This window comes from Sphingobium sp. R-21 (assembly GCF_049913335.1).
In the GTDB taxonomy this organism is placed as follows: domain Bacteria; phylum Pseudomonadota; class Alphaproteobacteria; order Sphingomonadales; family Sphingomonadaceae; genus Sphingobium.
This window is the reverse complement of sequence record NZ_CP184374.1, coordinates 1,473,036-2,380,860: the sequence shown is the minus strand read 5'-3', so window position 1 is coordinate 2,380,860 and position 907,825 is coordinate 1,473,036. Positions and strand designations below refer to the sequence as shown.

At 63.8% G+C, this 907,825-nt stretch carries 871 protein-coding genes, 8 tRNA genes, 18 pseudogenes and 4 riboswitches (1 of these 901 running past the window's edge); of the genes and pseudogenes, 504 read left to right on the top strand and 393 right to left on the bottom strand.

Annotated elements, in window-relative coordinates; translation table 11 throughout:
* From ACN9MX_RS11420 to ACN9MX_RS11395, 6 genes are all read right to left on the bottom strand, one after another.
* Positions 1-1,131: the 5' portion of a lipopolysaccharide biosynthesis protein gene (locus tag ACN9MX_RS11420; protein WP_363827149.1), read on the bottom strand. 252 nt of this gene lie to the left of the window's left edge; 1,131 of the gene's 1,383 nt are visible here — the first part of the coding sequence; the start codon lies at positions 1,129-1,131; the stop codon falls past the left edge of the window.
* Between the two features lie 29 nt (positions 1,132-1,160).
* On the bottom strand, positions 1,161-1,751 hold the full coding sequence (locus tag ACN9MX_RS11415) for a response regulator transcription factor (RefSeq protein WP_363739644.1): 591 nt from the start codon (positions 1,749-1,751) through the stop codon (positions 1,161-1,163).
* A 504-nt stretch (positions 1,752-2,255) separates the two neighbouring features.
* Positions 2,256-2,939: a PIG-L deacetylase family protein gene (locus ACN9MX_RS11410; RefSeq protein ID WP_363739642.1), complete on the bottom strand. Its 684-nt coding sequence runs from the start codon at positions 2,937-2,939 to the stop codon at positions 2,256-2,258.
* A 3-nt stretch (positions 2,940-2,942) separates the two neighbouring features.
* A complete protein-coding gene (locus tag ACN9MX_RS11405) occupies positions 2,943-3,857 on the bottom strand; it encodes a formyltransferase family protein (RefSeq protein WP_363827146.1) in 915 nt (304 codons plus the stop codon).
* Entirely contained in the window at positions 3,820-4,416 is a 597-nt protein-coding gene (locus ACN9MX_RS11400; RefSeq protein ID WP_363756521.1) for a sugar transferase, read from the bottom strand. The genes ACN9MX_RS11405 and ACN9MX_RS11400 overlap by 38 nt, the downstream gene beginning before the upstream one ends.
* Entirely contained in the window at positions 4,413-5,597 is a 1,185-nt protein-coding gene (locus ACN9MX_RS11395) for a glycosyltransferase family 4 protein (protein WP_363756523.1), read from the bottom strand. The genes ACN9MX_RS11400 and ACN9MX_RS11395 overlap by 4 nt, the downstream gene beginning before the upstream one ends.
* Before the next feature lie 365 nt (positions 5,598-5,962).
* Between ACN9MX_RS11395 and ACN9MX_RS11390 the strand changes: the two genes are divergently transcribed.
* The 11 genes from ACN9MX_RS11390 (at position 5,963) to ACN9MX_RS11340 (ending at position 18,040) form a co-directional block, all read left to right on the top strand.
* The gene (locus tag ACN9MX_RS11390; RefSeq protein WP_363739634.1) at positions 5,963-8,101 is read left to right on the top strand and encodes a polysaccharide biosynthesis protein; all 2,139 of its coding nucleotides are present in this window, start codon (positions 5,963-5,965) and stop codon (positions 8,099-8,101) included.
* A gap of 20 nt (positions 8,102-8,121) precedes the next feature.
* The gene (locus ACN9MX_RS11385; RefSeq protein WP_363827143.1) at positions 8,122-9,354 is read left to right on the top strand and encodes a DegT/DnrJ/EryC1/StrS family aminotransferase; all 1,233 of its coding nucleotides are present in this window, start codon (positions 8,122-8,124) and stop codon (positions 9,352-9,354) included.
* Between the two features lie 17 nt (positions 9,355-9,371).
* Positions 9,372-10,214 carry a sulfotransferase family protein gene (locus tag ACN9MX_RS11380; RefSeq protein ID WP_363756527.1) on the top strand — a complete coding sequence of 281 codons (843 nt, stop codon included), beginning with the start codon at positions 9,372-9,374 and terminating at the stop codon, positions 10,212-10,214.
* Between the two features lie 175 nt (positions 10,215-10,389).
* A complete protein-coding gene (locus tag ACN9MX_RS11375; RefSeq protein ID WP_133654428.1) occupies positions 10,390-10,965 on the top strand; it encodes a polysaccharide biosynthesis/export family protein in 576 nt (191 codons plus the stop codon).
* Complete coding sequence (locus tag ACN9MX_RS11370; protein ID WP_363827138.1) at positions 10,965-12,203, top strand: outer membrane beta-barrel protein; 1,239 nt, start codon at positions 10,965-10,967, stop codon at positions 12,201-12,203. The genes ACN9MX_RS11375 and ACN9MX_RS11370 overlap by 1 nt, the downstream gene beginning before the upstream one ends.
* 161 nt (positions 12,204-12,364) lie before the next feature.
* On the top strand, positions 12,365-13,474 hold the full coding sequence (locus tag ACN9MX_RS11365) for a glycosyltransferase family 4 protein (RefSeq protein WP_363827135.1): 1,110 nt from the start codon (positions 12,365-12,367) through the stop codon (positions 13,472-13,474).
* Positions 13,471-14,334, top strand: coding sequence for a sulfotransferase domain-containing protein (locus ACN9MX_RS11360; protein WP_363739624.1), 864 nt, complete (start codon positions 13,471-13,473; stop codon positions 14,332-14,334). Before ACN9MX_RS11365 ends, ACN9MX_RS11360 begins: the two co-directional genes overlap by 4 nt.
* Positions 14,270-15,472, top strand: a complete 1,203-nt coding sequence (locus ACN9MX_RS11355; RefSeq protein WP_363827132.1) for a glycosyltransferase family 4 protein — start codon at positions 14,270-14,272, stop codon at positions 15,470-15,472. Before ACN9MX_RS11360 ends, ACN9MX_RS11355 begins: the two co-directional genes overlap by 65 nt.
* Before the next feature lie 2 nt (positions 15,473-15,474).
* On the top strand, positions 15,475-16,179 hold the full coding sequence (locus ACN9MX_RS11350; RefSeq protein ID WP_363827129.1) for a metallophosphoesterase family protein: 705 nt from the start codon (positions 15,475-15,477) through the stop codon (positions 16,177-16,179).
* 8 nt (positions 16,180-16,187) lie between these two features.
* Positions 16,188-17,159 carry an ATP-grasp domain-containing protein gene (locus ACN9MX_RS11345; protein ID WP_363827126.1) on the top strand — a complete coding sequence of 324 codons (972 nt, stop codon included), beginning with the start codon at positions 16,188-16,190 and terminating at the stop codon, positions 17,157-17,159.
* Entirely contained in the window at positions 17,156-18,040 is an 885-nt protein-coding gene (locus ACN9MX_RS11340; RefSeq protein WP_426387032.1) for an NAD-dependent epimerase/dehydratase family protein, read from the top strand. The genes ACN9MX_RS11345 and ACN9MX_RS11340 overlap by 4 nt, the downstream gene beginning before the upstream one ends.
* 54 nt (positions 18,041-18,094) lie before the next feature.
* Here ACN9MX_RS11340 and ACN9MX_RS11335 read toward each other — a convergent pair whose 3' ends face one another.
* Positions 18,095-18,616, bottom strand: a complete 522-nt coding sequence (locus tag ACN9MX_RS11335) for an outer membrane protein assembly factor BamE (RefSeq protein ID WP_363739614.1) — start codon at positions 18,614-18,616, stop codon at positions 18,095-18,097.
* Positions 18,617-18,757: 141 nt separating this feature from the next.
* Here ACN9MX_RS11335 and ACN9MX_RS11330 point away from each other — a divergent pair, with 141 nt between their 5' ends.
* Genes ACN9MX_RS11330 through dinB form a run of 4 tightly spaced genes read left to right on the top strand, consistent with a single transcriptional unit; the run spans position 18,758 to position 21,461 of the window.
* Positions 18,758-19,273 (top strand): ubiquinol-cytochrome C chaperone family protein, encoded by a 516-nt coding sequence (locus ACN9MX_RS11330; RefSeq protein WP_363827119.1) that lies wholly within the window; start codon positions 18,758-18,760, stop codon positions 19,271-19,273.
* The gene (locus ACN9MX_RS11325) at positions 19,270-19,794 is read left to right on the top strand and encodes a YceD family protein (RefSeq protein ID WP_363827116.1); all 525 of its coding nucleotides are present in this window, start codon (positions 19,270-19,272) and stop codon (positions 19,792-19,794) included. Before ACN9MX_RS11330 ends, ACN9MX_RS11325 begins: the two co-directional genes overlap by 4 nt.
* Positions 19,791-20,330 (top strand): hypothetical protein, encoded by a 540-nt coding sequence (locus tag ACN9MX_RS11320; protein WP_363739608.1) that lies wholly within the window; start codon positions 19,791-19,793, stop codon positions 20,328-20,330. Before ACN9MX_RS11325 ends, ACN9MX_RS11320 begins: the two co-directional genes overlap by 4 nt.
* A gap of 51 nt (positions 20,331-20,381) precedes the next feature.
* Positions 20,382-21,461 (top strand): DNA polymerase IV, encoded by a 1,080-nt coding sequence (gene dinB / locus ACN9MX_RS11315; protein WP_363827113.1) that lies wholly within the window; start codon positions 20,382-20,384, stop codon positions 21,459-21,461.
* Positions 21,462-21,575: 114 nt separating this feature from the next.
* On the opposite strand, the gene ACN9MX_RS11310 is transcribed toward dinB, so the two are convergent.
* Positions 21,576-22,385 (bottom strand): DUF1134 domain-containing protein, encoded by an 810-nt coding sequence (locus tag ACN9MX_RS11310; protein WP_133654415.1) that lies wholly within the window; start codon positions 22,383-22,385, stop codon positions 21,576-21,578.
* Positions 22,386-22,615: 230 nt separating this feature from the next.
* Here ACN9MX_RS11310 and ACN9MX_RS11305 point away from each other — a divergent pair.
* Positions 22,616-22,707, top strand: a tRNA-Ser gene (locus tag ACN9MX_RS11305).
* Between the two features lie 62 nt (positions 22,708-22,769).
* Entirely contained in the window at positions 22,770-23,162 is a 393-nt protein-coding gene (locus ACN9MX_RS11300) for a hypothetical protein (protein ID WP_363827111.1), read from the top strand.
* Between the two features lie 63 nt (positions 23,163-23,225).
* Here the strand turns inward: ACN9MX_RS11300 and ACN9MX_RS11295 are convergent, their stop codons facing one another.
* Both ACN9MX_RS11295 and ACN9MX_RS11290 read right to left on the bottom strand, forming a co-directional pair.
* Complete coding sequence (locus ACN9MX_RS11295; RefSeq protein WP_363827108.1) at positions 23,226-23,450, bottom strand: CDGSH iron-sulfur domain-containing protein; 225 nt, start codon at positions 23,448-23,450, stop codon at positions 23,226-23,228.
* Between the two features lie 337 nt (positions 23,451-23,787).
* On the bottom strand, positions 23,788-25,698 hold the full coding sequence (locus ACN9MX_RS11290) for an acyltransferase family protein (protein WP_363827105.1): 1,911 nt from the start codon (positions 25,696-25,698) through the stop codon (positions 23,788-23,790).
* A gap of 98 nt (positions 25,699-25,796) precedes the next feature.
* Between ACN9MX_RS11290 and ACN9MX_RS11285 the strand changes: the two genes are divergently transcribed.
* The 3 genes from ACN9MX_RS11285 (at position 25,797) to ACN9MX_RS11275 (ending at position 29,174) form a co-directional block, all read left to right on the top strand.
* Positions 25,797-27,053 carry a polysaccharide deacetylase family protein gene (locus tag ACN9MX_RS11285; protein WP_363827102.1) on the top strand — a complete coding sequence of 419 codons (1,257 nt, stop codon included), beginning with the start codon at positions 25,797-25,799 and terminating at the stop codon, positions 27,051-27,053.
* Positions 27,054-27,359: 306 nt separating this feature from the next.
* Positions 27,360-28,175 carry a radical SAM protein gene (locus ACN9MX_RS11280; RefSeq protein ID WP_426387510.1) on the top strand — a complete coding sequence of 272 codons (816 nt, stop codon included), beginning with the start codon at positions 27,360-27,362 and terminating at the stop codon, positions 28,173-28,175.
* A 684-nt stretch (positions 28,176-28,859) separates the two neighbouring features.
* Positions 28,860-29,174, top strand: coding sequence for a DUF6968 family protein (locus tag ACN9MX_RS11275; protein ID WP_363827100.1), 315 nt, complete (start codon positions 28,860-28,862; stop codon positions 29,172-29,174).
* Between the two features lie 97 nt (positions 29,175-29,271).
* Here ACN9MX_RS11275 and ACN9MX_RS11270 read toward each other — a convergent pair whose 3' ends face one another.
* The 7 genes from ACN9MX_RS11270 to ACN9MX_RS11240 form a co-directional block, all read right to left on the bottom strand.
* Positions 29,272-29,691, bottom strand: coding sequence for a type II toxin-antitoxin system VapC family toxin (locus ACN9MX_RS11270; RefSeq protein WP_363827097.1), 420 nt, complete (start codon positions 29,689-29,691; stop codon positions 29,272-29,274).
* Positions 29,691-29,942: a type II toxin-antitoxin system prevent-host-death family antitoxin gene (locus ACN9MX_RS11265; protein WP_363827095.1), complete on the bottom strand. Its 252-nt coding sequence runs from the start codon at positions 29,940-29,942 to the stop codon at positions 29,691-29,693. The genes ACN9MX_RS11270 and ACN9MX_RS11265 overlap by 1 nt, the downstream gene beginning before the upstream one ends.
* 301 nt (positions 29,943-30,243) lie before the next feature.
* Positions 30,244-32,013, bottom strand: coding sequence for a DUF1963 domain-containing protein (locus ACN9MX_RS11260; protein ID WP_426387031.1), 1,770 nt, complete (start codon positions 32,011-32,013; stop codon positions 30,244-30,246).
* A 291-nt stretch (positions 32,014-32,304) separates the two neighbouring features.
* Complete coding sequence (locus ACN9MX_RS11255) at positions 32,305-32,907, bottom strand: hypothetical protein (protein ID WP_426387030.1); 603 nt, start codon at positions 32,905-32,907, stop codon at positions 32,305-32,307.
* 78 nt (positions 32,908-32,985) lie between these two features.
* Positions 32,986-33,345 (bottom strand): hypothetical protein, encoded by a 360-nt coding sequence (locus tag ACN9MX_RS11250; protein ID WP_426387029.1) that lies wholly within the window; start codon positions 33,343-33,345, stop codon positions 32,986-32,988.
* Positions 33,339-33,716 carry a hypothetical protein gene (locus tag ACN9MX_RS11245; RefSeq protein WP_426387028.1) on the bottom strand — a complete coding sequence of 126 codons (378 nt, stop codon included), beginning with the start codon at positions 33,714-33,716 and terminating at the stop codon, positions 33,339-33,341. Before ACN9MX_RS11245 ends, ACN9MX_RS11250 begins: the two co-directional genes overlap by 7 nt.
* 114 nt (positions 33,717-33,830) lie before the next feature.
* Positions 33,831-34,127 carry a metal-sensitive transcriptional regulator gene (locus ACN9MX_RS11240; protein WP_363827085.1) on the bottom strand — a complete coding sequence of 99 codons (297 nt, stop codon included), beginning with the start codon at positions 34,125-34,127 and terminating at the stop codon, positions 33,831-33,833.
* Positions 34,128-34,177: 50 nt separating this feature from the next.
* On the opposite strand from ACN9MX_RS11240, the gene ACN9MX_RS11235 reads away from it, so the two are divergent.
* From ACN9MX_RS11235 to ACN9MX_RS11220, 4 genes are all read left to right on the top strand, one after another.
* The gene (locus tag ACN9MX_RS11235; RefSeq protein ID WP_426387027.1) at positions 34,178-36,403 is read left to right on the top strand and encodes a copper-transporting P-type ATPase; all 2,226 of its coding nucleotides are present in this window, start codon (positions 34,178-34,180) and stop codon (positions 36,401-36,403) included.
* Positions 36,404-36,737: 334 nt separating this feature from the next.
* Complete coding sequence (locus ACN9MX_RS11230) at positions 36,738-37,121, top strand: TPM domain-containing protein (protein WP_363827081.1); 384 nt, start codon at positions 36,738-36,740, stop codon at positions 37,119-37,121.
* A 289-nt stretch (positions 37,122-37,410) separates the two neighbouring features.
* Positions 37,411-37,593 (top strand): hypothetical protein, encoded by a 183-nt coding sequence (locus tag ACN9MX_RS11225; RefSeq protein WP_363827078.1) that lies wholly within the window; start codon positions 37,411-37,413, stop codon positions 37,591-37,593.
* A 265-nt stretch (positions 37,594-37,858) separates the two neighbouring features.
* Positions 37,859-38,047 carry a helix-turn-helix transcriptional regulator gene (locus tag ACN9MX_RS11220; RefSeq protein ID WP_426387026.1) on the top strand — a complete coding sequence of 63 codons (189 nt, stop codon included), beginning with the start codon at positions 37,859-37,861 and terminating at the stop codon, positions 38,045-38,047.
* Positions 38,048-38,399: 352 nt separating this feature from the next.
* On the opposite strand, the gene ACN9MX_RS11215 is transcribed toward ACN9MX_RS11220, so the two are convergent.
* Positions 38,400-39,287: a LysR family transcriptional regulator gene (locus tag ACN9MX_RS11215; protein ID WP_426387025.1), complete on the bottom strand. Its 888-nt coding sequence runs from the start codon at positions 39,285-39,287 to the stop codon at positions 38,400-38,402.
* Between the two features lie 387 nt (positions 39,288-39,674).
* Between ACN9MX_RS11215 and ACN9MX_RS11210 the strand changes: the two genes are divergently transcribed.
* From ACN9MX_RS11210 to ACN9MX_RS11200, 3 genes are all read left to right on the top strand, one after another.
* Positions 39,675-40,952 carry an aminotransferase class III-fold pyridoxal phosphate-dependent enzyme gene (locus ACN9MX_RS11210; protein WP_426387024.1) on the top strand — a complete coding sequence of 426 codons (1,278 nt, stop codon included), beginning with the start codon at positions 39,675-39,677 and terminating at the stop codon, positions 40,950-40,952.
* On the top strand, positions 40,949-42,343 hold the full coding sequence (locus ACN9MX_RS11205; RefSeq protein ID WP_426387022.1) for an amino acid permease: 1,395 nt from the start codon (positions 40,949-40,951) through the stop codon (positions 42,341-42,343). The genes ACN9MX_RS11210 and ACN9MX_RS11205 overlap by 4 nt, the downstream gene beginning before the upstream one ends.
* A gap of 314 nt (positions 42,344-42,657) precedes the next feature.
* Complete coding sequence (locus ACN9MX_RS11200) at positions 42,658-43,215, top strand: MarR family winged helix-turn-helix transcriptional regulator (RefSeq protein ID WP_363756551.1); 558 nt, start codon at positions 42,658-42,660, stop codon at positions 43,213-43,215.
* 153 nt (positions 43,216-43,368) lie between these two features.
* Here the strand turns inward: ACN9MX_RS11200 and ACN9MX_RS11195 are convergent, their stop codons facing one another.
* The 3 genes from ACN9MX_RS11195 to ACN9MX_RS11185 form a co-directional block, all read right to left on the bottom strand.
* The gene (locus ACN9MX_RS11195) at positions 43,369-44,787 is read right to left on the bottom strand and encodes an aldehyde dehydrogenase (RefSeq protein ID WP_426387020.1); all 1,419 of its coding nucleotides are present in this window, start codon (positions 44,785-44,787) and stop codon (positions 43,369-43,371) included.
* 195 nt (positions 44,788-44,982) lie between these two features.
* On the bottom strand, positions 44,983-45,876 hold the full coding sequence (locus ACN9MX_RS11190; protein WP_426387018.1) for a 3-keto-5-aminohexanoate cleavage protein: 894 nt from the start codon (positions 45,874-45,876) through the stop codon (positions 44,983-44,985).
* 499 nt (positions 45,877-46,375) lie between these two features.
* Positions 46,376-46,840 (bottom strand): c-type cytochrome, encoded by a 465-nt coding sequence (locus tag ACN9MX_RS11185; RefSeq protein WP_363827060.1) that lies wholly within the window; start codon positions 46,838-46,840, stop codon positions 46,376-46,378.
* Between the two features lie 460 nt (positions 46,841-47,300).
* Between ACN9MX_RS11185 and ACN9MX_RS11180 the strand changes: the two genes are divergently transcribed.
* The 6 genes from ACN9MX_RS11180 to ACN9MX_RS11155 all read left to right on the top strand — a co-directional run bounded on the left by ACN9MX_RS11180 (position 47,301) and on the right by ACN9MX_RS11155 (position 55,252).
* Complete coding sequence (locus ACN9MX_RS11180; protein ID WP_363827057.1) at positions 47,301-48,662, top strand: MFS transporter; 1,362 nt, start codon at positions 47,301-47,303, stop codon at positions 48,660-48,662.
* A gap of 43 nt (positions 48,663-48,705) precedes the next feature.
* Positions 48,706-50,133 carry an NAD-dependent succinate-semialdehyde dehydrogenase gene (locus ACN9MX_RS11175; protein ID WP_363739582.1) on the top strand — a complete coding sequence of 476 codons (1,428 nt, stop codon included), beginning with the start codon at positions 48,706-48,708 and terminating at the stop codon, positions 50,131-50,133.
* A 213-nt stretch (positions 50,134-50,346) separates the two neighbouring features.
* Positions 50,347-51,558 carry a 4-aminobutyrate--2-oxoglutarate transaminase gene (gene gabT, locus ACN9MX_RS11170; protein ID WP_426387509.1) on the top strand — a complete coding sequence of 404 codons (1,212 nt, stop codon included), beginning with the start codon at positions 50,347-50,349 and terminating at the stop codon, positions 51,556-51,558.
* 170 nt (positions 51,559-51,728) lie between these two features.
* Positions 51,729-53,225 carry a carotenoid oxygenase family protein gene (locus ACN9MX_RS11165; protein WP_426387015.1) on the top strand — a complete coding sequence of 499 codons (1,497 nt, stop codon included), beginning with the start codon at positions 51,729-51,731 and terminating at the stop codon, positions 53,223-53,225.
* Complete coding sequence (locus ACN9MX_RS11160) at positions 53,225-54,676, top strand: NAD-dependent succinate-semialdehyde dehydrogenase (RefSeq protein WP_426387013.1); 1,452 nt, start codon at positions 53,225-53,227, stop codon at positions 54,674-54,676. Before ACN9MX_RS11165 ends, ACN9MX_RS11160 begins: the two co-directional genes overlap by 1 nt.
* An 87-nt stretch (positions 54,677-54,763) precedes the next feature.
* Positions 54,764-55,252 (top strand): DUF3237 domain-containing protein, encoded by a 489-nt coding sequence (locus ACN9MX_RS11155; protein WP_363739576.1) that lies wholly within the window; start codon positions 54,764-54,766, stop codon positions 55,250-55,252.
* A 173-nt stretch (positions 55,253-55,425) separates the two neighbouring features.
* Here ACN9MX_RS11155 and ACN9MX_RS11150 read toward each other — a convergent pair whose 3' ends face one another.
* From ACN9MX_RS11150 to ACN9MX_RS11140, 3 genes and pseudogenes are all read right to left on the bottom strand, one after another.
* Positions 55,426-57,003, bottom strand: coding sequence for a penicillin acylase family protein (locus ACN9MX_RS11150; RefSeq protein WP_426387011.1), 1,578 nt, complete (start codon positions 57,001-57,003; stop codon positions 55,426-55,428).
* A gap of 40 nt (positions 57,004-57,043) precedes the next feature.
* Positions 57,044-57,220: pseudogene (locus tag ACN9MX_RS11145) on the bottom strand (hypothetical protein); the annotation flags it as partial.
* A complete protein-coding gene (locus tag ACN9MX_RS11140) occupies positions 57,217-57,585 on the bottom strand; it encodes a cupin domain-containing protein (RefSeq protein WP_363827042.1) in 369 nt (122 codons plus the stop codon). The pseudogene ACN9MX_RS11145 and the gene ACN9MX_RS11140, both read right to left, overlap by 4 nt.
* Positions 57,586-58,008: 423 nt before the next feature.
* On the opposite strand from ACN9MX_RS11140, the gene ACN9MX_RS11135 reads away from it, so the two are divergent.
* The 7 genes from ACN9MX_RS11135 to ACN9MX_RS11105 all read left to right on the top strand — a co-directional run bounded on the left by ACN9MX_RS11135 (position 58,009) and on the right by ACN9MX_RS11105 (position 68,127).
* Complete coding sequence (locus tag ACN9MX_RS11135) at positions 58,009-58,470, top strand: acyl-CoA thioesterase (RefSeq protein ID WP_426387008.1); 462 nt, start codon at positions 58,009-58,011, stop codon at positions 58,468-58,470.
* A 268-nt stretch (positions 58,471-58,738) separates the two neighbouring features.
* The gene (locus tag ACN9MX_RS11130) at positions 58,739-59,806 is read left to right on the top strand and encodes an amidohydrolase family protein (RefSeq protein WP_363739571.1); all 1,068 of its coding nucleotides are present in this window, start codon (positions 58,739-58,741) and stop codon (positions 59,804-59,806) included.
* A 203-nt stretch (positions 59,807-60,009) separates the two neighbouring features.
* Entirely contained in the window at positions 60,010-60,948 is a 939-nt protein-coding gene (locus tag ACN9MX_RS11125; protein ID WP_426387006.1) for a LysR substrate-binding domain-containing protein, read from the top strand.
* A 371-nt stretch (positions 60,949-61,319) separates the two neighbouring features.
* On the top strand, positions 61,320-63,686 hold the full coding sequence (locus tag ACN9MX_RS11120; protein WP_426387005.1) for a TonB-dependent receptor: 2,367 nt from the start codon (positions 61,320-61,322) through the stop codon (positions 63,684-63,686).
* 230 nt (positions 63,687-63,916) lie between these two features.
* Positions 63,917-66,187, top strand: coding sequence for a molybdopterin-containing oxidoreductase family protein (locus ACN9MX_RS11115; RefSeq protein WP_426387003.1), 2,271 nt, complete (start codon positions 63,917-63,919; stop codon positions 66,185-66,187).
* 77 nt (positions 66,188-66,264) lie between these two features.
* Positions 66,265-67,287, top strand: coding sequence for a GTP 3',8-cyclase MoaA (gene moaA, locus ACN9MX_RS11110; RefSeq protein WP_426387002.1), 1,023 nt, complete (start codon positions 66,265-66,267; stop codon positions 67,285-67,287).
* 66 nt (positions 67,288-67,353) lie between these two features.
* Entirely contained in the window at positions 67,354-68,127 is a 774-nt protein-coding gene (locus ACN9MX_RS11105; RefSeq protein ID WP_426387001.1) for a hypothetical protein, read from the top strand.
* On the opposite strand, the gene ACN9MX_RS11100 is transcribed toward ACN9MX_RS11105, so the two are convergent.
* Entirely contained in the window at positions 68,067-69,038 is a 972-nt protein-coding gene (locus ACN9MX_RS11100; protein WP_363737465.1) for a helix-turn-helix transcriptional regulator, read from the bottom strand. The genes ACN9MX_RS11105 and ACN9MX_RS11100 overlap by 61 nt on opposite strands.
* 220 nt (positions 69,039-69,258) lie before the next feature.
* On the opposite strand from ACN9MX_RS11100, the gene ACN9MX_RS11095 reads away from it, so the two are divergent.
* The 7 genes from ACN9MX_RS11095 (at position 69,259) to ACN9MX_RS11065 (ending at position 81,047) form a co-directional block, all read left to right on the top strand.
* Complete coding sequence (locus ACN9MX_RS11095) at positions 69,259-71,346, top strand: amidohydrolase (protein ID WP_363737466.1); 2,088 nt, start codon at positions 69,259-69,261, stop codon at positions 71,344-71,346.
* A 67-nt stretch (positions 71,347-71,413) separates the two neighbouring features.
* On the top strand, positions 71,414-72,796 hold the full coding sequence (locus tag ACN9MX_RS11090) for an aminotransferase class III-fold pyridoxal phosphate-dependent enzyme (RefSeq protein ID WP_363827737.1): 1,383 nt from the start codon (positions 71,414-71,416) through the stop codon (positions 72,794-72,796).
* A 77-nt stretch (positions 72,797-72,873) separates the two neighbouring features.
* Positions 72,874-74,394: an aldehyde dehydrogenase gene (gene adh / locus ACN9MX_RS11085; RefSeq protein WP_426387508.1), complete on the top strand. Its 1,521-nt coding sequence runs from the start codon at positions 72,874-72,876 to the stop codon at positions 74,392-74,394.
* Positions 74,395-74,449: 55 nt separating this feature from the next.
* Positions 74,450-74,881, top strand: coding sequence for a DUF779 domain-containing protein (locus ACN9MX_RS11080; RefSeq protein ID WP_426387000.1), 432 nt, complete (start codon positions 74,450-74,452; stop codon positions 74,879-74,881).
* 41 nt (positions 74,882-74,922) lie between these two features.
* A complete protein-coding gene (locus tag ACN9MX_RS11075) occupies positions 74,923-76,809 on the top strand; it encodes an AMP-binding protein (protein ID WP_426387507.1) in 1,887 nt (628 codons plus the stop codon).
* A 193-nt stretch (positions 76,810-77,002) separates the two neighbouring features.
* The gene (locus ACN9MX_RS11070) at positions 77,003-79,591 is read left to right on the top strand and encodes a TonB-dependent receptor (protein ID WP_426386999.1); all 2,589 of its coding nucleotides are present in this window, start codon (positions 77,003-77,005) and stop codon (positions 79,589-79,591) included.
* A gap of 82 nt (positions 79,592-79,673) precedes the next feature.
* Positions 79,674-81,047 carry an APC family permease gene (locus ACN9MX_RS11065; protein WP_363737470.1) on the top strand — a complete coding sequence of 458 codons (1,374 nt, stop codon included), beginning with the start codon at positions 79,674-79,676 and terminating at the stop codon, positions 81,045-81,047.
* A gap of 114 nt (positions 81,048-81,161) precedes the next feature.
* On the opposite strand, the gene ACN9MX_RS11060 is transcribed toward ACN9MX_RS11065, so the two are convergent.
* Positions 81,162-81,653, bottom strand: coding sequence for a DUF3237 family protein (locus tag ACN9MX_RS11060; protein WP_363737471.1), 492 nt, complete (start codon positions 81,651-81,653; stop codon positions 81,162-81,164).
* Between the two features lie 292 nt (positions 81,654-81,945).
* Here ACN9MX_RS11060 and ACN9MX_RS11055 point away from each other — a divergent pair, with 292 nt between their 5' ends.
* Positions 81,946-83,589, top strand: coding sequence for a tannase/feruloyl esterase family alpha/beta hydrolase (locus tag ACN9MX_RS11055; RefSeq protein ID WP_426386997.1), 1,644 nt, complete (start codon positions 81,946-81,948; stop codon positions 83,587-83,589).
* 118 nt (positions 83,590-83,707) lie between these two features.
* On the opposite strand, the gene ACN9MX_RS11050 is transcribed toward ACN9MX_RS11055, so the two are convergent.
* The 7 genes and pseudogenes from ACN9MX_RS11050 to ACN9MX_RS11020 form a co-directional block, all read right to left on the bottom strand.
* On the bottom strand, positions 83,708-84,376 hold the full coding sequence (locus tag ACN9MX_RS11050; protein WP_426386995.1) for an RES family NAD+ phosphorylase: 669 nt from the start codon (positions 84,374-84,376) through the stop codon (positions 83,708-83,710).
* Positions 84,377-84,423: 47 nt separating this feature from the next.
* The gene (locus ACN9MX_RS11045; RefSeq protein ID WP_426386994.1) at positions 84,424-84,837 is read right to left on the bottom strand and encodes an MbcA/ParS/Xre antitoxin family protein; all 414 of its coding nucleotides are present in this window, start codon (positions 84,835-84,837) and stop codon (positions 84,424-84,426) included.
* Positions 84,838-84,950: 113 nt separating this feature from the next.
* On the bottom strand, positions 84,951-86,279 hold the full coding sequence (locus ACN9MX_RS11040) for a type II toxin-antitoxin system HipA family toxin (protein WP_426386992.1): 1,329 nt from the start codon (positions 86,277-86,279) through the stop codon (positions 84,951-84,953).
* Positions 86,279-86,530, bottom strand: a complete 252-nt coding sequence (locus ACN9MX_RS11035; RefSeq protein WP_363737475.1) for a helix-turn-helix domain-containing protein — start codon at positions 86,528-86,530, stop codon at positions 86,279-86,281. The genes ACN9MX_RS11040 and ACN9MX_RS11035 overlap by 1 nt, the downstream gene beginning before the upstream one ends.
* An 878-nt stretch (positions 86,531-87,408) precedes the next feature.
* Positions 87,409-87,525, bottom strand: a pseudogene (locus ACN9MX_RS11030) (cold-shock protein); the annotation flags it as partial.
* A 277-nt stretch (positions 87,526-87,802) separates the two neighbouring features.
* Complete coding sequence (locus ACN9MX_RS11025) at positions 87,803-87,958, bottom strand: hypothetical protein (protein ID WP_363737476.1); 156 nt, start codon at positions 87,956-87,958, stop codon at positions 87,803-87,805.
* A 315-nt stretch (positions 87,959-88,273) separates the two neighbouring features.
* Complete coding sequence (locus ACN9MX_RS11020; RefSeq protein WP_426386991.1) at positions 88,274-88,492, bottom strand: hypothetical protein; 219 nt, start codon at positions 88,490-88,492, stop codon at positions 88,274-88,276.
* A gap of 400 nt (positions 88,493-88,892) precedes the next feature.
* Between ACN9MX_RS11020 and groL the strand changes: the two genes are divergently transcribed.
* The 4 genes from groL to ACN9MX_RS11000 all read left to right on the top strand — a co-directional run bounded on the left by groL (position 88,893) and on the right by ACN9MX_RS11000 (position 93,004).
* Positions 88,893-90,518: a chaperonin GroEL gene (groL, locus tag ACN9MX_RS11015; RefSeq protein WP_363737478.1), complete on the top strand. Its 1,626-nt coding sequence runs from the start codon at positions 88,893-88,895 to the stop codon at positions 90,516-90,518.
* A 204-nt stretch (positions 90,519-90,722) separates the two neighbouring features.
* Positions 90,723-91,097, top strand: coding sequence for a hypothetical protein (locus ACN9MX_RS11010; RefSeq protein WP_426386990.1), 375 nt, complete (start codon positions 90,723-90,725; stop codon positions 91,095-91,097).
* 1,255 nt (positions 91,098-92,352) lie between these two features.
* A complete protein-coding gene (locus ACN9MX_RS11005) occupies positions 92,353-92,598 on the top strand; it encodes a hypothetical protein (RefSeq protein WP_426386989.1) in 246 nt (81 codons plus the stop codon).
* 91 nt (positions 92,599-92,689) lie between these two features.
* Positions 92,690-93,004, top strand: a complete 315-nt coding sequence (locus ACN9MX_RS11000; protein ID WP_363737480.1) for a hypothetical protein — start codon at positions 92,690-92,692, stop codon at positions 93,002-93,004.
* Here ACN9MX_RS11000 and ACN9MX_RS10995 read toward each other — a convergent pair.
* The 3 genes and pseudogenes from ACN9MX_RS10995 to ACN9MX_RS10985 form a co-directional block, all read right to left on the bottom strand.
* Positions 92,980-93,465, bottom strand: a pseudogene (locus tag ACN9MX_RS10995) (IS3 family transposase); the annotation flags it as partial. The gene ACN9MX_RS11000 and the pseudogene ACN9MX_RS10995 sit on opposite strands and share 25 nt — an antisense overlap.
* 2 nt (positions 93,466-93,467) lie before the next feature.
* A complete protein-coding gene (locus tag ACN9MX_RS10990; RefSeq protein ID WP_426386846.1) occupies positions 93,468-94,796 on the bottom strand; it encodes an IS110 family transposase in 1,329 nt (442 codons plus the stop codon).
* 251 nt (positions 94,797-95,047) lie between these two features.
* Positions 95,048-95,296: pseudogene (locus tag ACN9MX_RS10985) on the bottom strand (transposase); the annotation flags it as partial.
* 298 nt (positions 95,297-95,594) lie between these two features.
* Between ACN9MX_RS10985 and ACN9MX_RS10980 the strand changes: the two are divergent.
* Genes ACN9MX_RS10980 through ACN9MX_RS10970 form a run of 3 tightly spaced genes read left to right on the top strand, consistent with a single transcriptional unit; the run spans position 95,595 to position 96,398 of the window.
* Positions 95,595-95,948: a hypothetical protein gene (locus tag ACN9MX_RS10980; protein WP_426386987.1), complete on the top strand. Its 354-nt coding sequence runs from the start codon at positions 95,595-95,597 to the stop codon at positions 95,946-95,948.
* 31 nt (positions 95,949-95,979) lie between these two features.
* A complete protein-coding gene (locus ACN9MX_RS10975; RefSeq protein ID WP_426386986.1) occupies positions 95,980-96,246 on the top strand; it encodes a hypothetical protein in 267 nt (88 codons plus the stop codon).
* Positions 96,247-96,269: 23 nt separating this feature from the next.
* Positions 96,270-96,398 (top strand): hypothetical protein, encoded by a 129-nt coding sequence (locus tag ACN9MX_RS10970; RefSeq protein WP_363737483.1) that lies wholly within the window; start codon positions 96,270-96,272, stop codon positions 96,396-96,398.
* A gap of 420 nt (positions 96,399-96,818) precedes the next feature.
* Here the strand turns inward: ACN9MX_RS10970 and ACN9MX_RS10965 are convergent, their stop codons facing one another.
* The 19 genes from ACN9MX_RS10965 to mnmA form a co-directional block, all read right to left on the bottom strand.
* Positions 96,819-97,238 (bottom strand): hypothetical protein, encoded by a 420-nt coding sequence (locus tag ACN9MX_RS10965; RefSeq protein ID WP_426386985.1) that lies wholly within the window; start codon positions 97,236-97,238, stop codon positions 96,819-96,821.
* Positions 97,239-97,647: 409 nt separating this feature from the next.
* Positions 97,648-97,723 (bottom strand) — tRNA-Phe (locus ACN9MX_RS10960).
* 51 nt (positions 97,724-97,774) lie between these two features.
* On the bottom strand, positions 97,775-97,969 hold the full coding sequence (locus ACN9MX_RS10955) for a DNA gyrase inhibitor YacG (protein ID WP_133652449.1): 195 nt from the start codon (positions 97,967-97,969) through the stop codon (positions 97,775-97,777).
* On the bottom strand, positions 97,959-98,948 hold the full coding sequence (locus tag ACN9MX_RS10950; RefSeq protein WP_363752767.1) for a ribonuclease: 990 nt from the start codon (positions 98,946-98,948) through the stop codon (positions 97,959-97,961). Before ACN9MX_RS10950 ends, ACN9MX_RS10955 begins: the two co-directional genes overlap by 11 nt.
* A 6-nt stretch (positions 98,949-98,954) precedes the next feature.
* Positions 98,955-99,527 carry a Maf family protein gene (locus ACN9MX_RS10945; RefSeq protein WP_426386984.1) on the bottom strand — a complete coding sequence of 191 codons (573 nt, stop codon included), beginning with the start codon at positions 99,525-99,527 and terminating at the stop codon, positions 98,955-98,957.
* Between the two features lie 12 nt (positions 99,528-99,539).
* A complete protein-coding gene (gene infA / locus ACN9MX_RS10940) occupies positions 99,540-99,758 on the bottom strand; it encodes a translation initiation factor IF-1 (RefSeq protein ID WP_003049127.1) in 219 nt (72 codons plus the stop codon).
* Positions 99,759-99,817: 59 nt separating this feature from the next.
* A complete protein-coding gene (locus ACN9MX_RS10935) occupies positions 99,818-101,107 on the bottom strand; it encodes an adenosylmethionine--8-amino-7-oxononanoate transaminase (RefSeq protein WP_426386983.1) in 1,290 nt (429 codons plus the stop codon).
* A gap of 135 nt (positions 101,108-101,242) precedes the next feature.
* Entirely contained in the window at positions 101,243-101,641 is a 399-nt protein-coding gene (locus tag ACN9MX_RS10930; RefSeq protein WP_414714635.1) for a DUF4168 domain-containing protein, read from the bottom strand.
* A 253-nt stretch (positions 101,642-101,894) separates the two neighbouring features.
* Positions 101,895-103,910, bottom strand: a complete 2,016-nt coding sequence (locus tag ACN9MX_RS10925; protein ID WP_426386982.1) for a M13 family metallopeptidase — start codon at positions 103,908-103,910, stop codon at positions 101,895-101,897.
* A gap of 146 nt (positions 103,911-104,056) precedes the next feature.
* Positions 104,057-104,668: a dethiobiotin synthase gene (gene bioD / locus ACN9MX_RS10920; protein ID WP_426386981.1), complete on the bottom strand. Its 612-nt coding sequence runs from the start codon at positions 104,666-104,668 to the stop codon at positions 104,057-104,059.
* Entirely contained in the window at positions 104,665-105,789 is a 1,125-nt protein-coding gene (locus ACN9MX_RS10915) for an 8-amino-7-oxononanoate synthase (RefSeq protein WP_426386980.1), read from the bottom strand. The genes bioD and ACN9MX_RS10915 overlap by 4 nt, the downstream gene beginning before the upstream one ends.
* A gap of 208 nt (positions 105,790-105,997) precedes the next feature.
* Positions 105,998-106,678 (bottom strand): DUF2490 domain-containing protein, encoded by a 681-nt coding sequence (locus tag ACN9MX_RS10910; RefSeq protein ID WP_363737492.1) that lies wholly within the window; start codon positions 106,676-106,678, stop codon positions 105,998-106,000.
* A gap of 126 nt (positions 106,679-106,804) precedes the next feature.
* Positions 106,805-108,754, bottom strand: coding sequence for an alpha/beta hydrolase family protein (locus ACN9MX_RS10905; protein ID WP_426386979.1), 1,950 nt, complete (start codon positions 108,752-108,754; stop codon positions 106,805-106,807).
* A 78-nt stretch (positions 108,755-108,832) separates the two neighbouring features.
* Entirely contained in the window at positions 108,833-110,956 is a 2,124-nt protein-coding gene (locus ACN9MX_RS10900; RefSeq protein ID WP_426386977.1) for a sodium-translocating pyrophosphatase, read from the bottom strand.
* Between the two features lie 239 nt (positions 110,957-111,195).
* Positions 111,196-112,110, bottom strand: coding sequence for a thiamine-phosphate kinase (thiL, locus tag ACN9MX_RS10895; protein ID WP_426386976.1), 915 nt, complete (start codon positions 112,108-112,110; stop codon positions 111,196-111,198).
* A gap of 59 nt (positions 112,111-112,169) precedes the next feature.
* Complete coding sequence (nusB, locus tag ACN9MX_RS10890) at positions 112,170-112,616, bottom strand: transcription antitermination factor NusB (RefSeq protein WP_133652460.1); 447 nt, start codon at positions 112,614-112,616, stop codon at positions 112,170-112,172.
* An 87-nt stretch (positions 112,617-112,703) separates the two neighbouring features.
* Positions 112,704-113,993, bottom strand: a complete 1,290-nt coding sequence (gene hisD / locus ACN9MX_RS10885; RefSeq protein ID WP_426386974.1) for a histidinol dehydrogenase — start codon at positions 113,991-113,993, stop codon at positions 112,704-112,706.
* Complete coding sequence (hisG, locus tag ACN9MX_RS10880) at positions 113,983-114,645, bottom strand: ATP phosphoribosyltransferase (RefSeq protein WP_426386973.1); 663 nt, start codon at positions 114,643-114,645, stop codon at positions 113,983-113,985. The genes hisD and hisG overlap by 11 nt, the downstream gene beginning before the upstream one ends.
* An 86-nt stretch (positions 114,646-114,731) precedes the next feature.
* Positions 114,732-115,853 carry a tRNA 2-thiouridine(34) synthase MnmA gene (gene mnmA, locus ACN9MX_RS10875; protein ID WP_426386972.1) on the bottom strand — a complete coding sequence of 374 codons (1,122 nt, stop codon included), beginning with the start codon at positions 115,851-115,853 and terminating at the stop codon, positions 114,732-114,734.
* Between the two features lie 122 nt (positions 115,854-115,975).
* On the opposite strand from mnmA, the gene ACN9MX_RS10870 reads away from it, so the two are divergent.
* The 3 genes from ACN9MX_RS10870 to ACN9MX_RS10860 all read left to right on the top strand — a co-directional run bounded on the left by ACN9MX_RS10870 (position 115,976) and on the right by ACN9MX_RS10860 (position 117,093).
* The gene (locus tag ACN9MX_RS10870) at positions 115,976-116,275 is read left to right on the top strand and encodes a hypothetical protein (protein WP_363737499.1); all 300 of its coding nucleotides are present in this window, start codon (positions 115,976-115,978) and stop codon (positions 116,273-116,275) included.
* A gap of 105 nt (positions 116,276-116,380) precedes the next feature.
* Positions 116,381-116,680, top strand: a complete 300-nt coding sequence (locus ACN9MX_RS10865; protein WP_007687284.1) for a DUF1153 domain-containing protein — start codon at positions 116,381-116,383, stop codon at positions 116,678-116,680.
* A gap of 158 nt (positions 116,681-116,838) precedes the next feature.
* A complete protein-coding gene (locus ACN9MX_RS10860; RefSeq protein WP_013848281.1) occupies positions 116,839-117,093 on the top strand; it encodes a GlsB/YeaQ/YmgE family stress response membrane protein in 255 nt (84 codons plus the stop codon).
* Between the two features lie 62 nt (positions 117,094-117,155).
* On the opposite strand, the gene ACN9MX_RS10855 is transcribed toward ACN9MX_RS10860, so the two are convergent.
* Positions 117,156-117,404 (bottom strand): GlsB/YeaQ/YmgE family stress response membrane protein, encoded by a 249-nt coding sequence (locus tag ACN9MX_RS10855; RefSeq protein ID WP_426386970.1) that lies wholly within the window; start codon positions 117,402-117,404, stop codon positions 117,156-117,158.
* Positions 117,405-117,603: 199 nt separating this feature from the next.
* On the opposite strand from ACN9MX_RS10855, the gene ACN9MX_RS10850 reads away from it, so the two are divergent.
* The 13 genes from ACN9MX_RS10850 (at position 117,604) to ssb (ending at position 132,162) form a co-directional block, all read left to right on the top strand.
* Positions 117,604-118,776, top strand: coding sequence for an efflux RND transporter periplasmic adaptor subunit (locus ACN9MX_RS10850; RefSeq protein ID WP_363737501.1), 1,173 nt, complete (start codon positions 117,604-117,606; stop codon positions 118,774-118,776).
* Between the two features lie 52 nt (positions 118,777-118,828).
* Entirely contained in the window at positions 118,829-121,987 is a 3,159-nt protein-coding gene (locus ACN9MX_RS10845; RefSeq protein WP_426386968.1) for an efflux RND transporter permease subunit, read from the top strand.
* Positions 121,988-122,221: 234 nt separating this feature from the next.
* The gene (locus ACN9MX_RS10840; protein WP_426386967.1) at positions 122,222-123,487 is read left to right on the top strand and encodes a DUF445 domain-containing protein; all 1,266 of its coding nucleotides are present in this window, start codon (positions 122,222-122,224) and stop codon (positions 123,485-123,487) included.
* A gap of 187 nt (positions 123,488-123,674) precedes the next feature.
* The gene (locus ACN9MX_RS10835; protein ID WP_426386966.1) at positions 123,675-124,361 is read left to right on the top strand and encodes a TonB family protein; all 687 of its coding nucleotides are present in this window, start codon (positions 123,675-123,677) and stop codon (positions 124,359-124,361) included.
* 26 nt (positions 124,362-124,387) lie between these two features.
* The gene (locus ACN9MX_RS10830; RefSeq protein WP_363737506.1) at positions 124,388-124,909 is read left to right on the top strand and encodes a hypothetical protein; all 522 of its coding nucleotides are present in this window, start codon (positions 124,388-124,390) and stop codon (positions 124,907-124,909) included.
* 20 nt (positions 124,910-124,929) lie between these two features.
* Positions 124,930-125,919 carry a bifunctional diaminohydroxyphosphoribosylaminopyrimidine deaminase/5-amino-6-(5-phosphoribosylamino)uracil reductase RibD gene (ribD, locus tag ACN9MX_RS10825; RefSeq protein ID WP_363738206.1) on the top strand — a complete coding sequence of 330 codons (990 nt, stop codon included), beginning with the start codon at positions 124,930-124,932 and terminating at the stop codon, positions 125,917-125,919.
* A 231-nt stretch (positions 125,920-126,150) separates the two neighbouring features.
* Complete coding sequence (locus ACN9MX_RS10820; RefSeq protein WP_363737507.1) at positions 126,151-126,765, top strand: riboflavin synthase; 615 nt, start codon at positions 126,151-126,153, stop codon at positions 126,763-126,765.
* A gap of 68 nt (positions 126,766-126,833) precedes the next feature.
* The gene (gene ribB / locus ACN9MX_RS10815) at positions 126,834-128,117 is read left to right on the top strand and encodes a 3,4-dihydroxy-2-butanone-4-phosphate synthase (protein ID WP_363737509.1); all 1,284 of its coding nucleotides are present in this window, start codon (positions 126,834-126,836) and stop codon (positions 128,115-128,117) included.
* Positions 128,118-128,128: 11 nt separating this feature from the next.
* Complete coding sequence (gene ribH / locus ACN9MX_RS10810; RefSeq protein WP_426386964.1) at positions 128,129-128,551, top strand: 6,7-dimethyl-8-ribityllumazine synthase; 423 nt, start codon at positions 128,129-128,131, stop codon at positions 128,549-128,551.
* 133 nt (positions 128,552-128,684) lie between these two features.
* Entirely contained in the window at positions 128,685-129,350 is a 666-nt protein-coding gene (locus ACN9MX_RS10805; RefSeq protein ID WP_426386963.1) for a COQ9 family protein, read from the top strand.
* Positions 129,351-129,437: 87 nt separating this feature from the next.
* Positions 129,438-129,707, top strand: coding sequence for a FeoA family protein (locus ACN9MX_RS10800; RefSeq protein ID WP_363738207.1), 270 nt, complete (start codon positions 129,438-129,440; stop codon positions 129,705-129,707).
* The gene (feoB, locus tag ACN9MX_RS10795) at positions 129,704-131,563 is read left to right on the top strand and encodes a ferrous iron transporter B (protein WP_363737515.1); all 1,860 of its coding nucleotides are present in this window, start codon (positions 129,704-129,706) and stop codon (positions 131,561-131,563) included. Before ACN9MX_RS10800 ends, feoB begins: the two co-directional genes overlap by 4 nt.
* Before the next feature lie 26 nt (positions 131,564-131,589).
* Positions 131,590-132,162 (top strand): single-stranded DNA-binding protein, encoded by a 573-nt coding sequence (gene ssb / locus ACN9MX_RS10790; RefSeq protein ID WP_426386962.1) that lies wholly within the window; start codon positions 131,590-131,592, stop codon positions 132,160-132,162.
* Between the two features lie 113 nt (positions 132,163-132,275).
* Here ssb and ACN9MX_RS10785 read toward each other — a convergent pair whose 3' ends face one another.
* From ACN9MX_RS10785 to ACN9MX_RS10770, 4 genes are all read right to left on the bottom strand, one after another.
* Positions 132,276-134,057, bottom strand: coding sequence for a sensor domain-containing diguanylate cyclase (locus ACN9MX_RS10785; RefSeq protein WP_363737517.1), 1,782 nt, complete (start codon positions 134,055-134,057; stop codon positions 132,276-132,278).
* A 68-nt stretch (positions 134,058-134,125) separates the two neighbouring features.
* The gene (locus tag ACN9MX_RS10780) at positions 134,126-135,592 is read right to left on the bottom strand and encodes an FGGY family carbohydrate kinase (RefSeq protein WP_363827664.1); all 1,467 of its coding nucleotides are present in this window, start codon (positions 135,590-135,592) and stop codon (positions 134,126-134,128) included.
* The gene (locus ACN9MX_RS10775; RefSeq protein WP_426386960.1) at positions 135,589-137,097 is read right to left on the bottom strand and encodes a glycerol-3-phosphate dehydrogenase; all 1,509 of its coding nucleotides are present in this window, start codon (positions 137,095-137,097) and stop codon (positions 135,589-135,591) included. Before ACN9MX_RS10775 ends, ACN9MX_RS10780 begins: the two co-directional genes overlap by 4 nt.
* Before the next feature lie 132 nt (positions 137,098-137,229).
* On the bottom strand, positions 137,230-138,480 hold the full coding sequence (locus ACN9MX_RS10770) for a phospholipase D-like domain-containing protein (protein WP_426386959.1): 1,251 nt from the start codon (positions 138,478-138,480) through the stop codon (positions 137,230-137,232).
* Positions 138,481-138,566: 86 nt separating this feature from the next.
* Between ACN9MX_RS10770 and rpoZ the strand changes: the two genes are divergently transcribed.
* Entirely contained in the window at positions 138,567-138,911 is a 345-nt protein-coding gene (gene rpoZ, locus ACN9MX_RS10765) for a DNA-directed RNA polymerase subunit omega (RefSeq protein WP_007688625.1), read from the top strand.
* A gap of 301 nt (positions 138,912-139,212) precedes the next feature.
* On the top strand, positions 139,213-140,991 hold the full coding sequence (locus tag ACN9MX_RS10760; RefSeq protein ID WP_426386957.1) for an AMP-dependent synthetase/ligase: 1,779 nt from the start codon (positions 139,213-139,215) through the stop codon (positions 140,989-140,991).
* 42 nt (positions 140,992-141,033) lie between these two features.
* Here the strand turns inward: ACN9MX_RS10760 and ACN9MX_RS10755 are convergent, their stop codons facing one another.
* The 3 genes from ACN9MX_RS10755 to ACN9MX_RS10745 are packed head-to-tail and all read right to left on the bottom strand — an operon-like array spanning position 141,034 to position 142,667.
* Entirely contained in the window at positions 141,034-141,450 is a 417-nt protein-coding gene (locus tag ACN9MX_RS10755; RefSeq protein ID WP_363827652.1) for a hypothetical protein, read from the bottom strand.
* Positions 141,451-141,505: 55 nt separating this feature from the next.
* Positions 141,506-142,228, bottom strand: a complete 723-nt coding sequence (gloB, locus tag ACN9MX_RS10750; RefSeq protein WP_426386956.1) for a hydroxyacylglutathione hydrolase — start codon at positions 142,226-142,228, stop codon at positions 141,506-141,508.
* Between the two features lie 4 nt (positions 142,229-142,232).
* Positions 142,233-142,667, bottom strand: a complete 435-nt coding sequence (locus ACN9MX_RS10745) for a VOC family protein (RefSeq protein WP_426386955.1) — start codon at positions 142,665-142,667, stop codon at positions 142,233-142,235.
* Positions 142,668-142,769: 102 nt separating this feature from the next.
* Between ACN9MX_RS10745 and ACN9MX_RS10740 the strand changes: the two genes are divergently transcribed.
* Positions 142,770-143,474, top strand: coding sequence for an SIMPL domain-containing protein (locus ACN9MX_RS10740; RefSeq protein ID WP_426386954.1), 705 nt, complete (start codon positions 142,770-142,772; stop codon positions 143,472-143,474).
* Positions 143,475-143,514: 40 nt separating this feature from the next.
* Here ACN9MX_RS10740 and ACN9MX_RS10735 read toward each other — a convergent pair whose 3' ends face one another.
* Both ACN9MX_RS10735 and ACN9MX_RS10730 read right to left on the bottom strand, forming a co-directional pair.
* Positions 143,515-144,384, bottom strand: a complete 870-nt coding sequence (locus tag ACN9MX_RS10735; protein ID WP_363752798.1) for a tetratricopeptide repeat protein — start codon at positions 144,382-144,384, stop codon at positions 143,515-143,517.
* Positions 144,384-145,139: an alpha/beta fold hydrolase gene (locus ACN9MX_RS10730; protein ID WP_363752800.1), complete on the bottom strand. Its 756-nt coding sequence runs from the start codon at positions 145,137-145,139 to the stop codon at positions 144,384-144,386. Before ACN9MX_RS10730 ends, ACN9MX_RS10735 begins: the two co-directional genes overlap by 1 nt.
* 141 nt (positions 145,140-145,280) lie before the next feature.
* Between ACN9MX_RS10730 and ACN9MX_RS10725 the strand changes: the two genes are divergently transcribed.
* The 3 genes from ACN9MX_RS10725 to ACN9MX_RS10715 all read left to right on the top strand — a co-directional run bounded on the left by ACN9MX_RS10725 (position 145,281) and on the right by ACN9MX_RS10715 (position 147,287).
* Positions 145,281-145,367, top strand: a tRNA-Leu gene (locus tag ACN9MX_RS10725).
* Between the two features lie 499 nt (positions 145,368-145,866).
* Positions 145,867-146,424, top strand: a complete 558-nt coding sequence (locus ACN9MX_RS10720; RefSeq protein WP_426386953.1) for a hypothetical protein — start codon at positions 145,867-145,869, stop codon at positions 146,422-146,424.
* Positions 146,425-146,432: 8 nt separating this feature from the next.
* Positions 146,433-147,287 (top strand): HAD family hydrolase, encoded by an 855-nt coding sequence (locus ACN9MX_RS10715; RefSeq protein ID WP_426386952.1) that lies wholly within the window; start codon positions 146,433-146,435, stop codon positions 147,285-147,287.
* 40 nt (positions 147,288-147,327) lie between these two features.
* On the opposite strand, the gene ACN9MX_RS10710 is transcribed toward ACN9MX_RS10715, so the two are convergent.
* Both ACN9MX_RS10710 and ACN9MX_RS10705 read right to left on the bottom strand, forming a co-directional pair.
* The gene (locus ACN9MX_RS10710; protein WP_426386951.1) at positions 147,328-147,750 is read right to left on the bottom strand and encodes a type II toxin-antitoxin system VapC family toxin; all 423 of its coding nucleotides are present in this window, start codon (positions 147,748-147,750) and stop codon (positions 147,328-147,330) included.
* Complete coding sequence (locus ACN9MX_RS10705; RefSeq protein ID WP_426386949.1) at positions 147,747-148,841, bottom strand: hypothetical protein; 1,095 nt, start codon at positions 148,839-148,841, stop codon at positions 147,747-147,749. The genes ACN9MX_RS10710 and ACN9MX_RS10705 overlap by 4 nt, the downstream gene beginning before the upstream one ends.
* A gap of 231 nt (positions 148,842-149,072) precedes the next feature.
* On the opposite strand from ACN9MX_RS10705, the gene ACN9MX_RS10700 reads away from it, so the two are divergent.
* Genes ACN9MX_RS10700 through ACN9MX_RS10690 form a run of 3 tightly spaced genes read left to right on the top strand, consistent with a single transcriptional unit; the run spans position 149,073 to position 151,629 of the window.
* The gene (locus ACN9MX_RS10700; protein ID WP_426386948.1) at positions 149,073-149,594 is read left to right on the top strand and encodes a hypothetical protein; all 522 of its coding nucleotides are present in this window, start codon (positions 149,073-149,075) and stop codon (positions 149,592-149,594) included.
* Positions 149,594-150,772 (top strand): DGQHR domain-containing protein, encoded by a 1,179-nt coding sequence (locus ACN9MX_RS10695; RefSeq protein ID WP_426386946.1) that lies wholly within the window; start codon positions 149,594-149,596, stop codon positions 150,770-150,772. Before ACN9MX_RS10700 ends, ACN9MX_RS10695 begins: the two co-directional genes overlap by 1 nt.
* 11 nt (positions 150,773-150,783) lie before the next feature.
* Positions 150,784-151,629, top strand: coding sequence for a BglII/BstYI family type II restriction endonuclease (locus ACN9MX_RS10690; RefSeq protein WP_426386945.1), 846 nt, complete (start codon positions 150,784-150,786; stop codon positions 151,627-151,629).
* Here ACN9MX_RS10690 and ACN9MX_RS10685 read toward each other — a convergent pair.
* The 3 genes from ACN9MX_RS10685 to traA all read right to left on the bottom strand — a co-directional run bounded on the left by ACN9MX_RS10685 (position 151,580) and on the right by traA (position 156,336).
* Positions 151,580-152,263, bottom strand: coding sequence for an MT-A70 family methyltransferase (locus ACN9MX_RS10685; RefSeq protein WP_426386944.1), 684 nt, complete (start codon positions 152,261-152,263; stop codon positions 151,580-151,582). The two genes, ACN9MX_RS10690 and ACN9MX_RS10685, sit on opposite strands and share 50 nt — an antisense overlap.
* A 285-nt stretch (positions 152,264-152,548) precedes the next feature.
* The gene (locus ACN9MX_RS10680; protein WP_426386943.1) at positions 152,549-153,304 is read right to left on the bottom strand and encodes a DUF6118 family protein; all 756 of its coding nucleotides are present in this window, start codon (positions 153,302-153,304) and stop codon (positions 152,549-152,551) included.
* A 17-nt stretch (positions 153,305-153,321) separates the two neighbouring features.
* Positions 153,322-156,336: a Ti-type conjugative transfer relaxase TraA gene (traA, locus tag ACN9MX_RS10675; RefSeq protein ID WP_426386942.1), complete on the bottom strand. Its 3,015-nt coding sequence runs from the start codon at positions 156,334-156,336 to the stop codon at positions 153,322-153,324.
* Between the two features lie 173 nt (positions 156,337-156,509).
* On the opposite strand from traA, the gene ACN9MX_RS10670 reads away from it, so the two are divergent.
* On the top strand, positions 156,510-156,815 hold the full coding sequence (locus ACN9MX_RS10670) for a conjugal transfer protein TraD (protein ID WP_426386941.1): 306 nt from the start codon (positions 156,510-156,512) through the stop codon (positions 156,813-156,815).
* A 37-nt stretch (positions 156,816-156,852) separates the two neighbouring features.
* Complete coding sequence (locus ACN9MX_RS10665) at positions 156,853-157,068, top strand: conjugal transfer protein TraD (RefSeq protein WP_426386939.1); 216 nt, start codon at positions 156,853-156,855, stop codon at positions 157,066-157,068.
* Here the strand turns inward: ACN9MX_RS10665 and ACN9MX_RS10660 are convergent.
* The gene (locus ACN9MX_RS10660) at positions 157,065-158,579 is read right to left on the bottom strand and encodes a HEPN domain-containing protein (protein WP_426386937.1); all 1,515 of its coding nucleotides are present in this window, start codon (positions 158,577-158,579) and stop codon (positions 157,065-157,067) included. The genes ACN9MX_RS10665 and ACN9MX_RS10660 overlap by 4 nt on opposite strands.
* Positions 158,576-159,190, bottom strand: coding sequence for a hypothetical protein (locus ACN9MX_RS10655; RefSeq protein WP_426386936.1), 615 nt, complete (start codon positions 159,188-159,190; stop codon positions 158,576-158,578). The genes ACN9MX_RS10660 and ACN9MX_RS10655 overlap by 4 nt, the downstream gene beginning before the upstream one ends.
* Before the next feature lie 207 nt (positions 159,191-159,397).
* Here ACN9MX_RS10655 and ACN9MX_RS10650 point away from each other — a divergent pair, with 207 nt between their 5' ends.
* The 4 genes from ACN9MX_RS10650 (at position 159,398) to ACN9MX_RS10635 (ending at position 161,634) form a co-directional block, all read left to right on the top strand.
* Positions 159,398-159,604 carry a hypothetical protein gene (locus ACN9MX_RS10650; RefSeq protein ID WP_426387506.1) on the top strand — a complete coding sequence of 69 codons (207 nt, stop codon included), beginning with the start codon at positions 159,398-159,400 and terminating at the stop codon, positions 159,602-159,604.
* A 166-nt stretch (positions 159,605-159,770) separates the two neighbouring features.
* Positions 159,771-160,385 (top strand): hypothetical protein, encoded by a 615-nt coding sequence (locus tag ACN9MX_RS10645; RefSeq protein ID WP_426386935.1) that lies wholly within the window; start codon positions 159,771-159,773, stop codon positions 160,383-160,385.
* Between the two features lie 842 nt (positions 160,386-161,227).
* Positions 161,228-161,443, top strand: a complete 216-nt coding sequence (locus ACN9MX_RS10640; RefSeq protein ID WP_426386934.1) for a helix-turn-helix transcriptional regulator — start codon at positions 161,228-161,230, stop codon at positions 161,441-161,443.
* Positions 161,440-161,634, top strand: a complete 195-nt coding sequence (locus ACN9MX_RS10635; RefSeq protein ID WP_426386933.1) for a helix-turn-helix domain-containing protein — start codon at positions 161,440-161,442, stop codon at positions 161,632-161,634. Before ACN9MX_RS10640 ends, ACN9MX_RS10635 begins: the two co-directional genes overlap by 4 nt.
* Here the strand turns inward: ACN9MX_RS10635 and ACN9MX_RS10630 are convergent.
* Positions 161,609-162,823 carry a tyrosine-type recombinase/integrase gene (locus tag ACN9MX_RS10630; protein ID WP_426386932.1) on the bottom strand — a complete coding sequence of 405 codons (1,215 nt, stop codon included), beginning with the start codon at positions 162,821-162,823 and terminating at the stop codon, positions 161,609-161,611. The genes ACN9MX_RS10635 and ACN9MX_RS10630 overlap by 26 nt on opposite strands.
* A 340-nt stretch (positions 162,824-163,163) precedes the next feature.
* On the opposite strand from ACN9MX_RS10630, the gene ACN9MX_RS10625 reads away from it, so the two are divergent.
* Positions 163,164-164,387, top strand: coding sequence for a tyrosine-type recombinase/integrase (locus tag ACN9MX_RS10625; protein ID WP_426386931.1), 1,224 nt, complete (start codon positions 163,164-163,166; stop codon positions 164,385-164,387).
* Positions 164,388-164,397: 10 nt separating this feature from the next.
* On the opposite strand, the gene ACN9MX_RS10620 is transcribed toward ACN9MX_RS10625, so the two are convergent.
* The gene (locus ACN9MX_RS10620) at positions 164,398-164,745 is read right to left on the bottom strand and encodes a hypothetical protein (RefSeq protein WP_426386930.1); all 348 of its coding nucleotides are present in this window, start codon (positions 164,743-164,745) and stop codon (positions 164,398-164,400) included.
* A 471-nt stretch (positions 164,746-165,216) separates the two neighbouring features.
* Between ACN9MX_RS10620 and ACN9MX_RS10615 the strand changes: the two genes are divergently transcribed.
* The 4 genes from ACN9MX_RS10615 (at position 165,217) to ACN9MX_RS10600 (ending at position 171,563) form a co-directional block, all read left to right on the top strand.
* Positions 165,217-165,795 carry an RNA polymerase sigma factor gene (locus ACN9MX_RS10615; RefSeq protein WP_426386929.1) on the top strand — a complete coding sequence of 193 codons (579 nt, stop codon included), beginning with the start codon at positions 165,217-165,219 and terminating at the stop codon, positions 165,793-165,795.
* A complete protein-coding gene (locus ACN9MX_RS10610; protein WP_426386927.1) occupies positions 165,788-166,777 on the top strand; it encodes a FecR family protein in 990 nt (329 codons plus the stop codon). The genes ACN9MX_RS10615 and ACN9MX_RS10610 overlap by 8 nt, the downstream gene beginning before the upstream one ends.
* 101 nt (positions 166,778-166,878) lie before the next feature.
* On the top strand, positions 166,879-169,449 hold the full coding sequence (locus ACN9MX_RS10605; protein ID WP_426386925.1) for a TonB-dependent receptor domain-containing protein: 2,571 nt from the start codon (positions 166,879-166,881) through the stop codon (positions 169,447-169,449).
* Positions 169,443-171,563, top strand: coding sequence for an Atxe2 family lasso peptide isopeptidase (locus ACN9MX_RS10600; protein WP_363752812.1), 2,121 nt, complete (start codon positions 169,443-169,445; stop codon positions 171,561-171,563). Before ACN9MX_RS10605 ends, ACN9MX_RS10600 begins: the two co-directional genes overlap by 7 nt.
* A gap of 162 nt (positions 171,564-171,725) precedes the next feature.
* Here the strand turns inward: ACN9MX_RS10600 and chrA are convergent, their stop codons facing one another.
* Both chrA and ACN9MX_RS10590 read right to left on the bottom strand, forming a co-directional pair.
* On the bottom strand, positions 171,726-173,129 hold the full coding sequence (chrA, locus tag ACN9MX_RS10595) for a chromate efflux transporter (protein ID WP_363752815.1): 1,404 nt from the start codon (positions 173,127-173,129) through the stop codon (positions 171,726-171,728).
* On the bottom strand, positions 173,126-174,082 hold the full coding sequence (locus ACN9MX_RS10590; RefSeq protein ID WP_426386924.1) for a chromate resistance protein ChrB domain-containing protein: 957 nt from the start codon (positions 174,080-174,082) through the stop codon (positions 173,126-173,128). Before ACN9MX_RS10590 ends, chrA begins: the two co-directional genes overlap by 4 nt.
* A 47-nt stretch (positions 174,083-174,129) precedes the next feature.
* Here ACN9MX_RS10590 and ACN9MX_RS10585 point away from each other — a divergent pair, with 47 nt between their 5' ends.
* Positions 174,130-175,497: an alginate export family protein gene (locus tag ACN9MX_RS10585; RefSeq protein WP_363752818.1), complete on the top strand. Its 1,368-nt coding sequence runs from the start codon at positions 174,130-174,132 to the stop codon at positions 175,495-175,497.
* Between the two features lie 70 nt (positions 175,498-175,567).
* Here ACN9MX_RS10585 and ACN9MX_RS10580 read toward each other — a convergent pair whose 3' ends face one another.
* On the bottom strand, positions 175,568-177,976 hold the full coding sequence (locus tag ACN9MX_RS10580) for a TonB-dependent receptor (protein ID WP_426386923.1): 2,409 nt from the start codon (positions 177,974-177,976) through the stop codon (positions 175,568-175,570).
* A gap of 318 nt (positions 177,977-178,294) precedes the next feature.
* Positions 178,295-179,344, bottom strand: a complete 1,050-nt coding sequence (locus ACN9MX_RS10575; protein ID WP_363737552.1) for an NADP(H)-dependent aldo-keto reductase — start codon at positions 179,342-179,344, stop codon at positions 178,295-178,297.
* Positions 179,345-179,637: 293 nt separating this feature from the next.
* Here ACN9MX_RS10575 and ACN9MX_RS10570 point away from each other — a divergent pair, with 293 nt between their 5' ends.
* The gene (locus ACN9MX_RS10570; protein ID WP_426386922.1) at positions 179,638-182,007 is read left to right on the top strand and encodes a TonB-dependent receptor; all 2,370 of its coding nucleotides are present in this window, start codon (positions 179,638-179,640) and stop codon (positions 182,005-182,007) included.
* Here the strand turns inward: ACN9MX_RS10570 and ACN9MX_RS10565 are convergent.
* Genes ACN9MX_RS10565 through ACN9MX_RS10545 form a run of 5 tightly spaced genes read right to left on the bottom strand, consistent with a single transcriptional unit; the run spans position 181,977 to position 188,600 of the window.
* Entirely contained in the window at positions 181,977-184,271 is a 2,295-nt protein-coding gene (locus ACN9MX_RS10565) for a molybdopterin-dependent oxidoreductase (RefSeq protein ID WP_363827615.1), read from the bottom strand. The genes ACN9MX_RS10570 and ACN9MX_RS10565 overlap by 31 nt on opposite strands.
* Complete coding sequence (locus tag ACN9MX_RS10560) at positions 184,268-185,263, bottom strand: ABC transporter substrate-binding protein (protein WP_426386921.1); 996 nt, start codon at positions 185,261-185,263, stop codon at positions 184,268-184,270. Before ACN9MX_RS10560 ends, ACN9MX_RS10565 begins: the two co-directional genes overlap by 4 nt.
* A 30-nt stretch (positions 185,264-185,293) precedes the next feature.
* Entirely contained in the window at positions 185,294-185,683 is a 390-nt protein-coding gene (locus ACN9MX_RS10555) for a ferredoxin family protein (protein WP_363737559.1), read from the bottom strand.
* Positions 185,680-187,260, bottom strand: coding sequence for an FAD-binding protein (locus ACN9MX_RS10550; protein WP_363737561.1), 1,581 nt, complete (start codon positions 187,258-187,260; stop codon positions 185,680-185,682). The genes ACN9MX_RS10555 and ACN9MX_RS10550 overlap by 4 nt, the downstream gene beginning before the upstream one ends.
* Entirely contained in the window at positions 187,257-188,600 is a 1,344-nt protein-coding gene (locus tag ACN9MX_RS10545; RefSeq protein ID WP_363827612.1) for an LLM class flavin-dependent oxidoreductase, read from the bottom strand. The genes ACN9MX_RS10550 and ACN9MX_RS10545 overlap by 4 nt, the downstream gene beginning before the upstream one ends.
* Positions 188,601-188,837: 237 nt before the next feature.
* Here ACN9MX_RS10545 and ACN9MX_RS10540 point away from each other — a divergent pair, with 237 nt between their 5' ends.
* Together ACN9MX_RS10540 and ACN9MX_RS10535 are read left to right on the top strand one after the other, a co-directional pair.
* The gene (locus ACN9MX_RS10540) at positions 188,838-189,116 is read left to right on the top strand and encodes an ABC transporter substrate-binding protein (RefSeq protein ID WP_363737563.1); all 279 of its coding nucleotides are present in this window, start codon (positions 188,838-188,840) and stop codon (positions 189,114-189,116) included.
* Positions 189,117-189,248: 132 nt separating this feature from the next.
* Complete coding sequence (locus ACN9MX_RS10535; RefSeq protein WP_363737565.1) at positions 189,249-189,488, top strand: hypothetical protein; 240 nt, start codon at positions 189,249-189,251, stop codon at positions 189,486-189,488.
* A gap of 69 nt (positions 189,489-189,557) precedes the next feature.
* Here the strand turns inward: ACN9MX_RS10535 and ACN9MX_RS10530 are convergent, their stop codons facing one another.
* The 11 genes from ACN9MX_RS10530 to ACN9MX_RS10480 all read right to left on the bottom strand — a co-directional run bounded on the left by ACN9MX_RS10530 (position 189,558) and on the right by ACN9MX_RS10480 (position 201,733).
* Positions 189,558-190,208, bottom strand: a complete 651-nt coding sequence (locus tag ACN9MX_RS10530) for a peroxiredoxin-like family protein (protein WP_133652710.1) — start codon at positions 190,206-190,208, stop codon at positions 189,558-189,560.
* A 92-nt stretch (positions 190,209-190,300) separates the two neighbouring features.
* Entirely contained in the window at positions 190,301-191,650 is a 1,350-nt protein-coding gene (locus ACN9MX_RS10525) for an LLM class flavin-dependent oxidoreductase (RefSeq protein ID WP_363737566.1), read from the bottom strand.
* Positions 191,651-191,661: 11 nt separating this feature from the next.
* Positions 191,662-192,453, bottom strand: coding sequence for a class II aldolase/adducin family protein (locus tag ACN9MX_RS10520; RefSeq protein WP_133652505.1), 792 nt, complete (start codon positions 192,451-192,453; stop codon positions 191,662-191,664).
* Between the two features lie 82 nt (positions 192,454-192,535).
* A complete protein-coding gene (locus tag ACN9MX_RS10515; RefSeq protein ID WP_426386919.1) occupies positions 192,536-193,501 on the bottom strand; it encodes an ABC transporter substrate-binding protein in 966 nt (321 codons plus the stop codon).
* Positions 193,476-196,064, bottom strand: coding sequence for a TonB-dependent receptor plug domain-containing protein (locus tag ACN9MX_RS10510; RefSeq protein ID WP_426386918.1), 2,589 nt, complete (start codon positions 196,062-196,064; stop codon positions 193,476-193,478). The genes ACN9MX_RS10515 and ACN9MX_RS10510 overlap by 26 nt, the downstream gene beginning before the upstream one ends.
* Before the next feature lie 123 nt (positions 196,065-196,187).
* The gene (locus ACN9MX_RS10505) at positions 196,188-197,150 is read right to left on the bottom strand and encodes an ABC transporter substrate-binding protein (RefSeq protein ID WP_426386917.1); all 963 of its coding nucleotides are present in this window, start codon (positions 197,148-197,150) and stop codon (positions 196,188-196,190) included.
* 3 nt (positions 197,151-197,153) lie between these two features.
* Complete coding sequence (locus tag ACN9MX_RS10500) at positions 197,154-198,242, bottom strand: LLM class flavin-dependent oxidoreductase (protein WP_426386916.1); 1,089 nt, start codon at positions 198,240-198,242, stop codon at positions 197,154-197,156.
* A 17-nt stretch (positions 198,243-198,259) separates the two neighbouring features.
* The gene (locus ACN9MX_RS10495; protein ID WP_133652510.1) at positions 198,260-199,522 is read right to left on the bottom strand and encodes a rhodanese-like domain-containing protein; all 1,263 of its coding nucleotides are present in this window, start codon (positions 199,520-199,522) and stop codon (positions 198,260-198,262) included.
* On the bottom strand, positions 199,519-200,133 hold the full coding sequence (locus tag ACN9MX_RS10490) for a cysteine dioxygenase (RefSeq protein WP_133652511.1): 615 nt from the start codon (positions 200,131-200,133) through the stop codon (positions 199,519-199,521). The genes ACN9MX_RS10495 and ACN9MX_RS10490 overlap by 4 nt, the downstream gene beginning before the upstream one ends.
* Complete coding sequence (locus ACN9MX_RS10485) at positions 200,130-200,912, bottom strand: ABC transporter ATP-binding protein (RefSeq protein ID WP_363737579.1); 783 nt, start codon at positions 200,910-200,912, stop codon at positions 200,130-200,132. Before ACN9MX_RS10485 ends, ACN9MX_RS10490 begins: the two co-directional genes overlap by 4 nt.
* A 2-nt stretch (positions 200,913-200,914) precedes the next feature.
* Positions 200,915-201,733, bottom strand: a complete 819-nt coding sequence (locus ACN9MX_RS10480) for an ABC transporter permease (RefSeq protein WP_426386915.1) — start codon at positions 201,731-201,733, stop codon at positions 200,915-200,917.
* A 291-nt stretch (positions 201,734-202,024) separates the two neighbouring features.
* Between ACN9MX_RS10480 and ACN9MX_RS10475 the strand changes: the two genes are divergently transcribed.
* Entirely contained in the window at positions 202,025-202,861 is an 837-nt protein-coding gene (locus ACN9MX_RS10475; protein WP_426386914.1) for a LysR substrate-binding domain-containing protein, read from the top strand.
* 12 nt (positions 202,862-202,873) lie between these two features.
* Here ACN9MX_RS10475 and ACN9MX_RS10470 read toward each other — a convergent pair whose 3' ends face one another.
* From ACN9MX_RS10470 to ACN9MX_RS10455, 4 genes are read right to left on the bottom strand one after another with little or no spacing between them, the layout of a single operon-like run.
* Positions 202,874-203,821, bottom strand: a complete 948-nt coding sequence (locus ACN9MX_RS10470) for a D-isomer specific 2-hydroxyacid dehydrogenase family protein (RefSeq protein WP_426386912.1) — start codon at positions 203,819-203,821, stop codon at positions 202,874-202,876.
* A 2-nt stretch (positions 203,822-203,823) separates the two neighbouring features.
* Positions 203,824-205,014 (bottom strand): acyl-CoA dehydrogenase family protein, encoded by a 1,191-nt coding sequence (locus ACN9MX_RS10465; protein ID WP_426386911.1) that lies wholly within the window; start codon positions 205,012-205,014, stop codon positions 203,824-203,826.
* Positions 205,015-205,019: 5 nt separating this feature from the next.
* A complete protein-coding gene (locus tag ACN9MX_RS10460; protein ID WP_426386910.1) occupies positions 205,020-206,009 on the bottom strand; it encodes an ABC transporter substrate-binding protein in 990 nt (329 codons plus the stop codon).
* Positions 205,999-206,142, bottom strand: coding sequence for a hypothetical protein (locus ACN9MX_RS10455; RefSeq protein WP_166666323.1), 144 nt, complete (start codon positions 206,140-206,142; stop codon positions 205,999-206,001). The genes ACN9MX_RS10460 and ACN9MX_RS10455 overlap by 11 nt, the downstream gene beginning before the upstream one ends.
* 104 nt (positions 206,143-206,246) lie before the next feature.
* On the opposite strand from ACN9MX_RS10455, the gene ACN9MX_RS10450 reads away from it, so the two are divergent.
* The gene (locus tag ACN9MX_RS10450) at positions 206,247-207,599 is read left to right on the top strand and encodes an FAD/NAD(P)-binding protein (RefSeq protein WP_133652518.1); all 1,353 of its coding nucleotides are present in this window, start codon (positions 206,247-206,249) and stop codon (positions 207,597-207,599) included.
* Positions 207,600-207,634: 35 nt separating this feature from the next.
* Here ACN9MX_RS10450 and ACN9MX_RS10445 read toward each other — a convergent pair whose 3' ends face one another.
* Positions 207,635-208,228 carry a nitroreductase family protein gene (locus ACN9MX_RS10445; RefSeq protein WP_133652519.1) on the bottom strand — a complete coding sequence of 198 codons (594 nt, stop codon included), beginning with the start codon at positions 208,226-208,228 and terminating at the stop codon, positions 207,635-207,637.
* 170 nt (positions 208,229-208,398) lie between these two features.
* Between ACN9MX_RS10445 and ACN9MX_RS10440 the strand changes: the two genes are divergently transcribed.
* Positions 208,399-209,736, top strand: coding sequence for an LLM class flavin-dependent oxidoreductase (locus ACN9MX_RS10440; protein ID WP_133652520.1), 1,338 nt, complete (start codon positions 208,399-208,401; stop codon positions 209,734-209,736).
* Positions 209,737-209,886: 150 nt separating this feature from the next.
* Here the strand turns inward: ACN9MX_RS10440 and ACN9MX_RS10435 are convergent, their stop codons facing one another.
* From ACN9MX_RS10435 to ACN9MX_RS10405, 7 genes are all read right to left on the bottom strand, one after another.
* The gene (locus tag ACN9MX_RS10435) at positions 209,887-211,626 is read right to left on the bottom strand and encodes an asparagine synthase-related protein (RefSeq protein ID WP_426386909.1); all 1,740 of its coding nucleotides are present in this window, start codon (positions 211,624-211,626) and stop codon (positions 209,887-209,889) included.
* On the bottom strand, positions 211,623-212,333 hold the full coding sequence (locus ACN9MX_RS10430) for a lasso peptide biosynthesis B2 protein (protein ID WP_426386908.1): 711 nt from the start codon (positions 212,331-212,333) through the stop codon (positions 211,623-211,625). Before ACN9MX_RS10430 ends, ACN9MX_RS10435 begins: the two co-directional genes overlap by 4 nt.
* Before the next feature lie 20 nt (positions 212,334-212,353).
* Positions 212,354-212,473: a benenodin family lasso peptide gene (locus ACN9MX_RS10425; protein WP_129927693.1), complete on the bottom strand. Its 120-nt coding sequence runs from the start codon at positions 212,471-212,473 to the stop codon at positions 212,354-212,356.
* Between the two features lie 114 nt (positions 212,474-212,587).
* Positions 212,588-213,196 (bottom strand): GntR family transcriptional regulator, encoded by a 609-nt coding sequence (locus ACN9MX_RS10420; RefSeq protein ID WP_426386906.1) that lies wholly within the window; start codon positions 213,194-213,196, stop codon positions 212,588-212,590.
* A complete protein-coding gene (locus tag ACN9MX_RS10415) occupies positions 213,193-214,065 on the bottom strand; it encodes a phytanoyl-CoA dioxygenase family protein (protein WP_426386904.1) in 873 nt (290 codons plus the stop codon). The genes ACN9MX_RS10420 and ACN9MX_RS10415 overlap by 4 nt, the downstream gene beginning before the upstream one ends.
* 16 nt (positions 214,066-214,081) lie before the next feature.
* Positions 214,082-214,699 carry an acyl-homoserine-lactone synthase gene (locus tag ACN9MX_RS10410; protein ID WP_363752872.1) on the bottom strand — a complete coding sequence of 206 codons (618 nt, stop codon included), beginning with the start codon at positions 214,697-214,699 and terminating at the stop codon, positions 214,082-214,084.
* Between the two features lie 57 nt (positions 214,700-214,756).
* Complete coding sequence (locus ACN9MX_RS10405; protein ID WP_426386903.1) at positions 214,757-215,515, bottom strand: LuxR family transcriptional regulator; 759 nt, start codon at positions 215,513-215,515, stop codon at positions 214,757-214,759.
* A gap of 182 nt (positions 215,516-215,697) precedes the next feature.
* On the opposite strand from ACN9MX_RS10405, the gene ACN9MX_RS10400 reads away from it, so the two are divergent.
* The 3 genes from ACN9MX_RS10400 to ACN9MX_RS10390 all read left to right on the top strand — a co-directional run bounded on the left by ACN9MX_RS10400 (position 215,698) and on the right by ACN9MX_RS10390 (position 217,450).
* On the top strand, positions 215,698-215,922 hold the full coding sequence (locus tag ACN9MX_RS10400) for a transcriptional regulator domain-containing protein (protein WP_363737599.1): 225 nt from the start codon (positions 215,698-215,700) through the stop codon (positions 215,920-215,922).
* Positions 215,855-216,511 (top strand): DUF2285 domain-containing protein, encoded by a 657-nt coding sequence (locus tag ACN9MX_RS10395; RefSeq protein WP_363827573.1) that lies wholly within the window; start codon positions 215,855-215,857, stop codon positions 216,509-216,511. Before ACN9MX_RS10400 ends, ACN9MX_RS10395 begins: the two co-directional genes overlap by 68 nt.
* 666 nt (positions 216,512-217,177) lie before the next feature.
* Complete coding sequence (locus ACN9MX_RS10390; RefSeq protein WP_312219411.1) at positions 217,178-217,450, top strand: hypothetical protein; 273 nt, start codon at positions 217,178-217,180, stop codon at positions 217,448-217,450.
* 68 nt (positions 217,451-217,518) lie between these two features.
* Here ACN9MX_RS10390 and ACN9MX_RS10385 read toward each other — a convergent pair whose 3' ends face one another.
* The 6 genes from ACN9MX_RS10385 to ACN9MX_RS10360 form a co-directional block, all read right to left on the bottom strand.
* Complete coding sequence (locus tag ACN9MX_RS10385; protein ID WP_363737603.1) at positions 217,519-217,935, bottom strand: hypothetical protein; 417 nt, start codon at positions 217,933-217,935, stop codon at positions 217,519-217,521.
* A 95-nt stretch (positions 217,936-218,030) separates the two neighbouring features.
* On the bottom strand, positions 218,031-218,276 hold the full coding sequence (locus ACN9MX_RS10380) for a hypothetical protein (protein WP_363737605.1): 246 nt from the start codon (positions 218,274-218,276) through the stop codon (positions 218,031-218,033).
* 679 nt (positions 218,277-218,955) lie between these two features.
* Positions 218,956-219,972, bottom strand: coding sequence for a sensor histidine kinase (locus ACN9MX_RS10375; RefSeq protein ID WP_426386902.1), 1,017 nt, complete (start codon positions 219,970-219,972; stop codon positions 218,956-218,958).
* Between the two features lie 191 nt (positions 219,973-220,163).
* Positions 220,164-220,553, bottom strand: coding sequence for a PRC-barrel domain-containing protein (locus ACN9MX_RS10370; RefSeq protein ID WP_363753712.1), 390 nt, complete (start codon positions 220,551-220,553; stop codon positions 220,164-220,166).
* 59 nt (positions 220,554-220,612) lie between these two features.
* A complete protein-coding gene (locus ACN9MX_RS10365; protein WP_426386901.1) occupies positions 220,613-221,059 on the bottom strand; it encodes a ferritin-like domain-containing protein in 447 nt (148 codons plus the stop codon).
* Between the two features lie 63 nt (positions 221,060-221,122).
* Complete coding sequence (locus ACN9MX_RS10360) at positions 221,123-221,707, bottom strand: DUF4142 domain-containing protein (protein WP_426386900.1); 585 nt, start codon at positions 221,705-221,707, stop codon at positions 221,123-221,125.
* Between the two features lie 324 nt (positions 221,708-222,031).
* Between ACN9MX_RS10360 and ACN9MX_RS10355 the strand changes: the two genes are divergently transcribed.
* The gene (locus ACN9MX_RS10355; RefSeq protein WP_426386899.1) at positions 222,032-222,289 is read left to right on the top strand and encodes a GlsB/YeaQ/YmgE family stress response membrane protein; all 258 of its coding nucleotides are present in this window, start codon (positions 222,032-222,034) and stop codon (positions 222,287-222,289) included.
* Between the two features lie 210 nt (positions 222,290-222,499).
* Complete coding sequence (locus ACN9MX_RS10350; RefSeq protein WP_426387505.1) at positions 222,500-222,853, top strand: MarR family transcriptional regulator; 354 nt, start codon at positions 222,500-222,502, stop codon at positions 222,851-222,853.
* 36 nt (positions 222,854-222,889) lie between these two features.
* On the opposite strand, the gene ACN9MX_RS10345 is transcribed toward ACN9MX_RS10350, so the two are convergent.
* Complete coding sequence (locus ACN9MX_RS10345; RefSeq protein ID WP_426386898.1) at positions 222,890-223,693, bottom strand: SDR family oxidoreductase; 804 nt, start codon at positions 223,691-223,693, stop codon at positions 222,890-222,892.
* A complete protein-coding gene (locus tag ACN9MX_RS10340; RefSeq protein WP_426386897.1) occupies positions 223,690-224,022 on the bottom strand; it encodes a nuclear transport factor 2 family protein in 333 nt (110 codons plus the stop codon). The genes ACN9MX_RS10345 and ACN9MX_RS10340 overlap by 4 nt, the downstream gene beginning before the upstream one ends.
* 116 nt (positions 224,023-224,138) lie before the next feature.
* On the opposite strand from ACN9MX_RS10340, the gene ACN9MX_RS10335 reads away from it, so the two are divergent.
* Entirely contained in the window at positions 224,139-225,032 is an 894-nt protein-coding gene (locus tag ACN9MX_RS10335; RefSeq protein WP_426386896.1) for a LysR family transcriptional regulator, read from the top strand.
* Between the two features lie 63 nt (positions 225,033-225,095).
* A complete protein-coding gene (locus ACN9MX_RS10330; RefSeq protein ID WP_426386895.1) occupies positions 225,096-226,208 on the top strand; it encodes a DNA alkylation repair protein in 1,113 nt (370 codons plus the stop codon).
* A gap of 271 nt (positions 226,209-226,479) precedes the next feature.
* Here ACN9MX_RS10330 and ACN9MX_RS10325 read toward each other — a convergent pair whose 3' ends face one another.
* Entirely contained in the window at positions 226,480-226,749 is a 270-nt protein-coding gene (locus tag ACN9MX_RS10325; protein ID WP_426386893.1) for a hypothetical protein, read from the bottom strand.
* A gap of 524 nt (positions 226,750-227,273) precedes the next feature.
* Here ACN9MX_RS10325 and ACN9MX_RS10320 point away from each other — a divergent pair.
* Positions 227,274-227,969 (top strand): annotated as a pseudogene (locus ACN9MX_RS10320) (ArdC family protein); the annotation flags it as partial.
* Positions 227,970-228,013: 44 nt separating this feature from the next.
* Positions 228,014-228,160 (top strand): helix-turn-helix domain-containing protein, encoded by a 147-nt coding sequence (locus ACN9MX_RS10315; protein ID WP_426386891.1) that lies wholly within the window; start codon positions 228,014-228,016, stop codon positions 228,158-228,160.
* 229 nt (positions 228,161-228,389) lie between these two features.
* On the opposite strand, the gene ACN9MX_RS10310 is transcribed toward ACN9MX_RS10315, so the two are convergent.
* Positions 228,390-229,661, bottom strand: a complete 1,272-nt coding sequence (locus ACN9MX_RS10310; RefSeq protein WP_426386889.1) for a type II toxin-antitoxin system HipA family toxin — start codon at positions 229,659-229,661, stop codon at positions 228,390-228,392.
* Positions 229,658-229,951, bottom strand: coding sequence for a helix-turn-helix domain-containing protein (locus tag ACN9MX_RS10305; protein ID WP_363737684.1), 294 nt, complete (start codon positions 229,949-229,951; stop codon positions 229,658-229,660). The genes ACN9MX_RS10310 and ACN9MX_RS10305 overlap by 4 nt, the downstream gene beginning before the upstream one ends.
* A 283-nt stretch (positions 229,952-230,234) precedes the next feature.
* On the opposite strand from ACN9MX_RS10305, the gene ACN9MX_RS10300 reads away from it, so the two are divergent.
* The 3 genes from ACN9MX_RS10300 to ACN9MX_RS10290 all read left to right on the top strand — a co-directional run bounded on the left by ACN9MX_RS10300 (position 230,235) and on the right by ACN9MX_RS10290 (position 232,761).
* Positions 230,235-231,134 (top strand): TolC family protein, encoded by a 900-nt coding sequence (locus ACN9MX_RS10300; RefSeq protein ID WP_363753621.1) that lies wholly within the window; start codon positions 230,235-230,237, stop codon positions 231,132-231,134.
* Between the two features lie 648 nt (positions 231,135-231,782).
* Entirely contained in the window at positions 231,783-232,607 is an 825-nt protein-coding gene (locus tag ACN9MX_RS10295) for a transglutaminase-like domain-containing protein (protein ID WP_363831733.1), read from the top strand.
* 25 nt (positions 232,608-232,632) lie between these two features.
* Positions 232,633-232,761 (top strand): hypothetical protein, encoded by a 129-nt coding sequence (locus ACN9MX_RS10290; RefSeq protein ID WP_363737689.1) that lies wholly within the window; start codon positions 232,633-232,635, stop codon positions 232,759-232,761.
* A 256-nt stretch (positions 232,762-233,017) separates the two neighbouring features.
* Here the strand turns inward: ACN9MX_RS10290 and ACN9MX_RS10285 are convergent, their stop codons facing one another.
* Positions 233,018-233,812, bottom strand: a complete 795-nt coding sequence (locus ACN9MX_RS10285) for an N-formylglutamate amidohydrolase (RefSeq protein WP_363831735.1) — start codon at positions 233,810-233,812, stop codon at positions 233,018-233,020.
* Between ACN9MX_RS10285 and ACN9MX_RS10280 the strand changes: the two genes are divergently transcribed.
* Genes ACN9MX_RS10280 through ACN9MX_RS10270 form a run of 3 tightly spaced genes read left to right on the top strand, consistent with a single transcriptional unit; the run spans position 233,806 to position 237,570 of the window.
* Positions 233,806-234,744 (top strand): transglutaminase family protein, encoded by a 939-nt coding sequence (locus ACN9MX_RS10280; RefSeq protein WP_363737693.1) that lies wholly within the window; start codon positions 233,806-233,808, stop codon positions 234,742-234,744. The two genes, ACN9MX_RS10285 and ACN9MX_RS10280, sit on opposite strands and share 7 nt — an antisense overlap.
* A 5-nt stretch (positions 234,745-234,749) precedes the next feature.
* Positions 234,750-235,565 (top strand): transglutaminase-like domain-containing protein, encoded by an 816-nt coding sequence (locus ACN9MX_RS10275; RefSeq protein WP_363737695.1) that lies wholly within the window; start codon positions 234,750-234,752, stop codon positions 235,563-235,565.
* On the top strand, positions 235,558-237,570 hold the full coding sequence (locus ACN9MX_RS10270; RefSeq protein WP_426386888.1) for a M3 family metallopeptidase: 2,013 nt from the start codon (positions 235,558-235,560) through the stop codon (positions 237,568-237,570). The genes ACN9MX_RS10275 and ACN9MX_RS10270 overlap by 8 nt, the downstream gene beginning before the upstream one ends.
* Before the next feature lie 20 nt (positions 237,571-237,590).
* On the opposite strand, the gene ACN9MX_RS10265 is transcribed toward ACN9MX_RS10270, so the two are convergent.
* The 3 genes from ACN9MX_RS10265 to ACN9MX_RS10255 all read right to left on the bottom strand — a co-directional run bounded on the left by ACN9MX_RS10265 (position 237,591) and on the right by ACN9MX_RS10255 (position 242,056).
* Positions 237,591-238,052 (bottom strand): hypothetical protein, encoded by a 462-nt coding sequence (locus ACN9MX_RS10265; RefSeq protein WP_426386887.1) that lies wholly within the window; start codon positions 238,050-238,052, stop codon positions 237,591-237,593.
* Positions 238,049-240,136: a catalase gene (locus tag ACN9MX_RS10260; protein WP_426386886.1), complete on the bottom strand. Its 2,088-nt coding sequence runs from the start codon at positions 240,134-240,136 to the stop codon at positions 238,049-238,051. Before ACN9MX_RS10260 ends, ACN9MX_RS10265 begins: the two co-directional genes overlap by 4 nt.
* Positions 240,137-240,340: 204 nt before the next feature.
* Positions 240,341-242,056 carry an FAD/NAD(P)-binding protein gene (locus ACN9MX_RS10255; RefSeq protein WP_426386885.1) on the bottom strand — a complete coding sequence of 572 codons (1,716 nt, stop codon included), beginning with the start codon at positions 242,054-242,056 and terminating at the stop codon, positions 240,341-240,343.
* Positions 242,057-242,162: 106 nt separating this feature from the next.
* Between ACN9MX_RS10255 and ACN9MX_RS10250 the strand changes: the two genes are divergently transcribed.
* The 6 genes and pseudogenes from ACN9MX_RS10250 (at position 242,163) to ACN9MX_RS10225 (ending at position 246,621) form a co-directional block, all read left to right on the top strand.
* Positions 242,163-242,615, top strand: a complete 453-nt coding sequence (locus tag ACN9MX_RS10250) for a PA2169 family four-helix-bundle protein (RefSeq protein WP_363737704.1) — start codon at positions 242,163-242,165, stop codon at positions 242,613-242,615.
* A gap of 348 nt (positions 242,616-242,963) precedes the next feature.
* Positions 242,964-243,542, top strand: coding sequence for a hypothetical protein (locus ACN9MX_RS10245; RefSeq protein WP_426386884.1), 579 nt, complete (start codon positions 242,964-242,966; stop codon positions 243,540-243,542).
* 11 nt (positions 243,543-243,553) lie between these two features.
* Positions 243,554-244,063 (top strand): annotated as a pseudogene (locus tag ACN9MX_RS10240) (nucleotidyl transferase AbiEii/AbiGii toxin family protein); the annotation flags it as partial.
* 39 nt (positions 244,064-244,102) lie between these two features.
* Positions 244,103-245,278, top strand: a pseudogene (locus ACN9MX_RS10235) (tyrosine-type recombinase/integrase).
* Between the two features lie 37 nt (positions 245,279-245,315).
* Complete coding sequence (locus tag ACN9MX_RS10230) at positions 245,316-246,392, top strand: IS5 family transposase (protein WP_426386883.1); 1,077 nt, start codon at positions 245,316-245,318, stop codon at positions 246,390-246,392.
* On the top strand, positions 246,370-246,621 hold the full coding sequence (locus tag ACN9MX_RS10225) for a hypothetical protein (RefSeq protein ID WP_426386882.1): 252 nt from the start codon (positions 246,370-246,372) through the stop codon (positions 246,619-246,621). Before ACN9MX_RS10230 ends, ACN9MX_RS10225 begins: the two co-directional genes overlap by 23 nt.
* A 304-nt stretch (positions 246,622-246,925) precedes the next feature.
* On the opposite strand, the gene ACN9MX_RS10220 is transcribed toward ACN9MX_RS10225, so the two are convergent.
* Positions 246,926-249,013: an acylase gene (locus ACN9MX_RS10220; protein WP_426386881.1), complete on the bottom strand. Its 2,088-nt coding sequence runs from the start codon at positions 249,011-249,013 to the stop codon at positions 246,926-246,928.
* Between the two features lie 78 nt (positions 249,014-249,091).
* Positions 249,092-251,881, bottom strand: coding sequence for a TonB-dependent receptor domain-containing protein (locus ACN9MX_RS10215; protein WP_426386880.1), 2,790 nt, complete (start codon positions 251,879-251,881; stop codon positions 249,092-249,094).
* A gap of 242 nt (positions 251,882-252,123) precedes the next feature.
* Here ACN9MX_RS10215 and ACN9MX_RS10210 point away from each other — a divergent pair, with 242 nt between their 5' ends.
* The 4 genes from ACN9MX_RS10210 to ACN9MX_RS10195 are packed head-to-tail and all read left to right on the top strand — an operon-like array spanning position 252,124 to position 256,548.
* Positions 252,124-252,717 carry an RNA polymerase sigma factor gene (locus tag ACN9MX_RS10210; RefSeq protein WP_363752206.1) on the top strand — a complete coding sequence of 198 codons (594 nt, stop codon included), beginning with the start codon at positions 252,124-252,126 and terminating at the stop codon, positions 252,715-252,717.
* Positions 252,677-253,678 (top strand): FecR family protein, encoded by a 1,002-nt coding sequence (locus ACN9MX_RS10205; protein WP_363736239.1) that lies wholly within the window; start codon positions 252,677-252,679, stop codon positions 253,676-253,678. The genes ACN9MX_RS10210 and ACN9MX_RS10205 overlap by 41 nt, the downstream gene beginning before the upstream one ends.
* Positions 253,679-253,711: 33 nt before the next feature.
* Positions 253,712-255,013 (top strand): MFS transporter, encoded by a 1,302-nt coding sequence (locus tag ACN9MX_RS10200; RefSeq protein WP_426386879.1) that lies wholly within the window; start codon positions 253,712-253,714, stop codon positions 255,011-255,013.
* A gap of 17 nt (positions 255,014-255,030) precedes the next feature.
* The gene (locus ACN9MX_RS10195) at positions 255,031-256,548 is read left to right on the top strand and encodes a CRTAC1 family protein (protein WP_426386878.1); all 1,518 of its coding nucleotides are present in this window, start codon (positions 255,031-255,033) and stop codon (positions 256,546-256,548) included.
* Between the two features lie 286 nt (positions 256,549-256,834).
* Here ACN9MX_RS10195 and ACN9MX_RS10190 read toward each other — a convergent pair whose 3' ends face one another.
* A complete protein-coding gene (locus ACN9MX_RS10190) occupies positions 256,835-257,734 on the bottom strand; it encodes an AraC family transcriptional regulator (RefSeq protein ID WP_426386877.1) in 900 nt (299 codons plus the stop codon).
* A gap of 93 nt (positions 257,735-257,827) precedes the next feature.
* On the opposite strand from ACN9MX_RS10190, the gene ACN9MX_RS10185 reads away from it, so the two are divergent.
* The 5 genes and pseudogenes from ACN9MX_RS10185 to ACN9MX_RS10165 form a co-directional block, all read left to right on the top strand.
* A complete protein-coding gene (locus ACN9MX_RS10185) occupies positions 257,828-258,577 on the top strand; it encodes an SDR family oxidoreductase (RefSeq protein WP_426386876.1) in 750 nt (249 codons plus the stop codon).
* A gap of 213 nt (positions 258,578-258,790) precedes the next feature.
* The gene (locus ACN9MX_RS10180) at positions 258,791-259,309 is read left to right on the top strand and encodes a class I SAM-dependent methyltransferase (protein ID WP_426386874.1); all 519 of its coding nucleotides are present in this window, start codon (positions 258,791-258,793) and stop codon (positions 259,307-259,309) included.
* Between the two features lie 431 nt (positions 259,310-259,740).
* Positions 259,741-259,992: a helix-turn-helix domain-containing protein gene (locus ACN9MX_RS10175; RefSeq protein WP_363737475.1), complete on the top strand. Its 252-nt coding sequence runs from the start codon at positions 259,741-259,743 to the stop codon at positions 259,990-259,992.
* Positions 259,992-260,177, top strand: a pseudogene (locus tag ACN9MX_RS10170) (HipA N-terminal domain-containing protein); the annotation flags it as partial. The gene ACN9MX_RS10175 and the pseudogene ACN9MX_RS10170, both read left to right, overlap by 1 nt.
* Positions 260,178-260,232: 55 nt before the next feature.
* A pseudogene (locus tag ACN9MX_RS10165) lies at positions 260,233-260,358 on the top strand (TrbC/VirB2 family protein); the annotation flags it as partial.
* Positions 260,359-260,806: 448 nt separating this feature from the next.
* Here the strand turns inward: ACN9MX_RS10165 and ACN9MX_RS10160 are convergent.
* Complete coding sequence (locus tag ACN9MX_RS10160; protein WP_426386872.1) at positions 260,807-262,012, bottom strand: ATP-grasp domain-containing protein; 1,206 nt, start codon at positions 262,010-262,012, stop codon at positions 260,807-260,809.
* A gap of 206 nt (positions 262,013-262,218) precedes the next feature.
* Here ACN9MX_RS10160 and sbnA point away from each other — a divergent pair, with 206 nt between their 5' ends.
* The 11 genes from sbnA (at position 262,219) to ACN9MX_RS10105 (ending at position 275,612) form a co-directional block, all read left to right on the top strand.
* A complete protein-coding gene (sbnA, locus tag ACN9MX_RS10155) occupies positions 262,219-263,298 on the top strand; it encodes a 2,3-diaminopropionate biosynthesis protein SbnA (protein ID WP_426386871.1) in 1,080 nt (359 codons plus the stop codon).
* Positions 263,295-264,305 (top strand): 2,3-diaminopropionate biosynthesis protein SbnB, encoded by a 1,011-nt coding sequence (sbnB, locus tag ACN9MX_RS10150; protein ID WP_426386869.1) that lies wholly within the window; start codon positions 263,295-263,297, stop codon positions 264,303-264,305. The genes sbnA and sbnB overlap by 4 nt, the downstream gene beginning before the upstream one ends.
* 52 nt (positions 264,306-264,357) lie before the next feature.
* A complete protein-coding gene (locus ACN9MX_RS10145; RefSeq protein ID WP_426386867.1) occupies positions 264,358-266,049 on the top strand; it encodes an IucA/IucC family protein in 1,692 nt (563 codons plus the stop codon).
* The gene (locus ACN9MX_RS10140) at positions 266,046-267,284 is read left to right on the top strand and encodes a type III PLP-dependent enzyme (protein WP_426386865.1); all 1,239 of its coding nucleotides are present in this window, start codon (positions 266,046-266,048) and stop codon (positions 267,282-267,284) included. The genes ACN9MX_RS10145 and ACN9MX_RS10140 overlap by 4 nt, the downstream gene beginning before the upstream one ends.
* A gap of 74 nt (positions 267,285-267,358) precedes the next feature.
* Positions 267,359-269,521: a TonB-dependent receptor gene (locus ACN9MX_RS10135; RefSeq protein WP_426386864.1), complete on the top strand. Its 2,163-nt coding sequence runs from the start codon at positions 267,359-267,361 to the stop codon at positions 269,519-269,521.
* Positions 269,522-269,559: 38 nt separating this feature from the next.
* A complete protein-coding gene (locus ACN9MX_RS10130; RefSeq protein WP_426386863.1) occupies positions 269,560-271,359 on the top strand; it encodes an IucA/IucC family protein in 1,800 nt (599 codons plus the stop codon).
* Positions 271,356-272,540: an MFS transporter gene (locus ACN9MX_RS10125; RefSeq protein ID WP_426386862.1), complete on the top strand. Its 1,185-nt coding sequence runs from the start codon at positions 271,356-271,358 to the stop codon at positions 272,538-272,540. The genes ACN9MX_RS10130 and ACN9MX_RS10125 overlap by 4 nt, the downstream gene beginning before the upstream one ends.
* Before the next feature lie 55 nt (positions 272,541-272,595).
* The gene (locus ACN9MX_RS10120) at positions 272,596-273,528 is read left to right on the top strand and encodes a 3-methyl-2-oxobutanoate hydroxymethyltransferase (RefSeq protein ID WP_426386861.1); all 933 of its coding nucleotides are present in this window, start codon (positions 272,596-272,598) and stop codon (positions 273,526-273,528) included.
* Between the two features lie 224 nt (positions 273,529-273,752).
* Positions 273,753-274,547, top strand: a complete 795-nt coding sequence (locus ACN9MX_RS10115) for an autoinducer binding domain-containing protein (protein ID WP_426386860.1) — start codon at positions 273,753-273,755, stop codon at positions 274,545-274,547.
* Between the two features lie 67 nt (positions 274,548-274,614).
* Positions 274,615-275,220 (top strand): acyl-homoserine-lactone synthase, encoded by a 606-nt coding sequence (locus ACN9MX_RS10110; protein ID WP_426386859.1) that lies wholly within the window; start codon positions 274,615-274,617, stop codon positions 275,218-275,220.
* Positions 275,217-275,612, top strand: a complete 396-nt coding sequence (locus tag ACN9MX_RS10105; protein WP_426386858.1) for a phytanoyl-CoA dioxygenase family protein — start codon at positions 275,217-275,219, stop codon at positions 275,610-275,612. Before ACN9MX_RS10110 ends, ACN9MX_RS10105 begins: the two co-directional genes overlap by 4 nt.
* A 173-nt stretch (positions 275,613-275,785) precedes the next feature.
* Here ACN9MX_RS10105 and ACN9MX_RS10100 read toward each other — a convergent pair whose 3' ends face one another.
* Complete coding sequence (locus ACN9MX_RS10100; RefSeq protein WP_426386857.1) at positions 275,786-277,051, bottom strand: acyl-CoA dehydrogenase family protein; 1,266 nt, start codon at positions 277,049-277,051, stop codon at positions 275,786-275,788.
* Between the two features lie 174 nt (positions 277,052-277,225).
* Between ACN9MX_RS10100 and ACN9MX_RS10095 the strand changes: the two genes are divergently transcribed.
* The 7 genes and pseudogenes from ACN9MX_RS10095 to cydX all read left to right on the top strand — a co-directional run bounded on the left by ACN9MX_RS10095 (position 277,226) and on the right by cydX (position 285,522).
* Positions 277,226-278,950, top strand: coding sequence for an N-acyl-D-amino-acid deacylase family protein (locus ACN9MX_RS10095; protein WP_426386856.1), 1,725 nt, complete (start codon positions 277,226-277,228; stop codon positions 278,948-278,950).
* 39 nt (positions 278,951-278,989) lie between these two features.
* A complete protein-coding gene (locus ACN9MX_RS10090) occupies positions 278,990-280,192 on the top strand; it encodes a cytochrome P450 (RefSeq protein WP_363737776.1) in 1,203 nt (400 codons plus the stop codon).
* A gap of 100 nt (positions 280,193-280,292) precedes the next feature.
* Positions 280,293-281,342, top strand: coding sequence for a Rieske 2Fe-2S domain-containing protein (locus ACN9MX_RS10085; protein ID WP_363831806.1), 1,050 nt, complete (start codon positions 280,293-280,295; stop codon positions 281,340-281,342).
* 13 nt (positions 281,343-281,355) lie between these two features.
* Positions 281,356-282,291 (top strand): VOC family protein, encoded by a 936-nt coding sequence (locus tag ACN9MX_RS10080; RefSeq protein WP_426386854.1) that lies wholly within the window; start codon positions 281,356-281,358, stop codon positions 282,289-282,291.
* Positions 282,292-282,361: 70 nt separating this feature from the next.
* Positions 282,362-284,242, top strand: coding sequence for a flavin-containing monooxygenase (locus ACN9MX_RS10075; RefSeq protein WP_426386853.1), 1,881 nt, complete (start codon positions 282,362-282,364; stop codon positions 284,240-284,242).
* A gap of 439 nt (positions 284,243-284,681) precedes the next feature.
* Positions 284,682-285,411: pseudogene (locus ACN9MX_RS10070) on the top strand (IS3 family transposase); the annotation flags it as partial.
* Between the two features lie 12 nt (positions 285,412-285,423).
* Positions 285,424-285,522 (top strand): cytochrome bd-I oxidase subunit CydX, encoded by a 99-nt coding sequence (cydX, locus tag ACN9MX_RS10065; protein ID WP_426386852.1) that lies wholly within the window; start codon positions 285,424-285,426, stop codon positions 285,520-285,522.
* An 8-nt stretch (positions 285,523-285,530) separates the two neighbouring features.
* Here cydX and trxC read toward each other — a convergent pair whose 3' ends face one another.
* Together trxC and ACN9MX_RS10055 are read right to left on the bottom strand one after the other, a co-directional pair.
* The gene (trxC, locus tag ACN9MX_RS10060; RefSeq protein ID WP_363756081.1) at positions 285,531-285,974 is read right to left on the bottom strand and encodes a thioredoxin TrxC; all 444 of its coding nucleotides are present in this window, start codon (positions 285,972-285,974) and stop codon (positions 285,531-285,533) included.
* The gene (locus ACN9MX_RS10055) at positions 285,971-286,324 is read right to left on the bottom strand and encodes a hypothetical protein (RefSeq protein WP_426386850.1); all 354 of its coding nucleotides are present in this window, start codon (positions 286,322-286,324) and stop codon (positions 285,971-285,973) included. The genes trxC and ACN9MX_RS10055 overlap by 4 nt, the downstream gene beginning before the upstream one ends.
* Positions 286,325-286,802: 478 nt before the next feature.
* Between ACN9MX_RS10055 and ACN9MX_RS10050 the strand changes: the two genes are divergently transcribed.
* The 3 genes from ACN9MX_RS10050 to ACN9MX_RS10040 are packed head-to-tail and all read left to right on the top strand — an operon-like array spanning position 286,803 to position 291,103.
* Positions 286,803-288,179, top strand: a complete 1,377-nt coding sequence (locus tag ACN9MX_RS10050; RefSeq protein WP_426386849.1) for a phenylacetate--CoA ligase family protein — start codon at positions 286,803-286,805, stop codon at positions 288,177-288,179.
* A 21-nt stretch (positions 288,180-288,200) separates the two neighbouring features.
* Positions 288,201-289,631: a hypothetical protein gene (locus tag ACN9MX_RS10045; RefSeq protein WP_426386848.1), complete on the top strand. Its 1,431-nt coding sequence runs from the start codon at positions 288,201-288,203 to the stop codon at positions 289,629-289,631.
* The gene (locus ACN9MX_RS10040) at positions 289,631-291,103 is read left to right on the top strand and encodes an acyl-CoA reductase (RefSeq protein WP_426386847.1); all 1,473 of its coding nucleotides are present in this window, start codon (positions 289,631-289,633) and stop codon (positions 291,101-291,103) included. Before ACN9MX_RS10045 ends, ACN9MX_RS10040 begins: the two co-directional genes overlap by 1 nt.
* 328 nt (positions 291,104-291,431) lie before the next feature.
* On the opposite strand, the pseudogene ACN9MX_RS10035 reads toward ACN9MX_RS10040, so the two are convergent.
* The 3 genes and pseudogenes from ACN9MX_RS10035 to ACN9MX_RS10025 form a co-directional block, all read right to left on the bottom strand.
* Positions 291,432-292,340 (bottom strand): annotated as a pseudogene (locus tag ACN9MX_RS10035) (IS3 family transposase); the annotation flags it as partial.
* A complete protein-coding gene (locus ACN9MX_RS10030) occupies positions 292,341-293,669 on the bottom strand; it encodes an IS110 family transposase (RefSeq protein ID WP_426386846.1) in 1,329 nt (442 codons plus the stop codon).
* Between the two features lie 251 nt (positions 293,670-293,920).
* Positions 293,921-294,169: pseudogene (locus ACN9MX_RS10025) on the bottom strand (transposase); the annotation flags it as partial.
* Positions 294,170-294,596: 427 nt separating this feature from the next.
* Between ACN9MX_RS10025 and ACN9MX_RS10020 the strand changes: the two are divergent.
* The 3 genes from ACN9MX_RS10020 to ACN9MX_RS10010 all read left to right on the top strand — a co-directional run bounded on the left by ACN9MX_RS10020 (position 294,597) and on the right by ACN9MX_RS10010 (position 297,281).
* Positions 294,597-295,394, top strand: a complete 798-nt coding sequence (locus ACN9MX_RS10020) for an AraC family transcriptional regulator (RefSeq protein ID WP_363831820.1) — start codon at positions 294,597-294,599, stop codon at positions 295,392-295,394.
* 285 nt (positions 295,395-295,679) lie between these two features.
* Complete coding sequence (locus tag ACN9MX_RS10015; RefSeq protein WP_363737797.1) at positions 295,680-296,459, top strand: SDR family NAD(P)-dependent oxidoreductase; 780 nt, start codon at positions 295,680-295,682, stop codon at positions 296,457-296,459.
* 30 nt (positions 296,460-296,489) lie between these two features.
* On the top strand, positions 296,490-297,281 hold the full coding sequence (locus tag ACN9MX_RS10010) for an SDR family NAD(P)-dependent oxidoreductase (protein WP_363737799.1): 792 nt from the start codon (positions 296,490-296,492) through the stop codon (positions 297,279-297,281).
* A 36-nt stretch (positions 297,282-297,317) separates the two neighbouring features.
* On the opposite strand, the pseudogene ACN9MX_RS10005 reads toward ACN9MX_RS10010, so the two are convergent.
* The 15 genes and pseudogenes from ACN9MX_RS10005 to ACN9MX_RS09935 form a co-directional block, all read right to left on the bottom strand.
* Positions 297,318-297,461: pseudogene (locus ACN9MX_RS10005) on the bottom strand (IS3 family transposase); the annotation flags it as partial.
* A gap of 137 nt (positions 297,462-297,598) precedes the next feature.
* Positions 297,599-298,252: a nuclear transport factor 2 family protein gene (locus ACN9MX_RS10000; protein ID WP_363756091.1), complete on the bottom strand. Its 654-nt coding sequence runs from the start codon at positions 298,250-298,252 to the stop codon at positions 297,599-297,601.
* A gap of 35 nt (positions 298,253-298,287) precedes the next feature.
* Positions 298,288-298,713, bottom strand: a complete 426-nt coding sequence (locus tag ACN9MX_RS09995; RefSeq protein ID WP_426386843.1) for a nuclear transport factor 2 family protein — start codon at positions 298,711-298,713, stop codon at positions 298,288-298,290.
* Between the two features lie 410 nt (positions 298,714-299,123).
* Complete coding sequence (locus tag ACN9MX_RS09990; RefSeq protein WP_426386841.1) at positions 299,124-299,357, bottom strand: hypothetical protein; 234 nt, start codon at positions 299,355-299,357, stop codon at positions 299,124-299,126.
* Between the two features lie 56 nt (positions 299,358-299,413).
* A complete protein-coding gene (locus tag ACN9MX_RS09985; protein ID WP_426386839.1) occupies positions 299,414-300,214 on the bottom strand; it encodes a kinase in 801 nt (266 codons plus the stop codon).
* The gene (locus ACN9MX_RS09980; RefSeq protein WP_426386837.1) at positions 300,204-301,178 is read right to left on the bottom strand and encodes a 2-hydroxyacid dehydrogenase; all 975 of its coding nucleotides are present in this window, start codon (positions 301,176-301,178) and stop codon (positions 300,204-300,206) included. The genes ACN9MX_RS09985 and ACN9MX_RS09980 overlap by 11 nt, the downstream gene beginning before the upstream one ends.
* Positions 301,175-302,224 (bottom strand): aldo/keto reductase, encoded by a 1,050-nt coding sequence (locus ACN9MX_RS09975; RefSeq protein WP_426386835.1) that lies wholly within the window; start codon positions 302,222-302,224, stop codon positions 301,175-301,177. Before ACN9MX_RS09975 ends, ACN9MX_RS09980 begins: the two co-directional genes overlap by 4 nt.
* A gap of 14 nt (positions 302,225-302,238) precedes the next feature.
* The gene (locus tag ACN9MX_RS09970; RefSeq protein WP_426386833.1) at positions 302,239-303,093 is read right to left on the bottom strand and encodes a fumarylacetoacetate hydrolase family protein; all 855 of its coding nucleotides are present in this window, start codon (positions 303,091-303,093) and stop codon (positions 302,239-302,241) included.
* Positions 303,094-303,095: 2 nt separating this feature from the next.
* Entirely contained in the window at positions 303,096-304,262 is a 1,167-nt protein-coding gene (gene lldD / locus ACN9MX_RS09965; RefSeq protein ID WP_426386831.1) for an FMN-dependent L-lactate dehydrogenase LldD, read from the bottom strand.
* An 8-nt stretch (positions 304,263-304,270) separates the two neighbouring features.
* Positions 304,271-305,002: an SDR family oxidoreductase gene (locus ACN9MX_RS09960; protein WP_363737814.1), complete on the bottom strand. Its 732-nt coding sequence runs from the start codon at positions 305,000-305,002 to the stop codon at positions 304,271-304,273.
* On the bottom strand, positions 304,999-305,364 hold the full coding sequence (locus tag ACN9MX_RS09955) for an L-rhamnose mutarotase (RefSeq protein WP_363831844.1): 366 nt from the start codon (positions 305,362-305,364) through the stop codon (positions 304,999-305,001). Before ACN9MX_RS09955 ends, ACN9MX_RS09960 begins: the two co-directional genes overlap by 4 nt.
* Before the next feature lie 3 nt (positions 305,365-305,367).
* On the bottom strand, positions 305,368-306,195 hold the full coding sequence (locus ACN9MX_RS09950) for an amidohydrolase family protein (protein ID WP_426386828.1): 828 nt from the start codon (positions 306,193-306,195) through the stop codon (positions 305,368-305,370).
* 4 nt (positions 306,196-306,199) lie between these two features.
* On the bottom strand, positions 306,200-306,922 hold the full coding sequence (locus tag ACN9MX_RS09945) for a GntR family transcriptional regulator (RefSeq protein WP_426386826.1): 723 nt from the start codon (positions 306,920-306,922) through the stop codon (positions 306,200-306,202).
* Positions 306,923-306,994: 72 nt separating this feature from the next.
* Positions 306,995-308,260 (bottom strand): MFS transporter, encoded by a 1,266-nt coding sequence (locus ACN9MX_RS09940; protein WP_426386824.1) that lies wholly within the window; start codon positions 308,258-308,260, stop codon positions 306,995-306,997.
* Positions 308,257-309,351, bottom strand: a complete 1,095-nt coding sequence (locus tag ACN9MX_RS09935) for a mandelate racemase/muconate lactonizing enzyme family protein (RefSeq protein ID WP_363737821.1) — start codon at positions 309,349-309,351, stop codon at positions 308,257-308,259. The genes ACN9MX_RS09940 and ACN9MX_RS09935 overlap by 4 nt, the downstream gene beginning before the upstream one ends.
* Before the next feature lie 316 nt (positions 309,352-309,667).
* Here ACN9MX_RS09935 and ACN9MX_RS09930 point away from each other — a divergent pair, with 316 nt between their 5' ends.
* The 7 genes from ACN9MX_RS09930 (at position 309,668) to ACN9MX_RS09900 (ending at position 317,956) form a co-directional block, all read left to right on the top strand.
* The gene (locus ACN9MX_RS09930) at positions 309,668-312,499 is read left to right on the top strand and encodes a TonB-dependent receptor (RefSeq protein WP_426386822.1); all 2,832 of its coding nucleotides are present in this window, start codon (positions 309,668-309,670) and stop codon (positions 312,497-312,499) included.
* Positions 312,500-313,039: 540 nt separating this feature from the next.
* Positions 313,040-313,909: a cytochrome c oxidase subunit II gene (locus ACN9MX_RS09925; protein ID WP_363831858.1), complete on the top strand. Its 870-nt coding sequence runs from the start codon at positions 313,040-313,042 to the stop codon at positions 313,907-313,909.
* Entirely contained in the window at positions 313,909-315,627 is a 1,719-nt protein-coding gene (locus ACN9MX_RS09920) for a cytochrome c oxidase subunit I (protein WP_133653177.1), read from the top strand. The genes ACN9MX_RS09925 and ACN9MX_RS09920 overlap by 1 nt, the downstream gene beginning before the upstream one ends.
* Entirely contained in the window at positions 315,624-316,214 is a 591-nt protein-coding gene (locus ACN9MX_RS09915) for a cytochrome c oxidase subunit 3 (protein ID WP_363737829.1), read from the top strand. The genes ACN9MX_RS09920 and ACN9MX_RS09915 overlap by 4 nt, the downstream gene beginning before the upstream one ends.
* 12 nt (positions 316,215-316,226) lie before the next feature.
* A complete protein-coding gene (locus ACN9MX_RS09910) occupies positions 316,227-316,922 on the top strand; it encodes a heme-copper oxidase subunit III family protein (protein ID WP_363737831.1) in 696 nt (231 codons plus the stop codon).
* Positions 316,923-316,927: 5 nt separating this feature from the next.
* A complete protein-coding gene (locus tag ACN9MX_RS09905) occupies positions 316,928-317,281 on the top strand; it encodes a cytochrome C oxidase subunit IV family protein (protein ID WP_363737833.1) in 354 nt (117 codons plus the stop codon).
* 3 nt (positions 317,282-317,284) lie between these two features.
* Positions 317,285-317,956 (top strand): c-type cytochrome, encoded by a 672-nt coding sequence (locus ACN9MX_RS09900; protein ID WP_363756117.1) that lies wholly within the window; start codon positions 317,285-317,287, stop codon positions 317,954-317,956.
* 108 nt (positions 317,957-318,064) lie between these two features.
* Here the strand turns inward: ACN9MX_RS09900 and ACN9MX_RS09895 are convergent, their stop codons facing one another.
* Positions 318,065-318,865, bottom strand: a complete 801-nt coding sequence (locus ACN9MX_RS09895) for a DUF2189 domain-containing protein (protein ID WP_133653182.1) — start codon at positions 318,863-318,865, stop codon at positions 318,065-318,067.
* 505 nt (positions 318,866-319,370) lie between these two features.
* Here ACN9MX_RS09895 and ACN9MX_RS09890 point away from each other — a divergent pair.
* The 6 genes from ACN9MX_RS09890 to ACN9MX_RS09865 all read left to right on the top strand — a co-directional run bounded on the left by ACN9MX_RS09890 (position 319,371) and on the right by ACN9MX_RS09865 (position 325,957).
* On the top strand, positions 319,371-320,018 hold the full coding sequence (locus ACN9MX_RS09890) for a glutathione S-transferase family protein (RefSeq protein ID WP_363756119.1): 648 nt from the start codon (positions 319,371-319,373) through the stop codon (positions 320,016-320,018).
* A 9-nt stretch (positions 320,019-320,027) separates the two neighbouring features.
* On the top strand, positions 320,028-320,444 hold the full coding sequence (gene arr, locus ACN9MX_RS09885; protein ID WP_426386820.1) for an NAD(+)--rifampin ADP-ribosyltransferase: 417 nt from the start codon (positions 320,028-320,030) through the stop codon (positions 320,442-320,444).
* Positions 320,445-320,667: 223 nt separating this feature from the next.
* Positions 320,668-322,926 carry a molybdopterin-dependent oxidoreductase gene (locus tag ACN9MX_RS09880; protein WP_426386819.1) on the top strand — a complete coding sequence of 753 codons (2,259 nt, stop codon included), beginning with the start codon at positions 320,668-320,670 and terminating at the stop codon, positions 322,924-322,926.
* Between the two features lie 5 nt (positions 322,927-322,931).
* Positions 322,932-324,095, top strand: a complete 1,164-nt coding sequence (locus ACN9MX_RS09875) for a sulfotransferase family protein (protein WP_426387504.1) — start codon at positions 322,932-322,934, stop codon at positions 324,093-324,095.
* Positions 324,095-325,003, top strand: coding sequence for a DUF6473 family protein (locus ACN9MX_RS09870; protein ID WP_426386818.1), 909 nt, complete (start codon positions 324,095-324,097; stop codon positions 325,001-325,003). The genes ACN9MX_RS09875 and ACN9MX_RS09870 overlap by 1 nt, the downstream gene beginning before the upstream one ends.
* A gap of 102 nt (positions 325,004-325,105) precedes the next feature.
* Complete coding sequence (locus ACN9MX_RS09865) at positions 325,106-325,957, top strand: SDR family oxidoreductase (RefSeq protein WP_426386816.1); 852 nt, start codon at positions 325,106-325,108, stop codon at positions 325,955-325,957.
* Between the two features lie 267 nt (positions 325,958-326,224).
* Here the strand turns inward: ACN9MX_RS09865 and ACN9MX_RS09860 are convergent, their stop codons facing one another.
* From ACN9MX_RS09860 to ACN9MX_RS09835, 6 genes are read right to left on the bottom strand one after another with little or no spacing between them, the layout of a single operon-like run.
* Entirely contained in the window at positions 326,225-327,016 is a 792-nt protein-coding gene (locus ACN9MX_RS09860) for an enoyl-CoA hydratase/isomerase family protein (RefSeq protein WP_133653189.1), read from the bottom strand.
* The gene (locus tag ACN9MX_RS09855) at positions 327,013-328,083 is read right to left on the bottom strand and encodes a phosphotransferase family protein (protein WP_426386814.1); all 1,071 of its coding nucleotides are present in this window, start codon (positions 328,081-328,083) and stop codon (positions 327,013-327,015) included. Before ACN9MX_RS09855 ends, ACN9MX_RS09860 begins: the two co-directional genes overlap by 4 nt.
* Entirely contained in the window at positions 328,080-329,519 is a 1,440-nt protein-coding gene (locus ACN9MX_RS09850) for a DUF1254 domain-containing protein (protein ID WP_426386813.1), read from the bottom strand. The genes ACN9MX_RS09855 and ACN9MX_RS09850 overlap by 4 nt, the downstream gene beginning before the upstream one ends.
* A complete protein-coding gene (locus ACN9MX_RS09845; protein ID WP_426386811.1) occupies positions 329,516-330,676 on the bottom strand; it encodes an acyl-CoA dehydrogenase family protein in 1,161 nt (386 codons plus the stop codon). The genes ACN9MX_RS09850 and ACN9MX_RS09845 overlap by 4 nt, the downstream gene beginning before the upstream one ends.
* Positions 330,673-331,425, bottom strand: a complete 753-nt coding sequence (locus ACN9MX_RS09840; protein ID WP_363737855.1) for an SDR family NAD(P)-dependent oxidoreductase — start codon at positions 331,423-331,425, stop codon at positions 330,673-330,675. Before ACN9MX_RS09840 ends, ACN9MX_RS09845 begins: the two co-directional genes overlap by 4 nt.
* On the bottom strand, positions 331,422-332,309 hold the full coding sequence (locus ACN9MX_RS09835) for an SDR family NAD(P)-dependent oxidoreductase (protein WP_363737857.1): 888 nt from the start codon (positions 332,307-332,309) through the stop codon (positions 331,422-331,424). The genes ACN9MX_RS09840 and ACN9MX_RS09835 overlap by 4 nt, the downstream gene beginning before the upstream one ends.
* Before the next feature lie 170 nt (positions 332,310-332,479).
* On the opposite strand from ACN9MX_RS09835, the gene ACN9MX_RS09830 reads away from it, so the two are divergent.
* Positions 332,480-333,169, top strand: a complete 690-nt coding sequence (locus tag ACN9MX_RS09830; protein ID WP_426386810.1) for a carboxymuconolactone decarboxylase family protein — start codon at positions 332,480-332,482, stop codon at positions 333,167-333,169.
* 13 nt (positions 333,170-333,182) lie between these two features.
* On the opposite strand, the gene ACN9MX_RS09825 is transcribed toward ACN9MX_RS09830, so the two are convergent.
* On the bottom strand, positions 333,183-333,935 hold the full coding sequence (locus tag ACN9MX_RS09825) for an SDR family NAD(P)-dependent oxidoreductase (protein ID WP_426386808.1): 753 nt from the start codon (positions 333,933-333,935) through the stop codon (positions 333,183-333,185).
* 116 nt (positions 333,936-334,051) lie between these two features.
* On the opposite strand from ACN9MX_RS09825, the gene ACN9MX_RS09820 reads away from it, so the two are divergent.
* From ACN9MX_RS09820 to ACN9MX_RS09785, 8 genes are all read left to right on the top strand, one after another.
* A complete protein-coding gene (locus ACN9MX_RS09820; protein ID WP_133653197.1) occupies positions 334,052-334,669 on the top strand; it encodes a TetR/AcrR family transcriptional regulator in 618 nt (205 codons plus the stop codon).
* Positions 334,670-334,671: 2 nt separating this feature from the next.
* Positions 334,672-335,469, top strand: a complete 798-nt coding sequence (locus ACN9MX_RS09815) for a helix-turn-helix transcriptional regulator (RefSeq protein ID WP_363737863.1) — start codon at positions 334,672-334,674, stop codon at positions 335,467-335,469.
* A gap of 168 nt (positions 335,470-335,637) precedes the next feature.
* On the top strand, positions 335,638-336,060 hold the full coding sequence (locus tag ACN9MX_RS09810) for a Zn-ribbon domain-containing OB-fold protein (protein ID WP_363737864.1): 423 nt from the start codon (positions 335,638-335,640) through the stop codon (positions 336,058-336,060).
* On the top strand, positions 336,057-337,205 hold the full coding sequence (locus tag ACN9MX_RS09805; RefSeq protein ID WP_426386806.1) for a thiolase family protein: 1,149 nt from the start codon (positions 336,057-336,059) through the stop codon (positions 337,203-337,205). The genes ACN9MX_RS09810 and ACN9MX_RS09805 overlap by 4 nt, the downstream gene beginning before the upstream one ends.
* Positions 337,206-337,209: 4 nt before the next feature.
* The gene (locus ACN9MX_RS09800; protein WP_426386804.1) at positions 337,210-338,388 is read left to right on the top strand and encodes an acyl-CoA dehydrogenase family protein; all 1,179 of its coding nucleotides are present in this window, start codon (positions 337,210-337,212) and stop codon (positions 338,386-338,388) included.
* A gap of 21 nt (positions 338,389-338,409) precedes the next feature.
* Positions 338,410-339,585, top strand: coding sequence for an acetyl-CoA C-acetyltransferase (locus ACN9MX_RS09795; RefSeq protein ID WP_363756138.1), 1,176 nt, complete (start codon positions 338,410-338,412; stop codon positions 339,583-339,585).
* A gap of 3 nt (positions 339,586-339,588) precedes the next feature.
* Positions 339,589-340,587, top strand: a complete 999-nt coding sequence (locus ACN9MX_RS09790) for an acyl-CoA dehydrogenase family protein (protein WP_426386803.1) — start codon at positions 339,589-339,591, stop codon at positions 340,585-340,587.
* 11 nt (positions 340,588-340,598) lie between these two features.
* Positions 340,599-341,345 (top strand): SDR family oxidoreductase, encoded by a 747-nt coding sequence (locus ACN9MX_RS09785; RefSeq protein WP_426386802.1) that lies wholly within the window; start codon positions 340,599-340,601, stop codon positions 341,343-341,345.
* Between the two features lie 77 nt (positions 341,346-341,422).
* On the opposite strand, the gene ACN9MX_RS09780 is transcribed toward ACN9MX_RS09785, so the two are convergent.
* From ACN9MX_RS09780 to ACN9MX_RS09765, 4 genes are all read right to left on the bottom strand, one after another.
* On the bottom strand, positions 341,423-342,718 hold the full coding sequence (locus ACN9MX_RS09780) for a spinster family MFS transporter (RefSeq protein ID WP_426386801.1): 1,296 nt from the start codon (positions 342,716-342,718) through the stop codon (positions 341,423-341,425).
* A gap of 103 nt (positions 342,719-342,821) precedes the next feature.
* The gene (locus ACN9MX_RS09775; RefSeq protein ID WP_426386799.1) at positions 342,822-345,710 is read right to left on the bottom strand and encodes a TonB-dependent receptor domain-containing protein; all 2,889 of its coding nucleotides are present in this window, start codon (positions 345,708-345,710) and stop codon (positions 342,822-342,824) included.
* Between the two features lie 66 nt (positions 345,711-345,776).
* Entirely contained in the window at positions 345,777-346,859 is a 1,083-nt protein-coding gene (locus ACN9MX_RS09770; protein WP_426386797.1) for a phosphotransferase family protein, read from the bottom strand.
* Positions 346,856-348,094 carry an acyl-CoA dehydrogenase family protein gene (locus ACN9MX_RS09765; protein ID WP_426386795.1) on the bottom strand — a complete coding sequence of 413 codons (1,239 nt, stop codon included), beginning with the start codon at positions 348,092-348,094 and terminating at the stop codon, positions 346,856-346,858. The genes ACN9MX_RS09770 and ACN9MX_RS09765 overlap by 4 nt, the downstream gene beginning before the upstream one ends.
* A 182-nt stretch (positions 348,095-348,276) precedes the next feature.
* On the opposite strand from ACN9MX_RS09765, the gene ACN9MX_RS09760 reads away from it, so the two are divergent.
* From ACN9MX_RS09760 to ACN9MX_RS09730, 7 genes are read left to right on the top strand one after another with little or no spacing between them, the layout of a single operon-like run.
* Positions 348,277-348,984 (top strand): carboxymuconolactone decarboxylase family protein, encoded by a 708-nt coding sequence (locus ACN9MX_RS09760; protein ID WP_426386794.1) that lies wholly within the window; start codon positions 348,277-348,279, stop codon positions 348,982-348,984.
* A 40-nt stretch (positions 348,985-349,024) separates the two neighbouring features.
* The gene (locus ACN9MX_RS09755) at positions 349,025-349,822 is read left to right on the top strand and encodes an enoyl-CoA hydratase/isomerase family protein (protein ID WP_133653209.1); all 798 of its coding nucleotides are present in this window, start codon (positions 349,025-349,027) and stop codon (positions 349,820-349,822) included.
* Between the two features lie 3 nt (positions 349,823-349,825).
* A complete protein-coding gene (locus ACN9MX_RS09750; RefSeq protein WP_363737880.1) occupies positions 349,826-350,164 on the top strand; it encodes an EthD family reductase in 339 nt (112 codons plus the stop codon).
* The gene (locus ACN9MX_RS09745) at positions 350,157-350,951 is read left to right on the top strand and encodes an SDR family NAD(P)-dependent oxidoreductase (protein WP_363756153.1); all 795 of its coding nucleotides are present in this window, start codon (positions 350,157-350,159) and stop codon (positions 350,949-350,951) included. The genes ACN9MX_RS09750 and ACN9MX_RS09745 overlap by 8 nt, the downstream gene beginning before the upstream one ends.
* On the top strand, positions 350,929-352,470 hold the full coding sequence (locus ACN9MX_RS09740) for a class I adenylate-forming enzyme family protein (RefSeq protein WP_426386793.1): 1,542 nt from the start codon (positions 350,929-350,931) through the stop codon (positions 352,468-352,470). Before ACN9MX_RS09745 ends, ACN9MX_RS09740 begins: the two co-directional genes overlap by 23 nt.
* A 1-nt stretch (position 352,471) precedes the next feature.
* Positions 352,472-354,541, top strand: a complete 2,070-nt coding sequence (locus ACN9MX_RS09735; protein ID WP_426386791.1) for a 3-hydroxyacyl-CoA dehydrogenase NAD-binding domain-containing protein — start codon at positions 352,472-352,474, stop codon at positions 354,539-354,541.
* The gene (locus ACN9MX_RS09730; RefSeq protein ID WP_426386789.1) at positions 354,538-355,554 is read left to right on the top strand and encodes an NADP-dependent oxidoreductase; all 1,017 of its coding nucleotides are present in this window, start codon (positions 354,538-354,540) and stop codon (positions 355,552-355,554) included. The genes ACN9MX_RS09735 and ACN9MX_RS09730 overlap by 4 nt, the downstream gene beginning before the upstream one ends.
* 64 nt (positions 355,555-355,618) lie before the next feature.
* On the opposite strand, the gene ACN9MX_RS09725 is transcribed toward ACN9MX_RS09730, so the two are convergent.
* From ACN9MX_RS09725 to ACN9MX_RS09710, 4 genes are all read right to left on the bottom strand, one after another.
* A complete protein-coding gene (locus ACN9MX_RS09725; protein WP_426386788.1) occupies positions 355,619-356,818 on the bottom strand; it encodes a cytochrome P450 in 1,200 nt (399 codons plus the stop codon).
* 269 nt (positions 356,819-357,087) lie between these two features.
* Positions 357,088-358,095 (bottom strand): aromatic ring-hydroxylating dioxygenase subunit alpha, encoded by a 1,008-nt coding sequence (locus tag ACN9MX_RS09720; protein ID WP_363737892.1) that lies wholly within the window; start codon positions 358,093-358,095, stop codon positions 357,088-357,090.
* Complete coding sequence (locus ACN9MX_RS09715) at positions 358,092-358,877, bottom strand: EthD domain-containing protein (RefSeq protein ID WP_426386787.1); 786 nt, start codon at positions 358,875-358,877, stop codon at positions 358,092-358,094. The genes ACN9MX_RS09720 and ACN9MX_RS09715 overlap by 4 nt, the downstream gene beginning before the upstream one ends.
* Positions 358,878-358,896: 19 nt before the next feature.
* Positions 358,897-361,353, bottom strand: a complete 2,457-nt coding sequence (locus tag ACN9MX_RS09710; protein WP_426386786.1) for a TonB-dependent receptor — start codon at positions 361,351-361,353, stop codon at positions 358,897-358,899.
* Positions 361,354-361,491: 138 nt separating this feature from the next.
* On the opposite strand from ACN9MX_RS09710, the gene ACN9MX_RS09705 reads away from it, so the two are divergent.
* The 3 genes from ACN9MX_RS09705 to ACN9MX_RS09695 all read left to right on the top strand — a co-directional run bounded on the left by ACN9MX_RS09705 (position 361,492) and on the right by ACN9MX_RS09695 (position 365,103).
* A complete protein-coding gene (locus ACN9MX_RS09705; protein ID WP_426386785.1) occupies positions 361,492-362,514 on the top strand; it encodes a LysR family transcriptional regulator in 1,023 nt (340 codons plus the stop codon).
* Between the two features lie 182 nt (positions 362,515-362,696).
* The gene (locus tag ACN9MX_RS09700) at positions 362,697-363,029 is read left to right on the top strand and encodes a hypothetical protein (RefSeq protein ID WP_426386784.1); all 333 of its coding nucleotides are present in this window, start codon (positions 362,697-362,699) and stop codon (positions 363,027-363,029) included.
* Positions 363,030-363,096: 67 nt separating this feature from the next.
* Positions 363,097-365,103, top strand: a complete 2,007-nt coding sequence (locus ACN9MX_RS09695) for a TonB-dependent receptor (protein WP_363737901.1) — start codon at positions 363,097-363,099, stop codon at positions 365,101-365,103.
* 37 nt (positions 365,104-365,140) lie between these two features.
* Here ACN9MX_RS09695 and ACN9MX_RS09690 read toward each other — a convergent pair whose 3' ends face one another.
* From ACN9MX_RS09690 to ACN9MX_RS09680, 3 genes are all read right to left on the bottom strand, one after another.
* On the bottom strand, positions 365,141-365,713 hold the full coding sequence (locus ACN9MX_RS09690) for a DUF3237 family protein (protein WP_426386783.1): 573 nt from the start codon (positions 365,711-365,713) through the stop codon (positions 365,141-365,143).
* A 19-nt stretch (positions 365,714-365,732) separates the two neighbouring features.
* Complete coding sequence (locus ACN9MX_RS09685) at positions 365,733-367,298, bottom strand: peptide chain release factor 3 (RefSeq protein WP_426386782.1); 1,566 nt, start codon at positions 367,296-367,298, stop codon at positions 365,733-365,735.
* Positions 367,299-367,417: 119 nt separating this feature from the next.
* Positions 367,418-368,302 (bottom strand): aldose 1-epimerase family protein, encoded by an 885-nt coding sequence (locus ACN9MX_RS09680; RefSeq protein ID WP_426386781.1) that lies wholly within the window; start codon positions 368,300-368,302, stop codon positions 367,418-367,420.
* A gap of 96 nt (positions 368,303-368,398) precedes the next feature.
* Between ACN9MX_RS09680 and ACN9MX_RS09675 the strand changes: the two genes are divergently transcribed.
* Positions 368,399-368,923: a hypothetical protein gene (locus ACN9MX_RS09675; protein ID WP_133653224.1), complete on the top strand. Its 525-nt coding sequence runs from the start codon at positions 368,399-368,401 to the stop codon at positions 368,921-368,923.
* Here the strand turns inward: ACN9MX_RS09675 and ACN9MX_RS09670 are convergent.
* The 7 genes from ACN9MX_RS09670 to rpmI all read right to left on the bottom strand — a co-directional run bounded on the left by ACN9MX_RS09670 (position 368,871) and on the right by rpmI (position 374,794).
* Entirely contained in the window at positions 368,871-369,563 is a 693-nt protein-coding gene (locus tag ACN9MX_RS09670) for a DUF4386 domain-containing protein (protein WP_426386780.1), read from the bottom strand. The two genes, ACN9MX_RS09675 and ACN9MX_RS09670, sit on opposite strands and share 53 nt — an antisense overlap.
* Before the next feature lie 14 nt (positions 369,564-369,577).
* Positions 369,578-371,992 carry a phenylalanine--tRNA ligase subunit beta gene (gene pheT, locus ACN9MX_RS09665; protein ID WP_426386779.1) on the bottom strand — a complete coding sequence of 805 codons (2,415 nt, stop codon included), beginning with the start codon at positions 371,990-371,992 and terminating at the stop codon, positions 369,578-369,580.
* Positions 371,989-373,092: a phenylalanine--tRNA ligase subunit alpha gene (pheS, locus tag ACN9MX_RS09660; protein WP_363737912.1), complete on the bottom strand. Its 1,104-nt coding sequence runs from the start codon at positions 373,090-373,092 to the stop codon at positions 371,989-371,991. Before pheS ends, pheT begins: the two co-directional genes overlap by 4 nt.
* A 50-nt stretch (positions 373,093-373,142) precedes the next feature.
* On the bottom strand, positions 373,143-373,334 hold the full coding sequence (locus tag ACN9MX_RS09655; protein WP_363737913.1) for a hypothetical protein: 192 nt from the start codon (positions 373,332-373,334) through the stop codon (positions 373,143-373,145).
* A gap of 159 nt (positions 373,335-373,493) precedes the next feature.
* On the bottom strand, positions 373,494-374,120 hold the full coding sequence (locus ACN9MX_RS09650) for a LysE family translocator (protein WP_363737915.1): 627 nt from the start codon (positions 374,118-374,120) through the stop codon (positions 373,494-373,496).
* A 94-nt stretch (positions 374,121-374,214) separates the two neighbouring features.
* Complete coding sequence (gene rplT, locus ACN9MX_RS09645) at positions 374,215-374,577, bottom strand: 50S ribosomal protein L20 (protein ID WP_007689504.1); 363 nt, start codon at positions 374,575-374,577, stop codon at positions 374,215-374,217.
* Between the two features lie 13 nt (positions 374,578-374,590).
* Positions 374,591-374,794: a 50S ribosomal protein L35 gene (rpmI, locus tag ACN9MX_RS09640; protein WP_007689506.1), complete on the bottom strand. Its 204-nt coding sequence runs from the start codon at positions 374,792-374,794 to the stop codon at positions 374,591-374,593.
* Positions 374,795-374,952: 158 nt separating this feature from the next.
* Between rpmI and ACN9MX_RS09635 the strand changes: the two genes are divergently transcribed.
* Entirely contained in the window at positions 374,953-377,121 is a 2,169-nt protein-coding gene (locus tag ACN9MX_RS09635) for an AsmA family protein (protein ID WP_426386778.1), read from the top strand.
* Here ACN9MX_RS09635 and ACN9MX_RS09630 read toward each other — a convergent pair.
* Complete coding sequence (locus ACN9MX_RS09630; RefSeq protein WP_426386777.1) at positions 377,091-377,873, bottom strand: GDSL-type esterase/lipase family protein; 783 nt, start codon at positions 377,871-377,873, stop codon at positions 377,091-377,093. The genes ACN9MX_RS09635 and ACN9MX_RS09630 overlap by 31 nt on opposite strands.
* A 117-nt stretch (positions 377,874-377,990) precedes the next feature.
* Between ACN9MX_RS09630 and ACN9MX_RS09625 the strand changes: the two genes are divergently transcribed.
* Positions 377,991-378,947 (top strand): acyltransferase family protein, encoded by a 957-nt coding sequence (locus ACN9MX_RS09625; protein ID WP_426386776.1) that lies wholly within the window; start codon positions 377,991-377,993, stop codon positions 378,945-378,947.
* A gap of 4 nt (positions 378,948-378,951) precedes the next feature.
* Here ACN9MX_RS09625 and ACN9MX_RS09620 read toward each other — a convergent pair whose 3' ends face one another.
* Together ACN9MX_RS09620 and purD are read right to left on the bottom strand one after the other, a co-directional pair.
* Positions 378,952-379,485: a hypothetical protein gene (locus ACN9MX_RS09620; RefSeq protein WP_426386775.1), complete on the bottom strand. Its 534-nt coding sequence runs from the start codon at positions 379,483-379,485 to the stop codon at positions 378,952-378,954.
* Positions 379,486-379,549: 64 nt separating this feature from the next.
* The gene (gene purD / locus ACN9MX_RS09615; protein ID WP_363737923.1) at positions 379,550-380,833 is read right to left on the bottom strand and encodes a phosphoribosylamine--glycine ligase; all 1,284 of its coding nucleotides are present in this window, start codon (positions 380,831-380,833) and stop codon (positions 379,550-379,552) included.
* Positions 380,834-380,840: 7 nt separating this feature from the next.
* Here purD and xseA point away from each other — a divergent pair, with 7 nt between their 5' ends.
* From xseA to ACN9MX_RS09600, 3 genes are read left to right on the top strand one after another with little or no spacing between them, the layout of a single operon-like run.
* Positions 380,841-382,337: an exodeoxyribonuclease VII large subunit gene (gene xseA, locus ACN9MX_RS09610; protein WP_426386774.1), complete on the top strand. Its 1,497-nt coding sequence runs from the start codon at positions 380,841-380,843 to the stop codon at positions 382,335-382,337.
* 34 nt (positions 382,338-382,371) lie between these two features.
* Positions 382,372-382,581: a DUF2093 domain-containing protein gene (locus ACN9MX_RS09605; RefSeq protein WP_363737926.1), complete on the top strand. Its 210-nt coding sequence runs from the start codon at positions 382,372-382,374 to the stop codon at positions 382,579-382,581.
* Entirely contained in the window at positions 382,582-383,418 is an 837-nt protein-coding gene (locus ACN9MX_RS09600) for a M23 family metallopeptidase (protein WP_426386773.1), read from the top strand.
* 152 nt (positions 383,419-383,570) lie between these two features.
* Here ACN9MX_RS09600 and ACN9MX_RS09595 read toward each other — a convergent pair whose 3' ends face one another.
* Positions 383,571-383,708, bottom strand: a complete 138-nt coding sequence (locus ACN9MX_RS09595; RefSeq protein WP_426386771.1) for a hypothetical protein — start codon at positions 383,706-383,708, stop codon at positions 383,571-383,573.
* Between the two features lie 31 nt (positions 383,709-383,739).
* On the opposite strand from ACN9MX_RS09595, the gene ACN9MX_RS09590 reads away from it, so the two are divergent.
* Complete coding sequence (locus ACN9MX_RS09590) at positions 383,740-386,730, top strand: TonB-dependent receptor domain-containing protein (protein ID WP_426386769.1); 2,991 nt, start codon at positions 383,740-383,742, stop codon at positions 386,728-386,730.
* An 82-nt stretch (positions 386,731-386,812) separates the two neighbouring features.
* On the opposite strand, the gene clpB is transcribed toward ACN9MX_RS09590, so the two are convergent.
* Both clpB and ACN9MX_RS09580 read right to left on the bottom strand, forming a co-directional pair.
* A complete protein-coding gene (gene clpB, locus ACN9MX_RS09585) occupies positions 386,813-389,392 on the bottom strand; it encodes an ATP-dependent chaperone ClpB (RefSeq protein ID WP_426386768.1) in 2,580 nt (859 codons plus the stop codon).
* A gap of 101 nt (positions 389,393-389,493) precedes the next feature.
* Positions 389,494-391,128 carry a M28 family metallopeptidase gene (locus ACN9MX_RS09580; protein WP_426386767.1) on the bottom strand — a complete coding sequence of 545 codons (1,635 nt, stop codon included), beginning with the start codon at positions 391,126-391,128 and terminating at the stop codon, positions 389,494-389,496.
* A gap of 136 nt (positions 391,129-391,264) precedes the next feature.
* Here ACN9MX_RS09580 and ACN9MX_RS09575 point away from each other — a divergent pair, with 136 nt between their 5' ends.
* The 7 genes from ACN9MX_RS09575 to ACN9MX_RS09545 all read left to right on the top strand — a co-directional run bounded on the left by ACN9MX_RS09575 (position 391,265) and on the right by ACN9MX_RS09545 (position 399,730).
* Positions 391,265-394,135 (top strand): M16 family metallopeptidase, encoded by a 2,871-nt coding sequence (locus ACN9MX_RS09575; protein ID WP_426386766.1) that lies wholly within the window; start codon positions 391,265-391,267, stop codon positions 394,133-394,135.
* Between the two features lie 23 nt (positions 394,136-394,158).
* Positions 394,159-394,461: a hypothetical protein gene (locus ACN9MX_RS09570; protein WP_133653240.1), complete on the top strand. Its 303-nt coding sequence runs from the start codon at positions 394,159-394,161 to the stop codon at positions 394,459-394,461.
* A 148-nt stretch (positions 394,462-394,609) separates the two neighbouring features.
* The gene (locus tag ACN9MX_RS09565; RefSeq protein ID WP_363737936.1) at positions 394,610-395,059 is read left to right on the top strand and encodes a MarR family winged helix-turn-helix transcriptional regulator; all 450 of its coding nucleotides are present in this window, start codon (positions 394,610-394,612) and stop codon (positions 395,057-395,059) included.
* 43 nt (positions 395,060-395,102) lie between these two features.
* Complete coding sequence (locus ACN9MX_RS09560) at positions 395,103-397,178, top strand: FUSC family protein (protein WP_363737938.1); 2,076 nt, start codon at positions 395,103-395,105, stop codon at positions 397,176-397,178.
* On the top strand, positions 397,175-397,390 hold the full coding sequence (locus ACN9MX_RS09555) for a DUF1656 domain-containing protein (protein ID WP_363737940.1): 216 nt from the start codon (positions 397,175-397,177) through the stop codon (positions 397,388-397,390). Before ACN9MX_RS09560 ends, ACN9MX_RS09555 begins: the two co-directional genes overlap by 4 nt.
* Entirely contained in the window at positions 397,387-398,289 is a 903-nt protein-coding gene (locus ACN9MX_RS09550; RefSeq protein WP_426386764.1) for an efflux RND transporter periplasmic adaptor subunit, read from the top strand. Before ACN9MX_RS09555 ends, ACN9MX_RS09550 begins: the two co-directional genes overlap by 4 nt.
* A 52-nt stretch (positions 398,290-398,341) precedes the next feature.
* Complete coding sequence (locus ACN9MX_RS09545; protein ID WP_426387502.1) at positions 398,342-399,730, top strand: efflux transporter outer membrane subunit; 1,389 nt, start codon at positions 398,342-398,344, stop codon at positions 399,728-399,730.
* 82 nt (positions 399,731-399,812) lie between these two features.
* Here the strand turns inward: ACN9MX_RS09545 and pal are convergent, their stop codons facing one another.
* From pal to ybgC, 6 genes are all read right to left on the bottom strand, one after another.
* Positions 399,813-400,325, bottom strand: a complete 513-nt coding sequence (pal, locus tag ACN9MX_RS09540) for a peptidoglycan-associated lipoprotein Pal (protein WP_133653245.1) — start codon at positions 400,323-400,325, stop codon at positions 399,813-399,815.
* A gap of 87 nt (positions 400,326-400,412) precedes the next feature.
* The gene (gene tolB, locus ACN9MX_RS09535; protein WP_414714771.1) at positions 400,413-401,762 is read right to left on the bottom strand and encodes a Tol-Pal system beta propeller repeat protein TolB; all 1,350 of its coding nucleotides are present in this window, start codon (positions 401,760-401,762) and stop codon (positions 400,413-400,415) included.
* Positions 401,759-402,670: a TonB C-terminal domain-containing protein gene (locus tag ACN9MX_RS09530; protein WP_363832106.1), complete on the bottom strand. Its 912-nt coding sequence runs from the start codon at positions 402,668-402,670 to the stop codon at positions 401,759-401,761. The genes tolB and ACN9MX_RS09530 overlap by 4 nt, the downstream gene beginning before the upstream one ends.
* 18 nt (positions 402,671-402,688) lie before the next feature.
* The gene (gene tolR / locus ACN9MX_RS09525; protein WP_133653246.1) at positions 402,689-403,156 is read right to left on the bottom strand and encodes a protein TolR; all 468 of its coding nucleotides are present in this window, start codon (positions 403,154-403,156) and stop codon (positions 402,689-402,691) included.
* 31 nt (positions 403,157-403,187) lie between these two features.
* A complete protein-coding gene (gene tolQ, locus ACN9MX_RS09520) occupies positions 403,188-403,907 on the bottom strand; it encodes a protein TolQ (protein WP_363737946.1) in 720 nt (239 codons plus the stop codon).
* Entirely contained in the window at positions 403,904-404,374 is a 471-nt protein-coding gene (gene ybgC, locus ACN9MX_RS09515; protein ID WP_363756194.1) for a tol-pal system-associated acyl-CoA thioesterase, read from the bottom strand. The genes tolQ and ybgC overlap by 4 nt, the downstream gene beginning before the upstream one ends.
* Before the next feature lie 182 nt (positions 404,375-404,556).
* Here ybgC and ACN9MX_RS09510 point away from each other — a divergent pair, with 182 nt between their 5' ends.
* Positions 404,557-405,435: a 3-hydroxybutyryl-CoA dehydrogenase gene (locus tag ACN9MX_RS09510; protein ID WP_426386760.1), complete on the top strand. Its 879-nt coding sequence runs from the start codon at positions 404,557-404,559 to the stop codon at positions 405,433-405,435.
* Between the two features lie 13 nt (positions 405,436-405,448).
* Here the strand turns inward: ACN9MX_RS09510 and pspF are convergent, their stop codons facing one another.
* Entirely contained in the window at positions 405,449-406,471 is a 1,023-nt protein-coding gene (pspF, locus tag ACN9MX_RS09505) for a phage shock protein operon transcriptional activator (RefSeq protein ID WP_363738227.1), read from the bottom strand.
* A 176-nt stretch (positions 406,472-406,647) separates the two neighbouring features.
* On the opposite strand from pspF, the gene ACN9MX_RS09500 reads away from it, so the two are divergent.
* From ACN9MX_RS09500 to ACN9MX_RS09460, 9 genes are all read left to right on the top strand, one after another.
* Positions 406,648-406,821: a hypothetical protein gene (locus ACN9MX_RS09500; RefSeq protein WP_363737950.1), complete on the top strand. Its 174-nt coding sequence runs from the start codon at positions 406,648-406,650 to the stop codon at positions 406,819-406,821.
* 39 nt (positions 406,822-406,860) lie between these two features.
* A complete protein-coding gene (pspA, locus tag ACN9MX_RS09495; RefSeq protein WP_363737952.1) occupies positions 406,861-407,541 on the top strand; it encodes a phage shock protein PspA in 681 nt (226 codons plus the stop codon).
* A 3-nt stretch (positions 407,542-407,544) separates the two neighbouring features.
* Positions 407,545-407,826, top strand: coding sequence for an envelope stress response membrane protein PspB (pspB, locus tag ACN9MX_RS09490; RefSeq protein WP_133653252.1), 282 nt, complete (start codon positions 407,545-407,547; stop codon positions 407,824-407,826).
* A gap of 1 nt (position 407,827) precedes the next feature.
* Positions 407,828-408,208, top strand: a complete 381-nt coding sequence (gene pspC, locus ACN9MX_RS09485; RefSeq protein WP_363737954.1) for an envelope stress response membrane protein PspC — start codon at positions 407,828-407,830, stop codon at positions 408,206-408,208.
* Positions 408,209-408,330: 122 nt separating this feature from the next.
* Positions 408,331-408,654 carry a hypothetical protein gene (locus tag ACN9MX_RS09480; protein ID WP_363737955.1) on the top strand — a complete coding sequence of 108 codons (324 nt, stop codon included), beginning with the start codon at positions 408,331-408,333 and terminating at the stop codon, positions 408,652-408,654.
* A 29-nt stretch (positions 408,655-408,683) separates the two neighbouring features.
* Positions 408,684-408,935: a hypothetical protein gene (locus ACN9MX_RS09475; RefSeq protein ID WP_133653255.1), complete on the top strand. Its 252-nt coding sequence runs from the start codon at positions 408,684-408,686 to the stop codon at positions 408,933-408,935.
* 30 nt (positions 408,936-408,965) lie between these two features.
* The gene (locus ACN9MX_RS09470) at positions 408,966-409,199 is read left to right on the top strand and encodes a hypothetical protein (protein ID WP_363737958.1); all 234 of its coding nucleotides are present in this window, start codon (positions 408,966-408,968) and stop codon (positions 409,197-409,199) included.
* Between the two features lie 90 nt (positions 409,200-409,289).
* Positions 409,290-409,718: a SufE family protein gene (locus ACN9MX_RS09465; protein WP_426386757.1), complete on the top strand. Its 429-nt coding sequence runs from the start codon at positions 409,290-409,292 to the stop codon at positions 409,716-409,718.
* A 69-nt stretch (positions 409,719-409,787) separates the two neighbouring features.
* A complete protein-coding gene (locus ACN9MX_RS09460) occupies positions 409,788-410,282 on the top strand; it encodes a hypothetical protein (protein WP_426386756.1) in 495 nt (164 codons plus the stop codon).
* 34 nt (positions 410,283-410,316) lie between these two features.
* Here the strand turns inward: ACN9MX_RS09460 and ggt are convergent, their stop codons facing one another.
* Together ggt and ACN9MX_RS09450 are read right to left on the bottom strand one after the other, a co-directional pair.
* Entirely contained in the window at positions 410,317-412,017 is a 1,701-nt protein-coding gene (gene ggt / locus ACN9MX_RS09455; protein ID WP_426386755.1) for a gamma-glutamyltransferase, read from the bottom strand.
* Between the two features lie 188 nt (positions 412,018-412,205).
* Positions 412,206-413,255: a quinone-dependent dihydroorotate dehydrogenase gene (locus ACN9MX_RS09450; RefSeq protein WP_426386754.1), complete on the bottom strand. Its 1,050-nt coding sequence runs from the start codon at positions 413,253-413,255 to the stop codon at positions 412,206-412,208.
* A gap of 472 nt (positions 413,256-413,727) precedes the next feature.
* Between ACN9MX_RS09450 and ACN9MX_RS09445 the strand changes: the two genes are divergently transcribed.
* From ACN9MX_RS09445 to ACN9MX_RS09400, 10 genes are all read left to right on the top strand, one after another.
* Complete coding sequence (locus ACN9MX_RS09445) at positions 413,728-414,558, top strand: helix-turn-helix domain-containing protein (RefSeq protein WP_363738229.1); 831 nt, start codon at positions 413,728-413,730, stop codon at positions 414,556-414,558.
* A gap of 197 nt (positions 414,559-414,755) precedes the next feature.
* Positions 414,756-415,166 (top strand): RrF2 family transcriptional regulator, encoded by a 411-nt coding sequence (locus ACN9MX_RS09440; RefSeq protein WP_133653261.1) that lies wholly within the window; start codon positions 414,756-414,758, stop codon positions 415,164-415,166.
* Entirely contained in the window at positions 415,163-416,647 is a 1,485-nt protein-coding gene (gene sufB / locus ACN9MX_RS09435; RefSeq protein ID WP_426386752.1) for a Fe-S cluster assembly protein SufB, read from the top strand. Before ACN9MX_RS09440 ends, sufB begins: the two co-directional genes overlap by 4 nt.
* A 32-nt stretch (positions 416,648-416,679) precedes the next feature.
* Positions 416,680-417,135, top strand: a complete 456-nt coding sequence (locus ACN9MX_RS09430) for a hypothetical protein (protein WP_426386751.1) — start codon at positions 416,680-416,682, stop codon at positions 417,133-417,135.
* A gap of 17 nt (positions 417,136-417,152) precedes the next feature.
* Positions 417,153-417,899, top strand: coding sequence for a Fe-S cluster assembly ATPase SufC (gene sufC / locus ACN9MX_RS09425; protein WP_363738231.1), 747 nt, complete (start codon positions 417,153-417,155; stop codon positions 417,897-417,899).
* Positions 417,896-418,663 carry a SufD family Fe-S cluster assembly protein gene (locus tag ACN9MX_RS09420; RefSeq protein ID WP_426386750.1) on the top strand — a complete coding sequence of 256 codons (768 nt, stop codon included), beginning with the start codon at positions 417,896-417,898 and terminating at the stop codon, positions 418,661-418,663. Before sufC ends, ACN9MX_RS09420 begins: the two co-directional genes overlap by 4 nt.
* On the top strand, positions 418,660-419,871 hold the full coding sequence (locus ACN9MX_RS09415) for a cysteine desulfurase (RefSeq protein ID WP_426386749.1): 1,212 nt from the start codon (positions 418,660-418,662) through the stop codon (positions 419,869-419,871). Before ACN9MX_RS09420 ends, ACN9MX_RS09415 begins: the two co-directional genes overlap by 4 nt.
* Positions 419,864-420,340: an SUF system Fe-S cluster assembly protein gene (locus tag ACN9MX_RS09410; protein WP_363832029.1), complete on the top strand. Its 477-nt coding sequence runs from the start codon at positions 419,864-419,866 to the stop codon at positions 420,338-420,340. Before ACN9MX_RS09415 ends, ACN9MX_RS09410 begins: the two co-directional genes overlap by 8 nt.
* On the top strand, positions 420,340-420,711 hold the full coding sequence (locus ACN9MX_RS09405) for a HesB/IscA family protein (protein WP_363737974.1): 372 nt from the start codon (positions 420,340-420,342) through the stop codon (positions 420,709-420,711). The genes ACN9MX_RS09410 and ACN9MX_RS09405 overlap by 1 nt, the downstream gene beginning before the upstream one ends.
* 22 nt (positions 420,712-420,733) lie before the next feature.
* Entirely contained in the window at positions 420,734-421,531 is a 798-nt protein-coding gene (locus ACN9MX_RS09400; protein WP_426386747.1) for an SDR family NAD(P)-dependent oxidoreductase, read from the top strand.
* Positions 421,532-421,773: 242 nt separating this feature from the next.
* Here the strand turns inward: ACN9MX_RS09400 and ACN9MX_RS09395 are convergent, their stop codons facing one another.
* A complete protein-coding gene (locus ACN9MX_RS09395; RefSeq protein ID WP_426386746.1) occupies positions 421,774-422,664 on the bottom strand; it encodes a DMT family transporter in 891 nt (296 codons plus the stop codon).
* On the bottom strand, positions 422,661-423,677 hold the full coding sequence (locus tag ACN9MX_RS09390; protein ID WP_426386744.1) for a threonine aldolase family protein: 1,017 nt from the start codon (positions 423,675-423,677) through the stop codon (positions 422,661-422,663). The genes ACN9MX_RS09395 and ACN9MX_RS09390 overlap by 4 nt, the downstream gene beginning before the upstream one ends.
* A 153-nt stretch (positions 423,678-423,830) precedes the next feature.
* Here ACN9MX_RS09390 and ACN9MX_RS09385 point away from each other — a divergent pair, with 153 nt between their 5' ends.
* Together ACN9MX_RS09385 and ACN9MX_RS09380 are read left to right on the top strand one after the other, a co-directional pair.
* Positions 423,831-424,922, top strand: a complete 1,092-nt coding sequence (locus ACN9MX_RS09385; protein ID WP_426386743.1) for a branched-chain amino acid aminotransferase — start codon at positions 423,831-423,833, stop codon at positions 424,920-424,922.
* Positions 424,923-425,015: 93 nt separating this feature from the next.
* Entirely contained in the window at positions 425,016-426,224 is a 1,209-nt protein-coding gene (locus tag ACN9MX_RS09380) for an FAD-dependent monooxygenase (RefSeq protein WP_363832044.1), read from the top strand.
* Positions 426,225-426,244: 20 nt separating this feature from the next.
* Here the strand turns inward: ACN9MX_RS09380 and ruvC are convergent, their stop codons facing one another.
* The 5 genes from ruvC to ACN9MX_RS09355 all read right to left on the bottom strand — a co-directional run bounded on the left by ruvC (position 426,245) and on the right by ACN9MX_RS09355 (position 428,743).
* The gene (gene ruvC / locus ACN9MX_RS09375) at positions 426,245-426,736 is read right to left on the bottom strand and encodes a crossover junction endodeoxyribonuclease RuvC (protein WP_363737985.1); all 492 of its coding nucleotides are present in this window, start codon (positions 426,734-426,736) and stop codon (positions 426,245-426,247) included.
* 160 nt (positions 426,737-426,896) lie between these two features.
* Entirely contained in the window at positions 426,897-427,640 is a 744-nt protein-coding gene (locus ACN9MX_RS09370; protein ID WP_426386742.1) for a YebC/PmpR family DNA-binding transcriptional regulator, read from the bottom strand.
* Between the two features lie 68 nt (positions 427,641-427,708).
* A complete protein-coding gene (locus tag ACN9MX_RS09365; protein ID WP_363756210.1) occupies positions 427,709-428,035 on the bottom strand; it encodes a heavy metal-binding domain-containing protein in 327 nt (108 codons plus the stop codon).
* Between the two features lie 22 nt (positions 428,036-428,057).
* The gene (locus tag ACN9MX_RS09360) at positions 428,058-428,300 is read right to left on the bottom strand and encodes a DUF2312 domain-containing protein (protein WP_133653277.1); all 243 of its coding nucleotides are present in this window, start codon (positions 428,298-428,300) and stop codon (positions 428,058-428,060) included.
* Positions 428,301-428,443: 143 nt separating this feature from the next.
* Positions 428,444-428,743 carry a DUF1244 domain-containing protein gene (locus ACN9MX_RS09355; protein ID WP_363737991.1) on the bottom strand — a complete coding sequence of 100 codons (300 nt, stop codon included), beginning with the start codon at positions 428,741-428,743 and terminating at the stop codon, positions 428,444-428,446.
* A gap of 105 nt (positions 428,744-428,848) precedes the next feature.
* Here ACN9MX_RS09355 and pyk point away from each other — a divergent pair, with 105 nt between their 5' ends.
* Positions 428,849-430,300: a pyruvate kinase gene (gene pyk, locus ACN9MX_RS09350; protein WP_363737993.1), complete on the top strand. Its 1,452-nt coding sequence runs from the start codon at positions 428,849-428,851 to the stop codon at positions 430,298-430,300.
* Between the two features lie 60 nt (positions 430,301-430,360).
* Here the strand turns inward: pyk and ACN9MX_RS09345 are convergent, their stop codons facing one another.
* Together ACN9MX_RS09345 and ykgO are read right to left on the bottom strand one after the other, a co-directional pair.
* Positions 430,361-430,984, bottom strand: coding sequence for an HAD family hydrolase (locus ACN9MX_RS09345; RefSeq protein WP_426386741.1), 624 nt, complete (start codon positions 430,982-430,984; stop codon positions 430,361-430,363).
* A gap of 3 nt (positions 430,985-430,987) precedes the next feature.
* Positions 430,988-431,113, bottom strand: coding sequence for a type B 50S ribosomal protein L36 (gene ykgO, locus ACN9MX_RS09340; RefSeq protein WP_004210176.1), 126 nt, complete (start codon positions 431,111-431,113; stop codon positions 430,988-430,990).
* A 209-nt stretch (positions 431,114-431,322) separates the two neighbouring features.
* On the opposite strand from ykgO, the gene ACN9MX_RS09335 reads away from it, so the two are divergent.
* Entirely contained in the window at positions 431,323-431,937 is a 615-nt protein-coding gene (locus ACN9MX_RS09335) for a hypothetical protein (protein WP_426386740.1), read from the top strand.
* Positions 431,934-433,064, top strand: a complete 1,131-nt coding sequence (locus tag ACN9MX_RS09330; protein WP_363737999.1) for a M14 family metallopeptidase — start codon at positions 431,934-431,936, stop codon at positions 433,062-433,064. The genes ACN9MX_RS09335 and ACN9MX_RS09330 overlap by 4 nt, the downstream gene beginning before the upstream one ends.
* An 18-nt stretch (positions 433,065-433,082) precedes the next feature.
* Here the strand turns inward: ACN9MX_RS09330 and ACN9MX_RS09325 are convergent, their stop codons facing one another.
* From ACN9MX_RS09325 to purL, 3 genes are all read right to left on the bottom strand, one after another.
* The gene (locus tag ACN9MX_RS09325; RefSeq protein ID WP_426386739.1) at positions 433,083-433,802 is read right to left on the bottom strand and encodes a dienelactone hydrolase family protein; all 720 of its coding nucleotides are present in this window, start codon (positions 433,800-433,802) and stop codon (positions 433,083-433,085) included.
* 104 nt (positions 433,803-433,906) lie between these two features.
* On the bottom strand, positions 433,907-435,076 hold the full coding sequence (gene purT, locus ACN9MX_RS09320; protein ID WP_426386738.1) for a formate-dependent phosphoribosylglycinamide formyltransferase: 1,170 nt from the start codon (positions 435,074-435,076) through the stop codon (positions 433,907-433,909).
* A gap of 71 nt (positions 435,077-435,147) precedes the next feature.
* Entirely contained in the window at positions 435,148-437,325 is a 2,178-nt protein-coding gene (gene purL, locus ACN9MX_RS09315) for a phosphoribosylformylglycinamidine synthase subunit PurL (RefSeq protein WP_363738004.1), read from the bottom strand.
* 114 nt (positions 437,326-437,439) lie between these two features.
* Here purL and ACN9MX_RS09310 point away from each other — a divergent pair, with 114 nt between their 5' ends.
* The gene (locus tag ACN9MX_RS09310) at positions 437,440-437,859 is read left to right on the top strand and encodes a DUF805 domain-containing protein (RefSeq protein ID WP_426387501.1); all 420 of its coding nucleotides are present in this window, start codon (positions 437,440-437,442) and stop codon (positions 437,857-437,859) included.
* A gap of 164 nt (positions 437,860-438,023) precedes the next feature.
* Here ACN9MX_RS09310 and ACN9MX_RS09305 read toward each other — a convergent pair whose 3' ends face one another.
* Complete coding sequence (locus ACN9MX_RS09305; RefSeq protein WP_133653286.1) at positions 438,024-438,404, bottom strand: hypothetical protein; 381 nt, start codon at positions 438,402-438,404, stop codon at positions 438,024-438,026.
* A gap of 168 nt (positions 438,405-438,572) precedes the next feature.
* Between ACN9MX_RS09305 and ACN9MX_RS09300 the strand changes: the two genes are divergently transcribed.
* The 6 genes from ACN9MX_RS09300 to aat all read left to right on the top strand — a co-directional run bounded on the left by ACN9MX_RS09300 (position 438,573) and on the right by aat (position 443,119).
* Positions 438,573-438,833 carry an exodeoxyribonuclease VII small subunit gene (locus ACN9MX_RS09300; protein ID WP_133653287.1) on the top strand — a complete coding sequence of 87 codons (261 nt, stop codon included), beginning with the start codon at positions 438,573-438,575 and terminating at the stop codon, positions 438,831-438,833.
* Between the two features lie 26 nt (positions 438,834-438,859).
* Entirely contained in the window at positions 438,860-439,780 is a 921-nt protein-coding gene (locus ACN9MX_RS09295; protein ID WP_363738006.1) for a polyprenyl synthetase family protein, read from the top strand.
* 4 nt (positions 439,781-439,784) lie between these two features.
* A complete protein-coding gene (gene coaD / locus ACN9MX_RS09290; protein WP_363756220.1) occupies positions 439,785-440,297 on the top strand; it encodes a pantetheine-phosphate adenylyltransferase in 513 nt (170 codons plus the stop codon).
* 95 nt (positions 440,298-440,392) lie between these two features.
* A complete protein-coding gene (locus ACN9MX_RS09285; RefSeq protein ID WP_363756222.1) occupies positions 440,393-441,160 on the top strand; it encodes a peptidylprolyl isomerase in 768 nt (255 codons plus the stop codon).
* 27 nt (positions 441,161-441,187) lie between these two features.
* Positions 441,188-442,222 (top strand): tRNA preQ1(34) S-adenosylmethionine ribosyltransferase-isomerase QueA, encoded by a 1,035-nt coding sequence (queA, locus tag ACN9MX_RS09280; RefSeq protein ID WP_363756224.1) that lies wholly within the window; start codon positions 441,188-441,190, stop codon positions 442,220-442,222.
* Positions 442,223-442,354: 132 nt separating this feature from the next.
* Positions 442,355-443,119: a leucyl/phenylalanyl-tRNA--protein transferase gene (aat, locus tag ACN9MX_RS09275; protein ID WP_363738014.1), complete on the top strand. Its 765-nt coding sequence runs from the start codon at positions 442,355-442,357 to the stop codon at positions 443,117-443,119.
* 35 nt (positions 443,120-443,154) lie between these two features.
* Here the strand turns inward: aat and ACN9MX_RS09270 are convergent.
* The 4 genes and pseudogenes from ACN9MX_RS09270 to ACN9MX_RS09255 all read right to left on the bottom strand — a co-directional run.
* A pseudogene (locus tag ACN9MX_RS09270) lies at positions 443,155-443,325 on the bottom strand (DUF2155 domain-containing protein); the annotation flags it as partial.
* Between the two features lie 227 nt (positions 443,326-443,552).
* Positions 443,553-443,951, bottom strand: coding sequence for an NADH:ubiquinone oxidoreductase subunit NDUFA12 (locus ACN9MX_RS09265; RefSeq protein WP_363832066.1), 399 nt, complete (start codon positions 443,949-443,951; stop codon positions 443,553-443,555).
* A gap of 49 nt (positions 443,952-444,000) precedes the next feature.
* On the bottom strand, positions 444,001-444,510 hold the full coding sequence (locus ACN9MX_RS09260; protein WP_426387500.1) for a DUF192 domain-containing protein: 510 nt from the start codon (positions 444,508-444,510) through the stop codon (positions 444,001-444,003).
* An 83-nt stretch (positions 444,511-444,593) separates the two neighbouring features.
* Positions 444,594-445,118: a regulatory protein RecX gene (locus ACN9MX_RS09255; RefSeq protein ID WP_426386737.1), complete on the bottom strand. Its 525-nt coding sequence runs from the start codon at positions 445,116-445,118 to the stop codon at positions 444,594-444,596.
* Between the two features lie 150 nt (positions 445,119-445,268).
* Here ACN9MX_RS09255 and ACN9MX_RS09250 point away from each other — a divergent pair, with 150 nt between their 5' ends.
* Complete coding sequence (locus ACN9MX_RS09250) at positions 445,269-447,029, top strand: fatty acyl-AMP ligase (protein ID WP_426387499.1); 1,761 nt, start codon at positions 445,269-445,271, stop codon at positions 447,027-447,029.
* A 156-nt stretch (positions 447,030-447,185) separates the two neighbouring features.
* Positions 447,186-449,486, top strand: a complete 2,301-nt coding sequence (locus tag ACN9MX_RS09245; protein WP_363832074.1) for a putative bifunctional diguanylate cyclase/phosphodiesterase — start codon at positions 447,186-447,188, stop codon at positions 449,484-449,486.
* 72 nt (positions 449,487-449,558) lie between these two features.
* On the opposite strand, the gene ACN9MX_RS09240 is transcribed toward ACN9MX_RS09245, so the two are convergent.
* From ACN9MX_RS09240 to cysS, 4 genes are all read right to left on the bottom strand, one after another.
* On the bottom strand, positions 449,559-450,308 hold the full coding sequence (locus ACN9MX_RS09240) for a ParA family protein (protein WP_426386735.1): 750 nt from the start codon (positions 450,306-450,308) through the stop codon (positions 449,559-449,561).
* A gap of 163 nt (positions 450,309-450,471) precedes the next feature.
* A complete protein-coding gene (locus ACN9MX_RS09235; protein ID WP_363832080.1) occupies positions 450,472-451,842 on the bottom strand; it encodes a class II 3-deoxy-7-phosphoheptulonate synthase in 1,371 nt (456 codons plus the stop codon).
* 91 nt (positions 451,843-451,933) lie between these two features.
* The gene (locus tag ACN9MX_RS09230; protein WP_363738024.1) at positions 451,934-452,251 is read right to left on the bottom strand and encodes a Rap1a/Tai family immunity protein; all 318 of its coding nucleotides are present in this window, start codon (positions 452,249-452,251) and stop codon (positions 451,934-451,936) included.
* A gap of 124 nt (positions 452,252-452,375) precedes the next feature.
* Positions 452,376-453,911 carry a cysteine--tRNA ligase gene (cysS, locus tag ACN9MX_RS09225; RefSeq protein ID WP_426386734.1) on the bottom strand — a complete coding sequence of 512 codons (1,536 nt, stop codon included), beginning with the start codon at positions 453,909-453,911 and terminating at the stop codon, positions 452,376-452,378.
* A 320-nt stretch (positions 453,912-454,231) separates the two neighbouring features.
* Between cysS and ACN9MX_RS09220 the strand changes: the two genes are divergently transcribed.
* From ACN9MX_RS09220 to ACN9MX_RS09210, 3 genes are all read left to right on the top strand, one after another.
* Positions 454,232-454,924, top strand: a complete 693-nt coding sequence (locus ACN9MX_RS09220) for a Bax inhibitor-1/YccA family protein (protein WP_133653331.1) — start codon at positions 454,232-454,234, stop codon at positions 454,922-454,924.
* A gap of 6 nt (positions 454,925-454,930) precedes the next feature.
* Positions 454,931-455,203 (top strand): zf-TFIIB domain-containing protein, encoded by a 273-nt coding sequence (locus ACN9MX_RS09215; RefSeq protein ID WP_363738028.1) that lies wholly within the window; start codon positions 454,931-454,933, stop codon positions 455,201-455,203.
* A 122-nt stretch (positions 455,204-455,325) separates the two neighbouring features.
* Positions 455,326-456,786: a mannose-1-phosphate guanylyltransferase/mannose-6-phosphate isomerase gene (locus tag ACN9MX_RS09210; protein WP_426386733.1), complete on the top strand. Its 1,461-nt coding sequence runs from the start codon at positions 455,326-455,328 to the stop codon at positions 456,784-456,786.
* 142 nt (positions 456,787-456,928) lie between these two features.
* Here the strand turns inward: ACN9MX_RS09210 and polA are convergent, their stop codons facing one another.
* The 7 genes from polA to aroQ form a co-directional block, all read right to left on the bottom strand.
* Complete coding sequence (gene polA, locus ACN9MX_RS09205; RefSeq protein ID WP_426386732.1) at positions 456,929-459,715, bottom strand: DNA polymerase I; 2,787 nt, start codon at positions 459,713-459,715, stop codon at positions 456,929-456,931.
* Between the two features lie 380 nt (positions 459,716-460,095).
* A complete protein-coding gene (locus tag ACN9MX_RS09200; RefSeq protein ID WP_166666371.1) occupies positions 460,096-461,316 on the bottom strand; it encodes a cytochrome P450 in 1,221 nt (406 codons plus the stop codon).
* Positions 461,317-461,445: 129 nt separating this feature from the next.
* Positions 461,446-462,174, bottom strand: a complete 729-nt coding sequence (locus tag ACN9MX_RS09195) for an alpha/beta fold hydrolase (protein ID WP_363738034.1) — start codon at positions 462,172-462,174, stop codon at positions 461,446-461,448.
* Between the two features lie 292 nt (positions 462,175-462,466).
* Entirely contained in the window at positions 462,467-462,811 is a 345-nt protein-coding gene (gene arsC, locus ACN9MX_RS09190; protein WP_426386731.1) for an arsenate reductase (glutaredoxin), read from the bottom strand.
* Between the two features lie 13 nt (positions 462,812-462,824).
* Positions 462,825-464,177 carry an acetyl-CoA carboxylase biotin carboxylase subunit gene (gene accC, locus ACN9MX_RS09185; protein ID WP_133653305.1) on the bottom strand — a complete coding sequence of 451 codons (1,353 nt, stop codon included), beginning with the start codon at positions 464,175-464,177 and terminating at the stop codon, positions 462,825-462,827.
* A gap of 14 nt (positions 464,178-464,191) precedes the next feature.
* Complete coding sequence (accB, locus tag ACN9MX_RS09180) at positions 464,192-464,671, bottom strand: acetyl-CoA carboxylase biotin carboxyl carrier protein (protein WP_426386730.1); 480 nt, start codon at positions 464,669-464,671, stop codon at positions 464,192-464,194.
* A gap of 84 nt (positions 464,672-464,755) precedes the next feature.
* A complete protein-coding gene (gene aroQ / locus ACN9MX_RS09175; RefSeq protein WP_133653307.1) occupies positions 464,756-465,196 on the bottom strand; it encodes a type II 3-dehydroquinate dehydratase in 441 nt (146 codons plus the stop codon).
* A gap of 110 nt (positions 465,197-465,306) precedes the next feature.
* Here aroQ and thiS point away from each other — a divergent pair, with 110 nt between their 5' ends.
* From thiS to ACN9MX_RS09150, 5 genes are all read left to right on the top strand, one after another.
* Entirely contained in the window at positions 465,307-466,308 is a 1,002-nt protein-coding gene (thiS, locus tag ACN9MX_RS09170; protein ID WP_363738041.1) for a sulfur carrier protein ThiS, read from the top strand.
* A 131-nt stretch (positions 466,309-466,439) separates the two neighbouring features.
* Positions 466,440-467,150 (top strand): CoA transferase subunit A, encoded by a 711-nt coding sequence (locus tag ACN9MX_RS09165; protein ID WP_363738043.1) that lies wholly within the window; start codon positions 466,440-466,442, stop codon positions 467,148-467,150.
* Positions 467,150-467,785: a CoA transferase subunit B gene (locus ACN9MX_RS09160; RefSeq protein ID WP_363738045.1), complete on the top strand. Its 636-nt coding sequence runs from the start codon at positions 467,150-467,152 to the stop codon at positions 467,783-467,785. Before ACN9MX_RS09165 ends, ACN9MX_RS09160 begins: the two co-directional genes overlap by 1 nt.
* A gap of 108 nt (positions 467,786-467,893) precedes the next feature.
* Positions 467,894-468,334, top strand: a complete 441-nt coding sequence (locus ACN9MX_RS09155; RefSeq protein WP_363753342.1) for an HIT family protein — start codon at positions 467,894-467,896, stop codon at positions 468,332-468,334.
* Positions 468,335-468,603: 269 nt separating this feature from the next.
* The gene (locus tag ACN9MX_RS09150) at positions 468,604-470,235 is read left to right on the top strand and encodes a beta-3-deoxy-D-manno-oct-2-ulosonic acid transferase (RefSeq protein ID WP_426386728.1); all 1,632 of its coding nucleotides are present in this window, start codon (positions 468,604-468,606) and stop codon (positions 470,233-470,235) included.
* A 42-nt stretch (positions 470,236-470,277) separates the two neighbouring features.
* Here the strand turns inward: ACN9MX_RS09150 and ACN9MX_RS09145 are convergent, their stop codons facing one another.
* Complete coding sequence (locus ACN9MX_RS09145; RefSeq protein WP_133653949.1) at positions 470,278-470,886, bottom strand: ATP-binding cassette domain-containing protein; 609 nt, start codon at positions 470,884-470,886, stop codon at positions 470,278-470,280.
* Entirely contained in the window at positions 470,876-471,574 is a 699-nt protein-coding gene (gene modB, locus ACN9MX_RS09140; protein WP_363738053.1) for a molybdate ABC transporter permease subunit, read from the bottom strand. Before modB ends, ACN9MX_RS09145 begins: the two co-directional genes overlap by 11 nt.
* 122 nt (positions 471,575-471,696) lie before the next feature.
* On the opposite strand from modB, the gene ACN9MX_RS09135 reads away from it, so the two are divergent.
* The gene (locus tag ACN9MX_RS09135; RefSeq protein WP_363753330.1) at positions 471,697-472,443 is read left to right on the top strand and encodes an HAD-IIB family hydrolase; all 747 of its coding nucleotides are present in this window, start codon (positions 471,697-471,699) and stop codon (positions 472,441-472,443) included.
* A gap of 44 nt (positions 472,444-472,487) precedes the next feature.
* Here the strand turns inward: ACN9MX_RS09135 and modA are convergent, their stop codons facing one another.
* The 3 genes from modA to ACN9MX_RS09120 all read right to left on the bottom strand — a co-directional run bounded on the left by modA (position 472,488) and on the right by ACN9MX_RS09120 (position 475,234).
* Positions 472,488-473,261, bottom strand: coding sequence for a molybdate ABC transporter substrate-binding protein (gene modA, locus ACN9MX_RS09130; protein ID WP_426386727.1), 774 nt, complete (start codon positions 473,259-473,261; stop codon positions 472,488-472,490).
* 103 nt (positions 473,262-473,364) lie between these two features.
* A complete protein-coding gene (locus tag ACN9MX_RS09125) occupies positions 473,365-474,540 on the bottom strand; it encodes a glycosyltransferase (protein WP_426386726.1) in 1,176 nt (391 codons plus the stop codon).
* A 130-nt stretch (positions 474,541-474,670) separates the two neighbouring features.
* Positions 474,671-475,234 (bottom strand): helix-turn-helix domain-containing protein, encoded by a 564-nt coding sequence (locus ACN9MX_RS09120; protein WP_133653944.1) that lies wholly within the window; start codon positions 475,232-475,234, stop codon positions 474,671-474,673.
* A gap of 95 nt (positions 475,235-475,329) precedes the next feature.
* Here ACN9MX_RS09120 and ACN9MX_RS09115 point away from each other — a divergent pair, with 95 nt between their 5' ends.
* A complete protein-coding gene (locus ACN9MX_RS09115; protein WP_363738061.1) occupies positions 475,330-475,782 on the top strand; it encodes a DUF6456 domain-containing protein in 453 nt (150 codons plus the stop codon).
* Positions 475,783-475,906: 124 nt separating this feature from the next.
* On the opposite strand, the gene ACN9MX_RS09110 is transcribed toward ACN9MX_RS09115, so the two are convergent.
* Positions 475,907-476,677 carry a CsgG/HfaB family protein gene (locus tag ACN9MX_RS09110; protein ID WP_363738063.1) on the bottom strand — a complete coding sequence of 257 codons (771 nt, stop codon included), beginning with the start codon at positions 476,675-476,677 and terminating at the stop codon, positions 475,907-475,909.
* Between the two features lie 188 nt (positions 476,678-476,865).
* Here ACN9MX_RS09110 and lepA point away from each other — a divergent pair, with 188 nt between their 5' ends.
* From lepA to ACN9MX_RS09095, 3 genes are all read left to right on the top strand, one after another.
* Positions 476,866-478,671 (top strand): translation elongation factor 4, encoded by a 1,806-nt coding sequence (gene lepA / locus ACN9MX_RS09105; RefSeq protein WP_363738065.1) that lies wholly within the window; start codon positions 476,866-476,868, stop codon positions 478,669-478,671.
* Between the two features lie 104 nt (positions 478,672-478,775).
* The gene (locus ACN9MX_RS09100) at positions 478,776-479,162 is read left to right on the top strand and encodes a PH domain-containing protein (RefSeq protein ID WP_044660367.1); all 387 of its coding nucleotides are present in this window, start codon (positions 478,776-478,778) and stop codon (positions 479,160-479,162) included.
* Between the two features lie 173 nt (positions 479,163-479,335).
* Positions 479,336-480,019: a hypothetical protein gene (locus ACN9MX_RS09095; protein ID WP_363738237.1), complete on the top strand. Its 684-nt coding sequence runs from the start codon at positions 479,336-479,338 to the stop codon at positions 480,017-480,019.
* 83 nt (positions 480,020-480,102) lie between these two features.
* Here ACN9MX_RS09095 and ACN9MX_RS09090 read toward each other — a convergent pair whose 3' ends face one another.
* The 3 genes from ACN9MX_RS09090 to rnd form a co-directional block, all read right to left on the bottom strand.
* Positions 480,103-480,492, bottom strand: a complete 390-nt coding sequence (locus tag ACN9MX_RS09090) for a DUF1801 domain-containing protein (RefSeq protein ID WP_363738067.1) — start codon at positions 480,490-480,492, stop codon at positions 480,103-480,105.
* A 338-nt stretch (positions 480,493-480,830) separates the two neighbouring features.
* A complete protein-coding gene (locus tag ACN9MX_RS09085) occupies positions 480,831-481,127 on the bottom strand; it encodes an I78 family peptidase inhibitor (RefSeq protein ID WP_363738069.1) in 297 nt (98 codons plus the stop codon).
* A gap of 12 nt (positions 481,128-481,139) precedes the next feature.
* Positions 481,140-482,306 (bottom strand): ribonuclease D, encoded by a 1,167-nt coding sequence (rnd, locus tag ACN9MX_RS09080; protein WP_133653938.1) that lies wholly within the window; start codon positions 482,304-482,306, stop codon positions 481,140-481,142.
* A gap of 128 nt (positions 482,307-482,434) precedes the next feature.
* Here rnd and aspS point away from each other — a divergent pair, with 128 nt between their 5' ends.
* From aspS to ACN9MX_RS09055, 5 genes are all read left to right on the top strand, one after another.
* Positions 482,435-484,219 carry an aspartate--tRNA ligase gene (gene aspS, locus ACN9MX_RS09075; RefSeq protein WP_363753313.1) on the top strand — a complete coding sequence of 595 codons (1,785 nt, stop codon included), beginning with the start codon at positions 482,435-482,437 and terminating at the stop codon, positions 484,217-484,219.
* A gap of 108 nt (positions 484,220-484,327) precedes the next feature.
* Positions 484,328-485,707 carry an APC family permease gene (locus ACN9MX_RS09070; protein WP_363753310.1) on the top strand — a complete coding sequence of 460 codons (1,380 nt, stop codon included), beginning with the start codon at positions 484,328-484,330 and terminating at the stop codon, positions 485,705-485,707.
* On the top strand, positions 485,704-486,486 hold the full coding sequence (locus tag ACN9MX_RS09065; protein ID WP_426386724.1) for a polyphosphate kinase 2 family protein: 783 nt from the start codon (positions 485,704-485,706) through the stop codon (positions 486,484-486,486). The genes ACN9MX_RS09070 and ACN9MX_RS09065 overlap by 4 nt, the downstream gene beginning before the upstream one ends.
* 86 nt (positions 486,487-486,572) lie before the next feature.
* The gene (locus ACN9MX_RS09060; RefSeq protein ID WP_426386723.1) at positions 486,573-487,886 is read left to right on the top strand and encodes a methyl-accepting chemotaxis protein; all 1,314 of its coding nucleotides are present in this window, start codon (positions 486,573-486,575) and stop codon (positions 487,884-487,886) included.
* A gap of 67 nt (positions 487,887-487,953) precedes the next feature.
* Positions 487,954-488,139 carry a hypothetical protein gene (locus ACN9MX_RS09055; protein ID WP_133653934.1) on the top strand — a complete coding sequence of 62 codons (186 nt, stop codon included), beginning with the start codon at positions 487,954-487,956 and terminating at the stop codon, positions 488,137-488,139.
* Between the two features lie 45 nt (positions 488,140-488,184).
* Here the strand turns inward: ACN9MX_RS09055 and greB are convergent, their stop codons facing one another.
* Together greB and ACN9MX_RS09045 are read right to left on the bottom strand one after the other, a co-directional pair.
* Positions 488,185-488,670: a transcription elongation factor GreB gene (gene greB / locus ACN9MX_RS09050; RefSeq protein WP_363738077.1), complete on the bottom strand. Its 486-nt coding sequence runs from the start codon at positions 488,668-488,670 to the stop codon at positions 488,185-488,187.
* Between the two features lie 160 nt (positions 488,671-488,830).
* Positions 488,831-490,867 carry a transglycosylase SLT domain-containing protein gene (locus tag ACN9MX_RS09045; protein ID WP_426386722.1) on the bottom strand — a complete coding sequence of 679 codons (2,037 nt, stop codon included), beginning with the start codon at positions 490,865-490,867 and terminating at the stop codon, positions 488,831-488,833.
* Between the two features lie 169 nt (positions 490,868-491,036).
* Here ACN9MX_RS09045 and dapA point away from each other — a divergent pair, with 169 nt between their 5' ends.
* The 9 genes from dapA to ACN9MX_RS09000 all read left to right on the top strand — a co-directional run bounded on the left by dapA (position 491,037) and on the right by ACN9MX_RS09000 (position 499,117).
* Positions 491,037-491,915 (top strand): 4-hydroxy-tetrahydrodipicolinate synthase, encoded by an 879-nt coding sequence (gene dapA, locus ACN9MX_RS09040; RefSeq protein WP_363738079.1) that lies wholly within the window; start codon positions 491,037-491,039, stop codon positions 491,913-491,915.
* 43 nt (positions 491,916-491,958) lie between these two features.
* Positions 491,959-492,441, top strand: a complete 483-nt coding sequence (smpB, locus tag ACN9MX_RS09035; RefSeq protein WP_007683053.1) for an SsrA-binding protein SmpB — start codon at positions 491,959-491,961, stop codon at positions 492,439-492,441.
* Entirely contained in the window at positions 492,441-493,049 is a 609-nt protein-coding gene (locus tag ACN9MX_RS09030; protein ID WP_426386720.1) for a DUF2062 domain-containing protein, read from the top strand. The genes smpB and ACN9MX_RS09030 overlap by 1 nt, the downstream gene beginning before the upstream one ends.
* A gap of 129 nt (positions 493,050-493,178) precedes the next feature.
* Positions 493,179-495,524, top strand: coding sequence for a hybrid sensor histidine kinase/response regulator (locus ACN9MX_RS09025; RefSeq protein ID WP_414714672.1), 2,346 nt, complete (start codon positions 493,179-493,181; stop codon positions 495,522-495,524).
* A 91-nt stretch (positions 495,525-495,615) separates the two neighbouring features.
* Entirely contained in the window at positions 495,616-495,975 is a 360-nt protein-coding gene (locus tag ACN9MX_RS09020) for a response regulator (RefSeq protein WP_363738083.1), read from the top strand.
* Positions 495,976-496,074: 99 nt separating this feature from the next.
* Positions 496,075-497,148: a recombinase RecA gene (gene recA / locus ACN9MX_RS09015; RefSeq protein ID WP_363738085.1), complete on the top strand. Its 1,074-nt coding sequence runs from the start codon at positions 496,075-496,077 to the stop codon at positions 497,146-497,148.
* A gap of 378 nt (positions 497,149-497,526) precedes the next feature.
* Positions 497,527-497,949 (top strand): DUF350 domain-containing protein, encoded by a 423-nt coding sequence (locus ACN9MX_RS09010; protein ID WP_133653927.1) that lies wholly within the window; start codon positions 497,527-497,529, stop codon positions 497,947-497,949.
* Between the two features lie 3 nt (positions 497,950-497,952).
* Entirely contained in the window at positions 497,953-498,810 is an 858-nt protein-coding gene (locus tag ACN9MX_RS09005; protein WP_426386718.1) for a S1 family peptidase, read from the top strand.
* 31 nt (positions 498,811-498,841) lie between these two features.
* Complete coding sequence (locus tag ACN9MX_RS09000) at positions 498,842-499,117, top strand: DUF3297 family protein (protein WP_133653925.1); 276 nt, start codon at positions 498,842-498,844, stop codon at positions 499,115-499,117.
* 85 nt (positions 499,118-499,202) lie between these two features.
* Here ACN9MX_RS09000 and ACN9MX_RS08995 read toward each other — a convergent pair whose 3' ends face one another.
* The 4 genes from ACN9MX_RS08995 to ACN9MX_RS08980 form a co-directional block, all read right to left on the bottom strand.
* Positions 499,203-499,889 (bottom strand): CHAP domain-containing protein, encoded by a 687-nt coding sequence (locus ACN9MX_RS08995; protein ID WP_363738088.1) that lies wholly within the window; start codon positions 499,887-499,889, stop codon positions 499,203-499,205.
* A gap of 74 nt (positions 499,890-499,963) precedes the next feature.
* Complete coding sequence (locus ACN9MX_RS08990) at positions 499,964-500,494, bottom strand: CHAP domain-containing protein (RefSeq protein ID WP_363753292.1); 531 nt, start codon at positions 500,492-500,494, stop codon at positions 499,964-499,966.
* A gap of 105 nt (positions 500,495-500,599) precedes the next feature.
* A complete protein-coding gene (gene recF, locus ACN9MX_RS08985) occupies positions 500,600-501,667 on the bottom strand; it encodes a DNA replication/repair protein RecF (protein ID WP_426386717.1) in 1,068 nt (355 codons plus the stop codon).
* Between the two features lie 83 nt (positions 501,668-501,750).
* Complete coding sequence (locus ACN9MX_RS08980) at positions 501,751-502,293, bottom strand: hypothetical protein (protein WP_363753286.1); 543 nt, start codon at positions 502,291-502,293, stop codon at positions 501,751-501,753.
* A 203-nt stretch (positions 502,294-502,496) separates the two neighbouring features.
* Here ACN9MX_RS08980 and ACN9MX_RS08975 point away from each other — a divergent pair, with 203 nt between their 5' ends.
* Positions 502,497-503,033, top strand: a complete 537-nt coding sequence (locus tag ACN9MX_RS08975; RefSeq protein WP_363738096.1) for a peroxiredoxin — start codon at positions 502,497-502,499, stop codon at positions 503,031-503,033.
* Between the two features lie 22 nt (positions 503,034-503,055).
* Here the strand turns inward: ACN9MX_RS08975 and ACN9MX_RS08970 are convergent, their stop codons facing one another.
* From ACN9MX_RS08970 to pyrE, 6 genes are all read right to left on the bottom strand, one after another.
* The gene (locus ACN9MX_RS08970; protein WP_426386716.1) at positions 503,056-503,955 is read right to left on the bottom strand and encodes a dienelactone hydrolase family protein; all 900 of its coding nucleotides are present in this window, start codon (positions 503,953-503,955) and stop codon (positions 503,056-503,058) included.
* 235 nt (positions 503,956-504,190) lie between these two features.
* Positions 504,191-505,273, bottom strand: coding sequence for an AI-2E family transporter (locus ACN9MX_RS08965; RefSeq protein ID WP_208108099.1), 1,083 nt, complete (start codon positions 505,271-505,273; stop codon positions 504,191-504,193).
* 21 nt (positions 505,274-505,294) lie between these two features.
* Positions 505,295-506,185: a signal peptidase I gene (lepB, locus tag ACN9MX_RS08960; protein WP_363738100.1), complete on the bottom strand. Its 891-nt coding sequence runs from the start codon at positions 506,183-506,185 to the stop codon at positions 505,295-505,297.
* 31 nt (positions 506,186-506,216) lie between these two features.
* Entirely contained in the window at positions 506,217-506,618 is a 402-nt protein-coding gene (gene acpS / locus ACN9MX_RS08955) for a holo-ACP synthase (RefSeq protein ID WP_363738102.1), read from the bottom strand.
* The gene (locus ACN9MX_RS08950; RefSeq protein ID WP_363753274.1) at positions 506,615-507,352 is read right to left on the bottom strand and encodes a pyridoxine 5'-phosphate synthase; all 738 of its coding nucleotides are present in this window, start codon (positions 507,350-507,352) and stop codon (positions 506,615-506,617) included. The genes acpS and ACN9MX_RS08950 overlap by 4 nt, the downstream gene beginning before the upstream one ends.
* A 2-nt stretch (positions 507,353-507,354) precedes the next feature.
* Positions 507,355-507,936, bottom strand: coding sequence for an orotate phosphoribosyltransferase (gene pyrE, locus ACN9MX_RS08945; RefSeq protein WP_363753348.1), 582 nt, complete (start codon positions 507,934-507,936; stop codon positions 507,355-507,357).
* Between the two features lie 288 nt (positions 507,937-508,224).
* Here pyrE and coxB point away from each other — a divergent pair, with 288 nt between their 5' ends.
* The 10 genes from coxB to ACN9MX_RS08895 all read left to right on the top strand — a co-directional run bounded on the left by coxB (position 508,225) and on the right by ACN9MX_RS08895 (position 516,956).
* Entirely contained in the window at positions 508,225-509,229 is a 1,005-nt protein-coding gene (coxB, locus tag ACN9MX_RS08940; RefSeq protein WP_426386712.1) for a cytochrome c oxidase subunit II, read from the top strand.
* Between the two features lie 17 nt (positions 509,230-509,246).
* Positions 509,247-510,914: a cytochrome c oxidase subunit I gene (ctaD, locus tag ACN9MX_RS08935; RefSeq protein WP_363831337.1), complete on the top strand. Its 1,668-nt coding sequence runs from the start codon at positions 509,247-509,249 to the stop codon at positions 510,912-510,914.
* A gap of 117 nt (positions 510,915-511,031) precedes the next feature.
* A complete protein-coding gene (locus tag ACN9MX_RS08930) occupies positions 511,032-511,952 on the top strand; it encodes a heme o synthase (protein ID WP_363831340.1) in 921 nt (306 codons plus the stop codon).
* Positions 511,949-512,080 carry a hypothetical protein gene (locus tag ACN9MX_RS08925; protein WP_363738112.1) on the top strand — a complete coding sequence of 44 codons (132 nt, stop codon included), beginning with the start codon at positions 511,949-511,951 and terminating at the stop codon, positions 512,078-512,080. The genes ACN9MX_RS08930 and ACN9MX_RS08925 overlap by 4 nt, the downstream gene beginning before the upstream one ends.
* Complete coding sequence (locus tag ACN9MX_RS08920; protein WP_363738113.1) at positions 512,080-512,655, top strand: cytochrome c oxidase assembly protein; 576 nt, start codon at positions 512,080-512,082, stop codon at positions 512,653-512,655. The genes ACN9MX_RS08925 and ACN9MX_RS08920 overlap by 1 nt, the downstream gene beginning before the upstream one ends.
* 36 nt (positions 512,656-512,691) lie before the next feature.
* Positions 512,692-513,522, top strand: a complete 831-nt coding sequence (locus tag ACN9MX_RS08915) for a cytochrome c oxidase subunit 3 (RefSeq protein WP_363738115.1) — start codon at positions 512,692-512,694, stop codon at positions 513,520-513,522.
* A gap of 72 nt (positions 513,523-513,594) precedes the next feature.
* On the top strand, positions 513,595-514,005 hold the full coding sequence (locus ACN9MX_RS08910; protein ID WP_133653911.1) for a DUF983 domain-containing protein: 411 nt from the start codon (positions 513,595-513,597) through the stop codon (positions 514,003-514,005).
* Positions 514,002-514,628, top strand: coding sequence for an SURF1 family protein (locus tag ACN9MX_RS08905; RefSeq protein ID WP_426386711.1), 627 nt, complete (start codon positions 514,002-514,004; stop codon positions 514,626-514,628). Before ACN9MX_RS08910 ends, ACN9MX_RS08905 begins: the two co-directional genes overlap by 4 nt.
* Before the next feature lie 44 nt (positions 514,629-514,672).
* Entirely contained in the window at positions 514,673-516,073 is a 1,401-nt protein-coding gene (thrC, locus tag ACN9MX_RS08900; RefSeq protein ID WP_426386709.1) for a threonine synthase, read from the top strand.
* Position 516,074: 1 nt separating this feature from the next.
* A complete protein-coding gene (locus tag ACN9MX_RS08895) occupies positions 516,075-516,956 on the top strand; it encodes a class I SAM-dependent methyltransferase (protein ID WP_363753260.1) in 882 nt (293 codons plus the stop codon).
* A gap of 87 nt (positions 516,957-517,043) precedes the next feature.
* Here the strand turns inward: ACN9MX_RS08895 and ACN9MX_RS08890 are convergent, their stop codons facing one another.
* From ACN9MX_RS08890 to ACN9MX_RS08830, 13 genes are all read right to left on the bottom strand, one after another.
* Positions 517,044-517,661, bottom strand: coding sequence for a MarC family protein (locus ACN9MX_RS08890; RefSeq protein ID WP_363738120.1), 618 nt, complete (start codon positions 517,659-517,661; stop codon positions 517,044-517,046).
* On the bottom strand, positions 517,658-518,332 hold the full coding sequence (locus tag ACN9MX_RS08885; RefSeq protein WP_426386708.1) for a hypothetical protein: 675 nt from the start codon (positions 518,330-518,332) through the stop codon (positions 517,658-517,660). The genes ACN9MX_RS08890 and ACN9MX_RS08885 overlap by 4 nt, the downstream gene beginning before the upstream one ends.
* A complete protein-coding gene (gene folD / locus ACN9MX_RS08880; protein WP_133653905.1) occupies positions 518,329-519,222 on the bottom strand; it encodes a bifunctional methylenetetrahydrofolate dehydrogenase/methenyltetrahydrofolate cyclohydrolase FolD in 894 nt (297 codons plus the stop codon). Before folD ends, ACN9MX_RS08885 begins: the two co-directional genes overlap by 4 nt.
* 48 nt (positions 519,223-519,270) lie before the next feature.
* Positions 519,271-519,606 carry a DUF167 family protein gene (locus tag ACN9MX_RS08875; protein ID WP_363753254.1) on the bottom strand — a complete coding sequence of 112 codons (336 nt, stop codon included), beginning with the start codon at positions 519,604-519,606 and terminating at the stop codon, positions 519,271-519,273.
* Positions 519,603-519,893, bottom strand: a complete 291-nt coding sequence (locus ACN9MX_RS08870; RefSeq protein ID WP_007688568.1) for a YggT family protein — start codon at positions 519,891-519,893, stop codon at positions 519,603-519,605. Before ACN9MX_RS08870 ends, ACN9MX_RS08875 begins: the two co-directional genes overlap by 4 nt.
* A 241-nt stretch (positions 519,894-520,134) precedes the next feature.
* Positions 520,135-521,052 carry an acetylglutamate kinase gene (gene argB, locus ACN9MX_RS08865; RefSeq protein ID WP_426386707.1) on the bottom strand — a complete coding sequence of 306 codons (918 nt, stop codon included), beginning with the start codon at positions 521,050-521,052 and terminating at the stop codon, positions 520,135-520,137.
* Positions 521,053-521,077: 25 nt separating this feature from the next.
* Positions 521,078-521,749: a queuosine precursor transporter gene (locus ACN9MX_RS08860; RefSeq protein ID WP_133653902.1), complete on the bottom strand. Its 672-nt coding sequence runs from the start codon at positions 521,747-521,749 to the stop codon at positions 521,078-521,080.
* A 92-nt stretch (positions 521,750-521,841) separates the two neighbouring features.
* Positions 521,842-522,351, bottom strand: coding sequence for a sterol desaturase family protein (locus ACN9MX_RS08855; RefSeq protein WP_426386706.1), 510 nt, complete (start codon positions 522,349-522,351; stop codon positions 521,842-521,844).
* 99 nt (positions 522,352-522,450) lie between these two features.
* Positions 522,451-523,209 carry a TorF family putative porin gene (locus tag ACN9MX_RS08850; protein WP_363738130.1) on the bottom strand — a complete coding sequence of 253 codons (759 nt, stop codon included), beginning with the start codon at positions 523,207-523,209 and terminating at the stop codon, positions 522,451-522,453.
* A gap of 252 nt (positions 523,210-523,461) precedes the next feature.
* Positions 523,462-524,721: a mechanosensitive ion channel family protein gene (locus ACN9MX_RS08845; protein ID WP_426386705.1), complete on the bottom strand. Its 1,260-nt coding sequence runs from the start codon at positions 524,719-524,721 to the stop codon at positions 523,462-523,464.
* The gene (metC, locus tag ACN9MX_RS08840) at positions 524,718-525,941 is read right to left on the bottom strand and encodes a cystathionine beta-lyase (protein ID WP_363738245.1); all 1,224 of its coding nucleotides are present in this window, start codon (positions 525,939-525,941) and stop codon (positions 524,718-524,720) included. Before metC ends, ACN9MX_RS08845 begins: the two co-directional genes overlap by 4 nt.
* Positions 525,938-526,786: a 3-mercaptopyruvate sulfurtransferase gene (gene sseA, locus ACN9MX_RS08835; protein WP_363753245.1), complete on the bottom strand. Its 849-nt coding sequence runs from the start codon at positions 526,784-526,786 to the stop codon at positions 525,938-525,940. Before sseA ends, metC begins: the two co-directional genes overlap by 4 nt.
* Before the next feature lie 143 nt (positions 526,787-526,929).
* Positions 526,930-528,204: a hypothetical protein gene (locus ACN9MX_RS08830; protein ID WP_426386704.1), complete on the bottom strand. Its 1,275-nt coding sequence runs from the start codon at positions 528,202-528,204 to the stop codon at positions 526,930-526,932.
* 101 nt (positions 528,205-528,305) lie between these two features.
* Here ACN9MX_RS08830 and queF point away from each other — a divergent pair, with 101 nt between their 5' ends.
* Both queF and ACN9MX_RS08820 read left to right on the top strand, forming a co-directional pair.
* Positions 528,306-528,764 carry a preQ(1) synthase gene (gene queF, locus ACN9MX_RS08825; RefSeq protein ID WP_133653895.1) on the top strand — a complete coding sequence of 153 codons (459 nt, stop codon included), beginning with the start codon at positions 528,306-528,308 and terminating at the stop codon, positions 528,762-528,764.
* A gap of 207 nt (positions 528,765-528,971) precedes the next feature.
* Entirely contained in the window at positions 528,972-531,647 is a 2,676-nt protein-coding gene (locus ACN9MX_RS08820; protein ID WP_426386703.1) for a M1 family metallopeptidase, read from the top strand.
* Between the two features lie 41 nt (positions 531,648-531,688).
* Here the strand turns inward: ACN9MX_RS08820 and ACN9MX_RS08815 are convergent, their stop codons facing one another.
* Entirely contained in the window at positions 531,689-532,762 is a 1,074-nt protein-coding gene (locus ACN9MX_RS08815) for a phytase (RefSeq protein ID WP_426386702.1), read from the bottom strand.
* Positions 532,763-532,941: 179 nt separating this feature from the next.
* On the opposite strand from ACN9MX_RS08815, the gene ACN9MX_RS08810 reads away from it, so the two are divergent.
* The gene (locus ACN9MX_RS08810; RefSeq protein WP_426386701.1) at positions 532,942-535,707 is read left to right on the top strand and encodes a TonB-dependent receptor; all 2,766 of its coding nucleotides are present in this window, start codon (positions 532,942-532,944) and stop codon (positions 535,705-535,707) included.
* An 87-nt stretch (positions 535,708-535,794) separates the two neighbouring features.
* On the opposite strand, the gene ACN9MX_RS08805 is transcribed toward ACN9MX_RS08810, so the two are convergent.
* The 3 genes from ACN9MX_RS08805 to hspQ all read right to left on the bottom strand — a co-directional run bounded on the left by ACN9MX_RS08805 (position 535,795) and on the right by hspQ (position 538,959).
* Positions 535,795-537,738, bottom strand: a complete 1,944-nt coding sequence (locus ACN9MX_RS08805) for an OPT family oligopeptide transporter (RefSeq protein ID WP_426387498.1) — start codon at positions 537,736-537,738, stop codon at positions 535,795-535,797.
* Between the two features lie 119 nt (positions 537,739-537,857).
* Entirely contained in the window at positions 537,858-538,631 is a 774-nt protein-coding gene (locus tag ACN9MX_RS08800; RefSeq protein WP_363738146.1) for a GDSL-type esterase/lipase family protein, read from the bottom strand.
* Positions 538,588-538,959, bottom strand: coding sequence for a heat shock protein HspQ (gene hspQ / locus ACN9MX_RS08795; protein ID WP_133653889.1), 372 nt, complete (start codon positions 538,957-538,959; stop codon positions 538,588-538,590). The genes ACN9MX_RS08800 and hspQ overlap by 44 nt, the downstream gene beginning before the upstream one ends.
* Before the next feature lie 122 nt (positions 538,960-539,081).
* Between hspQ and ACN9MX_RS08790 the strand changes: the two genes are divergently transcribed.
* A tRNA-Ser gene (locus ACN9MX_RS08790) sits at positions 539,082-539,171 on the top strand.
* Between the two features lie 113 nt (positions 539,172-539,284).
* Here ACN9MX_RS08790 and ACN9MX_RS08785 read toward each other — a convergent pair.
* The 8 genes and pseudogenes from ACN9MX_RS08785 to ACN9MX_RS08750 form a co-directional block, all read right to left on the bottom strand.
* Positions 539,285-539,727 (bottom strand): annotated as a pseudogene (locus tag ACN9MX_RS08785) (DDE-type integrase/transposase/recombinase).
* A gap of 244 nt (positions 539,728-539,971) precedes the next feature.
* Complete coding sequence (locus ACN9MX_RS08780; RefSeq protein WP_363752887.1) at positions 539,972-540,109, bottom strand: hypothetical protein; 138 nt, start codon at positions 540,107-540,109, stop codon at positions 539,972-539,974.
* Between the two features lie 9 nt (positions 540,110-540,118).
* Complete coding sequence (locus ACN9MX_RS08775; RefSeq protein ID WP_426386700.1) at positions 540,119-541,222, bottom strand: NAD-dependent epimerase/dehydratase family protein; 1,104 nt, start codon at positions 541,220-541,222, stop codon at positions 540,119-540,121.
* A gap of 44 nt (positions 541,223-541,266) precedes the next feature.
* Positions 541,267-542,046, bottom strand: coding sequence for an SDR family NAD(P)-dependent oxidoreductase (locus ACN9MX_RS08770; RefSeq protein WP_426386699.1), 780 nt, complete (start codon positions 542,044-542,046; stop codon positions 541,267-541,269).
* A 25-nt stretch (positions 542,047-542,071) separates the two neighbouring features.
* A complete protein-coding gene (locus tag ACN9MX_RS08765) occupies positions 542,072-542,851 on the bottom strand; it encodes an SDR family NAD(P)-dependent oxidoreductase (protein WP_426386698.1) in 780 nt (259 codons plus the stop codon).
* A gap of 31 nt (positions 542,852-542,882) precedes the next feature.
* The gene (locus ACN9MX_RS08760) at positions 542,883-543,674 is read right to left on the bottom strand and encodes an SDR family NAD(P)-dependent oxidoreductase (RefSeq protein WP_426386697.1); all 792 of its coding nucleotides are present in this window, start codon (positions 543,672-543,674) and stop codon (positions 542,883-542,885) included.
* A 69-nt stretch (positions 543,675-543,743) separates the two neighbouring features.
* Positions 543,744-544,904, bottom strand: a complete 1,161-nt coding sequence (locus ACN9MX_RS08755) for a sulfotransferase family protein (protein ID WP_426386696.1) — start codon at positions 544,902-544,904, stop codon at positions 543,744-543,746.
* Positions 544,905-544,917: 13 nt separating this feature from the next.
* The gene (locus tag ACN9MX_RS08750; RefSeq protein ID WP_426386694.1) at positions 544,918-546,126 is read right to left on the bottom strand and encodes a DUF1214 domain-containing protein; all 1,209 of its coding nucleotides are present in this window, start codon (positions 546,124-546,126) and stop codon (positions 544,918-544,920) included.
* 123 nt (positions 546,127-546,249) lie between these two features.
* Here ACN9MX_RS08750 and ACN9MX_RS08745 point away from each other — a divergent pair, with 123 nt between their 5' ends.
* The 3 genes from ACN9MX_RS08745 to ACN9MX_RS08735 all read left to right on the top strand — a co-directional run bounded on the left by ACN9MX_RS08745 (position 546,250) and on the right by ACN9MX_RS08735 (position 548,623).
* Positions 546,250-547,350: a helix-turn-helix transcriptional regulator gene (locus ACN9MX_RS08745; RefSeq protein WP_363740029.1), complete on the top strand. Its 1,101-nt coding sequence runs from the start codon at positions 546,250-546,252 to the stop codon at positions 547,348-547,350.
* Positions 547,351-547,440: 90 nt separating this feature from the next.
* A complete protein-coding gene (locus ACN9MX_RS08740; RefSeq protein WP_363752905.1) occupies positions 547,441-547,944 on the top strand; it encodes an SRPBCC domain-containing protein in 504 nt (167 codons plus the stop codon).
* Positions 547,945-548,176: 232 nt separating this feature from the next.
* Positions 548,177-548,623: a nuclear transport factor 2 family protein gene (locus ACN9MX_RS08735; protein ID WP_363740027.1), complete on the top strand. Its 447-nt coding sequence runs from the start codon at positions 548,177-548,179 to the stop codon at positions 548,621-548,623.
* A gap of 157 nt (positions 548,624-548,780) precedes the next feature.
* On the opposite strand, the gene ACN9MX_RS08730 is transcribed toward ACN9MX_RS08735, so the two are convergent.
* From ACN9MX_RS08730 to ACN9MX_RS08715, 4 genes are all read right to left on the bottom strand, one after another.
* On the bottom strand, positions 548,781-549,113 hold the full coding sequence (locus ACN9MX_RS08730; RefSeq protein ID WP_363740026.1) for a DDE-type integrase/transposase/recombinase: 333 nt from the start codon (positions 549,111-549,113) through the stop codon (positions 548,781-548,783).
* A gap of 153 nt (positions 549,114-549,266) precedes the next feature.
* Positions 549,267-550,475: a 3-oxoadipyl-CoA thiolase gene (gene pcaF / locus ACN9MX_RS08725; protein WP_426386693.1), complete on the bottom strand. Its 1,209-nt coding sequence runs from the start codon at positions 550,473-550,475 to the stop codon at positions 549,267-549,269.
* A 27-nt stretch (positions 550,476-550,502) separates the two neighbouring features.
* Positions 550,503-551,159 carry a 3-oxoacid CoA-transferase subunit B gene (locus tag ACN9MX_RS08720; RefSeq protein ID WP_426386692.1) on the bottom strand — a complete coding sequence of 219 codons (657 nt, stop codon included), beginning with the start codon at positions 551,157-551,159 and terminating at the stop codon, positions 550,503-550,505.
* Positions 551,160-551,176: 17 nt separating this feature from the next.
* Entirely contained in the window at positions 551,177-551,866 is a 690-nt protein-coding gene (locus ACN9MX_RS08715; RefSeq protein ID WP_363740023.1) for a 3-oxoacid CoA-transferase subunit A, read from the bottom strand.
* 105 nt (positions 551,867-551,971) lie between these two features.
* Between ACN9MX_RS08715 and ACN9MX_RS08710 the strand changes: the two genes are divergently transcribed.
* The 3 genes and pseudogenes from ACN9MX_RS08710 (at position 551,972) to ACN9MX_RS08700 (ending at position 554,742) form a co-directional block, all read left to right on the top strand.
* Positions 551,972-552,754: an IclR family transcriptional regulator domain-containing protein gene (locus tag ACN9MX_RS08710; protein ID WP_426386691.1), complete on the top strand. Its 783-nt coding sequence runs from the start codon at positions 551,972-551,974 to the stop codon at positions 552,752-552,754.
* Between the two features lie 339 nt (positions 552,755-553,093).
* A pseudogene (gene wrbA / locus ACN9MX_RS08705) lies at positions 553,094-553,691 on the top strand (NAD(P)H:quinone oxidoreductase).
* A 100-nt stretch (positions 553,692-553,791) separates the two neighbouring features.
* Positions 553,792-554,742 (top strand): glutathione S-transferase family protein, encoded by a 951-nt coding sequence (locus ACN9MX_RS08700; protein WP_426386690.1) that lies wholly within the window; start codon positions 553,792-553,794, stop codon positions 554,740-554,742.
* Between the two features lie 93 nt (positions 554,743-554,835).
* Here the strand turns inward: ACN9MX_RS08700 and ACN9MX_RS08695 are convergent, their stop codons facing one another.
* Entirely contained in the window at positions 554,836-554,940 is a 105-nt protein-coding gene (locus ACN9MX_RS08695; RefSeq protein WP_426386689.1) for a hypothetical protein, read from the bottom strand.
* 328 nt (positions 554,941-555,268) lie between these two features.
* On the bottom strand, positions 555,269-555,493 hold the full coding sequence (locus ACN9MX_RS08690; protein WP_426387497.1) for a DUF3489 domain-containing protein: 225 nt from the start codon (positions 555,491-555,493) through the stop codon (positions 555,269-555,271).
* Positions 555,494-555,695: 202 nt separating this feature from the next.
* Here ACN9MX_RS08690 and ACN9MX_RS08685 point away from each other — a divergent pair, with 202 nt between their 5' ends.
* Positions 555,696-556,313: a flavin reductase family protein gene (locus tag ACN9MX_RS08685; protein ID WP_363740020.1), complete on the top strand. Its 618-nt coding sequence runs from the start codon at positions 555,696-555,698 to the stop codon at positions 556,311-556,313.
* Between the two features lie 261 nt (positions 556,314-556,574).
* Here the strand turns inward: ACN9MX_RS08685 and ACN9MX_RS08680 are convergent.
* Positions 556,575-556,665 (bottom strand) — tRNA-Ser (locus ACN9MX_RS08680).
* A 52-nt stretch (positions 556,666-556,717) separates the two neighbouring features.
* On the opposite strand from ACN9MX_RS08680, the gene ACN9MX_RS08675 reads away from it, so the two are divergent.
* From ACN9MX_RS08675 to ACN9MX_RS08665, 3 genes are all read left to right on the top strand, one after another.
* Positions 556,718-557,647 (top strand): peptidylprolyl isomerase, encoded by a 930-nt coding sequence (locus ACN9MX_RS08675; protein WP_426386687.1) that lies wholly within the window; start codon positions 556,718-556,720, stop codon positions 557,645-557,647.
* 93 nt (positions 557,648-557,740) lie between these two features.
* Positions 557,741-558,856 carry an alanine dehydrogenase gene (ald, locus tag ACN9MX_RS08670; protein WP_363752925.1) on the top strand — a complete coding sequence of 372 codons (1,116 nt, stop codon included), beginning with the start codon at positions 557,741-557,743 and terminating at the stop codon, positions 558,854-558,856.
* Between the two features lie 323 nt (positions 558,857-559,179).
* Positions 559,180-560,010: a sulfite exporter TauE/SafE family protein gene (locus ACN9MX_RS08665; protein ID WP_133653880.1), complete on the top strand. Its 831-nt coding sequence runs from the start codon at positions 559,180-559,182 to the stop codon at positions 560,008-560,010.
* Positions 560,011-560,061: 51 nt separating this feature from the next.
* Here the strand turns inward: ACN9MX_RS08665 and ACN9MX_RS08660 are convergent, their stop codons facing one another.
* From ACN9MX_RS08660 to ung, 6 genes are all read right to left on the bottom strand, one after another.
* Entirely contained in the window at positions 560,062-560,958 is an 897-nt protein-coding gene (locus tag ACN9MX_RS08660) for a transglutaminase family protein (RefSeq protein WP_426386686.1), read from the bottom strand.
* Positions 560,955-563,432 (bottom strand): circularly permuted type 2 ATP-grasp protein, encoded by a 2,478-nt coding sequence (locus ACN9MX_RS08655; protein ID WP_426386685.1) that lies wholly within the window; start codon positions 563,430-563,432, stop codon positions 560,955-560,957. Before ACN9MX_RS08655 ends, ACN9MX_RS08660 begins: the two co-directional genes overlap by 4 nt.
* The gene (locus ACN9MX_RS08650; protein ID WP_426386684.1) at positions 563,429-566,758 is read right to left on the bottom strand and encodes a DUF2126 domain-containing protein; all 3,330 of its coding nucleotides are present in this window, start codon (positions 566,756-566,758) and stop codon (positions 563,429-563,431) included. The genes ACN9MX_RS08655 and ACN9MX_RS08650 overlap by 4 nt, the downstream gene beginning before the upstream one ends.
* Positions 566,759-566,866: 108 nt before the next feature.
* Complete coding sequence (locus tag ACN9MX_RS08645; protein WP_363740014.1) at positions 566,867-567,298, bottom strand: DUF488 family protein; 432 nt, start codon at positions 567,296-567,298, stop codon at positions 566,867-566,869.
* A 75-nt stretch (positions 567,299-567,373) separates the two neighbouring features.
* Positions 567,374-567,640: a hypothetical protein gene (locus tag ACN9MX_RS08640; protein ID WP_363752931.1), complete on the bottom strand. Its 267-nt coding sequence runs from the start codon at positions 567,638-567,640 to the stop codon at positions 567,374-567,376.
* Positions 567,637-568,329: a uracil-DNA glycosylase gene (gene ung, locus ACN9MX_RS08635; protein ID WP_363831487.1), complete on the bottom strand. Its 693-nt coding sequence runs from the start codon at positions 568,327-568,329 to the stop codon at positions 567,637-567,639. Before ung ends, ACN9MX_RS08640 begins: the two co-directional genes overlap by 4 nt.
* 83 nt (positions 568,330-568,412) lie before the next feature.
* Here ung and ACN9MX_RS08630 point away from each other — a divergent pair, with 83 nt between their 5' ends.
* From ACN9MX_RS08630 to ACN9MX_RS08620, 3 genes are all read left to right on the top strand, one after another.
* Positions 568,413-569,384 (top strand): serine hydrolase, encoded by a 972-nt coding sequence (locus tag ACN9MX_RS08630; RefSeq protein WP_426386683.1) that lies wholly within the window; start codon positions 568,413-568,415, stop codon positions 569,382-569,384.
* Between the two features lie 63 nt (positions 569,385-569,447).
* Positions 569,448-569,816: a DUF962 domain-containing protein gene (locus tag ACN9MX_RS08625; protein WP_363740011.1), complete on the top strand. Its 369-nt coding sequence runs from the start codon at positions 569,448-569,450 to the stop codon at positions 569,814-569,816.
* A gap of 102 nt (positions 569,817-569,918) precedes the next feature.
* A complete protein-coding gene (locus ACN9MX_RS08620; RefSeq protein WP_426386682.1) occupies positions 569,919-570,998 on the top strand; it encodes a GNAT family N-acetyltransferase in 1,080 nt (359 codons plus the stop codon).
* On the opposite strand, the gene ACN9MX_RS08615 is transcribed toward ACN9MX_RS08620, so the two are convergent.
* Together ACN9MX_RS08615 and ACN9MX_RS08610 are read right to left on the bottom strand one after the other, a co-directional pair.
* On the bottom strand, positions 570,976-571,836 hold the full coding sequence (locus tag ACN9MX_RS08615; protein ID WP_426386681.1) for a cupin-like domain-containing protein: 861 nt from the start codon (positions 571,834-571,836) through the stop codon (positions 570,976-570,978). The two genes, ACN9MX_RS08620 and ACN9MX_RS08615, sit on opposite strands and share 23 nt — an antisense overlap.
* A 9-nt stretch (positions 571,837-571,845) precedes the next feature.
* Positions 571,846-572,961: a GNAT family N-acetyltransferase gene (locus ACN9MX_RS08610; RefSeq protein WP_426386680.1), complete on the bottom strand. Its 1,116-nt coding sequence runs from the start codon at positions 572,959-572,961 to the stop codon at positions 571,846-571,848.
* A 296-nt stretch (positions 572,962-573,257) separates the two neighbouring features.
* Here ACN9MX_RS08610 and ACN9MX_RS08605 point away from each other — a divergent pair, with 296 nt between their 5' ends.
* From ACN9MX_RS08605 to ACN9MX_RS08585, 5 genes are all read left to right on the top strand, one after another.
* Positions 573,258-573,716 (top strand): DUF1003 domain-containing protein, encoded by a 459-nt coding sequence (locus ACN9MX_RS08605; RefSeq protein WP_426386678.1) that lies wholly within the window; start codon positions 573,258-573,260, stop codon positions 573,714-573,716.
* A gap of 187 nt (positions 573,717-573,903) precedes the next feature.
* A complete protein-coding gene (locus ACN9MX_RS08600) occupies positions 573,904-574,899 on the top strand; it encodes an NAD-dependent epimerase/dehydratase family protein (RefSeq protein WP_363831495.1) in 996 nt (331 codons plus the stop codon).
* Between the two features lie 310 nt (positions 574,900-575,209).
* Entirely contained in the window at positions 575,210-576,217 is a 1,008-nt protein-coding gene (locus ACN9MX_RS08595) for a KpsF/GutQ family sugar-phosphate isomerase (protein ID WP_363740005.1), read from the top strand.
* A 208-nt stretch (positions 576,218-576,425) separates the two neighbouring features.
* Positions 576,426-577,247, top strand: coding sequence for a 3-deoxy-manno-octulosonate cytidylyltransferase (kdsB, locus tag ACN9MX_RS08590; RefSeq protein ID WP_426386677.1), 822 nt, complete (start codon positions 576,426-576,428; stop codon positions 577,245-577,247).
* A gap of 3 nt (positions 577,248-577,250) precedes the next feature.
* Positions 577,251-577,841 carry a histidine phosphatase family protein gene (locus tag ACN9MX_RS08585; protein WP_363831499.1) on the top strand — a complete coding sequence of 197 codons (591 nt, stop codon included), beginning with the start codon at positions 577,251-577,253 and terminating at the stop codon, positions 577,839-577,841.
* 132 nt (positions 577,842-577,973) lie between these two features.
* On the opposite strand, the gene ACN9MX_RS08580 is transcribed toward ACN9MX_RS08585, so the two are convergent.
* From ACN9MX_RS08580 to ACN9MX_RS08570, 3 genes are read right to left on the bottom strand one after another with little or no spacing between them, the layout of a single operon-like run.
* The gene (locus ACN9MX_RS08580; protein WP_426386676.1) at positions 577,974-578,537 is read right to left on the bottom strand and encodes an LptA/OstA family protein; all 564 of its coding nucleotides are present in this window, start codon (positions 578,535-578,537) and stop codon (positions 577,974-577,976) included.
* Positions 578,537-579,184: an LPS export ABC transporter periplasmic protein LptC gene (gene lptC / locus ACN9MX_RS08575; RefSeq protein ID WP_363740000.1), complete on the bottom strand. Its 648-nt coding sequence runs from the start codon at positions 579,182-579,184 to the stop codon at positions 578,537-578,539. Before lptC ends, ACN9MX_RS08580 begins: the two co-directional genes overlap by 1 nt.
* A gap of 11 nt (positions 579,185-579,195) precedes the next feature.
* A complete protein-coding gene (locus tag ACN9MX_RS08570; RefSeq protein WP_133653861.1) occupies positions 579,196-579,813 on the bottom strand; it encodes a ribonuclease D in 618 nt (205 codons plus the stop codon).
* A 247-nt stretch (positions 579,814-580,060) separates the two neighbouring features.
* Between ACN9MX_RS08570 and ACN9MX_RS08565 the strand changes: the two genes are divergently transcribed.
* Positions 580,061-580,897 carry a cold-shock protein gene (locus tag ACN9MX_RS08565; protein ID WP_426386675.1) on the top strand — a complete coding sequence of 279 codons (837 nt, stop codon included), beginning with the start codon at positions 580,061-580,063 and terminating at the stop codon, positions 580,895-580,897.
* A 229-nt stretch (positions 580,898-581,126) separates the two neighbouring features.
* On the top strand, positions 581,127-582,512 hold the full coding sequence (locus ACN9MX_RS08560; protein ID WP_363831507.1) for a hypothetical protein: 1,386 nt from the start codon (positions 581,127-581,129) through the stop codon (positions 582,510-582,512).
* Between the two features lie 38 nt (positions 582,513-582,550).
* Here the strand turns inward: ACN9MX_RS08560 and ACN9MX_RS08555 are convergent, their stop codons facing one another.
* Positions 582,551-583,966 (bottom strand): helix-turn-helix domain-containing protein, encoded by a 1,416-nt coding sequence (locus ACN9MX_RS08555; protein WP_426386674.1) that lies wholly within the window; start codon positions 583,964-583,966, stop codon positions 582,551-582,553.
* A 123-nt stretch (positions 583,967-584,089) separates the two neighbouring features.
* Here ACN9MX_RS08555 and ACN9MX_RS08550 point away from each other — a divergent pair, with 123 nt between their 5' ends.
* Positions 584,090-584,257, top strand: a complete 168-nt coding sequence (locus ACN9MX_RS08550) for a hypothetical protein (protein WP_166666390.1) — start codon at positions 584,090-584,092, stop codon at positions 584,255-584,257.
* A gap of 61 nt (positions 584,258-584,318) precedes the next feature.
* Here the strand turns inward: ACN9MX_RS08550 and ACN9MX_RS08545 are convergent, their stop codons facing one another.
* The 4 genes from ACN9MX_RS08545 to ACN9MX_RS08530 form a co-directional block, all read right to left on the bottom strand.
* On the bottom strand, positions 584,319-585,320 hold the full coding sequence (locus ACN9MX_RS08545; protein WP_363739988.1) for an inorganic phosphate transporter: 1,002 nt from the start codon (positions 585,318-585,320) through the stop codon (positions 584,319-584,321).
* A gap of 31 nt (positions 585,321-585,351) precedes the next feature.
* Positions 585,352-586,467 carry a DUF47 family protein gene (locus tag ACN9MX_RS08540; protein ID WP_133653856.1) on the bottom strand — a complete coding sequence of 372 codons (1,116 nt, stop codon included), beginning with the start codon at positions 586,465-586,467 and terminating at the stop codon, positions 585,352-585,354.
* 106 nt (positions 586,468-586,573) lie between these two features.
* Positions 586,574-588,688 (bottom strand): TonB-dependent receptor domain-containing protein, encoded by a 2,115-nt coding sequence (locus ACN9MX_RS08535; protein ID WP_426386673.1) that lies wholly within the window; start codon positions 588,686-588,688, stop codon positions 586,574-586,576.
* Positions 588,689-588,820: 132 nt separating this feature from the next.
* The gene (locus ACN9MX_RS08530) at positions 588,821-589,744 is read right to left on the bottom strand and encodes a LysR family transcriptional regulator (protein ID WP_363739982.1); all 924 of its coding nucleotides are present in this window, start codon (positions 589,742-589,744) and stop codon (positions 588,821-588,823) included.
* Positions 589,745-589,855: 111 nt separating this feature from the next.
* Between ACN9MX_RS08530 and ACN9MX_RS08525 the strand changes: the two genes are divergently transcribed.
* From ACN9MX_RS08525 to ACN9MX_RS08485, 9 genes are all read left to right on the top strand, one after another.
* A tRNA-Gly gene (locus ACN9MX_RS08525) sits at positions 589,856-589,929 on the top strand.
* A 28-nt stretch (positions 589,930-589,957) separates the two neighbouring features.
* Entirely contained in the window at positions 589,958-590,152 is a 195-nt protein-coding gene (locus ACN9MX_RS08520) for a DUF4169 family protein (RefSeq protein WP_426386672.1), read from the top strand.
* 179 nt (positions 590,153-590,331) lie between these two features.
* The gene (locus ACN9MX_RS08515; RefSeq protein ID WP_426386671.1) at positions 590,332-591,294 is read left to right on the top strand and encodes a hypothetical protein; all 963 of its coding nucleotides are present in this window, start codon (positions 590,332-590,334) and stop codon (positions 591,292-591,294) included.
* A gap of 160 nt (positions 591,295-591,454) precedes the next feature.
* Complete coding sequence (locus ACN9MX_RS08510; protein WP_363739976.1) at positions 591,455-592,672, top strand: argininosuccinate synthase; 1,218 nt, start codon at positions 591,455-591,457, stop codon at positions 592,670-592,672.
* A 184-nt stretch (positions 592,673-592,856) separates the two neighbouring features.
* A complete protein-coding gene (locus ACN9MX_RS08505; RefSeq protein ID WP_426386670.1) occupies positions 592,857-593,486 on the top strand; it encodes an EF-hand domain-containing protein in 630 nt (209 codons plus the stop codon).
* A 71-nt stretch (positions 593,487-593,557) separates the two neighbouring features.
* Positions 593,558-594,277 carry a response regulator gene (locus tag ACN9MX_RS08500; RefSeq protein ID WP_133653850.1) on the top strand — a complete coding sequence of 240 codons (720 nt, stop codon included), beginning with the start codon at positions 593,558-593,560 and terminating at the stop codon, positions 594,275-594,277.
* Positions 594,274-595,629, top strand: a complete 1,356-nt coding sequence (locus ACN9MX_RS08495; RefSeq protein WP_363752964.1) for an ATP-binding protein — start codon at positions 594,274-594,276, stop codon at positions 595,627-595,629. Before ACN9MX_RS08500 ends, ACN9MX_RS08495 begins: the two co-directional genes overlap by 4 nt.
* Before the next feature lie 390 nt (positions 595,630-596,019).
* Positions 596,020-596,409 carry a winged helix-turn-helix domain-containing protein gene (locus ACN9MX_RS08490; protein WP_363739970.1) on the top strand — a complete coding sequence of 130 codons (390 nt, stop codon included), beginning with the start codon at positions 596,020-596,022 and terminating at the stop codon, positions 596,407-596,409.
* A 110-nt stretch (positions 596,410-596,519) separates the two neighbouring features.
* Positions 596,520-598,907 (top strand): TonB-dependent receptor, encoded by a 2,388-nt coding sequence (locus ACN9MX_RS08485; RefSeq protein WP_426386669.1) that lies wholly within the window; start codon positions 596,520-596,522, stop codon positions 598,905-598,907.
* An 82-nt stretch (positions 598,908-598,989) separates the two neighbouring features.
* Here ACN9MX_RS08485 and ACN9MX_RS08480 read toward each other — a convergent pair whose 3' ends face one another.
* From ACN9MX_RS08480 to flgB, 13 genes are all read right to left on the bottom strand, one after another.
* Positions 598,990-600,045, bottom strand: coding sequence for a flagellar motor protein MotB (locus ACN9MX_RS08480; protein WP_426386668.1), 1,056 nt, complete (start codon positions 600,043-600,045; stop codon positions 598,990-598,992).
* A 3-nt stretch (positions 600,046-600,048) separates the two neighbouring features.
* A complete protein-coding gene (gene motA / locus ACN9MX_RS08475) occupies positions 600,049-600,912 on the bottom strand; it encodes a flagellar motor stator protein MotA (RefSeq protein WP_007682571.1) in 864 nt (287 codons plus the stop codon).
* A 281-nt stretch (positions 600,913-601,193) separates the two neighbouring features.
* Positions 601,194-602,039 (bottom strand): flagellin, encoded by an 846-nt coding sequence (locus tag ACN9MX_RS08470; RefSeq protein ID WP_363752973.1) that lies wholly within the window; start codon positions 602,037-602,039, stop codon positions 601,194-601,196.
* A 17-nt stretch (positions 602,040-602,056) separates the two neighbouring features.
* The gene (flgK, locus tag ACN9MX_RS08465) at positions 602,057-603,391 is read right to left on the bottom strand and encodes a flagellar hook-associated protein FlgK (RefSeq protein WP_426386667.1); all 1,335 of its coding nucleotides are present in this window, start codon (positions 603,389-603,391) and stop codon (positions 602,057-602,059) included.
* Positions 603,388-603,714: a rod-binding protein gene (locus ACN9MX_RS08460; RefSeq protein WP_363739960.1), complete on the bottom strand. Its 327-nt coding sequence runs from the start codon at positions 603,712-603,714 to the stop codon at positions 603,388-603,390. Before ACN9MX_RS08460 ends, flgK begins: the two co-directional genes overlap by 4 nt.
* The gene (locus ACN9MX_RS08455) at positions 603,714-604,814 is read right to left on the bottom strand and encodes a flagellar basal body P-ring protein FlgI (RefSeq protein WP_426386666.1); all 1,101 of its coding nucleotides are present in this window, start codon (positions 604,812-604,814) and stop codon (positions 603,714-603,716) included. Before ACN9MX_RS08455 ends, ACN9MX_RS08460 begins: the two co-directional genes overlap by 1 nt.
* 14 nt (positions 604,815-604,828) lie before the next feature.
* Positions 604,829-605,500: a flagellar basal body L-ring protein FlgH gene (locus ACN9MX_RS08450; RefSeq protein WP_363739955.1), complete on the bottom strand. Its 672-nt coding sequence runs from the start codon at positions 605,498-605,500 to the stop codon at positions 604,829-604,831.
* 8 nt (positions 605,501-605,508) lie between these two features.
* Complete coding sequence (flgG, locus tag ACN9MX_RS08445) at positions 605,509-606,297, bottom strand: flagellar basal-body rod protein FlgG (protein ID WP_363739952.1); 789 nt, start codon at positions 606,295-606,297, stop codon at positions 605,509-605,511.
* A 63-nt stretch (positions 606,298-606,360) separates the two neighbouring features.
* Complete coding sequence (locus tag ACN9MX_RS08440; protein WP_426386665.1) at positions 606,361-607,101, bottom strand: flagellar basal body rod protein FlgF; 741 nt, start codon at positions 607,099-607,101, stop codon at positions 606,361-606,363.
* Positions 607,102-607,160: 59 nt separating this feature from the next.
* Positions 607,161-608,003 carry a flagellar hook-basal body complex protein gene (locus tag ACN9MX_RS08435; RefSeq protein WP_363739949.1) on the bottom strand — a complete coding sequence of 281 codons (843 nt, stop codon included), beginning with the start codon at positions 608,001-608,003 and terminating at the stop codon, positions 607,161-607,163.
* Between the two features lie 71 nt (positions 608,004-608,074).
* Positions 608,075-608,731, bottom strand: coding sequence for a flagellar hook assembly protein FlgD (locus tag ACN9MX_RS08430; RefSeq protein ID WP_363739946.1), 657 nt, complete (start codon positions 608,729-608,731; stop codon positions 608,075-608,077).
* Entirely contained in the window at positions 608,728-609,138 is a 411-nt protein-coding gene (gene flgC / locus ACN9MX_RS08425) for a flagellar basal body rod protein FlgC (RefSeq protein WP_133653836.1), read from the bottom strand. Before flgC ends, ACN9MX_RS08430 begins: the two co-directional genes overlap by 4 nt.
* 2 nt (positions 609,139-609,140) lie before the next feature.
* Positions 609,141-609,509, bottom strand: coding sequence for a flagellar basal body rod protein FlgB (gene flgB / locus ACN9MX_RS08420; RefSeq protein WP_133653835.1), 369 nt, complete (start codon positions 609,507-609,509; stop codon positions 609,141-609,143).
* Positions 609,510-609,770: 261 nt separating this feature from the next.
* Between flgB and ACN9MX_RS08415 the strand changes: the two genes are divergently transcribed.
* The 8 genes from ACN9MX_RS08415 (at position 609,771) to ACN9MX_RS08380 (ending at position 616,187) form a co-directional block, all read left to right on the top strand.
* A complete protein-coding gene (locus ACN9MX_RS08415; protein ID WP_363739941.1) occupies positions 609,771-610,439 on the top strand; it encodes a MotA/TolQ/ExbB proton channel family protein in 669 nt (222 codons plus the stop codon).
* Positions 610,436-610,930, top strand: coding sequence for an OmpA/MotB family protein (locus ACN9MX_RS08410; RefSeq protein ID WP_426386664.1), 495 nt, complete (start codon positions 610,436-610,438; stop codon positions 610,928-610,930). Before ACN9MX_RS08415 ends, ACN9MX_RS08410 begins: the two co-directional genes overlap by 4 nt.
* A 96-nt stretch (positions 610,931-611,026) precedes the next feature.
* Positions 611,027-611,575 carry a flagella basal body P-ring formation protein FlgA gene (locus tag ACN9MX_RS08405; protein ID WP_426386663.1) on the top strand — a complete coding sequence of 183 codons (549 nt, stop codon included), beginning with the start codon at positions 611,027-611,029 and terminating at the stop codon, positions 611,573-611,575.
* 46 nt (positions 611,576-611,621) lie between these two features.
* Positions 611,622-611,903, top strand: a complete 282-nt coding sequence (gene flgM / locus ACN9MX_RS08400; protein ID WP_426386662.1) for a flagellar biosynthesis anti-sigma factor FlgM — start codon at positions 611,622-611,624, stop codon at positions 611,901-611,903.
* Positions 611,904-611,906: 3 nt separating this feature from the next.
* Positions 611,907-612,215, top strand: coding sequence for a hypothetical protein (locus ACN9MX_RS08395; RefSeq protein WP_363739931.1), 309 nt, complete (start codon positions 611,907-611,909; stop codon positions 612,213-612,215).
* 177 nt (positions 612,216-612,392) lie between these two features.
* Positions 612,393-613,220 carry a lytic transglycosylase domain-containing protein gene (locus ACN9MX_RS08390; protein ID WP_363752990.1) on the top strand — a complete coding sequence of 276 codons (828 nt, stop codon included), beginning with the start codon at positions 612,393-612,395 and terminating at the stop codon, positions 613,218-613,220.
* A 9-nt stretch (positions 613,221-613,229) separates the two neighbouring features.
* Positions 613,230-615,350, top strand: a complete 2,121-nt coding sequence (flhA, locus tag ACN9MX_RS08385) for a flagellar biosynthesis protein FlhA (RefSeq protein ID WP_363739925.1) — start codon at positions 613,230-613,232, stop codon at positions 615,348-615,350.
* A 99-nt stretch (positions 615,351-615,449) separates the two neighbouring features.
* Positions 615,450-616,187, top strand: a complete 738-nt coding sequence (locus ACN9MX_RS08380; RefSeq protein WP_426386659.1) for a sigma-70 family RNA polymerase sigma factor — start codon at positions 615,450-615,452, stop codon at positions 616,185-616,187.
* A 53-nt stretch (positions 616,188-616,240) separates the two neighbouring features.
* Here ACN9MX_RS08380 and mdoH read toward each other — a convergent pair whose 3' ends face one another.
* The 3 genes from mdoH to ACN9MX_RS08365 form a co-directional block, all read right to left on the bottom strand.
* Entirely contained in the window at positions 616,241-618,139 is a 1,899-nt protein-coding gene (gene mdoH, locus ACN9MX_RS08375) for a glucans biosynthesis glucosyltransferase MdoH (RefSeq protein WP_426386658.1), read from the bottom strand.
* Positions 618,140-618,317: 178 nt separating this feature from the next.
* Positions 618,318-619,829: a glucan biosynthesis protein gene (locus tag ACN9MX_RS08370; protein ID WP_426386657.1), complete on the bottom strand. Its 1,512-nt coding sequence runs from the start codon at positions 619,827-619,829 to the stop codon at positions 618,318-618,320.
* 225 nt (positions 619,830-620,054) lie between these two features.
* On the bottom strand, positions 620,055-620,873 hold the full coding sequence (locus tag ACN9MX_RS08365; protein WP_133653826.1) for a flagellin: 819 nt from the start codon (positions 620,871-620,873) through the stop codon (positions 620,055-620,057).
* Between the two features lie 336 nt (positions 620,874-621,209).
* Between ACN9MX_RS08365 and ACN9MX_RS08360 the strand changes: the two genes are divergently transcribed.
* The 25 genes from ACN9MX_RS08360 to queE all read left to right on the top strand — a co-directional run bounded on the left by ACN9MX_RS08360 (position 621,210) and on the right by queE (position 643,091).
* On the top strand, positions 621,210-622,466 hold the full coding sequence (locus ACN9MX_RS08360) for a sigma 54-interacting transcriptional regulator (RefSeq protein WP_426386656.1): 1,257 nt from the start codon (positions 621,210-621,212) through the stop codon (positions 622,464-622,466).
* Positions 622,467-622,479: 13 nt separating this feature from the next.
* The gene (gene fliE / locus ACN9MX_RS08355; protein ID WP_363739907.1) at positions 622,480-622,839 is read left to right on the top strand and encodes a flagellar hook-basal body complex protein FliE; all 360 of its coding nucleotides are present in this window, start codon (positions 622,480-622,482) and stop codon (positions 622,837-622,839) included.
* Between the two features lies 1 nt (position 622,840).
* Positions 622,841-624,607 carry a flagellar basal-body MS-ring/collar protein FliF gene (gene fliF, locus ACN9MX_RS08350; protein ID WP_426386655.1) on the top strand — a complete coding sequence of 589 codons (1,767 nt, stop codon included), beginning with the start codon at positions 622,841-622,843 and terminating at the stop codon, positions 624,605-624,607.
* Positions 624,600-625,613, top strand: a complete 1,014-nt coding sequence (gene fliG, locus ACN9MX_RS08345; RefSeq protein WP_363739902.1) for a flagellar motor switch protein FliG — start codon at positions 624,600-624,602, stop codon at positions 625,611-625,613. The genes fliF and fliG overlap by 8 nt, the downstream gene beginning before the upstream one ends.
* On the top strand, positions 625,600-626,232 hold the full coding sequence (locus ACN9MX_RS08340) for a flagellar biosynthesis protein (protein ID WP_426386654.1): 633 nt from the start codon (positions 625,600-625,602) through the stop codon (positions 626,230-626,232). The genes fliG and ACN9MX_RS08340 overlap by 14 nt, the downstream gene beginning before the upstream one ends.
* On the top strand, positions 626,232-627,560 hold the full coding sequence (locus tag ACN9MX_RS08335) for a FliI/YscN family ATPase (protein ID WP_426386653.1): 1,329 nt from the start codon (positions 626,232-626,234) through the stop codon (positions 627,558-627,560). The genes ACN9MX_RS08340 and ACN9MX_RS08335 overlap by 1 nt, the downstream gene beginning before the upstream one ends.
* Entirely contained in the window at positions 627,557-627,982 is a 426-nt protein-coding gene (locus ACN9MX_RS08330) for a hypothetical protein (RefSeq protein ID WP_363739896.1), read from the top strand. The genes ACN9MX_RS08335 and ACN9MX_RS08330 overlap by 4 nt, the downstream gene beginning before the upstream one ends.
* Positions 627,975-629,786 (top strand): flagellar hook-length control protein FliK, encoded by a 1,812-nt coding sequence (locus ACN9MX_RS08325; RefSeq protein WP_426386652.1) that lies wholly within the window; start codon positions 627,975-627,977, stop codon positions 629,784-629,786. Before ACN9MX_RS08330 ends, ACN9MX_RS08325 begins: the two co-directional genes overlap by 8 nt.
* Before the next feature lie 27 nt (positions 629,787-629,813).
* Entirely contained in the window at positions 629,814-630,479 is a 666-nt protein-coding gene (locus tag ACN9MX_RS08320; RefSeq protein ID WP_426386651.1) for a flagellar basal body-associated FliL family protein, read from the top strand.
* 51 nt (positions 630,480-630,530) lie between these two features.
* On the top strand, positions 630,531-631,415 hold the full coding sequence (locus ACN9MX_RS08315; protein ID WP_363739888.1) for a flagellar motor switch protein FliM: 885 nt from the start codon (positions 630,531-630,533) through the stop codon (positions 631,413-631,415).
* Positions 631,412-631,750 (top strand): flagellar motor switch protein FliN, encoded by a 339-nt coding sequence (gene fliN / locus ACN9MX_RS08310; RefSeq protein ID WP_363739886.1) that lies wholly within the window; start codon positions 631,412-631,414, stop codon positions 631,748-631,750. Before ACN9MX_RS08315 ends, fliN begins: the two co-directional genes overlap by 4 nt.
* Before the next feature lie 85 nt (positions 631,751-631,835).
* A complete protein-coding gene (locus ACN9MX_RS08305; RefSeq protein WP_133653814.1) occupies positions 631,836-632,102 on the top strand; it encodes a FliO/MopB family protein in 267 nt (88 codons plus the stop codon).
* Between the two features lie 58 nt (positions 632,103-632,160).
* On the top strand, positions 632,161-632,937 hold the full coding sequence (fliP, locus tag ACN9MX_RS08300; protein ID WP_133653954.1) for a flagellar type III secretion system pore protein FliP: 777 nt from the start codon (positions 632,161-632,163) through the stop codon (positions 632,935-632,937).
* A 10-nt stretch (positions 632,938-632,947) separates the two neighbouring features.
* Positions 632,948-633,220 carry a flagellar biosynthesis protein FliQ gene (gene fliQ, locus ACN9MX_RS08295; RefSeq protein WP_025548552.1) on the top strand — a complete coding sequence of 91 codons (273 nt, stop codon included), beginning with the start codon at positions 632,948-632,950 and terminating at the stop codon, positions 633,218-633,220.
* The gene (fliR, locus tag ACN9MX_RS08290; protein ID WP_133653813.1) at positions 633,217-633,999 is read left to right on the top strand and encodes a flagellar biosynthetic protein FliR; all 783 of its coding nucleotides are present in this window, start codon (positions 633,217-633,219) and stop codon (positions 633,997-633,999) included. The genes fliQ and fliR overlap by 4 nt, the downstream gene beginning before the upstream one ends.
* A 2-nt stretch (positions 634,000-634,001) precedes the next feature.
* Entirely contained in the window at positions 634,002-635,141 is a 1,140-nt protein-coding gene (flhB, locus tag ACN9MX_RS08285; RefSeq protein ID WP_363753005.1) for a flagellar type III secretion system protein FlhB, read from the top strand.
* A gap of 95 nt (positions 635,142-635,236) precedes the next feature.
* On the top strand, positions 635,237-635,692 hold the full coding sequence (locus ACN9MX_RS08280; protein WP_426386649.1) for a hypothetical protein: 456 nt from the start codon (positions 635,237-635,239) through the stop codon (positions 635,690-635,692).
* An 81-nt stretch (positions 635,693-635,773) separates the two neighbouring features.
* A complete protein-coding gene (gene fliD / locus ACN9MX_RS08275; RefSeq protein ID WP_426386648.1) occupies positions 635,774-637,219 on the top strand; it encodes a flagellar filament capping protein FliD in 1,446 nt (481 codons plus the stop codon).
* Between the two features lie 70 nt (positions 637,220-637,289).
* Positions 637,290-637,688, top strand: coding sequence for a flagellar export chaperone FliS (fliS, locus tag ACN9MX_RS08270; protein ID WP_133653809.1), 399 nt, complete (start codon positions 637,290-637,292; stop codon positions 637,686-637,688).
* Between the two features lie 133 nt (positions 637,689-637,821).
* The gene (locus tag ACN9MX_RS08265) at positions 637,822-639,012 is read left to right on the top strand and encodes an aspartate aminotransferase family protein (RefSeq protein ID WP_133653808.1); all 1,191 of its coding nucleotides are present in this window, start codon (positions 637,822-637,824) and stop codon (positions 639,010-639,012) included.
* Between the two features lie 135 nt (positions 639,013-639,147).
* Positions 639,148-640,077 (top strand): ornithine carbamoyltransferase, encoded by a 930-nt coding sequence (argF, locus tag ACN9MX_RS08260; RefSeq protein ID WP_426386647.1) that lies wholly within the window; start codon positions 639,148-639,150, stop codon positions 640,075-640,077.
* Between the two features lie 182 nt (positions 640,078-640,259).
* Positions 640,260-641,192 carry an Hsp33 family molecular chaperone HslO gene (locus ACN9MX_RS08255; protein WP_363739871.1) on the top strand — a complete coding sequence of 311 codons (933 nt, stop codon included), beginning with the start codon at positions 640,260-640,262 and terminating at the stop codon, positions 641,190-641,192.
* A 90-nt stretch (positions 641,193-641,282) separates the two neighbouring features.
* Positions 641,283-641,684 (top strand): hypothetical protein, encoded by a 402-nt coding sequence (locus ACN9MX_RS08250; RefSeq protein ID WP_133653805.1) that lies wholly within the window; start codon positions 641,283-641,285, stop codon positions 641,682-641,684.
* Positions 641,685-641,746: 62 nt separating this feature from the next.
* The gene (queC, locus tag ACN9MX_RS08245; protein ID WP_363739867.1) at positions 641,747-642,439 is read left to right on the top strand and encodes a 7-cyano-7-deazaguanine synthase QueC; all 693 of its coding nucleotides are present in this window, start codon (positions 641,747-641,749) and stop codon (positions 642,437-642,439) included.
* Positions 642,440-642,443: 4 nt separating this feature from the next.
* A complete protein-coding gene (gene queE / locus ACN9MX_RS08240; protein ID WP_426386645.1) occupies positions 642,444-643,091 on the top strand; it encodes a 7-carboxy-7-deazaguanine synthase in 648 nt (215 codons plus the stop codon).
* Between the two features lie 93 nt (positions 643,092-643,184).
* Here queE and ACN9MX_RS08235 read toward each other — a convergent pair whose 3' ends face one another.
* From ACN9MX_RS08235 to lipB, 3 genes are all read right to left on the bottom strand, one after another.
* Positions 643,185-643,904 carry a hypothetical protein gene (locus ACN9MX_RS08235; protein WP_426386644.1) on the bottom strand — a complete coding sequence of 240 codons (720 nt, stop codon included), beginning with the start codon at positions 643,902-643,904 and terminating at the stop codon, positions 643,185-643,187.
* 75 nt (positions 643,905-643,979) lie between these two features.
* A complete protein-coding gene (locus tag ACN9MX_RS08230) occupies positions 643,980-644,270 on the bottom strand; it encodes a hypothetical protein (RefSeq protein ID WP_363753023.1) in 291 nt (96 codons plus the stop codon).
* 60 nt (positions 644,271-644,330) lie between these two features.
* Complete coding sequence (gene lipB / locus ACN9MX_RS08225; RefSeq protein ID WP_426386643.1) at positions 644,331-645,068, bottom strand: lipoyl(octanoyl) transferase LipB; 738 nt, start codon at positions 645,066-645,068, stop codon at positions 644,331-644,333.
* Positions 645,069-645,154: 86 nt separating this feature from the next.
* On the opposite strand from lipB, the gene ACN9MX_RS08220 reads away from it, so the two are divergent.
* Positions 645,155-645,943: a hypothetical protein gene (locus ACN9MX_RS08220; RefSeq protein ID WP_426386642.1), complete on the top strand. Its 789-nt coding sequence runs from the start codon at positions 645,155-645,157 to the stop codon at positions 645,941-645,943.
* Here the strand turns inward: ACN9MX_RS08220 and ACN9MX_RS08215 are convergent.
* Genes ACN9MX_RS08215 through ACN9MX_RS08205 form a run of 3 tightly spaced genes read right to left on the bottom strand, consistent with a single transcriptional unit; the run spans position 645,925 to position 647,863 of the window.
* Positions 645,925-646,524 (bottom strand): GNAT family N-acetyltransferase, encoded by a 600-nt coding sequence (locus tag ACN9MX_RS08215; RefSeq protein WP_426386641.1) that lies wholly within the window; start codon positions 646,522-646,524, stop codon positions 645,925-645,927. The two genes, ACN9MX_RS08220 and ACN9MX_RS08215, sit on opposite strands and share 19 nt — an antisense overlap.
* Positions 646,525-646,526: 2 nt before the next feature.
* Positions 646,527-647,378 (bottom strand): oxygen-dependent coproporphyrinogen oxidase, encoded by an 852-nt coding sequence (hemF, locus tag ACN9MX_RS08210; protein ID WP_426386640.1) that lies wholly within the window; start codon positions 647,376-647,378, stop codon positions 646,527-646,529.
* A gap of 14 nt (positions 647,379-647,392) precedes the next feature.
* Positions 647,393-647,863: a tRNA (cytidine(34)-2'-O)-methyltransferase gene (locus ACN9MX_RS08205; RefSeq protein ID WP_363739852.1), complete on the bottom strand. Its 471-nt coding sequence runs from the start codon at positions 647,861-647,863 to the stop codon at positions 647,393-647,395.
* A gap of 192 nt (positions 647,864-648,055) precedes the next feature.
* Here ACN9MX_RS08205 and petA point away from each other — a divergent pair, with 192 nt between their 5' ends.
* The 4 genes from petA (at position 648,056) to ACN9MX_RS08185 (ending at position 651,410) form a co-directional block, all read left to right on the top strand.
* Positions 648,056-648,637, top strand: a complete 582-nt coding sequence (gene petA, locus ACN9MX_RS08200; RefSeq protein ID WP_133653795.1) for a ubiquinol-cytochrome c reductase iron-sulfur subunit — start codon at positions 648,056-648,058, stop codon at positions 648,635-648,637.
* A gap of 11 nt (positions 648,638-648,648) precedes the next feature.
* Complete coding sequence (locus tag ACN9MX_RS08195; RefSeq protein ID WP_133653794.1) at positions 648,649-649,941, top strand: cytochrome b; 1,293 nt, start codon at positions 648,649-648,651, stop codon at positions 649,939-649,941.
* Positions 649,942-649,956: 15 nt separating this feature from the next.
* Positions 649,957-650,805: a cytochrome c1 gene (locus tag ACN9MX_RS08190; protein WP_363739850.1), complete on the top strand. Its 849-nt coding sequence runs from the start codon at positions 649,957-649,959 to the stop codon at positions 650,803-650,805.
* A gap of 68 nt (positions 650,806-650,873) precedes the next feature.
* Entirely contained in the window at positions 650,874-651,410 is a 537-nt protein-coding gene (locus ACN9MX_RS08185) for an adenine phosphoribosyltransferase (protein ID WP_363831635.1), read from the top strand.
* An 18-nt stretch (positions 651,411-651,428) separates the two neighbouring features.
* Here ACN9MX_RS08185 and ACN9MX_RS08180 read toward each other — a convergent pair whose 3' ends face one another.
* From ACN9MX_RS08180 to ACN9MX_RS08170, 3 genes are all read right to left on the bottom strand, one after another.
* Complete coding sequence (locus tag ACN9MX_RS08180; protein ID WP_363739845.1) at positions 651,429-652,073, bottom strand: 5'-methylthioadenosine/S-adenosylhomocysteine nucleosidase; 645 nt, start codon at positions 652,071-652,073, stop codon at positions 651,429-651,431.
* Between the two features lie 28 nt (positions 652,074-652,101).
* Positions 652,102-652,920 carry a class I mannose-6-phosphate isomerase gene (locus tag ACN9MX_RS08175; RefSeq protein WP_426386639.1) on the bottom strand — a complete coding sequence of 273 codons (819 nt, stop codon included), beginning with the start codon at positions 652,918-652,920 and terminating at the stop codon, positions 652,102-652,104.
* A gap of 139 nt (positions 652,921-653,059) precedes the next feature.
* Positions 653,060-654,598, bottom strand: coding sequence for a 6-pyruvoyl-tetrahydropterin synthase-related protein (locus tag ACN9MX_RS08170; protein WP_426386637.1), 1,539 nt, complete (start codon positions 654,596-654,598; stop codon positions 653,060-653,062).
* A 167-nt stretch (positions 654,599-654,765) separates the two neighbouring features.
* Between ACN9MX_RS08170 and ACN9MX_RS08165 the strand changes: the two genes are divergently transcribed.
* A complete protein-coding gene (locus ACN9MX_RS08165; RefSeq protein ID WP_426386635.1) occupies positions 654,766-655,788 on the top strand; it encodes a glycosyltransferase family 2 protein in 1,023 nt (340 codons plus the stop codon).
* Positions 655,761-656,486 (top strand): class I SAM-dependent methyltransferase, encoded by a 726-nt coding sequence (locus ACN9MX_RS08160; protein WP_426386634.1) that lies wholly within the window; start codon positions 655,761-655,763, stop codon positions 656,484-656,486. Before ACN9MX_RS08165 ends, ACN9MX_RS08160 begins: the two co-directional genes overlap by 28 nt.
* Here the strand turns inward: ACN9MX_RS08160 and ACN9MX_RS08155 are convergent.
* From ACN9MX_RS08155 to ACN9MX_RS08145, 3 genes are all read right to left on the bottom strand, one after another.
* Positions 656,460-656,741, bottom strand: coding sequence for a hypothetical protein (locus ACN9MX_RS08155; protein WP_426386633.1), 282 nt, complete (start codon positions 656,739-656,741; stop codon positions 656,460-656,462). The genes ACN9MX_RS08160 and ACN9MX_RS08155 overlap by 27 nt on opposite strands.
* Before the next feature lie 21 nt (positions 656,742-656,762).
* Positions 656,763-658,031 carry a hypothetical protein gene (locus ACN9MX_RS08150; RefSeq protein WP_426386631.1) on the bottom strand — a complete coding sequence of 423 codons (1,269 nt, stop codon included), beginning with the start codon at positions 658,029-658,031 and terminating at the stop codon, positions 656,763-656,765.
* 216 nt (positions 658,032-658,247) lie between these two features.
* Positions 658,248-659,024 (bottom strand): aspartyl/asparaginyl beta-hydroxylase domain-containing protein, encoded by a 777-nt coding sequence (locus ACN9MX_RS08145; protein ID WP_426386630.1) that lies wholly within the window; start codon positions 659,022-659,024, stop codon positions 658,248-658,250.
* A gap of 258 nt (positions 659,025-659,282) precedes the next feature.
* Here ACN9MX_RS08145 and ACN9MX_RS08140 point away from each other — a divergent pair, with 258 nt between their 5' ends.
* On the top strand, positions 659,283-660,515 hold the full coding sequence (locus ACN9MX_RS08140) for a glycosyltransferase family 4 protein (protein WP_426386628.1): 1,233 nt from the start codon (positions 659,283-659,285) through the stop codon (positions 660,513-660,515).
* Between the two features lie 22 nt (positions 660,516-660,537).
* Here ACN9MX_RS08140 and ACN9MX_RS08135 read toward each other — a convergent pair whose 3' ends face one another.
* Positions 660,538-660,939, bottom strand: a complete 402-nt coding sequence (locus ACN9MX_RS08135) for a sterol desaturase family protein (RefSeq protein WP_363831704.1) — start codon at positions 660,937-660,939, stop codon at positions 660,538-660,540.
* Here ACN9MX_RS08135 and ACN9MX_RS08130 point away from each other — a divergent pair.
* Both ACN9MX_RS08130 and ACN9MX_RS08125 read left to right on the top strand, forming a co-directional pair.
* Positions 660,859-661,206 carry a hypothetical protein gene (locus ACN9MX_RS08130; protein WP_426387525.1) on the top strand — a complete coding sequence of 116 codons (348 nt, stop codon included), beginning with the start codon at positions 660,859-660,861 and terminating at the stop codon, positions 661,204-661,206. The genes ACN9MX_RS08135 and ACN9MX_RS08130 overlap by 81 nt on opposite strands.
* A 46-nt stretch (positions 661,207-661,252) precedes the next feature.
* Complete coding sequence (locus tag ACN9MX_RS08125; protein ID WP_426386627.1) at positions 661,253-662,026, top strand: SDR family NAD(P)-dependent oxidoreductase; 774 nt, start codon at positions 661,253-661,255, stop codon at positions 662,024-662,026.
* On the opposite strand, the gene ACN9MX_RS08120 is transcribed toward ACN9MX_RS08125, so the two are convergent.
* Positions 661,941-663,524: an LTA synthase family protein gene (locus ACN9MX_RS08120; RefSeq protein WP_426386626.1), complete on the bottom strand. Its 1,584-nt coding sequence runs from the start codon at positions 663,522-663,524 to the stop codon at positions 661,941-661,943. The genes ACN9MX_RS08125 and ACN9MX_RS08120 overlap by 86 nt on opposite strands.
* Positions 663,525-663,884: 360 nt before the next feature.
* On the opposite strand from ACN9MX_RS08120, the gene ACN9MX_RS08115 reads away from it, so the two are divergent.
* Together ACN9MX_RS08115 and ACN9MX_RS08110 are read left to right on the top strand one after the other, a co-directional pair.
* Positions 663,885-665,066: a capsule biosynthesis protein gene (locus ACN9MX_RS08115; RefSeq protein ID WP_426386624.1), complete on the top strand. Its 1,182-nt coding sequence runs from the start codon at positions 663,885-663,887 to the stop codon at positions 665,064-665,066.
* A 131-nt stretch (positions 665,067-665,197) separates the two neighbouring features.
* Positions 665,198-665,401 carry a hypothetical protein gene (locus ACN9MX_RS08110; RefSeq protein WP_426386623.1) on the top strand — a complete coding sequence of 68 codons (204 nt, stop codon included), beginning with the start codon at positions 665,198-665,200 and terminating at the stop codon, positions 665,399-665,401.
* A gap of 17 nt (positions 665,402-665,418) precedes the next feature.
* Here the strand turns inward: ACN9MX_RS08110 and ACN9MX_RS08105 are convergent, their stop codons facing one another.
* The 4 genes and pseudogenes from ACN9MX_RS08105 to ACN9MX_RS08090 all read right to left on the bottom strand — a co-directional run.
* Positions 665,419-672,087 (bottom strand): hypothetical protein, encoded by a 6,669-nt coding sequence (locus tag ACN9MX_RS08105; protein ID WP_426386622.1) that lies wholly within the window; start codon positions 672,085-672,087, stop codon positions 665,419-665,421.
* Positions 672,088-673,080: 993 nt separating this feature from the next.
* Entirely contained in the window at positions 673,081-673,284 is a 204-nt protein-coding gene (locus tag ACN9MX_RS08100; protein ID WP_426386620.1) for a nucleotidyl transferase AbiEii/AbiGii toxin family protein, read from the bottom strand.
* Between the two features lie 20 nt (positions 673,285-673,304).
* Complete coding sequence (locus ACN9MX_RS08095; protein WP_426386619.1) at positions 673,305-673,658, bottom strand: nucleotidyl transferase AbiEii/AbiGii toxin family protein; 354 nt, start codon at positions 673,656-673,658, stop codon at positions 673,305-673,307.
* 43 nt (positions 673,659-673,701) lie between these two features.
* Positions 673,702-674,015 (bottom strand): annotated as a pseudogene (locus ACN9MX_RS08090) (transposase); the annotation flags it as partial.
* A 220-nt stretch (positions 674,016-674,235) separates the two neighbouring features.
* On the opposite strand from ACN9MX_RS08090, the gene ACN9MX_RS08085 reads away from it, so the two are divergent.
* Entirely contained in the window at positions 674,236-675,297 is a 1,062-nt protein-coding gene (locus ACN9MX_RS08085; RefSeq protein WP_426386618.1) for a hypothetical protein, read from the top strand.
* A gap of 245 nt (positions 675,298-675,542) precedes the next feature.
* On the opposite strand, the gene ACN9MX_RS08080 is transcribed toward ACN9MX_RS08085, so the two are convergent.
* Both ACN9MX_RS08080 and ACN9MX_RS08075 read right to left on the bottom strand, forming a co-directional pair.
* On the bottom strand, positions 675,543-676,643 hold the full coding sequence (locus ACN9MX_RS08080) for a glycosyltransferase family 4 protein (protein ID WP_426386617.1): 1,101 nt from the start codon (positions 676,641-676,643) through the stop codon (positions 675,543-675,545).
* A 48-nt stretch (positions 676,644-676,691) separates the two neighbouring features.
* Entirely contained in the window at positions 676,692-677,912 is a 1,221-nt protein-coding gene (locus ACN9MX_RS08075; protein WP_426386616.1) for a polysaccharide biosynthesis/export family protein, read from the bottom strand.
* A 422-nt stretch (positions 677,913-678,334) separates the two neighbouring features.
* Between ACN9MX_RS08075 and ACN9MX_RS08070 the strand changes: the two genes are divergently transcribed.
* The 8 genes from ACN9MX_RS08070 to ACN9MX_RS08035 all read left to right on the top strand — a co-directional run bounded on the left by ACN9MX_RS08070 (position 678,335) and on the right by ACN9MX_RS08035 (position 689,165).
* On the top strand, positions 678,335-679,444 hold the full coding sequence (locus tag ACN9MX_RS08070; protein ID WP_426386615.1) for a hypothetical protein: 1,110 nt from the start codon (positions 678,335-678,337) through the stop codon (positions 679,442-679,444).
* 6 nt (positions 679,445-679,450) lie between these two features.
* Positions 679,451-680,251: an ABC transporter permease gene (locus tag ACN9MX_RS08065; protein ID WP_426386614.1), complete on the top strand. Its 801-nt coding sequence runs from the start codon at positions 679,451-679,453 to the stop codon at positions 680,249-680,251.
* On the top strand, positions 680,248-680,895 hold the full coding sequence (locus tag ACN9MX_RS08060; RefSeq protein ID WP_426386613.1) for an ABC transporter ATP-binding protein: 648 nt from the start codon (positions 680,248-680,250) through the stop codon (positions 680,893-680,895). Before ACN9MX_RS08065 ends, ACN9MX_RS08060 begins: the two co-directional genes overlap by 4 nt.
* A complete protein-coding gene (locus tag ACN9MX_RS08055) occupies positions 680,873-682,165 on the top strand; it encodes a glycosyltransferase family 4 protein (protein WP_426386612.1) in 1,293 nt (430 codons plus the stop codon). Before ACN9MX_RS08060 ends, ACN9MX_RS08055 begins: the two co-directional genes overlap by 23 nt.
* Position 682,166: 1 nt before the next feature.
* A complete protein-coding gene (gene gmd, locus ACN9MX_RS08050; protein WP_426386611.1) occupies positions 682,167-683,201 on the top strand; it encodes a GDP-mannose 4,6-dehydratase in 1,035 nt (344 codons plus the stop codon).
* Between the two features lie 96 nt (positions 683,202-683,297).
* Positions 683,298-686,279, top strand: a complete 2,982-nt coding sequence (locus ACN9MX_RS08045) for a glycosyltransferase (protein ID WP_426386610.1) — start codon at positions 683,298-683,300, stop codon at positions 686,277-686,279.
* 22 nt (positions 686,280-686,301) lie between these two features.
* Entirely contained in the window at positions 686,302-687,198 is an 897-nt protein-coding gene (locus ACN9MX_RS08040; protein ID WP_426386609.1) for an NAD-dependent epimerase/dehydratase family protein, read from the top strand.
* An 8-nt stretch (positions 687,199-687,206) separates the two neighbouring features.
* Complete coding sequence (locus ACN9MX_RS08035) at positions 687,207-689,165, top strand: GSCFA domain-containing protein (RefSeq protein ID WP_426386608.1); 1,959 nt, start codon at positions 687,207-687,209, stop codon at positions 689,163-689,165.
* Between the two features lie 66 nt (positions 689,166-689,231).
* Here ACN9MX_RS08035 and ACN9MX_RS08030 read toward each other — a convergent pair whose 3' ends face one another.
* Both ACN9MX_RS08030 and ACN9MX_RS08025 read right to left on the bottom strand, forming a co-directional pair.
* Positions 689,232-690,716, bottom strand: coding sequence for a phosphomannomutase (locus ACN9MX_RS08030; protein ID WP_426386607.1), 1,485 nt, complete (start codon positions 690,714-690,716; stop codon positions 689,232-689,234).
* Between the two features lie 29 nt (positions 690,717-690,745).
* Positions 690,746-691,828 (bottom strand): mannose-1-phosphate guanylyltransferase/mannose-6-phosphate isomerase, encoded by a 1,083-nt coding sequence (locus ACN9MX_RS08025; protein ID WP_426386606.1) that lies wholly within the window; start codon positions 691,826-691,828, stop codon positions 690,746-690,748.
* A gap of 715 nt (positions 691,829-692,543) precedes the next feature.
* Here ACN9MX_RS08025 and ACN9MX_RS08020 point away from each other — a divergent pair.
* The 9 genes and pseudogenes from ACN9MX_RS08020 to ACN9MX_RS07980 all read left to right on the top strand — a co-directional run bounded on the left by ACN9MX_RS08020 (position 692,544) and on the right by ACN9MX_RS07980 (position 700,652).
* Positions 692,544-692,705: a hypothetical protein gene (locus ACN9MX_RS08020; RefSeq protein ID WP_426386605.1), complete on the top strand. Its 162-nt coding sequence runs from the start codon at positions 692,544-692,546 to the stop codon at positions 692,703-692,705.
* Positions 692,706-692,875: 170 nt separating this feature from the next.
* A pseudogene (locus tag ACN9MX_RS08015) lies at positions 692,876-693,362 on the top strand (class I mannose-6-phosphate isomerase); the annotation flags it as partial.
* A 119-nt stretch (positions 693,363-693,481) separates the two neighbouring features.
* Entirely contained in the window at positions 693,482-693,607 is a 126-nt protein-coding gene (locus ACN9MX_RS08010) for a DUF2274 domain-containing protein (protein WP_426386604.1), read from the top strand.
* Positions 693,570-693,770 (top strand): hypothetical protein, encoded by a 201-nt coding sequence (locus ACN9MX_RS08005; RefSeq protein WP_426387524.1) that lies wholly within the window; start codon positions 693,570-693,572, stop codon positions 693,768-693,770. Before ACN9MX_RS08010 ends, ACN9MX_RS08005 begins: the two co-directional genes overlap by 38 nt.
* Before the next feature lie 53 nt (positions 693,771-693,823).
* Entirely contained in the window at positions 693,824-694,231 is a 408-nt protein-coding gene (locus tag ACN9MX_RS08000) for a hypothetical protein (protein WP_426386603.1), read from the top strand.
* Positions 694,232-694,263: 32 nt separating this feature from the next.
* On the top strand, positions 694,264-695,811 hold the full coding sequence (locus ACN9MX_RS07995; protein ID WP_426386602.1) for a hypothetical protein: 1,548 nt from the start codon (positions 694,264-694,266) through the stop codon (positions 695,809-695,811).
* Entirely contained in the window at positions 695,808-697,283 is a 1,476-nt protein-coding gene (locus ACN9MX_RS07990; protein ID WP_426386601.1) for a hypothetical protein, read from the top strand. The genes ACN9MX_RS07995 and ACN9MX_RS07990 overlap by 4 nt, the downstream gene beginning before the upstream one ends.
* Before the next feature lie 135 nt (positions 697,284-697,418).
* Positions 697,419-698,486, top strand: coding sequence for a glycosyltransferase (locus ACN9MX_RS07985; protein ID WP_426386600.1), 1,068 nt, complete (start codon positions 697,419-697,421; stop codon positions 698,484-698,486).
* A gap of 87 nt (positions 698,487-698,573) precedes the next feature.
* Positions 698,574-700,652: a spermidine synthase gene (locus tag ACN9MX_RS07980; protein WP_426386599.1), complete on the top strand. Its 2,079-nt coding sequence runs from the start codon at positions 698,574-698,576 to the stop codon at positions 700,650-700,652.
* Here ACN9MX_RS07980 and ACN9MX_RS07975 read toward each other — a convergent pair.
* Positions 700,596-701,192 carry a hypothetical protein gene (locus ACN9MX_RS07975; protein WP_426386598.1) on the bottom strand — a complete coding sequence of 199 codons (597 nt, stop codon included), beginning with the start codon at positions 701,190-701,192 and terminating at the stop codon, positions 700,596-700,598. The two genes, ACN9MX_RS07980 and ACN9MX_RS07975, sit on opposite strands and share 57 nt — an antisense overlap.
* A gap of 303 nt (positions 701,193-701,495) precedes the next feature.
* A tRNA-Val gene (locus ACN9MX_RS07970) sits at positions 701,496-701,570 on the bottom strand.
* A 128-nt stretch (positions 701,571-701,698) separates the two neighbouring features.
* On the opposite strand from ACN9MX_RS07970, the gene ACN9MX_RS07965 reads away from it, so the two are divergent.
* A complete protein-coding gene (locus ACN9MX_RS07965) occupies positions 701,699-703,033 on the top strand; it encodes a dicarboxylate/amino acid:cation symporter (protein ID WP_363738999.1) in 1,335 nt (444 codons plus the stop codon).
* Positions 703,034-703,101: 68 nt separating this feature from the next.
* Here ACN9MX_RS07965 and cpdR read toward each other — a convergent pair whose 3' ends face one another.
* The gene (gene cpdR, locus ACN9MX_RS07960; RefSeq protein ID WP_426386597.1) at positions 703,102-703,479 is read right to left on the bottom strand and encodes a cell cycle two-component system response regulator CpdR; all 378 of its coding nucleotides are present in this window, start codon (positions 703,477-703,479) and stop codon (positions 703,102-703,104) included.
* Positions 703,480-703,627: 148 nt separating this feature from the next.
* On the opposite strand from cpdR, the gene ACN9MX_RS07955 reads away from it, so the two are divergent.
* Positions 703,628-704,521, top strand: a complete 894-nt coding sequence (locus ACN9MX_RS07955; protein WP_426386596.1) for an N-formylglutamate amidohydrolase — start codon at positions 703,628-703,630, stop codon at positions 704,519-704,521.
* Positions 704,522-704,638: 117 nt separating this feature from the next.
* Here the strand turns inward: ACN9MX_RS07955 and rplL are convergent, their stop codons facing one another.
* Both rplL and rplJ read right to left on the bottom strand, forming a co-directional pair.
* Positions 704,639-705,016 carry a 50S ribosomal protein L7/L12 gene (rplL, locus tag ACN9MX_RS07950; RefSeq protein ID WP_176591836.1) on the bottom strand — a complete coding sequence of 126 codons (378 nt, stop codon included), beginning with the start codon at positions 705,014-705,016 and terminating at the stop codon, positions 704,639-704,641.
* Positions 705,017-705,094: 78 nt separating this feature from the next.
* On the bottom strand, positions 705,095-705,610 hold the full coding sequence (gene rplJ / locus ACN9MX_RS07945; protein WP_426386595.1) for a 50S ribosomal protein L10: 516 nt from the start codon (positions 705,608-705,610) through the stop codon (positions 705,095-705,097).
* Between the two features lie 602 nt (positions 705,611-706,212).
* Here rplJ and ACN9MX_RS07940 point away from each other — a divergent pair.
* Positions 706,213-706,584, top strand: coding sequence for a hypothetical protein (locus ACN9MX_RS07940; RefSeq protein ID WP_363739005.1), 372 nt, complete (start codon positions 706,213-706,215; stop codon positions 706,582-706,584).
* Positions 706,585-706,675: 91 nt separating this feature from the next.
* Here ACN9MX_RS07940 and ACN9MX_RS07935 read toward each other — a convergent pair whose 3' ends face one another.
* Entirely contained in the window at positions 706,676-707,092 is a 417-nt protein-coding gene (locus ACN9MX_RS07935; protein ID WP_426386594.1) for a BLUF domain-containing protein, read from the bottom strand.
* A 242-nt stretch (positions 707,093-707,334) separates the two neighbouring features.
* Here ACN9MX_RS07935 and ACN9MX_RS07930 point away from each other — a divergent pair, with 242 nt between their 5' ends.
* Together ACN9MX_RS07930 and ACN9MX_RS07925 are read left to right on the top strand one after the other, a co-directional pair.
* Positions 707,335-707,904, top strand: a complete 570-nt coding sequence (locus tag ACN9MX_RS07930; protein ID WP_363739009.1) for a PilZ domain-containing protein — start codon at positions 707,335-707,337, stop codon at positions 707,902-707,904.
* A gap of 103 nt (positions 707,905-708,007) precedes the next feature.
* Positions 708,008-708,586 (top strand): response regulator transcription factor, encoded by a 579-nt coding sequence (locus ACN9MX_RS07925; protein ID WP_426386593.1) that lies wholly within the window; start codon positions 708,008-708,010, stop codon positions 708,584-708,586.
* A gap of 92 nt (positions 708,587-708,678) precedes the next feature.
* Here ACN9MX_RS07925 and ACN9MX_RS07920 read toward each other — a convergent pair whose 3' ends face one another.
* Positions 708,679-710,784 (bottom strand): RelA/SpoT family protein, encoded by a 2,106-nt coding sequence (locus tag ACN9MX_RS07920; protein ID WP_133653595.1) that lies wholly within the window; start codon positions 710,782-710,784, stop codon positions 708,679-708,681.
* A 112-nt stretch (positions 710,785-710,896) separates the two neighbouring features.
* Between ACN9MX_RS07920 and ACN9MX_RS07915 the strand changes: the two genes are divergently transcribed.
* The 4 genes from ACN9MX_RS07915 (at position 710,897) to ACN9MX_RS07900 (ending at position 713,801) form a co-directional block, all read left to right on the top strand.
* Positions 710,897-711,388 carry a winged helix-turn-helix transcriptional regulator gene (locus ACN9MX_RS07915; protein WP_133653763.1) on the top strand — a complete coding sequence of 164 codons (492 nt, stop codon included), beginning with the start codon at positions 710,897-710,899 and terminating at the stop codon, positions 711,386-711,388.
* A gap of 87 nt (positions 711,389-711,475) precedes the next feature.
* Positions 711,476-712,582 (top strand): sensor histidine kinase, encoded by a 1,107-nt coding sequence (locus tag ACN9MX_RS07910; RefSeq protein WP_007687467.1) that lies wholly within the window; start codon positions 711,476-711,478, stop codon positions 712,580-712,582.
* Entirely contained in the window at positions 712,579-713,379 is an 801-nt protein-coding gene (locus ACN9MX_RS07905) for a LytR/AlgR family response regulator transcription factor (protein ID WP_363739013.1), read from the top strand. Before ACN9MX_RS07910 ends, ACN9MX_RS07905 begins: the two co-directional genes overlap by 4 nt.
* Before the next feature lie 128 nt (positions 713,380-713,507).
* Complete coding sequence (locus tag ACN9MX_RS07900; protein ID WP_426387496.1) at positions 713,508-713,801, top strand: GIY-YIG nuclease family protein; 294 nt, start codon at positions 713,508-713,510, stop codon at positions 713,799-713,801.
* Between the two features lie 33 nt (positions 713,802-713,834).
* Here the strand turns inward: ACN9MX_RS07900 and ACN9MX_RS07895 are convergent, their stop codons facing one another.
* Positions 713,835-714,251 carry a GtrA family protein gene (locus ACN9MX_RS07895; RefSeq protein WP_426386592.1) on the bottom strand — a complete coding sequence of 139 codons (417 nt, stop codon included), beginning with the start codon at positions 714,249-714,251 and terminating at the stop codon, positions 713,835-713,837.
* Between the two features lie 142 nt (positions 714,252-714,393).
* On the opposite strand from ACN9MX_RS07895, the gene ACN9MX_RS07890 reads away from it, so the two are divergent.
* Entirely contained in the window at positions 714,394-716,295 is a 1,902-nt protein-coding gene (locus ACN9MX_RS07890) for a hypothetical protein (RefSeq protein ID WP_426386591.1), read from the top strand.
* On the opposite strand, the gene ACN9MX_RS07885 is transcribed toward ACN9MX_RS07890, so the two are convergent.
* Positions 716,257-716,715: a nucleoside deaminase gene (locus tag ACN9MX_RS07885; RefSeq protein WP_426386590.1), complete on the bottom strand. Its 459-nt coding sequence runs from the start codon at positions 716,713-716,715 to the stop codon at positions 716,257-716,259. The two genes, ACN9MX_RS07890 and ACN9MX_RS07885, sit on opposite strands and share 39 nt — an antisense overlap.
* Before the next feature lie 90 nt (positions 716,716-716,805).
* Positions 716,806-717,027 (bottom strand): hypothetical protein, encoded by a 222-nt coding sequence (locus ACN9MX_RS07880; RefSeq protein ID WP_363739021.1) that lies wholly within the window; start codon positions 717,025-717,027, stop codon positions 716,806-716,808.
* Positions 717,028-717,175: 148 nt separating this feature from the next.
* Between ACN9MX_RS07880 and rpmB the strand changes: the two genes are divergently transcribed.
* Positions 717,176-717,469, top strand: a complete 294-nt coding sequence (rpmB, locus tag ACN9MX_RS07875) for a 50S ribosomal protein L28 (RefSeq protein ID WP_133653601.1) — start codon at positions 717,176-717,178, stop codon at positions 717,467-717,469.
* 95 nt (positions 717,470-717,564) lie between these two features.
* On the opposite strand, the gene ACN9MX_RS07870 is transcribed toward rpmB, so the two are convergent.
* The gene (locus tag ACN9MX_RS07870; protein WP_426386589.1) at positions 717,565-718,557 is read right to left on the bottom strand and encodes an esterase-like activity of phytase family protein; all 993 of its coding nucleotides are present in this window, start codon (positions 718,555-718,557) and stop codon (positions 717,565-717,567) included.
* Between the two features lie 229 nt (positions 718,558-718,786).
* On the opposite strand from ACN9MX_RS07870, the gene ACN9MX_RS07865 reads away from it, so the two are divergent.
* The gene (locus ACN9MX_RS07865; protein ID WP_426386588.1) at positions 718,787-719,191 is read left to right on the top strand and encodes a glycine zipper 2TM domain-containing protein; all 405 of its coding nucleotides are present in this window, start codon (positions 718,787-718,789) and stop codon (positions 719,189-719,191) included.
* Positions 719,192-719,325: 134 nt separating this feature from the next.
* Here ACN9MX_RS07865 and ACN9MX_RS07860 read toward each other — a convergent pair whose 3' ends face one another.
* A complete protein-coding gene (locus tag ACN9MX_RS07860; protein WP_133653604.1) occupies positions 719,326-719,553 on the bottom strand; it encodes a circumsporozoite protein in 228 nt (75 codons plus the stop codon).
* Between the two features lie 214 nt (positions 719,554-719,767).
* On the opposite strand from ACN9MX_RS07860, the gene ACN9MX_RS07855 reads away from it, so the two are divergent.
* From ACN9MX_RS07855 to metH, 4 genes are all read left to right on the top strand, one after another.
* Positions 719,768-720,739, top strand: coding sequence for an ArsR/SmtB family transcription factor (locus ACN9MX_RS07855; protein ID WP_363756581.1), 972 nt, complete (start codon positions 719,768-719,770; stop codon positions 720,737-720,739).
* Complete coding sequence (gene metF / locus ACN9MX_RS07850) at positions 720,736-721,671, top strand: methylenetetrahydrofolate reductase (RefSeq protein ID WP_363739027.1); 936 nt, start codon at positions 720,736-720,738, stop codon at positions 721,669-721,671. The genes ACN9MX_RS07855 and metF overlap by 4 nt, the downstream gene beginning before the upstream one ends.
* Positions 721,668-722,714 carry a homocysteine S-methyltransferase family protein gene (locus tag ACN9MX_RS07845; RefSeq protein ID WP_426386587.1) on the top strand — a complete coding sequence of 349 codons (1,047 nt, stop codon included), beginning with the start codon at positions 721,668-721,670 and terminating at the stop codon, positions 722,712-722,714. The genes metF and ACN9MX_RS07845 overlap by 4 nt, the downstream gene beginning before the upstream one ends.
* Before the next feature lie 64 nt (positions 722,715-722,778).
* Complete coding sequence (gene metH, locus ACN9MX_RS07840; protein ID WP_363739030.1) at positions 722,779-725,436, top strand: methionine synthase; 2,658 nt, start codon at positions 722,779-722,781, stop codon at positions 725,434-725,436.
* A gap of 15 nt (positions 725,437-725,451) precedes the next feature.
* On the opposite strand, the gene ACN9MX_RS07835 is transcribed toward metH, so the two are convergent.
* Entirely contained in the window at positions 725,452-726,606 is a 1,155-nt protein-coding gene (locus ACN9MX_RS07835; RefSeq protein ID WP_426386586.1) for a serine hydrolase, read from the bottom strand.
* 169 nt (positions 726,607-726,775) lie between these two features.
* Between ACN9MX_RS07835 and ACN9MX_RS07830 the strand changes: the two genes are divergently transcribed.
* Entirely contained in the window at positions 726,776-727,609 is an 834-nt protein-coding gene (locus ACN9MX_RS07830) for an alpha/beta fold hydrolase (RefSeq protein WP_426386585.1), read from the top strand.
* A 108-nt stretch (positions 727,610-727,717) separates the two neighbouring features.
* Here ACN9MX_RS07830 and nadB read toward each other — a convergent pair whose 3' ends face one another.
* Genes nadB through purM form a run of 4 tightly spaced genes read right to left on the bottom strand, consistent with a single transcriptional unit; the run spans position 727,718 to position 732,423 of the window.
* Complete coding sequence (nadB, locus tag ACN9MX_RS07825; protein WP_363739035.1) at positions 727,718-729,337, bottom strand: L-aspartate oxidase; 1,620 nt, start codon at positions 729,335-729,337, stop codon at positions 727,718-727,720.
* 12 nt (positions 729,338-729,349) lie between these two features.
* Complete coding sequence (locus ACN9MX_RS07820) at positions 729,350-730,297, bottom strand: ABC transporter ATP-binding protein (protein WP_426386584.1); 948 nt, start codon at positions 730,295-730,297, stop codon at positions 729,350-729,352.
* Positions 730,298-730,351: 54 nt separating this feature from the next.
* Positions 730,352-731,353, bottom strand: a complete 1,002-nt coding sequence (purN, locus tag ACN9MX_RS07815) for a phosphoribosylglycinamide formyltransferase (RefSeq protein ID WP_426386583.1) — start codon at positions 731,351-731,353, stop codon at positions 730,352-730,354.
* The gene (gene purM / locus ACN9MX_RS07810; protein ID WP_363739041.1) at positions 731,329-732,423 is read right to left on the bottom strand and encodes a phosphoribosylformylglycinamidine cyclo-ligase; all 1,095 of its coding nucleotides are present in this window, start codon (positions 732,421-732,423) and stop codon (positions 731,329-731,331) included. Before purM ends, purN begins: the two co-directional genes overlap by 25 nt.
* A gap of 152 nt (positions 732,424-732,575) precedes the next feature.
* Here purM and ACN9MX_RS07805 point away from each other — a divergent pair, with 152 nt between their 5' ends.
* Genes ACN9MX_RS07805 through ACN9MX_RS07790 form a run of 4 tightly spaced genes read left to right on the top strand, consistent with a single transcriptional unit; the run spans position 732,576 to position 738,172 of the window.
* Positions 732,576-733,862: a heavy-metal-associated domain-containing protein gene (locus tag ACN9MX_RS07805; protein WP_426386582.1), complete on the top strand. Its 1,287-nt coding sequence runs from the start codon at positions 732,576-732,578 to the stop codon at positions 733,860-733,862.
* 8 nt (positions 733,863-733,870) lie between these two features.
* Positions 733,871-734,485 carry a chromosomal replication initiator DnaA gene (locus ACN9MX_RS07800; RefSeq protein ID WP_363756693.1) on the top strand — a complete coding sequence of 205 codons (615 nt, stop codon included), beginning with the start codon at positions 733,871-733,873 and terminating at the stop codon, positions 734,483-734,485.
* Between the two features lie 28 nt (positions 734,486-734,513).
* On the top strand, positions 734,514-736,652 hold the full coding sequence (locus tag ACN9MX_RS07795) for an RNA degradosome polyphosphate kinase (protein ID WP_363739047.1): 2,139 nt from the start codon (positions 734,514-734,516) through the stop codon (positions 736,650-736,652).
* 5 nt (positions 736,653-736,657) lie between these two features.
* Positions 736,658-738,172 carry a Ppx/GppA family phosphatase gene (locus ACN9MX_RS07790; RefSeq protein ID WP_363739049.1) on the top strand — a complete coding sequence of 505 codons (1,515 nt, stop codon included), beginning with the start codon at positions 736,658-736,660 and terminating at the stop codon, positions 738,170-738,172.
* A gap of 235 nt (positions 738,173-738,407) precedes the next feature.
* Here the strand turns inward: ACN9MX_RS07790 and ACN9MX_RS07785 are convergent, their stop codons facing one another.
* A complete protein-coding gene (locus tag ACN9MX_RS07785; protein ID WP_133653619.1) occupies positions 738,408-739,088 on the bottom strand; it encodes an OmpA family protein in 681 nt (226 codons plus the stop codon).
* A 151-nt stretch (positions 739,089-739,239) separates the two neighbouring features.
* Between ACN9MX_RS07785 and ACN9MX_RS07780 the strand changes: the two genes are divergently transcribed.
* A complete protein-coding gene (locus tag ACN9MX_RS07780; protein ID WP_363739051.1) occupies positions 739,240-740,556 on the top strand; it encodes a hemolysin family protein in 1,317 nt (438 codons plus the stop codon).
* 286 nt (positions 740,557-740,842) lie between these two features.
* Here the strand turns inward: ACN9MX_RS07780 and ACN9MX_RS07775 are convergent, their stop codons facing one another.
* On the bottom strand, positions 740,843-741,463 hold the full coding sequence (locus ACN9MX_RS07775) for a c-type cytochrome (protein WP_426386581.1): 621 nt from the start codon (positions 741,461-741,463) through the stop codon (positions 740,843-740,845).
* 186 nt (positions 741,464-741,649) lie between these two features.
* On the opposite strand from ACN9MX_RS07775, the gene ACN9MX_RS07770 reads away from it, so the two are divergent.
* The 7 genes from ACN9MX_RS07770 (at position 741,650) to ACN9MX_RS07740 (ending at position 746,455) form a co-directional block, all read left to right on the top strand.
* Positions 741,650-742,540 (top strand): prephenate dehydratase, encoded by an 891-nt coding sequence (locus ACN9MX_RS07770; RefSeq protein ID WP_363739055.1) that lies wholly within the window; start codon positions 741,650-741,652, stop codon positions 742,538-742,540.
* Positions 742,541-742,579: 39 nt separating this feature from the next.
* Positions 742,580-743,293, top strand: a complete 714-nt coding sequence (locus ACN9MX_RS07765) for a sterol desaturase family protein (protein ID WP_426387495.1) — start codon at positions 742,580-742,582, stop codon at positions 743,291-743,293.
* 33 nt (positions 743,294-743,326) lie between these two features.
* Positions 743,327-743,740 (top strand): DUF2141 domain-containing protein, encoded by a 414-nt coding sequence (locus ACN9MX_RS07760; protein ID WP_426387494.1) that lies wholly within the window; start codon positions 743,327-743,329, stop codon positions 743,738-743,740.
* 72 nt (positions 743,741-743,812) lie between these two features.
* Positions 743,813-744,658, top strand: coding sequence for a MipA/OmpV family protein (locus tag ACN9MX_RS07755; protein ID WP_426386580.1), 846 nt, complete (start codon positions 743,813-743,815; stop codon positions 744,656-744,658).
* Positions 744,659-744,745: 87 nt separating this feature from the next.
* Positions 744,746-745,657 carry a tetratricopeptide repeat protein gene (locus ACN9MX_RS07750; RefSeq protein WP_363739263.1) on the top strand — a complete coding sequence of 304 codons (912 nt, stop codon included), beginning with the start codon at positions 744,746-744,748 and terminating at the stop codon, positions 745,655-745,657.
* Between the two features lie 13 nt (positions 745,658-745,670).
* Positions 745,671-746,279, top strand: coding sequence for an LON peptidase substrate-binding domain-containing protein (locus ACN9MX_RS07745; RefSeq protein ID WP_426386579.1), 609 nt, complete (start codon positions 745,671-745,673; stop codon positions 746,277-746,279).
* A complete protein-coding gene (locus ACN9MX_RS07740; protein WP_426386578.1) occupies positions 746,276-746,455 on the top strand; it encodes a Trm112 family protein in 180 nt (59 codons plus the stop codon). The genes ACN9MX_RS07745 and ACN9MX_RS07740 overlap by 4 nt, the downstream gene beginning before the upstream one ends.
* Before the next feature lie 252 nt (positions 746,456-746,707).
* Here ACN9MX_RS07740 and phoB read toward each other — a convergent pair whose 3' ends face one another.
* From phoB to ACN9MX_RS07705, 7 genes are all read right to left on the bottom strand, one after another.
* Positions 746,708-747,409 carry a phosphate regulon transcriptional regulator PhoB gene (gene phoB / locus ACN9MX_RS07735; protein ID WP_363739065.1) on the bottom strand — a complete coding sequence of 234 codons (702 nt, stop codon included), beginning with the start codon at positions 747,407-747,409 and terminating at the stop codon, positions 746,708-746,710.
* A gap of 2 nt (positions 747,410-747,411) precedes the next feature.
* Positions 747,412-748,104, bottom strand: coding sequence for a phosphate signaling complex protein PhoU (gene phoU, locus ACN9MX_RS07730; protein ID WP_363739067.1), 693 nt, complete (start codon positions 748,102-748,104; stop codon positions 747,412-747,414).
* A 21-nt stretch (positions 748,105-748,125) separates the two neighbouring features.
* Positions 748,126-748,902, bottom strand: coding sequence for a phosphate ABC transporter ATP-binding protein PstB (gene pstB / locus ACN9MX_RS07725; RefSeq protein ID WP_426386577.1), 777 nt, complete (start codon positions 748,900-748,902; stop codon positions 748,126-748,128).
* 59 nt (positions 748,903-748,961) lie between these two features.
* Positions 748,962-750,206: a phosphate ABC transporter permease PstA gene (gene pstA / locus ACN9MX_RS07720; protein ID WP_363756600.1), complete on the bottom strand. Its 1,245-nt coding sequence runs from the start codon at positions 750,204-750,206 to the stop codon at positions 748,962-748,964.
* Positions 750,206-751,600: a phosphate ABC transporter permease subunit PstC gene (gene pstC, locus ACN9MX_RS07715; RefSeq protein ID WP_426386576.1), complete on the bottom strand. Its 1,395-nt coding sequence runs from the start codon at positions 751,598-751,600 to the stop codon at positions 750,206-750,208. Before pstC ends, pstA begins: the two co-directional genes overlap by 1 nt.
* A gap of 10 nt (positions 751,601-751,610) precedes the next feature.
* Entirely contained in the window at positions 751,611-752,666 is a 1,056-nt protein-coding gene (locus ACN9MX_RS07710) for a substrate-binding domain-containing protein (protein WP_426386575.1), read from the bottom strand.
* 153 nt (positions 752,667-752,819) lie between these two features.
* Complete coding sequence (locus tag ACN9MX_RS07705) at positions 752,820-754,076, bottom strand: ATP-binding protein (protein ID WP_426386574.1); 1,257 nt, start codon at positions 754,074-754,076, stop codon at positions 752,820-752,822.
* A gap of 98 nt (positions 754,077-754,174) precedes the next feature.
* Between ACN9MX_RS07705 and ACN9MX_RS07700 the strand changes: the two genes are divergently transcribed.
* From ACN9MX_RS07700 to ACN9MX_RS07660, 9 genes are all read left to right on the top strand, one after another.
* Complete coding sequence (locus ACN9MX_RS07700) at positions 754,175-754,591, top strand: hypothetical protein (protein ID WP_133653633.1); 417 nt, start codon at positions 754,175-754,177, stop codon at positions 754,589-754,591.
* Between the two features lie 122 nt (positions 754,592-754,713).
* Positions 754,714-754,995 carry an HPr-rel-A system PqqD family peptide chaperone gene (locus ACN9MX_RS07695; protein WP_426386573.1) on the top strand — a complete coding sequence of 94 codons (282 nt, stop codon included), beginning with the start codon at positions 754,714-754,716 and terminating at the stop codon, positions 754,993-754,995.
* A complete protein-coding gene (locus ACN9MX_RS07690) occupies positions 754,992-755,855 on the top strand; it encodes an HprK-related kinase A (RefSeq protein WP_426386572.1) in 864 nt (287 codons plus the stop codon). Before ACN9MX_RS07695 ends, ACN9MX_RS07690 begins: the two co-directional genes overlap by 4 nt.
* The gene (locus tag ACN9MX_RS07685; RefSeq protein ID WP_426386571.1) at positions 755,852-756,841 is read left to right on the top strand and encodes a nucleotidyltransferase domain-containing protein; all 990 of its coding nucleotides are present in this window, start codon (positions 755,852-755,854) and stop codon (positions 756,839-756,841) included. Before ACN9MX_RS07690 ends, ACN9MX_RS07685 begins: the two co-directional genes overlap by 4 nt.
* A 78-nt stretch (positions 756,842-756,919) precedes the next feature.
* Positions 756,920-758,269, top strand: coding sequence for a S41 family peptidase (locus ACN9MX_RS07680; RefSeq protein ID WP_363739085.1), 1,350 nt, complete (start codon positions 756,920-756,922; stop codon positions 758,267-758,269).
* 134 nt (positions 758,270-758,403) lie between these two features.
* Positions 758,404-758,889, top strand: a complete 486-nt coding sequence (locus ACN9MX_RS07675; RefSeq protein WP_363739087.1) for a disulfide bond formation protein B — start codon at positions 758,404-758,406, stop codon at positions 758,887-758,889.
* The gene (locus ACN9MX_RS07670) at positions 758,886-759,437 is read left to right on the top strand and encodes a demethoxyubiquinone hydroxylase family protein (RefSeq protein WP_363739088.1); all 552 of its coding nucleotides are present in this window, start codon (positions 758,886-758,888) and stop codon (positions 759,435-759,437) included. Before ACN9MX_RS07675 ends, ACN9MX_RS07670 begins: the two co-directional genes overlap by 4 nt.
* Before the next feature lie 8 nt (positions 759,438-759,445).
* Entirely contained in the window at positions 759,446-760,030 is a 585-nt protein-coding gene (locus ACN9MX_RS07665) for a hypothetical protein (protein WP_363739090.1), read from the top strand.
* 95 nt (positions 760,031-760,125) lie between these two features.
* Positions 760,126-760,521 (top strand): hypothetical protein, encoded by a 396-nt coding sequence (locus ACN9MX_RS07660; protein WP_363739092.1) that lies wholly within the window; start codon positions 760,126-760,128, stop codon positions 760,519-760,521.
* A gap of 66 nt (positions 760,522-760,587) precedes the next feature.
* Here ACN9MX_RS07660 and ACN9MX_RS07655 read toward each other — a convergent pair whose 3' ends face one another.
* The gene (locus ACN9MX_RS07655; RefSeq protein WP_426386570.1) at positions 760,588-763,209 is read right to left on the bottom strand and encodes a TonB-dependent receptor plug domain-containing protein; all 2,622 of its coding nucleotides are present in this window, start codon (positions 763,207-763,209) and stop codon (positions 760,588-760,590) included.
* Positions 763,210-763,444: 235 nt separating this feature from the next.
* On the bottom strand, positions 763,445-764,029 hold the full coding sequence (locus ACN9MX_RS07650; protein ID WP_363832204.1) for a TlpA family protein disulfide reductase: 585 nt from the start codon (positions 764,027-764,029) through the stop codon (positions 763,445-763,447).
* A gap of 58 nt (positions 764,030-764,087) precedes the next feature.
* Here ACN9MX_RS07650 and argH point away from each other — a divergent pair, with 58 nt between their 5' ends.
* Genes argH through ACN9MX_RS07625 form a run of 5 tightly spaced genes read left to right on the top strand, consistent with a single transcriptional unit; the run spans position 764,088 to position 768,763 of the window.
* Entirely contained in the window at positions 764,088-765,467 is a 1,380-nt protein-coding gene (gene argH / locus ACN9MX_RS07645) for an argininosuccinate lyase (protein WP_426386569.1), read from the top strand.
* A complete protein-coding gene (locus ACN9MX_RS07640) occupies positions 765,464-765,730 on the top strand; it encodes a hypothetical protein (RefSeq protein WP_133653645.1) in 267 nt (88 codons plus the stop codon). Before argH ends, ACN9MX_RS07640 begins: the two co-directional genes overlap by 4 nt.
* Positions 765,731-765,777: 47 nt before the next feature.
* Positions 765,778-767,055: a diaminopimelate decarboxylase gene (gene lysA, locus ACN9MX_RS07635; RefSeq protein ID WP_426386568.1), complete on the top strand. Its 1,278-nt coding sequence runs from the start codon at positions 765,778-765,780 to the stop codon at positions 767,053-767,055.
* Positions 767,055-767,813 (top strand): siroheme synthase, encoded by a 759-nt coding sequence (locus tag ACN9MX_RS07630; RefSeq protein ID WP_426386567.1) that lies wholly within the window; start codon positions 767,055-767,057, stop codon positions 767,811-767,813. The genes lysA and ACN9MX_RS07630 overlap by 1 nt, the downstream gene beginning before the upstream one ends.
* The gene (locus ACN9MX_RS07625; protein WP_133653648.1) at positions 767,810-768,763 is read left to right on the top strand and encodes a zinc transporter ZntB; all 954 of its coding nucleotides are present in this window, start codon (positions 767,810-767,812) and stop codon (positions 768,761-768,763) included. The genes ACN9MX_RS07630 and ACN9MX_RS07625 overlap by 4 nt, the downstream gene beginning before the upstream one ends.
* Before the next feature lie 52 nt (positions 768,764-768,815).
* Here ACN9MX_RS07625 and ACN9MX_RS07620 read toward each other — a convergent pair whose 3' ends face one another.
* Together ACN9MX_RS07620 and ACN9MX_RS07615 are read right to left on the bottom strand one after the other, a co-directional pair.
* Complete coding sequence (locus ACN9MX_RS07620; protein WP_363739102.1) at positions 768,816-769,439, bottom strand: response regulator transcription factor; 624 nt, start codon at positions 769,437-769,439, stop codon at positions 768,816-768,818.
* Positions 769,440-769,492: 53 nt separating this feature from the next.
* A complete protein-coding gene (locus ACN9MX_RS07615; protein WP_363739104.1) occupies positions 769,493-770,158 on the bottom strand; it encodes a TetR/AcrR family transcriptional regulator in 666 nt (221 codons plus the stop codon).
* Between the two features lie 87 nt (positions 770,159-770,245).
* On the opposite strand from ACN9MX_RS07615, the gene ACN9MX_RS07610 reads away from it, so the two are divergent.
* From ACN9MX_RS07610 to cobA, 10 genes are all read left to right on the top strand, one after another.
* Positions 770,246-771,787 (top strand): efflux transporter outer membrane subunit, encoded by a 1,542-nt coding sequence (locus tag ACN9MX_RS07610; protein ID WP_426386566.1) that lies wholly within the window; start codon positions 770,246-770,248, stop codon positions 771,785-771,787.
* On the top strand, positions 771,780-772,943 hold the full coding sequence (locus tag ACN9MX_RS07605; RefSeq protein ID WP_426386565.1) for an EmrA/EmrK family multidrug efflux transporter periplasmic adaptor subunit: 1,164 nt from the start codon (positions 771,780-771,782) through the stop codon (positions 772,941-772,943). The genes ACN9MX_RS07610 and ACN9MX_RS07605 overlap by 8 nt, the downstream gene beginning before the upstream one ends.
* 11 nt (positions 772,944-772,954) lie before the next feature.
* Positions 772,955-774,484, top strand: a complete 1,530-nt coding sequence (locus tag ACN9MX_RS07600; protein WP_133653651.1) for a DHA2 family efflux MFS transporter permease subunit — start codon at positions 772,955-772,957, stop codon at positions 774,482-774,484.
* Positions 774,485-774,675: 191 nt separating this feature from the next.
* On the top strand, positions 774,676-775,254 hold the full coding sequence (locus tag ACN9MX_RS07595) for an ANTAR domain-containing response regulator (protein WP_133653652.1): 579 nt from the start codon (positions 774,676-774,678) through the stop codon (positions 775,252-775,254).
* Positions 775,254-776,456, top strand: coding sequence for an ABC transporter substrate-binding protein (locus ACN9MX_RS07590; protein WP_426386564.1), 1,203 nt, complete (start codon positions 775,254-775,256; stop codon positions 776,454-776,456). Before ACN9MX_RS07595 ends, ACN9MX_RS07590 begins: the two co-directional genes overlap by 1 nt.
* A 225-nt stretch (positions 776,457-776,681) precedes the next feature.
* Positions 776,682-777,938, top strand: coding sequence for a nitrate/nitrite transporter (locus ACN9MX_RS07585; protein WP_426386563.1), 1,257 nt, complete (start codon positions 776,682-776,684; stop codon positions 777,936-777,938).
* A gap of 297 nt (positions 777,939-778,235) precedes the next feature.
* Positions 778,236-780,761 carry a nitrite reductase large subunit NirB gene (gene nirB, locus ACN9MX_RS07580; RefSeq protein ID WP_133653655.1) on the top strand — a complete coding sequence of 842 codons (2,526 nt, stop codon included), beginning with the start codon at positions 778,236-778,238 and terminating at the stop codon, positions 780,759-780,761.
* Between the two features lie 5 nt (positions 780,762-780,766).
* Positions 780,767-781,102, top strand: a complete 336-nt coding sequence (gene nirD / locus ACN9MX_RS07575) for a nitrite reductase small subunit NirD (RefSeq protein ID WP_133653656.1) — start codon at positions 780,767-780,769, stop codon at positions 781,100-781,102.
* A complete protein-coding gene (locus tag ACN9MX_RS07570; protein ID WP_426386562.1) occupies positions 781,102-783,723 on the top strand; it encodes a molybdopterin-dependent oxidoreductase in 2,622 nt (873 codons plus the stop codon). The genes nirD and ACN9MX_RS07570 overlap by 1 nt, the downstream gene beginning before the upstream one ends.
* Positions 783,710-784,504 carry a uroporphyrinogen-III C-methyltransferase gene (gene cobA, locus ACN9MX_RS07565; protein ID WP_363756623.1) on the top strand — a complete coding sequence of 265 codons (795 nt, stop codon included), beginning with the start codon at positions 783,710-783,712 and terminating at the stop codon, positions 784,502-784,504. The genes ACN9MX_RS07570 and cobA overlap by 14 nt, the downstream gene beginning before the upstream one ends.
* Before the next feature lie 89 nt (positions 784,505-784,593).
* Here cobA and mobA read toward each other — a convergent pair whose 3' ends face one another.
* Positions 784,594-785,130 carry a molybdenum cofactor guanylyltransferase gene (gene mobA, locus ACN9MX_RS07560; protein ID WP_426387493.1) on the bottom strand — a complete coding sequence of 179 codons (537 nt, stop codon included), beginning with the start codon at positions 785,128-785,130 and terminating at the stop codon, positions 784,594-784,596.
* A complete protein-coding gene (locus tag ACN9MX_RS07555; RefSeq protein WP_363739119.1) occupies positions 785,130-786,113 on the bottom strand; it encodes a threonine ammonia-lyase in 984 nt (327 codons plus the stop codon). Before ACN9MX_RS07555 ends, mobA begins: the two co-directional genes overlap by 1 nt.
* A gap of 83 nt (positions 786,114-786,196) precedes the next feature.
* Positions 786,197-786,410: riboswitch (cobalamin riboswitch) on the top strand.
* A gap of 169 nt (positions 786,411-786,579) precedes the next feature.
* Between ACN9MX_RS07555 and ACN9MX_RS07550 the strand changes: the two genes are divergently transcribed.
* Entirely contained in the window at positions 786,580-788,394 is a 1,815-nt protein-coding gene (locus ACN9MX_RS07550; RefSeq protein WP_426386561.1) for a TonB-dependent receptor plug domain-containing protein, read from the top strand.
* 4 nt (positions 788,395-788,398) lie between these two features.
* On the opposite strand, the gene ACN9MX_RS07545 is transcribed toward ACN9MX_RS07550, so the two are convergent.
* Positions 788,399-789,241 (bottom strand): ABC transporter substrate-binding protein, encoded by an 843-nt coding sequence (locus ACN9MX_RS07545; protein ID WP_426386560.1) that lies wholly within the window; start codon positions 789,239-789,241, stop codon positions 788,399-788,401.
* Between the two features lie 110 nt (positions 789,242-789,351).
* Here ACN9MX_RS07545 and ACN9MX_RS07540 point away from each other — a divergent pair, with 110 nt between their 5' ends.
* Together ACN9MX_RS07540 and ACN9MX_RS07535 are read left to right on the top strand one after the other, a co-directional pair.
* Positions 789,352-790,347, top strand: a complete 996-nt coding sequence (locus ACN9MX_RS07540) for an iron ABC transporter permease (protein ID WP_133653662.1) — start codon at positions 789,352-789,354, stop codon at positions 790,345-790,347.
* A complete protein-coding gene (locus tag ACN9MX_RS07535) occupies positions 790,341-791,120 on the top strand; it encodes an ABC transporter ATP-binding protein (RefSeq protein WP_133653663.1) in 780 nt (259 codons plus the stop codon). The genes ACN9MX_RS07540 and ACN9MX_RS07535 overlap by 7 nt, the downstream gene beginning before the upstream one ends.
* A 46-nt stretch (positions 791,121-791,166) precedes the next feature.
* On the opposite strand, the gene ACN9MX_RS07530 is transcribed toward ACN9MX_RS07535, so the two are convergent.
* Positions 791,167-792,384, bottom strand: coding sequence for a penicillin-binding protein activator (locus tag ACN9MX_RS07530; RefSeq protein WP_426386559.1), 1,218 nt, complete (start codon positions 792,382-792,384; stop codon positions 791,167-791,169).
* Positions 792,385-792,395: 11 nt separating this feature from the next.
* Between ACN9MX_RS07530 and rsmI the strand changes: the two genes are divergently transcribed.
* From rsmI to ACN9MX_RS07510, 4 genes are all read left to right on the top strand, one after another.
* Positions 792,396-793,250 (top strand): 16S rRNA (cytidine(1402)-2'-O)-methyltransferase, encoded by an 855-nt coding sequence (gene rsmI / locus ACN9MX_RS07525; protein WP_426386558.1) that lies wholly within the window; start codon positions 792,396-792,398, stop codon positions 793,248-793,250.
* The gene (locus ACN9MX_RS07520) at positions 793,247-793,618 is read left to right on the top strand and encodes a YraN family protein (RefSeq protein ID WP_426386557.1); all 372 of its coding nucleotides are present in this window, start codon (positions 793,247-793,249) and stop codon (positions 793,616-793,618) included. The genes rsmI and ACN9MX_RS07520 overlap by 4 nt, the downstream gene beginning before the upstream one ends.
* A gap of 113 nt (positions 793,619-793,731) precedes the next feature.
* Entirely contained in the window at positions 793,732-794,709 is a 978-nt protein-coding gene (gshB, locus tag ACN9MX_RS07515; RefSeq protein ID WP_363756637.1) for a glutathione synthase, read from the top strand.
* A 16-nt stretch (positions 794,710-794,725) separates the two neighbouring features.
* Positions 794,726-795,325 (top strand): DedA family protein, encoded by a 600-nt coding sequence (locus ACN9MX_RS07510; protein ID WP_133653667.1) that lies wholly within the window; start codon positions 794,726-794,728, stop codon positions 795,323-795,325.
* Between the two features lie 55 nt (positions 795,326-795,380).
* Here ACN9MX_RS07510 and ACN9MX_RS07505 read toward each other — a convergent pair whose 3' ends face one another.
* Positions 795,381-796,277, bottom strand: a complete 897-nt coding sequence (locus tag ACN9MX_RS07505) for a tyrosine recombinase XerC (protein WP_363739268.1) — start codon at positions 796,275-796,277, stop codon at positions 795,381-795,383.
* Between the two features lie 168 nt (positions 796,278-796,445).
* Here ACN9MX_RS07505 and ACN9MX_RS07500 point away from each other — a divergent pair, with 168 nt between their 5' ends.
* The 5 genes from ACN9MX_RS07500 to ACN9MX_RS07480 are packed head-to-tail and all read left to right on the top strand — an operon-like array spanning position 796,446 to position 800,748.
* Entirely contained in the window at positions 796,446-797,324 is an 879-nt protein-coding gene (locus ACN9MX_RS07500; RefSeq protein ID WP_363739137.1) for an MBL fold metallo-hydrolase, read from the top strand.
* Positions 797,309-798,028: a DUF4230 domain-containing protein gene (locus ACN9MX_RS07495; protein ID WP_426386556.1), complete on the top strand. Its 720-nt coding sequence runs from the start codon at positions 797,309-797,311 to the stop codon at positions 798,026-798,028. Before ACN9MX_RS07500 ends, ACN9MX_RS07495 begins: the two co-directional genes overlap by 16 nt.
* A gap of 41 nt (positions 798,029-798,069) precedes the next feature.
* Entirely contained in the window at positions 798,070-799,056 is a 987-nt protein-coding gene (gene nadA / locus ACN9MX_RS07490; protein ID WP_363756644.1) for a quinolinate synthase NadA, read from the top strand.
* 32 nt (positions 799,057-799,088) lie between these two features.
* Entirely contained in the window at positions 799,089-799,937 is an 849-nt protein-coding gene (nadC, locus tag ACN9MX_RS07485) for a carboxylating nicotinate-nucleotide diphosphorylase (RefSeq protein WP_363739270.1), read from the top strand.
* Positions 799,930-800,748, top strand: a complete 819-nt coding sequence (locus ACN9MX_RS07480) for a ribonuclease T2 family protein (RefSeq protein ID WP_426386555.1) — start codon at positions 799,930-799,932, stop codon at positions 800,746-800,748. The genes nadC and ACN9MX_RS07480 overlap by 8 nt, the downstream gene beginning before the upstream one ends.
* Here ACN9MX_RS07480 and ACN9MX_RS07475 read toward each other — a convergent pair.
* Together ACN9MX_RS07475 and ACN9MX_RS07470 are read right to left on the bottom strand one after the other, a co-directional pair.
* Positions 800,745-801,167 (bottom strand): DUF4112 domain-containing protein, encoded by a 423-nt coding sequence (locus ACN9MX_RS07475; protein ID WP_363739142.1) that lies wholly within the window; start codon positions 801,165-801,167, stop codon positions 800,745-800,747. The genes ACN9MX_RS07480 and ACN9MX_RS07475 overlap by 4 nt on opposite strands.
* 34 nt (positions 801,168-801,201) lie before the next feature.
* Positions 801,202-802,716 carry an ABC transporter substrate-binding protein gene (locus ACN9MX_RS07470; RefSeq protein WP_426386554.1) on the bottom strand — a complete coding sequence of 505 codons (1,515 nt, stop codon included), beginning with the start codon at positions 802,714-802,716 and terminating at the stop codon, positions 801,202-801,204.
* 301 nt (positions 802,717-803,017) lie between these two features.
* On the opposite strand from ACN9MX_RS07470, the gene ACN9MX_RS07465 reads away from it, so the two are divergent.
* Complete coding sequence (locus ACN9MX_RS07465; RefSeq protein WP_426386553.1) at positions 803,018-803,956, top strand: right-handed parallel beta-helix repeat-containing protein; 939 nt, start codon at positions 803,018-803,020, stop codon at positions 803,954-803,956.
* Positions 803,957-804,054: 98 nt separating this feature from the next.
* A complete protein-coding gene (locus ACN9MX_RS07460) occupies positions 804,055-804,258 on the top strand; it encodes a hypothetical protein (protein ID WP_133653675.1) in 204 nt (67 codons plus the stop codon).
* A 12-nt stretch (positions 804,259-804,270) separates the two neighbouring features.
* On the opposite strand, the gene ACN9MX_RS07455 is transcribed toward ACN9MX_RS07460, so the two are convergent.
* Positions 804,271-805,680: a helix-turn-helix domain-containing protein gene (locus ACN9MX_RS07455; protein ID WP_426386552.1), complete on the bottom strand. Its 1,410-nt coding sequence runs from the start codon at positions 805,678-805,680 to the stop codon at positions 804,271-804,273.
* A gap of 149 nt (positions 805,681-805,829) precedes the next feature.
* Here ACN9MX_RS07455 and ACN9MX_RS07450 point away from each other — a divergent pair, with 149 nt between their 5' ends.
* The 9 genes from ACN9MX_RS07450 (at position 805,830) to ACN9MX_RS07410 (ending at position 813,833) form a co-directional block, all read left to right on the top strand.
* Positions 805,830-807,422 carry an isocitrate lyase gene (locus tag ACN9MX_RS07450; RefSeq protein ID WP_363739148.1) on the top strand — a complete coding sequence of 531 codons (1,593 nt, stop codon included), beginning with the start codon at positions 805,830-805,832 and terminating at the stop codon, positions 807,420-807,422.
* 217 nt (positions 807,423-807,639) lie between these two features.
* Positions 807,640-808,326: a glutathione S-transferase family protein gene (locus ACN9MX_RS07445; RefSeq protein ID WP_426386551.1), complete on the top strand. Its 687-nt coding sequence runs from the start codon at positions 807,640-807,642 to the stop codon at positions 808,324-808,326.
* A gap of 119 nt (positions 808,327-808,445) precedes the next feature.
* Positions 808,446-809,900, top strand: a complete 1,455-nt coding sequence (gene leuC, locus ACN9MX_RS07440; RefSeq protein ID WP_363739152.1) for a 3-isopropylmalate dehydratase large subunit — start codon at positions 808,446-808,448, stop codon at positions 809,898-809,900.
* Between the two features lie 109 nt (positions 809,901-810,009).
* Positions 810,010-810,603, top strand: coding sequence for a 3-isopropylmalate dehydratase small subunit (leuD, locus tag ACN9MX_RS07435; protein WP_363739154.1), 594 nt, complete (start codon positions 810,010-810,012; stop codon positions 810,601-810,603).
* 59 nt (positions 810,604-810,662) lie between these two features.
* Positions 810,663-810,986, top strand: a complete 324-nt coding sequence (locus ACN9MX_RS07430; protein ID WP_025546988.1) for a DUF1476 domain-containing protein — start codon at positions 810,663-810,665, stop codon at positions 810,984-810,986.
* Positions 810,987-811,005: 19 nt separating this feature from the next.
* Positions 811,006-811,239 carry a BolA/IbaG family iron-sulfur metabolism protein gene (locus ACN9MX_RS07425; protein WP_056683730.1) on the top strand — a complete coding sequence of 78 codons (234 nt, stop codon included), beginning with the start codon at positions 811,006-811,008 and terminating at the stop codon, positions 811,237-811,239.
* Positions 811,240-811,292: 53 nt separating this feature from the next.
* Entirely contained in the window at positions 811,293-811,625 is a 333-nt protein-coding gene (gene grxD, locus ACN9MX_RS07420) for a Grx4 family monothiol glutaredoxin (protein WP_363739157.1), read from the top strand.
* Between the two features lie 337 nt (positions 811,626-811,962).
* Complete coding sequence (locus tag ACN9MX_RS07415) at positions 811,963-812,340, top strand: BlaI/MecI/CopY family transcriptional regulator (protein ID WP_208108090.1); 378 nt, start codon at positions 811,963-811,965, stop codon at positions 812,338-812,340.
* On the top strand, positions 812,337-813,833 hold the full coding sequence (locus tag ACN9MX_RS07410; protein ID WP_426386550.1) for a M56 family metallopeptidase: 1,497 nt from the start codon (positions 812,337-812,339) through the stop codon (positions 813,831-813,833). Before ACN9MX_RS07415 ends, ACN9MX_RS07410 begins: the two co-directional genes overlap by 4 nt.
* 136 nt (positions 813,834-813,969) lie before the next feature.
* Here ACN9MX_RS07410 and hemW read toward each other — a convergent pair whose 3' ends face one another.
* Positions 813,970-815,145, bottom strand: a complete 1,176-nt coding sequence (gene hemW, locus ACN9MX_RS07405) for a radical SAM family heme chaperone HemW (RefSeq protein ID WP_426386549.1) — start codon at positions 815,143-815,145, stop codon at positions 813,970-813,972.
* A 202-nt stretch (positions 815,146-815,347) separates the two neighbouring features.
* Here hemW and ACN9MX_RS07400 point away from each other — a divergent pair, with 202 nt between their 5' ends.
* Entirely contained in the window at positions 815,348-815,881 is a 534-nt protein-coding gene (locus ACN9MX_RS07400; protein WP_363739165.1) for a CAP domain-containing protein, read from the top strand.
* A 60-nt stretch (positions 815,882-815,941) separates the two neighbouring features.
* On the opposite strand, the gene rnhA is transcribed toward ACN9MX_RS07400, so the two are convergent.
* The 3 genes from rnhA to ispH are packed head-to-tail and all read right to left on the bottom strand — an operon-like array spanning position 815,942 to position 818,314.
* A complete protein-coding gene (gene rnhA, locus ACN9MX_RS07395; RefSeq protein ID WP_133653687.1) occupies positions 815,942-816,388 on the bottom strand; it encodes a ribonuclease HI in 447 nt (148 codons plus the stop codon).
* Positions 816,385-817,362 (bottom strand): homoserine kinase, encoded by a 978-nt coding sequence (thrB, locus tag ACN9MX_RS07390; RefSeq protein ID WP_426386548.1) that lies wholly within the window; start codon positions 817,360-817,362, stop codon positions 816,385-816,387. The genes rnhA and thrB overlap by 4 nt, the downstream gene beginning before the upstream one ends.
* 4 nt (positions 817,363-817,366) lie before the next feature.
* Entirely contained in the window at positions 817,367-818,314 is a 948-nt protein-coding gene (ispH, locus tag ACN9MX_RS07385; protein ID WP_426386547.1) for a 4-hydroxy-3-methylbut-2-enyl diphosphate reductase, read from the bottom strand.
* Positions 818,315-818,468: 154 nt separating this feature from the next.
* On the opposite strand from ispH, the gene ACN9MX_RS07380 reads away from it, so the two are divergent.
* The 9 genes from ACN9MX_RS07380 to tatC all read left to right on the top strand — a co-directional run bounded on the left by ACN9MX_RS07380 (position 818,469) and on the right by tatC (position 825,879).
* Complete coding sequence (locus ACN9MX_RS07380; RefSeq protein WP_426387492.1) at positions 818,469-819,077, top strand: hypothetical protein; 609 nt, start codon at positions 818,469-818,471, stop codon at positions 819,075-819,077.
* A 114-nt stretch (positions 819,078-819,191) separates the two neighbouring features.
* Positions 819,192-820,919: an arginine--tRNA ligase gene (gene argS / locus ACN9MX_RS07375; protein WP_426386546.1), complete on the top strand. Its 1,728-nt coding sequence runs from the start codon at positions 819,192-819,194 to the stop codon at positions 820,917-820,919.
* 19 nt (positions 820,920-820,938) lie between these two features.
* The gene (locus ACN9MX_RS07370; protein WP_363739275.1) at positions 820,939-821,655 is read left to right on the top strand and encodes an SPOR domain-containing protein; all 717 of its coding nucleotides are present in this window, start codon (positions 820,939-820,941) and stop codon (positions 821,653-821,655) included.
* A gap of 160 nt (positions 821,656-821,815) precedes the next feature.
* A complete protein-coding gene (gene nagZ / locus ACN9MX_RS07365) occupies positions 821,816-822,829 on the top strand; it encodes a beta-N-acetylhexosaminidase (protein WP_363739172.1) in 1,014 nt (337 codons plus the stop codon).
* A gap of 37 nt (positions 822,830-822,866) precedes the next feature.
* Positions 822,867-823,649, top strand: coding sequence for a segregation and condensation protein A (locus ACN9MX_RS07360; protein ID WP_426387491.1), 783 nt, complete (start codon positions 822,867-822,869; stop codon positions 823,647-823,649).
* A complete protein-coding gene (scpB, locus tag ACN9MX_RS07355) occupies positions 823,646-824,239 on the top strand; it encodes an SMC-Scp complex subunit ScpB (protein ID WP_363832295.1) in 594 nt (197 codons plus the stop codon). Before ACN9MX_RS07360 ends, scpB begins: the two co-directional genes overlap by 4 nt.
* A gap of 129 nt (positions 824,240-824,368) precedes the next feature.
* Positions 824,369-824,599 carry a twin-arginine translocase TatA/TatE family subunit gene (locus ACN9MX_RS07350; protein WP_133653693.1) on the top strand — a complete coding sequence of 77 codons (231 nt, stop codon included), beginning with the start codon at positions 824,369-824,371 and terminating at the stop codon, positions 824,597-824,599.
* A 30-nt stretch (positions 824,600-824,629) separates the two neighbouring features.
* A complete protein-coding gene (gene tatB, locus ACN9MX_RS07345) occupies positions 824,630-825,097 on the top strand; it encodes a Sec-independent protein translocase protein TatB (RefSeq protein WP_426386545.1) in 468 nt (155 codons plus the stop codon).
* Positions 825,094-825,879: a twin-arginine translocase subunit TatC gene (tatC, locus tag ACN9MX_RS07340; RefSeq protein ID WP_363739178.1), complete on the top strand. Its 786-nt coding sequence runs from the start codon at positions 825,094-825,096 to the stop codon at positions 825,877-825,879. The genes tatB and tatC overlap by 4 nt, the downstream gene beginning before the upstream one ends.
* 39 nt (positions 825,880-825,918) lie before the next feature.
* Here tatC and ACN9MX_RS07335 read toward each other — a convergent pair whose 3' ends face one another.
* Together ACN9MX_RS07335 and ACN9MX_RS07330 are read right to left on the bottom strand one after the other, a co-directional pair.
* The gene (locus tag ACN9MX_RS07335) at positions 825,919-826,047 is read right to left on the bottom strand and encodes an entericidin A/B family lipoprotein (RefSeq protein ID WP_025546951.1); all 129 of its coding nucleotides are present in this window, start codon (positions 826,045-826,047) and stop codon (positions 825,919-825,921) included.
* 391 nt (positions 826,048-826,438) lie between these two features.
* On the bottom strand, positions 826,439-827,392 hold the full coding sequence (locus ACN9MX_RS07330; RefSeq protein ID WP_426386544.1) for a cell wall hydrolase: 954 nt from the start codon (positions 827,390-827,392) through the stop codon (positions 826,439-826,441).
* A 174-nt stretch (positions 827,393-827,566) separates the two neighbouring features.
* Here ACN9MX_RS07330 and ACN9MX_RS07325 point away from each other — a divergent pair, with 174 nt between their 5' ends.
* The 29 genes from ACN9MX_RS07325 to ACN9MX_RS07185 all read left to right on the top strand — a co-directional run bounded on the left by ACN9MX_RS07325 (position 827,567) and on the right by ACN9MX_RS07185 (position 859,277).
* A complete protein-coding gene (locus tag ACN9MX_RS07325; RefSeq protein WP_426387489.1) occupies positions 827,567-828,562 on the top strand; it encodes a cysteine synthase A in 996 nt (331 codons plus the stop codon).
* A gap of 41 nt (positions 828,563-828,603) precedes the next feature.
* Positions 828,604-828,909 (top strand): hypothetical protein, encoded by a 306-nt coding sequence (locus ACN9MX_RS07320; protein ID WP_133653697.1) that lies wholly within the window; start codon positions 828,604-828,606, stop codon positions 828,907-828,909.
* A 15-nt stretch (positions 828,910-828,924) separates the two neighbouring features.
* Positions 828,925-830,160: a Gldg family protein gene (locus ACN9MX_RS07315; protein WP_426386543.1), complete on the top strand. Its 1,236-nt coding sequence runs from the start codon at positions 828,925-828,927 to the stop codon at positions 830,158-830,160.
* A 185-nt stretch (positions 830,161-830,345) separates the two neighbouring features.
* A complete protein-coding gene (locus ACN9MX_RS07310) occupies positions 830,346-830,843 on the top strand; it encodes a division/cell wall cluster transcriptional repressor MraZ (RefSeq protein WP_426386542.1) in 498 nt (165 codons plus the stop codon).
* On the top strand, positions 830,840-831,805 hold the full coding sequence (gene rsmH / locus ACN9MX_RS07305) for a 16S rRNA (cytosine(1402)-N(4))-methyltransferase RsmH (protein WP_426386541.1): 966 nt from the start codon (positions 830,840-830,842) through the stop codon (positions 831,803-831,805). Before ACN9MX_RS07310 ends, rsmH begins: the two co-directional genes overlap by 4 nt.
* Positions 831,802-832,452, top strand: a complete 651-nt coding sequence (locus tag ACN9MX_RS07300) for a colicin transporter (RefSeq protein WP_363739187.1) — start codon at positions 831,802-831,804, stop codon at positions 832,450-832,452. The genes rsmH and ACN9MX_RS07300 overlap by 4 nt, the downstream gene beginning before the upstream one ends.
* Positions 832,453-834,153, top strand: coding sequence for a peptidoglycan D,D-transpeptidase FtsI family protein (locus ACN9MX_RS07295; protein WP_363756664.1), 1,701 nt, complete (start codon positions 832,453-832,455; stop codon positions 834,151-834,153).
* Positions 834,153-835,607 (top strand): UDP-N-acetylmuramoyl-L-alanyl-D-glutamate--2,6-diaminopimelate ligase, encoded by a 1,455-nt coding sequence (locus tag ACN9MX_RS07290; RefSeq protein WP_426386540.1) that lies wholly within the window; start codon positions 834,153-834,155, stop codon positions 835,605-835,607. The genes ACN9MX_RS07295 and ACN9MX_RS07290 overlap by 1 nt, the downstream gene beginning before the upstream one ends.
* Positions 835,604-836,980, top strand: coding sequence for a UDP-N-acetylmuramoyl-tripeptide--D-alanyl-D-alanine ligase (locus tag ACN9MX_RS07285; protein WP_426386539.1), 1,377 nt, complete (start codon positions 835,604-835,606; stop codon positions 836,978-836,980). Before ACN9MX_RS07290 ends, ACN9MX_RS07285 begins: the two co-directional genes overlap by 4 nt.
* A complete protein-coding gene (gene mraY / locus ACN9MX_RS07280; protein WP_133653704.1) occupies positions 836,980-838,053 on the top strand; it encodes a phospho-N-acetylmuramoyl-pentapeptide-transferase in 1,074 nt (357 codons plus the stop codon). Before ACN9MX_RS07285 ends, mraY begins: the two co-directional genes overlap by 1 nt.
* Before the next feature lie 5 nt (positions 838,054-838,058).
* On the top strand, positions 838,059-839,384 hold the full coding sequence (murD, locus tag ACN9MX_RS07275) for a UDP-N-acetylmuramoyl-L-alanine--D-glutamate ligase (protein WP_426386538.1): 1,326 nt from the start codon (positions 838,059-838,061) through the stop codon (positions 839,382-839,384).
* A 24-nt stretch (positions 839,385-839,408) separates the two neighbouring features.
* The gene (locus ACN9MX_RS07270; protein WP_363739197.1) at positions 839,409-840,611 is read left to right on the top strand and encodes an FtsW/RodA/SpoVE family cell cycle protein; all 1,203 of its coding nucleotides are present in this window, start codon (positions 839,409-839,411) and stop codon (positions 840,609-840,611) included.
* Positions 840,608-841,774 carry an undecaprenyldiphospho-muramoylpentapeptide beta-N-acetylglucosaminyltransferase gene (gene murG, locus ACN9MX_RS07265; RefSeq protein ID WP_426386537.1) on the top strand — a complete coding sequence of 389 codons (1,167 nt, stop codon included), beginning with the start codon at positions 840,608-840,610 and terminating at the stop codon, positions 841,772-841,774. The genes ACN9MX_RS07270 and murG overlap by 4 nt, the downstream gene beginning before the upstream one ends.
* Positions 841,775-841,832: 58 nt before the next feature.
* Positions 841,833-843,254, top strand: coding sequence for a UDP-N-acetylmuramate--L-alanine ligase (gene murC, locus ACN9MX_RS07260; protein ID WP_426387468.1), 1,422 nt, complete (start codon positions 841,833-841,835; stop codon positions 843,252-843,254).
* Positions 843,254-843,451 (top strand): hypothetical protein, encoded by a 198-nt coding sequence (locus tag ACN9MX_RS07255; protein ID WP_363739203.1) that lies wholly within the window; start codon positions 843,254-843,256, stop codon positions 843,449-843,451. Before murC ends, ACN9MX_RS07255 begins: the two co-directional genes overlap by 1 nt.
* Entirely contained in the window at positions 843,448-844,368 is a 921-nt protein-coding gene (gene murB, locus ACN9MX_RS07250) for a UDP-N-acetylmuramate dehydrogenase (protein ID WP_426387467.1), read from the top strand. Before ACN9MX_RS07255 ends, murB begins: the two co-directional genes overlap by 4 nt.
* Entirely contained in the window at positions 844,365-845,315 is a 951-nt protein-coding gene (locus tag ACN9MX_RS07245; protein WP_363739206.1) for a D-alanine--D-alanine ligase, read from the top strand. The genes murB and ACN9MX_RS07245 overlap by 4 nt, the downstream gene beginning before the upstream one ends.
* Positions 845,308-846,255 (top strand): cell division protein FtsQ/DivIB, encoded by a 948-nt coding sequence (locus ACN9MX_RS07240; RefSeq protein ID WP_133653712.1) that lies wholly within the window; start codon positions 845,308-845,310, stop codon positions 846,253-846,255. Before ACN9MX_RS07245 ends, ACN9MX_RS07240 begins: the two co-directional genes overlap by 8 nt.
* Before the next feature lie 6 nt (positions 846,256-846,261).
* A complete protein-coding gene (gene ftsA, locus ACN9MX_RS07235) occupies positions 846,262-847,548 on the top strand; it encodes a cell division protein FtsA (RefSeq protein WP_025550635.1) in 1,287 nt (428 codons plus the stop codon).
* A 107-nt stretch (positions 847,549-847,655) separates the two neighbouring features.
* Entirely contained in the window at positions 847,656-849,128 is a 1,473-nt protein-coding gene (gene ftsZ / locus ACN9MX_RS07230; protein ID WP_133653713.1) for a cell division protein FtsZ, read from the top strand.
* A 125-nt stretch (positions 849,129-849,253) separates the two neighbouring features.
* Complete coding sequence (locus ACN9MX_RS07225; RefSeq protein WP_426387466.1) at positions 849,254-851,059, top strand: SPOR domain-containing protein; 1,806 nt, start codon at positions 849,254-849,256, stop codon at positions 851,057-851,059.
* A gap of 67 nt (positions 851,060-851,126) precedes the next feature.
* Entirely contained in the window at positions 851,127-852,284 is a 1,158-nt protein-coding gene (locus tag ACN9MX_RS07220) for a deoxyguanosinetriphosphate triphosphohydrolase (RefSeq protein WP_426387465.1), read from the top strand.
* Positions 852,285-852,444: 160 nt separating this feature from the next.
* Positions 852,445-852,735, top strand: coding sequence for a hypothetical protein (locus tag ACN9MX_RS07215; protein WP_363739213.1), 291 nt, complete (start codon positions 852,445-852,447; stop codon positions 852,733-852,735).
* Between the two features lie 66 nt (positions 852,736-852,801).
* A riboswitch (glycine riboswitch) is annotated at positions 852,802-852,901 on the top strand.
* Between the two features lie 179 nt (positions 852,902-853,080).
* Positions 853,081-854,232: a glycine cleavage system aminomethyltransferase GcvT gene (gcvT, locus tag ACN9MX_RS07210; RefSeq protein ID WP_363756679.1), complete on the top strand. Its 1,152-nt coding sequence runs from the start codon at positions 853,081-853,083 to the stop codon at positions 854,230-854,232.
* Between the two features lie 61 nt (positions 854,233-854,293).
* Entirely contained in the window at positions 854,294-854,665 is a 372-nt protein-coding gene (gene gcvH / locus ACN9MX_RS07205; RefSeq protein WP_133653717.1) for a glycine cleavage system protein GcvH, read from the top strand.
* Positions 854,666-854,711: 46 nt separating this feature from the next.
* A complete protein-coding gene (gene gcvPA / locus ACN9MX_RS07200) occupies positions 854,712-856,070 on the top strand; it encodes an aminomethyl-transferring glycine dehydrogenase subunit GcvPA (protein ID WP_426387464.1) in 1,359 nt (452 codons plus the stop codon).
* Positions 856,067-857,644, top strand: a complete 1,578-nt coding sequence (gene gcvPB, locus ACN9MX_RS07195) for an aminomethyl-transferring glycine dehydrogenase subunit GcvPB (RefSeq protein WP_426387463.1) — start codon at positions 856,067-856,069, stop codon at positions 857,642-857,644. Before gcvPA ends, gcvPB begins: the two co-directional genes overlap by 4 nt.
* Complete coding sequence (locus ACN9MX_RS07190) at positions 857,641-858,285, top strand: DUF938 domain-containing protein (RefSeq protein ID WP_426387462.1); 645 nt, start codon at positions 857,641-857,643, stop codon at positions 858,283-858,285. Before gcvPB ends, ACN9MX_RS07190 begins: the two co-directional genes overlap by 4 nt.
* Positions 858,286-858,401: 116 nt before the next feature.
* Entirely contained in the window at positions 858,402-859,277 is an 876-nt protein-coding gene (locus tag ACN9MX_RS07185) for a hypothetical protein (RefSeq protein WP_363753526.1), read from the top strand.
* Here the strand turns inward: ACN9MX_RS07185 and ACN9MX_RS07180 are convergent.
* The 3 genes from ACN9MX_RS07180 to ACN9MX_RS07170 all read right to left on the bottom strand — a co-directional run bounded on the left by ACN9MX_RS07180 (position 859,234) and on the right by ACN9MX_RS07170 (position 863,066).
* On the bottom strand, positions 859,234-861,207 hold the full coding sequence (locus ACN9MX_RS07180) for an ATP-binding protein (RefSeq protein WP_363739220.1): 1,974 nt from the start codon (positions 861,205-861,207) through the stop codon (positions 859,234-859,236). The genes ACN9MX_RS07185 and ACN9MX_RS07180 overlap by 44 nt on opposite strands.
* Positions 861,208-861,347: 140 nt before the next feature.
* Entirely contained in the window at positions 861,348-862,565 is a 1,218-nt protein-coding gene (gene spt / locus ACN9MX_RS07175; protein ID WP_133653723.1) for a serine palmitoyltransferase, read from the bottom strand.
* 258 nt (positions 862,566-862,823) lie between these two features.
* The gene (locus tag ACN9MX_RS07170; RefSeq protein WP_363753528.1) at positions 862,824-863,066 is read right to left on the bottom strand and encodes an acyl carrier protein; all 243 of its coding nucleotides are present in this window, start codon (positions 863,064-863,066) and stop codon (positions 862,824-862,826) included.
* Positions 863,067-863,174: 108 nt separating this feature from the next.
* On the opposite strand from ACN9MX_RS07170, the gene ACN9MX_RS07165 reads away from it, so the two are divergent.
* Positions 863,175-863,702: a Pycsar system effector family protein gene (locus ACN9MX_RS07165; RefSeq protein ID WP_426387461.1), complete on the top strand. Its 528-nt coding sequence runs from the start codon at positions 863,175-863,177 to the stop codon at positions 863,700-863,702.
* Between the two features lie 47 nt (positions 863,703-863,749).
* Here the strand turns inward: ACN9MX_RS07165 and ACN9MX_RS07160 are convergent, their stop codons facing one another.
* The 4 genes from ACN9MX_RS07160 to ACN9MX_RS07145 all read right to left on the bottom strand — a co-directional run bounded on the left by ACN9MX_RS07160 (position 863,750) and on the right by ACN9MX_RS07145 (position 868,493).
* Positions 863,750-864,028 carry an ETC complex I subunit gene (locus ACN9MX_RS07160; protein ID WP_363739223.1) on the bottom strand — a complete coding sequence of 93 codons (279 nt, stop codon included), beginning with the start codon at positions 864,026-864,028 and terminating at the stop codon, positions 863,750-863,752.
* Between the two features lie 58 nt (positions 864,029-864,086).
* On the bottom strand, positions 864,087-866,558 hold the full coding sequence (hrpB, locus tag ACN9MX_RS07155; RefSeq protein WP_426387460.1) for an ATP-dependent helicase HrpB: 2,472 nt from the start codon (positions 866,556-866,558) through the stop codon (positions 864,087-864,089).
* A 39-nt stretch (positions 866,559-866,597) separates the two neighbouring features.
* On the bottom strand, positions 866,598-867,377 hold the full coding sequence (locus ACN9MX_RS07150; RefSeq protein WP_363739225.1) for a TSUP family transporter: 780 nt from the start codon (positions 867,375-867,377) through the stop codon (positions 866,598-866,600).
* An 87-nt stretch (positions 867,378-867,464) separates the two neighbouring features.
* Positions 867,465-868,493 (bottom strand): polyprenyl synthetase family protein, encoded by a 1,029-nt coding sequence (locus ACN9MX_RS07145; RefSeq protein WP_426387459.1) that lies wholly within the window; start codon positions 868,491-868,493, stop codon positions 867,465-867,467.
* A gap of 144 nt (positions 868,494-868,637) precedes the next feature.
* On the opposite strand from ACN9MX_RS07145, the gene ACN9MX_RS07140 reads away from it, so the two are divergent.
* Positions 868,638-868,928: a chorismate mutase gene (locus tag ACN9MX_RS07140; RefSeq protein WP_363739227.1), complete on the top strand. Its 291-nt coding sequence runs from the start codon at positions 868,638-868,640 to the stop codon at positions 868,926-868,928.
* Positions 868,929-868,964: 36 nt separating this feature from the next.
* Here ACN9MX_RS07140 and ACN9MX_RS07135 read toward each other — a convergent pair whose 3' ends face one another.
* The 4 genes from ACN9MX_RS07135 to ACN9MX_RS07120 all read right to left on the bottom strand — a co-directional run bounded on the left by ACN9MX_RS07135 (position 868,965) and on the right by ACN9MX_RS07120 (position 873,668).
* Positions 868,965-870,317 carry an amidohydrolase gene (locus tag ACN9MX_RS07135; RefSeq protein WP_426387458.1) on the bottom strand — a complete coding sequence of 451 codons (1,353 nt, stop codon included), beginning with the start codon at positions 870,315-870,317 and terminating at the stop codon, positions 868,965-868,967.
* 86 nt (positions 870,318-870,403) lie between these two features.
* Positions 870,404-871,423, bottom strand: a complete 1,020-nt coding sequence (locus ACN9MX_RS07130; protein ID WP_426387457.1) for a DUF2279 domain-containing protein — start codon at positions 871,421-871,423, stop codon at positions 870,404-870,406.
* A gap of 263 nt (positions 871,424-871,686) precedes the next feature.
* Positions 871,687-872,493, bottom strand: a complete 807-nt coding sequence (locus ACN9MX_RS07125) for a 3-hydroxybutyrate dehydrogenase (protein WP_426387456.1) — start codon at positions 872,491-872,493, stop codon at positions 871,687-871,689.
* Positions 872,490-873,668 carry a patatin-like phospholipase family protein gene (locus ACN9MX_RS07120; protein ID WP_426387455.1) on the bottom strand — a complete coding sequence of 393 codons (1,179 nt, stop codon included), beginning with the start codon at positions 873,666-873,668 and terminating at the stop codon, positions 872,490-872,492. Before ACN9MX_RS07120 ends, ACN9MX_RS07125 begins: the two co-directional genes overlap by 4 nt.
* A gap of 158 nt (positions 873,669-873,826) precedes the next feature.
* Between ACN9MX_RS07120 and ypfJ the strand changes: the two genes are divergently transcribed.
* Together ypfJ and ACN9MX_RS07110 are read left to right on the top strand one after the other, a co-directional pair.
* On the top strand, positions 873,827-874,696 hold the full coding sequence (gene ypfJ / locus ACN9MX_RS07115; protein ID WP_363739235.1) for a KPN_02809 family neutral zinc metallopeptidase: 870 nt from the start codon (positions 873,827-873,829) through the stop codon (positions 874,694-874,696).
* A 205-nt stretch (positions 874,697-874,901) separates the two neighbouring features.
* Entirely contained in the window at positions 874,902-875,072 is a 171-nt protein-coding gene (locus tag ACN9MX_RS07110) for a hypothetical protein (protein ID WP_363739237.1), read from the top strand.
* 158 nt (positions 875,073-875,230) lie between these two features.
* On the opposite strand, the gene ACN9MX_RS07105 is transcribed toward ACN9MX_RS07110, so the two are convergent.
* Positions 875,231-875,422 (bottom strand): hypothetical protein, encoded by a 192-nt coding sequence (locus tag ACN9MX_RS07105; RefSeq protein WP_363739239.1) that lies wholly within the window; start codon positions 875,420-875,422, stop codon positions 875,231-875,233.
* An 82-nt stretch (positions 875,423-875,504) separates the two neighbouring features.
* Here ACN9MX_RS07105 and ACN9MX_RS07100 point away from each other — a divergent pair, with 82 nt between their 5' ends.
* The 7 genes from ACN9MX_RS07100 (at position 875,505) to ACN9MX_RS07070 (ending at position 882,124) form a co-directional block, all read left to right on the top strand.
* On the top strand, positions 875,505-878,192 hold the full coding sequence (locus tag ACN9MX_RS07100; protein WP_426387454.1) for a bifunctional [glutamine synthetase] adenylyltransferase/[glutamine synthetase]-adenylyl-L-tyrosine phosphorylase: 2,688 nt from the start codon (positions 875,505-875,507) through the stop codon (positions 878,190-878,192).
* 2 nt (positions 878,193-878,194) lie between these two features.
* Entirely contained in the window at positions 878,195-878,656 is a 462-nt protein-coding gene (bcp, locus tag ACN9MX_RS07095) for a thioredoxin-dependent thiol peroxidase (RefSeq protein WP_363739283.1), read from the top strand.
* Positions 878,653-879,462, top strand: coding sequence for a ferritin-like domain-containing protein (locus tag ACN9MX_RS07090; protein ID WP_426387453.1), 810 nt, complete (start codon positions 878,653-878,655; stop codon positions 879,460-879,462). The genes bcp and ACN9MX_RS07090 overlap by 4 nt, the downstream gene beginning before the upstream one ends.
* 107 nt (positions 879,463-879,569) lie before the next feature.
* Positions 879,570-880,292 carry a M23 family metallopeptidase gene (locus ACN9MX_RS07085; protein ID WP_363739244.1) on the top strand — a complete coding sequence of 241 codons (723 nt, stop codon included), beginning with the start codon at positions 879,570-879,572 and terminating at the stop codon, positions 880,290-880,292.
* 78 nt (positions 880,293-880,370) lie between these two features.
* Positions 880,371-880,697, top strand: a complete 327-nt coding sequence (gene erpA, locus ACN9MX_RS07080) for an iron-sulfur cluster insertion protein ErpA (RefSeq protein WP_363832355.1) — start codon at positions 880,371-880,373, stop codon at positions 880,695-880,697.
* A 66-nt stretch (positions 880,698-880,763) separates the two neighbouring features.
* Positions 880,764-881,537, top strand: a complete 774-nt coding sequence (xth, locus tag ACN9MX_RS07075) for an exodeoxyribonuclease III (RefSeq protein ID WP_363753547.1) — start codon at positions 880,764-880,766, stop codon at positions 881,535-881,537.
* 68 nt (positions 881,538-881,605) lie between these two features.
* On the top strand, positions 881,606-882,124 hold the full coding sequence (locus ACN9MX_RS07070) for a DUF2239 family protein (protein WP_426387452.1): 519 nt from the start codon (positions 881,606-881,608) through the stop codon (positions 882,122-882,124).
* 140 nt (positions 882,125-882,264) lie between these two features.
* Here the strand turns inward: ACN9MX_RS07070 and ACN9MX_RS07065 are convergent, their stop codons facing one another.
* Positions 882,265-883,104 (bottom strand): metallophosphoesterase family protein, encoded by an 840-nt coding sequence (locus tag ACN9MX_RS07065; protein WP_426387451.1) that lies wholly within the window; start codon positions 883,102-883,104, stop codon positions 882,265-882,267.
* 66 nt (positions 883,105-883,170) lie between these two features.
* Here ACN9MX_RS07065 and ACN9MX_RS07060 point away from each other — a divergent pair, with 66 nt between their 5' ends.
* Entirely contained in the window at positions 883,171-884,073 is a 903-nt protein-coding gene (locus ACN9MX_RS07060; protein ID WP_426387450.1) for a diacylglycerol/lipid kinase family protein, read from the top strand.
* A 29-nt stretch (positions 884,074-884,102) separates the two neighbouring features.
* Here the strand turns inward: ACN9MX_RS07060 and ACN9MX_RS07055 are convergent, their stop codons facing one another.
* Positions 884,103-885,260, bottom strand: a complete 1,158-nt coding sequence (locus tag ACN9MX_RS07055) for an N-acetyltransferase (protein WP_426387449.1) — start codon at positions 885,258-885,260, stop codon at positions 884,103-884,105.
* 153 nt (positions 885,261-885,413) lie between these two features.
* On the opposite strand from ACN9MX_RS07055, the gene ACN9MX_RS07050 reads away from it, so the two are divergent.
* The gene (locus tag ACN9MX_RS07050; RefSeq protein ID WP_426387448.1) at positions 885,414-886,481 is read left to right on the top strand and encodes a fatty acid desaturase family protein; all 1,068 of its coding nucleotides are present in this window, start codon (positions 885,414-885,416) and stop codon (positions 886,479-886,481) included.
* Between the two features lie 30 nt (positions 886,482-886,511).
* Here the strand turns inward: ACN9MX_RS07050 and lptG are convergent, their stop codons facing one another.
* Positions 886,512-887,615: an LPS export ABC transporter permease LptG gene (lptG, locus tag ACN9MX_RS07045; protein WP_363753559.1), complete on the bottom strand. Its 1,104-nt coding sequence runs from the start codon at positions 887,613-887,615 to the stop codon at positions 886,512-886,514.
* Between the two features lie 3 nt (positions 887,616-887,618).
* Complete coding sequence (gene lptF / locus ACN9MX_RS07040) at positions 887,619-888,839, bottom strand: LPS export ABC transporter permease LptF (protein WP_363739256.1); 1,221 nt, start codon at positions 888,837-888,839, stop codon at positions 887,619-887,621.
* 142 nt (positions 888,840-888,981) lie between these two features.
* On the opposite strand from lptF, the gene ACN9MX_RS07035 reads away from it, so the two are divergent.
* From ACN9MX_RS07035 to ACN9MX_RS07020, 4 genes are all read left to right on the top strand, one after another.
* Positions 888,982-889,476, top strand: coding sequence for a DUF2141 domain-containing protein (locus tag ACN9MX_RS07035; RefSeq protein ID WP_133653750.1), 495 nt, complete (start codon positions 888,982-888,984; stop codon positions 889,474-889,476).
* 9 nt (positions 889,477-889,485) lie between these two features.
* Complete coding sequence (locus ACN9MX_RS07030) at positions 889,486-890,454, top strand: diacylglycerol/lipid kinase family protein (RefSeq protein ID WP_363739259.1); 969 nt, start codon at positions 889,486-889,488, stop codon at positions 890,452-890,454.
* A gap of 149 nt (positions 890,455-890,603) precedes the next feature.
* Positions 890,604-890,710, top strand: a riboswitch (SAM-I-IV-variant riboswitch).
* A 43-nt stretch (positions 890,711-890,753) separates the two neighbouring features.
* Positions 890,754-891,674, top strand: coding sequence for a homoserine O-succinyltransferase (locus ACN9MX_RS07025; protein WP_363753563.1), 921 nt, complete (start codon positions 890,754-890,756; stop codon positions 891,672-891,674).
* A 95-nt stretch (positions 891,675-891,769) separates the two neighbouring features.
* A complete protein-coding gene (locus ACN9MX_RS07020; RefSeq protein ID WP_426387488.1) occupies positions 891,770-892,243 on the top strand; it encodes a 2'-5' RNA ligase family protein in 474 nt (157 codons plus the stop codon).
* A gap of 12 nt (positions 892,244-892,255) precedes the next feature.
* Here the strand turns inward: ACN9MX_RS07020 and ACN9MX_RS07015 are convergent, their stop codons facing one another.
* The 4 genes from ACN9MX_RS07015 to ACN9MX_RS07000 form a co-directional block, all read right to left on the bottom strand.
* On the bottom strand, positions 892,256-893,509 hold the full coding sequence (locus ACN9MX_RS07015; RefSeq protein ID WP_426387446.1) for an NAD(P)/FAD-dependent oxidoreductase: 1,254 nt from the start codon (positions 893,507-893,509) through the stop codon (positions 892,256-892,258).
* Positions 893,510-893,636: 127 nt separating this feature from the next.
* Positions 893,637-895,532 carry a molecular chaperone HtpG gene (gene htpG / locus ACN9MX_RS07010; RefSeq protein WP_426387445.1) on the bottom strand — a complete coding sequence of 632 codons (1,896 nt, stop codon included), beginning with the start codon at positions 895,530-895,532 and terminating at the stop codon, positions 893,637-893,639.
* Positions 895,533-895,891: 359 nt separating this feature from the next.
* A complete protein-coding gene (locus ACN9MX_RS07005) occupies positions 895,892-896,404 on the bottom strand; it encodes a hemerythrin domain-containing protein (RefSeq protein WP_426387444.1) in 513 nt (170 codons plus the stop codon).
* A gap of 366 nt (positions 896,405-896,770) precedes the next feature.
* Positions 896,771-897,625 (bottom strand): class I SAM-dependent methyltransferase, encoded by an 855-nt coding sequence (locus ACN9MX_RS07000; RefSeq protein ID WP_426387443.1) that lies wholly within the window; start codon positions 897,623-897,625, stop codon positions 896,771-896,773.
* Positions 897,626-897,664: 39 nt separating this feature from the next.
* On the opposite strand from ACN9MX_RS07000, the gene ACN9MX_RS06995 reads away from it, so the two are divergent.
* From ACN9MX_RS06995 to ACN9MX_RS06975, 5 genes are all read left to right on the top strand, one after another.
* The gene (locus tag ACN9MX_RS06995; protein WP_426387442.1) at positions 897,665-898,423 is read left to right on the top strand and encodes a double zinc ribbon domain-containing protein; all 759 of its coding nucleotides are present in this window, start codon (positions 897,665-897,667) and stop codon (positions 898,421-898,423) included.
* A 44-nt stretch (positions 898,424-898,467) separates the two neighbouring features.
* Positions 898,468-898,725, top strand: coding sequence for a glutaredoxin 3 (gene grxC, locus ACN9MX_RS06990; protein WP_133653758.1), 258 nt, complete (start codon positions 898,468-898,470; stop codon positions 898,723-898,725).
* A gap of 5 nt (positions 898,726-898,730) precedes the next feature.
* Positions 898,731-899,561: a carbon-nitrogen hydrolase family protein gene (locus tag ACN9MX_RS06985; protein WP_133653759.1), complete on the top strand. Its 831-nt coding sequence runs from the start codon at positions 898,731-898,733 to the stop codon at positions 899,559-899,561.
* The gene (locus ACN9MX_RS06980; protein WP_426387441.1) at positions 899,558-900,040 is read left to right on the top strand and encodes a DUF1178 family protein; all 483 of its coding nucleotides are present in this window, start codon (positions 899,558-899,560) and stop codon (positions 900,038-900,040) included. Before ACN9MX_RS06985 ends, ACN9MX_RS06980 begins: the two co-directional genes overlap by 4 nt.
* A 34-nt stretch (positions 900,041-900,074) precedes the next feature.
* Positions 900,075-900,151, top strand: a tRNA-Arg gene (locus tag ACN9MX_RS06975).
* Between the two features lie 53 nt (positions 900,152-900,204).
* On the opposite strand, the gene ACN9MX_RS06970 is transcribed toward ACN9MX_RS06975, so the two are convergent.
* From ACN9MX_RS06970 to ACN9MX_RS06940, 7 genes are all read right to left on the bottom strand, one after another.
* Positions 900,205-901,647: a PepSY domain-containing protein gene (locus ACN9MX_RS06970; RefSeq protein WP_426387440.1), complete on the bottom strand. Its 1,443-nt coding sequence runs from the start codon at positions 901,645-901,647 to the stop codon at positions 900,205-900,207.
* A gap of 67 nt (positions 901,648-901,714) precedes the next feature.
* Positions 901,715-903,859: a TonB-dependent receptor gene (locus ACN9MX_RS06965; protein ID WP_426387439.1), complete on the bottom strand. Its 2,145-nt coding sequence runs from the start codon at positions 903,857-903,859 to the stop codon at positions 901,715-901,717.
* A 177-nt stretch (positions 903,860-904,036) separates the two neighbouring features.
* A riboswitch (cobalamin riboswitch) is annotated at positions 904,037-904,278 on the bottom strand.
* Positions 904,279-904,532: 254 nt separating this feature from the next.
* The gene (gene arsH / locus ACN9MX_RS06960; RefSeq protein ID WP_426387437.1) at positions 904,533-905,279 is read right to left on the bottom strand and encodes an arsenical resistance protein ArsH; all 747 of its coding nucleotides are present in this window, start codon (positions 905,277-905,279) and stop codon (positions 904,533-904,535) included.
* Positions 905,276-906,304 carry an ACR3 family arsenite efflux transporter gene (gene arsB / locus ACN9MX_RS06955; protein ID WP_426387436.1) on the bottom strand — a complete coding sequence of 343 codons (1,029 nt, stop codon included), beginning with the start codon at positions 906,302-906,304 and terminating at the stop codon, positions 905,276-905,278. Before arsB ends, arsH begins: the two co-directional genes overlap by 4 nt.
* Before the next feature lie 5 nt (positions 906,305-906,309).
* Entirely contained in the window at positions 906,310-906,846 is a 537-nt protein-coding gene (locus ACN9MX_RS06950) for a GNAT family N-acetyltransferase (protein ID WP_363735851.1), read from the bottom strand.
* On the bottom strand, positions 906,843-907,256 hold the full coding sequence (gene arsC, locus ACN9MX_RS06945) for an arsenate reductase (glutaredoxin) (RefSeq protein ID WP_426387487.1): 414 nt from the start codon (positions 907,254-907,256) through the stop codon (positions 906,843-906,845). The genes ACN9MX_RS06950 and arsC (ACN9MX_RS06945) overlap by 4 nt, the downstream gene beginning before the upstream one ends.
* 10 nt (positions 907,257-907,266) lie before the next feature.
* Positions 907,267-907,596: an ArsR/SmtB family transcription factor gene (locus tag ACN9MX_RS06940; RefSeq protein ID WP_363735852.1), complete on the bottom strand. Its 330-nt coding sequence runs from the start codon at positions 907,594-907,596 to the stop codon at positions 907,267-907,269.
* Positions 907,597-907,825: the final 229 nt, after the last annotated feature.

Genomic DNA, 907,825 nt, shown 5'->3' with positions numbered 1-907,825 from the left:
GGCGACCAACTGTGTCAGCAGCAGGATATAGGTTTCCGAATAGGCGACGCCCGGCCCGATGCGGATGAGCAGCGGACCCAGCAGCCAGGCCCCGGCGAGCATGGTGAAGCCGACCACCGCCAGCGCCATCTGCACCTGCAGCGTGGCCGCCCGGAAGGTTCGGATGTTGCCATTGGCCCACATGCGGGCAACGTCGGGATAGACGACAGCCTGCACCTGCGCGCCCACCTGCGTCGCGACCTTCGCGATGCGCTTGGCGAGATAGTAGACCGCGGCGGCCGAACTGCCCGCCACGGCGCCGACGAACAGCGAGTCCGCTTCCGTGGTGATGACGCGCAGCGTCAGCGACAGGTTGGTCGAGCAGGCAAAACCGAAGAAGCCGGGGAAGTCGCTCACCAGGCCCTTCAGCCGGGCATGCAGCGGATTGGGTATTCCCATCTTCCGCAGGGCCCGGAAACCGACCCAGAAGACCAGAACGGAACCCAGCGCCTGCGAAACCGTCCACGCCACCATGAAACCGATGATGCCGGCATGGGTCACCATGCAGAGGAAGGCCAGCAGGATGCGCAGCACATTGCCCGCAACCTGCGCATAGGCCAGCATCTTGAACTGGCCGGACAGGCGCAGCGCCGCGGTCGGCACGCCGGCGATGTTGAACAGGGTTGCGACCGAATAGATCGCGACCAGTTCGACATGCAGGGGCTTGAGGCCGAAGAGCGGCCCGAACAGCCATGCCAGACTGACCGCACTGAGCGCCGCGACTGCCGCAGCGCCGATGTCCAACATCAGCCCATAGCAATACAGCCGCTGCATTCGCCGTGTTGAACCCTTCGCCTCTTCCTCCACGGCGAACCGGATCAACGGCTGCCAGGATTCGAAGCGCAGAATTCGTTCCACCACGCGATTATAGGACAGCACCAGAACCATGACGCCATAGGTCGCTGGTCCCAGGGATCGGGCGGCCATCGCCACGCTGACCAACATGATCAACGCGTTCAGGAAATTGCCTGACAGCAAATGCCCGATTGCGATCAGCCGGTTCCGAGTCCCCTTTACCAGGAAATCACCGAACCGGCCGCGCAACATGGGCAGGGCGCGCGCTGTCAGCGCGCCCCTTATGTCATATGCCATGACGATCCCCCCATTTGGGGTCGTGAAGATCAGGCGCGGTTAGCCACGCCGGCCATTTCCAGGACAGGAAGCTGCGCTGGATGAGGTATGGCGGCAGGAAGTTCAGGTTCGACCTCCGTCACGCGTCCGCGCATGCCGTGATTGGCTGCCCAGATCGCCGCCTGGGTCCGGTTCTTGACGCGCAGCTTGCGCAGCACGGCCTTCACATGGACCTTTACGGTTGCCTCACTGATGTCCATCCGCTTGGAAATGACCTTGTTTGGGCATCCCATGATGAGCCAGCGCAGGATTTCCAGTTCCCGATCGGACAGGCAGGCCGCATCCACCGGACGTTCGACCTCCAGAGCATCGGTCAGACTGGGCCGGGATTGCAGCTCGTCCGCCAGTTGCGGCGGAAGAACGCGCTCGCCCATGGCTACCAGCCGCAGAGTCGCCACGAGTCGGTCGCAGGAGATTTCCTTGACGATATAGCCCAAGGCCCCCAGACGGAACGCCTTCAACATGATCTGAAAATCAAATCGGTCCGACAACAGGACAAGATAGGAACAGGGAAAGCGCTTCTGCAGAACGGAAAGCGTTTCGAGGTCCATGGATTCGGTGCCGTCGTCGATCAGGAGCAACGATGGTCCCGGATCCTCTTCCGGCACCTCAACTTGTTGAAGTACAGTCGCAATATTTGGGTATTGAGTTACGCGGAAATCCCGTTCCATCAGGATACGGCTCAGCCCCTCCCGAACGATTGCATTACCGCACAACAGACGCACATTAACTGGGTACGACATTGGGTGGTCCCCTCATGATCTCCTCTACCTTCGTAAGCAGGCCCCAAACGAAATGTAGAAGACCAGTAATCAAATGCCTGTAGTGCGACCCTTTCTTTTCGTTTCAACAACTTATCAGTAGCATATTTTTGCCGCGAGAGTCCCCTAATGTACACTGGAAATTTCGGGTGCAAACGACCAGAGGTTAACGCATTGTTAAAATAATGTAATTTTGCCGCACTGCGGAATTTTTCCGCGCTTGCAGCAGTTCCGATTACCACTTTGGTAGTATGCCAACGGCCTGGAGGACAGAAAAGGCGGCTATCGGACATCGCGACTGATTCGCCTTTTTCGCAACATAAGTTAGTTAATTTGTCGAACCAGAACAAATGCTTCCGCCGCGATTCGATATACGGTGGCGCCTCTCAGGGTTGCCAGTGCCCGGATGGCCTCCACCGACCTTTCGTCGGGGCTTGGTTTGACCTGAGACTCGAATGACTGGAAGGCGGCGATCTTCGTTTCTATGGTTTCGCTGATGTCCACGAACATGTTCGGAATGAAGGCGGGCGTGACGCCGGGCGCCAGCCAGTTGGTCTCCGACAGCGTTTCATAGGCCAGAACACAGGCGGGGCCGCCGGGCCCGCGCGGCCGGGCATGGACCAGGGCAGCGTTGAATACGATCTGATGGTCCAGATGGATATCGCCGACGAACGGGATCAACAGCAGGTCGGGCTTGATGCGGGACAACGCATCCGACAGCGCCGCGTTGAGTTCGCTTCGCCTGACCTGGTCCAGGGCGGCGGCGGGAAAATCCAGGAACTGGGTGTCGGTCACGCCGATCATCCCATGCGCGCGCAGGGTTTCGGAGCGGATCTGCCGCACCAGTTCCTCGTCGAACAGTGGCGGCTGTCCCCGGGTGACGACGACGACATGCACCTCCGCCCCCGCCGCCGCGGCGCGCGCCATGGTGCCGCCGCATCCCAATATCTCGTCGTCGGGATGGGGGGCGACCACTGCGATCCGACGGGCATTGAAAGGCAGCGACATTGATTATTCCCCCAGAATGGCGTGGAGTTTGGGCGGCTTTTCAGGACCGCCCCATTGCGTGACGTCAATCGCGGTCCGCTGACCGCACAGGATGGTGAAGCCATCGGCAGATCGCGCTACAACCTGCCCCGGCAGGGCCGCGTGACGCCCGCCCATGTCGGACAATGTCGCCGACCAGATGACGAGGCCCGCGCCGTTCGATCGGGTGAAGGCGCCGGGATAGGGGTGGCCAGTGGCGCGGATCAGACGCAACACGTCGCCGGCCGGCTGCCGCCAGTCGATCAGCCCGTCCGTCGGAGTGCGGCGCGCGGCCCAGGTGGCGCAATCTTCGTCCTGCGCCATGCGCGGCATCTCGCCCGCGGCGATCCGCTTCAGCGTGCGGTCCAGCATGACGGCCAGAGCCTGCATATGCTTGGCATAGAGCGACGCTGCGGTTTCATCCGGCGCGACATGGAAGAATTGCTGGTCGACTATGTCGCCCGTGTCCGTGCCCTCGTCTATCCAGAACAGGGTTCCGGCCGTGATCGGTTCCTGCTGCAGGATCGTCCACGGTATCGCTGCGCGACCGCGAAGCCGGGGCAGGGCCGCGGGATGATAGCCGACCACCCGATCGGGAAAGAGCGCGCGAAAGGCAGCCCCGCAAATCTGCGACCAGCCCATGACGAAAGCCATGTCGGCGCCGGCATCACGGATCGCGGCGAGCGCTTCCTCCCGGTTGATATTGTCGACATGGATGATCGGGCAGCCTTCGCGCCGCGCCGCCGGTCCCAGGTCGACAAAATCGGAATGGCGCGCCGCCAGCGCGGGATCGAGCGTGACAAGCGCGGCGATGTTCCACGCCGGATGGCGGGCGATCGCTTCGAAGGCGATCCGCGTGGTTTCAACTGCCCCAATGAGGAGGGCGCGCTTCGTCGGCATGCCAGTCGATCCTTTTTTCACCGCCGACCACGACCAGCAGCGTGCGGGCGATGATCTGCGCGTCGAGACGGGCGCTGCGGTGGCGTACGTACCAGAGGTCGAAGCGCAGCTTTTCCTCGACGGCCAGCAGCGTATTGCCGCTGACCTGCGCCAGACCCGTCAGTCCGGGCCGCACCTTGCCGCGCTCCACGCCGTCGCGACCCATGGCGGCGATGCTATGGGGCAGCAGCGGCCGGGGACCGACGAAATCCATGTCGCCGCGGGCGATGTTGATCAGCTCGGGCAATTCATCCAGCCGGGAACGCCGCAGGAATCGCCCCAGCGCCGGGGTCCGCTGCGCATCGGGCAACGGGTCGCCGCGGCTGTCGCGCAGGTCCCGCATGCTGCGGAATTTGATCATGGCGAAGGGCTGGCCGCCCAGACCGCTTCGCACCTGGCGGAACAGCACGGGCCGCCCCAGGCCGACCAGCACCAGCAAGGACAGCAGCAGCAGCAGGGGAGCGAGCAGCGCGAGAAGAGCCATCGCCAGCCATGCCGAGGGGCGCAGGCAGGCGGTCATGCGCGTTCCGGTACCAGCAGCGCTGGTGGCGGCACGGACTGGGGCGGTGTGTGCGCGGCGCTTTGCAACTGCATGGTTTCCAGCAGCAGCGCATTGACTTTGTCCACATCATAGACGTCGACCGCTGTCTGCCGCGCCGCCCCGGCCATGGCGGTGACGCGCTGCGGATTTGCGATCATCGCTTCCATGGCGTCCGCCAGTGCTGAGGCGTCGCGCGGCGGCACCAGCAGGCCGTTGACGCCATGCCTGATAGGATCACGGCAGCCCGGCATGTCGGTGGTGATGACGGGCCGTCCGGTCGCCAGCGCTTCCAATATCGTGCGCGGCAACCCTTCCCGATAGAAGGACGGCAGTACGAAGGCATGGGCCGAAGCGATGAAGGGCCGCACGTCGCGCGTCTCCGGCAGGAATTCGATCAGCCCCGCCTCGCGCCATCGGTCAAGATCGGCAGCGGTGTAGCCGGTGGGATTTTCCGTCTCGGGCCGGGTCAGCAGCAGGAAACGCACGTCGGGGTGCCGGGCGCGGACGATGCGGGCCGCCTCGACATATTCGCCGACCCCCTTGTCGCGCATCAGGCGGCCCATCATCAGGAAGGTGAAGGGCCCCTTCGGCAGGGGCTGCTCGGCAAAATGGCGCAGGTCGATGCCCGAGCCGGGAACCTGCATCACCCGCTGCGTCGGCGAAACGATCCCGCTTTCCTGCATCAGCCGGTGATCGTCGCTGTTGAATACGAAGATGCACCGCGCCTGGGCGATGCCGATCCGGTAGAGGCGCGATACGACGCTTCTCAGCCAGCGGCGGCCGTCTGCCTCCTCGCTGAACACATAGCCAAGGCCGCTCATGATCGAGAAATAGCGGGCCCGGCTCCACAGCCGTGCAGCCAGCCCGCCATAGATGATCGGCTTCTGCGTATAGGCGACGACCACATCGGGCCGTTCAGCGCGCATCAGGTGCCGATAATGGAGCAGGGTGCGGACGTCGTGCAGCGGATTGGTGCCGGCCCGCGCCATGGGCGTCCGACGGAAGCGCACGCCCATCCGCGCCAGCCGCTCCAGCACCTCCGGCTCCTCGTCGGGGGCGCAGGCGACGACCTCGTGCCCCTCCTCGATCATCCGCGCGATCAAAGCGCCGCGGAAGTTGATCAGCGACCAGGACAGGCTGGAGAGGATAACGACTTTCATGGCGCCTATGCCTCCCGCTTTCCGCCTGAACCCATTGCGTATCGAGGATGGGAGGTATCACAGCCCCTTCCGCTGCTCGGCGGTGCATCGGTAGATTACCCCTTTGAGGCAAGGCGGCTCCCCTCCGCGCCCGCCATTGGCCCGTTTCTGCCAACATGGGGCCTGCCGCATAGCCCCAATGGGCGACCGGACGCGCCGGGCGGGCCCGGGGTGGGATAAAGGATAGTGTCCGCTCGACCGATTACCGGAATGCCCTTGTTTCGATAGCTTCAAATGCACCGGCGGTTGTGGACGGCACGCAGGGCGGCGCCTCCAGGCAGCCTTCAGCCCCCGCAACCGGCGGACCATGGATCGGAGACATCGGAATGCCGAACATCGCATCAGCCAGGCTGGACGGGACCGAAAGCGTCGTTCAAACGCCGCCCGCCGCCATGCTTCTGCGGCTGGACGCGGCAGCCCGCGCCTTCGCGGCGCAGGGCCCGGCGCGTTTCCGCGCGATCAGGCTGGCCGTCATCCTGGCGCTGGATGCGCTGATCATGCTCGGCAGCTTCCTTCTTTCGCGGCTGATCCTGTCCGACCTGCCCATGCCCGGGACGCTGATGGAACCCTGGTTCATGACCCTGTTCGTCGGCGTTAACCTGGCTGCATTGTTCGTCGTGGGCACCTATCGGCAAAGCTGGCGCTTCCTGTCGCTCGCGGATGCGCTGTCGCTCGCGGTCAGCCTGCTCGCCAGCAGTTGGCTAATATGGATGATCACCGCCGGGCTGCTGGCGCCGCAGAAGATGATGCGCGGGCCGATGACCGTCTTCCTGACCGTCGACGTGCCGTTGACGGTCGCCGCGCTGCTGGTGGTGCGCGTGTTGCGGCGGCAGTTCTTCAAGCATGTCCGGGCGGCGCGGTTGCGCCGGACCGTGCAGGCGCGCCGCCGCATCCTGTTGCTGGGCGAACTGGACTGGGCACGGGTGATGGCGGATCTCGTGCCCACCGACACCCAGTCCGGGCTGGAGATTGTCGGCGTCATCTCCTTCGACGGGCATGAGCGGCGGCTAAACCTGGGTGGCCTGCCCATATTGGGATCGCCCGACATGCTGCCCCGGATCGTCGCGGATCTGGACCGCGCGGGCAGGCGGCCCGTCAGCCTGGTGGTGCAGGAAAGCAGCGAACGGCTCGACCGGCAGCAGATATTGCGCATCGCGGCGCTGGCGGAACAGGAAAATCTGGTCGTCTCGCGCTTCCGCAATCCCTGGACCAGCGCGCAGCCGCTGACCGGCGACCGCATGGCGATAGAGAAGATGCCGCTCGCGGAATTGCTGGGGCGTCCGGAAATCACGGTGCAGCACAGCTATCTCGAGCGGGTCGTCACCGGGGCGCGGATCATGGTGACGGGCGCGGGAGGCACCATCGGCGGCGAGCTGGTGCGCCAGCTTGCCTATTATGCGCCGGCGGAGATCGTGCTGCTCGATCACAGCGAATATAATCTCTACACCATAGAGATGGAGGCGCGGGAGAAATTCCCCCATGTCCGTTTCCATGCCGAACTCTGCTCGATCCGCCAGCGCCCCGCGCTATGGCAGGTGTTCGAGCGGCGGCGACCGGAAATTGTCTTCCACGCCGCTGCGTTGAAGCATGTGCCGATGGTGGAGGCCAATCCCTGCGCGGGCGTGCATACCAATGTGCTCGGCACCCGCAACGTTGCCGACGCGGTGTGCGAGTTCGAGGCGCGGGCGATGGTCCAGGTGTCGACCGACAAGGCGGTCAACCCGGTCGGCCTGATGGGCGCGACCAAGCGGCTGGGCGAGCTGTACTGCCAGGCGCTCGACCTGATCGGCAGTTGCGATCCGGACAGCCCCCGCTTCCTGACGGTGCGTTTCGGCAATGTCCTGGGATCCAGTGGCTCATTGATCCCGCTGTTCCAGCAGCAGATCGCCAGCGGCAAGCCGCTGACCGTCACGCATCCGGACATAGAGCGCTTCTTCATGACGGTGCAGGAGGCGGTGCTGCTGATCCTGCAAAGCAGCGCCCGCGCACTGGAGACGGATTCGGAGCGCGGCACCATCTTCGTTCTCGACATGGGCGAGCCGGTCAAGATCGTGGAGATCGCTCGCCGCGTCATCCGCATGGCGGGACTGCGGCCGGAAATCGACGTGCCGATCAAGTTCATCGGGCTTCGTCCAGGGGAAAAGCTGTTCGAGGAACTGTTCGACAGCAGCGAGGACAAGATCGAAAGCGCGATTCCGGGTATTTTCGAGGCCATGCCATCCCCGATTCCGCTGGAGATGCTGGTGGAGGGCTTTGCCCAGCTCGCCCGGCTGATCGCGGTGGGTGACGCGGATGAGCTTGTCCGGCTGACACACGAAATGGTCGCTGCTTCCGCCAGTTCGCGCTGGGCGGAGATATTGCGGCGGCTGGCGGCGGAAAGTTCCGACACGCTGCTGATGATGCCGCCGCGCCCGACGGATATTCCGGCCGCCCTGACCCCGCCGCTGCCGCGCGATGTCGCCTGACCTTTTTGGGGGAAACCAAGATGCAAGCCGTGCCTGCGCAAGCCCATATTCAGTCCCCTGTTCCGCTGCGCCTCAGCCCGCTTGACCATGCCGCGTTGCGTTGGCCGCAGCATGAGCCGGACGAGATCGCGGCGGTGACGCGGGTTCTGGAAAGCGGGCGGGTCAATGCCATGGTCCATGGCGAGCAGAACCGCGCCTTCGAAGCGGAATTCGCGGCGTTTTGCGGCATGCCCCACGGCGTCGCGGTCAGCAATGGGACGGTCGCGCTGGAACTGGCATTGCGGGCGCTGGGCGTCGGGGCGGGCGATGAGGTGATCCTGCCCTCGCGCAGCTTCTTTGCCAGCGCGGCCTGCATCGTCGCGGTCGGCGCGACGCCGGTCTTTGCAGACATCGACCCGATCAGCAACGCCATTGATCCTGACTCCGCCCGCCGGATGCTGTCGCCGCGCAGCCGGGCGATATTGTGCGTGCACCTGGCCGGCTGGCCCTGCGACATGGCGGCGTTGCGCGCGCTGGCCGATGATCACGGCCTGTGGCTGATCGAGGATTGCGCGCAGGCGCATGGCGCGACCCTTCATGGCCGTCGGGTGGGCAGCTTCGGGGATGCCGCCGCCTTTTCCTTCTGCACCGACAAGATCATGTCCACGGGCGGCGAGGGCGGTATGCTCCTGCTGCGGCAGGAAGCGCACTGGAAACGGGCCTGGGCCTATAAGGACCATGGCAAGAACCCCGAAAAATTCTTTACGGCGGCCACGACGAGCGGTTTCCGCTACCTGCACGACAGTTTCGGCAGCAATTGGCGGATGACGGAGATGCAGGCCGCCATCGGGCGGGTGCAGCTCGCCAAGCTGCCCCGCTGGCTGGCCGCCCGGCGCGACAATGCCGCAACCCTGATGCGCCTGCTGCGCGCCAATCCGGCGGTGGAGGTGCCCGATATTCCGCCGGAGGTCGGCCACGCCTTCTACCGGCTTTATGTGACCATTGCGGCCGACCGGCTGGGGGAGGCGGGGACCACGCCGATCATTGGCCGGATGATGCAGATGGGCATGCCGGTGGGCAGCGGTTCCTGCGCCGATATGACGTGCGAAGTCGCCTTTGCGGGTCGGAACGTCCGCCGCGACGGCGCTCTTCCGATCGCGCAGGATCTCGGCCGCCGCAGCATAGCCTTTCCGGTGGATCATCTGCTGGATACGGAAGACATGCACCGCCTGGCGAACTGCCTGGAGATCGCCATGGCGGAACTGTCCTGTTGACGAAGGGAGAAAAGACGATGGCCAACGGCCGCCTGCCGCATTTTGTCATCATAGGCGCCGTCAAGGGGGCGACGACCTGGATCCACAACCAGCTTCAGGACAATCCGGCGATCTACCTGCCCGCGCCGGAGCCGCATTTCTTCAGCCAGGAGCATGCGCAGGGGCTCGATCATTATCGCCGTTTCTTCGATGGCGCGCGGCCCGACCAGATCCTGGGGGAAAAGTCCGCCGACTATCTCGCCCACCCGGACGCGCCCGCCCGCCTTGCCGCTGCCCTGCCAGAGGCGCGGCTGGTGGTGCAGCTTCGCAATCCGGTCGACCGCGCCTATTCCGATTACAAGATGCTGTTCCGGCGCGGTACGGTGACAAAGGGGCCGGAATATTATCTGGACGGGCGGCCGAACGACCAACCCCGATTTCTGGAGGATGGGCTTTACGCGCAGCATCTGCGCCGCTGGCTTGCCCATTTCGACGCGGAGCAAATCAAGATACTGCTGTTCGAGGATGTGAAGGCCGCGCCCGAGGCGAGCGTCGCCATCGTCAGCGACCATATCGGAGCGCCCCGTCATTATTCGAAGCAGGTCGGTTCCGACCCGCGCAACGACAGCAGCGAGCGTTTCCTGCCGCTGCCGGTACGGACCGCGCTGGCACCGTTGAAGGAGGCTGTGCGGCCGTTGCGCGGCAAAGCGATGTTCGAACGGGTGCGTGGGGTATTCGCGCGGCAGATCGCCTATCCGCCATTGCCCGCGGCGCTCCGCCAGCGGATGGTCGACTATTATGCGCGGGACATTGCCGATCTGGAGGAGCTGATCGGGCGCGATCTCAGCCATTGGAGGCAGGATCGGAGGCTGGCGGCATAGCGCAGGGCCTGTTGCCCCTCCGCAGGCGCATGGCGTTTCCAGAATTCTCGTTGGTATCACTCCCAAAGCGTTCGGGGGCCTGTCCCTTTTTGCCTGTCCGCCAGCCGTTATTGCCCGCCCCGGAATCAGCCAAAGGGCTTAAACTTCCACCACATCCATTTGAGAGGGGACGCAGATGCGCAACCGGCTTCATCATGGCCTTTTCCTCGGCCTTTTTGCCCTGACAGCCGCCTGCTCGAGCGGGCTGTCAGGCCTTGCCAGCCTGCCGCCGGCACCGACCGTCGCCTATCGGCTGGGCGCGGGCGATGAGGTGCGCGTGGCGATTCCCGGCCTCAGCGCGGCCGATCCGGGCGGCAGCAGCTATGTGGTCAACGATCGCGGCCAGATTTCCCTTCCGGTGCTGGGCGATGTCGATGCGGGCGGCAAGACCGTGCCCGAATTGCAGGCCAGCATCGCCCAGCAATTGACGCAGCGCCAGTTGCTCAATGCCCCGACCGTCAGCGTCCAGCCCGTCAGGCTGCGTCCTTTCTATGTGCTGGGCGAGGTGAAGAGCCCCGGCGAATATCAATATCGTGCGGGAATGTCGGTGCTCGCGGCCGTGTCCGTCGCGGGCGGTTACACCTTTCGCGCCGAACAGGGGAGCGTCGCCATCACACGCATGGTCGATGGTCGACAGATGGTCGGCCGGGCGAGCGAGCGCGACATGATCCAGCCGGGCGACACAGTGCGCATCTATGAGAAGTGGTTTTGATGCCCTCCCCGGCTCTGGGGCGGGCCGCCGGGAGCGTTGCGGCCCTGTTGCTGATCACGGCCCTGACGGACGCCCATGCGCAGGATCTGGACCCCGCCGGTCCGGAGCAGGGGACGCCGGGCGGGCTGTTCGAACCGACGCCGCTGACGCTGGGGAGCGCGACCTTAAGGATCGGCGGCAGCGCCCGGCTGGAATATGACAGCAATATCTACGCTCAGGCTTTTGGCGAGAAGGATGATTTCCGCCTTCAGGTCCGCCCTTATATCGACCTGCTGCGCAAGGGGAGTGCACTGGAGGTGACCGCCCGGGCGGAAGGGGATATCCGCAAATATTTCCAGTATCAGAAGGAAGATGCGGTCGGTGGACGCATAGCCGCCGGGTTGAACTGGAACCCGTCAGCCGCCGACCGCCTGAACGTCGCCGCGAGCTGGCAGCATCTCATAGAGGATCGGGGCGAGCCGGAGGGCAATACCCTGCCCAATATCGGTCCGCGCGAACTGAACCTGGTGGATGGCGACCTGTCCTATCTGCACCAGGGTTCGCGGATCGGATTTCTGGCCAGGGCCACCGGAGCGCGCATGCGATATACCCGGGCCATCGATGAGGAGCGTGATCTGGACGCGGTTGGTGGGCTTGCGCGGGTGATGATGCGCGTGTCTGCGCTGACGAGCCTTTTTGTCGAGGGGGTGGCTGCGCATCGCGATTTCCGCCGTGCCCCCGCGCCGGGCCAGTTCGACCGCGACGCGTCAACCTATGGCGCCCGGGTCGGCATCGCCATCGATCCGGGTGGCACGTTGCGCGGCGATGCGGCGGTCGGCGTCTATCGCCTGGATGCCAAGGACAAGCGGATAGAATCGCAGACCCGCATGTCGGTGCAGATCGGACTCACCTATACCCCTCGCCCACGCACCGCCATTACGCTCGACGGCTTCGTCGGCAATGTCGCCACCTACCGGACCGGGGTGCAATCGCGTGAGGACATGCGCTTCCGGCTGGGAATAAACCAGGAAATCCGCCACAATCTGAGAGGACAGCTGGGAATCCTCTACCGCCGCAGCAAATATTTCGGCGTGGACGACACCGACAAGCTCTACGGCGTCACCGGAGAGCTGGAATATGCCCTGAACCGCCGAGTCGCCATCGCTGCGACGGCCCGTTTCTCCAAACGCGACAGCAGCGTTCCGCTGGACGAATTCGACCGCATTCGCGGAGGTCTCGAACTGCGCGTCCATTATTGACGCGCGGCCGTGCCGGAGCGGGACAGGACTGATCCAAAGGGCTGCCTCCTAACCCCTTCGCGCAATGGACTTGGGCTCCCCCGGCTAGGACAGTGAACGGCATAAAAGCGTGATTATACAGGAACCCCGCCGCCATGCTGGTAAGAGCATCCAGGCCACCCATGCTTGCGTTCGTCCTTCCGGGCCTGGGCGCGGGCGGGTCGGAACATATCGTCAGCCTGCTCTGCAACCATTTCGCGGCGCAGGGCTGGAGCATCACCCTGATCGTCTTCGAGGAGGCGTCCGCCCCCTCCTATTACGCCTATCATCCGCAGGTGCGGATCATCAGGCTAGGCATGAAGTCGCGCCGCCGTGCCGTCGCGACCGGCGCGCTGGCGATGCTGCGGCGGCAGAGATTGCTGCGGCGGGCATTGAAGGCGGTGCGGCCGGAACTGGTGGTAAGCTTCCTGACCCGCACCAACATCCTCTCCCTGCTGGCCGCGCGGTCGCTGCATATCCCGGTGATCGTATCGGAACGCAACAATCCCGCGCTCCAGACGGTGGGGCCGGTCTGGAGCCGGTTGCGGCAGATGACCTATCCGCGCTCCGTCGGCCTCATCACCATGACGCAGGGGGCGATGGACTGGTTCAAGGAAGCCATGGACGTGGAGGGATGGGTGATTCCCAATCCGGTGCCGCCTGCCGGTGCCGCGCCGGATCGCCGGTCGGACGGGCATACCATCGGGGCGGTGGGGCGACTGGTGCCGCAAAAGGGCTTCGACCTGCTGCTGGACGCCTTTGCCCATGTGGCGCAACGCATTCCGGACTGGAAGCTTGTGATCTGGGGCGAGGGGCCGGAGCGCGCCGCGCTCGAGCGGCAGCGCGGCCGTCTGGGGCTGGCCGATCGGGTGAGCCTGCCCGGCGTGACGGAGAAACCGGGCGACTGGGTGCCCCGGACCGACCTCTTTGTCCTCTCCTCCCGCTTCGAGGGCTGGGGCATTGTCGTGGGCGAGGCCATGGGCGCAGGGTTGCCGGTCGTTTCCTTCGATTGCCAATGGGGCCCGGCCGAAATGATCGAGCATGACCGGAGCGGCCTGCTGGTCCCCAATGGCGACGGCGCTGCATTGGGGGAAAGCATCGTCGCGCTCTGCAACGACCCGGCCCGGCGCGCCGCGCTGGGGCAGGCGGCTCGGGAGCGGATGGCGGATTTCGGACATGATCAGGTGCTTGCCCGCTGGCAGTCGGTCATCACCAGCGTGCTCGACCATCATCGGGTGAGGGCAGGGTCATGAACATGATGTCGCTGAAGGGTTTTGCGCGGGCGATGCGGCGGCGGCTGCGGGACGAGCCGCCATTGCGGCTGGCGGCGGCGCGGGCCGATGCCTTCCTGGTGTCCTATCCCAAGAGCGGGCGGACATGGCTGCGCTTTCTGCTCTCCTGCTATTTCGCGGAAAGCGCGGCGCTGGGGTTCGAACCCGACCTGACCAGCACGTTTCGCATCCTGCCCAATTTCGACCGTGATCCGGTACGGGGAATCGATGCCTTCATCGGCGGGACGGGCCAGGCTGACCTGCCGTTGGTTCTCGTCAGCCATCTGCCCTATCGCGAGAGGCTGTTCCTTGACCGGCCGGTCCTGTTCCTTGTCCGCGATCCCCGCGACGTGATCGTGTCCGCCTATTTCCATGCGACCCGGCACAAGAAGAGCTTTTCCGGCGACATGGCGGCTTTCCTGGACGAGCCCAAATATGGGATGGCGGCGCTCACCGGCTATCTGAACGGCTGGGCGGCGGGCCTGACCGGACGACGGCATCACCTGATCAGCTACGAACATATGCTCGCCGAACCCATGTCCACGGTTGCGGGTATCCTCGCCTTTCTGGGCGTGCAGCCGCAACCGGACATGCTCGCTCGCGCCGTTGCCGCCGCGCAATTCGACCGGATGCGCGACAAGGAACGCGACGGCGGCATTCCCGGCCATGATTATGACCGCAGCGACGACCAAAGCCTGCGCATGCGCAGCGGCAAGGCGGGCGCCTTCGGCGAATGGCTCAGCCCCGATCAGGCGGATCTGGTGCTGGAGCGTTGCCGTGCCGATCTGTCGCCGCGCGCCCTGGCGCTGCTGGCGGCGACCGGGGTCGATCTGGCGGCTTGAAATGCGCATCTGCTCGATCATCACCAGCTTCACCTCGGGCGGCGCCGAAATGCTGGTCTGCAATCTGGCGGAGGCCTTTGCGCAGGCGGGCCATCAGGCGGCGATCCTGTCCCTCAGCGATGCCGGACAGGTCGGCAATGCGCCCGCCACCGAAGCAGCGATGCGGGCGCGGCTGCGCGAGGGCGGCGCCACGGCCTTTTCGCTGGGGCTGGCCAATCGCAACAATATTGTGGCAGGTACGCTGGCGCTGCGGCGCGCCCTGCGCGCGATCCGGCCGGACGTGATCCACGCCCATACCGCCCGTGCGCTCTTCCCCCTCGCGCTTGCCATGCCGGGCGTGCCCGTAGTGCTGACCCACCATAACAGCCGCCTTTCCTTTCCGCCCTCTGCCTTCACCCTCTTCAACCGCATCGTCGACAGCTATGTCGCGATCAGCGACCAGTGCGAGACGCTGCTCCGCAGCCATGCGCGAAAGCCTGTCCGCATGATCCTGAATGCTGCCAGCCCCCGCTTCCATGCCGGGCAGCCGCGCGTTGCCGCCGGGCGCGATCCGATCATCCTGGCCGTGGGCACGATATCGGCGCAAAAGGATTATCCGACCCTGCTCCGCGCTGCCCGCCCGCTGGTGGGTGCACTGGCGGCGCAGGGCCGCGCAGCGCGTATCTGCATCGCGGGTGCCGGGCCGGAATTGGAAGGGCTTCAGGCCCAGGCGGTGGGAGAGCCGGTCGAACTGCTGGGCGCGCGCAGCGACGTCGATATGTTGATGCGGCAGGCAGACCTTTTCGTGAACTGCTCGCTTTGGGAGGGTTTTCCCATCGCGATGATCGAGGCCGCGATGAGCGGCCTGCCCATCGTTGCGACCGCGGTGGCGGGCAATCGGGAGATGGTCCTGCCCGGCGTCAACGGCCAGCTCGTCCCGCCCTCCGATCCCGCCGTGCTGGCGCAGGCCATGGCGGATATGCTGAGCGATGACGTCCGCTACGCCGCGCTGTCGCAAGGCGCGCTGCAAGCCGCCAGCCGCTTTTCCATCGAAAATTGCGCGGCGGCGCATCTGGACCTTTATCGCGACCTGATCGCGGCCCGCCATCCACGCATCGCCATTGCCCCTCTGGCCCGGCCGATATCGCCATGCGAATAGCCGTGCTGACCGATATCCATGCCGCCAGCGACCCGCTGCAACTGGCGCTCACCGCCGCGCGGCGGGAGGGGTTCGACCGGATGCTGATCCTGGGCGACCTCCTGACCTATGGGGTGCAGCCGCTGGAGACGCTGGAACTGGTGCAGGGCGCGGCGGCGCGGGACGGCGCGATCCTGATCAGCGGCAATCACGACATGCTGTACCGGGGGTCGCCGGCGGCGGAACGCTATCGCGCCGACCTGCCCGAATGGCTGCGGGAAAGCGTCGACTGGACGGCCGCCCATATCCCATCCGGCAGCATGGCGGCCTTCGATTGGCGGGAAAGCTGGTCGTTGGGGCCGTTGTTCGCCGCCCATGCCAATCCGTTCGCCTATGGGGACTGGCGCTACATCCGATCCGCGCAGGAGGCAGAGGAGGCCGCCGACACGGTTGCGGCGCGGGGCTTTCGCTACGGCCTGTTCGGCCATGTCCACCGACATCGCCGCTATGATTGCGCAGCCGCCACCATCTTCACCCTCGCCTCGCTCGGCCAACCGCGTGATGACGGGGACCGGACGCCCAAATGGGCGATGATCGAAGTCAGGGGAGATTTTGTGACCATAGAAAGCCGCGATATCGATTTCGATCCGGAGGACCAGATGCACGCGATCCGCGCCACTACTCTGTCCGCCGCCACGCAGGAGCGGCTCTGCCGGTTCTTCGCATGAAGATCCTGGTGACCGGAGCTGGCGCGGTGCTGGGGCAGGGCATCATCAAGTCGCTGCGGCAATCGGCGCTGGAGTGCCAGATCATCGCGGCTGACCCCAATCCGCTTTCCGCTGGCCTTTACTGGGCCGATGGCGCCTATCGCCTGCCCTTTGCCGACGATCCGGCCTTTGGCGATCGCATCCACCAGCTGCTGGATCGGGAGCGGCCCGATATGGTGCTGCTCGGCACCGATGTGGAGCTGTCCTATTTCGCGGCGGAGAGGCATCGGCTGGAGGCGCTGTTCGGGACGCATGTGCTGGTCAGCGATCCGCGCGTCGTCGCCATCGCCGACGACAAGCTGGAAACCGCGCGCTTCTTCGAAAGTGTCGGACTGCCCCACCCCGCTTCCGCCGCGGCGGAGGACAGGGAAGCGGTCGAGGCGCTGATCGCCGCCGTCGGATTTCCGCTGGTGGTGAAGCCGCGCATCGGCGCGCGGTCGGTGGGCGTGTCGCTGGTTCACGACCGGGCCGCGCTCGCGTCGGCGCTGGAGGGGCGCAGCGGTCTTGTCGTGCAGCAATGCGTGGGCGACGCCGACAGCGAATATACCGCCAGCACGCTGGTCTTCGATGGCGAGGTGCAGGCGTCGATCGTCATGCGCCGCGACCTGCGCGACGGAAACAGCTATCGCGCTTATCTGGGCGACTATCCCAGGCTCAACGAACAGGTGCGGGCGCTCGGCAGGGCGCTGCAACCCCATGGTCCCGCCAATTTCCAGTTCCGCACCGATGCCGACGGCACACCTCGCGTCTTCGAGATCAATGCCCGCTTTTCGGGTACGACGCCGCTGCGGGCCATGGCCGGCTTCAATGAGGTGGAGATGTGCGTGCGGAAACTGCTCCACGGCACGCCGGTCGTGCAGCCGCCGGTGCGCGAGGGCGTGATCCTGCGTTATCTGGACGAGATGTTCGTGCCGCAGGAGCGCATCGACGCGGTGCGATGAACGGCGGCGCTCCCTTGCTGGCGCTGACCGGCGGTTCGGGCTTTGTCGGCCGCGCCTTCGCGCCGGCGGCGCGCCGGGCCGGCTGGCGCATTCGCCATCTCTCTCGCCGCCCGCCGCCCGATGTTGATCCGGACGATGAATGGGCATTGCTTGACCTGTCGGCGGTCGAGGCGGTCGAGCTGGGCGGCTGCGCGGCGCTGGTGCATCTGGCCGCGCACATTCCCTCCGATCATCATGACCTGGCCGAAACGGAGCGCTGCTGGCGAATCAATGCGCTCGGCACGCTCAAGCTGGTCGATGCGGCGATTCGGGCCGGCGTCGGGCGGATCATGCAGGCGAGCAGCGCCAATGCCTATGCGCCGACCGCTCGACCGCCGCACGAGCAAGCGCCGCTCTTTCCCCGCAGCAGGGGCTATTATCTGGGTTCAAAGATTGCCCAGGAAATCTATGCGGAGGAACGCTGTCGCGGGGAGGAGGTGCTGCTCCAGACGCTGCGCCTGGCATCGGTCTACGGGCCTGGCCAGCAGAGCGGCGCCCTGGCTGCGATGGCACGAGCGACGACGAGTGGGCGCCCCATCCGCGTGCATGGCAGTGGCGCCTTCGGTTCCGACCTTGTCCATGTCGAGGATGTGGCGCAGGCTATGCTGCTGCTGCTCGCCAGCGGGCATGCGGGGGCTTTCAACGTCGGCAGCGGTGTTCGCACCACCATTGCGGAACTGGCGAGGATGCTGGCGGAGCGCTGCTGCGTACCGATCGCCTATGAAGCTGAAGCAGAGGAGGACTGGGGTTTCCCCGCCCTCAATGTCGACCGGATGGCAGCATTGGGATATCGCCCGCGACCACTGGCGGCGGGGCTGACCGACATATTGAAGACGGACTGAAGCCAGGGCGCCATGCTGCTGCCTGCGGGAACAGCATCTTGGCCGGCTGTTCCGTCAGCTCCCGTTCGGGCCGCCGCCGCCGCCGGTATTGCTGCCGCCGCCGCCACCACCCATGCCGGCAGCGCCGACCGCGCCGATATTGCCGAAAATCTCGTCGAACAGGCTGCGATGGCGGCCCAAAGTCGGCGTCTTGTCGCCCGAAGGCGAAATCCTGGCGACCTGTTCCAGTCCCTTGCGATCGACCGCCACGACATTGCCCGCGCCGTCGAAACGGACATGCAGGATCGTCTGGGACACCGGCTTGGGGTTGGAAAAGGCCAGCGCGCGCATGTCGCGCGACACATAGTACCAGTCCTGGTCGCCGAACTGCGCGACGAAGCTCGGCCGGCCCAAAGTGCCCTCCACGGAGGCGCGATTGTCGATGCCGGGCTGGATCGAATCCACCAGCAGCTTGTCGACCTGATAGCCCTGATGGGTGCGGATGCGGGAACATCCCGACGCGCCCAGCAGCAGCGCGCAAAGGCCTGCGCCAAGCAAAATCCGCCCGCTGCGGGATTGGCGGCTGAACTGGCGCATGAACTTCTCCTGCGGGGCTGGCCCCGGACCTTGCCGAAAAACAAAGCCGCCATTGCATCGGGCGGCCGGGCGATCAATATGGAAATGCGCGAGCCTCGGCAAGGGGCCGCCGACCGGTCAAGCCAGGAAACAGTCAAACTCATGCCCAGCATCTTTCAGCGTCTGTTCGCGTCGAGCGATCCCAGGGACGCGATGCGCACCCTCTACAACGCCATCGTTGCAGAGGGACGACAGCCCCATTGGTATGTGAAGGGGCAGGTTCCCGATACGATGGACGGCCGGTTCGACATGATCATCGCGATCCTCGCGCAGGCGCTGATGCGGCTGGAGGCGCTGGGCGCCGCGCAGGAGAGCGTCTGGCTGACCGAATTGTTCGTGGACGATATGGACGGCCAGTTGCGGCAGGAAGGGATTGGCGACGTCGTCGTGGGCAAGCATATCGGCCGCATGGTGAGCGCGCTGGGTGGCCGGTTGGCTGCTTATCGCGCGGCGTTGTCGGGCGAAGCCGACCTGGGCGAGGCGATTGCCCGCAATCTTTATCGCGGCGAGGCGCCGTCCACAGAAGCGCTGGCGCATGTCGAATCGCATCTGCGCGCGCGCTGGGTGAGGCTCGGCTGTCTCAGCCGCGACGCGCTGATGGCGGGAGACCTTGGATGAGCTCCGCCCCCGAATTTTCCCGTCCCGTCCGCATTGACCAGCTTGCCCGCCATGCGCAACCGGTGACCATCACCGCCGATGCCGCCGAGCGCGAGGCGCTGGCGAAGCGCTTCAACCTGCTGGCGCTTGACCGTCTGGAGGCGGATTATGCCCTGAATGAGGATAATGGCGCCATCTTCGCCAAAGGACGCGTGCGGGCCGATCTTGCCCAGCCCTGTGTGGCGACAGGCGCGGCAGTGCCGGAGAAGGTCGACACGGATTTCCTGCTTCGCTTCGTCCGGGAAGGGGAGGATGTGCCGGAGGGTGACGAGCTGGAACTGGATGCCGGGGATTGCGACACCATCGGTTTTGACGGGCTTGTCATCGACATGGGTGAGGCAGTGGCCGAGACCGTGGCGCTGGCGATGACGCCTTATCCGCGCTCTCCGGAAGCGGACAGCATCCTGCGCGAAGCGGGCGTGCTGAGCGAGGAGCAGGCCAGCCCCTTCGCCGCGCTGCTCTCGCTCAAGGACAAGACATGAAGCTGGCGCTGGCGGCGGCGCTGCTGCTCAGCGCCATGCCGGCCTTCGGAGCGGAAACCGGGACGCGGATCGGGGAAAGGCGCGCCCGCGCCGAATGGGCCAAAGCGGAAAACCGCAAATCCTGCGCTCCGCTCGCGCTCGCCGCGCCCGGAGAACCGGAAGGGACGCCGCGCGCCGCCCGCTTCGGCGGCGGCTGGGGCGTCGCCTTCGACCTTCCCGGCCTGCGCAGCGCTTATGGTTTTGCCGGGACCGGCCTGTTGCCGGATGACAGGGCGGACCCGCGGACGCAGCGGCGCAGGCTGACCGATCAGTGGCCCTATATGCGCGAGCTGGCGCGGCTGCCCACCCCGTCTTTTGCCGGCTATGGTCAGGAAGGGGCGCAGCCCTATCCCGCCGCCAATCCGGGCGGCCAGGGCCTGCATTCCCTCGCCTATCTGCGCGTCGGCGGCCAGCGCTGCACCTATAATGTGTGGAGCCGGATCAGCCGGGCCCATCTGGAATGGCTGCTCGACAATCTTCGCCTGCTCCGACGCTGACGCCCGCCTTGCGTTTCCTTTTCGTTCCGGCCTGTGGCATAAGCGCGGGCCATGGAAGCTCCGCCGCGCAAGATCATCCATATCGACATGGATGCCTTTTACGCGTCGGTCGAGCAGCGCGACGATCCCAGCCTGCGCGGCAAGCCCCTGGCGGTGGGCGGCGGCGGGCCTCGCGGTGTGGTCGCGACGGCCAGCTATGAAGCGCGCAAATATGGCGTGCGCTCCGCGATGCCGGGCGCGCGGGCGCGGCGCCTCTGCCCCGACCTGCTGTTCGTCCGTCCCCGCTTCGATGTCTACCGCGCCGTGTCGGCCCAGGTGCGGGAGATTTTTGCGCGCTTCACCGACATCATCCAGCCGCTGTCGCTGGACGAGGCCTATCTCGACGTCACGCAGAACAAGCCGGGCATTTCCTCCGCCACGCTGATCGCAGAGGAAATCCGCCGCCTGATCCGGGAGGAAACCGGGCTCACCGCGTCGGCCGGGGTCTCCTACAACAAGCTGATCGCCAAGCTTGCCTCCGACCAGAACAAGCCTGACGGCATCTGCATCGTCCGGCCGGAAGAGGGTGCGGCCTTCATCGCGACGATGCCGGTGCGGCGTATCCACGGCGTGGGGCCGGTGACGGCGAAGCGGATGCAGGCGCTGGGCATCGAAACCGGCGCGGACCTGAGGGCGCGTGAGCTGTCCTTCCTCCAGCAGCATTTTGGCAGCGCGGCGCTGTTCTACTATCGCGCGTCGCGGGGCGAGGACGACCGCCCGGTGCATGAGCGGCAGGAACGCAAATCCGTGAGCGTCGAGGATACCTTCTTCGACGACCTCATCACGGAGGAGTCGCTGATCACGGAACTCGACCGGATTGCGGAGAATCTCTGGGGCCGTATCGAAAGAAGCAGCGCCTATGGCCGTACGGTGGTGCTGAAGGTCAAGTTCGCCGATTTCCGCATCATTACCCGGTCGAAGAGCTTCGCTGCTCCCCTACGCTCGCCTGACCTGCTGGTGCAGACGGCCCGGGGGCTGCTCCGCGCCCAACTGCCGCTGCGCATGGGTGCGCGCCTGTTGGGCCTGGGCGTCCACAATCTGGATCATGTGGAGCCGGACGAGGCGCGCGGCCAGCTCAGCCTCAGCTTGTAGAGCGGCGCTCCTCTTGGATCAGGTCGCCGCTCCGGAGTCCTTGTGTTCCGCTATTTCTTGACCAGAGATCACCTGGAAAAAATCGCTTTGCGCCAACCCAATGCTCCCTATGCGTCAGAAGGGCAGCCAGTTGCGCTTTTCGGTGAACTTCATGTAGCCGGCGTTGATGCCCAGCCGGTATCCCACGCCCAGCCGGATCGGGATGAGAACGACGCTGCCCCAGCGCAGATAGCTGGCGGTGAAGCCGCCCACCAGATAGGCCGTGCCTTCCGCCGCCGGGAAGCGGTGATAAAGGTCCTGCGTATCGTAGAGATTATAGACGAGGACAAAGGTATTGGCCGCATTGCCGCCCACGTCGAAGCCGATGGATGGGCCGGTCCAATATACCTCCCGCTTGCCCTCCACCTTGTGATTGAGCGTGCCGGATCCATAGCGCAGACCGACCACGAACGCGCCCGACGCCTCTCGCCCGGCGATATAGGCATTGGGACGGCCCTGATCCTTCAGGATCTTTTCGATGATCCCGGCCAGGCCTTCAGCGCCCTTGCCGAACACCCCTTCGGCCGCGCCGATCAGATCGTCCTGCTGATAGGAATCGCCAGGGGATATGGCGGCCGGCGGGGAATTGGTTGTCACCGGCGCGCCTGTCGCGGTGGAGCCGGAACTTACCGGAGGCGGATTATAGGAGGTGCCGCTGCCCGCAGGCGCGCTGTTTCCCGGCTGGGAACTGGTGTCTACCCCGGGGTCGGTCGGCGTGCCGCCCGGCTGCGGCACGGGCGCCAGATCGGAATCGATCGCGGTATTGGGGTCGACCGTGCGCACCTGCGCCTGCGCCACGGGTGCCAGCATGACAGCGCCAAGGGCGATCGCAAGAGCGCCCGCCCTTCCAGCGCGGCCCGAAACCCGCTGTAAAATCCCGATCATGCCCGCTACTCCCCAGAGAAACCGCTCTTCAACCACATTTCAGATTATCGGGGAACAAGCTGAAACGACAATGAACGAACGGCGACCCGAGTCGATTCCGCGCCAGTCCGAATCTGTTTTTCGAAATCCGGGTGATTTTTCTCCGTGCCGGACCGTTGCCATGTATGAAACCCGTCGCTATAGGCCGACATCTAGCCACTGCTCACCTTATCCGGTGGGCAAATTCGTGCGGAGACGTGGGTGAGTGGCTGAAACCAGCGGTTTGCTAAACCGTCGTAGCCTTAAGGGGCTACCGAGGGTTCGAATCCCTCCGTCTCCGCCACCTTTCCATCCTCTCACAACCGGGCCAATCGCTGAAAGTCCCGCATTTCTGCGGCCTTCAAGGTGATTCGGGTCTCCTGGGATCCACTGCCTTCCATCGGCAACCGATTGGATTTGTGGGAGATTTTGAGCATGGGAAAGCTCTCGGCAACAGCTGTCAAAGCCGCGCGCGGCGATCAGGATGAAGAGCTGGAAATTCCGCCACGGGAAATGGAGAGAATCGTCCACGAGATGATGACCCGCGAATATACGCGAACGCTTGATGAAGCCGTACCCGCACTCGGCGACAAGACGCCCCGCGCGCTGGCCCGCACCAAGGCCGGCCGGGCCAAGGTCGCCGACTGGCTCAAATATCTCGAAAATGGCGCGGCGAAAACAGGTGCTGGCGACCCAATGGCCAGCTATGACTTCACCTGGATGTGGAACGAACTCGCGCTCGGTGATCTGCGGCATTGATGGTGAACCAACGACAGCTTGTAGCGAGCTCGACCAATCCGACGAATGTCGGCTCTGCCGGCGCTAACTGTCAGATTTCACTGCGGCCTCCGCCGCTTGGAAACCGATCTTGGAATGTTGGCCGTCGCAGAACGGCTTCGTGATCGACGCACCGCACCGGCAAAGGAAAACACGGCTCTTGCCCTGAAAGTCATAGAGATTTCCAGCTCCATCGCGCAGCTCAAGTAGGGTCAAATCGCCGGTTACGAGATATGGCCCGTTTTTTGTTGCGACAATATCCACCGCCATCGGAGCCTCCTCAGGTGGCCGTCCTTGGGCAGCGCTCGTCTCCGCTGTCCGGTCTCAGCCGGAGATATATCGCCTGGCACGAAATAAGGAAATGGCCAATTCATCGGAGGAAATGTCGAACAAGCACCGATCTGCTCGATGAGCCGGCGCTGCTAGGGAGTTTTGACAAAAACTCCGGGGGCCATGCGGAAGGCAGCTATCGGGCGTACGATTTCACATCGGGAATGACCGAGAAGTTGGCGGTCTTGGTCGGTAGCGCGCCAAATCTCGATCACTCCAGAGCCTAAACGGCGCAACCGAAGCTCGCCGTTTGGCCATGCTAATCACCGCCTAGCTTTCAATAAGTTGCTGGCTGCAATTGAGCTACGTCGGCCGCCTTTGGGATGCCCGCAAGCTCGGGCTGGATTTGCCGAGCCATGAGATCGGCGATCAGAACCGATCCCTGTTGCGTAAGGTGGCCATAATCAAATTGGACGGGCACGCCTGGCGTGACCCACAGGCGGCAGTCCGGCGCGCAGAGGCTGGCATAGGGCGAGAAATACGGAATGTGCGCCCGCTTCATGGCTGCGGCCAATTGCCGGTCGACCAGCGGAACCTGTTTGTTACGATGCATGTCTATGGGCTCGTTCTGGTCGATGTGCCTTGCAAGCAGCCGGGGAAGCGGCTGATCATATTCGACGATGGGACCAGAAACGATCACGCGTGGCGTGGCTTGCTGGATCAGCCGCACGGTCTTTTCGATGTCAGGGACATCCTTCTCCAGCCACCGCGCCGACAGGATCACCATGTTCGGCCGTATCCGTTTCAGATGCTCGTTGAACACCTGATGCATGAGCGCTAGACAGCGGGCATCGCCGCGGCTGTTGACCAGGGGTTTGCATCCGGCTGCCGTGGCCTGCAGCACGTGAGCGTTGGGCAGGGCATGGTTCAGTCCGTAATAAAGATGGGCAGCATGACTGTCGCCCACGATCAGGACGCGGGACTTGTCGTGCGGCGCCCTCATGCATCGTTCGAATGAATAATCGGAAAGGCGATTTTGGGTCGTCAGGAAGCAGGATCCGGTCCGCATCATCTCCGTGCGGCCGGTTCGCTCACCATAAGCCAGGACGCCGCGCGCCTGCGCCGAGATCGGATAAAGGACGTCGCTAAGGACGGCCAACGAAAAAACCGCCGCGCCGCATGCCGCCATGGCAGCCGTGCCCCGCAGCACCACAATGCGAGAGCTCAGGCGGCTCGAACGGCGGAAAGGCTTTTCGACAAATGCCCATGAAATCGTTGCGGCTGCCAGAGCGGCGATCAGCAACGATACGCGCTCCACATTGTCCAAGCGGCTGTCGATGTTGCGATAGAAGACAATGATCGGCCAGTGCCACAGATAGAGCGAATAGGATATGAGCCCGACGAAACGCATGGGCGGGATGGAAAGCAGCCGTCCTCCCAACGTGCGCCAGCTTTCCCCGCACAACAATATGAGGGCCGTCCCCAGGCAGGGGACAAGAGCCGATGCGCCGGGGAAAGTGGTGGCCTTGTTGTAGAACAGGACCGCGTAGGCGATGAGTGCCAGGCCAACCGCTACACCGACTTCGGCCTGCCACTGCCGGCGCGGCGCGGGAATCGCCCCGATCGCCAGCAGCGAGCCCAGCGACAGTTCCCAGGTGCGGAAGGGAATGAGGTAAAAAGCCGCGCTCGCGTTGCGGGAAACCATCCATTGCGCGGCAAGGAAGCTGGCCAGCGTCAACGCCCAGACAAGCTGCCGCCGGTGCGCGGCGGTCCAGTTGCGGGTGAAGAAGATCAGCAGCGGAAAGAATATATAAAACTGCTCCTCCACCGAAAGGGACCAGGTATGGAGCAGTGGATTGCTGTCCAACTCTCCATCAAAATATCCGCTCTGACTGTAGAACAGGATGTTGGACAGGAAGAAAATGGAAGCGATGATCGACTTTGCGACTTCGGCGGACTGATCGGACATCAGCAGGCCGAAAGCGGCCAACATCACGCAAAGATAGAGCGCGAACAACGCAGGGAAAATGCGTTTGATGCGGCGTTTGTAGAAATCGAACAGCGCGTCGCGCCATCCGCCCTGTTCACCCAGAAGCGTTTGCGTGATCAGAAAGCCGGAGATGACAAAAAAAACATCGACCCCGACGAACCCGCCGGAAAAGAGGCTAGTGCCCAAGTGAAAGATAACGACCGGGATGACGGCCACGGTCCTCAGCCCGTCAATATCCGCGCGATATTGCCTGATCATACACAATCCTCCCGTGAAATATCGGCCATCACCAGGAAGTTCGGCATTCGATCAAGATTATCGAAAAGTCGTATGACGTTATGATGCAGGAATGCCTTATGGAATCAAGCATTCTCGGCCCCTTTTTCTTTATTGAATTGGCAAGAAAGTGCGCAGAAACTATTTCAGATTTTCGACCGCCAAAACCCGAGCCGGCGTCACTGCATCGCATAATATGCAACACTCATCGAATTTCTCGGGTAAACCAATATGTTACATGTTGGGTGAAGGCATCGCGTCATCAAAAAACGCTGGCGCGCCTATTCAAAACGGACGAAATGGCTACATTCAGGAAAATCGGAAAGTCGCTCGCTGACGGCTCTGCTGTGCCTGGGCGACGCTCCCTCCGAGGCAGGGTGAAGATGATAGGAGTAGGAGTCGCGGTCCTGGTCGCGATGACTGCGCTCATGCTGGTCGCTGCGCCGCGGTCTTCCGCCGATTATTCCGGAGATAGACGGCCCTTCGACATCGCCATAACGGTGGACGATCTGACCGGAAATGGCCGATTGCCTATCGGGATGACCCGACTGTCCATTGCCGAACTTTATATCAAGGCATTGAAGCAGCACGGGGTGCCTGAAGCCTACGGCCTCGTGAACGTCGCGAAACTGCAACGGGACAAGGACGGAGGCAAGGTTCTGGATAGCTGGCGCCGCGCCGGCTATCCGTTAGGCAATCATTCCTACAGTCATTTGAACCTGAACCGCGCGTCCTCTTTCGAGCAATGGAAAACCGATGTCGTGACCGGCGAGCAGGAGATCGCCCGCCGGATGGACGGAGCGGATTGGCATTATTTCCGCTTTCCCAACATGGCAGCGGGCAGGGATCAGGCCCAGCATGACAGCGCCATGGCGTTCCTGAAGCAGCGGGGATATCGGATTGCCGAAGCCACAGTCAGTTTCGACGACTGGGCCTATAGCGAAGCCTATGCCCGTTGCCTCGCCAAGGGGGACACCGCCGCAATCGCAACCATGAAGGCGCAATATCTGAAAAATATCGACCAGGGGATCGTGCGGATGAAGTCGCTTTCGCACAAGGTCTATGGCCGCATGATTCCTCAGATATTGTTGACCCATCTGAGCGGTTGGGGCGCGGTCATGCTGCCCGAGGTGCTGGCAAGGCTGGACGTCGCAGGCGCGCGTTATGTGAGCCTGACAGCGGTACAGCGCGATCCAGCCTATAATGGTGATGACCCATGGACTGGAAATCAGCTGATGATGGAGCGCATCGCTCGCCAAAAAGACATTGATATCGACGCGATTGCAAAGCTGCATCGTCCTGGCAGTCTGAAAACCCTATGCCGCAATAATTCCTAAACGAGACGTGAACATACGACCGGTTTGAGGATCGCATGCCGACTTCCCAATGTCGGCTATGTTGGCGGCTCTGGCCGCATCTTTGGCAGCGATCGAGGCAGCAGCACTCGACTAGCTCATGCCGTTCCGGTAGGGCTCCGCGTATGTCGGCTTATGCCGGAACCGGTCATTCACAAGTTTGACTGCTGTCGGTCGTTTACCGCGCCAAAGCCGGTCGCTCTGGTGCGAGTGGGAATCGCCTGAAACCGGACATTCCCGGATTGGTCTCGGCTCACGGAGCTTGGGCCGACGCCGCTCGACGTTCTCATCGCCGAAATCGTCCGCCGTTCGCCGGACGCGGTGCTGTTTGGTCATTCCGGCTCATCATCTGGACACACGATCATTTCACAGATGGCGGCGGCCGTTTCGCTGGCGCTATCCAACGCCGCAATAATTTATGGCGGCGTTCACCCGACTTATTTCTGGCGCGAAATTCTCGCGCAGGAATCGCATGTGCGGGCCATCGTAAAGGGAGAAGGCGAAGAAACGGCGCGCCACCTAATGCGCGCGATCGCACAAGGTCAGTCACTCCGGGAGGTGCCCGGTATCGTCGATCGCCAGGATGGGGAGCCTGTCGCCACCGAAGCAGCGGCCGTGATCACCGATCTGGACGTCCATCGCGTGGGCTGGGAACTCATCGATCATGCGCGTTACAGCTATTGGGGTGGCAAGCGCGCGGTCGTAATTCAGTTTTCTCGGGGTTGTCCTCATCTGTGCAACTATTATGGGCAGCGTGGCTTCTGGACGCGCTGGCGTCACCGTGATCCTGTTCTTCTCGCCCGAGAGATCGCGCGGCTCTATCGCGATCATTGCGTGGAGGTGTTCAATTTCGCGGACGAAAATCCCAGCGCTGGCAGGAAGCCGTGGAAGGCCTTTTTAGAGGCGCTGATCGCCGAAGACATATCGGTGACGCTGGTCAGATCAACCCGAGCTGACAATATCGTCCGCGATGCCGATATTCTTCACCTTTACAAGAGGGCCGGCTTCGAGCGCTTTCTCATGGGAATGGAGAATACGGACGAGGCCACGTTAGAGCTGATCAGAAAGGGAGGGGCGACGGCCAGCGATCGCGAAGCCATCTGACTGCTTCGGCAGCACGGCATCCTCTCGATGGTTACTTGGGTGGCAGGATTTGACGACCAGACCGACGCAGACATGTGACGGGGTCTCAGGCAGCTTATTTCCTATGACGCCGACCAGATCCAGGCGCTCTACGTCACGCCACACCGGTGGACGCCTTTTTTCCGTATCGCAATGGATCGCCCTGTTGTGCAGTCTGACCCGACCAAATGGGATTATAAACATCAAGTTTTGGGTATGGCACAAATGACGCCCAGGCGGCTGTTCCTCTGGGTGAAGGTAATCGAAGCGGTGGCACAGCTACGCCCCCGTGCGCTGCTTTGGTGGGCGTGGCACCCCGATCCCAAGATCCGCCATGCGATCCGCTGGTATTATCGAATGGGCCGTCGAGTATGGCTACATGAGGTGTTTGGTTTCTTTTTTCGCGATCACGTGCGCACGGATGGCCGGACTGTTGCAGATCACTTGGGGGCACCCCAAGACCATGAGGAAGAGGCTTCTCGAGCTGTCAGCCGACGGCCTCGGCGTGACGACTTGGCAGTTCAGGCAGCACAGTCTGAACCAGCGGAGCAGAGCGTGGTAACCTGACCAGCGGCAAGCGACCAATGCTGGACGCTACCCTTTGTTTTTCCTCTCCCTTAAAGCAGCCGTGAGATGATTGCAGGCGTCTGAGGGAGGCACAGCGTGATGCCAGAGATATTTTGCGAGCGGATTGTTCACATAGACGGTCAGACCGCTGGATGCCGGTTTTACCAGCGGGAGCCTGATGGACAGGATCTTCGTTGCCATTACGAAATAGACTGGCCCGAAGGCTTATATAAAGGGCGAGCCTATGGCGTGGATGCAGTTCAGGCTCTTTTGCTTGCGATGCAGAAAGCGCACACGGATTTGCTGGCTGCGCGCGAAAATAGGGGCCGTCAGATCACTTGGCTTGATAGACGCAGTCTTGGAATGCCGATCCCCGCGACGATTGCTGACTGGGCACCCGACAACGAGTTTTAGAAGATCGACGTCCGATTATCCTCTACCGAAATCCAAAGCCGACATTCCGCTACCCACCCCTTCCGATCCCAAAATCGCTCGAATTATCAGGCGCCCGTTAGCCGTTCCACGGATTGAGGATGTTGACGCCGGCGGCTTCAAAATCGGCGACGTTGCGCGTCACCACGGTCAAACCATGTACCAAGGCTGTCGCCGCGATCCATCCATCACGTTCGCTGACCGGATCGGGCACATGCAGCGCGGCGCAGGCGGCCGCCGCCGCGCCATCCATAGCGAGAACCCGACCAGCAAAGCCGGGCTTCACGATATGGTCCAGCCATCGCCGCAAATGCTCGCCCTGGACGGGATCGCGTCGCTCGATCTGGACCACCCCCAACTCAAGTTCGAACAGCGACATGGCCGAAAGAAACGTGGTGCTGGGATCCGTTACCTTAAGCCAGCCGACAACTTCGGGAGCGGCACGCCCTGATCGGACCTTACGGCTTTCGGAAATGACGTTGGTATCAATCAGAAACATCAATCCAGGTCCGCCGGACGCGCCGCGATGCGAGCCTTGGGCGGCTCGAAATCGAAATCCTGATCGTCGTTGGGCATCAGCACATCGAGCAGAGACGTTCCACGACCGGCGAGTCGTTCATAGTCCTTGATCGCCATGACGACGAGTGAGGGCTTGTTGCGGTCGGTGATGAACACAGGGCCGGACAGCGCGGCCCGCTTGATGCTGCCGGGATCTCGGTTAAAATCTCTGCTGGTAAAGGTCGCGGTCATCGCTCCGGCTTTCATGTCGTTACATACAGACAAATAAACCTCGGAGGGATGACTGTCAATGAGAGCAAGGAGGCCAGGATCAGGAATGGACCTCACGGTGCAACCAGCATCTGATAATTCGAGCGATTTTAGGACCGGCGTGGGTGGATTCCCGAACGACAGCTTCCAGACGCAAAAGGTGGAAAACAGCCGATTCTCAACACATAGGGAATTGTCGCTCCATGCCGGGCGCCAACGAGAGTCCGAATGCTCTCCGTGAATTGGCGCAGCATATCTCGTTCTGCAATGGCGAAGGCGGTCATCAATGACATTCCAACCACATCTCGACCCCTGAGAAATCGCCGGCGGCGAGGTGCTTAGGCTTGATCCAGAAGTAATAAGCCCCTGCATCCCCCCAGCACCAGTGCATCGCATCGTCACTGGCGATCTGGAACAGGAGCAAATCCTTTGCGGGTCCGGGAACAGCATCTGATTGCAAGCCGTCATGGTAACCGCCCATGCGGTGCGGTCGGTTGCTGTACAGCTGCCGCCAGTTCGCCTCGTATGCTGGCAATGCGTCGTCCGGGATCAGCGTACGTCGGGCTGGATCGACGTACATGTCAGCCATGAATTCACGCATGGCGATGGGCGGATTAAGCCGACTGCCACGTCTATGTTCGCGAAATCTGATGGTGGGCTGATCAACAGCCTCGCGGATGCGATCATTCTGCCACCGAACGAAATCGCGATTTTCAAAAACAGCGACGAGTTCATCCCAGTCTTGTTGCGAAAGCGGGGCTTCCGGATCGTGCTTGCGTACCGCTTCGATGAGGGCATCTACTTTTGTGCGCAGACCATCTTGCCACGCTGCCTCAAGCGCAGGGCTTTCCTCAAGATAGCGAATGATTGCATCGGCATCGCCCATTTCTTGCAGCCAGGCCGTCTGCCGTTCAGCGTGATCGATCCTTGCTGAATTCCATTTCAGTTGCTCAGTCAGTCGATCAGATTCGTCGCCGCTTTGCACTCGTGCTAGCAACGCTTGGCGATCCTCCTGAGCTTTCTGGGCTTGTCGTTCGCCATGCTCGCAGATTTCACGGATAATCCCTTCCTTGTGCAATTCCGAGCAGAACACGGGTGAAAGCTGGATCGGAGGGAGCGACCGTTCAAGACCGGCACGTTGATTATGCAGAGCGTAAAGGGCTTGCCCATAGGTCAGTGGTCTGATCGGAGAGGGGCGGTCACGTTCGGGGGCGATCTGCTGACCAGGGTAAAGGTGTGAAGCAAAATCGTCTGGGGCGACCAGAACCCGCCCCTCCACATGCCTGGCATCGTTCGGAACCGAAACGGTATCGATCGGCCAGCGTCGCCAGATGTTTGGCACCTGTTCGCCAGGGAGAAGGTAACGATAGTCTGGGCCGGTATAGACGCCATCGTGCACAGGTCCGAGATCGAAGGGAGGAGCGCGCTCTAAGCCTACCTGCGGAATGTGTATGACGCGAAATGCGTCGTTGCCCGCCGGGCAACCTTGATTGGGATCTATGAACAATAACAACCAGCCTTCGCGCGGCCCCAGTCCCCCCCACAGCTCCTTGGGCAGGTCAGCGCAGCAAATCTGGGCCAGGAAGTGTAATGGCCGCTCTCCCTTATCGGGATATTCTGATGAGACTGATCGAGGCCACTCGATTTCTTCTGGCATGCACGGAAGCCCACCGAGCCAGGAGCGGGAAGGTTCATCAAGATTAGGCGGAATCTGGCGGCGAAGGATCACCGATACGTTTTCCGAGACGGCACTTGGTGCGGACACGGAACCTCCGATGTGAATGCCGTTTCCGCTACGTGCGGGCTCGGTTCTGATAGGCGAGAGCAGATCGCTATACCCGTCCTCCTGAGCTAATATCGCGCTCAGATTCCGGCGCCGTTGCGATGGTTCTGGGGCGCTTTCAGGACTGACGGATTTGCCCTGTTCGCCATGAGCTGTGCTTCCCTTCAACTTCGCTTTGAACCACCGAGGCACAATCACGAGCAACCAGTAAAGAAGCAACCCATACAAGAGTAGAGGCAGATACCCCATCAAACCCCAGAATGTATTCATCAATGGCCTCCCCCGATTATTCAGAAACCTCATGCGACAAGTTAAGTTAAATTGCGGATAATTTGCACCGGCGCATGCCGGACCGAGGCGCAATAGGAGCACGGGTAGCACAACAGCTGTTGGCTCATACTCAGTTGTCTTAAAATCGCTGATTTTCCGGACAAAGTGGCCTAGCCCCAGGAAGCTGCTCTTGCCGCCCCGCATCTGTAAACGCCTAAAATCTATGTCTGCAAATGGGCCGCCGATCCCGCCGACCCAACGGCAATTTCTGGTCGGTATTGCTTCTGAGTTCTACGATGACGAAGCGGGCCGAGCCTGCTTTATGACGTGGAAGGCGCCCCCCATAAGGCTGGTCACTTCGTCTGCGCTCAGCACGTACTGGGGCTCATAGTTCAAACCCATTTGTCGCGTCCGCTTCCAGTGATCGACGTACAATCCTTTTTTAGGGCCGAAGGTGAGGTCGATGTGCCTGGCCAATCTGGCCGACCCCTCGGCCGAATAAGCGGTGCGGAAAATCGAGATATCTACGACATAAGGGCCGATCATAACCCAGGCATGGCCGTCCCAATCGGGACTAGATGTGCTGAAGACTAACGAACCATCAATGGGTCGTCGGTCGCCAAAAACCGGTACGCCTTCCACAGCTAAGGTTCCGGCAACCACATGGATGGGCGCCTTCATGTGGCGCTCCAAGCCCACCGCCAAAGCGGCGCTCATCAGCGCGCATGCTCCCGCAATAGGCGGAAAGATGCTCAGCAGATCAATAGCGCAATGCGACAGCGCCACGCGATCGGCTTCATTCATCTCATAAGACTTGAAAGCTTTCGCCGCGGCCCAACTATGTTTATTGGCAACCAGCTTGCTCAGCTGAGTGATATCTTTGATTGCTGACATTCAGGCCGTTTATCGGCGCTGTCCCCCTTTGGCGATAGATGAATGGACGGCAGCTTTCGAAGAGCTGATTCCACCCTCTTAACGCCCGCTCTGTTGGCGGCTTTCGCCGGCATCCCCAAGTGCCCTACTTCCCAACTGAAAAGCCGTAGGGAATATACAGAAATACCTCGTGTTGCTGACTTGAGACCAGGCGACGGCCCGGTCGAGGCCGCTGACATTCACGGCATAGTCCGCGGCACAGAAGCCGACTGCACGGTTCGCTCCCGCGGCGATGCGACGGTAGATCTCGTCGCGGTACTGGTCGGGATTGACGATTGCGAGCGTCAGGCCGCCGGTCTTGTCGATCGTCGCGCGGCCGGAGCCCGAGATAGCCTTGATGAAATCGGTCAGTTTCTTCTCGGTGGCCGCGGCCGAGCCAGCCAGCTTTACCCTCAGCATGACGTCGATCTTACTGGTGTCGACCCGGCCCGCGACTGGAACTGCAGTTCCAGGTAATTCGCCTTGGTTACGGGGGACAATTGCACTGTCCCGGAGACCAGTTCGATGTCGGTACCTGGCGCGCGGTCGAGCGCGGCCAGTAACACAGTATGGATCTCCTTCTTGCGCGTAGTTTCATCGCGCGTGTCCGACGAGATCGAAACCGGCACAACCGCCGCGTCGGCCTGCCGCCGCAGACCGATCACCGGGCGGTCCTGCTGGGCATAACGGGTATTGAATCGATTTCTGGTGACGGTCACCTCGGCTTCACGATTTCGCACGAATTTGCAACGTCCGCTTTTGCTCCCAATAGCCAGGCTGCAGATCCGCATCTGCGGTTGGGGGCGCTCATCTCTTACCAGCCTGAAAAGTGAATGTAGGACTGCTTTCAAGTACGTTGGAGGAGCGCCGCAACGTGGCCTTTGTCGGCGAACGAAGAAGCATGATCAGCGCACTTGTTTCTCGAACAGCGACACAAGTTCGGAAAATTTCTGCTTCTGGTCGTGTTTATCATCCGATGCGATGGCTTCCTCTACGCAATGTGCCGCATGTACCTTGAGCACTTCGGCACGCGTTGACCGCAATGCCGCTTCTACCGCCGCGAACTGCTGAAGGATATCGATGCAGTAGCGGTCCTCCTCCATCATCTTCGCGATGCCGCGCGCCTGCCCCTCTATGCGGCGCATCCGCGCGATCTGCTTGTCGAACTTGTTGCGCATCAGATGTTCACCTTGCAAAAGCATGCGAATATTACTATACCCCTCTATAGTATATTGCAAGAGGCTTTGCGGTCATGAGCGACCATCATTGCGGACATCACCATGCCCATGCGGGCCACGCGCATGGTAGTGTGGCACCGAAGGACGGACGCTATGACAGAGTGTCCGCAGGCTATGCCGGACCAGTCTACACCTGCCCCATGCATCCCGAAGTGCGGCAAACCGGACCCGGCTCCTGCCCGATCTGCGGCATGGCTCTTGAACTAGAATCCGCCGCCATGGCTGATGAAGGCACCAATCCCGAGCTGGTCGATTTTATCCGCCGTTTCTGGATCGGCGCTGTCCTCACCGTGCCGCTGCTGGTACTTGCGATGGGGCCGATGGTCGGCCTTGGCTGGATCAGGGGAGCGCTGGGCGAACACGCCGCGCAAGAGCTCGAACTCGCACTCGGGACGCCGGTCGTTCTGTGGTGCGGCTGGCCGTTCCTGGAACGCGGCTGGAAATCTTTCCTCTCATGGAACCTCAACATGTTCTCGCTGATTGCCATGGGCGTGATCGCCTCCTGGACATTCAGCGTCGTGGCCGTGATCGCGCCGTCGATATTTCCATCAGGCTTCCGGGACATGCACGGAACCGTGCCCGTCTATTTTGAAGCGGCGGCGGTAATTGTCGTGCTTGTGCTGTTGGGGCAAGTGATGGAATTGCGTGCCCGTGAGGGGACCGGCAAGGCGATCCGCGCCTTGCTCGATCTTGCCGCCAAGACCGCGCGCGTCATCCGTGACGATGGCAGCGAAGAGGAAATTCCGCTTGAGCATGTCCATGTCGGCGATCGCCTGCGCGTGCGTCCCGGCGAAAAGGTGCCGGTCGATAGCGAAGTGGTCGATGGCCATAGCTCGATTGACGAAAGTATGATCACGGGCGAGCCGGTTCCGGTTGAAAAGACGGTTGGAGATCCCGTCACCGGCGCGACTATCAACGGGACCGGCAGCCTCGTGATTGAGGCACGCCGGGTAGGCGCGGACACGATGCTCAGCCAGATTGTCGCCATGGTTGCGCAGGCACAGCGATCACGCGCGCCGATCCAGAAATATGCCGACAAGGTGGCGGGTTGGTTCGTCCCCGCCGTGATCGGTGTTGCGGTGCTGGCCTTTATCGGCTGGGCGATATGGGGTCCGGCGCCCGCACTTTCCTATGCGCTGATCGCGGCGGTTTCCGTGCTGATCATCGCCTGCCCGTGCGCACTGGGCCTCGCGACGCCGATGTCGATTATGACGGCCACAGGTCGCGGTGCGCAGGCCGGCGTGCTGATCAAAAATGCGGAGGCGCTCGAACGCTTCGAAAAGGTAGATACGCTGATCGTCGACAAGACCGGCACGCTGACCGAGGGTAAGCCCAGGCTTGTCGCCGTAATTCCCGAATCCGGCTTCGACGAGGAGGAGGTGCTCCGGTTTGCGGCAACGCTTGAAAAAGGGTCCGAACATCCATTGGCCGAAGCCATCGTCGAGGGTGCGGAGCAGCACGGCATCGCGCTCGGCTCCGCCAATGACTTCGAGGCAGTCACTGGCAAGGGCGTCAAGGGCATGGTTGACGGAAAGCAGGTTGTGCTGGGCAATCTGAAGCTGATCACCGATCTTGCACTCGACGCGAAAGACTTTGCCGAAAAGGCCGAGGCGCGGCGCAGCAAAGGTGAGACAGTAATGTTCGTCGCCGTCGAGGGCGCCGTCACCGGAATGATCAGCGTCTCCGATCCGGTCAAGGCGACGACGCCCGATGCGCTGAAGGCCCTTCACGCGCTTGGCCTGACAATCATCATGGCGACCGGTGACAATGAGCGAACGGCCAGGGCCGTTGCCGCACGGCTCGGCATCGACAACATCCGCGCCGATGTGCTGCCGGAAGACAAGGCCCGCATCATCCGCGAATTGCAGGAACAGGGTCGTAAGGTCGCGATGGCGGGTGATGGCGTCAACGACGCGCCCGCGCTCGCTCAGGCCGATGTCGGCATTGCCATGGGCACCGGCGCCGATGTCGCGATCGAAAGCGCCGGAATCACGCTGGTAAAGGGCGATCTCGATGGCATTGTCCGCGCGCGGCGCTTGGCACATGCGACCATGCGCAATATCCGGCAAAACCTGTTCTTCGCGCTAGTCTATAATGGGGCGGGCGTACCAATTGCCGCTGGTGCGCTCTATCCGTTTCTCGGCATCCTCATCAGCCCCATGTTCGCCGCTTTCGCGATGAGCGCTTCGTCGATTTCGGTGGTGACCAACTCGCTGAGATTGCGTGGTTTCAAGCTGTAACCCACAGACTCGATGATAAGGCATCGTTTCGGATTCGCCAACGACCGAGATGTCGGCGGCTCCCGTCGGCCCGCCCGGGCCGCGAGCAAAGGGCAGCATTTCAACATTTTTACCGGGAACCAGACTTTCCGGAGCCGCCGACAAAACGGACATTGACGGTCCCACAACTGCACCTCACGATGCCCGCATGAGACGATCGCTTCGAGGAATTGCCTGCGCATCAGTGCTGTTCACGCTTGCGTGCTCGAATGGGCAGGCGACCAGTGCTCCAGCCGCTGGAACTGAAAGCGAAAATTCTGCGACCTCTATGGCAGCCGTGCCACTGGCTGGCCGCGTGACCGATACGGCTCATATCCTATCGCCCCAAGAACAGGCCACCCTGAGTGGCAGGCTAGCGAAGCTAGAGCAGAAAACGCAGCATCAACTGGTCGTTGTAACAGTGCCCTCGCTTGATGGACGCGATGTCGCCAATTACACGAGAGACTTAGCGAACAGCTGGGGAATTGGGCGCAAAGGCTATGATGACGGCGTGGTTCTTCTGGTCGCGCCAAAAGAGCGCAAGGTCCAAATAGCAGTTGGCTATGGCTTGGAGAAGCGACTGCCTGATGGGGTCTGCCAACAAATTATCGATCAGAAAATCCTTCCGAGCTTCCGAAAGGGAGATCTCTCCGGCGGCATTGAAGCGGGCACGGATGCGTTGATTGCGCGCTTGGAATAATGTCCACTCCCCCCAACTTTTCTGCCGATGAAGGCGCCCCAGGCACGGCCTGAAACCTGACTGCCAGAACGGACGACTGGTTTGGAAGAGACGATTTGGTCCGCTGAACGGCCGCTCTGTTGGCGCGTGCTGCTCGGCAGTTTGCCCGTCTCAAACCGGGAGGGTCGCCAATTGTGCGGGCCGCTCGCGTACCAGCGCCGCCGATGGTCAACGATGGGTGGTTTGCAGAAGGTCCGGTTTTGGGCAAGACGACCCTGAAAGCTGACATTACATAGGACGCGACAGTGTGATGGAGATGCAAGTGGCGCGACTGAAACACACCATTAAAAACAGCAGCAGTCAGCCGCAATTTGTGAACTTCGAACTCTCTACACAGCGCTACCGGCTCGAACCGGGGCAACAAATGTATTTCTTTTACGAGTCCGATTTCCCGACACGCGATGGCTTTTTACCCATGCGGGTAACGAACTGATCGCGGTTCCTGAAGATCTGGGGCTGGCGTCCTTTCGGCCGGAGCACGTGCGGAGCTACATCATGATCAATCTGTCGCGCATCATCAGGCCGATCTGGATGCGTTAGCAGATACCATAAACGAAGCGGGTCGGGGATGCGTCAACATCGTCCCGACCCTCGCCACGATCGATCCTGGAGGAACATATGGCTAAGACCCCCCATATCATACAAGCAGATGAACAACAGCCCACACACGAGATGTACGTTTTCGGTGGGGTGCCCCCATGGCGATCCTCCGGCTGCCTGCGGTCAAGGCGAGGACAGGGCTGAGCCGAGCGACCATATACCGCAAGATCCAGAACTCAGAGTTCCCACGGCCGCATCAGTTGAGCCAGCGGGCCGTTGGATGGCTCGAATCCGACGTCGAAACGTGGATTGCCAACTGCATCGCGGGAGGTACCAATGACCGTTGAGATTGGGGGCATCCTTAGGGGCATTGATTGCCAAAGGCGTAATAAATATCACGAAATTTCAAGATATTGCGTAGATCTTGATGAATCCCTCCCCTCTCCGCCACTTTTCCTCCTGTTGCAAGACTTTCCCCTTCGGGGTGACCTGTGCCTGCAAATGCTCCGCAACATATCGCTGGTCGGGCGATTGCCAGTCCGATGTCATCATCTGACAGCCAAGAAACTCGATACTAAAGGGATCGATCAGATCCAAAATCGATCGAGAGCATTGCGCGGCGGCCAATCTACCAGGAACAATTCTGCCGGCCATGTTGAAGGGACGATTGCCGAACCTTCAGATCAGGAAATCAGATAGTCAGTCTGGACGTGCCATGGCTTTGGGTAATGTGCCTTTCAAGGCGGCGACAAAACGTTGCACCTTCGGAGAAAGGTGACGTTTGTCAGGATAGACCGACCAGATCGGCTCCTCGGGAGGAGCGAACTCTTCGAGAATGGGCACCAGCTGGCCCGATTGAACTGCGTCATTGAGATAGAAATCGGGCAATTGGCAGATGCCCATGCCGTCCCGGGCTGCTTCCAGGACGGCGTAGCCATTGTTGCAGCTCCAGACGGGACGCGGGCGGTATAGTATTTCATCGCCCTTTTCGGAAAAGTGCCACTGCAACGTGGTGCCTGTCAGGCAATCGTGCTCGTTCAGGTCAGCGATCTTCTCAGGTGTCCCCATGCGTTCCAGATAGGCCGGGGCGGCACAAGTACGGGACCGTCGCGAAGCAATCTTTGCAGCAATCAGGTCGGAGGATGGAAGATTGCCCGTGCGAACGCCAAGGTCATAACCCTCGGCCACCAGGTCGATCGTGCGGTCCGTCACATCCAGATAAACGGTCAGCTGGCGGTGCTGCTTGGCAAATTGTCGCGCAACCGGAGCGATGAAACGCTCGCCCAGCGCAACGCAGCAGGTGATCCTCAGATCGCCGCGCGGCTCGCCCTGATCACGGATGAGCGCAACGGCCTCGTCTCTTTCCTGTACCAGCCGAATGCAGTGGTCGAGGAAAGTTTGCCCGGTAGGAGACAAGAGCACCCTACGGGTGGTGCGGTGCAGCAGCTGGGCCCCCAGCCGATCCTCCAGCCGGGCGAGGGCACGGCTCATATGCGTGCGCGACACGCCGAGCGAAGCGGCTCCGGCGATGAAGGAGCCAGTCCGGGCCACGGCCACGAATTCCTCTATCCCTTCCCAACCGTCCATTCGATTCGCACCTTTTTAGAGCCCAATATACTCTGGTCGCTCCACTTAAGTGTAATGGCGGCTCTATGCTAGGCGGCGTGGACAAATTAGCGATGTTTGGCGAACAGATCTCGCTGGGCTTGGTTGACCGCTCCGCTGTCCGAATCGACTTTCCGCTTTGACTCCGGTCGAGCCCGCTCTCGAGCCAAGGAATGCCCCAGTGTATCCTGGTGCCCAAAGAACACCGCCTGTCATCGAATATGCATCTCCCCCGCCTATCAGGGCTCAATAGAAATTGAAGCATCGGCCAGCCATCAGCCATGGCGCAAATCACGAGAATCGATGCAACACTCCCCTCAACAACCCTCCGTCGTCGAACCCTCCGCTGAGGACATGTCGGCTTTCTGGATGCCTTTCACCGCCAACCGGGCCTACAAGGCACGTCCGCGAATGCTCTCTTCGGCGGACGGCATGTTCTATCAAACGTCGGAGGGACGGACCGTGCTCGACGGCACCGCTGGCCTATGGTGCGTCAACGCGGGCCATAATGCGCCCAGCGTTACCCGCGCCATCCAGGATCAAGCGGCGAAGCTGGATTTCGCACCGACTTTCCAGCTGGGCCATCCGCTTCCCTTCGCGCTCGCCACCCGCCTTGCCGCGCTGATGCCCGCCGGACTCGACCGCATCTTCTTTACCGGTTCCGGAAGCGAATCCGCGGATACCGCGCTCAAGATGGCGATCGCCTATCACCGATCGCGTGGCGACGGATCGCGTGTACGGCTGATCGGCCGTCAACGCGGCTATCATGGCACCAATTTCGGCGGTATGTCGGTCGGTGGCATCGGCGGCAATCGCCGTGCCTTCGTCACACAGGTCGCCGGAGTCGACCATCTCAGCCATACCCATGGCGTGGTGCCGCGCTTCTCCAGGGGACTCCCGGAATCGAACGTCGATCTCGCGAGCGAACTGGAGGATGTCGTCGCCCTGCATGGAGCGGAAACGATCGCAGCGGTCATCGTGGAGCCCGTCGCGGGCTCCACGGGTGTATTGATCCCCCCTCGCGGCTATCTCGAACGACTGCGCGAGATCACGCGCCGTCATGGCATCCTGCTGATTTTCGATGAGGTCATCACGGCCTTTGGTCGTCTCGGCACCGCGACGGCCGCTGAATATTTCGGTGTGACACCCGACATCCTTACCATGGCGAAGGGTTTGACGAACGGCGCCGTGCCCATGGGGGCGGTGGCCGCGAGCCGGGACGTCCATGACACCATTGTCGACAATGCGCCCGACGGGATAGAATTCTTTCACGGCTATACCTATTCGGGCCATCCGCTTGCAGCCGCGGCCGGCCTTGCCTCTCTGGAAACCTATGCCGAATCTCGCCTGTTTGAACGCGCGGCCAGACTCGCTCCCTATTGGGAAGCGGCAATCCATCGCCTTCAAGAGGCGCGGCATGTCATCGACGTTCGCAATCTTGGGCTTATGGCCGGCATCGAACTTTCACCGCGAAAGGACGCAGTGGGCGCGCGCGCGATGGAGGCATTCCACGCCGCCTTCGACAGAGGCGTCCTCATCCGCGTGACCGCCGATATCATCGCGCTTTCACCCCCCTTGATCATCAGCGAAGGACAGATCGACCACATCGTTGAAACGATCACGCACATCTTGGAAGATGTCGAATGACGACAATCGCTAAAGCCGAAGCGACGCCCGAAGCTTTAGCACTCGGCGGCGAGAACGATCGCCTTTCCCGAAGTCTGCGACCGCGCCATGTCGAGATGATCGCTATTGGCGGCATCATCGGGGCTGGCCTTTTCGTCGGCAGCAGCACCGCCATCGCTGGCATCGGCCCGGCCGCGATTGTGAGCTATATAGTCGCGGGCGGCATCGTCATGCTGGTCATGCGCATGTTGGCCGAGATGGCCACTGCGGAACCGGGCGTTCAATCCTTCCCCGAGTTCGCGCGGCTTGGCCTGGGCGACTGGGCTGGTTTCATGAGCGGTTGGCTCTACTGGTATTTCTGGGTGGTAGTGGTGGCGATCGAGGCGATCGCGGGCGCGACGATCCTGGCGCAATGGTGGCCTGGCCTCTCGATCTGGCAAGTCGCGGCGTTGCTCACCGTCGCGCTGGCGGGCACCAATCTTCTTTCCGCACGATCCTATGGCGAGTTCGAATTCTGGCTGTCGGGGCTGAAGATCGCGGCGATTGTCGTCTTCATCCTTGTCGGCCTTGCCTATGTGACCGGCATGTTCGGGGCCAATGCCGGCCTTGGCAACTGGACGGCGCATGGCGGCTTTTCCCCCAAAGGGCTTTCCGCCCCGCTCGCCGGGGTGACCAGCGTGATCTTCGCCTTGGTCGGGGCGGAGATCGCCACCATCGCGGCGGCGGAATCGGACGCGGGCCCACGCATTATCGCCCGGATGACCTTCACGGTCGCGATTCGAATCTTGCTGTTTTACGTGCTTTCGATCGCGTTGATCGTCGCTGTGGTTCCCTGGAACGAGATCCTGCCCGGCCAATCGCCCTTTGCCGCCGCCATAGCCAGGATGGGGATTCCCGGGGGCGCCATGATCATGCAGGCGGTCGTGCTCATCGCCGTACTGTCGTGCCTCAATTCCGGTCTGTATGTAACCTCTCGGGTCCTCCATTCCCTCGCTCTGCGCGGCGATGCGCCGGCGGCGCTTCGGGTGGTCAGCGGTCCTGGCGTGCCGCGTCGCGCAATCATATTCGGCACGATCTTCAGCCTTGCCGCGCTGGCGGTTGCCATCGTCTCCCCCGACACGGCTTTTGCATTTCTGGTCAACGCGTCCGGGGCGATCATGCTGGTCCTGTATCTGCTGATCGCCTCTGCGCAGTTGCGCCTGCGCATGAAGATGGAACGGGAAGCCCTGCGCCCTGTCTTAAGCATGTGGCTCCATCCGTGGGGCAGCATCGCGACGATTGGCGCGATCGCCGCCGTTCTGATCACGATGGCGATCGACCCGGACCTCCAAAGCCAGTTCCAGGCCAGCTCCGCAGCGGTCGCTATCGTGCTGGTCGGGTGGGCGGCACGGCGATCCAATCTTCTCACATAATTTCAAACCTCGAAACTTCGCCGCCTCTCCAGCGACTGGGTTCCCACGGCGCGGCAGCGATGTGAACCCTCCCTTCGACCGGCATCGTATGATGGTGACCGGCGCCGCCTTGTCGCCAATCGTCGTGCGCACCGTCTTGCCCGTATTTCTCATTCTCCAGGGTCGAATTCGCATCCGAATCCTGCGGGAAGATCAACGGTGTACATCCGCTCAGGGAAACCTTCCTACCCCGCCGCGAGACAGGACAATGATATCGACGCCGTGATTTTGATGACAAGTCAAACGTCTGCCACTAGGATGCTCTCGACAGGCCCTTGTCGATCAAGGCCGAACATGGAAGTGGAAGCGTGACCAAAATCAATACCGCTAAGGTACGCGGAACGAACCCGTCGCCGGAATCCGGGGTATCCGATCCGATCAAGCTGTCAGGCTGGGTGCTGCCGGGAATGGATTACCCAACTTATCGTCTCTCGCTTGTCGGCAAGGCGATGAACCGCATCACGGTCCGCAAGCTCTCGGCGGCCAACGATCTGACCTATGCCGAATGGCGCGTGTTGAGCCGATTGGCGACGACTACCGGCGGGGCGACGATACGACAGCTCGCGGATATGTCGTGGGCCGACCGCGCGGAAGTAAGCCGGGCCGCCAGTCAGCTCGAGGGACGAAGCCTCGTCGAGCGGCGCGACAACCCTGAGGATCGCCGCATGCCGATCCTGTCGCTGACCAAGGCGGGTCGCCGCAAGTATGAGGCGCTGGTCGGTGAGCGTACCGCGTTCCACGAGGCGTTGATGAGTGATCTGACTGACAACGAGCGAGTTACCCTGGACCGCATTCTCGGCAAGATCGCGCTCCGGTTGGAATCGATGAAATGATCTTCGGCTAAAAGCCGGGAGGTGCAGCGAGGGAGAAGCGCCGGCCCTCGTTGCCGAACCTACCGGCGTAACTTTCCGCCACCTCGTTCCACGATCGATCGTTTTCCCAGCATCGGTCATGCTCGCCGTTCGCGCACATGTGCGAGCGGCATTTCAGATCGGGTAGTGGCCGGGCTGGGTTTCGATCGTGATCCACCGCAATTCGGTGAAGGCGTCGATGCCGGCGCGGCCGCCGAAGCGGCCGTAGCCCGAGGCCTTGACCCCGCCGAACGGCATCTGCGCCTCGTCGTGCACGGTAGGTCCATTGATGTGGCAGATGCCCGACTTGATCAGCTTGGCGACGCGAAGTCCGCGCGCCGTGTCCCGCGTGAACACCGCCGCCGATAGCCCATATTCGGTATCGTTTGCGAGCTCGACTGCATGTGCCTCGTCGCGTGCGCGGATCACTCCCACCACGGGTCCGAAGCTCTCCTCTCGGAACAGCCTCATTTCGGGCGTCACTCTGTCGATGACGTGCGCCGGCATCAGCACCCCGTTCGCCTCGCCGCCGACGAGCTGCTCTGCGCCGTTCGCAATCGCGTCGTTGACGAGCTCGCGCACCCAATCGACTGTCTTCTGGTCCACCACGGCGCCAAGCGGGGTCTTCCCCTCGCGCGGGTCTCCGACCGGCATGCTCTCCACCTTTTCCTTGAATCGGCGGTTGAACTCGTCGGCCACGGCGTCCAGGACGATGATGCGTTCGGTCGACATGCAGATCTGGCCCTGGTTCATGAACGCGCCGAACGCGGCAGTCTTCACCGCCTCGTCAAGGTCGGCATCGTCCAGAACGATCAGCGGCGCCTTGCCGCCCAACTCCAGCAATGCGGGCTTCAGATGCTCGGCCGCGCGCCTGGCGATGATTTTGCCGACGTGGGTCGAGCCGGTGAAGTTGATGCGCTTCACCTCCGGATGATCGATCAGCGCGCCTACGATTTCCGCGGCGTCGGCAGGGGCGTTGGTGACAATGGAAATCGCTCCCTCGGGCAACGCCTCGTTGAACGCCTCGCCGATCAGCGCGTGCGTGCGCGGGCACTGCTCGCTGGCCTTCAACACCACCGTGTTGCCACATGCCAGCGGCGTTGCGACGGCGCGCACGCCAAGGGTGATCGGCGCGTTCCACGGCGCGATGCCGAGCAGCACGCCCACCGGCTCGCGCAGCGCCATTGCGATGCAGCCCGGCCTGTCGGAAGGGATCACCTCGCCCGCGACCTGCATGGTGAGCGCGGCAGCCTCCCGGATCATGCTGGCGGCAAGCATCAGGTTGAAGCGCGCCCAGCCTTCGGTCGCGCCGATCTCGCCCATCATCGCGTCGATGAACTGGTCGGTCCGCGCCTCCAGCGCGATCACCGCCTTCATCAGCGCTGCGCGTCGGGCGTTCGGTCCCAGGGCCGACCATGCGGGGAATGCCGCTGCTGCTACGGCGGCTTGGGCGTCCTCGACACTCGCGGCCTTGACGGTCGTCGCCACCTCGCCGGTGAGGGGGTTGCGGCGTTCGAACACCGCGTCGCGCGGTGCTGACGGTTGGGTCTCCATGATCTATCCTCTAAAGCGTGTGACTTGACGCGATCAGGTCTCGCACCCTTGGTTCGGCCATCTGGCGGACCGTCGTCATCATGTTCGACAATCCCTGCGCGTCGTCGCGCCTCTTCCATTGTCCACATGAGACGCGTGTATCGCCGCCAGCCTCACTGAAATGCGCTCAGCTCGGAAGGGGAGCGACCCCCCAGCTTACTGCGATATCTTCGCTAACCCGAGTATCTCCCGCGCCTCTTCGGGGGAGGCTATCTCCCGTTGGAGTTCGTTGGCGATCCTCACCGTGCGGGCTACCAGCTCCTCGTTGCTGGCTAGGCGACCGCGGCTGTAGTAATTATTGTCCTCCAGACCGACCCGGACGTGTCCGCCCAGGAGCATCGCCTGAGTGGTTGCGGGAAGCTGTGCCGGTCCGATCGCGGACACGCAGAAGATCGATTGCGGCGGCAGCATGCTCACCATCGCCGTAAGAATGTCGTGACTATAGGGCATCGCGCCCTGGAAGCCGTGGTCCGCGCCCAGAACCATGTTGATGTAATAAGGGGGTTTGTCATACCCCTTCTGGATCAGGCGGGTGACATCCTGCAGAATGTGGCTCGGACCGAACACCTCCCATTCGGGCTTGATGCCACGCTCCACCATCCGCTTGACGAGAGTTTCGCACCGCGATGGCGGCGTGACGACGAGGATTTCCCTGCCGCCGTGGACGTCCACGAACGTCATTCCGTCGAAGGTCGCCATCTCGGCGCCCGCTTCGCAGCCTTTCAGCCGTTCCTCGAAGTTCGATTCGAACAGGCCGTCCTCGCGGGCGACGAGCATGTCGCCGCTGGAGCCGCCACCCGTCGAGTTATTGATGATGATGTCGCACTTGGCGCGAATCCGTTCGTTGATGTCGCGGTAGATGTCTGCATTGCAGGTGGCCCCATCGTCCGGCCGCCGCGCGTGGAGCGCCGCGATCGCCGCGCCTTCCTTGTAAGAGTTGTAGACCGAATCGGCGATCTCCGCCGGCTGCGTTGGCAGATTGGGGTTCTGCGCTTTGGAAGCCATGCCACCCGTCGGTGCCACGGTGACAATCAACTTCGAGCTGGCCATTCGATATCCTTCCGATTCAACGATCAAGCATGACACTGGCTGGGCCTTTGCGACGTGCCCACAGCTTTCGGGAAGCTGCCCGCCGGCTGGCGACCGCTTCCTGCAACGGCCCGGTCCGTGCGCCCTGTCTTCAAACACATTGACGAATCAACGATAGCGTTCAGAAAGGACTCGTGCAAGCAGATCGAACATTGCGGTGAAGAGACTGGGGGTTCATGCCTGTTCAAGGCGGTGCGGTGCCGGGAACGGGCCGTCCCTGCGCTCGAAGATGAGCGCCGATGTGCTAAGGGGGAGTTCTTCCCGTCGACCTGGCCCGGCGCTGATCGAGCTAGGACGGACCGACATTCAGCCCCGACGGCCTGCAAATGTTGGCCCTTCGTGCTTCCGGTGCTCACCTACTGGAAGTACGCGGCGCGCCGGGTCACGAAAAATCACCATTTTCGGCTCGTCATCATCTGAACGTCGATCCGTCCTAGGACTGATCGGGCCAGGGAAACTTTCAGCCGCCATTCCTGATAGAGATCTTATCGAGCTCGGCTGGACTCGCGTAGCCGGTGGCCGGCACGGGCTGCTTGTTCTCGTTGAGGATGAATGTCGTGATATCGAGCGCCGCCTTGGGATCAAGGCTGCCGGGATCGGTGAGGGGCATCGTGCTGAGTATCCGACTGTAGAGCCGGCGCGCCGGCGCGCCCGCCCAAGTCGCAAGGAACGCTTTTCCCTTGAGCTCAGGGGCACCGGGGCCGACCAACTGTTCGCCGTGGCAGCTTGCACAGTTTTGGCTGTAGGATGCGGCGCCGGCGACGAGCTGTGGGGCCATCGAGCCTGAGACCTGAGGCGCCGCCGCTGCTATCGGCTGCTGCGCCCACGCGAAGCCCGCCCCCGCCAGGAGCGCCACGGATGCCGCAGCTGCGATGATCATTGTCGCACCGCCCAACAGCCGTCCATGACCACTCTGCTGCACCATAGTATCGCTCCTAAGTTCTCCAGCCAGGATGCTGTGGGCACATCCTTGGCTATTCGCCTCCAAGAGGCGCCCTTCCCGCTAAATGCGACCTGAAGTGGAACCGCAATGTCGATGCCGCCGGAGCCTCAGGGCAGAAGGATGCGGTATATGATCAGGACGCCAGGAACTCAAGATACTTCATGACTCATCATGGATTTCTGTGCTGGAGCGTTCCGAACCGGCGCTCCGATGGACTGGCGAGCGTTGCGGGAACCTGTCCTCTATATGCTCTGGGCCACAGTTGGAAGGGCAGCTATAAACTAGGCGAGTGCAAAAGTCGTTGCACTGCTCGTATCATTGATCTATCAAATATTAGGCAAGGAGAGGCAAGGCCGATCTCACTTGCTGCGCGATGCCGTTGTCGACTGTCGGGCGCTGCTCGTGGCGGCGTGCTGATTGACCGCTTGAAAGGGGGCAGGGCATGGAAGGTAGTGGGCGCCGGGAGGTGAATCTCGCCGCGGTGCTGGACAACCAGCCCTTCGGCCGGACACAGATTTCCGTCCTTATCCTCGTCGTCGCGGCGATGTTCGTCGATGGATACGACATCTTCATGCTCGGGAAGATAGCTCCGGCCGTCGCAGAGGGTGTAGGTGTGAAACCCGCTGCCATGACGATCGTCTTCCTCCTGCAGCAAATCGGACTCACGATCGGCTCTTTCGTTGTCAGCCCGCTGGCTGATCGCTTCGGAAGGAAGCGTGCTCTCGTCTGGTCGCTGCTCGTCTTTGGCCTCATCACGCTTGCGACGTCCCTGGCGCACAACATTATGCAGATCGCCGTGCTCAGGGGCCTGGCCGGCATTTCTCTCGCCGGTACCGTGCCGATGGGGGCTGCCCTCATTTCCGAGTTCGCGCCTCGACGGCTGCGGAGCACAGTGATTGGGGTCGCGATGGTGGGCTACTCGGCTGGCAACGCGGCCGGCGCCGGAGCGGCGTTCCTGATTCCGGTCTACGGTTGGCAGGCTGCCTTCTGGGTGGGCGGAGCGCTTCCGCTCCTGCTCACTCCGCTGATGGCTGTTTTCCTGGTTGACTCCGCCGTCGCCCAGCCTCGTCGAACAGGCGCGGGAAGTGATCTGAAACGGTTGGTGCGGCGCATCGATCCCAGACTGGATCTGAGCGGTGACGAGCGGTTCGTGCTGCCGGAACGGCTGCCCCGCGAGAGGTCCGGCGTCTTCGAAATCTTCCGGGGCGGCCGGGCACGTGCGACCACGATCATCTGGATCTGCTGCTTCTTCAGCATGGGCAACATCGCCCTGCTCTACGCTTGGCTGCCGTCCTTTTTCCGCGAGATGGCGGGGGTGTCGCTGCAGCGTTTCGCGGTTGTGGCTGCTATCGGCTTCTTCGGAGGCGTCATGGGCACGCTGAGCGTCGGCCGCCTCATGGACTGGTTCGGTGCGGGCCGCCTCATACCGCTATTCTACGGTGCTCTGGCGGTGTCGATTTTCGCCATCGGACAGGTGCCATTCGACAGCCCGTTTTTCGTGCTCGTGCTGGTTGTCTGGAGCTTCTTCTCCGCCGGGGGACAGTCCGGACTGAACATGCTCATGGCCCAGATATATCCGCCCGAGATGAAGAGCACCGGGATCGGCTGGGCCGGAGGGGTCGGACGGATCGGCGGCATTGTCGCGCCCCTGCTGGGCGGCGCCGCGCTCACCTACAACTGGTCGCTCCCGATGACCATGACCACGATTTCCATACCCCCGCTCATCGTCGCGATGCTGTTCCTGTTCATGCGCGGCACGCCGCAGGCTGTAGCTGACGTCGCACGGCCAGCAGGTCTGCATTGAGCGAGCGAGCGGCGGTCCATCATTTCAGCAACAAGGGACGATAATGGCCTATCCTGAACTTTGCATGATCATCGACGGCGAGCGGATTCCCGTCGGCCATCGTCGCACGCACACTGTCATCAATCCCGCGACGCTGGAGCGACTGGGCGAACTGCCCCTGGCGGACGCCGCCGACCTGGACCGGGCACTTGACGCTGCGGCGCGTGGCTTCGCGACATGGCGGAAGTCGACGCCGGAGCAGCGCGCCGCGGTTCTGCTGGGCGCCGCTTCGATCATGGCCGCGCGGGCCGAAGACATCGCGCGGGTCGCGACGGCCGAGCAGGGCAAGACTCTGGCCGAAGCCAGAACCGAAGTAGCGATGAACGTGAACCTGTTCCGGTTTTACGCGGGCGAGTGTCACCGGCTTTACGGGCGTTCGCTCGTGCGGCCAGCGGGCTCACGTTCGATCGTGACGAAGGAGCCCATTGGCCCCGTAGTCGCGTTTAGCCCATGGAACTTTCCCATCAACAATCCCGGGCGCAAACTGGGCGCGCCCATCGCTGCGGGCTGCTCGGTGATCCTCAAGTCGGCGGAGGAGGCGCCGGCCTCGGCAATCCTCGTGCTGGAGTCCCTGCTCGAAGCCGGACTGCCAAAGGACGTTGCGCAGGCAGTATTCGGCATCCCGGACGAGGTGTCACGCCATCTTCTGGCATCGCCTATTGTGCGCAAGCTCTCCTTCACCGGATCGACTCAGGTTGGAAAGCATCTCCTCAAGCTTGCGGCCGATGATTTCAAGCGGACCACCATGGAACTCGGCGGCCACGGCGCGGTGCTCGTGTTCAAGGACGCGAAGGTGGAGAAGGTGCTGGACACGGTGGTCGCCCACAAGTTCCGCAACGCCGGCCAGGTGTGCGTCGCACCGACGCGCTTCATTATCGAGGACGCCATTTACGACGAGTTCGTCGACGGCTTCGCCGGTCGCGCCGCCGCACTGAAGGTCGGCAACGGCGCCGATTCCGACAGCCAGATGGGTCCGATGGCGAACGCGCGCCGGCTGGACGCCATGGACCAGTTGATCGGTGACGCCAAGGCGCGTGGCGCCCAGGTTCGGGCCGGCGGGGAGCGGATCGGAAATCGGGGCTTCTTCTTCCAACCGACCGTCATCACGGATGTTCCGCTGGACGCCGACATCATGAACACGGAGCCCTTCGGACCTGTAGCCATCTGCAACGCCTACGGGTCGGAGGACGAGATGGTCGCGGAGGCCAATCGGCTACCCTATGGGCTGGCCGCCTATCTGTGGACCGACGACGCCAATCGGCAGCGCCGGCTGTCGCGTGAGATTGAGACCGGCATGCTGGGCATCAACACCAGCAAGATCGGCGGGGCGGATGCCCCGTTCGGCGGCGTCAAATGGTCGGGCCACGGCCATGAGGACGGCCTGGAAGGCGTTGACGCCTGCCTCGTCACGAAGGCCATCCACGAGGAGTAGTCCGGCGCACGGGCTAAATCAATGATTGGCCAATTGAGAATCGTTCGACGTTCAGAAAAACGCAGGATTCTTCAGTAGGCACTTTGCACGCCGCGCATATTTCATTATGATGATAAATCAATTAATATGTGCATCGGAGGTCCGACTCCCTGGAGTCGGGGGACATCAAGAAGGGGAGAAATTTGATGACGAAGGCGCGCATCGTCCACCGCGATCTACGCGGATCGGGCCGAGAACGCCCAGCTCTGGGATGTCGAAGGGCGCAGGTTCATCGACTTCGCTGGAGGCATCGCCGTACTTAACACTGGACATCTCCATCCGAAGGTCACCGCTGCCGTCCAGGCGCAACTCGCGCGATTCTCGCACACCGCCTTCCAGGTGGCCGCATACGAGCCGTATATCGAATTGTGCGAGCGACTGAACGCTGCGGCGCCGTTCAGCGCCGACGCAAAAACGATCCTCCTGACGACCGGCGCGGAAGCGACCGAGAACGCGGTGAAGATCGCTCGCGCGGCGACCGGCCGATCCGGGGTCATCGCCTTCAGTGGCGGCTTCCATGGACGCACGCTGCTGGCGTCGGCCATGACCGGAAAGGTTGCGCCGTACAAGCGACGCTTCGGCCCCATGCCTGGCGAAATCTTTCACCTGCCGTTCCCGACCCAGATCGGGGACGCCACCGTGCGGCGCAGTCTGGACGCGCTCGCCGGACTATTTGCCGCGGATGTCGAGGCGGAAAGGATCGCCGCCATCATCATCGAGCCCGTCCAGGGCGAGGGCGGCTTCCATGTCGCTCCAACCGAACTGCTCCAGGCCCTGCGCCGGATCTGCGACGAGCACGGTATCCTCCTCATCTCCGACGAGGTCCAGTCGGGTTTCGCCCGTACGGGCAGGATGTTCGGCATCGAGCACAGCCACGTCGAACCCGACCTCGTCTGCGTGGCCAAGCCGCTCGCCGGCGGTTTCCCGCTGGCGGGGGTGATCGGTCGCGCCGAGATCATGGACGCGCTGGATCCGGGCGGACTCGGCGGGACCTATGGCGGGTCGCCGGTGAGCTGCGCGGCGGCGCTCGCCGTGCTTGACGTAATCGAGGAGGAAGGGCTCAACGCCCGTGCGGAGATCATTGGAGCGGCACTGCGGAAGCGCATCGAGGGATATCGCGACGCCGGGCTGCCGGTCGCGAACCTCCGTGGCCTTGGCGCGATGATCGGCTTCGACGTGCTGGGAACAGACGGCGTGCCCGACGGCACCGCTGCCAAGGCGGTCTGCGCGGCGGCGCTTGAGGAGGGCTTGATCGTCTTGTCTTGTGGAGCGAAGGGGGAGACGATCCGGATCCTGGTGCCGCTCACCGCTTCGGACGCGATAATTGGGGAAGGGCTCGATATTATCGAGCGCTCGCTGACAGCGGTGGCTGGTTTCGGGCTGTGACCTGGCGCAGCGGCTCGGCAAGTGGCCTGCCGATCCGAGAGCGCTTGACCCGAGATCCTCGAAGTGTAATGTCGTTGACTAAACAATGATGTCGCGCTGAATCGCGTCGCCACATTCGGCGGCCCTGCGGCGCCGCCGAATATATCATCATCATCTCGACGAGGCACGGTATGAAATTCCCGGACACGCCCAGTTTCACCGGCTTCTTCGCCCCTTCCGGCGTCGAGGCCGAAGTGCGCAACCTCCCGGTGGTCGCGGGTGTCATTCCGGCGGACCTCGACGGCAGCTTCTACCGCGTCGCGCCCGATCCGCAGTACCCGCCACTCGCCGGAAACGACATCTGGTTCAACGGCGACGGCATGGTCACGCGGTTCCGCTTCAAGGATGGCGAGGTCTCTTTGCAGCAACGCTGGGCGCGCACCGACAAGTTCCGACTGGAACGGGAGGCCGGGCACGCGCTTTTCGGCGCCTATCGCAATCCGCTGACCGACGACGGGAGCGTGAAGGGCCAAGTGCGCGGAACGGCGAACACCAATGTGGTCGTCCATGCCGGCAAGCTGCTCGCGCTCAAGGAGGACAGTCCGCCGGTGTGGATGGACCCGGAGACGCTGGAGACGATCGACCCCAAATACACCTTCGGGGGCAGTATGACGTCGGAGACCTTCACCGCGCATCCGAAGATCGATGCGCGCACCGGCGAGATGCTTGCCTTTGGTTACGCCGCGAAGGGGCTGTGCACACGCGACATGGTATTCTACGTGATCAGCCCGGAAGGGGAGATCATGCGCGAAGTTTGGTTCGAGATACCCTATTACTGCATGATGCACGACTTCGGCATCACCGAGGATTATGTTGTTTTCCACGTCGTGCCGATCGTTGGCTCCTGGGAACGGCTTGAGGCGGGCCTGCCGCATTTCGGCTTCGATCGCGGCCGCCCCGTTCACCTCGGCGTCCTGCCACGGAACGGTGGCGCCGAGGACATCCGCTGGTTCTCGGCGCCAACCTGCTTCGCCAGCCACGTCATGAACGCGCACAATGAAGGCACCACGGTGCATTTCGACGTGCCGATGGCGAGCGGCAATATGTTCCCGTTCTTTCCGGACACCGACGGCGAGCCGTTCGACCCGGTCGCCGCGGCGGCGCGGATGACCCGCTGGACCGTTGACCTGCGTTCCAACAGCGAAGACATCCAGATGACTCCCCTGGCGGAGCTGACGGGGGAGTTCCCCCGCATCGACGATCGCTTCGCGGGATTGAAGAACCGCTACGGCTGGCAACTCGCGCAGGATTTGTCGAAGCCGATCGATCTGCCGGGCGGTCGGAGCGCGGCCGGCTTCATGATGAACACGCTTGGCCGGATCGACCTGGAGACGGGCGAAACGGACACATTCTGGGTCGGCCCGACCTCGTCCCTCCAGGAGCCCGCCTTCGTCCCGCGTCCGGGATCGACCGAGGAGGGGGACGGTTATCTCATCTGCATCGAGAACCGGATGGCGGAGAACGGATCGCGGCTGCTGCTGCTCGATGCGCTCAACCTGTCGCAAGGTCCGGTCGCCTCCATCGCCCTGCCGTTCCGCATGCGTCAGGGTCTGCACGGCAACTGGGTGCCGGGTCAGACCCCAGGCGCAGCCCGATCGTACCGAACAACCGTTGAACCGAGGATTTGATGAGAAGCTTCAGCGAAAATGATCTGCTCCGCGAGGCCTGCCTGATCGACGGGACCTGGATTGAGGTTGGAGACGACGGGATCGCCGTCGATGACCCTGCGACGGGCGAGATCGTCGGCCGTGTGCCGAAGCTCGGCACGGCGGAGACCGAGGCGGCGATCGCCGCGGCCGAGCGGGCCATGCCGGCGTGGGCAGCGCGCACCGCCAAGGATCGGGCGCAGGTTCTGCGTGCATGGTTCGACCTCATCATGGCGCATCAGGACGTACTGGCGCGCATCCTCACGCGCGAACAGGGCAAACCGCTCGCGGAGGCGAAGGGCGAGATTGCCTATGCCGCGAGCTTCATCGAGTGGTTCGCCGAGGAGGCGAAGCGGATCTATGGCGAAGTCGTGCCTGGACATATGCCTGACAAGCGCATCGTCGTGCTAAAGCAGCCGATCGGCGTCGTCGCGGCGATCACGCCGTGGAACTTCCCGGCCGCGATGATCACCCGCAAGTTGGCGCCGGCACTGGCGGCGGGTTGCACGACGGTGCTGAAGCCGGCGAGCCAGACGCCCTTCACCGCCCTCGCGCTCGCCGTTTTGGCCGAGGAGGCAGGCGTGCCCGCCGGCGTGATCAACGTGGTCACCGGCGGTGCGGCCGCGATTGGCGGAGCGCTGACCGCGAGCCCGGTGGTTCGGAAGCTGACGTTCACGGGATCTACCGAGATCGGCGCCAAGCTCTACGAACAGAGCGCGCCGACGATCAAGAAATTGTCGTTGGAACTCGGCGGGAACGCGCCGTTCATCGTGTTCGACGATGCCGATCTGGACGCCGCCGTCGCGGGAGCGATCGCGTCGAAGTACCGCAACGCCGGACAGACATGCGTATGCGCCAACCGCCTCTATGTGCAAGCGGGCATCCATGACCGCTTCGTAGAGGCGCTTGCGAAGGCGGTGAACGGACTGGTCGTTGGAAATGGACTGGATCAGGCGACCACGATTGGGCCGCTGATCGACGAGGCTGCTGTCGCCAAGGCCCAGCAGCATGTCGATGACGCCGTCGCCAAGGGCGCTCGCATCGTCACCGGCGGCAAGGCTCATCCCTTGGGCGGTCGCTATTTCCAGCCGACCATAATCGAGGGCGTCAAGGCCGGCATGCTCGTCCTGAACGAGGAGACTTTCGGCCCCGTCGCACCTATTATCCGGTTCGAGGACGAGTCCGACGCCATCGCCAAAGCCAATGCGACCGAGTTCGGCCTTGCCGCCTACTTCTATGCGCGCGACATGAGCCGTGCGTGGCGCGTGGCGGAGGCGCTGGAGAGCGGCATAGTCGGCATCAACACGGGCCTCATATCCACCGAAGTGGCGCCGTTCGGCGGCGTGAAGGCCTCTGGCCTCGGACGGGAAGGATCCCGTCACGGCATCGACGATTATTTGGAGATCAAATATCTTTGCATCGGTATCGCTTGAGCCTGGAACGACCTGCGGATGCGTCGCTCGGTCGCAGATCCGGCCCTGAGACGACAGAAGTTGCGCCAGGATGCTGAGGAGACGAGAATGTTAGATGGTCCCGATCTGGCGCTGCAGTACGAGCATGCGTTCGACATCCGCGTCAACTTCGATCGACGATGGACGACGGGTCCCATCCATCCTGGCGGTCCCGACTGCGGCTACACGTCGGTGGGCGAGGGCGGGATCGTGTTTGGTCCCCTACTGAACGGGCGTCTGGTCGACTATAGCGGCGCCGACTGGCCGATGATCCGCAGCGATGGCGTCGTGGAGCTCAACGCCCACTACATGATTGAGGCGGATGACGGCGCGCGCATCTACATACGCAATCTTGGCTACGTACACGGTCCGTTGGAGCGGCCTGGACGGCCGCCCCTCCCACGCTATTTCCGCTGCACGCCTTATTTCCGTGCGCCCGATGGTCCGCACGAGTGGCTGAACCGCACCGTGATCGTGGGCGTGGGACAGCGCCGGCCGCGGATCACTCCGGACGACGAGCCCGACCACTCGCTATTCCGCTACTACGCGATCAAGTAGGCGGCGGTGACGCGAACGCCTCTCGACAAGTAGAGACGATCGCGCATCCTGCCGATCACGCGCCCAAGAAGGTCGCTCACCGCGCGCTCGCGCGGAAATCCACATCCCTCACAAGCGAATACCGCACTCGACCGCGCTCTCCCGCCGCGCCACCGGCAGGAGATGCGGCCACTTCAGCGTCCCCCGGTTGGGGCGGGAGAGCGCGGCCGGGACACGGCCTCAATCGGGAGGGAAGGCACGTTGAGCGTTTGCGTGGCCTCGGTCGCGGCGCGCACGCTGTCTTGATCGAGCGGGATTACCTTCAGGTCGAGATCGACGTGCCGCTGGATCTGATCGGTGAGGTGAGGATTGCCGCGTCCTTGCGGATCGATGAAGAGGTTTTGGCCGCCAGCGTCCACGACGCTCAGCATCTCGCGCCGATCCTTGGCCAGCTCCATGAAGGCTACCCACTCGTCGCCGCCATTGTCCCGCACGAAAGCCGGGGCGAGTCCGCGCATCGCGGCGGGCAGCTCGACGTCACCATGATCGAAAAAGCTGTCAACTGGCGCGGTGGGCCGGCTTGACTCCTTCTTCGAGGGGTCGAAATAGCGGTAGTAGACGGGCTGGCGAAGCCCGCGCAGGGGCCCTTGACCGAAGTCCGCGCGGAGCTTGGCCAAGGTGGTCGTCAGCGTCGAGCGCAACACCGCGTCACGATCCCGTCCCTGCAGGAAGTCGAACTTCGCGGGCGTGGCGGCATCCTTGCCCTCTATCACCCGCAGAAGGAGGCTCGTGCGGTACTTTATGTGCTTGTAGTCGTCGATCCGGTGCCACCAGTCGCCGATGACGGAGCCCACCAATGCTTGTTGCGCGATCGGCAGCCAGGCCTCGAACGCCACCAGACCGGGATCGTCGTAACGGCCATCCCCGTCGGCATCCGTGAAGAGACCGTTCCAGCCGGCCATCAGCTCCACCAGTTCGGTGAGGCGCGCGTCGCCCTGCGCCGCCGCCCTCAGATAGGGGATGAAGTAGGCGGGTTTCGTTGCTCCGGTCCGCGTGGAGGCAAAGGTAGAGGCGATCTCGCGATTGAGCGCCAGCATATCGGCCTGGGTGATGCGTCCACCCTTCTGCGCCAGCAAGTCGAGGTCCACCTGCTGGCGGTCGGTCTTGCCGTAACGGGCGTTCTCGCCCGCTGTCCAGGTCCTCATGGGGAGTGGATTCCAGCTGTAGATGACCCCGCTTTTGGGGTTCACCACATGCGGCATCTGCTGGAGCTTGGCATATCCTGTCCACTCGAACTCACCGGTTCCCGGAGTGGGTAGCCGAGGATCGACGCCAGGCGCGCGCAGCGGGTAGAGCCCTGCCGACCAGAAGGCGATCTGCCCCTTCTCGTCGCCGTAGCAGACCCCGAAGGTCGAGGTTAGCGTAGAGACCGCCGCCTCGAATTGCTTCATGTCGTGCGCCCGGCCCATGTCGATCATTGCCGCCCAGGTGCTCAGTCGGCGGGACGCGTCGCCTGCGATCTTGCGGCTGAAGGCGCGCCCGTTTTTCAGATCCCAGTCGGTCACGACACCGTGGACGGTGTAGGCGATCTCCAGCTTGGTGGCGTTGCCGCCCTTCACCCGGATCGTTTCGACCCGCCGCTGCATGTCGTGCCAGCGGTTCTGGAACCAATATTGATATTTGTTGGCCGGGTTGAGCTTTTCGACGAAAGTATCGGCGTTGTCGATCTCGGCATTCGTCAGCAGCCATCCATGGTCGTGCGCGCTGCCCATAACCACAGACCTCCGCCTCGATAATCGCGATCTCGAGGTCCGGCTGCTGCTTCAGCAGATGATAGGCGGTCCACAGGCCCGAGAAGCCATTGCCGAGGATCGCGACATCGACGGTGAGGTCGCCGTCCAGCGGCGGCCGGGGCGTCAGATCGTCGACGCAGGTCTCCAGCCAGAAGCTCAGCTTGTCCGAGCCGGACTTGTCGCCCGATTGGGTCACGCGGCGGCGCCTTCCTCGAAAATCAGGTACACCTTGCGGCTGTCCTCCAGTATCTCCCACTCGCCCAGGCTGTTCGCCGGGAAGTAGACGGCTTCACCGGTGCCGATTTCCAACGTGGCGCCGCCGTCGGCGGGCGTGAACCTGGCGCGTCCCTCCAGGAAGACGCAGAACTCGGCTTGGCGGATCTGCCGCTGCCAGCGGCCCTGGGTGCACTCCCAGACGCCGGTGCGGCTGGTCGGCGCGCTGGCCGGCGACTCCGAACGCACGCGGACCTGCGAGACCGGCTCGCCGATCGGTGCCGGGACGGGTGCGAAAGCCGGCAGCTGCGTGATGAAGTCGTTGATAGAAAAGTGGATGATCGACATGTTGTCTCCGCATAGGCGTGGTGAGCGACAAGCGCGCCGATCAGCAGGGTCGCCAGTCCCGCTCGACGGTGCATGATTCTGTCCGACGACATGCTCAAGAGACCCTTCTCTGATCGGGCAGGTGGACCAGAGCTGCTATCCTCCATGCAGCGATCGGCCGGAGTATAGGGGCTATCCGCGAACCCGGTGTGTTGCAAAATTTCATTGATTTAGCATTATTCTTGCTGGTCAGGCACTGTCAATCCTCACGCTTGCATTATGAAGGGCCAAGGACAGCGCGGCTCCCGGAGGCTTGGAGACCCAGCATGTGTCGACACTAAATGCGGCCACCATAATTTATTGACGGATCAATGAAAATGACTAGACTGCCAGGGAAGTCGGGGCACGGCTGCGTCGCCGACGGGGTGGAGAGGAAGAGAATCGATGATTGGGCAGGAGATGAAGGAGTTCGACTCGGAAAAGGTCGGATTCTTCGCTGAGCGTTCGTTCATCATCGAGTGGGGACAGTGCGATCCCGCCGGGATCGTATACTATCCACGGTATTTCGACATGTTCAACGAGTCGACGATCCATCTCTTCGCCGCGGCGGGTTATCCGAAGCATGAAATGCTCGAGCGTTTCGACATGATCGGCTATCCGATGATCGCGACCAACGCTTCTTTCCATTTGCCCGCAACATTCGGTGACACCGTCACGATCAGGAGCTTCGTGGCGGGGTGGGGCAGATCGAGCTTCGAGATCCGTCATGATCTGCTGCACGGTAGCGTGCTGGCCGTTGCGGGCTACGAGAAGCGGGTCTGGGCGGCGCGCGATCCGGAGACGCAGCGCATCCGTGGTGTCCCCGCACCCAGGGAGGTGGTTGAGCGCATGATGCGAGCCCGCTGAGTTCCACACGCGGAGTACTGTTCGAACGCAATTTCAATTCAGCTTGAGATTGTTGATTACTCAATATACATGCTTCTGATACGTACAGAATGGGCGCGTACCTGATCACCGGGGCGCCGGGGGCGACATTGCAATGAGGGGACCGGGCGGAACCCTTCCGACGCACCCGATCGGCGCACGAGCAACGGTAGCCACGCCATTCGCCCCGCACATTACGGGTTAACCTAAACCCACTGGCCGATCGAACGGCATCAAAGGAAGGATCAGCATGACAAACACAGACTATCCGCTCCGCACCGGCGGCGATCGCGGCTACCTCCGCATCGCGACCGAGGAAGCATTCTGTCCGCCCGAGCTGATGGACCGCTTCATGAAGATCATGGAGGATCGGTCGATCGACGATCCGGGCTTTTACAGCCTCTGGGGTTTCTATGGTGGCCCCAGCGAGCGAGCGCGACTGCTCCGGGAGCGTATCCAGGATCTGGGCGACCGCCGCATCGCCGACATGGATGCTACCGGCATCGATATGCAGATCCTCGGCATCACATGTCCCGGCGTCCAGATCTTCGAGCCGGCCGAGGGTGCGGCCATGGCGATCGATGCCAATGACCAGTTGGGGGAGGCTGTAGCCGCGCATCCGGACCGTTACGTCGGCTTGGCTGCCATCGCGCCGCAAGCCGTCCACGAGTCCGTGCGGGAGGTCGAGCGCGCCGTCACGAAGCACGGGTTCAAGGGTGTGATCGTGAATTCGCACGTTCAGGGCCGCTATCTGGACGAGGCGGACTTCTGGCCGATCCTCGAAGTGATCGAGGCGATGGACGTGCCGCTGTACATCCATCCCAACACGCCTTCGAAGCAGCTCATCCAGCCTTTTCTGGACCGGGCGCTCGAAGCGGCGATCTTCGGCTTCGGCGTCGAAACCGGACTGCACCTGACGCGACTGATCACTGCCGGCGTGTTCGATCGGTTCCCCCGGCTGCGGGTCGTGGCGGGGCATCTTGGCGAGGCTCTGCCTTTCTGGATCCGCCGCATGGACTTCTGGCACACGGCCTCGGTACCGGCCGGCCGCAAGGGCACGATCAAGCTGGACCGCTCCCCGCTCCAGGTACTCAAGGAGAATTTCTGGTTGACGACCAGTGGCATGCCGTGGACCGACACGATCCTCTACTGCCAGAAGGTCATGGGTACGGATCGCGTCATGTACGCGATGGACTACCCATATCAGTATGTGGCGGACGAGGTGCGCGTCCAGGACAATTTGCCGATCGGTTTTGAGGAAAAGCGCCAGTTTTTCCAAACAAACGCGGAGACCGTGTTCAACATAAAGCCCCGCTGACCGTCAGCGGCTGCCTGCATCGTAGCCATATCATCAACGATGTTCGGACCGGCCGGCGCCGATCCTCTCCCAGCCGAGTTTGGGTAGGGGGTCAGCGCAAAGACGCCGCGGGCACATTGGTGACTTCTCCATTATAGCCGGTCCATTATAGCCGGGGTGGGCCGTGCAATCGAAAGGTCGTTCTGGTGAATTAAGGAGGTTTGGTGGCCAACCCGAAAGACTACCCGCCGCTGGCGGCGCTGCGAGCCTTCGAAGCCGTTGGTCGGCTGCATGGCATCCGCCGCGCCGCGAAAGAACTGACGGTGGACCATGCTGTCGTCAGCCGCCACATACGATCGCTGGATGCGTGGGTCGGCGCACAACTCTTGACGAGAAATGCGAAGGGCTATTCGCTGACCGAGCTGGGCAGCACATATCACGAGCAGATTTCCTCTGCCCTGGGGGCCATCGCCAGCGCGACGAGCATGTTGATGAGCAGGGGCGGCGACCTTAAACTCAGCATCGAGTGCATTCCGGGCTTCGCGTCCCTGTGGCTGAGCGATCACCTGGGCGATTTCATCAGCAAGAATAGCGACATAGACGTCGACTTCCGCCCCTCCGACCATAGCCCCGATTTCCGGGGAAATCTGGTCGATACGGACATCCGCTGTTTGCGCGAATGGGAAGAAGCGGCACTGCCCAAGTCCGTACGGCGCTTCGAATTCGTTCGTCCCACGGTTTTCCCCGTGGCAAGCCCCGCGTGCGCCGCAAACTTGAAGCCGATCGACAGTGCCGAGGATTTCCTTTCCCTGCCGCTCCTGCATGAGGAAAGCGACTTGGAATGGCGGCACTGGCTGCTGAGTCATGACGTCAGAGTGCCGGATCGGATCGGGGGGTCGCGCCTCTGGCACGCTCACCTTACGCTGGCGGCAGCACGCCAGGGCCATGGCGTGGCATTGGCGAACCGCTGGCTGCTGCGCGACGATATTGAAGCGGGACGGCTGGTGGAAATCATCCCCGCCAATGGCAGCTTTCGTCCGATCCGTTTCGGCGCATACACGATCCTTGCGCGAGAAGATCGCTGGAATTCTCCCAGCGTGCTTCGCTTCCGCAGGTGGCTTCAGGAGGAAGTCGCATCCAGCGACACCGCATCCGGCAACTGAGGCTCGAAGGAAGCGGCAAGGGCCGCCTGTCGGCGCGCTTTGCAACGATCCGCGCGTCGAACAAATCACCCCCGCCTAACCCGGCCACAGCTTATCTGCAAACCGTTCGGAAAGGCGGCGGCCCTGATCGGATTGCACCACCAGCGAAACAAAGATGTCCAACTTGCTCACTTGACCGAATTTTGACTCACCCATAGCTTCCCGACCCGATCTCACGAGATAACTACATAAATTCTGAGAGTGCGATCAATTTTCTGCACCCGAAGGGAGCCATTTTCAGTCCATGTAAAATTATATGAAGAAGATGGACTGAAGACAAGGGAGCGGAGATCTTGAAAAGTCGCGTACTTGTCACAAAATTGGGGGGTAATATGTCTCTGAAATTGAAGAGCATACTAAGGTCTGCTGCATCAATTGTAACCATATTCGTGCTCTTGCCTACTGTTGCACAAGCAGAGGAAAATCCCGCCCCGCAGTCGAAAGCCTCTGAAGGCGGTATGGACGCCGGCGAGATTGTCGTGACGGCGCAGCATCGTGAGCAGCGTCTCCAGGATGTCGGCATCTCGATCACCGCCCTGGGGAGCGAGCAGCTGGCCCGGCTTGGCGTGACGAGCAGCATCGACATTGGCCGCATTACGCCGGGCGTCCACGTTTCGGGCAATTTCGGTGGCCAGACCGCACAATATACCATCCGCGGCGTCACCCAGAACGACTTCAGCGACGTGCTCGAAGGCCCGGTCGCGGTCTACTTCGACGATGGCTATATCGGCAGCCTCAGCGGCCAGATCTTCGGCACCTTCGACCTTGAGCGCGTGGAAATTCTGAAGGGGCCGCAGGGAACCCTGTTCGGACGCAATGCCACCGGCGGCCTGGTCCACTTCATTCCGCGCAAGCCGACCGACCAGCTTTCGATCAACGCGAACGCGACCTATGGCCGGTTCAACCAGACACGCCTTGAAGCGGGTATCGGCGGCCCGCTGGGCAATGGCTTCTCCGGCCGCGCCACGATCCTGTACAATCGCCAGGATCCGATCTTCAAGAACATCTATCCGGTTGGAAACAGCGCGCCCGGTCCTGTGCCTGCCCGCTGCTGCGAGAACACCTGGAACGACAACACCCTCGGCGGGCGGTTGCAGCTCCAGTACGAAACGGGTGACTGGAAGATCCGCGTGCAGGGTTCGGCCCTGCGCAGCATCGCGTCGACCAGCCCGTACAAGTCCTTCCCCGCGGCGCCGGTGTTCAACAGCGACGGCCAGTTGATCGATACGATCAGGCTTCCCGAAACGGACCCGGTTCTGGGCGCCACTCAGCAGCCGCGCGACAACAACTACATCTCCCAGGCGATGGCGCTTGACGACCGCAACCGGATGCAGACCTACAACGCGGCCCTGCACATCGACGGGTCGATCGGTGCGGTCGATGTGGCCCTGATCACCGACTGGAAGCAGTTGAAGAAGTCGTTCCTGACTGACACCGCACTGGTGCCGGTAAACTTCCTGGGCGTCGCCAGCGATGCAAACACCCAGCAGTTTTCACAGGAACTCCGGTTGTCAGGGAAAAGTGACAGCCTGAACTGGAGTGCAGGCGCCTATTATCTGAACCTCAATGCCAAGGACGCCAGCGGTTTCCTTGTTCCCGAGGGTTCGATCCTGGTCAATCCCCTTGGCTTGCCTCCGGGCGGCGGGGACCTGATCAACTTCAACCAGCTCAAGACGCAGTCCTTCTCGCTGTTCTCCCAGGTCGAATGGAAATTCGCTCCGCAGCTGACTTTGGTTGCCGGCGGACGAATCATCTTTGAACATCAAAGCTATTCCTACCGTTCGGCCCTGATCCAGAATGATCGCGACTATTATATCGACAGCGTCGAACTGGCTCCGCTGCCGGCCTATCAGAAGGCCGATGGCACGCTGATCTTCGATCCCTATCGCAACAAGCGGAGCAACAACCTGTGGGCCGGCAAGCTCCAGCTCGAATATCGGCCGAACTCCGACACCCTTGTCTATGTCGGCGTCAATCGCGGCGTGAAGGGCGGGGCCTACAACGCCAAGTACCAGGACGGCAGCCTCCCGCTTCTCGAATCCCAGATGGCCTACGGACCCGAAACGCTGTGGTCCTACGAAGCGGGCGTGAAGGCGACCTTGCTGGATGGCGCAGTCGTCGCCAATCTCGCGGCCTTCTATTATGACTACAAGAACTACCAGGCGTTCCTGTTCGTAAACTCGTCGGGTCTGGTCACGAACAGCCCGGCGACCAACTACGGCATCGAAGGCAGTCTCCAGATCAAGCCAACGGACCGGCTTCTGGTCAACCTTGGCGCGTCCGTCTTCAGGCCCAAGGTGAAGGATGTCGTCACCGCACCTGCCACGGCTACCGCGCCGGCCATTGTCAAGGACACCGAGCCTGCCTTCGCGCCCCGCGAGCAGTTCTCGGCGATCGTGAGCTGGACGCCGCCCATTGCGAACGATGCGATTTCGCTGTCGGCAAATGCCAACTACACCGGGCGGTTCTTCAACAACCTGCGCAACTTCACCGGGGAAGTCACGAAGGGCTATATCCTGACCGCCGCCAATGTGGAGTGGAAGCTCACGCCCCAGTTCACCGCGGCTGCTTCGCTCGACAACATCTTCGACAAGCGGGTCAACGTGATCGGGTTCGATCTGGCGACCTTCTGCGGCTGCATGCATGAATCGTACAACCGTCCGCGCACCTGGAGAATTTCGCTGCGCTACGAACTATGAATAAGACGCGCCTTGAGAGAGGGTTCGATCTGATTGAATTAGACCGCTGTTCTTGATTCCTTGCATTCCGGGATTCCTTGCGCAGCGATCGGTTCCAATCGTTCGGAAACTGCTCTAAAATAGAGAACGGGTACACCAAAGCTTGATGAGGAATACTCGTCGAGCTTTGGTCATTCCTGTTCAGGAATTCATCGATCACAGGGTCTGATCGTTCATCAGATCGACATCCTGTGCACGAACTACTTAAAACTTCGGGGCGACGGCATCAATGTGAATGGGGTGCCGCACTTCGACGACCATGGTCGAGGAGACTGAGCTTGCGTACGGTGACATCCTTTTGCAGAACTTGCACTGCTGGCTGCGGCACAAAACTGACTATTGACGATCAGGACCGGATCGTCAGCATTCGCGGCGACGAAGATAACGCGATGAGCCGCGGCTATGCCTGCTTCAAGGGAATTCACAGTCACGAAGCGCAATATAGCCCCGAACGCCTGCTGCATCCCCTGAAGCGCCAGCCGGACGGCACCTTCGCGCGCATCTCGATCGAGCAGGCGCTCGATGAGATTGCCGAGAAGATGAAGGTGATCATCGACCGTGACGGTCCCGAGGCGCTGGGCCTGTTCATCGGCAACGGGGCGAACTTCAACTCCGCCGCCTTCTCGATCCACTTGCCGTTCATGCAGGCGCTGGGATCGCGGCACTTTTTCACCACCAATACGCTCGACCAGTCCGCCAAGATGATTACCTATGAGCGCATGGGTTTCTGGGCAGCCGGCCCGCAGCGCTTCGATACCGCCGATGTGATGATGGTCTTCGGCAGCAACCCGCTGATCTCGCACGCATCGCTCAACTTCCTGATGTCAGACCCGGTCCGCACGATGAAGGCGGCGCGGGCGCGGGGCATGAAGCTCATCGTCATCGATCCCCGGCTGACCGAAACCGCGCGCTATGCCGACATCCACCTCCAGCCGATCCCGGGGCACGACGCGACGATCGCCGCAGGCATGATCCGCATGATCCTCGCCGAAGGCTGGGAGGACAAGGAGTTCTGCGAGCGCTATGTCGGCCCCGAGGGCATGGCCGCGCTGCGCGAGGCGGTCGAGCCGTTCAACGAGGAGATGGTGACGCACCGCGCAGGGTTGCCCGAGGGCCAGCTGCGCGCCGCCACCGAGATGTTCGCGCGCGATTCGAAGCGCGGGCCGGTTTCCACGGGCACGGGCAACAATTTCGGGCCGAACTCGAACGTGGCCCAGCATCTGGCAGACGCCATGAACGTCGTGTGCGGACGCTTCCTGCGCGAAGGGGACACCACGCTCGTCGAGATGCTCAGCCCCGAGGCGCCGATCTATCCCGAGGTGATCCCGCCCTCGCGCACCTGGGAGCATGTCCCGCCGAGCCGCATCCGCGGCGTGGGAACGCTGCTCAACCGCGAGGAAATGAGCGGAACGCTTCCCGACGAGATCCTTACTCCAGGCAAGGGGCAGATCCGCGGCCTGCTGATCCAGGGTGGCAACCCCGTCGTTGCCATTCCGGGCCAGAAGAAAGTCGTTGAGGCGATGAAATCGCTGGAACTCTCGGTGATGATCGACCCGTTCATGCACCAGACCTCGCAATATTGCGATTACATATTGCCGCCGAAAATGCCCTACGAGCGCGCGGACCTGCCGCTGACCATTCCCACCATCGTCTTCACCAACATCAACTGGATCCAGTATACGCCGGCCGCCGTGCCGCCGCCCGCGGGGTCCGAGCTGGTCGAGGACTGGCAGGTCTATACCGGCATCGCCAAGCGGCTCGGGCTGGAGATCGAATACAATCACACGACCAAGATCGACCTCGACACGGTGACCACCGACGACCTGCTTGCCATTCGCGCCGCCGACGGCCGGGTGAAGCTCGACGAGATGAAGCAATATCCGAGCGGCAATTCCTTCCCGTTCGCCTCCGAACGGGTGGCGGCGCCTCGCCCGGAAGGCACGGCCAAATTCGACGTGATGCCCGCCGACGTGAGGGGCGAGCTCGAAGAGGCGCTGGCCTATGCCATCACGCCCGACAATATTGTCAGCAAGGGCAGGAAGTTCACCCACCTCGTCAGCTCCCGCCGGATGCGCCACATGTTCAACAGCGTCGGCACGATCGGCATGCCGAGCGTCCGGGCGAGGGCGAAGTTCAATCCAGCCTATATCCATCCGGCCGACATGGCTGAGCTGGGCCTGGAGAATGGCGATCACATCGAACTGGAATCCGATGTCGGCAAGATCACCGCGATCGCCGAGGCGGACGAGACGATGCGTCCGGGCGTGATCTCGATCCCGCACGGCTTTGGTCCGGCCACCGGTGAGATGGACGAGGATGGCGGGGTCTCCATCGGCGCCCTCATCGTCGCCGATGAATTCTATCAGCGCGTCAACGCCATCCCACGGATGACCGCCATCCCCGTGAATGTCCGGCGCCTGAGCAGCAGGATTGTCGGGCACCAAACCGCAGAAGTCGAGTGAGCAACGTCTGAGAATTGGTAATGATCAGACGCAAAAATGCAGTTGGGGATCTGTCCGTTGACCAGGAACGCCATGCCGTGAAAATTGCGCCCTCCGATAGTTCGGCGCAGGCGGCATCCGGTCGCCTGACAGATCCCAGTGGCCGTAGCTTCGAATATCTGCGGCTATCGCTGACGGATGTCTGCAATTTCCGCTGCACCTATTGCTTGCCCAATGGCTATCGCAAGGCGGCGGGACGGACGCCCGATCTGTCGCCTGACGAGATCGTGCGGGCGGTGACGGCCTTCGCCCGGCTCGGTCTGTGGAAGGTTCGGCTGACGGGTGGGGAACCCACATTGCGCGCCGAATTCACCGAAATTGCCCGGCGCGTAGCGGCGGTGCCGGGCATTCGCCGCGTGGCGATGACCACCAACGGCTATCGCCTGGCCGATCATGCTGCGGAATGGCGAGCAGCTGGCGTAAGCGCAATCAACGTCAGCATCGATTCGCTCGATCCTGCTCGCTTCGCGGCGATCACCGGCCATGACCGGCTCGACGAGGTGCTGCGCGGCGTGGAAGCGGCCCGAGCCGCGGGGTTCGATCCGATCAAGCTGAACGCGGTGCTGATGCGGGGCGTCAACGATGACGAGTTGGAGGCGATCATCGCCTTCGTGCGTGACCATGACCTGTCGCTGCGTTTCATCGAAGTGATGCGCACGAATGACAATGCGCCTTTCTTCCAGGCCCATCATCTACCCGGTCAAACCGTGATAGACGCCCTGTCGCGGGCAGGATGGACACGCGTGGCGCGCGCGCCGGGAGCAGGCCCGGCCGTGGAATTCGCCCATTCCGACGCCAGGGGGCGGATCGGCATCATCGCCCCCTATGCGCAGGATTTCTGCGCTACCTGCAATCGACTCCGCCTGTCGGCCGAGGGCAAGCTACATTTGTGCCTGTTCGGCGATGGCGGACTCGACCTGCGCCCGCTCCTCCAGGACGATGCACAGATAGACGAACTGGTCGAGCGGATCGTCGCACTCACTGCGCGCAAGGCACCGTCGCACCGCCTGCACGACGGCAATAGCGGCGCCACGCCGCATCTCGCCTCGATCGGCGGCTGACCTGTCAGCCATGGCGGAACTGCACGCACCAGGCTTCGCCATGACCGTCCGGGCCAGCGATGGCGGATGGCTCGGGACAAGGTCGGGCTGATGGGCGCAGCACCGATTGGCTTCGACGAGGCAGTGGCGCGCCTGCCGGGCGTCGAAGCCCTGCTGGGCACCGAAACCGTGGCGTTGGCCAATGCGCCCGGCCGTGTGCTGGCGGAGCCGCTATACGCACGGCAGGATTCACCCAGCCAGCTGACCGCGGCGATGGACGGCTATGCGGTGTGCGACGCGACCACCGCCCCGGATCAATTGCTGTGGGTGACGGGAGAATCTCGTGCCGGGCTCGGCTTTCCCGGCATTGTGAGCGCCGGTGAGGCAGTGCGCATCTTCACCGGCGCGCCGATGCCCGCCGGGACGGACCGCTGCATCGTGCAGGAGCACGCGATCCGCGAGGGCGGCAACGTCAGGTTCACGGCTGGCTACGGCCCGGCATGGAATGTTCGTGCCATAGCCAGCGACTTTGTCGCCGGCACGCTGCTGCTCGATCGCGGCACCCGTCTCTCCCCTCAGGCCATGATTGCGGCGGCCGCATCAGATGTCGCCAGCGTGACGGTGGCGGTTCGGCCACGCGTGGCGATCGTCGGTACCGGCGACGAACTCGCTTCGCCCGGCACCGCGGCTGACCGGCCCGGCGCGATTCCCGAGAGCGTCAGTTTCGGAGTCACGGCAATGGTGGCGGAAGCCGGCGGCCTGGTGGTCAGGCGGGCAACGGGTCGCGATGAGCTGGCCGCTCAGGCCGATTGCGGATCCGCCTGGGCCAAGGACCGCACGTTGCGTGGTGACGCGCCATAGCGCTTGCGGAAATTGCGGTCGAAGGTGCTCAGTTCGTTGAAGCCCCAGCGGAATGCAACCTCGGTAATGGTTCGTTTCGAATGGGTCGGCGCCGTGAGTTCGGCATAGCAGCGATCGAGTCTCCGGTCGCGGATCCAGCTCCAGAATGTTTCCCCCGAAGCCTGAAAAACGCGATGCAGCGTGCGGACGGAGACGCCAGCCCTTGCCGCGACCGTTGCGGGGCTGAGCTCCGGATCGTCGAGCGCGGCGGTTGCGATCGACTTGAGGTCGTTCAGCAGGCCCATTCGCGCCGCATCGGCAAGGGATCCGGTCGCCAGGGTTCCAAGCTGGACGATCGCCTCGGCCAGGCCGACCTGGAGAGCGGCGCAGTCGGCTGCGGAAAGATCCGCGCGAGAGTTGAAGATCGCGTCGATGAAGGAGGCGACACAGGCCCCGATTCCGACCTTGCTCGTGAAGACGCGATCCAGGGAGATGTTCCGCCCATAGGCCAGGCTTTGGACCAGAGCCCAGGGAAGTTGCACGCCTATGGTTTTGCTGCCGCACGATGATGTGTGATATTCCAGCAGCTTGCGGGAGCGCAGGAAGACCAGATCGCCGGGGCCGACTTCATGGCAATGATCGTCGCTCACGATCGTGAGATTGCCCTCCACAATATATTGAAGGGAATGACCCAACTGCATCGGGCTCTTGCGCATGGAGTAGCGATGAAGCGGCGAATTGCATTTATGGACGGAGCAGCTCAGCCTGCCCAGATCGAACGCCATGGAGAATGCGTCGAGAGTATCCCGTTCCTGTATCTCGGCAATGACCTCGCGTTCCGATTCAATGGAACTGTAATAAGAACTGAGCACTTCGGAATAGCGGGCGGCGCGCCCACTTTCCGGCAGTTTTTTTGTGGTGAAGTCGAGCATGCTGTGCCCCCCACATATATGAAGTGCAGGAGCGTGCCATAGTCTACACCATGTTTCAATCCCGTGACGGAGTGGCGGCGACATTGGCACGGAAAGTCGAAAGCGCTGTCTCGGAACGCTGTGATCTTCAGCGCCGCATGAAGCTAGATATGGTCTTGCAAGGGACCGATGAAATATATGCCTCAGGGGTCGGGCCCGTCCGTTTTCGGGAGAAATGACGATGCGCATCGGATCTAAGGCCAGACGTCGCTGGTCTGCCAGGCTCAGGGGGGCGGCCCTGGCGTCATCATTGGCGATCTGCCTGATGCCGCTGGCGCCGGCGATCGCGCGCGGGCCTGTCGCGGCCGATCTGGTGCTGAAAAATGCCCGCGTCTACACGGTGGACGGGGCGCACCGCATCGTGGAAGCCCTGGCCGTAAAGGACGGCAAGCTGGTATTTGTCGGCAGCAACGCCGCCATAGGCGCCTTTATCGGCAGCAAGACAGTCGTCGAGGATGCAGGTGGTAAGCTTGTCCTGCCGGGCCTTGTTGATGCGCATATCCATCCTCGGGGCATTGTGGACTTTGGCGGCTGCAACCTCGAGGCCAAGGCGCATACGCTTGCGGAAATCGCGACGCTGGTTCGCCAATGCCTCGTGGACGCGAAGCTCGAGCCGGGGAAATGGCTTGCCGTTTCGCAATGGGAATATGCGGCCGGCAATCAGACCGATGCCAAATTCGCCACGCTCCGGGCTGCGCTGGACGATGCCGCACCCGATAATCCGGTCGTCATGACCGGTTGGGACGGCCATCATGGCGCCTATAACAGCCGCGCACTGGCCCTGGCCAAGAATGCGAAGGGGGAGACCGTCGGCTATTCCAAGAAGACGCTGCAGACGGATTTCGCTCATTACAAGCCCGTGGTCGGCGTCGACATTCACGGCGAACCCAGCGGTGACATCCAGGACGAGGGCAAGACCCCCATCGATTCGTCGGAGACATCGCGCGAGGAGTTTGCGAAGCTGCTCGCCGAACCCCAGCGACTCGCCCAGGCGCTCAACAGCCGGGGCATTACGGCGGTATGGGACGCCGCCGCGTCGGCGTCGACCGGCATATTCGGACCGGGCAGCATCTTCGACGTCTATGACAAGCTGCAGAAGAACGGGCAGCAAAGCTTCCGCGTCAATATGGCACAATATTGGGCGCCCGAAGACTTCCGGGACGCCGACGGCCGCGTGAACTGGGATGCCCTCTTTACCCAGGCGGATGCCATCAAGCGGAAATATGCCGGCAATCCGCTCGCTTCGGCGGATTCCGTGAAAATCTTTGCGGACGGCGACATGGAGGCCAATCCCAACAACGTTCCGCCCACCTTCGGCGCGGCCTTCCGCCCCGTGCCCTATTTGCAGCCGATTTTCGAAAAGGATGCCCAGGGCAATCTGTCCGTCAAGGACTATGTCGACATTTCATCGCCTGAATGCGTCTATGCGCGGGCTGTTCCGGCTGACCTGTCCTCGCCGACCGCCATTGCCGATTTTACCAAGCGCTACGGCTTCCATCCCGGACAATGTGCGATTTCCTACGGCATTCCGCAGCACGCGCCGTGGATCTTTGCCGATTATGTGATGAAGGCGCACCTGAAGGGCTACACGATACACATCCATACGATCAGTGACGCCGCAGTGCATATGGCGCTGGAGGCCATAGAGGCGGCGCGCAAGGCCGATGGCGTCTATACTCGTCCGGACACGCTGGCTCACCTCCAGTGCGCCACCCCGGCCGATATCAAGCGCATTGGCGAAGATCGATTGAATCTCGTCTATACCTTCAGCTGGATGTATGCCGAACCCACCGGATACGACCTCAGCACCGTTCCCTTCTTCGAAAAGGTGCACGGCAACAGCTATGAGGCGCTTCATAAGCCGAACGGCTTTTTCGAACAGTGCAATTATCCCACCAAGACGTCCAAGGATGCAGGCGCGGTTATTGTCGCGGGATCGGATGCGCCAGTCCTGACGCAGGATCCGCAGCCGTTCGTGAACATGGAGATGGGGGTGACCCGGTCGCGCCGCGGCGGGCAGCCGATCAGCCCCTGGCAGCGTCTCAGTGTCGAAGATGTGATCGACGCCTACACGATCAATGGCGCCCGGGCCTTGAATCGCGGTGCGGAGATCGGATCGCTGGAAGTCGGGAAGTCGGCTGACTTCATCATCGTGGATCAGAACATTCTGGAACTTGCCCATTCGGGCCATCCCGAAAAGATCGGCGATACCAAGGTGCTGGCGACATGGTTCATGGGCAAGAAGGTCTATTCGCCGTCGTCCGAATAGAAACGGACCATAAGCAGAAAACGAAATTTATGCCGGTGGGTTCGCCGGCGCGCAGGAGCTTGTCTCAATGATGTCGTTCAAGACTGGTAATGCCGATCGCTTCGTGGCGGATCGAGATCGTGTGGCCCGTATCGATCAGCGTGAAGTTGACCGTTTCAGGCAACGCACCGGCGCGTCCAACGCGCTTCGCGAACGCGCTCTGGCGGTGATGCCGGCAGCCGTCCCCAACTCATGGATGGCGGGCTATTATTCCCATCCCCAGCTTTTTGCCGATCGCGGCGAGGGGGCAAGCTTCTTCGATCCGGACGGCAATTCCTATGTCGACATGAACGTTTCGGACCTCTCGATGACGATCGGCTTCGGCGTGCCGGAGGTCGAGGAAGCACTGGCCCGGCAATATCGCAGGGGCGCCCACTTCCTGCTGCCGACGGAGGATGCCATCGTCTCTGCGGAACTGCTGGCGGCGCAGACCGGCATGCCGGCATGGCAGTTCACCGTCTCGGCTTCCGGATCGAACACCGACATCATGCGGATCGCGCGTCACATGACGGGCCGTCGCAAGCTGGTCGTGTTCGAAGGCAAATATCATGGCCATCTCGAAGAGACGCTGGTCGTTTCCCAAGACGGGCACAATGTCCCCGAATATCAGGGAATGTCGGGAAAGCGCGCGGAGGACACGATCATCCTGCCGTTCAACGATCTGGAAGCGGTTTCGCGCGTGCTGAAACAGGGCGACGTCGCACTGGTGCTGACAGAGCCGACGATGACCAATTGCTCGCTGGTGATGCCGGAACCGGGCTTTCTTGAAGGATTGCGCGAGATTACGCGCGAGACAGGCACGATGCTGTGCATTGACGAGGCCCACACCTATTCCTTCGCTTATGGCGGCCTGACCCGAAAGTGGCAGTTGAAGAGCGATTTCATGACGCTGGGGAAGGGGTTCGGCTCCGGGGTTGCCTTCGCGGCCTACGGCATGACCCGCGAAGTATCGGATCATGTGGAGCGGCACCTCGACATCCTCCACCGCCGGTCCGGGATCGGCCTGGGCGGCACGCTCTATGGCAATGCCCTGTCGATGGCGGTTGCCCGGGCGATGCTGGAGCATGTGCTCACGGAAGCCGCCTACGACCGCATCTCTACCTTGGGCGCGCGCATGGCGGATGGGATCGACGCCATCTGCCGTGACCTTGACCTGCCGTGCCGGGCGTTTCGCCTCGGGCCGCGGTCGGGCATGTGCCTGACGACCGAGTTGCCGCGCAATTATCAGGAGGCACGCGCCTCGATGGATCTCGACATGCTCGACGCCCGGCGGGTGTTCATGGCCAACAGGGGCTATTGGGATTGCATCGTCAGTGCGGGGCCGCAGGCTTCGTTCGCCCACACGGCTGAGGAGATTGACGGTTATGTCGCGCTGGTGGCCGAATTTACCGAGGAACTCGTGCGCGGCTGAAGGAAGATCGATCGGGTTCTTGCTGAGGAAGCACCCCGGTCGAGTAGTTCAAATCCGATAAAGAAAGAGAGATGGAGATGCCTGTCGACGATCGCCCCGATTTGGTCATGAAGGCTCCCTTTGCGGCGCGCTATGACAATTTCATCGATGGCCAGTGGCTTGCGCCGAAATCGGGCCGCTATTTCGACAATGTTTCGCCGATCACCGGCGGCGTTGTCGGGCAGATCGCGCGCTCGCAGGCAGAGGATGTTGAAGCCGCGCTGGACGCGGCGCATCGCGCCAAGGACGCATGGGGACGGACGCCGGTGGCCGAGCGCGCCCTGATCCTCAATCGCATCGCGGACCGGATGGAAGCCAATCTGGACAAGCTCGCGCTGGCCGAAACCTGGGACAATGGCAAGCCGATCCGCGAATCCACTGCCGCGGACGTGCCGCTGGCGATCGATCACTTCCGCTATTTCGCCAGCGTGATCCGCGCGCAGGAAGGATCGATCGGAGAGATCGATCACGATACTGTCGCCTATCATTTCCATGAGCCGCTGGGCGTGGTCGGGCAGATCATTCCGTGGAACTTCCCGCTGCTGATGGCGGCCTGGAAAATGGCGCCGGCGCTGGCGGCGGGCAATTGCGTGGTGCTGAAGCCTGCCGAACAGACGCCGGCCTCCATCATGGTGTGGATCGACATCGTCGGCGATCTGCTGCCGCCCGGCGTGCTCAATATCGTCAACGGCTTCGGCCTGGAGGCGGGCAAGCCGCTTGCCTCCTCCAGCCGGATCGCAAAGATCGCCTTTACCGGCGAGACGACGACCGGCCGTCTCATCATGCAATATGCCAGCGAGAACCTGATTCCGGTCACGCTGGAACTCGGTGGCAAGTCGCCCAACATCTTCTTCGACGATGTCGCACGCGAGGATGATGATTTCCTCGACAAGGCGATCGAGGGTTTCGTCATGTTCGCGTTGAACCAGGGCGAGGTCTGCACCTGCCCCAGCCGCGCCCTGGTCGCCGAGTCCATCTACGACCGTTTCATGGAGCGGGCGCTGGCACGCGTCGCTGCGATCCGGCAGGGCAATCCCCTCGACCCGGCAACCATGATCGGCGCGCAGGCCTCTTCCGAGCAGTGCGAGAAGATCCTCTCCTATATCGATATCGGCCGGCAGGAGGGCGCCGAACTGCTTGCGGGCGGCAAGGCGGCTGCGCATGGCGGGGCGCTCGCGGGCGGCTATTATGTCGAGCCGACGGTGTTTCGCGGACACAACAAGATGCGGATCTTCCAGGAGGAGATCTTCGGGCCGGTCCTGTCGGTGGCGACGTTCAAGGACGATGAAGAAGCGCTCCAGATCGCGAACGATACGCTATATGGCCTTGGCGCCGGCATCTGGAGCCGGGACGTGAACAGATGCTATCGCTTCGGACGCAATATCACGGCGGGGCGGGTGTGGACGAACTGCTACCATGCCTATCCGGCGCATGCAGCGTTCGGCGGCTACAAGCAGTCCGGCATCGGCCGCGAAAACCACAAGATGATGCTCGATCACTATCAGCAGACGAAGAACATGCTGGTGAGCTACAGTCCGAAGAAGCTCGGCTTCTTCTGATGCGGCGCGGGGGATGCTCCATAGGCCGGCGCCGCGGCGGTCAGGGGGCTCTGCGATGAGCGGCGGCGCGGATACCGATGCGTCGGGGGCAGTCCCGCGCGTCGTCGCGTCGCCGGCCGCGCTTGCCTTCATCGCCGAATTGAAGGCGGAATATGGCGCGCTCCTGTTCCACCAGTCGGGGGGATGTTGCGACGGCTCCTCGCCGATGTGTTATCCGGCGGACGGGTTTCGTATCGGCGGGAGTGACATCCTGCTCGGCATGGTGGATGATGTCCCGGTCTATATCGGGGAGGCGCAGGCAGCCGCCTGGGCGCATACCCAGCTTATCCTTGACGTGGTGCCGGGGCGCGGAGGGATGTTCAGTCTGGATAATGGCCGCGAAAAACGGTTCCTCACGCGGGGACGGGTTTTTACGCCGGCGGAAATGGCGGCTCTGGCCGCACAACTGGTCGCGGCGGAGGCCGACAGCCGGGACGAAACCCGATGAGCACAGACATGCCCCATGACGATAATCATGAGATCGGCGCTATGGAGCCGCGCTACACCGCCGCCTGGCGCAGGAGCCTTGAAGATGCCGAGGCGTTCTGGACGGACGCCGCCGAAGCCGTCGACTGGGCCGTACCGCCGCGCCGCGCCTTCGATCCTGAGGAGGGCTGGTTTCCGGGCGGCGTCCTGAATACATGCCATAACTGCCTCGATCGCCATGTGCTGCAGGGGCGGGGTAGCCAGACGGCCCTCGTCTATGAAAGCGCAGTCACCGGGACTTCGATGCACTGGACCTTCGAGGAGGCGCTTCACGAAGTCCAGCGCGTGGCCGCGATGCTGTTGCGCCTCGGCGTCACGCGCGGCGATCGCGTGGTCATCTACATGCCGATGGTGCCGGAGGCGATTTTCGCGATGCTGGCCTGTGCGCGAATCGGGGCGATCCATTCGGTCGTGTTCGGCGGCTTCGCGGCGCACGAACTGGCCAAACGCATCGACGACGCGTGCCCGACGCTGTTGATAACCGCGAGCTGCGGGATCGAGGGCAGTCGCGTCATTGCCTATAAGCCGATCGTCGACGAAGCCGTGGCTGCCGCCACGCACCAGGTCGATCGAGTCCTGCTGCTCCAGCGCGACCGACTTGCCGCAGAACTGAAACCGGAACGCGACCGCGACTGGGCGGCGCTGCGAGAAGCAAGCGCAGGCGACCCATTGCCGCCCTGCGCCATGCTCGACTCAGGCGACCCGCTCTATATCCTCTACACCTCAGGCACGACCGGAACGCCCAAGGGCGTGGTGCGCGACAATGGCGGTCATGCGGTCGCGCTCGCCTGGTCGATGGCGAACATCTATGGGATCGGCCCGGGCGACGTGTTCTGGGCCGCTTCGGACGTCGGCTGGGTGGTGGGCCACAGCTACATCGTCTATGCGCCGCTCCTCGTCGGGGCGACCACGATCCTTTACGTAGGCAAGCCGGTGGGAACGCCCGACGCCGGGGTCTTCTGGCGAACGATCGTGGCGAACGGGGTGAAGACCTTCTTCACGGCGCCGACGGCGATCCGCGCGATCCGCAAGGAAGATCCGCAGGCGCGGCTGCTCGGCGAGATCGGCACGGGTGAACTGACCGCCATCTTCCTGGCCGGCGAGCGGGCGGATCCCGACACGGTGACCTGGCTGGAGCGGCATAGCGGCCTGCCGGTCGTCGATCACTGGTGGCAGACCGAGCTGGGATGGCCGGCGATCGCGCCATGCCTGTCCCTGGGTGATGACCGGCGTCGACTCGGCAGCGCCGGGCCGCCCGTCCCAGGCTATGCCATCCAGGTGGTGGACGAGGACGGGGTCGAATGCCCGGCCGGCAGCAGCGGCGCGATCGTCGTTCGCCAGCCGCTCCCGCCCGGCGCGTTTCGCGGCCTGTGGAACAATCCCGTGGGCTTTGCGAAGAGTTTCCAGCGTTTCCCCGGCTATTATGAGACCGGAGATTACGGCCATATGGACGAGGACGGCTTTGTCTTCGTCATGGGCCGTACCGACGACATCATCAACGTCGCCGGCCACCGCCTTTCAACCGGGCAGATGGAACAGATCGTGGCGGCGGTCGACGGTGTGGTCGAATGCGCGGTCATCGGCGCGGATGATCCGATCAAGGGAATGGTGCCGCTGGGCTTTGTCGTCGCGCGGAAAGCGTTCGACGCGGACCAGTTGCCCGCGGAGGTCATATCGGCCGTGCGGCGCGAGCTTGGGGCGATCGCCACCTTGCGCGAAGTGCATGTCGTTCCGGAGCTGCCGAAAACGCGATCCGGGAAGATCCTGCGAAACCTCCTTCGCAAAATCGCCAATGGTCAGGATTGGACCGTGCCGCCGACCATTGAAAATGAAGCGACGCCCTATATGATCGCGCAGCTTCTTCAACCTACCGGGCGGGCCGATGGTTGAAGCCATCATATCCTGCCGAAGGAGTAGGCCGGCGCATCGCGTCCATGGCTTCCGCCTGCTGGCGCTGCAAGCCTGATGCGGTGGCACTCAGGGCGTAGCACTGACAGGCGACACATATGAATATGCGTTAGGGATTGGATACCGGGCACCTGCGTCATGAACGCAAGCACAGGGCTAACGGGGAGCACATAAAATGGGGTGTTTTCGAAGCAAATATGGCGCCATGTCGATTGGCGTGGCGTTGACGGCGGTAGCGGCGGCCACGGCGGCCCATGCACAGGAGCCGGAGAAACCGTCCGCGAATGACGCGCGGGATATGGGACAGGCCGAAATCGTGGTGACGGCTACCCGCCGATCCGAGACGCTGTCGAAGGTTCCGATCAGCGTCAGCGCATTTTCGCAGCAGGAGCTGCAGGCCAGGGGCGCGAGGGAGTTTTCGGACGTGGTGCGGCTGACGCCGGGCCTGTCGCTGCAGAAATCCCCGATCGGCGGCAATCAGGTTTCCATACGCGGAATCGCCTCCAGCGCCGGTGCTTCCACCACAGGCATCTATATCGACGATACGCCTATACAGGCGCGCAATCTGGGCTATGCGCCCAGTTCGAGCTTCCCCAGCCTGTTCGACATCGAGCGGGTGGAGGTTCTTCGCGGCCCGCAGGGAACGTTGTTCGGCGCGGGTTCGGAAGGCGGCACGGTCCGCTTCATCCAGACCGAGCCCAGCATGAAGGACTTTTCCTATCGCGGCCGCGCCGAAATCGCGACCACGCGGAACGGGGCGCCGACCTACGAAGCGGCCGCGGCCGTCGGCGGCCCGATTGTCGAGGACAAGATAGGTTTCCGCGTCAGCGCCTATTATCGCCGCAATGGCGGCTGGGTCGACGATGTGAACGGAACCTACACGGTCGTGGATCCCACGGCCGCATCCTATGGCGACTCGTTAAACTTCACCAAGACGTCGACGATCCACAAGAACGCCAATTCCGACACGGCGCTTCTGTTGCGCGGCGCGCTGGTCTTCGCGCTCAGCGACGCCATCACGGTGACGCCTTCGCTGACCTATCAGAAACTGCGCAACCATGACGGCATCGGCCAATTCTGGCTGGCCGCTTCCAACCCCGGCAAGGCGCAATATGCCCGTTACCTCTACCAGGCGGGTGATCCGGCGAACGATCCGACGCTGACGGCCCTGTCCGGCACCGATCGGGAGGCGGGAGGCGATCGTTTCTACCTGCCGGCGTTGCGAATCAACTGGGACATCGGCTTTGCCTCCATCACCTCCAACACCTCCTATTACGACCGGCTGCAAGGCCAGCGGGCCGATTATACGAGATATTATTATCGCTATCTGACGCAACAGCTTGTCCCGCCGCCGGGAGCGCGGGCCAATTCCGATTTCACCAACAAGCAGAAGAATTTCGTGCAGGAAATCCGGTTGCAATCGGCGGAATCGGAATCGCCCCTGCAATGGGTGGTTGGTGCCTTCTACTCGCGTAACATCCAAACGGCCCGGCAACCCATTTCCGAAAATTTCACCGCCAATCTTCCGGTAATCTCCTTTGGCGGCGTCCCATACGGATTCACCGACGGCGAGCCGTTCGGGCCGGGATCGACCGCGTTTCTCAATACTTTCGGTGCGCCCCTCCTTCCCGGATCCGTCAGCTATGACGAGAACAGGCGGCTTGTCGAAACCCAGATTGCCGGTTTCGCCCAGGCCGATCTCCGACTGTCGAGCAAGCTGAAGCTGACGGCAGGCGTCCGGGTCGCACGCAACAAGTTTGAACAGAATGTCGACCTGCTGGGGCCGGAAAGCAACATCAACGCGCCTTATGGAACGCCATGCGAGGTCTATGTGGGCCCCGGTGGAACCTGTACAGTGGGTCAGGGGCCGCTGACGCCGGTTTACTCCAGCGCGCGATCGAAGAAGCTCGAAACCTCCGTCACGCCCAAGTTCGGGCTGACCTATGAACCGGATTCGCGCAATCTTTTCTACGGCACGGCAGCCAAGGGCTTCCGCCCCGGCGGATCGGGGCCGATCATACCGCCCAATGTGTGCGATGCCGACCTCAATCAGCTCGGCTATACCTCGACGCCCACCACCTATAATTCGGACTCGGTGTGGAGCTACGAGGTCGGCAGCAAGAACCGTTTCCTGAACGGTCGTGTCGCGATCGCGGCGAGCGGCTACATCATCAAGTGGAAGAACATCCAGACGGATATCGCGCTGCCGACCTGCGGCTACAGCTTCGTGGACAATGCCGGCAACGCGACCGCCAAGGGCTTCGACCTGTCGCTGGAAGTCTCACCCGTCCGGGGGCTGATCCTCACAGGCGCGGCCGGTTATACCAAGGCGACGTTTGACGATCCGGTGGCACGCGGCGCCAATGTCATATTTCCGCGCGGATCGGGGGTTCCCGGAGCAAGCGCGCCCTGGAACACATCCTTGTCGGGGGTGTACAACATGCCCCCCGTCGGCAACGTGAATTTCTACACGCGCGTCGATTTTACCTACACGTCGCGTGAACGGCGCGCCGGGCAGACCCAGCCAGGGGCGTTCGGCTATAATCCGCTGCTGCGCCAGGTGTCGGCCTATTCGACTCTGAATGCGCGCCTGGGGGCTACCTTTGGCCGGTATGATCTGTCGGTCTTCATGACGAACATCACCGATGCACATCCGCTTCTGCTGCTCGGCCCGGCATCGCGGCCGATCCAGAACGATCCTGCCTGGGTTTCAACGACGCTCAGGCCGCGCACCGTGGGCCTGACCCTGTCGATAAAGGAATGAGGCGCATGCCGGTCTCAGAACAGGGGCGCGACGGCCTAGGCACCTATCTTCCCGCCGTCGCGGCCGGGCGAGAGGGATCTCGGTGAACGATCATCTCAAGGACAATTCCGTCTCCTTCATCGGGTCGATGATGATGGGCGTCGCGGGCAGTGCGCCCGCATCGTCCATAGCAATGGGCACCGCGGCGCTGATCGGCGCCGCCGGGGTCTTCGCACCGGTTTCCCTCCTCATCTTCGCCGTTCCGATGCTCGGCATAGCGAAGGCCTATCAGGCGCTGGGAGAACGCGATGCGAATGCGGGCGCCTCCTATCAATGGACGTCCGCGATCTTCGGTAAATTCCTGGGATTCTTCTCTGGCTGGTCGCTGCTCATAGCGACGCTGCTGTTCGTGGTCAGCGGCACGGTGCCGATCGCAACCGCGACCCTCAACATCATAGCCCCCAGCCAGGTGGGACACGTCGTCACCACGTCGATCGTCGCCAGCTTCTGGTTCGCGGCGGTATCCGCGATAGTCGTCGCCGGTATCACGGTGACCAGCCGGGCGCAGACGATGATCACCTTGGCGCAACTGCTGATCCTCGTCGTCATTCTCGGCGCGGCGCTGATGCATATCCATGAGGCCGGGAGCGTCGAGGCGTTCGGAAAACGATGGTTTGGCAGCGGCCTGACCCTGGATGGCTTTGCGGCTACGGCCCTGATCGCGGTCTATTTCTACTGGGGCTGGGACGTCACCTCCAACCTGGGCGAGGAAACGGTCGGCGGGGGGCGCAAGGCCGGCCTGGGCGGCCTCCTCAGCATTCTGATCACCATCCTGCTCTACACCAGCTTCGCCGCCGTGGCGTTGATGATGTTCCCGGTTCAGGACGCGGCCAATCTCACGGACAATCTGATATTCAATATCGCGTACCGCGCCGGGCTTTCCTATGCAGGCGGATTGCTGGCGTCGGCCGCGGTCATATTGTCGAGCATCGCGGCGATCGAGGCGACCATGCTGATGTTCTCGCGGACGCTGTTCGCGATGGGACGCGATGGATCGATGCCCCGCATCTTCGGAACGGTGGATGATCGTACCTTATCGCCATCGCACGCCATATACGCCATGATCGTCCTGGGCCTGATCCTGATATGGACATCAGCCCTGATGCCGAGCGTGCAGTTGCTGTTGTTCGCGTCGGTGCGGGCGCTGGGCTTTCAGGTGGATTATTATTTCGGGCTTGCGGGTCTTGGCGCGGCCTGGGTCTTCAGGGATAGCTACAAGGTCTCGATCGGCAAGTGGCTGACCCTTTGCCTGTTCCCGGCCGCGAGCAGCGTGGCGTTGATCGGCCTGGGGCTCTATGCGGTGACGACCTTCGACCTGTGGACCAATGTGATCGGAATAGGCAGCTTCGCACTGGGGCTGGTTTTTGTCTGGCTCTGTTACAGACCGGGCGCCGCCACTATGGAATTGAACGTTTAGGGGGCAGGCGGGATGAAAGGGGGCGATCCGGGTCGGCCCCTTCCATCCCGCCCGGATCCTGGTTCCGCCCCTTGTCCTCATTCGCGCAGCCACGGCTTCCCGCCCGTCGGGCATTCACAGCAGCTTGAAATAATGGATCCGGTTCGCTCCAGGCGTCTTTTCCGCCACACCCACGAAAACATGCCGCGCGAGCCAGTCATGTGGTCCCGCCGGCACATCGAACTTCGGCGTGACGCGCATATAGTATGAATCGGGATCGACAGGCTCATTCCGTGCCATGCGCTCCCCGATCTCCGGGGTCGATGCCCAACGATAGCCGGAATTCTGCATGTAGATCAGCGTGCCATCGTCCAGTTCCAGAAGGTAACGGGCATCGAAATCGATCACGCCGTCCGGACGCACAAGGGGCCAGTCACCGCCGCTCATCGGCACCACGCGACCATTGAGCGCAGGCCCTTCGATGCTGCCCTGCGCCGCATAGACGGCGCCGCGTGTAGCGCCCATGGTTGATGGGCTGACCCAGCGGACCGGCGTCAGCGTCAATGCGATGCTGAACGCATATTCGAAACGCGGCGCGAATCGTTCGATGGTGGCGGGTTCAATCATGGGGCCTCCGTTGAGAGGGTGGGAACGGGGTAACCAAGGCAGCTGTCCGGCGCCCTGCTTTCGTCGAAGATGTCGAGATAATCAGAAGAGCCATGATTACTCGACAAGAATATATGGAGGAGATTCTGTGAGCGAAGGTTTTCTTACGGCTCGATATTGGCCATTTTCAGCGGAAAATCCAGATGATATTATTGACGCGTCAACAAAATGATGATGACTTGCGCCCGTGACCGTGCCCGGGTGGTTCCATAAACCGCTGCAAGCGGCCGGCTTGCCAGCCTTGGGGGTTTGGATGACGTCTTTTCTTCAAATGGGATCGGCGCGCGGCGGGCTGGCTTCTCCAGCAGGCGCCCGGTCGGCCGTCGGCCTTTGGGCCGGCGGGACGATGGCATCGGCGCTGGCGCTGTTTCTTGCCGGGACCGGCCCGGCATCGGCCCAGGCGACCCCATCTCCCCCGGCGACCGCGTGTGACAGGCTGAAGCAAATGGCCGACGGCGACCTGCATGTGCTGGAGGCGCGAGAGGTTGCTGCCGGTCCGGCGGCGGCATTCTACGGTGAGGATCAGGGACGGAAAATGCCGGCGCATTGCCTGATCCGCGCCTCCTTTGGCGATCGCCGGGGCGTCGACGGCCGAACCTATGCGATCCGGTTCGAATTGCGCATGCCGGCGGCTTGGAATGGCCGTTTCCTGTTCGAGGGCGGCGGCAACATGGATGGCGTCGACTGGCCGGCCTATGGATCGCTGTTCAGCCGCCTGTCGCCAACGGCGCTTGAACGCGGCTTTGCCGTGGTGCGGACCAATGGCGGGCATATCAGCCCCGGCAATGAATCGACCGATGGCAGCTGGGCGATCGATCAGCAGGCGCGGATCGACTATGGCTATGTGGCGCTCGACAAGGTCGCGATCGCAGCAAAGCGCATCGTTGCCGCGCATTACGGCAAGCCTGCCGCCAAATCCTATTTCATCGGCTGTTCCAATGGCGGACGGCAGGCGATGCTGGTGACGCAGCGCTTCCCCGACTATTTCGACGGCGTGGTGGCGGGTAATGCCGCGTTCAATCTGACGCGCATCGCGCCGCGCCTGTCATGGACCACCGCTCAGCTCAGCCGCATCTCCAGGCCTGGCGTGGGCGCATTCACCAAGGTGGACTTGAAACTGGTGGCCGATGGTGCGGTGAAGCGCTGCGACGCGCTGGATGGTCTTGCCGACGGGCTGATCCAGGACATTGCGGCCTGCAAGTTCGACCCGGCAGTGCTGCAATGCAAGGGCCCGAAAACCGCCACCTGCCTTTCCAGGGCTCAGGTCGATACGCTGAAGCGGATCGTCACCGGACCAGTAGATGCCCAGGGCAAGCCCTATTACAAGCCGCTGCCCTATGATTCGACGCCCGCCTTCTGGGCGGGTGCCGCGGCGGCCGACACCAGGGCGCCGTCACTGTTCATGGATACGATGCGCTATTTCGCGTTGACCCCGCCCAATCCCGGACTCGATGCACTCGACATACGCTTTCCGGATGTTTTCGCCAGCCTGGTCAGCACGGCCGGGGTCATCGACGCGGAGGGAAGCTTTCTCAACAGCTTCGCGTCGAGATCGAAGCTGATCATCTATCATGGGACCAGCGATTACAGCCTGTCGGCCTTCGAAATCACCTCATGGTACGACCGCCTGGCGCATGATACCGGCGGTAAGACCCAGGATTGGGCGCGCCTGTTCCTGGTGCCGGGGATGATGCACTGCGAAGGCGGGCGGGCGACGGACGATTTCGATCCGTTGACCGCCATCCAGGCCTGGGTCGAGCAGGGAATCGCGCCGGACCGGATCGTCGCAACCGGCAAGACGCTGCCGGGGGTCAGCCGCCCGCTCTGCCCCTGGCCCAAGGTGGCGCGCTATCGTGGCGGCGACCCTGCGCGGGCGGAGAGCTTCGATTGCGATTGAGCCCGCAGCACCATTCCGGTGGCGCAGGACCCGATAGTCGGGATGACTGTTCAGCGCCTCAGCTGCGCGCTCGTGACGACCTTCAGCAGAGAACGTCATGGTGCAAACGATCCCTTTGTCATTCTTCCACCACCCGGAAAACTGCGCCGCTCCCGGCATCCCTCACCAGATCAACCCGTTCGCCATCCCAATGATAGTCGAGATGCCTGCCCTGGACAGGGCTGGAGGCACAGTCGGGGTAGAGGAGCGCGACACATTCTCCCCCAGCTTGCCGCACGCTCGGATAGGCTATCCCGTCAGAACCAGCCTTGCGTAGGGCAGAGCCCAACAACTGGGCCGCTGCATAATCATCCGGATCGAGGCAAGCGGCCAACGGATCTTCCTGGCCGCGCAGATCATGAAGGTCGGCGCGGACTGTCAGGATGATTTCCCGAAACTGGGAGGTCCAACCGGGCGCTTCAGCCGTGCGCGCCATGAACCGGGCATGATGATGGATCGTCTCGAATAGGGCAGTCTCATAGCCATCAGCGACGTAGAGGACGCCATAGCTCCCGTCGGAAAAACGGCTGGGACGGTCGACACTGACATGGGTGAAGGACGCCATCAGATAGGAAGCGCCGTTGCCACCCACCCGTCGCTTGGGAGGCACAAGGTCGATATTCCCGATCGATGCCCTGATGCGCGGGTTGGTCTTCTGCTCGGCCGACAGCAACAAGGGCCAATCTGCCGGATCGGCGATATCCTCGAACAGGTCGATGGGCGGGTAGACGCTGCGGATGATCCGCACTGCGCCGTCCCATTCTACTCTGCAAATTGGCGGTTCGTCAGCCAGGGTCACCAGCCGCCGCGTTCCGCATCAAGATAGCGCCGCACACGCATCAAGTCCGTCAGTTCGCCGCCCAGCATGACCGCCAGCGCACTCGCGCCCTCGAAGGCCGCATTGGACGCCTTGATCCAGTCATAGCCCCGCTGCGGCTCCTGAAAGATGATCCGGAGCGCCTTATGGATGCCCATGAGGTTGGATAGACGGGCAAGCCCATCGCGCGAAATGCGCCCCGGCCCCTCCGCCTTCCAGCGACGAAAGCTGCGCACGGGCATGTCGGTAAGAACGGCAGCCTGCTCATCGGTGACGCCCCATTTGGCGAACAGGTTGAGGGCGGCGCGAAACATCGCTCGACCTTCTTCCTGAGTGACAGGTTCCTGCCGGAAGGGAGCGGGAGCAGTCTCAATGGGTTGCAATATAGCCATATAGAACAAAATATATGATAAGCTGCCAAATGGCAATTCATGGCTCGCGGGTGGGTTGCGATAAATCCAATCTGCCGCTCGTGGCGATATACAGGAAGCCCGCGAAACGCGGTTCAAATCTCTGCTAGGCCAAGCTCCAATGACCTGAGCCTGACTTCCATGGCGTTCATGATGCTAGTGTGTGTGGCGATGACAAGCCCATCGGGCATCATGGACAACGCCTGCTCGGGGGCTTTTTCGGCCATTTGAATGACGTCCCGAAGCACCTTGTCGATGAGGGTAGGGCCCAATCCGGCCTCCTTCGCGGTCTCCACGAAATGCCGTCCGCCAAGGTTCAGAATTTGATATTTGCGGCTGTTGCCCGCCGACATTGCGAGCTTGTACTTGTTGTTCGGGATCTGCCGCGCGTCGAACGCAGGTTGAGCGGTGAGGACATCGTAGAATGGCGTCATCCCGAAACGCCCGCCGGGGCGAAGAAAGATGCTGAAATTCTTGGCGTGACCGTCCGCCGCACCGATAAGCCAGAATATGATCTGGCTTTTCAGGAAGGCGGCCTGATCCTCCAGGGGGTTGTCGCTGCTCCCGAGCAGCTTGAGAATTGCGACGGCGCCAGGGCCGCCGTGGCTCTGATATTTTTGGGCAGAAGGGACGCCCAAGGCCTGACAGAAATCCTCCTGGGGCAATCGAAGCAGTTCGGTCGGGCTCCTCCAGCGACGATCAAATCGCTCGACCGCCAGCACCTTGCGCGCGCCGAATGTCGCGATCTCGGTTTTTGCGATGGGCAGGCCAAAGCCTTCCAGCAGCCTGAGGCAATAATGTTCATTCTCGACGCTGTCGGCCATGTCGATCATCCCGAAGGCCGTCGGAATCTCACCGAGCTGCGGCTTGAGGATGTGGGTCGTGGGGGTGGTTCCAAGCGGTCTCAGCCACTGGCCGTCATGGAAAAGGAGGGCGGTCTTTTCCTGTGCTCCGGCAACCGAAATCCGGAACTCATGATCCATGTCGATGCCGAGTGGCGCCTGAGCTAGATTCGCGAGCATCTGCTCGATCTCGGCGTCGCTGATGGGCTCCCCATCCACCGGCTGGATGCCGTCGAAAGCTGCATCATCCGGCAGGAATTGCATGGCGCCCACGCAATCCCGCCCGATACGCTCCAGCAAACTGTAGGCATCGCTGCCCTGGGCCCCGGTTCGTTCGGCAACCCGGCGACGCACGGCGGCATTATCCGGCAGCAGATTGTCGAAGACGGCGACCACCGGTTCGCCGGTGAATTGCGATTCGCGCAGGGGCAACGAAAGGGAGATTGGAAATGCGTGCTCCCAGGGAAGCCAGCTTTGGTCGTAGCGAAATTCGATGGCGCCGCCGGCCTGCTTGAGAAGGCGCCCAGCCAAACGGTTGTTGATGAATATGTTAAGCGGGGGGTGCGCTCTGCGCCGGCCCATCAGAAGATGTCCTCAATATCAGGCACCGATTTGCCGGACCTCTGATCGATGACCATCTCCAGGCCGAGAGCGGCAAACAACGCATAAATCGAGGATAACCGGGTGCCTTCTTGTCCGGTCTCGATCTTGGAGACCAGTTCCTGCCGCAGGCCTGCCAAGCGGGCCAGTTCCGTCTGGCTCATGCCTTTCTGCTTGCGCACACGCTGGATGGCGGCGCCAAGTTGCTTGGGCGATCGCGCAATATGAGCCATAAGCCAATCTCCTTGGCCAGCGCCATGTCTCAAATCACATAATTTCGCAATATGCTGTTTTGAGCATAAATTCTCTTTATGCCTTAATCTGCATAATCTACATGCACACTTGGCGAATCTTTTGTTTTCAGCACCATAGAAGCTAAATAGCTCAGTCACTCGTCCTTTCAATAAACCGGAACCATCGCTCAGCAAATTGCGCACCTGACAGCGCGAGAAAATGGAATGATCGGCCCTGGCCGGGGCGGGTCGGCAGCGAGAGGCTCGGCAAAGCTGCCAATCCTATCGCCGAGGAAGCAGCCGCGCCGCACTCGACGATTTTGCGAGGTCAGACTGTCACCCTTCCTCCAGCATGACGTCAATCATGGTCTGCCAAACATGTTTTGCCGTCGCGCGCGGGTCGGTACTCTCCTCGTAGATAGCTGCCTCTATCATCTGTTGAGAAGGATCTCGCAAGGAGATGACGACGGATCGGACCAACTCTGTAGCGCTCAAATGAAAGTCGCCTTCAGGATCATAGAACGCCAGACGGGTTGCGGATTGCCTTTGAACCTCAGCGACGAGGGCATTGGCGGCTTGTTCAATCGGAGGGGGAGCCATAAAGGCTATAACGCCGCTCAGCGTCCATCGTTCAGATGCCGAGAAGAATCGATGTGACCGTTAAGCAACCGAGTCCATGCGTTGTACACGCTGCAGTCGCGGCTTCGATCTCACTGCTCACCCGGCAGCGAGAGAGCGCCTAGTGGATTGGCCGGGGTCTCGCCGGCTTATCATTAGCCGCCGACATCAAGCGCCCTTGGATGCAAGCCAGATCGTGTGAATTACATGTTCTTCACCGGCCAAGGCTGGGATGCTCACCTCTTCCACATCGAAACCGGCATGCCCGCACGTTCAACCGCGGTTATGTGCACGAAGGCGTCCCCGCCGCCGCTTTCCGGCGCGATGAAGCCATAGCCTTTGTCGGCATTGAAGAATTTGACTGTTCCGATGATCATATTGGAGCCCCTTGTCCAAGTTTTAGGGGCGCACGCGACAATGCGGGCATCCCGGCTTCAAGAGGCAAATGTGGGACAAGAGAGAGCCGAAGCGGCCCGATATCCGTCGAAGCGCGACGTTCAGCGAGGCGTCAATAGCACAAATTGACAGAAATGGAAAAACCGATCGGGGGCGATCGATCGAATACTTTTCCATCTGCCGGTAACTACGTCTTCAGTTTACCTTAGATTTCGCACGATCGCATCTGTGCCACGACCAAATGCCGCAGCGCGCTGCTCACTTCGAGCGCGCCGCCTCATCGCGCTTGGCTTGAGCAAGCGCATCGTTCAAGGTCGAATATCGCCAGTCACGATAATGGTAGCGATATGCCGGCACCTTGATGATGCCATGGCGAGCCATGACTTCCGCTTCGTCCGCCGGGACAACTGTCATCTTCTGTCCAATCCTGGTGAGCACGGGTTGACGAGCACGATTACTGCCGACCGCCGGCTGCGGGTCGGGCAAGGAGCTGGACCGCATTTTCCACCCTTGAATATCCCGCTGGATCGGCGATCGCCAAATCGAGGGGCCGGGCACCCAACGAGGCATTGTGGGTGTTTAGAAAGCGGATTGCTTCCTCCTGCCCCAGAAGCACGAATGCAAGATGGGTGATCAACCCCTGCCGTCTCGCCTGGTCTGGAGAGATCCGTGGCTCGCGGCTAACAAACGCTCGCCTTCGCGGGCGAGCCGGTGTTGTCGCGTCCGCTGTCATGCCGACCCCACCAAGTCTGCGGCTAGGAGAGACTGATCCATCCAAGGCAGCCAACCCACCGAAGCACCTGCGTTTTTCGAGGAAAGCACGTCGAAGATCTGACCGCCGATAATGCCCGCTGCGGCCAGATGCTTGCGGCGTGCCGGCTCACTGATCGCGTCGGCGGCGTGTATGAGCAAAATCTGATGCTCGGAATAAAGCTGATTGAGATCCATGTGTAACTCCCTTGGTAAGCGGGAGCGCGATGGTCTCTCAGTCAAGAGCGCCTACGTTGGTATGCACTTGATGACCTCCATATAGGCTTAATCGACAATCATACAACACTGCCGTGTCTCCAAAAATTCGAGAGAAATATCCTTACGTGAAGTGCCCTGATGTTCCACCTGCGACACGACGTTTCTGCTCATGGCTTGTAACAGATTCACCCGTTCTAAGGGATCGCTGATCGGTACCGACATATTGCGTCCAGCTTGTCTTTAGCTGCCGCAGGGCGCATATCAGATTCATCGGCGGTCTATATTTAGGCCTGCCAGTTCGCAATTTGGTAGCGCTGGCTTCCGCTTGTGAAAGCGACATTCCGTCGCGGACCAGCGCCAGGAAAGTCGGACCCAAACCATGACTGCCAAGGACCTGAAATTCGCGCACGAGGCCCGCGAAGGCATTGCGCGTGGCGTCGATATTCTCGCCAACGCCGTGCGCGTGACCTTGGGTCCCAAGGGGCGCAATGTCCTCATTGACAAGAGCTTTGGGGCGCCCCGGATCACAAAAGACGGCGTCACCGTCGCAAAGGAATTGGAATTCAAGGACAAGTTCGAGAATATGGGCGCGCAGATGATCCGCGCCGTGGCGTCCAGAGCGCATGATCATGCCGGAGACGGCACCACTACGGCGACCGTCCTTGCGCAGGCGATCGTTCGGGAAGGGATGAAGTCGGTATCGGCGGGCATCGATCCGATGGACCTCAAACGCGGCATCGACATGGCCGTTGCCGCCGTCGTCGCCGAACTCAAAGCGCGGTCCAAGCCGGTATCGAACAATCAGGAAATCGCCCAGGTCGGCATCGTTTCGTCCAATGGCGACGAGGTGGTGGGCAATCGGATCGCCGAGGCGATGGAGAAGGTCGGCAAGGAAGGCGTCATCACGATCGAGGAGGGAGCGGGCGTCGAATTCGAGCTGGAGGTGGTGGAGGGCATGCAGTTCGATCGCGGCTATCTGTCGCCCTATTTCGTCACTGACAGCGAGAAGATGACGGTGGAACTGGAGGACCCGGTCATCCTCATCCACGAGAAGAAGATGGGCAATGTGCAGGCCATGCTACCCTTATTGGAAGCGGTCGCCAACGCGCACCGTTCGCTGCTCATCATCGCTGAGGATGTTGAAGGGGATGCGCTCTCGACGCTGGTCGTCAACAAGCTGCGCGGCGGGCTGAAGGTCGCCGCGGTCAAGGCGCCGGGCTTTGGCGACCGGCGCAAGGCGATGCTGGAGGATATCGCCATATTGACGGCAAGCGACGTCGTGACGGAGGATCTTGGCATCAAATTGGAGGATGTCACGCTGGACAGGCTGGGCACCGCCAAGCGCGTGACGATCACGAAAGACAACAGCACGATTGTCGACGGTGCGGGCAGCGCGGAAGCCATTAAGGCGCGCGTCGTGTCGCTCCAGGGGCAGATCGAAGCCAGCAGCAGCGACTATGATCGCGAGAAGCTCGAGGAACGTCTTGCCAAGCTATCCGGCGGCGTAGCCGTCATCAAGGTCGGCGGATCTTCGGAACTGGAGGTCAAGGAACGCAAGGATCGGGTGGAGGACGCTCTCCATGCGACCCGGGCGGCGGTGGAGGAAGGCATTCTGCCGGGCGGCGGCACGGCGCTTCTTTATGCGTCGAAGGCGCTGGATAGCCTTGATCCCGTCAAGGACGACCAGCGGCGCGGCATCGACATCGTCCGCCGGGCGCTTCAGGCACCGCTCCGCCAGATTGCGGAGAATGCGGGCTATGATGGTGGCGTGGTTGCCGGTCGTTTGTTGGACGAGAGAGACGAAAATCTGGGGTTCAACGCGCAGAGCGAGCAATATGAAAACCTCTTCCAGTCCGGTGTCATCGATCCGACCAAGGTAGTCCGCACCGCCTTGCAGGATGCGGCCTCCATCGCCGGGTTGCTGATCACGACTGAAGTGGCGGTAGCCGAGTGGGTCCCCGATAGCGACGGCCCGCAGATCAAAGCTTCCGGCGGGGGATTTTGAGGACCTCTCAAGCTCATCGCTCACCGTTCACCATGCCTGACGAATTGATGCATGTGCTCGGGCGTTTCGTGTTACAATTCCTCATCACCCCGATCATGCCGCGGGCATGTTGTGACAGAGAGACCATCGTGCTCCCGCCTGCAACCGGGAGCAGCCTATGCCTGACGATCTGACCCGAAGCCGCTCCGCCGGTGCGAAGCCGTCATGACCATCCGCTCGACACGGAAACCCGTGACATTTTCGGCCCCTTTCCGCCTGACGGGTTTCGAGGAGCTTCTATCTGCGGGCACCTATGTGGTGGAAACGGACGAAGAAGTTCTGGAAGGTCAAGCCCATACAGGCTTCCGTCGGATTGCGACGGCCATGCGTATCCGGACAGGCGCGACCATCGAGCATCACCAGATCGATCCTCGGGAATTAGAGGCCGCATTGCAGCGAGATCAGGATGCGGCTCGAGACAAGCTCATTTCAGCTGATCAGCTATCTCGGCAGTCCCGGCGCTCGGATAATTCCCCGCCAGCAGATTGGCGTTGGGTGCCTTTGTGGGTCCGTAACACACCCTCCCACCGCCGCAGTTAGACCAGCCATGTTCAACAGTTCAGCCATGTGCAGGCAACAGGCAGCTCATCACAAAAAAGCAGAATGTATCCAATACTTCCCAAAAGCCTGGAAAAGTTACTCTGGTCACTTTGAAAAGACGAATGCTTGAATGATCTCAGAAACGAAAACCATCATGATAGCTCGCCTTTTCCATTCTACTCACAATGCGCCGTGGCCCTACCTGGTAGCAGCCCTATAATGAGAGCCTGAGCACCCTTGCTCGCGGAGGGCCCCGCGTTGCCGACACGACGCGGGGCTTTTCTCATGTTCACCGAGGGGCCGACATTCAGCAAACAAACTGTTTCCGCTGGACACCGGTTGGGTGAACCATAAGGCTACAATCTCAGACTTGTGATCTTCAGTTCTGGAGACGTCACCCAAAATAATATCAGCCAAAATGTTGGAATATCATGTCATAAATCAAAATGATTGCGATCCTGATAATCCCCACGATGCGGTCGAAATTTATAGGCGACGCCCAACCAAAATTCAGATATGAGATTCATATTGCGCGGAAACTGATGCAGGCATCCGCCGTGACTGAGAGACCATCGCGCTCCCGCTTGCCAAGTCGAGGAGCAGATCGTGAAAGACCTTAACGCTCGTTTGAAACGTGAGCAGCAAGAGCTGCTGCGTTCGCAAGCCGTTGCGCGCGCTTCAACGCTATTCCCTTCCGGACCGTTGGGACATCGGGCATGAGCCGAGCTGTCCATATCGATCAGACCCCGACCGCCGTCGAGGATCTGTGCAGAAAACATTCGTTCCGGGTTTCTACAGTGGAAGCCCTTTTATCAGGGGGCTCAAGAGTCGTTCTGCTGGACCCTCGCGATGCCGAGTCATTGCGCATCCTCATGAAGCACAAGCTGATCCTTGGCGGTGTAAGACGATCGCCCTCTCATATTGCACGCCAGTTGCCGCCCTCCGGCTCCCGGAGATAAGGGATGGAAAGATCCCGTTTGTTGGAACGCAGCAGAGTGATGGCGCTGAAAGAAGCGCTTTTAGCCAGTTGCCCCCGTCAAAGGAACCTGCATGAGGAGCAAGCCCGCGCCTACGCAAAGATCATCGACGTGTTGATCCGCGAAGGAAGGCAAGCCATCGCAGGCGTCCGCCCCCGGTAACGCTTCCGGCTATTTTCAGCCAACGTCCAGCACTGCGGATTGTCGGAACAGTAGCCAGTTTCCGATGCTGTCTGGATGCCGGGGCCAAGGCTGTGCCAGGCAGATCAGGATATCGAATGCGCCTGCAGGTAGAAGCAAGGCTCGCCTATCACATGCCGCACACGGCCGATGTGCTTCTGGCGGTCGAAGGCGCGCAGATGACGGAACAGCGTTTGGTGAAGGACCTGCTCACAGTCAGCGGCTGCGAACCGTGCCGGGCGATGGCGGGATTGGCCGCAGAACCTGGGCCTGCACACGAGGCGATTTTATGGCGGAATATCGTGGAACGTTCGATGTGGAACGAGGAGCCATGTCCCTGGTAAAGCTGGCCATTTCCCCGCACCCAGATCTTCCCGCGCGTGTCATACTCTCTGGCCTAGCCGCTTCTGCCAATCCGACCGTTTCATATCCTTCGTGGCACGTGAGTTCGAGGATCTGGAAGGCGGGACGAAGATCGAGGCCATCGCGGCATGGATACGCCACAACATCGACTATCGGCTGGGCTACGTCATCGGGATAGGGCTGGGCTTCCTTACTTTCCACCTGCCCAACGCCGCCAAGCTGTCCCGGACAGGTGACGGGTTCGTCTCCCTGGGTGCCGCGCTCCTTGCATATGGCCTCACCCAACTGGCACATGGGTATGGCTTTCTCGCCGTTTTCGTAGCGGCGCTTTGCCTTCGTCATGCCAGCCGCGACCACAGCTACAGGTCGATTACGACGGCCAGATAAGCGAAGCCTTCCAGGGTGCGAATGTAGGTGATGTCTGTCACCCAGGCCCGGTCTGGTGCACCCACGTCGAACTGGCGATCGAGGGTGTTGTCGATCGCCAGGGACGGCTTGCCGCCATAGCTGCCGGGCCTGCGCTTGTAGCCGATCTGCGCCTTGATGCCCGCCAGCCTGGTCAACCGGGCAACGCGATTGGGGCAGCAGGTCTCGCCGTGATCCAGCAGATCGTCATGCAGCTTGCGGTAGCCATAGACCTTGCCGCTGTCCTTCCAGGCCCGCCGGATCAACGCGGTCTGCCGAGCATCTTCCCGAGCCCGCTGGCTCAGCGGGCTCTTCTGCCAGGCATAAAAACCGCTGGGCTGGATGCGCAGGCACCGATACATCGACCGAACCTTGAACTGGTCACGATGCTCGGCAACAAACGCGTATCTCACTTTGCATCCCTGGCGAAATACGCGGTGGCTTCCTAAGAAACAGCCATATCAGGCTCCGGTGTCAGTTCCTGAAGCGAGAAGCCAAAGGCCTTGGCGCGGCGCTGGAGGTTGCCGATCACCCGGCTGCGATACCGCTCTTCATATTGGGTGGCGCCGGGATCATGATACGCCATCCCGAAGCGCAGGCTGTTATAAAAAAGGACAGCGATCTTTCGCGCCGTTGCGGTCACGGCTTTCGCCTTTCCCGCTCGGGCAGATAACCGCCGGTAAAACGCGCCCAGCGCGGTGTCGCTGCGGCCGATCGTGGTTGCAGCCAAGCGCAAAAGTGCCGCCGCGCGGCTCGACGATCGCCGTGTCTTTGATGACAGCAGCTTGCCGCCCGATATCTTGTTACCCGGCGCCAGGCATAGCCAGGACGTAAAATGCTTTGAACTGGGCCAAGCCGAAAGGTCGGTGCCGCACTCGCCGACGAGCTTGAGCGCCAGAGACGGTCCGATTCCATGGATCTGTGTCAGGTCCACGCCCAGCACGCGATAAAGCGCGGACCGGACCTCGAAGTCAGGCGCGTTCACCTGCCGTCTTTTAGTCCGGACTTTGGGGAGGCGGCGGATATCGTGCCCCTTGTCGATTTCGAGCGCCTTGAGCGCGACCTCTAGCTTACGATCGCATTCGAGGATTTTGGTCTGATAAAAGTCGTACAAGGCCAGCGACTGGCAGAGTGCAAAGATGTGCTCATCCCGCCAGTTTCCCGACAAGGCGGCGCAAATGGTCTCCACGGACGCGTGGCAACGGACGTCGCGCATTTCCGCCAGCGTGATGGGCGTGCGTTCGCCGGCCACAATGGCCCTGATGATCCGCATGCCCGTAACCCCGGTGATATCGGAAACGACGTGATGAAGCTGCACGTTCATCTCCATCAGCGCCTTCTGCATGTGCTGGATATGGGACGCTGCATATTCGATCAGACGCTCGCGCTGCCGGAGGTAAGAACGCATGGTCGCCACGCCCGCCTCAGGACGGAAGCTCCCTCGCAATAGCCCATAGCTGTGAAGGCGTTGCAGCCAGGCCGCATCGCTGACATCGGTCTTTCGGCCCGGGACGTTCTTGGCGTATCGGGCGTTGACGAGAATGACGTGAAAGCCGTGCTCCTCCAGCACTTCATAGGCCGGGATCCAGTAAACGCCGGTGGATTCCATCGCCACGCTGGTGACACCACTCGCCTTGAACCAACGGGCCATATCATGCAGCTCGCCGGTGAACGTGCCAAATGCCCGCACGGGATTGTCGTCCGCCTGCGGATTAATGGCCGCCAAGTGCATGGTCGAGCCGATATCGATGGCGGCGGCGCCAGGGTTGACCATGGACAAAGCGTCTGAACCTGGGGATTTTGCTCCTGTCATTCCATGTCCTCCTTCAAAGCGGAGGGTATGGGCTATGCCAACCGTCATCTTCCTAATCGGGATCGCCGCAGCACGGCGTCACCACTCTCAAGTACGCAAATGCCCACGGGCCACGTTTTTTAACGGGGTATCATGCCTCCAATAAGCGAACGGCCGCGACCCTCCTAGCCAACACCATAGCACGGCCCGTTTCTACCCTGCACAGGCGGGCTCAGCCGGGGACCGTTTTTTAGAATGTCGCGCTCCTCGGTCACCCGGGCCAACTCGCGCTTCAACTGGCGGATCTCGGCATCTTTGCCCGCATCGCCCGACACTTGCCGGGCCAGCTGCCGCTTCCATGCATACAGCAAGTGCTGACTGACGCCGAGCCGCTGCGAGACCTCGGCTACCAGATACCCGCGCTCGGTGATCTGGGCCACCGCGTCACGCTTGAACTCATCACTGAAATTGGGCTTCCCCATCATCGCCTCCTGTCCTCAAAATTAGGATCGAAGGCGTCCAGAAATCTAGGGGCTACTCAATCGTTCTACATGGCATCACCGTAACTCCGTCCCTCCAGCTTCTCGATCGATGGCAGGCGCGGCGTCAATCTTCGCAGTGATGGCAGGAGGAAGGGGTGTTCCGATAGCGCTTCAATGCTGAGTAGAAAGTGCTCTTGTCCCCAACCCCAACGTGCTACTGTAGGGCATCCCGGTTCGACTCATCCAGACAGGCCGGGGCTGAGAGACACAGGCGCTCCCGTTTGGCGAGGAGTGCACAATGTCCGCATCTGAAAGCTCTAATCCATCATTATTACTTCGCCAGGCCCGCAGGCAGGCTGATGCCGAGCGACGGTGGCTCGCCCTTGGAGCCGCGCGAGAACGCTCGCGGAGCGCGGCTGCCATTTCGCGTGACCGTAAACGCCAGCTCACGTCGGCGATTGACAGCTGGGAGAATGAGGGTGGAACGGCAATTGGCGTTGCCATGTCATTAAGACCCAAGCCTCTCCGGTTCACTAAGATCCAGTGGTGCGCTGATCTATTTCGTGACGATACCACGACGCGTGCGGCCATTTTCAACGGCCTCCTCATGGTGATAGCAGGAACAGTAGCCATCATATTGCTGAATAATTGAGCCCCCCATATTTACAGCGATTGGCAGAAAAATGGATGCTACACCAAAAGGACTGGCGAACGCCGAGTTTCGGCTGACGCCGGGACTGACCTGTGACCTCGACAAGCTACAGGAACTTCAGGATCTCCTCTATGCTGCCCGCGATGCGCTGGCACGTGGAGAAGCGCTGTCTACGGTTGAGAGGCAGCGATTGAACGGTGCGCTCGACAACCTCATGGCCTTGAGAAACAGCAACAATGCGCCACCGGGTGCCCCCAACACATCTGAACGAGCGAAGCAGCACAGCCCATACATCTGACGTCCAATGCAAAGGAATACACCATGGCCAAAAGCCAGAAAAGATCCAACCGTGAAGTTCGCAAACCCAAGGCGGAGAAATCCAAAAAGCAGAATGCGTCCAACCCGTCGCAGAAGCCCGGCGCGCTCGGCATCGTTACCCTGAAAAGCTGATTGCACTAGGAGGGGCGGCGGGTGTTTCAAAAGCGTCCGCCAACTCGTTCATCAGGTCCGATCAGCCAGGCCGCCCATGCTGTGCGGTCGCCTACATGTCATATTGCTCTACCTCACTGTTCGTCAGAACTTCTTTCCTCGTCATGGCCGGGGTGAGAAGCTATGCTTCCTCATCGCGAGCGCGGCTCCGAGCGTCCTCCTCCTCTTCCAAGCGGAATTCCAGAGCAATCGCTGCATCTTCGGGGCTGAGTGCTTCAGACGTCCCTGCCTCACGCGCCTCAGCCTCGGCAGCCTGCGCCTCCCAAACATTGGCGGCTCGCAGGGCAGCCCGGCGTACCTGTTCAAGATGAGAAGCGGCGGCAACCTGACGATGGTATGCCGCCTCTCGTCTGCACATTGTTGAACTGTTGGTCATTGCGCCTACCTCTTACCGTCAGGTGGCGCGTTGCGCACCCAAAGCGACACCCATCGCGCCGCAGCGGACGGCGAACCGCTGGCCGGCTTCGCCTGATCTGCGGCCGAGGCGGGCGGCCTCCCCCGCGGTGGCGCAGCCTTTTGATCGCTTTCCAGTGCAGCAGCGAGATCGGCGGGATCGATCGGGTGATACTCTATGGCAGAACCCATTTGGATCCGCAGCCCCGTAGCGGTGCGATGAAAGCCCGTATGGTTATTGCCCTCCAACATCTCTTCGGTGGTTTCCACTTCGTAGGGACCCGCCGGCAAGGGGGCTTCGAATCCGGGTAGCCGGAATGGTTTGGTGAAGGTCACCGTTTTACGCGTCGTGCGGACGGTCATGATCGCTTCCGCTGGAGAAGAGGGGGCGTTTTTGTCGGCGGGCATCGGTATCTCCTGCTTGCAGGCGCGAGCACGATGGTCTCTCTGTCACGATATGCCTGGGAAGGATCAGGGTGATAGCCCGTTGTAGCACAGCCGTTCCCGGCGGGGCGCATCTATTCGTCCGGAGCAGACGAGAATCCTGCTCGGCTATAATTCCAAGCCTGTAGGCACCGCCGCGATCCGTTACATCCTGTTTTACCGGCTTCCTTGAGGATCGCATCGATCATGGCTTGCCAGACGTTGATCGCGTTAGCATCTGCGGCGGCACCGTCGCCTCCAGTTGATCATTCCATTCTGTAAGCGGCATCCTGCATCTTATCGCTTCGACTGTGTAGCAGGACTGTGGGGGAGCGAGGGTTAGAAGACCGCCTTTTGAACGATTTTTCAACGATTTCAGCGGGATGACAACAAATGGTGCCCGGGGACGGAGTCGAACCGCCGACACTGCGATTTTCAGTCGCATGCTCTACCAACTGAGCTACCCGGGCATGGCGGCCGGTGAGGATCACCGGGCCTTTGGTGAGGCGTGCCTATAGGCATCAGGCCGGGGTGCTGTCTACCCCATCCTCGTCACTTTTTTTCATCTCGTCATCGACCGGGCGGCCGGGTACGCGATAGCCCTCGCCCAGCCATTGCAAAAGATCGCGGTCGCGGCAGGCCTTTCCGCAGAAAGGGCGGGTTTCGAGAGCCGAGGGCTGGCCGCAGACGGGGCAGGAGGAAGCTTTAGGAGACATGGCCCGCCGATATGGCGAGCGTCGCGTCCGCCTTCAAGCCAATTGCGCCGCCGCGGCGGCGGGCGAGGGTCTCGATCCAGTCGGTCGCCTTGTGCAGCCGGTCGATGATCGCAGGTGCCGCCGTGATCGTCGCGGGACCGCCATTGCCGTGGCGTTCGGCGCGGCGCAGCAGCGCCAGCGCCGCCGTTTCGACCGGATCGGCGCGGAGCAGTTCCATGAGGTTCATGCGCTCCCGCCGGCGGATGACCTGGACGAAGCCGAAGCCGTTGACCGCCGTGCGCTCAAAGGGCAGCGGCAGATATTTGTCGATCTGGGCCGAGGCGACGGCGCGCTCGTCCTTGTTGTTCATCGTAGGCAGGTCGATGCCGATCGAGCCGGTCAGCCCCAGGCGGCGGATCGCCAGCGCGGCCAGTTTCGCGCCCTTCGGGCCCAGCTTGGCAGGCGGCATGGAGCCGTCGACGTCTATCAGGATCATCGCAGGCGTGGGGAAGATGCGCAGGGCGGCTTCCTCCGTGCCGATATCGCCGGAGATCGCCTCTTCCATCAATTCGCTCCAGCCATGGGCCTCCAGCCGGTCCTCTTCATGCGCAGGGCACGGAATGATGGGCAGGCCGGTGGCGCGCAGGCGCTGGAGCAGGCTGGGGGCGGGGTGCGCTTTCGAGCCGGGCTGGGCTATGCGGGCCTTGGCGAGCTTTGCGCGCCCTTCCTCCGGGATCGCCTCGCGCAGGATTTCCAGCAGCACGGTGGCGCCCTCTGCAATCTTGGGCGGAATGGGTTCGACCAGCACTTCCTCGCCGGAGATCAGGCGGGCGATGCCGCGCTTCTTGGGGATGACGGTGCGGACCAGCTTGCCCTGGATCATCGCGCCGGCGCGTGCGGCGTCGCTGTCCCGCTCGATCTGTGCTTCGACGAGCTGGCCCTTTTCGATCAGCGCGGCGCGGGCCTCGCCAATGCCTTCTTCATAGAGCCATTCGGCCATAAGCGGTTAATCCAGTGGATAGCCCGCTGCCTTCAGCAGCGCGCAGGTTTCGTAAAGGGGCAGGCCCATGATGGCGCTGTGGCTGCCTTGTATGGCGCGGATGAGGCCGGCGGCGCGGCCCTGTATCGCATAGCCGCCCGCCTTGCCGCGCCATTCCTGCGCGGCGATATAGGCTTCGATTTCGGCGCGATCGAGATGCTTGAAGGTGACGATGTTGGTCGAGAGGCGGTGGCGCGCCTTCCCTTCCCCATCGATCAGGGTGATCGCGCTGAACACGCGGTGGCGGCGGCCGGACAGGAGTTGGAGGCACGCGCGCGCTTCGGTTTCCGTTTCCGTCTTGGGCAGGATGCGGCGCCCGGCGGCGACTACCGTATCGCCTGAAAGGACCAGCGCACCGGGATGGCGCTGCGCCACGACCGCCCCCTTCTCAGCGGCGACGCGGGCCGCGTAGGCGGCGGGGAGTTCGCCCTTCAGAGGCGTTTCATCAAGGTCAGCCGGGTCCACCGCGTCCGGAGACGCGCCGATCTGACCCAGAAGTTCACACCGTCTAGGAGAAGCCGAAGCAAGGATGAGCCGCATGCGTGGGGCGGCTTATTTGAAGCGGTAGGTGATCCGACCCTTAGTCAGGTCGTAGGGGGTCAGTTCGACCAGCACTTCGTCGCCCACCAGCACGCGGATGCGGTTCTTGCGCATCTTGCCGGCGGTGTGGCCGAGGATCTCGTGATCATTTTCAAGCCGCACGCGGAACATGGCGTTGGGGAGAAGCTCCACAACCTGTCCGCGCATTTCAAGCAGTTCTTCTTTTGCCATAATATCCTGGAAAGCCGAAAAATCGCGTCGCCATAGCGTCAAAATGCGGAAAAAGAAAGTCAGGCGGAACGCCCGAACTTTTCACCGGCTTTTTGTAGCACCGCAAAGACGTGATCGAGCTGATCTGCATCAAGGCAATAGGGCGGCATCAGATAGATGGTGTTTCCCAGCGGCCGCAGCAAGAGGCCGTTTTCATGGGCAAAGGCGCGCAGCCGCGGGGCGACGTCGGAAAGATAGCCGGCGTCCGGTGTGATCAGGTCGATGGCGGCGATGGCGCCCAAGCGGCGCGGTCGGGCGAAGGCGGGATGCGCGGCGAGCGTTTCGAGTCGCTGTGCCATGCCCTGGCCGAGCGCTGCAACGCGGCCCAGCACATCCTCCTGCCGCCAGATGGCGAGATTGGCTGCGGCGGCGGCGCAGGCGATGGCATTGGCCGTATAGCTGCTCGAATGATAGAAGAGGCGGGCGCGGTCTGTGGACTTGTGCGCGTCGAAGATGCGCGGTGTGGCGAGGGTAGCGGCGAGCGGGATTGCGCCGCCGGTGATCCCCTTCGCCACCGCCATGATGTCGGGCACCACGCCGGCCTGTTCGCAGGCGAAGAGGGTGCCGGTGCGGCCCCAGCCGGTCATGACCTCGTCGGCGATGAAGAGGACGTCGTGGCGGGCGCAGATCGCCGCCATGTCGCGCAGGACGGCGGCCGGGTAGATCAGCATGCCCCCGGCGCCCAGGACCAGGGGCTCGACGATGAAGGCGGCTGGCCCCTGCGCGCAGGCGGCCTCCAGCGCGTCGAGCGTCGCCTGTTCCTTGCCCTCATGGGGAAAGGGGATGGTGTCGACATCGAACAACAGCGGCGACCAGGCGGCGTTATAGACGCCGCGTTCGCCCACCGACATGGTGCCGATGGTATCGCCATGATAGCTGTGCTGGAGGACGAGGATGCGGTGGCGCGGCTCGGCAAGACCGTCCAGCGCGCGGTTGTGCCAGTAGCCGAGCGCCATTTTCAGCGCCACCTCGGCCGCGGTCGAGCCACTGTCGGAGAAGAAGACATGGGCGAGCGGATCGCGACCGGCAGCCTTGGGCGCCAGTTCGACCAGTCCGCGCGCCACCTCTTCCGCCGGTTCATGGGTGTAGCCGGCGAAGATAAGCTGGTCGAGCCGCCCCGCCTGCTGAGCGATCGCCGCGGCGATGCGGGGATCGCAATGGCCGTGCGTCGTCACCCACCAGCTGGATATGCAGTCGATCAACGTGCGGCCATCGGCCAGATGCAGCAAGGCCCCCTCCGCCCGGTGGACGAGGGGGATCGGCTCTTTCAGGCCATGCTGGAAAAAGGGGTGCCAGACAGGGGAGGTCATGGCCGCTGTCTAGAGCCTTTTCGCGCTGGGCGAAAAGGCTCTGTCTCCCGATGCGGCATTTTGGTTTGGCCAGCCCCGCAGGTCAGCCTGAAAATGCTGCGGGGCCGATGACCTCCATCCCGTGCAATTTCCCGCTTACTGGGCCGGCGGCGCTGCAGGCGAGGCGGGAGCCGCGTCCGTCGCTGGCGCCGCCGGAGCGGCGGGCTGTGCCGGAGCCGCAGCCTGGATCTTCTGCTGAAGCGCGGGGTCAGCCGCGGCTGCCTGACCGATCTGGTTGAATTTTTCCGGCGGCATGCCCGATGCCTGGAGCGCGGCCAGCATCTTGGGCTGCTTTTCGGCTTCGGCGATGGACGTATCCTGCTGAATCTTCGTCACCTCGACCGCCGCGGCGGCGAACTGCTTGATTTCGGCATCGCTGAAACTGCTTGACCCTGCGGCTGGCGCAGCCGGGGTTGCCGGCGTGGCGGGAGCCGCAGGCGCAGCGGCATCCTGAGCCAGCGCCGGACCCGCAACGGCCAGTGCGATCGAAGCCATGCCGCTCTTCAGAATGATCGATTTCAGATCCGTCAAATTTCTTCTCCTCAAACTTAGCCAGACTTTGAACGCCAAGCTGAGGAAGAGGTTGTCCGGATTAAAGGGCGATCCGACAAACTGTTGCATTTAAGAGACGGTCAACAAATAAAACGCGGTTAATCGTCGATGTGTCACGATTCACCGCCCGGCATATTTGTTACGACAGGAAAACGAAAACGGGGCCGGAATCATCCGCCGGCCCCTGTTCCCGTCCTTACCAGATCTTCACGCGATCTTGCGGCGCAAGATAGATCTTGCCGCCCGGTTGCGGCTTGAAGGCCGTATACCATTGATCGAAATTGCGGACCGTGTCGGCGCGATATTGTGACGGCGAATGCGGATCGGTGACGAGCCGCTGGCGCAGATTGGGTTCGCGATAATTGCGGCGCCAGACCTGCGCCCAGCCCAGGAAGAAGCGTTCGTCGCCGGTCGTGCCGTCGATCACCGGCGCGGGCTTGCCGCCCAGCGAGGCGTGATAGGCATCGAGCGCCACGGCGACCCCGGCCAGGTCGCCAATATTCTCTCCCAGCGTGAAGGCGCCCTTCACATGTGCTCCGGGAAAGGGTTCATAGGCATCATATTGCTTGACCAGCTTGTCGGTCAGCGCCTTGAAATTGGCGACGTCCTGATCGCTCCACCACTGGTTGAGCTTGCCCGTCTCGTCATATTTCGCGCCCTGATCGTCGAAATGATGGCTGAGTTCATGGCCGATCACCGCGCCGATGCCGCCATAATTGACCGCCGGGTCGGCATGGGGATCGAAGAAGGGCGGTTGCAGGATCGCGGCGGGGAAGACGATCTCCACCATGCCGAAATTGGCATAGGCGTTGATCTCCATCGGGGTCATGCCCCATTCCCAGCGATAGATGGGCTTGCCGAGCTTACCCATCTGATAGTCGAATTCGAACTGGTTGGAGCGCAGCGCATTGCCGAACAGGTCGTCGCGCCTGATCGTCAGGCCCGCATAATCGCGCCATTTGTCCGGATAGCCGATCTTGGGCGTGAAGGCGGCGAGTTTCTTGTGGGCGCGGGCCTTGGCGGCGTCGCTCATCCAGCTGAGGCCGTCGATGCGGCGGCCCATGGCGGCGATCACGTTCCGGACGAGCTGGTCCATCGCCGCCTTGGTTTCGGGCGGGAAATATTTGGCGACATAGACCTTGCCCACTTCCTCGCCCATGGAGGATTTGAGGAAGTCGACTGCCTGCTTCCAACGGGCCTCGCGTTCCGGCGTGCCCGACAGGGTGGTGCCGTAAAAGGCGAAATTCTCATTGGCGATGGCGTCGGGCAACTGGTCGGCATAGCCATGCAGCGTGCGCAGCAGCAGCGCGTCCCTGAGGACGCCGACCGGCGCCTTGGCGATCAGCGCGGCTTCGCCGGCGACGGCGCTGGGCTGGGACACCAGCAATTCCTTGGGCGCGAGCTTGTTGGCGGCGAAATAGGCGGTGAAGTCGAAGCCCGGCGCGGCCTTTTGCAGCTCCGCCAGGGTCATCTTGTTATAGGTCTTGTCGGCGTCGCGGCTGTCGACCTGGGTCCAGTGGACCCTGGCAATTTCGGTTTCGAGGGCCATAAGCGCGGCGGCGCGGGCCTTGGCATCGGCTTCTCCGGCCAGGGTCAGCATCTTTTCCAGATGCGCGACATAGGCGGTGCGGATCGCCGCCATCTTGGCGTCGGGTTCCAGGTAGAAGTCGCGGTCAGGCAGGCCCAGGCCCGACTGGTGCAGGACCAGGATGTAGGTTTCGGGATCCTTGTCGTCCTGGTTGACGTAGAAGCCGAAGGGGCCGTCAATCCCCGCGCGCGCGGCTTCGGCGGCGAGCCTGGCATAGGCTGCCTTGTCCTTGACCGCCCTGATCCTGTCGATCCATGGCCGGACGGGGAACAGGCCCTTCTTTTCGACGGTCGCGGCGTCGAGATAGCTGGCATAGGCATTGCCGATCTTGCTGCCGGGGTCCGCCTGCGCAGCTTCGAGAATGCCTCTGGTCCGCTCGCGCGACAGGTCGTCCAGCGTGTTGAAGGCGCCGTAATTGGACTTGTCCGCCGGGATGGGCGTGTTCTTCGCCCATGTGCCGTTGGCATAGTCGTAGAAATCGTCGCCGGGCTTCACCGACTTGTCCATGCCGGCACTGTCGAAGCCATAGCTGCCATAGGTCGGTTTTGCTGCGGGGTCGGTCTGGGCGACGGACGCGCCGCCCACCAGCGCAACTGCCGCCGCGCCGAGGAGAAGATATCGCATAAAAGCTTTCCCTTGCTTTCTGGCCGGGACGCTTGCGGGCGCCCCCTGATGGCGGGGAGTTGAACGCCCGGGGGCGGCCATGTCCATGTCGTTGGTCGAAAAATCCGGCTTGCTCGCGGCTTTGGTCGCGGGAAGCAGGATGTGCTTCAGGGCAGATTTATGGACGTGAAGGCGGTCTTCAGCGTTCCCGCATCCAGCGGATCGATATAGGGCAAGCGGCCGAGGCCGCGCACCTTTCCCAATATCGGAATGATCCGCTCATTCTCTGCATGCGCGTCGCCGATGAATGCGATGCCGGCAATGGGAATCGCCCGCGTGCGCAGGGCCTCTATGCTGAGCAGGCTGTGGTTGATCGTGCCCAGCCCCGTCCGCGCGCACAGGATCACCGGCAGGCCCCAAAGTGCGAACAGGTCGATCATCAGTAGCGATTCGCTGACCGGGACCATCAGGCCGCCTGCCCCCTCGACCACCAGCGTGCCGTCCACCTTCGGCAGGGCGAGCCGCTCAGCCGTGATTGCGATCCCGTCGATCCGCGCCGCCAGATGGGGCGAGGCGGGAGTTGTCAGGCGACAGGCCTCCGGCAGGATATGGGAGGGGGGCAGGCCCGACAGGGCGGCCACCCGCTCCTTGTCCCCCTCAGGATCGACGCCCGCCTGCACCGGCTTCCAATAATGAGCGCCAAGCGCACCCGCCAGCCCTGCGGCGAAGACGGTCTTGCCGATGTCGGTATCGGTGCCGGTGACGATGAAGCCGTTCACGCCGCCACCCGCCTCAGCGTTTCCCCCAGGGCGGCGATGTCGGCGCGTCCCACGTTCAGCGTCAGCGAGATGCGCAGCCGGCTGGTGCCCGGCGGCACGGTGGGTGGACGGATGCCGCGCACGTCGAAGCCGGCCTGCTGCAGGGCGGCGGCGGCGGCCATGGCGCGGCGGTCCTCGCCCAATATGACCGGCACGATCTGGCTGCGCGGGGCTGGCAGGCCGAGCGGCGCGCAGATATTTTCGCTTGCGTCGACCATCAGCGTCTTCAACCTTTCGCGCAGGTCGCCCGCCTGCTTGATCCGGTCCAGCGCGGCGGAGGCCGCCACCGCCATGAGTGGCGAGGGCGCCGTCGAGAAGATGAAGGCGCGCGCCCGGTTGATGAGATAGTCGACCAGAATGCGCGGTCCGCAGATCAGCGCGCCCTCCACGCCCATCGCCTTCCCGCAGGTGTGCAGTGTGACGACATTGTGCAGCCCGTCCAGCCCGGCCGACAGCCCGCGCCCGGATGGGCCGAAGACGCCCGTGCCATGGGCTTCGTCCAGGATCAGCATGGCGTCATGCTTCGCCGCCAGCGCCGCGAGGTCGCTGAGCGGGGCCAAGTCGCCATCCATCGAGTAGAGCGTTTCGACCGCGATCCACACGCGCCCCTTGCCGCCCTCCAGCCGCCAGGCGGCAATCAGGTCGGCAAAGCTCTGCACATCATTGTGGCGGGCGAAGACGGCGACGGCCTTCGACATGCGGAGGCCGTCATGGACGCTGGCATGGATCAGTTCGTCCGCGACGATCAGGTCGCCGCGCTGCGGCAGGGTGGAGAACAGCGCGAGATTGGCGGCGAAGCCGTTGGCCATGAACAGCGCCGCCGGGGTACGGAAGAAATCGGCGGCCTTCGCCTCCAGCCCTTCATGTTCGGGCGCATTGCCGCGCAGCAGGCGCGACCCGCCCGATCCCACCGGCACGCCGCGCGCCACCGCATCAGCCACCGCCTGACCGATGATCGGATCGCCGGCAAGGCCCAGATAATCGTTCGAGGCAAAGTCCCGCCCGGCGCGAGGGGTGAGGCTGCGCAGGCGGCCGCGCCTTTCCAGCGCGGCGAGCTGCGAGCGGAAGGGTTCGCTGGTCATGGCGCGGCCTATAGGCCTGCCACGCGGGGGCGGGCAAGCCCGACCGCCGATCCGCCGGTTCGCTCCGGCTGTGGACGGGACGGGACGAGGGGGGCGGCCGACGTTCCGGTTCGGTCCGGGCAAAGCGTGCTCCCGCCTGCGCAGGAGCACATGCCGATCAATGGCAATCAATGGCAATCAATGGCCAGGACAGGCCCCTTGTCGCAGATCAGAAGGAAAAGCCCAGCGAGAAGGAGGCGACATTGTCATTGCTGTCGTCGGCGCCCGGCCGGAAACCATGCTGGTGAAGATAGCCGATCTCCGCATTCACATTCTTCGCGAGCGGGGTGGTGATGGCGATCTGGTTGCGCATCCGCTCCTCCCCCTGGACCCGCTGGAAATTGGTGGTGTTGAAATCGATGAAACTTTCATGGCTGAGCACCAGCGCGGTCTTGCCGCCTTCCCTGAACGGCAGCACATATTTGACATAGGGACGCAGCCGCCAGGCCGTGCCGTCGATCCCTTCGCGCCAGCGTTCCTCCAGCCGCAGGCGGGCGCTGAGCTGGCCGGGTCCGATCTTCACGATATTGTCGAAGGTCACCTGCTGCCGCCCGCGATGCTCCATCACCGCGAAATCGCCGGCATTATAATTGGGGTCGTGGGTATAGCCGGCCCAGACCGTCACCTTCTTGCCGATCTTGTAGCCGATCAGCGAATTCATCTCGACCTCGTACAGCCCGTCGCGATCGTTGCTGAAGCGGGCGACGACCTCCTGCGAGAAACGCCAGTGATCGCTCAGCTTCACCGTCGCGCTGGCGGTGGTCCAGAGTTGTTCGTCCTCGCTGGCGTGGGCCACGGCCGGAGCAGCCAGCAGGGCGAGCGCGGGCAGCAGCTTGCAGGTCAGTCGCATGATCAATTCTCCCCTCCGCCAAGCTGGCGAACGAGGGCCCACTATGACCATTGCGTTACAGTCTTGTGACTATGATATTTCTAATTTGTGACTTTCTGGCCTGCGCGGGATGGCGCGTGCGCCTGGTCAGGCCGGATTATGCTCCTTCAGAAAGGCGTCCATGCGCTGGAGAAAGTCCAGCCGATCCGCCTGGCGGGAAAAGAAATGGTCGGCCAGCGGCTGTTCAACATAGATATAGTCGCGCCCGGCGATTTTACCTGCTGCCTTCAGTTTCTCCGCCATTTCGCGTGACTGACTCACCTGTACCCGCCGATCCTTCCTGCCATGCATCAGCAGGATAGGTGTGGACAATTGCCCCGCGAAGTTAATCGGAGAAACGGAAGCAAAATCGGGCGCCTGTTGCTTCATCCAATCCTTCCGCGTGCCATGATTGAGGAAGCGGCCGTCATAGCGCATCATCGCCGAAAGGTCGGAGACCCCTGCATAAGAAATGGCGCAACGATAGCGGCCGCCATCGCGCTGCGCCCCGCGCATCGCCGCATAGCCGCCATAGGACGCGCCGACGATGCAGACCCGTTTCGCATCGGCGATTCCCTCCTTCACCGCCCAGTCGACCGCGTCGTTGAGGTCGTCCTGCATGGCAAGGCCCCACTGCCCCTCCCCTTTTTCCGCAAGGGCGGTACCATAACCGGAGGAGCCCCGATAATTGGGCTGCAGCACCGCATAGCCGCGATAGGCCAGGAACTGCACCCACCAGTCCCATTCTTCGCTGTCGCGCGCAAAGGGGCCGCCATGCGGCATCAGGATCAACGGCAGATTTTTTGGGTCCCTGCCTGCTGGCAGGGTCAGCACCGCAGTGATCTCCAGCCCGTCGCGGGCCTTGTAACGAATCGTCCTGACCGGCGAGAGATGGATGCCGGGACCGAAATTCTGGCTGATCTTCGACAGGCTGCTCATCACGCCGGCGGAGGTGTCGTAATAATAATAGGTTCCCGGCTGGTCCGCGCTGCCGACGTGCACGATCATGCGCTGATGGTCCCGGCTGGTGGACACGATGCGGGCGCGACGCTGGGCGCCGACCGCCTTGTCGATATCGGCCTGAATCTTCGCCAGCCCCTCATCGAACCAGTGGACTTCCGGGCCGTCGGCCGTATAGCGCACCCCGGCAAGGCCCGTACCAGCCGTATCGCGCTCTATCCCGTCGATGTCGAAACCGGGTGCGGCGAAGATCTTCTTCCCCAATTCCAGTCTGGTCAGATCATATTCGTACAGGGCATTGGTGCCTTCATGGTCGTCACTGGCGATCGCCTTGCCGGGATCGGCGGTGAAAAGCATCGGCACGACCATGGATTCGTCGCGTCGGCGGTTGGCCCGGTCGATCACCCGGAAGTTCGAGCGCCCATCGTCACGATAGAGAAGCTTCGCCATCCGCGTCGTATCTTCATAGCCGACCCCCATGCGCACCGCGCCGGTCGCATCGGCATACCATGACATGACATTCCGGCGCGGCTGCACCACCGGGCGCATCCTTCCGTTGGTGACGTCCACCTCGTCAACCTGCGGCCAGAAACCGGCTTCATCGTCGTAGATGGATGACTGATAGGCCAGCAGGATGCGAGGGCTGCCATCGCTGGCAACCCATATGACATCGTCGCCATTCTGCGCCGCCACATTCTTGGCCAGTATGTTGATCTTCGACCCGTCTCGTTTGATGCTGGCGACGCGGCTGATCGACCAAGGCATGCCCTGCACGCTGGTTTCGCTGCCTATGCCGGCAATCAGCCAGTCGTCATTGACCCAGCGCCACCAGTTCAGGTCGTTTTCTCCCAAGGACAGCGTGCGAACACGGTTGGGCTCGTCTGCGATGGAAGCGATCATCAGCAGCAGCTCGCCGTTGCGTGCCACCCTGGCAGCCAGGTGCATCCCATTGGGCGAGAGTTGCGGTTCCACCATCATCGGCAGTTCGGCAAAGGCCTCGACCGGCCATTCCTTGCGCGGCGCGGGTGCCGTCTCGGCTCTGGCGGACACGCAGAGCTGGGCGAGCAGGACGCCCGCGACGACAGAAAATCCCCTCAATCTTTCCCCCGTAAAATAATGGCCCCGCCTTTCTATAAGGCGGGGCCATTTTCCTGTCTTTCCATTTTTATCGGTGATTTATGCGCCGTGTGCGAGGGCGGCCAGCAGCAGCAGGGCGACGATGTTGGTGATCTTGATCATCGGATTGACGGCCGGGCCGGCCGTGTCCTTGTAGGGATCGCCCACAGTGTCGCCGGTCACGGCAGCCTTGTGGGCTTCGCTGCCCTTGCCGCCATGATGGCCATCCTCGATATATTTCTTCGCATTGTCCCAGGCGCCGCCGCCCGAGGTCATGGAAAGGGCCACGAACAGGCCGGACACGATGACGCCCAGCAGCAGCGCGCCCAGGGCCGCAAAGCCGTTGGGCGTGCCAGCCACGGCCGAGATCGCGAAATAGACGACGATCGGCGCCAGCACCGGCAGCAGGCTGGGGATGACCATCTCCTTGATCGCGGCGCGGGTGACGAGGTCCACCGTCCGGGCATAATCGGGCCGCGACGTGCCCTCCATGATGCCCTTGTTGGTGGCGAACTGGTCGCGCACGTCCTTGACCACGTCGCCCGCGGCACGGCCCACTGCGGTCATGCCCATGGCGCCGAACAGATAGGGCAGCAGCGCGCCCAGCAGCAGGCCGACGATGACATAGGGGTTGGAGAGGCTGAAATCGACCGGCTCGGTGAGGCCGAGCGCGCTGTTGTAGAATTTCAGATCCTCCGTATAGGCGCCGAACAGCACCAGCGCGGCAAGGCCGGCCGAACCGATGGCATAGCCCTTCGTCACCGCCTTCGTGGTGTTGCCCACCGCGTCGAGCGCGTCGGTCTTGACCCGGACGCTGTCGTCGAGATGCGACATTTCCGCAATGCCGCCCGCATTGTCGGTGACGGGGCCATAGGCGTCGAGCGCGACGACCATGCCTGCCAGCGCCAGCATGGCGGTTGCGGCGAAGGCGATGCCGATCAGGCCCGCAAGCTGGTAGGCGACGATGATGCCGATCACGATCACCAGCGTCGGCAGGGCCGTCGCCTCCAGGCTGATGGCCAGCCCCTGGATGACGTTGGTGCCATGGCCGGTTTCCGACGCGCGGGCGATGCTGCGCACCGGGCGATAGTTGGTGCCGGTATAATATTCGGTGATCCACACGATCAGGCCCGTGACCGCGAGGCCGACCATCATCGACCAGAACAACGCCATACCGCTATAGCCGCCCGCGCCGTCCAGATCGGTCCCGAAACGGGCGTTGAGGTCGCCCAGCGCGAAGTGCGTCACGGCATAGAGCGCCGGGATCGACAGGATCGCGGTGGTCCAGAAGCCCTTGTACAGCGCGCCCATGATCGACTGGCTCGCGCCCAGCCGCACCATGTAGGTGCCGATGATCGAGGTGATGATGCATACGCCGCCGACGATCAGCGGCAGCGACATCAGGCGCATCAGGAAGGCGTTGTCGACCCCCGTCACCAGCAGCGCGGTCAGCACCATGGTCGCGCCCACCGTCACCACATAGGTTTCGAACAGATCGGCCGCCATGCCTGCGCAGTCGCCGACATTGTCGCCCACATTGTCCGCGATGACGGCGGGGTTGCGGGGGTCATCCTCCGGAATGCCGGCTTCCACCTTGCCGACCAGGTCCGCGCCGACGTCGGCCGCCTTGGTGAAGATGCCGCCGCCCAGGCGCGCGAAGATGGAGATGAGGCTGGCGCCGAAGGCCAGCGCGATGAGGGAGTCGATCACCATCCGGTCGTCGGGCGCATGGCCTGCGGGTCCGGTCAGATACCAGAAAAAGACACTGATCGCGAGCAAGGCCAGTCCCGCGACCAGCATGCCGGTGATAGCCCCTGCCCGGAAGGCGACGGTCAGCCCGCTTTGCAGCGTGTCGCGTGCGGCCTCCGCCGTGCGGACATTGGCGCGCACGGAGATGTTCATGCCGATGAAGCCGGCCGCGCCGGACAGGATCGCCCCGATCAGGAAGCCGACCGTCGACGTCGCACCGAGGAAGAAGAAGACCAGCGCCGCGACGACGACGCCGACCATGCCGATGGTGGTATATTGCCGGCCGAGATAGGCCTTCGCCCCCTCCTGAATCGCGCCGGCAATCTGTTGCATGGTTTCATTGCCGGCGGACGCCGCCAGCACCTGTCTACTGGTGATGAGGCCGTAGAGCACGGCCAGCAGGCCGCACCCTATGGCAATCGTGACAATCTGCATGGATGTTCCTCTCCCCCTGTTATGCCTGTCATCGGCCGCTCCGCAGGGAATGACGGGCGGGCGAAGGGCGTAAGGGCGGGCGGCCGGAACATGCGCTTCCGGCATCGGGCACCGCGTCAATCAGCATCGTAGCTCACGCATATCATGCGGTCCTACCGGGCTGAGAAAGGTCGGTCGTGAAGCTACATGGCCGACGGCGCGCGTCAACCCGTTACGATGTTAAGGCAAATCAACGCCGATCAGCCATGTTCCCAGCCCAGACGGTCGGGAAGCGGGATCGCCACGCCGTCTATTGTCAGCGTCAGGCCCTTGCCCTTCGTGAAACGGCCGACGGGTATGGCGCGCACGGGCGGCCTGGCCGCGGCGGGCAGGGCAAAGAGCAGTTCATAATCATCCCCCGCCCGCGCCGCCGCGAGATGGACGGCGTTGCTGGCCCCGCGCGCAGCCTCCAGCGACGGGGAGAGCGGGACATGGTCGATGGTGACCGCCAGCCCGCTTGCCTGCGCCATGCGGGAAGCGTCGATCAGCAGACCGTCGGATATGTCCATCATGGCGTGGACATGATGGGCGAGCAGCGCCCCTTCGGCGAGGCGCGGGCGTGGACGGCGATAGGCCTCCACCAGCGGTCCCGACGCGCCGGCCATGGACCGCAGCAGGTCCAGTCCGACCCCTGCATCGCCCACCGGGCCTGTCAGATAGAGCCGGTCGCCCGCCTTCGCGCCGCCACGCATCGGAACCGGGCCCGTCGCCTCGCCCAGCGCGGTCAGGCTGTAGCTGCGCGGCGCGCCCCTGGGCATCTGCACCGTGTCGCCGCCCAGCAAGGGCATGGCATGGCGGCCCAGCGCCTCGCCCAGCCCTTCCAGAAAGGCCGCGTCCCAATCCTCGTCGCCCGAAAGCGCATAGTTGAGCAGGCAGCCAAGCGGCCTTGCGCCCTTGGCGGCGAGGTCGGAAAGGTTCACCGCCGCCAGCTTCCAGCCGATATCGGCGGGCGGGTCGGTGGGGAGATAATGCACGCCCTCCACCATGGTGTCGCTGGTGAGGATCAGGCGCGCGTCGCCGAATTCGAGCACTGCCACATCATCCTGCAGGCCCCGGGCGGCGGGATCGTTCGCCAGCAGGCGGAGCAGGGTGAGGAAACGGGATTCAGCGGACATGACCGGACCCTATCCTCCGAGCTTGCCATGCCCGCCGATCGGCCGAGGATGGAGCGGACCTATTTCCGCACATCCTTCGCCACGGCGTCCAGCAGGCCGTTCACGAAACCCGCCTCTCGCTTGTCGTAGAAGGCGTGCGCGACATCGACATATTCGCTGATAACCGTGCCGGTCGCCACATCCTGGCGGGCGATCAGCTCATAGGTGCCGGCGCGCAGGATCTGCCGCATCGGCTTGTCGAGCCGTTCCAGGCTCCAGCCCTTGGAGAGGCGCGCCACGACCAGCCCGTCAATCTCCTCCCGCCGCCGGTCGACGCCCTGCACGATATCGTCGAAAAAGCTCTCCTCCGCCTGCGCATAGGTGACATCCTCTATGGTGGCGCCCAGGCGATGCTGGTGGAATTCATGCAGCAACAGTTGGAGCGGCGTGCCCTCCATCTCAAGCTGGTAGAGCGCCTGGACCGCGGCGAGGCGCGCAGCGGAGCGAGATCTGGAGCGGTCGTTCATATTCTTTCCATAACGGTTCGGGCCGGACCTGTCGAAGCCCTTTGCCCGACGCGGTGAGGGACAGGCTTCGGCAGGGTGCGGGCGGGGCTATTCCAATCTCAGCGCCACCGATGCCGCATGCGCGGGAAGTCCCTCCGCCTGCGCCAGGGCGACGGCGGCGGGGCCGATGGCGTCGATGGCCTTCCGGTCGAGGCTGAGGAAGCTGGTCCGCTTCATGAAGTCGAGCACCGACAGGCCGGAGGAGAAGCGCGCGCGCCGCCCGGTCGGCAGCACATGGTTCGGGCCGGCGATATAATCGCCCACCGCTTCGGGCGTCATCCGGCCGAGGAAGACGGATCCGGCATGGCGCACCTGACCGAACAGGGCGTCGGGATCGTCCACGGCGAGCTCCAGATGCTCGGCGGCGAGGCGGTCGACCAGCGGCATGGCCTCTTCCAGGTCGCGCACGACGATGATCGCGCCATTGGCGTTCCAGCTCGTCCGGGCGACGGCCTCCGTCGCCAGCCGGGGCAGCGCCCGTTCGACCGCCGCCGCGACCGCATCGGCGAAGGCGCCGTCGTCGGTGAACAGGATCGACTGGCTGGTCGGGTCATGTTCCGACTGGCTGAGCAGGTCGGCGGCAATCCAGTCGGCATCATTCTTCCCGTCAGCGACCACGACGATCTCCGACGGGCCGGCAACCATGTCGATGCCGACGACGCCGTATAGCTGGCGCTTCGCCTCCGCCACCCAGGCATTGCCGGGGCCGGTGATGACGTCGACCGGCCGGATCCGGTCCGTGCCATAAGCGAGCGCCGCCACCGCCTGCGCGCCGCCGACGCGCCAGATTTCCTCGATCCCCGCGATGGAGGCTGCTGCGAGCACGAGCGGGTTGATCTCGCCATTGGGGGTCGGCGTTACCATGGCGATGCGCGACACGCCCGCGACCCTGGCCGGGATCACGTTCATCAGCAGCGAACTGGGATAGGCGGCCCGCCCGCCGGGCACATAGAGCCCCGCCGCATCGACGGCGTTCCAGCGCGCGCCCAGGCGGACGCCCGCGGCATCGACGCTGTCGCTGTCCTGCGGCTTCTGCTTCTCATGATAGGCCGCGATGCGCGCCGCCGCGAGTTCCAGGGCATCGCGCAGTTCGGTCGAAAGCCCGTCCAGCGCCGCCCGGCATTCGGCCGGCGTCACCGACCAGCCGCTGATGTCCAGGTCGTGCCGGTCGAAGCGGCTGGTATAATCGGCCAGGGCCGCATCGCCCTCTGCCCGGACCCGCTTCAGGATCGCGGTCACGTCGCGCGACACATCCTCATCGGCTTCCCGCCGGGCGTCGACCAGCGCGGTGAAGGCGGCGGCGAAATCCGCGTTGCGGCTGTCGAGCCTAAGCGGCATCCTGCACCCCCACGGCCTTGCGGAAGGCTTCCACCAGCGGCGTCAGTTCCGCCGAGCGCATCTTGAACGCGGCGCGATTGACGATCAGCCTCGCCGACACCTGCATGATGACATTGGTTTCGACCAGCCCGTTGGCCTTGAGCGTCGCGCCCGAGGATACAAGGTCCACGATCCGGCGCGACAGGCCCAGCGACGGCGCGAGTTCCATCGCCCCATTCAGCTTCACGCATTCGGCCTGAATGCCCCGCGCCTCATAATATTTGCGCGTCAGATGGGGATATTTGGTCGCGACGCGCACATGGCTCATCGCCGCTTCGTCCTCGTCGGCCAGTCCCATGGGCTCCGCAACCGACAGGCGGCAATGGCCCATGTCCAGGTCCACCGGCGCGTAGATTTCCGAATAGTCGAATTCTTCCAGCACGTCCGACCCGACAATGCCGATCTGCGCCGCGCCGTGCGCCACGAAGGTCGCGACATCGAAAGCGCGCACGCGGATGATCGATACGTCCGGTCGGTTGGTGGCGAAACGGAGGGCGCGGCTCTTCTTGTCATGGAATTCCGCCTCCGGCTCGATACCGGCTTTGGCAAGCAGGGGCAGAACCTCATCGAGGATGCGTCCCTTGGGAATGGCGAAGGTGAGCGGACGAGTCATGACAGGCCGCCCTTAGTTGGCGGGGCGAAAAAGGGCAAGGTCGCTGGCAAATCCCGAACCCTGCCCGCGTGCAGGAGGGACCGGGATCACGCCGCCGTTGCGAGCGCCGCTTCGGTCGCCGCGATCCAGCCGCCCCCCAGCACCCGATCGCCCGCATAGAGCACCGCCGCCTGTCCCGGCGCGACGCCATATTCAGGGGCGTCGAAGACCAGCCGATCACCCTCCAGCCGCGCCGGAACCGGCCTGGCCATGGAACGTACCTTGGCGGAGAGCGGCCCGGCGAAGTCCCCGCCCAGCCAGTTGATGTCGGAAAGCCGCGCCGCCGACACCGCCAGCGCCGCCTTCGGCCCGACGATGACGCGCCGCCCTTCGGCATCCAGTCGCACGACATAGAGTGGTTCGGCCTGTCCGCCGATCTCCAGCCCCTTGCGCTGGCCGACGGTGTAATGGATCATCCCCTTGTGTCTGCCAAGCAGGCGGCCGTCGACATGGACAATGTCGCCGCCCTCGTCGGCATCGGGGCGCAGCTTGCGGACGATCTTCGCATAATCGCCGTCGGGCACGAAGCAGATGTCCTGGCTGTCGGGCTTCATCGCCACCGACAGGCCGAGTTCGGCCGCGATCTCCCGCACCTGGGGCTTGGGCAGGCCGCCGAGCGGAAAGCGAAGATAGTCGAGCTGCGCCTGAGTCGTGGCGAAGAGAAAATAGCTCTGGTCCCGCGCGGGATCGGCGGCGCGATGCAGTTCGGCCCCCTGCGCGCCCTCGATCCGGCGGACATAATGGCCGGTGACGAGGCAGTCGGCGCCCAGGTCGCGCGCGATCTGGAACAGGTCCGTGAACTTCACCCCCATATTGCATTTGACGCAGGGAATGGGGGTGCGCCCGGCCATATATTCGTCGGCAAAGTCCGAAATCACCGAATCACGAAAACGGCTTTCATAATCAAAGACATAATGCGCAATGCCGATTCGGTCGGCGACGGCGCGGGCATCGCGTATGTCCTGCCCGGCGCAGCAGCTTCCGGTGCGCCCCACCGCCGCGCCATGATCATAGAGCTGGAGCGTGACGCCGATGGTTTCCGCGCCCGTGCGAGCGGCAAGGGCGGCAACGACGCTGCTGTCCACGCCGCCGGACATGGCGACGACGATACGCCGCGCATCGAGCGGGTCCTGGAGATCGAACCGGGCAGGCGGGAACTGGGAATGCATGGGCGCGCATATAGTCGCCCGCCCTTCGGGGTGCCAGACGGATTCAACGCTTCGTCGCAACCATCCCCATTTTGGGGACAAGTTTACCGGACCTTATCCTTTATTCCGTAAATCACTCACCCATGGATCTGGGATTCCTTCGGACGAGCGGGCTCAAGGCCGGCTTCGTCAAGCCTTCTGGCCGGCGGCGCGTGCCGGTCTGGCCGTCCTTGCGGGCCGCTTCGGCGGCAGCGCAGGCGGCCAGCCCCACCGCGCAGGCGGTCGCAGGCATCCTGCGGGGGCAGGAAATCGAGGGCGACTGGGTGCAGGAACTGGCCGATATCCTCGCGCCACGTTCCAGCGGCAATATCGAGGCCGTGGGGCTCGCGGGCAGCTTTAACCCGTTGATCGCGAACCTTTTAAGGGTGGGGCAAGGAAGATGAAGGGGGCGTTTACCGTGGCGCTTTAGGGCCTGTTCAGGGCTTGCAGCGCAAACAGGGAAGCACTGCTGAAATCGGCAACGCCAGTGCCGCATATTGAGGGTGATAATGATCGAAAACCAGAAAATCAGACCTGCACAGGTCGTCGGGCCGCTAGGAGAACCCCTGACTCTGGAAAGCCTTCCCCCCGTCGACACGACGCGCTGGGTCGTGCGCCGCAAGGCGGAGGTCGTGGCGGCCGTGAATGGCGGACTGCTGACGGTGGACGAAGCCTGCGCGCGCTATTCGCTGACGCTGGAGGAATTCGCCAGCTGGCAGCGGGCCGTCGACCGTTCAGGCATGCACGGCCTGCGCGTGACGCGCATCCAATATTACAAGTCCCTCTACGAACGGCAGCAGAAATACTGATCAAGCCATTACGGCAATAGAGGGTCGCAACAAGGCCGCCGGATCTGGCATCCGGCGGCCTTCTTCTTTGTCAAGGGGTGAAAGGGAACGTAACGCCGACTTCTCCGTTGAACAGATCAGCCCACCCGAAAGGGGCTATGGTCCAAGGAGAGTGAGATATGGGCATCATCTTGTGGCTCGTTGTCGGCGGCGTCATCGGCTGGCTTGCCAGCATGGTCATGCGGACCGACGCACAACAGGGCATCCTGCTGAACATCGTCGTCGGCATTGTCGGCGCGTTCATCGGCGGCCTGATCTTCAGCGGTGGTTCGATCAATGACGGTCTAACGCTTTACAGCTTCCTGGTGTCGCTGGTCGGCGCGATCATCCTGCTCGCGATCGTCAATCTGGTGCGGCGCGGTTCGGTCCGCTAAAACAGCACCATGCATGAACAAAAGGGCCGTGCCCCCGCAAGGGCGCGGCCTTTTTCTGCGGGTCAGCCCCGTCCGGCGAAGAAGGAATAGAGCGCGAGCACGCCGATCGACCCCAGCACCGCGGCGATGAAGCTCGCCTGCTCTCCGGGCGCATAGACGCCCAGCAGCCGCCCGACATAGCCCGCCAGCAGGGCGCCGGCGATGCCCAGCAATATGGTCAGCACGCAGCCGCCCGGATGGCGTCCGGGCATGATCAGTCGCGCGATGGCGCCCGCGAACAGGCCGACCATGATCCATCCGAGCAATTCCATCGCCGCCCTCCAGCCGCTATAGCATGCATTGCGCCACAGTCGGGCTGTTTTGGCAAGGGGCCCATTTGGCAGGGAGTCCAGCGCCGGGACGGGTTTCGCGCAGCCTGGGAGCGCCGTCGCAATGGGGGCTTGAGCCGGGTGATGTATTCATATAATACAGCAACCCGAACGGCGCCTATGGCCGAAAGATGGGTTCAGGATGAATTACGAGACTTCCTTGGTCGGCGATGCCCCGGCACATGTTCTTGGCGAGCAGGAGGAGCGCTCCGGCTGGCGCCGGCGGCTGACGATCGGTGCCATCGTCGCGATCATCCTGATTGCGATCGCCACATGGGTCAGCATGCATAGCAAGGGCGCCGATGCGCCGACCAGTGCGGCGCAGGCGCCCGTCGTGACGGTGATCAGCCCCGGCCGGTCGACCGTATCGAACAGTGTCAGCGCGACGGGATCGCTCGCGGCGCGGGTGGAAATGCCGGTCGGCGTGGTTGGGGAAGGCGGCGCGGTGACGCGCGTGCTGGTCCAGCCGGGCGACTGGGTGCGCGCCGGCCAGGTGCTGGCGACGGTGGAGCGCTCCGTCCAGACCGAGCAGGTCCGGTCGCTCGCCGCGCAGGTGGAGGTCAACCGCGCCGACGCCAAGCTGGCGCAGGCCCAGCTCGACCGCGCCAAGACTCTGGTCGCGCGGGGCTTCATCAGCCAGGCCGATATCGATCAGCGGACCGCGACCCGTGATGCCGCCAATGCCCGCGTTAACGTCGCGGTCGCGCAACTGGCCGAGCAGCGCGCCCGTACCGGCCGGCTGGACATTCGCGCTCCCGCCGCCGGACTGGTGCTGACCCGCGCGGTGGAACCCGGCCAGATCGTGAGCGCGGGCAGCGCCGTATTGTTCCGCATGGCGAAGGACGGGGAGATGGAAATGCTCGCCCAGCTCAGCGAAGGCGATCTGGCGACCATTCGTCCGGGCAACGGCGCCACGGTGACCCCGGTCGGCGGCACGGCGCAATTTGCCGGGCGCGTGTGGCAGGTGTCGCCCGTCGTCGACAACCAGACGAGGCAGGGCATCGCCCGTATCGCCATCCCCTATAATCCGGCGATCCGTCCGGGCGGCTTCGCCTCCGCCACGATCGTGAGCGGCACCGGCTATGCGCCGATGCTGCCGGAATCGGCGGTGCAGAGCGATGAGAAGGGCAATTATGTCTATGTCGTCAACGGCCGCGACGAAGTGCAGAGGCGCGACGTCAAGATCGGTCAGGTGACCGATGTCGGGGTGGCGATCCTGAACGGCCTCAATGGCGACGAACGCATCGTGGCTTCGGCCGGGGCCTTCCTGACGCCGGGGCAGAAGGTGAAGCCCGAGGTCAGCAGGTCGAAATGAAGCGGCGGGACGCGCCCGCCCGGCGCGTCCACCGGCAGGCGAGGAAGCCGTCATGAGTTTTCGTAATATCTCCGCCTGGGCCATCCGCAACCCGGTGTCGCCGATCGTGCTGTTCGTCGCGCTGCTGCTGGCCGGCCTGGTCAGTTTCAGCCGGATGGACGTCAACCAGAATCCGGACGTCAGCTTCCCCATGGTCAGCGTCGTCGTGCTCCAGCCCGGCGCCGCGCCGACGGAGCTGGAAACGCAGGTCACGCAGCGCGTCGAAGCCGCCGTGCGCGGCATCAGCGGCGTGGACGAAATCACCTCCTGGGTGTCGGAGGGCCAGTCCAACACCAATGTGCAGTTCCAGATCGGAACGCCGGTCGACCGCGCCGTCAATGATGTGAAGAATGCCGTCGACCAGATCCGCAGCGACCTGCCCGAGGGAATCCTGGCGCCGCGGGTCAGCCGCGTCGACATCGACGGCGGGCCGATCGCCTATTTCAGCGCCGAAGCGACGGACATGACGCTGGAAGAACTGTCCTGGTACGTCGACAATACCGTCGCCAAGCGGTTGCTGGGGGTGCCGGGCATGGCGGCGGTCAAGCGCGGCGGCGGCGTTTCCCGCGAAATCCGCGTGATCCTGAACCCCGCCAAGCTGCAATCGCATGGCATCACCGCCGGCCAGGTCAACCAGCAGCTTCAGCAGGTGAATCTGAATGCGGCTGGCGGCCGGACCGAGATCGCCGGTGCCGAACAGGCGATCCGCGTGCTGGGTAACGCCCGTGACGCCTATGCGCTGGGCCAGACCCAGATCGCCATTTCCGGCGGCCGCACCGTCAAGCTGGCCGACCTAGCCGATGTGCGCGACATGTATGCCGAACAGCGTTCGCTGTCGCTGATGAACGGGCGGCAGGTGACCAGCTTCAGCATGGAAAAGGCCAAGGGATCGTCCGACGTCACCGTGTTCGACGATGCGATGAAGGTGCTGGACCAGTTGCGGAAGGAAAATCCGAAGGTCCAGTACAAGCAGCTCTATACCAGCGTCGAATATACCAGAGGCCAATATCACAGCGCCATGCAGGCGATGATCGAGGGGGCGGTGCTGGCCGTGGTCATCGTCTTCCTGTTCCTGCGCGACTGGCGCGCGACGATGATCTCCGCGCTGGCCATTCCGCTGTCCGCGATTCCGGCCTTCTGGTTCATGGACATGATGGGCTTTACCCTGAACGGCATCTCGCTGCTGGCGCTCAGCCTGGTCGCGGGCGTGCTGGTCGACGACGCGATCGTGGAGATCGAGAATATCGTGCGCCACATGCGCATGGGCAAAAGCGCCTATCAGGCGTCCATCGACGCCGCTGATGAAATCGGGCTGGCGGTGCTGGCCACCACCATGGCCATCGTCGCGGTGTTCCTGCCGGTGGCGTTGATGCCGGGCATTTCCGGACAGTTCTTCATCCAGTTCGGCATGACGGTCGTGGTCGCCGTGCTGCTCAGCCTGGCGGTCGCACGCCTGATCACGCCGATGATCGCGGCCTATTTCCTGAAGGCCCATGGCCAGGAAAGCCATGGCGAAGGCCGGATGATGGACGTGTACATGGCCGTGCTGCGCTGGTCGCTGGACGAGCGCAAGGCCGTGGCCCATCGCGCCCGCGGCGGCCGGGCGCGTTTCACCGCCTGGCTGCGCGACCATCGCATCTGGACGATGGGCATGGGCTTTCTGGCTTTCGCCGCCACGATCTTCGCCTTCGCCACGCTGCCCATGTCGTTCCAGCCGACGATCGACACCGATTTCAGCCAGGTGAAGATCGAGACCGTGCCCGGCAGCACGTTGCAGCAGACGACGGCGATCACGCGCAAGGTCGCGGACATGCTGGCCGCCGACAAGGACATGGTCGAGGCCGCCTTTGCCGATATCCAGACGACCGGCGCCGACATCTTCCTGACGCTGCGGAAGGACCGGCCGATCTCCTCGGTCGAATGGGAACGCAAGATCGCGCCCCAATTCCAGCAGGTGGCCGACGCCCGCGTCAATTTCCAGTCGCAGTCGGGCGGCGGCTTCGGCCGCGACATCATCATCATGTTCGGCAGCGACGATCCCGTGAGGCTGGAGCAGACCGCCAACAAGCTGGTGGCGGAAATGGCGGGCATTCGCGAAATTCGCGCGCCGCGCGTGGCGGGCGACATGAACCGGCCCGAGATCGTCATCAAGCCGCGATTCGACCTCGCCGCCAGCCTGGGCGTCACCACCGCCGCGCTCAGCCAGACGATCCGCGTCGCGACGATCGGCGACATCGATCAAAACAGCGCCAAATTCTCCCTGTCCGACCGGCAGATTCCGATTCGCGTGGCGGTCGCGGAAAACAGCCGGCGCGATCTGGCGACCATCCAGAACATGCCGGTGCCCACTGTCAATGGCGGCTCCGTGCCGTTGAAGGTCGTGGCCGATATCGAATTCGGCGCCGGTCCGACGCAGATCCGCCGATACAACCAGATCCGCCGCATCGTCGTGGGTGCGGACCTGGCGCCGGGCGTCGTCACCAGCGAGGCGATGGCGAAGATCGACGCCCTGCCGACGATGAAGGCGATCGCCGCAGGCCAGATCCCGGGCGTGCAGAAGCTGAATACCGGCGACAGCAAGTGGCAGGCGGAGATGATCCAGAACTTCATGATCGCCGTCGTTTCCGGCATCATGCTGGTGCTGGCGGTGCTGACGCTGCTGTACAAGCGGCTGATGCCGCCCTTCGTCAACCTGGGGTCGCTGGTGCTGGCGCCGCTGGGCGGGGCGATCGCCCTGCACCTGACGGGCAATCCGGTGTCCATGCCAGTGCTGATCGGGCTGCTGATGCTGCTGGGCATCGTCGCGAAGAATTCCATCCTCGTCATCGACTTCGCGCTGGAGGAGATGGGCAAGGGCGTTCCGAAGCTGGAGGCGATCATCGATGCCGGGCACAAGCGCGCGCAGCCGATCGTCATGACCACTGTGGCGATGGTGGCCGGAATGGTGCCGACCGCCGCGTCGCTGAGCGGCGACGGCGCCTGGCGCGCGCCCATGGGCATCACCGTGATCGGCGGCCTGATCCTGTCGACCGTGCTGACGCTGGTGATCGTGCCTGCGACCTTCAGCCTGGCGCTGGGGATCGAGGAATGGATCGGTCCGCGCCTGGGCCGCCGCCTGCTGACATACAAGCCCGGCGACGATCGCGCGGGAGCGACGCAGCCGGCGGAGTAGGGATCGCGGGCGGACATTTGCTCACGGCAACGGCTTGATGGCGCGTCCTGTGCCGGTGGAGGCCGGGGCCAGGTTCAGGCGTGACGCTGTTCCATCGGGTACGGAACTGGGTTCCTGCCTTCGCAGGAGCACCGTGCGCCTGACATCCGCTGCCGCCCGTTGCCGGATTGCATCCGCCTTCCCGCAAAAGAAGCGCTTGCCTGAACGAAACGGCGGCGTAACCGTTAGCCGGTCATGAAGATGCTCGCTCCGTCCCGGCCCGCCGTCGCCAGCCCAGTCCATCCGGCGCGGCGGATGCGGATGGTGGCGACGGGCATGTTGCTGGCGATGGCGGCGCTGTTTCTGGCGGCGCGGGCGACTGCTCATCTTCATCCTGCGATCGGATTCGTCCAGGCCTTTGCCGAGGCGGCGATGGTTGGCGGCCTGGCGGACTGGTTCGCCGTCACGGCGCTTTTCCGCCATCCGCTGGGCCTGCCGATCCCGCATACCGCGATCATCCCGCGCAACAAGGATCGGATCGGTGATACGCTCGCCCTGTTCCTGCGCGACAATTTCCTGACCCCCGCCGTGGTGGCGCGACGAATGCAGCGGCTGGACATGGCGGGGGCAGCCGGGCGCTTCCTGTCGAGCCCCGCCAGCGGCGACGGGCGCCTGCGGGAGGGCGCGTCCCGGCTCGCCGCGGACATATTGGAGGCGCTGGACCAGGAACGGCTGGGCGGCATGGTGAAGGGCGCCATCGCCCAGCGGCTGCGCGCCATGAACCTGGCCCCGCTGATCGGCCAGGCGCTGGAAGCGGCGATGCGCGACGGGCGCCATGCCCCGGTGATGGACGGCATCATCCTGTGGGCGGACCGGACGCTGGCGGCGAACGACCATCTGGTCCGGCAGATGGTGCATGACCGTTCGGGCAAGATCCTGCGCTGGACCGGCCTGGACGAAAATCTGTCCAATGCGATCATCGACGGGCTGCGCAAGCTGCTGACCGACATGGCGCAGGATCCCGGCCACAGCCTTCGCCTGAAGGCGGAGGAAGGACTGACGAAGCTGGCCGCCGACCTGCAGTTCGGCCCGGAGATGCAGGCCCGCGTCGCCCGTATCCGCGACGAGATCGTCGACAATCCGGCGATGCAGCGCTGGATCGACGGCCTGTGGGAACAGGCGCGGGGCGGGCTGCTGCGGGCGGTGCGCGATCCCGGCAAGGCGATGGCGGGACGGTTGGGCGAGGCGCTCCACCAGCTTGGCGCGACCCTGCAGCAGGACGACCGGCTGCGCTTCCTCATCAATCGTTTCGTGCGCCGCGCGGCGGTGGGAGCGACGGCGACCTATGGCGATGCCATCGTCAAGCTGGTCAGCGAAACGGTGCGCGGTTGGGACGCGGGGACCGTCACCAGCCGGCTGGAACATGCGGTCGGGCGCGACCTGCAATATATCCGGGTCAACGGCACGCTGGTGGGCGGGCTGGTGGGGCTGGCCATACACAGCGTCGACACGCTGCTCTAGGACAGCAAAGAATCCAGAGCAGCGATCTGATTCGATCAGATCGAAACCCGCTCTAGGATCGGGGAGACCATACCGGGAGGATAATATACGCGCTGCGCCTTCAAAATTAATGTTGCAACATATCATAGAAGTATGTTGTAACGTCACATATCGATTCCCGAAGAGGAAGCGACGACAGGAGGGTAATATGCAGCGTATCAGCATGGGTGTGGCAGGCAGCGAAACCATTTCCGGCTATAGCGGCGGCAAGCGTTCCCCCATCGGCATAGGAGGCGCGGTCGCCGTCCATGCGCTGGTGGTGGGTGCCTATCTGCTGATGCCCAAGGAGATGATCGATGTCTTCCGCGATCCGCCGCCCCTGATCACCTATCCGGTGGCCGACACGCCGCCCCCTCCGGAACAGGCGCAGCCGGAGACCGACTCCAAACCCTTGCCCCAGCCCAAATCGCATCCGACGATAGTGGAAAAGCCGATCATACCGCCGCCGCCCACGGGCTTCACCATGAAGGGCGAAGATCGCACCGTTACAGGTGGAACTGGCACGGGCACGGGCACGCCGCCCGACATACTGCCGCCCCAGCCCGTGCTGACGGAGGCCAGCATCGATCCCCGCGCGCTGGCCATGTTCCAGCCCGATTATCCCGGTGCGATGATCCGGCAGGGGATGGAGGGCAAGGTGGTGGTCCGCGTCACCATCGGCACCGACGGACGCGTCATCGACATAGAGCGGCTGTCGGCGGCGGACGAGGCGTTCTGGATCGCCACCCAGCGTCAGGCGCTGCGCAAATGGCGCTTCCGCCCGGCGACTCGGGATGGGGTGCCGGTCAGTTCGACCAGGGTGCTGACAGTCCATTTCCGGCTGGCAGACGCCTGAAATCCAACAACAAGGGGCTGGAAATCATGGCAGCCGACAACAGTGCTTTTGCATCCGGCCCCGCCTTACCCTATATCGGCGCCATGGCGATCTTCCCCCGTCCGGTGTCTCCCAAGAGCGCGATGAGCGACATGTGGAGCTATTTTCGCGAGAACCGGCCTCATAAATGGCCGCTGCTCGGCGTGTCCGTCGCAATAACCTGGGTCATCATCTGGGCCTTCATCGTCGACGCGAACACCAACACCATGCCGACGCGCAACCAGATCTTCTATGTGCAGAGCTGGGACGCCAATCGGTCGGACGCCGCCATCATCCTCCAGCAGAAGATCGATCTCGCCAAGCGGGAGGCGGCGATCGAGAAGAAGCAGAAGGAGATGCAGGGCGTCGCGGATATTTTCGGCATCGACTGGAAGGCGGACGAAGCCCGCAACACGGCGCGTCGCAAGGAGGCGTTGAAGCAGATCAACGCCCAGCTCGACCAGCGCCTGGCCAAGGCCGAGGGAGCCGAGAAATCCGCACCCGCGCAGGGCGGGGCGGCCCGGCCCTGAGCGCCCGATCCAAAACCGGCCTGCCGCCGGCCGATCCCGCGCAGGACCGGCGCTTCATGGCCGCCGCCATTGCGCTTTCCGAACGCGGGCGCGGCCTGTCCACCCCCAATCCCAATGTCGGTTGCCTGATCGTGCGCGACGGCCATGTCGTGGGCCGGGGCTGGACGCAGAAGGGCGGTCGTCCCCATGCCGAGGCGCAGGCTCTGGAGGAGGCGATGGACCGCGCGCGCGGCGCCACCGCCTATGTGACGCTGGAGCCCTGCTTTCACCTTTCGCCGCGCGGTCCGCGCTGCGCCGACCTGATGGCGCGTGCCGAGGTGCGGCGCGTCGTCATCGCCCTGCGGGATCCCGATCCGCGCACCGACGGGCAGGGTGCCGCCTGGCTGCGCAAGCGCGGCATTGCCGTTGAAATGGGCCTGATGGCGCGGGAAGCCGCCGCCGCGATGCGCGGTTTCGTGCTGCGCCAGACGCTGGGCCGGCCGGCGGTGACGCTGAAGCTGGGCCTCTCTCTCGATGGTCGGATCGCGCTGCCCGACGGGTCCAGCCGCTGGATCACCGGGCCGGAAGCCCGCGCCCATGCCCATATGGAACGGGCGCGGCATGACGCGATATTGGTGGGGGGCGGCACGCTGCGCGCCGATGCGCCGCGGCTGGACGTGCGTCTGCCGGGGCTGGAGGATCGCTCGCCCCGGCGCATATTACTGAGCCATGGGCGCGCGCCCGATGGCTGGGAAAGCATCACCGAGCCGGAGGAGATCGCCGCCCTGCCGCAGGTCGACCATCTGCTGGTCGAGGGCGGGGCGCAGGCTGCCGCTGCCTTCCTGCGTGCCGATCTGGTCGACCGGCTGCTGCTCTATCGCGCGCCGATCCTGATCGGTGCGGGGCTGGCGGGAATAGGCGATCTGGGGCTTGCCGAGCTGGCGGATGCGCATGGCCGCTGGCGGATCGACGACGAACGGCGGCTGGGCGATGACCGGCTGGAGGTTTACGTGCGGACGCGGAACGCCTAGTGACCCGAATCTGAAGTTCGTCACACCGCTGGGTAGGCGTTGAACGAACTTCAGATTCATCAGGGTCACTAGCAAATATATGATTTCTAGTGTGGTTTTTGGATTTGAAATACGCTCCCTACCTAGCCGCTATAATGAGGCGTATTTCAAATCCACCACACTAGATCACCGCAAACGCCCTCCCCCGGTCCGGGCGCGGGCGAATGGACAAAAAGGCAACGGACTTTTCTCATGTTCACCGGCATCATCACCGACATCGGCACCATCCGCACTCATGAGCAACGCGGCGACCTGCGGTTGGTGATCGGTTGCGCCTATGACATGGACTCGGTCGCCATCGGTGCGTCCATTGCTTGTTCGGGCGCCTGCCTGACCGTCGTGGAAAAGGGCGCCGACTGGTTCGCGGTCGACCTGTCGGCCGAAACCGTCGCTCGTACCGCGCCCGGCCTGTGGGTGCAGGGCGGCCGCCTCAACCTGGAACGCGCGCTCAAGGTCGGGGACGAGCTGGGCGGCCATATCGTCACCGGCCATGTCGACGGCATCGGCACGCTGCTGTCGGCGACGCATGAGGGCGATTCGACCCGACTGGTCATCGCCGCGCCCGCCGCGCTGGCGCCTGCACTGGCGGCGAAGGGTTCGATCACGGTGGACGGCATCTCCCTGACCGTCAACACGGTCGAGGATCAGGCCGATGGATCGGTTCATTTCGGCCTGAACATCATTCCGCATACGGCCGCCGCGACGACGCTCGACAGCCTGCTGCCGGGCCGCGCCTTCAACCTGGAGATCGACGTGCTGGCGCGCTATCTGGACCGGATGCAGAGTCTTCATTCTCGCCCAGTGTGATTATCGCTTGCCATCATCACATCTTGGTGTGATATGACGCCTCATCCCACTGGGAAGGAGTCGTCTGCATGTCATCAGCCCTTATCGATACCGTCCGTTCGCTGGTCACTGATGGCGGCATGTCGCGCTCCGGCCTTGCCCGGGCCGCGGGCCTTCACGCCAACTCCCTGCGCAGGCTGGGCGAGGCCGACTGGAACCCGACGGCCGAGACCCTGGGCAAGCTGGAAAGCTATCTTGCCAAGCGCGAGGGCGGCACCGCGCTCGCTTCGCCCGAAGAGATCATCAATGAGGCCCGCAATGGCCGCATGTTCATCCTGGTCGATGACGAGGATCGGGAAAATGAGGGCGACCTGGTCATCCCCGCGCAGATGGCGACGCCCGACGCGATCAATTTCATGGCGACCCATGGCCGTGGCCTCGTCTGCCTGGCGCTGAGCAAGGACCGGGTCGATCATCTGGGCCTGGGCCTGATGAGCCGCAACAACGGCACCCGCCACGAAACCGCCTTCACCGTTTCGATCGAAGCGCGTGAGGGCGTCACCACCGGCATCAGCGCCGCCGACCGCGCCCGCACCATCTCCGTCGCGATCGACGGGTCGAAGGGGCCTGACGACATCGTGACGCCCGGCCACGTCTTCCCGCTGGTGGCCAAGGATGGCGGCGTGCTGGTGCGCACCGGCCATACCGAGGCGGCGGTGGATGTCGCCCGCCTGGCCGGGCTCAATCCATCCGGCGTCATCTGCGAGGTGATGAAGGATGACGGCACCATGGCGCGCCTGGACGACCTGATCCCCTTTGCCCAGAAGCACAAGATGAAGATCGGCACGATCCGCGACCTCATCGCCTATCGCCGCCGGCACGATCATATGGTGGAACGCCGCGCCGAAACCGTCTTCACCAGCCAGTGGGGCGGCGACTGGAAGGCGATCAGCTTCTACAACAAGGCGACGCAGACCGAGCAGCTCGTGCTGCAGAAGGGCCATGTCGTGCCCGACGAGCCGACGCTCGTCCGCATGCATCAGCTTTCCCTGCTGGACGACGTCTATGGTTCGGCCGGGCCGCGCAACGGTCTGCTCGCCAGGTCGATGGAGATCATTGCCCGACAAGGGGCGGGGATCATCGTCGTGCTCACCGCGACGGTGGCGGGCGATTTCCTGAGCCGCAGCCTGCGCCATCATGCCGGGCAGCCGGGATCGGGCATGGACGAATTGCGCGACTATGGCGTTGGCGCGCAGATCCTGGCCGAACTGGGCGTGCATGACATGATCCTGCTCAGCAACACGCATCATAGCCTGATCGCGCTTGACGGTTATGACCTGGCCGTGGTTGGGCAACATCCGATCGAGCTTTAAGGACCACTGTCATGGCAAAATTCCTGATCGTCGAAGCGCGCTTCTACGAACATCTCAATGACCTGCTGATCGAGGGCGCGGTCGCCGCGCTGGAGGATGAGGGCCATAAATATGAGGTGGTGACGGTGCCCGGCGCGCTGGAAATTCCCGGTGCCGTGGCGCTGGCGGCGGAAACCGGCCGATATGACGGCTTCATCGCCATCGGCGTGGTGATCCGGGGTGAAACCTATCATTTCGAAGTCGTGTCGAACGAGAGCGCGCGCGGCCTGATGGCGCTCAGCATGGATGGCATTCCGATCGGCAACGGCATTTTGACGGTCGAGAATGAAGCGCAGGCGCTGACCCGCGCCAAACGGGACGAGAAGGACAAGGGTGGCGAGGCGGCGAAGGCGGCCATGGCCATGCTCGCCCTGCGGGAGAGATTCTGCGCCTGACGGCTGCGGACAGGGGCGGATGGGAAAGGGGCGGCCCTTGACGAGCGGCCGCTTTTTCCCGGAGGCCTCTGGTTTGCGACCGCTGTGCCCGGGCGCGCTTGTACGCATGGCCGGTCGGGCGTAGTAACGGGCCATGACCCCGACGCATCAAGACATGACGCTCGATGAAGTGCGCGCCGCGCTGGCGCCGATCCTGCCGCGCCATGCCGCCTTTGACGGCTGGCGCAGGGAAGCCGTGACGATGGCGGCGGCGCAGTGCGGCATCGATGCCGGCATAGCGGTCCTGGCCTTTCCGGGCGGCGCGATGGAGATGATCGACGCCTGGTTCGAGAGCATCGATTCGCGGATGCGGGAAGCGCTGCTGCAGGAGAAGCTGGCGACCCTTTCCATCCGGATGCGCATAACGACCCTGGTCGAAACGCGCCTGACGCTGCTGGGGCGGGATCGCGAAGCGCTGCGCCGGGCGCAGGCGGTCATGGCCATGCCGCGCAATGCGGCGGCGGCCGCCAGACTGGGTTGGCGGGCAGCGGACGTCATGTGGCGCGCGGCCGGGGACGAATCGACGGACCTCAATCATTATACGAAGCGGCTGACCCTGGCCGGGGTCTATGCCGCGACCCTGCTCGTGTTCGTCGATGATGAAAGCGAAGACTGGGCGGAGACTCGCGCCTTCCTGGCCCGGCGGATCGAGGGCGTGATGCGGTTCGAACGCGCCAAGGCCCAGTGGAAGGGCATAGGTGCCGGTGAAAGGTTGAGCTTTGCCCGCTTCATCGGGCGGTTGCGATACCCGGCCATATAACCGTCGCGCCGCGGCGCGGATTCACGCTGGTCTTTTCCAATCGGTATTGATAGTCACTCGCAGGAATATATGACGAGTGCCTTACCCTTGCGCCTGACCGACCTGCCGCTGCGCCAGCCTGCCTATGTGGACCTGATCGACTGGGACGCCCTTTCCGCGTCCGACGGGCAAAGGCTTCGCGAATTCGGCCTGTGCGAAGGCGCCAGCGTGGAGGCGCTGCATCATGGCGGCCTGATGGGCCGTGGCCCCATTGCCTGCAAGGTCGGCCGCATGACGATCGCCATGCGCCGCAACCATGCCGCGGCGATCACCGTCCGCACCGGGCCGCAGGACGCCGCCGCGGACGAAGAAGCGTGACCGGCCTGCCGCTGGTCGCGCTGGTCGGCAATCCCAATGCCGGCAAGAGCGCGCTGTTCAACGCCCTGACCGGAGCGCGGCAGAAGCTGGGCAATTATCCCGGCGTGACGGTGGAGCGCAAGGCGGGCCGCCTGTCGCTGTCCGACGGCCGGCCGGTCGAACTGGTCGACCTGCCCGGCACCTACAGCCTCAATCCGACCAGCCCCGACGAACAGGTGACGCGCGACGTCATATTGGGCAGGCAGGCGGGCGAACGCCTTCCCGACGCGCTGGTGGTAGTGGTCGATGCCTCCAACCTCGACAATCACCTGCGCTTCGCGCTGGAACTGATCGCGCTCGGTCGTCCGACCATCGTCGCGCTCAACATGGTCGACCTTGCGACCCGCGACGGGCTGGAACTGGACGCGCAGATTCTTTCGCGCGAACTGGGCGTGCCGGTGATCTCCACCGTGGCGGTGCGCAAACGTGGTCTGGATCATCTGCGCGGCGAACTGGAATCCATGCTCGACGGCGGGGTCGGTGACGTCGCTCCTGCGGGCGAACGGCGCGATTTCGAGGTGTTGCGCAGGGAAGCGCGCCGGATCGCCCGCACCGCTATCGTGCGCGAAACCCCCTCCCGCCGCCTGACCGCCGCGGTCGACCGGGTGGCGCTGCATCCCGTGGCGGGGCTGTTCCTGCTGCTCGCCTTGCTCTTCATCATGTTCCAGGCGGTCTATGCCTGGTCAGAGGCGCCGATCGCGATGATCGAGGGCTTTGTCGCCAGTGCCGGGGATGCCGTGACGGCGGCGCTGCCCGATGGGCTGCTGCGGTCCTTCCTGGTCGATGGCGTGCTGAACGGCGTGGGTTCCGTCATCGTGTTCCTGCCGCAGATCCTCATCCTCTTCTTCTTCATCCTGATGCTGGAGGCGACCGGCTACATGGTTCGCGCCGCCTTTCTGATGGACGGGCTGATGGCGCGGGTGGGCCTGTCGGGGCGCGCCTTCATCCCGCTGCTTTCCTCCTTCGCCTGCGCGGTGCCGGGGATCATGGCGACCCGCACCATCGCTGATCCGAAAGACAGGCTGACCACCATATTGATCGCGCCGCTGATGACCTGTTCGGCGCGGCTGCCGGTCTATGCCGTGATCATTGGCGCCTTCATTCCGGCCCGGACCGTGGCGCTGGGCATCGGTCTTCAAGGGCTGGTGCTGTTCTGCCTCTACATTTCGGGCATTGTCGGCGCGATGCTGGCCGCTCTGGTCCTGCGCCGCACCGTCACCAAGGGGGCAAGCGGCGGTTTCCTGATGGAGATGCCCAAATATCAATGGCCGCGCCCGCAGGACATCGTGCTTGGCCTGTGGCAGCGCGCGGTGATCTTCCTCAAGCGGGCGGGCACGATCATCTTCACCTCGACCGTGATCCTCTGGATATTGCTGAGCTTTCCCAAGGCGCCGGAGAATGGCGGGGTCAGCCAGGTCAACTATTCCATCGCAGGACGGGTCGCCAACGGGCTTAACGTCGTGCTGCAGCCGATCGGCTTCAACCGCGACATATCGCTGGCACTGATCCCGGCCATGGCCGCGCGCGAAGTGGCGGTATCCGCGCTCGCCACCGTCTATTCGCTCGACGCCGACGAGGATGAGGCGAAGCTGGAACGCAGCCTGGGCGACAGGCTGAAGGACAGTTGGCCGCTGCCGACCGCGCTCGCCTTCCTTGCCTGGTTCGTCTTCGCGCCCCAGTGCATCTCTACCATCGCGGTGACCAGGCGGGAGACCAATGGCTGGAAATGGCCGCTGTTCATGATCGGCTATCTGTTCGCGCTCGCCTATGTCGCGGCCGGACTTACTTACTGGACCGCCACCGCAGCAGGTCTATAAGGACCAGCTAAACTATCGGAGGAAACATGGCGGGTTCGGTCAACAAGGTCATTCTGGTGGGCAATCTGGGCGCCGACCCGGAGGTGAAGAGCTTTCAGAATGGCGGGAAGGTGTGCAACCTGCGGATCGCGACCTCCGAAAGCTGGAAGGATCGCATGTCGGGCGAGCGCAAGGAGCGCACCGAATGGCACAGCGTCTCCATCTTCTCCGAAGGGCTGGCGGGCGTGGCGGAACGCTTTCTGCGCAAGGGGTCGAAGGTCTATCTGGAGGGCCAGCTGCGCACCCGCAAATGGCAGGACCAGTCCGGCAATGACCGCTACACCACCGAAGTGGTGCTGCAGGGGCCGGGCGCGGTGTTGACCATGCTGGATGGCGCGCCCGGAGGCGGTGGTCAGGGCGGCGGCGGACGCTCGCAGGGCGGCGGTGACTGGGGCGCCAGTTCGGGCAGCTTTGGCGGCGGCAATGATTATGATGATTTCGGCGGCGGCGGCGGCGGCGGTGGCTTTGCTGGCGGTTCGGGCCGATCTTCAGGCGGCGGACGCGGCAGTGCGGGCGGGCCGAATTTCGACAATGACCTGGACGATGAAGTGCCGTTCTGAGGGATATTCAGCGGTAAATGACAGGAAGCGTTTTGCGATCCCTCACTCAACGGGATCGCAGACGCCTTACATCAGGATGCAGTGAAGCGGATGCATCGGCATCCTGCCAATGCTCAGGCTGCCAGGCGCAGGCAGTTCCTTCCACTATGCTTAGCGTTGTACAGCGCCTTGTCGGCGGCTTCGAGCACGGCCTGACTGTCGCTCTGTCCACTCAGGGCGACCAGTCCCGCGCTGAACGTCACCGGGATCAGGTCGCCCGAATCGATCTGAACGGGATGGGCCGTGACCATTTCACGCAGCCGTTCGCAGATCATGCTCGCCCGGACGACATCCGTGCCGCCGAGCAGGATGGCGAATTCCTCGCCGCCAAGGCGACCGATACTGTCGCCGCCGCGCAAGCCCGGGCGCAGCCGATCGACAAAGCCCGCCAGCACGCGGTCGCCCGCGCCATGACCGTGGCAGTCGTTGACCGCCTTGAAATGGTCGATGTCGATCAGCAGCAGGCAGGCCCGTCCGCCATGACGGGCACGCAGCATTTCCTCTTCCAGCTTTTCCAGGAAAGCTCGCCGGCTGTCCGCGCCGGTCAGCGAATCCAGCGCCGCCACCTGCTGAAGCGCGCGTTGCCGCGCCTTGTGCCGGGACATGTCGCGAATCGTGCAGACGAGGCCGGTGGGCATGCCGCGCTCGTCAACGACGGCGCGCGCCACCATCTCGCACCATTCGCTGCCCTGCGCCGATATGAAGGGGCGGAATTCGACCGTCTGCACTTCGCCGGGCTGGTGGAGCGCCCGGTCCAGCGTCGCGGTCACCTGTTCCCGGTCCACCGGGTCGACCAGATTGGCGGCGTCCTGCCCGATCAGCAGTTCGGGCGCGCAGCCGATCTGTTCTGCCGCCGAGGGGGAGGCATATTCGATCACGCCATCAACGCGGATGTTGAGCACGACATCGCCGCTGTTTTCCGCGATCGCGCGATAGCGCGCCTCGCTTTCCTGCAACATCTGGAACAGGCGCCGGCGGCTGTTGAGTTCCGCCGCGATCGGCATGGAAAGCAGGAAGCTGAAGGCCAGGAAGAGCTGGAAATACTGCATCCTTTCGCCCAGCGTGCCGGGGATCATGTGCAGCGGTCCATGGCCCGTCATGGTCGCCATGCCGCCGATCATCGCCAGGATGATGACCGACGCCGCAGCGCCCAGATTGCCCAGGCGGAAGACGATGGCGACCATCGGCAGCAGCAGCGCGAACAGCATGGGAAAGCGGGCCACGTAGAAGACGAAGCCGGTCGCCAGGGCGAAGAGCAGGAGCAATCCGAGCGCTTCACACTTCGCCCAGCGCCTGGTCTGGCCGAACCAGCGCCGCAATTCGCCCTTCATCAGCATGATCAGGATCGGCGTGCAGGTCAGCCCGCCCAGCACATGCCCGGTATACCATTGCAGCAGCGACGCACCGAACGGCACTGTCGTCAGAGCCGATGCCACGGAGGCGGCGGCCAGGCCCGCGACCAGATTGGCCGGGCCGCAGAGCGCGAGAATGAAGACGAACAGCGGCTGCATCGATCCCGCGAATTTCCCGCCTGGCGCAAAGCGGCGGCAGATCAGCGCGACGATAAGCGCTTCCAGCAGGTTGATGCCGGCCATCGGTATGGCGGCGGCGGTCCCCATGCCCCACAGGGCGGTCGACAGCGCACTTGCCATGCCGCAGGCGATCAGGGCCCGCGGCCAGACGCTGGCCCGCGATGTCAGCAGATAGGCCATCAGCAGCGCGTTGGCGCCCCAGATGAAGGCGAGGCCCCCTTCAAAGCGCGAACTGGCAAGCGCGATCGACGCCATGAAGAAATAAGCGCCTGCCAGGACGACAGGCTCAATGCGGGACGAAGTATGGCGAAGTGACGTCTGCATGTTCGGTCCCGCATTAGACGCTTATCGTTAAAATATACTCACGATCATGATTTTACAGTGGAGAAAAATCATGTGGACGCCAGCAAGGCGTGCCAGCGGCGCAGCCTTTCGTCCCTGGTATCGTCCGGCAGGGCAGGGGTGAACCGTCGCCGCGCCGCCCCCATCCCGCCGGCCGCGGCGGCAAGGGAAGGAAACAGGCCCGCGCCCACCGCCGCGAGCATCGCCGCGCCCCGGGCCGTCGTCTCCACATCGGCCGGGCGATCCACGGGCACGCCCAGAATGTCGGCCAGGTCCTGCGCGATCCAGTCATTGGCGCTCATTCCCCCGTCGATGCACAGGCCTTGCCAGGGCATGCCGTCGGAGCCGAACGCTCCGGCCAGGTCGTGAAGCTGGTGCGAGAGGGATTCGAGCGCCGCGCGCACGATATGCGCCCGCCGGGTCCCCAGCGTCAGCCCGTGGATCATGCCCGTGGCGTCCGGGCGCCAATGGGGGGCGCCCAGCCCTGCCAGCGCGGGCAGCATCGCGATGCCGCCGCTGTCCGGCACGGAACGGGCCAGGGTTTCGCTTTCCTCCGCCGTCGCGATCAGGCGCAGTTCGTCGCGCAGCCACTGGATCAGGCTGCCGGCGACGAACACCGACCCTTCCAGCGCATAATTCGTCTCTCCCGGCAGACGGCAGAGCAGCGTGCCGAGCAGACGATGCCGCGATACGGGCACGGTGCTGCCCATGGGAGCGAGGACGAAGGCGCCCGTGCCCAATGTCGCCTTGGCGCTGCCCGGCGTCAGGCAGCCCTGGCCAATGGTCGCCGCCTGCTGATCCCCCATCAATCCCCGGATCGCGATCGGCTGGCCGAACCATTCGGCCCGGGTTTCGGCAAAGGCGCCCACATTGTCGACGATCTGTGGCAGGGCGTGCGGCGGCACGCCGAACAGGTCGCATAGCCCCTGGTCCCAATCCGTACCGTCCAGCGCCATCAACTGGGTGCGGCTGGCATTGCTGGCGTCGCTGACATGCAGCCCGCCGGTCAGCTTCCACATCAGCCAGCTTTCTATGGTGCCGAAGGCGAGGGCGCTTCCCGCTTCTGCGACGGCGGGGGCATGGTCCAGCAGCCAGCGCATCTTCGTTGCGGAGAAATAGGGATCGAGCACCAGCCCTGTCCGCCGCTGGATCGCTTCCTCCTCGCCCGCGTCGCGCAGGGCGGCGCAATGTCCGGCCGTGCGCCGGTCCTGCCAGACGATTGCGGGAGCCAGAGGCTGGCCGGTCCGCCGGTCCCACGCGACGACGGTCTCGCGTTGGTTGGTGATGCCGATGGCGGCGATGCGATCCGCGCCGCCCGCCCGCATCACCATGTCGCGCGCGCAGGCGAGCGTCTTGTCCCAGATTTCCGCCGCATCATGTTCGACCCAGCCGGGTTGCGGATAATATTGGCTGAGGTCCGCCTGCGCCATGCCCAGCCGTCGTCCGTCCGGCGCGAAGAGCATCGCGCGCGTCGATGTCGTGCCCTCGTCCAGCACCAGTATCAGACGCTCGTTCATCCCCTCTCCCCCAGCCGGTCCCGCACATGCGCCTTCTGTCCCGCATCGAGGCGCAGTCCCAACTTCGTGCGGCGCCACAATATGTCGTCGGCCGTGACCGCCCATTCCCGCGCGACCAGATAGCGCAGCTCCGCCTCGGTCAGGCCATGGCCGAAATGCGTGCCCAGAGCCTCCATGTCCCGCGCACCGTCCAGCCACTCCCATGCACGGGTGCCATAGGCGCAGGCGATCCGCTGCGTCGACGCATAGTCGAGAAAGGGATAGTCGCAGCCCAGATCGGCGATCAGCCGGTCGCGCTCCTGCATCGGGAAGTCGCCGCCCGGCAGCGCCGCCTTCGCCGTCCAGTCGCCCGCGGGCAGGCTGGGGAAAAAGGGTCTGAGCATCGCCACCGCCTCGGCCGCGAGGTGGCGATAGGTGGTGATCTTGCCGCCGAACAGGCTAAGCAGCGGCGCTTCCCCCCGTGGCGCGTCAAGCTCCAGCCGATAGCCGCGCGTCGCGGCTTCCGGTTTTCCCGAACCATCGTCGACCAGCGGCCGGACGCCGGCATAGGACCACAGCACGTCCTGCGGCGTGATGATCCTTCGGAAATAGCGGTTCGCGCCGTCGCAGAGATAGGCGATCTCGTCGGGCGCAGGTTGGACATCGTCGATCGGCCCCTGATGATCGCGGTCGGTCGTGCCGATCAGGGTGAAGTCGCGCTCATAGGGCAAGGCAAAGAAGATGCGTCCATCGGGCAGCTGGAAGAAATAGGCAAAGCCATGGTCGAACAGGCGCGGCACGACGATATGCGATCCGCGCACCAGCCGCATGTGGCGCGCCGTTTCGCCATGGGCGCGATGGAGAAGGTCGAGCACGAGCGGCCCGGCGGCATTGACCACGGCGCGGGCGCGGAATCGCGGCATCGATCCGTCGTTCGCCTGCGCATGGATCGTCCAGCCGCCTTTGTCCCGTTCCAGCCGCTGCACGTCCGTCCGGGTGCGCACCTCCGCACCCCTTTCAGCCGCATCGCGGGCGTTGAGGATGACGAGGCGGGCATCGTCGACCCAGCCGTCGGAATAGAGGAAGGCCTTGCCGAAGCCGGGTTGCAGCGGCCGTCCGGCCGGATGGCGGCGCAGGTCGATGCCCTGCGTCGGCGGCAGGGCGTGCCGGCCGCCGATATGGTCGTACAGGAAGAGGCCCAGTCGCAGCATCCAGCGCGGCCGCAGCCCCGGCACCCAGGGCAGCACGAAGCGCAGCGGATGGATGATGTGCGGGGCGATCGCCCAGAGCCTCTCGCGTTCCGCCAGCGATTCGCGCACCAGGCCGAATTCCCGATGCTCCAGATAACGCAGCCCGCCATGGATCAGCTTGGTGGAGGCGGACGATGTGCCCTGCGCCAGGTCGCCGCGCTCCAGCAGCAGCACCCGCGCACCGCGCCCGGCCGCGTCACGAGCCACGCCGCAGCCATTGATGCCGCCCCCGATCACGGCAATGTCATAGGGGGTCGGGTCTGTCTCCCTCGTCACCCCGTCATCCTAGAGCATCGGGCGGAAAAGTGGGAACCGGTTTTCCGCTGGCGATGATGCGACGAGAAAACCGTGTTGGCGGCTGGCATCAGATTTGACGCAGCGCGCTCCAGCGCTTGCGGAACGGAACTGCTAGTCGGCATCGGGGTCGCGGAAGTTGAGGCGGCGGGTCACAGTGTAGTCGAGCACGCCGACCAGGAAATAGCTGATCCACTGTTTGACCAGCGTGGGCAGGCTGCGCTGGGAGCGGTAGGTTTCGAGCGTGACCTGGCGGCTTTCTCCCGCCCTACGGTCGATCAGCGCCCGCATCGCCTTGGCAAAGCCGGCATGCTCGATCCGCAGCATGATTTCCAGGTTGAGGAACAGGCTGCGCATGTCGAAATTGGCCGAGCCGATATAGACCGCATCGTCCACCACGATCAGCTTCATGTGCAGCTTGCACGGTTGATATTCCCAGATCTCCACGCCGCGCCGGAGGAGGGGGCCATAGAGCAGCCGCGCCGCCGCGACGGTCGCGCCATTGTCGGACCTGGAGGGCAGGATGAGGCGAGATCCCTTGCGCCGCGCGGCCCTGGCAATGCGCTTGAGCATGCCGCGGCCCGGCGAGAAATAGGCCTCCACCATGTCGAGCCGCCCTGCCTGCTCCAGATCATGCTTCACAAGCTGCGCCCAGGGACTGAGCCGCCGGGTGGGGCCGCCGATCACCCAGCGCATCGGCTCGTCCGCTACGGGATGGATGGGGCTGTGCCAGTTGCGCACCATGCGGCGCAGCGTGCGGAACCGCTGCCTTCGCGTCGAGACCCAGCGCCAGAGCTGGCCGTACCAGCTGGTCATCGCCTGCACCTGCGGCCCTTCCACCAACAGGCCCAGATCGTGCCAGCAATCCTCCGCCGGAATCCCGAAATAGCCGTCCTCGACGTTGAAGCCGCCCATCAGCAGCCGTCGGTCGTCGGCAATCGCCAGCTTCTGGTGATTGCGGATCAGGTAGCGCATCGATCGGCGCACGCCGAAGCGGCCGAAATGCGCTCCCGCAGCCACCAGCGGATCGAAGAAGGCGAGCGGCGTCGATCCCGATCCGAAAGCGTCGATCATCAGCGTGACCGCTACCCCGCGCCGCTGTGCCGCGATCAGCCGGTCCAGGATCAGCCGTCCGCTGTCGTCGGCCGCGAAGATGTAATAATAGAGCTTCACGCTTTCCCGCGCGCCGTCGATCAGGTCGACCAGCGCCTGCCGCAGCGCCGGCCCCGTCTCGATCACGCGCAGGTGGTTGGCGTGCAGCGACAGGTCGATCTGTTCCCCGCCCTGTTCCCCGCCATGACCCGGCTCTGCCTGCCCGATGCTCGCCATGCTCCGTTCATGCCCGCATTCGGGGCGGCTGGCCATGACTTTATGGGCTTTTCATTGACTCTTGGAACAGGCGCTGTTAGGCGCGCATTTCACTATTTTACCTTTGGTTCAGGAGCGCCCGTTTGGCCCGCGTTACCGTCGAAGATTGCGTCGACAAGGTTACCAACCGTTTTGACCTCGTCCTGCTTGCCGCGCAGCGCGCCCGCGAGATTTCCGGCGGCGCGGAGCTGACGCTGGACCGCGATCGCGATAAAAATCCCGTCGTGGCACTGCGTGAAATCGCGGAAGAGACGGTCCTTCCGGTCGATCTGCACGATTCGCTCGTCGCGTCGCTGCAGAAGGTGCAGATTGACGATGACGACACGCCCGATGAAATCGGCTCGATCGCCCAGTCGGCGGAGGCGCTGCGCCTGACCGCCGCGGCCCCGCCGCGCAACCAGAATATCGGCGGCGATTACGACGGCTGATCCGGTCACCAGCTTGGAGAGGGAATGAGGCCCGGCCTGCGCAAGCAGGACCGGGCCTCACCGTTTCAGGGAGCGGGTCGGCCTGGCTCAGGTCGCAGGAACGGCATCGCGCCTTCCCGGCGCGCTGCATGCGGGCGAATGCCTGTCTTCTTCCCATTCTCGTCCAGATTGAATCTCCGCACTCGCAAGCGTCTTGGGAAAGCCGCGAAAAATCTTGGCCGTTACGGCATGGCGTGGTTATAGCCTGCCAGGCAGGCGGAAGAGCGCGCCGAAGATGCGCCGCGAGTGAGGAGATGCCGTTTTGAGCGCGAAGGAGCGTTTTCCCAATCTGGTGACCCTGTTCTTCGCCCGCGCGAAGGCGATGGGTGACGCGCCTTTCCTCTGGCGCAAGACAGCCGGGCAATGGCAGTCGCTGAGCTGGACCGAGGTCGCCCTTGAAGTCGCCTCGTTGGCCAGCGCCTTGCAGGCGCAGGGGCTGAAGCCCGGCGATCCGGTGATGCTGGTCAGCGAGAACCGGCCGGAATTCTGCATCGCCGACCTTGCCATCATGGCGGCCGGCTGCGTCACCGTGCCGACCTACACCACGAACACCACGCGCGATCACCAGCATATCCTGACCGACAGCGGCGCCCGCGCGGTCATCGTCTCCACTGCGAAGCTGGCGCAGACCCTGATGCCCGCCGTGCTTCGATCGCAGGCGAACATCGTCATCGGCATGGAGCCGTTGCGCGGCATGCAGGGGCAGGTCACCTGCCATTTGTGGAGCGACCTGATCGCCCATTATCCCACCGACATCGAAGCCTGCGCCGCCAGCCAGACGGCGAAGCGCGAGGATCTGGCCTGCATCATCTATACCAGCGGCACCGGCGGCGCGCCGCGCGGGGTGATGCAGCATCATGGCGCGATCCTCTGCAACATCGAGGGCGCGGACAGCTTGCTGGAGGAGGATTTCGGGCGGGGCGAAGAGGTGTTCCTGTCCTTCCTCCCCCTTTCCCACGCCTATGAGCATAGCGGGGGCCAGTTCCTGCCGATCATGGCGGCCGGGCAGATCTATTATGCGGAAGGGCTGGAAAAGCTGGCCAGCAATATCGAGGAGGCAAGGCCGACGATCATGGTCGTCGTCCCCCGCCTGTTCGAGGTGCTGCGCACCCGCATCATCAAGTCGATCGAGAAGCAGGGCAAATTTCCCACCTATCTGCTGGGACAGGCGCTGCGCATCGCGGCGAAGGAACAGCAGGGGAGGACATCCCTGATCGACCTGCCGATGAAGGCGCTGCTGGCGCGGACGCTGAAGCCCAAGGTGGCGGCGCGCTTCGGCGGGCGGATGAAGGCGCTGGTGTCAGGCGGCGCTCCTCTTAATCCCGATGTCGGCCTGTTCTTCGATGCCATGGGACTGACGCTGCTCCAGGGCTATGGCCAGACCGAGGCCGGGCCGGTGATCAGTTGCAACCGGCCGCGCGCGGGGATCGCGATGGATACGGTGGGGCCGCCGCTCGACGGCGTGGAGGTGCGGATTGCGGAGGATGGCGAAATCCTCGTCCGCGGCGAGCTGGTGATGCACGGCTATTGGCGCAATCCGGCGGAAACGGAAAAGGCGTTGCAGGATGGGTGGCTGCACACCGGCGATATCGGGGAGATCGATGCCAGGGGGCGCATACGCATCACCGACCGCAAGAAGGACCTGATCGTCAACGACAAGGGCGACAATGTCTCGCCCCAGAAAGTCGAAGGCATGCTGACGCTCCAGCCGGAGATCGGGCAGGCGATGGTCCATGGCGACCGTCGTCCGCATCTGGTGGGGCTGCTGGTGCCGGACGCCGAATGGACGCGCGAATGGGCGCAGGCGCGGGGGCGCAAGGTCGAGGGGATCGAGGCGGATGGCGATTATCTGGCTGCGCTGCGCGCCGCCGTCGATCGGGTGAACGACGATCTGTCCGTGATCGAGCGGGTGCGGCGCTTCATCCTGGCCGACGAGCCCTTCACCATCGACAATAGCGAGATGACCCCGTCGATGAAGATCCGACGGCATGTCATCCGCGCCCGCTATCAGGATCGGCTGGACGCGCTGTACAAGGGGTAGGTTGTTCCTGCCCGTGCGGGAAGGCCGCGCCGGGAGGCGATCCTATTTGCCCGGCGAGCGATAGGGCGTGAAGTCGCCAAGCGCGCAGCTTCCCGTCACCATTCCCGTGGTCAGGTCGGCGCTGGTGACCATGTCGCCACGGCAATATTGCGATCCCCAGGTCTTGATGATCATCGTATCGCCACGCGTCAGCCCGGAACAACTGCCGATCAGGTCGTTGCGATAGACCAGTCGCCCGCTGACCCGATAGAGCAGCACATTGCCGCTGATGGCGGTCAGGTTGGTCTGGGGTTCGTGATTGACGCAACTCGTCTTTTCGCCGGCCACCTTGCCGGCGAGGGCTTGTTCCAGCTCACTCGTCTGTTTTTCGGTCAGCTTGGGCGGCTGATAGCTGCCCGAGCATCCCGCCAGCAACAGCGGGACAAGCCACGGGACGGACCGCGATATCCATGGACGCACGACACCTCTCCTCATTCGTCCCCGCTTCCAAGACGCTCAACCGGCGTGAAAACCGTCATGCCGCATCCTTCGCCGCCCGTCGCTCCGCCAGTTGCGCGACATCGCGGGCGCGCATGAAGATATTGGTCGCGCGCTCCTGCCCGATGCTGGTCGGCACGGTAGCCTCCCCCCGCAAACGCGCTGCGTCGACCTGCGCCATGCGGGTGTGCAAGGCGGCGTTGTCAGGCTCGACCGTCAACGCGAAGCGGCCGTTCGACTGCGTATATTCATGCGCGCAATAGACGATGGTATCGTCGGGCAACTCGGCCAGGCGCTGCATGTTGGCGAACATCTGCGCCGCCGTCCCCTCGAACAGTCGGCCACACCCCATGGCGAACAGCGTGTCGCCCACGAAGATCATATGGTCGTCCGCCAGATGATAGGCGACATGGCCCGCGGTATGGGCGGGCACGGCCAGCACGGCCGCCCGGTGGGCGCCGATGCGCACGCTGTCGCCCTCCCTGACCATGCGGTCCAGCGTGCCGATCTTCTCGGCCTCCGCCGCGGGGCCGGTGATGGTGCAGCCGGTCGCCGCCCTGATCGCCGCATTGCCGCCGATATGATCGCCATGCCAGTGGGTGTTCCAGATCTGGCTGATCGTCCAGCCCCTTTGCTGCGCGGCCTCCAGCACTGGCCCGGCGACGGCAGGATCGACGACGACGGTTTCCTTGCTGGCATCATCGTGCAGCAGCCAGACATAATTGTCGTTCAGGACGGGGATGCGGACGACTTCCAGCATGGCTTTACCAGACTCCGACATTGGGCATGGAAACCCAGGGTTCGGCTGGTTCCAGACGCCCGTCCTGCAACAGTTCGACGGAAATATCGTCCGGCGTCCGCACAAAGGCCATATATCCGTCACGGGGCGGGCGGTTGATCGTCACGCCCGCATCCAGCAGCCGCTGGCAGGTCTCATAGATATTCTCGACCCGATAGGCGAGGTGCCCGAAATTGCGGCCGCCGCCATAGACCTCCGGCGGGGTGCCGTCCTCGGCAGGCCAGTTGTAGGTAAGCTCGACCTGCGCCTCCTCATCCCCCGGCGCGGCGAGGAAGACCAGGGTGAACCGACCCTCCGAGCTGTCGAAGCGTTTCTGTTCTTCCAGGCCGAGCAGGCGGAAGAAGTCCACGGTGCGGTCAATGTCGGTCACGCGGATCATCGTGTGCAGATATTTGGGCAAGTCTTCACTCCATTAGTCGCCATAAAGCAACGGTTCATCTCTGGCGCCTTAGATGACCAGAAGATAAGCCCTGGCGGGCTTGGACGGAAGAGGGGAGGCGGCATGGCTTTAACCTATCATGACAAGCTTTTCGTGGCATGCGCGGGGGTGCTGGCCCTTGGCATGGTCGGCGGCGGTTACCTCCTGGGCGACGGGCTCAAGCGGGCCAAGGCGGCGGACCGTTCCGTGACGGTCCGCGGGCTGGCGGAAAAGGATGTGACGGCCGATCTTGCCACCTGGTCGATCAGCTACTCGGCCACCGGTTTCGACTTGCCCTCCGTCCGGGCGGAGATCGACAATAATACGCGGGAACTGCGCGCCTATTTCGCCAGCCTCGGCTTCAGGCCGGATGCGCTGACGGCGACCGGCGCGGGCGTCAATCAATATATCAATAATGGCGTGAACACGATCACCATCACCCAGCGGATGTTGCTGCGCACGACCGACATCACCCGTGCCCAGCGCGCCGTGGCGCAGCAATTCGACCTGGTCCGGCGCGGCGTCACGCTGCAGGAGGGATCGGGCATGCGCTACAGCTTCACCAAACTCAACGACGTGAAGCCGCAGATGGTCGCCGCCGCCACCCGGGATGCCCGCGCCGCCGCCGAACAGTTCGCCCGGGACAGCGGCGCCAATGTGGGCGGCATCAAGAGCGCGACCCAGGGCTATTTTTCGATCGAGGCGCGCGATGGCGAGGCCGACGGGTCCAGCGATACGCCGTACAAGAAGGTCCGGGTCGTCACGACGGTCGACTTCTACCTCGATTAGGACCGGTCGGCATCCAGAAGAGGATGCGCCCGGAGCACCTTCAGTTGGCGGGCTTCGGCGTCAGGCGGGAAAGATTGTCGGCGGCGGCCTTTCCTGCGGGAGCATCCGCGGCCAGCTTCACGGCGCGTTGCCAGGCGGAGCGGGCAACATCCTCATGATCGGTGAGGATGGCGATATTGCCCTCCTCCAGCGCGACAGAGGCATCATCCGGGGAAAGCTGCACCGCGCGCGCAATCTGCGCCTGGGCCAGTTTCATCTCTCCCGATCGTCGCGCCAGGGTGGCCGAAAGCAGCCAGGCCAGCGGATCCTGCGGCACCTGCTCCAGCGCGATGTCCAGGGAGTCTCGCGCGGCCTGGGCATCGTTCAGCGCCACCAGTGCGCGGGCGCGGTCGAGATGCACCTCTCCCTTCTCCACCCCATCGGGCAGGCCGCGCGCCAATGCCGCGTCGAAATCGTCGCGCGCCTTGGCGGCATCGCCGGCCGCCAGCGCGGCATTGCCCGCCTGTGCCCATAAACGGCCGCTCTGCACCATTTCGCCGTTGCGTTCGGCTTCATCCGCCCCCTGTTCGAAGGCGACGATGGCCGGCGCCCAGCGTTCGGCGCGGGCATAGGCAAAGCCCATGCAGTTGCGCGCATAGAAGCTGCCGCCTTCGATACGCCATTGTTGCGCGAAGTCGACGCCCTTGTCGGGCGCCTCCACCGCCTGATCCAGACAGGCCTGGAATTTCGCGGCATATTTGTCCGGCACGGGAATGCGGCCGTCGCTTGCCGTTGTCGCTGCCCGTGCAGGCGCAGCGGGGACGGAAGCCGCGGCCTCCGCCTTTTCCTTCCTCTTGCGGTTCATCACCGCCTCGATCTCCGGATCATAGGCCTGCGGCGCGAGCAGAAGCAGCGGGAGGAGAAAGGGCATCAGAGGCTGTCCAACAGGCTGGCGACGGTCCGGATCAGCAGGGCGATGTCGGCGTCGCGGGAAAGGCGATGGTCGCCATCCTTAATCAGCAGCATCTGCACATCGGATGAACGCAGCCGCTCGGCGATGCGCAGCGCCGTCTGCCACGGTACATCTGGATCGGCCTGGCCCTGCAACAGGCGAACCGGGCAATCGATCGCGATTTCCTCCTCCAGCAGGCGGAGCGACTGGCCGGATTCCCAGAAGGCCAGGGTGGTGACATAGGGATCATCGCCATAGGGGGTCGGTTCCAGGAGTCGGCCCTCCGTTGCCAGCAAGGCCTTGTCCGCCTGGGTAAAGCCCCATTCGGTGAAATCCGGCGCCGCCGCGATGCCGACCAGCCCCGCCACTCGCCCCGGTCGCGCCAGCGCGATCAACAGCGCCAGCCAGCCGCCCATGGACGACCCGACCAGCACCAGCGGCCCGTCCGTCAGCGAATCGATCAGCAGCAGCGCATCGTCGCGCCAACTCGCCAGCGTCCCATCCTCGAACCGCCCGTCGCTCACCCCATTGCCGGCATAGTCGAGACGGAGCATCGCCCGGCCCTGATCCCGCGCCCAATGGTCCAGCGCGACCGCTTTGCCGCCTTCCATGTCGGACATGTAGCCGGGCAGGAAGATGATCGTCGGCCCCGCGCCCGGCCGATGGCGATAGGCGAGCCGCAATCCGTCCCCGCGCGCGAAAAAGGCGGGTGGAGCGGTTTCGGGGCGTTCCATGCTATTTCTCCAGTTCAGCGGCAGGGGCCTGAAAAAGGCTCGTAAAAGGTCTTGGCGGGGAAACCAGAAAAAATAAGAATAATCCACCCGGCGTGATTGACAGCCCTCCGACCAGAGGCTAGTTGCGCGCTCCTACCCCGTGCCCAGATGGCGGAATTGGTAGACGCACCAGCTTCAGGTGCTGGCGATCGCAAGGTCGTGGAGGTTCGAGTCCTCTTCTGGGCACCAGTCAAGTGATTTATCGCGTTGTTTTTACGCGATAAATCACTTGACCGATCTAAGCCACCCCTCGTTTGTTCCCACAGCAATGGAGGGAACTATTGGAACGGTTCGAAACCGTATGCGATGGCTCGCTATTTCCTTGCGTTTCGTCGATTGGGGACGATGGAAGCCATCCCGATCCACGCCGCGTCATACGCACATCTCTAACAGTGCCTAAATGGGTGTGCATTGCTCGCGCGGTGGCGGCTCGTAATAGGCGGTAAGGCCGAATGCGCTGAAAGAAGCGATCACACGCTAGCGGTAAGATATAGTCGGCTGCGGCGAGTTCATTGGATTTCTTCCCGCCCCCTCCACGCGTAGACGGATGAGGCGTGCTAACGCAACCTGCTGTCACAAGGCTTCTTGATTCAAGGTCTAGCATTCTCCCAAAGCGCGACATCGAACAATCTGTGGTCTAGGTCACGTGGTGACGATAGGAATTTCCAAGATTGTAGGGGAGGGCGCTGTGGCTACACCATCAAATGAAGAGCTAATCGCAATCTGGTCGAAGGCGATCGACACGCAGATGCATTTCAATGAGATGTCCGTGAAATCTCGTCAGTTGGGGCTTACGTTCGTCACTGCCGCGCTCGCGCTGGGTGTCGTGCTGATGAGCCAAGGCGACGGGTTCTCAATGAAACTCGTACTTTGTGGTCGAACCATAACTCTCCATGTGGCTGTCCTTCTTGCATTGGCTGCCATCTTGGGCCTCCAAGCGGTGAAGGTCCTTGACCTGACCGTTTATCATCGGATGCTCCGGGGGGCGGTTAGCTTTGGTGAGGACTTCGAGCGAAATTATATGAGCCAGATATTCGATCTGGAAAAGGGCATGACGGGTGCCATCTCGTTCTTTAGCCGTCATGATGATGCTGAAGTGACAAATGTGACGACGAAGAACCACTATGTTGGGACTAGCCCGAAGACGGCAGAAGATAAAATCCGGTCCTTCTATAACGTCACGACGTGGACGCTCCTAGTTGCAGCAATTGCCCTGTTTGCGATCACGAACCTTCAAAAAATCTGAGCATTAAATTGACCAAAAAATTTCTCCTTATATGCGATTTTGATAATACACTTTATGACTGGGTGTCATATTTTGTATCTTCATTTTATAAAATGGTAGATGAAGCTTTAGTTATATTGGGTTGTGATCGTGAATATCTTTTGGATGATCTAAGGGACATTCATCGGAGGTATTCGGATTCCGAGCACCCATTCGCGTTACTCGAAACGGAAGCAGTCAAAGCATCTTTTCCCGACCTGTCTCGCCAGCAACAGGCCGAGGCGCTGGACCGCGCTTTTCATGCTTTCAATAAGACCCGCAAAGAGACGCTAACTTTGTACCCCGGGGTCGCAGAAACTCTAAGTTTTTTTCAACGTAACGGGGTTCGAATCGTCGGACACACGGAAGCAAAATACCTTGCGGTAACTGATCGGCTCCGTCGCCTAGATCTTAGCCAATATTTTGAGAGGATCTACTGCCGGGAACGGTCGACATCATCGCATCCCGACCAATATGCAGCCGATAATCCATCTGACGATATCGAGATTGTGGAACTTGCCCATCATCAGTCCAAACCTTCAGCAGAAGTGCTGCTAGAGATATGCGAACGTGAGGGGTATTCACCTCAAAATTCTGTCTACGTAGGCGACAGCCTTATCAAAGATATTCTCATGGCCAACCGGGCGGGCGTTCGTTCTGTATGGGCCAAATACGGACTGAAAACGTCGGCTGGTGCATACGAGCAGTTAGTTCGCGTCTCCCACTGGAAAGACGAGGATATCAAGCGTGAGCAGGCAATCAGAAAAAGCATAGGAACGATCGTACCAAACGTGACACTGGAGAATAGCTTTTCTGAATTAAAAACATTTCTAAATGATCATTAATTCCGAATGAGATCAATGCAGTACAAATTCAAGATATATCTCATTTTGGCGGGCATATAATTTCTAATTCTGGAAAATACTTTATAAAGTCATCTTCATTTGTTGTAAGAAGTGGATACCCTTCAACTTTCGCCAGCGCTCCAATTAAAAAATCTGGCAAGACATTTGTTTTAGGTAATTCGCCGGGGCCGCGCTTCTTTTTTCGGTAGGCTTTATATGCTTGGCCTGCCATGAAAAGAGCATCGTCGTTTCCACGCAGTCGCTCCAAGGCCCACTCTTCTACCGCAGTGTCGGTATCCTCGCGAGAGGCCATTCCCGCCGCTAGTTCGCTATATACGATGTCCGCGATGATAAGCGGCCCCTCGGCGCGGCGCGCTTCGATCTGCGCGACAGACCAATCATGATGGGCCTCTGCTCCATTTATCGCCGCCATTAAGGCGCTAGTGTCGAGGAATGTTGTCATTTTCCTCTTGTCAGCCTCATTAATTCCTCCACCGACATAGTCGGAACGACATTGGATTCTCGAAGACGAGTTAGAGCTTGCTGAGTGTGGTTGCGAATGAAAGCCTGTAGATCGAACGTTGCCAGTTCATCGGCATCAATCATTTCGAATCCAACATACCGAGCGAGCATCGCGCAAGCTCGGGGAATCATTTTCAGAATCCGGGGATTTGAAGGATGGACCGCGCCCTGGGGCCGGTTGTCATTAGCTGCGAACCATTGAACATCGGGGATAGTCAACTCGGTGCGCTCACGCACATGTTCGTCCGAAAATCGATCTCGGCCGCCGCAAGCCGTGTAGAGCGCAATGAGGTGCTTAGTCGCCAGTTCTTTCTCAAGACTCCGCGCACCTGCGATCCGCGAAAAGCTCGATCCTTCAAGCAAAGCTCCATATTGCCCCGGCGCGGTCTGTTTGCCGTCCAATTCCCGGTCCTCAATAAGTCGGTCGAGCGCGAGAAAAAGGGCATCAACCCACCATCGCTCGACATGCTTGCTGGCAAAGTCGGATAGATGTCCGATCTCGTAGATGTATTTAAGATTAGTCGATAATTTACGAGCCGATTTGGCTTTATACCTTGGGTTTCCGGAAACAAAGCGCTCAATGTCATTGGCGGACACTTTTTTGATGTTCCACTTATATTCGTCGGCTACCTTCTCAGAAATATAGCTGTTCGCCCACAGTGCTGGCCTTCTCTGAGCCGCATCGGCACCTGTCCATTTGCCCGCGTAACTGAAGTTTAATGTAAAGAGTGCAAGTTTATCAAAACTTGAAGAATGAGGTGCGTTTAAAGCTTGAAAAACCAACTCGTCCGCGACGAGATGATCTATTCCATTCTTGCTCTTATTGAAAAGAAAGAAATTTATTGGAATATATTCAGAATGGCCCGATCGAGAAACTCGTTGCCGAAAAATATCTCTTGGGACATCGTGCATTTCTCCGTCGAAGCCAATCCGGATGCTCTCATATAGCTCTAGCAAACCGTTCGCTGGGGCGCCCCAGCTAAAGTTTTTAGTGAAGCTACCGGGCTTCCAGTCTTGTTCTCCAGCGGCCATATTGCTCTGAGCGTTCCTGCGGCCTCGCTTCATGCGATCGCTTATGACGGTTCATAGGATCCTCGGGTCTTGCTGGCAATCTGTGGAGATCCCCCTTAGAGCGGTGAAGGGGCCTCGGTTGACAGAATGGCACCGCTGCTGATTATCATTACTTAGTGTCGGAGATGGGGCGAAAGATGGACCTTTGCGATATAAAGCATGTGATATACGCCGTTAGGCAGCGGTGACCGCATGGAAAAAATTGGATATGCGCGTGCAATGTTTCGCTCAGGCCCAGGTGTATGGGGGATGGCGTTGCTCGAAATAATTGTTGTGGCAGGAATTTCCTTGATTCCGCTGACCGGCGCAGCAATCCGCGAGGTCCTTCCGCCAGAATCAAAAATATATCTGAGCGACGCTTTTGAGAAGGCATTTCTAAGCGGCCAACTTTTATTCTATGCAGTTGGTCTTATTGCTACCATAGTTTGGCACTGTAACAAAGATTTCAAGTCATTTTTCCCACTAAGAGCTATATTTAATTTGTATAGTCTTTTTGGGATTGTCATTTGTTCAATAGTAATTGGGTATGATCCAACTCTTTCTTCAACTAATAAGTCTTTCATATCGAGTTTTTCAGTAGCGATATTTTCAGTATCTATAATAATATATGTTATTATGGCTGTAATATCCGAGGTTCATGTGAACGTGGGTCAAGCGCTCGCTAAAACGGATGCCCAATTAGGCGATGCTGTGCGGAAGAGCAGGGGAATATAATGGCCGTCGAGACCCCTAGGAGTATCTCTGTCTCAGCTATCCGGATACGACAGCCGATCGGAGACATCTACGTAGGCAGTATTCCTGCCAAAACGCTAGTTGAGATTACGGATTTCGATATTAGAGCCCTTGTCACCGAGCGTGGCATTGATTCTTATTTAGGTATTCAACGAGAATTGGATACAAAGAGGGTCAAAGAAATCGCGCAATATGTGCGAGGCTCGGATGCGACTTTTCCGACAGCAGTAGTTTTGGCTGTTCCCGAAAAGTGCGTAACAATCGAAATGCCTTGTCCGGACGATGATCGATTTGTGCGATTGACCCTCTCCAATTTTCCCACGGACGGTGATGAAGACGATACCGTCTTTTTTAGGCATATAGCGCGAGTGATAGACGGTCAGCACAGGATCAAAGGCCTAGAAGGTTACGCAAAGGACGATTTCGACGTCAACGTATCTATATTTATAGACGCAGACATCGCTGACCAAGCAGCCGTGTTCTCAACGGTAAATCTTGCACAAACCAAGGTAAACCGTAGCCTAGTTTATGATCTTTTCGAATTGAGTAAAAGCCGAAGTCCCGAGAAGACATGCCATAGCGTTGTGGTTGCGCTCGAATCCACGGATCAAAGTCCATTCTTTAGGAAGATAAAACGTCTGGGAAAGTCGACTCCTGGAAGATATACTGAAACGCTGTCGCAGGCTACGGTAGTAGCTGGAATATTACAGTATATATGTAAAGATAAGCTTCAAATAATAAGTGATAGGCAGATCGGACGTCGGGGCGGTAGTTTTCCTCCCGCCTCTGCGGATGATGCTGATAGACTAGTTTTGCGCCCATTCTTTATAGAAGATCGAGATGTTGATCTCACGAACTTGCTATGGAACTATTTTGAAGCCGTCAGTAATAAATGGAGCGATGCATGGAAGCTTAATGCGACCGGTTGCATGCTAAATAGAACTAATGGCTATGACGGTCTCATGAAATTTTTTCGTCATGCATATAGATATCTTTCCCAGCCTGGGGGGATGGTCTCGACTGAGCAGTTTTATTCTATTCTTGATAGGGTTCAACTCAAAGATGGAGATTTCAATCCGCAAAATTTCGTGCCTGGCTCATCCGGGGCATCGGCTTTGAACAAAGCGCTTCTTGAACAGAGCGGCATTCTTACTTTCTAGGTGTTATGAACGTGTTCGATGAACTGATCGCCAACGGCTTTCAAATCCAATTTCACAGTCATGCAACTGCAATCCTGAGCGTCGACTTTCCTGACGCGATCGGCGAACTGGAGGCCGCGCTTAGCGCACTATCCATTCCGATCGAGGAAATTATTGGATCGGGCGGGGGTGAAACTAAAGGCACTCAGCGTCTCCGCCGTGCGTTGGCCGAACTGGGATGGCACAAAGTCAATTTCACAATCGAAAAGCGCATCAATGGCGTTCAAAAGGAATCGATCTCACATGAAGTCGATCATGTCCGGACGTTTCCCGATGGTCGGGTAATTGCGCTGGAAATCGAATGGAACAACAAAGATCCGTTTTTCGATAGAGACCTAGAAAATTTTAAGCGGCTTCACGCGGAAGGGGCAATAAGCGTGGGGGTGATCGTCACGCGAGGCGCAAGCCTACAGGATGAAATGGTCCAGCTTGTTCGCCGGTTTGCCGTCGAGCATGATCTGAGTTCTACGGAAGATTTAGGCGCTTTGGGTCTAACGCCCACTCCGAGGCAGCGCGCTGATGTCGCCCGACGAATGAAGGCTGGAGGCGCGACATACGCCGATGCTTGGTCGTTAAGCTTCGTCAAAGACAAATACGGGGCAGCGACAACCCATTGGCGGAAACTTGAGGATCGCGTGCATCGCGGCGTTGGAAATCCTTGCCCGCTTCTGCTGATCGGCCTTCCCAGCTCTATCGTCACCTTTGACGAGCATCTTGACATCGAAGCGATTGCCGAAGGTGACGAAGAGGGGGAAATACCTGATACCCCTACTCAGCCGCTACCGGAAAATCTGCCCGAGAATGGTGAGAATAGGTAGGCCAGGAAGGCTCATAATCATCATCAGCCTGATTGCCCCACACGGTCCAGTCTGGCCGTGTGCCGCGTGAAAACATCTCCAAAAACGGGCCGGGGCTGCATTCCTCAATGAGGGGATATTGCTCATCAGGCTTCCGGCTGTGCTCCCGTTTCCTGCTTTCGATATAATTGACCTGAGTTCGACCGGGATCGAGCGTGCGTGCGTTTTTCCCACGAACGCCAAATAGGATGATCTCAGTCACATTCCGAAAATAGAAGCCAACTCCTCGCCCGTCAGATCCGCCGTCTTTGCGGATCTTTCGCCAAATGATGTTCGACTTATATTCGAAGCCCCATTCTCGCATAACGCGTAATCCATCTGGCAACAGAGCATTGGGCACCCATAGGTACAAGTGAGCAGTCGCATCAACGCAATCGGCGACGGGCAACTCGCATATTTCATCTAGCGTCATGGTGCTATATCGGTTGAGCCGGCGATGCTCGGGGGCAACCTTGCCCGTCCGATTTTGAAATTGCCAAGGGGGATCCGCAAGCACGGTCTTGAACCCGCCATTTCCGGCAACGCTTAGGAGATCAAGCGCCGCAGGGCTGAGGTCGCGGGCCTTGCGAGAGGGCTTACGCTTGGAATTTGACATTAGGCTGCGTCCTCGTTCTCGATTGATTTATGTGCTCGACCGACATAACCGCGCAAACTACGTCTGATGACCTGACTCATCGTTTCGTCTCGGCTGTCGGCCACCTGCCGCGCTTTCTGCACCAAATTTTTGGGCACTCGCACTGTTACCACTACATCGTCGGCCATATGGCACCCCGTCGTACTCTGTATGTTCCAGTATTGCAGTGTAATACGTTTCGCAAGTGGTTATGTTCTGCACGACTGAAAATCCAGCCGGTTTCGGGGCTTTGTCGGCAAACCACGGCTAGATTGAGGGGGCATCGACGCTGATTGAACAGGGGACTGACCTCTTAGCTTTAGCCGCCATTTGCTGGCATGCTACAAGAGTATCCCGATTATCGCGCGCAATATTCACTGCGTCCAAGATGGCCTGCCAGCCTTCAGGGTTCCCGGCGAGCATCAGGCGAATGCCCGCATCCCATGGCGAGGGCTCCCCCATCGTGCGCGTCGCGAGCCTCTCGGGCCAATTCCAGCCACTAGGCGCAAGGCTCGCCGCCCATCCCGGATAGAACAGCCACAGGAACGAGACCGCCAGCGCCGTGCCAATGGCGGTGTAGATCATATGGCGGTGTTGCTGGTCCTTGGTGCGGACCGAGCCGATGGCTTTCATCTGGTCAGAATGGGCTTCGAGTAAAAGCCCCTGCGCCCGCTTAATGGACGCCCTTTCCGTTTCCCGCGCCGCTTCGGCTGAGGCTATGATCCGCTCCGCCATGCTCTCCGGGGTCATGCTGAGCGCTTCGGACTGCGAAAACGCCTTCATATGCTTGGCAATCTCGGCCAAGGCGGCGTTGATCTTGGCGAGCGTCGGATCGTAGTCGGGAACCTCGATGCTCTGCTTCTCGACGGCGATATGCTCAAGAGCGCGGGCGATCACCGCCAAGCGCCCGTGAAGCCGCTGCTCCATCGCCTCCACGCGCGCCGCCAGGTGCGCGAACGCCTCCGCCGCCGTGCCGGTTGGTTTTTCGGGTTCCGGGCCGTTCAACAGGGATTGGTCGTCCATATGCACTTCTCCTTGGTCTAGCGTTCCATGCCGCGGCTGATGTCGCGGTCATGATCGAAGGTGATGGAGGCGGCGAGGTCGCGGGCGATGCTGCGGCCCATGTCTTCCCCCAACTCAAGGCCAAGCTCGCGGCTGCGCAGGCCCAACACGGATTCAAGCTGGGCGTCGCGCTCAAGGCTTTTCGCCATGTCGGCCATGTGCTGCGCCGTGGTCTTTGCCGCCCGAAAATTGCCGTCGCGCACAAGCTCCTGATGCTGGCGCTGCAACTGCTGCCAGCCCTCCACGAACTTGTCGGCTCGGATGTAGGGATCGATGCGGATTTCCGCCTCCGCTTGCATCGCGCGCACTGCTTCACGGCCGCGTCCTTCCGCCGCCTCGCGGATCAGTTCCGGGCCTGCCCGGAACGCGCTGTTTAAATCGGTGGAGCCTTCGGGCCGGATCGCGTCGAGGGCGTCGCGTGCTTTGTCCAGCGCCTCGCGCTGGTGGGGCATGGGGTCGATGCCCTGCGCACGGGTCTGCCGGATCGCATCCACCGCCTTGGCATAGCGCTCGACCGCACCGCGCAAGCCGCCCGCACGCATCGGCTGCGGATCATGCCCGCGATGCTGCTGGCGGGCGTGATCATGGACGGGCGCGGAAGCGAAGCGGCCAAGGTCCAAACCATCGAACATGCTGCGCTCGGATGCGGGCGTGGGCGGTGCCGCGCGATCCTGACCGGGTAGCGAAAGGCGCAAGCCGTCGAAGATCCCGCGCGCCTTCTCCACCACAGGCCGGACGATCTCGGCCACCCGTTCGCCGAATGTGATGCCGCGCCGCTCGGCGAACTGCTGCGCCGGATCGCGGCGCGCGTAGTCGCTCGCCATGTCTTTGGCGCGCTCGCGGGACAGGGTGCGGACAAGGCGGGAGTCATCCTTGAAATCGTCCCGTCCATAATGAAAGTCCACCCCCTCCCGGTGGCGTGTGAGGACGACATAGGTTCCGTGCCTGTCCATCCCCGGCGTGGCGAGCGCATGGGTGCGATCGACGCTGACGGCCTGCGTCTTGTGGATGGTCGCGGCATAGCCATGATCGAGGTCGCGATAATCCTTGAGGTCGAACGACACAGAGCGCCCGTCATCGGTGCGCACGGTCATGCTCTGTTGATTGACTCGCTCGATGGTCCCCAGCGTGCCGTTCTTGACCTCAAGGCCTCGTTCGTTGCGCCGGAACATGACGCGATCTCCGGATGCAAAATCCCGGTCGCCGTTGGCGGTCTTCACCCGCGTATCGTCGCCCAGCTCGCCCGCCTCGCGGCGCTTGTCGCGCGCCATCTCGTTGAGCGTGCGCACCTCGTCATTGGTGTGAGTGAAGATCATCCGCGTCTTGCCGAGTTCGGCCTGCCGTGCCGCGTCCCAACGGTCGATCAGATCGCCACGCGCCTGTTCGCGGGTTTCGGCGGCGTGGACCATGCCGCGATAGGCATAGGCCCGGATAGCTTCGCCGGTCCGGCCGGTCGCCAGATGGCGGGTGGCGTCCTTCTGCCAATCCTCATGCTGGCGGCGGATTTCGGTGATCTCGACGCCGCCATTGCGCTCATGAATCGCGCGGAACGCCGAGCCCGCTTCGATCGCCTGCAACTGCTCGGCGTCACCGACCAGCACGACCTTTGCGCCCGCCGCTTCAGCATGGGACAGCACACGCTCCATCTGGCGCGTGCCGACCATCCCCGCCTCGTCGATCACCAGCACGTCGCGGGCGGTCAGAAGATCGCGCCCCTGCGCCCAGCCATATTCCATGCCGGCGATGGTGCGCGAGGCGATGCCGGAACCATTCTCCAGCCCCTCCGCCGCGATGCCCGACAGCGCCACGCCGCGCACCTCGAATCCCGACCGCTCCCATGCCTCCCGCGCTACGCCCAGCATCGCGCTCTTGCCGGTGCCCGCATAGCCCACGACGATGCTCAAATCCCGATCGCTCGTCACATGCTCGAACGCCGATCGCTGCTCGGCCGACAGCAGCAATCCACGCCCCTCCGAGCTGACCAATGCCGCCTCGCGCGCCTTCTCATTGGTGCGATGCCGTTCGCGCTCTGCCATCATTTCGGATGCACGCTGCAACCGCTGCTCGGTGTCGATCATGTCGCGCGACGTGAAACGATCATCGCCGCGCCCGTCCTTGCCGAGTGCGATCAAATCGGGCGACGCGCGCACCGCGCTCATCGCCCCGTCATATTGGTCCTTGCCGTCGCTGTGCCGGTGGACGAACATGGCAAGGTCGCGTGTGGTGAACGTCGCCTGATGATGAGTGATCGCATTGAGCGCCACGGAAGGATCGGCGATGATCCGTTCGCCGTTGCGCTGGGCGACGGCGCGGTGATCCTCGATCCGCTCGGACTTAAGACCGCGTGTCCCCATGCGCGACGCGGCGGGGCCGATCTTGTCTTGCGGCTCAAGGTCGATGCCCTGCGCCTCCAAAGATCGGTGATCTATGCGGGCATCGATATCCAGTTCGGCAAGGCGGGCGTTAACATGATCCGCCCAGCGCTCACGCCACTGCTCCACCAATTCCGTGCGGTTCCAGTCACGGACCTTCTGCCCGAACCCTTCCTTGCCTACCTCTCGCATGGTGAGCATGACATGGGCATGGGGCTTCGCCAGCTTGTCCGCGCCGATGTCCCAATGCACATTGAGGTCCGCGATCATGCCGCGTTCGACGAACTCGGCGCGCATGAAATCCTGTGCCAGCGCGACGCCCTGCCGCTGGTTCATTTCACGCGGAATGGCGAACTCGACTTCGCGGGCAAGCTGCGCGTCCTTGCGCTTCTCGGTAGCCTCGACCTCGTTCCAGAGAGCAGCGCGATCCGAGAAGCGCTCGGGCGCGCCTTCGGGCAGGAGGATTTCCGAATGGACGACGCCCGCCTTGTTCATGAAGTCATGGTCGCGGTCGAGGCGGTCGTCGTGCAGCCGCTCGGCCGCGCGATAGGCAGCAGCCGCGACCGCGCTGCGCCCTTGCGCGCGGCCAATGACCTGAACGGAGAAATGGTAGATCGCCATGGCGACATACCAATTACTATTCTGAGCGCACGTCGGCACGACGTATAAGCGCGCCCTCCTCGAATAAAATCCGAGCAGGGACTAGGCGGTGCCATCCCGTTCCAGCGACTCTACTGCACCGCCGCGTGCCTTCTTCTATCATAGGCGTATCGTCACTCAATGGAGACTTTACGATGCGTAAGCCCAAGGACTTCGATTCGGAACTCAAGGCGCTCGCTGACAAGGCGAAGACCATCAAGGAACGGCGCGTGCGCCAGCTTGGCGAACTGGTGGCAGCGACTGGTGCGGACGCTCTCGACGCCGATATGCTGGCGGGCGCGCTGCTCGGTGCCGTCGCCAGCAAAGATGCCGCCACAAAGGAGAGCTGGCGCAAGACGGGCGCGGCCTTCTTTCAGGGCAGGGCACGTCAGCCTGCGTCGCGATCTGACCAACGGGCGGAGGGCACTCTCCCGCTCGACGGCGGCGCGGCACCGCGTTGAGGCGGCAAAGGCGCGAACCGATACCAGGGAATGGGTCATGAAGCGGCGAGAGCGATCGCGGCATCTGATCGAGTTGGGCGGGCTGGTCGTCAAGGCAGGGCTGGTCGATCTGACCGACGATGATCGCGCCACGCTCTATGGTGCTTTCCTAACAGTCGCAGAAAGACTGCGGAGCGATGAAGGAAAAACCGCGCTTGCCTTGTTGCAACGCAAAGGCAAGCGGGCCTTCGAGGCGGAACAGGACGGCAGTTAGCGCGGGACAGACAACCGCACGCTGCCATCCGGCTCCGCATGATACTCGACCGTCGCCACTATGGGCGGGCGGCTCTTGTCGCAGTATCGCACGGTGATGATGCCCTCCCGGATCGCGGGACACAGGCCGGAGCCATAAAGAATGTCCGCCAGCGCATCGAAGGTGGTCGCCTTGGCGCGATAGGCTCCGGTCCATCGCACTGCCCAAATATCATCGTTGGCCTTGACCCGGTAGCCAGCCCTCTGCGCAACGTCCATGACCGCGCCAAGCACAGTGTCCGCGCGCACGTCGAATTCCAGCACGGCGGACAGGTCTGCGGGTTTGGAACGGACGGCCTGCGCGGACTTCATCCGCCATAACGTCGCCTCTGCGCCCGCCATGAAGAGGCACAGGCCGACCATCGCCAAGGGCAGATGGTCAATCCAGCACTTGCACCTGTCCGACCGCCAGAATCGGCGAACCGGAATGAGCGGATTCCAATGGGTCCGTGACGGGGCAGCACGTCGCATGATCCGCCATGCCCGTTGCAGCATGTCGGCACGGTGAGCAGGCCGAAAAAGGGCTATGGCTTTTGTCGGCTCTGCTGGTGGTGGAAGCATCGGCTCTGGCAGGCTTGCGGCAAGCGACGCCTGATGATCCGCAACAGCGCAGGCCGCGCGTTCCGCCAGTATCTCCACCCGTGCGAACGCCCATGACAATTCCTCGCCCGAAATACGGTAGGATTGTCCATAGCGTGCCTCGACGTAAGCACGGCGAACGCAGCCAAACGCGCGACGCTCGAACCGGCTTTCTCGCGGCCATGCCGAACACAGGTGTGGGTCCAACGCTTCCGCCGCCTCGCGCAATTCATCCAGCGCATGGGTGCGCGGGGCGTGGAGGCTGATCGAACGCAACACGGACAGATAGAAATGCTCGCATGCCTGATGCAGCATCAATGCCGCCATCGGTGCATCGCCCCGCTTGCGATAGAAAGCCGCGCCCGCCAGAAAATCCGTTCCGCGTTGATGCCATCGGATGAACTCTGCAACACCCCGGATAACCCGCTCCTGCGCCGGAAGGCGGCGCGGCTCTTGGAGGCGCAACCCTTCCATTTGATAGAGCGCGATGCCCTGTTCGGCGATGGTGGCAAAATAGGGATTACCCTCGACAAGAGCGCCGTTGATCCGATCAAGGCTTTCTACGGAAAGCCGCACTGGGCGGGCGATCTCGCCATGCTCCCATGCACGGCGGAGCCGGTCGCGTACCAAACGCCAGTCGCGTTCGCTGCGGGCAAGGCGGCGATAGTTGACGACTGCCAGCAGGCGGAACGCTTCCCCCGGAGCGACCTCTGCCCAATCCTTTTCTGTATGGGGACCGTGCAGGATCAGGGTGAGGATGCGGCCAGCCCGGAAATGCTCGGAGCATCGCCCCTTGGTCGTCTCCTCGAACGTCTCGAACAGGATCGTCGTGATATGGAGAAGCTCCTCCATGACCAGCGCGGGTAGATGATCGGCGGCGATGCGCAGCATCATGACCGCGCCTCCTGCGGGCGGCGCTGGCAACCCTTCGGGCGCGGATGGCCAGTCACGTCATGCACGCGATCCACCAAGGCGCGAACAAGGGGTTTTATCGTGGCTGGGATGAAGCCGCGTGTATGCGGTCGGTCTTCCTCCCAATCGTCATAGTGATAGCCCCATTTCCAATAGGGCGAGAGAACCAAGGCCAGTTGCGCCATGTCTGGGCAGTCATGACCAAAGCCGCATGCATTGGCGTAGGCTAGAGCTTTGGCGATGTCCTGTTTGATATAGCTGGCGTTCCACGCATCGGCAAAGCCCACGTCCAGCAAGTAGGCGCACAGGGCCTGCTGGGTCACGAAACCGGCCTGATGCAGCGCTTCTTTCGCGCGTCGCGGTTCGGCAAGGAAATTCGAGCCCAGCGCGAGCATCCAGCGTTCCGCATTGTGATAGCGGAAGCGGCTGATGGTCCGCCCCCCTTTTGTGCGTGCAAGCGTCGCGGGTTGGTCCTCGTACCTTTGGTGAAGCTCCGCCAGCGCACCGCCCCAGGGCGATGCCACCACCGATGCCGCAACCGGCGCGATCGTCAATCCGCGCAGCAGGGCGCGGCGGGATTTTGAGACAAGCATATGCACGTCCGTTCCGCATCCATCGCAAAGAGGCGGGAAATGACGGGCGGATACGGAATGGCCCCGGCACTCCCGCATGATTCGCAATGCCGCTTTCGCGATTGCCCTTCGATACCGGGCCGTAGCGAATATACGACGTCGTTTAATCAATAAACGATGTCGTATATAGGAATAAACGGTGTCGTCAATGGGTTTGGCTTGGAAATTGTGATCTTGCCCGATAGCGATAAGCCAATGGGACGCCCGCCACTTGGAATGAAGCCGACGACGATCAGGCTATCTACCGACATGATCCACCGTATCGAAGCACTTGTGGGCAACCGCAGACTCGCCCTGTTCATTCGCGAGGCGGTCGAGAACGAATTGCAGCGCCGCGAAAATCCACGAGCGCCCGAGGATCAAAATCACCTCTGATTGAAAACCATTCGGCGAACTGGCGAGAAGGAGCTACGCAGAGGTGTACAATGGTTGCCAGCAATTTGGGGTGCAGAACTGGCTACCACGCACGGGTCCTATATCTTGGCCAAACTTGCCATTTGCGGGAATCGCCGCCATCGCCAGTTTCAAAGGGTGACGACCGATGCGTCAGACAAAAAGAAAAGATAGCATCCTAGATCTGCTTGTCCGCAGCCAGCCTACTGGAGTGGCCCTGTTGAATGAACTCTGGTGCCGCTACTCAGAGGAAGAAGGCTCGCAGGGAAGGTCAACAAAAGCAGATCGTCGCAAGTCATTTAGTAGAACGGTTTTACCCGGTTTCCCTGGCTTGAAAGTCCGCTACCTCAGCGACAGGCATTACATCTATGAAGGACTCACCGCAGGAATTTTCGCGCGCTGGGCGGTTTGGGAATTGCTAGATCAAAAATACCTCTCGGGATTCCCGGATCCAAAGGAAATAATCGTTGCGGTCGGCAAAGACGCATGCGCAGCGTTTTCGGTTCTTAAGAGAGGCGAACTGGCAGTCATAGGACCGGCGACATTCATGAAAGATATCGTAGTTCTCGGAAATCGCGAGCTCATATTCTCGGATTTTCATAAACTATCTAAAACGCCTTGGGCATTATGGTGCTTCACCGATGAAGGCGTGTCGAACGATCCGTACATGCCGGTAGGCAAGCTAGCCAATCTTCCTTATCAAATTGATTTGGCAGGAAAATCCGAGGTGGCTACCGCGAGAAAGCGCCTACCGTATCGCTGAAATTTGCAGCCTTAATGTCCGCGGATTCCTGGACATTAAGGGCATTTTTTTAAAGGACGCTATACCTGCTGCGGCGATAGCTAGGTTGAATATGGCGGTCAGAATTTCCACGAATTCCATACGTCAGATATACGCTAAGACCGTACTCTACACAACCTACGGCAGCGGCTTGCATTTGCCTGACCACCAGCGATGCCACGCGACGTGGACGTATGGCTGAGAGGAAGCTTATCCGTCGACTACAGTGTCCGAAGTAATCCGCTTGCTCGAAGCCGGAATTCCGAAATCAGCCATTGGGCGAGAAGCAGGTGTTTATGACAGGGACAGCTACGCGACTGCCTGCAATCCCTTGCGTTGGATGACGGACAGAAGGCACAGGGCAGGGCCGCCTCACGCCGCGTTCCCAGTCCGAGAAAAGACTGTGCGAAACGTTGAGATAGGCGGCGAACACAGGCTGCGAGATCGAACTTCTTGACAGAGGATAGGCTGCGGGCGAGCATAGCTCTTGCTTCATCACGCTGTGCAGGTGGTCCTTTCAGAGGAGCATCCAATGTTCGACTCGGCCTAAAGCCTTCTGGCTGTCCTCAGAACGGGGCGGATGGGAAGGCTTGGCATGGGATTTTGGTACAGGCTGGGAAAAAATCTTCGCTGATCGTCGTCAGTGAAAAGCCTACGCTAAATTCCGCCATTTTCCGCCGCTGACCGCCGATTGCCGCCAGCGTCCACCCAATGCTCGAAGCAGGACTGTCTGCGCGCCCGGAAGGCTCTTGTCCGGGACGGCAAGGCATCCAATGCTCGTGGCCGGGGGCGCGTGCAACATCCTGTTTTTAAGAGACTGCCCCATGAAAAACACAGATCGTATCATTCGATTGAAGACCGTTCTTGCCCGCACCGGGCTTTCCCGTTCCACCCTGTACCGAAAAATCGCAGACGGGACGTTTCCGGCCCAAATAAGGATCAGCATCCATGGCGCTGGCTGGCGGGAATCGTCTGTCGAACGCTGGATAGCCGATCCTGTCGGCTATCGCCACGAACGGTCCGAAAGCCATGTCCAATGACCGCGCTCCCGCCCCCCGAACCGATCTGCGTCCGCGTCAACGAGGCGGCGCGCATGATCGGCGTCGGCCGCACTAAGCTCTATGAACTGATCGCAGCTGGCGAGGTCAAAACGGTGAAGCTCGGCAAGGCCACCCGGATCACCACCGCCAGCCTGCACGATCTGGTCAGGCGGCAACGCGGAGCGCTGTAGGCTCGGACGCCGTTGCGGCGGCGTCCTTCCCCTTGCCGCTCTGCGTTTGTGTCCGGTCGAGATATTCGGCCCAACGCGCCATGAGGCTGCGCCGCTTGTCGAAAAAGTCGGTGCGGCGATAGGCAGCTTCGACCTTGTTGGGCAGCTTGTGCGCCAACGCCTTGTCGGCAACCTCCTTGGGGAAGCGGGTCCGCTCCGATGACCAATCGGTGAAGGCGGAGCGGAAGCCGTGGACGGTCACGCCCTTTATGCCGTCATCGCGCAGCAGCTTGGTCATGGTCATGTCGCTGATGGCCTTTTCGCCGTCATTGGAGAACACAAGGCCGGTATCGCTGCTACGCTCGTTCCACCGCTTGCGCAGCAGCGCCACGGCGGGCGCGGACAGCGGCACGACATGGGATTCGCCAGCCTTCATGCGCTCGCCCGGAATGGTCCAGATTCCTTTGTCCAAGTCAAACTCGGTCCATACCGCAAAGCGCGTCTCATTCGACCGCACGGCATTGTAGATGGTGAAGCGCAAGGCATCGCGGCCGGTCGTGGGCGATGCCGCCGCCAGCTTCTGCATAAGCGCTGGCACATCCGCATAGGGCATGGCTTCCAAATGCGCGCTCTTACCGGTTTGGCGCGGAAGCCCCTTGCGGACGGAGCGCAACGACACCTCGTCTGGCAGCCATCCCTTGATGTAGGCGAAGTCCAGCACGGCCCCTACGCGCTGCAATATGCGACGCGCCGTTTCCGGGATTTCAAGCCAGATAGGTGACAGCACCTCGACCACAACACCGCTATCCACCTGATCCACCAGCCGGGTGCCAATAAGTGGGAAGACATGATTCTCAAAACTGGAAATCCAGTTGGTATAACGCCGGTTCTTCCATCCTTCCTTCAACGTCTCGTAGCAGTCACGCGCGGCCGTCTCGAAGCTCGGCACGACCTTACGCGCCCTGCGCCGCTCCGCCACCGGATCGGCTCCCTCTCGGACCTGACGGCGCAGCGCCGCCGCAGCATCGCGGGCTTCGGCAAGTGATACGTCCAGTGCCGATCCCAGCCCGTAGTCGCGCCGCCTGCCGTCCTTCTGCATCCGCAGCAGCCATGTCCGCGCGCCGCTCGGCTTCACCAGAAGACACAAGCCCCGACCATCGACATGGCGACCGGGCTTCGCGTTCTTCACCTTCAATGCAGTAAGTGCCATCGGTTCGAGTCCTTGCCTAAAATGATCCCACAATTGTTCCCACTTTTCAGTGGGATTTCAGGCAAACCGGAGCGACCGACCGCGAACACTCTACAAGGGAAATCTCTGATATCACAGTGTAGTTAGGAACGTCCCGGCATTGCCTGAGACAAAAGTTCTACACCTCTTCTGGGCACCATTTGTTCTCCTGGCGACGTCCGGGAACGTCCGAAAAACGGCTGATTTCAGCCGTTTTTTGTGCTAAGACCGTCCGGTCAAATCCGGGCTGATCCGGCACCAATCGGGAACAAATATGGTATCCTGCATGGTATCGAAGGCCCCTTATGGACGGGCCGATACCATGGGAAAACTCTTCGCTACCACCGTCACGAGCGCCAGGCCGAGGGAGCGCGAATACAAGCTCACCGACGGTGCCGGCCTCTATCTCCTCGTCAAGCCGAACGGCCGCAAGCTCTGGCGGCTGAACTATGCCTATCTCGGCAAGCAGCGCACGCTTTCCTTTGGCGCGTGGCCCGACGTCGGCCTCGCCGACGCGCGCGAGCGGCGCGACGAGGCGCGCAAGCTGATCGCCGCCGGCCTCGATCCCTCGCACGAAGCGAAGCTCGCCGAGGCGCGCGCGATGCTGTCCGAGGAAAACAGCTTCAAGCTGGTCGCCGAAGAATGGGTCGCCAAGCAGGAACGCGAGGGCATGTCGGAGGTCACGCTCAGCAAGATCCGCTGGCTGCTCGGCAAGGCCTATCCCAGGATCGGCAGCCGTCCGGTAGCCAAGATCACGCCGCAGGAAGCGCTGGCCGTGCTCCGCTCGATCGAGGCCACCGGTCGCTACGAAAGCGCGCGCCGGATGCGCAGCGTCCTCGGTCGCGTGTTCCGCTACGCCATCGCCACCACGCGCGCCGAAATGGATCCATCCCGCGATTTGCGCGGCGCGCTGACGGTTCCCAAGGCCAAGCATCTCGCCGCCATCACCACGCCCAAGGGCGCGGGCGAACTGATGCGCGCCATCGAGGGGTACACCGGCCACGCCATCACCCTGTTCGGGCTCCGGCTCTCGGCCCATCTGTTCGTGCGACCGGGCGAACTGCGCCAGGCCGAGTGGAGCGAATTCGACTTCGACCGCTCGGTCTGGAACATCCCCGAGCAGAAGATGAAGATGCGTCGGCCGCACCGCGTGCCGCTGTCCACGCAGGTCATTGCGCTCTTCGAACAGCTCTGGGAGCTGACGGGCACGGGACGATACTGTTTCCCCTCCTTCCGCTCGCCGCTTCGCCCGATGTCCGAGAACACGGTCAACGCGGCCCTTCGAGCGCTCGGTTTCAGCCAGGAGGAGATGACGGCGCACGGCTTCCGGGCGATGGCGGCGACGCTGCTCAACGAAACGGGCAAGTTCAACCCCGACGCCATCGAGCGCCAGCTCGCCCATATGGAGACCAACGCCATAAGGCGCGCCTACACGCGCGGCGAATATTGGGACGAGCGCGTGCGCATGATGCAGCACTGGTCGGATCAGCTCGACGAGATGCGTGACGGCGCAAGGGTTCTGAAGCCCAACTTCCGACGCGCCTGAGGCTCCCGGCCTAGCGGTCACGATAAGTCCTCTCCGTCACTTCGGCGATCGACCGGAAGACAGCGGACGAATCCTGTGTGAGCGGATCATCCGGGTGCCGGGTAATTTCTATCTTCTCGTCCATGCCGGCTTTTGCGGGCGGCAAGGCCGGCACGGCGATCTCCTTTCCGGCCGCGACCTTGTTCCAGTGCCCAGGCCGAGGACGCGGGATATTGAAACCGTCGCATAGTTTCGCGAGACTTTGATCCGAGATGCCGAAGCGTCCTGCGAGGTGGCGGAGAGGTTCGGCCCAGACCAGGGCGTGAAGTTCGGTACGGGACAGCAATGCGGGGGCCAACAGGGTGGTGGGCATATCCATCGGACAGTCTTTCACTCCAAAGCCACATGCATGAGGATGCCGGAAGCTGCCGATCCGCAGCCCAAAACCGTTTCGCCATCATTCCGTGACGCTCGGATTCAAAAATACCCGACAAGAAAAATTCATCGGCAATGACGCCGCTCGATTTGAAGGATATTATGCATGTTCAGAGCCTTAAATCGCCTTGTCCCGCAGAGCCGGGCTTGCGTCTTGGACGACCTGCGATAAGCTGAAGGCGCGCCATCGATGCATGGCGCCGAGGCGTGAGAACCTCGTGCGAGATGAAATGGATCCGCCATCGTGCGGCCGGGTGGCCGACGCGCATGTCCAAGCCGTTCGCGGCCAAAGGCGTTGGCGCATGTGCTCGTGCATGTTCTCAACACCCGGCTTTCGCCGGCATCGCCTCGCCAGACGCGAGGAGATGCGATCGATGCGATCCACAGCCGGGATCGGCGCACTGCGCCATAAGCCATGCGGCCTGCACTAGGAGCGGCCCGTTTGCCGATCGACGAAGGCGAGCCGCTGCCGCCGACGCATGATCGCGTGACATCGATGGCGCCGACCATCGACGAATTGTACCGAACTGAAAGGCCACGGCTCCTGCGCTTCCTCGATCGTCACGCTCCTGACGACCGCGCCGAGGAGATCGTACAGCAGGTCTTCACCCGGCTCGTTGCCCGCGCGCAGACCGATGCCGTCGCGATCCATTCGCCCGGAGCCTATCTGCGCGAGGCCGCGCACAATCTCCTGCGCGATCACGCCCGCACCGCTGCCCGTAATCACCAGTCCCAGCATGTGCCGATCGACGATGTCGAAATTGGAAGCGGGGATCCTGTCGCTGCGTTGGAGGCGCGCGACCGTCTTGCCCGTATCGAACAGGCCGTCCTGCGCCTCAAGCCGCTGACCCGGCAAATATTTCTCGCTTGCCGCCTCGATGGCTATAGTTACGCCGAAATCGCGGAACAGACGGGATTGAGCGTGCGAGGCGTGGAAAAGCAGATGAGCCGGGCGATCAAGCAACTTGGGCGACACCTCAGCGATCATGGCTGACGAAGTTCGTTCCATTCCGCGCGCTACCCGGGATGCCGCCGGGGACTGGCTGGCGCGTCGGCAGGAACCTGCCCGACCCGATGTCGAGCGGGCCTTCGCCGTCTGGATGGCTGCCGATCCGCGCCATCGGATCGCCTATCAGCAGGCGGAGCGCCACTGGCAGGATAGCCGATTGCTGGTCGACAGCGACGTCGGTCGCACGCGAAAGCTGGTTCGTGCGCCATTCCTGATGCGGCGCAGCACCCATGTTGCGGCTGCCAGCCTTGGCGTCGTCGTCCTGCTCGGGATCGGCGGTGTCGGCTTGCTGCGATATGGATCCCCTCTCGGACTGGTTTCTCCCGCGCAAGCCGCGACCTACGAAACCGTGCTGGGTGAAATCAGGACCATATCGCTGGCGGACGGATCGCAGCTCACGCTCGACACCGCCACGCGCGTGCGTGTCACCCTTTCCGCGAGCGAGCGGAAGGTCTCGCTGGAACGAGGCCGCGCGCGCTTTCGCGTTGCGCCGGACGGCAAGCGCCCCTTCACCGTTACGGTTTCCGGCGGCACTGTCGTTGCACGAAGCACGCTGTTCGACGTCAGCGTGGAAAGCGGAAGTCCCGTGGTGGCGGTGATTGAGGGGCGGGTCGATCTCACCAGCACAAGTGACGCAGCCTCCCATCCAGCCCGAACGCTTGCCGCTGGACAGACCGCAGACCTGGGCAATGCCGACATGCCCCGTCCTACGTTGCCGGCCGAGACCCAATGGGTGTCCGGCATGCTGGCGCTGGACAGCGGCCCGCTTGGCGAGGCCGTCGCCGCCATCAACCGCTACAACCGCATCCAGATACGCCTTGCCGAGCCTGAGCTGGCCCGCCTGTCGGTTACCGGCGCCTTCCAGGTGCGCAATCCGGACGCCTTCGCCCGGGCCGTGGCAGCGACATTCGGGCTCGGTATCGACCGAACCGATCCGGGCGTGATCCTTCTTCGCAGCGCTCCGTAGGATGTTTTGACCCTTCACTGAAAAAAACCTGTCGTGGGTTTTCAGAACCCGGCGTCTCCCCGCCAACCAGCCACGACGTGGCCAGGGGGAGACACAGGATAATGGTTCGATTTGACGCAAGATATCTGTTCAACAGCATCGCTGCCGTGGCGCTGGTGGCGGGCCCTTCGGTCGCGCGAGGCCAGGACGTAAAGCGCCATGCCTTTGAAGTGCCGGCGCAAGATCTGGGCGCGTCGCTCCAGGCGCTGGCACTTCAATCCGGCATCACCGTGCTGGTCGACAGCAAGATCTTGGCGGGCAAGCAGGCCCCGCCGCTTCACGGTTCCTACACCGTCGAGGAAGCGCTGCGCATACTGCTCGACCGATCCGGGCTGGCATACACGCCTGTCGATGGCGGCTTTGCCGTACGGCAGGTCCGCACAAGCCGTGACGACAGTTCGACAAATGACCGGCAGGATATCGTCGTCACGGGAAGCCGGCTGCGCGGTGCCGCGATTGCTTCGCCGGTGGTCCGGATCGGTCAGGAAGAGATTCGCGATTCCGGCCAGGCTGGGTTGGGCGACGTTGTCCGCCGTATCCCGCAAAGCTTCGGAGGCGGGCAGAACCCCGGCATCGGCATGAATGTCCCCGACGCCAGCGGCGTCGACGTTGGCGGCGGATCATCCATCAATCTGCGCGGCCTTGGGAGCGATGCGACGCTCACGCTGCTCAATGGTCGCCGTCTCGCCTATACGGCAGTTCGGCAGAGCGTCGATGTATCGGGGATCCCGGTGTCGGCGGTCGATCGCATCGAGGTCGTACCGGACGGCGCCTCGGCGATCTACGGCTCGGACGCGGTGGCCGGCGTCGCCAACGTCATCCTGCGCCGTGACTATGATGGCCTCGAAACCAGCGCGCGTCTGGCCGGAACCACGGACGGAGGTGACTTCCAGCAGCAATATGGCGCGCTGGCCGGGCGCAAATGGGCATCGGGCGGGCTGTTCGCCGCCTATGAATATGGCAGCAACAGCGCGATCCGCGCGAGCCAGCGGTCCTATGCCGCGACACGCTCGCCGGGGCTCGATCTGTACCCGGCGCTGCGCCATCACAGCGTCCTTGCCAGCGGACATCAGGACCTGGGCGGCGGCCTGACCTTCTCGATCGACGGACTCTACAATATCCGTTGGAGCGACCTGACATTTCCGACGGTTGCAGGTGGCGATCTCGACGAAGGCAAGGCGACCTTCTCCTCGGTCGACAAGTCCTTCGGCGTCGCGCCGACCCTTACGCTCGATCTGTCCGGCGGCTGGCAGATTGCGCTTGGCGGCACCTACGGCAAGGAACGGGTCGACTATCATCAGGTCGAATGCGCTCTCGCGGCCTGCAACGACTCCGGCCCCAGCTTCTATCGCAACACGGCCAAATCAGTCGAGATCAATGCCAATGGCGATCTCTTCCGCCTGCCCGGTGGCATCGCCAAGGTAGCCGTTGGCGGCGGCTATCGTGACATCGGCTTCCAGCGGTTCGTCGGGTCAGGGAGCGCGGTCAACACCGTCGCCTCTCAGGACAATCTGTTCGCTTTCGGTGAATTAAGCCTCCCCCTGATCGGCCCGGACCAGAACCTGCCGCTTGTGACCAAGATCGATGCCAGTGCTGCCCTGCGTTATGAGCGTTACCCCGGCATCGGCGAAGTCGCCACGCCCAAGCTCGGTCTGTCATGGGCGATGACGCCCGATATCAGCGTCAAGGGAAGCTGGGGCAAATCCTTCCGCGCGCCAACGCTCTATCAGCAGTACCAGCCGCGCGCGGCCTACCTGTTTCCTCCCGCAGCGCTGGGTGCCACGGGGACGTCGGCAAGCGCGGGGGCCATTCTCATCCTCGGTGGCAATCCCGATCTCAAGCCGGAAAAGGCGACGACCTGGTCGACCACGCTTGCGCTGCATCCGCGCGCACTGCCGGGCGCGAGCCTCGAGGTCAGCTATTTCAGCGTACGCTATCGCGACAGGATCGTATCGCCGATCACCTTGCTGGCCCAAGCCTTGAGCAATCCCATCTACCGCGACCAGATCATCTTCAACCCGAGCGAGACCGCGCAGGCCGCAGCCATCGCCAGTGCGGGCACCTTCCTCAACATTACCGGCGTGCCCTATGATCCGGCGAACGTCGTCGCGATTGTCGACAATGCCAATCTCAATGCCGGCCGCCAGCGCGCGCGGGGCGTCGATATGCTGGCGAGCTACAATGCCGCGATTGCGCCGGACCAGCGACTGCGCCTGTCGCTCGACATCGCCTATCTCGAAAGCGACCAGCAACTCAGCGCTGGTCAGCCCACCTATGACCTTGCCGGCACCATCTTCAATCCGCCCCATTGGCGCGGACAGGCTGCGGTCGCTTGGACTGGCGGCAATCTTACTCTGGCGGCCAACGGCAATTACACCGGCGGTGTCAGCGATACGCGCTCGACGCCAGCCGTGCATATCAAGGCGATGACCACGCTCGATCTCACCGCACGCTACCGGGTCGATCCCGAGGCACCGCTCGGCGGCCTCGAGTTCAGCCTGTCGGTCCAGAACCTGTTCAACGACAAGCCCGATCCGATCGCCACCTCGATACCCTACGACACGCCTTACGATTCGACCAATTATTCACCTGTCGGCCGGATGATCGCCTTCGAGATCACCCGGCAATGGTGAGCGTAGACGTCCGGGGCCGCCTCGGCATAGCGGCCTTGTGCCTGCTGTTTCCCGCCGCGGCGTGGGCGAACTGCGAAGATGTGCTGCCGGCGCATGAAGCATCGAGTACCGCGAACCGCAACCTGACGGCAGCGGACCTCATCCAGCTGCGCGAGATCGGCGATCCCGATTCCGCGGTCTTCAATGGCCCGAGCCCGTTCGCGGTGTCGCCGGACGGCAGTCGTATCGCTTATATCATCAACCGCGCCGATCTCGCGACGAACAGCTATTGCCGCGCACTGGTCGTCAGTGGACTGACGGGCGTCGGCCCACCCGATATTGTCGATCGGGGCGGCGAACTCATCAAGATCATGGACGTGCAGCGCGGCTTCTACCTGCCGAGCGGCGCCACGCGTACCATCGTTCCGTCCTGGTCCCCTGATGGGGGAAGGCTAGCCTATCTGCGGCGCGACAATGGCGTGACGCAGGCGTGGGTGGCACAGGCGGACGGCGGCGGGGCGCGCGCGGTCACGCGCTCGGACGTCGATGTCGAAGCCGTGGCTTGGAGCAAGGACGGATCACGGTTGCTCTACGGCGCGCGAAAAGGCGCGGCGGCCGTGCAGAAGGAGCTTGATCGCGAGGGCCAGTCAGGGTGGCTGTACGACCGCAGGGTCTCGCCAGAGATTTCCGCGCGGCCACTCACCCCAGCTACCGAAGCGCTGGACGTCAGCACCGTCGATTTGCGTACCGGCGCGGTCGTGCCAGCAGATGCTGCGGAGCAAGCGGCAGTCGAACGCGCCGCACCTGCCGACATGCCGGTGGATCCGCAAGCCATCCGTGCTGACGGTCGCAAAGCGCACCTCAAGCGTCCGGACACTTCGCCGCTGACGCCCGCGAGGCTTTTTGTCACGAACGGCGACAGCAGTCGGCACTGCGATGCCGAGGCCTGTGCCGGCGGTATCGTCTCCCTTTGGTGGCAAGGCGCATCAGTGCTTATTCTGCGCCGGGAAGGCTGGGCCAAGGAAGCGATGGCGCTCTATCGCTGGCGACCCGGCGCTGCCCGTCCGACCGCCCTATTGCGCACAACCGACGTGCTGCACGGCTGCGTAATGGCTGCTACCGAACTGGTCTGTACCCGCGAAGACAGCAGGGCCCCGCGCAGGATCATCGCCATCGACATCGCGAACGGCAGGATGCGCACCATTTTCGATCCCAATCCCGAATTTTCCGGCATTCGCCTGGGTTCCGTCACTCGGCTCAGATGGCGCAACGATCTTGGTCTGGAAGCATGGGGCGACCTGGTTCTGCCGCCGGGGCACAAGCCCGGACAGAAACTGCCGATGGTCGTCGTGCAATATCATAGCGACGGCTTCCTGCGCGGTGGCACCGGCGACGATTATCCGATCTTCCTGCTCGCCCAGCGCGGGATCGCCGTGCTCAGTACCGAGCGGCCCAATTTCTTCGCCGCGGCCTTTCCCCAGCTCAAGACCTGGTACGAGATCAATGCCGCCAACCAGAAGGATTGGGGTGAACGCCGCAGCCTGCTGTCATCGGTCCTTACCGGCGTGCACGTGGCCGTGGATCAGGGCGACATCGATCCCGCGCGCGTGGGCATCACGGGCCTGAGTGACGGCGCGTCGACCGTTGCCTTCGCCTTGATCAATTCGAAGGCATTTGCAGCCGCGGCGCTCAGTACCTGCTGCATGGAGCCCAATACCACGGCCACCTATGGTGGCATCGCCTGGGCAGAGTGGCTGCGCGGCATGGGCTATCCGCCCGCAACCCGGGACAATCCTGGCTTCTGGCGCGACATGTCGCTGGCGCGAAACGCTACCTGGATCGATACGCCGCTGCTCATGCAACTCGCCGACAATGAGTTCCGGCTGGCGCTCGAAGCCTTTGGCGCCCTGCACGAGCAGAACAAGCCAGTGGAGATGTATGTCTATCCCGACGAATTCCACGTGAAATGGCAGCCGATCCACCGGCGCGCCGTCTACGACCGCAATCTGGACTGGTTCTCCTTCTGGCTACAGGGCCGGGAGGATTCGGATGCCGCCAAGATTGAGCAATATCGTCGTTGGAACGGGATGCGACAGGGAACTCCCCCTGCCTCATTGACGGTTCCAGTCCGCTGATGGGCTGCTCCCGACTAGCAGATTTCGGTTGCAAAAGTCGAATAGCGACGGCCTCTCGGGGGGATGAGAATGCCAACTGTCGATCCCAACCGGTCAATCCGCGAACGATCGCGAGCGACCTTGGGGCAAAAAGGCGCTGCTTGGTCGAGTTGAAGCTCCCGATTACACGATCAAGAGGTAGGCAGAACCCAAGACAGCAGAAGCGAGGAGAACCGGGATCATACCAATTTTTAACCTGAAAACAGCCAGCGCGGCGGCCATTGCCAGGAGAAGCGCGGGCACATTCAGCGATGACAGTACAGGCACGTCGAAGCCGCCGCCAACGCCGCCCACAGTCCGGACCCGCGTGAAGAGCGTGTGGATGGCAAACCAGATGGCGAGGTTCATGATCACGCCGACCACTGCCGCCGTTATCGCCGTCAACGCCGATGAGAGGGCCCGGTTGCCGCGCAGGCGCTCGACAAAAGGTGCGCCGGCAAAAATCCACAGGAAGCAGGGCACGAACGTTACCCAGGTGGTGAGGATCGCGCCCAGCGTTGCAGCGAGCAGCGGAGGGAGTCCTGATGCTTCGCGAAAGGCAGCCAGAAAACCAACAAATTGCGTGACCATGATGAGTGGCCCCGGCGTTGTTTCGGCAAGACCCAGGCCATTGAGCATTTCACCAGGCTTCAGCCAGCCATAGGTGCCGACCGCTTCCTGTGCGACATAAGCGAGCACCGCATAAGCGCCGCCGAAGGTCACGACCGCCATTTGGCTGAAGAATGTGGCAATTTGAGTGAAAACATTGTCTGGCCCGGCAAGGACGAGCAACGCTATCACCGGAGCGAGCCAAAGAACGAGAAAAGCGCCCGAGATTTTGAGTGACCAGGAGAGATTGGGACGGGCATGGTCCGGAAGACCTTCGCCCAGCGCAGTTTCGGCGTCGTGAACGATCTTGCCGCCAGCAGGGCCATGACCGCCGCCGCCCTTGAACGCAGAAAGGCCGGCGCGCCCGCCAACATACCCACCGATGCCCGCAAGAAGGACGATCAGCGGAAACGGCGCGTCGAGGAAAAAGATGGCGACGAACGCCGCTGCCGCTATTCCTCGCATCACGTTGTTCCGGAGCGCTCGCGATCCCACGCGCACGACAGCCTGGATGACGACGGCGAGAACAGCAGCCTTGAGGCCGAAGAACAAACCCTCTATCAGCGGGGTCTGCCCGAGCAGCACATAGATGCAGCTGAGGCCAAGAATGGCGAGAAAGCCGGGCAGGACGAACAGGCATCCGGCTACCAGCCCGCCCTTGGTCTTGTGCAGCAGCCACCCGAGATAGGCGGCAAGCTGCTGCGCTTCGGGCCCAGGCAGCAACATGCAGTAGTTCAGTGCATGCAGAAATCGTTCCTCCCCGATCCACTTCTTCTCTTCGACCAGGATGCGGTGCATGACCGCGATCTGGCCGGCAGGCCCGCCAAAGCTCAGGGCGGCAATGCGCGCCCACACGCCTGCCGCTTCGGCGAACGGAATGCCGTGATCGCCTGTGCCCTGGACCGGCGCGTCAGCAGGAGCAAAGGGAGCAGCAGTCATTGTTCGGTTCCCCTCGCGCTGAAGAATGCATGGAACTGGTTGAGCGTTTCGCCCGCCTGGGCGATGCGCTGAAGGTCGTCGTCGGTGGAAGCGCACACCCCGGAAAGGATCGCTCCCAGTCCCGCTGTTTCCGGTCGGTTGAACTTGCCGTCCGCGATATCGAGGTCATGGATGATTTCGCCGATGGCTGCGAGGGCAGGATCATCGGAAAGACCCGCTCGCAGCATGATCGTCTCGAAGCTGCATCGATCTTCCTCATGGGTGAACTCCGCTTCAGCCATGTCGAAGCGCAGTTCGTCCGGGCCGGGCAGATAGGTGCGGGCATCAACGAATTTGAAGGTGGCCACCGGGTCGACGAACCGGCTAATAAGCCAGGCACAAGCAATCCGATCGACATGAACCCCGCTGCGCGTCACCCAGACCTTCGATTTCAGGTCCGGCGGGTGTTCGGCCGGAGGCTCGGTGCGGCTGATATCAGGATGCTCGTAGCGTTGGCGGACAAGCTCAGCGAGCGCAATCTCGGCATCCTGGCGGCGTTGGGCCCTGAAATAGTCGAGTGCCAAGACCTCGTTCATTCGTTTCTGAAGCCGCGCAATTTCGCTTCCGCTGGCGGGGCCGGTTTCCAGAAGGCGTCGGGCGCTTTGCGTAATTTCGTCATAATCCGCGTCCCGTGCGCCATCGAAAAGCGCCTGAATGTCCGCATCGTTCATGCCGGCGAGCAGTCTGGCTTCGATCAGGATCGCTTCGCCCCCACCGGCGACGATCTCATTCAGCAGTTCCTGAAGAGTTGCTTCGTGCTCCAGTGTCTTCGGCAGCACGTGGACGGCGTTCTTGATTGCCACCGCGCCGATTGCTTGCAGACGACGCCAGATTTTCACGCGCAGATAGGGCGGTTTCGTCGGAAGCTGGTGGAGTAGAGCAATCCACTCGACAGGGGCTGTTGCGCGTTTCATGATATTACTATATCTCATTTTCTATATATATAGAATAGGTATATCATATGTGGCGTGAAAAGCTTGTCATGCGGACGCGATGGGTTTTGGCCGCAGGCGGGGCGTTTGCAGCCAACGCCAGCCCTGCCCAGGCACAAGAGGCGATAGAGGGGTTTTCGATTTCGGGAGCGATGCGCCTGCGTTATGAGGCGATCGACGGCCAAGCCCGTGCAGGCTTCAACAAGAGCGACGATATGGTGAACCTCCGCACCAATGTGCTGGCTCGGTTTCGCAAGTCCGACATCGAGGTGGCTGTCGAGCTTTATGACAGCCGGGTTTGGGGTGATCGCGTCGGGACGCCTGTATCGACGAATGAGGTCAATGCGTTCGAACCGGTACAGGCCTATATTGCAGGCACGTTGACAGACCCGCTTGGCGACCGGTCGAAGATCTCGATCACGGCGGGACGGATAATGCTCAATCTGGGTTCTCGCCGACTTGTGGCAGCCGACGATTATCGTAACACCACCAACGGCTATACGGGATTGAAAGTTGATCTTTCCGCGAAGGGTGGATGGAAAGGGACTTTCATCTACACATTGCCGCAAATTCGCTTGCCCGACGCTCTCCACGATGTGCGTTCGGCGAAGGTGAAGCTCGATAAAGAGAGCTTCGATCTTGTGCTATGGGGCGGTCAGCTAAGCCGCGCGAAAATGATCGGTCCGGCGACGATCGAACTTACCTACTTCCATCTAGGTGAGCGTGATGCTCCAGGCCGCCCCACTCGCGATCGTTCATTAAATACATTCGGTGGCCGAGTGATGCTCGATCCCAAGCCAGGACAGTTCGATTACGAGATAGAAGGTTTCTACCAGACAGGCTCGGCAAGTATCTCGGCGTCGCCTACGGCCGCGCATCAAAGCGTCGCTGCCAATTTCATTCACGTCGATGCGGGCTATACCTTCGCGGGTGCCTGGACGCCTCGTTTTTCAATTGAATATGACCGGGCAAGTGGTGACAAACCGGGTGGGAAGTTCGGCCGTTTCGACACGCTCTTTGGCATGCGGCGTGCCGATCTTGCTCCGGCGGGCCTCTATAACGCGCTTGCGCGCACCAACATCGAAACTGTCGGGGTAAGGTTCGAAGCCAAACCCAGTCGACGCCTCGACTGGTTCGCGGTCTACAGGCCCATGTGGCTTGCATCGCGCCAGGATAGTTTCTCATCCACCGGCGTTCGCGATGCTACAGGGAGGGCCGGTGATTTTTCTGGCCACCAGTTGGAGGGCCGCATCCGTTACTGGCTCGTACCGCAGCGCCTGCAGTTCGAATTTGATGGCCTGGTGCTGTCCAAGGGGCGGTTCTTGCGGGATGCACCGAATGCCACCGCAGGACGATGGACGCGGTACGCCTCATTCAATCTGAGCGCGATCTTTTGAGAGTTGCACCCGCAGTGCGACGAGTTTCCTGCTCCGGCAAATTCGGGGACCGCCCGCCCCCAAGGGGCCTTCAATATTGATATACGACCTTGAAGAAGATGGTCCGGGGCGCGTTTTGCGCGCCCTGAACAAGCTGCGTTCCCGCAAAGGGGCCGGCTCTGAGTGGCGTGCTGACCGGTGAAAGGGTCGAGAAGTAGAAGGCGTTCCCAATGTTGCGGGCCGTCAGCGTGAAATCCCAGCGCCGGTTCGCGGTGGTGAAGCCGATGAACCCGTTCACGAAATGCTTGTTGCCGATTCGATATTGCGGGCTGTTGAGCAGGTCGGAGAAATAGGATGTCTGCCAGTTCACGCTGCTGCCCAGCTTGATCGTGCCGACGCCGCCGATCGGGATGCCATAATCCGCCGAAGCGAAATATTGCCATTCCGGCTGGCCCGAAAACGCCTTTCCCGTGTAGTTGTAGGCCGGAACCGTTCCCAGGGTCGGCGCAGAATAGTCGTCAAACCGCGTCTTGAGGTACGTTACGTTGAGCGCCAGCGACAGATTGTCGACCGGCTGTAGGGATGTCTCCAGCTCGAAGCCCTGGGTATACGCCGCCGGCGCGTTGCCGCGGGTGCTCACATAGGTGCCAGAAATGGGGCTGAAGGCTGACACGGCCGTCTGGAGATTTTTGTAGTCGTTGTAGAAGCCCGTCAGGTTGACGCGCAGGTGGCGGTCGAACCACTCGCTTTTAACGCCGCCTTCATAGGTGCTGACCGTTTCCGGTGCGTATGGCAGAGCGGTGGCGAGGTTGAGGGCGCGATTGTTGAACCCTCCCGCGTCGAAGCCCTTGGCAAAGCTTGCGAACAGGAAGATGGCGGGCGTGACCTGATAGGAGAGGCCGAGCTTCGGAGTGAAGGCGTTCCACGTCTTGTGGTTGAGCACGTTGGCGTTGGTGAAGTTGATCTGGGATGCGGCGATGTTGACGCCGAGAGCCGGGATCGCACCCCCGGTCCGCACCTGCGGATAGAGCGTCGGATCGATCGGATTGCCGTCGAGGTCGTCATTCACGCCCTGAAAGTCGAAGGCCCGGCGAATGGTGATGTAGCGTCCGCCGGCTGTCAGCGTCAGCCGGTCGGTCAGACGATAATTGGCTTGCAGATAGGCCGAATAGTTGCGGGTGATCGTCCTGCCGATTTGGTCGAATGGCGCGGCCGGTAGCGCGGTGTCCGACGCTGGAAGGCCGGTGACATAGCCGATGCGGTTACTCCGGAAATTTTCGAACAGATAATAGAGTCCGCCAGTAAAATCGAGGCGATTCCAGTCACCCTGCACCTGCAACTCTTGGGTGAAGCTTTTCTGCTTGTACACGATATAGTTGTCCGAGATGTCGACCCGGCGCGGCTGGGCGCTGTTGTAGGGAAGGCGGTTCTGGCCGTCATTATTGTAGTTGACCGGGTTCTGGTCGAACGCGCGCAACGCGGTGATCGAGTGGATCGAGAGATGCGGCGAGAGGTCGAAGTCGATCCGGCCCGTAAGCCCCCCGGAGTGCGACCGGTTGATGCCGTAGCGCCCGGCATAGCTCACATTGTCCCCGAACGCCGAAAACTGCGTCGGGCTGAACAGCGTCCCGCCGGTGATGGCGCCCAAGCCGGACAAGGCGGGATTTGTGGCGTTATAGGTGGTCGGGACATATTGCGCGGCCTGCGAATGATCGACCGTGCCGTCTGCGGTGAGGATGAACTTCAGCGTGCTGGACGGCGTGAAGACCAGCTTCACGCGGCCGCCATCTGTATTCTGGTTGTTCACGCGACGCTGGAGTGATGGGTTCCAAGTATAGCCTTCATGCTCGTCATGCGCGAATGCGATGCTTGCAGCCAGCAGGCCCGGCATCAGCGGGCCGGCGACATAGGCGTGGGCATTGAAGGCCTTGTAATTGCCGTAGCCGGCGTCAAACCGCAGATTGAGTCTGTCGCCCGGCGTACGCGTGACGTAACGAACAGCGCCGCCCGCCGAATTCGCGCCGAACAGAGTGCCTTGCGGCCCTCGCAGCACTTCTATCCGTTCGATGTCGGTCAGGTCCGACATGCCGTTGATCGCGCGCGGCAGATAGACATCGTCAATATAGATGCCGACCGTTGGGTCGAAGATCGGATCACTGTTGCCGATGCCGCGAATGAAGAAGGTATTGGTCAGCGGCGTGATTCCGGTTGGCGGCGTGTAGAGGCCCGGTATTTGCCCGGCGAGATCGCGGGTCGTCAGGACATTCTGGTTGCTGCGAAAGGTCTCGTCGATCACGCTGACCGCGACGGGCGTGGACTGGAGCCTGGTTTCCTTTCGGGTGGCTGTGACGACGATATCGCCAAGGCCGTTGCCGGCGTCCGGCGCTTTCACAGGGTTTGTCGGTTCCGTTGCCAACGCTGGCTCGATCGACAGGAGAGCGAACGAAACGACAGGCAGGGCGGCGGCTGCGCGCAGCCACTCCCGATTGATCGACGGCATATGATATCCTTCTTGGCTGAGGCTCGGGCGTCGCGGCGCTCAAGGCGCCTGACGCCGATCGACACATGGGCAAGAGCTGCCGGTTGAGGATTACGCCTCCATATCGCCTCATCGGGACAATGCCCCCCCAGGGCTTACGCCCTTGGCGGTAAAACTACTAATTTAGTAGAGAATGTATAATGAACTTTGCTGAGCCTGAAAGAAAGCCGGCTCAACCAATGAGTGTTGCTGATCGGAGCGGATTGGCCGCTCATGGGTAGGGGAACGGGGTGGCAGGCGATGGGCGGGGTGCCATCAACCGGCGCTCGACCGGGGCGGTCAGGGGCAGGGGTCGGGAATCTCCCGATGCACCGCTTCGATGGCCGCGACGGCTTCGGGCGACAGGACGATGCTGGTGCTTGCGATATTCACTTCGAGCTGTTCCATGGATGTTGCGCCAATGATGTTGGCCGTCACGAAATCACGACTGTTCACATAGGCGAGCGCCATCTGCGCCGGATCTAGGCCGTGCGCATGAGCGATGGCGACATAGCGGGCGCTGGCCGTCCCCTGCCCCGGCAGGTCATAGCGGCCGAACTGCTTTGCGACACCCCGGCGTGAGCCAGGCGGAATGACGCCGCCTAGATATTTACCGGTGAGGTTGCCGCCGGCCAAGGGGGAATAGGCGAGAAGACCGACCCCTTCCCGCAATGCGAATTCGCTAAGCCCGCCCTCGAACGTGCGATTGAGGAGATTATAGGCGTTCTGGATCGAGGCGATGCGGGGCCGCCCCTGATCGCGCGCGAGCCGCAGATATTCGGACACGCCCCAAGGCGTCTCGTTGGAGACACCGACATGCCGCACTTTGCCGGCCCTGACCAGGCCGGCGAGCGCGTCGAGCGTCTCCTCGATCGGCACTATTTCCGGCATGTCGTCGATCTGCGCGAGGCCGCGCGCGCCGAAGGACGGCACAGGGCGGTCGGGCCAATGGACCTGATAGAGATCGACATAGTCGGTCCGCAGGCGCTTGAGGCTGTCGTCGATCGCCTGCTCGATATTGCGCCGGTCCAGCCGGTTGTTGCCGCCGCGAAATTCCCGTACGGGATCGCGCGAGGGGCCTGCGACCTTCGTCGCAACGATGATGTCGTCGCGCTTGCCGCGCCTAGCGAGCCAGCTCCCGATAAATTCCTCGGTTTTCCCCTGCGTCTCTCGGCTGACAGGCGTGACCGGGTAACCTTCGGCCGTGTCGATGAAATTGATTCCTTGTCCGATCGCATAGTCGAGCTGGGCGTGCGCCTCCGCCTCGCTATTCTGCGATCCCCAGGTCATGGTGCCGAGGCAGATGAGGCTGACCTTGATATCCGTCCGTCCCAATGTCCGATACTTCATGAAGATGTCTCCTGTCGCCGGCGCCGCCTTAGCCGAAAGAGGCCGCTGGCAAATGGTCCGAAACGCGGGTTGAGAATTTTTCACGTTTGTATGAGCGGCGTTAACCGAGGGCGGCCGGATCGAGGAAACGAGCGCAGACAGCGCGTTACCCAGCCGGATATATACGGCATGACGCATTCATCGTTGAGCAGCGCTCAATGCTTTCGCATTCGCAATAGGACGCCGCGCGATGCGCATTGGATGCATCGGGCTGTCCTTCCCTATGCGGTCCCCGATTCATCGAGGGGAAGAACATGCATCGTCGTCCAGCCCATATCATCCTGGCCCTGTTGGGCAGCGCTGCCGCGCTGTCGCTGCCCGCGACCAGTTTCGCCCAGAGCCCCGAGCCGGAGGGCGAAGCCGGCGAGGCGGCGGTGCAGGACATCGTCGTCACCGCCCGTTACCGGAAGGAAGACGCCCAGAAAGTGCCGATCGCCATCAGCGCGATCAGCGGAGATAGGATCGCGGCGCAGGGCGCGTTCAACCTCAAGCAGTCGATCCAGCAACTGCCAAGCCTAAACATCCAGGGCTTCAGCGGCCGCAACCAGACGATCACGATCCGCGGCATCGGCACCAATTCGGGCGGCACCAACGACGGGCTGGAACAGGGCGTCGGCCTCTATGTCGACGGCGTTTATCGGCCGCGCACCGGATCGGTCATCACCGACCTCATCGATGTAGAGAGCATCCAGTTGCTGCGCGGCCCGCAGGGCACGCTGTTGGGCAAGAACACCGTCGCCGGCGCGATCGACGTGAAGACCCGCGCGCCAAGCTTCACCAATGAAGCGAGGGCAGAAGCCAGTTACGGCAATTACGACTATGCTCGCGGATATCTTAGCCTCAACGCAGCGCTCAGCGACACGCTGGCGGTGCGCCTGTCCTATCTGCGGACCTCGCGCAGCGGCCTCATTCGCAACATCGTCTACAATGAAGATTGGGACAATCTGGACAATCATTCGGCGCGCTTCGACCTGCTCTACAAGCCGGCGGACAATGTCCGGCTGCGCTTCATCGCCGATTATTCGATCCAGAAGGGCGATGTGGGCTTCCAAAGCATCGCCCGCGTCCTGCCCACCACCCTGAACAACGGCATGCAGGTGCGCGGCTTCTACCGCCGCGCCGCCGATGTGGGCTATGCGCCGGGCAGCGTGAACGCTTTCGACAGGCAGGTCGATCTCGACAGCAGCCAATATGACAAGATGCCGAGCTACGGCTTCCAAGCGCAGCTCGACGTCGATCTGCCGGGCGTGACGCTCACGTCGATCAGCGCCTATCGCAACTGGAAGTGGATCCCCAATTATGACGGGGACCAGATCGGTGCGGAGATCTCGACGCTGGGCGTCGTAGATACCGACCAGCAGCAGGTGAGCCAGGAATTCCGCCTGGCATCCACCGGCGAACGCACGATCGATTTCAGCGCCGGCCTCTATTTCTTCTGGCAGGAGGCGGACGACAAGCAGCGGACGGTCTATGGCCGCGACGCAGTCGGCTGGCTCCGCACAGCCAACACCCCCACCGCGACTGTCTCTCCGCTGCCCTCGGCGATCCTCGACGGGCTGGAGGCGTTCGCCCATGTCGTGCCCGCGACCCATAGCTATGCCGCCTATGGGCAGGCGACATGGAACGTCTCGCCGCGCTTCCGCGTGACGGGCGGGCTGCGCTACACCTATGAGCACAAGACCGGCCTGTACGACGCCGAGGCAAGGGGTGATGTGACGCCGATCAGCGCGCTGCCCGCAGCGGTCCAAGCGACAGCCATCGCTTTGCGCGCCGCATACGCGGCTGTAGCGAGCTATTATGTCAAGAATAACAGCAACAATCTGTCGGGCACGCTGATCGCGGCCTATGATGTGTCGGACGATGTCCACGCCTATTACAGCTATTCGCGCGGCTATAAGTCGCCCGGCATCAACCTCGTCCGCCAGACTTTGGGCGTCGATGTCTTCGTGAAGCCCGAAAAGGTCGATGCTTTCGAACTGGGTGTCAAATCCCGGCTTGCGGAAGGCGCGGTCGAGCTGAACGGGGCGCTGTTCTGGACAAAAGACCAGAATTATCAGGCCAACTACGCCAATACGCAGGTCAGCCCGGCGGCCTATTATATCGCCAATGTCGGCACGCTGCGGTCGCGCGGTGTTGAGCTCGACGCCCGCTTCGCCCCGGTCGAGGGGCTGAGCGCGACCTTCGCCGCGACCTATAATGATGCCAAATATACGCGGTATACGAACGCGGTTCCCGACTATCTGAACAGCTACCGGACCTCGATCGACCTGTCGGGCCGGCAGGCGTCGGGCGCGCCCAAATGGTCGCTCGGCGGTACGGTTGAATATGTCCATCCGGCGGGCGGCGAGAAGGAGTTTTATGTCGGCGCAGACGGCAGCTACCGCTCCAGCTATTTCGCGTCGGTCAATCTCGATCCCTTCTCGCGCGTGCCGGGCTCCGCCCTGTTCGGCGCCCATGCGGGGCTGCGTCGCTCCGACGGCAGGTGGGACGTGTCGGTCTGGGTCCGCAACCTGTTCGACAAGGATTATTACAACACGATCAGCGTCAACGCGACCTATGGCGTGGCGATGGCGGCGATCGGCGAGCCGCGCCTCTATGGGCTGACGCTGCGCGGCAAGATCTGAGGCGGATCGAATATAGTAACGCGCGGCGGTTCGCCCTCGAACCGCCGCGCTTCGATCAGGCAGGTCTGGGCGACGCAGCCCTGTGACAGGCCGGAAGCGCCGCGATCGAGCGTCAGCACATTGGGATTGCCATGGCGTTCGAGGTTCGGGCCGGGATCGAACCAAGCCCCGGTCGCAAGTCGCGCCACCCCCGGCATGATCGCATCACTCAGGATCGCACCCGCCAGGCACCGGCCGCGATCATTGAACAGTTCGACCAGATCACCATCGGCGATGCCGCGCGCCGCCGCATCGCCGCGATTGAGATAGACCGGCTCGCGTCCTGCCACCTTGCCCGCACGGCTATAGGGGCTTGCGTCGAGCTGGCTGTGCAGCCGTCGTTCCGGCTGGTCGGAGAGGAGGTGGAGCGGATAGACTTTGGCCTTCTCATGGCCGAGCCACTCGAACGGCTCGCGCCAGACCGGATGACCGGGGCAGTCGGCAAGATCGAAACGCGCGATCCGCTCGGAAAAAATCTCTATCCTGCCTGATGGCGTCGGCAGCGGGTACGCTCGCAGATCGCGGCGGAAATCGGCGTGCATGACATACGGCGCATCATGTGCGGACAGGTCGATCAGGCCGTTTTCCCAAAACTGGTCGAACTCGGGAAGGTTGATCCCGGTGGTGGCGATCTTCTCCGCGCTTTCGCGATAGAGGCGCCGAAGCCAGCCCATTGTGTCGAGCCGTTCGGTAAAGGCTTGCTCCGTCCCGAGCCGGCGGCTTAGCGCAGCGAAGATGGCGTGATCGTCGCGCGCCTCGCCCTGTGGTGGGACGGCCTGGCGCATGGCGACGAACAGTCCTTCGCGCGTGGCGAAACCGATGTCGTCGCGCTCCAGCGAGAGGGTGGCGGGCAGGACGATGTCGGCCTGCCGCGCAACCGGGGTCCAATATTGTTCCTGCACGATGATCGTGTCGGGCCGCGCCCAGCCCTGTCTCAGCCGATTGAGGTCCTGATGGTGGTGGAACGGGTTACCCCCCGCCCAGTGGACAAGCCTTATGTCGGGATAGCGATGGACCCCGCCATTATAGGTGAAGCGCTCTCCGGCACGCAGCAGCATGTCGGCGATGCGCGCGCAGGGGATGAAGGCCGAAACGCCATTGCGCCCCTGCGGCAGGAATGGGCCGGGCAGGCGCGGATGCGGGCTGCCCATCACGTTCATCGCGCCATAGCCAAGGCCGTAGCCGCACCCCGGCAGACCGATCTGCCCGACCATCGCGGCGAGCGTCACCAGCGCCCAGAAGGGCTGCTCGCCATGCGCGGCGCGCTGCAACGCCCAGGCGCAGTTGAGCATCGTGCGGTGGCGCAGCAGGTCATGGCCAAGCGCGGCAATCCGGGCGGCGGGAACGCCGGTGATCGCGGCGGCCCATCCGGGCGTCTTGGGCGCCCCGTCCGCTTCCCCCAGCAGATAGGCGCGGAATATGTCGAAGCCGACCGTATGACTGTCGAGGAAGCCGCGGTCGAACAGCGGATCGTGCAGCACCACCCAGGCCAGCGCCAGCATCATCGCCGTGTCCGTATTGGGACGGATGGCGATCCATTCGCTCGCATCATTATCGCCCAGATTGTCGCCGACCGGGCCGATATTGACGATCTGCGCGCCGGCTTCGCGCAGACGTTTCAGACCGGAACGGGCGCGATGCCGGCCGGCGCCGCTGGAGGAGACGCGGGTGTTCTTGAGCGGCACGCCGCCGAAGCTGACGAACAGGGTACAATGCGCCTCCAGCACGTCCCAGCTCGTGTGCGAGGCGTTGCTCTCGTCCATGCTGGTCGCGATGTGCGGCATCAGCACCCGCCCGGCACCCAGGCTGTAGCTGTCGACGCTGCGCACATAGCCGCCCAGCATATTGTAAAAGCGGTGGAGCTGGCTTTGCGCATGATGGAAGCGGCCGGCGCTCGACCAGCCATAGGAGCCGCCGAAGATCGCGTCGTTGCCATGGTTGCGGCGCACCCGCTCGATCTCGGAGGCGGCGATGTCGAGCGCCTCATCCCAAGGGAGGTCGATGAAAGGCTCCTCGCCTCGTCCTTCGCGGTTCCGTCCCACCAGCCAGCCCTTGCGGATCGCCGGACGGGCGACGCGCAACCCGGTGACGCTGTCGTCGAGCTGATCGAGACCGATCGGATTGGGATCGGGGTCCATTCCCAGCGGCGACAGGTGGGGGGCACCGCCGCCCGGATTGGCCTCGACCTCATAGACGCCCCAATGGGCGGCCGAGTAGCGGCTCATGAAAAGCTGGTGTTGAACAGTGGCCGCACGTCCAGCTTGCGATCGATCACCTTGGCGCGGAAATAGCGGTCGGCGGTCGCCTGCTGCTGGGCGATCAGCGCATCGTCGACCTTGGCGGGGAAGCGGTCCGCACGGCGCTGCATAATGCGCAGTATGTCGAGCGCAAGGCCCGTATCCTTGTGCATCAGCGCGACGTAGGCGTCGCGGTTGCGCGCCGCCCACCTCCAGCCGGCATAGAGCCGGTCATGATAATCCTGAAGCAAGGCGCGCTTGTCGGCGATCGCGCCTTCGCGTCCGAACATCAGACCATAGCCGGGTACAAGATGTTGCTTGCCGGGCAGGATGCGCGCGCCGTCCTGCTCAGCCATGGCGGCGTTGGGGTCCCAGATCGCCCAGGCGTCGACCGCACCGCTCTGCAACGCCGCGCGCCCGTCCGAGGGCGAGAGAAAGGCGAAGTTGACCATGTCGTAGGGCTGGTCATAGGCTTCCAGCACGGCGAGCACATGATTGTGGCTGATCGACCCGCGCGGGGTCGCGACCTTGTGCCCGGCGAGATCCGCAAGCGACCGGATCGGCGAGTCCCGCCGCACCAGCACTACCGGCCCCATGCCGCGCGTCGCCTGCGCGCCGATCGCCTTGATCTTCGCGTCGGTGCCGGCGGCGAAGATGAACGCCGAATCCCCGCCGATGCCACTGTCGATCGCGCCGGCGTTCAGCGCCTCCAGCAGCGGCGCCGCATTGGGAAATTGCGACCAGATAATCTCATATGGCACATCGTCCAGCCGCTTCGCCCCCTGCAACACCACGCGCGATCCGCCGCGCTGGTCGCCGACGAACAGCTTGCCCTTGCGGGCCGCGCCATCGCCCGCGCAGGCGGTGAGAAGCGAGCCGGCCAGAAGGCCGAGAGTGTGGCGACGGGACAGCATCATGGGCATGGACCACCATTTTTCCGAAGATGCGACGTCTATCAGGCGCGGCGTCGCCTGAGGCATGACGATCCCCAATAAGGCTGGAAAACTATCTCAATCGGCGGTGTCCGTTCCGCCCGCGGCCAGGGTGCGGTAGCGTCGTGCGGCAGTCTCCCCACCCTCCTGCAACAGGGGGCCGAGCAGCCGGTATCGGTCCAGATGCCCGGCCTCGTCCGGCCGGTCCCAGCCATGGTCGCGGCGGATGCGGCCGAGATGCCCCGATGCCCGGATCGCTTGCGGATCGACGCTTTCGGCGACGTGCGCGTCAGGCCCGACATAGAGGGCGTCGGCCTCGCAATAAAGTTCACACATATAGCAGGTCTGGCACTGATCGAGACGAGCGATCACCGGCGTGCCGTCGCCCACATCCAGCACATGCGTGGGGCAGACGGCCACGCAGCGGTGGCAGCCGTTGCACAGATCCTCGAAAATATGGGCGATCATTCCGCCGCCTCCGCATAGGCGCGGCGTTCGGGGCGGGTCCACACCCGGTCGAGTCCACCGGTGAGCAGCCGCACGCCGCACGCCGGATCTAGCGCGGGGGCATCGACGCGGACGTGGATGCCACGGCTCTCGTTGCGGGCGAGCGCCGCCGCCGTGCACCAGCGCGCCGTGGCGGTCAGCGCCGCCGTCTCGCGCAGCGCGACGAGCCGCGACCCCTGCGCCCAGCCATGATCGCCGATCATGCGCCAGTGGGTATCGAGCAAAGCAAGCGTATCGCCGAGCTGCGTACGGCTCCGCCACAGGGAATGTTGGTAGCTGTTCATATGATGATCGACATCTGCTTCGATCGCCTTGCGGTCGATGCTTCGCTCGTCGGACGCAGGCGCTATCCCTGCCGATCCCACTGCCCGCGCCGCGCCTACCATTTTGTCGCGCAACGCCAGGCTCCGCCGTGCCGCCGCGGCGCCGGCGATCTGGCCCGATGTCAGCGCCCAGGCGCTGTTGACCGCCCCACCGCCGCTGACCGCCCCCGTCGCCAGTTCACGCGTCGCGGCGTCGCCGGCGGCATAAAGCCCAGCGACATTGGTCCCACAATTCTCATCCAGGATGCGCAGCCCGCCATTGCCCCGGATCGTGCCTTCGCCGAACAGCTTGATCGGCCAGCGATCGCGGAACAGGTCCACGCCCTTGCGAACGAAGGGCGGCGGGGTGAAGGGCTGGATATCCTTCAGGATCGGCGGCAATTCCGCAGGCGCGTCGATCAGGTCGGCATATACCGGCCCCTTCAGCAGCGCCGCGCCCAGCGCCTGATAATGTGCATGGCCGCGCGGCGGCGTGACGATCTCGGCGCCTTCCGCATCATAATAGCGGGCAGCACTATAGGGCAGCGTTCGCGTCGACGCCCAGGCGGGCGACACCGTATATTGGATGGAGAATTCCATGCCGGAAAGCTCCGCGCCCGCCTCCGCCGCCATCAGATAGCCGTCGCCGGTATTGCCATGGCTGCCGATGAGGCCGGAGCGGAAGGCGCAGCCGCCCGTCGCCATCACGACGGCGCCTGCGTGTATCTCCCAGTCCGTGCCTGCCAGTCGCGCATGCCCCCGCGCCCCAACTACGGCCCCTTCCGCGTCGGTCAGCAACTGCAGCGCGGGATGATGGTCCAGAATCCGCGCGCCCGCCGCCACCGCATAGGCACGCAGCGCGCGCATATACTCCGGTCCGCGCACGCCGCTATAATAGGTGCCGCCCCTCCCGTCCGACCCGAAGCGGTAATAGGGCGACAGGTCGGGCAGGATTCGCCAGGTGGTGTCGATCACCCGCTCCATCCACGCCGGATCGCCCAGCCCAAGTCCGGCGGCGAGTTTCTGCTCGATCGCCTCGCGTCGGCGCGCCGGATCGGGCGGTATCCACCAGTGGTTGGGCCCGGCCGTCGCGGTCACGCCGCTGGTGCCGACATAGCCCTTGTCGACCAGGATGGTGGCCGCGCCCGCCTTTGCGGCGGCGATGGCGGCCCAGGCTGCTGCCATCCCGCCGCCGATGATGAGCACGTCGCACCGCTGTGTCAGGATGTCGCTCACTCCGCGGCGATGGCGACCGGCACCTGGGCGTGCCGATGCTCAGGGACAGGCAGACCCAGATGGCCGCGCAACGTGTCATGGGCGTATTCGGTGCGGAACAGGCCCCGCGTCTGGAGGATAGGCACCACCTTCTCGCGGAACAGTGCGAAGTCGCCTGGCCTCGTCACCCGCAGGATGAAGCCGTCTGCCGCGCGCCCGGTGAACCAGCGCTCGATCTCGTTGGCGATCGTTTCGGGTGATCCCACGAAGTCTGACTTCCACTGGCCGAAGCGATAGGCCGCTTGGCGCAGCGTCAGCTTCTCCTCTGCCGCCACGCGGATGATCCGCTCGGCCTGCCCCTTGTAGCTGTTGAGCGTCACGCCGGTCAGGTCCGGGAACGGCGCATCGAGATCGTAGCCCGAGAAATCATGATAGTTGAACGCCCGTCCGACCTGCGTCAGCAGCTTGTCGATGCTGAGGCTGCCCTGCTGCGCCGTCGCAAGCGCCTGCGCTTCTTCATCCGTCTCGGCGATGGTGGGGACGAGACCCGGCATCACCTTGATGAGGTCCGGGTTTCGCCCGATCGCCGCCGCCCGCGCCTTGAGGTCGGCATAATAAGCGCGCCCGTTCTCGAAATCCTGGGACGCAGCGAAGGTGCCCTCAGCAATGGCCGCGCCCAGCGCGCGTCCTTCGCCGCTGTCGCCGGCCTGGAAGATCACCGGCTGCCCCTGCGGCGAACGGCTGAGCGCCAACGGCCCGGCGACCGAGAAATGCGCGCCCTTGTGGTCAAGGCGGTGCTGCTTGCTCTTGTCGAAAAAGACACCCGCCGCCCGGTCGCGCGGGAAGGCGTCCTCCTCATAACTGTCCCACAGGCCCTGCACCACCTCGACGAACTCACGCGCGCGGGCATAACGCACGCCATGCTCGAAATGCACGTCGCGCCCGTAATTGTGCGCCGCGCCCTCGAGGCCGGTGGTGACGACGTTCCACCCCGCGCGGCCCCTGCTGATGTGGTCGAGCGAGCCGAACTGCCGCGCGACATTATAGGGCTCCCAATAGGATGTAGTGAGCGTCCCCACGAGGCCGATGCTCGACGTGCTCGCCGCCACCGCCGACAGCAAAGTCAGCGGCTCCAGCCGGTTCAGGAAATGCGGCGCGGTGTCCGGGGTGATGTAGGGCGAGTCGATGATGAAGACCAAATCGAACTTCGCCGCCTCCGCCAGCCGCGCATTCTCGATATACCAGCTAATGTCGATGCTGGCGTTGCCGGGTAGCTCCGGGTCGAGCCAGCTATGATGGTCGGCGCCCACGCCTTCCAATATCGCGCCCAGATGCAATTGCCGTTCGGTCCCGTGACCCATGCTTGTTCCTCCTGCCGATTTGGCGCGAAGGCTAGGCCGCTGACGCGAGGGAAGATAATGAGTGCTGCTCAATCACCGCTGAATTTGTTCAATGGAATTGCTGGCTTGGGCCCGTGATTCTCTGAAACTTCTTGATCGTCCGCGAGCGATGCCAATAGGTCGACGCAAAGGGACGTAAAAGCGTTGCTCGGCCCGTTGGTCATCAGGGCCCAAAATTATTCATGGGAAATGCCGGGCTTGGCTGACTTACCCATCGGTGCGTCGCTACCGTCAGGGGAGTCGCACTGGCAGGAAAGGAATGCACCATGGCAACAGCGCCAGCCGAAACCATCGCCGATCGGCACGCTCGCCGACCTCAAGGGCAAGCGGCTGGCGACGATAAAGGGGTCCGCCGGGCAGGATTTGGCCCTCAAACCGCTGGAAAAGGCGGGGCTCGAGCCGACAGACGTGCAATGGATCCATCTCGCCAATGGCGAAGCGAAGTCGGTTCTCGCCAGCGGAGCGATCGACGCCTAGTCGACCCGGGGCAGCTATATTGGCATAGCCGTACTGGAAAATGGCGATCATGTTCTGGCTGATGGCAGCGGCGTTCCGACCAGCCTCGCCTTCCTTGCAGCCAGCGACACCGCGATCGCGGAAACGGCGCTGGTGGCCGATTTCACCGCGCGCCTCGCCCGCGCCTGGGGGCATGCGCATCCTGACCACTACGCCTGGACCTTTTCGGCAAAGACCGGCACCCCGTTCAAGGCCGCCCGCTTCTCCGCCGGTTCTGTGCTCGGACGGTCGTGCCAATCGACGCTCGGCCGATCGATGGGCCGCGCGCCATTTTCCAACGCTATCGTGCGGCCGGTGTCCGGTCGCTGCCCAATATCAAAGGCCGCCATCTAACGGCCCTTTATCGGCCTGCCACCACTTCAACCCCGCTGCTACTGGCGTAACGCGCGAATTTCGCGGGCTTTAGGCAATTTTCTGCAATATCTCTTCCGCTTCGGGTCTTTGCAGCCAGTCGGGGCTGACCTGCAACGACCTCACGGCCCGGTTTGCACCCAGGTGCAGGACCGCTGGCTGGGGCAGTTCCCAAGTGCCCGTCCCCGTAACCTCGCCAATCCAGCCGGCGGGTGGCGGCGAAGGTCTGTCATCAGGCTCAAACGCGATACCGATATGTCGGGCGAGGCTATTATCCGCATCCGTGGCCACTAGGAAGGGCAGCTGATGCCGATCCTTGATTTCCCGCAGCCGGTCGGGCTGCTGCGGGCTGAGGGCGACCAGCAGGATATCACGCTGACGCAGTTCGGGGTAGAGCGCCTCGGCATAATAAGGGAGCGCGATGTTGCACGCCGGGCAACCGGCGAAGCGGAAGAAGATGAAGAGCGCCGATCCGCCTTTCGTCAGGCCGCTCAGCGTCAGTTCCCCGCCGTCCACTTCCGCGAAGACGAAGTCGGGCAGCAGGTCGCCGGGCTGGGCGATGGCGGCGGGATCGAAACGCTCGATCAACAGACGGCGCTGGCGAGCATTGGCTTCAAGCTGCGCGGCGGACCAGTTGCGTTCGCGCTCGGCCTGAAGGGCGGCATAGCGGGTCTTGAGGGGCTGAGTAAGGATAGTCGCCATCATCGTCTCCTTGCATTGACGTGATGATGGCCGCCGACGCGCTGCGCCGCCAATGAGAGTTGATGGCGCTGCGGCGATGATTTGTCATAGGTTCAGGCCGCGTCCCGCCGCGCGGGAGCGCGCTGGTGGCGGCTCGGCAGGATGGGGAGGCCGAGATTGGCGCGCAGCGTGTCGCCTTCATAGTCGGTGCGGAACAGGCCACGCGATTGGAGGATCGGCACCACCTCCTCGGTGAAACGGGTGAGCTGTTCAGGGTGGCCGAGATGGACGTTGAGTCCGTCGAGCGCGCGCTCCTCAAACCAGCGCTGGATTTCGTTCGCTACCGTTTCGGGTGAACCGACGAAGGGACTGCCGCGACTGGCGCGCGCTTTCTCTACCGCCTGCCGCAGCGTCCAGCCCTGCGCCATCGCTTCGTCGGTGATGCGCTTGGCCTGGGTGTAGAAGCTGCTCCTGGCATGATCGAGCGCTGCGACCGGGAAGGGCGCCTCGGGATCATAGCGGCGGAAATCATGCCAGCCGAACGGGCGACCGAATTCGGCCAGCGCCTGGTCGAAGCTCTGGTCTTGCTCGCGGTAGCGGCGCTGAATCTCCTGCGCCTCTGCGTCGGTATCGCCGACATAGATGAAGAAGCCCGGGAGGATCACAATCTCGTCCGGATTACGGCCAAGGCGGGCGGCGCGGCCCTTGAGGTCGGCGTAGAACGCCTGGCCCTGTTCGATCGTGGCGGCATGGGTGAAGATGGCGTCGGCTATGTTCGCGCCCAGATCGCGGCCCTGATCGCTGTCGCCTGCCTGGAAGATGACCGGTTCCCCTTGTGGCGAGCGCTGGATGTTGAGCGGCCCCGCGACCTGGAAGAACTCGCCGTGATGGTCAAGGCGGTGGAGCCGGGCGGGATCGAGGAACTGACCGGTCGTGCGGTCGCGGACCAGTGCGCCTTCCTCCCAGCTCGACCAGAGGCCGCGTGCGACATCCAGGAACTCGACCGCGCGGCGGTAACGGGTGTCATAGTCGAAATGTTCGGGCAGGCTGAAGTTGCTCGCCGTTCCCGCGTCCCCGCTGGTGACGACATTCCAGCCGGCCCGCCCCTTGCTGATGAGGTCGAGCGAGGCGAGGCGACGGGCGAGACCGAAGGGGTCGTTGTAGGAGGTGGTGAAGGTGCCGACGAGGCCGATCTGTTTCGTCGCCACCGCCAGCGCCGACAGGAGGGTGAGCGGTTCCAGCCGGTTGAGATAATGGGGTGGCGAGTGGGGCGTGATGAACTGGCTGTCGACGATGAAGACGAGGTCGAACTTCGCTGCCTCGGCCTGGCGCACTATGTCGATGGTCCAGGCGATATTGACGCTGGCGTCCTCCGGAATGTCGGGATCGAGCCAGCGGTTGCTGTCGCCGGGACCGCCGACGCCGGTGGGGACAAGGCCGAGTTTGAGTTGTCTTTTGGTCATGGCGTGATCCCTCAGGCGTCGAAGCCGGGCGACCGGCGCTGCGCTTTGCGAAGCGCGGCTTCCCAGACGAGATCGTAATGGGACTTGGCGCCCTCCACGGGCAGGCGCTCCCGGCTCATCTGGCGGCGCACTTCCTCCTGCGCGGCTTCGGGGGCGATAAGGATGTTGTCGCGGCCGACAGCGAGGGTGCGGACCTGCGCCTTGCAGGCCTCCTCCAGATGATAGATGCCGCTGAACGCTTCGCCCGGCGATGATCCCAGTGCCAGCGTGCCATGGTTGCGGAGCAGCATGACCTTGGTATCGCCAAGGTCCGCGACCAGCCGTTCGCGCTCGTCAAGGTTGAGCGCGACGCCTTCATAGTCATGGTAAGACAGGCGGGGAATCAACGCGAGCGCGCGCTGGTTCAAGGGCAGCAATCCGTCGGCGTGGGCGGAGACCGCCATGCCATCGGCGCTATGGAAATGCGCGATATAATGGGCGTCCTCGCGCGCGCCATGGATCGCCGAGTGGATCACATAGCCGGCATAGTTGATGCCATAGTCGCTGTTCCCGATGACGTTGCCGTCGAGATCGACCTTGACCAGGCTGGATGCCGTGATCTCGTCGAACATCAGGCCGAAGGGGTTGATGAGGAAATGATGGTCGGGCCCCGGCACGCGGGCGGAGATGTGGGTGTAGATGAAATCGTCCCAGCCGTAGAGAGCCGAGAGACGATAGAAGGCGGCGAGATCGACGCGGACCTTCCATTCGGCTTCGCTGATGCCGCTGTGGCGGAATCGGTCGTCCTTCAACACTGTAGCCATGGCGATGCTCCTTTGGGCGCGATAGTAAGAGGACGGCAGGCGGCCGCCCAATGAGGATTTATGAAGGGTCGCGAAGCGCCGCTCATGCTGGGAAGATGCCTGGGTCGACGATCGCGGCGACATCGACATGGGCGGGCAGTTCGCCGTCGGCATGGAAGCGATCGACCACGCGCTGGAGCGGCGTGATGACGGCGTCGTCGGGGGCAACGAGTATCCCGCGCTGCCGGTTGGCCATGATGTCGGCGACCCTCGGGTCCACCTTCGTCTGCTCGACCAAGATAGCGGCATAAGCGGCCGGATGGTCCGCCGACCAGAGCGCAGCCTTCTGAAGACGGCCAAGAACGTCACGCAGCGCGGCGCGCTTGGCCGGATCGTCCAGCGCCGCCTGCGACGCGGCGATCAGGGCGAAGGGACTATTGATTCCCTCGCCGTCGCGTATCAGCCGCGCGCCGGCCAGTTCCGCCGCGATCTGATAGGTGCCGAAGGTCGCCCATATGTCGATCCTTCCCGCGTTGAAGGCAGCGGCTGCGTCATTGGGCAGCATGAAGCCGATATCCACCGCCTTGCGGTCGACATGTGCCTCCTTGAGCGCTTCGAGCAGGAGATAGTGGGAAATGCTGCCCCGCGCGCTGGAGACGATGACGCGGCGGCCGGCGAGATCGGTAACGCGACGGACGGGGGAACCTTGGGGCACGATGATGCCGATGTCGCGGGTCGAGAAACCTGTTCCGGCGACGATCTTGAGCGGCGCCTTGGCCGCTGCCGCCAGCACCACCGGCAGGTCGCCCGCCGGCGCGGTATCGACCGCCCCTGCGTTGAGCGCTTCGAGCAGGGGCGCGGCGCCGGCGAAATTGGCCCATTCTATGTCATAGGGCAGGTTGCCGAGCGCGTGCGCCGCTTCTGCCTTCGACTGGAGCAGATGGACCTGATCGCCCAGCACCAGCCTGGTACGGCCGCCCTTCGCGCCTTCACCGCAACCGGCGAGGGCGAGAGCGGCTGCACCGGCGAGGAAGGTGCGCCGATCAGAAGGCAAGAGCGATCCGTCCATAATAATAGCCGCCTGCGGGATTGAAGGGCGACGGGCCATAATAGCCCTGCCCTGTCTGGGGATTGCCCGGCCCGTTGGTTTCGGGCCGCACGTCGAAGAGATTGGTCGCGCCGACCGAGAGAGTCGCGAAGTCGGTGACTTTCGCACTGAGGCTGGCGTCGGTGATGATCTTCGCGCCAAAATAGCGATCGTCGCCCGCTGCCGTGCGCTGCGTATATTTGCCGTAGCGGGTGGCGGTGACGCTGAGACCGAAAATGCCCTTCTGCCAGTTGAAGGTGCTCACCAGCTTCGTGCGGGGCTGGAGCACTTCCAGTTCGCCGATCTTGTCGCCGCCAAAAAACACGGAGCCGGCGCCGAGCAGCGATGTGCCATTGGCCGCAAACAGCTGCGACGGGGTGGCGACGACATCCGTCACCTCGGTCTTGGAATAGTTGAAGGCCAGCGTCAGGCCGATCTTGCCGAGATCGCCCAGATTGCGGCTGTAATCGGCGACGAGGTCGAAGCCCTTGGTTTCCGTGTCGGCGGCGTTGATGAAATATTCTGCCTGCTCGATGTCGGACAGGCCGTTGGCGGCGAGGATCGCCGAGATGCCGGGTCCGAACAGGCGGCCGGTGCGCTCCACCCGATCGCGGATGCGGATATAGTAGCCGTCGAGCGTGATCGACAGCGACGGCGCGGGCGTGAAGACGAAGCCGAGGCCGGCGTTCCAGGTCTTTTCCGCCTTGAGCGGCTTTGCGCCCAGCAGCTGGCCCACGGTCGAGTCCGCCGTCACAAGCTTGGCGACGGTGGGGCGCAGTTCGGTCTGGCCGGTGGCGGGATTGAAGAAGGAGGAGGTGCGGCCATCCGTCTGCGCATAACCGATCTGCGTCAGCGACGGCGCGCGGAACCCGGTGCCGACCGTTCCGCGGATCGCCAGCGTCGGGGTGACTTCGTAGCGGCTGTTGAGCTTGAGGCCGATGGGGCTGCCCGAACCGTCGTCATAATGCTCGGCCCGGATCGCCGCGCCGATATACCAGGCGTCGGTCGGATAGATGCCGAGGTCGACATAGCCGGCATAGACCTTTCGGCTGATGTCGGCTTCGTCCGCCGGCGACAGGACGATCGCGCCCTGCACCACCGGGGAGGCGATGCGACCGACATTCCAGTCATATTGCTGGTCGCCCGGTTTGAACGTGTAGGTCGCGGGCTGATAGGCGAGCGGATCGCCGGCGAAGGTGCGGAAGCGGTCGAGCCGATATTCGCCGCCGACCGAGATTTCGAGCGGCCGGGCGAGGCCGATGTCGACGCTGCGGTGCAGATCGACATTGTGCGTCCACTGCCGGAACTCGAAATTGGCGAGGTTGGGCCATTGCGTCGGGCCGGTCGGCCCCAGCGAGGGACGGACCGACAGCTTGGAGAATTGATGGCTGTAGTTGCGGCCGAACGATGAGGAGATGTCGTAATCCCAGCCCGCCAGCGTGCCGCGCAGGCCGCCGACGAACTGGAAGTCGTTTTCCTCGATATTGTTGAGTGGATAATAGCCGTCGGGGAACTGCGCCGTGAAATTGGCGGTGCTGTTGGGGCGGCGGAAATTGTTGCCGATCTGCGCGTCACGCTCGCCATAGGTGCCGAAGCTATAAAGGGTGACATTTTCCGTCACCGGCAGCTCGGCATTGTAGCTGAGGTTGAACGCCTTGACCTGAGGATCGCCATTATGCGCCCCGTCGCGGTTCCACTGCGCGTTGCGGGCGTTGGCGGCGGCGACGTTCGCCTCCACCTGGGCGCGGGTGAGGCCGCTCGTCGCCACCACTTGATCGATGGTGCGACCGGCGGGCAGGCCGTAGAGGTTGGTGTCTGTCGCAGCCAGGTTCCACCACGCGCCGCCGCGCTTGCGGATGTCGCCGCTGATCGTCAGGAAACCGCCATTGTCGCCGATCTTCGTGCCGTAGCGGATCGTGCCCTTCCAACTGTCCGGGTCGCCGTTGGCGTCGTACAGCGTGCCATAGGTGAAATCGCCGCTCAGCCCTTCCTTCTTCGCGAGCTGAATGTTGATCACGCCGGCGATGGCGTCCGTGCCATATTGGGCGGCGGCCGAATCCTTCAGCACTTCGATCCGGTCGATGGCGCTGGTGGGAATGAGGTCGATGTCGACCGGGTTGGCGCCAGACGTGTCGGTCGGCGAATTGTTGAGGAAGGCGCCGTTGTGTCGCCGCTTTCCATTGACCAGCACCAGCGTATAGGCGGGCGAGAGCCCACGGTTGGTGACGGGGCGCCCGATCGAGAAGACGCCGGCATTGGTGGCACCGAAATTGAGCGAGGGAAGCAGTTTGGACAGCGCCTCCCCGAACTCGGCGGAGCCGGTCGCCTGCAGCTTTTCCGCTCCGACGACATCGATCGGCGCAGGGCTTTCCGCGACCGTGCGGGGCGCGCCGCGGACGCCGGTGACGATGATGGTGCCGCCATCGGTCGCGGCATCCTCGGCCGCCTGATCAGGCGCGGAGACGCTCTGCGCGCCGGCGGGCGAGACAGCGAAGTAGACAGCCGAAAGCGCTGTCGAGACAAGGAAGAGGCGGTTTTTGGTCATTGCAAATGGTCCCCCAAGAAATGCTGGAGGGCGGCATATTCTCTATTAATTTTGTTGATAAATGAGTTCGGTCGCCCATCCATGACTTCAGCTAAACTGAAGATCGCCTTGGTTGCGGAAAACTTATTCTTGGCCCTTGCCGAAGCTGTCGTCGAAGGCCAGCCGCACGTCGCGCGGGCCGGTGATGAGGCCGGCTTTCTGGAAGCGGGCGGTGATCGCTTCTTCATGCGCGACGATGCCGGCGTCGATCGGGCGCGACACGCGGTTGCTCCGTTCGAAGCTGGCGCGGGCGATGTCGAGCGGCAGGCCGGTTTCCTTCGAGAGCACCTGCGCGAACTGATCGGGATGCTGCCGCGCCCAGGCGACGGCCTTCGCTTCCCGTTTCAGGAAGTCGGCAAGCATGGCGCGCTTCGGATCGATCGAGTCCGCATGGGCGATGTCGATATAGAGCGGCAGGCCGTAATCCTTCGCGTCCGCGACGGTGCGCGCGCCTTCCTTGATCGCGACGTTGGTGTAGGGCGTCCAGGTGGCCCATGCGTCAATCGAGCCGCTGTCGAACGCCGCCTTCGCGTCGCCCGGCGGCAGGAAGGTGACGCGCACCTTGTTCACCGGGATGTTGGCGCGCTCCAGCGTCTGGAGCAGCAGATGATGGCCGATCGACCCGCGCGTGGTCGCGACTGACTTGCCCACCAGGTCCTGCGGGCTGCGCAGGGGCGAACCGTTCTTCACCAGGATGGCGAGTGCTTCGGCCGCCTGGTTGGCCGGGGCCTGGACGGCGATGGCCTTGACCGGGCTGCCGCTTTGATAGGCGAAGATGAAGGGCGCGTCGGCGGCGAGGCCAAGGTCCGCCGCGCCGCCGCCGACCGCTTCGAGCAAAGGCTGAGCGGCGGGAAATTCCGACCACTCGACGGTGTAGGGCGCGCCTTCCAGAGCGCCCGAGGCGAGCATCATCGCCTTCACCTGCCCCTTCTGATTGGCGACGCGCAGCACCTTGCCGTCGCCGCGATGAAAGGTCGCGGCGGCAAGGCCGAGGCCCGCCACCGCGACAATGGCCGCCGACAGGATGGCGACTTTTCGTTTCGACATGGATCAGCCCGCCAGTGCGAGGCCGGCCGCTTCGCGCTCGGCCACCCTGGCGCGGACGCGCGGCAGCAGTTCGCGGCCGTAAAGGACGGAATCGCCCAGCGGATCGAAGCCGCGGATCAGGAAATGGTCGATGCCGATGTCGTAATAATCGAGCATGGCGTCGGCCACCTGCTCTGGCGTGCCGACAAGGCCGGTGCTGTTGCCGGCCGCGCCGGTGAGCGCCGCGACACCGGTCCAGAGGCGCTTGTCCTGCCGGTTGGCGCTGGCAGTTTCGAGGAGGCGGAGCGAGCCCGCATTGGGCGGGCGATGGCCGGTGAGCGGCAGGCCGGCGGCGACGCGATTTTCGCGCACCTGTTCCTCAATGTCGGCGGCGCGCTTCCAGGCGGCTTCCTCCGTGTCGGCGATGACCGGGCGAAGCGACAAGGAAAAGCCGGGGCTGCGGCCGTGCCGCGCGGCGGACTTGCGCACCGCCCGTACCGTGTCCTGCACGGCGGCTAGGGTTTCACCCCAGAGCGCATAGACATCGGCATGGCGACCGGCGACCTCGATCGCCTCGTCCGAAGATCCGCCGAAAAAGACCGGCAGATTGTCGGGCTTGATCGCGCTGAACGCCTGGCGGATGTCATAATATGCGCCCTGATGATCGAAGGGCTTGGACGCCGTCCATTCCTGCCGCAGGATGGTCAGATATTCGTCGGTCCGGGCATAGCGTTCGGCCTTGACCGTCTTCGTGTCGCCGTCGCGCGCCATTTCATCATCCGCCCCGCCGGTGATGATGTGGACAGCGACGCGGCCGCTCGACAGCTGGTCGAGCGTAGCGAGCTGGCGCGCCGCCACCGTTGGCTGGGTGAAGCCAGGGCGGTGCGCGACAAGGAAGCCGAGCCGGCTGGTTAGCGCGGCAGCATGGGCCGCGACGATCTGGCTTTCGGGGCTGTTCGAGCCGAACGGAATCAGCACGCGGTCGAACCCGCCCTCCTCCTGCGCCTTCGCCGCCGCGTTCACATAGTGGATGTCGAGCGCGCGGCTGCGGACAGCGGACTGCGTTTCGGAGCCGTTGTTGAAGCCGATATATCCGATGAACTTGACGCTCATGTGAGTCTCCTCAAAGATCAGATGACGAAGAATCCGTGGGTGCCGTCGCGCTCCAGTTGGGCGACGAGGCCATATTCCCAGTCGAGATAGGCCTGCATCGCCGCGGCCTTGTTGTCGGTGCCTTCATAGGGCCGCTTGTAGCGACCCTCCGGGCCACGTGGGCTGGGCGCGCCGTCGGAACCGCGCTCCAGTTCGGTGGCGGACCAGTCGATGTCGAGCACATAGACTTCCCAGCCGAGCTGCGCGAGCCAGGAGGCTGTCATGTCGGCGCGCACGCCGGTGGGATCGGTGACGACGATGCGCGCGCCGCGCACCGGTGCGTTATGGTCGGTCTCCTGCACAAGCTGCCCGCCCTGTGCATTGCGGAAGCCGGGAAGATGGCCGCTTTCATATTCGCGCGGCTGGCGCACGTCGTAGAGATAGAGGGTACGGGCCGTCTCGGCTTTCAATGCCGCAAGCTCATCCCAGCCGATCCGCTTTACGCCGGCGCGATAGGCGACGTCGCGGGCATGCGCGCGCGCGCCTTCCGTGACGGCGTCATTGACCTCCGGCGCGGCGCGGGTCTGGCCGGTCTCCAGTTCCTGACCCGCGAGCGTCCAGCCGATCGTGCCGTTGCGCAGCGCATAGACCTTGTTAGGGATACCAGCATTGACCAGTGACTGGGCGCCGATGATCGATCGGGTGCGGCCGGCGCAGTTGACGATGATGGTGGTGTCGGGATCGGGCGCGACGGCTTGCGCGCGCAGCACCAATTCCGCGCCGGGCACGCTGGTGCCGGTCGGGATGCTCATCGTGTTATATTCGTCGTAGCGGCGCGCATCGAGGATCTTGACGTCGGCCTTCTCGCGGATCAGCGCCTGCACTTCCTCGGCCGGCAGGCTGGGGGTATGGCGGCGATGCTCGACCAGTTCGCCGAACGCCTTGCTATAGCTGTTGACGTCCTCGAACAGTTCATAACCGGCCTCGCGCCAGCCAGAAAGGCCGCCTTCCAGCTCGCGCACGTCGGTGTAGCCGAGCGCCTCAAAACGCACAGCGGCCTTGCGCGCCAGCCCTTCGCCATTGTCATAAACGACGATCGGCGTGTCGAGCCGGGGGATGCGCCAGCGCGCTTCCTCATCGATGCGGCGGAGCGGGATCTGGGCGGCGAAGAGCGGGTGCCCTTGCGCGAACTCATGTTCCTCGCGCACGTCGATCAGCGCGATCTCGCTGCCGATCATCAGCGCGCGGCGGATGTCTTGCGGGGTGGCAACCTGGATGCGGTCAAGAATGTCGGTGGTCATGATTGTCTCGATCTGTCCCAGAGGTTGGGGATGACGCGGTTGGCGTATCCCGAGATGAAGGATTTAGGAGTGCCGTCCGGCGCGTAGGTCGCCCGCTCCACAGCGCCGATATTGGCGCCATAGACATGGATGCTGACGGAGGGGCGGTCGGCAAGGCCGTTGGTCACGCGATGGATGTCACCGATGCGCGGTGAAACGGCGTCCACTTCCCCGGCGCGGAGCAGTTCCTCGCCCTGCGCCGCCAGTGCGCCCGAAGGCAGACGGCCAAAGCGCTCCACTTTCTCAACGCCGCGCAGGACGCCGACGAGGCCCCAGACGCTGTGGTCGTGGATCGGCGTGGACTGACCCGGCCCCCAGACGAAGCTGACGACGCTGAAGCGTTCGCGGCTGTCGCAATGGAGCAGATATTGCTGGTAGCGCTCGGGGTTGGGTTGAGCGAACTCTTCCGGCAGCCAGTCGTCGCTGGCGATCAGGCGGGCCAGCAAGGCGCTGCCGCTGTCGAGGATGGCCTGCTCGTCGCGCGTTGCCGCAAGCAGATCGGCGAAGGCAGTGACGAAACCGCGCAGGCGGGTGGTGTCGATCGGCCGTTCGAGGGTGGCGACTGCCGTCATTCGGCCGCTTCCAGCGCGGTCGCGAAGGGGACGACGCCATGATCGTCGCCGCCCAGGGTGGACAGCAGCTTTTCGCGCAGGCGGGCGGAGAAGCTGGCGCGTTCGCCGCGCGGGGCGGTGATGCGTTCTTCGGCGACGATGCGGCCCTGGTCTAGGACCAGCACCCGGTCGGCGAGCGCGATCGCTTCCTCGACATCATGGGTGACGATCAGCACGGCCGGGCGATGCGCCCGCCAGAGCGAGAGGACGAGGTCGTGCATCCGGTAGCGGGTCAGCGCGTCGAGCGCGGCGAAGGGTTCGTCGAGCAGCAGCAGCTTGGGCTCGCGCACCAGCGCGCGGGCGAGCGCTGCGCGCTGCGCTTCACCGCCCGATAGAGTGAGTGGCCAGGCGTCCAGACGATGGCCGAGGCCGACTTCCCGGAGCGCCGCTTCGGCGCGCGGGCGGATGTCTCCGTTCAGGCCGAGTCCGACATTCTTCCAGACCGGCTTCCACGGCAGGAGGCGCGCATCCTGGAAGACGACGGCACGGCTGTCGGGCACTTCCACGTCCTGGCTGCGTACCTCATCTAGACCCGCAAGGGTACGTAGCAATGTCGTCTTGCCTGACCCCGAGCGCCCGAGGAGGGCGATGAACTCACCCGGCGCGATGTCGAGATCGAGCCCATCGATGATCGTGTTCGCGCCGAAGCGGCGGGTGAAGCCGCGCAGGCGCACGACCGGTTCGGGCTGGGGCTGGTGGACGGAGGAGTTCACCGTGGTAAAGCCGAGGCGAGCGTCCATGCTTATTGCTCCACTATGCTGGGGCGCCAGATAAGGGCGCGGGCTTCGATGGCGCGGACCAGCCAGTCGGCGCCAAGGCCGAGGATGGCGTAGACCATCAGGCAGACGACGATGATGTCAGTCCGCATGAAATCGCGGGCATTGTTGATGAGGTAGCCGAGACCCGCCGAGGCGTTGATCTGCTCCGCCACCACGAGGACGAGGATCGAGACGGAGAGGGCGTAGCGCAGCCCCACCAGCAGCGAGGGCAGCGCGGAAGGCAGGACGACGTGCCATATCTGCTCGGCGCGGCTGAGGCCGAAGCTCTTGGCGGCGTCGAGCAGGCGCAGGTCGACGCCGCGGATGCCGCTGTAGAGGTTGAGATAGACTGGAAAGATGGTGGCGAAGGCAATCAGCGCGACCTTGGGGGTTTCGCCGATGCCGAACCAGACGATGAAGAGCGGCGTTAGCGCGAGCGCGGGGATGGTGCGCTTGATCTGCATGAGCGGATCGACCGCCAGTTCCCCGGCGCGCGAGAGGCCGGCGACGAGGCCGAGCGCCAGACCCAGGCCGACGCCGATGAGCAGCCCGGCGGCGACTCGGGCGAAGGAGACGAGAAGATTGGATGGCAGCTCGCCCGAGATCACCATGTCGATGAGCGTGCCGATCACCGCCGAGGGCGCGGCAAGCGTGCGTTCCGGTATCAGGCCGCTGCGCGAGCCCAACTCCCAGAGGAAGAGGAGCAGCACCGGCGAGAGCCAGCGCCCGCCGAAGCGCGACAGTGAAAAGGGCCGCCGGCTCCGTTCTGCGCCGTGTGAATGTTCGATCGCCAAGCTTGCCATATCCAGTCCTTGTCCAGGTCCGGAAAGCCCATCATGTATTCTCTACCAATTCAATTAAGTTTTTGTTGGCCGATCTATGAGCCGTGGTCATATGGCTCGGCCGGGCGCGCAATTGGCTCGCTGCGGCGCGGAAAATCGTCAGGTGCGGGGCGGGATGGGCCAACGCCAAGATTTAGTTGATCCGGCGAAATCTCTACTATTTTGATTGATATATCGGCATCGCGATAAGGGGTTGCCTATTCCCTCCGCTGGGTCGGCTCCTCCCCGCATCCCTTCCAAGAAAGGCCTGCCATGCCGGTCAACCTGCCCACCAATTTGCTACGGAGCTTCGTCGCGATCGTCGACACCGGATCGATGCTCAATGCCTCGGAACAGGTGTTCGTCACCCAATCGGCGCTCAGCCTCCAGATCAAACGGCTGGAGGAATTGGTGCAGCAGACGCTGTTCCTGCGGGAAGGGCGGCGGCTCAACCTGACGCCCGCCGGCGAGGTGATGCTGGATTATGCCCGGCGCGTGCTGCTCCTTCATGACGAGGCGGTGGCGGCGGTGAGCGCCGGGCGCTTTGCCGGGCCGGCGCGGATCGGGATGGTGCAGGATTTCGCCGATACGTTGCTGTCGGGGCTGCTCTCGCGCTTTTCGGAGCTGCACCCCGACGCGCAAATCTATGCACGGGTGGCCGGGACGGCGGAGTTGCAGGCGCTGCTCGACCGGCGCGAGCTGGACATATTGCTGGGTTTCGCCGCGCCCAATGACGCCCATGCGGTGACGGTCGCGCCGATGGCCTGGTATGGAGAGCCGGCGCTGGCCGATCGCAGCATCATTCCCCTCGCCGTACTGGAGGAGCCCTGCCGCTTCCGCGAGGCGGCGATACGGGGGCTGGAGGATGCGGGCCTGCAATGGCGGATCGCGGTGGAGACGCCCAATCTCGCGACGCTCAAGGCCGCAGTCGGCGCGGGGCTCGGCATCACCTGCCGCACGCACCTCTTCATTGGCGAGGAATCGACGCTGACGCATGAGCGCTTGCCCGAATTGCCGCGCGTCGCCGCCATCATGCGCGCGGGCGAAAAGCTGGACAGCGCGGCGCAGCGGCTCGCCGAACTGGCGCGGGAGACGGTGCAGGCGCTCTGAGGCGCCCGTCCTCTAATAGCCGCGCGCGGGATCGACCACGTCGGAAGGCGCTTCGCCGCGGACAAAGCGGCTGATGTCGTCGCGCACCTTTTCCAGCAGCCGTTGGCGCATCAGCGTATAGTTGCTGGAAATATGCGGGGTCAGACGGACCTTGGGGTGGAGATAGAGCGGGTGTTCTTCGGGCAGCGGCTCGGGATCGGTGACGTCGAGCGTGGCGAAGCCGGGGCCTTCCACCCGGTCGAGCGCGCGGATCAGCGCGTCCTGATCCAGCACCGATCCACGCGCGACATTGATGATGTGCGCGCCGGGCTTCACCCGCGCCAGAAGACGGTCGTCGAACAGATGGCGGGTCTGGGGCGTGGCGGGCACCGCTATGACGATATGGTCGGCGCGGGTGATCAGAGCGGGCAGGTCGGTCACCAGCTCGACGCCGCTGATCCCCGCCTGCGCGCCCGAGCGGCGCAGCGCCACCACCTGCGCGCCGAGCGCGAGCACGCGTCGCGCCACCGCTTGCCCGATCGCGCCCAGCCCGACGATGCCCACGGTCGTGCCCGACACACGGCCGAGCGGCGCCTGTTTCCAGTCGGCGCGGGATCGCACCGTCACCGCCTCCAGGTTCTTGGCATGGGCGTAGATGGCGGCGATGACATAATCGGCGATCTCGTCCGACGCGACCCCGCGGCCACAGGTGACGAGCGGCGCGTCCAGCAGCCATTCGGGATAGAAATCGACGCCGGCGGACGCGCTATAGACCCATTTCAAGCGGCCCGGCCAGAGCGAGGGGCGCGCCACCGGGGGCTGCCGCCATGCAGGCGTCGGGCGGACCAGCAGCAGGTCGGCTTCCGCAGCGGCGGTCCAGGGCTCATCCTCCGCAACGTCGATCACGACCGGCCCGATCGGATGCTGGACGAGGCCCTTGTTGAAATCGGCGTCGAGCTGGCTGGCGATGACGAGCGACATGGCTATTGTCCCAAAGCCGCGCGGCCGGCGGCGACAAGGATCGTGTCGGTCTGAGGCGAATGGATGCGGCTGCACAGCACGTCGCGATAATGGCGTTCGAGCGGATTGTTGCGGCTGAGGCCGGGATTGCCGGTGAGTTCGAGGCCGATCTCCACCGCACGGACTGCGTTGGCGGTCGCGACATATTTGATGCTGTTGACCGCGACCGCGCCCGGCGGATCGCCTGCGTCATAGCGCGCGGCGGCATCACGGATCAGCGTGGCATTGACCTGAAGCAGCGCCTCGATCTCGCCGAACTTCTCCTGCACGCGCGGCAGGGTGGCGAGCGACGCGCCGAGATTGGATGGCACGCGGTCGTTGAGATATCCCGCCAGCCAATCCCGCGCGGCGCGGGCCACGCCGTCATAGATGGTCGAGACGGAAAGCGCGTTCCAAATGGCGAGGCCGGGGTCGCCCGCAGCGGCCGCCCATTGTTCTGGCAAGCGCACGTCTACCGCATAGTCGAACGGGGTCGGCGTATCGGCGAAGTGGACCGCGTGGCTGACGGTGGCGCGCATACCGAGATGGTCCCAGGCCGGCTCGATCGTTACGCCGGGGCTGCCGGCCTTGACCAGGAAATTGCCGACGCGCGGGTTTGCCTCGTCGGTCTTGGCCCAGACCGAATACCAGTCGAGCCCGGTCGATCCGGTCGAATAGATTTTCGTGCCGCTCATCGCCCAGCCATCGGGGGTGCGCCGTGCGACGGTGGCGGGCAGGCCGCCACGCACCGGAGTGCCGAGCTCGGGCTCGACCCGAAGCCCGCCGATCAGCCCCCGACCCGCCACCGCGTCCGCCGCCAGCCGCTCGTAGATGGCGGCGGGCCAGCCCTGCGCGCGGTGCGGGTTGGCGTGATAATGATAGGTCATGAAGAGGATGAGCGCGGTCGACGGCTCGCCCTTCGCCACGGCGGCGAGCACGCGCAGCGCTTCGGAAAGGTGCGCGCCGCGCCCGCCCAGTTCGGGCCGGACGGTAAGGCCGATCAGCCCCTCGCGCGCCAGCAGGTCGAAGGGCGCGCGGGGGAATTCGCCGCTGCGGTCATAGGCTTCGGCGTGCGACGCGAGTTCGCCGGTCAGCCAGTCGAGATAGTCTGCGGTGATTGCGGGCGAGGCGCTCCCGGACGGGGCGGTGGCGGGCGGGACGAGACGGGTTGCCATGATGGTCAGCCTCTTTTCGGGATGGCGGAATTGAAGCGGTCGTCCCAGAGCGAACGGACGTCGACCGGCCTGGGCAGCAGCTTTTGGGCGTAGAATAGGTCGGCGACCTTCTGCTGCGACGCGATCGCGTCCGGCGTCACGGCACGCAGTTCGTAGGTCGCGCTCTTGCGCTTGAACTGGTCCTGCACATAGGCGAGCGGCACGCCGATATCCTGCGACACGATGACCGCCCATTCGTCCTGATGCGCGGCGGCCCAGCCATAGGCTTGCTGAAGGAGACCCAGATATTCCGCGATGATCTTCGCCTTGACGGGATCGGCCAGCGCATCGACATGGGCAGCCACCAGATAATTGCCCGAAAGGATGCCGTAGGCCGTGCGCAGGATGCGCGCGCCCTCGGTCGCGATCGCGCGCTGGATCGGGAAGCCATAGATCGCCCAGGCGTCGAGCGCGCCTTGTGAAAAGGCCGCCGCGCCGTCACTCACGCCCATCGCCACCGGCTTGATGTCGTCCCAGCCGAGACCGACTTCCTCCAGCATTCGGATAAGATAATATTGCGAGGTCGTCGCGCGGACATAGCCGACGCGCTTGCCCTTCAGGTCGACGATGCTTTTCGCGGTCGAGCCTTTGGGCACCAGCACGACCTGGTTGTTGACGTCGCCATGGGCGACCGCGATCTGGCGGAAGCTCTGGATGATCGAGGCGGCGGCGAAGATGGGCGGAATCTCGCTCATCCCGCCATAGTCGAGCGATCCGCCATTCAGCGCCTCGACCACCAGATGGCCCGACTGGAACTCGTTATAGGCGATGTCGAAGCCTTCCGGCCTGATCCCGGCGGCCTTGAAGAGCAGCCGCGAATCGCCGTCCCCCTTGCCGGTGATCGACACGCGCAGCACCGGGCGGCCCGTCTTGCCTGATCCGCAGGCGGCGAGCAGCAGGCAGGAGGCCGCGCCGCCGCCCAGCAGCAACCGGCGGGAAAGACCCTCAGCCGCCACGGGCGCTTGTCGCGGCCGGCGCGGATTCGGGTGCGCGGTCGAACAGGATGACGTTGGGATCGCGCAGAAACTCGCGCGCCGCCGCCGCCTTCCAGCGCCGCCATCCGGCGATCAGGGGTTGTAGAGGGGTCATGACAACGCAGCTCCAGAAAATCGAATTGAGGCTATTTATCTATTGAGTAAGTAGAGATATGTCCCACAAGCAATGCTGCCCAAACCATTAGAAATGCTTGATCCATGCTGAGCGCCAATCATGTCGCCATCGTTGGCGGCGGCTTTTCCGGCACGCTGCTGGCGATCAATCTGCTGCGCCATGGCGCAGTGCGCGTCACGTTGATCGAACGGCGAGGCGACCGCTTCGGGCGCGGGCTCGCTTATGGCGCCGCGCAGCACGACCATATTCTCAACGTCCGCGCCGCCAATATGAGCGCGCTGCCTGACGAACCTGGCCACTTCGCCGACTGGCTGAGGACGCGGGCCGCAGGACAGGATGCGAGCTTCGCCACGCGGCAAACTTACGGCCTCTACCTTCGCGACCTGCTGGAGGCCGCCAAGGCTGCTGCCGGGGCACGGCTGCGGCTGGTGGAGGCGGAAGCCGTCGATCTCAGGGTGTCGGACGGGGCAGCGACAGTGCGCCTCGCCACCGGTGCGCAAGTGAAGGCGGACATCGCAGTGTTAGCACCGGGCAACCTGCCGCCACACGCCCTGCCCGCCTTTGCCGGCATTGCCCATCCCGCCTATGCCGATGATCCCTGGGCGCTGGGGCTGGCCGATGGATTGGGGCCGGAGGATCAGGTGCTGCTGTTGGGCACCGGCCTGACAGCGGTGGATTGCGCGCTCAGCTTCGACACGGCTGGCTTTGCGGGGCCGATCGTGGCGGTGTCACGGCGCGGGCTGCTGCCCCGCGCCCATGCACCGGCGCAGGCGGCGCCCGGCCTGTCGGAGCGGCCGAACGGCTCCGCCTCGGCGCTGGTGCGGCGTGTGCGTGCGCGCGCGGACGCGGTTGGCTGGCGCGCGGCGGTGGACGAATTGCGGCCCTTTACTCAGGATATGTGGCGTGCCGCCGATGCCTCCGACCGTGCGCGCTTCCTGCGCCATCTGCGTCCCTATTGGGATGTGCACCGACATCGCATCGCGCCTGCGGTAGCGGACAGGCTGGCGGGGATGCGGGCCGCCGGGCGTCTGGAGATCGCCGCCGCAAAGGTCATGGAAGCAAGACCGGACGGGGCGCGAATCGCGGTTGCGTTGCGCTCTCGGGGCAGCGATGCGGTGGCTTGGCGGCATTTCGCGCGTGTGGTCAATTGCACAGGTCCGCTCGGCGACCTCGGCCGCACGCGTGACCAACTGCTTCGCGCGCTGGCGAGCCAGAGCGCGATCCGGCCTGATTCCTTGGCGATCGGCATTGACGTGGATCGCCAGTGCCGGGCGATCGGCGCGGGTGGCGAGGCACGGGATCGCCTCCGTGTCGTCGGCCCAATGACGCGCGGCGCGCATTGGGAAATCGTCGCCGTGCCAGACATCAGGCGGCAGGTCTGGACGCTCGCCCGGGACATCAGCAACGCCCATTGGGTTGAAGCCGCTGGTCTGTAGGCCAGCCGCGCCCTCGCCCGGCGGCGCGGGACGGGTCAGCCCGGGAACGCGCCAGCGAACGTGAACGCCTCGATCGGCTTGCGACCGCTGGGGACTTCCCGCTCTCGCAGGGCCTCGGGTAGGCTGGCCTTGTCGCCTTGTCGTCCGATCGCCACTGCCGCCTCGATCCGAAACCGCTCCGGCGCATTCAGCGCGATCCGCGCCGCGTCGAAATCGACGCCGGTCATGCCATGAGCATGATAGCCCAATCTCGTCGCCTGCAACGCGATCAGAGCCCAGGCCGCGCCGACATCGAAGCTGTGGCTGTATGACGCCTTGGGATCCGACCCCGGACCCTGTTCCATCAGCGTATCGGACAGAAGATACAGCAGCACGGCGGCATTCTTAGCCCAGCTCTGGTTGAAAGGAAGCAGCGGGTCCATAAAGCGCTGCCAATCGGGTCTGCCCCGATGGGCGTAGACGAACCGCCAAGGCTGATAATTGAAGGCGGACGGCGCCCAGCGTGCTGCCTCGAATATGCTGTCCAGGGCAGCTTGGGGAATCGACGAGCCGTCATAGGCGCGCGGCGACCAGCGCTTGGTGAACAAGGGCTCAATCGGATGCGCCGGGGTGCGAGCGGACGTTGTCATTCTGTCTCCTCATGCGGGATGCCGCAGGCCAACATCAGCGCGGCAGAAACAACATCAAGGGGTATTTGCTCAATTCATATGCACATGAGGACATTGCGTTGGTTGCCGACCAAGCGCTGGCCTAGATGGGGTCGGCTCATCCTCCTCTTTTCCTGCATCAAGGACCGGCCATGGCCAAATCCCCGCACATCAAACTCGGCTTCATCCTGCACGGCGTCGGCCGCACCTGGAACGATTGGCGGCACCCCGACCGCGAAGTGAACGCCAGCACCAGCTTGTCCTATTATCAAAAGCAGGCCGCGACGGCGGAACGCGGCAAGTTCGATTTCCTCTTCGTCGCCGACAGCCTGTCGATCACCGAGAAATCCAGCCCCCATTATCTCAATCGGTTCGAGCCGATCACCATATTGTCGGCGCTTGCCGCCACGACATCGCGCATCGGCCTCGTCGCGACGCTGACAGTCAGCTATTCCGAGCCGTTCAACGTCGCCCGCCAGTTCGCCTCGCTCGATCATCTGAGTGGCGGACGCGCCGGCTGGAATGTCGTCACGTCCTGGCTTGGGGATACGGCGGCCAATTTCAGCAGGACCGAGCATCCCGCCCATGCAACCCGCTACAAGATCGCCGCTGAATATCTCGACGTGGTGAAGGGGCTATGGGACAGCTGGGAGAAGGGTGCGCATGTCGCCGATAAGGAGAGCGGCCAGTTCGTCGATCCTAACAAGCTGCATCGGCTGGAACACAAGGGCGAGTATTTTCAGGTGCGCGGGCCGCTCAACATCAAGCGCACGCCGCAGGGTCAGCCTGTCATCTTCCAGGCCGGCGCGTCCGACGACGGACGCAGCTTCGCCGCGCGCCATGCCGAAGTGATCTTCACCCATGCGCCGACCAAAGAGGACGGCCAGGCCTATCTCGCCGATGTGAAGGCGCGGGCCAAGGGCTTCGGCCGCGATCCCGACCTGTTGTTCGTGCTGCCGGGCATCGCGCCGATCATCGGCGATACGGAAGAGGAAGCGGAGGCCCGCTATCGCGAATTGGCGGCGCTGGAATCGATCGACACGGGCCTTGGCTTCCTGTCGCGCACCTTCAACGACCATGACTTCCGTCAATATGATCTCGACGCGCCCTTCCCGGACGTGGCGCATATCGGGTTTGACAGCCAGCAGAGCGCCACGCTGCGTATCCTCGCCGAGGTGCGGGCAGAGAACCTAACGCTGCGGCAGGTGGTCGAACGGCTGGCGACACCGCGCGGGGCGTTCGTCGGATCACCTGAGACGGTCGCCGATCGCCTCGAGCGTTGGTTCGAGGAAGGCGCGGCGGACGGCTTCGTCATTTTCGAGCCGCTGCCGGGGCAACTCGACCTGTTCGTCGACAAGGTAGTTCCCATTCTGCAGGCGCGCGGCTTGTTCCGAACCGATTATGAGGGCGCAACCTTTCGCGCGCATCTGGGCCTGCCCGAGCCGGAGAATCGCCATACGGCAAGCCGTTCGAAACGCAGCGCTGCCTGAACCGGTCGATCACATGCTGCCCAATCGCCAACGCCTTCCAACCACGGCCCGCAGGGTTCGGAATGTGACTTCACGCTGGCACATGGTAGCTCCCATCCTTTGTCCCCTCTCGGCATTGCTGGATGGACGTACCGTCTGAGATTGCCGCCTCTAGCTTTGGGATGCAGCCCACGCTTCAGCATCGACCAGTTCCATGATGCGCACGAAGCGCAGGTCTCGAACCGGACCAGGCATAAAGAGTAGCTGTGAAATCTTTCTTTCGTCGATGAGACGAAGGTCAGCCAGCTTGCCGCCAAGCAGCATGTCGCGAATGGTCTGCCGATGCCGGTCGAAGATGGTCGCGACGAACCCGGTGGGCGTGCCCTTCGATCGACGCGACACGATGGCCTTGGGAAGATCGGGCGCGAAGGCGCTGCGTGCGATCGCCCGGTCCCGATCGGGTGCAAGCCAGTTCCAGCTCGGGACACGCAGGCAGGCCTCAACGACGGGCTGGGAAACCAGTGGCGATACCGCGCGCTGTTGGGCCTGGGCATTGATGGCCTCGACCATATTCTGTGCCGGGGCGAGCAGGGCCACATGGCTGGCCCGACCGGGCAGGACGCCGTCGGGTGGCGTGAACCAGGGATGGGCAGGAGCGTCCTCGACGATCGCCCTTGCTGCGTCAGACAGGAAGTCGATCGCTGGCGGCTGGCGCGGGGCTGGCGAGCGCAGCCAGGCGCGATGCACCGCGCGCCAGGTCAGGGCCCATGTCCCGGTCTGGCCCAGGTCGCCGAGTGCCCGTGCGGCGCTCCAAAAGCGCTTGTCCAGACCGCCGGTGGCGAGGCAGTCGGCGAGGATCGACACGGTGCGCGAAGCGAAGAAGACATTGTCGCCACCGCCGCCATCGATGAGGATATCGGCTCCGCATAGCTCGGCGGTTTCGGCCGTGACCGCGTCCTGCGCCTGCGTGAAGCAGCGATGCACTGGATAGGGCATATGGGCCGCACCCGAGCGGCGGACATCGACGCGGTCAAGGTCGAATGTCCGCGTCAGCAGTTCGATGCCGGCAGACCGGGCGACCATCCCGGCATAGCGCCTTTCGTCGCTTGCCGCGTCGTCGCCGACGAGGTTGAGGCCGATCACATCGGTGCCGGTCGCCTTCAGGCTGGCGGCCACGATCGCCGAATCGAGCCCGCCGGAAAGGAGCAAGAGGGCGCGATCATGGCTGGCGGTGCGGGCACGCGCGGTAAGATGCACGGCGTTGCGCACGGCGCGAGCCGCTTCCCCGGAATCGTCGATCATCCGATCCCGAGCGACGAAGGCCCAGGGCGACCATAATGTCTCGTATTCTACCCCATTCGCCGAGACGAGCAGGCGATCGCCGCCGCGCAGTTCCTCCACGCCGTCGAGGCAGGTCTCGCTGCGCCGCCATTCGGGATAGGCGATGTGACGCGCCAGGGCATCGGGATCGACGCTGAAGCGGCATCCGAGGTCCCGCAGCAGGGCGAGATCGGACGCGACCAGGAGCACGCCGCCTACCCGGGCGTGGTAACATCCCAGATCGCCCATGGGCGCCCGTATGATGGCGGCGGCGGTATCGCTGGTCGTGAAGGCGACATAGCTGCCCCAGTAGCGTTCGATCAGCTTTCGCCCACGCGACCGGGCGATCGCCGTCCATGCCGCATCGTCAAGCGTGGTTTCCGGCCGCGTGCTGCCACGATGGAACAGCTCGCCGACTATCGCATGGCCGCCAACCTGTGCGATCCCGTACCGGTGGTCGCTCCACAGCAGGAAGCGGTCGGTTTCGATCAGCGGTGTGAGCGATGCCGCAGCCTTGCGCGCCCTCTCGATCCGCCCCGGAGGAAAAGGCTCGGCGCTGGTCGCGATCAGCGCGAGAAAGCGCCCCGTCATAGGACCAGGATCGGGGTGAAGGTCCGCACCATGTCGACGCGGTCGTTGACGAGCCTGCCCTCATGCTGGACCCAGCAATGGGCGGAGAATGGTCCGAGTTGCACCCCCAGCACGACGTCAGGCCATATTCCCTTCGCGATCATGCGCGATGCCACCGCGATGGCGTTTGCAAGACACAGGTCGATCTGGCTGGCAATGCGAGCTGCCGAAACGAACCCGGCCATGATCCGCTCTATTTGCCCTTCCGGCAAGGCACGGGATGTCGGCAAGCGCGATTTGCGGGTCGACAGCCAGGAAAGGGTCCGGCCGAGACCCGCCATCTTCAATCGTACGCGCGTGGCGGCAAGGCAGCACAGAGCGCTGGTCGTCCCGGCGAGGGCGGGCCGCGGAAGGTCCAGATCGAGAAGACTGGTCTGCGGCATCACGATCGGACGGCAGGCGGCCGGTGCCTGAGGAGACGCCGATGCCATTAGCAGGCCGCGCGCCAGCAGTCCCTGGACGTGCACATCGTCTGGCGGCGGGGTGCCGCCTTCTGCCAGCGCCCGGAAACTGTGCTCGGCGTCTGGCGACAGGCAGAAATACCGGTCTGCCACGATATCGAGAAAGATGATCCGGTCGCCGACGCGGCAGAAGGAGATGCCATTGCGAAGGGTGAAGCCCATGATCGAACGCCCAGGATCGAAGCCCAGATCGGCGCGCGATCCCATCGGACCGCGCGCCGACGCCGTCAGTCGTCGGCAATGCCGAAGAGCTGCTGGCCGTTCTTGGCATCGATGACCAGGCCGGCGCCGCCCTTGGTTTCGATGCTTGCGGTGCCGAGGTCGATCACTTCGTCTTCACGTTCCATGATGCACTCCTTCGTCCTGCTGCGAAATGCAGCCATGGCAGACTATGGAGGGCGGTCGGCTATCCGAACTTTATACGGATTCTATATCGATTTTGTTCGGCAGGGCAGCGGGTGTCAGTCCGCGCGGTAGACGGCCCGCACGATGTCGGCGGCAGCGCGGCGGCGGCGGCGATGATAGCTGCGGCACAGGGTTTTCAGGTGCTTGCGTTCGGCGGTGCTGACGGCCTGCCACAGCGCCTCCAGTTCAGCGCGAGTGCCTTCGAGTACATGCTCTTCGACGGTCCGGACGGCGTGAAGGCGGGCGTTGAGCCGGTCCAGCGCGAGCGCATGCTCGCGATTGGCGGAATGGCGGGCAACGGCCAGAAACGTCGCCGCGGTCCGGTCGGCCAGGGCCGTATCGTCCGCGAGGTCGCCAAGGGGCGGAAGTGCGGCCGGGCGTCGCCATGCGTTGATGGCAAGCAGGACGAGCTCGGCCGACCAGTCGTAGATATCCGCAAGGCCCGGTTCATCGAGCGCAGGGACATGGAAGCCGCCGGCGGTACGTGTCTCCACTAGGCCCTCGCCGGTCAGCCTGTGGAGCGCGTCGCGTACGGGCGTCACGCTCGCGGCAAGCGGCGCGGCCAGCGCCGCCGGATCGAGCCGGTCGCCTGGCCGGAATTCGCGGCTCATGATCCGGAGGCGCAGCGCCTGATGGACCCGTTCGGCGGTTGCCCCGGCGTTCACTGCGCTTCTCGCTGTTCCTGCGCATAGGCATCGACCAGCGCCTGCTGGTCGGGTCGCAGCGCATCGACGGCGCCGAGTGGCCGGTCCGCGCGACCGTCGAGCAGTACCGAAGGGCATTGCCCCTCGAAATTGCCGAGATTGGGCCGATGCTGGCGATAGCCGACCAGCGCCGCCAGATCGGGCGGGAACGCTCGCGCGACCTCGGGCGGATAGGCGAGCCATTGGTTTTCATAGGGCTTGAGCCAGCCCAAGGCATAGCCGATCACGATCCCGCGTCGCACCTCCCGCGTGCGGTTTGCACCCGCGCCGTGGAGCGTCGAGCCGAGAAACAGAAGCGCCGCGCCGGGAGCCATCTCGGCGGCGAGAGGCGCGCCGTCCGGCTCGGCCAGTGCGTTCGCGCCATGGCTCTCCGGCCAGATCCGCGTGGCGCCGTTTTCCTCCGTAAAATCGTTCAGCGGCCACATCACATTGACGAGATACTCAATCTCGCCGACAGGGCCGCGCCACATGTCCTGGTCGCGGTGCGGCAATTGCGCCGGGGCGCCGGGATGAACCGCGATCGCCTGGGTCGTATTGAGCTGGATGCACTCGCACCAGGATGAGAGCACCGCCTGGACGATACGGAGAATGCGCGGGTGCTGGACCAGCGCCGCGGCGCCGGCCGCGCGCCTGAGCAGGCGGCCGAACCGCTTGGTGGTGCTGCCGTAGAAACCACCCTGGCCGAACGGCGTCGCCGCGAAATCACCCATCAATTCATCATCGAGCGCGTGGACCTGCGCGGGCGGCAGCGCATCGGGAAGGATACACCAGCCATGATCGAGAAGGTCGCGCGCGCTGCGGGCGATCTCGTCGTCGATCCTGCCGATCATCGTCGTTCTCCTTGTTTCAGGCCGCGATGCGCCGGCTGTCCCGGATGGCCGGCGCCGCCTGGATGCCCGCCGCCGCGAGCAGGCCGGGCGTGTCGGGGGCGATATCGATGCGCAGCGCAGCCAGCATCGCGCCATCGACGACTTGCGGCAGTCCGAGCGGACGGCAGCGCCAGCCGAACGCGAGGATCTGCTGGAACCAGCCCATTTCGGCGATCGCGCTGTAGCCGGTGATGCCGTGATCCAGCGCATGATCGACGAGCGCGGTCACCAGCGTATCGCGCACCGCGCGGCGCTCGGCCGCGCGCAGCCGGCGGTCGAGGCAGAAGCGGGTGATCTCGAAAATGTCCGGGGCGCGCGGCAGCGCGTCCTCGCACAGGCCTGGATAGAGGCTGTCGAGAATGTGCGGTCGCATGGTCGGCAGCAGGCGCGCCGAGCCCAGATGCGCCCCGTCGGGTTCGGCGAGAATCAGATAGATGGCGTTGAGATCGTCGAACTGGTCGACTTCATAGCGACCTTCGAGGACCGGGACGTCCCATTTGAGCAGGTCGACGAAGACCGACTTGCGCGCGGCGAACATCGCGCGCAGCGCCGCGTCCGACGCGGACGGCGGGGCGGATTGCAGGATATGCAGCATGGCTCTTGCTCCCTTGGCCCTGATCGGTCGAGGGTCGGCGAGATGCCGGTCGCAGCGCTATGCCCGAAAAGGGGCATAGCGACGGCGGAAGATATCCGAGAAGGTGAGGGTTCCGTCGAACAGCGTCCGGATCACCAGCAATGTCCGCTTGTTCACGCCGTAGCGTTCGCAGGCCTGCTTGATATGCCGGGCCACCGTCTCTTCGCTGATCCCGAGGATGCGGCTGATCTCCCAGTCGCCCTTGCCGCGCGCGACCCACAGGACGCAGTCGCGCTGCCGGTCGGTCAGTGCAGGCCCCGGACGCGGCAAGAGCCCGCCGCGTCCCGTCCACAATCGGCGCGCCGCTTCGAACGCGAAATTGCCGGCGAGTTGCGCCAGCGGCAGCATGGCCTGCGGGAGCGGCCGGTCCGCTTCGCTCGCAAAGGAGCAGGAGCCGCGCGCCTCGCCTGGAACATGCGCCGGGACGGTGAAGCCGTCGCCGATGCCCTGTGCGCGGCCGAGCGCCAGGATCCGAAGATCGCCCGGCGTCAGCGGGATCATCGCCGCCATTTGCGACCAGGGGAAGCCGATGCTGGTGACATGGCTGGCGCGGTGCACCGGGTCGCTCACGCCCAGAGCGTTCTGGTCATAATAGTCCGCCCAGCGCCGCGGATAATTATGCAGCCGGATCGCCGCGTCACCGGCCGTGGCCACATCGACATGATGGCTGAGCGCGAAATACTGGAAACCCAGTTGCACGCTGATGGCAGCCATGGCCGCCGCAAGCTCGTCCGCGTTGCCGACCGTTTCGACGATGCGCGCAAGCTGCATCGCCATGCCCGAATAAGGCATCTGATCCTGTCGCGACCGTCGGCGGCGTCTCGTGCGGCCTGGATCCCGGCGGTCGCCCTTCCTTGGTCCTGTGGGCCAGGCGGCGGGGCCTCAAGCCGTCGCCGGGCGACTCCTGTCATGGAAGCGTCATATCATGTTGTGCAGGCGCGCAGAAGTTGTCTTGTGCGATGCAGCATATATGCCCCCGCGCTGTTCGCGGGTTTCGGCCCGTGACGCTGCTGCAGGCGTGGCGTGAGAGCACCGCTTACGCACGGCTGCGCGGTATCGATCGCGCCGGGATCATGTGGGAGTGGCTGCGTCGCAATCCTGATTATATCGCCTGGCATGCCCGGGCGAGCAGCGTTACCCGCGGCCGCGTCGATCCGCGCGCGTGGGGGCTGCACTTTCGCTGAAGATCCGGCCCGGTCGGCACCCGAGGCACGGATCATCTGGCATGCCGATCTCGATCCCGCAACCCTGTCCGTTATAGCGATTTCCACCGATCGCGCCGATCCCGATGGTCTTGATCTGGAGCGTGTCGCCGCTTGGCTGACCGTCGTCACCGATCCGGACGGCTATGACCATGCCGTTCTCTCGGACGGTCGCCACCATATCCGGCTCGATGTGGCGCAAGGCCGGCTTGCCGGTGAGACCTTGGTGCATCTCCACTATCGGTTGCATGGGCTTGGCAGCGCCGAGGCGGGCATCCTGCCGCTGCGCCGCCTCCTCCATCTCCAGCACCATCGCCGCTTTGCCCGCTCGCTGTACCCGCGCGACCCCTGGATCGAACGCGGCATCCAGTTGCTGCGCGTCCATGACGCGCTGGCCGACGGCGCGACCCAGCGCGAAATCGGGGCCGTTCTGTTCGGCGAGGCGCGCGTGGCCGAAGACTGGAACGACCGATCCGACTCGCTGCGTTCGCGTGTCCGGCGGCTGGCGCGCGAAGCGAAGACCCTGGCGTTGGGCGGGTATCGCGATCTGATGCGGCGGCGGTACCGATGAGGTGGGGCGGTGGTTGTACGTCGGCGAGGACGTCCAGACGGGGCGCCTCGCGCCGGGCGCTGCGCCAACCGGCACGACCGCGCTCTATGGCTCGGCGTTCGTTGCGCCAGCGCACCGACGCCTGCACCACCGAGCCCCGGCCAAGCCGGGTCTCAGCCTTGCGGTGACGATCGCTGGCGCGGCCACAGCGACCGACAGTCCGTGCAGATCGTCAGGGCCTGCCGCGCGGTTGACGGAAGCAGGCCATCGGCGGATTTGACCCGGAAACGACCGGATTCTCCGCCTGCCACCTTTGCAACATGGCTGCGAGATTCGCCATGATGCCAACCTCGCGTTGCGCGATGTCGACGCTTGACCATGCAATTCTGAAAAGAAACGGTTCGACCGAACGTGGGACAATTCTGCCATTCCCGGGCGCAACCTTGAATGACGGGTTTCGCCGAAACTTGTCATTGGCAGAGACACGATCAGAAAATGCCGTGCCGTGACGCGACAATTTACTATCATCGCCCTAATGTGCCCTATCCCCGCTCTACGTAATGCGGGTCATACAGGGCTCTTCGGGTTCGCTCAATTGTGATAAGGTGAAACATCACCCGGTTCTAGTCGCAAGCATCCCGTGACTGAGAGACTCGAGCGCTCCCGCTTGCTGACGCGGAGTTTATCATGATTACTGATACTAAAAACAAGGCCGGACCTGCCGAATGGGCAGATTATGTCATCCGCGCTGCTGCTGGAATAGCCAGCGCCGGATCGATCTTCGGCTATGAGAAAATCGTCGCTGCCCGGATTTGGCTGGCAGAACGCCATGGGCGTTCGCTTGCAGAGGCTGCTGACAATGAGTTGCACGGTCAGCCTTGGTGGAGCCGGGGGAGGAGAGATGAACTCGCCACTGCCCTCGATGAATGGGAGAACGAGGGCGGTGGCATCTCGAGGTAGGTGGAGCGAAGAGCCCGCGCCGCCGTATGTTCGGTAAAGCGTGAACTTTAGTGCGGGCTCTCGCGGCTTTATACTGTATCGGCCTGTCGCGCTATCGCCAGTTCAATCGCCCTGATGAATTGATCACCATATTGCTGCGTGGACACATAATCCTGTTCATCCTCTCCCAAGACGTGACCTAGACTGAACGTTTGTTTGAGGCGCATCAGAATGTCGGGCTGCTCTTCTGCGATATGACGGATTAAGGCCCGTAATATGCGTTCATGGGCCAGAACCCGGCGTTCCAAATCCGTGTTTTCAATATTCATTGCTGAGACATTCCTCTGTTCACGCTTTTGGGAATCGCTTGGTGATGCGGCTTTCTGCTGAAGCACGTATTTCACACGGCCTTCTGCTGCCGCGTTTCGTTTGTCAGCCATTCCTACTTCTTCTGCTGCCGACCGAAACGCGCTGAAGCGCCTTCGCTTTCCTTGCGTATCAGACATGTTCTACCTCCATTTGAGGATAGTTGCGATTTTGAAACCGGGCGGCCTGGATCCAAGTTTCGTTTGCGAAAGAGGTGATCCAGGTGGATCCCGCGTCAGAGGTTGTTACGGTGCGTCAAGTCATCGAAAGCCTTATTGAGCCGGCGTATTTCAGCATGAGTCAGAAGTTCGCCGCGGGCCACCTGGTCACGCGCGCTGGTGAGAAGGCCTTCAAGAATCTGCAGACGCGTTTGAGTTCTGTTGGGCAGCCTTTCGAGGCGAGACTGGGCATTGATGATCGTCGCGGCGAAATCCAGGCTATTTGCGGTTGGACATTTGTTGGTTTCTTGAACGACTTCCACTTTTCCAGCCTTAATTGTAGATCAATACGAGGATGGTCGCGGCAATCAGAATAAGTGATGCGTTCATGATCACCGCGCGGGCTAAGGTATCATCACGGAAGAGACCGGCGCTGAACCGAAGCATTGTCGAAACGCTTGGAGTATGGCAATTCGAACGGTGTGCGTGGTGAGGCGGACATGTCACTCTCCTCGTCGGGCGGGAGCGCGATAGTCTCTCAGTCACGGCGGCCATGGACGGAGTCGAAGCCGGGATGCGCCAGTATACCACGTCTCACACAGCGATCCTAAAGCCGTTTTCGTGAATGAATAGCATCCCGAATTTGTGGCGGCCCCAGGCAAGCCGATCGGCAGGGTTTGGAACCAGGCGCTAACAGCGCTTCCAGGTTCAGCTTCTCGGAGAGGGTGTGACGTAGCCGCGAAGAGATGTCGCAGGTAAGGCTGCAGTTTGGCTGGAACGGAGTGGTCGATACTGGAATAAAGCGCCTGCCACGACTGGATACCGCGCTGAGATCATCTAAGATCGTGCTTGATGACAAACTCGTCGAACAGTCCGAGCTCATAACCGTGTCCAATGTACCCAACCTCCTGGGCGTGACAGTCTTGAACGGCGCGTCTTTCGGGCGACAGCTCCCGCCCCGATCCTTGGAGACTATCCCGCCGTGATCACGGACCAGGAAGTTCAAACCTCGCTGTGCGTGACTGAGACTGTAGTTCCAGGGTATCCGCCCTCGGTTTCGACGGTGGCTTCCAGTTGATTGGCCAGCGCTTCGACAATGCTGGTGCCAAGACCCGGCCTGGCGTCCGCCAGCGACTCCGGTGTGCCCACGCCGTTGTCGCTGACTGACAATGTCCAGTTTGCTTCATGGGAGTGGTAATCGACCAGGATCTTGCCGCTGCGTTCGCCCGGGAAAGCATGCTTGAGCGCGTTAATCACCAGCTCGGTGACAATCAGCCCCAGACTGACCGAGATATCCGCGTTCACACTGCTGCCGTCGGCCGTAACCGCGATCGACAGTTGGTCATGATCGTGGATCATCGAAGCACCGAGGCTTTCGCAGAGTTGGGTGAAATAGCCACGCAGTTCGACATCGCCGAGCCTCGATGCCGCAAGCTGCTGTTGAAGGGTCGCGATCGACATTACCCGGTTGTGGGCGTCGTGGAGATGGCCTCGTGCCTCCTCGGATTGCACCCGCCGCGCGCTCTGCATGAGCACGCTGGCGATGATCTGGAGGCTGTTGGCAACGCGATGCTGGAGTTCCTTGAGCAGGATCGCCTTCTCGCGCAGCAGGTCATCCTTGAGTTTTTCGCTGATGCGCGCTTCGGTCACGTCGGAGATGGTCAGGAGCAGGCGAACCTGTTCGGTGTCGCCATAGTCGAGCTTCTGGGCATTGAGCATCAGCCGCCGTGGAGCGGCACCGCCCTTGAGGTCCATTTCATAAGCCTCGATCCTTGCATGACCGCAGAGCGTTGCGCTGAGCAGCGAGCGAAGCTGCGGTACGTCCCACTCACCGGCGCCGAGTTTGAATACAGGCCGTCCGGCCACGTTTTTCGGCACAAGAGCGAAGGCGGCGTAGAAGGATGTGCTGCCGGCTATCACGGTGAGATCTCCGTCGAGCAGCAGCGCAGGCGCGGTGGATGAGGCGAGGATCGCCAGCGCCAGATTGCGCACGACGTCAGGATGGATAACTCGGTTCACGATGATGCCCCTTTCCGGGGAAACCGGAAAGCTCGCGGGGTGAAAGCCGGGTCCGGGTAATCGCGAAGTGAAGGCTCTCAACGTGAGCGCAGGGATTCGCAGACGCACCTTAGCACGGTTTGCACGACCACCCTGCGTCTATTCGACACCGGTCAATTACCTATTTTTGCCGCCCCTTTATGGGCTGTTGATCAGCCGGTGGCGGCAGGCGGAAGCCGAAAATAGTCTGTCACGCGCCGGCCATAGGCATCGTCGAAGACAGGCGCTGAATCCGGCCGGAAGCTGGGGGCACCCTCCAGCAGCCGTTTGTCGATGGCGGCTGCATATCCACCCTGCGTCTCGTCATAGCGGAACGCCGACCAGGGTATGGGATGATAGCTCTGTCCCAGTCCGAGGAAACCGCCCGTGGACAGGATGACATAGGCCACCTGTCCGGTCCGCTCGTCGAGAATGAGTTGGTCGACGGTACCGAGCTTGTCACCATCGCGGCCATGCACTGTCTTGCCGCGCGCATCGTCGGCGGAAATCAGGATGCGGCTTGCGAAAGGACGGGCAACGGGTATTTCTGTATTGGTGGCCATGGCCATTCTCCGTTCAATAAATCTCCGGGGCGGCAGGCAATTACCCACCGCGCGCCTTCTCAGACCAGGCTGTGCTTGAGAGCGCTCGCCTGATCATGGCCGGCCTTAACCGAGGTGAAAGCATCGCGAATGATGGACCTCGTTGCCGGCGCCAGATCGGCATCCTTCAGCGCGATCTCGAACTTCGCCTTGATGTGGTCCTCGCCGCGCTCGACCTCCTCGATGATCGCCTTGTCGTTCTTGCCGGTGAACGCCTGTTTCAGGTCCATGAAGCTACGATGGGCGGCGCCGAGGAAGCTTGCGCTGTCCTGGGGCTTGCCGCCGAGCGCGCGCACTTCGGCCTGCATCGAGGAGACGACCTGTCCGCGATCACGCGCGAAATCGGCGAACAGGGCCGCAAAACGGGTGCTCTTCGCATCTTCGGCAGCGTCCTCAAACCCCTTCATGCTGTCAAGGGTCGTGGTGATCAGTCCATTGAGGACGGAGATATCATGCTTGTCGTTCATGTCATGATCCTTGATTTGAAGGCGGCTGGCCGGCCAGGCTTTTTCCTTGGCCGGCCAGACCACTCAGTTCGCAGAGAGCGACGAAGGCAGGAGCGCGCTGCCCTGCTGAAGCTGTTGTTCGATGATCGGCACGCCGTTGCCGGCTACCTGCTTCAGCGACTGGTCGGCGCCATCTTCGGCATAACCCTTGTAGGTCGCCCAGTTGCCCTGCTGCACCTGGGCGGATTGGGTAAGATAAAGATTGTCAAATGACCCGCGCGGCGTACTGCGAAGCATCTTGAGCATCGAGGCGCGCTCGGCCGACAGGCGAGTGCTGGGCCGGGCGATCTTGCGCTGGTCGTTGCTCAGCGACGCCATCAGCGTCTGCTGGGAGGTCTGTGATTCCGAAATGATGCGCCGGGCATAGTCCTTGACATCGCTGCGTTGCGAACGCGTCAGGCTGAGGCGGCTTGCCGCAATCTGGAACCCATTGGCATCGGAGGCGGCGGCGGAGAAAGCTGGGCCGTCCAGACCATGGATCGGAGCGGCGCCCACATTCATGCTCGAATAGCTGCCCGTGGTAGCCGGCGTCGTGGACTGGGCTGCCGCAATAGTCGCGGCGCCGAGTGCTGCCGTCCCGACGAGGACGGCGAAAACGTTATGTTTCATGGTGTTATTCCTTACAGACGCGGCATCCACAGGCTTTTGCCTGTGGAAAATCGGCGTCTGTTGTTGGGCTGGAAACGCACCATCCAGGATGGAAAGGCATCGCTTGGAGCATTCAGACAACGATCCGCACGTGACAATGTTACGGTCGGCAGATTTTATTTTTATTTTTCGCGCTAATATCATGAATAAGCGCCCAAACTATTTCATCTCGTCTGGTGTATCCAAAGTCTTTGGAACGCTTCTGCCAACTGAGGGGTTAGCAGATATTCCGGGCACGATGCGTCAATGCGGCCAAATCGTCTTCTGGATTGCAGGAGAACGGTTATGGGAATTATCATGTGGCTCGTCGTTGGCGGCGTTATCGGATGGCTTGCCAGCATCATCATGCGGACAGATGGTCAGCAGGGCATCATCCTCAATATCGTGGTCGGCATTATCGGCTCCTTCATCGGCGGCCTGATCTTTTCCCAAGGGGATATCAACAACGCGCCGCTTACGGTCATGACATTCCTGGTATCGCTGGCTGGTGCGATCATCTTGCTTGCGATCGTAAATCTCGTTCGTCGAAGCTCAATACGCTGACATTCTGCCGCATACAGCACCCCCGGCCATTGGCTCCCGCACCGTTAGTATCACGCCACATGTTCTGTACGATTGAGAGTTGCAACAGCTGTGCTTGATTAGCCGTGGCCTGCTCGCAAGCTCACATGAATGTAAGGCGAATGTCCGGTTGCGGAGAAACCGGCCACTCGCGCGGCTAGCTTGGACCGGCGGTTCCTGGTCGGTAGCGGAATGGGGAGTGCGGCGGCATCCCGACCGGATGCCCAAACCGTTGGAAGCGTGGCTCAGCAACTCGCCCTCGAATCGAGCACGCTCACACCCCTTCTCAAGCGGCTGGAAGCCGCGGGCCCGGTCCGCCGAACGCGAAACCCGGTCAATGAACGACAGGTCGTCATCGCACTTACGAAGGAGGGAGATGCACTTCGTTTTCGCGCGGGATGCCTGGGCGACACATTGCTTGAGGCATCGGGACAGACACCTGCTGCCCTCGCAAAACTGAACGGTGAGATCAACGAACTGCGTAACGCCGTCTATCGGCATATTGGCGGCTGGGCGGTGTCCGAGACGCCGGCCGAAGCGGACTGAGTTTTCCTGCTCGTGGCCGGTGATCGTCCGGGTTGCTCAGACCGTCGGCACCGTACCGCCGTCGATCACATATTCCGTGCCGGTGATGCTGGCCGCACGGTCGGATGCGAGGAAGGCGATCAGGTCCGCCACCTCTTGCGGCTTCGCCGGACGCCCAATCGGTATCCCGCCGAGCGAGTCCATAATCATCTTCTTGCCCGCCTCGATATCTCCGCCGTGCTCGGCCGCGAGCCGCATCGCCAGGTCGATGGATGCCTCCGTCTCGATCCAGCCGGGCGATACGCGCACGACGCGAACGCCTTGCGGTGAGACCTGCTTGGACAGGCTCTTGCTGTAGGTCGACAGAGCAGCCTTCGCTGCGGCGTAGGCGGTCGTCGCCTCCGGCAGGGGCAGTTCGCGCTGGATGGACGTCACATGGATGACGACGCCGCTACGACGCGTCACCATGGCCGGAACGAGTTCCCGGTCAAGCCGCACGGCCGGCATGAGGTTGAGGTCGAGTTCGCTTGCCCAGATCGCGTCGCTGAGGGCCTCGTAGCCCCCAGCCGGAGCCGAGGAGCCGCCGAGCATGTGGACGATGATATCCACGCCACCCATCCGTTCCTTCACGGCAGCCGCCAATGCTAAGCAACCGTCCGCGCTTGTCAGATCGGCCGCGACGAACAGCGATTCCGGAAAGTCATCGGGCAGGGTTCGGGCGGTCGTCAGAACCTGCGCTCCGAGTTCCCGAAAGAGATTGACGGTTGCGGCGCCCGCACCGCGCGTGCCGGAGGTAATCAGCGCGCGCTTTCCGCCCAGATCGAGGAACGGATGGCTACCGCCTGGAACGGGCACGCTCACAGCGTGATCTCCAGCCCAGCGATCTTTTGCCCTTCAAGGACGAACAGATAGCGCAGGTCCACGGGACTTCCGGGGAAATCACCAGCGAGATGGCTGAACACGGTCGTTCGCTCGCCTTCCGTCGAGATCGAGAAGGGCTCCACGCTGTAGGTGTACTTGGTGGAGGAGTCTGCCTTCCATTGCCGGATGGCGTCGCGTCCAGTGTAGGTATGTCCCTCGTCCATGACGACGGCGGCATTGGTGAAGCAGTCGGCAACAGCTTCAGCGCTTCGTTTCCTGTCGGCGTCGAAATAGTCGGCGATAATTTCGGGCAACTTGAAGGTCATCATTCGTCTCCATTGTTCCGGAAAAGCGCTTTGCTTCTCCTGGTGACGCCAACTTAGGGCTGGACCTTTGCGATGATAATCGGGATAGATCGTCATGCGATGTTGCGAAAAGTAGGACAATGCACCAGGACGGTTTGGTCGAGTTTGATGCGGTATTGGCCATCGCACGGCGCGGATCGTTCCGGGCGGCCGCGCTGGAGCTTGGTCTGTCGACTACCGCGCTGAGTAATGCCATCGCAAAGCTGGAACGGCAGCTCGGCGTCCGCCTGTTCAATCGCACGACCCGAAGCGTTGCCCTGACTGACGCTGGACGCAAGTTTGTCGATCAGGTTGGCCCTGCAGTTAGGAATATTCATGATGCGATGGACATCGCGCGTTCGCAACAGGAGACGCCCTCTGGAACGCTCCGTATCAACGCCTTCCCAACGGCAGCCCGTGAAATCCTCGAGCCGCTCCTTTTGCAATTCCTGCGTCGCTATCCCCAGGTGCATGTCGATCTCGTCACCGAGGGGCGGATCGTGGACATCGTGGCCGAGGGTTTCGATCTTGGCCTGAGGAGCGCCGACCTTGTTCCCAGCGACATGATCGCCATCCCCGTCGGCCCACCCCGCAGCTTTGCCGTCGTTGCGACCCCTGCTTATTTCAAAGCGAATGAAAAGCCTCGCGTCCCTCCCGACCTGCACCGCCATGCCTGCCTTCGCATCCGGCTTCCAAATGGCGCGCTTCACCGCTGGCAATTCGAGAAGGACGGGCAGTCTGTCCAGATAGACGTGCACGGCCCGATCACGCTCGATGAGGCCAGTCTCTCGCGTATCGCGGTGCTGGACAATGTCGGCATAGGCTACTTCATGGAGTCCGACATCCGCGAAGACATCGAGGCAGGGCGTCTCGTTCGCGTTCTGGAAAACTGGACCCCGCCGTTGGTGCCTTTGTGTCTCTACTATCCCAGCCGGCGCAATCCATCGGCTGCATTCAAGGCTTTGATCGGAATGGCCCGTCAAATCGCCGGATGACGGCAAGCCGGGCGCATTGTTCAAAGGTCATTTGGCGACAATGAGATTGGAAACGGCTTCGCGATGACGGACGAGACTACACCTGCCTTGCTCAAGGACATACTCGGTCCGCAGGCGCTGACCATCATCGCCGACGCTGGCGGTTCAGTATCGGCGCGCTTCGATCGCGCCAGCTTTCTCAGCGCCGCGTCGGAAGGACTCGATGCGCTGTCGATCATGGAGCGCGTGCGCCATATCGCTGACGCCCTCCATGTCGCACTACCGGCCCGATATGAGGATGCGCTTGAGATCATCCGTGCCATGGCGCCACAACTCACCCATGGTTTCCAGGTGGTCGCTGTCACCGAGTTCGTGGCGCGATACGGGCTTGGCGATTTCGACAGATCGCTGGATGCGCTTACCGATCTTACCCGCTTCGGATCCGCCGAATTCGCCATTCGCCCATTTCTCGCTCAGGATAGCCGGCGGACCCTTGCCGTCATGGAAGGGTGGGCCAGCCATGCTGACGAGCATGTCCGTAGGCTTGCCAGCGAAGGCAGCAGGCCAAGGTTGCCATGGGCATCGCGCATCCCGGCTCTTCGGGACGACCCGACGCTCGCAGCCTCAATCCTCGAAGCGCTCAAGGCTGATCCCAGCGCTTATGTTCGCAAGTCGGTCGGCAACCATCTCAACGATATCGCAAAGGATCGCCCGGACTGGCTGCTGGATCGTCTTGCCGGGTGGCCGACCGACAACCCTCAAACGGTCTGGATCATCCGTCATGCGTTGCGCACGTTGATCAAGAAGGGCGAACCGCGCGCGCTGGCTCTCATTGGCGTTGAGCACGGCGCCTCAGTCACGGTACGCCGCTTTTCGATTGAGCCTCAGGTTGTGCGTCTGGGCGAAACAATCGCTGTCGATGCCGAACTCCTGTCGACTTCCCCCGATAATCAACGCCTGGTCGTCGATTATCGCGTCCACTATGCGCGTGCCGGCGGCAAGACTGCGGCCAAAGTTTTCAAGCTGAGGACATTTGACCTTTCCGCCGGGCAATCCGTGAAGCTTGGACTACGCCAAGCTATCCGGGATTTCAGTACGCGGCGCCATCATCCCGGCCGCCACGAGGTCGAACTCATCATCAATGGACTGACCATGGCAAGCACTGCGTTCGACATCGCGAGCGATCCCGCCGCCTGAGGCAACCACAGCAGCCATCGGCCAGATTTGTCGCTCCCCCTTTTTCAGCGCGAGGCTGCTCAAGGGATTTAAACATTTGCTCGCAAGCGGCCTCGCTTAGGATCCGGCCACGCAGCCCTCGAAGACATTGGCGCTCGCGGAGAAGCTTGGTTTCCAGCTCCGTTAAGCGGAGCGGGTCTTCAGGTTGGGATGAACGGCAGGTTCTGTCATGGGCGGCCGTTCACCCGATGACTACCGAACGACGTATGCTGGTCGGAAATTGCCGGTCGCGCTAGCGGCTCGGGAATGGAATAACCGTGGCGCTGTCAAGAAAGGAGGCCATGCCTTCCTCGGAAACCGCCTGTCGGAATGCATCCAGAGCGGCCGCGTCCGTAGCGAACTGATCATCCCACACCGTCGAAGTGCCACTGGAGTTGACCACTTCGAGAGACCAGTCGGGTTCGTCCTCGAGCCGGACAATATTGACCTCCACGGTGACACCGTCCTGTGTGACGGTGCCGGAAAGTCCGGAAACGACAAGATTGGGATCACGATCGGCCATGGACATAATCTATGGTGCCGAGGTGGTCGTGTAAATCACACTCTGTCGGTGGAAAGAGAGAGCGGTCCTCGAAGGCGCCTCGCGCCTGACGGCGCGACCGCGCTCTATGGCTCGGCGACGTCAAAGGCTTTCCGTCCTCTTCGCCACCGAGCCCCGGATTTCACCGGGTCTCGTCCTGACGGTAACGATCGGCTGGCGCTGGCGGACGGGCTGTGCCCGTCCTTGACGCGGTCGCCGCGCGGGTGCGCGGCGGCGCTGTTGGTGGCCTCTCCCGGTCAAGCGCGGGTGGTCGGCGCTCCCTGCTAGGCCCGCCCGCGTCGCCGGCAAGCCGGCCCTCGACTGCGCTCGGGACCGGTTCCTCCACTATCGTTCCAGCCCTGCGCCACCCCGTCGCTGGCGCGACGGGGACCCCGGCTTGGGTGCAGGCGCCGCTCGCGGCGGGCCTTTCCGGTCGCATCTTGCCGCCCACCCCCGCTTTTCCGGGGAGGCCATGGTGGTTTTCGGGCGGCTTGAGGAGGTGAACGATGCGTTCTTCCACTTGTCCCAGCGCGACCGGCAAAGGTCGCAAACCCCACGCGAACAAGGGCGGGCAAGCGGTGCCGGCCAAGACCCGGACGGAAAGTGTAGGGGCCGAGGCATCCCGAGCGAATCTCTATGACGAGGTGACGGCGCGGATCATCGGCGAGCTTGAGGCAGGCCGTTTCCCATGGGTTCAGCCGTGGGGCCAGCCCGATGCGGACGGCGGCGCGATCGGTCCCGGCCTGCCGCGCAATGCGCTGACCGCACGGCGCTATTCGGGTGTCAACGTCCTGATCCTGTGGGGCGCGGTGATCGAACATGGCTATCCCTCGCAGGCCTGGCTGACCTTCAAACAGGCGCTGGAGGCAGGCGGCTGCGTCCGCAAGGGCGAGCGTGGCACCACCGTCGTCTATGCCGACCGATTTGTTCCGAAGCAGACGGATGGAGCGGGGCTCCGGGGGAGCGCCGCGCCGTCTGCTCGGGGCGAATGGCCCGAAGCCGAGAAGGCCCGCGCCCGCGACGAGGGCGGCGAGGCGCGCGCTATTCCCTTCCTGAAGCGCTTCACCGTGTTCAACGTGGCGCAGTGCGAGGGACTGCGTGCCGGGCTGTGCCCCGAACCCGCGCCCTTGCCCGAACGTCAGATCGTGCCGGTCGCCGAGGAAGTGATCGCGGCGAGCGGCATCGATTTCCGCGTCGGCGGCAAGCCCTTGCCGCTATGGAGACATTGCCGACCGAGCCGATCAGCGTGCGGGTCTCCACGGCGGTGAAGCTCACAGGCATCCCCCGATCGACGCTTTACGAGTTGATCAAGTCCGGCGAGATCGAGACCGTCAAGATCGGCAGATCGACATTCATCCCCTATCGCTGCTTGAGGCGGCTGGTTGAAGGCTGAAGCAACAAATTGTCGAGGGCGTACGCGCGGCGACGCAAAAAAATGTTCCCGATCGGGAATGAATGCGGCGGCGAAAGATCGATAGGAGCGTCATATTCCCGATCGGGAATATGGATAGTCATCCTCTCGCCAAGATCGTTTGGGAAGAACGCAAGACATAGAGGGCTGCAGTGGAACGAACTCGCCGCCGCCTGCGATGACAACAATATCGTCCGAGTTTCTTCCGTGCTTATTTTTCCGCGCAGGAGTTCAGGATCGGCGTCATGACTTTCACATGCGCGTCGATACGCTCGAGCACCTTCGCAGGGACGACGGCGCGCTCCGGCAGATGCCACCAACACTCGTTGACGCGGGCGACCGTCTCTACCACGGCTTGGAGAACCGCCGGCTCGGGCAGCCTCGCGCGGTTTGCGAAGGATTTCCAGCGAGGTGCTGAAAGCGCCTTGAACGACCGTTCGCCGCCAAGCGACAGTGCCATGCTGTCTGTGGGAATGTAGGGGATGGTCGATAACATGTCGTAGATCGGCGCGAGAGCAGGCGTACTGCTGTCATCACGATAGATCAGCGACCAGTTCTTCAGGTGCATGTCGCCATTGCCGGTCAGCACCGCCAGCGCGAGCCGGCGCACAAATTCGAGCGCGGCGACAGGGGATACCGCCGCATTCACGGCGGCGGCCACATCGTGATAGGCCGCCCCCTCATATTTGCGGGAGGGATAGACGCCAAACACCTGGGCGAAGTCCTCGATGTGGATTCGCTCACCCCGTGGGCCACGGTCGAAACGCCTGATGAGAAGAACCTTGCCTTCCGACAGCGTGTCGAAATCTTCCGGTATTCCCTCAAAATCGGATTTCTCGACCAGTTCGCGCTCGGGCACATCCATGCCGATCGCGGCCGCCAAGGCGAGATTGGCAAACTCGTTCTCGGACACACCAGGAAATGCCGTGGAGGGGAACTTCGCGATATATTGCCCCTGGCCGTCATCGAGCGGAAGCGTCAGTCCTCCCCCCTTGCCGGTGTTCTTCATCACCGACAGCTTCATCTGCACGCCGGCGAGCGAAAAACGCGCCTTAGGCTTTTCCTTTGCACTGTCCTGCGGCGTTACTTTCATGCCGTCACTGGGCAGGACCCGGACGGCTCCCGGCAGATCCGCGCCGAGCGCCGCCAACAGGTCGAAATCATTGCCCGGACGGACGGTGCCTGCATGATGCTTTTCCATCGCCTCGCGCAGCTTGTCCTCTGGCAGCAGGTTCGCAAAGAAGGGCGGCAATGCCCCGCTCACCGGCTTTGGATCCTTGCGCAAGCCCCCGGTGGCCGCGCGGAAGGACAGGCTGAGGATCGGTACACCGCCAGTTGTCCGATAGGCCTCTTCAAAGCTGAACGCATTGAAGTCACCGGGTGTCCTGACGATCACACCGACCTTCAGCGCATTCAGGAACACATCTAGGGACTGGATCGCCTGAGGTGCGTGAGACGTTTGAGCCATGATATTCGTCTTCAATCGGGGTGTGAGACAAAGGCGGGCAGGTCGTCGTCGTCATGCGGACGTAACAACGCCCGGACGGCCGGGACCATCGCTTGCGGCACCAGCATCATCTCCAGCCCAAGCGCACGAGCGACATTCATGAGCGTCGTGGCACGCGCAGCAGCAATGCCCGTTTCGATATCGCGATAGCGTGGACGGGATATGCCAGCCAGATCGGCCACCTGCTCTTGCGTCAATCCGGCGGCCAGCCTCGCCTGCCGTAGGAGTTCGCCTAGTTCGCGCAGGGTTTCGGATTGAGCACTCACTATGATCCCCATACGATTCAAAATGAAATCACATGAAGCGTCTACATATCTTTCTTCGGCCAGCACGTCAAATTCAGTGATCCCTTTTCATATCATATCGACCAATGAGATACGTAAACGAGTCATCGCCGATGGCATGGTCGTTTCGGGAGCGGAGAGAGGTGCAGACCGTTGTGGGTTTCGGCGGGGCCATAGGTCGAGACCGTCCGTCACCTTCCTGCTATCATTCACCGAGGTTCAAGAAATACCGCGTGCGCTTCAGTTCGCCCTGCTTGCGCAAAGCGTGACGGTGGCGGCGGAAACGACCCGCGCCTATCTCGACGCCTGTTCCTACGCCCATGCGCTCAATGTCGCGCAGGACAGCTATCGCGCCAGCAATGAAAGTCTGCGTCTGGTGACAGCGCAGGAGAAGGCGGGATCCGTCGGACGCTTCGATGTCGAGCGGGCTGCTGCTGCTGCGACCGCCCGCGCAGCCATTCCGTCGCTGGAGGCGCAGCATCAGGCTGCCCTGTTCGAACTCGCCGCGCTGCTGGGCAGTACGCCTGCCGACATTCCCCTTGCTGCACAGCAATGCACGAAACCACCCGCCGCAGTGGCATTACCGGTGGGCGACGGCGCATCACTGTTGCGCCGTCGCCCAGACCTGCGGCAGGCTGAGCGGCAGCTGGCGGCAGACACCGCGCGGATCGGTGTGGCTACGGCCGCGCTTTATCCCAAGATCAGCTTGGGCGGATCGGGGAATTTCTTCCGCAACGATAGCGTGCGTGGCAATGATAGTCTCAGCTTCTCGGTCGGGCCACTACTCAGCTGGAGCTTCCCCAATGTCAGCGTCGCGCGTGCCCGCATCCGTCAGGCGGAGGCGCAGGGCGACGCCTCATTGGCTGCCTTCGACGGGGCCGTCATCACGGCGCTCAAGCAGGTGGAGCAGGCGCTCAGCAATGCCGCGCGCGAACAGGAAAGACTCTCCATACTAGGAGAAGCGCGGACCCGTTCCCAGCGCGCCTTCGATTTTGCCACTGCGCGTTATCGCGCGGGGTCTGTCGGTCTTCTCGATGTGTTGGTCGCGCAGACGGCACTGCTGGACGCGCGGGCCGCGGAAGCGGCCTCGCTCCAGCGCCTGTCATCGTTGCGTGTCGACCTTTTCAAATCCCTCGGAGGTGGTTGGCGGGATATTGAGGCATAATCGGGCGCGCGATGGCAACAGCAGGCGCACATCAGCACCTGCCTTCAGTTCAATGAGCATGTCCCATGCTGGATCGCCAAAAAGCTGGGGAGAGCCAAGCAATTGCTCGTGCCTCTGCCTGCGGCGTACGGTTCGCCTCGCATTATCCAACGCGGTCCGCCTAACTCCCAGAACGCACCCGTGCGGTGTTTTGGATAGATGGCTCGATTGCATGCCGTCATGTGAACGAGCCTTAAACTCTCAAGTGACCGGCACAAAACCGTTACAAGTCCAGTTGGGTTCAAACCATCACGATAGATCCCAAGGATCTGCAACGGGCGGTCGATGCTGACAAGCTCCAGAGTGGTCTTAAGTCCATCTGATGTCGCGGCTTCATTGGGCTGTGAGTACCAGGCCATTTCAATCGATCAGATCAAGGTGGAGGCATTTGGCTTATGCTTGTCGCATCGGTGGCCAATTAATTCCGTTTTATTCCACGCGGTGGCTTGAAATGCATGAAGGCAAGGTCCATTTAATCTCATATCTTCTTCGACCTGATGGCTCGTCCAGATATGACGCAATTGCCCTCTTGAGCAATTGTCGCTGATCATGGCGTCAATATTTCAGCCGCGACCCGGTGCTTTTGATCCGGCAGACTAAGGATCATGAATGCTAATTCGGGCTGGATATGATATCGCCTTTGCGGCCGAAGAGGCCGTGCCGATGCTGGCCATGCTCAGCATCCACCCCAGCCGGAACCGGGATCTTCGCAGCGCCCAGCGGATATTCACCCAGCCCGATGTGGCCGCCTATGACTATGTCGATGGGTTCGGCAATATCTGCACACGGCTGACGATGCCGCGGGGTGGCATCGCCATATCCTGCGGCTTTGTGATCGAGGACAGCTTTCTGCCCGATGTCATCGCATCGAGCGCCATGCAGGTACCGTTGGAGCAAATTCCCGACGATGTTTTGCACTTTCTGCTGGGTAGCCGCTATTGCGAGACGGACCGGCTGTCCGATCAGGCTTGGGCGCTTTTTGGCCGCACGGCACCCGGCTGGTCACGGGTTCAAGCAATTTGCGATTATGTGCATGAGCATATCCGCTTCGACTATATGGCCGCGCGATCGACACGCACGGCATGGGATACAAACGAAGAACGCGTCGGCGTCTGCAGGGACTATGCGCACCTCGCCATGGCTCTCTGCCGTTGCATGAACATCCCCGCGCGATACTGTACCGGCTACATGGGCGACATGGATTTGCCGGCCCTTGTTGGCGACATGGACTTCTCGGCTTGGTTCGAGGTCTATCTCGACGGCACATGGTACACGTTCGATGCGCGCCACAACCGTCCCCGGCGTGGCCGCATCCTGATGGCCCGCGGGCGGGATGCGGCTGACGTGGCGCTGACCACGACCTTCGGCACTGCAAGGCTTACGCGCTTCGACATCTACACCGACGAGGATCGCCTCGGGCATATTGTGCCCTGATATTCAATCAGCCAGGAGACTGCGAATGGCCAAGAGCCAGAAGAGATCGAACCGCGAAGTACGCAAGCCCAAGGCCGAAAAACCGGGCAAGACTAATGCGTCCAATCCATCGACCAAGCCCGGTGTCGTCGGTATCGTGACATTGAAGAATTGATGATGCGACACACGTTTACACAGCGTGGCGCGGTGAAGCTTTCCGATGGGGAGGCCAGCCGCCAGAGCCGCGTGACAAAGCTCGCCCTGGAAAGGCTGGGCGTATCGGCCGCTATCGCTTTTCTCAAACGATCACCTGGACGATCTTTCGGGCCGACCGATCCAGATTGCCATGGCCAGCGAGGGGGGGCTCCAGTCCATCGAGCGACTATGGTTAAACGCCCGTGATCGCGAGATAGCCATCAACATCGTTGGCGCTAGGCGCTCGCCGCTGCCAGAATAGTATCGGCCAGTCGTTGCGCCCAGCTAGACTGGCCGGCTTGGGTCGAGATCATGTCCTGCCGGACTTCGATCTCGGCATAGCGCAATGCGCGCGAAATGGCGTGGCGGGGTATGGTATAGTCGGTGTCGTCCATTGCGTAGGGCGCATTGTCGCCGACTGTGATATCGCCCCGTTGCGCCAGGGCATGCAGCATAGCCACCGCCATGTCGATGCGACCATGCCAATACAGGATACCGATATCCCAGGGCCGGGTCATACCGTTCATGATCGGCGTAAAGCTGTGCAGTGACAGCAGGATCGTTTGGCGACCGGCCGCGAGGCGCGCGTCGATGATGGCTTCGAGCGCGGCGTGATAGGGCCGATGAATCTCCTCGATCCGCGCCTGCCGCGCGACCGCGTCCAGTCCTTCGTTGTCCGCGATAGTGATGCCATCGGACACCGCCGGCATCGCGTCCGGCCGATCTGGATCGCGGTTGCAATCGATGACGAGGCGCGAATAGGTCTGATGCAGAAAAGGCGCATCGAGCAACAGCGCCAGTTTCCGTCCCATGCCAAGCACGCCGATATCCAGCGCAATGTGGCGAGTCCGATCGGCAGGCCCCAGTCCCAGGTCGCCGAGCGCGTTGGGAATGGCCGAACCGGCATGATCGCCGATCAGCAGGAACGGCGCGGCGCCCCCTGCGTTAAACAGAGTGAACGGCGCCGGATCATCCGGGCCCAACAGTCCGTCCACTGCGCGCCCGACCGTCAGGATCCCATTCCATGCCATTGCTGACGATCCGCCATGTCACTGACTATCGCTACAAGGCGCCGGTATCGCTGGGTGAACATCGCATCATGATGCGCCCACGCGAGGCGTTTGACCAGCATTTGCTGTCTGCTCGCCTTGATATCGATCCCAAGCCCAGCGAATTGCGTTGGCTGCATGATGTGTTCGGCAATTCGGTGGCGATGGCCCTGTTCGAGCGGCGGACGTCGAAACTGACCGTCACGAGCGAGACGACGCTGGAACATGCGCCTCTGGCGCAAGGGCAGGTCGACGTCGAACCCTATGCGCGGCTGTTTCCGTTCACCTATTCGTCCGAGGACATGCCCGATCTGCTCCGGTCGATCGAGCGCCAGCATCACGACCCCGAACGGATCGTCGACAACTGGGCGCGCGGTTTCGTCAGCAATCATGGCGATACGGAGACCGTCGCCCTGTTGACGGCCATCGCGACCGGCATCAAGCGCGATTTCACCTATGTGCCCCGGCACGAAAAGGGCACCCAGTCGCCGATCGAGACCTTGAGGAAGCGGCAGGGCACCTGCCGCGACTTCGCCGTACTGATGATCGAGGCGGTGCGCGCGCTCGGCTTCGCCGCGCGGTTCGTGTCGGGCTATGTCTACAATCCCTCGCGCAAGGAAGACGTCCTGGGCGGCGGCAACACCCATGCCTGGGTGCGGATCTTCCTGCCCGGTTCGGGCTGGGTCGAATTCGATCCGACCAACGGCATCATCGGCAATCGCGGCCTGATCCGCGTCGCCATCGCGCGCGATCCCTATCAGGCCTTGCCATTGTCCGGCACCTGGTTCGGCTTGCCCGCCAGCTATCTGGGCATGGACGTCACCGTCGATGTCTCTCGCGCCGATCCCGCCAAATTCCCGCGCTCTTCCCATGGCGCCATCAACAGCCGACCCGTCGGCTCTTCAGGAAAGTGACATGCATGCTGATCCGTTGCGGATATGACATCAGCTTCCAGGCCGAGACCCGAACCGCGATGATGGCGATGCTGAGCCTGCATCCCTCGCGCCATCAGGACCTGCAAACGGCGCAGAGGCTGACGATCAGCCCCGACATTCCGCTCTATCATTATGAAGACGGTTTCGGGAACCTGGCCACGCGCCTCACCGTTCCGCCAGGCGGCGTCACACTGTCCTGCGATTTCGTGATCGAGGACAGCGGCGCGCCGGATCGCCGCGCGCCGACGGGGCCGCAGATGCCGGTGGAAGATCTGCCGGACGATGTGATGATCTTCCTGCTCGGCAGCCGCTATTGCGAGACCGACCGGCTGATGGACGTGGCCTGGGCCAATTTCGCCCATTATGGGACGGCCAGCGAGCGTGTCGATGCGATCGTCGATTTCGTCCACAATCACATCGAGTTCGGCTATCATCATGCACGGCCTGACAAAACCGCCTGGAATGGCTACCAGGAGCGGCAGGGCGTCTGCCGCGATTTTGCCCACCTCGCCATCACGTTGTGCCGGTGCATGAACATTCCGGCCCGTTACTGCACCGGCTATCTGGGCGATATCGGCATTGCGCCGGTGGACGCGCCGATGGATTTCAGCGCCTGGTTCGACGTCTATATCGATGGCCAATGGTATACGCATGATGCCCGCCACAACCGTCCCCGGATCGGCCGCATCCTGATGGCGCGCGGACGTGACGCCACCGATGTCGCATTGACCACGGCCTTTGGTCCGGCGACGCTGACCCTGTTCGAGGTCCATTGTGACGAGGTGCAATCGATTGACTGATCTCCCCGTCCTGTTGCGGCCATGGGACGGTCCGCTCGGCGCGCCGCCCTTCGCGCAGGTGCGGCCCGAAGATTTCCCGTCGGCTTTCGATACGGCCATGGCGTGGCATCGTGCCGAGATCGCGGCGATCGCCGACCAGTCCGCCGCGCCGGACTTTGACAACACGATCGCCGCGCTGGAACGGTCGGGCGAGGCGCTAGCGCGCGTGCGCCGGCTTTTCTGGACACTGTCCTCCACGCAAGCGACGCCCGACATTCGTGCAATCGAGGGCGACATTGCGGCGCGGCTGAGCGCTCATTCCACCAAAATCGGCCATGATGACAGGCTCGCCGCGCGGATCGCGGCGGCTCATGCGGGGCGGCATGACGCCGGCCTGAATGACGCGCAGATCCGGTTGGTCGAAACGACCCATGCCGGTTTCCTTCGCAGCGGATCGATGCTGGAACCGGCGCAAAAGGCGCGCTTCGCGGCCATCGACGCACGCCTTGCCGCTCTCGCCGTGCAGTTCGGGCACAATGTGATGGCCGCGACCGGCGCCTGGATACTGGACCTGGACTCGGATGATCTCGCCGGCCTGTCGCCCGGGCTGTGCGCGGCGTCCGCCGGGCGCGCCACGGCGAACGGTGCGCAAGGCCGCTATCACTTTACCCTCGACCGCACGGACTATGAGAGCTTCCTGACCTTCTCGGCGCGGCGCGACCTTCGCGAGCGATTATGGCGCGCCTTCACCGATCGTTGCGACGGTGACGCTCACGATAACTGGCCGGTCATTGCCGAGACGCTGGCTCTGCGGCGCGAGCGCGCCACTCTGCTAGGCTATGCCGATCACGCGCACTATGCTCTGGAAGACAGCATGGCGAAGACGCCCGATGCCGTCCAAGCGCTGCTGATGCAGCTTTGGAAGCCGGGCAAGCGCCGCGCTGCCGAAGAAGTGGCTGAATTGCAGGCGCTGATCGACCGTGAAGGCGGCGGCTTTGCACTCGCACCCTGGGATTGGCGCTATTATGCGGAAAAGGTGCGCCGGTCCCGCTATGCGCTGGACGGGGCGGCGGTGGCGCAGCATCTGCGTCTGGACGCCATTCGGCAGGCGGCGTTCGATACGGCCGCAATGCTCTATGGCCTGCGCTTCATCCGCCGCGCCGACATCGTCGGCTATCACCCCGACGTTTGGGCGTGGGAGGTGAAAAACGAAGAGGATGTGCCGGTCGGCCTGCTCTTCACCGACTATCTTGCCCGGCCGGAAAAGCATGGCGGCGCCTGGATGGGCAGCCTGCGCGTGCAGGAAAGCATGGACGGCGACGTGCGGCCGATCGTCTATCTGGTCGCCAATTTCGCCGCCGCGCCGCCGCCCGACACTGCTCGCCTGTCGATCGACGAGGCGCGCACGCTCTTCCACGAATTCGGCCATGCTTTGCACGGCTTGCTGTCCCGCGTCACCTATCCCAGCCAGTCGGGCACCGCCGTCGCGCGGGACTTCGTCGAGTTCCCCAGCAAGTTCATGGAGAACTGGATCGTCAGCCGGGAGGTACTGTCGGGATTTGGCGTACCCGACGCACTGATCGCGGCGATCCATGAAGCGGAAGCCTATGGCCAGGGATTTGCGACGGTCGAACTGATCAGCTGCGCCCTGGTCGATCTCGCAGTCCACCGCGCGCCGGATGCCGCCGCCGATCCCCGCGCCTTCATCGATGCGGAACTGAACAGGCTCGGCATGCCACGGGAAATCGGCCTGCGGCACCGCTTTCCCTGTTTCACGCATATCTTCGATGGCGGCTACGCCAGCGCCTATTACAGTTATGCCTGGTCCGAGGCGCTGGACGCCGATGCCTTTGAGGCCTTTGTTGAATCCGGCGACATATTCGACACGGGCCTGGCGCATCGCTTCAAGCAGGAAATCCTGGAACGGGGCGACAGCCGTGACCCCATGGCCTCATTTCATGCTTTTCGTGGTCGCGATCCCGATCCAAAAGCCCTGATGAGGGTACGGCATCTGTTATCCGGCTGATTTGAGGCGGATCCGCTGTTCTATTGTTTCTCGCGTTTCTTCAGCCGCCGGGCATTGGCCGTCGCCGTCTTGTGGATCGGTGCCAAGGTCACTGCTGCCATGCGCGAAACGGCATCGATCGACCGCAGCGCCTGGCTGCGGCCCTGAAGCATCCACAAGGGATTGCCTGACAGCATCGCCGCCGCCATCGCTTGCCCTTGCGACAGGAACGCCTGATGCATGACAGCTATGCTCTGCGTCAGCGCCGCCCCGCTTTGCGTAAAGGCCTCGATCTTCTCCGGCACCATGCGCGACAGTTCGCGATAATCGCCGGTCAGGGGAGACCGACCGGCATTGCAAATAAGGATGGTTCGGGCATCGATGACACGCTGCGACGTCAGGAGCGTCTCCGTCGCCTTCATCCATGTCCTTTGCAGGTCGAAGCCGATTACGAACATTTGCGACCAGGTCGCGAGCGGTGAGGTCGTCTGCGGCGCGCTCATGCGAGCGTCCGCAGCGCGGGTTCGCGTGCATAATATCGCAATGCTGCCGCCTTTACGAAGGCCTCGCCTGTTCCGACCACGCCTTCGTCCGGCTCGACGCCCCCCTTGTCCAGCAGCGGCTTGGCGGCGTCGCTCGCGCCGATCGCCTTGAGGTGGCCGAAGGCATCCATCGCGAACTGAACGGCGGCCGCCTCCTTCACCAGCGCGGCGCATCCTTCTTGTGACAGGATGATCGCGACCGCGTCGAAAATCTGGCTCGGCGACCCGGCCAGCTGGCCATCGGCCTTGCGCATCTTGCCGTCGGACAGTTTGGCGCCGCTAACCTTGGACGCGACGACCAGGGCCTTGCCCCCGGCCTTTCCGATCGCCGCGATCAGGCTGTCCAGTTCCTGCGCGTCGGTGCCATCCGCGATCAATATGCCGATCGCCCGGCCCTCCAGCGTGGCCTTCATATTCTTGTGGATCGAAAGCGCATCGGAGGACGCCATGTCTACCGGCGCCTTTGCCGCCAGCGCGGCCTTGGGCAGTGCGATGCCCAGTCCATCGGCGACCCGCTTCGCCAGATCCTCATCGACGTTGCGCAAATTGGCGACCAGGCGCGCTGGCACCTGGTCGAGATCGGCTACCTTCGACAGCTCGAATACGAAGGAGGAGGCGATATGGGCCTGTTCATTCTTGGTCTGCGATAGGTAGAACAGCCGCGCCTGGCTATAATGATCGGCGAAGCTTTCCGCGCGCACCCGCAGCTTCTCGCCAGCTTCCTCTTCACCTGAAAATGCGGTCGATGTCGCAAAGCCGCTTTGCGGACTTTCGCGAGGACCGCCGTTCTCGCCATGGTCGGAAAGGCTGTTGGGTTCGTAGTTGGCCCGGCCTTTGGGCACCGCCATCTGCATGTGCCCGTCGCGCTGGAAATTCTGGAACGGGCAGCGTGGCGCGTTCACCGGAATCTGGTGGAAATTGGCCGTGCCCAGCCGGGACTTCTGCGTATCGAGATAGGAGAAGAGCCGTCCCTGAAGCAGCGGATCGTTGGAAAAATCGATGCCCGGTACGATATTGCCGGGGCAGAAGGCGACCTGCTCGGTTTCGGCAAAGAAATTGTCGACATTGCGATCCAGCACCAGCCGGCCGATGATGCGCACAGGCACATCCTCCTCCGGGATCAACTTGGTTGCGTCGAGCACATCATAAGGCTGGGCGTCGGCAAAGGCCTTGTCGAAGACCTGGATGCCAAGTTCCCATTCGGGAAAATCGCCGGCATCGATCGATTCGAACAGGTCACGGCGATGATAGTCGTTGTCGGCCGCCTGCAGCTTCAGCGCCTCGTCCCAAATGGTCGATTGCAGGCCGAGTTTCGGCTTCCAGTGGAATTTGACGAAATGCGTCTTGCCGGCCGCGTTGACGAGCAGGAAGGTGTGGACGCCGAACCCCTCCATCATGCGCAGGCTGCGCGGCAGGGTCCGGTCGGACATCGCCCACATCAGCATGTGCGTGGTCTCGGGCATCAGGCTCGCCCAGTCCCAGAAGGTGTCGTGCGCGCTGCCGGCCTGCGGATAGCCGCGGTCGGCCTCCATCTTCACGGCATGGACCAAGTCCGGGAATTTCATCGCATCCTGGATGAAGAAGACGGGGATATTATTGCCGACCAGATCCCAATTGCCTTCGCGCGTGTAGAATTTTACCGCGAAGCCGCGCACGTCGCGCGGCGTATCTACTGACCCCGCGCCGCCCGCCACGGTCGAAAAGCGCACGAAGACCTCGGTCTTCTCGCCTTTGGTAAAGAGCGCCGCCTTGCTGAGGTCGGAAATATCGTCGGTTGCTTCGAAATAGCCGTGCGCGCCCGTCCCGCGGGCATGAACGATGCGTTCGGGTATACGCTCATGATCGAAGTGGAAGATCTTTTCGCGGAGGACGAAATCCTCCAGCAAGGTAGGGCCGCGCGTGCCCGATCGCAGGCTGTTCTGATTGTCGGCAACGGCGATGCCCTGATTGGTGGTGAGGATGGCATCGGCGCCGGCGCCCCTGGCCGCCGTCTGATGCGTTTCTCCACCCTGTGAAGGCGACGTGTTTGAAGTGCGGTTGGCCATCGGGCGTCCTTTTCATGATGGGATGTCTGGTCGGCGCGGCGGACACCGGCCTTCGATCATCCAAACGTCCGAAAAGCAGGTCCGTCCCTGTTGCGGATCATTCTCAGGTCAGACTGATCTGCATCAGCGGAACCCAGGTCGATTGCCATGCCGTTCCCTCATTGTCGGACGGGGTGGGGAGGCAGTGTGGATCTTCGAGCAGCTTCAAGCGGCAGTCCGCTCCACCAGCGTGGCATTATCGTCGTGACAACGGCCAATGGCAGCGGCCAGCCTTTCCCCGACCACTTCGCCCATGTCGTGCGCGCTTGTTATGCCCTGGATGAAAGGGTGGCGGCCCATGAGGAAGGGCAGGCTGAGACAGAAGACCTGGTCCTCGGGAATGTCTTCGGAAATCGGATGAAACGCATCGTCTATGACGATGCCGCGCGACGGACTGTCGCCATTCGCCGGATTGACGTCGCGGATCACGCCCTGGCGGCGGAGTGAAGGGAAGGGAAAATCCTTGGCGCGGAGCGCGCGCTGGCCCATGGCCTCGATGAACACGGGATAGTGCGTGCGTTCGCCGTCCTTTATGAGGGTGGCGCCGCCTTCGAGGGTGTGGCTGTCCACGCGGTACTGCTCGCCCACCGCGATCACGTCCAGTTTTCCCGCGCGATGCAGCGCCAGCATCCGCTTGACGGATTCGTGAGGCACTGTCGCATAGTCGTCGATGAACACAGGAGCGAGGAATCGAGAGAAGTGTTCGAATTCCTCATCGTTCAGATGTGGGACCAGCGTTTCCAGCACTTCGTGCATGCGCAGGATCGCGTAGCGCCAGGGGACGGTGTAGCGGGCTTCGTAATTGGCCTGGGCCTCGCGAAGGTTGCTTTCCGCCCACGCGAATGTCGGCGTGGCCATCCGCTCGGCGAAATAGCGTTCGGCGAACCCCTCAAGGTCAAGCTGCGCCACTTGCAGTCTCCGCGCATAGTCCGGGTCGGCCTCAGTCAGCTCCTGCCTGAAGAGCATGTAGGCCCGGTTGAGAAGGTCGCCGCCACCGTCCTCCGCCAACCTTGCCATCGCCTCGCGGTTGCAAACGGCCAGCGGCTCGTAGGGAAGGGGGAAATAGAAGTCCGCTTCGGGCAGCAGGCCTTTGCGGGAAATCATGGTGATGGCGAAGGCGTCCGTCCCCGGCAACGGCGTGTAGGACAGCATATCGTCCGCCGCCTCGACGAATTCCCCATGCATCACCGCCAAAGCCACCGCAGCGTCGATAGCGCTGAGCGATGATCCCCGGATACAGACCGGGACGGGTGGGATGCCGGCAAGGGCGGAGGCTGGCCAGGGACTGAGGAAATAGCCTGGGCGAACCTCCGGCTCGGCCGGCCACTGGTGGCCGGTGGCCAGCACGACATGGGTAAAGGCCTGTTCGAATGACGGACCTCGCTTCGGCCTGACCGACAGCGTCATGCCGACGGGGCCGCTTGAGGCGTCGATCACCTTGCAGTTGGTCCGGACAGTGACGTCGATCCCTTTCCTCCTGGCCCGGTCGATGAGCGCGTGGAGCTGATCGACGAAATATTCGCCGAGGGCGAGGCGGGGGTAGAAGGCGCGATCGTCGATCTCGCTTGGTTCTATGCCCAGCCGGACAAGTCTCTCATTGGACTGACGACCGAGCCATTCGACCAGACTTTCGGCGAGCGGCGGGATCTCCACGCTGGATATGTTCGAAAGCATGGCCGGATCGTTCCAGCCCGGTCGATACGGCGTGCCGCGACCGACGCCCGCCTGCTCCTCGAAGATGGTGAGGTTGAAAGGTACGGACGCATGGTCGATAAGCGCATTGAGCGTATAGATCGTCGTCGGGCCGGCTCCGACGAAGGCGATGGTTGGGTTCATGCCTGCATAATGTTCGGCAATGTTGTTCGGTGCCGGGACCGTCACGCAAATCGTGCTGATCCAGGTCAATGTCGATGGGACTTTTCTCGGCCGCCCGTCGTTAAGGGGTGTCGGCGTTGCCCCAGCGCCGTCCTTAATGACAGGAATTATCATGTCCGAGAACAGCCACGACATTTCCACCCTCAACGGTCTCATCGCCACCACCCTCGACAGCGTGAAAGGCTATAGTGAAGCCGCCAAGGAGAGCGAGACCGGCCGTTACGGCGCGCTGTTCACTTCGCGCGCAAGCGAGCGCCAGCAAGTCGCGACACGGCTGCAGCAGGAGGTCGCGACGCTGGGTGGCAAGCCCGAAGACGACGGCACCATCGCGGCGGGCGCCCACCGCCTCTTCATCAACCTCAAGGCGGCAGTTACCGGCCATGACGACAAGGCGATCGTCAACGAGGTCGAGGCCGGAGAAGACCATATCAAGGCTAAGTTCGAGGACGCGCTGGCGGATCGGGAACTGTCCCCCGCCGTCCGCTCACTGATCGAGACCGCCTATGCATCGGTCAAGGAAGGCCATGACGAAATGCGCGACCTGAAGCACGCGCTGCGGGATTGAAGAGGGTGGCGGGGGAAGCCCCCGCCCCCATCTATGGAGCAAGACAGCTATGGTTGAATGACGCTGGCTGTGATAGCCCTGCCTCCCTTGCGTACCGTGCTTATTGCGGGCTTCACCGCTTCCGAGTGTACGCCAATCCATATGATCAAGTCTCTTTCCCTGCTGCTGCGTCGTTCGTTTTGAACCCCTTGGGGTATCCGCCACGGTGGCGAAGCGGCTCAACGCTCGTTCGGCGGGCACAGGATTGCGCGCTATGCTGTTCGCGCATGGCTTCATCTGCATGAGTTTTTAATGAGAATCGTTGCATCACATACTCCAAGCGCTTATCTGGGGCGCAGGAGATATGACATGTCGGCTCTCAGCGAACTCAAGCGCCACCTGCGCCCCGGACAGGTTTACCGTCGCAAGAATCTCGCGCGCTGGTCCAACGCGGTCGATCGTCATGTCCGGCAACTAGTGGAGGAGGGGCGCCTCGAAAAGGTTTCGGCAGGTGTCTATATGGCGCCGCGTCAAACCAGGTTCGGGGCGGCGCCGGCCAAGCCCGAAAAGCTCGTCGAGACATTCCTCGGCGACGACCGTTTTCTGATGGTCTCGCCAAATGCGTTCAACGGGCTCGGGGTCGGTACGACGCAGCTTTACAACGAGCCGGTCGTCTACAACCGCAAGCGGCACGGGAAGTTCACGCTCGACGGGCGCGTCTATGATTTCCGGATGCGGCCGTCTGTACCCAAGCGGCTGTCCAAGGAAGTCCTGCTGGTCGATCTGCTGCACAATCTCGACCGGCTGCCGGAAGACAAATCGGCAGTGCTTCCGCGCGCCCTCGAGCGGGCGAAAGAAATGGACCGTTCGCGTCTCGCCAAGGCCGTCCAGGACTTTGGCTCGGCGCGGGCTGAGCGCTTGCTCGCGCCTGTTCTTGAACAGGCCTGACAGCGCACGAAATGTTGCTGCACGATCATACAGATTTCGACGATCTCCTGGCGGTCGTCTCGCGCGAGCAAGCGATCGATCCGGGACTGGTCGAGAAGGATTATTGGATCATGCACGCCCTCTGGGGCTTGCAGCAGTCGGGTTTTCGCTTTGAGCTCAAAGGCGGAACGTCGCTCTCGAAGGGGCATGGCCTTATCCATCGGTTCTCCGAGGACATCGACATCCTGATTAACCCCGACTTGGACGATCTCCCAATCGGCAAGAACCAGAACAAACCCGCCCATATAGAGGCACGCCGTACATTCTATGATGGCCTGTCGGCCAAGATCACGATCCCCGGCATAACTGAGGTCGAGCGCGACGAAGCATTCGATGATCAGCGCCTGCGCAGCGCGGGCATCCGCCTGCATTATGCCTCCCGCAACCTGTTACCGGAGGGCATCAAGGATGGGATTTTGCTGGAGGCCGGTTTCGATCCGGCTAAGGGCAACAGCAGCGACCGCAAAATGTTGCCGTTTTTGTTGCCCTCGGATCGACCCGGCCTTGCTGGGATAACGACCATGCTGACCTACATCCAGATCAATGCCGCCAAGCCGAGAGCGAAGGCTTGGAACCTTTCCGATTCCCAAGGCCTCTATCTCGTCATCCAGCCCAACGGCTCGAAGCTATGGCGCTTCAACGACCGCTTTCTGGACAAACAGAAGAAGCTTCATCTCGGTGGGTGGTCAACCATCAGCCTCGCGGAGGCGCGTGTCCGGCGCGACGAAGCCAAGAAGAAGATTGCTGAGGGGATTGATCCAGCGCTTGAGAAAAAGCGCGCTAGGATCGCCGCTAAGTACGCCGCTGCCAACACCTTTGAAGCGGTCGCCAAGGAATGGCTCGTCAAATGCGAGCGGGACGGCCTCGCACCGGTGACCGTCGACAAAATCCGCTGGCTGCTCGCCAAGGCGTACCCAGTGATCGGCACCATCCCCCATCGCGCAAATCACACCCCATGAAGCACTCGCCGTCCTGCGCAAGGCCGAAGCCACCGGCGCCTATGAAAGCGCTCGGCGCATGCGGAGCGTCCTGAGCCGCGTCTTTCGCTACGGCGTCGCAACTGTGCGATGCGACGAGGATGTCGCGGCCGATTTGCGCGGGGCAATCGCCGCGCCAAAGGTCAAGCACTTCGCCGCCATCACCAAGCCCTCCGAAGTGGGCGCTCTACTGCGGGCCATCGACGGTTACACCGGGCACAAGGTGACAGTAATGGCCATGCGCCTGTCTCCTCACGTTCTACTGCGCCCTGGCGAGCTCAGGCAGGCAGAATGGTCCGACATCGACTTCGATGAAGCCATCTGGTTCATCCCTGCCGAACGGATGAAGATGCGCCGCCCCACCGCGTGCCACTGTCACGGCAGGTGATCGCGATGTTGAAGGAACTGCACGAGCACACGCATTGGTGGAAGTATCTGTTTCCCTGCCTGGGTAAGCCGCGAAAGGCGATGTCCGAGAATGCGGTGAACCAAGGTCTGCGTCGGCTCGGCTACACCACGAACGAGATGACGGCGCATGGCTTCCGGGCAATGGCCGCCACGCTTCTCAATGAGATGGGCGAATGGAACCCCGACGCGATCGAGCGGCAACTCGCGCACGTCGATACCAACCAGGTGCGAAGGGCCTACGCCCGCGGCGAATATTGGGACGAACGTGTGCAGATGGACGCCTCTAAAAACTGCTGGCACATGAGCCGCTGAGCTGATTCAATCGGCGAAGTGACGGCGGGAGGCAGCGATGGCGCAACCGGGTTTCTTCGATGTTGATGAGTGGCTTGCGGCGTTGTCGGCAGCGGGAGATCCACTGGTTCGGCTAAGCACGGTGGTGGACTTTGAGCTGTTCCGGGATGTCCTCGACAAAGCGTTGAACCGGTCGGATCGGAGCCAGGGCGGACGACCCCCTTATGACGCCGTGCTGATGTTCAAGGTGTTGGTGTTGCAGGCGCTGTACAGCCTGTCGGACGACGCAGTGGAGTTCCAGATCCGCGACCGGCTGTCGTTAATGCGCTTTTTGGGGCTGGGGCTCGGCGACAAGGTGCCGGATGCCAAAACGGTCTGGCTGTTCCGCGAGCAACTCGTGCAGGCCAAGGCGATAGAGCCTTTGTTCGCCCGCTTCGATGAAGCACTACATGCTGCGGGCTATCTGGCGATGGGAGGGCAGATCATCGATGCGACGGTGGTTGCAGCCCCGCGCCAGAAACTCAATGATGACGAGAAGGCAACGATCAGGGGCGGCGGTACACCGCCGGACTGGTCGAAGGCGAAGCACCGCCAGAAGGACACCGACGCGCGCTGGACGATCAAGCGTGGCCGCCGCAAGCATAGCGAGACGAGTGAGATGAAGGCGGCCGGTGTCGAGATCGCGGTGCCGATCTTCGGCTACAAGAACCATGCCGGCATTGATCGCCGCTTCGGCTTCATCCGACGATGGTGCGCGACCAGCGCCGCCGCGCACGACAGCCGGCCGTTCGAGGGCCTGCTTGATCCGAAGAACACCGATGCTCGGGTATGGGCGGACACAGCGTATCGATCGAAGCGCAACGAGGCCGCGATGCGCAAACGTCGCCTCATCTCACGGGTTCATTTCCGCAAGCCCAAGGGCAAGCCGTTGCCGCCGCACCATGCTCGTGCCAATGCGGCGAGATCACCAGTGCGCTCGGCGATCGAGCACGTGTTCGCCGGGCAAAAGCACCGGATGAAGCTGTTCGTCCGCACCATCGGCATCGCGCGGGCCACAATGAAAATCGGCATGGCCAACCTGGCCTACAACTTCCAGCGCCTCGCCTGGCTCGATGCCCGAAGTGCGCCTGGATGAGGAAATTCGGGGCCGATCAGACCCCAAGTCCGACCCACCACTGATCGAAATCGCCTCGAACAACTCGGTATCTGCGAAACGGGCGCTCAATGTTTCCTACACGCCGCCTCACAACCCGGTTCTTCGAGGTGTTCAGATGATGCAGCGCTGGTCGGACTATCTCGACGAACTGCGCGACGGCGGCAAAATTCTCCGGCCCAGCTTCCCGGCGGCACGACGCGCATCCTGACCACACACCTCCACGCGCTGGCGGTCGCTGCCCGCCAGCGCGTTCTTGGCCCGCATTGAGGCTTACGGCTGACTGTGGGACATTCCCGCCGTTGCCTCGCGACTTGGTGAACGGCAGGATCAGCCAGCAGCAGACAGCCAGCGTCTGCCCGAACGAGCACGCAGAACGACAGAGACTGGCCGCCGGTTGTCATATATAGCGGTTTGCAGCTAGGCGGTCTAAATGATAAACTCGGCTTATTAGACGGATCATGATGATCGGCCGTTTGAATATATCAATTTGTCTCTGGTGATCTGGATAGTCCTCAGTAAGCCATCTTCTCTTCCAAATGCCGCTCGATGTCGGCACGATCGATCCAGAGACTACGGAATTTCTTGTCAGCCAACAGCTGGAGCTGATCGCTATTGTGCTTCGATCCGGGCTGGCTGCTGTTACCATAGCTCATGAGGCCTACGGCCTTCAACGGCGTACCAAACTCCACCATGGATACCCAGGTTTCACCATGGACTGGCGTACGCTCGCCATTTTTCATGGGGCCCCAGGTGATGGTGCGAAAGACGCCGGTATTGCCGAAGCCGCCATTGGCCGGCACGCTCACATCGCCGATGTGGAAGCGGGACACATCGCCATAGGGGCGGTCGATCGCGCCATAAAGCTGTTTGGTCTTGGCGACCGCCTGCTTCAACATCGCGACCGCTGCGGCAGGGTCTTTGAGACCGCGAGGCGTTTCAAGCGGATCATCGAGCGTCCATTTGACGGCATAGTTGGACTGATCGGTGAAATTTCGCGGCGCGAAGATGCCGGCCCAGGTTTCGAACAGCAGGGCCGCCCTGCTATCGGGTTCGAAGCGATGATCCCAGTCCTTCAGCATGGCCGTCGCCGCCTGAACATCGGCGTCATTCGAGCCGGCGGCTGCCGCTAGCAGATCGGGCAGCATCCGCTCCGCCATCAGCGACGTCGTCGTCAGCTTGCGTGACACGAAATCGTCGAAGCTGATCTTGGGCGTTTTCGTCATGAGCTTTACCGACATCTGCGCGCGCTGGCTCATCGGGCCGACGGGCGCAACATAGGCAGGGAAAGCCCTGGGATCGAGCGCGCGCGGCCAGGTCGCCAGCCACGGCGGATCATTGGCGTTCTGCACGAAGCCGGTGGCGGGATCGAACAGCTTGGGCATGTCGTCATAGCTGTGGACATCCTTCCACAGCGTCGCCGACGTGTCGCCGGGCACGGGGGCGGACCAGTATTTGAGGTCGCCGCTCGCGTGTTTGGGGAGCAGACCATTGTCGAGGTAGAGGATATGGCCCGCGCGATCGGCGTAGATAATGTTGAACATCACGACCTGCATCCTGCGCAGCGCCTTTTCGAACGTCGCCCAGTCGCGCGCCTTGCCCATGTCGAGATATTGTTCCAGCACGCCGGACCGGTCGAGGCCCGCGACCTTGAGCGCGATCACCGTCTTGCCGTCGGGCAGCGTGAAGATGGGTCCGTGAACCGTGCTTTTCTGTTCGAAGCTGACGGTCTTCAGCGTTCCGTCCGCTTGCTTAACCTTGTAGCTTTTGGTCTCGGACTTGAACGGCAACACCTTGCCATCGAAGCGATAGCCGTTGCCCTCCAGGGTCAGCTGATAGCTAGTGAAACCCTGCATCGTGTTGACGGTGTTCGTGAAACCCAGGTCGTTGTTGAAGCCGAAGCGCAGCACCGGCAATCCCACCTGTGTCGCACCATAGATAGCGAGGCCGGGCGCGGTGATCTGCGCCTCATAATAAGTGAGCTGGCTGGGCGCCCAGGGCAGATGCGGATTGGCGAGCAGCATCGCCTTGCCGCTGGCCGAACGCGACGGCGCCACCGCCCAGGCATTGGAGCCGCCCGCTTCGTTGATCGAGGGGTCGGCCAGCACCTTTCGATCGGACGCGATATAGCCGAAATTCATCAACCGCTGCGCGTGGGCGATGATATCGACTCCCTTGAGCGGCAGAACGACCTTGACCTCGGCCGCGATCCTGTCGGGGTGGGCGGCGGCATAGGCGTTGATCCCGGCGGCGAAAGCTTCCAGATTCTTCTGCATCTGCGGCGTCTGCTGCCTGAACCACTGGACCGAACGGGCCGGCACGTCATTGGCGACCAGCCATTTGTCCTGGCTTTCATATTTCTCGCCCCAATATTCGGCGGCGCGGGCGCGGCTTTCACCATACATGCGCAGAAGCAGATTGCCGTGGCTTTGCGCCTGCGCGTAGCCGAAACCGTAAAAGCCGCCTTCTTCGGTCTTCGCATAGATGTGCGGTACGCCGAAGCTGTCCCACAATATCTCTCCGGCGCCCCATTTGGCCGAAGGCGCGGCGACCGACGCGGTCATTGCGGTGGAGGCGGCCAGGGCCGCGAGCCAGATCGTCATGGGACGCATAGCGATGGTATCTCCGGTCAGGTCATGTCCGCGCCGCCCCGATGCGGACGGCGCGGATCGTCGCATGGATCAGAAGGTCAGCCCAACGCGGGCATAATAGAAGCCGCCGGTGAAGCCGATCGGGGACGTACCGACATAGAGGCCCTGGCCCAGCGTCGCGCTCACATCGCTTCTTGGGTTCTTGTCGGGATAGACGTTGAAGATATTGTTGGCGCCGACCGCCACGTTGACGAGCGGCGTCACCTGCCAGCCGGCTTCCAGGTCGGTGATCCACTTGGCGCCGTAGCTGCGATCGTTGGGATAGGTCGTCACGCCGTTGGCGGTGACGCCATTCTGGTAGAGTTTGAAGCTGCCGAAGCGGGTCAGGCGGGTCGATAGTGTGAAGTCGCCCATTGTGGCCAGATTGCTGATCGACAGCTTAGTGCGCGGCAGGTTGTTGGTCATGTTGCTGCGCCGGGCGCGGTCGAACAGCACATAATCCGGGCCGAGCGCGGCCAGTTCCGGCGGATTGTCGATGATGTGGGTGATCTTGGTTTTGTTATAGTTGAAGCCCAGGTTCCACTGCATGTGCATGGTGTCGAGAAGGTCGTGCTTGTAGGACGCGACGACATCGATGCCGCGTGTGCGGGTGTCTATCGCGTTGGTGTAATATTGCGCGGTGAGCGTCCGCGCTTCCGCCGCTGGGACGCCGCTCGCGATCAGAATGTTGGAAATCGCCGTACCGGTCAGCGTGCTGGTGATGGTGATGCGATCATCGACATCGATCTGATAGGCGTCGATGGTAAGGTTGAAATTGGGCAGCGGGGTCAGCACCACACCGGCTGAGACGTTGAACGACTTCTCCGGCTGGAGCGGCTTGGCGCCCAGCGCGACGGCGGCGGGATCGTCCACCGCCAGCGTCTTGATCTGCAGCAGTTGGTTGGGGATGCCGTTGACGGTCCGGAACTGGTTGGTTGTCTGGGTATAGATTTGCTGGGCGACGGCAGGAGCGCGGAAGCCGGTGTTGGCGGCGGCGCGGAAGGCGATCCAGTCGGTTGCGGCATAGCGACCATTGACCTTCCAGATGAGCGTATCGCCGCTGCCGTCATTATAATGTTCGAAGCGGGTGGCCGCGCCGATGGTGATATCCTTGCTGGGGTCCCAGGCTACGTCAGCATAGAGCGCGTAGTTGTCACGGGACATGTAGGCGGCGTCAGCCGGCTGGAAGCCGGCGGAGCTTTGTGCGCCCGGCGTCATGCCCGAAATGATCGCCGGTCCTACGGCGTAGCTGGCGGGGTCTCCGGCGAAGGTCTGATAGCGCTCATGCCGATGCTGCGCGCCTGCCGACACCTGAAGATTGCCGCCGCCCACGTCATAGCCGCGGGTAACGTCGAGCGAGGTGACGAACTCGGAGGATTTCAGCGTACCGATATAGAAGTCGGTCGGGCTGAGAAGGCCCAGTGAAGGATTGACCGTTCCTTCCGAGGACTGGCGCGCGCGATTGCGGCCATAGCCGGTCGAAAGATCCCAATCCCACCCCGATATCTCGCCCTTGGCCCCGACCGTGAATTCGAAATCCTCCTCGTCAATCATGACGTGAGGGCGATAGCCGTTGGGGAAAATCCCCATGACATTGTTGATGTCCTTGGGATAGCGATAGCTATACCACAGGTCCGAGCGCCGCTGGCTGTACGTGCCGAAGGCGTAGAGCTGCACCCCGCCCAGATCATATCCGGCATTGAGCGCAGTGTTGATGCTGCGCGAGGGCATGACGCCATAGCTGATGGTGACGATCCGTTCGGTGCCCACGGCCGCGGCGTCGCGGGGATCGAGTTGTCCATTGACCAGGGGATAAAGGCAGGTGGTGGTTGCCATGACCGAACAGTCCGCGATCGGCAGCGCTCGGTTTGACATTTCCTGCTTCTTGAGGTTGACCGAGAAATTCGCGAAGCCGTTGTCGCCCAGCTTCGTCCCGAAATTGAGGTCGGCCTGATATAGCTCACCGTCTGATCGATCGAAATTCTGACCCGCAGTGAAATTCGCCGATCCGCCCTTCGTCTCGTCCTTGAGGATGATGTTGATAACGCCCGCGATGGCGTCCGAACCATATTGCGCGGCCGCGCCATCTCGTAGGACTTCGATATGATCGACGGCCGAGGTCGGGATCATGTCGAGGTCCGCCGGAACCGACCCGTTGTAGAGCGTCGATACGGCGTTGATGAGCGACGTCTTGTGTCGCCGCTTCCCGTTGACGAGAATCAACGCCTGATCGGGATTAAGCCCCCGCAGGCCACCCGTCGCAATGACTGTGGACGTCGCGCCGCCTGCCCGCACCGGCAGGTTGAAGGACGGCACGAGCGTGTTGAGCGCCTGGAAGACGCCCGCTTTGCCGGTGCGGTTCAGATCCGCGCCGGAGATCACGTCGATGGGGGTCGGGCTATCGGTGATCGTGCGCGCCTGGCCGCGCGATCCTGTCACGACGATCGTCTCGCCGGCATCGCCCTCGGTCTCAACGGCCGCCGCCTGCGGCAGGGCAGCGGCCTGCATGGCGAAGGGCAGCGCGGTAACGCCAAGGCTGGCGACCTCGACCGCACGGCTCTTCTGGGCCTGATGGCTGAGGGACAGCGCGATGACGCTGCTGTTGGACAGCGTGATCTTGAGGCCCGATCCCGCGATCAGGCGCTGAAGGGCCACGTCGGGCGCCATCTTGCCGTTCACCGACTGGGCATGAAGGCCCGCGACCTGGTCGTACGGGAAAAGAAGCTGGATGCCCGACTGCTTGGCGAAGATCGGCAAGGCCGTCTTCATCGGCTGGGCGGGAATCTTGAAATTGGTCGGCTCGGCCGCCAGGGCCACCGGCGCGCTCAATGCTGCTGCCATGACCATGGCGCACACAGACATATTCCCAAAATTACGTGACATCATATCCCCCGTGAGATGATTGGGCCGTAAAATATCTGGTCGTCAGTGGTGGATACGAAGCGCGTTCCCGTTTCTGGTATCGACACTCAAAAATATCTCATTTTTGTGACGGAGGGGCATTGGGTATCGGTCGGCTCGCGCCTGGACGATGATCGGACCGGGCGTCGAAAAGGCAAAGCGAAGTGCGCAGGGGGACGGGTTTGGACGGACACTTGATCAGGGCCAGGCTGGATTGGTTCAAGGAGGCCGTTCTGCCCCATGAAGGCGCGCTGCGTTCGCGGTTGCGGCGCATTCTGTCCCAGCGGCACGACATTGACGACATCGTCGCGGAATGCATGACGCGCGCCTATGCCCATGGCGACATCAGCCGTCCGCAGAGCGGCAAGGCCTTTTTGTTCCAGATCGCGCGAAACCTGCTGATTGACGAGGCCCGTCGCGAAAAGATCGTGTCGCTCGAACTGGTCGCCGAACTTGACGTGCTTCAGGCGGACAATTCGACCGAAGATGCCTTGCACGCGCGGGACGAACTGCGCCATCTTCAGGCGATATTGGACACGCTTCCGCCGCAGTGTCGCAAGGCCTTCATCCTTCGTCGCGTGCATGAAAAGCCCGTGAAGGAGATAGCAGAGGAGATGGGCTTGTCCGTCTTTACCGTGGACAAGCATTTGACGCGCGCGGCTGTAAAGATAATGCAAGCCATCGGACAGTTTGAGGGTTCTGGATTTGGATGGTCGCTACAAAAGCGCAGAAGAGATGCAGGCGATCGAGGCCGAAGCGGCTCGTCTGTATCTTAATGCGCGGGCTAGCGACGCCCCGGAGGACTGGCATGTCGCCTATGACTGGATCGCCCTGGACCCTGCCCATGGCTTTGCCTTTGCCAAGGCGGAGGCAGGGTGGGAACTGTCGGAGCGGCTGACCGAACTCCCTGCCGGTCGGGATGATCGACCGGAGCCATCTGCAAATGTCCCGACCGAAGCGGTCGCATGGGTCGAGCCGAACGAAGGGACAAAGGCCCATCGCCTGGGTCGCCGGGATCTGCTACTCGGTCTTGCGGCCGCAGCGGCGGTCGCCGGTATTACATCGACCGTAGCCTTGCGCCTTGCAGGCTCCGTCGATCATTATAGAACGGCCCTGGGCGAAACGCGCACCGTGCGGCTGGCGGATGGATCGCGCGTCCATCTCAACACCGACAGTTCGATCGAGGTGTCGCTTCGCGACGATATCCGATCGATCAAACTGTTGAAGGGCGAAGCGCAATTTGATGTCGCCCATGACGCAAAGCGGCCCTTCATCGTTAACGCGGACGGCACGTTGGTGCGGGCCGTTGGCACCATGTTCAACGTGCGCCTGCGCGCAGATGTCACGGAACTGACGGTCATCGAGGGGATCGTCGCGGTCCGCAACGGCGACTCCGCCGTGCGTCGGATCGAAAGCGGTCGAAGCGCCGCCGTCCGCAGCGGCAGCATCGCCGTCACGCATCTCGATCCGGCCAAGATCAAGCAGCGCGTCGCCTGGCAGGAGGGCATGGTGGAGTTTCAGGGCGATACGCTGGCGCAAGCGGTGGAGGAGTTCAACCGCTACCGTCAGACCCCGCTCGTCATCGGCGATCCCGCCATCGCCAGCCTCAGGGTCGGCGGCGCCTTTCGGCTCGATCGGTCGCAGGACTTTGTTGATGCGCTGGAAAGCGGTTTCGGCGTTCGGGCGGTGTCCGGCAGCGATAATTCGATCATCCTCGTTTCTTCGGACGGCAGTTAGCAGAAAGCTGTTGGATCATCCGTATCAACGGGGATGGATCATGTTACGTCTTTCGCCTCGGTAGGAATTTCCCGTCAGGATCGCCTGAAATCCATCCTTGGGGGTTCGATCGGTAATCTGATCGAATGGTATGACTGGTATGTCTATTCCGCCTTCACCCTCTATTTCGCGCCTGTCTTTTTCCCTTCGGACGACAGCACGGCGCAACTGCTGAACGCAGCCGCGATCTTTGCCGTGGGCTTTCTCATGCGGCCGATCGGCGCCTGGATCATGGGCATCTATGCCGATCGCAAGGGGCGCAAGGCGGGACTGACCCTGTCGGTCATGCTGATGGCGGGCGGATCGCTGATGATCGCGGCCATCCCCGGCTATGCCAGCATCGGCGTCGCCGCGCCCGTGCTGCTGTTGCTCGCCCGGCTGATGCAGGGGTTGTCCATCGGCGGCGAATATGGCGCGAGCGCGACCTATCTGTCGGAAATGGCGCAGAAGGACCAGCGCGGCTTCTTTTCCAGCTTCCAATATGTGACGCTGATCGCTGGGCAGCTTCTGGCATTGTGCGTCCTCCTTCTGCTCCAGCTCTTCCTGACCGAGCATCAACTCGAAAGCTGGGGCTGGCGCATACCCTTCGTGATCGGAGGCCTGATGGCGGTAGGTGTCTACCGCCTGCGCAGGGGCCTGAAGGAAACCGAAGCGTTCGAGGAGAGCGCAGCTGTCAGGGAACAGCCCCGGTCGAGCGGCCTCAACCTCATCCGCCGGCATCCGCGTGAAGTGCTGCTTGTCATGGCGCTGACGGCCGGCGGCACCCTCGCCTTCTATGCCTACAGCACCTATATGCAGAAATTCCTGGTCAACAGCGCGGGCTTCGGCCGGCAGACCGCCACCGCGATCATGGCGTCGGCCTTGTTCATCTACATGCTGCTGCAGCCGATGGCGGGGTGGCTGTCCGACCAGATCGGGCGCAAGCCGTTGCTCGTCGCCTTCGGCGTTGCCGGCGTCCTGTTCACCACAGCGATCTTTACGGCGTTGGAAAGCATCACCTCTTCGTTCGGCGCCTTTCTGCTGGTGTTGGCCGGGCTGGTGATCGTCACGGGCTATACCTCGATCAACGCAATTGTGAAGGCGGAGCTTTTCCCGGCCAACATCCGCGCGCTAGGTGTCGCGTTGCCTTACGCGCTCGCCAACACATTGTTCGGCGGTACGGCGGAATATGCCGCGCTCTGGCTCAAGCATATCGGCATGGAGGGCGGCTTCTACTGGTATGTCACCGCCATGATCGGGGTTTCATTGATCATCTATCTGCGGATGCCCGACACCCGCAAGACCAGCCAAATCTGATCAGAGGGGAAGACGTCATGCCTTCATTCAACCGCACGCTCTGCCATATCATGCCGCTGGTCCTGCTGTGTCAGCCAGCGATCGCCCAGGATTCCGCGGCTTCCGCCGAACCGCCATTCACCTCCGTGCAGCGCGATGACTTCGCCATCGCCGGGTCCCTGTCTAATAGTTGGGCGGACTTCGACAATGATGGCGACTTGGACCTTGCCGTGTCGCTCAAGGGCGGCGACATCCGGCTCTATCGCAACGACAAGGGGAAGTTCGTCAATGTCGGCCCGCAGATGGGCCTGCCGACGTCCGGCCCCGAAATGCGTGGCGTTGCCTGGGGGGACTATGATGGCGACGGCTGGATCGACCTGCTGGGTGGCGCCACGATGCCGGGCGACCTCAGCCTGGTCTTTCACAACCAGGGCGGCAAGACATTCACGAACGTCGCGCCGGAACTCGGCCTGACCATTCCCAATCGGTCCGCGCGCCAGACCAGTTGGGTCGATTACGACAATGACGGCGACCTGGACGTCTATGCCGCCAACCGCATTGGCCCCAACAGCCTGTATCGCAACGATCGTGGCAAGTTCGTCCAGGTGTCGGTCGGCACCGGTGTTTCGGACAGCCGCCCGACGGTCGGCGCATGCTGGTTCGACTATGATCGCGACGGCTTCCTCGACGTCTTCCTCGCGAACCAGTCGGGCGCGACGGACGCGTTGTGGCGTAACAATGGCGACGGCACGTTCACCGATGTCGCCCCCGCGCTGGGCATGGACAATCCGGGGCGGTCAAAGGAGGATGGCGGGGTAGGCTGCGCCGTCGGCGACTATGACAATGATGGTTTCCTTGATCTGTTCGTCCCCAATTACGGGGTGAACACCCTCTATCACAATAATGGCGACGGCACCTTCACCAATGTCGCCAAGGAGATGGGCGTCGCCATCGACAATCACGCCGTCGGGGCGGTCTGGGGCGATTATGACAATGACGGCTATCTCGACCTCTTCGTTACCTCCTACCATGGCCCGCGCGATCAGCAGCAGCCCAAGGACAGCCTGTTCCATAATGAGGGCGGAAAGGGCTTCCGGCAGGTGTTGAGTGAAACGTCCAAGCTCAATGTCGGCGACCATGGCGTGCAGTGGGTCGATTATGACCGGGACGGGGCGCTCGATCTTTCGGTGATGCGCGGCTACACCAGCCAGGGCGGCCATTTCCTGTTCCACAACGATCTGGATCGTGCGGCGGCGAAGCGCAGCCTGTCGGTAACTTTGCTCGACGCCAAAGGACGCTTCACGCGCATGGGCGCGGAAGTGCGGCTTTACGACAAGGGCGGCAAGATACTGGCAACGCGCCAGCTTTCGACTGGCGACGGCTATAATTCCGAAAATGCCGCGCCCCTGCATTTCGGGCTCAAATCGCTCGACCCGGTGAAGGTCGAAGTTACCTGGATGACGAAGAAGGGGCGCAAGCTCCAGACGTTGTCCAACGTGAAGCCATCACTCTACGTGCGAAAATCGTTGGTTATCGAGGAGCAGATAGAGCGTTAGGATGGGAGGATCACGCTTGATCTATTTTTTCCTTCTCTTTGCGAAACGACATCGGAAAGCGTAAGGGCAGAGGCAGATAACGAAGCCATCTGTAAATCGTATCAGTGTTAACTGCTGCGGCAAGGTCGCGGGACATTAGCGCATTTCGCGAGCATGAGCGGCAATGGCAGGATTAGGCTAAATCCGACGGTTCAGAATGAACGGTGGAATGACTTGAACTGGTCGGTTCGGGCCACAAGCGGAGGGGGCCAGGCAAGGCCAAATCACTACATCGCGAAATTCGTGATCATGCACTCATTCGCGAAAACTGGCCCGGTGGGCATCCCAAGCGCTTGCGAAAGGCGGTGCTGAATGCGCTGGCCGACTCGTAGCCGATCTCAGCAGCAATCCGATCGAGCGTTTTGACGCCGCTTGCCAACGCATCTTTGGCGAGCGCCATTCTCCAGCGCGCCAGATATTCGATCGGCGCGCATCCGATCGTTTCGCCAAACCGGGCTGAGAATGCCGACCGCGACATGCCGGCGATGCTGGCAAGGCCGGCAACCGTCCAATTGGCACGGACGTCAGAATGGATCGCCTGGATCGCACGCGTGAGGGAGGGATCCTTCATGCCATTGAGCAATCCTGTGGTGACTCCTTGGCCTTCAATGCTGTGCCAGCGAAGCGCCTCTACGAGGAGTGCCTCCAGCATGCGCTGGATGATAAGCTCTTTCCCCGGATAGTCTGTTGCGCACTCCTCGGCCAGCAACTCAATCAAGCGACCAAATCGGGTCGCACGTCCCTGCGACGCGGGAATGTAGATTTGCTTGGGCAGCAAACTGAGCAGCAGCGGCGCGTTGACGCGTTCAAACGTGAAACTGCCCCCCAGAGCAACGAAGTCTGGCTCGCCCTCTTGTTCGCCATGTCGCACCGCTTCATTGTGAGGTGCGACCGGAGCGCAGGACATCCCCTTCTCACTGCCAAGAGAGAAGGCCGGCGTCGTCGGAAGCAGCAGAAAATCACCCCGACCTAGCTGCAGTGGTTCATGGCCATTCAGGGTCAACCATGCTTCGCCAGCGAGGATGATCGAGAAGCCAGGGGCGTCATGCGCCGCATACTCTACGCCCCACCGACCTCTACCCGAGATGGGCTTGGATAGGGCCGCACCGGGGCGAAGCAGGGCAATGACGTCGCTCAATGGGTCCATCTGGACGATCCATAACTAATATTGGACTAGGGATTATATATCGTCCGGTTGACCTCGTCTATCAAATCGTCATTGACCACGCGGAGACAGGCTATGACCAAGACAATTCTCATCACCGGCACCTCTTCCGGCTACGGCAAGGCCATCGCAGAGCACTTCCTGTCCCATGGCTGGAACGTTATCGCCACGATGCGGCGCCCCGACAATGCGTCTTTCAGTGGCGATACCACTCGGCTCCGCGTGCTGCCGCTGGACGTCACCAGCGACACAAGTATCGCTGCGTTGATCGAAGTCGCTGGCCCGATCGACGTGCTCGTTAACAATGCCGGCGTCGGCGCCGTCGGGGCGTTTGAGGTGACTCCGATGTCGCTGGTGCGGCAGCTCATCGAGACCAACACGATCGGCGTAATGGCCATGTGCCAGGCGGTCATACCACAAATGCGCGAGCGTCGTTCGGGCACGATCGTCAACGTCACGTCGAGCGTCACGCTTGGCGCGTTCCCCTTGGCGGCTGCCTACACGGCCAGCAAGCAGGCGATCGAAGGGTTCACGGGCTCGCTCGCACATGAGCTCGCGTATTTTGGTATCCGCACGAAACTGGTCGAACCCGGTTACGCGCCGACCACGAATTTCGGTGCCAATGCGATCATTCCTTTCGATCAGCTCATTCCCGCCGACTACGCCGACTTCGCTGGCCCCATTATCGAGGCGTTCGGAAAGCCCGCGCTGACGACCAAGGAAAGTGACGTGGCTGAGGGCGTCTGGAACGCCATCCATGATACCGGAAACCAGCTCCACTTCCCCGCGGGTCCGGACGCCGTCGCGCTCTCCCGCGCGCGTTGAGGGTAGCCCCGTGCCACCGGCACGGCGTAACGTCAGTCTGACTTGCGCGTCTTCGCTCCATGGGTGCAGAAGGGGCTATTCCAGATGTCGGCCGCGGTTCACGATGAGGGACGATACCCCATGTCGGTTCATGAGAAATCCCAAGGCTACCATTCGGGTGCCCGGGATTATGTCGCCGGCCGGCCAGGATATCCGCCGGAAGCGATCGAGTGGTTGCGCGACGTCCTGGGCGCCGCTCCGGGCAGGAAGATCGTCGAGATCGGAGCAGGAACCGGCAAGTTCATCCCGACGCTGCAAGAAGTGGGCGGGACCATCATTGCGGTTGAACCGATCACCGAGATGCGGGAGCAACTGGTCCAGTCTTTTCCGGATGTGACAGCTTTGGCCGGGTCGGCTGACGCCATCCCCCTCCCGGACGCCTCGGTAGATGCAGTCGTCTGCGCGCAGGCATTTCACTGGTTTGCGACCGTCGAAGCGGTCGCGGAGATGCGTCGCGTGCTGGTGTCGGGCGGCTCGGTCTCATCTGGAATGGGCGGGACGAGAGCGTTCCGTGGGTTGCTGCGCTCTCCCAGATCACCGATCGCCGTGAAGGCGATACGCCGCGATACCGCACCGGCGCTTGGCGGAATGCGTTCCCCGCTCCGGGCTTCGAGTTCATCGGTGATCGGCACGTGCGCAACCACCATATTGGTTCGGCTGAACAGGTCGTTCTTAAACGCACAATGTCGGTGAGCTTCATCGCCGGTCTGCCCGCGATCGAACGGCATGCGGTCGAGCGGGAAGTACGGGACTTGATTGACGGAACTCCGGAACTGGGCGGAGGCCGGGAGGTCGCCTTCCCTTATGTGACCAGCATGTTCGCTTACCGAGCAATCTGACAGCCGAACGGCGGCTTTCGTCAGATCTGCACGTTTGCGGCGCCGCAGTTGAACGACCTGACTTGGTCGGCAAGTGTCTTACCGTCGCCGCAACTATAGTGGCTGACCAACCCAGACACCGGTAGCCTGCAAGTATATTTTGCAGGTTTCGCTGCCGAGAGTCTATGTGGAAAATCGCATAATATTATATTATGCAGATTAAGGCATAAAGAGAATTTATGCTCAAAACAGCATATTGCGAAATTATGTGATTTGAGACATAGCGCTGGCCAAGGAGATTGGCTTATGGCTCATATTGCGCGATCGCCCAAGCAACTTGGCGCCGCCATCCAGCGTGTGCGCAAGCAGAAAGGCATGAGCCAGACGGAACTGGCCCGCTTGGCAGGCCTGCGGCAGGAACTGGTCTCCAAGATCGAGACCGGACAAGAAGGCACCCGGTTATCCTCGATTTATGCGTTGTTTGCCGCTCTCGGCCTGGAGATGGTCATCGATCAGAGGTCCGGCAAATCGGTGCCTGATATTGAGGACATCTTCTGATGGGCCGGCGCAGAGCGCACCCCCCGCTTAACATATTCATCAACAACCGTTTGGCTGGGCGCCTTCTCAAGCAGGCCAGCGGCGCCATCGAATTTCGCTACGACCAAAGCTGGCTTCCCTGGGAGCACGCATTTCCAATCTCCCTTTCGTTGCCCCTGCGCGAATCGCAATTCACCGGCGAACCGGTGGTCGCCGTCTTCGACAATCTGCTGCCGGATAATGCCGCCGTGCGTCGCCGGGTTCGGGGAGTCATCCGGGGGCTTCCGGCGGCTGATCCAGATCGTCTTCGGCCTGTCGATCGCCTTTGCCGCTTCCAGCTTTTTCCTCAGCTTCTTCAGCTTCGGTGGCGGAGCGCTGATCGCATGACCGGGGGTGGCCAGCATCTGGAGGGATTCGAGGTGCCGGTCCACGGCGCACTCGGAAGCCCCACGCCCAGCAGGGCGAACCATGGAAGACCGAGTTCGGGTTGGTATGCAAGGGATGCCGCCGCCCATTGCGTCGCGGTCCAGATGCCCAGCGATATGATCGCAAGCACAACGACTATCTGTCCGATCAGAAGCTTTGTCGGGGTCATTCAAGCCTCCTGCGGCGGACAAGCTCGTCCGCTGGCCAGGCTCAATTTCGCAGGATGGTGAGCCGTTCGTCAGTCGCGCACTGGTGACGCCGGGTGCATTTTTGGGGACGGGGAAGCGAAGCCTCGTTCAATGACGCGTAGGGCCGCGGCCAGCAGCCTTCCAGCAAAGCGCGTGATCATACGTGTCGATGGGGCTGCGAACCCTGCACAACGAGCCTGCCGCAGAAGCGAAATTTCGCCTTAGGGCTGAATTGTCCAGGACAATCCGGCGCTGGCCTGCGCCATGGCTGTGGCCAGCGCCCTGGCATCCGGCGCGCTGGCACTCAACACGCCCAAATAATCCTTGTTGGAACAGGTTATCACCATGCGCTCGCCGGGAGCGCGCAGTGAGCGATATTCGACCCAAAGATCGTTGCCTTTCCGCAGGAAGCCTTCCGGTGCGGAGATGATCTCTCCGGCACTGTCGGTCGGAAAATAGCGGATTGCAGCCACTCTGTCCGCGAGCGGGAATGTGCCGAGCGGTTCGCCAAGGTGAAGACGAAGGATTTTCTCGAACAATGCGATGTCCAGCGTATGCTCAAGCATGAACTCCATATGGTCGCCGACGGTTCGGTAATTGATCTCGATGATGCGCGGTCCCTGCGGCGTCAGCGCGAATTCGGTGTGGCACGAGCCGAAACCAACGCCGACCGCCCGGATCTGGCATAGTACCGCATTCCTCTGGTCCGCCGTCAGCCAGTTGCCCCAGCGTCCTTCGAGTTCGACGAAGTCGGGGGGCGGGCTGAGCGCCACGTGGAAACCACCCAGAATCGCGATGTCTTTCCCGTCGCCCAGGGTCTCCAAGGTATAGAGTTCGCCAGCCATATAGTCTTCGATCAACACAGCCCGACCGGGCTCGACGCGCCAGACCTCCCGACAATGCGCGATCAGGGCATTCTTGTCTTCGCAGAAGCGGACGAGCTGACTGCCGACCCCCTCGCGGGGTTTCGCCACGGAAGGGAAAGGCACGTCGGGAAGCTCCGCCAGGCCGTTCTCATGAGTGACAACGGCATGCCACAGGGTGTCGACGCCTTGATCCCGCAGATGGCTGCGCATCGCTGCCTTGTTCTTGGTCCGATAGGTGGTTTTCCAGTCCTTGCCGGGCAGGCCGAAATAATCAGCCGCCAGCGCGGTGCTGGTTTGCAGATGGTCGCTGTTCGAGAAGATCGCCGCAGGCCTTTCGGCATGGCTGCTGATTTCGTCGATGATCGCCAGGGGATTGAAAACGTCGCATTCGACGATGCTGTCGGGGCAGGCGGGCCGGTCCGCAGCCTCGAAATGGCGGCGATGGGCTTCAGCCTGATCGGTAAGCAGGATCACCTTCAGGCCAAGGCGTTGCGCTGCCGGGAGAAAACCCTCGTTGACCGCGTCCGTCGGTACATGGGCAAGCAGGATCAAGGTCGGCATTGGGCAAGTCCTTTCATATTCCTGATTTCATGTCCGCCGCTCTCCACGAGCAGAAAAGCTGATGAACGAATTACATCGTATATGCAATTGACTCGCAATAGCGAATCATTTTATGTCCTTGAAGCGCTTCAGAAAAAATGAAGGCGCCTGAATAACGAGCAGCGGTGATATCACCGCGCGCCCATCCGGATTTGGAAGGAGCTGCCATGCAATCTTCAGCAGAACTGTCCGTCGGCAACACGCCGCTCGTCGCCCTTGACCGCATGTTTCCGCCGGATGTGGTTCCGGTATTCGCCAAGCTGGAAATGCTGAATGTCGGCGGTAGTGTGAAGGATCGCACCGCGCATTACATGGTGTCGCAGGCGCTGGCCGCGGGCCGGATCACGTCGGAAAGCCACCTCGTCGAAAGCTCGTCCGGTAACCTTGCCATAGCTCTCGCCATGATCGCCAAGCGCGAGGGAATCCCCTTCACGGCGGTGGTCGATCCCAATCTCGCTCCCGCCAATCGCTGCCTCATCGAGGCGTTCGGCGGACGCATCGACCTCGTGACCGAGAAGGACGAGGCGGGCGGTTATCTCCATACTCGCGTTCGCCGGGTGGATGAATTGGTCCGCACGATTCCCGGCGCCGTCTGGCTGAACCAATATGCCAATCCAGACAACTGGCGAGCCCATTATCACGGCATTGGCGAAGAGATCGTGCAGGAAATACCGGTCGAGCCCACCCATGTGGTCGCTGCCGTCTCAACCTGTGGAACCTTGATGGGACTGGCACGCCGCTTGCGCGAGCGATGGCCGAAAATCGAGGTGGTCGCGGTCGACCTTGAGGGATCCGTGATCTTCGGCGGACAGGGCGGCAACAGGCAGATTCCCGGAATCGGCGCCAGCAGGGTTCCCGAGCAGCTCTCACTGCCCGAAGTGGATGCCGTAATCTACGCGACGGACTGGGAATCCACCCTTGCCTGTCGCCGTCTCGCGGATAGCCAGGGGATATTGGCGGGCGGCTCATCGGGCACGGTGATGGCGGCGATTACCAAGCTGATTCCCAATCTTGGCAAAGGGTCATGCATCGTTACCCTGCTGCCCGACCGTGGCGAACGTTATCTCGATACGGTCTATGATCCCGAATGGCCGAGCCAGGAACGTCGCTTCACCAGGCCGTTCGAAGCGTCCTTCCTCCGTCTTGGCGAACGATCAGCCGTCGCAAGGGCACCCACACGTCGCACCGCGGCGGCCTCCTCATGGATGCCACGGCCTCCTATTCTGGCGGCAGGGGCGACACTATGAACGGCGCTACCTTGCGATATTTGTCCCGGGCGGACATCGCCGCGCTCGGCGGGGAACATTCTGACCTCTATATGCGCGCGGTGGAGGACGGCTTCCGCTCCCATGCCGCAGGTGACTTCGTGCAGCCGCTCAAGCCGTACCTACGCAGCCCCCGCGCGCGGCATATCGCGGATCGCATTATCGCCATGCCTGCCTGGATCGGCGGTGAGCGGCCTGTCGCGGGGCTCAAGTGGATTGGATCCAAGCATGACAATCCGGCAAAAAGGGGCATGGAACGCGCAAGCGCCGTCATAGTCCTCAATGATCCCGAGACCAACTATCCCATGGCGATCATGGAGGGCGGCCTTCTAAGCGCGATGCGAACTGCCGCCGTGACCGGCGTTGCAACGCAGCATCTGGCGCGAAAGGGCTTTGACGAGGCAGCCATTATCGGTTGCGGACCGATCGCGGAACGGCAAGCGCAGATGCTGCTTGAACAGTTCGCTAAGGTCAGAACGCTTCGCCTGTTCGATCTGCGCGAAGAGGCGTCGGAAGCTCTCTCCGCGCGGCTTCGCCAACGTTTCGCGGATCTCCGCGTCATCATCGCCAAGAGCGCGGAGGCGGCGGTTCGCGACTGTCCGGTCGTCATCACCTGTACCGTGACGGACACGCCCTATCTCGCCTTTGACTGGCTGGCCAGGGGTGCGTTTCTTGCCAACGTCTCGATCATGGACGTGGAGCGCGACGTGTTCCTCAAGGTCGACAAGGTCGTCGTCGATGATTGGAACCAGTCGAACCGGGAGAAGAAGATCATCAATCTTCTCGTGGAAGCGGGCGAATTCTCGCGCGAGCGCCTCCATGCCGAGCTTGGCGAGATCATCGTCGGGGACAAGCCGGGCCGCGAAACGGATGATGAAATCATCCTGCTCAATCCGATGGGAATGGCGATCGACGACATCGCCTGCGCGAAAGCGATCCTCCACCGGGCCGAGGACAGGGGCATCGGCACCGTGCTGCCGCTCTTCTAGGATGCCTTCCTGTTCATTCCCCAAACTTTACTAGCATCGAGAAACGCGTCCGATGACGACAGCCCTCCCCGTGCCTCCAGAAGTTGCCGATGCAGCCATCACGCGTGCTGGCATCGCGATGGATCGCCTTCTCAATACATGGGTGCGGGAACGCGTGACCGGGTTCGCGCCGGTGGAGGGCGAAGCCTGCATCTTGCAAGTGGGGGCACAGCGCATCCGCGTCTCGTGCCTGCGTGCCTCACCGGGGGGCTTCCATCGCTGGCGCCTGCCGGTCCGGATCGAAGCTGCCGACGGGACGGAAAGGGCCGTAAATGACGCGGCGGTCGTCGCCGCCCTGATGGCGGACGTTCTTGCCGACGAGGGCGGCGTCCCCGCGACGACGATCAAGACGCGGCTCAAGATAGCTATCGACGCCGGCGAAAATCATGCTCTGGCCTGCGTTGCACGGCCTGCCGACAATTCTGCCATGGGGATGGAACGGAGCCTTTGGCATGGCCATCCCTTTCACCCCTTCGCCAAAAGCATAGATGGCTTTTCTGCGCATGACGTCGAGCATTATGCGCCGGAACGGGCGGCTGTTTTCCAATTGCGCTGGATCATCGCGGATCGCGATGTGGGCGCTGCCTTGTGGCGCGATGCACAGGCAGAGGCGCGATCACGCAAGATTCTCGCTGGCCTTGCGGGCTTGTCCGACAAGGCGATCGGGGAACGTCTTTTGCTTCCTAGCCATCCCTGGCAGGCGGAACGTCTGGAGTGCAATACGGCATTCGCCAATCTTGCAGCACAGGGACGCGCGATCCTCACCTTGCCGAGCGGCGCATGGATGCAGCCAACGTCATCGGTTCGCACGCTGTTCGCGCCCGAAGCCAATATCTTCCTCAAGCTTCCGATCGAAGCGCGGATCACCAATTTCGTGCGTACCAATCCACGAGAGCAGATCGCACGCAGCATGGCTGCGGGACGGGCGCTTGCTGCGATCCAGGCGCAGGTGGTCGCCTGCGGCCTCGACATCCTCGACGAACCTGGCGCCATCTGGATCGACCATCCCGATCTTGAGGCAATCACCGGCGTTATCCTGCGCGACGCCCCGGCACGGAAAGCCTATGTCTTGGCGGGCCTCCTTGAACCCTCGGCCCATGATGGCCGCCCCATGCTGGCGACGATGGGCTGCAATCCTTCTAGTGCCTCCGAGGCGGAAGCCTGGCTACGCGCCTATGTCCGCAAGGCTGTCCTCCCGCCGCTTCGCCTGTTCGCCCGAACGGGAGTCAGCCTGGAGGCGCACAGCCAGAACAGCCTTCTGGCACTGGACAGCGGGAATCCGGACCGCCTGATCGTGCGCGACCTCGAAGGGGTCAGCATCGATCGCGAGCGCTTCAAAAGCGTCGCGCCGGGCCTCGATCTCGATGCGTCCGTATTTTTCCCGGCTGAGGAAGCGCGCCAGCGGTTGGTCTATTATCTCATCAGCAATCAGCTGAATCATGTGGTCGCAACGATCGCGCGCTTGGCCGATGTGCCGGAAATTTCCCTCTGGCATGCCGTGACCGATACACTCGCCAATGTGACCGAAGAAGGGGAGACGGAGGGTCTTATCGTGTGGCTTCTGGAGCAGGAGACGCTCCCGGCCAAGGCCAACTTCACCAGTTGCTTCGCGGGTCGCGGCGAGCGTCCGGATTATGTGGCGATCGCCAATCCCCTGTGGCTCGCCCTGCGGGGCGAGCGCCGTGGAAGGGCGGTGCGGACGTGACGTTGCTGAAACCTACCGCCGCCCAGATCGACGCGGTCCTGACCGGCGGGCGGCCGATTTGCGCCTTCCTGCACGATCTCGATGCGTTGAACCGGCATGCTCGCGACATCGCAGGCTCATTACCGCCCCGCGTCGAACTGTTCTACGCGGTGAAAGCCAATAATGACTCCCGGATATTGGGAACCCTGGCGCTGCATGTCGCCGGGTTCGAGGTCGCATCCTCGGGCGAAATACTGAAGGTTCGCGAGGCGGTTGGGGCTGACGCCCGGATCATCATGGGCGGTCCGGCACGCACGCGGGAGGATATCGAACTAGTCCTGGCGCAGGGCGTCGAGCGGCTCCATGTGGAGAGCCTGCACGCGCTTCGTCTCGTGAACGCCGTTGCCATGCAGGCGGGCGCGGTGCTGCCGATATTGTTGCGCGTGAACCTTGCCGGCCCTGTGCCGGGCGCGACCCTGACGATGGGAGGAGCGGCCACCCAGTTCGGCATCGCGCAGCCGGATATCCCCGAGGCATTGAAGCTGTTGAGGGACTGCCCGGCACTCCGGTTCGAAGGCTTCCATTTTCATACGGTGTCGAACAATCGCGACGCGGCCGGACATGCCGCGCTCTGCGCGATGGAATTGGGCCTCGCGCGGTCCTGGGCGACCGAGCATGGGCTCGACCTGGCGGTTGTCAATCTGGGTGGCGGCTGGGGCGTCGACTATGGCGATCCGGACTGGCGGTTCGACGTCGATGGCTTTGCCCGCGCGTTCGCGCCACATGTGGGCGAAGACATTCGCCTGCAATTCGAATGTGGCCGGATATTGACCGCCTACCATGCAGCCTATGTCTGCGAGATACTCGACCTCAAATTCGTTCATGGCCGCACCTTCGCCCTGCTGCGCGGCGGCACCCATCATTTCCGCCTGCCCAGTTCCTGGGGGCACAATCATCCGTTCCTGATCCTGCCTCGCGATGCTTGGCCCCACCCCTGGCCGCGACCCGAATGCAGAGACATCAATCTGACGCTCGCCGGGGAGCTATGCACGCCCAAGGATGTGCTTGCCCGCAATGTGCCCGTTGAGCGGGCGCGGATCGGCGATCTCGCCTGCTTCCTGATGGCGGGCGCCTATGGCTGGGACATCTCCCATCATGACTTCCTGTGCCACCCCCATCCGCAGCACGTCTATTTGGGGGCGTATGAGCACGCAAATCCTCGCGTATTTTCAACGGGATCGGCCAGCTTTTCTTGACTTTGGCTGCGACGCCGCCGTAACAGTCCAGATGTGCGAAAGATTCGCATTATCATTATATTCAAGGGGGCGACATGCGCGCGATTGCTGAAAATTCTCCTGCCGTCCGAGCGGGCAACATCGTATCGATACTGGCTTTGCTGACGGCCTTGGGCGGCGGCGTGCTGTTCTCTCCCGCCTTTGGCGCGGTGGCGGAGAAGGCCGACAGTGAGGCCACGGCATCCGGATCGGGCCGCGACGACATCGTGGTGACCGGCCAGAATCCAGAGTACCGCACACCCGACACCACGGCACTCAAGATCGATGCGCCACTGCGCGACATTCCCCAGACGATCGACGTCATTCCCGATCAGGTGATCCGCGACCAGCGCGCCCTGTCGATGCAGGATGCGGTCAGGAATGTGGCGGGCATCGGCATGGCCACGGGTGACGGCCAACGGGATCAATTCGTGATCCGCGGCAATATTGCCTATGGCGATTTTTTCATCGACGGCGTGCGCGACGACGCCCTCTATTTTCGCGACCTGTCGAACATCGAGCGGATCGAGATCCTGAAAGGCCCGGCATCCGTCCTCTACGGGCGCGGCTCCTCCGGCGGTCTTATCAACCGGGTTTCGAAGAAACCGGGCACAGAAGGCGGCGAGATTGTCGTGAGCTATGGCAGCTGGGAAGACAAGCGCGGCGAGATCGACCTTGGCCATGTCTTTACCGGCAACGATGTGGCGGTGCGTCTGACCGGCGCCATCGAACGATCGGACAGCTATCGCGACCAAGGCTTCCTCAGGCGCGAAGCCATTGCCCCGTCCGTGCTGTTCGCGCCGAGCGACCGCACCCGGATATTGCTGCAAGCCGACTATCTGCGCGACCGCCGTGTGACCGACAATGGCATTCCGGCGTTCCAGGGACGTCCGGTGGATGTGCGGGCATCGACCTATTATGGCGCGGCAAACGCTCGCGCCGTGGATTTCAGCCAGTCGGAAGTGTGGTCGACGACGGCGACGCTCGATCATGAGTTCAGCGATACGCTCAAGCTGCACAATGCCTTGCGCTATTATGACTATACGCTCGACCGGCAGAACACGATTCCGAACGTCGTCAATGAAGCTGCACGAACAGTAACGCTCAATCGCCAGAGCACGGATCGCGCCGAGCATGGCTGGTTCAACCAGCTCGAACTGTCCGGCAGATTTTCCACTGGGCCGCTGGAACACAAGCTGCTGCTGGGTTTCGAAACGGGCAGGCAGTCCAAATATGAGCTGCGGATAGACCGTGCGAATATCGCCACTGTCGATCTGTTCGATCCGGTGCTTCCGGTCCTGCCATTGGAAGTCGCCGGCACTCCGGGCACGCACCGGACGGGGGTCTACAAGACCCTCGGCTTCTATGCCCAGGACATGATCTCCCTCGGCGAGCACTGGAAGGCGCTGGCTGGCCTGCGCTATGACCGGTTCCGGCAGGAGGTCCACCAGCGGATAGCTGGACAGCCCGATCTCGCGCGAACCGACACATTCTGGAGCCCCCGCATCGGCCTCGTCTGGCAGCCCACCCCGGCCCAGTCCTATTATGTCTCCTGGAACAAGTCCTATCAGCCCTCCGGCGAGACATTCGCGCTCTCGACGAGCAGCGCGGACATCGCGCCGGAAAAGACGATCAACCGCGAAATCGGAGCCAAGTTCGATCTGTTCGACGGCAAGCTGTCGACGACCATCTCGGCTTTCAACCTCAAGCGTTCCGACATCAAGGCGACCGACCCTATCCTGCTCAAGGTCGTGCCGGTCGGCGTTCAGCGAACGCGGGGAATCGAGATTTCGGCGCAGCTCGAATTGTCGCAAGGATGGCAGGCGATCGCCAGCTATGCCTATCTCGATGCGCGCATCATCAGGTCGCCGGCGCTCGATTCAGGCGTACCCATCCAGGGCAACCGACCCACGCTGACGCCGGTGAACAGTGCGAGCCTCTGGTTGATGCGCAGCTTCGGGGATCGCTTCGGCCTAGGCGGGGGCGTCAACTATGTGGGCGATCGCCAGGCTAACCTCGCGAACAGCGTGGTCCTGCCGGAATATATCACCGCCGATGCGATGGCATGGGCTCGCCTGGGCAAGCTCAAGGCACAGCTCAACATCCGCAACATCTTCGACCGCGACTATTTCGTGTCGGGCCACGGTACCGTTGGGAACCTCAACATGCCGGGCGCACCGCGCTCGGCGATGCTCACACTGCGATACGCGATCGACTAGCCCGCCTTCCGGTCACGCTGCCTTCAGGAGAAAAACGCATGAACATCGCTACCGCTGTCAAACCCGCACCATCGGTCCGGGATCACGGCCGTTATATCCTGAGGCGCGTGGCGGATTGCTTCCTGCGCGAAAATTATCGGGGGATCGCGCTCGGCAAGATTGTTCCTGCCAAGAGCGCGCCCTTCGACAGGCTGTTCGCGCAAACGGAGCATTACCTCGCCCATGAGGCCGCCGATGGCGGCGCGCTCTTCCTGCCGATCGAGCCCGACGGGTTCATGCAGGCATGGCGCGTCGCTGCCCCGCCCTTCGTTCATGTCGCCCACCAAGGCGCGCGCCTCATCGACAGCATCACCGAATTCCTCGAAATCATGAAGGCCGGGCTGGAAGGCGAAGACAGCGCCAATGTCTCGGCCTTTCTTGCTGAATGCCAGGCTGCAATCGAGCAGGGTGCGATCTGCGATGCCGCCCGGCATAGCACCTCGCCGGCCGCACCCCGACTGGCGAGCCATCCCCAATGGCATAGGGCGATGCTTGCCAATGATCGCCTGGCGTCCTTCCTCGATCACCCCTTCTATCCCACGGCACGGGCGAAGCACGGCTTTGCCGCCGATGATCTTATCGCCTACGGCCCGGAATATCAGCAGGTCTTTCGCTTGGCCTGGCTCGCCCTTCCAAGGGATGGCCTGTCGGCACAAGGCGAGGTGCCCGCCCTATGGCCGTCTTTCGCGGATGTCGGCCTCGATCCGGCGCTGGAAGATACGCATGCGCTTCTGCCCGTCCATCCGTTCATGCGTGGCGAGAGAATGGATCGGATTCTGGCCGAGACCGGGATGATCGACCACGCCCACATGGCGCCGCTGGATTATCTCGAAGTCGTGCCCACACTCTCGGTGCGGGCTCTGGCAGTGGTCGAGGAACCCGGCCTTCATATCAAGCTGCCGCTCGCGATCAGCACGCTCGGCCGCCTCAATCTGCGCGCGATCAAGTCCGGTACGATCAATGACGGCCATGTCGTCCATTCGCTGCTGGAGGCGATCCGCGCGGATGACGACGCGCTTCGGACAAAATTGCTCCTGACCGACGAGAGCGGCGGGGCGCATCATGGCGGGGAGCGGTTCCTGGCCTATATCATCCGCCGCTATCCTGAAGACCTCGACGGTTGCGAACCGGTGCCGGTCGCAGCGCTGATGGCGCCGATGCCTGATGGCCGTCCCTACGCTCTGCATCTGGTCGACGACTATTATGGCGGCAACGTCGCCCACTTTATCGATGAATTTTGCGATCTCCTCCTGGGCGTTCACCTCCGCCTGGCGGCGCGCTACGGCATCGAACTGGAAGCCAACCAGCAGAACTCGGTCCTGCTCTTCGATCGACGCGGGGATGGCCTGCGACTGCTGCTCAAGGACAATGATTCGCCCCGGATCGATGCTGCCGCGCTCAAATCGGCCTTTCCCGGATCGGATGCCTGGACCGGCAGGCTACAGGACGCGCGCATCACTCAGGCTGATCCCGCCTCTATCGCGCAGATGCTGGTCACCATCACGATCCAGCTCAATCTGGGAGCGGTCATCGAGGGGATCGGCCGTCATCTGAACAGATCCCGCGCCTATCGCTATCTGTTGCGCAGCGCCGTCGAGCGGCAGTTCGCCAGGTTGGAGGGTGAAGGCGTCGCCACCGGGTCGCTGCGCGCCGCGTTGCTGGAAGCGAGCCATTTCCCGATCAAATATCTTCTGCGCGCCGCGACCCTAGAGACGCGCGGGGCGATTGGCGCCGCCGACGTCAATAAAGCCTATGGGCATAGCGCGCCCAATTTTCTCCTTCCCGAGAGCGAGAGATGAGTCCGGGCCGCATCAAGACCACCGTTCTCGCCTGCCATTTCGCGGGTGCGTTCGGTCCGATGGGCTTGCCGCCCTTCCTGGGCCTCATCCTTGTCGGGATTGCGCCTGGCGCTGACGAGAGCCTGATCGGCTGGCTCTACATCGTCCCAACCGCATGCCTTGCCATCTCCGCGCCTCTGTGGGGCCGCATGGCCGACCGGTGGGGCCGAAAGCCGCTTCTGTTGCGCGCGCAGATCGGGCTGGCTGTGAGCTTTCTTGTCGCGGGCTTCGCCGGGTCGTTGCCGATGTTCATGGTCGCCCTCTGCCTACAGGGCCTACTTGGTGGTACCTTTTCGGCCAGCAATGCTTATCTGTCGGAAGCCCTGCCGCGCGAGGAACTGTCGCAGGCCCTGAACCTGACGCAGGCGAGCGCGCGGCTCGCGCTCATCCTGGCCCCGGCGGCGGTGGGTTTTCTCATCGACCGCCATATCGACCCGCAAAATGTCTATCTCATAGTGGCGCTGCTGCCGCTGGTCGCCGTCCTGATGCTGCTGCCCCTGCCAGCAAAAGGCCCGCCCAAATCCGCCCCGGCCGCAGGCAGCGAGTCGCCGAAGCCCTTTGGTGGGCAAGTGCTGTCGCGCGGCGCGATCATGGCCGGGCAGACCGGCTTCACGCTCGCCATGATCTCCACCTTTCCGTTTCTCGTGCCCTACAGCATGAAGGCATTCGGCGTCGGCGCGGGCACGGCCGGCTGGCTCTTCGGCCTGCCCCACATCGTTTACCTCTTCGTTTGCATTCCGCTTGGGCGACACTTGCGCAACCGCGATCCCGCTCCCTGGTTCGCCGCCGGATGCCTGATCGTAGGCGGCATGCTCGCGGTGCAAGCGCTCACCTCGTCGCTGCCGGTCTTTGCGATGGCTCGGGCGCTGCTCGGGGTCGGCATGACGCTGGGCTATGTCAGCCTCAATGCGCTGATCGCCCAGACGATCGAGGATGCCAGTGCGGGTCGGACATTCGGCTGGTTCGACAGCGGCGCCAAGCTGGCGACGATCGTCGCCAGCGTAGGCGGCGGCATGATCGCGGCCATGGGCGGGGTGGGCCCGCTGTTCTTCGCCGCCGCGCTGTGCGGGGCGATGACCGCGGCGATGGTCATGCTGCTGCTCGGCATGGAGCCGTTTACCCGCTCCGCCGCCCTCAAATGAAGGCCGCCGCCATCCGAAAGATGCGCCGCACCTCACAAGGAGAATGAAGATGCTGATGTCCGAACCCCTCGCGCCCGCTCGCGGTCACCAGGGTGACAGCCGCCGTCCGATCAAGCTCAATCTCTATCGCGACTATGAGGTTGAGGCGGTGGCCCAAGCCATGGCCGGCAGTCCCGTCCTCGAGATGGGCGTTCGGCTCGATTGCCTCATGGTCTCCGATTCCTATCTGATGACGCATCTCGGGCGTGACAGCACCCGGCTGGCGAGGGGCGAACAAGCCCTGTTCCTCGAAATCATGGCGGGCCTGGTCAAGGAGGTCTCACATCGCGCAAGGCAACTCTTTCCCGCTGAAACACCCTATATTGTTGGCGACATGCCGGACGGCTCGGTCGCCAACGGCGAGATCGCGGTCCGCAGCGCCGACCAGATGCGGCGGGCCGGCGCCGACGTCGTCAAGCTGGAGGTCCATTCCGAGGCTGTCGTCGCGACCATCGAGCGGCTGACGCGGGAAGGCTTCCGGGTCATGGCCCATCTGGGCTATACGCCGCAGGGCGGCGGCGGTGCCAGGGTAGGCGGATCGCTCGACGGCGCGCACGCTCTCTTCGCTTCGGCGCGGCAGGTTCGTGACGCTGGCGCCGAGAGCATCGTGCTCGAGAAGCTGGACGAATTCGTGCATCGCGCGCTCGTGGATCGCCCGCAAGCCTTGCCGAGCTACGCCATCTTCAGCGGGAAGTCGGAAACTGGCGGACAATCCCTCAATATCTGGGATTCGGTTTTCAAGCCCAGCTTCCGGGCACGCTATTTCCCACCCACGGCAATGGAGACCGTCGATGCATTTCCCACAGCCTATTCTGTCGCGGCCATTGCAGCGCATGTCGGGGCCTTGCTCACCTTGACGGCTGCAGGCGAATTTCCCCTCTCTCCGCCGACCTTGCTCTCCGTCGAGGACGTGGTGGCGCTCGCTTCTTGCGATCCTTGGGCAGAGTGAAATCGATCTGCCGGACGCGCTCGCACCGGGTCGAGCCCGACCATGCGCGGCCGCCGGGACATCGTGCCCGACAGCTTTGGATCCAGAGAGGTAGAGGGGATGCCGCGGTGGACATTCCCATCCTGGTCCGAACATGGGGATGTGTGCGGCTAAGCCCGATGCTCCCCTTTGGAGAGGCGTAGTAGCCGCCGTTTGTCAGGGCCGGCAACGAGCGAGGAGGTTCGATGGCCGGAAATGCCGACGGGGCGCGGTTCGGCTTGGCCTCCTGCGTTGCCGCAACCGATACGATATTGCGAGCCCTGGCCCGGGTGTCCGAACGTGATGAACTCGCGGGGCTGATGAACGCGATGACCCGTGAGTTGGGCTTCCGCTACTATGCCCTTATCCATCATGACGACCTGCGAGGCGAACCGGCCGATCGCGTGAAGTTGCTCGACTATCCGGCAGCTATCGAGGATCGCCTCATCGGTGAGGGAATATGGCGCCGCGATCCAGTGCTTCGTGGCTGTGTCTTTGCACAGCGGGCGTTTCGCTGGTCCGAACTTCCCGGCATCATCGCAATGGATCGCCGCGACCGGGAAAGCATTGCCCTTGGCGCCAATGCAGGGCTGAACGAGGGGATAACCGTGCCTTATTGGAGCCTTGGCGAATGCATGGGCTCCTGCACCTTCGCTGGCACGCGGGCGCCAAAGCGGGCAAAATCCTATGTCGGCATGGCGCAGATGCTCGGGATTTTCGCATTTCAGGCGGCACGGCGTATCCAGACGGGCGCAATGTCCGCGCCGGGCCCTCGACCGCGGCTTCGTCCCCGGCCACGCGATTGTGTCGTTCTCGCTGGGCGCGGCTATTCGAACAAGGAGATCGCCCGCGCGCTCTCGCTCACCCCGCGCACGGTCGATGGCTATCTGACGGAGGCGCGCCTGCTGTTCGACGCGCATGACCGTACCGAACTGGTCTTCAGCGCCATCTTTGCCGGCGAGATCGGCCGGGCCGAGCTTTCGCGCCGTCAACCCGAGTAATTGCCCGGCCTGTTTTCGGGCCGGCTTCCTGTTTCCTTGCTGGTGTTCACCCAAAGGGGAGCACACCATGATCCACATCATTGAAAAACATCGAGAGCCTGTGAACTGCCGCCTTCTGGAGACGATGTTCGCCGATCGGAAACGTCTTTTCATCGACCTGTTCGGGTGGGACGTGCCGATCGTTCAGGACCGGTTCGAGATCGACCAGTTCGACACGCCCGGCACGATATACATCATTTCCGCCGATGATGGCGGCGCACATGAAGCATCGATCCGGCTGCTGCCGACAATTCGTCCCCACATGCTGGGCGACCTGTTCTCCCATCTCTGCCCTGGCGACGTACCGACCGGCCCAACCATCTGGGAAAGCACGCGGCTTTGCCTGCCGCAACGCCACGGCGCCGCGCGCCGGCGAGAGCTGCGGAACCTCCTCATTTCGGCGATGGTCGATTTCGCGCTGGAACGGGGTATCGAACGCTATACCGGCGTTCTTCCCGAGGCATTCCGCAAGGAAGTGCTGGCCATGGGCTGGCGAGGCGAGCCGCTGCGGCCGGCGATGCGAATGCCCGGCGGTTCGGTGGGCGCCTTCATGGTCCATATCGACGCCCTGACGCCCGCGCGGCTGGGCTGGACAGGAACCTATAGCGGCAAGAGCCAGTGGGTGTCGGCATGACCAGCCTTGCCGACAGCTGCGCCGCCTCTCTTGATCGCGACGGATGGTGTGTGCTCGAACGCGTGCTCGATCCGGCCGTGCTGCAAAAGCTCGAGGCTGACCTTGAGGCGCCTTCCACAAGAACGCCTTTGTGCCAAGGCACATTCTATGGAGCGCGCACCCGCCGCTTCGGTGCGCTCCTGACGCGATCCCCGCTGGCCGGGCGCTTCGTGATGCATCCGCTGATCCTAGAGACCGTCGAGCGCATGCTGCTCCCCTGGTGCGAACGGATCGCGCTCAACCTGACCCAGGCGATCGAGATCCATCCCGGCGCTTTGCCGCAACTGCCGCATCGCGACCAGGAGATGTGGCAGGGACCGAAGGGGATCCGCCGGCATGCCTCTGCTCTCTAGGCACCCTGCGCCAGCACGATCTCAACTTCACGTAGCTTGCCGATAATCTCTTCCGGCTTGTGCTTCTTGCTCGGCATTCAATGTCCCTTTCGTGGTCCAGACTATCATAGTCTCTGGGCCACTCAGCAGGGGGCAGATCAGTCAGGAATTTGCCCGACGCATGGCCACCACGGTTACAGCATCAGGTCGACAGGTGCGCCGCCCATCAGTAGATCGCCGAACGTGCGTGCGTACATGCGGAATTGTGCAGCAGCGTGTTGACGACCGCAGCGCATGTTGCGGTAGATGCGCGGGATACTGGTCTTTTCATAGACGCCGCCGCCGCCGGCAATCGTCATCATGTCCTCGGCAAGCCGGACGCAACGGTCAGCCACCGCAGCGCTTTGCAAGCGGAATAAGTGGCGCATTTCCATCGGCAAGGGTTCGTTGCGCTCTGCATACTCGGCCATGGTCTGGAGATTGGCGAAAAGCGTATTCTTCATTTCCGCAATGCCAGCCGTGGCCATGGCGACCGCATAATGCGCGTCCGGGTCGCGCCCGGTCCGAGTGCCGACAAAGACCTTCTCCCGCGCATATTCCTTAAACAGATCAACCATCGCCTGGAGCGCGCCAATCTGCGAATTGGTAATGCCGCGCATGAACACCAGCATGAACGGTGAGCGATAGATCGCGCCCGGATTCACGAAGCGGCCCGGATTCTGGCAATTATAGCCGTCGATGAACTTGTGTGTGCGGTGTTCCGGCACGAACGCCTTCTCGACCACGATGTCCTGGCTGCCCGTCGCCTGCAGCCCGGGGACATCCCACCCGCCGACGATCTTGGCGTCCGCGCGCGGCAGCAGGAACGACCGGAGATCCTGCCCGTCAGTGCCATCGACGATGCCGCCAAGGAAGGTCCATTCGCAATGGTCGCAGCCGCTGGAATAGGCCCAGCGGCCGCTAATCTCGTAGCCGCCGGGCACAGGCTTGGCGATGCCCCCGGGCATATAGGGGGACGCGATCAGCACCGAACTGTCCTCGCCCCACACGTCCTGGGCCGCCTGGTCTTCCATCAGGCAGATGTGCAGTGAGTGCAGGCTGATTACGCCGAAAATCCAGGCGACCGACATGTCGCCCTCGGCGAGCGTCATCTGCACTTCGGCAAAGGCGCGCTGCCCGAGCTCGTAGCCGTCCCAGCGCCGCGCCTGGAAGACGCGGAACAGGCCCGCCTCCTTCATGCGCCTTACTGTATCCGGGTTGACCAGGCCATTTTTCTCGTCTTCGGCGGCGCGCTCCTTGAGCAACGGGACCAACGCTCGCGCCCGTGCGACAAGATCCTCGACGGTCGGCGCGGCTAATTCGTCGGCAATAGCCAAGGGCGATATCGATTCCACAATAATTACTCCACAGCCATTGAAAGTACAATTTCCGTTTTGCGAAAATTCATCAATCTCACGCAAGTTATATTGCAGGAAATTATATATTTGACACAATACTACCCTCAGTATCTCCTGTCATAGTCTGAATAGACTAAACATTTTATTATATATTTTGATCTACGTCAAATACCGCATGCCTCTGTTTAACTTATACTTGAAAAAGAATGTATCGTTCTGACTTGAGGAGAGTGGATCGTGAGGGGTAATGCGCTGATCAAGGGTGGTCGTGTGATTGACGGGACGGGCGCGCCGGCATTTACAGCTGATCTGCGGATCAAGACCGGAAGGATCGTCGAGATCGGCCCGGATCTGGCCCCAGGCGAAGAAGAGGTGTTCAACGCGGACGGCTGCTATGTCTCGCCCGGATTCATCGACACGCACGCTCATTATGATGGATCACTATATTGGGATCCCAGGTTCGACCCCATTGCCCAGCATGGCGTAACCACGCTGCTGATCGGCAATTGCGGTCTTGGCATCGCACCGATTCACAAGCACCAAATTCCGGGCATCTCTGCTTTGTTCAGCTATATCGAGGATCTGCCGCGCGGCGTATTCGACACGGAAGTCCCGTGGACCTGGGGCGACTTCGATGCCTATGTCAGCGACCTGCGCTCGCGCGAATATGCCGTCAATGTGGCGACGCTGGTGAGCCATTCCCTGCTGCGCATGTTCGAGGTCGGGGACGAATCCTGGAACCGCCCCTCCACGGCGGAAGAGCGCAAGCGTCTGGCCGGGTGCCTGGATCGGGCAATGAAGGCAGGCGCGTTCGGCTTCTCGACTTCGAGATTTGACGTCAATCCGGATGGAAACAAGGTTCCCAGCTATTTTGCCGATGCGCAGGAATGGGACGACCTCTTCGCGGTCACCGCCGAGAACAAGGGTGTCGTTCAGATCATCCCGGACCTCAGTTCGCTCGACAACCAGGAAAAGGACCTGCGCGAGATGTGCGAGCTGTCGATCCGGCATGGCGGCGTGCCGGTCATGTCGAACGGCATCTATGAACGCCCCGAGGACGCCACATATGCAACGCGCCTTCTCAAACTCGGCCGCGAGATGTGGGCGAAGGGTGCCACCTTCTATTATTTTGCATCGCCGCGTTCGATCGAACTCGTCGTGAACTTCCATCAATGCATGGTGATGATGTACATGCCGGCGTGGGCCGATCTTGTGCAGTCGGTCGTCCCCGACGACGAAAAGAAACGTCGCCTTGCCGACCCGGCATGGCGCGCGACGGCGCGGGAGCAGTGGGATGCCGTCCAGGAGGGTTTCCCCAGCCGCGGGGGGCTTGCAAGATGCCGGATCATCACGGTCGACCGGCCGGAATATGAACACTATCTCGGCAAGACTTTCGACGTGATCCTCGGCGAGCGCGGGGGGCACCCGTCCGACGTACTGGCCGACTGGGCGCTCGAAAACAATCTCAAGGCCGAACTGGTTTGCCCCTTTACCAATCTCGATCTGGATGTCGTCGGGCAGTTGCTCGCGGCTGACGAGTCGCTGATCAGCGGCAGCGATGCGGGCGCGCATATCGGTATGTTCGACGGCGCGGGAGACACCACTCTCGTCCTGACCCGCCATGTGCGTGATCGCCACGACATGTCGATCGAGGTCGCCGTCAAGCGCATGTCGAGCGATCAGGCAAAGGTATTGGGACTGGTCGACCGCGGGACGCTCGAGGTCGGCAAGATCGCCGACGTCGCGGTCTTCAACCTCGACGATCTCAACTGGGCACCGGAAAAGAAGGTGTTCGACGTTCCCGGGGGCGGATCGCGCCTGCGGCGGCCCGCTGGCGGCTTTCGCTACACGTTCGTCAGCGGCGTCCTGGTTCAGCAGGACGGCGAGTATACCGGCGCGATGCCGGCCCGCTTTCTCGGGCAGGAAGCCCGTGTCGCCAGCCCTTCGCCTGTCGCTGCCTGACCGCGACGGAGACGCAATTCTTTTTCGAGGGATTCAGCAATGTTCAGCCCGACCAACGATCTTACCGAAGCCCAGCTCGACAAGCTTGCGGCCAATTTCGATCATCATAGCCCGGAATATCGCAGTCATTCGATCGACATTCTCGGACATATGCAAAAGAAATGTCCATTTACGCATAGCGAAAATTATGGCGGCTTCTGGATATCGACCAAGGCGTCGGATTGCCTCGAAATCGCCAAGAATGTCGACGTCTTTTCGAACTATCCCACAGATGTCATTCCCGACCTCGAACCGACTCTGATGATCCCCATCAATGTCGATCCGCCGGAGTTATACGACTATCGGGCCATTCTGGGCCCGGCCTTCGGCCCCGCCAAGGCCAAGGCGCTGACGAGCTTCGTACGGGAAACCGCCGAAGCCTTGATGTCCAGGATCGTCGAAAAGGGCGAAGGCGATCTCAAGTGGGACTATGCGCTGCCGCTTACTGGCAAGGTGACCTGCCTTGTCGCCGGCCTGCCGGCCGAGGATTGGGAATATTACGCGCCGCCGCTCCATGAACTGATCTACAGCGGCAAACCCATGGAAGAGCGCCTTGAGGGCATGGCCAAGATGATCGACTATATGCGATCGGAAATCGCCCGCCTCAAGGACGCGCCGGCACCAGGCAGCCTGATCGAGTATCTGTACAATGTCGAGATGGCCGGGCGGAAATTGCGCGTGGACGAGATCGAGGGCATCGTCCTGATCCTGCTGGGCGGGGGACTGGACACGACCCAGGCGCTGTTCGGGATGAGTGCCGTGTGGCTGGCGCGCAACCCGGACCGCCGGAACGAACTGATCCACAATCCCCATTTGATGGACAATGCCATCGAGGAATTCCTGCGCGTGTTCCCGCCGACGCAAGGCAATGTGCGTCGGGCAACCGCGGATGTCGTCGTGGCAGGCCAACAGGTCAGGGCCGGTGAACAGGTTTTCATGTCCTATGCGGCCGCGAACCGCGACGCCGAAGAATATGAAAATCCGCACGAGATCGATTTCCACCGCGACAACATCCGTCACCTTTCTTTCGGGCTTGGTCCCCATCGCTGCCTGGGATCGCATGTAGCCCGGCTCCAGGCAAAAACCATGCTGCAAATATTGCTGGACATGGCGCCGGAGTATCGACTGGTCGAAGACGAAGTGCAGCTCGCAACGGACATTGGAAACATCGCAGGATTTGCCAAAATCCAGATCAGAATATGATCTTAAAAATATTTCAGTGATATATTTTTGGGAGAACAAAGAGATGGCAACCGCAAAAGATTATGGACTTGGCCCGTTCATCTTTCCTAGAGGCTGGTTCATGGTGGCGACCTCTGCCCAGATAGGGCAGAAGCCCTATTGTGTCCGCTTCTTTGGGCGTGATATGGTGATTTACCGCGGTGAAAGCGGCAAAGCCTATATGGTTGGTGCCTACTGCCCGCACATGCGCACGCATATCGGCAAGAGCACGACGTCATTCATGACGCAGCGGGGCGAGCAGATCGAGGGAGAATCCATCCATTGTCCCTATCATGCCTGGCGCTTCGGTCCCGATGGCAAGTGCAACAAGATACCCTATTCCGAGACGATTCCGCCCGCCGCCGAGCTGGGGGCCTACCCGGTCGTCGAGAAATACGGGGCCCTCTTCTATTGGCATGATCCCGAAGGCGGGGCACCTGACTATGATCTGCCTGAAATTCCCGAGTGGGATGATCAGCATTATGTGCAATGGGAAATCGACGAACTCGGCGCAATGAACCTGCATCAGATCGAGGTGATCGACAATATCTGCGACACGCAGCACCTTGGGCCAATCCACGCCACGACCAAGCAGTTCTATTTCGAGAACATCATCTGCGGCCATCGCGTGACACAGTTGCTGGGCGGCAAGCACGAGATCCTGGGTCACGATGTACCAATCTCTGAGTTCATCACCTATTACACCGGTCCCGGCATCCTTCTCTCGCGCTTTATCGGCGACAACTCCAACGATTCGATCATGTTCATCGCCCATACCCCCGTCGATGACGGTTCGGTGCGCGTCTGGCATGCCGTGCTCTGCAAGATCGCCGAGCGCAAGCCGACCCCCCAGGACATTGTGCAGGCCCGCGCGCTCCAGAAGCTCAGCCTCGATGCCTTCGCGCAGGATTTCGAGATCTGGTCCAACAAGGAACCCTGCCTGAAGGTGATGCAGATGCCTGCCGACGGCAACTTCCTGAAGGTCCGCACTTGGTACAAGCAGTTCTACGTGCCCCGCGCCGACGTCGCGGGGGTGCTCGCCCGCTGTGAGGGCCGGTACACCATACCGGGAATGGCCGGTGCGGAGGAGGGCCATGCCCGCCAGCGCGCGCTCGAGGCGATCGAGGCCTAGCAAAGGGCCTAGAGTGCTGATCGACAAATTGTTGCAGATGCGTCCCATCCAAACTGGGGAGGCGGGAATGGAAATCAGAGAACTGGCCTATCTTCTTGTCGGCGCGGCCGAAACGGCGGCGTGGCGGCAATTCGGCCAGGACGTGGTCGGCGCGATGGCGCACGATGGCCCGGATGGTTCGCTCTATCTGAAAATTGATGAGCGCGACTTCCGGCTGGCGGTCTTGCCCGGACATGATGATGGCTTGCTTGCCTGCGGCTGGCTGGTCGGGTGCGAGGCGCATTTCGCGACCGCGCGCGCCCGTTTTGCAGAAGACGGGGTCGCCATCAACGATGGTACGCCCCAGGGTTCGCACCTTCGGCGCGTGCAGAACTATTTCTCCTTCACCGATCCGGCGGGCATAACACATGAAATCGCGTGGGGCGCGATATCCGAGTTCGCTCCTTTTACCTCGCCCGCCGGAGTGAGCGGGTTCGTGACAGGCAGGCAGGGCTTGGGCCATGTCGCGCTGGCGGTGGGTGACGAATATGATGCGGAACTCGCCTTCTGGGACCGCCCGGGGCGGTTTGCGGTATCCGATATCCTGCGTGTCCCCGGCCCTGCCGGGATGGCGCGGGTCAGCTTCCTGCATTGCGCCAATCCGCGCCAGCACAGCATGGCGTTGGGGGAACTGGCTATTCCCGGCCACTGCATCCACATCATGTTCCAGGCGAACAGCATCGACGACGTTGGGCGCTGCCTTGATCGGGCCAAGCGGATCGGCGTCAGCCTCACGGCGACCCTCGGCCGGCATGTCAACGACGAGATGCTCTCCTTCTACATGCGCACGCCAGCAGGCTTCTCGCTCGAATTCGGCACCGGTGGCCGGGAGATCAACGACTGGAGCGAGAACGTCTTCTTCGAAACGACACGCGGCAGCGACTGGGGCCACGCGTTCACGCCTGCCTGACATTCCCTCAGACACGTTGACGGGCTTCACTGCGTCAGGGCCGTGCAAATAGAGATCAGAGGAACGGAATATGGTAGAGAAAAGTTCTGGAAATGGCGTCGATACCGCCGCGCTGTTCCGCAAGTATGAAGAAGAAAAGGCCAAGCGGGTCCGCGCGGAGGGCATGGGGCAATATGCCCGGATGGAAGGCAAGCTGGCCCACTTTCAGGCCGATCCGAATGCCCCGCCGCTGACGCGCGATCCCGTTTCAAAAGATGTCGAGGTGGCGATCCTCGGTAGTGGCTGGGGTGGAATACATGCGGGTGTATACCTGCGCCAGGCCGGTATCGATGATGTCTGCATCATCGACAAGGCCGCCGATTTTGGCGGGGTGTGGTATTGGAACCGGTATCCCGGCGTTGCCTGCGACACCGAATCCTACGTCTATATGCCGCTGCTTGAGGAAATGGGCGTCATGCCCAAGGCGAATTACGCCAGCGGCCCCGAAATCATGGCGCATGCCCAAGCCATCGCCCGCAAGTTCGGCCTGTACGACAACGCCCTCCTTCAGACCTCGGTAAAGGAAGCGCGTTGGGACGAACCGGCGGCCAAGTGGATCATCACGACCGACCATGGCGATACGGTTCGCGCAAAATATTTCGTGATGACCTCGGGGTCGCTGCAATTGCCCAAGCTTCCCGGCATTCCCGGGATCGAGGAATTCAAGGGGCACAGCTTCCATACCAGCCGATGGGATTTTGCCTATACCGGCGGTGACGCCCATGGCGGCCTGACCAAGCTGAAAGACAAGCGCGTGGCCATCATCGGCACGGGCGCGACGGCCATCCAGTGCATCCCGCACCTTGCGCAATGGTCCAAGCATCTCACGGTCGTGCAGCGCACGCCCTCCGCAATCGACGTGCGCAACGAGCATCCGACCGATGAAGCCTGGTACAAGTCCCAGCCCTCCGGCTGGCAGATGAAACGCATCGAAAACTTCACCGACGTCGTTTCGATGCACCCGGTCAAGGAAGACCTGGTCAATGACGGCTGGACGCGGCGCACATTTGCCGCCATGCAGCAGATCACGCCGGACATGTCGGAAGCCGACATCGGCGAACTGCTCCAGCTGACCGACTACCGGACGGGCGAGGAGGTTCGTGCGCGTGTCGATGCGGTCGTCAAGGACAAGGCGACCGCCGAATCCCTGAAGGCGTGGTACAACCGCCTGTGCAAGCGCCCCTGTTTCCACGATGGCTATCTCGACGTCTATAATCGCGAGAACGTCACGCTCATCGACACTCAGGGCAAAGGGGTCGAGCGGATTACGGCGACCGGTCTCGTCGCTGACGGCAAAGAGGTCGATGTTGATTGCATCGTGTATTCCACGGGCTTCGAGCTCGGGCCCTACACCGATGCCCCGGTGATCCCGGTGATTGGTCGCGGCGGCGTGACGCTGGCGGACAAGTGGGCCAGTGGTGCAACAACACTCCACGGCTTTCACGTCCACGGTTTCCCAAATTTCCTGATGGTCAGCATCACGCAGAGCGCCTGGGGCGCCAACTTCATGCATATGCTGCTCGAACAGGGGCGCCATGTGGCCTATGTCATCAAGGCGCTTCGTGACCGCGCAGTCCGGGTGGCCGAAGTGACAGAAAAGGCCGAGCAGGCCTGGGTCGACCATCATGTTTCGCTGGCGCCCCTGATGTCGCGGCTGTGGGAGAACTGCACGCCGGGTTTCTTCAACAATGAAGGGAAGCTGGATGACCGGACAGCGCGGAGCGGACCCTATGGCGCCGGCGTAAGAGCCTTCGTCGAAAAGTTGGAACAATGGCGCCAGTCCGGGGATCTGGAGGGGCTCGCGCTGAACCAGCTGGATCGGGAATCCCGGCAGTCGACATCTCCGGCCCATCCGGGACGCAGGGCGGAAACCGCTCTGACCAAAGGAAGCCTACATGGCGCCATCCAGTAAAATGCAATTACTTGACACTATTCTGGAGCGTGCATGCGATATTCTTGGAGATGTTACTCCACATGTATTTAATCTATATTACGTCACCTTCCCGGAAGCGCGCGCACATTTTGTCAAACATGCACGATCGAAATGCGGGCAATTGGAAGGGCAAATGGTCGAGCAGATTCTCTATTGCCTGATGGAATGGCCGGAATCCCCGGAACAAGTCAAAATCATATTACTGGACTGTGGACCACATCATGTCGAAACTCTGGATATACCTCCCGGACTGTTTTATGGACTAATCGATGCCGTCTGCAATGTCATAGACAAGACAATCCCACAACAGGAAGAAGATGAGAAAGCCTTGTGGAAGAGCATTCATAACGACGTGCGGGCGGTCTGCCTCGATCAGTTAGAGACCGTTGGGAAAGGGTCATTCCGCAGGGATGGAAGCCGCCCGAGGATGACGATGGAGTTGAAGGAAGTAGGGCTCGATGTTGGCGAGCGCCGGGTCGGATGACTGATGACCCGAAGGGCGGCGAAGCCAACATCAACGGGATCAAGCCAGTTCGCACGCGCAGGCACAAGGTTATAACTGACAGCCATCATCGTCTCGGTGTCGCGGCAAACTGGCTGGATGGTGATTTCGCCGCCGATGCCCCTGATCGTAAGTGGGCGGGCGACATCACCTATGTCTGGACTGCAGAAGGTTGGCTCTATCTCGCCGTCATCTTCGATCTGCATAGCCGCCGCGTCGTGGGCTGGGCTGTCAGCGACAGGATGAAGAAGGACTGGCGATCAGGGCACTGGATATGGCGGTGCGCCTGCGCCAGCCACCAGAGGGCTGCCTTTTCCATTCCGATCGCGGCAGCCAATATTGCTCCTATGACTATCAGAAGAAATTGCAGGCCTACGGCCTGCGTCCGTCGATGAGCCGCAAGGGTAATTGCTACGACAACGCCTCTGTCGAAACGTTCTTCAAATATCTGAAGGCCGAACTCATCTGGCGGCAGCGATGGCCAACGCGGCGGCAAGCGGAAGCTGCCATCTTTCAGTATATCAACGGCTTCTACAACACCCGCCGCCGCCATTCATACCTTGGCGGCATCAGCCCGCTCGCGTTCAAGGTCATGTTCGGCCGAGTCACTCTGAGTGACGTCCGCAGCAATCCAGATTTTTATTGAGGGCAATCCCATGTGGTATTTTCCTGGGTTCTCGGCCTTGGCCTCGCCGTCGCCTTCGCGATAATCAATGGACTGTGGCACGAGATACATTCGGTGCCGGACGAGGAGTAGCTGCTCGGTCAGTGCCGGGCCAATGCTCCCTGAACCCAGCGCACCATGGCATTTTGATCCAACACGCCCGACTGCCGCGCGATTTCGCGCCCTCGCTCGAAGAGCGCCAGCGTTGGGATCGACTGGATCCGGTATCGCGCGGCGAGCTCCTGCTCCGCCTCTATATCGATCTTGACGAGCCGGATACGCGGTTCGAGCCTGGCCGCAGCCGCTTCGAATTGGGGCGCCATCAAGCGGCAGGGACCGCACCAGCCAGCCCAGAAATCGACGAGCACGGGCAAGGTACCGATCCTGATCAGGCGGTCAAAGCCCGCAGCATCAAGCACGACCGGTTTGCCGATAAACAGCGGCCGCCCGCATTTGCCGCACTTCGGCTGCTCGGCAAGCCGAGCCTCCGGAACGCGATTGGCCGTCGCACAGGCCGGGCACAGGATGATTCGGTCAGTGGTCATGGGTGTACCCCGAGCGCCATTGCGCTCTTCCACATCATATAGGCGGCGATAGCGAGGATCAGAAGGGCAAAGACGCGGCTCAGCGCCTCTTTGGCGGCGAGCCTTCGCGCTGCGAACGTTCCGATGAAGCCACCCGCCATGCCGCCGGCAATGAACAATGCTGCAAGCACCGCGCCGGAGCGCGCGGTGGTTCCTGGGCGGTGCCCTGCGCGAGGACGGCCGCATCGCAATTGAGGCAGCGTCTGCATAGTTGTGCATCTATGAAAGATGACATACTTGCCTCGATCGACCAGGCATCGGAGTTCCTGAAAGCGCTCTCCGGACGCAGCCGGTTGCGGATCCTGTGCCATATCTGTCCCAGCGACCCAGAGAGCTGAAATCGTACTATGAGCCGAATAGCGTATACTCCTGGGCCGTGATGTCACTCCAATGCGCTGAAGGATGCCGACGGCAACTGGCGAGATGTTGCGAAGAAGCCCCTTTCCTGCGGAGGGCTACCAGTTCGAGAGCCGTGATCGCGGGTGCGTCAAGCCTTTTGGGACGCGAACCATTCCGATAAAAAGTCCCAGGGTATCGGTGAGGGTATCACCTCATGGAGCCTCTCAAGAAATGGCTGTTTTCTGCGCCTGAACGGGTCGTTTTAGAGTCGTTTTCTAGAATGCCTTGGCAGGATCGCCGCGCATGCTCGGGGCTTCAACAGCTAAATGAGCAGGATCGCCCTTACGCAGCAAGAATGCCCGCGCTTTGCGGCGGTTTGCCGAGTAGACGGAAAATCTAACAAGCCAAGCATACCGCTGAAAGCGGAAACATGGTGCGAGGAGAGAGAGGATGAACCTTGCCACAGCCGCTGGCGCGCAGCAGATGCGTATAGATGCCCAAGGACAGAGCGTCGGGCGGTCAATCGGCGCGCAGCGCTTGGGCGCCGTACATCCCGGTTATCTCAATAACACAAGCCGTTCGCTGTTCGATCCAACGTTGGAGGCGATGGCGCCCGTCGATCGGAGGGCCCTGCAGCACGCAGCCTTCACGACAGAGTGGGAGCGTGCCTGGACGTTGCCCTTCTACCGTGAGCGATACTTGCAGGCGGGATTGAAGCCAGGAACGATTCCGGACCTTAGCGACATCCCGATGGTCCGTAAAAGTGACCTGCGCGCTAACGAGGCTGCGCTACCGCCGTTCGGCAGCCATCGAGCAGTGAACCTGGCCGACGCAGTACGAATTGCGCGGTCATCGGGTACCACGGGTCGCCCGTGGTATACCTTCTATACAATAGACGACATAGATCGCATGCGGGAAATCGATCGCACCATCTATTGGCGCGCCGGTTACCGACCAGGCATGCATTACTCACTCAGTTTTCCGCAGAACCTATATCCGACCAACGTCAATGGTGGGCGCAGCATGCGTGATGCGGGCATGCTCGAAATTCCAGTTGGCGTTCCTTTTTCGGTTGAAGACGCTGTCGGCCATATCAGAGTTTGGCAGGAAATCGGTGTCGACATCCTGATGCTCTCCTTGCCGCAACTTAACCTGTATGATGAAGCGGCAAGGTCAATTGGGTTAGACTTGGCCGAATTGCTGTCCGGCAACATCGTCTCAATCATCGAGGCGAGCATGCAATGGGAGACCCCCCGGAAGCGGTTGGAAGCGGCATACAACATCCGTGTCCGCAATACCTACGGTGTTTCAGACTGTATCGGCTTCTCCGTATTAGACGGTGAGACGCACTCCGGTATGGCACAGCCAGTCAATTATTATATCACGCAAATTTGTGATCCGGACACCGGGCGCGAGGTGGAGCCCGGCACGCCGGGTCATCTCGTGGTCACCATGTTCGGGATGGACCAGTTCATGCTGCGTTTCGACTCCGAAGACGTTGTGGTCGAGCGGACGGACCCGTGCCCAACTGGATCAACGCTGATGCGTTGGAACTATCTCGGGCGCACGGCGGACATGGCAGTGATTGGCGATGTGCGTCTGCTTCCCGTGCAGGTCCAACTGGAACTAGAGGCTTATGGCGCGCCGGAGTTTGGCATAGCGCCAGGCGCGGCCGACGTACTCCGATTGAAAGTCGAGCATCCAGACGCTGATTCCATTGCGCGCCATCTTTCCGAGAGGCTCGGCGTGCCAGCAACCGTGATTTCGGCGCCGCAGGGATCGATGCCGCGCTCAACTTACAAACCTCGCAGACTGGCGTTTGATTGAACCAGGAACAGGACAACTCAAATGAGCGCAATTCCTACTGAGCCACCCCGCTCGGAGTTGATCGATACGCTGATCGACGCGCCCGAGCGGTATGTCGACACCTCCTACAACATGATCTTCTCAATCACCGATGAACAGCGCGAGCGGCTGTGGATCCAAGGAGCGCGCCGACGCTTTGCGGAGATGCGACCCAAGATCGCAATGCTCGAGACCTTGGCGGCGCGACAAGGGGTCGACGCAATCGCGACACTCGATGACCTGGCCCCACTGCTATTCAAAGCCTCAACCTACAATTCATATCCACTATCTTGGCTCGAAAAAGGCGATTTTGAGCGGCTGACACGCTGGCTGGACAAGTTGACGGTTGTCGATCTGTCGCACGTTAACATGGCCGGTGTAGAACTTATCGAGGAATGGTTTGCAGCGCTCGCCAAGCAGACAGATCTAATCGTCTGCTATTCGACCACGACGTCCGGGAAGATGACATTTCTGCCTCGTACCGTCGCGGAATGGCAGCTGTACTGGCGCGGAGGCCAGTGGCGGCTGGAGCCGTTTGGCGAGGAGCGGGCTCACTATCGACCGTTGGTACCCGGCGTTGACAAGGTGCCGATCTTCTTCCCCGGGCCAAAAGGGGGCAACCGCCCCTTCAACATCAATCTCGCCATCTACGAAGATGTCTACGGCGAAGGCCTCGTCAAAGCGCCCAGCGCATACATGGACGCCGATTTGATGTCGCTGGCCGGGCGCATACAGGAGGCGAGCAAGCGTGGCGAGGAAGGCATGCTCGCCATCAATCCGCAGCTCCTCGCCCGGAAGGATGAGATTGCGCAAATCAAGACCGATGGCCCAGCGCAATATGCTGCCTGGGTGGACACACTGATAAACGCCCATCGCGGGCAGCGCGTTTGGGTGCTGGGTACGATGGGGAGCGTACACGCACTTGCGCGGCAGCTCCTTGCTGAAGGCACCACCGGTGCTTTCACTCAGGACTCGCTGATCTCAGTGGGCAGCGGCTTCCCTGATGGGGTTGAGCCGGAGAATTGGCAGGAGGAGGTGTATTCCGCCTTCGGTATACCTGCGCGCAACATGAACATAGATTTCGGTATGGGAGAGATGATGAGCGTCGCTACCCGCTGTCCTCATCGCCACTACCACCTGCCGCCGACGACCATTCCGTACATCCTCGACGTCGACACCGACGAGGTGCGACCGCGCAGCGGCAGTCAATCCGGACGGTTCGCCTTCTTCGATCTCTTGGCCAGTACTTACTGGGGCGGCTTTGTCTCTGGCGACCAGGTTACATTGAATTGGAACCCATGCGCCTGCGGGCGAACCGGCGCTTACCTTAGCAACGAAATCGGCAAGATTCCGGAGGATGGTGAGAAGATCGGCTGCGCCGGATCAGCGCAGGCCCATGATGACGCGACTGAATTCCTGCTGGAGAATTCTTGATGACGAAATCCTACTCAATCCCGATCTTCGCCAGAGGCGAGATCATTGATGATCCAGAGATGACTTACGCCGGACGGTTCGGCACAGAGTTCAGTGCGCCCGATGCTGCTAAATACCTTGATAAGCTGATCCTGCCGTCCCGCCACGCTCTAAGCGAGCTCTACGATCTGTCGATTGACGATATCGTCAACTTCCTCGTCGAACTGGGACATCGCCTGGATTTGGAAACCAACCCACATCTGAAGTGGGCGCTTGAACTCAACGAGGCATTTTCCGACATGCCGCCGTCCCTCTGCGCCGGCAGCTTTCGGGGAATAGCGGGAAAGAACGGCATGCTTTCTCGCGAGCGGATCGAAGCCGTGATCGACACGATCGGACGCGAGCATATCGATCAGTGGGCCACGACCACTCAGTATAATGGTCGGACGATCGGGGTGCGTGCGATCGGCGTGCCCACGGTTCACGTCATCGCCGGCAATGCGCCAGGAATTGCAACGATCACCTTCATTCGCAACGCTCTCATTCGCGGATATGCGCTTGTGAAGATCCCTTCAAACGAGTTGGGCGCCGCGATTGCCATCGGTCGAACGCTGATCGACATGGATCCCCATCATCCTCTTACAAAATCATGGAGCGCGGCTTACTGGCGAGGCGGTGACACCGGGTTTGAAGAAAAGATTTACCACCCGAAGAACTTCGACCGCGTCGTGGCTTGGGGTGGGAAGAAGTCGATCACTCACATCGCGCGCTACTTGCGGCCTGGGCTCGATCTTGTGATGTTCGATCCGAAAAATAGCCGAGCCTTCATAGGTCGCGAGGCGTTGGAAAGCGAAGACGCAATGCGCGAGGCGGCGATGCGGCTTGCCGCCGACGTCGGTTACAACAACCAGATTGGCTGCGCGAATGCGCGCATGGCATTTGTCGAGTGCGACGAGGATCCGACCAGTCGGGCACAGCTGCGCCGCTTCGGCCGGCTTGTGTTTGATTCGATCCAGCGGCTTCCAGCGCAGATCAGTACACCGGCTCCCCGCATCAGTAGCGAATTCGCGGCACAACTTGACTCGCTCACCATGCTCGACGAGGAGTTCGAGCTGATCGGCGGCGGACGGGACGGCGGCGTGATCCTTTCTCTGTGCGACGAACCGGTAGACTTCTTTGAGGATCTTGCGCACCGTACCGTCAATATCGTGCCGATCAAAAGCTTTGAGTCTGCATTGCGCCGAACTACGCGCGACGTCCAAACGGTTGGCATCTTCCCGGAGCATCTTCGGGAAAAGTTGCGCCTGCCGTTGGCGCTGCATGGTGTGCAACGGGTTACAGATCTCGGCTACATGCTCAACTATGACTCACTAACGGTCCCGCACGACGGTACCGAGGCTCTCCGACGAATGGCTACCTGGGTCGTGTCCGAAGATTGCAGCAACGTACCCGAATTGTGGCATGCGCTACTTCGTGAAAAGATTTCAGCGTGAAATAGCCTTGCCATCACTTTGATAAATTGCGCTCGAGGACCGAGCTCCCATGCTCTTCAGAGCATTGGAGGCGATTCACTGCAAAGCTGAGGACCCATAAAGAATATTAATCTGCGGGAGGGAGAACATGGCGAAAGTCATAAGTACGACGACAGTGTCATCCATTGCGATGTTGGCGACGGCCGGCAGTGTACAAGCTCAGCAAGCTCGGACTGTATTGAGGTGGTGCCGCCTTCTTGGACAGTTTGGCGGCTGAGTTAAGCTCATCCTGGTCGTGGTTATGCCGCCTGTTCGGGATTAGCTTAGCATCTGAATAGCCCCTAGTTTTCTAGACGCCTTCCGCTTTCAAAATCTTCTGCCGTTCGAACTCGACAGGCGACAGCATCCCGTTCCTGACCTGCTTTCGAACCGGGTTGTAGAACATCTCGACGTAATTGAACACGTCCTGCCGGGCTTCCTCGCGGGTTCTGTAAGTCCGGCGCCGGATGTGCTCGCGCTTGAGCGAGGAGAAGAAGCTCTCGGCCACCGCGTTGTCGTGGCAATTGCCGCGCCGGCTCATCGAGTGCTCAAGATTGTGAGCCCGGATGAACGCAGCCCAGTCCATACTGGTGAACTGCGAGCCCTGGTCCGAATGGATCAGCACCCGGTGCTTCGGCTTACGCCGCCATACCGCCATGTGCAGCGCCTGCAGCACCACATCGGTGGTCTGCCGGCTCTGCATCGACCAACCCACCACGCGGCGGGAATACAGATCGATCACGACAGCCAGATAGGCAAACCCTTCCAGGGTGCGGATGTAGGTGATGTCTGTCACCCAGGCCCGGTCTGGTGCAGCCACGTCGAACTGGCGATCGAGGGTGTTGTCGACCACCAGGGACGGCCTGCCGCCATAGCTGCCGGGCCTGCGCTTGTAGCCGATCTGCGCCCTGATGCCCGCCAGCCTGGTCAACCGGGCAACGCGGTTCGGGCAGCAGGTCTCGCCTTGATCCAGCAGGTCATCGTGCAGCTTGCGGTAGCCATAGATCTTGCCGCTGTCGTTCCAGGCCTGCCGGATCAGTTCCGTCTGCCGAGCATCTTCTCGAGCCCGCTGGCTCAGCGGGCTCTTCTGCCAGGCATAGAAACCACTGGGCTGGATGCGCAGGCATCGACACATCGACCGAACCCTGAACTGGTCACGATGCTCAGCAACGAACGCGTATCTCACTTTGCATCCCTGGCGAAATACGCGGTGGCTTTCCTAAGAAACAGCCATATCAGGCTCCGGTGTCAGTTCCTGAAGCGAGAAGCCAAAGGCCTTGGCGCGGCGCTGGAGGTTGCCGATCACCCGGCTGCGATACCGCTCTTCATATTGGGTGGCGCCGGGATCATGATACGCCATCCCGAAGCGCAGGCTGTTATAAAAAAGGACAGCGATCTTTCGCGCCGTTGCGGTCACGGCTTTCGCCTTTCCCGCTCGGGCAGATAACCGCCGGTAAAACGCGCCCAGCGCGGTGTCGCTGCGGCCGATCGTGGTTGCAGCCAAGCGCAAAAGTGCCGCCGCGCGGCTCGACGATCGCCGTGTCTTTGATGACAGCAGCTTGCCGCCCGATATCTTGTTACCCGGCGCCAGGCATAGCCAGGACGTAAAATGCTTTGAACTGGGCCAAGCCGAAAGGTCGGTGCCGCACTCGCCGACGAGCTTGAGCGCCAGAGACGGTCCGATTCCATGGATCTGTGTCAGGTCCACGCCCAGCACGCGATAAAGCGCGGACCGGACCTCGAAGTCAGGCGCGTTCACCTGCCGTCTTTTAGTCCGGACTTTGGGGAGGCGGCGGATATCGTGCCCCTTGTCGATTTCGAGCGCCTTGAGCGCGACCTCTAGCTTACGATCGCATTCGAGGATTTTGGTCTGATAAAAGTCGTACAAGGCCAGCGACTGGCAGAGTGCAAAGATGTGCTCATCCCGCCAGTTTCCCGACAAGGCGGCGCAAATGGTCTCCACGGACGCGTGGCAACGGACGTCGCGCATTTCCGCCAGCGTGATGGGCGTGCGTTCGCCGGCCACAATGGCCCTGATGATCCGCATGCCCGTAACCCCGGTGATATCGGAAACGACGTGATGAAGCTGCACGTTCATCTCCATCAGCGCCTTCTGCATGTGCTGGATATGGGACGCTGCATATTCGATCAGACGCTCGCGCTGCCGGAGGTAAGAACGCATGGTCGCCACGCCCGCCTCAGGACGGAAGCTCCCTCGCAATAGCCCATAGCTGTGAAGGCGTTGCAGCCAGGCCGCATCGCTGACATCGGTCTTTCGGCCCGGGACGTTCTTGGCGTATCGGGCGTTGACGAGAATGACGTGAAAGCCGTGCTCCTCCAGCACTTCATAGGCCGGGATCCAGTAAACGCCGGTGGATTCCATCGCCACGCTGGTGACACCACTCGCCTTGAACCAACGGGCCATATCATGCAGCTCGCCGGTGAACGTGCCAAATGCCCGCACGGGATTGTCGTCCGCCTGCGGATTAATGGCCGCCAAGTGCATGGTCGAGCCGATATCGATGGCGGCGGCGCCAGGGTTGACCATGGACAAAGCGTCTGAACCTGGGGATTTTGCTCCTGTCATTCCATGTCCTCCTTCAAAGCGGAGGGTATGGGCTATGCCAACCGTCATCTTCCTAATCGGGATCGCCGCAGCACGGCGTCACCACTCTCAAGTACGCAAATGCCCACGGGCCACGTTTTTTAACGGGGTATCATGCCTCCAATAAGCGAACGGCCGCGACCCTCCTAGCCAACACCATAGCACGGCCCGTTTCTACCCTGCACAGGCGGGCTCAGCCGGGGACCGTTTTTTAATATGTCGCGCTCCTCGGTCACCCGGGCCAGCTCGCGCTTCAACTGGCGGATCTCGGCATCCTTGCCGGCATCGCTCGACACTTGCTTCGCCAGCTGCCGCTTCCACGCATACAGCGAGTGCTGACTCACGCCTAGCCGCTGCGAGACCTCGGCTACCGGATACCCGCGCTCGGTGATCTGGGCCACCGCATCACGCTTGAACTCATCGCTGAAATTGGGCTTCCCCATCATCACCTCCTGTCCTCAAAAGTAGGATTGAAGGCGTCTAGAAAACTAGGGGCTATTCAATCCTGTCCAGAAAACCGGCACCATCTCAGAGATCAGCATGGCGTTCTGAAGGCGGCTTGATCGCCTCTGCTCCGTGCGGAACTTGGTTGATGGAACCTAAGCTATTTACCAACGGCCTACCATCGAAACGCGACACTTGAAAAGCGACCGCATGACGGTGAGGGGCGGGGTAAGCGGGAGCGCTCCTTGCGACAAACAGCTCGCCAGTAGGCCACGTCGGCGGTAGGCTTCCGTAATGCCAAGCTTTCAAATTAGAAACTTTATTCGCACGCCGTTGAATGTGCTTGTAGAGGATCACGACCAGACGGGAGTGTCAGCATGTCACGTCGCGGCACCCCCCGATACTATCTGGCGTTACAGGGCTGTGATGCCGGAGAAGACTCATGTCATCAGCGTCTATTTCCAGCATAGCCTTCAACATCGCTTGGTCGTTGATGATACTGTGCTCATCGAGGGGCCGCTTCCAGATATTTTCATCTGTTTTTTACCGGCGGGCACTCGCGTTGAGGCAAATGTGACCAACGGATTCGACATATTGCAAATGTTCATGCCTTCTTGGTGGATTGAGGGCCTGGCGCAGAAGATCCAGAGGCAACAAAGCGCCTTGGCTAATCTGAGGTGTGACCCATTCGTCTGCTCCGATCCAGGGCTCTTCTATCTTGCACGGGCCATATTGGAATCGATGCGTGGCTTCAACGAGGATCAGCGCCTCCTCGAGTTTCGCACGATGGCTGAAGCCTTTGCCACGCGCTTGGTTGCAGAACACATGCTGGTGCCAGGGGATCGCGGACGTAGTTCCGGCTTGAGCGAGGTCGATGTGAAGCGGGTTAGAAGATATGTTGAAGACCACCTGGATACTCCGCTGCGAGTGGAGCTGCTTGCCAATTTGACTGGACAGAGCCTCTTCCATTTCACCCGCGCGTTTAAACGCGCTACCGGCTTTCCGCCTTACCGCTATATACAGGACCGACGGATGCGCCGTGCTCTTGAGCTCTTACGCAACTCGAACCTCTCCATAGGAAGCGTAGCTGCTGCAGTTGGCTACGAGGATCCAAGCCATTTTGCGGGGGTTTTCCGCCGGACCTTCGGTTCGGAGCCGCGCCGCGTACGGCAATCCGATCAACTCTCGTCGCTGTCGAGACCTTCCGATCAGTCTTCTGACTAATGTGGTGGATTTGAAATACGCCTCATTATAGCGGCTAGGTAGGGAGCGTATTTCAAATCCAAAAAAATACACTAAAATCATATATTTACTAGTGACCCTGATGAATCTGAAGTTCGTTCAACACCTATCCAACAGTGTGACGAACTTCAGATTCGGGTCACTAGGCCGCAGAGACATCGACAGAATTCCTGGGGTCAGGACCGGGGCGCTGTCTGAACAGACGAGGATGTTGAGGCGCAACCGGTCCTACCCAGGGGATGGAGCAGGATGACATGGAGCGCGCAGATGAAAATGCTTGAAGGGCGTACTGCCCTCGTAACCGGCGCAGGTTCCGGAATTGGCCGCGCATCGGCCCGCCTCTTCGCCGAACGCGGCGCGCGCGTCGTTGTGGCGGATATCGATGCGCAAGGGGGGCATGTCACGGTCGAGGAGATCAGGCGTCAAGGGGGCGAAGCGCGCTTCATTGGGGCCGATGTGACGAGCGAGGCATCGGTTCGCGACATGATCGAATTTGTGATCGAGACCTATGGTCGGATCGACATGGCGCACAATCATGTGGGTCATGGCGGCCCGATCGGGAAGATCACCGACATATCGCTGGCTGAATTCGAGCGATGTCATGCTCTCAATACCGTCTCCTGCTTTCTCTGCATGAAATATGAAATACCCCATATGCTGGAGGCAGGCGGCGGCGCGATCGTGAATACCGGCTCGCTGGCCAGTCTGATCGGCACGCCGGCGATGAGCGCCTATGTCAGTGCCAAGCACGGTGTGGCCGGATTGACCAAAACGGCCGCTCTGGACTTTGCGACCAGCAACATCCGCGTCAACGCCATATGCCCCGGCGCTACCGATACGCCGATGATGCGCGGCGCGCTTGAGGAAGTGAGCAGGACAAATCCGGAAATGATCAAGCAATGGGTGGAGCCGATCGGGCGGTTCGGTACAGCAGAGGAGCAGGCCGAGGCGGCGGTATGGCTCTGTTCGCCCGCGGCCTCCTTTGTGACGGGTCACATTTTTCCTGTCGATGGCGGGCATATGGCGGGCAACCGGCCAAGCGACTGAACTTCAGGTCATGGGAAGGAAGGAATGTCGATGAACAAGCGCATGGACGGCAAAGTCGTAATAGTGGTCGGCGCGACCCGGGGCATAGGTGCTGCAACATCGCGTCGCCTCGCCCAGGAAGGCGCTGTCGTGATCCTGGGCGGGATAAGCGTCGAACGCGGTCAGGCCTTTGCAGAGGAGCTGAACGACAGCGGGGGCAGGGCCGAATTCCGATTGGCCGATCTTTCGAACGGCGACAGCCTGCTGGACCTGATGAACGGCGTCGCCCATGACCACGGCCGCATCGATGGTCTGTTCAACAATGGGGCTGATCTCCACCTGCTCGATCGTGACGGCGATGTTCTTAGCACCGATCCCGAGATTTTCGCGCGGTCGCTGACGACCAATCTGACAGGTTATTTTCTTTCATGTCGGGCGGCTATCCCTCATATGCTGAAGACCGGCGGTGGTGCCATCGTGCAAACCTCGTCGCTGGCGGCTTCACGCGGCGATTCGGCGATGGTGGGCTATTGTGCATCCAAGGCGGGCGTCGATGCGCTGACCAGGCATGTCGCCGTGCGGTTCGGCAAACAGAAGATCCGCTGCAACGCCATCCAGCCCGGCATGATAATGGTCGAAAATGCGGTAGCCATGGGGGATGCGCTGCCCCTCGAACTCATCCTGAAGCAGACGGCCGGGCCTCGCCTGGGAGAACCCGAAGACATTGCGAGCGCGGCGACCTTCCTGCTTTCGGATGACGCCGCTTTCATCAACGGCCAGATCATCCGCGTCGATGGTGGCATGAGCATCCCGCTGCTGAGCAATTCCATAGCGCAGTCTTGATTGGCCCTGCCGGGTGGTCTGCTTTGATAGTTGGCGCATTGTTGCCTCTGGCGCCGTGGCGGGCCGAAGGTGGAGCGAAGCGGAACCGGAGGGAGCCGATGGCGGCGTAGCCGTTTTCGGCGCCGAGGGGCGATAGCCCAGCGAGCTGTGCGGCCTGTCAGTTTTGTGATGCCGCCGCCATCAGCAGTACAAGCTGGCCGACATCGGCTTCACCGAGAACGGTATCGACCGCATCAGCGGCGACTGCGTGCGCGCCTACGACGTTCCGCTGGAGCGCTGAACCGGCAGCGCCCGGACAATGTCCGGGCGCTGCCGGTTCAGCCCGCCGGGTGCGGACCTCGGGAATAGGTCGCAAGGTCGCGGACCGTGTCGTAATCGATTCCGTCCGGCGGCACGAAGCGTTCGCGCAGGTTCACGAACGGGCGGCGATAGGACGGATCCTCGCGCGTCTGGCTGGGTACGCCGTTGGCAAGGCGATCCGGCGCCCACCGGAACGGGATCGGCGCCCCAGGAATGTTGCAGCAGCCGTCGATCGTCGCATAGCGGAAGGCGATCCGCCAACCTTCCGGCCGCCGCTCCACCCGGTCGAGATAGCGGCCAAACGCGATCGAATTGCTGCCGTCGAGCAGCGGGCCGGTGAAAATCCAGTAGGTTTCCGTAATCGCTGTGTCCGCGTCGATGAACTCGCAAGTCTGGTTGGTCGTATGATGCAGCGTGGTTTCGATGGACCGCTTGTGCGAATCCCAGATCCATTCGAAAAATTCCTCGCGGCTGCCGCAGAAGCCCAGATGGTCGTCGATCGCATCATCGGCATAGGCGGTGAACAGGATATCCTTGTCCAACCGGTCGTCCCCGCGCGCGAGGCGGATCGCCACGTCGCGCACTGCCATGCGGTCGTGCAGGTGCTGCACTTCGGCCTGCAGGGCTTCCACCGTCCTGCACAGTCGGTCGATCTTTTCCGCGTCGGTCATTTGCTGCCTCTCCACCATACTTCCCGCCGCCCGGATCACATGACCGGCTTGGGCGCGTCGGGATCGATCAGCCGCATGACGCAATGGCGATGCGTGATCCGCCACCCGGCGGCGGTGCGGGTCAACCGGTCACGATAGACCCCGGTCATCGTCCGGGCATCGGCGAGCACGATCACGATCTTGGAATCGCAGCGGGCCCCGTCGGGCCCGTCGGGATCGACCACCAGGTTGGTCACGTGATGACCCCAGGGGTGCACTGATGCGCCCCAGGCGTCCTGCAACTCGCGCAGGCTATTCAGCCGCACGCCATACGGCTCCACTTCGAACACCGCCTCGGGAGTGAAGATCTCGCCAAGTCGATCCCACGGACCGCCGGCGGCGGAACATTCGTCCATGATGTGGCCGTAGCGGCCCATCAGGTTGTAGATGGCAATGAAATCCTCGGCCGCGATCTGACGCATCGGCTCATCCTCCGGAAACGTGCGGTTCCCATCCGGCTTCCGTGATGCGCGCTCCGCGCCCTGCCGCAATCGTCCGTGTGGCCTAGATGCGGTAATGGGCCGTCGCCTGAACGGCAGCGCCCGAAAGCTTTAAGGCCCTCGCCAAACAACACTATCGCTGGCGTTCGGCACGGTACAATGTCTTTGGGAGCCTTGCGCAACCCTGCGTACGCCCCGCCTGTCGGACCTCGAGGTGGCCGGATCGCTGCAGGCCTGGCTGTTCCAGATCGTCTTCGCCGCGATCTTGTCGTCCATCGATCTGGTGCCGCTCAATCCGGTCGTCGACACCGTCCTGCGTGTCTCGCGTGCGAACGCACCGGACGGGTCGCCGTCTGAACAGGATGCTACTCGGCCGCGTTCGCGGAAGTGGATCATAAGCCGCGCTCGGCTGCAGCACTTCCGGCGCGAGGTCCCGAAAAGGCGTCGGCTATCGCCATGCCGCTGGCGTCTACGACGCCGCCGGTCCGCTCGTCGACCTCCAGCCCGCCGAGCGTGAAGACCTGCGTGAAGCTGTATTTGTTCGCAGTCGAAATGTTCGCCGCATAAAAGGGGCCCTTGCGGATTGCCGACCGGTTCCCAGGCGACTTGCCGAAGGCATCGTTCACCGGTCGGCTTCGGCTATCGTGAAACTATTCAACACCGGCCCGAGGATCAGCTATACCTACGGGTTAGGCCAGTCGATCGATATGCCATGCCGATTGGCGTCCAGGAACATGACGATATCGGCTCGTTCCGGCATTTCGGCCAATATATGACGTGTCAGACGCTCGTAATGGCTGATGAACCGGCTGATATCCGCTGTGGTCATGATAGCGTCGCCTGGCGCGCCGCTCTGACGCAGTGCCTCTTCCTGTTCGAGCCGCCAGCCATGCACGACGTCCCAGCCTGGTGCGGCGAGGAATATCAGGAGGTCGATGCGCGCGAACAGGGAGCGGTACGGCCCGGCCAGCATGTCGTTTACATATCGGCGCCATGTGCCGTCGCGATCCTCTTCCCGCTCCAGCGCATTGGCCGGTTCCGCTAGCGCCTCGCTTTCCTGCGGCAGCGCGCCGACGCACCATCCCTCGAACAGCATGACACGGGTGTTTGCGGCTGCCGTCGGCCATGACGTTTCCGGTGATCGATCGTCGATCGCCTTGTCGAAACGGGGCAACCGAACCGCGGCGCCGCGATCCAGCGACGCCATCACGGCCATTCCCAGGTCGATGTCATGGGTGCCCGGCACGCCGCGTGTGCGGAGCAATGGATGGACATCCCGGGCCAATGCCTCGCGCTCCGCCCGCGTGAGGTAGAGATCGTCGAGCGAGAGCGTGGCGACACGGTCCAGACGCTGCGCGAGGCGGGCCACCAGCGTCGACTTGCCACTTCCCTGCGCGCCGCAAATGCCCACGACCAGCGGACGGTCGGGGCTCTGCGCCGCCGCCGCCTCGATCGCGGCGATCAGCCGATCGTCAGGCGACACGGTTGGGCAGCGCCTTGCCTGACAGGAATGCGTCGATGTTGGCGATGGCCTGCATTCCCATCGCGTTGCGCGCCTCGATCGTCGCGCTGCCGAGATGAGGCAGCAGGACGGAGCGCGAATGGGCGAGCAATCCGGGATGCACCACCGGCTCCTCCGCATAGACATCCAGGGCGGCGGCACCGATCCAGCCCGCCTCCAGCGCCTCGACGAGCGCGGCCTCGTCGATCACCGGCCCACGCGCCGTGTTCACCAGGATCGCATGGGGTTGCATCGCGCGCAGGATCCCCCGGTCGATCATGTGACGCGTCGCCGCGCCGCCCGGCGTATGCAGCGACACCACATCTGCGCCTCGGACCAGATCGACCAGCGTGTCGACCGGCTCCGCGGCGAGCCGCGCCGTCACCGCCGGATCGACCGGGGAGCGATTGAAGTAGCGGATCGTCATGCCGAGCCCGCGCGCCTTCGCGGCCGTGGCTTGCGCGATGCGGCCGAAGCCAACGAGCGCGAGGACGCGGCCGTGCAGCCCGTTTCCGACCATATGGGTGGGACGCCAGCCTGTCCACGCGCCGGCGCGAACCTCGCGTTCGCCCTCGCCCGCGCGGCGCGCCGCCATCAGCATCAGCAGGATGGCGAGTTCGGCCGTCGCCTCGGTCAGCGCGTCGGGCGTGTTGGTGACCGCGATCCCGGCATCGCGCGCGGCGGCCAGGTCGATGTGGTCGACGCCGGCGCCGTAGCTGGCGATCAGCCGCACCCGGCGTCCCGGCACCGTCAGCAGTTCCGCATCGATGCGATCGGTGATCGTCGGGACGAGGATGTCGGCGTCCCGCATGGCGTCGGCCAGCTGCGACCGGTCGAGCGGCACGTCGTCCGGGTTCAGCCGGGCACCAAGCCGCTCCGCGAGCACGCGTTCGACCTCCGTCGGCAGCCGGCGCATCACGCGGATGGAGGGATGCGCCGCTGTCATGCCCGAACCGCTTCGTCCCGCGCCGTCGGCACTGGCGCGTCGCTTCGCAACAGGCCCTCCGTCACCAGCGCCTGCCAGAAGCCTCCGGGTATCGGACGGCGATACAGGTCCAGCGTCTGCGCCAGCCGGCGCGGATCACCGATGCCGGGGAGGACGCTGACGACGCAGGGATGGGCAAGCGGGAATTGCAGCGCGGCGGCGGCCAGCGGCACCTGCCACGCGTCGGCAACGGCCTCGATCCGCCGGACGCGTGCGACGATCTCGTCCGGTGCCGGGCTATAGTCGTAATAGGGCGTACCGCCGGTGCGCGTCCCGGTCGCGAGAATACCGCTGTTGTACGGTGCGCCGGCGATCACCGACACGCCGTTCTTCGCGCACAGCGGAAACAGCGCGTCGAGCGGCGTCTGTTCGAGCAGCGTGTAGCGGTTGGCGAGCAGGAGGACGTCGATCGGCGCGGCGTGGATCGCGTCGATGCAGACCTCGACCTCGTTCACGCCCAGTCCGAACGCACCGATCGCCCCCTGGTCACGCAACGACTCCAGCGCGTCGAACCCGCCGCCCGTCGTCAGTTCGGCCCAGTGACGATCGTGCGCGTCGCCCTGCACCATCCGACCGATGTCATGGACGAACAGCATGTCGACCCGGTCGAGCCCGAGGCGGTGCAGGCTTGCCTCGAACGAGCGCAATATGCCATCGCGGCTATAGTCGTACACGACCCGGAACGGCATTGGCGAGAGGAAGCCGTCGCGCGCTTCCTCCGCGGTCGCCGACGCATCGGGCGTCAGCAGCCGCCCGACCTTCGTCGACAGGATGATCGCGCGGTCCGCTTCCCGCAGTGCATCGCCGACACGCCGCTCGCTCAGGCCCCGTCCGTAAAAGGGGGCGGTGTCGACGAAGCCGACCCCCGCCGCGATCGCCGCGTCGATCGCCGCCCGCCCGGTCGCATCGTCGATCCGCCGGTTGAGGTTGCCGAGCGACGCGGCGCCGAAGCCGATCTCGGTCAGCCGGATCTTTGTCTGCCCGAGCGGGCGGGTCGGAAGGGTCATCGCGCCGGTCCCGTTCAACCATTCGCCGCGGCGACGAAGTCCTGGCGCTGCTCGCCCAGGCCCTCGATGCCGAGTGTCACCACGTCGCCCGCCTTCAGATAGCAGGGCTCGGGCTTCTGGCCGAGCCCGACGCCCGGCGGGGTGCCGGTGGTGATGATGTCGCCGGGTTCCAGCGCCATGAACTGCGAACAATAAGCGACGATCTCGGCGATGGGGAATATCATCGTCGCGGTGCTGCCGGTCTGCATCCGCTTGCCGTTGACGTCGAGCCACATCGACAATGCCTGCGGGTCGCCAACCTCGTCGGCGGTGACCAGCCACGGGCCGATCGGCCCGAAGGTCGGGAAGCCCTTGCCCTTGTCCCAGGTGGCGCCGCGCTCGGTCTGCCATTCGCGTTCCGACACGTCGTTGACGACCAGATAGCCGGCGACATGATCCAGCGCCTTGTCGACCGGAACGTCGTGCGCCGGGGTGCCGATGACGATGCCCAGTTCGACCTCCCAATCGGTCTTCTTCGATCCGCGCGGGATGACGACCGGGTCGTTCGGGCCCTGGATGCAGTTCACCCATTTGTTGAACACGACCGGCTCTTCCGGGATCGGCAGGTTCGATTCAGCGGCGTGGTCGGCATAGTTCAGGCCGATCGCGATGAACTTGCGGGTGCCGGTGACCGGCGGACCGTAGCGGACCCCCGCATCGACCAGCGGCAGATCGTCTGCAGAGAGCGCGGCGAGGCGACGCAGTCCCTCCACCGAGATCGCGGCGGGATCGATGTCGGCGACATGCCCGGACAGGTCGCGGATGCGGCCGGCGGTATCGATCATGCCCGGCTTTTCGTGACCGGCGGCGCCGAAGCGGCAGAGTTTCATGGCTATTCCTTTGTCGAAAAATTGTTGGAAACATTGGCGAGGATGCGGTGGTCGATTGCGGAAACGGCATTGACGCCGGTCAGCGTCATGGCAACCCGCATCTCATGCGTAAGCATGGCGAGCATCCGCGCAACGCCCGCCTCGCCTTCGGCGGCGAGCGCCCACAGCCATGCCCGGCCGAGCAGCACGCCCTTCGCCCCCAGCGCCAGCAGGCGGACGACGTCAAGGCCGGAGCGGACACCGGAATCGGCGAGCACGGTCAACTGGTCGCCTACTGCGGCGGCGATACGCGGCAAAGCGGCCGCGGTCGACATCACGCCATCGAGTTGTCGTCCGCCATGGTTCGACACGACGATGCCGTCCGCGCCGTAATCGGCGGCGGCGCGGGCATCCTCGGGATCGAGGATCCCCTTGATGATGAGCGGCCCGTCCCATTCGGCGCGCAGCCAGTCGAGGTCGTTCCAGCGGATGCCGGGGTCGAAGTTCGCGCCCAGCCAGCCCATGTAATCGTTCAGGCCGCTGGCATTGCCCAGCACTGGCTCCAGATTGCCGAGCCGGTGCGGACGACCACGCAGTCCGACGTCCCATGCCCACCCTGGCTTGCCGATCGCCTGGGCGACGCGCTTCATTGCAGCGCCCGGCCCCGACATCCCCGAATGCGCGTCGCGATAACGGATGCCGGGTATGGGCATGTCGACGGTAAACACCAGCGCCTGCGCGCCCGCTTCTTTCGCCCGCGCCAGAAGTTCCCGCATGAAGCCGCGGTCGCGGATGACGTAGAGTTGGAACCACAACGGCCCGTCCGACGCCGCCCCGCGCAGTTCCTTCATGCTGCAAATGCCGACGGTCGACAGCGTGAAGGGCACGCCGTGCCGATGCGCTCCCCGCGCCGCCTGCGTTTCGCCGCGTCGGCGGAACATGCCGGCGATGCCGATCGGACCCAGTACCACCGGCAGCGGCTGGTCGCGACCGAACAGCGTCGTGCGCAGGTCGAGCGCGGCCACGTCCTGCAACACGCGCTGGCGCAGCACCGTGGCGTGCAGGTCGTCGACGTTGCGGCGGCAGGTGACCTCCGAAAAGGCGGCCCCATCGGCATAGTCGAACAGGAAACGCGGCAGCCGCCGCCGGGCGGCGGTGCGGAAGTCGTCGATGGAGGCGATGATCGTCATCGGGCGGCTCAGGCCATCGTCCAGCCGCCGTCGATCGCCATCAGGCTGCCGGTGATATAGCTGCTTTCGTCGGAGGCGAGATAGAGGGCCAGTGCGGCAATCTCTTCAGCGGTGCCGATCCGCCCCATCGGCTGGCGCGCAATGAAGGCCGCGCGCGCAGCCTCGGCATCGCCGGTCGCCGCGAGCCGCTGGTCGAGCGACGGAGACTGCACGGTGCCAGGGCAGATCGCGTTGCAGCGGACGCCGTGCCGCACATAATCCACGGCCACCGATCTGGTCAGCCCGCCCAGCGCGCCCTTGGACACGCAATAGGCGAAGCGGTCAGGAACGCCGATCATCGCCCCCGCCACCGACGCTACGTTGACGATGGATCCGCCACCCGCGGCGATCATGCCGGGCAGGAAGGTGCGGATCATCCGCATCGCGGCATCGACGTTGAGGTCGAACGACAGGCGATAGCCCCGTTCCCCGGTCGAGAGCAGGTCGCCGGCATCGACATAGCCCGCGCAATTGACCAGCACGTCGATCGTCCCGACCTCCGTGCCCAAGGCGTCGACCGCCACGGCGTCGAGCAGGTCGACCACCTTCGTCCGGCACCCGGCCAGCGTCGCCAGCGCCTCCGCCTGCACGTCCAGTGCGATCACCTCCGCGCCTTCGCGCAGGAACAATTCCACCGTCGCGCGGCCAATCCCCTGCGCTGCCCCGGTCACGAGGGCGCGCTTGCCCGCCAGTCTGTTCATATCCTGTCCTCATTCGATAGATGATCACTCTGCCGGAAGACGCGATGCGCCACCGGCCAGGGTTCGCCATCGGCAAATGGCGCCCGTTGAAGCTCGGCCATGCGGGCCTGCCATGCGATGAGCTGGGGATGATCGCGCTCGATCCGCCGCAATCCCTCCGCGTCGAAATCCTCGGCCAGCGTCAGGATCATGACCAGGCGGTGGCCGGCCCGGAAGATCTCCATCTCGACGATGCCATGACGATGCTGCGCCTCGACGACCGCAGCCGGCGTCCGGCCGACGCGGTGCGCATCGTCATAGGCGGCGATCGCCGCGGCATCGGTGGCGAGGTCCATGATGCGGACCACACGGTGCGTTCCCATCGCTCAGCCCTTCATGCCGTAGAATGCGGCCGCCGCACCGCGAAACAGGCGATCCCGCGCCGGCCCGTGCAGGCCGGTGAGCCGGTCGGCATCCGCCACCCATTGCGCGAAATCGTCCCCCGACAGGCGCAACACCGGCCAGTCGCTGCCCCACATCAACCGATCGCCGAAGCATGCGAGCAGATGGTCGACATAGGGGCGCAGTTGGTCCGCCGGAGCGCCGGCCACCTGTTCGGTGCGCAGGCCCGACAGCTTGCACCATGCGCCGCGATCGGCGAGCGCGGCGATCTGCGTCCGCCACGGATCGATCCTGTCTTGGGCGATGAAGGGCTTTGCCGCATGGTCGATCACGACCGGAAGATCCGGCCAGCGATCCATGAAACGCGCCAGCATCGGCAGATGCCGGGGCTGCACGAGCGCATCGAAGCGCAGGCCGTGCCGCAGCATCGCCGCGATGGCGGGCTCCAGCGCCGGGTCGAGCAGCCAGTCGGTGGCGGCGATGGACTGCAGCATCGGCCGCAACCCGCGCAGCCTGGGCGCGGTCGCGAGCGTGGCGATCCTGCCCGGTGCCTGCGGTGACGCGAGATCGACCCATCCGACGACGGCACCGACGACAGGGCTCGTCTCCGCCACGGCCAGCATCCAGTCGGTATCGGCGTCGGTCGGCTGCGACTGGACCAAGACGCTGGCGGCCAGCCGGACATCGCCCGTCGCGGCGATCAGGTCGTCCATCGCGAAATCACGATGAATCGACGGTTCCGCGACGGTCGGCCACTGGTGCCCGGGCGTGTCGAGCGCCCAGAGGTGATGGTGCGCGTCGATCACCTCCATGATATCACGCCATACCGAGAATCCGTTGCAGCGCCTGCTGAAAATGGCCGGCGAGCGCCGCTTCCGCCGCGTCCGCATCGCGGTTCGCGCACGCCTCCAGAATGTCGAGATGCTCGCGCAGCGTACGCAGGGCCAATGGTCTCGTCACCAGCCGGTCGAGCCGAACGAGCGTCACGTAATTCTTCAGTCGTCGCGCGGTCATTTCGATCAGCGAGTTGCGCAACGACGAGATCAGCGCGCCGTGCAGCTGCTCCTCCAGCAGCCCCAGCCGATCCTCCTCGGCCGGACCCAGGTCGTGACGCTCCAGATCCGCGATCAGATCGCGATGCGCCGCGATCATCTCCGCAATCTCCGCCGCATCGCCCGTTTCCGCGAAAGCCCGCGCGCCCGCCCGCTCGATCAGCGAGCGGAACTGGTAGGTCGATCGCGACAGTTCCAGATCCGCCTTGACGAAGCGGATACAGGATCGCGCGTGAATCGTGACCAGGCCCTCCGTCTCCAACGTTCGCAACGCGTCGCGCAGCGGCTGGATGGTGAGGCCGAGCAATCGCATCAGTTCGTTCTGCGACAATTCGGCGCCGACCGGGATGGTTCTGTCGAACAAGCCCTGAAGGATCGCACGATAGGCCTTTTCGGCCAGCGGCGGTTCGTTTCCTCTCTCGCCGACGGATTTCTCGCTGACAGGGGGATCGGTCGCCGACACGGCGCTGATTTTCGAACGTGGCATAGTCAGACGAAATGGCCTCATCACCGGGACGGGTCAACCGCAAAGCCTTTCGGCAGGATAGCGAAGCGCCGCTCATCGCACCGACCGGATCGGCAACACGAGACACGCACCCGCCAGCACGAACGCCCCCGCGACGACGAACAGCAGCGGATAATCGTTGCCGGTCGCGCTGAGCAGCGTCGCAGCGAGCACCGGGCTGAGGATTTGCGGGACGTTCACCGCGGTGGTCAGGATGCCGAGATCCTTGCCCGTATCATCACCGCCTTCGCTGGCCGGCAGCACCTGCGTCATCAATGCGAGGTCGACCGACATGAAGGCACCATAGCCGAGTCCGATCAGCACCGCATAGGCGAACATGCCGGCGGCGTTGGGCTGCGCCAGCGGGGCGACGACCGCCAGCGCCATGATGATACCAGCGGCGAAGACCAGCGGCTTGCGGCGCTGCCAGCGATCCGACAGCCAGCCGGAGGCGAGGCCGGAGATGACCAGCGCGACGAATGTTACCGACGACAGGCGCGCGATGGTGGTATTTGCGTCGCCCTGGCTCAACCCGATGTGATCCTGAAGGATATAGAGCAGGTACGTGACGATCGCCTGATAGCCCATGTAGATCGTGAAGCGCCCGAGGAACGCCCATGCGAAATCGGGATGTTCGCGCGGGTCGATCCAGAAGGAGCGCAGGAACGCGCCGAGGCGAAACGGCGAGGCCGGCGGCAGCGTTTCGCGCGGTTCCGGGTTGAGCGCCACGAACGACAGGCAGGCGAGGATGATCGCACCGCCCAGCAGACCGTAAGCGAGCCGCAGATCATGAGCGAGCAGTCCGCCGTAGATCGTGCCGGCGGAAATGCCGGCCGTCATCGCCGCGCCGACCACGCCCGACACGAAGCCGCGCTCCTCCACCGCGAACCGGTCGGCGACGATGGTCGTGATCGCCGGCTGCATCGAATTGAGGCTGATCGCCGCCACGACCCAGAGGGCCGTCACCGCGACGATGCCCGATCCGTAAGGCACCATGATGATGGCGCCGCCGCCGATCAGCGCGCCGATGACGATCCACGGTGTGCGTCGCCCGAACCGGCTTCGCGTCCGGTCCGAGAAGGCGCCGGCCATTGGCGTTGCCAGCGTGCTGAAGACGGACGTGATCGCGAACACCACGCCCAGCGTCTTCGTCTTGGTGGCGGGCGAGATATCCTGGATCTGGTTGGGCAGCAGCACGCCCAGCACCGCGGCATACAGCGTCAGCAGCACGAAGAAGACGACACCCAGCGACACGATCAGTCGCCAGTCGCGCCGACCGGTCGCCATCGTGCGGGGCGGGGGAGCAAAGGGCGCTGTCATGCCGCTGCCGCCGCAGTCAGTCGCCGGCAATCTTCCTGCGCGGTGGCGCTCAACCGTAAACCGTGCCCAGGCGTATCGCTACCGAAGATCATGCCGTCGCGGATTGTAAACGTCTTTTCGACCAGATGGTCGAAATTCTGGAAGCTGTATTCCAGCCAGCGCACGCCTGGCAGCGCCAGCGCCATGTTGACGCCGATCTCGAGGAAACTGTTGCCCAGCGTCACTTCGACATTCTGCTCGCTGGCCAGCCATCCGGCGCGCATCACGTCCCCGACCTGGGCATGGACGTTGAGCATGTCGCATGCCTGTTGTTCGAGCAGGCGCCGCTTGCCGGACAGGTCGAGATATTCGCCGGCGTTGACCCGGGTGATGCCGGTCCGCCGGATCAGCTTCAGCCCCGCGATATCGTCGCGGGTCACGGGATCCTCGACCCAGTAGATGCGGTGCCCCGCGCGCTCGAACGTCTGCAGGGCGTCGATCGCCTGCCCGACGGTCCACGCCTCGTTGGGATCGACCATCACCGGGCGGTCCTGGCCCACCGTCTTGCGCAACAGGTTCAGCCGGTGAACGTCGCGCTCGAGGTCGGGATGGCCGACCTTGATCTTGAAGCCGCGATAGCCGGCTTCCGCGGCGTTGCCGAACAGCTCGACGAAAGCGTGGTCCGACAGATGGAAGTCCAGCCCGCTCGCGTAGACGGGAACGCTTGACCGATCGGCGCCCAGCATCTGCCACAGCGGCAGGCCCTGCTGCTGTGCGAACAGGTCCCAGACCGCCTGTTGGATCGCCTCCTCGAACGGCAGCGACATGCGGCGCACATTGCCGCCGCGCGGACGCCGCACCGCGAGCGCCAGTGCCGCCGGTTCCTGACCATCGAGGGCGGGCCACGCCTGTTCGAGGAAGGTCCGCTCGATCTCCTGCTCGTCGGGAAGGGCGTTGAACAATGATTGCGCGAAGCCGAGGCCGACATGTCCCGCCGAATCGATCAGTTCGATCGCGGCCACATGGATTTCGGTCGTATGCACCTGCGAATCGCCGACCGGTCGATCGCGAGGATAGTGAAAACGGGTAATCCGATATGCCGTAATCCTCATCCCCGTTTGCCTTTCGTCATATCTGATATTTCAGATCTATATTTCAGAGAAATTTTACGGGCGCAAGCCGATAAATCGATCTCAACGGCCGCAAATCGCGCCTAACGGCACAGCGCCGTCACCGGCAATAGAGGGGTAATCCCGCCCCGACAGCGGCATTTCGGTCTGAATTATCCTGTATCTTCAACAAAATTCATCCACTGATATATCAAAATATGAATTAGATAATGTTTTTGGCTTGCATGAAATATCGATTGGCTGCATTCACGGCGAACAAGGGCGGCGGTCGACCGATCGCGCAAGAGGGAGAGGATGAATGAAGATCACCCGGATCATGTGCCTGTGCACGGCAGGTGCAATGTCTCTCATGCAGGCGTCGATGGCCTGTGCGCAGGCTGGAGGTGAGGCGACCACGCCGTCCCCCGGCTCGCCGGCACAGCCGCAGGACTCCTCTGATGCCGCAGCTGGCACGGCCCCGGCACAGGCCAGCAATGTCGAGGATATCATCGTCACCGGTTACCGCGCCTCGGCGGAGCGTGCCGTAGCGGTCAAGCGTGAGGCCGCGTCCGTCGTCGAGGCCGTCACCAGCCAGGATCTGGGCCGCTTCAGCGACGTCAACATCGCCGACGTCCTGCAGCGCGTGCCGGGCGTTCAGATCGAACGCAACGACAGCGGCACCGCTGGCGATCGCGCATCGATCCGCGGCCTCGGCCCGGGCTACACGCAAGTCACGATCAACGGCCGCGTTCCGCTGACCGGCGGCAACGAGGGCATCAACTCACTGCGCCAGGTCAATCTCGACGTGCTGCCGACAGAGGTCATTTCGGGCATGCTGGTGTACAAGACACCGACCGCCGACCTGGTCGAAAGCGGCATCGCCGGCGAGATCGACGTCCAGACGCTGAAGCCGCTCGACTATCGCGCGCCCGGTGGCGGCACGTCGTTCGGCAGCCTGACCGTCCGTGCCGACTATGACGACCAGACGAAAAACTTCATTCCCCGGATCAGCGGTGTCGTCGGCACCAAATTGCTCGACAACCGGCTGGGCGTCTATCTGTCGGGCCTGTGGTCGCACGGCGACACTTCCAGCTCCGAACTGTTTTCGCGCTTTGCCACTCGGGATTTGTCGTTCGACGATAATGCCGACGGCAGCATCGACCGTGTCGAGCGCGGCGTGCTGGTGCCCTCGCGCATCACGGCGTCGAAGAACGACGGGAAGATCAGCCGCCTGGCGTTCAGCAGCGGTCTTCAGTTCAAACCGAGCGATCAATGGGAAATCAACGTCGACGGAACCTATTCCAAGTTTCTGAACGAGCAGTTCCGACCGACCAACGATCTCCAGCTCAACGGCGCCAGCAGCGTCTATGATGGTGTGGCCAGCCCCGGCGGCTATACCGTCCGTGACGGACGGCTGCTCGCATTCGATACGTCGAAGCTCGCCTATGCGGGAGGAACGGGCCCGGGCGTCACGCTGGATCCGCAGCCGCTGAAGTTCTTCAACAACCAGTATGCGATCGTCGCCGGCGGCAACATCAAGTATAACGGCGACGGTTTCCGCGCGAGCGTCGACTATGGCTATTCGAACGGTCGCTATGATCAGGATCTGCGGCTGTTCTTCGGCGGCACCAGCGCGCCGAATCGCAACGTGCAATTTGACGGCGTTCCAATGGTGCCGACGATCACGGGAGTGACCAACGTCGTCACGCCGCCGGGCGGCGTCTTCAACGGCTTCTTCGGGCGCAAATATTTCAACCGTTCGCATGCCCATGCGCTTCGCGGCGACATCGCCTATGACGTGGCACCGGATGTCGTGCTGAAGGCGGGCGCGCGCTATCAGGACACGACCATAAGGCTGCGCAGCACCTCGCTGTTCGTGCCGGCTCCCGATGCGGCCACCGGCTTCACTACCGCCATTTCCCAGCAGATGCCCGACGTGATCTTCAACGGGCAGGATGCCGGCTTCCTGCCACGCTTCAATTTCGGGGTGCCGATCCCGTTCCTCGATTATCCGGCGGCGGCCAATCTGGTTCCCGCGCTGCGTGACGCGGCGATCGACAAGGAAGACGCGTCCTTCGCCATCACCGCGCATGAAAAGACGACCGCATTCTACGTGCAGGCCGATGGGAATGGCACCTGGGGCAATATGCCGGTCAAGGGCAATGTGGGCGTCCGGGCGGTCTACACCGATCTGACCTCGCGGTCGACGCAGAGCACGACGATCCTCAACGGCCTGAACGCGACGCTCAGCCAGACGCTGACGCCGACCAGCGACACGCATCGCTACTGGGAATTTCTCCCCTCGGCGAACCTCGACCTCAATCCCACCGACCCGCTGCATGTCCGTCTGGCCGTGTCCCGCGTGATGTCGCGCCCGGAATATGAGGATACCGCGCCACGCAACGCGGTCAGCTACTATGATCCCAACGATCCGCGCGTCGATCCCAGCCAGCGCGGCACCGCGACGCTCGGCAATACGAAGCTGAAGCCGCTGACGGCGTGGCAGCTTGACCTGGGGCTGGAATATTACACCCGCGGCGGCGGTGCGCTGTATCTCGGCGGCTTCTACAAGAAGGTCGACGACTTCATCCTGCGTACGGTGACCCTCGACACCACCATTCCGGCACAGGGCGCGACCCGCCTGGACGTGACGCAGCCCGTCAATGCATCGAATGGACGCGTCTATGGTGCCGAAGTCGGGTTGAACCAGCCGTTCAGCTTCCTGCCCGCACCGTGGGACGGGTTCGGCGTGCAGGCGAACTATACCTATATCAACTCGAAGATCACCATCGACAATGCCGCGTCGACCACCTCCTACGGCTTCCCGGGGGCATCGAAGCACAATGCCAACGCGATCGCCTATTATGAGAAGGGGCCGTTCGCGACCCGCGTCGCCTATGCCTATCGGTCGAGCTACTTCCAGGCGCTCGGCGGCGGCAACGATCGTGCTGCGCAGCCGACCTTCACCAAGGGATATGGTCAGCTCAACGCGAGCATCTCCTACCGTCCGATCGAGCATCTGGAGCTTAGCGTCACCGGCACCAACCTCACCCGTGCCAATCGTCGCGACTATATCGTCGATCCCGACATGTTCCGCTCGTTCATCCAGCGCAGCCGGACGATCGCCTTCGCCGTACGCGGCTTCTTCTGATCGACCGGACCCTCGCCAGGTTCTTCGGCATCGATATCGGGACGTCCGGCGTCAAAGCCATCGTCATGGATCCATCCGGGAAGACACCGGGCGAGGCGCTGGGCGAAGGCGTGGGGGGTGCTGCCGGTGCGGCGCCCCCGGGGCGCCCGCGCCGGCCAGATGCTCGGTGCCACTCTGCGGGGGGCGGACGACCGTCCGCTCCTATTTGCCTGCAACCGGGCACAGTTGGCCCCACGCCCCTGAGTGAAATTGCCATCCGCGCGGCTCCATATAGCCACGCTCCCCCGGAAGGGCTCGATGCTCCGCCTCATCCCCCCTCAGACGCGGCAATCGCGGCATGGGGCGAGGTTTCTGCATCAGATGCGCAGGCAAGATGAAGGATCCCTCGACATTCTGGAGGGGACGATATCGTCGGGCCCAACACTTTCACAACGCCGCGTTTTTCTGTAGACTGCGGCAAACGGTTATTATCCGAAGGCGACTCGTAAGGTCGACAAGCCGTTCGACCGGAGCCGCCTCACCATTGGTGGGAGAGGGCCTGTGCCGATTGCGGTCGCCATCGCCTTGCTGGTGTTTGGTTCGGTCGCCTTCCACTTGTTCAGTCCATGGTGGCGGACACCGATCGCGACCAATTGGGGTTCGATAGACTCCGCGCTCGACGTTACGCTGTGGATTTGCGCGGCGGCATTCGTCCTTCTCAACCTCTTCCTGGCCTGGGCGCTGGTGCGATATCGGCACCGGCCCGGACACCGCGCCCATTATGAACCGGAAAATAGTCGGCTCGAAAAACGGCTGACCTTCTGGACGGCAATCGGCATCGCCGGGATGCTGGCGCCAGGACTGGCTGCCTGGGGCAAATATGTATCGGTGCCCAAGGAGGCAACGATCATCGAGGCGGTGGGGCAGCAATGGCAATGGTCGTTCCGCTATCCGGGTCCCGATGGCGTTCTGGGCGCCGCGGCGGTCAAATATGTGACGCCGGACAATGTGCTGGGGCTCGATCCGCTCGACCCCTATGGGCGCGACGACCTGCTGGTCGAAACGGGCGACCTGCATCTACCCGTGGGCAAGCCGGTGAAGATCCTGCTGCGTTCCAAGGACGTGCTGCACGATTTCTATGTACCCGAATTCCGCGCCAAGATGGATCTGGTGCCGGGCATCGTCACCTATTTCTGGATGACACCCACGAAGACGGGGACGTTCGATATACTCTGCGCCGAACTGTGCGGCACGGGCCATCATGAAATGCGCGGCAAGGTGGTGGTCGATTCGCCCAGGGCCTTCGCCGCATGGCAGGCGCAACAGAGCAGCTTCGGGCAGATACTGGCCGAGACGCCTCCAGCCGCCATGTCGATCCTGCTGATCAAGGCGAACGCCTGTTCAGTCCCCGCCTCCTGGAGCATTCGCTGATGGCTACCACCCTGGCCGACGATCTGCGCCCGCTGCATCATCCGCATAGTTGGGTCACCCGCTATGTCTGGAGCCAGGATCACAAGGTCATCGCCATCCAATATAGCGTGACCGCGATCAGCATCGGGCTCGTGGCGCTGGTCCTTTCGGCGCTCATGCGGCTGCAATTGGGCTTTCCGGGGGCCTTCCCGGCGATCCAGCCGGACAATTACCTGCAGTTCGTGTCGATGCACGGCATGATCATGGTCGTTTATCTGCTCACGGCCCTGCTGCTCGGCGGCTTTGGCAATTATCTGATTCCGTTGATGATCGGTGCGCGGGATATGGTCTTCCCCTTCGTCAACATGCTCAGTTACTGGCTGTACCTGCTTTCGGTGATCGTGCTGGTGGCGGGTTTCTTCGTGCCGGGCGGACCGACGGGCGCGGGCTGGACGCTCTATCCGCCGCAAGCGATCAGCGAAGGAACGCCGGGTCACCAATGGGGCATCGTCACCATGCTGGTCAGCCTGGCGATCTTTGTTGCGGCATTCACCATGGGTGGCCTCAACTATGTGACGACGGTGCTGCAGGCGCGGACGCGAGGCATGACGCTGATGCGGATGCCGCTGTCGGTGTGGGGCATTTTCACCGCTTCGGTCATGGGCCTTCTGGCCTTTCCGGCGCTGTTCGTCGCCGCGGTCATGATGCTGTTCGATCGTCTGGCGGGTACCAGCTTCTTCATGCCGGCGATGCAGTCGGCCGGCATGATCACGTCGACACAGGGGGGCAGCCCGCTGCTCTTCCAGCATCTTTTCTGGTTCTTCGGCCATCCGGAGGTCTATATCGTCGCGCTTCCCGCCTTCGGCATCGTGTCCGACCTGATCAGTGTCCATGCGCGGCGCAATATCTTCGGCTATCGCATGATGGTCTGGGCGATCGTCGTGATTGGCGCGCTGAGTTTCCTCGTCTGGGCGCATCATATGTATGTGAGCGGGATGAACCCCTATTTCGGTTTCTTCTTCGCCACATCGACGCTGATCATCGCCATTCCCACCGCGATCAAGGTCTATAACTGGATGCTGACCCTATGGCGCGGCAACATCCATATGCGCGTGCCGATGCTGTTCGCCATCGCCTTTATCTTCACCTTCATCCATGGCGGACTGTCAGGACTGTTCCTGGGCAATGTGAGCGTCGACGTACCCTTGTCGGACACCTTTTTCGTGGTGGCGCATTTCCACATGGTCATGGGCGTGTCGCCGGTTCTGGTAATCTTCGGCGCGATCTATCACTGGTATCCCAAGATTACGGGGCGGATGTGGAACGAGACGCTGGGAAAGCTCCATTTCTGGATCACTTTCCTCGGCGTCTACGCGATCTTCCTGCCGATGCACTACCTTGGCATATTGGGCGTGCCGCGCCGTTATTACGCGCTGGGGCAGGCCGACTTCATTCCGCCATCGGTGCATTTGGCCAACCAGTGGATCAGCATCGCGGCGCTGGCGGTGTTCGCGGCGCAGAGCCTGTTCTTCTTCAACATGATCTGGAGCCTGTTCCGCGGTCCGAAGGCCGATCCCAATCCCTGGGGCGCGGCGAGCCTGGAATGGCAGACGCCCCAGACACCGCCGGCCCATGGCAATTGGGGGCCGAAGCTGCCGGTCGTCTATCGCTGGGCCTATGATTACAGTGTCCCTGGCGCCGAGCGCGACTTCATCCCGCAGACCGAGCCGCGCGCATGAACCTCATCGCGCGCCTTTCCGAACGGAGCTGGGAACCGGCGAGCGACAGGCTGGACCCGTCGCATCGCCCCTCGGCGGGATCGGTCGGGCTGACCCTCTATGCGGTGGTGATGGCCGTCATGTTCTCGCTGCTGGTGGCGGCCTATGTCATGCGCATGGGGCTGCACGCGGCCATGGGTCATGCAGACGACTGGGCCGCGATGCCCGACCCGCCATTGCTGTGGATCAACAGCGCAGTGCTGGTCATGAGCAGCATTGCCTGGGAAATGGCCCGGCGAGCCGCGATCCGGGGCCGGGCGAGCATGGCGTCGCTCGCGGGCGGGGTGCTGGGGCTATGCTTCCTCGGCGGACAGTGGATGCTGTGGCGTCATTATCAGGCGGCGGGCTATTATCTGGCGACGAATCCGGCCAACGCCTTCTTCTATCTGCTGACCGCGCTGCATGGGCTGCATATCATCGGCGGGCTTGGCGCCGCGGGCTGGGTGCTGGCCTCGCGGAACCCGGGCCAGGTGCGACTGTGCGCGCTCTACTGGCATCTGCTGTTGCTCATCTGGATATTGATCGCCGTCTTGCTGCTGCTGACTTGAGGTTGTTGCGCCATGCTCCAGACCACGCAGGATCGTAGAGACAGGGAAGTCATCACCCCAGCCCTGCGCGAGATCGCGGCCGACTGGTCGGCGGATCAGGAGGTGTTTCGCCATACCCATTGGGGCAAGGCGATGATGTGGATCTTTTTGCTGTCGGATACCTTCATCTTCTCCTGCTTCCTGACCGGCTACATGACAATGCGCGCTTCGGCCGTGTTGCCCTGGCCCAACACGGCCGAGGTTTTCGCGCTCAACATCGGCGGACAGGACATTCCGCTCGTCCTGATCGCGATCATGACCTTCGCGCTCATCAGTTCCAGCGGCACGATGGCCATGGCCGTGAATTTCGGTTACCGGCGCGACCGCCGCAGAACGGCGGGGCTCATGCTGCTGACCGCGCTGTTCGGCCTCACCTTCCTCTCCATGCAGGCGTTCGAGTGGAGCAAGCTGATCTTCGAAGAGGGGGTGCGGCCCTGGTACAACCCCATGGGCGCGCCGCAATTCGGTGCCTCCTTCTTCATGATCACCGGCTTTCACGGACTGCATGTGACCTGTGGGGTTATCCTGTTGCTGATCATCGCGTCGAAGGTCGCGCGCGGCGATTATGATCGCACGGGCGATTATAGCGCGGTCGAGATTGCGGGACTCTACTGGCATTTCGTCGATCTCGTCTGGGTCTTCATCTTCGCATTCTTCTACCTGTGGTGAGCTCCATGAAGCAGGATCTGTCCAATGCCGATGTCGGGGCTGTGCATGAAGGGGTGCATCATCCGATCAGCCTTTATCTGAAGGTCTGGGGCTATCTTTTCCTGCTCAGCACCCTTTCCTATCTGGTTGACTACATGCATGTGCAGGGGATCGTCCGCTGGACGTTGATCGTGCTGTTCATGTTGCTGAAGGCGGGGCTGATCCTGTCCATATTCATGCATCTCGCATGGGAACGGCTGTCCCTGATCTACGCGATACTGACGCCGCCACTGGTGCTGCTGGTGCTGGTGCGGATCATGACGATCGAGGCGAACTACGCCTTCTGGACAAGGGCGATCTTCATGGGCGGGGGAGGCTGAACCATGGCGCGGATGCGTTGGGTGGTGACGGGGCTGTGTGTCGCGGGGGCCGCGGCGTCGCTCTGGAGCTTCAACTGGTTTTCAGGGCAACTCTATCCGCATGCCAGTGCCGGCGACCTTGCCTACAAGCCTGACGACATGCCGCCGCGCATAGATATGGCATCGGTGCAGCGCGACTGGCCGGCGAGCCTCGATGATCCGGCGGATGGCAATCGGCTGATCGCCTATCACCGCGACATGCGCGGGAAGGTTTCCCTGCCATCGACTGGCGCCGGGACCGGCGCCACCGCCGCCACGCCGCCGGCGGATTTGGGAACGCTGCTCGCCAGTGCCGATCCCAATGCGGGCAAGGCGAAGGCCCAGCTCTGCGCCAGCTGCCACGACTTCAGTCAGGGCGGGCCGAACCGGATCGGCCCCAATCTCTGGGGCGTGGTCGCCCGCCCGGTGGCGAGCCATGCGGGCTTTGCCTATTCGCCCGCGATGAAGGCGCATGGGGGCGCATGGAGCTATGACAAGCTGTTCGAATTCCTTGCCTCGCCGGGGCGGGACGTGCCGGGGACGAAGATGAGCTTTGCCGGGCTCCGCCGGCCCGAGGATCGAGCAGCGGTGATCCGCTATCTGGCGACCTTGGGGAATGGAGCGCCGCCTTTGCCAGCGCCGAAGAGCGCGAACTGAGTTAGGGTACGACGCTTCAGCGCCCATTCGGGCTGCGCTTGTTGAGGCGCAGCCCTTTCCTTCAGAAAAGCGAAGGGCCTGGACAGGCTCAGCCCGAACGGGTTCGGGTTACCGAACCACCGCCCGCGTGTAGAGATGCCAGGTCGCATAGCCCAGCACCGGCAGCACGACGGCAAGCCCGACCAGACCCGGCAGCGCGCCGAGGATCAGCAGCCCGACGACGATCAGTCCCCACATGGCGACCGTCACCGGATTGGCCCAGGCGACCCGTACGGAAGTGCGCAGCGCCACTCCCCAATTGGTCCGCTTGTCGATGATCATGGGAAAGGACACGACGCTGACCGCCAGGGTTATGATTGCGAAGCCGAGGCCGACCAGATTGCCGACGATGATCATCTTCCAGCCCTCGACCGTGCCGAATACCGCGTTCAGGAAGACACCGACCGAACTGACCGCTTGGGGACCGAGCTGGCCGACAGTGGCGTTATAGATGAGCCACGCTGCACCGAGCCAGGCCAGGAACAGCAGGGCGGTGATGCTGGTAAGGTCGAAGAGCGCGGGCGCCGACGGTCCGCGCACCACATCCAGGAAATGCCGCCAGCGACTGTCGAGTCCCTGTTCGCGGCGTCGTGCCAGTTCGTAGAAGCCGCTCGCCAGGGCCGGGCTGAACAGGATGGAGCCGGCGACCAGCGGGAAGAGCAGCGGCAGTATCGACACGCGGCTGGCCATCAATATGGCCATCAGCACCACTGCGGGATAGATGAAACCGATGAAGATCAGGTCGCCCCGCTTGGCCTGGAAATCGTCCCAGCCCTGTTGCAGTGCGATCTTCAGATCAGGCAGTCCGATCCTGCGAATCTCATATTCGTCACGAGACGATGCTTTTTCACCTGGATGAGCAATTGCCATGGCCGCTCTCCCTTTGAAGCTCGCCATGACGAGCGTCCGGCTTGTCCTGCCCTCTGTCGGGACCGGTGCGCGATGCAGTCCATGTTGGAGCCTGCCCAGGGCATCGTCCCGGCATGAGGAAACGCCTCATGGCCAAGGCGAAGAGTACATCTTTCCGCCGGCTTTGGACAGGGGCTGATCGCGGTCGAAACGTACATGCCGGCCCGCGGTTTCCAGCGCCACCGACAGCCCCTGGAGGCGTGCCGGCAAGCGGCGGCAGCCGTTGCGGTCAATCAAGCGCAAGCTCGTCGGTTGAACCCCGGGTCGCATGAACCTGATATGCATTGCGACAAGGCAGGATGATCCGCGCACATTCGCAACTAACTGTCTGGTTGCGATACATTATTGGCGCAATATAGCACGTCATTGACTTTGGTCATAAGATCGTCCTGTGTCGGCGGCTTGCAAGGAGGATTGGCGGGTGCGGGCATAACATCGACCCACGGCTTCGAACCGGAGATTGCCCATGAGCGACCTGATCCTGACCACATATGACTGGGTGCCGGAGATGCCACGGGGCCTTGTGCGCGACCTTCGGGTGCGCTGGGCGCTCGAAGAGGCAGGATTGCCCTATCGGGTGGAAAGCACGCCGTTTCGCGATCGCGGCCCCGAACATTTCGCGGCGCAGCCCTTCGGCCAGGTGCCGTGGCTGACCGACGGCGACCTGACCCTGTTCGAGAGCGGCGCGATTCTGCTGCATCTGGCGGACAAGAGCCCGGCGTTGATGCCGCAGGACGCGCGGGGTCGGGCCGAAGTCCTGTCATGGGTCATCGCCGCGCTCAATTCGGTCGACCTGCCGTGCCAGCCATGGAGCCTGTTCCGGTTCATGGGATTGCCCGGCGAAGCACCCGAGGCGAAGATGATCGACAAATTCCTGAAAGCCCGGCTCGACCGAATGGATGCGGTTCTCGTCGATCGCGAATGGCTCGTTGCGGGCCGCTTCACGGTTGCTGACCTGCTCATGGCGGATGTGATGCGGCAGGTCGATCGGTTCGACGGGTTGTCCGATCACGCGGCCTGTCGCGACTTCCTCGCCCGTGCCACGGCGCGACCGGCGTTTGAAAAGGCGCATCGCGACCAGATGGCTCACTTCGCCGCCGCCGATGTGGCCTGAGAACGCGCCATGTACGCCAAGGACGTTCCCGCCGGGACCATCTTCTATCACGGAACCAAGGCCGATCTGGCCATCGGCGACCTGATCGCGCCGGGGTTCGAGAGCAATTTCGTCGAACGGGGGCTGAAGCACGTCTATTTCGCGGCGAAGCTCGAAGCGGCCACATGGGGCGCGGAACTGGCGAGGGGTGACAGGAGGGGTCGTATCTTCATCGTCGAGCCGACCGGCCCGTTTGAGGATGACCCGAACCTCACCGACAAGAGGTTTCCCGGCAACATGACCGCCTCCTACCGATCGACCGCGCCGCTGCGGATCACGGGCGAACTGGAAGATTGGGTCGGCCATGCTCCCGAGCAAGTCAGGGAGATGAAGGACAATCTCGCCCGCATGAAACGCGAGGGCACGGACACGATCATCGAGGACTGATGCGCCGAAGGCCGGAGCGCGGCAGAAAACTCCAGGCCCGAGCGGCCCAGGGCCGGATGGCGGCGCATCCTTGGCGCAGCCTCTCCATCAGGGATCGCGGCAGGAGAAGGCCACGATTCCTGATAAGGACAAAGCCCACCCGGCACGCCACTCCTGCATTGTCCGAAAGGACGAGGCGACCGCCCAGCACCCGGTTCATGATCCGGGCTGGGAGATTAAATCGATGGCGCTGCAAACATTCCCCCGAATTTGCCCGACCTGCGAGGCCAGCTGCGGGTTGGTCATCGAAGCCGATCCCGACAGTGGCGTGGTCGGCCGGGTGTCCGGTGATCCGGCCCATCCGTCGAGCAAGGGCTATGTCTGCCCGAAGTCGCAGGCGATCAAGGCGCTGCGCGAGGATCCCGACCGGCTGACGAGGCCGCTGATCCGCGATGGCGAGGGCTTCCGCGAGGCGAGTTGGGAAGAGGCGCTGGACTTTGCGGCGGCCGGGCTCAGGCGCGTCGTGGCTGACCATGGGTCGAGCGCGCTGGGCATCTATCTGGGCAACCCCACGGCGCACGTCGCCGCGTTGCAGTTGGTCGGAGGGTCGCTGCTCTCCGCCATGCCGGCGCAACTCACCGGGGCGGCCGCGATCGACAACTTCGCGCGCAACATGGTCGACGCCTATCTCTATGGCGATATCGGCAATGTTCCCGTACCCGACGTCGACCGTACCGAATTCTTCCTGATCTTCGGCGCCAACCCGGCCGTGTCGAATGGCAGCATGTTCGGCGCCCCCGGCATGCCCGGTCGGCTCAAGCGGTTGCGTGCCCGCGGCGGGCGGCTGGTGGTGGTCGATCCGCGTCGCACGCCCACAGCCGAACTGGCCGACGACCACTTCGCCATCCGTCCGGGCACCGACGCGCTGCTGGCGCTGGCGATGATCGACACGTTGTTCCGCGAGGGGCTGGTGCGCCTTGGCCGCCTGGAAGGGCACGTGTCGGGACTCGACGAATTGCGCGCCGTCGCGGCGCAATTCCCGGCCGAGCGCGTCGCCCCTCTCACCGGCATCGCAGCGGAGCGCATCACCCAGTTGGCGCGCGACTTTGCCGCCGCCGGCAGTGCCGCCGCCTATAGCCGGGTCGGCATCAATACCCAGAGCTTCGGCACGCTCGGCGTCTGGGCGATAGACTGCCTCAACATCCTCACCGGCAATTGCGATGCCGAGGGTGGGGTGATCTTCCCCGAGGGCAGCCTGCCGGTCTTCACCCGCGATCCCTATGTCGGCGATCAGCCGCCCCATGGTCGCTGGCACTCGCGCGTCTCGGGCGCGCCGGAACTGGGCGCCACCATGCCCACCCACGCCATGTGGGAGGATGTCGAGACGCCGGGCCCCGGCCGCATCCGGGGCATGACGATCATCGCGGGCAACCCCGTACTGTCCAACCCCAATGCCGGCCGCGTCGCCGCCGCCCTGGACAGCCTGGAGTTCCTGGTCGCGGTCGACATCTACCTCAACGAGACGACGCGCTTTGCCGACGTCATCCTGCCGCCGGGCGATCACCTGCGCCACAGCGAGTTCACGCTGATCTGGAACAACTGGATGGTGGAGGACGTGATCTCCTGGTCGCCGCGCATCCTGCCGCCCGATCCCGACGGACGCACCGACTGGAGCATCATCAACGGCCTCGCCGCCCGCTTCATCGGCATGGACGAGGCCGCTTACGACCTGCGCTGCGCGGTGGAATATCTGTCGCGCCAGGCACCCCAATTGCCGCGCCTGCCCGCCGGGGCGGACCTGGCCGGGCTGCTGGCCGGCGCCGACGGCGAGGACTGGCCCGAACGCATCTTCGATATCCTGTTGCGCGGCGGCAAGAACGGCGACGGCTTCGGCAGCCATCCCGGCGGCCTGTCGCTGGCCCGGCTGCGCGAAAGTCCGGCCGGGATTTCCCACGGGCCGATGCAGCACGGACGCCTGCCGCAGGCGATCGCCACCCCCGACGGCAAGATCGCGCTGGCGGCCGCTCCGTTCCTTGCCGATATTCCCCGGCTGGAGCAGGCGATCGACGATGGCAGGTTCGCGCACGGTACGCTGCGCCTGATCGGTCGGCGCGAGATGCGCTCCAACAATAGCTGGATGCACAATCTGCAGCCGCTGGTGAAAGGGCCGAAGCGCTGTACGGCGATGATCAGTCCGGCCGATGCCATCCGACTCGGCATCGACGAAGGCGACGAGGTGCGGTTGCGCTCGCGGGTTGGCGAGATCACGCTGCCCGCGCGCATCACCGACGAAGTGGGGATCGGCACGGTATGCGTGCCGCACGGCTGGAGCGAGGCGCTTGACGGCTCGCGCCTGGGCCTCGCCCACAGCCTCGACGGCGCCAATTACAACCGGCTGAGCGACGACGCCGAATTCGACGTGCCGAGCGGCTGCGCCAGCTTCAATGGCACGCCGATCGTCGTGGAGCTGGCAAGGACCATCGCGCAGCAGGACGCAGCTTGAACACCATGGTCCCGGCGATTGCCGAGGTCGAACGCCTGGTCGCCCGGGCGGCGGCAGCGGGCATCCCACCGACCGGCGAAAGCTGGCGTGAAGGATTGGAGGCGTTCCTCGCCGATCTGGCGCGTTCGCGCACGATGCGACCGGGCGCGCGCGAGGGGACGGAAGCCTTCCTGGTGGAGACGCTCAGAGCCCGGTTCGCGCTGGAAGCGTGGCACGCCGCGCATCCGGCGGCGGCCGCGACGCCAGTGACGCGCCCGTTGATCGTGCTGGGCATGCCACGCGCGGGCACGACCTTCCTGGTCAACCTGCTCAGCCTCGACCCGCAGCGGCGGATGCACTGGAACTGGGAGGGCAATCGCGAACTGCCCCCGGCCGAGGCCGCCCACCTGCACGATGATCCGCGCATCGCGGTGCGGGTGCGCGAGGTCGATGCGCGGATCGAAAGCGGTTTCCTGCCGCTCAACCATCATGTCGAGCGCGGCGACGAGCCCACCGAGTGTTTCTGGCAGATGCAGCAGGACTTCAAGTCGTTCTCGCTGCTGATCCATACCCAGGTGCCCGACTATTTCGAATGGTGGCTGCACCATGCCGACATGGCCGCCGCCTATGCCTGGCACTGCCGCTATCTCCAGGTACTGCAGAGCGCCGCACCGGGGGCTTGGACGCTCAAATTCCCCTCGCATGCGCTCGCCGTGGAAGAGATCATCGCCACATATCCCGATTCGCGGATCGTCTACACCCATCGAGACCCGATCAAGCCGCTCGGCTCGACCTGCAGCCTCAATGCCCATCCGCTGTCGATGACCAACAGCGATGTCGACCTGGCGATGGTCGGTTATCAGGTCTCCGGGATCCTCGCCACCAGCGCGCAGCGGATGATCGCCGCGCGCGACCGCCATCCGGACCATGCCTTTCACGACATTCACTACCGCGATTTCATCCGCGACCCGATGGCGACGATCCGCGCGCTCTATGCGTTCGAGGGGCTGGAGCTGAGCGACGTGGTGGCGCAGGCGATGGAAGCGGCGATCACCACCCACGAGGCGGCGCGTGGCCACGCCGGCGCCCATCTCTATGACCTTGCCGATTATGCGCTGACCGAAGCGACGGTCGATCGCCAGTTCGGCGACTATATCGCCCGCTTCGACATTGCTCTGGAAAGACGCTGATGCACCAGTGGTTCCCCGACTATCCGACGCGCGATGCGGACATCGTCGACTATCGTCCGTTCACCCTGGACGGTTGCCCCGTCCCGTTTCGCGGGCCCGCAATCGATCCGCAGGCCGCGCCGGAGCGGTCGTTCTTCACCTGTCTCGGCGCGGCGCAGACCTATGGCTGCTTCGTCGACCGTCCCTATCCCGACCTGCTATCCGATCGTCTTGGCCTCAGCGCCCTCAACCTCGCGGTGGGCGGCGCCGGGCCGGGATTCTATCTCCAATATCCCGCGCTGATCGCCGCGATGAACCGGGGCCGCTTCGTCGTCGTACAGGCGATGGCGGCGCGCCACGAGGCGAACAGCCGCTTTGCCGCCGACGGCTATGTCGAATATCTGCGTGACCGGGTGAGCGGTGACAGCATCGACACCGTTTCGGCGTGGAGCCGGGTGCTGGAGGAAACGCCCGGTGATGCGCCCCGCCTCGTGGCGGAAAGCCAGGCGAGCTGGCTGGAATCGATGCGGCGGCTGCGCGCTGCGATCACCGTGCCGGTGGTGTTCCTGTGGTTCTCGCAGCAAAAGCCGGCGGCGCTTGCCTGGCCTGAACTGCTCGCGGAAGTGGGCCGGCGACCAACTGTCGAGCTGGTCCACCGGATGTTCGGTGCGTTTCCGCAGCTGGTCGACGCGGCGATGGCCAAAGAGGCGGCGGCGATGTGCACCGCCGCGGTCAACTGCGTAAGCGAGCGGGGGGCCGGCGCGCCACTCATCAACCGCTGGACTGGCAAGCCGATCGATCCCGCCAATTATGAAAATCGCGGGGTCGAATATGTCGCGCTGGCCACCGGCCGCAACGATTACTACCCCTCGCCCGAGATGCACGAAGATGCAGCAACAGCGCTGCTCGGAGCCGTGAGGGGGTTGTGACCGCCTTGGGCACCGCGAAGGGCCCGAAATGGCGGCCACCGCTCGTTCGCGAAATTGAACAACCATCAAGCGCAACACCCCCAATATCATAGGAGCGGAAACATGAATGATAATGTCGTCGTCATTACGGGCGTTCGCGGACTGGGCCTTGCATGTGCCCGCCGTCTCGGCGTTGGCAAACAGCTTGTGCTCGCGGACAACAATCCTGAGGTTCTGGCCGACACGGTTCGGCAATTCGAGGACGATGGCTACAAGGTGCTGTCCGCGGTGGTCAACGTGGCCGACCCCGATTCCGTGAACGAGCTAGCCGCACTGGTAGCCAGAACCGGGCGGCTCGCAACCTTGATGCATACGGCGGGCGTCTCTCCCGGCATGGCGGACTGGGAGACGATCTTCAACGTGAACCTCGTCGGCACGATCCACGTATTGAATGCGTTCAAGCCGCTGGCCGTGGACGGCACGGTGGCGTTCGTCACCGCCAGCAACGCCGCCTATTACTCGCCGGTCCCGCTGGACGTGGAGGAAAAACTCGCGCTGGCCCCGATCGAGGACCTGAAGGCGGTGGTGCAGAGCGTGGCGGGCCACGACACAGGCATTGGCTCATACTGGCTTGCCAAGCGCTCCAACCAGCTTCGCGTGCAGGCGCAGGCCGCCGACTGGGGCGCCCGCGGCGCGCGGTTGCTCTCGATCAGCCCCGGCATCATTTCAACCGCGATGATCCGCCATGAACGCAAGCACGGAGCGCCGATCGACCAGACCATCGCCAGCCAGCCGATTGCGCGGTTGGGGAATGCCGAGGATATTGCCGCCGCCGTCTGTTGGCTTGCCGGTCCCGAGGCATCCTACATCACGGGCACGGACCTGCTCGTCGATGGCGGCATGCAGGCTTCGCTGCGCTGGTCGAAGCTGTCGACCGAATATCTGGAAAGCTTCAAGAAGGATACGAACTCGTAAGGCCCGGACCGCGTCGGGATCTTGCCGTGCGGATCATGGCTGTCTGCGGTGCTGCGGTGTTTGTCGCCCGGTATCGCGGGCTGCCGCGGCCCGATCCTTGTTATCCGCTGATCAGGCGTCGGCCAGGATCAGGTCCGACGCCTTTTCGCCGATCATGATCGCGGCGGCGTTGGTGTTGCTCTGGAGCGTCGTATCGATGGTCACACGCTGACCGCAGTCAGGCCGGAATCTCGCAGGCGGCCGATACGGACTGCGCGCTTTTTCCCATCAACTCACAGCCACGAAACGCGGCGGTCGCTTCGCCAGGAAAGCGGCGACTCCTTCCCGCCCTTCGGACGCCCCGGCAGACGCCGCAATCCAGGCGGCTTCGCGATCCAGCTGGGTGGGAAGGTCGGCGATGGCGGACCCCATCAGCAAGGCGCGACATCTGGCGAGTGCGCGGATCGGCCCCTTTGCCAGCGCCGATGCCACGGTCGATGCTTCGGCACGGAGCGCATCGTCGGCGACCACGCGTGTCACAAGGCCCATGCCTGCCGCTTCCTCCGCCCCGACCCGTCGATTGGTGAACAGCATCTCCTGCGCTCGCCGCATCCCGATCAGGCGCGGCAACCACCATGATGCGCCGCCATCCGGTGTCAGCCCGACAGCGCTATAGGCCGAAGTGAAATGCGCGGAGGCGGCTGAGAGCGCAATATCCCCCAATATCGCAAGGCTGAGCCCAGCGCCGGCGGCGGGGCCGTTGATAGCCGTGACGAGAGGTTTTTCCATCGTGGCCAGTCGATGGATGCCGGCATGGAAACTGCGTGCGAGGGCGCCGACCGCCGCTTCGGCATCCTCCCCGGCGGCGGAGAAGGCATCGATGTCGCCACCGACGCAAAAGAATTTGCCGCTTCCGGTGAGCACGACGCAGCGTATGTCCTGGTCCGCCGCGCATCGCTCCGCCAGTTCATGAAGGCGCAATGCGAATTCGGGATCGACCGAATTGCGCTTTTCGGGGCGCGCCAGCGTCAGCCAGGCGATGCCATCCTCGACAGTGAGCGTGATGGCCGGGCTGCTCATCGGGCGCCCGCCCTTTCCGCCTGCTGCCATGCAAGACGCATGAGTTCCGGGAGCACCGCAACGCGCTCGCGCGCCTGCGCGGACGAAGCGTTGCCGCGGATGACCCGGCCCTTGATGCCATGGAAGATGGCCGCGAGCCGAAAGAAGTTGAAGGCAATATAGAAGTCGTAACCCGGCATGTCCGCCAACCCCCTGCGCCGGCAATAGGTGGCGAGATAGGCCTCTTCATCGGCTATGCCGAGCGCAGTGGGGTCGCTCCCGCCGAGGCCGGCGACGATGTGCGGCGGCATGCGGTACATCATCGCGTGATAGGCGAAGTCGGCACCCGGATGGCCCAGCGTCGAGAGCTCCCAGTCCAGCACGGCCAGCACGCGCGGCTGCGTCGGGTGGAAGATCAGATTGTCGATGCGGAAATCGCCATGGACGATGCTCGTTTCCTCCCCCAGCGGGATGTGCGCGGGGAGCCATTCCACCAGCCGGTCCATGCAGGGATCGCGCCCCGCCTGCGCGTCCTCAAGATATTGGCGCGACCAGCGCGCAATCTGTCGTTCGAAATAATTTCCTGGCCGGCCATAGTCTGCAAGGCCGGCGGCCGCGTAATCGATGCTGTGGAGATCGGCGATCGTCGCGTTCATGGCGTCGAAGAGCGCTGCCCTTTCTGCGGGCGACATATCGGGAAGCGCGGCATCCCAGAAGATACGGCCCTCCACCATGTCCATGACGTAGAAGATCGTGCCGATGATGGCGGGATCGGTGCACAGGCCATGGACGGCGGCGACCGGGAAGCCCGCTCGCGACAGGCCAGCGAGCACCTTCGCCTCGCGGTCGAGCGCATGGGCACCCTTGAGCAAGGGGCCGGGTGGTTGCTTGCGCAGGACATAGGCCTTGCCCGGCGTGATCAGCTTGTAGGTCGGATTGGACTGCCCGCCCCTGAACTGCTCGATCCGGAGCGGCCCGCCATAATCGGCGACATTGGCGCGCATCCAGGCGTCCAGCGCGCCCAAATCCAGCTCATAGCCGGGACGGACGGTCGCCGTACCGCTATTGTCTTCGACCAGGGCGTTCATCGGGCGTCGCCATCCCTTGAAATGGGCGGGGGCAGCCATTGGCCGTTCAGCATGTCGGGCTTCGGTCCATAGGCGCGGATCACGACGAAAAATGGTCCCGCCGGTGCGGGAAGCCAGTTTCCACCAGATGATGCGGCGCGCTGGATGCGGATTTCGATCGACCCATCCTTCTGTACCTTCAGGCCCTTTGTCCGATCGCTCACCAGATAGCGGCGGAGCGGATTGGGGTGGAGGGCGAAGGTCTTCGCGTCGTAGAGGGTGACGGACCAGAAGCTGTTGACGGGCGGAGGCGTTTGCAGCCGGAGCATGTAGCGGGACGACGCGCCGTCCAGCGCAGCACCCTTGCCGTCCGCGAACGTCGTGTAGGACGCATTTTCCTCCCGCACATTCGCGCCGAGGCCTGCCATGTTGATGACGGAACGGCGCAGATAATTGAACCCGTAGACGCCCTTGTTGACCTTCATCCAGCCAGTGCCGGTGGGTTCGCCCAATTGCGACTTGGCGCGTGTGAGCATGGCCATCGCGTCCGAGTAACCGCTTTCGATTGCGGCTCGCGTGGCAGGGGTAAGCCTATCGGGATCGAACGGGCGGTCGCCCATTATGCCGAGCGGGCGGAAGCGCGACACGAGCGCTTCCTCGCCCGGCTGCCAGCCATTGGCCCGAAGCACATAGTCGAGCGCGCGGAGATAGCCGATAGCGCCAGCGGCGGGTGGTGGTGAGGATGTGTCGCCATGAGAGCTCACCGTCCCTTCCTCTTCCGGAGCGATGATCCGGACCGCATCCTGAAAAGCACGAGCAGTCCGGACCTCGGCGTCGGACTGGGCGAAGGCGCGCATGAGGATCCAGAGCTGGGTCGTGGCGGCCGGATAGACCGTGACCCCGGCGGGCGGGTTTCCGCGCCAGCCGCGCGGCACCAGCAGGAACCGGCCGCCTTTGATGCCGATGGTACGACTGCTGAGATTGCCGGGATTGCCGAAAATGTCGAAAATATTGAGCGTGAAATATTTGAGCTGCGTGGCCGGGATGTCGATTTCGACCGGGCCCTTGCTCAGGTCTACCCAGGCCGTGGAGTAAAGCGTGTCCGTATTGGGCACCTTGAAGGTTGCATAGTCCGGCCCCGCAAGGTTCCTCTCATGCGCAAAGCGGTTGAATCCGGTGTAATTGCTCGAACTTCGATCGAACGCCTGCCGATAGAGTTGCTCATAGTGCAGATAGGCAGCCATGCCATAGATGGTCGCGTCGAACGCGACGCTCCGAATCAGGGCGGCGCGATCCTTCTCGTCCCTGGGCAGCAGGTCCTCGCCATAACCGGCTTGCGAAGTAGCGGCCTCGGGCGCTGCGAAGTTCGCTGGCTGGGCATGTCCAGCGGTCGACAGGAGGAGCGGCAAGAGGGCCAGCATCGGCCGCATGGCCGGCATCCATCGTCCAGCGCTCATCCCTGCGCCGCCTTCCAGTCGCGCTTGATCTTCTTGGCCAGGCTCCATTTATGAACTTCGGTCGGACCGTCATAGATGCGGAAGGCGCGGATTTCCCGGAAGGCCTGCTCGACGATGGTGTCGCCGGACACGCCCGTCCCGCCCATCACCTGGACGCAGCGGTCGGCGACACGGAACAGCGCATCCGACACCGCGACCTTCGCCATGGAGCTTTCCGCCGTGCCGAGCGAACCTGTGTCGAGAACATCTGCGCACCAGTCGATCATGCGTTCGGCCTGTTTCAGGTCGATGAGGTTGTCCGCCAGCATGAAGCCGACGCCCTCATGATCGACCAGCGGCTTGCCGAAGGCGTGGCGGCGACAGGCATAATCGGTTGCGATTTCCTGTGCGCGCATTGCCAGGCCGAGCCAGCGCATGCAGTGGGACAGGCGGGCAGGGCTGAGGCGTATCTGCGCATAGGCGAAACCTTCTCCGCTCGCGCCCAGCATCTGGTCCGCTGGAACGCGCAGATCGACGATGTCGACCTCCGCGTGCCCGCCGGGCATGGAACTGTCGATCGTGTCGATCACGCGCACCGTCCGGATCGCGGGATCGGGCAGGTCGACCAGGAACATGCAGGCGCCGTCGTCCGACCCGGCCATGACGATGCCCACGCGCGCGCCTTCCGCCCCGGTGATGAACTTCTTGCGGCCGTTGATGATCCAATGGTCGCCGTCGCGACGGCAGGTCGTCTGCATCATCGACGGATCGGATCCCGCGCCGCCGGTTTCGGCAGGCTCTGTCATGAAGAAGGCGGAGCGCGCCTCGCCCCTCACCAGCGGATCGAGAAATCGGGCCTTCTGCGCGGCGCTGCCGACCTTCCCGAGCAGATACATGTTGCCCTCATCGGGAGCGGCGGTGTTGCAGGCGAGGGGGCCGAGCGGCGACAGCCCCGTCCTCATGAGGACGATGGCCGTCTCCCGCTGCGTCAGATGCGATCCGTCGTGCAGGACATGCGGGGTCAGCACGCCTGCCTCGCGTGCCTTTGCGCGCAGTTCCCAGACGAGCGCATCTTCCGGCCCATGGAAGCCGAGACGACTGTCCCTCTCGTAGGGAATGACCACGTTCCGGACGAAGGCTTCCACCTTCGACGCGATGGCAGTTGCCCGATCGGTCATTGCGCGGTGCTCCCCCCATCGATCACGAGTTCGGCCCCGGTCATGTAACGGGATTCATCGCTTGCCAGGAAAAGGATGCCATCCGCGATCTCCTCCGCCTGTCCGATGCGTCCGAGCGGGACATCCGCCAGCAGGGTCCGGGCGATTTCCGCATCGGCATAGGCAGGTGCGGTCAGCGGTGTCGCGATGTGACCGGGGTGGACGGAGTTCGCGCGCACGCCATTGCCGGCCGCGGCGCATTCAAGTGCGGTCGCCTTGGTGAACAAACGGACGCCGCCCTTGGCCGCGCTGTAGGATCCGGTGCCGGCGCCAGCCACGATGCCCCGGATGGAGGACATGTTGATGATCGCGCCACGGCCGGAGGCGGCGAGGAATGGCATCATATATTTTGTCCCCAGAAAGACACTGTCGAGATTGACGGCGATGATCGACCGCCACTGCGCCAGCGTCGTGTCCGCGATCGACGTGAACTTGCCGAACCCGGCATTGTTCACGAGGATGTCAAGCGTGCCGGACCGTGCTGCAACCCGATCTGCCAGCGCGGCCCATGCCTGCTCTTCGGTGACGTCCATGATGACGAACTCATGCCCGGCGCCCGGCAGCGATTCGCGTGCATTCGACAGCGCGTCGCCGTTGCGGTCCGCCAGTATGAGCGTCGCGCCCTCCGCCGCGAAGCGCCGGGCGGTGGCGAGCCCGATGCCCGAAGCAGCGCCGGTGATGAGCGCGATCCGCGCCTGAAGCCTGCTCACGCTCTTTGCCCTTCTGCGTCAGCCTTGCCCTTGCTGAGCGAAATCAGGCTGTCGAACACGGGATTTTCCCGGGCAAGGATGGCCTGCGTCCGCCGCGCGATCACCTGATCGTACCGCGCCGAGGTAAAGACATAAAACTGATCCTGGCGGATGCCCTCGAACGCCTGGGCGGCAACCTCCTCAGGCGACGGGGCATTCTGGAACAGATTGTCCGAAATCGACTGCAACTCCGTGGCTTCCGCCGGTTGGCCGTCGTTCGATCGCAAATGTGCGGGCCGGGATCGTTCAGCCTCGTAAATGCGGGTCGCGACCAGGCCGGGGCACAGCATCGTGACGCCGATCGGGGCGTTCCGCTCACGCAGACCGGCATAGAGCGCTTCAGTGATGCGGACGACGGCATGCTTTGACGCGCCATATACGGCGGAGCCTTCGCCGCTCACGAAGCCGGCCACGGACGCGGTATTGAGAATATGTCCCGGCCGTCCCTCCGCCAGCATCCTGGGCACGAAGCTGCGGATACCGTTGACCACGCCATCCATGTTGACGCCGAAGGCCCAGCGCCAGTCCTCCAGCGCATATTCCCAGACGTGCCGGTGGCGGCCGCCGGGGACGACGCCGGCATTGTTGCACAGCAGGGATACGTCGCCAAAGCGCGACCATGCAAGGTCGGCCAGAGCCTGCACCGCATCCGGATCGGCCACATCGGTTCTGTGCAGCGCGATCGCCGGACTTTCGATGGTGCCGGCCACCGCCTCCAGGTCGGCAAGATTGATGTCGGCGAGGACCAGGTTCATGCCCTCGCCTGCGGCGAGATGCGCGAGCGCCGCGCCGATGCCGCTGCCGGCCCCCGTGATGACGGCCGTCCTGCCCTTGAAGTCCTTCATCCAGGCATGCTCCTCTCGCATCGGCCGATCCGGGATCGATCCTTGTACAAGGGTGCGATTTAGTCGACCGTCCGGTCGGACGTCAACTCCTTATCAGAAGTTGACCGCGATCGCGAAGCGGCATAGCCATATTCAACCGACCGGACGGTCCATGCATTAACGGAGAGACGATGACTGACCTTCTGCCCCCGCTCGCCAGTCTTGGCCGCCTGCGTCGCGACGCACCGAAGACCATCGCGGGATTCCGCCGCTGGCGCATGATCATCGATTCGGACGGGGCGGTCCCGGCGCGGATCAAGAGGTTGTTCGTCGCCTGCGCCGCCACGATAAAGGGCTATCGGGAACTTGCGACGCGGGAACTGGCCGAGGCCCGGTCGGCCGGTCTCATCGAAGCGGAGGCCGGCGCGGCGGTCGCAATCCTCGCAAGCGTGCGTGGGGAGGGGGCGTCGCTGCGCTTCCATGATCTTTTCCGGGAGATCTATCCGGAAGCCGCCGATCCCGACTGGCCTGACGACGACATGGTCGTGGAAGATGGTGCCGCGGAGGCGAATTTCCTGCAATATTTCGGCGCCATGCCGCCTTCCCTGGGCAAGCTGTTCGAGGTCAAGCCCCTGGGCGCCGACGCCTATTATCTCATGCGCGAGGGGACCTTGTCGGGGACGGCGCTGGGGCCTGTATATGCGGAGCTGCTGCTCGTGACCGTCCTTGTCGCCGACTACAGCGCCTGGGCGTCGGTTCACGTCAAGGGTGCGCGAGCCGCCGGAGCCAGCGAGGAAGCCGTGGCCGAAGCGGTAATCTGCGCAGTGCCGACCGCGGGCCTGTCCGCCTGGGTCGTCGGCGCGACCGCCATGGACGCATAAGGGCCGCCTGTCGTCAAAGGCCGCTGACGAGATGCCCGCCATCCACCGCGATGACCGCGCCGGTCATGTAGCGCGACTGGTCGGAGCACAGCAGCAGGAGCGGCCCGTCCAGGTCATGCACCTGGCCGAGTCGCTTCTGCGGGATGCGCGAGATGAGGCGCTGACCTGCGTCGGATGCGAAAAAGTCGCGGTTGAGGTCGGTTTCGATATAGCCGGGTGCGAGCGCGTTGACCCGGATGTCGAGCGGCGCCCATTCCAGGGCGAGCGCCTTCGTCAACTGGATGAGGCCGGCCTTGCTGGCGGCATAGGCCGCCAGTCCCTTGGACACGCGCTCTCCCAGGATCGAGGCGACGTTGACGATCGTCCCGCCGCCATGCCGCATCATCCGCGCCGCCTGCTGGGCGACGAGGAAGGCACCGGTCAGATTGGGCTGGATCACCTGCGCCCATTCGGAGGCATCGAGGTCGAGCGCCGCACGGGTCTGGGCGACGCCTGCATTGTTGACGAGGATCGAGAGAGATCCCGCAAGTTCGCGCTCGATCTGCCGGAAGGCTGTCGCGACCGCTTCCGGATCGGTCACGTCCATGGCGACGGGGATGCATGTGCCGCCCTGCCCACCAATCTCATCGGCCAGCGCGGCGAGCGCGTCGAGTCGGCGCGCCGCTACCACGACTCTCGCCCCTTCGCGCGCCAGCAGGCGCGCGAAATGTCGGCCCAGGCCCGAACTTGCCCCGGTGACCAGCGCTGTCTTGCCTTCAACTTGCATAGTCCGCTCCCTCGCGCTTGCATTCTTGTCATCCAGCCCTATCCCTAGGGGGAACCGACCAGACGGTCGACTTACCTTTGTGAGAGGTAGGACGCAGACAGGGAACAGGGCCGGCAATGGCGCGACAAGCAGCAAAGAAACGGCAGACGACCGAGGCGCATGACGAAAAGCGCAACGAGATATTGAGACATTGCGCGACGCTGTTCGACCGGGTGGGATATCACAAAGCGTCGATGCAGATGCTGGCGGATGAGGTTGGCCTCGGCAAGCCGACGCTCTACCACTATTTCCCGAGCAAGAACGCCATCCTCTTCGCGATGCACGATGCCCATATGAGCGCCCTGCTCGCCGGCCTGGACGAGGAGGGGGGATCGGACGATCCGCTCGGGCGCCTGCGCGCGGCATGCATCGACATCCTGCGCCAGATTGCGGAGCATCCGGGTTATGTCCGGGCGTTCATGGACCATTATGAAGATCTGGAAGGCAAGATGCGCGACCATATCCGGGCGCAGCGCAATGCCTATCTGCAACGGGTGCGCGGCATCATCGAGCAGGGGATCGCGAACGGCCATTTCCGGCAATGCGACCCAGGGCTCACCACGCTCGGTTTCCTCGGCATGTGCAACTGGGCCTATAAATGGTATCCCCCCCTGGCAAAGCGCAGATCGCCCGAGGACGTCGCCGATGCGATCTGCCAACCCTTTTTCGAGGGGTTGAGCCTGAAGGGGCGCTGACCATGCCCGCTACCGACCATTCCTGCTCCATGCCCTCAACTGCCTTGATCGAAGCCGTCCGCTTTTCAGAGCCGGGAGGCATAGGAGCGTCGGCAGAGCGGCTGCGGGATGCGGTGATGGACCTTTGCGGGCTGCGCACGGCGGTCACGCATAATGTGGCCTCCCGTGAACCGATGCGCGATGGGAACGGCGCCGTGCTTGCCAGCGAGGTCTTTGGCTTTCGCGGCGAGGAGGCGCGGTGGTGGGAGGTGCCTCAGCTCGCCCTTTCCTCACCGATCGTTCACGCCTGCCGGGTGGAGGCGGAGCCGTTCTGGTGCAACGCGCATGGCTTTCGCACCCGCTTGCCCAACCCGCTGCTCGATGTGATCGACCTGCATGATTTCCGCATCCGGGCGATGACGGCGGCCGCGATCGTGGTGCCCATCCACCTGCCGTTCGGCCAGATCGGGGCGGCCAGTTTCCTCTCGCCAGAGCCAGAGGCCAACGACCTTTCCGATGCCTATTCCTGCGCCGCGGACGCGCTGGCCGTGCTGGCGCGGGCCTTCGTGCAAAGCTATGTCAAGGTGACGGCGCGGGCCCGTCCCGGCTTGGGCAGCATATCGCTGACCAAGCGCGAGGTGGAGTGTCTGCGTTGGGCGGCTGCTGGAAAGACGAATGAGGAAATCGGCATCATCCTCGGTCTGCAACGCACCACAGTGCGCTTCCACATCCGATCGGCTTCGGTGAAGCTGGACGCCGTGAACCGCGACCAGACGATGTTCAAGGCGGCACAGCTCGGCTTTCTTGGAATGATAAACTAGAGCGGGTTTCGATCTGATTGAATCAGATCGCCGCTCTGGTTTCCTTGTTTTCCGCGATTTCTTAACCAGCGATCGGTTGCGATCGCTTGGAAATCGCTCTAGCTCCTGTCGCATTGGTCAGAAGCCGACCGAATGGTCGGGCGCTATGTCTCTCCAAGGAGATATGCCGTGCCCGACACCCTGCCCGTTCCGATCGCCGATGACCTTGTCTGCTCCGACAGCGGCGGCATCGCGCTGCTCGCCTCCCGTGAGCGCGCGACCAGCCGGATCTGCTTCCCGGCGCGACCGGAAAGCGATGCGCGCTACGACCGCGTCGTGCTGCCGCGGACAGGCCGACTATGGTCGTGGACCGTTCAGCGCTTCCGCCCCAAGTCGCCGCCCTATGCTGGCCCGGACGCGTTCGAACCCTATGCGGTCGGCTATGTCGAGCTGGATGGGGCGCTGATCGTCGAAGGGCGTCTGGTCGATGCGGCGTTCGATGATCTGGAAATCGGCATGGCGATGCGGATCGTGCCGCTGCCCTTCCTGCTGGCGGACGGCTCGCTGCGCACCAGCTTTGGCTTCGCGCCGGACAGGGGCGCCGACATATGAGCGAAGACGTCTTCATCGTCGGTGCGGGAATTCATCCTTTCGGCCGTACGCCTGCCCTTTCGGGCCTTCAGCAGGGCGTCTTCGCCGTCCGCCAGGCGCTGGAACGGGCGGGGCTTGAATGGCGCGATGTTCAGTTCGCGTTCGGCGGATCGGATGCCGCCGGGAATGCGGATACCATGGTGTCGGAATTGGGGCTTACCGGCATTCCCTTCATCAACGTCGCCAATGGGTGCGCGACCGGCGGCTCGGCCATGTTCGGCGCCTACAGCACGATCAAGTCCGGCGAGTTCGACCTGGGCCTGGCCGTCGGTTTCGACAAGCATCCACGCGGCTCCTTCTCGCCCCTGCCGGCGGACTGGGGGCTGCCGGCCTGGTATGGCGAGACCGGGCTGATGCTGACCACCCAGTTCTTCGCCATGAAGATCCAGCGTTACATGAGCCTGCACGGCATCACGCCGCACACGCTGGGCGCGGTCGCGGAGAAGGCGTTCGCCAACGGCGTTCTCGCCGATCACGCCTGGCGGCGCGAAGCGGTCGATATCGATACAATCCTTCAATCCCAGATGGTCAGCGATCCGCTCACCAAATTCATGTTCTGCTCGCCGGGGGAGGGGGCGGTAGCGCTGTTGCTGGCGAGCGGCCGGAAAGCGCGCGAACTCGGCCTGCCGGCGGTACGGCTGCGGGCCGCAGCGGTCCGCACCCGCCCGACCGGTTCATTCGAGGTCTTCTCGCCAGCGCTTGATCTCGATCGTGGCGGCTCGCCAACCGGCCTCGCTTCCCAGGCAGCCTATGAAATGGCGGGCGTCGGTCCCGAGGACATCGACATAGCGCAACTCCAGGACACGGAGGTCGGGGCGGAGATCATGCACATGGCCGAAAACGGCTTCTGCGCGGATGGCGAGCAGACGGCGTGGATTGCCGAGGGACGCACGCGGATCGACGGCACCTTGCCGGTCAACACCGATGGCGGATGCCTTGCCTGCGGCGAGCCGATCGGGGCTTCGGGACTTCGCCAGGTCTATGAGAATTATGTCCAGTTGATCGGGCAGGCGGGCGCGCGACAGGTGCCGGGCAAGCTGCGCCTCGGCTACAGCCATGTCTATGGCGCGCCGGGCGTCTCTGCTGTCGCGATCGTGGAGCGCTGACGCCATGGACCTCGCGCTTAGCAGGGAGCAGCGCGCATTCCGTGAGGAGGTGCGCGATTTCCTGGCCTTGTCGCTCTCCCCCGCGCTGCGGCGCGGGGCCGCGCTGACATCCGGTGTCTTCGCCGAACCCGACATCGCGCGCGAATGGCAGGCGATCCTGGAGGCGAAGGGATGGCTCGTCTACCACTGGCCGCACCATGCGGGCGGGCCAGGATGGACGCCTGTCCAGCGCTGGATTTTCGAAAAGGAATGTGCGGAGGCAGGCGCTCCGATCCTGCCCGGCATGGGGCTGAAGCTGGTGGGGCCGGTGCTGTACACATTCGGCACCCAGGCGCAGAAGGACCATTATCTTCCGCGCCTGCGCACGGCCGAGCATATATGGGCGCAAGGCTTTTCGGAACCCGGCTCCGGCTCCGACCTTGCGAGCCTGCGCACCCGCGCCGTCCGCCATGGCGACCATTATATCGTGTCCGGCCACAAGATCTGGACGACGCAGGCCCAGTACGCCAACCGGCTGTTCGCGCTGGTCCGCACCGATGCCGAGGTGAAGCCGCAACAGGGCATCAGCTTTCTGCTGATCGACATGACCCTGCCGGGCGTGACGGTTAAGCCGATCCTCAGCGCATCGGGCGATCACGAGTTGAACGAGGTCTTCCTCGACGAGGTGCGGGTGCCGGTGTCGGAGCGCGTCGGCGAGGAAGGGCAGGGCTGGTCGATCGCCAAGTTTCTGCTGGAGAATGAACGGGGCGGGTCCAGCTTCGCGCCGGCGCTGCTGGCCGATCTTGCCCGTTTGCGGATGTCGGCGGGGCCGCTGACCGGCGAACTGGCGGACCGCGCCGTCCGGCTTCAACTGGAGGCCGAAGCGCTCGAGATGACGGAGCTGCGGACGCTCATCGAGATCGAGCAGGGCGCCGCGCCGGACCCGCGCAGCCTGATCACCAAGCTGCTGGCATCCGAAATCCGGCAGGGTGTGGAGGCGCTGGCAGTCGATGCCTTTGGCCTCGCCGGCCTGCAACTGCCCGTCGAGCGCCCCTTTTATGGCGACGATATGCCCGCTCCGATTGGTTCGGCGCAGGCGCAGGTCGCAGCGGCCCGCTATCTCAACGCTCGCGCCTGGTCGATCTTCGGCGGCACCAGCGAGATACAACTGACACTCATCGCGAAGGCCGCGCTCGGCCTTTAGACAAAGAAAGAAGGATGCATCATGCCTGAAGCCTATATCGTGTCCGCACGCCGCACCGCCGGCGGCCGCCGCAACGGCCGCCTCGCCGGCTGGCATCCCGCCGATCTGGGCGCCCTCGTGCTGGACGCGCTGGTCGCCGACGCGGGTGTCGATCCCGCCGCGATCGACGATGTGATCATCGGCTGCGTCAGCCAGGTGGGCGAGCAGACCTTCGCCTTTGGTCGCAACATCGTGCTCGCGTCCAGCCTGCCCGACAGCGTGCCGGCGGTGACGATCGACCGGCAGTGCGGCTCATCCCAGCAGGCGGTGCATTTCGCGGCGCAGGCGGTCATGTCGGGGCTTCAGGACCTCGTGATCGCGGGGGGCGTCGAAAGCATGACTCGCGTGCCGATGGGGTCTCCCATCACGCTGGCCCAGGCGGGCGGCATCGGGGCCAACCCATTTTCCGGGGCGATCCAGAAGCGCTACGGCATCGAGATGTTCAGCCAGTTTCACGGCGCGCAGATGATCGCCGACAAATATGGCTTCACCCGCGACGACCATGACCGGTTCGCGCTCGCCAGCCACCACAAGGCAGCAGCGGCGATGAATTCAGGCGCGTTCGATGCCGAGATCGTGCCGGTGCCCATCGTCACGGCGGAAGGAGAGCAGGGGATTCATGACCGCGACGAGGGGGTTCGGGCCGATGCGTCGATGGAATCGATCGGTTCGGTCAAGCTACTGAGCGAGGGCGGCACGCTTTCCGCGGCCACCGCCAGCCAGATCTGCGACGGCGCGAGCGGCGTGCTCGTTGCCTCCGAAGCGGCGGTCAGGGCGCATGGCCTGAAGCCTATCGCCCGCATCGTCAACCTGGCGGTAACGGCGGGCGATCCGGTCATCATGCTGGAAGAGCCGATTCCCGCGACCCGCCGGGTTCTCGATCGGGCCGGCATGGCCATGAAGGACATCGATCTGTTCGAGGTGAACGAAGCCTTCGCGTCGATCCCCATGGCATGGATGAAGGCGCTCGACGCCGATCCGGCAAGGCTGAACGTCAATGGCGGGGCCATTGCGCTCGGCCATCCGCTCGGCGCGACAGGCACGAAGCTGATGACGACGCTCATCCATGCGCTGAAGGCGCGGGGCCAGCGCTATGGTCTTCAGACCATGTGCGAGGGCGGTGGCATCGCCAACGCCTCGATCATCGAGGTGCTCTGAGCCATGAACCTCGCGCTCAGCGATGAGCAGGTGATGGTGCGCGACATGGTCCGCCGCTTCCTGGCGGACCGATATGACGCGACGACCATGGCGAAAGGGCCGATGTCTCCCGCCGACTGGCGCGCATTGGGGGAGCTCGGCCTTTTTGCCCTGCTGGCGCCGGAGCAGGCAGGCGGGCTGGGCGGCGGCGCGGTGGAGGTGATGATCATCTCCGAAGAGATGGGGCGCGCCCTTGCGATCACCCCGCTGGCCGAGGGCATCCTGCTGTGCGGACGAGCGATCCTTGCCGATCCCGCCACCGCGCGCTGGGGCGCCAGGCTGATGCAGGGGGATGTCCTGCTTGCATTTGCGCAGGGCGGCGCGCTTGTCGACGGAGGGCTCCGCGGATCGGCCGCCATTGTCCGGGACGGCATGGATGCCGACGCCTTCGTCGTGGAGACGAATGTAGGCGCGCTTTTGCTGGTGGACGCTAAGGATAGCGGCGTCCGCAGGACGCCGGTTCGTCTGGTCGACGGCAGCATGGCAGCCAATGTGCGTTTCGATGCCGCGCAGGCCGTGCCCCTCGCGGTTCCGGCGAGCATATGGGCGGAAGCTCAGGGCCTGGCCGGCCTGTCGATCGTCGCCGAACTGGTTGGCGCGATGGCGACCCTGCTGGACCTGACGGTCGATTATGTCAGACAGCGGCACCAGTTCGGCAAGCCGATTGCGAGCTTCCAGGTCGTGCAGCATCGCTGCGCGCGGATGTACACCTGGCTGGAGCAATCCCGCTCCCTGCTTTTGAAGGCGGCCATGGCCGAGGAGGAAGCGCGGGTCCGGGCTGTGACGGCGGCAAGGGCCTATATTGGCGACGCTGCCCTGAAACTCGCGGAAGACGCCGTGCAATTGCATGGCGGCATGGGTGTGACCGATGAACTCGCGGTGGGGCGTGGGCTGCGCCGCCTGTTGTTGCTGTCACGCCTCCATGGCGGCCCAATTGCCGCCCGTGCCGCGCTGGCAGCGTGAGGGGATCGGCGATGACCAGGAAGGGCAGGGTCGAAGACAAGGTCGTCCTCGTGACCGGCGCCGCGCACGGACTGGGCAAGGCCGATGCCGAAGCATTGGCGCGCGAGGGCGCGCGGGTAGTCGTCGCCGACATTGACGAGGCGGAAGCGCAGCGGGTCGCAGAGACGCTTCCGGCCGCAATGGCCTTGGGCCTGGACGTGACCTGCGAAGCGCAATGGCAGGCCGTCCTGGCGAAGATCATGCGCACCCATGGCCGCCTCGACGCGCTGGTCAACAATGCGGGCATCGCCGCCTTTGAAACGGTCGAGCAGTCGTCGCTGGAGGCGTTCCGCCGCGTAATGTCCGTTTCGGCGGAAGGGACGTTCCTGGGATGCAAGACCTGCCTGCCGGCACTGGCGGCCAGCGGCGCAGGATCGATCGTCAACATCGCGTCCGTGGCTGCGATCCGCGGCAATCCGGCGGTGTTCGCCTATAGCGCGGCCAAGGGTGCCGTGCTCTCCATGACGCGCAGCCTGATCGTTCATTGCCAGCAGCAGGGCCACCCCGTTCGCGCCAATGTCGTCCTGCCCGGCTCGCATGATACGCAGATGGTCCGTGAGGCCTATCATTTTGCCGCGCCCGAATTGCGCGACGCCGCCCGCAAATATGAAGGACAGCCGGAACATGTTGCCGACCTGGTCCTGTTCCTGGTGTCGGACGAATCGATCCGCTTGAACGGGGCGGAGATCGTGATCGACAATGGCCGGACAGTGGCCTGATGCCGGGCTGTTCCGCAGCCTGCTGAGCCAGGCGGGCCGGTAAAGCGCATCATCAGCCAGCGGTGCGAACGGGGTCATCAATGTTTCTTGAGATCGGACGCATAGAAGCGTGATGCCCATCCGATACTGCCTGCGCCGGCGAGCGAGAACAGCACCACGGCCGAAAGCGCGAAACGCAGCGATGTGTCGTGCATCCCGGCGCCTGCCAGCCGATCGCTGAGGAACCCGGTCACGGCCGGGCCCAGGCCCAGACCGAACAGGTTGAAGACGAGCAGGGTCACGGCAGAGGTCAGGGCCCGGATGCGGGGCGGGACGATCGACTGCGGGACGCCTATGATCGGGCCGTAATAGAAGAACATCAGCATGGTCGCGACGAAGCCGAACGCCAGCGATGCCGTCAGCGAGGGGGTCAGGAACTGGATCAGTGCCGCCGGCACCATCAGCAGCATCGCAACGGCGCTCACCCAGACGCGACCCGCCGGGTTGCGAGATCCCGCCGCGTCCGACAGGCGGCCACCCAGGTAGATCCCGATGCCGCCGCCCAGCCCGTTCATCAGCGCCAGCCAGGAGGCGACGTCCGCAAGCGGCATGTGATGGACGCGCATGTAGAAGGGCGCGGACCAGCTCATCATCGCATATTGGGCGAAGGCATGAAGCGTCGTGCCGATCAGCATGTAGCGATAGGTCCGCAACCGCCACAGGAAGCGCATGGCCTCGCCGAGGGGCGGCGCTTGTTCTGTTCGGGTCGAACCGCTCGATCCCGCACGCGCAGGTTCCCGCACGAGCAGCAGGACGAGTGGCGCCAGCGCCAGCCCTGCGACGCCTATCACCCCAAAGGCAAGGCGCCACCCCAGCGCGGAAGCGATCCAGCCGCCCGATGCATAGCCCAGCATGATCCCCGCCGGGAGCGCCAGCCCCCATAAAGCGAGCGCCGTGACCCGCTTTTCGGGCGGGTAATAGTCGGCGATGATGGAATGGGAAGCCGGCACGGAACCCGCTTCTCCCAACGCGACGCCGATGCGGAACGCGACCAGGGAGCCAAAGCCGGTCGCCAGTCCCGAGAGAGCCGTCATGCCGCTCCAGGTGGCGAGCGACGCGGCGATGATGTTGCGGCGATTGAAGCGGTCCGCCAGCCGCGCGATCGGAAGGGACAGCGTTGCGTAGAACAGTGCGAAGGCAAGGCCGGTGAGCAGTCCGAGCTGCCCGTCGCTCAACCCCAGTTCACGCTTGATCGGCTCCTGGAGCACCGACAGGACGGTGCGATCGATATAGTTGAACATCGACACCAGGCCCAGCATGACCAGCATCATGCGGCGCAACCCGGCCGCGGAGGTCGTCGGCGGGGCGGTAAGTCCGATGGGCTGGCTGGTCATGCGATTACCTCTTGAAAGGCGCCTGGATTGAAGGGAGGCCCGCCTTGGGCGAGCCTCCCTGGACTGTCGAACGTCCCTTGCGGGCAGTCCATGCGGCAATCCATCAGAACTTGAAACGGACCCCCGCCGTAAGCGTGCGCCCTGCGACATTGTAGAGCGTGAACAGCGTGGGGTAGAGAAGTCCCGGCGCGGCTGCCGCGGCAACCAAAGGCGGCTTGCGATCCAGCAGGTTCGTGGCGGTCACGAACAGCTCCGGCTCCCCGCGGACGTCGAATTTATAGGATGCCGTGGCGTCGGTATAGAAGACCGGCTTGATCGCCGGGACAGCATAAAAGGACGTCGGATCGTTTTTCAGGTTGCCGATGGTCACCTTGCCGATCATCGATTCCTGCACGAACAGGGTGAGGCCGCCATGGGAGTAATTGGCGCTGAGCGTGCCCCTGAACTTGGGATAGGCATAGGCCGTCTGGCTGTTGACGCCATGCCCGGCATAATCGATCACCGGCGCGATCGAGTTTGTCTGCGTCTTGTAGCGGTCCAGATAATTGCCGGAGGCGCGCAGCGCGAGTTCGCCATCGCCGAGCCTGGTGCGGTATGACATGGTGATGTCGAGGCCGCTGGTACGCAGGAAGCTGATATTCTGCGTGATGAGGCTCACCGAAATCGGATAGTTGGCGGGCGAGCGATCGCTGAACGGCAGCGGCCTTTCGATGAGGGCGCATGTCGGCGACGTGCCGTTCGACGTTTCGCATTCGTTGACGACGTCGTTCAGCCCCTGCGTGGCGATGGCGCCCTTGATCTTGAGATCGTAATAATCGACCGAAAGGTCAAAGCCGGGCAGGAAACTCGGACTGAGGACCACGCCCGCGGCAAAGGTGTCGCCGGTTTCGGGATCAAGGTCGGGGTTGCCGCCACTGAACTGACGGATCGAACCTGGCGTGCCCGTGTGGGGATCGTTGAAGTTCACAGGCGCGGTCTGGACGCCGGCGAACAGTTCGAACAGCGAAGGTGCCCGAATATCGCGGGACCGCGTGACTCGGAACATGATGTCCTGGATCGGCTTGTAGACGGCGCCCACCTTCCAGGTCTTGACGCTTCCGCTGGTGCTGTAGTCGGTGAGGCGGAAGGCGCCGTTGAGGCTCAGTTCCTCGGCGAAGCGCTGGTTCTTGAATATCGGAACCTGCGCTTCGGCAAACACCTCCTTCACGTTCACCTTGCCGAAGGCGGAGCCGACATTGGTGTTGTTGAAACGGGTCATGCGATTGGCCGGGATGCCCCGCAGCCCGGTGAAGTCGACGGGCACCGCGGGATCGGAATTGGACGTCAGGTCCAGCTTCTGCTTGCGATATTGCCCGCCTATGGCGACCGTGACGGGCCCTGCCGGAAGCTCGAAAAGGTCTCCCCGCGCAGACAGGACGAAATCGTCGGTCGTGTTCATGGCGCGGTAGCGGGATACGCCTAGGACGGTTTGCAGATCGGCTGTGGAGGGCGTTCCCGCGCCGAAGACATTGAGCGGGACGCATCCAGGATAAAGGCCGGGGTTGGTCAGCGTGACGCGGCAGACGATCGAACCATTGGGGCCGCGAACCGCGTCCAGGGCTGCCGCAAGCTTGGGAATCTCGATCTGCGTCTGGGCGAATTTGGTGACGGACCTGCCATGGGTATAGTCGGCGGTGATGTTCCAGCCCCCCAGGTTCCACTCGAGCCCGCCGTTGATCAGATAGGCATTGGTCGCCTCGCGCGTCGGGATGGGACCCTGTTCGCCGATGAAGCGAAAGACGGTGAAGCTGTCGTTCGGGCCCATCTGCGCCTGGACCGCGGGGTTCAGGAAGGCGTTGCCACTGAAGAACCGGAAGCCGAGCACCGACTGGGCCTGCGTATCGTAGCGGGTGACGCTGCGCGAGTAGCTGCCCTGGACGTGCGCCGTCAGCGCGTCGCTAAGGTCGTACGACAGTCGGCCGAAGCCCTGGGTGGTCGTCAGCGGCGCGATCAACTGGTTGAAACCTGGGATATAGAGGCCGTCGCCGCCCACATTGGTGCCCGGCGTGCCGGTGGCCGTCCCGCGCTGAATGGGCCGCACCGCGCCGCCGGGCAGGAAGATAGTGTTGGTGAGCGAGGGCACGGTGCTCGTCAGGATGATGCCGTTATTATAGTCGTTCGTCGTAAAACGCAGGTTCGGCAGGAAGATGAACGGGTTTGCCTGGCGACCCGGCGCGGCGGTCGATCCGGGGACCGAACCCACGGCCGCATAGGCATCGTCGCCGTAGATGCGCGCGCTGCGCTTGATCCCATCGCTTTGGAAGCGCTCGATCGAGGCGAGGACATGACCGCGATCGCCCGCAAAGCTGAGGCCACCCGCAATGCCGATCCGGTAGTTGCCCAGGTCGCCGCGCGTCGACACACCGCGCTGCGCGACGCCTTTCACGCCCTCGAACTTCTTGTCGAGGACGAAGTTGACCGCGCCGCTGACCGCGTCGGAGCCGTAGACGGCAGAAGCGCCGCCGGTCACAACGTCGACACGCTGGATCAGCAGTTGCGGGATGGTGTTGACGTCCACCGCGCCACGGAAAGTCGTAGGCGGCACGCGGATGCCGTCGAGCAGGATCAGTGCCCGCGTCGGACCGACGCCGCGCAGGTTGAGCAGATTGCCATGCTCGCCGCTGTTGCCCTGCAACTGGCTGTTGGACTGCGGGCTGACCGAGTTGGCGAATTGCGGCAGCTTGTTGATCGCATCGGCGAGGTTGGTGGGGGTCGCCTTCTCCAGCTCCGTGGTCGGCGCGACGGTCACCGGCGTCGGCTGGTTATAGCCGTCGCGTACGACGCGCGTTCCGGTGACGATGATGTCTCGCGCGGACGACGCGCCGGCATCCTCCACCGGCTGCGGCTCGGTAGCCGCCGTCGCTGCGGTTTGCGCATGGGCCGGCACGATGATCCCGGCAATCGCGCATCCCGAAAGGAGCGCCAATCGGCCAAATTTGAATCTTGTCATCATCTCTCTCCCTCTGATTAGGGCTGTTATGTATTTCGCCCCGAAATCTCGTTTCATGCAGTGAGAAGGTCAGCGTGCGCCCGCCTCCTGTGCCGCCAGCCAGGCGGCCTTGGCGAGCGGCTCGATCCGTGTGACGATGTCGCCGGCATTTGTTGCGGTCTGCACGCCGTCCCGTGCCCGCCCCGCAATGCCTTGCAGGATGGCAGCGACGCGGAACAGGTTGAAGGCGCGGTAGAAGGGGTGCGTCGGATCGCAGCGAAGGCCGGTTCGCTCGCAATAGCGCCGGGCATAGTCTTCAGCCGTGGGTATCCCCAGCCCGGCAAGATCGGCGCCCTGCAAGGTTCCGCGAACGTCCACGCCCTCCGGCCTGAACCACTCCATCATATGATAGGTGAGGTCGCCCAGCGGATCGCCCAGGGTCGACAATTCCCAGTCTATGACGGCGCAGACGCGCGGTTCCGTCGGATGGACCAGCAGGTTGTGGAAGGAATAGTCGCCATGGATGATCGTGGTGCGCTCTTCGGTGTCGGGAATCGCATCCGGCAACCAGGCGACAAGCCGGTCCATCTCCTGGATGTCGCGTGTGCGCGAGGCTTCATATTGCCGGGACCAGCGGGAAATCTGCCGCGTGAAATAATTGCCCGGCTTGCCATAGTCGGCGAGCCCTAACGCCGCGAAATCGACCAGATGCAGGCGGGCAAGCGTTTCATTGGCGCTATCATAGATCGCGGCGCGCTCCGCCCGATCAAGGCCGGGCATGAGCGGGTCCCAGAAACTGCGCCCCGGAACATAGCGCATCACATAGAAGATGCTGCCGATAACATCCTCGTCCTCGCACAGCAGCAGCGGCTCGGCAACGGGCAGGCCGGCTTCGTGCAGCGCCTTGGTAATGCGATATTCGCGGTCCACCGCATGGGCGGACTTCAGCAAAATGCCCGCGGGCTTACGCCGCAGCACATAGTGGTGGTCCTGCGTCGACAGAAGATAGGTCGGGTTGGATTGTCCGCCCTCGAACCGCTGCACGCGCATGGGTCCGGAAAAATCGGCGAGCCGGCCCGCCAGATAAGCGGCAAGGCGGGTTTCGTCGAACGCACTGTTGGCGGCGACATCGATCGTCGCGCCGATCGTCGCGGCAGGCTGCGTGGCGCTCATGATGCTGCGCCCTCGGCATATTTGGCGAGTTCCATCCGGGCGAGCTGGCGTTCGTGGACTTCGTCCGGCCCATCCGTCAGCCGCACGATGCGGGTGTTCGCCCAAAGTTCGGCCAGGCCGAAATCGTCGCTGACCCCGCCGCCGCCATGCGCCTGGATGGCGTCATCGACGATCTGTTGCGCCATTTTGGGGGCGGCGATCTTGATCATGGCGATCTCGGCGCGGGCGGCCTTGTTGCCGACCGTGTCCATCATATGCGCGGCCTTCAGGCAGAGCAGGCGCGCCATCTCGATCTCGCAACGGGCGCGGGCGATCCGTTCTTCCCAGACGGAATGTTCGGCAATCGCCTTGCCGAAGGCCCGTCGCGACAGGAGGCGGCGGCACATCTTCTCCAACGCGACTTCCATGGTCGCGATGTTGCGCATCGTGTGGTGGATGCGGCCGGGACCAAGGCGCCCCTGCGCGATCTCGAAGCCGCAGCCTTCGCCGAGCAGCATATTCTCCGCCGGCACGCGGACATCCTCCAGCGCCACCTCGAAATGCCCGTGCGGCGCATGATCATAACCGAAGACGGGGAGGTGGCGGACGAGCGTCACGCCCGGCGTGTCGCGGGGCACCAGGATCATCGATTGCTGCCGGTAGGGCGCGGCATCCGGGTCGGTCTTGCCCATGACGATGAAGAAGTCGCAACGCGGATGGCCAGCGCCCGACGACCACCATTTCCGGCCGTTGATGACATAGTCACCGCCGTCGCGGCGAATGTCCGTCGTGATGTTGCGCGCATCGGAGGAGGCGACGGCCGGTTCGGTCATCAGGAATGCGGACCGGGTCATCCCATCGCGCAACGGCACCATGAAACGCTGCTTCTGCTCGGCCGTGCCGTACCGATGCAGCACCTCGAAATTGCCGGTGTCCGGCGCCATGCAGTTGAACACCTCGGAGGCGAAGGAGATGCGGCCCATCAATTCGGCAATGGGGGCATATTCGACGTTGGTAAGGCCGACGCTGGTGAAAAATTCATCATCATGCTCAGATGGCGGCATGAAGATGTTCCACAGCCCCGCCTCCCGCGCCTTGTCCCTGAGCTCGTCGAACACCGGCGGGATTTCGGTCCAGCGGTCGATCGCGGCGGACTGCCGGTGATAGACGGGAACGGCAGGAACGATGTGCTCCTCCATGAAAGCGCGCACGCGCTCCATCCATTCCCTGGATTTTGCCGACTGTTCGAAATCCACGCATCCGCTCCACTTATGCCGCCGGATTCGAGCCGGCCCGCTCTTGCTATAAGACTCGCCCGACCGATCGGTCGAGCGTTAAATAGTCGACCGGTCGGTCGGCTGTCAAACTGGTCAGGAGAGAAATTTTTTATTGACGCCCGACCAGTCGGTCGATCATCTGAATGGCAGGAGAGCAAGCGATGACGAATAGCCCACTCATGGATGTTGCCCTGCTGCAGGGCCATGCGCCGTACACGCTTGCCGGCTACGACATTTTCCGGTCGGTGATCGAGTCGGACGGCGCGGTGCCCGCTCGTTTGAAAGCGCTGTTCGCGGCGGTGGCTGCCGTCGATCGCCGCCATTTGTCGCTTGCGCGCCGGGAACTGGAGCGTGGCGCATCGCTCGGCCTGACCTCGAAGGAGGCCACTGCCGGCCTCATCGTGCTATCCAGCCTCCGTGGCGAGGCTGCGGCGCTCGATTTCGCGCAGATCATTGAAGAGAGTTTTGGCGACACCCAGGCGCCGGACCCGCAACCGCTGCCGACGGCGGCGGAGGGAGAAGCGGAGGCCAATTTCCGCGCCTATTGGGCAGGGACCATCCCGGCGCCGCTCGGCGCGCTGATGCGCCTCGTGCCCGAAGCGGCGGACGCCTATTATCTCATGCGGCGGGGCAGCATCGATGCGAACCCGCTTTCCGCCAAATATGGCGAGCTGCTTCTGCTCACCATACTCGCGGCCGGATACAGCCCCATGGCGGCAACCCATGTGCGCGGTGCGCGCAATGCCGGCGCGAGCGACGAGGAAATTGCCGAAGCGGTGCTCTGCGCCGTCCCATCGGCGGGGATCGCCGCCTGGATGGCGGTGGGCGGGATGCTCGCCCCACCAGAAGACGGCGGCATCGTCCGCTGAAACGACCGATTTTTCACATCTTTGCCAAGGAGAGACTTACATGGAACCGGAAAAGGACGTCATCCAATATGAAGTGGCTGACAATGGTATCTGCACAATCTGGCTCAATCGCCCCCATGTGAAGAATTGCGTCAGCCCCCAGCTTCTGCGCGACCTGGAGGTCGCGGTGGACAAGGCGGCCGAGGACGATTCGGTCCTGGCGGTCGTGTTCCGCGGTCGCGGCAATACCTTCTGCGCCGGTGCGGACCTCGGGCAGCTCGTCGGGCCGGTGCTGCACGAAACCAGCACCTCGCTTCAGCTCGCGATCGATTCGGCGCGCACCTATGACAAGATCTACAACATGAAGAAGCCGACCATCGCCTGCGTCGAGGGCTATGCCGTCGCCGGCGGGTTCGAACTCTTCATCTCCTGCGACTTCGGCATTGCCGCCGACGACGCCAAGATCGGCGACTTCCACATCCGTCGTGCCTTGTTCGGCGGCGCCGGCCCGATCTATCGCCTGCCGCGCTATATCGGCATGCGCAAGTCGAAGGAGCTGATGCTGACCGGCAAGCTTCTGTCGGGCAAGGAATGCGTCGAATGGGGCCTGTGCAACGCGTCTGCGCCCAGTGAACAGCTTGAACAGCTGATCCAGGATTTCTGCGCGCCGCTGATCGACAAGAGCCCCTTCTGCATGTGGATGACCAAGATGGCGGTCAATCGCGGCATGGATGCCGACACCAACTCGCTCATCACGCTGGAAACGATGACCTGCAACGTCGTCCACCATTCCGCCGATGCGAAGGAGGGCGTCGCGGCGTTCCTCGAGAAGCGCCAGCCGGTCTGGACGGGCAAGTAAGCCATGGCGGTCAGCATGGTCGTCCTGGCCAGCCGGCCGCAGGACTGGACGCACGAGCAGTTCACCACCTGGTGGCGCGGCCCCCATGCCGACGCCGCCAGGGTCCTGCCCGGCCTTATGGCCTATCGGCACGGCGCGGTGACGAAGGATTATGACAATCCGGATGCACCGGGCTGGGACGGTCACGCCGTGCTGACTTTCGCTGATCAGGCGGCGCTCGACACCGCCTTCGCTTCGCCCGAATGGACGTCGGCGACCGCCCAGACGAAGGGTATGGGCGGTCGGCGCATCATCCTCATCACCGATGAGGTCGACCTGCTTGCCGGAGAAGATCATGGCTGACTGGAACCCTGGTTTCACCGCTGCTCAGTTCCGTCTCGACGGCAAGCGCGCGCTCATCACCGGCGGACGCGGTGCCCTGGCCGAAGCCATGGCCGCGACACTGGCCGACCTTGGCTGCGCTGTCGCCCTCGCGTCCCGCACGGAGGCCGACTGCGCCGACCTGGCGGCCGGCATGGCTGAACGGTTCCGGGTCCCGGCTGTCGGCCTTTCCTGCAACATCGCCGACGAGGCGTCGGTCGAGGCGGCGATCGCGACGACTGTCGATCGGCTGGGTGGCCTCGACATCCTCATCAACAATGCGGGCGCGTCCTGGTGGGGCCTGCCAGAGGATATCCCGCTCAAGGGCTGGCAGAAGGTGATGGACGTCAATGTGACCGGCACCTTCCTCGCCTGCCGGCACGCCGCGCGTCACATGATCGCGGCGGGCGGCGGCGCGATCGTCAACATCGCGTCGGTTGGCGCATTCCTGTCCTATCAGCCGGACGAAGGGCAGGTCGTTCCCTATACCACCAGCAAGGCGGCGATCGTTCACCTGACCAGCGATCTCGCCGCCCAATGGGCGAGGCACAACATCCGCGTCAACGCCATCGCGCCCGGCTCGATCGAGACGGGGATGACAGAGACGCTCGACCCCGCCATCCAGGAAAAGACGCGGGCGGGCATATTGATGCGCCGCTTCGGCCGCCCTGACGAAGTGGCCGGCACGCTGGCCCTGCTGGCGTCCGAAGCGGGCAGTTTCATCACGGGTCAGACCTTCCTGGTAGATGGAGGCCAATCCCTTGCGTGAAGAGCAAAGCCATCCGGCGTTCGAATGGGATGCCGAGCGGCTCTGGCCGCAATTCCTCCGTCTTGCCGACGCCGCACCGGATGCCCTTGCCCTTGCGGATTGCGGCGACCGCCTGTGGAGCCGCGGGGCGTTGAGAGGGCAGGCGATCGAGATCGCGGCCTTGCTGAAGGCGGCAGGGGTCGGGCCGGGTGATCGCGTCCTCGTCACTGCGCACAAAAACGCCGCGACGATCGCCACGGCGCTTGCCATATCTTCGTTGCAGGCGACCTTCTGTCCCGTGTCGCCAAAGCTTGGAGCGGGCGATCTTGCCCTGCTCGAATCCCTGCTCGGCCATGCCGCCAAGGTGAGCGGCACCGGCAGCACCTTGCCCGATGTGACCGCTGCGGCCGGCGAACGGTCGACCGACCCGCGCGATCGGAACGCCGTGCTCATCGGCTTCACCTCCGGCAGTACCGGCGTGCCCAAGGGGGTGATGCACGGCCCGGAAGCCCTGAATTATGCGACCCGTGCCTGCGCGGCCATCGCCGGACTGGAACCGGACGACGCGATCCTGGGCATCGTCCCGCTCGACAGCGCGCCCGGCTTCACCTTCACGGCGCATTTCGCGCTGTCATTGGGGCATCCGCTTGTGCTGGTCGACCCATGGGTGCCCGCCGAAGCGCTGCGGCGGGCGGAACATTATGGGTGCGGCTGGGCGATCGCGGTTCCGACGCATCTTTTCACGATGGTGGAGGCGGCCCGGCTCGGCGAATGGTCCGGTCGCCTTCCGCTTCGCGCCATGGCGGTGGGCGGCAGCGCGATGACGCCCGAACTGATCGAGGACGCCGACCGGCTGCTCGGTCTCAAGGCGCTGCGGATGTTCGGCATGTCCGAATGCATGGGTCATGCGTCCACCCACCCGGCCCATTCGCTGGAACGCCGCCAGCTTTTTGACGGCATCCCCTTTCCCGGCACGCAGGAAGAGGCGTTCGATGCCGAGCTGCGCGCCCTGCCACGCGGCAGTCGGGGGCAGGCGGGCGTGCGTGGTCCCTCGCTCTTCCTCGGCTATGCGCAGGGCATGGGGGCGGGGCAGGAGCGCATGACGCCCGATGGCTTCTACCTGACCGGCGACGAGATCGTTCGCGACGAGGTCGGCTTCGTCCGCGTGGTCGGCCGCATCAAGGACCAGATCATTCGCGGTGGCTTCAACATCGATCCTGCCGAGGTGGAGGCGGCCCTGCTGCGCCATCCCGCCATCGCGGAGGCGGCGGTGGTTGCCGTGCCCGAACGCAAGCTTGGGGAGCAGGCCTGCGCCGTCTGCCGACTGCGAACGGACGACGGAAGCATCGATCTGTCCATGTTGCTCGACCATCTCTCGCAGCAGGGCCTGTCCCGCAAGAAATGGCCCGAACATCTGGTGCTGGTCGATGCGATGGCCGTCACCGCCACCGGCAAGCTCGACAAGAAGGCGATGGCCGCCATCGCCGTGGAGGAGGTCGCCCGCAGGCGCGCGGCTGCTTCCACCAGACAGGATGCATGACATGAAGCAGACCGCGACCAGTGCCGTCGCCGACGGCGTCGCCATCATCACGCTCGACAACCCGCCGGTGAACGCGCTCTCCGCGTCCCTCCGGCGGGGATTGCAGGCCGAACTTGAAAAGGCGTTCGATGACGGAGAGGTGGGCGCCATCGTCTTGATCTGCGCGGGACGGACCTTCATTGCCGGCGCGGACATCACCGAGTTCGGCCAGCCCTGGCAGCCGCCATCCCTGCCCGACCTGTGCGCCATGCTGGACGATGCGCCCAAGCCCGTCATCGCTGCCATTCACGGAACGGCGCTGGGCGGCGGGTTCGAACTGGCGCTTGCCTGCCACTATCGGGTGGTGGCGCAGAGCGCGAAGGTCGGCCTGCCGGAGGTGCATCTGGGCCTGCTTCCCGGTGCGGGCGGCACCCAGCGGGTGCCCCGGATCGTCGGTGCGGAGGCAGCGCTCGAAATCATTACGTCCGGGCGGCAGATCAAGGCTGCCGAGGCCCTTTCGCTGGGGCTGGTCGATGCGGTGGTCGATGATGCGGCCTTGGCGGAAGAGGCGCTGGCCTTCGCGCGCCGCATCTTGGCCGATGGCGGTGCGAAGCCGCGGGTACGCGATCGCGCCGACGCCCTCCAAAGCGATCGGGATCGCCCGGAGCTTTTCACCGCCTTCGCCACCGCAAACGCCCGTCGGTTCAAGGGATTTGTCGCGCCCGCCGCCATCATCGAGGCTGTCGAGGCGGCAGTGACTTTTCCCTTCGAGGAGGGGCTGGCAAAGGAAACCGCCTTGTTCGCACGACTGGTCGCCAGTCCCGAGTCCTCCGCCCAGCGCCATGTCTTCTTTGCGGAGCGGGGGGCGGCCCGCATTCCCGACATCGGTCCCGACACATCCGCGATCGACATCCGATCGGCGGGCGTCATCGGCGCGGGCACGATGGGCGGCGGCATCACGATGAACTTCCTGAATGCCGGCATTCCCGTCACGCTGGTGGAAACCAGCCAGGAAGCGCTGGATCGCGGCATCGCCACCATCCGCCGCAACTATGAGGCGACGGCTGCCAAGGGGCGGATGACGGCGGCGCAGGTGGAGCAGCGCATGGGCCTTATCTCGCCCAGCCTCGACCTGGCCGCGCTTGCCGACGCGGATCTCGTCATCGAGGCCGTCTACGAAAGCATGGACGTCAAGACGGACATTTTCGCCCGGCTCGACCGGATTGCGAAACAGGGGGCGATTCTGGCGTCCAACACCTCATTCCTCGACCTCAATCGCATCGCGGCGGCGACCAGCCGGCCCGAATGGGTCGTGGGTCTCCACTTCTTCTCGCCCGCCAATGTCATGCGCCTGCTGGAGGTGGTGCGAGGGGCGGAAACGTCGAAGCCGGTGGTCGCCACGGCGATGCGGCTCGCCAAGCGGATAGGCAAGGTGGCGGTGCTCAGCGGCGTGTGCGACGGCTTCATCGCCAACCGGCTGCTGGCGCCGCGTGGTGCGCAGGCCGAAGCGATGATGCTGGAAGGCACGTCGATTGCGGAGATCGACCGCGTGCTTGTTGATTATGGCTTTGCCATGGGGCATTTCCAGATGATGGATCTGGTCGGGCTGGACGTCATCGGCCGGAACGCGACGGAACGGACCGTAATGGGCGACCTGGTCGCCGCCGGCCGGCTGGGCCAGAAACGGGGCGCTGGCTATTATGATTATGATGAGAAGCGGCGATCGCGTCCTTCGGACGTGACAGCCAGCCTGGTGAAAGAGGTCGCCGCGGCCCAGGGCATCGCTTACGGCCCCACGGCGGGCGATGAGGCGCTGCTCGCGCGGCTGCTCTATCCGGTCGTCAACGAGGGCGCGAAGATCCTGGAAGAAGGCATCGCGTTGCGCGCATCCGACATCGATATAGCCGCCGTGCTTGGCTATAACTGGCCGGTCTATCGCGGCGGGCCGCTCTTCTGGGCCGATCAGGTCGGACTGGACCGGATCGTCGCGGACATGCGCCGGCTGGAAGCGGTGCATGGTGAAACCTTCCGCCCTGCATCGCTGCTCGTGCATCTGGCGGAGGGAGGGCGGCGGTTCGGCGACAGGTCGTGACCCTCAACCGTTCCTGGGTGCTTGCGCACAGGCCCGAAGGCGCGGTGCGGTCCAGCGACTTCGCCTATCGGGAGGAGGCGTTCGATACGCCCGCGTTGCAGGAGGGCGACATTCTCGTCCGCACCCGGATCATTTCCTGCGCGCCGACGATCCGCAACTGGCTGAACCCGCCCGAACGCAGCTATCGCGGCGCGATCGGCATCGGCGATCCGATCCGGGGTATGGCGGCGGTCGAAGTGCTTGCCTCTCGTCATGCACGCTTTGAACCCGGGCAGTGGGCCACGGCCGTGGCGCCCTGGCAGGATTATGCCGTCCTGCGCCCGGATGAGGCGGTTGTCCCTGTCACGCCGATCGAGAGCTGGATGGATCCGGTCGACGCGATGACGCTTTACTCGCCCAACAGCCTGACCGCCTATTTCGGCCTCTTCGCGGTGGGGGAACCAAGGCCCGGCATGACCGTGCTGGTATCCGGCGCCGCCGGATCGGTCGGGGCGATGGTGTGCCAGATGGCCCGAATCGCGGGCTGCCGGGTCATTGCGGTGGCGGGCGGCCCGGACAAATGCCGCTGGCTCTCACAGGAGGCCGGGGTGGAAGTCGCAATCGACTACCGTTCGGCGGACCTTCCGGCGGCTTTGAAGCATGCCAGTCCCGACGGCATAAACATCTTCTTCGACAATGTGGGTGGGGAGGTGTTGCAGGCTGCCGTCGACCGGATGGCGCCGCATGGCCGGATCGTGCTTTGCGGTCAGCTCGCCGCCTATGATTCGAACAGTCCGGCGGCCGGCCCCAGGGATATGATGAAGCTGGTCTATGGACGGATCCGGATGCAGGGCTTTGTGGTTGGCGACCATGCCGACGATTATGCGTCCGCGATCGCGTCGATCCGACGCTGGGCGGCTGAAGGGCGCCTGCGCAGTCGGCATGATGTGCGCGACGGGTTCGATCGCATACCCGACGCCTTCGTCGACATTTTCAACGGGCGCAATGCCGGAACATTGATCGTCCGGACCTGAACCTCCGCGCTGCGCAGGAGCGCAGCCACAACCCGAAAACCCGCCCGCGCCTTACGGACGAAGCCTATCGGGGCCAGACCAGGTCAAGCCGGACCATCCCGTTCACCGCACCCGTGGCGGCGAGGGGTTGGCTCCCCGGATCGATCGTGAATTCGGGGATGCGCTTCGTCCATTCGTGCAGCATGATCGCCAGCTCGCTGCGCGCCAGCCCCGCGCCCGGGCAATTGTGAATGCCGTTGCCGAAGGTGCAGTGCGTTTCGCGCTTGCGGTCGAAATCCACGTTGAGCGCGTCAGGCCAGCGGCTCTCGTCCAGCCCATGGAGGCAGGTCGGCAGCACGATCATGTCGCCGGCCATCACGGTCACACCTTCATGCACGATATCTGCTGTCACCCGGCGGGCCACCGTCGCAACGCCATGGCGGCGCAGGATTTCCTCGACCGCGAAGGTGATCTTCTCGGGCTGTTCCACCAGGGTGCGATAATGGTCCGGATGGGTCGCCAGGAACTTCATGATGAATCCCATCATGCTCGCGACGGTGTCGAGCCCGCCAAACATGACGTCCATGCACTCGCCCATCACCTCAAGCTCGTTCATCGGCCTGTCGCCGACGGTGCCGTGAATGATCGCGCTCAACAGGTCCTCGCCCGGATCTGCCCGCCGCTTGTCGATCCACGACTGCAGATAGCCCGCCATCGACCTCTGGCTTTCCTCCTTTTCCTGCGTGGATTTCGGCCGCACCGACTTGTCGGCCACGTCGACCAGCCATTCGCGGTCTTCATCGGGCAGATCGACCAGAGAGAGGAAGATGCGCATGGGAACATGACGCGCGAATTCGGTCATGAACTCGCAGCGTCCGCGCGGCTGGAACCCGTCGATCAATGCCGCCGTGAGGCCGCGCACGTCGTCGGTCAGGCGCTTTACCGCCCTGGGGCTGACGAATGGCAGCACGATCTTGCGGTAATGATGATGTTCGGGATCGTCCGACTCGTTGGGGATCATCTTGAGCGGGCTGTCGCTTGGCGGAACCGACAGGTTGCGCGCGGAGAGGCGGTCGACATCCGCGAACAGTTCCCAGATCAGCGGTGCAGAGGTCGCTATCCAGTGGCCGCCATTGTGAGGCGTCCAGACCAGGCCTGGGTTGCCCGCTATGTCCAGCGCCTTCCACGCCATCTGGGGGTCGCGCTCGCCGCCTTCCAGGGCATAGATGTTGGCATCGACCACAAGTTCAGCCGGCACATTCTTGGGAAGCGTCTGTATCTGCAAGCTCTCTCTCCCAACCGTCCGGACTCGCGGAAGAGGATTACCGGCATGTCGAAGCCCCGCATGCGTGCCGCGCCAGAGAGCGGCGCGCTCCTACATGCGGACGTCCCAGCCTCTCTCCCATTTGCGCGGCGGCATCTTGTGAATCACTATTCCTGCCCAGGACATGTCTATCAATCTCGATCCGGGCGGAATGGCGCGTGCCTGATTCATCGCATCTCTGATCCGCTGCCGCCCGAGTTCTCCGACGGACAGCGGACCGGACCTGTTCCTCAACCCTGTTTCGCGGCCTCGATCAGCTTGGCGAGCCGACGTCGCGCCTGTACCGCACCCTTGTCGATCGGCAGCATCTTCGGTTCCAATGACCACAGGTCCGGCGTGCCCATCTGGCGCTGGATCTTCTCGATCATCGGCTTGTCCTCAAACTGGAAGGCATGGATGAGCTGATCGCGCAACATGGCGGTGAAATCCGCGTCGTCGACCAGGAAGCTGCGCGCGTTACAGGTGAAATAATGCGTCGTTGTCTCCGTTTCCGGCGTCATGTTGTGAAGATTGAGGCTGTCTATGCCCTGTTCGGGCTTGCCCACGGGATGGCCGCCTGCACGCAGGACCATCAGCGCCGGCGGATACCAATCCACCTCCGTCCACAGCTTTGCCGGGGACTCCATGTGGAAGACCGGCGGCGGCTCGTCGCTGTCGGATCGCCAGGCTATCGAAAAATGATCTGGATATTCCTCCATGGTCGATTTGGCGCGCGTGTTGAACCCGCTGCCCAGACTGTTCGCATGAAGATAATCCGCATGGCTCAGGTCCATGATGTTGTCCGAAAGCAGTTCGTAATTCGCCGCCACCAGAGTGTATAGCCGCAGCTGCGCGGTCTCGGGCGTGGCGTCAATGAAGGACAGGTCGGGCAGCACGCTCTCATCCGGGCTGTTCTTTCCTACCCAGATCCAGACCGCCTTATATCGTTCCAGCACGGGATAGCTGGTCACACTGAGTGAACTGGTCGCCGCGCCGTGCGGATTGTGAACGCAAAGCCCTGCGGCATTGAAGACCAGCCCATGATAGGGGCAGGCGATCGTATCCCCCTCCCGCTTGCCTTCATTGAGGGGGGCGAAGCGGTGGGGGCAGCGGTTGTCCAGCACGGCGATGTCGCCAGATTCGGTGCGAAAGGCGACCATGGGTATGCCGACGACCTGACGACTGAGTACTGCGCCATCCGCGAGTTCCTCGGCCCAGGCAAGCTGGTACCATCGGTTTTCCAGAAATTCGACCATCATGACATCTCCACTGCGCTGCGCGTATCAACTGCGTCCGTCGTCCCGCGATCGGCGACGATAGTGCGTTCCTCGACCATGAAGAGCGCCTCCCTCCGGCGGTCCAACATGCCGGCAAGGTGCGATCCAGCTTCTTCGATGACGGCGCGATAGGCCTCGATGGCGCTCCACCCTGCATCGCCGTCGAACCAGAGGCTTTCGACGCCGGCATAGGGGCTGAGCGGCGCGTTGGCGACGAAATTGGCGGGCAGGTTCGCGTCCGGCTCGCCGGCTATGCTGATGCTGCGGGTCATTCGGCGGATCGATGGGCCCAGGGTCGGATGATCGGCCATTCGGGCCATTTCCTGCGACCAGGCCGCATCGAATGTCTCGGCGGACGCCGCACCGTTGCTCGCCAGAAAGCGCATCACCTTGACCGGCGCGTCGCCCGGCATGGTCACCGCCACCTCCTCGACCCGCGTGGCAAGCAGGATGACCGCGCTGTGGCAGACGAAGTTCAACTCGTCGGGCTGGATAGTCTCGCGATAATAGGGGTCGGCGATGGAGCGCGCGAATGCGGCTCCATCCGGGAAGCTGATTTCGCTGAAAGAGTCGAAATCGGGTCCCGGCGTCCAGCCTTCGCCACGGCTGCCATATACCGCGTCGACGACGTGATTCTGGATATAGCCCAGCATGAAACCGGGATTATGCGCTACCGTCCCGCCATGGACATGCTGGGCGTAGTTCAGATAATCGCGGTGCGTCATTCCGGCGCGGCGGCGGCCGCCAATGATCATTTTCAACATCGCACTCTCTCCGGATCTGTCAGAATGTGTATCGGACGCGCAGGCCATAGGTGCGGGGCGGCGCATATATGGAAGAGATGACCCCGCCGGCCGGAGCGACGAACTGGGTGAAAAGGGGCACCGCCTTGTCGGTCAGGTTGCGGACGAAGCCTGTGACCGCCCAGTGATCGTCCGCCGCGCCGAAGGTGGCGGAGGCGTCGAATGTCCAGAACGCACCGCTATTCTGCTGCGGCAGATATTCAAAGCCGATGACGCTGTTGGAACGGTAGCGCGCATCACCGTTCAGGACGATTTTGTGGGCGCCTAGCGCGATGCTTTTCTCGATCCCGCCGTTCAGCGACCAACGCGGCGAATTGTAGCTCGGCTTGCCCGCGCAATCGATCGCATAGACGGGTGCGCCGTTCGCTGTCGTCGGCGTCACGGCGCAGCCCACCGCGGGTGGCGGTGAGGTCGCATCGCGGGGGCTGTTATAGGTATAGCGCTTGACCCTGGCGTCCAGATACTGGACCGTCCCGCTCAGTCGCGTCGTTGGAGTGAGCAGCCACTGCGCCTCCACATCGACGCCCTTGATCGTCGAGCGTCCTATATTCTCGGTAAAATAATTGGTGCTGTTATTGGCGTCCAACCCGTAATGCGACACCTGCTGGTTGCGGTAGCGCCAGTGGAACAGCTCCACATTGAACTGAAGGCGGCGATCGAAGAAGCGATTTTTCGACCCGATGGTCCAGGCTTCCACATATTCCGGTTCGAAGGTTTCGTGTCCAGGCGCATTGGAAAAGCCGCCGGAACGATAGCCCGTCTCGTAGCTGGCATAAAGCAACGAAGCCGGCGCCAGGTCATATTCAGCCGCCAGTCGATAGGTGACGCGGCCCTTGTCGATCCCCGCATTCACCTGATTTGGAATGTAGAACAGGATGTTGCCGGCGGTGCCATAGGGAACCGCATTGGCTGGGCCGGGCATGGCCGGTGCGCCGGGCACCTGCGCCAGGGTTTGGACGACGGGTAGCGACGGTCCGCCAAAGCAGCCAGGACCGAATGGGGGCGGCGCATTGGTGCACAGGTCGATAAGCGTGTCCGCCCCGCCGTTGAAATCCTTGCTGTCATGGGTGTAGCGTCCCGCCGCCACGAATCTCAGACTGTCGCTCAGATGCGCCGTGACACGGCCGAAAGCGGCATAGGACTTCGTCTTCGATGTGAAGTCCTGGAAGGAAATGATCTGATATTGATTGATCCCGTACAGGCCCTTTACGGTTTCGTTGAAATAATAGCCGCCGACCAGCCAGTCTATCGGACCCAGGCGTGGACCCTGGAACCGTAACTCCGTGCTGAACTGCCGGTCATCCTCACTGTTGAGTGAGCCTCTGAATGAAGGACCATTGAACAGATTGTCCAGTTTCGCCCGTCGATAGGATGGCAGGATCGTCAACGTCCCTCCGGCCACATCGGCGTTGATCTCCGCCGTCAGTCCCCAATATCTGTTATTCAGATAGGGGGAGGCCAGCGGGGCGGGATTGATGAAAGTTCCCGGGATGACGGCATGCCCAAAATAGGCGCTGCCGGCTGGCGAAAGGAGCCCGCTGAAGGGATCGACGCCAGCAGCCGTGAAGCTGTAATTTGGCGGCGAGATGGATGTCGCCGGGGTGCCGGGCGTAAAATTTTCCGTGCCGACATAACTCGCACCGACGCCTGCGCCACCTTGATGCGAATAATCACCGCTCAGGCGGATGGAGACCGCCGGGCTGGGCTTTATCAGCAATTGCGCCCGAACTGCCTGCCCCACTTCGTCGGACGTGCCGTCTTCGTTATAACCCTTCCGGTCTACAACCTTGCCGGCAATCCGTATGGCCGCATTGTCACCGATCGGCAAATTGGCGGCGGCTTCGGCATCGATCGCATCGTAATTTCCGAAACTGCCGGAAACAGAGAGGGTTCGCTCTCCCAACCGGGGCTTCGCCGGAATGACGTTGATGGCGCCACCCGTGGCATTGCGGCCGTAAAGCGTCCCCTGCGGCCCCTTCAACACCTCGATCCGCTCGAGATCGAAGAAGGTGCCCGTCGTGGAGGTCGGCCGGCCGAGATAAATGCCGTCCAGGTTGAATGCGATCGCCGGGTCCGAGTAGCCGTTGTTGGTGAAATTGCCGACACCGCGAACAAAGAAGGTGGTATTTGCGCCGCCTCCCTGCTGCACCGTAAGCGCAGGAACCGTCGCGTTGAGCATGGTGGCGGTGACGACGCCCGCGCGGGTCAGCTCCTGCGGCGAGACAACATCTATCGCGACCGCTGCGCGCTGTGCCGTTTCGGCGCGGCGCTGCGCGGTCACGATGATGTCCGCAAGCCCGCCATTCGCGTCGGAAGACGGTGCCGGGCCAGCAAGTGAATGGGATTGGGCAATATCCGGCGCTGCCTCCTGCGCTGCGAGCGGCACGGGCGCCGACATGGCGGCGATCGCGGTGCCGACCAGAAATAATGTTTTCATGGATCCTCCCCTGGGCCCTCGTTGAGCCTCTGTTCCGGGATTAAATCCATCTTGTACGCCGCAGGCAAATCGCATGTTCGCACCGCATTATTCGCAGGATGAATAATGTGGCCTGATTTGCATTCTTTCTTTTGAGGCATGCGGGACGGCGCGCTGGATGCCGCGCCGGGGTGCTGTCCCGAAAACGGCCCGGTCGATGCCCTTGGGGCTGCAGGCAGCGGCTGCTATATCCCTCCTATGACGGCACCGCTCAATCTGGCTTCCATAGACCTCAATCTCATGGTCATTTTCGACGCGCTCATGAAGGATCGTCATTTGTCGCGCGCGGGCGACCGGGTCGGGCTTAGTCAGCCAGCGATGAGTCATGCGCTGCGCCGCCTGCGCGCCGTGCTGGGCGATGATCTCTTCACCCGGCGCCGGGGGGTTATGGAGCCCACGCCCCGCGCGCTGGCGCTTGCCGATCCGATAGGTGGGGCCCTCGACCGCCTGCGTTCGGCGCTTGATACCGAACCGGCCTTTGAATCGTCGACGGCCAGCCGTTGCTTCACCCTGACCATGTCGGACGCAAGCGCGGCTCGCCTGCTGCCGCAACTGATCCCCCGTCTTCGCGCGCAGGGTTCCGGCATCGACATCGACATACTGGCATCGGGAGCGCGCGAGGGCATAGAGCATCTGCTGTCAGGCGCGGCCGATCTCGGCGTTGGAGTCTTCCCGAACCTTCCCGAAAGATTGCATTGCGAGGTTATCCAGACCGCCAAGCTGGTCTGCATCGCCGATGCGGCGCATCCGGCGTTGCAGGGAGGGCTGACGCTTCAATCCTTCCTTGCGCTGCCGCATGTCGGCGTCGACGTCGGTCATGACACGGGCGCGAATGTCGATTCCCTGATCGAAACGATGGGCCTGCGCCGCAGGATCATGCTCCGCGTGCCGCATTTCATGGTCGTTGCATCCGTCGTGATCGGGTCGGACCTCCTCGCGGTAGTACCGGCGGCTGTTCTTCGGGAGGAGGAGAAGGGCCATCTGGCCGTCTATGAGTTGCCGGTTGCCGTTCCCGACGTCGCCATCCACATGGCCTGGCGCGCGCGCCAGTCACAGGATCCCGCCCTGCTCTGGCTGCGCCGGCTTGTTGCCCGGTCCATGCAAATCCCGATCAACGGATGAAGGCAGGTCGAAACCGGCCCTGAAGATGCGGGCGCCGACGCTATGGGATAATATTACATAATCTTAATTTGTGTCCGGTCCCCGACCTTTTGTAGAGCCAGGGTCGTGCTTCACCATTCGGAACCAGCCATTTGAACCCACCGGGCTCATCCCGTTCCGAAAGAAGTCGCGCCAGCATCCTGGTGATACTTGCCATCCTGGCCATGTGCATCTCCACCATGCTGGCGGTGCAGGTCCATCGCGAAATCGGCCATGCCGACCATCTTGCCCCGTCCCATTCGGCGCGGTTCGCGCATCAGCCGGGCAAACCGGCTTTCCTCTTCAGCTATTGCAAGCTCTGCGACCTGAAATTCCAGGCAGAGTCTGCTCCGCCGCTGCCGGTTCGCGTGATGGCGAATCGGACGCCGGTTCGCGTGCGGCATGACGATGTTTCGCTCCATTTCCTGACCGTCGCATCGACAGGTCATATATGGCACAGCCGCGCGCCGCCGGAATCTCCGGTTCTCATCGCCTGATATTCCCTGCGCGCGGCGAAGCGACCGCGCCTGTCGGGGAATCAAACCGATTTCCTGGAGTATTCCCATGCGTGCCATGCTTTTTGGGGGCGCAGCGGCGGCTGCGTTCATGACCTTCCCGGCGCTCGCGGATGACGCGCCTTCATCTTCGGCCGGGACGAACCCCGGCGCAAACATCATCGTCACCGCCTCGCCGATCGCGCACGAACGCGACGACACCCCTTCCATCGTCGCCAGGGTCGATGCGGACCAGATACGCCGTCAGGGCGGCGCCACGATCTCCGATGCGCTGGCGCGTGTGCCGGGCATCGCCGCCAGCGGTTTCGCGACGGGCGCCAGCCGCCCCATCATCCGCGGCCTTGACGCAAACCGCGTTCGCATCCTGGAGGATGGGACGAGCGTTTCCGACGTGTCCGACATAGGGCCGGATCATGGCATCCCCATCGACCCGCTGGCGGCGCAGAGCATAGAGGTCGTGCGCGGCGCGGGGACGCTCCGCTATGGCAGCCAGGCCATTGGCGGCGTCGTCAACGTGATCAACAACCGCGTGCCCAACGCCCTGTCCGAACACCCGATTTCGGGACAAGTGGAAGGAAGCTATGGCAGCGTGTCGGACCTCTGGCAGGGCGCAGGGATGGTCGACGCGTCGCTGGGCCAGTTCGCCCTGCATGCCGACGGCTTCATCCGCGACGCGGGCGATTATGAAACGCCATTGGGCGTCCAGCAGAACAGCTTCTTTCACGGACATGGCGGATCGCTGGGCGGATCCTATTTCTTCGGTTCGGGCAATGACAGCCATGCCGGCGTGGCCGTGACGCAATATGACGCCCGCTACGGCATACCGAGCGACAGCAGCTATATCGACATGCGGCAGACCAAGGTCATGACCAAGTCGTCATTCAGCCTGGGCAGCGGCCTGTTCAAGTCGCTCAGTCTGGACGGCAGCTATTCGAACTACAAGCATGATGAGAAGGACCCGGATGGCACCATTCTCACCACCTTCAGGAACAAGGAATATAACGGCCGGGCGGAATTGCTGCTCAACCGGATCGGCTTTGTCGACAATTCGGCGCTGGGTGTGGAATATCAGCATCGCGACTATTCGGCGGTGGGCGATGACAGCAGCTATCTCTTCCCCTCGACCATGGAAAGCTTCGCCGGCTATCTCTTCGCCGATACCCGCCTGGGCGACCGGCTGCACCTGGAGACCAGCGGCCGCATCGAAAATGTGAAGATCAGCGGTACGCCGGCATCCGATCTGTTCACAAGGCGGGAATTCACCCCGATCAGCGGCGCTGTCGGCGCGCTCTATACGGTGAGCCCCGCGATCAAGCTGGGCATGACCTTCTCCAGCACGGGACGGGCGCCCGCCATGGCCGAACTCTTCGCGCGCGGCGGACATGATGGCCCCGACACCTTCGAAACGGGTGATCCTTTCCTGAAGATGGAGCGGGCCAATTCGCTGGAGGGCACCCTGCGGATCCGCAGCGGCGGCTTCCACCTGGACGGGAGCGTCTACAGCAGCTGGTTCCGCAATTATATCTATGGCGATCTGACGGGCCGGACCTGTGATGATGCGGGCATCTGCTCGGCGGGCGGCAATGGCGGCCTGCGCGAGTTGAACTATCGGCAGCAGGGCGCCCATTTCCGGGGGCTGGAGGCGGAGGCCAGCTATGATCTGGTCAAGACCGATCATGGCACCTTCCGCCTCGACATGCTGGGGGACTATACCCGCGCGACCTTGGATGACGGCAATAATGTGCCGCGCATACCGCCCTATCGCATCGGGGGAGGGTTGAACTGGTCGGGTGATCGCCTCGACGCCGGCTTCAACCTCATCTATGCCGGACGGCAGGACAAGGCGGGTCAATTCGATACGCCGACGCCGGCCTATGTCTCGCTGGACGGCCAGATCGCGTTCAGGCCATTTGCCCGATATCCGGGCATCGAACTGGGGATCACCGGCCAGAACCTCACCAATGACGTGCAGCGCCTGGCCACGTCGCTCAACAAGGATGATGTCGTCATGCCCGGCCGCAGGATCATGGCGACGCTGAAACTTTCGACATTCTGATCCGCCGGCGCCCGGCGCAGGAAACGACCCGCGGGCCTCAGCCCGTGGTCAGCCGGAAGATGGACAGCTTCACCCCCGGCGCTTCTGCCGTTCCGGCCGGGCCGATCGTCCCTGTGAAGATGAACTGGTTCATCCAGGCATAGGGGCCGTCGGGCGCCTCGAACTGGGGCGTGGAAATATTGTAGTCGGCCGGCCAGTCGCCGTTCGGGCTGTGCCAGAGACCGCGATTGAGCACATGGATCTGCGCCCCGTCATGCGTTTCCATGAAATATTCCGCCTGGAGCTCCCAATAGCCGTCTGAACGAAGGAGCTGCCAGTCGAACCCGCCCGGTATGATCTTTCCGCGTATCGACGGCCCGGAAAAATCCCCGCCGATGATCGGTACGCGGAAACGCTTGCCGCGGATCGTCTGGCCATGCGGTATTTCCTTCTGGAGCAGCACGACGGCGTCATAGATCCACTCGGTACGCGGCGGTCTCGGCGCTGGCTGCGCGTCGGCCGCGGCCGCCAGGGAAAACGGCGCGGCGCCGGCCAGGGCCCCCGCTGTCGCTGCTCCGGAAAGAACGCCGCGTCGCGTCATGGAATCCTGCACGCCTGCCTCCTGCTTCATGCCCCCTGCACCCGCGGCCTTACCGCTCCTTGGTGGCGCTGAACCTGACCTTGGGATGGCGTTCCTGCTGATAGCCGATATCCCAGGCGCTTTTCGCCATGAAGACGATGTTGCCGTCGCGATCCTTGGCCATATTGGCGCCGTTGAACGCGACCAGGTCCCTGACGGCCGCATCATCGCCCGAAATCCAGCGCGCGGTGTCGAAGGGGGAGGCCTCCAGCCCGGCCGCGACCTTATATTCCGCCTCCAGCCGGGAGATCAGCACGTCCAACTGCAACTGTCCGACCACGCCGACGATCCAGTTCGACCCGATCTCCGGATAGAAGACCTGGATCACGCCCTCTTCGGAAAGGTCGTCCAGCGCCTTGCGCAACTGCTTCGTCTTGGTCGGGTCCTTCAGCGCGACGCGCCGCAGGATTTCCGGCGCGAAGTTCGGCAGGCCGGTGAAGCGCACCCCCGCCTTCTCGCTCAGCGTATCGCCGACGCGCAACGTGCCATGGTTGGGAATGCCGATGATGTCGCCCGGAAAGGCCTCATCCGCGATCTCGCGGTCCTGTGCGAAGAAGAGGATGGGGGAATGCACCGCGATCGGCTTGCCGCTGCCGCTCGGCGTCAGCTTCATGCCCCTTTTGAACTTGCCCGAACAGAGCCGCATGAAGGCGATCCGGTCGCGATGCTGCGGGTCCATATTGGCCTGGACCTTGAAGATGAAGCCGGTGACTTCGCTGTTCTCCGGCTCGACCGGCGCGGGTTCGGCGGGCTGGGCGCGCGGGGGCGGCGCATGGGCGGCCAGCGCGTCGATCAACTCGGTCACGCCGAACAGCTTGAGCGCGGATCCGAAATAGACCGGGGTCAGGTCGCCATGGCGATAGGCGGCAAGGTCGAAATCGGCATAGCCGCCCACTGCCAGTTCGGCTTCCTCGCGCAGCCGCGCCAGCCCCTGTTCGGACAGATGCCCGGCCAGGGCGTCGTCGTCGACGCCGGAGAAGACGGCCTCCTTGCCTTCAAATTCCTTGCTCGCGCCCGAAGGCTGGCGCAGGCGGTCCCTGGCGAAGTCGTAAATCCCCTCGAACTCGCCGCCCATGCCGACCGGCCAGCTCATCGGGCACACGTCCAGCGCCAGCGCGTCGGCCACTTCGTCGAGCAGCGCGAAGCTGTCACGTCCTTCGCGATCGACCTTGTTGATGAAGGTGATGATGGGGACGTTGCGCAGCCGGCACACCTCGAACAGCTTGCGCGTCTGCGGCTCGATGCCCTTGGCGGCGTCGATCACCATCACGGCGGAATCCACCGCGGTCAGCGTGCGGTAGGTGTCCTCGGAAAAATCCTCGTGCCCCGGCGTATCGAGCAGATTGAAGGTGATCCCGTCCCGCTCGAAGGTCATGACGGAGCTGGTCACGGAAATGCCGCGCTGCTGCTCGATCTTCATCCAGTCGGATCGCGCGCGCCGGTTCGCCCCGCGGGCCTTGACTTCCCCGGCCAGATGGATCGCGCCGCCCTCCAGCAGCAGTTTCTCGGTCAGCGTGGTCTTGCCCGCGTCGGGGTGGGAGATGATGGCGAAGGTGCGGCGGGAAGGAATGGTCATGAAATTTCATTCTGTCTGGAAATGCGTCATCCCCGCGCCGGCGCCAGGCGGTCAGGCCGGGAACTGGGCCGGGGGGTCGATCCCCGCCTACGCGGGAATGAGGGAAAAGAACAGAGGCATCAGCGGTCCACCAGCGTCACGTCCATCCGGAAGGCCCGCTCCGCCCCCGGCGCCAGCCGCATGATCCCCTGCTTTTCCCAGACATCTCCCGCAAAGCCCACCAGATCGGCCATCCCCGCCCACGGCTCGACGCAGAGATAATGCGCGCCCGGCTTCTGCCACAGTCCCAGCCAGGGCGTATCGGGAAAATCGATCCTCAGACCCTTGCCGCCCGGCACGCCCCAGAACAGGCTGCGGCTCTCCAGCCGGTCCCAGATCAGCGCGTCGCCCTCGAACATCGCATGGGCAGGCGCCAGAAGATTGCCCTCGACCGGCGAGGCGATGCTCTCCCGGGCGATCAGGCCCGGTTCGTCCCCCACCTTGCGGATCGGCGCGGGTTCGGCCTTCTCGAACAGCACCCGGTGCTCCTCCGCCGCCCCGTCATAGGGCAACGGCCAGGCGAAGGCAGGATGATAGCCGAAGGAGAAGGGCAGGGCGCCCGTCCCCCGATTGACGACCGTGGCGGTCATTCGCAGCGCCGCACCCTCCACCGCAAAGCGCATGTCCAGCCGGAAGTCGAACGGATAGACCGCCCGCGTCTCCGCATCCGCCTCCAGCCGGAAGGTCACGGCGTCCCCCCTCCGGTCGACCACATCGAAGACCCTGCGCCGCGCAAAGCCGTGCTGCGGCATGGGATAATCCCGTCCCTCGAAGCGATAGACGTCCCCGCGCGATCGCCCGACGAAGGGAAAGAGCAGCGGCGCATGGCCGGTCCACCAGCGCGGATCGGCATCGGTCATGAGTTCGCGTCCCTGCCGGTCCTTAAGCGACCAGAGCTCCGCCCCCAGCGGGTTGATGGCCGCGCTCATATCGCCCGAACTGATGGTGATGAATTCGTCCGCCATATGCCGCAATCTCCTCACCCTCCCGCATAGCGGCGAAGCGGGCGCGGAACCACGCCCTATCTCAAGGGGTTGAAGAAGCAGCAGGGAGAAAATCGGATGAAATGGATCGGCGTGGTTGCGCTTCTACTCTGTTCCACGGGCGCCTTGGCCCAGGAACAGGAGAAGAAGGACGATACGTTGAAAAAGGCGGGCAGCATCGCGACCCAGCCGGCGCGGGATGTCGGCATCGACAAGGACAAGATTCCCGACGTGCTCCAGCAGGCGGTCGAAGACCCCTATAAGCGCCCGCCCGTACGGACCTGCAAGGCGCTCAAGGGCTCGCTCGATGAACTCAACCTGGTGCTTGGCCCTGATTTCACCGTGGGGCAGAAGGCGAACGAGAACCGCACCGGCAAGATCGCGGAGGCCGTCGGCAAGACGATCGTCAACTCGATCATCCCCTTCCGCGGCCTCGTGCGGGAAATCAGCGGCGCCGCGCCGGCCGAGCGTCGCCTGCAAGCCGCCGTCACGGCTGGCATAGCCCGGCGCGGCTATCTGCGCGGCCTGGCCGACGCCAAAGGGTGCAAGATCATGAGCCCGCCGCCGACGGCGGAGGAAAAGGCCGACGAGCCGAAAAAATAAGCCATAGAGCGAAGACCGCCTCCGCCAGCACCGCCACGATGTCGGCCTGAATGACGGTCGCGTCGGCCAGGTCCGGCGCGATCAGGGTCACCAGCCGGACGATCGCCTGGAGCGAGCCGCCGAACAGCAGCGCCGCGCCCAATGCGCGGGGAAACCACCGCGAGCGATAGGCCAGCAACCCGGTCAGAAGCAGGCCTAGCCCCAGAAGGATGCGCGCGACATGCTGAACCTGATCCCGCAGCAGCAGGGTCAGTTCCACCAGGGAATAGGTCTGCGTCATGCCGATGCCCGGATGCGGCGCCCCATCCAGCAGGACGATCGGCGCCATGGCGAGGATGCCGCCTGCCGCCAGCGCCGCGATGCCGATGACGGACAGCAGCGCCGCCATCCGCGCGACATGCCTCCCCACCGGCGCGAACAGCGCGTAAAGCAGCACGGTCGCCGCCAGCATGGCGCAGATCATGACCAGGTCGCTCGCCTCCGCCATGCGATAGGCCCAGGGAAAGTCCCTGATGTTCCGCGCCGTTTCCCGCCCGGAACCCGCCACGACCAGTGCGGCGCGGATCATGGCTTCCCCCACGCCGCGCGCCGCCATGCCGCCGAGAAGGAAAAGGCCGGCGAGCCGCGCTTTCCCCTCCATCCCGGCGAACAGTCTCATCCCCGCAGCGTGCCGCCCAGCTTTGCCGCAGCTTGCACCACGGCCGCGCTGATCGCGTCCAGCTCCTCCTGCGCGAAGCTCTTTTCGCCGGGTTGCAGCGTGATCTCGACGGCCAGGCTCTTCTTGCCCTCGTCCACGCCGGGGCCGACGAAGACGTCGAACAGCCGCGCGTCGACGATCGCTTTCTTGTCCGCGTTCCTGACGGCGCGGACCAGCGCGTCGGCTTCGACGGCTTCATCGACAAGGAAGGCGAAGTCGCGCTTCACCGCCTGAAGGGCAGGCGGCGCATAGGGCGCGCGCATGAAGCCGTTGGCCCGCTTGGCGGGGATCGCGTCCAGGAAGATTTCGCCCGCGACCACCGTGCCGGTCAGCCCGAACTGCCTGGCCAGGCTGGGGTGCAGCACGCCGAACTCCGCCAGCACCGTCTTCGGCCCCAGCCGCAACGTGCCCGACTGGCCCGGATGATAGGCGCCGGATGCCTCGCCGAAGCTCTGGAGATTGGCGACGGGCGCGCCCGCCGCGGCGAGCAGCGCCGTCACCTCGCCCTTGGCATCGAAGGCGGTGAAGGGCTGCGCCTTCCCCGTCTGCCAGCCTCGCGCCAGTTTCTCGCCAGCCAGCACGAAGCCGACCGTCGCCCGTTCCTTGTCCGCCTGATAGCGGCGGCCCAGTTCGAACAGCCGCACCGAAGCCGCGCCGCGATCCACGTTCCGCCGCGCCGCGGAAAGCAGGCCGGGCAGCAGCGAAGGCCGCATGACCTTCAGATCCTCCGAAATCGGATTGGCCAGGGTCCATGCTCCGCCACCGACCGCAGCGGCCTCCTTTTCCGAGATGAAGGACCAGTTGATCGCTTCGGCAAGGCCGCGCGCCGCCGCCGTCCGGCGCACGCGCCGCTCGATCGCCTGCTCCGGCGTGGCGGTCGGCTTGGCGACGCCGGGGGCGCGGGGCAGGGGGGTGGAGGGCACCTGGTCCAGCCCGACGATGCGCACGACTTCCTCGACAATGTCGGGCCAGCCGTCGACGTCGCGCCGCCAGCTCGGCACCGTCACGGTCCATGTGGCCGGGGTCGTGACCGGCACGCCATCCTGATATTCGAAGGTGGCGTCATGGCCTTCCACCGCGAAGCCTAGGCTTTCCAGGATGCGCTTCTGCTCGGCGTCCGCCACGTCGACCCCGGCCAGCGCCAAGCATTGCGCCGGATCGTAGGTCACGGTCTTCGCGACCACGGGCGGATTGCCCGCGCGCGTCGCCTCGCTGGCGCTGCCGCCGCACAGATGCGTCACCAGATAGGTCGCGATCGACAGGCCGTCGTCCAGGAAGGCGGGGTCCACCCCGCGCTCGAACCGTCCGCGGGCGTCGCTGGTCAGCCCCAGCTTCTGCCCCGTCACCGCGATCCGTTCCGGCGTGAAATAGGCGCATTCGATCAGCACGTCGGTCGTGCCGTCCTGCGCGCCCGAATGCTCGCCGCCCATGATGCCGCCAATGTCGTGCACCGCCTCGTCATCCGCGATCACGGTCATGCTGTCGTCGATAGCGTATGTCTTCCCGTTCAGCGCCAGCACCTGCTCGCCTGGCCGCCCGTGCCGCGCGACCAGCCCGCCCTTCAGCGTCGCCATGTCGTAGACATGCAGCGGCCGGCCGAGATCGATCATGATATAGTTGGTGATGTCGACCAGCGTGCTGATCGGCTTCTGCCCGATGGCCTTCAACTGCTTCGCCATCCATTCGGGCGAACTGCCGTTCTTCACGCCCCTGACCGTGCGCGCGAAGAAGGCGGGGCAGCCATCGGCATCCTCGATCCGCACGTCCGGTCCGGGTCCGGCCGCCTCGATCGTCGGCACGATCAGCGCGTTCAGCGTGCCCAGGCCCGCCGCCGCCAGATCGCGCGCGATGCCGCGCACGCCCATGCAATCCTGCCGGTTGGGCGTGATCGACACGTCGATGACCGGATCGTCCAGCCCGGCCCATTCAGCATAGACCTGTCCCACCGGCGCGTCGGCGCCAAGTTCGATGATCCCGTCATGATCCTCGCCCAGTTCCAGTTCACGGAACGAACACATCATGCCATTGGATTCGACGCCGCGAATGGCGGTCTTTTTCAGCACCATGCCATTGACCGGCACCACCGCGCCCTCGGTCCCGAACACGCCGACCAGTCCCGCCCGCGCATTGGGCGCGCCGCAGACGACCTGCAGGGCGCCGTCGCCCGCGTCCACGGTCAGCACCTGCAGCTTGTCCGCCTGCGGATGGCGTTCCGCCGTCAGCACCTTCGCAATGCGGAAGGCGCCCAGCTTTTCCGCCGGATTCTCCACGCCCTCGACCTCAAGCCCGATATTGGTCAGGCCCTTGAGGATCGTCGGCAGGTCGGCATCGGTGTTGAGATGCGTCTTGAGCCAGCTCAGCGTGAACTTCATGCGCCCACTCCTCCGCTCAGCGTCGGCACGTCCAGCGCCGAAAAACCATAATGTTTCAGCCAGCGCAGATCGCCGTCGAAGAAAGCGCGCAAGTCGTTCATCCCATATTTCAGCATGGCGAGCCGGTCGACGCCGGTGCCGAAGGCAAAGCCCTGCCATTCGTCCGGATCAAGGCCGCATGCCTCGATCACCCGGCGGTTGACCATGCCGCTGCCCAGCACTTCCAGCCAGCCGCCGCCCGGCGCATCGCCGTCGCCGCCGATCACCCGCTGGCCGCTCACCAGCGTATAGCCGACATCGACCTCGACCGAAGGCTCGGTAAAGGGGAAATAGCTGGGCCGCAGGCGCAGGACGATGTCGTCACGCTCGAAAAATGCCTTCAGGAAGGTTTCCAGCGTCCATTTGAGGTGGCCGAGCGTGATGCCCTTGTCGATCACCAGCCCCTCGATCTGATGGAACATCGGGGTATGCGTCGCGTCGCTGTCCGACCGATAGACCCGGCCTGGCGCGATGATGCGGATCGGCGGCGCCGCGTTCATCATCGTGCGGATCTGCACGGGGGAGGTATGGGTGCGCAGCAGCATCTTCTTCCCGGCCCCATTCTCATCGGGCCCATCCGGGAAATAGAAGGTATCATGCATCGCCCGCGCCGGATGGGTCTCCGGAATGTTGAGCGCGGTGAAATTATGCCAATCGTCCTCGATCTCCGGCCCGGTCGCGACGGAGAAGCCAAGGTCCGCGAAAATCTCCGCCAGCTCGTCCATCACCTGGCTGACCGGATGGACCGACCCCTGCGGCCCCGTTTCGGCGGGCAAGGTCATGTCGATCTTCTCGGCCGCGAGCTTCGCATCGAGCGCCGCCTGCTCCAGCGCAGCCTTCCTGTCGGCCAGCGCCGCCGTCACGCTTTCGCGCAGGTCCTGGATCGGCGGTCCCTTCTCCAGCCGCTCCTCCGGGCTCATGCCGCCAAGGGTCTTGAGCAGCCCCGTCACCACGCCGCTCTTGCCCATGGCACCGACGCGCAGCGCCTCCAGCGCCTCCAGCGTATCGGCGGCGGCGATGTCGGCGATCAGGCCGGCTTTCAGATTGGCAGTCTCACTCATCACAGTCGTTCCCGCGAAGGCGGGAACCCATCTCCCGCACTATTCAAATTTCATGGCGCCCAATCGACGCCCCGACGCTCCAGAGGCTCAAAAACCGGATCAAGGGCGAGATCACGCCATTCGGGATGATCCCGCTCGATCAGGTCGATCGTCCCCTGCCTGCTCCACTTCTTGATCTGCTTCCCGCGCCGGATCGCCTCTTCCATCGAACCGCCGTTCCCGAACCACATCAGCCGGTGCACGCCGTAGTCTTTTGTGAAGCCTTCAATCAAGCCGGAACGATGCTGATGCCGCCGTTGAAGGCGATTTGACGGCCCTTCGATGCAAAACCTGCCGTTTTCATGACTGGCGCGGATGCAGGCTGTCGGATGGATTCCCGCGCACGGGAACGATGATGGCGGTCAGGCCCGCGCGCCCAGCAAGGCCCCGCCAAAGCCGATGAACATCACCCCCGTACCGCGATTGAACAGCCGCTGCCGGTTCACAGGCGCCAGCCAGCGCTTCAGTTTCATGCCGCCCAGCGCATAGACGCTGTACCAGAAGCTTTCGATCACCACGAAGCTGACCACCAGGATGGCGAGCTGCACGCTGAAGGGCCTTGCGGTATCGATGAACTGCGGAAACAGCGCGGCGGCAAAGATGATCAGCTTGGGGTTGCTGAGACCCGTCAGCAGCCCGGTCCCATAAAGCGCCCCAGCCGACTTCGCTCCAGCCCGCGTCGCGCCCACCTCGCCCGCGTCGCCCACCGGCGCTCGCCAGGCCTTGACGCCCAGCCAGATCAGATAGGCCACGCCGGCATAGCGCAGCACGTCGAACAGTCGGGGCGATGCCTTGAGCAATGCTCCCAGCCCCAGCGCCGACGCGATCAGGCAGAGCAGCACCGCACTCATCAGGCCCGCCATCGTCATCATCGCCCGTCGCGGCCCATGGTGAATGCTTTGGGTCATCACATGCAGCATGTTCGGTCCCGGCGTGGCCGAGATCAGGAAAACCGCCGTGACATACAACCACCACACATGCAGCGACATGGGACGCTCCCTTCAAGGGTGACAGAAACGAAAAGGGGCGCCGAAGGCATCTGCCCCGGCGCCCCTTTTTGGACGATCTTGCGACCGATCCGGCTCAGGCCGCGGGCAGCGCAGCCTTCGCCTGGGCGATGATGGCGCTGAACGCCTCGCCCTCGTGCATCGCGATGTCGGCCAGAACCTTGCGGTCCAGTTCCACGCCGGCCAGCTTCAGGCCGTGCATGAACTGCGAATAGGTCAGGCCTTCGGCGCGGACGCCGGCGTTGATGCGCTGGATCCACAGGCCACGGAAGGTCCGCTTCTTGACCTTGCGGTCGCGATAGGCGTACTGGCCGGCCTTTTCGACGGCCTGGCGGGCGATGCGGATCGTGTTCTTGCGACGGCCATAATAGCCCTTCGCCTGATCCAGAATCCTCTTATGCTTCGCCTTGGTGGTCGTACCACGTTTTACGCGTGCCATGTGCCTCTACTCCTTACTTCAGGCCGTAGGGCGCCCAGAGGCGCACATGTGCCACGTCGGCGTCGGACATGACCGAAGTGCCGCGGTTCTGGCGGATATATTTCGCATTGTGGCTGATCAGGCGGTGACGCTTGCCAGCGACGCCGTGCTTGACCTTGCCGGAAGCGGTGAACTTGAAGCGCTTCTTCACACCGCTCTTGGTCTTGAGCTTGGGCATTTTCGTCTCCTTTTCAAAGCGCGACGATTACGAACAGCCACGGCAGCCCTAGTTAGCCGGGCGGTCCTTCCGAATATCGCGAAGGGCGGCCCATAGTCGGAAGCATTGCCGAACGCAAGCGATTCGGACCCAAAAAGGCGGATCGGCGTTCAACCGCCATGGCCGACGCCGATCCCCTCCGGCCGGACATGCCGGCAAGCGGTGCGCCGCATCCCCGTGGCACGCGCCACTATGTCCGGCGCGCGCGCGAGGGCTGGCGAAGGCTCCCCCTGCCGGCGCGCATCCTGCTCTGGATCATCGGCATATTCTTCGCGCTCTGGCTGATCCTCTTCATCACCAAGGGCCGCTTCCTCAAACATCCCTTCGAACGGATCGTCAGCAGCCGCCTGGAGCGCCCGGTTCGCGTCGGCGGCGACTTCCAGCTTTATTTCGACCCCGTCACCATCAAGTTCCGCGCCCGGCAAATGGTCATCGCCAATACGCGCTGGGCCAGCCGGCCCGCCTTTTTCCGCGCCGACCTGATCGACAGCCGCATCGCGCCGCTCAGCTTGCTGTTCGGGGACAGGTACAGACTGCGCTGGCTGGAACTGCGCAACGCCGCCGTCGATCTCGAATGGTCGCGCGACGGCAGGAGCAATACATGGACTTTCGGCGACCCCCTCAGGAAGGGTGAGCCGCTCAACCTGCCGCTGATCCGTCGCGCCGCGCTGACCGGGACGACGCTGCGCTATCGCGATCCCCGCATGCAGCTTGCCGCCGATCTGGGCTTCGAGACGGTGAAGGCGCAAGACACCCGCTTCGCCAGCGATGTGCGCTTTTCTGGTGCCGGCACGATGCGGGGCCGCCCCTTCACATTGCGCGGCGGCCTGCTCTCGCCCGATGAAATGGTGACGGGCGGCAGGAACCAGCTTGCCCTTCATGCCCAGGCGGGCGCGACCGTGCTGGAGGTCAGCGGCACGCTACCCGGCGCGACGGAGATAGAGGGCGCGGACCTGCGGCTGATCACCCACGGACCCAATCTTGCCCGGCTGTTCGATTTCCTGGGCGTGGCCATCCCCGAAACCCGCGCCTATCGGTTCACCTCCGCCCTGACCAAGGTGGAGGGCGAGTGGCGCTTCACCCATCTCAAGGGCCGCTTCGGCGACAGCGATCTGGCGGGACGCATGACCGTGTCCCAGCCGGATGATCGCCTGCTGCTGAAGGCCGCCCTTGCCACCCGCAGCCTTGATATCGTCGATGTCGGTCCCTTCATCGGCTATGATCCCGAGCGGTTGGCGAAGCAGGGCAAGGCCGGCGCGATCCAGACCGTGGACGGAGCGCCGCGCGTTCTTCCCGATGCGCCGCTGCGGGTGGAGGTGCTCCGCAATTTCGATGCCCGGCTGCGCTATGACATAGGCCGCATCCGCGCCGACAATGTGCCCGTGTCCAATATCGGCCTCACCCTCTCGCTCGACCGCAGCCTGCTCACCCTGTCGCCGCTGACTTTCGACATGTCGGGCGGCCATGTCAGTTCCGACATCAGCATCAACGCCCGGACACAGCCGGTTCGCACCAGTTACGACATCCGCCTGTCGCCCACGCCGATGGGCAAGCTGCTCGCCCGCTGGGGCGTCGAGGAATCGGGCACCACCGGCACGATCAAGGCGCGCGTCCAGATGACCGGCCTCGGCAACACGCTGCACGATTCGCTCAGCGCCTCCAACGGCCGCATCGCGGTCATCCTGCCGGCCGGTTCGATGTGGGCGCGCAACGTCCAGCTGTCGGAACTCGACATCGGCACCTTCATCACCAAGATGTTCCAGAAGAAGCTGAAGGACCCGGTGGAGATCAATTGCGGGCTGATCGCCTTCACCGTGCGCGACGGCGTGGCGGCCGCCGACCCGATCATCATCGACACGCGAAAGAATGTGATGCTGGGCCGGGGCGGCTTTTCCTTCCGCAATGAGAGCCTGGACCTCGCCTTCCGCGCGGACGGCAAGAAGTTCAGCCTGTTTTCCGGCCAGTCACCCATCGGCATCAACGGGACGTTCGCCCGACCCGGCATCGACGTGATCAGCCCCGAGCTGGTGGCGCGCGGCGGAGCAGCCGCCGCCCTGGGCATCGCCGCGACCCCGCTCGCCTCCGTCCTTGCCTTTGTCGATGTCGGGGACGCAAAGAGCGCCGCCTGCGGCCCGGTGCTCGCCGGCGCGACTGCGGCGGCCCAGCGCACCAAAGGCGGCAAGCCCCGCGACGATGTCGGCCACGGCACCACGGCCAAGGATGAGGCGGGCAAGGGAAGCGTCCGGGAAAATAGGCGTCAGGAAAAGAAGTTTCTCGGCATCTTCTGATCATCCGCCGCGGTCCGGGAGGGGGGCACCGCGCCTCCTTGACGGACGCAGCGGCCTATCGTCACGGGCGGCAGCACGTCGTTCAGCCGCTGGCGCACGACATTGGCCCAGATGCGATATCCGGCCGGATTCATATGCACGCCGTCCGCCTGATAATTGTCGCCCAGCTTGCCATCCTTCAGCAGCGGCGTGGTGATGTCGGCATAATGGGTCAACGGCAAGGGTTCGATCAGCTTCTGCACCGCCCTGTTGAACAGCATCTGGCTCTGGAAGATCGACCGGCGCGTCGGGCTGGGCTTCATCGACAATATCAGCACCGGCACGTCGCTCATCATCCGGTTGCGCAGGTCCAGAAATCGCGCGAGATCGCGGATCACCGCGCGAACCTCGACGCCGCTGGCGATGTCATTCTCCCCGGCATAGAGGATGATCGCCGCCGGCTTGCTATCCCTCGCCGCATTGGCAAAGCGCGGCAGGATGTCGGCGAAGGTGGCGTCGTCGATCCCCCGATTATGCGCATCCCAGGGCGCCATGTCCCGATCGAGGCTGGTCCATCGATGCATCGACGAACTGCCGATGAACCAGAGCGAGCAGGCGCCCGCGCGCGTCTCACCGCCCGGCAGCGTCACATGCGCAGCCCGGTATCGGCCCACGGCCTGCCAGCCTCCCAGGATCAGGCAGAAGACGATGATCGCCAGCCCCAATTTGGCAAAAGGCGAGGCGTCGAGGCGTTGCAGCAGCTGCGTCTTCATCGACGGATATACGTAGCGCCTTCTCCCGCGCTGAAAAGCTGCAAATGCTGATGGCGTCTTAACGATCCGGCAAGGACGTGACGCTAGCGTTCCGGTTGGGGACGCCAGGGCAATTTCGTGAGCAAGAATCCGTCTATCGACCTGCTGAAAGGCGTGCTGATCCTGCTCGTCATGGGTGGGCATGTAAGGGAACTGACCGGCGCCCATGATCTGGCGCTGTGGGTCGGGTCGGGCTTTCGCATGCCGCTGATGGTAGGGATTTCGGGCTATCTGCTCAACGTCACCCGCACCCGGACCGACAGCATTCATCGCCTGATGTCCCGCTATGGCCGGCGAATGCTCGTGCCGTGGCTTTTCGCCGGCATGGTGTACATGATCGCCAGCGGAGGCGCGCTGCGCTGGACGCTGCCCTTCGATCTGTTGTTCCGGCCGCCCTTTCACCTCTGGTATGTGCCGACGCTGTTCTTCCTGATCATGCTGACGCGGCTGCTGCCTTTCTCGCCGCTGGTGCTGCTGGCGGCGGGCACGCCCGTCAGCCTGGCGATCATGTACGGCTTTGGCCTCAATCACGGCCCCATCGGCGACAGCCTGTTTTCGCCCGACAGCCGTTTCCTGCGCTATCCGATATTCTTCTTCTTCGGCATGTTGATCGCGGAACAGCGGATTTCGCGGCGCCATCTGGGAATCGCGGGGACGATCGCCTTGCTCGGCCTGCTTTGGTGGTCAGGGCTTCGTGATGCCGATAATCCGATGGCCTTCGTGCCAGCGCGACTTCTGATGTGCCTCGGCCTCATCGCGCTGCTGCCGACGCTGTTGGCGCTGCGGCTGGAATTCGCGCCGGTCAATGCCATCGGACGCGACAGCCTGTTCTTCTACCTCTGGCACCCGCTGGTCATGGGCGTGCTCGTCATGTTCGGCCTCGGACCGGCGGCGACAATGGCGCTGTCCGTCCTGCTGCTGGCGCTAGGCTGCCGTGCGACCGCGCGCGGCACGCTCTTGCCGCTGCTGTTCGGCAATGCGCCGCGACAGGGGCCGGCGGCGCCATCCCTGACCCCATCGCCGCTGCCGGCCTGACCCGTCAGATCTTGCCATATTTGGCTTCGAAGCCGGCAACATCCCCGGCGGCGAGATATTTTGCCTGGTCGATCCACTGGTCACGCACCGGGCGGCCCTTGAAGCTGCCCAGCCTGGCGTCGATCGCGGCGATGTCGGCATCGTTCCAGCCCGCGATCTGGGCATAGCGCGTGACCCCCAGTTCGATCAGCAGCGTGTTGAGCTTGGGGCCGACCCCCTTCAGCTTCAGCAGGTCGTCGGCATCGCCGGACGGCGCGGCAGCCGCCGGTGAATCGGGGGCAGGAACCGGCGCCAAAGGTTCGACCGGCGCGGGCGCGGGCGCGGGGGCGGCTGGAGCGGCCATCGCCGGTTCGGGCGCGCTCGTCTCGACCGGCACGGAAACCGGCGGAGCGGCAACAGGCGCCGCCACCGGCTTCGACTCGGCGGGAATGGAAGGCTCACTGGGACGGTTGCGCCCGGACAGCAGGAAAACGATGCCGATGATGACCAGCAGCGCGATCAGCAGCCACAGGCCATAGTCCATGAAGAATTCTTGCATCGCTTGTCCCTCCCTGTCTGAATTTGCCTTATTTAAGGACGGTTGAGCGCACGCCGCAAGGGGATCAGCGCTGCGCTTCCTCCCGCGCCACTTCGCGCCACCCGATGTCCCGGCGGCAGAAGCCGGTCGGGAAGGAGATGGCGTCGACCGCGCTGTAGGCGGCCTGTTGCGCCGCCTTCACCGTCGGGCCGGTCGCCGTGACGTTGAGCACGCGGCCGCCATTGGCGACGATCATGCCGTCCCGCTCTGTCGTCCCGGCGTGGAAAACCCGCGCGCCGCCGGCCTCCGCCGCATCGATGCCGGTGATCGCGCCGCCCTTGTCGGGCGTGCCGGGGTAACCGTTCGCGGCCATGACGATGGTGAGCGCGGCGCGGTCCGCCAGTTGCACCGGCCCCTGGTCCGCCAGCCTTCCTTCCGCCACGGCGAGCAGCAGCGCAACCAGATCGCCGTCGAACCGCATCATCAGCACCTGGCATTCGGGATCGCCGAAGCGGGCATTATATTCGATCAGCTTCGGCCCTTCGGCCGTCAGCATCAACCCGGCATAGAGCACGCCGCTATAGGGCGTTCCTTCGGCGGCCAGCGTGTCGACCGTGGGACGGATGATCGTCGCGATCACTTGCGCTTCCAGTTCGGGCGTCAGCACGCGGGCCGGGCTGTAGGCGCCCATGCCGCCGGTATTGGGGCCGGTGTCGCCGTCGCCCACCCGCTTGTGATCCTGCGCCGATCCGAAGGGCAATATGGCGCTGCCGTCGGTCAGGGCGAAGAAGCTGGCTTCCTCCCCCGTCATGAACTCCTCCAGCACCACTTCCTCGCCAGCCGCGCCGAACGCGCCGGAAAACATGGTGTCGAGCGCCTCCAGCGCCTCTTCGCGGGTTTCCGCGATGATCACGCCCTTGCCCGCCGCCAGCCCGTCCGCCTTGATCACCACGGGCAGCGCGAAGTCGTCCAGCGCGGCGATGGCGCCGTCCTTGCTCTTGACGCGTTCATAGGCGGCGGTCGGGATGCCTGCGCGCTTGCACAGATCCTTGGTGAAGCCCTTGGACCCCTCAAGCTGCGCTGCCCTCTTGCCGGGGCCGAAGACCGGGTAGCCCTTGACCCGCAGATTGTCGGCAAGTCCGTCGACCAGCGGCGCTTCCGGGCCGATCACCACCAGGCCGATGCTGTGGCGCAGGCAGAAATCGACCACGGCGCGATGATCCGCGGCATCAAGGTCGACCAATGTCGCGTGCTGGGCTATGCCGGGATTGCCCGGCGCGGCATAAAGGGTGTCGAGCGCCGGCGATTGCGCCAGCTTCCACGCCAGAGCATGTTCGCGGCCGCCGCCGCCCAACAGAAGGATGTTCATTTCGCCCATGTCCCCGGAATATGAAGCTGGTTTCGATGTGTCGGGGCGCCTGTTAGCCGAGGAACGCTCGGGGGACAACGCGCCGCCGCTCAGCGTGAGCGAATTGTCGGGCCTGTTGAAGCGCACGGTCGAGGACCGTTTCGGCCATGTCCGCGTTCGCGGGGAGATTTCCGGCTTCAAGCGGGCCGGATCGGGGCACATCTATCTTTGCCTGAAGGACGACAATGCCGTGATCGACGGCGTGATGTGGAAGGGCGGGGCGGCACGCCTGCCCTTCGCGCCGCAGGATGGTGCGGAGGTGATCGCGACGGGCAAGCTCACCACCTATCCCGGCCGCTCCAAATATCAGATCGTGATCGAGCGGATGGAACTGGCTGGCGAAGGCGCGCTGATGGCGCTGCTGGAAAAGCTCAGGCAGAAGCTGGCGGCGGAAGGGCTGTTCGACCGGGAACGCAAGCGCCGCTTGCCGTTCATGCCCCGCGTGATCGGCGTGGTGACGTCCCCCACGGGTGCGGTGATCCGCGACATCCTGCATCGGCTGGAGGATCGATGCCCGACCCAGGTGCTGCTCTGGCCGGTGCTGGTCCAGGGGCAGGGCGCCGCCGATCAGGTGGCGCGCGCGGTGCGCGGCTTCAGCGAGATGCAGCCCGGCGGGCCGGTGCCCCGGCCCGATCTGGTGATCGTGGCGCGCGGCGGCGGTTCGATCGAGGATCTGTGGAGCTTCAATGAGGAGATCGTCGTCCGCGCCGTCGCGGAATGCTCCATCCCCATCATCTCCGCCGTGGGGCATGAAACGGACACGACGCTCTGCGACTATGCCGCCGACATGCGCGCTCCCACGCCGACCGCCGCCGCCGAAATGGCCGTGCCCGTGCGGGCCGAATTGCTGGCGATGCTGACCGAACAGGGGCTTCGCATGGACCGGGCCGTGCGGCGCGGCGCGGCGCAGGCGCGGGAACGGCTGGAAATGCAGGCGCGGCTGATGCCCACACCCGACATGCTGCTCAGCCCCCAGCGGCAGAGGCTGGACCAGTTGTCCGATGGCCTTGGCGGCGCGCTGCGGCACCGCGTGGCCGACGCGCGCGCGCATCTCGGCCAGGCGGGCGGCGCGCTGCGGCCTGCGCTGCTCCGCCAATATGTCAGCCGCGCTGCCGAGCGTGTCGACCGGTTGCGGCTGCGCCCGGATTATCTGGAGCGCGTCTATCAGGACCGGGCGACCGCCTTCGACCGGGTGTCGCGGCTCTTCACCTCGGTCGATCCCGATCTGCCGCTGCAACGCGGATTTGCGCGGGTGATGGCGGGCGACCGGCTGGTGAAATCCGTGGCGCAGGCCCAGGAGGAAGGCGTCGTCAGCCTGCACTTCCGCGATGGCGCGGTGGGCGCGAGCATCCAGGGCGGCGCCCCCCTTGAGAAGCCGTCCGCGGAAGCTATATCGAGTCCGTCCCGCACCCCGCGCAAACCGCGCGAGGGCAAGGAAATCGGGCAGCAGGACCTGTTTTCCTGACGATGCCGCCGTACGAGAAAGGCCGAGTGATCCCATGCTGATGTCCAACCGCGACCGCCCGGCCCGGCTGCACTATATGGCCTACAGCTTTCGCGTCCTGCAGGCGGGCGACCATGTGGTCTGCGCCGTCAGCGGACGGAAGATCCCGCTGGACGACCTGCGTTACTGGAGCATATCGCGGCAGGAACCCTATGCCAGCGCCGAACTGTCCGCCCAGGCCGAACTGAAGGCGCGCGGATCCTAGATGAAGCGCTGGATCGTCGCGGCGGCACTGGCGGTGGCCGGCATGACGGTCGCGACGTCCGCTGCTCCCGCCGGTCCGGAACTGGTTCTGAACGGCGCGCCCATGCAGGGCGGCGCGTTGCTGGGCACGGCGCCCAGGGGCACCGTCGAACTGCGTTTCGATGACCAGCTGGTGCCGGTCGATGCCGATGGCCGCTTCCTGATCGCCTTCGATCGCGATGCCGCGCCGCAGGCCGGGCTGAGGGCGCGTCTTGCCGACGGAACCATGGTCGAGCGCACCCTGGCCGTCGCATCGCGGGATTGGCGGATCGAACAGGTCGATGCGCCGCTGCGCCCCACCAGGAACACGCAGGCCTTCCTCGCCCTGCGAAAGCCGGAGCTGGAGCAGATCGCCGCCGCTCGCAAGGAGATGACCGACGCGCAGGGCTGGCGCCAGCGGTTCATCTGGCCACGCCTTGGCCGCATCTCCGGCCTGTTCGGCGCGCAGCGTATTTATCAGGGACAGCCGGGCGCCTATCATGGCGGCGTCGACATTGCGGGCGCCCCGGGCGAGCCGGTGGTGGCCCCGGCCGATGGAGTGGTGACGCTGGCGGCCGATCACCCTTTCACGCTGGAGGGCAATCTGCTGATGATCGACCATGGCCATGGATTGAACAGCGCCTTCCTGCACCTCTCGCGGATCGATGTGATTCCCGGCCAGCATGTGGTCCAGGGACAGCGCATCGGCGCGATCGGCGCCACCGGCAGGGCGACCGGACCCCATCTGCATTGGGCCATGAAGTGGAATGACGCCCGGATCGACCCGCTTCTGCTCGCCGGTCCAATGCCGCCGCAGTGAAGCAATATTTCACGGAACTATAATTTTATTCGTTCGTTTGCCGGAGCCGGAAATGTAAAATTTTGCCCGAAAACTCGGACCTGTAACAATGTTGTTAAACAGCCGTTCAATGTGAGTTTTTCGGGTTTGTGGCATAATTGCTACAGTTCAGATCAAATGCGATTTTTGACCTTCTCCCCTGCTTTACACTCATAAAACGTCTGCGCAGAGTAATCCGCAGCACGCGTGAAGAGGGTTTTGCTGTCGGGCTCTTCGCCCTCTTCACGCGTCCAAAACAGCACGCGGGCCAATCCGCGAACCTCCAGAGCAAGGGACTGGATAGTGAAGACCATAACAAAGATCGGGCTGCGCGGTGGCGCGGCTCTTCAGGCGTTGACGCTCGTCGGCGCCGGCCTCGCGGCCTTCTCCACACCCGCTTTCGCGCAGGCGCCCCAGGCTGCCGATACGCAGGCGGCCTCGGATGACAGCAGTGCAACCATCGTCGTTACTGGCTCCATCTTCCGCAACCCGTCGACCTCTACCGCTGCGCCGCTCACGGTCTTGAGCTCGGAAGAACTGACCAAGCGTGGCGTCAACACCATTTCCGACGCTGTCCAGTCGATCGCCGCCAACAATGCCGGCTCGATGAGCAAGAGCTGGAACAGCTTCAACTTCGCGACCGGCGCGACCGCGGTGTCGCTGCGCGGCCTGGGTAGCGGCAACACGCTGACCCTGTTCGATGGTCTGCGCAGCGCGCCCTATCCGCTGGCGGATGACGGCCACCGCAATTTCGTTGATCTGAATGCGATTCCCGACGCCATCGTCGACCGCATCGACGTGCTGCAGGACGGCGCTTCGGCCACCTATGGCGCGGATGCCGTCGCGGGCGTCGTTAATGTCATCGTCAAGAAGGAAATCGTCGGCCTGCACGCCAATGCGTCGGCGGGTATTTCGCAGCGCGGCGACGCCGGGGAGCGCCGGATCGACGCCACTTACGGTTATGGTAAGCTGAACGAAGACGGCTTCAACATCTACATCAACGGCGAATATCAGAAGAGCGACCCGCTCTACGCCCGCGATCGTGGCTTTCCTTGGAACACGGCCGATCTCAGTTCCTATTGCAATGAAGCAGGCAGCTGCCTTGCGAATAACGTCGTCAACGGCGTCCAGAGCAACGGCGCGATCCTGAGCATCGGGTCCACCCGCGTCCCGGTCATGCGTCCCTATGATCCAACCACCGTGACGCCGAGCGGCGACTGGGTGCTCGCCAATCCGGCGGCCGGATGCCGTGACCTGACGGCGATCACGCTGACGCCCGCGCAGCAGGCGGCGCTCGGCGCGACGGCGCAGCAGTGCCAGCAGGATAATGTGAAAGATTATCTGCAGGCGCAGCCGTCGATCGAGCGTATCGGTGGGACGCTGCATGCCACGGTCAATGTGGGGAGCAGCGCTCAAGCCTATGCGATGTTCAACTTCTATAATGTGAAGACGGCTTCCTCGCTGACGCCGCTGACCTTCGCGGGCCAGACGGCGGCGGGCGGCGATACCTTCGTCCTCAGCCCCGTCTTGCTTCCGGTCTATGTCTGCCCGCAGGGCACCGTGACCTGCACGGCCGCGAACGGCACGCTGAACCCCAACAACCCCTTTGCTTCGTCGGGGCAGCTCGCCCGCGTCAACTATCGCTACGACCGTCCGCGTGAGACGTTCAGCGATGCCAAGACCTATCGCGCCGCCGCCGGCATCAACGGCTCCTTCGGCACGGGCTGGGATTATGACGCCAACTTCACCTGGTCGCGCGTCGATCTGAAGGTCACGAACAAGAATTATCTCTTCGCTCAGCATCTGGTCGACGTGATCAATGACGGTTCCTGGAATTTCATCGATCCGAACGCCAACTCCGAAGCTCTGCGGAATTACATCGCACCGGTCAACGTCAACAAGTCGTCCTCGGAATTGTGGCAGGTGCAGGGCACGCTGGCCAAGGAATTCTTCCAGTTGCCCGGCGGCGCGTTGAAGGCGGCCGTTGGTGTTGCCTATCGCCATGAGTCGATCGACAATCCCAGCGCCAACCCACCGGACAATGATAACCCGTCCGAGCGCTATTACAGCATCAACGCCGTGGGTGCGATCGGTAGCCGTAACGTCAAGTCTGCCTTCTTCGAACTCGACGCACCGATCTTTGATCAGCTGTCGCTGAATGCTTCGGGCCGCTACGACAAATATTCGTCGGGCCAGAAGAACTTCTCGCCGAAGTTCACCGCGATCGTGAAGCCGATTGAGCAGGTCCGCCTGCGCGGCACCTTCTCCAAGGGGTTCCGTATCCCCAGCTTCAATGAGGCCTATGGTCTGCCGACGACCGGCTATGTTACGACGACGATCGATCCGACGACCCCGGAAGGCGCGGCCTTCATCGCCGCCCATGGTGGCAATGCCTATGCGTCGCTGCCCTATTCCTATGGTCTGACCGCCACCGGCAATTCGGAACTGAAGCCTGAAAAGTCGACCTCCTACACGCTGGGTGCCGTGTTCGAGCCGTCTTCGCGCTTCTCCTTCACCGCCGACTATTGGCACATCAAGATCAAGGGGTTGATCGGCAGTCCCGATTATTCGGAAGTTCCGACGCTTTATTATCAGAATAACGGCGTCGTGAACCTGCCGGGTCTGACGGTCAGGCCGGGCATCGCCGATCCGGATCATCCCGGCGCCCTGCCGGTCTTGGGTTTCATCGAATATTCGTTCGTGAACTCAGATTCGCAGATCGCATCGGGCCTTGATTTCTCGGCGACAGGTCGTTTCGATCTGGGCAGCAACATTCGTCTGACCAGCACCGCGAACGCGTCCTATCTGATGAAATTGCAAAAGACGGTTGGCGGCGTAGTGCAGCGTTATGACGGCACGCTCAGCCCCTGTGACGTGACGTCCTGTTCGGGTGCGCCGAAGTGGCGTGGCACTTGGAGCAACACGCTGGACTTCAACGATCGCGCGTTTATCAACCTGACTGCCTACTACACGTCGGGCTACGACATGGCCTCGATCGACTATGAAGGCGTGAAGGGCGATTGCGAGGCCAGCACTGGCGCTTCGGTCTACACCTATCGCGACGGCACCCCGTTCAAGTGCCGCGCCAAGCGCTGGATCGACGTCGACATGACCGCCAGTGTGAAGGTCAACGACCAGTTCACACTCTACGCGAACGTCATGAATCTGCTCGACACCAAGCCGGACTTCAATCCGGGTCAGACCTACAGCCTGGGCTATAACTATAACGTGGCCTGGGAAGGCGCCGGCTTCACCGGCCGCTGGTTCCGCGTCGGCGTGAAGGTGGATTATTGATCGATCTGCCGAGACAAGAATGAAAAAAAGGGGGGCGCTTCCATCGGAAGCGCCCCCCTTTTTTGGCTGGAGGTGGAGGACTTCAGTCCAGACTGAGCCTCAACCCCCCATCGCCTTCGTCGACCTTCACGGTCGCCCCGTCAGGCACCTCGCCGCGCAGGATCAGGTCCGCCAGCGGGTCCTGCAAATAGCGCTGCACCGCCCGCTTCAGCGGCCTTGCGCCATAGACCGGGTCATAGCCGACCCGCCCCAGCCACGCCCGCGCGCCGTCGGTCAGGTCCAGCGTCACCTTGCGGTCCTTCAGCAGCTTGCCGATCCGCGCCACCTGGATGTCGACGATCGGCGCCATATGGCTCGCGCCCAGGCGGTGGAACAGGATCACCTCGTCCAGCCGGTTCAGGAATTCCGGCCGGAAATGGGCGCGGACGATGTCCATCACCTGATCCTCGACCTTCTCCACCGGTTCGTCATCGGCCAGCGAAGCGATGAACTGGCTGCCCAGGTTCGACGTCAGCACGATGATCGTGTTGGTGAAGTCCACCGTCCGGCCCTGCCCATCGGTCAGGCGGCCGTCGTCCAGCACCTGCAGCAGCACGTTGAACACGTCGCCATGCGCCTTCTCCACCTCGTCGAACAGCACGACCTGATAGGGGCGGCGGCGGACGGCTTCGGTCAACACGCCGCCTTCCTCATAGCCGACATAGCCCGGAGGCGCACCGATCAGCCTGGCGACCGAATGCTTCTCCATGAACTCGCTCATGTCGATGCGCACCATCGCGCTGTCGTCGTCGAACAGGAAGCCGGCAAGCGCCTTGGTCAACTCGGTCTTGCCGACGCCCGTCGGCCCCAGGAACAGGAACGATCCCAGCGGCCGGTTCGGGTCCTGCAATCCGGCCCGGGATCGGCGCACGGCGGTCGCCACGGCCTTCACCGCATCGGCCTGCCCGATGACGCGCTTGCCCAGTTCCGCTTCCATGGCGAGCAGCTTCTCCCGCTCGCCCTCCAGCATGCGGTCGACGGGGATGCCGGTCCAGCGGCTGACGACAGAGGCGATGTCCTCGCTCGTCACCTCCTCGCGCAGCATCGCGCCCTGGGTGACGTTCTGGGCCTCCTCCAGCTTGCGTTCCAGGTCGGGGATGCGGCCGTAAGCCAGTTCCCCCGCCTTCGCCAGATCACCGGCCCGCTGCGCCTGGTCCAGCTCGACGCGAGCGGCGTCCAACTGTTCCTTCAGCTTGCTCTCGCCCGCGATCTTGTCCTTCTCCGCCTGCCAGCGCTGCGTCAGTTCGGCCGACTGCTGCTCCAGATTGGCCAGGTCTTCCTCCAGCGCCGCCAGACGGTCCTGCGACGCCTTGTCCGTCTCCTTCTTCAGCGCCTCCCGCTCGATCTTGAGCTGGATGATCCGCCGGTCGAGCGTCTCGATCTCCTCCGGCTTGGATTCCACCTCCATGCGCAGGCGGCTGGCGGCCTCGTCCATCAGGTCGATGGCCTTGTCCGGCAGGAAACGGTCGGTGATGTAACGATTGCCGAGCGTCGCCGCCGACACGATCGCGCCGTCGGTGATCCGCACGCCATGGTGCAGCTCATATTTCTCCTTGAGGCCGCGCAGGATGGAGATGGTGTCCTCCACCGTCGGCTCGCCCACGAAGACGGGCTGGAAGCGCCGCTGGAGCGCGGGGTCCTTCTCGACATATTTGCGATATTCGTCGAGCGTCGTCGCGCCGATGCAATGGAGTTCGCCGCGCGCAAGGGCAGGCTTCAGCAGATTGCCCGCATCCATCGCCCCCTCGGACTTGCCCGCACCGATCAGCGTGTGCATCTCGTCGATGAACAGGACGATCTGGCCCTCCGCGCCCTTCACCTCGTCGAGAACGCCCTTCAGCCGTTCCTCGAACTCGCCGCGATACTTGGCGCCCGCGATCAGGCTGCCCATGTCGAGCGCCATCAGCGTCCGGTCCTTCAGCGTATCGGGCACGTCGCCATTGGCGATGCGCAGCGCCAGCCCTTCGGCGATGGCGGTCTTGCCGACGCCGGGATCGCCGATCAGGACGGGATTGTTCTTGGTGCGGCGGGCCAGGATCTGGATCGTCCGCCGGATTTCCTCGTCGCGGCCGATCACGGGGTCGAGCTTGCCCTCGCGCGCCGCCTCGGTCAGGTCGCGGGCGAATTTCTTGAGCGCGTCATAGCGATCCTCCGCCCCCGCCGTGTCGGCGGTCCGTCCGCCGCGCAGATTATTGATCGCGGCGTTCAGGCCTTCCGCCTTCACGCCCGCCGCGCTCAGCGCCTTGCCCGCCGCCGTGGTGGTGGCCAGGGTGAGGGCCAGCAACAGCCGCTCGACCGTGACGAAGCTGTCGCCCGCCTTGGCCGCGACCTGTTCCGCGCTGTCCAGCACGCGCACGGCGTCGTTGTCGAGGCCGGGTGTCTGCTGCGCCCCGCTGCCGGAAACGGCAGGAACCTTGGCCAGCGCCGCATCGGTTTCGCGCAACGCCACGCCCGCATCGCCGCCCGCCGCCTTGATCAGGCCGGACGCCATGCCCTGCTGGTCCTCCAGCAATGCCTTCAGCAAATGCTCCGGGCTGATGCGCTGATGGCTCATCCGGATCGCGACGGTCTGCGCCGACTGGAGAAAGCCCTTGGCGCGGTCAGTGAATTTTTCGAGGTTCATACTATCCCCTTCGTGAAGCTGCTCACGATGTAATGTTGCATAAAAGCAACACAAGAGGCGCTACGCAAATATCCTTATGCGCTATCAATTCACCGGATCGTTCATGGTTTCGTCGCCTTGGGCGCATCCGGCGCAAATGCATCCCCAAAGAAATCCCCCTTGTACCAGCGCGGCGCCTGCGGCTCGTCCGCGATCTCCCGCGCAATGGCATAGTTCACCCTGGCGAACTTCGCGGCCGCATCCCAGTTGAAGGGCAGGCTCATCTGATCGGAAAGCTGGTGATAGTCGGTCTTGAGGAAATGTTCGAACGCCTCCCTTCCCGGACCCGCAAAGCCGGTCATCAGGAACAGCGCCGGCACCCCTTCCTGGACGAAGCGATAATGGTCGGACCGGGTGAACAGCCCCTCGGCCGGCAACGGATCGGGCGAAAGCGAGATGCCCTGCGCCCTGGCCGCCTTCTCTGCGATTGGCCCAAGGGTCGAATGATCGGCGCCAAAGGCGATCACGTCATGGAAATCATAGGTCAGGATCGGCATGTCGAGATTGACCACCCCGACCAGCCTGCCGCCTGCCGGCAGGACAGGGTTCTTCGCCAGATATTGCGACCCCAGCAGCCCGTCTTCCTCCGCGGTGACGGCCGCGAAAAGAACGGACCGCCTGGGGCGCTCCCCACTCTCCGCGAACGCCCTTGCCACGGCAAGCAGGGTGGCGACGCCCGACGCATTGTCCATCGCGCCGTTATAGACCCTGTCCGGTCCCTTGCCGTTCTCCTCCATCCCCAGATGATCGAGATGCGCCATCAGCAGCACATATTCATGCGAAAGCGCCGGGTCGGCGCCGGGCAGGACCGCCAGCACATTGCGGCTGGGTGCCGTTTCGACGATGCTGGTGCGGTCGATCCGGACCGTGGGTTGCAGCGCGAATCCCCTGGGTCGGGCACCCTTCCTTTCCGCCTGCGCGCGGATCGCGGCGAGGCTCTTGCCCGATCCTGCGAGCAGTGCGTCGGCTGCTGCGCCGGTCACCGTCGCGGTGCCCCGGATGGCAGGCGCGCGGACATAGGGCTGGCCGTTCCTGGCGATCCAGCTTACCGAAGGGTGCTGCGCCCGGTCGCGTATCTTTTCCCACGGCGTGCGGCCCAGATAGCTGGCGGTGGGTATGGTGATAAGGCCGACGGCGCCTGCCTGCTGCGCGGCCAGGGACTTTTCGGCGGCGAGATGCGCGCCGATCTCGCTCGGCATGCCGGCCGGGGCGCCGGACAGCGCAACCGCGAACTTGCCCTTGAGGTTGAGGCCAGCATAATCGTTGATCTTCTCGCGATCGGATTGCAGGCCATAGCCGACGAACACGGCCTGCGCCTCCATGCTCTGCCGCGGTTCGCGTCCAAATGCGCCGATGGCGATATCCTCGCCATTGGCGAAGCGCCTGCTGCCGATGCTGATCGAGGGCGCGGACGCCTTGTCTAGCCGTGCCACGGCGAGCGTCACGGGCTGGTACCAGCTATCGGGAATGACCTGCCGCAGGCCCAATGCCTCGAACCGGGCGGCGATATAACGGGCGGCGATGTCATAACCGCGCGTGCCCGCGTCGCGCCCCTCCAGCAGGTCGTCCGCCAGGAAACCGATATCGGCGCGAATGGCGTCCGCACCGATGGCAGGCGCGGTTTCAGCGGAGGAGGGGTAGGGCGTGGCGAGGACAAGGCCGAGGGCGGACACGAAGGCGAGGGAATGACGGCGCATCGGGTGCGAAGACCTCTTCTTATGGTTGGAGGCAAAGCCTATCGCGCCCATCCCGCCTGTCCAGCGGAAAGCGTATTGCGCGGCTAAAGCGCCCCGCTATGCTGCCGGCCAATCCACTGACCATCATGAGGCGCTCATGACCTTCTCCCCCTTTTCCCGCCGGATAATGTTGATGATCGGCCTGTCCTCGCTCGCGCTTGTTCCCACGATGCCGGCGGCGGCCGCTCCGGTGGCGCCGTCGGCCAGCGCGCCCGCGCCGCTCTCCAGCCTGGTGGCGGCGGTGAACATTCCCTATGAGCAGTTCACGTTGAAGAACGGGCTCCGTGTCATCGTCCACACCGACCGCAAGGCGCCCGTGGTCGGCGTATCGATCTGGTATCATGTGGGATCGCGCTTCGAACCGGCAGGCAAGACGGGCTTCGCCCATCTGTTCGAACATCTGATGTTCTATGGCTCGGAAAATGCCGACGGACCCTTTTTCGGGCGGCTGGAGGATATCGGCGCGACCGACTGGAACGGCACGACCTGGTTCGACCGCACCAATTATTTCGAGACGGTGCCGACCGGGGCACTCGACCGGGCGCTGTTCCTCGAATCCGACCGCATGGGCCATTTGCTCGGCGCCGTGACACAGGCCAAGCTCGATACCCAGCGGGGCGTCGTGCAGAATGAAAAGCGGATGGGCGAGAATGAGCCCTATGGGCTGGTCGAATATGCGCAGCTCGCCGCCATGCTGCCGGAAGGGCACCCCTATCGCCATTCGACCATCGGTTCGATGGCGGACCTGAACGCCGCCAGCCTGGGCGACGTGCAGGCATGGTTCAAGACCCATTATGGCCCGAACAACGCCGTGCTGGTGCTGGCGGGCGACATCGACGTGCCCACGGCCAGGGCGAAGGTCGAAAAATGGTTCGGCAACATCCTCGCCGGCCCCGCGCCCAAGGATGTAGATGCGACCGTGCCCACGCTCGACAAGGATGTCGAGAAGGTGATGCATGACAATGTCGCCGCCACCCGGCTCTACCGCAACTGGATCGTGCCTGGGGTGAATTCGGACGACCTGGTCCCGCTGAACCTTGCAATGGCGGTGTTCGGCGGCCTCAATTCCTCCCGCCTCGACAATATACTGGTGCGTGACGAGAAGGTCGCGGTGGGCGTGAAGGCGAACATCCAGCCCTTCGAGAAGCTCTCCATCGCGGAGATCACCGTGGACGTGAAGCCGGGACAGGACCCGGTGGCGGTCGGCAAGCGGCTCGACCAGCTTCTGGTCGACTATCTTGCCAAGGGTCCGACGGCGGACGAGGTGCAGCGCGCCGCGACGCAGCAGCTTTCGGGCACCATCGGCGGGCTGGAAAAGGTCGGCGGCTTCAGCGGCAAGGCGGTGACCCTGGCCGAAGGCGCCGTCTATTCGAACGATCCGGGCAAATATAAGAAGGATCTGGCCGCCTATGCCGCGGCGACGCCCCAGTCGGTCAGCGATGCCGCGCGCAAATGGCTGGGAAGGCCGGTCTTCCGGCTGACCGTGGCGCCGGGCGAGCGGTCGGCGGAGGACAATGCGCTGGCCGGCAACGCCACCCATCATCCGGCCTATTTCCGCGATCCCAAGAAGCCCGCGCCGGTCGCGGCGACCCCGCCCCCGCCGACCAGGATCGCGGAGCCGGGGATCGAGCCGGTCAAGGACCTGGAATTCCCGGCGGTCGAACATGCGACCTTGAAGAACGGCATCCCGGTGGTGTTCGCGCGCCGGGCGACGGTGCCGGTGGTGCGGGTGTCCGTGTCCTTCGACGCGGGCAACGCCGCCGACGACAAGACGAAACTGGGCACGGCGGGCCTCACCACGGCGCTGTTGGACGAGGGCACGACAACGCGCAGTTCGATCCAGATCGCCGAGGAGCAGGAACGGCTGGGCGCGTCGATCAGCGCCGGCAACGGCATGGATGCGACCAATGTCGGCCTCTATGCGCTGAAGCCGAATCTGGACGCCTCGCTCGGCCTGCTGGCGGACGTGATCCGCAACCCGGCCTTCGCGCCGGCGGAGGTCGAACGCCTGCGCGGCCAGGTGCTGACCCGGATCGCGGCGGAAAAGACCGAACCCATGCCGATCGCGCAGCGCCTGCTGCCGCCCTTGCTCTATGGACAGGCGCACCCCTATGGCATTCCCTTCACTGGCTCCGGCACAGAAAGCGGGGTGAAGGCGGTGACGCGGCCCGATCTGGTCGCCTTCCATGACAAATGGCTCCGGCCGGACAATGCGACGATCTTCGTGACGGGCGACACGACGCTGGCCGACGTGATGCCGCTGCTGGAAAAGCGTTTCGGCGACTGGAAGGCACCCAGGGTTGCAAAGGGGACGAAGCTGTTCCGCATGGACCGCATGATGCGGCCTTCGCGGATCATCCTGGTCGACAAGCCGCAAAGCCCCCAGTCGATGATCCTTGCCGGGCAGCTGACCAACAAGGCGGGCACCGACAATCCGGTGACGTTGCTGACCGCCAATGAAGTGCTGGGCGGCAGCTCGACATCCCGCCTGATCATGGACCTGCGCGAGACCAAGGGCTGGGCCTATTATGCGGGCAGCGCACTGCCGGGCGTCAAGGAGACGATCCCGCTGCTGGTCTATGCCCCGGTGCAGACCGACAAGACCGGCGAGTCCATCGTCGCCGCGCGGAAGGACATCGGCGATTTCCTGACCGCCAAGGGAACGACCGAGGCGGAACGCAACCAGACAATCAACAGCCAGATCCTGTCCTTGCCGGGCAGTTTCGAAACCTCGTCCGATCTGCTGGGGGCGATGATGCGGAACCGGATGATCGGGCGGCCGGATGATTATTATGAGACGCTTCCGGGCGTCTACCGCGCCATGACGGCGGCGGACATGGACAAGGCAGCACGGGAGGCGATCAATCCCGACCGGCTGATCTGGGTCGTGGTGGGCGACGCGAAACTGGTGAAGCCACAGCTTGACGCGGTCGGACTTCCGGTCGAAATGGGCACATTGGCAGATTGACGATTACGTAAAGGAGAAGTGCTATGGCAGCAGTGGACGGCGCCTATGATTGCGTGGCGAAGACGCCGATGGGCGACCAGAACGGCGTGCTGACCGTCATCAGCTCGGGCGACGGCTTTCACGGTACCTTCGCCGGCATGATGGGCTCGCTCGACGTGGCAGAAGGCAAGGTCGAGGGCAACAAGCTAAGCTGGAAGATGAACATGACGCTGCCCATGCCGATGACGCTGGAATGCGAGGCGGAAGTGAGCGGCGACAGCATCACCGGCACCATGCAGCTTGGCGCCTTCGGCACGGCGGGCTTTTCGGGCACGCGTCGGGCCTGAAGGATCGGCAGGCTGAGGTTGGAAGGCTGGGAAAGGGGCTGGGCACGCGACTTCCCAGCCCCATTTTCTTGGCCCGAAAATACTCCCGATTGCGCCGGGGCGGAACGGAAACCCTTGACGCAAGAGATTAGTTAGCTATCTAAATAAAATGTCCCGATCGGAGTTGAAGCGCGCGCTGGCGCATAAAATGCCGCAGGTGGCCCGGCAATGGCGGCAATTGGCCGATCTGGCGTTGGCCGAATTCGGCGTTTCCAACAGCGCGGCCTGGTGCCTCATCTATCTCGACCGGCTCGGCGCCGATGCGCGGCAGGCCGATCTCGCCGAGGAACTGGGGATCACCCAGCCTTCGCTGGTGCGGACCCTGGACCAGTTGCAGGCGGCGGGACTTGTCGAGCGCGTGCCGAATCCCGATGATCGCCGTTCCAACCGAATCGCCTTCACGCCGGAAGGCCGGGAACTGATCGGCCGGATAGAGGCGCGGCTGGAGGATTTGCGGCGCGAATTGCTGGAGGGTGTGCCGGACGCCGCCATCGAGATCATCGTCAACCTGCTGAACCTGCTGGAGCGGCGCATGGCCGAGCGGCGGGGTCAGTCGTAACGGGGACGACCCGCCATGAATGGTCCGACATGCGAGCGCTGACATGAACGCCTTTGGCGAGCGCGTGGGCTGGCCTGCGGCTCTGTTTTCCCTCAAATGCTTCGCGGCGGCGATGCTGGCGCTCTACGTCGCGCTCAGCATCGGGCTGGAACGTCCCTATTGGGCATTCCTGACCAGCTATATCGTCGCGCAACCGCTGGCCGGTGCGGTGATTTCCAAGGCGGTGTTCCGCATCATCGGCACGCTGACCGGGGCGATCTTCTCCGTTGCCGTCGTGCCGCCTCTGGTCAATGCGCCGGAATTGCTGTCGCTCGCCATGGCGCTGTGGCTGGCCTTGTGCGTTTTCGTCTCGCTGCTCGACCGCACGCCGCGATCCTATATGTTCGTGCTGGCGGGCTATAGCGCCTGCCTCATCGTCTTTCCCGACGTCGACACGCCGCAGACCATCTTCACCGTGGCGACGCTGCGGGTGCAGGAAATCACCATCGGCATCCTGTGCGGCACCCTGGTCCACGGTGTTGTCTTCCCCGGCTCCATAACCGATCTGCTGCTCGCGCGCGCGGCGGCCATGCTGCGCGATGCAGAACGTTGGTCGCATGACGCCATCGCGCTGGAGCCGGTGGAGGGGCTGGCGCAGGAACGCCGCCGCCTGGCGCAGGACATCACCGAACTGCACCAGATGTCGGTGCATCTGCCCTTCGACATAAGCCGCCTCGCGCCGCGTGTGCGAACGGTGCGCGCCATGCAGGACCAACTCTCGCTGCTGCTGCCGCTGGGCGCGGCGGTGGAGGATCGCCTGGCCATGTTGAAGGCGGCCAGCGGCGGCGTCGTGCCGCGGCAGGTTGAAACATTGATAGCGGATGTCCGGGCCTGGATCGTCAACCCCGGCGAAGATCTCGCCGTCCGCAATGCAGCGGCGGACGCGCTGATCGCCCGATGTTCCGCGCTGGAACCGGCGGCGCGGGCGGAGATGGGCTGGGCGGACATGATGCGCCTCAGCCTTTTTGCCCGCCTCGCCGCACTGATTGCCGCGCATCGCGACTGCCGCGACCTCTATGACCAGATGGTGACCCACAGGCGGGAGGCGGTCAGCGCCCGCGTCGGCGAATTGCTGGAGGGGCGGCGCAACCGGGAACTGCACAGGGACTATGGCGGCGCGGCGCGCGGCGCATTCGCGGCCTTCGTCACCGTGGCTCTGGGCTGCGCGCTCTGGATCGGCAGCGGATGGAAGGACGGCGGCAGCGCGGTCATGCTGGCGGGCGTGTTCCTTTCGCTCTTCGCGGGGTCGGACAATCCGCTGGCGCCGCTAAAGGGTTTCATGATCGGCACCATCGCCGCTTCGCTGCTGGGCGCGGTCTATGGCTATGCCATCATGCCGCGCCTTGACGGCTTTGCCATGCTGGCCGCCGCCTATGCGCCGATGCTGCTGCTGCTGGGCACCATGATGGCCTCGCCGCGCTGGATGGGCATCGCCTTGCCGACGCTGCTGGGACTGGGCAGTCCGGTGCTGTTGTCCGATCGGTATGTCGGCGCCTTCGCGAGCTACGCCAATGGCACCGTGGCCCAGCTGGTCGGCATTTGGTACGCGATCATCATGGCCGGGCTGCTGCAGTCGGCGGGGGTGGAGCGGGCGATCCGGCGTACGGTGCGCGCAGGGTGGAACGACATCGCCAATCGCGCCACGCTGATGACGCCGCCCGACCTGCGCGGCTGGATCAACCGCATGCTGGATCGCATCGCGCTGCTGGCGCCCCGGCTGGCCGCCGTCCGGTCCGACAGCGGGCAGCCGCTCTACGACGCGCTGCGCGACCTGCGGACCGGCGTTGCCATCGGCGAATTGCGGCAGTTGCGGCTCGACCTGCCCGTCGATGAAGCCGCGCCGCTCGCCGATGTGCTGACGGGCGTCGGCGCCCATTATCGCGGGCTGGACCCGGATGCACCGGAACCGGCCCGTCCGGCGCTGCTGACCGATATCGACGGCGCGATCAGTCATCTGTCCGATAATCCCGACGCCGCGATCCGGCGGGAGGGTATCCTTGCGCTGGTCAGCCTGCGCCGCAATCTTTTCCCCGACAGTCAGGGCTATCGGAAACCCTCGCCGATCGGACAGCCGGCATGACCGGAGAAATCGCCCTGGGCGGCGTCTATGTGCCGACCCTTTTATTGCTGGCGCTGGTGGCGCTGATCCTGAGCTGGGGCGTAACCCGGTTGATCGGCGCCTTCGGCCTCTATCGTTTCCTCGCTTATCGCGCGGCGGTCGACCTCAGCATCTTCGTGCTGATGCTGGGCGCGCTCGTCATCCTCGTTCCCGCCCTTGGAATCCGTCTATGAACCGCTTTGCCGCCACGCTGACCCGCAGCGCCGCCACCATCGTCCTCGTCATCGCAGCCGTGCTCGTCGCGCTGTGGATGTGGAATCATTATGAGCGCAGCCCCTGGACGCGCGACGGGCGGGTGCGGGCCGACGTCGTGCGGGTGACGCCCGACATTGGCGGGCTCGTCACCGCCGTCGCGGTGCATGACAATCAGGCGGTGAAGGCGGGCGACCTGTTGTTCGTGATCGACCGGCCCCGCTACGCGCTGGCGGTGGAGCAGGCCGAAGCGCAGATCGCCAGCGCCAGGGCGACGCTCGGCCAGGCCCGGCGGGAGGCGGCCCGCGATGTGGCGCTGGGCGATCTGGTGGCGAAGGAAGCGCATGAGCAGAATGTCGCCCGCGTCGCGACGGCGGAGGCGGCGCTGGCCGAAGCGATGAGCGCGCGGGATGCCGCTGCCCTCAACCTCCGGCGGACACGGGTGGCCGCGTCGGTCAATGGGGTGGTCACGAACCTCGACCTTCATCCGGGCGATTTCGTGGCGGCGGGGCAGCAGGCCATGGCGCTGGTCGACCGCGACAGCCTGCGCGTGGAGGGCTATTTCGAGGAAACCAAGCTGCCCCTGGTCTGCATCGGTGCGCCCGTGACGGTGCGCCTGATGGGGGAGGCGCAGGATCTGCACGGCCGGGTCGACAGCATCGCCTATGGCATCAATGACAGCAGCCGATCGGATTCGGGCAATCTGCTGCCGACGGTCGAGCCGACCTTCTCCTGGGTGCGGCTGGCCCAGCGCATTCCGGTGCGAGTGAAGCTGACGCAGGTGCCCCCGGAGGTAAAGCTCATCGCCGGGCGTACAGCCACCGTGACGATCGAACCGGCGCGCAAGGATGCGAAGGCCGGGGGGTGCCGTCATGCGTGAGATGCGGGCCAGTGGCGCCTTTTCCTCCTCCGGCCGAAGGCGCGGAGCAAGGATGGGCGTGCCTGTCCTCGCCCTTGCACTGGTCGCCTGCGCCACGGCGGGGCCGGACTATCATCCATCCGAAAATTCGGCGGCAACCGCTCCCGCCGCGCAGGGCGCCTTCCTGTCGGCGCAGGATGCCCGCTTCAGCAACGCCGATCTGCCCGATCATTGGTGGCGGCTCTATGCCGACCCCCGGCTGGACGCGCTGGTGGAACAGGCCCTTGTCGCCAATCGCGACCTGCGCGTCGCCGACGCCAACCTGACCGCTGCGCAGGCCGTCCTGCGCGAGGCGGAGGCCGCACGCACCATCGGCACGACGGTCAGCGGGGGCGCGACGCTTTCGCGGCCTTCGGGCACGGCAGAAAGCCTGCCGGGCGTGGTCGGCTATGATCTGGGCCTTGCCGCCTCCTATCCACTCGACCTCAACGGCCGGATCAGGCGCGCGATAGAGGCGAGCACCGCCGATCTGGAAACGGTCGCGGCGGCGCGCGACTATGTGCGGGTCAGCGTGGCGGCGGCAACGGCGCGCGCTTATGCGCAGGTGTGCGCCGCCAATTATTCGCTGGCCGTCAACCGGCGCGTCGTGGCGCTGCAGCGGGAAACGCTGGGCGCCACGCAGCGGCTGTTCAGGGGAGGGCGGGGCACGGCCTTCGACGTCAGCCGTGCGCAGGCGGCGGTCGACGCAAGCGAGGCCAGCCTGCCCGCCTTCGACGCGCAGCGGCAGGGTGGATTGTATCTGCTGGCAACCTTGCTGGGCCGGCCGCCGGCCGATTATCCGAAGGATGTGGAAAGCTGCGCGACCCTGCCGGCGCTGGGTGCGGCCCTGCCGGTGGGCGATGGCGCTGCGCTGATCCGGCGACGGCCGGACATCCGGCAGGCGGAACGCGGCATCGCCGCCGACACGGCCCGCGTCGGGGTGGCGACCGCCGATCTCTACCCGCAGATCAGCATTGGTGGATCGCTGGGCCTGTCGGGACCGCTCAGAAGCGCGGGTTCAGGGACCAGTTTCGGCATGAGCCTGGGACCGCTGTTAAGCTGGAGCTTTCCCAACCGTCCCGTCGTCAGGGCGCGGATCGCGCAGGCCGATGCGCAGGTCCAGGCCGATCTGGCGCGCTTCGACGGAACGGTGCTGGAGGCGTTGCGCCAGACGGAAACGGCGCTGGAAAACTATCGTCGCCATGCCGATCAGGCGGCGGCTCTCGACCGCGCGCGGGACAGCGCGGGGGTTTCGGCCGCGCAGGCAGGCAAGCTGTTCCGCTTCGGGCGGGGCGATTTCCTGTCCCTGCTGGACGCGCAGCGCTCGCTCGCCAATGCGGAGGCTTCGGCGGCGGCGGCGCGGGTGCAGTTGGTGCAGGACCAGATTGCCGTCTTCCTGGCGCTCGGCGGCGGCTGGTCCTGAAAGGAAACCCCCGGAACAGCGATCTGATCAGATCGCTGTTCCAGGGGTCATGAAGCTGGTGCGACCCGAAAGCTTCACATGATCAATATTGGACCGTGACGGTTACCGCGCGACGGTTCTGCGCCCAGGCGGCCTCGTCCGAACCCAGCGCGGCGGGGCGTTCCTTGCCATAGCTCACGGTGGTGATGCGGCCGGCGTCGATGCCCAGCGAAGCGAGATAATTCTTCGCCGCATTGGCGCGGCGCTCGCCCAGCGCGATATTATAGTCACGGGTGCCGCGCTCGTCGCAATGCCCCTCGATGGTCACGCGGACATTGGGGTTCTGTTGCAGCCAGGCGGCCTGACTTTGCAGGATCTGCTGGTCCTGCGCGTCGACATCATATTGGTCGGTGCCGAACAGGATGCGATCGGATGCGACCGATGCGACGAAATCCTCCTGGCTGCCCTTGACCGGGCCAGTCGGGGCGGCAGGAGCGCCGGTTTGCGCCGAACTGTCGCCGCCGGGCGCGGGGGGCAATTCCTGCGGCGGCTTCTTGGAGCAGGCGGCAAGGGCCACGATGGCGGTCGCCATCAGCAAGGGACGGGAAATTTTCATCGGATGCTCCTCAACAGGGTCTGAAGGTCGTTACGCAGTCGGGACGATTCGGTTCCGTCATGATGCGAATCAGCATATGTCGGCGTCCTAGGGCAGCAAGGGCCCCCAGGCCGGGTCCGACCCGCTGAGCGGCGTGGGTATGCGCCGTTCGTTCACGCCGGTCAGGTCGACCTGCCACACCTGGCTGCTGCCTTCCCGGCCGGGCGTGGTGCGGAAGAATTGCAGCACGCGGCCATTGGGCGACCAGCTCGGCTGCTCGTCCTGCCATCCATTGGTCAGGATGCGCTCATTGTCACCCGTCGGCGTCATGACCGCGATCTTGAAGTCGCCGGAAATCTTGGTGAAGGCGATCAGGTCGCCACGCGGGCTCCATTCCGGCGTCGCATAGCGGCCACCGCCATGGCTGATCCGGTGCTGGCCCGAACCGTCGGCGTTCATCACATAGATCTGCTGGCTGCCGGAACGGTCGCTTTCGAACACGATCTGGCGGCCGTCGGGGGAATAGCTGCCGCCCACATCGATGCCCGGTGCCGTGGTCAGGCGCACCGGCGCGCCGCCGCTGGCGGAAATGCGATAGATGTCGGTGTTGCCCGCGATCGCCATGGAGAAAAGGATGTTGCGGCCATCCGGCGACCAGCGCGGCGCGAAGGTGGGATTGTTGCTTTCCGTCACCAGCCGCTGCCGCCCCGTGCCGATGTCATAGATATAGATGCGCACGCGGTTGTTGAGGTAGCTCACATAGACGATCGACTTGTAGTCGGGCGAAAAGCGCGGCGTCAGCGCGATCGACTGGCCATTGGTGATGAAGCGGTGGTTCGCGCCGTCCGAATCCATGATGGCGAGGCGCTTGGTGCGGTTCCCCTTGGGGCCGCTCTCCGCGATATAGGCGATGCGGCTGTCGAAGAAGGGGCTCTCGCCCGAAAGGCGCGCATAGATGGCGTCGGCGCATTTATGCGCGGCCCGCCGCCAGTCCCGCGGCGCCACGACATAGCCCTGCCGGGTCAGTTCCTGCTTCAGCGCCACGTCGTAGAGATAGCAGCCGACGGTGATGTCCGCCTCGCCTCCCGTCGTGCGCACGAAACCCTGCACCAGCGCCTGATAGGCGCCCCATTTGTCATAGACGGGATTGGTCACTTCGGGAAAGGCGATCGCCGGAATGCCGGCAGGGCCGGAGGGATCGAACAGGCCCGACCCCTTGAGGTCGGCCGCGATCACCTCGGCGATCTTGCGGCCCAGCTCGGTCGAACCGCCTGCGGGCGTGGAAACCTCCGCCTGCGCCGGCAGGGCAGGGACCACGATCTTGAGGTTGGAGGAGGATTCGTCCGTCACATCGACGCTGAGCTGCGCCGAAGCGGCGGGCGCGAGCGCCAGCAGCAGCGCCCCCAGCATGGCCCCGAACGTGGCGCGGGCCTTTCCTGTCCTGAAGGATGGGGTCATTGCGATAGCCTCTTGTCGAAGGAGATGCGGAGGGATTTCCAGCCATCATACAAAGCGGGTGGCAGCTTGAAAGGCGCGGCGAGGCGGATCGCCTTGACCGCCAGTTCCTGATGCAACGTCACTTGGGTGCGGTTGCTGGCGGTGATGCCGGTGGTGTTGACGACCTGCGGCTGCCCCAGGAGCGAACCGTCGCGGGAAAGCTGCACGTCGACGAAGGTGCGAAGCTGCTCGATATCCGCGCCGCTGGGGGATTTCCAATAGGGCTTGAGCTGGCGACGGATTTCCGCGTCCAGCGCGGCCTTCTGCGCCGGCCCCATGGCGGCCGCCGGTGGCGGCGCGGGCTTGCGCGGGGCGTCGTCCTCGGTGTCGATGCCCTTCAGAAAATCCTTGCCCAGCAGCGATCCCTTGGGCTTGTCCGCCTTGCCCTGGCCGGAGGCGCGCGCGGGCGCATCGGACTTGGGCTTGGCCGCGGGCTTCTGCGATGCCTTGGCCGGTGCGGGCTTTTCCGCCGCCGGCTTGGGCTTCGGCTTGGCGGCCGGCACATCCTTCTTCGGGGGTGCGGGCGCGGGTTTGGGCGGTGCAGGCTTGGCCGCCTGCTTGGGTGGAGCCGGACGGGGAGCCGGCGGCGCCGGGCTTGGTTCGGGTCGTGGCGCCGGTTCGGGTTCCGGCGCGGGCGCGGCGTCCTCGGTCGGGCCCTGTTCCGGCGCAACGCTGGCGGGCGGGGGCGCGGTCGACACCTGCGGTGCCGTCGATTTCAGCGCGACCTCATCCACCAGGCTGACGTCCATCGGCGGCGAATTGAGCTTCAGGGGGTTAGGGGTAGCCAGAAAGCCGGACGAAAGCAGGCCGAACAGCAGGACATGTCCCGCCGTTGCCACGCCAAGGCCGATTTTCTCCGCACGATCCATCGCCAAGACCTATGGCCCCTATTCTGAACCGCTGCTGACAGCGGACCTGTCCTCGGTGCCGGTGCTGACCAGCGCGACCTTGTTGAGTCCCGCGCGGTTCAGCTCGCCCATGACGAGCATCACCCGGCCATAGTCCAGCCCCTTGTCGGCGCGCAGAAAGATCTGCGGCGGTTCAGCCTTGCCGGCATTGGCGGACATGATCTCGGCCAGGCGGCCGGGCAGTTCGGCGTCGCTGATCTGCGCGTCGTCGATGAAGACGCCGCCGTCGCGGTCGATCGAGACCACGGTGGGCTTCTGGTCCTGGTCCAGCCCCTTGGCGCGGGTTTCGGGCAGGTTCACCGGCACGCCCGTCACCAGCAAGGGCGCTGTGACCATGAAGATGATCAGCAGCACCAGCATGACGTCGACCAGCGGCGTCACGTTGATATCCGCCATCGGCGCGCGACCGCGTCCGCGACGGCTGGAAGGAGGCCCGGACATGGCCATTACATCGCCCCCCGCTTTATCCCGGCCTTCGTCACCGCTGCGCCTCCAGCTCGCGGCTCAGCGTCGAATAGAAGCCGTCGGCAAAGCGGGTCAGCCCCGATTCCATGCGGTTGATGCCATGGCTGAAGCGGTTGTACGCGATCACCGCCGGGATCGCCGCGAACAGGCCGATGGCGGTGGCGAACAGCGCCTCGGCAATGCCCGGCGCAACGACCGCCAGGCTGCTGTTCTGCTCCGCCGCGATGCTGGTGAAGGCCCGCATGATCCCCCACACCGTGCCGAACAACCCGACGAAGGGGGCAACCGAACCGATCGTGGCGAGAATGTTGAGCCGGTCCGACAGCCGGTCCATTTCCGCAGCGATCGTGCTCGACATGGCGGTGGACAGCCGATCGCGCGTTCCCTCGCGATCGATCACCTTCTGCGCGGTCGACCGGCGCCATTCGGTGACGCCGGCGGCCATCACCTTGGCGGCCGGGAACTCCGCCTTGCCGCGGCCTTCATAGAAGCGGTCGATATCCTCCGCCTTCCAGAAATCCTGTTCGAAGGCGCGGCTTTGCCGGCTGGCCTTGCGCAGGGTGAAGCTGAAGCCGATGATCATCGCCCAGGTCCAGATGCTGGCCAGCAGCAGGCCCAGCATCACCACCTTCACGACGATGTCGGCCTGAAGGAACAGGGCCAGCGGCGAAATGGTGGCAGCTTGCGCGGCATTGCCGACCGCAAGGCCAACGTCGGGCATCGAAAGGCTCATGGGTTGATGTCTTCCCCTCTCATCAAACGGCTGAAAATGTCGGTCCAGGGCTTTGGTTGCCGGCGCGGGCGGCCCTGGGGTGTCAGGAAGGCGACGGAAACATCGCCCTGGGTCAATATTTCCTCATCGCGCATGACCGTCTGATGAATGGAACATGAAGCCGCGCCGACTTTCGTGACGCGGCTCACGACCATCAGCTCATCGTCCAGCCGGGCGGGGCGGCGATAGCGGAGCTGGAGGTCGGTGACGGCATAGACGCCCTCTCCACCCTCCAGATTGGCGCGCTGGTCGATCCCGGCAATGCGCAGCATGTCCGATCGGGCCCGTTCCATATAGCGCAGATAATTGGCATGATAGACAAGGCCGGACAGATCGGTGTCCTCGAAATAGACGCGCAGCGGAAAGTGATGCACGGCGGCGATGAACCTTCCGGTCGCCGGCGCGGGCAGCAGGTCTGAAACGGACATGCCGGGGCTTTTAACCATCAAGCAGGCGCTGCGCAAAGCGGGAAATCGCAGAAAGATCGGCGCTCCGCCTCCCGCACGGGGCTTTCCGTCCGCTTTGACGTTGCGCGGAAGCACTGGCAGCCCGCCTGTCATGGCGCTACGGGGGCGGGCGAAGAGGATTCAGTGCAGGAGGGTTTTCGACCATGACGGATATTCGGACCGTGGGGGTGATCGGCGCGGGCCAGATGGGCGCGGGCATCGCGCAGGTGGCGGCGCAGGCGGGCTATGAGGTCATCCTGTCCGACATCGACCTGCCCCGCGCGCAGAAGGGCCGCGACAGCATCATCCGCCAGCTTGGCCGTGCGGTCGAAAAGGGCAAGCTGGCGCAGGCCGATGCCGACGCCGCCATCGCCCGGATCACGCCGGCGGGCGAAATCGCGCCACTGGCCGCCTGTCAGCTGGTGATCGAAGCCGCGACCGAGCGGGAGGAGATCAAGCGCGCCATCTTCGGCAATGTCGGCGCGCTGCTGGCGCCCGACGCGATCCTGGCGTCCAACACCTCCTCCATCCCGATCACCCGGCTGGCGCAGGCGGCGCCCGACGCAAGCCGGTTCGTCGGCGTGCATTTCTTCAACCCGGTGCCGGTGATGGCGCTGGTTGAGGTCATTCGCGGCCTTGCCACCAGCGCGGAAACGGTGACCGCGGTCGAGACCTTCGCCGCCAGCCTGGGCAAGCAGGTGGTCCATGCCTTCGACGCGCCCGGCTTCGTGGTGAACCGCATCCTGTTGCCGATGCTCAACGAAGCGATGTTCGCGCTAGGTGAGGGCGTCGGCAGCGTGACCGACATCGACAAGGGCGTGATGCTGGGCCTCAACCATCCCATGGGGCCGCTGACGCTGGCGGATTTTGTCGGTCTCGATACCTGCCTGGAAATCTGCAAGGTGCTGCAGGACACGACCGGCGACCCCAAATATCGCCCTGCGCCGTTGCTGGTGAAATATGTCGAGGCCGGCTGGCTGGGCCGGAAGACCGGCAAGGGCTTCTACGACTATTCCGGTGCGGAGCCGGTGCCGACGCGGTGATGTGGGGGTTGGGCTACCCCGCGCTCAACCCATGCTTCTTCATGCAATGGCGAAGCTGGTCATAGGTCAGCCCCAGCCCCTTCGCCGTCGCCCGCTGGTTGTAGCGAAAGCGCTCCAGCGCCGCGCGGACGATGGCCGCCTCATGCGCATCCACGGCGGATTTGAGGTCCGTGATCGCGTCATGGCCGTTGGCGACGGGAGCTGGTGAGCCCATGGTCCGACCCTCCGCCACGACCTGCACCGGCATCAGCGGCTGGGGTTTCCAGGGCGAGGCGAAGGGATCGAACACGATCGCCGCGACCGGCCGCCCCGGCTCGTTCCAGCGATAGACCGCGCGCTCCACCACATTGCGCAGTTCGCGTACATTGCCCGGCCAGTAATGGGCCTCCAGCTCGGCCATGCAGGCGGCGGAAAAGCCCGGCCATTGCGGCCAGCCGATCTCCGCCGCCATGCGCCGCCCGAAATGATTGGCGAGCACTGCGACATCCCCCTCCCGCGCCCGCAACGGGGGCAGGGTGATCACCTCGAAGCTCAGCCGGTCCAGCAGGTCGGGCCGGAACCGCCCGGCATCGGCAGCGGCGGGCAGGTTCTCATTGGTCGCCGCTACGATGCGCACGTCGACCGTCAGCGGCTTCGACGCGCCGATCCGCGTCACCTCGCCATATTCGATGACGCGCAGCAGCCGCTCCTGCGCCGCCATGGAAAGCGTGCCCAGCTCGTCCAGGAACAGCGTGCCGCGATCGGCCTCCTCGAACCGTCCCGCCCGCGCCCGCGCCGCGCCGGTGAAGGCGCCCTGTTCATGACCGAACAATTCCGCCTCGATCAGCGTTTCCGGCAGCGCCGCGCAGTTCATGACGATCAGCGGTTCGTCCCAGCGGGGCGAAAGATGGTGAAGGCGCTCCGCGATCAGTTCCTTGCCGGTGCCGCGCTCCCCGATGACCAGTACCGGCCGGTTGAGTTCCGCCGCCCGTCCGGCCTGCTCGACCGCATCGAGAAAGGCCAGCGACTGGCCGACGAACTGGGTGTTTTTCTCCATGCCCCAACTTATGGTGAAAATTCCCATCTTTCGGCAAGTCCTATTCTTGCACGATCGTAAAAAACCTCGAAATTCTGCCATTTCCGGAAATTGGCACGGCTTCTGCAAAGTTGGAAAGCGAAGCCGCTGACCTATCGAGCGGCACGCATATGAAGGCCAAGGTTCAGGAGTTTATCATGGAAAAGCAAAGCAACAGCGTCCGCGAAATCGGTCAGTTCCTGTCCGTCGCCATCGCCTCCGTCCTGTTCGGATCGACCCTGATCCTTTCGGCGGTAGGTCCGGCCCGCGCCAGCGAAGTCCCGATGATCGCGAACCCGGAATGCCCCGCAGCCTTGCACTATCTGGCGTAAGGCTCGCCCCGACACGTTCGTACCAGGAGTGAAGTTCAAATGGGTATTTTCTCCCGCACCCGCGACATCATCGCCGCCAATGTCACCGACCTGCTCGACCGGGCGGAAGACCCGGCGAAGATGATCCGCATGATCATCCTCGAAATGGAGGAAACGCTGGTCGAGGTGCGCGCCTCCGCCGCCCGCACCATCGCCGACCAGAAGGAAATGCGGCGTCACATCGCCAAGCTCCAGGGCCTGCAGGACAGCTGGACGGAAAAGGCCCAGCTCGCGCTCAGCAAGGACCGCGAGGATCTGGCCAAGGCCGCGCTGGTGGAAAAGCAGAAGGCAGTCGACATGGCGGAGCAGCTTTCCCATGAGATCGAGGTGCTGGACGAAGCGCTGCGCGCCTCCGAAGAGGACATCGCCAAGCTGCAGGGCAAGCTGCGCGAGGCCCGCGCGCGCCAGAACAGCCTGGTCACGCGCATGGAAAGCGCCCAGAACCGCCTGCGCCTGCGCGAAGCCTATGCCGGCGAGAAGGTGAACGACGCCTTTGCCCGCTTCGACATGCTGGAGCGCCGGGTCGACATGGCCGAAGGCCGCGCCGACGCCCTGAGCCTGGGCAACCAGCCCAAGACGCTGGAGGAGGAGATCGCGGAGCTCAAGACGTCCGACAAGGTCGACGCCGAACTGGCCGCGCTGAAGGCGTCGATGAACGCCGGTACAAACAGGGGAGAATGACGCATGGAGGACGTGTTCCTGCCCCTCATGATCTGCGGCATGCTGTTCATCGGCATGCCCTGGCTGATCTTCCACTATGTCACCAAGTGGAAGCAGGCCCCCAAGATCACCGATGAGGACGAGAAGCTGCTGGACGAGCTTCACCTGCTCGCCCGGCGGCTGGAGGAGCGGCTTCAGACCGTCGAACGGATCGTCGCCGCCGACAACCCCGATTTCCGTCCCGCCGGTCCTTCGCAGGACGAGGATTATGACTTCGACCGCCAATATCCCCACAGGAGGAACTGAGATGGCTGCCCGTCGCACCAAATTCTATCTCGACAAGCAGAACGGCAAATGGATGGGCGTATGCGCCGGCATAGCCGACTATAGCGGGATCGACGTCCTGTGGGTTCGCGTCGGTGCCGTGCTGGTGACGCTGATGGGGGCCTTTCCCTGGACGCTGATCGCCTATTTCATCGTGGCCTATTTTGCGGAGAACAAGCCGGCGGGCCTCTATGCCGACCGGGATGACGAGAAATTCTGGCAGGGCGTTCGCACCAATCCGGCACGCTCGACCCGCGATGTGCGGTCCAAGTTCCGCGACATCGACCGTCGCCTGGCCGATATCGAAACCTATTATACCAGCCGCAATACCCGGCTCGCCGATGAGATCGACAACCTGCGCTGACGGAATCGCGTGGCCCACGCCGTTTATCGAACGGGCTTGGGGGTCTGTCGAAAAATCGGCATTTTGTCTGAGAAATTCAACATCTGATATGCCGCACCTGCGGGTAGCGAGGGAGGTTTGCCATGTCGGAACAATTTGCGTTGGTTGCGCAACTCGCACCGCTGATCGTGATCTGCACCGGGATCGGTGTGGGCGGCTGGATCGTCACCACCTGGCTGCGGATCAAGCATGGCTATCCGCTGGACGGGGCATGGGGCCAGGCCATCTATCCGCAGGCGGGCAATGAGGCGATGGAACGGATCAGCCTGCTGAGCCAGGAAAACGCCCAGCTACGCGCCGAAATCGGATCGATGAAGGACAGGATGGTCGTGGTCGAGCGCATCGTCACCGATGAAAGTCACTCACTGAACAGGGAAATCGAGCGTCTGCGCGGCCCCGCCAACTGACGGCCCCACGCTCAGCAAGGGAAAAAATCATGAATCCGTTTGAAATGGTCGTCGCCATAGTCGCCATAGCAGCCGTCGCCAGCGTCGTTCGCGCCAAATATGGCATCGTTCGCCGCCACAAGGGCGAAGAATTGGTCCAGCGCGGCCCCGATCCGGAAGCCGAGCGCCTCCGGGCGGAGGTTAAAGCGCTGAAGGACCGGGTCGCCGTTCTGGAACGGCTGGCGACGGACAGCAGCACTGCCCTGGAGCGCGAATTCGACAAGCTCCGGGACCGCGACTGACGCGGGCATCATCATCACAGGGAGGACGATATGCAGGACCCCCTCAACACTTTGACATTGGCGATTGCAGGTCTGTCGGGACTCATCATCGTCACCGCCGCGGCCTTGCGGGGCTGGAATGGCTGGCTGGACCTTAAGCGCGCGGAACTCGCCCGCGGGACGGAGGGGGCAGCGCCGCCCTCCACCGCGACCCGGATCGAGGTTGCCGACCTCAAGGAACGCATCCGCAAGCTGGAAGCCATAGCCGCGGGCGTGGATATCTGAAAAAGGCCGATTTCCTCCTCCCGCCCGGCGGGAGGGGGACGGCAGCGGGAAGAGCTTTCCCCGCTTGAATTTCACCCTATATGGGCGGCCATGACCCAATTGCCCGTCCTTGCCGATCTGGTCGAAGAATATGAATTCCTCGACGCTGACGACCGCTACCGCCTGCTCATCGACCTGGGCAAGGCGCTGGAGCCGATGCCCGACGCGCTCAAGACCGACGCCACGCTGGTTCGCGGCTGTTCGGCGGCGGTATGGGTCTATCCCACCGTGCTCGACGCCGATTCCGCCAGGGGCAAGCGGCTCCATTTCCTGGCGGACAGCAACGCCGCCATCACCAAGGGGATCATCGCGCTCGTCCTCCTCACCGTGCAGGATCAGTCGCCTGCCGCCATTGCCGGGACGGATATCGAAACAGCGCTCGCCCCCTTCGACCTGCGCAACCAGTTGAGTTCCAACCGGACGCAGGGCATTCCCAACATGATCGCGCTGATCCGGGATACTGCCGCCCGCTATAGCTGAGCGGAGGGAAACCCCGCCGGCGCCATGCGTTCTCCTTCCGCCAACGAAACGGACAGAAGGAGAAAAGCGATGCGATCGATAGCGATGCTTGCCGCCCTGGGGCTGATCGCCGCCTGCTCATCCTCCGACGACAAGGGGCCGACGCAGCGCGACCAGATCGGACAGGTCTGGAAATATGAAGGCGGCGAGGGCGGAAAGGCCAGGGTCGCCTATATCGGCAGCGCCAACACGGTCCAGACCATGACCGCCGCCGATACGTTCGGCGTGCTGCTGGTCCAGCCGCTGCAGGAAGGCGGGGCGGATGTCACGGTCAAGCTGGTCGGCGCGCCCTTCACCTGCGACCTGTCGGACTGCAAGGTCACGGCCGTCACGGACGACGGCAACACGCATGAATGGAAAGGCCGGATGACCGAGAACCAGGACGGTATCGAAGTCCTGCCCGCGGCCAAGGCTTATGACGCGATCAAGGACAGCCGGACGATCAAGGTGAACCTGGTGGTGGGGCCGAAGGACAAGAGCTTTCCCTTCCAGTTCAACGTCGCGGGCCTGGACCTGAAAGTGTAGCCGCCGCAGGAGCACGGCGCGTTCCAACAGGGCTTCACTCCTGCAACGACACGCCCGGACTGCGCGGATCGGCGCCGCCCACCCAATGGCCGTCGGCCGTGCGCTCCGCCGCATTGGCTTTCAGGCCGAAGCGGCTGATCGACACCTTGTGCCCCAGCTTCTCCAGCGGCGCCTTCATCGCCTCCAGCGATGTGCCCTGTTCCAGCACCAGCCCGTCCCGGTCGAAGAACTCGAACCCCAGCGCGATCGAATCCTGCGCCGACAGGCCCCAGTCGAAATGCGCGATCAGCGCCTTGGCGACCTGCATGATGATGGTCCTGCCGCCCGCCGCGCCGATGGTGAAGACCGGGGTTCCCGCCGCATCATAGACGATGGTGGGGGACATGGACGACAGCGGCCGCTTGCCCGGTTCGACCCGGTTGGCGACGGGCGCGCCGTCCTTTTCGGGGGTGAAGCTGAAATCGGTCAGTTCATTGTTCAGGATCACGCCATTGGCGACGAGCTGGCTGCCGAAAAAGCTCTCTATGGTGGAGGTCCAGGCAGCGATGTCGCCATTGCGGTCCACCGCGACGAAATGGCTGGTGCCCGATTCGGGCTGGGGCAGGGCTGCGGTGCGCTTTTCCGCGCCCGGGGGCGTGCCGGGGCGATAGTCGTTCAGCGTCTTGCCCATGCTGATCAGCGCCGACCTCTGCCGGAGATAGCCGGGATCGATCAACCCGGCGATCGGCACGGACACGAATTCCGGATCGCCCAGCCAGTTGTCCCTGTCTGCATAGGCGAGCTGCATCGCTTCCCCGATGACATGCCAGGACCGGGGATCGTCCTTGCCCCACTTGGCCAGCGGGAAGCGTTCCACCATGCCCAGCACCTGCAATACGGTGATGCCGCCCGCCGAGGCCGGTCCCATGCCGCATATCGTATATCCGTGATAAGGCCCGCAAACCGGCTTGCGCGGCTTGGCCTGATAGGCGGCGAGGTCGGCCTCCGTCATCGGCACGGGATTTTTCGGCGCCTTGCTGACCGTGTCCGCGATCATGCGCGCATTGTCGCCCAGATAGAAGGCGTCCGGCCCCTCCGCCGCGATCCGCCTGAACAGGGCGGCGAGCGGCGGATTCTTGAGGATCGTGCCCATCGGCGCAGGTTTGCCGTCGATCCAGAAATATTTCTGGATCTCGGGAAAATCAGCCCACACCGGCGCAACCGCCTTCATCGCCGTGTCCAGCCGCTGGCGCACCTCGAACCCCTGTTCGGCCAGTCTGATGGCCGGCTGAAACAGTTCGGCCCAGCGCAGCTTGCCCCATTTGCGGTGCGCCTCCCAGGCAAGGCGGACATTGCCGGGCACGCCGACGGAATAGCCGCCTGGCCAGGCATCGCGAAAAGAGAGGGGCTTGCCGTCCGCGCCCATGAAGCGATCGGGCCGCGCCGCCGCCGGCGCGGTCTCCCGCCCGTCGATCGATTCCAGCACGCCGGTCCGCCCGTCATGATGCATCAGGAATCCGCCCCCGCCGATACCGCTGTTATGCGGCTCCACGACATTCAGCGTCAGCATCATGGCGATGGCGGCGTCGGTGGCGCTGCCGCCCCTGCGCAATATCTCCTGCCCTGCCTCCGCCGCGCGCGGATCGGCGGCGGACACGGTGGCGTTGACCGCGACCGGCTCCCGCGCGGCCAGCGGGGAGGGGGAAAGGGCATAAAGAGCGAAGGGAGCCAGCAGGCCGAAAAGGCGAAAGGTCATGTCGGGTACCCTAGAGCATCGTGCGCAAAAGTGGGAACCGGTTTTGCGCGAAAACGATGCGACATCAAAAGCATAGAGCGCGCTGCGTGACTCGGATTCAGCGCAACGCGCTCCAGAGCGATTTCCAGGCGATCGGAACCGATAGCGCGCTCGATCGCTGTATTGCGCTCCGCAACCCGCTGGACGAATCAGGCGTCGATACCCACTATCTCGCTGATATTCCTCACCCCGTCGCGCGCCATCAGCGCCTTGATGCCGCTATTGATCCGCCGGGCGAGATAAGGCCCCTCATAGACCAGCGCGCTGTAAAGCTGGATCAGGCTCGCACCGGCGCGGATGCGGGCATAGGCCTGTTCCGCCGTGGCGATGCCGCCCACGCCGATCAGCGGCAGGCGAGTGCCCAGCACGCGCCGAAAGTCGCGCAGCCTTTGCAGTGCCAGATCGTGCAGCGGGGCGCCCGACAGGCCGCCCGCCTCCCCGGCGAGCGGCGACCGCAGCGAAGGCCGGGATATGGTGGTGTTGGACACGATCAGCGCGTCGATCCGGTGGTCGATGCAGGCGTCGGCAATATCCTCGATATCGGCGGGCTCCAGGTCCGGGGCCACCTTCAGGAAGATGGGCGTCCGATTCGTCCCTCGCGCCGTCATGACCGCGCCCAGCAATTGGTCCAGCGCGGCCCGGTCCTGAAGCGCGCGCAGTCCCGGCGTGTTGGGCGACGAGATATTGACCGTCAGATAGTCGGCCAGGGGCGCCATGCAGGTCACGCCCGTGGCATAGTCCGCGATCCGATCGGTCGCGTCCTTGTTGGCCCCGATATTGATGCCGATCACCGGGTTTTGTCCGTTCCTGCCGGGCCGCCTGCGCTTCGCGATTCGCTCAGCCGCTGCCGCCTGGCCGCCATTGTTGAAGCCCATGCGGTTGACCACCGCCCGGTCCTCGGCCAGCCGGAACAGCCGGGGCAGGGGATTGCCCTTCTGCGACAGGGGCGTCAGCGTTCCCAGTTCGGTAAAGCCGAAGCCCAGCCCGTGCATCTTGTGCGCGACCAGCCCCTCCTTGTCATAACCCGCCGCCAGGCCCACCGGATTGGGAAAGGCGATGCCCGCCACCGTCTGGCCCAGCATCGGATCGGGTTCGAGCGCGGGCGGCACCGGCATCAGGCGCAGCAATCTGATCGACAGATGGTGGGCGCGCTCGGCATCCAGCGCGAAAAACAGGGGGCGGATCAGGCGATAGGACATGGCGGCGCTATGCCATCGCAAAGCGCACAGGTCGAGTCGCTGTTGCAGCGCGGCAACAGTAAGGACGGAATGACATTTCTTAACAAAATTCCTTGGGATTCGTCCCGTTTTGGTTCGGCCAATGTCCGATCCATCCAATAAAGTTTCAGCGATTCGGACGTAAGAGAGTCCTGCGACCCGAAGGCTCTAGGCCATATGGCTGACGAGACCTTTTCCTGACCCGGCGGTGAAAACCGCCGGGTCGTTTTTTTCCTGCCCTGCGACATTTATTGACGGGCCCGGCATGGTGGAAAGCGCGTTTCCGCCACGCATAACCCTTGCACCTTCACGCCGATGGAGCATATTGCATCACCGGGGTGATAATATGGGGCCGCATGACAGCGAGACGTCCGGGGGGGCGTTGAATATCAAGGCGAAAGATGGTCATGCGCCGCTGTCCTATACAGTCGACGCGGCTCAGGGAGCGGTACGGTTGCGCTATTTCGCGCCACCCGACCAGCTCAACGCCTATTTCGGTTCGCTCTACATCTTCACCGAAACGGCGGAACATTATTCCGATGTGACCCGTGCCGATGTGCCGCAGCTTCGTTTCATGCTGGACAATAGCGGCGACTATCATTTCCATGATGGAACGATAGTGCCGACGCCGGAAGTCTGCCTGTTGGGCCCGACCATGGGGGCGACTCGCTTTGAACTGACGGGGCCGGGCCGCGTGGTCGGCATTTCGCTGCTCCCTGCGGGCTGGATCGCGTTGCATGGGGGGGATGCCAGCATTCTCACCGATCGGCTGCAGGAGATGGTCGACCTTCCCGGCTACCGGCAATTGCTGGAGCAACTCCGCGCCACCGACGATGCGGAGGAGATGGCCACGCTCTGCTGGTCATTCCTGTCGGAACGTCTTGTTCCCCTGTCGGATTCGACATGGCGGCTGTTGAAGGCGGTGGACGGCTGGCTGATGGATGAAGGTTCTCCGCGGATCGAGACGCTGGCCGACATCACCGGCCTTTCGCCACGCCAGCTCGCCCGGCTCACCAACAAATATTATGGCTGCCCGCCCAAGCTGCTGGCGCGCAAATATCGGGCGCTGCGGTGCAGCGCGCGGATCGCGCTGGACCATGAAAGCTGGCAGGCGCTGTGCGACGACGGGCGTTTCTATGACCAGTCGCATTTCATTCGGGAGATCAAGCATTTCATCGGCCTGACCCCGCACCAGTTACAGACAGAGCCGAGCGCGGTGGCGCAGCTCACCCTGCTGCGCCGCTCGCTGGGTGGAGACGTCGCCGTGATCAACCGTTTCAGCTAGAGCGATTTCCAAGCGATCGCTGGTCAAGAAATCGCGGCAAACAAGGAATCCGGAGCGGCGATCTGATTTAATCAGATCGAAACCCGCTCTAAACCTCAGCCATCAGCAAAAATGCCTTGATTCCCGCCTCTGCCGAGACCACATGCCAATCGGATTGATTCGATCCGATTTGAGAATGGTTCGCAAGACGCAGGGTCATGAGGCTTTCGAGTTTCGCAGATTATGCCGTGGTGCTGATGTCCGCCGCCGCCCGCCATTGCGGCGCGGCCAGGATGAACGCGACCACACTTTCGGCCGAAACCGGCATTCCCCTGCCCACCGCGCAGAAGCTGGTGAGCCGGCTGTCGGCCGCGGGTCTGCTCGAATCGAGCCGGGGGACAGGCGGCGGCGTGCGCCTTGCCCGCCCGCCCGCCGCGATCACGCTGGCCGATGTGGTGGAGGCGGTGGAAGGCCCGATCGCCATGACCGCCTGTACCGAAATGGGCGCCCATGACTGCACGCTGGAGCAGGATTGCCGCGTCCGGCCGCATATGAACGTCGCGAACAATGCGATCCGATCGGCGCTCGCGAGCGTCACCATCGCTAGCCTTACCCGAGAAATGGCATGACCGAGGAAACCACCACCGTCCGCAACCGTGAAGCGCATGAGGCAGCCGATCGCGCCTCCACCTATGAGCATGGCTGGTCCTCCGCCATCGAACAGGATTTCGCGCCCAAGGGGCTGAACGAAGACACGGTCCGCTTCATTTCCGCCAAGAAGAAGGAGCCGGAATGGCTGCTGGAATGGCGGCTCAAGGCCTTCGCCATGTGGCAGGGGATGGAGGCGCCGGACTGGGCCAAGCTCAACATTCCGCCGATCGACTATCAGGACGCCTATTATTACGCGGAGCCGAAGAAGAAGATCGAACTGGACTCGCTGGATCAGGTCGATCCGGAGATTTTGGCGACCTATCAGAAGCTGGGCATTCCCATTGCCGAACAGGAAGTGCTGGCCGGGGTGAAGGGCAGCCGCAAGGTCGCGGTCGACGCGGTGTTCGACTCTGTGTCCGTCGCCACCACCTTTCGTAAGGAATTGGAGGAGGCGGGCGTCATCTTCCGCTCGATCAGCGAAGCGGTGCGTGAATATCCCGATCTGGTAAAGAAGTGGCTGGGCAAGGTCGTGCCGATGCACGACAATTATTTCGCGACGCTCAACTGCGCGGTCTTTTCCGACGGCACCTTCGTCTACATCCCCAAGGGCGTGCGGTGCCCGATGGAGCTTTCCACCTATTTCCGCATCAATGCGGAGAATACCGGGCAGTTCGAACGCACGCTGATCGTCGCGGACGAGGGCAGCTATGTGAGCTATCTCGAAGGCTGCACCGCCCCGATGCGTGACGAGAACCAGCTACACGCCGCCGTGGTCGAACTGATCGCGCTGGACGATGCGGAGATCAAATATTCGACCGTCCAGAACTGGTATCCGGGCGATGAGCAGGGCAAGGGCGGCATCTATAATTTCGTGACCAAGCGGGCGCTCTGCCAGGGGCGCAACAGCAAGGTTTCGTGGACGCAGGTGGAAACCGGCAGCGCGATCACCTGGAAATATCCGTCCTGCGTTCTCAATGGCGAGAACAGCGTCGGCGAATTCTACTCGGTGGCGCTGACCAACAATATGCAGCAGGCCGACACCGGCACCAAGATGATCCATAATGGCAAGGGGTCGCGCTCGACCATCGTGTCGAAGGGGATCAGCGCGGGGCGCTCCAACAACACCTATCGCGGCCTCGTCCGCGTCGCGCCGGGCGCGGAGGGCGTGCGCAACTTCACCCAATGCGACAGCCTGCTGCTGGGCGACCAGTGCGGCGCGCATACGGTGCCCTATATCGAGGTGCGCAACCCTTCGGCGCAGATCGAGCATGAAGCGACGACGTCGAAGATTTCCGACGATCAGCTCTTCTACGCGATGCAGCGCGGGCTGGACCAGGAAGCGGCGGTCAGCCTGATCGTCAACGGCTTTGCCCGCGAAGTGCTGCAACAACTGCCGATGGAATTTGCCGTCGAGGCGCAGAAGCTGCTCGGCATTTCTCTCGAAGGATCGGTGGGCTGAGGCCTGCCACACGAACACCAAGGACAAGACTCTTGAGCGACGAAGACGATATTCAGGATGCCCTCGCCGATTTCGCGGAGGATGTCGGAAATGGTCAGGCATGGACCGCCGCGATCCGCATCCTGACCGAGGATTATGAGCTGGAAGAGGGCGAGCTTCAGGCCCGCGCCGCCAAGGATTTCGGCGACCTCGACGCCTATCAGGCCGAATGCCGCGCCGCGCTGGAGACGGGCGACCTCGCCTTCACCGAGAAGCTGAAGAGCGACAAGGCCTTCCACAAGGCGAAGGCGCCCAATCTCGCCCGCATGGGTCCGGTGACCGAATTCGTGACCGGCGTGCTGGAAAGGGGCGCGCCCGAACCCGGCGCCGACTGGTGGCCCTATATGCCGATCAAGCGCCATATCGACACGCTGTTCCCCGCGCCGGGCGATGTGCGGGACATGGCCTTCTGGACCGCGCGGACGCTCCAGCGCGCGCATGGTCGTTGATTTTTGGGGTGTGAATGATGCTGACGATTGAGAACCTCACCAACGAGATTGACGGCAAGGCGATCCTGAAGGGCCTGTCGCTCTCCATCAAGGCGGGCGAGATCCACGCGATCATGGGGCCGAATGGCGCGGGCAAGTCGACGCTGGCCTATACGCTGGGCGGCCGTCCAGGGTATCAGGTTACCGGCGGCAATGCCTCTTTTAACGGTGTGAACTTGTTCAGCTTGGAGCCGCACGAGCGTGCCGCCGCCGGCCTGTTCCTGGGCTTCCAATATCCGGTCGAGATCCCCGGCGTCTCCAACCTGCAATTCCTGCGCGAGAGCCTCAACAGCCAGCGCAAGGCATGCGGCCAGGAACCGTTGTCGGGTGGTGAGTTCATCAAGCTCGCCAAGGAAAAGGCGGCTCTCCTCGGCCTCGACATGGAAATGCTGAAGCGTCCGGTGAATGTCGGCTTTTCCGGCGGCGAGAAGAAGCGCGCTGAAATGGTGCAGATGGGCATTCTCGATCCCAAGCTGGCGATCCTCGATGAAACCGACTCCGGCCTCGACATCGACGCGCTCAAGATCGTGGGCGCCGGCATCAACGCCATCATGCGCAAGCCCGACAAGGCGGTGCTGCTGATCACCCATTATCAGCGCCTGCTCGACTATGTGAAGCCGGACTTCGTGCACGTCCTTGCCGCTGGCCGGATCGTCAAGTCCGGCGGCCCGGAACTGGCGCTGGAACTGGAGCGCGAGGGTTATGCGGAGGTGGTTGCGGCGTGACCACGCTCTCCCTTGCCGCACGCCCCCTCCCTACAAGAAGGGCCGAGGAATGGCGCTACAGCGACCTTGATGCGCTGGCGGCCATCTGGCCGACGCCCGCGCCGACGCACATCGATGTCGCGGCCGGAGAAACGGCGCACCACCATCTGTTGCAGGATGCGGGCGAAGGCGCGGCGGCGGTGCATGATTATGTCATCAGCATCGCGGACGGCGCTCGGCTCGACTTCCACCTCCTCAATATCGGCGGGAAATTCGGTCGCGTGGCCTTTACCGTGACGCTGGGGCGGGGCGCGCATTTCGAACTGAACGGCGCGATCATCGGCAGCGGCGAGCAGACGCTGGAGATCATCACCTCCGTCACCCATGCCGAGCCGGACGCGACCAGCGGCCAGACGATCCGTTCGATCCTGGGCCAGCGCGCCACCGGCAGCTATCTGGGCAGCATCAATGTCGCGCGCGATGCGCAACGCACCGACGCCTTCCAGTCGGTGAAGGCGATGCTGCTCGACCGCACCGCCACGGCCAATGTCAAGCCGGAGCTGGAAATCTACGCCGACGACGTGAAATGCGCCCATGGCGCGACGGTGGGCGAACTGGACAAGCAGGCCCTCTTCTACATGGCGAGCCGCGGCATGGACCCGGCGACCGCCAAGACGCTGCTGCTCAAGGCCTTTGTCGCGGGCGTGTTCGACGATGTGGTCGATGAAGCGGTCAAGGACCGGCTTGAGTCCGCCGCCCTCGCCAAGCTGGAGAGGCTGGTATGACCGACCTGGCCGAGGCTTTGCAGCTCAGGGACGACTTTCCCGGCGTAGGCAGCTGGCATTATCTGGACAGCGCCGCGACCGCGCAGAAGCCTCATGCCGTGATCGACGCCATCGCCCGCGCCTATGGCCCGGACTATGCGACGGTCCATCGCGGCGTCTACGAACGTTCGGCGAATATGACGCTTGCCTATGAGGCGGCGCGCCGGAAGGTGGCGCAGTTCATCGGCGCGCAGTCGGACAGCGAGATCGTCTATGTCCGCGGCGCGACCGAAGGCATCAATCTGGTCGCGCAAAGCTGGGCAGGGACGCAGCTCAAGGCCGGCGACCGCATCCTGCTCTCCATGCTGGAGCATCACAGCAATATCGTTCCGTGGCAGATTGTCGCCGAAAAAATCGACGCCGGGATCGATGTCGTGCCGCTGACCCCGGACGGCAAGATTGATCTGGATGCCATGGCCGCGATGATCACGCCCGCGCACAGGATGGTCGCGCTGGCCCATGTGTCGAACGTGCTGGGCAGCGTGCTCGACGTCCGCCGCGCCGCCGAAATCGCGCATGGCGTGGGCGCGAAGATCCTGATCGACGGCTGCCAGGCCGTGCCGCGCCTTGCCGTGGACGTACAGGCGCTGGACTGCGATTTCTACGTCTTTTCCGCGCACAAGCTCTACGGTCCCACCGGCATCGGCGCGCTCTGGGGGCGAAAGGCGCTGCTCGACGCCATGCCGCCCTATCAGGGCGGGGGATCGATGATCGACAAGGTGACGTTCGAAAAAACCACCTATGCCCCCGCGCCCACCCGGTTCGAGGCGGGGACGCCGCATATCACCGGCGTTGTCGGTTTGTCGGCGGCGATCGACTATGTGCAGGCCATCGGGCTGGACGCGATCCACGCCCATGAATGCGCGCTTGTCGCGAAGGCCAGGACCGCGCTGCAAAGCCTCAACAGCGTGCGCGTGTTCGGCCCGGAAGATTCGGCGGGCATTCTTTCCTTCGAGGTGGAGGGGGTGCATCCGCACGATGTCGGCACCATATTGGACGAAACCGGCGTCGCCATCCGGGCTGGGCATCATTGTGCGCAGCCGCTGATGCGCCATTTGGGCGTCGAGGCCACGGCACGGGCCAGCTTCGGCATCTACAGCGACGAAAGCGATGTGGATGCGCTGGCCAAGGGCATAGAAAGAGTGAGGAAAATCTTCGCCAATGACTGAAGTGAATCGCGAAGAGCGCAAGATTCTGGTGGAAGAGGTCGAGGGGGTGGAAACGCCCCCGAAGGCGCGCGTCGAGGAGGTGGCCGGTTCCGGCGCGCGCCAGCGCGACTATCTGGATGGCTTCCTCGCGCAGAAGCCTGCCGACATGCCCAGGGGCGAACCGGGCGGCAGCCTCTATGATGCGATCATCGATGCGCTCAAGGAAATCTATGACCCGGAAATCCCGGTCAACATCTATGATCTGGGCCTCGTCTACGGCGTAGACGTGACGGAGGATGGCCATGCCGTCGTCACCATGACGCTCACCACGCCGCACTGTCCGGTGGCCGAATCCATGCCGGGCGAAGTCGAATTGCGTGTCGGCGCGGTGCCGGGCGTGGGCGATGCGCAGGTGAACCTGGTCTGGGATCCGCCGTGGGATCCGCAGAAAATGTCGGACGAAGCCAAGCTCGAACTGGGAATGCTCTGATGACTCCTCCTCACACTGGCGAAACAAAGATCCGCGCCCGTCCGGCCGCCGTCGTCCTGACGGCGAGCGCCGAGCAGCGCATTGCCGACCTGATGGCGCAGGCGCCCGAAGGCGCGATCGGGGTCAAGCTGTCGACGCCGCGCCGGGGTTGCTCCGGCCTTGCCTATTCGGTCGATTATGTGAACGAGGAGGCCAAGTTCGACGAGAAGATCGAAACGCCGGGCGGCACCTTCTATATAGACGGCGCCTCCGTGCTCTATCTGGTCGGATCGACCATGGACTGGGTGGAGGATGACTTCACCGCCGGTTTCGTCTTCAACAATCCCAATGCCAAGGGTAGCTGCGGCTGCGGCGAGAGCTTCACGGTCTGACTTGGCCAGCGGCCGCCTGAACATGCCCCATATGCTCATCCTGGGCATGGGCTACACCGGCTCCCGGCTCGCCATGCGCCTGCGGGCCGAGGGATGGCATGTTACCGGCGTTCGTCGCGCCGCCGATGCCGAAACGCTCGACTTCAGCGACGAAGCCGCTGTGCTGACCGCCATCGCGCGGGCCAGCCACATCCTGTCCTCCGTTCCGCCCGAGGGTGATGCCGATCCGGTCCTCACCCGCTATGGCGCCGCCATCGCCGCAGCGCCCGCCATCTGGACCGGCTATCTCTCCTCCACCGGGGTTTATGGTGATGCGGCGGGCGCCTGGGTCGATGAAGCAAGCCCGACCGGCTTGGCCCGGCGGGCTGCGCGCGCGCAGGCCGATGCGGATTGGGGCGCTCTGCGTCCGGACCTCCGCCGCTTCCGCCTGCCGGGTATTTACGGCCCCGGCCGCTCCGCGCTCGATCGTGTGCGGGAAGGGCGGGCGCACCGCATCGACCTGCCCGATCAGGTGTTCAGCCGCGCCCATGTCGATGATATCGTCGCTGGCGTCCTCGCGTCGATCCATTATGGTCCGCCGGGCATCTACAATCTGTCCGACGACCTGCCCTGCGCGCAGAACCGGCTGATCGAGGAAGCCTGCGCCCTGCTTGGCCAACCTGCCCCGCCGCTGCTGACACTGGAGGAGGCGCAGCTTTCCCCCATGGCGCGCTCCTTCTACGCTGAAAACCGCAGGGTGGCGAACGGACGCGCCAAGCGCCTGCTGGGCTGGTCTCCCCTCTATCCCACCTATCGCGAAGGGCTGCGCGCTTGTCTGTGACTCGCTCCGCCGCAAAGCAGGATCATCACTAACGGCTTCTTAACCATCCCTGCCCGATGGCTGGCCCGTCAGCTTCCGGGGAATAAAGAGATGGACCGCTTCGATCATGCCTTCACCGCTCTGGGCCAGCGCATCAACAGCCTGTCCCTGCCCGAACGCACCGCATCCGCGCCGGTGCCGCTCACCAGCCTGATCGACAGGGTCAATGCGGCCAAGCGGCTTTACCAGCCGGGCGTCCGCCCTCAGACCTGCTTGGTTCGCAGCGCGACGACCATCCCTGCAATTGCCAGCAGCGCCCCCGCACCCGCCAGCGCCGTCCAGCGATAGCCCTCGACCAGCGTCGAGATCAGCATCGCGATCACCGGGATCAGCACGCTGGTATAGGCCGCCCGCCCCGCACCCATTTGCTGGATCAGCCGGAAATAGAGCGGGAAGGTCACGACCGAACCCGCCAGCCCCAGCCAGGCAATTCCTGCCAAATAGCCCAGACGCATCTCGATGACCGGCGGTCCGGCCGTCGCCCAGGCGAACAGCCCATCTACAGCCGCGCCGATCAGCATTGCCCAGGCGAGCACTGCCGCCATCGGCAGCCGCCGGGCGATCTCCATCCCCTGCATGACATTGGCCGCCGACGCGCTCAGCAGCCCGGCGATCGAAAATGCCGCGCCCAGCAGCACCATGTCCGGCCGGACCCGGGCGCCATGATATTCATGCGTCAGCATCAGCGCGATGCCCGCCAGTGCGACCCCCGACCCCGCGATGAAGGCGCGGCTCACCGGCTGACGGAAGAAGAGATAGGCGAGGATGCTGTTGGGTATCAGCAGCATCGCGTAGATCACCGCGACCACGCCCGATGTCAGATAATGCTCCGCGCGATAGACGAAATTGAAGTTCATCACGAACTGCGCCGTACCCAGCAATCCGGCGAAGGCCAGCCCGCTGCCACCGATGTTGAGCGGCAAGCCGCGCAGCCGGGCGAAGATCGCCATCGCCGATCCGGCCAGCAGGAAGCGGTAGCAAACAGACCAGCTTGGCGGCACATTTCCCAACTGGTCGCGGATCACGATCCAGGTGGAACTCCAGATCAGCGTGACGAGGATGAAGGGCAGGAAAACGCCCTTGCCCTCGCTCATCCCTCCAATGTCCTGATCGCCTCGGCCAGAGGCTGCACGCTGGAGGCATGCTGCGACCAGTTGGTGACGAGCCGCGCCGCATCCGCGCCCCAGTCATGGAAATCGAAGCCCTGCGCCCGCAATTGCGTCCTTTCCGCCTCGCTCAGCCGCACGAACAGTTCATTGGCCTGGACCGGATGCAGCAGCCGTCCCGCCGCGCCCGCCGCCAGCGCCTGGGCCGCGGCATTGGCTGCCCGCGCGTTGCGCAGCCACAGGTCGCCCTCGACCATCGCCAATAGTTGCGCCGCCAGATAGCGGCCCTTGGAGAAGAGGTGTCCACCCCGCTTGCGCCAGCGCGCGGCCTCGGCCGCGCGCGGCTGCGCCTGATTGCCGAAGAAGACGAGGGCTTCGCCCACCATGCCGCCATTCTTGACGCAGCCGAAGGAGAGGATGTCGACTCCTGCGCGCCAGGTCACATCGCCGGGATGGCAGCCCAGATAGGCCACCGCATTGGCGAAGCGTGCCCCGTCCATGTGGAAACCCAGCCCATGCTCCCGTGCCAGATTGCCCAGTGCCGCGACTTCGCCGGGCGTATAGACCAGGCCATATTCGGTCGCCTGGGTGATGCTGATCGCCCGTGCGGGCACCTGGTGCACGTCGGGACGGATCGCCTTCAACCGGTCCAGCACTGTTTCAGGCGACAGTTTCGCGCCCTCGCCGGGCAATGCCATCAGGGTCGCCCCATGGGTGTAGAAGCCGGGCGCGCCGCATTCATCGACGACGATATGCGCCTCCTCATGGCACAATATTCCGCCATAGGGTGGGCAGAGCGAGGCCAGCGCTATGCTGTTTGCCGCCGTCCCGGTCGCGATCCACAGCGCCACCGATTCCGTCCCGAACAGATCGGAAAAGGCACCGTTCAAGCGGGCGCTCCAGCGGTCCCCGTCATAGCCATGATCGGCCTGGTCGGCCGCGACGATGGCTGCCATGACTTCCGGGCAGACCGGCGTCGCATTGTCGGAGAAAAAGTGCATGACCCATGGGATAGCCGTGCTGCGGCCCAGCGCCAAGATGCCACCCCGACGGGATCGGCCATGGACCGCAACTTGGGTCAGTAATATTGACCATTGTTTCGCGCCGCCATCTGTGACATAGGCGGCCCGTCCGATCCAAAGGAGTTTTTCGACATGGACGTCCAGCAGACATCGCGCTTTACCGTCACCCGCAGCAGCAAGGCTGTGTCGGCTGATCAGCGCGCCGTATTGCTGGCGGATCCCGGTTTCGGAAAGCTCTTCACCGACCATATGGTGACGATTCGCTATACCGAGGGGCAGGGCTGGCACAGCCACGCGATCGGCCCGCGCGAGCCCTTCCAGCTCGATCCCGCCTGCGCCGTGCTCCACTATGCCCAGGAAATCTTCGAAGGCATGAAGGCATACCGGCTCGAGGACGGCAGCATCGCCATGTTCCGGCCAGAGGAAAATGCCCGCCGCTTCGCTGAATCGGCTGAGCGCATGGCCATGCCCGTTCTGCCCGAAGACCTTTTCCTGGAGGCGGTCGAGGAATTGGTGAAGATCGACGCCGACTGGATCCCGTCCGGGGAGGGCAGCCTGTACCTGCGCCCCTTCATGTTCGCGAGCGAAACCTTCCTGGGCGTGCGCCCGGCGAACGAGTATATTTTCTGCGTCATCGCCTCGCCTGCCGGCGCCTATTTCAAGGGCGGGAAGAAGGCGGTTACGCTCTGGGTGTCGGAACATTTCACCCGCGCCGCGCGGGGTGGCACCGGCGCTGCCAAATGTGGCGGCAACTACGCCGCTTCGCTGGTGGCGCAGAAGGAAGCGATCCAGCATGGCTGCGACCAGGTCGTCTTCCTCGACGCTGCCGAGAACAAGTGGGTCGAGGAACTGGGCGGCATGAACGTCTTCTTCGTGATGGACGACGGTTCGATCGTCACGCCGCCGCTGTCCGGCACGATCCTGCCGGGCATCACCCGCAACAGCATCCTCTCGCTCGCCCGCGCCAGGGGGCATGACGTGCGTGAGGAGCTCTACAGCTTTGCCCAATGGCGCGCCGACGCCGCCAGCGGCAAGCTGCGCGAGGCCTTTGCCTGCGGCACGGCGGCGGTCGTGACCGCGATTGGCACGGTGAAGAGCGTCGACGGCGACTTCACCATCGGCAATGGCGATGGCGGCATCGTGACGGAAGCACTACGTGCGGAACTGACCGGCATCCAGCGCGGCACGGTGGCCGATCCGGCGAACTGGGTGCGGAAGCTTTAACGGCCGGACGCACGCTCCGGACGGGCGAGCGGGGGGAGGAGAGGCGCTCTGACGCCCTTCCCAATCCGTTCAGGAGCGCCTAGAACCGCCGTCATGCAACGCTTTGACGTCACCATATTGGGCGGTGGCCTTGTCGGCCTGACCCTTGGCATCGCCCTTTCCGGCCATGGCGTGCGCTGCGCCGTGATCGATCCGGCCAACCCGGTGGAAACCACGGCCACGGATTTCGACGGCCGCGTATCGGCGATCAGCTCGACCAGTTTCGCCATGCTGTCGGCGATCGGCGTGGCCGACCATCTGGAGGGCAAGGGTTGCCCGATCGACCGCATCTGGGTCAGCGACGGGCTGGCGCCCGGTGCGCTCGATTTCGCTCCGGATGCGGACGATGGGGTGATGGGCATCATGTTCCCCAATCGCGACCTGCGCGTGGCTCTGGCGAAGACGGCGGAGCAGGCCGAAAATCTCACCCGTTTCCAGCCCGACCGGGCGCTGCATGTCGATCGCAATGCTGATGGCGTGACGCTGACCCTGGCCAGTGGCGAAACCATTCACGGCGCGCTGCTGGTCGCAGCGGAGGGACGCAACAGCCCCACGCGCGAGGCAGCCGGCATCCGCACCACGCGCTGGGCCTACAAGCATGTCGCGATGGTGACCGCGATCGATCATGAAGTGCCGCACGCCAACACGGCCTATGAGATCTTCTATCCCGGCGGCCCTTTCGCGCTGTTGCCGATGCTGCCGGGCACCCGTTCCGCGATCGTGTGGACCGTGCCGACGGAGCAGGCGCCCGCCATGCTCAAGCTCTCCGAACGCGCCTGGCTGGCAGAGGCGCAGAAGCGCATGGGTGGATTCCTGGGCGAGATTGCACTTGCGGGCCCGCGCTCCAGCTATCCGCTTGGCTTCCACCATGCGGCACGAATCACCGACACGCGCCTCGCACTGGTGGGGGACAGCGCTCATGCGATTCACCCGATCGCCGGGCAAGGCCTCAACCTGGGCTTCCGCGACGTCGCCGCGCTGGTCGAGGTGCTGGTCGAAGGCATGCGGCTCGGCCTCGATCCCGGCGATGCGCAGTTGATGGCCCGGTATCAGCGTTGGCGCGGGCTGGACGCGATGATGACCAGCGTGGCGATGGACGGGCTGGTCCGGCTGTTCGATGTGCCCGGCCGCATGCCTTCGCTTGTTCGCCGCGCCGGGCTGGCGGCGGTGCAGCGCACGTCCCTGCTCAAGAATCGCTTCATGGCGGAGGCGCGGGGGCAATCCGGCGCACTGCCCCGCCTGCTGACGGGCGAGATGGTGTAGGCCGATCTGGCCGGCGCCTTCTATTTTCTCGGAATCCTTCGCGCGCTGGCCAGGTGATGGGCGTGGGTGATCGCCACGGCCAGCGCGTCTGAGGCATCGGGGCCGACGACCTTGGCGCCGGGGAGGAGGCGGGAGACCATGGCGTGAACCTGCTCCTTCGATGCATTGCCGACGCCGACCACGGATTTCTTGACCAGCCGGGCGGCATATTCGCCCACCTCCATGCCGGAGCGCGAAGCTGCCAGCAGCACCACGCCGCGGGCCTGGCCGAGTTTCAGCGTCGATTGCGGATTGACGTTGAGGAACACCTCTTCGACCGCGGCGCCATTGGGCTGATGTTCCAATATGAGGTCGGTCAGCGCCAGATCGAGCACCAGCAATCGGCTCGCCAGCGCCATGGCCGAATCGGTCTTGATCTGGCCGTTGGCGATATGGGTCAGGCGGTTGCCGTCGGCGGCGATCAGTCCCCAGCCGGTCGTGCCAAGACCGGGATCCAGACCCAGGATGATCATGATCTCTCTCTCGACCCTTGGCGGGAGACAATGGCACTGCCTGTCAGGAGAAAGCGGTGATCATGCATGTCGCTCGCCCCGCCTTCAAAGATCCGCCAAGGCGGCAAAGCTGCCAGTGCTTCGCTTCCCTCTCCCCGCAGGGGAAAGGGAAGGCGAAGGATCAACCCAGTTTCTCCATGACTTCGTCGGAGACCTCGTAATTGCCCCAGACGGTCTGGACGTCGTCATCATCTTCCAGCGTGTCGACGAGCTTCATCAGTGTCGCCGCATTGCTTTCGTCCACTTCGACGGTGGTCTGCGGCTTCCAGGCGAGCTTGGCGCCTTCCGCCGGGCCGAGCTTGGCTTCCAGCGCCTTTGCGACTTCGTGCAGCGCGTCCATGGCGGTCCAGATCTCATGCTCGTCCTCGTTCGAGGACACGTCGTCCGCACCCGCCTCCAGCGCCGCTTCGAAGATCGCGTCGGCATCGCCCGCGCTTGCCGGATAGCTGATGAGGCCCATCCGGTCGAAACCGTGGCTGACCGCACCTGAAGCGCCCATATTGCCGCCATTCTTGGAAAAGGCGGTCCGGACATTGGTCGCGGTGCGGTTGCGATTGTCGGTCAGCGCCTCGACGATGATCGCCACGCCGCCGGGACCATAGCCCTCGTAGCGGATTTCCTCGTAATTCTCCATGTCGCCGCCGATCGCCTTGTCGATCGCGCGCTGGATATTGTCCTTGGGCATGGACTGCGCCTTGGCGGCGTTGATCGCGAGGCGGAGGCGCGGGTTCATGTCCGGGTCGGGCATGCCCATCTTCGCCGCGACGGTGATTTCGCGGCTGAGCTTGGAGAACATCGAGGAGCGCTTCTTGTCCTGCGCGCCCTTGCGATGCATGATGTTCTTGAATTTGCTATGGCCGGCCACGGCCTGCTCCTGACTTGTCTGTTTGTTGGATGCGCGCTCTCTAGCGAGCGCGCCCCATTCGCGCAATGTCAGACGAGGATCGCCGTGCCCGATGCCGTGACCATCAGCATCGATCCGCTCGATCCCACCGTCTCATAATCCAGATCGACACCAACGACCGCATTGGCGCCCAGCGTCGCGGCGCGGGTGCGCATTTCCGCGATCGCCTGTTCGCGGGCGCGCTGAAGCACGTCCTCATAGGCACCGGACCGTCCGCCGACGATGTCGCGGACGCTGGCGAACAGGTCGCGGAAGAGATTGGCGCCCACGATCACCTCGCCGGTGACGATGCCGAGATATTCCCTTGCGGGGCGGCCCTCCAGCGAAGGCGTGGTGCTGACGATGATCTCGGTCATGAGCGCTCTCCTGTGTTGCGATCTATTCGATGCCCAGCGCCGATTTGTATGTTTCCAGCAGCGCTTCGGCTTCCATGCGGGCGTTGCGTTCCATCTTGCGCAGGCGAACGATGGACCGCATCGTCTTCACATCATAGCCATTGGCCTTGGCTTCCAGATAGACGTCCTTGATATCGTCCGCGATGCCCTTCTTTTCCTCTTCCAGGCGCTCGATGCGCTCGATGAAAAGGCGTAGCTGTTCGGCGGCGACATTGCCATCGCTCATGAGAATCTCCAGTGAGTGTGAATCGGTGGGTGAATCGGTTGGCCCCAGCCTCTAGAGCGTTTTCACGATGAGTGAAAACGCTCTTGTCTTTCAAGGCCGCATTTTCCGAGCCGTTTGGCGGTAAACGGCCAGCCTGAAATAGTCTAATGCCCGTCGGCATTCTTCGCCACGCTCTCCTTCATGCGGGCGATCTGTTCCGGCGTGGCCTCCCCCTGGTAGCGGGATTTCCATTCGGCAAAGGGCATGCCGTGGATGACCTCACGCGCCTCGTCCTTGCCCATCGTGCCGTCCGCTTCCGCGATCCAGTCCGCCAGGCAGTTGCGGCAGAAGCCCGCCATTCCCATCAGATCGATGTTCTGGACGTCGGTGCGGTGCTGCAAATGCGCCACCAGTCGTCGGAAGGCGGTTGCGGCGACCGCATCGCTGAGTATGGTATCGTTCACGGCGATCCTTTCGCTGATCTACATCATCCTGTCGTGCAGCACGGATAATCGAAAACCGCGCCCTGGCAACCCAGAGGCGACCATGACGGTCAGGAGACAAGAGGAATGACGAGATTACCGCCCCGTTCGCGCAAGGTTCGCATCTTGGCGACCCTTGGCCCCGCGAGCGACAGCCCGGAGATGATCCGCGCACTGTTCGTCGCCGGGGCCGATGCCTTCCGCATCAACATGAGCCATGGCGCGCATGAGGATCATGCCGCGCGCATAGCGGCGATCCGGGCACTGGAAAAGGAATTCGGCCGTCCGACGACCATCCTGGGCGACCTACAGGGCCCCAAGCTGCGGGTCGGAACGTTCGACCGGGGATTGGCGATGCTGGAGACGGGGGCGGCGTTCGTGCTGGACAGCGATCCGGCACCGGGCGACGCGACGCGGGTCAATCTGCCACATCCGGAGATCTATGCGGCGCTGCTACCCGAAACCCGGTTGCTGCTGGACGACGGCAAGATGGTGCTGCGGGTCAAGAAGGTGACGGAAAACCGCATCGACACAGTGGTCGAAGTCGGTGGTACCCTCTCCAATCGGAAGGGGGTGAACGTGCCCGACGTGGTCGTGCCGGTGCCGGCGCTGACCGAAAAGGACAGGCGCGACCTCAGCTTCGCGGTCGAGCAGGGCTGCGACTGGATCGCCCTGAGCTTCGTCCAGCGGCCCGAAGACCTGGCCGAGGCGCGCAAGCTGATGGGCGGCTATGGCGCCTTGATGGCGAAGATCGAGAAGCCGGCCGCCGTGCAGCGGCTGGAGGAGATCATCGAACTGGCCGACGGCGTGATGGTGGCGCGCGGCGACCTTGGCGTCGAACTGCCGCCCCAGGCGGTGCCGCCTCTTCAGAAGCAGATCGTGGCGGCGGCGCGGCGCATGGGAAGGCCCGTCGTGGTCGCGACGCAGATGCTCGAATCGATGATCAAGGCGCCCACGCCCACCCGCGCCGAAGTGTCGGACGTGGCGACGGCGGTTTACGACGGGGCGGACGCGATCATGTTATCGGCGGAGACGGCGGCGGGCGACTGGCCGGTCGAGGCAGTGACGATGATGGACAGCATCGCCCATAGCGTGGAGCGGGATCCCGGCTATTTCGGGCGGTTGCATTATACCGAGACGAAGCCGGACCCAACCACCGCCGACGCCCTGGCGGAGGGCGCGGGCAGCATCGTGTCCGTGGTGGGGGCGAGCGCCATCACCTGCTTCACCTCCTCGGGCAGCACCGTGCGCCGCGTGGCCCGCGAACGGCCCATGACGCCGATCCTGGCGCTGACGCCGCGGCAGGACACGGCACGCAAGCTGGGGCTGACCTGGGGAGTATATGCGGTGCGGACAAAGGATATCGGCACTTTCGAAGAGATGATCGGCAAGGCACGCCGCATGGCCCTGCGCCATGACCTGGTCGAGAAGGGCGGCAAGATCGTCGTGCTGGCAGGCGTGCCGTTCGGGACGCCGGGATCGACCAATGTGCTGCACGTGGCCGCGGTGCGCGGCGATGAGCTGAGGGGGCGGGACTAGGACGTTTCCCAAGCAGATCTGATGGACGCGAGTTCCAGCCTCGCGCGAACGAAGGTCAACTCAGGCTGCCGCCGGGCCAATCAGGTCCAATCCTGCAAGGTCCCGGCGCAGCGTGGCCGCGTCGCGGAACAGATGGCCGCGCATGCCTTCCGCCTCGGCTCCGAGGATGTTCTCCTCGCGATCATCAATGAACAACGCCTGTTCCGCGTCCAAACCGAATCGTCCCAGCGCCAGCCGGTAGATCGCAGGGTTGGGCTTCACCAGTTTTTCCGTGCCGGAAACCACAATGTCGCTGAAAAGCGCGAACAGCTCGGCTTCGCGCGCGCGAAACGGCGCCCAGAATTCATCGCTGAAGTTGGTGATGGCGAACAGGGGAATGCCGCCTGCGTGCAGTTCGTGGACGATCTGCGGCATGCCCTCGACGGCTGGCCCTATGCTGTCGATGAACCTTTCGCCCCAGACGCGAATCAGCGCGGCCTGTTCGGGATGGCGCGCGATCAGTTCGGCGCTGGTTTCCGCGAAGGGCCGCCCCTGATCATGCTGGAAATGCCAGTCCAGCGTCACGACGTCGCGGAGAAACGCATCAAGCGCCCGATCGTCATCGATCAGGCGCTCGTACAGAACCCTGGGGTTCCAGTGATACAAGACATTGCCGACATCAAAGATGACGGCAATATCCGCCATGAATCAGCCCTGGCGGGCCTTGAAGCGGCGGTTGGTCTTGTTGATGACGTAGGTGCGGCCGCGGCGGCGGATCACGCGGTTATCCCGGTGACGGCCCTTGAGCGACTTGAGCGAATTGCGGATCTTCATGGAACCAGCCTTTGAATGAATCTTGCATGATCGAAAAATCGAAGCGCAGCCCCTATGGGTGGGACGGTCGAAAGTCAAGGGCAGCCGCCCGGATTTCACCCCATTGCCTCGCTGTTCATCCTCCATGCAGCAAATCCGTGGCTTGACGCTTTTAAGGGATTAGCGGCCCGGTGTCGTGTAGAGCTTGTCATCCCCCGGAGTGCCCATCCATGCTGAATCCGTCAATGATGAAGAAGATCGCCTTTCCCGCCCTGCTCGCCCTGGGCCTGAGTGCTTGCGCCACCGCTGTTCCCCCCGTGGAAGTGACGCGGTTCCACATCGAAAATCCGGCCCGCAGCGGGAGCATCGCGGTCGAGGAAATGGCCGGCAACCCCGACGTCGGCCTCGAATTCCGGACCTATGCCGCCGCCGTGGAGCAGGAATTGCAGCGCGTCGGCTTCACCAGCGCGGCACCGGGTGCAAGGAGCGACTATGTCGCGCTGGTGAGCTTCCGCCGGACGTTTCGCGAACCCGAAAGCTATGGCGCCAATGGCAAGCCGGTGAGCGTCGGCGTCGGCGGCGCCGTGGGCAGCGGCGGTTATTCCGGCCTCGGCCTGGGCATCGGCATCAACCTGTCTGGCAAGCCCAAGGGGCAGGTGTTCACCGAATTGCAGGTGCAGATTCGCCGTCGGGCCGATTCGAGCACTATATGGGAAGGCCGCGCGCAGACCGGGGCAAGGGAGGGCACGCCTGCATCGCAGCCCGGCCTGGCGGCGCAGAAGTTGGCGGCGGCATTGCTGGGGGGCTATCCGGGCGAATCGGGCCAGACTATAACCGTCAAATGAGCATCTCGATCACAAGTGCCTTTGACAGTGGCAATATTCGCGTCCTTTCGATCTCCGATACCGGCACCGGCGTCCGCGCCGAGCTGGAAATCGTCAAGGACCGGCAGAGCGACTTCTACCAGTGGTTCCATTTCCGCGTGGCTGGCGTCGCCGGGCGGGAAGTCGAACTGGCGATCGTCAATTGCGGCACGTCGGCCTATCCCGATGGCTGGCCCGGTTATCAGGCGCGGTTCAGCGAAGATCGGGAGAATTGGCTGCTGGCGCACACCGGCTATGCCGACGGCACGCTGACGATCCGCCTGTCGCCCGACAGCAATGCGGTGTGGCTTGCCTATTTCGCGCCCTATTCGATGGAACGGCACCATGATCTGGTCGCCTGGGCGGCGTCGCAGCCGGGGGTGCAGCATCGCGAACTGGGGCTGACGCTGGACAGGCAGCCGCTCGACCTGCTGGTGCTGGGAGATGGACCGAAGAAGGTCTGGCTCTACGCGCGGCAGCATCCGGGCGAGAGCATGGCCGAATGGTGGATGGAGGGTGCGCTGGAGCGGCTCTGCGACGAAGAGGACGCTGTGGCGCGGCTGCTGCGCAGGGAGGCGACCTTCCATATCGTGCCCAACATGAATCCGGACGGAAGCCGTCGCGGTCATTTGCGGACCAATGCGGTCGGCATCAACCTCAACCGCGAATGGCATGATCCGTCGCTGGAGAAGAGCCCTGAGGTTTTCCTGGTGCGCAGGGCGATGGATGAGGTCGGGGTTGACTTCGCCATGGACGTGCATGGCGATGAGGCCATTGCGGCCGTGTTCCTCGCCGGGTTCGAGGGTATTCCCTCCATCACGGAGCGTCAGTCGACCCTCTATCGCCGCTATTGCGACACGCTGGCCGCCCGGACGCCCGATTTCCAGACGAAGAAGGGCTATCCAGCGACACCGCCGGGCAGGGCGAACCTGTCCATGTCCACAAACCAGCTGGCAGAGCGCTTTGGCGCGGTGGCGATGACGCTGGAAATGCCGTTCAAGGATAATGACGACCTTCCGGATGCGGATTTCGGCTGGTCGCCTGCGCGATCAATCCAGCTTGCGAAAGATTGCCTCGGCGTGCTGGCGGAAATGATTGACGACATCTGATCTCCGACCCACGCCGGGTCAGCCGAAAATGTCGCCCAGGAAATCGGCCATCGCGCGGAAGCTGCGGCGGTCTGCGTCGGCATTATAGGCCAGGCCCTTTTCCGGCATCCTGGCGTCATGGTCGGTGAAGGCGTGGCCGGTGCGGCCATAGGCGTGGATCTGCCAATCGCATCCGGCGTCGGTGAGTTCCTTTGCAAGCGCGACAGTGGCGTCGGGCGGCGCGATCGGATCGTCCCAGCCGTGGCAGACCAGCAGCCGGGCCGCGATCTTCGCGTTGGGGAAGGGCGGTGCGTCATAGACGCCGTGGAAGCTGACGCCGGCCGCTATGTCCGCACCGGAACGGGCAAGGTCGAGCACGCATTTGCCGCCGAAGCAGAAGCCGATCGCGGCGGTTCGTGTTTCGTCTGCTTCGTCCAGTGATTTCAGCAGTGCATGAGCGGCGTTCACCCGGTCCCACAACAGGCTGCGGTCATTGTTGAGTTCGGCCATGTACCGGCCCATGTCGGGATCGGCGCGGGTGTTGCGCTTGCCCTGGCCGAAGACGTCCGCGACCAGGACGGTGTAACCGAGCGCCGCGACCCTTTCGGCATAGGCGAAATCGGCCTCCTTCGTGCCCAGGACATTGGGGAAGAGAAGGAGGCCTGGGCGCGGCGCGGCGATCGCTTCGTCGAATACCGCCATGCTCTCGAACCGGCCGCCAGGCCCTTCATGTACAGTGACGCGGCGGATGATGGTCATGGAACGGCTCCTTGCTTCGGTTCAGCACGCATGTCGAACACCGACAGGGGATTGGCAAGTTCAGCCGCCAGCCAAGTGCCGGAAGCAGGCTCCCGGCTTTCTGCCTATTGACCGTAGACGATCCGTACCTTCGACACAGCCTCGGCCGCCAGCATGCGCGCCTTGTCGGCATCTTCCGCGATGGCGAGCGCGACGCCCATTCGGCGATAGGGGCGGGTCGTCGGCTTGCTGAACAGGCGCAGGTCGATTTCTCCTCCGGGCGTCGACAGCGCTTCGGCCAGCCCTTCGAACCGGAAATCGTCCGATTCCCGATCCGCCAATATCACCGCTGATGCCGCGGCCCTGCGCAGCGTCACTTCCGGTACCGGCAGACCCAATATGGCACGGGCATGAAGGTCGAATTCGCTCCAGTTCTGCGAGATCAGCGTCACCATGCCGGTGTCGTGCGGCCGGGGGGAGAGTTCGGAGAAGATGACATCCTCTCCCTTCACGAAGAATTCCACGCCGAAAATGCCGTAGCCGCCCAGATTGTCGACCACCTTGCGCGCCATGTCCTGCGCGGCCGCCAGCGCGGCGCCGGACATCGGCGTGGGCTGCCAGCTTTCCTGATAATCGCCGCGCTCCTGCCGGTGGCCGATCGGCGGGCAGAAACTGACGCCTTCCCGGCTGCGCACGGTCAGCAGCGTGATCTCATAGTCGAAGGCGATGAACTCCTCGACGATGACCCGGCTGCGGTCGCCGCGCATATTGGCGACGGCATAGTTCCAGGCGGCCTCCAGCTCCTCCGGCGCGCGAACCGTGCTCTGCCCCTTGCCGGAAGAGGACATGACCGGCTTGATGACGCAGGGAAGGCCAGTGTGCTCGGCGCCGGCCAGCACTTCCTCCAGCGTCTCGGCGTAGCGATAGCGCGAGGTGCGCAGCCCCAGTTCGACCGCCGCGACTTCACGGATGCGATCGCGGTTCATGGTCATGATCGTCGCACGGGCGGAAGGCACGACGGTGACGCCGCGGGCCTCGAAATCGGCCAGGACTTCGGTCCTGATCGCCTCTATTTCGGGCACCACAAAGTCGGGCTGGTGCTTCTCGATGGCCTTGGCGAGCAGGTCGGCATCCAGCATCGAGAAGACTTCATGCCCGTCCGCCACCTGCATGGCGGGCGCTCCTTCATAGCTGTCGCAGGCGATGACCTGGGCACCCAGCCGCTTGGCCGATATCACGAACTCGCGACCCAGTTCGCCTGAGCCAAGGAGGAGGATCTTCGCGGTGAAAGCCATGGGATTTCCTCAACAGCCAACGACAAATGCCGTCATGCTCCTGCCCGCGCAGGAGCATGCGCAATGCATCTTTAAAGTTCAGCGTCCATCAACGCCGGGAAGAAGCCCTCATGGGCGCCGCGCAGGTCGGTCAGGGGGACGCCCGCAACCCTGTCGCCGCCCGTTGTGCCGATCTTCGCAGCGCCCGGAATATCGACGCCCCCAGCGGCGGTCACGATGTAGCGGCCCTGATCCTCGCCAAAGGCGCCTGCCGTCGTCAGGGCGATGCTCAGTTCTGCCCCGATGCCGCTGGCCAGCGCCATTTCTGCCACCGCGACCAGCAGGCCGCCGTCCGAAATGTCGTGTACTGCGTTGACCTTGCCTTCCGCGATCAGCGACCGGACGGTTTCGGCATGGGCGCGCTCCGCCGCCAGATCGACCTTCGGCGCCTCGCCCGCCTCCCGGCCGGCGATTTCACGCAGCCAGATCGACTGGCCGAGATGGCTGCCTTCGCCACCGATCAGCCAGATCGCGTCGCCCTCATTCTTGAAGGCCACGGTCGCCATTCCATCGATGTCCTTGAGCAGGCCGATGCCGCCAATGGCGGGAGTCGGCAGGATGGCGGAGCCGCCGCCGGTCGCCTTGGATTCATTGTAGAGGCTGACATTGCCCGACACGATCGGGAAATCCAGTGCGCGGCAGGCCTCGCCCATCCCATCCAGGCAGCCGGTGAACTGCGCCATGATCTCCGGACGCTGCGGATTGGCGAAGTTGAGGCAGTTGGTGACGGCGAGCGGCGTGGCGCCGACCGCGCTGATGTTGCGATAGCATTCCGCAATGGCCTGCTTGCCGCCCTCATAGGGGTCGGCATAGCAATAGCGCGGGGTGCAATCAGTGCTGATCGCGATCCCCTTCTGCGATCCGTGGACCCGAACCACCGCCGCGTCGCCGCCTGGGCGCTGCACCGTGTCGGCGCCGACCATGTGATCATATTGCTCCCAGATCCAGCGGCGCGAAGCGATGTCGGGCGATCCCATCAGCTTGACCAGATCCGCGCCGATATCGGCACTTTCGGTTATCTCGCCCAGAGGCTGCACGCCGGACCAGACCTTGTACTCGTCCCTCGCCATGGCCGGGCGGTCGTAGAGCGGCGCATCGTCCGCCAGCGGGGCGAGCGGAATGTCGCACACCGTCTCGCCCTTGTGGACCAGCACCATGCGGCCCGTATCGGTCACATGGCCGATCACCGCGAAGTCCAGTTCCCATTTGCGGAAAATGGCTTCGGCAAAGCCTTCCTTGCCTGGCTGGAGCACCATCAGCATGCGCTCCTGGCTTTCCGACAGCATCATTTCATAGGCGGTCATGCCGGTTTCGCGCTGCGGCACCTTGTCCATGTCGAGCTGGATGCCGACGCCGCCCTTGGACGCCATTTCCACCGAGGAAGAGGTCAGGCCGGCCGCGCCCATGTCCTGAATCGCGACGATCGCGTCGGAGGCCATGAGTTCGAGGCAGGCTTCGATCAGCAGCTTTTCGGTGAAGGGGTCGCCAACCTGCACGGTGGGGCGCTTCTCGTCCGAATCCTCGCCGAAATCTGCCGAGGCCATGGTTGCGCCGTGAATGCCGTCACGACCCGTCTTGGAGCCGACATAGACGATCGGATTGCCGACGCCCGAAGCCGCCGAATAGAAGATCTTGTCTGTTTCCGCGACGCCCACGGTCATCGCGTTGACCAGGATGTTGCCGTCATAGGCCGGGTGGAAATTCACCTCGCCACCCACGGTCGGCACGCCCACGCAATTGCCGTAGCCGCCAATGCCACGCACCACGCCGCTGATGAGGTGCTTCATCTTCGGGTGATCGGGCCGCCCGAAACGCAACGCGTTCATGTTCGCCACCGGCCGCGCGCCCATGGTGAAAACGTCGCGCAATATGCCGCCCACGCCCGTCGCCGCGCCCTGATAGGGCTCGATATAGGACGGATGATTGTGGCTCTCCATCTTGAAGATCGCGGCCTGACCGTCCCCGATGTCGACCACGCCGGCATTCTCGCCGGGACCGCAGATCACCTGAGGCCCTTCGGTCGGCAGCTTCTTCAGATGGATTCGCGAGGATTTGTAGGAGCAATGCTCCGACCACATCACGGAAAAGATGCCAAGTTCGGTGAGATTCGGTTCCCGGCCGAGTGCGTTCAGGACGCGATCATATTCTTCCGGGGAAAGCCCATGGTCAGCAACGACCTGGGGCGTGATCTGGGATGCGGTGCTGGACATGTGCGCGCCTTTAGCGGGGGAGCGTCCGATAGACAATGCTGAGGCTCGCGCGTGCGCGAAAACATGATAGCTTTGCCGGGCTGGTCGACATGAGGAAGCTTGCCTGTGGAATGGATGCTGTTGCCGTTGCGCCGCTACGCCAAATTCTCTGGCCGGGCGCGACCGCGGGAATATTGGATGTTTGTTGTGTTCCTGCTGCTCTGCTACGTGGCTATCGCGATCGTCGAAGGCGCGATGGGCCTTGGCGCGACGCATCGCTGGTTCCAGCACGGCCCCTGGTGGGCGGCTGCCGGTTACAGCACCCGTGGCGGTCCGCTGACCGGGCTGTTCACGCTGGCGATGATCATTCCCCATGTCGCGCTTTCGGTCCGCCGGCTGCATGACACGGACCGCAGCGGCTGGTGGCTGCTGATCCTCTTCTTTCCCATCATCGGCAGCATCGTCCTGCTCATCTTCTTCATCATGGGCGGCACACGCGGACCCAATCGCTTCGGCCCCGATCCTGTCGAGGTGGGTGAGCCCGAATTCCGCTGAGGGCATTGTTTGGGCAGAAGGCGGGGATGCGGGATGCCGGACGGAAAGTGCGCCCTGCTGCTGCCGGTGAGCGCCGATGCGCCGCCTGATCGGCATCGCCAAAGAAAAGGGCCGGCCTTCCGCAGGGGAAGGGCCGGCCCGGATGTGCAGGAAAATGAAAGGTGTCAGGCCTTGCAGCTCAGCGCGCTCTTGCCCGGCAGGGTGGCGGTGATCTGCTTACCCGTGCCCTCGACCTTGAAGCCGCCGCCTTCGAAGGGCTTGCCGGCTTCGGCCGCCGTCAGCTTGGTGGGGGCGCCATCCTTTTCGGTGCGCACGTTGACCGTCTTGTCGTCGCTCATGAAGTCGACGAAGATCAGGCTGTTGTCCTTGCAGCGATATTGATGGCTTTCCTTCACCATCGGCGGCAGCTCGACGGGAGCGGCGTTCGCCAGCTTTTCGGCCATGGGGTCGGCGGGGCCGCCCACGACTTCAGGTTCGTCATTCTTGTTGCAGGCGGAAAGCAGCGCAAGCGCCGCCACGGGGATCAGGGGGAGATAATGTTTCATAGCGGTCCTTCTATGTGCACTAGCCATGCCCAGCGTCAACGCAAAACTGCCACAAGTCCGCCAGCCTGAGGCGCGACGTCATGACGTTTTTATGAACAACCGCCGGAATCGGCCGCCGCGGGCCCATGCGGGCTTGACCGGGCGGACGGGGGCCGCCAATGCAGGGACATGGCGCAAGACAGCATGACCCAGCAGGGCGATCCGTTGCAGATGTCGTTCGAAGATGCGTTGCGCGCGCTCGAATCGATCGTCCGTCGGCTGGAGAGCGGGGATGTGCCGCTCGACGAATCCATTTCGCTCTATTCGCAGGGCGAGGAGTTGCGGAAACGCTGCATGGAACGGCTTCAGGCGGCCGAAGCGCGGATCGCCAAGCTGACCATCGATGCCAGCGGTGCGGTGACCGGCGCCCAGCCCTTCGGTTCGGACTGAGCGTGCAGCGTGCGGGAGAGGCGGCCATGAGCGGAGCCGACTCCGTCTTGCCCCCGGCGATCGGCCTGGTGGCTGACCGCGCCGCGGCGGTGGCGGCCGACATCGACCGGCTGTTCGACCTGCTGCTGGCGGTTCCCGAGGATCCGCGCGCGCGCCTGTACGAGGCGATGCGCCATGCCGCCATGGGCGGGGGCAAGCGGCTGCGCCCGCTGCTGGTGCAGGCGGCCAGCGACCTGTTCAACATCTCGCGGGTTTCGGCGCTGCGCGTCGGCCTCGCGGTCGAGTGCATCCATGTCTATTCACTGGTGCATGACGATCTGCCGGCGATGGACGATGACGATCTTCGCCGGGGAAAGCCGACCGTGCACAAGGCGTTCGACGAGGCGACGGCGATCCTGGCGGGCGATTGCCTGCACGACCTGGCCTTTGAAGTGCTGGCGGATGAGGAGACGCATCCCGACCCCTTCGTCCGGGTGGAACTGGTGAAGGCGCTGGCCCTCGCCAGCGGCACCAGCGGGATGGCGGGCGGCCAGATGATGGACCTGGAGGCGGAAAAGACCAGCTTCGACCTGCCGACCGTCACCCGGCTCCAGCAGTTGAAGACCGGCGCGCTGATCGGCTTTTGCGTGGATGCGGCGGCGATCATGGCCCGCATCCCGCCGGAAGGGCGGACGCGCCTGCACGGCTATGCGCGCGACATCGGCCTTGCCTTCCAGATCGCGGACGACCTGCTTGATGTGGAGGGGGACGCTGCGCTGGCCGGCAAGGCGCTGGGCAAGGACGCGGCGGCGGGGAAGGAAACCTTCGTCTCGCTGCTGGGGGTGGATCGGGCGCGGGAACAGGGACGCCTCCTGGTCGAACAGGCAAAGGCGCATCTGCACGGATTCGGGCCGGAGGCCGATCTGCTGCGCGCCATCGCCGACTATATCGTGGAAAGGGATCGCTAGGGGCATGAGCAGGCAGAGGGTGGGGGTCTATCCCGGCACATTCGATCCGATCACCTTGGGTCATATGGACATCATCCGGCGGGGCGCGAAGCTGGTCGACAAGCTGGTGATCGGCGTCACCACGAACATCTCCAAATCCCCGATGTTCGCCGACGAGGAACGGTTGGAGATGGTGCGGCGCGAATGCGCCGACATCGACACGGAAATCGTCGTCACCGGCTTCAACTCGTTGCTGATGGACTTTGCCGAATCGCAGGGAGCGAGCGTCATCATCCGGGGCCTGCGCGCCGTCGCGGACTTCGAATATGAATATCAGATGGCGGGGATGAACCAGCAGATCAACGGCCGGGTGGAAACCGTTTTCCTGATGGCGGACGTTTCCTTGCAGCCGATCGCATCCCGCCTGGTCAAGGAAATCGCGCTCTATGGCGGGCCGATCCACAGGTTTGTCAGCCCCGCCGTGCGCGCGGAGGTGGAGGCGAGGGTTGCCGCCATCGGGCGGAAAGGGCAGGGTTGAAGGCTCCACTCAGCCTTCGTTCAGTTGCCAATCGCGAAGAGGGCGCTATCAGGGGCAACTCAGCACCTGGGCAAAATTTGAGGAAAGCTTCATTCATGCGGTTCACGTCGGCGCTCAAGACCGTGGCGATCGGATTCGCCCTCTATGCATCGAGCGGCGCGGCGCTGGCCCAGGGCGGCGGGCGCAATGCCGAGGAAATGAAGAAGGAAGAAGCGGCCGTACGTGCGGAGCAGACCGCCAAGCAGCTCGGCTTGGACCCCGCGTCCAAGCTGCCGCCGGCCACGGTGCCTGTCGACCCCCAGAATATATGGGATCTTGACCTGTCGAGCGGTGGCCGCGTGCGCATCCAGTTGCGTCCCGACATCGCGCCGGCCCATGTCGAGCGGATCAAGGAGCTGACGCGCCAGGGTTTCTATAATGGGCTGAAGTTCCACCGCGTCATCCCCGGCTTCATGGCGCAAGGCGGTGATCCCAAGGGCGACGGGACCGGCGGTTCGACGCTGCCGGACCTGAAGGCCGAGTTCAACCCGATGCCGCATCTGCGCGGCACCGTCTCCATGGCCCGCGCCCAGAGTGAGGACAGCGCGAACAGCCAGTTCTTCATCGTCCTTCTGCCGCGCATGCAACTCGACAAGAAATATACGGTGTTCGGCCGGGTGATCGAGGGCATGCAATATGTCGACGCCATCCATGAGGGCGAGCCGCCCGCCGATCCGACGATCATCCTACAGGCCTCTATCGAAAGCGACGGCAAGCCGCCGGTGACGGCACTGCCGACGCCGCCCGCTCCGCCGGTGCCGTCGATCATCGCGCCCCCGGCCAAGGCGCCCGTGAAGAAGCCGGTGGCGCAGAAGAAGAAATAACTCTCCCCGTCCGGCGGGGCATCAACCATGCGCGTAGACCTGTTCGATTTCGACCTGCCGCCCGATCGCATCGCGCTCCGGCCCGCCTCTCCGCGCGATTCGGCCCGGCTGCTGCTGGTGTCGGGCGATGCGCCGTTCCAGGACCGAATCGTGCGCGATTTGCCGGACCTGTTGCGTGCTGGCGATGTGCTGGTGTTCAACGACACCAAGGTCATACCGGCCCAACTGGAAGGCGTGCGCGGTCAGGCGAAGATTGGCGCGACGCTCCACAAGCGGCTTGGTCTGCGCCAATGGCAGGCCTTTCTGCGCAACGCCAAGCGGGTGCGGGACGGCGACCGGATCGATTTCGGCAACGGCGTCAGCGCTGTGGCCGGCCCGCGCGATGAGGAGGGCGGCGTCACGCTCCGTTTCGAGGGGGATGAGCCGGTCGAACTGTTGCTGGAACGGGCAGGCCGGATGCCGCTGCCGCCCTATATCGCCAGCAAGCGCCCCACCGACGAGCGTGACCGCAGCGATTACCAGACCATGTTCGCGCGGGAGGACGGCGCGGTCGCCGCCCCCACGGCGGCATTGCACTTTACGCCCGAACTGATGGCGGCGGTGGAGAAGGTGGGGATCCGGACTGAAACGCTGACCCTGCACGTCGGCGCCGGCACCTTCCTGCCGGTCAAGGCCGAGGATACGGACGATCACCGGATGCACGCCGAATGGGGACGGATCGACCAGGCGACGGCTGACCGCCTCAACGCGGCGCGGGCGGCTGGCGGCCGGCTGATAGCGGTCGGCACCACCAGCCTTCGCCTGCTGGAAAGCGCAACGGGGGAAGATGGCATCGTCCGTCCCTTCGCCGACGAGACCCGGATATTCATCACACCGGGCTATCGTTTCCGGGCGGTGGACGGGCTGATGACCAATTTCCACCTGCCCAAATCGACCCTGTTCATGCTGGTCAGCGCCTTGATGGGCACGGAAAAGATGCAGTCGGTCTATCGGCATGCCATCGATGGGGATTATCGTTTCTACAGCTATGGCGATTCCAGCCTGCTTCTGCCAAAGCGCTGAGGACGGCGGGCTGGCTGTCGATGCGATGCAGCCCCGTTCCTCCGGCGGGCACGATTTTCTGCGGCGCCGCATTGTTGAACCCTTGAAAGTCGCACTGGCGCGCTGCCATGTCTGGCGTTAAGCTTTTCCTTGATGACGATTGACCCGCTGGTGCTGTTGCAGGCTTACGCGATCGGCGTGTTTCCCATGTCCGATGATCGCGAGGCTGACGAGGTTTACTGGATCGAGCCAAAACAGCGGGCGATCATGCCGCTCGACGGCTTCCACATTTCCCATTCACTGGCCAAGACGATCCGGCGGGAGCGGTTCCGGGTGACCGCCAATCGCGATTTTGCCGCCATAGTCAGGCTCTGCGCCGAAGCCGCGCCGGATCGACCCTCCACCTGGATCAATCATCCGATCGAGCGGGCCTATCGTCATCTGCATGAAATTGGTTTCGCCCACTCCGTTGAGGTGTGGGAGGGGGAGGAACTGGTCGGCGGCCTGTATGGCGTGGCGCTGGGACGGGCGTTTTTCGGGGAAAGCATGGTGTCGCGGCGCACCGACGCGTCGAAGGTGGCACTCGCCTGGTTGACCGCTCGCATGCGTTTTGGCGGTTTCACCCTGCTGGACTGCCAGTTCATGACCGATCATCTGCGGTCATTGGGCGCGATCGAGATCAGCCAGCGCGACTATCTTCAATCATTGGCCGGCGCGTTGGACGGGGTGGCGCTGGGGGCTGGGCGGGGCGTGCTGGCGACTGGCTCCGGCGTCTGGGCAGAGCTGGCATTCTCCCCGCTGGCGGGGGACGCATTGGCGCGCGCGCCGTCGGGCACGTCACCCTTGTCGCCCAGCTTCACCGTATCGGGGCCGGTTTCGGGCCACGACATCGTGCAGCTCCTGACCCAGACGTCATAGATCGGGTGCTGCACGACGTTGCGGTCCGGTCTTTCCCGGAACAACCAGCCGGAAAAATTGCGGCGCCATTTATTGTCGGCCGTGCTGCGAACGTCGAGCTGAACGAAGGCACCCGTTTCCTTCACATTTTCCCAGGGCGCTGTGGTTTCGCAGGCTTGCAGCCGAACAATGGCATCGCCCACGCGCAGCGCTTCGCCCGGCTTCATCGTCAGGTCGGTGGTGATCCCGTTGCGCTTGTTGAGCAGGCCGATCACCGCCACCCGCTCGTTCATCGGCGTACCGGTGAGGGGAGACTCGTTGCCATTGCGGATTTTCTGCCCCTCGATTCGAACAGGACCGCTCTGGTTCTGTGTCGGCAGGTCGTCGCCGCCGCAACCGGCCAATATCAGGGTACAGCCGAGAATCGGCAGGAAACGTCCCGCCGGGCGCCGCATCATGGTGCGTCGGGGCTCCATGCCTCGTAATCGCCGGTGGCCTTCTGGCGCAGGCCGCCCTTTTCCAGCGCGCCGCTGGGGCGATAGGCCTGGGCCGTGCCGGTGGCGTTGGGGGTGAAATCCTTTTCCCAGATGCGCGGCGGCGGCAGGAAGCTTTCCGGCGCGCCCTCGATCGAATGGTGCAGCCAGCCATGCCATTCGGCCGGCACGCGGCTGGCATCGTTCGCGCCATTATAGATGACCCAGCGACGGGTCAGTCCATTGGGGTCCGTACCGCCTTCATAATAGACATTGCCCTGATGGTCCTCACCCACCTTGCTGCCCTTGCGGGAGGTGTAGAGCGCGGTGCCGATGGTCGCGCCATCCCACCAGGTGAAGATCTTGCCAAGGATTCCCATGGGCCAAGCGCTTAGCCGTTGCTGCCAGCGCTTGGCAAGGCGGTTCTGGTCAGCGGGGGCAGAAATTGAGGGGGTTTGCGGGCAGGGACGCGGTGCAGTCGCCCCATTGCACATGGTCGCCCTCCCTGATGCCCAGTTCCGCCGCCCTGCCGCCGCGCAGTTCAAGGACGGCGGCGACCGGGATGCCAGCGGAGACCGGCTCGCGGGAATAGGGGGGGGCGTTCGCCTTCAGGAAAGCGATGCTGCCGTCGGTGTGGATGAACAGCATATCGAGCGGGATCAGCGTGTCCTTCATCCAGAAGCTGGCGGTACGCGGTGGGTCCATCGGGAACAGCATGCCAGCGTCAGGAGCGATCGATTTTCGGAACATGAGGCCGCGTTCCTGCTGTTTTTCGGTGAGCGCAACCTCCACCGTGAAGCGGTGCGAGCCATCGGCGGTGCGGATGGTGAGGGGCAGGGCGCTGATCTGCCGGGCAGAGGAGGTGTTTTCCGCCTTGGGAGCGTTCGGGGAGCATGCGGCCAGCAGCGTTGCGACAAGGAGAAGGGAAAGGCGCTTCATGATCGGGGAGTAGCGCAGCTTTGCGTTTGAAAACAACATGACTGTCTGGCGGCCGCATGCAAAGCCTGACTGGTCCGTGCAGCTTATGTCTCCGCTTCCGGTACTTCCCCCGGCGCGGCGTCGACCCAGAGCCGGGCGGTGGCATAATCATGCCCCGCGCGCAGGAAGGCGGCGATCCATTTTTCCCGCTGCCCGGGGTCTGGCCGCTCGTGCGCATAGGGTCCGATCCGCTTGCGGCGGGCAAAGCGGTCGGCGGCGGACCAGCTCTCCTTTTTCGTCTGGGCGTCGGCTTCTTCGCGGTCGGTTTCTGCTATGCCGTCGGCGCGCAGGGCTTCCGCGACCCTGCGCGGGCCATAGCCACGGCGGCTGAGTGCGCCGCTTTTCATCACCGCATAGCTCGCATCGTCGACATAACGCAGTTCGCTCAACCGATCGACCAGCGCCTGCGGATCGGCGGGCGCCTCTCCCGTCCAGCCGCGTTCCCTGATCTTGCGGCCGAGATAGGCGAGCAGCTTCGCCCGGCTCGTGGCGAAGCGCCCGACATAGCGCAGCGCCAGTTCGCGCAAGGCCTCTTCATCGAGCGGGGGAGGGGAGCGTTTATCGGCCATGGCAATGCTTCATGCCTCCGCCGCCTTGATTATGCCACAGTCGGGCCGGAATTTTACCGCCCCTTATACGGTAAAAGCCCAGGCTGGAATGCAACTATCCGGTGCAAAGAGGCTTGAAAGCTGTTAGCGGCGCGCCGGAATATGACAAACATGACATTGGGTGACACCAATATGACGGGTTCGCAAAGCATGATGGCACCGACGCCGACCACCGACGACCTGCCCCGCCGCTTCTCGGATTTCGAGACGCTGGGGGAAGCGCTGGATTATGCTGCGATCGGGCGGCGGGGTCTGAATTTCCACGATGCCCGTGGAAATCTGGCCCGGCCCTATCCGTTCAGCGAACTGCGGGCCGATGCCGTCGCCTGCGCGCACCGGCTGATCGCCCATGGGGTGAAGCCGGAAGATCGCGTGGCGCTGGTCGCAGAAACGGGCGCCGATTTCGCGCAGCTTTTCTTCGGCATCGTCTACGCCGGCGCCTGGCCCGTGCCGTTGCCGCTGCCGACCAGCTTCGGCGGCAAGGAAAGCTATATCGACCAGCTGAATGTTCAACTGTCAAGCTGTGACCCGATGCTGTTCCTCTTTCCCAAGGAACTGGAGGAGATGGCGGGCGAGTCCGGTCGGCAGAAGAATGTCGAGAGCATCGCCTTCGAGGATTTCATCGCGCGGGATGTCGTGCCCTGCGACCTGCCGCAGGCGAGGGGCGAGGAGATCGCCTATCTGCAATATTCGAGCGGTTCGACCCGTTTCCCCCATGGCGTCGCGGTGACGCATCATGCGCTGCTCAGCAATCTTGCCGCGCATAGCCATGGCATGGAATTGCAGGACAGCGACCGCTGCATCAGCTGGCTGCCCTGGTATCATGACATGGGGCTGGTCGGCTGCTTCCTGTCCGTGGTCGCCAACCAAGTGTCGACCGACTATATGAAGACCGAGGATTTCGCGCGCCGTCCGCTGGCGTGGCTGGACCTCATCAGCCGCAATGAAGGCACCTCGATCAGCTATTCGCCGACCTTCGGCTACGACATCTGTGCGCGCCGCATGTCCAGCCAGACCAAGGCGCAGGATCGCTTCGACCTGTCGCGCTGGCGGCTGGCGGGCAATGGCGCGGATATGATCCGCCCCGACGTGATGCAGAGCTTCGTCGATGCATTCGGCGACGCGGGGTTCAGCCCCACGGCCTTCCTGCCGAGCTATGGCCTGGCCGAGGCGACGCTGGCCGTCACCATCATGCCGCCGGGCGAGGGGATCATCGTCGAACTAGTCGAGGAAACCGACCTCTCGGGCGGCGACGCGACCGAGGGCCGTCCGCAGCGTTTCCGTTCCATCGTCAATTGCGGCAAGCCCGCGCGCGGCATGATCGTGGAGATTCGGGACGAGGATGGCGGCCTGATGAACGAGCGCCAGATCGGCAAGGTGTGGACCACCGGCCCATCGCTGATGGTCGGCTATTTCCGCGATCCTGAAGCGACCGAAGCCTGCATGGTCGACGGTTGGCTGGACACGGGCGACATGGGGTATCTCAGCGACGGCTATCTCTACATCGTTGGCCGTGCCAAGGACATGATCATCATCAACGGCAAGAATCATTGGCCCCAGGACATTGAATGGGCGGTGGAGCAGCTCCCCGGTTTCAAGCAGGGCGACATCGCGGCCTTCGCGATCACCACGCCGGGTGGTGAGGAAGCGCCCGCGGTGCTGGTGCATTGCCGTACCTCCGACAATGACGAACGCACGCGGTTGCGCGACCAGATCCGTGAACGGGTCCGCGCGATCACCGGCATGAACTGCGTTGTGGAGCTGGTGCCGCCGCGCACTTTGCCGCGCACCAGTTCGGGCAAGCTCAGCCGGTCGAAGGCGCGCAACCTCTATCTGACAGGCGAAATCCGGCCTTACGATATCGCAGCCTGACCCCTTTGCGCGGCGGCGCTGGCGGCATTGCTTTTTTTGCCCCTCATGCGCCGCTGTTACGGATTGCTAACTGCTTGCTGCTAATCCGGCCGGGTGAAACGCGGGCAAGGGCCATCTTCTGAACCGATTTCTCGGGAGCGGATATCGCTTCGAGCCATGATGGGTCTCGTCATTGTGCCAGGCGACGCCGCCGAGCGCGTGCTCGCCGCACAATTGCGCTCGGCCGATGATGTTGCGCTTCTCCGGCAGGCAATGAACGTCTTTGGCCTGCTGTTCCTCTGGCAGGTTTTCGGCCATCATGGATCCGTACGGGGGTTGATGCTGTGGAGCGCCGCCTTGCTGTTCTCCATGGTCATCGGCGCCTTTTTGCGGCGCAGACGGAATGGCGCGGCCGCAAGCGTTGCCGATCTCCGGCTCCATGGCTTTACCGGGCTGCTTCATGGCCTCATCTGGGCGACCTGCATGATGACGCTTTCCTCGGGGCACGGTGCTTCCCTGCTGGTGGCGCACTGGACGCTGATCAGCTGCATCATGGTTTGTGGCGCGATCAGCTATGCGGCTACTCCGCTGGCGGCGACAGGCTTCCTGCTGCCCTGCATCGTCGGCCTCTGTTTTCTCTTCGATGCGCGGGATCAGACGCCGCTGCTTGCCCTTGCCACCAGCTACGCCCTGTCGCTTCTGGTCGGCTGCTTTCTTTATGCGCGGACTTTCGCCCGGCAGCATAGCGCCAGCGTGCAGTTGGAGGAAAAGAGCGAGGTCGTCAGCCTGCTGCTGCGCGAATATGAGCATGGCGCGTCCGATTGGCTGTGGCAGACCGATCCGGCGCGGCGGTTGAGCGACGTATCGCCGCGCCTCGCCGAAATGCTGGGCCGTACCCCGGCCGAGGTGGAAGGGTTGTTGCTGGTGCAATTGCTGGCAGGCAGTGCGTGGGAGAGCGGCCTGTTCCCCACCGAGCTGCATGCGCTGGCGGGCCATCTGATGCAGCGGGAAAGCTTCAGCAATATCGTGCTGCCGGTTGAGCAGGATGGCGCGGTGCGATGGTGGGAACTGTCCGCCTCCCCACGTTATGACGAGGGCGGTGCCTTTCTCGGTTTTCGCGGTGTCGGCTCCGACATTACCGAGCAGCGGGAATCGGCGGATCGGATCGCGCAGCTCGCCAGGTTCGATCCCCTGACTGGCTTGCCGAACCGGACTCATCTGCGCGACGTGCTCGATCAAAGCATGAGCGGCGCGGCATCACGGGGGCCGGTGCGTGCTGGCTGCTGCGCTTTCCTGATGATTGACCTCGATCGGTTCAAGGCGGTGAACGACACCTTGGGTCACCAGATCGGCGACCAGCTGCTGACCCAGGTCGCGCGCCGGTTGCGATATATTTGTTCCGGCGCGGAATTTTGCGGGCGGATCGGCGGCGATGAATTTGCCGTGGTCATCACGCAATTGGGAGACAATCAGGACGTCGAAAAGCTGGCTGCCAGGATCATCAATGGCCTTTCCGCCCCCTATCAGGTCGACGAACATACGCTTTACGTGGGCGCGTCTGTCGGATCGGCGGTGTCGCCGCAGGACGGTCATGAATCAGAAGCGCTGATCCGGAGCGCGGACCTTGCCCTTTATCGGGCGAAAGGCGACGGGGGCGGCGTGCATTGCCCCTATGAACCGCAATTGCATGCCCAGGCGGAGGAGCGGCGCCAATTGGAACTGGCGCTGCGGGATGCGCTGGAAAAGAATCAACTGCATGTGCTGTTCCAGCCGGTGGTGGAAGCGCGGCAGGGGAGTGTCGTCGGGTTCGAGGCGCTGGTGCGCTGGACCCACCCGGACATGGGACCGATCTCACCGGCAAAGTTCATTCCGGTCGCGGAAGAGGCGCGGCTGATCGGACCGATCGGCGAATGGGTGCTGCGGACCGCATGCAAGGAAGCGGCATGCTGGCCTGAGGACATACGGATCGCGGTCAATGTCTCGGCCCAGCAGCTTACCCATCCCAGCTTTGTCGGCGCCGTGGTGTCGGCGCTTGCCCAAAGCGGCCTGGAGGCGCGGCGGCTGGAGCTGGAAGTGACTGAAAGCGTGTTCGTCAACGCTGATACCGGGGCGCTCAAGATCCTGGACCAATTGCGAGGGTTGGGCGTCCAACTGTCGCTCGACGATTTCGGCACAGGCTATTCCTCGCTCGGCTATCTCAGCCGAACGCGGTTCGATACGATCAAGATCGATCGCAGCTTCGTGGTGGGCGCATCGAACAACAAGGCCGAGAGTCTCGCGATCATGCGCGCGGTGGTCACGCTGGCCGAAAGCCTGGACATGGCGACCACCGCGGAGGGTGTCGAAACCGAGGCCGAACTGGCGATGGTCCGCGGTTTGGGTTGCCACAAGATTCAGGGCTTCTATTTCGGGCGGCCCATGCCGGCGGCCGAAGCGGCGGCGCTCTTTCCGGCACGTCAGGCACGGGCCAGCGCCTAGAGCGATTTTCGAGCGATCGGAACCGATTGCTGGTTAAAAGCGCGGAAAACAAGCGAACCTGCTCTCAACCTCCTAACGTTTCTGAACCTGCCGCTCGATCATCGTCCAAAGTCCCGCAAAGGCCTGAGCGGGCGGGGACGAACTCGCAAAAGCGCCAAGCGGCTTGCGACGAACAGCCATTTGCTCAACCGCGCTGGCCATGGGAATGGCCGGCCAGCCGGGTTGCGATTCCAGCGCAGCGCGGTGCAGCGCGCGGCGGCGATCGACCATGGAATAGACCGGCATGATCGGCGGGTGGCTGCCGCCGCGCTGCACCAGATAGCGGGCGACTTCTCCCATGGCCCGCTGGGCCAGGGGAGAGGGGATGACGGGAATCACGATCATGTCGGCCGCCCGCAACACCTGCTCGCTGGTTTCGGTCAGGCCGGGCGGACAATCCAGGATGATGCGGTCATAATCCTTGCCCAGGCTCTCGATCAGCTTGGCGAGGCGTTTCTTCTTGTCCATCTCCCGGAACAGATGGTCGAGGCTGCGCAGCGAGGTGTCCGCGGCGATCAGGTCCAGGCCCGGCACGGTGGACCGCTGGATCAGCTTGCGAACCTCCACATCCTTGCTGAAGATCGCGTGCGCGGCATCGCGGCTTTCGCTGTCGGTGGAGATCAGCCAGCTTGACGCGGCTTGCGGATCGAGATCCCAGAGCAGCGTTCGCCGCTTCGAGATGCTGGCCGACGCCCAGGCGAGGTTGATCGCGAAGGTGGTTTTCCCAACTCCGCCCTTCAGGCTGTAAACGGCGATGGTCGCCACTTGCGGTTCCTTTGCCATGTGCGGAGGCTATCTTGCTGCACCGCCAAAGCAAGGGCTGAATCACGGCAATGTTACGGCGTCGTGACAGGGTAGGTCATGTCCGACGACATCGGGGTGACAGCATGAAAAATCCCGCCGCGCGGCAAAGGTACGGCGGGATAAGATGGTTCGTTGCGAAGGATCAGGCAGCCGCCCGGCGTTCCTTCAGCTCCTCGTTCAGCATTTCCGCGAGCAGGAATGCGAGTTCCAGGCTCTGCGCGGCATTGAGGCGCGGGTCGCAATGGGTGTGATAGCGGTCGGCCAGCCCCTCGTCCGTGATGGCGATAGCGCCGCCGGTGCATTCGGTCACATTCTGTCCGGTCATTTCGGCATGGATGCCGCCGCCGAAGCTGCCCTCCGCCCTGTGAACGGCAAAGAAACCGCGCACCTCCGCCAAAATGCGGTCGAACGGCCGCGTCTTGTACCCGTTGGCTGCCTTGATGACATTGCCGTGCATCGGATCGCAGGACCAGACCACCGGATGACCTTCGCGAAGGACAGCGCGGACCAGTTTGGGCAGGCCGGCTTCGATCTTGTCATGACCATAGCGGGTGATGAGCGTGATGCGACCGGCTTCCCGGCTCGGGTTCAGCACGTCCAGCAGGCGGATCAGCGCATCCGGCTCCAGGCTGGGGCCGCATTTCATGCCGATCGGATTGCCTATGCCGCGCAGATATTCGACATGCGCCGATCCTTCGAATCGGGTGCGATCGCCGATCCACAGCATATGGGCGGAGGTGTCGTACCAGTCGCCGGTCAGTGAATCCTGCCGGGTCAGTGCCTGCTCATAGGGCAGCAGCAGCGCCTCGTGGCTGGTATAGAAGCTGGTTCCGCCAAGCTGGGGCACGGTGTCGGGCGACAGGCCGCAGGCGCGCATGAAATCGAGCGCCTGGCCGATCTGGTCGGCCATCGCCTCGAATTTCGCGGCCCAGGGGCTGCGACCCATGAAATCCAGCATCCAGCCATGGACCCGGTCCAAGCTGGCATAGCCGCCGGTCGAAAAGGCGCGCAGCAGGTTTAGCGTCGCCGCAGACTGGTTGTAGGCGCGGATCATGCGCCCTGCGTCGGGTTCGCGCGCCTCCGCCGTGAAGGCGATGTCGTTCACATTGTCGCCGCGATAGCTGGGCAGTTCCACGCCGCCGATCGTCTCCGTATCGGAGGAACGCGGCTTGGCGAACTGGCCCGCCATGCGGCCGACCTTCACGATCGGCAGCTTGGACGCGAAGGTCAGCACCACGGCCATTTGCAGCAGCACGCGGAAGGTGTCGCGGATATTGTTCGGGTGGAACTCCGCGAAGCTCTCCGCACAGTCGCCGCCCTGCAGCAGGAACGCCTCGCCTGCGGTCACCTTGGCAAGTTCGGCCTTCAGGCTGCGCGCTTCGCCGGCAAAGACGAGCGGGGGAAACTGGCTGAGCTGCGCCTCCACGGCGCCAAGCGCCTGGGCATCACGATAGACGGGCATCTGAATGCCCTTTTGGCTGCGCCAGCTTTCCGGCGTCCACTTCGCCGCCACGTCGAGTCTCCCAAAGATCGTAAAATAGGGGCCGCACCTACGCGCAACCAGTGGCCAACGCAAGTTTATAGCAGTTGTGGGCCGGGGGGCGTCATTTCTGGCAAGGATAATGTTCGTTGAGCGCCACGCTGACAAGGACGGAGGCGGGCGCCTGGCGTTGGTCGGGGTAGCGGGCGAGATAGGCCAGGACGATACGCTTCACTTCCTGTGCATCCATTTGGGCTGGCCAGCAATTGGGCTGAGCCCGGCCGATGAACACGTCTTTCTTGATGCCGTCCACCGCACCGACAATATAGGCGGTGCAGGCGAGCGCATATTCCGGCGCCTTGTTGCGGCATTTGGCGAGCAGGGTCGTGCCCGTCTCGAACATATAGCTTTGCGCCGGGGCAACGGGGGGCATTGTCGCCATGGCGCCAATCCCCATGAACGCTGCGGTTGCGGCTTTTAGCATGGGCGGAATATGCCCGCTTGCCTGACATAAGTACAAACGGGCGGGCTGATCCGCGGCACGCTCTGCCTCAGTGGTTGGAACCTTAAGCCGCCTCGAGTGTCAGGCGCCAGTCCCAGCGCAGCGGATCGCCGTCCATGACCTCCACCCCCCGCTCTATCAGGGCGTCGCGTATCCCGTCCGACAACGCGAACTCCTTTTCGGCGCGAGCCTGCTGGCGGCGATCCAGTTCGGCCTCGATCTCTTCGGGCATGATCGCCGCATCCCGGGGCCGGATCCGCAGGTCGGCGCGCCCGATGGTCAGCAGGTTGAGGCCCAGCGCCTGATCGAAAGCCGCGATAAGGCAGAGCTTTTCGTCCACCGGCACCTTCTTCATGGCGATGGTTTCCTCCAGCAGCGGCAGTGCGCGGGGCGTCATCAGGTCATCGCTGATCGCCGCGTCGAACTGTTCGAGCAAAGGCGCGAGCCTGGGATGCAGATTGGCGCGCAGCCAGTCGAGCCGCAGCGACTGCCATGTCACGCCCTCGGCCCGCGCCTTCAGATTTTCCACGCCCATGACAAGGCGTTTCAGGCGGGTGAGCGCGGCGCCGACATTGTCCGCGCTGAATTCCAGTTCGCTGCGATAATGCGCGCCCAGGCAAAGAAGGCGATAGGCGAGCGGATGGACGCCCGCGTCGATCAGCGAGAAGAGGGTGGTGAAGCCGCCCTTCGACTTGCTCATCTTTCCCTGTCGATCCACCAGGAAATTGTTGTGCATCCACCATTTCGCACCGGTGAAGCCTGCGGTCGCCGCGTCCGCTTCGCCGCAGCAGCTGCGGAATGCCTGGTTCTGCGCGATTTCATTGGGATGATGGATTTCGCGATGGTCGATACCGCCGGTGTGGATATCGAACGGATGGCCAAGCCGGGCTTCGCTCATGACCGAACATTCCAGGTGCCAGCCCGGCGCGCCCCTGCCCCAGGGTGAATCCCATTCCATCTGGCGCTGCTCGTCGGGTGGCGACTTGCGCCAGATGGCAAAGTCGCTGGGGTTGCGCTTTCCTGCGACCGGATCGATCCGGGCATGCGCCGCGTCGTCCCGGCCCCCGGCCAGCGCGCCATAATCGGGCACGGTGCTGATGTCGAAATAGAGGCCCGTTTCCAGTTCGTAGCAATGGGCCGGGGCGATCTTCTCCGCAAAGGCTATCATCTGCGGGACATAGTCGGTGGCGACCGTCCATTCGCTGGGAGGGATGATGTTGAGATCGGCGATGTTCTGCTTGAACGCCTGGGTATAATGGGCCGCTATGTCCCAGATGCTCTTGGCCTGGGCACGGGCCGCGGCCTCCATCTTGTCGTCGCCGGCATCCGCATCCGACGTCAGATGGCCGACATCGGTGATGTTGATGACATGGGTGACGGTGAGCCCCTTCCACTGCAGCGTGCGGCGCAGCGTGTCGGTGAAGATATAGGCGCGCAGGTTGCCGAGATGGGCATAGTTATAGACCGTCGGGCCGCAGCTGTAGACGCGGGCGTGGTTCGGCTCGATCGGGGCGAAGGGTTCCACGCTGCGCGTCAGGCTGTTGAACAGGCGCAGGGACGCGTCGGCATGCTGCTGGGCGGGGGTGAACTGGTCGCTCATGCGCGCAGCCATGCGGCGATCGGGCCAAGGCGTCAACTGGCCTTGGCATTTGTAATAAATTGTTGCTGGCAGAGCCTCCCTCCGCGCCATCCCTTGCATTGGCGCGTTTGCCCACCGATATTGCTGATGCGGGCCGGGCCCCTCTGGTGGTTGGATGATGTGACATCCAACCGCGATGTCGGACCGCATCGAGTGTGCTCGGTGCAGGTTCGTGTGCGTTTGCCCCCCTCTGACGTTGCACGAAGACCGCGCCGGGCCACTCGATCCGTCAAGACTGGTTTTTTGGATGGAGTGATAACGCCGTGAACAATCGCGTTCCTATGCCGGGCTATGGTGCGAGCCAGACGGCGCAGACCGATGCCGGGCTGCGCGCGCACATGCTGGGCGTTTTCCGCAACATGGGCCTAGGCCTGGTCATCACCGGGCTGGTCGCCGCTTTCATCGGCAATACGCCGGCGCTGGCCGCCGCGATCTTCGGCACGCCGCTCAAATGGGTGGCGATCTTCGCGCCGCTGGCCTTCGTGTTCTTCTTCAGTTTCCGCATCGAAAAGATGACGACCACAGGCGCGCGCATGGCCTTCTACGCCTTTTCGGCGGTGATGGGCGTGTCGCTCGCCAGCATCTTCCTGGTCTTTACCGGCGGATCGATCGCGCAGGCCTTCTTCTCCGCCGCGGTGATGTTCCTGGCGATGGCGCTGTGGGGCTATACCACTGGGCGCGACCTGTCCAAATTCGGATCGTTCCTGATCATGGGCCTGATCGGCATATTGGTCGCGAGCCTGATCAACATATTCATCGGCTCCTCGGCCATGGCGATGGTGATCTCGATCATCGGCGTGGTGGTTTTCACGGGTCTGACCGCCTGGGACGTTCAGCGCATCAAGTCGGAATATTTCTATTACGCTGGCCATGAAGTGGCGCAGAAGATGCAGGTGATGGGTGCGTTGTCGCTCTACCTGAACTTCGTCAACCTGTTCCAGATGCTGCTCAGCCTGACCGGCGAGCGGGAGTAACAGCCAATGCGGGACCAGGCCGCTGTGTCGGCCATGCTCTGCCCGGTCTGTCATGTGGGGCTCTCCATGACGGACCGGCAGGGGGTGGAGATCGATTATTGCCCTCAATGTCGCGGCGTCTGGCTGGACCGGGGTGAACTGGACAAGATCATCGAGCGTTCGTCAGGCGGCATCCCGGCTCCGCCGGCAAGCTACCGCCCGGACCGGGGCCGCCAGGACGATGGCCGATATTATCAGAAAAAGCGGAAGAAGAGCTTTCTGGAAGAGCTTTTCGACTGACAGAAGCGGCCCTGGTTGCGGACCGTTTTTTTTGGGGCTGCGCCATAGGTGCTTTCATGGAATGCCGCTAAGAGGTCGGATACGGTCCCATCACGACGGATCGCCTTGTTCGAGTGAGTTGCATGCCGCGTATTGACGAAAAGGAATTTCAGCAGGTTACGCCAGTCATATTGGCCGGTGGATCAGGGACGCGGCTTTGGCCGCTTTCGCGCAAATCCTATCCCAAGCAGTTCGTGCCTTTGCTGGGCGAGGAGACGTTGTTCCGCTCTGTCGTGCGGCGACTTTCGGGGGAAGGGAAGGGTTTCTCCTTTGGCCGCCCCGTCGTTCTGACCAACGCGGCCTTCCGCTTCATCGTTGCGGAGCAACTGGCGCAGGAGGGCGCCGATCCGCGGGCCATCATGATCGAGCCTTCGGTGCGCAACACGGCGCCCGCCATATTGGCGGCCGCGCTGCACCTGATGGCGGGCGATCCGGAGGCGGTGATGCTGGTCGCACCCTCCGACCATGTGGTACCCGACGCAGAGGCCTTCCGCGCGGCGGTGAGTCAGGGGCTGGCGGCGGCGCGTGCCGGTGATCTGGTGACTTTCGGCATTCAGCCGACGCGGCCGGAAACGGGCTATGGCTATCTGCAGGTTGTCGCCCGGCCGGATGGATCGGGTGAACCGATCAAGTTGGCGCGCTTTGTCGAAAAGCCGGACGCGCTGCGGGCGGCCGAGATGTTGGCGAGCGGCGATCATCTCTGGAATGCGGGGATTTTCCTGTTCGCGGCGAAGGATCTGATCGCCGCCTTCGAGGTGCATGCGCCTGACGTGCTGGCTGCGGTGCGGCCGGCGGTCGAGGCCGCGGAGGGCGATCTGGGCTTCCTGCGGCTGGCGGCGGAGGCGTGGGACGGCGCGCCGGATATTTCCATCGACTATGCCATCATGGAACGGGCCGACAATCTGTCGGTCGTGCCCTATGGATCGGCATGGTCGGACCTGGGTGGCTGGGACGCGGTGTGGAGCCATGCCGGCCCGGATGCGGTCGGCGTGACGCTAAGCGGCGGCGCGACGGCTATTGATTGCAGCGATACGCTGTTGCGGTCGGACAGCGAGGGCATGGAACTGGTCGGCATCGGGCTCAGCAACATCATTGCGGTGGCGATGAACGACGCGGTGCTGATCGCGGACAAGGCGCGCGCGCAGGATGTGAAGCTGGCCGTCGAGGCGCTGAAGCAAAAGGGCGCAGCGCAGGCAGAGCGCTTTCCCAAGGATCACCGGCCCTGGGGCTGGGTGGAAGGTCTGCTGGCCGGCGATCGTTTCCAGGTGAAGCGGATCGTGGTGCAGCCAGGGCAGTCGTTGAGCCTGCAGAGCCATTTCCATCGGTCGGAACATTGGATCGTCGTCGAAGGAACCGCCAAGGTCACGGTGGACGACGACGTGACGCTGCTGACGGAAAACCAGTCGCTTTATGTCCCTTCGGGCGCGAGGCATCGAGTGGAGAATCCGGGCAAGATACCCGTGGTCTTCATCGAGGTGCAGACCGGCACCTATTTCGGGGAGGATGACATCGTGCGGTACGAGGATCGATACGCGCGAAAGTGAAGTTCACCCGTCATCCCGGCTTGCGCTGGGACGACGGGTCGGGAAAGGGACTTCGGAGTATTTTTCAAGTTGACCGTTTACGGCCAACGGCTCGGGAAATGCGGCATCAAAAGACTGGAGCGTTTCCTCTCACAGGGAAGCTTTAATGCGCTGCGCCCCAGCTTGGGCCATGGCCGATTTCCACCCCCAGCGGCACGCTGAGCTTCACGATTGGTTCGGCAGCAGTCTCCATCACGCGCCGGATAATGGCGCTCGCCTGCTCCACGTCGCTTTCGGGCAGTTCGAAGACCAGTTCGTCGTGAACCTGCAGCAGCATCTTGACTTGGTGCAGCCCTTGGGCCGCGAGCGCCGGTCCCATGCGGGCCATGGCGCGCTTGATGATGTCGGCGCTGGTGCCCTGGATAGGCGCATTGATCGCGGCGCGTTCGGCGCCCTGGCGCTCGTGCTGGATGGATGCCTTGATGCGGGGGAACCATGTCTTCCGGCCGAACAGCGTCTCCGTATAGCCTTTGGAGCGCGCCTTTTCGATCGTGTCGGTGATGTAGAGGCTGATGCCGGGGAAGCGTTCATAATAGCGGCTGATCATGTCCTGCGCCTCGTCGGCGCTGATCTCCAGCCGTCCGGCGAGGCCCCAGCGGCTGATGCCGTACAGGATCGCGAAGTTGATGGTCTTGGCCCGGCCGCGCGTGTCGCGATTGACCTCTCCGAAGAGTTGCTGCGCGGTGGCGGCATGGATGTCCTCGCCGTTCGCGAACGCCTCCTTCAGCGCGGGCACGTCCGCCATATGGGCCGCAAGACGCAGCTCGATCTGGCTGTAGTCGGCCGCCAGAATGACATTGCCCGGCTCTGCGACGAAGGCGTGGCGGATTTGCCGGCCGACTTCGGTGCGGATCGGGATGTTCTGGAGATTGGGGTCGGTCGATGACAGGCGGCCGGTCTGCGCGCCGGACAGGCTGTAACTGGTGTGGACGCGGCTGGTGTCCTTGTTGATCTGCGCCTGGAGCGCGTCGGTATAGGTGGACTTGAGCTTGGAAAGCTGCCGCCAGTCGAGGATCCTGCCCGCTATTTCCGCGCCCTGGGCCTTGAGCTGCTCCAATATGGTGACGTCAGTCGAATAGGCGCCGGACTTGCCCTTCTTCCCGCCCTTGTAGCCCATCTTGTCGAACAGGATCGCGCCCAGTTGCTGGGTCGATCCGATGGCGAAGGGCTGGCCCGCGAGGCCATGGATCTCGCCTTCCAGCTTTGCGATCTCGGCGGTGAATTCCGTTGAGAGACGGGAAAGGGCCTCGCGGTCGACCTTGATCCCTTCATGCTCCATCTTCGCGATCACCGCGACGAGCGGGCGGTCCACCAGTTCGTAGACGCGACTGGCGCCTTCGTTCGCGACGCGGCTCTTGAACAGCCTCCACAGGCGAAGCGTGACGTCGGCATCCTCCGCCGCATATTCAGTCGCCTTGTCGAGCGGGACTTCGGCGAAGCTGATCTGGCTCTTGCCGGTGCCGCAGACGTCCTTGAAGCTGATGCATGTGTGCCCCAGGTGAACCTTCGCCGCCTCGTCCATGCCGTGGCCTGCCAGGCTCTGCCCCGCATCGAGGTCGAAGCTCATGACGATGGTGTCGTCATAGGGGGCGATCTCTATCCCGTGGCGGCGCAGGACGGTGATGTCATATTTGAGGTTCTGGCCGATCTTGAGGACGCTGTCGTCCTCCAGCAGCGGTTTCAATCTGGCGAGGACGAGATCCCTGGGAAGCTGTTCGGGCTTCTCCGCGAACATGTCCTTGCCGCCATGGCCGACCGGAATGTAGCAGGCGGCGTTGGGACCGACGGCGAGGCTGACGCCCACCAGCGCGCAGGACACGCAGTCGAGCATGTCCGTCTCCGTATCGACGGCGACCAGCCCCTCGGCCCGGGCGGCGGCGATCCAGCGGTCGAGCGCGTCTTCCGTCACCACCGTTTCATAGAGGCTGCGGTCGATGGGCGGTTCTTCCTCCAGCACCGGGGCGGAGGGGGTGGCGTGTTCGGTGACGGCGGCGGCTGCGGTCGCGACCGCCACGGCCGCGGCGGGGGCGCCGGCGCGGGCGAGCAGCGATTTGAAGCCATGATGTTCGAGGAAGGCCTGCAGCGGTTCGAGCGGAATGCCCTTGAGCGTCAGGTCGTCGAGCGGTTCGGGCAGGTCCATGGCATCATGCAGCGCCACCAGCCTGCGCGACAGGCGGGCCATGTCCGCATGTTCGATCAGGTTTTCCTGCATCTTCGACTTCTTCATGCCCGGCGCGGCTTCCAGCGCGGCTTCCAGGTCGCCATATTCGGTGATCAGCTTGGCAGCGGTCTTGGGGCCGATGCCCGGAATGCCGGGAACATTGTCGACGCTGTCGCCCATCAGGGCGAGGACGTCGCCCAGCTGATCGGGCCGGACGCCGAATTTCGTCATCACATATTCCGCCCCGCGCCGCTCGTTCTTCATCGTGTCGTACATGTCGACGCCGGGTTGGATGAGCTGCATCAGATCCTTGTCGGAGCTGACGATCGTGACGTGCCAGCCTGCCGCGACGGCGGCCTTCGTGTAGCTGGCGATGATGTCGTCGGCCTCGAAGCCGGCTTCCTCTATGCAGGGCAGGGAGAAGGCGCGGGTGGCGTCGCGGATCATCGGGAACTGGGGGACCAGATCCTCCGGCGCCGGGGGACGGTTCGCCTTGTAGGCGTCATACATGTCGTTGCGGAAGGTGTGGCTGCCCTTGTCCAGCACCACGGCAAGATGGGTCGGCCCTTCGGCCTTGCCCAGTTCATCGGCCAGTTTCCAGAGCATGGTGGTGTAGCCATAGACCGCGCCGACGGGCTGGCCATGCTTGTTGGTAAGGGGCGGAAGCTGGTGATAGGCGCGGAAGATATAGCCGCTGCCGTCGACCAGATAGAGATGATTCTGAGGCATGGGGGAGGGGATAGCGGGTTATGCGGGGGGCCTCCAGTGGCGTTGTTGGTTGTTGGCGGTGCGGCCGTCCCCCTCATGCCCGGCGAGCGGGCGTCCGGTTTGTTGATCCAAAGGAAATTGGATGCCGGCCGAAGCGGGCAGGCCGGCGGAGAGGGCGGATTTACGTCATTTTTTGCCGAAGTTCACACCATATGCGCGCGCATGCCCGCGCGCGCGTGGGCGGCAGGCCATGATTTTTCACGATGTTTCAAAGAGCGGGCGGGATAGGCCCGCCCGCCTGCTGTAGGACAGCCAAAAGCGGCCCTTGTTGGAGAAATAGGACGTTTTTCGGCCGCTCTGTAGCTTTCCGGTCACGCCATGGGGCGAGGTCGAACTATCTGCTACCAGCTGAGTGGCAGGCTATCGACGGTGATGTTGACGCCCGTCGTGATCTTCGGCCGTGCTTCGGGGTCAAGGCCGAAGTCAGGGATGCGTTTCAGCCATTCCTGCAGCATGACCTTGATTTCCGCGCGGGCCAGCATGGAGCCGGGGCAGACATGCGGCCCCGCGCCGAAGGTCGCCTTGGTGGGTGATTTCCGCGCGAAGTCCACCGTAAGAGGGTCGGCGTAAATGGTCGTGTCGACCGCGCCGGTGGGGGTGGACAGCATCACCATGTCCCCCGCCCGCATCGCCACGCCGTGGAAATCCATGTCCCTGGCGGCCGACCGGGCCGGGTTGGTGAGCGAGAAGCGGCGCAGGAATTCCTCGATCGCGTTCGGCAGGAGATTCTCATCGGCCAGAAGCGCATGGCGATGTTCCGGCCGCTGGGCGAGGAACCACATGATCTGGCTCATCATCGTCGCCACCGTGTCCAATCCGCCGATCAGCAGGAGCAGGCAGACGCCGACGGCATCCTCGATCCTGATCAGGTCGCCTTCGACCTGCGCCGTCGCGATGTGGCTGATCAGGTCGCTGCCCGGCGCGGCGCGGCGTTCGGCGACACGCTGGCCGATATATTGCGCCAGTTCCGCCATGGCCGCGCCCTTGTCGGCGCTGGCCTGCACCTGCTTGGCGGCGAGCGGCAGGAGGCGCAGCCTGTCCTCCTCCGGCAGGCCGAGCATCCGCATGAAGATGCGGATGGGCAGATGCTGGGCAAATTCCGTCACGAATTCGCAGCGGCCCCTGGGTGCTATCTCATCGATCAGTTCGATCGCCAGCGACCGGGCGTCCTTTTCCAGGTCCTTCACGCGGACAGCGGTGAAGGCCGAGGCGAACAGCTTGCGATAGACCTGCTGGCGCGGCGGATCTTCCTCGATCGGGATCAGCCGGGGACGCAGGCCCATATTGGCCTGAAAGCGCGAATCTACCGAGACGCCGTTGCGCGAGGTGAAGCGTTCCGGATCGGCAAAGGCTTCCATGATGTGGTCGCGGCGCTTCAGCACCCAATGGCCGCCATTATAGGGGGACCAGAATATATCCGGTATGGCCGCATCGTTGAGCCGGCTGAATGCCGTCTGATAATCTTCATCGGCCAGGATCGGGTGGTAGGCGTCGAAATCCGCCACCAGTTCCGCTGGCACATGAGGCGGAATGTCACTGACCTGTGCAGGCTGCGTTGCCATGGGTGTCTCCATCATTTGGACGAAGAGCTAGAAAGGCGGCGCAGGATCGTAAATCCGGCGCATCGTCAAATCACATGGCCGATGCGACGCGCCGCGCGGGATGGCGGCTGCGTCGCAAGGGACAGGCTGTCAGCGGCCCACGCGGTCGAGCAGGGCGGTGAGATCGTCGGGGGCGGAATAGAAGGGCGAATGATCGGTGTCGAGGGATGCGGTCGCGCAGGGCTGCGCCGTCACCATCGCGCGTTGCAGTCCGGGCAGGACCGATTCATCCCGTTCGCAATGAATATAGGTACGCGGCACCGTGCCGTAGCGTGCCGCCGTCAGATGGATGGGCGCGTCGCGCATGGAGGTGGGTTCGGGCGTCAGGCGCGCGAATGCCGCCGCCGCCTGGGCTTCGGACGTCATGCCGTAGAAGGCGCGCAAGGCCGTATCCTGGTCATGCCAGAGGCTGGTGCGGCCGTCCTGCGCCATGCTGATGGAGCCCGCGACATGGGGCGTGCGCGCTTCCGTGCTGTTGTCGAAGATCTCCGCCATGCTTTGCCCCGGCAGGGCCATCACCGCCGCCAGGTAAACGATGTGGGAAACCGCGTCGGGCGCCAGTTCTGCCGCCCGGCTGACGACGATGCCGCCCCGGCTGTGGCCGACGAGGATGGCCGGTTCGTCCGCGGCCCGGGCCATGCCCGCCACGAACATCGCCCATTCCTCGAGCGTGGCGACGTGGCCCGATGGCGCGTCGGCGCCCATGCCCGGTAGGTCGGGCGCGCGAACATCATGTCCGAGCGCTTGCAGCCGTGGCGCGATCTCTTCCCAGCACCAGCCGCCATGCCAGGCGCCATGGATCAATATGTAGCGCGCCATTCTGCCATCCTCCGATTGCCTGACCAGTGCCCGGCACCAATCGTCCGGAAATCGGCGCAGGTTCTTGTTGTCGCACCATTTCGGAAGGGGCCGGTTCCGACCCTTTCCGAACGATGCTTCCAATAGAGGCGACAGGTCGCAGCCCGCAATGTCCAGCGGCGGTCATCGCATATGTGGACAGGAGCGGCGTCCTGGAGCGATTTCCAAGCGATCGGAACCGATCGCTGATCAAGAAATCGCGAAAAACAAGGAATCCAGAGCGGCGATCTGATTCAATCAGATCGAACCCGCTCTAGAGAATCTCATGGACCCGTTCGGGAGGGCGGGCGATGACGACGCCCTTGTCCGTGATGACGATGGCGCGCTCGATCAGGATCGGGTGCGCGGCCATCGCGTCCAGCACGGCCTTGTCGTCCTGCACATCAAGGCCGATTTCCTTGACGACGCCTTCGCCCTTGCGGACCGCTTCGGAAGGGCGGACGCCCGCCCTTTTCAGCACGGTCTCGATTTCGACGCGGCTGGGCGGGGTCTTGAGATATTCGACGACCTCCACATCGACGTCCGGCGCCTCCTCCAGGATCGCGAGCGCCGCCCGCGACTTGGAGCAGCGCGGATTGTGCCAGATGGTCGCCCTCATGCCGCCATGGCCTTCACTGCGCCTCGTCCCTTGCCAGCCATTCTTCCAGCCACTTGATGGTATAGTCGCCGTTGAGGAAATCGGGATCGGTCAGCAGCTTCTGGTGGAGCGGGATCGTGGTCTTCATCCCCTCGATCACATATTCCTCCAGCGCGCGCTTCAGCCGCATGATGCAGCCCTCGCGGGTGCGGCCATAGACGATCAGCTTGCCGATCATGCTGTCATAATAAGGCGGCACCCTGTAGCCCTGATAGAGGCCGCTATCGACGCGGACGTGCATGCCGCCGGGAACATGATAGCTGGTGACGGTGCCCGGAGAGGGGGCGAATGTCCTGGGATCCTCCGCATTGATGCGGCATTCGATGGCATGGCCGGTAAAGACCAGATCCTTCTGCTCGACCGAGAGCGGCTTGCCCTCCGCCACGCGGATCTGTTCGCGCACCAGGTCGACGCCGGTGATCATCTCCGTCACCGGATGCTCCACCTGAAGGCGGGTGTTCATCTCGATGAAGTAGAATTCGCCGTCTTCCCAGAGGAACTCGATCGTGCCGGCGCCGCGATAGGCCATGTCGGCCATCGCCTTGCGCACGACTTCGCCCATGCGGTTGCGCTCGGCGGCGGAAAGGACGGGGGAGGGCGCCTCCTCCAGCACCTTCTGGTGGCGGCGCTGGAGCGAGCAGTCGCGCTCGCCCAGATGGATGGCGTTGCCGTTGCCGTCGCCGAACACCTGGAATTCGATATGCCGGGGATTGCCCAGATATTTTTCCATATAGACGGTGTCGTCGCCGAAGGCGGCCTTCGCCTCGCTGCCTGCCTGCTTCATCAGCGTTTCGAGCTGGTCTTCGGAGGGCACGACCTTCATGCCGCGCCCGCCGCCGCCCGATGCCGCCTTGATGAGGACGGGGTAGCCGATCTTCGCGGCCACCTCCTTTGCTTCCTCGACGCTGGTGATCGCGCCGTCGGAACCGGGGACCAGCGGCAGGCCGAGCGCGCCGGCGGTGCGCTTTGCCTCCACCTTGTCGCCCATGATGCGGATATGTTCCGGCTTCGGCCCGACAAAGGCGATGTTATGCGCCTCCACGATCTCCGCGAACTGGGCGTTTTCCGACAGGAAGCCGTAGCCCGGATGGATCGCGTCCGCGCCGGAAATCTCGGCGGCGGAGATGATCGCGGCGACGTTGAGATAGCTGTCCTTCGCGGCCGGCGGGCCGATGCAGATCGCCTCGTCGGCAAGGCGCACATGCATGGCGTCGGCGTCGGCGGTCGAATGGACGGCCACCGTCTTGATGCCCATTTCATGGCAGGCGCGGTGGATGCGGAGCGCGATTTCGCCCCGGTTCGCGATCAGCAGCTTTTCAATGGCCATGTGTGAAGCGGCCCTTATTCGATGACGATCAGCGGCTGGTCATATTCGACCGGCTGGCCATTATCGACCAGGACGGCCTTGACCGTGCCCGCCTGGGGGGCGGTGATAGCGTTCATGACCTTCATGGCCTCGACGATCAGCACGGTGTCGCCTGCCTTCACGGTGGAACCGACGGCCGCATAGGGCGTGGCGCCCGGTTCGGCGGCGAGATAGGCGGTGCCGACGATGGGCGAGCGGATGGCGTTGGTCGCGGCCGGCGCCTCCGCCGGAGCGGCAGCAACGGCAGGCGCGGCGACCGGAGCGGCCGCGACCGGAGCCGGGGCGGCGATATAGGCGGGTGCGGCGTTGCCGCCTGCCTTGCGCGCGACGCGGATCTTCCGGTCGCCGTCTTCCACCTCGATTTCCGTCAGGTTGGTGTCATCGAGCAGCGCAGCGAGATCGCGCACCAGTTGAACGTCCACCTGCATTGCGCCCTTTTCAGCCTTGTCGTTCATTTTCATTCCCTGGACGGTGAATTTCGTGTTCCGATGCCCGCGCCTATGCGCATTTGCGCCGGAGCGCAACTTATGTGCGTCGAGTTACAGTTCGAGCGCCGCCTCCAGCGCCAGCATGTAGGACAGGGCGCCAAAGCCCGCGATGGTGCCCTTCGCCGCCATGCCGATATAGCTTTTATGGCGGAATTCCTCGCGCCGGTGCGGGTTGGACAGATGTACCTCGATCACCGGGACGGTGATGGCCTTGATCGCGTCGTGCAGCGCGACGGAGCTGTGGGTAAGGCCGGCGGCGTTGAGGATGACGGCGTGCGCGCCCTCCGCATGGGCCTCCTGCAACCAGTCGATGAGATGGCCTTCATGGTTGGACTGGCGGAAATCGATCTCCACATGGGCGCGGTTGGCGGCGTCCTCCATTCGCTCGGCAATGTCGTCCAGCGTGTCATAGCCGTAGATTTCCGGCTCCCGCGTGCCGAGCATGTTGATGTTGGGACCGTTCAGGACATAGATTTTGCGCGTTTCGGTCATGACGGTCCCCTTGAGGTTGCGGGTGGGGCGTTGACGCCCCTATATGCGCGCTGATCTTTAGCCCTTCGTGTCGCGCCAAGTCGAGACACCTTGTTTGACAGGACCGGATAGTGAGCGTCGACGGAACCATCTCCATCCATATCAATGGCGAGCATCGCCGCATCCGCGCGGGCATGACGCTGGCGGAACTGGCGAGCGAACTGGGTTTCGTGCCGGAAAAGGTGGCGGTGGAACGCAATCTGGAGGTGGTGCCGCGATCGACCCTGGCGCAGGTGTGCGTCGAGGATGGCGACGAGCTGGAGATCGTGCATTTTGTGGGCGGCGGCGATGTGTCGCCGGTGGATGAGGATAGCTGGACCGTGGCGGGCCGGACCTTCCGATCGCGCCTGATCGTCGGCACAGGCAAGTACAAGGATTTCGAGCAGAATGCGGCGGCGGTCGCGGCTTCGGGGGCGGAGATCGTCACCGTGGCGGTGCGGCGCGTCAATGTGTCGGACCCCAAGGCGCCGATGCTGACCGACTTTATCGATCCCCGGAAGATCACCTACCTGCCCAATACGGCGGGCTGCTACACGGGCGAGGAGGCGATCCGGACCTTGCGCCTGGCGCGAGAGGCGGGCGGATGGGATCTGGTGAAGCTGGAAGTGCTGGGCGAGGCGCGGACGCTCTATCCCGACATGGTGGAAACGCTGCGGGCGACGGAGATATTGGCCAGGGAAGGCTTCAAACCGATGGTCTATTGCGTCGATGATCCGATTGCGGCGAAGCGGCTGGAGGATGCAGGCGCGGTGGCGATCATGCCGCTGGGCGCGCCGATCGGGTCGGGCCTGGGCATCCAGAATCGGGTGACCATCCGGTTGATCGTGGAGGGAACCAGGTTGCCGGTGCTGGTCGACGCGGGCGTGGGTACCGCGTCCGAAGCTGCGCAGGCGATGGAACTGGGCTGTACCGGCGTGCTGATGAACACCGCGATTGCCGAGGCGAAGGATCCGGTGCTGATGGCGGCGGCGATGAAGGCGGGGGTCGAGGCGGGCCGCATGGCCTATCGCGCCGGCCGCATGGGCAAGCGCATGTATGCCGATCCGTCGAGCCCGCTGGCGGGGCTGATCTGATTTTCTGAAGTCCGAACTGGGCTCCTGCCTGTGCAGGAGCACGGCCGCATGTTTTCGCGATCGCAGCAAATTGACCCATTGCCGGGTTGCTTCTATCTCCTTGGGCGGATTCCCGGACAGGAGGACTGGCGATGGTGAACAAGCTTTACCCCGATGCTGCGCGCGCGTTGGAGGGGCTTCTCTTTGACGGGATGCATTTGTGCGCGGGCGGATTTGGGCTGTGCGGGATACCGGAACGGCTGATCGACGCGATCCGCGACAGCGGGGTCAAGGACCTGACGATTGCCTCGAACAATGCGGGGATTGACGGGGAGGGTCTGGGCAAGCTGCTGCGCACGCGGCAGGTGAAGAAGATGATCTCCAGCTATGTGGGGGAGAACAAGGAGTTCGAGCGGCAATATCTGGCCGGCGAGCTGGAGGTGGAATTCTGTCCGCAGGGGACGCTGGCGGAACGGTGCCGGGCGGGCGGCGCGGGCATTCCGGGCTTCTATACCAAGACCGGCGTCGGCACGGCGGTGGCCGAGGGCAAGGAGGTCAAGGTCTTCGACGGGCAGGATTATATCCTGGAGCGCGGGATTTTTGCCGATGTGGCGATCATCAAGGGCTGGAAGGCCGACGAGAGCGGCAACCTCATCTTCCGCAAGACGGCGCGCAACTTCAACCAGCCCATGGCGACGGCGGCGAAGATCTGCGTTGCCGAAGTGGAGGAGGTGGTGCCCACCGGCGCGCTTGATCCGGATGCGATCCATCTGCCCGGCATTTACGTCAAGCGCATGATCGTGGGCGCGCCCTATGACAAGAAGATCGAATTCCGCACCGTCCGCCAGAGGGAGGCCGTCTGATGCCCTGGAGCAGAGATGAAATGGCCGCGCGCGCGGCGCAGGAACTGCGCGACGGTTTCTACGTGAACCTGGGGATCGGCATACCGACGCTGGTGGCCAATCATATCCCCGCCGGCGTGGAAGTGACGCTGCAGTCGGAGAACGGCATGCTGGGCATCGGCCCCTTTCCCTATGAGGGGGAGGAGGATGCCGACCTTATCAATGCGGGCAAGCAGACGATCAGCGAATTGCCGCAGAGCTGCTATTTCTCCAGCGCGGACAGCTTCGCGATGATCCGGGGCGGGCATATCGACCTCACCGTTCTGGGCGCGATGGAGGTTGCGGAAAATGGCGACATCGCCAACTGGATGATCCCCGGCAAGATGATCAAGGGCATGGGCGGCGCGATGGACCTGGTCGCGGGCGTCAAGAAGATCATCGTCGTCATGGAACACACGTCCAAGGACGGCAGCCCCAAGTTCATCCCGGCCTGCACCCTGCCGCTGACCGGCAGGAATGTGGTCGACATGATCGTCACCGACCTCTGCGTCTTCCAGCGGCCCGACCATGACAGCCCCTTCCGCCTCGTCCAGCTCGCTCCAGGCGTGACAGAAGACGACGTCGCCGAAAGGACAAGCGCGCATTATCTGGCTTAGGGCTTCGATCGGATTCATTCGCATCGAAGCCCTAAGCTTTTTTGTTTACCGCGATTCCCCGATCGGCGATCCAGTCGGATCAGTTGGAAATCGCTCTGAGGAAGCACGATGAGCCTCGACGGCACTTATGACGAGGGCAATGTCTTTGCCCTGATCCTGGCGGGGAAGATCCCTTCGATCAGGCTTTACGAGGATGAGCACAGCTATGCCTTCCTCGACATCCAACCGCAGTCCAAGGGGCATAGCCTGGTCATTTCCAAATGGTCGAAGGCGCGGAACATATTGGAAGCCGAGGATGAGGCGCTGGCGCAGGTGATTGCGACGGTGAAGAAGGTCGCCAACGCCACCCGCAAGGCGCTGGATCCCGACGGCATCCATGTCGCGCAGTTCAACGGCGCGCCCGCCGGGCAGACCGTGTTCCACCTGCATTTCCATATCGTGCCGCGCTGGGAAGGGCAGCAGCGCGGCTTCGTCGCCCATGCGCAGGGCGATTTTGCCGATCCGGTGGAACTGCAGAAGCTGGCCGAAGAGATACGCGCCCAGTTCTGATGCGCCAAATGCTCGTGAAAGCGCGCTGACATGGCGCTCAGGCCGTTCAAGGTTCCGGGCTGGCGCGGATCGCGGCATGGCGGGCGTCGACATGGCGGGATTATCTCGACATCGTCACCGGCATGCGGGACGAAATGACGCTTCGCGCTTCCGCTTGACGTCCTTGTCCCGGGCCATCACAGAAGCTGTTGTATGGATTGCGTTTTCGAGTGGCTGAAGCGTCGCTCCATTCGCGCTAATATAGTCGTGACGGGGGACGGCTTTTCAACGTGAACGCGACACCATTTCTGCGCTCTCCCCCCTTTCCGGGCGTCGCGCCCGCGAGTGCGGCGATAAGCCGCGTGCGCCGGGATGGGGAAGGCGTCGTCGCCGTCCCTGACGCGCTGCTTGATGCCGTTGCGGAGGCGCGGGTCGGCGGCACCTTCTGGGGGTACAGGCCCGACGGTATCAGGCTGGTCGCACGGGCCGGCGTGGCTGTCCCGCAGGCCCTGATGGACGGACTGGCGCGGCGGGAGATCGGGATAGTGGGGAAATCGGGGGGCGGCCCCGATCCCGGCCACGCCCTGCCGGAACCCACCGACCTTTGGACCCTGGTCGCGGGCGCGCGCTCTGTCCATGCCGCGGCGGACGACGAACTGGCGATCATCGCCGGACTGCTGCATGTGCCGGTCTTCGGCGCGGACGGCGCGGCCATCGAGCCGGCGACCCTGCGCGACAGCGCGCGCGCGGCGATCGCGGCGGCGACCTATCACGACTGTTTCAGCGGGGAAGATGTCGACGCCGCGCAGGCGGTCGCGCAACTGGCCGACTGGCGACGTCATCTGGACGGCAATCACGGCATTGCGGCGGCAAGCGGCATGGCGCTCTGGAAGCGGGAGGCGATCCGGCGGTTCCTGTGGGACGGTGTGGGGTCACCGCCCTTCCTGCCTGCGCGCAAGGGTTTGCGGCGGGCCGCCAGGCGGGACGGCGTGCTGGCGGTCTGGCCGTCGCGCGTGACGCCGGACATGCTGGAGGAAGCGCGCCGGCAGGGCGTGGCCATCGCCCGGGTGGAGGATGGCTTCCTGCGGTCGAAGGGGCTCGGCGCGGCGCTGCATCCGCCCGGATCGGTGGTGATCGACCGGACAGGCATCTATTATGATGCGCGTTCGGCCAGCGATATGGAAAGGCTGTTGTCGACCACGGTCTTCACGCCCGCGCTGGAACGGCGGGCGGCACGGCTTCTGACGATGATCCAGGCGTCGGGCGTCACGAAATATGGCGCGGGCGGGGGGCAGATGATCGATCTGCCTCACGGTCGCCGCACGGTGCTGGCGGTCGGGCAGGTCGAGGATGATCTGTCGGTCGAATATGGCGGCGCGGGGGTGACGGGCAATCTCGACCTGTTGGAGCGGGTGCGGGCGGCCGAGCCAGATGCCTATATCGTCTATCGCCCGCATCCCGACGTGCAGGCGGGCCTGCGCAAGGGGCATCTGAGCGATGCGGCGGTGCTGGGGCACGCCGATGCCATCGATACCGGGTCGCCGCTGATGGAGCTGGTGCAGACGGTGGACGAGGTCCATGTCCTCTCCTCCCTCACCGGGTTCGAGGCGCTGATGCGCGGCCGGCCGGTGACGGTCCACGGCATGCCCTTCTATGCCGGCTGGGGGCTGACGCGTGATCTGGCGGTGCCCAATGAACGCCGCGGGCGTCGGCTCACGCTCCATCAGCTCGTGGCGGGAGCCTTGATTCTCTACCCACGCTATCTGGACCCGGTCACGCGTTTGCCATGCGGACCTGAAATCATGGTCGAGCGCTTGGCAAGCGGGGCGCCGTCCCCGACGTCATGGTTGATCCGGTTGCGTACTTTGCAGGGGAAGTTGCAGAGATTCATGACTTTGTCCGCGGATTATTTCCATCGTTGATGGCCGGCGCAGGACCTTGCTCTTCCTCCGTCGCCTTTCCCGTCAAAGGGCGATGATCTGATCGGCCAGCCGGTCGACTTCGTAGCGGTCGTGGCTGACATAGAGCATCGGCATGGCGAGATCGCGCTTCATCCGTTCGATCACGGTCAGGATTTCCTCGCGCCGTCCCGGATCGAGCGAGGAGAGTGGCTCATCCAGCAGCAGGAACCGGGGTCCGGACAACAGCGCCCGCCCGATCGCCACGCGCTGCGCCTCCCCGCCCGAGAGGGTCGCCGGCCAGCGGTCGAGCAGATGGCCGATGCCCAGAAAGTCCAGGACCGCGTCGAACGATAGCGGCGCGTCGCCATGGCGGCCGTAGAGCAGATTGGCGCGCACGCGCATATGCGGGAACAGGCGTCCGTCCTGGAAGACATAGCCGGCACGCCGCCGGGCAACGGGAATGTCGATGCCCGCGCTGCTGTCGAACAGCGTCTCGCCGTCCACCGCGATCCGGCCGTTATCGGGAGTCAGGATGCCCGCGACCATGTTGAGGATGCTGGTCTTGCCCGCGCCGGAGGGGCCGAAAAGGGCGACAAGGCCTGCGCCGGCCTGTGCCCGCAGGTGGATGAGACGGTCGCCGATGCGATGGTCGATGGCAATTTCAAAGGACATGGTTGGTCCGTCCGCCGCTCGCCCGACGCGCCAATGCCTCCGATGTCACGAGCGCGCCGAGTGACAGCAGGATCGAAATGACGGCAAGCCGGGTCACCGCCGCTTCCGCGCCCGGCAACTGCAAGGCGGAATAGATGGCGATGGGCAGGGTGCGGGTTTCGCCCGGAACGTCGGAAACGAAGGTGATGGTGGCGCCGAATTCCCCGATGGAGCGGGCGAAGCCGAGCACCAGTCCCGCCACTATGCCGGGTAGCGACAGCGGCAGCGAAATGGTGAGGAACACGCGCCGCCGGCCCGCGCCCAGCGTCTGCGCTGCCTGTTCCAGCCGCCGGTCTATGCCCTCGATCGACAGCCGCATCGCGCGCACCATCAGCGGCATCGCCATGATCGCGGACGCAAGCGCCGCGCCGGTCCAGCGGAACATGAAGCTGAGGCCGAACGCCTGTTCGAACAGCCTGCCCAAAGGACCGTTCGCGCCGAAGAGGACGAGCAGCAGCCATCCGGTGACGACCGGCGGCACGACCAGCGGCAGATGGACGAGCGCGTCGACGAGCAGCTTGCCGGGAAAGCGCCAACGGGCAAGCAGCCAGGCGAAGGCGAAGGCGACCGGCAGCATCAGCCCGACGGCCACCAGGCTGACCCGGAGCGAGAGCGTAACGATGCCCCATTCTTCGGGAGAGAGGATCATGCCGCTCTCTTTCGGGCAGGATAGGGGAAAACACCAGCCCCCATCATCAACCCCGTCATCGGCATTGCGTCGCAGGGAGCCAGAGGGCAAAGGCGAACGGCCCTTCAGACCGGAGCATGCGCATGAAAGACCTGATCGCCTTCGACCTTGACGGAACGCTGGCGGAGAGCAAGCAGCCGCTGGGCGAGCCGATGGGCGACGCGCTGGCGCGGTTGTTGCAGGTGGCGCATGTCGCGGTGATTTCCGGCGGCGACTGGCCGCAATTCGACAAGCAGGTGGCGAGCCGACTGCCGGAGCGTGCCGACCGTTCGCGCCTGTGGCTGATGCCGACGACGGGCACCAAGCTGTACACCCATCGCGAAGGGCAGTGGGCGCCGGTCTATGCCGAGCTGTTCGAGGAGGCGCAGAAGCAGGCGATCCTGGCCGCGTTCGACGCCTCGCTGGAGGCGACGGGCTTCGTGCCGGAAGAGGTGTGGGGCGAACGGATCGAGGATCGCGGCAGCCAGATCACCTTTTCCGCGCTCGGCCAGCAGGCGCCTATCCATGCCAAGGAAATATGGGATCCCGACTTCGCCAAGCGCAAGGTGATCCAGGCCGACCTGCGCCAGCGCCTGCCGGGGCTGTCCATCAACATGGGCGGCGCGACCTCCATCGACATCACGCGGGAGGGGGTGGACAAGGCCTATGGCCTCAAAAAGCTGCGCGATGCCAGCGGGATCGCGCTGGAGGCGATGATGTTCATCGGCGATGCGATCTTCCCCGGTGGCAACGACTATCCGGCCAAGGAGCTGGGGCTGGATACGGTGCGGGTGCGCGATCCGCAGGAAACGCTGGCGGTGATCGACGCGATCGTCGCCTGCCAGAAATAGGGCATGAACATCCCCCTCCCTCGGGCAGGAGGGACGGGGCGGGATCACCGGCGGCTGAACCCGTAGCGTGCGAGAATATCCTGTCCCGCCCGCGACAGCAGGAAGCGGCGGAAGCCTTCCGCCTCCGGGTTCCGGCTCGCGCTCAGGCGGGCGAGCGGATAGCGGATCGGCGCGTGGCTGCCCGCCGGAAAGCTGTCGACCAGCACAACCGCCTTCGATGCCCGGGCGTCGGTCGCATAGACGATGCCCAGCCGGGCTTCGCCCCGTTCCACCAGGGTCAGCGCGGATCGCACATTGTCGCCCAGCGCCAGCCGGTTCGCGACGTCGGGCCAGACGCCCAGCGCGGTCAGCGCGGCCCTGCCATATTTGCCCGCGGGCACGCTGTCGGGATTGGCCATGGCCAGCCGCGAGCCGCCCAGCGCCCTGGCGATCGGCATGCCGCGCGTGATCCGAAGCCGCAGCGGCGCGCGCGCCGGGGCGATCAGCACCAGGCGGTTGCCCGCCATGTCGGCCCTGCTGCCGCGCTGGACGAAGCCGGCCTTCTCCACATCGTCCATCCACTCTTCATCGGCCGAGACGAACAGGTCGGCCGGGGCGCCGCTCCTGATCTGCCGCGCCAGGGCGGAGGAGGCGGCGAAGGACAGGACCGGCCGGGCATGGCGCTGGGCTGCCCAGGCATTGGCGGCGGCGGTCATCGCCTCCTGCAGGCTGGCGGCGGCCAGCACCAGCGGGCCACGCTGCTGCGCCATGGCTGGCACCCATGATATATGGAAGAATATAGAGATACAGGCGAGAGTGCGGAGAATCAGTTTCGGCATGGCCGCGCTTCTGCCAGATCCGCGCCCATTTGTCTCGTTCTGCCATTGGTCAGGCGGAGGCGCATGAGGATGTTACGACGCCGGCGTGGACGGCAAGGCGTGATCAGCCCGGCTGGCCGGCGATGGAGCGCAGATGTTCCAGCAGGGTGTCGCCATTCGCGGCCCAGGTGAAACGCAGTGCGGCCTGGCGCACCGCCTCCCGTTCGGGCGGCTCGACCAGAATTTCGCTTATGGCGGCAGCCAGCGCTTCGGGTTCGCGGGCGACGATCCGCCCGGCCTCCGGACGGTCGAGCAGTTCGCGCGCGCCGCCGACATCGCTGATCACGATGGGGGTGCCGCAAGCCAGCGCCTCGACCCAGGCATTGGCGAGGCCTTCGGACGAGGAGGGAAGCGCCATGACGTCGGCCGCGGCATAGATGCGCGGCAGACGGTCGTGCGGAACCGACCCCAGAAAGCCGATGCGCCGGTCGACGCCGAGCTCCTCCGCCTGCTTTTCCAGCGCCCGGCGATATTGCCCCTGTCCGGCGAACAGCAGCGTGACGCCCGGCAGTTGCGGCAGTGCGCGGACGAGCAACTCCTGCCCCTTGCGGGGAATGAGCGCGCCGACGCACAGCACCACCGGCCCTTCGAAACCCAGGCTTTCCTTGGCAGCGGCGCGATCGCTTATTTCGAAGCGATCAAGGTCGACGCCGGTATAATGAACCCGGATCTTGTCGGCATCGATGCCCATGTGCGCCATCGATCGGCGCATCGCACCCGACACGGCAAGCAGTCCGGCGGCATCGTCGGCGGCGCGCTTCACCATCTTGCGCGTGCCTTTGCGCGTGCCCCAATAATGGATGTCGGCGCCGCGGGCCTTCACCGAATAGGGAATGCCGAGCGCGCGGGACAGGCGCTGCGCCACCGGGCCGTCGGGGAAGAAGAAGCTGGCGTCGATGACGTCGAAGGGCTGCTGCGCATGGAGGTGCCTGACCAGCGGCAATATGGCGCGCGTCATGCTGTGGACGTTGAAACGGCCGCCGAATTTGGGAACGATCGGGAAGACCGGGCGGTGGACGGTCAGGTCCTGCCATCTCTCCTTGGCCGGCAGGGCGCGCAGGGCGGCGTAGCGCTTCGCCATCGACAGCGGCCATGGCGGAATGCCGAGCGGCGCGACTACGGTGACGCTGACGCCGTCCCGGCTCGCCAGTTCGCGTGCCTGCCGTTCCACGAAGACCCCGAAATTCGGGCGGCTCATGTCCGGGAACAGGGTCGACAGCATCAGGACGTTCAGGGTCATCGCATCCAACTATCTCTTTTTCCCGCATTGTCCGAATCGTCAGGCAAGGCGGCCTGACGTGAAAATGCATGGGCGGATCTGTTTTCGGCAGACATGATCAGGACAGGGTTAAGGATGAAACCGCCTTTGTCTACAGTCGTCTGACCAGTTGGACCGCCACGGCGCCCCAAGGTGGATCACTTATCACCTGCTGGCGCGTGCCGCTGCCCAGCGGGAGGATGTGCAGCCGGTCATCCTCCCGCCCGATCAGCCGCCCGAACAGGAAGCGTCCGGCGTGGCGCGGCAGCAGCAGGTCGCGGTTCAGCACGCTGGAAAATTCCTCCGGCGTGATGCGGCGGCACCAGATTTCATCACCGCTGCGGTAATCCCCGATGCTGCCCGACACCTGCACGCCCAGCATCGCATCGGCCGGGGCGGGCGGGGGAAGCGAGAGCGGGCGGGTCGGCGCGCGGGCGCCCTCCGGGCCCAGCAGAGCGGCGACGGGAACCACATTCTGGCCGGGCAGGGCGACCAGTTCGGAAGAGGCGACGCCCAGTGCCTGGGCGATGCGGTTCAGCCAGTTGACCGATACGGTTCGGGTGCCGGTTTCCAGGCGGCCGATGGTCTGGGCTGTGGTGGGCGGGATGCACAGGGCGCCGACTTGTTCCAGCGTCAGCCCCTTGGCCTTGCGTACCTCCCGGATACGGGTGATCATGATATGTCCTGCTTTACCTATTTGGTTTTAATGCTTTCCTACAAACAGGCTGGCATGGCAAGCCCCCGCTTCCGATTCCTGCAGGGAGAAGCGCCATGGCCACGCAATGCATCGAACAGACCATAGAGGATCCCTTTGGCCGCGCGCAGAAGGTCGCGGTCAACCTGCACGAATCGCCGCTCGCCTGGCTGCATGCGCGGGGGCATTTGAGCGAGCGGCATTATCTTGCCGGGGACAGGCTGCGGGGCGATTGGGAAAAGGCGGGACTGGGGCCGCGCGTCACGATGCGCTGGGATGCTGCGCCGGGGCGGCAGCGCGGTGGCGCAGCGGCGGCCGAGCCGGGCCTGGCGCAATTGTCCGCCCGGGAGCGATTCGACGGTGCGATTCGCGCTGCGGGTCCGGGCCTGGCCGACGTGCTGTGGCGGGTCGTCTGCGCGGGTGAGGGATTGAGTGCGGCGGAAAGGGCGCTGGGCTGGCCGACGCGCGCCGGCAAGCTGGTGCTGACGCTGGCGCTGGATCGCGTGGCGGCATGGTACCGCATCAGCTGAAGCGATTTCCGGGCGATCTGGTTCAATCAGATCGAAATCTGCCCCTGGAGAAACAGGAAAGGGGCGCTGACCGAGTTCCGGCAGCGCCCCTTTTCCGCGATGGTCGCGGGTGTCGCCAGCCTGCTTACTGGGCGCGCGGCGCCGCCGCCGCAGCATTGGCGGGCAAGCCGCCGAGCTGCGTCACCAGCTTGGTATAGGCGTCCAGATAGGCGAGCACGATCACCTGGCCGATCTCCGTATTCTGGTAGCCGCCGCCGCCGGCCGCGGCGAAACCGCCCCACCAGCCCGCGCCGCCGCCGCCGCCGAAGCTCAGGTCCGACTTGCGGGCATAGCCCTCGGTCAGCGCCTCTTCCTCGGTCGTGCGGGCGTTGACGATCGACAGCGTCACATTGGCCTCGCTCTTCTTGATCGAGATGCCGCCAGCGAGCGCGCCGAAGGTGCGGCCGCCCAGCATTCCGCCCAGCATTCCACCCAGCGCGTTGCCGCCTGAATTCTTGTTGGAGGAGACGATGTCGGGCTGAAGATAATAGTCAGCCGCCTTCACCTGTCCCTTGCCCAGGTTCGACCCGGCCTGAAGCTCGCCGGAGTCGGCCATGGCGCGCTCCATATTGCGGCTGGCCATGGCGCGGCCGCGATTGACGATGCCGAAGCAGCCCGACTGCTGGATGAACACCTTGAGGATCGCCTCCGGGCTGCCCAGGTTCAGTTCCCGCCACCACTGGTTGTCCGGCTCGACGATCGCCACCGTGCCGAGGCGCCGGGTGCAATGAGGAATTTCGGCGGTTTTCTTCGCCTGCTGCTGGCGGGCGGACGAACCCTTGTCGGCGGCCATCGCCGGAGAAGCCACGACAGCCAGGCCGGCTGCGGCAGCGATGAACTTCGCGAACACACGCATTGTCATGCACCCCTGAAAGTTGCTGAACTGGTTTTGATTTGTAGCGCCCCGATATTGGACCCATCCTCTAGCACAACCGCGCAGACGCGCAAGCAATGCAAACGGTTATCGCCGCCATAGCCTTAACGGGCGGGCTCACGGCGAGAGCCTGCTGACAGGCCCGCAAATGACTGCTATCGGCGCGGGCCATGACCGACCTTTCGCACATCCGCAACTTTTCGATCATCGCCCATATCGACCATGGCAAGTCGACCCTGGCCGACCGCCTGATCCAGCGCACCGGGGGCCTGACCGACCGCGAGATGAGCGCGCAGGTGCTCGACAACATGGATATCGAGAAGGAGCGCGGCATCACCATCAAGGCGCAGACCGTGCGCCTCGACTATGTCGCGAAAAACGGTGAGACCTACGAACTGAACCTGATGGACACGCCGGGCCATGTCGACTTCGCCTATGAGGTGAGCCGATCGCTCGCCGCGTGCGAGGGCGCGCTGCTGGTGGTGGACGCCGCGCAGGGGGTGGAGGCGCAGACGCTCGCCAATGTCTACCAGTCGATCGAGCATGATCATGAGATCGTGCCCGTCATCAACAAGATCGACCTGCCCGCCGCCGAGCCGGAGAAGGTGAAGGCGGAGATCGAGGAAGTGATCGGCCTCGACGCATCGGAGGCGGTGCTGGCGAGCGCCAAGGCCGGGATCGGCATTGACGACATATTGGAAGCGGTGGTCGCCAAGATCCCCGCGCCCAAGGGCGATCGCGAAGCGCCGCTGGAGGCGATGCTGGTCGACAGCTGGTACGACCCCTATCTGGGCGTCGTCATCCTGGTGCGCGTCGTCAACGGCGTGATCAAGAAGGGCCAGAACATCAAGTTCATGATCGGCGGCACCGAGCATCTGATCGACCGTGTCGGCTGCTTCCGGCCGAAGATCGAGCAACTGAGCGAGCTGGGGCCGGGCGAGATCGGCTTCATCACCGCGCAGATCAAGGATATCAGCCAGACCCGCGTCGGCGACACCATCACCACGGTCAAGAATCCGGCGAAGGAGCCGCTGCCCGGCTTCAAGGAAGTGCAGCCGGTGGTTTTCTGCGGCCTGTTCCCGGTGGACGCCAATGATTTCGAGAAGCTGCGCGAATCGATCTCCAAGCTGCGGCTGAACGATGCCAGCTTCTCCTTCGAGATGGAGACGTCGGCGGCCCTGGGTTTCGGCTTCCGCTGCGGCTTCCTGGGGCTGCTGCACCTGGAGATCATCCAGGAGCGGTTGAGCCGTGAATATGACCTGGACCTCATCACCACCGCGCCGTCGGTCGTGTACGAAATCCACATGAACGACGGGACGATCCGGCACCTGCACAATCCGGCGGACATGCCCGACGCCAACCATATCGACTATATCGAGGAGCCGTGGATCGAGGCGGTGATCTATTGCCCCGACGAATATCTGGGTTCGATCCTGAAGCTGTGCCAGGATCGGCGCGGCATCCAGAAGAACCTGACCTATGTCGGCGGGCGCGCCCAGGTGACCTATGAACTGCCGCTCAACGAGGTGGTGTTCGATTTCTACGACCGGCTGAAGTCGATTTCGCGCGGCTATGCCAGCTTCGACTATCACCAGATCGGGGCGCGGGAAGGCGACCTGGTCAAGATGAGCATCCTCGTCAACAATGAGCCGGTCGACGCGCTCAGCATGATCGTCCACCGTGGCACCGCCGAATCGCGCGGGCGCGGCATGTGCGAACGGTTGAAGGACCTGATCCCCCGGCACCTGTTCAAGATTCCGATCCAGGCGGCGATCGGCGGCAAGGTGATCGCGCGCGAGACGATCGCGGCGATGCGGAAGGATGTGACAGCGAAATGCTATGGCGGCGACATCACGCGCAAGAAGAAGCTGCTGGAGAAGCAGAAGGAAGGCAAGAAGCGGATGCGGGAATATGGCTCGGTCCAGATTCCCCAGGAAGCGTTCATCGCCGCGCTGCGCATGGGGGATGACAGCTAGGCTGTTCCTTCCGCCGCCAGACGGTTGCAGTTGCAGTGTCCCGCGCCCTTGACGGCAGCGGGGCGTCCATGGTCAATGCAGGCGGCAAGCTATAGGAAACCGGCATGAGCGAGACATGGCTGTATGATGAGCATCCCGCGATGTTCCGCGCCCATCCCTTCCTGTTCATCCTGCTGCTGATTTCCGTTGTCGGCATCCTTGCCATCGGCGTGTGGTGGGTGTTGCACAAGGGGGAGCGGCTGGCGCTTTCCGACCGGGAAGTGCTGCTGGAACGGGGTCTGCTCGCCAAGCAGCGGACGGAGATCGCGCTTTCCAGCATCCGCAGCGTACGCATCACCCAGACGCTGGGCCAGCGGATCTTCAACGTCGGCAATGTCGAGCTGTTCAGCGCCGGCGACATGGCGGAAATCGCCATCAAATCCATGCCGCGGCCCGACCGCATCCGGGCGATCGCCGCATCGCGCAACCTCGACCTGCTGCCCCAGCGGTAGGAGATCGGTGAGCAGCCTCTTGACTTGTCCGCATTTATTCCAACGATAGCGCAATAGCGAGAAGGGGCGCGTTGGAGCGCCCACGGCCAGCAGGAAGGACGCCGGAGGAACGCCGGTCCGCAGTGGCGCGGGCAGGCGATAGCAAGGGGTCGTCGTGCATGGGCTTGCGTGTGATGCCGTCGCTGCCAGAACTGACCGCGCAGCAGCAGGACGAGATACGTCAGGCTTGCGGTTTCGCCTGCGTCCGGTGCGGCGTGACCATCTACCGCTATCTTCGCCTGCCCGAAGGTCATGGGGTGACGCTGCTCTGCCCGACCTGTCACGGGCTGGTCGAGGAAGGTCGCCTGACGCCGATGCAGGTGCAGGGGTTCCACGCTAATCCGGTGGTGCGGCAGCGTCATTTCGCGCGGGACCGCCTGCCCTTTTCACCGGATCTGCCATCGCTGATCATGGGCGGATCGCAACTTTTGAGGGATACGCCGATTCCGCTGACGCTGGAGGGAGAGCCGATCCTGATCTTTGCTCCGCCCCGCCGGAGCAATGGCGCGACGCGGATCAGCGTGCGCATGGGCGGCGCGGATGGCGAGCCGGTTCAGGTGGTGAACGGCAATGAATGGATACCGACCGACGGTAGCTGGCATTTCCTGCTGCGCGGCGACCGTTACAGCATGATGGCGGCGCGTGGCGAGGGGCTGGCGGTGCTGCGCATCGTCGCGCGCAACCGGATCGCCGTCGAGCATCTGCGCACCACCATTCGCGGTCGCCGGCTGGAGGTGACGCCGGACTGGCTGGAGATTGACGGCAAGCGCTATGTCGGCCGGATCGGAAGCGGGACGTTGATAGGGCTGGAATGTTGATCAGGCGCGCGCTGCATTCTCGCAGCATGTGATCGACCCTGAGATGCGTGCGCCAGCGAGGAGAGGAGCGCCGGCTCTCGATCTCAACCCTTCTTCTTCTGCTTGCTCCGGTTGAGGGCGACTGCGGCGTGGATCAGCGCCTTGAACGCGTCCGCATCGATCGGCTCATCCTCCCTCAGATCGATGGCGCGGCGCACATTGCCGTCGAGGCTGGCGTTGAACAGGCCCGCCGGGTCCGCCAGCGCCGCGCCCTTCGCGAAGGTCAGCTTGACCACCGCCTTGTAGCTTTCGCCGGTGCAGAGGATGCCGTCATGCGACCAGACAGGAACGCCACGCCATTTCCATTCCTCGACCACCTCGGGATCGGCTTCCCTGATCAGCGCGCGAACATGGGCGAGCGTTTCGCCGCGCCAATCGCCGAGTTCCGCAATGCGTTGGTCGATCAATGCGGAGGGAGTGGGGGTGTCGTTCATCGAGCGGTCCTTTCGCCGGCTGCGCAAGGCGATTTCATCAGCCGGAAGAACGCTTTAGAGCGATTTCCAGGCGATCGGAACCGATCGCTGGTTAAGAAATCGCGGAAAGAAGGAATCCGGAGCGGCGATCTGATTCAATCAGATCGAAACCCGCTTTGGACCGATCGCGGCGAACGAAAATGGCGTAGCGATGGTGCCGGGAGGGGCCTGCCTCCCGGCCCCACCGCTACGCTGCCCTTTGGGGACCACCCGTGGGGACGGCCGGCCGCGATCGGGAGGATTGCGACCGGCACCACATCGAATACGGTTGTGCGTAAAGTTTTATTCCATCGCGATCTTCAGCCGCATCGCGCGGTCGTGATCACCATCTTGCCGTCATAGCTGACCGTCAGCCGGTCGGGGCGGAAATCCATGGTCATCGCCATGCCCGGCGCGCCCCAGCGCAGCGTGCGCGCGCCGGAAGCCCTGAGCATGTCCGCGCCGATCGCCGCACTCGCGGTCTGGCCGATGAAGCGGTCCAGCCCCTCGTTGCGGCATGGCCCTTCAGCGGTGGGTGGAGGCGTGGCGGGCCCCTGGCCGCTCGCGCCCGCACAGGCGGCAAGCAGGGAAAGAAGGGGCAGCACGGCGGTCCGCATCGTCCTGAACTCCTATTGCGTGCGCGTCATCTTGAGACGGCCATTCTTGACCGCGAAGGCCAGGCGCCCCTCGACCAGGTCGACTGCATCGCGACCGAACTGTTCATAGCGCCAGCCTTCCAGTATGGCGAGGTCGTCCCGCACGCCCGCCGCCAGTGCGTCAATGTCGTCGCTGCGGGCGATGAGGCGCGCGGCGACATTGATGTCGCGCGAACGGATTTTCAGCAGCAGCTTCAGAAGGTCCGCCACCAGCGCGCCGTCCTTGCCCAGGCCCGGCCTTTTGGGGTCGCGCTCGGGCATTTCGTCCTTGCCCAGCGGCTTGTGTTCGGCAAGGGCGAGCATCAGGCGGTTGCCGATATCGTTGGTTTTCCAGGTGGCGGACAGGCCGCGCACCTTGCCCAGATCCTCCTGCGTGCGGGGCGGGTGGCTGGCGATGTCGGCCAGCGTCTCGTCCTTGACGATGCGGCCGCGCGGCAGGTTCTTGTCCTGCGCCTCCAACTCGCGCCAGGCGGCAAGCGCCTTGAGCCGGCCCAGCACATCGGCCTTGCGGCTGGCGATGCGCACGCGCTGCCAGGCCTCGTCCGGCTTGTTCTCATAATTGGAGGGGTCGCTGATCCGCTCCATCTCCTGGTCCAGCCAGTCGCCGCGGCCGGTGCGGCGCAGCTCCTCCAGCATCTTGGGGAATATCTGGATCAGGTAAGTGACGTCGCCGATCGCATAATCGATCTGCCGCTTGTCGAGCGGGCGGCGCGCCCAGTCGGTGAAGCGCGCGCCCTTGTCGAGCTGCACGCCGAGCCAGGCGTCGACCAGATTGCCATAGCCGATCTGCTCGCCCAGCCCCAGCGCCATCGCCGCGATCTGCGTGTCGAACATGGGATGGGGCGTCTTGCCGGTCAGGTTGTAGATGATCTCCAGATCCTGCCCGCCCGCATGGAAGACCTTCAGCACATCCTCATTGTCGACCATCAGGTCGAGCAGGGGCGAAAGGTCGAGGCCGGGCGCCTTGGGATCGATGGCCGCCGCCTCATGTTCGTCCGCAACCTGCACCAGGCAGAGATCGGGCCAATAGCTGTTTTCGCGCATGAATTCGGTATCGACCGCAATATAGGGCGATTTGGCGATCCGGGCGCAGAATTGAGCGAGAGTCTTGCTGTCGGTAATCAGCGGATGGATTTGCATATGGTCTTCGATCTTATTATGGGCTGGCCCGTCGCGCACGGGCTCGTCAATGCTTGACAGCACTGCCCATAGCGGCGCCGCAACAATTTGTCATTTCCGTAAAACGAAGCTGAAAGACCAAAAACGCCATGCATGCCTATCGCACCCACACCTGCGGCGCCCTTACGACGGCGGAGGTCGGCAATGAGGTGCGGGTGTCCGGCTGGGTGCATCGCAAGCGGGACCATGGCGACCTGGTCTTCATCGACCTGCGCGACCATTATGGCATGGTGCAGATCGTCACCGAGGTCGACGGCCCGGTGTTCAGGGTGATCGAATCGCTGCGGGCCGAAAGCGTCGTGACGGTGACGGGCAAGGTCGTCGCCCGCGCGCAGGAAGCGGTGAACCCGAACCTGCCCACCGGCGAGATCGAAATCCGCGCTCTGGACGCCGTGCTGCTGTCCGCTGCCGCCGACCTGCCGCTTCCCGTGGCGGGCGAGCAGGAATATCCTGAGGATATCCGCCTGCGCTACCGCTTCCTCGACCTGCGGCGCGAGACGCTGCACGCGAACATCGTCAAGCGCACGCAGATCATCCGCGACATGCGCCGCCGCATGGAGGATGCGGGCTTCACCGAATATTCGACGCCGATCCTGACCGCTTCCTCGCCCGAAGGCGCGCGCGACTTCCTGGTGCCGAGCCGCATCCATGCGGGCAAATTCTACGCGCTGCCGCAGGCGCCGCAGCAGTACAAGCAGCTGTTGATGGTCGCCGGCTTCGACCGTTATTTCCAGATCGCGCCCTGCTTCCGCGACGAAGACCCGCGCGCCGACCGCCTGCCGGGCGAATTCTACCAGCTTGACCTGGAAATGAGCTTCGTCACGCAGGAAGACGTGTGGAACACGATGGAGCCGGTGATCGCCCAGGTGTTCGAGGCGTTCGCCGACGGCAAGCCGGTGACGCCCGCGGGCAGCTTCCCGCGCATTCCCCATGCCGAGGCGATGATGAAATATGGGTCGGACAAGCCTGACCTGCGCAACCCGATCATCATCCAGGACGTGACGGAGCATTTCCACGGCAGCGGCTTCGGCATTTTCGCTTCGCTGGTGGAGAGCGGCAGCGTGATTCGCGCCATTCCCGCGCCGGGTGCGGGTGCGGGCAGCCGCAAATTCTTCGACGACATGAACAATTGGGCGCGCAGCGAAGGCTTTTCGGGGCTGGGCTATATCAACATCAAGGACGGCGTGCCCGGCGGCCCGATCGCCAAGAATCATGGTGAGGAACGGACGGCAAAGCTGATCGAGGCGCTGGGCCTTGGCCCCAATGACGGCGTGTTCTTCGCCGCGGGCAAGGAAAGCCAGGCGGCCAAGCTGGCGGGCCTTGCGCGCATCCGCGTGGGCGAGCAGCTCGACCTGATCGACAAGGATCGTTTCGAGCTGTGCTGGATCGTCGATTTCCCCTTCTACGAATATGACGAGGATACGAAGTCGATCGACTTCGCGCACAACCCCTTCTCCATGCCGCAGGGCGGGCTGGACGCGCTGGAAAACCAGGACCCCCTGAGCCTCAAGGCCTATCAATATGACATGGTCTGCAACGGTTATGAGATCGCTTCGGGTTCGATCCGCAACCAGTCGCCGGAACTGATGGTCAAGGCGTTCGAGAAGGTCGGCCTGTCGCAGCAGGATGTGGAGGAGCGCTTCGGCGGCCTCTATCGCGCCTTCCAATATGGCGCCCCGCCCCATGGCGGCATGGCGGCCGGCGTGGATCGCGTCGTCATGCTGCTGTGCGGGGCGCAGAATCTGCGCGAGATCACGCTGTTCCCGATGAACCAGCGCGCGGAAGACCTGCTGATGGGTGCGCCCAGCGCGGCAGAGTTCAAGCAGTTGCGCGAACTCAACATCCGGGTCGTGGAGCCGCAGGCCAAGGCCTGATTGCCCCGATTTGAGGAAGCTGTGCTCCTGCCCTCGCGGGAGCATGTCGTGCGTGGGGCTTGTCTCTTCTCCTTCCCTTCTATGTAAGGGAGGAGAGGGGACCAGATCATGCTCGACGAACAGATGCTGCCGGACAAGCCGCCGGCCCTGGCGCGCAGCCTGGGCGTGGCGGGCGTGCTGTTCCTGACCCTGTCCGCGACCACCCCGGCATCCTCCGTCTTCGTCATCATTCCCGGCATGTTGCAGGCGGCCGGGACGGGCGCGATCTGGGCGATGATCCTGGCCAGCCTGATCTGCGTCGCCACCGCCTTCATCTATGCCGAGCTCTCCTCCGCCTGGCCGGTGGCGGGCGGGGAATATGTCGCGGTGGCGCAGACGCTGGGCCCCATGGCCGGCTTTGTCATGCTGGGCGTCAATGTCTTCAACAATGTGCTCTTCCCGCCCGTCGCGGCGCTGGGCATCGCCTCGGTCATGGCGACGGTGGTGCCGGGACTCCCCGCCGTGCCGGTCGCCGTCGCGGTGATGATCGGGTCGACGCTGGTGGCGATCCTCAACATCCGCGTGAATGCGGTCATCACCGGGCTGTTCCTGCTGGTCGAGCTGGCGGCGGTGGCGGTGGTGATGGTGCTGGGCTTTGCCGATCATGCGCGGCCGGCGCTGCAATTCCTGACCCATCCAATGGTGGCGACGGGGCAGGGTTTTGCCCCGGCCAGCGCGGCCTCCGTCGGGGTGGCGACGACGATCGCGATCTTCGCGCTCAACGGCTATGGCATGGCGGTCTATTTCGGCGAGGAGATGCACGAGGCGCCGAAAAGGATCGCCCGGACCATCCTCGCCGCCCTGGCGCTCGCGCTGCTGTTCGAAGGGGTGCCGTTGCTGGCGCTGCTGCTGGCGCGGATCGACCTTGCCACCCTGCTGACCGTCGATGATCCCTTTGGCCTGCTGGTGCGGCACCGGGGAAGCGCTGGCCTTTCGGCGCTGGTGTCGGTTGGCATCGTGCTCGCCATCGTCAACGCCATCATCGCCTGCATCCTGGCCTGTGCGCGCTTCTTCTATTCGACGGGGCGGGACCGCGCCTGGATTCCGCGCATCGACGACTGGCTGGTGGCGATCCATCCACGTTTCGATTCGCCCTGGATCGGCACGCTGATCGTCGGCGGGATGGGGACGCTTGCCTGCTTCCTGCCGATGTCGATGCTGCTGGTGCTGAACGGTACGGGGCTGGTGGCGATCTATGGTGGCATCGCGCTGGCCGCCATGGCCGGACGGCGCGGCGGGGCGAGCGCCCATGCGCCCTATCGCATGCCGCTTTATCCGCTTGCGCCGGCCGTCACCCTGCTCGCGCTGGCCTATGTCGTCTGGACGAGCTGGCTGGACGTCGGGGAGGGGCGGCCAGGACTGATTGCAACCGCCGCGCAGATTGCGGGTTCGGTCCTTTGGTATAAGCTCGTGCTTTGCCGCCGTGGCCAATGGAAGGTGCAGACATGACCATCGACCTTGCCGATTATGAGAAGGGCGCGACGTTCAAGGGCGATTATGAGGCGAAGCTGGCCGAATTGCAGCAGCGGCTCGCCAAGATCCAGGTCGCGCACATCATCCACGACCGGCGCAGCGTCATCCTGCTGGAAGGGTGGGACGCAGCGGGCAAGGGCGGCATCATCAAGCGCATGACCGCCGACTGGGATCCGCGCTATTACAAGGTGCACCCCATTTCCGCCCCGACCGAGGAGGAGCGGGACAGGCACTTCCTCTGGCGCTTCTGGACGCGGCTGCCGGCGGGACGCAACATCGCGATCTTCGACCGGAGCTGGTATGGCCGGGTGCTGGTCGAGCGGGTCGAGGGCTTCTGCTCCAAGGGCGAGTGGAAGCGCGCCTATGAGGAGATCAATGCCTTCGAAAAGCAGCAGGTCGATGCCGGGACCAATATCGTCAAGCTGTTCGTCCACATCACCCAGGAAACGCAGGACGAGCAGCTCGCCCAGCGGCTCGACACCCCCTGGAAGCGGTGGAAGACCGGCGCGGACGATTATCGCAACCGCGCCCGGCGGGCCGATTATCTGGACGCCATGCACGACATGTTCCGCAAGACCGACACCAAGGCAGCGCCCTGGCAGGTGATCGACAATAATCACCGCCGGGCGGGACGGATCGCGGCGCTTTCCCATGTCGCCAAGCGATTGGAAAAGCTGGTGCCGATGGATTTTCCCGAAGCCGATCCGGAAGTGGTGAAGCTGGCCGCCAAGGCCTATGGCTACAGGGTGCCATAGAAAAATCTCTTTTAATCAGTGACTTGTAACAAAACTGTCATCAAATGCTAACGGCTCATTTACCATTGGGGGCTTAATCGGCGCCTATGTACGCGCCGTCCTTGCTCGACCGTTCGCTGGCCCATTCGGCTGGTCCGACCCTGGTGACGCCCAGCCCCGCGATTCGGCTGGGGCGGCCGCTGTGCGAGGCGGTCGACCATTTCCAGCATGACCCGGCGCTGCGCCTGTTGCCGGTGCTCGATGCCGCCGACCGGCCCGTGGGGGCGATCTATGAACGGGACATGCGGCGCATCCTGTTCAATCCCTTCGGCCATGCCCTGTTACGCAATCCCAGTTTTGGCGGGCGGCTGGACGATCATGTCCGGCACTGCGCCACGGTCGAGCGGTGCGCCAGCATAGAGGTGCTGATCGATCTCTATGCGGCGCAGGGGCAGGGTTGCGAGGGGCTGATCGTGGTCGATGGTGATCGTTATGCCGGGATCGCGGGAGGGCAGCTTCTGCTCAAGCTGGCGGCGGAGCGCGATGCTCGGGTGGCGCTCGCGCGGGTGGAGCGGCTGGAACGGGTGACGCGCGAGAGCGCGGTGTTCCGGGGTGATATCCGGGCCCTGATCAGCGACATGGTGGCGATGGCGGACATGCTGTCGCGCCTGTCCGAGGATGCGGCAGGGCGGTCCGCGCATAATGGGCGTGCCTCGGCCGGCATGGCCGTGGCGGCGGCGCAGACGGCGGACAATCTGGCCGGCATCGCCGCATCCGGGCGGGAACTGGGGCTGCTGTTCCAGGCGATGGAGGATGAAGTGCGAGAGGCGGGCGCCGCCATTCGCGCCGCCGTCGACCAGACGCAATCCGGCGCGGCGCAGACACGGACGCTGAGCGCGCAGGCCGACGGCATTGGGGAAGTGACCGCGCTGATCGATGCGATTGCGCGGGCGACGACGACGCTGGCGCTCAATGCGGGGATAGAGGCGGCGCGGGCCGGCGATGCGGGTCGAGGCTTTGCGGTGGTCGCGCGGGAGGTGAAGACGCTGGCGGGACAGACCCGCGACGCGGCGGCGGAGATTGCGCGGCGGATCGACCATATCCGTACCACCGTCGGCCAGGTGGCGGAGGGGCATGCGCATATGGATGCCGCGATCGCGACCGCGGACCGGCTTTCCGCCTCCGTGTTCGAGGCGGTGGCGCGGCATGGCGCGTTCAGCCGGGCCATTGCGGACAGCGTGGCGGAGGCGGGCGAGGCGAGCGGGCATGTTCGCGCCAGCGCCAGCCAAATCAGCGTCAATGCGGGATCGGCGGTGGAGGATGCCCAGGCCATGCGCGACGCGGCGACGCGCCTGTCGGAAGAGGCGCATCGGCTGGATGATCGTGCCAGCGCGTTCATCCAGGCAATTCAGGCGGCATGAAGGGAAAAGGGCTGGCGTCGGGAGGAATTCGGGCTAGGCTCTTCTTCCAGAAAGAAGGAGAGGATGCATGCTCGTCATGTTCGTGGGCGCCGACCGGACCGAAACCGCCGTCAATGCCGCGCAGGTCACCTTCGTGTCATCGGTGACCGACGGCACCCGCATCCGCTTTGGAGAGGGACGCAGCGTCACCGTCACCGAACCGATCGGGGAAGTGATGGAACGGCTCAACCATTCGCTGAGGCCGCATGATTAGAGTGGGAAGGCCGGCGCGCCGCGCGCCTGTTTCCGCAAAGGGCGATCACGCCGGATAGCTGATCGCCATCACCTCATATTCCCTCTCGCCCGCGGGCAGCATCACGCGGCGCAGGTCGCCCACGGCGGCGCCTCGCAACGCGCGGGCTATCGGCGTGCTCCAGCCGATGCGGCCCGCAGCGGCATCCGTCTCGTCATTGCCGACCAGCGTCACGGTGCGGTGCCGGTCATCCTCGTCCGCGATGGTGACGGTCGCGCCGAAATAGACCTTGCCCTTGTCCGGTTGCTGGCGCGGGTCGACGACCCTGGCGTCCTTCATCTTGCGGGAAAGGCGCTTCAACTGGCCATCGATCTCCCGCATCCGCTTGCGGCCGTAGAGATAGTCGCCATTTTCGCTGCGATCGCCATTGCCTGCAGCCCAGCTCACCACCTCCACGATCCGGGGGCGCTCGACGCCGAGCAGATGGTCATATTCGGCGCGCAGCTTCGCGAAGCCTTCGGGGGTGATGTAATTGGGGTGAGGGGTGCTCATGATGAACCCTCCCTAGAGCGATTTCCAAGCGATCGGAACCGATCGCTTGGAAATCGCGGAAAACAAGGAAACCAGAGCGGCGATCTGATTCAATCAGATCGAAACCCGCTCTAGCTTTCCGAACCGCCCTTGTCGAAGCCCTGTGGGTTCCCCAGGGGGTTCAGCCCGGCGTCTGCTTGCCCAGATATCTGGACAGCGGCGTCGTGGTGCCCCGGAAACGGGCGCGCTGCGGGTTCATCGCCTCATAGACGACGGCGTTTTCCAGCACGCGCTGGACATAGTTGCGCGTCTCGAACAGCGGGATCTGCTCGATCCAGCGCAGCATGTCGGCGCCGGGCAGGCGCGGGTCGCCATTGGCCGCGATCCAGCGATTCACATTGCCCGGCCCGGCATTATAGGCCGCCACCGCCAAGGGATAGCTGCCGCCATAATAGTTAAGCATCCGCTGGAAATAGGCGGAGCCGAGCATGATGTTGTAGCTGGGGTCGTTGAGCGAGCTGGCATCATAGCTCATCCCCAGCTTTCCCGCCTGTTCGCGGGCGGTGCCGGGCATGAGCTGCATCAGCCCGCGGGCGCCCGCATGGCTGACGATCTGACGGTCGAACTGGCTTTCCTGGCGGGCGATGGCATGGACCATGGTCCAGTTAAATTGCGCCTCGGACGGGACAGGTACGCGTGGGAAGGCGCTTTCGCCATAGCCGGTGAGGCCGCTCGACACGGCGCGGCGGCCGACCATCACGCCCATGTCCGGCCGACCGATGCTCTGCGCGAGTTCCACCGCCAGATAATGATCTGCATCGCTGTCGGCATTATTGGCGATGGCGCGGGCGAATTTGCTCTGGTCTTCCCAATAGCCCATCTGGCCCAGCGCCTTCACCGCACGGACGACCGAGCGGTTGGCGAAGGCCGCGCGTTCCGCGGCGGAGATCTCAACCGGGCGTTCGACGGTGGCGGGGGCCGGGATCGGCCGGCCCAGCCGTTCGAGCGCGAGCTGCCCGTAAAACTGGTCGGGAAAGGAGCCGGCGCGGGCGAAATAGCTGTTGGCGGTTGCCGTGTCCCCGGCCTGGAGCGCGGCGCGGCCCGCCCAGTAGAAGCCCTTGGATTGCGTCTGCGGCGACTTGGCGGCGGTGGCGTAGCGGCGGAACATCTCCATAGCGTCCAGCGGCCTGCCCAGATTGTAGAAGGCCGTCGATCCCGCAAGCCAGGCCAGGCTGGTATAGTCGTCGCGCTCGCCTATGGGCCGGGTGTTGACGTCGGTGCCGGGCAGATAGGCGTCGTCCAGCTTGCTGGCGATGCCATAGGCGAAGCTCCACTGGCTGTCATTGGCGGCGGCGCGCGCCTGCGTCAGCAGCGCTTCATACCATTTTTCCGGATCGCCCGGACGGAAGGCCAAGGCCGGGCGGTTGGCGAGATACTGGCGACCGGCGACCCAGTTGCCCGTGTTGAGCAGCCATGTCGCCTTGTCAGCGACGAAGCCGGCGTCGGTCGCGCCCACGGCCTCCGCCAACTGCATCTTCATCGCCGCGTCGGGTGCCTTCTGGCGGAAGGCGATCCGCGCCTCATAGACCGGGCGGCGCGCCGGCGAGACATAGGCGAGCCTGCGCTGCGCGCCGATGATGTCGCCCTTCCACAGCAGCGCGTCGGCGCGCAGGTCATGCTCGACCGCGGTCCAGCCCGAACCGAAGAGGGAAAGCAGTCGCGCCTCGTCATCGGGCGAGAGCGTGCCGCCGATCCATGCGTTGCGGGCGGCGACCCGCGCCTCGCCCATGCGACCCTGCTGCATCAGCGCCAGCGCGTAGCGGGCATTGCCGGTCGCGGTGCGCGGCGGGAAGCGGGTGAAGAAGGCGATGACCTGCGCGGGATCGTAGCTGTCGGGATTGATGCCGGTTTCCGCCAGCCGCCGCATCCGGTCCTCGCCCGGCCAACCCGGATTGGCCATGATGAAGCTCATATAGGTGGAGGAGCCCAGGCCGTCGCTCTGCTGGAGCGCGCGCCACTGACTGATCGTACCGGAGATCGAAGGATCGCTCGCCACGCCGATTCGGCTCTGCGCGCGCTGCCAGGGGCTGGGTTCGCTGGAGCTGGGGACCGCCTGAACCACGGCGCCGGGCGGATAGGCCGCAGCCGGCGCAGGGGCAGTGGTTTCGGTCTGGGCGCTGGCGCCGGCTGTGAAAAGCAAGAGGGCAATCAGAGGCATACGAACCGTGAGGGCTTCCGAAGCAGTTTCAAGGCAGAAGAGCGACACCCTACTGGACATTATCGCAATTGCATCCTTATCAGGCCCTGAATGACGCGCTATAGCGCGCCCTTCGCGTGTTTCACGCTATTATGCCCCGGAATCCCGGTGAGTTGAAGGAGTTTGTTGCATGTTTTCCGGGTCGATTCCGGCGCTGATCACGCCCTTTCGCAACGGGGCAGTGGACGAGGCGGCTTTCCGCGCCTTCGTCGACTGGCAGATCGAGGAAGGCAGCAGCGCGCTCGTTCCCTGCGGCACCACGGGGGAAAGCGCGACCATGACGGTCGAGGAACATAATCGCGTCATCGCCGTCTGCGTCGACCAGGCGGCGGGCCGCGTGCCGGTGATCGCAGGATGCGGTTCCAACGACACGCGAATCGCGCTGGAGCACATGTTCGCCGCGCAGGCGGCGGGCGCCGATGCGGCGCTGGTGGTCGCGCCCTATTACAACAAGCCCAATCAGGAAGGGGTCTACCAGCATTTCGCCTATCTGGCCGAGCGCTGTTCCCTGCCGATCATCCTCTACAACGTGCCCAGCCGCACGATCACCGACATCGGCGTCCCGGTGATCCACCGCCTGTCGGAGGAATTCCAGACGATCGTCGGCATCAAGGACGCCACCGGGAATCTGGGGCGGGTCAGCGCACAGCGCCTCGCCTGCCGCGCCGATTTCTGCCAGCTTTCCGGCAATGACGAGACGGCCTTGGGTTTCAACGCTATGGGCGGCAAGGGCTGCATTTCGGTCACGGCCAATGTCGCCCCGCGCCTGTGCGCCGAATTCCAGCAGGCAATGGCGAGCGGCGACTGGCATGGCGCCCTCGCGCTCCAGGATCGTCTCTACCCGCTGCATGACGCGCTGTTCAGCGATGCTTCACCCGGCCCCGTCAAATATGCCCTTACGCGCGTTCGGCCCGACATGCCCGGCGACGTCCGCCTGCCGATCACCTGGCCGTCGGAATCGAGCCGGACCGCCGTCGACAGGGCGCTGGAGATCGCGGGACTGGTTTGAGCGCCCTGCGGGCCTATATGATGAAGCGAGTTGATAGAGAATAATGGCCCGTCCCCGTCCCGAAGCCTTCGACAAGAAGAAGATCGTCGCCGAAAACCGGCGCGCCCGATTCGAATATTTCCTGGAGGATGTGTTCGAGGCGGGCATCGCCCTGCAAGGAACCGAGGTGAAGTCCCTGCGCTTTGGCGAGGGCAATATCGCGGAAAGCTATGCCGAGGTGAAGGGCGAGCAGGTGTGGCTGGTCAACAGCAACATCCCCGAATTCAGCCATGGCAACCGCTTCAACCATGAGCCCAAGCGCCCCCGCAAGCTGCTGCTGCACCAGCGGGAGATCGCCCGCATGCACGGCGCCGTCGAGCGCAAGGGCATGACGCTGGTGCCGCTGTCGATCTATTTCAACAGCCGCGGCAAGGCGAAGGTCGAGCTGGCGCTGGCCAAGGGCAAGAAGACCCATGACAAGCGCGACACGATCAAGGAACGCGACTGGAAGCGCGATCAGCAGCGCATCATGAAGGCGCATCGCTGATGGGTGCCAAGGAAGGGATGGGGAGGCTCTCGCGCTGGTGGCACGCCAATGCGCCCACCCGTGAGTCGCTGGAACATAACCGCTTTTTGGCCCCGGTGGCGCACCGGGTGCTGGAACCCTCGCTGTGGCGCTTCACGCGGCGTTCGGTGCCGCGCGGCGTGGCATTGGGGCTGCTGGTCGGCATCTTCCTGCTGATCCCCGGCGTGCAGATTGCGGGCGCGGCGCTGCTGGCGCTGCCGTTCCGGGCGAACATCCCGCTGGCGGCGGCGATGACCTTCCTTTCCAATCCGGCGACAACGCCGCTGTTCCTGATGGCGTCCGTCTATATGGGCAACTGGCTGCTCGGGCGGTCGGCGGATGCTTCGGGCTTCATGGCGCTGATCGACCGGCATGCCTCGATCCGCGAATGGTGCGCCTGGCTGTTTTCGGAAGCAGCGCCTGCCATGTTGCTGGGGCTGGCGCTGATTTCGCTGGCCTTTGCGGTGGTCGGCTACTTCCTGGCCGACTGGATCTGGCGCCATCGCATGGGCCGGAAATGGCATGCGCGCAAATTGAGGATTGGCAAGGCACGCGAAAGCAGCGCATTGGAGGAAATCGCTTCAGCCTGACCGGCGGGAGCGGGCAGTCCATTGTGAATGCAGGGGGATAGCCGGGCCGTGTCCGTGCGTGTGATCAGGGATGGAGACGCCTGGGCGGCAGACCGATCGTCGCCCCTTGCCCTGCCGCTGCTCATCCTGATGGCGCTGATGTCAGCCGGGCTGGTCGTCTATGCCGCGGGCAACTGGGCGCTGGGCGCCGGCTTCGGCGCGGCGGTGCTGGCCGGGGCGGCGCTGCTCGGCTGGTATCGTCGGCTTTATCCGCAGGAAGTGGCCATGGGCGAGGCCGTGCCGGACTGGACCGTGGCGCGGGCCGCGGCCGACGCCTCCAACATGGCGATCGCGGTCACCGATCGTGCCGGCCGGCTGGTCTGCGCCAGCGATCTGTTCGGGGAATGGTTTCCCGGTTTTCCGACGCCGCCGCAAATCACCGGCGACAGCAGCCTGTCCGACAGTCTGGGCAACGCCGCCCGCACCGCGTGGCGCGACGGCGAAGCACGGGTCGAGGGCATCGTCCAGGGTGCGTTGCGGCTGGATGCCTTCCTCTGCCGCACCGGCCGTTCGGAGGATTATCTGCTGTGGCGCTTTTCCCCGGTGCGCCAGCCAAGCGCCCTGGATGATGTGCATCGCCTGCTGATCGGAGAGGCCGGGCGGCAATTGGGCGAAGCGGGCATCATGGCGGTAATGATCGGCGGGGAAGGACGCATCCGGGCCGCCAATGGCGCCTTCCTGCTGCGCGCGGCCGGCCGGATCGACGCCAATATCACCGGGCGTGATTTCGCCGCGCACATGCGGGTGGACGACAAGGGGCGGCTGTTCCTGGCGCGGGAGGAATCGGGCGGCATTCCGCTGCGGCTGTTGCAGGTACCGCTGAAGCGCGCCGTCCAGCCGACGGGCGCGCAATCGGGCGCGCAGGATGGGCCCATGCTGCTGTTGCTGATCGATGAGCCGGCGGGCAATGCGGGCGGCACGTCGGCGCTTTCCTATATCGAGACGCTGTTGTCGCTGCTGCCCTTCGGCCTGGCGATGGCGGATCGCGACGGACGCGTGCTGTTCATGAACAAGGCCTTTTCGCGGGCCGCGGGCGTCAAGCCAGAGGAGAAGCCAAGCTATCCCGGCGACCTGGTGGTGCGGGAGGACCAGGCGGCGGTGGCCGATGCCGTTCGACGCTTTGCGGTGGGGCCGCAAATGTCGGGCGACGTCGCCGTGCGCATGCGCAACCAGCCCGACGAGCCGATCGCGCTCAGCCTGGCCGGCGTTCGGGGCCTGGGCGAGGCGGCGGTGCTGCTCTCGCTCAAGGACAACAGCGAGGAGAGCAAGCTCAAGCGGCAGGTAGCGCAGGCGACCAAGATGCAGGCGATCGGCCAGCTGGCGGGCGGCGTGGCGCACGACTTCAACAATATACTGACCGCCATCATCGGCCATTGCGACCTGATGCTGATGCGCCATACGCCCGGCGACAGCGACTATGACGACATCCAGCAGATCAAGTCGAACAGCAATCGCGCCGCGGGGCTGACCCGCCAGTTGCTCGCCTTCTCGCGCCAGCAGACGCTGCGGCCGCAGATATTGCAGTTGCCCGACATCGTCGCCGACGTATCCAACCTGTTGAAGCGGCTGCTGGGCGAGAGCGTCAAGCTGGAGGTCAGCCATGGCCGCAATCTGGGGGCGGTGCGGGCCGATCCCGGCCAGTTGGAGCAGGTGATCGTCAACCTGGCCGTCAATGCCCGCGATGCCATGCCGGACGGCGGCACGCTCAACATCCAGACCTATGGCGTGCCCGCCGCCAAGGTAAGGGAGATGCGGTCGGACATATTGCCGCCGGCCGACTATACGGCGGTACGGGTGTCCGACACGGGGCTGGGCATCCCGCCCGACATTCTTTCCAAGATCTTCGAACCCTTCTTCACCACGAAGGAACTGGGCAAGGGAACGGGGCTTGGCCTTTCCACCGTCTACGGCATCGTCAAACAGTCGGGCGGGTTCATCTTCGCCGAGTCCGAACTGGGGCGCGGGGCGAGCTTCGTCATCTACCTGCCGGTCTATCAGGGCGCCGATGTCGATCAGGCGGCCCAGCCCAAGGCCCCGGCCCGTCGCAGTGAAACCTGGGGCACGGGCACCGTGTTGCTGGTGGAGGATGAGGATATGGTGCGCGCCGTCGCGGAAAGGGCCTTGTCGCGCCAGGGCTATAAGGTGCTGACCGCCAATGACGGCGAACAGGGGCTGGAGGTTCTGGGCGGGGACGAGAAGATCGACCTGCTCATTTCCGACGTCGTGATGCCGAACATGGATGGTCCGTCGATGGTGGCGCGAGCGCGGGCGAGCCATCCCGACCTGCCGGTGCTGTTCATGTCGGGTTATGCCGAGGAACAGTTGCGCAAATCGATCGACATCGCCAATGTGGCTTTCCTGCCAAAACCCTTTTCTGTCAGCCAGTTGGCGGAAGCGGCACGGGATGCATTGGCGATGCGGCCGACGGCGGAGTGAATTTGGACAATGAACTTCTGCGCGGTTTGTCGATTATGCCTGTGGGAAAAGGCCTTTGGGGTTGCGATGGGTAAGATTGGGGACCGCAAGCATGTCTGATGGCAAGACCATCCTGGTCGTCGAGGATGAGGCAATGATCGGGATGATGCTGGAGGATTATCTCGATACGCTCGGCTATCGGCTGCACGCCATCGCCGAATCGGTCGATGACGCCTGCGCCAGGGCGCGCGAGGGCGGCTTTGATGCGGCGCTGCTCGATTGCAACCTGCATGGCGAGAAAAGCTGGCCCGTGGCGGATATATTGGCGCAGAGCGGCATACCCTTCATCTTTGCGACTGGCGGCATGGCCGACGACCTGCCGACGGGCCACGCCGACCGGCCGACTTTGGCCAAACCCTTCACCATCGGGGCGGTGGAACGTGCGCTGAACAAGGCGTTGGGCACCGCTTAAGAAAATTTCGTTCACCCCTTGTTCCATAAGAACAAACAGGATACATGATGGCCACGCGCCATCCGGACCGGCGCGTTCCGCTTGACAGGGGATAGGCCGATGACCGCAATGCTCTCACTCATCGATTCCAAGAAGACAGGGACAATGGACAGACAGAAAGCATTGGAAGCGGCCCTTTCCCAGATCGACCGCGCCTTCGGCAAAGGTTCGGCCATGAAGCTGGGCAGCCGCGAGAAGATCGAGATCGAGGCGATCTCGAGCGGATCGCTGGGACTGGACATCGCGCTCGGCATCGGCGGCCTGCCGCGCGGACGCATTGTCGAGATTTATGGACCCGAAAGCTCGGGCAAGACCACGCTGGCGCTGCACGCCATTGCAGAGGCGCAGAAGACCGGCGGCATCGCGGCCTTTGTCGATGCGGAACATGCGCTTGATCCGGTCTATGCCAGGAAGCTGGGCGTCGATATCGACGAACTGATCGTGTCGCAGCCCGACACGGGCGAGCAGGCGCTGGAGATCGTCGATACGCTGGTGCGTTCGAACGCGATCGACGTGCTGGTGATCGACTCGGTCGCCGCGCTGGTGCCGCGCGCCGAAATCGAGGGCGAGATGGGCGACAGCCATGTCGGCCTGCAGGCCCGCCTGATGAGCCAGGCGCTGCGCAAGCTGACCGGCTCCATCTCCCGTTCGCGCTGTCTGGTGATCTTCATCAACCAGGTCCGCATGAAGATCGGCGTCATGTACGGCAATCCCGAAACGACGACCGGCGGCAATGCGCTCAAATTCTACGCCTCGGTCCGCCTCGACATCCGCCGCACCGGCCAGATCAAGGACCGTGAGGACATTGTCGGCAACGCGACCCGCGTGAAGGTGGTCAAGAACAAGGTCGCGCCGCCCTTCAAGCAGGTCGAATTCGACATCATGTATGGCGAAGGCGTGTCCAAGATCGGTGAACTGCTTGATATCGGCGTGAAGGCCGGTCTGGTCGAGAAATCGGGCGCCTGGTTCTCCTATGACTCGGTCCGTATCGGCCAGGGTCGCGAGAATGCGAAAACCTATCTGAAAGAACATCCCGAAATGGCGGACAAGCTGGAAAAGGCGATCCGCGGCAAGACCGAGGAAGTCGCCGAAGGGATGATGGCCGGACCCGAGGCGGAGGATGATGGCGAATAAGCGCTGACAGGCTTTCCGGCCAGATCAACCGGAAGGCTCCAGCGCGGTTCTGCCCGCCTGCTGCTTCACGCACTGAAAAGGCCCGCTGCGCCACTGGCGCGGTGGGCCTTTTACCGTGGGTCAAATTAGCATGAACCGGGCGCTGTCTGTGGGCGACCTCAATCCGATCCCGGCTATTTGTCGTCCGTCAGAACTGGATGTTGCCCGGAGGAACATAACGACGCTTGAAGTCGGCGCTGTGGAGCGGCCTGTCTCATTCGGCGCCTTCCGCTGGGGTGGTGTGCGAAGGGGCAGGAATCGCGCGCGCCGGCTACTGTCCGCCCGTTCCAGCCGTCGACCGCAATTGCGCAGCTCCATCGCTTGCGGCATCCTGAAGCAATGACCGATCCCATGCCCGTCATCCAGAGCCTGCTCTCCGGATTGCCGATCTTCCTGCTCCACCTGGCCTCTGCCACCCTGGCCTGGCTGGCGGCGCTGGCACTCTATATGTGGATCACGCCGCATGATGAATTTGCGCTGATCCGGGAGGGCAATGCGGCGGCGGCGATCTCGCTGGGCGGGGCAGCGATCGGACTCGCGGTGCCGCTGGGCTTTTGCCTCGCGGGTTCGGTGAATGTCTGGGACATCATGATCTGGGGGAGCGTCACCCTGATCCTGCAACTCATCGCCTTTCGCATGGTCGATTTCCTGCTGGGCTCGCTACCCACCCGAATCGAGGCGGACGAACGGTCCGCCGCCATCTTCCTTGCCATGATGAAGGTCGCCATCGCCTGCCTTACTGCCGGCGCGGTCGCGGGCTGAGCCATGGCGCGCGGGCGCTTCGGCTGTCTGCCAGGCCTGCTTGGCATCATCCTGGCGCTGCTGTGGATCAGCGAGGTGACCAGGCCTACGCCGCTGCGTGTCGAGGCTTTCGACCCCCGCTCTCCCCGCCGCCCGATGCCGCAATGGAGCGATGAGAGCTTCGTCATCGAGGAACGGGCAGAGGCGCCCGCCGACAGCATGGGCACGACCTTCTCAATCGATCGTTCCGGCGCCTGGCTGACCGCCGAGCATGTCACCCATGGCTGCACCCGCGTCGGCATAGAGCAGGGCGGCTTTGCCCGACCCGTGTCGCGGCTGGTGGAAAGCCGGGAAGCGGACGCCTCGCTGGTGCGCGGCGGCGTTGCGAGCGACCAGGCCCTGCCGCTGTCGGAACGCATGCCGCCGCCCGGATCGGTCGGCTATCATATGGGTTTTCCCGGCGGCCAGCCGACGCTGGTCATATCGGAGCTTATTGGTGCAGCGCGCGCCCGGCGCGGGGTGGGGGAGGAGACGCAGCCGGTGCTAGCCTGGGCCGAACATGCGCGCATCCCCATGGGGGACGGCACCTTGTCCGGCATCAGCGGCGGACCCGTCTTTGCCGAGGACGGGCATGTCGTGGGCGTCAACAGCGCCGCCACGGACCGGCGCGGGCGGATATTGACGACGGCACCCGATGCCATGATGCGGCTGGTCGTCGCCAGCCGGGCGGTGACGGAACGGCCGGTGGCCTACCCCTTCCTGGACGTCGCCGATGCGCACGCCCGCTTCGAATCCTGGTTGGCGCAGGGGGTGATCCGGCGCATCTTCTGCGACGTGGATGATGGGCCGGAGCAGTTGACGGCAGGTAGCCCCAAGGGCTAGGTCGCGCCAAATTCACAGGATCTGGACCATCATGAGCGATACGCCCCCCGACCGTCTTTCCACCAACCCGAAGAGCCCCTTTTTCGACATGGACGTGCTGCAGCGGGGCATCGGCATCCGCTTCAAGGACCGGGTTCGCAATGACGTCGAGGAATATTCCATCTCGGAAGGCTGGATTCGCGTCGCGGCCGGGAAGACGCGCGACCGTCATGGGCAGCCGCTGACGATCAAGCTCTCCGGCCCGGTCGAAGCCTGGTTCGAGAATCCTGCGGAGGACGCCGGGCAAAGCGCGGACAAGGCGGAATAGTCTTTTCGATCGCGGTGGACGAAAGACGCGCTCTTCTGGTTGGGGTGGCGTCTTTCGACGCGAAGGCGCCAGCGATCCCCGCGCCTCAACGCAAGGCCGCGTCCCGTTTCACCTCCGCGATGATGTCGCGCAGCGAGCGGGTCGAGGGCGTCGAATCGGCATAGCGGATGGCGCGCAGGTCAATCGTCAGGCGCGGCTGTCGGGCAACGACCGTCCGCGCCGACGGCGCCTCCGGCTCCGGATCGTCCTTCGCCACGTTCATGCTCGCAAGACGAACGCTGTCGCCCAGTGCGGGGTCGGGCTGGAACTCATGCAATTGCGGCTTGTCGGGATAGATGAAACCGAAGGTCGGGTTGCTGCGCGCCCCCATCTGGTTGGTCGGACTGTGCCAGACGCGCACCGCGCTCCAGTCGCCTGCTTCGGACACGTCGATCGCGAGCACATCTTCTTCGATCGCGCCAGGTACCGACCAGTTGGCGTGCCGGATCAGCACGCGCCGGTCATCCAGGACCCGGCTGACCACTGCGACATGACCCAGCACCATCGGGCCGACGGGACGGAAGGCCAGCACTGCGCCCCTGCGCGGTGAATGGCCGCGTTTATAGTGATTTTCCGCCTGGTCCCACCAGGTCAATGCGTCGCCATGGATCTGAACGCCCGATACGGTGCGCGCATAGGGCACGCATTGCAGCATGGTCGCGCCCGGCGCCGGCGTCGTGATCATCAGGCCGGCCAGCAACAAGGCCGCCCAGCGCGTTTTTCCCAATTTCATGCGACCCCAAAAAAGTCAGAATCGCCCCACCGGCCCTGAAACTAGGCGCTGGCGTTTAGGAAATGGTTAAAATGTCAGAAAGCAGTCTGGGCACCGTCGACGCCGACGGTTGCGCGATCCGCCATGGCGATCTGCACCGGAGCAGCGGTCGACTTTTGCGCGTAAATGAAGCCCTTGGCGGCGTTCGGCCGCAGACCCAGATCCCCGATCGGGCCATACCATACGCGCACGTTGGTCCAGTCGTTGTTGGGGGAAACGTCGATAGCGCGGACATTGCGCTCAATGCCGCCGCGATAGGACCAGTTGGCATGGGTCAGCAGCACTTCGCGCTCGTTGATCACCTTGCTGACCATCGCGACATGGCCGACCGGCATGGAACGGCTCGCGGCGAAGGCGAGGACGGCACCGACCCGCGGTTCATGGCCGCGCTCATAGCGGCCCTCGGCCTGGCCCCACCAGCTATTGGCATTGCCGTACAGCGCGATGCCGGAAACCTGGCGGGCGAAAGGAGCGCATTGCAGGACACCCGCGGCGGCCGGGGTCGTGATCAGGGCGCCAAGCACAAGCGTTGCCGCTGCGACAATAGCGCGAAAACCACCGATCATAGAAATGCGACCCCCGACTTCTGGAACGACTGACCCCGTGGAGGCTTTAGGGCAGACGCCGGACTTGTTGGGAAGCGCCCAGCGACGAATCGTTGTTGCGACGCGTCAATCTGCGGAACGAACGACCTGGCCAGCCGTTACGCAAAATCGGCTGGATTTACCCAACTCATTGAAAAGATTGCCTTCCGTTCCCGTCATCCAGACCTGACCGCCGGGTTCGCGCAGCCGGTCGAACAGCGCAGCCCGTCGCGACGGGTCGAGATGCGCCGCCACTTCGTCGAGCAACAGTATCGGGGGCTGGCCGCGATGCGCCGAGACCAGCGCGGCGTGGGCGAGCAGGATGGAGAGCAGCAGCGCCTTCTGCTCGCCGGTCGAACAGAGCGCGGCGGCCTGCGCCTTGGCAGCATGGACAACGGCGAGATCCTGGCGGTGCGGGCCGGACAGGGTGCGGCCGGCGGCGGCATCGCGGCGGCGCTCGCGCGCGAGGCGAAGCCCCAGGGGCTCCTCGCTCGCTTCTTCCTCGATCGCCAGCAGGGGACGGGCGAAGGGCTGGTCGGGCTGGCCCTGCAGCGCAGCCTGAAGGCGGCTGACCAGATCGGCACGGGCAGCGGCCAGGGCGGCGCCATGTTCGTCCATCTGCGTTTCCAGTGCGCTCAGCCAGGAGGGATCGGCGGCGGACAGATCGTTCAGCAGCCGGTTGCGCGCGCGCATCGCCGCCTCATAACGGGCGCTGTGCACGGCATGGGCGGGATGCAGCGCCAGCGTCAGCCGATCCAGGAAACGCCGCCGCCCGCCGGGGCTGTCCATGAACAGGCGGTCCATGGCGGGCGTCAGCCAGACGATGGAGAGATGATCGGCCAGCGCGTTGGCGGAGGAGGCAACACCGCCGATCCGCACCTGCCGCCGGTCGGGCGCGGAAGCGAGAACCCCCGTGCCCAGCATCACGCCGTCCACTTCCGCCGCAATGCCGAAGCCGCCAGCCCCGTCCTGCCGGACCATGTCGCGCAGGGCCGCGCCTCGCAAGCCGCGCCCGGGCGCCAGCATCGACACGGCCTCCAATATGTTCGTCTTGCCCGCGCCATTGTCGCCCGTCAGCACGATGAAGCTGTGATCGGGCATGATCAGCGCATCCGCATGGTTGCGGAAATCGCTCAAGGTAAGACGGCCGATCATGGGGTGGCTCTATCCAGTGCGAAGGCTTTGGGAAAGCGCGGAGTAGAGCGCCTCCGGTTCCTGCGACGGCAAGGATCGGGAAATCAGCTACACCGCTTGCGTGTCACAGCCCGGCCTCCGTCGATCACCGTCAATTCGCGGCCGCCCGCCGACGGGCGCAGTTCCAGTTTCCTCTTCCAGCTCTGCCCTTCGCCGGTAAAGGCGGCGTCGATGCGGATGCGTCCGTCCGGGCCGTGCGACACGCCGGTCGCCTTCCCCTCGCTTTCCAGGAAGACGAGGCTGGTGGGCGTGATCGTCAGTTCAAGGTCGGCGGCGCGATCGGCGCAGCTTTCGTCCAGCCCGGTCCAGCGCCCCTGCAGGCTGGCGGGAATGGTCGATCCCACCGTCGCCGGCGACGAGGGAATTTCCGGTGCGGGCTCGGCGGTCTGAATCTCGTTCGCGTCCTGCGGCACCTGCTGGATGTCGTTCATCGCCTCATCGACGATATTGGTGGCCATGCCGGGCTGGTCACCCGGCTTGTCGTTGCACGCCGCAAGGACAAGCAGCGGCAGGAGGATCATTGCGCGCATGGGAAGAAAACCGGCGCTTCGCCAATGGGTTCCGGGCCGCCCGCCTTCCTGCTTCATTCCTGCTGTCCTCCAGGTCGAGAGGGGCGTTATGCCACGGCCGGGCCGGGAAGGGAGATGTTTTCTTTGCTCGCGGTGGAAGCGAGCGCACTGGCGGGCTTGCGCGCGTCGAGCGTTGCGGCCATCACCATGGCCGAACGCGATGGCATGTCGGCGTCGCCTGCCCGAGCCTGAGCGAATATGCCTGGAAGAAGAGGAAAGCGATGATGAGAAGCCTGAAGATCGCGCTCGCCCTTGCCGCTGCCGCCGCCGGTTCTCACGGCGCCATGGCCGCGCTGGCCGTCGGGGCCAAGGCGCCCGACTTCACCACCCGCGGCGCGCTCGCGGGCAAGACCTTCACGCTGACGCTGTCGCATCAGTTGAAGCGCGGCCCGGTGGTGCTGTATTTCTTCCCGAAGGCGTTCACGCCCGGCTGTTCCGCCGAAGCGCGGGAATTTGCCGAACATATCGAGGATTTCAGGAAAGCGGGCGCAACCGTCATCGGCATGTCGGGCGATCCGGTAAACGATCTCGTCGCCTTCTCCACGAAGGAATGCGCGGGCAAGTTCGCCGTGGCATCGGCCGGGCCGGCCATCGTGTCGGGCTATGACGTGGCGCTGAAGATGCAGCCGGGCATGACGGACCGTACCTCCTATGTCATTGCGCCGAGTGGCCGCATCGCCTTCGTCCATAGCGAGATGAACTATGCCGGCCATGTGAAGAGCACGCTGGCGGCCGTTCAGGCGATGAAGCAGAAATAGGGCGTTCGCGCCGGCGACGCCCTTATTTTTTCACATATTTGCCGAACCAGTCGAGCGTCGCCTGCCAGGCGGCCTTGGCGGCGGCTTCGTTGTAGCTGGGACGATAGTCGGCCATGAAGCCGTGGTCGGCGCCGGGATAGACGGTGATCGCGTCGGGCGGGGATTTGCCGGCGATCTTCAGTGCGGCCTGCATCTTCTCTACGTCGGCCACCGGAATGCCCTTGTCGAGCGCGCCATATTGGCCGAGCACCGGGGCCTTGAGCTGGCTCACCTGCTCGATGACGCTCAGCGGCTGCAATTCCGTCTTGTCGCTGATCAGTCGGCCATAGAAGGCGACGCCCGCGTCCAGTTCCCTGCTGTGGGCGGCGTAGAGCCAAACCACGCGCCCGCCCCAGCAGAAGCCCGTCATGCCCCGCCGCCTGCCGTCGCCGCCATGGCTGCCCGCCCAGGCATAGGTGGCATCGATGTCCTTCAACACCTGTTCGTCGGAAGCCTTGGAAACGATGGTGCCAATCAGTTGCTTGAAGTCCGCGACCTTGGTCGCGTCGCCATGGCGCGCGAACAGGTCGGGCGCGATGGCATAATAGCCCGCCTGGGCGAAGCGGCGGCAAAGATCGCGTATCCACTCGTGCACGCCGAATATCTCATGCACCACGACGATGATCGGTGCGGCCCTGGCGGCGGCAGGCCGGGCGACGAAAGCAGGCATGGCGAAGCCGTCGCTCGCCCTGATCGACACGGCCTCTTCCTTCAATCCTTCGCCGGAAGTCTGGACCGCGCTGCTGGACACGGGGCGGCAGGCGGCAGCGAACCCGGCAGCGAATGCCCCGCCCACCAGCAGCTTGCGCCGGTCGAGTCCGGTCGAGCCGATCCAGTTTCTGTCCTCCGGCAAGCGTTGGGGCTGATCCTGTCCGTCGGTCATGCGCATCTCTCCTCAAGCCATTGCGGCAGAGCCTGAGCCTTTTCACATGGAGCGAGAACGCCCTGTCCCTGGATACCGCATTTTTCCGAGTCGTTGGTCCTGGCGCGCGCCGCGTCAGATCAGGCGCGGCCATGCCCTCCGAATTTTCGTCGTCGCATCGTCAATCGGATGATCGCTGTCCGGTTTTTCGCACGATGCTTGAAGTCCCCTTATAATCCAAGAGCAAAGGGAATGATCATCCCGTGACCGGGACGGCCGCGCTCCTCTCATTCTCCGCTTCCAGCGCCTTCGACCGCTCCTCCAGATAGACCTTGATCATCGCGATGATCGGGTCGGCGAGAAACAGACCCATGATCCCGAACAGCGCGCCGAACAGGATTTGCGCCGCCAGCACGAGCGCGGGGGCCAGATCGGTGGCGCGCTTGGCCACCATCGGCACGATCAGGTAACCGTCGACGATCTGCACGACCAGATAGACGCCGAACGCATATAGCCCGGCATTCACGCCCGCCGAAAAGCCGACCAGCACGATCAGCACGCCGGAGATGATCGACCCGATATTGGGGAGGAAGGCGAACAGTCCGGTCAATATGCCGAGCAGCCCGGCCATCGGCACCCCGCCGGCCCAAAGCAGCAGCCAGGTTCCCACGCCTTCCACCGTCATGCCGATCAGCCGGCCGAACATCAGCCGCCGGAGCGTCCAGCCCATCCGGTCGGCAATGGCGTAGAAGCGACCGCGCCTGTCCATCGGCAGCATCCAGGCGACGCCGCGCTCATAGAGCTTGGGTTCTATCGCGATGAAGATGGCGAGCACCAGCATCATCACCCCGCTGGTGACCGCACCGACCATCGTCCCCACCGCCGCCGTCACCCGTCCGAGCGAACTCATCGCCTGTTGCGCCAGGCTCTTGAAATCCTCCGGCGTGGTGGTGATGCCGAGCTGTTGCAGCCATTGGCCAATGCGGTTGATCTGCGTCTCGACGATGACCCGCATCGCCTGTGCCTGCGCAGCCAGGCTCGATCCCGTCAGGTAGAAGGTATAGATCAGGAAGGCGAGGGCGGCGATCAGCACCAGGGCCAGTCGCCAGCCGCGCCCGATCGGCAGGACCCGGCCCAGCAGCCGGGTACCGCCGTCCATCATCGTGGTCAGGACCAATGCGCCCATGATGAGCATGATCGGCTGCGCGAGCAGCACGAGCAGCGCGATGGCGATGCCGATGGCGAACCAGACCCCCGCGCGCTTGATCTCATGCTGGACCAGCGGGCTGCGCAATTCGCTGGGGCCGGGTTCCTCAATGTGGATTTTCGTCCCGCTCAATCCTGGCCCCCTATGCAAGGCTTATTTCGGTGGAGTAACGCTCGCCGGGCGCAGGCTGTTCCCGGCACGGCCACCGCGCAGGGCGTGGAGCCAGCTTAACGGGTTCCAGGATGAATCGCCGTCGAGCGAGAAGGTGATGAACTCCGCTCGGCCGCCAATGGCTTCCCACGGCACCGGTCCGCCCAGTCCGTTCTCCTCCAGCGGCGCGCGGCTGTCGGCGCTGTTGTCGCGATTGTCGCCCATCAGGAAGACGTGATTCGGGGGGATCCGCACCGGGCCGTACCAATCGAGCGTGCTTGGGCCCATATCGATGATGACATAGCTCTTGCCGTTGGGCAGCACTTCCTGCCGCACCGGCAGTTCGCACCAGCTTTTGCCGTTCGCATCCGTGACCAGCGCGCCGGGGAATTGCGCGGGCGGGCAGGGGGCGTTGCCGTCAACAGGGATGCGGATGGGCTTCAGTACCCTTTGCGGCACCGGCACGCCGTTCAGCACGACCTGTCCGCCCCGCACCTCCAATATGTCGCCAGGCAGGCCGATGACCCGCTTGATATAATCCTCCCGCTTGTCCTGCGGCGAAACGATGACGATATCGCCACGGTCGGGCATGCGGCCGAAGATCCGGCCCTTCAGGAAGGGCAGCGGATGGAAGCTGGGCGAGACGTAGGACCAGCCATAGGGATATTTGCTGACCACCAGCCGGTCGCCCTTCAGCAGCACGGGCATCATCGATTCGCTGGGAATGTAGAAGGGCTTGGCCACGAAACTGTGGAAGGCCAGCACCGCCAGGATCAGCAGGGTGATGCTTTTCGCCTCGTGCCACCAGTTCACGGACGCCTTTTCCGGCTCGGAAACCGGGCCGGGCTGGTCGGATGGGGCAGAATCGTTTTCGGTCATGTCGGCTGCCGTCATGGGAGGATTTCCGGCTGGAGAGATGCGGCGCTTATAATGGCAAGGCTTCGATAATCACAAAGGCTTGTGCCCATGGATGATCGTCGGTGAGCGTCAGGTGAACGACGGGCCGATGCCCGGCCGGCACCAGCGATTCGAGTCGGGCGAGCGCTCCGCCGCTCAGCTGCAGCGTCGGGGCGCCGCTTGGGCTGTTGACGACGCCGATGTCCTTCATGAAGACGCCCCGTTTGAAGCCGGTGCCCACGGCCTTCGAAAACGCTTCCTTTGCCGCGAAGCGCTTGGCGAGCGTGCCCGCCTTGGTGAAGGGACGGCGGTTGGCCTTCGCCCGCTCCACATCGGTGAACACGCGATTCTCGAACCGCTCCCCGAAGCGGTCGAGCGAATTCTGGATCCGCTCGATATTGCAGAGGTCGGAACCGAGGCCGACGATCAACGGGCCAGATCCATCTGGCGGCGCATTTCGCGAATGCTGCTCTCCAGCCCGCTGAAGATCGCCTCCCCGATCAGGAAATGGCCGATATTGAGTTCGGCGACCTGCGGGATCGCGGCGACCGGCCCGACATTGTCGAAGGTCAGGCCATGGCCCGCATGCGGTTCGATGCCGTTCTTCGCCGCCAGTGCCGCCGCATCGGCCAGCCGCCGCAGCTCCTCCGCCCGTTCGGAACCCTCCAGATGCGCGTAGCGGCCCGTATGCAGTTCGACCACGGGAGCGCCCAGTCGAATGGCTGCCTCGATCTGCGCGGCGTCAGGTTCGATGAACAGGCTGACGCGCACCCCGGCATCGCCCAGCGCGCCGACGATGGGGCGGAGAGCGTCGATCTGCCCGGCGGCGTCCAGCCCGCCCTCGGTGGTCCGCTCCTCGCGCTTTTCCGGCACGATGCAGGCGGCATGCGGCCGATGCCGGAGCGCGATGCCCAGCATTTCCTGCGTCGCTGCCATTTCCAGGTTCAGCGGCACCGTCAGCGCCGCCATCAGCGTGGCGATATCCTCATCGCGAATGTGCCGCCGATCCTCGCGCAGATGGGCGGTGATGCCGTCCGCGCCCGCCTTGGCCGCCAGCAGCGCCGCCTTGACCGGGTCGGGATGCGTTCCCCCGCGCGCGTTGCGAATGGTCGCCACATGATCGATGTTGACGCCCAGGCGCAGATGAGCGGGGGTTTGCGACATGGCTACTGCTTCCGGCTGCCGGGCTTGATCGCGGGGATCGCCGCCAGTTCGGGCGGGACCTGGTCCGCGTCATAGACGGGGAAATTGATGCTGACGAGCGGGTAGAAGGGAACGCCCAGATCCACTTCTCCGGCGGAACGATCGACCAGCGCGGCCTCCGCGATGACGATGCCGCCCTCCGCCTCTACTGCCTCGATCGCCTGGCGGGAGGAGAGGCCGGTGGTGACGACGTCCTCCACCATCAGCACCTTCTGTCCCGGCGTGATGGCGAAGCCGCGGCGCAGTTCGAACGTGCCCTCGGGACGTTCCAGGAAAACGGCGTCCTTGTCGAGCGCGCGGCCGATTTCATGGCCGATGATGAGCCCACCCATCGCAGGGGACACCACCAGATCGATGTCCTGCCGCAATTCGCGGGGCAGCTTCTGCACCACGGCGCGCGCCAGCCGTCCGGCCCGCTCCGCGTTCATCAACACGCGCGCGCACTGAAGATAATTGGCGCTGCGGCGGCCCGAGGAAAGGATGAAATGCCCCTCCAGCAACGCGCCCGCAGCCCTGAATTCCGCTAATACTTCCTCGTCGGTCATTCTTGTCTTGATCCATTCGCCCACGCCGCCCCGCTCGGGCGCGATGCGGCACGCCTTTTCACCATGGGTCGCCCCATGATCTCGCCCCATATATGCGCAATTGCGCGCGGGGTGCGAGATAGGCTCACCAACTAGGCGTTGCAACAGCGAAGAAAATCTGGTTGTGGAAGCTTGAGGCGTAAAAAAAGATGCTTATAAGCCGCGGCAGACCGATACGGGCGGGGGGGACGTGTATGCGTGTGTCTTCGTTGCTGCGGCGCCAAGGGGTTACGGGGTAAGAAGACGCTTATGAACAAGGTGAAATCGCTCGTTCTCGCCGGGTTGTTGGCCTTTGTGCCCACGCTCGCCATGAACGGTCCGGTGCTGGCCCAGGACAATGCCGCGGTGGCGGCTCCGGCCGCCGGGAACGAAGCCGCAGCCGCTGATTCGGCCGGCAATGCAGCGGCGCCCGCCGCGCAGGCCGCGCCAGCGGCCAAGGTGGCCGCGCCGCCGCGGATGAAGCCCACTCTTGGCGTCGGCATGCCGATGCCGGGCGAAATCACCCTTCAGAAACAATTTTCGCCCACCGGTCACACTGCGCGCTGGCTGCATGACAAGATGCTGCTGCCGATCATCACCATCATCTCGATCTTCGTGCTGGTCCTGATGCTCTATGTCATGGTCCGCTTCCGCCGCAGCGCCAACCCGACGCCGTCCAAGACCTCGCACAACACGGTGATCGAGGTGGTCTGGACCGTGGTCCCGGTCGTGATCCTGCTCGCCATCGCTATTCCCTCGATCGGCCTGCTGGCGGACCAGTACAAGCCTGCGCCCAAGGATGCGCTGACCGTCAAGGTCACCGGCTACCAATGGTATTGGGGCTATGAATATCCTGACAACGCCATTCCGGAATTCGTTTCGAACCTGCTGCCCCGCGACAAGGCGGAGGCGAATGGCGAGCCCTATCTGCTGGCGCCGGACAACCGCCTGGTCCTGCCGGTCGGTCGCCCGATCAAGCTGATCATCACAGGCGCCGACGTGATCCACAGCTTCGCGGTCCCCTCGCTCTGGGTGAAGATGGACGCCGTGCCGGGCCGCCTCAATGAGAAGAGCTTCACCATCGAGGAGCCAGGCGTCTATTACGGCCAGTGCTCGGAACTGTGCGGCGCGCGCCATGGCTTCATGCCGATCGCGATCGAGGCGCTTCCGCAGGACCAGTTCAACCAGTGGGTGCTCTCGCAGGGCGGCACGCTGAAGGCCGCCCCCGCGACCACGGCGCAGGCCCCGGCTGCCGCGCCTGCCGCCAAGCTTTGATGTAAGGGCAAGACGCCATGACCACCATTACCGCAGATCATCACGGCGATCATGCTCATGAGCATCATGACGCCGACCACAAGCCGGCCTTCTTCCAGCGTTGGTTCATGTCGACCAACCACAAGGATATCGGCACACTCTATCTGATCTTCGCGATCATTGCCGGTATCATCGGCGGCGCGATCTCGGGCCTGATGCGTGCCGAACTGGCGCAGCCGGGCATCCAGTATCTCCAGACCTGGGCGCAGTTCAGCGATGGCCCCACCGCCACGCTGGACCAGGCCTATCACCTCTGGAACGTGCTGATCACCGCCCACGGCCTCATCATGGTCTTCTTCATGGTGATGCCCGCTATGATCGGCGGCTTTGGCAACTGGTTCGTGCCGATCATGATCGGCGCGCCGGACATGGCCTTTCCGCGGATGAACAACATCAGCTTCTGGCTGCTCATCCCCGCCTTCGCCCTGCTGCTCGGCTCGACCTTCGTGCCCGGCGGCACCGGCAATGGCGCGGGCACCGGCTGGACGGTCTATGCCCCGCTGTCGACCAGCGGTTCGGCGGGTCCGGCGGTCGACATGGCGATCCTGTCGCTCCACATCGCGGGCGCCAGCTCGATCCTGGGCGCGATCAACTTCATCACCACCATCCTGAACATGCGCGCACCGGGCATGACGCTGCACAAGATGCCGCTGTTCGTCTGGTCGGTGCTGGTCACCGCCTTCCTGCTGCTGCTCGCGCTGCCGGTTCTCGCTGCGGCGATCACCATGCTGCTGACCGACCGCAATTTCGGCACGACCTTCTATGACGCGGCCGGTGGCGGCGATCCTGAACTGTACCAGCATCTCTTCTGGTTCTTCGGCCACCCCGAAGTGTACATCATGATCCTGCCGGGCTTCGGCATCATCAGCCAGATCGTCTCGACCTTCAGCCGCAAGCCGGTCTTCGGCTATCTCGGCATGGCCTATGCCATGGTCGCGATCGGCGTGGTCGGCTTCGTTGTCTGGGCGCACCACATGTTCACCACCGGTATGTCGGTGAACGTGAAGATGTACTTCACCGCCGCCACCATGGTGATCGCGGTGCCGACCGGCATCAAGATCTTCTCCTGGATCGCGACGATCTGGGGCGGTTCCATCAGCTACAAGACCCCGATGGTCTGGGCGCTGGGCTTCATCTTCCTGTTCACTGTGGGCGGCGTCACCGGCGTGGTGCTGGCCAATGGCGGCGTCGACGACGTGCTGCACGACACCTATTATGTGGTCGCGCACTTCCACTACGTCCTTTCGCTGGGTGCGGTGTTCGGCCTGTTCGCCGGGTTCTACTACTGGTTCCCGAAAATGTCGGGTCGCATGTACAATGAATTTCTGGGCCATCTCCACTTCTGGGTGTTCTTCGTCGGCGTGAACATGCTGTTCTTTCCGATGCACTTCCTGGGGCTGTCGGGCATGCCGCGCCGCTACCCGGATTATCCGGAAGCGTTCGCCTATTGGAACAAGGTGGCGAGCCACGGCTATGAAGTCATGACCGCGGGCATGCTGATCTTCTTCGTCAACCTTGTCTGGTCGCTGGTCGCCGGCAAGAAGGCGGAGGGTAATCCCTGGGGTGAAGGCGCCACCACGCTGGAATGGACGCTGTCCAGCCCGCCGCCCTTCCACCAGTTCGAAACGCTGCCGGTCATCGACTGATCATCGGCGGGGGCGTCCCGGTTTGCCGGGACGCAAGGATTGGGGTAAAGGCCGCCAGTCCTGGAATCAGGGCAGTCCCGGCGCGGCCGTCGCGCCGGGGCGCCGCGTGAGGAGATTATGGCAAGTTCGCCGATCATGTCCGAAGGTTCGGCTTTCACGATTCCCGCGCACTGGCGGGACTTCGTCGCGCTGACCAAGCCGCGGGTGATGACGCTGGTCGTCTTCACCGGGCTGTGCGGCCTGCTCGCGGCGCCTGGGCATATCCATCCGGTTCTCGCCTTCACCGCAATCCTGTGCATAGCTTTGGGGGCGGGCGCGGCCGCCGCGCTCAACCAATGGTATGAAGCCGATATTGATGCGAAGATGAAGCGCACGGCCAACCGTCCGTTGCCCGCGGGCCGGATGGATCGCCAGTCCGCGCTGCATTTCGGTGTAGGCCTGTCCTTCTTCTCGGTCCTGCTGATGGGTATCGCGACTAACTGGCTCGCGGCTGCCGTACTGGCCGTGTCGATCCTCTTCTACGTGTTCGTCTACACCATCTGGCTCAAGCCCCGCACGGCACAGAATATCGTCATCGGTGGTGCGGCGGGCGCCTTTCCGCCAGTCATCGGCTGGGCGGCGGTCACGGGCGACATCAGCGCGCTTCCGATTGCGCTGTTCATGCTGATCTTCTTCTGGACTCCGCCTCATTTCTGGGCACTGGCCCTGTTCGTGAAGACGGATTATGCCGCCGCCGGCATTCCCATGCTGCCGGTGGTTTCGGGTGAAGTGGCGACGCGGCGCCATATCTGGTTCTACACCGCCATCATGGCCGTGGCCGCCATGGCCCCGGTCCTGTTGCGCCTGACGGGCCCGATCTATGGCACGACGGCGCTGCTCGGAACGGCGCTGTTCGCATTGCTGGCCTTCCAGGTGTTGCGCCGGCGCGAGAGTGATCCTGCGCGGATGGCGCCGGAAAAGCGCTTGTTCAAATATTCGATCCTGTACCTGTTTCTCCTTTTCGGTGCGGTGGTCGTCGACCGCTGGGTGGCCGCATGACCCCCGAGGAGGACGGCCAGATTCGCGCGCGGCAGAAGGCGCGCGCCATCGTGACGGGGCTGCTGCTGGGCGCTCTGGTCATTCTCTTCTACGCGATCACCATCGCCAAGATCGGTGGGGGTCATTGATGGCGAGCCTTCCGCCTTCACCCTTCGACCGGGATCGCCGCAACCGGCGCACCATGATCGGCATGGCCGGCGTAGGCCTGGCGATGCTGGGGCTGGGGTTCGCTTCGGTGCCGCTCTACCGGATCTTCTGCCAACGGACGGGCTTTGGCGGCACCACGCAGCGCGCCGCTGCCGGCGTGCAGGTGGCAGAAGCGGTCGGGCATCGCATGTCGATCCGTTTCGATTCCAACGTAGCGCCCGGTATGCCGTGGAAATTCTACCCGGAGCGCAGCACCCAGACGGTGACGGTCGGCGCGCGCACCATGGCGATATTCATCGCGAAGAACATGTCGGACAAGCCGGTCACCGGCTCCGCCAGCTTCAACGTCACGCCGCTCCAGGCAGGGGCCTATTTCACCAAGATCCAGTGCTTCTGTTTCACCCAGCAAACGCTGAAGCCGGGTGAACAGGTGCGCATGCCGGTGATCTATTATGTCGATCCCAAGATATTGACGGATGCCGACAATAAGGACACGCAGGAAATCACGCTCAGCTACACCTTCTATCCTGTTGAGCAGGACAAGAAGCCAAGCTAAGGCACAATCATAACGCGAACGGGGATGAGAAACGTCATGGCAGGCGCCAAGAACCACGATTATCATATTCTTCCGCCCAGCATCTGGCCGTTTTTCGGCTCCATGTCGGCGCTGGTCATGGCTTTCGGCGCGATCATGTGGATGCATCCCGATGCGCTGCCCGCCGGCGGCGGCTGGGTGTTCCTGATCGGCGTCGCTGGCGTCCTGTTCACCATGTACAGCTGGTGGGCCAATGTCATTGCGGAGGCTCATGCGGGCGATCATACGCCGGTGGTGCAGCTTCACCTGCGCTACGGCATGATCCTGTTCATCGCATCGGAAGTCATGTTCTTCGTGGGCTGGTTCTGGTCGTTCTTCGACTTCTCGCTCTTCCCCAGCCAGCTGGCGCCGATCGAGGGCATGTTCCCGTCCAAGGGCATCGAGGTGATGAACGCCTTCGAACTGCCGCTGCTCAACACGCTGATCCTGCTCTGTTCGGGCACGACCGTCACCTGGGCGCACCATGCGCTGATTCATGGTGATCGCGACGGCCTGAAGAAGGGATTGACGCTGACGGTTATCCTGGGCGCCCTCTTCTCGTCGATCCAGGCCTATGAATATGCCCATGCGCCGTTCCCCTTCGGCGGCAGTCCGTACAGCTCGGCCTTCTACATGGCGACCGGGTTCCACGGCTTCCACGTCCTGATCGGCACCATCTTCCTGCTGGTGAACCTGATCCGCGCGCACAAGGGCGACTTCACCCCGCGCCAGCATTTCGGTTTCGAGGCGGCTGCCTGGTACTGGCATTTCGTCGACGTGGTGTGGTTGTTCCTTTTCGTCGCCATCTATGTGTGGGGCGGCTGGGGCGCGCCGGTGCACGGCGGTTGATCCTTCCGCCGATCGATTTACGGAAAACGGCCGGACCTGCTCCGGCCGTTTTCTTTTCCGGCCGGGGGCATTATGCCTGAGCCCATGTCCCCGCCAGACCCACAATCCCCTGAGCCGCAGCCGCTGTTGATCGCTTCGGCCCGGGGCGCCTGTCCGCAATGCGGCGCGCCGACTCTGTTCGCGGGGCCTGTGGGCTTTGCCGCGTCATGCAGGAACTGCGGGCTGGACTATGGCCAGTTCAATGTCGGCGACGGGCCCGCGGCGTTCCTGACGCTGATCATCGGCGCGCTGATGGTGGCGATGGCGTTGATATTGGAATTGAAGGTCCATCCGCCGCTCTGGCTGCATATCCTGCTCTGGACGCCGCTGACCGTGGTCGCGGTGATCGGCAGCCTGCGCGTGGCGAAGGGCGCGCTGCTCATCCTCGAATATCGCAACAAGGCGCGCGAGGGGCGGTTGACCGAAAGGGAACGCCAGCCATGAGCCGGCGCTTCCCCCTTGTCCCGACGCTGATCGTGGCGGCGGCGGTGCTGGTGATGGTCGGCCTCGGCATCTGGCAGCTTCAACGCAGGGCGGAGAAGGAGGCGATGCTGAGCCTCGTCGCGGCGAATCCGGCCCGGCCCGCCGTCGCCTTTCCGGCCTATCCGCCTGTGCCCGCAGACCTTCTGTTTCGGCGCTCCTCCGCCCATTGCCTGCGTGTCGTCCGCTGGCACAGCGAAGCCGGACGGGCGGCCGATGGGTCGGTCGGCTACCGCTACATCGCCGAATGCGCGACGGGTATCGAGGGGCCGGGGGTGCTGGTCGCTGCGGGCGTCGCCAGGACGCCGGACGCCAAACCCCAGTGGCAGGGGGGGCAGATGCGCGGCTGGATCGGGGAGGAGCCGGACCATCGTTCGCTCCTATCGCGGATCGGCGGCAAGGCCATGCCCTTGCGGCCCATGCTGATCGCCGGAGAGCCGGTGCCTGGCCTCAAGCCGCTGGCCCCGCCCAATGTGGCCGACGTGCCGAACAATCACCTGGCCTATGCGGTGCAGTGGTTCTTCTTCGCTGGGATCGCGGCGATCATCTATGTCCTCGCGCTGCGCAAGCGGAAGCCGCGACCTTAAAAGCTTGCCCGGAGGCGCGTCCGGCGTTACCGCGCTACCCCATCATGCACTATGTAAGCACCAGAGGGAGCGCGCCCGCGCTCGGGTTCGAGGATGTGACGCTGGCGGGGCTGGCGTCCGATGGCGGGCTCTATGTGCCGGAAAGCTGGCCCAGCTTTTCCGCTGAGCAGATACGTGCGCTGGCGGGCCTCTCCTATGTGGAAACGGCAGTGCGGGTCATGGCGCCTTTTGTCGCCGGATCACTGGGCGAAGAGGAATTGCGGGAACTGTGCACCGCCGCCTACGGCCGGTTCAGCCATGATGCGGTGACGCCGCTGGTGCAGCTTGACCATCGCCACTGGCTGCTGGAACTGTTCCACGGGCCGACGTTGGCGTTCAAGGACGTGGCCCTGCAACTGCTCGGCCATTTGTTCGAGCGTTTCCTGTCACGCCGGGACGATCATCTGACCATCGTCGGCGCGACATCCGGCGATACCGGGTCGGCGGCGATCGATGCGGTCGCCGGCCGTGCCAAGATCGATATCTTCATGCTGCACCCGGAAGGCCGTGTGTCGGATGTGCAGCGGCGGCAGATGACGACGGTGCGGGCACCCAATGTCCACAACATCGCCATTGACGGCAGCTTCGACGATGCGCAGGCGCTGGTGAAGTCGATGTTCAACGACGCCGATTTCGCGCGCCGCTTCAACCTGTCGGCGGTGAACAGCATCAACTGGGCGCGGTTGATGGCGCAGGTGGTTTATTATTTCTACGCCGCCGTCCGCCTGGGGGCGCCGGAACGTTCCGTCGCCTTCTCCGTCCCGACAGGCAATTTTGGCGACGTGTTCGCGGGCTATGTCGCGGCGAAGATGGGATTGCCCGTCGCGAAGCTGATGGTGGCGACCAATGTCAACGACATCCTCCACCGCGCCCTGTCCGATGGCGACTACAGCCAGGGGCAGGTGGTGGCGACGGCTACTCCCAGCATGGACATCCAGGTCAGCTCGAACTTCGAGCGCCTGCTGTTCGACGCGGGCGGGCGCGATGGCAATGCGCTGGCCGAACAGATGAGGGGTTTCGAAACGAGCAGGGCGATGCGCCTCACCAATGCGCAGCGGGACGGCGCGGCGGCGCTGTTCACGTCCGCGCGGATCGATGCCGACGCCATGACCATGGCCATGCGCTGGGCCTATGATGCGGCCGGGCAGGTGATCGATCCACACAGCGCGGTCGGCCTGGCGGCGGCGCGGTCGGCCGAGCTCGACCCGGCGGTGCCTGTGGTCACGCTGGCGACGGCGCATGCGGCGAAATTCCCCACGGCGGTCGAGCGCGCCACGGGCATTCGCCCCTCCTTGCCCTCGCGCGTGGGTGACCTGTTCGCACGGGAAGAGGCCTATGCCAAGCTGCCCGGCACCTTCGACGCGGTCACGGCCTATGTCGCGGAGCGCGCGACGCCGAGGGGCTGAGGTGAAACTCCAGACCCTTATCGGTGAGCCCTGGTCCGATTATGGCCTGATCGATTCGGGCCACGGGCGAAAGCTGGAGCGCTATGGCCGTTTCCGCTTCATCCGGCCGGAACCGCAGGCGATGTGGGCTCCGGCGCAGGATGACTGGCAGGCCGACGGCGAATTCGTCCCCGGTTCCGACGAGGAGGGCGGCGGGCGCTGGTTCTATGAACGGCCGGTGCCCGCTGAAGGCTGGCCGTTGGAGTGGCGCGAAGTCACCTTCCAGTCGAGCTGCACCCCCTTCCGTCATCTCGGCTTCTTTCCCGACATGGCGCCGGTCTGGGAATGGATGCGCGGCCGGATCGCGGACAAGGTCAGTGCAGGTGATCAGGCGCAGGTGATGAACCTGTTCGGCTATACCGGCGTGGGCACGCTGGCGATGGCGGCGGCGGGCGCGCAGATGGTGCATGTCGACGCGTCCAAGAAGTCGGTGGCACAGGCGCGGGCCAATGCGGCGTTGTCCGGGCTGGAGGATCGGCCGGTTCGCTGGATCGTCGACGATGCCGCAAAGTTCGTGGCGCGCGAGGTACGCCGCGGGCGCCGCTATGACGGCATATTGCTCGATCCCCCCAAATATGGCCGGGGCCCCGATGGGGAAGTGTGGCGGCTGGAGGAGGATCTGCCGGGGCTGATCGCGCATTGTCGGCAATTGCTGGACGCGGACAGCCGTTTCCTGTTCCTGACCGTCTATGCCGTCCGCATGTCGGCGCTGGCGATCGGGGAATTGTTGCGCCAGGCGTTTGCCGATCTGCCGGGCACCGTCGAAGCAGGTGAACTGGTGGTGCGCGAAGAGGCACGCGGATTGATGCTGCCTACTGCGATCTGGGCCCGCTGGAGCCGCTGAGGCGATTTTGTGCCAGGGGGTGACGCTCCGGCCTCTGGCGTCGCATCGTTTGAAAGGGAAAAGCATGGCCGCTTTTCCCCGCGATGTTCAGAAACTCGCCTTCAGTCCATCGATCACGAATTGCGCGGCCAGCGCGGCCAGCAGGACGCCCAGCAGTCTTGTGATCACCGCCTCGATCTTGGACCCGAGCAAAGCCATGATCGGCCCCGCCGCCAGCAGCGACCCCAGCATCAGCGCCAGCGTCACGACCACCGCGCCGATCACCACCAGCCGCTCGCTCAACCCCTCCGCCCGCGACATCAGCAGCATGACCGTGGCGATCGAACCCGGCCCGGCGATCATCGGCATCGCCATGGGGAAGACCGACACATCCTCGACCTCGGGCGTTTCGGCGATCTTCTGCGCCCGGTCCTCTCGCCGCTGGGTGCGCTTTTCGAACACCATGTCCATGGCGATGATGAACAGCATGATGCCGCCCGCGATGCGGAAACTGTCCAGTGCGATCCCCAGGGTGCCCAGCAACTGCTTGCCCCACAGCGCGAACAGCAGCAGGATGCCCGCGGCGATGGCCACGGCGCGGATCGCCATGCTGCGGCGCTGGATCTGTGTCGCCCCGGTGGTGAGGCTGGCATAGATCGGCGCGCAGCCCGGCGGATCGATCACGACGAACAGGGTGACGAAGGCGGAGATGAACAGTTCCGTCATTGCGTCGCGGCCACCCTGTCGTCGATCACCATGTCATAGTCGGTCCCGTTCCACATGCGTACGGTCACGCGGCGGCTGCCGTCGGCAGCGACGTCGGCGGTCCAGCTCAGGCTTTCATCGCGAGGGGCTGGCGGTGTCTCGCCCTTTGTCGCCTTGCGGTCCGGCGGCGAGGCGGTGGGTCGAGGGCCGTCCCCGGCGCGGCCGCGCTTGCAGGTCGCGACCTTGCCGATGAGGAATTCGGGCGCTTCACGGGCGCTGGCGAGCGTGTCGCCATGGTCCATGATCCATTTCCACTCGCCCTTCTTGTCCCGCTGCCAGATAGTGGTGAAATAGCCGACCGATCCGTCCGGCCGCTTCCAGCCGCCGGTGCTGGCCGCCAGATTGCCGTCGCAGGACACATAGATGGTCGAGGGGGTCCAGCTTACCGGGGCAGGCGGGTCGGCGCGCCCCTTCAGCCATTGCTTCGCCAACACCCGCTGCGGCACGAACATCACCGCCTCGTCCGCCGCCGTTTCGCGGAAGGCGGTCCATTGCCCCTTCTGCTGCGCGAGCCGGTTGAAGGCGAGTTCGGCCGCGAACACGGAACTGGGGTCAGGCTGATAGCGCATGGGCGGGCGCGCGCCCGCCAGCGCCAGCAATGTCAGGATCAGGAACGCGGCGCGCGCCTTCACAGCCCCTCCGGCTTTGCGAGCCCCGCTCGCGCATGGGCCGCGACCAGCGTATTGCGCAGCAGGACGGCTATGGTCATCGGGCCGACGCCCCCCGGCACCGGAGTGATGGCGCGGACATGGGCCAGCGCTTCGGCCGTGGCGACGTCGCCGACGATCCGGCTCTTGCCGTCTTCCGTATCGGTGACGCGGTTGATGCCGACGTCGATCACTGTCGCGCCGGGCCTGATCCACTCGCCCTTCACCATTTCCGCCCGGCCCACGGCCGCGACCACGATGTCGGCGCGATGCACGACGGAGGCGATGTCCCGCGTGCGGCTGTGCGCGATGGTGACGGTGCAGTTTTCCGCCAGCAGCAATTGCGCCATCGGCTTGCCGACGATGTTGGATCGGCCGACGACGACAGCTTCCAGACCCGAAAGATCGCCCAGTTCATCCTTGAGCAGCATGATGCAGCCCAGCGGCGTGCAGGGCACCAGCGCCTCCTGCCCGGTGGCGAGCAGGCCCGAATTGACGACATGGAAACCGTCGACATCCTTGGCGGGATCGATCGTGCCGATCACCGATGCCTCGTTGATGTGCGATGGCAGCGGCAGTTGGACGAGGATGCCATCGACCCGGTCGTCGGCATTCAGTTCCTCGACCAGGTCCAGCAATTCCTCCTCGCCTATGGAGGCGGGCAGCTTGAATTCCATGCTTTCCATGCCGGCGGCGACGGTCATCTTGCCCTTGTTGCGGACATAGACGGAACTGGCCGGATCCTCGCCCACCAGCACCACCGCCAGCCCCGGCTTGCGCCCGGTCTTCGCGATGAAAGCGCCGACCCCGTCCGCGACCTTGCCACGAAGCGTCTCCGCAAAGGCCTTGCCGTCGATGATCTTGCCGATGGTCATGATGCTTCAACCTGTTCCTTGATGATGGCGCAAAGCCCGGCGCTGCGGCTACCGCATTTCCTGAGATGTCAGCTGCTCGCATCTCGATTGGAAATGCTCCAGCGTCAACGCCTCACCGCCCCCCTTGATCCGCAGCCGCTTTAGCCGGTTGGTGTCACCCGATTCCAGTGAAATCGCGCTGCGTGGCCACTCCAGCCGCTTCGCCAGCAACGCGACCAGCGCCGCATTGGCCTTTCCCTTTTCCGGCACGGCGCGTACGCGTGCACGCAGCCAGGTTGCGCCCTTGTCGTCCGTCCAGACGCCGCCAATCTCTTCCCGCGTCGCGCCCGGCGTCAACCGGACAGAGAGGATGAGATCGTCGCCGTCCCGGTGCCAGACCGTCACACCAGGCCGAACAGCGGCGGCAATATGGCCTGGCGGATGATCAGAATGCCCAGCAGCACGACCATGGGCGAGAGGTCGAGCGCCCCCAGGTCCGGCAACACCCGGCGGATCGGATTGTATATCGGCGCCGTCATCCGATCCAGCGCGACCATCACCGTGCGCACGAAATCATTGGAAAGATTGACGACATTGAAGGCGATCAGCCAGCTCATGATGGCCTGGATGATGATGATCCACCACAGCACATCGAGCAGGATGACGATGATCTGATAGAGGGCGTAGGCCATGCGATCTCCGAATTGATGGCCAATCGCTCTAAAGCGATTTCAAGTCAGATGGAACATCTGAACGCCCGGAAATTGCGGAAAACCCATAAGATAGCCTGGGTGCGGACTTCATCAGGCCCGTTGCCGCACCGCGCCCCATGGATTTTCGCGACGCCGCGCGCGGCGCCCCCGACCGCCGCCTGCCATGCGGCACGCTGGCGGGCCGCCCATGCGCTTTGCTTCAGGCCCGAAGGGGTCCGGTTCACCGGCGGACTAACGTACCCGCACCGCGATCGGTGAAGATTTCCAGCAGCATTGCGTGCGGCACCCGTCCGTCCAGGATGACGGCGGCGTCCACCCCGCCTTCGACGGCCCGGACGCAGGTTTCCAGCTTGGGGATCATGCCGCCGCTGATGGTGCCGTCCTCCTCCAGCCCCCTGATCGCATGCGGGTCCAGGTCGGTCAGCAACTGGCCTTGCTTGTCCAGAACGCCGGCGACGTCGGTGAGGAGGAAGAAGCGGGCCGCCTGCAATTCCGCGGCGATGGCGCCCGCCATGGTGTCGGCATTGACATTGTAGGTGTGCCCATCCGCGCCGATGCCCACCGGCGCGACCACCGGAATGATACCATTCTGGGTCAGCGTGTCCAGGATGCTGCGGTCGATCCTCACCGGATCGCCGACAAAGCCCAGGTCGACATTGCGCTCTATGCCGGAATTGGGGTCCGCCTCACGCTTGCCCAGCACCTTTTCGCACAGGACCAGCCCGCCATCCTTGCCCGAAATGCCGACGGCCCGGCCGCCCGCGCCGGATATCCAGCCGACGATTTCCTTGTTGATCGATCCGGCCAGCACCATTTCCGCGATCTGCGCGGTTTCCTTGTCGGTGACGCGCAGGCCGCCGACGAACTGCGACTCGACGCCCAGCTTCTTCAGCATCGCGCCGATCTGCGGACCGCCGCCGTGGACGACGACGACATTGATGCCGACCGCCTTCATCAGCACGACGTCCTCGGCGAAATCGCGCGCCGCCTCGGGATCGCCCATGGCATGGCCGCCATATTTGACGACGAAGGTCTTGCCCGCATAGCGCTGCATATAGGGGAGCGCCTCGACGAGCGTTTCGGCCTTGGCGAGGAGCGCCGGATCGGGGGCGTGCTTGCTGTTCATGCGCGGGCGCATAGGGCACTATGCGCGTCGCCGCAAGCTAACGGTCCAGGCGGCGCCCCAGCGCGACCAGCGCATAGAGGACGGGCGGCACCAGCAGCGCCGACAGCGTGACCTTCGCCAGCATCTGCCCCAGCAGCAGCTCCCCGATCGGGAACACCCCGTAAAAGGCGATGGAGACGAAGAGCAGCGTGTCCGCGATCTGCGACAATATGCTCGCCACCGCGGCGCGCAGCCAGAGCAGGCGGCTGCCCTCGCGCCCCTTGAGTGCGGCGAAGAGGGTGACGTTCAAGGTCTGGGAAATGCCATAGGCGATGATCCCGCCGAGCCAGATCCGGGGCGTGCCGCCCATCATCAGCGCAAAGGCATCGCGCCGCGCCGGGTCCATGTCGCTCGCGGCGGGTACGGACAGCACGGCGATGGAAAGCAATATGGATGCGATCAGCGGCAGGAAGCCGATCCGCACCAGCCGGTTGGCGACGGCCGGGCCGTGCAGTTCCGCCACCGCGCTGGAAATCGTCACCAGCAGCAGGAAGGCGAAGATGCCCGCCTCCACCGCCAGCGGGCCGAGGCCGAACCAGGGACCGATGGCCGACAGGGGCCCCAGCGTCACCTGCTTGTTGCCGAGCACGCCGGCAATGCAGACCATGCCGCCGTAGAAGATCGAAAATACGAAGAGCGAACGCGCGATCGGTGCGGGATGCGAAGCCATTGCCGGCACTTACCGGGCTTTGGGCGGAGTGGAAAGCGGTTAGAGGAGGCGCGGCTTCGGCGAAGGGCTGTCCAGCGCCGCACGCATGCGCGTCAGCCCTCCAGAACGCCCCTGGCGGCGCGCAGTCCGGCCTTGCCGTTGCGGGCGAGGGCGCGTTTCAGCGCATCCGGACTAGGCGCCACGAGAAAGCCGAAGCTGACGCAGCCCTGTTTCGTCTCGACCGCATGATGCAGGCGATGGGCCTGGACGATGCGCTTCATATAGGCGGAGCGCGGCACATGGCGATGGCGGACGCGGCGATGGACGATGATGTCGTGGAAACCCAGATAGATGGCGCCATAGGCCGCGATGCCGGCGCCGGTCGCCGTCGCCCAATCGCCCCAATGCCATTGCACGCCCCCCAGCAGCAGCAGGATGGAGGGCATGGCGAAGATCACGAAATACAGGTCGTTCGCTTCCCAGCGGCCGGGGCGTTCCCGATGGTGGCTGGCGTGCAGGAACCAGCCCGGCCCGTGCATGACCCAACGGTGCATGACATAGGCGAAGCCCTCCATCGCGGCGACGGTCACGAGGAAGAGGAGGATCAGCGAGAAGGCGGTCATGCGCCCTTTATAGGGTGCGGCCCGCGCCCAGGCGAGCCGCAAAGCGCAAAAAAGGCCGCGCCCACGGGGAGCGCGGCCTCTTCATCCCTTTTCAGGCGATCAGAAGGATGCGGTGACCGAACCGACCACTGCGCCCCTGGCCGCATCGCGGAAGTTGCCCGCAGCAGCCTTGGGACGGAAATGGGTGTCCGTGTCGACATAGCTGACGCCGAAGGTCAGATGGCTCCACGTATAGGTCGCGCCGACGCTCCAGTCGGTGTAGCCCTTGCCGACCGGGACCAGATAGCTGGGCCCGAAGCTGTGGGCCAGATGCGCCGTCACGCCCAGCGGGGTGTTCGGGATGCTGGCCGACAGGTCACCGGCGAGGTACAGGTTGTCTTCCTTGTGAATGCCGTCGACGGTGAGCGCCTTCTGCTTGGGCGCATAATTGGCGGTCACCTTGGCGGTCGCCGGGCCGAACGTGCCCTTGATGGAGGCATAGGGCTCGACGAAATCGGTGTTCGCGCCGGCCGAACCGGGATAGTAGTAATAGAGAACGCCGACGTCGAAGGTCGCCGCGCCGACGGTCTTGGAATAGCCGGCGATCAGGTCGAGTTCCTGGTCGCTGCCATTGGCGACATAATCATCGATCGAGCTGCCCCAGGTCGAGACGTAGAAGCCCGAGCTGTGCGTCAGGGTGATGCTGCCCTGCAGCGCGAAACGCTTGTCGGTCTGCGAGATGCCGCGGAAGCGATAGTCGGTCACCACGGCGGCCGTGCCGGTCACGGTGAGATCGGGCGTGGGCTCGTCCTGAGCGAAAGCGGGTGCCGACATGGCGGCAAGGGCAAGGGCCGAGAGGCCGAGTATGGACTTACGCATATGATGTCCCCTTGATGGTATCTGCGATGGTCCCACCTGCGTCATGGTCCCGGATCTCTATTGCCCTGTGCGGGATGGACCGGGTTGCCTCAACGAAGGAGGAGATGCCCGCCGCCGTTGCAGCGCACAAGATTTTATTGCGGAACGATGACGTTTGCGTCTGCAATGTTGCTGGTCTGCAACAAATTTAGGCATGATTGTGGCACGGCGCGGCGTCGCGCGCGCTTTTTGCCGCAATTGGGGATCGTTGCGCTACGGCAGGGGCGGTGCCGCATCGCGCGGTGCATGAATGACGCGCTGCGGATAGGGGATGGTGATGCCATGGTCGCGGAACAGCCGCCACAGCCGGCCGAGCACATCCGATTTCACACTGCCGATGCCGCTTTCCGGGTCGCTGATCCACACCAATATGTCATGTTCAACGCGGTTTTCACCAAAGGCGGTGAGCCAGACATTGGGTTTGGGATTGCGAAGCACGCGGGGACTTTCCTGCGCGGCGCGCAGCATCAGTTCCTGCGCGAGCTGGAGGTCGCTGTCATAACCGATGCCGACGGGAATGCGGACGCGGACATTGCGGTCGGAATAGGACCAGTTCTCCACCTCCTGCGTCATCAGATTCTCGTTCGGGATCAGATGTTCCTTGCCGTCGCGGGTGATGACGCTGACGGCGCGCACGCCGATCTTGTTCACCCAGCCGAAGCTGTCGCCGACGACGATGACGTCGCCCGGCTTGATCGACCGGTCCATCAGCAGGATGATGCCGGCGATCAGATTGCCGAAGGTCTTTTGCAGGCCGAAGCCGACGGCGAGGCCCAGCGCGCCGGAGAAGACGGTGAAGGCGGTGAGATCGACGCCGAGCAGGTCCACGCCGATGAAGAAGGCCGCGACCACCACGACGATGGCGGCCAGCTTCTGCGCCAGCAGCTTCTGCGTGGCGTCCAGGCCATGGGCGTGCGTGATGCTGCGCCCGATGATGCGGTTGGCAAGGCGCACCAGGGCGAACAGCGCGACGCAGATCGCAGCCATGCTGACCAGCCCCAGCAGGGTGACGCGCCGCTTGCCAAGGTCCAGGCCGACGCCGTCGAGCATGTCCGCCACGGGAGCGAAGCCACCGCTGCTGCCGGAAAGAACCATGACGAACAGCAGCAAGGCGATCGGCAGCACGGCAAGGCGCGGAATGGCGAGGCTGCGCAGGACATGCACGGCGAGCAGCGACAACGACAGGGCGAGCGCGGCGCTCAGCACCAGATGCGCCAGATCCCCGACCGGCCAGAAGGCGACCGCCAGCGCCGTGACGGCTGCGGCGATGCCGTGGCGCAGGATCGGGCGCAAATGCCCCGCCAGCGCCTCCCCCAGGCCGCGGAATCGGCGGCGCAGGCGCGGCGCGGCGATGCGGGCGACCGCGCCGGCAATCAAATGGATGGCGATGGCCAGCGCCAGCGCGACCAGGGGATGGACGATGGCCGGATCGCCCGGCAACAGCGGCAGAAGTTCAGGCAAGCCCGGCGTCATCCGCGCGCGGCCCGGAAGCGGGCAAGGCCCGCGTCGAGATCGGCGATGAGGTCGTCGGCGTCCTCCAGCCCGATCTGGAGGCGGACGACCGGCCCCTCCGCCTGCCAGGCGGTGGCCGTGCGGTAGCGGGCGGGATCGACCGGAAGCGCGAGGCTTTCGAAGCCGCCCCAGCTATAGCCGATGCCAAAATGCGCGAGGCCGTCGATCAGGGCGGCACGGGCCGCTTCATCGCCGCCCTTGAGGACGAAGCTGAACAGGCCACTTGAACCGGTGAAATCGCGATCCCAAAGCGCATGGCCGGGACAGGAGGGCAGGGCCGGGTGGAGGACGCGGGCGACGTCGGGCTGCTGCGACAGCCATTGCGCGATGCGCAGCGCGCTCGCCTGATGCTGGTTGAGCCGGACGCCCAATGTCCGCAGACCGCGGGCCGCGAGCCAGGCATCGTCGGGGCTGGTCATCTGCCCGAAAAGATAGGCGGTCTGGCGGATCCTGGGAAAGAAGGCGGGAGTGGCCGTGACCGACCCCATCATCACGTCGCTATGGCCGACGATATATTTGGTGCAGGCGAGAATGCTGATGTCGACGCCATGGCCGAGCGCCGGGAAGAAATAGGGGGTGGCCCATGTGTTGTCGATCAGCGTCGTTATGCCCCTGTCCCGCGCAATGGCGGTGATGGCGGGCACGTCCTGCACCTCGAAGGTCAGGCTGCCGGGGCTTTCCATGAAGATGGCGCGGGTGGCGTCGGTGATGAGCGCCGCGATCCCCGCGCCCACGGTCGGATCGTAATAGACCGTCTCCACGCCCAGTGGACGGAGCATCTGCTCGCAGAAATTGCGTGTCGGGTCGTAGGCGCTGTCGACCATCAGAAGCTGGTCGCCGGGTTTCAGCACCGCCATCAGCGCGCAGGCGATGGCCGCGACTCCTGACGGATAGAGCATGGTGCCTTCGGCGCCCGGCTCCATTTCGGTGAGGGCGTCGGCCAGGCTCCATGCCGTGGGCGTGCCCTTGCGGCCGTAGAACAGCCGTTCATGCGTGCTGCGCCCTGCCGCGCCGCGCAGATGCGCGACATCGTCGTAAAGAATGGTCGAGGCGCGCCAGACCGGCGGGTTGACTATGCCTCCGGGCTGGCCGGGCATGCCGGTCCATTCGGGCTTGCGGCCCGCCTGGGCGATTTGGGTCAGGGGCTTGCGGTCCCCGCTCTTGCCCGACTTCCGGGTCATGCGGCGGGACCGGTCGCTTTCGGCGTGGCTGGGTCCAGCCCCCATTCGGACCAGCTTCCATCATAGAGGGTGACGTCGGTCTTGCCGAGCAGTTCCAGGCCCGCGAGCAGGATCGCGGCCGTCACGCCGCTGCCGCAGCTGGTGATGATCGGGCGGTCGAAATCCGTCCCGGCGTCGACAAACAGGCGGCGCAGTTCCCCGCCCTGCTTCATGCTGTTGTCGGCATGGTAGAAGGCGGAGGAGGGGATGTTGCGGCTGCCCGGAATATGGCCCGACGCCATGCCGGGGCGGGGTTCCCGTTCCTCGCCCGTGAAGCGCGCGGCGCCCCGTGCATCCAGTACCTGTTCCGACCCGCTTTCGAGATTGGCGAGAATATCCTCCTTGGTGCGGACCTGGCCTGTGTCGCGCCTTGCGATGGCATTGCCGGGCGCCGTTTCGGGCATGCCGCTTTCCGTCGGCCGTCCCTCCGCCAGCCATTTCGAAAGGCCGCCGTCGAGGATCGCCGCGCCCTTGCCCACGCCATAGAGGCGCATCATCCACCAGCCGCGCGCCGCGCTGTGGGTCGGGCTGTTGTCATAGACGATGATGCGGCTGTCCGCGTCGATGCCAAGGCGCCGGCAACGCTCGGTCATGAAATCATCGGTCGGCAGCATGCCGGGGCGCGGATCGTCGGGGTCGGCCAGGCTGGGAAGGTCGAGGAAGACGGCGCCGGGGATATGGGCGGCCTCGAACTCGGCCTGGGGATTGCGGGGCACACCGGGCAGGAACAGGCTGGCGTCGACGATCCGGAGGTCGGGCTTGCCCAATTCCCCCTCAAGCCAGTCGGTCGTCACCAATATGTCCATGCGCGCCCTTGCTCCCTCGCTCGTTCGGCCACCTGCGACGGGTGGCGCAGACCTGTTCTAGAGCATCGCGGGGAGAAGTGGGAACCGGTTTTCCGCTTTTGACGATATGACGGCTTCAGCGGAGGTGGGAAGGGCCGTTCACCTTAGCTGGAGAGGCTGAGCGCGGTCGCGCGGCTGCCGGGGGCAGGATATTGGCGCGGGCCAAGATCCAGCCGGAAGGGGGATAGGCGTTCGACCGGCGGCGATCGTTCCTCCCCGATGATGAAGACGCGCCCGGTGCGTCCGGCGCCTTCACTGTCACTCGTACTGGCGCCCGTCCAGCGATAATGCGCGTCGAAGGCGATCAAGGGGATCAGCAGCGCCCGCTCGCCCATGGGGATCGCGGCGATCGCCTGCGCGTCAAGCCGCATTTCCCCGATGAGCGCCTGCGTCTCGCCCGGCGCGATCGACACGACCGAATGAACCGGAAGGCCGGTTTCACCTGCGAAGAAGGGCTGGAAAAGAGCCTGCTGCTGCTGTGGATCGGCATTGGTGATCAGGCTGCGGACCAGAATATCCTCCGCCGCACGGTTGCCGCGATTGTGGAGCATCAGCCGATAGCCGATGGTCGCGCCCAATAATGTCAGGCGGGCGGCCTGCACTTCCATGGCAAGTTCGATCCATGGCCGGTCGCTGGCCTGCGCGGTTGCTGGTTTGGGCGAGGCAGGTACCGCCCTGGGCTGGGGCTGGGGCTGGGGCTGGGGCTGGGGCTGGGGCTGGGGCTGGGGCTGGGGCTGGGGTGGAGCCGGCATGGGCGGCGGTGCCGCTTCGGCTTCGTGGGGCTGGTCCTCCACCGCGTCTTCCTTGCGGCGGCGCAGCCAGAAAAAGGCCCCGATCAGCAGGATGGCGGCCCCCGCGGCTGCGGCGATCCACGGCCATGCGGGCGCGGGCTGCTGCACGACGGCGGGCTGGGCAGGCGGCGGGCTGGGCGCCGCGTCATTGGCGGCGGGGGGAGGGCCTTGATTTTCGACCGGCGATGATGGGGCCAGCGATGATGGGGGAGGTGCTTCGCTGCGGGCTGGGCCTTCGGCCGGGGTCCCACTTTGCGGCGCGGGTTGCGGCGTGCGCGCTGCCCCGGCGGGACGCTGGTTGGGCTGGCTTTGCGGCTGCGGTTGTGTCTGTGTCTGGGGTTGAGATGGTACCGGGACAGCGATGGGCGGAAGCTGGATCGTTGGCGTCACGACCGGCGGCGGCGTCACCGGCGTGGGCGCGCCGCGGAACACGTTCAGTTCCGGCCCCTGCGCTTTGGGATTGGCCTGCGGCGGCGGTGCGGTGCGCGGCAGGTTGAAGACCGGATCGCTGCTATTTTCCTGCTGGGCGAAGGCAGGCGCGGCCAGCAGCAGCGGCGCGGCGAGCAGAAGCGAAAAACGGAACCCCATGGGTGGCAGCCAAGGCATTTGCCCAGGTGAACCCGCCATGAACGAAAGGCAAGAGAGGCGTGACGATGACATCTGCCGTGCAATGGCGTAGATGGCCTGCCATGACTGACATGCCGACTCCACTTCATCTGGGCCGAACCAGTGCCCTGCCCGCACGTCCCGAAGAGGCCGTGCTGGATTATGTGCCCAATCCGCGTCCGGGGAAGCCCTATCTGGTGCGCTTCACCGCGCCGGAATTCACGTCCCTCTGCCCGGTGACGGGGCAACCCGATTTCGCGCATCTGGTAATCGACTATGCGCCCGCGGCGACCATCGTCGAATCCAAATCGCTGAAGCTGTTCCTCAGCGCCTTTCGCAACCATGCCGCCTTCCATGAGGATTGCACGGTGGGGATCGGCGAAAGGCTGTTCGCGGAGATGAACCCGATATGGCTGCGCATCGGCGGCTATTGGTATCCGCGCGGGGGCATTCCCATCGACGTGTTCTGGCAATCGGGCGAGCCGCCGGCGGGGCTGTGGCTCCCCCCGCAGGACGTGCCGGGTTATCGCGGGCGGGGTTAACGCGCCCGGAGGGAATGGCGTTCCTGCCGGCGCGGCGGCAGGAAGCTTCACCTCCGCTTTTGTTTGACAAACGAACAACAAGTTTCGACCAACGACATGTGCGGCGGGGCGCCCGGCTTGACCGACGAGGTGAAACGGACGATCCCCCTGACATCCTGGCGCGCGACTTTCGCCGCGCCGTTCCAACCTGTCGGAGTTGCGAACCTCATGTCCTTTTCGAAAATCCTTCCGCTGATGCTGGCGGCCGCGCCGCTGGCTGTGGCTGTCCCGGCATGGGCGCAGCCGGTGGCCCCGTCCGGCCCCGCCGCGGGTGTGACCACGCAACTGCCGCGCGGCGCCGCGCCCAGCCATTATGCGATTGAGGTGACTCCCGATGCGGCCAATCTGAAGTTCACGGGCAGGACCACCATCGATGTCACCGTGACTCAGGCGATGCCTGCCCTAGTGCTGAACGCGGCGGACCTGACGATAAGTTCGGTGACGCTGACCCCGGTGAACGACAAGGCGGCAAAGGGTAAGGCCGCAAAGGGGACCGCCCGGATCGACGCCGCCGCGCAGACCGTCACCTTCGATTTCGGCAAGCCGCTCCAGCCGGGCAACTACAAGCTCGACATCGACTATGCAGGTGTCATCAACCAGCAGGCGAACGGCCTGTTCGCGCTCGATTATACCGACAATGCCGGCAAGGCGAAGCGCGCCCTCTTCACCCAGTTCGAGGCGCCCGACGCCCGCCGCTTCGTGCCGAGCTTTGATGAGCCGAGCTACAAGGCGACCTTCGACCTGAGCGCCGTCGTCCCCGCCGATCAGCTTGCCGTCAGCAACATGCCGGTCAAGAGCAGCGCCGATGCCGGGTCGGGCAGGAAGCTGGTGACCTTTGGCACCAGCCCGAAAATGTCATCCTACCTCCTCTTCTTCGGCCTGGGCGAACTGGAACGCGCAACGAAAATGGCCGGCGCAACCGAAGTCGGCGTGATCACCGGCAAGGGCAACACCGGCAAGGCGCAACTCGCGCTCGATGCGTCGGCGGCGATCCTGCCTTATTATAACGACTATTTCGGCGTGCCTTTCCCCTTGCCCAAGCTGGACAATGTCGCGGGGCCGGGGCAGAGCCAGTTCTTCTCCGCCATGGAGAATTGGGGCGCGATCTTCACCTTCGAGCGGGCCTTGCTAGTCGATCCGCGCTTCACGTCGGAAAGCACGCGTCGGACCATCTATTCGATCGTCGCCCATGAAATGGCGCACCAGTGGTTCGGCGATCTGGTCACCATGGCCTGGTGGGACGATCTCTGGCTGAACGAAGGTTTCGCAAGCTGGATGGCGACCAAGGTCACCGACAAGCTGAACCCCGAATGGGAAATGCTGCTGTCCCGCGTCAATGGCCGCGAGCGGGCTATGAGCCTGGATTCGCTGGTGACGACCCACCCGATCCTCCAGAAGATCCACACCGTCGATGAGGTGAACCAGGCCTTTGACGACATCACCTATGAAAAGGGCGAGGCCGTCATCACCATGCTCGAGGGCTTTGCGGGGGAAGATGCGTGGCGTTCGGGCATCCGCGCCTATATGAAGCAGCACGCCTATGGGAACACCGTGACCGACGACCTGTGGAAGGCAGTCGAAGGCGCGGGCGCCAAGGGCGTGGTCGGCATCGCACATGATTTCACCAGCCAGCCGGGCATCCCGCTGGTCAAGGTGGACAGCGCGCAATGTCAGGGCGGATCGACCATCCTGTCACTGTCGCAGGGCGAATTCAGCCGTGACCGGAAGGACAAGGCGCCGCTCAAATGGAATGTGCCGGTGATGGCGCAGGCGATCGGTCAAGGGGGCGGCGGGACGCAGCAGCGGCTGATCCTGAACGGATCGGCGCAGGTGACGCTGCCGGGTTGTGGCGCCTATCTGATCAACGCCGGGCAGACGGGCTATTACCGCTCGCTCTATCCGGAAGCGAATCTGAGATCCCTGGTCAGGGACTTCACCAAATTGACGTCCATGGACCAGATCGGCCTGATGGCGGACAATTTCCAGCTGGGCCTCGGCGGCTATCAGCCCATGGGACTGGCCCTCGACCTGATCGATGCCGTGCCCGCGACCGCCAGCCCCGCCGTGCTGGCGGAGGTGCCGGGCTATCTCGACAGTGCCCACACCATGCTGGAGAGCGACAAGGCGAGCCAGGCGCGGGTCGCGGCCTATGCGTCGAAGAAGCTGAGCCCCGTGCTGGCAAGCGTCGGATTCGATGCCAAGCCGGGCGAGAATCCCCAGGTGCCGGTGTTGCGCTCGGCCCTGGTGTCGACGCTGGGCGGCATGGGCGACAAGGCGGTCGTCGCGGAAGCGAACAAGCGTTTCGCCGCGCTGGCAACCAATCCGTCCGCGCTTGATGGTCCGCTGCGCAATGTCTGGCTCCGCATCATCGCGGAAAATGCCGATGCCGCGACCTGGGACAAGCTGCGCGCAATGGCTAACGGCGCCAAGTCGGACCTCGAAAAGAGCACCACCTTCGCCCTGCTGGGCGCGGCCAAGGATGAGAAGCTGGCTGCCAGGGCGCTCGACCTGGCGATGACCGACGAGCCGGGCAAGACGACCAGCGCGGCCATCATCTCCGCCGTGGGCGGCGAGCATCCGATGTTGGCCGTAGACTATGTGCTGGCGCATCGCGAGCAATATGAGGCGATGATCGACGTGTCGGCGCGCAGCCAGGCGATTGCGCGGCTTGGCGGTAATTCCGCCGATCCGGCGATGGTGACGAAGCTGGACGCCTATGCCACCCAATATCTGACGCCGGAATCGCGCAAGGTGGTGGATCGCTCCATCGCCGCGATCAAGACACGGATCGAGACCCGGGCACGGCTGAAGCCCGCGCTGATCGGATGGTTCGCAAAGAAATAGGCGCCGATGGTCCCTCCCGGAAACGGGAGGGGCTTTCCGGATCAACGGGGCAGGTCGAGTGCCCTGGCGATGTCGTCCCAGGCCACCAGCTTGAAATTCTGCGCCGCCGTGGCGTTGTGCCCGTCCTGCGCCACGAACAGCCCGCCGGGATAGCCCGGTCCGAAATCGCCCAGCATCAGGTCGATGCCATCGGTTTCCTCCGACCCGCCAATGCTGCCTTCGACCACGCGAAAGCGGCCGGCATAGCCGTCATCCGACAGCCGATAGGCGACATAGGCATTGTCCCCCTGGCTGGAGACCAGGACATAGCCGTCCTTCTCGCCCATTGGCGCGATGGCGACGCCTTCGGCATCCATGACGAGGTTCCTGCCGTCCGCCGCCGCTATCCTGGTCAGGGTGGTGGGGGCGTCGGCACGGGCATCGAAGCGCCAGAGGCCGACATCCTCCTCCGCCACATAGGCGATGCCGGTGCGGTCGTCGACCGCGCAGCCTTCCGACTGGGTGCCAAGCTTCAGGCTCCGCACGATGCGGCCCATGGGCGTGGCCCCGGAAGTGTCGAGCGCGACCTGGTTCACCGTGCCGTCCTTCAGCACGATGAAGGCATAGGCCGCCGTCGCCGCGCGGTAGAGGCAGATGCCATAGGCCTCGCCCTTGCCGGCATCCACCTTGCCGATCGCCGTCAGTTTCGCGGTGCTGGGATCGAGGCGGAACAGCGCCAGCCTGGCATGGGCAATGTCGTTGCGGTCACTCGCGACGACCAATATCCCGCTCCGGCCATTGATCATCACCCCGTCGCGCAGATCGACATTGTTGACCCGGCCCGCGTCGAGAAAGTCGCGGGTCTTCCCATCCAGCGCGTAGACGTAAAGGCCCGCCTTCTTGTCGGTGCCCACGATCAGGCTCTGCGCCGGATCGGCGGCGTTGCGCCAGATCGCCGGATCATCTGCCGCATCGGCATTGGGCGTGCCGACGGGCGTGGTTTCTCCGCGGGCCGTCACGGTGACGGCCGGCGTGGCGTTGGCGATGCGTTCCATCAGCGGGCGCTCTGGTGCCGCGCTGGCGCAGGCGCCGAGCAGGAAAGCGGCGCAAAGGCCGGCAGTGGATTGTCTGGTCATGGAATGCCCCCGTTTGCGGCACCTCTTGGACGCGCTTTATGACGGGGCTGTGACGGAAGAGGGCGAGTAGCGCCTGACATGTCACTGTTCTGTCACCATAATTTCACGGGATTGTATTTCCGCCGCTCTACGTGCGCCGCCAGGCCCATTTTTAACGGGCCGTTTCAACAGGGGATCCTATGCAACATGATTTCGTCCGGCCGCGCGCCGGCGCACCGTTCGTTCGTCTTGCGCTGACCTGCGGCGTTGCCGGTTGGGCCTTGGCTTCGTCTCAGGTCATAGCCCAGGCGCCGGCCGTGGATGACGATATGGGAGCGATCGTCGTCACCGGCATCCGCCCGATCGCGGAGTCCGAGGCGGCGGCCCTGGAAATCCAGAAAAACAGCGACTCGCTGGTCACGGTGGCGGCGTCCGACTCGGTCGGTCGCCTGCCTGACCAGAACATCGCGCAGGCCGCCAGCCGCCTGCCCGGCATCAGCGTCGAGCGCGACCAGGGCCAGGCCCGCTACATCAATCTGCGCGGCGCGCCCAAGACCTGGACCACCCTGTCGTTCGACGGCATCAACGTGGTGAGCCCGGAAGGCCGCGACGCCCGTTTCGATTCCATCCCGTCGGCCATTGCCGGCAAGATCATCGTGTCGAAGGCGGTGACGCCCGACATGCCGGGCGAAACGGTCGCCGGCAACGTCAACGTCATCACGCGGTCGGCCTTCGATTATGACGGCTTCCATCTGGCGGGGAAGAGCGGCCTTGGCTTTGCCGAACTGGGCGACAGGAAGGAATATGAAGGCGCGCTGGTCGTGTCCGACCGCTTCCAGACCGGCATCGGTGAGATCGGCGTGCTGCTGTCGGGCAGTTATTATGAGCGCAACATGGTCACGGATAATTTCGAGACCGATTATGAGCGCGTCAGCCGGGATGCCCGCCCTGGCAACGAAACGCGCTTTTGGGCCCACGAAGCCGAAAACAAGCTCTATCGTCTGACCCGCAAGAACTGGTCGGTTTCCGGCCGCCTGGATTGGAAACCGGACGCGCGGAACACCATCTCGCTCCGGTCGATCTATACCATCTTCACCGACGACGAGGCGCGGGACAATTACCGCTTCGATCTGGACGACAGGGAATCCGACCTGTCGAGCAGCAGCGCTGCCTGCACCGTCGCGCCCAACGCGACGCCGGCCACTTCGGGCTATGCCGACGTCTGCATCGGCAACACGCCGCAGCAGGGCACGGTCTATGGCATCGACATCCGCCAGCGTTCCACGCTGCGCGCCTTTCGCCAGTCGGTCTTCACCAATACGCTGGCGGGCGATCATGAATTTGCCGACGGCTGGAGGCTGAGCTGGGTCGGCAACTATACCGAATCGAAGGACGACCGATCGGTCGTGGGGGAGGCGACCTGGGACAGCCCGGGCACGCGCAACCTGCGGCCGACCGTCGCCTATGATTTTTCCGACCCGAACCTGTCGCGCCTGACGCTCTACCGCACGCTGCAACTGGCCGGCCCGACCCGCTATGCCGCCGGTGCGCAGGTCGTGGATGTCGACAGCTTCACCAAGCCGCTTTCCGGCTTCACGGTGCTGGACGCGGTGGACACGACCAAGGCCTATACGGGTCGCCTGGTTCTGGCGCGTGAGCTGGAACATGCGACGCTGAAGGCCGGGATCCAATATGACCGCCGCACGAAGATCGCGGACGAACGGCAGATCACGCTGAACGCCGCGCAGGCCGCGACCGTCCTGCCCACGGACTATAACCAGTTCTCGACAGACCAGAAGTTCCTGGGCGAGATCCCGATGGGCTACACCTTCCATTATTTCGACACGGACAAGATGCGCGCCGCGTCGAAGGCGGCGCAAGCGGCCTATACCTTCGCGCCGAATACCGGCAATAATTACGATGTGCGGGAGGAGATCATCGCCGGTTACCTGATGGGTACCTTCCGCTACGACTGGGGTTCGGTGGTCGGCGGCGTGCGCGTCGAGCATATCAAGAACCGGGGTTCAGCCGTCGGCACCATTGCGGGGGTCAGCGGTCTCGTCACGGCAGAGGCCACGCAGACGCTGGCCTTCCCCAGCATGCACATCAACTATAATATCGACGACACGAAGAAGCTGCGCCTGTCCTTCAACAGCGGCGCGGCGCGCGCCGATTATGACCAGTTGCGGCCCAATGTCGTCGTCAACGACAGCAATGAGACGATCTCGGGCGGCAATCCGGCGATCAAGCCCGAGCGCGCCTGTGGCGTCGACGCCTATTTCGAATGGTATCTGCGTCCGCAGGGCTATCTGATGATCGGCACCTTCTACAAGAAGATCGAGGATTTCCTCTACACCTCCTCCCGCACCTTCAATTCGGCCGCGCTCAACAGCAACGGCATCGACCGGTCCGGCTATACGTTCAGCGGCCTCGTCAATGGTGGTTCGGGCCGCATTTATGGTCTGGAAGCGGCTGCGCAGTTGCAGCTTGAGCCATGGACGGACGATCTGGGCCTGCCAGAATTCCTGGGCGGCTTTGGCGTTTCGGCCAACATCACGCTGAACAACAGCAAGGTCGATCTGGGCAACCGCAAGCTGCGGCTGCCCGGCACGTCGGACTTCGTCTACAATATTGGCGGCTATTACGAGAAATATGGCCTGTCGATCCGCCTGCAATATCAGAACCGCAGCAAATGGCTCGACACGGTGGGTAGCCTGGCCGATGCGGGCGACACCTATTGGGATTCGGACGACGAACTGGACTTCTCGGCGCGCTATGCGATCACCCGGAATTTCGAGATCTATTTCGACGCATCGAACCTGCTCAACCATCCGGGCCGCCGTTTCTCCGATCCGGGCAGCCTGCTGCGCGCAAGCGGCGTGCAGGCGCCCAACAGCAGCAACCAGACGATCGAGTGGGAACGTTTCGGTCGCCGTTATACCGGCGGCATCCGGTTCAACTTCTGATCCGCAGAAGCTTCAGGAATAAAGAAATTTGGGGGTCACCTGAGGTGGCCCCCTTCATTTCATCCTTCGGCCCCTGTCGGAGGTTTGTCAGGCTGGTCCCAAAGGTGCGCTGGCCCAGCGACGAAGGCGCGCGTAAAGCGCCCAGATCACGCCGAAGAAGGCGATTACCGACAGCGGCACGGCCCAGGGGTTCTCCGCCACCAGCGCCATGGGGGCGTCGCTGTCCGTCGCCGCGACGATCCCGGCAAAGGCGACGCCGAACAGGCTTTCCCCGACGATGAAGCCGGTCGCCATCAGCACCCCCATGCGCTCGGCAAATTCGGGGCTGGACTGGCGCAGCGCCCAACGATTGTAGAGATGCCCGATCACCGCGCCGACCGGGATCAGCAGGGTCAGCGCCATCGGCAGGTAAATGCCCATGCCGACTGCCAAAGGCGGCAGGCGGAGCCTGCCCGCCTTGCCCAGCAGTTCGTCGATGGCGACGACGATCACGCCGATGCCCGCGCCGAAGCCGATCAGCCCCCAGTCGAGATCGCCGCCCAGCACGCCCTTGGCCAGGGCGGAGATCAGCGCGGCCTGCGGCGCGGGGAGGGCGGTCGCCTTGGCGCCGGGCGCGCCCGCGAAGCCGAAGGCGCTGTTCAGCAGGTCCAGCACCGGGGGGATCACCAGCGCGCCGAAGATCACGCCCAGCACCAGCGCGATCTGCTGCTTCCACGGCGTTGCCCCGACCAGCTGGCCGGTCTTCAGATCCTGAAGATTGTCGTTGGAAATGGTTGCGACGCCGAAGACGATGGCAGTGACGAACAGCGCATAGGCGATCAGCGCCTGCGCCTGCTTCGGATCGCCGCCCGACCCATAGATGGCCGCCAGGATCAGCGAGGCGCCCAGCACCGCGAGAATGCCGACGCCGGAAATCGGACTGTTCGATGCGCCGATCAGCCCCGCCATATAGCCGCAGACCGATGCGATGACGATGCCCGCCACCAGGATATAGGCCAGCGTCAGAACGATGATCGGCACGGGGTTGAGCGCGATCGGCCCGCCCTGCGCGAAGATCCAGAGCAGCACCGCGATCGGCAGCAGCGAAGCGAGGATGGTGCCGCCGACGACGCCGATGGGAAGATCGCGTTCGCTAAGGTCGAGCAGGCCGGCATTGCCGGACTTGCGGACCTTCGCCGCCGCCATGGCGGACCGGATGCCGCTGACGATCGGTCCCAATATCTTGAGCAGGGTCCAGATGGCGGCGATGCCGATGGTGCCGGCACCGATGAAGCGCGCCTTCATCCGGAAGGTGGTGCCGACGAGTTCGCTCAGATCGGCGCCCGTCGGAAGAGGGGCGGTAAGGTAGGGCACCAGGCCGACCCAGCTTATCAGCAGGCCGAAGAACATGGCGATGCCCACCGACAGGCCCACCAGATGCCCGACGCCGATCAGCGCCATGGAGAAACTGGTGGAAACGCTGGACGCGCCCGCGCCGAATTTGAAGAAGGTTGCGGCTTCCTCCGCGATCAGCCTGGTCTTGGCCAGGATGGCGAAGGCGGCTGCGGTGACGGAGCTGGCGACGATGGCGGCCAGGCCGCGCTTGTTCTCCTCCAGCCCCTCGCGCGAACCGGCGCCGACTTTCAGCACTTCGGCGGCGGCCACGCCCTCGGGATAGGGCAGGTCGGAACCTGTCACCAGCGCGCGGCGCAGCGGCACGGAATACATGACGCCCAATATGCCGCCCAGCGCAATGGTGAAGGCGCTCAGCCAATAGGGAAAGCCCTGCCACCAGCCGATGATGACCAGGCCCGGCAAAACGAAGATGATGGCCGACAGCGTGCCGGCCGCCGATGCGATGGTCTGGACGATGTTGTTTTCCAGGATCGTGCCGGTCGCGAACAGCCGCAGCACGGCCATGGAGATGACGGCGGCAGGGATGGAGGTGGCGAAGGTCAGTCCGATCTTGAGGCCCAGATAGACGTTGGCGGCCGTGAACAGCAAAGTGATGAGCGCGCCCAATATGACGCCGCGAAGCGTCAGCTCCGCCATGGGGGCCGCCTTGGCCGAATCACTTGTCACTCGTCTGTCCCCTTGCCTGCGGCTGTTTTACCGATGTCTGGTAATAATGTTGCTTGGCTGTGGATCAATCGGAAAGTGCGCGCGAAGCGTCACGAGGCGGCGCCCCTGGTGTCGCCGGCGACGGCGGCATCCAGATAAGCATCGACCAACCGCGTCCAGAGCGTGTAGCCGCGCGGATTCATGTGCAGCCCGTCAGGCCGGAACAGAGATGCGTCGGGCAGGCCGTCCGGCGCCAGCAATACGCGGCCAACATCCAGATAGTCGAAACGGCTTACCCGCGCCCGCGCCGCCACGGTCATGTTGACCGCCGCCATTTTCGGCCAGAGCGTCCAGCGCATGGGGCTGGGCTTCAAGGACAGATAGGCGATATGCGCCTTGGGATAATCGGTGCGCAACTGCCTGAGCAGGGCCAGCACATTGTTCGCCACCTCGGCCGGGCTGGCACCGGCGGCCAGATCATTTTCCCCGACATAGACCAGGATGGAACGCGGCTTCGCCCTGGGCAGCAGGCGCTTGTAATAATGCAGGACATCAGGGGTGGTCGCGCCGCCGAAGCCCCGGTTGATGGCGCCGATGTCAGGGAAGCTGCCGCCGATGTCCCACAGGCGAATGCTGGAGCTGCCCAGGAACAGCGTGGCGTCCGTGATTGCGGGACCGGCCTCGTTGGCCTTGGCAAATGCCTCGATCTCGCGCGAGAACGGAAAGGCGGGATCGGCATTGACCTTGAGCGCCGGTGCCTGTTCGGCCGCGTGCAGCAGGCCGCCAGCCCCCAGCAGCAGCGCAAGGCCGATCAGCGCCCGGCCCGCCCGGAGGCGGCCCCTAGTGGCGATGCAGGGGGCGGAGTTGATATTTGCCGTTGGCATAGGTGCCGAACATGCCGGAGATGGCGGGATGATCGACAGGCTCCTCGCTGTCGTCCGCGATCAGGTTTTGCTGGCTGACATAGGCGACATAGCTGCTTTCGCCATTTTCGGCGAGCAGATGGTAGAAGGGCTGATGCTTGTCCGGCCTGACCTCCTCGGGAATGGCCTGATACCATTCTTCCGTATTGGCGAAGACGGGATCGATATCGAACACCACCCCGCGAAAGCCGAAAAGGCGGTGCTGCACGACATCGCCGATGCTGAAGCCGGCGTGGACGATGGGCGGGGCTGTAACATCGGTTCCGAAAATCTGAATCGCGTCGTTCATGTGACACAATTTAGGATGCTTGCGGTGCGAAACAAGAAAAATGCTCGCCGCTGCTTGGCAAGGTGAAAATCATTCGCTAATGGCCGCCGCTCGACCGGGACGGCACGCGCCGAACCTTCTGCGGAGAGGTGGCAGAGTGGTCGAATGCACCGCACTCGAAATGCGGCGTGCCGGCAACGGTACCGAGGGTTCGAATCCCTCCCTCTCCGCCACTGCCTTTTCCTCTAAGTTAATGATTTTCTTGGAGAAATCTGTCTGTGGGATGCTGTCAGACAAAGGCGAACTGCTCTCCACGCGATGCACTTTGGATCGCGAGGGTAGGGGATCAGCTCATGAGAGAATGCCACTCAGCAAAGGCAGCTGAGCGTCTTTCCTTATAGGTCTGGCGATCGACGGTGGCGTTCCAGTGCGAAGTGGTTGTGGACGTTGGCGTGTACGGATGCGAATTTCTGTAACGACCTGATTTGTCGGAAGCGCAGCATGGCTCTCCAGGATCTCGCCTTCCTGATCGACGGCGTGCCATAGATAAACCATTTCGCCATTCACCTTGACGTACATTTCGTCGAGGTGCCAGCGCCAGTGGCGAAATCCCCGCATGCGGCTGATCCGCTGCCGACGAATGTCGCCTGCGAACAGCGGGCAGAACCTGTTCCATCAGTAGCGCACCGTCTCGTGGCTGATGTCGATACCGCGCTCGAAGAGCAGGTCTTCCACGTTCCTGAGGCTGAGCGGGAAGCGCACGTACATCATCACCGCCAGCCGGATCACCTCGCGCGACGAGTTGAAGTAGCGGACGGATTGTCAGGCTTGGAGCGGCTCATGCCCTACTTTAGCAGCGCCCAGAGCAACGCGCCATTTTGCTCTGACAGAGCCCTCCGGCGTAATCGCGTGGACTCGCCCTGCCAATATGTCCGAGAACCAGAAGAGCCTATCGCGCCAGCGCGGTCCGTCTGGAAACATCAGGCCGCTCATGCCGCGGATCGATTCGAAGTCCATATGCGGCTCTCCGTTCCTAACGAAGCCCCAGCCGCACAGCCACGAAGCGCCTGACCTCGTCCAAACCACGTTGAAACAGCGCAATGTCGTCGGCTACCAGCCCATTGGGCGGCAGATGGGCCGGATGGACCATAATATTGGTACGTATCAGCATGATCCCGCGTCAGGCGACGGCCGGGATGATCTTGAGCTGCTGGAACCGGCGCGTATATTTCCGGAACATCTCCGCCGTATCCATGCAGTCGTGAAAGCCCGCCTGACGGATCTTGATAGTGCTGGAGAGGCCGTAACGGACGACATGGGCGGGATCGAGCGGATAGGACCAGCCACCCCCCACCGCAAGCGATTCGCCCAGCAACGCGTCCAGATCCTCAGGCGCTTTCAACCCGTATTTGCGCACCATGCCGGGCCAGAGATGCGCCAGAGTGCGAACCTCCTCCGCAATGTCGAACGGCTGGGGCGCGGCCAGCTCCATGGCCAGTTCCTCCGCCACGATGGGAAATGCGTCGTGCAGCGAAAAGACGTCGCCGTTGACGAGGTTGAACGCCTCGTTGCGCGCATTCTCCGCCCCGGCCGCCCAGTCGAGCCCCTGCGCGAGAAGGTCGGCGTCGGCGATATCGGTTATCATGCTGGCCCCATCCGGCACGAGGAGGGGCAGCCCCGCCTCCTTGCGGAGCGCCGCGAACAGGGCGAGCACCAGAAAGGTGTTCATGTTCGCGCCCACCGCCTCGCCGACGATCATGCCCGGCCGGATAATCGTCCACGCCCAGGACGCGCCCCGCTGCTTCGCCCGGATATAGTCCTCATGTTGATGATAGAAATTTTCTTGGTCTATGCGCGGGAGTGATTCCTTGTAGGGCATGGGCGGCGTGCGCTCGATGAGATGCGAGCCATAGGCCTTGAAGCCATGGACGAGCCCGATGTGGCGAAAGCCGTGCGCGGTGGACAGGATCGGATCGACCACGTTGCGCAGCATCGCCATGTTCCTGGCGTACTGCTCGGGGTCGCGCCATCCGGCGATCATGTTCCCTTGCTGCTCGTTGACGGCACAATAAGCGATATGGGTCACGCCCGGCATCGCGGCGAAGATCTCGGCGCATTTCTCACCGTCCAGCAGGTCGAGCGGGATATGCTCGACATGGTCGGGACAGAATAGCGGCCGCCGCCGCGAAACGGCCGTGACCTTCCACCCGGGCTTGGCGGCAAAATGCTTGAGCGCCGCCGAACCGGCCAGACCCGATGCACCGATGATGAGGATTTCAGGCATCCGCTATACTCGCGAGCGAAAGCCGTTCCCGCGGCGATCCGTCGTCAGCCATGATAGCCTCCGTCAACCCGCACGACCTCCGCGTTCATATACGCGCCGTCCTCGGACGCGATCATCGCGATGATGCTGGCGATATTCTCCGGCGAACCATAGATCCCATCCGGCCGCGACAAATGCGCGAAGAGCGACATGTCCGCGCCCTCCGGAAACCCGCCGGCCCCCATGGCGTCGGTCATCGGGGTGGCGATCCCGCCGGGCGCGACCGCGTTTACGCGCACGCCGCGCTTGATATACTCCCAGCCCAACGTGTGAGTCAGCGCGGCCACCCCGCCCTTGCTGGCGGCATAGGCCGCCATGTAGGGATGGCCGAAATAGGCCGAGGTGGAAGCGGTATTCACGATGTTGCCCTTCGATTCGAGGAGATAGGGCAGCGCCTCGCGGCAGCACAGGAAGGTGCCGACCAGATTGATCTGGAGGATGCGGACGAAGTCCTCCAACGTCTCCTCCACGCTGTGCACCGCGCGCAGCACGCCGGCGACATTGATCAGCACGTCGAGCTTGCCCTGGCGTTCCGCGAACCCGGCGAAAGCGCTTTTGATCGCCGCCTCGTCGGTGATCGATGCCACTACGGTCTCCACCCGGCCTGCCTGACCCGCCGCGCTACGTGCCTGATCGGCTGATTCGGCCAGCGCGTCCACGTTGACGTCCACCGCGAGGAGGGTCGCGCCCTCGTTCGCCAGCCGGGCGAGCGTCGCCCGTCCGATGCCGGTGGCGGCGCCAGTGACGATCGCCACCTTGTCCACGAACCTTGCTGCGCTGCTCATCAACTTCCCTCCATCGTCCTCTGCGTCATTCTTCGGGCGCGACGCTGAACCCCACTGTCTGCCCGCCGTCCGCGAGCACGACCGAACCGGTCATGAAGCTGGCCGCATCCGACAGCATGAAGCAGGCGACCTCCGCGATTTCGCTCGGGTCAGCCATCCGCTGCAACGGCACCTTCTTGGCGATGAAGGATTCCAGCGAGGGATCGCGCTCGATGGCGATGGCGGCGATCTCGGTCTTCACGCCGCCGGGGCACAGGCAGTTTATCCGGATGCCCTCCCTCGCATATTCGAGCGCCGCCGACTTGGTCAGACCGACGATCGCATGCTTGGTCGCCGCGTAGACCGCGAGATAGCCCGACCCCGCGATGCTGGCGGTGGAGCCGGTGTTCAAGATTACGCCCTTGCGGGCCGGCCGCATGAGGCGCAGCTCGTGCCGCATGCATTCGACCGTGCCATAGAGGTTGGTCTCGATCAGCGAGCGGACCTCCGCATCGGTCGTGTCGCTCAACGCCTTGAAGTCGTTGGTGATGCCGGCGTTGTTGAAGGCCGCATCCAGCCTTCCGAACGACGACTGGATACGGTCGAAGCCGGCGGCGACGCTGGCGGCGTCGGCGACATCCATCTGGACGAACGTCGCCTCGCCGCCCGCGCCGCGGATATGATCGACGGTGCCCTCGGACTGCGCCGCCCGGCGCGCGGCGACCAGGACGTGCGCGCCCCGGTCGCCAAGCATGATCGCCGCCGCCTTGCCGATGCCGGAGCTTGCGCCCGTGACCAGCACGACCTTTCCGTCGAACCTGTTCATCCGTCCTCTCCCACTTAGACCTTCGGCCGGTTCAGCCCACAGACGGGTAGGACACGGCCGAGACGATGCTGATGCATGATGCGGTAAAGCCGCCCTCGACGGGGAGGACCGACCCGGTGACGTAGCTCGATTCATCGGAGCACAGCCAGACGGTGGCGGCCGCGATCTCCTCCTCCCTGCCGAAACGCTTCATGGCGATTGCTTCGCGCATCGGGCTCAGCACCGATTCGTCGTTGTTGGTCAGCATCGGCGTGGCAATCGCGCCGGGGGCCACGCTGTTCACGCGAATGCCCTTGTCGGCATATTCCAGCGCCGCCGCCCGCGTCAGGCCGACCGCCGCGTGCTTTGCCGCCGAATAGGCACTGAAGAACGCGAAGCCGTTGATCGCCGATCCCGACGTCACGTTGACGATCGAGCCGCCGCCATTCTCCAGCATCGCCTGGATCTGATACTTCATCGACAGGAACACACCGCGGGCGTTTACCGCGAAATCGTCCTCATATTCCTGCAGCGTCAGCTTGTGCATGTAATTGGGCATGTGTGCGACGCCGGCAACGTTGGCGGCGAAATCGAGCCGGCCGTAGGTGGAGACCGTCGTCTCGACCATCCGGCGCGTATCCTCCTCGACCGAGACGTCGGCGAGGCAGGCGAGCGCCGTTCCCCCGGCCGCCTGGATCTCGGCGACGGTGCGGTCGATCTTGCTCTGCGTCCGGCCCACCACGACGACCTTGGCGCCGTCGCGCGCGAAGCGGAGCGCGATGCCATGACCCATGCCCTGCCCGCCACCGGTGACGAGCGCGACGCCGTCCTTCAGCTTTGCCATTTCAAATCCTCTCTCTATTTCTTGCCAGACTGGACGACCCACCTGCTCCGGGCCAGTTGAAAATCAGGATCAGCGCTCCAGCGGAACGTCGAAAGCCTTCAGATAATCGCCGCTGATCCGGTCGATGTCGGCCTCGGTCATGCCGATGTCCGCCAGTGAATACTGATGATGCGCGCGCCCGGATCGCTCGCTCGAATCATTGGCGAGCCAGGCTTCCATCGCCGCCGCGCGGTCTTCGCTGAACTCGAGGCCGAGCCGCGAATAGATGGATCGCACAGTGCCGATCGGATCGGCCCGGAAATCCAGGAAGCGCACGTCGACGAACCGCTCCGCCATGCCGGGCCGTTGCCGGAACTCGAGCGCTTTTTCCCAGGTGTCGTCATAATCGCCGACGATGCTCTTTTCGCCCGGCGCCGCGGCGGCGAACTTGCTGTGCAGCACGGTCGCCATGTTGGCGATCGACGGATAGATCTTGGCCGTGTCGCGATGACAATGAATGAACATGGCGTCGGGGAAGACCTCGACAATCTCTTCGAGGAAGCGCACGTGCAGCGGTGTCTTCAGCACCCACCGGCGCGGCGGCAGCCCATGCTGCAGATATTTGAGGAAATCGCGCTGTTCACGATAGATCGCGCGGAAGTCCTGCTGGAACAAGACCTCCTGATAGGTCGGCAGTTCGGCAAGGGCGGTGAACGTCGCCGAGGCCAGCAGCAGTTCCCAGAAGAACAGGCATTCCTCCGCGCGGTCGGCACCCATGGGGTGGACGCCCAGCCAGTCGTCGTCGAGCAGGCCGAGGTCGCCGAGCCGTTCCTGACACTTGGTCTCACGCAGACCACGGGCGAAAGCATCGTCGGCGCGCGGAGAGGGATAGTGCATCTCGAACAGACGCGGCGCGCGGTTCAGGGGGTCGGACCCCAGCAAGTTATGGAGGAAGGTCGTGCCCGAACGCGGCAGGCCCAGGATGAAGATCGGCGCCTTGACCGTCTCGTCGCGCCATCCCGGATGGCGCTTGCGATCGGCGACATATTTGAGGCGTGAGGTCAGGATATCCATCAGGAAACGGTAGAACCGCACCTCCCCGCGCGGATGCAGGTTCGAGGGCTGGTTGAGATCATTGACGAAAGTGGTCAGCAGGCGCTCGGGCGTGCCGACATGGTCGAGCGCCCAGTCATCGAGCGCGGTTTCGATTTCGGCGGCGCGCATCAGCTCCGCTGCGCTTGGCAAGGACATGGATCGCCCCCTTTCAAATGCCGTACATGCGGCGAATGCCCGCGCCTCGCGCGGTCACGATGGCGCGCCGCTCCTCGGGCGAGACCGTGGGCGAGCCGACGTGGAGATGGTTCGGCAGGTCTGCGAGCTTGACCCTGGTGACGACTGGCTCGGGCACCGGATCGCACCAGACCCAGCGCGATGCGCAGACGCCCCGCAGATGACCGACCGTATCCATCCAGTTCGCGATTCCAGGGTCGCGGGCAGACACGACGATGCGGATCTTGCCGTCCGGATCGACCCTTGTCTGCATGGCGTTCAGCGATGACTGGTTATTGAGATAATCGACCGTGTCGTACTGCAGGTTGGCGAGCTGGAATGCCCAGAACGTCGAGGTCTTCGGCGGGTCGAACTCAAATACCAGCCCCTCGTCCTCGGCAATGTCGAACACCATGAAATGATAGGCGGCGTGCTGGATCCCACCCAGGTTCTGCTCCTTGCCGGTCCAGAAGACGTTTACGCCCACGTCGCCGACGATCTCGTCGTTGCGTCCGATCCAGTGCCGCGCCGATTCACGGGCGAAGTTCGTCAGCTTGCGGATGCGGGTGGCAAGGTCGCGGTTGCTGATCTGGAGGCGGGGCTTGTCGAGGCCGTCAAGACGCTCGATCTGGACCACTGCGGGTACGTCGTTCGTCCAGTCGTACATCGCGTCGCGAATGACAAGAAGCAACTGGTTCTCGCTCGGGTCAGTCTTGATCCAGTTGCCGTCATGCTGGTCGGGCGAGAGGATGATCTCGAAACTGCCGTCCGCCTCGACATGCATCTTGCCGAACTCCAGGATGGCGACCTGGCGGAACTTGGGATCGCCCCAGAACTCGCTCTGCACGTGGAGCTCGCTCCAGCGGGTGGTGCCGGTCTTGCCCGTGATCCGGTAGGTGCCCGCGCCGTCGGCAAAGGCGAACTGATAGTGGAAATCGGGGCAGCACAGGCCCCAGGTGAAGGTCATCGGGTGATGGAAGGCGTGCGTCTTGCTGAAGAAGGGGTAATCCTGCCTTGGCGCGACGAAGACGTTGAAGCCGGTGTGCTCGATCGACATGACGTGGAACATCGCCCGATCCTGCTCCTCGGGCGTGTCTGCCCATCCCGAGGCGAACCATTGGGCGCGGATGTCGGCCAGAACCTTGGTGTGCTCGTTCCACACATGTTCGTATGAATCGGCGCTGCCGGGAGTATTGTCTGCCATCGCTCTCCACTCTCTCTTGCTCGCGCGCCGATGCCCGCATTCGGTGCGGCGGCGATGCCGGATGGCGAGACGATAGCGAATCGTCTGGACAGCGGTGTCCCCATATGGGAGGTTCATCGCGTTATGAATGATGTCGCGGACCGGTTGATCGCAGCGTTGCACGACGGCCCCTTCGAAACGCCGCCCTGGACGACGTTCCTGGAGCTGCTGCGCGCGGAGCTGGACGCCGACTATTCCGGTATCATCTTTAAGCCGCCGGATCGTGGGCCGGGCGGCGTGGTGGAGTTGTTCGCAGGCGACGACGCACCGGTGGAGGTCCATCAATTCTATCGCGAAAGCTTCTACCGCTCCGACCCCGTCATGGGCGGGACCCTGCGCGAAGGGCAGGTCTACGACCTGAACGACGTTTTTGACGAGACGAACGACTATCACCGGAAATATCGCCAACAGATATTGGAGCCGCGTGGCGTCCGGCACATGAAGGTGGTGCGCGTCACCGAACCGAGCGGCGTCACCGGCTGGATGTTCATCGCGCGCCGGGACAAGCCGTTCCACCAGCGTGATGCGGAGTTGCTCGCGCGGCTTTCGGCGCATTTCCGGCGCTCGCTGCGCAACCATATCGCGCTCGAAGGCGAACTGCTCCACGCCCGCGCAGCGGACAGCATCATTGCTCGGCTGAACATCGGCTGGCTGACTCTCGATGCGACCGGCACCGTCGTCCAGACAAGCGCGCATGCCTCCGCGATCCTCGACCACAGCGCCGCGCTCAAGATCGGAAAGGACGGTCGGCTGGTCGCGATGCGCTCCTCGGCGAACGGGGTGCTACAATCGGCCATCGCCGCCATCTCGGCCGAGGGATCGGCCCGGCCTCAGGCGATCTGCGTGTCGGACGATCCCTGGCTCAACATGATGCTGACGCCCTTTGCTGGCGTGCCGGCATCGCCCGACAGGACGTCGGTCATGATCGCGTTCCTGCAGGGCGAAACGCGATTCGGCGCGCGCAGGCACGAACAGATCGCCGAATTGTTCGGCTTGCTCCCCAGCGAGGCGCGGCTGGCCCTGCTCATCAGCCAGGGCGCATCGCTGGCGGAAGCGGCCGACAAGCTGGCGATCACGCTGGAGACGGCGCGGAGCTATTCCAAGAGAATCTATGCGAAGATGGGCGTGCGCGGTCAGGCCGACCTAGTGCGGTCGATCCTGACCAGCGTTCTGACGCTCGCCTGATCGCGCCCCGTGCCACCCGATTGATAAGCGCGCGGCGCCTGCTACTGTCGGCGTTATGTTGGGAGCGATCCGCTAGCAGGAGAGTGAGCCATGACGTTTGATCCCTTCACGCAATATGACCGCCGCACGCTCGTGGCTTCCGACCCCGTCGAGATCGATGCGCCGGCCGCCATCGTTTGGGAGATCCTGACCGACCTGCCGCGCTACGGCGAATGGAACCCCTATTGCGTGCGCGCCGAATCGACGCTGGAAATGGGCGCGCCGGTGAACATGATGCTGGTCGACTATACCGGCTCCGGCTCGCTCATTCCCTGGTGCGAATATCTCTGCGCGTTCGAGCCCGAGCGCCTGCTGTCCTGGGAGCTGCCCGGTACCCCCGAATTCCCTTATGAGGCCCGGCGGGATCAGGTCATCACTCCGCTCGGTCCCTATTGTTGCCGCTATCTGTCCACCGACGCCTTTTTCGGCGAGAACGCGATCCATGTGATGAACTTCACGCAGGGCTGGGTGAAGCGCGCGTTCGACGACACCGCGCGGGCGCTAAAGCGCCGGGCCGAGGCGATGCACCAGGCGCGCACGACGGTCGCCGCCTGAAGTCAGGGCAGCCGCGCGACGGGTCTCGCGCACGATCCGCGCCATCGGGATTGCGCTGCTTGGGGTGAGGACCTCGCCGATCGCCTCTTGCCTGTCATCCAGGGTGTCGTCCGATTGATTATGAGCGCTGGTATCGCTTCGAAGCGCGCGATGGTACTGTTGCGGCACAGATGCAGCGTTCGCGGAGCTGTGCCGCATGATATGACAAGCGAAGAGGATAGGACCCGAGGCGATGATGACACTGCAGGAGATTTCCGACCGGCTTGAGCTCGAAAAGCTCACCCATGATTATTCCCATGCCATCGACACCCGGGATTTTGATCTCCTCAACGATGTGTTCACGCCCGACGCTTTCGTCGACTACAGCGCGTTCGGTGCCCCGGCGGGCGATTTCCCCTATGTGCGGGACTGGCTGAAGACAGGCATGAATGCATTCGGCGGATCCCACCACATGGTCACCAATCACCGCTTCGTGATCGAGGGCGACCACGCGACCGGGCGGGTGATGTGCTTCAATCCGATGGAAAGCCTCGATGAGAGCGGAACCCGTCCCGTCATGGTCTTCGGCCTCTTCTACATCGACGAATATGTGCGCACGCCTGCGGGCTGGCGAATCAAGTCGCGCGTCGAGGAAGCGACCTACACCCAGAATGTTCCCAAGGGCGCGCTGCCGGACTGATCCGGCGGGGCAGAGAGTGCGAACGACGGAGGAGTCGTCCGGCTCACGAGCGAGACGATGCGATTTCAAGAGCACTTCTCGAAAAGTGGGAACGGTGCTGTCAGACAAAGGCGAACCGCTCTCCACACGATGCACTTCGGGCTTAGAACGGAGAAACTCAGCTCGCGAGAGACTGCCACTGGGCCAAGGCGGCCGAGCGTCTTTGCTTGTAAATCTCTCGATCGACGAGATGGCGCTCCAGGGCGAAGTGATTGTGAAAGTGGGCGTGGACGGATGCGAATTTCTGCAGGGATCGCATCTGTCGAAACCTGAGCATAGCCCGCTCCCGTCGTCGGAAGGAGAGATGGCTGTTTTCAACCCGATTGTTCAGCCACTGCCCCATTTCCTGCTGCAGCGACAGCGGGTAACGGACATACATCATCACCACCAACCGGATCACCTCCGGGGAGGAGTTGAAATACCGAAACGGACTAATGGCGGGCTTGGTCATGACCCACCATTTACCGAACCCCGGTTTGCTTTGACAGCACCGTTCAAGCAGCCGGAAAAGTTCGATCACTGGCGGATTGGATCGAGGACAACTTGATATCGATTGTCGATTATCGCAAATCCCGCGCGACAGATATGGTGTGAATGACTTAGCTCAGACACGCTCCACCGCCAACGCCAGACCCATGCCGACACCAATGCACAAAGTGGCGATGCCGCGCTTGCCGCCGGTCTTTTCCAGTTGATGCACGAGAGTCATGGCGATGCGCGCGCCCGACATGCCGAGCGGGTGGCCGAGTGCGATCGCTCCGCCATTGGGGTTCACATGCGCAGCGTCGTCGGGCAGGCCGAGGCCCCGCATCACGGCGATGCCCTGGCTGGCAAAGGCTTCGTTGAGTTCGATCGCGTCGAAATCATCGATGGTCAAGCCGAGGCGCGTCAGCAGCTTTTGCGTGGCGGGCAGGGGACCGATGCCCATCACGCGCGGCTCAACGCCGATCGACGCCATGCCCAGGATGCGCGCGCGCGGGGTCAGGCCGTTGGCATTCGCCGCCGCCTCGCTGGCGATGATCATCGCGGCCGCGCCGTCATTGATGCCCGACGCATTTCCCGCCGTCACCGTGCCGTCGGGCCCGAACAGGGGCTTGAGCTTGGCCAGCGTCTCGATCGTGGTGTCGGCGCGTGGATGTTCGTCAACGCTGATCTCCATCGTCTCGCCACGTTTCTTGCCCGGCACAGTGACGGGGATGATCTCCTCCGCGAAGAAGCCGCTTTCCTGGGCGGCGGCGGCGCGCTGCTGGCTGCGCAGGGCGAAGGCGTCCTGATCCTCGCGGCTGACGCCATAGGCGACGGCCACATTCTCGCCCGTGCGCGGCATGGTCTCCGTGCCGTAGAGCGCGTCGAGCGCAGGGTTGACGAAGCGCCAGCCCATGGTCGTGTCCTCGATCTTCTGGTTGCGGCCGAACGCGCCGTCCGACTTGCCCATCACGAAAGGCGCGCGGGTCATGCTTTCCACGCCGCCGGCGATGGCAAGCGCCATCTCGTCGGACCGGATCGCCCGCGCCGCCGCACCCACGGCCTCCAGACCTGATGCACAGAGCCGGTTTAGCGTGACGCCCGGCACCGTGTGCGGCACGCCCGCCAGCAGCAGGCTCATGCGCGCGACGTTGCGATTATCCTCGCCCGACTGGTTGGCGCAGCCGTAGAAGACTTCCTCGACCGCAGCGGGATCAAGGCCGGCGTTGCGTTCCAGCAGCGCCTTCATGGGCAGCGCTCCCAGATCGTCGGCGCGAACCTTGGAAAGGCCGCCGGCATAGCGGCCTATGGGGGTACGAACGGCGTCGCAGATAAAAGCATCGGTCATCGAAAATCCTCTCGATATTATACGGCTTCAGGCGGCTTGCGACTGTGCGGCCATTTCCAGCTTCACGCCGGTCAGCCTGCGCAGTTCATCGAGCGTCAGCCCCTCGACGATCTCCAGCACCTGCGCGCCCTGCGGCCCGACATCGAATACGCCCAGATCGGTGTAGACGCGCGACACGCAGGCGAGGCCGGTCAGCGGATAGGTGCAGGCGTCCACCAGCTTGCTCTCCCCCTGCTTGGTCAGCAAGTCCATCATCACGAATGTCTTCTTTGCGCCGATGGCCAGGTCCATCGCACCGCCCACGGCGGGGATCGCGCCCTGCTCGCCCGTGTGCCAGTTGGCGAGATCGCCGTTCACCGCCACCTGAAACGCGCCCAACACGCAGATGTCCAGATGGCCGCCGCGCATCATCGCGAAGCTGTCGGCATGATGGAAGAAGCAGCCGCCGGTCAGCAGCGTCACCGCCTGCTTGCCCGCGTTGATCAGTTCCCAATCCTCTTCGCCCGTCGCCGGGGCCGGTCCCATGCCGAGCAGGCCGTTTTCGCTCTGGAGGAAGATTTCGCGCTCTTGCGGCAGATAGTTCGCGACCTTGGTCGGCAGGCCGATGCCAAGGTTCACATAGGCGCCTTCGGGAATGTCGCGGGCGACGCGGGCGGCCATCTGGTCGCGGGTCATGCGGTTCATGGTACGTGTCTCCCGGATCAGGCGGCAAGTGCGTGGTTGGTGGCGGACGCGATCTGGACGACGCGCTGGACGAAGATGCCCGGCGTCACCACGACCTCCGGGTCGAGCGCTCCCAGCTCCACGATCTCGCCGACCTGCGCGATGGTGGTCCTGGCCGCCATCGCCATGATCGGACCGAAATTACGGGCGGTCTTGCGGTAGACAAGGTTGCCCCAGCGGTCGCCCTTGTGCGCCTTGATGAGCGCGAAGTCGGCATGGATCGGATATTCCAGCACATGGTGGACGCCGTTGATCTCGCGCGTTTCCTTGCCCTCGGCGAGCAGCGTGCCATAGCCGGTCGGCGTGAAGATGGCGCCAAGGCCCGCGCCCGCTGCCTGGATGCGCGCTGCCAGATTGCCCTGCGCCACCAGTTCCAGCTCGATCTTTCCGGCGCGATAGGCCGCGTCGAAATGATGCGAGTCCGACTGGCGCGGGAAGGAGCAGATGATCTTCTTCACCCGGCCCTCGCGGATCAGCGCCGCGACGCCCGCTTCGCCGTTGCCGGCGTTGTTGTTGATGATGGTGAGGTCGCCCACGCCGCGCGCGATCAGCGCGTCGATCAACTGGTCGGGCATCCCCGCCGTGCCGAAGCCGCCGATCATGACCGATGCGCCGTCTTGAATTTCTGCCACCGCCGCTTCGGCGCTGGCCACCGCCTTGTCGATCATCCGAGTCTCCATAAGGGTCCGTTGCAGACCATCTGATTAGGTCGGGATATTGCGTCAACCGGTAAACGTGATATTGTCCGTTTATCGTTTGATTTGGATGGCGATATGATCGAGAACAGTGACCTTGAGGCGAATGGGGATCCTGAGTTCATGCAATCGCTGGCACGCGGCCTCGCCGTGCTTCGCTGTTTTGCAAACGAGCAGCGGCCCATGACGATTGCGCAGGCCAGCCGACTGACGGGGTTGAGCAGGCCTGCGGTCAAGCGCTGCCTGCACACATTGGTCCGAACGGGCTACGCCGCGCAGGACGGCGTGCAATATGCGCTTCGTCCCAAGGTTCTGGCGCTTGGCTATGCCTACATGTCCTCCAGTACACTCGCGATGCGGGCGCAGCCGTTGCTCGATCAGCTGCGCGACGACCTCCACGAATCCTGCTCTCTGGGCGTGATCGAAGAGGATGAAGTCTATTATGTCGCCAGGGCCGAGGTATCACGGATCATGTCGATTGCTTTGAGGGTCGGAAGCAGGCTGCCGCTCTATTGCACGTCGATGGGGCGTGTTCTCCTTGCGGCCCAGCCGCGTGGCGATCAGGAAGCCTATCTGCGTCGCACGCAGCTGAGGCAATGTACGCCCAAGACCGAAATCAACCCGTCCAAGCTGCTCGCGATTCTCGAGCATGTCGCAGAGGAGGGATATGCGATCGTGGATGAAGAGCTCGAGTTGGGGCTGCGTTCGGTGGCCGTGGCTGTCCACGGCAAAGCCGGTGCGATGGCGGCCGTCAACATGGGGACGCAGGCTGCCAGGGTCTCATTGCCCGATATGCGATCCCGTTTTCTGCCGGGCTTACGGCGCATAGCACGGAACCTCGAAGCCATGGGGCATGACTGACATGAGGATATCACGCCAGCTTTGCATGTGACGGCGACCTCGCGACCCGGCGGACGGACTTCAACGGGAACCGAGCTCACACGTCCCTGGGGCCCGTGACGCCTGCCGAATTTGCTTCATCGGCCGAGGGTTAACCCCGGCCGATGAAATGCCGGATCTCTCATTCTGGCCGGTGGCTGAACTGGGACAGGGCCAAAAAGCCACGTTCGGTCAAGGGCCGCCTGTTATAAGGTCATCCATCGTTCAATTTTCTGGAACCATCGTCTTCAAATAGGTGGGTGGTACACAATTGCAGATCCTGTCAGGTCACCGCTACAAAAACATCGCTGGAGCAGTGATATGGCGAAGGTTCTCGTTCTCTATTATTCGACCTACGGACACATCGAGACGATGGCGCAGGCGTTGGCCGAAGGCGCCCGTTCGGCAGGCGCCGAGGTCGACATCAAGCGCGTCCCTGAAACCGCACCCGAGGATGTCGCACGGGATAACCATTTTAAACTCGACCAGGCCGCTCCGATCGCGAACGTTGAAGATCTGGGGAATTACGATGCCATCATTATCGGGACTGGCCACGTTTCGGCCGCATGTCCTCGCAAATGGCGGCGTTCCTCGACCAGGCAGGCGGTCTATGGGCCCGCGGCGCGCTCAACGGCAAGGTCGGCGCTGCCTTTGCGTCGACCGCAAGCCAGCATGGCGGTCAGGAAACCACGCTGTTCTCTTTGATTACAAACCTGCTTCACTTCGGCATGACGATCGTTGGTTTGCCCTACAGCTTCCAAGGTCAAATGACGATGGGCGAAATCACCGGCGGGACGCCCTACGGTGCCACAACTCTTGCCGGCGGGACGGTAGCCGCCAGCCCAGCCAGCTCGAACTCGACGGCGCCCGACACCAGGGTGAACTTGTCGCCAGGACTGCCGCCAAACTCTTCGGATAGATTCTCAGGCACCGACGTTGGGACTCGCCGCTGCAACCCATAGAAAAACAAGATTTTTCTCCGAGCGGGTGATCGGTGAGGTAGTTTAGGAGAGGATGAAGTGGGACTTCTGGTCGAGGGCAGGTGGCATGACGACTGGTACGATACTGCGTCTACCGGCGGTCGCTTCGTCCGGAAGGACAGCACGTACCGCAACTGGATAACCCCCGACGGATCCGCTGGCCCTAATGGCCAGGGCGGCTTCAGGGCGGAGGCTGGGCGCTACCACCTTTATGTCAGCCTTGCTTGTCCTTGGGCACACCGCACCCTGATCATGCGTGCCCTCAAGGGGCTGCAGAAAATGATCGGCATTTCGGTCGTCAACTGGGTGATGGGGGAAGGTGGGTGGACCTTCGACGACGCGCCGGGCGTGATCCCGGACCCGATTCACCACGCCAAGTGTCTGCACGAAATCTATACGACGGACGATCCGCACTTTACGGGTCAGGTTACCGTGCCTCTGCTTTGGGATAGGCTGCGCGGACGAATCGTCAATAACGAGTCCTCCGAAATCCTGCGCATGCTCGGTTCGGCATTTGATGGCCTTGGAGCGAAGCCAGGCGATTACTACCCCGAACCGCTACGCGATGAGATCGACGCGCTTAACCTGCGCATCTACGACACGGTGAACAATGGTGTTTACCGGGCTGGCTTCGCGACCACCCAGGAGGCCTACGCCGAAGCAATCGTCCCGCTGTTCGAGACACTTGACTGGCTGGAGCAGAGGCTTGATGCACGTCGCTTCCTCTTCGGCGACGCAATGACAGAGGCCGATATCCGATTGTTTAGCACTCTGGTGCGGTTCGATGCGGTGTACTTCGGACACTTTAAATGTAACCTGCGGCGAATTGTAGATTATCCCGCCCTGTGGCGCTTCACCCGCGAGGTCTATCATCTGCCCGGCGTGGCCGAGACGGTGAATATGCAGCATATCAAAGGCGCTTATTATCAGAGCCATCCGACCATAAACCCGACCGGCATCGTTCCGTTAGGCCCATCTATTGAATTCTAGGGGGCGGGCGTTCGATGCACGGGATCGCAGATTCGGCGCTTCCATTGACGGAGAGGCAGTGTCGGACGGCGAAGTCGGGACCATATCTGTGCGTCAAACACGCTCGACAGCCAGCACGAGCCCCACGCCGATGCCGATGCAGAGTGTCGCAATGCCGCGCTTGCCGGTGCTCCTCTCGAGCTGATGCACCAATGTCATGGAGATGCACGCGCCGACATGCCAAGCGGGTGATCGAGAGCGATGCCACCACCATTGGGAGGTTCATCCCGAAGAATGCGCCACCAGCGATGTGCCTGAGCCAGCAGGCGTACGACAGACGGGTCGACTTCTGCGGATGGCCTGCTCCCCCGATCGTCGATCAACCGCCGTGAATATCCGCCGCGCGCCCTCGACCGCCATTCAAAGGCGAGGGCAAGGCGCATCATGGATGGGCTGATTCTGGGTGCCGGGGTGCCAGTCAGGCGCTCCCATTCGGCTTTGAGCGCTGCTGATGACATCCGTTCCAGCGCGGTGATCTGACGCTCTGTCATCCCTGTCGGGATCCGATCTGATAGCAGGTCCTGCCGTCACGCGTTCCCCTGTCGATGATATTGCCCTTTTTCCGGAGGCCCGCCAGTGCCGCCCGCACGGTGTGGGGCAGCCAGCCTGTGGCTTCGGTCAGTTCGGCCATCAACGCCCCTCCGGGGCGCTCAACCATGGAGAGCAGCAGTTTTGCCTTGGTGGTCCGCGGAAGAGGGGAGGCAACCGGCAAGGGATCCGCTGCTGCATTTTTCTCATCGTCAGTCTCGGGCTCGACCGGGCTTCCGTCGGCCGGTGGGCGATAGCTGCCGGTCCTCTTTCGAGGTTGACGATCAGTCGCGAGCAGCAACAGCTGCCGGTCAGCCGTCGACCTCAGTCGACGTTCGGCGGTGAATTTGTGCTCCTCAGCTGCCGACCGTCTGCTACCGTACGCAATGACCAAATTTCATTTCTACGAGCCCAGAGAGGGGCATCGGTTACCACATGATCCCCTCAATGCGATCGTTGCCCCGCGGCCGATTGGGTGGATCTCGACAATAAGCGAGAATGGGGTGCGCAATCTGGCGCCATACAGCTTCTTCAACCTGGTCAATTATCGTCCCCCGCTTGTCGCCTTCTCGTCGGTGGGTTGGAAGGATTCAGTGGCGAATGTTCAGGCAACGGGCGACTTCGTCTGGAACCTCGCAACAATGGCTCAGGCGGAGCAGATGAACGCAAGCTCGGCAGCCGTGGATCCCGACGTCGACGAGTTCGATCTCGCCGGACTGAGCGCGCTACCCTCTGTGCTCGTTAAACCACCTCGCGTCGCGGGCAGCCCGGTCCATTTCGAATGCCGTTTGACCCAACTCATTCAACTCAAAACCAAGGACGGTCTCGATCTGGATCAGTGGCTCGTTATTGGGGAGGCGGTCGGCATTCATATTGACATGGCAATGCTCGAGGATGGGATTTATCAAACGGCGCGTCCAAACCCTATTACCCGCGGCGGCGGGCCGGCAGATTATTTTGAGATCACCCAGGACCGGCTGTTCAGGATGAGGCGCCCCGGCTGACGGAAGGCCTGTGATTTCACGGCTTATGCTCCGGGGTTGGCAAGGTCGACATCAAGAACTTCTTTTACAAATAGCGAGTGAAGCCTGACTGTTACGCGCGTGCATTCGGTAGTGCTGCCCACAGCATCAGAGAATCTGGGGCAGATCGCGTATCTTTCGTGCGCATCGGGCTCTCCGCACTACCGACGGAAGGCGAAAGCGCGCGGAACTGCGCCCGTGTTCCGGCGGGTTCTCGAATATCCTCAATGATTTGAGACTGGGTGGCGGAGCGGGAGGGATTCGAACCCTCGATACGCTTTTGACGTATACTCACTTTCCAGGCGAGCGCCTTCGACCACTCGGCCACCGCTCCGCATTGCACTGGAGGCGGCTCCCTATCGTGCGTCGGCGCGCTAGGCAAGGGGATGCTTTACTTTCCTGTCTCATGGGTGCCTGATTGCGCCATGCACATCCGATTTTCGCCCTTGCTGGCCACGCTTTGCCTGTCTTCGCCGGCACTTGCCGCCGATCCGCTGGCCACCCCCTCCGCCGTCGTGGCGCAGGCGCCCGCCAGCGCGTGGCGGAGCATCGCGCCCGATACGCTGCTGGTCATGACGGTCGAGGGCGGCAAGCGCGTCGTCATACAGCTCGCGCCCGACTTCGCGCCGGCCCATGTCGCCAATATCCGCGCACTTGCCCGCGCGGGCTGGTGGGATGGGGAAAGCGTCTACCGCGTTCAGGACAATTATGTCGCCCAATGGGGCGACGCGACAGAGAAGAAGGCCCTGCCGGCCGGCATCGCCACGGATATCAAGGCCGATTATGTCCGCCCGCTCGCGACGCTCAAGTCCGCGCCGCTCCCCTTGCCCTATCCGGACGCTTATGCCCCCCGCACCGGCTTCATCGATGGCTGGCCGGTGGCGATGGATCAGACGTCGGCCTGGCTCCCCCATTGCTACGCCATGGTCGGCGTGGCGCGGAACCTGTCGCCGGACGCGGGGACCGGAGCCGAACTCTATGCCGTGATCGGCCAGGCCCCGCGCCAGCTCGACCGCAACATCGCGCTGGTCGGACGGGTGATCGAGGGGATCGCCCTGCTTGCCAGCCTGCCGCGCGGTTCGGGAGAGTTGGGCTTCTACGCCGCGGGCGAAAGGCGCCTGCCGATCCTGTCGATCCGCCTGGCCAGCGACCTGCCGGAGGCGCAGCGGCCGCATTATCAGGTGATGGACGTCACGTCGCAGAGCTTTGCCGATTATCTCCGCCTGCGCGCGAACCGGAAGGATGATTTCTACGATCGGCCCGCGGGCGGCGTCGATCTCTGCAACGCGCCCGTGCCGGTACGGCCGGCGCCCTGAACGCGTCGTCGCGCCGAAACGGGTAAAATGCCGGAACGATGCCTATCTGGACTATAATATAGCCTCCCGTCGGCAATGATGGAGAAGATGGTCATGATCGTAGGCACCGTCAGAGAGATCAAGAATCACGAATATCGCGTCGGCCTCACGCCGGAGAGCGTGCATGAACTGACCGCGCATGGCCATCGCGTGCTGGTGGAAAGCGGCGCGGGGGAGGGGATCGGCGCCCATGACGCCCTCTACGCCCGCGCCGGGGCGGAGGTCGTCGATAATCCCGCCGCCATCTTCGCAGCGGCGGAGATGATCGTGAAGGTCAAGGAGCCGCAGCCGGAGGAGCGGGCCATGCTGCGCCCCGGCCAGATCCTCTACACCTATCTGCACCTCGCGCCCGATCCCGATCAGGCGCGTGCGCTGATGGCGTCGGGCGCGATCGGCATCGCCTATGAAACCGTGACGGACGCCCATGGCGGCCTGCCGCTGCTGAAGCCCATGAGTCAGGTGGCCGGGCGCATGGCGATCCAGGCCGGCGCGACCGCGCTGGAAAAGGCGCATGGCGGGCGGGGGGTGCTGCTGGGCGGCGTGCCCGGCGTCCTTCCCGCGAAGGTCGCGGTGATCGGCGGCGGCGTGGTTGGCTTCAACGCGGCGCAGATGGCGGCGGGGCTGGGTGCGGACGTCACCATCCTGGACCGCAGCCCGGAAGTGTTGGAGCGGCTGGGCATCCATTTCGAGGCGCGGGCAAAGACACGCTTCTCCAACCGGGCCAATCTGGCGGAATGCGTTGCGGAAGCCGACCTGGTGATCGGCGCGGTGCTGATCCCCGGCGCCGCCGCGCCAAAGCTGGTGTCGGCCGACATGCTGAAGAGCATGAAGAAGGGCGCCGTGCTGGTGGACGTGGCGATCGACCAGGGCGGCTGCTTCGAAACCAGCCACCCCACCACCCATGACGACCCCACCTATGTGGTCGAGGGTATCGTCCATTATTGCGTCGCCAACATGCCCGGCGCGGTGGCGCGGACCAGCACCTATGCGCTCAACAATGTCACCCTGCCCCATGCGCTGCGGATCGCGGACCTGGGGTGGAAGGACGCATTGCGCGCGGACCCGCATCTGCTCGACGGGCTGAACGTGTGGAACGGGCAGATCACCTATCGCGCAGTGGCCGACGCGCTGGACCTCCCCTACACTCCGGCGGAACAGGCTGTGGGATAGGGCGCTGGCGGCCTTTTGATCATTTAGCCATTGAACGCACCCATGCTCCCGCCGTCGCAGGAGCACCATGTGCCTCAGCGCGACCATCGGCGTCCGCTCTTCACCCTCATATTCATCACAATATTGCTCCCCCCTTTGCGGGTTCCCCACCTTCGTTCGTCTTGGAAGGGTGCGGGGCGGTTGATTGCCCCTGCCACCGACATTCCGCCGAAGAGAGGCATGGGTTCCATCATGGTCGATTGCACAGCTTCCACCGCCCCGATGCAGAAGGGCTCCTTCCCCGATAACGCCGCCAGCACGGCACCGGCTGGGGAGCGGCGCTGATGCAGGGTGACATGATGAGCTGGCTGGTGCCGCTGGTCGCGATGCTGGGCGCGGGCCTGTTTGCGGGTTTCGCGGCGGGAATCTTCGGCATTGGCGGCGGCTTCGTGGTGGTGCCGGCGCTGTTCGTGGTGTTGCCGCTGCTGGGTGGAACGCATAACGCCGTCGCCCATGTCGCCATCGGCACGTCGGCGGCGACGATCATCGTCACGTCGATCCGCTCGCTGCTCGCCCATGCCAAGCGCGGCGCCGTGGAGTTCGAGGTGCTCAAGAGTTGGGCGCCGTGGATCATCCTGGGCGACGGCGTCGGCGTGCTGCTGGCCGGCCATGTCGACGGACGCATATTGACCATGATCTTCGCGGTCGGCGTCTTCCTGATGTCGCTCAATTTCCTGCTTCCCAAGGTCGGCGGCAAGGTGATCAGCGACACCATGCCCTCCGGCATCGCCCGCGTCGGCATCGCCGGGGGCCTGGGCACCTTTTCCGCGCTGCTCGGCATTGGCGGCGGCACCATCGCCATCATGGTGATGACGCTTTGCGGCCGATCGATCCACCGCGCCATCGCCACCGCGTCGGGCATCGGCACGCTGATCGCCATCCCCAGCGCCATCGGCTTCGCGCTGATCGGCCTCAGGGAAGGCGGCCTGCCCTGGGGTTCGCTGGGCTATGTCAATGTTCCCGCGACGCTGGCCATCGCCTCCATGTCGGTGCTGACGGCGCCGCTGGGCGTGGCCGTCGCGCACGCCATGCCCGCCGCTCCGCTCAAGAAGATCTTCGGCGTCTATCTGGTGATCATCGCCTTCGTCATGTTCCGCAACGCGATCCGCATGTGATCGGCTGCGCCGTCCTGCCCGTGGTCCCCCCATCGATCACGGGCAGGATTGTCATCCCATGCCCCGGTCGTCCTCCGGCATGACATCGACCATCACCTGCACATTCTGCCCGGCACCGCCGACGAACAGCCCGTCCATCGGCGCGACATCTGCATAGTCCCGCCCCATGGCGACGAACAGATGCCCCTCGCCCGCGATCACGCCATTGGTGGGGTCAAGGCCGATCCACCCCCGCTGCGGCCCGCACCACAGCATCGCCCAGGCATGCATGGCGTCCGCGCCGACCAGTCGCGCCATGCCCGGCGGCGGATCGGTGCGCAGATAGCCGCTGACATAGGCGGCGGGCAGCCCGAACCAGCGTAGCGCGGCGACCATCACATGGGCAAAATCCTGGCACACGCCGTGCCGCGCCGCAAAGGCGGCCTCGACCGGTGTGCCCGCGTCGGTCGCCCCGCTGACATAGGCGAATTCGCCCCTGATCCGCTGCGCCAGCTCCAGCCCGGCCGCCACCGCCGGCCGGTCGGAAACGAGCAGATCGCCCGCCCATTCCCCGATCTTTCGCACCAGCGGAACGCGCGGCGAGGCATGGAGATAATGGGCCGGTCCCGCTGGCCCCATGTCCCGCGATGCCAGCGCCGCTTCCGCCACCGCGCCGACGCTCGGGTCGCCCTGCTGCGGTCCGGCCGGCGGCCCGCCCTGCACCCCGGCGCGGAAGCTGCTGTCGATGCTGATCCGATGGAGCGGGCTGTCGATCTCCAGCCGCGCGACATTGACCGGCCATGCCCCCGGCCGCGATTCGATGGAGGAGGGAGCGGGATCGACCGCCAGATGATAGTCGGACGTCCACTGACCCGGCCACGGCGCGGGTCGCAGCCGCAGGTTCAGGCGCGCAAGCTGCACCGGCGCATTATAATGCACGATGGTCTGGTGCCGGATGCGATAGATCATGACAGCAGGCTGACGCCCTCGCACCTTTCCTTGCGCCGCTGCAGGAAATAACGCTGGCCGATCGCGTCCGACAGGTCCAGCAACCGGCTCTCCGCATCCGCCAGGTCGGCCATGCCCAATATGTCGCCCGTCAATGGCGCCAGCCGCGCCGCCAGCATCGCGGCCAGCCGCTGCGGCGCCTCCGGCATGCCGTCGCCATGCAATGTGGGCAGCGCCGTGACATGCTCGGCCAGCCTTTGCGCCTGATAGACGATGGAACGCGGATTATGCGGCTCCAGCGCCACCAGATCGCGCACCGGCGCCAGCGCAGGCCCGGCGAGATAACGGTTGCGATAGCTGATCTGGCTGTCGTTGAGGTCGAGCAGCACGGTCAGGTCATCGGCCGACGCGCCGTCGCCCGCCAGCAGCATGGCCAGGCGGCAGCCGTTGATCGCCCGCTCCATCCGCCGCCCCATGTCATGGAACCGCCAGCCCTCGCTCCGTCCCATATTCTCCGCCGCCAATCCCGACAGCGCGGAGATCCGCTCGATCATCCGGGACGATGCCTTCAGCAGGGTTTCCGTCACCCCCCCGTCGAAATCGGGCAGGGGCAGCCGCACCAGCCGCCAATAATCCACCGCCAGCCGATCGCGCAGCCCTTCGCCGATGCCCGCCACCGCCGTCAGCAATGCCCGTACGCTGCCCGGCTGCGCGCCGTCGCCCAGGGCCTGCGCGCAAAGCGGCCCCACCGCTCCGCCGGCCCATGGGATCGCGCCCCACAGCGCAAGCTGCCCCAGCAGCCGGTCCATGGTCGGTGATCCGACGGCGGGGCCCAGATCGGCCTCGATCGATCCGCCGACGATCGCCCGGATGACCCGCGCCGTCATCTCCATGCGCTCGATATAGCGGCCCAGCCAATAGAGATTGTCCGCCGCCTTGGCGGGCAGCATGCCGCCCACCCGCCGGATCGCCGGAGCCGCCGCGGCCGTCGCCAGCCGATCCTCCGGCACCGGCCGCGCATCGACCACGGCCATGTCCGCGGACAGATCGCCTTCGCCCATCAGCGCGGCGCGGATGTCGCCATGCGCCGCCAGTCGCGCAAAGGCGCCCGGCATGATCCGCCATTGCCCCAGCTCGTCCCGCGCCACGAACACGCGCAGGGTGAAGGGCAGGGGAGTCAGCTTGCCCTCGACGATGGCGGGGGTGGTCGACAGCCGCACCACTTCCTGCCCGACATAGTCCATCGGCCGCCGCGCCATCGCCGCCAGCAGCGCCGCCCGCTGCCCCGCGTCCATCGCCGATCCGGGCAGGAACCGGGTTCCGTCCAGTTCCGCCACCTCCCGGCCAAAGGCGGACCCCACCACCAGCTCGTCCAGCGCCTGCGCGACATGCGCCCGTTCGGCCGCCTGTCCGCACCACCATGTCGCGATATTGGGCAGGATGAGGTCCGCGCCCAGCACTTCCCGCGCCAGTCCCGGCAGGAATGCCGCCATCGCCCGCGATTCGATCACGCCCACGCCCGGCCAGTTCGCCAACATCAGCCCGCCCTTGACGCAGGCGTCGAACAGGTCGGGCACGCCGATGCGCGATTCCGCGTCGAAGGCGAGCGGGTCGAGGAAGCGGCTGTCCATCCACCGCCACAGCCCGTCGACCCGCTTCAGCCCCTGGATGGTCCGCACGAACAATTGCCCGTCCGACACGATCAGGTCGTCGCCCTCGACCAGCAACAGCCCCAGATAGCGCGCCAGATGCGCCTGTTCGGCATAGCTCTGGTTGAACCGCCCCGGCGACAGCAGCCCGATGCGCGGATCGCTCCGTTCGCAATCCGCCGCCAGCCCCCGCCGCAGGTCGCTGAGGAACGGCGCCAGCCGCCGCACATTGAGCGCGCCCAGCAGGTCTCCGGTCGCCCGCGACAGGGCCAGCCGGTTCTCCAGCGCATAGCCGACGCCCACCGGCGTCCGCACCCGGTCGGCCAGCACGCGCCATTCGCCGTCCGGCCCGCGCGCCAGATCGGCGGCGTAGAAATGGATGAAATGCCCATGGGGCGGTGGCGCGCCGGTCATCACCCGCCAATGATGCGGGCTGCCGGTGATCACGCTCGCGGGCAGCTTGCCGTCGCGCACCAGCGACTGCGTGCTGTAGATGTCGCTGATCACCCGCTCCAGCAACTGGGCCCGCTGGACCAGCCCCTGCTCGATCTGCGTCCATTCCCGCGCCCCGATCAGCAACGGAATGGGACTGAGCGGCCAGGGCCGTTCCTGCTGGTCCCCGGTCAGGCGGAAGGCCAGGCCCAGGTCGACCGCCTGCCGCTCGACATTGCCGGCCAGCACCGCAGGATCGCCCTGCGCCTGCGCCGACAGCCGCTCCAGCATCGCCCGCCAGTGCCCCGCCATCTCCGCGCCCGCCCCGGCGAACAGGTCGCCCTCCGGCGCCCGCGCCAGATAGGCATCGGCCCAACCGGCTGCTTCCATGACAGGGGCGTCCGTTACGCTCATGGATGCCGGAAACGCAGGTCCAGCGTCATCGGAAATTCGCTTGGGGCTTCGCCGGGCGGCATGTCGACCGGCCCCGGCGTATGGCCATGGTCCTGGAACCGCGCCTTGCGCCGCGCTTCCGCTTCATAGGCGTTGACGGGCAGCGTGTCGTAATTGCGCCCGCCCGGATGCGCGACATGATAGACGCACCCGCCCAGCGACCGCCCGCTCCAGCTATCCAGCACGTCGAAGGTCAATGGCGCGTTGACCGGCAGGGCGGGATGCAGGCAGGCGGCGGGCGCCCACGCCTTGTACCGCACGCCGCCCACCGCCTCGCCCGGCACTGCCGTCGGCGTCATCGGCACGCGCCGCCCGTTGCAGGCGACGACATGCCGTCCGGCGACCAGGCCGGTCGCGCGCACCTGCAACCGCTCGGTCGAACTGTCGACATAGCGCACCGTACCCCCGATCGCCCCCGTCTCGCCCAGCACGTTCCACGGTTCCAGCGCGTGGGCAATCTCCAGCCCAACGCCGCCCGCGTCGACCGCGCCATGGATGGGGAAACGGAACTGCCGCTGCGCCTCGAACCAGTTGGGATCGAACGCGTACCCCGCCCCGCGCAGGTCGCCCAGCACCTCCAGGAAATCCGCCCAGACGAAATGCGGCAGCATGAAGCGGTCGTGCAAGGCCGTCCCCCAGCGCACCAGGCCGCCCTGCTGCGGCTGCCGCCAGAACCACGCCGTCAGCGCCCGCAGCAGCAATTGCTGCGCCAGGCTCATCTTCGGCTCCGGCGGCATTTCAAAGCCCCTGAACTCCAGCAACCCCAGCCGCCCGGTCGGCCCGTCGGGCGAGAACATCTTGTCGATGCAGATCTCCGTGCGATGGGTATTGCCCGTCACATCGACCAGCAGGTTGCGGAACAGCCGGTCCACCAGCCAGGGCGGCGGCGCGTCGCCCTCACCCGGCGCAGGAACCTGCGCCAGCGCGATCTCCAGCTCGTACAGCCCGTCATGCCGCGCCTCGTCGATGCGCGGCGCCTGGCTGGTCGGCCCGATGCACATCCCCGAAAACAGATAGGAGAGGGCAGGGTGCCGCTGCCAATAAAGCACGAAACTCTTCAGCAGGTCGGGCCGCCGGATGAAGGGCGAGTCGTTCAGGCTCGGCCCGCCCAGCACGATATGATTGCCGCCCCCGGTCCCCACCGACCGCCCGTCGACCATGAACTTGTCGGCGGTCAACGCATATGTCCTCGCCAGCGCATAGAGCCGCTCGGTGATCTCCACCGTCTCGTCCCATGTCGACGAAGGCTGGATGTTCACCTCGATCACGCCGGGATCGGGCGTCGCCTTCAACACCTGCAGCCGCGGATCGGGCGGCGGCGCATAGCCCTCGATCCGCACTGGAATCCGCGTCGCCTCCGCCGCGCCCTCCACCTGCGCGATCAGCTCCAGATAATCCTCCAGCGTCTCGACCGGCGGCAGGAAGATCGACAGGAAATGCCCCTTCGGTTCCACCGTCACGGCGGTGCGCACCGCCCCCTCGATATGGAACTGCTCGACCCGCTCCTGCGCGGCCGCGCCGCCCGGTGCGTCGGGCACCCGCTGCACCGGCTGGGCCAGCACCTCATCCACCGTCGCCCTGAAATCGGGCAGGGGCCCCCGCGGCTCGCTCGGATCGCGGGGATGGATATAGGGATAGGCCGCCTCCGGCACATGCGGCAAGGATCCCAGCGGCAGGCGATAGCCGAGCGCCGAATCCCCCGGCACCGCGAACAGGCGCCCCCGCCGCAATTGCCATATCTCGCTCTGCCAGCGCGGCGCCTGAGCCTGGCTCTGCCACCGCTGCACCGGCAGCACATAGCCCACCGGCTGGTCGAGTCCGCGCTCGAACGCCCGCACCATCCGCGCCCGCGCCTCCGGATCGGCGATCTTCGGATCGTTCGGCGACGTATTGACCGGCAGGTCGGCTTCCTTGACCGCCCACACCGCCGGATCCTCGAAGACCGGCTGCACATGCTCCGGCGAAAAGCCCATCGCGCCTGCCATCTGCGCGATGAAGGCCTCTGCATCCGCTGCCGTCACGGTTCGCGCACCCTCCGGCGCGACCTCATCCGCGATCAGCCCGGCATCGCGCCAGATCGGCACCCCGTCCTGCCGCCAGTACACCGCATAGGCCCAGCGCGGCAGGCTCTCGCCCGGATACCATTTGCCCTGCCCATGATGCAGCATCCCGCCCGGCGCGAACGCCTCCCGCAATCCCCGGATCAGCCGGTCGGCATAGCCCGCCTTGGTCGGTCCCACGGCATCGCCGTTCCACTCGCCCGCATCGCCACCATCTTCGGCGACGAAGGTCGGCTCGCCCCCGGTCGTCAGCCGCACGTCCTGCGCTTGCAAGTCGGCATCGACCTGCGCGCCCAGCGCCATCACCGCGTCCCAGCGCGCGTCGGTGAAGGGCTTGGTGATCCGCACCGCCTCGGCAATGCGACTCACCCCCATGGAGAAATGGAAATCGACCTCCGCCGGCTCGGCCATGCCGGTGATCGGCGCGGCGGAGCGGTAATGCGGCGTCGCGCACAGCGGAATATGCCCTTCGCCCGCGAACATCCCCGACGTCGCATCCAGCGCCACCCAGCCCGCGCCCGGCACATAGGCCTCGGCCCAGGCATGCAGGTCGACCACGTCCTGCGAAACCCCCTTCGGCCCCTCCAGCGGCTCGACATCGGCCACCAGTTGGATCGAATAGCCCGACACGAAGCGCGCCGCAAAACCCAGACGTCGCAGCAGTTGCACCAGCAGCCAGGCCGAATCCCGGCACGATCCGGTGCCGATCTCCAGCGTTTCCTCGGGCGATTGCACCCCGGCCTCCATCCGGATCACATAGCCCACCTGGCTCTGGAGCCGCCGGTTCACCTCGACCAGAAAGTCGATGGTCCGTCCCTCATAGCCCCTGTGGCTCTCCACCAGCGCATCGAACAGCGGCCCCTGGTCCTCCAGGTCGAAATAGGCGGCCAGGTCGGTCTTCAACTGCTCGTCATAGGCGAAGGGATAGTCCTCCGCATAAGGCTCCACGAAGAAATCGAAGGGATTGATGATGTCGAGATCGGCCAGCAGGTCGACCTCGACCGAGAAATGATCGATCGGATCGGGAAAGACGATCCGCGCCAGCCAGTTGCCATGCGGGTCCTGCTGCCAGTTGAGGAAATGCCCGGAAGGCTCGATCTTCAACGCATAGTTGGGGATTTTCGTCCGGCTGTGGGGCGCGGGCCGCAAGCGGATCACCTGCGGCCCGAGCCGGATCGGCCGGCTGTAGCGGTAGGATGTCAGGTGGTGGAGCGCGGCCTTCAGCATGAAGGCGATGAAACGCCACCCCCTGTTGCAATGCAATATGGAATCGTTTCGACAGCGCAGATTCTGGGGCGGCTTTCGACCTCACCGGACCAGATCGCCCGGATCGCTCTAGGGAACAAGGTCGATCCGCTCGGCATCCGGCAACACCGCGTCCAGCAGGAGCGAGCGATGACAGGCTGCCGCATCTCGCTCGAAGCACAGCACGGCGACCGGCTGCTCGGCCGCCATCTCCGCCAGTTGCGCCGCCTGCACCATTGCTTCGGGCAGTTCCAATTGCCCGGCATAGATTTCCGCCAGCCGCTGATGCTGCCCCTTGCGCGCCGCTTCCCGCCCGGCGGCAGGCGTTCCCAGCGCCTTCAACCCGACATAATCGATCCCCGCCTCCCGCAATCCGGCGGCAAGGATATTCTTCGAAAAACCCGGACGCCGCGACAGGGGAACCGCCCGCACGTCGGCCAGCATCGTGACCCCCGCCGCGCGCAGGGCCGCGATCACCTCGTCCTGCGTCGCGCCCTCATAGCCGATGGTGAAGATTCGCATGCCCCACAGGATACCGCGTTCCTGCGCAGGCAGGAACCCGGTCCCGCCGCCGGCCCAGCTTTCCCGACCTGCCGTTCAGCCGTCATCCTCCTCGGCCCGCTCCATCATCTCCATGAAGTCCCGTGCCGCATCCCGGTCCGCCGGGTCCTCGAACGCCTCGTCCAGATCGGGCGCAGCCCCCAGCAGGAACATCAGCGACCATAGGGCAAAGCGCCGCCGCTGGTCGGTCTCCAGCCCGAAATCGACGCGCATATGCTCGATCCCCGCCGCCAGCGCATCGGGCGTCAGCGCCTCCACCTCGCGCACCCCGAAATAGCGGTGCAATTGATCATCGAAATTCATGCCACCGCCTCCGGCAAGCCCCAGTCGATCGCCCCGCGTCCCTTCTCCTCCAGAAAGGCGTTGGCCTGCGAAAAATGCCTGCACCCCAGAAAGCCGTTATGCGCGGAAAGGGGGGAGGGGTGCGCCGCCTTCAGCACCAGATGCCGGCTGCGGTCGACAAACTCCGCCTTGCGCTGCGCATAGGCGCCCCACAGCAGGAACACCACCGGCTCCGCCTGCTGGTTGACCAGCCGGATGATCGCGTCGGTGAACCGTTCCCAGCCGCGCTTCTGGTGCGAGGCCGCCTTGCCCATCTCCACCGTCAGCACGCTGTTCAGCAGCAGCACGCCCTGCCGCGCCCAATGCTCCAGAAAGCCGTGGCGCGGCGGCGACAGGCCCAGGTCGCTCTGCAATTCCTTGTAGATGTTGACCAGGGAGGGCGGCGTGCGCACCCCCGGCCTCACCGAAAAGCACAGGCCATGCGCCTGCCCCTCGCCATGATAGGGGTCCTGCCCCAGCACCACGACCTTCACCTTGTCCAGCGGCGTCAGGTCCAGCGCCCGGAAATATTCGCTGCCCCTGGGAAAGACGCGCTTGCCCTGCGCCTTCTCCTCCTGAAGAAAGCGCTTCAGCTCCTGCATATAGGGGCTCGTGAATTCGTCGAGCAGCGGCGCGCGCCAGCTCTCGTCCAGCCTGATGGTGTCGTTCATGGCCCGGCGTGATGAACCGGCGGGCGAACCGCTGTCAACGCCTGGCACTTGCCCTTCTCCCGCGAATCGGGAAAAGAGGGCGCATGCCGCGCCTTCGTACCAAGCTGATCGCCTTCCTGGGGCTGTTCCTCGCCCCGCTGCCCACCGCCGACGCCTTCGGCCCCCGGCCCAATCCGGTCCAGCAGAGCGCCGAAGCCCGGCTGATGGCCGAATTCGCCCGCTTCGCGACGCTGACCGACGGCACCGTCGGCATCGCCGTGCGCGACCTCGGCACGGGCGAAACGCTCGCCTATAATGGCGATACGTTGTTCCCGATGGCCAGCACCTACAAGGTGGCGGTCGCGGCGAAGATCCTCTCGCTGCTGGACGCCGGCAGCCTCAGCCTGGAGGAACAACTGCCCCGGCTCGGCCGGCCGGTGCCGGTGCGCACCCTGCTGGAAATGAGCCTGACGCTCAGCGACAATGATGCGACCGACGCCCTGGTCGCCCGCGCCGGCGGCCCGCAGGCGGTGAACGACTGGGTCCATGCCGCGGGGATCAAGGGGCTTCGCGTCGACAGCAACACGCGTGACCTGCTCGCCCGCGCCAAGGTGCCCGGCACCGGCTTTGGTGATGAGGCCGCGATGGAATCGGGCCTTTCCTCCGCGCAGCGCGACGCGCGGGACATGCCCAATATCGGTTTTGCCGCCGATCCCCGCGACACCGCCACGCCGCGGGCGATGGACGACCTGCTGGGCGCGATCCGCCAGGGTCGGGTGCTCCAGCCGCAGACGAGCGCGCTGATGCTGTCGATCATGGAACGGTGCAAGACGGGCAAGGCGCGGCTGCGCGCCATGCTGCCGCCGGGCACGCGCATCGCGCACAAGACCGGGACGCTGAACGGCCTCGGCAACGACACGGGCATCGTGACCCTTCCGGACGGGCGCATGTTCGTCATCTCCGTCTTCGTGATGAAGGATCACAGGGGGCATGAGATGCGCGACCGCATCATGGCCGAAGCGGCGCGGGCCGCCTATGATTATTTCCTGTTTGCCCCCGATCGGCACACGGCCTGACGCATCGATCTTAACTTCCATCATTTTTCCCATTACCCTTCGGCACCGGCAGGAGGGGATGCGATGCAGGGAAAGGCGGCGGATTTCCGCGATTTTTGGCTCTATTATCTCCAGGAACATGCCCATGCGGGCACGCGGGCGATGCACTATGCCGGCACCAGCCTGACCGTGGCCCTGCTCGCCGCGCTGCCGGTTGCCGGGAAATGGTGGATGGTCGCCGCCATGCCCCTGGCGGGCTATGGCTTTGCCTGGATCGGCCACAGCCTGATCGAACATAATCGCCCGGCGACCTTCCGCTATCCGCTCTGGTCGCTGCGCGCCGACTTCACGATGTGGTTTCGTTTCCTCACCGGTCACATGGGTCGTGACCTCAGGCGTGCCGGCGTCCGCCCCGACGGCACCATCGATCCCGCCTTGCGCCGCGAACTCTGATCCCTCTGTTCAAATCCTTCCGCCCAAATCTCTCCGGCCAAATCTCTCCGGCCAGCCTCGCCGCTTGACCCCGACCGCCGCTCTGCCAAAAGGGGCCTCGCAATGGCCCTCACCGCCCAGTTCACTGGCCAATTCACCGGCCAATTCACCCGCCTCCCCGACCTGGCCAGTCTCGCGCCCCGCTGGCAGGCGCTGGAATCGCGCGCCGCCGCCAGCTTCTTCCTTGGCTGGACCTGGACCGGCGCCTGGCTGGAAAGCTATGCCGTCCGCCCCGAACTGCTCGCCGTCACCGACGGCCAGGGACAGGATATCGCGCTCGCCCTGTTCGGCCACAGCATGCAGCCCCGCCTGCTGGGCCGCAGCGCCACGCTGTCGCTCAACCAGTCCGGCGACGCCTCGGCCGACCGTCCCTTCATCGAATATAACGGCCTGCTGATCGAAGCGGGCAGGGAAGGGGAGGCGACCGAGGCCGTCCTTCGGGCGCTGCAGGGCCGCAATGACTGGCGCACCCTCCGCCTCGGCGGCATCGCCCCCGACGCGCCGCTCCTGAAAATCCCCGCCCGCCGCAGGACCCGCCTCGACCGCTCCCCGGTCTATCAGGTCGACCTGGAAGCCGTGCGCGCCGCCGATTATCTGTCGCTGCTCAGTGCCAACAGCCGCGGCCAGATCCGCCGCGCCCTCAAGGATCATGGCGGCGCGCTCCCGGCCATCGCCCGGGCCATGCCAGCCGACATCGAACCCTGGCTGGAGGAAATGCGCGCCCTCAACGCGGGCCGCCATGCCGACAATGCCTGGGACGACCCCGCCTTCCGCCGCTTCGCCGCCGCGCTCGCAACCCGAAGCGAAGCGGTCGAACTGCTCCGCTTCACCGATGGCGAAGGGGTGGTCGGCCTGCTGCTGAACTTCCTCCACGACGGTACGGCGATGAACTACCAGTCCGCCTTCGCCGCCCCGCGCAGCGGGAAGGACAAGCCCGGACTGCTCTGCCACGCCGCTGCCGTCGACCATTATGCCGCGCGCGGCCTTGCGCTTTACTCCCTGCTCGCCGGCAAGGACCGCTACAAGCAAAGCCTCGCCACCTGCGAGGAGGCGCTCGAATGGTGGCAGGTCGACCGCTTCAGCCCCCGTCTGGAGGCCGAAGCCGCACTCCGGAAAATCCTCAGACGCCCAGCTTGCGCATGATCCGATAGGCGATCCGCCGCATGCCCTGCGCCTCCGGCCGCGCCCCGATCCGCCCGACCGGCAGCCTGCGCCGCCGCAACAAGCCGTTCAGGCTGTGCAGCTCACCCTCCGCCACGCTCCGGTCCGACCGCCAGGTGACGGACAGGCTGACCGATACGGCCGGTCCGTTCTCCACGAAATGCGGCGCCTTCACCGGCACATGGATCGCGTCGCCCGGCAACAGCGTCACCGCCATGCCCCGGTCGCGAAACGCGTCCCGCCAGCCCAGATTGCGATGCCCCCCGGCATGAAAGGCCTCGCTCTGCACCGCCGGCACCAGTTCCTCGTCTCCCGCCGGGAAGACCGTCATGGTCTTCTCCCCCCGGATCTGGAGCAGGATATTATGCTCCGGGTCCATGTGGAATGGCGTCACGCTTCCCGGCGAGGACAGGAATATGAACGCCTCCCGATGCAGCATCGGCCCGGTTTCCCGCTCCACGATCGGCGCCAGCTCCGCCAGCGCCCGGTCCAGCAGCGCGCCATAATCGGCATCGCGCTCGACATTCTTCAGCACCGCCCAACTGCCGTTGGTCTCGATGGTCCGGATGGTCTCGCCCAGCGTCAGCCCGTTGGAGGGCGTATCCTCCGGCCGCACCCCCAGGGGCAGCTTGCCCAGATTATATTCCACACAGTCGGCCGGCATGCGCTCCGCCAGGCCGGCCAGCGCCTCCAGCGTCAGCAGCGCATGCCCCGCCAGCCCATGGCCCAGCTTCGTCGCCCGGTCGGGATAGGCAGCGGCAAAGGCCGTCCGCGCATCTTCCGAAAACACCGCCGCCTCGATGGCGCTCACCGCATTCATATCTGCTCCTCAATCCTGGCCCTTCAGGCGGCGCCCCAGCGCCTCGACCCCGTTCGCCAGCGCAAAGGCAATGCTCCGCCCCGGCCCACGCAGCGCGATGCGATATTGCGCGATCGTCCGCCGCTCGGCCCACAGGCTGTCGATCATCGGATGGTCCGCCGCCGCGCAGCTATCCATCCATCCCATGCCCGGATCGCCCAGCACCGCCTGCAAATTGGCGATCTCGATCAGCACGCCCGGCGAAAAGCGCCCCAGCGTCTCGTCAAAGGCGATCTTGAAGGAAAAGGCCCCCTCGCCATGCCGGAAATTGACCAGCATCGCGATCGCCCGTCCATCCAGGTCCATGCGCAGGAAATGCAGCCGCCCATTTTCGAACGCCGCCGCGCAGGCCGCGCGGAAGAAGGCCGCATCCTCGCCCCGGCAGGCCAGCGCCGATCCCTCGGCCCCCTTCCAGCCGGCAGCCTCCAGCGCCAGAAATTCCCCGCACCACGCGGCCAGCTCCGCCCCGTCGCCCAGCAACCGGCTCTCGACCCGGCCCATCTCGGCCAGCCGTTTCTGCAGGCGGCGCAATTCCTTGCGCTTCTTCGCCCGCACATGGGTTTCCCAATAGGCGTCGGCATCCAGTTCCGACCGCAGCATCGCCCGGTCATGACGATGCACCTCGCGCCGCCCGCGCCGCTGCTCCACGCACAGCGCCTCCAGCGCCGCCGCATTCGCCCCCGCCGCGTCCAGCCCGCGCAGATGCAGGAAGGCCGGCGCCCACGCCGCCCTGTCCAACTGCCCCAGCAATTCCCGCCAGGCCGCCACTTCGTCCCCCCGCCGGATCAACGGCGCGCCGAAGAAGCAGTGATCGTGCATCCAGTTGGTGACGCAGCGCAGCGGCAAGCGCCCGTGCCGCGCCGCAATCGCCACCGGCATCAGCCCGATCAGTTCGCCGTCCCGCTGCGCCTCCAGCACGCGGACGGTCGCGCCGCCCGCCAGGTGATCCAGCGCCGCGCACAGCATGTCGGGGATATAGAAGGCATTGGCCTCCGCCGCCGCGTCCGCCAGCACGGACCAGCGCGCGCGCTGGTCCAGCGTCTCGACGCGCGCATTCGCCATTGCAGGATGGGAAGCCATGTCCATGCCCTGGCCTTAGCCGCCAATGATTAGGGAATGGCTAATCCGGAAGGACGACCGCTGCATGAGGCGGATCGCGCTCAAGCGAACATTAAAAAGCTTTCACTTGAACAATCGGGCGCGCGGCATCAGTTGATCGTCAGGCGGCGTTCGCGCCGTCCGATCCGCAATCTCCTCCCTTGAGGGACCAATGCCTGACAACGACCATAGTCGAAGGACCGTCCCTCTGGGGGAGCTGGCGAACTGAACCGACTTCAGCTCACCGGCGCCGGCTCAGAGGGTACGGTCGCAAGAGGTGAGTCATGAACGCAGCAATCCGCTTCCTCGCCGCGCCGTTCCGCCGCGCGCACCATGTCCGCGACGTCAACGAGGTCTTTGACGAGCGCCTGACCTTTGGCGAGCGCCTCGCCGATCGCGTGGCTGCCGTCGGCGGCTCCTGGAGCTTCATCATCGGCTTCGGCCTGTTCCTGGTGGCGTGGGCCATATTGAACACGGTCGTCCTTGTGGGTCATGCCTTTGATCCCTTCCCCTTCATCTTCCTGAACCTGATGCTCTCGATGCTCGCCGCATTGCAGGCGCCGATCATCATGATGAGCCAGAACCGGCAGGCGGCGAAGGACCGGCTCGACGCGCGCCTGGACTATGAGACGAATATTCGCGCCGAAGCGCAGATCGCGAACCTGCACGACAAGATCGACCTGCTCCTGGGCATGGCCGGCGAACCGACCGGACATCAGGCCGGCCAGGACCGCGCTGTCTGACGTCCGCACTCCATCCGTTCCCAGCCCCGCTTCCCGGCCCGCGCCCCAGGGAGCCGCAATCCGCCCGGCATTGCAGGCCAGCAATTTTAGCCACTATCACGAACCTTATGGGGAAAGCCCTTTACATCGCTTCCCGGATTGTCTGTGAAAGACTCCGACGCCAGGCAAGGACAGGAACCCGCAACCCATGACAATCCTCGTGACCGGCGCGGCCGGATTCATCGGCATGGCCGTCGCGGACCGCCTGCTCGCACAGGGCCGGGCGGTCTTCGGTATCGACAATATGAACGACTATTATCCGGTTTCGCTCAAGCGTGACCGGATCGCCGCCCTGCAGGAGCGTCACGGCCGCCTGTTCACCTTCGCGGAACTGGACTTTGCCGACATGGACGCGCTCCAGGCAGCGCTGCACGACCATCCCGTCGATGCGATCATCCATCTGGGCGCACAGGCGGGCGTGCGCTATTCGCTGATCAACCCCCATGCCTATGTCCGCTCCAACCTGGCGGGCCATGTCAACATGCTGGAGGTGGCGCGGGAACGGCGGGTGCGGCACCTGGTCTACGCCTCCTCCTCCTCGGTCTATGGCGGCAATGACACGCTGCCCTTCCGGGTGGAGGACCGGGCCGATCATCCCGTCTCGCTCTATGCCGCGACCAAGCGGGCGGATGAATTGATGAGCGAGACCTACGCCCATCTCTTCCGCATTCCCATGACCGGCCTGCGCTTCTTCACCGTCTACGGCCCCTGGGGCCGCCCCGACATGGCGATGTGGATCTTCACCTCCAGGATCCTGTCGGGCCAGCCGATTCCCGTCTTCAACCATGGCCGGATGCAGCGCGACTTCACCTATATCGACGACATCGTCAGCGGCGTGGTCGGCTGCCTCGACCACGCGCCGGAGGATGACGGCGCGGCCAAGGCGGGGGGAAGCCGCTCGCCGCACCGGCTCTACAATATCGGCAACAACCGGCCGGAGGAACTGATGCACCTCATCTCGGTCCTGGAGGATGCCTGCGGACGAAAGGCGGAGGTTGATTTTCAGCCGATGCAGCCCGGCGATGTTCCGGCGACCTTCGCTGATATCAGCGCAATCGCGCAGGACATCGGCTTTGCGCCGACCACCGGCATCGAAGTGGGGGTTCCCCGCTTCGTCGACTGGTATCGCGCCTATCATGGCTGATCATGGCGCAATGCAGCAGGGCGCGCCATAACTGCCTGTCGATCAAAAGGTTCCTCCATCCACCGAATAATTTGGCAACTCGTCGCTTTTCCATCCATTGTGGAGTTAATGGCGCGCAAATCATCATTCGCGCTTGCGAAATCGTTTGCCAATATTAGGGGAAGGAGCCTATTCCCGCAGCCGGGTACCGGTCATTCCGGATCGGTCGGGTCGCGAATGAGGTAGGACGGGACACCTTGGGAGGGTGGATCGTCACCGCTGTCGTCAGTCGGGAAAAGCCGGCGATGATGGCGGAAAAAAGGGCTTACGCGTGTCGACAGTAACGAAGATCGTGCCATTTGGCTCAGGCGGGCGCATTGCTGAAACAGCGCGCCGTACATTATCCATCGCTGCCGAAGGGCTGAGCGCCCTGGAAAACCAGTTCGACGACCGGGAATTTTCCGCGACCTTCCTGCGAATGGTCGGCGTGATCATGAGCGTGCGCGGCCGCCTGATCGTCACGGGCATGGGAAAGAGCGGCATCGTCGCGCGCAAGATGACCGCGACGCTGACCTCCACCGGCACGCCCGCCATCTTCCTGCATCCTGCCGATGCGGGTCATGGCGACCTTGGCATGGTGACGCCGGACGATGTCGTGCTGATGCTGTCCCATTCCGGCGAGTCCAACGAACTCGGCCCGATCATCCAATATTGCAAGCGGTTCGCGATCCCGCTGCTGGGCATGACGGCGCGTCCGCACAGCACCGTTGCGGCGTCGTCGGACATCTGCATGCTGATGCCCGACGTGAAGGAGGCCTGCCCCAATTCGCTGGCGCCCACCACCTCCACCACGATCCAGATGGCGTTCGGCGACGCGCTCGCCATCGCGCTCATGGAAATGCGCGGCTTCTCGGCGGACGATTTCCATAAATTCCACCCCAATGGCCGGCTCGGCGCGCAACTTGTGAAGGTGCGCGAACTCATGGCGTCCGGGCAAAACGTGCCTCGGGTGGAGGAGGACGCCTCCCTGCTCGACGCCACCATCGAAATGACCCGCGCCCGCCTGGGCGGCACGGCGGTCGTCACCGCCCAGGGCGAACTGATCGGTGCCTTCACCGATGGCGACCTGCGCCGCACCGTCACCGGCACCCGTCACATGAATGAGCCGGTGGGCCGCTACATGACGGTTCAGCCCGTCTCGGTCGGCCCGGAAGAACTGGCTTCCGAAGCGCTCCGCCAGATGCACGACCATAATATCACGCTGCTCTTCGTCTGCGAAAAGGGCCGTCTGGTCGGCGCCCTCCACATGCACGACCTGCTCCACGCGGGCGTCGCCTGACCAGCACCGGTGCCCCGGCAACAATCGCGCGCCCGCTCAGGCAGGGGCCTGGTTTCGCCCTCAGGCTGCTGCGCCGGCTTGCTCGAAGCGCCGGGGCGACTTCCGGTCCGATCGGACCAGATCGCCGCTCCGGGTTGCTGCTTTCCCCCAACTTCTCGACCAGGGATCGGCTCGGATCCTTTGGAAACCGCTCCAGCTATTTGAACCGATGACCATTTCCACGCTTGTCGTCATTCCCGCCCGCGCCGGCTCGTCCCGCCTGCCGCGCAAGCCGCTGCGCCTCATTGCCGGCCGCACGCTGTTGCACCGGACCATCGCCATGGCCCGCGCCTCCACGGCTGGCCTTCCGGACACCCAATTGCTCGTCGCCACCGATGACCAGGAAATCGCGGCCCACGCCCGCGCCGCGGGTTGCGACGCCGTCCTGACGGACAGCGCCATCGCCACCGGCTCCGGCCGCGCCCTGGCCGCCGCCCGCCAGTGCGAAACGCCGCCCCGCTTCATCGTCAATCTTCAGGGCGACAGCCCCTTCCAGCCGGAAGGCGCGCTGCGCGCCGTCATCGCCGCGCTGGAGGCGGGGGCAGCAGTCGCCACCCCGGTCATCGCACTCGACTGGCCTGCGCTCGATGCCCTGCGCGATCACAAGACGCGCTCGCCCTTCAGCGGCACCACCTGCGCCCGCGCGCCCGACGGCCGTGCCCTCTGGTTCTCGAAAACCATCATCCCCGCCATCCGCGATGAGCATGCCCTGCGCCAAAGCCAGCCGCTTTCCCCGGTCTGGCGCCATGTCGGCCTCTATGGCTACACGCTCGACGCGCTGACCCGCTTCGAAGCCACGCCCCCCACGGCGCTCGAAAATCTCGAGGGGCTCGAACAGCTTCGCCTCCTCGAACTGGGCATCCCCGTCACGACCGTCCCGGTATCCTCGCCGCTCTTCGACAGCTCCGGCATCGACACCGAAGCCGACATCGCCCGCGTGGAGGCGCTCATCGCGACCCACGGCGATCCGGTTCCTCCCCTGGCGCCCTGATCCATGCGCCGCATCTTCATCATCCGCCACGGCAACACCTTCGAAAGCAGCGCCGATGCCCGGCGCATCGGCGCGCGCACCGACATTCCGCTGGTGGAAAGCGGCCACGCCCAGGCCGCCCGCCTCGGCGCCTGGTTCGCGGCCCAGGCTTTCCCGATCCGCCGCCTCCACAGCAGCCCGCTGCTCCGCGCCCGGCAAACCGCCGCCAGCATCGCCGCCGCCACCGGCCACGCCATGGACGGCCCGCTCCTTTGGCTCAACGAGATCGACCACGGCCCCGACGAAGGCCAGGCCGAAGCGCAGGTTCTCGCGCGACTGGGCGCCGAAGCCCTCGCTGCCTGGGACGAACAGGGCATCCCGCCCCGGGACTGGACCGTGGATGCGCCATCCCGCCTGACCGCCTGGAAACACTGGTTCGCGCAGGAAGGGGAGGGCGCCGACCTCCTCGTCACCAGCAACGGCGCCGCCCGCTTCGCGCTCCTGGCGCTGGGCCTGCCGCTCGCCAGCCTGAAGCTCCGCACCGGCGCCTTCGGAGAGCTGGCGATCGACGAAACCGGCGTCCCCCAACTCATCCAATGGGACAACCGCCCCTAGGACGGATCGACACCATGAGTGGAAACGCTCTGGTTTCCTTGTTTTCCGCGATTTCTTAACCAGCGATCGGTTCCGAATGCTTGGAAATCGCTCCAGGGAAACGTCATCCCCAGCGGAGGGCCCGCAGATCCGTCACTCTTTCCGCTGCGGCACCGTGAACGTGCCCGACACGCGCCCGCCCGACGCCCCGCCGGAAACGCCCGAGCTGCCACCACCCGCAGCCCGCCCGTCCACGGTCGATCGCCCGCTGGTCAGGTCGATCACCAGCCGCCCGCCGGTCAGCCGGTTCGTCCCCTGCGTCAGCGACACATTGCCCAGCATGGTGATCAGCTTGCTGTTGAGGTCGTAGATCGCGACATTGCCCTTCGCAGTCTGGTCCGCCTTGCGCACCACGACATTGCCGGACGCATCGATCCGGTCGATCTCCACGCCATTGGCCCCGGCCGTATTTCCCGGCTGGTTCCGGTAAGCCACCGTCATCCGCGCCGCATTCAGCGTCATGCCGGCCTGCGTCACCTCGACATTGCCGGACACCACGACGCGGTCGGCGCGGTCCTGCACCTCGATCCTGTCGGCGGTGAAGTTGACCGGCGCATTGCTGTCATGGTTCCTCAACACCTGGGCATCCGCCCCCGCATAAAGGAGGCCCGCCGCGCCCAGCGTACCCAGCGACAGCAGAAGAAGGGGCTTTCTCATCACCTTTGCCCTTTGAGACCATTTTGTTCGATACGCAAGCTCGCCCGCCCGTTCAGCGTCACCGTCCGCTGATTGAGGTCGGCCTCCAGATGGTCGCCGCTGAACGTCCCGATCGGTATCCGCCCGTCGACCCGCCCCGCGCTCTGCATCCGCCGCGTCGTGAGGTCCACGCCCACGTCCCGCGTGGTCAGCCGGTATCCGCCCTCCGACTGGAACTGCACCGGCCCGTCAATGGCGACCCGCTCGGTATCCATGTCGTACCGCCCCTTCTGCGCCCGCAGCAGCGCCTGCCCGTCGGACAGCAATATCCGCGCCGACATGTCGTTGAGGTCGACGATCGGCTCGCGCGAACTCTTCTGCACCGCCGACCCGGCCCGCAGGGAAAAGGGCTGCCCCTTGCTGTCCTCCCCGCGATAGAGCGCCTCGGTCACGCGCATCCGCTCCTTCGCCACCTCGACCTTGTTCTTGTCGAGCACGAAGCTGACCTTGTCCCCTCCGGTAAAGGGCGCCGTCGCCAGCATCGCCGCCAGCACGCCCACCGACACCGGCAACCAGTTCTTGAGCAGCCCGACCAGCCGGTCATGGCTCCCCCCCGGCCGCGCCCAGTGCCGGCGCACATTGCGTTGCTGATCGGCCTGAATCGACATGGGTTCAGCCCTCACATATGCGCGAAGATGTCGATCTCCGGCCATCCCGCCAGGTCCAGCTCGGCCCGGTGCGGCAGGAAATCGAAACAGGCCTGCGCCAGTTCCATCCGCCCCTCGCGCACCAGCCTCTTGTCCAGCTCGGCCTTCAACGCATGCAGGTACCTGACGTCCGACGCCGCATAATCCTTCTGCGCGTCGGACAGCGCGGGCGCGCCCCAGTCGCTCGACTGCTGCTGCTTGCTGATCTCCTGCCCCAGCATCTCGCGCACCAGTTCCTTCAGGCCATGCCGGTCGGTATAGGTCCGCACCAGCCGCGACGCGATCTTGGTGCAATAGACGGGCGCTGCCACCACGCCCAGATAATGGCGGATCGCCGCAATGTCGAAACGCCCGAAATGATAGAGCTTCAGCCGCGCCGGATCGGCCAGCACCGCGCGCAGGTTCGGCGCGGCATAATCGCTGCCGGGCGAAAAGCGCACCAGATGCTCGTCGCCCTTCCCGTCGCTGATCTGCACCAGGCACAGCCGGTCGCGGGGCGTGATCAGCCCCATGGTTTCGGTGTCGACGGCGATCGGGCCGGGGGCCAGGACGCCCTCGGGCAGATCCTCTTCGTGGAAATATACGGTCATGATTCTTCCTCTATGGCCAAAGCGGCCGGTTCGCAATCGCCCCTTGGCGACCGGGAACGAAAGGCGCCCATTCCCTCCCGGACCGGCGAATTTAACGCCTTTTGCCAGCCTCAAAAATCATTCGCCTGTCCCTGAAAAGTTGATATAGTGATTCCCAAACCGCGTACTGGCGGTGGATTCTGCATGTCATTCGCCCGACATGTTTGTCCGGTTTAGTCTGGGGCGAAGCGAAAGTGACCAACAGGGCATGAGTTTTGATAGAGGTCGCCGCGGCGGGCGCGGCAAGGACAAGCGCGACGGTTTCGGCGACGACAGTTTCTATGGTGGTGATCGCGGCGGTTTTGGCGGTGGTTTCGATCGTGGTGGTTTCGGTGGTGATCGTGGCGGCTTCGGCGGTGGCGACCGCTTTGGCGGCGGCGGCGGCGGCGGCGGCGGTTTCGGCGGTGATCGCGGCGGCTTCGGCGGCGGCGGTGGTGGTCGCGGCGGCTTCGGCGGCGGCGGTGGTGGTGGTTTCGGCGGCGGTGGCCGCGGCATGCCCGCCCAGGTCGTCGGCGAAGGCACCGGCGTCGTAAAATTCTTCAACGGTCAGAAGGGCTTTGGCTTCATCGTCCGTGACGATGGCGGCGAAGACGTGTTCGTCCACATCAGCGCCGTTGAGCAGGCGGGCCTGACCGGCCTCGCCGAAGGCCAGCCGCTCGGCTTCACCCTGGTGGATCGCGGCGGCAAGGTGTCGGCCACCGATCTCAAGATCGAGGGCGAACCGCTCCCCGTCACTGATCGTCCCCGCGAACCGCGCGAACCCCGCGCCGGTGGCTTCGGCGATCGTCCGGGCGGCGGCGACCGCGGCCCGCAGCGCCAGCTTACCGGCGAACGCGCCAGCGGCACGGTCAAGTTCTTCAACGCCATGAAGGGCTTCGGCTTCATCCAGCGCGACGACGGCCAGCCCGACGCGTTCGTTCATATCAGCGCAGTGGAACGCGCCGGCATGAGCGCCCTGAATGAAGGCGATCGCCTCGACTTCGAACTGGAAGTCGACCGCCGCGGCAAATATGCGGCCGTCAACCTTCAGACGAAGGCCGACTAAAAACAGCCCGCCCGCTTTCGCGGAGAGGATAAAAGGGGTCGCCTGCCCGGCGGCCCCTTTTTGTTGGATGGTTCGATGGTCCGCAAACAGTGAGTGCGGCTTTGGTGAACTATCTAGTTGGCATTGCCAGTGAAAATCGAGTTTCCACCGCTTGCATTACCCATCATTAGTTATATGGGCGTAATACTACGAAATTTTTCTTGGATTTAAATGATTTAGCGGGGGGTTGATGAGTAAGGATGCGGAAGGGCGAAGCGCGATGCGTTTCGCTCGAGGGTTGCTAGTCGCTACTATAATGAGTTTGACGGCTTGCGGAGGCGGTGGGCAGGAAGCGTCCGCACCCGCTTCACCCGTTACTCCTACGCCACCCAGTACCGGGTCAAACCCTCCCGCTGAACCGGCTACCCTATTTAGCGGCGCCCTGATGGGGTCTTTTACCGGGCGGGTCGTATTTGACACGTCTGGCGATGGCGTTGTGGGCAACTTGGGCGACGTGACCGTTGCTACTAATCGTGCCGGTCAGTTTGGTCGTGATGTAGCTGACGCACCATCATTGGATTCGTCCTCAACGGCCCCGATCAAGGCGACCTATCGCATGTCAGCGTCGGGTTTCGATAATATTACGGGACATTTTTATAGCGGCTTGAGTGCGCCCGCAGGTGCGACCGTCATCTCGCCGCTCACTTCGCTCATTGATGTAGTAGGAAGTCAGGACACGGTTAGGCAAGCATTGGGATTGAATAATGGTCCTTATGCAATTGATCCAAATGTTAATTTGTTAACTTTTGATGCTTCAAAAGAGCTAAAAAATGCAGCATCTTCGATTTCTCACGATGCGCATATTGTGTCCGCTGTTAACATGATGATCCTTAATCTCGGTATAATCGCGACCTATCCTGCGACATCTATCGATAATCGTGTGGAAGTGGACGACGTCGTTGGCGTGATTGCTTCTATGATTAAGGATGGAAAAACGGTCCGCTTTGACGAGAGTAAAACATTCTCGTCGTTCCTGCAAAAAATCGAACGATTTTCTATCATTGAGGATCGTTCATTTGATGGTGCTTCCAACATCCTCTTGAAATATTGGAATTTTATTCAACCATATACAAACGATGAAGACAGTATATATCGCTCCGCATCGCTATTTAGATATTATATAGCTTCCTTGGCGTTGCATGCTGCAGACAGATTTTATTATCCGGTAAAGGAAGATGTGGCGCTCGCAGAGTTGAAAACAATGATGGAATATGTATCCGAAGTACCAAGGCCGGATGTCATATCCAATTTCTATGCATTGCCTGATTATATGGATACTTCATTCAATTCCATTCTGCTTACGCAGTGTGATTTTCGGCCAGCCCATCCAGGCTGCAACGATTATAATCAACTGAACGGGTTGCAGGGGGCTGGTGCGGAAACTCTAACCATCGTCAGTGTCTCGGTCACGAAGAGTTCGGGACTAATATCTGCCCAGCTTAATCCGGATGGTAGCATCCTGATTGAGCGCAAGCCGTTGGCGCGAGGGCTGGCCTATTTCGATTATGTAATCAAGAACGCTGAAGGTAAGATGAGCACAAGTCGGTACTACATCACTCTCTATCCCAGCGGATAAATGCGTGATAGCGGCGGCTTCGGTGGTCGCCGCCCCCCTCAAACCCGCCGAAACGGAAACGGCGCCACCGTCCGCTCATAGCCATGCAGGTCCAGCGCCCGCGTCACCGGGGGCAGGGCGCGATCCGGACACCCCCGCCGCTCGCACAAATGGCAGGTCGGCCCCACCTGCGTCGCTGCGCCCTTCTCCAGGTCGATCCCGTCGGCATGCACGATCCGCGCCCCATGCTTCGCCTCGCAGCCAAGCGCGATCACGGACCGCCCCCGCGCACCGCCCTCCCTGGGCAGCCCCACGGTCAGGCTGATGAAGCGCCGCCCGTCCATCGTCTCGATCAGTTGGGGGAGCACCGCATCCGGCGCCTGCGCCTCATGCGCATCCCAGCGCGGGCAGCTGCCCCCCAGCCGCGCAAAGGGCCATGCCTCCCCGTCGAAGCGCTTGGACATGATGCCCGCCCGGTCCACCTTCGCCATGAAGAAGGGCACGCCCCGCGCCCCCGTCCGCCCCAGGCTGGTCAGCCGATGGGCAAGCTGCTCCATCGACACGCCAAAGCGCGCCCGCAGCAGCGGCAGGTCGTGCCGGCTCTGCTCCGCCGCCTTGGCGAAACGGTCATAGGGCATGATCAGCGCCGCTGCCGCATAGTTGGTGAGCGCGATCCCCGCGAGCCGGCGGCTGTCCTCGTCCGGCGGCCCCGCCCGCGCCACCTGCGCGGCGATCCCGTCCGCCAGTTCCTGCGCGCAAAGCTGGTAGGCGACCGCGAACAGCCGCCCCGAAGAGGCCAGCCGCTCGCTCAGCAACAGCCGCCGCCGGTGCATGTCATAATGGCGCAGCGTCCCCGCCAGCACATCCTCCCGCACGATCTGCACGGCCATGCCATGCCGCTCCTTCAGCCGCGCCCGGATCCCCGCCTGCACGGCAGAGGGATCGTCGCCCAGCTCCCCCGCCAGCGACTCCGCCGCTGCGTCCAGTTCCGCGAAATGATTGCCCGCCCGCGCTATCGTCTCGCGCAGCCAGTCGATCGGCGCATGCAGCGGCGCCACGCTCCCCGGCGCCCCGGCCGATCCCGCCGCCACCTGCTCCGGCAACCGCCGCAAATCGCTGAGCGCCCGGTAAAAGCGCCCGATCGCCTCGCTCACCCCCGGATAATTCTCCGCGACCTCCAGCACTTCGTCCTTGGCGACGCCGATGTCGCGCACCAGCGCATCGGACAAAATCTCCCCCAGCGCGCTCGCGGCCCCTTCCTGCGTGCTGGCGACGAAATCGCGAATGTCGATGTCATAGACATTGGCCAGCCGCAGCAGCATCTGCGCCGTCAACGGCCGCTGGTTGCGCTCCAGATGGTTCAGGTAACTGGGCGATACCCCCAGCTCCTCCGCCATCCGCGTCTGGTTGAGCCCCAATTCCCGCCGCAAAACCCGCAGCTTCGGCCCCAGATAGAGTTTCCGATCATCCGCCATACTGTCACTATGTCAAAAAATGACAATATGAACAAGTCACCGCATGACACCGCCTCACTAATCGCCCTTCATTGACCGACAGGTTCATGGTTTGATGCGTCATCCCAACGGAAAGGAAGCCCCATGGAAACGACCCAAGCACCCCAGCCCGCCCGCTCCCGCGCGGTTTTCTCGCCGGAGGATTTCGGCCTGATCCGCACCGCCATCGCCCATTATCTGCGCGAGGTTCAGGACCAGCCGGAATCGGTCAAATACGCCAATCTCTACCACCGCCTCGGCCGGGTGGGCTGATCATTTCAAGGTTCAGGAGAGGGAAGGGCGCGGCGGAAAAACCGACCGCACCCTTTTCCCGTCAGAAAAGCCGCGTCAGCCCGTAAAAGGCCGCGCCGATCGCCGCCGCCGCAGGCAGCGTCACTACCCAGGCGACGATGATGCTCGACGCCACGTTCCACCGGACCGCCGACAACCGCCGCGAAGCCCCCACGCCCACGATCGCGCCGGTGATGGTATGGGTCGTCGATACCGGCACGCCCAGATGCGTCGCCAGGAACAGCGTCAGCGCCCCGCCCGTCTCCGCGCAAAACCCCTGCCCCGGCGTCAATCGCGTGATCTTCGATCCCATGGTGTGGACGATCTTCCACCCGCCCAGCAACGTCCCCATGCCCATCGCCGCCTGACAGCTCAACACCACCCAGAAGGGCACATGGAATCCGCCCGTCAGCATCCCCTGCGAATAGAGCAGCACCGCGATGATCCCCATCGTCTTCTGCGCGTCATTGCCGCCATGCCCCAGCGAATAGAGCGACGCCGACACAAGCTGCATCTTGCGGAACACGCGGTCCGCCCCCTGCGGCGTGAAGCGCCGGAAGATCCAGCTCACGATCAGCACCAGCAGCAATGCCAGGACCAGCCCGATCGCAGGCGACAGCACGATGGCGGCGCTGGTCTTGAACACCCCGCTCCATACCACTGCCGAAGCCCCGGCCTTGGCGGTCCCCGCGCCCAGCAATCCGCCGATCAGCGCATGACTGCTGGAGGAGGGGATGCCCAACCCCCAGGTGATGAGGTTCCAGGCGATCGCCCCCATCAGCGCGCCGAAAATCACGGCCGGATCGATGATGCTTGCATCGACAATGCCCTTGCCCACCGTCTCCGCCACATGCAGCCCGAAGAAGAGGAAGGCGATGAAATTGAAGAACGCCGCCCACGCGACCGCATATTGCGGTTTCAAGACCCGCGTCGATACGATGGTCGCGATCGAGTTGGCGGCGTCGTGCAGCCCGTTCAGGAAATCGAACAGCAGCGCGATGCCGATCAGCGCGACCAGCAGCGGAAAGGCGAGTTGGGCTTCCATATGTCTGCGGCTCTTGTCTTCTCTGGCCGGATCAGGCGTGGTCGATGACCAGGCCGGAAATCTCGTTGGCGACGTCCTCGAACCGATCCGTCACCTTCTCCAGATGGCTGTAGATTTCGTTTCCGACGACGAAATCCATCGGATTGCCCTGCCGCGCCTGATTATAGAGCGCTTTCAGTCCCGCCTCATGCAGGATGTCGGCATGCCCCTCCAGCTTCACCAGCCGTTCGGTCAGGTCATGCAGCCGTGCCGAATTGAGGTTCAGCGAACGCAGCAGCGGCATCGTCTCCGCCGTGATCCGCGCGCATTCGACGATCAGCGCGCTCATGTCCTGCATCTGGGACGGAAATTCCTTCACCTCGAACAGCGCGATAGCCTTGGCCGTCTGGTTCATCTGGTCGATGGCGTCGTCCATCACCCCGATCAGTCCGGTGATGGCGCTGCGATCGAACGGCGTCACGAAGATGCGGCGCACATCCTGCAGCACTTCGCGGATGATGTCGTCCGCCTCATGCTCCCGGTCCGAAATCTCCTTGATATGGGCATCGATGTCCGGCCCGCCCTTCAGCAGCTTGGCGAGCGCATCAGCACCGGCGACCAGGGTCGCAGCATGATCCTCGAACTGCTCGAAAAAGCGCCCTTGCTTGGGCATCAGCGCGTGAAACCAGCGCAGCATTCCAGTCCTTTCGCTTTGCCATTCCTTGACCCGCAGCAACGTCCGCACGAACAGGCCCGGATCACGGGGTGGTTCGCGGAAAGCGGCGATGATGGATTGCAGATCGGGTTCGTCGACAGCCTTTGCAGCTTCGGCAACCGGGAACCATCGCAGTTCCCGCTGCCCTTGTTCGGGCCATTGCGACAACTGGCCCGTCACCGCAAGCGGGAAAACCTCGACAGTCGCCTCTTTCGTGTCGCCCCGCCGCCGCTTCTTGTCATAGCGATAGCGGCCGAGCGGCGCAGGGCAGGCAATGCCGTGAATGCCCGCCTCTTCATAGGCCTCCAGCTCGGCAGCGCGATGGCCGGCCATGCCCTTGATGCGATTGCCCTTGGGGATCACCCAGCGGCGGGTATCGCGCGAGGTGATCAACAGGATCCGCATCGACCCGTCAGGGCCGGTCGAATAGGGAAGGGCGGCGATCTGACGCATTCAGCCGCCCTTATACGCCCGCTGGCGCATCCGATCGAGTTTTGCCCACCCCTGGTCCATCCGCGCCTTGTAACGAAATCGTCACATTGCGCAATCAAGCAGGTTATCAGATCGAAAGCCGCGCCGTCAGCCGGATATCCCGTCCCGCCAGGGGGGCGTAGTCCTTCAGGAAACTGGCCGCCCGCCGCGCCTCCACATCGAAGATATTGTTGGCGGAAAGGGTGATGGTCGTCCGGCCATTGCCCTTTATCGGCTTGAAGGACAGCGATGCGTTGACCAGTGTGAAGCCGTCGGTCGGCGTTTCGGTGTCGGTGATGCGGTTCTGGGCGAAGCTGCGTTCGACTTCGCCGCGAACGCTCAGCCGATCGCCCTGCAGTTCCAGGCCGCCCAGCAGACGCAGCGGAGGTATGCGCGGCACCGGGCCGGATCCGACGATGGTGGCGCGCACATAATCTGCCACGCCGTCCAGGTTGAGGGCATAGCTGCCGATCTGCCCCAACTTCACCGTGCCTTCCGCTTCAAAGCCGAGATAGCGGGCATTCGCCTGCAGATTCTGGTAGCAGGGGAAGGATAGCGGTTCGCCCCCATTGGCGGCCATGCAGACGCCGTCATCGACCCGCACATCGTAGATATAGCCGTCGAACCAGTTATGATAGGCCGAGAGCGAGAGCGTGTAGCCATCGCCCTGGCCGCGCAGCGTGCCTTCGATGCCCCAACTCTTTTCCAGTCCGAAATCAGGATTGCCGAGTTCAAAGGCTTGCGTTCCGGCGTGATTGCCGCGGGCAAACAGCTCTTCGGCCGAAGGAGCCCGCTCCGTACGGGACAGGTTCAGTCCGACGCGCCAGCCGGGCACGAGTTCCTGACTGACACCCAGTGAGCCGGACAGCGCATTGAAGCTGCGATGATAGGCGGGGTTGAACAAGGTCTCGTCCGCATCCGCTGCGACGCGCGTATGTTCATAACGGCCGCCCAGTTCGATCCGCGTGGTGCCCAGGTCGAAGGACTGCAGCGTGAAGAAGCCCAGTTGCTCCGTTTCGTTGCGCGGCAGGAACTTTTCCTCCCCCTCGACATGGAAGTTGCGCGCGAAGAACTGCGCGCCGATCGCGCCGTCCCATCCGCCGCGCTTCGCCTGCACTAGTTCGAGCCGCGATTCGATCGACTGGTTGTAGAATGTCGTGCCGACCTCGCCCGTCTCCTCGATCTCCTGATGCTGATAGTCGGCGAAGCCGGCGCGGAGGCGGATGGATTCCAGGAAGCCGCCATTGACCGGCAATTCGGCGCGCAGATCGGCACGATCCTGCTTCATGTGCAACCGCACCTTTTCCGCTTCGCCATCGGCATCGAGCGAATAGCGGACCGGCACGCCGTAGAAATTGTCGGTATGCGCGACCGAAAGGCCCAGATTGCCGCCATCGGTGATGAGCGCCGCGCCGCCCGCCACTTCCCAGGTTCGCGCTCCGCTGTTGGGCAGCTTGCCTCTCAGGCTGGCGAGGTCGCGGATTGCCGGATCGCCGCTGGCAGCCGCCTGTGCCCGCAGAGCGGGGGTCAGGATGTAGTTGCCGGTGTCCAGGTCGCCGCTTCTGGAATAGCTGCCATCGAAATGGACAACGAACTTGTCGCCAATGGGCGCTTCGATCTCGCCCGATCCGGTGCGTTCATGGGCGGCGCTGCCATAGGTGGCGATGCCGTCGATGTGGATCGGTTCGTCCGGCACGCGGCGGGGAATGCGGCTGTCGATCACATTGACTACGCCGCCAATGGCCGAGGAGCCGTAGGGCAGGGCGGCGGGTCCGCGCAGCACCTCTATGCGATCGGCGGTGAGGGGGTTGATCGCCACGGCGTGATCGACAGAGGTGTTCGAGACGTCGAAGCTGCCTATGCCGTCGGTGAGGATGCGCACGCGTTCGCCCTGGAAGCCGCGCAGCACGGGGCGCGATGCATTGGGGCCGAAGGAGGTCGCGGATACGCCAGGCTGGCGGGCGAGCGTGTCGCCGATCGTCGGACGCAGCGACCTGGTCAGCTCTTCGCCGGACACGACCGACGTACCTGAAAGAATATCGCCTTGCCGGCGGGGAATGATGGCGGTGACGACGATGTCGGCCCGCTGATCATGATAACCCTGGGGAGAGGAGTCCGATGCCGGAGCCTGGGCCATGGCGGGCAAACTGGCAGACAATGCGGAGAGGGCGCAACCGGCACGCAACAGTGCGGAACGATACATTCGGTTCGTCATCCTTCATGATTGGGAAGAAGATGGTGCCCTCCTATCTGAAATGATATAGCATATCAACATCGCACGAGCCGGATTTGATCCATCGCGCCCGAAACGGTTTGAGTGCACCGCGAGAAGCAATCAGAGAAAGAGAAATTCCGCCAGCGCCGCGGCGGCGGCGGGGCTTTCGCTGCCGACAGCCTGTCGCACTTCGATGGCTGGCAACGGCTGTTCGAGTGCAATCCGCCTGATGCCGGTCATTCGTCCAAGATCACGGGCGAGCGGGCCGAAGGCGGCAAAGCAGCCGGCGCCTTCGCGCAATATGGTCATGATGTCGAACAGATTGTCGGTCTCCAGCACCGGATCCCCCAACCTTATGCCACTGCGCAGCAGCGCCTCGTCGATGATCCGCCGCAGGCTGTTGCGCGGTTCCATGGCGAGCGTCGGGATTGCGGCAAGCTCAGTCGTGGCCACACTGTCGCGGCGGGCGAGGGGGTGATCGACGCCCGCGTAAAGGTTGATCTGTTCCGACCAGCCATAGCGGGAGGGGGGCTCGTCCGTTTCGCCCAGGGCATAGAAATAGGCTATGTCGGCCTTGCCTCGCCGCAGCGACCAGGCGGCTTCGTCCGCCAGGTGGATCGTCAGGTCGAGCGTGATCGCTATGTCGTCATTCGCCGCCTCGAAAGCGGCAAGCGCATCCTGGAAATGGCCGAAAACCGGGGCTGGGGCCGCCAGGACGATGTTTTGCCTTGAAGGAGGGGATTCGGCCAGCGGCGCGGCAGGCGAGGGCGATGTCATGTCGTTGGCCTGGTCGACCTGCCAGTTTTCCGGCTGGTCCTGCGACAGCAGCGTCATGGCTTCCGCTGTTTTTCGGCCGGCCGGCGTCAGGTGGGGATTGCCGGCAAGATCGTCGAACAGGCGATAGCCGAGGCGCAGTTCCAGCGAGGCCAGATCGCGGGCGACATCGTCGGCCGAAACGCCAAGATCACGGGCGCAGCGCAAGAGGCTGCCCGATGCCACCATCTGCGCGAATATATCCAACTGGCGCAGGGAAGGCGTGGCCATGAGCCCCTGATAGTGCAAATATCGTGCGGGGTTAAGGCGGATATTGGGTGAATATCTCTTTGCCATATTGACGAGGGCCGCCCAAAGATGGCAGGGCGCTCAGCCTGACGGGCGGGTATAGCTCAATGGTAGAGCACTAGCCTTCCAAGCTTGTGATGCGGGTTCGATCCCCGCTACCCGCTCCATTCCCGTCATAGAGGCTCCGTCCACGACATGGGCGACATCGTCAATCTTCGACAGGCGCGCAAGGCGAAGGCTCGGGCGGATCGGGAACGGCAGGCGCATGGCAATCGCGTGAAGTTCGGCCGCACGAAGGCGGAACGCCAGATTGAGGCAGCGGAAGAAGAACGCAAGAAGCGCTTGATCGATGGCGCGCGCCGCGATGGCAGGGATGATGATACCAAATAAAGCTTCACTATTCCTGAGTGATTGGCACGAAGATGGAATGCAAAATCTTCGGCAAGAAGATGAACAGCTGTTAATTTTTCTGCTCGATCGATCATTCTGTCCGTGATTTGGCTCGACTGATCCGGAATAGGCTGCAGCCGTTGCGTTTAAACCCGCAGCTCACGGGTTTAACGTTCGCTATGACTGGACATATTCGCTCACTTCGCCCCGCCAGGGCCGCGATTGCCGCTGTTCTGGCTATCAGTTCGCCTACGCTGTTCGCGCAGACGGTCATTCCGCCTGCGCAACCGGTGATCGTCGATCCTCCGGTCGCACAGACGCCGCCGGCAGCTTCGCCTGCTCCGGTTTTCGCGCCTTCCCAACCGGTGGTCCAATCGACGCCTTCGGTCGAGCAGCGGTTGGACGCGGCTATTACAGCGTCGCAAGCGGAGGAGGCGCAGGCCGTTCCTGCCGCAGCCCCGGTGAAGCGCAACGCGCCCACGCCCGCTGCCCGCACGATAGCCCGCACCGAGCCCGTTGCGGCCCCACAACGTTCCGAGCCCCTGACACAGCGTGAAGCGCCGTCCCCTGCACCCTCTGCCCCTGCGTCATCTGCGCCATTAGCTGAGGCGGTCGCGCCGGCTGCACCCGCTGCGCCGGAAAGGCAGGCACCGCCCGCATCGTCGGAGGCCCGGAGCGATCCCGCATTGCTTTGGGCGTTGGGCGGCGGCTCCTTGCTGATGATCGGCCTTGCCGGTGCTGCGCTGATGCGCAGACGCGCGCATCGTCAGGAAGTGGAGCATTGGGAGGGCGAGATTATCCAGCCCGAACCTGTGCAGGCTGCCCAGCGACCTGTTCCGGCCATGCCCTTGATGACGCCGTCCCCTGCGGTCGCATCGGTGCCAAGCGAGGAGGAAAGCACCTTGGAGGCGATGGTGGCTGCACCGCCCAGCGCGGAAAACCCGTTCCGCACCCATGCCAAGCGCAGGACCAGAGCAAAATTCCTGCTGGCGCAGCGGCAGAAGCAGGTTCAAACGCCCATGGTCGCGGAAAGCGTGGCTCCAACCGAATCGCCCCGGCTCGCGCCAACGGCCACGCAGACGGTGTATCGCTTTGGTTCCGACCGTCGACGCGAGGGTGTCTTCAAGCCGCGGACAAGCTGAGTCGGATTGGATTCCTTGAGGAAAGGGGATGCCGGTCCCGATCGGCATCCCCTTTGTCATGCAATAGTTCCGCCGATCCAGTTGCGCTGGATCGTTCGGCCTGATACCGGCCCGCCGGTAATTGCATGGCCGCCCAGGCCCGCCTCAAGGAAAGTTGCCCATGTCCGACAAGATCAACCGCATCGTTCTTGCCTTCTCAGGTGGGCTGGATACCAGCGTGATCCTGAAATGGCTGCAACAGACCTACCAGTGCGAGGTCGTGACTTTCACTGCCGATCTGGGGCAGGGCGAGGAACTGGAACCGGCACGTGCGAAGGCACGGCTGATGGGTGTCAAGGAAGAGCACATCTTCATCGACGACCTGCGCGAAGAATTCGTGAAGGATTATGTGTTCCCGATGATGCGCTCCAACGCGCTCTATGAAGGGCTCTATCTGCTCGGCACATCCATCGCCCGCCCGCTGATCGCCAAGCGGCAGATCGAGATCGCGAAGCTGATTGGCGCGGATGCGGTGTCGCACGGTGCGACGGGCAAGGGCAATGATCAGGTGCGCTTCGAGCTTGGCTATTACGGCCTTGCCCCCGACATCAAGGTGATCGCCCCCTGGCGGGAATGGGATTTGACCAGCCGCACCAGGCTGATCGAATTCGCCGAAAAGCACCAGATCCCGATCCCGCGCGACAAGCGCGGCGAAAGCCCCTTTTCGACGGATGCGAACATGCTGCACACCTCTTCGGAGGGGAAGGTGCTGGAAGATCCGTGGGAGGAAACCCCGGACTATGTCTATTCGCGCACCGTCAATCCGGAGGATGCGCCTGACGCGCCGGAATATATCACCATCGATTTCGAGCGTGGCGACGGCGTGGCGATCAACGGCGTGGGCATGAGCCCGGCGACGCTGCTGGAAACACTCAACGAATATGGCCGCAAGCATGGCATCGGCCGGCTCGATTTGGTTGAGAACCGCTTCGTCGGCATGAAGTCGCGCGGCATGTATGAAACGCCGGGCGGCACCATCTATCATCTGGCGCACCGGGGCATCGAGCAGCTGACGCTCGATCGCGGCGCGGCGCATCTGAAGGATGAACTGGCGCCGCGCTACGCCGAGCTCATCTATAACGGCTTCTGGTTCTCGCCGGAGCGCGAAATGCTGCAGGCGGCGATCGACCACAGCCAGGAGAAGGTGACCGGCACGGTTCGCCTGAAGCTCTACAAGGGTGGGGTTTATGTCGTTGGCCGCAAGTCGCCTTATTCGCTGTACAGCGAGAAGGTCGTGACCTTCGAGGATGATGCGGGCGCCTATGACCAGCGCGACGCGGCGGGTTTCATCAAGCTGAACGCGCTTCGCCTGCGCCTGTTGGGCCGTCGCGACCGCTGACCGCCTTCCGTCCCCGGCGTCGCTATTGTTGGTGCGCCGGGGAAAGGAAGACAGGCATGGTTCGCGATACAAATTGCGACATTTATCGGGCCTGATGACAAAGTTGCGGGACAAAACTCCCCGATAAGCGTCTTCAAGGACGGCGGAGCGCCGTTCGTGACAGATGCTTTGAAGGAAGACTCGAATGATCCGCAAATTCATGACTACGGTGGCGCTGGGTTCGCTGTTCGTTGGCGGGCTGGCGGCCAGCCATCTCGCCTTCGCCCAGGAAGGACCGCCCCGCGCCGGCGGCCCTCGCGGCGGTGGCATGCTGATGATGGCCGATGCCGACAAGGACGGCACTGTCACCAAGGCGGAACTGACGGCCGCGCTGGATGCCCGCTTCGCCAGGCTGGACGTCAACAAGGACGGCAAGATTGATCAGGCGGATCGCGATATCCTACGCCAGCAGCGGCTCGATGCGCGCTTTGCGGCTCTGGATACCGACAGGAACGGTCAGATCAGCAAGGCGGAATTCGTCGCTGGGCATGAAGGCCGGCAGGACCGTATCGGCGGCCATGGCGGCCATGGCGGCCCGGATCGTGGTGGCTGGGGTCATCGCGGCCCCGGCATGCGCGGCGGCCCGGACGGTGGAATGGCGAAAGACGGCGTGATCACCAGGGCGGATTTCATGGCGCGCCCCCTCGCCATGTTCGACAAGGCCGACACCAACCATGACGGCAAGGTGACCGCAGAAGAGATGAAGGCTGCGCGGCAGGCGTTCCGCGATGGTTGGAAAGACCGCAAGGGGCCGCCCCCGCCGCCCGCCGATTAAGGGCTGGGTCGAAGGCGTCGATGGCGCCTTCGGCCTTCCCACCTGCTTCCAGCCATGACAAGAACCGGACCATGAGCGAACGACCCCATTTGCTGCTCGTCGACGACGAGCGCTCGATCCGCGAGCCGCTGGCGCAATATCTTGTCCGCAACGGCTTTCGCGTGACGGCCGTCGAAAATGCGGCGGAAGCGCGGATGCGCCTTAAAGCCAATGCCATCGATCTGGTCATTCTGGACATCATGATGCCGGGCGAGGACGGGTTGTCGCTCTGTCGCCATATCCGGGAAACGAGCGAGATTCCGGTCATCCTTCTCACGGCGAAATCGGAAGAGACGGACCGCATCGTCGGGCTGGAAATGGGGGCCGACGATTATGTGCTGAAGCCCTTTTCCCCGCGTGAGCTGGTTGCCCGCATCAAGGTGATCTTTCGCCGCGTGGCGACCGGTGGGCAGCGCGTCACCGCGACCGATGGCGCCACCTATGCTTTCGCCAACTGGTTGCTCAAGACGCAGGAGCGCACGCTGGTCGACGGCGAGGGCGTGGCGCTGCCGCTGTCCACGGCGGAATATAATCTGATGCTGGCCTTCGCCACCCGGCCCAATCAGGTGCTGAGCCGCGACCAGTTGCTGGACATCACCCAGGGGCGGGAGGCCAATGCCTTCGACCGGGCGATCGACAACCAGATCAGCCGCCTGCGCAAGAAGATAGAGCCTGATCCCAGGAACCCGACCCTCATCAAGACGGTGTGGGGCGGCGGTTACACCCTGTCCGCGGACGTGCGCAAGCTGTGAGGCGGCTGCGCCTGTGGCCGCAGGGCGTCGTCGGCCAGATCATCATCCTTGTCGCGCTGGCGCTGTTCGTGGCGCAGGCGATCAATTTCACCCTGTTGCTGCGCGAACGTCAACGGATCGAGCTTACCGCGCAGACGGCTCCCGGCGTCTTTCGCATCGTCGACGCGCTCGACAGCCGGCCGGACCAGCGCGCCGGGGATGAGGCGGACCGGCGGGGACGGGTGCGCTTCCTGGACGCTGCCCCGCCGTTGCAGGGCCAGTCCCGACCGGACGTGGAGCGTCGCGCCAGGGCGATGTTCGACGATGTCGGGCTTTCGGTCCGCTCCATCCATGCGGCCGAACAGCCGCAGTTGCTGCCCCTGCGGCGCTGGGACAATTTCCGCATGCGCGCGGGCGGAGACAGGCATGGTCATGTGCATGTGACCCGCCTGGCCATGGCCGTCGAATATCAGCCGGGAAAATGGGCGCTGACGCAGACGCGCATCGGCGACCGGCCGCCGCGCTTTGGCGGCTGGCTGGTGGGGCAGACGCTGATCCTCTATGCGATCGTGCTGCTGCCGCTGCTGTGGGTTGGTCGCAGGCTGGCGCGGCCATTGAAGCAGTTGACCGCCTCGGCGGAACAATTCGCCCTTACCGGATCGGCCGATGCGGTGGAGGAGCGCGGCCCCGGCGACGTGCGGCAGCTCACCATGGCCTTCAATGCGATGCGCAGCCGCATCTTCGCGATGCTGAACGAGAAGGACCGGATGCTGGGCGCGATCGGCCATGACCTGCGCACGCCGCTGGCCTCGCTGCGCGTGCGCACCGAATCGGTGGAGGATGAGGGCGAGCGCGCCCGCATGTCCGAGACGATCGAGGAGATGAACCGGATGCTGGAGGATATCCTCTCCCTCGCCCGCGCCGGGCGCAGCAGCGAAGCCCGGCAGAAGGTGGACCTGTCGGCGCTGGCCGATGCCGTGGTCGAGGATTTTCTGGAGCTTGGTTCCCCGGTCGACCTGGCCGACAGTGCGCGCGCGGTGGCCAATGTCCGTCCCCAGCAGATTCGCCGCGCCCTGCGCAACCTGATCGAAAATGCCATCGTCTATGGCGAGCGGGCGCATGTTTCGGTCGAACGGGCGGACGGCGCGGTCCGGTTGATCGTGGCGGATGACGGGCCAGGTATAGCCGAGGAACGGATGGCGGAAATGATGGAGCCCTTCACCCGGCTGGAGGGCTCGCGCAACCGGGAAACGGGCGGGGCGGGCCTGGGGCTGGCGCTGGTGCGGGCGATCATGATCGAACATGGCGGCGCGCTGAAACTGGCCAACCGCGCGCAGGGCGGGTTGGAGGCAAGCCTGGTCCTGCCGGCCTGAAAATGGCTGTTTTCCGCCGAAGTTCACAGTGTATGCGCGCGCGTGCCTGCGCGCGCATAGGCGTGGTGGGCGGGATATGAACGTTTCAAAGAGGGGTGGGCGATAGGCCCGCCAGCGTGCAATAGGACAGGCAGAACTGGCATGTTCGGAGGAATAGGATCTTTTGTTGGGCTCCTGTTGCCCCTGGGTCACACAGGCTTTGGCGAGTGTCCTTGGCCGGGAGCGGCGGTGGCAGGTGGATCGGGATCCGGCACGTGCCTGTCGATTTCGCTATTGGGCAATGATATCGAAAGTCCCCGGGCCAATAGCGGGCCGATCACCGGATCAGGATGAAAATGAAACAGGGCTTCCGCAGAAAGAGCAGCGCTCTCGACAAGAGGGATTGTTGAGGTGGACACCGGCCGGCTGAAGATCAAGTTGCAGCTTCATTGCGGGAGCAGCTTTGCGATGGGGCCGGGCAAGGCGGCCCTGCTCGAGGCGATCAAACGGGAGGGCTCGATTTCCGGAGCCGGCCGGGCGCTTGGCATGAGCTACCGGCGTACATGGTTGCTGGTGGACGAGATGAACCGCTGTTTTGCGGAAAAGCTGGTCGAAACCTTGTCGGGCGGTGGACGCGAGCGCGGCGCGCGCGTCACGGAACATGGTCTGGCCGTGCTTGCCGCCTATCGCGCCCTGGTCGAGGAAGCCTCTGCGATAACCCGAAGCCCTGCCTATTCCGAACTGACGAAATTGTTGCTGGCAGCGCCGCGCAACGGCGAGGCCGAAGGCTCCCCCGACTGACCAGCCCCTGATCATCGCGATCCCCTTCTGTCGTGACTTGCAGTGCCAATCCATCATTATATACGGAGGAATATAGAGATTCGGGTGGCATTTCCAAAAAGGGGGCATTCATGCATTTATCCGCGCGTGCGCTGGCGTTCGGCCTGGGCGTTCTGACTATCGTCGCACCGGCTTGGGCCGAGGTTCCCGGAGCGCCGGATGCAGCGCCGGGTGCAGGGGCCGAAAGCGCAGAATCGGGTGGCCTGCCGCAGATCATGGTCACTGCCCGGCGGCGCGTGGAAGACAGCCAGTCCGTGCCCGCGGCGATTTCCGTTGTTGACGGCAAGCTGCTCGATCAATCCTATACGGTGAACACCGGGCAACTGAGCCTGCTTGTCCCGTCGCTCAATTACAGTTCGGCAAACCCGCGCAATACCGCCTTCACGATCCGGGGGCTCGGCAGCAGCGTCGTGGCGGTCAGCCAGGCGAATGACGGGCTGGAGCCCGGCGTCGGCTTTTACGTCGATCAGGTCTATCACGCACGGCCCGCCACTGCCGCTTTCGACTTCACCGACATCGACCGGATCGAGGTGCTTCGCGGCCCGCAGGGCACGCTGTTCGGCAAGAACAGCACGGCAGGAGCGATCAGCATCACGACCAAACTGCCGACCTTCACGCCCGAAGCGCAGGAGGAATTATCCTATGGCAGCAATGATTTCCTGCAGGCCAAGGCATCGGCGTCGGGGCCGATCACCGATAGCCTCGCCTTCCGCCTGTCGGGCCAGTCGACCCGCCGCGATGGCGTCATCCACAATGTCATGACCGGGCGCGACCAGAACAGCATGGGCAACCAGGCCGTTCGCGGCCAGCTTTTCTACAAGCCTTCCGAAGATTTCCAACTGCGCCTGATTGCCGATTTCACCAATTTCGAAAGCGCATGCTGCACGCAGGTCTATGTCCGGGTTGCGCCGACGCTGAAGGCGGCCGCCCGCCGATATGCCGCGCTGGCGGCGAATGTGCCGGGCGGACCCTATGCGCCGCCCAGCCTCAACCCTTATGACCGGCTGACCGACATTGATGCCGCCCTGGGCGTCAAGACGAATGAGGGCGGCGTTTCGGCCATCCTGGACTGGAAGCTGGGCCTGGGCACGCTGACATCGGTCAGTGCATGGCGGTTCTGGAACTGGGACGCGGCGAACGATCGCGACTATACCGGCATCCCGATCCAGCTCGTCCAGCACATCCCCTCCCGCCAGGACCAATATAGTCAGGAGTTGCGGCTGGCCTCCAATGGGGAGGGGCCGTTCAGCTATGTCGCCGGCCTCTATTTCCTCCGCCAGAAGATCACGGGCCGTCCCATTTCCATCTATGGTCCGCGCGCGGCTTATTGGTTGCTGTTCGCGGATTCGAACCTGCTTGACGGTTATGGCACGGACGGGCGCACCGATTTCCGCTCCGACAGCTATGCAGCCTTTGGCGAGGTGAACTGGCGGCCGACGGATCGGCTGACGCTGACGGGCGGGCTTCGCTATACCTATGAGGAGAAGGAGGGCGCCTATGACAGCTTCACCTTCGGCGGTCCCGCCAATGTGACGGCGGCCCAGCGCGCGAGCCAATTGTCCATATTGCGCGGGCAGAGCTATGCCGCCAGCGACAGGGACGGCGATGTCACGGGCCGCGCCAACATCGCCTATCAGTTGAGCGAGGATGTGCTTGGCTATGCCAGCTATGCCAGCTATGCGCGGGGCGGGAAATCGGGCGGGATCAACATGTCGGGCCTGCCGCTGAACAACAACAACCAGCCCGCGCTGAACACCGCCGTCATCAAGCCGGAGAAGAACAGCGCTTATGAGATTGGCCTCAAGATGAGCCTGTTCAGCCGACGGCTGATCGCCAATATCGACGCCTATTATATGAGCGTGCGGGATTTCCAGACGAACGTCACGGATACCGGCGCGGCTGCGGCCTTGCGCACCTATCTCGCCAATATTCCCAAGGTCAGGGTGAAGGGCGTCGAAGCGGATATGATCGCGCTCGTCACGAAGGACCTGCAATTGCGCGCATCGGGGGCCTATGCGGACGGAAAATATATTTCCTATCCGAGCGGCCCCTGTCCGATCGAGGCGATCGGAACCGGAACGTCCGCCTGCGACCTGAGCGGCAGGGGCCTGTCGGGCCTGCCCAAATGGTCCGTGACATTGGGGGCTGATTATAGCCGGTCGGTGGATCTGTTCGGCAGGAAGGGCGCGTTCTTCCTTCATGTGGATTCCAGTTCACGAACCCGCGTCTTCGGCGATCCCACGGCGTCGGCCTACACCGTCATCAAGGGCTATACGGTTGTGAATGGCAGTGTCGGTCTGCGCGCAGGGAACGGATTTGAAATCGCGTTGTTCGCGCGCAACCTGTTCGACAAGGACTATATGCAGAACCTGACCATCCAGGCGGGCAATTCAGGGCTGATCGTGGGAACGCCCAGCGACCCGCGCACGATCGGCCTGACCCTGCGGATGCGGCAATGATGCCTTCGATATGAAGGTCGTGGGTGTCATCGCGTCCAAGCCTGCCCTGGCACCCTGGGCGCACTGAGCCGGACAGTCCGGTTCAATGCTTGCCGGGCTTGTTCGATGTCCCCGGCGCCGTCGGGTTGATCAACTGCGCCCCTGCGGGCAGGCTGGTGCCGCCCATGTCGAGCTTTTGCGCCTCGGTCCGGGCCAGGGTCTTCGGGTTGTCGCGCTCCTTGATGGCTGCCTTCGTCTCTGCGTCGAGCTGCGAGTCCGCGTCGCCGTCGTTCGCGCCGGGGCTCCAACCCAGGATGATCGACATGCGGCGGTTGCGCGGGTCGTAGACATCGCCCTTGGCGAAGGGTTCGCGGTCGGCGACGCCCTCTATCCGGGCGAAGCGGTCATTGCCGATGCCGCTCGCCGCCAGCGCCTTGCGCGTTGCTTCGGCGCGGGCGGAAGAGAGCATCCAGTTGTTCATCGTCTGGCCGGCGCTGTAGGGCAGGCCGTCGGTATGCCCGCGCACGATCAGCGGATTGGGCATGGTCCTGATCGTCGCCGCGACCTCGTTCACCAGTTCGCGCGCCTGCGGCAGCAGACGGTCCGTGCCCATGGCGAACATCGCGAAGTCCGCCTCGTCGATCAGGTCGATGCGCAGTCCTTCCCGCGTTTCGGTGAAGCGGATGTTCTTCAGCAGTTTCCGGATGGCCTGGCGGCGGGCCATGCGCGCCTCCAGTTCCTTCTTGATCGATTCGAACCGGGCCCGGTCGGCGGCCTTGGTGGCCTTGCCGCCCTGGTCCTTGGTGCCCGACGCGTCGCGCGGCATGGTGATGGCCATATTGCCCTGACCGCCGGTGGTCGGGTAATTTTCCTTGCCCATCATGCTGTCGCCGCCGAACATGCCGTTCGCGCCTGCGGAATTCTCCTTGAGCTGCACCAGGGTCGGCGTGAAATAGTCGGCCAGGCCCTTGCGCTGCTTTTCCGTGGTCGCGCCCAGCAGCCACATCAGCAGGAAGAAGGCCATCATCGCCGTCACGAAGTCGGCATAGGCGACCTTCCACGCGCCGCCATGATGGCCGCCATGGCCGTCGACGATGATCTTCTTGACGATGATCGGCCGTGGTTCGGGCTCGTTCGCGCCGCGCTTCTTCTCGGCCATGGCTTATTTGCCCCGCATGCCGTCGAACACTTCGGCAAAGGCCGGCTGGTTCGCGTGGGTCAGGCTGGAACGGGCGGCCTCGATCACCAGCGGCTGCGGGTGGCCGTGCAGCGAAGCGACGATGATCTGCTTGACGACATGGTACATGGAACCGTCGGCCTCGATCACGGCGCGGCAGCGATTGGCGAAGGGGTTGACCATGCCATAGGCAAGCAGAACGCCCAGGAAGGTGCCGACCAGTGCCGAACCGATCATGCCGCCCAGGATCGCCGGGGGCTGGTCGATGGAACCCATGGTCTTCACCACGCCCAGCACCGCCGCGACGATGCCGAGGGCAGGCAGCGCGTCGGCCAGTCCCTGAAGATTGTCGGCGGGACGCAGCGCTTCGTGGTGATGGGTCTTGAGCGCATTGTCCATGACCTCCTCGACCGCGTGCGGATCGAGCGTGCCGGAGGAGACGACCACCAGCCGCAACGTATCGCTGATCAGGTGGATGAGCGTCTTGTCACCCATCAGGCGTGGATATTCGGAGAAGATGGTGGAGCTTGCCGGATCCTCGATATGCGGTTCCAGCGCCACCGGGCCTTCGACGCGGAGCGTCTTCATCAGCTTGGAGACGAGGAAGATGCAGTCCAGGAAATCCTGCTTCTTGTATTTCGGGCCCTTGAAGACCTTGCCCAGGCCGCCGCCCAGCGCCTTCAGGTCGCTGCCCGAATTGCCGATGATGAGCGCGCCGACGGCCGCGCCCCCGATGATGATCATTTCATGCGGCAGGGCGTGCAGAACCGGGCCGATGTCGCCGCCTGTAAAGATGAAGCCGCCAAATACCATGGCGAGCAGCACGACCAGGCCGATGATTGCGAACATGATTATCCCCGAATTCCGCCCGAAGGCACCGTCTTGACCGAGCATCGCATGAAAGACGCTCTCGATTGGTTAATACGGCTTGGCGATGCCGAGATTTAGGGCGCCGGTCGAAAAATCGATCACGATGATTTCGAAGTAGAAGGGGCGCCCGTTCAAGAGCTTGGCCGCGAGATTGCTCTGCGCGCCTGGAGAGCGCCGGGTCAAACCGGACGCAGGACGCGCGCTCCGGGTTTTGCATCGTTCCAGGCGGGAAACCGGTTCCCGCCTTTCGGTACGATATCTTATTTGAGCAGGTCGAACAGATTCTGCTGATTGATCCGGGCAAAGGCGGACTGCGCTGCCTCAAGCTGGAGCAGCTTGGCCGAGACCGAGGAGATCACATCCTGAAGATCGGTCGATTCCAGCCCGGAACGCCGTTCCTTGAGGTCGAGGTCGACATTGGTGAGACGCGTGCCGATCACGTCCAGCCGGTCGCTGCGCACGCCCTGCTTGGTCTGTTCCAGGACGACGTGGTTCTGGGCCGCCTTGATCGCGTCGAGCCCGGCCGCGACGTCGCTGTCGGTGCCGCTTTGCAGGGCGGTTATGCTCTGGTCCAATATGGCGTCGAGCGTCATCGGCGTGCCGTTGACGTCGATCCCCTCCGACACTTCCTGCCGGGTGCCGACCACGGCGAGATTGAGGCCGCGGCTGACCGGGACCAGCACGCTCTGTCCGTCGTCGAAGGCGGGGACACCGCTGTAATCCTTCTGGTTGAGCAGCGAATCGATGGTGGAGCGGATCGTCGTCATTTCCTGGACGATGGCCGTCTTGTCGGTGGCGTTGAGCGATCCGTTGCGGGCGCGGGTCATCAGTTCCTGCGCGCGCGTCAGCAGGGAGTTCATCTCGCCCAGATTGGCCTCGGCCGTGTTGGCGCGGGCCGTGCCGGTGCTGATGTTGGACTGCCAGGCGGCCTGTTGCGCCTGCTGCCGGCCGATGTCCGACACCTGCACCCAGGCGAGCGCGTTGTTCGACGGCTTGTTCAGCGTCACGCCGGTCGAGATCGCGGTCTGGCCATCGACGATGTCCTGCGACAATTTCTGCTGACGGCGAATCTCGGCCAGAAGGATCTTGTTGGTGATGCCGACCATGGTCCCGTTGCTCCCGTTCAGATGATCTGCAGAATGGCGTCGACAGTTTCCTTCGCAACCTGAAGGATCTTGGCGCTGCCCGAATAGGCCTGCTGGATGCGCAGCAGTTCGGCCGCCTCCATGTCCAGGTCGACGCCGCTGACCGCCTCGCGCGCGGCCACGGCCTGGTCGCTGCGGTTTTGCGCCGTGGTCTGTTCCGCCTTGGTGGAGGAAAGGAGGTTGGCGTGCGTCGCGATCAGGTTGGTCCAGCCTTGCTCGACACTGCCATTGCCGCGCAGCACGGTCGATACGGTCAGCAGATTGCCGTTGGGAGTGCCGTCCGTCGCCTTGGTGGCAAGCTGCGCGGGATCGCTGATGAGGGCGGTCACGGTCGCGGCCGTCGTTCCGGACAGCAGCGGCCCGCCGGCGGTTCCCGCATCGGTGCGGCCCTGCGCATGCCAGTTGTTCATGTTCGTGACGAACTGCTGCGCCAGCGTATCGAGACTGGTGCGGCGCTGCGAGACCGTGTCGGCGGCCGAGAACAGCCCGCCCAGCGTGCCGCTTGTCGGCGCGGCGAGAGCGGTGCCGCCGCTGGTGGCAAGCGAAAGCGTGCCGTTGGCGTTGGCGGTGAGGGCCAGCGGGGTGGCGCTGCTGCCCTGCACCAGCGTCTGTCCGTTCAGGATCACCTGCGCCTGGTCATGCGTGCCGAAGCTGATGTCGACATTGAGATTGGTGGACAGGGTGCCCAATGCCGCGTCGCGGCTGTCGAGCAGCTGCGCATAGGCCGATGTGCCCGGCTGCGCGCGCAGCAGGCTGTTGTTGATGTCGGCGAGGGCAGAGAGCGCCTGGTTGACCGTCGTCACCGAGGACTGCGCCTCGGTCGCGATGCCGTTCGACACCTGGCTCAGGTCGGCCGAAGTCTGGTTGAAGGCCTGGGCGACGCGCCCGATGCTGTCCAGCGTCGTCACGCGCAGGGAATTGTCGCTTGGGCTCGCGGCCAGCTTGTCCATATTCTGGAACATGCCGGTCATGAGCTGGCCGACGCCGGTTTCCGTGTCGTTGAGCGCCGTTTCCGAATCGGTCAGCCAGCGCATCCGCGCGACCGCGCTGCCCAATTGCATGTTGGTGTAGCGCACGGTCGCGTCGAGATAGGGATCGGTCGCGCGGTTGACGCTCTTGACCTCCGTACCGCCGAAATTGGCGCGGGAGATGTAGACAGCCATGGTCGCGGTCGAGGAGCCGGACTCGATTGTCGTCACCGACCGGCGGGAATAGCCTTCGGTGCTGGCATTGGCGATATTTTCCGAAATTGCCGCCATGGCGCTGCGATAGGCCTTGGTGCCCGACGCGCCGATGATGAAGAGGTCGCTCATTCGCCCTTGCCCATATTGGTGGCGGGTGCGGCGGCGGGTGCAGGGGCGCCGACCTTGGCGCCGAACTGGCGCATCAGCATCTCGGCTATGCCCAGCGTGCCCCGGCTCGCCATGCTGTCGGCGGTGCGGGCGTCGGCCATGTCGCGGAACTGATCGGTGGCGCTGGAATCGCTGATGCCCTCGGCCAGGCTGGCCGAGCGCATCGCGCCCATCATCTGGCGCAGGAAGATCGCCTCGAACTGCTGCGCCGCCTTTTCCAGCGCAGCCTTGTTCTGCGTCCCGCCCGGCTGGCCCGTCGCCGTTGAAGTCCCGTCTATCCGCATCACAACACCACCAGTTCAGCCTTCAGCGCCCCGGCCTGTTTCAAGGCTTCCAGGATCGCAACCATGTCCGCGGGGGAGGCGCCGATGGCGTTCACCGCTTTCACTATATCGGCCAAAGAGGCTCCACCTTTAAAATTGATCATCGGTTTCTTTTCCTGATCGATCGAAATCGAACTGGATTGCTCGACCGCCGTCTGCCCTTGCGAGAAGGGTGCGGGCTGGACCACGCGGGGCGATTCGTTGACGCTGACGGTGATCTTGCCATGCGCGATCGCGGCGGGATGGATCTTCACCGCGCCGTTGATGACGACCGTGCCGGTGCGGGCGTTGACGATCACCTTCGCCGGGGCGTCGGCGGGCGAAACCTCGATATTCTCGATCATGCCCATCATCATGATGCGGTCTGAAGCGCCCGGCGCGGCGTCGATCGTGACCGACACGGCGTCCATGGCTTTGGCGCGATGGTCGCCATAGGTCCGATTGATGCCGTCCGCGACCCGAAGGGCGGTGGTGAGGTCGGCTTCGGACAGGTTGAAGGTGAGGGTGGGTGCGGTGTCGAAGCCGGTCGCGACCGCGCGTTCCACCGTCGCGCCGCCCGGAATGCGGCCGGCGGACGGAATGTTGACCGACACCTGGCTGCCGTCCGCGCCGGAAACGCCGAGGCCGCCGACGGCGAGGTTGCCCTGCGCCATGCCGTAAATCTCATTATCCGCGCCGTGCAGGGGCGTCATGATCAGCGTGCCGCCGCGCAGCGACTTGGCCTTGCCCAGCGCGGAGACGGTGACGTCCAGCCGCTGGCCGGGCTTGGCGAAGGCGGGCAGGTCGGCGGTGACCAGCACGGCCGCCGCGTTCTTGAGTGCGGGGTTGATCCCCTGCGGCAAGGTGAGGCCGAAGCGCGAGACCACGCCCTTCATGCCCTGGGTCGCGTAGTCCAGGCTGTCGTCGCCCGTGCCGGCAAGGCCGACGACGATGCCGTAGCCGGTGAGCTGGTTGGGACGCACCCCCTGGAAGGTGCCCAGATCCTTGATCCGCTCGGCATGGGCCGGAACGGTGAAGAGGGCCATGAGGGGCAGCAGGAAGCGAAACAGCAGGCGGGTCATGGCGCGCATGTCCATCAGAAGGGGCTGATCATGGAGAAGAAGCGCTGCAACCAGCCCTGGCGGCTGGCGCGGGCGATTTCCCCCTTGCCGGTGTAGATGATCTTGGCATCGGCCACGCGGGTCGAGGCAATGCGGTTGTCGGGGCCGATGTCGGCCTGGCGGACGAGGCCGCTGATCTGGATGAATTCGTCGCCGCGATTGAGCGTCAGCGCCTTTTCGCCCTTCACCAGCATCGTGCCGTTGGGGTAGGTCGCCGCGATCGTCACGGTGATCTCCCCATTCAGGGCATTGGACTGGGTCGCGGCGCCCTTGCCGGTGAAGCTGTTGCTGCCGCTGGAGCCGATGTCGCTGGCGGAGAATATCTTGGAGAGCGGCCCGGTGCTGGGCGGCGTCAGCGCGATGCTGCCGTCGCGGCTGGTGTCGGCGCTGTTGCTCTTGGTCGCCTGCGTCCTTTCGACCAGGACGATCGTGATGATGTCGCCCACGCTGGTCGCCCGCGCCCCGCTGGTGAGCGGGGTATAGCCCATCGACGCCTGGAAGATCGAGCCGTTGGCGGGCGGAGCGGCCGGGGCGGCAACCACCGTGGGGGCATAAAATTGCCGTTCGGCGTCGCGCTTCTTGCCGGCCATGGCCGGGGAGGCGGAAAGGGCCGTCGCCAAGAGGAGGAAAATGGCCGTTCTGCGCATCGCTATGCTCACAGCTGCTGGTTGACGTACTGGAGCATTTCGTCCGTCGCCTTGATCATCTTGGAATTGACCTCATAGGCGCGCTGCGTCTCGATCATGTCGACCAGTTCCTCGACCACATTGACGTTCGAGGTTTCGAGATAGCCGGAGCGGACGACGCCGCGCCCGTCCAGCCCGGCGACGCCGACCTGCGGCGTGCCGCTGGCGGCGCTTTCCTTGAGCAGGTTGCCGCCAACCGCCGTGAGCCCGCCCGGATTCATGAAGCTCGCCAGTTCGATCTGGCCGAGCTGGGTCGGTTCGGTCTGCCCCTGAAGCGTGGCGGAGACGGTGCCGTCATTGCCGATGGTGACGCTGGTGGCGCCTTCGGGAACCGTGATCTGCGGGATCAGCGGCAGCCCTTCGCTGGTGACGACGACGCCTTCGGCCGTGGTCGTGAAATTGCCGGCGCGGGTATAGGCGATCGAGCCGTCGGGCTGCTGCACCTGGAAATAGCCCGAACCCTCTATCGCCATGTCCAGCGTGTTGCCGGTCTGGTTGAGCGTGCCCTGGCTGTTGATCTTGGCCGTGCCCTGCATCGCCACGCCGGAGCCGAGGTTGAGGCCGGTGGCGAACTTGTTCTGGCTGTCGCTGTTCGCGCCCGCCGCCACGATCTGCTGATAGGCCAGCGTCTCGAAATCGGCGCGGTCGCGCTTGAAGCCGGTGGTGTTGACGTTCGCCAGGTTGTTGGCGATCACGCGCATCTTCGTGTTCTGCGCGTCTAGGCCGGTGCGGGCGACATGAAGGGCGGCGTTGGTCATCGTCTATCTCCGTGAGGCAGGCTCATCGCATCATGAAAAGCAAGAGCCGTGCCAGATCAGTCATCAGTCCAGCCGCATCAGCGATGCGCCGCCGTCGTCGAGCTGCTTGGCGGTGTCGATCATCTTGACCTGGGTTTCCCAGGCGCGGCTCGCCTCGATCATCTGGACGAGGGCGGACGTGGCGTTGACGTTCGATCCTTCCAGCGATCCGCCGGTCACGCTGCCGAGCGGATCGTCGGGAAGGGCGCCGCCATTGACTTCGCGAAACAGGCCGTCCGTGCCCTTGGCTATGCTGGAGCCGACGGGACTCACCAGCTTCAGCTTGTCGACCTGTTGGGGATTGGCGGGATCGCCGCCCTGGGGAACGCCCCAGATGCTGCCATCCTTGGCGATGGAAACGCTGTCCATCTGCGGCAGGGTGATCGGGCCGCCATCGCCCAGCACGGGCATGCCGTCGCCGGTGGTGAGCAGGCCGCTGTCACTGACCTTCAGGTCGCCACGGCGCGTATAGGCTTCGCTGCCGTCCGCGGCCTGAACGGCGAGCATCGCATCGCCGTTCATGGCCACGTCCAGCGGATTGCCCGTTTCCGTGACCGCGCCTTGCGCCATGTCGGCGGCGATCACCTGTTCGGATGCCTGTGCCCGCGTGTCGAAGGTATCGCCCTTGATCCAGCGTGTTTCGGCATTCGCGATTTCCGCGCGGAAGCCGGTGGTGTTGACGTTCGCCAGATTGTTGGAGATCGCCGCCTGCCGCGCCATCGCGCCGCGCATCGCGGTGAGTGCCGTGTTGACGAGCCTGTCCATGGGGGATTCCTTGATCGGTGGGCTTTTTCAAAAGATGCTCAGCCTGGCGAGGCGAACTGTCAGCTCCGCATGTTCACGATGGTGGTCGAGAGCGTATTGGCCGCCTCGATCGCCTTCGAGTTCGCCTGGAAGTTGCGCTGGGCCGAGATCAGGTTGACCAGTTCTTCGGTGATGTCGACGTTCGACCGTTCCAGCGCGCCCGAACGAACCGAGCCGAACAGGCCGCTATTGCCGGTTCCCAGCATCGGCGTGCCGCTGGCGTTGGTGGCGGTCCAGTGGGCGTCGCCGCTCTGGCGCAGGCCTTCCTGGCTGTTGAAGGCGGCGATCGCGGTCGCGCCCAGATAGACGGTCGATCCGTCGGCATAGACGCCGGTGATCTTGCCTTCTTCGGTCACGCCCACGCTGGTGAGCTGGTTGCCGGTGCCGCCGTCGGGCCAGTTGGTCGGAATCTTGAGGTCGGTCAGCGAGGCCGGGGTCAAGGTGCCCGTGACCGTCGGAGCGCCGGTGGTGGGGTCGAGCGGGATCACCTGAAGACGCGCGCCGGTGGTGTCGACCACATAGCGATCCTCCTGGACCGAGAAGGCGCCGTTGCGGGTGTAGCCCACCTGATTGTCGGCGCTGCGCTTCACCGTGAAGAAGCCCTCGCCGGTGATGGCAAGGTCCAGCGTCTTGTCGGTGGTCTCGATCGTGCCCTGGGTGAATTGCTGGTCGATCCCCTGTGAGCGCACGCCCTGACCCGCGACCTGCGTCGTGGTCTGCATCGGCGCGGCGGCGAAGATGTCGCCGAACACGGCCTTGCTCTTCTTGAAGGCGGTCGAATTGACGTTGGCGACATTGTTCGCGGTGGTCGCAAGGTCGGTCTGGGCGGCCTTCAGGCCGGAAAGCGAGATGTAGAAGGACATGGCGTTGCTCCTTGGGTGAAAGGAATTTGGGGGTGAAAGGAATTTGGAAGGTGAAAGGAAACTGCTGCGGATCAGGCGAGGGAGATGGCGTCGGCCGGCGAGTAGGTGCCGAGCGGCGTGATGAGTTTGGATGCACTGCCGTCGGCGGGTGACTGCACGGCGGCGATGGTGGCCCAGCTCGCGACGCGGCTGGGGGAAGCGCCGTTGACCCTGATCTTCAGCGCATCGGTGGCGATGGTGTTGCCGGCTTCATCCTTGCCGTTCCAAAAGAAGTTGACGTCGCCCTTGGCCTGGTTGCCCAGATCGATCGTCTTCACGACATTGCCGTTGCCGTCGATCAGGTCGACCGAAGCGCCGCTGGTGGCGTCCGCGAAGCTGACCTGGCCCATATATTGGCCGGCGGCATCGGGGGCGGCGATGTTGCTGTTGACCAGCATCGACTTGCCGATCCAGCTTGCTGCATCGCCCAGGCGCGATCCGGTGAGCTGAGAGGCCAGGCCCTTCAGCGTCTGGTTCATTTCCGCAATGCCGCTGCTGTTGGTGATGGTCGCCATCTGGGCCACCATCTGCGCGTTGTCGACGGGTTCGAACGGGTCCTGCGTCTGCATCTGCGCGGTCAGCAGGCGCAGGAAGTCCGCCTGCCCCATTTCCGACTTTCCCGTCCCGACATTGGCATAGGGATTGTAGATCGAAAGACCCGCGCTATCCGTGGCGGTGGTGGTCGTCATTTGCCGATCCTTATGGTTTCGAGCATCAGGGACTTGGCGGTGTTCAGCACCTGCACATTGTTCTGGTACATGCGGGCGGTCTCGATCATGTCGACCAGTTCCGCGCTGCTATCCACGGCGGCCTCCCAGACATCGCCATTCTTGTCCGCCAGGGGATGGTTGGGATCGTGGCGCTTGGTGGGCTGGGCATTGGTGGTGACGACATTCTGCACCTTGACGGTGGAGACGCCGGGGCTGTCGGTGACCGACTGGAACACCGGCTTGATCGCGCGATAGGCCTCTGCGGCGCTGCCGGTGACGTTGCCGGCATTGGCCATGTTGGATGCCGTGGCGTTCAACCGCACGAGCTGCGCGCTCATGGCGCGGCCGGCGATGTCGAAGACGTTGAGGGGACCTGAACCGCTCATGCTCATTCTCCCTTGAGCGCACGGGTGATGGTGTTGATGCGGCCCTCCAGGAAGGAGAGGGTCGTGCGATATTTGACGGCGTTTTCCGCGAACAGCGTCTGTTCGGTGCTGAGTTCGACCGTATTGCCGTCAAGGCTGGGTTGCAGCGGAACGCGATAGCCCATGGTGTCGTCGACAGCGCGCGACACGTCGGCGGCTGACTTGCCCTGTTGCGTGGTGGCTTCCTTGAGGGCGGATTCGAAGTCGATGTCGCGCGCCTTGTATCCGGGCGTCGAAGCATTCGCGATATTGGACGCGAGCAGGGACAGGCGCTGCGAGCGAAGCGCCAGCGCCTTTCCATGGATCCCGAACAAACCGTCTTCCAGCGACATTTTCGTCTTTCCGTTTTTTCGCCCCACAGGGCCTAAAACATTCGTCTCCCCCGCCGTTCTGAGGCCTGATGGCGTGAACCACGGGTGATCCAGCCTGATATTCGCAAGAGCCGTGCCAATTTGCGTGGGTGACGCATCGGCATGACGGCCAATGGCGGAAATCCGCGGGATTGGGTGGTGATGGCGGCAAGGGCGGCAAAATTTTGCCGACGGGTGGCAGCGCTTTGCCGCCGGTCGGCCGGGCGTGAGCGGGGACGGAAAATGATCGGGATCATGGCGCATTTGTTCGACCCCTTGACCATGCTGGCCATGGTTGCAGGTGTCGGGCTGCTGGCGCTGTTCCAGAATGGCGTGCACGGGCTGGGGCGGGCCTTTGCCGCACTTGTACCGCTGTTGCGCGCCGATCCGGCACGGGACCGGGATAGCGCGCGGGCGGCCATGCTGAAGATCGATCAGGTCGCGCAACTGCGCGGCCTTGCCTGCACCGACCGGGTGAAGACCGCCAATCCCTATCTGACCGAAGCCGCGCGCCGGCTCGCCAATTGCGAGAAGACCGAGCAATTCGAACTCTGGGCCGCGCAGTCGCTGGCCGACCGGGCTCAGCGCCACGGTGCCGCCTGCAAGGTCTGGCTTTCCATCGCCGATGCCGCGCCCGCGCTGGGCATGGCGGGAACGATCATCGGCCTGGTCGGCATGTTCGCAGCGATGGACGATCCTGCCGCGCTGGGGCCTTCCATGGCGCTGGCGCTCCTCACCACCTTCTATGGCGTGGTCATTGCGAATGTCGTCGCCGCGCCGATCGCGATGCGGCTGGCCGACCTGTCGGAGCGGGAACTGGCCTGGCAAAAGGAGGTCACTGACCGCATGGCCGCCATCGCGCGGCGCGAAAATGTGCCGACGCGTCGCGCTTCGATCCGCGAGGTGGCATGAATATCTCCGCCCTTGCCGGGGCACGGCGCGGCCGGTGGGCGATCAGCTTCGCCGATCTGCTGCTGTTGCTGCTCGGTTTCTTCGTCATGCTTCAGGCGAGCGGCCAGCGGCGCGACGCCATGCTGGCGCAGGTGCGGCAGCAATTTGGCGGCCAGGCGAGCAGCCCCATGGAAATCCGCGCGGCCGAATTGTTCCTGCCCGGTGAAGCCTTGCTGACGGAACAGGGGCGCGCGCGGCTGAAGATTGTGGTGGATCGCTATGCCCGCGGCCATGAGCGGCTGGAAGTGAGCAGCCATGGCACGGATGCGGCGCGTCAGCGGTTCGACGGCTGGGATCTGTCGGCGGCGCGGCTGGGTGCGGTGGCGCGGGCGCTGAAGGCGGGGGGAATCGCGGGCGACCGGCTGGTGCTGCGCGGGCTTGACCAGCTGGATGGCGCGGACGGCAAGGGGCAGATGATCCTGATCACGCCCGATGTCCGCCATGATCGCTGAGGCCCGCTCCGGGAGTATCGGCCATCGCCATGTTCCAACATGGCACGAATATTGCGTTGTTGATGGTCAATCCTGTCCGCTTTTCGGAGAGACACCGTGACGCATTTGCCCAAGATCCTCCTTCTGGCGCTGTCCGTTTCAGCATCCAACCCGGCGCTGGCGCAGCAGAAGTTCGAGAATCTGGATCGTATCGACAGCCTGGTCGCGATGACAGTCGGCGCCAATCTGGGCGAACCGGGCGGCCCGATGGCGCCGGTCGACCGCCGCCTGCGGCTGGCCGCTTGCCCGACCACGCCCAGCGTGGACGGGCCGCTGTTCGGCGCGGCGATCGTCAAGTGCGACGCGCTGGGCTGGCGGATTCGCGTACCGCTGGTGGCGGGTGGCACCGCGGCGGCGTCAGGCCCGGTGGCGCGCTATGCTCCGGCGATGCGGGCCATGCCGAAGGACGCCGTGGTCCGGAAGGGCGATCCGGTGCAATTGATGGCCGGCAATGCCGCCTTCAGCGTATCGCGCATGATGATGGCGGACGAAGACGGCGCCGTGGGCGAAACGATTCGCGTGCGGGAAGACCGCAAGTCGCCGCCGATTCTGGCGCAGGTCGTGGAAATGGGAATTGTTCGTGTTCCGGGATTTAACAATTTTTGAACCCGGCCGTATATAGACTGTGCGGGACGAATGAAGGATTGAAACGATGATCAAGTCTGTCGGCCAGAATATCAGCGCCGCCATAGAGGCAGCCCGCCTGAAGGAAGGCGGCAAGACCGCGCGCGCTTCTTCGGTCGGCTCGGCCGCGACATCCGCCTCTTCGACCGGCTCGGCCAGCCCGGCTGCCCGCATGGCGGCGGAGGGGGCCCCGATCGACATGGATCGCGTCGCCGCGATCAAGGCTGCCATCGCTTCGGGTAATTATCCTGTCGATCCGGCGGCGATCGCGGATCGCATGCTCGCGCTTGACCTGCCGACGGCTGGCTGACCCATGCCGCTCGGCCTTGCAGCGCTGGACGAGTTGAACGCGGCTTTCGAAGAGCTGCGCGGGGCGCTCGACGGGGTCGACCCGACTGCCATCGAAACGGCAGGCCAGCGAATCGCCAAGGCGGCGGCGGCCGTGCGCGCCATCGGAGTGTGGCGGTCTGACGAGGCGGTGAAGGACCGGCTGAAGGCGCTTGCGCCGCTGATGGAATCCGCCCGGATCCGCACGAACCTGCTGGCTGACCATGCCAGCCAACGACTCGCGATCCTCGCGGCGCGGGGCGCGGAGGCGGCACCGCTGGTATATGGGCGCTAAATAGGCGTCATTGCTGTTGTTTGACGAGGCGCCCGCGAGGCGCCTTTTTTCATTTCCGGTCGGCAGCGCGCTCCGACATGACCAGAGCAGCAATCAAATTATGAGCACGCGTTAACCAAATCTTGGCACGTCACTTGCTCTAATGACCCCCGGTACCAACGGGGATTGATCGAACCAGTGTCGGTTTTTGCAGACATCGCAGGAACAGGGGCGGCTACAACGGGCAATCGCGTCACGAACGCGATCGCCATGGCCAGCCGGCGTACCGGCGTGGACTTCGCCTATCTGCTCGGTCAGGCGAAGATCGAAAGCAGCCTCAATCCCACCGCCCGTGCGACCACCTCTTCCGCGACCGGGCTTTACCAGTTCGTCGATCAGAGCTGGCTGGCGGTCATCGACCAGCATGGCAGCGAATATGGCCTGGGCTGGGCCGCCGACGCGATCAGCCGGGGCAGCAACGGCCGCTATTATGTGGCCGATCCGGACCTTCGCCAGCAGATACTCGACCTGCGCAAGCATCCCGAAACCGCCTCTGTCATGGCCGCCGAACATGCCGCCGACAACAAGGCGACGCTGGAACAGCGCCTGGGCCGCGAGGCGGAGCCGGTCGACCTCTATATGGCCCATTTCCTGGGCGTCGGCGGGGCCAGCAGGTTCCTGTCGATGAACGATCGCGCGCCCAATGCGGCTGCGGCGGCCATGTTTCCGGCGGCGGCCCGCGCGAACCGTTCCATCTTCTACGACAAGCAGGGCAATGCCCGCAGCTTCGCGGAAATCCGCGACCGCTTCGCCGCCAAGCTCCAGAAGGGCTTCGATTCGGTCGGCGGTGGCGCGATCCAATATGCCGACGCCTCGCTGCCCTCCGGCGCGAAGGCGGTGCAGCCCGCCGACTATGTGCGGATCGAAACCCAGCGCCTTGCAAGCGCGGCCGATGTGACAGGCATCCGCCCGCAGCCGCAGACGGCGCGCCTCGCCTATCTCATGCTCGCCACCCTCGGAAGGTAACGGCCCCTTATGACTCCCGCCCAAGTCAAAGCGAAGATCTGGATGAGCGCCGCCAAGGGGGCCGTGCTGCCCATCGCGACGCTGATGGTCGTGCTGTTCATGATGGTGCCGGTGCCCGCGATCATGCTGGACATTGGCTTCATCACCAACATCATGATCTCGCTGGCGGTGCTGATGGTTGCGCTGAACGCGGCGAAACCGCTGGATTTCTCCAGCTTCCCGACGGTGCTGCTGTTCGCGACGCTGCTGCGATTGGCGCTCAATGTCGCGTCGACCCGCGTGGTGCTGGTGAACGGGCATGAAGGCACGGATTCCGCGGGCCATGTCATCGAGGCCTTCGGTCATTTCCTGATCGGCGGCGACTATGTCGTCGGCATCTTCGTCTTCGCGATCCTGATGATCATTAACCTGGTCGTCATCACCAAGGGCGCGGGCCGCGTGTCGGAAGTCAGCGCCCGCTTCACCCTGGACGCCCTGCCGGGCAAGCAGATGGCGATCGACGCCGACCTCAACGCCGGCCTGTTGACCCCGGAAGAAGCCAAGGTCCGCCGCCGCGAAGTGGCGACCGAGGCCGATTTCTACGGTTCGATGGACGGTGCCTCGAAATTCGTGAAGGGCGATGCGGTCGCGGGCATATTGATCCTCGCCATCAACATTGTCGGCGGCATCATATTGGGCGTGGTCAGCCACAAGCTCAGCATCGGCGAGGCCGCGCAGACCTATATCATCCTGGCCATCGGCGACGCGCTGGTGGCGCAGATTCCGGCGCTGCTGCTGTCCATCGCCGCCGCCGCCATCGTTACCCGCGTCGGCAGCGAGGACGATCTGTCGAACCAGATCACCAGCCAGTTCGGTTCGGGCAAGGCGTGGATGCCGGTCGCGGCGATCTTGACTTTCCTGGGCATATTGCCCGGCATGCCTCACATGGTCATCCTGCCCGCCGCGGCTGTGGCGTGCGGCATTGCGTGGCACCTGCGCAAGTCGAGCCAGCGCAAGGCGGCCGAACCCGAAGCGGCCCCGCCGCCGCCCAATCCGGCGCTCATCGAATGGAACGACGTGTCGGACGGCGCGGTGCTGGGGCTGGAGATCGGCTACGGGCTGATCAGCCTGGTGGACGAGCGCAAGGGCGCGCCGCTGATGGCCCGGATCACCGGCATCCGGCGCCAGCTTTCGAAGGAACTGGGCTTTGTCGTGCCGATGGTCCGCGTGAAGGACAATCTGGCACTGGAGCCCAATCAATATCGCATCACGATCGCCGGGGTGGTCGTGGGCGAGGACGAGATTTTCCCCGACGATCTGCTCGCGCTCGACAGCGGCGCACTGGAGGGCACGGTGTCCGGCCGCGAGGCGAAGGACCCGACCTTTGGCCTGGACGCTGTCTGGATTTCGCCCGCCAAGCGCAGCGAAGCGGTGGTTGCGGGCTATACGGTGGTCGACCCGCCGACGGTGGTCGCCACCCATCTCAACCAGCTCATCGCCATGAACGCCAGCGAGATGTTCGGCCTGGACGAAGCGCGCAAGCTGCTCGACAATCTGAAGGACGCTGCGCCGCAACTGGTCGACGGCCTGACCCCCGGCCTGCTGAACCTCACCCAGATCAGCGCGCTTTGCCGCGCCCTGCTGGCGGAGGGCATCCCGCTCAAGGACTTCCGCCGCATCTGCGAGGCGATGGTCGATGCTGCGCGGCCGGACATGACCCTCGACCAGTTGGTCGAAGCGGTGCGCCAGCGGATCGGTTCGCTGATCATCCAGGGGCTGGTGCCGGTGAAGATGCCGCTGCCGGTGATCACGCTGGACGGCGATCTGGAAGCGCTGCTGGCGCAGGCGATGCGGGTCGCGGGCGATGCCCGGCACCCGATCGAGCCCGCGCTGGCCAACCGCATCATAGAGGCGGTGATCGCCGCCGCCCGGCCGCTGCTGGGGCAGGCGCGTACTTTCGCCATCGTCACCTCGCCGGTCGCGCGCCGGGCGCTGGCCCGACTGTTCAAGCCGCATCTGCCGGAAACGCCGGTGCTGTCCTTCCTGGAAATTCCCGACGGCAAGGGCGTGGAAGTCGTCGCCGTGGTCGGCGGCGAACAGCGGCCCGCGCCGCGCCATGATCCGCTGCCTGCTCGCGAACGCGTTGCATAGGCCGGGGAGATGAAGAAGGGCCTATGTCTTTATTTTGCCGCGATTTCCAAGCCGGGGAATGTTCCATTTCCCTCGAAATCGCTCTGAGGAGCCTGACCAATGTTCATGAATAGGGTCGTCGCCGGTTCCGATGCCAACACCTATGGCCGGTCCGCCCATGCCAGTTCGCCCGAAAGGCTGGCGCGCCAATATATGCCACTGGTGCGCAAGATCGCCTGGCATGTCCATGGCCGGGTATCGAGCGCGATCGAGATCGAGGACCTGCTCCAGATCGGCATGGTCGCGCTCGTTGAGGCTGCGAACGGCTTCGAGGATCGGGGTCTGGGCTTTGCCTCCTATGCGCAGATGCGCGTGCGGGGGGCGATGATCGACCATCTGCGCCGTCAGGCGACGATGACGCGTTCCGCCATGGCCCAGCGCAAGCAGCTGACCGCCATCCGCAACCGGCTGGAGCAGAAGCTGGGCCGCGCACCGCTGGAGGCGGAAATGTCGGCCGAGATGGGGCTGGACGCCTCCGCTTACCGCGAATTGGCCGATAGCTGCGAGATGGTGCAGCATAGCAGCATGGACGAGGTCTATTCCGACCAGTCCATGTGGTTTGCCGATGTCGAGGACCGCGCCGACGATGTGATGGAGCGCGAGTCGCTCAAAGGCGCGCTGGCGAAATATATCGGGGAACTGCCGCAGCGGGAGGCTCTGGTGCTTCAGCTTTATTTCGTCGAGGAACTGAACCTGGATGAGATCGGCTCGACGCTGGACATCGGCGCCGCGCGCGTCTGTCAGATCAAGAAGGCCGCGCTCGACAAGCTGCGCGAGAAATTGCGGGATTGGGACTGAGCCTCGTCCGACGCCTCCCTGCCTGCCTTCGCAGGAACAAGGTGTTCTGACCGCTAGCCGTCATTGGCCACGTTGGACAATCCTTCGAAGGGCGGCCTTGCATTGTCCAACTGCAACTGCCGGTAGCGCGTCTTCTGGTAATTCTGCGTGCGCCACCACGGTTCCGCCACCTGGAACAGCCCACTTTTCGCGACATGCGTGCCCAGATCCTTGCGCGCGGTGAAGGCCGCGAAGAAGGGCGCCAGCGCAAGGCCCGCCACCACAGGTATGATCCAGCCAAGCGAGGTATCGGACTTCACCGCCAGCAGCGTCAGTCCCGCGCCCAGCAGCATATGCCATTTGAACAGCCAGATCGCGGGCAGCATCCGCATGCCGTCCCGGTCGCGGGTCTGGCCGTTCCAGCTGCTCTTGCGGCCCATCAATATGCCGAACAGGTTTATGGTCTGCGTCAGCATGCTGATCGGCGCCATCAGGATCGACAACGCAATGTCCGCGATCACGCCGCGCATCATGCGTACCCCGCCGCCAAAGCCGATGCGTCGCGCCGGATCGGCCAGCGCCCAGAGCAGCGCGAGCAGCTTCGGCCCGAACAGCAGCACCGCTGTCAGCGCGAGCAGTCCGCCCGACGGCAATATCGCGCTGGGCGGCCACACGCCCGCCGCCGCGCCGCCCAGCACCACGAGCATCAGGGTCAGCCATAGCGGCGACGTGCAATAGGCCGACGCTCCGACGAAAAGCTGGAATTTGCTGACCGGGTGCATGCCCCTGATCTTCGAAAGCAGCGGCACATGCTGGATATTGCCCTGGCACCAGCGGCGGTCACGGGTGGCGAGGTCGGGCAGGGACGGGGGAAATTCCTCGAAGCTGTCGTCGGCCATGACGATATGCACGTCCCAGCCGCGGCGGCGCAGCAGCGCGGCCTCGACCATGTCGTGGCTCATGATATGCCCGCCAAAGGGCGCGCGTCCGGGCAGTTCGGGCAGGCCGCAGCTCTGCGCGAAGGCCCTGGTCCGCAGGATCGCATTATGGCCCCAGAACATGCCTTCCGATCCCGCCCACCAGATCATGCCGGCGGCGGAAATCGGGCCGAACAGGCGGCTGGCGAATTGCTGCCACCGGGCGAACAGCGTCGATGCGCCGACGATCGACGGCACGGTCTGGATCAGGCCGACATGGGGATGCCGTTCCATGTCGGCGGCAAGGCGCGCCATGGTCTGTCCGCTCATCACGCTGTCCGCATCCAGCACGATCATATGGTCATAGGCGCCGCCGAAGCGTTCGACCCATTCGGCGATGTTACCCGGCTTTCGTCCTATGTTGAGCGTCCGCCGCCGATAATGAACCGGCCGGGAAAAGCCCCGGCGCATCTTGAGATAGGCGACGCGCTCCTTCTCTCCATTTTTCGGGTTCGAATCGGACAGGATGAAAAATTCGAACCGCTCACCGCCCATCACCTGCGCGAGCGAGCGCTCCATGATCGAGAGGCGGGCGAGCACATCCTGAAAATCCTCGTTGCAGACCGGCAGCAGCACGGCGGTCCGGCCACGCAACGGCACCGTGGAGCGGGCGCGATAGGGTCGCACGCCCTGGCCGCGCCCCACGGTCAGCAGCAGGAAACCAATGAGGCTGGTGGCGAAGCCAAAGGCAATCCACGCGAAAAGCGGGATGAACAAGGCCAGATACACGCCTTCCCATGGCGATATGCCGTCAAGGCCGATGGAGCGCCGCATCTCATGCGCGGCCATGGATGCGGGCAGCAGCGCCAGCAGCACGACCAGCGTGCGACGCGCCCACAGGTCGATGTTGAACGGACGATGCGGCAGGTCGCGGGGCGCCGCCGCGAAATCCTGCGCGGGCATGGCCAATGGCCGCTCCGGAGGGAGATGTTCGAAGGCCCTTGCAGGCGTCGATCCGCTGGCCCTGTTGCTGTGCACGCCGCCCGTTGCCTTCATACCGACCCGTTTCGCCAGAGGTTCGGGCCGAAACCCGTCATTCAGAACCAACTTGGCTTTGGCTGGTTCCCTGGAGCATTTTCAAGTTGACCGTTTACGGTCGACGGCCCGGAAAATGCGGCATCAAAAGACCAGAGCGTTTCCGCTCATAGTGAAAACGCTCTAGCATGCCTGTCATTCAGGCGCCCAGCGGGTAATGCACATATTCGCTGAACGGGCGATTGCCGGCCCTGAGCTGGGCGCGGATATCGGTCGCCTTGCCGCGATCCCGACGGATATCCAGGACCATCCGGAACATGTCCTTCTGGTGCAGGACCGGATAGCCGGCCTTCTTGACCAGGGTTCCACCGGCCAGATCGACCCAGATGTCGGGCTGCGTTCCTGTCGGCACCCCGGAGAAATCGACGAGAAAGCGGTCGACTCCTGCCTCGCCCGATTGGCCGGTCCAGATATTTTCGACCGTGGCGAGGCCGGCGGAGGCCGGCGCGCGCGCCGCCGACCAGTCAAGCCGGTAGCTTGCCTCTATCCGGTTGCCGGCGCGGGTGGGCGCGGCGGGCGTCCAGTAGGCCGCGACATTATCGGTATATTCGCTGTCGGTCGGGAAGGCGTAAAGCCGCACCTCCCCGGCGCCCAGCGGTTTGCGGCTGGTCGTCCACAGGGAAGGGCGCCGTTCGTAGAAGACCCCGTCATCCTGATAATGATCGAAATTCCGGTCGCGTTGAAGCAGGCCAAAACCCTTGGGATTGCGTTCCGCAAAGACATCGACCCGAGGGGCGGAGGGGTTGACCAGCGGGCGGCAATGGACGGTGCCGTCGGCGCTGGCGATGGACAACATGTCTGAATCATGGATTTCCGGCCGCCAGTCGGTGCGGGTGCGCCGGTCGGCCTGATCGTACCAGAACATGCTGGTCATCGGCATCAATCCCAGTTCCGCGACCGCCTTGCGCGTGAACAGCACGGCATCGACATCCTGTCGCACGCCCTGCGGCGTGAGAGTACTGGCGAAGCGGAAGGCGCCGGTCAGGGATGCGCTGTCCATCAGCGCATAGACGGTGACGCTGCTGCGCCCCGTCCGCTCCAGCCAGAAATGCGTGAAACGGGGAAATTCCTCCTTGCCCGCGATGCTGGTGTTGATCGCCACGGCGCGGGCGGACAGGCCGAACTGCCTTTCAGCGGGCGCCCGGAAATAGGTGGCGCCCAGAAAGGACAGCCAGTCGCCGTCCCGTGCCGCGTTCATGATGCGAAAACCGGCAAAGCCCGCATCGGGGCCGAGATTGCGCACCGCATTGCCGGCTGGGGCGTCGAACATGTCGGGGTCGTAGCGCAGCGGCGTGGCGCGGCCCTGTTCCACCAATGCGATCTCGACCGGCTGCTGCACCGTGCTGCTGAGCGGGAACAGGCGGATGCCGGTGTCGTCGCCCCGGTCGTTCCAGATCGTCCGTTCATCCCGGAATCGCGCCTGGTTGAAGGCGTCGTAGCCGATCTTGTCGGCTCCGGGGAAAAAGGGCGTCACCTTGAACGCCGCGCGGGCCAGGCGTTGCGCCCGGGCGACCAGCATGTTCCAGGAAAAGGCCTCGGCCCCGTCCCGCGCCAGCAGGGAGCCGGGAAGCAGCAGCGCCGCACCGGAGGCCGCGATCATCGCGCGCCGCCCGATTCCTGTCGAAATATTCTTGTTCATCGCTGTCATCATGGGTGCGACAACCACCAATGCAAGTGTTTCGATCCCGCATCGATTGGAAAATGGTCGGACCGCAAATGCGATGAAGCCTCCGCCCGGGGGGACGGAGGCTTCGTTTGAGCTGGTCGTTTCATCGAAGTTTCTACCCCCGGCACGGTGGGGACTGTTGATGTGCCGGGGGTGGCATGAACGGCCGGGGTGACCAAAACCCCGGCCGGTCAATCTCAGTATCGCAGCTTAGCTGATCAGCTTCAGCACGCCCTGCTGGCTCTGGTTCGCCTGGGCCAGCATCGCGGTCGAGGCCTGGCTCAGGATCTGCTGCTTGGCGAGGGCGGTCGTTTCGGCCGAGAAGTCGGCGTCCTCGATGCGGCTGCGGGCGTCGGTCAGGTTGGTGACGTTGGCCGTCAGCGTGTTGACCGTCGATTCCAGGCGGCTCTGCGTCGCACCCAGCGTGGCGCGGGCGGTCGAGACCGACTGCAGCGCCGTGTCATAGAGCGCCAGGGTCGCGGTGGTCGCTGCCGAGCCGCTGACGGTGGCGGCGCTGGCGCCGACGACGGCCGAGAGGTCGATGCCGCCGACGGAGAGCGAAACCGAGTCGGCTGCGGTCGAACCGGCCTGGACGGTGATCGTTGCCGCCGTGGTCGGGAACAGCGAGATGCCGTTGAACTTGCTGTTGGTCATCACGCTGTTGATCTGGGTCGACAGCTGGTCGAGTTCCGAGGTGATGTTCGCCTTCGAATTGGTGTCGTTGGTGCCGTTCAGCGCCTGGACGGTCAATTCACGCATGCGCTGCAGCATGTTGTTGACTTCACCCAGCGCACCTTCCGCCGTCTGGGCGAGGGAGATGCCGTCATTGGCGTTGCGGATGCCCTGGGTCATGCCGCGGATCTGCGAGGTCATGGTCGAGGCGATGGCGAGGCCGGCGGCGTCGTCCTTTGCCGAGTTGATGCGCTTGCCGGTCGACAGGCGTTCCATCGCGGTGCTGAGAGCCTTGCTGGCCATGGCCGAGGCATTGGATGCACGCAGCGCCGAGGAGTTGGTTCCGATAACAGTCATTTTGATACCCTTTCGTTCGTTCAGGTCGCTGCCATCAGGCTGCTTGCGGCCTCGAAAGGGGATAACGGCGCCGCGAAAAGAGCTTTTAGGCGGATCGCGATTTTTTTGCTATTTGATTGAAAATAAAGGGTAATATGTCGATCTGGCGGCTGGGGCGTCGCCCCTGCATATGCAAAAGCCGAAGAAAAGTTCCGGCCGCGCGGAAAAAAATTGCCGTTATGCGGCAAGGGGTTTGCCGCATTAACCATATGATAACCACAGTCGGGCAGTTTCAACCCATCGAAGAGGTTCGGGGCGTGCGGGGGCACAAGCCAGCCACAACATGGGGACAAGTTCATGTCATCATTGGACGTGAGCCGAGGAGTCTGCGCGCTCGTTCCGGGCCTGCAGCACTGGCTGGAGAATGCGTTCTTTACCGTACGGATCGTGGATGCGCAGAGCCCGCGCGAGCGGGAAGACCGGCGGGTGTTGCTGGCGACGGAAATCGGCCATGCGACCCATCGCGACATATTGATCAATCTGGTCGACGGTGCACCGTCGCTGGTGCCGGCCGCAAACGGCCTGCCCGCGCGTGTCGCCTTCGGCCTGGAGGACATGGGCTTCGCCTTCGCCCTGATCGCGGAGCTGGCGCGGCCCTCCGCCGTTCCCGCCGTGGGCGACGCCGGCAGCGCCCGCCTCATGACGCTGGCCGGGCGGGTCGCCCGCAGCGATGCCACCGTGCTGATCCAGGGCGATACCGGCACCGGCAAGGAAGGCATGGCCCGCTTCCTCCACGCCCAGTCCGGTCGCGTGACCCGCGACTTCATCGCCGTCAACTGTGCGGCGCTGCCCGAAACCATGATGGAAGCCATGCTCTTCGGCCACAAGAAGGGCAGCTTCACCGGCGCGGCCCAGGCTTCGGAAGGCCTGTTCCTCGCGGCCGACGGCGGCACGCTGTTCCTTGACGAGATCGCCGAACTGCCGCTCAGCCTTCAGGCCAAGCTGTTGCGCGCGCTGCAGGAAGGCGAAGTCCTTCCGGTCGGCGCCACGCATTCGGTGCCGGTCAATGTCCGAATCATCGCGGCCTGCAACCGCAACCTTGCCGCTGAGGTTGCCGCCGGCCGCTTCCGCGAGGATCTCTACTGGCGCCTCAATGTCATGCCGCTGGAACTGCGCCCGCTGGCCGAGCGTCCGGGCGACGTCACCGCCATCGCCGCCGCCATGCTGCTGCGCCAGCAGGACAGCGCCAAGGATGCCTTTGTCTGGCCGACCGTCGCGGCGCTGGAAAAGCTGGCCGCCCATGTCTGGCCCGGCAATGCCCGCGAGCTGGGCAATGTGCTTCAGCGCGCCCTGGTGCTGCGCGACGGGGACAGGATCGAGCCTGTCGACCTGCACATCAGCGGCGCGCCGCAACTGCGCATAGTGGAGCAGGTCCTGGCGCCCGCCGAGCCGATCCGGCTGCGCGATGTCGCCCACAACAGCAAGCTGGAGGCTGTCCGCGCCGCATTGCGCGAAACCGACGGTCACCGTGCCGCCGCCGCGCGCAAGCTGGGCATTTCCGAACGCACGTTGCGCTACCGGCTTGCCGAAATGCGCGATCTGGCCGCGGCTTGAGGAGGAATAGGGCATGACCGGAATTTCTCCGACCGACAGCGTGATGGCGATCCGCAACGCCATCCTCCAGAAGAACGCCGCGCTGCGCGATGTTGCCCAGACCGGCAATGTCGGCACGGGCGCGGCAGTCGGCACCAATGGCGCCACGGCGCCGGGCGGCTTCACCGACGCGCTGAAATCGGCGCTGAACCAGGTTAACGGCCTGCAGAACCAGGCGGGTGAAGCGGCCGCCTCGTTCGAACGGGGGGAAACCACCGATATCGCCGGGGTCATGCTGGCCAAGCAGCAGGCGTCGGTCAGCTTCGAAGCCACCCTTCAGGTCCGCAACAAATTGCTGTCCGCCTACAAGGACATCATGAGCATGCCGGTGTAATATGAGCGAGAACGCACTCACCCCCTCCGTTGGCGGCGCTGCCGCTCTTCCCGCCGCCAGCCCCGCTTCCTTTGGCGGCGCCAAGGGCGTCGACGCGCTGAAGGCGCGCTTCACCGGCTTCATGAAGCAGCCGGCGGTGGCGAAAAGCCTGCCGCTGCTGGGCCTGCTGGGCGTTGTCGCCACGGCGGGCGCGGCCTGGCTGGCGCTGCGCGAGCCGCCGCAGCGCGATCTGTTCCGCGCTTTGCCCGATGCCGACAAGTCGGCCGTGGCGCAGGTGCTGGACCAGAACGGCATTCGCTATGACTTCGACAATAGCGGCAGCATGACTGTTGGCGAGGACGATTATTTCAAGGCGAAGATGATGCTCGCCGCGCAGGGCCTGCCCAAGAGCGCGCCCGACGGCAACAGCATGATCGACAGCCTGCCCATGGGCGCCAGCCGCGCCGTGGAGGGGGAAAAGCTGCGTTCCGCCAGGGAAATGGACCTGGCCCGCACCATCGAGGCGATCGACAGTGTCGAGAGCGCCAAGGTCCACCTCGCGGTGGAGCCGCCCAGCGTGTTCCTGCGCGAACGGTCCAAGCCGTCCGCCTCGGTCATGCTGCGTCTTGCCTCTGGTCGCCAATTAACCGACGCCCAGGTCAGCGCCATCGTGCATCTGGTCGCCTCATCCATCCCGGAACTCAATCCGGAGGACATCTCGGTCGTCGACCAGAATGGCCGCCTGCTGAGCAACAATGACAGCAATGCCGCCGACGATCGCCAATTGGCCGTCCAGACCAAGATGGAGGATCGCTATCGCCAATCGGTGATCGCGCTGCTGACCCCGATCCTGGGCGCCGGCAAATTCTCTACCGAGGTTCATACCGAACTCAACTTCGCGGAGCGTCAGGCGACCCGCGAGACCTATCCGCAGGACGAGGCGCGCCTGCGCACGGAGCAGGGCACCTGGGCTTCCGACCCGCGCGGACAAGGTACCGGTAGCGAGGCGAGCGGCATCCCCGGTGCGCTCAGCAATCAGGCGCCGGTCAACCCGACCGTGACCCAGACCAACCCCAACGGTCAGGCTGTGGCCCAAGGTTCGACCAATCAGGGCGCCACCAGCGCACAGACCGCCGCCCAGCCGGGCACGCCGGCCAATCCGCTGATGAAGACCGAAGAGACCTTCAACCGCAGCTTCGAACTGGGCCGCGAAGTCTCCGTGACCAAGGACGCCATCGGCACGGTCAAGCGCCTGTCGGTCGCCGTCGCGCTGGACAATGGACCGGACGGCAAGCCGCGCAGCGCGCAGGAAATCGCCGCGCTGGAGGCTCTGGTGAAGGGCGCGGTCGGCTTCGACCAGGCGCGGGGCGACGTCGTGGCCCTGTCCTCGCGCAGCTTCGCCAAGGAAGAAGTCGTCCAGGCGCCCTGGTATGAGGCCGGATGGGTATCGCCGCTGGTGCGCAATGTCTCCGCCCTGCTGGTCGCCTTGCTGGTGATCTTCGGCATCGGCCGTCCGCTGCTGAAGCGCCGCGCCGCCGTCCAGGCCGCCGCCGCTGAACAGATCGCCGCGGAGGGCCAGAAGATCGGCCGGGAAATCTCGACCGAACTCAGCCGTCAGGCGACGGTCAATCCCGACGGGTCGATGCCGGTCACGCTCGACATGATCTCCTCCACCTATGACTACGCCCAGCGCGCCGACCTGATCCGCAATTTCGTGAAGCAGGATCCGGATCGCGCCGCCCTGGTCGTCCGCGACCTTCTGAAGGAAGGGAAGAAGGAAAATGCCTGAGGTCGCAACCGCTGCCGCACTGAAGGGCAGCGCCGCCGCCGCCGTCCTGCTGATGCTGTTCGACGAGGATGAGGCCGCGCAGATCCTTTCGCGCCTGGAGCCCGAGGAAGTGCGCCAGCTTGGCTACGCCATGTATGACGTGGCTGACGTGCAGGTCGAGGAAGTCAACGAGGCGCTCGATCATTTCGTCACCAAGGCGAAGAAGCGCACCACCATCGGCTATGGCGCGACCCGCCATATCCGCGGCGCGATGACCAAGGCGCTGGGCGAGGAGCGGGCCGAGAACATGCTCGCCCGCATCACGCCGCCGACCCGTTCCACCCAGCTTGAAATGCTGAAATGGATGGACGCGAAGGAAATCGCCGTGCTGATCGAGGCGGAGCATCCGCAGATCATGGCGATCGTGCTTGCCCATCTGGAGGCGCCGATCGCGGCCGACGTGCTGCAATTGCTGCCGACCGAGCATCAGGAAGAGATCGTCTATCGCATCGCCACGCTCGGCCCCGTCTCGAACGAGGCGCTGGACGACCTCGAACAGCTTCTGCTGCGCGGCAACATGGCCAAGAAGCAGGGCGGCGCTTCCCAGCGCGGCGGCACGATCGAGGCGGCGGCGATCATGAACAATGTTCGCAAGGACAATGAGCAGCGCATCATCAAGGCGCTGGCCAAGCGGGACAAGATGGTCGCCCAGACGATCGAGGAGGAGATGTTCGTCTTCGACAACCTGATCGACATGGACGACAAGAATATGGGTACGCTGATGCGCACCGTCGACAGTTCGATCCTGGTGGTCGCGCTGAAGGGCGCGAACGAGATGCTGAAGGCCAAGATCTTCGGTTCCATGTCGGCCCGTGCCGCCCAGGCCATCGCCGACGAGATCGAGGAGCGCGGGCCGATCCGCCTTGCCGAGGTCATCGACGCGCAGAAGCTGATCATCGCCACCGCCCGCCGCATGGCGGACGCGGGCACCATCATGCTGGGCGGCAAGGGGAATGATTTTGTCTAAGCTCTGGGGCAGCGCAGAGGTCGCGAGCATTCCGCTTGGCGGCATGGGAAAGGTGACGAGCGGGGGCTTTCGCAGCCTGTTCGCCGAGGCCGCAAGGACGCCCGGTCGCGCCGTCAATGACGTGGTGCCGCAGAGCGAGGAGGATGTCCTGGAACAGGCCCGCGCCGAGGCCTTTGCCATGGGCTTCGAGGAGGGTTGCCGGATCGCCACCGAAGCGAGCGGTGCCGAGGCGGAGGCGCGCGAGCGGCTGACCCAGGCGCTCGAACTGCTGGCTCCCGCACCGAGCGGCATGCTTTCCACCATGTTGTCCGCGACGGTGGTGCGGCTGGTCGAGCAGATTGTGGGCGAGGTCGAGATCGACATCGAGCGGCTGGTCGAGCGCTGCGACAGCGTCGCCGCCTTCATCGAAGGTCATGACGACAGGGGTGCGTTGCACATGCATCCCGATGACGTCTCGCTGCTCGAGGGCGAGGTGCTGGGCGTCAAGCTGGTCGCCGATCAGGACATGCATCGCGGCTGCGTGCGGCTGGAAACCGCTGACGGCTGGGTCGAGGACGGGCCGGATGTTCGCCTGTCGCGCCTGCGCGCGCTGCTCGACGATATGGAGGGCAAGGCCTGATGATTCGCGCCGCGCTGGCCCAGGCGGAAACGCTGTTCGATCATATGCAGGTGCAGAACCGCGCACCGCGCCATGTCGGCCGCCTGGTCAGCCATGATGCGGGCATGCTGGAAGTCACCGGCTTTCGCCGTCCCATCGGCGCCGGCGCGCGGCTGATCGCGGCGGACGGGACGATCTGCCGTGCCGAAGTGGTCGGCTTTCGTGGCGACAGGACGCTGCTGGTGCCGCTTGATGCCGACGCGCCGCTGGAAAATGGCGCGCGGGTGGAGCCGGACAGCCAGGCGACCATGGTGCAGGTGGGCGAGGGGCTGATCGGCCGCGTCATCGACGCCATGGGCCAGCCGCTGGACCGCAAGGGGCCGATCATCGCGGGTGGCTCCTGGCCGCTCAACGGGGTCAAGGGCAATGTGCTCGACCGGGGCCGCGTGACCGAGCCGTTCGATCTTGGCGTGCGCGCCGTCAATGCGCTGCTGACCGCCGGCCGCGGCCAGCGCATCGCGATCATCGCGGGTTCCGGCGTCGGCAAGTCGGTGCTGATGGGCCAGATGATCCAGGGCGCCGAAGCGGACATCGTCGTTGCAGGCCTGATCGGGGAACGCGGCCGCGAGGTCAGCGACTTTCTGGAAACCAAGCTGAAGGGCGCGATGCACAAGAGCATCGTCGTCGCCGTGCCAGCCGACCATCCGCCGGTGTTGCGCCTGCGCGCCGCCGCCCGCGCCACCGCCATCGCCGAATATTTCCGGGCACGTGGCAAGAAGGTGCTGCTGCTGATCGACAGCCTGACCCGCTGCGCCCATGCCCAGCGGGAAATCGGGCTGGCGCTGGGCGAGCCGCCCGCGATGAAGGGCTATCCGCCATCGGCGCTGGCGATGATTCCGCGTCTGGTCGAGCGCGCCGGCGTCGACAGCCGCAGCGGCGGCTCCATCACCGCGCTTTACACAGTGCTGGCCGATGGCGACGACACGGACGATCCCATCGTCGATGCCGCCCGCGCCATCGTGGACGGGCATTTCGTGCTGTCGCGCCATCTGTCGGAGCAGGCGATCTTTCCCGCCATCGACATCGGCAAGTCGCTCTCCCGCGTCATGGCGGACGTCGTGCCGGACGAACATCGTCTTGCCGCCGCCAGCTATCGCCGCCTCTGGGCCGCCTATGAGGAAAATCGCGACCTTATCCTGATGGGCGCCTATCGGCCCGGCAATGATCCGGTGATCGACGAAGCGGTGCAGCGGCGGCAGGAAATACTGGATTTCATCCGGCAGGATCAGAAGAGCTTCATCGACCTTGACAGCAGCGCCGCCGCCCTCATCGCCGAGTTCGGCGCGTGAAGGCAGAGGTCGCCCGTCGCCAGCGCGTGCTGCGCGTCCGCCATGTCCAGCATGCCATGGCCGCGACAGAAACCGCCCGCGCCCGCGACGAGGCGGAGGGCATCGCCCGCAATGTCGAGCGGCTGCGCAATGTGCGGAATGATCTTTTTATGGGGCAGGGCGTCGCAACTGGCGCGAATTTTGCAGCGATGCAGGAACTGGCGGGCCGGCTGGAACAGGCGGGGCGCCAGTTGGATGGTGCGCTCTACGATGCGCGTCGCAAGGTGGAGGTCAAGGAAGGCCTTTCCCTCGCGGCCAATCGGGATCGCGAAATCGCCGTGAAGCTCAAGGATCGCGCCCGCGCGGACCTGGAGGAATGGCGGGAAAACAAGCTCGCGGCGTTGCCGCGCTATCGCCGGATGCAGAGGACAGGAGATGTCTGACGTGAACATGCCGACCAGCCTCAAGGCGCTGCTCTTTTCCTCGGCGGCGGCGCCCATGCCCGCCGATGGCGCGGCCGCATCGGCCACGCCCGTGGAAGGGGCGCCGAATTTTGCCAGCGTGCTGAGCGGCACGATGGACGCTTCGCAGGAAGCGCAGGAAGGTACCGCGACAGGGGGTCTGCCGCAGATCGATCCGACCGCAACTCCGGCCAAGGCCGGCAAGGCCGACGAGACGCTCTCGTCCTTGTCCTTCGGCCTGGCCAATGCGCTGAGGGCCGTGCAGAGCCATCGCAAGGATTCCCTGCCGCTACCGCCCGGCCTTGCCGCGAAGATCGACGCGCCGGCGCAGCCTGGCGTTGATCAGGCCAGCGTCGATCAAGTCGGCGTCGGGGGGACGGTGCCTGCGTACATTGAGGGCAGCGTGGAAGAGGTCGCGGCGCAAGAGTCCGAGCCGGTTCCGGTCGCGAGCGAAGAGGGCGAAACTGACGCGCTGGAACTGCCCGTCGTGACGCCCGACAAGCATGCCAAGGCCACGCGTTCCGGCAAGGAAGCCAAGCCGGGGAAGGTAGAGGTTCAGCCGGAAACCGCGGCGGTGGAGCATTCCGACGATTTGGCGCCTGCCGAACAGGGCGACACGGACAAGCCGAAGGAACAGGCCGATGCGGCGCCGGCTCCGGCAACGGTCGTCGCCCCTGTCCAGACATTCGCCCCTGTCCAGACATTCGCCCCTGTCCAGACATTCGGGCCGCAAGGCGTGCCGGCGCAGGTGCTGCCGACGTCCGCACCCGTGGTCACGGAAACGGCGCCCGTCCGCCCGGATGGCGGCAAAAATCTGCCGGCAGCGGTGCCATTGCCGCCCTCATTTGCCGGACAGCCGGTTGAAGCGACGCATGTGGCGAATGGCTCCGCGCCGCCCGCCATGGCTGCGCCTGCGGCATCGGACGAACAGGCTGAAGGCCCCGTACCCGCCGCGCACCCTCAGGGCGACCCGGTGAAGTCGGAGGCGCTTGCCTTGCTCCAGATGGTGCGCGATCAGGTTGCTGCCCGCCAGCCGGGCACGCCCGTCCGCGCTGGAGAAGCGTTGGCCGCCCGCGCCAGGACTGGACGGGCTGCTGCACCGGTCGAGACTAGCCCGGCCAATGCCGTCCAATCAAATCCGGTCGATGCCGCCCCCCAGATGCCGGTCGTCCAGCCCACCGCTGCGCTCTCGGTCCAGCCGCCGGTTGCGGCTGCGCCGGCCGATTTGTCCGCCAGCCTTGGCGCGCAGGTCGTCGACATGGGCGTTTCCGGCCAATGGATTGATGGCCTCGCCCGCGAGATTGCGGGGCTGTCCGCAAATGGCGCGCAGGGCCGGTTCCAGATCAACGCCGACCAGCTTGGGCCCGTGCAGGTCGATATCCGGCAGGGCAGCGATGGAGCGGCGGTCAGCCTGACCGTCGCGAGCGAAGCCGCCGAAATGGCGCTGCGCCAGGACAGCGACCGGCTGCGCCTCGACGCGGGTCTTTCGGCCGTGCGCATCGCCGAGGTGAAGATCGATCGCATGCCGCATGTGGCGGAAGCTGCCAGGTCGGACGGCGCCAACCAACAGCAATCGCCCCAGCAACAGGGATCCCAGGGCGCCAATGGCTGGGCGAACAACAGCCAGAATATGGCGCAATCGCAGGGTCAGGCGCAGGGTCAGGGCCGCTGGCGCGCCCAGGAAAATAACGCGCTCGCCCCTAAAAATTCCGGCGATCCGGCCGTTCTTAACCATGACGAGCTGCGCCGCGCCGGCAATTCCGCCGCCCGCGCGCGCTATGCCTGACGACAGGGTTTACGGGGATTTTGACCGATGAGTGACGAGGCCAAGCCGAAGAAGAAAAAGGGCGGGCGGATGAAGCTGATCCTGCTCATCGCCATCGCCATGGTGGTTGGTGGCGCGGGGGCGGCAGGCGGTCTTTATGCCGCCGGTTTCTTCAGCCCGAAGGAAGAAGGTCCGAAGGAGGACCCGAACAAGCCCGTGCTCGTGCTGGCGGGCGAAAGCGCCGAGGACGTGGCGAAGGCCCATGGCTATGCCGGCGGCGGCGGCGGTGGTGAAGGCGGCGGGCATGAGGGCGGCGGTGGCGGCGGACATGCCGTGCCGGGCGCCCATATTCCCGCCAAGGGCATCGACCTGCACAGCCCGGCGAATCCTGCCGCCTATCAGGCGACCTATTTCCAGCTTCAGACGCCCTTCACCTCCAACATGTCGGATACGGACGCCTTCGCCCAGATTTCCATCGCGGTATCGACCTATTATGACATTCGCGTCGTCGACGCGATCAAGGCCCATGAGATGGCGATTCGCAGCCAGGTTCTGATGATGCTGGCCGAGCAGCCGGTGGAGGCGCTGTCGACGCCGGAGGGCAAAAGGGCGCTCCAGGCGAAGATCAAGACCGTCATTAACGACATTCTGAAGCAAAAGACGGGCTATGGTGGCGTCGATAACGTTTATTTTACCAATTTCGTTATTCAATAGGGCTGCCTGAACGTGCGGGAAGTCCCCCGCCCGGGACGGCTGGGGACTGAAATGACCGATGTTCAAGCCTATGCCTTCGGGCAGGCGGAATCTCAGGCGCCGCTGATGCTGTCAGGGCTGGACCGGCTGGGCGAAAAGCTCGGCCGGCGTTTGCGCGCCCTCATCGAGCCGATCGCCGGGGTTCGCCCGCATGTCGCCGCGCATGATGCGCGCGCGCTGGAATTCGGCGCCTGGGCGCATGAAGTGCCCGGTTCCTCCAGCATCGGGGTCTATCGCCTGTCGCCGCTCAAGGGGCAGGTGCTGCTGCGGCTCGATGCGGCGATGATCTCGACGCTGGTCGACTGTTTCTATGGCGGGATCGGCAATCGGGCATTGCCGCCGCGCGGGGAGTTCACGCCGACCGAAGATCGCCTGATCACGCGCATTTCCGATGCGTTCATGGCCCGGTTGGTCGAATGCTGGAGCGACATGCTGACAATAGAGGCGGGTCTGATCGTCCGGGAAACCGGCATCGGCTTTGCCGCCGCCGCCCAGCCGGGCGAGCAGATGGTGCTGCAGCGCTTCCTCATCAGCGTCAGCCGCGACGCCGAATGGCCGATCGACCTGCTGTTCCCGCTGTCCGCGCTGCGCGCCGTTGAACCGTTGATGGGCAACCGCGTCCCGGTCGATGATGAACGCGCCGACCCGGTGTGGCAGGCCCGCATGGCCCAGCGCATGCGCGACATCCGCCTGCCCGCGCGCACGGTGCTGGCGCGCCCTGACCTGTCCCTGGCCGATTTGATGCGGCTCAAGGCCGGCGACATCATTCCCGTCACCATCAACCGCAGCCTGCCGCTGATCGTGGGCGACCGCATCGTCGCCCATGGCTCGATCGGCGAACAGGATGGCCGCGCCGCATTCCAGATCGAAAAGCTTGCACAGGAAACCGGACAATGAGCGATATGAGCGAAGCCCCCCGCCTAGACAATGTGGGCGAGGACAGCATTTCCCGCATGGTGAACAACCGCCAGTTCCGGTTGCTGGCCGATATTCCCGTCCGCATGTCGGTGGAGGTGGGATCGACCTCGCTCCGGCTGGCGGAGGTCATGGACCTCAGCGAAGGCAGCGTCGTGGAACTCGACCGCCAGGCCGACGACCTGCTCGACATCATGGTCAACGGCGCGCTGATCGCCAAGGGGGAGGTGGTGACGGTGAACGGGCGCTACGGCATCCGCATCGTCGAAATCGCGGCCGCCGAAAGCCGGCTTGCGGGCGTGGAACGGCGCGGCTGAAACGCGGGCGGCTGATTTACCGCTTGCCTTGCGCGCCAATCTTTCGGAACGGATGACGAATTAACCATCTTCGCGGAAAGCCCTCATGATCTGGTATTTCGTCAAGCTGCTGATCTTATTGCCTCTGGTCGGGGGCATGGCCTTCGGCGCGCTCTGGCTGTGGCGCAAATATCAGCCCGGCATGATGGTCGGGCAGAATGATCGATCGCTCAAGCTGCTGGAAGCGTTGCCGATGGGCACGTTCGGCAAGCTCGCCGTCGTGGAGTTCGAGGGGAAGAAGATCCTGCTGTCCGTCACGCGCGGGCGGATCGAGAAGATCGCGGAAGGCGACCCCTATCGTGCCGGGCGCTGACAGCCTGTCCACCGTCATTCCCGCGACCCGAAGGGCGGCGACGGCCCATGCGGGAACGATGAAATGGGCGTTGGCCGCGCTGCTGCTTGCGGCCCTGTTCATCGCCATTCCCGCTTTCGCGCAGGCCGCGCCTGCCGCCCCGGCCCCGGTGAACAATGGCGGCGCGCTGAGCCGCGCCATGGGGCAGATCAGCGGCGACGGGCGTTCGCTCTCGCTGTCGCTGCAGATACTGATCCTCATGAGCCTGCTGACGGTGCTGCCGTCGCTGATCCTCATGATGACCAGCTTCACCCGCATCATCATCGTCCTGTCGCTGCTGCGCCAGGCGCTGGGATTGCAGCAGACGCCGCCCAATCAGGTGCTGGTGGGCCTGTCGCTGTTTCTTTCCCTCTTCGTGATGCGGCCCGCCATCGACCAGATCAACGCCCAGGCCTTCGACCCCTATGGCAAGGGGCAGATTTCGATCGAGGAGGCCGTGGGCCGTTCGGGCAAGGTGCTGCATGGCTTCATGACCAAGCAGACGCGCGAGACCGACCTCAAGCTCTTTTCCAACCTGGCGGAGGCACCCGCCTTCCGCTCGGCCGCCGACATTCCCTTCTCCATCCTGCTGCCCGCCTTTGTGACGTCGGAACTGAAGACCGCGTTCCAGATCGGCTTCATGATCTTCCTGCCCTTCCTGATCATCGACCTTGTGGTCGCGTCGACGCTGATGGCGCTCGGCATGATGATGTTGTCCCCCACGATTATCTCCATGCCCTTCAAGCTGCTGCTGTTCGTGCTGGTCGACGGTTGGGCGCTGACGATGGGGTCGCTGGCCGGCTCCTTCGCGACATAGGGCCAAGGGGATGGAAAACGCCGATTTCTTCATGGGGCTGGCGCAGCAGGCGCTGTGGATCACGGCGCTGGCGGCGGCGCCGATCCTGATCCCGGCCCTCATCGCGGGCGTCGTCATCGGCATGGTGCAGGCGGCGACCTCCATCAACGAACAGACGCTGGCCTTCATCCCGAAGATTATCGTCGTCGGCGCCATGCTGGTGCTGTTCGGCGGTTCCATCATGGTGCTGATCGCCGATTTCACGCGCGAGATTTTCGAGCGCATTCCGGACCTGCTCCAATGATCGCGCCGGGCTTCGCCAATGTCGAAGTCCAGCTGTGGATCTGGCTCATCGCCATGATCCGCCCCGGTGCCGCGTTCATCGCCGCCCCGGTATTCGGCGCGCCCGCCGTGCCGTTGCAACTGCGCCTGATCCTGTCGCTGGCACTGGGCATGGCGGCGCTCAACAGCGTGCATATCCAGCTTCCCGCCGACGGCGTCGCCAGCTTCCAGGGCGTGATGATGGTCGCGGGCGAAGTGCTTGCCGGACTTGCCATCGGCTTTGCGGTGCAGATCGGCTATGCCGCCGCGCTGGTCGCGGGCGAAGCCATCGGCAACACCATGGGCCTCAATTTCGCGGCGATGGTCGATCCGTCCTCCGGCCAGGCGACCCAGGCGGTGGGCCAGTTCCTCTCCATCCTCTCGACCTTCCTGCTGCTCGCCATGGACGGGCATCTGATGCTGGTGAGCTTCGTCGTGCAAAGCTATCAGGCGCTGCCGCCGGGCGGCGCGATGCTCAGCAACGATGCGGTCTGGCACCTGATCGAATTCGGCGGCGCGCTGCTGGGCGCGGGCGTCACCATCGCCCTGCCGGTCGGGTTCGCGCTGGTGCTGGTGCAGATCGTCATGGGCATGCTGGCCCGCACCGCGCCTGCGCTCAACCTGTTCGCGGTCGGCATGCCGGTGGCGTTGATGACGGGACTCATCCTGCTTGCCGTCACCGCGCCGATCATGGGCGAGGGGATCACCGCCGCGCTCAAGGCCGGGCTGGAGCAGGCCCAGATGATCGCGGAAGGGCGCTGACCATGGCCGAGAGCAATGGCGGCGGCGAAAAGACCGAAAGGCCGACAGCCAAGAAGCTGAAGGACGCGGCGAAGAATGGCGACATTCTCCAGTCCCGCGATCTCGCCACCGCATTGGTGGTGATGGCGGGCATCGGCTGGATGGCGGTCACCGGGCCTTCGATGGTCGAATCCCTGTCCGATATGCTGATAGAGGCGTTGCGTTTCCGGCGCGAGGACATCATCAATTTCGCCCCGGCCGACCGGGGTTTCGCCTTGCTCTCCGGCATTGCCCTGCCGGTCGCGGGGATATTGCTGGCGACCTTGCTCGCGGCCGTTGCGGGGCCGGCCCTGCTCGGCTCGCTCGGTTTTCGCCCCGGCGCCTTCGCGCCCAAGGCGTCGAAACTCAATCCCGCGGCCGGCCTCAAGCGCATGTTCGGGCTCCAGGGGCTGATCGAACTCGTCAAGTCCGTTGCCAAGGTCGCGTTGCTGGGCGCCATCGGCGTCTGGATGATCTGGGACCGGCTGACGGAGATCGTCGGGCTGGGCAGGGCGGGGCTGGCGCCCGCCATGGCGGATCTGGGCAACATGTTCATCCTGACATGCCTGGTCATGGCGGGCGGCCTGTTCCTGATCGCGGGCATCGACGTCCCCGCCCAGTTGATGCAGCGGTCCAGGCGGCTTTCGATGACCAAGCAGGAAATCAAGGACGAGCACAAGGAGAGCGAAGGTTCGCCTGAACTGAAGGGGCATATCCGCCGCAAGCAATATGAGGTGCTGAGCGGTTCGACCCGCAAGGCCGTGGCGGAGGCGAGCGTCATCGTCACGAACCCCACCCATTTCGCCGTTGCCCTGCGCTACAAGCCCGGGCAGGACGCCGCGCCGGTCGTGGTGGCGCGCGGCTGCGACGCGATAGCCGCGGCGATCCGCGAGCTGGCGGACCAGAATGGCGTCACGGTGCTGCAATATCCTGAACTGGCGCGCGCCATCTACTTCACCTCGCGCGCGGGGCAGGTCGTCAATGAGGGACTGTACATGGCGGTCGCGACCGTGCTCGCCTTCGTCTTCCGGGTCGAGAATCGGATGGCTAGCGAGATGGATCGTCCCTTCATCACCGTGCCGGACGATCTGCGTTTCGATGCGGACGGCAAAAAATCTTCTTGATAATCATATGCTTGATGAAAACCGGTCGTCCTTAACTTAAGTTTAGGACTTAATATCCGTATAATATTCATGGGGACGCATTAAGATGGTGCGTCATGAACGACTATATTTCACGGACAGAGTTGTCGGTAGATCGCGGCGCGGCCCGCGCACCCTCTGCCGTGTCCGCGATCCAGCCGGTTTCGTCCTCCGCTGCCACGCAGCAGGGTGGACAATCCCCCAGGCGGGCCATGCCCGAGGATCAGCCAGCCGCCGAGGAAAGCATCGCCAGCGGCGCCGAATATGCCAAGGTGCATGCCCGCATAGCCGACATATTGGGTGATCTGCGCAGCCAGGGCGGCACCGCGACGGTCCAGGGCGCGGCCGATGAGATACAGTCGATGTTGCCGGCGCCGCAGGTGCTGGTTCCCCTGCCTCCCGCTTCGAAGGAAGCGGTGGAAAGCACCATCCGCATCGCCAAGCGCATCGCGGAGCAGGCCGCCTATGCCCATGCGGCGCAGGCCAATGTCCGCCGGGGCGCGGTAGACCAGATCCTTTCGCCGGGCATCTGAACAGGGCGCCTGCGAGAGCGCGAAAATCATTCCTAAAGGTCTTCGCGCTACGGCCGTTCTCTCTTCTGAAAGGACGGCCCAATGACTTCGGTGAGCAGCAGCATCTTGACGGCGCTAGGCGCGGGATCGGGCATCGACACCGCGTCGCTCGTCTCCAGCCTGGTAAGCGCCACCAAGGAACCGCGCCAGCAGGCCATCACCAGCCGCCAGACGTTGAATACCGCGCGGATTTCCGCCCTGGCATCGGCGTCCAGCTCGCTCGATACCTTTGCCGACGCGATGAACAGCCTGCTGTCGGGCACCAGCTATTCGGGGACGCCCGCTTCCAACGACCCCAGCATCGCAGCGGTCAGCGCGCTGCCCGGCGGCACGCCGAGCGGCCTTCCCGCCCAGCTTGAGGTGCGCAACCTGGCGACCAGCCGGACCCTGGTGTCTGCGGTCAACACCAACAGCGACGCGGCGAGCGGCGCTGCGGCGACCGTCGGCACCGGCACGCTGATGCTGCAGGTGGGTTCCGGTGCTGCCGTTCCCATCACCATCACCTCGTCCAACAACAGCTATGCCGGCCTGGCCGCCGCCATCAACGCGTCGGGCACCGGGGTCACCGCCTCCGTCATCACCGATTCGCAGGGAACCCGCCTGATGATGAAGGGGCCGACCGGCGCGGCCAATGAAATCTCGCTGACGGTTTCCTCCTCCACGCCCGACGCCAGTGGTGCGTCGCTGGACCAGTTCGCCTGGACCAAGACCAGCCTGCCCGCCGGCAGCACCATGGCCAGCGCCGCCGATCCGGGCGACGCCGTGATCCTGCTCGACGGCGTGGAGCAGCATTATGCCAGCAACACCATCGACAGCGCGATCCCCTATCTGCGCATCGACCTCAACAAGGCGGCGCCGGGGACCAGCGTCACGCTCGCCACGACCGAGCCGACCACGTCGATGCGCGACCTGATGGTCGAATTCGTCGATGCCTACAACACGTTGATGAAGGCGCTGAACACGGCGACCTCCACCGGTACCGACTCGTCCAATGCGGGCGTGCTGAACGGGGATTCATCGATCCGCGACATGAAGCGGCAGCTGTCGCAGATGGTGTCGACCGCGCTCAGCGGCACGGGCACCTACAGGACGCTGAACGACCTGGGCGTCAGCACCAACCGCGACGGCACGCTGTCGCTGGACACCAAGGCGCTGGACCAGGCGATCGCCGCGGATCCGAAGGCGATCACGCAATTGTTGAACCCGTCGGTCAAGACAGCCACGAATGTCGGCATTGCCGGGCTGATGGACAGCGTGCGCGACAACATCAAGAAGGATGGCGGGCCACTCGCCACCACGCAGGACAAATATGCGCAGCTGGCGAAGGAACTGACGGATCAGCTCGACAAGCTCGATACCCAGATGACCAACTATCAGGACCAGCTCACCAAGGTCTATTCGGCCATGGAGACGCGCCTGTCGGCACTGAAGGCGACGCAGAGCTATCTCCAGCAGCAGGTCGCTCTCTGGACCAAGAACGACAACTGATTTCCAGGCGGTCGGACCGATCGCTGACTGAGAAATCGCGGAAAATGAATATCAAAGGGGTCGGAATATCATGTTCTACAATCATGGCGGGTTCGGCGGCACGGCAGCGGCGCGGCGCTATGCGGCGGTCCATTCGGGCAGCCGGATCGAGGGAGCGACGCCGCACGCGTTGGTCAAGGTGCTGTTCGACGAGCTGCTGCTGGCGCTGGACGCCGCCGCGCTGGCGGAACGCAATGGCGACCGGCTCAAGGTTTCCGACAAGCAGGCCCGCGCCATGTCGATCCTGTTCGCGCTGGAATCGAGCCTTGATTTCGACAGGGGCGGAGACATCGCCACCGGCCTTGCCCAGATCTACCGCGAGGCCCGGCGCTTGCTGCTCGTCGGCGCCAAGGAACATGATGCCGCGCCGGTCGAGCAGGCCCGCCTGATGGTCGGCGAGATCGCGGAGGCGTGGGACCAGATCGGCTGAAGACAGGGGCATCCTGCGGGGTTGCGCCATCAAAGGTGCGCCTGTATAGGCAGCGCTCGCAAAGGGCGGCCCGGCGGGGGCCGCCTTTTTGCGTTTCAGACTTTGTTTGCATCAGCCCAGAAAGGGAAGGACCATGTCGATTACGCCGCTCATGCCCGTTTACCCCCGGTGCGATGTACGCCCGGTCCGAGGCGAGGGCTGCTATCTGATCGGGGAGCGCGGCGAGCGTTATCTGGATTTCGCCAGCGGCATCGCGGTCAACCTGCTGGGTCATGGCCATCCCAGGCTGGTCAAGGCGATCGCGGATCAGGCCGCGACGCTGATGCACACGTCGAACCTCTACGGCATGCCGCTGGGCGAGAAGTTCGCGCAGCGCCTGGTCGACACGACCTTTGCCGACACGGTGTTCTTCACCAATTCGGGTGCGGAAGCGGTGGAGTGCGCGATCAAGACCGCGCGCCGCTATCATTATGTCAATGGCCAGGCGCACCGGCACAAGATCATCAGCTTCGACAACGCCTTCCACGGGCGGACGCTGGGGACGATTTCCGCCACCAGCCAGCCCAAGATGCGTGACGGCTTCGAACCGCTGCTGCCCGGCTTCACCGTGGTGCCCTTCAACGATCTGGCGGCTGCGACGGCCGCCGTCGACGACGACACCGCCGGTTTCCTGGTGGAAACGGTGCAGGGCGAAGGCGGCGTAACCCCGGCGACGCAGGAATTCCTCTCCGGCCTGCGCAAGCTGTGCGACGAGCAGGGGCTGCTGCTGATCCTGGATGAAGTGCAGTGCGGCTATGCCCGCACCGGCACGTTCTTCGCCCATGAACAATATGGCGTGGTCCCCGACATCATGGCGGTGGCCAAGGGCATTGGCGCGGGCTTCCCGCTGGGCGCCTGCCTCGCGACGGAGGAAGCGGCCAAGGGCATGGTGTTCGGCACCCATGGCTCCACCTATGGCGGCAATCCGCTGGCCATGGCGGTGGGCATGGCCGTGCTGGACGAGGTGCTGGGCGAGGGTTTCCTCGACCATGTGCAGGCCATGGGCGCGCGCCTGCGTTCCGCGCTCGAGCAGCTCATCCCCAACCATGACATGTTCGAGGATGTGCGCGGCCTGGGCCTGATGCTGGGCGTCAAGCTGAAGGATGATTTCGACGCCCGCGCCTTCGTGGCGCATCTGCGCGATGATCACGGCCTGCTGACCGTTTCGGCGGGGCAGAATGTGGTGCGCATCCTGCCGCCGCTGGTGATCGAGGAAAGCCATGTCGCGGAATGCGTCGAACGGCTTTCGGCCGGTGCGCGGAGCTTTGCGGAGGCTGCGGCCTGACATTCCTGCCGTTCGTGCCGCGTGGGTAGTCGGCGACGTCGAAGACCTGTATCGAAACATCCACCCTTCGATACGTGAACGCGACATGCTCGACGGGCTGCCCGGGACGAACGGCGATTTGAAGGAAGACCTTCAATGACCAGACATTTCCTGAATCTGAGTGACGCGGGCGGCGATGCGATCGCCGCGATGATCGCCGACGCCATCGATCGGAAGGCGGCGCGCGCGAGCTGGCCCAAGGGCAGGGCCGATGCGGATGCGCCGCTCGCCGGCCATACGCTGGCGATGATCTTCGAGAAGAATTCCACCCGGACCCGCGTGTCGTTCGACATGGCTATCCGCCAACTTGGCGGCACGTCGCTGATCCTCGACGGCGCGACCAGCCAGCTTGGCCGCGGGGAGACCATCGCCGACACCGCCCGCGTGCTGAGCCGCATGTGCGACGCCATCATGATTCGGACGGACGATCATGCCAAGATCGAGGAAATGGCCCATCATGCCAGCGTTCCGGTGATCAACGGCCTGACCGACCTGTCGCACCCGTGCCAGATCGTCGCCGACCTGCTGACCGTGGTGGAGCATGGCGTGGCGTTGCCCGGCAGCCAGTGGGCATGGCTGGGCGACGGCAACAATGTGCTCCATTCCATCGTCGAGGCGGCGGGCCTCATGAAGTTCGGCGTGCGTATCGCCGTGCCGGAGGGCTATGATCCCGACCCATCCTTCGAAGCCGAGGCGCAGGCCTGTGGCGCTGACATCCTGCGCACCCGCGATCCGCAGGCGGCGGTCGCGGGCGCGGACATCGTCGTCACGGACACCTGGATTTCCATGGGGCAGGCCCATGCCGAGGAGAAGCTGAGGGCGATGATGCCCTATCAGGTGACGCCCGAACTGATGGCGCTGGCCCGGCCGACGGCGAAATTCCTCCACTGCCTGCCCGCCCATCGCGGCGAGGAAGTGGTGGAAGCGGTGATCGACGGCCCGCAGTCGGTGATCTGGGACGAGGCGGAAAACCGCATCCATGCGCAGAAGTCGGTGCTGCTCTGGGCGCTGGGGCGACTTGGATGAGCTGTTGTTTGGCCATTGGCCGCCGCTAAGCGGGCCGTGCTCCTGCCTGCGCAGGAGCATGTTGTGCTTCAAGGAGGGGGCTGCCCCACCCAATCCAAGCCCATTTGCAAGCTCGACGATCGCCCCCTATCTAATCGCCTTTGCATGATCGGCGCGTCCTGGCGCGCTGTACGGAGCCTGACTTGACCTCTTCCGCCACACTCGACCAGGCCCTTGGCTTCACCATCCCTTCGCGCCATGCGCGCGGGCGGATCGTGCGGCTGGGGCCGGTCCTCGATGATGTCCTTGCCGCCCATGCCTATCCGCCGCAGATCGAGCGGCTGCTTGCCTCCGCGCTGGTGCTGGCGGTGCTGCTGGGTTCGACGCTCAAGGATGCGGGTGGGCAGCTCACGCTTCAGGCGCAGACCGAAAATGGCGTCGTCAGCCTGCTGGTGGCCGACTACAAGGCGGGCGAGGTGCGCGGCTATGCCAAGTTCGATGCCGACCGGCTTGCCGAACTGGGCCCCGATCCGACGCTGTTCGGCCTGTTCGGCAAGGGCTATCTGGCCATCACCTTCGACCAGGCGGTGACCGGCGAGCGCTATCAGGGGATCGTCCCCCTGGACGGCGAATCGCTGGCCGACGCGGCGGAACATTATTTCTTCCAGTCCGAACAGATCCCCAGCATCGTCCAGATCGCCACCCGCCATGATGCGGGGGAGGGGTGTCTGGCCGCCGGCCTGCTGCTGCAGCACTTGCCCGAGGGGGAGGTCGGGCGGGAACGACTGCATGTCCGGCATGACCATCCCGAATGGGAACATGTCCAGGCGCTGGCCCATACCCTCAAGGATGCGGAGCTGACCGACACCGCGTTGCCGCTGTCCGACATCGTCTGGCGGCTGTTCCATGAAGAGGAGGAGGTGCGCGTCACCGATCCCACGGCGCTCAGCAAGGGGTGCCGTTGCGACCTGGAGCATATCCGCAGCGTCATCGGCCGCTTTCCCGCGGCGGAGCGGGCGGACATGGCGGATGACCAGGGCATTATCGGCGTCGACTGCGCCTTTTGCTCGCGCCTCTTCCCGGTCGCGCTTTCGAGCTTCCCGGAGGCCGGCTTTCCAGACCAGCTTCCCGGATGAACGAGTGGCCCTTCCGGATATTGCTATGAAATTGCCGCAATTGACGGGCAAGGCTGATCCAGTTCAGCAACGGTCGACAGGGGGATCGGAATGACGGCGAAGCTGCGCGCCCTTGGCGCGGCGATGGTGATGATGATGACGGTCTCCGGCGCCCAGTCGGCGGCACCCGTGTCGCGCCTGCCCAAGGGGCTGGAGACGGGCGAATGGGAATTGCGCGAACGGGGCGAGGATGGCCCGGCGCGCAGGCTCTGCATATCCAGCCTCAACCAGCTTCTGCAAAGCCGTCATGCGGGCCATGCCTGCAAGAGCTTCACCGTCAGCGATGCCGCCAGGCGGATGGTCGTCACCTATGAATGCGGCGCGGCGGGCAATGGGCGAACGGACCTGCGCATCGAAACCTCCCGATTGGTACAGATCCAGTCGCAGGGCATCGCCGATGGCGCGCCCTTTGCCTTTGCGCTGGAGGGCCGCTGGCTTGGGGCCTGCCATTAGCGAAAAGCGCTCCGGACGTGACCGGCTTGCGCTGATGCGTCGGGAGGCGTAGCGCGGCGCTCATGGTTGCCCATAATGGAAAATTCGCTGTCGTCCTGCTGTCGGGCGGGCTCGACTCCATGGTGGCGGGCGGGCTGGCGCGCGAGGCCGGTTATCGCCTGTTCGCCCTTTCGATCGACTATAATCAGCGTCACCGGCTGGAATTGCAGGCGGCCGCGCGCGTCGCATCGGCGCTGAACGCCATTTCGCATATCGTGCTGCCGCTGGACCTGACCGCCTTTGGCGGGTCCGCGCTGACCGCCGACATCGCCGTGCCGAAGGGCGGCGTCGGCGAGGGAATCCCGGTGACTTATGTGCCGGCGCGCAACACCATCTTCCTCTCGCTGACCCTGGGGCTGGCCGAGGTGGTGGGCGCGAACGACGTGTTCATCGGCGTCAATGCGCTCGACTATTCGGGTTATCCCGATTGCCGGCCGGAGTTCATCGACGCCTTTCAGAAGATGGCCGCGCTGGCCACCAAGGCGGGGGTGGAGGGGCATCCGATCCGGATCAATGCCCCGCTTCAGCATATGAGCAAGGCCGACATCGTGCGCGAAGCCGACCGGCTGGGGCTGGATGCAGGGTTGAGCTGGTCCTGCTACGATCCGACGCCGGATGGCAGCCATTGCGGCCTGTGCGATAGCTGCCGCCTGCGGTCCAAGGGTTTCGTGGAGGCTGGCCTGCCCGATCCCACCATCTATGCGAAGAAGCCCTGACGCCATGAGCTACGCCGTCAAGGAGATGTTCCTGACCCTTCAGGGGGAAGGGGTCCATGCCGGGCGCCGGGCTGTTTTCCTGCGTTTTGCCGGCTGCAACCTCTGGACCGGGCGGGAGCAGGACAGGGAAACCGCGATCTGCCGCTTTTGCGACACGGATTTCGTCGGGACAGACGGCGATGGTGGCGGCAAGTTCGCCGATGCGGACGGTCTGGCCGCCGCCGCACTGGCCTTCTGGGGCGAGGGGCGGGAGGGGCGCTATATCGTTCTTACCGGCGGAGAGCCGATGCTCCAGATCGATGACGCGCTGGTCGATGCGCTCCATGCCCGCGGCTTTGCCATCGCGATCGAGAGCAACGGCACCTTGCCCGCGCATCCGGGGCTTGACTGGGTCTGCATCAGCCCCAAGGCAGGCAGCGAAGTGGTGCAGCGCAGCGGCAATGAGCTGAAGCTGGTCTGGCCGCAGCCGGGGCAGGGGCACAGCGTGGCCGATGTCGAGGATATGGAGCGCTGGGCCTTCGATCATTGGCTCGTGCAGCCGCTCGACGATCCGAAGGCAGCGGAAAACGCGCAGGCGGCGGTGGACCTGGTGATGGGACGGCCGCGCTGGCGGCTCAGCCTCCAGTCGCATAAATATCTGGGATTGCGCTGACGGCTGACGGTCGGGGGGCGGGGCGGCGGCCCCGCGCCCGGCCCTCTCCCCCGGAAGGGAGAAGATCACGGATCCGTTATCGGGCGCCCATCCTTATGGCTGGACCCCGATCTTCTGGTTCCATGCAAGCTGGCAGGCCGGCAGCATCTTGCCCTTCTTCCAGCATTTGGGGTCGAAGGATGGCAGGGTCAGCGAATAGCCGCGGCCCGGATCGCCGTAAAATTGCTCGCCTGCCAGGATTAGCGACTTCTTGATCGACCCCAATCCGTTGCGCGCCACCTCGTTCAGCGTACCGCGCTGGGCGAAGATCGCCTGTCGTCCGACCAGCCCCGCCGCCTGGCAGAAGCCGCGCTGCGCCTGCACCGTGGAATAGCCCGAATAGATGCGCGTGCCATATTGGTCCGACGCCATCTGGCCGGCCTTGCCCTTGCCGACCGTGCGCTGGAAATAGCCGAGCAGAGTCGCCTGCGCTGCATCCAACTCGGCGTCATGATGGGCGATCATGGCATTATAGTTGCTGATCGACAGCAGCGTCGGCTCGAACTGGCATTGCAGCGCCGCGACGTTCAGTGCCGCGCGCAGGTTCCATACCAGGCCCGCCTTGACCTCCGCAGGCGTCGCGCCCGGCAGGCCGAGGGCGGTCGTGGCTTCGGCATCGGTCAGGGGCGGGCTTGAGAAATCGGGCGGCGACCAGAAGAATTGCGCGCTCGCCGGCTGCGTCACCAGCACTGCTCCGGTCATGGCCAACAGCAGGGCGGCGGTGCGCCCAAAGGATCGGTGCCCCATGGAACGACCCACATCACGCAATGTCATCGAAATCCCTCTTTGAAACGAGCGCTGCAAACTATCCCCCGCCCGTCTGTATCATGCCTGAACGCGTGCGCCAGCCTATTGATCCGACAGCACTTCGGTATCGGCTGCCGGCTTGGCCTCGCTTTCATTCGCCGCCGCCGCCGGAGCGGCCGCATTGTCGCTGCGGTTGGCGGGAAGCGTCATGGCCGCGCCCTCGCTCTGCACGCCGTCCAGATCCGTCATGGCGTCGGTCGTGGTGCCGTCCACCACTTCCAGATTGTTCATGGGGACGGCGGTGCTGCTTTCCTTCTTGCTGCCGCATCCGGCCAGCATCATGCATCCGGCCGAAATGAATATTGCCATTGTCGTCTTGACGTCAGGACGCATCCGGGTCTCCTAAAGCGTGCGGCATGCCCGGCAGCCCCCCACCTGGCGAAGGCCGCGACCCTAGCGGCCCGTTTCACATTGCTCAACCCCTGCTTCGTCGGCGGCCGGGCACCGGCGCAGGCGGTTGATAAAGGCAGGAAAATGCCGGGCGAGCGCCGAGTCCAGCTCTGCCATCGGGACTTGGATGCCCAGCGCGGCCATGCTGGTCACGGGATATTCGGCCAGGCCGCACGGCACGATGCCTCCGAAATGGGACAGGTCGGGGTCGACATTGATCGAAAAACCATGAAGCGTGACCCAACGCCGCACCCGGATGCCCAGCGCGCCGATCTTCGCCTCCCGCCCCTGGGTGTCGTCGGTCCAGATCCCGATCCGCCCCTCCGCCCGCCGCGCCGCAATGCCGAAATCGCCCAGCGCGTCGATCATCCATCCTTCCAGATGATGGACGAAATTCCGCACGTCCCTGCCTCTTTCCCGCAGGTCGATGTTGAGATAGCCGATCCGCTGACCCGGCCCATGATAGGTATAGCGGCCGCCGCGTCCCGCATCGTGCACCGGAAAGCGAGGGTCGAGCAGTTCGGCAGGATCGGCGCTGGTCCCGGCCGTATAAAGCGGTGGATGTTCGAGCAGCCAGACCCGCTCGGCGGCCTGCCCCTCGAAGATCGCGGCCGCCCGCGCCTCCATCTCCGCGAGAGCCTGGGGGTAATCGACCGGCGCATGTTCGACGCGCCATTCCACGTTCTGGATGGCGGAAGCCTGTTCGGCCGGGGATTGCGGGGAAGGGGATTGCCGGGACATGGCGTTTCCTTGACTTGGGCAGAGCGAGCGATCAAGTCTCCTGCGCGATTTTCAGAGTATCGGACAGGGAACAGGGCTTAAGAGATATGGCGACAATGTCCATCGGCAAGGCGTGGGAGGAGGCGGTGGCCTTTGTCGCGCGCGAAAGCAGCCTGCTGTTTCCCGTCGCCCTGCTGTTCGTCGCGCTGCCGGGCCTCATCCTGCAGGAGATGACGCCGCCCGAACTCGCCAAATGGAACCTGGCGGAAAGCACCATGCCGCAGGTTCCGGGCAGCTTCTGGCTGGCGATGATGCTGGCGGTGATCATCATCTGGTTCGGATCGCTGACCCTCTTCGCGCTTGCCCTGCGGCCCGGCATCAGCGTGGGAGAGGCGCTGCGGCTGAGCTTTGCGCGCCTCCCGGTGTTGCTGGGCGTGGCGCTGGTGGTCGCCGGCTTCCTCGCGGGCGCGGTGATCGCCGCCACATTGGTGGTAACGATCCTGTCGCTCATCGCCAAGCCTCTCGGCGCGGCGCTGGGGCTGCTGCTGGGCGCGGGCGTGTTGGCCGTGACCATTTTCGCGAGCGTGCGGCTGCTGTTGCTCAATCCCGTGGTGATCGACGGGACCGAAGGAGTCATGGCTTCGCTGCGCCATGGCTGGGCGCTGACCAAAGGGCATTTCTGGCGGCTGTTCGGCTTCATCGTGGCGCTGACGCTGCTGTCGGCCATCGTCGGCGGCGCGGCGCAGGCGGTGTTCGGCCTGGTCGGGACGCTGATCGGCGGTCCGACCGGCGGCCGTCTGATCGGCAGCGTGGCTGCCGCTGCGGTATCGACCGTGGTGCAGGTCTATATGCTGGTGATGCTGGCGCGGCTTTATCGTCAGGCGGTGGGCAACTGACCCAGCACCGGCACATGCGGTGCGGCGTCGAGGGACAAAAGCCCCGCCAGCCGCGGATCGGCGAAGGTCTCAACTTCACGCCGGTAGGGCACGAAACCGGCCTTGCGATAAAATCCCAGCGCCGCCGGACTGTCGAGCGTACAACTGTGCACCCAGAAGCGCGTGACCTTCCTGCGCCAGGCCAGCGCCTTGGCCTGCGCCATCAGCCACCGGCCCAGCCCCTTGCCGGTGAGTTCAGGGATCAGCCCGAAAAAGGCCAGTTCGCAGTCGGGCAGTGAACGAAAGTCCAGTTCCAGCAGCCCCACCTCCACGCCCCGTGGATCAGTGACGGCATAAACCTCGACCGCGGGATCATGGATGATCGTGCTCAGAGCCTCATCGTCCATCACCAGGCGGGAGAACCAGAGCCATGGTTCCCCCACGCGCCGGAACAGCGCGCGATAGGCTTCGGGCGCGGGCGCCTTCCACGGTACCAGCCGCAAAGGGGCGGGCGGGATGGGGGCGGGTTTCGGCCGTTCCCGCATTTCCAGATGGGTGACGATCGTCGCGATCTGGTCGTCGGGAACCGGCGCCAGGCCCATGTTCAGCTCCAGCTTGCCATGGGCGGCAGGCTCATCAGGATCGCGTCGACATTGCCGCCGGTCTTGAGCCCGAACAGCGTGCCGCGGTCGTGCACCAGGTTGAATTCGGCATAGCGGCCGCGCCATTCGAGCATGCGGGCATAATCCTCCTGCGACCAGCTTTCATGCATGCGGCGGCGGACGATGGGGGGAAAGGCCTTCAGAAATGCCTCGCCAATGTCGCGGGTGAAGGCGAAGTTGGCGTCGAAATCGCCCTCCAGATGGTCGTAGAAGATCCCGCCGACGCCGCGATGCACGCCGCGATGGGGGATGAAGAAATAATCGTCCGCCCACGCCTTGAACCGGGGATAATAATCCGCGTCATGCGCGTCGCAGGCGGCCTTCAGCACATCATGGAAAAATGCCGTGTCCTCCTCCCGCGGCAGGGGAGGGTTGAGGTCCGCGCCGCCGCCGAACCAGCTTTTGGATGTCCTCAGATAGCGCGTGTTCATGTGCACGGCCGGGACATGGGGGTTGGCCATGTGCGCCACCAGGCTGATGCCGGTGGCGAAAAAGTGCGGATCTTCGCTCGCTCCATGAATCGTCTTCGCGAATTCGGGCGAGAAGGCGCCCCCTACGGTCGAGACGTTGACGCCCACCTTCTCGAACACCTTGCCCTTCATGACGCCGCGCACGCCGCCGCCGCCTTCTCCCGGCGCCAGGCCCGGTGCCTCGCGATCCCAGGCGACATAATCGAAGCGGGCGTCGGATCCCGCCTCCCGCTCGATCGCCTCGAATTCGGCGCAGATGCGGTTCCTCAGTGATTCGAACCAGTCGCGGGCGGATTGCTGTTGCGGGTCGAGCGCCAAGGTCATTTTTGGTAACTCTGTCATTGCGGGAAACTTCCAGTCTGGCGAAGGGCCTCGGCTACCGCGATGCCCGTGGAAACGGCGATGTTCAAGGACCGAAAGCCCGGCGCCATGGGGATGCGCACGCGCACATCGGCCAGATCGCGCACGCTATCGGGTACGCCCGCGCTCTCCGATCCCATCAGCAGAACGTCGCCGGCGCGAAATTCCACCTCCGGCAAGCGCTGCGAGGCGTGGCTGCTCATCAGCATCAGCCGGCGTCCTTCGGCCCTGCGCCGGGCATCGAAAGCGTCGAAATTGGCATGCCTGGTGATATCGGCGGCCGCGCCATAGTCCATCGCCGCGCGCTTCAGCTTCGCATCGGAAAAGGCGAAACCCATCGGCATGATGATGTCCACCGGCACGGAAAAGCAGGCGGCAAGGCGCAGAATCGCGCCGACATTGCCAGCGATTTCGGGTTGATAAAGGGCGATACGCATGCGCCGCGCCATAGAACAGTGCGGTTAATTCTCCTAGCCTGTCTAAAAGGCTTGGCAAATGGCGCATCCTACGGTTATCAGGCCTGCAAACCGCGCCAGGGGGAAAGGCGTGCCCATCTGCATGGGCGCTGCGGCTCTCCTGATAACATAGCCATAACGGGCAATGCGGCGGGGCCAGGGACGTTCTTGCAAGGGTTGAGGTGCATGGCGATCGTTGAACATTTGGAGAGTGAGGGGGCATCCGTCTCCGATGGAGGCGGCAGCGACGGTGTTCGTCGTCGCGATTTCATCAACATCGCTGCGGTGAGCTTTGCCGGGGTGGGTGCGGTCGCGGTGGTCATACCGCTGGTCGATCAGATGAACCCCAGCGCCGACGTGCTGGCGCTTGCTTCGACGGAGGTGGATCTTTCCGCGATCCAGCCGGGTCAGGCGATCAAGACCACCTTCCGGGCGCAGCCGCTGTTTGTCCGGCATCTGACCGAAAAGGAAATCGCGGAGGCCGACAAGGTTGATCCGTCCACCCTTCGCGATCCGCAGACGCTGGAGCAGCGCACGGTCGACGGCAAGAAGCAGTGGCTGATCACCATGGGTGTCTGCACCCATCTGGGCTGCGTGCCGCTGGGCGCGGGCGAGGGTGAGAATCGCGGCGAATTCGGCGGTTATTTCTGCCCCTGCCACGGCTCGTCCTACGACACGGCGGCCCGCATCCGTAAGGGACCCGCGCCTAAGAACCTGGAAGTGCCGAAGTACAGCTTCACTTCCGACACCGCCATTCTCGTGGGCTGAGGGGGACTGTCATGAGCTTTCCATGGGCTGAACATTATACTCCCAAGCATCCCGCGATGCAGTGGATCGACGAGAAGCTGCCTTTGCCGCGCCTCGTCTACAATGCCGTGGGCGCCGGTTATCCGGTGCCGCGCAATCTCAACTATTTCTGGAACTTCGGCGTATTGGCCGGCCTCGCGCTGATGATCCAGATCGTCACCGGCGTGATCATGGCGATGCATTATGGCGCCAACACGCTGGTCGCCTTCAGCACGGTCGAGCAGACGATGCGCGACGTGAATGCCGGCTGGCTGATGCGCTATGCGCACGCCAACGGCGCCAGCTTCTTCTTCATCGTGGTCTATCTGCACATCTTCCGCGGCCTGTTCTTCGGTTCCTACAAGGCGCCGCGCGAAATGGTGTGGCTGCTTGGCCTTGTCATCTTCCTCCTCATGATGGCGACCGCCTTCATGGGCTATGTGCTTCCCTGGGGGCAGATGAGCTATTGGGGCGCGAAGGTGATCACCGGCCTGTTCGGCGCGATCCCTGTGGTGGGCGAACCGATCCAGACCTGGCTGTTGGGTGGCTTTGCCCCCGGCAATGCCTCGCTCAATCGCTTCTTCTCGCTGCACTTCCTGCTGCCCTTCGTGATCGCCGCCGTGGTGATCCTGCACATCTGGGCGCTGCACATTCCAGGTTCCTCGAACCCGACCGGCGTGGAAGTGAAGGGGCCGCAGGACACCGTGCCTTTCCACCCCTATTATACGGCAAAGGACGGTTTCGGAGCGGGCGTGTTCCTGATCCTCTTCGCGATCCTGCTGTTCTATGCGCCCAATTATCTGGGCCACCCCGATAACTATATCGAGGCGAACCCGCTTTCGACGCCCGCGCATATCGTGCCGGAATGGTATTTCTGGCCCTTCTACGCGATCCTGCGCGCCTTCACCGTGGACTTCTTCTTCGTGCCTGCGAAGCTGCTGGGCGTGCTGGCGATGTTCGCGTCGATCCTGCTGCTCTTCTTCCTGCCCTGGCTCGATACCTCGCCGGTCCGTTCGGGCAGCTATCGTCCGACGTTCAAGAAGTTCTTCTGGATCCTGATCATCGACGTGCTGATCCTGGGCTATTGCGGCGGTGCTCCGGCGGAAGAACCCTATGTGATGATCTCCCAGATTGCCGCGGCTTATTATTTCGCGCACTTCCTGATCATCCTGCCTTTGATCTCCCGCTTCGAAAAGCCGCTTCCGCTGCCTAATTCGATCACGGAGGCTGTTCTGGCGAAATATGGCAAGACCGACGGCGAACCCGCCGCGGTTCCGGCCGAATAAGGGGGTAGACGGAAAATGGTACGCATCGGCGCTTTTCTGGTCGGCCTCTTTTTCGCGGGCTGGCTGGTGATTTCCTTCCTGGTGGGCGCGGTCGCCTATGTCACCGAGCCGCCCGCCAAGACGGTGGAGCATGAGTTCCACCTCAATCCCAAGCATGTCGCCTTCTCGTTCGACGGGCCTTTCGGCAAGTTCGACCAGGCGCAGCTCCAGCGCGGGTTCCAGGTGTTCAAGGAGGTCTGCTCGGCCTGTCACAGCCTGAAATTCGTGGCTTTCCGTGATCTGGCGGGTATCGGTTACAACGAAGCGGAGATCAAGGCGATCGCCAAGCAGTGGGCGATCAAGACCCCTGACGTGGATCCCAAGACGGGCGAGATGTCGACCCGCGATCCCATTCCGGCGGATTATTTCCCCAAGCCCTTCGCGAACAATGTCGCGGCGGCGGCAGCGAACAACAATGCGATCCCGCCGGATCTGTCGCTGATGACCAAGGCCCGCCATCATGGCAGCGCCTATGTCTATTCGCTGCTGACGGGTTTCCAGGCGCAGCCGGCCGAGCTGCTGAAGGAGTTCCCTGACGCCAAGACGCCGGAGGGGCTGCACTACAACCCCTATTTCGCCAACCTGAACCTTGCCATGGCGCCGCCGCTGACAGCCGATGGTCAGGTGACCTATGGCGACGGCACCAAGGCGACTGTCGACCAGATGGCGCAGGACGTTGCGGCCTTCCTGACCTGGACGGCCGAGCCCAAGCTGGAAAACCGCCGCCGCGCGGGGCTGGCGACGATCTTCTTCCTGCTGATCGCGACGGGCCTGGCTTATATGGCCTACCAGAATATCTGGGCGGACAAGAAAAAGGCCGCCTGATCGGGGCCTGAAGCTGAACATCGGAGGGGGCGCGGGAAACCGGGCCCCCTTTTTCCATGAGGGTGAAGATGAGCGCTGACAGCCTGGCGGCCCTGGTCCGCACGATCCCCGATTTTCCCAAGCCGGGGATCCAGTTCCGGGACATCACGACATTGCTGGCGGACGCCGCCGGCCTTGCCGAACTGGTCGGGCGCATGGAGGCGCATGCGGGGCCACTTGATCCGGCCTTTATCGTGGGGATCGAGGCGCGCGGCTTCATCCTGGGGGCGGCGCTGGCCCATGCGCTTGGCGTGGGCTTCGTGCCGGTGCGCAAGAAGGGCAAGCTGCCCGGCAGGACGGTCGGCATCGATTATGTGCTGGAATACGGCACCGACCGGCTGGAACTGCATGAAGGACAGCTTCCGGAAGGAGCCCGCGTGGTGCTGGTGGACGATCTGATCGCAACGGGTGGAACGGCGCTGGCGGCTGCGCAATTGATCAGGGAACAGGGTGCGACCGTGCTGATGGCGTTGTTCGCGATCGATCTGCCCGACCTGGGTGGCATGGCTGCGCTGGAGGCCGATGGCGTCGCGTCGGCGGCGATCATCGCCTTTGGAGGACATTGACCGGCTTCGGGCCGGTCATCATTCCAGATGGGGTGCGGGCTTTTTCGCCTTTTCAAGCGCGCTGGCCAGCATGTCCACCGCCTCGGCCAATCGTTCGTCCAGCAGCGCCAGCAATTGCGTCCATCCGAGCATGTCGGCCAGTTCGCCCGGACCATCGGAAATGCCGCGAAGCCCCATGACCGGCACGCCAAAACGCTGGCAGGCGCGCACCACAGCAAAGCTTTCCATGTCGACCATGTCGGCGTCGATCGCCGCATAATCATCCCCGCCGACGATATTCCCCCCCGTAGACAGCCGGGCGGCGCGAATGTCGAGCGGCATGTGCAGCGCGATTTCGGCCGGGTGGTCGGAAAAGGGCGTCACGCCTTTGGCGAATCCCAGCCGGGAAGCGTCCATGTCTCGCCAGGAGACGCTGGCGACCTGATAGACCTCGCCCAACGTACAGATGCGCGATCCGGCCGATCCCAATGAAACGACAAGGTCGGGCAGAGCGCCTTCCATGTCCAGCCGCTGGAGCGCAAGGCCGGTGTTGAGCGCGGCTTCCACCGGGCCCACTCCCGTCATCAGCGGATCGAAGCGGGCCTTGAGCTGAGGACCATATTCCGCCTCGACCGCCATCACGAACAGGACCCGCTTGTCCGCGATCTTTTCTCCGCCTGGCATGAGCTTCCCCCGATTCGTCGATGTCAGTTCAAGGCAGCCGGGCAAGCAGTGCGCTCATCCCGCTATCGATGGTCAAGGCGGCCGTTCCCTGGATCAACCAGCATTCGCCCTGCCGCCATGGCTCGCCGTCAATCATGCCGGTCCCGGCCAGCGGAATGAACCATGCCATTTCCCCCTCTATCCGTTGCGCGGTTTTCGCTTCACCCTGCACCAGGTCCAGGATGAATGGCGCTCCATCGCCCGACACCAGCCGTTCTTCAGCCGTGATCGGAACAATCCTGTCCGGCAGGTCATAGAGCGCGGTCGCGCTGACAGCTATGGCTTCCTCCAGATGAAGCGCGCGTGGCCGGCCATAGTCGTAAAGGCGGTAGGTCACGTCATTGTTCTGCTGCACTTCCACAAGCGTCACGCCGCCGCCAATGGCATGGACCGTGCCGGCTGGAATATAGTAGAAGCTGCCCGCGCGCACCGGCTTCCAGTCCATCAGTGCTTCGATGCTGCCGTCAAGGGCCGCTGCACGCAACGCCTCGGGCGTCAATTCGCGGGTCAGGCCGATACCCAGTCGCGCGTCGGGTTCGGCATCCAATATGTACCAGCATTCGGACTTGCCGCCCTGCAGTCCGCGGTCCCGCGCCTGCACGTCATCGGGATGGACCTGCACCGACAGCTTCTCGCTGGTGAAGATATATTTGACCAGCAGCGGCAAAGCCGCTCCTTCGCCTGGCGTCGGTGCCGAGAACCAGACTTCTCCGACGCGGCGGCCCTGTGTGGGCGCGATAGCTGAAGGAATATCGGTGCGGCCCCAAGGCTTTTCGACATCATGGGCGAACAGGCGGGTCGTGGTCATGCGGTTCCTTATGGAGAGTCGCTGCCGACAGGCAAGAGCCTTGAACGAGGAAGAGAGGGGGACGGAATGATCGACTCATGGCGCAGGGGGAGCAGCAAGCGGGGCGGTTAGTCCGATCTTGTCGATCTTGGAACGGGGGTTAGGGAAGTTTCGGCGCTGAACGGCTCCAACGGAAAATCCTGGATCTCAGGAAGGATATTGGCGCCCAAGTGGTGCAATCGGCGGCGAATACAACCGCAAGCAGAAGCAGGCTGGCCATGCTGACAAGCAGCCCAACCCATTCCCGCCACATAGTGACCCGTTCTATGCGATAGTGGCCCGGTTGTGCCTGAAAGTGGATGACAGGCCCTTGGTAAGGTACAACTTCATCGCCACGCATGACGCGCCAGATCGGGAAAGCGGCACGGCGCATCGTCACCTCGCCTGACCTGTCAGCCACCACTTCGTCGCTTGCTCTGATGTCGCGCCACTCGGAGAGGTCGGGCTTTCGCTCGAAGTCGGTGATGCGATTTGTGTCGAAACCGGCAGGCAGATATTCAACGGCATCGGGCAGATCGCGTTTGATCAAGGCGTATGGCACTGGTTGGGTGAGATATTCCGCTGCTTCAGCAGTCCAGCGGACATAGGAGAAAGCTGCAAGCGCCAGGCCCAACCCCAACAGAATCGGTTTGGGACGGCAACTCAGAACGGCCGTTATTGCAGCAAATTCGATCAGGCCCAGCAGCCGCCAGGGAAATTGCGCCTGGACGAAGGGCGGAATGTCCCAAAGGAAAGGGATGAGGCCGAGAGCCGCCAAGGTCGTCAAAAGACTGATGACGGTCCAGATGGAACGTGCCGACAGCGCCAACAGCGCAAGGCCGGCGATGAGTAGCGGAATGGGCAGTACCTGGAGGAGGGGACCATTGGCCAGCAGCCCCCAGGAGGATGGCCGATACCAGGCACCCCATAGAAGCTGTGAGGAAATATAGCCCTGCATCGTGAGGGCCGGAACCAGATAGAAGGCCGCAAGACCAACGCCGATCACGACACCCACGGTCAGGGGCCAGAAGGCGCGCCGATCCGCCAGGATCCTGTGGATACCCAGCGGAACAATCAGGAAGAAGCCGGTGAGCATCGCCATGGGCAAATGGGTCAGCACAAGCCCGGCATAGGCGAGCGCCAGCATGATGACGCCCCTGCGATTGGGAAGGCGTGTTATGGCCAGCGCAATGAATGGATACCATATGAAAGCGGTAAATTCCGCCAGAGCGCCCCGAATGTAGAAGTCCATCAGGTGATAGGGCGCGGCCATGTAAAGGATCGCCCCGGCAAGCGGATAGGTGCCACGCGCTGAAAGCCAATAATGCATGGCAATGCCTGACAGGAGAAGCGTCAGGAATGCGGCCATGTTGATCGCGGCAAGCGTGGACAGGCCTCCCGCATCGAAGGCGCCGGCTATCCAGAAGGCGATCGGCGGGTAGAAATAGAAGGCAGGACTTCCCAGTCCTTCGAAACTGCCCGGCAACCAGCGCGGATAGAGATTGCCCTTCGCCATCTCCGTCCCGAACTGGCTTGTCCAGACATAATTGTAGGTGACGGAATGGGAATCGCCTGGACCTAGCAGGAAGGTCGGCAGCAGGAGGAACGCTGCCACAAGCGCGAGGAGGCCAACATTACGCAGGCAGTGTTGGGCGGACATCCGCGCTATCGTCCTCTTTCCATCCATCGTGGCCTGATCAACAAAAATGGTTAAGATTACGCTGACCTTCCTGTGGCTCTCCAGTGCCCCGATGCGGGTAAGGCATTGTTAACCATTCTGGCCGATACCCGCCCGGGGCACCAGCCCACATTAGGGGGCTCAGAAGAATGGCTACACCAGTCTTGTTGTCGATCGTGGTTCCGGTCTTCAATGAACAGGAGAGCATTTCGTTGTTCCTGGATGCCGCGCGTCCCGCGGTTGCCCAAGCGCTTCACCTCATGGGACCGGACGCTCAAGCCGAATTCCTGTTCATCAATGATGGCAGCACGGACCGGACCGGCGACATATTGTCGATCCTTGGCCGTCTGAATCCCGACGTCCGCCATATCACCCTGTCGCGCAATTTCGGCAAGGAAGCGGCATTGGCCGCCGGGATCGACCGGGCGAAGGGAGACGCCATCATCCCGATCGATGTCGATCTCCAGGATCCGCCGGAAGTCATCGTCGCCATGGTTCGTCACTGGCTGGCGGGCGCGAAGGTGGTCAATGCGCGCCGCGCGGACCGGTCCACCGATGACTGGTTCAAGCGCTGGAGCGCGCACGGCTTCTATCGCCTCATCAATCGCCTTTCCGATCATCCTATCCCGGAGAATGTCGGCGATTTCCGCCTGCTGGACCGGCAGGCAGTGGACGTCATCAAGCAACTTGGCGAGCAGGCACGCTTCACCAAAGGCCTCTTCTCCTGGGTCGGCTTTCGCATTGCCACCGTCGACTATGAGCGCGCGCCGCGCGAGGCGGGAAGCAGCAAGTGGCGCGTCAGCAAGCTCTGGTCGCTCGCCGTCGACGGTATCACCGCCTCCACCACCATGCCGCTGCGCATCTGGTCCTATATTGGTGGCAGTATCGCCTTGATGGCCTTTGCCTATGCCGCATTCCTGGTGCTGCACACGCTGCTGACCGGGGTCGATACGCCGGGCTATGCCTCGATCATGGTCGCGGTGCTGATGCTGGGCGGCCTCAACCTGATGAGCCTAGGCATCATCGGGGAATATCTGGGCCGCGTCGCGCAGGAAGTGCGCAATCGGCCGCTTTATGTCGTGGCGGAGGAAAGCGAGCCGGCGCCGCCGTCTGCGGTCCGGCTGCAAACCAGGGAAGAGGACGAATGGACCGATCAGCCTATGCGAGCATGAGCGCGCAGGAGCAGGATCATTGGTGGTTTGTCGCTCGCCGCGCCATCATCGACAGCCTCGTCCGCACCAATATTGCCTTGCCGGCCGATGCTCGCATTCTCGAAGCGGGCTGTGGCACAGGGGGTAATCTTGCTCTGCTGGCCCAATATGGCGCGCTCGATGCGATAGAATATGACGCGGATGCCCGCGCTCTGGCCGCTGCGCGAGGGTTGTGCCGGGTGGAGGCAGGCGCCTTGCCCGACGCGATTGGTTTCGGCGATACCCGATATGATCTGATCGCGCTGCTCGACGTGCTGGAGCATATCGAAGAGGATGAAGCATCGCTGAGCGCTCTGGGCGCACGGCTGGCGCCGAATGGGCGGTTGCTGCTTACCGTCCCGGCCGCCCCCTGGCTCTGGTCGGAGCACGACGTGCTGCATCATCACAAGCGCCGCTATACCCATGATGGCTTGTTGAAAGTTGTGGCCGCCGCAGGATTGCAGGTCGAAGCCTCCGGTCATTTCAACAGCCTGCTTTTCCCGCTGGCGGTGGCGCAGCGCTTCGCTCATCAGTTGCTGCGCCGCGACACCCCTCTTGACGCGCGCCCGTCGCCGCTCGTCAATGCCGCGCTCCAGCGCATTTTCGCGGCGGAACGGCATCTTCTCGGCCGCTTTTCCTTGCCCATGGGGCTGTCACTTTACGCCGTCCTCTCGGCCTGACGGCGCATTGCGCGGATCATAGGGCAGCCTCCAGGGGCCGTCCCAGCAACGGGCCGGTTCGCTCGCCGAGGCGTGGGCAGGATGGGCAGGGCGGATGAGCGCCGGAACCTTCTCCACGGGAGCCAGATAGGAGCCCTTGGGGAAGGCTGCGAAAGTCTGGTCCCATGCCTTGAAGAAGGTGCAGCGCACCTCGGGTGCCGCGGGATAGAGCAATGCGCGCCGTATCTCGGCCAGTCCAGTCAGGCTGCCGATCATCAACACTATCACAAACCAGCGTCACCTCTCGCCCCGTTGCACAACATGATCGCTGACCATCACCGTGACCACAGCCAGGGCCGTGATCGATCCGCGCATCATGAAATCGGTCGACCAGCCGATCTGCACGAAGGGGATGAACATCAGCCAGGCAAAGGCCAGCCAAAGGCTGTCCCGTCCGAACCGCGTCGATCGCCCGGCGATCGCCAGAGGAATCAGATAAGGCAATGTTTCAAAGGATTGGAACAGCAACCACTGGACGAAGGGGATCGGCAGAAAATGGATGCCGACGTCATCCGGTGCTGCGCCCAGATAGATGAGCGACGGCAGGCAAAGGACAGCCGACGCGGCGGGAGCCAGGATATCGTGCAAGCGTAGCGAACGCGCGATCAGCATTCGCACCCCTGCCAGCGCGACAAAGGGCATCGCTCCCATCAGCCCAAGAGGCGACCAGAGCGCCGTCATCGGCAGCAGCGACAGCCATGGCGCAAGGGGGACGCGGCCCTCCCGCCACAACATGTATCCGACCGCGCCCACCCAACCGGCAATCGCGTGCTGTGGGACCCAGAAAAGCAGGGTGATGGTCGAGGAATATTCAATCTCGGCCCAATCCTCCAGATGGCCGGTGAGCGTTCCCTGCATGAGCAGGTCACCAATCGCATCCATGCCAGAGAACAGGACGAATATCGCCAGGCCGATCAGGCGGGATCGCCGGTTTGAAAATAGCTGGCTGCCGAGCGCAAGCAGCAATGCAACGAGCGTTGCATTCTGCGCAAGCAGGGCGATGTCTGCGGCTCTCGGGCCAAGTACCTTGAAGACCAGCGCGGGCGCCAGGAACATGCCGATCGGTGCGCGCAGCAAGTCGGGATCGGCACGCGCCGTATAGACGAACGGCCAAGGGTTCATGCCCATGTCCCGCAACACGGCGAAGCGCACCTGCCAATCCACATTGGCATAGAAGAGCCGCCCTTCACCGCTCAGCACCAAGAGGCCCAGTGCGATCAGGAAGCAGGTCACCAAGGTACCGAGACTTATATCCCGGCCGCCTTTGGCGACTTTTGCGGTGCAAAAGCAGAGCTCGGCAAGGACCAGGGCACCGAGGGCATAGGCCCAGACAGGGAAGCTATCGAGAAACCGCCAAAGCAACAACTGGCTGCCGCCCAGCCAGGTGGCAAGCGCCGCCCAGATCCAGCGCGGTGCGATAAAAATGGAAAGCCGGTTCCGCGAGAGCATGGAAGTGGCCTTCGTGGAAGGCACGACATGTTTCGCAGAGATGGATGTCTCCCCCATGTCCCCGTCCTTGAAGATTGCCCGCCAAGATCGATAGAGGAGCGGCGCGAGATGGCAAGGGCAGTTATGGAAAAATGGGTGCCCGTGGTCCTTGGAAGGTCAGCATGATAATGACCGGTTGGACATGCTGCTTACAGGCCGATCAGGCGATCATGATTGCGCCTGGAATGACGAACCAATCGACATCGACCTGCCACCAATCCCAACGCCAAACATCTATACCGCCTTGGCGGCCTTTCTGCTTTCCCGATCGATATGGCGCTTGATGTCCTGCACGAAACGGGAATGACGCACGCCCCAGAGGAAGATGTCCTGGATCAGGTTGCCCAAAAAGCGGCATGGACGTTTGATCTGGATCAGCAGGATATAGCGATCCTCATCCGTTTCGTTCCACACCTCATGGTTGAACATGTCGTCGAAGATGAAGGAATGCCCCTCTTCCCAGGGCATGACATGCACCGTCTCGCCCTCCTCTATATGCATGCGGCATTTTTCCCGCTCCCGCGGCACCTTGAGGGCAAGGTGATAGGTGAGCATGCCCTTTGTCATGCCCCAGTGGCGCGGTATATGCCCGCCCGCTTCCATCACGGAGAAATTGGCGGTGACAAGTCCTGGCACCTTCTCGATCAGTGCGGCGGTAATGGGTGCAAGGGCGCAATTGCCTTCCATTTGATAGCCATAGCCCTTGAGGAACAGGGTGCGCCATCGCCGATCCGCGGCGATACGGCCATGATCGAAGGAAATATCGCCCAGGGAGGGAATATCAACCGTCCGGATACGGACTGCCTCGTCGCGAATATCCTGCCATTGCCGTTCGAGAGCCGAAACCCATGGGAAATGACTTTTGTCGATCAGCGCCCGATCCGGAACCAGCGAGTTGCGCATGATCACCGCATCGATCCTGGGGCGCAATTCCTTGCCGATCTGGAACAGGGATTTGCCGATGAAGGGCACCTTCCAGCCGCGGGCATTGACTTTGTCGTTCCATTTCAAACCGATATTTCCTTCGGAACAACGGGGTAGGGAGTGAATCCCGCTATGAAGTCGGCTCGTCCCTTCGTCAATATCCGGTTCTACCCTGCTGTCGGCCGAGCCTTCATTTACGACAGGAGAGGATTTCGGGCCGGTGGATGAAATGATCAGCGGAGGGCTCCATATTGGCCGCGATATCGAAATGACCGGTGTTTCGTGGGGCGAGCCGATTCCATCCATCCCCTTGCTACAGGCGAGGTTCCCGGTAAGTGAGCTCTGATGGTTTCTTCTCTTTCCCCTGCTGTGTCGCGATCGGGTGAAGTCATCCTCGATATTTCGCGCCTGATTTCCCGAGTGCACTATTCCACCCCCTCCGGAGTCGACCGGGTGGAAATGGCCTATGCGCGGGGTCTCCTGGACCATTATGGATACCGCCTGGCCTTTGCGGCCGTTCATCCTTGCGGGCTTTACGGGCGGCTCTCGCGCCGGGCGGTTCTGGCCTATCTTGATGAACTGGAAAGTCGCTGGTCCAGTCAGGTAGGCAATCCGCACCGGCGTTCCCTGGCTTCTTCCCTGCCATGGCTTGTCTCCCTGCTGCCGTCGCGGACTGAGCGCAGCAGCATGAGCGCCGTCTATGTTCAGGCCTCGCCACATCATCTGACCCGCACGGAACAGGTGCGTCGGATCCTGGCCCGCGAGAAGGCGCGCTTTCTGTGCCTCGTCCATGACCTCATTCCAATCGAATTTCCCGAATATGCGCGCGTATCCGGCGACAGCCAGCACCGGCAACGTATCGCGACTATCGCCGCGCTGGCCGACGGGGTGATCGTCAATTCCGCTGCGACGGGACGGTCATTGCAGCCGTGGCTGGAAAGCAGCGGCCGAAGGGTGGATGTGCATGTCGCACTGCTGGGAACGGAGACGCTGCCTGCGGCCGAAGCCTTCCAGCTGGGTGGCGGACGGCCCTATTTCGTCTGCCTCGGCACCATCGAACCCCGCAAGAATCATCTGCTTCTGCTCAACCTGTGGCGTCATCTGGCCCAGACCCTCGAACCGCAAAGCGTGCCCCGCCTTATCGTCATCGGACGTCGCGGATGGGAAAATGAGCAGGTCGTCGACATGCTGGAGCGTTGTCCGGCCCTGGAGGGCCATGTCGAGGAACTGAACGGCTGTTCCGATGCCCGCATGGCCAGTCTGCTGCGGGGAGCGCGGGCGTTGCTGATGCCCTCCTTCGCGGAGGGCTATGGAATGCCCGTGGCCGAAGCGCTGTCCGTCGGCACGCCGGTGATATGCAGCGATCTTCCCGCTCTGCGCGAGGCAGGTGGAGATGCGCCCGACTATCTCAGCCCGCTCGACGGGCCGGGCTGGCAGGCCCTCATCCTCGACCATGCTGGTCGAGGGCCGCTCCACACGGCGCAGATGCTTCGCCTGCCACATTGGCATATGCCCAGGTGGAACGAGCATGTCGGGATCGTGGCTGATGCCATTGCGGCCTTGCAGGCGCGCTCCTGAACGGCGCTTGTCTATGGCTTCTCTATGACTGTCTGGAATTCCGGGCCGTACTGCCGAACACGCGATCCCAGAAAATGGCCGAAATCGCAAAATTGCTGTTCTCGTTCACATAATGGTGGCGCATGTGGTGGCGCTTCAGCGCTGAAGCCAGCTTTCCGCGCATCGGCCATTGGTGGCTGGCATAATGAATGGTGTCATAGACGACATAGCCCAGGATGAACCCCAGAAAGAGCCAGGTTCCAGGACCGCCGAGCAGCATCAGGCAAGCACCCCAGACCAGGGCGGCAACCGGCAGGCTCACCGAGAGCGGCATCATGTCGCGCATGGGATCATTGGGGTTATCGTGATGATTGCCGTGAATCAGGAAGACAAACCATCTTGCCGCGGGCCACTCTACCTTCAGATGAAAGAGGTATCGGTGCATCGCATATTCGAAAAGCGTCCAGACGAGGAGGCCCGCCGCAAACAGGCTGAACCCTGTCCAGAATCCGGTTTCCCCCCATCCTATCCAGACGATCAGCGGGAGCAATATGCCCCAGATGAGCGCGAAAATTCGTGGCGAAATCAGCGTAAGCTGTTCCAGATGCTCATTTTTGAACAGTCGGATTCGTCGGGATTGGTGATCGGAAGGGCGCATTACGCGGAACTCGAACAGGAGGCGCCGTTGTCTGTCAAGGAATTATGTCGTTGAAGCAAGGTTAGAGGGGGATCTGTTACATGCGTGCATCGGTATGACCATGGGTTCCCACCCGAAGCGGATTTTCATCACCGGCGCCTCTGGTGGACTGGGCAGCGCATTGGCACGGCATTATGCTGGTCCTGGCATATGCTTGTCTCTCTGGGGGCGAGACCTGGCGCGCCTGTCATCCCTGGCCAAGGCATGCGAGGCGGCCGGAGCATCGGTAGAGATGCGTTCGCTGGACCTTGGCAATGTTGAACATGCCTTGGACGCCATGCTTACCGAAGACGAAGCCGATCCTGTCGACCTGGCCATATTCGCCGCCGGCCTGGGGGATATTCGCGCGGCTGGCGCTGTGGTGGAGGATGCGGGCGTCGTCGCCCGGCTGGGAATGATCAATTTCGTCGCACCTGCCGCAATGGCCGCGGCGCTGGCCGAGCGGATGGCGGGGCGGGGCCACGGGCGCATCGTGATGATCGGATCTGCCGCCGCCTTCCATGCCTTGCCCTTTGCCGCTGCCTATTCGGGGACGAAGGCAGGTCTTGCGCGCTTTGCCGAGGCGCTGCGAATCGGCGTGCGGCGGCATGGGGTCAAGGTGACGCTGGTATCGCCCGGCTTTATCGACACGGCGGCTGCCCGGCGGACTGGAGAGGCCAGGCCGTTGTCGACGCAGCCGGATGTGGTCGCGGCCAGGATCGCGCGCGCGGCAGCCCTGGGGCAAGCGCATGCGATCATACCCTGGCCCTTCAACCTGCTCCGCTGGTTTGACCGCGTGCTGCCGCGACCCTTGCGCGAACGCCTGTTGCTGGCGCTGTCTCCGGCAGGCCATTAGCCGCGCCAGGGTTCACGCTTGCCAGGGGTTCGCCAAGGACAAGATCAAGCATCGCATGGTGCAGTTCGGCCGGAGTGAGGTCTACGCGCCTGTTGTCGCCGCGGACAATGTCACCTGCATCATTGAAGCGGATCATCACATAAGGCGTATGTCGCCCTCCCTCCGGAGAGGTCGCGCCCGGAATGCTGGGGCGATGGTCGCCAAAGAAAACCAGGACAGCCGGGCGTTTCAGCAATGCAAGCTGCTCCCGCAATGTGCTCAGCATGGCGTCGCTGTTGCGCGCCAGGCGAAGATAGCTTTGAACCAGATCGCCGCCCGTGCGCATGTCCGGCGCCCAGGGCCCATGATTTTCAATCGTGACGGCATAGATCAGGCCAGGCCCGGTAGCTTCGCGAGCCAGCCGGACGATCTGCCCGGCAATCGCGGCATCGGTGACATAGCGTCCTGCACCGGCGGCAACGGGGGCGAAATGCTCCTCTCCGATCAGTTCGGCAAAGCCGCCTGCCGGCATGATCTGGTCGCGGCTGTAGAAGCGCATGTCATGCGGATGGACGAAGAGGCTACGCCATCCTGCCTCCTTCAGCCGCGCAGGCAAAGCATAGGACGCTTCGCCCAGCGCGGTGAGAAAGGGATCGTAGCGCCGGAAGCCGAGGGCATCCTCGCTGCGCCCGAAAAGCACGCCATATTCTGTGCGCATCGTATAGGCGCCGAAGCCGCTGACATTGAGCTGGCCCCATTGCAAGGCACTCTCGCGGGCGTTGGCAAGGCCCGGCAGCGATATGTTGAAGCCTTCAAACAGTTCGACCGGATCAGCAAAGGATTCGCACTGGATGACCACCAGCAGTTCCGGGGGTGGATGAGGGGCAGAAGGAGGATGTCTCTCGGCTTCGGCGCAAGGTGGCGGATCGTTGCTGTGGCGCCAGCGTAGCCAGTAAAGCAACAATGTGGGCAGGAGGCCATGACGCCTGACATCGGCATAGGCGTCTGGCGTATCGGCCAGGCCCTGGCGCAGGGCACCGCGCACGGTCGTCGCCAGTATCGCGAGGCTGCCGGCAAGGATCAGCATCCCCGCCAGATGCATCTGCCACGCCGGAACGAACAGCCAGGCCAGCATGGCGAGGAGGAGGATGGCCACGGCCCCTGCCGCCGTGCGTTGCCCGACGCTGATGGCTGAAAGATAAAATTGGGGATGACGGAAGATCGCGCCGATCAGCGCCAGATCGGAAAAGAGCAGGGGTTCGCCGAGCATGGCATGCTTGGCATTGGAGACAAGAACAAGCAGGGCCAGCAATGCAAGCGCCAATCCTGCGGAGAGCGGGAAGTTGCCGCAGCAGGCGAGGAACAGGCCGAACAGCGCCGTCATCATCCATGCCAGCAGCCAAAGGCCGGCCGTGCTGCGCCGGGACAGGTAAAAGCCCGCCTCGGGTCGGGGGTATACCAACCGGTCGAGAACGGCTGCACCGACCAGCAATGCCGCGAATGTCAGTCCATCAGGCATCACTGCTTTGCTGTGCCGTCCAAATCGTCATGCCCCAGGGTTTTCAGGCCCTTTATGTCGGGCATATGATCTCTTAGCGAACAGGATGCCGGCTGTCATCAGGCCACCTCCGCGCTCTTTTCCGGGCACGGATATCGTGGAGGCTTGCCGTCTGACGCACGGCAGACTAACCGCTTGGGCAATAACCACGACATGCCGGAATGGCTCTGGGACCCAGCCAACATGTCCACCTCCGACGTCATCATGGAGCCTGCTTCCTGAATGCCAGAACTATCCTTCAATGCGACCGACGGTGCACACGGGACTACAAGCGCTCCTCCGAAGTCAGGCAAGCGGACCGTCCTGTTGCTGCAAGGTCTCATGGGACCATTGTTCCGTCGGCTCGGTCAGGAACTGATCCGATCCGGGCACAGCGTCTACAAGATCAATTTCAACGGTGGGGACCGCCTGTTCTGGCGCCTGCCGAACGGCATCGATTATTGCGGTTCGCTGGAAGACTGGCCATCGATGCTCGAACGAACCATCAAGGAGTGCGGCATTACGGATGTGGCGTTGTTCGGAGACTGCCGTGAACATCATATGCCAGCCACGCGGGTTTGCCGCGAGCTTGGAGTGCCCGTTCACGTGTTCGAGGAGGGCTATGTTCGACCCGATTGGGTGACGCTGGAACTGGGCGGCGTCAACGGCCATTCCTCTCTCCCGCGCGATCCGGTGTGGTATCGCGAGACTGCCGCGGCATTGCCCCCGGTTCCTGCCCACAGTCAGGTCAATTCTTCGTTCCGCCGCCGAGCGACGGAGGGGTTGATTTACAATGCCGCCGATGTCCTGACCCGTTGGCGCTATCCGTACTGGACCAACCACCGGCCCTGGCATCCTTTGGTGGAAGGGATGGGATGGTGGCGCAAATTGCGCCGACGCAAGGAACGCGAACAGCGCAGCGCGGAATTGATTGCCCGCCTAGAAGCTTCGGCCGAGCCCTATTTCCTTTTCCCGCTTCAACTTGATTCGGATGCGCAGATTCGCCTGCATTCACCCTTTGCCGGCGTGGCCGATGCGCTCAGGTTGGTGATCGGATCCTTCGCCAACCATGCTCCGGCCGATGTGCGTTTGGTGGTCAAGGAGCACCCGCTCGACAATGGCGTGCGCGACTGGCAACAGGAAACGGCCGATATGGCCTCGCTTTTCGGTGTCGCGGACCGGGTCGATTATCTGGCCTGGGGCGATATCGTTCCTGTTGCACAACAATCACGCGGCGTCGTCACGATCAACAGCACCAGCGGCACCCTGGCCCTGGCCATGGGCGTGCCGGTGGTGGCTCTGGGGCAAGCGATCTACGACATGCCTGATATCACCTTCCAGGATGGACTGGATGCCTTCTGGCGAAATCCGGTCACGCCAGATGCGACCACCTTTGCCGCTTTCCAACGCGTGCTGGTCGAGCGTTGCCTGATTCCGGGCGGTTTCTTCTCCGAAGAAGGGCTGAACCGGGTCGTGCGTCATGCTGTCGCCAGGTTCGAGGGCCGACCCTTGCTTCCTGAATAGCCAACTGAAATCGAGGCTGGGCAACTCCGCGACCATGCCGCCGCTTGTATTTCCGGTGTCAGTAACTGCAGGCACTTTAAATTGCAGCCTTGGTAGCTATTCGCCACAGAGGCTAAAATGGCGGAGGTTCGTTGTCCATCGAGATGGTTCGTTCGCCGCTCGATGATGAGCGGCGAATCGTTCCCGGTAAGAGCCTTATTTTGATTGGGCCGGATCGATATTCAGATGATGACGAGCCGAAAATGGTGGTTTTTCGTGACCCGGCGCGCAGCGTCCTTCCAATACGTGAGCACCGGAAGCACGGAAAGCTGCCATTTGCAGGCCGTCAGGGCTGAATATCGATCCGTCCTAGCTAGAACAGAAACCGCAGACCCACTGTCGCACCTTGTCCGCTGCTTTCGGCGCCGAATTCGCTGTTCACGCCAGCATAGAGGGTGGCCGCCGACGAGACCCGAAGGTTCGCGCCTGCTCCCACCGATGCCAGCGTCTTGCTGCGCCCGACGCCCGCGACGGTCAGGCCATCGGGGACACCCATATAGGCGGCGCTCGCAAAGCTTTGGGTGCCACTGAGCTGATGCAGGACACCGGCGGAGATCCACGGGCTGAGGCGCGCTTCCGCAGCGCCGTGCAGTTCGAGCGCGCCCCGTAGGAAGCTGGCCCTGGTCCGCCGTCCCTCTACATCCAGTGCCCAGACCGCGTCGCCCATCTCGCTCGCACTGCCGCGGCGTGCAGAGATATGGGTGAAGCCGATTTCGGGTTCGAGGTTCCATCCATTGCCTAAACCGAAGGCATGACCCAGCGATATGTCCGCCGTCCAGCTGCGCAGGCGATAATGGCTGTTGAGTTTGCTGCCGCTGAGCAAGCTGCGATCCGTATCCGCCCTGCTGCCGTCATAGCTGAGCGAGGCAGCGATGTGGAAACCGTCCAATGCCGCCCGCGCGATCGCACCCGCCATTATGCCGTCAGCCCTGGTCCTGGCGGCAAGTGCGCCGATTTGCTGGCGGGCGTCGATATAACCGACAAACGCGCCGAGCGAAGCCGTCTGCGAGCCGAAGCCGATGCCTGCGAGCGCGCCATAGGTGGAAATATTGGCGCGCGAGGTACCGAGCGCGGCATCCCCGGGAAGGCGACGCCAGCGCCCCAGCGTCTGGCCGAACGTAAAGAGGCCGGCTTCCTCACCCCGCGCGCTGATCGAGGCGGTACGCAGGGCCGATGCAATGGCAAGGCCATTCTCGATGCCGATCTGCGCTGCCGAAGCATAGCTTTCAGCGTTGAGGCGGGTCGCCGCGGCCTGATTGACCGTACCGTCGGCCAGCAGGAGTGAGGGGGCAGCGTTCAACAGGCCGTTCGTCGCGGTGCCGGCAATCAGCAGGCCGTTCAGATAATCGACTGTCTGCATTACCTGGCCGCTTGCGCCGTTACCCAGCACAAACTGGCCCAGCAGGTCGATGCTGCGATTGCCCTGGCGGACGAAGCCGACCACGGTGGAGGCCTTGTCGATGGTGGTGAAGCTGCCGACAATGCCGCTGGTCGTGGTGATCAGCTCATAGGTGACGCCGGGAGTCAGCGGACGATTGCCAATGATTTTCAGTGTCGCACCCGGCGCGATGCTGAGCGTTCCATTGATGATGAGCGCATCACTGATGGTCGGCGTCATTTCGAACAGGGTGGCGGAGCTTCCCGACAGCGCGACATTGCCATTGATCGTCATCGTGCCCGGCGAGGAGCCGGGGGAGAGGGTGCCCTGCACAAAGATGTTGCCGTTCACGGTTCCCGCGCTGCCGAAGGTCGCGCCCTGGTTTACCAGGATGGAGGAGGTGTTAAGCACCGATCCGGTGCGGCCGATGAAGCGTCCGCCGGCAAGGATCAGCTGCCCGGTGGTGAAATCGCCCGACAGAGCGAGCGTACCGCTGTCCTGCCGCGTGCGTTCAAAGCCGGTGAAGCTGGAAAGGCGCAATTCCTGCGGTGCCGCATCGGTGCCGCCGGTGGCCAGTATCAGCAGATCGTCGGTGCCATTGGCGACAACCGGCCCGCTGACCGAGGAACCAGCACCCACTGTGAAGCTGTTGCTGCCCCCGCCAAGGGTGACGGGGCCTGCTATGCTGCCCAGATTGACGAAACTGTTCGTCCCCCCTGCGAAGCTCAGGGCGCCGGTAATGGTGCCCAGATTGATCAGGCTGTTGGTGCCGGAGGCAAAGATGATGCTGGTGTCGCTGGCGGTCGTCAGAGTCTGCCCCGCCGCCAGGGTGAGATTGGCATCGCGCAGGACCAGGCTGTCGATCGAAAGCGGACCATTGGTGGTGATCGTGCCGGTGCCCGTGATCGACTGTTCCTCGAAGTTCACGAACTTGTCGAACGTCGCCTGGTTCAGCAGGCCACCGCCGCTGATGTCGATGACCAGCGCGTCGGTGCCGGCGCCGCCATCGACCATGCCGTTGAGCGTTGCGCCCAGGCCATGGATGAAGCGGTCATTGCCTTCGCCCAGATACACAGTGCCGTTGATGGTGCCGTAATTGGCCATGCTGTCGTCCAGCGCGCCCAGGTTGACCGAGCCGGTGATCACGCCTGTGGCCAGATTGGTGACGCTGTCGGCCGAATCGATCGTCTGGATCGCGCCGGCAAGGAATTGGCCCGCAAAATCATGGTCGGACGCGGTCGGATCGACCAGCAGATTGACGGGCACCATCCCACCTTCAAGGCCACGGATCGTCCCGGCATTGATCAGCGTGATCTGGTTCGCGCGACCTACAAAGGCGGTCGAACCGATATTTTCCAGCCCTGCGACCACGGGATTTTGCGCATCGGCGGCGTTGCGGGTCGCACCGGTGGCGGAGATGACCCCGCCTGTTTCGTTAGTCACGGTGATGCGGGACAGGCCGCCGCTGGAGGCATCGACGCTGAGCGCGGCGACGAGGCTCAGGCTTTCCGGGAATGAAGGATACCAGGGAAAGGGTGGCGTAGTGGCGGGGCGATAGCTGGCACCCCCATCGGCGCTCAGCGTGCCGCCGTTGGTGACGCTGATGGACGTGGTGGGTTCACCGGCGGTCGGGCCGTCAGTCTCGTCAAAGCCATTCCTGAGCTGCTCGGGCGAGCGCGCGTCGCTCTCGATGGAAACGGCTGAGGCGCCCAGACGGTTGGTGCTGATCCCCCCGCTGTTGGTGAAGGCAATGGCCTGGCTGTTCTGGCTGTTCCCCTCGATCCTCACGGCGGGGTCATCCAGCTCGACGAGGTTGCTGGCAGGCGCTGCGATCGTTCCGCTGTTTGCAACGGCGATGGAGGTCGCGGCGGAATAGAGATAAGCGCTGCCGTTCAGTGTGCCGCTGTTGGCAAAGGACAGGCTTTTCTGATCGATCGCCCCGTAGAGGCCCTGCGTCATGTCACGAGTCTCATGTGCCGTTTGGATCAGCGAGACGGCTGTGCCGTAAAGGGATGAGCTGATCGTGCCGCTGTTGCTGAAAGCCAGCGTCCTGGCTGCGATCGCGGCATCGATTCCGTTCGTCAGCTTCCCGCCGTTGCTGATCGTTGCTTTGTCAGCATTGGTGTCGGTGCCGCCGTAGTAGCTCTGACCAAGGGAAAGTGAGACCGAAGGGAGATAGCTGTTAAGACCCGGTTCGATCGTCCCGTCATTGGCGAAACTGAATTCGGTCGCATGGAGCGAGGCCGACAGGCCGCCCGTGATGCTTCCGTTGTTGCCGAGTGCGACATTGTCGATGATCTGGGTGTCGGAGGCGCCCTGAATGGTGACGCCCGTGTTAGTGTAAAAATAAGACGAACCGTTGGGCGAGGCGATGGTCCCGCTATTCTGGAATGTGAAGCGATCATTGCTGCTGGCAATGAGTTCGACGGCTGTCATGCCGTTGATGTTGCTGATGGTGCCTTCATTGGTGAAGCTGGCGGCATAGCCGCCAACTGTGCCGTTGATCTTGCCCTGGTTGATGAAGGTCAGCGTGGAACCGCCGCCGGACAGGTTGAGCGGATCGACCGAAGAGCCCAGCGTCAGCAACTGTTCCAAGGAGTTGGCCGCGCTGAAATCCGCCACATTGACGATCGTGCCGTCGCCCACCAGCGTGAGAGGCTCGCCGATCGGGCCACTGGCGGCGGTAAGCGTAACTACCGTATTTTTGCCCAGGGCGCCGACGCCGAACCGCTCGAACCCGATCGGAGTTGAGGGGAGGGCATTGATATCGACGGTCCTGCTGGCATCATAGGCGCGGATGAAGTTGTCCACGCCGTCGCCTGCGTCGATGCTGCCCAGCACCCCAAGCATATCGCTGGTGGCGACGAAAATGTCGTTGCCAGCACCGAACAGCAGATTGCCGTTCAGCGTGCCACCGCGATCCACATAGGCGCCGCTGGCATAACTGGTGCCGCCATAGGGAGAATAGCTGAGGTTCACATCGCCGTCGATCGTGCCAGCATTGCTGACCGCACCGCCGCCGGCAAGGGCGATGGCTTCAAGGCCCACGCCGCCGGTGATGGTTCCGCCGGCCTCGTTGACGATCACAGTGGGCGCATAGCCGCCAATGATCGCCCGCGCGCCGGTGCTTTCGATCGTGCCACTATTGCGGATCGTGGAGGCGCTATAATCGCTGGCATAGACCGCGCTGCCGGAAGTGCGTATCGTGCCGCTATTGGTAAGATCCCGGAAGCTTGACACGCCTACTGCCGCAGCGCCGCCGCTGACCTCGACGATCATGCCGCTGTTGGTCACGGAGAGCGCGCCTGCAATGGCGGCGCCGCCGTCGAGCAGGATTTCGCCCTTGTTCACGACCTCCTTGCCGCCGCTGATAGCGGAGGCACGCGCACCATAGGGGTTGGTGGGCTGGGTGAGGCTAATGCTGCCCTCATTGGTGAAACGATCGAGCTGATCCAGCATAACGACGCTGCCGCCATAGAACGCGGAATTGAAAGCTGCAGTAAACGCACCCCGGCTGACGATCGTCGTGCCGGTCTGGACATAGGGGGTGCCGGGATCACCGGGCAGGCTGAAGCCATAGCCCGAGGCGTCGATCAGCGTGACATTCTGGCCGGAGATGTCGAGCGACAGGTCGACATTGCCCTTGCCGTAAAGACTGAGTTGAGCGCCGCCGGTGGAGCCTGTCACGCTGAGCTGCTTGCCCTCGGCGATATCCAGTCCGACCGTTTCGAAATTGGCATAGTTACCGAGCGTGATCGCGGCGTCACCCTTGATCCGCGCCAGCAGCTGGTCGGTCCCATCGCCGCCGTCGAGTATCCCGGAAATACCTGTGAGAAAGCCGTCGGCGCTCATGATTCCGTCGAAAATATAGCTGTCGTTGCCGGCGCCCAGCCGAACGTCACCGGTTACCGTCCCACCTTCCTGCATGATGAAGCGGTCGCTGCTGCCGCTTCCGGTAAGATCGACATGGCCGATGATCGAGCCGGCATTGGTGATGCTGGTGGAATTGTAGGAATAGGGGCTGCTGTCGGGCAGGATCGCGATGGCGGTCGTATCTCCCTGGATGACGCCGCCGGCCTTGTTCACCAGCGTTGCGCTGCTGGCATAGCCGCCGCCGAAGAGGATCGCCGGGCCACCGTTTGCCTTGATCGTCCCGCTATTGGTCAGGGCCGTGCCGTAGCCCGACTTCAGCAGGATGGCCGCGCCGCCCGTAGCTTCGATGCTGGCGTTATTGGTCAGGGCAGCGCCGTCGATCGAGACGGCAGCGTCGGTCGCACCTGCAAGGGTCGCCTTGATGGCGCCGTCATTTTGCACGCTGAGCGATGAGGGAGAGCCGTAGCCATAAGCCTCTATCGCCCGGCCTTGCGTATCGATCAGTCCCTGATTGACCAGCGTGCCTTCACCGGAGACATAGAGCCTTGAGGTTCCGCTAAATCCGGCGTCGAGCGTGAGCTGTGCCTGGTTGGAGAGGCTTGCCCGCAACAGGGAGAAACCGGTCGGCAATACCGGTGTGCCGGTCAGCGCGGCATCGGCGTTAATGACCAGGGCAATGGCATTGACGCCTGCGCCGCCGTCAATCTGACCGGTGACTCCGGTCTGCAGCCGGTTGTTCTCATCGAGCGCGGCGACGATGATGTCATCGCCATCGCCCAGCAGCACATCACCCACGATGTTCCCTGCCGTGCTGTTGATCGTGCTGGTGCCATGGGCCACGATATTGCCCTCGATCCTGCCCGAATTGGTCAGGTACAGGTTCGATCCGGCATAGATCGCCTGGCCGCCATTGCTGTTGCTGATCAGGCCGCTGTTGGTAATGGACAGCGGGTTTTGCTGGCCGATGATCGTGGTCCCGGCAGTGGAAGTGATTGTCCCGCTATTGATGACGTATGACAGACCATAGCTGCCGAAGAAACTGTCATATCGGGGCGCAAGGTCGATAGCCGCATTGTCGCGCCCGTCGACCAGGCCGGCATTGGTGATAGTATCGACGGGCGCGGCGATGCCGTGGATCGTCCCACTTTCCTGGTTGGTGATCGATGTATAGCTGACGCCGGAAATGCCGGAGGGACCACGGATCGCGCTGCCCGACGTTGCCGTGATCAGGCCGCTATTGTCGATCGATGCCGTGGAACCACCCAGATAGTTGCTGCTCGACCGCTCGATCCAGATACCGGTATCGCCGCTGAGGACGCCTTGCGCGCCGACCAGGACCGTGGCCTGGCCCGTGGGATAGAGATAGGGGTAGGAATAAATGCCGCTCGGCAATCCGGCACCGGCGTAGGGATCATAGGTGAGGACACGGTCGCCGTTCTGGATGGTCAACGCGGTGGCACCCGTAGCGCTGATTGTGCCGTTGACGACCAGATTGGCACGCACGCTGTTCAGGCGAAGCGCGGACAGGCCCGTCCCGGTGACGGTTGCCCCTTCAGCAATGATGGTCTGGGCGTCAGAGGTGACGGTGAAGGGCTGATTGTCGCCAGTGCAGGTGACGATGCCATTGGCAGTGCTGCAGGCGGCCTGCGCGGACGAAGCGATGGCAAGCGCGGCGACGACACTGGCGCCCGCGAGCAGCGCCCATTTGGACGCGCAATTCTTCAGATTCATATTGTACCCCTGTAAACCCCGCTGAGGGCGTTACAGGGAGCCGTCGCATCCTTTCAAGCCTAAATCATTCGAGTTTGAAGACAAATTTGGTTTTTGTTGAAGCTCAAACATTGTCGCAGCCATTTGATTTGACTCGTGGCCCGCTGAATTGGACTGTCGGTTGATTCGCGCGTGGGATCTACGCTGGCGTTGGTTTAGTGCTCGACTGTTACGCTGGATGTCGAATGGCAGGGGTGCCCTTGACAGAAAAAATCGGAGGCCTGAGCGAATGTCCCTTGAGCGACAAGGTTGCCGAACGGACCATCTATCGGTGCCGCAGCTTCGTTCTATGTTCAGCCATCAGATGCGCCGCAGCATCGCAGTCGCTTATCCCTGTGCTGAATTCTTGATGGTCACTACATGTTTAAGGGTTGCCATGTGGTGGCTCCTGTGCTGAAATTGTCAGGAGCGGCAAAGCGGCGTTGGTCAGGCCGGATCGAAGCAAATAAGGCCCCGGGAACTCAAAGATTTCCAAGGCCTTATCATGGTGGGGTGGCAAGGATTGAACTTGCGACCCCTGCGATGTCAAGGCAATGGTTGGCATCTATTTTTCCGTTTGAAATCAAACCAATAGCGATTCGGTCTGGCGCGCCTGCCCAGAATTTTCCCAATTCGCCCACAATTGAATTTCCTTTCAGATTTCGCAGTATCTTGGACGGCTGCCTTAAACCCTCAGATAGTTGATGTTTGCACCTGTTGCTACCCTGACCGATAGATGGGAAATGCTTGCACGGCTTAAGCTATTTTCTTTCTCATATTATCCCAGGATGCTGCAGCGCGGGCAGTCATCTTGACCGCATCATTGGCGGCGAGGGGCACGATCCCTCGGCCGCATCCTTTATCCCCGGTTTTTGCAACGATCCGCGCGCACGACGGGCTTACCAGTTCCCAAACCGCATCGATGATCAATTCCAGCGAGACATTGTCGAGTTTGAGCGATGCTGCATAGGCCCGCTACTGCCGTTGTTTCCTTTCGTTATCGACCATCTCGGCCGACAGGCCTGGGGGACGTTCATTCGGGATCGGCGTTCCACGGCGCTCGAACGTCGCACGGATGGCTGCGTCCAGATCGTCATCGGAAATGTCGATCGCGCGCGGGATCGCCCATAGATCGTAATAGTCCTTCATACGTCCGTTGAGGACACCGAGCACCACCATGGCTTGGAGTTTCTTGGCGATCACCGTTGCGGGTGGATAGGAATGTTACCTGCGGAACGGGAAGATTCAGCAAGGTTGGATAGTCGAGCCGCTGCGTCGCGTCGGCCAAAGGCGTCTCCGAAGCCGATGTCGACGGGGATGCGCGTCTTTTCGAGGTAGGCCGCAGTCTTTAAACGGATGCCGCCATATTCCATTTCCTCCCGGATGATGGCGGCAGGCGTATCGATGTCGAAGGCGAGGCCATCGTCGCTCTCGATCGCCATTATCTCCTGGAAGTCGGCGACCAGACGGTCAGGGTCGGAATCCCCATGTCTGAGAAAATCTGCATCTCGAGTGCCCCTGTTGTCGTCGGCCACCCACACCGTGACCAGCATCCTGCCCTTCAGGACGAAACGGTCGCGATGCGCGGAAACCGACAGAATGGTCTTTGGGCGTCAGACCCATCCATGCTGCAAACTGTCGACCGGATGCGAAGAGCTCCGGTGCTGGCGTTTTCATCATCAGCAAGGCAGCCCGACCGACCCAACGCCCGGAATTTGCGCCAGACGACGACTGCACTCATTGGCTCGGTGCCACTTCATCAGCTTCCCATCGATTTCGTCGAGCTGTTCATACAGGTCCCGATATTCCATGGCATGAGACGCGAAGAGTTCCAGCGCGAGTGCAGGGATCGCAGGATCGATGGCGATATGATCGAGTAATGGCTCGACCTTGCACATGCCCTTGGCCGACCTGCTGACGGTCTGCGCTATGCTGACCGGTTGCAGATTGAGTTGGAAGTCGCCAGACTGAACAACCGATTAGAGGCAACGGTGCTTTAAAAAAGGACGGAAAGTGACGCGGAAGCGGATTTTATTCTATCTAGAACCCGTCACATACGTTGATAGTCCCCTTCGCCTTGGAGGCTGGTGGAGCTTTTGTTCCGCCTTCGCTGCGCACTCCGCGGCCGCCATGGAGAGTGCTGTCGCTGCTTCTCCTTCCATTTGCGCGCTAGGATCATCATATTTCGCGGAAATATATTCGATTACGCAAGTAGGACTGCTACAAGGCTGCTCATTTGATAGAGCCGCATACAGCCGCGATCTTTGCTTCGGAACAGATTATCGAAATACAGCGCTGTTAGATGAGCTCAATAGACTCAAAGCAGCCTTCTGTCCCGATATCGTTATGGCGGTGACCGACAACCGATATCTGAAGAAGGTCTTCGGATCCGGCAATGTCTTCTTCATGGAACTTGGTCCGCTTCCCAGGACGGGGCTGCATACGGCAATTTACTTTGATCCATATGGGCACCAGATTGGCAGTGCGCTTGATTGGTTTGCGCGGAATCGTTGGGCATATCCGAAGCTCGATGATTTCACCCAAATTTGGCGTCGCAAATGGGTCGATCCGATTTACGAAGCCGCTCAGGCTAAGGGCATTACGTCATGGTTCGATGACATGAGCGCAAAGCGTGGCCCGGCGTCGCTGCTTGTCGCGCTTCAACCAAGAGACTGGATAACATACGAGGGCATTGGTCCCTTGGTCGACCCGATCTCACTGTTGCGGTCGCTAGCATGCGATGTTGGCAATGGATGGACAATTCTACCCCAATGGCACGGATCTGACTCAACTCCCTCGGAAACCCTGGTCGCCGAGTTGGAAGCAGATCAGTCTAACATTGCCATGCCGCCGGAACACCTCCGGGTCGCGCAATCCGAGATGTTTTTGCCCCTAGTCAGAGGCGTTGCTACTATATCATCAAATGTCGCCGCACTGGGCGCTATAATGGGCAAGGAACTCCTTTCGTTAGGTAAATCGAAATTCCATCAGATCGCATTGCGGGCGGCGCCCAACGAGCCAAGGCCAGACATCCTTGCTTTTCTGTCCAGCCGATACTGCCTCAGGCTTGACGATGTGCTGAATATCGAGGGATATTTTGCAGATCATATTTTGAGGCTTCACCACAGCCCTACATACCTGTTTGATCATACTGGTTCTGATGCTAGCAATCTCGAACGGTTTTTCCTTTAGTAGACTTCATCGTTGAAGAAATCTGGCATTGTGATCGGCTTCGACTTAAGCGGTTTGCCAGCGCATATGCAGATTAATTGAGATCAGGGCGAGTTTCCCATGCTGGCGGCCCCATCGCATCAGCTCAAATCGAATGTCTCTTCCCTTTCTTCTCTATTTCAATGAAAACTATAAATCATTGATCCTATCTGCGCATTAAGCTATTATAGTATAGCAATAATGGTAATTATTGTAGTCTAAATGATTCAATTAATTTCACGGTATAAAGCAGCTGTTTTTTTAACGCATTCCTGCCAATTAAGCCGCTTCGCCAGTGTAAGGCCAGAGGCAATCACTTGTTTACGCCATGCCTCATCCTCCATTCCCTTGGATATCGCGTCTTGGAAGGTGCCGTAGTCTTCTACATTAACGCTCATCGCGACTCCGCCGGATACTTCGGGCAGGCACGAACGGTTGGAAACGAGAACAGGGATTCTGCTTGCCATTGCCTCTAGGACAGGAAGGCCGAACCCTTCGTACAGAGAAGGATATAGGAACAGTGAGCAGCACCTGTAGATCGCTCGCAGGGCAGGATCCGATACGAAGCCGAGGAATTTCACCGCACCGGTTGCCGCGGCATCTTCAAAAAGTTTGTGCAGGTCGGAATTTTTCCATCCCGTGGCGCCAACAATCACCAAGATGGCATCGGACTTGGCGCTGTCGCGATATTTCAGAAACGCCCTAACCGCATGGTCCAACCCCTTACGCGGTTCGATCGTAGCGACGCACAGGCAATATCGGGTGTTAGACAAACCATATTCGGCGATGAGCGCGCGGTCGCTGTGCTCATCGCTTAGGTTAAAGAATTCTTCGGAGACGCCTAAAGGAATGGCCGTAACCCGCTGCGGGGACACCCCAAACATCTCGATTAGTTCATCCTTGATGAATAGGGTGTCGGTGATGATGTGTCGCGCGTGGTCGATCGAACGGGAGAACTCCTTTTCGAATTGCCTGATCCGTTCCGCAGGATGAGTTTCGGGAAACCGGAAGACAGACAGATCATGAACCGTCACAACGGCGTTCTCTGCTTGGACAGGAAAGAAAAAATTGGGGCCATGGTACAGTCGCTGCGAAAATTCGCGTTTGTGAAACCAGGCATGTAGCTTGCGCGGCAATATCCGGCGAGGGGCAGGGCGACTGTTCGGCCGTACGAAATGCTCAGCGTTATCGTGCCAAGCATTATCGCGAAAGAGTTTTACGTTTTCCACCTCCGCAATTTGCGGCAGTCGAGATGCCAACTCCCAAGTATAGCGACCTATACCGGTAAGTTGGGGAGACAGGGCCTCCGCGCCCAGAGCAATGCGCATAACTAACTTACCAATCTGTCGTGTCGGAAGGTGTGCCCGCCACAGTCATTACCGAGTGGAGTTCTGTACGCTGATGACTGGATAGACGAGCGAGCCAATTATATTCACGAACTTCTGGATGTCGGCGAGCGGCGCATTGGAGACGTAGATCACATCCTTGTTTTTAATCAGAAACGATTGGGCAAGAAAAAACGCCTCGGGATCGCGCAGCTTGACGCGGAAGATCACGGGAACCTTGTCGTCGGGCGTCGTGCGTACATTGTGATCATCAGCCAGCCCGAGTGCGGCCTTGTCCTCTAAACGGAAGATGAAGACGCCTTGTGCATTCGCCCGAGTGTCATCCAGCCCACCGATCCGGCCGAGGGCTTGCGCCAAGGTGAGACCGGTGCCTTCGAAGTCGATTTCGCTATTGCGCCCGATCGCACCCAGTGCCGTGAAGCTGTAAGGTTGGAATAGAGCGGTCACGATATCATTGGAACGAAGCATGATGTTCTGGCGCGGATCAGTAATGATGGTTGTCAGCGGTAGCGTTTCTACGATGTTGTCGCGGGTGACCTGGATCGTCGTCTTTCCTACCGGCTGGCGTGCGCCGCCAGCCGCGGCGATGGCGTCGAGCAACCGTTCGCGCTTAGCAGTAAGAGGTAAGCGCAGGTTGTGCACGACCTCGCCTACCACAGTAACATTGGTAGCTGCATTGTCGGCGATCTTGACCATGACCTGCGGTTCATGCGCCTTGCCACGAAGTCGGGCCACAATATCGGCGGCGATCTGCTGGGTGTTGCGCCCAGCTGCCTGAACGCTACCGACGAAGGGCACGTTGATTTGACCATCGGCGCCTACGGTCTGCCCCGGCAGACCCGTCTGGCGCGCGATGCGGTTAGGATCGACCGTTCGTGCATTGCTTGCAGTCGTAATATCGCTACCGCCAGCACCAAACAGGGTCGCGGGTGGGGCTTCCCAAATAGTGATCTCGATCTGGTCGCCCTTACCGACCAGAATGTCCTCGTCGGCGGGTTCAGCGAATACCTCCGAGAAGAGCGCGGTATGCTGATTGGCGGCTATCCGGCGGGTCAGGCCATCAGTCAGATCCATGATCTTGATACCAGCGCTGTCGATAGGCTGGCCGTCGGCACGGGTGATCGCCTTCGAGGAGGGACCTGCGCCGCTTATCGCGGTACAACCGGAAGTCAGAGCAGCCGAGGTCAGCATTCCAAGCCTGAGGAGATTTTTGACTGTGGAAAGCAGCGGAGAACTGCCGGGTCTGATCATCTGAAAGCCTTCTTGCCTTTATTTTGGACCAAGGGTCGCTGCGGTTCGGTGCGATACAACCGAGCACACCGAAAGTCATCTGCCAATCGCGAGGTTTCTTCGACAGTCTGATGTTGTATATGTGTGCAGCCCCCGAAAACGCTTATTTCCTCTTTCGTTTGATCCAGCCGCCGTGGTCGATGCAAGGGTGTCCACACCAGATTCATGATTCGTTCATGCTGTCCACACCGAATTTGCGGGAGAACTTTTTTCGGAGAATTGAAACACCCACGACAAGTGTTGCAAACACCGGGGATGTCGGGCAAAGCGCCGCAGTTTGCAACGATCGGCAAATTAAGGCTCGCTCCCCCCACCGGGGGGCAGGCTGTTGGGCCGTCACAGAATAGCGCAGCGCACCAATGGTGTCCTGCCTGGAAGGAACGATGCGCGATTTGTCTGCTGTTCGGTTGAAGAAAATCGACCCAATTTTCCTGATTACGGTTGCTATCCCGACGATTGTGGCGACTTTGTATTTTGGACTTATCGTATCCGACGTGTATGTTGCGGAATCGCGCTTCGTTATCCGCAGCCCCGACAAGCAGACCTCCTCTGCTCTAGGAGCTTTGCTCAAGGCGCCCGGCATTTCCGTTGCGGGCGATGAGATTTATGCCGTGCAGGAATATATGGAATCGCGCGATGCACTCAAGGCGCTAAATCGCGACGGTTTCGTGGATCGCATGATTGCTGGACCAGGGTTGGATCGGTTCGAACGGTTCTATTCTTTCGGAGGCCAGAATACCTTTGAAGGCAAGTACCGATTCTTCCTGCGCCGAGTGGATGTGAAGAACGAGACGGCCTCGTCGATCGGTGTCCTGAAGGTGCGCTCCTACAATTCCAAGGACGCGTTCACGATGAACAAGCGTCTGCTGGATCTGGGTGAGGCATTAGTCAATCGTCTCAACAATCGTAGCCGTGAAGATCTTATCCGCTTCTCTCAAGCCGAAGTGGCCGATGCGCGGAAGGAAGCGGAACGAACTGCACTGGCGTTGGCCGCCTTCCGCAATCGCAGCGGCCTCGTCGATCCCGAACAGCAGGCGGGTATTCAACTGCAGCTCATCTCGAAGCTGCAAGACGAGTTGATTTCGGCCAAGACCCAGCTGCTGCAGCTGCGCGCTTATACGCCCGACAACCCGCAGATCCCGGTGCTCAAGACCCGCATTGATGGGCTTGCCACCGAGATTGAACGCGAGACTGGCAAGATCACTGGCAGTGGCGGCTCCCTGGCCAGCGCCAGCGTCGAATATCAGCGCCTCATCCTCGAAAATAAATTTGCCGACAGGCAGCTGGCGAGCGCCATGACCTCGCTGGAAAGTGCGCGTAACGACGCTCGTCGCAAACAGGTCTACCTCGAGCGGATCGTGGAGCCCAACGTGCCCGACGAGGCGGTAGAGCCTAAGCGCCTGCGGAACATTTTCTCCACGTTGGCACTCGGCCTCGTCGCTTGGGGCGTGCTGTCAATGCTTCTGGCCGGTTTGCGCGAGCACCGAGACTGATCGCCGATGGCTGCGGACAACTCCACAACCTCGCTCTGGCGCTCCTGGCAGTTGCAGCGTCGAGTGATCTTCGCGCTGTTGATGCGCGAGACATTGACGCGGTTCGGGCGTCATAACATTGGCTTCCTTTGGATGTTCGCGGAGCCGATGATGTTCACGCTGGGCATCACTGCGCTATGGAGCATAGCGGGCGCAAAGCACGGCTCAGATCTGCCGATTACCGTCTTTGCGCTGAGTGGTTACTCCTCCGTCCTGCTGTGGCGTAACATGCCCTCGCGCGCGATCTCGTCCATCCAGCCCAATCTGGCGCTGATGTATCACCGTAACGTCAAGCTTATTGACATCTTCATCGCCCGCCTTCTGCTGGAAGCCGCCGGCGCAACGATGTCCTTCTTCCTGCTCAGCCTGATCTTCATTTACATCGGTTGGGTGGAGCCGCCTGAAGACATCCTCAAGGTCATTGCTGCATGGGCGCTACTGGCATGGTTCGGCATGGCTCTTGCCATTCTGCTGGGCGCGCTGTCGGAACACTATGAACTGGTCGAAAAGTTCTGGCATCCTGCGGCCTATTTGCTGTTTCCATTGTCGGGCGCGGGCTTCCTGCTGGAGATTGTCCCGGAAGGCCCGCGTGATCTGCTGCTCTATCTGCCCATGCTCAACTGCGTGGAATATCTGCGTGACGGCTATTTCGGTTCGCTGTTCACTGCGCACTACAGCGTCTCTTACGTCATTGCCTGCAACAGCGTCCTCACGCTGCTGAGTCTTGCCAAGCTGCGGCAGGTTAGCCGCACGGTGATTCCCAAATGATAACGGTCCGTAACGTCTGCAAAAGCTATCCTACCCGTAGCGGACTGAAGGTCGTGCTGCGCAACGTCAGCTTCGATGTCCACGCCGGTGAAAAACTTGGTATCCTCGGCCGCAATGGTGCCGGCAAATCCACAATTATTCGCCTCCTCAGCGGCGTGGAGAACCCCACTCGCGGCCACATCAACCGGCAGATGTCGGTATCCTGGCCGCTGGCGTTTGGCGGTGCTTTTCAGACGTCGCTGACTGGCCTCGATAACTTGCGATTTATCTGCCGGGTCTACGGCGTTGATCCTGAATCGAAAGTGTCGTTTGTGGAGGAGTTCTCCGAACTCGGCCGCTATCTGCGCGAGCCAGTGGGCAGCTATTCGTCAGGAATGCTGGCACGTCTCGCCTTCGCGATTTCGATGACCATTGAATTCGATTGTTTTCTTATCGACGAGATCATCGCAGTTGGCGATCAGCGCTTCCATGACAAATGTCACGTGGAACTGTTCGAGCGACGGGCTGATAGAGCAATGATCTTCGTATCGCACGACATCAATTACATCCAGGCACATTGCCAACGGGCGGCCGTTCTCAGCGATGCGAATCTGACGATGTTCGACAATGTCCCAGAAGCCTATGAATTTTACCTCGCGCAGTGAGGTTGCGGCGATGATGCTATCACCTTTCGATGGCTCGCTGGACGGGCATGAGTCCGGGCTGGAAAGGCCGGTGCGAGAACTTTCAAAACGCGAACTGCTAGTCGATGTTTCCGTCATATTGCGCAACGACTCTCAGACGGGAATTCAGCGTGTTGTGCGTGCACTGCTGGGTGCGCTGTTGGATGCGGACATCGAAGGCTATGTGGTACGGCCGGTCTTCGCAACTCGTAAGGATAGCTATGTTTACGTTGATTGGGGCGCTTCTCTTCTAATGGGAAGAGTCCCTCCGGTTCTGGTGCCGTCCGGCTTGGTGGAAGCCAGAAAAGGGGACATCTTTCTGGGCTTGGATCTCGCAGCGAACATCCTGCCGCGCCATCAACGGCAGATTACGCGATGGCAGCGTAATGGTTGCCTCATCGCCACAGTGATGTACGATCTGCTGCCGGAGCAACGCCCAGACTGGTTCAATCCGAAAACTCGACGCAACTACCGGCGCTGGCTGCGGGTCGTCACTCGGCGGAGCGACCGGATCATCTGCATCTCGCAGGATGTCGCACAAAAGCTGGAAGCCTGGATCGCAGCGCGACCATGGCGTGGTAACGCCCGGCTGCAAATCGACTGTATGCGCCTTGGCAGCGACATCAGCAGCTCCGCGCCCACGACGGGACTGCCGGCTGATGCCGTACCGCTGCTTGCCGAATTCGCCATGCGGCGTACACTGCTTGTGGTCGGCACAATTGAACCGCGCAAGGGCCATGCCTGCCTGCTGCCCGCTTTCGATCTTCTTTGGCAAGAGCCCTCATGCGACGACCTATCATTGGTCTTCGTCGGCCGTGTAGGTTGGCAGACAGAGGCCCTGCAGGCGCGCATCCGCGCTCACCCAGAAGCCGGGCGACGGTTCTTCTGGTTCGACAATGCCAGTGATGAATTCCTGAGCCATCTTTACTCTCTAGCGCATGGCGTGATCGTTCCCTCTCTGGCTGAAGGCTTTGGCCTGCCACTAGTAGAGGCGTTGGGGCACGGGGTTCCCGTGTTGGCACGAGACTTACCGGTCTTTCGTGCGATGAATCTTGCAAAGGTAACCTACTTTTCACAAGATGCTGCCTCGGCCTTAGCTGACTCCATCAGAGGATGGCTAGATCATGGCGCTTCCGCTACATCGGGGGAAGAAAATCCGCTTCCGACTTGGAGGGATTCTTTCTTAGACATCTTGTCATGTTTATCGATTAAGGAACATGAAGTCCCGCATAAAGAGGGAATTTTGGAGTAGTATGAAGAAAGCTATTATTACGGGCATCACTGGTCAAGATGGCGCTTATCTTGCTCAGTTTCTTCTGTCCAAGGGCTATAAGGTATATGGAACGTATCGACGTTCCAGTTCCGTCAATTTTTGGCGGATCGAGGAATTGGGAATCCAAGATGATCCCAATCTTGAGCTTCTCCAGTATGACCTGACGGATTTGGGTGCGAACCTGCATCTGGTTCAGACGGTGGAGCCGGATGAGATCTACAATCTCGCGGCGCAGAGCTTCGTCGGTGTCAGCTTCGAACAGCCGACTACGACCGCGACGATCACCGGCATTGGCTGCCTCAATTTGCTTGAAGCTATCCGGCTTACCAATTGCAAGGTGCGTTTTTATCAAGCGAGCACCTCGGAAATGTTTGGTAAGGTACAGGCCGTCCCTCAAGTAGAGGATACGCCTTTCTATCCGCGTAGCCCTTATGGCGTAGCCAAGCTCTATGCGCATTGGATGACGGTGAACTATCGGGAGAGCTACGACATTTTCGGCGCCAGCGGCATCCTGTTCAACCACGAGAGCCCGTTGCGCGGTCGCGAGTTTGTGACGCGCAAGATCACCGACAGTGTTGCTAAGATCAAGCTGGGCAAGCTGCCGTTCCTCAGCCTCGGCAACCTTGACGCCCAGCGCGACTGGGGATATGCCAAAGAATACATCGAAGGCATGTGGATGATGCTCCAGGCTGACCAGCCCGATACCTTCGTGCTGGCGACTAACCGTACCGAGACCGTCCGGGACTTCGTGCGCATGGCGTTTAAGGCAGCGGACATGGACATCGAGTTCCGCGGGCAGGGCCTCGATGAGGTCGCGATCGACACGGCCACCGGAAATCTCGTGATGCAGATCGATGAGAAATTCCATCGTCCGGCTGAGGTCGACCTGCTGATCGGTTCGGCTGAGAAGGCCAAGCGTGTTCTGGGCTGGGAAGCAAAGACTACGCTTGAACAGATGTGCAAAAAGATGGTCGATGCTGATCTCGACCGCAACATGCGAGGCTTTTCCTTCTAATCTGCTCGGCCACCGAAACGTGGCCGAGCATACTGTGTCGATCGCTGATGAACGCATCGACGATGGTACTGATGGATTCCCAAAGAGGCGAAGTAGATGGTTTATGAGGGTGATGTTGGTCTGGACGGTCTCCTTGCTAAGGACGGCATGGAGTTCGTGCAGGCTTGCTATCGGCTGATTCTCAATCGGGAAGCAGACGAGGGGGGATTGCTGCATCACCTTGATCTTCTTGCTAAGGGAAGGTCCAAGCTCACTATGCTGATCCAGTTCGCGGAAAGCGACGAGTGTAAGTCTAAGGGGCTGCATCACTCTGCCTTGGTGAATGCCGCACGCCAGCGCAAACCCCTGACATTAAGGATGCTCAAGGGGTTGCTCAAGAGCGGCTCGCGGTCGCCCATTCCAGTGGCAAAAACGGATAAGGCTACGTCATCACCGTCCGTCCCTTATCAAATCGTCCCAGTAACGGCTGAGAAGTGGGCGATGCAGGTACGTGCGGCTCGTTCCGGAGGCGGGCAGCGTTTCCGTAATTTCTGGTTCGATCTCACCACGTCGCTTCAATGGACTTCGGGGGTTGTTGGGATCATCCGTGCCGAACTCGAGATGGCGTGCAATCTCAAAAAAATATACCCCGCCTTGCGCTTCTCAATGCAAGCGAACCACGGCTTTGCAGAGATTGACGAGAGCCAACTGCAATGGCTCCTTCAGGCTGAGAATGTCGCCGAAGCCTATATGGAATTTTTTGGCCGCAAGGGCGGTGAAGCGCATAAAGTGCAGGTGGAAATTCCCGATACTGATGCCTTCTTTCACCCTTATGGAGAGAGTGACCTGATCTTCTCAATGGGCTGGAAAGATTCTCAGAAGGAGCGCCTGTTCTCGACGCTCAAGGAGCAGTTGCCTAATGTCGCACTGGGGTATCTTATCTATGATATTATCATGCTTCGTCCTGAAACGGAGCATTTTTATGCGAAAAGCGATCGAGACCAGTTCGAGAAATACCTCAAATGGATTTCGTATAATTGCGATTTCCTGTTGTTCGGTGGAGAGAATACCAAGCGTGACGTCGAGGCTTGGCAGCGTGAGCGCAAGTGGCCGACGCTGCCGGGGCGCGCGTTACGCTTCGGGTCCGACATCGTTGAGGCTGCGGGTAGAGCGGATGATGTTACTGCGCTTTCAGAGATAGGTATCACCGGGACATTCATGCTTGCCGTTGGTACTGCTGAGCCGCGCAAGAACTACAACACCCTCTACCGCGCCTATCTGCTGGCCCAGGATATTTCTCCCATTCCACTGCCGCAACTAGTGATATGCGGCCAGAACGGGCACCGCATCCACAATCTCAACGATCAAATGGCTCGAGATCCGCGGGTAAAGGATCGTATCCTGCGACGCACTCCGAGCGACGACCAGCTATCGGCGCTGTACCGTAACTGCCTGTTTACGCTGCTCCCCAGCTTCTACGAGGGCTGGAGTCTGACGCTGCCCGAAAGCTTTGCATACGGAAAGCTGTGTCTATGCGCGGATACGCCACCGCTGCGTGAAACTGGCACTGACTTGGCTGAGTTCATCGATCCGATCGACATCATGGCTTGGGCGCGGGCTATTATCGACTATGCCCAAAATCATGAAAAGCTGGCTGCGCGCGAACAGCGTATTGCAACCCAGTGGCAGATGACGACTTGGTCCGACGCAGCAGGCTTAGCTTACCATAATTTGGTGGAGCTTTATGATGAGCATCTCTCCGGCAGCCATGCTCGCAAGCCACCGGTGATCTGGATGGATCTCACGCTGAGCTACCTCAACTGGAATAGTTCGCTCACCGGTGTCACCCGAGTGGAATTGATGTACGCTAAGACTCTTCGCGAGATTGCGCCTTCGACGCGGTTCTTCGCATCGGACAATGGACTTTTCTTTGAAATCGACCCGTCTTATTTGACATGGATGGATGAGGGCAAGGATCTCAGTCATTCTTACGACAATTTCAATACATTTTGGAATCAACACGAACGGGAAGGGAGGGGATTCCGTAGCCCGTTGCGCAATGTTTCTGACCCGCGCCAGAGCCCGGCTTATCTTGAATCCTTCCCTGCAGGGGCGATCGTGTTCTTCTCGGGCATCGACTTCGGTTTCTACGACACGAGCGGCAAGCCCCAATTGACTTACACGCATTTGGTGAATGGCCTCCGCCCTAAAGAGGGCAACACGCTGCTTGCCCACTTCATGCACGATTTCACCCCATCCGACTGGCCGCAGATCCACAAGTCCGAGACGGTCGACGGGTACGAGCCGTTCTGCGACTTTGTTTCGAACAATTTTGACTATCTCGCCTATGGTGGCTTCACCGCGCAGCGCGATGGCGAAGCGCTACAGAAACGGCGCGGATGGAAAATGCCCAAGGGCGATGCGGTAATGCTCGGCTTCGACATCACGCCCAACATGTCGGCCAATCTGCAACACGACCTTTCTTATCTCGATGGAATAGGCATCAATTCGGATTTCGTACTGGCGGTCGGTACGCTGGAACCGCGCAAGAACCATGAGACGCTCTATCGCGCTTACCTGCTGATGCAGCAGCGCGAGATGTTGAACAAGCCCCTCCAGATGGTCTTCGTAGGCAAACCAGGCTGGAACAACGACGATTTTCTTACCACGCTGGCTTCGGACAATCGGATCAAGGGCAAGATTATCGCTGTCAACCCGAGCGACGAAGGGCTAGATATTCTTTACCGCCATTCGCGCTTCACGCTGCTTCCCAGCTTCTATGAGGGGTGGAGCCTGCCACTGCCGGAAAGTCTGTCCTACGGCAAATTCTGCTTGGCATCGGACACGCCACCGCTGCGTGAGCGCGGTGGGGACTTCGTAGAATTTATCCACCCGCTCGATGCAGCAGCCTGGGCTGAACGGATTGCGTTCTATGCAAACCATCCGGACAAGCTGATTTCCTGGGAAGAGCGGATCAAATACGAATGGCGCCCGGTTTCTTGGGAGGAAGCGACCGAAATGCTAAAGGATAAGCTCTACGCGGCTTACGACAGCCTGTTTAGCGGATCGGCCAAAGCGACTTCGGACGTGACGGCATAAGGAAGAGAGGAAATCCCGGATTATGGCGCGTATTCTTCTCAGTGGGGCTACTGGATTCTTAGGGAAACACCTGTTCCGGCATTTTGAGAAAATGGGGCATGAGGTGTTCGGAACTGCCAACCGGGCGCAGGTCGATGCTCCGATCTTCTATTGCGATATCCGCGACCAACTGGCAGTCGAGGATATTTTCCATAGGGTGCAACCGGAGATCGTGATACATTGCGCAGCGATTTCCAGTGTTACTTCCTCGGTCGCTCAGGACTACTACTCGGTAAATACGGTTGGCACCGAGAACATGATTCACGCTACGTTGGCTTTGCCTCATCAGGCGCGGTTCATGTTCATTAGCACGGCCGGGGTCTACGGAAATCAGGACACCGACCTCCTACACGAAGCACTATGCCCAAAACCGGTGCACCACTACGGGATGAGTAAGTTTTGCGCCGAGCGGGTTCTGATGAACCATGCTGAGCATATCAATTATACAATTATTCGTCCCTTCAACATCATTGGTGAGTGGCAGTCGGGCGAGTTTATAATGCCCAAACTTGTTAACGCTTTTCATGATCGTTTGCCTGAGGTTTATCTTGGAAACATCAACGTATTTCGCGATTACATTGATATTTATGATGCATGCAATCTGATTGCAAAACTAACAATTAATCCGGCCGCGATCGGGGAGGTTTGCAACTTGTGCACTGGACGCCCCGTTTCCATACAGGCACTTCTCGGTATATTGACCGAGATAACCGGACACGAGATTGGTGTGCAGGTCAATCCGGCTTTAGTTCGCAAGAATGAGGTATGGCGTCTGCTCGGCGATGTGGCCAAACTGGAAGAACTTACACAGGGGCCGATTAACGGGGTTAAGCTGGAGGATTCCTTGCGTCGCATGCTCGCGGCCAAGGCTAACGTTTAGGAGTCATCATGCGTCTTTCCATTATCGCCAATTGCCAGAAGGACAGCCTGGCGACTTGCATTGCCGCGCTCAATCATGGCTTCGAGATCGACCACTACATGATCCATGAGGTCATGGCGAATCCGACGCAATTGCGCGCCATTCTGGAAAATAGCGCCTTCATCTTCTCGCATTTGCAGCTACGCTCCATGGTGCCCGCAGAGCTGGCACACAAGGTTACCTATTTCCCGAACATCGCCTTCTCTGCTTATCATCCAGACCTCACTTTCGTACGTGGGCGCAATTTAGGAGGCGATATCGAAACGATATTGGGGCCGCTCTACATTTACAATTCGGCTTTGGCGGTGTTCGGCTATCGCGAGGGTATCCCGCTCGACGAAATTGTGACCTTCTACAATGCCGACGTTTATGCCCGGCTTGGCTATTTCGACCAATGGCAGGACTCGCGCCGACAATTGCTGAGCGAGGGCGACGCCTGCCATATGCCACTAGGCGGGCTGCTAGAAAAGTGGAGCCGTGGCAAGGCGTTTATGTACTCGAGCAATCACCCAACGCTTGCCGTGATGGAAGACATCGCCCGTGAGTTGCTCCAGCGCATCGGCATGTTCTACTTTGCCGAGAGCAAGCACGAATATCTCGTTGACCCGCTCAAGGCTCAGCCAATCTGGCCCATCTATCCGGAAATCGCCGAGAGGCTTGGCTTGCGCGGCAGCACCGCATTCAAGATAAATGAACCTCACGGTACGCTAGAATTGCGCGATTTCGTGAGCGCTTCTTATGATACTTTCGCAAACTACGATCGCGAGACGTTGGAGTCCCTCAACGTTGACATCAACGGGTTTGCCGAGAAGCTGGGCCTGCGGAGTTCGGCCACGAAAGTTCCGACCGTTGGCAATCCTTATGCAGGGGCCGACAAGGTGCAGTTCTGGAAAAATTCGGTAGCTAGGCCGCAGCCCGAGGAGATGGACCCGGTCGTTGGTCCAAAATTCCGTATAACGCCGCAGGACAAGGTCGCCACTGCCGGGAGCTGCTTCGCACAGCACATCGCCCGTACCCTAAAGGCAAGCGGTTTCCATTATTACGTGCCGGAATCTCCACCTATCGGGATGGCGGAGGAAGAAGCCAAGGCACGCAATTATAGCGTTTTTAGCGCCCGCTTTGGCAACATCTACACAGTGCGCCAGCTGCTCCAGCTTATCGAGCGGGTAGAGGGCGCTTATTGTCCCGAAGAGGCCGCATGGCCGGCCAAAGAGGGAGATGGCCTTGTCGATCCGTATCGACCGCAGATAGAGCCGAACGGTTATGCTGATGAGCAGGCTCTGCATGCTTCGCGCGATATGCACTTTAAAGCCGTCCGCACCATGCTGCGTGAAATGGACATCTTCGTCTTTACCCTTGGCTTAACCGAGGGTTGGCGGTCACGCAGGGATGGCGCCGTCTTCCCACTCGCTCCAGGCGTTGCGGGCGGGATAATGGACGAGAACCGGTACGAGTTCATTAACTTTGACGTGGATTCTATCCGGCAGGATCTGCACGAGGTGATCGCCCACCTGAAGCGTATCAACCCGGCCTGCCGTATCATCTTGACTGTTTCGCCAGTGCCGCTCATCGCTACGTTTGAACATCGTCATGCACTGGTGTCGACAACGTATAGTAAGGCGGTGCTGCGTGTCGTGGCGGATGAGATGTGGCGCAAATACGATCACGTCGATTATTTCCCGTCGTATGAGATCGTTACCGGATCGTACAACCGGGGCGCCTATTTCGCTGACGATCTGCGTGAGGTACGCGAGGAGGGCGTTGCCCACGTCATGCGCACATTCATGCGTCACTATGCGCAGACCAACGAAGAGCTCAAGCAGCTCTGCCTTGAGCAGGAAAAGAAAGCAGAAGAGGAACAGAGCCAGCCTTCGCGCAGCGCCTTGTTCGACGTTGTCTGCGACGAGGAAGCCATCGCAAAATTCTGATATTGAAACCTTTCTCAGGCTGATTTGAAAACGCTCGGCCCGAGAAGGTGAATCTGTTGCCGCCGATCAGGCTGTTACCCGCAGAATTCCTAACACTGACGCGTTGAGCCAAGCCCCGCGCTCAGGCGTAGCACTTTCGGTGTAGCAGCGTAATTCGGGGGCATTGCCGCTGGGGCGCAGATGGATGATGTCGCCACCATCGAAGTGGATGCGCAGCCCGTCGGTCGTATCAATGGTGTCGGCGGTCCCCGCGATGTCACCGAACATGCGCGTAAGGCGCGCCAGGATCGCGCTTGGGTCGCCCTCCAGAAGATGGGCGATCAGCGCTTGGCTTTGGGCGGTGGGATAATTTTGCAGCCGCTCGCTGAAAGTATGGCGTGCAGGCAATTGGGCCTGAAGCGCCGAAAGGGAAAGGCCCTGCTGCCGCGCATCGACCAGAGTGGCGATGATCGGCAGCACGGCGTCCCGCGTGGGCAACGCGGGCAGGCGCGCCTTTCCGACATCGACCGCCGAGCCCAAAAGAAAGCCGCCATTGGCTTCATAGCCGCAGACCGTGGCCTGCCCCTCGGCGCTAAGGGCGTTCATCGCCTCGATGACGAAAGGAGACCCGATGCGCGTGCGGCGCACCGCGTCGAACAGGCCCGACAATTCAACCGCGCTGTTGCAGCTGACCGGCGTCGCCACCGCCCTGATTCTCAGCGCGCGGGCGGACAAAATACCCAATATGTCGCCACGAATCCATGCCCCGTTCTCGTCCGCTAGTAGCGGGCGATCGGAATCCCCGTCGGTGGAGAGGATGGAGTCGAGCCCCAGTTCGGCGGCCCATTGCTTGGCGAAATCTTGGTCTTCGGGACGGACTGCTTCGGTATCGACCGGAATGAATGTTTCCGACCGGCCAAGGCGATGGACCTCGCCCCCCAATCGCTCGACCAGTGCCGCCAGAATGTCGCGGCCGACGGCGGAATGTTCGTAGACGCCGAGCTTCAGCCCCTTCAGCGCCTCCGCGCCGAAGGCATCGATATAGCGGGCGATATAAGCAGTCGCGACGTCGATCAGCGGTTCGACCGTGGCAGTTTTTCGCAGCATGTCCTGATCGTCGAACAGGTCGGGCAAGCTGATGGTCTGGGCGCGGATACCGAGTTCGTCCGCCTTCAGCACCTCGCCATCGGTACGGTTGAATTTGATACCGTTGCGGTCGTCGGGGATATGGCTTCCCGTCACCATCAGCGACGCGATCCCCCGCTCGAAACCATAGGCCGCCACGGCAGGGGAGGGCACGAAGCCGCAAAAATCGACATGGCCGCCCTTGTGACGGATCGCCGCGGCACAGGCGGCCATGATGCGGGGGGAGGAGGGACGCAGATCGCCGGCGATGGCCACATGGCTGCCCGGCGCGAATTGTCCGCTATCCTCCAGATGTTGCAGGAAACCGCAGGTATAGGCAAAGCAGATCCGGTCGGTCATCGCGCTGACGAGGCCGCGCGCGCCGCTGGTGCCGAAGGCGACGCCCGATTGTGTCATCAGATCTGCGATTGAGACAGGCTGGGTCATATCTTTCAGGAACCTGCGGAAAGGGGCGTTCAGGCGACGGGGACGGGTGCTGCGGACTTGAGGGCTTCGGTCACCTTCCGGACTTTTTGGGATTCGCCCCGGCGCAGGATCATGACCTCGCCCCGCGAAACGACGACGATCAGATCATCGACATCGACCAGCGTGACGCGCGGGCCGTCGCTGTTGACGAGGCAATTCTGAGCCCCCAGCAGCAGTGCTTCGCCCCGGACGGCGTTATTGCCCTCGTCCCTCGCGCTGATGCTGTGCAGGGAATCCCAGCTGCCGACGTCCGACCAGCCCATGTTGACCGGCACGCAGGCCACCTGTGCCTCCCGTTCCATGATCGCATAGTCGATGGAATTCGAAGGGCAGGCGGCAAAGGCCTGCGGGTCCGGAGCGACGTGGTGGTCCTTCCGCTCGGCCCTGTCGAGCGACGCCTTGACCGCCGCGAGCATGGCGGGCTGATGACGCTCCAAGGCAGCCAGATAGGCGTCTGCGCGGAACATAAAGATGCCTGCATTCCATGCATGATTGCCCTCGGCCAGCATGTCGGCGGCGTGCTCCGCATCGGGCTTTTCGACGAAGCGAACGACCTCATGGATCATGTCGCCGCACGTCTCACCCATCTTGATATAGCCATAGCCTGTTTCCGGGGCATTAGGCGTGATGCCGAACGTGATGAGCCAGCCATCTGCCACCAGCGCCAGAGCGCGGACGATAGCCGTGTGAAAGGCGGGTAGGTCGGCAATGGTATGATCGCTCGGCATGACGAGCATCGAATCGCTCCCCTGCGCCTCAAGCGCCGCCAGCGCGATGGCGGGTGCTGTATTACGGCCGAACGGTTCGAGCAGGACGAGATAATCTTCGACCCCGGTCAGGCGGATCTGCGTATCGATGATGCCGGCATGGGCGGCATTGGCCACTACGATCGGACGGCCAACTGACACAGTGACCAGACCCTCGACCCGCTTGACCGTCTGCTGCAACATGGTCTCGTCGGCGGTCAGCGGTAGCAGTTGCTTGGGTCGTTCGGGTGTTGAGACGGGCCAAAGCCGCGTGCCAGAGCCCCCAGACAGAATTACCGGCACGATTTTGGGAAGGCTCTTGATCATCGCTCACATCATCTAGGAAAGACAAATAGTCAGAGCCTGATCCGACAGCGACGAACCGACCCCGACCTCCAAGCTTGATGCGCCGAAAGGCCCGGCTTGCCAAGTGATTTTCAAATGAGCGATGCTCCGCTATGGCGCGATATTTCATTTCGTTTCAGATCTGTTTGAACATGACTGAGGCTGAACGCCGGCAAGTAGGACATGCAAATCCAAGCTTTTAATATTTCTGGCATCGAACTTTTGATTCCGCGCCATATTGGCGATGTGCCCGTCCTGCAGGATGATGAAACCCTAAATGAGGGCGGGTACGGTCCGCAGCCTACATCTTTTGAAGCAAACACCAAAGGCGGCAGGTAGGTGCGCTGTGCGATGTTGCGATCGATATCCAGTAACTTGGGTTGCCAAATCGCGGTTCGATTTCGCTCTGATCGCAAGGGTGCATGGCGCGGCGCTACCCGACGCCCGGCAGTCGCTGGAAAGCGTGATTGACCACCTGCAACCCGTTTCAAACCGAACTTACTGCCAAAAGGAACGATGACGAAATGAAGGGTATCGTTCTGACCGGCGACAGCGGACCCCGCCTCAACGGGCCCCAAGAGAATGTGGTCGACATCGCCGCTGACCTCGCGCGGGCGGCTCAATGTAGAAATTATGGACCGGGACTATGCCTGGCTCGACACCGACACGCCCGACAGCACGCTCGATCTGATGGAATTTGTTCGCGTTCTGGAAAAAACGGCAAGGCGTCAAGATCACGAGCCTCGAGGAAATCGCCGACCGTCAGGGGTTTATCGGCGACGCGGAACTGGAAAAGGCGGTCGCCACGCTCTGCAAGGCTGCTTATGCGCGCTATCTGAGGCAACTCCTGTCAGCATAAGCCTGTTTCTCGTGTTGTTGTTAAGGCTCTTCAACGTGAATAAAGATGTTTCACCTACAGAAATAGATAGATAAAATAAGGCCCTCCAACGGAAATGGACGAAGGGGCATATGCCGATACATCACCTTGTTGCCCCTGCTGTCGAAAAAAAGCCTTAGGGCCGCACGGACATTCCCTCCCATGTCGCCGCCAGCGACGGCAGCCGCATTGGAGAGGTCTGGTTTTCGTCCGATCATGGAATCGACCTGCCCCTTTTGGTCAAATATATTTTCACGAGTGAAAAACTTTCGATTCAGCTCCATCCCGATGACGAACAGGCCCGGCAATATGGGCTGGCCGGCGGAAAGTCCGAATGCTGGTATGTACTGGATGCGGCGCCCGACGCACGACTCGGCATCGGCCTGTGTCAGGATTTGTCATCCGAAGAATTGCGCGCCGCGGCTCTGGATGGCAGCATCGAAGCGCTGATGGAATGGAAGTCCGTCCAGCCCGGTAGCTTCTATTATAGTCCGGCAGGAACGGTGCACGCGATCGGCGGGGGGCGTGGCACTGGTGGAAATCTAGCAGAATAATGACGTGACCTATCGGCTCTATGATTATGGCCGTCCGCGCGAACTGCATCTCGAGGAGGGCGTGATAGTAAGCTTGGCCGGGCCTTAATTCTATGTCCGATCGCATCTACCGGTGACGGCTGAAGAGACGTTTCCCGGGCTGGCGATCAGATCACTTCGCGCAATCTGCCTGACCTGCATCAGGCAATTGTCGAATATGCGGCGTTGTACAGCCAGGCTTACGGGAGGGAGGAACCCATCACGAAGTTGATACCGGCAATGCTGGAGGCCTTTCTTCAAGGCGATCGAGTGTTTGCAGCCAAGCGCAGGAACGGGCTCAAGTCTGGCTGAAATGCACAATTGCAGCCAATTTTTCTGGTATGCGGTCCGCACGCACGTTGGTGAAACTGCGCGCAAGCTGGCGCCTGATGCGGTCTCTATCTTCCAGCAGAAGGCGATCGGTCTTTTCGCGGATGATCGCATCCGCTGGACCGACAATGATCGCGAGCGCTGACTGCTCGACGGCGATATTGCCTGCGTGGCATCGATTACCGCGGCGTCACGGTCGTGACGGCGGACGGCCATCGGCATGAACTCGGCCGCGATGATCGAATGCTGGAGCGGCTTGACCTCGCCTATGCGGTCAACGTCCACATCGCGCAGGGCATGACGGCCGAAAACGGAATCGTGCTGATAAACGAGCGCGAAAAGGCATTAAACACGACCCAGTCGTTCCTCGTGGGCGTCACCCGGATTGCGGATCAGGCGATGCCGGTGGTCGACAACGTCAAGACGCCCGAGCGCGACGTCACCCGCAATCCTGGTGGCAAGACTCGGGCAATCGAGACCGGGCTGTCGCCGTCGAACGACAAGCCGGAACTGCCCGTCTCCAAGATTGAACGTCGGTTCCATCTGGAACAGGCTGGCCTTCCTGCTCGTATTTTTTTATGCCCTCCAAAACGAATACAGTTCTGATATTTAGTTAAGGGGTGCTGTAGCGTCGAGCCATGACCGAAGTGGGATCAAGCGATACTCATTCCATTGCCAAACGGCATTGGTTCCAAAGGCTGCATTATCGGGCTGGGCATATCCAAAAGGTGTGGCTCATCGTTCGTTCATTTGACAAGTCACATCTTTTAGCTGTGACCCTGCTTCTGCTTGGAACTGTACTCACGAGAGTAACATTCTTAGGCGATCCGGCTGTTCATATGGACGAGGAGTTCTACCTGCTCGTCGCTGACCGCATCTGGCATGGAACCGTGCCCTATGTTGACATATGGGACCGCAAGCCCATCGGGCTCTTCCTGATTTATGCGTTGTTGCGCCCGTTAAGTCCAACTGGGATAGTTGCCTATCAGATAGGAGCATTTTTCAGCGCCTTCATGACGGCAATCGTCATTCGGCAAATTTGCTTACGCTTCTGCAACAATGGCTGCGCCATCCTCGGCGGGCTTTTGTATCTTCTTTTTTTGCCGTTGCTTGGAGGCATGGGGGGACAGGCCCCGGTGTTCTACAATCTGCCGATGGCGATAGCCGCTTTGCTGATCCTGCAAGCACAAGGATCAGCCTCCAGTCGATCAGTTCATCGTTACCCATATATAGCAATGGCACTTTGCGGTATTGCCATACAGATCAAATATTCGGCGGTTTTCGAGGGAATGGTCTTCGGATTGTGGCTGCTGCAGATCAAGTGGCGTGACGGCGTTTCGATCTTTGACCTGATCCGGTTCGGTTCGGTTCTTATTACGATTGCCCTGACCCCAACTGTCGCAGTCGCAGTCGCATATGTGCTAGGCGGGCATTTCTACGAATTCTTTGACGCCAACTTCCTGTCGATCATGAGAGTTGTCCCGCCGCAGCCCGCAAGGAGATTGGAATTCTTGGCAGGCACGGTTTATTCCATCCTGCCCTTGCTGCTCATGGCCATGGCAGCAACCCTGCTGCTCTTGCGACGTCCGTTCCAGGCCAAAAACCTTTTCCTTGTGTCCTGGGCAGTGGCTGCAATCGGAGGATTTTTCGCTCTAGGGAATAATTACGCGCACTATGCACTCCCGGTCATCGCGCCACTGAGCATTCTGAGCGCGACTCTATTCCCCCGTTTGGGCATCGGCTTGGTCGCTGGTGGCGTATGGTACATAATATCGTTTGCAATGCCGGCTTGGGGCGTACCGACCATCCGCAAGCACCATATCAATTCCATGGTCACCGCCCTGCGCCCCTACGCAGCACACGGATGCATTTATGTGAACGATGGCCCGCCCATCCTTTATTTGTTAACGTCATCCTGTCTTCCTACGCCTTATATTTTCCCAGAGCATTTGAATAATGCCGGTGAAAGCAAGGCTGTCGACGCGCCCCGCGAAATGAAGCGCCTGCTGCGAACGCTCCCTTCGGCTATTATGGTAGCGGATAAAATTTTGGATCACCCGCGCAACCGGGATACGGCCGCCATGATCGATTCCGCAATCGTTGCACATTATCACGAGGTTGCCCGTCTGCCCGATGTGTTCGGGGGGCGCCAGCAAATCATATACGCAAGGAACGATTTTCAGTGAGCAACAAAACGCAAATCATCCTGCTGTTGCTCGTTGCATTTCTTGTGAGAATTTTTGCCATTTGGCCTTTTTCAATACATCATCCCGATGAAATATTTCAATATTTGGAACCGGCTCACCGTCTGACATTCGGCTACGGCACGATACCTTGGGAATATCGATACGGGATGCGTAGCTGGCTTATTCCCTTGCTTGCCACGCCTCTGATGGCATTCGGTCATGTCATCGCACCGTCGACGATCCTGTACGCCAAACTACCGATCCTCCTATCAATTGCGTCCGGCCTTTCTATCACTTGGTCAGCCTGGACCATCGGTCGGCGCATGGGTCCTGTCCACGGTTTGATCGCTGGATTTGTGGCGGCGACCTGGTTTGAACAGATATTCTTCTCCCTCCATCTGCTGACCGAAACATTGGCCACCGGTTGCCTGTTGCCAGCGGCCGCCCTTTTGACAGGCAGGGATGTGTCGTACCGGCAATGGCTGTGGGCTGGCTTCCTGCTCGGGTTGGCGTTCATACTCCGCTTCCAATATGCGCCCGCAATCATGCTTTTGCTTCTCATAAGCGGCGCTTCCAACATCCGTCGTTGTTGGCTTCCCATTCTTGCCGGTGGTCTCGCTGCGCTGATCCTTTCAACGGTGGTGGATTTGGCGATGGGCCAAGTCCCTTTCAGTTGGATCATCGAAAACTTCAGGCAAAATCTGATCTTGAACCGCTCAGCCAATTATGGCGTTGACAGCCCGGTCGCGTACCTCGCTTTGATTTGGCAATATTGGGGTTGGGCAGCAGCCCCGCTATTCCTGCTTATCCTTCCAGCAATAGAGAAAAATAGAGCGATATTTTGGGTCGCCATTCTCAATCTTGCGATTCACATGGCCATAGGACACAAGGAATATCGCTTCATATTCTTGACTGTCACGATCCTTATTATCCTGGCTGCCATAGGATCGGCCGAGTTGGCAGTACGACTTTCTGCTCGATTCAACATTAGGGCATCTTACGTGATACCCGCGCTGCTACTCCTTTGGCTCGGCAGTTCAACGAACCTGGCGGTGGCTGAACCGATGCAATCGCGCTGGACTGCCTTTGGCCCCGGCATGCAACTAGTCAGGAAATATGGCGCCGCTCCGGGAAGCTGCGGACTCGCACTGCATCATCTGCGGTTCTGGCAAACTGGCGGATACAGTTACCTCCATCGGGACATTCCGACCTATCTCACCGGATGGAGCGACGCTGATCAAATGAACCGTCGGGATTTCCTGAACGCGGCTGCGGGGTTCAATGGAATTATAGCACCCCAAGGCTCGATAAGCGCCAGTTACGGTTATCGTAGCGTGGAATGCGCCGGATTCGGAGCCGACGCAAACGCGGCCAATGCTCGCCTGTGCCTATATGTCCGACCGGGAGGTTGCAATCAGCGCGCGGCGGAACATTGGACAGTCCAGAATGTCCTGCTCAGACACGACCAGTAACCTCGGCAATCTATACTTTTTCTTTCGTTAATCAGTTCGATATAATGGCGGTGAAGCGACCTCTGGGGGGATTCCATGCAGCAAGCTTTACATCGGCCCGAAATCGGCTCTGCCCTATGCCCGTTGGAGCTATGCGTGGTTGTGCCTGTACTCAATGAACGGGCCAATATCGCCGAACTAATCGACCGCGTCGGCAATGTCCTGAGCGAGATTGAATGGGAAATCATCTTCGTCGACGACGGCTCTCGTGATGGCACCCCCGAACTGATCAGCCGGCTCGCTGCCACAGATCGCCGTATCCGGCTCATCCGGCGCTTCAATCGGCGCGGGCTTTCCTCCGCGGTGATCGAAGGCATGATGGCGTCCACCGCACCCGTCGTTGCCGTGATCGACGGCGACTTGCAGCATGATGAGACACTGCTGCCGAAGCTCTATCAATCCATTGCCGAAGATCGCAACGATGTTGCCGTTGGCACCCGCTACACAGCTGAAGGCTCGATCGGAGAGTGGGACCGCAAACGCGCGTGGATCAGTGCATTTGCGACACGTCTTGCCGAAGCCATCGCACGGACGCCGCTCAGCGACCCAATGAGCGGATTTTTTGCGGTCCGTCACGAGACAATTGCGGAACTGGCGCCACGCCTTTCCGGCATCGGTTATAAAATTCTTCTGGACATCATGGCATCGGCGCCACGGCCATTGGAGGTGGCGGAATTTCCCTACACTTTCCGCACGCGCCAGCATGGAGAAAGCAAGCTCGACAACATAGTTGCGCTTCAATACCTGGAAATGCTGGCTGAAAAGCGGATCGGTCATTTGGTACCGATCAAGTTCCTCAAGTTCAGTTGCGTCGGTGCCTTGGGCCTGGGCGTTCACATGATGGTCTTGCTGACTCTCATCTCGGCTCATGCCGCCTTTGGTACGGCCCAGGCGGTGGCCGTATTGACTGCGATGACATTCAATTTTCTGTTAAATAACAGCTTCACTTATCGGGATCAGCGATTGAAGGGGGTACGAATGCTGACAGGCCTCCTCAGCTTCTATGCGATCTGCGGCCTGGGGGCGATTGCCAATGTCGGGGTAGGCGAAATGTTATTCGGTTCCCATTATGATTGGTGGTTTGCGGGGTTGGCCGGAGCGGCAGTTGGATCGGTATGGAATTATGTGATGGGTAGTCTGTTCACCTGGCGAAAGTCCAGCTGACTGCGCGCGTAGAAGACTTTTGCGCCCGTCGATGAAGTAAGAGGCGTATAAATTTCGCCGGTTTGGGCGGCATTCGGGGGGGGCACGATGGATCAAGCTGAGACTGTTTCTGCTGACTGGCCTGTTTCGATAGACGATATGGCGGTTCAGGCTCCGATTAATGCTCGAATGCGAGAGGATCAGGGAGTTGCAGCCCGGCTGGTCGCGGCTAGCTCTCTTATGCTGTTCCTGGAATTGGCGTTGATCCGTTGGCTCGGGGCCAACGTGGTTCACCTGTCTTACTTCTCCAATTTCGTGCTGCTCGGATCATTCTTGGGGATCGGCGCCGGTTTTCTTGTCAGCCGCAAAAGCTGGTCGATCATCCCTGTTTCGCTGCCTCTCCTCACCATTCTGGTGATTGGCGTCTTGAAATTCCCGGTCAGCATTGAGCGTAGTGGATCTGATGTGATTTATTTCACGTCGCTGACCATCAGTGGTCCCCCGGCATGGCTTGCGCTACCTGTTGTCTTCGCGCTGGTTGCGGTGATCCTTGCTGGGCCGGCCGAGGCAGTCGGCCGATGCTTCGGCAAGATACCGCCTCTATGGGCCTATCGCTATGATCTCATCGGATCGCTGATCGGAATTATTGCCTTTTCCGCGCTGAGCTTCATGCAGGCGCCGCCAATATGCTGGGGGATTATTGTCGTCTCCGTTTATCTGTGGCTGACTGATCGGCCACGACGGCTAGTCGCCTGCGCCTGGTCGATCGCGCTGGTCCTGATGCTTGGAGCAGAGACGTTGTCTCCCGGGGTGAGTTGGTCGCCCTATTACAAGATTACCACACAGGAAGTTCCTGACATTGGTGCCGCTGAGAAAGGCTTCCTGTTGATTAAGGCTAATGGCGTTCCACATCAACTGATGGCTCCGGCCCAATGGAAAATTGGGCAGGGCGAACGGATTTACGAAACGCCTTATCTTCGTCTTCCCGGCAACAGCCTGGAGAGTGTCTTGATTATCGGTGCTGGTTCAGGTTCCGATGTTGCGATCGCCCTCAAGGAAGGCGCGAAGCATGTTGATGCGGTGGATATCGACCCGCGCATTCTACAGATCGGTGCTGAGAAAAACATCGACCGTCCCTACGCAAGTTCAGGAGTGACCCGGCACGTCAATGACGGCCGCGCCTTCTTGGAAAGCACGGACAGGAAATACGATCTGATACTGTTTGCCTTGCCGGATTCCCTGACGCTGGTTAGCGGAGCTTCCCAAATCCGGCTGGAATCCTTTCTGTTCACGCAAGAGGCGATGGACTCAGTACGTCGTCATCTCAAGCCGAACGGTGCTTTCGCGATGTACAATTATTATCGCGAGAAATGGCTGATTGATCGGTTGGCCGGTACAGCGGCGTCGACGTTCGGTCACGCTCCATGTGTCGACACCTTTGACGACGCGCAGGCAGTGATCGCCGTCGCGGTGAAGCAAACGGACCAGCGTTGCAAGCAGGCATGGGGTGTGAGTGCCGACCAGCGCGTCGCTCCGGCCACTGACAATTCTCCGTTCCTCTATTTCAAGGGCGGCTCATTCCCGCCGCTCTACTCCGTCACTTTGTTCGCTATCCTAGGGGCATCTCTCTTGGCAGTGCGGGGTCTGGGCGGACCCATCCGTCAGATGCGACCTTATGCCGACCTATTTTTCATGGGTGCGGCGTTCCTGCTCCTAGAAACGAAAAATGTTGCGACTTTCGCCCTGCTGTTCGGAACGACCTGGTTCGTCAATGCCTTAGTCTTCGCCGGCGTTCTGGTTGTTGTGCTCGCTGCGGTCGAGACGACGCGCAAGCTGCGCACTCCACCGCTTCCGGTGGTGTTTGCCGGGATTGCTGCGTCATTGGCGATTGCCTGGTATGTACGGCCAGAGTGGCTTCTGCCGCTGCCATTCTATCTGCGGCTGATTACCGCGACTGTTCTGGCATTTCTGCCGATTTTCCTGGCTAATATCGCATTCGCAAAGAGGTTCCAAGAATCCTCCGACTCGCAGTCGGCTTTTGCTATCAATCTGCTTGGAACGATCGTCGGCGGCTGTCTGGAGTATTCTGCGCTTTTCACAGGTTATTCCAATCTGTTGATCATCACTGGGCTACTCTATCTCATCGCATTCCTGCTGGTCCCACGGGCTAGCTTCCGGGTTGCTTGAACATGCGTAAATGCTTCTTGTTGTTCGCGGAAAAGAGGGAAGCTGAACGATGGCAAGCGGAAGAGCGTTTTTCGGAGAGGAGGATGAAGAGCTCGACAGGATCGCGATCTGGACAGGCTCGATTGCCTGGTGGTCCACTCGCTTGCCTGGTGGTCCATGAGCATCATGCTCGTCGGCGCGATAGCGATCCTGGCCCGCCGGGTCATGACCGGTCAGATAGGCGCGGCGAAAATGCTCCCAGGCCTGCTTGGGCTCGCGCAGGCTGAAGTCTCCGATCAGGCCATTGAGCTTGCCGATGCGCAGGATGTCGGACGGGCAGGGCGGTCTCGCCTTCGTCAGGTAGCTTTCCGGTTCGAATTGAAAGCATCTTATCTTCCTGTTCCATCTGATCGCGCGCTTGCGCCGGGAGTTTCGCTCCGAATGCTTCAGCGTGAGGCGCGTTAGCTTTAATGAAGGCCGGGGGCATGCTGTCGTCCTGATTGGTGCAGGCGCATGCTGAACTGGAACAGCATGCCGAGCGACAGCAAGCTTATCATCCATTCCATGGAGGCGCCCGGCTGCGTGGCAGTGCATGGATGCCGGCAGGCGACGGCCGTGATGGGTGAGCAGCGTTTGTACGCCTCCTGCGCGGCTGCGGGATCGGCCCTGCTCGCGACTGACGGAGGCACATCGCCTGCCGTCCGAGATAATTTCAGCGGCGTGCGCGACTCGGGATTTTGCGTCTCTCGCCCGGCATTTGCATGCCCAGAATTTTCCCAAAAAACGGTGGGCATGGGCCGACTTCACGGCCTGCGCTGGGCAAACAAAAACCCCGCCAAATCGTTGATTTGACGGGGTTTTCGATGGTGGGCGTGGCAAGGATTGAACTTGCGACCCCTGCGATGTCAACACAGTGCTCTACCACTGAGCTACACGCCCACGGTGGAGTGGGCCAATAGCGGGGGGTGGCAGGTAGCGCAAGCGGGAAATTGAGCGGTTCCGCTATTCTTCTGGACAGGGGCACGACAGGCCATATGGTGCGGTGCGAAAAGGGGACGCCAAACATCATGTTGCCATCGTCTGCGCCGTCTGATCAGCCCTTGGCGCCACCGCCATTCTATCGCCAGCTTTACGTTCAGGTGCTGATCGCCATCGCGCTGGGCGTCGGGATTGGTCACTTCTTTCCGGCAACGGGCGTAGCGCTTCAGCCGCTGGGAGAGGCCTTTATCAAGCTGGTCAAGATGATCATCGCGCCCGTCATCTTCCTCACCATCGTCACCGGGGTGGCGGGGATGAAGGAATTGGGCGCGATCGGCCGGGTGGCGGCCAAGGCCTTCGCCTATTTCCTGACCTTTTCGACGCTGGCGCTGATCATCGGCCTGATCGTCGCCAATGTGGTGCATCCGGGTGCGGGCCTCAATATCGATCCGACGACGTTGGACGCCGGGAAGGTCGTCCAATATCAGCAGCAGGCGCATGACCGGACGCTGACCGGCTTCCTGATGGACATCATCCCCGGTACGCTGGTTTCTGCCGTGGCCGATGGGCACAATATCCTTCAGGTACTGTTCGTCGCGATCCTGTTCGGCATCGCGCTCACCATGATCGGTGAGAAGGCCGATCCTCTGATGACCGTCCTCGAATCGGCCAGCCACGGGATCTTCAAGCTCGTGTCTCTCCTGATGAAGGCGGCGCCGCTGGGGGCTTTCGGCGCGATGGCCTTCACCATCGGCAAATATGGCGTCGGTGCGCTGGCAAATCTGGCGGGGCTGGTGGCGACCTTCTATCTGACCTCGCTATTGTTCGTGCTGGTGGTCCTGGGTCTGGTGGCGCGGCTTGTGGGATTCAACATCCTGCATCTGATCCGCTATCTTCGGGCGGAGCTGTTGCTGGTGCTTGGCACCTCCTCGTCCGAAGCGGCGTTGCCCAGCCTGATCGAGAAGATGGAGCGGGCAGGGTGCCGCAAATCGGTGGTCGGACTGGTGGTGCCGACCGGCTACAGCTTCAACCTCGACGGCACCAATATCTACATGACGCTGGCGGCGCTGTTCATCGCGCAGGCGACCAATGTGCACCTCAGCCTGGAGGAGCAGATATTGCTGTTGCTGGTCGCCATGCTCTCCAGCAAGGGTGCAGCGGGCGTGACGGGGGCGGGGTTCATCACCCTGGCGGCGACGCTTTCCATCGTGCCGTCGGTACCGGTCGCGGGCATGACGCTGATTCTGGGCGTCGATCGTTTCATGAGCGAGTGCCGCAGCCTTACCAACTTCATCGGCAACGCGGTCGCCACCGTCGTCGTGTCGGCATGGGAAAAGGGGCTGGACCGGGAGCGGTTTGCCGCAGCCATGGCGGGGCAGCCCCTGCCGCTTACGTCCGATATGGAAGAAGTCATCTCCGGCTGATGCCCCAGGGCATTTTCAGGTTTGACTGTTTTTGACTGTTCAAGGCCAGCGACCGGAAATTGAAAGCCTCAGCTTAACCCGGTCAGGCTTTCCGTGCCGAACATGCGCTCGACCTCCAACACCAGTTCGCGCAGGTGGAAGGGCTTGGACAGGACCTTCGCCTGCGGCACGGCCTTGCCCGCTTTCAATGTAACGGCGGCAAAGCCCGTGATGAACATGATTCGCATCTCGGGCGCGATGGCGGCTGCATGTTGCGCGAGTTCGATCCCGTCCATTTCCGGCATGACGATGTCCGTCAGCAACAGGTCGAACCGGTCGCTGTCGATGTGCGGCACCGCCTGCGCACCGGTAGCGACTGCAACGACTTCATAGCCGGAGCGCTCCAGAGCGCGGGTCAGATAGGCGCGCATGCTGTCATCATCTTCCGCCAGCAGAATTCGAATCATTGCCCCGTACGTCTCGTCCCAGGCCTGTGAAGGCCGCCCCTGATCGCCCCCTTCGCGGATGGCGTGAAGCGACTATATATGCGACAAGGAGTAAATATTATCCAGCCGAGTAACCATTTTTGGGCGGCCGCCCGTGAAAGGACCTTGCTTGGGACATAGCCCGCCGCCGGTTCCGACCGAAACCACGCCCGCCTATCATCTCTACGAACCCGACGTTCCCGCCGGGCCGGTGGTGGTTTCCGTGCCGCATGCGGGCCGGGACTATGACGAGGCGCTGCTGGCGCAAGCGCGGGTGCGGCGCGATGTCCTGCAAAGGCTGGAGGATCGCTGGGTCGACAGGCTCGCCTATCCGCTGGTGGAGCGGGGCGTTCCGGTGCTGGTGGCGCAGGTGCCGCGGGCGATGATCGATCTCAACCGGCATGAGCGGGAGATTGACGCCGGCATGGTCAGCGGCATCCCGCGCGATGTCCCCTTGCAGAGCAGCGCCAAGCTGCGCGGTGGGCTGGGCCTGATCCCGCGTCGCCTGCCGGGTGCGCATGAACTCTGGCACCGCTCGCTGGGCTGGGGGGAGGTCGTGCGCCGGATCGAACTGTTCCACCGGCCCTATCATGCGACCCTTGCGCGGCTGATGCGGGCGGCGCGCGATGCCTATGGTCATGCGATCCTGATTGACCTGCATTCGATGCCGCCGCTTCCCCCGCCGACTGCGGGTCAGGCTGCCCCCAGGCTGGTGCTCGGCGATCGATTCGGCCGCAGCGCTTCGGCCCGGTTGATGACGCTGGCGGAGGATGTGGCGGCCGCGCATGGCATCGCCGTCGCGCAAAATCATCCTTATGCCGGTGACCACATGCTGGAGCGTCATGGCAGGCCGATGCACGGGCTTTATGCGATCCAGCTGGAATGCGACCGCAGCCTTTATCTGGATGCCGCCCTGGATCAGCCGGGGCCGGGCCTTGCCCGCCTGCAGCAGGTGGTGGCGGCCATTGCGAACGCATTGGCGCATGAGCTGCCGCGTTCGGACTACGCCATGGCGGCGGAGTGAATCGGCGGGAATCCAGCCGGCCAACACCGAAGAAAAAGGGCAGCGCCAAAGGCGCCGCCCCAAATTCCTCCGGTCGAGACCGGACAGCAGCCCCGCTTGCGCGGGGCTCGACCGAACTTACTTGAGTTCGACGGTCGCGCCGGCTTCTTCCAGCTGCTTCTTGATCTTCTCGGCTTCGTCCTTGCTGGCGCCTTCCTTGACGGCCTTCGGCGCGCCTTCGACGAGCGCCTTGGCTTCGGTCAGGCCCAGGCCGGTGATGGCGCGGACTTCCTTGATGACGTTGATCTTCTTGCCACCGTCGCCGGTGAGGATCACGTCGAACTCGGTCTGCTCTTCAGCAGCGGCAGCAGCCGGGGCGCCAGCGGCGGGGCCAGCGACGGCGACGGCAGCGGCGGCCGAAACGCCCCACTTTTCTTCCAGGGCCTTCGAGAGTTCAGCGGCTTCAAGGACGGTCAGGGCCGAGAGCTGGTCGACCAGTGCGTTGATGTCTGCCATGTTACTATATTCCCTTCTGGGCGGGGCGTATGCCCCTTAAATTGAGTTGAAAACGTTCCGTTCGGAAAGGCGCGCCCCTTAGGCCGCGTTCTTTTCCGCATAGGCGTTGAAGACCCGTGCGAGCTGGGCTGCCGGTGCCTGGGTGACGGTTGCGAGCTTGGTCGCGGGTGCAACGAGCAGCCCAACGATCTTCGCACGCAGTTCATCCAGCGACGGCATCGAGGCGAGCGCCTTGACGCCCTCCGCGTTCAGCATCACATCGCCCATCGCGCCGCCAACGATCTCAAGCTTGTCGTTGGTCTTGGCGAATTCGACCGCAACCTTGGCGGCTGCGACCGGATCGGCCGAGGAGGCGAGGCCGACCGGGCCGGTCAGCAGGTCGCTGATGCCGGTATAGTCGGTGCCTTCAAGGGCGATCTTGGCGAGGCGGTTCTTCGTAACCTTGTAGGTGCCACCGGCTTCGCGCATCTTCTGGCGCAATTGGGTCGACTGGGCGACCGTCATGCCGAGGTTGCGGGTCACGACGACCACGCCGACCTCTGCCAGATGTGCGTTCAGCACGGAAACGACCTCAGCTTTCTGATTACGATCCATGCCATTACTCCACTTCATGTCCATCGGACGACCCGATGAACGGCAAAACCCGCGACGAATCGCGGGGCATTGGTCCGAAGGGGAGAGATCGACTGGCCCGTATCCCTCAAGGAAACAGGCAGACCCGGACAGGGCAAAGCCCGGCCGGTAAAGAACTTTTCCCCGTCTAGGCTGGAAATTAAGAAGGGCAGATTCCCTTCACCAACTGTCTCGGACGGAAGACCCCCGGCATTGCTGCAGGGAGTCTGCTGGGCGCGCCCCTACAGAATAGGAGGTGTCCTGTCACGCAAAATCTGGCGCTGGCCGTGCAAAGTGGCGGAAAAGCGTCGTTCTGTCATCGAAGTTCACACCATATGCGCGCGCGTGTGCGGGCGCGCGTAGGCGTGTCGGGAAGCGGATCGACTGTTCAAAGACGGGGCGGCGATAGCCGGGGTCGAGGGATGTAGGACAGGATAAAGGGGGGACGGGCCGGTGATAGGATATTTTTTCGCGCGCCGTGGCATGGGGATCACAGTGGGCATCGTGGAATAGCTGGCGGAACAAAAAAGGCTAATCTCCTTCCTCCAAAATGATAAGTTGACGAGGTGGGAAAAGGGGGGCGCATGACAGATGGGCTATTCGAGTTTGTAGCGGGGCAATCGCCCCGGTCGGTCCGCATCATCTTTCGAGGCTTCTGGGATGAGGCGGCCCTGCAAGGCTATCTTGCCGCCCTGCAGCAACGTGCTGCTGCGGCGTCAGCGGGCGCCCCGCGGATCGACAGGGTCTTGCTGGATATTAAGGCATGCACTGTCCAGTCCCAGCGGGTCATTGACGGTTTCGCGCGCATCATCGGGAATTATGCGGGCCAGATAAGGGAATATGGCGTGCTTCTGCCCGAATCCGCCTTGCTGAGGATCCAGATGAAAAGGCTGACGCCGGTATCGACCCGGTTTTTCGAGGAGGAACGGGAAGCGCTGACATGGCTGGATTCATGAGGAATGGCACAGTAGCGGGGCCGGATGAAAAAGCCGCCAGGGAGAAACCGGCCCTTTTCTTCCGTTTTCGCCCGGTATGACATCGCCTGGATCAGGAATGCCCATCGATCACAAACCCCGCCAGTAACTCGGCAAGCGATTCAGTCTTGTCTTCACCCCCGCTGATTGCGCCATTCAGCGCATCTTCCACCTTGGCCGCGACGAAACGCGACGGCCCGGCATAGGCCAGCGACCAACCCAGAAACCGCCGGTGATCAAATGGCCCATATGTCAGCGTCGTAATGCTGCTGTGCCGGCTGTCCTGGCATATGCTTTGCTTCAGGGCGGCGATGGATGCCGGAGGCCCTTCGATATATTGCGTGAATTTCTGGCCGGTAAAAAGGAGCGCGCCGGTTACGTCGAGGGTCCGGTTGCGCAGCACTGAAACCTCAACGATGTCGCGCACGCCATCTTCAAGCCTGCCCGCAGCCAACTGACAGGTACTGACATAGAGCCATCGGTCGAACATTTCGACATTATGACGACTGTAAAATTGGAGTAAAGGCGAAACGCACGATGGGACTGATCAGTGCGCTTCGCCTTTCCCTTTGCCCTTCCTTCGGGGGAAGGCAGGGCCATCGAAGAACGCCCTTTTATCAAAGAGAAGTGAATGATCGACCTACGCCCGCGTCGTAAAAATACGACACCGTCCACATATGGATCCTTATTTATGACGGGATAGTATCCGCTTCGCATTCACGGAGCAAGATTATGTTTTTACAGAACAAATCTGAAATAAAGTCCGACGGATCCATCATCGAAAAACGTCGGCATCCGCGCAAAACCGTTTTCAAGTCCGCGTTTATCTATCCCGTGCTACAGCACGCGGGCCTGACCGTGACCAACGTTTCGGCTCATGGTTTGAGTGGGGAGACCGCCCTTACCCTGAGCCTGCGTGAACAGGTGCATGTCGGCTTTAATGACAGGGACTTCATCACCGCCGAGGTTCGCTGGACAAATGGCTTCAGGGTGGGCCTGCTGGCGGAGGACCCTCTTCTTTGGACCACCGGCAATGACGTCCTGCTCGAGCACCTGGCTGACAGCCATCGCCCCCGAGAGGGTCGCGTTCCTGTAAATATCGCCGCGACGCTGGTCACTTCGGCACCTGTGATGGTCGGGACGATCAGGAATATTTCGGCGGAAGGCATGCTGATTGAAGTGGGCAATGTCAGGGAAGGAACGAGGCTGCTCATCAAAAGCCGGGGAAACGGCACGCGGATGGGGCGGGTGCAGTGGATAAGCGGTGGAATGGCCGGCGTTTTCTTTGAACAGGGTGTTTAAAAAATTTTAACCATATGTGGAACCGATCGGGGGACGGCGCGTTTCGTCGCCGGGGAATTTCATGTAGGTCGCAATGAGGACAAAAGGTCCCATCTACGTGGTAATGCGGGAGGCACTGATCCGTCGCGATCTGGTGGCTATTTTGCGCGCGCATCGTTACGCTCCGACTCCTTTCGCCAGCGGATCCGACTTTCTTGACGCCGCCCGCTTCATCAGCCCGGGCACTGCGGTTCTGGATATGGATCTGCCCGACATGACGGGTCTGACGGTCCTGCAGGAATTGCTCTTCAAGCGACGGGACATCCCTGTCGTCATGACATCCGCGAGGGCCGACATTCGCGCGGCCGTGCAAACGATCAAGAGAGGGGCGGACGATTTTCTGGAACAACCCGTCAACGAAGCGGATCTGTTGGCGACAATCGAAAACAGTCAGTCATTGCTGAAAAATAGAATCATTGTTCAAAAAGAAAAAATGGAGTCAGAATCCATATTGGGAAAATTAAGTTCTCGCGAAATGGATGTCCTTAAAGAACTGGCATTATATGGCGACAACTCTCGCGCCGCATCCAATTTGAATTTATCGGTCAGATCGGTGGAAACTTATCGGTGTCGTATCATGCGGAAATGCGGCGCTGCCAAATTTTTTGATGTGGTGACAATGTACCAGAGAGTTTTTGCGTGAATGATCTGCGCCCTGCGAGAATGGCAATCGATCCTCCGCAGCCCCTATCGGGCGGCACAAGCCGGTAGTTTAAAACCCGCTCCTCTCTGTCCTTACACCCGATCCGCCTGCACCACCGTGTCCAGCCCGCGCAGCGCCGACAGGATGCGGTTGAGATGCTGGGCGTCGGCCACTTCCAGATCGATGATATCGGTGTGGAAGGGCCCTTCGCGGTTCACCAGTTGCAGGTTGAGGATGTTCGCCTTGGTCGCGCCGAAGACGTTGGTGACGGCGGCCAGCGCGCCCGGCTGGTTCTTCACGATCACCTGGAGCCGGGCCGTGCCGCCCTTGGACTTGCTGTCCCAGCTCAGGTCCACCCAGTCGTCATCCTGTCCGGCTTCGAGCGAGCGGCAGTCGATGGTGTGCACCTCGATCGGCTCGCCTGTGCGGCGGACGCCGACGATGCGGTCGCCGGGGACGGGGTGGCAGCAATCGCCCAGATTATAGGCGATGCCCGGCGTCAGGCCGCGGATCGAGACGGGGGCGTGCTGGCGCGGATGGGCTTCCTCCACGCCTTCGGCGCTGGTGGAGCCGGGGATCAGCGCCTCCATCACCTCCGAATCGAGCAGGCGGTGGGTGGCGATGGCGACCATCAGCGAGGCGCGGTCGTCCAGCTTCAGTCGCTTCAAGGCGGCCTTCAGCGCCTTGTCCCCCAGTTCGCTCGCCAGTTCGGGGGAGAAGCGGCCGATGATCTCCTCATACAGCTTCTCGCCAAGCGCCACTTCCTCGCCGCGCTGCTTCTGCCGGATATAGCGGCGGATGGCGGCGCGGGCCTTGCCGGTGATGGCGAAGGTCAGCCAGCCGGGCTGCGGCTCCTGCCCCTCGGACTTCAGGATTTCGACCTGATCGCCATTTTCCAGCGTGGTGCGCAGCGGCACGACGCGGCCGTTGACCTTCGCGCCGACGGTCTGGTTGCCGAGCGAGGTGTGCACCGCATAGGCGAAATCGACCGGCGTCGACCCCTTGGGCAACTGGTGCAGTTCGCCCTTGGGGGAGAAGGCGAAGATGCGGTCCTGATACATCGCCATGCGGGTATGTTCGAGCAGCTCGTCCGCATCCTGGCTCTGTTCCAGGATTTCGACCAGGTCGCGCAGCCAGGCGGCATGATGGTCGGTCGCGTCGCCCTTCTGCTTGTAGGCCCAGTGCGCGGCGAGGCCGAGTTCGGCGTCATTGTGCATGTCGCGGCTGCGGATCTGCACCTCGATCCGGGCATTTTCCTGATGGATGACGGTGGTGTGCAGCGAACGGTAGCCGTTGCGCTTGGGCGTGGAGATGTAATCCTTGAAGCGGCCCGGCACCATCTTGTAGGTCTGGTGGATGACGCCGAGCGCGCGGTAGCAATCCTCCGTCGTTTCCGTGATGACGCGGAAGGCCATGACGTCGGTCAGCTGTTCAAAGCTGATGTGGCGTTCCTGCATCTTCTTCCAGATGGAATAGGGGTGCTTTTCGCGGCCCGAGACAGTGACCGGCAGCCCCTTGCCGCCCAGCAGCAGTTGCAGCTCCGCGCCGATCCGGTCGACCTTGTCATGGCCGCCTTCCTTGAGCTGCTCCAGCCGTTTGGTGATGCTGTCATAGGCTTCCGGTTCCAGTTCCCGGAACGCAAGGAGCTGCATTTCCCGCATGAAGTCGTACATGCCGATCCGCTCCGCGAGCGGGGCGTAGATATCCATCGTCTCGCGCGCGATGCGGCGGCGCTTCTGCTCGTTCTTGATGAAGTGCAGCGTGCGCATATTGTGCAGCCGGTCGGCCAGCTTCACCAGCAGGACGCGGATGTCGTCCGACATGGCCAGCAGGAATTTGCGCAGATTCTCCGCCGCCCGTTCATTTTCGGACATGGCCTCGATCTTGCTGAGCTTGGTGACGCCGTCGACCATTTTGGCGACGTCCTTGCCGAAGGCCTGCTCTATCTCCTCATAGGTGACGAGCGTATCCTCTATCGTATCGTGCAGCAGCGCCGTCACGATGGTCTGGTCGTCCAGGTTGAAGTCGGTCAAAATGCCCGCGACCTCAATGGGATGGCTGAAATAGGGGTCGCCGCTGGCGCGCTTCTGGCTGCCATGTTTCTGGACCGAAAACACATAGGCGCGGTTGATCATCGCTTCGTCCGCATCCGGATCGTAGCGTTTTACCCGTTCAACAAGTTCGTACTGGCGTAGCATCCTGTTGCGATTGTCCGCGATGCCCCTTGCTGTGCAACAAAAAAATCCCATTTTGGTCGAATAGCGATGCGCTTTTGCAACGCGGGTGGCTTTGAGCTATCAAATGAAGACGATGACACATAATCTTGCGCAGGATCTGGAGCAATGCGCGCTGCCCAGCGCGTTGGAGGCGATGGGAGAACGCTGGTCGTTCCTCATCTTGCGGGGTGCTCTGTCGGGAATCCGGCATTTCGAGGAGTTTCAGTCGACCCTCGGCATCGCTCGCAACATCCTCGCGAATCGGCTCACGCGGCTGGTGGAAAACGGCATATTGGTGCGCCAGCCCATGCAGTGCGACCGGCGCAAGGTGGAATATCGCCTGACCGAAAAGGGCGAGGAACTGGCGCCTGTCATGGTGGCGCTGCGTCAATGGGGTGAGAGATGGGGCTGTGCGCCGTCCTCCTGCCAGGTGCTGGCCGACCGTCGCGACGGGCAGCCGATCCGGCGCATCGCCATCCAGGCGCATGACGGCCGGGCGCTGGAACTGGCGGACCTGATATGGCTGAACCCGGACGAGGTGAAGCCGTTGGTGCGGGACATGGTCCAGGAAACGGCGGCGGCTTGATCGCTGCCGCTTTCGCGCGCGATTCGCGCGAAATCCCTTCAGTATGCCGGTTGTTCTGATGGCCCCTGATGCTTTAGGCTGGCGATAATGTCCGTGCATCGTTTCCAGCCCCAGCCCTTCTTCGCGGACAAGAACCGCGCCTTCTGGAACCTCCAGTCCGTGGGATGGGCGGGCGCCTTCCTGCTGCGCGGTTCCTCCACCATCGCCAATGGGCAGCCGCTCTCCAGCCTGATCCCGGTGATGATCTCGACCGTGTCGGGCTATTCGGTGACGCTGCTGATCGCGGTGGTGTTCCGCTTTCTTCAACGGCAACGGCCGATCGTCACCTGGGGCGCTTCGATCGTCACGGTGGTGGTCGCGGCCGGGCTGGTCGCGTTCATCGACGCCTGGGTGTTCTCCACCCAGAACCGGGGCAGCGATACGGCGGGGCTGCAATTGTTCCTGGGCGCCTTCTACCTCAGCATGACATTGCTGGGGGCGTGGTCGGCACTGTATTATGCGATCAACTTCTACCTGACGGTGGAGGAGCAGGCGGACCAGTTGCTGCGCCTGGAGAATCAGGCGTCGAGCGCGCAGCTCGCCATGCTGCGCTATCAGCTCAATCCGCATTTCCTGTTCAACACGCTCAACAGCATCTCGACGCTGGTGCTGCTGAAGCAGACCGACCGGGCCAATGCCATGCTGTCGCGCCTGTCCTCCTTTTTGCGCTATACTCTGATTAACGAGCCGACCGCGCAGGTGACGATCGAGCAGGAGATCGAGACGCTGAAGCTGTACCTGGAGATCGAGAAGATGCGGTTCGAGGACCGCTTGCGGCCGGTGTTCAACATCGATCCGGCGGTGGCACAGTCGCGCCTGCCCTCGCTCCTGCTCCAGCCGCTGGTCGAAAATGCCATCAAATATGCCGTGACGCCCAAGGAAGAAGGGGCGGAGATTTCCGTCACGGCGCAGCCTGCCGGTGAAAACGTCCGGATCATCGTATCCGATACGGGTCCGGGATTGAATGAGGGGTTCACCCGCCCGAACAATCCGGTCAGCGAAGGAACGGGCGTCGGACTGGCGAACATCCGCGACAGGCTGATTCAGGCTTTCGGGGAACGACAGAGCTTCGAAACGCGTTCCACGCCTGGCGGCTTTTCGGTCCTGATCGAAATGCCGCTTAACCTGGATGAACCATCGAGAGTGGCCGCATGACCATCAGAACAATCCTCGTCGACGACGAAAGCCTGGCTATACAAGGCCTCAAGCTGCGTCTGGAAGCGCATGAGGATGTCGAAATCGTAGAAACCTGTTCCAACGGCCGGGAAGCGATCCGCGCCATAAAGACGCATAAACCCGACCTTGTGTTCCTCGATATCCAGATGCCCGGTTTCGACGGATTTTCCGTCGTGCAGGGGCTGATGGAGGTGGAGCCGCCGCTTTTCATCTTCTGCACCGCCTATAGCGACCACGCTATCCGCGCCTTTGAGGCGCAGGCGGTCGACTATCTGATGAAGCCGGTCGAGGAAGGACGGCTGGCCGATGCGCTCGATCGGGTGCGGCAGCGGCTTTCGGAAAAGCGCCAGGTGCAGGAAGTGGAAAAGCTGCGCGAAGTGCTGGCCGAGGTCGCGCCGGAGGCGATGAACGATTTTTCCGGCGATGGCGATGCGCCGGCCGCCAATCGCTTCGAGAAGCTGATCAACATCAAGGATCGCGGGCAGATTTTCCGCGTGGATGTCGATTCCATCGAGCGGATCGACGCGGCGGGCGACTATATGTGCATCTATACCGCCGACAATTCGCTGATCCTGCGCGAGACGATGAAGGATCTGGAAAAGCGGCTCGACCCGCGCAATTTCCAGCGCGTGCATCGCTCGACCATCGTCAATCTGAGCCAGGTCCGCCAGGTGAAGCCACATACCAACGGCGAATGCTTCCTGGTGCTGGAATCAGGCGCTCAGGTGAAGGTCAGCCGGTCCTATCGCGACGTGGTGGCGCGGTTCGTGCATTGATCGAAACGCTCGCGATCAGGATGCAAACGTGCTCCTGCGAAGGCAGGAGCCCAGTTCAGACATTGTGATGATGAGGTGAGGGCGGGACTGGGTTCCTGCCTTCGCAGGAACACGTTACGGTGTTGGGCATGGGCAAGCCCGGTTACGTCTACATCATGGCAAGTGGCCGTAATGCTACGCTTTATCTGGGCGTCACCAGCGATCTCGTGAGACGTGCATGGCAACATCGGAATGGCTTTGGCAGCGAGTTCAGCGCCGAGCATCGCTGCCGTTTCCTTGTCTGGTACGAAGCGCATGACGATCTTCAGGAGGCTCGCCTTCGCGAGCTTCGCATGAAGAAATGGAAGCGCGACTGGAAGTTGCATTTGATCGAGGCGACCAACCCTGATTGGCGGGATCTGTTCGACGACATCGCCCGATAAAGTGACGCGCTCCTGGTGGCGCTTCAAGCTGATCTAACGAAACACCCACTGCCTGTTCAATCCGAACATCACGGCGGGGGTGACGAACAGCATGGCCGGGATGGGTGACCATTCCGGCCAGTGCATATGGGTGACGCAGGCCCATACCCACAATGCGTTGAGGGCGTAGCTGACCAGCGAGACCGCGAAGAAGCGGATGCCGCGGGCTGCCTGGTTGTCGCGGTTGCCATGGCCGCGAAAGGTGAAGCTGCTGTGCGTGACATAGCCGATCGTCACCGCCGCCATATAGCCGACGCCGTTCGCGATCTGGGGATGCAGGCCGACGGGCGCGGCCAGGGTCCAGTAGATCGCGGCCTGGCAGGCGGTGACGAACAGGCCGGTTATGCCGTAACGGACGACCTGCCAGAACAAGGCCTGCTTTTGCGGAGTGAAGATTGGGAGGATTTTCATGTGCCCCGTTGCGCTTTGATGCGAAGCCTCTAATGGCTTTCCGGTTCGGATTGAACCTGAAAGCCATTAGCATCTTTGTTTTCCGGGATTTCCGAGCCGCCAGATGTTCCATCTGGCTCGCAATCCCTCTAAGCGAGCCACCATGAAACTGCAAAGCTGGCCTGTCCTGCGCGCTCATGTCGCCTCCCTCGCGGCGAAATTTTCCGACTATGCGGAACGCAACTGGAAATGGCTGACCGTGCTGCTGTGGATCGGCGCCATGGCCTATATGATCGCCACCCGCTGGCCGCAGATCCACTGGCTGACGCTCAGCGATACGGACGACAATATCCGCTATCTGCAGGTGAAGGACTGGCTGGCCGGGCAGGCGTGGTACGACCTGCGGCAATATCGGCTCGATCCGCCCGCCGGGTTCAACATCCACTGGTCGCGGCTGGTGGACCTGCCGCTTGCGGGGCTGATGCTGTTCTTCCGCGCCTTCCTGGACCAGGGGCTGGCCGACCGGCTGGCCTGCGGCATCGCGCCGATGCTGCCGCTCCTGCCCCTGATGCTGGGCCTTGGCTTCATCGCGCGGCGGCTGGCGGGTGGGAACAGCTGGTTCCTGGCGGCGCTGGCGCCCTTCGCCGCGCAGATGGGCATCAGCATGTTCCTGCCGATGCGGATCGACCATCATGGCTGGCAACTGGCGTTCACCGTGCTGATGCTGGCGGGCGTCGTCGACCGCAACTGGCTGCGCGGCGGCATTGTCGCGGGCGTGAGCAGCGCGCTTTCCATCACCATCGGCATGGAGATGATCGTCTATCTGGCGGCAGGGGGCGCGCTGATCGCGCTGCGCTGGGTATTCAAGGATGGCGCGGCGCGGCGGATGCTGCCCTATGCCATCAGCCTGGGCGGAGCGACATCGGTGCTGTTCGTGCTGTTCGCGAGCTATGCCAACCGGGAAATGGTGTGCGACGCGATCTCGCCCATCTGGGTGGCGATCTTCGCGATGGCGTCGGCCGGGATGGTGCTGCTGGCGCTGCTTCCGCTCAAAAGCTGGCCCGCGCGGCTGGGCGCGGGTGTGCTGGTGGGTGCGGCGGTGGCGGCCTTCGCCTGGATCAACTGGCCGCAATGCCTGTCGGGCGCCTATCAGATCTCCCCTGAACTGGAGAGGCTGTGGCTGGCCAATATCCGCGAGGCCAAGCCGATCACGGTGCAGGCGCGCAGTCTGGTCGTGCCGTTGATGGCCATTCCGGCGGCTGGCCTGATCGGCCTGTTCTGGGCATTGTGGGATGCGCGCAGGGACGCGGACCGGCTCTGGGCCTGGGCGACGGTGGGGCTGATGATGCTCTTTTCCACCGCGCTGCTCTTCTGGCAGCTTCGCGCCGGACCGGCGGCGCAATTGCTGGCCATACCCCCCGCCGCCTGGGCCGCCTATCGGCTGCTCTGCCTGATCGCGACGGGAAGGCCCGCTGCGCGTCTGGCGGCGGCGCTGGGGGTAGCCGTGCTGGCCGGGGCAGCCTTTGCAACGCCGCTTTATCCGCAGATGAACCAGCTTTGGGTCAGGGCCAGGGGCGAACAGCCCAAGCCGCAGAAGCCGACGGCCCAGCAGCGCCGCAAAGCCATCGACAAGGCCAATGGCCGGTGCCGCACCCTGCCGGCGCTGCAGGTGCTCGACCAGTTGCCGCCCGCCACCATCTTCACCATGGTCGACCTGGGGCCGCGCCTGATCGTCGCCACGCACCACAGCGCCGTGGCGGGCCCCTATCATCGCAACGGCGCGACGATCCTGGACATGCACCATGCCTATGACGGCCCCGCCGACGCGTTCCGGCCGATCGCGGCGAAGCACCATGCCACCTATCTGCTGGTCTGCCCTGGCTTCCCCGAAGGCACCATCTATCAGGCGCGCAGCCCGCAGGGCTTTTATGCGGGGCTGATGCGGGGCGAGGTGCCGGGCTGGCTAAAGCCGGTGCCGTTGAAGACGGGGATGACGCTGCCCTACACGCTCTATCGCATCGATTATTCAGCGCCGGGCGAGAAAAAAATCCCTGAGCAGCGTTGATGCCTCTGCCGTGGCAAGGTCGCCATAGACTTCCGGCCGGTGGAGGCATTGCGGCTGGGCAAAGAGGCGCGGCCCCTGTTCGATCGCGCCGCCCTTCGGGTCCGCCACGGCATAATAGAGGCGGGCGATGCGGGCGTGGGATATCGCACCGGCGCACATCGGACAGGGTTCCAGCGTCACCCAGAGGTCGCAGCCGCTAAGGCGGAAATCGCCCAGATGGGCCGCCGCCGCGCGGATCGCCACCATTTCGGCATGGGCGGTGGGATCATTGTCGCGCCGGTTGCGATTTTCCCCCTCGGCAATGATGCGGCCGTCGAGGGTGACGACCGCGCCGATGGGCACTTCGCCCGCTTCGGCCGCGGCATGGGCGAGGTCGAGAGCGCGCCGCATCGGATCAGGCAGGGGAAAGGGCGAAGACATGGGCCTCGCCCTTACAGGATGAAGGGCCTTTGGGGGAGAGGGTCCGTGCGGCTGCCGAGATGCGCGCTTCCGCCCGTTTCCTGACGGCTCTCAGGGCTTCTGCACGTCCACGGTCGGCAATTCGACCGTCTCCTTGCGCTTGCCGACCTCCACCTTGGCCACGCTGGCCTCATATTTGGGGAGGGAGCCGCCCTTTACGGCGATTTCCGGCAGGCGCCCCTCCTGCGTTTTCTGCAGGTCGATGAAGCCGGTGGCGATGCCGCCAGCCAGGACCAGCAGCACGATCAGCAACAGGCCACCAATGAATCGCATTTCCGCCTCCTTTGGCTTATGGCGCATCAACGCTCATGAGTCGGAAAGGGTTGCGGCCCGGAAAGGCGCTGGGCGGGTTGACGAGCGTCGGGAATCCCGTTATCCGCGCCGCTTTCCGAACGAACCCGAATTACAAGGTTGATTGACTATGTCGCGCATTTGCGAGCTGACCGGCAAGGGCCGCCAGGTGGGTCACAATGTTTCCCACGCCAATAACAAGACCAAGCGTGTGTTCCTGCCCAACCTGCAGAACGTGTCGCTGATCTCCGAAGCGCTGGAAACGACCGTGAAGCTGCGCGTGTCGACCCATGGCCTGCGTTCGGTCGAGCATAATGGCGGCCTGGACAACTGGCTGCTGAAGACCAGCGACGACAAGCTGTCGCTGAAGGCGCGCCGCCTGAAGCGCGACATCGTGAAGAAGAAGGCCGCGGTCGCCGCCTGATTCGGTTCGATTCGTTCGCTTGAAAGAGCGGCCCGGCGACGGGCCGCTTTTTTGCGTCGGGTGGGGCCGGGTTTCTCAAGGGCCGCCGGTCTGCCCTATTCCGGCCAGTCCAGCGCGAATTTCAGCAGCAGGGTGCGCTGGAAGAATTCGTGATTGTCGTCGGATGCGATCCAGACGACCCTGCGGCCATCCTCCCGCGTTATCGCCAGTCCCTCGAAATTGTCGGCCAGCAGGGGCGGCGCGAGCCGGCCGAGTTCGCGCGCCTTCAGGCGGTCGCCGGGACGCGGCTTTGCCGGCAGTTCGATGACGGCCAGGGTTGCCGTGAACAATTCCTGCAGGGTCAGTCGCCGGTTGAGGACCAGCACATGTCGGTCGTCCAGCGCGACGGCATCTGTCGGGCGATAACCGCGCGGCGGCACATAGCGCAGGTGCATGGGGGCGGCCGTCGAGGCTTCGGCGGGGTCGCCCGCGAACAGCAGCGTGTCATGGCTGCCATCGGGGGTCATCCCCATTTCCGCGAGGACGAGGAAGCGCCCGTCGGGCAGGCGCGCCAGCGATTCGATCGACCCCGTTTCCGGCCAGGCCTCTATGTCCGGCCAGGTCCGGCAAGCCTCGACCCGGGCAAAGCCGGGGGAGTAGCGGCAGATCATCTGTTGCAGCTCGAAACCCACCCAGTAGCGCTGGGTCGTCGGGTCGAGGGCCATCGCTTCCGAATCCCATGCCCACCAGGGGCGATCCCGGTCCTGCGGCCGGATGGGAAGAGGGGCGATGAAGGGATGCCGTTGCGCCTTGCCGGGGCCGACATGAAAGCCCATCAGCGTGCCGGAATCGCTGAGCGCCAGGATCTGGCCATCGGGTTCGGCCAGCAGGGAGGAGATGCCCCCAAAGCCGTGATGGGCGCTGCTGAGTTGCCATCCTTCCAGATAGTGCAGCGGTCCCAGGGTGCGCTGGGCAGGATCGGCCGCATTCAGGGGCAGGGCGCGGGCGCTTACCATCAGCGGGCCGGGGCCGAAAGGTTCAGGCTTGTTCTTGTGCGGCGCGGGCAGCAGCAGGATCGCGAGGAGCAGGACGATCAGGATTCGGCGCATCGCCCCCTGCCATAGGGGATAATCGGCAGCCGTGCAGGGTTTTTCGCGGCGCTGGCGTCGACCCCTGAAAAGCGCGATAAGGCCTGTTGCGGTCGCTCCAATACTGAATGGTGGCTGACATCGCCATTCAGGCTTGGCTCAATGCGAATCGGGCAAAAGGGCTGCAATCATTGGCGAGTCCTCCGTGGGAAGGGCCTGCCGGGATTTATGGCTAATGAGGAGCAACGCCATGAAGACGAAGTTTCTGATCAACATGGGGGCGGCGCTGGCGATGGGCGTTGCCTCGCTCGCCGCCACCGCGACGCCGGCCATGGCCCGCGACGGTTGGGGGCGCCATTATGAGCGCGGCGACTATTATCGCGGCGACCGGGGTTATCGGGGCTATCGCGACGGCTATTATCGTGGCGACGGCTATTATCGCGATGGCTATTATCGGGGCTATCGCGGCGGTTATCGCTGCAGGGACAATGGCACGGGCGGCACCATCATCGGCGCGATCGCCGGTGGCCTGCTGGGCAATGAAGTCGGCAAGGGCAGCGGCCGCTATGGCCGTCGCGGCGACGGCACCACGGGCGCCATCATCGGCGCGGGCGTGGGTGCGCTGGCCGGTCGGGCGATCGACCGGGATTGCTGATCCGCCGATAGACGGAAAAGGACGAGGGCTGCTCCGTTGGGGCGGCCCTTTTTCTTGGCGGCCATCCGTTCCGGCAAAGAAAAAGGCCGCGCCGTTGCCGGCGCGGCCCATTCCAGACGATTCCCTGACGGGAATTACATCGCGTTGCCGGCGGCGTTGCTGGCGGTGTTGGCAGCGTTCGAAGCGGCGTTCGAAGCGTTGTCGGCAGCGTTCATCGCGGCATTCATGGCGTTGTCGGCAGCGTTCGAAGCGTTCTCCGCGGCATTGGCCGAGGCGTTGGCGGCATTTTCCGCACCGCCCGAGCAGGCAGCCAGGCCGAGCGACGCGGCGAGAACGAGCGAAAGAGCAATCGACTTGGTCATGGGTTAACCCCTCTCTGAGAATAAAAACGGTGCAGACCACTCTCGGAGAAAAGTTCACCCCCCATTGCGTCTGCGCCGCGATTCGTAATGAATCCCGTGACTCATGGCAATCCCAATCGTGCGTTAAGCCCGTGATTGGGGGGTGCGGGGCGATGAATGGCGCAGTTTCGAACGGCCATTGACGCATATAAAGATTTCTTTATACGATCCGTCCATGAGCGCAGCACTCGACATTTTCCGGGCCTTGGGCGACCCGACGCGGCTGCGCATCATCTATCTGTTGCGCGCCATGGAACTGGCGGTGGGCGAAATTGCGCAGGTCGTGGGGCAAAGCCAGCCCCGCGTGTCCCGCCATGTCCGCATATTGGCCGAAGCCGGTCTGGTGGAGCGGCGCAAGGAAGGCAACTGGGTTTTTCTGCGTCTGGGCAAGGGCGACGAGATCGGGCCGTTCCTGACGCTTTTCGATCAGCTTGCCCCTTCCGAGCGCGAGGATTTGTGGCAGAAGGCCGACTTGGCCCGGCTGGCGGCGGTGCGGGCGGATCGCGCCCGCGCGGCGGAAAGCTATTTTGCCGAACATGCCGAGGAATGGGATGCGATCCGTTCCCTGCATGTGCCGGAGGGCGACGTGGAGGCGGCGATGACCGCGCTGCTGGGGGCGGAACCGATCGGTCATCTGCTCGACATCGGCACGGGGACGGGGCGGATGATCGAATTGTTCGGTCCCTTGGCCGAGCAGGTCACGGCGCTGGACCGCAGCCCGGACATGCTGCGGCTGGCGCGGGCCAAGCTGCCCGAGGATGCGGGCGACAAATATGCGCTGGTGCTGGGCGATTTCGGCGCCCTGCCGCTGGAACCGGGCAGCGCCGATACGGTGGTCCTGCACCAGGTGCTGCACTATGCGCAGGCGCCCGAGGCGGTGATCGAGGAGGCGGCGCGGGTGACGGCGGCAGGTGGCCGCGTCCTGATAGCCGACTTCGCGGCGCATGAACGGGAAGAACTCAGGCTGCGCGACCAGCATGCGCGGCTGGGCTTTTCCGACGAGCAGATCGAAAGCTGGTTCGGGCAAGCGGGACTGGATCTGGAGCGGGCGGAGGTGCTGCCCGGCCAGGAGTTGACGGTGCAATTATGGCTGGGCCGCCGCCGTGGCGCGCGCATCCTGCCTATCGAAGGACGATTTTCCGCATGACCTTGAGCTTATCTTCCGTCGATGAGGCCCGGCAATCCTGGCAGGCGCCGCTTTATGCCGATCTGGCGGGCGACATCAATGTGAGCTTCGAATTCTTCCCGCCCAAGACCGAGAAGATGGAGGAGCAGCTATGGTCTGCGATCCAGACGCTGACGCCGCTGGCGCCCAAATTCGTGTCGGTGACCTATGGCGCGGGCGGATCGACGCGGGAACGCACGCACAGCACGGTGGCGCGGATCGCGAAGGAGACGCCCTTGTCGGCGGCGGCGCACCTGACCTGCGTGGCGGCGAGCCGGGCCGAGATCGATGAGGTGGCGGACGCCTATTGGGAGGCGGGCGTGCGGCATATCGTCGCGCTGCGCGGCGATCCGCCCGAAGCAGGAGCGAAGTTTCAGCCCCATGCCGAGGGTTATAGCGGCGCGGCCGAACTGGTCGAGGGTCTGGTGAAGCGCCACCCGTTCGAGATTTCGGTGGCGGCCTATCCCGAAACCCATCCCGACGCGCTGTCGGCGCAGGGCGACATCGACAACCTCAAGCGCAAGCTGGACGCCGGCGCGACGCGGGCGATCACGCAATTCTTCTTCGAGCCCGACACCTTCTTCCGCTTCCGCGACACGGTGGCGGCGGCGGGGATCGATGCGGAGATCATCCCCGGCATCATGCCGGTCAGCAATTTCGCGGCGGTCCAGCGCATGTCCGCCATGTGCAACACCGATGTGCCGGGCTGGATGGGCAAGCTGTTCGAGGGGCTGGACGACCTGCCTGCCGCGCGCCAACTGGTTTCCGCGACGCTGGCGGCGGAATTGTGCCGCAAGCTCTATGCCGGCGGGGTGCGCGACTTTCATTTCTATACGCTCAACCGGGCGGAACTGAGCTATGCGATCTGTCATCTGCTCGGGCTTCGGCCGGCTGCATTGGAGAAGACGGCATGACCGCCGAGGAACGCTTCCGCGCCGTTGCGGCGGAAAAGATCATGATTTTCGACGGCGGCTATGGCACGTCGATCCAGAAGCATGGGCTGACCGAGGCGGATTATCGCGGGTCGCTGGACCTCGCGAAGGACCAGAAGGGCAATAACGACCTTCTGTGCCTGACGCGGCCGGACATCGTGGAGGGCATTCACACCGCCTATCTCGATGCCGGGGCGGACATGATCGAGACGAACACGTTCAGTTCCACCAAGATCGCCATGGCCGACTATGGATGCGAGCATCTGGTGCGGGAGATCAACATCGCTGCCGCCCGGATTGCCCGCAAGGCGTGCGAGGCGGCGACGGCGAAGGATGGGCGGCCACGCTTTGTCGCGGGGTCGATCGGGCCGACGAACAAGACGCTGTCGATATCGCCGGACGTCAATGATCCGGCCTATCGCGAGGTCGATTATGACACGCTGAAGGCCGATTATCGCGAGCAGTGCGACGCGCTGATCGAGGGCGGGGTGGACTTCCTGCTGGTCGAGACCTGTTTCGACACGCTGAACGCCAAGGCGGCGGGCATGGCCGCGCGGGAGGCCGAGGCGGCGGCGGGGCGGCCCGTGCCGCTGATGCTGAGCTTCACCATCACCGATATGTCGGGGCGCAACCTGTCGGGGCATACGATCAACGCCTTCTGGTATTCGCTGCGGCATCTGAAGCCGCTGACCATCGGGGTGAACTGCGCCTTCGGGGCGGATCTGCTGCGGCCTTATCTGAGCGAACTGGCGAAGAATGCCGATACGCTGATCCTGGCCTATCCCAATGCGGGGCTGCCCAATGAGCTGGGGCAATATGATGAGTTGCCGGAAACCACCGCGAGCCTGATCCGCCAGTGGGTGGATGAGGGGCTGGTCAATATGGTCGGCGGCTGCTGCGGCACCACGCCCGCGCATATCGGCGCGGTGGCGAAGGCGCTGGTGGGGCACAAGCCTCGGCAAGTGCCGGAACTGCCGGTGGTGACGCGCTTGGCCGGGCTGGAGCCCATGCATATCGCGGCGTAAGATATAACCGTCATCCCAGCGACCCGAAGGGCGACCGAAGGTCAACGCTGGGATCTCGTGCCTCTTGGGGCGCGCTCTAGATTGGGAGACCCCAGCCTTTGCCGGGGTAACGAATGTAAAAATGACCCAGCAATCGACCGCCACTTTCGTCAATATCGGTGAGCGCACCAACGTCACGGGCTCCGCCAAGTTCAAGAAGCTGATCATGGCGGGCGACTATGCCGCAGCCATCGACATCGCCCGCGAGCAGGTGGAGAACGGCGCGCAGATCGTCGACGTCAACATGGACGAGGGCCTGCTCGACGCCGTGGAGGCGATGACGACCTTCCTCAAGCTCATGACGTCGGAGCCGGATATCAGCCGCGTGCCGGTGATGATCGACAGCTCCAAATGGGAGGTGATCGAGGCGGGCCTGAAATGCGTTTCGGGCAAGCCGGTCGTGAACTCGATCAGCATGAAGGAGGGCGAGGAGGCCTTCCTGCATCATGCGCGGCTGTGCATGGCCTATGGCGCGGCGGTGGTCGTCATGGCCTTCGACGAGACGGGGCAGGCCGACACGCAGGCCCGCAAGGTCGAGATTTGCGAGCGCGCCTACAAGCTGCTGATGACCATCGGCTTCCCGCCGGAGGACATCATCTTCGATCCCAATATCTTCGCGGTGGCGACGGGTATCGAGGAACATAATAATTACGGCGTCGATTTCATCGAGGCGTGCCGGGAGATCAAGAAGCGCTGCCCGCATGTCCATATTTCGGGCGGGTTGTCGAACTTCTCCTTCTCCTTCCGCGGCAATGAGCCGGTGCGGCGGGCGATGCACTCGGTCTTCCTCTATCACGCCATTCCGGCTGGCCTCGACATGGCGATCGTCAATGCGGGGCAGCTCGACGTCTATGACGCCATCGACCCGGCGCTGCGCAAGGCGTGCGAGGATGTGCTGCTGAACAGCGATCCGGAGGCGGGCGATCGCCTCGTCGCCTTGGCCGAGAGCTTCAAGGGCAAGGATGCGGCGTCCGAAAAGGCCGCGCAGGAATGGCGCGGCTGGCCGGTCGCCAAGCGGCTGGAACATGCGCTGGTCAAGGGCATCGACATGTATGTGGTGGAGGATACGGAGGAAGCCCGCCTCGCCGCCGAAAAGCCCATTCAGGTCATCGAAGGCCCGTTGATGGACGGCATGAATGTCGTGGGCGACCTGTTCGGCGCGGGCAAGATGTTCCTGCCGCAGGTGGTGAAGTCCGCCCGCGTCATGAAGAAGGCGGTGGCGCACCTGTTGCCCTTCATCGAAGCGGCGAAGGAACCCGGCGCCAAGGGCAAGGGCAAGATCATCATGGCGACGGTCAAGGGCGACGTCCATGATATCGGCAAGAACATCGTCGGCGTCGTGCTCCAGTGCAATGGATTCGAGGTGGTCGACATGGGCGTGATGGTGCCCTGGCAGGACATCATCAAGGCCGCCAACGATCATGATGCCGACATGATCGGACTTTCGGGCCTCATCACCCCTTCGCTGGACGAGATGGTGACGGTGGCGGCGGAGATGCAGCGCGCGCAGATGACGATGCCGCTGCTGATCGGCGGCGCGACCACGTCGAAGGTGCATACGGCGCTGCGCATCGATCCGGCCTTTGAGGGGCCGGTGGTGCATGTGCTGGACGCGAGCCGGGCGGTCGGCGTGGCGACGGCGCTGGTGTCGGAGACGCAGAAGAACGACTTCGTCCAGAAGACCAAGGATGATTATGAGCATGTCCGCGTCGCCCGCGCCAACAAGGGGCAGAGCGCGCTGGTCAGCATCGAGGATGCCCGCGCCAACGGCTTCGAGATCGACGAGAGCCTGAAGCCCGGCAAGCCGCGCCTGCCCGGCGTCCATCGCTTCCCGGACTGGGACCTGAAGGACCTGCGCAACTATATCGACTGGACGCCCTTCTTCCGCGCCTGGGAACTGGCGGGCAATTATCCGGCGATCCTGGAGGATGAGGTCGTCGGCGAAAGCGCGACCAGCCTGTTCAAGGACGCGCAGGCGATGCTGGACCGCATCATCGACGAAAAATGGCTGACCGCGCGGGGCGTCGCGGGGCTATGGCCCTGCCGTCGCGAGGGCGATGACATCATTGTCCATGTCGAGGATGAAAAGCATGTGACCCTACCGATGCTGCGCCAGCAGATTGCCAAGCGGGAAGGCCGCGCCAATATGTGCCTGGCTGACTTCATCAGCCATGACGGTGACTGGATGGGCGGTTTCGCCGTGTCGATCCACGGCATCGAGCCGCATCTGGCGCGGTTCAAGAACGCCATCGACGATTATTCGGACATATTGCTCAAGGCGCTGGCGGATCGCTTGGCGGAGGCCTTTGCGGAGCGGCTGCACCATTATGTGCGCACCGCGCTCTGGGGCTATGCCGAGGGCGAGCAGCTGACCAACGAAGCGCTCATCAAGGAGCATTATCGCGGCATCCGACCGGCGCCGGGCTATCCGGCCTGTCCGGAGCATAGCCTGAAGCCGCTGCTGTTCGACATGCTGGACGCGCATCATGCGACCGGGATTTCGCTGACGGAGAGCTTCGCGATGTTGCCGACGGCGGCGGTCAGCGGCTTCTATTTCGGGCATCCGCAGGCCGAATATTTCGGCGTGGCGCGGGTCGGGCGGGACCAGCTGGAGGATTATGCCCAGCGGCGCGGCGTGGATCTGGAAACGGCGGAGCGCTGGCTGCGGCCGAATCTGGATTAAAGTGAAGCCGTTTTCCTACCGCGCCTCGTGGTTCGCCACGACCGCCTTCGCGACGGCCTGCATCAATTGCCAGCGTACCGGGATCGGTTCGGTGGTGCTGCCGATCATCACCGCGACCGCATAGCAGGTGCCGTCGGGCGCGGTCATGATGCCGATGTCGTTGAAGCCGGTCGAGCGCGCGCCCAGTTCCTGCCCCGTGCCGGTCTTGTGCAGATAGTGCCAGCCGGCCGGCACGCCGCCCTTGATGCGTTGCGGCCCGGTCTTCGCCTCGCCCATGATCGAGAGCAGCAGTTGCGACGATGCCGGGGACAGCATGTCGTTCTGCTTCAGCTTTGCCAGGGCGTGCACGATGGAGGAGGGCGCCGCGCCATCAGGCGGGCTGGCGAGATAATTGTCCAGCGCCTTCTGCCGCGCCGACATGGGCAGCTTGGCCCGGGCGGCGTAGAAATTGCGGCCGATGGAATAATCCTGCCGCCATTCCAGGCCGGCGGTGGTGGATTGGAGCAGCCGCTCACCGGGGCCGAAGCGGATATCCTTGATATAGCGCCGGGCGAGATAGCTGCGCACCGCGTCCGGCCCGCCGACGGCGCGCAGCAGCGTGTCGTTGGCGGTATTGTCGCTCTGCGTCATGGCGCGGCGCATGAGGTCGGAATAGGTGGTGGTCCAGCCCGCATTGCCGACCAGCGCCGCGGTTGGCTGGTGGAAGAGGGTCAGGTCCTTCTTCGTGATGGTGGTGCTGTCGCTCAGGCGGATCTTGCCGCGGTCCACCGCGTCGAGGAAGGTCATCGACACCCACAGCTTCGACACGCTCTGCTGCGGGAAGAGCAGATTGCCGTTCCAGGCGACGGTCCAGTCGCTGCCGACGCGGCGCACCGCGATGCCGACCTTGCCGTTGAAGCTCTGGCCGAGATTGCGGACGACGCTGACCAGGGCGGGCGGCGGCGTTTCCCGCTGGTCGACATTCAAGCTGTCAAAGGATTTGGGCGGATTGGCGACCGGTTTGATCGGGAAGGTCGCCGTGGTGGGCTGGGGCTTTTGCCCGACAGCCGCATAAGGCTGCTGCGGCGCGCTGACGCAGGCCGACAGCGCCGCCATCAACAGGACAAGCCGGACGGAGCCGCCATTGCCGCCATTTGGACGCCCTTTGCGCCCTCGCTTGAAATTGGTCATCAAAATCCCCGCACTCTCCTGTTTCATTAGGGTTCGCACGCGCGGCGGCTGACAAGAATCATGCGACGAACGATTCCACAAACGCGATGTAAGGAGGCTGAACAAAGCCCGCCTTAACTCAGTTGAGGTTCAGGCGGCGGCCTGCAAGAAGGCGGGCATGCGTGCAGTAATGAACAGACGGACCATGTTGCAGGGCGCGGCGCTGCTGCTGGCGGGTGGCGCGCTGGCGCCAGGGGCCTGGGCGGCGCCCTTCGCCTCCCGCCGGATCGCCGTCACGACGCGCGGGGCGGGGCGGGACGTCGTCCTGATCGCGGGCCTGGCGAGCGGGCCGGGACTGTGGAACGGGGTGGTCGGCGCGCTTTCGGGCTATCGCTGGCATCTGGTGCACATAAGGGGCTTTGCGGGGTTGCCGGCGGAGGCCAATGCCAGCGGGCCGCTGGTCCAGCCGGTGGCGGATGAGATCGCCCGCTATATCGCGGCGGCCGGGCTGGAACGGCCCGCCATTGTCGGCCACAGCATGGGCGGCACGCTGGCGATGATGCTGGGCCTCAAGGGGCTGGCGGGGCGGCTGATGGTGGTCGACATGTTGCCCGAAGGAGCGGCGATGGTTGGCGGCACGGCACAGGGCATGGGGTTCCTCGCCGATCAGCTTGGCCAATATTTCACGGGTACCAAGGCAGGCCGTGCCTATCTGGCGCAGATGCTGGCGGAGATGCCGGGCGCGCGCGGCAGCGATCCGGACGTGATCGCCAATGCGCTGCGCGATCTGGCCAATGTCGATCTGGGGCCGCAACTGGCGCGGCTCGCCCCGCCCATGGAGGTCGTCTATGCCGTCGGCAGCGATGCGGCGCAGGCGAGCGACATCGGCCGTACCTTCCGTGCCGCCTATGCCGCCAAGCGTGGCGTCCGGCTGGTGCCGGTCGGCCCCAGCGGCCATGTCGTCATGGCGGATCAGCCGGCCCGCTTCAACGCGATCCTCGGCGATTTCCTGAAGCCGATTTGACGTCGATCAAGGGCGGGGCGAGTCGGCGGCGCTAAACACAGGCTGACGCACCTCCTCGCGTCACTCCTCGACTGATGGCGCAGCGCGACCGGCGTTGCGCCATTTTTTTCAGGGGGTGAGCACCGTATCGACCGCCTGCGGCAACATGGCCGGATAATCGAGCGTGTAATGCAGCCCCCGGCTTTCCTTCCGGTGCAGGGCCGACCGGACGACCAGCCGCGCCACCTCCAGCAGGTTGCGCAGTTCGATCAGGTCGGGGGTCACGCGGAAATAGCCGTAATATTCGTCCACTTCCTTGGCCAGCAGGTCGATGCGGTGCTGGGCGCGCTCCAGCCGCTTGGTGGTGCGGACGATGCCGACATAGTCCCACATGAAGCGGCGGATTTCCTTCCAGTTATGCTGGACGATGACTTCCTCGTCCGAATTGGTGACGCGGCTTTCGTCCCAGGGGCGGATTGGCGGGGGCGCGGGCAGTTCGTGCCAATGGGCGCGGATATGCCGGGCGGCGGCTTCCCCGAAGACGAAGCATTCCAGCAGCGAGTTGGAGGCGAGGCGGTTGGCCCCGTGCAGGCCGCTTTCGGTCACTTCGCCCGCGGCATAGAGGCCCGGCAGGTCGGTGCGGCCGTCGAGGTCGATGACAACGCCGCCGCAGGTATAATGCTGCGCCGGGACGACCGGGATCGGCTCCTTCGTGATGTCGATGTCGAGGTCCAGCAGGCGCGCATAGATGGTCGGGAAATGGGTGCGCACGAATTCCGGCGGCTTGTGGCTGATGTCGAGATGGACATAGTCGAGGCCGAGCCGCTTGATCTCATGGTCGATGGCGCGGGCAACCACGTCGCGCGGCGCCAGTTCGGCGCGATCGTCGAAGCGGGGCATGAACCGCTCGCCGCCGCCCGGCACGCCGGGGGGGAGCTTGAGGTGACCGCCTTCGCCGCGCACCGCTTCGGTGATCAGGAAATTCTTGACCTCCAGATTGTAGAGGCAGGTGGGGTGGAACTGGTTCATCTCCATGTTGGAGACGCGGCAGCCCGCGCGCCAGGCCATGGCGATGCCGTCCCCGGTCGCCCCACGGGGCGCGGTGGAGAAGAGATAGGTGCGGCCCGCGCCGCCGGTGCAGAGGATCGTCGCCTTGCCCACTATGGCGTCGACATGCTTGCTCTGCTTGTTGAAGGCGTAGACGCCCCAGACATGGCCGTCGCCCGAATATCTCTCCCCATGGCGGCTGGTGATGAGGTCGACGGCGACCCTGTCCTCCAGCAGCGTGATGTTCGGATTGGCGCGGGCGGCCTTCAGCAGCGCGACCTGAACGGCATGGCCCGTGGCGTCGTCGACATGGACGATGCGGCGGTGGCTGTGGCCGCCTTCGCGGGTCAGGTGCCAGCGCTCGCCGAATTCCTCCCCGCTCCCCTCCTCATTGGGATTGAAGGGCACGCCCAGTTCGGCCAGCCGCTCGATGGCGGCGGGGGCCTCCGAGACGACGAATTCCACCGTGCTGCGGTCGTTCAGGCCCGCGCCCGCGACCATCGTGTCGTCGATATGCGCCTCGAAACTGTCACCGGCGTCGAGTACGGCGGCAATGCCGCCCTGCGCCCAGTTGGTGGAGCCGCCGTCGAGCGCGCCCTTGGCAAGGACCACGACCTTGCGATCCTGCGCCAGGTTGATGGCGGCCGTCAGCCCCGCCGCGCCGGAACCGATGATGACGACGTCATAGGTAGTGATGGGCATTTACTTACTCGCTCAGGCCGCGGCGGTCAGGTTGAGGAACACATCCTCCAGGTCCGGGTCGCGCGTTACCACGTCCACGATCGACAGGCCGCTCGCCTGCACGGCGCTCAGCACCTGGCCCGCATTGGCGCGGTTCTTCATATAGGTGATCGTCAGCGTGCGTTCGTCGGACAATTCTATCTTCTCGAAACTGGGGTCGGCGGGGGGCGTCACCACGTCGCGGTCGACCGTCACCTGCACCACTTTCTCCTGTGCCATGGCGATCAGTTCGCGGGTCGGCTTGTCCGTGATGACCTTGCCATGGTTGATGATGCCGATGCGGTCGCACAGCTCCTCGGCCTCCTCCAGATAGTGGGTGGTCAGCACGATGGTCACGCCCTGCCGGTTCAATTCCCGCACATAGGCCCAGAGCTGCTGGCGAAGCTGCACGTCGACGCCGGCGGTCGGTTCGTCCAGCACCAGGATCGGCGGCGAATGCACCATCGCCTTCGCCACCAGCAGGCGGCGTTTCATGCCGCCCGAAAGCGTCCGGGCATAGGCGTTGGCCTTGTCCTCCAGATGCACGGCGCGCAGCAATTCCATCGATCGGCGGCGGTCCCTGGGCACGCCATAATAGCCCGCCTGGTTCTCCAGCGTCTCGAACGGCGTGAAGAAGGGGTCGAAGACGATCTCCTGCGGGACGATGCCGATGCTGTTCTTGGCGTTGCGGGGGTTCTGGTCGATGTCGAAGCCCCAGATCCGCGCGGTGCCGCTGGTCTTGTTCACCAGGCCCGCGAGGATGTTGATCGTGGTCGACTTGCCCGCGCCATTGGGGCCGAGCAGGCCATATATCTGCCCACGCGGAATGGTGAGATTGATGTTGTCGAGCGCCTGCTTCCCGCCCTTGTAGACCTTGGAGAGGTTGGTGATCTCGATGGCGGCCTGCGGGGCGGGGGCGGGAGGGGGGGCGGTGTCGGTCATGGCTGCCTATCTGGGGGGAAAACAGGAGAAAATCAAAGCGCCCTGAAGCGCCGCTCAGAACTGATCGGCGATATCCTTCAATCCCAACAGCTTTCGCGGCGCTACCGTGCGCCAGCTCTTGTCCAGGCGGTCCCCGATATGGTCCCAGTCCGTATCGCCGAGGTCGAGCCTGATGCCGACCCAGCCGTCGCCGAAATAAGCGGGGCGGTAATAGCGGGCGGGGTCACTCTCGATCAGCATGGCCTGTTCTTCGGGCGCCGTCGTCTTGACGAGGATGGCGATGACGCCGTCGCCGTGATTACCTTGAGAGAAATAGGCGAATTTCTTGCCCTTTTCGATGCCGAAGCAGGGCATGCCATGGGACGTGACCTCATCCGCCTGCGGCAGGGCAAGGGCGTGTTCCCTGACCTTGTTCAGCAGCCATTCGGGCTGGCGTTCGCGGGTGACGAATTCCGCCAGCGTGCGGGGATAGAGCTGATGTTCCGCCATCAGGACGCGCGCGGCCAGGCTCTCGGCGGTGTCGCCGGGCAGGATCGCGACCGCGGTCTGGCCAAGCACCGGCCCGTCGTCCAGTTCCGCGGTGACGATGTGGACCGAGCAGCCGGCATGGGAATCGCCGGCGTCAAGCGCCTGCTGGTGCGTGCCGAGGCCCTTGTATCTAGGCAGCAGGCTGGGGTGGATGTTGAGCATCCGGCCCTCCCATCCTGCGACGAATTCCGGCGAGAGCAGGCGCATATAGCCGGCGAGCGCGACATATTCCGCGCCGGCGCTGCGCAGTTGCGCGTCGACGATCCGGTCGAACTCGGCGCGCTTCAGCCCCTTGTGGCTGTGCGCGAAGGTGGGGATGCCCTCTGCGGCGGCGAGTTTCAGGCCGGGGGCTTCGGGGTCGTTGGCGGCGACCAGAACCAGCTCATAGGGGCAGGACGGATGCCTGGCGGCATAGAGCAGCGCCGCCATGTTCGAGCCACGTCCGGAAATCAGAACGCCGACCTTTGCCTTCACTTGCACAGTCCCCGTCCGGTTCGCGCGACTCACCCCAGATGGGTGGCGGTCCATTCGGCCCTGGCGCTCCACGTTTCCTGGGAGCCCCTGACCGTGCAGCCCCGTTCGCCTGCTTCCACCATGCCGACCCGCAGCACGGTTTCGCCCGCCGCCTCAAGATCGGCGGCCACGGCGTCGGCTGCGCCTGCGTCCACCGCCAGCACCATGCCGACGCCGCAGTTGAAGGTGCGCGCCATCTCTTCCGGCTCGATATTGCCCTGGGCCTGCAGGAAGGCCATCAGGCGGGGCTGTTCCCAGCCATCGGCGTCGACCACGGCGTGGCAACCGTCGGGCAGCACGCGCGGGATGTTTTCCAGCAGGCCGCCGCCCGTGATATGGGCCAGCGCATTGATCCTGCCCGAGCGGACCAGCGGCAGCAGCGACTTCACATAGATGCGCGTCGGGGCCATCAGCGCGTCGATCAGCAGCACCTCATTGTCGAAGATCGCCGGCCGGTCGAGCTTCCAGCCCTTGTCCGCGGCGAGGCGGCGGACCAGCGAGAAGCCGTTGGAATGCACGCCCGAAGAGGCGAGGCCGAGCAGCACGTCGCCCGCCTTCACCTTGTTGCCGGTCAGCGCCCTGGACCGTTCCACCGCGCCGACGCAGAAACCGGCGAGGTCATAGTCGCCCGGCCCGTACATGCCCGGCATTTCCGCCGTTTCGCCCCCGATGAGGGCGCATCCGGCCTGCTTGCAGCCCTCCGCTATTCCCGCGATCACCCGTTCGGCGACACCGCTTTCCAGCTTGCCGGTGGCATAATAGTCCAGGAAGAAGAGCGGTTCGGCGCCCTGCACGATCAGGTCGTTGGCGCACATGGCGACAAGATCGATGCCGACGCCGTCATGGGCATTGTGGTCGATGGCGAGCTTCAGCTTGGTGCCGACGCCGTCATTGGCCGCGACCAGCAAGGGATCGTCATAACCGGCCGCCTTCAGGTCGAAGAAGCCGCCGAAGCCGCCCAGTTCCGCGTCGGCGCCGGGGCGGCGGGTGGCCTTGGCAAGCGGGGCGATGGCGCGGACCAGCGCATTGCCCGCGGCGATGTCGACGCCAGCCTTGGCGTAGCTGTAGGATTCGGTGTCGCTCATGGCCGTCGCCCCTAAGCATTTTCAGGTCAGATGGAAACATCTGACCGCTGAAGAAAATGCGACAAGCCCAATAACGCACAAAGGAGGGGAAAACGAAACGGGAAATGGGTTGCCGCTTGGCAGCGCAGGCAAATCCCGCCAAAAGGACGCGCGTGAACGTGCCTTCTGTCCTTCGCGGCCTGTCCCTCCGGCCTCTGAACCTGTTTCGCGCGGTGTCGCGCCCTCTCCAGATTCTGGGCGCGATCGTGCTTGGCCTCGCTGCCGCGACTCTGGTCGCGCAGATGGAGGGGGAGCGCGGCGTGCCCCCGATCGCCAGCGGCGGCGATTTCCAGGTGAGCCATGTCAAGGTCGACGTCTTCGCCAAGGATGCCGACAGCGCGCGCACGGCCGGCTGGCGGCTGGCGCAGCGGCGGGCCTGGCAGATGCTGTGGGCCCGGACCCATGGCGGCAGCGGCGCGCCGGCGCTGTCCGATTCGCAGCTTGAAGGCATGATCTCGGGCATAGAGATCGAATATGAGCAGGCCGGGCCGAACCGCTATGTCGCCACGCTGGGCGTGATGTTCGACCGGGCGCGGACCGGCCAGTTGCTGGGCGTCACCGGCAGCAATGTCGTGCATTCGCCGCCGCTGCTGGTGATCCCGGTGCTGTGGGACGGCGGGTCGGCCGTGTCCTATGAACGGATCAACGAATGGCAGAGGGCCTGGGCGCGTTTCCGCACCGGGGACAGCGCCATCGACTATGTCCGCGTGGCGGGGTCCATCGCTGACCCGATCCTGCTGAATGCGGGGCAGACCGGGCGGCGCGGGCGGCTGTGGTGGCGCGTGCTGCTCGACCAATATGGCGCGGCGGACGTGGTGATACCGATCGCCCGGCTCGACCGGCAATATCCCGGCGGTCCGGTGACCGGCACCTTCACCGCGCGCTATGGCCCCGACAATTTCCTGATCGGCAGCTTTTCCCTGCGCGCCTCCAACGACAGCGCGATCCCGCAGATGCTGGACCAGGCGACGCAGCGGATCGACCAGCTTTATACCCAGGCGCTGAATGACGGCCGCCTGCGTCCCGACCCGTCGCTGATCATCGAGGAGCCGGTCGATCCCAATGCGCTGGAGATCGAAAATGCGGCCGATCTGCCGGTGGAAACGCTGGACATGCCGGCGGTCTCCGCCACGACGCGCAGCTACGCGATCCAGTTCGACACGCCCGACGTCGGATCGGTCGCGCAGGGCGAGGCCGCCGTGCGTTCCGTCCCGGGCGTGCGTTCGGCCGCGACCAGCAGCCTCGCGCTCGGCGGCACGTCGGTCATGCAGGTGAGCTTCGACGGCACCGTCGATTCGCTGCGCGCCGCGCTGGCCGCCAAGGGATATAATGTCGCCGTGTCAGGCAACACGTTGCGCATCCGCCGGGGCGGGGGAAGCGGAGCCCCCGCCGCCCAATGACCGGCGCCATGCGACAGATCAGCCTGCCGTTCGACCGGCCTGATCGGGCGAGCGGCGAGGATTTCCTGGTCAGCGACGCCAATCGCATCGCCGTCCGCCATCTGGAGAATTGGCGGGAATGGCCGCTGTCGATCAGCGTGCTGAGCGGGCCGCCCCTGTCGGGCCGTTCGACATTGGGCCGCCATTTCGTCGCGCAGAGCGGCGGGACGATGATCGACGATGCGCAGGGGCAGGATGAGCAGGCGCTGTTCAACGCCTGGAACGATGCGCAGACGGCCCGGCGCCCGCTGCTGCTGATCGCGGACGCGCCGCCGGCGCAATGGCAGGTGGCCCTTCCCGACCTGCGGTCGAGGCTGGCGGCGGCACCCCATGTCGCGCTGGAGCAGCCGGACGAGGCGCTGGCGCATGCCCTGATCGATCGGTTCCTGGCATCGGCCGGGGCAAGCTATGCGGCGGATTTGCCACAATGGCTGCTGCGCCGGATCGAGCGCAGCTATGCCGCCATCGCCGCCGTGACGCGCCTGCTGGACGAGGCGGCCTTGTCATCGGGACGTAAGATTTCTGCCGCTATGGCGAAAGATGTCCTGCAAGGTGCGGGATTTTTGCCTATAGTCCCGGACTGATCCTCCGGTTCCGAACGATGAGAGACATGTGGCCGAAGCCGACCCATCCGCCAGCCTGACCCTGCCCAGCGACCGCTATTTCAACCGGGAACTGTCCTGGCTGGCGTTCAACCAGCGCGTGCTGGAGGAGGCGATGAACCGGGCGCATCCCTTGCTGGAGCGGCTGCGCTTCCTGTCGATTTCCGGCGCCAATCTGGACGAGTTCTTCTCCGTGCGGGTGGCGGGCCTCAAGGGGCAGCAGTTGCAGGATGTCGACATGCGCTCCGCCGACGGGCTGACCCCGGCGCAGCAACTGGCCGCCATCACGGAGGAAACCGCCCGGCTGATGGCTGCGCAGCAGAAGGTATGGGGTGCGCTGCACGGCGAACTGGTGCAGGTGGGGATAGAGGTGGTCGGCCCGTCCACCGCGCTGGACGAAAGCTGCGAGAACTGGCTGCGGGATCATTTCCTGACGCAGATCTTCCCGATCCTGACGCCGCAGGCGCTGGACCCGGCGCATCCCTTTCCGTTCATCCCCAATCAGGGCCTGTCGATCGTCTTCGACCTGGAGCGGCTGTCGGACAAGCAGCCGATTCGCGAACTGGTGATGATCCCGTCCTCGCTCGCCCGTTTCGTGCGGATGCCGGGGGAAACGGCGCGCTATATGGCGCTGGAGGCGGTGGTCCGGCGCTTTTCCGCCGACCTCTTCCCCGGCTATCGCGTCCGCAACAGCGGCGTGTTCCGCATCATCCGCGACAGCGACATCGAAATCGAGGAAGAGGCGGAGGATCTGGTCCGCTATTTCCGCAGCGCCATCAAGCGCCGCCGGCGGGGCCGCGTGATCCGCATGGAGATAGAGGAACGCATCCCCGAGCCGGTCGAGGAGATGTTGCAGGACATGCTCCAGGGCCATGACGCGATCATCGCGGAGGTGGAGGGCTTTGTCGGCATCGGCGACCTGTCCGGCGTGGTGGACGAAGATCGGCCGGACCTGAAGTTCGAGCCCTATGCCCCCCGTTTTCCGGAGCGCATCCGCGAATATGGCGGTGATTGCTTTGCCGCGATCCGGGCGAAGGACATTGTCGTCCACCATCCCTATGAAGCCTTTGACGTGGTGGTGTCCTTCCTGAAGCAGGCGGCGTCCGACCCCGATGTCATGGCGATCAAGCAGACGCTGTACCGCGCGGGCAAGCAGTCCGCGATCATCCGGGCGCTGATCGACGCGGCCGAGGCGGGCAAGTCCGTGACCGCCGTGGTGGAACTGAAGGCTCGCTTCGACGAGGAGCAGAACCTGATGTGGGCCGACGCGCTGGAGCGCGCGGGGGTCCAGGTGGTGTACGGCTTCATCGACTGGAAGACCCATGCCAAGGTGTCGATGGTCGTCCGGCGGGAAGGGGAGGCGTTCCGCACCTACTGCCATTTCGGCACCGGCAACTATCATCCGGTGACGGCGCGCATCTACACGGATCTCAGCTTCTTCACCGCCGACCCTGCCTATGGCCGGGATGCGGCGGCGCTGTTCAACTACATCACCGGCTATGTCGAGCCGCAGCGGCTGGAAAAGCTGGTCATGTCGCCGCGCGACCTGCGCAACCGCCTGTGCGACCTGATCGATGCGGAGATAGAGCATGTCCGCGCCGGGCGGCCGGGAACCATCTGGGCGAAGATGAATTCGCTGGTGGACCCGGCGATCATGGAAAAGCTGTATGCGGCGAGCAATGCGGGCGTGCAGATCGAACTCATCGTGCGCGGCATATGCTGCCTGCGTCCGGGCGTGCCGGGCATGTCGGAGAATATCCGGGTGAAGTCGGTGGTCGGCCGCTTCCTGGAGCATAGCCGGATCACCGTCTTCGGCAATGGCAAGGCGCTGCCCAACAACGGCGCGAAGGTGTTCATCAGTTCGGCCGACTGGATGCCGCGCAATTTCGATCGGCGCGTGGAATTTCTGGCTCCGGTCGAAAACCCGACCGTGCACGACCAGATCCTGGACCAGGTGATGGTCGCCAACCTCATCGACAGCGAGCAGAGCTGGGTGCTGGACAGTGACGGCCATTACAGCCGGGTCGAGGCAGGCGACCGGCCGTTCAACCTGCATCGCTATTTCATGACCAACCCGTCCCTTTCGGGCCGCGGCGCCGCGCTGGACAGCGAGGCGGTGCCGACGCTGCGCCTGCGCGGGCGGGCCTGAACCGCATGAATTCCATGCTGAGCCAGGTCCGGGCGCTTGCCCCCGGCATGGCGACGTCCCCCCATCGGGCCAAGGCGCGGACCGCGATCATCGACATTGGTTCCAACAGCGTGCGCCTGGTCGTCTATGATGGGCCGCGCCGCATTCCCTTCATCCTCTTCAACGAAAAGGTGATGGCGGGATTGGGCGCGTCCCTGGGCAAGACTGGCCGGATCGAGGCGGAGGCCATGGACCGGGGCCTGCGCGCGATCGGCCGCTTTGCCCATCTTTGCCGCGAGATGGAGGTGCAGGAAGTGCGCTGCGTCGCCACCGCCGCTGTGCGGGACGCGGAAAATGGCGACGATTTCATCCGCCGCGCCAGCGCCATGGGGCTGGAGGTCGAATTGCTGTCCGGCGGGCAGGAGGCGATCGCCGCGGCCTATGGCGTGCTGTCGGGCATTCCGGGCGCGGACGGCATTGTCGGCGATCTGGGTGGTGGCAGCCTGGAACTCGCGCGGATCCGCGATGGTGCGGTGCATGAGACGGTGTCCCTGCCGCTGGGCGTGCTGCGCCTGCCGCAAATCCGCGCCAAGGGGCCGGCGGTGCTGGAACGCATGGTCAAGAAGATGCTGGCCAGGGCCGGGTGGAATGCGCCTGCGGATCTTCCCTTTTTTCTGGTCGGCGGATCCTGGCGCGCGCTGGCGCGGTTCGACATGGAACTGACCCAGTTTCCGCTTCCCGTCGTCCACCAATATGAGATGCCCGCCGCGCGCGCCGAACAATTGACGCGCATCGTGTCCCATGTCGGCAAGGCGCGGTTCAAGGATATTCCCCAGATCACCGGATCGCGCGTGCCGACCCTGCCGGATGCGGCGGCGCTGTTGTCGGTGATCGTGCGCCAGTTGAAGTCCAGCAGGCTGGTCGTGTCGGCCTATGGCCTGCGCGAAGGCCTGCTGTTCAGCGATCTGCCGCCGGATATTCGGGCGGATGATCCGCTGCTGATCGCGGCGGAGGCGGAGGGCGAGGCGCAGGCGCGCTTCACCGGTCATGGCGACATGATCGAACGCTGGATCGCCCCGCTGTTCCTGGAGGATGGCAGCGCATGGCGGCGGATTCGCCGGGCGGCCTGCCTGCTGGCCGATGTCGGCTGGCGCGCCAATCCCGACTTCCGGTCGGACCGGGGCGTCGAGATCGCGCTGCACAGCAATTGGGTCGGGATCAACGCGACCGAGCGCGCCATGCTGGCGCAGGCGTTGCACAGCAATTTCGGCGGCGGCGTGTCGACGCCGCCCGGCATCGAGCGGCTGGCCCCGCCCGAAGCGCTTCAGAGAGCGACCTTATGGGGCCTGGCGATCAGGCTGGGGCAGCGGCTGTCCGGCGGAGTGGAGGGGCCTTTGCTGGCCTCCCGCCTGGAGATGGACGGCAATGTGCTTGAACTGCGGTTGCGAAGCGTGGACGCCGATCTTTTCGGCGAAGCGGTCGAGCGGCGGCAGCGGCAACTGGCCCAGGCCATGGGCGTGAAATACCGGCTGGTCTGGTAGGGCGGATCGACATTCGGCCCTGACGGCCTGTAAATGGCGGCTTTCCGTGCTTCCGGTGCTCCCATACTGGAAGTACGCTGCCCGCCGGGTCACGAAAAATCAGCATTTCCGGCTCGTCATCATCTGAATGTCGATCCGGCCTGGGAGATTGCCCGGAAATGCGCCTTTCGCACATTTTCCGGGCAATGTTTAAGGCTATGCCTCACGCAGGCAGGGCATGGTCCGGCGTTCAGCCTCAGCTGCGGACGTCCTGCTCCGTCACGGGCGCGATCTTGATTTCGACGCGGCGGTTGGCCGCCTTGCCCTCCGCCGTGGCGTTGGAGGCGATCGGCTGGGTTTCCCCGAAACCGCGCGTGGCGATGCGGGCCGACTGGACGCCGTGCGTCGTCAGATAATCGCCCACCGCCTGGGCCCGCCGTTCCGACAACGCCTGATTATAGGCATCGGTGCCGTCGCTGTCGGTGTGGCCGTAAACGTCGATATAGGTCTTGGGATATTGGGCCAGCACGGAAGCGACGTCATTCAGCGTCGGCTGGAATTGCGGTTGCACAGCGGAACTGTCCGTGGCGAAGGTGATGCCCGACGGCATGCGGAGCACCAGATTGTCGCCGTCGCGGATCACGTCCACGCCGCTGCCGGCGGTTTGTTCCCGCAATTTTCGTTCCTGCGCGTCCATATAGGCGCCGATGCCCGCGCCCGCGACCGCGCCGATGCCCGCGCCCAATATCTTTTCGGTGCGGTCATGGCGGCCGCCGACCAGATCGCCCAGCAGATAACCGCCCAGCGCGCCGCCGATGCCGCCGATCGCCGCCTTGGAAATGGTACGGTTGCCGGTGTTGGGATCGGTGGTGCAGGCGGTGGTGGCCAGCATGGCGGCCAGGCCGGCGACGCCGATGATGCGATGAGAATTCCGCATGTATATGGTTCCCTTTCTCGTGCGTCCGAACGGAGCGGATGCACCCCCAATGGTTGAGACAAGGCCTTTGTTCCACAAGCGAACTGAACTGCGGATGATGGGACGGTTGTGAAATTGACAGAATCAAGGTTATAGGTGGCCGCCGACCACCATGGCCAATATCCCCCCGCACGCTCCGACGCCCTTTCCCTGGGTCGACCTCGTCATCATCCTGGCGCTGGTCGCGCTGAACGGGCTGTTCGCCATGTCGGAACTGGCGATCGTATCCGCCCGCAAGCCGCGCCTCCAGGCGATGGAGAAAGCCGGGCGACGCGGCGCGCGATCGGCGCTGGCGGCGGCGAGTGATCCCGGCAAGTTCCTTTCGACGGTGCAGATCGGCATCACCCTGATCGGCATCATCGCCGGCGCCTATTCCGGGGCCAGCCTGGGCGGCCCGACCGGCGAGCGGCTGGCGATGCTGGGCTTGTCGCCCAACGCCGCGCAGCATGTCGGCTTCGTTCTGGTGATCGGCCTCACCACCTATGCCTCGCTGATCATCGGGGAACTGGTGCCCAAGCAGTTCGCCCTGCGCGCGCCGGAGCCGATCGCGGTGCTGGTCGCCGGACCGATGCTCTGGCTGGCGAAGATCACCGCGCCCATCGTCTGGGTGCTGGACGGGTCGAGCGCGCTCATCTTCCGCATGCTGGGGCTGACCCGCGAATCGGAGAGCCAGGTGACGGCGGAGGAGCTGCACCTGATCGTGGCCGAGGCGAGCAGGTCCGGCGTGATCGAGGAAAGCGAGCGGGCGATCATTTCAGGCGTGGTGCGGCTGGCCGACCGGCCGGTTCGCGAGGTGATGACCCAGCGCATGGATGTCGACTGGATCGACATCGGGGCGGACGAGCAGGCGATTCGCGCCAAGCTGCTCGACACGCCGCACACCCGCCTACCGGTGGGCAGGGGCACGGTGGAAGACATTATCGGCGTCGTGCAGGCGCGCGACATCATGGCGGCGCTGTTCCGGGGCGAAGGGCTGAGCCTGGAAAGGCTGATGCGCAAAGTGGAAGTGGTGCCGGATCAGGTCGACGCCATGGACGCGCTGGAAGTGCTGCGCCGGGCCGAGGTGCCGATGGTCATGGTCCATGACGAATATGGGCATTTCGAGGGGATAGCCACGCCCGCCGACCTGCTGTCCGCCATTGCCGGCCATTTCGTGTCGGACCTGGACAGCGAGGACGAGCCGGACCTGGTCGAGCGGGAGGACGGCAGCCTGCTGGTGTCGGGCCAGATGCCCGTCGACCTGCTGGCGGATCGGATCGGCATCGACCTGCCGGAGGACCGGGATTATGCGACGGTCGCCGGCCATGCGCTGTGGCTGCTCAAGCGCCTGCCCGAAGTGGGCGATTTCATCGACGATCAGGGCTGGCGATTCGAGATCGTGGACATGGATGGGCGCAAGATCGACAAGCTGCTGATCGCGGAGCGATAAGCACGGCGCTGGACGTTGGGCGCGCCCGAGGGCGCTGGTATCGATGGAATTTGGCGATAGCTTGCTGGTGATCGGGCTGCACCGGGCGCAGGGCAGGGATCGTCTGACACAGAAGATGTGATTGTGGCGGAGGAAGGCCCGCCGAGCGCGACGTATCCCTGAACAGCGCGTTGGCCAGGAAGCGAATCGATCCACCACCAATGCGCGCTTCTGATGCAGCGAGGGGCGCGACCGCGATCGGCCACGCCCCTCATCCTCATGATTCCAGTGGAAAGAGTGCCGGTTCTTACTTCGCCGCGTTGGCGGCGGGCGCCTCTGCAGCATTGGCGGCAGCGTTGTCCCCTTCGGCGGCATTGTCGCCGGCGGCCGCCGGGGCCGCATCCGCGGCGGGCAGCGGCAGGTTCGAACCCTGGGTGTTGAGCCAGGCGATCAGATTGGCGCGGTCGACCGGATTGCCCAGGCCCGCGAAGGTCATCTTGGTGCCGGGCGCGAATTCACGCGGAGAGGTCAGCCAGTGATCGAGATTCTCGAAAGTCCAGTTGCCGCCCTTGCTCTTGAGCGCGTCGGAGAAGGCGAAGCCGCCCTTGCCCTGGCCGATCCCCTCGCCAACCGTGGCGTACAGGTTCGGGCCGATGCCGTTGGCGCCGCCCTGGTTCGCGGTATGGCAGGCCGCGCATTTCGCGAACACCTTCTCGCCCGCTGCCACATCGGCGCTGGCGAGCAGGGTGTTGAGGCCGGGTCCGCTGGCCGCGGCGCTTCCGCCTTCCGCTTCCACGCCTTCGATGGCGTAGCCCATTTTCTCGGGCCGTTCCTCATGGAAGAATTTGGAACTGACGATGGCACCGCCCAGCGCGATGATACCCGCGAACAAAGCCCAACCGGCAGCGGTGTTGAAACGATCGCCCATTCGCTCGGATTCCCCTGGATTTCTGTTCTGGCCGCTTGGAACGCGTCCCCTCTAGCGCGCTGCCATAATGGCGCAAGCGCGAACGCGCAAGCGGGCTTGAACGGGTTCGCGCACGCTTTTCATGGCTTTGCAGCCGGAGAGGATGCTTGCGCGGGCGGGACGAAGTGAATAAGCGCGCAGGCGTCCATGGAAAACTATCCCGCTCCCGCCCGCGATCTGGTCGCGGAACTGAACGCGAAGGCAGCCGCCGATCCTGCGCGCGCCGTCGCCTTTCAAGGTGCGCCGGGCGCCAATTCGCACCTGGCCGCTCTGGGCTATGCGCCCGATTGCGTACCCTTGCCCTGCTTCGCGTTCGAGGATGCGATCGATGCGGTCCGCAATGGCTATGCCGCGCGGGCGATCATCCCGATCGAGAACAGCCTGCATGGCCGGGTGGCCGACATGCATTTCCTGCTGCCTGAATCCGGGCTGCACATCGTCGACGAATATTTCCTGCGCGTCCGGCACTGCCTGATGGCGATCGACGACGCGCCCCTCAAAAGCGCCATCAGCCATCCGCAGGCGCTGGGCCAGTGCCGCCATTATCTGCGGGAGCGGGGCATTCAGCCGATCAGCTATGCCGATACCGCGGGCGCGGCGGCGCTGGTCGCGGAAGCCAGGGTGTCGGGCGAGGGGGCGGTCGCCCCCTATCTGGCGGCGGAGCTCTATGGCCTGCGGCTGGTGGCCGAGAATATCGAGGACAGCGACGACAATATGACCCGCTTCCTGGTGCTCGCGCGCGAGCCCGGAATGCCGGTGGCTGGCGTCGGACCGGTCATGACCACTTTCCTGTTCGAGGTGAAGAACATACCGGCCGCGCTCTACAAGGCGATGGGCGGCTTTGCGACCAACGGCGTCAATATGACGAAGCTGGAAAGCTACCAGCGCGGCGCCAGCTTCGCCGCGACCGAATTTTATTGCGACATCGAGGGGATGCCCGGCGATCCCGCCGTCGACCGGGCGCTGGCCGAGCTTGAATTCCACACCAAATGGGTCCGGATATTGGGCAGCTATCGCCAGGCGCGACCGCGCACCTGACGCGTGACTGACAGCATGGGACCGCCTATGGTCGGCCGCATGCTCGTCGCGATCCTTCTGTCCGCCCTGGCCATGAGCCTGATCGTGGGCATTCGCTATCTGTTGACGAGCGGCGCGTTCGCCTGGGCGACGCGCTATCGCAAGCCCGGCCTCTACCGGGGTCTGGACCGGCAGATCCGGCGGGAAATCGCCTGGTCGCTGGCCTCCGCCCTCATCTATGGCGTGCCCGCGGGCGTCGTCGCCTGGGGCTGGCAGGCGCATGGCTGGACGCGGGTCTATGCCGACGTCCATGCCTTTCCGCTCTGGTATCTGCCGCTCTCGGTCCTCCTTTACCTCGCCGCGCATGACGGCTGGTTCTACTGGACGCATCGATGGATGCACCGGCCCCGTCCGTTCCGGATCGCCCATGCCGTGCATCATGCCAGCCGCCCGCCGACCGCCTGGGCCGCGATGAGTTTCCATCCATGGGAGGCGGTGACCGGCGCGGTCGTGATTCCCGCGCTGGTCTTCCTGATACCGATCCATGTGGGCGCGCTGGGCGTCGTGCTGACGATCATGACGGTGATGGGCGTCAGCAATCATATGGGGTGGGAGATGTTTCCGCGCTGGATGGTGCACGGTCCGGCGGGGCGCTGGCTGATCACCGCCAGCCACCATCAGCGGCATCATGAACAATATGCGTGCAATTACGGCCTGTATTTTCGTGTATGGGACCGGCTGTGCGGGACCGACAGGGGATTGGGTCATTTTTAGGGAAAGACAGGCGTGAAGGGCAAGGCAGCATTGATGGCGGCGGTCCCGATGGCGATGGGCGCGGCGTCGGTGGATCAGGCGCAGCCGCTCAGCATGGACGTGCAGGGCCTGCGTTCCTCCAAGGGCAATTTCCTGATCTGCGTGACGCGGCAGGCGGACCATTTCCCCGATTGCCGGGGCGATCCGGACGCGCGCCAGTTCACGGTCCCCGCAACCACGGGCATCGTGCCGCTGGGGCGGATGGAGCCGGGCACCTACGCCATCGCCATCATCCATGACGAAAATGGCAATGGAAAGCTGGACACGCTGGTCGGCATCCCGCGCGAGGGGGTGGGTTTTTCCCGCAATCCGGCCATCCGTTTCGGCGCGCCCAGTTTCCGGTCGGCGCAGTTCGCCATGGCGGGGGCAGCGGTGCGGCAGGACATCAAGGTCAAATATTTCCTCTGAAAGTCGCGCTGGCGGAACGGGAATGGCGTAAAAACATTATCCTGACCGACTATATCTGCGAACAGGGTCGCCATGCATCATCGCCATCGTTTCTCCGCGGCGCTCGCCGTCGCGGCCCTCTGCCTTGCGCCTGGCGCTTTCGCCCAGGAGGAGGATCACAGCAGCCTGACGGTCGGCATGGGCGTCGCCACGGTGCCAAGCTATGAGGGGTCGGACGATTATCGCGTGCTGCCGATCCCGCAATTTCGCGGCAAGGTGAAGGATTTCGCCTTCTGGACGCGCGGGTCCGCCCTTTATGTCGACGCGATCCCGAACCGCGACACCGACGGCCTGGACGTTGAACTGGGGCCGGTGGTCAATGTCCGCTTCGACCGGTCGAGCCGCAAGAACATCAAGGATGACGCCGTGCGGCTGCTGGGAAAGCGCGATGTGGCGGTCGAGGTCGGGGGCTTTGTCGGCATCGGCAAGACCGGGGTGATCACCAGCGCCTATGACAATCTGTCCGCGCGCGTCGCCGTGACCAGGGACGTGGCGGGCGCGCATGAAAGCTATGTCATCACCCCCGCGATAGAATATATGACGCCGCTGTCGCAGACGGCCTTTGTCGGGCTGGGCGTGTCGGCCGACTATGTCGGCAGGAAATATGGCCGCTATTATTATGACATCGATCCGGCGGCGGCGGCCGCATCGGGTCTGCCCGCCTATGACGGGGCGGGCAATGGTTCGGGGTTCAAGAAGGTGAATTTCAGCCTGGCGGGCGGCAAGTCGCTGTCGGGCGATTTGCGCCATGGCTGGGCGATCTTCGCGGCGGCCAGCTATTCGCGCATCCTGGGCGACTATGCGGCCTCGCCGATCGTGTCCGTCGCGGGCTCCCGGAACCAGTGGATCGGGGCCATCGGCGTCGGCTATACCTTCTGATCTCCCTTGTTCCTATGGGGTGACGCCCCACATAAGGCGCTGTATGAGGGCGGCTTGGCAACCGCGTTGCAGCAGGAGATGAGAGAAGTGGCGACCCTTGGACTGAGCGAGGCCGACAAGGCATCGGTGGAGACTTTCCGCCGCGATGTGGTGGAGCCTTCGCGCACCAGCCTGGTGATCGTCGATTTCTGGGCCGAATGGTGCGGACCCTGCAAGCAGCTTGCGCCTGTGATCGAGAAGGTTTGCGCCGACTATGCGGCCAAGGGCGTCAAGCTGGTCAAGATCAATGTCGATGAGGACAAGTTCATCGCCGCGCAATTCCGCGTCCAGTCGATTCCCACCGTCTATGCCGTGTTCCAGGGCCAGCCCGTGGCCGACCTCAGCCAGGCGCGGACGGAAGGGCAGCTCAAGCAATATCTTGACCAGTTGCTTGGTCAGTTGCCGATCGAATCGGACGAGAAGGCGCAGTTGGAAGAGATCGCCCCGCTGATCGCCATGGGCGAGGAATTGCTGGCCGGTGGGGAAGCGGAGCGGGCGCTGTCCGTTTTCGAGCAGATTGCGCAGATGGTGCCGGACAATGCCGAGGTGGCTTCGGGCGCGGCGCGGGCGCTGGTGGCGCTGGGCCGGTTCGAGGAGGCGGAAGCGGCATTGGCGGCCCTGCCCGCCGAGGCGGCGAAGGACCAGGCGGTGGAGCGGGCACGCGCCGCCATCGCCTTGGCGCGCGATGCGAAGCCAGTGGCCGATCTTTCTGCTGTCGAGGCGAAGGTCGCTGCTGATCCCGATGATCATGAGGCGCGATTTGAGCTGGCGAACGGCCTGGTGGCCAATGGCGAGCGCGACCGGGCGGCGGAGGAACTGCTGGAGATCGTGCGGCGCGACCGGGCATGGAATGACGGCGCGGCGCGGGCGCAGCTCCTCACGCTCTTCGAGGCGACGGGGCTGGAGGATCCGTGGGTCGCGGCGCAACGGCGCAAGCTGTCCCAGATCCTCTTTTCCTGACCGGCGCGGCGTGATGGCGCGCATCTCTATATTTCCGCTGCCGGGCGCGCTGCTGTTGCCGGGCATGGACTTGCCGCTGCATATTTTCGAGCCGCGCTATCAGGCGATGATCCATGACGCCATGGCGCGGGACAGGCGCATCGGCATGATCCAGCCGCGGGAGGAGGGGGTGAAGCCCGCGCTCTTCGACGTCGGATGCCTGGGCCATATCACCCATATCGAGGCGCTGGAGGGCGGGCGGTACAATATCCTGCTGAAGGGCATTGCGCGCTTTCGGGTCGTACGGGAACTGGCCGTTCCCACCGCCTTCCGCCAGATCGAGGCGGATGTCGAGCCGGTTCCGCAAGAGGATGAAATCCTCTCCGCCGTGGAGCGGGCGGCGCTGGAGCAGGAATCGCGCCGCTTTGCCGAGACGCTGGGCTATGTGGTCGACTGGACGGCGGTGTCGCGGCTGGACGACATGGCGCTGGTGAATGGGATCGCGCAGATCGTGCCCTTCGATCCCGCGGCCAAGCAGACCCTGCTGGAGGCCGATACGCTGGGCGAGCGGGCCGACCGGATCATCCAGTTGATGCAGATCGTCGGGCGGATCGAACGCGACGGCGGAGCAACGATGCAATGAGCGCCGTGCTCGACCCGGCGCTGCTTGCGAAGCTGGTCTGCCCCGTCACGCGCACGCCGCTGCGCTGGGACGCGGAGCGGCGCGAATTGCTGTCCGAGGCGGCCGGGCTCGCCTTTCCGGTACGGGACGGCGTCCCGGTGCTGGTGGTGCGAGAGGCGCGGTCCATCAACGGGTGATGGCCGTGGCGGATGCGCCAAGGGCTGATTTTCAGGCAGCCGCTTAGAGCTGGTTTCGATCTGATTGAATCAGATTGCTGCTCTGGATTCCTTGTTTTCCGCGACGCTCTAGGACGGATCGACATTAAGATGATGACGAGCCGAAAATGGTGGTTTTTCGTGACCCGGCGCGCAGCGTACTTCCAGTAGGTGAGCACCGGAAGCACGGAAAGCCGCCATTTGCAGGCCGTCAGGGCTGAATGCCGATCCGGCCTATGCCACTCCGTCCGTATCCAGCGCATAACCCGCCGAACGCACCGTGCGGATGATGTCGTGATGGCGGCCGTCCGCGTTGATCGCCTTGCGCAATCGCCGGATGTGCACATCCACCGTGCGCAGTTCGATGTCGCTGTCCTGCCCCCAGACGCTGTCCAGCAGCCGTTCGCGCGAGAAGACCCAGCCGGGATGCTCCAGGAAATGCTTGAGCAGCCGGAACTCCGTGGGGCCGAGCGGGATCACCTGCCCGCTGCGGCGGACCTTGTGGCCGACCGTGTCCATCTCGACATCCGAGAAGGTCAGCGTCTCGCCCGCCAGCGCGGGGCGCACGCGACGCAGCACTGCGCCGACGCGTGCCACCAGTTCGCGGGGGGAAAAGGGCTTGGTCACATAATCGTCGGCGCCGGTTTCCAGGCCGCGGACGCGATCCTCCTCCTCGCCGCGTGCCGTCAGCATGATGATCGGCACGTTCGCGGTGCCGTTCATGCGGCGAAGGCGGCGGCAGACCTCGATCCCCGACAGGCTTTCCACCATCCAGTCGAGCAGCACGATGTCGGGCACATTCTCCTGCGCGAGGAGCAGCGCTTCCTCGCCGTCGACGGTGTGCGCGACTTCGAAATCCTCGCGCTTGAAATGCCAGATGAGCAGTTCGGCCAGCGCCGCGTCATCCTCCACCAGCAGCATCTTTGCGCGCGCCATGGTCAGCCCTCCGCCGCCGCGCCGCCGCGTTCGCGGTCGGGCAGGGTCTGGCCGGTCGCGGCATAATAGACCATCTCCGCCACATTGGTGGCATGGTCGCCGATCCGCTCGATATTCTTGGCGATGAACAGCAGATGCGCGCATTCGCTGATCGTCTTGGGATTTTCGACCATGAAGGTGACGAGCGTGCGGAAGACGCTGTTGTAGAAATCGTCCACCACCGTGTCGCGCTCGACCACGGCGACGGCCAGGTCCGCGTCCCGCGCGGCAAAGGCGTTCAACGCATCCTGCACCATCTCGCCCGCGACCTGGCCCATGGAAGGAAGAAGGGCGATCGGTTCCTGCGTGCGCTGGTTGGCGGAAATCAGCGGAACCCGCTTGGCGATGTTCTTGGCATAATCGCCGATCCGTTCGACCACGCCCACGATCTTGAGCGCAGCGATCACGTCGCGCAGATCGTTGGCCATGGGCGCGCGCAGGGCGATGATTTCGATGGCGAGCTTTTCGACTTCCGCCTCTATGGCGTCGATCCGCTTGTCCTCCGCGACGACTTCGGCCGCCATCACCTTGTCATGGCGCTGCAGCGCCAGCATCGCCTTTTCGATCGCGGATTCCGCGCGGCCGCCCATTTCGGCGATCAAGCCGCGCAGCTTGTCCATTTCCTGATCGAACGCCTTGATCGTATGTTCTGCCATGTCTCTTCTCTTTCCGCCTGATCAGCCGTAGCGCCCGGTGATGTAATCCTTTGTCCGTTCCTGGCGGGGATTGGTGAATATGTCCGACGTCACGCCATATTCGACCAGCTCGCCCAGGTGGAAAAAGGCGGTCCGCTGCGACACGCGGGCGGCCTGTTGCATGTTGTGCGTCACGATCACGATGGCGTAGCGGCCGCGCAATTCGTGGATCAGTTCCTCGATCTTCGCCGTCGCGATGGGGTCCAGTGCCGAGCAGGGCTCGTCCATCAGGATGACTTCCGGTTCGACGGCGATGGCGCGGCCGATGCAGAGACGCTGCTGCTGCCCGCCCGACAGCGCGGTGCCGCTGTCATGCAGGCGATCCTTCACCTCGTCCCACAGGCCGGCGCGGCGCAGCGATTTCTCGACGATCACGTCCAGGTCCGCCTTCGCATGGGCCAGGCCATGGATGCGCGGGCCATAGGCGATATTCTCATAGATCGACTTGGGGAAGGGATTGGGCTTCTGGAACACCATGCCGACGCGGGCGCGCAGTTGCACCACGTCCATGCTGGGGGCGTAGATATCCTCGCCGTCCAGCGTGATCGTGCCCTCCACCCGCGCCGAGGCGACCGTATCGTTCATGCGGTTCAGCGTCCGCAGGAAGGTCGACTTGCCGCAGCCCGACGGGCCGATGAAGGCCGTGACATTGTCCATGTCGACGTCGATCGACACGCCCTTGATCGCCTGCTTTTCGCCGTAGAAGACCTTGACGTCGCGCGCGGTCATCTTGGTTTCTGGCATTTTGGTTCCTGGCATCCTGGTTTCGGCGGCGGGGGCCGACGACTGTTGTTCATGCATCATGGCTGTCATCGCGGTCACCACCGCCTTTCGAACTTGTTGCGCAGGTAGATGGCGATACCGTTCATCGCGAGCAGGAAGACCAGCAGGACGATGATGGCGGCGGAGGTCTTTTCGACAAAGCCCTTGGAGACTTCGTCCGACCAGAGGAAGATCTGCACCGGCAGCACCGTGGCGGGGTCCGTGATCCCGCCGGGCGGCGTCGCGATGAAGGCGCGCATGCCGATCATCAGCAGCGGCGCGGTCTCGCCCAAAGCGCGGGCCATGCCGATGATGGTGCCGGTGAGGATGCCGGGCAGGGCGAGCGGCAGCACATGGTGGAACACCACCTGCACCCGCGACGCGCCGATGCCGAGCGCGGCGTCCCGGATGCTGGGCGGCACCGACTTGATGGCGTTGCGTCCCGCGATGACGATGACCGGCATGGTCATCAGCGCCAGCGTCATGCCGCCGACGAGCGCCGCAGAGCGCGGCAGGTGCAGGAAATTGAGGAAGATCGACAGGCCCAGCAGGCCGAAGATGATGGAGGGGACGGCGGCCAGATTGTTGATCGACACTTCGATGATGTCGGTCAGCCAGTTCTTGCGCGCATATTCTTCCAGATAGACGGCTGTCGCCACGCCCACCGGGAAGCTCAAGGCCAGGGTCACCAGCATGGTCAGCAGCGATCCCTTGAACGCGCCCCAGATGCCGACCTGCGTCGGATCGGTGCCGTCGCTTGCGGTCAGGAAGCCCCAGTTGACGCCGGTCGTCAGCAGGCCCGCCTTGTCGAGCCGCGCCACCGCTGCCTCCGCCTCCGGCGAACCCTTGTTCTTGGCGGCGAGATCGATGGCGGTGGCGGCGGGCAGCTTGAGCGTCACCGTTTGCGACAGGATCTTCGGATCGGCCTTGATCGCGTCGCGCAGCACGATCCAGGCGGTGGGCGAAACCCATTCCTCCGCATCCGCGCCCAGCGCCTTCTTCACGACCGCTCCCGTCACCATCGGCAGGTTCGCATTGGCGAGCGCCTGGTCGGTGATGGCATTGGGATCGAGCAGTAGCGGGGATGCGGGGAAGTCGACCTTCACCGCGATCTCCGTCCGGGTGAAGCCGCGCAGGCCATTGCCCAGCATGTTGAACAGCAGGAAGGCCAGGAACGCGGCGGAGAGCGCGACGGCGAGCAGGCCCGCCGCCTTGAAGCGGCGTTCCGACGCATAGCGCCGCGCGATCCGCCTGCGCATCGCGTCCGACTTCCAGTCGGTGGGGAGGCGTTCTGCGGTCATTATTCGTAAGCCTCGCGATATTTCTTCACGACCCGCAGGGCCACGATGTTGAGCAGCAGCGTCACGATGAACAGCACCAGCCCCAGGGCGAAAGCCGCCAGCGTCTTGGCGCTGTCGAATTCCTGGTCGCCGGTCAGAAGCTGGACGATCTGCGTCGTCACCGTCGTCACGCTGGCAAAGGGGTTCAGGGTGAGGTTGGCGGCCAGGCCCGCCGCCATCACCACGATCATGGTTTCGCCGATGGCGCGGCTGACGGCCAGCAGCACGCCGCCGACCACGCCGGGCAGGGCGGCGGGGATCAGCACGCGGCGGATCGTCTCGCTGGTGGTGGCGCCCATCGCCAGGCTGCCGTCGCGCATCGACTGCGGCACGGCGGCGATGCTGTCGTCGGCCATGGAGGAGACGAAGGGAATGATCATCACGCCCATCACCAGCCCGGCCGCCAGCGCGCTTTCCGAAGAGGCGCCGTGGATGCCGATCTTCACCGCGAAATCGCGCAGGGCAGGGGCGATGGTGAGCGCGGCGAAATAGCCGTAGACCACCGTGGGCACGCCCGCGAGCATCTCCAGCGTGGGCTTCATCCATTTGCGGACCGTCGGGCTGGCATATTGGGTGAGATAGATGGCGCTCATCAGGCCGAGCGGGATCGCGACGACCATGGCGATGATCGCGCCGATGAAGATGGTTCCCCAGAAGAGCGGCACGGCGCCGAAGGCGTCGTCATTGCCATAGCCGAGCGCCGCCGATTGCGGGCTCCATTTGGCGCCGAACAGGAAATCGACGGGGCTGACCATGGTGAAGAAGCGGAAGCTTTCCCACAGCAGTGAGGCAACGATGCCCAGCGTCGTGATGATCGCCAGCAGCGATGCGATCAGCAATGTCGCCATGACCAGCCGCTCCACCCGCGTGCGCGCCCGGAAATCGGGGCGGACGCGGGTGAAGGCATAGGCGCCGCCGGCAAAGGCCAGCACCAGCGCCAGGGCGGCACCAGCAAAGCCATATCTGCCGATGGCGTGCGCATAGGGTTCGACAAGGCCCTGCGAGAGCGGATTGAACGCCCCCGCCTGCATCCCCGTGGCGATCGCCCGCGCCTCGCCCAATATGGCGAAGCGCGAGAAATCGTCGACAGGCAGGCTCTGCGCCGCCGGGCTGCTCAGCACCTCCTGGGTGATCAGGCCGGGCGCGATATTTGCCCAGACCGCCAGGAACAGGCCGGCGGGCACCAGCGTCCAGAGCGCGACATACCAGCCGTGATAGCCCGGCAGGCTGTGCATGGCGTCGCGTCGCCCCGAAGCGCGCGCGACATTTTGCAGCCGCATGGCCCGGGCGCGGGCGCTGACCCAGGCGATGGCGCCCAGGCCAGCCAGCAGCAGAAGGATTGCAGGACCTGTCATATCACCTGTCTTATTTGAGCTGCGAACCGTCGAGCACTGGCAGCGACTTGACGGCCTGGGCGCTCGCCTTGCGCACGTCTTCGGGCGCCGCGACCATGCCGCGCTTGGTCAGCGCGCCATTGGGGTCCCAATTGGCCGCGAAGGTGTTGAGATAGGCCTGAAGGCCGGGGATCGCGGTCATGTGCGCCTTCTTCACATAGATGAAGAGCGGACGGGCGCCCGGATAGGTGCCGGTCGACACGGTCTCATAGGTCGCCTCGACGCCGTTGATGCTGACGTCCTTCAGGCTGTCCTTATTCTCTTCCAGATAGCTGAAGCCGAAGACGCCCAGCGCATTGGGGTTGGCTGCCAGCTTCTGGACGATCAGATTGTCGTTCTCTCCCGAGTCCACATATTTGCCGTCCTCGCGGATGCGGGTGCAGGTGGCCTTGAACTCGTCCTCGCTCTTCTTCTTGAGCGCTTCCATCGCCGGGTCGGTTTCGCAGCCCTTGGTCAGGATCAGTTCGGCCAGCGAATCGCGGGTGCCGCTGGTGGACGGCGGGCCGAAGACGCTGATCGGCGTGGCGGGCAGGCTGGGGTCGACATCCTTCCAGGTCTGCGCCTTGTTCGGACCCTTGCCATAGGGGTTGGCGGCCAGCGCCTCATAGACGATCTTGGGCGTCAGCTTGAAGCCCGGGCCGTTCTTCGATTCGGCAAAGGCGAGACCGTCTACGCCGACCTGGATCTCGACGATGTCCTTGACGCCATTCTTCTGGCAGTCCTCGAATTCCTTCTTCTTCATCCGGCGCGAGGCATCGGCAATGTCGGGATGCTGGGCGCCGACGCCCGCGCAGAACAGCTTCATGCCGCCGCCGGTGCCGGTCGATTCGATGATCGGCGACTTCATGCCGGGATTGCCCTGCACGAACATCTCCGCGATCGCGGTGGCGAAGGGATAGACGGTGGAGGAACCGACCGCCCGGATCTGGTCGCGGGTGCCGCCGGCGCCGCCGCCGGACTGCTGGCCGCAGCCGGAAAGAGTGAGTGCGACCGCAGCGGTCGCGGCCATCATGGCGAAATGCTTCACGGGTAATCTCCTTCGTCAAAGGCCGCGATTCGCTTCTCGCCGCCCCCCTCTGGGCATGCGCCGTAGCCGCGGTACATCGCGCCTTTGTGACAGAGCGATTGCACTTTTATGACAGTGGCGGCGGAAGCGGGTGCTGTCGCCGTCTTTTTTTGTTCAGGCCTTTGCCGCGAGGGCCTTTTCCTCCACGGCGAAGCGCGGCAGCAGGATGGAGATGGTGGTGCCCTTGCCCAGCACGCTCGCTATGTCGAGCCGGCCGCGATGCCGCTCCACGATATGCTTGACGATGGCAAGGCCAAGGCCGGTGCCGCCCACCGCCCGGCTGCGCCCCGAATCGACGCGATAGAAACGTTCGGTGAGGCGCGGCAGGTGATCGGGGCCGATGCCTTCGCCCTCGTCCGCGACGGTCAGCCGCAACAGGCCGTTCGGCCCGTCCGACAGCGACACCCGGATCGGGGAGCCCGCGCGCCCATATTTGATCGAATTGCCGATCAGATTGTGGAGCAGTTGCGAGAGCTGCGCCCGGTCGCCCTGCGCGTCGGGCAGGTCGGGTGCGATCTCCATCTCCACCTCCCGCCCGCGCGGCCCATGGCTGGTGCGGAATACGCCCACCACCTCCGCCACCAAGCCGGACAGGTCGACCGCGCCGTCGGGCAGGCGATATTTCTCCGCCTCGATGCGGGAGAGGGAGATGAGATCGTCGATCAGCCGCTGCATGCGTCGCGCTTCCCCGTCCATGATCTGGAGGAAGCGCTGCCGCGTTTCGTCGTCCTTGCCGAGATCGGGATCGCCCAGCGTCTCTATGAAGCCCAATATGCCCGCGAGAGGCGTGCGCAGTTCGTGGCTCGCATTGGCGACGAAATCGACGCGCATCTTCTCCGCTGCATGGGTGCCGCTATGGTCGGCCAAATGGACGAGCCGCCGGACATTGTCATCCTCCCCCACCGGAGCGATCCGCATCTGCCAGCGCTGCTCGCGCGTGCCCAGGCCGACCAGCTCGATCATCACCGGCTCGGCCAGCGGCGCCTGGCTGGCGAGCCGTTCGGCGGCGGCGGGATGGCGGATGGCGATGCGGGCGTCTTCCCCCTCGATATGCGCGCCCAGCAGCCGTTGCGCCGCGCGATTGGCAGCGACGATGCGGCCGCGCTCGATCAGCATCAGCGGATCGGCTATGCCTTCCAGCAGGCCGCGCGCATCGGGATGGGCGATGATGTCGGGCATCTCCGCCTGGACAGGCGAGATGGCGGGTTCGGCCCGGCCCGGCCCAGCCGCGCAGATCACGAGCACCAGCAGGGCCGCCAGCACGGGCAGGAGGATGTCGATCGGCCCCGCGCCCATCATCAAGGCGCCGCCCGTGCCGAGCAGCAGAACGGCCAGCGAGGCGGTGATCTGGGAAGCGGTCAGGCGATTCATGGTTACCATGCTGGAAATTTGACGCATTTGCTGCAAAGACGCTCGCAGTAGCCGGCAATTTTTACAATTTGGCAAGCGCGATAGCGGATCAGGATGACATGAGCGAGCCGTTGCCCCCCCAGAAGGACGCCGAGTCGCAGGACGACGGCCTTGCCGTGCCGTCGCGCCGCCAGTTGCTGATGGGCGGGGCGGTCGCGGCTTCCGCGATCATATCGATCCGGCCGGCGCTGGCGAACACGGCCGCATCGGTGCTCAACTGCACGATACCCGTTCCCGACCAGGGCAGGGCCGGCAATTATATCGCGCCCAACGGCCAGCTGGTGCCGGCGGGCACGCAGGGCGCCTTCCCCGCCGGCAAGAATTTCAGCGGGGAGCAGGTCCGCCAGGCGCTTCGCGGCGGCCGGTTGCCGGGCACCAGCTATGACCAGAATCAGGCCTATCTGAACTATATCCGCCGCCTCCAGTCGGGGACGAGCGGCTTCACCTGCTACGCATCGCTGCAAATGCCCCGCTGACGGGATCTGGTCGCATGGGATGGCGGGCGTCACGCAAAACAGCGTGTCGCGTTAGCTACTTGGCTACGCCTTTGCCGTAAGCATGGCGTGACCATTCCCATCGAAGGCCAAGTTTCGCGACCATGCCAGCCCGCTATTGCCAGGACAGCCCGGACGCCATCCTATCCTGCGCGCTGGAGGATATGGTCCTGTTCTACCACCGGCCGTCGGGCCAGACGCATATGGTGATCAGCCCGGTGCCGGAGATATTGGCGACGCTGGACGATGGCGCGGCGTTGACGGCGGGGGAGGTGCTGGGCCAGCTCGCCCGCCACTATGATCTGGGCGCGGCGGAAGAGGCGCTGCCCCTGGTCGAGATGCATCTGACGGAGCTGGCCTCGCTCGGACTGGTCCGGATCGCGTGAACCATGGCCTGACCCTGAAGATCGGCCCGGCGACCTTCCGGATCGGATCGGCCTGGCGCCAGCCGGTGGACGCGTTGGGGCGGCTCTACGCCGACTATCCCCGGCCCGCCGATGCGATCGCCGATTTCACGGTGCGGCTGGAACCGGCGGGCCCGTTCCGGCGCTGGGTCCGTCCCTCCATCTTCATCACCGGCGACCATGGGCTGGCCGACGCGGCGCCGATGAGCCTTGGCCATGGGCTGCTGGCGGCGGAAATGGGGATGAACCTGCAAATGGCGCTGGGATGGCGGCGGCACCTGCTGCTCCATGCCTCCAGCGTGGAAAAGGACGGGCGGGCACTGGTGATGACCGGGGAGTCCGGCTCGGGCAAATCGACCCTGGCCGCGCAACTGGGTGAACGCGGCTGGCGGCTGATGGGCGACGAATTCGCGCTGCTCGACCTGAAAACGGGGGCGATCCTTCCCTTTCCGCGCCTCGTCTCGCTCAAGAACCGCGCGATCGATGTCCTCGCGGCGGAAGCGCCGCCGGAGCGGATGGGGCCTATGCTGGCCGGCACGGCCAAGGGGGATATTCGCCACCTCGTTCCTCGCCGCGACGCGATCGGGCGCATGGGGGAGGGCGCGCAGCCCGCCATGCTGCTGTTCCCGCGCTTTGGCCATGAAGCGGATGTGCGGTCGGTCGGTCAGGGGGAGGTCTTCATGCGGCTGACCCAGGCATCCACCAACTATGTCGCCCTGGGCGAGCCGGGTTTCGCGGCATTGAGTGGTTTCGTCCGCAATGTCCCCGCGCGCGCCATCGACTTTCCGTCGGGCGAAGAGGCCATCGCCCTTGTCGAGCGGCTTTGGGAGGAACTGGCATGAGCGCCCGGCTGCTGGCGCGGGCATTGCGCGACCCTGACGGGGTGACGGCGCTGGATGCGGCCGGGTGGAACGCCCTGGTCGCGATGGCCAGGGCAGAGCGGCTGATCGGCACGCTCGCCCTGCGGATCGGCGATCGGCCCGTGCCCCCGGCGGTGCGCGCCATATTGGCGGACGCCCGGCTGGATGCGGAGCGCGAAGGCCGGCAGGCATTGTGGGAGGCGGATCGCGCGGCGGAGGCGCTTGCCGGACTGGACCTGCCCGTCGTGCTGCTCAAGGGCACGGCCTATGCGGCGGCTGGGCTGCGCGCCGGGCAGGGGCGCTTCATCGGCGATCTCGACATATTGGTGCCGCGCGACGCCATGGATCGGGTGGAACAGGCGCTGATCGGCGCGGGATGGGAATGGGTCAAGGACGACCCCTATGACGATGCCTATTACCGGCAATGGATGCATGAACTGCCGCCGATGATCCATGCGGCGCGGGACCGGATGATCGACGTGCATCATACCGTCCTGCCCCTGACGGCGCGGCCGACGCCCGACGCGGCGGCGATGATCGCGCAGGCGGTTTCCATTACCAACGAGTTATCCATTCTGTCCGCCGAGGACCGGGTCTGTCACGCGGCGGCGCATCTGTTGGCCGATGGCGACCTGGCCGGGGGACTTCGCAACCTCTGGGACATATATTGCCTGCTCGACGGCCTCGACGAAGCGGCGCTGGAGGCGCGGGCGGCGCGGCATGGCCTGCTGCCCCATGTGCGGCAGGCGCGGCGCATGGCCATGGCGCTCTATGGCGAAGGGGCGCGGCTCACGCTCTGGGACCGTGTCGTCATGGCCCGGCTGCTGGCGCGCGACGGGTGGGGCCGGGAAAGGCGAAAGCTGCTGCGTTTCGCCTTCTATCTGCGGTCTCATTGGCTCAGGATGCCACCCGCCATGCTGGCGCGGCACCTGTTCACCAAATGGCGCAAGGGGCATCGGCCGGCTTAATATGGGTATGCGCAAGATTTTTGCGTCCGCGAGGAAATGCCCTATACTGCCGCTTCGATGCCAGGACTCAGGACACGCATGAAATCCAATTTCTTCCGGGGCGCCGTCGCCCTTGGCGCGCTCGCGCTCATCCCTGCCACCACCGCGGCGCTCGCCGATGGGGAGGCAAGCAGCTACAAGGCGCTCGACGAGTTCATGGACGTGTTCCAGAAGGTCCGCAGCGATTATGTCGAGAAGGTCGACGATGAAAAGCTGATCAAGGGCGCGATCGACGGCATGCTTGCCAGCCTGGATCCGCATTCCAGCTTCCTCGACGCGCGCGATTTCCAGAATCTGAAGACCCAGACGGAGGGCAGCTATGGCGGCCTTGGCCTTTCCGTCACGCAGGAGGACGGCGCGGTCAAGGTGATCGCGCCGACGCAGGATACCCCGGCCTGGCGCGCGGGGATCAAGGCGGGCGACTATATCACCCATCTCGACGGGCAGCTCATCTATGGCGGCACGCTGGACGAGGCGGTCGACAAGATGCGCGGCGCGCCGGGCACGCAGATCAAGCTGACCATCGTCCGCCCTGGTCGCGACAAGCCGATCGACCTTACCCTGACGCGTGAGATCATCCAGCTGAAGCCCGTGAAATGGGAAGTGAAGAACGGCATCGGCGTCATCAACATCGTCAGCTTCTCGGCCAATACAGGCGCCGACGTTCGCCAGGCGATCCGCAGCATCGACAAGAGCCTGGGCCATAGGCCCACCGGCTATATCCTTGACCTGCGCTCCAATCCGGGCGGGCTGCTGGACGAAGCGGTGTCGGTCAGCGACACCTTCCTGGAACGGGGCGAGATCGTGTCGCAGCGCGGCCGCAACAAGGGCGATGTCGAGCGCTATTATGCCAAGCCGGGCGACGATGCGAAGGGCCTGCCGGTGATCGTGCTGGTGGACGCGGGCTCCGCCTCCGCATCGGAAATCGTCGCGGGCGCCCTTCAGGACCAGCATCGTGCGCTGGTGATGGGCGAGCGCAGCTTCGGCAAGGGCAGCGTCCAGACCATGCTGCCGCTCAGCAGCACCACCGCGCTCAAGCTCACCACCGCACGCTATTACACGCCCTCCGGCCGTTCCGTGCAGGAAGGCGGGATCGAGCCGGACGTCAAGGTGCCGCAGCTGAGCGATCCCGATTACAAGAACCGGCCGAAATTCCGCGAAAGCGACCTGCGCCGCCATCTGATCAACGAGATCAAGACCGACAATGCGGCGCTGGAGGAGGACGGCAAGGAGGATCCGCGCTTCGCCGCCACGGCCGAGGAGTTGAAGAAGAAGGGGATCGACGATTTCCAGCTCGACTATGCGCTGAAGACGCTGGCACGGCTGGCGGCAAAGCCGGGGGCGGCCGTCGCCCAGGCAGCGCCCGCCCGCAAGCCGGCGACGCGCTGATAGCGAAAACCGACCTGCTCCTGCCTTTGCAGGAGCAGGTCGGATGAAGCCGATGCGTCACGCCGCTTCACCTCACAGGTTCCCCGCCACAAGTTCAGCATGACGAAAGGCGCGAGACGGTTTAAGCGGGCGATATGAAATCACTGCCCCTTGCCCGCGCGCTGGCGCTGATCTTTCCCCTGGCCATGCTGGGCGGCGCCTACGCCTTTCAGTTCCTTGGCGGCCTGCACCCCTGCGAGATGTGCTGGTGGCAGCGTTACGCCCATTTCGCCGCGATTCCGCTGGCGCTGATCGCCTATGCGCTGCGCGGCCGGGCTTGCTTCAGCGCGCTGTTCACTGGCCTCGCCGGCCTTGCCATCGGCATAAGCGGCGGCATCGGCCTGTTCCATGCCGGGGTGGAATATGGCTGGTGGCAGGGCCTGACCGCCTGCTCGACCAGCCCGACCGCCGGCAATCCCGCGGATATCCTCAACCAGATCATGGCGACGCCGATCACCCGATGCGATGTGGCGGCCTGGAGCCTGTTCGGCATTTCGATGGCGGGCTATAACGGCCTCTTGTCGGGGGCGGCGGCGCTCCTCATCTTGGCATTGCTGCTTGGGAAAGGGAGCAAGGCATGAGCGCAAAGGACTTTCCACGCCCCGGTCGCCGCGTGACCGATGCGGAGCGCGCCTCCATGCTGCGCGTCGACCAGGCGGGGGAATTTGGCGCGACGCGCATCTATGCCGGGCAACTGGCCGTCATGGGCGACCGGCATCCCGATTCCCGACTGATCGCCGGCATGGCCGCGCAGGAGGAGCGGCACCGCAAGCATTTCGACGCGATGATCGCGCGCCGGGGCGGCCGGCCGACGGCGCTCCAGCCGATCTGGAATGTGGCGGGCTTCGCGCTGGGCGCGGTAACGGCCGCCATCGGCCCGCGCGCCGCCATGGCCTGCACCGCGGCGATCGAGACGGAGATCGACCGCCACTATGCCGAACAGCTCGAGCAATTGGGGCAGGACGATCCGGAACTCTCCACTGCCATCGCGGATTTCCAGGCGGAGGAGGTCGAGCATCGCGATGCCGCCATCGCCCATGGCGCGGAGCAGGCCCCGGCCTACCCCTTGTTGTCCGGCGCCATCAGACTGGGCTGTCGCGCTGCCATCGCCCTTTCGAAGCGCATCTGAGGAGAAGCATGATGAAGACCAGCCTGATCGCCGCCATGCTTTTGCTGGGCGCAGCCTCCCCCGTGCTGGCACAGCAGGGGCCGACTTTGCCGAAGGAGGAGGCGCCTGCCGCGCAAACCGGGTCGGAACGCGTCAATCTGGTCATCGTCTATGGCGATGACCCCTGCCCGCAAAGCCAGGGCAGCGACATCGTCGTCTGCGCCCGCAAGGGCGAGGAAGAGCGCTACCGCATTCCAGAGCCGTTGCGCGGCGACCCCAACCAGCCGAGCCACCAGGCCTGGGGCGAGCGGGTGAGATCGATGGAATATGTCGGCCGCAGCGGCACCGAAAGCTGCTCGCCGGTGGGCGGCGGCGGCGCCACGGGCTGCTTCGCGCAACTGGCGCGGCTCGCCAAGGCGGAACGGCAGGCGGCGGACAGCGCAGGCTGGAAGGATCTGGTCGCGGCGGAACGCGCCCGGCGCCTCTCTACCATCGACGCGGACAGCAAGGCGATCGAGGCGCGGGCTGTTGCCGAGGAAAGGACGCAGGCTGCCCAGCAACAGCAGCAAGGCGGGGCGGCAGGCGCGCAACAGGGAACGCCGCCGCAGCAGTGACGGCAAGGGCCGGTCGCCGGCGTCTTGAAAATAAGGCCGTCGGCAACCGGACAATCCGGACGGCGGGACAGGGGACGAAGAAGGAATATGGATCGATGCGTCTCTTCCCCGCCCTTTCCCTGGCCGCCGTCGCGCTGGTTCCGCTGACTTTCGGGGGCGCGGCCCGTGCCGAGCCGCCGCAAAAGATCTTCAACCTGGTCGTCTATGGCGATGATCCCTGTCCCAAGGGCGAGGGCGACGAGATCATCGTCTGCGCTCGCAAGCCGGAAGCCGAACGATACCGCATTCCCAAGAAGCTGCGCGAAAAGCCGGAGCCGGCGGGCGGACCGGGCTGGGGCAGCCAGGTCGCCACGATGGAGGAGGTGCAGCGGCAGACCCTGCCGGGCAGTTGCTCCGCCATCGGCAGCAACGGCTTTACAGGCTGCACCGCCAAGATGCTGGAACAATGGTTCGCTGAACGGCGGATGCAGGAATCGAAGGGCGAACCCTGAGACTCTGGTTTCCGCCGGCATAAAAGGGCCGGTCCTTTCGAGACCGGCCCTTCCCTTCGTGACGCTTCAGAACTTGAAGTCGAGCCGCGCGTAATAATAGCCGCCCGACGTGCCATAGGGACCATGTCCAAAATAGGCGTTATAGGCGCCGGCACCGTTGATGAAGGGCGAAACGCCCGCACCCGGCGTGACGCCCTGCATCATCGCGGGCACCTCTGGCCGCTTGTTGAACAGGTTGTTCGCGCCGACCGAGAAGGTGACGGCGTCGGTGAAGTCGTAGCTCGCCTCCAGGTCGGTGAGCGCCGTCGCCTTGACCACGCCGTTGAAGTAGAGCTGGTTGGCGTTGACCCCGTTCACGATGGCGCCGTCCGCGATCAGGAACCCGCCGCTGGGAATGAACCCGCCAGCGGGCGTGAAGGCCGGGCGGACGAGCACGCTGGTCTTGCCGTAGAAGGTTTCACGCAGGTTGAGCGAGAATTTCCCGCTCTTGAACAAGGCGCCGGCCACGATCTTGTAGTCCGGGTTGGAGCGTTCGATATTGCTTTCCGACGCCGCGTTGAAGATCGGATAGCCGACCTTGTTGTTGGTGATCTTCGTCTTGTTGTAGTTCGCCGTCAGCGACAGGTTCAGCGTGCCGAAGTCCAGCGCGACGGGGTAGGCGGCGGAGAAGTCGATGCCCCAGGTGCGGGTATCGATGCCGTTGGTGAAGCTGGACACGCCGATCGTGCCGCTGGTGAACAGCGCGCTGTCGAGGACGATGCCCGCCGCGTTCAGGGCGTTCAGGATATCGGCGCCGCCCGGCTGGGCAACGCCGTTCAGGACGGCGTTGCGGGCCGCCGTGCCGGTGATGCGATCCTTGATCTTGATGATGTAGCCGTCGACCGTGATCGCGAGCTTGGGCACCGGCCGCAGCACGACGCCGGCCGAGAAGTTCTTTGATTTTTCAGGCTTCAGCGCGTTGAAACCCAGCAGCGCCGCGGCGGGCGTGCCGGCGGGAAGCTGCGCGACGGCGCTGGTCGGGCCGACGTTGATCGTCGAATATTTCTGCTCCGCCAGCGTCGGGGCACGGAAACCGGTGCTGACGGTGCCGCGCAGCGCGAAGGCGGGGCTGAAGTCGTAGCGCGTGGTGATCTTGCCGATGGTGGTGTTGCCGAAGTCGGTATAATCCTCGTAACGGCCGGCAAGGTCGACGGACCAATGTTCCACCGGCTCCGCGATCAGGTTGATATAGCCGGCCTTCGAACTGCGGTGGAACTTGCCCGCGTCGGTCGCCTTGTAGCCGGGGAAGGATTGAACGCCGGTCCTGTAGGTCGAATAATAGTCGCCTGCGACGATCTCATAGGTGTCCCGGCGATATTCGCCGCCGAAGGCGAAGGTGAGGGGGCTGGCCAGCCCGACCTCATATTCCTTGCGGATGTCGGCGGTGACGGTGGTCTGACTCAGGCGGAAGCCGCCGTCATAGGCCTTGTCTACCGTGTTCGGCTTGCCGATGCCCTGTAGCGATGCGGCATAGCTTTCCTGCCAGACTTCGCGATGGGCGGACGCTTCGGTCCAGATGTCGTCCTTCTGGTGGCCATAGGTGGTGCTGAGGTCATAGTTCCAGCCCGACACCTCGCCCTTGGCGCCGACGGTGAAGCTGTATTCGTCCTCGATCACATGCTGAAGCGGGACCATGCCCCAGATGCCGGTATCGCCATAGCAGATGCTGGGATCATAGGCCGCGGGCGTGATGCCACCGCCCAGATTGCCGGTTTCGTAGCAGATGCGCTTGGGATGACGGTAGCCCTGCTTGGCATAGCCGATGCGGCGGGCATAATCGCCGAAGCTGTAGAGTTCGACGCCGCCGAAATCATAGCCCATATTGTAGAAGGCTTCGGTCAGATAGGTCTTGGGCTGGCCGCCGTTGATCCCCGACAGCGCGTCGCCCGCCAGGTTCGACCATTGGGCGGGCGTGTTGGATTGCAGCGTGCCGTCCGGCCGGGTGATCTGCACCTGTCCGGTGCCGACGGTGGTGTAGTCCTGGCGGCGGTGGAACAGGCTGAGGTTGAAGAAGCCGTCTTCGCCCAGCTTGAAACCCATATTGCCGGAAACGGAGAACAACTCGCCCTCGCTGTCATAATATTGGCCGCCGGTTACCTTGAAGCTGCCGCCTTCGTTGTTGTCCTTGAGGATGAAGTTGATGACGCCGGCGATCGCGTCCGTGCCGTAGACGGCCGCCGCGCCTTCCTGGAACACCTCGACGCGGGCGATGGCGTCCGGCGGGATCAGGTCGATGCTGGGCGCGGCCGAACCCTGGAACGCGCCGGAGATCACCTGGAGGATGCCGTTGCCGTGGCGGCGCTTGCCGTTGACCAGCACCAGCGTGTGGTTGGGGCTGAGGCCGCGCAGCCGGGCAGACAGCGAGAAGCTGGAAAGGTCGGTGCCCTGCGTCTGGGCGGTGAAGCTCGGCACGATCTGGGTCAGCACCTGGTTGAGGTTGGGCTGGCCGACATGGCTGATCGCTTCCTCGCTCAGCACCTGGATCGGCGCGGCGCTTTCGGCGGCCTGCATGCCCACGGCGCGCGTGCCGGTCACTATGATGGCGGCGCCTTCATCGGCCTGCGCTGTCTGTGCCTCCTGCGCCATCGCGCAGGCCGACCATGACGAGGCCAGCACCAATGAAAGGCGAAGAGCGGATATTCCTGTCATCTAATGCCCCCTGTTTGCACTTGTTCATGACAGGGGGTTCAACGGACTGTGTCGGGGAAACCGCTATTGCGCTGCACAAAAATTATAAGGGAAGAAACGTTTCTGCTTCATTTCTGAAGGGAAGTGGCGGCAAACTTCCATGCTGCGGAGCGGAATGAAAGTTTGCCAAGGTGCGTGGGATCAGCCGCATTTTGCAGGAGGCGGGAGGCGCGGGCAGGGGAAGGAGCGTCCTGCGTCAGCTTGCCATGGCCGCGTCGATCAGCGCGCGCCCTTCCTTGCTGTTCCAATCCATGGCGCCAACGACACGCGCCATTTCCTTGCCCTGCGCGTCATAGATGACGGTGGTGGGCAGCATGCCGGTATTGTAATGAAAGCCGAACTGGTTTTCCGGGTCGATCCAGCCCTTCAGATGCGGCAGGGGATGTTTTTCGAAGAAGGGCTTGATCACCGTCTCTCCCTGGCTGTCCTGGGAGATGGTGAGGACGGCCAGCCCCTTTTTGCCATATTCCGCCGCGACCGCGTCCAAAGTCGGCATTTCCGCCACGCAGGGCGCGCACCATGTGGCCCACAGGTTGACCAGCATCGGCTTGCCCGCGAAATCCTTGAGCGCGGCGTCGCTGCCGTCCGGGTTCTGGAAGGTGAAATCGGGTGCGGGGGTTCCGGCCTTTGATCGGTCGATCGTATAGCTGAACGCGCCTCCCTTGCCCGGAGCGTCGCTTTGTCCCGGTCCCGTCGCCTCCTCGCTGGCGTTCGGGCCTTGCCCGGCGGGCGGCGATTGCTTATCGCACGCGCCAAGGCCAGCCAGCAGGAGCAGTGTCATTACGCAGCGCAAGGAAGATCGGAACGGGGAAGATCGCACGGGAAAAAGCTCCAACAGCATGTGGGGCGGACGCTTCGCGGCCGGTCCGGCTTCGGTCATGCGGGAGATAAATGCCTCGATCCCGTTCGACAAGCGCCTGTGGAAGCAGGACATCGCCGGATCGAAGGCGCATGTCGCGATGCTGGCCAAGCAGGGCATCGTCGATGGCGAGGATGCGCAGGCGATCACCGAGGGGCTGAACCGCATCGCCGCGGAATATGAAGCCGCCGGCGTGCCGGTCGACCTGGACCTGGAAGACATCCACATGGTGACGGAGTCGCGCCTTGCCGAACTGATCGGTCCGGCGGCGGGACGGCTGCACACGGCGCGCTCGCGCAACGACCAGGTGGCGACCGACTTCCGCCTCTGGGTGCGGGACGCCATCGATGAGGTCGAGATGGGGCTGCAGGGCCTGTCCGACATGCTGCTCGCCCGCGCGGAGGAGCATGCCGATGCGGTGATGCCCGGCTTCACTCACCTGCAATCCGCCCAGCCGGTGACGCTGGGTCATCACCTGATGGCCTATCATGAGATGGTTCGCCGCGACCGCAGCCGCTTCGCCGATGCGCGGGCGCGGCTCAACGAATGTCCGCTGGGCGCGGCGGCGCTGGCGGGAACGGGCTTTCCGATCGATCGCCACGCGACGGCGGCGGCGCTGGGTTTCGCCAAGCCGACCGACAACAGCCTCGACAGCGTGTCGGACCGGGACTTCGCGCTCGATTACCTGATGGCGGCGACGCAGTGCAGCCTGCACCTCTCCCGCCTGGCGGAGGAGTTCATCATCTGGGCGAGCCAGCCCTTCGGCTTCGTGAAACTGCCCGATGCCTATTCGACCGGCAGCTCGATCATGCCGCAGAAGCGCAATCCCGACGCCGCCGAGCTGGTGCGCGGCCATTCCGGGCGGATCATGGGCTGCATGAACGCGCTCTGCGTGACGATGAAGGGCCTGCCGCTCGCTTATTCGAAGGACATGCAGGACGACAAGCCGCCGGTGTTCGAGGCGCATGACCTGCTGGGCCTTTCGATCGCCGCGATGACCGGGATGATCGAGACGGTGACCTTCCGCACCGACCGGATGCGCGGACTGGCGGAGAGCGGCTTCGCCACGGCGACCGACCTTGCCGACTGGCTGGTGCGCGAAGGCGACATTCCCTTCCGCGAGGCGCATCATATCACCGGCCGCGCCGTCGCCGCGGCGGAAGCGGCGGGCGTGCAGCTTGCCGACCTGCCCATCGATACGCTCAAGGCCATTGATGCGCGCATCGATGAGCGTATCTATGCGGTGCTGACGGTCGATGCCTCGGTTGCCAGCCGCAGGAGCCATGGCGGCACCGCGCCCGACCAGGTGCGCGCGCGGATCGCGCAGGCCCGGCAGAACGCGAAAGGGCAGAAACAATGACAGTCGCACGAATTGCCGCGGGAATGGCCTTGGCCAGCGTGGCGCTGGTCCTGGCGTCCTGCGGCGGCCGCCAGCCGCTCAAGCCCATCCAGGGGCAGCGCCTGCCCGCCGTGCCGGTCGGCGCGGCGACGGCGCCCACGGCGGCGCAGCTTACCGCGCCCTCCATTCAGGCGCGGCCGGAACGCAACGTCGAACTGCTGACCCAGTCGAAGGAACGCGACGACGATAAATTCGACCTGCCGCCCGAAAGCGAACTGCAATAGCGTTTGGCGCTGGATCCCGGCGCCAGGATTTCACTAGGATAACAGCCTTGGACCATTTCAACTATGTCGACGGTGCCATGCAGGTGGAGCAGGTGTCGATGGCGGAGATCGCGGCGCAGGTCGGCACGCCCGTCTATATCTATTCCACAGCGACGCTGAGCCGCCATGTCGGCGTGTTCCGCGATGGACTGTCGCAGCTTGCCGATCCGTTGATCGCCTTTGCGGTGAAGGCCAATCCCAACGCCGCCGTGCTGGCGACGCTCGCGAAGCTGGGTCTGGGCGCGGACGTCGTGTCGGCGGGCGAATTGCTGCGCGCGCTGGCGGCCGGCATTCCGGCGAACCGCATCGTCTTTTCCGGCGTCGGCAAGACGGCGGACGAAATGCGCATCGCGCTGGAAAAGGGCATCTACCAGTTCAATCTGGAAAGCGAGCCCGAGGCGGAGATGCTGTCCCAGGTGGCGCTGTCCATGGGCTGGAAGGCGCCGGTCGCCTATCGCATCAACCCGGATGTCGACGCGGGAACCCATGCCAAGATTTCGACCGGCAAGTCGGAAAACAAGTTCGGTATCCCCTATGACCGCGCCCTTGCCAGCTATGCCGCCGCCCGCGACCTGCCGGGCCTGGATGTGCAGGGCGTGGCGGTGCACATCGGCAGCCAGTTGACCGATCTCAAGCCGCTGGAAGCCGCCTTCGTCAAGGTGGGCGCGCTGATCGCAAGCCTGCGTGAGGCAGGCCATGACATCCGCACCGCCGATCTGGGCGGTGGGCTGGGCGTGCCCTATGATCCCTCCCAGCCGCTGCCGCCGAGCCCCGCTGAATATGGCGCGATGGTGACGCGGGTGACGCAGGGCTGGGACGTCCGCCTGATGTTCGAGCCGGGCCGCCTGATCGTCGGCAATGCCGGCGTGCTGCTGTCGCAGGTGGTGCGCGTGAAGCAGGGCGCGCAGGCGCCCTTCGTGATCGTCGACGCGGCGATGAACGACCTGCTGCGGCCCAGCCTCTACGATGCCTGGCACGACATTCGCGCCGTCCATCCGAAGGGCGATCGCGCCGCCGCCAATGTCGTGGGCCCGGTGTGCGAGACGGGCGACACCTTCGCCATGCATCGCGACATGGACGTGGTGGCGGCGGGCGACCTGGTCGCGTTCATGACCGCGGGCGCCTATGGCGCGACCATGGCCAGCACCTATAATAGCCGCGCGCTGACCCCCGAAGTGCTGGTGTCGGGGGACCGATGGGCCGTGGTCCGCGCCCGCCCGCCCATAGAGGCGCTGATCGAAGGCGACAGCATTCCGGCCTGGGTCGCGGAAGGCGCGACGGAATAATGCACAGCCTGCCCGTCTTCCTGCGGTTGCAAGGGCGGGCCGTCATCCTGACAGGCGTGGGCGAGGCGGCGGACGCCAAGCGACGCCTGCTGGAACGGGCGGGCGCCCGCGTCGTGGACGAGGGCGAGCATGCCGCGCTGGCGATCGTCGCGGACGGCGATGAGGCGACGGTGCAGCGGCTGCGCGCGCGGGGCATATTGGTGAACGCCACCGACAGGTCGGAGCTTTGCGACTTCACCCTTCCCGCCATAGTCGACCGCGAGCCGGTTCTGGTCGCCATTGGGACCGGGGGCGCATCGGCCGGCCTGGCCAAGGCGTTGCGCCAGCGGATCGAAGCCATGCTGCCGGCCCGATTGGGGCTGCTGGCGACGGCACTTCACGATGCGCGCACCGCTATCCGCCGCCGTTGGCCCGACGCAGCGGCGCGGCGAAGGGCGATTGATGCGGGACTTGCCCAGGGCGGCCTTATCGATCCGCTTTCCGACGGGGCGGTGGATGCCCTGCCGGACTGGCTGGCCGATGCCGGGGATGCACGGGCCGATCGGCTGGAAACCGTCCGCCTGCTCTCGCGCGATCCCGATGACCTCACGCTGCGCGCCGCCCGCCTGCTGGGCGAGGCCGATCGGCTGTATCACGCGCCCGACGTGCCCGACGCGATCCTGGACCGGGCGCGGGCCGATGCGGTGCGGATCGCGGCCAGCGCCGCGCCCGAAAAGCCGGGGGCGGGGCTGTCGCTCTGGTTGGAGATGATGCCATAAGCCGGGTATTTCTTTTCGACGGCGCGCGGACGCAGGAAGTATCGCTCGACGATTTCTGCGCGCGGACGCAGGACGCGCCGTTCAGCTGGGTTCATGCCGATGGCTGGCAGGAGGATGCCCGGCTGGTCGCGTCCCGTTGCGACCATATGCCCGAAGCGGCTCTGTCCGCCCTGCTGGCGCAGGAGACGCGGCCGCGCTGCACGCTGATGGCCCATGGCGCGCTGGTGAACCTGCGCGGGCTTGGAACCAGAGAGGATGATATCGGCGATCCGCTGGTGTCGATCCGCCTCTGGGCGGAAGAGGCGCGGGTCATTTCCGTCAGCTATCGTCCGCTCGCGGCGATCGAGCCGGTCCGGCAGCAGATGCTGCGCGGCCTCATTCGCGACCCCGGCGACCTGATCGCCGCCCTGGCGCAGCAGATCACCGAAGCGCTCGACCCGGAAGTCGCCGAACTGGGCGACGGCCTGGACGACATTGAAAGCGCATTGACCGAATATGGACCGGCCGAGGCGCGGCGGCGGGTATCGGAAATCCGCGCGACGGCGATCGGCTACCGCCGCTTCATCGCCCCGCAGCGGCAGGCGCTGGAAAGATTGTCGACCGCCGATGCGCCATGGCTGGAGCCTGACGACCGGCTGCATCTTCAGGAAGCGGCGGATCGTTGCGCCCGCATGGCGGAGGAACTGGAGGCGGTGCGTGAGCGGTCGGCTCTTGCCCATGAAGAATTGACCGACCTGCGCGCAGAACAGATGAACCGGCAGGCGCTGCTCATCTCCGTCGTCGCGCTGGTGTTCCTGCCGCTGACCTTCCTGACCGGGCTGCTCGGCATGAATGTCGACGGGATCCCCTTTGCCCATGAATCCTGGGCCTTTTGGGGGGTGGTGGGGGTGTGCGTCGTCATGGCGGCCGGGATCGGCGGATGGTTCGCCGCGACCCAGTGGCTGAAATGAGATGCAAGCGCCCTTGCCCGGTCCTCCAAGGGACGATGGGGAGGATTAGTCCTTAATTTCGCACCGCGTTCAGGCGCGCGATTTCGTCATGCAGTGCCTGGATGGAGGACACCAGCCGCGCACGATCCGCCTGCATCTCCGCCAGCGCATCGCGCGTTTCCCCCAGTTCCAGTGCGCGGCGGGCGATCCGGGCGTCCAGCTCCGCATTGTGCCGGGTCAGGGTGCCGATCTCTTCGGCCCGCGCCCAGAGATGGCGCAGCCGGGCGTCGAGCAGGTCGAAATCAAAGGGCTTCACCACATGATCGTCGGCACCTGCATCCAGCGCCTCGACAGCGGAGATCGCGTCCTGCGCTCCGCCGATCATCACGAAACAGGCATTGCCGGCAAGCCCCGCCGCGCGGATCTTCCGCATCGTCGTCAGGCTGGGCAACAGGGTCAGCCCCATGTCGATCAGGATGATGTCGACCGGGCGCGTGACCAGCATCGTCAATGCAGCAAAGCCGTCTTCCGCCAGCCCGACATCATAGCCAAGGTGCGACAGCCGGCGCGCGACGACGGCGCGGGAGGTGGCGTCTTCATCCACCATCAGCAGCCGCAGGCGCCGGGGCGTTCGGCCTTGTTCCACAGCCTGTGCCCGTTGCGGCCTGCTGATGCTGTCGCGTTTCCAGAATTGCATGACGTCCCACCTCTTGCCACCGCGCAGCATAGGATCGGCGCGCAAAGAAATGGTTAACGCATGTCCGGCGCATAGGCGCGCAGGAAACAGTCCAGCCCATGTTCGACATCGGCCTTGATCTGGTCAGCGCCTGCCTGTTCGATCTGTCCCCAGACCAGCGATTGATGACAGCCCGAAAGCATCAGCATGGTGAAGGTGCGCGCCGCCTGGTCGGGGTCGGCCCGGCGCAGCAGGCCGCGATCCATCGCCCTTTCCAGAAATGCGGATACCAGCCGCCGCGCACCGCCCGGTGCATGTTCGTAGAAGATCCTTCCCATTTCGGGAAAGCGCCCCGATTCGGACGCCACCAGCCGGTAGAGCGCGATGCTTTCCGGCGCGGTGATCTTCGTCAGCATGCCCAGCCCCAGCGTCCGCAATGTTTCCGTCAGGTCGCCATCGGGATCGAGTATTTCCGCGAGGCGCGCCTTATAGGCGGTGGTGGCTTCGTCCAGGACGGCGGCGAACAATGCTTCCTTGGACGGAAAATAGCTCCAGAGCGTACCCTTTGAACCGCCAAGCGTCGCGGCGATCCCCGACATGGTGGTCGCCGCATAGCCGTCCTCCAGGAATGAACGCGACGCCACCGCCAATATGGCCTTCCGCCGGTCCAGGCGGCGGGCTTCCCTGCGGCTGAACGGGGGGTCGGGCCGGGGATTCGGCAGGGGATCAGGCACTGTCATGATATCGTACCATATAGTACGATAATTTGGTTGACAAGGATTTGCAACCGGCGCAAAGGCCGATTTCATACTAAGTGGTACGATTTTATGCCCATGAGTCGTCATCCCGATTTCCTGTCTTCTTCCGCCCGCGCCCTGCTTCTTGCTGGCGCGGTTCTGCTGTCGGGCTGCGCTGCGGTGCCAAAGCTTGGTCCGCAGCCGGTTGTGCGGGCGCCCGACAGTATCGCGGCGGAGCGCAGCCTTCAGGCCGACAATGCCGTGCAATGGCCCTCCGACGGCTGGTGGAAGGCCTATGGCGATCCGCAACTGGATGCGCTGGTGGAGGAAGGGTTGAAGGGGTCGCCGGACGTCAGCGCCGCCGCCGCCCGATTCGCCCAGGCCAATGCCGCCGCGCAGCAGGCGGGCGCGCCATTGCTGCCCTCGATCGACCTCGACGCCAGCGGCGGCGCGACCAAGTCCAGCTATAATATGGGCATGCCGAAGGAATTCGTGCCCAAGGGTTGGCTGGGCACGGGCCGCGTGGCGCTGAATTTCGGTTTCGACCTCGACCTCTGGGGCAGGAATCGGGCGGCGCTGGCTGCGGCAACGTCCCAGGCGCGCGCGGCGGAGATCGACGCGCGGCAGGCGCGGCTGGCGCTGGCGACCGGCGTGGCCGACGCCTATGCGGACCTGGCCCGATTATATGATGAGCGCGATATTCAGGCTCGGGCGCTGGAAATCCGGACCGCCAGCCAGAAGCTGGTGGCGGATCGCCGCGCCAACGGGCTGGAAACGCGCGGCAGCGAACGGCAGGCCGACGCGACCGTCTCGTCCGCCAAGGCGCAGCTTGCCGCCGCGGACCAGGCGATTGCGGTGCGCCAGCATCAGATTGCCGCCCTGATCGGCGCCGGGCCGGACCGGGGCCTTGCCATTGCCCGGCCGCAGCTCGGCAAGCCGGGCCCGCTCGGCCTGCCTGCGGACGTCACCACCAATCTGGTGGCGCGCCGGCCCGATGTCGCCGCGGCGCTGGCCCGGACCGAAGCGGCGGCGAAGCGGGTCAAGGTGGCGCGGGCCGACTTCTTCCCGGCCATTCGCCTGAGCGCGCTGATCGGCGTGCAATCGCTCGGCTATCAGACGGTGCTCCAGAATGGCGCTTTCGCGGGCGGGCCAAGCTCCTTCGCGGACACGCTGTTCAAGAAGGATTCGCTGTTCGGCAATGCCGGTCCCGCGATCAGCCTGCCGATCTTTCACGGCGGTGCGCTGAGCGGCCAGTATCGCGGCGCGCGCGCCGTCTATGACGAGGCGGTGGCCAGCTATGACCGGACCGTGCTTGGCGCTTATCAGCAGGTGGCCGATGCGGTGACCGGACGGCGGGCGCTGGACCAGCGGCTGATCGATGCGCGCGCGGCGCTGGCGGCTTCGGAGGAAGCCTATGGCATTGTCCGCCAGCGCTATGAAGGCGGTCTCAACACCTATCTTGACGTGCTGAACGTGGAGGACCAGCTTCTGGCCGCCCGTCAGGCCGTCGCGGAGCTGGAGGCGAGCGCCTTCACGCTCGACATCGCCCTTATTCGCGCGTTGGGCGGCGGCTTTGCCGCGGACGGCGCGCAGACACAGCTCCAGTTGTCCAAGGATACGCCCCATGGCTGACGCCAAGCCCGAATTCACGTCCGATGCGAGCAAGGCCGACGATGCGGCCGAAGCCGCCGCCCAGCGCAAGGCAATCCGCAAGAAATGGCTGGTGCGGCTGGCGCTGGCCGTACTGATCCTCGGCGCGGCCTATGCTCTTTGGTACCTGCTGATCGGGCGCAACCATGTCAGCACCGACAATGCCTATGTGAATGCGGACGTGGCGCAGGTGACGCCGCTCATCTCCGCCCAGGCGACCGAGGTGCTGGTGACGGATACGCAGGCCGTCCGGCGCGGCGACATATTGGTGAAGCTCGACCCCACCAACGCCCGCATCGCCATCGCCCAGGCGGAAGCCGACCTGGCCGAGGCCCGTCGCCGGTTCCGCCAGGCCGTCGCGACCAGCGGTTCGCTGGCCGCGCAGGTGGAGGCGCGCGGCGCCGACATCAACCAGGCGCGGGCACAGCTCGCAAGTGCGCAGGCCGATTTCGACAAGGCGCGCATCGATCTTCGCCGGCGCGAGGCGCTGGCCCCCAATGGCGCTGTTTCCGGTGAGGAACTGACCAGCGCGCGCAAGGGCTATGCCGCGGCGCAGGCGGCGCTCGATCTGGCGAAGGCCGGGGTGGCGACGGCCGAAGCGACGCGCGGCGCCGCCAGTGGGCAGCTTGCCGCCAATGACGCGCTGGTGCGCGGATCGACCATCGACACCGATCCCGCCGTGCTCGCCGCCAAGGCGAAGCTGGACAGTGCAAGGCTCGATCTGGACCGCACCGTCATCCGCGCGCCGATCGACGGCGTCGTGACCCGGCGGTCGGTGCAGATCGGCCAGCGCGTGGCGCAGGGCAGCCCGATCATGAGCATCGTCCCGCTCGCCCAGGTCTATGTCGACGCCAATTTCAAGGAGCGCCAGCTTGGCCGGGTGAAGGTCGGCATGCCGGCGACCGTCACGTCGGACCTTTATGGCGGCGATGTCGTCTATCATGGCAAGGTCGTTGGCTTCTCCGGCGGCACCGGCGCGTCGATGGCGCTGATCCCGGCGCAGAACGCCACCGGCAACTGGATCAAGGTCGTGCAGCGCGTGCCCGTGCGCATTGCGCTCGATCCGAAGGAACTGGCTGAGCATCCGCTGCGCGTCGGGCTTTCCATGGAAGCCGAAATCGACCTTTCGGGCCGGTAAGGAGGCCTGTGGTGAGCCGCCCGGCCGAAACATTGACGCTGCTGTCGCCCCGTCATCGCCTGCTGGCGGGACTGGTCCTGGCTCTCAGCAATTTCATGGTCGTGCTCGACCTTACCATCGCCAATGTCTCGGTGCCGCATATCGCCGGGAATCTGGGCATTTCCGCTGATCAGGGGACGTGGATCATCACCAGCTATGCGGTGGCGGAAGCGATCTGCGTGCCGCTGACCGGATGGCTTGCGCAGCGTTTCGGCGCGGTGCGGCTGTTCACCTTCGGCATGCTCGGCTTCGGCCTGTTCTCGCTGCTGTGCGGCCTGTCCATGACGCTGGGCATGATCGTGGCATGCCGTATCGGCCAGGGCCTGTGCGGCGGGCCGTTGATGCCGATGTCGCAGACGCTGCTGATGCGCGTCTTCCCGCCCGATCAGCGCGCCCGCGTGATGGGACTGTGGGCGATGACGACGCTGCTCGGCCCGGCCCTGGGTCCGATCTTCGGCGGCTATATCAGCGACAATTGGAGCTGGCACTGGATCTTCTTCATCAACGTGCCGATCGCGGTCGTGTGCGTGCTTGCCACCATGGCGCTGCTGCGCCCGGTGGAAACGCCGCGGGTGAAGCTGCCGATCGACTATATGGGCCTGGGCCTGCTGATCTTCTGGATTGGCTGCCTTCAGATCATGCTGGATATCGGTCGCGACCGTGACTGGTTCGGCGATCCGCTGATCGTGATCCTGGCGGTGTTCGCGGCGATCGGCTTTTGCGTGTTCATCATATGGGAACTGACGGAGGAGCATCCGATCGTCGATCTGCGCGTGTTCCGCCATGTCGGCTTCACGTCCGGGGTGTTCACGCTGGCGCTGTGTTTCGGCGCCTATTTCGCGGGCATCGTCGTCATCCCGCAATGGTTGCAGATTTCGATGGGCTATACCGCCGCCTGGGCGGGCTATGCGACCGCCTTCACGGCGATGACCGCCATTCTGGTCGCGCCCATTGCCGGCCGGCTGGTCAACAAGGTTGACGTTCGCATCATGATTTCCGGCTCGGTCGCCTGGATCGGCATCATGACATTGTGGCGGGCGCACTGGACGACCGATGCCGATTTCTGGACGATTGCCCTGCCGCAACTGGTTCAGGGGTTCGGCATGCCCCTGTTCATGATCCCGCTGACCACGCTGACGCTGGGGTCGGTCCGGCCGGAGGAGACCGCCTCGGCTGCGGGAATGCAGAATTTCCTGCGCACCCTCGCCATCGCCATTTCGACCTCCATCGTGCTGACCGGCTGGGGCAATGGGCAGCGCGTTTCGCGCAACGAGATGGTCGGCACGCTGCATCCGGACGCAACCCTGGCCGACCTGACGAGTCGCGGCTTCACGCAGGATCAGGCCCGGCAGATGATCGCCAACATGGTCGATGCGCAATCCATGGTGGTGTCGATGGACCATGTCTTCTTCATCGCCTCGCTGGTTCTCTTTCTGGCCGCCGCCGTGGTGTGGCTGGCGCCGCGCCCCACCGCGAAGGTGGACTTGTCGGCGGCGCATTGAGGAAGCATCCGGTTGCGTCGGACGCTCGGCATTTCAACCTTGCGATCAAGGACTTGCCGATCGCGGCATTCATCCCTGAAGCCAGCGTCGCGAAGGCGGCGGCGGCCCCTTGAGTACGGGCATCGTTTCGCCCATGATTGACGCGGCGCAACATCCCGGCCACTGAGTGGCAAAAAAAGGCTTGGGGTCTCATGCGAATCGTCATCATCGACGACAGCGGCCTGCGCGCGACCGTTCTGGAGGAAGGGCTGCGAGAGGCGGGCTATGACGATATTCACATCGTCCCCCCGCGCGGCGGCTTCGTCGCGCGGCTGGAGCGCATGGCCCCGGATGTCGTGCTGATGGACCTGGGCAGCCCCAGCCGCGACACGCTGGAGGAGATGCTGACCGTCAGCAGGGCGCTCGCCCGCCCCATCGCCATGTTCGTCGACCAGTCCGACGAGACGATGATCGGCGCGGCCATCGACGCGGGGGTATCCGCCTATGTCGTCGACGGGCTGCGCAAGGAGAGGGTGAAGCCGGTGCTGGAACTGGCGGTGCGCCGTTTCAACGCCTTTGCCAAGCTGCAGTCCGAACTGGACGAGGCGCGCACCGCGCTTTCCGACCGCAAGATCATCGACCGGGCCAAATCGATCCTGATGAGCCAGCGTGGCCTTTCGGAACCGGATGCCTATGCACTGCTGCGGTCGAGCGCGATGAATCAGGGGAAGAAGATCGTGGACGTCGCCCAGGCCCTCATCACGGCCAGCGATTTGTTGGGAGGGATGTGATGACGACCGACCTGCGCATCGCCTTCCTGCCGCTGACCGACGCCGCCGTATTGGCGGTGGCGCGGGAAAAGGGCTTTGCTGAGGAGGAGGGGCTGCACCTCGACCTTGTCCGCACCACGAGCTGGGCGACTTTGCGCGACCGGCTGGTGTTCGGGCAGGTGCAGGCCGCGCACATGCTGGCGCCGCTCGCCGTCGCCGTGACCTTGGGCCTCAGCCAGCAGGCTGCGCCGCTTGCCGCCCCCTATAAGCTCAACGTCAACGGCAACATGCTGGTGATGGCAAGCGCGTTCGCGCAGGCGCTGGACCCCGACATAGCGGCGCGGCTGGATGATCCGCTGGGCACCGCGCATGATTTCGCGGCCGCCATCGGCCTATGGAAGCGCAAGCCGGTGATCGGCGTCGTCCATCGCTTTTCCAGCCATTCGGTGATGCTGCGCTATTGGCTGGCGAGCGCGGGGGTCGACCCGGATCGCGACGTCATCCTGCGCGTGCTCCCGCCCTCGCTGACGGTGGAGGCGATCGGGGCCGGGGAGATAGACGGCTTCATCGCGGGCGAACCCTGGGGCAGCGCGGCCGTGGATGCCGGACTGGCCGAGGCGGTGGCGATCGGCGAACGCATCTGGCGGCGCGGGGTGGAGAAGATTCTGGCTTTCCGCACGCCCTGGCTGGAGGAGAACCCCGACAGCGTCGACCGGCTGCTGCGGGCGCTGGTGCGGGCGGCCGCCTGGTGCGACGATCCGCAGCATCATGAGGCGCTGGCGCATCTTCTCTCGCGCCCCCAATATGTGGACCAGCCCGCCGAGGTGATCCTGCGCGCGCTGTCGGGCGGCATCGTGCCGCGCGTCGACATGGCGCCCCTCTCCATGCCTGATTTCATGCTCTTCTCGCGGGAGGCGACGCCCTTTCCCTGGCGCAGCCAGGCGCTCTGGATCTATTCGCAGCTTGTCCGCTGGAAAATGGTGGAACATAGCGCGGACAATGCGGCCAAGGCCGCCTCGGTGTTCCGGCCGGACATATTTCGCCGGGCACTGGCGGACAGTGATGTGGCGATGCCGGGCGCCAGCATGAAGGTGGAAGGGGCTGTGGCCTCCCCGCTGGCCGTGGGATCGAAGCGGGGCGAGCTGACGCTGGGCCCGGACCGCTTTTTCGATGGCCGGGTGTTCGATCCGGAACGGATCGAGGACTTCCTGGCCAGCTTTTGAAGGCGATCCCGCACCCGCAAATTTTGTGCCTTGCAACATAGGTCGAATCGCGAGATAAGATGAGAGTCGCGCGACGAGGCGCGTTTTCGGGATGAGCCCTTCCCAAGGTCGGGATCGCGTTCTCCCTCCGATTTTACAGCAAAGCCGCTGGCCGGATTTCGCAGGATGCGAGGTCGGGGCGCGGCTTTTTTCGTGTCCATTTCACAAGATTCGAGGGACGTCATCATGGCAACTGCGTATTGGGAGCGCCCGGAAGGACAGGCTCCGGGGGTTGAAGGGGAGGCCGGCCAGACCAGTTTCTGGAAGGCAGGGCACACGCCTACGCTTATCGCTGCTTTCCTCTATTTCGACCTCGCCTTCATGGTGTGGGTGCTGCTGGGACCGCTGGCGCCGTCCATTTCGAAGACGCTGGGGCTGACGCCGGCTGAAAAGGGCCTGATGGTCGCCGTCCCGACCTTGGCGGGTGCGGTGCTGCGGGTCGTCAACGGCCTGCTGGTTGATCGGATCGGCTGCAAGCAGGCGGGGGCGATCAGCCAGGTGATCGTGATCCTCGGCCTCGCGACCGCATGGTTCATGGGCGTCGACAGCTTCGGCGGTACGCTGGCGCTGGGCGTGATCCTGGGTTTTGCCGGGGCGAGCTTTGCGATCGCGCTGCCGCTCGCCAGCCGCTGGTATCCCGCCGAACATCAGGGCAAGGCCATGGGCCTCGCCGGCATGGGCAATTCGGGTACGGTGCTGGCCTCCCTGTTCGCGCCTATACTGGCCAAGCTGTTCGGCTGGAACGCGGTGCTGGGCCTTGCCTGCATTCCGCTCACCATCGTCTTCATCATCTACATGATCATGGCCAGGAACGCGCCCAATGCACCCGCGCCCAAGAAGCTGGTCGATTATTTCCACCCGCTGAAGAGCGCCGACGCCTGGTGGCTGATGGGCTTTTACTCGGTGACCTTCGGCGGTTTCGTGGGACTGGCCGCCTCGCTGCCGATCTATTTCACCGATCAATTCGGCCTGACCCCGGTGGTTGCGGGCTATTGCACGGCTGGCTGCGTCTTCGCCGGATCGCTGGTCCGGCCGATGGGCGGCGCGCTGGCGGATCGGATCGGCGGCGTCAAGGCGCTGATGATGGTCTATGTCGCGGCGGCGCTCGCTCTGGCCGGCGTCGCCTATGCGCCCACGCTGTTCTCCGCCCTTGGCTTCTTCATCGTCGCGATGCTGGCGCTGGGCGTTGGCAATGGTTCGGTCTTCCAGCTCGTGCCGCAGCGTTTCGCGCAGGAAATCGGCGTCATGACCGGGCTGGTCGGCATGGCGGGCGGTATTGGCGGCTTCTATCTCGCCTCGTCGCTGGGCATCGCCAAGCAGTTCACCGGCAGCTTCGCGCCCGGCTTCCTGATCTTCGCGGGTCTTGCCCTGGTCGCGTTCCTCGGCATTGCGCTGGTCCGTGCCCGCTGGCGCGCGACCTGGACCAGCGCCGCGCGCATCTGACCGGTTTACGTCCAGGAGAGGGAGGCGGCGGCCCACGACAGGCCGCCGCCCTTTTCGCGTCTGCGATATGTTCGCGCCCCGGCCGACCAAAAATACATCGTGCTACGAGGAATCGCTTGACCGCATATCGATTCGGCCTATGCTGCAATGCAAAGGACAGGGTTGTTCTTCTTCCATAGCCGCGATGGTCCAGGGACGGACGATCAAGGCGTTATGATGGCAAGGCCGCCATCCAGACCTTCGGTTTCAGAACCGGGGGTCCGGATGGCGGCCTTTTTTCTTTTCTGGAGTCGAGGGATGGATTTTCAGAACAACGCGGGACCGGAGACGGCCAATGAAGAGGATCTCTTCATGCCTTCTGACGATGTTCGCGAGCATCTGGTGGTGGTGGGCAACGGCATGGCCGGTTGCCGCGCGGTGGAGGAATTGCTGGCGCGGGACAAGGACCGTTATCGCGTCACCATCTTCGGCGCAGAGCCCTATGTGAATTACAACCGCATCATGCTCTCTCCGGTCCTGGCCGGGGAAAAGAGCTTCGACGACATCATCATCAACAGCCGCGATTGGTATTCGGAAAATAATATCGAACTGATCGCCGGTGATCCGGTGACGGCCATAGACCGCGCCGGAAAGACCGTCACGAGCCAATCGGGTCGCACCATGGGCTATGACAAGCTGCTGATCGCCACCGGCTCGGACCCCTTCATCATCCCGGTTCCGGGGAAGGATCTGCCCGGCGTCATCAGCTTCCGCGACATGAAGGATGTCGACACCATGCTGGCCGCCGCGGACGCAGGCGCCAAAAATGGTGAACAGGGACGGGCAGTGGTGATCGGTGGCGGCCTGCTGGGCCTGGAAGCCGCGCATGGCCTCTCCCTGCGCGGCATGAAGGTGACCGTCATCCACCTCATGGACACGCTGATGGAGCGGCAGCTCGACGAGGCGGCGGGCTGGCTGCTGAAGTCGGCGCTGGAGGCGCGGGGCCAGACCATCCTGACCGGCGCCAACACGGACAGCATCTATGGCGACGGCAAGGTCGAGGGTGTCCGCCTGAAGGATGGCCGCGAAATCCCGGCCAGCCTGGTCGTCATGGCGGTCGGCATCCGCCCCTCCACCGCGCTGGCCCGCGAAGCCGGGCTGGAGGTCAATCGCGGCATCAAGGTCGACGACCATATGGTCACCAGCGATCCCGATGTGCTGGCGGTCGGCGAGTGTGTCGAACATGACGGCAATGTCTACGGCCTCGTCGCGCCGCTCTGGGACATGTGCCGCAGCCTGGCCGACGGCCTGACCGACCAGCACACGGGCTACAGGGGTTCGGTCACCTCGACCAAGCTCAAGGTCGCCGGGCTCGACGTCTTCTCGGCCGGTGATTTCTCGGGCGGCGAGGGCTGCGAGGACATCGTCCTGCGCGACGCCTCGCGCGGGGTGTACAAGCGTGTCGTCGTCAAGGATGACAGGATCATCGGCGCCGTCCTCTATGGCGACACGGCGGATGGCGGCTGGTATTTCGACCTGTTGAAGCGCGAAGAGGATGTCGCGGAAATTCGCGACCTGCTGATCTTCGGCCAGGCCTTCGCCTCGGGAGGGGGCGCGCTGGACCCTAAGGCGGCCGTTGCGGCGCTCTCGGACGATGCCGAGATCTGCGGCTGCAACGGCGTCAGCAAGGGCCAGGTCGTCGCCTGCATCGAAAAGGGCGCGTGCAGCCTGGATGCCGTCCGCGCCACCTGCAAGGCGTCGGCAAGCTGCGGCAGCTGCACCGGCCTGGTCGAAAATCTGCTGGCCGTGGTGCTGGGCGACGACGTCCAGTCCGGACCGAAGACCATGTGCAAATGCACCAGCTTCGGCCATGACGATGTCCGCCGCGAGATCGTCGCGCAGAACATGCGCTCGATCCCGGAGGTGATGCAGAAGCTGCACTGGTCCACCCCGGACGGCTGCTCCTCCTGCCGCCCCGCGCTCAACTATTATCTGCTCTGCGCGCTGCCGGGCGAATATCAGGACGACCAGCAGAGCCGCTTCGTCAATGAGCGCATGCACGCCAACATTCAGAAGGACGGCACCTATTCGGTCGTGCCCCGCATGTGGGGCGGCCTCACCAACCCGCGTGAGCTGCGCGCCATCGCCGACGTGGTCGAGAAATATGATGCGCCCATGGTGAAGGTCACCGGCGGCCAGCGCCTCGACATCTTCGGCATCAAGAAGGAAGACCTGCCCGCCGTCTGGGCCGACCTCAATGCCGCGGGCATGGTGTCGGGCCACGCCTATGGCAAGTCGCTGCGCACGGTGAAGACCTGCGTGGGCTCCGAATGGTGCCGCTTCGGCACGCAGGATTCGACCGGCCTTGGCGTCAAGATCGAGCGGATGACCTGGGGATCGTGGATGCCCCACAAGTTCAAGATCGCGGCCTCCGGCTGCCCCCGCAACTGCGCGGAGGCGACGATCAAGGACTTCGGCGTGGTCTGCGTGGACTCGGGCTATGAACTGCATGTCGGCGGCAATGGCGGCATCCATGTCCGCGCCACCGACCTGCTGTGCAAGGTTTCGACCGAGCAGGAGGCGCTCGATCACTGCGCCGCCTTCATCCAGCTCTATCGCGAGGAAGCGCGCTATCTGGAACGCACCGCGCCCTGGATCGAGCGCGTCGGGGTTGAATATGTCAAGCAGCGGATCGTCGAGGACGAGGCCGGCCGTGAGGCGCTTCGTGCCCGCTTCCTCTATTCGCAGAGCTTCAGCCAGGACGACCCCTGGGCCGAGCGCGCAGCGGGCCAACATGCCGAACTGCACCAGCCCCTGGCCCCCATCGCCATCGCTGCGGAGTAACACCCATGACCGACTGGATCGACATCGGAACGCTGGCCGACATTCCCCAGCGCGGCGCTCGCACGGTGCAGATTGCCGGCGAAGAGGAAATCGCCGTCTTCCGCACCGGCGACGACCATGTCTTCGCGCTGGTCAACCAATGCCCGCACAAGAAGGGGCCGCTGAGCCAGGGCATCGTCCATGGCCACAGCGTCGCCTGTCCTCTGCACAACTGGAACATCGCGCTGAAGACGGGCGAGGCGCAGGGCTCGGATGAGGGTTGCACGCCGACCGTCCAGGTCAGGCAGGAGGGCGGCCGCATCCTGATCGCCCGTCCGACAGGCCTGAAGGCGGCGGCCTGATGGCGGATGCGGTCCGCACGACCTGCGCCTATTGCGGTGTTGGCTGCGGTATCGTGGCCACGCCCGGCGGGGCACGTTCCGCGACCATCGCGGGCGACGCGGCGCATCCGGCCAATCGCGGGCGGCTCTGTTCGAAGGGCACGCATCTGGGCGAGACGGTGGGCCTGACGGGTCGCCTGCTGCACCCGATGATCGGCAACAGGCAGGCGAACTGGGACAAGGCGCTTGACCTCGTCGCGAAGAAATTCCGCGAAACCATTGATCGTTACGGCCCGGACAGCGTGGCCTTCTACGTCTCCGGCCAGCTCATGACCGAGGATTATTATGTCGCCAACAAGCTGATGAAGGGCTTTATCGGCTCGGCGAACATCGACACCAACAGCCGCCTCTGCATGTCGAGCGCAGTCGCCGGGCACAATCGCGCATTTGGCGAGGATGTGGTGCCCGCCAGCTATGACGATCTGGATCAGGCCGACCTGATCGTGCTGGTCGGCTCCAACACGGCCTGGTGCCATCCGATCGTCTATCAGCGGATCCAGGCGGCCCGCGCCGCGCGCGGCACGAAGCTGGTCGTCATCGACCCGCGCCGCACCGAAACCTGCGAGGGCGCCGACCTGCACCTGCCCGTGAAGCCGGGCACGGACGTCGCGCTGATGAACGGGCTGCTGGCATGGTGCGACGCCGAGGGCATCACCGATCCGGCTTTCGTCGCCGATCATGTCAGCGCACCCGAAGGTTTCTGGGACCATATCCGCACCGGCCACGATCTCTGGACGACCGCCAGGACCTGCGACATCGCGCCCGCTTTGCTGGAGCAATTCTACGCGCTGTTCGCCGCCACGCCGCGCACGGTCACGATGTTCAGCCAGGGCATCAACCAGTCGATCCGCGGCACCGATCAGGTCAACGCGATCATCAACGTCCACCTCGCGACGGGCCGCATCGGCAAGCCGGGCGCGGCGCCCTTCTCGATCACCGGCCAGCCCAACGCCATGGGCGGGCGCGAAGTCGGCGGGCTTGCCTCGACCCTCGCCGCCCATATGGACTTCGCCCCGGACAATGTGGAGCGCGTCGGCCGCTTCTGGGCCGCGCCGAAGATGGCGACGAAGCCCGGCCTGAAAGCCGTCGACCTGTTCCGCGCCATCAACGAAGGCCGGATCAAGGCGCTCTGGGTGATGGCGACCAATCCCGCCGTCTCGTTGCCCGATGCGGGCCGCGTGCGCGAAGCGCTGGAAGCCGTCCCGTTCCTTGTCGTCTCGGACATCATGGCCGACACCGACAGCAGCACCCATGCCCATGTCCGCCTGCCCGCCGCCGGCTGGGGGGAAAAGGACGGCACCGTCACCAATTCGGACCGAACGATCAGCCGCCAGCGCCCCTTCCTGCCGCTGCCCGGAGAGGCCAGGCCGGACTGGTGGATCGTCAAGGAAGTCGCGCGCCGCATGGGTTGGCGCAACGCCTTCGCCTATGACCGGCCCGCCGACATCTGGCGCGAACATGCGCGCCTTACCGCCTATGGAAATGATGGGCAGCGGATGCTGAACCTGCGCGCCTGGGCGACGATCGGCAATGATGCCTATGACGCCATGGAGCCGTTCCGCTGGGGCGGCACAGCCTTCGCCGACGGCCGCTTCCCCACGCCGGACGGCAGGGCGCGGCTGGTGCTGACGAAGCAGATGGAGGTTCAGGAGCCGCTGGGGCAATGGCCGATGACGCTCAACACCGGGCGCTATCGCGACCAGTGGCATACGATGAGCCGAACCGGCCTGTCCCCGAAACTCGCCCGCCATCGCGAGGAGCCGCTGGTGGAAATCCATCCCCGCGATGCCGGGGCGCTCGGGATCGTCGACGGCGACCTGGCCCGCGTCGCGACAGCGCAGGGCAACAGCATCTTTCGCGTCAGCCTGAGCGAGGGCCAGCGGCCCGGCGACATCTTCACCCCGATCCACTGGACGGACCAGATGTCGAGCGGGGGCCGCACCGGCCTGCTGCCCCGTCCGCTGGTCGATCCCCATTCGGGCCAGCCGGGCTTCAAATCGACCCCGGCCAGCGTCGAGAAGGTGGCCGCCGAATGGAAGGGCTTTCTCATCCTGCGCGATCAGGCTGCGACCGGGCAGCCCGTGAAGCTGCCCTGTCTCTGGTCGACCAGGATCGCCGTGCCGGGCGGCGCGCTCTATGAAATTGCCGGCAATGGCGATCCTGCCCGGCTCGACGCCTTTCTTCCAAAGGGCGACCGGGTGGAGGCGATGGACGCCTCACGCGGAACGCGGCGCATCGCGACCATCGGCGAAGGCCGACTGAACGGGGTGCTGTTCGTGACGCGCACCGGCCTGCTGCCCTCGCGCGACTGGCTGATCGGCCAGTTGCTGGTCGAGGGGGTCGGCGGTTCCGTCCTTGCGGCGCGCGGACCTGGCAGCCAGCCGGACAAGGGGGCGACCATCTGCGTCTGCTTCGACATCGGCCTCAACCAGATCGTCGCCGCGATCCGCGAACAGCAACTGGTTGATGTGCCCGCCATCGGCAAGGCGCTGGGCGCGGGCACCAATTGCGGGTCATGCCGCCCCGCGCTCGCCAATATCCTTGCCCAAAGCATGCAGGAGACGCTTCATGCAGCCGAATGAACTGCCCCAGGACCTGATCGCGCCCGGACAGGTCTGGCTGGTCGGCGCGGGGCCGGGTGATCCGGACCTGCTCACGCGCAAGGCGGAAAGGCTGATCGCCGCGGCAGAGGTCGTCTTCTACGACGCGCTGGTCGGGCCGGGCGTGATCGACCTCATTCCCCCGGGGGTGGAGCGCGTCAGCGTCGGCAAGCGTTCGGGCCGCCATTCCAGGGCGCAGGACAGCATCAACGACCTGCTGCTCGCGGCCGCCAGGGCGGGCAGGCGCGTCGTGCGCCTGAAGGGCGGCGACCCCTCGGTCTTTGGCCGATCGGCGGAAGAGATGGCGCATCTGGCGGAGGCGGGCGTTTCCGTGCGCATCTGCCCCGGCATCACCACGGCCAGCGCTGCGGCGGCGAGCGGCCATGCCTCGCTCACCCTGCGCGGCGTGGCGCGGGGGCTGACGCTGGTCACAGCGCATCTGAAGGCGGGCGAACCGCTGAAGCTGGATTGGGAAGCGCTGGCCCGTCCGGGCGGCACGATCGGCATCTATATGGGCCGGGCCGCGGCGGGCGAGATCAGCCATTGCCTGATCGCCGCCGGGCGCGATCCCGAAACGCCGGTGATGGTGGCAGTCAATGTCTCCCTGCCGACGGAACGGCTGATCCGGGGCAAGCTGTCGGCTCTGGCCTTCCTGGTGCGGACGATCAGCGACGAAGACCCGACGCTTCTGCTGATCGGGGAGGCGGTGGCCGGGACGCATGCGCCGGTGGAGACCATGGCGGCTGTAGCCCTGACCAAATAACGACCCGCGAAGCGGGATTCCCGTTCAAAGCCGGAACGGGATGCTTTCGCGGCTTGCCTCGTTCAGGTGCCTTGGCGGAAGCACTCCATTCATCGACTGTCCTTTGCCAGAGCCTGCAGATCCTCCGGCCGGTTGATGTTGGGCAGCACGAATTCGGGCCGGTCGATGATCCGGGCGCCGACCCGCTCCAGCCAGCCCCGGATCGATCTGTTATTGTCCTCCGCCAGATGGGCATCCAGTTCGCCCGCCAGCGAAGCGGGCCAGAATCCGGCCAGTTGCTGCCCCTTGAGGATGGCGGGTTCAGGGCCGATCAGGGCCTGCGCCAGGCCGTCCGGATAGGCGGGCACGTCGCACCCGGTCGTCAGCACGGCGTCATAACCCTGCGCCAGGGCATGATGCAGCGCCGCGTTGAGGCCGCCCAACGGCCCCATGTCCGCGGCGGGCCGATCCGCCAGCCCGATCATGCCCTCCACCTGCCGGCCGCATACCACGACGGTTTCGACATGGCGGCCGAGAGCCTCGACCGCATGCTCCAGCAGGGTGCGCCCCTCCAGCATCGCCTGCGCCTTGTCGCTGCCGAACCGGCTGGACCGCCCGCCAGCCAGCACTGCCCCCATCAGCCGCATCATGCGCCGCCGCCTATGATCCGGGCATAGCTGTCGGGATCGACATTGCTGCCTGAAATCACCACGACGCCGGCCCCTTCGGCAGGCGGAGCAATTCCGGCCAGCATGGCCGCCAGCGATGCGGCTCCGCCCGGCTCGACCACCAGCTTGAGCACGGAAAAGGCAAAGCGCATCGCGTCGCGCACCTGATCGTCGCTCACCGCCAGGCCCCCGGACAACAGCGCCTGGTTGATGGGAAAGGTCAGCGCTCCCGGCGTCGGAGACAGCAGCGCGTCGCAGATCGACCGCGCATCGGGCGACACGCTTTCCCGCTTGCCGCTGGCCAGGGACCGCGCCGTATCGTCGAACGCTTCCGGTTCCACCGCATGGATGTTGACCTCGGGCATGCGCGCCTTCACCGCCGTCGCGATCCCCGACACCATGCCGCCGCCGCCGCAATTGACCAGGATCTGGCCGATCTTCGCGCCAGCTTCGGCGGCCTGCTCCATGATCTCCAGCCCGATCGTGCCCTGGCCCGCCATGATGAAGGGATCGTCGAAGGACGGCACCAGCACCGCGCCCCTCTCGGTCGCCAGCCGCGTGGCGATCTCCTCCCGGTTATCGGTGAAGCGGTCATAGGCAACGACTTCGGCGCCCAGTGCCCGCGTGTTCGCCGTCTTGATCGCGGGCGCGTCGGCCGGCATCACGATCGTCGCCGCGATCCCCAGCAAGCGCGCCGCAAAGGCGACGCCCTGGGCATGATTGCCCGATGACCAGGCGACGACGCCTGCCTTTCGCTCCCCGGCGTCCAGCCGGGCCAGCCGGTTGTAGGCACCGCGGAACTTGAACGATCCGCTGTGCTGCGCGCCCTCGAACTTCACCAGCACCCGCCGGCCGCAGCGGGCGTTGAGCGCCGCATTTTCCAGCAGGGGGGTGCGGATGGCGGCGGGGGCGATGACCCGCGCCGCATCCTCGACATCGGCGGCGTTGATGGCGAACGACATGCAATCTCCTTCTGCGGCTGCCCCTTGGCATGGCCGCCGCTTTCCCTTATGGCGCCCGGCGCGGGCAGGGCAAAGCCCCTGCGCGCAAGGAAGATCGCGCCGGTGCCCGGAAGGGCTGAAAACGGGAATGCGGTGCGGACGGGAAGCCGTCCCAATCCGCGGCTGTCCCTGCAACTGTAAGCGGTGAGCGCGATGCACTTCGGCCCCCAGGGCCGGCCACTGGACGCAAGTCCGGGAAGGCGTGCATCGCCGCATTGACCCGCGAGCCAGGAGACCTGCCGACGCATGGTCGCTCTTGCCTTGGTCCAGGGTATGGCCACGGCACGGTGTTCTCCGTCTGAGCGACGAAGCGGCGCGGGGCCGCATCGGTGTGGGGGAGGGCGCGGGCGCCAGCCATTTTCCCCTGTCCGGCCGCATGAGCGGACGCCCTGAGCCATGTTGCATCGCGCTCAGGGGGAAGACAGACATGTTGAGGATTTCCGTTTCCATCGCCGCCTTGCTCGCGGCCGCACCTGCGCTGGCGGAGGATGAGATCATCGTCACCGCGCTGGGCATCGAACAGCCGCGCGACGAGGTCGGCCAGGCCGTCACCGTGATCGACGCCGACACCATCCGCACCCGCCAGAGCGTCAGCGTGGTCGACCTGCTGGCCACCACGCCGGGCGTGCGCTTCAACCGCAGCGGCAGCCTGGGCGGCGTGACCGGGGTTTCGTTGCGCGGCGCGGAAACGACGCAGACGCTGGTGCTGATCGACGGGGTCAAGGTCAACGACCCCAGCGGCATCGGCGACATGTACGATTTCGGCAATCTGCTGACCGGCAATATCCAGCGGATCGAGATTTTGCGCGGCTCCAACTCGATCGTCTACGGCAGCCAGGCGATCGGCGGCGTGGTCAACGTCATGACCGGAACGCCCGGCACCGGCTTTGCCGGCAATGCCTCCGTCGATTACGGCTACAGCAATACGCTGAACGCGAAGGCGGACGTTTCGGGCGGCAGCGGCATCGCGTCGGGCGGCGTCGGCATCGCCTATTTCAACACCGACGGCATTTCCTCCGCCGCCAGCGGCACCGAAAAGGACGGCTATGAGAATATCGCCGCCAATGCCAGGCTGAAGCTGTCCTTCACCGATACCCTCAACCTCGACCTGCGCGGCTATTATATCCATGCCGACCTGGATACCGACAATGGCGTGGTGGACAGCACCACGGACTCCTCGAAATCGGATCAATATGTCGGCTATGCGGGCCTCAACCTCGCGCTGTTCGACGGCAGGCTCACCAATCGGGCGGCCGTCACCTGGTTCCGCATCGACCGCGACTATACGTCCGCTTTCGGGCCTTATGCCTATTCCGGCACCAATTTGCGCTTCGAATATGAAGGGGTCTACCAGCCGGTCGATCAGGCGAAGCTGGTCTTCGGCTATGAACATGAGCGGCCCGACTATGATTTTTCCGGCTTCGGTTCCACCGAACGCCACAAGGCCGATATCGACAGCGTCTATGCGCTGGCCGTCGTCAAGCCCCTTGCCGGCCTGTCGCTGACCGGCGGCGTGCGGCATGACGATCACAGCCAGTTCGGCGGCGCGACGACCTTCGGCGCCAACGCCAACTACACGCCCAATGCCGGCGCGACCAATATCCGCATGAGCTATGGCGAGGGGTTCAAGGCGCCGTCGCTCTACCAGCTTTACGGCGCCGATGTCGGCAATGCCGGCCTGCGTCCCGAGCGGTCGAAAAGCTACGATATCGGTTTTGACCAGAGGCTCGACGGCGACCGGGCGATCCTCTCCGTCACGGCGTTCCGCCGCGATACCAGAAACCAGATCAACTATGATTATTCGATCGGCCTCTATGGCGGGTATAATAATCTCGACCGCACCCGCGCCAAGGGGGTGGAGGCGATGCTGACGCTGAGGCCGGTCGATGCGCTGACCGTCACGGCCGCCTACAGCCATGTCGATGCGCGCGACCGCAGTAGCGGCGCCCGGCTGCCCCGCCGCGCCCCCGACGCGGTCAGCGTTTCGGCGGATTATGTCTGGCCCTTCGGCCTGTCGACCGGCGCCACCGTGACGATGGTGGGCGACAGCTTCAACGACGCGACCAATCTGGTACGGCTGGACGGCTATGCGATAGCGAACATCCGGGCGTCTTTTCCGATCATGGAGAAGCTGGAAATCTATGGCCGCATCGACAATGTCACCGATGCGAAATACGCCACGGTCTATGGCTATGGCACCTATGGGCGATCGGCCTTCGGCGGCGTGCGTGTGCGCTTCTGACGGCTTATGGGCGCGGCGCGGCGTTGATCTGCGCCGCGCCCCTGCGCGCTGCGCCGTCAAGCTGCGCCGTGATGCTCCTCGCGGCGTCGACATAGGCGGGGCCGCCGCACACCGTCCACGCCTGGGGCACGCGGATGCGCGGAATGGCGCGCAATATCGGATGGTGCAGCATCTCCGTCCCCTGATCGACCACCTTCTCGCTCCCCGCCTCGACGATCAGCCAGTCCGGGCGGGCGGCGATCATCTCCTCCAGCGAAAGCTGCGACAGTGCCGGCTTGCCCAGCCTGGCCGCCAGGTTGACCAGGCCCACGCGCCGCATCAGGTCGTCGACCAGCGTGCCGGTGCCGGTCATATAGCCGCGCCGCTGATAATAGGCGGCGACGCCGCGATGCTTCGGGCGGGGCAGGGCGGCAAGATCCCGGTCCATGCGGGCGATCATCGCCTCGCCCCGTTCGGGATGGCCGACCGCGGCCGCCACTTGCCGGATCTGCGCCAGGATCATCGCATGGCTGTCCGCGCTCGCCAGTGCCAGGGTCCGCCATCGGCCCGGTGGCGCGCCGACCACGCTGTCGCCCGACGGAAAGCCGATCAGCAGGTCGGGGCGAAGCGCCAACACTTCCTCGGAAGGGCGTTTGAGGGTGCGGAAGGCGCGGGCCTTGCCGACCGCCGCCGACAGTTCCGGGTCATGTCCATAGGGGCTGAGCGCCGCGATCTGCGCCGGATCGGCCAGCGCGAGCACATATTGGTCGGCGCAGGTGTTGAGCGACACGATGCGTTTTGGCGGAACCGGCGCGGCGCCGGTCAGCGAAAGGGCGCAAAATGCGGCAAGGATCATTCTTCTGCGCACCCTGTGGCCCCTGTGCTGCGCCCCAACAAATCGTGCCTCGACACACTCCCTCGCGGGAGTAGGGAGCGCCTGGACAGATGCTGTAGCAAGCAGGGAGGAACGCGCAAGCCATGAGCGCCCGCCGCCACCCGTTGCTCATCCCCGCGCTGATCGCATCGGCCCTGCTCGCCGCGCTGGCTTCCCTCGCGCTTGGCGCCGTTCCGCTTTCTCCGGCCCGCATCCTCGCTGTCCTCGGCGGTGGCGGCGACGACGTCGCCCGCGCTATCCTTCTCGACCTGCGCCTGCCCCGCATGCTGCTGGGCCTGATCGTCGGCGCGATGCTCGGCCTGGCGGGCGCTGCGCTCCAGGGCTATCTGCGCAACCCGCTGGCCGAACCCTCGGTCTTGGGGGCGTCCAACTGCGCCGCGCTCGGCGCTGTCGGCGCGCTCTATTTCGGGCTGGCGCAGGCGCATCCGCTGGCGCTTCCCGCGCTCGCCATCATGACCGGCCTGATCGGCATTGGCGCGCTGTTCCTGCTCGCCGGCCCGGCGGAAAGTCCGCTCACGCTCATCCTCGCCGGCATCGCCATCGCGACGCTCGCGGGGGCGGGGATCAGCCTGTCGCTCAACCTGTCGCCCAACCCCTTCGCCGCCATGGAGATCATGAGCTGGCTGATGGGCAGCCTGGAAAACCGCGCCTATGGCCATGTCTGGATCGCGCTGCCCTGCGTCGCCATGGGCGCGGCGCTGCTGCTTGGCGACGGGCGGACGCTGGATGCGCTGACGCTGGGCGAGGATGGGGCGCAGGCGCTTGGCATCGATCTTCGCTGGGCGCGCATCCGCCTGATGCTGGGCGTCGCCATAGGCGTCGGCGGCGCCGTGGCGGTGTCAGGGGCGATAGGCTTTGTCGGCCTGATCGTGCCGCATCTGGTCCGACCGCTGACCGACCGCTCGCCCTCCGCCATTCTGCTGCCCTCGATGCTGGGCGGCGCGGTGCTGCTGACGCTGGCGGACATCGGCGTGCGGCTGATCCCTACCAGCAGCGAACTCAAGCTGGGGGTACTGACGGCGTTGCTGGGCGTTCCCGTGTTCCTGATGCACCTGATGCGGGAGCGGCGGCTATGGTGACGATCCGCGCGCAGGGACTTTCCGTCAGGCTGGGCCGGCATCCGGCGGTGAACGACGCCGACCTTCTGCTGGAGCCGGGGGAGCTGGTGGGCATCATCGGGCCCAATGGCGCCGGCAAATCCACCCTGATCCGGGCGCTGCTGGGGCTGGTCGGGCGGTCGGGCGGGACAGTCCTGATCGACGGCGACGACAGCGCGCGGCTCAGCCGGCGGGAGATCGCCCGGCGCATCGCCTATCTGCCGCAAGGACAGACGCTGCACTGGCCGCTGGCGGTGGAGCGGCTGGTGGCGCTGGGTCGATTGCCGCATCTGGGGCCGCTGTCGCGCCTTTCCGCGCAGGATGAGGCGCATGTCGACGCCGCCTTGACGCGGGCCGATGTACTGCATCTGAAAGGCAGGGTGGCGACCGAATTGTCGGGTGGCGAGCGCGCCCGCGTGCTGCTGGCCCGAGCGCTGGCGGTGGGCGCGCCTGCCCTGATTGCCGATGAACCCCTGGCCGCGCTCGATCCGGGGCATCAGATCGACGTCATGGATCTGCTCCGGGCGGAGGCGCGGGCCGGGTCGCTGGTCGTCGCCGTGCTGCACGACCTCAGCATGGCGGCGCGCTATTGCGATCGGCTCGTGCTGATGGAGCGCGGGTCGCCGGTGGCCGACGGCGCGCCGCTGGACGTGCTGACGGAGGGGAATCTCGCCAGGGTGTATGGCATTTCCGCTCGCATAGAAACGAACGGCGACTGGCCGCTGGTCCTGCCGACGGGGCGGACCAGGTCCTGACTGCTATTCGCCGCCTGTTCCCGCGACGGCAGGAACAGGCCGTGTCCTATTCCCCAAAGGTCCGGGGTGCGGGCGCGACCACCGTGAAGGTTCCCGCACCGATTTCGGACACTTCCAGCGCCCGCTCCGCAATGCCGTCGCGGCCGAAGCGGAACGCGCCGTCGATTCCGGCAAAGCCCCCCGCATCGCGCAGCCGTACCGCCGGGAAGGGCGTTCCGGGCTTCCAGTCGCGCGCGATCCGCACGGTCAGCAGCACCGCATCATAGCCGAGCGCCGACAGCCGGAACGGCGCATTGCCGTAGCGCGCGCGATATTTGGTCGCGAGCTGCCGGTAGAGGCCATCCGACACGCTGGCGAACCATGCGCCGCGCAGCACCGGGCTGGACGCCAGGCCGCTGTCGGTGTTCCACAATTCGGTGCCCAGCAGCCGCGCCGTCGCGCCGCCATTCTTCCGCACGATCGGCGCGACCTGCATCGCCACCCGCCCGCTGTCCGCGATCAGCAGCGCGTCATAGCTGGACGAAGCCTGCAATTTCCTGACCGCCGCCGTGATGGAGGCGGGGCTGCGGTCGAAGGTCTGCATCGACACGACCGTCCCGCCCGCGCTCTCGACCGCGCGCAGCAGCGCCGTGCCCGACCGCTCGCCATAGGTTCCCTTGGGCACCAGCGCGGCGAATTTCGACAGGCCCTTGCCCTTGGCGAAGTCGACCACCCGCTCGATCGACTGATTGGGGTTGTAGCCCATGATATAGACGCCGTTCCCGGCGACGCTGGTATCGTTTGAAAAGCTGATCACAGGCACATTGGCCCGCGCCGCGAGCGGACCGACGATCCGCGCATCCTCCGCCAGCAAGGGCCCCAGGATCAGCCTGTTGCCGTCAGCCAGCGCCTTGTTCACCGCCGCCGCAGCGCCCGCGGCGGTGTCGTAAGTGGTGATGCGAACCTTGTCCGCCTTTGTGTCCAGCAGCGCCAGGGTGGTCGCATTGGCGATCGACTGGCCGACACCGGCATTGGCGCCGCTCATCGGCACCAGCAGCGCGACGCGGTGGCGCAGCGTGTCGGTGGGCAGGCCCTCGGTGACGTCGGGGCCGGTCTGCGCCGGGCCGCCGGGCTGGGCGGGGCCGGGGCCCTTGGGCACGATCGACTGACAGGCGGCGACCAGCAGTGCGGTCGCGGCGAACATGATCCGCCAGGCCCTTTTCATCCCCACCCCTTTCATCACGGCGAACAAGTCCGCTTGCCGGGGGGCATCCGTCTCTGTCATCTGGCGTCCTTATGGAAACTGATATTGTTGATCTTGCTTCTGGGCTTGAACCGGGGCTTTACATCGTTGCGGGGCCGATCGGCAACCTCGGAGACCTTACCCCCCGCGCCGCGGAAGTCCTGCGCCGGGCCGATGTGATCGCCGTGGAAGATACACGGGTCAGCGCACGCCTGCTGCGCCATGCCGGGTCCGACCGGCCGATGGTCCCCTATCACGACCACAGCGCCGAAGCGGTGCGCGCGCGCCTGGTCGATCGGATGGCGCGCGAATCGGTGGCGCTGCTCTCCGACGCGGGAACGCCGCTGATCTCGGATCCCGGTTACAAGCTGGTGCGCGACGCGCGGGCGGCGGGCCGCCGGATCACGACGCTCCCCGGCCCCAGCGCCGTCATTGCCGCACTGACCTTGTCGGGCCTGCCGACCGACCGTTTCCTGTTCATGGGTTTCCTGCCATCGAAGCAGAAGGCACGCGGCGACGCGCTGGACGAAGTCGCTGCCCTGCGCGCCACGCTGGTCTTCTATGAAAGCGGGCCGCGCCTGTCGGAAAGCCTGGCCGCCATGGCCGCCCATCTGGGCGACCGGGACGCGGCCGTCTCCCGAGAGATCAGCAAGGCGTTCGAGGAGACGGCGACCGGCACGCTCATGGAACTTTCCGCCCGCTATGCCGACGCCCCGCCAAAGGGGGAGATCGTCGTGATCGTCGGCCCGCCGGGCGAGGCACCGCCCGCCAGCGCCGAGGATGCCGACGCGGCCTTGCTGGAGGCGATGGAGCGGCTTCCGGTTTCCAAGGCGGCAGGCGAGGTTGCGAAGAAGCTCGGACTGGACCGCCGCGCGCTTTACGACCGCGCCCTGGAACTCAAGGCGTGAGGACGCAGCCTTCGGGCGCCCGGCTGGCCGCCGAAAAGCGCGGGCGGCAGGCGGAACGCATCGCCGGCTGGTGGCTGCGCCTCAAGGGCTGGCAGATCGTCGGCCGCCGCATGCGCACGCCCGCGGGGGAGGTGGACCTGGTCGCCCGGCGCGGCGCCATGCTGGCCTTTGTCGAGGTGAAGGCTCGCGCGCGCGGCGCCGATCTCGACCTCGCCATAGACGAGCGGCGCCTTTCGCGAGTGGCGGCGGCGGCGGGAATCCTGTTCCACGGCCTCGCCAAACCGGGCGACGACATGCGAATCGACGTGATCCTCCTTGCGCCGGGCCGTCCGCCGCGCCATCTGGCCAATGTCTGGCACGGGGGGTGAGCAATCCGATCCTCCCGTTCCGTTCGCCCTGAGCTTGTCGAGGGGCCTCAAGTTTCTTCAGAAAAAGGGCCGGGCCTCGACATGCTCAGCCCGAACGGCAGGAAAACAAGTCGATGACCACCGCACTCAACCCGCTCACCGTCGCCGTACAGATGGATCCGATGGAGGGGATCAGGATCGGCGGCGATTCGACCTTCCACATCATGCTGGCCGGGCAGGCGCGCGGGCACCGGCTCTATCATTATCTCGCCCCCGACCTCACCTATCGCGAGGGCCGCGTGCTGGCGCGGGCGCGCCCGGTCCGGGTGCAGAAGGTGCAGGGCGATCATTTCGCCTTCGGGGAGCCGGAGATGCTGGACCTTGGCCGTGACGTCGACGTCGTCCTGATGCGGCAGGATCCGCCCTTCGATCTCAGCTACATCACCGCCACGCACCTTCTGGAGCGGGTGCAGCAGGAGACGCTGGTGGTGAACGACCCCGGCGCCGTCCGCAATGCGCCGGAAAAGCTGTTCGTGCTGGATTATGCCCGCTTCATGCCGCCGACCATGATCACCCGCGACCTGGCGGAGGTGAAGTCCTTCCTCGCCCAGCATGGCGAGGTGGTGGTGAAGCCGCTCTACGGCAATGCGGGCAACGCCGTCTTCCATGTCGGGCGGTCCGGCGCGAATCTGTCGGCGCTGGTGGAACTGTTCAACGCCTCCTGGGTCGAACCCTTCATGGTCCAGGCCTTCATTCCCGGCGTTGCGGAGGGCGACAAGCGCATCGTCCTGGTCGACGGCGAAGTCGCGGGCGCGGTCAACCGCATTCCCGGCGCGGGCGAGATCCGCTCCAATCTCGCCGTGGGCGGCTCGGCCGCGAAGACGGAACTGACCGATCGGGAACTGGAAATCTGCGAAGCGCTGGGTCCGGAACTCAAGCGGCGCGGCCTGCTGTTCGTCGGCATCGACGTGATCGGCGGCGAATGGCTGACGGAAATCAACGTGACCTCGCCCACCGGCATCGTTTCCATCGACGCCTTCAACGGCACCGACACCGGCGGCATGATCTGGGACGCCATCGACGCCCGGCTGGCGGCGCGGGCCGCCGATTGAGCGATCGTCCAGCGCCATGACCGACTGGGTTCTCCGCCTGATCGACGCGGGCGGCTATTGGGGCATATTCGCCCTGATGGTGCTGGAAAACATCTTCCCGCCGATCCCGTCCGAACTCATCATGGGCATCGGCGGCATCCGCGTCGGCCAGGGCCGGATGGCGATGGAATGGCTGCTGTTCGCGGGCACCGTGGGCACCACCATCGGCAATTATTTCTGGTATCTGGTCGGCCATGTCCTGGGCTTTGCCCGGTTGAAGCCGATCGTCGACCGCTATGGCCGCTGGGCGACGCTGGAATGGAAGGATGTCGAGGCACTCGACCATATTTTCGGCAAATATGGGCAGATCGTCGTGTTCGTCTTCCGCTTCATGCCCGCCTTCCGCACGATGATATCGCTGCCGGCGGGCCTGTTCCGCATGGGGCATGTCCGCTTCCTGCTGTGGACCAGCGGCGGCGCGCTGATCTGGAACATCATCCTTGCCTATGCGGGCTACATATTGGGTCAGAATTTCCGCGACATCGACCGCTATGTGGGACCAGTGGCGACGGCCTGCGTGGTGGGGGCGGTCTTCTTCTATCTCTGGCGGCTGGCGACCTGGAAGCCCAGGGGCTGATCCGGGATATGCCAGGTCGCAGGAGCACTCGTGCCTCCATCACGGCGCGGCGGCCTCATGCCCGGGGGTGGGCATTGCGGTAGATGTCCAGCAGGTGCGCGGCATCCACCTGCGTATAGATCTGGGTCGAGGACAGGCTGGCATGGCCCAGCAATTCCTGCAACGACCGTAGATCCGCGCCGCGCCCCAGCAGATGCGTCGCGAAGCTGTGGCGCAATGCATGCGGCGTGGTCCGGTCCGACAGGCCCAGCCGGCCCCTCGCGCCCTGCACGGCGCGACGGATCAGCGCCGGCGAAAGCGGTCCGCCCCGCGCGCCGCGAAAGAGCGGCCCATCCTTCTCCTGCGCAAAGGGGCAGAGCGCCACATAAGCCTCCATCGCCTCGCGCACCTGCGGCAATAGCGGCACGATCCGCGTCTTCCCCCGCTTCCCCGTGACCCGCAGCGTTTCTCCCAGCGGCAGCACAGCGCCGGTCAGCCCCATCGCCTCCCCGATGCGCAGCCCCGCGCCATAGAGCAGCAGCAGCACGGCCCAGTCCCGCGCGCCGATCCACGGTTCCCGCGCGGTTTCGGCAATGTCCCCGGCCAGCGCCACCGCCTCGTCGGGCGAGATGGGGCGGGGCAGGCCGCGCTTCACCCGCGGCCCCTTCAGCATCGGGACGCGGGCATCCTCACCACCCACGAACCGCAGGAAACCGCGCACCGCCGACAATTCCCGCGCGGCCGAGACATTGCCGATGCCGTCCATCCGCCGCACTGTCAGGAAAGCGCGCAGGTCGGCCTGCCCGATGCCCGCCAGCATCGCCGCCGTGACCGCTTCGCCGCGATGCTCCTCCAGAAAGGCCAGCAGGCGTTCGGCGGTCGCCACATAGGCGCGCACCGTATGCACCGATCGCCGCCGGTCGAGCGCCAGATGTCGCCGCCATTGTTCGCAAAGATCGTCGCAAGCCGCCATGGTGTCCACATTAGAACGATTTCCAAGCGATCGGAACCGATCGCTGGTTAAGAAATCGCGAAAAACAGGAAATCTAGAGCGGCGATCTGATTTCAGTCAGATCGAACCCGCTCCAGGGCGGGGGACCGCCCTTGAAAACCACCCCAAAATGGGCACATGGAAATCGACATGGCAACTCCCTTCGACCTGGCCGACCTGCCGACAGGCGCGCTGATGCGGCTTTCCCCGCTGGTGGGGCGCGTGCTGGCGCCCAATCCCTCGCCCTTCACCTATACCGGCACGCAGACCTATATTGTGGGTGCGGAGGATGTGGCGGTGATCGATCCCGGCCCCGATGATGCGGCGCATCTGGCGGCGCTGGTCGATGCGATTGGCGGGCGCCCGGTCAGGGCGATCCTCTGCACCCACACCCATCGCGACCATAGTCCCGCCGCCGCGCCGCTCGGCGCGCTGACCGGCGCCCCGGTCATCGGCTGCGCGCCGCTGACGATGGATGATGACGGGCCCCGCGCCGACGCCGCCTTCGACGCCGCCTATCGGCCCGATCGCGTGCTCGCCGATGGGCAGGGGGTGGGCGGCATGGGCTGGACGCTCATGGCCGTCGCCACGCCGGGTCATACCTCCAACCATCTCTGCTTCGCCCTGCCGGAGGAAGGCGCTCTTTTCACCGGCGACCATGTGATGGGCTGGTCGACCAGCGTGGTGTCGCCGCCCGACGGGGACATGACGGCCTATATGGCGTCGATGCAGCGGCTGCTCGACCGCGACGACGCCGTCTATTATCCGGCCCATGGCGATCCGGTCGACAGTCCGCAGCGGCTGGTGCGCGGCATGATGGGCCACCGCAAGCAGCGCGAGGGCCAGATAGTGCGCTTCCTGGAGCGCAACGGCGCGTCGGAAGTCCCCGCCATGGTGCTGGAGATGTACAAGGGCGTCGACCCGCGCCTCCACAGCGCGGCGGGCCGTTCGGTGCTGGCGCATCTTATCGACCTTGACGGGCGCGGCATCGCCGCCGCGACGGCGGACGGACGATGGCAGTTGCGCTGAAACGCCTGGCCTTGCCGGTCCTCGCCGCGCTGGTCCTGCTCGCCATGGGCGGGGCCATGCTGGTCGGCTGGCATCGCTATCAACGCGACTATGTGGTAAGCGTGGAGGATGACGGCTCGGCCGTGACCAGGATCATCGCCGGGCGGCTTGCCGGCGCCGCCAGCCTGAAGGTGTCGGAACTGTCCGGCACGATCCAGAGCACGGCGCAGGATGTGCGCGGCTTCGGCCTGCTGAAGTCCGATCAGCTGGTGAAAATGCCCTTCTCGGTCGATTATTTCATCGACGTGGGCGGCATCGACGCCGCTGATCTGGAATGGAACGCAAACAGCCGGACGCTCATCGTCAACGCGCCGGATGTCAGGCCTGGGCGGCCCAATATCGACGAAAGCCGCCGGACGCTGGTTGAAACCAACGGCCTGTTCGTGACGCGGCAGGCGGGCGAGGAACTCGGCCGCCGCACCTCGCTCCATGCGCAGGCCCGCGCGCAAGGCGAGGCGCGCTCGCCCGAACGCATGGCGCAGGCACGCGATTATGGCCGTGCCGCGCTCGGCAGGCTGCTCGGCGCGCCGCTGGGGGCGCTGGGTTATGGCGATGCGCGGGTGATCGTGACCTTTCCGCCGGAACGCGCGAACCGCGACCGGGAACGGTGGGACGTGACCACGCCGATCAACGAGGTACTGGCCAACAGGCGCAACGCCCGTTAGGGGGCGCTGCATGAAGGCCCTTCAAGGAGCAGGGTAGGGACATGAACGCCATCACCGGAATCCCGCAGGGGATCGACCTGCGCGCGGAGATCGACCGGCTGCGCAAGGAACGCAATGCCGTCATCCTCGGCCATTATTATCAGAAGCCGGAAATCCAGGACCTGTCCGATTTCGTGGGCGATTCCCTGGAACTCTCGCGCAAGGCGGCGGAAACGGACGCGGACGTCATCGCCTTCTGCGGCGTGCGCTTCATGGCGGAAACGGCGAAGATCCTTTCGCCTGAAAAGATCGTCGTGCTGCCCGACATGGACGCGGGATGCAGCCTGGAGGACAGTTGCCCGCCCGCCCAGTTCAAGGCGTTCCGCGAGGCGCATCCCGACCATATCGCCCTGAGCTACATCAACTGCTCGGCAGAGGTGAAGGCGCTTTCCGACATCATCGTCACCTCCTCCTCGGCAGAAAAGATCCTGGCGCAGATCCCACGGGAGCAGAAGATCATCTTCGGCCCCGACAAGCATCTGGGCGGCTATTTGAAGCGCAAGCTCGGCCGCGACATGCTGCTCTGGCCGGGCGTCTGCATCGTGCATGAGGCGTTCAGCGAGACGGAACTGCTGAAGCTGAAGGCCCAGCATCCCGGCGCGCCCGTGGCGGCGCATCCGGAATGCCCGCCGCATATCGTCGACCATGCCGATTATATCGGGTCGACCAGCGGCATATTGGAATTCTCCAGGACCATGCCCGGCGACACGCTGATCGTCGCCACCGAACCGCATATCATCCACCAGATGCAGAAGGCGGTGCCGGAAAAGACCTTCATCGGCGCGCCCGGTGCCGACGGCAACTGCAACTGCAACATCTGCCCCTATATGGCGCTCAACACGATGGAAAAACTCTATCTCGCGCTGCGCGACCTGCAGCCGCGGATCGAGATGGAGGAGGGGCTGCGCCTCGCCGCCAGGAAGAGCCTCGACCGGATGCTGGAAATGGCAAGCGGCACGGTCGGGCAGGGCGACCTGGGCGCGCGCTGATGGACATGATCGCGAAAGGGCTGGGGGAGAGCATCGGCTTTTCCCTTCCCGGCTTCGATCTCGACGCCTTCGTCGCCTCCACCCTGGCGGAGGATCTTGGCCCGCAGGGCCGCGACGTCACGAGCGAGGCGGTGATCCCCGCCGACGCGATCTTCGACGGGGTGATGGACAGCCGCGATGCCGTGACGCTGGCCGGCCTGCCCATCGCCGCCGCCTTCTTCCGCGCGCTCGATCCCGATGCGGAGATCGAACTGCTTCGGCAGGACGGCGACCGCGTGGCGGCGGGCACTGACATCATGCGCATCCGCGGCCGGGCCCGCGCCATGCTCACGGCCGAGCGGTCCGCGCTCAACACCGTGCAGCATCTGACCGGCATCGCCACGATGACCCGCGCCTATGTCGACGCGATCCTGGGCACGGGCGCGACCCTGCTCGACACGCGCAAGACCATTCCCGGCCTGCGCGTGCTGGAGAAATATGCGACGCGCATGGGTGGCGCCACCAATCACCGCATGGGCCTTTGGGATGCGGCGATGATCAAGGACAATCATGTCGCGGTCGCCGGATCGGTCGAGGAAGCAGTCCGCCGCGCCGCCGCCGCCGGGATCGCCAGCATCATCGTGGAGGTTGACCGCGTCGACCAGATCGAACCGGCGCTCGCGGCGGGCGCCACGCACCTCCTGCTCGACAATATGGACGCGCCCACCCTGCGCGGGGCCGTCACGCTGGTCGGCGGGCGCGTCCCCACCGAAGCGTCGGGCGGCGTCACGCTCGACACCATCCGCGCCCGGGCGGAAACCGGCGTCACCTATATCAGCGTCGGCCGTCTGACGCAGTCGGCCCCGGCCGCCGACATCGGACTGGATTTCGCCTTTGCCTGAGTTCGCGCCCTTGCTGCGACTGGTGCTGCCATTGTTCCTGCTCGCGGCCCCGGCCGGCGCCCTGGCGCAGTCGGCGCAGTGCAGCCTGCCCGCCCAGATGCCCCGGCCGCGCCCCGACCTGCCGAATGCCGACCAGCCGCGCCGCCTGCTGCCCATTGGCGGCTACACGCTGGCGCTCACCTGGTCGCCGCAATATTGCAAGGGCGCGAAGGGCAGCGACGATGCCTTGCAGTGCAGCGGCCGCAACGGCCGTTTCGGCTTCACCCTGCACGGTCTCTGGCCGGACGGCATCGGCAAGGACTGGCCGCAATATTGCCGCGCCACCGATCTGCTGCCGCGCCCGGTCATCCGGCAAAATCTCTGCTCCACGCCGTCCGCCCAGCTGCTCCAGCATGAATGGGCCAAGCACGGCACCTGCATGACGACGAAGCCGGAGCTCTATTTCAATCTCTCCCGCGCCCTCTACCAGTCGATCCGCTATCCCGACATGGCCGCGCTTGCCCGTCGCAAGACGCTGACGGTCGCGCAGTTCGCCCAGGCCTTCGCCGCCGCCAACAAGGGGATGCGCGCCGACATGATGCGCGTCACGATCACGCGGGACAATGGCCTGAACGAGCTGTGGCTGTGCCTGGACCGGACGCTGGAATTCGCGCGCTGCCCGGCTCATCAGGGCGGGGCGGACGACCGGGCGGCGCTGCGCATCGCGCCCGGACCGAACATCCCCAATCCCCGGCGCACTCCGCCCGTTCCGGCGCGGCGCCCCGGCCTGATCCTCGACCTCGACCCCCAGGCCGAAGTACATAAGGATTAGCCTTCGACGATCACCGTCGATGGATGATGCCGGTCCAGATGCCTGCGGATGATCCGCAGGTTCTTGCTGTTGGATTTGTAGAAGAAATCGAAAATATCCCCGGCGAAGGGAATGGCGCCGATCACCGTGTCGAAGCCGACATTGGCGGCCATGCGCGTAAGCTGCCATTTCGACATGCCCAGGTTCCGGGCTTCCCACACGATCCATGCGCCCATCGCCGCCGTCGCCAGATCGCCCACCACGGGGATCAGCCCGACCAGGCTGTCCAGCCCGACCCTGCGGTTGGTGCCGGGCAGCACGAACAGCCCCTCCAGCACCGCCTCCATCATTTCGATCCGCCGCCGCACGGACGCCGGATCACGGCCGAATCCGGGCATGTCGCGCACGATCCGATCGAACTGTTCCTGCGAAATCGCCATCCTCTGTCCTCCAGGCATCCGGCTTCCTGAAGTCCTAGTTGGTGCTCCTGAACAGATGGTTCAATGGGTGCCGCGCGCGAGGGGACGGCATGAAGCCGGTCAGCCGCTGCGCCACCAGCGACCAGCGCACCGGCGCGCCCAGGGCGATGAAGCCGTTATGCGCCTGCATCAGCGCCTCCGCCTGCGCCACCCGCGCCATGCGCTCGTCCAGGCTGCTGGCAAGGCTTGCCGCCTGCAATTGCGCCTCCGCCTCTGCCGAACAATGCACCTTCCGCGCGCAGCCGATGCGGCCCAGATACCAGATCGCGCTGTCATAGGCGGCAACTTCATCGACCAGCCGCAGATCGGCATCGGCCGCCATGTCGACCCGCTCGACCGCCAGCCCGATCATGCCCAGATCATGCCGCACCAAGCCGAAGAGAAGGGTGGAGCCCGGCCCGGCGGTCAGCGCCACGCGCAGCGTCGGGGGGTCGCCATTATCGCTGCGCCATCGTTTCATGATGGCCTGTCCCTGCGCCCAGCGATCCTCCATCGGCAGGCCGGACCAATCCGGCACGGCCGGCGGTCCGGGCAGGTCGAACTGACCGGGCACGATCTGCTCTGTCGTCGCCCAGCCGCCCACGGGGAACAGCACCGGCAGGCGGCTGCGGTCGATCGCCATGCTGATCGCCCGTCGCACGCCGTCGTCCTCCAGCAGCTTGCCGTTGGCGCCGTCCTGTTTCATCATCGCCAGCCCCAGCAAGCCCTGCACCGGGTCGATCCGCACATCGTCGCGGTCGACACCGGCGGGCACCAGCAGCGGCAGGTCGGAAAAACGGCCGCCCAGGACCAGATCGGCCTTGTCCTGCTGAAATCGGGTGATGGCGAGCGCCGCGCGTTCGGCCCGCACGATCCGGGTCTGCCAGGGGGGTATGGGCAATTCATCGCCGGATTCATTCGTGACCCGTTCCACCGGGGTCAGCACCAGCGCCCCGGCGCGGACACCATCCCGCTCCTCACGACGATAGGGGCCGGTCCCGCCCTCCCGCGACAGGATCGCCATCTGGGGCTGGGCCAGCATCTGCAGCACATAGGGGCGCGGCGCGGCCAGCCTGATCTCGATCACCTCGCCCGTCATGGCGACGACGTCCCTCACCGCATCCAGCGGCCCGGCGGGGTCCCGCCGCCGCAGCGCCTCTATCCGCGCCATCAGCAGCCGTCCGACATCCTTCGCCAGCACCTTGCGCCCGTCCGGCCAGAACGCCCGGCGCAGGCGGAAGATGTAGCTGCGGCCATCGTCCTCGACGATCCAGCGCTGGGCCAGGGCGGGCAATATTTCCCCGTCGGCGTCGAATGCCACCAGCCCCTGCGCGGTGGTTTCCAGGAACAGCTTCGATCCGGGATCGGGCAGATTTTCCAGCGGCTTGGCGAAATCCGCAGGGTCGCCGATCACGCTGACCGTTACCGGACCGCTGCCCTCGTCCGAACAGCTTCCCAACATCATGGCCATCATGACCAGCCCGCCAAGCGGTGATCGGGCAAGGAGCCGGTGAGGAAGGAGGGACAACATGTACAGACAGGGCTTAACCCGCAACGGCGCCCGCGCCAACCACCATCACGCGACCCGCTGCTTCAGTTCCGGCCAGGCGTGATTTTGCCGCCGCTGCCTTAGAGCGGGTTTCGATCTGATTGAATCATATCGCCGCTCTGGTTTCCTTTGTTTGCCGCGATTTCTTAACCAGCGATCGGTTCCGATCGCTTGGAAATCGCTCTGATGCAGCCAGGTTTGCCCCTGTCCCATAGCGGTACAGGATTTTGTTAACCATGACTTCGCATTGGCCCGGCGTGCGCATCATTCTATATCCTCGGATATGCGCCTCTTCTCGATAATCCTGCTCATCTCCGCCGCCGTCACGGCCACGGCGCTGGCCCAGGGCGTCACTTCGCCCTTCACCGTGGCGGAAAGCGGGCGAAGCTATGCGTCGCTAGGCGACGCGATCAGGGCGATCGGCGATGGCCGCGGCACGGTTCTGGTGGCGCCGGGCAGCTATGCGCAATGCGCGGTGCAGCAGGGCGGCGACGTCACCATCCGCGCGCAGAAGCCCGGCACCGCCATATTCGACGGCGTCGCCTGCGAACAGAAGGCGGCCCTGGTCCTGCGCGGCCGGTCGAGCAGCATCGACGGCCTCATCTTCCAGAATCTGCGCGTCCCGGACGGCAATGGGGCGGGCATCCGGCTGGAAAGCGGCGACCTGACCGTCACCAACAGCCTGTTCCTCAACAGCGAGGAAGGTATTTTGACCGGCGACGCGCCCGGCAACAGGATCAGCATCGACAGGTCGACCTTCCGTCATCTGGGGCGCTGCGACCGCGACCTCGCCTGCGCCCACGGCATTTATGCGGGGCGCTATGGCAGCCTGTCGGTCACCCATTCCCGGTTCGACCAGGGCGATGGCGGCCATTATCTGAAAACCCGCACGCCGCGGGTCACCATCACCGACAACAGCTTCGACGACAGCGGCGGGCGCCTCACCAACTATATGATCGACCTCTCCAACGGGGCCAGCGGCACGATCAGCGGCAATGCGATGGTGCAGGGCCGCGACAAGGACAATTACAGCGCCTTCATCACCGTCGCGCCGGAGGGACGGGAACAGGACAGCAGCAACCTTTCCATCGCGAACAACAGCGCCTCCTTCGTGCCCGGATTGCAGCGCAACAGCAGCTTCGTCGCCAATTTCACCGACGATGCAGTGAAAATCGGCGCGAACCGCCTGGCGAACGGGATCAAGGTGACGGATCGGCGCTGAAGGACCCGGCCGCCGGCCCTCGGCATAGGGGTGCAGGATGGCGTGATCCCTCCTGCACCGGGCTTGCAAGCGGGCGCGCCCGCGCCGATAACCGCCCCATGCGCAGCACCTATGGTTCAGCCACCGTTCGACTCTATCATCTCAGCGATGCCGATGGCGGGGGCGGGGCGACGACGCTGTTCTACGGCCCGCTGAACGAAGCCATGCGCATAGCCGGGCAGCAGCCGGAGGATGTGCAGGACGGCCTGTTCCTGGCCACCGACAATGATGTCGTCGCCTATCTCGATCTTCTGGAGGGCTGATTTCCTTCCGCCTCACCCCGCCGCGAAGCCGAAGGGCGCATGGGTCCGCCGGAAATCCTCCGGCAGCATGTCGCGCCCGATCGGCGGCGCGGATCGGGCCATGCACTGGCTGCGATGGCACAGGCGGCAGGTGACGCCGATCGGCGTGGGTTCGGCTGCGGCCTCGCCCGCAGTGTAGATCAGCCGATGCGCGTGCTCCGCCGCGCAGCATAGCGCGATCGCCCGCTCGATCTTCGGCGCGCCCCAGCCGCCGCCGCCCGCCGTCACCGTGCGCGCGATCGAAAAGAAACGTTGCCCGTCCGGCAGTTCCAGCCATTGGGTGAGCACTTCCCGAGGACGCTCGAACGCGTGGTGCACCGACCAGAGCGGGCAGGAGCCGCCATGGCGGGCGAAGGGAAAGCCCGCGCCGTCCAGCCTTTTGCTGACATTGCCCGCATGATCGACGCGCAGGAAGAAGAAGGGGACGCGTTCCTGACCCGGCTTTTGCAAGGTCGTCAGGCGATGGGCCGTCTGTTCGAAGCTGGTGCCGAACTGCCGGGCCAGCGCCTCGACATCATAACGCCGCGCCTCCACCGCCCGCGCAAAGGCGGTATAGGGCATCAGGATCGCCGCCGCGCCATAGCTGGCGAGCGCCCGTCGCGTCAGCCGCCGCCCGCTTTCGCCGGCGAACTGGCCGTCCTTCAGCAGCGCGTCGAAATCGCGGCGCATTTCCAGATAGGCGACCTGCAGCGCCAGTTGGAACTGGGTGCTCGCTCCGTCCAGCGCGTCGTCCAGCAGCACCGCGTCGCGATGCCGGTCCAGCCGCCGCATCGACCCCGCCATGACATCGGGCGGCAGCCGCCGGACGCGCAGGTTGTGCTTCGCCTTCAGCCATGCCGACAGGCTGCCCGCAGCCTCGATTTCCTGAGCCAGCTTTTCTCCCGCATCGTCCAGCAGGGGAAAGCTGTTCCGCCGCGCGCCCAGGAAGCGTCGCGATTCGGCCACCGGATCGGCCGCTTCCGTCGCCTCCTCCCGCTCCATGCCGCCTTCCAGGCCTCGATCGGCCAGGGCCAGCTGCTCCTCGCGATAGGCCGTGTGCAGCCGCAGCAAAGCCTCCGTGATCCCAGGATAGTTGACCGCGACATCCCCGGTCGCCAGCACCGGCAGGTCGATGTCCGCGAACATCGGATCCTTCAATACGGCCTGCAACCGCGCCGTCTGCTCCGCGCCGCCGTCGCCCGCCAGCTCGCTCATGTCCATCTTGTATGTGCGGGCGAGGCGCAGCAGCATGTCGGCGGTCAGCGGCCGCTGGTTACGCTCCAGCAAGGCCACATAGCTGGCGGAAATCTCCAGATCCTCGGCCATGTCGGCCTGCGTCAGGCCCAGCTCGCGCCGCAACCTGCGCAGGCGCGGGCCCATGTAAACCGGACGATCCTTGGCCATTGGTGAAGCGCTCCTGTGCAGCCCTTACAACTTTACACGCAAATCTTGTAAAGTTCTACAACTGAACTTCGCGCCCCCTGCCGCACCCGCAAAATCGCTTCTAGGAAAACGCCATCAATTCACCGCCACATTCATGGGATCGAGCAGTCATGACCTATCAGCAGGAAATCACGAAGGCAGGCACCATCATCGGGGGTCAGGGCCATTGGGACGGCATCGCGGCCGAATCGGTCGCCCGGATGCGTCTCCAGAACCGCTTCCACACCGGCCTCGACATCGCCCGCTACACCGCCGGCATCATGCGCCGCGACATGGCCGCCTATGATGCCGATCCGGCGAACTACACCCAGTCGCTCGGCTGCTGGCACGGGTTCATCGGTCAGCAGAAGATGATCAGCATCAAGAAGCATTTCGGCACGACCAAGGGCAGATATCTCTATCTTTCCGGCTGGATGGTCGCGGCGCTGCGCAGCGAATTCGGGCCGCTGCCCGACCAGTCGATGCATGAGAAGACCAGCGTCCCCGCGCTGATCGAGGAACTCTACACCTTCCTGCGCCAGGCCGACGCCCGCGAACTGGGCATGATGTTCCGCGACCTCGATGCCGCCCGCGAAGCCGGCGACGAAGTCAGGGCGCAGAAGATCAGCCACGACATCGACAATTACGAGACCCACATCGTCCCGATCATCGCGGACATAGACGCCGGCTTCGGCAATGCCGAGGCGACCTATCTGCTGGCCAGGAAGTTCATCGAGGCGGGCGCCTGCTGCATCCAGATCGAGAACCAGGTCTCGGACGAAAAGCAGTGCGGCCACCAGGACGGCAAGGTCACGGTGCCGCATGAGGACTTCCTCGCGAAGATCCGCGCGGTCCGCTACGCCTTCCTGGAGCTGGGGATCGACGACGGCATCATCGTCGCCCGCACCGACTCGCTGGGCGCCGGTCTCACCAAGCAGATCGCCTACAGCAAGGAAGATGGCGACCTGGGCGACCAGTATAACAGCTTCCTCGATGTCGAGGAGGTCACGGACATCAACACGCTGCGCGGCGATGTCGTCCTGGCCCGCGGCGGCAAGCTGTTCCGTCCGAAGCGGCTGCCGTCCAACCTGTTCCAGTTCCGCTCCGGCACCGGAGAGGATCGCGTCGTCCTCGATTGCATCACCTCGCTCCAGAACGGCGCGGACCTGCTGTGGATCGAGACGGAAAAGCCGCATGTCGAACAGATCGCGGGTATGGTCGACCGCATCCGCCAGGTCGTGCCGAATGCGAAGCTGGTCTACAACAACTCGCCGTCGTTCAACTGGACGCTGAACTTCCGCCAGCAGGTGTTCGACGCATGGACCGCGCAGGACAAGGATGTCAGCGCCTATGATCGCGCGAAGCTGATGAGCGCCGATTATGACGCGACGGAGCTGGGCCGTGAGGCTGATGAGAAGATCCGCACCTTCCAGAGGGATGCAGCGGCGCGGGCCGGCATCTTCCATCACCTCATCACCCTGCCAACCTATCACACTGCCGCTCTGTCGACCGACAATCTTGCCAGGGAATATTTCGGTGAGGCAGGAATGCTGGGCTATGTCGAAGGCGTCCAGCGCAAGGAAATCCGCCAGGGTATCGCCTGCGTCAAGCACCAGAACATGGCCGGTTCGGACATTGGCGACGACCATAAGGAATATTTCGCGGGTGAAGCGGCGCTGAAGGCGGGCGGCACCCACAACACGATGAATCAGTTTGCAGCCTGAAGGCTGCGGAGGGAATCAGTTTGCGGCCTGAAGGCTGCTGAACGATCCGGGTCGCGGGGGTGCAGTTCCCGCGATCAGGGTGGAAGGACTTGACGACCCGGAGCTTCGTGCTCCGGGTCGTTTTTTTATAAGGCCAGCTTGTGAAACCCTCGCCGGTTCCGGGTTTCGCATTCGGGCGGGCGGGGCTATTGCGGTTCCACGTTCACCGGAGGAGCCGATGCCCTACACCCTTGTCACCGCCAACCGGAATTATTCGAGCTGGTCGCTGCGCCCCTGGGTGCTGATGAAGGCGCTGGCCATTCCCTTCAGCGACCGGATGGAGCCTTTTGCCGCTGCCGAAAACTACGTCGCTTTCCGTGAATTTTCTCCCACGGGCCAGGTGCCGGTCCTGATCGATGAGGACAGGACGGTGTGGGATTCGCTGGGCATCACGCTTTACCTGGCCGACAGGCATGCGGAGGTCTGGCCAAGGCAGGAGGCGGCGAGGGCCTGGGCGCAATCGGCCGTGGCGGAAATGCATGGCGGTTTCGCCACCCTGCGCAACGATTGCCCTATGAATGTCGGCGTGCGGGTGGAGCCGCATTTGCCTTCGCCCGCACTGAACCGCAACATCGCCCGGCTGACCGAATTGTGGGAGGAAGGACTGTCCCGTTTCGGCGGACCATTCCTGGCCGGACCCGCCTTTACAGCCGTCGACGCCTTTTATGCGCCGGTCGCTTTTCGGGTGCGGACCTATGGCCTCAACATCGGCCAGACGGCGCTGGGCTGGGTCGGGCATATGCTGGCGCTGCCCGCCATGCGGGAATGGGAACGCGCGGCGCTTGCCGAAACATGGCGCGAGGAAAGCCATGAAGCGGAGCTTGGAGCGGCCGGGCGCATCGTGGCGGACCATCGCGCCGCCTGAGCTGCGACTGGCCGAGAGCCGGGCTGGACGCAGGGCGCGGCCGATTATCTCCCGCAACAGCAAAAATTGGCTGCTTTTACCCTTTTCCCTTCCCCTGTCTGGGTCTAGGGGAAATCATTATGGTCAAGCCCAGCACCCTTTACGAGAAGATTTGGGACGCGCATGTCGTCGAACGCCGTCCCGATGGAACCTGCCTGATCTATATCGATCGCCATCTCGTGCATGAGGTGACGAGTCCCCAGGCGTTCGAGGGGCTTCGGCTTGCCGGTCGCAAGGTGCGGCGGCCTGACCTGACGCTGGCGGTGCCGGATCACAATCTGCCCACCACAGCGCGACGCGACGCGGCGGGCCACCGCATTCCCATTGCCGATCCGGAAAGTGCGCAGCAGTTGGCGGCGCTGGAACGGAACGCGCCGGAATTCGGCGTCCGCCTGATCGGTGACGCGGATCCCGAACAGGGCATCGTCCATGTCGTCGGGCCGGAACAGGGCTTCACCCTGCCTGGCACCACTCTGGTCTGCGGTGACAGCCACACCAGCTCGCACGGTGCGCTGGGCGCGCTGGCCTTCGGGATCGGCACGTCGGAGGTGGAACATGTGCTGGCCACCCAGACGCTGCTGCTCAAGCAGTCGAAGACGATGGAAGTCGTCGTCGAGGGCGAGTTGGGCTATGGCGTCACGCCCAAGGACGTTGCGCTGGCTATTTGCGGGCGGATCGGGACTGCCGGCGGCACCGGCTATGTCATGGAATATCGCGGATCGGTGTTCCGCGACATGTCGATCGAGGGACGGCTGACCGTCGCCAACATGTCGATCGAGGCCGGCGCGCGGTCCGGCCTGTTCGCGCCCGATGAAAAGACCTTTGCCTATCTGAAGGGCCGGCCGCTGGCGCCCAAAGGTGCCGACTGGGATGCTGCCGTCGCCTATTGGAAGACGCTGGCGACCGATGAAGGCGCTGTATTCGACAAGAGCGTCGTCATCGATGCCGCCGACATCGTGCCGAACGTCACCTGGGGCACCAGCCCGGAGGATGTCGTGCCGGTGACCGGCGTGGTGCCCGATCCGGAGAGTTTCGCGGACGCGTCCAAGCGGGCGGCCGCGCAGAAATCGCTTGATTATATGGGCCTTTCCGCCGGACAGCGGATGGAAGATGTGGCGATCGAGCATGTCTTCATCGGCAGTTGCACCAACAGCCGTATCGAGGATCTGCGCGCCGCAGCCGACCTGCTCAAGGGACGCCGCATCGCCAGCGGCATCAAGCATGCGATGGTGGTTCCCGGCTCCGGGCTGGTCAAGCGTCAGGCGGAGGCCGAAGGTCTCGACCGCATCTTCACCGAGGCTGGGTTCGAATGGCGGGAGCCGGGCTGCTCCGCTTGCCTGGGCATGAACCCGGACAAGGTGCCGGCCGGCGAGCGCTGCGCCTCCACCAGCAATCGCAATTTCATGGGTCGGCAGGGGCCGGGGTCGCGGACGCATCTCGTCTCGCCCGTCATGGCCGCTGCCGCCGCCGTCACCGGACATCTCACGGACGTACGCGAACTGATGAGTGAAAAAAGGGGAGAGGCGGTCGCATGAAGAAGGTATTTTGGCTGCTGGCGCTGGGCGCGCTGGCGAGTGCCGCCATGGCGGCGACCCTGGGACGCGCGGAAGATACGCCGCGCCCGGCGAGCAAACAGGCGGATTGATGGAAAAGCTGAATATCGTCGACGGCCGGGCCTATCCGTTCGGGATGAAGAATGTCGACACCGACATCGTCATCCCGGCGCATTGGCTCAAGACCATTTCGCGGGCGGGCCTGGGCAGGGGCGCTTTCGAGGTGTTGCGCAAGGAGCCGGGCAATGTCTTCGATGATCCTGAATATGCGGGCAGCCCAATCCTGATCGCGGGCGACAATTTCGGGTGCGGGTCCAGCCGCGAACATGCCGCCTGGGCGCTCGCCGACCTGGGCATCAAGGTCGTGATCGCGCCCAGCTTCTCCGATATTTTCTCCGGCAACGCATTCAAGAACGGCATTTTGACGGTGGTCCTGCCGCAGGAGGCAATCGACCGGCTGATGGACGTCGCCCGCACCGACCCCATCCATGTCGACCTGGAACATCAGACGGTCACGACGCAGTTCCAGGATCGCTTCCAGTTCGAGATCGACCCGTTTCGCAAACACTGCCTGCTTGGCGGTCTGGACGAAATCGGGCTGACGCTGGGACAAGCGGACACCATCAGCGCATTCGAGGCAAAGGACGCCGGAACGCGTCCCTGGCTCGTCCCCGCCGTTGCGTAAGCGTCCCGATCTTCCTATTTCGGATCGATGATCCATTTCACCTCTTACAGGGTACAGGCATGACCACCTTCGACGACCGCGAAAAGGCCTTTGAAAACATGTTTGCGCATGACCAGGAGATGCAGTTCCGCATCCAGGCGCGGCGCAACCGGCTGCTGGGCGAATGGGCGGCGGCGAAGATGGGCCTGACGCCCGAAGAAACGGACGCCTATGCCAAGGCCGTCGTGCAGGCCGATTTCGAAGAGGCGGGCGACGAGGATGTTATCCGCAAGCTGCTGGGCGACATGACCCAGGCCGGCATCGACATCGACGAAGCGGGCGTTCGCGCCGCGCTGGACGAGCAGCAGGTCATTGCCCGCCGCATGTTCATCGAAGCCCAATAAGCGTCAGGAACCTTTCGCCATGCCGATGGCTGCCGATGACATTGCCGACATGATCCGCGCCGCCATCCCCGATGCGCAGGTGGAGATCACCGATCTTGCGGGCGACGGGGACCATTATGCGGCAAAGGTCGTGGCAGAGAGCTTTCGGGGCATGAGCCGCGTCGCGCAGCAGCGGGCCGTCTATGCCGCGCTGGGCGGCCGCATGGGCGGTGTGCTCCACGCCTTGCAACTGACCACTGCCGTCCCCAATTAACCGCCATCATATTGAGCGCGCCGGATTGGCGCCTGACAGGAATGGATCAGATAATGACCGACGCCGTGCAGCAGCGGATCGCCGACATCGTCAACGGCAATGATGTCGTGCTTTTCATGAAGGGCACCCCGCTGTTCCCGCAATGCGGCTTTTCCAGCCGCGCCATCGCGATCCTTGAACATCTGGGCGTCGCTTATGAAAGCGTCGACGTCTTGCAGGACCAAGGGGTCCGTCAGGGCATCAAGACCTTTTCCGATTGGCCGACCATTCCCCAACTTTATGTGAAGGGCGAATTTGTCGGCGGCAGCGACATCATGATGGAGATGTACGAGGCTGGCGAATTGCAGCAGCTGATGACCGACCAGGGCGTCGCAGCGGCCAACTGAACGCCTTTTATTAGCATGCTGAATGGGCGGTCCGGTCATCCGGGCCGCTTTTTTCATGCTTGTGACGCGGGTTGACGTTCGGCGTTGGGCTGGGAAAACCGGGTGGGAGGATGCGGCGGAGACTGGTGCCGCATCCTCCCGGGTAGTCGAACGATCGGGTATGAGGCTGGAAACGCAAAGCCTGTGCCAGCCAGCGGAAATCGGCCCTTAGCGCGCTATCTGAGGGTTAATGTCCATGAAGCTGATCCATAGAATGTAAAATATGGCGACAGTCCGGGGCATGGCTTGACTACAGATGTAATCAATGCGATTACATCTGTAGTCGAATTTGGTGCGGATGAACCCTGTGAGCGAGAAGATCAGCGAGGCCGAACTGGTGGTGATGGAGGCGCTGTGGGCACGCGCGCCCCAGACCGCCGCCGACGTGGCCGAGCGGGTCGCCGCCGGGCGCGACTGGAGCGTCCAGACCGTCAAGACCCTGCTGTCCCGGCTGATGTCCAAGGATATCATTGCTGCCGATCAGGATGGCCGCCGCTTTTTATATCGCCCGCTCGTTGCGCGGGAGGAGTATGTTGCAGGCGAGTCGGGGCGGTTCGTGAACCGGCTGTTCGGCGGGCGCGTGTCGCCTCTGGTGGCGCAGCTTGCGAGCCAGGACCAGTTGACGGCGGAGGATATCGCCGAGCTTGAGGAAATCCTGAAAGGGTTGAAATCATGAGCGTCTGGATCGCAGAAACGCTGATCGCGACTACCCTGTTGATGGCGCTGGTCATGCTGCTGCGGCGACCGGTTGCGCGCTGGCTGGGTGCAAAGGCGGCCTATTGGCTTTGGCTGCTGCCGCTTGCCCGCATGGCCTTGCCCGCCTTGCCGCGGGGAGTCGCCAACCCCTCGCCCCTGCAGCGCGCGGCCGATCAGGCGGGCTTGCCGACCCTGCTGGATGCGGCGCCGGTGACGCTGCCCCTTCAGTCCGGATCGGGCATTCCCTGGCTGGAGATCGCCGCTTCGCTCTGGCTGCTGGGTGTCATCCTGTTCCTGACCGTGCAGGCGATCGGCTATATCCGCTTCCGCCATTTCATCCTCAACGGAGCGACGCTGATCGGCGAGGAGGGTCGCATCCGCATCGTCACCAGCCCGAAGGCGGGCGGACCGCTGGCCTTCGGGCTTATCCGTCCTGTCATCGCGCTGCCCGCCGATTTCGCCCTGCGGTTCGACCCGCAGGAGCAGGCGATGGCGATCGCCCATGAGCGCGCCCATCATCAGGGCGGGGATCTGGCCGCCAACATGGTCGCATTGCTGCTGCTGGGCCTGCACTGGTGCAATCCGATCGCCTGGGTCGCCTATCATGCCTATCGCGCGGATCAGGAGCAGGCTTGCGATGCGCGGGTGCTGTCGCTCCATGGCCGGGATCAGGCGCATGCCTATGGGCGCGCCATCCTGAAGGCTGCCGGGGGTCGCCGGTTCGCCGGCGCCTGCCATCTCAATCGCATAACCGCGCTGAAAGGGAGGCTGAAAATGCTGTCTGCCCATGAAATGTCGCTGTGCCGCATCAGTTGGGGCATGGCGGCGGTTGCTCTGGTGACGGCGTCGGGCCTGGCGCTGACTGCGTCCGGCACCCGGGCGGCGCGACAGGTCGCCGCAATCACCGACAAGGTGGAAGCGATGAATTTCGGCAGGCTGGCCGCTCTGGTTGCCCAGCCTGCTTCCGCCAGCGAGATCGCACCATCCCAAGCGCCGAAAATCGCTGCCGCAGCCCAATCACAATCCCCTGCCGGACAAGCCGGGGAGACGGCATCGCTGCCCTCGGCTCCTCCCGCTCCGGCTGCGCCCGTGGCCGATGTGGTGCCGCCGGCCCCGCCCGTTCCGCCGTCGCCTCCCATCGCCCTGGGCGATGAGGGCGACCGCGTCATGTCCCATGCCATGCCGAGCGAAGCGGAAATCCGCCGCAAGATACCGAATGTCGACATCGCCAATGGTTGCGAGAACGGCAAGAGCGCCAGTCGGCAGGAGACGGTGGACGCCGATGGCCGCCGCCACATCCGTATCCGGATTTGTCAGGACCAGATAGAGGGGCAGGCCAACCGCGCTGCCCGCGCAGGATTGATCGCGGCCCGCGCCCAGATAGCGGCGGCGGCCCGGATGTCGGACAAGATCCGCGCCGAAGTCTTGCGCGATCTGGACAAGGAGATTGCGCAAATGGACGGGGAGGAGTGAGTCGGGCCTGACTGAAGCGGGGCCTGACTGAAGCGGGGCCTGACTGAAGCGGGGCCTGATTGGGGCAGGTGCGAAACCAGGAAGCGGAATGCGCGACCTACATCGGATTTGACGCAGCGTGCCCCATATCCGTTGTTCAGACCGCCACAATCTCCGGCAGGATGGCGTCGAGCAGCAGCATTCCGGCCGGGTCGATGCGAAGCCGCTGCCCGTCCTGGCGGATCATGCCATGCCCCGCAATCCGCGCGATTGCGTGCCTGTCGACCAGCATGTCGACGGGCAATCCCGACAGGCGCGCGATACGATCCAGATCCACGCCTTCGGCAAGGCGCAGTCCCATCAGCAGCGCTTCCCTGGCCCGGTCGCGGCCATCAAGCGGTTCCTCGCCTTGCAGACCGTGGCTATTGCGCGTTACGGCGCTCATCCAGTTTTCCGGCTTCCTGTGGCGCAGCGTCGCCAGTCCGTCGCGCCGGCCATGCGCGCCGGGCCCGACGCCGACATAATCGCCATAGCGCCAATAGGTCAGGTTATGCCGGCTTTCCTGTCCGGGCCGGGCGTGGTTGCTGATCTCATAAGCCCTTATGCCGGCGGCGGCCGTCATGGCCTGCGTCTGTTCGTAAAGATCGGCGGCATGGTCCGGATCGGCCGGGTTCAGCTTGCCCTGCGCCACCAGCGTCGCGAAGCGGGTGCCCGGTTCGATGGTGAGTTGATAGAGCGAGAGGTGGTCGGTGCCGAAGGACAGTCCGCGCGCCAGTTCGCTCTCCCAATCCGCCAGACTCTGATCGGGACGGGCATAGATCAGGTCGAAATTCACTCGGCCGAAGGTCGACTGGGCCACCTCCAATGCCGCCAGCCCCTCCCGCACGTCATGCGCGCGGCCGAGGAAATGCAGCGCCTCATTCTCCAGCGACTGAAGGCCCAGCGATACGCGGTTTACGCCAGCCGCCGCCAGGTCAGCGAATCGGGCGGCCTCGACCGAACTGGGATTGGCCTCCAGCGTGATTTCGATGTCGCTTGTCGGTCGCCAATGGCGGGTTGCCGCGTCGATCAGCGCGCCGACAATGTCGGGCGGCATCAGCGATGGCGTGCCGCCGCCGAAGAAGATGGAAGAAAGCCGGCGGCCGCCGTTCAGCGCGGCTTCATGGGCCAGATCGCTCAGCAACGCCGCACGCCAGGCATCGCCGTCGATGCTGGCCCGGACATGGCTGTTAAAATCGCAATAAGGACATTTGGAAACGCAAAATGGCCAATGCACATATAAGGCTATGGGCTCATCGGCCGCATTGTCGGGACTGAGAAGGGCGGGGGACATGATTGGAGGCGTTCTTAGGCGGCTTTGGCCCGCGCGGCCAGAGCGATTTCCAAGCGATCGGAACCGATCGCTGGTCAAGAAATCGCGGAAAACAAGGAATTCAGAGCGGCGATCTGATTCAATCGGATCGAAACCCGCTCTAGCGCTGCTGGGCCTGCTGGCGACAGCGGCGGCGCAGGGCGATGCGGAGCCGTCATCAGGGATGCGGCAATTGCCGCCGGCAAGGCCAGCGTCCTATTACGGGCTGGAGGAAGCGGACCGGGACGACCGCCTGATGCAGGACGTCGTACTGGGCATGCAGAATGAGGAGCGGGAATCGCTGGGGCTTGCGCCATTGGCCTGGGACAGCGCCCTGGCCGCTGATGCGGCCCGCTATGCGCGGCAAATGGCGCAGACCAATATTTTCCGTCATTCCGCCCGTTCCAGCCGTACCATTCCGAGCGGCGAAAATCTCTGGATGGGGTCGCGCGGCCTTTATGATTATCAGCTGATGGTCGGCTCCTTCCTTGATGAGAAGCGCTGGTTCCGGCGGAGCGGCAAGCTGCCCGATGTCAGCGTCACCGGCCGATGGGAGGATGTCGGCCATTATACCCAGATCATCTGGCGCGGCACGCGCAAGGTCGGCTGCGCCCTGGCGGAGGGGCAAAGCTACGATTATCTGGTCTGCCGCTATTATCCGGCGGGCAATGTCTTCGGCCGCAATCCCCTGGACAAGGATGACGGCCTTCAATCCTGACCGGATCGCGCCCGTCGGGGGCAGCCGGGGGGTGTCAGCCGTTCGCGAAGGCCAGCCTATCTATTGACGATACTGTTCCGCCGCGGCGCAGGCGAGCTGGTCGGCCCGTTCATTTTCCGGGTGGCCGGCATGGCCCTTCACCCATTGCCAGGTCACCTTGTGGCGGGCAGCGGCCTTGACCAGTTCCTGCCAGAGTTCCGCATTTTTGACCGGCTTCCTGTCGGCCGTCTTCCAGCCGTTCTTCTGCCAGCCGAAGACCCATTTGGTGATGCCGTCCATCACATATTTGCTGTCGGTATAAAGGGTCACCTGGCATGGACGCTTCAGCGTTTCCAGGGCCTGCATGGCCGCCATCATCTCCATGCGGTTGTTGGTGGTCAGCGTTTCACCGCCGGAAATTTCCTTCTCCGTCTCGCCAAAGCGCAGCACCGCGCCCCAGCCGCCGGGGCCGGGATTGCCCTTGCACGCGCCGTCAGTGAAGATCTCGACCTGCGGAAGGGCGCTCATGCGCCGAGCAACATGGCCGGGTCGGCATTGGCGTAGAATTCAAGGCGACGCAGATAGGCGAGCGGATCCTTGCGCGTCACCAGCGCATCGGCGGGCGTATTGATCCAGTCATAGGCGCGCGTCAGCAGGAAGCGGAGCGCCGCGCCGCGACAGAGGACAGGGAAAGCGTCGCGTTCGGCTTCGGTCAGGCCGTGCGTTTCGCGATAGCCGGCGCCGAGCGCCGCTGCCCGATCCCCGAACCATGTCGCGCCGTCATTGCTGAACACCCAGGCGCTGTGCGTGACGGCCAGATCATAGGCGCGGATGTCGGTGCAGCTGAAATAGAAGTCGATGAGGCCCGTCACCTGGTCGCCCAACATCAGCACATTGTCGGGAAAGAGATCGGCATGGATGACGGAGCGGGGCAGGTCTGCCGGCCAATGGGCGTCGAGAAAAGCGAGTTCCTCCGCCACGCGCGCGCCCAGCCCAGGCGCGATCTGGTCGAAGTCCGCGCCGCATCTGGCGGCCAGCTCATGCCAGCCGGGGAGGTCGAGGGCATTGCGGCGGGTGCCGGCGAATCCCTCCGCCGCGCGGTGCATCTCGCCCAGCGCAGCGCCTGCCGCCCGGGCCTGGCCCACGGTCGGCTCCGTCACGGAGATGCCGGTCAGGAATTCGATCAGGCAGGCCGGGCGTCCGGCGAGCTGTTGCAGCCGCTTCCCCTGCCGATCCGCGATGAAACGGGGCACCAGGCAGCCGCGTGCGCCCAGATGGTCGAGCAGGTCCATGAAGAAGGGCAGGTCCGCCTCATCCACCCGCTTTTCATAAAGGGTGAGGATATAGCGGTGACCCTGCCCGTCCGGGCCGGTGGTCTCGAGCAGATAATTGCTGTTTTCCACCCCTTCCGCGATACCCTTGGCGGAGACGAGGTGTCCGGCGTCGTAGCGGGTGAGGAAAGCGTCGATCTGTTCGGCGGGAACCTGGGTATAGACGGCCATGGATCTAAGCGGCCTCCAGTCCGCGGGGGAGTTTGAAGGCAACGCTTTCCCGCGCGGTTTCGACCTGTTCCTCCAGCACGGAGAATCGTTCGCTGATCCGGTCGACCACTTCGCGCACCAGAACCTCGGGTGCGGAGGCGCCGGCGGTAAGGCCCAGCGTGCCGACGCCATCCAGCCAGGCGAAGTCGATCTCGTCCGCGCGCTGGATCAGTCGGGCCGGCGTCCCTTCGCGCTCGGCCACCTCCACCAGCCGCAGGGAGTTGGAACTGTTGGGCGCGCCGATCACGTACACGGCGTCGCAACGGGCGGCGATCGCCTTCACCGCGGCCTGCCGGTTGGAGGTGGCGTAGCAGATATCCTCGCCCTTGGGCGCATGGATCGCCGGGAAGCGGCGCTGGAGCGTGGCGACGATCGCCGCGGTGTCGTCCACCGACAGGGTCGTCTGCGTCAGGAAGGCGAGATTGTCCGGATCGGCAGGGGTGAAGGCTTCGGCATCCTCCACCGTTTCGATGAGGGTCATATGGCCCGGCTCGACCTGGCCGAAGGTGCCGATCACTTCCGGATGGCCCCGGTGTCCGATGAAGAGGATATGGCGCCCCACCTCCACCTGCCGTTCGGCCTGGCGATGGACCTTGCTGACGAGCGGGCAGGTGGCGTCGAGATAGTCGAGCCCGCGTTCCTCCGCCCTGGCCGGGACCGTCTTGGGCACGCCATGGGCGGAAAACACGACGGGTACGCCGTCGGGAACCTGATCCAGTTCCTCGACGAAGATCGCGCCTTTCGCCTTCAGCCCGTCGACCACATATTTGTTATGGACGATCTCATGGCGGACGTAGACAGGTGCGCCATATTTTTCGATCGCCCTTTCGACGATGACGATGGCGCGGTCGACACCGGCGCAAAAGCCCCGCGGGGCGGCGATAAGCAGCTTCATGGGCGGAAGGGCGGTCATGCCCGCCGCTTAGACCAATGCGGCTTTGGTGGAAAGCCGCTTACTTGCGGCGCTGTGCAGTTTGAGTTGCGTGGGGGACGGGCTATGGATAAGAAGCCCAACGCCTGTTCCCAAGGGATTGCCTGTGACCTTTTCTCGATTTGCGCTGACCGGAATGATCGCCATGGCCCTTGCGGGCTGTTCCCAGCGGGGCGAAATCGATCCCACGGGCGGCATCGTGGCCGTGCGCTCGGCCTGTCCCGTGGCGGCGATCCCGGCGCAAACCGGCGACGTCACGCTGTTCAACCCGGCGGGCAGCACGGATGCCCGCGCGATCGACGTGGTGGCGGAAATCACCAATCTGCGCTCGACCTGTTCGGACGGGGACCAGCTTTATACCGAGGCGACCTTCACCGTGAACGCCCGCCGCAGTGACGCGAGCGCGGCACGGCAGGTGACGCTGCCCTATTATTCCGCCGTTGTGCGGGGCGGCAACGCGGTTGTCGCCAAGCGCGTGGGCCAGGTGGTGCTCGATTTCCCGGCCGGGCAATATCGCGCCACCGCGGCCGCCAAGGCGGGTTCCTATGTGAACAAGGCTGCCGCGACATTGCCTGCCGACGTCCAGCGCAAGATCACGGAAAAGCGCAAGGCCGGCGATGCCGATGCCGCGATCGACCCCTTTGCTCAGCCGGAGGTCAAGGCGGCCCTGCAGCGAACCAGTTTCGAGCTGCTCGTGGGTTTCAACCTGACCCAGGATCAGCTCCGTTACAACGCGACCCGCTAAGCTCAGTTCATTTCCCCGTTCGGGCCGAGCTTGTCGAAGCCCTTGTTTCTTCTGAAAGAGGGCGACCCTTCGACAGGCTCAGGGTGAACGGGTCCTGGTAGAAAGTTCGCCCCAGTGTCTCTTTACAACCGTTTCACCGCCCATCTCGACGCCGTGCTCGACGCGCTGGAGGCTGACGGCACGCTGCCCGCCGGTCTCAACCGCAAGCCGGTGACGGTCGAACCGCCGCGTGATCCGGGTCATGGCGACCTTGCCACCAACGCCGCCATGGTGCTCGCCAAGCCAGCCGGCAGCAATCCGCGCAGCCTGGCGGAGAAGATCGTCGCGGGGCTGGAAAAGCTGGACGAGGTCGAGGGCGCGTCCATCGCCGGACCGGGCTTCATCAACCTGAAGCTGACCGACGCCACCTGGCGCGCGGAGCTGGCCGCCATCCATGCCGAGGCGGAGGATTATGGCCGTTCCTCGACCGGGGAGGGCGTGACCGTCAACGTCGAATATGTGTCCGCCAATCCGACCGGCCCCATGCATATGGGCCATTGCCGGGGGGCGGTGGTGGGCGACGCGCTCGCCACGTTGCTGGAACATGTCGGGCACAAGGTGATCCGCGAATATTATATCAACGATGCCGGGGGGCAGGTCGACGTGCTCGCCCGGTCGGCGCATGTGCGCTACCGCGAGGCATTGGGCGAAGCGGTGGGAGAAATTCCCGAAGGCCTTTATCCCGGCGATTATCTGGTGCCGGTGGGCCAGGCGCTGGCCGCCCAATATGGCGACAGATATGTGGGCGCGCCGGAGAGCGAATGGCTGGTGCTGTTCCGCACCCAGGCCGTCGCGGCGATGATGGAGATGATCCGCAGCGACCTGGCGCTGCTGGGCATTCACCACGACATCTTCTCTTCCGAGGCCGAGTTGCAGGCGGCGGGCAAGCCCGAAGCGGCCGAAAAATGGCTGCGCGCGCATGACCTGGTCTATGACGGCGTGCTGGAAGCGCCCAAGGGCGAGACGCCCGAGGATTGGGAGCCGGTCGAACTGCCGCTTTTCCGTTCGACGAAATTCGGTGACGACCAGGATCGCCCGATCAGGAAGTCCAACGGTAGCTGGACCTATTTCGGCGCCGACATGGCCTATCATTACCAGAAGGCGCAGACGGCTGACCAGTTGATCGACATCTGGGGCGCGGACCATGGCGGCACGGTGAAGCGCATCCAGGCGGCGGTCGCCGCGCTGACCGAGGGCAAGGCGCGCTTCGACGTCAAGCTGATCCAGATGGTGCGCCTGCTGCGCGACGGCGAGCCGGTGAAGATGTCCAAGCGGGCCGGCAATTTCGTGACGCTCGCCGATGTGGTCCGCGAAGTCGGCAAGGATGTGGTCCGCTTCACCATGCTGACCCGCAAGGCCGATGCCCAGATGGACTTCGACTTTGCCAAGGTGGTGGAGGCGTCGAAGGACAATCCCGTCTTCTACGTGCAATATGCCCACGCACGCATCAGTTCGCTGGGACGACGGGCGGAAGAGGCGGGGATCGCCCTGCCTGCGCCCGACCTGTCCCGCCTTGGGACGGAGGAATTGGGGCTGGTGAAGCTCGCCGCGCAGTTCCCGCGCGTGGTGGAAGGGGCAGCTTTGGCCCGTGAGCCGCATCGTATTGCCTTTTATCTCAATGACTTGGCATCTGCCTTCCATAGCTGGTGGAATCTCGGCAACGACAATCCGCAGGCGCGGGTCATCCTGACGGATGATCCGGCCACTACTTCCGCGCGGCTTTTCTTGAGCCGGGGAATCGGGCAGATCATCCGTAACGGGTTGGCGCTGATGGGCGTTGCGGCCCTGACCGAGATGCAATGACCGGCGGAGTTTGATCGAGATGGGCGACTATGCGCGGGGAAGGCTGGACCTGGACGATGAAGAGCGTCTGCCCTGGCTGGAGCCCGCCATCGAGGATGAGGAGGAGCAGGGGCTCTCGCCGCTGCGGCTGCTGGGCTTCATTCTCTTTGGCCTGGTGCTGATCGGCGCTGTCGTCGCGGGGGTCTGGCTGATCCAGAACCGGACCGGCGGCGCCAGGGGCGAAGGCAAGCTGATTGCCGCGCCCGCCGGGGACTACAAGATTCCCGCCAAGGAAGCCGACGCCAAGAAATTCGATGGCGAGGGCGATGCCAGCTATGCGGCGAGCGAGGGCGTGGCGCGCGACGGGCGAATCGACCCCACCCGCGTGCCGGAGGCGCCGATCGTGCCGACCGGATCGGCGGACAATGCGCGCCCCGCCGTGAAGGGCAAGCCGGCGCAAAGCGTCACGGCGCGGGTGACGGATGAGACCAGCGCCAGGCCGGCGGCAGCGGCGGCGCGGCCCGCAGGCGGCGGCATGATCCAGCTTGGCGCCTATGGGAACCAGGCATTTGCCAAGGATGCGTGGAAGCGTTTGTCCAAGCGTTTTACCTATCTGGAGCCGTTGCCGATGTCGATCGAGCAGGCGGAAGTGGGCGGCAGCACGGTCTATCGCCTGCGCGCCGCGGCAGGCGGGCAGGCCAGTACGCTTTGCGGCAAGCTCAAGGTCGCGGGCGAAAGCTGTATGGTGGTCAATTAGGGGCGAAGGGCGATCTGGTTTGAAGGGCCCCATCGCGACCGTTTCGTTCGGCCCTGAAGCCACTGAGCTTCCTATCCCGCAACCAATATTGGGAAATCACGCCGCAAGGCCGGAATAACCCCTTCGACAGGGCTTCTTTCACCCGCTACCATCGCTTCGCATGAAACCCGTTATCTTTGGCCTTTGCGGTGAGACCCTGACATCCGACGAACGCGCCTTTTTCGCGGAGGCCGATCCGGCGGGTTACATTCTCTTCCGGCGCAATATCGTGGATCGCGCGCAGCTTCGCGCCCTGACCGACGACCTGCGCGCGCTGCATGGACGTGACGATCTGCTCATCATGATCGATCAGGAAGGCGGCCGGGTGGCGCGGATGCAGGCGCCGGTCTGGCCCAGCTTCCCTCCCGGCGCGCTGTTCGACAGGCTCTATGAGATAGCGCCGTCCAGCGCCATTGCCGCGGCCCGGGCCAATGCACGGGCCATTGCCGCGACCCTGGCGGAGGTCGGGATCACGGTCGATGCGCTGCCGTTGCTCGACGTGCGGCAGGATGGGGCGAGCGACATCATGGGTGACCGTACCCTGGGCGCAGAGCCGATGCGGGTCGCGGCCTTGGGAAGGGCCGTGATCGAAGGGCTCGCCGAGGAGGGCGTGGTCGGCATCATCAAGCACATGCCGGGCCATGGCCGCGCGATGGTCGACAGCCATCATGAACTGCCCATCGTCACGGCCGACGAGGATGCGCTGGCGATCGACCTGGCGCCCTTTCAGGCGTTGAAGGACGCGCCCATCGGAATGACGGCGCATGTCGTCTACACCGCCTGGGACCCGGACCTGCCGGCCAGCCTTTCGCCTTCCGTGATCGACACGATCATCCGGGGGCGGATCGGTTTCGACGGGCTGTTGATGTCCGACGATCTCGACATGAAGGCGCTGAAGGGCAGCATTCCCGAACTGGCGGCGGCGACGGTGGCGGCGGGTTGCGATCTTGCCCTCAACTGCTGGGGGCGGATGGACGACATGGTGGGCATTGCAGGCCTGCTGCCGGAGATCGGCGTGGAGGCCAGGGCGAGGCTGGACCGGGCGATGGCGTCGAGGCGCGCCGCGCCCGACGGTCCGCCGCTGGACGAACTGCTCGCCACCCGCGACGCGCTGCTGGCCATGGTGCCGGCGTGAAACGGTGCGCTGACGGGCGGAACGTGCCGCTTTGACGATGGAGGATTTCTTCACCCCCGCCGCAGCGCCCAGGCCGGACACGCTGACCGTCAGCTTTGAAAGCTGGGAAGGGCCGCTGGACCTGTTGCTGGCTCTGGCGCGGACGCAGAAGGTCGATCTGCGCGAGATCTCCATCCTTGCCCTGGTCGAACAATATCTTGCCCATATCGAGGGCGCGCGGAAGCTGAAGCTGGAACTGGCGGCCGACTATCTGGTGATGGCGGCTTGGCTGGCCTATCTCAAATCCTCGCTGCTGCTGCCCAGGGAGGTGCAGCCCGAACCTGGCCCCGAGGAATTGGCGCTGCGGCTGCAATTGCGGCTCCAGCGGCTTCAGGCGATGCGGGAGGCGGGTGCCCGACTGATGGCGCGCGACCGTGTCGGCCGCGACGTGTTTGTCCGGGAAAAGCCGGAGGGTTTGCGCCTCGTCCGCAAGGCGAAATGGGCGGCCAGCCTGTTCGACCTGATCCAGTCCTACGGTCAGGTCCGTGCGCGGACGCAGCCAGTTGTGCATATGGTCGCGGTCCGGCCGGTCATGACCCTGGACGAGGCGATACAGCGTGTCGGCACCTTGGTGGGGGCGGCGATCGACTGGACCGCGCTTGAAGCCTTCCTGCCAGGCGGGCAGGATGGGCCAATGGCACGATCGGCGCTGGCCAGCAGTTTCGTCGCCGCGCTGGAACTGGCGCGGCAGGGGCGGCTCGAAATCCAGCAGGAAGGCATTTTCGAACCCATTTTCCTGCGCGCCGCCGTGCCGGAATCGACTGCGGGGCGCCTGTTGTGATCGAGGAAGAGGATGATTTCCTTCGCGCGGTGGAGGCCGTGCTGTTCGTGTCGGAACAGCCGCTGACCCCGGCTGAGATCAGGCTGCATGTGGGAGAGTCGGGCGATCTGCCTGCCGCGCTTGCAAGCTTGAGCGCGCATTATGCCGGGCGCGGCGTCAATCTGGTCGAACGGGGCGGACGCTGGCATTTCCAGACGGCGGCCGACCTTTCCCATATTCTTCGTCGGGAAAAGGACGAGACGCGCAAGCTGTCGCGTGCCGCCATGGAAACGCTGGCGATCATCGCCTATCATGAACCCGTCAGTCGCGCCGAGATAGAGGGCATTCGCGGCGTTCAGGTGGCGAAAGGCACTCTGGACGTGCTGATGGAGGCAGGGTGGATCAGGCCCGCCGGGCGCCGGGAGGTGCCGGGACGGCCCCTGATCTACGTCACGACGGTGGAATTTCTGTCGCATTTCGGCCTTGGCAGCCGCCGGGACCTGCCCGGGATCGACGATCTGCGGGCCGCCGGCCTCCTGGATCCGGTCGATTTGGCGCTTGAGGGTCTGGGCGCCCAATCCGTTGTGGAAAATGATGAGGAAGACGCCTAGATCATGCTTGGTCCATTAGGGCCAAAACATGATCTGCGGGTTTTGTTTGCCGTGATTTCCAGGCTGTGAAATGGTTCCATTTCAGTCGAAATCACTCTAGATGAGACGCAGTTTCAGGAGTGTGTTCAAATGGGTTCCTTTTCGCTGATGCACTGGGTCATCGTTCTCCTGGTGGTCATGCTGCTGTTCGGCGGTGGCCGGATCTCCGGCTTGATGGGCGACGTTGCCAAGGGCATCAAGAGCTTCAAGAAGGGCATGGAGGAGGACGATGTCCCGACCAAGCCCGCCACGCGCATCGAGGGTCATCGCGTGCCCGAACAGGACGCGCCCACCGCAACGGAAGAAAAGACCAAGGCCTGATCTTTCCTTCTGCCGGGGCTGTAGGCACGCATGTTTGGTATCGATTCGTCTGAATTTCTGGTGATCGTCATCATCGCGGTGATCGTCATCGGTCCGAAGGACCTGCCGCGCGCGCTCTACAAGGTGGGGCAGATCGTGGGCAAGGCGCAGTCCATGGCGCGCCATTTCCGTACCGGCATCGACGCGATGGTTCGCGAGGTCGAGCTGGAGGAGCTGGAAAAGAAATGGGCCGCGCAGAACAAGCGGATCATGGATGAGCATCCGCCGGAAACCGTGCTGCCTGAAATGACTGGCTCTGAAATCACCGGGCCTGACAGCATCGGCGAAAGCGAAGCCTTGCCGGCGCCGGCCGCATCCACATCATCCGGGGACGTCCCGCCCTTCGTCGCCGAAGCTGCCCCTGCCAGTGAAGCGCCGCCCCATATCGCCCGGCCGGCCGCCGAGGGTCCGCCCTATGTCGCGCAGGAACCGGCGCGGAAGGGTGATGCGGCCGCATGAAGGATATCGACGACAGCAAGGCACCGCTGCTCGACCATCTGATCGAGCTGCGTGGACGGTTGCTCAAATGCGTCTATGCGCTGTTCATCACGGGCGCCATCTGCTTCTATTTCTCCGAACAACTGTTCGCGATCCTCGTCCATCCGCTCAAGGAAGCCTTTGGCGACGGTGGTGGGCGGCTGGTCTATACCAAGCTTTACGAGGCCTTTTTCGTTCAGGTGAAGATCGCGGTTTTCGGCGCCTTCTGCCTGTCCTTCCCCATCATCGCGAACCAGCTCTGGGCCTTTGTCGCACCGGGGCTCTACGCGAAGGAAAAAAAGGCGCTGCTGCCCTTTATCATCGCGACGCCTTTCCTGTTCGCCATGGGCGCATCGCTCGCCTATTTCGTGGTGATGCCCACGGCTTTCCACTTCTTCCTCGAATTTCAGGGGAACAGCAGCGGATTGCAGGTGGAAGCGTTGCCGAGTGCGGACAGCTATCTGGGGCTGGTGATGCAGTTCATCCTCGCCTTTGGCATCAGTTTCCTGATGCCGGTGCTGCTGATGCTGCTCAACCGGGCCGGTTTTGTCAGCCGGTCGCAACTGATCGGTTTGCGGCGCTACATGATCGTTGCGGCTTTCGTGCTTGCCGCGGTCCTGACTCCGCCTGACGTCGTTTCGCAACTCATGCTCGCTGTGCCGCTGCTGGCGCTTTACGAAATCACCATCATCGCCATCTGGTTCACTGACAGGAAGCGGGTGAAGGATATGGCTCCCGGCGAAGCAGCCGACGCAGCAAGCTGAAGGGAAAAAGGCTCGCGGCGAAGCGAGCCTTTCCAATGATCAGTTTGCGGCGTTTTCGACTGCCTGGCCGGCGCTTTGCACGTCCTTGCCGGCGCCCTCGACCGTGTTGCATGCCGCGACCATCAATGAACCTGTCAGCAAAAGCGCGGCTAATATCTTCCTGGTCATCATCATCTCCTCATGAGAGCCTTTGTCCTGCGTTGCGGGCAGGACATGGTTCAACCGGGGCTTATGCCGGTGACCAGGAAACAACCCGCCGGTCGGCAAAGCGTTCCGAAAGCGAAAATATCTCTGATATGCGTGGATTGCCCGAAAAGTTCTGAGCCCGGAACGCGTCGGGGGGGGGGAGATGCGTTCCGGGCTCATGTTTTTTTGGATAGCAAGAGCGGGGGGCAAAAGATTTGCTATCCGCAGTGCAGAACCATCGGAGGCGGCATTCGGTTCCGCAGGTCGGGAAAAATGTTCGGAAATTTATTTCAAATTATTTCAAAGACTTAAATGGTTTCCGCCATGGAAACCGTAAAAAATCCGGACTGCCTTGCAAAAAAAGGTGCGGCGATCAGATCAATGGACGCCCGCTGTTGCGATATTCGGGCCTGATGCCGGATTGCGGCAGGCTGGTTCCCGGTACGGGCAGGGGCGGCGCAATCGCACTGACAGGCGGTGAAGGCGTGATGGTTGTCACCGCCGAAGCGGGCAAGGGAGCATCCGCCTTCCAGACAGAGCGAGCAGGCCCTGACTGCGTCTCCCGCCCCATATAGGCCATGCGGAAGGCGGCGGCCGTGCCGTCCGCGCCGGGCGGACGGTAGAAGATATGCGCGCCGATCACGGCTACGGGCCGCATCGCGCCGGCCCATTCGGGTCGCACGGCCAGGGTATGATAATAGGTGGCGAGGCCGACGGGCCGATAGACCATGCCCGCAAGCGCCTGAGCGGCGATGCGGCGCGCGCGGGCCCACCCAGCGGTATCCGCCACGCGCATCATGGAACCATCGCAACTGAAGGTGAACTGGCAGCGATAATCGGTGCGTTCAGATCCCTGGTAGATGACGCCGCAGACGCTTTTGGGCCAGGCGGGATTGCGGACGCGATTCAGGACGACTTGCGCCACGGCGCGCTGCCCTTCCTCCGGCTCGCTGCCCGCCTCATAATAGATGGCGGACGTCAGGCAGTTGAGGGCCCGATAGCTGTCGAGCGCCGTCAGGCCCCGAAAGGCCATGGCGGGGGCGGCCTGCACGGCGTCAAGCCCCAGCACATGCTCGCTTTGCAGCGTGGCTGCGCCGGGGACGGGATCGAAGGCGCCCTGGGCGAAGAAGAAGGCTGATCCGGGGAAATTCTCTCCGGGCTTCTCGGCAGGATCATCCTGCGCCTCGCGGGCGGCCAGCAGGTCCAGCGGCGCTGCGGTGATCAGGCGAGGCGCTGCGAGCGCGAGCAGCACAAGCATGACGGCGACGCCATGCCTTGCCGCCGTCCAAAGGCCTTTCAGACCCCTTTTTTCCCTGAAAATCCGCATGCTGGCGCTCCTCATAGGGGAAAAGCCTTGCCAGTTCCTCTGCGGAATCGCGCCTGTCCCGCTCTGGGACGATGGATGATGCAAGGCTTAACGCGGGTGCCGACAATCGTGACTTTCGCGCGGTCATCAATCCGTTGCTTGGCAAGCGCGTGTCTGGTCCGCTATGCGGAGGCGATGCTGGTTCAGAAAGATAGTCTCGCCCTGATTGGCAACACGCCGTTGGTGCGTCTTGCCGGCCCGTCGAAAGAAACGGGTTGCGACATTTACGCCAAATGCGAATTCGCCAATCCGGGCGCTTCGGTGAAGGATCGCGCGGCGCTGTTCATCGTCAATGACGCCGAGGAAAAGGGGCTGTTGCAGCCCGGCGGTACGATTGTCGAAGGTACGGCGGGGAATACCGGCATCGGATTGGCGCTGGTGGCAAATGCCAAGGGTTACAGGACGATCATCGTCATGCCCGAGACGCAGAGCCGCGAAAAGATGGACACGCTGCGGGCGCTGGGGGCGGAACTGGTGACGGTGCCGGCCGCGCCCTATTCCAATCCCGGCCATTTCGTCCACACGTCCCGGCGGCTGGCGGAGGAGACCGAAGGCGCGATCTGGGCCAACCAGTTCGACAATATCGCCAATCGCAAGGCGCATATCATCGGCACGGCCGAAGAGATCTGGACGCAGATGGATGGGCAGATCGACGGCTTCACCTGCGCGGCGGGCACGGGTGGGACGATCGCCGGCGTGGGGCTGGGCCTGAAGGCGCATGATGAGAATATCACCATTGCGCTCAGCGATCCTCATGGCGCGGCGCTCTACAATTATTATGCCCATGGCGAGTTGAAAGCCGAGGGGTCTTCGGTGGCCGAGGGCATTGGGCAGGGGCGCATCACCGCCAATCTGGAAGGCGCGCCGATCGATACGCAGTTCCGCATTTCCGATGAGGAAGGGCTGCTCTGGGTGCGGCGTCTGCTGGCCGATGAAGGGCTGTGCCTGGGCCTGTCATCGGGCATCAATGTCGCGGGCGCGGTGGCGCTTGCGAAGCAGCTTGGGCCGGGCAAGCGGATCGTCACTATCCTGTGCGATACCGGATTTCGTTACCTTTCAACGCTTTACAACCGCGAGTGGCTCGAATCGAAGGGCTTGACTGTCTTCCCCTGGCTCGCGCACACTCATTGAGCGCCGACAAGGGTCGCGGCGGCGAGAAAAAAGAGCGCTTCATGGCTGAAACACCCCGCCAACAGGAAGGGTTGCAGCGTGTCCAGATAGGCCTGACCGGGCTTGCGGGCGTGGTGTTGCTCGTGGGTCTGGCGAATATCGTGATCGACAAGGCGCGGGTCGATGATCCGACGGTGCCGCCGCCGACCGTTCCCACGCTGGACGTGAACGCGGTGTCGCCCAAGGAGCCTCTGGCGGAACTGGGCGTGCAGCCCGCCCCGGAACAGGCGCCGATCGTGCCGGACCTGCAACCGGACCCCAATCTCAAGAAACCCATGGATCGTGAGATTCAGCCGGCTTCGCGCTGAGCCGGCGGCGTCGGCTTGAAGGCTGCCCTGCGGACATTTCTGCTTCTGCTTGCGCCGGGCCTGCTGGTGCTGCTTGGCGGGCTGGCATCGCTGTTGCGCACCGGGCAGGTCGATCCCCGCGGGTGGATGGCTCCGGCATTGCTGTTGATCCCGGCGGCGGCTCTGATCGGGAGGCGCCGAACGGAGGGCGTCGTCTGGTGGATCGGGTTGGGGACGGTTGGGATGGTGCTGTCCTGCCTGTTCCTGGCGGCCTGGCGCGTGCCGGCCTTGGTGCCGCTGACCTGGTGGCTTGCGGTGGCGCTGGTGGCCGTGATTGCGGGATTGATGTTGCGGGCTCCTGCAAAAGCCGGGGCAGGGCGGATCGCCGGGGCCGGCCTGGCTTTGCTGGCCGTGGCAATGTGCTGGCTCGCCAGGGATCCCCCCATTCAGCCAGCGACCCATCCTCCCAAAATGGCTGTGATCACCGGCCTGCCGCTTTTCTGGCGCGGCGAGGCCAAAGTGGATGCTCCCATCATTACCGTTCTTCGCCAGCGGTTCGACGTGCGGCCGCTCGATTCTCCGCTTGCGCTCGAAACCAGCGGGGCCAGGACGCTCCTGCTGGCCCAGTCGCGGGCTTTTTCAATGGCCGAACTGGTGGCGCTGAACGCCTGGATCAGCCGGGGCGGCAGGGCCTTGCTGCTGGCGGATCCGGAACTGCATTGGCCGATGGAACTGCCATTGGGTGACCGGCGGCGGCCGCCAGCCATCACCCTGCTTGGGGCGATGATGGAATATTGGGGCGTCAAGCTCATGCCGCCCCAGGCGGGGGAAAAGCGCCATTTCCTGGGAGACGGCCGGGTGCTCACTTTGTATGCGGCCTCCGGTTTCAAGGATGCGGGACCCGACTGCCGCATCATCGGGCGTGGACTGGTGGCGCGCTGCGGCGTGGGCAAGGGCAGCGTGACCATGGTCGCGGACGCCGACCTTGCCGATGACCGGCTCTGGCTGGCGGATCCCGCTGCGCCGCTTGAACCGGAGCAGTGGACCGCTGATACCCCGCAATTCGTCGCGGATGCACTGGGCGCCACGCTTCCGGCCGGGCGGCGCTGGGTGCGGTCGGGCGACGCCCTGGTCACGGCCGTCCGCTGGGCGGTGATCGTCGGGATTTTCTGGGCAGCCTTGGGAACGGCGCTTTTCAGGCCGTATCGGAAGGCTCCTTCCGCCCCTTCTTCACCACAGTTTGACCAGCCAACGCCCCTCAAAGACGGTTAATTACCAGAACAAAACAGGATTTCCCGGCTTTTCCCAAAATATCCCTTTTCTTGAACCCCGTGGCTTGGTATTTGAAAGCCATAGGGGTTTGTCAGGCTTTGCTAGTCCTGTGAGCCGGTTCGCTTCCGCGCGAATTCGGCTGGCGACGGCCTGCGCCCTGCGAACAGAGGGGCAGCAGTCGAAAAGTGTCGGACGTCATTCTCTACACGGGCAACGCGTTCAGCGTCGCGGACGGCAAGGGCCGTTTCGTGCTGCCCCTGGAGATGCGCCGGCAGATCAAGCTGTCCAGCGGCAATGAAACGCGACTTTTCCTGTCGGTCCATGGCGGCAACCCCTGCGCCACGGCCTTTGGCGAATCGCATCGCCGCCACCTGTTCACCGAGGTCGAGGAACTGGCCCGCGAAGCGCGCGCCGCGGGCCGCTCCTATGATGCCGACCTGGAGCTGGAGCGCCGTCTCGGCACGATCGAGGAGGTGAACTTCGACGAAGGCGGCCGCTTTGCCATGCATCCCGACATCAAGGACGAATATGGCATCACCGACGCCGTCTTCTTCTATGGCGTGGGCCGCTACATCCAGATCTGGAAGCCGGAAACGCTGGTCGACAGCAAGGACCGGCCCGAACTGATCCGCAACAAGGTCCGGCGCTGGCTGGACCAGCGGGCGGCTGGAGGAGGCAAGTGAGCGTTTCCGCCGGCCTTGCCCAGGACCCTGACCGCCACATTCCGGTGCTCCTCGACGAAGTGCTTCGCGCCCTCGCCATCAACCCCGGCGAGGTTCATGTCGACGGCACGTTCGGCGCGGGGGGCTATTCGGCCGCCATGGCGGACAAGGGCGCGCGGGTCTTCGCGTTCGACCGCGATCCCGACGCGATTCGCGAAGGGCGGGCGCTGGCCGACGAAAAGGGCATCACCCTGATCGCCGGAGAATTTTCCCGGATGGAAGAAGCGATGGTGGAACGGGGCGTGGCGTCCGTTTCCGGTGTCACGCTGGATATCGGCGTGTCCTCCATGCAGCTCGACCGGCCGGAGCGGGGCTTTTCCTTCCAGGGCGACGGCCCGCTCGACATGACGATGAGCCAGAGCGGGATGAGTGCCGCCGATTTCCTGAACAATGCCCCTGAGCAGGAGATTGCCGACATCCTCTATCGCTATGGCGAGGAGCCGCGCTCACGCCGCGTGGCGAAGGCGATCGTCGAGGCGCGGCCGCTGGAGCGCACCGGGCAGCTTGCCGGCGTGGTGCGCAAGGCGCTCGGCCACAAGCCGCATGACAAGAAGGACCCGGCCACCCGCACCTTCCAGGCGATACGCATCCATGTGAATCGCGAGCTGGAGGAACTGGAGCGGGGGCTGGAGGCGGCCGAAGCGATGCTGGAGGAGGGCGGCCGGCTCGCGGTCGTCACCTTCCACAGCCTGGAGGACCGCATCGTCAAGCAGTTCCTGCGCAACCGCAGCGGCAGCGAGGCGAGCGGATCACGGCATCTGCCCCAGCGCCAGTCGGGGCCGGCGCCTACTTTCGAAAAGCCCGCCAAGGCGGTGCGGCCCGGCATGGCGGAACTGGCGCGCAATCCACGCTCCCGATCCGCCACGCTGCGCAGCGCCATTCGTACGTCCGCCCCTGTTGCCCCCCGGAGTTCCCGCTCATGATCGCGGTCAAGAGATTGCAGAGCCTGATCTGGATCCTTCTCGTCGCGCTGGGCGCGCTGGGCGCCTATATGGTGTCGCTGAAGGTCGCGACGGAGCGCAACGAACTGATGAAGGTGCGGACGCAGATCGCGCGGGCGAAGGCCGACATCCGCTATCTGGAGACCGAGTTCAGCGCGCGGGCGAACATGCGGCAGCTTGAGCGCTGGAACCAGGACGATTTCATGTATGCGACGCCCACCGCCCAGCAATATCTGGCGGGCGAGCGGGCGTTGGCGCATCTCGACGGGGTGCAGCCCAATGGCCCCGATTATGTGGCGCCGCCGGTGATGGTGGCGATGGTGGAGACGCCCGCCGACCTGCCGTCCGCGCCGCAGGCTGCGCCCGCCAGCCCCGCGCCGACCCAGATCCGCAGCGATATCGCCGTCATCCGGGAGGCGCATGCCGCGGACAATGTCGACAAGATCGCGAAGCCCGCCGTCAAGACCGCCAGGGAAAAGGCGAAGGAGGACGCCGACACCACCAAGCCCAATCCCGTCGTCCGCCACGCTGAGCGGATGGCGATGCTGGACGCGAAGCTGCTTGACGACAGTACGCTGGGCGACATCAGCGCCAAGGCGAAGCGCGAGCGCGCCAAGGGGGACCGCTAAATGGCGACGATCATCGTCCAGCCGGGCGGCGCGAGAGCAGGCAAGCAGCGCGTTGACTTGACGGCGATCGCGCATAACCGGTTGATGCTGTTGCTGATCCTGTTCATGGCGATCACGGCGGTGTTGATCCTGCGCCTGACCTGGGTGGGGGTCTTTGCCGGCAATGGGCGTGGCGGCGACGCGATGGGCGGCCTTCCGGCGCGGGCCGACATCGTGGACCGCAACGGCGTGCCGCTGGCGCGTACCATGGACGCCTATTCGATCGCGGTGCGGCCGTCGCGACTGATCGGAGACCCCTCCGAACTGGCGCGCAAGCTGCATGAGATCTTCCCCGACGAACCGGAAAGCGCCTTCTACAAGAAGTTGACGGGCCGCGGCTGGGCTTATCTGCGTCGTCGGGCGCTGCCGGAAGAGGTGGCCGCCGTGAACGCGCTGGGCGAGATCGGCATTGAATTTCCGCGTGAGAAGGAGCGGCTCTATCCGCAGCGCACCCTGGCCGCCCATCTGCTGGGGTTCGCGCCGAATGCCGACGGCAAGGGTGGCATGGGGGTGGAGGCGGCGTTCAACGACCGGCTGACCGATCCGGCGATGCGCGGCCAGCCCTTTGCCATGTCCATCGACAGCCGGGTGCAGGGCGCGCTGGAGAGCGAACTCTATGCCCAGCTCGTCCAGACCCGCGCCAAGGGGGCGGGCGGCGTGATACTGGACGCCAATACCGGCGAAGTGATCGCCATGGCGTCGATTCCCGTGTTCGATCCCAACAAGCTGCAAGATTATGCGGGCAAGAATTGCAGCGAATCGCCGCTCTGCAACCATATGGTGCAGGCCCGCTATGAACTGGGTTCGGCGTTCAAGCCGCTGTCGATCGGCGCGGCGATGGACCGTGGCATCGTCACGTCCATGTCGAAGACCTATGACGCGACGGCGCCGCTCGCCATTGCGGGTTTCCGGATCAAGGACGACCATCCGCTGGGCCGCTGGATCAACGTGCCCGAAATCCTGGTGCACAGCTCCAATATCGGGACCGCGCGGATCGCCGACCAGATGGGTGCGGAGCCTTTGCAGCATCTTTTCCGTGAGTTGCATTTCGACCAGCGCGCGCCGATCGAACTCAACGAACGGGCGGGCACGCTCTGGCCGGTCAATTGGGGGCGGATCACGACGCTCACCGTTTCCTATGGTCACGGCATCGCCGTAACGCCTTTGCATCTCGCTTCGGCTTATGCCGCCCTGGTGAATGGCGGACTTTGGCGGCCTGCTACGCTGCGGAAATTGAAGGCGGACGAGGTTCCGGAGGGCCGGCGCGTCTTTTCAGCCGCTACCAGCGCGCGCATGCGCCAGCTGTTGCGCATGATCGTGGCGGCAGGTACAGGTCGCTCCGCCGACGCCAAGGGATACCGGGTGGGCGGCAAGACAGGTTCGGCCGAAAAACCTCAGCAAGGCCGGTATAACAAGACTTCACTGGTGACGACCTTCGCTTCTGCCTTCCCTATGGACAATCCGCGCTATGTGGTCCTCGTCACCATGGACGAGGCGACGGGCCAATATGGCCTGCGCACGGCCGCCTGGACAGCGGCGCCGGTGGTGAAGCGGGTGGTGGAGCGCACCGGGCCGATGCTGGGCGTGTTGCCCGATGAGCGGCGCGACGTCGATATTTCCGATCTCATGCCGCTGCTGCACGGCGACAAGGAGAAAGAATAATGCGCCTCGGGTCGCTAATCGAGGGGCTGGATGCGAAGCTCGACATGGGAGCGTCCCTGGACGTTCCGGTGTCGGGCTTCGCAATCGATAACCGGAAGGTGGCGCCGGGCACGGTGTTCGGGGCCTTCCAGGGCGCGCGCGTCAATGGCGAGGACTTCATTCCCGCAGCCGTGCAGTCCGGGGCCGTGGCGGTCGTCGCCCGGCCGCAGGCCAAGGTCGAAGGCGCGATGCATATTGCGTCGGACAACCCCCGCCGCCTGTTCGCCCAGCTTGCCGCCCGCTATTTCGCGCCGTTTCCGGAGGTGACCGTCGCCGTCACCGGGACCAACGGCAAGACCTCAACCGTCGAACTGGCCCGGCAGCTCTGGCGGATGCTGGGACATAAATCCGCCTCCATCGGCACATTGGGCGTCACGACATCCGTGGATCAGGTGTCCACCGGGCTCACCACGCCGGACATCGTCACCTTCCTTGCCAACATGTCGGGCCTGAAGCGCGAGGGCATCAGCCATGCCGCCTTCGAAGCGTCGAGCCATGGCCTGGCCCAATATCGCACCGAAGGCCTGCCGGTTTCGGCCGCCGCCTTCACCAACCTGTCGCGTGATCATCTGGATTATCATGGCGACATGGACAGCTATTTCGAAGCCAAGATGCGCCTGTTCGACGAGGTCGTCGCGCCCGACGGCACCGCGGTCGTCTGGGCCGATGACGCATGGTCGGACAAGGTTCTCCAGCGGGCTACGAAGCGGGGGCTTCGTGTGCTGAGCGTCGGGGTGCAGGGGCAGGCATTGCGTCTTGCCAACCGCACCCCGACCCAGTTGGGCCAGGCGCTGGAAGTCGAGCTGGCCAAGGATCTTGGAGGCAAGTCCTGCAAGGTGAACCTGCCGCTGATCGGCGCCTATCAGGCGGCCAATGCGCTCACCGCCGCGGGTCTGGTGATCGCGGGCGGCGAGGATGCGGGCAAGGTGCTGGAACTGCTCGGCCGGGTGCAGCCCGTGCGCGGGCGGCTGGAGCGGGCGGTCATCACCCGCGCGGGGGCGCCGGTCTATGTCGATTATGCCCATACGCCCGATGGGCTGCGCGCCGCCATAGAGGCGCTGCGGCCGCATACGCGGGGCAGGCTGATCGCCCTGTTCGGCGCGGGCGGCGATCGCGACGCGGGCAAGCGGCCGCAAATGGGCAAGGTGGCGGCGGAACTCGCCGACCATGTGATCGTGACTGACGACAATCCCCGTTCGGAAGAGCCTTCGTCCATCCGCGCAGCCGTGATGGCGGGCGCACCGGGGGCGGAGGAGATCGGTGGCCGTCGCGCCGCCATCGCCGCCGCCATCGCGCAGGCGGGCGCGGACGATATCGTGCTCCTGGCGGGCAAGGGCCATGAGCAGGGCCAGATCATCGGGGATCGGGTGCTGCCCTTCGACGATGTGACCGTGGCGCGGGAATGCGCCGGATGAGCGCACTCTGGACCTCGGAAGAGATTGCGCAGGCCACAGGGGGCGTCGCTTCGGCGCCCTTCGCCGTTTCTGGCGTGGCGTTCGACAGCCGGGAAGTAACAGGCGGCGATCTGTTCGTGGCGATGAAGGGCGAGGCGACCGATGGCCATCGCTTCGTCGACAAGGCCTTCGGTCAGGGTGCGGCGGGCGCCATCGTCAGCCAGCCGATCGCCCAGCCCCATGTGCTGGTGCCCGACAGCGCGGCGGCGCTGGAGGCGCTTGGCTGCGCCTCGCGCGCGCGGATGCAGGGCAAGGTGATCGGGGTCACCGGATCGGTGGGCAAGACCGGCACCAAGGAAGCGCTGTTTCATGCGCTCGACCGCGCCTTTCCGGGGGCGGTTCACCGGTCCGTCAAGAGCTACAACAACCATGTCGGCGTGCCGCTCAGCCTGTCGCGCATGCCCCGCGAATCGGCCTTTGGCATATTCGAGATGGGCATGAACCATGCCGGTGAACTGGCGGCGCTGACCCGGCAGGTGCGGCCGCATGTCGCCATCGTCACCGCCATCGCGCCGGCCCATATTGAATTTTTCGGCACCGAGGAGAAGATCGCGGAGGCCAAGGCGGAGATTTTCGAGGGGCTTGAGCCGGGCGGCACGGCGGTCATCCCCTATGACAGCCCGTATGTCGCGACCCTCTATGCCAAGGCGGAGAAGCATGCGGCGCGCATCCTGACCTTCGGCTTCGATCCGCAGGCGGACGTGCGCGCGCGTGAAACCGTGCCTGCTGCGGGTGGCGGCACGCTGGTCACGGCGGCACTGCCGGGCGTGGAGCTCTGCCTCACCGTGGGCGCGCCGGGCGAGCATTGGGTTTCCAATGCGCTGGCGGTGCTGGCGACGGTCGAGGCGCTGGGCGGCGACCTGGCCGCGGCGGGGCTGGCGCTGGCGGAAATGCCGGGCCTGCCGGGCCGGGGGCAGAGGAGCATCCTGCCGGTCGAGGGTGGCGAGGCGTTGCTGATCGACGAAAGCTACAACGCCAATCCGCTGAGCATGGCGGCGACGCTCAAGCAATTGGGCCGCGAGCAGGCGGACCGGCGCATTGCCGTGCTGGGCGGGATGCGCGAACTGGGCGACCGCAGCCGCGAATTGCACGCCTCGCTGGTCGAGCCGCTGACCGCGGGGCAGGTGGATTATGCGGTCCTGGTGGGGGAGGAGATGGAGCCGTTGGCCCAGGCGCTGCGAGGCGCTATGCCCTTCGACCATGTCCCCGACGCCGCCAGGGCAACCGATCTGGTACGAAATGAAATACGCGCGGGCGATGCGATCCTGGTGAAGGGGTCGAACGGCATCGGCCTGTCGCGTCTCGTGGCTGCGCTACAGGAAGCGAAGAACTGATGCTCTACTGGCTTGCCCAGACAATGGATTTCGCGGGTGTGTTCAACCTCATCCGCTATTTGAGCTTTCGCGCCGGCGCGGCGATCGCCACCGCGCTGATCATCGGCCTGCTGATCGGGCCGCGCTTCATTGGATGGCTGCGCGTGCGGCAGGGCAAGGGCCAGCCGATTCGCGACGACGGCCCGCAGACCCATCTGGCCAAGCGGGGCACGCCGACCATGGGCGGGCTGATGATCCTGACGTCGGTGATGTCGTCGGTGCTGCTGTGGATGGATTTGTCGTCCATCTATGTCTGGGCTTGCCTGTTCGTGACGCTGGGCTTTGGCGCCATCGGTTTCCTCGATGATTATGACAAGGTGACCAAGGCCAGCCACAAGGGGCTTTCGGGCAAGATGCGGCTGGCGTTCGAATTTCTGATCGCTGGTTTCGCCGCCTGGCTGATCGTCAACCAGCATGGCAATACCGCGCTTTACCTGCCCTTCTACAACGGCCCGGCAATTGAGCTGGGGCCGTTCTATTTCCTCTTCGCCGCCTTCGTGATCGTGGCGTTCGGCAATGCGGTCAACCTGACCGACGGGCTGGACGGGCTTGCGACCATGCCGGTCATCATTGCCTGCATGGCGTTCATGGCGATCGTCTATCTGGTCGGGCGCGCAGACTTTGCCCATTATCTGGGCATTCCACATGTGCCGGGGGCGGGCAATCTCACCATTCTTTGCGGAGCGATCATCGGGGCGGGGCTGGCCTTCCTCTGGTTCAACGCGCCGCCTGCCGCCGTTTTCATGGGCGATACCGGCAGCCTGGCGCTGGGCGGCACCATTGGCGTGATCGCCGTTACCGCGCATCATGAGATCGTGCTGGGCGTGATCGGCGGGCTGTTCGTGGTGGAGGCGATGTCGGTCATCATCCAGGTCTTCTTCTACAAGCGGACAGGCAAGCGGGTCTTCAAGATGGCCCCGATCCACCATCATTTCGAGCAGCTTGGCTGGGCTGAGCCGACCGTGGTGATCCGCTTCTGGATCATTTCCTTCGTGCTGGCGCTGGCCGGCCTTGCCACGCTGAAGTTGCGGTGAGCGCCATGGGGATCGTTTCGGACGTCTTTGCAGGCAGGAAATATGCGGTGCTGGGTCTGGCGCGGTCCGGGCTGGCGACGGTTGAATGCCTCGCCGCCAGCGGCGCGCAGGTCGTCGCCTGGGACAGCCGGGACGAGGCGCGCGCCGCCGTCGAGGGCAAGGCGGAACTGGCCGACCCCACCGAAATCGACCTCAAGGGCTTTGACGGCGTGGTGGTTTCGCCGGGCGTTCCGCTCAACAGGCATCCCATCGCCATGCATGCGAAGCTCGCGGGCGTGCCGGTCGTCGGCGACATAGAGTTGTTCGCGCTTGCCCGTCCCACCCTGCCGAAGCATCGGGTGGTCGGGATCACCGGGACCAACGGGAAGTCCACCACGACGGCCCTGGTCCATCACATCATCGAGACGGCGGGCATTCCGACGCGGATGGGCGGCAATATCGGCCTGCCCATATTGGGGCAGGACCCGCTGCCCGACGGCGGCGTCTATGTGCTGGAACTGTCCAGCTACCAGATCGACCTGACGCGCAGTCTCGATTGCGACGTGGCGGTGCTGTTGAACATCACGCCCGATCATCTGGATCGCTATAATGGCTTTGAAGGCTATGTGGCGTCCAAGGCGCGGCTGTTTGAAATGCAGGCGGGCGATCATATCGGGGTGATCGCCGCTGAGGATGAACCGAGCCGTTCGATCCTCTCGTCCGTGCGTCATTCCCGCGCAGCCGACGACGAGCGCGTGATGGCGGTGAAAGCCGCCGACATCGATCCCAGCCGCCAAGCCGGCTGGCCCGCGCTGCAAGGCCCGCACAATGCCCAGAACGCTGCCGTCGCCATTGCCGTCGCCCGCGCGCTCGGCATCGATGAAGCGGCGATCGAAAAGGGCCTGCAAAGCTATGCCAGCCTGCCCCACCGGATGCAGCGGGTGCGCGAGTTGAACGGCGTCCTCTACGTCAATGACAGCAAGGCGACCAACGCCGCCTCGACCGCCCCTGCGCTCGCCGCCTATCCGCCGATCGATGGGCGGCCGCGCCTGCACTGGATTGTCGGCGGCCTTGCCAAGACCGACAATCTGGACGAGTGCGAACCTTATTTCGGCAATGTCGCCCATGCCTATACCATCGGTGAGGCGGGCGCTATGTTCGCCGAACTGCTGCGATCGCATATGGCGGTGGACGATAGCGAGATGCTATCGGCCGCCGTTCGCCGGGCGGCGCGGGTGGCCCAGCCGGGGGATGTGGTGCTGCTGTCGCCCGCTTGCGCCAGTTTCGACCAGTTCCGCGATTTCGAGGCGAGAGGCGATGCCTTCGTCGCTGCCGTGGCCGCGCTGGAATAAAGGGAAGCGGAGGAACCTGGGGGCATGTCGAGGGCAGGCGATCTTGTAAAGGAATTCAGGAACCGCACCGTCCCGCGGGAGCGCACGGCGCTGGCCATCTGGTTCTGGGAAATCGACCGCGTGCTGCTGTCGCTGATCGTCGCGTTGATGGCGATCGGGCTGGTGGCGGTGGCGGCGGCGTCCCCGGTGGCGGCGATCGATCGGTCGACCAGCACGGTTTCGGTGACGCCGCTCATCTATTTCTATCGCCAGCTGATGTGGGTGTTCATCGGCCTGCCGATCATGCTGGTGATCTCCATGCTGCCCCGGACGCAGGCGCGCAGGCTGGCCTTCATATTGTGCGTCGTCTTTGCCGTGGCGTTGTTGCTGGTGCCGGTGCTTGGCTCGGTCGTGAACGGCGCCAAGCGCTGGATCGATCTGCCGGGTTTCCGGTTCCAGCCGTCGGAATTCCTGAAGCCTGTCTATGTCGTCACCATGGCCTGGCTGCTGTCGTTGCGCGGCAAGGACATGACATTGCCCGTGATCCCGCTGACAGGCGCGCTGACATTGCTGATCGCGGCGATCCTGATGAAGCAGCCGGACTTCGGCCAAACGGTGATCTTCCTTGCCTGCTGGGGCGGCCTGCTGCTGCTGTCGGGCGTTTCGATGCGCTTCATCGGCGCGATGGCGGGCGTGGGGCTCGGCGGCCTGGTGCTGATGTACATGTTCTATGAGAATGGCCGCCAGCGGATCAACGACTTCCTGGGGATCGGCGTTGCACAGGATATGGGGCCGGACCAGACGGAACTGGCCTTCCGCACGATCACCCATGGCGGTTTCCTGGGCGTGGGTCCGGGCGGGGGACAGAACAAGTTCCGCCTGCCCGAAGCGCATACCGACTATATCTTCTCCGTCATCGGGGAGGAGTTCGGCCTGCTTGCGTGCATCGGCATTGCCTGCGTCTATCTGGCGATCGTCGTGCGCGTTTTCCTGCGCATGCTGGACGAGGATGATAATTTCACGATCCTCGCCGCGGCGGGCCTCACCACGCAATTCGGGCTGCAGGCGATCATCAACATGGGCGTCAATGCGCAGATATTTCCGTCCAAGGGCATGACGCTGCCCTTTATCAGCTATGGCGGCTCCTCTATGCTGGCGCTTTGTATCGGCGTCGGCCTGTTGCTCGCGTTCACGCGGCGCAATCCCTTCATGGGTCGGCACACGGTCGTCAAATGGAGTGGTCGATGAGTATTTCCCGACACTTCGTCCTCGCCGCCGGCGGGACGGGTGGGCACATGATTCCGGCGCATGCCGTCGCCGAGGAACTGATGCTGCGCGGCCACCATGTCGCGCTGGTGACGGATGAGCGTGGCGCCAAGATTCCCGGCATTTTCGACAAGGCGCAGGTCCATGTCATGCCGGCGGGGCGCATGACCAGGAATCCGAAGAGCTGGCCGGGCGCGTTGAAGGCGATCCTTGCAGGCCGGGCGATGGCGCGGCGTTTGAACGAGACCTTCCGTCCGACCGCCGTGGTGGGTTTCGGCGGCTACCCGGCCATGCCCGCGCTGCTGGGCGCGCTGGCCGACGGCATTCCGACGGCGATTCATGAACAGAATGCCGTGCTGGGCCGGGTGAACCGCTATCTGGCGGGGCGGGTCGACGCGATCGCGACCGCCTATCCCGACGTCCGGCGGCTCAAGGACCGCTATGCCGGCAAGGTGCATCTGGTCGGCAATCCGGTGCGCGAGGAAGTGAAGCAATTGCGCGAGGAGGAATTCCCTGCGCTGACTGATGAAAGCGTGTTCCGCGTGCTGGTGATCGGCGGCAGCCAGGGTGCGACGATCCTTTCCAGCGTCGTGCCCGACGGGCTGGGCATGTTGCCGCTCAGCCTTCGCCGCCGCCTGCAGGTAACGCAGCAATGCCGCGCCGAGGATATCGAGCGGGTGCGCAAGCTCTACGCCGACCTCGAAATCCCGGCGGATCTGGCGACCTATTTCAACGATGTGCCGGAGAAGCTGGGCTGGTCGCACCTGGTGATCGCCCGTGCGGGCGCATCCACATTGGCGGAACTGACCTGTGCAGGCCGGCCCGCGATCCTGATCCCGCTGCCGAGCGCGATGGACGACCACCAGACCGCGAATGCCCGGGAAATGACCGAGGCCGGCGGCGCGCGCACCATTGCGCAGGCGCGCTTCACGGCGGTCGAGCTTGCCAAGCAGATGCAGAAGATGGCGCTGGAACCGGGCGCGCTCCAGAACGCAGCGAAACGCGCCCGCGCCTGCGGCCGCCCCGATGCGGCACGCGACATGGCGGATCTGCTGGAAAGCATCGGCACGGCGCCGATCATCAACGATCCGGTGAAGGTCGGGCCGACCCCGGCAAGCCTCAATCTGCAGGGGGTTCCCGCGTGAAGTCCGGCAATCTCGGCCTGAAAGGTTCTCCCTGTTTCATGAATAAGGAATCCCGCGCATGAAGGGTGTCGGCACCGACATCGGCACGATCCATTTCATCGGCATTGGCGGCATAGGCATGTCCGGCATCGCCGAAGTGATGCACAATCTGGGTTACAAGGTTCAGGGCAGCGACGTGGCCGAAGGCTATGTGGTCGAGGGACTGCGCAAGAAGGGCATTCCGGTGATGATCGGCCACAAGGCCGAAAATCTGGGCGATGCTGCTGTCGTCGTCACCTCCACCGCGATCAAGAAGGGCAATCCCGAGGTCGATCTGGCGCTGGAACGCCGCGTGCCCGTCATCCGTCGCGCGGAAATGCTGGCGGAACTGATGCGCCTCAAATCCACCGTGGCTGTCGCGGGCACGCACGGCAAGACCACGACCACCTCCATGGTTGCGGCGCTGCTGGACGCGGGCGGGGTGGACCCGACCGTGATCAATGGCGGCATCATCAACAGCTACGGTTCCAATGCCCGGCTGGGCAACAGCGAGTGGATGGTCGTGGAGGCCGACGAGAGCGACGGCAGCTTCCTGCGCCTCGATGGTACGCTGGCGGTGGTCACCAATATCGATCCGGAACATCTCGACCATTATGGCAGCTTCGACAAGGTGAAGGATGCCTTTGTCGAGTTCGTCGAGAATGTGCCCTTCTATGGCGCGGCGATGCTCTGCCTCGACCATCCGGAGGTGCAGGCGATCCTGCCGCGCGTGCAGGACCGGCGCATCGTCACCTATGGTTTCTCCGCCCAGGCGGATATTCGCGGCGAGAATGTTCAGCCGATCCCGGGTGGCAACCGCTTCGATGTGCAGATTCGTGAGCGTGACGGATCGCTGCGCCGGATCGAGGGGATCGTAATGCCGATGCCGGGCCGCCACAATGTGCTGAACGCCATGGCGGCGATCGGCGTGGCGCTGCAGATGGGCATCGATGACGCGACGATCCAGACCGGCTTCGCCAAGTTCGGCGGGGTCAAGCGGCGCTTCACCAAAGTCGGGGAAATCGCCGTCGGGGGCGGTACCGCGACGGTGATCGACGATTATGGTCATCATCCGGTCGAGATCAGGGCTGTGCTGGCCGCCGCACGCGAAGGAGCGAAAGGCCGGGTCATCGCCGTGGTCCAGCCGCATCGCTTCACCCGTCTGCGCGACCTGATGGATGAGTTCCAGCAGGCCTTCAACGACGCCGACATCGTCTATGCCGCCCCGGTCTATCCGGCCGGCGAGCAGCCGATCGAAGGGGTGGACAGCGCGGAACTGGTCGCGGGGCTGAAGCGCCGGGGCCATCGCAACGCCGCGACGGTCGAGGGTGCGGACGATCTCGCCCGCCTGATGGCCGCCGATGTGCAGGCGGACGACATGATCATCTGCCTTGGCGCGGGCGACATCACCAAATGGGCGGCGGGCCTTGCCTCCGCCGTTGCGGAGAAGGAAACCGCCTGATGTTCGAGCTGTTCAATGTTGGCCTCGAGATGCAGAAGCGCATGATCGACCTCCAGATGCAGGGCATCGAAGTGGCGCAGCAGATGGTCGACGCGGCGCAGCGCAATGTGGACGCCGGGGCCGCCGCCGGGCGGGCGGGCGAAGCGGGTGTGAAGGCGATGAAGGGCTGGATGCGGCTCTGGGGGATGCGCGATTGACGCTGGCGGTCACGTCTCTTCCCCCGGTTCGCGGCTCGCTCAGGGCCGATGCGCCGCTGGCGCCGCTCGTCTGGTTCAAGGCGGGCGGTGTTGCGCAATGGCTGTTCGAGCCGAAGGACGCGGACGATCTTTCTGATTTTCTGGCGCGGCTTGACCCTGCGATTCCGGTGATGGCGCTGGGCCTGGGGTCCAACATGATCGTGCGCGACGGCGGGGTTCCGGGCGTAGTGGTGCGCCTTGGCAAGCCATTCGCCAGGGTGGAGCAGGTCGATGCGACCAGCCTGCGTTGCGGGGGAGGAGCATCGGGCATCCTTGTTTCCTCGGCGGCGCGGGACGCGGGCATAGCGGGGCTTGAATTCCTGCGCTCCATTCCCGGCACGGTCGGCGGCTTCGTGCGGATGAACGGGGGCGCCTATGGCCGTGAGACGTGCGATATCCTTGTGGAATGCGATGTTGTTCTGCGGTCGGGCGAACGGGTGACACTGCCGATCGACGCGCTGGGCTACACCTACCGCCACAGCACTCTTCCCGAGGGCGCGGTCGTGGTGAGTGCCATTTTCCGGGGCGTTCCTGGCGAGCCGACGGCCATCCAGGCGGAAATGGACCGCATCGCCGCCGCCCGCGAGGAAAGCCAGCCGCTTCGCAGCAAGACCGGCGGCTCGACCTTCAAGAATCCCGATGGGCACAAGGCCTGGCAGCTTGTGGATCAGGCCGGGTGCAGGGGGCTGCGACAGGGCGGCGCGCAGGTTTCGGAAAAGCACACCAATTTCCTCCTCAACCTGGGCGACGCGACGAGCGCGGATATCGAGGCGCTGGGCGAGGAGGTCCGCCGCCGGGTGAAGGAAAAGAGCGGCATCGACCTCGAATGGGAAATTCAAAGGGTGGGCGTTCAGCTGGTTGAAGGAAAAGACAGATGACCCGTGGCCCCTGGCATGTTGCCGTCCTGATGGGGGGGTGGTCCGCCGAACGGCCGGTTTCGCTTTCGTCGGGCGAGGGCGTCGCCAAGGCGCTGGAGTCGCGCGGCCACAGGGTCACGCGGATCGACATGGATCGTGACATCGCGCTGCGCCTTGCGGAGGTGAGGCCGGACGTGGTGTTCAACGCCCTTCACGGCGTTCCCGGCGAGGACGGCACCGTGCAGGGGATGATGGACCTGATGGGCATCACCTACACCCATTCGGGCCTCGCCACCTCCGTCATCGCCATCGACAAGCAGCTTACCAAGCAGGCGCTGGTGCCCCATGGCATCCCCATGCCCGGCGGGCATATCGTCCGCAGCGAAAGCCTGTTCGAGGGTGATCCGCTGCCGCGCCCCTATGTGGTGAAGCCGGTCAATGAGGGCAGTTCGGTCGGCGTCGCCATCGTGACCAGGGACGGCAATCATGGTTCGCCGATCGGCCGGGATGTCGAGGGTCCGTGGCTGCATTTCGAAGAGTTGCTGGCCGAACCCTATATTCGCGGGCGGGAACTGACGACCGCCGTGCTGGGCGACGAAGCGCTGCTGGTCACGGAATTGCGTCCGAAAAGCGGTTTCTACGATTTCGACGCCAAATATACGGACGGGATGACCGAGCATGTGTGCCCCGCCGATATTCCCCAGGAGATCAGCGAAGCCTGCAAGGCCATTGCCCTGCGCGCGCACCAGTTGCTGGGTTGCAAGGGGGCGTCGCGGGCTGATTTCCGCTGGGACGATGAACAGGGAATCGACGGGCTGTTCCTGCTGGAAGTGAACACGCAGCCGGGCATGACGCCGCTCAGCCTGGTGCCTGAACAGGCGGCGAAGCTGGGCATTGACTATGCCGAGCTGGTGGAGCGTATAGTCGAGGACGCGCTGAAGAGCGCAGGGGGGACGAAGCATGGCTGAAGCACGCATCCGGCGTGGCGGAACGGCGCGGCTGGCGCGCACGACCGGCACGCGCGGCCGCAGCGGTGGGCGAGGACGTTCGGTCAAGCAGCGGAGCTGGATCGACGGTCTGATCGACCTGCTGCCGGTCAGCGAGGAGACGCTCCAGCGCATGGCGAGCTGGGCGATCGTCGGCATCGTGCTGGCGGCGCTGGTGGGTATCGCCATCTGGTCGGGCCTTCCCGCCATGGCCGGGCAGAAGGCGTCCGAACTGGCGGCCAAGGCAGGCTTCGAGGTCGAGAAAGTCGAAGTGCGCGGCGTCGAGCGGATGGACGAACTGCCCATCTACAATATCGCCCTTGGCCAGGTGAGCCGGTCGATGCTTTCGCTCGACCTGCCCAGGGTGCGGGCTGACATGCTGAAGCTCGGCTGGGTCAAGGATGCGCGCATTTCCCGTCGCCTGCCCGATACGCTGGTGGTCGACATCGTCGAGCGCGATCCGGTTGCGGTGTGGCAGCATGATGGGCAGCTTCACCTGATCGACGTGGCCGGCGTGGTGCTGCAATCGGTATCGGCAGGGGCGATGCCGGATCTGCCGCTGGTCGTTGGCCCCAACGCCAATCTGCAGACCGCGGGTCTCAACAGGCTGATGGAAAATGCGCCTGCGCTCAAACCCATGCTGGCGGGCGCCACCTGGGTCGGGAACCGGCGCTGGGACTTGCGCTTTCAATCTGGCGAGACGCTGTCCCTGCCCGAAGGCGACAAGCCGTCGGCCACGGCGTTGGTCAATTTCGCGCGGATGGACGGGGTGAACCGCCTGTTGGGCCGGGGTATCGTCAAGTTCGACATGCGCGATCCCGATCGTTTCGTGCTGCGCCTGCCGCAGGGGCAGGGAAGCGGCCAGTCCGGCGACAAGCCCGCCGCGAGCGCCGAAGCGCCTGCCAAGGGCGAGGAAGGCTGAACCCCCATGGCCCAACCCAAGGTCGAGAAGTTCGTCACCGCGATCGACATCGGATCGTGGAAAGTGTCCGCGCTGATCGCGGGGCGCACCGAAAATGGCGAACTGGCGATCCTGGGCACCGGGCAGCGTGAAAGCCGGGGCGTTCGGCGCGGCTTCATCGCGGATATGGAGCGGACCGAACTCGCCGTACGGGAAACCGTCGAACAGGCGGAACGCGTCGCGGGCACGAATATCGAGGATGTGTGGGTCAGCTTTTCGGGCGGTTCATTGGTCAGCGACGTCGTCACCGTCGAGCGCGACATGGGTGGTTATCGCGTCGAACAGGCGGACATCGATGACCTTCTGACCACAGGCCAGCAGGGGATTGATCCGGACGGCCGGGTGGTTCTGCATGCGCAGCCGACCTGTTTCACCATCAACGGCCGTGTGCCGGTGAAGAAGCCGTTGGGCATGCATGCGGACCTGCTGGGCGTCGATATCCATGTCGTGCTGGCCGACGGGGCGCCGCTCGCCAATCTCGACCTTTGCGTGCGCGGCGCCTATCTCAATGTCAATTCCATCGTCGCTTCTCCCATCGCCACAGGCCTTGCCTGCCTGTCCGAGGAAGAGCGCGACCTGGGCGTCGCGCTGGTGGAACTGGGCGCGGGCGTCACCAATGTCTCGCTTTATGCGGGTGGCATGCTGGTCGGGCTGCACAGCATTCCCATCGGTGCGTCCGACATCACCGACGACATAGCGTCGGCCTTTGGCATTCGCCGCAGCCAGGCGGAGCGGATCAAATGCTTCTACGGCTCCGCGATGCAGAACCGCCGCGATTTCCGGGACATGATAGAGATCGCGGCGCCGCATGGCGATGTCGCCATTCCGGGGCAAAGCGCGGGCCCCAACGCCGATGGCGGCAAGATTACCCGCGCCGCTCTGGTGGCGGTGATCTGCGAGCGGCTGAACCAGATCATGGTGGAGGTGAATGCGGCGCTCGCCGGCATGGGCTTCAACACCCCCACGGGGCGGCAGGTCGTGCTGACCGGCGGCGGCGCCGAAATGAAGGGCATTGCCGACTATGCGCAGGGTGCGCTGGGCCGCGCGGTGCGGATCGGGCGGCCGCGCGGCCTCGCCGCCATGCCGGAGGCACATAGCGGTCCGGCCTTTGCGACATTGGCCGGTCTTGCGCTTTATGGCGCTTCAAACCCGGTTGATCTTAGAACGATAGCGCCCGCTCCCCAGACCGTTCACCGTATCGGCGCGCCAGCATGGTGGCAGAGGATGGTGAAGGCGATGAAGACGAACTATTGAAATAAACACGGTCAGACGAAATTTACTGGTGAAATACGCCATCATCTTGCATTAACCTTCGATGACAGTTTCGCTCACGTCACCGAAGCTGGAGGGAGCTAGAATTTATGAGCATTGAAATCAGCCCGCCGCATGTGGACGAGTTGAAGCCACGCATCGCGGTGATCGGCGTCGGCGGCGCGGGCGGCAACGCCATTGCGAACATGATCGCCGCCTCCGTCGAGGGTGTGGATTTCATTGTCGCCAATACGGACGCGCAGGCGCTCAACGCTTCGCCCGCGGAACGGCGCATCCAGCTTGGCCCGCAGATCACCGAAGGGCTGGGCGCCGGCTCTCGCCCGGAAATCGGCAAGGCGGCCGCGGAAGAGACCATCGCCTCGGTCGAGCAGGCGCTCGACGGCGCGCATATGTGCTTCATTGCCGCGGGCATGGGTGGCGGCACCGGCACCGGCGCCGCTCCGGTCATTGCCAAGTCCGCCCGTGACCGAGGCATCCTGACCGTCGGCGTCGTGACGAAGCCCTTCACCTTCGAGGGCAATCGCCGCATGAAGTCGGCGGAGGCAGGGATCGAGGAACTGCAGAAGCATGTCGATACCCTCATCGTCATCCCGAACCAGAACCTGTTCCTGATCGCCAACCCGAACACCACCTTCAAGGAAGCCTTCCAGATGGCGGACGAGGTGTTGCAGCAGGGCGTGCGCGGCATCACCGACCTGATGGTCATGCCAGGCCTCATCAACCTCGACTTCGCGGACGTCCGTTCCGTGATGGGCGAGATGGGCAAGGCGATGATGGGCACCGGCGAAGCCGAAGGCGACGGCCGCGCGCTCCAGGCGGCGGAAAAGGCGATCGCCAATCCGCTGCTCGACGGCGTGTCGATGCGTGGTGCGAAAGGCGTCATCGTCTCCATCGTCGGCGGTGACGACATGCGCCTGATGGAAGTGGACGAGGCCGCCAACCATATTCGCGAACTGGTCGATCCCGATGCGAACATCATCTGGGGTTCGGCCTTCAACGACAATCTGAACGGCAAGATCCGGGTGTCCGTGGTCGCCACCGGCATCGACAGCGATGCCAGCGCCAGTGCCGCGCCGCTGACCCAGCCGTTCAGCTTCGCGAGCCGTCCGGCCGTTGCCGTGCCGACCGCCGCCGCGCCCAAGCCCGCGCCGCAGGCCGCTCCGGCTCCGGTCGCCGCGCCTGCTCCCGCGCCGGAAGCAGAGCCTGAAACGCTGGAACTGGACGTGCCCGCCGCGCCTGCGCCCGCGCCGCTGACGCCGCCTGCCGCAGCGCCTGCTGCCGCGGCAAAGCCCGCGCCCTTCAGCCCGCCGCGCCCCGCAGCGGTGTTCTCCGACGAAGATCCTTCGCAGGACGAATTGCTGCTGGGTGAGGATGCGGCCGAAACAGTGCCGGCTCAGCCCGCTCCGGCGTCGCAGGCCGCACCGCGCGTCGCCACCGGAGGCACGTTGTTCGAGCGCATGGCGGGGCTGACCCGTGGCGCCGAGAAGGGCGCCGGCGCGAGCGATGACGGAACGCCAACGCCGGACATTCCGCGTTTCCTCAATCGCCAGAGCAATCAGTAAACAGGCAGCAGGGTTCGCCCCGCACGGATCAGGACAAGCGCGCCATCGGTTGCCATGGGCAACCGGGCGCGCTTTTTCTTTCGACATATTCCCTTGCACCGCCTTCATCCGCTAAAGGGCTGTCTGTGAGACGTTATGACATATGGATTGTTCGCGGACTGCTTCTAGCGGGCACCGCACTGGCACAACCGGTTCTGGCGCAGCCTGCCCAGGTGCAGGCGATTCGTCCCTCGAGCGCCGAAGACCTCAACAATAATCTGGCGCGTCTGGCGTCCAATCCTCGCGATGTGACGGCGCTCATCGGCGCGGGAGAAGCGGCGCTGGACATGGACGATGCGCGGGCGGCGGCGGGTTTCTTCGCGCGGGCGGACATGCTTGCGCCGAACAACGGCAAGGTGAAGGCGGGCCTGGGCCGCGTCATGCTGAAAAACCAGAATCCGGGCGAAGCACTGCGTCTGTTCGACCAGGCAACGCGGCTGGGCTTTCCCGAAGCAACCCTGCTGTCCGATCGGGGCCTTGCAAAGGACATGACCGGCGATCAGGCGGGGGCGCAGCGCGACTATCAGGCGGCGCTCCAGCGGACGCCGGACGATGTCGAACTCGCCCACCGCTATGCCGCGTCGCTCGGCATTTCCGGTCAGGTGGACGCGGCGGAACGGGTGCTGAAACCACTGCTCTACAAGAGTGACCGGGCGGCCTGGCGCTACCGGGCGTTCATCCTGGCGATGAACAACCGACAGGCGGACGCGAAAAAGATCGCGGAGCAGACCATGCCGTCGCAGCTTGCCTCGGCCATCCTGCCCTATATGCAGAAAATGCCCTATCTGACCGCGGCCCAGAAGGCGGCGGCGGTGCATTTCGGACATTTCCCCGCCAATGTGGGTTCCACGATCGCACCCATCACCCCGACCGCGCCCGCATTCGCGTCGGTGACGCCTGCGCCGCCGCCGGCCAGCCAACCCGCCACGCAGATGCCGCCTTCCCGGTCCACGAAGCAGGACCGCCGTTCTCGTCGCACGGAGACTGCCACGCGGCTCGCCCAGGTGGAAGCGCCTTCCCGCAGCGCACCGGTGCAGAGCCAGCCCGCTCCGGGCTCGGCCGCTTCGCAAATGCAGGCGCCGTCGCCCCAGCGCACTATGCAGGCGGCCGTGCCCGCCGCCCATGTGCAGGGTCCGCCGGCGCCCGGCTTCGAATCCGTCCCCGCGCAAAACACTGCGCCCGCCAATCCGGCACCGAGCCAGCTCAACGCGATCACGCTCGCCCAGGCGTCGGTGCCCCGAACGACGGCCCCGCCACAGGTCCAGGCTGCGTCCCCTGCCCAACCGGCCGTTCCGCCGCCCGCGTCATTGCCCGCGTCGCCGCCGGCAACGCAGCAGCAGCAGATCGACCCGGCCGTCACCCGTTCGCTGGCCGACATCATTCACGCCATCGATGTGCCGGAATCCGAACGCCGATCGAGCGTCGTCGCGGTCGACCTGTCGGAGGTGGCCCAGATCCAGGCCGCCCGCCGTGCCGAGCGGGACGCTGCTGCCGCCACCGCCGCGGAAAAGGCGAAGAAGGCCGCTGCCGCCAAGGCGAAGGCCGAAGCGGACGCCAAGGCCAAACAACTGGCCGAGGAAAAGAAGAAGGCGGCCGAGGAAAAGGCGCGCCTTGCCGCCAATCCCGCGCGCAATTGGCTTCAGGTCGGCACGGGTGCGAACAAGGGCGCGCTGGCCTTTACCATGAAGGGGCTGCGCAAGAAATACGACTCGCTCGAACCACAGGACGCCTGGGTCGCGAGCTGGGGTCGCACCAATCGCCTGCTCGTCGGGCCGTTCAGCAGCTTCACGCGGGCCAAGACGCTGGAGGAAAAGTTGAAGGCGGCGGGGGCGGACGCCTTCGCCTGGAAGAGTGACGCCGGGGAAGAGGTCGAGCGCCTTCCGGCCAAATAGTGATTTCCCATCCGGCGGGACATCGAACGACTCGGCAAGGGCCGAAAACGACTTTAAAGGGCGCGGCATGACGCTGCTTGCATCCTATGCCTCAGATCCCGGCCAGAGCCGCGGTCGCCTTCATCCTGAACCAGGCGGGGAGGTGCGGGGGCCGCGCGACATGTTCCAGCGGGACCGCGACCGCATCATCCACAGCATTGCCTTCCGTCGCCTGCGCCACAAGACGCAGGTGTTCGTGTCGCCCGACGGCGATCATTTCCGCGTCCGCCTGACCCATAGTCTGGAGGTGGCGCAGATCGGCCGCACGACGGCGCGGACGCTGGGCCTCAACGAGGATCTGACCGAAGCGCTCTGTCTGGCGCATGACATCGGTCATCCGCCCTTCGGCCATGCCGGGGAGGACGCGCTGGAGGCAGCGCTCGATGCGCATGGAGGCTTTGACCATAATGCGCATACGCTGCGCACGCTGATGCTGCTGGAAAGCCCCTATCCCCTGTTTCGCGGCCTGAATTTGAGCTGGGAGATGCTGGAGGGGCTGGCAAAGCACAATGGTCCGGTCACGCGGCCCGGCTGGGCCATGCAGGCGGTGGATGCGCTGTTCCCGCTCGACCTGGCCAGCCATGCCTCGCTGGAGGCGCAGCTTGCGGCGATTGCGGACGACATCGCCTATGACAATCACGATATCGACGACGGGCTGCGCGCGGGCCTGCTGACGCTGGACCAGCTTTTGAGCGTGCCGCTGGTGAAAGGCTGCTGGGACCGGGTCCGCGCGCGCTATCCCGATGTGCCGCAGGATCGCCTGCTGCGCGAACTGGTGCGGGAACAGATCGGCGTGATGGCGAATGACCTGATCGCGGCCACTCGCGCCAATATCGCCGCCGCGGGCGTGGAGACGGTCGACGACGTTCGCAGGGCTGGTGCCACGCTGGTCGGCTTCTCGCCCGAACTCGCCGCGCAGGAGCGCGATCTCAAGCGTTTCATGTATGCGACGCTTTATCACCATCCTTCGCAACTGGCGGCGGCGGACCGGGCGCGGGTGATCGTGACCGATCTGTTCCGCGCCTATCAGGCGGATCCGAAGCTGATGCCGTCGGAGTGGCGCGATGATTGCGCGACGCTGGAACCTCAGCGCAGCCGGCATATAGCGGACTTCATCGCCGGCATGACCGATCGCTATGCCGAAAAGCGGCATGCCGAGATTTTCGGTGAACTGGCGCTGGCCTGAGCATTTCCCTTGTCCTCTATGCGCTCCCGATTCGCTGTTTTCCGCGATCTGCTGCTCATGATGGTTCCTATCGCCCGGGAATCGCTTTATGCTTTTGATGTCGCATCGTTTTGCGCAAAATCGGTTCCCACTTTTGCGCACGATGCTTTAAGGCTGGGCCATGGCCCTTCATCCGCAGATCGCCGCGCTCGCCGCCCAGCTTGAGGATCTTGCCGAACTGCTGCGCGCGCAAGACGACCGGCTCTGGTCGGGACGGATCGACCTGGTGCGGCATCTGGTCGCGGACTCCAATTTCGCCGGCGTCGAACGCTTCCTGCGCCTGTTCGAAGGGGAGGAGGGGCTTGGCGCTCTCGTGCTGAGCGATGCGGCGGCCAATCAGCGGCTGATCGAACGACGACAGGCCGCCCGCATTTTGGCCGAACGGCTGGCAAAAGAGGAAGGCGCGGATTGAGCGATTGACGGCGCGGCGCGTTTCACGCAATGCGGGACTGTCGCCGGTGCCGTGGATTCGGTCATCGGACTTGATGCGGGAGAGCATGGGAAGCCTTTCAGGCCACCCCGTCGCCGAAGGAGCAACCGCCCCGGAATCTCTCAGGCCAAAGGACCGCATCATGGGCAGGCACTCTGGAAAGCGGACGGATCATCCCGTCCCACCGAAGGGGTAAGCCATCCGGTCGCTCGGCCGGTGGTCAAAGCTCTCAGGTTCCGTGACAGAGGGGGTGGCAAACGCGATCAGTCCGACTCCGGGACGGCGCGTCTGTCGCCAACGACCCTCGCACGGAAAGGCCCGCCTCCCATGTCCGGCAATGACGACATCGCCCATATCGAAGAAGAATTGCCGTTGCAGGCCCTGCCGCTGGATGGCTGGCACCGGGCCAGGGGTGCGCGCATGGTCGGTTTTGCGGGCTACCACATGCCGATCCAATATGAAGGCATCATGGCCGAGCATGGCTGGACCCGCGAACATGCCGGGCTGTTCGACGTCAGCCATATGGGCCAGCTCAGCTTTTCCGGCGAGGGCGTGGACGACGCGCTGGAACTCCTGCTGCCGAGCGACATCAGGGGGTTGAAGCCCTTTCGCCAGCGCTATTCGATGCTGCTCGACGAAGAGGGCGGCATATTGGACGACCTGATGGTTTCCCGCCTGGGGGGTGGCGCCTTCGATGGCGCGGACATCTACATGGTCGTCAACGGCGCGACCAAATATGACGACATGGGCTGGATGATCGAGCATCTGCCCGATGAAGTCGTGATGAATCATATGGACGAGCAGGCCCTGCTCGCCTTGCAGGGGCCGGAGGCAGGGGAGGCGCTGGCCACGCTGATCCCGGAAACCGCCGATCTGATCTTCATGCAGTCCGGCCTTTTCACCTGGCGCGGCGTTCCGCTGTGGATCAGCCGGTCGGGCTATACTGGCGAGGATGGTTTCGAAATCAGCGTCCCCGCCGCCGAGGCGACGCTTCTCGCCGACGCGCTCTGCGCCTTGCCGCAGGTGAAGCCTGTCGGTCTTGGCGCGCGCGATTCGCTGCGCCTGGAGGCGGGGCTGCCGCTTTACGGTCATGACCTGACGCCCGCCGTCAGCGCCATCGGCGCCGACCTGGGCTTCGCCATCCAGAAACGCAGGCGGGAAGAAGGCGGCTTCATCGGCCATGCGCGGGTTATGAAGGAATTGGCCGACGGCCCGGGTTCGAAGCGCGTGGGCCTCAGGATCGAGGGTCGTTTGCCCGCGCGGGAGGGCGCAACGATCCATGCCGGCAGTGCACGGGTGGGTGAGGTCACATCCGGCGGTTTCGCGCCCACGGTGGGCGCGCCGATCGCCATGGGCTGGGTCAGCCTGCCGCACAGCGCGATCGGCACCGCGCTCGAAATCGAAGTGCGCGGCAAGCGGATCGCGGCTGAGGTCGCGCCGATGCCGTTCGTTCCGCACCGTTATCGTCGAAAGGCCTGAGTCCTTTCTGGTTTCTGATTGGTCGTGAATTTCAAGCAAATCACTCGGAGGGAAGTAAATTATGAGCCGTTATTTCACCGACGAACATGAATGGATCGATGTCGAGGGCGAAATCGCCACGGTCGGCATCACTGATTATGCGCAGGAGCAATTGGGCGACATCGTGTTCGTCGAACTGCCCGCCGAGGGTACGTCCTTCGAAAAGGGCGACGACGCTGCCGTGGTCGAATCGGTCAAGGCGGCTTCGGACGTCTATGCCCCGATTTCGGGCGAGGTCATCGAAACCAACGGCGCGCTGGAGGATGAGCCTGCGCTGGTGAACAGCGATGCCGAAGAGGACGGCTGGTTCTTCAAGCTGCGCGTTGCCGATGCCGGCGAACTGGAAGGCCTGATGAACGAAGCGGCCTACAAGAAGTTCGTGGCGAGCCTTTGATCCCATGAAAGCTCCTCCCGCTTTGGGGAGGGGGGAGATTTGTTGAATGCGCTACCTACCCCTTACTGACGCCGACCGGCAGGAGATGCTCTCCGTCATCGGTGCGTCGTCGGTCGACGACCTGTTCGTGGACGTTCCCGCCGAAGCCCGCCTTCCGGGCAAGATCGCGGGCCTGCCGGACCATGCCAGCGAACTGGCGGTCGAGCGTCACATGGCCGCTCTGGCACGGAAGAATCTGTCGGCAGGGGAGGCGCCCTTCTTCCTGGGCGCGGGCGCATATCGCCATCATGTTCCCGCCAGCGTCGATCATCTGATCCAGCGTGGCGAGTTCCTGACCGCCTATACCCCCTATCAGCCGGAAATCGCGCAGGGCACACTCCAGGTGCTGTTCGAGTTCCAGACGCAGGTGGCCCGTCTGCTGGGCTGCGACGTCGCCAATGCCTCCATGTATGACGGATCCACCGCCTGCTGGGAAGCGATCGGCATGGCCCGCCGCATCACCAGGCGGGGGAAGGCGGTCCTGTCTTCCGGCCTGCATCCGCATTATGTTTCGGTCGCCAACACCATGGCGAAATTCACCGGCGACGCGCTGGTGCATGAGGCGCCGGCACTGGATGCCGCCACCGACATCGATGCGCTGATCGCGGCCATCGACAAGGATACGAGCTGCGTCGTCGTTCAATATCCCGACATATTGGGCCGCATCGCCGACCTGACGCCGCTCGCGGACGCTGCCCACGCGGCGGGCGCGCTGCTGGTCGCGGTGGTGACGGAACCCGTTGCGCTGGGTGCGATCAGGGCGCCGGGCCATATGGGTGCGGACATCGTCGTCGGCGAGGGGCAGTCCATCGGCGTCGGCCTGCAATTCGGCGGGCCCTATCTCGGCCTTTTCGCCTGCAAGCAGCAATATGTCCGCCAGATGCCGGGCCGCCTCTGCGGGCAGACGATGGACGCGGCGGGCAAGCGCGGCTTCGTGCTGACGCTTTCGACGCGCGAGCAGCATATCCGCCGTGAAAAGGCGACGTCGAACATCTGCACCAATTCCGGCCTCTGCGCGCTGGCATTCAGCATCCACATGACGCTGCTGGGCGAAAAGGGGCTGCGGGAGATGGCTGCCCTCAACCATGGCCTCGCCGTCCAGGCGGCCGACCGTCTGGCGCAGGTGCCGGGCGTTGCGCTGCTCAACGACAGTTTCTTCAACGAATTCACCCTGGTCCTGTCCAGGGATGCCCGCGAGGTCGTCCGCAACCTGGCCGACAAGGGCATTCTGGGCGGCGTCTCGCTCGGTCGCCTGTTCCCGGATGTACCGGCGATCGGCAAGGGGCTGGTCGTCGCCGTCACCGAAACCGTGACGGCGGAGGATATCGAAACCTTTGCCACGGCGCTGGAGGAGGAACTGGCATGACCATGCTCAAGGAAGGCCGCCCCACCACGCCGCAGGCTCTGGCCGAATCCGATGCCGCGCCCGTGCCTGCCACCGCCACCGGCAACCGCGCACTGATGCTGGAGGAAGCGCTGATCTTCGAAATCGGCTCGGCCGAAACCACTGGCGTCGATTTTGCGCAGGCGCCAGATGTTGCCGACCGCCTCGGCAATCTGGCGCGCACCGACAGCATTGGCCTGCCCGGCCTGTCGGAGCAGGAAACGGTGCGCCACTACACCCGTCTCAGCCGCCAGAATTATGCCATCGACCTTGGCCTTTTCCCGCTCGGCTCCTGCACGATGAAGCATAATCCGCGCCTCAATGAGAAGGTGGCGCGGATGCCCGGTTTCGCCGATGTCCACCCGCTTGCGCCGCAATCGACGGTGCAGGGCGCGCTGGCAGTGATTCACGAACTGGCCGGCTGGCTGGTGACGCTGACCGGCATGCATTCGGTCGCGATGAGTCCCAAGGCGGGCGCCCATGGCGAACTGTGCGGCCTGCTCGCGATCCGGGCGGCGCTGGAAGCGCGCGGCGATGCGCGGAGCGTCGTCCTGGTGCCCGAAAGCGCCCATGGAACCAACCCTGCGACCGCCGCCTTCTGCGGTTACAAGGTCGAGGATATTCCGGCGACCCCGGATGGTCGCGTCGATCTGGATGCGCTGAAAGGCCGCCTTGGGCCCGATGTCGCCGCGGTGATGATCACCAATCCCAATACCTGCGGCCTGTTCGAGCGGGACATGAGGACGATCTCCGACGCGGTGCATGCCGCCGGGGCCTTCGTCTATTGCGACGGCGCCAATTTCAACGCCATTGTCGGCCGGGTCCGCCCCGGCGACCTGGGCGTCGATGCGATGCACATCAACCTGCACAAGACTTTCTCGACGCCGCATGGCGGTGGCGGTCCCGGCTCCGGCCCGGTGGTGCTGTCGGAGGCGCTTGCCCCGTTCGCGCCGCTGCCCTTCGTGGAAAAGCAGGGCGACAAATTCGTGCTGGTCGAGGAAGAGACAGTGGAAGACCATCATGGCCGGACCTTCGGCCGCATGGTCGCCTTCCATGGTCAGATGGGCATGTTCACCCGCGCCCTGACCTATATCCTCAGCCATGGTGCGGACGGCCTGCGGCAGGTCGCTGGCGACGCCGTGCTGAATGCCAATTACATCCTGCGCAGCCTGGACGATGTGCTGGATGCCCCCTTTGGCGGCAGCGGCCCGTGCATGCATGAGGCGCTGTTCAGCGACAAGGGGCTGGCCGAAGGCTTCACCACGCTCGACATCGCCAAGGGGCTGATCGACGAGGGCTTCCATCCGATGACCATGTATTTTCCGCTGGTCGTCCATGGCGCGATGCTGGTCGAACCTACGGAGACGGAAAGCAAGGCGGCGCTTGACCAGTTCATCCTGGCGCTGCGCAGTGTGGCCGAACGCGCGAAGGCGGGCGATGAGCAATTGAAGGGCGCGCCCCATTTCGCGCCGCGCCGCCGCCTGGACGAAACGCTGGCTGCGCGCAGGCCGGTCCTCGCCTGGACCGAGCCGGCACTGGCGGAAGTGGCCGAATGACGGATAGGCCGGCGCCGTGGGAACCCGGTTCCGGCCCTGCCGCCGCCGGCAAGCGCCATGCGCCCGCGACGGAACGGAACCGCGATGTCATATTGGCGGTGCTTCGCGATGAACTGCCGTCCTCCGGTCTCGTGCTGGAAGTGGCGAGCGGCAGCGGACAGCATGTCGTTCATTTCGCCGCCACACTGCCTGCTCTCGACTGGCAACCGAGCGATCCTGACCCGGCGGCGCTGGTATCCATAGAATCGTGGCGGCAGGAGGTGGGCCTTCCCAATGTGCGACCGCCGCTCAGGCTCGACGCGAGCGCCGACTGGCCGGTGGAAAGGGCCGACGCGATCCTGTGCTTCAACATGGTCCATATCAGCCCCTGGGAAGCGACGCTGGGGTTGATGAAGGGGGCGGGGGCCGTACTGCCGCCGGGCGGCTTGCTCTACCTCTACGGGCCCTATCTGCGGGAAAATGTCGAAACAGCGCCGAGCAATCTTGCATTCCATGCATCCCTCAAGGCTCGTGATCCGCAATGGGGGCTGCGCCGGGTGGAGGATGTGATTGCCGCGGCGGAGGGCGAGGGGCTGGTGCTTCGCCGATTGCTCGAAATGCCCGCGAACAATCTGTCGTTGATATTCCGGCGGCGGGATTGAAAGACTGCGGCGCTCCTGCGAAGGGAGGAGCCTGATCTTGGCCGTTTGACCCGCGCTCCTGCTGACCGCTCGTTCGAGTGTTTTTGCGGGAGCATGCTGTACCCGTAGCAGGACCGATGCCTCATTCTCTCCTCTCCCTCGTCACCGCCGAACTGGCCGCGCCCGCCGATCCGCGCGCGGCGGCGATGGCGGGCGCGCTGGCTGCGCAATATCCCGATGCCTCGCGGGCGGTGCTCTTCTACGGTTCCTGCCTGCGGGAGAAGAATCTCGACGGCTTGATGCTGGATTTCTACCTGATCGTCTCCGACTATCGCGCCGCTTATGGAAAGCGCTGGCTTGCGGCCGCAAACCGGCTGATCCCGCCCAATGTCTTTCCCTTCGAACATAATGGCCTGATCGCCAAATATGCTGTGCTGTCGGAGGGTGACTTTGCCCGCCTCAACAGCCCTGCCGCCGACAATGTGTCGGTCTGGGCCCGCTTTGCCCAGCCCGCGCGGCTGCTCTGGGCGGCGGATGACCTTGCCCGCCAGCGCGCCATCACAGCCGTTGCCGGCGCTGCCCCGACGCTGCTCTCGCTTGCTCGCCCAATGGCGCAGGCCCAGGATGCGCTGTCGCTGTGGAGGACCGGCTTCACCCTGACCTATGGCGCGGAATTGCGGGCCGAACGGAAGGGGCGATCGCTTTCCATCGTCGATGCCGATCCGGAGCGCTACGCGCGCTTTGGCGAGGCCGCGCTGGACCAGGGCCTGCCGCCATCGCCGGAGCAGGCGGCTGCCCGCTGGCGGCGGTTGCAAAGGCGCGGCAAATGGCTGTCCGTCATCCGCCTGGCCAAGGCAAGCTTCACCTATGCTGGCGGCATCGATTATCTGGCGTGGAAGATCAATCGCCATGCGGGCACCACGATCCAGATCAGGCCCTGGCAGCGCCGCTGGCCGCTGATCGGCGCGCTTACTCTGCTGCCGCGGCTGTTCCGGGGTGGTGCGATCCGCTGAGCGCATTGGACAGCGCCTGTGCCAGCCCGGTCAGAGTGTAGGGCTTGCGCAACACTTCATGGCCCCCGAAATCGGTGCTTTCCGCTATATCGCCGGCATAGCCGGTGACGAACAGTACCGGCAGATGCGCATAGAGGGGCGGCAGGGTGCGTATCATCTCTGGCCCGGTCATGTCCGGCATCAGCACGTCGCTGACGATCAGGCCGATGTCGCGATGGCTGGTGAGCAGCTTCGCCGCCCTGGACGGATGATCGCAGGCGACCGGCAGGTGGCCCAGTTCCGCCAGCGCCGCCATCGTCTGGTTGAGGACGCGGGGATCATCCTCCACCACCAGGATACGCATCGGGGGATGGAGCACAGGCTCCCGGTCCGGCATAGGCGCGTCCATCGCACCTTCGCCTCCCGCCGCGACATGGCGGGGCAGGTAGAGATGGACGCTCGTGCCCTTGCCGGGCTCCGATTCTATGCGGATCTCGCCCTCGCACTGGTGCACGAAGCCGAAGATCTGGCTGAGGCCCAGCCCGGTGCCCTTGCCGACCGGCTTGGTGGTGAAGAAGGGTTCGAACACGCGCGACAGGATTTCGGGCGTCATGCCGCACCCGTCGTCAGTGACGCTGAGCATCACATATTCGCCGGCGGCGCATTCCCCGATCTCGTGCTGCGCCAGTTGGGCCTGTCCTGTCCTGATGACCAGTCGGCCCCGTCCGTCCATGGCGTCGCGGGCGTTGACGCACAGGTTCAATATCGCATTTTCCATCTGATGCTGGTCGACGAAGATCCGCCAGCCCTTCGCCTCATTTTCAAAGGCCATGGTGATCTGGTCGCCGATGGACCGATCGATCAGTTCGGACAGTCCGGCCACCAGCGCATCAGGATCGACGGCGTTGGGCAGCAGCGGTTCCGACCGGGCGAAGGCCAACAGGCGGCGGGTCAGCGCGGCGGCGCGATTGGCACCCTCCATCGCATTGTCGAGATGACGGTTCGCCTCCTGCGGTTTCAGCCGCAGCTTGCGCTTGGCCAATTCCAGGCCGCCGACCACCACGGCCAGCATGTTGTTGAAATCATGGGCGATGCCGCCCGTCAACTGGCCCACGGCATCCATCTTCTGCATCTGGCGCAGATTTTCCTCCGCGACGGCGCGTTCGGCGGTCTCCTTCTTGAGCCGTTCATAGGCATCCGACAATTCGGCGGTGCGGGCGGTGACGGCCTCCTCCAGCCGGTCGGCGCGCTCCGCCTCGTCATCCGCCTGCCTGCGCGCATTGCGGCGCTCGCTATAGGCGGCATTGGCGAACCAGAGCGCGAACAGCACGCAGACCAGCAGCACCAGTCCGAAAAGCTGGGATGTCTTTCCGAACCAGGCGTTGCGATCCCCTGCCAGCGACACGGCCTCGCTGCGCTCCTGCAGCCGGGCGTTTTCCGCCTGGATGACCCGATCCAGCAATGCCGTGATGCGCATCAGGTCGCGGGACTTGCCCGCCTGATGGAACTGGGCAAGCGCTGCCATCTTCTGGTCGTAGGTGGTGCGCAGGCCGATCTCGCTCAGCGTCTTGCCGCGCTGGTCGAAGGCGGCCTGCAACGCCATCACATTGCCGCGCTGCCAGTCGGAATGGCGGGTGGTGTAATTGAGCACCTTGAGCTGGCTCCCGGCGGTGCGCCACTGGTCCTGGAACAGGCGGCCGGTATCGGGATCAAGGCTGATGACATAGCGGGCCAGCGTCACTTCCGCGCGGGCGGTCTTCGCCTCGAACGCGCGGGCGAGGGCGATGATCTCGAAACTGCGCCGCTGTTCCTGCAGCGCGCGCTCATGGTCATGCGCGGCATGGCTGGCGCTGTAGAGCAGCGTGCCGAGCGATCCGAACAGCAGGATGACGAGCACCAGCGGCAGGAAGCGTGCCACGAACGCTCGCCAACCGGTCGCATGTTCATCCATGAAAAACCCGTCCGTCATCGACAGTTACACTAGATGAACAATGTTAAGCGAGAAATGCCGCAGGTGAAAGGTTCCGTTTTTGCGGCGGATTCCGTCTCGTTAATCGGCCGTCCGGTCGTAAAGCCGATGACAGGACGCGTTCAGCCGATCGCCCCGGTCGCCTTGCCTGCCGCCTCGAACATGCCGATGATCTGCCCAACCTGTTCATCGCTATGTTCAGCGCAGAGCGAACAGCGCAGCAGAAAAGTTCCAGCTGGTGTCGCCGGAGGGCGCGCCATGTTGACGTAGAGGCCGAGCTCCAGCAGCGTCTGCCACATGGCGACGGCCTGCGTCTGGTCGGTCAGGATGACGGCGATGATCGCGGATTGCGGGGTTTCCGTGCCCAGCTTGAAGCCAAGGTCGGAGAGGCCCTTGTGCAGCCGCTGGCTGTTCTTCCAGAGATGGGCGCGCTTCTCGCTCGCGTGCATCAGCTTGCGGATCGATGTCGCTGCGGTCGCGACGACGCTCGGCGGCAGGGATGCGGTGAAGACATAGGGACGGCAGACGAGGCGCAGCACTTCGAACTTCGGGTGGTTGGACACGCAGAAGCCGCCGACCGTGCCGACCGACTTGGAGAAGGTGCCGACCACGAAATCGACGTCCTTCTCGACACCCTGCTCCTCATAGACGCCCCGGCCATTGGGGCCGAAAAAGCCCATGCCATGGGCTTCGTCCACCAGGATCATGCAATTGGGATGCTTGCGCACCGCGGCGACCATGTCGGGCAGGGGGGCGACGTCGCCCAGCATCGAATAGACGCCCTCCAGCACCACCAGCTTCAGGGCGTCGGCGGGCAGGCGGCCCAGGCGCTTGTCCAGATCCTCCACGCTGTTGTGGCGGAAGCGGACGATCTCCGCATCGCCCAGGAAGCAGCCGTCATAGATGGACGCATGGCTGTCGGCATCCAGCACGACATAGTCGCCCTTGCCCGCCAGCGTCGAGATCATGCCCAGATTGGCCTGATAGCCGGTGGAGAAGACCATCGCGCCGCTCGTGCCGTAGAAGTCCCGGAGGGCGTCCTCGACCTGCCGGTGGCCCTGATAGGTGCCGTTCAGCAAGCGGCTGCCGGTGGTGCCCGCGCCGAAATCGTCCAGCGCCTTCTTGCCCGCGGCGATCACCTCCGGGTCGAAGGTCATGCCCATATAGTTATAGGTGCCGAGCAGGATCGTGTCCTTGCCCTTGATCACGGCCAGGGTGGGCGATTTCACTTCATCCATGACGATGGCGAAGGGATCGCGCACGCCGGTCGCCAGCAGCGCCTCCCGTTCTGCGATCAGGGAATCGAACTTGGAGAAGAGGTCGCGGGTATTGGTCGTCATATGTAGTCCCTTAACCCGTTCGTCCTGAGTTCGGACCGGGCGCAGCCAAAGCCCCTCTCGAAGCCCGTCATGCTGTTCCCCGCTCCCTAGATCCGCCATTTCGACACGCTTGATGGCTACTCGGCACGAACGGCAAATAATCACTGGAGCGACTTTTGATCTGATTGGATCAGATCGGCCACTCTATTCCTTTATTTTACCGCGATTTCCTGACCGTCGGATGACGCCATCCGACCGGAAATCGCTCCAGGGCGGCCTTTAGCCCTTCAGCTTCGCCACGGCATCCACAAGCTGGCCCACCGTCTCGATCTCGGCCTGCATGTTCATGGTGATGATGATGTCGAATTCATCCTCGATCGCGGCGACGAAATCCATCACCGTCAGGCTGTCCCACTCCAGATCCCCCGCGAAGGTGGTCGCCTCGGTCAGTGCGACGCCCTTTTTGTTGAAAGGTGCGATCTGGCCCAGAACGCTGTCGAAAATTTGCTGGCGATCCGTCATTATCCCTGGTGCTTTCCGTGAAAGAGCGGCTTTTGCCCTCAAGCGTCGCTCTTTGGCAAGGGAATAAGGCGGCAATCGGGCATGAGTGTCGCGAAAAAAGGGGAGGGGATGATGACCCAGGCGACAGATGCGCCGGTGCCCAATGCGATCCACCTGCTGCGCACCGCGGTCCAGACCAACATGCAACTCAGCCAGATGGCCGATCAGAAGGCGAACATGCTGATCGGCGCGTCGATGGTGGTTTTCACCCTCTGCGTTGGTCAATTGCGGTCGGGTGCGCTGGTCTGGCCGGTGGCGGTGCTGGCGCTCGGCGTGTTTCTGGCCGCGACCTGTGCGATCCTGGCGGTGTTGCCGAATGTTGGCCGGTCGCGCGCCGGTGTGACGGAGGATGACAATCTGCTGTTTTTCGGCGTCTTCACCAGCCTCAGCGAAGCCGAGTTCAGTGCGCGGATGATGCGGCTGGTGGCGGATGACGACGCGCTGTGCCGGGCGATGCTGCGCGACATGTATCAGAACGGTCAGGTGCTCCAGCGACGCAAATATCGCTGGCTGGGCTATGCCTATCGGTTGTTCCTGGCCGGGGTGGTGATCAGTTTCGCCACGCTGGTGGCCGACCTGGCCTGGGGATGGCGATAAGGAAGCCAGCGATCGGTCCCGGCCGCCTGGAAATTGCTTCCGGCGCCTTACCGGAAATTATCGGCGTAGGCCTGGATCTTCAACGTCTTGGGCGCGGTCGGAATGACCGTATAGGCGATCCCCTCCCGCTCTGCATAGGCGCAGGCGGCTTCCTCGGAAGAGAAGGTCAGCCTGATCTGCTGCCTGGTGTCGCCGGAACCCGCCCAGCCGGTTAGGGGGTCGGGCTTCTTCGCTTCCGCCGCCACATATTCCAGCACCCATTTGCGGGTCAGCGCCTTGCCGGACTGCAGGGCGTTCTTCTGGATCTGATAGATGCGCGCGCTCATCGCGATGGAGACTCCTGAGGGAAGATCGGGTTGCGTTGCACCAGCGAATGGACCCAAGTCAAGGCTTCCCCTTGGCATCGGCCCGTTTCGTGCGCAGCGTGGCGCTGGCTGCCGCCGGATCGTCCGGCCAGGGATGCTTGGGGTAGCGGCCGCGCATCTCCTTGGCGATGGCGCGCCAGCTGCCCGCCCAGAAGCCGGGCAGGTCCTGCGTCGTCTGGATCGGCCGGCCGGCGGGGGAGGTGAGGGAAAGGACCAGTGGAATGCGCCCGCTGCCGACGACCGGATGTTGGTCGAGGCCGAACAGGGCCTGGACGCGCAGCTCGACGCGGGGGCCGCCCTCAGCGGCATAGTCGATTTCATGGCCGCTGCCGGCGGGGGAACGGAATTCAGGCGGGGCGAGCCGGTCGACCTGCTGCTTGCCGTCCCAGCCGATCAGCCCTTCCAGCACGCCGGAAAGTTGCGATCGGTCGATGTCGGAGAGCCGCCGCCTGCCCTGCAACAGCGGCGGGAGCCAGTCGTCCAGCGTCTCCATCAGCGCGGCGTCCGAGAGCGCTTCCACCCCGGCAAAGGCGGCGCGCATCCTGAGCGACCGCGCGGCGTCGGACCAGGGAAGCAGCTCCAGCCCGCCCTGCCGCACGCCCTCGACTAGGGCGGCGACGACCGCGTCGGGATCGGGCCGGTCGTCGGAGCCGGAGGAAAGCCGCACCGCGCCCAGCCGCCTTTCACGCAGCGCCTCTATGCCGCCATTGGCGGGCCGGAACCGCACGGTGCGATGCTCCGCGATCCGGCCGGCGAACAGGGCGATCACCTCCGCCTCGCTGATCGGCGCGGCGGAAAGGATGCGAGCGCCCGCCGCACTGCCCTGCACTTCGCCTACCGCCAGCCATTCCCCCCTTGCCAGCGGGCTGAGCGGGTCGAGCCGGAAGCCGCGTCCGCCGATGCTTGCCCAATCGGCCCCGTCCGCGGAGCGGCGTTTGGCAACCCGGTCCGGGAAAGCAAGGGCGAGGCAGAGGCCGGCTTCATGGCCTTCTTCCGCAACCAGAGGCGAAGTCCTGGCTGCGTCCGCCGGGGCCAGCTTCGCCCACCGCTTCGCCATCGCCCGCGCTGCGTCGGCCCGCTTCCCGCTCTCGCGTCGCCAGCGGATTCGCCGCTGCGAAAGGTCTGTATCCTGCCCGCCGATGCCCCGTTCGCCAAGCAGGACGGCGATTTCCGCGGCGACCGTTGCCAGTCCCATCTCGCCAGCCCGCACCAGCATATGGCCGATGCGCGGCTCCAGCGGCAGGGTGGCGAGCATCTTGCCATGCGCGGTGATGCGGCCGTCGGCATCCAGCGCCTCCAGCGCCATGAGCCGCTTGCGCGCCTCCGCCACGGCGGCAGCCGGCGGCACGTCCAGCCAGCGCAGGCGAGCCGGATCGTCCACGCCCCAGAGCGCGCAATCCAGGATCAGGCCCGACAGGTCGCTTTCCAATATCGCCGGCGGGTCGAAGGGCGGCATGCCCGCCGTCGCTGCTGCTTCCCAGAGGCGATAGGCCACGCCCGGCCGCTGTCGCGCCGCACGGCCGGCCCGCTGGGTTGCGGCCGCCTGGCTCGCCCGCTCCGTCACCAGCCGCGTCACCCCCGCCGCCCGGTCGTAGCGGGGCCGTCGCGCCAGCCCGCTGTCGACCACGATGCGCACGCCCTCGATGGTCAGGCTGGTTTCCGCGATGGAGGTGGCCAGGATCACCTTCCGCCGTCCCTCCCGCGAGGGGCGGATCGCAGCCCGTTGCGCCGCGGGTTCCAGCGAGCCGTGCAGCTTGTGGACCTCTGCCCCAGCACCTTCCAGCCGCTCCGCCGTCCGTTCGATTTCCGCCACGCCCGGCAGGAAGGCGAGCAGGTCGCCTTCCGCTTCATCGCTGAGCGCCTGGCGAATGGTGGCCGCCATCGCATCCTCTATCCGCCTTTCCGCGGCGCGTCCGACATGGCGCAGTTCCAGCGGCTGGATGCGGCCCTCGCTTTCCACCACCGGCGCGTCATTCCCGTCATGGGCCAGCAGCGTGGCGAAGCGCGCGCCGTCCAGGGTAGCGGACATGGGCACGATCCGCAGGTCGGGTCGCAAGGCGCCCTGGGCGTCGAGAGCCAGTGCCAGTCCGAAATCGCTGTCCAGGCTGCGCTCATGCACTTCGTCGAAGAGGACGGCGGAGATGCCCGAAAGCTCCGGATCGTCCTGGATCCGCCGCACGAAAATCCCTTCGGTCAGGACAAGCAGGCGGGTTCGGGCGGAAAGCCGCGAGTCCATGCGTGTCGCATAGCCGACCGTGCCGCCAGGCTCCTCGCCGATCAGTTCGGCAATCCGCTCCGCCGCTGCGCGTGCCGCAAGCCGGCGGGGGGAGAGCAGCAGCACCTGCCCTGTGCACCAGGGCTCGTTCAGAAGGGCTGGGGCGACCGCGGTCGTCTTGCCCGCTCCCGGCGGCGCCACCAGCACGGCATTGCTGCCTTCGCGCAGGACGGCGAGCAGGTCGGGCAGCACCGCATGGATGGGCAGGGCGGTCATGCCTGTCCCTCTCGCGCCATTCCGGGCCGAGCGCAAGGATCAGCCGAACAGCAGCGCGTGGATGGGGTTTTTTGGATCGATCAGCATCTTTGCCGTCAGCGCCAGCGACATGATGATCAGCAGCGGGCGGATCAGCCGGCTGCCGAAGCGCATGGCGAGCCGGGATCCGATCTGCCCGCCGGTAATGCTGCCCACAGCCATGGCAAGGCCGACGATCCAGAGGACATGGCCGCCCGCCATCATGGTGAGCAGGCCGGCAAGGTTGCTGGCGAGATTGGCCGCCTTGGCCTGCGCAGTAGCCCTGACAAGGCCGAGGCCGCCCAGCACAATGAAAATCGTGGTGTAGAAAGTGCCCGCACCCGGCCCGAAGAAGCCGTCGTAAAAGCCGATGACGCCGATCAGCAGGCTGAGCAGCCCCAGCCCGACGCGCTGACGCCGGTCCATCTCGCCCACCTTCGGCGAGAAGGTGAAATAGGCGGCGAGCGCGATCAGCAGCGCGGGCATCAGCCCCGCCAGGATCGAGGAATCGACCCGCTGCAACAGCCACGCTCCGCCAGCCGATCCCGCAAAGGCGGCGCATATGGGCCAGCGATAGGCCTTCAGGTCCATATGCCCCGCGCGGGCATAAGCGAGGCAGGCGCCGAAAGTGCCGAGCGCCGATTGCAGCTTGTTGGTCGCCACCGCCGGAACAGGCGGGATTCCGGCAGCGAGCAAGGCGGGCAGGGCGATCAGCCCGCCGCCTCCCGCCATCGCATCGATGCACCCCGCCATCAGGGCGGCGGCCATGAGGAAAGCGATGGTTTCCGGGGAAAGGATCATGGGCGACAGGTCCTGGCCGAACGAAGCGCTATGTGCTCCTGCCTCCACAAGAACAGCATGGTCGAAACGAACCGGCCTGCCAAACCCTCAATAAGCCCGCGCGATGGCGAATTCGACCGCTTCGGTCAGTGCGGCCTTTGCCTTGCCATTGTCGAACATGCCGAGCGCGTCGATGGCCCGTTGTCCATAATGCCGCGCCCGCGCCAGCGTGTCCGCGATCGCGCCTGTCCCGCGCAGCAGAACCGTGGCATGCGCCAGATCCTCGTCGCTCACCCGGTTGCCGGCGATGGCCTGCTTCCAGAAGGCGCGATCCTCTTCCGACCCGCGCGCATAGGCGAGGATGACCGGTAGCGTCACCTTGCCGTCGCGGAAATCGTCGCCCGCATCCTTGCCCATGGTCGCGCCGTCGGATTCATAGTCGATCGCGTCGTCGATAAGCTGGAAGGCGATGCCAAGATTCCGGCCATAGACGTCCAGGGCCTGCTCCTCCGCCTCCGTCCGGTCGGCGACCACGGCGGAGATGCGGCAGGCGGCGGCGAACAGGGCGGCGGTCTTCGCGCCGATAATGTCGAGATATTGCTCTTCGCTGGTGTCGATCTTGCGCTGGGCGGTCAGCTGGTTGACTTCCCCCTCCGCGATCACGGCGGACGCGTTGGAGAGAATCTTCAGTACCTTCAGCGATTCCGCCTCGACCATCAGTTCGAAGGAGCGGGAGAAGAGAAAATCGCCCACCAGCACGCTCGCGCTGTTGCCCCAGATGATGTTGGCGGTTTTGCGTCCGCGGCGCAGCCCCGATCCATCGACCACGTCGTCATGCAGCAGCGTCGCGGTATGGATGAACTCAACGGCCGCGGCCAGCTTGTAGTGGCGCGATCCGGCATAGCCCACCAGATCGGCGCAGGCGAGCGTCAGCATCGGCCGCATCCGCTTGCCCCCGCCGGCGATCAGATGGCCGGCGAGTTCCGGGATCAGTGGGATGCGCGACTGCATCCGGTCCAGTATGACGGCGTTCACCTGGTTCATGCCCTCGGCGACAAGCGCCATCATGGAGGCGAGCGAAGGCGCGCTGCTGGCGCGGCCGATGGGGTGGACGTTGCCGGTGGCGGATGCTGTCATGACAAGGGCCATGTGGCGGCGCAAAATGCTAAAGGCAAGCGGGAATAGCTTGCGCGGGCGTCTGGAAACGGCAAAAAGCGCCGATATTTTGATCGATGCATCGTTCGGGCGCAAAGCCGCCGCCATGGCGATGCCTTGCGGAGGATGAAAGTGGACGAAACGCTGAAGCGCTATCGCGAGAGCATCGATAATATCGACGCGGCGCTCGTCTTCATGCTGGCGGAGCGGTTCAAGATCACGCAGGCCGTCGGCGAGCACAAGGCGACCCACGACTTGCCCCCCGCCGATCCGGGGCGGGAGGAGCGCCAGATTGCCCGCCTGCGCCAGTTGGCCACCGATGCCAATCTGGATCCCGATTTCACCGAGAAATTCCTGCGCTTCATCATCGATGAGGTGATCCGGCATCATGAAAGGCTGCGGGAAGCCCAGGGCTGAATGCCCTCCCTACGGGCAGCGTCGTGACGGCGGCTGTCAATCCCGCTTCAATATGGTCATCGCCAGCACGGTCATGGCCTCGCTCGCGGTGGCGATGACCTTGTCAGCCTGAGGCGCCCAATAGGGGCTGTGCAGCGAGGGCAGGCTGATCGCGCCGGTCCTGGCCTTCTCCATCTGCTCGGCCGGCACGCCGCCGACCCAGAAGATGAAGCTCTCGATGCTCTTGTCCGCGCGGTAATAGCGGCCAAAGTCCTCGCCAGCCATGGAGGCCTTGGTCTCGCCGACCGTTCCCGCGGGAAAATGGGCCTTCAGCACATCTGCCATGCGGTTGGCGAAAGCGGGGGGATTGTAGGTGGAAGGGGTGAATTCGTCCTTCACGGAGATCACCGGCATCCTGTCGTCCGGCACGCCGGCCGCGATCGCTTCCCCCTTCGCGATGCGTTCTATGCCCCGGATCAGCTTTTCCCGCGTTTCGTCCGAATAGCTGCGCACGGTGAGCAGCATCTTCGCCTCATCGGGGATGATATTATGCTTGGTGCCGCCCATGAAGCTGCCGACGGTGACGACGGCCGGGTCGAACGGATCCTGCTCCCGGCTGACCAGCGTTTGCAGGGAGGTAACGATCCGCGCGCCCAGCACGATCGGATCGCGCGTCGTCTGCGGATAGGCGCCATGGCCCCCCGAACCCCGCACCAGCAGGTCGATGCTGTCCACATTGGCGAGCGCGAAGCCCGGCGTATAGCCGATCTTCCCTGCCTCCAGATTGGCCGCGTCGTGAAAGGCGATGGCATGGGTCGGGCGCGGGAAACGGGTGTACAGCCCATCCTCCAGCATCAGCCGGGCGCCGCGTCCCACTTCTTCAGCGGGCTGGAGGATCATCACCAACGTGCCCTTCCACTCCTCCTTCATGGAGGAGAGCAGCCGCGCGGTTTCGATGAAGGCGGTCATGTGCGTGTCATGGCCGCAGGCGTGCATCACGCCGGTCTCGGTCCCGTCGGCGGTCTTGGCCCTGACCTTGGAGGCGAACTCCAGACCCGTCTGTTCGGTAACGGGCAGGGCGTCCATGTCGGCGCGGATCAGCAGCACGGGGCCGGATCCGTTCTTCAACACCGCGACGACGCCGGTGCCGCCGACCTTTTCGGTGACGGCGAACTTCATCGCTTTCAGCCGCCGGGCGAGCTTGGCGGCGGTGGCGCTTTCCTGTTCCGACAGTTCGGGATTGGCGTGCAGGTCACGATAGAGCGTCATCAGCCCGTCCATGTCCTTCGCGATGGTCGCGGCGATGACATTGGGCGGCGTTGCCACCTCGGCGGGTGCGCCGGGAGGCTGGGCATGGGCAATGGAAATAAGGCTGGCGGCGGCCATGATGGCCGTCAACGCATGACGCATTGATGGGTCTCCCTGGATTTGCATCGCAGCATAGGGAGATTTGCCGGGATTTTTAAGGGTGGTTGTGGCTCACGCCTCCTTACCGCTCAATATTTATAGACCCCTGTATAGGGTAGCTGAAGATAATTCAGCCCGCTGGCCACGGCGCGGCCCAGCTTCGATCGGCTGTTCTTGAAGAAGAGTTCCTTGATGTTGAGCGAGACGCCGAAAAATATGTCGCGGTCCGGAATGACTCCGGCGGCGCGCTCCGCATTGCTGAAATGCCTGCCGCGGTAGCCGACCTGCAATTCTATGAAGCGTAGCGGGCTGTTCCTGAACTGCCTGAAACCCGCCAGTTCCAGCGACAGAAGGAAGCGCTGCTGCTCATAATGGCGTTTCCCCTTGAAGGTGTAGATTTGGGAATTGGGCATCATCAGCAGGCGGAAATCCAGTTTGTCCTCAAGGCCCGGCACGTTGTGCCGAAGGACGGAGAAGGTCGCGCCCAGGGTGTTGAAGGTCAGGTCCTGCATGGAAAAGCCGCTGTCTGTCTTATGGGCGTCCCACAACTCGCCGTAGAACATGACGCCCATGGACAGCAGCGCGGCGGGCAGGGCGGCCGCTTTCCGGTCGCCGGTCTTTTTGCCGATCCGCGCGCCCAGAAATTCCGTGATAAGATAGGCGTTGAAGGCGTGGGTCAGCTTGTCGATGCCCAGATTCGTCGTGTCCCGGCCGAACCATCCCTCATCCTTGAAGTGGAAGGATGTCGTGTCGTGCGTCCAATAGGTCTGGGCCGCGGTGACATAGGCGAAAAGGCCGAGCGCTTCCCATTTTACCGCCATGAGGCGGCTGCCGAGAGAGTGGTAACGGCCGTCCGGGTCGGTCGGCTGCGGCGAGGGCGAAAGATCAGGGCCCTGGATGGAAGGTGGCAGGAGAGGTGAGGGTGTCTGCGTCAGTTGCGCAAGATCGAAGCCATTTGGCAGCAGCGGCTGGCTGGCTGACATATCGGGAGGGCGTTCAAAATCAGGAGACCCGGATGTGGTGGAAAGGTCAAAGTCGGACGCCATGACAAGGGGCGTATCGTCGCCGCTATTTTTCTCTTCCGCCGACGCATTGTTAATCGAGATCAAGAAAAAAGCCGATCCGTAGCAGAACATCCTCACGCAACGCATCATTCTTCCCCTTTTTCGGCGAATGAACGGCCCTGTTTTTTTGGAAGTCATGGGACTTCGATTATTGGGGGAACATATTATTCACCATCATGCAATCCCAAGCGCAAAAAAGGGCTAGCACTGAGCTGCTTGATGGTGACGGCTAACAACAGATAAAAAAAGCCCCTCGCTGCCTTCTGGGGAAAGCTGCGAGGGGTGGTGGATTATATGGGATAGGTGGTTTATTGCGCGGTCCAGCCGCCGTCGATGCTCATATTGGCGCCGGTGATATTGGCAGCGGCATCGCTGCACAGGTAGAGCGCCATCGCCGCCACCTGATCGACCGTGACGAACTGCTTCGTCGGCTGCCCCGCCAGCAGCACGTCGTTCATCACCTGCTCCCGCGTCATGTTGCGCGCCTTCATCGTGTCGGGAATCTGGTTCTCCACCAGCGGCGTCCATACATAGCCGGGCGAAATGCAGTTCGCCGTGATGCCGAAGGTCGCCAGTTCCAGGGCCAGCGTCTTGGTGAAGCCCGCCAATCCGTGCTTCGCCGTCACATAGGCGCTCTTGAAGGGGGAGGCGGTGAGTGAATGCGCCGAGGCCGTCTGGATGATCCGCCCCCACTTCTTTTCCTTCATATAGGGAATGGCGAGGCGGGAGGTGTGGAATGCGCTGTTGAGATTGAGCGCGATGATGAGGTTCCATTTGTCGACCGGGAAATCCTCGACCGGCGCGACATGCTGCATCCCGGCATTGTTGATGAGGATATCGACGCCGCCGAAAGTGTCGGCGGCTTCCTTCATCATCGCCTCGATCTGCCCGGTGTCGGTGAGGTCATGGCCGCTGTAGAGCGCCTTTGCTCCGCTCAACGCCTCCAGCCCGACGCGTTCCTTCTCGATGGCGTCCGCGTCTCCGAAACCGTTGATGACGACATTCGCGCCTTGGCCGGCAAGCAGCTTGGCATAAGCGAGACCGATGCCGGAGGTCGACCCGGTGATGAGGGCAGTCTTGCCCGACAGGAACTGGCCGGATTGGGAATTGCTCATGCCTGCTTCTCCTTGAGATGGTCGGGTGCGTCGAGGTCGAAGCTGGAGCTCTTCCCATTGACGATGTTGCGGGCGATGAGGTCGCCCTTGTGCATCACTTCCTCCACCGCGTCGCGGCCCTGGGACCAGTGATCGAGCATGGTGGCGCGGGAAAATTCGAAGTCGCGCGCGCCGCTTTCCCAGGCGCGACTGCGATAGATGAGATGGACGATGTTGACCGATCCGGTGTCCAGCAACTGCCGCAACCTTTGGGCATCGGTATCGTCCTGCAATTCGGGCGGCAGCTTTTCGAGCAGCGCGCGGATCGCCTTATGCTCCTTGCGCAGCCGCAGATACTGGTCAGTCACCTGACGGGTACGGCTGGAATATTGAATGTCCTTGGTGCGGGAATAGACGTCGGTCATCTGGCGCGGCATCGGCCCTTCGGCAGGGAAGAGATCGACCTGGAACACCAGCATGTCCTCGCTCTGGTGGTCCAGCACATGGGCAAGCGGGGTGTTGGACACGATGCCGCCGTCCCAATACCAGCGGCCGTCGATCTCGATCGGCGGCAGGCCGGGGGGCAACGCGCCCGACGCCATGATGTGGCGCGCGTCGATGCGGGTGTTGCCGCCCCGGCCGCGCGTGTCCCAATAGGCGAAATTGCCGCTTTCCACGTCCACCGCGCCCACCGACAGCCTGACCGGCCCGTCGTTCAGCAGGTCCCAGTCGACGCACGCGTCCAGCGTGTCCTTCAGCGGCGCACTGTCGTAGAAGCTGATCGCGCCGGGCGTACCCTCCGGCATCAGCGGCGCGGGCCACAGGCGCGGGCGGAACATGCCCGGCACGCCGAAGGTCGCGACCGACCCGGCCGCCATCAGATGGGCGGCCTCCCGGATATGGTCGATCTCCGGCAGGACGACATTGGGCATCCCGCCTGAGACGGTCAGCCAGAATTTCTTGAGTCGCCCAAGGCGTTTATGCGGCGGATTGCCGGCGATGATGGCGGCGTTGACGGCGCCGATCGAAATGCCCGCAACCCAGCTGATGTCGATGCCCAGCTCGTCGAGCCGCTGATACACCCCGGCCTGGAAGGATCCGAGCGCTCCGCCGCCCTGCAGCAGAAGGGCGACTTCGCGGGGAAGGGGCAGGGGCGTGTTGGCGCGCCGGCGCGGCTGGGATTCGGTATCGGCCATGTCGCAGCGCAATATAGAATAGTCGCTCGGCATTCCAACTGAATGTCTCGTTACAATCTCTTCATGGGGCGCCATGGCCCGCGCAACCCGCGCCGCATCGGGGGCGTTCCCACGCGTGACGGAATGGAATAGGCAGGCGAGGGAAAGAGAGGGACGAGATGCGGCTCGACGACGAACGGGAAAGCACCAATTTCGAGATCCAGGACGGGCGTGGCGGCCTGGGCGGCGGCTTGGGCGGTGGCCTGGGGCTGCTGCTGCCGCTGATCGGCAGCCGGTTCGGCTGCGGCGGAATCGTCGTGGTGCTGATCATAATGGCGGTCATGGGCGTCAATCCCCTGAGCCTGATGGGGGGCGGCGGCCAGATGCCGCAGGGTGGCGAGGTCTCTCGCGATTCCTCCAGGCTCAGCGACGTGCAGCACTGGTCCCTCAAGGTGCTGGGATCGACGGAGCGCGTTTGGGGATCGCTGTTCCAACAGGCGGGTCAGCAATATCAGCCCACCGTCCTTTCCTTCTATTCCCAGAACGGTTCGTCGGGATGCGGCGCGGCGCAGAGCGCCATGGGCCCCTTCTACTGCCCCAATGACCGGAAAGTGTATCTCGACACCGACTTCTTCACCGAATTGCGGCAGCGCTTCGGCGCGCCCGGCGATTTCGCCCAGGCCTATGTGATCGCGCATGAGGTGGGTCATCATGTGCAGGATCTGGAAGGAACGCTGGGCGAGGTGAACCAGAAGCAGCGCGCCGTCAGCGAGGCACAGGGCAACGCGCTGCAGGTGCGGGTCGAATTGCAGGCCGACTGCTATGCGGGCGTGTGGGCCAAGCGCACTGGCCTCATGGAACCGGGCGACCTAGAAGAAGGGATGAAGGCGGCCCAGGCGATCGGCGACGACACGCTGCAAAAGGCGGCTGGCCGCCGTCCCGTTCCGGAAAGCTTCACCCATGGGACCAGCGAGCAGCGGATGACCTGGCTCCGCAAGGGATTGGATAGCGGTGACCCCGCGCAGTGCGACACATTCAAGGGCGCCTGAGGTCCGGAGATCTGAGTCCCGTCCTTATTTCGGCTATTTCGGCGCCTCACCCGAAGACTGTACGCTTTGGATCGGCGCGGAGTTTGATGCGGGTGCGGCAGGCAGTCCGGCTCCGGGGGCGAGAAGGGGCCTGCCCGCTTCTGGCATGGGCTGGCCGAAGGAGAGATTTCCCGCGTCCGGCGCGGGCGGTGGCGGCGGAGACGGCATGGCTGCGGCCGGCGTCACGACTGGAGCCGGCGTCGGCATCATCACCGGAGCCGGGGTTGGCGCCATGGGTGACGGAACTGCTGTCTGCGGGGCTGACGGCACGATGCTCTGCACCGTCAGCACGACGATCGGGGCGGCGATCAGCGTCACCGCGGCAAAGGCCTTGTAGATCATGAGCGCGCGTCCTGCATTGTGCGCGCTACCGTAAAACGCCGAAGTAAATAAAATGCTAGAGCGATTTCCAGGCGACCGGAACCGATCGCTGGTCAAGAAATCGCGGGAAACAAGGAATCCAGAGCGGCGATCTGATTCAATCAGATCGAGACCCTAATGCTGGTCCAGCTTCGCCAGCAGGTCGAGCATGTCGTCCGGCACCGTCCCACTGCTGGCGCGGAAGGTCGATCGCAACGCATTGCCCACCCCCTCATAGGGCTGCGGCACGCCGACGTTCAGGACGCGGCGGATCGCGCCTTCCTGAATCCGGGCTGACCGGCCGAAGGGTTTGCGTTGCATTTCCATGATCAAATAACTGCCAAGTCGCGCAAAAGTTTCTGGCGTTCGTCGCAGCGGCAAGCAATATCGGCTCCATTATGGGAGATTCATGGTGACGGACCGTTTGGCGGTCGCGACGAGGATCAGGGCGCATTCGCCCTTCCTCGCTCGGCAATGGGATCGTTTTCCGGATATTGCCGATCTGGTGGAGCGCGGGAATTTCGACGGCGCCTGGGCGGCCGCGCAGCAGGTGGTGGCGCCGGAGGATGGTATCGCCCGGTCGTTGAGGCGCAGGCGCGGGGCGGTGGCCCTGGTGACCGCCGCTGCGGATCTGGCGGGCGCCTGGGGACTGGACCGGGTGACGCGTACCCTGTCGGATTTTGCCGACCAGGCGCTGGAGGAGGCCCTGGCCGCCGCCATGGCTGAGCGCTATCCGGATGCGGAAAAGCGGGGTTTCGTGGTGCTGGCGCTCGGCAAGCATGGCAGCCGGGAACTCAACTATTCCTCCGATATCGACCCGATCCTGCTCTACGATCCCAGGACGCTGCCCCATGGCGAGCGGGAAGATCCGGCCGACGCGGCCGTGCGCATCGGCCGGCGGGTCAGCGAACTGCTGAATGCCCGCGACGGCGACGGCTATGTGTTTCGTGTTGACCTGCGCCTGCGACCTTCCCCGGAGGCAACGCCGATCGCCCTGCCGGTGGAGGCGGCGATCGGCTATTATGAATCGACCGCGCTCGGCTGGGAGCAGGCGGCGTTCATCCGGGCGCGACCGGCGGCGGGCGACATCGCGCTCGGCGATTATTTCATGCAGGCGATCCGTCCCTTCGTCTGGCGCCGCAGTCTGGATTTCGGCGCTATCGATGCGATCACGGACATTTCGCGCCGGATTCGCGACCATTATTCGCAGGGCCAGGCCTTCGGGCCGGGCTATGACCTGAAGCGCGGGCGTGGCGGCATAAGGGAAGTCGAATTCTTCGCCCAGGTGCACCAGCTCATCCATGGGGGCCGCGATCCGTCCCTGCGATCGGGCAACACGCGGGAGGCGCTGCGCGCTCTGGCGGGTGCCGGCGTGTTCGAGAGCGATGTGGCCGCCAAGCTGGACGAAGCCTATGTGCTTTTCCGCACCGTCGAGCACCGATTGCAGATGGTGGAGGACCGCCAGACCCATGAATTGCCCAAATCGGCCGAGGCGATGGACAATGTCGCGCGGCTGCACGGGCTGGAGGATGGCGGCGCGCTGCTCGATCTGCTGCGTCCGCATGTGCAGTGGGTGGGCAGCAATTACGACCGGCTGACCCCCGCGACGCCCAGCGAGTCGCTGTCGGTGGACGAGGACCGGCTGAAGGCGCAGCTTGTCGACCTGGGCTTTGACGATCCGGAAACACCGCTGGCACGGATCGCGCGCTGGCGTTCCGGCACAGTCCGCGCGCTGCGCAGCGGTGCGTCGCGGGACGCGCTGGAGGAGTTGCTGCCGGGATTGATGCGGACGCTGGCGGCGGCCCCCGATCCGGCGAGGGCGCTCAATCGGCTGGACGACCTGATCGGCCGTTTGCCGAGCGCGATCAACTTCTTCAAGCTGCTGGCGGCCCGGCCCGGCCTTGTCGAACTGCTGGCCGAACTGCTGAGTCATGCGCCGACGCTGGCTGATGCGCTGGGGCGGCGGGCGGAACTGCTGGACGGGCTGATCGACACATCCGCCTTCGACCCGCCGCCCGCCGTGGGGATATTGGCTGACCAGTTTGCCCGGCTGGAGGAGGGGGAGGATTATCAGGCGCTGCTTGACCGGGTGCGCCAGCGGGTGAACGACCGGCGCTTCGCGTTGGGCGCGCAGATCATCCGTGGCGGCGATCCGCTGGAAGCAGGACGGGGCTATTCCCGCGTTGCCGAAGCTGCCATCGAGGCGCTGAGCGCGGCCACGGTCGCTGAGTTCGAGCGCGCCCATGGGAAAGTGCCCGGCGGCGAGATGGTGATATTGGCGCTCGGGCGGCTGGGCGGCGGGGTGCTGACCCATGCCTCCGACCTCGACCTCGTCTATCTTTTCACGGGCAGCTTTGAAACCGAATCCGATGGCGCGAAGCCGCTGGGCGCAACGCAATATTTCAATCGCCTGGGCCAGCGCATCACCAATGCCCTGTCGGTGCAAACGGCGGCGGGGCCGCTCTATGAGGTCGACACCCGGCTTCGCCCCTCCGGCGCGCAGGGCCTGCTGGCGGTGAGCCTCGACAGCTTCGCCCGCTACCAGCGCGAGGAGGCCTGGACCTGGGAGCATCTGGCGCTCACCCGTGCCCGCCCGGTCTTCGGTTCCGGTGCGGCGCGGGCGGCGCTGGGGGCGATCCTCACCGAAACGCTGGAGCGGCCGCGTGACTTCGAGGAGCTGGCGCGTCAGGCGGTGAAGATGCGCGGCGACATCGCCAGGCATAAGCCGCCTGCGGGCGACCTGGACGTGAAGCTGGTGCCGGGCGGGCTGGTCGACCTGGAATTCCTGATCCATATCACCCAGTTCCGTCACAATATGGCGTTCGACCCCGATTTGCGCGCCGCGCTGGAGCAGCTTGTCGCGGCCGGCCACCTGCCGGCCGAACTGGTCGGGGCGCATGACCTCATCACCCGTTTCCTGATCGTTTCCCGCCTGGTTTCGCCCCGATCGACCGAACCTCCGCAAGCCACCCGTCCTCTGGTGGCGCGGGCCTGCGGCGTCGAAAGCTGGGACGCACTGCTTGAAAGCTACGCACAGGCCCGGCAAAGGGTGGCTGACGCGTGGGCGGCGCTGGCCGCGCCCTTCAAGGAGGAATGACGATGCTGGATGTGGGCGATGCCGTGCCGGAAGTGACGCTGAAGGATGCCGACGGCGCGGATTTCACGCTGGCGCGCTACAGGGGCAAGCCGCTGGTCGTCTATTTCTATCCCAAGGCGGACACGCCCGGCTGTACCAGCGAAGCGAAGGATTTCACGGCGCTGGCCGCTGATTTCGCTGCATTGGGCATGCCGGTGGTCGGGATATCCAGGGACAAGCCGGCCAGGCTCAAGAAATTTGCAGAGAAATATGGGCTGACCGTCACGCTTGCCTCCGACGAGCCGGGCGAGATGTGCGAGGCTTTCGGCACCTGGGTGGAAAAATCGCTCTATGGCCGCAAATATATGGGGATCGAGCGGGCAAGCTTTCTGGTTGGCGCTGACGGGAAGATCCAGCGCATCTGGCCGAAGGTGAAGGTCAAGGGCCACGCCGCCGAAGTGCTGGAGGCAGCGAAGGGCCTTTGACGCTCCCTATCGCCATCGACAGCGTGCGCGCGGCCTGCGCGCATGTGCTGCTGACCCCTGATCCGCTGGCCAAGCTGATGGCGGCGCGAGCGGTTGCGCGCGGCTGGCGGATGGGGCGGCTGGCGCATCGCTTCGACGCGGACATGCCCGATCGTCCGGCGCGCCCGGACCAGCCCGCACTGCTGCCGCCCAACCAGATGCCCAAGCGCGGCAAGATCGGTTCGGATCGGGCGCGGATCGCGATGCTTCATGCGCTCGCCCATATCGAATTCGTGGCCATCGATCTTGCCTTTGACCTGATCGGACGGTTCGGGGCGGAATTCCCGCGCGATTTCACCGATGACTGGATGCGCGTGGGCGCCGACGAAGCCATGCATTTCGCGCTGCTCGACCGGCGGTTGCGGCAACTTGGCAGCCATTATGGCGCTTTGGCGGCGCATGACGGGCTGTGGCAGGCGGCCAGCGAGACGGCGCATGATGCGCTCGCCCGCCTTGCCATCGTTCCGATGGTGCTGGAGGCGCGGGCGCTCGACATCACCCCCGCCACCATCCTTCGCTTCCAGGGAGCGGGGGATGAAATGTCGGCGCGCATTTTGCAGAGGATCATGACGGATGAGATTCGCCATGTCTTTGCTGGGACGAAATGGTTCGACCATGCGACGAAGCGGCTGGGCTTGAACCCCGCAAATCATTACCAAATCCTTGTGAAACGCCACTTTCGGGGCGCGTTGAAGCCGCCGTTCAACGACTCGGCGCGTCGACAAGCCGGTTTAACGCGGGAATTTTACACTCCGCTTGCACAATGAGCCGGGACATGTCCTCTTCGCTCCAGCGGGTGGCGGCATCAGTCGCATTTTGGTTAACGTGGGGATAGCCGAGAGGCACAAGCCTCCGGTTGATAGTCGGGGTCGGCATGTTGGTTCTTCAGATTGAAAATGCGCGCGCTGCGCGATGGTTCCGTTCTGCGCTCAAGATGGTTGGAGCAATGGGTATGGCAGGAGCGCTATGCGCCGCCGTACCGGCCCAGGCCAAGGCCGACGAAGACGATCCCTATGGCGATGCGTCGGAAATCAACACCAGCGCGCTTGGCCCTGCCGATGTCGGTTTCTCCAATCTCTTCTCCAGCCTCCAGCGGCTGGACGGCCAGACCAAGTCGGCCAACTACATCCCCTCGGGACGTCCGGTCGAGAAACTCTCCCTGACCTCCAATTTCGGTGTCCGCTCCGACCCCTTCAACGGCGGCGCCCGCATGCACAAGGGCATCGACATCCCTGGCCCGTTGGGCACCAAGATCTACGCGACAGCCGACGGCATCGTCAGCCGCGCCGGCTGGGCCAGCGGTTATGGCAATCTCGTGCAGATTTCGCATGGTGGCGGCATGGAAACGCGCTACGGCCATATGTCGAAGCTGCTGGTTGCCGCGAACAGCTATGTCCATCGCGGCCAGTTGATCGGCCTCATGGGTTCGACCGGCCGTTCCACCGGCAGCCACTTGCATTATGAGGTGCGCGTCGATGGCCAGGCGATCAACCCCATACCCTTCGTGGCTGGACCCGACTATCTGGTGGCGATGAACACCAAGCCGCCGGTCGCCATGGGCGGCCCGACCAGGGCCCAGGAAAAGGCGGCCGACTGAAGCCCCGCCAATCTTTCTTTCCCAAGGCCCGGCAGGCGAGAGCTTGTCGGGCCTTTTGCTTGATCCTATCTAGGCGCCATGACCGACATTGACCTTACATCCTCGGCCGCTGCCCGTGTCGCCGCCATCGCGGCCAAGCAGGGCAAGCCCGCCATCCTGCGCCTGGCGGTGGAAGGCGGGGGTTGTTCGGGCTTCCAATATCGCTTCGGCCTGGCCGATGCGGTGGAGGCAGACGATATCGTGGTCGAACGGGACGGCGTCACGCTGGTGGTCGATGATGTCAGCATCGACCTTGTTCGCGGATCGGCGGTGGATTTTGTGTCCGACCTTGGCGGAAAGGCGTTCAAGGTGACGAACCCCAATGCCACCGCTGGTTGTGGCTGCGGCACCAGCTTTTCGATTTAATCGCCGCACCGCTCTTGTAGAGGGGCGGATGAAGTCTTTAGGGATGCGCGCAAGGAGATTTGGGCCATGCGCATCGCCACCTTCAACATCAACGGGATCAAGGCGCGCCTGCCGCGCCTGCTGGAGTGGCTCGACGAGACGCGGCCCGACATTGCCTGCCTTCAGGAAATCAAGACGTCCGACGAGACCTTTCCGGTGAAGGATATCGAGGATGTCGGCTATGGCGCGATCTGGCACGGGCAAAAGGGGTTCAACGGGGTCGCGATACTGGCCCGTGGAGAGACGCCGGTCGAGGTGCGGCGCGGGCTGGAGGGCGAGGTCGAAGACGAACATAGCCGCTATCTCGAAGCCGATGTGAAGGGGCTGCGCGTCGCCAGCATCTATCTGCCCAATGGCAATCCCCAACCGGGGCCGAAATTCGACTATAAGCTGCGCTGGATGAAGCGTCTGCGCCTGCGCGCCGCGGAGATCTGGGCAGAGGAAGTGCCGGCGGTCCTGGCGGGCGATTACAATGTCATTCCCCGCGACAGGGACGTTTATTCGGTCAAGGCCATGGCCGACGACGCACTGATGCAGCCTGAAAGCCGCGCAGCCTATCGCCGCCTGCTGGGCGATGGCTGGACCGACGCCATCGCTTCCCGGCATCCGGCGGGCGGGGTATGGACCTATTGGGATTACCAGATGAACGCGTGGCCGCGTGACGCGGGGTTCCGGATCGATCATCTGTTGCTGAGCCCGGCCGCCGCCGACCGGCTGATCGACGCGCAGGTCGACAAGGATTTTCGCGGGCGGGAAAAGGCGAGCGACCATGCCCCGACCTGGGTAGAACTGATGGAATAATTTTACCCGGAATTTATTTGACTTTATTTTATCCGGATAATAAATCGCGTGCCGAAGGAGATTTCGGCATGACACGCACTTTGACGGCCTTTGCAGGCGACCTCTGGATTGCGACGGGCGATGAGGAAGAGGTGCGCGCGACGCTTCATGCCATGGGGACGGAGGCTCAGTCTCTGCTGTTGTTCGATGACAGCACGGGCCGGCAGGTGGATATCGACCTGCGCGGTCCCGTGCCGCAGCTTCCCCGTGGCCGCGGGCGTCCCCGGCTCGGCGTCCAGGCGCGTGAAGTGACGCTGCTCCCCCGGCATTGGGATTGGCTGGCGACGCAACCCGGCGGCGCTTCCGTAACGCTGCGGCGATTGGTCGAGGCGGCGCGCAAGGACGCCGGGGCAAAGCCTTCGCCACGCGCGGCAATGGACGCGGCCTATCATTTCCTGACCGTGATGGCGGGCGACCGGGCTGGTTATGAAGAGGCCATCCGCGCGCTTTATGCGAAGGATAGGGCCGGGTTCGAAAGCGCCTCCGCCGACTGGCCTCGCGCCATCCGGGATCATGGCGCGGCCCTGGCCGAGGCAGCATTCGGCTAGGCCGGATCGACATTCAGCCCTGACGGCCTGCAAATGTCGGCCTTTCGTGCTTCCGGTGCTCACGTACCGGAAGTACGCTGCGCGCCGGGTCACGAAAAACCACCATTTTCGGCTCGTCATCATCTGAATGTCGATCCGTCCTAGCGCGCGGACATATCCCGTTTGATCCATGCGCCGCCCTGTTTGAAATAGCCGATATGCTGGCCGCGCTGGAAGCTGGCGCCGTCCCATGCCACCACCTGCAACTCGATCTCGTCATGGCGGTGGACGTGCAGCCAGTTGAAGCTTTGCGGTTCGGCATTGCGAAGGCGGGTGGAGGTCGCGGTTCCCGCCTGGATCACCAGCGCGCCGCCGGCATGCGCCACCATCTTCTCCGCCGCCTCTGCATAGGTTTGGTGGAAATGGCCGGCCAGCGCGATGTGAATGCCCGCCTCCGTCGCCGCCTGCACGGCATCCTCATGGCGGCCGACGGCTTCGCTCAACTCCCCGCCCTTGCCGATCGGCATGGCGAAGAGGGGATGATGAGTGACGAGAATGCGCGTCTTGTCCAACGCCACGGACGCGAATTTCTCGCGAAGCATGTCCATCTGCTTATGGTTGATCCGCCCATCCTTGATGGTCAGCGATCGCGCGGTGTTGAGGCCCAGTATCGCGACCGCCTCATCCTGGTAGAAAGGGCATGGATCATTGCTGATGTAGCGCTTGTATCGGCGCAGCGGCGCGCCGAAGCGGCGGGCAAGATCATAGAGCGGAACGTCGTGATTGCCCGGGACAACCAGCAGCTTCATGCCCGCCGCCCGCAGCCGGTTGAGCCAGGTTGCCGCTTCACGAAACTGTTCGCGCCGCGCGCGCTGGGTAAAATCGCCGCTGATGACCACCAGATCCGGTTGCTGCTGTTGCAGCCAGGCTTCGGCGGCGGTCACGATCCGGGGATCATGCGCGCCGAAATGAATGTCCGACAGATGAGCGATGCGAGCCATTGCTCATCAACGGGCAAGGCCTTTCATGGTTTCGGACCTCCGGGCGCGGTTGCGTGTTGTTGAGGCATGGAAACGATATCCCCACCCGCCAGGAATTTGCCGCGTGAAGCGGTTCTGATCGTCAATGTGCATTCCCGCCGGGGAGAGGCGTTGTTCAAGGACGCCAAGGCCATGCTGGAAGAAGCAGGGCTGCGCCTGATGGCGGCGCATGCGGTGAAGGAGCCGGAGCGATTGCAGGAAACGGTACGCGGCGCCGTAGCGGATGGTGCGCCTATGGTGATCGTGGGTGGCGGCGATGGGTCGCTTTCCGGAACGGTGGACGAACTGGTGGGCAAGGATTGCGTCTTTGGCGTGTTGCCGCTGGGCACCGCGAACAGTTTTGCGCGGACCCTGGGCATTCCGCTCGATCTGGAGGGGGCCGTGGCGGTGATATCCGGCGGCCGGCGGCGGCGCATCGACCTGGGCATGATCGACCGCGACTATTTCGTGAATGCAGCCTCGCTCGGCCTGTCGCCTCGCATTGGGGAGACGGTGCCGCACAAGCTGAAGCGCTATCTGGGCCGGGTCGGCTATCTTCTATGGGCGATCAAATGTTCCATAGGCTTTCGCGCCTTCCGGTTGACGCTGGACGACGGCGTGAAGCGGCGCAATATGTGGGCGACGGAGGTGCGCATCCTCAACGGCCCCTATCATGGCGGGGTGGAACTGTCCGACCAGGCGGATGTGGACACCGGGGACATCGTCATACAGGCGGTCGTCGGGCGCAGCCATGCCCGGCTTGCCTGGGACTGGTACGCCAAATTCTTCAAGCTGCGCGATCGCGATGCGCAGACGGAGGAGTTTCGGGGCAAGGCGTTCCGGATCGAAACCCGGCCGCCGCAGCGCATCTCCATCGACGGCGAAGTGCTGGCCAGCACGCCGGTCACGGTTCAGGTCGCGGCGGGCGCGGTGGAGGTGGCGGTTCCCTGACCGTCCTCCCTGCACTTGCGGGCAGCTGTTCAGAGCGTCTTTTCGTAGATCTGATAGACCTTGTTCACTCGGCTTTCTATGGCATCGGCGATCGCGTTCATGCCCTGGTTGTCGTCCAGCACCCAGCCGATTTCCCCCCGCGTCGCGCCATAATTGGTAGTGGCGCTGCGGCGGATATATTCGATCATCATGAAGGCAAGCTGGCTGGCCATGCGCGAAGATTGCAACCGCTGGACCACACCCATCAGCGGCACGCGCATGGTGCGGACCTTGGGCTTTCTCAGCCACCAGAGCAGCTTCGCCCAGCCGAAGGGAAAAAGCGAACCGTTGAGCGGCGCTATCGCCTCGTTGAGGTCGGGAAGCGTCATCATGAAAGCGACGGGTTCTCCCTCCAGCTCCGCGATCATGATGAGGTCGTTGAACACGATGGGCTTCAATTGCTTGCCGAAATGCGTGACCTCCTCGTCGGTGATCGGCACGAACCCCCAATTATTGCCCCAGGCGTCGTTCAGGATGTTGAGGATGATTGCCGCCTCGCTGTCGAATCTGGACTTGTCGACCTTGCGGATGCGGATGCGTTCATTCTTCTCGCCTGACTGGACAATGCGCTGGATCAGCGGCGGAAATTGCTGCGTGATATCCAGTTCATAGGTCTTGAGCTGCTTGACGGGCTGATACCCGGCACCTTCGACCATTGCCCGATATTCCGGCTTTGCATGGCCCATCATTACGGTCGGCCGATGGTCGAAGCCTTCGACCAGCAGCCCCGGTTCTTCCCAGATCGACAGCGAGATCGGTCCCAGCGCACGGGTCATGCCCTTGCCTCGCAGCCACTCCTCCGCCGTTGCGATCAACGCTGCGCCGGTTTCGGCATCCTCTGCCTCGAACAGGCCGAAATTGCCGGTGCCCGGCCCCATGCCTTGCTCGGCCGGCTGGGTCAGAGCCAGATGATCGAGATGTGCGGACACGCGCCCTACCACCCGGCTTCCCCGGCGCGCCAGGAAATATTGCGCCTCGGCATGTCCGAAAAAGGGGTTCTTGCCCGGCGTGATCAGGCTGTACACTTCATCCTTCAGTGGTGGCACCCAGTTCGGATCATCGGCATAGAGCCGCCAGGGCAGATCGACGAAAGCCTTGCGATCGGCCTTGGAAGTTACGGGGGTAATCGCCAGTTCTTGATGGGCCACGGCGCAGGACGCTTTCGCTGGAGAGGTTTGGGCAAAGCAGTTCGACGCTTGTTCCGGGAATGTCAATCGGGACATGAGCGGATGGGCCCATGATGATCAAATCGTCATGTTGCTGCCCCAATTGCAGCGCATTTACCCTTTAGGAACCACCGCATGACTGTGCACGATCCCCTTATTGCAGCCGCATCGCGGACGAAAAACGCGATCCCGGACGATGCGGCGATGCTGCGCGCGGCGGCCGATCTGACCCGCGAACTGTCGACGGCGCGGCCTGGCATCTATTGGCCCGATCTGCTGGCTTCGGCTTTCATCGGCTATGCCGCCCTGGCGGGAGCGATCATCAGCGGCAATGGCGCGTTCATGCTGGCATTCGGTCTGGTGGCGGTGCTGGCGCTTTATCGCGCGGCAAGCTTCATCCATGAGCTCACCCATATCCGCAAGGGTGCGTTGCCCGGCTTCCGCCTTGGCTGGAACCTCATCGTCGGCATTCCGCTGATGATTCCATCATTCCTGTATGAAGATGTGCATACGCAGCATCACGCCCGCACACGTTACGGCACAGCGAACGATCCGGAATATCTTCCGCTGGCGCTGATGAAGCCCTGGTCGCTGCCGCTGTTCATCATCGTGGCGGTGCTGGCGCCGGTGGGCCTGATCCTGCGTTTCGCCGTGCTGACGCCGCTCAGCCTGATCATCCCGCCCTTGCGGCGCAAGGTGGTGGCGGAATTTTCCGCGCTTTCCATCAACCCTGCCTATCGGCGCCGCGCGCCGGAGGGGGAGTTCGCTCGTCAATGGGCCTGGCAGGAAGCTGGCGCGAGCCTCTTCGCGCTGGCATTGGTCGGCAGCGTCCTGGCCTTCGGATGGAAGCCGCTGCTGACCTATATGGCGGTGCATTCAGCCATGACGGTCATCAACCAGCTCCGCACGCTGGTCGCGCATCTCTGGGAAAATGAGGGAGAGGCGATGACCGTTACCGCGCAATATCTGGACTCGGTGAATGTGCCGCCGCCATCGCCTCTTGCGGCGATCTGGGCGCCGGTGGGCCTGCGCTACCACGCATTGCACCATCTGCTGCCGAGCGTTCCCTATCATGCGCTGGGCGAGGCGCATAAGCGGCTCGTGGCGACGCTGGAGAGCGATTCGCCCTATCATCGGGGGAATTATCCCGGCATGTGGCCGCTCGTCAGCAAGATCGCGCGGTCGACGATGGCGAAGCGCTAAGGCGTCCCTTGGAGGAGGGGGCGTCGACCGCTATTCCTCCGTCCGGAACAGGACCGTCTCGCCCACCAGCAGGAACAGCAGGAAGGGTGCCCAGGCCGCCAGAAAAGGCGGATAAGCGCCCAGATTTCCCATGGCGAGCGAGAAATTGTCCGCAACGAAATAGGCGAAGCCCAGCGCCATCCCCATCACCGCGCGCACGAACAACTGCCCCGAGCGCGCCAGTCCAAATGCGGCCACGGAGCCCAGGATCGGCATCAGCAGCGCGGAAAGCGGGCCGGACAGCTTGTGCCACAGGCTCCCTTCCAGTTCGGCCGTGGGACGTCCCGCATCGTGGAGGTCGCTGATCGCGGCCTGCAACTGGCTGAAGGTGAGGGCGTCGGGATCGACCTTTGCCAGGGTGAACTGATCGGGCCGTATGTCATGGCCGAAGCGAACGGTCCCGATACGGCGCTCCGTACCCCTTGCCACGTCGAACTGCCGCGCATCTTCCAGCACCCAGCTTTTGGCTGAAGGGTCATAATGACCTCTGGGGGCCTGCACGATGGTCGTCAGCGTGTTGTTGATCCGGTTGAAGATTTCGACCTTACGGAGTTGAACCGCCTTTCCCCGTCCGGCGACGATCGCGGCCGTTACCAGGTTGTTGCCGTCGCGGACCCACGGGCTGGCCTTGATTCCTCTGTCAGGCGGCAGAGGGCCGTAATCCACGGCTTGCCAGGCGGACAGGCGGGCTGTCGACCGTGCCACGATCCGTTCGTTGAAGGCATAGCTGATCAGCGCCACGCCCAGCGCCGCGGCCAGCAGCGGCGCCAATATCTGGTGCGCCGACAGCCCCGCTGCCTTCATCGAGATGATCTCGCTGTTCTGGTTGAGGCTGGCGAGCATGATCAGCGTGCCGAGCAGCACCGAAAAGGGCAGGAACCGGGCCACGATCTGCGGCGCGCGCAGCGCCACATAATGCCACAGCTGCGCGTCGCCATTGCCGGCATAAGCCAGGATGTCCCCCGATTCGCCCAGCAGGTCGAGCGTCTGGAGCACCGCCACCAGCATCGCCAGCACTGCGAAGGTCCGCGTCAGGAACAGCCGCGCCATGTACCAGCCAAGCTGGCGTGACGGGAAGAAGTTGAATTGATGCATGGGTCAGGCGGCTCCTTCCGCCATGGTTGTCGCCCTTGGCCGCCGCCGGAGGACGCCCAGCAGGCGGAAGACCTGCTTGGCGATCTTCGCGAAGGCAAATTCCAGCGCGGCGATCGGCTGGCCGCCGGGTCGATGCGCGATCACATGATACATCCAGAGGATCAGCCCTGCGAACAGCAGGAAGGGGCCCCAGAGCGCGATGATCGGATCGATCCTGCCCAGCGAACCCACGCCCTGTCCATATTCATTGACCTTGTGATAGGTCACGATGAACACGATCGACAGGAATACGCCCAGCGCCGAAGTCGACCGCTTGGGCGGAATGGCGAAGGCAAGTGCGGCCAGCGGCAGCAGCAGCATCATCGCCACCTCCACCATGCGGAAATGGAAATTGGCGCGTATCTCGTTGCGCAGCTTGTCGGGCGTGCCGGGATCGTGGCCGATCATCACCAGTTCGGGAATGGTCTTCTCCCGGTCCACGTCGCGACCGCGGAATTTCTCGATCTGCGGCAGGTCGATCGGCAGGTCGTGGCTGGAAAAGGACAGGATCCGCGGCGATTTATATTTGGGCGCGTCGTTCACCAGCACGCCGTCGCGAAGGCGGAAGATGATGGTGTCGGGATCGTCGGTCGCCAGAAATTCGCCTTGGGCGGCCGTCACCGCCACGGTCTGGCCGTCCTTGCCCGTGGCGCGCACGAAAATGCCCTGAAGGTTACGGCCTTCGTCCAGGCTGCGCTCGATCCTTAGCGTCATCCGCTTGCTCAGATTGGTGAATTCGCCCACCTTGATCGATGCGCCCAGCGCCCCCGACCGCAGCTCGAAGCGCAGCGCCTCATAGGCATGGCGCGACAGCGGCTGGACGAAGCCGACAATGCCGAAATTCAACAGGGCCAGCGCAACGGCGTACATATAGGGCACGCGCAGCAGCCGCCCGTAGGACAGGCCGACCGCCCGCATCACGTCCAGCTCCGACGACAGGGCCAGCTTGCGGAAGGCCAGCAATATGCCCAGCATCAGGCCGATCGGAATGCCCAGCGACAGATATTCGGGCATCATGTTCGCCAGCATGCGCCACACGACGCTGACCGGTCCGCCTTCCGCCGCGACGAAGTCGAACAGGCTCAGCATCTTGTCGAGCACCAGCAGCATGGCCGAGATCACCAGCGTGCTCAACATGGGCAGGGCGATCAGCCGGGCGAGATATCTGTCAGTGGCCGTCAGCATTCTCTATGTGGTCGTCCCATCACCATGATTTGGCCGCAAACCCCGCCCATATGCGATTCAGGTAGGTTGCGGGGCGAACAGGGGCTCGCCATCCAGTGACACTGGCCAGTGTCACTGGGCGGCTATAGCTTCACGGAGTTGGATGGTCATGTTCAAAGTTGCAATGGGTCTGATGTCGGTGGGGGCTTTGTTCGCCGCCGCCCCGGCGATCGCCCATGGTATGGAGATCGGCAACGACCTGGAACGCTGCTCCGCCGATGCCAAGGGGCCGGCGGTCCTGGTCGATGTGCGTGGCTTTGCCGCCTCGACCGGGAAGGTGCGCGTGCAGTCCTATCCGGCGACCAGGGCGGCCTGGCTGGCCAAGGGCGAATGGCTTGGCCGCATCGATGTGCCGGTGAAGGCCGTGGGTGGCCAAATGCGCTTCTGCATGCCCGTGCCGCAGCCCGGCCGATACGGCATTGCCGTTCGCCACGACCGCGACGGCAACGGCAAGACGGACTTTTCGCGCGACGGCGGCGGATTTTCCAACAATCCGTCGATCAACATCTTCAACCTGGGCAAGCCGGGCGTCGAAAAGGCCGCTTTCTATGCGGGTCCGGGCGTGACGAAGATCACCATCAACCTCAAATATATGTGATCCCCCGACATGGTTCGCGTCGCCCTTCTGTCCAATCCCAAGTCCACGGGCAACCGGCAGACGCTTCCGCGCGTGCGCAGCTATTGCGCCAGCAACCCCGACATCTTCCATTATGAGGTGGAGCATGTCGACCAGATCGGCCGGGCGCTTCAGACCATTGCCCGCGTCGATCCCGCCGTCATCGTCATCAACGGCGGGGACGGCACGGTGCAGGCGGCGCTGACGGAACTGTACCAGGGCGAGCATTTCAAGGGCCGCGTGCCGCCCATCGCGGTTTTGCCCAATGGCAAAACCAACCTGATCGCGCTGGACCTTGGCATCCACGGGGATCCGATCAAGGCGCTGGAACGGATCGTCCAGATCGCGAAAGCGGGCGTCGACGACCATGTCGTGGCGCGCGAGCTGATCGCGTTGTCGGACGGGCAGGCGGAAAGCCGGCCGGTGCTGGGCATGTTCCTGGGCGGAGCGGGGCTGGCCGATTACATGCTCTATTGTCGGAACCAGATCTATCCGCTGGGCCTGTCCAACGGCCTCAGCCATTTCCTGACGGTGATAGCGGTGCTGGTGTCGCTGGTCTTCGGCATTCGTGCCCGATTCCTGCCGCAATCCAGCCGTCCGGTGCGCATTTCGCTGATCCGCGACGGACAATTGGCCGGGCGCTTCGCGGTGCTGATCGTGACGACATTGGAACGATTGCTGCTTGGCGTGCAGCCGGGGGACAGCCGGCGCGGCAATATGAAGCTGATGGCGGTGGACCAGAGCCTGTCGGCCCTGCTGCGCCTCTTCTGGGCGAGCGTCACGAGGCGGGTCGGCAAATCGCAGATGCAGGGCATTCATCTGGAGCAGGGCGACGTCATCCGCATCGAGGGCGACCATAGCAGCGTCATATTGGACGGCGAACTGTTCGAGGCGTCGGAGGGCAAGCCCATCGTGCTGCGTTCGACAGAGCCTGTGCCGTTCCTGCGATTGGCGGCCTGAGGGAGCAAGGGGCGCATTCAGCGACGCTGAGCCCCCGCTGGCCCATGCTCCCGCACAGGACGCGGATGGTCTGATGGGATAGCTCTCGAAGTTTTCCTTTCCGTTGTGAAAGCAGCAATTGCCAAAGGCCTGCCAGCGGCCTATTGAGCGCACAGCATCAAGAGTTGGGACGACGCCCAACGCCAACCTGCCGATCCGGGCAAGGTGGCACTCCGCCAAGGAGGATGTGGCCGATCCGGCAACCAAGCGGACCCAAGCCACATCGTTAAGCGTCGCCCGGTAGCAGGGAATGACGTGACGTGCCGATCAAGATAGCTGACGAGCTGCCCGCCCGCCGGACATTGGAAGCCGAAGGCGTCGTCGTCATGCGCGAAGCCGATGCCGTGCGGCAGGATATCCGCCCGCTCCGCATCGCGTTGCTCAACCTCATGCCCAACAAGATCAACACGGAGACGCAGCTTGCCCGGCTGCTCGGGGCAACGCCCTTGCAGGTCGAACTGACGCTGGTGCGGATCAGCGACCATATTTCCCGCAACACATCCGCTGATCATATGGCGTCCTTCTATCGTCCGTGGAGCGATGTCCGGGACCAGCGTTTCGATGGCTTCATCATCACCGGAGCGCCGGTCGAACAGCTTCCCTTCGAAGCGGTGAGCTATTGGGACGAACTGCGCGCGATATTCGATTGGACGCAAACCCATGTGCATCGCTCGCTCAGCATTTGCTGGGCGGCGCAGGCGGCGCTGCATCATTTCCATGGCGTCGGGAAACATGTGCTGGACCGCAAGGCTTTCGGCCTGTTCCGCCATCAGGTCCATGTGCCTTCATCGCCCTGGATGCGGGGCTTTTCAGATTATTTCAGCGTGCCCGTGTCCCGCTGGTCGGAGGTGCGGCGGGAAGATATTCCGGACGGGCGGGGCTTGCAGATATTGGCTGATAGCGCTGAATCGGGCCTATGCCTGATCGGTGATCCAGGGTTCGGTTTCCTGCATATGTTCAACCATCTGGAATATGACACGCTGACCCTGGCCGAGGAATATGCGCGCGATGGGGCGAGGCAGTTGCCGTCGCATTATTTCCCTGACGATGATCCGGCGAAGGCGCCGCAAAATCACTGGCGGAGTCATGCGCACCTGCTGTTCGGCAACTGGATCGATGAAATGTACCAGACCGTGCCGTTCGATCTTGACGCGGTGGGGCGACTGTTGTCGGCGGCATAGAGCGCGCTGCGTCATGCGTTGGCGAATGAAGGGGCAGGGCATTGGCGCATGAGGCTTCGACCGCACCGATCGCACCGATCGTCGTGACGGCGCTGATGGGCGCGGCGGATTTCGGCTGGGCCGAAGGGCTGCGCCGCGCGCATTTTCCGCCCGAACGCAATCGGGTTCCGGCGCACATCACGCTGTTCCATCATCTGCCGCCCTCCGCCATGGATGAGGTGGCGCGCCGGTTGAAGGCCCTTTGCGCGGGGCGGGCGCCAGTGGCGAGGCTGGCTGAGGTAATGTTGTTGGGGCGGGGTGTCGCCTATCGGGTGGAAAGCCCGGAATTGATGGCGATGCGCGACGAACTGGCGGACGCCTTTGCCGGACTGCTGGTGCCGCAGGACCAGGGCCGGCCGCGTTTCCACATCACCGTGCAGAACAAGGTCGATCGGGTGGAAGCGCAAGCGCTGGCCGACGAACTGGGACGATCCTTTCGCCCCAGGCCGCTTGCCATCGCCGGGCTTGCGGCCTGGCATTACCGCGGAGGACCGTGGGAATTGGCAGCGAAGGCCAGCTTTCGCGGCTGACCTTCGCTTCCGTCAGGCGAGACCCACTTCTTTGAGCGGGACGCCGGGGTCGGCGAGCTGTGCCTGGTCGAGCAGTGCGCCGGAAATGACATGGGCTCGGCCCTGGACATAATCCTTGACGGCATTGACGCAGTCGAGCGCGATGAGCCTGCCGGACTTGAGATAGAGGACGGAGAAGCTGCGGGTCGCCGGGTCGCCGCGCAGGATCGTCTGGTCATGTCCTGTTGAAAGGCCCACGGTCTGGAGCTTCAGGTCATATTGGTTCGACCAGAACCAGGGCACGGCATGATAGGGTTCTTCCTTGCCCATGATATGGCTGACGGCCGTCTTCGCCTGGTCATTGGCGTTCTGAACCGATTCAAGCCGGATCTGCGCGCCGCGGGCGAAGCTGTTGGCATGGGCGGCGCAATCGCCCACCGCATAGATGTCGGGCAGGCTGGTGCGGCAATATTCGTCCACATCCACGCCATTGCCGCCCACGGCGCCCGCCGCGATCAGCGGGCCGGTTTCCGGGATAATGCCGATGCCCACGATGACCATGTCGGTCTCGATCCGCTCGCCATCCTGCATCAGCACGGCGGTTGCCCGAGGACCCGCATCGCCATCGGTCACTTCGATGCAGTCCATGCGCGCGCCGGTGCGCAGGTCGACGCCATGGGCGCGATGCTCCGCTTCGTAGAAGCGCGACAGCTCCTCGCCCGCAACGCGCGCCAGCACGCGGTCCAGAGCCTCTAGCAGCACGACCTTCTTGCCGAACTTGCTCAGCACCGCGGCCGCCTCCAGCCCGATATAGCCGCCGCCGATCACCGTCACATGGTTGATCTGGTCGATCTTCGTCATCATCGCGTCGACATCGTCGCGACGGCGCACGGCGTGGACATTGGACGCTTCGGCGCCGGTGCAGGTCAACATGCGCGGCGAGCCGCCCGTCGCCCAGATCAGCTTGCCATAGCCGATTTCCCGATCGCCCGTTTCCTTGCCGCCCATGGTCACGAACTTGCCCACCGGATCCACCGCCTTGACCCGATGGCCCAGCAGCATGTCGATCCCGCGTTCTGCCCAGAAGCTCGCCGGCCGGATCAGGATACGCTCAAAGCTCTTGTCACCCGCAAAATATTCCTTCGAAAGGGGAGGGCGCTCATAGGGCGGATCCTTTTCATCGCCGATCATCCCGATCGACCCTTCAAAGCCAAGCTGCCGCAGCGATATCCCTGCCTGGGCACCAGCATGACCCGCGCCCACGATCAGAACGTCATAATAACTCATCGACGCACTATCCCCTCACTTCCTGTTGCGGCGTGCTTGGCGCGCTTTCGCAGGGCTGGCAAGCGGATTGTCGCTCCGTGCCGCCGCGACAGGAACGGTGGCCGGGACGTTCCCGGCCACGCATACCTTATTTGATCGCACCGCCGATCAGCCGGGCGAGGCGCGCGGAAAAGGCCCGCGGATCGGTTGGCAGTTCGCCGTCCACGATCCGCGCTTCGTCCAGCAGCAGCCAGGCAGCGTCCTCGCGCAGTTCGCTGTCCTCGGCCAGGGTACCGAGTTTCGTGATAAGGTCATGGCGCGGATTGATTTCCAGCACCGGCTTTGCCGTGTTGTCGAGCCGGCCGGCCCCGGCCAGCAACTTCTCCAATTGACGGTCCATCGCGTTGTCGGGCGCGACCAGGCAGACAGCGCTTTCCGTCAGCCGTTCCGATGCGCGGACATCGGACACTTCCTCCCCCAGCACGCCTTTCAAATAGGCGATGAAGCCGTCGACCTCCACCGATGGCTGCCCGGCGGGTGCATCGCCCTCCGCCGTCGGGATCAGGCTCAGCTCGGCCAGCCCCTGGGTCACCGACTTGAACGGTTTGCCCTGATAATCGACGCCGGCCGTGACCCAGAAACTGTCCACCTGGTCGGTGAGCAGCAGCACTTCGATGCCGCGGGCGCGGAATCCCTCCAGTTGCGGCGAGGAGGCGAGCCGGTCGAGGTCGGCGCCGGTGGCATAATAGATCGCCGTCTGGTTCTCCTTGATCGCCTCCACATAGTCCTTGAGCGAGCGCCATCCTTCGCCTGATGCCGTGCTCTTGAACCGGGCGAGGCCAAGGAGCGCCTCTCGCCGGGAGAAATCTTCGTACAGCCCCTCCTTCAGCACCGCGCCGAAATTGTCCCAGAATTTGAGATAGGCGTCCGCATCCCTGTCGGCCAGCTTGTCCAGTTCGGAAAGGATGCGGTTGGCGACCCCCTTCTGGATGGCGGCAAGGACGGGGCTTTCCTGGATCATCTCGCGCGAGACGTTGAGCGGCAGGTCGTTGCTGTCGACCAGCCCGCGCATGAAGCGCAGGTAGCGCGGCACGATCTGCGCCTCGTCCGTGATGAAGACACGGCGGACATAGAGCTTCATCCGCCCGGCGCGGTCCGGATCGAACAGGTCGAACGGACGAACGGAGGGGAGGAAGGCAAGGACCGAATATTCGTGCAGCCCCTCGGCGCGATAATGGAGGGTCAGCGCAGGTTCGTCGAACTGGCCCGCCGTGCTGCGGTAGAAGTCGGCATATTCCTCCGCCGTGATGTCGGACCGGGGACGGGTCCAGAGGGCGGCGCCATCCGCGATCTGCTTCTCCTCCGCTTCCGGTCTTTCCTTGAGGAAGATGGGAACGGGGACATGGCCCGACTGCGCGGTGATGATGCGCTGGGCGGTGAACTGTTCGGTATAGCTGGCCGCCTCTTCCTTGAGGTGCAGGACGATGCGGGTGCCGCGGGCCGGGGCCTCCGCCGGATCGACAAGCTGGATGGTGTAGCTGCCGAGCCCGTCCGACGCCCAGTGCGCGGCGACATCCGCCCCGGCGCGCCGGGAAAAGACGTCCACCTTGTCCGCGACCATGAAGGCGGAATAGAAGCCCACGCCGAACTGGCCGATCAGTTGCGCGCCTTCCCCCTCCTTCGCGCCTTCCCTGGCCGCCGCGACGCGCTCCATGAAGGCGCGGGTGCCCGACCGGGCGATGGTGCCCAGCGCCTCGACCAGCTCGACCTCGCTCATGCCGATGCCGTTATCCTCGACGATGAGCTGGCGCGCGTCGGGATCGAGCGTGACGGTGATGCGCGGCTGGCCGTCCTCCCCGGCGAGTGCGGGATCGCTCAACAGTTCGTAGCGCAGCTTTTCGCAGGCATCGGCCGCGTTCGAGATCAGCTCGCGCAGGAAGACGTCCTTGTCCGAATAGACCGAGTGCACCATCATGTGCAGCAGGCGGGCGACGTCGGCCTCGAAGGAACGGGTTTCGGGTGCGGTGCCGGTCGTGGTGGTCATGGCAGTATCAAAAGCTCTCCCCAATGGAATCCGAACCGCCAGATGGCGGGCGCAGGGACGGCTTTCAAGGCCTGTAACCTTTCAAGGCCCGTAAACTCTGCCTGGCCCCACAGGCAGGAAGGCAGGGTGGGGGAGACGGGTCAGCCGCGCTGCCTGGCATCGCACGCCTTGCGGATTTCTTCCCTGGCACGCGCGGCGAAATAGGATGCGTCATCATGGCGGGACAGGGGGCTCTCTCCTTTGTCTTTTTCCCGCCCATGATAGTTGGATCGGGCAGGCGCGCCCATCACCCAGCTTAGTGGGAATCTGTCATTCCAAGGCCGGCTGAAGCAGAAACCCCGGCCGGCCAAGCCCGCTCGTCAGGCGGGCGCCAACTGGATGACGCGCGGCCGGGCGGGGGGAAGGCCGCCATTTTCCGCTTCCTTCAACAATTTCTCCTTGCGGGCGAGCATTGCGTCGCGAAGCTGGACCAGGTTCACGTCGGTCTTCCGGCATTGGGCGAACATGCCCTCGCCCCGCATTTCTTCTTCATGGACATGGTGCTTGATCTCTTCGGAGAGCACCTTGACCTTGGCATCGAAGAAATCGTCCGAAGGATCGCCTTCCTCTATGTCGTTGACGAGCAGCTTGGCGCCGTCATGCTCGACATAGGCCTCATCCAGCGTGTCATCCTCTATCTTGCCGCGAAAGGCGGGGTAGAAGATCTCCTCCTCGATCATCGTATGGATCTTGAGTTTCAGGCAGATCTCCCGCGCCAGCGTCTTCTTGCGTGCCGATGATCCGGCCTTTTCGAACTGTTCGAACAGATCCTCCACCTTGCGGTGGTCCGCTTTCAGAAGGGCGATCGCGTCGGTGAACTGCTGATTGGCCATGGTCTTCCTCCTCCTTGGATACTCATTCCGGTGGAAGTCGCCAGCCATGCGTCGGTTCCCGGGGACAGGTTCAAAAAAAGCGCAATCCTGCTACCCGGCACACGAAGAGGGAGGATCGCAAGGGTTATCGCCCGGCGCTCCGCCGCGACTTACTCATGTCAGCAGCCCGGCGGTTTGCCGCCTTTCGGCCGAGCTTCAGCGGAACGGCGGAGTCGATGAACTGGCTGCTTTCTGATCGTTCGAGGAAGGGCAGCATGATGGATGACGCACCGCTCACCATGGCGAAACAGGATGATGCGGCGGCGCAGGCCGCAGACAGGCTGGTGGAGGCGAAGGGTGACGATCGACCGGCCGCGCGAAGATCCTCTACGATCCCCCCGGCGGCTTCAGCGCCTCAGCCAGCGAGACGGTCGCGCTGCCCCGCCGCGCGGGCTGGGCCTGGCTGGGATCCGCCTTCCATCCGCTGAGATAGAGGACAGCCATCTGTTCCGCCGTCCGCCCATCGCCATCCGCGGCCGCGGCGAAATGCCCTGCTGCCGCGATCAGCGCGTCCCTTCGCAGCGCCGGCGGGCGCGAGGCCAGCGCATTCCCGGCGCCCATTCCCCGCAGATCGTGCATCAGCCGCAGCATATCGCCATAGCGCACCGTCAGCATGTCACCATCCGCCACCGGCATGGTGAAGCCCGCGCGCGCCAGCAGGTCGCCCGCGGATCGCACATCGACCTGCGGGTGGATATGCTGCCCCGCGCGGTCCCCTTCGCCCGCCAGCAATGCGGCGCGCAGCCGGGGCAGGGACCCGCCCCCTGCGAAAGCCGCCAGCATCAGGCCGTCGGGACGCAAGATCCGCCGCATCAGGATCAGCGCGCCGGGCAGGTCGTTGACGCTGTCCAGTGTCCCGCAGGCGATCACCAGGTCGAAACTGTCGTCGGCAAAGGGCAGGGCGTCCTCGTCGGCCTGCACGCCGCCTTCCGCCTTGGCCGCCGCGAAACCGGGGTCGACGCAAACCACGCTCTTGCCCATCGCCTCCAGCGCCGCCCTCGCGCTGCCGTCGGGACAGCCGATCACCAGCACTTCCTTCAACTCGCGCTGCACGTCGCCCAGCCGGTCGAGCAGCTCGTCCAGCATCATGTGATAGAGAAAATCATGCTCGGCAAAGCGCGCCATCATCCGGTCGCGCCGTTTTGCGCGCAAGGCTCTGTCGAAGATGTCGCTGTTGGTCATGGGGCCTTGTGCATGGGCGAAGGAGCGAGGACAAGGGAGATGATGTCCCGCCTCCCGCTGCACAAGTGCGTTCCGCTTCTGAAGACCGCGCTCCGCCCGATTATCGATTATGCCTTGCCGCCGCGCTGTCCCGGCTGCGGCGAGATCGTGGATGCGGAAGATGCTTTCTGCCTGGCCTGTTGGAGCGGGATGCGGTTTCTGGGCGCGCCCTGCTGCGCCAGTTGTGGATTGCCTTTTGAATATGATCAGGGGGAAGGGGCGGAATGCGGTGCCTGTCTGGCTGATCCGCCGTCCTATGACAGTGCGCGGGCGGTGCTCGCCTATGGCGACGTCGCCCGCGCCGTAGCGCTGCGCCTGAAATATGGGCGGCGCATCGGCCTCTCCCGGCTCATTGCGAAGCAGATGGTTCGGCACGTCCCGGCCGTCCAGGACCCGGTCATCGTGCCGGTTCCCCTGCACCGTTGGCGCCTGTGGTGGCGCGGCTTCAACCAGTCGGCGCTGATCGCCCGTCATCTCGCGCGGTTGACTGGCTTGCCTGTCGACAGCCACGCTCTCCTCCGCACCCGGCGGACCAGGCCGCTGCGCGGGATGACCCCGAAGGCGAGGGCGCGGGCGGTCAGCGGAGCGTTCGCCCTGGCGCCGGCCCATCAGTTCAAGGGCCGTGCGGTTCTGCTGATCGACGATGTGCATACCAGCGGCGCCACGGCGGCGGCCTGCGCCAAAACGCTGAAACGCGGCGGCGCCGCAAGCGTTCATCTGCTGTGCTGGGCGCGGGTGGTGCCGGATGCCGCCAATTGACAAACAGCCGCCAAACCACAATTTCGACGATCAAGGAGCAAAATATGGCGAAGGTCGAAATCTATACCAAGGCCTGGTGCGGCTATTGCGCCCGGGCGAAGGCCCTGTTGAGCGACAAGGGCGTCGCGTTCGAGGAATATGACATCACCATGGGTGGTCCGAAGCGGCAGGAAATGCTGGAACGCGCCAATGGCGGGGCGACGGTGCCGCAAATCTTCATCGATGGCCTGCATATCGGCGGCAGCGACGACATCGCGACGCTCGACCGGCAGGGCAAGCTCGACGCTTTGTTGGAGGCATAGGCGAAATGCGCGCGGCCATCTTCCAGATGACCAGCGGGATCGATCCTGCCGCCAATGCCGCCGCCATTGCCGATATGGCAGCGCGCGCCAAGGCGGATGGCGCGGATATGCTCTTCACTCCGGAAATGGCGGGCTATCTGGACCGGGACCGGAAAAGGGCAGCGGCGACCCTGCATTCGGAGGGGGATGACCCGGTCCTTGCGGCCGTGCGCGAGGCCGCGGCCAAGCAGGGGTTGTGGGTCCATCTCGGCTCCACCCCGTTGAAAGACGAGCGCAGCGACGGCCGTTGGGCCAATCGCAGCTTCATGATTGACGACAGTGGCGAGATCCGCGCCCGTTACGACAAGATCCATCTGTTCGATGTCGACCTGGCGACGGGCGAAAGCTGGCGGGAATCGTCGGTCTATGGACCGGGCGAACGGATCGTGGCGGTCGATACGCCATGGGCGCGCATGGGAATGTCGGTCTGCTATGACATGCGCTTTCCCGATCTTTATCGTGCGCTTACCAATGCGGGTGCGACGGTGTTGCTGATGCCAGCCGCTTTCACCGTGCCGACGGGAAAGGCGCACTGGCACATCCTGCTGCGGGCGCGGGCCATAGAGGCGGGCTGCTTCGTCGTTGCCGCCGCGCAGACGGGCCGCCATGCCGACGGCCGCGAGACATATGGACACAGCCTGGTCGTCGATCCATGGGGGGACATCGTGCTCGACATGGGTGAACCAGCCGGCCTTGCTCTTGCAGAGATCGACCTGTCGCGCGTAGAGGACGTCCGCGGGCGGGTGCCTGCGCTCGCCAACAGGCGATCCTTGCCCATGGATGTTACGCTATCGTGATCGTTTTCGACCTTAAATGCGAATCCCAAGGACATGTGTTCGAGGCATGGTTCGGTTCCAGCGCCGATTATGAGGATCAGAAGGCGCGAGGGCTGCTAACCTGCCCGCTTTGCGGCGATGAACATGTGGGCAAGGCGGTGATGGCCCCCGCCGTCGCGCCCAAGGGCAACAGTCGCCCGGAAATCGTGCCGCAGGCGGCTTCCTCCGATGATGCATCCATCGCCATGGGCGCCGGGGAAGAGGCGAAGATGCGTGAATTGGTGCTCGCGCTCGCCAAGGCGCAGCAAAAGGCGCTGGAGGATTCAACCTGGGTCGGGCGCGATTTCGCGGAACAGGCCCGTGCCATGCATTATGGCGAGCAGGACCGCGCCAGCATCCATGGCGAAGTGGCGCTCAACGAGGCACGCGCCCTGATGGCGGAAGGGGTGGAGGTCGCGCCACTGCCTTTTCCGGTGCTGCCCCCCGAAGCGAAGAATTGACCGCGCCCCATTCGCAGAATAGAGCCGTCGACGGGCACCCGTAGCTCAGCAGGATAGAGCATCAGATTCCTAATCTGAGGGCCATGGGTTCGAATCCCGTCGGGTGCACCACTTCTTTCCAGGAATCGCCAGTGTCCGGGAGACCGGCCGGCGGCCCGAATTGCTCACGCGTTATCCGTGGGTTGTGAGGGCGTGTTTGGCTCTGGCGCAATTGGAGACCAGATTGGCCTAACGACGCCGGCGCGGCCAATGCCCGACGTTCGCCGGTCGGTTGGCCGCCCTAAGCGCCGCATCCCGATCACAATGCCGCTCACCGAGATGATTGCCCCGACAATCAACCAAACCCACATCCATATATCCCAAAGGGGCCGTTGACGGATGAGCACATCGAAATCCCAGCGATGCAGCCCATCGAACAGCCAGCGATAGAGGCGGCGGCGAGCGTCCATGTCGCGCAGCACCTCGCCTGTGCGGGGGCTGATATAGACCCAACTGTCATTCATGTCGGCGAAGCGGATGCGCAACACCGGCAATTCCACGCTTCCCTTGGCTTCATACCAATAGGCATCGGACTTGGTGAGCCAGTCGGCCGCTTCCATCCGAGCGTCGGGAACCAGCCGATGGGCGGTGCGGATCAGGCGGCGTGGCTCGAGCTTCACCGGCTTCAAGCTCCGCGCATCGAGGATCGCATCCTGTCCACCCGGTCGGGAGAAGATCAGCAAAGGCGTGTTGTCGGTCCATATCAGCCGCATCTGACGCGCGCCCGCAGCCTCTGGTGTGCTGCCGACGTGCTGCCAGTCCAGCGCAGGGGGCATCCCTGCTCCGGCATAAGCGGCACGAGCCGCATCGCTCAGACCTTTGCTGGCGAACCAGCGGTTGGGATCGACGGAGAGCCAGCCGCTGACGATCCATGCGACCAACAGGGTGCCGCCGAGCAACCCCGTGACATGATGCCACCGCTGCCAGCCGCGATAGGGCGAAATCCGCCCGCCCTTGTAGCGGCGGCGCAGCCGCATACGCAGCACCCCGATCCACATGCCGCTGACCGCCCCTATGATGCTTGCCCCGGAGGTCCAGAGGATCACCTGCCTCCACAGTGGCTGGTCCTGACGCAGCACGGTCGGATAAATCCAGTGGGGAACCGATCCGAGCCAGTTCCAGAACCGCTCTGTGCGGTTCGTGTCCAGCACCACCGTTCCGGTGGTCGATGCGATGTAGAGGACCAACCCATCCGGCCGGTCGAGCGTCACCTTCCACAATGGCCGATAGCGGTTAAACCCGCTGCCAACCGTCCATTGATCCCGCTCGATCAGATCCACGGCGGAGGCAGGCGCTTTGCCGAACGCGGCAGCGATGCCGCCAGCCTGGCGAGCCGTGACAGGAGCGATGGCGCGCCCGCTCATTGCCGCCGCCGCCCCGTCGTGCAGCCAGACGGGACCGTCCAACCCTTGTTGCAACACGGCGTCGGCCTGAACACTCCCATGGACCTGCTTCCAGTCGATGGGTGCCAATCCCGCCAGCCGCTCCTGCTGGGTCAGCGACGGGAAAGGCACATACATCATGACGATGCCCGACAGGAACCACATCGCCAGCAACAGGCATGTCACTATGCCCAGCCAGCGATGGGTCAGATACAGCCATCGCTTGCCGCGATGACGCCACCGGGCGCGTGCGTCAGAAATGAGCCGTCACCGAAATGTCGATGGAACGGGGGCGGCCCAATATCCACTGCTCGTCATTATAGGTGGTGGTCGCATAATCCTTGTCAAAGAGATTATAGACCCGCAGGTTCGCCGCGAGATTGGGGGTGAACGCATAGGTCAACCCCGCATCCACCACGGCATAGCCCGGCACCCGGTGGCTGTTGGCGTTGTCCGAGAAGCTCCGGCCGACATAGCGCAAACTGGCATTGGCCCGCAGCGCGTCAATGGGCGCCCAATAGACGGACAGGTTCGCCGCTACTTCAGGCACATTGGGTGGCGTGTTGCCGGTATAGCTGGTGCCGCCGCTGATGAAGTCATCGAAATTAGCGTCCAGCACTGTGCCATTCGCGTCGATGCCGAAGCGGTCGGTCAGTTGCAGCGTCACCGAAGCCTCCACACCCTTGGCGGACCGCTGGCCGATCTGTTCTATGGGACTAGTCGGCGTCTGCTGCGCCACCAGCTTCTTCTTGACGATACGATAGGCCGCCAGAGTGGCGCTGCCCTTGCCATCGAGGAACATGGCCTTGATGCCGCCCTCGACCTGATCGCCGGTCGCGTTGGTGAAGGCGAACTGGGTCGCATTGGTGGTGAAGGTGGTCAGCGTGCCGAGCGGATCTACGCCGGTCGAATATTGCCCATAGAACGAGATATTGGAGGTCGGCCGATAGACGCCGCCGATCCGCCAAGTGGTGTTGCGGAATTTCCGATTGGTCGCACCATTGGGAAAGGCATTGACCTCGCTGGTGCTGCCGTCCGGGTTATAGACGATGTTCCAGCGTTGCACCTTGTCACGCTCGTGCCGGATGCCTGCGACCACCGAAAGCTGATCGGTCAGCGCCAAGCGGTCTTCGGCAAAGAAGCTATATTCGTTGGTCCGCGTGCGATAGCGGGGCGCGATGCCCTGCGTGTCGTAGAACAGGCCCGGATCGAAGTCGAAGGGATCGACAGCATCCTCCTGTGGGTCCGATCCGAAATCATTGGAATAAGTGAGCTTGATGAGATTGGCGTCGAAGCCGACGACCAGATCGTTTTTCAGGCCCGCAATCGGCTTGCTAATGCGGATGGTCGCCTGATCGCCATATTGGGTCTGGTCATGGAAGATGCCCAGATTGTCCATTCGGTTGATCAAGCCGGTGTCGTCATTGTAGAAATAGCTCTCCAGATTTTTGAACAGACGCTTGCTGGTAAGGCGATAGGCGGCGTTGGAGAGGGTGATGCCTTCGGCCACCGTCCAGTCGGCGGTCAGCGTGGTCCGATTGTCGCGATAGTGCAGGCTGGCGTCGGCGACATTATAGTTGCGCCGCTGGTTGTCCTTCACCAACGCCCCGTCGATCAGTGGCGTGCCGAAATATTCCATCGGCCGCTGATTGCCATAGTCGTTACGCAGGGTGAGCGTGAAGCTGTCGCTTGGCCGGAAGCGCAGCGCACCCGAGAGCGCGAGGCTCTTGGAATGGCCACGGTCGACATACCCGTCCGACGCCCGGTAGCTGGCGTCGATCCGGTAGGAGAGCATCTCGCCCAGCGGTCCACCGACACCTGCCGCCGCGCGCCAGCTATCCTGCGAGCCATATCCTGCTTCCGCGTCAAATTCGGTGCGTTCGGCATTGGGGGATCTGGTGATGATGTTCACCGCGCCGCCCAGTGCGCCCTGTCCGTAGAGCACGGAGGCGGGGCCGTTCAGCAATTCGATCCGCTCGACATTCCACGGATCGGTGGGGAAGGTGATCGTGCCCGCGACCGGGAACAGCCGGACACCATCAACCAGTTGCAGCACTGAACCCTGACCGGAAAAGCCGCGCAGCGACAGGGCCGTGCCGCCATTGCCCGGATTGGCGGAGGTGGTGACGCCCGGTGCACGGGTTACGGCCGACATTATGTCCAGATCGCCCCGAGCGCGGATCGCGTCGCCATCAATCTGTGCGACGCTGGCTGGCGTTTCGAGCGCGGTCAGCCCCAGGCGCGATCCGGTTTCCGTCTCTTGGAGCAATGCTCCCGGCCGAACGCCCGACACGATGATTTCGGCTGAGCTGTCCGCGGCGGTTTCCGCGCCGGCCTGCTGCGTCGTGGTGGCGGCCAGCCCGGTGGCCAGCCAAAATCCTACATTTTTCCATTCCATTGCATGTCTTCCCGGCGTCACGCGACATTCGGGTGGAGACGTGCCGCCAGCGACGGTCGGCGCACGTCAGCAGCCGGACGCCATAGAGCGACCGCCACGCGAACCGATGCGGCCTCCACCGCCCGTTCGTCGCTCAAACGGAAAGATACCGTGCCTTGGCCATCCCCTGGACCGGGCAAGAGCGACCAGACGCTGGCAGGTCTCCTGGCTCGCGGGTCATAGCTTGATGCACGGCCTTCCCAGACCTCGCAGGATTTAGCGTCCGGTCCAGTGGCTGCCTCCTCACACTGGAGGAAGCGATATGCATCGCGCTCGCCGCTTACAGTTGCAGGGACAGCCCCGGATTTGGATGGCCGGAGCCATCCTCACCGCGTTCCCTTTTAAGCCTCTTTCGAGGCACCGGCGCGATCATGCCCGGGACGATGAAGCCATCGTCCCGGGCAGAGGTGCGTTAGCGGGAGGGTCAATGCTCCGCAAGAGCCTAATCTCACGCCGCCGCGAGACCGAGCCAAGGCGAGATGGCCGATATCCGCATGAGAACCAGGCGCTTAACCAGCGACAACAGGACACGGGATATCGCGAGTATGGGCCAGAACCCGGCTGAGTCCGTCGTACAGCCGGATGCCATGGTTGCTGATCCTGATTTTCGCCGTGCCGGGCTGCTAGCCGTCAATCAACATTGCGGCGCTATCGCGACTGCCGAATGGTCAGACTCGGCATCAACCGAAATTCCGGCTTCCTTGCGCTCGGAATAGCGATCCACAAGTTGCGCCGCATGCGGTCGCATAAGTACCGTAAAGCGGACCAATTCCTCCATCACATCGACGATGCGCTCGTAGTAGCTCGACGCCCGCATCCGGCCGTCTTGGTCGAACTCCTTGTAAGCCATCGCCACCGACGACTGGTTGGGGATCGTGAACATCCGCATCCAGCGACCCAGCAGGCGCAGCGTGTTGACGGCATTGAACGATTGGGAGCCGCCGGACACCTGCATGACTGCAAGCGTCCGCCCTTGCGTCGGCCGCATCCCGCGAATCTGGAGCGGCAGGTGGTCGATCTGCGTCTTCATGATGCCGCTGATTTGGCCGTGCCGTTCCGGGCTGCACCAGACCATGCCTTCCGACCACAGCGCATGCTCGCGCAATTCATGCACCGCAGGGTGATCGTCTCCCGCCACCTGATCTGGCAGCGGCAGGTCGCTGGGATCGAAGATCCGCGTCTCAGCACCGAAATATTGCAGCAGGCGGGCGGCCTCTTCCACGGCGAGGCGAGAGAAGGAGCGCTCTCGCAGCGAGCCGTAGAGCAGTAGAAAGCGCAGAGGCGGCTGGTCCGGGCCAAGGCCAGCGGCGGGACGAGCCAGCGCAAAGGCCTTGTCCAAGGCAGGCAGATGATCGGGGGCGGTGAGTTCACGCAATCTCATGCGGCAATGGCTTTCTCATACCAGGGACGGGTTCGCTTTACCAAGGCGACAATGGACAGCATCACCGGCACTTCCACCAGCACGCCTACGACCGTTGCCAGCGCGGCGCCGGAACTGAGCCCAAAGAGGCTGATGGCGGCGGCCACAGCCAGTTCGAAGAAGTTGGAGGCGCCGATCAGCGCCGAAGGGCCGGCGACGCACCACGCCACGCCGAAACGGCGGCTGAGCCAGTAGGCGATGCCGGCGTTGAGATAGACCTGAAACAGGATCGGCACGGCAATCAGCGCGATCACCAGCGGTTGCCGGATGATCTGCTCACCCTGGAAGCCGAACAGCAGCACCAGCGTCAGCAGCAGGCTGGCAAGGCTGATCGGGCTGATGGCGGACAGGAAATGCTGAAGTCCCTTCTCGCCGCCGCGAAGAAGCGCTCGGCGGAGCAGTTGGGAGATGATAACCGGGACGACGATGTAGAGCCCCACCGACAGCGCCAGTGTGTTCCACGGCACGGTGATTGATGCCACGCCCAACAGCAGGCCGACGAGCGGTGCGAAGGCAAAGATCATGATCAAGTCGTTCAGTGCCACCTGGCTCAATGTGTAGTTCGGCTCACCGTCGACAAGGTTCGACCAGACGAAGACCATTGCCGTGCATGGCGCTGCGGCCAGCAGGATCAGGCCCGCAATATAGGACGAGGATGCGCCTGCCGGCAGCATCGGGACGAACAAATAGCGGAGGAAGAACGTCCCGAGCAGCGCCATCGAGAATGGCTTGATCGCCCAGTTCACCACAAGGGTGACGCCGATACCGCGCCAGTGTTGCCGAAGGCTATGCAGCGCGCCGAAATCGACCCGCAGCAGCATCGGGATGATCATCAACCAGATCAGCCCCGCAACGACGAGGTTGACGTTGGCGATCTCCAGCGCTGCGATGGTCTCGAAGGCGCTCGGGAGCAAATGGCCAAGACCGATCCCGATCGCGATGCACAGGGCCACCCACAGCGAGAGATAGCGTTCGAACAGCGACATGGTCGTCAGTCCTTCCCGGAAGCAGCCGGCGCGGTCGCGATGCCGCCGCCCAAGGGAAGCTGCATGTAAACCGTGTCGAGCCAGCGGCCTGCCTTCCAGCCCATGCCGGTGAGGCGACCGACATGCTCAAAACCGCAGGACGCGTGGAGCGCTACGGAGGCAGGTTCACCCCCGCCGATGACGGCGACCATCTGCCGGAAGCCATGGGCTTCAGCGGCCTTCAGCAAGGCCATGAGGAGCAGCTTGCCGATGCCGCTACCGCGCCTGTCGTGCGCCACGTAGATGCTGTTCTCGCAGGCATAAGCGTAGGCCGGCCGATCGCGGAACTGCGTGGCGTAGGCATAGCCCACCACCTCAGATCCATCGCAGGCAACAAGGAATGGCCAGTCTCGTCCGGTCAGCGTTCGTATCTTGGCTTCGGTCTCCTCTTCGGTCGGTGGCACGATTTCGTAGGTCGCCGTGCCGTGCAAGACGTGATGCGCGTAGATGGCGGCAATGGCACCGGCATCGCCGATCGTTGCGTCGCGAACCGAAAGGGTCATCGCCTCGTCGCTTCCACGACTTCGCCGTCTTCCTTGACAAATGGGCAGCGCTGCCCGGCCGGCAGCAGATCCAGGACTTCTTCGGAAGGCCGGCAGAGCTTCACACCCAGCGGAGACACCACCAGCGGACGGTTGATGAGGACGGGATGCTCCATCATCGCGTCGATCAGCGCGTCATCGGCCAGGCTTTCGTCGCCCAGGCCCAGTTCGGCAAAAGGCGTGCCTTTCTCGCGCAGCAGGGCGCGCGGGGTGATGCCGGCCCGACCCATGAGTTGCACCAGGAGCGCGCGGCTTGGCGGCGTCTTCAGATACTCGACCACATGGGGTTCGATGCCCGCATTGCGGATCATGGCCAGGGCATTGCGAGAGGTTCCGCAAAGCGGGTTATGGTAGATCACGATATCGGTCATCATCGCCTCTTCAGCAGCAGATAAGTTCGGCCAGCAGCGGCTCGCACAGTTCGGCGCGTCCCTGGCAGCAATCCTTGGCCAGATAGACCATCAGTCCGCGCAACGCGTCGAGATTGGCGCGCTGGATTTGTTGGCGGCCACGCTTCTCCGACAGTACCAGTCCGGCTTTCACCATGACGGCGAGGTGCGTTGAGAAGGTGCTCTGGGTCAGGCCGGAGGCCTCGACCAGCTCGCCGGTCGACAGGCCGTCAGGCTCATGTCGGATCAGCAGCCGAAACGCATCAAGACGCGTGGGATGGCCAAGAGCCGAGAGGACCGAAAGTGCTTCGCTGGTGTCCATGCATCGTAATTATCCGATGCATTTGGCCTCGTCAAGGATGCATCGAATATTTCCGATCAGTTCCCCAATTATCCGGTCAATGACAGTATGGATCAGCCTCAAAATTGAAGGCGCATTCTGGAATCGGCAAATTTTTGGCAACCGAATTGCAAAAGTGGACCGACCGGACCTGGGAACGGAAAATCAGGAACTGGAGCAACTTGCGGAATTTGCCCTCGTCGGACGCGGG

Coding starts and splice junctions, on each gene's coding strand:
- ACN9MX_RS10980 (WP_426386987.1), top strand. CDS start 95,595: ATGTCCGCATCTGAAAGCTCTAATCCATCATTATTACTTCGCCAGGCC.
- ACN9MX_RS09060 (WP_426386723.1), top strand. CDS start 486,573: ATGTACGCGCCGTCCTTGCTCGACCGTTCGCTGGCCCATTCGGCTGGT.
- ACN9MX_RS09775 (WP_426386799.1), bottom strand. CDS start 345,710: ATGATGACAAGATTCAAATTTGGCCGATTGGCGCTCCTTTCGGGATGC.
- ACN9MX_RS09065 (WP_426386724.1), top strand. CDS start 485,704: ATGACCATCGACCTTGCCGATTATGAGAAGGGCGCGACGTTCAAGGGC.
- ACN9MX_RS10560 (WP_426386921.1), bottom strand. CDS start 185,263: ATGCCTCAGGCGACGCCGCGCCTGATAGACGTCGCATCTTCGGAAAAA.
- ACN9MX_RS09110 (WP_363738063.1), bottom strand. CDS start 476,677: ATGCGTGTGTTCGCGAAGTTCATCGCTGCCGCAGCCGGCCTGGCTGTC.
- ACN9MX_RS08220 (WP_426386642.1), top strand. CDS start 645,155: ATGGCGACAATGTCCATCGGCAAGGCGTGGGAGGAGGCGGTGGCCTTT.
- ACN9MX_RS11365 (WP_363827135.1), top strand. CDS start 12,365: ATGCTTGCGTTCGTCCTTCCGGGCCTGGGCGCGGGCGGGTCGGAACAT.
- ACN9MX_RS09740 (WP_426386793.1), top strand. CDS start 350,929: ATGGAGGCCAATCCCTTGCGTGAAGAGCAAAGCCATCCGGCGTTCGAA.
- ACN9MX_RS09405 (WP_363737974.1), top strand. CDS start 420,340: ATGACTCCTCCTCACACTGGCGAAACAAAGATCCGCGCCCGTCCGGCC.
- ACN9MX_RS11045 (WP_426386994.1), bottom strand. CDS start 84,837: ATGGCTATATTGCAACCCATTGAGACTGCTCCCGCTCCCTTCCGGCAG.
- ACN9MX_RS08070 (WP_426386615.1), top strand. CDS start 678,335: ATGCGCGATTTGTCTGCTGTTCGGTTGAAGAAAATCGACCCAATTTTC.
- ACN9MX_RS10910 (WP_363737492.1), bottom strand. CDS start 106,678: ATGCGACTGACCTGCAAGCTGCTGCCCGCGCTCGCCCTGCTGGCTGCT.
- ACN9MX_RS06995 (WP_426387442.1), top strand. CDS start 897,665: ATGATGTCCCGCCTCCCGCTGCACAAGTGCGTTCCGCTTCTGAAGACC.
- modA (WP_426386727.1), bottom strand. CDS start 473,261: ATGCCGAAACTGATTCTCCGCACTCTCGCCTGTATCTCTATATTCTTC.
- ACN9MX_RS10385 (WP_363737603.1), bottom strand. CDS start 217,935: ATGTCTGATACGCAAGGAAAGCGAAGGCGCTTCAGCGCGTTTCGGTCG.
- ACN9MX_RS07590 (WP_426386564.1), top strand. CDS start 775,254: ATGACGACCGACCTGCGCATCGCCTTCCTGCCGCTGACCGACGCCGCC.
- ACN9MX_RS10245 (WP_426386884.1), top strand. CDS start 242,964: ATGTCGGCTCTCAGCGAACTCAAGCGCCACCTGCGCCCCGGACAGGTT.
- nirB (WP_133653655.1), top strand. CDS start 778,236: ATGGATTTTCAGAACAACGCGGGACCGGAGACGGCCAATGAAGAGGAT.
- gloB (WP_426386956.1), bottom strand. CDS start 142,228: ATGCTGGAAGTCGTCCGCATCCCCGTCCTGAACGACAATTATGTCTGG.
- ACN9MX_RS10640 (WP_426386934.1), top strand. CDS start 161,228: ATGAAAAACACAGATCGTATCATTCGATTGAAGACCGTTCTTGCCCGC.
- ACN9MX_RS09030 (WP_426386720.1), top strand. CDS start 492,441: ATGGGTGCCAAGGAAGGGATGGGGAGGCTCTCGCGCTGGTGGCACGCC.
- ACN9MX_RS09460 (WP_426386756.1), top strand. CDS start 409,788: ATGCGATCGATAGCGATGCTTGCCGCCCTGGGGCTGATCGCCGCCTGC.
- ACN9MX_RS10350 (WP_426387505.1), top strand. CDS start 222,500: ATGGGGAGTGCGGCGGCATCCCGACCGGATGCCCAAACCGTTGGAAGC.
- ACN9MX_RS10280 (WP_363737693.1), top strand. CDS start 233,806: ATGCCATTGCTGACGATCCGCCATGTCACTGACTATCGCTACAAGGCG.
- ACN9MX_RS07830 (WP_426386585.1), top strand. CDS start 726,776: ATGAACAGACGGACCATGTTGCAGGGCGCGGCGCTGCTGCTGGCGGGT.
- ACN9MX_RS08540 (WP_133653856.1), bottom strand. CDS start 586,467: ATGCGTCAGATCGCCGCCCTTCCCTATTCGACCGGCCCTGACGGGTCG.
- ACN9MX_RS07415 (WP_208108090.1), top strand. CDS start 811,963: ATGAACCCTGTGAGCGAGAAGATCAGCGAGGCCGAACTGGTGGTGATG.
- ACN9MX_RS11095 (WP_363737466.1), top strand. CDS start 69,259: ATGCGCATCGGATCTAAGGCCAGACGTCGCTGGTCTGCCAGGCTCAGG.
- ACN9MX_RS09560 (WP_363737938.1), top strand. CDS start 395,103: ATGAACGCCTTTGGCGAGCGCGTGGGCTGGCCTGCGGCTCTGTTTTCC.
- ACN9MX_RS07890 (WP_426386591.1), top strand. CDS start 714,394: ATGAAACTGCAAAGCTGGCCTGTCCTGCGCGCTCATGTCGCCTCCCTC.
- ACN9MX_RS09855 (WP_426386814.1), bottom strand. CDS start 328,083: ATGAACGCCCTGGTCGAAGACAATAGCGGTACGGCGACCGTCCGTCCC.
- ACN9MX_RS09470 (WP_363737958.1), top strand. CDS start 408,966: ATGCAGGACCCCCTCAACACTTTGACATTGGCGATTGCAGGTCTGTCG.
- ACN9MX_RS06940 (WP_363735852.1), bottom strand. CDS start 907,596: ATGGACACCAGCGAAGCACTTTCGGTCCTCTCGGCTCTTGGCCATCCC.
- ACN9MX_RS07445 (WP_426386551.1), top strand. CDS start 807,640: ATGCCCTACACCCTTGTCACCGCCAACCGGAATTATTCGAGCTGGTCG.
- ACN9MX_RS10660 (WP_426386937.1), bottom strand. CDS start 158,579: ATGATGCTGCGCATCGCCGCCGATCATCTACCCGCGCTGGTCATGGAG.
- ACN9MX_RS11135 (WP_426387008.1), top strand. CDS start 58,009: ATGATTGGGCAGGAGATGAAGGAGTTCGACTCGGAAAAGGTCGGATTC.
- ACN9MX_RS10085 (WP_363831806.1), top strand. CDS start 280,293: ATGGTGGCGACCTCTGCCCAGATAGGGCAGAAGCCCTATTGTGTCCGC.
- ACN9MX_RS08155 (WP_426386633.1), bottom strand. CDS start 656,741: ATGATCGGCAGCCTGACTGGACTGGCCGAGATACGGCGCGCATTGCTC.
- ACN9MX_RS08800 (WP_363738146.1), bottom strand. CDS start 538,631: ATGCCAACGGCAAATATCAACTCCGCCCCCTGCATCGCCACTAGGGGC.
- ACN9MX_RS11100 (WP_363737465.1), bottom strand. CDS start 69,038: ATGCTCGACTTCACCACAAAAAAACTGCCGGAAAGTGGGCGCGCCGCC.
- nadB (WP_363739035.1), bottom strand. CDS start 729,337: ATGCCCATCACTACCTATGACGTCGTCATCATCGGTTCCGGCGCGGCG.
- ACN9MX_RS08180 (WP_363739845.1), bottom strand. CDS start 652,073: ATGCCAGGCGGAGAAAAGATCGCGGACAAGCGGGTCCTGTTCGTGATG.
- ACN9MX_RS09210 (WP_426386733.1), top strand. CDS start 455,326: ATGCCGCGTATTGACGAAAAGGAATTTCAGCAGGTTACGCCAGTCATA.
- ACN9MX_RS07285 (WP_426386539.1), top strand. CDS start 835,604: ATGAGCGCACTCTGGACCTCGGAAGAGATTGCGCAGGCCACAGGGGGC.
- ACN9MX_RS10915 (WP_426386980.1), bottom strand. CDS start 105,789: ATGACCAGCGAACCCTTCCGCTCGCAGCTCGCCGCGCTGGAAAGGCGC.
- hemF (WP_426386640.1), bottom strand. CDS start 647,378: ATGACCTTGGCGCTCGACCCGCAACAGCAATCCGCCCGCGACTGGTTC.
- ACN9MX_RS08820 (WP_426386703.1), top strand. CDS start 528,972: ATGTCCTTTTCGAAAATCCTTCCGCTGATGCTGGCGGCCGCGCCGCTG.
- ACN9MX_RS11155 (WP_363739576.1), top strand. CDS start 54,764: ATGTTAGATGGTCCCGATCTGGCGCTGCAGTACGAGCATGCGTTCGAC.
- ACN9MX_RS07695 (WP_426386573.1), top strand. CDS start 754,714: ATGCCAGCCCGCTATTGCCAGGACAGCCCGGACGCCATCCTATCCTGC.
- ACN9MX_RS07105 (WP_363739239.1), bottom strand. CDS start 875,422: ATGGAAATGCAACGCAAACCCTTCGGCCGGTCAGCCCGGATTCAGGAA.
- ACN9MX_RS08720 (WP_426386692.1), bottom strand. CDS start 551,159: ATGAACCGCATGACCCGCGACCAGATGGCCGCCCGCGTCGCCCGCGAC.
- ACN9MX_RS10955 (WP_133652449.1), bottom strand. CDS start 97,969: ATGTCTCCTAAAGCTTCCTCCTGCCCCGTCTGCGGCCAGCCCTCGGCT.
- ACN9MX_RS07980 (WP_426386599.1), top strand. CDS start 698,574: ATGGATCAAGCTGAGACTGTTTCTGCTGACTGGCCTGTTTCGATAGAC.
- ACN9MX_RS07835 (WP_426386586.1), bottom strand. CDS start 726,606: ATGACCAATTTCAAGCGAGGGCGCAAAGGGCGTCCAAATGGCGGCAAT.
- ypfJ (WP_363739235.1), top strand. CDS start 873,827: ATGCGGCTCGACGACGAACGGGAAAGCACCAATTTCGAGATCCAGGAC.
- trxC (WP_363756081.1), bottom strand. CDS start 285,974: ATGACCACTGACCGAATCATCCTGTGCCCGGCCTGTGCGACGGCCAAT.
- ACN9MX_RS10785 (WP_363737517.1), bottom strand. CDS start 134,057: ATGCAGACGTCACTTCGCCATACTTCGTCCCGCATTGAGCCTGTCGTC.
- ACN9MX_RS07775 (WP_426386581.1), bottom strand. CDS start 741,463: ATGGGCGATCGTTTCAACACCGCTGCCGGTTGGGCTTTGTTCGCGGGT.
- ACN9MX_RS09980 (WP_426386837.1), bottom strand. CDS start 301,178: ATGACAGCGGCGCATCCCTCCATCCGCGTGATGCGCCGGCTGCCGACG.
- phoU (WP_363739067.1), bottom strand. CDS start 748,104: ATGGCAGAACATACGATCAAGGCGTTCGATCAGGAAATGGACAAGCTG.
- ACN9MX_RS08920 (WP_363738113.1), top strand. CDS start 512,080: ATGGCGAGCCTTCCGCCTTCACCCTTCGACCGGGATCGCCGCAACCGG.
- ald (WP_363752925.1), top strand. CDS start 557,741: ATGATCGTAGGCACCGTCAGAGAGATCAAGAATCACGAATATCGCGTC.
- ACN9MX_RS10045 (WP_426386848.1), top strand. CDS start 288,201: ATGAGCGCAATTCCTACTGAGCCACCCCGCTCGGAGTTGATCGATACG.
- ACN9MX_RS09945 (WP_426386826.1), bottom strand. CDS start 306,922: ATGCCACGTTCGAAAATCAGCGCCGTGTCGGCGACCGATCCCCCTGTC.
- ACN9MX_RS09090 (WP_363738067.1), bottom strand. CDS start 480,492: ATGAACGACACCCCCACTCCCTCCGCATTGATCGACCAACGCATTGCG.
- ACN9MX_RS08855 (WP_426386706.1), bottom strand. CDS start 522,351: ATGACCGCCTTCTCGCTGATCCTCCTCTTCCTCGTGACCGTCGCCGCG.
- lldD (WP_426386831.1), bottom strand. CDS start 304,262: ATGACGATCATCGCCTCCATCGACGACTTCCGCACCGCCGCCCGGCGG.
- ACN9MX_RS09755 (WP_133653209.1), top strand. CDS start 349,025: ATGGAACCGGAAAAGGACGTCATCCAATATGAAGTGGCTGACAATGGT.
- ACN9MX_RS07705 (WP_426386574.1), bottom strand. CDS start 754,076: ATGAATCGCCTGACCGCTTCCCAGATCACCGCCTCGCTGGCCGTTCTG.
- tatC (WP_363739178.1), top strand. CDS start 825,094: ATGAAGGATATCGACGACAGCAAGGCACCGCTGCTCGACCATCTGATC.
- argB (WP_426386707.1), bottom strand. CDS start 521,052: ATGCGCCCGCGCATGAACAGCAAGCACGCCCCCGATCCGGCGCTCCTC.
- ACN9MX_RS07780 (WP_363739051.1), top strand. CDS start 739,240: ATGGCCAATATCCCCCCGCACGCTCCGACGCCCTTTCCCTGGGTCGAC.
- sbnA (WP_426386871.1), top strand. CDS start 262,219: ATGCAATCTTCAGCAGAACTGTCCGTCGGCAACACGCCGCTCGTCGCC.
- ACN9MX_RS10230 (WP_426386883.1), top strand. CDS start 245,316: ATGGCGCAACCGGGTTTCTTCGATGTTGATGAGTGGCTTGCGGCGTTG.
- metF (WP_363739027.1), top strand. CDS start 720,736: ATGACCTTGAGCTTATCTTCCGTCGATGAGGCCCGGCAATCCTGGCAG.
- ACN9MX_RS10870 (WP_363737499.1), top strand. CDS start 115,976: ATGGATCTGGGATTCCTTCGGACGAGCGGGCTCAAGGCCGGCTTCGTC.
- ACN9MX_RS09255 (WP_426386737.1), bottom strand. CDS start 445,118: ATGGCCGATAAACGCTCCCCTCCCCCGCTCGATGAAGAGGCCTTGCGC.
- ACN9MX_RS07070 (WP_426387452.1), top strand. CDS start 881,606: ATGACACGCACTTTGACGGCCTTTGCAGGCGACCTCTGGATTGCGACG.
- ACN9MX_RS10400 (WP_363737599.1), top strand. CDS start 215,698: ATGCAGCATATATGCCCCCGCGCTGTTCGCGGGTTTCGGCCCGTGACG.
- ACN9MX_RS10075 (WP_426386853.1), top strand. CDS start 282,362: ATGGTAGAGAAAAGTTCTGGAAATGGCGTCGATACCGCCGCGCTGTTC.
- ACN9MX_RS09500 (WP_363737950.1), top strand. CDS start 406,648: ATGGAAAAGCAAAGCAACAGCGTCCGCGAAATCGGTCAGTTCCTGTCC.
- ACN9MX_RS10740 (WP_426386954.1), top strand. CDS start 142,770: ATGGCTTTAACCTATCATGACAAGCTTTTCGTGGCATGCGCGGGGGTG.
- ACN9MX_RS09800 (WP_426386804.1), top strand. CDS start 337,210: ATGGACCTCGCGCTTAGCAGGGAGCAGCGCGCATTCCGTGAGGAGGTG.
- flgB (WP_133653835.1), bottom strand. CDS start 609,509: ATGTCGCTGGAAGACGGTTTGTTCGGGATCCATGGAAAGGCGCTGGCG.
- ACN9MX_RS10015 (WP_363737797.1), top strand. CDS start 295,680: ATGAAAATGCTTGAAGGGCGTACTGCCCTCGTAACCGGCGCAGGTTCC.
- ctaD (WP_363831337.1), top strand. CDS start 509,247: ATGACCACCATTACCGCAGATCATCACGGCGATCATGCTCATGAGCAT.
- recF (WP_426386717.1), bottom strand. CDS start 501,667: ATGATCGGCCGTCTTACCTTGAGCGATTTCCGCAACCATGCGGATGCG.
- ACN9MX_RS09410 (WP_363832029.1), top strand. CDS start 419,864: ATGACTGAAGTGAATCGCGAAGAGCGCAAGATTCTGGTGGAAGAGGTC.
- ACN9MX_RS08870 (WP_007688568.1), bottom strand. CDS start 519,893: ATGGCCTACGCCCTCTATCAGATCATCGTCATCCTGCTCGATGTGCTG.
- ACN9MX_RS11175 (WP_363739582.1), top strand. CDS start 48,706: ATGGCCTATCCTGAACTTTGCATGATCATCGACGGCGAGCGGATTCCC.
- ACN9MX_RS09820 (WP_133653197.1), top strand. CDS start 334,052: ATGGCGCGACAAGCAGCAAAGAAACGGCAGACGACCGAGGCGCATGAC.
- ACN9MX_RS09895 (WP_133653182.1), bottom strand. CDS start 318,865: ATGGCAATTGCTCATCCAGGTGAAAAAGCATCGTCTCGTGACGAATAT.
- ACN9MX_RS10610 (WP_426386927.1), top strand. CDS start 165,788: ATGGCTGACGAAGTTCGTTCCATTCCGCGCGCTACCCGGGATGCCGCC.
- ACN9MX_RS09450 (WP_426386754.1), bottom strand. CDS start 413,255: ATGTCCTATCGCCTGATCCGCCCCCTGTTTTTCGCGCTGGATGCCGAG.
- ACN9MX_RS11340 (WP_426387032.1), top strand. CDS start 17,156: ATGAACGGCGGCGCTCCCTTGCTGGCGCTGACCGGCGGTTCGGGCTTT.
- ACN9MX_RS11090 (WP_363827737.1), top strand. CDS start 71,414: ATGATGTCGTTCAAGACTGGTAATGCCGATCGCTTCGTGGCGGATCGA.
- ACN9MX_RS07820 (WP_426386584.1), bottom strand. CDS start 730,297: ATGACCGACACCGCCCCCCCTCCCGCCCCCGCCCCGCAGGCCGCCATC.
- ACN9MX_RS08630 (WP_426386683.1), top strand. CDS start 568,413: ATGCCGCGCCTTCGTACCAAGCTGATCGCCTTCCTGGGGCTGTTCCTC.
- pstB (WP_426386577.1), bottom strand. CDS start 748,902: ATGCCAGGAACCAAAATGCCAGAAACCAAGATGACCGCGCGCGACGTC.
- ACN9MX_RS10105 (WP_426386858.1), top strand. CDS start 275,217: ATGACCAGCCTTGCCGACAGCTGCGCCGCCTCTCTTGATCGCGACGGA.
- flgG (WP_363739952.1), bottom strand. CDS start 606,297: ATGACCAACGCCGCCCTTCATGTCGCCCGCACCGGCCTAGACGCGCAG.
- ACN9MX_RS07320 (WP_133653697.1), top strand. CDS start 828,604: ATGGCTGAAACACCCCGCCAACAGGAAGGGTTGCAGCGTGTCCAGATA.
- ACN9MX_RS11060 (WP_363737471.1), bottom strand. CDS start 81,653: ATGATTGAACCCGCCACCATCGAACGATTCGCGCCGCGTTTCGAATAT.
- purD (WP_363737923.1), bottom strand. CDS start 380,833: ATGAACATCCTTCTGTTGGGCGGCGGCGGCCGCGAACATGCTCTGGCG.
- ACN9MX_RS10145 (WP_426386867.1), top strand. CDS start 264,358: ATGACGACAGCCCTCCCCGTGCCTCCAGAAGTTGCCGATGCAGCCATC.
- ACN9MX_RS07510 (WP_133653667.1), top strand. CDS start 794,726: ATGACCGACTGGGTTCTCCGCCTGATCGACGCGGGCGGCTATTGGGGC.
- ACN9MX_RS11195 (WP_426387020.1), bottom strand. CDS start 44,787: ATGGAGACCCAACCGTCAGCACCGCGCGACGCGGTGTTCGAACGCCGC.
- ACN9MX_RS11055 (WP_426386997.1), top strand. CDS start 81,946: ATGACGTCTTTTCTTCAAATGGGATCGGCGCGCGGCGGGCTGGCTTCT.
- metC (WP_363738245.1), bottom strand. CDS start 525,941: ATGACCCGGAAGTCGGGCAAGAGCGGGGACCGCAAGCCCCTGACCCAA.
- ACN9MX_RS07450 (WP_363739148.1), top strand. CDS start 805,830: ATGACCTATCAGCAGGAAATCACGAAGGCAGGCACCATCATCGGGGGT.
- motA (WP_007682571.1), bottom strand. CDS start 600,912: ATGTTCGCAATCATCGGCCTGGTCGTGCTGCTCGCCATGGTATTTGGC.
- ACN9MX_RS07295 (WP_363756664.1), top strand. CDS start 832,453: ATGGCGACGATCATCGTCCAGCCGGGCGGCGCGAGAGCAGGCAAGCAG.
- ACN9MX_RS09960 (WP_363737814.1), bottom strand. CDS start 305,002: ATGAACAGACTGGCGGGCAAGCGCGCCCTCGTGACCGGGGCAGCGCAG.
- ACN9MX_RS10030 (WP_426386846.1), bottom strand. CDS start 293,669: ATGGTCAACCCTGGCGCCGCCGCCATCGATATCGGCTCGACCATGCAC.
- ACN9MX_RS07770 (WP_363739055.1), top strand. CDS start 741,650: ATGGAAAACTATCCCGCTCCCGCCCGCGATCTGGTCGCGGAACTGAAC.
- ACN9MX_RS09930 (WP_426386822.1), top strand. CDS start 309,668: ATGAAGATCACCCGGATCATGTGCCTGTGCACGGCAGGTGCAATGTCT.
- ACN9MX_RS09000 (WP_133653925.1), top strand. CDS start 498,842: ATGAGCGATACGCCCCCCGACCGTCTTTCCACCAACCCGAAGAGCCCC.
- ACN9MX_RS09285 (WP_363756222.1), top strand. CDS start 440,393: ATGCGGTTCACGTCGGCGCTCAAGACCGTGGCGATCGGATTCGCCCTC.
- ACN9MX_RS07895 (WP_426386592.1), bottom strand. CDS start 714,251: ATGAAAATCCTCCCAATCTTCACTCCGCAAAAGCAGGCCTTGTTCTGG.
- ACN9MX_RS09100 (WP_044660367.1), top strand. CDS start 478,776: ATGAGCGAGACATGGCTGTATGATGAGCATCCCGCGATGTTCCGCGCC.
- ACN9MX_RS09195 (WP_363738034.1), bottom strand. CDS start 462,174: ATGGCGCGCTACATATTGATCCATGGCGCCTGGCATGGCGGCTGGTGC.
- ACN9MX_RS09995 (WP_426386843.1), bottom strand. CDS start 298,713: ATGCGTCAGATCGCGGCCGAGGATTTCATTGCCATCTACAACCTGATG.
- dinB (WP_363827113.1), top strand. CDS start 20,382: ATGGAAGCTCCGCCGCGCAAGATCATCCATATCGACATGGATGCCTTT.
- cysS (WP_426386734.1), bottom strand. CDS start 453,911: ATGAGCGACCAGTTCACCCCCGCCCAGCAGCATGCCGACGCGTCCCTG.
- ACN9MX_RS08740 (WP_363752905.1), top strand. CDS start 547,441: ATGACGTTTGATCCCTTCACGCAATATGACCGCCGCACGCTCGTGGCT.
- ACN9MX_RS11020 (WP_426386991.1), bottom strand. CDS start 88,492: ATGGATCTCAATCAGCTTTATTCCGAGCATCAGATTTTGCTCATACAC.
- ACN9MX_RS07350 (WP_133653693.1), top strand. CDS start 824,369: ATGGGTTCCTTTTCGCTGATGCACTGGGTCATCGTTCTCCTGGTGGTC.
- smpB (WP_007683053.1), top strand. CDS start 491,959: ATGGCCCGTCCCCGTCCCGAAGCCTTCGACAAGAAGAAGATCGTCGCC.
- ACN9MX_RS10695 (WP_426386946.1), top strand. CDS start 149,594: ATGGCCGTCGAGACCCCTAGGAGTATCTCTGTCTCAGCTATCCGGATA.
- ACN9MX_RS07035 (WP_133653750.1), top strand. CDS start 888,982: ATGGTCATGTTCAAAGTTGCAATGGGTCTGATGTCGGTGGGGGCTTTG.
- ggt (WP_426386755.1), bottom strand. CDS start 412,017: ATGACCTTTCGCCTTTTCGGCCTGCTGGCTCCCTTCGCTCTTTATGCC.
- ACN9MX_RS10545 (WP_363827612.1), bottom strand. CDS start 188,600: ATGGGTCACGGGACCGAACGGCAATTGCATCTGGGCGCGATATTGGAA.
- lepA (WP_363738065.1), top strand. CDS start 476,866: ATGACCGACCTTTCGCACATCCGCAACTTTTCGATCATCGCCCATATC.
- ACN9MX_RS08170 (WP_426386637.1), bottom strand. CDS start 654,598: ATGTCCGCCCAACACTGCCTGCGTAATGTTGGCCTCCTCGCGCTTGTG.
- ispH (WP_426386547.1), bottom strand. CDS start 818,314: ATGACCGCCCTTCCGCCCATGAAGCTGCTTATCGCCGCCCCGCGGGGC.
- ACN9MX_RS07535 (WP_133653663.1), top strand. CDS start 790,341: ATGGTGACGATCCGCGCGCAGGGACTTTCCGTCAGGCTGGGCCGGCAT.
- ACN9MX_RS10525 (WP_363737566.1), bottom strand. CDS start 191,650: ATGACCAAAAGACAACTCAAACTCGGCCTTGTCCCCACCGGCGTCGGC.
- infA (WP_003049127.1), bottom strand. CDS start 99,758: ATGGCAAAAGAAGAACTGCTTGAAATGCGCGGACAGGTTGTGGAGCTT.
- ACN9MX_RS10440 (WP_133652520.1), top strand. CDS start 208,399: ATGGCCAAATCCCCGCACATCAAACTCGGCTTCATCCTGCACGGCGTC.
- ACN9MX_RS10285 (WP_363831735.1), bottom strand. CDS start 233,812: ATGGCATGGAATGGGATCCTGACGGTCGGGCGCGCAGTGGACGGACTG.
- ACN9MX_RS09920 (WP_133653177.1), top strand. CDS start 313,909: ATGGCTACCACCCTGGCCGACGATCTGCGCCCGCTGCATCATCCGCAT.
- accB (WP_426386730.1), bottom strand. CDS start 464,671: ATGAACGACAAGGCTGAAAAGGGCGCAATGCAGGTGGACGTTCAACTG.
- ACN9MX_RS08045 (WP_426386610.1), top strand. CDS start 683,298: ATGGTTTATGAGGGTGATGTTGGTCTGGACGGTCTCCTTGCTAAGGAC.
- hspQ (WP_133653889.1), bottom strand. CDS start 538,959: ATGAACGACGCGATTCAGATTTTCGGAACCGATGTTACAGCCCCGCCC.
- hisD (WP_426386974.1), bottom strand. CDS start 113,993: ATGCCGCTTAGGCTCGACAGCCGCAACGCGGATTTCGCCGCCGCCTTC.
- ACN9MX_RS08715 (WP_363740023.1), bottom strand. CDS start 551,866: ATGATCGACAAGGCGGTGGCCAGCGCCGAAGCGGCGGTGGCAGAAATT.
- leuD (WP_363739154.1), top strand. CDS start 810,010: ATGGAAAAGCTGAATATCGTCGACGGCCGGGCCTATCCGTTCGGGATG.
- ACN9MX_RS10295 (WP_363831733.1), top strand. CDS start 231,783: ATGCTAATTCGGGCTGGATATGATATCGCCTTTGCGGCCGAAGAGGCC.
- ACN9MX_RS08100 (WP_426386620.1), bottom strand. CDS start 673,284: ATGGTGGTGCTCGGTGTCCTCAACGGACGTATGAAGGACTATTACGAT.
- ACN9MX_RS08195 (WP_133653794.1), top strand. CDS start 648,649: ATGAGCTTTCCATGGGCTGAACATTATACTCCCAAGCATCCCGCGATG.
- ACN9MX_RS09465 (WP_426386757.1), top strand. CDS start 409,290: ATGACCCAATTGCCCGTCCTTGCCGATCTGGTCGAAGAATATGAATTC.
- ACN9MX_RS08470 (WP_363752973.1), bottom strand. CDS start 602,039: ATGGTCGGCATCACCAACAAGATCCTTCTGGCCGAGATTCGCCGTCAG.
- ACN9MX_RS08315 (WP_363739888.1), top strand. CDS start 630,531: ATGACCGATGTTCAAGCCTATGCCTTCGGGCAGGCGGAATCTCAGGCG.
- aroQ (WP_133653307.1), bottom strand. CDS start 465,196: ATGACCGAAACGCGCAAAATCTATGTCCTGAACGGTCCCAACATCAAC.
- ACN9MX_RS11225 (WP_363827078.1), top strand. CDS start 37,411: ATGGAGATGCAAGTGGCGCGACTGAAACACACCATTAAAAACAGCAGC.
- pcaF (WP_426386693.1), bottom strand. CDS start 550,475: ATGACCGATGCTTTTATCTGCGACGCCGTTCGTACCCCCATAGGCCGC.
- ACN9MX_RS07255 (WP_363739203.1), top strand. CDS start 843,254: ATGTTCGAGCTGTTCAATGTTGGCCTCGAGATGCAGAAGCGCATGATC.
- ACN9MX_RS09900 (WP_363756117.1), top strand. CDS start 317,285: ATGGCGCGGATGCGTTGGGTGGTGACGGGGCTGTGTGTCGCGGGGGCC.
- modB (WP_363738053.1), bottom strand. CDS start 471,574: ATGATCCTCTCTCCCGAAGAATGGGGCATCGTTACGCTCTCGCTCCGG.
- flgC (WP_133653836.1), bottom strand. CDS start 609,138: ATGAGCGGTTCAGGTCCCCTCAACGTCTTCGACATCGCCGGCCGCGCC.
- ACN9MX_RS07965 (WP_363738999.1), top strand. CDS start 701,699: ATGTTGCCATCGTCTGCGCCGTCTGATCAGCCCTTGGCGCCACCGCCA.
- ykgO (WP_004210176.1), bottom strand. CDS start 431,113: ATGAAGATCCGCAATTCGCTCAAGTCGCTCAAGGGCCGTCACCGGGAT.
- ACN9MX_RS10805 (WP_426386963.1), top strand. CDS start 128,685: ATGACCCCGACGCATCAAGACATGACGCTCGATGAAGTGCGCGCCGCG.
- ACN9MX_RS09400 (WP_426386747.1), top strand. CDS start 420,734: ATGCCCCATATGCTCATCCTGGGCATGGGCTACACCGGCTCCCGGCTC.
- cpdR (WP_426386597.1), bottom strand. CDS start 703,479: ATGATTCGAATTCTGCTGGCGGAAGATGATGACAGCATGCGCGCCTAT.
- ACN9MX_RS09760 (WP_426386794.1), top strand. CDS start 348,277: ATGACGAATAGCCCACTCATGGATGTTGCCCTGCTGCAGGGCCATGCG.
- ACN9MX_RS09830 (WP_426386810.1), top strand. CDS start 332,480: ATGACTGACCTTCTGCCCCCGCTCGCCAGTCTTGGCCGCCTGCGTCGC.
- ACN9MX_RS07540 (WP_133653662.1), top strand. CDS start 789,352: ATGAGCGCCCGCCGCCACCCGTTGCTCATCCCCGCGCTGATCGCATCG.
- ACN9MX_RS08165 (WP_426386635.1), top strand. CDS start 654,766: ATGGCTACACCAGTCTTGTTGTCGATCGTGGTTCCGGTCTTCAATGAA.
- ACN9MX_RS07800 (WP_363756693.1), top strand. CDS start 733,871: ATGCGACAGATCAGCCTGCCGTTCGACCGGCCTGATCGGGCGAGCGGC.
- ACN9MX_RS08520 (WP_426386672.1), top strand. CDS start 589,958: ATGGGCGACATCGTCAATCTTCGACAGGCGCGCAAGGCGAAGGCTCGG.
- ACN9MX_RS10330 (WP_426386895.1), top strand. CDS start 225,096: ATGACGGACGAGACTACACCTGCCTTGCTCAAGGACATACTCGGTCCG.
- ACN9MX_RS07325 (WP_426387489.1), top strand. CDS start 827,567: ATGCTGGTTCAGAAAGATAGTCTCGCCCTGATTGGCAACACGCCGTTG.
- ACN9MX_RS10865 (WP_007687284.1), top strand. CDS start 116,381: ATGATCGAAAACCAGAAAATCAGACCTGCACAGGTCGTCGGGCCGCTA.
- spt (WP_133653723.1), bottom strand. CDS start 862,565: ATGACGACCAATACCCGCGACCTCTTCTCCAAGTTCGATTCCCTGATC.
- ACN9MX_RS08320 (WP_426386651.1), top strand. CDS start 629,814: ATGAGTGACGAGGCCAAGCCGAAGAAGAAAAAGGGCGGGCGGATGAAG.
- ACN9MX_RS07790 (WP_363739049.1), top strand. CDS start 736,658: ATGAATTCCATGCTGAGCCAGGTCCGGGCGCTTGCCCCCGGCATGGCG.
- flhA (WP_363739925.1), top strand. CDS start 613,230: ATGACTCCCGCCCAAGTCAAAGCGAAGATCTGGATGAGCGCCGCCAAG.
- ACN9MX_RS10975 (WP_426386986.1), top strand. CDS start 95,980: ATGGATGCTACACCAAAAGGACTGGCGAACGCCGAGTTTCGGCTGACG.
- purT (WP_426386738.1), bottom strand. CDS start 435,076: ATGGCTTTCACCGCGAAGATCCTCCTCCTTGGCTCAGGCGAACTGGGT.
- ACN9MX_RS08160 (WP_426386634.1), top strand. CDS start 655,761: ATGGACCGATCAGCCTATGCGAGCATGAGCGCGCAGGAGCAGGATCAT.
- ACN9MX_RS10390 (WP_312219411.1), top strand. CDS start 217,178: ATGATTACTGATACTAAAAACAAGGCCGGACCTGCCGAATGGGCAGAT.
- ACN9MX_RS08485 (WP_426386669.1), top strand. CDS start 596,520: ATGCATTTATCCGCGCGTGCGCTGGCGTTCGGCCTGGGCGTTCTGACT.
- erpA (WP_363832355.1), top strand. CDS start 880,371: ATGACCGACATTGACCTTACATCCTCGGCCGCTGCCCGTGTCGCCGCC.
- ACN9MX_RS07640 (WP_133653645.1), top strand. CDS start 765,464: ATGACAGTCGCACGAATTGCCGCGGGAATGGCCTTGGCCAGCGTGGCG.
- ACN9MX_RS09650 (WP_363737915.1), bottom strand. CDS start 374,120: ATGTCGCTGCATGTGTGGTGGTTGTATGTCACGGCGGTTTTCCTGATC.
- ACN9MX_RS10435 (WP_426386909.1), bottom strand. CDS start 211,626: ATGACGGGGCGCTTTCTCGCGCTGATCGCGACCAGCGCCGAGCCTTTT.
- flgK (WP_426386667.1), bottom strand. CDS start 603,391: ATGAGCGACCTCTTCATCATCGGCGCGTCGGGCACCAAGGCCTATCGC.
- ACN9MX_RS11400 (WP_363756521.1), bottom strand. CDS start 4,416: ATGACCGCCTGCCTGCGCCCCTCGGCATGGCTGGCGATGGCTCTTCTC.
- ACN9MX_RS10335 (WP_426386896.1), top strand. CDS start 224,139: ATGCACCAGGACGGTTTGGTCGAGTTTGATGCGGTATTGGCCATCGCA.
- ACN9MX_RS07905 (WP_363739013.1), top strand. CDS start 712,579: ATGACCATCAGAACAATCCTCGTCGACGACGAAAGCCTGGCTATACAA.
- ACN9MX_RS09395 (WP_426386746.1), bottom strand. CDS start 422,664: ATGAGCGAGGGCAAGGGCGTTTTCCTGCCCTTCATCCTCGTCACGCTG.
- ACN9MX_RS10490 (WP_133652511.1), bottom strand. CDS start 200,133: ATGACGGCAGTCGCCACCCTCGAACGGCCGATCGACACCACCCGCCTG.
- ACN9MX_RS08150 (WP_426386631.1), bottom strand. CDS start 658,031: ATGGGGGAGACATCCATCTCTGCGAAACATGTCGTGCCTTCCACGAAG.
- ACN9MX_RS08810 (WP_426386701.1), top strand. CDS start 532,942: ATGCAACATGATTTCGTCCGGCCGCGCGCCGGCGCACCGTTCGTTCGT.
- ACN9MX_RS08770 (WP_426386699.1), bottom strand. CDS start 542,046: ATGAGCAGCGCAGCAAGGTTCGTGGACAAGGTGGCGATCGTCACTGGC.
- ACN9MX_RS09025 (WP_414714672.1), top strand. CDS start 493,179: ATGGCGCTGATGTCAGCCGGGCTGGTCGTCTATGCCGCGGGCAACTGG.
- ACN9MX_RS10570 (WP_426386922.1), top strand. CDS start 179,638: ATGCATCGTCGTCCAGCCCATATCATCCTGGCCCTGTTGGGCAGCGCT.
- ACN9MX_RS07650 (WP_363832204.1), bottom strand. CDS start 764,029: ATGACACTGCTCCTGCTGGCTGGCCTTGGCGCGTGCGATAAGCAATCG.
- ACN9MX_RS08230 (WP_363753023.1), bottom strand. CDS start 644,270: ATGCGTCCTGACGTCAAGACGACAATGGCAATATTCATTTCGGCCGGA.
- ACN9MX_RS09580 (WP_426386767.1), bottom strand. CDS start 391,128: ATGCGCCGTCATTCCCTCGCCTTCGTGTCCGCCCTCGGCCTTGTCCTC.
- ACN9MX_RS07125 (WP_426387456.1), bottom strand. CDS start 872,493: ATGAGCAATTCCCAATCCGGCCAGTTCCTGTCGGGCAAGACTGCCCTC.
- ACN9MX_RS07605 (WP_426386565.1), top strand. CDS start 771,780: ATGGCTGACGCCAAGCCCGAATTCACGTCCGATGCGAGCAAGGCCGAC.
- ACN9MX_RS10600 (WP_363752812.1), top strand. CDS start 169,443: ATGGTGAGCGTAGACGTCCGGGGCCGCCTCGGCATAGCGGCCTTGTGC.
- ACN9MX_RS07140 (WP_363739227.1), top strand. CDS start 868,638: ATGAAAGTGGACGAAACGCTGAAGCGCTATCGCGAGAGCATCGATAAT.
- ACN9MX_RS08120 (WP_426386626.1), bottom strand. CDS start 663,524: ATGCCTGATGGACTGACATTCGCGGCATTGCTGGTCGGTGCAGCCGTT.
- ACN9MX_RS08550 (WP_166666390.1), top strand. CDS start 584,090: ATGGAAACGACCCAAGCACCCCAGCCCGCCCGCTCCCGCGCGGTTTTC.
- ACN9MX_RS08325 (WP_426386652.1), top strand. CDS start 627,975: ATGTCTGACGTGAACATGCCGACCAGCCTCAAGGCGCTGCTCTTTTCC.
- ACN9MX_RS08930 (WP_363831340.1), top strand. CDS start 511,032: ATGGCAAGTTCGCCGATCATGTCCGAAGGTTCGGCTTTCACGATTCCC.
- ACN9MX_RS09555 (WP_363737940.1), top strand. CDS start 397,175: ATGACCGGAGAAATCGCCCTGGGCGGCGTCTATGTGCCGACCCTTTTA.
- ACN9MX_RS11385 (WP_363827143.1), top strand. CDS start 8,122: ATGCAAGCCGTGCCTGCGCAAGCCCATATTCAGTCCCCTGTTCCGCTG.
- ACN9MX_RS09915 (WP_363737829.1), top strand. CDS start 315,624: ATGAACCTCATCGCGCGCCTTTCCGAACGGAGCTGGGAACCGGCGAGC.
- ACN9MX_RS09055 (WP_133653934.1), top strand. CDS start 487,954: ATGCTCGTCATGTTCGTGGGCGCCGACCGGACCGAAACCGCCGTCAAT.
- ACN9MX_RS08435 (WP_363739949.1), bottom strand. CDS start 608,003: ATGTCCTTCTACATCTCGCTTTCCGGCCTGAAGGCCGCCCAGACCGAC.
- ACN9MX_RS10410 (WP_363752872.1), bottom strand. CDS start 214,699: ATGCTGCATATCCTGCAATCCGCCCCGCCGTCCGCGTCGGACGCGGCG.
- ACN9MX_RS11150 (WP_426387011.1), bottom strand. CDS start 57,003: ATGGGCAGCGCGCACGACCATGGATGGCTGCTGACGAATGCCGAGATC.
- queC (WP_363739867.1), top strand. CDS start 641,747: ATGGTTGCCCATAATGGAAAATTCGCTGTCGTCCTGCTGTCGGGCGGG.
- ACN9MX_RS08360 (WP_426386656.1), top strand. CDS start 621,210: ATGTCATCATTGGACGTGAGCCGAGGAGTCTGCGCGCTCGTTCCGGGC.
- ACN9MX_RS09865 (WP_426386816.1), top strand. CDS start 325,106: ATGAATGATAATGTCGTCGTCATTACGGGCGTTCGCGGACTGGGCCTT.
- ACN9MX_RS08515 (WP_426386671.1), top strand. CDS start 590,332: ATGACTGGACATATTCGCTCACTTCGCCCCGCCAGGGCCGCGATTGCC.
- pyrE (WP_363753348.1), bottom strand. CDS start 507,936: ATGACCGACGAGGAAGTATTAGCGGAATTCAGGGCTGCGGGCGCGTTG.
- ACN9MX_RS09415 (WP_426386749.1), top strand. CDS start 418,660: ATGACCGACCTGGCCGAGGCTTTGCAGCTCAGGGACGACTTTCCCGGC.
- accC (WP_133653305.1), bottom strand. CDS start 464,177: ATGGCCATTGAAAAGCTGCTGATCGCGAACCGGGGCGAAATCGCGCTC.
- ACN9MX_RS08410 (WP_426386664.1), top strand. CDS start 610,436: ATGAATATCTCCGCCCTTGCCGGGGCACGGCGCGGCCGGTGGGCGATC.
- queF (WP_133653895.1), top strand. CDS start 528,306: ATGACTGACATGCCGACTCCACTTCATCTGGGCCGAACCAGTGCCCTG.
- ACN9MX_RS07050 (WP_426387448.1), top strand. CDS start 885,414: ATGACTGTGCACGATCCCCTTATTGCAGCCGCATCGCGGACGAAAAAC.
- murC (WP_426387468.1), top strand. CDS start 841,833: ATGAAGGGTGTCGGCACCGACATCGGCACGATCCATTTCATCGGCATT.
- purM (WP_363739041.1), bottom strand. CDS start 732,423: ATGAGCGACACCGAATCCTACAGCTACGCCAAGGCTGGCGTCGACATC.
- traA (WP_426386942.1), bottom strand. CDS start 156,336: ATGGCGATCTACCATTTCTCCGTTCAGGTCATTGGCCGCGCGCAAGGG.
- ACN9MX_RS08460 (WP_363739960.1), bottom strand. CDS start 603,714: ATGCGGATAGACGGGACTTCAACGGCGACGGGCCAGCCGGGCGGGACG.
- ACN9MX_RS07530 (WP_426386559.1), bottom strand. CDS start 792,384: ATGACAGAGACGGATGCCCCCCGGCAAGCGGACTTGTTCGCCGTGATG.
- ACN9MX_RS10090 (WP_363737776.1), top strand. CDS start 278,990: ATGTTCAGCCCGACCAACGATCTTACCGAAGCCCAGCTCGACAAGCTT.
- ACN9MX_RS09750 (WP_363737880.1), top strand. CDS start 349,826: ATGGCGGTCAGCATGGTCGTCCTGGCCAGCCGGCCGCAGGACTGGACG.
- ACN9MX_RS10465 (WP_426386911.1), bottom strand. CDS start 205,014: ATGGCAACCCGTCTCGTCCCGCCCGCCACCGCCCCGTCCGGGAGCGCC.
- grxD (WP_363739157.1), top strand. CDS start 811,293: ATGACCGACGCCGTGCAGCAGCGGATCGCCGACATCGTCAACGGCAAT.
- ACN9MX_RS10510 (WP_426386918.1), bottom strand. CDS start 196,064: ATGACCAAAAACCGCCTCTTCCTTGTCTCGACAGCGCTTTCGGCTGTC.
- ACN9MX_RS09550 (WP_426386764.1), top strand. CDS start 397,387: ATGAACCGCTTTGCCGCCACGCTGACCCGCAGCGCCGCCACCATCGTC.
- ACN9MX_RS08545 (WP_363739988.1), bottom strand. CDS start 585,320: ATGGAAGCCCAACTCGCCTTTCCGCTGCTGGTCGCGCTGATCGGCATC.
- sufC (WP_363738231.1), top strand. CDS start 417,153: ATGCTGACGATTGAGAACCTCACCAACGAGATTGACGGCAAGGCGATC.
- ACN9MX_RS08035 (WP_426386608.1), top strand. CDS start 687,207: ATGCGTCTTTCCATTATCGCCAATTGCCAGAAGGACAGCCTGGCGACT.
- ACN9MX_RS08370 (WP_426386657.1), bottom strand. CDS start 619,829: ATGATGACAGCGATGAACAAGAATATTTCGACAGGAATCGGGCGGCGC.
- sbnB (WP_426386869.1), top strand. CDS start 263,295: ATGAACGGCGCTACCTTGCGATATTTGTCCCGGGCGGACATCGCCGCG.
- ACN9MX_RS08190 (WP_363739850.1), top strand. CDS start 649,957: ATGGTACGCATCGGCGCTTTTCTGGTCGGCCTCTTTTTCGCGGGCTGG.
- fliD (WP_426386648.1), top strand. CDS start 635,774: ATGACTTCGGTGAGCAGCAGCATCTTGACGGCGCTAGGCGCGGGATCG.
- ACN9MX_RS07620 (WP_363739102.1), bottom strand. CDS start 769,439: ATGCAATTCTGGAAACGCGACAGCATCAGCAGGCCGCAACGGGCACAG.
- ACN9MX_RS09115 (WP_363738061.1), top strand. CDS start 475,330: ATGGCCACGCAATGCATCGAACAGACCATAGAGGATCCCTTTGGCCGC.
- gcvH (WP_133653717.1), top strand. CDS start 854,294: ATGAGCCGTTATTTCACCGACGAACATGAATGGATCGATGTCGAGGGC.
- fliP (WP_133653954.1), top strand. CDS start 632,161: ATGAAATGGGCGTTGGCCGCGCTGCTGCTTGCGGCCCTGTTCATCGCC.
- sufB (WP_426386752.1), top strand. CDS start 415,163: ATGACCGAGGAAACCACCACCGTCCGCAACCGTGAAGCGCATGAGGCA.
- ACN9MX_RS09530 (WP_363832106.1), bottom strand. CDS start 402,670: ATGGATCGTGCGGAGAAAATCGGCCTTGGCGTGGCAACGGCGGGACAT.
- ACN9MX_RS10515 (WP_426386919.1), bottom strand. CDS start 193,501: ATGGACGGATCGCTCTTGCCTTCTGATCGGCGCACCTTCCTCGCCGGT.
- ACN9MX_RS07670 (WP_363739088.1), top strand. CDS start 758,886: ATGAGCGCAAAGGACTTTCCACGCCCCGGTCGCCGCGTGACCGATGCG.
- ACN9MX_RS08905 (WP_426386711.1), top strand. CDS start 514,002: ATGAGCCGGCGCTTCCCCCTTGTCCCGACGCTGATCGTGGCGGCGGCG.
- ACN9MX_RS10530 (WP_133652710.1), bottom strand. CDS start 190,208: ATGGCGACTATCCTTACTCAGCCCCTCAAGACCCGCTATGCCGCCCTT.
- leuC (WP_363739152.1), top strand. CDS start 808,446: ATGGTCAAGCCCAGCACCCTTTACGAGAAGATTTGGGACGCGCATGTC.
- ACN9MX_RS09480 (WP_363737955.1), top strand. CDS start 408,331: ATGTCGGAACAATTTGCGTTGGTTGCGCAACTCGCACCGCTGATCGTG.
- lptC (WP_363740000.1), bottom strand. CDS start 579,184: ATGTCGATTCAGGCCGATCAGCAACGCAATGTGCGCCGGCACTGGGCG.
- ACN9MX_RS07220 (WP_426387465.1), top strand. CDS start 851,127: ATGACGCTGCTTGCATCCTATGCCTCAGATCCCGGCCAGAGCCGCGGT.
- ACN9MX_RS07665 (WP_363739090.1), top strand. CDS start 759,446: ATGATGAAGACCAGCCTGATCGCCGCCATGCTTTTGCTGGGCGCAGCC.
- ACN9MX_RS08775 (WP_426386700.1), bottom strand. CDS start 541,222: ATGCCTGAAATCCTCATCATCGGTGCATCGGGTCTGGCCGGTTCGGCG.
- murD (WP_426386538.1), top strand. CDS start 838,059: ATGGGGATCGTTTCGGACGTCTTTGCAGGCAGGAAATATGCGGTGCTG.
- ACN9MX_RS08455 (WP_426386666.1), bottom strand. CDS start 604,814: ATGACCCGCCTGCTGTTTCGCTTCCTGCTGCCCCTCATGGCCCTCTTC.
- ACN9MX_RS08500 (WP_133653850.1), top strand. CDS start 593,558: ATGAGCGAACGACCCCATTTGCTGCTCGTCGACGACGAGCGCTCGATC.
- ACN9MX_RS10860 (WP_013848281.1), top strand. CDS start 116,839: ATGGGCATCATCTTGTGGCTCGTTGTCGGCGGCGTCATCGGCTGGCTT.
- ACN9MX_RS09250 (WP_426387499.1), top strand. CDS start 445,269: ATGACATTGGGTGACACCAATATGACGGGTTCGCAAAGCATGATGGCA.
- ACN9MX_RS10395 (WP_363827573.1), top strand. CDS start 215,855: ATGCCCGGGCGAGCAGCGTTACCCGCGGCCGCGTCGATCCGCGCGCGT.
- pyk (WP_363737993.1), top strand. CDS start 428,849: ATGACGAGATTACCGCCCCGTTCGCGCAAGGTTCGCATCTTGGCGACC.
- pspB (WP_133653252.1), top strand. CDS start 407,545: ATGGAGGACGTGTTCCTGCCCCTCATGATCTGCGGCATGCTGTTCATC.
- ACN9MX_RS07630 (WP_426386567.1), top strand. CDS start 767,055: ATGCACAGCCTGCCCGTCTTCCTGCGGTTGCAAGGGCGGGCCGTCATC.
- ACN9MX_RS07160 (WP_363739223.1), bottom strand. CDS start 864,028: ATGAGCGCGCGCATCTATCAGATCCAGAAGAACGCCCTGCAGTCCGGC.
- fliS (WP_133653809.1), top strand. CDS start 637,290: ATGTTCTACAATCATGGCGGGTTCGGCGGCACGGCAGCGGCGCGGCGC.
- thrB (WP_426386548.1), bottom strand. CDS start 817,362: ATGGCCGTCTATACCCAGGTTCCCGCCGAACAGATCGACGCTTTCCTC.
- ACN9MX_RS07755 (WP_426386580.1), top strand. CDS start 743,813: ATGCATCATCGCCATCGTTTCTCCGCGGCGCTCGCCGTCGCGGCCCTC.
- pspF (WP_363738227.1), bottom strand. CDS start 406,471: ATGGAGAAAAACACCCAGTTCGTCGGCCAGTCGCTGGCCTTTCTCGAT.
- ACN9MX_RS08030 (WP_426386607.1), bottom strand. CDS start 690,716: ATGACCCAGCCTGTCTCAATCGCAGATCTGATGACACAATCGGGCGTC.
- ACN9MX_RS07760 (WP_426387494.1), top strand. CDS start 743,327: ATGGCGGCGGTCCCGATGGCGATGGGCGCGGCGTCGGTGGATCAGGCG.
- ACN9MX_RS08570 (WP_133653861.1), bottom strand. CDS start 579,813: ATGACCGTATATTTCCACGAAGAGGATCTGCCCGAGGGCGTCCTGGCC.
- ACN9MX_RS08585 (WP_363831499.1), top strand. CDS start 577,251: ATGCGCCGCATCTTCATCATCCGCCACGGCAACACCTTCGAAAGCAGC.
- ACN9MX_RS09950 (WP_426386828.1), bottom strand. CDS start 306,195: ATGGAGGTGATCGACGCGCACCATCACCTCTGGGCGCTCGACACGCCC.
- ACN9MX_RS11295 (WP_363827108.1), bottom strand. CDS start 23,450: ATGGCGGTGGATATTGTCGCAACAAAAAACGGGCCATATCTCGTAACC.
- ACN9MX_RS08665 (WP_133653880.1), top strand. CDS start 559,180: ATGCAGGGTGACATGATGAGCTGGCTGGTGCCGCTGGTCGCGATGCTG.
- ACN9MX_RS08980 (WP_363753286.1), bottom strand. CDS start 502,293: ATGAAGCAGGAAGGCGGGCGGCCCGGAACCCATTGGCGAAGCGCCGGT.
- ACN9MX_RS11190 (WP_426387018.1), bottom strand. CDS start 45,876: ATGGCCAGCTCGAAGTTGATTGTCACCGTGGCACCGACGGGTGGCATG.
- ACN9MX_RS10260 (WP_426386886.1), bottom strand. CDS start 240,136: ATGGCCAACCGCACTTCAAACACGTCGCCTTCACAGGGTGGAGAAACG.
- ACN9MX_RS10020 (WP_363831820.1), top strand. CDS start 294,597: ATGCCGGAGAAGACTCATGTCATCAGCGTCTATTTCCAGCATAGCCTT.
- ACN9MX_RS07470 (WP_426386554.1), bottom strand. CDS start 802,716: ATGTTGTCCCTCCTTCCTCACCGGCTCCTTGCCCGATCACCGCTTGGC.
- ACN9MX_RS08215 (WP_426386641.1), bottom strand. CDS start 646,524: ATGGGCCTGGCGCCGGTTCCCGACGACCAGATCGCGACGATCGTCACC.
- lepB (WP_363738100.1), bottom strand. CDS start 506,185: ATGACGGCAGCCGACATGACCGAAAACGATTCTGCCCCATCCGACCAG.
- ACN9MX_RS08765 (WP_426386698.1), bottom strand. CDS start 542,851: ATGAACAGGTTCGACGGAAAGGTCGTGCTGGTCACGGGCGCAAGCTCC.
- ACN9MX_RS07215 (WP_363739213.1), top strand. CDS start 852,445: ATGGCCCTTCATCCGCAGATCGCCGCGCTCGCCGCCCAGCTTGAGGAT.
- ACN9MX_RS08970 (WP_426386716.1), bottom strand. CDS start 503,955: ATGACCGACGGACAGGATCAGCCCCAACGCTTGCCGGAGGACAGAAAC.
- ACN9MX_RS11165 (WP_426387015.1), top strand. CDS start 51,729: ATGAAATTCCCGGACACGCCCAGTTTCACCGGCTTCTTCGCCCCTTCC.
- rnhA (WP_133653687.1), bottom strand. CDS start 816,388: ATGAGCGCCCTTCCGCAGGTCGAGATCTTCACTGACGGCGCGTGCAAG.
- ACN9MX_RS07660 (WP_363739092.1), top strand. CDS start 760,126: ATGCGTCTCTTCCCCGCCCTTTCCCTGGCCGCCGTCGCGCTGGTTCCG.
- ACN9MX_RS10190 (WP_426386877.1), bottom strand. CDS start 257,734: ATGGACCCATTGAGCGACGTCATTGCCCTGCTTCGCCCCGGTGCGGCC.
- ACN9MX_RS10830 (WP_363737506.1), top strand. CDS start 124,388: ATGGCAGCCGACAACAGTGCTTTTGCATCCGGCCCCGCCTTACCCTAT.
- ACN9MX_RS09845 (WP_426386811.1), bottom strand. CDS start 330,676: ATGACCGATCGGGCAACTGCCATCGCGTCGAAGGTGGAAGCCTTCGTC.
- ACN9MX_RS07740 (WP_426386578.1), top strand. CDS start 746,276: ATGAGCGCCGTGCTCGACCCGGCGCTGCTTGCGAAGCTGGTCTGCCCC.
- ACN9MX_RS09005 (WP_426386718.1), top strand. CDS start 497,953: ATGGCGCGCGGGCGCTTCGGCTGTCTGCCAGGCCTGCTTGGCATCATC.
- ACN9MX_RS08815 (WP_426386702.1), bottom strand. CDS start 532,762: ATGACCAGACAATCCACTGCCGGCCTTTGCGCCGCTTTCCTGCTCGGC.
- ACN9MX_RS09705 (WP_426386785.1), top strand. CDS start 361,492: ATGCGGGACGGCGCGCTGGATGCCGCGCCGGGGTGCTGTCCCGAAAAC.
- ACN9MX_RS11270 (WP_363827097.1), bottom strand. CDS start 29,691: ATGTTTCTGATTGATACCAACGTCATTTCCGAAAGCCGTAAGGTCCGA.
- groL (WP_363737478.1), top strand. CDS start 88,893: ATGACTGCCAAGGACCTGAAATTCGCGCACGAGGCCCGCGAAGGCATT.
- ACN9MX_RS10195 (WP_426386878.1), top strand. CDS start 255,031: ATGCCTTCATTCAACCGCACGCTCTGCCATATCATGCCGCTGGTCCTG.
- ACN9MX_RS11240 (WP_363827085.1), bottom strand. CDS start 34,127: ATGCTTTTGCAAGGTGAACATCTGATGCGCAACAAGTTCGACAAGCAG.
- arsH (WP_426387437.1), bottom strand. CDS start 905,279: ATGAGATTGCGTGAACTCACCGCCCCCGATCATCTGCCTGCCTTGGAC.
- ACN9MX_RS10770 (WP_426386959.1), bottom strand. CDS start 138,480: ATGGCCAGCCGCCCCGAATGCGGGCATGAACGGAGCATGGCGAGCATC.
- ACN9MX_RS07655 (WP_426386570.1), bottom strand. CDS start 763,209: ATGACAGGAATATCCGCTCTTCGCCTTTCATTGGTGCTGGCCTCGTCA.
- ACN9MX_RS11075 (WP_426387507.1), top strand. CDS start 74,923: ATGGAGCCGCGCTACACCGCCGCCTGGCGCAGGAGCCTTGAAGATGCC.
- ACN9MX_RS08115 (WP_426386624.1), top strand. CDS start 663,885: ATGGGACCATTGTTCCGTCGGCTCGGTCAGGAACTGATCCGATCCGGG.
- ACN9MX_RS08305 (WP_133653814.1), top strand. CDS start 631,836: ATGATCTGGTATTTCGTCAAGCTGCTGATCTTATTGCCTCTGGTCGGG.
- ACN9MX_RS08085 (WP_426386618.1), top strand. CDS start 674,236: ATGGAGAGTGCTGTCGCTGCTTCTCCTTCCATTTGCGCGCTAGGATCA.
- rsmI (WP_426386558.1), top strand. CDS start 792,396: ATGGAAACTGATATTGTTGATCTTGCTTCTGGGCTTGAACCGGGGCTT.
- ACN9MX_RS10670 (WP_426386941.1), top strand. CDS start 156,510: ATGCGTAAGCCCAAGGACTTCGATTCGGAACTCAAGGCGCTCGCTGAC.
- aat (WP_363738014.1), top strand. CDS start 442,355: ATGACGATTGACCCGCTGGTGCTGTTGCAGGCTTACGCGATCGGCGTG.
- ACN9MX_RS08415 (WP_363739941.1), top strand. CDS start 609,771: ATGATCGGGATCATGGCGCATTTGTTCGACCCCTTGACCATGCTGGCC.
- ACN9MX_RS08890 (WP_363738120.1), bottom strand. CDS start 517,661: ATGACGGAACTGTTCATCTCCGCCTTCGTCACCCTGTTCGTCGTGATC.
- flhB (WP_363753005.1), top strand. CDS start 634,002: ATGGCCGAGAGCAATGGCGGCGGCGAAAAGACCGAAAGGCCGACAGCC.
- bcp (WP_363739283.1), top strand. CDS start 878,195: ATGCTGGATGTGGGCGATGCCGTGCCGGAAGTGACGCTGAAGGATGCC.
- ACN9MX_RS08580 (WP_426386676.1), bottom strand. CDS start 578,537: ATGAGAAAGCCCCTTCTTCTGCTGTCGCTGGGTACGCTGGGCGCGGCG.
- ACN9MX_RS08620 (WP_426386682.1), top strand. CDS start 569,919: ATGGCCCTCACCGCCCAGTTCACTGGCCAATTCACCGGCCAATTCACC.
- ACN9MX_RS08695 (WP_426386689.1), bottom strand. CDS start 554,940: ATGACATTGGTGCATCAGCTCGAGAGGAGCACCGGCAAGCGCGGCATT.
- ACN9MX_RS09385 (WP_426386743.1), top strand. CDS start 423,831: ATGGACGTCCAGCAGACATCGCGCTTTACCGTCACCCGCAGCAGCAAG.
- ACN9MX_RS09440 (WP_133653261.1), top strand. CDS start 414,756: ATGAGGCTTTCGAGTTTCGCAGATTATGCCGTGGTGCTGATGTCCGCC.
- ACN9MX_RS07145 (WP_426387459.1), bottom strand. CDS start 868,493: ATGACAGCATCCGCCACCGGCAACGTCCACCCCATCGGCCGCGCCAGC.
- ACN9MX_RS08480 (WP_426386668.1), bottom strand. CDS start 600,045: ATGGCCGAGAAGAAGCGCGGCGCGAACGAGCCCGAACCACGGCCGATC.
- ACN9MX_RS07190 (WP_426387462.1), top strand. CDS start 857,641: ATGACGGATAGGCCGGCGCCGTGGGAACCCGGTTCCGGCCCTGCCGCC.
- ACN9MX_RS07030 (WP_363739259.1), top strand. CDS start 889,486: ATGGTTCGCGTCGCCCTTCTGTCCAATCCCAAGTCCACGGGCAACCGG.
- ACN9MX_RS11290 (WP_363827105.1), bottom strand. CDS start 25,698: ATGATCAGGCAATATCGCGCGGATATTGACGGGCTGAGGACCGTGGCC.
- ACN9MX_RS10340 (WP_426386897.1), bottom strand. CDS start 224,022: ATGATGACCTTCAAGTTGCCCGAAATTATCGCCGACTATTTCGACGCC.
- ACN9MX_RS10835 (WP_426386966.1), top strand. CDS start 123,675: ATGCAGCGTATCAGCATGGGTGTGGCAGGCAGCGAAACCATTTCCGGC.
- ACN9MX_RS09510 (WP_426386760.1), top strand. CDS start 404,557: ATGACGGATATTCGGACCGTGGGGGTGATCGGCGCGGGCCAGATGGGC.
- ACN9MX_RS09565 (WP_363737936.1), top strand. CDS start 394,610: ATGTCCCGATCGGAGTTGAAGCGCGCGCTGGCGCATAAAATGCCGCAG.
- ACN9MX_RS09010 (WP_133653927.1), top strand. CDS start 497,527: ATGACCGATCCCATGCCCGTCATCCAGAGCCTGCTCTCCGGATTGCCG.
- lipB (WP_426386643.1), bottom strand. CDS start 645,068: ATGTCCCGGCAATCCCCTTCCCCGCAATCCCCGGCCGAACAGGCTTCC.
- ACN9MX_RS09890 (WP_363756119.1), top strand. CDS start 319,371: ATGAGCGACCTGATCCTGACCACATATGACTGGGTGCCGGAGATGCCA.
- gcvPB (WP_426387463.1), top strand. CDS start 856,067: ATGACCATGCTCAAGGAAGGCCGCCCCACCACGCCGCAGGCTCTGGCC.
- ACN9MX_RS10205 (WP_363736239.1), top strand. CDS start 252,677: ATGCAGGCGATCGAGGCCGAAGCGGCTCGTCTGTATCTTAATGCGCGG.
- ACN9MX_RS10635 (WP_426386933.1), top strand. CDS start 161,440: ATGACCGCGCTCCCGCCCCCCGAACCGATCTGCGTCCGCGTCAACGAG.
- htpG (WP_426387445.1), bottom strand. CDS start 895,532: ATGACCACCACGACCGGCACCGCACCCGAAACCCGTTCCTTCGAGGCC.
- mdoH (WP_426386658.1), bottom strand. CDS start 618,139: ATGAAGGCAACGGGCGGCGTGCACAGCAACAGGGCCAGCGGATCGACG.
- ACN9MX_RS10505 (WP_426386917.1), bottom strand. CDS start 197,150: ATGTCGAAACGAAAAGTCGCCATCCTGTCGGCGGCCATTGTCGCGGTG.
- ACN9MX_RS10630 (WP_426386932.1), bottom strand. CDS start 162,823: ATGGCACTTACTGCATTGAAGGTGAAGAACGCGAAGCCCGGTCGCCAT.
- ACN9MX_RS10625 (WP_426386931.1), top strand. CDS start 163,164: ATGGGAAAACTCTTCGCTACCACCGTCACGAGCGCCAGGCCGAGGGAG.
- ACN9MX_RS07930 (WP_363739009.1), top strand. CDS start 707,335: ATGTTTTTACAGAACAAATCTGAAATAAAGTCCGACGGATCCATCATC.
- ACN9MX_RS10225 (WP_426386882.1), top strand. CDS start 246,370: ATGCCCGAAGTGCGCCTGGATGAGGAAATTCGGGGCCGATCAGACCCC.
- ACN9MX_RS09020 (WP_363738083.1), top strand. CDS start 495,616: ATGTCTGATGGCAAGACCATCCTGGTCGTCGAGGATGAGGCAATGATC.
- hisG (WP_426386973.1), bottom strand. CDS start 114,645: ATGACTCGTCCGCTCACCTTCGCCATTCCCAAGGGACGCATCCTCGAT.
- ACN9MX_RS10365 (WP_426386901.1), bottom strand. CDS start 221,059: ATGAACGACAAGCATGATATCTCCGTCCTCAATGGACTGATCACCACG.
- ACN9MX_RS07360 (WP_426387491.1), top strand. CDS start 822,867: ATGGAGGATTTCTTCACCCCCGCCGCAGCGCCCAGGCCGGACACGCTG.
- hrpB (WP_426387460.1), bottom strand. CDS start 866,558: ATGACCGCCCTGCCCATCCATGCGGTGCTGCCCGACCTGCTCGCCGTC.
- ACN9MX_RS08555 (WP_426386674.1), bottom strand. CDS start 583,966: ATGGCGGATGATCGGAAACTCTATCTGGGGCCGAAGCTGCGGGTTTTG.
- ACN9MX_RS10655 (WP_426386936.1), bottom strand. CDS start 159,190: ATGCTTGTCTCAAAATCCCGCCGCGCCCTGCTGCGCGGATTGACGATC.
- ACN9MX_RS11260 (WP_426387031.1), bottom strand. CDS start 32,013: ATGAATACATTCTGGGGTTTGATGGGGTATCTGCCTCTACTCTTGTAT.
- ACN9MX_RS09710 (WP_426386786.1), bottom strand. CDS start 361,353: ATGAAAACATTATTTCTGGTCGGCACCGCGATCGCCGCCATGTCGGCG.
- ACN9MX_RS08335 (WP_426386653.1), top strand. CDS start 626,232: ATGATTCGCGCCGCGCTGGCCCAGGCGGAAACGCTGTTCGATCATATG.
- ACN9MX_RS11185 (WP_363827060.1), bottom strand. CDS start 46,840: ATGGTGCAGCAGAGTGGTCATGGACGGCTGTTGGGCGGTGCGACAATG.
- ACN9MX_RS07495 (WP_426386556.1), top strand. CDS start 797,309: ATGGCAGTTGCGCTGAAACGCCTGGCCTTGCCGGTCCTCGCCGCGCTG.
- ACN9MX_RS10445 (WP_133652519.1), bottom strand. CDS start 208,228: ATGACAACGTCCGCTCGCACCCCGGCGCATCCGATTGAGCCCTTGTTC.
- ACN9MX_RS07060 (WP_426387450.1), top strand. CDS start 883,171: ATGGAAACGATATCCCCACCCGCCAGGAATTTGCCGCGTGAAGCGGTT.
- ACN9MX_RS09695 (WP_363737901.1), top strand. CDS start 363,097: ATGCGTGCCATGCTTTTTGGGGGCGCAGCGGCGGCTGCGTTCATGACC.
- ACN9MX_RS07870 (WP_426386589.1), bottom strand. CDS start 718,557: ATGCGCCGAATCCTGATCGTCCTGCTCCTCGCGATCCTGCTGCTGCCC.
- ACN9MX_RS10620 (WP_426386930.1), bottom strand. CDS start 164,745: ATGGATATGCCCACCACCCTGTTGGCCCCCGCATTGCTGTCCCGTACC.
- ACN9MX_RS08235 (WP_426386644.1), bottom strand. CDS start 643,904: ATGACATTGCGTGATGTGGGTCGTTCCATGGGGCACCGATCCTTTGGG.
- ACN9MX_RS08760 (WP_426386697.1), bottom strand. CDS start 543,674: ATGGCAAAGCTGAAGGACGGCGTCGCGCTCGTCACCGGTGGCGGGCAG.
- ACN9MX_RS07135 (WP_426387458.1), bottom strand. CDS start 870,317: ATGCGTCATGCGTTGACGGCCATCATGGCCGCCGCCAGCCTTATTTCC.
- ACN9MX_RS08395 (WP_363739931.1), top strand. CDS start 611,907: ATGCCGCTCGGCCTTGCAGCGCTGGACGAGTTGAACGCGGCTTTCGAA.
- ACN9MX_RS09085 (WP_363738069.1), bottom strand. CDS start 481,127: ATGCGGACCGCCGTGCTGCCCCTTCTTTCCCTGCTTGCCGCCTGTGCG.
- ACN9MX_RS08995 (WP_363738088.1), bottom strand. CDS start 499,889: ATGAAATTGGGAAAAACGCGCTGGGCGGCCTTGTTGCTGGCCGGCCTG.
- ACN9MX_RS10265 (WP_426386887.1), bottom strand. CDS start 238,052: ATGAGCGCGCCGCAGACGACCTCACCGCTCGCGACCTGGTCGCAAATG.
- ACN9MX_RS08910 (WP_133653911.1), top strand. CDS start 513,595: ATGCCTGAGCCCATGTCCCCGCCAGACCCACAATCCCCTGAGCCGCAG.
- ACN9MX_RS09745 (WP_363756153.1), top strand. CDS start 350,157: ATGGCTGACTGGAACCCTGGTTTCACCGCTGCTCAGTTCCGTCTCGAC.
- ACN9MX_RS07865 (WP_426386588.1), top strand. CDS start 718,787: ATGAAGACGAAGTTTCTGATCAACATGGGGGCGGCGCTGGCGATGGGC.
- ACN9MX_RS11105 (WP_426387001.1), top strand. CDS start 67,354: ATGGCTCGGGACAAGGTCGGGCTGATGGGCGCAGCACCGATTGGCTTC.
- ACN9MX_RS08040 (WP_426386609.1), top strand. CDS start 686,302: ATGGCGCGTATTCTTCTCAGTGGGGCTACTGGATTCTTAGGGAAACAC.
- queA (WP_363756224.1), top strand. CDS start 441,188: ATGCGCGTAGACCTGTTCGATTTCGACCTGCCGCCCGATCGCATCGCG.
- clpB (WP_426386768.1), bottom strand. CDS start 389,392: ATGAACCTCGAAAAATTCACTGACCGCGCCAAGGGCTTTCTCCAGTCG.
- ACN9MX_RS08075 (WP_426386616.1), bottom strand. CDS start 677,912: ATGATCAGACCCGGCAGTTCTCCGCTGCTTTCCACAGTCAAAAATCTC.
- ACN9MX_RS07120 (WP_426387455.1), bottom strand. CDS start 873,668: ATGGCCGATACCGAATCCCAGCCGCGCCGGCGCGCCAACACGCCCCTG.
- ACN9MX_RS09940 (WP_426386824.1), bottom strand. CDS start 308,260: ATGACAGCGCCCTTTGCTCCCCCGCCCCGCACGATGGCGACCGGTCGG.
- ACN9MX_RS07550 (WP_426386561.1), top strand. CDS start 786,580: ATGTTGAGGATTTCCGTTTCCATCGCCGCCTTGCTCGCGGCCGCACCT.
- ACN9MX_RS09720 (WP_363737892.1), bottom strand. CDS start 358,095: ATGATGGTCGAATTTCTGGAAAACCGATGGTACCAGCTTGCCTGGGCC.
- ACN9MX_RS11070 (WP_426386999.1), top strand. CDS start 77,003: ATGGGGTGTTTTCGAAGCAAATATGGCGCCATGTCGATTGGCGTGGCG.
- ACN9MX_RS08915 (WP_363738115.1), top strand. CDS start 512,692: ATGGCAGGCGCCAAGAACCACGATTATCATATTCTTCCGCCCAGCATC.
- ACN9MX_RS10360 (WP_426386900.1), bottom strand. CDS start 221,707: ATGAAACATAACGTTTTCGCCGTCCTCGTCGGGACGGCAGCACTCGGC.
- ACN9MX_RS10555 (WP_363737559.1), bottom strand. CDS start 185,683: ATGATCGCCCATATTTTCGAGGATCTGTGCAACGGCTGCCACCGCTGC.
- ACN9MX_RS08650 (WP_426386684.1), bottom strand. CDS start 566,758: ATGCTGAAGGCCGCGCTCCACCACCTGACATCCTACCGCTACAGCCGG.
- ACN9MX_RS07925 (WP_426386593.1), top strand. CDS start 708,008: ATGCGGGAGGCACTGATCCGTCGCGATCTGGTGGCTATTTTGCGCGCG.
- ACN9MX_RS10820 (WP_363737507.1), top strand. CDS start 126,151: ATGTTCACCGGCATCATCACCGACATCGGCACCATCCGCACTCATGAG.
- ACN9MX_RS07380 (WP_426387492.1), top strand. CDS start 818,469: ATGATCGCCATGGCCCTTGCGGGCTGTTCCCAGCGGGGCGAAATCGAT.
- ACN9MX_RS10590 (WP_426386924.1), bottom strand. CDS start 174,082: ATGAAACGCGCAACAGCCCCTGTCGAGTGGATTGCTCTACTCCACCAG.
- ACN9MX_RS10480 (WP_426386915.1), bottom strand. CDS start 201,733: ATGGCAAGCTTGGCGATCGAACATTCACACGGCGCAGAACGGAGCCGG.
- ACN9MX_RS08850 (WP_363738130.1), bottom strand. CDS start 523,209: ATGCGTAAGTCCATACTCGGCCTCTCGGCCCTTGCCCTTGCCGCCATG.
- ACN9MX_RS07065 (WP_426387451.1), bottom strand. CDS start 883,104: ATGGCTCGCATCGCTCATCTGTCGGACATTCATTTCGGCGCGCATGAT.
- ACN9MX_RS08735 (WP_363740027.1), top strand. CDS start 548,177: ATGATGACACTGCAGGAGATTTCCGACCGGCTTGAGCTCGAAAAGCTC.
- cobA (WP_363756623.1), top strand. CDS start 783,710: ATGCAGCCGAATGAACTGCCCCAGGACCTGATCGCGCCCGGACAGGTC.
- fliQ (WP_025548552.1), top strand. CDS start 632,948: ATGGAAAACGCCGATTTCTTCATGGGGCTGGCGCAGCAGGCGCTGTGG.
- ACN9MX_RS11275 (WP_363827100.1), top strand. CDS start 28,860: ATGCCAGAGATATTTTGCGAGCGGATTGTTCACATAGACGGTCAGACC.
- ACN9MX_RS07675 (WP_363739087.1), top strand. CDS start 758,404: ATGAAATCACTGCCCCTTGCCCGCGCGCTGGCGCTGATCTTTCCCCTG.
- ACN9MX_RS11380 (WP_363756527.1), top strand. CDS start 9,372: ATGGCCAACGGCCGCCTGCCGCATTTTGTCATCATAGGCGCCGTCAAG.
- ACN9MX_RS08095 (WP_426386619.1), bottom strand. CDS start 673,658: ATGCTGGTCACGGTGTGGGTGGCCGACGACAACAGGGGCACTCGAGAT.
- ACN9MX_RS08565 (WP_426386675.1), top strand. CDS start 580,061: ATGAGTTTTGATAGAGGTCGCCGCGGCGGGCGCGGCAAGGACAAGCGC.
- nusB (WP_133652460.1), bottom strand. CDS start 112,616: ATGAACGACCGCTCCAGATCTCGCTCCGCTGCGCGCCTCGCCGCGGTC.
- ACN9MX_RS08055 (WP_426386612.1), top strand. CDS start 680,873: ATGAATTTTACCTCGCGCAGTGAGGTTGCGGCGATGATGCTATCACCT.
- ACN9MX_RS10930 (WP_414714635.1), bottom strand. CDS start 101,641: ATGGCTTCGATCGCACTGGCCGTTGCGGGTCCGGCGCTGGCTCAGGAT.
- ACN9MX_RS08535 (WP_426386673.1), bottom strand. CDS start 588,688: ATGTATCGTTCCGCACTGTTGCGTGCCGGTTGCGCCCTCTCCGCATTG.
- ACN9MX_RS11160 (WP_426387013.1), top strand. CDS start 53,225: ATGAGAAGCTTCAGCGAAAATGATCTGCTCCGCGAGGCCTGCCTGATC.
- ACN9MX_RS11375 (WP_133654428.1), top strand. CDS start 10,390: ATGCGCAACCGGCTTCATCATGGCCTTTTCCTCGGCCTTTTTGCCCTG.
- ACN9MX_RS09825 (WP_426386808.1), bottom strand. CDS start 333,935: ATGCAAGTTGAAGGCAAGACAGCGCTGGTCACCGGGGCAAGTTCGGGC.
- ACN9MX_RS10450 (WP_133652518.1), top strand. CDS start 206,247: ATGCTGAGCGCCAATCATGTCGCCATCGTTGGCGGCGGCTTTTCCGGC.
- ACN9MX_RS09680 (WP_426386781.1), bottom strand. CDS start 368,302: ATGGCGGACGAATTCATCACCATCAGTTCGGGCGATATGAGCGCGGCC.
- ACN9MX_RS10840 (WP_426386967.1), top strand. CDS start 122,222: ATGAAGATGCTCGCTCCGTCCCGGCCCGCCGTCGCCAGCCCAGTCCAT.
- pspA (WP_363737952.1), top strand. CDS start 406,861: ATGGGTATTTTCTCCCGCACCCGCGACATCATCGCCGCCAATGTCACC.
- ACN9MX_RS10585 (WP_363752818.1), top strand. CDS start 174,130: ATGTGGCGTGAAAAGCTTGTCATGCGGACGCGATGGGTTTTGGCCGCA.
- ACN9MX_RS07165 (WP_426387461.1), top strand. CDS start 863,175: ATGATGACCCAGGCGACAGATGCGCCGGTGCCCAATGCGATCCACCTG.
- ACN9MX_RS09970 (WP_426386833.1), bottom strand. CDS start 303,093: ATGAAACTCTGCCGCTTCGGCGCCGCCGGTCACGAAAAGCCGGGCATG.
- ACN9MX_RS09570 (WP_133653240.1), top strand. CDS start 394,159: ATGGCAGCAGTGGACGGCGCCTATGATTGCGTGGCGAAGACGCCGATG.
- ACN9MX_RS07455 (WP_426386552.1), bottom strand. CDS start 805,680: ATGGCCAAGGATCGTCCGGTTTACATGGGCCCGCGCCTGCGCAGGTTG.
- ACN9MX_RS08060 (WP_426386613.1), top strand. CDS start 680,248: ATGATAACGGTCCGTAACGTCTGCAAAAGCTATCCTACCCGTAGCGGA.
- pstA (WP_363756600.1), bottom strand. CDS start 750,206: ATGACCGCAGAACGCCTCCCCACCGACTGGAAGTCGGACGCGATGCGC.
- ACN9MX_RS07015 (WP_426387446.1), bottom strand. CDS start 893,509: ATGAGTTATTATGACGTTCTGATCGTGGGCGCGGGTCATGCTGGTGCC.
- ACN9MX_RS07615 (WP_363739104.1), bottom strand. CDS start 770,158: ATGACAGTGCCTGATCCCCTGCCGAATCCCCGGCCCGACCCCCCGTTC.
- ACN9MX_RS11335 (WP_363739614.1), bottom strand. CDS start 18,616: ATGCGCCAGTTCAGCCGCCAATCCCGCAGCGGGCGGATTTTGCTTGGC.
- ACN9MX_RS10470 (WP_426386912.1), bottom strand. CDS start 203,821: ATGTCGCTCGTCATCGCCAGCCAGCTCGACGCCGATTTCAACAAGGGC.
- ACN9MX_RS09200 (WP_166666371.1), bottom strand. CDS start 461,316: ATGGCAACGCAGCCTGCACAGGTCAGTGACATTCCGCCTCATGTGCCA.
- argF (WP_426386647.1), top strand. CDS start 639,148: ATGACCAGACATTTCCTGAATCTGAGTGACGCGGGCGGCGATGCGATC.
- ACN9MX_RS09120 (WP_133653944.1), bottom strand. CDS start 475,234: ATGATCACCCGTATCCGGGAGGTACGCAAGGCCAAGGGGCTGACGCTG.
- ACN9MX_RS10855 (WP_426386970.1), bottom strand. CDS start 117,404: ATGGAATTGCTCGGATGGATCATGGTCGGCCTGTTCGCGGGCGCCATC.
- mraY (WP_133653704.1), top strand. CDS start 836,980: ATGCTCTACTGGCTTGCCCAGACAATGGATTTCGCGGGTGTGTTCAAC.
- ACN9MX_RS08365 (WP_133653826.1), bottom strand. CDS start 620,873: ATGACTGTTATCGGAACCAACTCCTCGGCGCTGCGTGCATCCAATGCC.
- rplJ (WP_426386595.1), bottom strand. CDS start 705,610: ATGGATCGTAATCAGAAAGCTGAGGTCGTTTCCGTGCTGAACGCACAT.
- rnd (WP_133653938.1), bottom strand. CDS start 482,306: ATGCAAATCCATCCGCTGATTACCGACAGCAAGACTCTCGCTCAATTC.
- ACN9MX_RS10200 (WP_426386879.1), top strand. CDS start 253,712: ATGGATCATGTTACGTCTTTCGCCTCGGTAGGAATTTCCCGTCAGGAT.
- ACN9MX_RS09135 (WP_363753330.1), top strand. CDS start 471,697: ATGAAAGACCTGATCGCCTTCGACCTTGACGGAACGCTGGCGGAGAGC.
- polA (WP_426386732.1), bottom strand. CDS start 459,715: ATGCCTCAGAATCATCTCTATCTGGTCGACGGCAGCGGCTATATCTTC.
- ACN9MX_RS07370 (WP_363739275.1), top strand. CDS start 820,939: ATGGGCGACTATGCGCGGGGAAGGCTGGACCTGGACGATGAAGAGCGT.
- ACN9MX_RS07920 (WP_133653595.1), bottom strand. CDS start 710,784: ATGCTACGCCAGTACGAACTTGTTGAACGGGTAAAACGCTACGATCCG.
- ACN9MX_RS09875 (WP_426387504.1), top strand. CDS start 322,932: ATGGTCCCGGCGATTGCCGAGGTCGAACGCCTGGTCGCCCGGGCGGCG.
- ribB (WP_363737509.1), top strand. CDS start 126,834: ATGTCATCAGCCCTTATCGATACCGTCCGTTCGCTGGTCACTGATGGC.
- ACN9MX_RS08605 (WP_426386678.1), top strand. CDS start 573,258: ATGAACGCAGCAATCCGCTTCCTCGCCGCGCCGTTCCGCCGCGCGCAC.
- ACN9MX_RS09770 (WP_426386797.1), bottom strand. CDS start 346,859: ATGAGCGCCACGCAGCCTGCCGCGACGATCGGCGCGACGATCGATGTC.
- ACN9MX_RS08280 (WP_426386649.1), top strand. CDS start 635,237: ATGAACGACTATATTTCACGGACAGAGTTGTCGGTAGATCGCGGCGCG.
- ACN9MX_RS06950 (WP_363735851.1), bottom strand. CDS start 906,846: ATGACCCTTTCGGTTCGCGACGCAACGATCGGCGATGCCGGTGCCATT.
- ACN9MX_RS10705 (WP_426386949.1), bottom strand. CDS start 148,841: ATGGCCGCTGGAGAACAAGACTGGAAGCCCGGTAGCTTCACTAAAAAC.
- ybgC (WP_363756194.1), bottom strand. CDS start 404,374: ATGTCCGTTTCAGACCTGCTGCCCGCGCCGGCGACCGGAAGGTTCATC.
- ACN9MX_RS08950 (WP_363753274.1), bottom strand. CDS start 507,352: ATGTCGCAAACCCCCGCTCATCTGCGCCTGGGCGTCAACATCGATCAT.
- ACN9MX_RS11220 (WP_426387026.1), top strand. CDS start 37,859: ATGGCGATCCTCCGGCTGCCTGCGGTCAAGGCGAGGACAGGGCTGAGC.
- ACN9MX_RS07180 (WP_363739220.1), bottom strand. CDS start 861,207: ATGGATGAACATGCGACCGGTTGGCGAGCGTTCGTGGCACGCTTCCTG.
- ACN9MX_RS09600 (WP_426386773.1), top strand. CDS start 382,582: ATGAAGCGCTGGATCGTCGCGGCGGCACTGGCGGTGGCCGGCATGACG.
- ACN9MX_RS07170 (WP_363753528.1), bottom strand. CDS start 863,066: ATGACGGATCGCCAGCAAATTTTCGACAGCGTTCTGGGCCAGATCGCA.
- ACN9MX_RS11035 (WP_363737475.1), bottom strand. CDS start 86,530: ATGGCTCATATTGCGCGATCGCCCAAGCAACTTGGCGCCGCCATCCAG.
- ACN9MX_RS07860 (WP_133653604.1), bottom strand. CDS start 719,553: ATGACCAAGTCGATTGCTCTTTCGCTCGTTCTCGCCGCGTCGCTCGGC.
- ACN9MX_RS11370 (WP_363827138.1), top strand. CDS start 10,965: ATGCCCTCCCCGGCTCTGGGGCGGGCCGCCGGGAGCGTTGCGGCCCTG.
- ftsZ (WP_133653713.1), top strand. CDS start 847,656: ATGAGCATTGAAATCAGCCCGCCGCATGTGGACGAGTTGAAGCCACGC.
- ACN9MX_RS09300 (WP_133653287.1), top strand. CDS start 438,573: ATGGCGCAAGACAGCATGACCCAGCAGGGCGATCCGTTGCAGATGTCG.
- ACN9MX_RS10735 (WP_363752798.1), bottom strand. CDS start 144,384: ATGCCCTTTCTCCTCCCGCTGCTTCTGCTCGCGCCGCAGGCCTATGAT.
- gmd (WP_426386611.1), top strand. CDS start 682,167: ATGAAGAAAGCTATTATTACGGGCATCACTGGTCAAGATGGCGCTTAT.
- ACN9MX_RS09265 (WP_363832066.1), bottom strand. CDS start 443,951: ATGGGAATCCTTGGCAAGATCTTCACCTGGTGGGATGGCGCGACCATC.
- ACN9MX_RS11025 (WP_363737476.1), bottom strand. CDS start 87,958: ATGACAGTTGTCCCGGCGGACGAAGCGGAAGTCATGGCTCGCCATGGC.
- ACN9MX_RS07745 (WP_426386579.1), top strand. CDS start 745,671: ATGGCGCGCATCTCTATATTTCCGCTGCCGGGCGCGCTGCTGTTGCCG.
- ACN9MX_RS08450 (WP_363739955.1), bottom strand. CDS start 605,500: ATGCGCAGAACGGCCATTTTCCTCCTCTTGGCGACGGCCCTTTCCGCC.
- ACN9MX_RS09155 (WP_363753342.1), top strand. CDS start 467,894: ATGAGCCTCGACGGCACTTATGACGAGGGCAATGTCTTTGCCCTGATC.
- ACN9MX_RS08710 (WP_426386691.1), top strand. CDS start 551,972: ATGATCGAGAACAGTGACCTTGAGGCGAATGGGGATCCTGAGTTCATG.
- ACN9MX_RS07595 (WP_133653652.1), top strand. CDS start 774,676: ATGCGAATCGTCATCATCGACGACAGCGGCCTGCGCGCGACCGTTCTG.
- arsB (WP_426387436.1), bottom strand. CDS start 906,304: ATGTCGCTGTTCGAACGCTATCTCTCGCTGTGGGTGGCCCTGTGCATC.
- ACN9MX_RS10120 (WP_426386861.1), top strand. CDS start 272,596: ATGTCCGAACCCCTCGCGCCCGCTCGCGGTCACCAGGGTGACAGCCGC.
- ACN9MX_RS09070 (WP_363753310.1), top strand. CDS start 484,328: ATGCTCGACGAACAGATGCTGCCGGACAAGCCGCCGGCCCTGGCGCGC.
- ACN9MX_RS09160 (WP_363738045.1), top strand. CDS start 467,150: ATGCCCTGGAGCAGAGATGAAATGGCCGCGCGCGCGGCGCAGGAACTG.
- ACN9MX_RS07335 (WP_025546951.1), bottom strand. CDS start 826,047: ATGACCAGGAAGATATTAGCCGCGCTTTTGCTGACAGGTTCATTGATG.
- ACN9MX_RS09165 (WP_363738043.1), top strand. CDS start 466,440: ATGGTGAACAAGCTTTACCCCGATGCTGCGCGCGCGTTGGAGGGGCTT.
- ACN9MX_RS09910 (WP_363737831.1), top strand. CDS start 316,227: ATGCTCCAGACCACGCAGGATCGTAGAGACAGGGAAGTCATCACCCCA.
- ACN9MX_RS08025 (WP_426386606.1), bottom strand. CDS start 691,828: ATGATCAAGAGCCTTCCCAAAATCGTGCCGGTAATTCTGTCTGGGGGC.
- ACN9MX_RS10125 (WP_426386862.1), top strand. CDS start 271,356: ATGAGTCCGGGCCGCATCAAGACCACCGTTCTCGCCTGCCATTTCGCG.
- fliG (WP_363739902.1), top strand. CDS start 624,600: ATGCCTGAGGTCGCAACCGCTGCCGCACTGAAGGGCAGCGCCGCCGCC.
- ACN9MX_RS11120 (WP_426387005.1), top strand. CDS start 61,320: ATGTCTCTGAAATTGAAGAGCATACTAAGGTCTGCTGCATCAATTGTA.
- ACN9MX_RS08655 (WP_426386685.1), bottom strand. CDS start 563,432: ATGAGCGTAACGGACGCCCCTGTCATGGAAGCAGCCGGTTGGGCCGAT.
- ACN9MX_RS10110 (WP_426386859.1), top strand. CDS start 274,615: ATGATCCACATCATTGAAAAACATCGAGAGCCTGTGAACTGCCGCCTT.
- pheT (WP_426386779.1), bottom strand. CDS start 371,992: ATGAAGTTCACGCTGAGCTGGCTCAAGACGCATCTCAACACCGATGCC.
- ACN9MX_RS10615 (WP_426386929.1), top strand. CDS start 165,217: ATGCGGCCTGCACTAGGAGCGGCCCGTTTGCCGATCGACGAAGGCGAG.
- ACN9MX_RS10115 (WP_426386860.1), top strand. CDS start 273,753: ATGGCCGGAAATGCCGACGGGGCGCGGTTCGGCTTGGCCTCCTGCGTT.
- gshB (WP_363756637.1), top strand. CDS start 793,732: ATGACCACCGCACTCAACCCGCTCACCGTCGCCGTACAGATGGATCCG.
- ACN9MX_RS10645 (WP_426386935.1), top strand. CDS start 159,771: ATGCGTCAGACAAAAAGAAAAGATAGCATCCTAGATCTGCTTGTCCGC.
- xth (WP_363753547.1), top strand. CDS start 880,764: ATGCGCATCGCCACCTTCAACATCAACGGGATCAAGGCGCGCCTGCCG.
- mobA (WP_426387493.1), bottom strand. CDS start 785,130: ATGCGGCTGATGGGGGCAGTGCTGGCTGGCGGGCGGTCCAGCCGGTTC.
- ACN9MX_RS08175 (WP_426386639.1), bottom strand. CDS start 652,920: ATGACCACGACCCGCCTGTTCGCCCATGATGTCGAAAAGCCTTGGGGC.
- ACN9MX_RS07900 (WP_426387496.1), top strand. CDS start 713,508: ATGGGCAAGCCCGGTTACGTCTACATCATGGCAAGTGGCCGTAATGCT.
- ACN9MX_RS11235 (WP_426387027.1), top strand. CDS start 34,178: ATGAGCGACCATCATTGCGGACATCACCATGCCCATGCGGGCCACGCG.
- purN (WP_426386583.1), bottom strand. CDS start 731,353: ATGGACCGCCACCCATCTGGGGTGAGTCGCGCGAACCGGACGGGGACT.
- rplL (WP_176591836.1), bottom strand. CDS start 705,016: ATGGCAGACATCAACGCACTGGTCGACCAGCTCTCGGCCCTGACCGTC.
- ACN9MX_RS08780 (WP_363752887.1), bottom strand. CDS start 540,109: ATGCTGATACGTACCAATATTATGGTCCATCCGGCCCATCTGCCGCCC.
- ACN9MX_RS08265 (WP_133653808.1), top strand. CDS start 637,822: ATGTCGATTACGCCGCTCATGCCCGTTTACCCCCGGTGCGATGTACGC.
- nagZ (WP_363739172.1), top strand. CDS start 821,816: ATGAAACCCGTTATCTTTGGCCTTTGCGGTGAGACCCTGACATCCGAC.
- ACN9MX_RS07270 (WP_363739197.1), top strand. CDS start 839,409: ATGTCGAGGGCAGGCGATCTTGTAAAGGAATTCAGGAACCGCACCGTC.
- ACN9MX_RS11330 (WP_363827119.1), top strand. CDS start 18,758: ATGCCCAGCATCTTTCAGCGTCTGTTCGCGTCGAGCGATCCCAGGGAC.
- ACN9MX_RS11210 (WP_426387024.1), top strand. CDS start 39,675: ATGCCTTTCACCGCCAACCGGGCCTACAAGGCACGTCCGCGAATGCTC.
- ACN9MX_RS11205 (WP_426387022.1), top strand. CDS start 40,949: ATGACGACAATCGCTAAAGCCGAAGCGACGCCCGAAGCTTTAGCACTC.
- ACN9MX_RS09805 (WP_426386806.1), top strand. CDS start 336,057: ATGAGCGAAGACGTCTTCATCGTCGGTGCGGGAATTCATCCTTTCGGC.
- ACN9MX_RS07100 (WP_426387454.1), top strand. CDS start 875,505: ATGGTGACGGACCGTTTGGCGGTCGCGACGAGGATCAGGGCGCATTCG.
- ACN9MX_RS10455 (WP_166666323.1), bottom strand. CDS start 206,142: ATGACCCCTCTACAACCCCTGATCGCCGGATGGCGGCGCTGGAAGGCG.
- ACN9MX_RS07245 (WP_363739206.1), top strand. CDS start 844,365: ATGACCCGTGGCCCCTGGCATGTTGCCGTCCTGATGGGGGGGTGGTCC.
- ACN9MX_RS07185 (WP_363753526.1), top strand. CDS start 858,402: ATGCCTCATTCTCTCCTCTCCCTCGTCACCGCCGAACTGGCCGCGCCC.
- ACN9MX_RS10710 (WP_426386951.1), bottom strand. CDS start 147,750: ATGACAACATTCCTCGACACTAGCGCCTTAATGGCGGCGATAAATGGA.
- ACN9MX_RS10685 (WP_426386944.1), bottom strand. CDS start 152,263: ATGTCAAATTCCAAGCGTAAGCCCTCTCGCAAGGCCCGCGACCTCAGC.
- ACN9MX_RS09125 (WP_426386726.1), bottom strand. CDS start 474,540: ATGACCCTGAACGTCCTGATGCTGTCGACCCTGTTCCCGGACATGAGC.
- fliF (WP_426386655.1), top strand. CDS start 622,841: ATGAGCGAGAACGCACTCACCCCCTCCGTTGGCGGCGCTGCCGCTCTT.
- ACN9MX_RS09325 (WP_426386739.1), bottom strand. CDS start 433,802: ATGACCATCATCCGCCGCGTCACTGTACATGAAGGGCCTGGCGGCCGG.
- ACN9MX_RS10965 (WP_426386985.1), bottom strand. CDS start 97,238: ATGCCCGCCGACAAAAACGCCCCCTCTTCTCCAGCGGAAGCGATCATG.
- ACN9MX_RS11255 (WP_426387030.1), bottom strand. CDS start 32,907: ATGTCAGCAATCAAAGATATCACTCAGCTGAGCAAGCTGGTTGCCAAT.
- ACN9MX_RS07465 (WP_426386553.1), top strand. CDS start 803,018: ATGCGCCTCTTCTCGATAATCCTGCTCATCTCCGCCGCCGTCACGGCC.
- ACN9MX_RS10665 (WP_426386939.1), top strand. CDS start 156,853: ATGAAGCGGCGAGAGCGATCGCGGCATCTGATCGAGTTGGGCGGGCTG.
- ACN9MX_RS10945 (WP_426386984.1), bottom strand. CDS start 99,527: ATGCGGCTCATCCTTGCTTCGGCTTCTCCTAGACGGTGTGAACTTCTG.
- ACN9MX_RS10850 (WP_363737501.1), top strand. CDS start 117,604: ATGAATTACGAGACTTCCTTGGTCGGCGATGCCCCGGCACATGTTCTT.
- ACN9MX_RS11005 (WP_426386989.1), top strand. CDS start 92,353: ATGCGCCTGCAGGTAGAAGCAAGGCTCGCCTATCACATGCCGCACACG.
- ACN9MX_RS09690 (WP_426386783.1), bottom strand. CDS start 365,713: ATGAAGCAGGAGGCAGGCGTGCAGGATTCCATGACGCGACGCGGCGTT.
- ACN9MX_RS09305 (WP_133653286.1), bottom strand. CDS start 438,404: ATGAAACATTATCTCCCCCTGATCCCCGTGGCGGCGCTTGCGCTGCTT.
- ACN9MX_RS08250 (WP_133653805.1), top strand. CDS start 641,283: ATGACGGCGAAGCTGCGCGCCCTTGGCGCGGCGATGGTGATGATGATG.
- ACN9MX_RS11405 (WP_363827146.1), bottom strand. CDS start 3,857: ATGCCGACGAAGCGCGCCCTCCTCATTGGGGCAGTTGAAACCACGCGG.
- ACN9MX_RS08140 (WP_426386628.1), top strand. CDS start 659,283: ATGGTTTCTTCTCTTTCCCCTGCTGTGTCGCGATCGGGTGAAGTCATC.
- ACN9MX_RS10355 (WP_426386899.1), top strand. CDS start 222,032: ATGGGAATTATCATGTGGCTCGTCGTTGGCGGCGTTATCGGATGGCTT.
- ACN9MX_RS09815 (WP_363737863.1), top strand. CDS start 334,672: ATGCCCGCTACCGACCATTCCTGCTCCATGCCCTCAACTGCCTTGATC.
- ACN9MX_RS10000 (WP_363756091.1), bottom strand. CDS start 298,252: ATGACCGACGCGGAAAAGATCGACCGACTGTGCAGGACGGTGGAAGCC.
- ACN9MX_RS07765 (WP_426387495.1), top strand. CDS start 742,580: ATGCTCGTCGCGATCCTTCTGTCCGCCCTGGCCATGAGCCTGATCGTG.
- ACN9MX_RS10845 (WP_426386968.1), top strand. CDS start 118,829: ATGAGTTTTCGTAATATCTCCGCCTGGGCCATCCGCAACCCGGTGTCG.
- tatB (WP_426386545.1), top strand. CDS start 824,630: ATGTTTGGTATCGATTCGTCTGAATTTCTGGTGATCGTCATCATCGCG.
- rpmI (WP_007689506.1), bottom strand. CDS start 374,794: ATGCCCAAGCTCAAGACCAAGAGCGGTGTGAAGAAGCGCTTCAAGTTC.
- ACN9MX_RS08675 (WP_426386687.1), top strand. CDS start 556,718: ATGCTTTACTTTCCTGTCTCATGGGTGCCTGATTGCGCCATGCACATC.
- phoB (WP_363739065.1), bottom strand. CDS start 747,409: ATGGCGCGCGCAAAGATGCTGCTGGTGGAGGATGACGCGGCGCTGGCC.
- ACN9MX_RS09975 (WP_426386835.1), bottom strand. CDS start 302,224: ATGACCCTTCCGACCCGCCCGCTCGGGCAGACAAAGATCCGGCTGACC.
- ACN9MX_RS08105 (WP_426386622.1), bottom strand. CDS start 672,087: ATGAATCTGAAGAATTGCGCGTCCAAATGGGCGCTGCTCGCGGGCGCC.
- ACN9MX_RS07410 (WP_426386550.1), top strand. CDS start 812,337: ATGAGCGTCTGGATCGCAGAAACGCTGATCGCGACTACCCTGTTGATG.
- ACN9MX_RS07300 (WP_363739187.1), top strand. CDS start 831,802: ATGATCGCGGTCAAGAGATTGCAGAGCCTGATCTGGATCCTTCTCGTC.
- ACN9MX_RS08440 (WP_426386665.1), bottom strand. CDS start 607,101: ATGGACAGGCTCGTCAACACGGCACTCACCGCGATGCGCGGCGCGATG.
- ACN9MX_RS10275 (WP_363737695.1), top strand. CDS start 234,750: ATGCTGATCCGTTGCGGATATGACATCAGCTTCCAGGCCGAGACCCGA.
- ACN9MX_RS09475 (WP_133653255.1), top strand. CDS start 408,684: ATGAATCCGTTTGAAATGGTCGTCGCCATAGTCGCCATAGCAGCCGTC.
- ACN9MX_RS10495 (WP_133652510.1), bottom strand. CDS start 199,522: ATGACCACCGACATTCTTGACCGCATCCAGGTTGCCACCCCGCAAGAC.
- ACN9MX_RS09675 (WP_133653224.1), top strand. CDS start 368,399: ATGAAATGGATCGGCGTGGTTGCGCTTCTACTCTGTTCCACGGGCGCC.
- ACN9MX_RS10935 (WP_426386983.1), bottom strand. CDS start 101,107: ATGACCTCCCCTGTCTGGCACCCCTTTTTCCAGCATGGCCTGAAAGAG.
- ACN9MX_RS11215 (WP_426387025.1), bottom strand. CDS start 39,287: ATGGACGGTTGGGAAGGGATAGAGGAATTCGTGGCCGTGGCCCGGACT.
- ACN9MX_RS10370 (WP_363753712.1), bottom strand. CDS start 220,553: ATGGCCACCAATACAGAAATACCCGTTGCCCGTCCTTTCGCAAGCCGC.
- ACN9MX_RS09835 (WP_363737857.1), bottom strand. CDS start 332,309: ATGAAGGACTTCAAGGGCAGGACGGCCGTCATCACGGGGGCCGGCAGC.
- ACN9MX_RS08125 (WP_426386627.1), top strand. CDS start 661,253: ATGGGTTCCCACCCGAAGCGGATTTTCATCACCGGCGCCTCTGGTGGA.
- ACN9MX_RS10485 (WP_363737579.1), bottom strand. CDS start 200,912: ATGGACGCTCGCCTCGGCTTTACCACGGTGAACTCCTCCGTCCACCAG.
- nirD (WP_133653656.1), top strand. CDS start 780,767: ATGACCGACTGGATCGACATCGGAACGCTGGCCGACATTCCCCAGCGC.
- ACN9MX_RS08430 (WP_363739946.1), bottom strand. CDS start 608,731: ATGACGACCACCACCGCCACGGATAGCGCGGGTCTTTCGATCTACAAT.
- pheS (WP_363737912.1), bottom strand. CDS start 373,092: ATGAGTGAGACTGCCAATCTGAAAGCCGGCCTGATCGCCGACATCGCC.
- ACN9MX_RS07940 (WP_363739005.1), top strand. CDS start 706,213: ATGACAGATGGGCTATTCGAGTTTGTAGCGGGGCAATCGCCCCGGTCG.
- rplT (WP_007689504.1), bottom strand. CDS start 374,577: ATGGCACGCGTAAAACGTGGTACGACCACCAAGGCGAAGCATAAGAGG.
- ACN9MX_RS08685 (WP_363740020.1), top strand. CDS start 555,696: ATGACCAAATTTCATTTCTACGAGCCCAGAGAGGGGCATCGGTTACCA.
- ACN9MX_RS10325 (WP_426386893.1), bottom strand. CDS start 226,749: ATGGCCGATCGTGATCCCAATCTTGTCGTTTCCGGACTTTCCGGCACC.
- ACN9MX_RS09905 (WP_363737833.1), top strand. CDS start 316,928: ATGAAGCAGGATCTGTCCAATGCCGATGTCGGGGCTGTGCATGAAGGG.
- ACN9MX_RS09045 (WP_426386722.1), bottom strand. CDS start 490,867: ATGCCTCTGATTGCCCTCTTGCTTTTCACAGCCGGCGCCAGCGCCCAG.
- ACN9MX_RS07975 (WP_426386598.1), bottom strand. CDS start 701,192: ATGGATGATAAGCTTGCTGTCGCTCGGCATGCTGTTCCAGTTCAGCAT.
- ACN9MX_RS08615 (WP_426386681.1), bottom strand. CDS start 571,836: ATGAATGCGGTGAGCGCCATCGAGGCGGCGGTGTTTTCGGAAGATGCG.
- ACN9MX_RS07585 (WP_426386563.1), top strand. CDS start 776,682: ATGGCAACTGCGTATTGGGAGCGCCCGGAAGGACAGGCTCCGGGGGTT.
- rpmB (WP_133653601.1), top strand. CDS start 717,176: ATGTCGCGCATTTGCGAGCTGACCGGCAAGGGCCGCCAGGTGGGTCAC.
- ACN9MX_RS10680 (WP_426386943.1), bottom strand. CDS start 153,304: ATGGACGACCAATCCCTGTTGAACGGCCCGGAACCCGAAAAACCAACC.
- recA (WP_363738085.1), top strand. CDS start 496,075: ATGACCGCAATGCTCTCACTCATCGATTCCAAGAAGACAGGGACAATG.
- ACN9MX_RS07555 (WP_363739119.1), bottom strand. CDS start 786,113: ATGTCGTTCGCCATCAACGCCGCCGATGTCGAGGATGCGGCGCGGGTC.
- ACN9MX_RS10520 (WP_133652505.1), bottom strand. CDS start 192,453: ATGGCTACAGTGTTGAAGGACGACCGATTCCGCCACAGCGGCATCAGC.
- ACN9MX_RS10160 (WP_426386872.1), bottom strand. CDS start 262,012: ATGCCGACCTTGATCCTGCTTGCCCATGTACCGACGGACGCGGTCAAC.
- ACN9MX_RS07110 (WP_363739237.1), top strand. CDS start 874,902: ATGGCTGCGGCCGGCGTCACGACTGGAGCCGGCGTCGGCATCATCACC.
- pstC (WP_426386576.1), bottom strand. CDS start 751,600: ATGACAGGTCCTGCAATCCTTCTGCTGCTGGCTGGCCTGGGCGCCATC.
- murG (WP_426386537.1), top strand. CDS start 840,608: ATGAGTATTTCCCGACACTTCGTCCTCGCCGCCGGCGGGACGGGTGGG.
- ACN9MX_RS11040 (WP_426386992.1), bottom strand. CDS start 86,279: ATGGGCCGGCGCAGAGCGCACCCCCCGCTTAACATATTCATCAACAAC.
- ACN9MX_RS09860 (WP_133653189.1), bottom strand. CDS start 327,016: ATGAGCAGCCCGGCCATCACGCTCACTGTCGAGGATGGCATCGCCTGG.
- ACN9MX_RS07995 (WP_426386602.1), top strand. CDS start 694,264: ATGACCGAAGTGGGATCAAGCGATACTCATTCCATTGCCAAACGGCAT.
- ACN9MX_RS09260 (WP_426387500.1), bottom strand. CDS start 444,510: ATGAAGCGCCTTTCCCTTCTCCTTGTCGCAACGCTGCTGGCCGCATGC.
- ACN9MX_RS07460 (WP_133653675.1), top strand. CDS start 804,055: ATGCGCAGCACCTATGGTTCAGCCACCGTTCGACTCTATCATCTCAGC.
- coxB (WP_426386712.1), top strand. CDS start 508,225: ATGAACAAGGTGAAATCGCTCGTTCTCGCCGGGTTGTTGGCCTTTGTG.
- ACN9MX_RS11325 (WP_363827116.1), top strand. CDS start 19,270: ATGAGCTCCGCCCCCGAATTTTCCCGTCCCGTCCGCATTGACCAGCTT.
- ACN9MX_RS09790 (WP_426386803.1), top strand. CDS start 339,589: ATGAACCTCGCGCTCAGCGATGAGCAGGTGATGGTGCGCGACATGGTC.
- ACN9MX_RS07855 (WP_363756581.1), top strand. CDS start 719,768: ATGAGCGCAGCACTCGACATTTTCCGGGCCTTGGGCGACCCGACGCGG.
- ACN9MX_RS09735 (WP_426386791.1), top strand. CDS start 352,472: ATGAAGCAGACCGCGACCAGTGCCGTCGCCGACGGCGTCGCCATCATC.
- ACN9MX_RS09215 (WP_363738028.1), top strand. CDS start 454,931: ATGCGGGACCAGGCCGCTGTGTCGGCCATGCTCTGCCCGGTCTGTCAT.
- ruvC (WP_363737985.1), bottom strand. CDS start 426,736: ATGATCATCCTGGGTCTGGATCCCGGTCTTGGCACGACCGGCTGGGGA.
- petA (WP_133653795.1), top strand. CDS start 648,056: ATGGCGATCGTTGAACATTTGGAGAGTGAGGGGGCATCCGTCTCCGAT.
- ACN9MX_RS10565 (WP_363827615.1), bottom strand. CDS start 184,271: ATGAGCCGCTACTCGGCCGCCCATTGGGGCGTCTATGAGGTCGAGGCC.
- ACN9MX_RS11265 (WP_363827095.1), bottom strand. CDS start 29,942: ATGACCGCGACCTTTACCAGCAGAGATTTTAACCGAGATCCCGGCAGC.
- ACN9MX_RS07005 (WP_426387444.1), bottom strand. CDS start 896,404: ATGGCCAATCAGCAGTTCACCGACGCGATCGCCCTTCTGAAAGCGGAC.
- ACN9MX_RS07240 (WP_133653712.1), top strand. CDS start 845,308: ATGGCTGAAGCACGCATCCGGCGTGGCGGAACGGCGCGGCTGGCGCGC.
- ACN9MX_RS07935 (WP_426386594.1), bottom strand. CDS start 707,092: ATGTTCGACCGATGGCTCTATGTCAGTACCTGTCAGTTGGCTGCGGGC.
- ACN9MX_RS08205 (WP_363739852.1), bottom strand. CDS start 647,863: ATGGCGCGGCGCATGCGTATCGCCCTTTATCAACCCGAAATCGCTGGC.
- fliR (WP_133653813.1), top strand. CDS start 633,217: ATGATCGCGCCGGGCTTCGCCAATGTCGAAGTCCAGCTGTGGATCTGG.
- ACN9MX_RS08510 (WP_363739976.1), top strand. CDS start 591,455: ATGTCCGACAAGATCAACCGCATCGTTCTTGCCTTCTCAGGTGGGCTG.
- greB (WP_363738077.1), bottom strand. CDS start 488,670: ATGAGCACCCCTCACCCCAATTACATCACCCCCGAAGGCTTCGCGAAG.
- ung (WP_363831487.1), bottom strand. CDS start 568,329: ATGAACGACACCATCAGGCTGGACGAGAGCTGGCGCGCGCCGCTGCTC.
- ACN9MX_RS07915 (WP_133653763.1), top strand. CDS start 710,897: ATGACACATAATCTTGCGCAGGATCTGGAGCAATGCGCGCTGCCCAGC.
- ACN9MX_RS10415 (WP_426386904.1), bottom strand. CDS start 214,065: ATGATCGGCAGGATCGACGACGAGATCGCCCGCAGCGCGCGCGACCTT.
- ACN9MX_RS09955 (WP_363831844.1), bottom strand. CDS start 305,364: ATGGGAACGCACCGTGTGGTCCGCATCATGGACCTCGCCACCGATGCC.
- ACN9MX_RS09295 (WP_363738006.1), top strand. CDS start 438,860: ATGAGCGGAGCCGACTCCGTCTTGCCCCCGGCGATCGGCCTGGTGGCT.
- ACN9MX_RS08925 (WP_363738112.1), top strand. CDS start 511,949: ATGACCCCCGAGGAGGACGGCCAGATTCGCGCGCGGCAGAAGGCGCGC.
- chrA (WP_363752815.1), bottom strand. CDS start 173,129: ATGACTGCTGCTCCCTTTGCTCCTGCTGACGCGCCGGTCCAGGGCACA.
- ACN9MX_RS11310 (WP_133654415.1), bottom strand. CDS start 22,385: ATGATCGGGATTTTACAGCGGGTTTCGGGCCGCGCTGGAAGGGCGGGC.
- ACN9MX_RS08845 (WP_426386705.1), bottom strand. CDS start 524,721: ATGACGCCGGGCTTGCCTGAACTTCTGCCGCTGTTGCCGGGCGATCCG.
- ACN9MX_RS07330 (WP_426386544.1), bottom strand. CDS start 827,392: ATGCGGATTTTCAGGGAAAAAAGGGGTCTGAAAGGCCTTTGGACGGCG.
- purL (WP_363738004.1), bottom strand. CDS start 437,325: ATGTCCAGCACCGCATCCCAGATCACGCCCCAGGTCGTTGCTGACCAT.
- ACN9MX_RS08640 (WP_363752931.1), bottom strand. CDS start 567,640: ATGAATTTCGATGATCAATTGCACCGCTATTTCGGGGTGCGCGAGGTG.
- ACN9MX_RS10970 (WP_363737483.1), top strand. CDS start 96,270: ATGGCCAAAAGCCAGAAAAGATCCAACCGTGAAGTTCGCAAACCCAAG.
- ACN9MX_RS10050 (WP_426386849.1), top strand. CDS start 286,803: ATGAACCTTGCCACAGCCGCTGGCGCGCAGCAGATGCGTATAGATGCC.
- ACN9MX_RS07700 (WP_133653633.1), top strand. CDS start 754,175: ATGAGCGAGCCGTTGCCCCCCCAGAAGGACGCCGAGTCGCAGGACGAC.
- ACN9MX_RS09635 (WP_426386778.1), top strand. CDS start 374,953: ATGGCCGACGCCGATCCCCTCCGGCCGGACATGCCGGCAAGCGGTGCG.
- ACN9MX_RS09220 (WP_133653331.1), top strand. CDS start 454,232: ATGCCGGGCTATGGTGCGAGCCAGACGGCGCAGACCGATGCCGGGCTG.
- ACN9MX_RS10925 (WP_426386982.1), bottom strand. CDS start 103,910: ATGCGATATCTTCTCCTCGGCGCGGCGGCAGTTGCGCTGGTGGGCGGC.
- fliN (WP_363739886.1), top strand. CDS start 631,412: ATGAGCGATATGAGCGAAGCCCCCCGCCTAGACAATGTGGGCGAGGAC.
- ACN9MX_RS09715 (WP_426386787.1), bottom strand. CDS start 358,877: ATGTTGAAAATGATCATTGGCGGCCGCCGCCGCGCCGGAATGACGCAC.
- ACN9MX_RS10185 (WP_426386876.1), top strand. CDS start 257,828: ATGACCAAGACAATTCTCATCACCGGCACCTCTTCCGGCTACGGCAAG.
- ACN9MX_RS07400 (WP_363739165.1), top strand. CDS start 815,348: ATGCGGCAATTGCCGCCGGCAAGGCCAGCGTCCTATTACGGGCTGGAG.
- ACN9MX_RS09390 (WP_426386744.1), bottom strand. CDS start 423,677: ATGCACTTTTTCTCCGACAATGCGACGCCGGTCTGCCCGGAAGTCATG.
- ACN9MX_RS09630 (WP_426386777.1), bottom strand. CDS start 377,873: ATGAAGACGCAGCTGCTGCAACGCCTCGACGCCTCGCCTTTTGCCAAA.
- ACN9MX_RS09360 (WP_133653277.1), bottom strand. CDS start 428,300: ATGAGCGATGGCAATGTCGCCGCCGAACAGCTACGCCTTTTCATCGAG.
- ACN9MX_RS10130 (WP_426386863.1), top strand. CDS start 269,560: ATGAACATCGCTACCGCTGTCAAACCCGCACCATCGGTCCGGGATCAC.
- ACN9MX_RS11285 (WP_363827102.1), top strand. CDS start 25,797: ATGGAATCAAGCATTCTCGGCCCCTTTTTCTTTATTGAATTGGCAAGA.
- ACN9MX_RS08625 (WP_363740011.1), top strand. CDS start 569,448: ATGCAGGGAAAGGCGGCGGATTTCCGCGATTTTTGGCTCTATTATCTC.
- ACN9MX_RS11410 (WP_363739642.1), bottom strand. CDS start 2,939: ATGTCGCTGCCTTTCAATGCCCGTCGGATCGCAGTGGTCGCCCCCCAT.
- thrC (WP_426386709.1), top strand. CDS start 514,673: ATGCACTATGTAAGCACCAGAGGGAGCGCGCCCGCGCTCGGGTTCGAG.
- ACN9MX_RS09795 (WP_363756138.1), top strand. CDS start 338,410: ATGCCTGAAGCCTATATCGTGTCCGCACGCCGCACCGCCGGCGGCCGC.
- pspC (WP_363737954.1), top strand. CDS start 407,828: ATGGCTGCCCGTCGCACCAAATTCTATCTCGACAAGCAGAACGGCAAA.
- ACN9MX_RS11130 (WP_363739571.1), top strand. CDS start 58,739: ATGACAAACACAGACTATCCGCTCCGCACCGGCGGCGATCGCGGCTAC.
- mnmA (WP_426386972.1), bottom strand. CDS start 115,853: ATGCATTCCCAGTTCCCGCCTGCCCGGTTCGATCTCCAGGACCCGCTC.
- ACN9MX_RS06965 (WP_426387439.1), bottom strand. CDS start 903,859: ATGGAATGGAAAAATGTAGGATTTTGGCTGGCCACCGGGCTGGCCGCC.
- ACN9MX_RS09240 (WP_426386735.1), bottom strand. CDS start 450,308: ATGGCAAAGGAACCGCAAGTGGCGACCATCGCCGTTTACAGCCTGAAG.
- ACN9MX_RS11180 (WP_363827057.1), top strand. CDS start 47,301: ATGGAAGGTAGTGGGCGCCGGGAGGTGAATCTCGCCGCGGTGCTGGAC.
- ACN9MX_RS07610 (WP_426386566.1), top strand. CDS start 770,246: ATGCCCATGAGTCGTCATCCCGATTTCCTGTCTTCTTCCGCCCGCGCC.
- thiL (WP_426386976.1), bottom strand. CDS start 112,110: ATGTCCGCTGAATCCCGTTTCCTCACCCTGCTCCGCCTGCTGGCGAAC.
- ACN9MX_RS10990 (WP_426386846.1), bottom strand. CDS start 94,796: ATGGTCAACCCTGGCGCCGCCGCCATCGATATCGGCTCGACCATGCAC.
- ACN9MX_RS11250 (WP_426387029.1), bottom strand. CDS start 33,345: ATGCTGAGGGTAAAGCTGGCTGGCTCGGCCGCGGCCACCGAGAAGAAA.
- xseA (WP_426386774.1), top strand. CDS start 380,841: ATGTCCCCGGAATATGAAGCTGGTTTCGATGTGTCGGGGCGCCTGTTA.
- ACN9MX_RS09145 (WP_133653949.1), bottom strand. CDS start 470,886: ATGTCCTTTGAAATTGCCATCGACCATCGCATCGGCGACCGTCTCATC.
- ACN9MX_RS09620 (WP_426386775.1), bottom strand. CDS start 379,485: ATGCAAGAATTCTTCATGGACTATGGCCTGTGGCTGCTGATCGCGCTG.
- ACN9MX_RS09685 (WP_426386782.1), bottom strand. CDS start 367,298: ATGACCATTCCTTCCCGCCGCACCTTCGCCATCATCTCCCACCCCGAC.
- ACN9MX_RS08745 (WP_363740029.1), top strand. CDS start 546,250: ATGAATGATGTCGCGGACCGGTTGATCGCAGCGTTGCACGACGGCCCC.
- nadA (WP_363756644.1), top strand. CDS start 798,070: ATGAACGCCATCACCGGAATCCCGCAGGGGATCGACCTGCGCGCGGAG.
- ACN9MX_RS11245 (WP_426387028.1), bottom strand. CDS start 33,716: ATGCGGATCTGCAGCCTGGCTATTGGGAGCAAAAGCGGACGTTGCAAA.
- ACN9MX_RS07150 (WP_363739225.1), bottom strand. CDS start 867,377: ATGATCCTTTCCCCGGAAACCATCGCTTTCCTCATGGCCGCCGCCCTG.
- ACN9MX_RS09850 (WP_426386813.1), bottom strand. CDS start 329,519: ATGAGCGCTGGACGATGGATGCCGGCCATGCGGCCGATGCTGGCCCTC.
- ACN9MX_RS09245 (WP_363832074.1), top strand. CDS start 447,186: ATGATGGGTCTCGTCATTGTGCCAGGCGACGCCGCCGAGCGCGTGCTC.
- ACN9MX_RS10175 (WP_363737475.1), top strand. CDS start 259,741: ATGGCTCATATTGCGCGATCGCCCAAGCAACTTGGCGCCGCCATCCAG.
- ACN9MX_RS10040 (WP_426386847.1), top strand. CDS start 289,631: ATGACGAAATCCTACTCAATCCCGATCTTCGCCAGAGGCGAGATCATT.
- ACN9MX_RS09335 (WP_426386740.1), top strand. CDS start 431,323: ATGCTGAATCCGTCAATGATGAAGAAGATCGCCTTTCCCGCCCTGCTC.
- ACN9MX_RS06985 (WP_133653759.1), top strand. CDS start 898,731: ATGCGCGCGGCCATCTTCCAGATGACCAGCGGGATCGATCCTGCCGCC.
- ACN9MX_RS08380 (WP_426386659.1), top strand. CDS start 615,450: ATGTTCATGAATAGGGTCGTCGCCGGTTCCGATGCCAACACCTATGGC.
- ACN9MX_RS07020 (WP_426387488.1), top strand. CDS start 891,770: ATGGGCGCGGCGGATTTCGGCTGGGCCGAAGGGCTGCGCCGCGCGCAT.
- gcvPA (WP_426387464.1), top strand. CDS start 854,712: ATGCGCTACCTACCCCTTACTGACGCCGACCGGCAGGAGATGCTCTCC.
- ACN9MX_RS08530 (WP_363739982.1), bottom strand. CDS start 589,744: ATGGCCACGCCTTCCCTGCGCCAGTTGGATATATTCGCGCAGATGGTG.
- lptG (WP_363753559.1), bottom strand. CDS start 887,615: ATGCATCAATTCAACTTCTTCCCGTCACGCCAGCTTGGCTGGTACATG.
- ACN9MX_RS08805 (WP_426387498.1), bottom strand. CDS start 537,738: ATGGCGGAGCTGACGCTTCGCGGCGTCATATTGGGCGCGCTCATCACT.
- ACN9MX_RS11395 (WP_363756523.1), bottom strand. CDS start 5,597: ATGAAAGTCGTTATCCTCTCCAGCCTGTCCTGGTCGCTGATCAACTTC.
- ACN9MX_RS10055 (WP_426386850.1), bottom strand. CDS start 286,324: ATGGCACAGGATCCGCAACCGGCTGCGTCCGGAGAGCGCTTTCAGGAA.
- ACN9MX_RS10010 (WP_363737799.1), top strand. CDS start 296,490: ATGAACAAGCGCATGGACGGCAAAGTCGTAATAGTGGTCGGCGCGACC.
- dapA (WP_363738079.1), top strand. CDS start 491,037: ATGTTTTCCGGGTCGATTCCGGCGCTGATCACGCCCTTTCGCAACGGG.
- aspS (WP_363753313.1), top strand. CDS start 482,435: ATGCATGCCTATCGCACCCACACCTGCGGCGCCCTTACGACGGCGGAG.
- ACN9MX_RS07500 (WP_363739137.1), top strand. CDS start 796,446: ATGGCAACTCCCTTCGACCTGGCCGACCTGCCGACAGGCGCGCTGATG.
- lptF (WP_363739256.1), bottom strand. CDS start 888,839: ATGCTGACGGCCACTGACAGATATCTCGCCCGGCTGATCGCCCTGCCC.
- ACN9MX_RS10215 (WP_426386880.1), bottom strand. CDS start 251,881: ATGGCAGCAGCATTGAGCGCGCCGGTGGCCCTGGCGGCCGAGCCGACC.
- ACN9MX_RS09380 (WP_363832044.1), top strand. CDS start 425,016: ATGCAACGCTTTGACGTCACCATATTGGGCGGTGGCCTTGTCGGCCTG.
- ribH (WP_426386964.1), top strand. CDS start 128,129: ATGGCAAAATTCCTGATCGTCGAAGCGCGCTTCTACGAACATCTCAAT.
- ACN9MX_RS10425 (WP_129927693.1), bottom strand. CDS start 212,473: ATGGAACGTGAAGACGAAGTGATCGACCTCGGCACCGCAAGCATCGAA.
- ACN9MX_RS10405 (WP_426386903.1), bottom strand. CDS start 215,515: ATGGCGATGCAGCTTGCGCGCATCGTCGAAACGGTCGGCAACGCGGAC.
- ACN9MX_RS09095 (WP_363738237.1), top strand. CDS start 479,336: ATGCCGTCGCTGCCAGAACTGACCGCGCAGCAGCAGGACGAGATACGT.
- ACN9MX_RS07685 (WP_426386571.1), top strand. CDS start 755,852: ATGAGCGCCCGGCTGCTGGCGCGGGCATTGCGCGACCCTGACGGGGTG.
- ACN9MX_RS08660 (WP_426386686.1), bottom strand. CDS start 560,958: ATGATCTATCGCATCCGGCACCAGACCATCGTGCATTATAATGCGCCG.
- ACN9MX_RS09345 (WP_426386741.1), bottom strand. CDS start 430,984: ATGGCGGATATTGCCGTCATCTTTGATGTCGGCAATGTCTTGTATCAC.
- ACN9MX_RS08975 (WP_363738096.1), top strand. CDS start 502,497: ATGATGAGAAGCCTGAAGATCGCGCTCGCCCTTGCCGCTGCCGCCGCC.
- ACN9MX_RS11320 (WP_363739608.1), top strand. CDS start 19,791: ATGAAGCTGGCGCTGGCGGCGGCGCTGCTGCTCAGCGCCATGCCGGCC.
- ACN9MX_RS08135 (WP_363831704.1), bottom strand. CDS start 660,939: ATGCACCGATACCTCTTTCATCTGAAGGTAGAGTGGCCCGCGGCAAGA.
- ACN9MX_RS10500 (WP_426386916.1), bottom strand. CDS start 198,242: ATGAGCGTCAAGTTCATCGGATATATCGGCTTCAACAACGGCTCCGAA.
- sseA (WP_363753245.1), bottom strand. CDS start 526,786: ATGGACATATTGGTGACGACCGACTGGCTTGAGGGGGAATTGGGCAAG.
- ACN9MX_RS07845 (WP_426386587.1), top strand. CDS start 721,668: ATGACCGCCGAGGAACGCTTCCGCGCCGTTGCGGCGGAAAAGATCATG.
- ACN9MX_RS11390 (WP_363739634.1), top strand. CDS start 5,963: ATGCCGAACATCGCATCAGCCAGGCTGGACGGGACCGAAAGCGTCGTT.
- ACN9MX_RS11360 (WP_363739624.1), top strand. CDS start 13,471: ATGAACATGATGTCGCTGAAGGGTTTTGCGCGGGCGATGCGGCGGCGG.
- ACN9MX_RS09230 (WP_363738024.1), bottom strand. CDS start 452,251: ATGGCGACAATGCCCCCCGTTGCCCCGGCGCAAAGCTATATGTTCGAG.
- ACN9MX_RS07880 (WP_363739021.1), bottom strand. CDS start 717,027: ATGCGATTCATTGGTGGCCTGTTGCTGATCGTGCTGCTGGTCCTGGCT.
- ACN9MX_RS10580 (WP_426386923.1), bottom strand. CDS start 177,976: ATGCCGTCGATCAATCGGGAGTGGCTGCGCGCAGCCGCCGCCCTGCCT.
- ACN9MX_RS11140 (WP_363827042.1), bottom strand. CDS start 57,585: ATGTCGATCATCCACTTTTCTATCAACGACTTCATCACGCAGCTGCCG.
- ACN9MX_RS09870 (WP_426386818.1), top strand. CDS start 324,095: ATGCACCAGTGGTTCCCCGACTATCCGACGCGCGATGCGGACATCGTC.
- ACN9MX_RS08080 (WP_426386617.1), bottom strand. CDS start 676,643: ATGCGCATTGCTCTGGGCGCGGAGGCCCTGTCTCCCCAACTTACCGGT.
- hemW (WP_426386549.1), bottom strand. CDS start 815,145: ATGTCCCCCGCCCTTCTCAGTCCCGACAATGCGGCCGATGAGCCCATA.
- ACN9MX_RS10475 (WP_426386914.1), top strand. CDS start 202,025: ATGCCGGTCAACCTGCCCACCAATTTGCTACGGAGCTTCGTCGCGATC.
- arr (WP_426386820.1), top strand. CDS start 320,028: ATGTACGCCAAGGACGTTCCCGCCGGGACCATCTTCTATCACGGAACC.
- ACN9MX_RS09365 (WP_363756210.1), bottom strand. CDS start 428,035: ATGACCGAGATCATCGTCAGCACCACGCCTTCGCTGGAGGGCCGCCCC.
- ACN9MX_RS08730 (WP_363740026.1), bottom strand. CDS start 549,113: ATGACCAAGCCCGCCATTAGTCCGTTTCGGTATTTCAACTCCTCCCCG.
- ACN9MX_RS09935 (WP_363737821.1), bottom strand. CDS start 309,351: ATGAGGATTACGGCATATCGGATTACCCGTTTTCACTATCCTCGCGAT.
- ACN9MX_RS09880 (WP_426386819.1), top strand. CDS start 320,668: ATGGCGCTGCAAACATTCCCCCGAATTTGCCCGACCTGCGAGGCCAGC.
- tolQ (WP_363737946.1), bottom strand. CDS start 403,907: ATGAGCCTTTCGATGCCCGACGTTGGCCTTGCGGTCGGCAATGCCGCG.
- ACN9MX_RS07570 (WP_426386562.1), top strand. CDS start 781,102: ATGGCGGATGCGGTCCGCACGACCTGCGCCTATTGCGGTGTTGGCTGC.
- ACN9MX_RS10900 (WP_426386977.1), bottom strand. CDS start 110,956: ATGCAGATTGTCACGATTGCCATAGGGTGCGGCCTGCTGGCCGTGCTC.
- ACN9MX_RS08340 (WP_426386654.1), top strand. CDS start 625,600: ATGATTTTGTCTAAGCTCTGGGGCAGCGCAGAGGTCGCGAGCATTCCG.
- ACN9MX_RS09310 (WP_426387501.1), top strand. CDS start 437,440: ATGCTGTTGCCGTTGCGCCGCTACGCCAAATTCTCTGGCCGGGCGCGA.
- arsC (WP_426386731.1), bottom strand. CDS start 462,811: ATGAGGGCGACCATCTGGCACAATCCGCGCTGCTCCAAGTCGCGGGCG.
- ACN9MX_RS09330 (WP_363737999.1), top strand. CDS start 431,934: ATGAGCATCTCGATCACAAGTGCCTTTGACAGTGGCAATATTCGCGTC.
- adh (WP_426387508.1), top strand. CDS start 72,874: ATGCCTGTCGACGATCGCCCCGATTTGGTCATGAAGGCTCCCTTTGCG.
- folD (WP_133653905.1), bottom strand. CDS start 519,222: ATGACCATCGGCAAGATCATCGACGGCAAGGCCTTTGCGGAGACGCTT.
- ftsA (WP_025550635.1), top strand. CDS start 846,262: ATGGCCCAACCCAAGGTCGAGAAGTTCGTCACCGCGATCGACATCGGA.
- ACN9MX_RS08505 (WP_426386670.1), top strand. CDS start 592,857: ATGATCCGCAAATTCATGACTACGGTGGCGCTGGGTTCGCTGTTCGTT.
- ACN9MX_RS08860 (WP_133653902.1), bottom strand. CDS start 521,749: ATGGCTTCGCATCCCGCACCGATCGCGCGTTCGCTCTTCGTATTTTCG.
- ssb (WP_426386962.1), top strand. CDS start 131,590: ATGGCGGGTTCGGTCAACAAGGTCATTCTGGTGGGCAATCTGGGCGCC.
- ACN9MX_RS10430 (WP_426386908.1), bottom strand. CDS start 212,333: ATGGGATCGCGCGCCGATCTGGGCTTCGATCCTGGGCGTTCGATCATG.
- ACN9MX_RS09780 (WP_426386801.1), bottom strand. CDS start 342,718: ATGACCAGCCAGCCCATCGGACTTACCGCCCCGCCGACGACCTCCGCG.
- ACN9MX_RS07505 (WP_363739268.1), bottom strand. CDS start 796,277: ATGGCGGCTTGCGACGATCTTTGCGAACAATGGCGGCGACATCTGGCG.
- kdsB (WP_426386677.1), top strand. CDS start 576,426: ATGACCATTTCCACGCTTGTCGTCATTCCCGCCCGCGCCGGCTCGTCC.
- grxC (WP_133653758.1), top strand. CDS start 898,468: ATGGCGAAGGTCGAAATCTATACCAAGGCCTGGTGCGGCTATTGCGCC.
- ACN9MX_RS10135 (WP_426386864.1), top strand. CDS start 267,359: ATGCGCGCGATTGCTGAAAATTCTCCTGCCGTCCGAGCGGGCAACATC.
- ACN9MX_RS09605 (WP_363737926.1), top strand. CDS start 382,372: ATGCTGATGTCCAACCGCGACCGCCCGGCCCGGCTGCACTATATGGCC.
- ACN9MX_RS10700 (WP_426386948.1), top strand. CDS start 149,073: ATGGAAAAAATTGGATATGCGCGTGCAATGTTTCGCTCAGGCCCAGGT.
- queE (WP_426386645.1), top strand. CDS start 642,444: ATGAGCTACGCCGTCAAGGAGATGTTCCTGACCCTTCAGGGGGAAGGG.
- ACN9MX_RS08185 (WP_363831635.1), top strand. CDS start 650,874: ATGAGCGCTGACAGCCTGGCGGCCCTGGTCCGCACGATCCCCGATTTT.
- ACN9MX_RS10730 (WP_363752800.1), bottom strand. CDS start 145,139: ATGGAACGCCCCGAAACCGCTCCACCCGCCTTTTTCGCGCGCGGGGAC.
- ACN9MX_RS07885 (WP_426386590.1), bottom strand. CDS start 716,715: ATGTCTTCGCCCTTTCCCCTGCCTGATCCGATGCGGCGCGCTCTCGAC.
- flgM (WP_426386662.1), top strand. CDS start 611,622: ATGATCAAGTCTGTCGGCCAGAATATCAGCGCCGCCATAGAGGCAGCC.
- ACN9MX_RS07430 (WP_025546988.1), top strand. CDS start 810,663: ATGACCACCTTCGACGACCGCGAAAAGGCCTTTGAAAACATGTTTGCG.
- arsC (WP_426387487.1), bottom strand. CDS start 907,256: ATGACCGATATCGTGATCTACCATAACCCGCTTTGCGGAACCTCTCGC.
- ACN9MX_RS10250 (WP_363737704.1), top strand. CDS start 242,163: ATGTCCGAGAACAGCCACGACATTTCCACCCTCAACGGTCTCATCGCC.
- argH (WP_426386569.1), top strand. CDS start 764,088: ATGTGGGGCGGACGCTTCGCGGCCGGTCCGGCTTCGGTCATGCGGGAG.
- gcvT (WP_363756679.1), top strand. CDS start 853,081: ATGTCCGGCAATGACGACATCGCCCATATCGAAGAAGAATTGCCGTTG.
- ACN9MX_RS07085 (WP_363739244.1), top strand. CDS start 879,570: ATGTTGGTTCTTCAGATTGAAAATGCGCGCGCTGCGCGATGGTTCCGT.
- ACN9MX_RS08990 (WP_363753292.1), bottom strand. CDS start 500,494: ATGATCGGTGGTTTTCGCGCTATTGTCGCAGCGGCAACGCTTGTGCTT.
- ACN9MX_RS08755 (WP_426386696.1), bottom strand. CDS start 544,904: ATGTCCTTGCCAAGCGCAGCGGAGCTGATGCGCGCCGCCGAAATCGAA.
- ACN9MX_RS07000 (WP_426387443.1), bottom strand. CDS start 897,625: ATGACCAACAGCGACATCTTCGACAGAGCCTTGCGCGCAAAACGGCGC.
- ACN9MX_RS08610 (WP_426386680.1), bottom strand. CDS start 572,961: ATGGACATGGCTTCCCATCCTGCAATGGCGAATGCGCGCGTCGAGACG.
- ACN9MX_RS08600 (WP_363831495.1), top strand. CDS start 573,904: ATGACAATCCTCGTGACCGGCGCGGCCGGATTCATCGGCATGGCCGTC.
- ACN9MX_RS11010 (WP_426386990.1), top strand. CDS start 90,723: ATGACCATCCGCTCGACACGGAAACCCGTGACATTTTCGGCCCCTTTC.
- ACN9MX_RS09670 (WP_426386780.1), bottom strand. CDS start 369,563: ATGGAGGGGAAAGCGCGGCTCGCCGGCCTTTTCCTTCTCGGCGGCATG.
- pal (WP_133653245.1), bottom strand. CDS start 400,325: ATGAAAATTTCCCGTCCCTTGCTGATGGCGACCGCCATCGTGGCCCTT.
- ACN9MX_RS10950 (WP_363752767.1), bottom strand. CDS start 98,948: ATGGCCGAATGGCTCTATGAAGAAGGCATTGGCGAGGCCCGCGCCGCG.
- fliE (WP_363739907.1), top strand. CDS start 622,480: ATGACCGGAATTTCTCCGACCGACAGCGTGATGGCGATCCGCAACGCC.
- ACN9MX_RS10220 (WP_426386881.1), bottom strand. CDS start 249,013: ATGACGATCTGGCTCGCGGCCCTGGCCGCCTCCACCGCAATGACCGCG.
- ACN9MX_RS08750 (WP_426386694.1), bottom strand. CDS start 546,126: ATGGCAGACAATACTCCCGGCAGCGCCGATTCATACGAACATGTGTGG.
- ACN9MX_RS07290 (WP_426386540.1), top strand. CDS start 834,153: ATGCGCCTCGGGTCGCTAATCGAGGGGCTGGATGCGAAGCTCGACATG.
- ACN9MX_RS07475 (WP_363739142.1), bottom strand. CDS start 801,167: ATGGCGATTTCGCAGGAACAGTTCGATCGGATCGTGCGCGACATGCCC.
- ACN9MX_RS07910 (WP_007687467.1), top strand. CDS start 711,476: ATGTCCGTGCATCGTTTCCAGCCCCAGCCCTTCTTCGCGGACAAGAAC.
- ACN9MX_RS10605 (WP_426386925.1), top strand. CDS start 166,879: ATGGTTCGATTTGACGCAAGATATCTGTTCAACAGCATCGCTGCCGTG.
- ACN9MX_RS11080 (WP_426387000.1), top strand. CDS start 74,450: ATGAGCGGCGGCGCGGATACCGATGCGTCGGGGGCAGTCCCGCGCGTC.
- ACN9MX_RS08560 (WP_363831507.1), top strand. CDS start 581,127: ATGAGTAAGGATGCGGAAGGGCGAAGCGCGATGCGTTTCGCTCGAGGG.
- ACN9MX_RS08645 (WP_363740014.1), bottom strand. CDS start 567,298: ATGCGAATCTTCACCATCGGCTATGAGGGCGCGACGCAGGACGAGGTG.
- ACN9MX_RS09545 (WP_426387502.1), top strand. CDS start 398,342: ATGGGCGTGCCTGTCCTCGCCCTTGCACTGGTCGCCTGCGCCACGGCG.
- ACN9MX_RS09575 (WP_426386766.1), top strand. CDS start 391,265: ATGACCTTCTCCCCCTTTTCCCGCCGGATAATGTTGATGATCGGCCTG.
- ACN9MX_RS07425 (WP_056683730.1), top strand. CDS start 811,006: ATGCCGATGGCTGCCGATGACATTGCCGACATGATCCGCGCCGCCATC.
- ACN9MX_RS10290 (WP_363737689.1), top strand. CDS start 232,633: ATGGCCAAGAGCCAGAAGAGATCGAACCGCGAAGTACGCAAGCCCAAG.
- ACN9MX_RS07680 (WP_363739085.1), top strand. CDS start 756,920: ATGAAATCCAATTTCTTCCGGGGCGCCGTCGCCCTTGGCGCGCTCGCG.
- coaD (WP_363756220.1), top strand. CDS start 439,785: ATGAGCAGGCAGAGGGTGGGGGTCTATCCCGGCACATTCGATCCGATC.
- ACN9MX_RS08065 (WP_426386614.1), top strand. CDS start 679,451: ATGGCTGCGGACAACTCCACAACCTCGCTCTGGCGCTCCTGGCAGTTG.
- ACN9MX_RS08830 (WP_426386704.1), bottom strand. CDS start 528,204: ATGGGGTTCCGTTTTTCGCTTCTGCTCGCCGCGCCGCTGCTGCTGGCC.
- ACN9MX_RS10575 (WP_363737552.1), bottom strand. CDS start 179,344: ATGAAGTATCGGACATTGGGACGGACGGATATCAAGGTCAGCCTCATC.
- ACN9MX_RS10780 (WP_363827664.1), bottom strand. CDS start 135,592: ATGAACGAGCGTCTGATACTGGTGCTGGACGAGGGCACGACATCGACG.
- tolR (WP_133653246.1), bottom strand. CDS start 403,156: ATGGCCATGTCCGGGCCTCCTTCCAGCCGTCGCGGACGCGGTCGCGCG.
- ACN9MX_RS09785 (WP_426386802.1), top strand. CDS start 340,599: ATGACCAGGAAGGGCAGGGTCGAAGACAAGGTCGTCCTCGTGACCGGC.
- tolB (WP_414714771.1), bottom strand. CDS start 401,762: ATGACCCCATCCTTCAGGACAGGAAAGGCCCGCGCCACGTTCGGGGCC.
- ACN9MX_RS07785 (WP_133653619.1), bottom strand. CDS start 739,088: ATGCGGAATTCTCATCGCATCATCGGCGTCGCCGGCCTGGCCGCCATG.